Here is an 883,830-nt window from a genome sequence, read left to right on the forward strand (position 1 = left end):
TTGGTTTCCTTGCAACGTGGTTGTATTCACAACACTTCCAGAGCTTATTAGCTCTGCGATTACTTTATCTACTCCCATATTATCTGTAACGTCTGCCTTAACTTCGATGAATTTTCCACAGTTACTGTTATTTAGCGGCTGTATTATACTTATCGTTGGTGGAATTGTATCCAAAACGACTGTCCTTAAAGGTAAAGCTACTATATTCCCATTAGAGTAGTTGATATAAACCCTATATGTATAGTTTCCATTTCCTGTGATATTATAAATGAAATATGTTGGGCTAATTTTATTCATAGTATGGTTAATACCATTCAATTCAAGGACTGCATTACTAATGTTTATTAAACTTTCTACATCGATTATTGTCCAATTTTGGGACAATGTTGCATTATTTTTTGGTGTTAATTTTCCATAATCAACTACAGGAACTGACACATTTACAATTAGATATGAACCTTCTGGAATATCTTTAGGAAGTCCAGAAGCATTGATTTCTTCTGTGTAATTAGTTGCATTTATTAAAATTTTAAATCCTTCAAGTTTTCCAGTAATGTTGTTGATAATTTTATCTTCCAATTTTATGTATATTGTTATATTTTGCGAACTAATGGCTTGTGAAACATTTGTCAAAGAATCTGTTAAATCAAATGCCATATATCCATCTGGGAATGGATGTGCTTGATAGTTATCATCTGAGTAGTATCCTATTATAAAATCTAAAAATCTCTGATTCCATAGTGGTGAAGCTGGATTTCCTACGCCTAATTCAATTCCTCCTGGTTCTTCTATATCCCCATATTCGTTTAACTTTCCTTTTATAATATCTCCTCTTCTACTATGGTTAATCTTTACCAATGCGATTAGCTCAGGTTTATATGGTTGTTGTTTTGGAACAAATACGAATGCATATCCTTGACAAATTGAAAGATTTTTCGTTGCATTGTATGTCATCCAGAAATATCCCTTATCTCCCCACCAAGTTCCCCAAGAATTCACTAACCTAAATGCTCCATAACCATCAGGAGTTGGAAGAGAGTCGTTATAACCAATTATTGTTACTGCATGTCCTCCTAAATAGGAACCATGACTTTGATTTACTGCATATGTATCATTTGTTGAATTAAAATATTCAAAGTTGGAATATACATTAATTCCAGTTTCAACAACATATCCATCTGCCAATAACTGTTTTAGTTGACTTAGCCCCTCATCACTACTTAAATCTATGACATATATAGGGCCGTATCCAATGCTCCTATATTTCATAGCTTCTAAGTATGCGCCTGTAGAACCCCAAGATGAATAATCACTGTAATTATAAGGCATTGTAGTCCAATGACAAGCCCCCATTGTTGCTATTAGATACTGTGCATCTTCAAGATAACTTCCACTATCAGAACCATCATTTATATGATTATAGACAAATGCAGGGCTGAATATTTCATCATAAGCTGAAGGATTTGGATTGTTGTTGAACCAATTAACCATGTATGTCCAAACATAGTATGTAGATGCCCATGCATTGCAAGAACCCTGCAGTCCTTGATTACCTACAGGTGGTAAATATTGAGTATTTATTACACAAGTAGGAAGAGTTGTAGTAGCTTTTAATAATTTTGGATTTGGAGATTTAGCTAATAATTCTATTAATGTTTTGTTGTCTACTTTTTTGTATAGATTTGGATGAATTTTTTGGACGTCTTTAAAAGGTATGTATATACACCCACCAGTTCGGTATTTTGTCACTTCTCCAAAAGAATAACTAAATAATGAAATTGTTGTCAATAATATTAATAGGATAGAAATAACCTTTTTCATCGAATCACCTCTAATTTAAATTTATATGTGATATTTTGATATTTTGAGGTAAATTCTACCATTTTAATGCTATTTTTGTATGTGTATAAAATCCCTTCAACTTTATCTGCTTTTGATTTAGTTTTTTTCATACCAAATCCGTTTTCTACTAAAATTCTTGAGATATTGCTTGGGATTTCTATTTTGTAGGTATTATTACCTACTTTTGTCAATTTCCCGTTTTCAATTGCAAATATTGTTAAATTGTATGGATTTCTTTCCCAAATAAATGAATAAAACTCATTTTTCTTAATGTTAAATATTTTTTCCGATATATTATCGGTTAAGTTGTATTGACTATGAGGGGGTGTTATAATTAGTTTTTTTAGATTGTTATTTACAACATAGATTTCTGCACTAAACCAGTTTCCCACTAGTTTATGATTGTTTAAATAAAATCTTCTGTTGAGTATAATATGAGCAGTTTTATTGTCGAAATTAAAGTGTCCAATATATTGAGTACTTTCAATAGGTGAATTATCTTTATATATATCCAGATTGGAAATAAATGATAAATTATTGCAATTAGAGTAGATTTGGAGTTTTACAGAAGGATTAGTACACATTGATAAAATTACAAACAGGCAGAGTAATACTAGTACACACGACAGTTTTTTCATTTATCCCACCAAGTAAGATTAACTATCATATTCGTTAGATTAAATTAAAAAGTCTTTTCATATGCCAACCACCCTTTTACTTTAATATTCTAAACTACTTTTATTTGTTTATTGGAGATATACAATATTATTTATCTAAGTTAACCTATTTTTATATTTTTCTGTTTTCTAAAATACAAATCCGAAAATGAACGATAATTATAAGATTTAAAAATATCTATATTATAAATTAATCTCGTTGTCCTATAATCTACATGGTTGACTTTAAAAGTAATTTTAATATAATAAAAATCCACGTATTTTCTGTTAAAATTGTATATTATCATTACATATGTGCCTGTTATGGAAAAAAATTTATAGAAAAAAGAGAAAAGTTTAATTAAAAAATATTAAAAACATTTATGCTTCAAAAGATATTATATAATTAAAGTGTATTCCATCAGAACAATAAAAATATTTAATTTGGTGAAAAACTATGAGAAAATTTTGTATTTATGGGAAAGGAGGTATTGGAAAATCCACAACTGTGAGTAATATAGCAGCAGCGTTGGCAGAAGATAAAAAGAAGGTCTTGGTTATTGGTTGTGATCCCAAGGCAGATACAACAAGAAATTTAGTTGGGAAAAAAATTCCAACGGTTTTAGATGTTTTTAGAAAAAAAGGAGCAGAAAATATAACATTAGAGGATATTATCTTTCAGGGCTTTGGAGGCGTTTATTGTGTTGAAAGTGGAGGACCTGAGCCAGGAGTCGGGTGTGCTGGAAGGGGAGTTATTACCGCAGTAGATATATTAAATAAATTAGATGCATTTGAAATAATAAATCCAGATGTTGTGATTTATGATATTTTGGGAGATGTTGTATGCGGAGGATTTGCAATGCCCTTACAGAAACACTTAGCCGATGATGTTTATATTGTAACAACATGCGATCCAATGGCAATATACGCGGCTAATAATATATGCAAAGGAATAAGAAGATATGCGAATAGAGGAAAAATAGCATTAGGAGGAATTATTTACAATGGAAGAAGTGTTATAGATGCCCCTGAGATCGTTGAGAATTTTGCTGAAAAAATCGGAACCAAAGTTATTGGAAAAATACCAATGAGCGATCTTATCACAAGAGCAGAGATCTATAAAAAGACCGTTATTGAATACGCTCCCGATAGTGAAGTTGCAGAGAATTTTAGGAAACTCGCAAATGCAATTTATAAAAATAAAAATAGAATTATTCCAAATCCACTAACAGAAGAAGAATTAGATAAAATTTCTGAAAAGATCGACAGTTTAATAAAGCAAAACTTATAATAATGCCCCCTACCAACAAAAATAAAAGCAACCAAAAAATTCTCAATATTGATTTTCATTAGATCATAATTCCTATTTTACCAAATGTAGATTAATAATATAAAAGTTTTGATATACAAATGCCAGTTAAGTTCTCTCTTTTAGAGTTGATCAACATCTAAAAAATTGATTTTAATATCCTTTTTTTATCACGACCCGTGCTGATTTTAATTTTATATCTTTAGAAGGATAATATATTCAGAGTTTAAAGGTGTTTCCATCACGATCCGTGCTGATTTTAATAGGGTAATTTTCCTTATTTCATTATAATATTTTTACTAATATTTATATTTTTCTACACTATAAAATTTCTACCCTTAAATAAAATAAAAACAAAAAACGCACTTAATCAACCATGGATTTCTAAAAACAACTACAAATAACTAAAAACTCTAAAAAATCCCTATAATCAAACACATCTAAATATAAGAAACAATAAAACAAACCAACCCTCAGAAACCAACTAAAAAACAAATAAAAAACAAAAATCTAAACTAAAAACTCAAAAATCAAAAAAATAAAAACAAACAACAAGATAAAATATCATGCATTATATAGTATCATACATGTGTGGGGATCAATATTGTGGAGGTGGCATTATGGTTTTAATAGATAATAATATTAATGTTAAATACGTTGAAGTATTGTGGAGGGATTGTTATGAGAATTTTTGAAGTAATGAGGGAGACAAGAGAAACAAATATTTATTTAAAGATAAACATTGATGGAACTGGGAAGTATAAAATAGATACTGGGATACCATTTTTTGACCATTTATTGGCATCTTTTGCAAAACATGGGTGTTTTGATTTGATAATTAAAGCGAGAGGAGATTTGGAGGTAGACGATCACCACACAGTTGAAGATGTGGGAATATGTTTAGGTTTAGCTTTAAATCAGTTAGAGAAGAAAAATATTTTTAGATTTGGATGGGCAATAATTCCAATGGATGACGCAAGAGCTACTGTTGCAATCGATTTGGGAGGAAGGAGTTATTGTGTAGGGGATTATAAGCCAGAGAGAGAAGTTGTCGGGAATTTATCAACTGAGAATATAAATCACTTTTTTGAATCAGTAGCAAGTTATGGAATGTTAAACATACATTACGAAGTTAAAGGAAAGAACGAGCATCATAAAGTAGAGGCACTATTTAAAGCGTTTGGAGTGGCTTTGGATCTTGCTACAAAGATCGATGAGAGGAAAGGAATTACAAGCACTAAGGGAGAAGTTAAGCTATAAAAACGAAAAGAAATTAAATAAAAGAGAAATTGAAAATAAAAAAATAATAAACAGGTGAAAGGGTATGAAAGTAGTTATAAAATCAAAAGTTAAACCTACTGAAGATAAAAACAAGGTAAAGAAAGCAATATTGAATATATTCCCAACTTCAAAGTTAAAGTTCGAAGAAGATCGATGGGAGGGATACTCAACAGACATTGATAACTTTAAAAAGCTACTTAGAAGTCAAGCAATACTCGATGCTGCAAGAAACGTATTGGAAAATGGGATGTCTGAAATGTCTACTAAATTTTATTTAAATAAGCAAGCTGCATATGTTGGAGCAGTTAATTTTGATATTGATACGCATGGAGGAATATTTGTAAAAATAATAGCAGATAGTTGTGAGGATATTGAAAAAATAATAAAAGAGATAGCTCCAAGAACGAAAGGAGGAGTAATCATTGAAGAAGAGGAATAATGTCTGATAATGGTGAATTGTATGGATAAGGTTATTGGATACACAATAGGAGAGACAAGGATAGATGAACTGACATTTTTGGCGAGAGAGGCCCCAAAAGTTGGCGACTATGTAAAAATAAAATATGACGGATCTGAATTACTTGGTATGGTGGAAAGCACAATTCAAGGAAATCTTGCATTAGAAGATATATTAAACATAGATCATTTAGAAAAAATAAGAAAGTTTGAAGATAACTCATCATACTATATACTTGGGAAAATAAAAGTTTTAGGAGATGTAAAAGACCTAAATGAAGAAAAGGCGCTTAAACTTCCAAGAGTTCCTCCAAAACCAGGAATACCAATATATTTGGCTGAAAATGATCTTTTAAAAGAGGTTTTTGGTAAAGGACACTTGAAAATTGGCCATTTAGTTACAAGAAACGATGTAGATGTAAAATTAGATGCAAATAAACTATGTTCAAGACATTTGGCTATATTGGCAATGACAGGAATGGGAAAATCAAACACAGTAGCTGTTTTACTAAGGGAATTAAATAAACTTAAAGCAACGGTCTTAGTTTTTGACATGCATGGGGAGTATAGAGATATTTACTGTGAGAGTGAAGATTTGAGAAAACACATTATTGAACCGAAAATAAACATTTATAAAATTGGAGATGAAGATCTATGCGATCTTGCAGGAGTAGATGCTCAGGCAACAAAACAAAGGCCATATATAAGAAAAGCCATTAAAGAAATCAAAGAAAATCATAGAGAGAGTGATTTTAGCACTGTAAATGATTATATAAATGCAATAATCTCGAAATTGGAGGAGTATAAGTTGTATGACAATTATAAGAAAGATGAGAGTAGTATACAAACCGCAATATTTAGATTGGAGGATATGCTACAATTTAGAAAAAATATAATAACCCTCCACTACAACCCAATAAACGACATAAGAGAACATTGCATAAATATCATACCAATGGAGGAGTTAGATGAGAATGCTGTTGATATTGTAGTTTCTTACATTGCAAAGGCAGTTTTAGACGATAGAAAAAAAATCATCATAAACAAGGGACGAAACTTTGCTAAGCCAGTGTTTATGATCTTCGAAGAGGCACATTTGATCGCTCCTCAACATAGAAAAACAAGGGCAAAATATTATTTGAGTAGAATAGCAAGAGAGGGAAGAAAATTTGGGGTTGGGTTGTGTTTGGTCTCCCAAAGGCCAAAAACGCTCGATGCTGAAACATTATCTCAATGTTCTAATCTAATAATCTCTAAACTCATTGAGCCAACAGATCAGAAGCATGTCCAAATGGCTTCGGAGAATTTAAGCGAAGATTTAATTAAACAATTAACAAGTTTGAATATTGGAGAAGCGATAATTTTAGGCCCTTGTATTAAAGTTCCTGCTATTGTTAAAGTTGATAGATTTGATGGAAGGTATGGAGGAGAGGATCTTGACATTGTAAAGTTGTGGGGAGAGAGTTTTGAGGAAGAAACAGATGATGATTTTGAAGATCGCATCTTTGATGAAGATGATTGGTAGATCATTTTTTGGGTATAAATAATCAAATGCAATTGTAGAATAGGTATATGGATTATTCTTTTAAGACCTTCTTTTTTCTACGTTCTATTATAACTTTACCAAGATAGATACCAAAAAGTGTTGTTAATAAAATTATCCAAAAGTTTAATGGAAATCCAAGAATTTCAAAGTGTTTTAATATTTCTTCTTTTTCGGATGTTGATAATAGGATATGAATTGCCTCTAATGCGTAAACACCAAAAATTACTATTTCCAAGACCTCCATTGCCTCTCCGAGGGCTACTTGATACTTTGTATTCTCTGCGAGTTGATTTGCTATCTTTCTTTCTAAATCTTCGGATATTGTTGTCAATAGTCGAGTTAAACTTGTTGCTAAGCTGTCATTACTTTTTAAAATGGTCTCTATCTCTGCAATTCTATAAATAAGACGTTTTAGTTTTCGTTCTACATCGATCTTTTCCAGTATCATAAGATCAAAGTCCCCATAGCTCGGTGGATATGAGGAGTTTAAAAACTCAATGATCTCTTTTAAATATCCACATACAATTTCAATAACTGCTAAATCTCTATCTATTTTACTTAAATCTCCTCTAATATTAGTTATATCTTCTAAATCAATACCTGAGGCAATATTATTACTTATAATTTCCAATTTTGAAGCGATGGTGTTTAATTTAAAAAATAAATCTCGGGAAACCCCGGTTATGCTTCTTATAAATGGGTAGTAATAAACAAATCTTTCGAACTTTTCTGGATTTTTGTGTGAAATAAAAATTCCAAAGTCCCCAAAAATTATTAATCCACCCTCAACTTCGAGGATGTTTTTAACCGATCCTATAACCTGGCTTATTTCCAATAAAGAATTTTCGTTGATCTCCACGATCGTTTCAGTTAATACAGTAACATGCTTATACACTTTTATTTTTCCATACAGGGTTTCAAGTAGGTATCTTTGGGGAGATGAGATTAGATGACACATGATCCTTGAAGAGTCGAGAATAAGATCTGGTATAACAAATGAAAGGTTGTCTAAACTTATTATCTCTTCCTCATCTCCTGCTTTTGTTATTTCGGATGCATAGATACATCTTCCAAGATAGTCCACATACATAAACACATCCTTTTTTCTTTCTCCTATAATCTCAGCAGTAAATTTAACTGACGTTTCAGGGATAAACTCGATAATATTTACAGTAGTTTGGTAGTTAGATGCCTCAAAAATAGCTAAATTTTTAATGTCTTTACTTTCAGAGGCAGTGAAGTATTTTATTCTCTTTCTTTGATATTCTTTTAAAGTAATTCTGTCTATAAATTCTGTCATGTGGTTTTTTCCGAATGGAATCCACTCCGTTAAAATAACCTTCGGTCTTTTTATCTTTAAATATTTGAATCCCATAGTGATACCTTCATTATATAACTTTTTGATTTGTAGGGAATTTTATCTATCTTGGTGATCTCTATTTTTAACTCTTCATCCCTTGATTTTATTACGATTCCATCTTTCACTATTTCAATCTCCTTTAACTTCCCATCCTCTAACAGCGTTTTGTCAATAATTAATTTATCTTCCTCATCAAAGTTGTAAGGTATGGATTTACCAATTGAGTATCCAACTATAAAATCATTAAGACCTCTAACTGAAAGTAGGATTTCATGTAAGTAGTTATTATCTAACAACTCATTTAAGTCGTTAACTGCCTCATAGGAAATATTTATAAACTTTATCTCATCCTCCCAAACGAATGGTGTTGGTGCATAGTCATACTCTCTAAATACGTTTAACTTGATGAAATAATAAATTAAAGCAAACAAAACCTGTTGTTTTACCCATTTTTTCCGATCCCCCTCTGTCAATAAATTTATAATATAATGTATCTTTTGCTGGTTTTTGTTCATATCACCACTCCTTTATTACTTTATAAATCGGCCCACTTGGTGTTAACGTTGATTCATACAACTTTATCTTTGACACCTCGAACTCTCCAAAATCAATATCTTTCCATTTTTCAACTCTATCTTTCAATAAACCCTTATTTTCTATATATTTAACCCTACCAATAGTTAGATGAGGAATATAATCCTTCTCTCTTTTAAAACCCAATATTGCTAATTTCTCATCAATATCTTTAAAAATTTTAACAAGATCACTGTTTTCGACTCCAATCCATATAACACGAATATAATTTGGATTTGGAAAAACTCCAAGATTTTTTAATTTTATTTTTAAAGGAGGAATACTTAGATCCATATCTAAGATTTTTCTAAAAGTTTTTTCGTCAACTTCACCTAAAAATTTTACAGTTATATGCAAATTTTCTTTCTCTACAAGTTTTATTCCTTTTATTTTGAATTGTCTCTGAAATTTATGTATTTCTTCTTTTATTTCACTTGGAATATCTATTGCTAAAAACAACCTCATGATCTCCCTCAATATCTTAGAAGTATCGGAATTCCATCCACTATCTCATAGGATCGCTTACATTTTTTACATATAATTGCTTTATTTGTTTTATCTTCTAAGAGAAGGTCTCCTCCACAGTAAGGGCATTGTAATATATCTATATAATTTTTAATCCAACATATGCTTTTTTTGTTTTTAGCATCAACACCGATAAAGATCCCCTCTTTCTTATATAGGTAATGTATTATTCATTAGTTTTGACATCAAGTATATATTATATTATGTTTTTGATAAACCTACAACAATAAATGAAAACCTTTTGTTATTTGTTTTTACATTGATTAGTTTTGAATAACTATTATTATATTACATCACAAATTTAGTATTATATTCATTTAATCAATAAATTTGTATATTAAAGCGACCAATTTAAAAAGTTTTAATTAGACAGAAGAAACCATAATTATTTAAATATAACTTCAACCAATATTAAGAAAACCCAAAAACTATCTCTTTTACATTACCTAAGGAGGGTCTTTCATGTGTGGTATTATCGGTTTTATGAGTAGAAAAAAAAGAATGATAAAAGGAGACAAGATAGCATTAGCATTAGATAGCTTAAAAGAGAGAGGAAACGGAAAAGGTTCTGGTTATGTAGGTTATGGGATATATCCAACAAAGTATAAGGATTGCTACGCTTTCCATATTTTAATTGACAATACACCAAAATTTGAAAAGATAAAGGTAGAAGTTGAAAATGTCTTAGAGCAATATGGAACAATTGTTAAAGATGAAGAGATACCAACAGAAGACGGAATAATAGAAAAGATTCACATACCTTGGAGATACTTTTATGAAGTTGATGAAAAATTTGCTGATAGGGAAGAAGATGTTGTTGTAGATATAGTTATGGAGATCAATGACAAAATAGACGGAGCTTTCGTTATTTCAAGTGGTAAGGATTTAGGTGTCTTTAAAGCAGTTGGATGGCCGAATGAGGTTGCTGAATTTTACAAGATAGATAAATATGAGGGCTATATGTGGTTAGCCCATGCAAGATACCCCACAAACACAAGAGCGTGGTGGGGAGGAGCTCACCCATTCAACTTATTAAATTGGAGTGTTGTTCATAACGGAGAGATAACAAGCTATGGAACAAACAAAAGATTTGTTGAAATGTTTGGTTATAAGTGTAGATTACTAACAGATACCGAAGTTGTTGCTTATATATTGGACTTATTAATGAGAAAACATAGAGTTCCAGTTGAATATGCATTATCTGCATTAGCCCCAAGATTTTGGGATGAAATTGATAAGATGTCAGAGGAAGAGAAAGAATTGCACACAGCGATACGACTGGCTTATGGAGGAGCTATGCTAAATGGACCTTTCGCGATAGCAGTAGGAACACCACACGGATTAATATTTATGAACGGAGATATTGAGAAAGATACAACAATGTTCGGTTTAACAGATAGAATTAAGTTAAGACCATTAATTGCAGCTGAAAAGGACGATATGATATTTATTTCAAGTGAAGAATCAGCTATAAGAAGAATTTGTCCCGACTTAGATAGGGTCTGGATGCCTGATGCTGGAATGCCAGTTATAGCAAGACCATGGAAATGAAGTAAAAATAGAAAGCAAAAACTAAATGAAAACGAATATAAATTGGACAATTCAAATAAATGGTTGATACTTGATAATACCAAATTGTTAAAATTCCAATAATAGAAAATCAATAAACTAAATGAGATATCTAATTCAATTCCAATTAACAAAAAGTTGAGTTATTCCCTCTAAAAAATAAATAAAAAGAAAAAATAAGAAAACAGAACATAGACATTTAGAAAAATAAAAATAACAAAAAATATGAAATTAATTAACCTACTTTAACTTAATAAAAATAAATGCTTAAAAATAAAAATATATGGAAGTGAAAACATGATTCCCAGCTACGTGCCACCTAAGTATAGGGTTGAGGTAGATCCAAACAGATGTATGCTATGTGAAAGATGCACAATAGAGTGTTCTTGGGGAGTTCATAGAAGAGATGGGGAACGAATTATAAGTTATTCGAACAGATGCGGTGCCTGCCACAGATGTGTTGTAATGTGTCCAAGGGATGCGATAACAATTAAAGAAAATGCAATATCTTGGAGATCTCATCCATTATGGGATGTAGATGCAAGGGTTGATATATACAACCAAGCAAAAACCGGCTGTATTTTATTGAGTGGAATGGGTAATGCCAAAGAACATCCAATCTATTTTGATAAGATTGTTTTAGATGCCTGCCAAGTTACAAATCCATCCATCGATCCTCTAAGAGAGCCAATGGAATTAAGAACCTATATTGGTAAAAAACCAAAACAGTTGGAATTTGATTTTGTTGAAGAAGAAATCGATGGTAAAAAGATTAAAAAAGCCAAGTTAAAAACAAAAATAGCACCAAACTTAAAGTTAGACACGCCAATAATGATTGCCCATATGTCCTATGGTGCTTTATCTTTAAACGCTCACTTATCATTTGCTAAGGCAGTTAAAGAATGTGGGACATTCATGGGAACTGGAGAGGGAGGATTACCAAAACCTCTCTACCCTTATGCAGATCACATAATTACCCAAGTTGCAAGTGGAAGGTTTGGAGTTAATGAAGAATACTTAATGAAAGGTTCTGCAATAGAGATTAAAATAGGGCAGGGAGCTAAGCCGGGAATTGGAGGACACTTACCAGGAGAGAAGGTTACCGCAGAGATTTCAGCAACAAGAATGATCCCTGAGGGAACTGATGCTATATCTCCAGCTCCTCATCATGATATTTACTCAATTGAAGATCTGGCTCAATTGGTTAGAAGTTTAAAGGAAGCAACAAGATGGAAAAAACCTGTCTTTGTTAAAATTGCAGCAGTGCATAACGCTCCAGCCATTGCCGTTGGAATAGCAACAAGTGATGCTGATGCAGTTGTTATTGATGGATATAAAGGAGGAACAGGAGCAGCTCCAAAAGTATTCAGAGACCATGTTGGAATTCCAATAGAGATGGCTATTGCAGCAGTAGATCAAAGATTGAGAGAAGAAGGTTTAAGAAATGAAATTAGTGTTATAGCAAGTGGAGGAATTAGATGTTCAGCAGATGTATTTAAGGCAATTGCATTGGGAGCTGATGCTGTCTATATTGGAACTGCTGCGATGGTTGCTCTTGGTTGTAGGGTCTGTGGAAGATGTTATACTGGATTATGTGCTTGGGGTATAGCAACACAGAGGCCAGAGTTGGTTAAAAGATTAGATCCAGAGGTTGGAGCAAGAAGAGTAGCAAACTTAATAAAAGCATGGACTCATGAGATTAAAGAACTCTTAGGAGCTGCTGGAATCAATTCAATTGAAAGTTTAAGAGGAAATAGAGATAGGTTAAGAGGAGTTGGATTAAATGAGAAAGAACTTGAAGTTTTAGGAATAAAGGCAGCTGGGGAGTAAATTATTTAATACATTTATTATTTAAATCATTAATTTAATTTCTTAAACTTTAAATACCATTAGGCAATTAGGAAAGGAGAAAAATTAATAGAAAGTTAAAATTGGATGGATCTAATTTTTCCTTTTATGAGATATTTTGATTTGAAGGTGAAAGGTATGGAAGTGGAGATAGATGCAAAAAATATGCATTATAAGGAGTTAAATGAAAAAATACATCAAATTCTAAGGGAAAATCCAAACGTTAAAAAAATCATCTTAAAAAATGTTTTAGGGCAAAGGTTTATTGGGAATGGATTGCAAAAGAAGGACTTAACAATAGAGATCTATGGAATTCCCGGTGGAGATCTGGGAATGTTCATGAGTGGCCCTACAATAATAGTCCATGGAAATGCTGAATTCGCTCCCGGAAACACGATGGATGACGGAACAATAGTGATATATGGAAGCAGTGGAGATGTCACTGCCCATTCAATGAGAGGAGGAAAGGTTTTTGTTAGAGGAGATGTTGGTTATAGAAGTGGCATTCATATGAAGGCATATAAAGACAAAGTTCCGGTTCTTGTGATTGGAGGAACTGCCAAGGATTTCTTAGGAGAGTATATGGCTGGAGGAACAATAATTGTCTTAAACATTGATGAAAAAGGAAATGATTTAGGAAAAATTAAGGGAAGAATGATAGGAACTGGAATTCATGGAGGAGCAATATACATCAGAGGAGAGATTGATAAAGACCAATTAGGTGTTGCAGCTGATATAAAAGAATTTACAAAAGAGGATTTAGAGAAAATAAAGCCATATATTGAAGAGTTCTGTAAGTGGTTTAATCTTTCAGAAGATATTAAAAATAAACTTTTAAACTCAAAATGGACGAAGATTGCTCCAATATCTAAGAGACCATTCGGTAAGTTATATACTCCTGACTTAATGTGAAACTTTTCAAAAAAAGTTTCAGTAAAGAAACTTTTAATAGAATGCTAAAAATTATTTGAAAAATAATGCCCTTTCTTATTAAAAACTTGCCATTGGCTTATAAATTGCTATAATTTATAAAAAATCTTTAAGAGTAAGTGTTAGAAACACACTATAAAAAGATAGGTGAGATTAATGAAGTCATATAAGGATCTAAAAGAGGAGGTTTGGGATACTAATAGATGCAGTGGTTGCGGAGCTTGTGTAGCTGTTTGTCCAGCAAATAATCTTTACTTTAAAGAAGAGAGCCCCGTAAAATTTGAGTGTGATGAATGCTCATGCATCATCGTTCCTGAAGAGATCGTGGAGCATCCGATTTCAGCTGAGTTTTGTAAGACAGTTGTTTATGATGTTCCATGTGGGGCTTGTTATGATGCCTGCCCAAGGATAAAAAAATCATCAGTTCCAAAACCTAATAATAAATTAGGAACAGTTTTAAAGGCAGTAAAAGCAAGATCTCTGATTAATATAAAAAATGCTCAAAATGGAGGAGTTGTGAGTTCTATATTAGCAAATGCCTTTGAAGAGGAGTTAATAGATGGGGCTATTGTGATGATTGAAGATAAATGGACTTTGGAGCCAGAGTCATATTTAGCCATGTCAAAGGAAGATGTTTTGAGATCTGCGGGTAGTAAGTATTTATGGAAGGGGCCTATATTGAAAGCATTAAAAACAGCAGTTATGGAAAAGAAGCTTAAAAAATTGGCTGTTGTAGGAACTCCATGTGTTATAAATGCCATCTATCAGATATTATCATCAAATAATGATTTATTAAAACCATTTAGGGAAGCAATAAGATTAAAAATTGCTTTGTTTTGTTTTGAGACGTATGATTATGGTAAATTAATAGAAAAATTAAAATCCGATGGTATTGAGCCATGGGAAATTAAAAAGATGGATATTGAGTCAGGAAAGTTAAAAATCTTATTAATAAATGGAAAGGTTGTGGATTATAAACTTAAAGATGTAGAGTTTGCCATGAGAAGTGGATGTAAAGTTTGTGGTGATTTTACTGGCTTAACATCGGATATTTCAGTTGGAAATGTTGGAAGCGAGGAGGGATATTCAACTGTTTTAATAAGGAACAAGTGGGGAGAAGGATTTTTCAACAGAGCAGTTTATAATGGATATTTAGAGTTCTACGAGGATGTTGATATGAATGCAGTTGGAAAACTTGTTAAATTAAAAAAAGAGCGAGTAAACAAGAAAGAATAAAAAATATGGGGCTATTTAATAATTATGTCATTATTATAATTTTTAATTTTTTACCATTTAATTTTTTACCTGTGTTTTAATTTTTTTTGCCTTAGTTCCCTCTTTTAATGTTCTTACAAACTCTTCTAAGTCGTTTAAGAACTTATTTTCATCTTTTATATTCCCATTCTCATCTAAGTGTTTTTCAACAATTTTAACGATAGCACTTCCAACTATTGCCCCATCTGCGAATTTGGTTATCTCTTCTACGTGTTCTTTTTTGGATATTCCAAATCCAACGCATACAGGAACTTTTGAGTATTTTTTTACCCTACGTATGAGATCTTCTGTCTCCTCTGACAGTTTTTCTCTCTCTCCAGTGATTCCTGTTCTTGAAACAACGTAAACAAAGCCCCTACATTTTTCTAAGATCTTTTTTAATCTTTCATCTGGGGTTGTTGGCGCAACTAAAAAGATCAGATCAACACCATATTTTTCACAATAAGAAAGGAGAGATTCTGCCTCTTCAATAGGTAGATCTGGAACGATAATCCCCGAAATCCCTACGTTTTTACATTTCTTCACGAAATTTTCTTCTCCCATTTTAAATATGATGTTATAGTAAGTTAAAAACACCTTTGGAACATTTGGAAATTTTTCATTTAATTTTTTTGCCAATTCTAATGCTTTTATTGGATTCATTCCTCTACTTAATGCCCTAACATCTGCTTTTTGTATTGTTAAACCATCAGCAACAGGATCTGAGAATGGAATACCAATTTCAACAATATCTGCATGTTTACAGATCACTTCCAGAGCTTTTTCTGAAACATCCAAATTAGGATCTCCTCCAACATAAAAAGCAATAAATGCCTTTTCATTTTTATTTTTCAGTTCATCAAACTTCTCTTTTAATTTCATATTTATCACTTCCATCACTTAATTTTAAATCTCCCTACCTAACGCCTTAGCAACCGTATGAACATCTTTATCCGCCCCATAGGAGGATACCTCCTATTGGTATACCACCGAACACCTCCTCACTTACGCTCGGAGGTGTAAATTAAATCTCTCTACCCAATGCCTTAGCAACCGTATGAACATCCTTATCTCCCCTTCCAGACAAGTTAATAACCATTATATCATCCTTATCTAACTTATCGGCTAATTTAACAGCATAAGCCAATGCATGGGAACTTTCTAATGCAGGTAAAATACCTTCCAATCTACAAAGAAGTTGAAATGCTTCTAATGCTTCATCATCGGTTATGTAGACAGCGTTTATCCTTCCTTCATCTTTTAAAAATGAAAGTTCAGGTCCTACGCCAGGATAATCTAAACCAGCTGAAATACTATAACTTTCTTCTATCTGCCCGAACTCATCTTCTTTAACATATATTTTTGATCCATGTAGAACTCCAACCTCTCCAGCACAAAGTGAAGCGCCATGCATTCCTGTTTCTACTCCTTTTCCACCTGCTTCAACAGCGTATAATTCAACATCATCATCTAAAAATTCATAAAATGCTCCGATGGCATTACTTCCTCCTCCAACACATGCAACTATAACATCAGGCAACCTTCCTTCTTTTTCTAATATCTGCTCTTTAATTTCCTTTCCAATAACTCTCTGGAACTCTCTTACCATCATTGGATATGGATGTGGGCCAAGAGCAGATCCAAGTAGGTAATAGGTGGTTCTAACGTTGGTTGTCCAGTCCCTTAATGCTTCATTTACTGCATCTTTTAATGTCTGAGATCCTCCAAAAACAGGAATTACTTTCGCTCCCATTAGTTCCATCCTAAAAACATTTAATTTCTGCCTTTCAACGTCTTTTGCTCCCATATATACTATACATTCCAGCCCAAGTTTTGCACATGCCGCTGCTGTTGCTACTCCGTGCTGTCCTGCCCCTGTTTCTGCTATTACTCTCTTTTTTCCCATTTTTTTTGCCAATAGTGCCTGTCCGAGTGCATTGTTTATTTTATGGGCCCCTAAGTGGGCTAAGTCCTCTCTTTTTAAATAGACCTTGCATCCCAGTTCTTCACTGAATCTTTCAGCATAGTAAAGAGGCGTAGGTCTTCCAACATAGTCCCTAAGTAAAGCGTAAAACTCTTCTCTAAAATTTCCTTCATTGTTTATCCAAAATCTATTAAAGGCCTCTTCTAATTCAGTTATTGCAGGCATTAATGTCTCCGGAACGAATTTACCTCCATAAATTCCAAATTTCCCATTTTTATCAGGATATTTCTCTTTATATTTCTTCAAGATAAACACCTCTTATTAATCAACTCGATGAATTGAAAGTTTTAAAATATGGAAGTTTAATTTGTAATCCCAAAGGAAATAAAAAACTTGATGATATATATAAAACAAGGCAATATATTACTTTTGGTGATACTGATGGAAGATGTTAATATTAAAGAGATCTTTGAGAATATTTATGAGGTTGACTTGGGAGATGGTTTAAGGAGAATAGCAACAAGATCCATTGTTAAAGGAAAAAAAGTTTATGATGAAAGAATAATAAAAATAAATAATGAGGAATATAGAATTTGGAATCCAAACAAAAGTAAATTAGCAGCAGCAATAATAAACGGATTAAAAATAGTTCCAATAAAGAGGGACTCAAAAGTCCTATATTTGGGGGCATCAGCAGGAACAACGCCTTCCCATGTTGCAGATATAGCAGAGCAGGGAATGATCTATGCTGTTGAATATGCCCCAAGAATAATGAGAGAATTGTTGGATGCATGTGCTGAGAGAAAAAATATAGTTCCGATATTGGGAGATGCAAATAAACCGCAAGAATATTCCCATATAGTTGAAAAGGTAGATGTTATCTATGAGGATGTTGCTCAACCAAATCAGGCGGAGATTTTGATAAAAAATGCTAAATGGTTTTTGAAGAAAGGCGGTTATGGAATGATCGCTATAAAAGCGAGAAGTATAGATGTTGCTAAAAATCCGAAAGAGATATTTAAAGAGCAAAAAGAGATTTTAGAGAAAGGAGGATTTGAGATAGTTGATGAAGTAGATATTGAGCCATTTGAGAAGGATCATATTATGTTTGTTGGTATCTGGAGAGGTTAAAAATTTTTAGTTGAGAGGCATTGCTGAGCGAAGCAATACATGCAGAGGTGAACTCCTATCAGATGAAACCCTTTATGGATCTAACGAAATCCTTTGGATTTTGTAGCCCGAAGCTACGCTTGTCTTTTTTATTTATTTAATTTATATATTAATTTAGTTATAATTATTTATTATTTAATTTTAGTTTATGCTTGTTATGAAATAGATTAAAGTGGTGGTTGTAGTGAACGTGAAAAAAAGATATTTCCTAAGTAAAAAGGATGTTAAAAGATTAAAAAAGGAATTAGAGAAGTATTTTGAAAATGTGGATGAGATAATTCCAAAAAAAGGTAATGTAGAGATTGTAATAACAGACACTTATGAGATCGTTTTAGCAAATAAGGAACCAATAATTTTTAAATTAGACGATTGCCTCTTTCCAACGTTAAAACTATTGCAAAAAACTCTTCCATCTAAAAATATTGTTGTAGTAGATATGGGGGCTATAAAGTTTTTAATAAATGGGGCGGATGTGATGAGTCCAGGAATTGTTAAAGCAGATTCAGAGATAGAAGAGGGAGATGTTGTGTTTGTTGTTGATGAGTCCCATAAAAAGCCCATATGCGTTGGTATTGCGTTAATGAGTGGAGATGAAATGATAAACTCTGAAAAAGGAAAAGCAATAAAAAATGTTCATTATGTAGGAGATGCTATTTGGAATTTTAAAGGATAACTAAATAAATGAGTGGGATCTATGGAAGATAAAAGATATATTGCTATAATTGGAATTGTTCTTGTTTCTCTCTCTATTTTTATATATGTGGTGCATTATTTAATATTTGGAAAGGTGGAATATATATTAAGTTATTTTCTTTTGCATTTAGCGTTTGTTCCTATTGAAGTTTTACTTGTAAGTTTGATAATTGAGGAGATATTAGAGCATAGAGAAAAAATAAAAATGTTAGAAAAGTTAAATATGGTAGTAGGATCGTTTTTTAATAGTGTAGGGGAAGATCTTTTGAGAATGATCTTGAAAGGGGATGAAGGGAATATTAAAGAATATTTGAATATATCACAAGATTGGGATAAAAAAGATTTTGAAAAAGCAAAAGAACTATTAAAAGAATATGATTATGATATAAATATTGAAAAGGTGGATTTAAAAGCATTAAAAGATTTCTTAGAGGAAAAAAGAGAGTTCTTGCTTCGATTAATGGAAAATCCATTATTGTTAGAGCATGAAAAATTTACTGAGGTTTTAATGGCAGTATTTCACTTAGCCGATGAACTTCATAGAAGAAAAAATTTAGATAATTTACCAAAAAGTGATTTAGAACACTTAAAAAACGATATTATAAGAGCATATAAACTATTAGTTGTTCAATGGTTAGATTACCTAACCCATTTAAAAGAGAAATACCCTTATTTATACTCTCTCTGCCTAAGATCGAACCCATTTAGAGAAGAAAATTCAATAGTGATAGAAAGCAATTAAAGGCAATACGGGAGTTTATTATGAATATAAAGGACTTAGCATTTGAATTTTTTACAATAATTATCATTGGACTTTTTATTGGATATTTAATCGCAATGAACACAAAAAATAATATCTGGATTGTTGTATTTTTCCTGATTGGAGTTTTCTGTGCTTTTGGAAGGTTTTTTAGATTGATCAAAGAATTTGAGGGTGATTGTATTGAAAACAGAAGAGAAAAAAAGGAAAGAAGATGAAGATATGCTTGTTAGAGAGGAAGCAGAAACATCTTGGGATTATGGATACGATCCCTACAAAAGACCAATTGAAGAATTAATAAAATATGGTGTAGTTGTTATAGATAAACCAAGAGGCCCAACATCTCATGAGGTTTCAACATGGGTTAAAAAGATATTAAATTTGGAAAAAGCAGGTCATGGAGGAACTCTCGATCCAAAAGTAACAGGAGTTTTACCAGTTGCATTGGAGAGGGCTACAAAAACAATTCCTCTATGGCATATTCCTCCAAAGGAGTATGTTTGTTTAATGCACTTGCACAGGGATGCATCAGAAGAAGACATTCTAAAAATTTTTAAAGAGTTTACTGGAAAGATCTATCAGAAACCTCCATTAAAAGCAGCAGTTAAAAGACGATTGAGAATTAGGAAGATCCATGACTTGGAATTGTTAGATAAAGATGGAAGAGATGTGCTATTTAGAGTTAAGTGTCAATCAGGAACTTATATAAGAAAGTTATGCGAGGATATTGGAGAAGCGTTAGGAACCTCAGCTCATATGCAGGAGTTGAGAAGAGTAAAAAGTGGATGTTTTGAAGAAAAAGATACTACCTATTTACAAGATCTACTTGATGCTTATATATTTTGGAAAGAGGACGGGGATGAGGAGATTAGGAAAATTATAAAGCCCATGGAATATGGTTTAAAACATTTAAAAAAGGTTGTAGTTAAGGATAGTGCTGTTGATGCCATATGCCACGGAGCAGATGTTTATGTGCGAGGAATATCTAAGGTAAGTAAGGGGATTGGAAAAGGAGAGCCGGTTTTAATAGAGACACTGAAAGGAGAAGCCGTTGGATTTGGAAGTGCGTTGATGAACTACAAGGATATGTTAAATGCAGAAAAAGGTGTTGCTGTTAATGTTGAAAGGGTGTTTATGGATAGAGGAACGTATCCAAAAATGTGGAAAGGTAATAAAAAATAAAAGCAAAAAATAAGCTAAGATAATAAAACATGTAAATCTATAAAAGTAGGGTTTTTTAATATTTTTCTGGCTTTTTGGCTACAACACCCAACGCATCTTCAACTTTTTTAACATTTTCAAATCCAACACTTCTCAGTCGTTCCATAACCCCTCTTTGCAGATCCTTTCCTCTATATTTCCTTCCCGGATTTCCTACATAATGAAACAATCTCCCTCCCGGCTTTAAAACTCTAAAAATCTCTTTATAGAACTCCTCACTATACAAATGACCTGCTAAACTAAACCTTGGAGGATCGTGAACCACTACATCGAATTCTTCATCATTAAAGTTTTTTATCACATCGAACGCATCTCCCAATATGATCTTAATACCTTTTTCAAATAACTCTCTACTATATGGATTTATTTTAGCCAATTCCAAAACATTTGGATTTTTTTCTATGGTTATTACTTCCGCCCCCCGCTTTCTCGCTTCTATCGCGGTGTATCCAAGACCCATACAAGTGTCTAAAACTTTCTCTCCTTTTTTTATATTTACCGAGTTGATCTTATTTAACGTATCTTCATAAGGGTTGAATTCTTTTGTTCTATGCATTCTTATTCCATTTATCTCTATTGTTGGAGGTAGTGTTGGAACTAACTTGTAGTATCCATCTCTTGCTATCGCTGCCTTAAACACGTTCCCATCCTTTATAAAGTATATGTGATTTTTATCCTTTGAAATTTTTTGTAAAATATTAAATTCAACTTCTCCCTCTGGAAACTTAGCGATTCTTCTTTCAAAATCAACAATAACTTTTTCTTTCTTATCTGTCCTGTTTAAATCTAAATTTATGAAGATCTCATTAGATTTAGCATTTAAAATTTTTTCTGCTATTTCTGAAATAATGTAATTCATGCTAACACCTCATCAATTCTACATTGATGTTTTTTAATTTTGTATCTCATAGTTTTACATTTCAATCTCTTTTAATCGATTTCTTATATTATAATCTCAATAATCCTCACAACAATATGGCATGAGTAAAAATACTTAAAAAATTAAAGAAATAAAAAATTGCGAATTTTGATTAGTTTCTGCAAAAAACATTAGCAAGTTTTAAATACTGCAAAGATATTTATAGTTAGTTAACGAAGATGCCACAACCGTGAAGGTGATATTATGAGCAAACTCCTATTAAAGACCCCATGTTCTACATGGACATTTGATAGTTTAATGGCTTGTGTTTTTGGAATAAAGGTCTCTGATGTTAAAGTATATTTTGATATTTTAAAACATGGCCCTTCAAAAATAAATGATATTGCAGAACGGATACGTCGAGATAGAAGCACAGTTCAAAGGGCAGTGCAGAATTTGATGAATGCAGGGTTAGTTAGAAGAAAGCAAGTAAATATAAAGGATGGCGGTTATTATTATGTTTACGAGGCAATTCCATTCGAAGAAACGAAAAAGATCATAAAAAAGACGATGGAAGAATGGTGCAACAACATGAAGAAGTGGGTTGAGGAGTTAAACTTTGAAGATGTTGTTAAAGAATATTTAGAAAACGATGAATATGGATAATCAAGAAAATAGAAAAAAGTAAAGGCAAGATAAAAATTATAACAATATAAACAATAACAATAACATAGATAACGGACAGTACTGCAAAATAAATAATAAATGCTAAGATGATAAGTATGAAGATCACATTTTTGGGAACAGGAGCTGCGGTTCCATCCAAAAATAGAAATCATATTGGCATAGCATTTAAATTTAATGGAGAGGTTTTTTTATTTGATTGTGGAGAAAACATTCAAAGGCAGATGCTTTTTACCGAGATCTCTCCAATGAAAATTAACCATATCTTTATAACTCACCTACATGGAGATCATATTCTTGGCATTCCTGGCCTTTTACAAAGTTTGGGGTTTTTTGGTAGAGAAAAAGAACTTAAAATCTTTGGACCGGAAGGAACAAAAGATATTATAAAAAATGCTTTGGAGTTCGGATATAACTATATTAATTACCCAATAAAAGTATATGAAATAAAAGAGAAAAATCCCGCAATTGTGTTAAAAGAGGATGATTATGAAATAATTACCTATCCAACAAAACACACTGTTCCTTCATATGCCTACATATTTAGGGAAATTAAAAAACCAAGATTAGATGTAAAAAAAGCTTTAAAACTTGGTGTAAAAGTAGGCCCAGATCTTAAAAAACTAAAAGAAGGAGAGGCAGTTAAAACTGAAAATGGATCAATTGTTTACCCCAAGGATGTTTTACTACCTCCAAAAAAAGGATTCTGTTTAGCATATAGTGGAGATACTCTACCATTAGAGGACTTTGGACAGTTTTTAAGGGATATTAAATGTGATGTGTTAATTCACGAGGCAACATTTGACGATCAATGTAGAGACACTGCAAGAGAGAATATGCATACCACAATTGGAGAGGCAGTCAATATCGCAAGATTGGCACATGTAAAAGTGCTAATATTGACACACATTTCTGCCAGATACGACAAAGAAGAATTTTTCAAAACATATCTTGAAAATGTGGAAGAATATAACAACAAGGAAGATTTCAAAATTATGGTAAGCGAAGATCTCATGACCCTCGATGTTAAAAACGATCTTCTATAAAAATAAAAAATAATAACCTCAAAAATATTATGTCAAAAATATACAAAACGAATATATAGAACGGTGAAATTATGAAGATAGCGATTTTGGGAGGAACGGGAGATCAAGGATTTGGATTGGCACTAAGATTGGCAAAAAATCATAAAATAATTATTGGTTCAAGAAAAAAAGAAAAGGCAGAGCAGGCCTCAGAAAAAGCAAAAGAAATATTAAAAAAAAGAGGAATAAATGCAGAGATATTAGGTTTAGAAAATAAAGATGCAGCAAAGGAAGGAGATGTAGTTATACTATCCCTACCCTACGAATACACTTTATCGACAATAAAACAATTAAAAGATGAACTAAAAGGAAAGATCGTGGTTTCTATTGGTGTTCCTCTTGCCACCGCGATAGGAGATAAGCCAACAAGGTTATTATTTCCTCCAGATGGCTCAGTTGCTGAAATGATTCAAAATGTATTAAAAGAAAGTAAAGTAGTTAGTGCATTTCAAAATATCTGCCATGCTGTTTTAGAGGATTTAGACAATCCTGTTGATTGCGATGTCTTAATCTGCGGAGATAACGAAGAAGCAAAAAAAGTGGTCATTGATTTAGCCAACCAGATAGATGGAGTTAGAGCAATTGATTGCGGTAATTTAGAAAAATCGAGAATAGTTGAGGCGATAACCCCCCTATTGATTGGATTGAATATAAAATACAAATCAAAAGGAACAGGAATTAGAATTACAAATTTAAATATGTAATTAACGATAAGATCCGTATTTGGCTTTATTTGGACTCATGGTATAAATATTGATAAAAGAAGTTTAAATTCCATAGGAGTTTTATAGCATTGATATATAAATGCCAGTTAAGTTCTCTCTTTTAGAGTTGATCAACATCTAAAAAATTGATTTTTTAATATCCTTTTTTTATCACGACTCGTGCTGATTTTAATTCAAATATTACCGACGAATTTGAAAAATTATTGCAAAAGGTTTCCATCACGATCCGTGCTGATTTTAATAAACAAACAAGTATCACATGATTTAATTTTAACAGAGTTTCCATCACGATCCGTGCTGATTTTAATTTTGTTCTTCTCTTCATCTAATTTGTAAATTGCATGTTTCCATCACGATCCGTGCTGATTTTAATTTTGTTCTTCTCTTCATCTAATTTGTAAATTGCATGTTTCCATCACGATCCGTGCTGATTTTAATTTTGTTCTTCTCTTCATCTAATTTGTAAATTGCATGTTTCCATCACGATCCGTGCTGATTTTAATGAATTCTTGCTCCCCCTATTTTTACTCGTTTTTCTTTGTTTCCATCACGATCCGTGCTGATTTTAATTCATTAATACTAAACTTATAATTGTCAAGTATATATTTGTTTCCATCACGATCCGTGCTGATTTTAATTAATTTAATAATATTAAAGTGTATGACAATAATATAGTAATCTAGTTTCCATCACGATCCGTGCTGATTTTAATTTAATCATCACTTTATATTTTTTACCACATACTTCAACAGTTTCCATCACGATCCGTGCTGATTTTAATTTACCTATAAGACCATATGATAAACATCATCTACGTTTCCATCACGATCCGTGCTGATTTTAATCTCATAACACTATTTTTGTAAAATAGATGATATTAATGTTTCCATCACGATCCGTGCTGATTTTAATTATATAAGCAAAGACAGATAACATTTGCAACATATATGAGGTTTCCATCACGATCCGTGCTGATTTTAATCGTTAGATGGGTTTATTTTTAGAAATTTTCTGCACCATGTTTCCATCACGATCCGTGCTGATTTTAATAAATAAGACACAAAATAAATACACTGACTTAGCAGTGTTTCCATCACGATCCGTGCTGATTTTAATGAAATATTATGAATATAGATGAGATACTAAAAAAGTTTCCATCACGATCCGTGCTGATTTTAATTAGTAAATATGTGAAATGGTATAAACGTGAAAAAGAAAACGGGTTTCCATCACGATCCGTGCTGATTTTAATTCCATCCATCCGTCAACTATTTCTTCGGCTGATCTTGTTTCCATCACGATCCGTGCTGATTTTAATAGTGAATACAACAGTATTAAAACTACAATTTAATAGGTTTCCATCACGATCCGTGCTGATTTTAATAGGGATTATAGGATAAAATATACGTTATGTTATTTTAGAAGGTTTCCATCACGATCCGTGCTGATTTTAATAGGACAATTTTTCTTATTTCATTATTACGTTTTTACTGATATTTATATTTTTCTACACTATAAGATTTCTACCCATAGATAACCCCTCTTCTTTATAAACCTTTTAACAAAACAATTCAAACTTTTATTTAAAAAACAACAATAAATAAAATATAAAAACAAAAAACACACTTAATCAACCGTGGATTTCTAAAAACAACTACAAATAACTAAAAACTCTAAAAAATCTCCATAATCAAACACATCCAAATATAAAAAACAATAAAACAAACCAACCCTTAGAAACCAACTAAAAACAAATAAAAAACAAAAATCTAAACTAAAAATACTTCATTTTTTAATATTTCTAAAAATTTTTTTATACCTTTTTCTATCCCACTTTTTTGTCTTTCTTTTATATTTTCAAATGTTAAAAGGTTTGCATAAATATCTGAGGTAAATAGATGGCAGTTTTTGTTTGTTAGGATGCATATTGCTCCTCTACCAATACCTGCGGTGGATCCAATTGCAATATCAACATTTAATTTTCTTTTTAATCCTTCAGCCATGAGTTTAGCTACTTTTAAGTCATTTTTCTCTGAATAAGCTTTTGCATATTTGTATGTGTAATCTGGATTGGGCAATTTTATATTGAGTAATTTTTCAGCCCCTAAAATGGAGGGGACAAACATTGCTGTTATCACTTTGATATTTTTCATAAGCTTTAAATCATCTTCATCAAATAAATATTTAAATTCAAACTCATCATATCCTGCTGATGCTTTATGAAGTGTTAGTCCAATTTGAGCATGGGTAAAACATTCCGCAGTTGCTACTGTTATCAAAGATATCACCGTGAGAGTTATGGGTGTTAAAGATTATTATGACAGATTAGCAGGAGTTTATGATAATTTATATAGAAATGAGTATATGAGGATTGTGGAGAGAAGAATAATCTCTGAGTTTATAGATATAGAGGATTTTGTATTAGATATTGGTTGTGGAACAGGAGAGCATTTAAAGATATTGAATAAAGCGGTTGGATTAGATATTTCCTTAGAAATGTCAAAAATAGCAAGAGAAAAGTCAGGTAAGTTTGTTGTAGTTGGAAATGCAGAGTTTTTACCATTTAAAAATTGTAGTTTTGATGCAGTTTTGTCTTTTTTTGGAGCATTAAATCATTGTAATTTAAATCGGGCGGTTAGAGAGGTTAGAAGGGTTTTGAAAGATGACGGTGTTTTTATATTTACCGTTGCAAATGTTTATGATGCAAAGTGGATATTAAGAAATGCTATCAGAGGAAACTTTAAAAAAATTAAAAAAGCTATCAGGAAACGGAGGGGTGTTATTGTAAAAAATATAGGAGATGAGAAAATAAGAGTTAATACTCGATTTTATGATAAGAATGAGGTTGAAGCGATATTAAAAAAGGAAAATTTTAAAATAATCTGCACTTTTGGGGCAAATATAACGGGTTCGCCATTAGATAGGTTTATCTACAAAACCTTTTTAAAGAATTTTTCCTCTTATATCGGATTTGTTGCTAAAAAATGTTAATTTTTTAATTTTTCCCTTCCTGCCTTTTTTATGTAGTCATACATCATTTCAACGGCCTTTACATCCTCCTCTAATAAGTTGCCTGTAACTATGACATCAGCCCCTGCCAAAACTTTTTCATAAGCGATTTCTGGTTTTCTTATTCCTCCTCCGACTATTAAATTAATGTCTGAAAGTTTTTTTGCCATTGATATGGTTTCGTTATTTACTGGATACTCTGCTCCACTTCCTGCTTCTAAATATGCCCATCTCATTCCGAAAAATTTTGCTGATAGGCAATACATTGCAGTTATTTTTGGCTTATTCTGCGGAATTTCCCTAATTTCTCCAACATATCCAACAGCAGTTTTTCTCGCTGGCTCTATGCAAAGGTAAGCCATTGGTATTGGTTCTAAGTTGTATTTTAGTATTGTTATGGAGCCGAGAGTTGGGGCAGTGATTGCCCAATATGTGTTTAAAGAGTTCATCAAACTCATATAAAACACTGCATCTGCATATCTTGATAATCCATCTACATTTCCGGGAAATAAGATTATTGGTAAATTAGTTATTTTTTTTACTTTTTTTACAGTGTTGTCTAAATTAACAACTCCTACACTACCTCCGATCATCACCGCATCTGCATAATCTTTAATATTTTCTGCGATTTCTTCTATATTTTCTTCTTCAGGATCTAACAAAGTTAAGTAAACTGCTCCTTCATCTTCAATTATTTGATTTAATTTCTTTTCAACCTTGCCGATTTTTATATCCATGTTTATCCCATTATCTATTTTTTACTCAAATTTTCCATTGCAAAAATTGGATCAAAAGTTATTAAAAATTAAAAGTCAAATTAAAATAAATATAAATGTGAAAATAGTTAAATAGTTAGAGATATTTTTATAATAGTAGTCATTTTTCAATTATTGTTTCTTTGATGGCCATTCCAAAGTGCCTCGCATAGTCGTCTGGTTTTATTAACACTCTATCTCCTGGTTTTAAATCTACGACAGATATTGGTTCTCCATTTTCAGAAACCAGTCGTATTGTCTCAGCATTTTGTAAGATTGTTCTAATAATATCTCCTTTATAATCTGCTTCTATCAGTATTAGTGGTCTTTTTTCAATCTTTACTCTTCCGATTATTGCTTCTCGAGCATTTCCTTCTTTATCTACAACCAAAACCTTATCTCCTGCTTTTAATTCACTTAAATATTTTGTTTTATTTCCTGGGCAAAGTATATAAGCGTGAACAGGACCTGCGTTAACTCTAAACGGTCTTGTTGCTACGTAGGGGTTTTCTAAGGTTTCAGAATGAACTAAAAATAAACCTCTTGAGTATGATCCAATTAACATTCCTTCTCCTATACTCATTAATGAGCAAGTGTCTATACAAACTCTATCTCCACTACCTACGGGCTCTACTTTTGTTATAGTTGCAACATCTAATGCTATTTTTTCTTTATTTAGTTCTTCAATTAATTTTGATAGTTCTTTTACATCTTCCAAGTTTTTAGGAGTTAAAAGAACGCCATCAGTTCCTTTTTCTAATATTTCGTAGGCAACTTTCGCTTCATCTACAGAATCAACACTTGCTATTATTTTAACATCTCTGTGGAATAAATCAGCAATTAAGTTTTCTAATGGGATGATCGTCCAGTCCCTACCCTCTAATATTATGTTGTCAACAAATCCAAATCTTGCTACTTCAGAGGCAAATTCTTCATCTTCTTTTGATTCAATTGGGATATATATGGCCGTCTCTTTCCCTGCATTTTTTGCCTCTTTAAGGAAGTCAATGTTATCATTTTTATTTATTAAAACAATATCTGCGTCTAAACTATGAGACGCTACTTTTATATTCCCTAATTCCCTTATCCTTTCTATATCTTCAGGATCTGCAACAACAACAGGAATTGATGACTCTAATGCCATTTTTACGATCTCTTTTTTATCTTCCCAATCGTCTCCCGAAACTTTGACCCATCCAAATTTCATAATTCTCACCTGAAATGTTCGTTGATCTGATTTGTTTATGTATTGTTATGTATTATTTGCGTTTTAATTATTTTGTTATTTTGTTTATTTTTTTAATTTTTTATACTTGGTTAGTTTAGTTAGGGTATTTTATCTTTAATTTCATTTATTCTCTATTTTATTGGTATCATTATTTTATTTAGTATCATCTTAATGGATATTATTATTACGATACAATAATTGATATAATATTTATTTGTAATATTATTTAGCTTTAACTTTTATTTGTATTATCCTTATGGTTTTTAAAGAATTCTTAGCAGTTTTTTTCTTTTAATCTTTTTAATTGTATTTTCATGTTCTATCTTTTCGTGGGTCTTTTCCAACATTTCTTTTATATTATCTATATAATACAGTTTTGGTTTTCCACCTATGGATTTTATCACACCCTCACTTTCTAACTTGTTTAAGGTATGGTAAAGTTTAGTTTGAGAGAGTTTTGTTAGATGTAAAAGTTCTTTTGCAGTTAGTTGTTTATGTATTAAGTTTACAATAACCTCAATTTCATCGTCATCAAAATCAAAATTTTTTAATTCTTCTTTCCAATTTATCGAACCAATTTGGGATTTTTCAAATATAACACCAGTGAATGACAAGTTGTTATGAAACCTTATGAGGTCTTTGGCAATTGTCTCTCCGTAGGATAACCAACCTACAAGATTTTCTTCGACGATATACTCTTCAAAATTTGAGTTATCTGTATAGAAGTTAATTAGATAATTTGGAATATCATTTTCTAATCCCAAAAACTTTTTATTTTTCAACATTTCTCTTGCATAACATTCGTTTATAAATATTAAAGGATCGTTGAATTCGTTTGATTTTTTGATCTCTTCAAATATTGAAGCAATCTGACGGCAAATGCTGGTTTTCATCAATACCAAAAAACTCCCTTCCAATATTTTCCTCCTAAATACAAGTGCATTTTCTTTTACTCCCTCAAGATATGCCGTTATATAATTTCCATTTACTTCCATCAATCCAAGTGGATGAATAAAATAGAACCCAACATGTTTAAGTCCTCTATAAAAATATTTTTTAATCTTCTCTACTGGGAGTTTTGAATACTCTGAGATCATTTCTAAATACCTAACATATGCAGGTTTTCCATCTAACTCATAGACCACTTTTCCCTCCGCTTTTGTAACTCTGGCGTAAATATTCGTCGGCTCATATCCATGGCCATATATTAATTCATACTTTAATCTACCCCCTACTACTCCAAAAACACAGCAGTTTTTAACCACCTCCCCCTTAAATATTTGAAAAAATTTTGTAAACGATCCATCATCAGATGCAGTTCCGCCTATTATTGGAATAGTTAACTCTCTTCCCAATACATCAAGGATCTCCTGTTCGCTATTTCCGTCCCAATCAAAAAATACAAAACCTAAAAAATTATCGTCGATTTCTAATTTTGCATATTTGTTTCTAATAAATGATCTTATCTTTTCTGAGATCTGTTTTCCAGTATATTCTGGATCTTTACCAATTTTTTCACACGAAACTGCACTTTTATAGTGTTCGTCAAAAACTAACATTAAGATTCCATCTTCTTTTATGTAATTCTTTCCATTAAATGTTCCTCCTGCAGAGCATCCTATAAGGTTATCTAAGGATATTTGTCTTTTAAGCCCGCTAAATACATCTTTTAATTTTTTCTCATCCAATATTGAAGTTATACAGATTATCAAAGAAGGGTTCCCCACTTTGTTTTTGATTTCTTCTCCAATTTCTATACCATCTTTTACTGGATTTTCTATTTTTTTGTGGATGTAAATCATACCTCACCCCTCCTCTAAACACACATTGCCATATTCAGTAAATTAAAAATTTTCCAATAATGTATCTGCCCTTATGGGTTTATCAAGTTAACTGGATTTAAAAATTTTAAATAGGGAGTGTAAACATCCACATAATTAAACATTGCTATTTTACTATTTATTTTTATTTGTTTGTTTTTGTTATTATTCAATCAAAAATTTAAAAATCACGTATTTAAATAAAAAGTTTAAACTGATACATAAAGATTTTATATAACAACACGTAGATATGATGAATAAATTTTGACTTAAAGGTGAAAAGATGCTACAAAAATGTATAAAATGTGGAAAAACTTACGATGTTGATGAAATAATCTACACCTGCGAGTGTGGCGGGTTGTTAGAAATAGTTTATGATTATGAAGAGATAAAAAACAAAATTTCAAAAGAAACATTGAGAAAAAGACAGATTGGTGTTTGGAGATATTTAGAGTATCTTCCAGTAAAAGATGAAAGAAAAATAGTTACACTATTTGAAGGAGGAACCCCCCTATATAGATGCAAAAACTTAGAGAAAGAGCTTGGAGTTAAAGAACTCTATGTAAAAAACGAAGGAGCAAATCCAACAGGGAGCTTTAAAGATAGGGGTATGACTGTTGGTGTTACAAGGGCAAACGAGTTAGGAGTTGAAGTAGTTGGCTGTGCGTCAACAGGAAACACATCTGCTTCATTAGCAGCTTACTCAGCAAGAAGTGGAAAGAAATGTATTGTTTTACTGCCAGAGGGAAAAGTTGCCTTGGGAAAATTAGCTCAGGCAATGTTTTACGGGGCTAAGGTTATACAGATTAATGGAAACTTTGACGATGCGTTGGAGATGGTTAAGCAGTTAGCAAGAGAAAAATTAATTTATTTATTAAATTCAATAAATCCATTTAGGTTGGAAGGTCAGAAAACTATCGGCTTTGAGATCTGCGATCAACTAAATTGGCAAGTTCCAGATAGAGTTATCGTTCCAGTAGGAAATGCAGGAAACATAAGTGCAATATGGAAAGGATTTAGGGAGTTTGAAGCAACAGGGATTATTGATGAGTTGCCAAAAATGACAGGAATTCAGGCAGAGGGTGCTAAGCCGATTGTTGAAGCATTTAAGAGAAAAGCGAAAGACATAACACCTTACAAAAACCCCGAGACGATTGCAACAGCTATAAGAATTGGAAATCCTGTTAATGCTCCAAAGGCGTTGGAGGCAATATACTCATCTGGCGGCTATGCTGAGGCAGTTAGCGATGAGGAGATCGTAGAAGCACAAAAATTATTAGCAAGGAAAGAGGGAATTTTTGTTGAACCGGCCTCTGCCTCATCAATAGCAGGCCTTAAGAAGTTATTAGATGAGGGAATTGTTGATAGAGATGAAAGGATCGTATGTATAACCACTGGGCATGGGTTGAAAGACCCTGATGCTGCAATAAGAGCAAGTGAAGAGCCGATAAAGATTGAATGCGATATAGATGTCTTAAAAAAGATATTGAAAGAAGATTAATGATTATCTTTTTTTTCCTTTTTTTCTTTCATTTTTCGTAATTTGTAGTAGTGATACTCTACGGTTTTAATATTTATTCCTGTGATCTCAGAGATCTCTTTTGGTTTTTTGTCTAAATATTTTTTAATTATTTTGTCTATATTAGTAGGCCTTCCTGTCTTTGCCTTTATTGGAATTACTTCAACATCTACTCCTTTTAACGCTTTTATAACTTTTTTTGAGCTTCTTGCATATTTGGATTTGGGGATAAATATCTTTTTCGGCTCACAGTGCTCTAATAACGCGATTGCAATATCTCTATCTAATTCTAAATTTATATAGATCTCATCTTCAAATCCGCAATTTTTAATTTTTTCAATTAACTCCTCCTTATTTTTTGCTATTAATTTTTTCATATCTTCTTCACATCTAAAACTTTTTTGAAGATTTTTTCTTAGACAATCTTAATTTTACCATTTTTCTTTTTAAAGGACTACCGCAGATCTCGCATACATCATCCTCGTAATTTGCAGGATAGATCTTTTTACATCCAACACATACTTTTCTCCATAAAAAATTTTTGTTTGTTGGTTTAAAAGATATTCCTATAACTTTTATTCCCAATTTTTTAGCAACATTTTGAATACCATAATCGTCAGTATACAGGGGAGCGTTCAACTGTAAAGCCAATGCTAAAATTCCAATATCTTGGTTAGAGAGATTGTCTCCCGTCTTGTTAACAATATCCTTTACTTTTTGTATGTATTTTGGATCTGGAGTTGAAATTTTAAGCTTGCCAAAGGATAGTGCTTGATCCACTAAGATCTTTTTGGATTCAACTTCCTCCAACACTTCCGGCGTGGTGTAGTGATCCCCCTCTTCAACACTTGGATTATAGCCGTGAATTATTGCAGATGCATCAAGAACTTTTATTTTATGGAATTGCATCGATCTCCCTCTTTTTTGTAAATTGGAAAAATTTTAGATTTTTATTAAATATTTCTATTGAATAGCGTTTATTATTTCGGTTTATAATGTTGTTATTGATTTATAATTATTTAATTTTTTATTTTTTGTCTTGTAGTTAACTCAAAATTTTATATTTTTTCACATATAGTTTTTTATAATCTTTTATTTAAATAATAAATAATAAAGTAAACAGTTAAAACTAAAAAACTAAAAAGTTAAAATGTCGAGGATATTTTTAATTATATTATTAATTCAAAAATTAGAAATTATTAAAATTGTTTAATTATTAATTATTAATTAAAAGGTGAAAATGTGAAGACCACGGTAGTTGGAAGTTATCCTGTTGTATTAAAAAAAGAGAAATCATTTATTGACAAGATAAAGTCAATTTTTGGTCTTTATGATGAATATCACTATGCAATTGAGAGGGCTGTTTTAGATCAGATAAAAGCAGGTATAGATGTTATTAGCGATGGGCAGGTTAGAGGAGATATGGTAGAGATATTTACAAAAGGAATGTATGGTTTTGATGGAAAAAAGGTAATTGGAAAAGTTGAGTTTGTAAAACCAATAACATTAAGAGACATTCTCTATGCAAAAAAGATAGCAAAAAGTCAGAATCCAAAAGTGGAGGTTAAAGGTATAATAACAGGGCCTTGCACAATAGCCAGCTCTGTAAGGGTAGAAAACTTTTATTCAGACAATAGAGACGAAAACTTGGTTTATGATATTGCCAAAGCCCTCAGAAAAGAAGTAGAATCATTAAAAGGCCATGTTCCAATAATACAGATCGATGAGCCGATCTTATCGACTGGATTGTATGATTTTGAAATTGCGAGGAGGGCTGTGGAGATGATCGTTGAAGGAATAGATGTTGAATTTGCAATGCACGTTTGTGGAAACGTTTACAACATAATTGAAGAATTAAATAAATTTCCTGTTAGTATTTTAGATCACGAATTCGCATCTAACAAAAAAAATTTAGATATTTTAGAGAAGATTGAAAAAAAGGTCGGGTTTGGTTGCGTAAATACTAAGATTAAGAAGGTTGAGAGTGTTGATGAAATTAAAGGCCTAATCGAGGAGGGCTTAGAGATTTTAAAAAACAATCCTCATTTGAATAAAAGTTTGGGGGAAAGTGTATATATTGATCCTGATTGTGGAATGAGATTACTTCCAATAGATGTGGCATTTGGAAAATTAAAAAATATGGTAGAAGCAAGTAAAGAAGTAAAAATAAACTGAATAAAAGAAAAACTAAAAAGGTTAAAAGATTAAAAGATCTATTTTTTATGCGATAAAACCTCAATTATGTTTTTAAATCCTTCTTCCCTGCTAATAACTCTACCTCTAACTTCCCTTAGAATTCTCTGTATTGTAAACTTTACCCCTCCGCATCTTTGATGATAGATCTCTAAAAGAGGACATCCGTAATCTCTATCCAACAATATTCCCTTACTATTTAACAATTCTCTCTCTTCATCCTTAGTTAGTGCAAAAAAAGAGGGCAAATTAAACCTAAAAACATTTCCATCCCAATATATTGATTGACAACCAAAAGCCAATAGATCTCCAAAAATTATATACTCTACGTCAGAGGATATTGCATAATCTAAAACTGCTCTTTCTATTATCTTATGACATCTTCCACAGGGATGAAATTTGCAGTTAATAACGCCATCATAAACATCCTCTAAATCAATATCCAAAAACCTTATCTTTAAATTAATTTTTTTTGATAAGGCATCAATATCATGTTTAAGTTTTTCTGTCATTATATATTTGGAATAACATGAAACTGCTTCAATATCAAATATGTTCTTTGCTATAACTGCTGAGGTTGTGCTATCAACTCCACCACTAAACGCAATCACAGCCCTTGGTTTTTCTTCAATAGAAACATTAAAAAATTGTGGATCTTCATTTAATCTTTTATGTAGCATTTCTTTTAAAGCCATCTTTAAATGTTTGTCGATATTTATCGATTCCAGCACTTTTAAAGAATGTTCTAACCTTATTTTTTTTAGTTTATTATCTATTTCTTTCTCGATTTCTAAGTCCCAATCCATAACTCTCCCAAAAAATACTTTTTGCTGATCTACTGAGATTTTTTATCAAGAATATTGTGTATTATCGTTATACAGTGATTTGCATGCAGTTCTATTGGAGATATGGATATTTTTTTAATATTTAGTTTGTTAAGCAGATCTTCATCCTCTCTACTAAGACCAATATGATCTCCTAAAATAAACACTGGATTTGTAAAATTAAAATTTTCAGCATTTGAACCATCTTTATGTAAGTAAAACACTTCTTTTCCTTCCTCTAACTTCTCTAATACAATATCTCTAAAATCAGCCCTTTTCACGTATATTCCCGGAGTTGATTGAGTCCAATATTTCCTCTGTTCTTCATCTATCTCTTCAAATTTTTTTAGTGCCTTTTTTATAAAAATTGCGATACTTCTCTCATCTGGAGAGACCTTTTTCAATTCACTTCCTACAAACTTTATGCAAATGGGAGGATTTGGTTGACCGCATAAAATCGCGTAAAATATTACATCTCTCCTTATATCGTGGGATAAAAAGAATGCATCACTTACGCATCTACACAGTAGATCCAACCTTCCACAACTTCCTGGTAAGTCCTTTAAATTTATGTCTGGTGAGGTTATAGTTTTGTTTGCTTTGAATATAAATTCTCGCATTATTTTACCTCCATAATTGACAACTGATTATTAATTTATTAATTATTGATAATTTATTAATCATTACAATTATAAGGTTCCTCTCTTTAATCTTTCGGGTATTGGACTTCTTGGGATGTTGTGATATAATTCCAAAGCAATATCTACAATATTTACACATCTATCTCCAAATCTCTCAATGTCCTTTAAAAACATCCCAAACTGCACATAGAAGTTTAACTCTTCTCTTTTACTTTCTAAAACTTTGTTAAGTAAAGATTCGAGTTTTTCGTGAAGTTTTTCTTCAAGATCGTAAATTTTGGTTTCCTTTCTTTTACTATTTACAACATCTATCGCTTCTATTAACATCTCTTTTAGTAGAGAGAATATCTCCTCAACATCTTTTTCTATGTTTTTATCTAATTTTAACCCATGAACAACCTCTTCAGCAATATTTGCAACATAATCCCCTAATCTTTCAAGGTTGGAAGCAATGGTTGCAAACGCATTGGCATACGCTCCAGGAAGGTATTTTAAAGCATCCATTCCTAAAAGTAATCTAATCTCTTCTTCCATTTTATTTAATGCATAATCCTTTATTATAATATCTTCAGCTAATTTTTCATCGTTATTTTTTAATGCCCTGTGAACTAAATCCAAATTAGTTAACAAAGTAGATTTCATTCGTTCAAAAGTTGTTTTTATCTCTTTCATTAGCATGTTTTCGTCAAATTCTAAGTTGATGGTGTGAAGTTTATTCATATCTACAACATAGGGATGTTTAACAACACCTTTATCTATAAGCGGTTTCAATAGCTTAGCAACATACCTCCTACTTATTCCAAGTTTTTCAGCAATCTCATCTTGTGTCTCTGGCTCTTCTTCAATTATAACCCTTATAATTCCTGCTAACGTTGCTTCTTTTCCTCTTAACATACTCATCACTCAGAACTTTTAAAATAACTGCTTTACTCTTAATTAAGATTGAAGAGACGGGACTAAAAACTAACTTTCTCTAATTCATATTTTATGAAGAATAATACTCGATTCTGATATAAATAGTTTAACTTACTCTGATGAAAATTTAAATAAATAAACAACACAATAAACTTTATATGTGTAATTAAAATACAAAAAAGGGATTACGATGTTCCGTCTCAAACTATTTAAAAACAGAGGGAATGAAAAAAAGGAAAAATTAGACGAATTTTTGAATAGAAATAGAAATAATGTAATTATATTGGAAATAGAAAATCCAGTTGACTGTATATGCGATTTCACATATAATTTTATATGGCAGAGTGATTTTAATCCAGAAACAGAGATAAAAGGAAATATTACTTTTAAATCCCTTGTAGAACATTTAAAGAATGGAGGGATAGTTTATATTAAAGGAAATGTAGGAAAGAGATTCTGTTCTTCTATGGGCGTTGATTTAAAATATTTTGGAGGAAGTGGTGGTAGAATAAAAGTAGGAACTGTTATAGTGGATGGGGATGTTGATACAAGATTTGGAATAAGTATGTTATCTGGAACCATCTATATTAACGAAAAAAACAGAATAAAAGAACCAATGGGGAATGTTATAGAGGTTGAGAGCGATATAAAGGGCTATAGGAAATTCGTATCTATAACTGAGTTTGTCGAAGAGAGGTATAAAGAAGAAAAACTTTTAAAACCGAATAAATTTGATGAAAAGGGAGGAATTTTGGAGATTAATGATAAAATAAAAAGAGACACTGTTGGAGCAAGATTGAATGAAGATAAAACAATTGTAGTTAATGGAGATGTTGATCTATCTACTGGAATTTTAATGAAGAATGGGAAAGTTATAGTTAATGGAAATGCTGGGAAAAATACTGGAGCGGTTTTAAATGGAGGGCTTGTTATAATTAACGGAAATACTAATGATTTCACCGGCTTTGAAATGAGAGATGGGATAATAGTTGTTGATGGTAATGCAGGAAAATATCTTGGGGCTAAAAAGAAAGGGGGAGTTATATATGCAAGATCTGGAAAGGAAGTTCCTCCAACGAGGAGATGCGAGTTAAATAAAGATGACGTTGAGTTTTTGAGGTCTCTTGGATATACTGGAGGGTTTTATAAGTTTTTATAATTTGATTTTTTTAGGTTTATTCGTGTTAAATTTATCTTTTTTGGTTTAATTTTTTATCTTGTTGTTTGTTTTTTGTTTTGGTTTTTACTCGGTTGTGTAATATATAGCCACAATAAACACCAACTTAAAAAATTATATATATAAGATTGATTAAAATTAGACATGTAGATAAAATATGAAAAAATTTTTAAAATAAGTGAACAACAAGGAGGGGGAAGATGGTTAGTGATATAATAAAATTAATTGAAGAAGGAAAGATTGAAGAAGTGTTAAAAAAAGTTGAAGAGATAAAAGAAGATGCTAAATTGGAGATAATTGCTTTAACTTTAATAGAAAGGGGCTACTATAAAGAGGCAGTTAAGATTGCTGAAAAGATTTCAAGTCCCGGATTGAGGGATGAAGTGTTAAGAAAGATTGCTATTGCATACATTGAAAATGGAGAAATAGATAAAGCAGTTAATTTAGCTGAAAAGATCAAGACAGAGACAGATTTAGAAAAGATAGCTTTAAAATTGGTAGAAGTGAAGAAATATAGAGAAGCGTTAAAAGTTGCTGAAAAAATCAAATCAAGGGCAATTAAAGAAGAAATATTAATGTCAATTATCAACGCTCTATTAGATGAGTTAGGAAAATAAGCCCTATTAAATATTGAATAATCAACTTCTTTAATCTTTAATTTAATCTTTAAATTGTTTATTAAAGTGAAAAAAAGTATTAGAAGGTTTAGCTAAACCTTTAAAAGAGATTTTAAATTTTTTCTGCAAATGCAAACTTACTTTTTACAGCAGTTATTTTAACATTTACTGTTTCTCCTTTCTGTGTTTCAGGGACGAAGACGACAAAGCCCTCAACTCTTGCTATTCCATCTCCGCCTCTACCCATATCTTCAATAGTAACAGTATAGGTTTCTCCTTCTTTAACTGGAACATTTCTTTGTATTTCATTATCTCTTACATTTCTTCTTCCTTTATTATTAAACATTTAATTCACCAAAATTTCAAAGTAGTATTTTATTTCATCGCATTTCGCTCACTAATATCCTTGTTAAAAGGGGTATAAATACTTATGGATGTGCAAATATTTCTATAATTTCGCACAACTATTTTTCTTTGCATTTTCCACAAAAAACGCAAGGTTTTATATGTCCTGCTAAAAAATCCAATGCTTCGCTTATTTTTTTATGTAATGTCTTGGGAAACTTATATATTAGATAGCCGTATATAACTCCTGTTATCACATCAACGATCCAATGCATACCCATGATCAACGTGGCTATTGGAATCAACACTGCCATGGCAAAAAAAACATAATTCAAAGGTTTTTCATCTTTAAAATGCAATGCCAATAAAAGCGAGTATGCGGTATGAAGAGAGGGAATCTCATAAGTTGGTTTTGTAAATATCCAAAAGTAGTGGTAATCAACAAGATCCTTTGCAACACCGACTTGAAAAGGGGACTTAACAACAACAAAAGTATATATAATTCCCGCAAATAACCAACCCAAAGCCAGATCTACCAAAATCATATCACTCTTTAAAAAGTCCCTCTTTATAAAAAGATAATAACCAATTCCTCCAACAATTATTAAAGAGAAACCATAGAGGTATATAATTCTAAAAAATTCGATTACTGGATAAGGAAGGGTCTGCAAAGTTGTATAAAACCCTTTATTACAAAGAGGAATATAAAACAAAAAATTAGTTAGGTCAAAAGGATGAACGACTTGCGAATACCACATCAAACCGCCCCAAAGTAAGTATGCAATAGGATAAACACATAATCTAACTAATATTCTTTTATCCACGATCTCACCCAAAAATGTGTAAACACGTAAATGATTGCCTATTATGCTTATAATTAAGAGTTGTGTTGTGTATGTTATATCGCCAATAGTAAAATCATCCATAATAACAGGAGCAGGTTTTAAGGTGATCGTTATAACGAAGTTTTTAGAATCAATTGTGGACTTCTTAGAAAAAAATGTTAAGAGAATATTTTCCTATCCCGGGGAGCAGATTCTTCCACTGTATAATGAAATAGAAGGTAGCAGTATAAAAAATATTATGGTTAGAGATGAAAGAGGAGCTGGCTTTATGGCAGATGGTTATGCAAGAATAACCAACCACGTGGGCGTTTGTTTAGTTACAGCAGGTCCCGGAGCTACGAATTTGACAACACCTATCGCAACATCCTACAAAGATAGTTCTGCTGTTATAGCAATTACTGGACGATGTTCCAGAGATAAGATTGGCAAAAATTACTTTCAAGAAATAGATATGAGTTTTTTAAACTTTTATAAGGGATATTTTGTTAAAGAGCCGAATTTAAAATATTTTGAAGAGGCATTTTCTTTAAGTTTTCAAAATAAAAAACCCGTTCATCTTAATATCCCAAAGGATGTTTATGGAGAGTTTACAATAGAAGAAGAGATAAATTTAAATGAGATGAAAGATAACAATAAAGATAATAGTAAAGACAATGACAATAAAGGTAATGACATAGTTGATAAAACATTTAATTGGAAAACTTTAATTAATGAAAATGAGAAATTTAAAAAAACATTAATTTTGATTGGTCAGGGGATATATGGAACATTAAGTTATAAAGAAATGGAAAAGATCTCATCAGTTCTTAAAAAGTTAGATATCCCAATAGCAACAACGTTTCCAGCGAGAGGAATTATAAACGAAAAAGAAGAAAATTGTGTGGGATTGATTGGTAGAAGAGGGGTGATAAAACCCCTGTTAGAGGCAGATAGAATAATAAATGTTTCCTCATCACTATCATTCAATACCTATCCTGAGAGTATTAGGAAAAAACTTTTAAGTAAAACAGAGAACATACATCTAACACCTAAAAACATTGATGAAATAAAAGAGTTTTTTGAAACGTTTGGTCTTGGAGAACCATGGGAAACTGAAAAATGGAAAAGAATATCTCCACAAGGGGATTATTCCACGAAAATAAATGAAATTATTGAAAATATTCCAGAAAATTCTATAATAATTACAGATGCTGGAAAACATACTGTATTTACCTGCCTACTAAAAACCTGTGTAGTTCCAAGGAATATAATCGCTTCCCATTCTTTTGGAACCATGGGATTTTCTGTTCCTGTATCGATTGGAGCAAAATTTGGAACCATCGACTTTGGAATTGATAGAGAGGTTGTTTCTATTAGTGGAGATGGTGGCTTTTTAATGAACGTTGAAGAATTACAAGTTATCTCTGAACACAATTTAAAAATTCTCATGATTGTGATGAAAAATAACAGTTTAGCAGAATTTTGTAAGATAAAGAATCCAAATATAAATAGGTTGGCAGATGCGTTTGACATAGATAACTGCTACATCGAAAATGTGGACGAAATCCCGCAAACTATTCGGGAATATGTTAAAAAGGATAAGCCGATGTTGGTTGTTGTAGAAACAAGAGATGAAAAATTGCCAAGACCAAACATTTAGTTTTAGATGAGGAGGGATACCATGAGCGTGTTAAATGAGTTATTTGAAGTATTGTCAAAAGATTTACATTTTAATGTCAGCAAACTTGATTCTAAAAATTATGATCAAAATTGGAAAGTTCCAGAAGGATTTATTTCAATAATTGGACTTGAAAATGCAAAGATGCCTGTTTTTTATTATGGGATAACAAATTCATACGAAAAAAAATTTGAAATAAAAAAGATAGTTTCTCCAAAAGGACAGAAACAAGTTTTTGCAAGAACATACTTTATATTTGACAGAAGAGATATAATAGAAAAAGAGAAATATGTTGTAGCAAACGCCTTTAATGGACTTTTATTATTAATAAAGCTTGATAAAAAAGAATTTATTGGAAAGGCAGTTAATATGTTAACAAAAGGATATGAGGAAGATGAGTTTATAAGAGAAGTTTTAGATAACATAAAGGAAAAGAATATGTTTGATAATATTGACGAAACTATTAGATTTGTCGCAAATAGGGACTATAACTGGCTAATTGGTAGAATAAAGTATAATATGGGGCTTTTAGAGTATTCGGGGCAGGGGTATTATCTTCTCCCAATAAAGACAAACATGCAAATAACTTCTGGAATAAAAATAAGTAATGGTAAAATAATTATTGATTTAGAAAACTCTCATCTCTTTAAAAACTTTATCGTCTATGTGGACTCTGTTAATAACAAAATAATATACAATAAAGAGAGATTATGTAATAAAAACCCTGCAATTTTAGATATAATGTCAAAAATAGATGATAACACATGCCCTTGGTGCGGATCTAAATTAAGGATTGTTAGGACAAAAAAGGGAGAATTTTTAGGATGCACGAACTACCCAAACTGTCTCTACAGAAGATTTCCAAAAAAATAAAAGTAAAAATAAAAAGTAAAAATATAGTAGAAAGTAAAAAAATATGAACAGACCAAAAATGCCCACTTACTCAAAGATCTCAATGGCCTTAAAGGGACATGCCTTTAAACAATTTTTACAACCCACACACTCCTCTTCTTTAAAAATAACGTTGTAATCATCATCCATATAAATAACATTGATAGGACATTGAGTTATACAACATCCGCAGTGAACACACTTCTCCATATCCCTCTTTATAACCTTGGTTATCTCCTCAACTTCTCCAAACTTTGATAAATAGTCCAATGCTTTTTTTATTGTTTCTTCATCTCCAAAAAGTTCTAAAATTAAAAATGCCTCCTGCGGTTCGACCTTTGCCTTTAATATGTTTATCTTAACCCCCGTATTTAATATCGTGTCTGAAATCACTGGCTTATTTATATGCTCTGAATCAGTCCAATAATAAACTTTTTTCCTCATTTTTTCCCTCCGAATAATCGTGATATATCCTCAGAAGTAACTACACCCACAACCCTCTTATGATCATCAACCACAGGAACCCCAGAAATGTTATTAATACTCATCTTTCTTGCCACGTGATCGGCTGGCTCATCCTCATGAGCAGTTATCACATTTTTTGTCATGATCTCTTCAATCGTTTTTTTATTTTGAGCGAGGGCTTTGGCAATGTCCCAAGATGTTATAATCCCAACTAACCTTCCAAGATCGTCAACAATCGGAAGATGATTTATGTTATATTCAATAAGTATCTTTGCCGCTTCCATGATCGAAATATTACATGGAGCAGTTATCGGTGGCTTGCTTAAAATATCTTTAACCAGTGTTATTGGGGACTTCATTGGTTTGTTCTCTGGTTTTCCAAGTGTTCCAACCCTCTCAGATAGTAGGAATTTCCCTTCTAAAATCCATTTCTTTAATTCCTCAGCAACCTCTCTTGCCATTTTATAACTTGAAACAGAACCCGTTTTTACTGTTTTTTCAACAATTTTTCCATCAATTTCAACTTTTAGATCAATCTTTCCACTTCTTAGAACAGCATAGTTTGTTTTTGCTATCATTGGCTTATCTCTTCTTGGCACCCCATAATCATATATCGGAACTTCTATATCTTCATCTTTAATAGCACATCTTTCAGCTATTTTTTCATTTAAAACAGGAATTGGAACTCCTAAACCAACATAAAGTGTGCTTCCATATCTTGGCATTGTGGCAGCTCTTATAAACTTACTGTTCATCTTTTTTAGATCTCCCTTAACCATCAGTGTTCCAAATGGTGGGTTGTGTTGTGTTCCCTCTCCTATTATATACCCCTCTCCTCCTCCCAAAAATATTTTAGTCCCAATTCCTATGGTGTTGTAGTTGTTTATTATGGGATTATAATCGTTTTGAAGTGGATTTAACTGCCCTGCCCCTGAATAGTGAACATTATTATACTCTGGCAGTAGAACTCCCATGTAAGTGTATATTTTCTCTTCTCTACCGTTAGTAGCTGCCGGATACGTTTGATAGCAGTTTCTTGGATTTACCATAATTGCCTGGTTAACATCATCTAATGTTATCTTAACATTTACATCCTTTCGTGGATAACAGTCAGTTGTATATCCCTCAGCATAGAGTTCAATCTCCTTTCCTCGGACTAAATCCTCTATAACATGGGCTCCACCATAATCAATATCAACATCCGGATCTTCGTTAGGTTGTGCAGCTCCGATATAAGCGTCAACAGCGGCTAAACCTCCATACGCCTCAACATTGTTTAAATAAATTTTTAACATTTTTATAGGTGGATCGGAGTGTCCAAAATTTATAAACACACCAGAAGAACACATAGCCCCAAAAGTTCCAGTAGTGACAACATCTACATAATCAGCGGCTTTTTTAGCACCTTCCTCTTCTACTATTTTTATCATCTCCTCCGCGGTTATAACGACTGCATCTCCTTTTTTTATCTTTTCGTTTATTTCTTTAATTGTTTTCATACTCCAACCTCTTAAAATTGTGAGTAATCCGTAAAGTATATAAAAAGAGATATAAAAATTTTAAAATGAAGTAAGTTATATATACTTCCTATTAAAAATACCTATCATCACAATTTTTTGTTCTTTTTTATATGTTCCCTTTTAAAGTAGGGAGGATATTTTAGTTATCAGTCGTTATTGGATATAAAATTTATTCAGAATGTTGTTATTTAAATTTACCTTATAAGTTAAAAATACAAAATACAATAATACAAAGTATAAATTTTGGTATAATTTGATATAATATTTATTAATAAACTTATAATAAAAAATAAAACAGGATAAAAAGCAAGAACTAATAAAAAATAAAAATAATGAATAATGGAAAATATCGGTTTTGAAGGTGAAATTGTGATATTTGCAGTTAGAACTATGGTTGGGCAGGAAAAAAACATTGCTGGATTAATGGCAAGTAGGGCTGAAAAAGAGCAGTTAGATGTCCACTCTATACTGGCTTCTGAATCATTAAAGGGCTATGTTTTGGTAGAAGCAGAAACAAAAGGAGATGTTGAAGAATTAATAAAGGGAATGCCAAGAATTAGAGGAATTGTTCCGGGAACAATATCTATTGAAGAGATCGAGCCACTATTAACTCCAAAGAAGATCATTGAGAACATTGAGAAGGGAGATGTTGTTGAGATCATCGCTGGACCGTTTAAAGGAGAGAGGGCAAAAGTTATTAGAGTTGATAAACATAAAGAAGAGGTTACTTTGGAACTTGAAAATGCTGCTGTTCCAATACCAATAACCTTACCTGTTGAGGGTGTTAAAATTGTCTCAAAGCATAAGGATTAACTCTTAAAAAATAAAAACTAAACGAAAAAATATTAAAATAATGCTAAATATTAAAAATATATCAAACTAAATATCGAACTAAAAATATATTAAAATGAAAAACAATTGATAATCAAACGACTTAAACTTTAAATCCAAGCTTTTTTACTTTTTTTTTCATTTTTTCAATATCTTTTTTGTTAAATTTGTCTCCATTAAAGGATACAAAGTTTATTGCGTGGATAGTTTTTTCATAAAAGGTTGGATAGTGTATATTAATATCTCTATCTTCTACATACTTAATTAAACTCTCATTAAGAAACAAACTATATCCTTCTTCAACCAGGTCAATTGCAATAAATGGATTTTTCACCCTCTTTTTAATCTTGAATTTAATTCCTTCTCTTCTTAAAATATTATAAACAATTCTTTGAGAGCTAAATCTAACTCCAATTAGATTTTTATAATCAAAAGAGCCCTTACTAACCATTACAAAGTTATCATAGGCAATTAAAAATATATCAAAATTAAAATTTCCAAGATCTGCTTTTAAAAATCTTTCATCATTTAGGCGGTATATCCAATAACTATCATCAACACCAAGCACATCAACCAATCCAAGGGTTAAAAGTTTTAAAGCATTGTCAAATGATGTTATTATAGGATCCTCAAAAATAGTTTTTGCGATCTCTCCACTTACAAACCCTGAGACGGTAAAAAAATTTTTACTTGTTCGCTTTCTTACTGTAAAATATTCCTCTAAAATATTCAATCCAGCACTGGTTAAGATAGTCCCATTAGGAGATGAGTCATAAATTTTAACTCCCAACTTCTTTTCTAATCTTTTAAGTTGAATGTTAAAGGAAGAAGGGGAGATCTTTAAAAGTTTAGAAGCTTCGTTTTGGGACTTTGTTTTATGAAGAGCAAGCAGTAGTTTTATTTGATTCGGAGTTATTATTTTCCCCATATATTCAATAGGCGTATTAACATCCAACTCATCCATTTTTTTCATATTACCAGCCAATATTTAACAATTTTCCGTCATAAACTGCAACAGCATCTCCAATCATATAGACCCCATCATCTTTTACCTCTATTTCTAAAAGTCCTCCGTCTAAGTGTGCTAAAACTTTATTACTTGTTTTTCCAAGTTTATGGGCTACAACTACCGAAGCTGTGGTTCCGGTTCCGCAGGCAGTTGTGTATCCAGCTCCTCTTTCCCATGTTATTATTTTTATTTCATTTGGGTTTAAAACCTTTACAAAATGGACATTTATCCTTTCAGGAAATGCTTTATGGTTTTCTATATCTCTACCAATAATATCCAAGTTCTTTCTAACAAAATCAAGATCAATGTTATTATCTTCGACAAATATAACTGCATGAGGATTACCTACATTAACAACACTCAATCTAACTTTTGGTAGTATTGGATTGTTTAAGTTTAACTCCCCATTTAAAAATTCTTCTTCGTTATCTTTTCCCTCCAAAATCATAGGTATATCCTTTAATTTGAATTTTGGCACGCCCATATAAACCTTTATTTTTTTTACTTCTCCATTCTCAACCTCCATTTCTGAGATTCTAAGGCCTCCTTTCGTTTCTACTCTTAGCGGGTTTTTTTTCATTACTCTTTCATAAACGTATTTAGAAAAGCATCTAATTCCATTTCCACACATCTCCGCTTCAGAGCCATCACTATTAAATATTCTAAATCTAACATCAAAATTATCTGATGTTGGTTTTTGAATAAATATCACACCATCCGCTCCTACGGAAAACCCCCTTCTACAAATTTTTTTTGAAAAGTTTTTTTTCTCGTTTTCTTTGATTTTTTCTCCATCAAATTCATTTATTACAATATAATCATTTCCAAGGGCATGCATTTTGGTAAATTCCATCATAACACCTTATCTTTGTTTCTTTTAATTTTATTAATTTTTAACTATCTTTTAAACTTTTAAAATTTTTTATCGTGTTTCCATATATTTTTATCTATTTAAATATACTCTAATAAAAATTATTTTAAATAAAATTTATGATAAAAAGCTTAAAGCAAAATTAATTAAAATTAATTAAAAGAGATGGAAAATTTACTGATCTGCGACCCTTATGTTTATTCTGTTCAAGTTGCTCTCATCTATTACAACCACATCTTTTATTGCAACCACAAGCTTATAAGGTAATAAAACATTTTTTCCTTCTTCTCTCATCACGGGGCTATGTTCACTTGGTTCTATTTCTAACGATACCAATCTTCCTACTTTCTCATCAAAAACTATATCCTTAACTTTTCCCATGACACTTCCTTTGTTTCCAATTACTGTTCTTTCAAAAAGTAATTTAGCGGGCATTCTTTCCATAATATTACCTCAAAAACTATTTTAACTTTTATTTTTCTTTATTTGTTTTTCTGATTTAGAAGATTTTCAGCAAATATCAAATCATCTCTTGTATTTACATTAAATAATAACTCATTAATTACGAAAATCTCTTCTTTCTGTTCTCCATATTTTGGAGAAACAATATTTATCCCTGCAGGAACTAAACCCTCAAATTCGAGGGAGGGGTTGGGATATATCTCTTTTGGGATCATCACGCTTAATGCTTCAATGTCTGGGTTTTTAGATTTAATAAGATAAAAGTAATCAACAATCCTATTAATAATTTTCGATGTTAAGTTAACAATATCAGATACAACTACAAGGAAGGGTTGTGAAAAATACTGCATTGCTTCATTTAAATCTTCAATATATCCCTTACCTGATGTTTCTATGATATTTACTGGTTTAACACACTCTTTATATGTTTTTTTATATGTTTTATTAACATAGCATCTTGTTTTTGGAGTGTTTGGAGAAACTGCAACATATATTTTCTCAATGTTGGAATTAATTATAGGAATTAGAACATGATCTATTAAATATTTATCTCCAATTTTAACTAAGGGTTTCTCCACACCACCCATTCTACTTCCTTTTCCTCCAGCCATAATTAAAGCATCCATCTAAACACCGTTAGAAACCAATAATACTATAAAAAATTAAAAGAAATCCACAATTCTAAAAGATTAACGTTAAAATTTTTAAAAATCAATAATGAATCAATTAAATTACTTATAGATCCCTTGGATCCACAAGTTCTCCTTTAACAGCACAAGCGGCAGCAGTTATTGGTGAGGCAAGATAGATCTCTGCCTCTAATGAACCCTGTCTTCCTCTGAAATTTCTATTTGATGTTGAAACACAAACCTCTCCAGGTCCTAAAACACCATACAACGAACCCATACAGGCAGAGCATGAAGGATTTGTAACAACACACCCATACTTTAAAAACTTTTCAATTATTCCCTCTTTTAATGCTTTTAAATACTCTTCCCTTGAAGCAGGGGTTATAATAACTCTTATATTATCTGCAATTCCCCCATGTTTTTCAATAACCTCAATAGCCATTCTTAGATCTTCCACTCTTCCATTTGTGCAACTTCCTATAAACACCTGATCTATTGGTCTTCCAGCTACTTCTCTTGCCTGTTTAACGTTATCTACATTGTGAGGGCAAGCAAAGACCGGCTCTATTTTATCTGCTTCAATCTCATAAACCTCTTCAAATTCTGCATCTTCATCTCCCTTTATTATTTCAAAAGGCCTTTCAGTTCCATGTTTTTTCATTGCCTCTTTTACATATTGGATAGTTTTTTCATCCGGCTCTATAATTCCTGTCTTTCCTCCCATCTCAATAGCCATGTTTGTCATGGTCATTCTTGAAGCAATGGACATGTTTTTAACTGTCTCTCCTCCAAACTGGCAAGCTTTATAAGTAGCTCCATCAACACCCACTTCTCCTATAATACTTAGAATAACATCCTTTGATGTAACGTATGGTTTTAACTCTCCACTGATGTTGAAGTAAAGTGTTTCTGGAACTTTAAACCATAGTTCTCCAGTAGCAAATACGTGTGCCATGTCAGTTGAGCCGATTCCAGTAGCAAATGCTCCAAAAGCTCCATGTGTGCATGTGTGCGAATCAGCCCCAACTACAATCTCTCCCGGAGCTACATGTCCTTTCTCTGGTAAAACTTGATGGCAAACTCCTTCTCTAATATCATAGAAATACTTTATACCTTGTTCTTTAACGAATTTTCTCATCAATATGTGGTTTTCAGCTGCTTTTATACTATCTGCTGGAACTTGATGGTCAAATAATATAACTATCTTTTCAGGATCCCAAACCTTCTCTATTCCATATTCCTTTAATGTATTGACTGTTAAAGGTCCTGTAATATCGTGAACCATTGCTACATCAATCTTTGCCATTACTATATCTCCTGGGCTAACTTCTTTTTTTCCGGATGCTTTTGCTAATATCTTCTCTGCAATAGTCATTCCCATAATCTCACCGTCTTTTTTTATGGTAGTTTTTTAATGTTTACTCATATTTGATATTATTTTTATTAATTTCGCCAAAATATTTACAGTATTAATTTGTATATGTAATTATGCTATTCTACATTACTCATATTTTTTGCATATTCAAATAAATCCTCTGAAATCTTATTTATAAATGAATAATCTTTTATCCCTTCCTTCATTAGAATGATTTTAAGTTTGGCTCTTATTTTATATTGGAGGTTTTTCTTCTTTTTCCAATCACGTGTCTTAATATAACCAGACATCATTTTTGCAATTTCTTTTGCAATTTTTTCCACTCTTTTTTTATCCGTTAGTGGGATATTTGGATATGAGAGTAAAAGATCATAAAATGCCAACTCCTCTTCAATTAGACCTAATTTTTTACCTTCTTCTGTAGCTTTTCTAATTTCTTTGGCTAAATTAATAAGTTCTTCAATCATTTCGGCAGTGGTTATTACCTTTATACGGTATTTCTCTATAACTTCATTTAATCTTTCTGAGAACTTTTTGAATCTTATTGGATTCTTTGCCATACGAACTCTTATATCATCACTTAAAATTTTGATAAGAACATCTCTTACATAGTCCTTGTATTCTATTTTAGCAATCTCAGATAAAAATTCATCAGATAAAACGGAAAGTTCAGGTTTTTCTTTTTTTAGCATTTCAAAGACATCCATCGGATCTTTAGCACTAATACTTTTAGATATTAAACTTTGTATGTCATTTTCAAGGTCTTGAGATACCTCACGGATTTTTTTAGTAGAATACTTAACAATCATCTTTTTTATCATTTCAAAGAATTCTAAATCATCTCTAATGGCTACTGTTTCAGGATGAGGTCGAGCAAGCAAATAAAGCTTTTTTAATGCTATAACATTCCTAACAAATTCTTTTTTAGTTTTGTCATCTTTTGCTACCCTTTGATAAGCTTTCACTGTAAGTAGGGATAAATCCTCTGAAGATAACCTTTTCCAATCTTTGTAATTAATATTTTTAAAGTATGATGCTACCTTTTTATATCTACGTTTCATCTCTTCAATAACTACTTTAATGTCAGTCATTAAATCCTTTCTCGCCTCACTTGAATATTTAGAAAGAGATTTAGATAAATCATCGGCAATTCCTATATAATCTACAATAAGCCCTCCTGGTTTATCTTTAAATACTCTATTCACCCTTGCTATTGCCTGTGCTAATGAATGATTTTTCATCGGTTTTAAGAAATACATTGTATGTAGGCAGGGAACATCAAAGCCAGTAAGCCACATATCGACAACTATAACCATCTTTAAATCTGAGTTAGGGTCTTTGAATTCTTTGGCTAAGTTTTCAAGTTCCTTTTTTGTTCTTATATGTGGGTGGAAATCTTCAGGGTCTTTTGATTTATTCCCAGACATTACAACGGCAATCTTTGGAGCATTTGGCTGTTTAGTAATCCATTTATATAACTCTACTGCCACCTTTCTACTAATAGTAACTACCATCGCCTTTCCATCGAAATCTTGAAGACGTTTGTTAAAATGCTCAACAATATCCTTTGAAACTTTGGAGAGATAATCCTCTGTAAGCATGATTTTTTCAAGTTTGGCGAACACTTCTTTTATGCTCTCTTTTGTTTCTGGGTCATTAGCTACTTTTTCAGAGATTTCATCGAACTCTAAATCGATGAATTCATTTGTAAGATGCAATTCTACAAGACGGGCTTCATAATAAATTGGAACAACTACTCCATGTCTCTTTGCCTTATCGATTGGATAGGCACTTATATAATCTCCAAATACTAAGAATGTTGAACGGTCTTTATAATCTATTGGAGTGGCTGTGAATGCTAAAAATGATGCATTAGGAATGGCTTTTCTAAGGTTTTGAGCTAATGTTCCATAATGGCTTCTATGTGCCTCATCTGCAATTATAATTATGTTGTTTCTATCAGTTAAGAATGGATAGCTATCATCTTTTGACTTTCTACCAAATTTTTGTATTGTAGCAAAGATTATTCCTCCAGGTGTTGTTTTAATAAGTTTTTGAAGCTCAGCTATACTTTCAGCTCTTTCGGCCTCTGAAAAAACATTTGAAAAAATGCCGTATAGTTGTTCATCAAGCTCTAATCTATCTGTGAGGAATACTAAGAGAGGATAATTTAAGTGTTTCTGTTTAAGTGCTTTTTTGGCATAAAATAGCATTGTTATGGATTTACCAGTCCCTTGTGCATGCCATACAATACCGATTCTCCTATCTTCGGGAGTTTTTCCATGAAGTATAGATTTTATTGTCCTATTTACTGCTTTTTTAACTGTGTAAAATTGATAATATGTAGCTATAATCTTTTTCTTATCATGGATGATAAAGTCCTCGAGGTATTCGATGAGATGTTCTTTTTTAAATAAACCCATTAAAAGTATGTCTAAGCTTGTGTATGGGTTTCCTTTATATTTATACATTGTATTTCCATAATTATCGACTTCTATAACTTCAACGTCGTTATCACTTTCTACTCCTTCCCAAACAAAGAATCTATCCCAATTACTTGTTGGAGATCCGTATTTTGTTTCTAAACCGTCGCTAACAACGAGTATTTGGGCATATTGATATAATTGGGGAATATCTTTCATTTTTGTTTTATGGTCGTTAAATGCATCTTTGGCTGTTTGATTGGACTTTGGGCTTTTAAACTCAAAAATTGCAATAGGAATTCCATTTATAAATACAACTAAGTCGGGTCTTCTAAATCTCCCATTTTCATAATAGTATTCAACCTCAAATTGATTTGCCACTAAAAATTCGTTTTTATTTATATTTTCAAAGTCAATCAATTTAACAAATCTTGTTTTCTTTTCTCCATTTTCTTTAAATTCTAATTTAACTCCATTAATTAGCATTTCATAAAATATTTTTCCACGCATATTAAAATCTGGGTTATCTATTCTGCTTATAATTTCATAAACTTTAAGTGCCAATTCATCAGTAAGCCATGGGTTGATATTCTTTATAGCTTTTATAAATCGGCTTTTAAGTATTACATCTCTGTAAGAGTCCCTTTCGTTATATTCTGGAGTTAATTTTGAGCCATGTTTATAGGAATAGTTAAGATTTTTAAATCTTTGTATCGCTGCATTTTCCACAATGTAATCTTCATTTAATTTTGCAGTCACTTTTTTCATTATTACCACCTAATGAATACCTCCCCCACTAATAAAAATAACAAAATTATTTATCTAACTCTTCCAATTATCTTTAAAATTTCCTCTTTTAATTTAGGAATATCCTTTTTAACAACTTCCCAAGTTAATCCTAAATCTACTCCAAAATATTTGTGAATTAGAATATCTCTCATCCCAGCAAATTCTTTCCATGGGATGTGGTTATATTTTCTCTAAATTCTATAGGTAAGTTTTTAATCGCTTCTCCTATAATTTCTAATCTTCTAATAACTGCATCTTGTAAAAATTTAGATGTAAAGAAATCATCTTCGGTTTTATCTTTAATGTATTCCTCAATAAGTTCAATACTTTCTAAAATATGATTTAGGAAAATTTTTACATCTTTTTTCATAATATATCCACCGCTTCATTTAAAATTCTCTCTTTTAAAAGTGGATGTATGGAGTTGTAGGTTAATACATCAACCTCTTTTCCTAAAACTTCCTCAAGTTCATATTTTAATCTAACCAAATCTAATAAGCTCTTCCCCTCTCCAAATTCAACTAAAATATCTATATCTGATGTTTCTTTCTGCTCTCCTCTTGCATAACTACCAAATATTGATGCCTTCTTAACACCATGTTTTAATAAAATTGGGGTGATTTTTCTTTTAATTTCATTGATATTCATAAAAATCACCAATTATTTAATTGGACAGTTTTTAAAGATTAATCGTTCTTTAATATTCTCTCTATCTCTTTGAATTCTTTTTCTATAATGAGTATTGATTTTAATCCGATTGAATTAGCATGTTTATTCATTTTTTCATCGTCGGTTATTAAAATGGCATTTAGCATTGAACTTGTAGCAATAAAATAACAATCAAATCCAGAGGCTCCAGTCTTTAGGGCAATATCTATGCTATGCTCAAATATCTCATTTTCAGAAACGAAATTATAAGAGTTTGATAATGATTCAATAACTTGAAGTGCTATTTTTGGATAACCGTGTCTTTTTAAAACACTTGCTACCTCCACCAAAGCTACTTTTGGTAAATATACATTAATCCCTTCATTGTTAAGAAATTTTATTAATTGCTTGCATTTATTATGGGTTTTAATTTCCCTATCGTAAATATCTTTTGGGAGGGATTTTCTTGGGAGTAATATGCTTTTTACTATTACACTTGTATCTAACACAACTTTAATCATACTTCTTCCTCCTAACTTCCTCAAGTGTTTTATCCACATCTTCTTTTGCCTCAAGCTCAATCTCATTAATTAATTCAGCAAAGCTCTTTTCCTCAATGCATATAAGGATTTTTTTGTTTTTTGGTAGATTTATTGGTTTTGTAAGCTTTAATATACCATCTTCATAAATTGCTTCAACAACTTTAGGCATAATATCACCAATTTTTATAATTCTTCAACTCTCAACTCTCCAAATACCAATTTTGGTAATAAAGCATCTCTAATTTTCTTCAAAACCATAATTTGTTTTTGATTGTTTATAATTTTTTCGAATAAAGGTTGAACTAATGAATGGAATTTTTGCAGTATTGGTTGTGGTGGAATTAGGATAAATTTGCTATTTTTAAACAATTCTACCTTCAAATGTAATACATTAACACCATTTGCAAAGGTTGAGTTTTCTTCTTGTGAGTATTTTAAATACAAATACAAATAATATTTTAAAAATTCATCTTTTAAGTCAATTTTTGCACAATCTAATGAGATTATACCAAATTCACAATTATTTGGCAATATAACAATTGCTGGAGCTCCGACAACTTTTGCTTCTGCTGTCATGTCTGTTAGGGCAATAATCAAGTCCCCTTCTTTTATTTTTTGCGTTTCTTTTGCTTTTGTTCCTTTATAATAAATATATTCAGTTTTAAAACCTCCTCCTCTTAAAAAATTGTTTAATGTTATGAAAATATTCTCTTCTGGTTCTTTGCTGATTTCTGACGATTTGTAGGAGACACCTTTTATTAATTCTGCAATTTCTCCTAATCTCTTAACTTCCCAACCTTTCGGAATCTCTTTGTCCAACTCTTCATTATAAACAAACTCTTCATCTTTAAACGGCTCAAAATCTATAAACCAATTTTTAAATAATTCTAAAGCTATTTTTTCTAAAGTTTCATTTTGTTTTTTCTTATTCTCAATTAAATCATCAAAATATGATAAAACAGTTGCTATTTTTTGTTGTTCTTCTGGTGGTGGATATGGAATTTCAACTTCTTTTAGGTCTTTTATTGTTAATGCTTTTTGACTAGACCCGATATAAATCTCTTGATGTTTTAATATTACTGGTAGTAAAAAATATAAATATTTCTGATACAAATTTTTAAAATCTTTTAACCACAATACGTTACCATCTTTAAAATAAAATTTATCATTTTGTTTAACCATATATACATACCCAATTGTTCCAATAGCTGTCAGCAATAAATCACCTTCTTTAGGAACGCCATATTTTGCTTTTATCTCTTCATATTTTTCATTTGAAATATAAAGACAATTTTTAACTTGTTCTCCTTGAGATAATGAAATAATTTCCTTTGCCCTATAAAATGGAATTCCTTCAGAGGTATATTCCCTAAGATATATCCGCTTACTTGATGTAATGACACATAAATCACCTAATCTCTTAACATTCCAATCCTTAGGAATTTTTCCAATCTCTGTTTCTTTAAATTCTGTTTCCCATCTAAATTTAACCATTTATATCCCTTTAATTTTTAATTATTCAAAAAAAGCAAATAAGTATCCATTAAATTTCATCTACCACATACCTTATCTATTGAAACGCCCTTAAAATCCTAAAGCATCTAAAACCTCTTTAACCTTCTCCCTCAACTTCTCCTCCTCATCTAACAATCCCCTCAACTCTTCTGAATACTCCTTCATCTTAACTTCAAAAGGAATCCCATCATCTTCAATCTTAACCCCAACATATCTTCCAGGCGTTAAAACATATCCATTTTTAGCAATCTCATCAATAGTAGCAACCTTAGCAAAACCAAGTTCATTTATCTTCTCTTCATTTTCTCCACTTTCGAGCATTTTAAACTTGTCAACAATCTTGTTTATATGCTCTTCAGTTAAAATATTCTGCCTTCTTGAAATCTGCTTATATAGATTCTTTGCATTGATAAACAAAACCTTTCCTTTCATATAATCTGGCTTCTCCTTCCTTATAAACCATAGAGAAACTGGCAAACTTACATTATAAAACAACTTTGGAGGGCAGGCAACAATTCCATACACAAGGTCGTTCTCTATTATTGCCTTCCTTATCTCCCCCTCTACATTTCCAGCAGACAATGCACCATTTGCCATAACAAAGCCAGCTTTTCCATTAGATTTGGTATGATATATAAAGTGCAATATCCACATATAGTTTGCATTGTTATTTGGAGGCACTGGAACTTTTTTATTTCCAATCCTTAACCTTGGGTCGTCTGGTTTTATTCTATTTGAATCCCATTCACTATCATTAAATGGAGGGTTAGCAACTACATAATCAAAAACCATATTCATGAATTTATCATCATGATACGAATCTCCAATACGAATATCTCCTTCAGCCCCTCTAATAATGAGGTTCATTTTTGTAAGTCGATAAGCCATTGGGTCAGAGTCCTGCCCATAAATTGATAACTCATTTATATCTATTCCCTCCCCCTCCAATTTTTCAAGTGCTGAGACAAAAAATCCACCGCTACCACAAGCTGGGTCAAATATTGTCCCTCCTTTAATATCTAACACATCCACAATAAGTTTTGTTAAAGACCTTGGAGTATAAAACTTTCCTCCAAGCTTTCCTTCAACTTCTGTAAATTTTCCTAAGAAATATTCATAAATTCTACCAAACACATCTTTAACTTTATATTCTTTTCCAAAACTTATTTCTGAAAATTTATTTATGAGGTATGCATAATCGTGATTATCAAGGGGAGATTGTGCATAGATTTTTGGGATTACATTTTTTAACCTATCAGGATATTTCTCCTCCAAAATCTCTATGGCTGTATCAATAATTTCTCCAATATTTGGACTCATTACATTTTCTACAAAATAATCCCATCTTGTTTCCTTAGGAAGATAAAGAACTCCTTCAGAGAGATAGAAATCTTTATCTTCGAGAATCATTTTTCTAAGTTCTGGGTCTTCAGTGTATAACTCACTATTTGGATTAGATAACTCATCTTCAATCTCTTTTCTCCTCTCATAAAATCTACACGTTAAAGCCCTCAAAAATATAAGCCCCAAAACAACATACTTATACTGATGAACTTCCATCTTCTTTCTAAGCTTATCTGCCACTTTCCATAACTGATTTTCAAACTCTGGTGTAAGTTCAAAATGGTCATGTGATACCAATTGTTCAGATGTTTTGTTAGATTTAGACGATTTTTTCTTACGTTCTTTCATTTTAGTTTTTTTATTTTCATTATTTTTAATATTTAAAAATTTATCAAGTGTTGGCATAAGACATCACCATAATTTTGATTAATTCTTTATATCTTTTTATATTTTTATACATATATTATTGTATTTTTAGATGCACAATATGATAAGATGGTTAATAAATATTTTCAATTATATTGCAAGTTCAGGATTTTTATGCAATTCCTATTAAAATCTTACAAGATACCCTGTGTTATTTATTTAAATTTACTATTAAATCCGTTGGTTATTTTGATGTTTCTGTCTGATTAAAAATAAAAAATAAAAATGGAAATAAAAAGAGAGCAAAATTGAGAAAGCATATATAAAAAATATATAGGTTAAGTTATAATACTTACACTATAAAATTGTTGATTTTTTAGTTTAAATTTATATCCTCGATGATGAGTAATAAAAGCTGAAAGATGATGAACCCTTTCGGGGTATCTGAGAGGAATTAATTTTTATTTTACCTCTATCGTGTATTTCTTTGAAGCTCCTTTAAATAGCATTGATGAAGAGGCAAATTTTAAATATAGGAGAGCTTTATCAACATCTATAACCTTTGTTGAAGCGATGTGGGTTATGCCAGATCCTTTAATAAGATCTGGTAAAAGTTGAGAAGTTGCCCCGACTAAAACCTTCAATTTAGCATTTTTAGACCGTTCTAAGATAAAATCCAGCGTGTCATTTAATAGCGATGTTCCACTTATAAACACTGCATCCATCTCAGGTAATAGGCGATATTCAAACGTATCACTCAAAGTATTTTCATTGAAAAGAGAAGAATTTCTTTCAAAAACATAAATGTTATATTTATTATTCCTTAATATCCTAACAAGTGGGATCATATTTCCAATGAATGCAATGTTTTTAATATCATTTCTATTTAGAATCAGCGTAGAGGCATCTTTTCCATTTGCTTCAACATTGAAATAATATTGAGACACTGCATTTATTGCTGCTAATCCAAGAGTTCTTTCAACAATATCAAAACTATCTACCTTGTTTATAAGATCTTCCAAATTCTTATTTATATTTACATTCTTTTTGGTTCCATGTCCTTTATATTCTTCCAATAATGTCATTGCCACTCCCAAAGCTTTTTTACCATTATTTTCAATTAATACATAACTATAAGGTAAAGCAAATGAAAAATCAATAACCTTAAAATCCTCTTCTTCCCTACTTAATAGGTTTAAAGCCCTCTCTTTTATCTTTTCTATTATCATACTTTCTCCTCTCATCAAATCTTATTTTAGTGTTTTTTAATTTTTAACTTTAATTATTTGTTATTATTTTCTTTAAAGCTTTGCTATTTTAAAAAGTTATTAAAGAATAACTATCAATAAAAATTAAATAAAACATAATTAAAAGAGTTAAAAGATAAAAATCAAACTTGTAAAAAACTCGGGGGATCTTTATGAAATATTTAGTTCTCTATAAATCCATTCATCATAAAAATACTGAAAAGATAGCTAAGGCAATAGCAAAGGAGTTAAATGCAGATATTCATGATATTGACAAAGTAAACCCTGATATTATTAAAAATTATGATATTGTTGGTTTTGGTTCTGGAATTTATTTTGGAAAACATCATAAATCAATATTTAGGTTTGTTGATAAAATTGATAAAGTAGATAAAAAAGCGTTCATTTTCTCCACAGCAGGTTTTCCCTTTTTAAAAGCAATATTTCATAAAGAACTTAAAAATAAACTTAAAAATAAAGGGTTTGAAATCATCGGGGACTTTTCTTGCAAGGGGTATCACACATACAGTATCTTTAAATTGTTTGGTGGTTTAAATAAAAATCATCCAAATGGATATGATATTAAAAAAGCGAAAGATTTTGCAAAAAATATCTTAAAATCTTTTTAAAATAAAAAATAAAAATTTAAAGTAAAAATCATCAAATTAATTTTTATTATCTCTATTAATCATATTAAATATTTTTATTAAATTATTCCACATCTCCTCTATCTTTTCTTGTGATTCCTCCTTCTTCAATCAACTCCAATCCCTCCAATGGAATAAATCTATCTTCTAATGCCTTTAACACCTTTGGAACTGTCGTATACTCCATCATTGTTGCTGGCAATCTATGTGGTTGGAATGGACCCATTCTTCTCATTATGTCTGCCATCTCCAATGCCTTTTCTCTTGCCTTGTCAAAGCCCTTATCTGCAAACAAATCATTAGGACCGATTAACATTCCATCACAAACTTGGAAGCCAAGAGCAATAATTCTTGCTGGCCCATCGAATCTCGTAGGTGTTGCATCCTCTTCTCCAACTGGCATTAATGGTCCCCAGTGGCTACCTCTCATCCATCCGGGAACAAAGTGTGGGTTAGCAAATGGTTCTAAGACCTCTCCGACTGCTGGGAATCCACTTTGAGCCCTAACTATTGCCACAGGATCATCTTTACCAACATACTCTCCAGCTATGTAGTTTAATTTTTCTGTGCTGACAACAGCAGCTATTTCGTTATCTTTTCTCCTATAAACTCTTTTAATTGCATACTTCTCATAATCTCCGATTAGTGCTAAAAGCATATAAACCTCTTCTGGTGTCTCTAAAAATACCTTCTTATGCCCAACTACATCATGAACCTCAAACTTAAATCCTGAGATCATTGATGGATCGAAAACTAAACCAGCAGTGTTAAATGGATCTGCAAACATCTTATAGAGCGGATAATTAAAAGCAGTAGGATCTGTTTTATCACAACAGAAAACAACTATTGGCTCACTTTTTCTTTCTACAAATTCCATCTCTGCACATCCAGGACCCATTCCTCTAACATTTCCTGAGAAACTATCAGATAATAGATCTTGACCTGCTCCATATAATTTTAGCTCTTTTGCAACTTTTGTTGCCTCTTCAAAAGCTCTCCAAGCCAAACCGTGGACTTTTTCGTTATCGCAACCCAATTTATGGGTCATTATTAAATCAATATCATCTCCACATCTTGTAACGTAATAGTCCAATATAACTTCATCAACTGCCTCCTCTAAAACTGCTTCACAAACCTCTAATAATTCATCTGGAGCTAATGTATGTCCACACAAGCCACCGACATCTGCTTTTATAACACTAACAGTTATTTTGTTATTTTCCATTTAAATCACCATTCTAATTTTTAAATTTCTTTTTTTCTGTATTATATTTTTAACATTTTTAAGCAATAGGTATATAAACTTAACTTCAATTCCACATTAACTTTATATATGGGAATTATTAGTTATCCTAATAGGGATTAAGGATTAAGAGGTGATGTTATGGATCCGAAAATAAGTTATTTCCAAACATTTATTGTAGCAAGCAAAACAAAGAGCTTTTCTAAGGCAGCAAAAAGATTGGGAATAACTCAAGGAACTGTTAGCAACCATATATCTGCACTTGAAAAATATTTTGATGCTCAGCTCTTTTTAAGAACTCCTGAGGGTGTTGATCTAACTCCAGAGGGGAAGATATTTTATGAAAGAGCCGAAAAAATATTAGATCTGCTAAATGAAGCTCGTCTGTTAATGAGGGCAATTCATGAAAATCCAGAAGGAACTATAAGAATATATGCATCTACAACACCCGGAGAGCATATCCTTCCATCCATAATTAAAGAGTATAAAAACTCTTACAAGAATGTCGACTTCGATATAACAATTGCTGATTCGGAGAAGTGTTTTAAAGCGTTGGATGAAGGTTTGGCAGACATTGCAGCAGTTGGTTTTCTGAAAAATAAAAACTATGAATATACAATTATCGGAAAGGATAGATTGGTTTTAATAGTTCCTCCTAATCATCCTCTTGCGGAAAAAGGAACAGCAAAACTTGAAGACATATTAAAAGAGGATTACATTGATAGGGAGGAAGGTTCTGGAACAAGAGATGCATTTATAAAAGCATTAAATGAAAAAGGTTATTCAATAATGGATTTAAATGTAGTGATGAGATTGGGTAGCCACTCAGCAGTTATAACTGCCGTCTCTGAGGGCTATGGAGTTAGCGTTGTTTCAGAAATTCCTGCTAAAAAGGCGGAAGATGCAGGATTAGTAAAGATTGTTCCTGTTGTTGACTTGGACGTGGTTAGATACCTCTACCTTGTTAAAAGCAGAAGGCCAAAAAACCCAAGTGCAGTTAAATCATTCTGGGAATTTGTTACAAAAATCTAAATAGACAATCTAAAATTAATAATTAACAATTATTAAAACTTTCAAATTCCACTTTTAAATTTTAATTTTTTATTATTTATTTTTATTAAAGAAAATTTTTAAAAGACATCAACCAATATAAAAGGATAAAAATAGATAAACTCTCTTTTATTTTAAAATCAAAACAACTAATAAAAAATTAATTTTAAAAAAATAAAGTTAAAGTTATTCTTCACTTATATGAGATTTCCTTATGAAGTTTAATATAACCTTCTGCTCAGTTCTTGCCACAACTCTTCTTATTGTCTCTACAGCATCAATGTTTGCTGAAACACTATCAATTCCCCACTCTACCAACTTCTCAACTATGTGAGGTCTGCTTCCTGCCTGCCCACAGATTGATGTTTTTATGCCATGCTTTTTGCATGTTTTAATTACATGCTCAACCAACTTTAATACAGCAGGATGATCCTCTTTATAATACTTTGAGACCAACTCGTTATTTCTATCAATTGCTATTGTATATTGAGTTAAATCGTTAGTTCCTAAGCTAACGAAGTTTATTCCCTCTTTTATAAAGTCCTCTATGATTAAAGCCGCTGCTGGTGTTTCAACCATAATTCCAAATGGAATATCCTTACATGGCTCTAAACCAACCTCTCTCATTATCTCTTTAACTCTTCTAACTTCATCTGGATGAGTTACGAGAGGAATCATGATCTCTATATTCTTATAACCCTCCTCTCTCAATCTTTTAATTGCCTTTAACTCACATTTTAATATATCAACTTCATCAAGATCTCTCCTAATACCTCTCCAACCAAGCATTGGATTGTGTTCTATTGGCTCGTTCTCCCCTCCTTCTAATCCCCTAAACTCATCTGTTGGAGCATCTAACGTTCTATAAGTTACAGGTCTTGGGTAGAATGCATCAGCTACTTTTCTAATTCCTTCCATTAACGCCTCTATCAATGCTTCTTCTCCCTCTTCCTCTAAAATCTTTCTTGGATGCTTACCTAAACCTAATATCATGTGCTCTGCTCTCAACAAGCCAACTCCATCTGCTCCTGTAGCAGCAGCCCTCTCTGCAACCTCTGGCATACTGACATTAACTTTAACCTCAGTAGCTGTTATTATTGGAGCTTGCTGGACAACAACAACTTCTGGTTTTTTCTCTTTTTCTTCAACTTTCTTAATCTCTCCTTCATAAACGATTCCCTTCTCTCCATCAACTGTAACGATCATTCCATCTTTTAAAACCTTCGTTGCTTTCTTTGTTCCAACAACGCAAGGTGTTCCTAACTCTCTTGAAACGATTGCCGCGTGGCAAGTTAATCCTCCTTCATCTGTTACGATAGCAGCTGCCTTTTTCATCGCTGGAACCATATCTGGCGTGGTCATCTCTGTTACTAATATATCTCCCTCTTTAACCTTATCTATCTCACTAACGTCGTGGATTATTTTAACAACACCTGTTGCAATACCCGGAGAGGCACCAATACCCTTTAATAATATCTTTGCCTCTATATCCTCTTCTTTTGCCTTTTTCTCCTTCTTACCTTTCTTTAATGTAGTTATTGGTCTTGCTTGGAGCATGTAAAACTTGCCTTTCTCATAAGCCCATTCAACATCCATCGGTTTTCCATAATGGTTTTCTATTTTTAATCCTATTTTAGCCAACTCCTTAATTTCATCATCTGATAAAACCTGTTTCTCCTTCAAGTCCTCTGGAACTTCAACAACCTTTGTCTCTCCTTTCTCATCTTTAATAAACATTGTCTCTTTTCTTGCTATATGCTTATCTATAATTTCCAATGTCTTTTTATTTACTATATAAGTATCTGGAGAGACAGAACCGCTAACTACTCCTTCCCCTAATCCCCACGCTGCTTCAATAACTAACTCATCGTAGTTTTCGCTGATAGGATTAACTGTAAACATAACTCCTGCCTTTTCAGCATTAACCAATTTTTGAACAACTGCTGCTAAGGCAACTTTAAAGTGATCAAAGCCCTGCTGTTCTCTGTAGAAAATAGCTCTTGGTGTAAATAAGGATGAGAAGCATTTTTGCACATATTTAACAACATTTTCAGCTCCTTTTATATTTAAGTAAGTGTCTTGTTGTCCAGCGAAACTTGCGTTTGGAAGATCTTCAGCGGTTGCAGAGCTTCTAACTGCCACTGTTACCTCTTCCTCCCCACATATCTCACATAATTTGTTGTATGCCTCAATAATTGCTAATTTTAAGTCCTCTGGCATCTCTGCCTCTTCTATAAGTGATCTAATTTTTTTCGAAGTTTCGTTTAATGCATCAGTGTCGTTTATGTCTAATCCTTTTAAAAGTTCTTTTATTTTATCCATTAATCCGGTCTCTTTTATAAAGTATCTGTATGCCTCTGCTGTAACTACAAATGCGGGGGGGACTGGTAATCCAGCATTCCACATCTCCCCTAATGAAGCCCCTTTTCCACCTGCTAACTCTACATCTTTATTTGATAACTCATCTAACCATGCGATAAATTTCATTTTATCCCCTTTGATTTTTTGGAGTTATTTTTGCTTTATATTTGATATATTTGGTTTATTGCAATATTTTTATTTTTACTTATTTTTTCTATTTAGATTATTAAATCGTATATCATTTATTTTATTTTCATATTTATTTTCTACCATTGATATTTTTAGATTTTTAGAGTGGTGTTGGGTTTATCTATTAACAATACATTGTTTGGTTAGGGAAGTATATATAAGTTTTATTTTAAAACATTTTCATATAAAAATGATGAACAGAAAGAATACAAAAGAATATGATTAGAAAAAAAGTATAAAGATAGTATTTTGGTCAATTTTAAAAGATAAGTGGATAGAATGAGAGTTTCCTAATATTTTATAGAGTATTTATAGTATTTATTAAAATATATTTTTATTTACATATTACAGTTTGAGTAGTTCCTTTCCTTGTTCGATAACTATTCTACATGGAACTGGCAGTTTCATTGCTGCTCTTCTTAATGCCTCCTTAGCAGCTGGAAACTTATCAGGGTTTACCCAGACAGTTAATATTGCCTGTCCTTCTTTAACTCTTGCAGCTGTTCCGATTGGTTTTCCAAAAGCCAATCTCATACCATCTGAAATTCTGTCTGCTCCAGCTCCGGTAGCCATTTTATGTTCTCTCAGTATTTGGTGTGGGTATGTTCTAATTTGGAATTTGTATCCTAATCTTCCGCACATTTTTGTTAAATACTTGTTTGCTGCAACTCTTGCCGCTTCTAAAGCGTTGTGTCTTATTTGTATTGGTTTTTTTGCAATTAAATTTACTTTTACTGGAAATTCTGCTGATAGATTACCCATTATAAAGTGAACGACTTTTGGCTGTGGAACTCCTTTTACATACTCTTTTCTTGTATATGGTGGTTTATCTACATCCCTATAACATCTGTTTGGTCTTAAAGATGCCATATCATCACCCATTTTTAATAAATTTTTGTTAGCTTTAAAATAGGTTTAGTTTTTTCTTAATTTTTTTTAGTGTTTTTTGTTTATCATAAGGATTGTCTTGTTGCTTATATTCTTTAATTACTATTTAAAGCTTACTGTTGATCTACTCTAAAAGGATAAACTTTACTACGTGCTTAGCGACTTCAAGTATTTTTCTTGGGGTTATGTAAGAAATAGCATCTCTGTGATATTCTACGCTTATATATTCTTCAACAATTTTTGCCCCTTTTTTAGCCAGTTGTAGTGCAATGAAGTGTTCTACTGCATACCCTTCTCCAAATTTTATATCTTTTAGGAATTCTGATTTTATGATTCTAAAACCGCACTGGACATCTTTGAAAAAGTAAAATCTTTTTGAATAAATAAGAACTGCTAAGGATGTTAGTATTGAGGCAAGGAAATTGGATAATCTTCTATGAATCGGAATATGCTTATAATTCCTAATTCCAAAAACTGCGTCTGCATTTTTTTCTTTTAATTTTTTGAATAGTTTTGGAATATCTTTTGGTTTGTGTTGGTAGTCCCCATCAATGTATACGACATATTGATATTTGTTTAAAGAGAGAGCAAATTTAGTTCCCTTTTCTATTGCCTTTGCTTTACCTTCGTTTTTTTCATTCCTGATTAAGTAAATATTTATTTTAGAATTTTTTGAAAAATTTTCAACAAGTTTGGTGGTATTATCTTCAGATCCGTCATCAACTACTATTGCATCAATATTCAAATCCTCTAAATCCTTTAAAACCTTTAAAATATTTTTTTCTTCATTAAAAACTGGAATTACTGCAATCATAGGCAACCACGTCTAACTTTTAATCGATAATTAAAATATTTAAGTATAACAGGGCATTAAAAACCGTATAAACAGTGATATTGTAAAATTAATGTTAAAATAATATTTAAATCTTCTTTAAAAATTTTACAAAAATTTTAATTTAATTGAGTTAATTAATAAAAATAAAAAGTTAATAAAAAGTTAAAATATTAATAGATTAGTTATACGTCTTTAAATATGTTTAAACATGACAATTTATAATCATGTATTTATAATCCAAAAATAAATAAGGGTTTATAGTTTTATCCTTATAACTTAATGATATACACAACTACAAATCCAAATATGATTCCAAGTATAAGTCCCAATATTCCATAAGTTATTAATTGATTATCGTCTGTTTCGTTTGTTGTTTTTATGCTACTATTTTGAGATATTTTCGATGTGGTCAAGTTTTCAATGGCTTTTGTGAGGTTCATGCTTTTATTGGTGGTGTTGTTAACTTCCTCTTTACTATTTGTTTTATTTGTTGCGTTTATGTTTTCTGATGTGTTTAAAGTTAAAGATGTAAGATTTGATGTTGTTGTATTGGTGTATTGGAGTGTTGTATTTTCTGTTTTTGAAGTATTTTCAGTAATGTTCGATGGAATGTATTTAATTATTATCTTTTCAGGGATGTTTATAATACTTATATTTAATGTATAAGTTTTCTTAACGTGGGCTTTATTAACTAAATATGACATTTGAACATTTATTGTATGATTTCCACACTTAACTGCCTTTCCTTCAAAAATATGCAATATTTTGGCATCTTCTGCAACTCCTGCGTAGTATAGTGTAGAGTTTTTGAATACCACTGCGTCAGAGGATACTGTAACATTAAAGTTCTCAACAGTGTAAGGGGCTCTCCACTGGAATATCACATAAATTGAGTTATTTACTAAACATTTTTCTGGAACTACGATGATCTCAGGATTTGAAGCATAGTTTGCAGTAAAAAGTAATAGGGTTAGAATTAGAAGAAGTTTTTTTCTAATGGCCATATTATCCACCAACTTTTAATCTTCTTAACCTTTCGTTAAGTTTTTCTACCTCCTCTTTTGTTAGTCGCGTGGCTTTTTTAACTTCGTCCAGCTCTTTTTGTAGCTGAACTACTTTTATCCCGAGAATTATGTTTAGAAGTATACTAATAGCTACGATTATGTATAGGATCATTTTTATCTCCTCCCAAATAACCCTTTAATAAATTTGGAGATGAATGACTCTTTCTTCTTCTTAAATTGTGCTTCATATTTTGCTCCGACTAATTTTGCAGCAATTTCCATGATTGCCTGAGCAGCTGGAGAGTCGGGATACATGATAACGAGAGGTGTTCCAAATGCAGCCGCCTTTCTAACGTGAGGATCTTCTGGAACAACACCGATAACTGGAACTTCTAAGATTGTTTCGATTGCTTTAACACCAAGTTCTGTGCTTTCATTTGAAACCCTGTTAACGATAGCACCTATAATATCTGTTCCAAGTCGTTTCGTTATTGCAATAATCTTTAAAGCGTCAGATATTGATGATATTTCCGGATTTACAACGACGATCAATCCATCAGCGGACGATATAGCGATCAGTGTTTCTTTACCTATCCCTGCAGGACAATCAATAATTAGAATCTCAACTAAATCATGGATTACTTTTAAGACCTCTTCGAGTTTTTCTGGCTTTGCTCTTCTAAACTTTTCTAATGAGACACCTGCAGGAATGACTAAAACCCCTTCAGGCCCTTCGTAAATGGCATCTTTTATATCGGCTTTTCCTGCTAACACATCATTTAATGTAATAGGTTTTCCTTCTAAACCCATTATAAGCTCTAAATTTGCCATTGCTATATCAGCATCTAAAACAGCTACTTTTTTACCAAATTTTGCCAATGCTACGGCGAGATTTGCAGATATTGTCGTCTTTCCAGTTCCTCCTTTTCCGGATGCTATTGCAATAGCTATTGCCATCAATGTCACCGTTCTAAAATCTTTAATCTTTACATATTTTTACATATTTTTATAATATCTTTGCATCACAAAGTTATAAACTTTTAGGTTAAAATATATAACGCTTTATTTTATTGATAATTACTTAATTTATAAAGGTTATTATATATGAATCTATACATATATAAGTATATATCTAATTATCTTTAATAATATTCCTTTGTTTAAGTCATATTTATTGCCTTATAGTTATATTCCAATATAACCTAATTATATTATTATGTTTATTATGTATTGTTATTTATATTTTTATATATATTCGTATCTTTTTATACATTTTTCTATGTATTATTTTGTCAATATGTTGGATTTATTTGGAGATAATGATATAATCCGTCTCTACCCTCTCATCTGTTCCTTTAACCTTCATATCTCCGTTCTCAATAACTATTACATCTCCATCTTTAAAGTTTCCTTTTACTTCTATAATTTTAAAAGTATTTGGATTTGGATCTATCTTATCAACAGCTATATATTCATCATACAGATGAAGTTTTCCATCTTTTATAACACCGATCTCTCCATTTTTTACGATCTTGTTTACTATACTCATAACCTTTCCAAAATCGATTAATTGCTGTCTTAATTTTTCTCTATATTCAAATAAGTCCCCAATATCCTTTTTAATAACTTCTTCAAAGTTCTTTTCATATTTGTTCACACTATATATGTCATACTCTTTGCTTACTGTCGGATGCCATTTTAACTTTTCAAAGATCTCTCTTATCTCACTTTCAATCTGTTGAATAGGCATCATTGGGAATAATTTCGCCTTGTTTCTTAACTCTTCCTCAGCCCTATTTTTTAAAAACTTATTTCCAAATATCACCAATCCAAATCCTTCTTTTATTATTTCTTTTGTAATTGTGTCGTTTAGAATATCTATTATAGCACATTTTCCTTTGGTTGCATAGACCCTTCTCCTTTTAGCATCAACCCCCAAACTTCTAACTTCTCCACAAACCACTGTATCAGATATTTTTCTAACCTTCTCTCGGTCATCTTCTATTATTATTTTAACCCCTAACTCCTCTGCTAATTTGTAAAGTTCTTCTTCGGTTTTTATTTCTCCACTATATAATTTCTCCTCTAACAACTTTCTTTTTTCTTCATTTCCTCTAAAAAATATCTGTCTCCTATCTCCTCCTATAACTGCTCCATTCTTTCCATAATAACAAATTACCAATGTCATAAAAGACACCTCTCAACACACTTAGTATTATTATTATAGTTAATATTATATATTAGTTATTACATAGTAATAATAAAACGTGCAAAAATTGAATGAGGGGGATAATGACAGATATGGATAGGATAAGTATATCTCTACCTTCAAAACTCTTGAAAGAGTTTGATGAGATAATTGCTGAAAGGGGTTATGCAAGTAGAAGTGAGGCAATAAGAGATGCAATTAGAGATTATATTATAAAACATAAATGGATTCATAGTTTAGAGGGAGAAAGAGCAGGGAGTATAAGTGTTATATATAATCATCATGCGTCTGATGTTATGGAAAAGATCACTGAAATTCAGCATAATTATACGGATATTATTGTTGCTACTTTACACTTACACTTGGATCATGATCACTGTTTAGAGACAATACTTGTTAGAGGAGATGCTAAAAGAATCAGGGAGTTAACTGATAAATTAACTGCACAGAAAGGTGTAAAGCAAGTAAAGTTAAGTGTGATGGTTCCAGGGGGGCAAATTCCTGAATAATCCTTTTTATTTATTTTTTATTATTTTATGAATAATAATCTAATGTCTTAATGAGTTTTGTTTCATCACCTAAAGGAACTATATTTTTTTCTTCAACTTCTAAATAACTCCTCCATACTTCTTTACAATCACATTCATAGTCCAATATTTTAATATTTTGTGTTAGAGTAAATGTCTCCAATTTATTTTTTATTATTTTATTACATTTGCAGTTTTTTAAATTATGGGCTCCTCTTTCACTCCCTACTCCTGCAGTATCACACATAATTAACGAATTAGGACAGGTTTTTTTAACTTCTTTCAAAATTTCTAAAATACTCCATAAAAAAGGAGGCCTGTATTGATTTTTGTTAAAGAAATATTCCATCACACTACCTTTATGGACTGTTGCGGGACAGAATGAAATTCTCGAACAACCTATTTTTATACAACTAATTGCAGAGTGTATGGAATCAAGAATTGCCTCTTTTTCTCTTATAAAAAGTGGTTTTATTAATAAATACGCTTTTATTCCAATGTTATAGTTTTTTGATAACTCAACTGCTTTAATAATATCTTCCATGGTTATTCCTTTGTTAATTGCTTTTTCTCTAATTTCTTCATTAAAACTTTCAATGCCAACACCGATTTCAACGTTAGTAGATAAATGGTCCCTTATCTCGCTTAATCGATTTTCGGTAATAAATTCTGGCCTTGATTCAATTGCAATTTCTTTTAAGTTATCAAAACTACTTAATTCTTTATATATATGGGCTCTTGCCTTCTTTGGAACTTCTCTGTCATCTAAGAAACTTCCTGATGTAAATATTTTAACACTAAAATCTCTTAAATTTTTTAAATCATCCTTATACTTTTCAATTGCATAGTCAAATTGATTTATTATATTTTCTGCGGTTAATTTTTCAGGAGAGGAGTCCATTAAATACGAACACATTAAACAGCCCCCTTCTTTCGCATAATAACATCCTTCAGTTCTTAAAATAATTGTTAAAGATTTTCCTATTTTAAAATCTCTATAAATATCATCCTGCATCCATACTGCAATTGGCCTGTTCTTATCTTTTATTTTTCTTCTTTTTAAATGGGATTCTCTGATTTTTTTTAAAATATCTTTATAATTTTCCTTTTTCATACTACCATCTCGTTTATTTTAATTTTTTAATTTTTTTATGATAGTTTGTCTGAGATTTTCTATGCCTACTGAATCAACAAAATCAGTAATTCTCCCATGACCAAACTTTGAATAACTTAGTAGTATTTCATCGATAACTAATAAAACGTCCTCTTCATTTTTTAAACTTATCAGTTCCTTTCCTTCCTTCCAAATTCTACCCCCTTTTCCACCTACAAATATGCTTATTACTCTCTCTGCCTTAAAAGAATTGCAAAGAGCCGTGCATCTTCCCTCTCCGATGCAATTTTCATGAATAACTTTATTTTCCCAATCTATTGCATTCACATCGCAAAAATCTTTGCATTTACCACAGTTATTGCATAAATTTTTATCTATACTTATTTTATATCTATAACACACACCTATATCGCAAAATTTATGATAAGTGCAAGAGTTCGGACATCCACTTACATTTATCTTTACTTTTTTTGGAACCCAAATTCCTTCAAATTCTTCGTGAATCCTTCTCGCTAATGAGACAGAATCTCCAATAGCATTATAACATCGCAAACCAATACATGAAACAACCTGTCGGACTCTATTTCCAGTTGATCCGATATTTAAACCTACTTTCTTTAATATGTCATTCACATCTTTAAAATTTTCAGGAGATATGTCAAATTCTATTCCCTGTCGAGTAGTTATATGTGCTTTATCTTTTCCATACCTTTCAATAACATCAGCAATAGCCCTTAATTGCTCAGCATTAATAAATCCCGGCTTTAAAGATATTCTGATAGTATAGCAATCTTTTTTCATTATAACTCCATACTTTAAATTCACATTACAATGCATCCCCGCCACCAGAAAAATTCCTAACCAATAGTAAAACTTAACCTCCGATATATACCTGACGGAGAGTATTATCTTGTTGTTTGTTTCTGTTTTTTTGTGTTTTGAGTTTTTAGTTTAGATTTTTGTTTTTTATTTGTTTTTAGTTGGTTTCGAAGGGTTGGTTTGTTTTATTATTTTGTATATTTGGATGCTTTTATTTATGGAGTTTTTTTAGAGTTTTTAGTTATTTAATATTATTTTTAAAAATCCACGGTTGATTAATTATATTTTATGTTTTTATTTGTTTTTAGTTGTTGTTTCTTAAATAAAAGTTTGAATTGTTTTGTTAAAAGGTTTATAAAGAAAAGGAGTTATTTGGGGGTAGAAATCTTATAGTGTAGAAAAATATAAATATAAGTAAAAACATAATAATAAAATAAGAAAAATTACCCTATTAAAAACAAAGGAGGTGAAAGTAATGAAGATTTTAAGATCTTTTCAATCTCTTTATCTTTATATTAAAAACAAAGGAGGTGAAAGTAATGAATTAAAATCAGCACGGATCGTGATGGAAAACGGTATAATCTGCTTTTTTATATCCTCAATAGCCATGAAATTAAAATCAGCACGGATCGTGATGGAAATACAGGATACGACATAAGGGTCTTTGACGAAACACATTAAAATCAGCACGGATCGTGATGGAAATTAATGGAACTTAATACTTCTTTTTTATGTTCCAAATTAAAATCAGCACGGATCGTGATGGAAATATGTATCTAATGAATCCATCTTTTCACCTCCTCAATCAATTAAAATCAGCACGGATCGTGATGGAAATTGCTGATACGTGTTTTAACTCTCCATCCTCCCAAAATTAAAATCAGCACGGATCGTGATGGAAACTTAATATCTCAGGATTTTGTGATAAAATCCAGTCAATTAAAATCAGCACGGATCGTGATGGAAACAAGAATACTCCTGCACTGCTATAAACTTGTTTAGTCCAATTAAAATCAGCACGTCTTGTAATAAAAAAGATAAAAGAAATTTGATTAATCAACTCTAAAAGAGACAGATTGCCTAACGTTATGATATAGGAATTAGGACATCTCCCTGGAATTTAAACTCTTTAAAGGATGAATTTCTTTCATTTATAATTCTTTTAAAAATTTTAAAAATTAACCATCAAAAACAAAAAATCTTTATTCTTAAAGTATTAATTTAATTTTAACATAGATTTGAAGTGTAAATTAACTTTATCTCCTATTTTTACATCTTTTTGTGTATAGGCCTTTATGATCGTTGATTTGTAGTTTATTAAAACTTTTTTGTAGAGGCCATAGTCAATGACATTTAGAACTTCTCCTTCATCTCCTTTGGAGATTATAATATCTTCTGGAGCAATTGCCATGTTATTTATTATATTGAATCCTAAAAATTCCGCAATTTTTTTGTTGGTTGGGTGTTTTAAAATCTTTTTACTTCCGAAAGATATTAACTCTCCATTTATGAAGATTCCTATTTTTTCTCCTAAGGTTCTGGCCTCAGCTAAGTCGTGTGTGATATGCAATACGGGTATATTTTTAATTTTTTTTAACTCGGTAATTATATTTTCTTTTATTTTTGTATCTAATGCAGATGTCGGCTCGTCGAGTAGTAAAATGTCAGGATTTAAGATTAGGGCTCTTGCTAATGCAACTCTCTGCTGTTCTCCTCCGCTAAGTGTTTTTACATCCCTATCTAACAAATGAGATATATTTAGAAATTCTGAGATCTCTTTTACTTTCCTTTCAATTTCACATTTGTTTATTTTTCTAACTATGAGCCCATAGGCAATATTTTTATACACGTTTTTGTTTGGAAATAGAGCATAATTTTGCGGAACATATCCTACATTTCTTTTTTCTGGGGGGAGATTTGTTATATCTTCTCCATTTAGTGTTATTTCTCCATTGTCAGGTTTTAAAATGCCAGCAACACATTTTAGTAGAACTGACTTTCCCGCCCCACTTGGACCAATGATTACACAGTATTCTTTCCCAATTTCAAAGGATATATTTTTTAATTTAAATTCTTTCCAATTTTTACTTAGATTCTCCACTTTTAACATGTTATCACTAAAAATTTATGTTGTTAGGTCGTTAAGTTTTTTCTTTATGATTAACATTGCGATATATCCGATTATCGTAGGGAAAATATAGGATATAAGCCGATCGAGTAGAGTTATCGCTGCGGCTACTGATGGAGGAATGTTAAAGGCAGAAAACGAGACGATCATTATAGTATCTGCTGTTCCGAATCCGCTTGGGGTTATTGATAGCACTCCCGAGAGGAGGGTTATTAGATAAACTGCTGAAACGCAGATGATGGAAACAGCATAAGAGAGGGAAAGAAATAGTATCCATAATTTTAAAATATCTACAATATACCAAAGAACTGATAAAAAAATTGCAATTATTACATCCCATCCTCTTTTATTCTTAAAGAATTTCATGCTGTTGTAAAATTCCTCTATTGATTGGAGTATTTTTGTCTCATCGTATTTGTATGAGCTGTATTTGCAGATAATTTTTGATATTTTTGTAACTGTCTTTATTAGGAGTGTTTTATTTGCGATCAGGTAAACCACTACTGCCGTTATAAAAAATAGGAAAAGCCAAGATAATATTAAATATTTGAGATATTCAAATCCTGTAAATACAAAGTATCCTATGACAAATAATGTAAAAAATAAAAATATGGAGGTATCTAAGACCCGTTCCACAACAACTGTTGAAAATGCCAGACCTTTTGGTATTTTTTCAATTTTTGAGAGATAATATGCTCTAAACGCTTCTCCTCCTCCCCTCATGGATGGTGTAATGTTATTGATAAATAGTCCCATTAAAACGAGTAAAAATATATTCTTAAAATTTGCAGAGTAGCCCAATATTTTTATTATAAATCTCCACCTGGCAGATAAAATAAGGGAAACGATAATTTGGAGAATAATTGCAAGTATTATGTATTTTGGCTTTGCGTTGATTAATGCGTTTATTATCTTATCTAATCCAATGTAGGACATTATGGCCAAAATAAACAGAAAACTTATTAACAATAATATAGTAGATTTTGTTATTTTTACTTTCATAACTCTCTCCCTTTTTGCACTTTAAGACGGAAAAGACATTTTGCATATTTTGGTATGTAGTTTATTTTTATTTTATCTTTGCTATAATTAAGATATTCAATGAGTACTATTTATAAATTATATAATGTTATTTTAATCAACTGACTTAATTGACCTGTTTGAGATAGATTTAAAATTTTTACTATTTAATCTGTTCTGTTAGCGGTGATTGTAAATCCTTTACAATCGTTTTCATTGTAGGGTGTTATCTCAAAATTCACGTTCAAAAAGTGTTTAACAACCCACATATTCGTTTTTGTGTGAGAGGTTATTTCTGAAACACCAATTGTTCCCCCTCCAAGTGCTAAGTAAGGTATTATCTGGTCTCCCATATATTTATCTAATGCCATTCCACTTTTTCTTTCATTTAATAGCTCGTTTACTGCCCTTTCAGCAACAATCTCAGCCCTTAATCCCTTCTCCCCTAAACAACTACCTCCTATTGTATCGTTCCACAGCACTATCCCCGCTCCCTCTGAAATCCCTTTAGAGCATTCGATTTTTATATTAGGGAGTAGTTTTTCTTTATTTAAAAGATCAACTGCTCTTTTTCTCATCCTACGTGCAATATTTTCATTCAGATTTTGAACATACGATATGCCTTCTACAACTTCACATTTAGAATGCTCTATTAAATCAAAGTTTTTTATTTTTGATGGTTTAATCTCAATAACTACTTCCCCTCCTCCTTTTGGGTAAAAACCTCTTTTTAAAACCTTTAAATTTGTCATTACCCCAAAGTTTTTTAAGATTTTTAGAGTAATGTTTTTTACGTAATCAATGGGCGGAGACATCCTCACATCTGTTCCTCCCCTTATTTTTAAAGTAAATGCTTTATCAACCCCCAAAGCCAATGGGACTATGGTTTGAATAATTAAAGAAATACTCCCTGCTGTTCCTATATCAATTAAAAAATTTTTTGGGGATATTTTTGAAGGTATAAATATTATTTCCATTGATCCTACATTTAATCCATAAACCTCTGCATTACATAGTTTTTTTACTGCTTTGATAGCAGCAACGTGTTGCGGAGCTAATCCGGGATTTCGTCTATTTTTTCTAATGTTTATTATCTTGACAGGTTTTTGAGTTAATGCCGAGAGGGATACTGATGTTCTGAGGATCTGTCCTCCACCCTCCATATAACTTCCATCTATCTCTATAAATTCCATTATTTCTCACCAAGATCGATTTTATGACGGCTTTCTACTTAAAGTAGAGAGTTTTTTGGCAATGATTAAAGATAAACTTATGTATATCCAATGAAAGACAGATGTCTATTCCATTATTATTAAATATTACTTTCTAAATTTTCTAAATTTTTCTCAACTTTGCAATGAAAAAGGGTTCGTTTGGAGGAAAAACTCTTAATGTTCCGTCTAAATAACCTTTTTTTATATTAATTCCTAAAAATTTATCAGGGGTTAGATAAACTAATTCAATATCATTCCTATTATTTAATATATGTCTTATAACTTCTTCATTTTCCTCTACCTCAATTGAGCAAGTTGAATAAACCAGCTCTCCTCCTTTTTTTAACAGATCGAGTGCTATGTTAAGAAGCTCTTTCTGTCTAAGTGAGCAGTATTTTATATCTTCCTTTGAAACATTCCTATGTTTATCTTTAATTTCATTTCCAGTGCATGGAGCATCAAGTAGTATCTTATCAAACTGTATTTTTTTCTTTAAAAGCTCTTCCTTGTATTTTCTCATATCTTTATTAATAATTATTGTATTTAAGACACCCATTCTGTTTATATTTGATTTTAACGCCTTAGTTCGCGTTTTACTGATTTCAACTGCCACTATACATCCGTTGTTATTCATTATTTGTGCTAAGTGAGTTGTTTTTCCCCCGGGAGCTGAGCACATATCTAAAACAAAATCATCCTCTTTTGGGTTTAAAACTATCGGTGGGATCATGGAGGAGATTGATTGAGGCATGTAATATCCAAAAAGATATTCAGGAGTTGATCCAATTGAAAAAGGAGATTTTTTAACTTCGAATGCATAATCTAAAAATGTTTCTTTTAATACAATGCCTTTACGTTCTAATCTATTTTTTAAAGTTTTTGGATCTATTTTTAAGGTATTTACTCTAATAAATTTCATATTAGCCCTCCCATGTTTTTTCCAGTTTTCAACTTTTATTTTCTTATATTAATTTTTTGTCTTTATTTAATGGTTTTTTATACTGTTCTTGATTGTTAGTTAATCAATTTAATTTATTCACGTATTAATTTAAAATAGAGAAGCGTTAAAATAGGAGTTGCAGTTAAAATTATCAAATAACCAATTATGTCATGATAGAGTTGTGAATCTTTCGGATACATGTTCGAAAAGTAGCATATTGCACTTATTCGAATTATGTTAATAAGATATGATAAAAAAACAATAAATAATCCTATCAATAAATCTTTAATCTTTTTTGAGTAAGTTATTGTCAATGCTAAAAACCCAGCTATTAAAAAACTTCCTACACATTCTTTAACAACCTCAACAGTAGCGTTTGGTAATATTATAAGGTTTTTTTGAAGTTTTGCAGATGGGATTAGTAGTTTTATCAAAAAATAACTGAAAACTGATGTTGGAGTGATTAAACAATCTCCAAAATAATTAAATATATAAAAAAATGTTAAGAAGAGGACATAAAACTTAATTATAGATTTGAGTTTATTTATTTTTAACTTACCAGCTGTGAACATATCCTCCCTCACGAAACATCTCTCCATCTATATATCTACCTTCTTCAATTACTTTGCCTATCTCAAAAACTTTTGAATGATGTTTTAAAACCCTTTTCACTTTATTTATATTGGATGTTGTAAAAAGGAGTTCAAATTCCTCTCCACTATTTAGTGCAACTGTCAAAGGATCCAAACTAAATTCTTCACAGAACTCAAATACATCCTCAGGAACAGCTTTTAAAATATGATCGCTATTCAACTCAAAATTTTTAAAGTAGGTTATCTCCTTACCTAATCCATCAGAAATATCACAACATCCCCTCAATAACCGATATTTATTCAATAAAATGCCCTCTTTTACTCTTGCTATCGGAACCTTTAACTTATTAATTATTAAAGGATACTTACTGCAAAGTTTTTTAAACTCCTTAACTTCAATCTTCCTATTTTTTAAGAGATAATATAATTTTAAAGCACAGTATACTCTTCCAATATCGTTGGTTATGCCAATCTTGTCTCCGACTCTTCCCTCTCTAAAAATTGGGTTGTCAGTTATTCCAATAGCAGTTCCTGATAATACAAGCTCATCTCCTTTGTTTGTATCTCCTCCAACAACCGGACAATCGTATAATCTTGAAAACTCATCTAATCCCTTATATAACTCTTTTATAAAGTCCTCTTTTGCTTCTTTTTTAGACAGTGAGATCGAAAGTAAAAAGGCAAGTGGTTTTGCTCCCATTGAGGCAATGTCTGAAACATTAGCAGTTAGAATTCTTCCTCCAATCTCATGAGGAGTTAAAATAGAAGGAATATGGGTGTTTTTTACCATCATATCTGTTGTAGCAACTAAATAACGATTTTCATCGATTTTTATAACTGCACAGTCATCATCTATTCCTTTTATAATATTTTGATTAGAATATGTTAGAGTTTTTTTAATCAGATTGATAATATTTAATTCATCCATTCTTGACCCTCTTTCTTTGTTAATCAACGCCATCATAACAATATAATCAATACAATCAAAAAATAATATTAAATATGTGATATTAAATATTGATATTATCAATATAACATCAATGTAGTGGATAATAAAAATAAAAAAATATTAGGTTTATAATAAAACTACCACATAACTGACAAATAAAATTAAAACAATAAAAATATAATATCGATAAAAATTGTTGATAACAAAAATTAAAAAGCAAAAAAAGTAATAATTAAGAAGTTTTGTGTTTTAATTTGTATTTTATATATAATCTTTTAATAAAATTTCTATCTTGACTTTTAGTGAGTTTTAATTTTTGATAATTTTGAGGATAGTTCTAATAATTGTTTAATAATTATAGTTTTATATATTAACCAAACATTAAAGAATTTGAAAAAATAAAAGTGGCATCAGACGGCTTGCTACTCATCACAGATCAGACGGGGATAAACGTCATCATCTGCCATTAACATAAAAGTTTTCATCTAAATTATCATATATATTTATATGAGTAATTGAGTAATTCTACTTACTATTACGACATTATAACATTATATTAATAAAAATTATTTATATATACTTTACCCAAATAATTGATGTTTAAAAAGATCTTATGGTGGACAGTTATGGGAGATGAATTATTTAAAGAGTTTAAAGAGCATTCTGTTGCTGAATTTTTTAGAAAGAACAAACACATGCTCGGATACAGTGGAAAAATTAGAAGTTTAACAACAATAATACATGAATTAGTAACTAACAGTTTAGATGCGTGTGAAGAAGCGGGAATTTTGCCAGATATAAAAGTAGAGATTGAGAAATTGGGAGCGGATCACTACAAAGTAGCAGTTGAAGATAACGGGCCAGGAATCCCATTAGAATTTATCCCCAAGGTTTTTGGAAAGATGCTTGCAGGATCTAAGATGCACAGATTTATACAATCAAGAGGACAACAAGGAATAGGGGCTGCGGGTGTTTTGTTATTCTCTCAAATAACTACGGGAAAGCCGTTAAGAATAATTACATCCACGGGAGATGGAAAGATCTATGAAGTTGAAGTAAAGATGAACGTAGAAAAAAACGAGGGAGAGATTGTTTCTACAAAAGTTAGAGATGGGATATGGAGAGGAACAAGAGTTGAAGGGGAATTTAAAGAAGTTAGCTACAATAGAGGAGAATTTGGGCCTTTTGAATATCTAAGAAGAATAAGTTTAGCCACTCCTCACGCGAAGATCATCTTAAAGGATCCACAGGGAGAAGTTGTATTTGATAGAGTTGTTGATGAGCTTCCAAAAAAGCCAGAGGAGATGAAACCACACCCTTATGGGCTAACAACTGATGAACTTTTATATATTGCAAGAAAGACGAAATCAAAAAAGGTTTCATCAATGCTCGTCTCTGAACTTTCGAGAGTTACCACAAAAAGAGTAAAAGAACTCTCAACGTATCTGTTAAGAGACATAATATTAAAGAAATTTAAAGATAGTGTATTTTGGAATATGGTTGTCTCTTGTTATTTGAGTATGGATATTGAAAAATATTTAGAGAAGTTTAAGGATTATATTAGCGATGATGAAGTAGAGACAGTAAGAAATTTGATCAAAAATCTACCTGAAAGTTTGGAGGACTTAAAAAGATATGCTTTGAAATATATAACAATGGAGTATTTATTTAACAAATTAAGTGAAGAAGAGATAAATAAACTAAAAAATCATTTTAAAAAGATACCAGAAAACTTCTTAGAGTGGGCTGAGAAGAACTACTTATCAGCAACTGTTGTCGATGAACTGAATAGAAAAGTTAGAGAGATTGTAAAAAATCCGGAAGAGTTTATTGAAGAGATAAAAAATAAAGGATTAATTTCTGAAGAGGAGTTAAAAAAATTTAAAGAAGAAGTTAAAAAGATCCTCAGCAAAAATCCAAAAGAGTTAACATGGGATGAAGCAGAGGCAATAGTAAACTGTTTACAAAGTATGGAGTTCATGGCACCACCAACAACAGGATTGAGACCAATTGGAGCTGAGAATATAGAAAAGTCATTAAAAGAACTCTTACATCCTGACTTTGTTAAAGCGATTACGAGAAATCCAAAAACATATAAGGGAGGAATCCCTTTTGCTGTTGAAGTTGCAATAGCATACGGAGGAGACGCAGGAAGACAGGGAGATGAAGGTAGAAAGATGGAGATTATGAGATTCGCCAACCATGTTCCTCTACTCTATGACACTTCTGCGTGTGGTTTAACTAAGGCAGTGAAGAGTATAAATTGGAGAAGATATGGATTGAGAGGAGAAGATGCCCCAATAACCGTTTTTGTTAACTTAATCTCTACCTTTATCCCTTACACCTCTGCAGGAAAACAGGCAGTTGCTTGCAGTGAAAATGAAAACGAGGAAATTTATAACGAAATAAGACATGCATTGATGATCTGCGGTAGGGAATTAGAAAAATACTTATCAAAAATTAGAAGAGAGGCAGAAGAAGAGAAAAAGAAAAAGTATGTGATGAAATATGCCAAAATATTTGCCGAAGCACTTGCGAACATTTTAAACAAGCCCGTAAGTGAGATAGAAGAGAAAGTGGTTAAACTATTAGAATAAACTTTAAAAACTTAAAAAATAAAAATTGACCTGAATAAACCTTTTTAGTTCATTTATCTTATTTTTTATGTGATTTTAACCGATCCATTGATCCACTCTACTTCTAATTTATTTTCTCCATTATATTTACTTAAAAATGCTAAGACAGAGGCCATAGTCCCCCATCGGTCAGAACCTGCTAAAATGTAAATGTTCCCGTTAGAATATGGGTTTTTAAGTTTTAAAATAAGCCCTTTCCTTTTTCCAGGGTAGGAATCGGTAATATTTATTTTTAACACACCTGATTTCTCTAATTCTCTTAAAATTTTATTGACCGTAGGTCCTCCTATAAGCACTATATCTCTATTTTCCTTTAAAATATTAGACCCAACTATCTCTGAAGAGCCGAGATATATTTTTTCCTTATTTTTCAATTTTCTTCCCTTATAGTATACATCTACTTTATCTCCCGATTTTAGGGCATAGATTCCACTTCCAAGATAACATTCATTCTCAACTTTATAGGTTTTAGAGTATCTTTTTATAACTTTAAATAAAACATAATCGTCTAAAATCTTTTCAGGAGCTATTGAATAGTTAAATAGATCTATTTCATTCTTTATTCTTGAAAGGTCTTTATATTCAAGTTTTATTTCATCATCTCTCACTTCCCTTACTATAAATCTACTATCTAACGGGTAAGGTTGTCCTTCTTTAAGTTTTAATGTTGAAAAAACTTTAAATGTGAATTTATATGATTTCCCTTCTTTGGTGCAGTTTATATACTCTATCCCAAGATCTCCATCCTTCGTATAGTATAACTCCCCTTTTTTAATTTTTGGCCTGTCAATATCTCTCCCATCTTTATAAATATCTACAACAATCATATTCAAATCAGCAGAAACCAAATCAACAACTACCTTATAATTATCATAGGTAAATGACTCGTTTGTTATTACTTCCTTTCCATCTTTTTCCTTTAAAATCACTTCATCCGAAGAGATGTCATCAACGATATAGCTCCTGTTAAATAACTTGATCTCTTCCCCTTTTTTAAGATTTAAATGTTCTATGCATTCTATATCCTCATACTTAACTGAATTTCCGATTTTAGAAAACTCCACAATTATATCTTTATTTCCATCATTTAGCGTCAGTTTGTTAGCGGCTGGAATATAATAAATATCTTTTGCAATTAATGAGACATTATCTCCCTCTATAATAACTTCTCTTGAAGAGTAGAGATTTTCCATTAAGATCTTTGCCATCTCATAATCAGGAGTTGATTTATTAGCTACAATAATCGGATCTGAAAGCATGTATCCGCTTATTGTGGATATTATGCCAAAAATTAAGAAAATAGGGATAATTACTTTATACATCACAATCCCTCCACTTTCTGATACATTTTTATACTTAAACTGTAAATTAGTATTAAAAATTTTTTATCTTAAAAAGTTTTTGAGATAGATCTTTAAATCATAATAAGTTATGAATTAAACTCTAAACCAAAAATGAATTAAAAATAATTAAAAAATGGATTAATTGGGTATAAAGCATGTTCTAAAACTAATATTATGTAATATTATTATTATGGCGTATGTTATACAAAATAGCCAAATTCTAATTTTTAACCTATTAATTTATTTGTAATTTAATCAACTTAACTACAACAGACCATTTCGATCAAAACTTATACTGGTGATAACCCATGTTAACAGATAAAGTTAGAAATGCCGTTAAAAAATTAAAACCCTATGTCCCAGGAAAATCAAAAGAAGAAATCGCCAGATCCTATGGGGTAGATCCAAAACATATAATAAAACTTGGATCCAATGAAAACCCATGGGGAGCTTCTCCAAAAATAAAAGATGAGATAATAAAAGAATTAGATAAACTCCATCAATATCCTGAACCAATAAATCCCAAACTTATGGAAGAGTTAAGTAAATTTTTAAATGTTGGAGAGGAAAATATAATAGTTGGAGGAGATGGTGCTGATGAAGTTATAGATGTAATTTTCAAAACATTTGTAGATAGAGGGGATGAAGTAGTTATTCCAATTCCTACGTTTACACAGTATAGGGTCTCTGCATCGATATATGATGCTAAAATAGTATGGGCAAGATATGACAAAGAAAACGAATTTAAACTCGATGTGGATAGTGTTTTAAACAACATCTCAAATAGAACCAAAGTAGTTTTTCTTTGCTCTCCAAACAACCCAACAGGAAATATCATAGACAACAAAGATATTGAAAAAATAATAAAAGAAACTGATGCATTAGTGGTTGTGGATCACGCATATATAGAATACTCTCAAAGGAAATATGATTGGACAGAAAAAGCCCCAAAATTTGACAATGTTATTGTGTTAAGAACTTTTTCCAAAGTTTTTGGATTGGCGGGAATGAGAGTAGGTTATGGTGTAGCGAATGAAGAGATAATAAACTACTTGATGAGAGTTAAGCCCATATTCAGCTTAACAAGATTAAGTCAAGTTTGTGCTATAACTGCCCTAAGAGATAGGGACTTTTTTGAAAAATGTGTAAAAGAGGGAATAAAGAGTAGAGAAATGCTATATAATGGATTAAAAAAATTTAAAGACATAAAAGTGTATCCATCAGAAGCAAACTATCTGTTGGTTGAATTAAAAACAATGAAATCAAGAGAATTTTGTGAAGAACTCTTAAAAAGAGGAGTTATTGTTAGGGACTGCTCATCCTTTGATGGTTTAGGAGATAATTATGTTAGGATTTCGATAGGCACATTCGAAGAGATAAAAAGATTTTTAAATATATTAAAAGAGATAATATCATAACAACTCAAACTGCTTAAACAACGTGTCTAATCAACATATAATAACCTTATTATTTTAAAACCCCAACTGTATAATTTTAATCTACCCATTAGACCAGTCGCTGTTAATTATTAAATTTTAATTATTAATTAATTTAATTTATAATTTAATTATTTAACCATTTACTAACTATCTGATTTTTTTAATCCCATTATATAATTCAACATTACCGTGATAATATGGATGAAAAAACCAAACTAATGAGATGCATTATTGAAAAAATTTTAGATGAACATAAAAAAGGGAAAACACTTGATAAAAAGAGAATTGAACAAATTAAAGCAGAGTGTTTGCGACTTCATAGAATTGGTATAGGGCATCCTTCAAACTCTGAAATTTTGCAGTATGCAACAGAAGAAGAAAAAAAGATATTAATTCCAATATTAAGAAAAAAGCCAGTTAGAACTATATCTGGCGTAGCTGTTGTTGCTGTTATGACATCCCCAGAAAAATGCCCTCATGGAAAATGTATATTCTGCCCCGGAGGAGTTAAAAGCGTATTTGGAGATGTGCCACAAAGCTACACTGGAAGAGAGCCAGCTACAATGAGGGGCTTAATGTTCAACTTCGATCCATATCTACAAACAAAGGCAAGAATTGAGCAGTTGGAAAAGGTAGGGCATCCAACAAATAAAATCGAATTAATTATAATGGGAGGAACGTTTCCAGCAAGAGATATCGTCTATCAGGACTGGTTTATCAAGAGATGCTTAGATGCTATGAATGAAATTGATTCAAGTAGTTTAGAGGAAGCACAAAAAATTAATGAAACAGCAGAACATAGATGTGTTGCCCTCTGCATAGAAACAAGACCTGACTGCTGTGGAAAGGAAGAGATAAATCAGATGTTGAAATTAGGAACTACAAGAGTTGAGTTAGGGGCTCAAACCATATACAACGAGATCTTAGAGTTATGTAAAAGAGGACATACAGTTGAAGATACAATAAAAGCAACCCAATTATTAAAAGATAGTGGTTTAAAGGTATCTTATCATTTAATGCCTGGAATGCCTGGCTCAGATAGGGATATGGATAAAAAGATGTTTAAAGAAATATTCAACAACCCAGATTTCAAGCCGGATATGGTTAAAATCTATCCATGCTTAGTTATTGAAGGAACTGAACTTTATGAGTTGTGGAAGGAAGGGCTTTACAAACCATACAGAGAGGAAGAGGCAATAGAGATAATTAGTTATGCAAAATCAATAATGCCGAAATGGGTTAGAACTTCAAGAATTCAGAGAGATATTCCTGCAACGGTTATAGTTGATGGAGTTAAGAAGAGTAATTTGGGAGAGTTGGTTTATAAATATATGGAAAAGAAGGGGATCAAGTGTAGATGTATAAGGTGTAGAGAAGTTGGGCATGTTATGTATAAAAAAGGAATAATGCCAGATATTGAGCATATAAAACTATGCAGGGAGGAGTATGAAGCAAGTGGTGGGACTGAGATATTTTTATCATACGAAGATGTAAAGAATGATATTTTAATTGCATTTTTAAGATTGAGAGATCCATATAAACCATTTAGGAAAGAGATTGATGATAATACGATGTTAGTTAGGCAATTACATGTTTGCGGACAAGAAAAACCATTAACTAAGGATTTAAAGGAAATAACTTGGCAACATAAGGGATATGGAAGAAAACTTTTAGAAGAGGCAGAGAGAATAGCAAAGGAGGAATTTGGAAAGAAAAAAATATTAATTACCAGTGGAATAGGGGTAAGAAATTACTATCGAAAGTTAGGTTATGAAAAAATTGGAGTTTATATGGGAAAAACTCTTTAAAAATTGAAAATTTATAACTAATGATAAATAGATGGCAAAGAGAGATAAATCATAGATTAAAAACTTAAAAAATTAAAACTTAAAAAAGGGTGAGAAAATGATCATCTACAAAGAAGAAAACGAGATCATTAAAAATTCTTTAAAAGGCATTAAACTTCCAGAGAGAGTTTATATCTTTGACACTACACTAAGAGACGGAGAACAAACACCGGGCGTTTCACTAACACCAGAAGAGAAGATAGAAATTGCAATAAAATTAGATGACTTAGGGGTTGATGTTATTGAAGCAGGTTTTCCTGTCTCTTCTTTAGGAGAACAAGAGGCAATTAAAAAGATCTGCTCACTAAACTTAGATGCAGAGATCTGTGGATTAGCAAGAGCGGTAAAAAAAGATATAGACGTAGCAATCGACTGCGGAGTAGATAGAATACACACCTTCATTGCAACATCTCCACTACACAGAAAATACAAATTAAAAAAATCAAAAGAAGAGATCATAAATATTGCAATTGATGCCATAGAATATATAAAAGAACATGGAATTAAAGTTGAGTTTTCAGCAGAAGACGCTACAAGAACAGAGATTGACTACCTCTTAGAGGTTTATAAGAAAGCAGTTGAGGCAGGGGCTGATATAATAAACGTCCCCGATACTGTGGGGGTTATGATTCCAAGAGCAATGTACTATCTCATAAGAGAATTAAAAAAAGAAATAAAAGTGCCAATATCTGTTCACTGCCATAACGATTTTGGATTGGCAGTAGCGAACTCCCTGTCCGCAATAGAAGCAGGAGCAGAGCAAGTTCACTGCACAATAAACGGGCTTGGAGAGAGAGGAGGAAACGCTTCACTTGAAGAAGTAGTTATGAGTTTAATGTCAATCTATGGGATAAAAACAAATATAAAAACTCAGAAATTGTATGAAATATCTCAACTTGTTTCTAAATACACAGAAATAAAAGTTCAACCAAATAAAGCGATTGTAGGGGAAAATGCATTTGCTCATGAAAGTGGAATCCACGCTCACGGTGTTTTGGCTCATGCATTAACCTACGAACCAATACCTCCTGAACTTGTGGGGCAAAAAAGAAAAATTATCCTTGGAAAACATACAGGAACCCATGCCATTGAGGCAAAATTAAAAGAGTTAGGGATAGAAGTTGGAAAAGACATAAGCAAAGAGCAATTTGATGAGATTGTAAAAAGAATAAAAATGCTTGGAGACAAAGGTAAGAGGGTTACAGATAGGGATGTTGAGGCAATAGTTGAAGATGTCGTTGGAAAAGTTGATAAAAAGGATAGAGTAGTTGATTTAGAACAAATAGCTGTTATGACAGGAAATAGAGTAATACCTACTGCCTCAGTTGCTTTAAAAATTGAAGAAGATATAAAAAAGAGCTCAGCGATAGGAGTTGGCCCAGTAGATGCAGCAGTAAAAGCAATACAGAGAGCGATTGGAGAAAAGATCAAATTAAAAGAATACCATATAAACGCCATAACCGGAGGAACTGATGCGTTAGCAGAGGTTATCGTAACGTTAGAGGGTTATGGAAGAGAAATTACTACAAAAGCAGCAAGTGAAGATATAGTTAGAGCTTCTGTTGAGGCAGTTATAGATGGGATAAATAAAATACTCGCAAAAAAAGAGATAAAATAAAAAATAATCAAAAATTAAAAGAGAAGACAAAAGATTTAAAAGCCAAGTTTATCTTCTCATATTTAAGTTTATTGTTATTTTTACATTCTTCATAATGATCTGAACTCCTCCATCCTTAGCTAACTTAGCAATCAACTCTCCAACTTCAAAACTATCTTCTTCATCAACACTTCTTTTCTCAACTTTTGCACTTTTTTCTTCCTCTTTTTCTTCTTCTTTTTCTTCCTCCTGCTTAAAGACGGGATGTCCTTTTTCTTTTAGGAATTTTATTAATTCATCGGTGGTTTTAACCTCCTCCTCAGTTGCAATCTTATCAAACAACCCCTCAGGAATCGCATCCTTAACCCTCTCCTTCAACTCCTTTGGCAACCAAACAATCCTCTCCCAACCACCATCACCCTGCAAAAACTTAGGCGACTTCATATAAGAAATAGAAATACCAACAAACCCAGGAACCTGCTTACCACCACTACACTGCCCTGCCAAAGATGAAAAAGGCAATCCAAATGGCGTCTCTCCTCTGAAATGCCTATGAACTACTCCAAATCCATCAACCTCTGGAATGTAGAAGACAATTGCCTCGAAACAACCACAAGACGTGCATGGATTTTCTAATGCGGTGTGTAAAGCCATCTCTTCAACACTTCCCTGTGATTTTTCTCTAACAACCTCATTAACTCCACTATATACCCCCAATTTTTCATCCAAACACTCTCCCTTCTTAATCTCAAATATCGGCCCATTAGGATCTATTTTAGCAGCAGCCCTCGCATCTAAATAGTTTATACTTCCACAGAGAGATGGCCTATCTGGGGTTATAACGCATACGTGGGTTGGAGCGAAACTCTGACACATGATACATCCATAGAAAACATCAACATCCTCTTCCCTTATCGATTTTGTTTTTTCATCTCTCTTTTTGTAGATCTCTCTTGCCTTTTCTAACTCTTCCTTGATCTTCTCTGGATCTGTTATCAACAACACATCGCATTTTTCAATTATTGGGAAATGCTCCTTGAATAGTTGTTTTATTACTTCTCCTATGTGTTTTAGTCGTAGTCCTTTTTGGTATGCGTCTTTGCTTATTCTGATCCAGACCTGGTCTCTTTGGTTTAGGTGCATTACTCCTTCGATGTAGTTGAAGAATTCATGAACTCTCCTTTCTAAAACACCCTCTAAGTCCTCTTCCAAGTTCTCTCCACTAACTCTCACAATAACTGCAAACGGATTTCTACTACCCTCCTCCATCTCATCAATATCCTTCCCAATAATCTTAACCTCATCATCAGCATTATCAACAACCCTAACCAACTCAAACCCATAACTCTTCGGACCCGCTAACTCAACATACATATCAGGCCCCCTAATCCTCTCACCCTCATTCATCGGCCCAACAGAAACAGGAATATCAAATTCAACTACTTTAACTTCAACACCTTTCATTTTTAGAGCGTTTTCTACGATGTTGTCAATATCTGAGCTTTCTAACGCTCCTTTTATTACTGGAACTTCGTTGTTTGTTATTACTGGAACTCCCGCTTTTATACAGCCCGCTCCTGCTGATAGTGTTATATCGTCGAGTTCTCCTAATGCTAATACCACTGCTGGAACTCTATTTTTTAAATATTCAATAATCTCTTCTGTTTTTCCGGGTTCAATTCCTCCGAATATTAGCGGGGCTCTTATGGCCAAGTTTGCTGCGTGTATTGCAGATGTTATCTCATCTCCAACTGGAACAAGAAGTTTATCTAATCCATACCCTATTCCTGCTTCGTCCATTTCTTTTATTATGTCTCCAATTAAGAGAGCGAGTATGTTTCTCTTCTTTATATCGTCTATAAGTTTTTTTAATTTCTCTTTGTCTCCAACTTTTCCTATAACTACAAATATGGCAGGGATTTTTCCTTCTACCAGTGGAACCCCTAATCCTCTTAATATCTCATCTGGAATGAACCCAACGTATGGGTCTTGATAGGGTTTGTCGCTTTTTGCATACTTTAATGCTTCGAGTGCTTCTGCACATATTAGTGTGATAACTCCTGCATCTAACGCGTTTTCTAATGTTTCTTCTTCTTTTACGCTTAGAGAGTTTATCAACTCTTTTAGGTCTTTTACTGTCTCTATTTTTTTACCTAATAAACCGTAGATTGTTGGTAGGTTGTAGTTTGTTCCTGGATAACCTAATTTTAAGTCCTCTTTCTCTTTTTCTAATGTGTCTTTTGTTAGGTCTAAGACGATTTTTGCTCCATTTATTATGTTTTTCACAACCATCCTTTCACCGTTATTTTGTTCTTTTGGATTTATGTTATTAAAGATTTTAACATATGAATAGTTAGTTGTATTTTTTATTTCTATGTTAATTAACTATATATAGTGTAGCTACGCATTGCGAAAAATTTTTGCAGATATTTAAAGATTTTTATTTATATTTGTAAAAAAATAGTGTCAAAAGCAACATTTTTCTTTCCTATCTACGAATTGCATATGCGAAAAATGGGCATTTTTAAACTTTTCTATTTTATTTTTACAGTAATATTTAATATATTTTTTTAAGATTACTGTAATATTAATTTATAATGGAATCTTACTTCCATTTTTAAAGGTTCTTAACACTATCGTTACCTTACATCCGTTAACATTAACAAGAGGATATATCTTCTCGGCTAAAAACTTTCCTAAACTTTCAATATCTTTTAAAACAGCAATACAAACTGCATCATATTCTCCTGTGGTTTGGTAGAGTTCTACTATCTCATCGAGTTCTTTAAGTTTGCTGAGTGTTTCATCAACTTTTGAGGGTTTTATATACAAACCGAGTATTGCCACTACTTCAAATCCCAAATTTTTTGGATCTATTGTAGCGTGAAATCCTGTTATAATTCCTTTTTCTGTTAATTTTTTTACCCTGTTTCTTACTGTTCCCTCGCTAATTCCGAGTTCTCTTCCGATTTCTCTAAATGATTTTCTTGCATTATCATTTAAAATTTTCAGAATTTTTAGATCTACTCTATCAAGCATTCAATCACCAGTAGATCTTTTCCTCAACTTTTACTAAAAATTCGCAGTATTCATCTCCCTTTCCGCAACATTTTGTCTCAACAACATTAACTTTCCTTTTTAGTTTTTCCTCGAGAGTTCCGGCTATAAGTCCAGCTTCAAAATGACATAATGTTGTGCCAACATTTGGAACATTGTGGCATGAGATGCAATCTTTTAATACTAAGATCATTTCATTTTCATCTATCTTTTTTACTTCTAAAACTCCTATTTTTGCCTTGCTTAATATATCTGCAAAACTTTCAAACAGATTTGATTCATCTACATATTTTGATATTACTTCTCTACCAATATCTTTTCCAATGTTGTAAATTATTGCTTCAATACCGCATCCGGTTGTTAAAACACCAATTCTTACTGCTTGAAATATCGAAAGAGGGATTAAATTGCCTAACGTTCTTTCTGGTGGGTTGTCATTTATCAAATTTTCAAGATCTTTTTTAACTTTTTTATGTAAAAGTTCTTTATCCATAATTATCCCCTGGTAATTTATCTATCTAATTTATCTATCTAATTTATCTATCTAATTTATCTATCTAATTTATCTATCTAATTTATCTATCTAATTTATCTATCTAATTTATCTATCTAATTTATCTATCTAATTTATCTATCTAATTTATCTATCTAATTTATCTATCTAATTTATCTATCTAATTTATCTATCTAATTTATCTATCTAATTTATCTATCTAATTTATCTATCTAATTTATCTATCTAATTTATCTATCTAATTTATCTATCTAATTTATCTATCTAATTTATCTATCTAATTTATCTATCTAATTTATCTATCTAATTTATCTATCTAATTTATCTATCTAATTTATCTATCTAATTTATCTATCTAATTTATCTATCTAATTTATCTATCTAATTTATCTATCTAATTTATCTATCTAATTTATCTATCTAATTTATCTATCTAATTTATCTATCTAATTTATCTATCTAATTTATCTATCTAATTTATCTATCTAATTTATCTATCTAATTTATCTATCTAATTTATCTATCTAATTTATCTATCTAATTTATCTATCTAATTTATCTATCTAATTTATCTATCTAATTTATCTATCTAATTTATCTATCTAATTTATCTATCTAATTTATCTATCTAATTTATCTATCTAATTTATCTATCTAATTTATCTATCTAATTTATCTATCTAATTTATCTATCTAATTTATCTATCTAATTTATCTATCTAATTTATCTATCTAATTTATCTATCTAATTTATCTATCTAATTTATCTATCTAATTTATCTATCTAATTTATCTATCTAATTTATCTATCTAATTTATCTATCTAATTTATCTATCTAATTTATCTATCTAATTTATCTATCTAATTTATCTATCTGCAATTCCCGTTCTTAAATCTATATTACACAGTCCAAAAGTAATCGATAGCAGGAAAATCTTTTTAACTAATATCTACTAAAAAATATAAAAAATTTGAGTGAGGGGAGTTATATTAAAGGAAAGGAAAAACTATTATTTAAAATATACAAGGTTCTGTTAGATAGTTATGGCCCGCAACATTGGTGGCCTGCTGAAACGAGATATGAAGTCGTGGTTGGAGCAGTGTTAACTCAGAATACAAGTTGGAAAAATGTAGAAAAGGCAATAAGAAATTTGAAAAATAAAGATTTGATCGATGAGATTAAAATACTAAACATCGATGAAGATGTTTTAAAAGCCCTCATAAAACCTGCAGGATTCTATAATATAAAAGCAAAACGGCTTAAAAATATAACCAAATATATAGTAGAAAATTATAAAACAACGGAGGACATGGCAAGAGCAAACAAGGATGTTAAAGAATTAAGAAAAGAATTACTTTCAATAAAAGGCATTGGTCCAGAAACAGCAGATAGTATTTTGTTATATGCCTTAGACAAGGAAAGTTTTGTCATAGATGCATATACAAAAAGGATATTCAGCCGATTAAATATTATAAACGAAAAAATGTCCTATGATGAGATCAAAAAATTATTTGAAACCAATTTACCAAAAGATCTGCAGATATATAAGGAGTATCACGCATTGATTGTTGAACATGCTAAAAGAGTTTGTAAAAAGAATCCCCTTTGCGATAACTGTCCAATTAAAAAAGTATATATATGTGATGGAAATTATAAGAGATGATGTGCGAAGTTTAATAACAATAAATCAAAGGGTGGAAGTAAATGAATAAACCTGCAAAAAAACCACAACAAAAGAAAGTTATCCAAAACTTCGAATACGCAAGACGATTGAATGGAAAGAATGTTAAAATATTCCTAAGAAATGGAGAAGTTTTGGATGCAGAAGTTAATGGGGTTTCTAACTACGAAATTATGGTAAAAGTAGGGGAGAGAAACCTATTAATATTTAAACATGCTATCGACTACATTGAATATTAAATCTTTGAATAAAGTATCCTTAGATGTTAACAGGCAAACACAAGAGGGTTTTATTCCCTCTAAAACTTTTTTTAGGTTAAATGTTATTTACAATATTTTCAACCTTAAATAAACATCTAAACATTAGAATATGCTGTCGTTGAGAATATTTCTATAAATAATAAATAAAATAGAAACAACATAAAAACCAAACAAAAAGAATAAAAAGAATAAATCTAAGAAATATTTTAAAAATTTCTGGGAGATAAACTATGCCAAAAATGGTATTACTTCCAAAAATGACAATGGCACTCGGAGGATATATTAGAGAAACTTTATTTCCATACGAAGGAGATGACATAAAGCCCTTTCCATTTAGAAATATTATCGTAGGAAATCCAACTAATGAACCAATAAAAATGGATGTTCCAGTTTATAGTGAAGATTGGATTGAAAAACATAGAAAACTTGGATTAATAGTTGTTCCAGTTAAAGAAGATGACGATTTCGTTGGTTTATTTTATAAAGTTAAATCACTTGTAAATTCTAAATCAGAGGACAATAGAACAGATCAGAGCGATTGATAAATCTAAAAACTATTCCTATTTTAAATTTTGGAGATTTAAAATCTAATAAGAACTAACAAACAAATAATAAAATATATTTAAGGTAATATGATATGATAAGAGGAGTTCTCTTTGATTTAGACGACACACTCTACAACTCTTCAGAGTTCGTAGAAATTGCCCGACGAGAGGCGGTAAAATCGATGATAGATGCAGGGTTAGATATTTCCTTTGAGGAGGCAATGAACATATTAAACAAAATAATACAGGATAAAGGGTCCAACTATGGAAAACATTTTGATGATTTAGTCAAGGCAATATCTGGGAGATACGATCCAAAAATAATAACAACTGGAATAATAACCTACCATAACGTAAAAGTAGCATTGTTAAGACCTTACCCCCATACTATAAAGACATTAATTGACTTGAAAGCAAGAGGGTTAAAATTAGGAGTTATAACAGATGGACTTACAATAAAACAATGGGAAAAACTGATTAGGATGGGAATTCATCCGTTTTTTGATGAAGTTATCACGTCAGAAGAATTTGGTTTAGGAAAGCCCCACTTGGAGTTTTTTAAATATGGATTAAAAAGAATGAATTTAAAACCAGAAGAAACCATATATGTTGGGGATCGGGTAGATAAAGATATAAAACCAGCAAAAGATTTGGGAATGACTACTGTAAGGATATTAAAGGGAAAATATAAAGAAATGGAAGATAACAATTACAGCGATTATACAATAAACTCTATTCAAGAACTTGTAAAGATCGTTGATGAGTTAATGAATAAAACAAAAATATAACATAAAAATAAAAAATGAATAAAAAATTAGATGGGATAAAATGCTCAAGGAATTTAAAGCGTTAATTTCGTTTTTTACACGTATTCCTTTGCCGATAAGCGAATTTAGTTTTGAAGATATTGCAAATTACTTTTATCTTGTTGTGCTGGTTGGATACTTGTTTGGGATTTTTGGAGTTGCATTAGCGTTTTTATTTGAAATACTGTTTCCAAAATTACTGGTTGGAATTTTAGTCCTATTTTTTATTGAGTATTTAAATGGATTTCATCACATAGATGGGCTAATTGACTTTGGAGATGGATGGATGGCGGTAGGAGATAAGAAAAAAAAGTTAATGGCTATGAGGGATCGATATATAGGATGTGGAGGAGTAGTTTTAGCAATATTTGTTAATTTAATATCTGCCTTCTCGTTATTTTATATTCTCAACATCAATCTTTTGTATATTTTAGTTGTAGAGGTTAGTGCAAAGCTCGGAATGCTTAGTTGTTCAACCTTTGGAAAACCTCTCATTGAGGGAACAGGAAGATATTTTGTTAAAAAAGCGGATGAAAAATTCTTGACAATTGGCATAATATTATCACTTCCTCTTTTACTGCTCTTTGGTGGAATAGATAGGAAGATCACAATTATTGCAATAATTGTTGCTGTAATTTCAGGATTTTGCATGGCAAAAATCTCAAAAAAACATTTTGGAGGAGTTAACGGAGACGTATTGGGGGCTTCTAATGAAATAACAAGGGCTGCTGTGTTGTTGACAATAATTGCATGTTTTAAAATACTTGGATTATAATTTACTTCTTGTTTTTTATCTTTTATTATTTTTTGCATTTTTTATGATTTTTTATTTAGTGTTTTATAGATTAATACCTCAAACCAAAAAGTTTATATTTTGTAATACCTTTTTATAGATATATATTATCATCACAAAAACAAAAAATTAAAAAATTAAAATTTAGGTGGAATTATGCTAAAAAAATTAACAGCCCTTTTAATAATTACAGTTCTTACAGTTGGGCTTTGTGGCTGTGTAGAAAACTCTTCTAAAACAACAAAAACTATAACAATAACTGATGCCCTTGGAAGAGAAGTAAAAGTCCCTGTAGAAGTTGACAGAATAGTGTGTTGTGGGCCAGGATGTTTAAGGATGATCGTTTATTTAAACGCGACAGATAAAGTTGTAGGTGTTGAAGATGCCGAGAAAAAATGGACACCGTGGGGAAGACCTTATAGAATAGCACATCCAGAACTTGCTAACCTACCAACAATAGGCCAAGGGGGGCCATCTCCAAAACCAAATCCAGAAGCAATTCTAAAAGTAAAACCAGATGTAATCTTTGCCACATACATTACAAAAGATGAAGCAGATACTCTACAACAAAAAACAGGAATCCCAGTAGTTGTTTTAACTTATGGGAAATTAGCCACCTTTGACAACGAAGATCTCTTCAATTCCTTAAAACTCGCTGGAAAAATACTTGGAAAAGAAAAAAGAGCTGAGAATGTTATTCAATTTATAAAAAAATGCGAATCTGATTTGAAAAATAGAACAGGAGATATTCCAGACAGTAAAAAACCAACTGTTTACGTTGGAGGGATTGGGTATAAAGGAATACATGGAATTGATAGTACAGAATGCAAATACCCTCCTTTTGAACTTGTAAATGCAAAGAATGTTGCTGATGAGTTAGGTAGAGAAGGACACGTCTTTGTAAGCAAAGAACAGATTCTAAAATGGAATCCGGATATAATTTTCATTGATGAAGGAGGATTAAGTATTGTTATGCAGGACTATAAAAAAGATCCAGCATTTTACAATTCATTAAAAGCGTTTAAAACTGGAAATGTTTATGGACTATTGCCCTATAACTTCTATGCAACAAATATCGGAACTGCGTTAGCAGATGCTTACTACATTGGAAAAGTTGTTTATCCAGATAGATTTAAGGATATAGACCCTGAGAAAAAAGCAGATGAGATTTATACTTTCTTAGTAGGAAAGCCGGTTTATGAGCAGATGAAAGAGCATTTAGGAGGATTTAAGAAGTTGGAGTTTAAATAATCGTCAACAATTTTTCACTTTTTATCCAACAATTCAATTTTTTAAAATTATTTTTGGTGATAATAATGCTTTTGAATCTTCCAGATAAAAGTCCAGAAAAGATTTTGGAGATTTTTAATGAAGTATATACAAAAACCAAACTCTTCTACCTATTAAAAACTGCTATCGAGTTAGGTTTATTTGATCACTTAGAAGAGTTTAGAAGCGTTGAAGAGTTGGCAGAAATATTGAAAATAGACGTGGTTATGACGGAATATATACTAAAAGTTTTAGAGGAAATAGGTTTAATTGAATGTAAAACTAAAAATGGAAAAAGACAGTATAAAAATACGGAAATATCAAATATCTTCCTTAAAGAGGGCTCATTTTATAGTTTAAGAGATCCAATCCACTCCTGCTTTGAGAATATAAAAAATTGGGAAAATTTATCTGATATATTAAAAAATAAAAAATATAGGAAGAAAGAAGATATTAATTCCTTTTTTCCAAAAGTTATTAAAAAACTGGCGGATGAATGCAAATGTTGGGAATTGCAAAAGATTTTAGAGTATATAGCGAAATATGAGGAATTTAAAAATGCAAAAAAACTTCTCGATTTAGGAGGAGGGCATGGATTATATGCAATTGGCTTTACTTTGTTAAATAAAAACCTAAAAAGCTATGTTTTTGATTTACCAGACGTTGTTAAAGAAACTCAGAAGTTCATTAAAAAATATAATGCAAAAAATGTTTTTACAATTGCGGGGAACTTTTATACTGATGATATTGGAAATGGCTATGATATAATATTCTGTTCATACAATCCCGGAGGAAAAAATCCAAAAATTGCTCAAAAAGTTTATAATGCTTTAAATAAAGGAGGATTGTTTATAAATAAGCAGTTTTTTCCAGAGAAAGAAAGTATAGAAGATTTTTTGGATAATATTGAATGGAATATGTTTGATGCAGAAGGTTTGAAGAAGGATAAAAGGAAATACACTTTTAAAGGAGATCTAAATTTAGAAAAGTATTTGGACTATTTAAAAAAATTAGGGTTTAAAATTATAGAAGTTAAGGATATTAATCAGATTTTGGGAATAAAATATGGAAAAGCAAAAATAATCATTGCTAAAAAGATTTGAAATGTGATAAAATGGACATTCGACATATGTATAAACAACATATTAAAAAAAGAATTATATTTGGACTATTTTTGTTTTTAATTTTAATCGTAAGTGCGATCTACTCCCTATGTGTTGGTGACTATCAACTAACCATTAGTCAGGTTTTAAGTGCAATCTTTGGACATGAAGCAGGAACTGTAAATTTGATAATATGGAATATTCGCCTTCCAAGGATTATAACTGCCATTATAGCGGGTAGCTCACTGGCTGTTGCGGGAGCGGTTATGCAATGTATTTTAAGAAATCCATTAGCAAGTCCTTTCACTATTGGTATTTCGCACGGAGCGATGTTTGGGGCATCTCTTGCAATAATACTCTTCGGATTTGGAGAAATGAAGAGCGGAACGGTGTTTTTTAACAATCCATATATGATAACGATGTTCGCATTCTTTGGGGCATTAATAGGTGTTGTTGTTATATTGTCTCTTGCCAAGTTGAGAGGGTTAACTCCTGAGGCGATGATTTTAGCAGGAGTGGCTATGAGTTCATTATTTACCGCAGGAACTATGTTGATCCAGTATTTTGCTAACGATTTACAACTGGCTTCTATGGTGTATTGGACTTTTGGGGATTTGGGTAGGGCTGGATGGGAGGAGATTTGGATCTTATTGGTTGTGGCATTATCTTCAATTGTATATTTTATTTACAAGAGATGGGACTACAATGCATTAGAAGCAGGAGAAGAGACAGCCAAATCTTTGGGAGTTAATACGGAGAGGGTAAGGTTGATTGGTATGCTTATAGCTTCACTATTAACAGCCGTGAATGTTGCTTTTTTAGGAATAATTGGGTTTGTTGGTTTAATTTGTCCACATATCGTTAGAATATTTATTGGAGGAGATTATAGGTTTTTAATTCCAATATCTGCATTATTCGGGGCAGTTTTGCTGTTGATAGCTGATACATTTGCGAGAACTATAATTTCTCCACTTATATTGCCAGTTGGGATTTTAACATCCTTTTTAGGAGCTCCGATGTTTTTATATCTGCTAATTAGAATGTATAGGTAGGAATGCATAAGTAATAAAACTATAACAACGCTAAACAATTGCAAATATTTTATTGATCTGATTTGTTTTGCACTTCTTTATTTCTCATACTTTTGATCTTTTTGATCAACAGTTCTCCATCTGATTCTTTTTTTCTTTCTCTTTTTATATTATCTTTCTCCTCCCATTTTTTTCCAGTGTATCTTTTTGCTATAACATAAACCTCTGCACTTTCCTTCCTTGATGCTTGTGGTTTTGTGATATAAACTTTTTCAAAATATTTTTTAACTAACTTAACATAGTCGTCAATCATATCTCCATAAAATACTTTTGCAACAAAATTTCCTCTCTCTTTTAACATTTCGGTGGCTATTTGTAAAGCAGTAGTTACTAAATCAATAGATCGAGCATGATCTACATCCCAGTATCCGCTTATATTAGGAGAGGCATCGCTTATAACCACATCTACCTTTTTTTCTTCATTTGGAATTAGTTCTCTAATTTTGTTTAATGTCTCTTCAGAGGTAAAGTCCCCTTTAATAGCTACTACGTTATCATATCCAAAAGGTTTAACAGGTTGTAAATCAACTCCAATAACAAATCCGTCATCCCCCACGATCTCTCTTGCAACTTGCATCCAACCGCCCGGAGCACAACCTAAATCTAAAATAATCTTTCTTGGTTTTATTACGTTGAATTTTTCGTTTAATTGCATTAATTTAAATGATGCTCTCGATCTATATTGTAGTTTTTTAGCTAATTTATAATAAAAATCTCTCTTTCTCTGTAAATACCATCTTTTACTTTTTCTTCCCATTCTTTCACCAGTTTTAAATGTGCAGTTATTTTTAATCTTTGCTTTATTTGTTAATTTTTAGGTCTTATGTTTATATGTTTTTGTTCGTTGAGGGATGTGGTCGAAATATCTATAATATTTAATAACATTTATGTATTTATAAATATATCTGCAAATATGTAATTGAATTAATTAAATTAATGAATGAGATGTAAATAATAAAACATAACAACACATATGAAAGCATAAAAATTAAATCTCCAAAAATCAGGACTGTCAAAAAATAAAAATAAAGAAAATAAATCATAATATAAATAAACTAAAAACAAAAATTTACTGCTTTAAATGCACATCCAGCTGTGGGAATGGTATTTCAATGCCTTTCTCAGTATATACTTCATATATTCCTTTTAATAAATCGTTCATTACAGTCCAATAGTCCTCTGTCTTAACCCATGCTCTCAGTTGAAGATTTATGGATGAATCTGCCAATTCAGTGATAACAACAGCAGGACTTGGATCGTTCAATACAAGAGGATGATTCTTCATGAAATCAATCGCTATTTGTATCGCTTCATCCAATTTTGTCCCATAGGCAACACCAACGTTTACATCAACCCTTCTAATTGGTTGTCTTGTGTAGTTTATTATTGGACTACCCCAGATGTCTTTATTTGAGATGAATATCACTTTATTATCAGGTGTTGTGAGCTCAGTTGACATAACTCCTATATTGCTAACTTTTCCAGTGAGTCCGTTTGTCGTTATAACATCTTCTTTATCAAAAGGTCTCATCAAAGCGATCCAAAATCCAGCAGCTAAATTTGTCATTGTATCTTGTAGTCCAAAACCTAAAACAAGACCAATAACAGCAGATAACCCTATAACAACAGATCCAACATTAACTCCTAACAAACTAACGGCAATTAAAAGAACAGCTACTAACAAGAGGGCATAAATTGCATTTGATAGAAAATCTTTTAAAATCTCTGGGAGTGTTGTCTTGTCAAGGCCTTTTCTAAATACTGAAACAATTATTTTTGCAACTATCCATCCAACAATAAATGCAACAACGCTCCAAATTATCTTTATTAAGCTTATTCCGATATATGGCAAAGGTTGTGTCAAATCCATATCTTTCACCATAATAACATTTTTTTATTTGAACTGTTGCATATTCTACTTTATACTTTCAGAATTTTATATTTTACGATATATTTCACTTCATATATGTTTACATTTGCATAAATCAGTTTTCAAAAGCCATAAATAAAAATAAGTAATATAAAAAAAGTAGGGGGGAGGGGTAGGAAGCATGTGCGTCTGCTAAAAACCCCAAGAGTGTTTATCTTCGTTATTCTTTAAATCCCTTCGGGGGGGGCGACAACTCCCCAGTTATTATTTATTAACGCTTCCCCTATATATTAGTTATCTGACAATCATTAGACATTTCTATTGTTTTATATATTTAAATGTATGGGCTATAATCTTAAAAATAAAAACAAAAATCCCTTAAACTTTTTAAAGTTTTAGTTTTAAAACTTTTTTGGAGGTATAATGCCGTTTAAAACTGTTTAATTTTTTTATGGACAAATATGAGCTTATATAAGTTTTCAATACCAAAATTTTTATAAAATTTTTATAATAAGTTTATATATAATAAACAAGTATTTAGATGCCTCTGATGAAGGTGAGACAGAAGACCTAAGGAGGCATCGATATTGTGTGATATTTAAACTAATAGGAAGAGCTGGGGTTCTCTTGGAGCGAAGCGACGAGAACTTAAAAACCGTAAGGTTTTTAAGTCCGTGACTGAGGAGGAGACCAATGACTTGCTCCCAATGAACCCAGAGGGAGATGAGGTCGATGATCCCCAAGTTCAACATGGACTTATGCCTATAAATATCCTTTTTTCATATCTACGGACGTTTTAAAAACTCTCAGTTCAACATGGACTTATGCCTATAAATATCCATGTTGGACAGACCCCTACGTCTCATAAAATCAAGGATGATATGTATTAACCTAAAAAGTAAATTTGGAATAATATTTAAAAGATAATATTTAAATCAACTATTAATTTATTAAAAATATAAAATCAAATCTTTACTAAAAATTAAAAGTTTATTAAAATTCTAAGTCCATTCCTTCCAATCTCTTCCTAAACTCCTCTAATAACAAATCCTCATACTTCTCCTCTGTTGTTGGGTTTCCATTTTCATCCTTAGCAACAAAACAAGCAGCCAATCTTAAATAATGTCCCGCATCATCCCAAGGAACTGTTGAAATAAGCTTTTCTTTAATCAAATACTGAGAGAAGTCCTCAGCAGTTTTAAATTCAATTCCATTTACTTTTTTTGGAGATTTGACATACAGATAGAATGTTCCTCCCGGCATTTTTGCATTAAATCCTACATCATTTAGTATTTTAACCATTTTCCTTAATCTCCTCTCATACTTTTGCCTAACCCTCTCTGTTATTTCAGGGTGTTGTAAACAGTAAATCCCTGCCTTTTGAATTGGAATAAACTGTCCACTATCAAAATTATCTTTAACTGTTGCGAATGCTTTAATTATAAGCTCGTTTCCTACTAAAAATGCCAATCTCCAACCAGTCATATTAAATGCTTTTGAAAAACTGTGAATTTCAACTCCGACATCTTTTGCGTCTTTAATCGAGAGGAATGATAATGGTTTTCCATCATAAACCAAAGCCCCATAAGCAGCATCTTGAACTACTATAACTTCATTTTCAAATGCAAAATCAACAACCTCTTTATAAAACTTTTTTGTTGCCTGAGCTCCGGTTGGGTTGTTTGGATAATTCAAGTATAATATTTTAGCCCTCTTCTTAATATCCTCAGGAATACTCTCTAAATCAGGTAAGAAGTTATTTTCCTCCAATAGTGGAAGGTTGTAAACATCCCCTCCATACCACTTGCTATGTGTTGCGGTTATAGGATACCCTGGAACTGTCATTAAACACACATCTCCCGGATTAATGAATGCGGATGTGATATATGCAAGGGCAGGTTTGGATCCTATGGAATGAATAACCTCGTTATAGGGATCTATATCCTTAACACCATAAACTCTCTCCATATATGGCGGAACAGCATCTTTTAACTCTTGAATTCCATTGTCCGCATAACCCCTATTTTCCCATTTTTTTGCCTCCTCACATAAAACCCTTACAACTTCTGGATCTGCCATTTCATCCGGCTCTCCTACCCCCATATCGATCAATTCAACATTTGGGTGTTTTTTCATTGCCTCCTGCTTAGCCCTTTTTATCTTTTCAAACTTGTAGATAACATCCTCTTTACCAAATTTTTTTCCACCTATTCTTTCAGCAAATAGGTTTTGAATATAACTTTCCATCCCTCTCACCTAATCAAATCCTTAAATTTCCTCAATTTAATTTAATTTAATTTCTAATTTTAACCTTTATTTAACTGTGGTTTATAGTATATATAGATTATATGTTCTGGAATAACGATTCAACTTTTTTATGGTATGACATGCTTAGATGATCTTTCCAACCAATCCAAAGGTTTTGGCATCAACTATCTTTACTTTTTTGAAATTGCCGATAGATCCTCCTTCAAATTTAACTACCTTGAAATTTTCTGTATATCCTTTCCCTTCCTCTAAAATTAATGTTTTCAATTTTTTTCCAATATATTTTTTATTGTTGATGTAGCTTAACTCTCTTCTTAATTTATCGAGTATTTCACTTCTTTGCTTTCTTATCTTTGTATCAACCTGCTTCATCTTTGCAGCTTCTGTTCCCTTCCTTTGGGAATATTTTGCCCCATGAATATAGTCGGGTTTTAGCTCTTTTAATATATTTAACGTATTTTCAAATTGCTCTTCTGTCTCTCCAGGAAAGCCAACTATAATATCAGTCGTAAAGCATAAATTCTTAACTTTTTTTCTAAATTCGTTTACTATTTCTTTAAATTCATCTACGGTATATCCTCTTCTCATCTTTTTTAATATCTCATCATCCCCACTTTGTAAAGGAAGGTGTAAAAACTTTCCTACTTTGTCAGTTTTGTAAACCTCAATTAACTCATCTATTATCTCTTCCACATTTTTTGCATGCATCATCCCAACTCGCATTATAAAATCTCCTTCTATATTACATAGATCATTTAATAGGTTTGCTAAGTTATCATTTCTATCAAATCCATAACAAGCAGTGTCTTGTGCAGTTATAAATATACATTTTGTTCCTTTTTTTATTAATTCCTCTGCTTTTTTAACTATTTTTTCTCTTGGATAAGATATTAGGTTTCCTCTTGCAATTTTGACAATACAATATGTGCAATGTCCGAGACAACCTTCACAGATGGGTAGAGGAGTTATTAGGGAAGAAGTAATGTAGTCCAATTTTTTATGTAATGATTTATCGTCCTCTAAACCTTCTACTCTTTTTCCACTTTTTATATATATTTTTAATATTTTTCCTGCCTTATGTGCTTCTCTTGGATAAATGTGTAGAAACCCTTTAACCTTCTCTTTTAATGCTTTGGGCAAGCATCCTGCAACTACAACATCCTTTCCAAGATTTTTCAATTCATTAATCCTATAGATCATCCTGTTTTCAGTTTCTAATCTCACTACGCAGGTGTTTATAACAGCAACATCTGCCCTGTCCAATTCATCAACTATCTCAAATCCCTCTTCTCTAAGAGCGTTTTTTATTATTTCGGTATCGGCAGAATTTAAAACACAGCCATAACCTTCCACATAAACTTTTTTCATAGTTTCACCGATAACATTTAAAATTTAATAGAGTTTTATTTATTGTATCGTTAATTTGTTAAGTATTAAAAAAGATTAAGCTTACAGTTTTTAAATTAAAATTAAAAAGATACAAAAGTAATGATTTAAATTACCAAGAATGACTCTCCTTTTAATAATTACTAAAAAAATACGTGAATTATTAAATTAGAATTATTAAAATATAACAGCGAAAATTAGATTACTAATATTAACCTATATAATCCTATCGCTTTTTAAAGAAAAGAGAAGAAAGGTGTTATAGTGGAGTTTATTATAAAAGCCAAAGGGCATAAAAACGTTTCAGCAACCCATAAAACAACCTTAGAAATCACAAAGGAAAATTGTCTAACCCCTACAGGACATTGCATTATAGGAATAAATGCCAATAAATCGATGGATGATTTTAGCGAGGAATTTAAAGAAAAACTCAGAAATGCTAAAAAAATAATTGTAGAAATTGAAGTTGAAGATTTAAAAGAGGTTATAGTTGGAGAAGGGCATAAAGATTTAATCTTAAATCATCCAACGGATATGGTTATTAGAAAGAGCGATTATATCTGTCCAAGAACATTAATGATCAATGCAAATAAATCAGCAAAAGATATTAATAGGGAAATAGTAAAAAAATTAAAAAATGGAGCCAATTTAACTTTTAAAATAATTGTTGAGTGATTACTGGATGATTTATGTAGGATAGAAATATAATAAAAATATAATTGCCATTATCTCATAAAAATTTGCATTTATTGGAATATATTTAAAAAATCCTTACATGTGATGTTATCTACCTAAATTGTTTAAAATATTTTTACAAAAAACCATTTCATTTGCGAAAATCTTAAAAATTATAAAAGTTTACTAATTATAAAAGTAAAAAAATTTAAAACAAAAAAGGTGAAAAGATGAAAATAAAGGTTGGCGTCTTGGGAGCTACTGGAAGTGTTGGACAGAGGTTTGTTCAATTGTTGGCAGAGCATCCAATATTTGAGTTAACTGCTTTATCCGCATCAGAAAGAAGTGCTGGAAAGAAATATAAAGATGCATGCTATTGGTTCCAAGATAGGGATATTCCAGAAAAAATAAAGGATATGGTTGTTATTCCAACAGATCCCAAGCATGAGGGGTTTGAAGATGTCGATATTGTCTTCTCAGCTCTACCTTCAGATTTAGCTAAAAAGTTCGAACCAGAATTTGCCAAAGAAGGGAAATTAGTTTTTTCCAATGCGTCAGCTTATAGGATGGAAGAAGATGTTCCATTGGTAATTCCTGAGGTTAATGCAGATCATTTGGAGTTGATAGAAATTCAGAGAGAGCAGAGGGGCTGGGATGGAGCAATTATAACAAACCCTAACTGTTCGACAATCTGTGCTGTCATAACCTTAAAACCAATAATGGATAAATTTGGCTTAGAATCGGTTATTATAACAACAATGCAGGCAGTTAGTGGAGCTGGCTATAATGGAGTTCCTTCAATGGCAATCTTAGATAATTTAATTCCATTCATTAAAAATGAAGAGGAGAAGATGCAGACAGAGAGTTTAAAGCTCTTGGGAACTTTAAAAGATGACAAAGTTGAGTTTGCGAACTTTAAAATAAGTGCTTCATGCAATAGAGTTGCAGTTATAGATGGGCATACTGAAAGCATATTTGTCAAAACAAAAGAAAGAGCCGAACCAGAAGAGATAAAAGAAGTTATGGACAAATTCGACCCGTTGAAGGATTTAAATCTTCCAACCTATGCTAAACCAATTGTTATTAGGGAGGAGGTTGATAGACCACAGCCAAGATTAGATAGAAATGAAGGAAATGGGATGAGTATTGTTGTTGGTAGAATAAGGAAAGATCCAATATTTGATGTTAAATACTCTGCATTAGAGCATAATACTATAAGAGGAGCTGCCGGGGCAAGTGTCTTAAATGCTGAATACTTTGTTAAAAAATACTGGTAATAAAGAAATAATAAAAAAGTAGTCGTTAGATTAAATAGATTAATTAATAACATTTATTTTTTTTAAGGTTTTTTATTATTATTTTATTAGCTATATATTTCAATTAAATGTTTACTTTATATTTACTTCCAATATTCTAACGCTTTTTTTAACTCGATAACTTCTTCTGCTTTTTCTTCAAGAGGTTTTCCTTCCATAACCGCTTCGATAGCTGCTCTCATGGCCTTAGCTCCTGCTCTCGTTCCATCAGGATGTCCATGAATTCCTCCTCCTGCCTGGATGATCACATCCCTACCGAGAATTTCAACGATCTTAGGAACTAACCTTGGATGAACCCCTCCGGAAGAGACAGGAAACACACTGTTCAAGCCAAACCATTCCTGTTCAAAAAACTTATGTTCATTGTCTGCCTCAACTTTATCATAAACGATCTCATCTCTGATCGCTTTAACTTCTCTCTCCTCTCCCTCCATTTTTCCAACTACTGTTCCAATATGCAACTGATCAACTCCCAAAAGTCGATATATTTTTGCCAGAGTTAACATAGTGATTCCAAAATCCTTGCTCCTTGTCATTGCTGCATGCATTGCCCTATGAGCATGAATTATGAATCCAAAGTTCTCCTCTCTAAATGATTGCACAGCAGAAAATCCAGAAACAACAACATCAATCATTACATACTCACTTTCTGCATCTTCAGCGATCTCTGCTCTTCTTATCATCTCATTATATGGAGCGGTAATGTTAGGCATGTATGCCTTTCTCTCTCCTGTCTCTTCTTCTGCTTTATCTCTCATTTCTAATGTTTTATAAACTCTATCTTCAAATTTATTAAAGTCCTGAGAAGTTAAGTTTTCATCATCTTTAACTAAATCAACTCCTCCAACCCATGCCTCATAAGCAACTTTTGCATGCTCTTCTGTTTTTAATCCAACCTTTGGTTTAACGATGGTTCCCAATAGCGGTCTTTCTTTGATTTTTAAGGTATTTCTTACTCCTTCAATACCATACTCTGGCCCTTCATATTCGTCAATAAACTCTTTCGGAAATCTAAAATCCAATATTCTTAAACCTTTTGCAATCTTCATACCAAAAATATTCCCAGCGATTCCTGCTAAAACACCAGGCATGTTATTTATTTCAAAATCATATAGTGGATAAGCAATTTTAATTAACCCAATCTTGTATTTTCCATCATTCCCAATTTCTTTAATTTCATAAACGTTTGGTTTTAGTTTTTCATAAATATCGCTTTTCATTGTTTGGACTTTTGTCCATGTTCCAATGGAACTCTCTCCAGCGATTTCATTTGCTAATTTTTTTAGGTCATCTCCTTTAATGATCATGCAAGATAGCAGATCACTTTCTTTTGGAGTGTAGTTTAGGTTTATGTAATCCATAATTTCTCCCCACAAGCTTTTACTTGATTTATTGACTAAATCTTAATGGTTATGTCTCTATTTTATGTTTGTTTTTGGATCTATTTATTACTTTCCAATGGCATGATAAACATTAAAATAAAATCATTGTTTAAATTACATTATTGGTTGTTTTTAATTATTTGAATTAATCGAATTTCTAAATTTATGTGAATATATAACTATGAGGATAGAAAAATCTTAGCAAAGTTTATATAGGATCTTTACAGCATTATTATTCATTTAGTTCAAAAAATTTTGAACATATTTAATTTTAATAATTACAATCAAACATATAAAAATTCAAGGATAAAAATAAAAAACGTAGAGATTAAATATTGCAGGTGGGAATATGTAAACCACTTACAATATGAATAAGGGATAGATATGGAAGATGCAAAAAAGTTGATAATTGAGTTGTTCTCAGAATTGGCAAAAATTCACGGATTAAATAAGTCAGTTGGGGCGGTATATGCTATACTCTACCTCTCAGATAAGCCATTGACAATTTCAGATGTTATGGAGGAGTTAAAAATCAGTAAAGGAAATGTGAGTATGTCTTTAAAAAAACTTGAAGATTTAGGATTTGTAAAAAAAGTTTGGATAAAGGGAGAAAGAAAAAACTACTATGAGGCAGTAGATGGGTTTATATCGATGAAAGACATTGCAAGAAAGAAATATTACCTTATAAACAAAACATACGATCAATTAAAAAAATTAGAAAATAACGATGAAAAGATGAAAAAAAATATCGAACAACTGTATAGGATGAAAAAAATCTCAGAGAGGATCTTAGAGTTGTTTGATGAGCTTGAAAGGGATCAGGACATAAAAACGACATAGCAAGGGAATCAAAATTTGAGATAAGGTAGATAGTTATGTTAAAAGAGATACTACAAAAAATTGGAGAATTTTCTGCTAAAAAGCCCCTTATTGTAATATTGATAGTTATTATTATGAGTATATTTGCTGCTTCATTTATTCCCCATATTAAAAAACAGACATCCTACGAAAAAATGCTACCTCAGGATTTAAAAGCAGTAAAAGAGCTCTATGAAGTTAGAGATGAATTTGGAGGAACAGATGTAGTTGAGATAGCAGTAAAGATCGTTCCTTCAGATTGTAGTGACAAGGTCGTAGATATTCGAGATCCCCGAGTGCTAAATGCTGTTAAAATGTTAGAAGAAAATTTAAGGTCGGTTGATGGGATAACGCGGGTTTCTTCTCCTGTCGATGTTTTAATAAAATTAAATGGAGGGACAGTTCCGCAAAGTATTGACACAGTAAAAAAGTTGATGAGAGAACTTCCTCCCTCAGAGAGAGAAAAGATGTTCAACAAGGACTATTCAATGATGGTTATAACCGCATTTACTGATGTCGGAGGGGATGAAAAAAAATGCGATAACCTCTACAAATCAGTAAATGAAAGAATAAAAGAAACACCATGGCCTCCAGGAGTAGAAGCAGTGCAAACAGGTTCTATCGCTTTGAGAGCACTTTTAGGAGATCTAATGAACGAAAGTCAGGAGATCACAACATCTGTCGCTTTCCTGGCAATAATGTTAATCATAATACTCCACTTCAAAAGAATAACATCAGTAGTTATATTAACACCCCTCGTGTTCTCTCTAATCTGGACAGGAGGATTTATGGGTTTAGCAGGAATTCCTCTCGATATGGCAACATCCGCAGTAGGATCCTTAGTTTTGGGGCTTGGAATTGATTATGGAATCTACTTTGGAAGTAGATACAAAGAAGAAAGAGAAAAAGGCAAAGATCCTGAAGATGCAGCAATAATTACAGTAACCTATGCAGGATCTTCCGTTTTAGCGAGTGCAGCGACCACCGCAGCAGGTCTCTTATCTTTAACAATAGCCCCACTTCCAATGATGGCAAATCTTGGAAAAGTGTGTGCTGCTGGGATAATATTCTGTTGTATGTTGACAATATTCTTCCTACCCGCTGTATTGGTTCTTGAAGACAAGTATGTCCTTCCACTAATTGCAAGAATAAAAAGCAAACTACTCTAATCAATTTCAATCAAAAAACAAAATAAAATGAATATGGTGGATCTTATGAAAAAATTAGGAGAAAAAGCATATAATTTAATTGAAAGGGTAGTAAAAAGTAAGGTAAAGTTGTTAATACTTCCAATACTTTTGCTGATAATGACATCAACCTTTGGTTTGCAGGTTGGGGAGGTTGAGTATCAGCCGAGTGTTATTCATCCTGGGGATGATGTGGATTTGTGGGTTAAGGTTACGAATGATAATTATAATCATGAACTTAAAAATATTGTGGTTGAGATTAAACCGCATTATCCTTTTGAGTTAAAGCAAGTTAATCCTGTGAAAGGGAGGGTTTATATTAGTCATTTGAACATTGGAGAGTCGGAGGTCGTTCACTTTAAACTCCATGTTAATGAAAACGCTCCCTCAAACAACTATGAAATAGACATAAAAGTAAACTACGATGAAGTAGAAACCGAAAACGGAAAAGAAATAACAAACCACTACCAACTAACAAAAATATACTACCTACCAATCTACGGAAAAGCCAACTTTGAAGTTTCTGGAAACTTTTCATTAATTCCTGCTAAAACCCAACGTGTTCCTATTGTAATCTCAAACTTAGGAACTGGAAAAGCAAAAAATGTAAATGTCTATGTAGGGTATGAGTTAAACTCTGTAAATGCCGGAACCCAATCTACCCAGGTTTCAGCTTATGGCACCACCAAAACCATTGAGGAAAATATATTCTACCCAACACCAGTTCCGGTTTCAAATCTACCAATCTCACCGGTTGGAACCACTAAGTTTTATCTTGGAACTATAAATCCGGGAGAGGATAAAGAGATATATGTAAATCTCCATACATCAGATAAATTAACAGAAGGTAGTTATCAGATCCCTCTTGTAATTACTTGGACGGCAGAGGATGGAACTAAAAAAGCAACATTGATCTCTCTTGGAGCATACGTCAAAGGAGATATTGAGTTAGGGGTCTCTAACGTTATAACTGATCCAGTTGAAATAAAGCCAGGAACAACTTATGCGAGAATAGACATAACACTAACAAATAATGGTCATCAAGAGGCAAAAAATGTCATTGTCCAATTGATAACACAAAAACCATTTAAGGATAGTTGGAGCAACTGTAATATAAAAGATATTGGAAATCTTCTTCCTGGAATGTCAAAGGTTGCCTCTTTCTACGTAGACGTTGACAAGTATGCAAAAGCAGGACATTACAAACTTCCACTTGAAATAACCTATCTTGACACCTCAGATAACGAACACAAAACTGAAAAGTTTATTGATCTATATATAAAGCCAAAACCGTTGTTTGAGATATTAACTAAGGAGGTTAACGTAACTGCTGGAGAAGACAACGTCGTTTATATAAAAATAAAAAACGTTGGGAGTGAAAAAGCGGTTGAAGTTAAAATCTCCGCAATAAAAAACTCCGGACAGCCATTTGATTATCCAATAAAAAGTGATACGATTGGAACCCTTTATCCTAACCAGACAGGAATAGGGACAATAACTATTCATCCAAATAAGGATGCTCCATCAAAACCTTATTACATAACATTAGAGATAAGATGTGCAGGAGATAGTGAAGAAGGAGATAACAACGTCTACGTTTATCAAAAACCGTTAAAAGTGGTTGTTAATAATTCTGGATCTGCGAACTATTGGCTATTAATTGGAGTGGCTGTGCTTATTATAATAGTAGTGGGAGTGTATTTCTTCAAAAAAAGAAAAAATGAATAAAAATAAAAAATAAATAATCAAATAAATAATCATCTTTTATCTTTTACCTTTATCCTTAATTTTATCTTTTAATTTTTTTAACAATCTTTATCCCCTATCTTTATTTTATTTGCCTAATTTTTGTTTTTATATATTTCTATACTTTAATTTATTTTAGTAAAATTGTTATTTTTGTAAATTAAAGAGGAAGAATTAAAAATAATGAAACTTTCTACGAGGAAAATAATTAAACATTCCCTACTTAATTTTTTATGATCCATTTTTACGATTTTTGCAGAGGGTAATGTATTTAAACAATGAAATGTTAGTTTTATTATTGGACAATTAATGAGATGTATACATTGGGGGGAGGTTTGTAAATTAAAGGTAGATAGTATGACAAAATTCATAAAACTACATCTGGTTAGAACACTCAATAAATACAGAGAGTTGCAACGAATGCGAGTTAGAGATATTATGATCTCAGGGGATGTTGTGGTGGCAAGACCTGAAAACACTGTAAAAGATGTTTTTGAGAGTATGGTAGAATATAACATTAATGGAATCCCTGTTATTGATGAAAGGGGAAAAATAGTGGGGTTAGTTACAATAAAAGAGATTAGACCATATCTTGCAAATGGAACTGATGTTAAGATTGAAATGGTAATGTTGAAAGACCCGCCATACACTACTGTAAATGAGGATATAATAACTGCCTTTGAAAAGATGATAAATTTTGATAGGAGGTTAGATCAGCTTCCAGTGATAAACACAAATTCTGAAGAAATGCCATACGGAAAGTTGGTGGGCGTGGTTTATATAGAAGATATAATAACCCTACTATATGAAAAGGTCATAAAAGAATTAAAGACGCTCGTAAGTTTGTATAATGGAAATAAAGCAGGAAGTGTATTTTAAAATTAATAAATCAAAAACTTAATAATATAAAAAAATAAAAATAAATAAAAGAAAAAAGAAAGAGGAGAAGATCTGCTCATATCTGTTTTTAATATTTTAAGTTTTTATTTTTTTAATTTTTAGTTTTAATTTTTAGAGTTATTTTTTAGAAAAACTTATTAACGTTTTTTATGCATTGATAAACCAGTTCAACAGTTTTTTCTAAGTCCCTTTTATCAATAACCTCAACAGGTGTGTGGATATATCTCGCTGGAACTGAAATAACTCCTGTTGGAATTCCTTCTCTTGTTAAATGAATCGCAGTAGCATCAGTTGTTCCCCCTTCTCCAACTTCCCACTGAACTTCAATGTTATATTCCTTTGCAACAAATTTAACCATCTCCAAAACCTTAGGATGAGCAATTAACCCCCTTCCCGAAGCATCAACTATTCCTACAACAGCTCCTTTACCCAAATCTACTGGGGCATCTTCTTTTTTAATTCCGGGGTGATCACCTGCAATTGTAACATCAAGAGCGATCGCAACATCTGGATTTATTTTAAAAGCAGAAACCTTCGCTCCTTTTAATCCAACCTCCTCTTGAACAGTTCCCACAGCATAAACTTGGCAATCAATCTCCTCTTCTGACAATCTTTTCATAACCTCCAAGAGAACAGCGCAGCCAACTCTGTCATCAAATGCTTTTCCTGTTAACCTATTTTTTCCCAACTCATATACCTCACTTAAAAAAGAAACCCAGCTTCCTATCTCAACGCCCATTTCTATTGCTTCATCTCTACTCTCTGCTCCAATATCAATAAACATGTCCTCATATTTTATAAGTTTGTTTCTTTCCTCTTCTTTCATTTTATGAGGAGGTTTAGATCCGAGAACCCCTATTATATCTCCCTTATTCCCATGAACAACAACTTTCTGATTTAATATTGTTGGGTCATAAATTCCTCCGATCTTTGTAAACTTTAAAAATCCATTATCATCGATATATTTAACCATCAATCCAATCTCATCCATATGTGCTGCTATCATAATTTTTTTCCCACTATTTCCTCTCTTAGCAATTAAATTTCCAAATTTATCTATTTCAATAGAATCACAATATTTCTCCAATTCTTTTTTCATAACTTCCCTAACATTATCTTCTCTCCCAGATATTCCATGACATCTCGAAAGTTTTTTTAAATATTCAACAACTGACATCTTTCCACCCTCTTTATGTTAAGGTTTAATATTTTTATTGATGCTTTAATATGATCTCAACTACTATTTTAGAATTATGATTAAAGTTATTTTATGATAAAACAAATTAAGTAAACTAAAAATGACTGGAAGTTAATAAAAAAGATCCAAAAAGATCCTAATATTAAACATCATTACATAACTTAAAATAAATTATGAAATTTCCCATCTTTTTTTATTAATAATCTTTTTTAGGATGTCTTTTAATCCCATAATCACACACCCATAATGTATTTTTAATCCCTCTCAAATTTTAATTTTATCTTATGCACTATAACCTCTGCTGATGATATTATTTCTTCTGGAATGGGCATTTTATTTTCTATTCTATATTTTATCATTTCTTTTAGTTTTATTAGATCATTTTTAATCTCTCCTTTTGCATATTCAATTAAGTCCCCACAGTATTTATAGGCATTTACACCATCATTGATTTTTAAACACATTAAAAACAACTCTCCACAATAGAAAGCACTTCTACTGAAATCTCTAATAGTTATGGACTTTTTAAGTTCTTCTTTGAAGGTTATTTGAAGGTATTTAGCTAAGTCCCTCTGCAGTTCTAATATTGATGAGTATCTATCTTTAGGATTTTTACTTAGACATTTTAAGATGATGTTTTCTATCTCATTATTGATATTTGGATTTAATTCAGAAGGTTTTATCGGTTTTTCTGTCGTTATTATAGTCATCAACTCAACAAAATCATCTCCTTCGAATGGCAGTTTTCCAGTTGTTAGTTGATAAAATATAACTCCCAACTGCCAAATATCAGTCCAAAATCCTATATTACCAAACTTTTTACTGAACTGCTCTGGAGAGGCGTAATATGGAGTAAATGCATATTTGGTTGTGGATGTAGATTTAGCTATAACTTTTGACAATCCCCAGTCGGTTATTTTTGGAATGCCGTTTTTTAGCAATATATTGTGTGGCTTTAAGTCCCTATGTATGATTCCCTTATTATGGGCATATTTTAATCCCTCTGCAATGTTAAAGATTATGTAAGAAGCTTCCTTTACATCTAAAACTCTCTTTCTTTTCAAATAATCCTCTAATGACTCATCACACAACTCCATTTCAAAATAAGGGATTGGTAGGATGTTGTAATCATAGACCTTAACTATATTCGGATGATTTAGTTTAGTCCAGTTTTCTAATTCTTTTATAAAGGATTTTCCAGTTGAAGCATCTAAAGATATTGGTAGCTTTATAGCTACTGGTAAGTTATCTTTAACTCTTATTGCCTTAAAGACCCTTGCAAAGCCACCTTGTCCGATAAATTGAATATTTTTATAGAATTCTTCCAACTCTGGTGGAAATGTTTTTGGTGTTGTTGGCTTTGGTGTGAATTCTGCGGGAATCTTTTGTGAATCAATTTCTTTAATGAGTTCTTCGGCTTTTTTCAGATTTCCATCTTTTAATGTATTTATTAGCAATACTTCATAATTTTTTATGATTACTGGATTCTTTGATTTCAGTTCGTTAATTTTATTTAGGATTTTGTTCTCTTCATCAACTAAAATTAAGGCATCTTTTAGATATTCTAATGCCAATGTTGTGTTATCATTTTTTAACTCATTTAATGCCTTTCTTATTTTTTCTTTTGCTAAAATATAATGCCCCTCCTCCTTCATTTCTGATTTTAGTTTTTTTATTGCTTTAGAGATTAAATCGTATTCTGACGACATTTAAACACCTTTATTTTAAGTTCTACAATAATAAAACTTAAAGTTGTTGGAATATCGTTATCTCCTTAGCAGATCCTCCAATTCATCCATAACTTCTTTTTTCTTTTTGTCTTTGTTTCTCTTGTTTATTATATATGCCCCTCCACCAACAACTATTAAAGACCCAAATACAGCACTAATTATTAAGATTATGTTGTTATTGTCCTCTTTTGCTAAACCTACGGATATTTCTTTTGAATCTCCTGGCTTTAATGTTATTTTTTCTACATATTCATTATATCCATCTTTTTTTATCTTTATATTGTAAGTTCCTTCCTCTAATTGTAATTTTAAAGGAGTTATTCCCTTGTATTCTCCATTTATGAATACGTTTGCATCACTTGGCTCTGACTCTATATAGATTGTTGCTAACTTTGACTTTATAGAGGTTGTTGATGTAGAGGTTGAGGATGCATTACTTTGTAGTGGATTTTTATCTGTTATCTTCAAACCTTCAAATTTAGAGGTTATAAAACTTGGATTTGGAACCTTCACTTGAAAATCTTTTAGTGAATAACTATTTGGATTGTGGATTGTTATTTTGTATAGATTATTGTTAATTTTTGATATTGTAGTTGTTGGCTCTTTATCTGCGTATTTTCTAACAAAGATGTAATCAATATAGACCGTGTCATCCGTATCCTTTGTTAAACAAAAATAGTTACCAAATCTATCGACAGTTAAATCGGTTAGAATTTGATTATTGTTAATTATTACTGATTTTATTATATCCTCTGTTACTTTTATGGTTACTCTTTGATTTGTTCCATATAAATAAGGCATGCCTGTTTTATAGTGCCAGCCATCCCATATTCCATTTTTTATTGGATCTATTCTGCTATCACCACCTTCCCATGGTAATAAACATTGCACATAGTTTGAGTCAGAGATGTCTAAGTTTATCCCAATACGCATATCATGATCTCCGTCTGAATTATCATATTTTGTTTCAATAATATAATTTTTTGGTAGTAGAAACTTTGAATAAATATAATTTGGTGATTCTGCATAAGATAAGATTAAATTACCTCCTGAAACATAGTAAGATGGAGAACCCGCCACTCCCCATTTACTTCTATCCAACTCACTCCCATCAAAATCATCAAAAAACTCAAAAACCTTATCTCCATCTGGTTTATAATCACTATCTTTCTCAACATAAACTACAGTATCTCCATTTGCTGGAATATAAGGAATTTTAACCCATAGATTATAACCGTCTCCATAATCTTCAATCCAATAGGGCATTGTCTCCGCATAAACAAAACCTAAAGATACCAACAAAATTCCAAGGATAAGATATTTTAGATTCATAATATCCCCCATATTGGTTATTTTAAAATCTCCCTAATAGCATGCCATTCAATTATAGAAGTTGGTTTGATTATGCCATTTATTACGTCATAGAATAAAATCTCATTTTCCACTAAAAACTTAAACTCTTTAATTAAGTCCCTTTTAATAATCTCATAGTCATTAACTTTAATATTATCCTTAAACTTGCCCAGTATCTCATATGTCTTACTTTCATCCAAATCATCTGGCATACTTGCTATTAAAAATCTTAATCCATCTGCTTCAATATTTATCCACTGCTTTATAGTTTGTTCAACGGATAAACCTAATTTCTTATTATTTATCAACTGAGAGATTTCATAAGGTAATGATAGATAATTTAGGCAATAGTTTATCTCTCCCTCATTAAAGCCCTCTTCTTTTAAAATATTTCTTATAGTTTCTTCTCTTAACCAATCAATTAAATAATACTCAGAAGCATTTTTTAGTGTAGAGTTCCTATAAATCTCATCGATAAACAAAGTATCAGAGGTTAGACAAATTACATGGCATAAATGCTCCATCTTAGTTAGGGATACAAAGAGATTAAACAACTCATTTAACAATGATTTTCCTCCGTTAAAATAAATATTTTTCAACTTCTGCAGTTCATCGATTATTAGAACTGGCTTTTTTCCTTCTTTTATAACCTCATTGATATTTTCTTTAATCTTTCTAAAAACATCATTTAATTTTATATCATCAGCATTCCATCCTTCCTCTACCCCAAACTTACATACTTTAATATCAATAATTAAATTATTCCTAACGTATTTTTTACCTTTTTCAAAGAAAATGCTCAAAAACTCTTCCTTTGTTGGAGTTGCATATTCTCTCAAATTATAATAGAAAAATATTATATTGCTGTTTTCCAACTCTTTAATAACCCTCCTCATAACAGTTGATTTACCTGATGATTTAGGACCATAAACAAAAAGTATAGAATTTGGCTCTAATTGGCAATAGGTTTTTAGATAATGCAATTCTTTTTCTCTATTGTAGAATTTCATTTTAACCACCTTTCTATAATCCAAAAATAAAATTAAAAATATAGCAAATTATTCCTTCTCCATCTTCTTTAACCAATCCTCATCTTCCTCTTCCTCATCCAATTTTAAACTATCAACTGCACTATCAACATCTACTCCTCCGCTTTCAACTTGCCCCCACGCCTCAAATAACTTCTTCTCTGCCTCATCCTCTTCTCCTTCAACCTCATCTAATCTCATCTCAAAGACCTTATTTAGGTTGCTAACCATCTCATCAAACTCCTTTCCATCCAATATTATATCACTTAATTTCAACTCTAAGAGTTCCGGCTCTATATTTGATATTTTATTCCAAATTCCAATATTCTTTAGCTCTTTTTCATACTTTTTAATAATGAGCAAGTTATTAACAAAAGTATATTGCTTTTGTAATGTTGTGAAGTTTTTATACTTTAATTTCATCTCCATCTCCAATGCCTTAATCTCTTGAGCCAAAATCTTTTTCTTTAACTTATCCGCTCCTATGCCTTCTTGGAAGAGTTGCTTTTTCTTCTTTTCAATTTTATTAATTTCTTTCTTTAATCTATCTAATTTGCTTTTTAATCTTATTTTTTCTCCTTCTAAGTCCCTAATTGATAATTTCTCAATTGGATTTTTCATAAACATTTTTTTTGCTCTTTCCCATAAACTCATAGTTCCACCTCAATTATCTTTTAATTAAAACTAATCCAACATCTTTTATAAATTTAATCTCATAATTTCCAGTTTTTTCTAACTTATAAAATACATCTCTAACCACATTCTTTGGAAATTCTTTTGTAATATCCTCAAAGGTAATATATCCTTTAATATCAACTTCTTTTTTAACCTCTTTCTCACATCTTAGAAACTCCTCATTTTCAAACTCTAAACTCATTAATTCAGCAAACGCTCTGCAGAACTCATCAACCTCATTATAATAAAGTTTTTTCTCCTTAACATCAAATAAAGCCAAAGATACTTTATCTGATAAATATCTCTCCCTTAAATCCTCTGAACTAACTATCTCCTTAGCTTTATCATCAAATCCTGTTGGTGAGGCAATTAATAAAACAACCCTATCGTAATCCTTTCCGTTAATCTTCGCCTTTTCTATAATTTCTTTAACCTCTCCCAATGTCATTGGATACGTGTCAAATCCATCTTTTTTGTATTCATCTACATGGGAATAATAAACTCCTCTAAACATGATTTTCATTTTCTTTACAAGTGGATTAAGTTTTCTCTCTTCCATTAAGACAATAATTTCAGTATTCTTAGGTAAATTCTTTGGAATAATGTTTTTTGTTTCAACAATCTCATCTTTATAAATTTTAAATCTTTTTTCATTAACTTTTATGGTTTTATTTTCAGATAACTTCTTTCTTAACCTATCAACAAACCAAATTTCATAAAAGCTTGCTTCCTCCAACCTAACGATTTTGTCTTTTGATAGTTTCTTCTCTTCCTCTAATGCCAATTTAATTTTGTTATATAATCTATCAAACTCTTCTTCAACTTCTTTCTTCTCTTTTTCAAGTTTTTTAATCTCTTCATCTTTAAGTTTTAAAAGTTCATTTAACTCATCAATAATACTTTTATACTCTTCTTCAACTTCTCTTAATTTTAACTCCAATTTTTCTTTCATCTCTATCTCTTTTAATGCTTCAATTTCTTTAATTAATTTCTCCCTCTCTCTTTCGAACTCTTTTCTTAGTTGTTCTCTTTCAAATTCAATCTTTTTCCTCTCAATATCTTTCCAATTTTCAAATTCCTCCTCTAATCTCTCCCTCTCTCTTTCAATAAACTCCCCTAATCCAGAAATTTTATTTTCTAACTCTCTAATTTTGGTATCAACTCCTTCAATAAACCTTCTAAACCAATCATACTTCATTCCCTCAGCAATCGCTTTATCCATCTTTTCTTTATAACTTAACCATTTCTCCTTTGCAAAATCCCTAATATACAATCTAATAGTGTGATCTTTTATGCATTCATCAACCTTATTTCCAATGCCATTGTAATACTCTTTTAATAAGTTTAGAGTTTCATCAAAGCTCTTATATTGAGCGTTCATAATCTCTCTAACAATATCCTCAATGCTCCAAATCTCAAAGACGTTATATTTTAATATATAGCCAATTAGCTCTAATTCTTTCTCTTTGTATTTATTTAAGGCAGAAAAATGTTCATTATTATAATAAAAGCTGTAAGCCAAAACTCCCAAAGCCCATTCAAAATTTTTTCTTGTTGCTCTATCAACATCATCTAAAAACTCTCCGCAATGCCCCTCTTTATATAAATCGTAGTTCTTTTTTATCTTATTCCATAATGCCACTCTTTCCTCAAAATCCTCATAGACAATATCAAATCCTTCTCTAATAACTCTTTCTGCCGGACTTTTTAATTTTTTTAGGCATTCAAAGTTTCCACTATCTCCAAATAGCATTTTCATCCCTCTTTAATAATAAAACTCATCTCTTCATTAATTCTTTCTGATAGGTAATCAACAACCTCTCCATAACCTTCGATTTCAAATATTGCATAGGAAGATTCTAAGGTAATTTTTATTATTCCTTTGCCTTTTTTTGTATAAATCTCATATTTTGCTGTTTTTCCAATTGAAGAGATATAAGCTCCTCCCATCTTTGCCATTAGATAGTCGATAAACTTTTCCATAAAATCCATATCGTTAATTTTGTATTTTAAACTCTTCCTCTCTTTAGGAATTTTTTTCTTTACCTCCTCTATTTTATAGATTTTTAGTTTTTTCTCCTCATCTCCTTCTAATTTTGATGAAATTTCTTTAATAAACTCATCCATGTCGTCAATATCAACTATTAATGCAGTTTTTTTTATTTTCTCAATTTTTCCCATTTTACTCCACTTTTCAATGAGATAATCAATCCTTTTCCTCTCAATGTCTTTATTATAATTTACTATAACCAAATACATAATCCCACAAATATTAAGTTGGAATTTTGCCTTTATATAATTTTTGGTTTTGTAGTAGTTATTTATAATTTTCCAAAATGGATATAAAGTTTTTAATTATTTAAAATAGTTTAATTATGTAAAATACTTAGATAAAATATATATAGTGGTTTTTTCACATAAGGATATTAACGCATATATAAACATACATGAACTTAAAATAAAATGAGTTGTTAGGTGGAAAAATGGGGATTTTAAGATTAAAGCAGAAAGGAATGAGTGCATCAATGAAACCAGTTAGAAATTTAGTAGTTACTATGAAATGGACTACCGCCGCTGATTTTGATTTATCAGCAGTTTATAAAACAAAGTGGGGGGAGTTTGGTATTGTATATTTTGGAGAGTTGGGAAGTTTAACAACCTTTCCTTACATTGAATTAAGTGGTGATGAGGGAGTAGGAGATACTGGAGGAGACAATGAAGAAATTTTAAGGATTGCAAAATTGGATGATATGGATTACGTATGGATTATGTGTTGGGATTATACAATGGTTCAAAAAGGAAGACCTGCAAGATTTAAAGATAGCGATATTGTGTTAATTATTGAAGATGATGAGGGAATGAGGTATGAGGTCCCTCTTGATACTGGGAACTTTGGAAATGTTGCAGTAATTGCCACAATCGACAACACTTCAGGGACTCCTATGCTAATAAATGAAAGTAAAGTAGGAACACTTAAAGGTTTGAAAGATTTGGCTCAATTACTGGATATTATAGGAGTTGAATATTAGATTACTTTTAATTTTGTCTAATTTTTATTATAAATAATTTATAATTTTATTGATTATGCATTAATAATATTTTTATTATAAATTTTAAGGATAATTTTTGAGGGGATAGTATGGATATTAAAGAATTGATCAATAACTTTAAATTTTCGATATTCTTTACAATTATATGTTTAATCTTGGCTTTTCTATGGGGGAATTTTATTGGGCTGTATGTTGCAATAATCTTGGGAATATTGGAAGTTAGTTTATCTTTTGATAATGCCGTTGTAAATGCGACTGTTTTAAAAAGAATGGATGAATATTGGCAAAAAATGTTTTTAACTGTTGGAATTTTAATTGCAGTGTTTGGAATGAGATTAACCTTCCCATTGGTTATTGTTTCTATTGCCTCCCATATAAATCCAATAGATGTTGTAAATATGGCATTAAATAATCCATCAGAATATGCCATGCATTTAAAAGAGGCACATCCCTTAATATCTGCATTTGGGGGAGCGTTTTTGTTGATGGTATTTTTAAAATACTTTTTAAATGAAGAAAAAGACACGCATTGGATTGGACTAATTGAAAAGCCATTGGCTAAATTGGGAAAGTTAGAATCTATTGAAATTGTTATTGCTCTTTTTATCCTTCTTTTAGCGTTAAAAATTGTTCCATCATCAGAACAATTAACAGTATTGATTAGTGGCATCTTGGGGATAATTGTTTATGTTTTAGTTGATTCTATAGGAGAGTATATGCAAGAAAAAGAGCAAGAAATGGTTAATTCAGCTATAAAAGGAGGGCTAATTCTATTTCTGTATTTGGAGTTGTTAGATGCAAGTTTTTCCTTTGATGGAGTAATAGGGGCTTTTGCAATTACAAGGGACATAATTTTAATTGCCTTAGGATTAGGTATTGGAGCGATGTTTGTAAGGAGTTTAACGGTATATTTGGTAAAGAAGGGAACTTTGGATGAGTATATATATTTAGAGCATGGTGCAATGTATGCCATTGGAACATTGGCAATGTTAATGTTTATTGGAATTAGATATCATATACCTGAATATATAACTGGTTCAATTGGTGCATTATTGATAGGTTTGGCGTTAGTTTCATCAATAATATATAATAAGAAAAATATGGAAATTGCTTAATTGGAGTTAGGGAGATTTATTAGATTCATCGTTTAATATATAAACATAAGTATATTTAATTTCTTTAAATTGGGGAGTGTTATGGAGGTAATATATGTATTAATTGCCTTTGGTGTATTTTATATGTTAATTAAAGTTTCTAATTCATCAAAAAAATCAAAAAATAAAGATAAATCTTCCACTACACATAAAAATTCAAAAACAAATATATATAAAAATTTAGATAGAAATATTAACTCATTATTTGAGGAAGGAAAAAGATATGAAAATGAAGGGGACTATGAAAAGGCAATTATTTTTTATAACGAAATTTTAAAAAAAGACCTTAATAATGTTGATGCATGGATTCGTAAGGGGATTTGTTTATATAAACTAAGAAAATTCAAATTATCTATTGAGTGTATGGATAAGGCATTAAAATTGGATAGAAAAAACTATTTAGCGTGGTTTTTTAAAGGAAACGCACTTATGGAACTAAAAAAATATGAAGATGCATTAAAATGTTATAATTATGCACTAAACTTGGCTCCTCCATCAGAAAAGGCAAAAATTCTCAATAACAAAAAACTATTAGAAGAAAAACTTTGTAAAGATAATCAAGATTTTGAGAGGATAAAACATTTTATTAAAAAAGGTAGAAACTTGTTATTAAAGAACGATTATAACAACGCACTAATAGAATTTAAAAAGGTCTTAATGAGAGATAAATATAACATCGAAGCATTATTTGGAGTCGGCTATTGCCTAAATGCATTAAATAAATTTGATGAGGCATTGGGATATTGGAATGAATATCTAAGATTAAATCCAAAAGATGCCAGTGGCTGGTTTAATAAAGGAGTGAGCTTATACAACCTAAAAGATTATAAAAATGCCATTTATTGCTTTAAAAAGGTTATTGAATTAAATCCAAAAGATGTTGATTCCTACTTATTTATTATAAACGCCTATTTATATCAAAAAGATTATAATGGTGCATTAGAATATGTTAATGAAATACTAAAAATAAATCCTCACTGGAAATTTTGGAAAATAAAAGGGGATATATATTATTCAATGAAAAGATACAAAGATGCGATAGATTCATACAAAAATGCATTAAAGTATGTTAAAGATGAAGAAATATATATATCTATTGGAAACGCCTATAAAAATATTGGGGACTTTAAAAATGCATTAACATATTATGAGTATGCATTAAAACTAAATCCAAAAAATATAATTGCAAAAAATCTAATTAGTAAAATTAACAGTATGATTGATAAAAAAACAGAGGAATATATAAATCTATCATTATATCCTACAACATTCTACTTCAACGAATGGAATGAAGCCACAATAACAATATCAAACAAAACAAAAGATACAATAAAAAATATTAGTTTTGAATTAAATGCTAATTTATTTGAAGTAGATAATATTGAGAAAATAAATTATCTCCCTCCTAATTCATCAATTGAAATCACATTCTTAATAAAACCAAAAAAGAAAGGAGAAATTCCTTATGAAATAAAACTCTCCTATGAAAGAAATGGAATAAAGCATATAGATGTTTATGAAGAATACATAAAAGTTTCAGAACCTAAAATGCAACAGAAGTCAATTGGAAAGGAAATATATTATTGTAGTGAGTTATTTTTGATACACTTAAAATATAACGACCTATATAAGGCACTGGGCTATCTATATGATTTAAAAAAATATGCTGAAAAAAACAAATCGGAAATGGTAAAAGATATAGAAAATCTTCTAAATGAGATAAATTATAGAATAAAAGAGAAAATAGGTGTCTCAGATGACTTCTATAAAAGGTCAGAAGTAATTATTGAAAGAATAAAATTGGGAAATTAAGATAATTTATAAACCATTTAAAACTCTCTCCTAATCCTATTCAATAAAACTTCTAATGCTTCAATTGTTTGTTTTTCTATTGGTATCTGCTCTTTTATTAAATACTCAATATGTTTTATAGCTCCCCCTAATTCTTTTTTATTATTTTCTGATTTAACATAATCCTTTAATGTTTCTAATGCCTCCAATAAACCAACTTTATCATTTGCCTTTGCACAATTTAGAGCTAATTTTGTTGTCGAATCAACTAACTCTCTGATTAATCTCTCAATCTCTTTTTTGTCAGTTGATTTTTTGAGTTTATCTATTGTTTGAGTTAGTGTTTTCTTAAGAGATTCTTTTTCTTTTATTAACTCTTCTATAGATTTTAATGCCCTTAAAAACTCATCTATTGACTGGAATCTATCTTCTTTTCTCTTTGCCAAGTGTCTTTCAAACAAACCATCGAATATAGATAGAGAAGGATTTATTTTTGAAGGAGGGAGAGGTTTTTTATCTGGATTAACTATTTTTAAAGATATTTGAGCTGGTGAAGTGCCTTCATAAGGCAATCTTCCAGTTAATAACTCATAGAATAAGACACCTAACTGATATATGTCTGTTCTTTTATCTGTCTTTCCATACTCTTCCTCATCTATCTGCTCCGGTGCTGAATATAGAAGAGTTAACGCCTTAGTAGTTGTTGCTGTTGATGATTTAGCCCCTATTTTTGCTAATCCCCAGTCAGTTATTTTTGGGATTAAGTTAGGGGTTAACAAGATGTTTGAAGGTTTTATATCTCTGTGGATGATGTTTTTATCATGGGCATGCTTTAAACCTTCTGCAATTTGTTTAATTAGATTTATCGCCTCTTTAGGACTTAATGGTTTTGGATACTTATCTAAATCTCTAATTAGTTTGCCGTTGAGGTTATAGCCGTCAATGTATTCCATTTCAATGTGCGGTATTGGTTCTTCATAAGCATCGAACATTCTAACTATATTTGGATGATTTAGGTTTTGCCAGACCTTAATTTCTTTTAGTAGGTATTTTTTAGCTTTTTCATCTAAATTAGGAATTTTTAAAGCAATAATTTCTCCATCAGATTTTCTTTTAACTTTGAAAACTTTTCCAAAACCACCTTCCCCGAGTTTTTCTAATGGGGTGTATTTAGATAACAATTCTGAGGGGAAATCAAAAATATCCTGATTTTGTTTTTCACCGATATTTTTTTGTTTTCTTTTTCTAACTAATACTAACCCAACAACTCCAAACCCCATCAACGCAAACGATCCTCCTAAATAATATCCTGCATAGCTGTTTGTTAATTCTATATCTAATTTTTTATACTCTCCATTTTTAATAGATATTGAAGATTCATATATTGGAAGTTCTCCGATTTTACATTCAATATGATAAAATCCGGGTTTAACATCATGTTTGGTTATTGGAGTAGTTCCTATCCATTTATTGTTAAGATATATATCACAAGGAACTCCCAGATAGGAATAAACGGTTAAATATCCATATTTTGGTGTTAGTTTGGCCTTTATCGTTTTCGAATCTCCACTGTTTATATAAATATCTGTTGAATATGTATTATACTCCTCTTTTTTAATTTCTATGTTATGATTCCCTATTGATAGCTTATAACTTCTTAAAGGTGGGTGTCCTACATACTTACCATCGATATAAATCTCTGCTCCTTCTAATGAATAAACGGTTAAATACCCGAACTTTGGTTTTAATTCAGCGTTTACTGTTTTTGAATCTCCACTGTTTATATAAACATCTGTTGAGTAGGGGTAATATTCATCTTTTTTAACTTCAACTGAATGTATTCCTGGAGTTAATGTTAAATGGAGAGGTGTTTTTCCTTCATAATATCCATCAACATAAACATCTGCATCTGTTGGATTGGAATAAACATTTAAGCAACCATAAGATTCTGTCAATGTGGCATATATGTTGTAGGTTTCTCCCGAATTCACATTAACATATTCAGTATATGACTCATAACCTTCCTTTTCAACAGAGATCGTATGGCTTCCGGAGGTTATAGGATAATCCGCTATGGGAGTTTTTCCAATATATGATCCATCCACATACACATCTGCATCGTAAACATTTGAATCCACTGAAATGTATCCATCTGAATTATAAGAATAATCATTAGTTGGATAATTTGATGTATCAGATGTGGAAGATATTACTTCAAATGTAGTAGTTGCAGATTTTGATTTATCATCTTCCCCAATATTTAACCATCCTGTGTCTATGTAATCAACATCAATGTGTATTGTTTTTACACCTTCTAACGCACTGTTGTTAACGTTTATGGTGAATGTAAAGGTTGCTGAACCATACTTGTCAATATCTACAGGTGAAGATTTAGAAGGTGAAATAAAAATACCGTTATCTAAACAATAAGGTTTTACAACAACATTTTTTGCCCAATCTTCCCCTCCAACTTCACTAACATTTACTATCAACGTTCCAGTTCCTCCTTTTTCAATTTTATAGGGATTTACTGATGCAGATATTTCTAACTCTGGTGTTCCTAATTCTGCATAAGATATACTAATTTCTGACAATAATATTAAATAAAATATTAACAATAACAATTTTTTCATTATTTCACCTACTCACTATATAGTAATACTAATTAATATCTACACTAATTAATATACACATAAATATAAATGTAGTAATTTGATGGATTCAGATTTTTAAGTTTTTTATTGGATTATACTTCATAATCTGGATATTATTTGATCCCCTAACTCTACATCAATTGATCTCTTCCAATAAAACTATTTATCTATTTTTAAATTTTAAATTAATTTAATAGCACTTTTATATTTACCATTAGTTGTCGCTAAGGAAGCTCCGAGCTTTAGCTCGGAGAGGAATTCAGATGAAAACCTAACGGTTTTCATTACTCTCCTCGCTACGCTCGAAGATAGGGGAGGCGGGCGGGGATAAGGTTTATATATCCAATTCGATATACTAATTATTGCCTCCAGTCCACGTTATTATGGGTGGGATTCAGGGAAAATCTTCGATTTTGCTACCCGAAGCTTCGCTTCGGTATCGAAAATCCCACTGCTGGGGGCTAACGGTTGAGAGGAGGTAGCCCCGAGTCCCGTTAAGGGATAGGGGTAGTGGCTTTGGCGGAGCCCTCTGCTCTCCCGAAACTCCGCCCTTTAGGGCGGAGAGCCGTCATATGTAGTTGGGAAATTTTATTATCGAAGTAATAACTATAAACAATGATAAAAACAAATTATCACTATTTTTCTTTATCTAACTTAGTATGTTTTATGTGAATATACTATAATGCTCACATTATCTTTTGTCTTCTTTAAAGCAATATCTAAAAGCTCTTTAACAATTTCTTTTGGATTATTCTTATTTTTAATTACTTCTAAGATTTCTTCTTTTTTAATATAATCATGCAATCCGTCAGAACTTAGCAATAAAATATCCCCCTCCTCTTTCAAATTCCACTCATAAATATCAACCTTAAAATCATCTATTCCTAATGCTGATGTTATAATATTTTTCATTGGGTGGTGTATTGCTTCTTCCTCCGTTATATGCCCCTCGTCGATTAAAGCTTGAACTAAAGAATGATCCCTTGTCCTTTCTACAATTTCGTTATTTCTAATTAAATAGGCCCTACTATCTCCACAGTTTGCTATAATTGCTAAGTTCCCTTTAATTATTGCAGTTGTTAAAGTTGTAGCCATTCCCTCCTTATCTCCAACTGCCTCTGCTTTTATCTTATTATGAGCAGATTCATAAGCATCTTTTAGGAGTTGTCTTACTCCTTCAATTGAGAGGTTTTGATTGTATTTTTCTTTAATAACTTCTTTTAGAATATCTATTGCCATCTTTGAAGCAACATCTCCCGCCTTATGTCCCCCAACTCCATCTGCAACAGCCAATAGGTAGATATCTTCAATCCTTTTGATTAAAATACTATCCTCATTGTTCGTTCTATTTCCTTTGTGGGATATTCCATAGGCATTATCTTCAATTATATCATTTATATCATTGTTAGAGCTATCTATCAGTTCTATTTTTGATATTTCTATATCTACAACGTCCTCCACGGGAATTTCAATTTCTGATTTCTGTTTATCTTCTTTTTCCTTATCAATTCCAATTTTTCTTAGAAAATCTTTTATTCCCATAAGCATCCCGTTATTTATTTTAAAATTAAATTAAAATTATCCCCCAAACTCTTCAGCCCATTTCTCATACTTCTCAATATCTCTCTTAGTTAATGGACTTTTAATCTTCTTAAATGCCTCTTCAAAATCATTATTAGTTAAAGCTCTTGTTTTTAGCTTCCTCTTTCTTAATTCATTATAAGGCAGTTTAGCCAATTCATACAAGTTCTTATTAACATCTCTAATCATGTTCCAAATCGCCTCTTGGCAGAGGTTTTTTAAATCTCTTCCTGAATACAATCTCTCAACACATTTTTCAGCAATTTCATCTAAATCAATATTTAACTCAATACCTTTTGTATTAATTTTAATAATCTCTTTTGTTGCTTTCTTATCTGGCAAGGGAATATAAATCCTTCTTGGAAACCTTGATAAAACTGCCTCATCCAAATCCCAGGGTGTGTTAGTGGCAGATAAAGTTAAGACCAACAAATCTTTTCCCTTATCTTGGAATCCATCCAATTCAGTTAATAATGTTGAGAGCATTCTCCTTGATGCCTCACTAACTCCCTCCCCTCTTTTTGTTGTTAGAGCGTCAATTTCATCAATAAATACAATACTTGGACTTAACTCCCTTGCAACTTCATATAGGGCAGTTATTATCTTTGATGATTCCCCAAAGTATTTACTTGTTACTGATGATGCCTTAACGTTAAAGAATGTAGCATCTAAGCTTCCTGCACAGGCAGATGCCAATAATGTTTTTCCAGTTCCTGGAGGTCCGAAAAGCAAGACACCTTTCCATGGTTGTATTGATTTTGGTTTTTGTAGGGCAGAGATAACTATTGTTTCCATCATTAAACGTTTTACATCCTCTAAACCACCAATATCATCCCATTTTACTGGTGATTTTTGGATTAAGTTGTTCTTTACATAATTTTTAAATTTGTCTATCTCATTCTCCTCTTTTTCTTCTGATTGGTTTGTTTGAGAAAAAGTTGATTTCTTTATCGATTTTGTTGTTTTTGTCTTTGATTCAAATACTTCATTAATATTCTCTGCCACTATTTGCCATTTTTCTGCTTTTTCTACATAACTTTTTGCATTGTAAGTGTCATATTTTGCTAACTCTTTTAATAACTTAGAACACTCTAATGCCTTTTTCTTTGCTAAGGACATATTTCCATTTTTTTTTGCTTTTTCATAATCCAACTTTGCTTTTTTGAATTGATTCATTAGAGCTCCTGATAAGTCAATTTCCATTAAAGATCCCCTCGTATCTTAAACTTAACTATCTATCTAAAAACAATAATAATCATATTATGTAAAATCATAAGATAATATAGCAGAATATAAACACTCCAAATATATGTTGTTATTCAAATAATATCCTATCCTTATTCTTTTTCTCTTCACTTACTATTTCTTTTGCATCTTCAACATCCAACTCTCCCTCTTTAACTGCATGGATGGTTTTTAAAATATCTTCAATATCTTCATCATACTCCTCTGAAGCCATAGATAAAGTATCGTCTGTAATTCCCAGTGCAGTATTGAGCGTATTGATAACATTTTCACTATTCAACCTTAGGTTAATAAGTGCCTTTTCTAACTCTTCTGGGGACATTTTACTTAAAGTGTTCCATAGTGGAGTGGATTTTAATATTACTTCATTTTCTTTAATAACCAATAAATTATCTATGAACCTCATTTGCTTATTTAATAAAGCATGAGAATTTTGCAGTTGCTTTTTCCTTTGGTTTAATGTCTTTATTTTTGTAGCTATTGTCAGCTCTTCACTTCTGCTTTTTGCGTTCTTTGCTTTTTCAAAAAGTGCAGTTATTTGATCGTCAATATTTGCCATTTCGTTCTCCAATTTTCTAATTTGTACATCCAGCTTTATTTTTGATTCTTTTAGTTTGTCTAATGGAATATCTAAGGGATTTTTATTTTTGCTGAATAGATTTTTTAATTTGCTGATCATTTTATCGCCTCTGTTTAATTTTTTTCAGAATTTTAATTTTATCTTATGCACTATAACCTCTGCTGATGATATTATTTCTTCTGGAATGGGCATTTTATTCTCTACCCTATAGGCAATCATTTCTTTTAATTTAATTAAATCATTTTTAATATCTCCTTTTGCATATTCAATTAAGTCCCCACAGTATTTATAGGCATTTACACCATCATTGATTTTTAAACACATTAAAAACAACTCTCCACAATAGAAAGCACTTCTACTGAAATCTCTAATAGTTATGGACTTTTTAAGTTCTTCTTTGAAGGTTATTTGAAGGTATTTAGCTAAGTCCCTCTGCAGTTCTAATATTGATGAGTATCTATCTTTAGGATTTTTATTTAGACATTTTAGGATTATTTTGCTTACATTACTGTCTATTTCAGAATTTATTTTTTTAGGTGGTTTAGGTTTTTTTGTAATTATTTTCATGCCTATTTCTATTACTGACTTTCCGTCAAATGGAAATTCTCCAGTCGTTAATTGATAAAAGATAACGCCCAATTGCCAAATATCTGTTCTTTCATCAGTTTTAGTATTATTTATCTGCTCCGGAGAGGCATAATGAGGAGTAAATCCTCCTCTTGTTGTTAAAGTGGACTTAGATATAACCTTAGATAGTCCCCAGTCGGTTATTTTTGGAATGCCGTTTTTTAGCAATATATTGTGTGGCTTTAAGTCCCTATGTATGATTCCCTTATTATGGGCATATTTTAATCCCTCTGCAATGTTAAAGATTATGTAAGAAGCTTCCTTTACATCTAAAACTCTCTTTCTTTTCAAATAATCCTCTAATGACTCATCACACAACTCCATTTCAAAGTAAGGAATTGGTAGGATGTTATAATCATAGACCTTAACTATATTCGGATGATTTAGTTTAGTCCAGTTTTCTAATTCTTTTATAAAGGATTTTCCAGTTGAAGCATCTAAAGATATTGGTAGCTTTATAGCTACTGGTAAGTTATCTTTAACTCTTATTGCCTTAAAGACCCTTGCAAAGCCACCTTGTCCGATAAATTGAATATTTTTATAGAATTCTTCCAACTCTGGTGGAAATGTTTTTGGTGTTGACGGGTTTATAATGTCTGTGAGTTTAAACGATTTTTCTTTGTATATGTGTGCTCCTTTAACTTCAACTTCAAAATTGTAGGTATTTTGATAGGTCTTGTTGTTGTGTTGGTATTCAACTGCTATTTCTAATGGGACAATTCCTTCATAGTTTGGTCTTACATATATAGTTAGTTCTTCTGATGATTTTCCTTTAATTGATAGTGGAGATATGCCCTTAACATTAAAATCATCAGAAAATTTTAATTGGACATTTTTTGCAGTTCCTTCACCTTTATTGATGATCTTAACTTTAATCTTTTCCCATCTACCTAATACAAATGTAGTTTTTGGAAAGTTTATTATGAGATTTGGTGGGTTATTTTGCTCTTCTAAGGACTTTATCATACTCCGTAAAGTAGTATTATTATTAATTTTTAGTGCTTCTTTATAATAGTTTATAGCATTTTTGTAATCTGCTTTTTTAAGTAGCGAATCGCCAAATTTAACTAAGACATTATACAATAATGTATTATTCTTCACACTATCCATTTTTAAATATTTTAATGCATTATTATAATCACCAAGATTATAATAGCAATTAGCGATTTTTTCTAAGAGATCTTTTTTACGACAGATTATTTTATTTTTTAGATTATTGGTATAATTTTTTTCAATAAACTGGTAGTATTTTATAGCGTTTTCATAATCTCTTTTATTATATAATATATTTCCAAACTCATAAGATAAATTGTAAACTATTGTGCTATTTTTATATCGTTTTGCATATTCTTCAAAACATTTAATTGATTCGTCAAATTTATTCATTAGGTATAGGCATTTTCCTTTCCTCCATAGTGCACCTGCTTCTATTGTTTTATTTAATATTGAGTCATAACATTTCAAGGCCTTGTCATATTCTCCTTCGGAAATAAAAAAATCACCTAATTTATATAATAGTCCAGTATCAAGAGAGCTTTTATTAATTTTGTTAAAATGCTTAAGAATTTCATCCTTAGAAAAATTTCCTAAAACATTGTTTTTAGATGAAGATATTTTTTGCATATTTTGAGAGGTATTTTTTACGCTATTATCGTTTGTTTTATCATTTAACGATGTATTGTTAAGCTTGCTATTATTTAGCATTTCCATAAGAGATTTTTTATATTCTAAGAGTTTTTTATTATTTTTGTTATATTTTAATGCGTTATTTATACATAATAAAGATTCTTCATAAAATCCTAATTTTTCATAACATAATGCCTTAAAATAATATGCTTCGGTATCTTTTTTATTATGTTTTAAATATTCGTCTAATAATATTAACGCATCTTTATAGTTTCTGTTTTTGTAATGGGCTAAACCTTCTGATTTTAATCTATTTGCTACATAATTTATTTTATTTTTTGCATTTACATTTTTGTTATTCGTTTTTAGAATCTTATTAAAACATTCTAATGCCTTTGAATAATTCCCTATATTTAAATATGCATCTCCTAAATATCTAAGAACCTCTGTATCGTTTTCATTAGAACTTAAACACTGATTTAATAATTCAATCGCTTTATAGTAATTTCCATTTTTATATTCTTTAACCGCCTTTTGGAGGGTTGGGAATTTAGAGTTATTATCCGATTGATTTAAATTATTCCCTATTTCTGCGATAATTTTCTTTCTAAGCTCAAATACTTTTTCATTTTTTGGATTTAAATGCATTAGTGTGTTTATTATGCTAAGGGCTTTTTTATATTCCCTCATATCTTTAAGAATCAGTGCTTTATTATACATGGCAAGTTCATTTTTTGGATTCAAAGACAGTGCCTTTTCATAGCATTTTAAAGCCATTTGATAATCTTTTAATGCATAATAAACATTTCCACAGTTGTTCCAGAGTACGTCATTTTTTGGATCTAATTTTAACGCTTCGTTATATAACTTAATCGCGTCATTATATTTTCCTTTGTTAAAAAGATTCTTTGCAGTTTTGTTTATCTCTTCAATCCTTAATATGTTTTCTATCATTTTGATTTTTGCTTTTGCTATTGAATTTTTGGAATCTATTTTTAGAACTTCTTTAAATTTTGATAATGCATCTTCATATTTCTTAGATCTAAATAATAATTCTCCCTCATTTAATAATATTTTTTCTTTGCAGATATTTAAATTTGTTTTTATATTAGTATCGTTAGGGTTTAACTTTAAAATCTCCTCATATTTTTTTAATGCATTGTTATATGCTCCATTTTCAAACAGATTATCTGCATCTTTTTTTAATTTTTCAATTTTTTCGATAATTTTTATTTTATCTCTTATTTTTTTATTATCCTCTATTTTTAATGCATCTAAATAAGCTTTTTTAGCAAGTATATACTTACCTTCTATAAAAAAATTGTCACCTTCTTTTATTAGATCCTCTAAACTTTCACCTTTGAAAATCTTTTTTAATAGTTTAATAACCATAACACCCCCCAATCAAATTCACATAGTTCGATATAATATCAATTATCTAAAATCTCATTTTAACTTTTTCAATTATAATTTTTGCATTTATTTTTAATTCATCAGAGGGTTCTTTTATCCCTTCATTTATCCTGTAATTAACTCCTTCAATTAAATTATTAATTGCTTTAATTACATCATCAGAACAGTGCTTTTCAGCATAGTATTTTAGATCATATAGGTAATTTAATGCAGTTTTTAGATCATTGTTATTTAAATGAAACAAAACCAAATCAGCACAGTAAAATACACTTCTATTAAAATCCTTCTGAGTTTTTGATCTGTTTAACTCTTCGGTCAGTTGGACATTTAGATAACCTGCCAAATGCTTCTGCAATTCATCTATTGATTGGTATCTCTTAGTTTTATCCTTTTGGATGCATTTTAGAATTATTCTTTCCAATTCTTCATCAATTAATGGGTTTATCTGGGAAGGTTTTTGTGGCTCTTCATTTTTAATCTTTTCCAATATGTCAAAAGTATCCCCATTGAATGGAAGTTGTTTTGTAGTTAATTCATACAAAATAATCCCAATTTGGTAAATATCTGTCCTTTTATCCTCACCTACTTTGGTTATTTGTTCTGGTGCTGAGTATTGGAGAGTTAGAGCATTTATGGTTGTTGATTTTGATGTCTCCTCCTTTGCTAATCCCCAGTCAGTTATTTTTGGGATTCCGTTGGAGATTAAGATATTTGAGGGCTTTAAGTCCTTGTGAATAATTCCTTTATTATGGGCATATTTTAAACCGTTTAATACCTCAAACATCAGCATTAACGCATCTCTAATGTTTAGTTTGTTTTTGATTTTGTTTAAGTCAGTTTCACAGTATTCCATCTCTATGTGCGGATATGGAAGGATGTTGTAATCATAAAGTTGGACTATGTTTATGTGGTTTAGTTTTTTCCAGTTTTCAATTTCTCTTAAAAACATCTTTCCTGTTAATTCAGTTAATTCCTTAGGAACTTTTATTGCTATTGTTTTTCCATTCTTTACTGCTCTAAATACATAAGAGAAGCCACCCTCTCCAATTTTTACTGGATTTTGGTATTTTGAGAGAAGTTGTTTTAGTTTTTTAAGGTTTTCATCTTCTTCAATTCCCAAATTAGCTACGCCTACGGGTCTAATTTGAATATCTACTGTTGATTCATCCCCTAAGAGTAAATTTTTAATTTGGATAAGCTCATTTTCTATTTGAAGTTTTAGTTGAGTTATTTGACTGTTAAAGGTTTTGATTCTTTTGTTTATTGTTTCATCTTCTATGTTTTCTAATAATTTTGATGCCTTTTTTAATGTTTCTCTGGCCTTGGAATAGTTTTTATTTGATTTTAAAGTTATTGCCTCATTTATTTTTAACTCAACATCTTTTAGTTTGGCTTTTATTCTGAGTTCAGATATTATCTCTTGATACTGTTTATACTCTTCTCTATCTAAATAATGCATATTTTGATTTAAAAAATTCTCAAGTTCACTAATATCCTTTAAAATCTCTTTTATCATAGTTTATCCCCTAAGTTTATTTGATATTAGATCAATTTTTGCATTTAATATATTTTTAATTATTGATTTTATATTATCACGTATGGATAATTCCAAATCATTATCTTTATTTGATTTAGCTATTTTCTCCGCCTTTTTATAACATTCAAGTGATTTTTTCCATTTTTCTATTGCATTAGGAATATTATTATTTTGGAAATCATTCATTGCCTTTGATGATAGTTCCTTTGCTTCTAATAGATAAGAAGTAAGTAAATCTGACTTATTGTAGAGCGTATCGTTTCTGGTCAATATCTTACTGGATTCGGAAATTTTAAATGTTATTATTTTATCATAATGTCGTGAAATAAAAAAGAAGATCATCGACACAATTGCCCCTGAAAGACCCATCGGTTCCCATGCCAATAATAAGGTAAATAACAATAATGTCCAAAATGCAATCTTTCCAAAACATCTACTTGAGAATCCATTTACGGAGGCCCATATCATTATATTACCAAATTCGCCAGTATTATTTATACTGTATCCAAAAATACTTGCTAAAATTTCCCAAACAATAATCATTCCAATTAAAATTATCCACCAATACATAAATTTAAAAAGCCATCCTACTGGTGATGTCTCTAAAACTTTTTTGGTTTTTACGTATTTCTCTACTTTTTCTAATATTTTTATACTTATTACAATTGATATGATCTCAATTATATATTCAAACATACTAACCCCACCAATTAAAATCAGTTTGAATTTTATTATATATTGGTTAATTTATCATTTATTAATTTAATTCCAGTTTTAAAAATATTACTGATGATAACTTTAATATTCTTATCTACTAATTTAACAATTTCTTTATCTTCTTTTAGTTTTGCAATTTCTTTTGCTCTTTCGTACTGTTTGACAGCTCCCTTCCATTTTTCAATTGCCTTACTTAGTTTATTTTGATTAAATAAAATTAATGCTTCAGAAGAATATCTTTTTGCTCTTTCTAATAATAATTCCAATGGTGGATTTTTAAGAATTTCCTCACATTTTTGGATTTTATCATTTAGGACTTTTTCATACTTGTATGATATTTTTTGATATTTTCCAGATAATAAGTTTAACAATTTTTCGTATTCATCCATCGCTTCTTCTATTTCATTATTTTTGAATAATTCATCTGCTTTTTGTAGTTGGTTTTTAAATTCAGATTCTAACTGTCTTATACGCTCATCTTCTAATTTTTTCTTACATTTTTTGATTTTATGTTTTGTTTCATTTTCAAACATGGGATATTCATTTAATAATTTTTTATATTCATTTAATGCTTCCTCTATTTTATTTTTATTAAACAAATCATCTGCTTTTTGCAATTGTTCTTTAAATTGGTTTTTAAGTTTTGATTCTGTATTTTCAATTTTATCTTTGATGATTTCTTTTAAATCTTTATTTTCATTCTTAGATGCATTTTCGTTTATTTTTATGTATGTTTTTAATGCTTCTTTGTAATTACCTGAATTGTAATACTCATTTGCTATTTGAATTTGTTCTAAATTGTCTTTTAGAGATATTATCTCATATGCCAAATCTTTGTTGTGGTAAGGAATTTCTTTATTACTATAATCTCTTAACAAATATAAACTTCCATTTAAATGTTTTAAACAATTACTATAATCCTCTCTTTTCAGATTTTCAAGTGATTTATTGTATTCTGATTTTGCAATCTTATCTGCAATTATACTTGCAATTTCAAATGTAATTCCCCCTACAAATCCGCCTGTGATATACCATACAAAACCTGTACCCCAACCTACTATCTCTGACATAATCTTTCCTATAATACCAAGTGCAATTCCAAATGCGATTACTCTTGCAATTCTATGTGAAATCATCCTTAGAATCCAAAATGCAATTGCAAATATGGCCATCTCTGCAATTACAAATTCAATCATGTCAGTAATTTCAACGTTATAATAGTTTGTATAGTATGTAATCCACCATGCAATTTCAAGCATAAATCCGCCTGCAATCCACCATGTAATTTTTCTATACTCTCCTCTTATAATCCACCATGCAATTCCAAGTGTAATCCCATATACAATTCCACTTGCAATCACATATTCAATAAAAATTTTCCCTGCAATCTCATCTGCAATTTCCCATGAAATTCCCAATAAAAAGATATAAATCAACACTGTAAATGCCTGTCCTTCAAAAATTTCTCTCTTCTTTAACTCAATTCCTAACCAAAACCAACCGCTATAAACTAAAACTATATAACTAATAAGTCCAAACAATCCATAACTTGCAAAGAAATCAACAATATAGTTTATCATCATTATCACCTAACTTTAAAATAAAATCAAATATTATATAATATAATTACTGTTAATGTAAGATAATATATTAATCTTTAAGGTTTCATAAAATAAAAGCTAATTATTTATTTGTCTATATATCTACATAATCACATATTTATGGATGATTTAAAACAAGAAATAACGTAATAAAAGTTATGGAAAGAAAAAATGGATTTTGAGATGGCAACATGCAAGAATATTACCTATATTCTGCTGTTAAAACCTCTCTAATCTTTTTAGCCCTCTCTTTTCCGACTCCATCAACTTTCATTAATTCTTCTTCCTTTGCTGTAAATACATTTTCAACTGTCTTAAAGTGCTTTAACAACCTTTCAGCTAACGCCCCACCAACATCTGGCAAACTTTCAACAATGAATTTCTGCTGTTCCTTCAAAGACATTGCTGTCTTTCCATACCTTACCATAACAGCCCTTTTCTCTTTTATTTGCTCTTTCTCAGCAATCTTTATTAGTAAATCGGCTGTTTCTTCAGCATTTTTTGTAAAGATTATTGGGATGCCAAAATCCAAAGTTATTGATAAAATGGCTCCTTTAAGTGCATTTTCGTGAATTCTGCTAAAATTATCTCCTTCAATAATTAATAATGGTCTTTCAACCTTTCTAAGGTTTTTTAACTGGTTAAATAATCTTTTATCAATTATTGAATTTACAAAATCCTCAGCTGTTTTTCTCTCAACAACTACTCTATCGCTTAAAATATAGTCCCCAACTTCTAAGGTTTTTAGTTCAATGTTCGCATAGTTATGTAAAAGTTTAGCCATATTCCTCTCTCTAACATCTATAATGATTTTCAACTGTTTTTTCATGCTTTCTTTATCTTTATTTTTATTATCATCTTTATTATACTCTTTTTTATCATTTTTATTAACTTGGTTTATAAAGTCCAATATAGTAATTTGTTTCTTCTCTTTTTTTGTCTTTTCGTTGTTATTGTTTTTTATTACATCTTTTTCTGTTTCTAATATTGAAACATCTTCTTTTTTACTCTGAATTTCCGAAGTGATGTTAGATTCTATCTTTTTTTCTTTATTTTTTTCAGCTAATTTCTTGTTTAATATTTTACACATATTTTTGAGTATTTGTTTCATTCCTTTTTCTTTGTAAAGTGCACTTTTATAGTATGCCTCATCTGTTGTGCCTTTTGCAATAAGAATAAAAACGTTTCCTCCTTCTCCTCTCATTGCTCTTCCTCTTCTTTGAATAAATCTTATTTCAGAGGGAACGGGTTCGTAAAATATTATGTAGTTTACAGATGGGATGTCTATTCCTTCTTCTGAAACGCTTGTTGAAACTAAGACACTTCCCTCTTTTTTGAATTTTTCTATTGCCTTTATTTGCTCTTTTTGTGTCATTCCTTTTCCTTTTTCTTTACTTGCCTGGCCTATAAATTTTATTGCCTTTATTTCATTCTGGTTTAGAAGATTTACTATTTTCTCAACTGTATCACGATATTGAGCGAATATTATTATTCGTTCGTCTTTATTTTCTTTTAAGATTTTTTTAACCATTTCTATGACTTTTTCTAATTTTGGATGATCTGTATTTGATTTTAGTAGTAGATTAACCGCCTTTATAATTTTTTCATCGTTAATTACAGATTTAGCAGATTTGGTTCTTTGTGATGATAATTTATTTATATAATTCAAGAATACTGTCTTTCCTTGACTTTCTAATAGTTCTCTTGCGTGCATTAATTTCAACGCTTCAGAACAGACCTTTATTAGTTCATATTTTATTTGCTCATCATATGCAAATAAACGTTTATTTAACTCTATGAGATCTGTTTTAGTTATATGGTATATTGAGTTTACAACTCCCGCATCTTTCAATATTTTTAATCTCTCTTTTAATGCCTCGTTTATCAATGTTAATGCCTGTTTAAACTCTTTAGGTAGTTCAATTCTTATGGGTTTTAATTTAATCTTAGCAATGTATGGTTTAACGTCCTCATCATCCTCAGTTCTCACTTCAACATGCTCTATCCCTAAATTCTCACATATCTCCATAATTTTATCAATATCTGATCCAGGAGAAGCTGTTAATCCCAATATGTGGCATTTATCTCTAAATTTTTTTGCAACGAAAGCGTAGGAGTGATCTCCTGTTGTATGGTGTGCTTCATCGGCTATAAGTAAGATGAACTCATCTATATTGATTCTTCCTGCAATTATATCGTTTTCTATAACTTGCGGTGTGGCAATAAATATCTTTCCTTTTTTGTAAAGATCTTCTCGTTTTTTTGGGGATATTTTCCCAGTTAGGGCAATTATCTTATCTTCATCAATGTTTAAAACATCTTTTAATTTTTTATAATGTTGCTCTACCAATGGGCGTGAGGGGGCCAATATTAAAACCTTTCCGTCTTTTTTTGTTAAAATACCTGCTATAACAAGTATGGCTATCGCTGTTTTTCCCAATCCAGTGGATAGCACACAGAGAGTATTTTTGTTTAAGGCATTTCCTGCAATTATTTGTTGATATACTCTCGCTTCAAGTATGTTTGGTTTAATTAGAGGATGATTAATGAACATGGTATCATCAATTTTATTTTTAATTTTATTTTATTGAGTTTATTGGATCTTGATTCTTAATTTATTTGTCCAATAACGAATCAAATTATTTAATCAACTTATTTATTTATGTATTAACTTTTCCATACAAAATGAAAATCAACATATTGTAATAAATTGATTGAAATGATTAAACGATAAACATAATTTAAATGTCAATTAAACAATTTAAAAATAAGTGTAAATTTTGGATATAATTATGTTATAAATGTTATAAATTATAAAGTTAATAGACAGTTATCTTACCTATATAATAATTATTTAAAAATTAAAAAACTATAAAAAATAAAAAAGTGAAACTTGTTTTTCAGTTAATAGTTTAAATGTTGACTATCCTACTCCTCTTCTTTTAAGAGTCCTGCAGCATCTAAAGCTAATTTAACTTCTTCTGTTGAAGCTCCTTTTTGAATGTCAACCTTTTTCTCTGTTGGCTCTAAGTGTTTTATGTTGCATCTTCTTCTCTTAACTAACCCATCAACTACTACAAAGTTTTTATCTAAAACATCAACTATAACACAGATCTGTCCTGCTTCTCTTCCTGCTGTTTTTATACAAACTCTTCCTACTTCTACTGCTGGCATTAACCTCACCTCATTTTTGTTGTTGTGATTCTCGCGAATCACAACTCATCCTCCAAATGAGGGAGGTTTAATACCTTCCCTCTGCGGTTTTTTATTGTTGTAGATTATCTATGGCAGAGGAGACGATATTAAACACTCCCTCCACATTCCATTTTGAAGTATCAATTATCAGATCGTAAATTGAAAGATCATCAATATCTATTCCATATATTTCTTTATATCTCTTTTTTTCACTATTCTCTCTTTCGATCATCTTTTTTAGAGCAATGTCTTTATCGATGTTTTCTCTCTTACTAATTCTCTCTGCTCTAACTTCAAGGGGGGCTTTAAACCAGATGGTTAAATCTGGCTTAATTCCGTTTTTTAATAACATCCACGCTGCTAATCTTCCTTCTAATATGACATTTCCTTGTTTTGCTATCTCTACTTGCCTTCTGTCTATCTCTTCATCAACTTCTTTATGTTCCTCAGCGTATTTGCTAAATTCCTGCAAATCCATGCCCATTTCTTCCGCCATCTCTCTAAATATGAAGCCAGCACATACGTGTCTTAGGTTGTATTTCTCTGCTATCATTTTTGCTATTGTGGTCGTGCCAGTTCCTGGTAGCCCCCCGATTGTGATTATCATCTATTCACCCATCTAAAATGGATTCCTTTACTATAAATATTTTTTCATACAACATATATAAATATATATTGATGGATAATGTAAATGTTATAAGCAGTTGTGTATTATGTTATATTGATTTTTTAATTTTATTTTAAAGTGTTCTTGCTCTTTTAATCATTAATCTTTTTAAACATCTTGGACATAAGTAGCCACCATATGGCCTTTCGGGTCTTCTTCCAGTTTTTGGTAATTTTCTAACCTCTACTGGCCTACCTCTTGGAACTCCGTGGAGTTCTGCTCCGCAAATTGCACATCTTGGTTTTCCTGGTTTTCTTTTTTTGTAGTGGATGACTATTCTTCCTCCAGGAGTTCTCCTGTAAACTCTCCTATATGATCTTGATCTGTATCTTGGTGCTGGCATTTAACTCACCTTATCATATTTTTTTAATTATATTTTTAATTTTTTATTTATTTTTCACGTTTTTAGGTTTTCCAGTTTAAACACAAAAGTTAAATTAAGTATATTTTTAATTTTAATCTGTCTAAAAAGTTTTAATGGCTTTTAAACAATTTTAAACAATTTATTATATAACTATTGAAAATTTATATCATAATACCATAGTAATTACTATTTAAAACTTTTGGTTCTGTATTGTTTCAACTTAACAAAGTTGCTAAAAATCACAAGTATGCAAAAAGATTAATAATTATTAAATAAAAAATAACAAAAAAATCGGTAATTATAATAAAAGGAATAGAATTTATAGTAGATTAGTAAAAACTGGTTTATATTAAATAATGCATTTTAAACAATATCAAAAAATAAAATTAAAAACATAAAAAAACCATAAAAAAAACGTAAGAATAGTTGTATTGTGGTTTATAGTTTTAAAGAAAGAGGATGGTGGATTATTATGTTAGAAATAGATATTTGTGGCATTAAATTCAAAAATCCTGTGTTTTTAGCAAGTGGAATAATGGGAGAAACAGGTAGTGCATTAAAAAGAATTGCAAAGGGAGGATCTGGGGCAGTTGTTACGAAATCAGTTGGATTATATCCAAACCCTGGTCATAAAAATCCTACAATTGTAGAAGTTTATGGTGGATTTTTAAATGCAATGGGTTTACCAAATCCTGGGGTTGATGAATACATAGAGGAAATAAAATCTGTTAAAAAAGACCTTGAAAAGATGGGTGTTAGAGTTATTGGTTCTATATATGGAAAGGATGAGAAGGAATTTATGGATGTCGCTAAGAAAATTGAAAGTTTTGTTGATGCTATTGAATTAAATATTTCCTGTCCACATGCGAAGGGTTATGGGGCAACAATAGGACAAAATCCAGAGATGTCATATAACGTATGTGCTGCGGTTAAGGACGTTGTTAAAATCCCTGTTTTTGCTAAACTAACTCCCAATGTTAGTGATATTGTAGAAATAGCTGGAGCGGTTGTAGAGGCGGGGGTAGATGGGCTCGTGGCAATTAATACTGTTAGGGGAATGGTTATTGATATTAAAGCGAAAAAACCCATTTTATCCAACAAATTTGGAGGATTGAGTGGAAAAGCGATAAAACCCGTTGGTATAAAGGCAGTTTGGGATCTTTATGAGAACTTCGATGTGCCTATTATTGGTGTTGGAGGGATAATGAGTGGGGAGGATGCTATTGAGTATATGATGGCGGGTGCTTCAGCTGTTCAAGTTGGAAGTGGAGTTTATTATAGGGGATATAATGTGTTTAAAAAGATCTGTGATGAGATATGTTCATTTTTAAAGGAAGAAAATTTAACTTTAAAAGAGATAGTTGGTTTGGCTCATAGATGATTTTTAATTAATTTTGTAATTTATTTTTATTTAATTTACTCCTCTTTTTCCTCGAATTCTTCTATACATTCATCACATAAGTATCTTCCTTGATATAATCTTACTCTGCCCTGATAACCGCAGTTTTCACATATTCCGTTAATATATTCTTCGCTAAATTCATCTGTGTCTAATGAAAGCCCTTCCACATCTTCGGGAGTTATTGATGCATATTCCATAACGATTTCCAGTAGATTTGGAGATATTTTAATTATGTCGCTTTGAGTAATTATACCCATTAAATTCCCATCTTTAACAACAGGTAATCTTTTTACTCCGTATTTTGCCATAATTTTGGCAGCTTCTGTTATTGACGCGTTTTGATGTATGGTTATTATTTTTTTGCTCATAACTTCTTCTGCTAAAACTTCTTTCGGCTTTAAATTTTTTGATACAACTCTTTTAACAATATCTCTCTCAGTTAAAATTCCTACGGGTTTGTTATCTTCAACGATCACCACTGCTCCTATATTATGTTCTGTCATTATGTTTGCAATATCATAAACACTCATATCCTTTTTTGCAGTAATGACTGGAAAGCTCATAACTTCAGAAATAGGAATATCACATTCAACTTTCATAATCCCCACCTTTAACAATTTTAACATACCACTCTAAATATTAATTGTTTATATATTTTGTTATTACCTATTTAAAAACCATAGTTGGATCTTAATTTCACTGTTTTAAAAACCTCACTGTAAACGTCCTCAACGGTTCTGTCTGTTGTATCTATGATTACAAAACCTTCTTTTTTTGCAAGATCTAAGTATTTCTCTTGCACTTTTTCTAAAAATTCTTTTTTTTCAAAAATATCTTTTGTGTTTATTCGTTTTAATGCAGTTTCAATATCGCAAATTAACAAAAAAACAAGATCTGGCTTCAATGCGTATCTATTTATCGACCTTATAAAGTCCTCGTCAACACCTGCAACACTTTGATAAGCGATTGAAGAGTAGAGGTATCTATCACACACAACATCCCTGTATCTAAGTTCTTCTTTGATCTTCTTGTTATGCTCTATCCTATCCGCTGAGAATAACAAAGCTAAGGTCTTATCATCAACTTTAACATTTCCAGAAAGTATTTTCCTAATCAATTCTCCTACAACACTATTTGATGGCTCATAAGTCCAAAATGCGTTTATACTTTTAGCCAATTTTTTTGAGATTGTGGTCTTTCCACTCCCATCTATACCCTCAAACACAATAAACATAAGATCTCCTCTTTATTTTTCTTCTATTTTTATCTCTATTTTTCTTAAAATATTTAAGTTTGTGTAATTTAATTGAATTGTTTGTAAGATTACTCTCCTAAGCGACAACTATGGATAATTTTTATAACATTCTAATAATCTTTTACTAAATAATTTTTATACAAAGTTGTTATAACCTAACTGTCAAAATACTTAGGCATACAAACCTTTATAAAATCTAAATTATGTCTACTTAATTATTAAACTGTTTATAAAACATATTATAAAAGTTGAAGATATGGATATTATAACTTAAAAAATATAAAAAGTATTTAAATAGGTGATTGAGTGTGATCGTAATTCCCGCTGTTGATCTAAAAGATAAAAAATGTGTGCAATTAATTCAAGGGGATCCAACTAAAAAACACTTAGAACTCGAAGATCCTGTGAATGTTGCTAAAAAATGGGTGCATGATGGGGCAGAATACTTACATATCGTTGATCTTGATGCTGCATTGGGTTGTGGAAATAATGTTGATGTTATTGAAAAGATCGTTGAAGAAGTTAATATTCCCGTCGAAGTTGGAGGCGGAATTAGAAGTTTAACAATTGCTAAGAGGTTAATGGATATTGGTGTAGATAAAATCGTAGTAGGAACTAAGGCAATAACCGATCCGACCTTTTTAAATGAATTACTTTCTGAAATTGAAAGGGAAAAAATAATTTTAGCTGTTGAATGTAAACAGGGAAAAGTTGCTATAAAAGGATGGAAAGAGACGATCAATAAGAATCCCATAGAGATTGCAAAAAAATATGAAAAAAAAGTTGGAGGGATTTTATTTACTAATGTTGACGTTGAGGGGATGTTGAGTGGAATAAAAACAGATATAATCGAAACGTTGGTAAAGAATGTAAGAGTTCCAATAATTTATTCCGGTGGAATAACAACCCTTGAAGATATAAAAAAACTTAAAGAGATCGGAGTTGATGGGGTTATTATTGGATCTGCGCTTTATAAGGGAATAATTAATTTAAAAGATGCATTAAAAATATCTAAAAGTTAAACCTAACAAAATTAAATTTTAAAATAAAATTAAATGAAATAAATTAAAACGTAAAAGCAAATATATAAATCAAAGAATAAATAAATAAAGGGATAAATATGAAGATAAAAATAATTCCTATAATCTTAATAATTTTAATTAACCTGCTATTTTGCGGATGTTTTGAGCAACACAACAATGTGGTTTCTTCTCCATTCATCGATGCTCATGAACACTACTACGGAAGAGTTGTTAAAGTTGTAGATGGAGATACTATTTATGTGGAAGTTAATGGTCATTTATGGAAGATTAGGTTGCTGGGAGTTGATACTCCTGAGACATATAAAAAGAATAACCCCCATGAATATTATTTACTAAACGGAACACCAATAACTGATATAAATTATCTTAAATATTGGGGAGAAAAAGCCAAAAACTTTGCAAAGAGGGAGTTAGATCATAAGGAAGTAATAATAGTTTTTGATGACGAAGCTCCAAAAAAAGACAAATATGGAAGGTATTTAGCGTATATCTATATAAACGATAGCGGGAAGTTAGAAAACTTCAACGAGGAATTATTAAAGTATGGATATGCAAGAGTTTATGTTAGCAGGTTTGAGTTGGAACATGAGTTTTTAAATATCGAAAGAAAGGCGAAAGAGAATAGAATAGGATTATGGAATTGGACTAATAACTAAAACAAGTAAAGAGCGATTAAATATAAAAAATATCATAAAACGATTATAAAAATAAAGGAGTGAGTTATATGGAGGGTAATGCATATGCTTTGGCATCTGGAACTATAATAAACGCGATAGCTACGGGAAAAGGATCTGCTTTTGGTCTGGATTTGAAAGTTTATGCAAAAGTAAAGCTTATAGATGATGGAAAAGGAAAAATAGAGGGAAAAGTGTTAGATAATCCCAACATAAAACCGAATCTCATAATTCGATGTGTTAAGAATACACTTGAATATTTTAATTTGGATTATTCTGCCTATGTTGAAACAAAAACAGAAATTCCCATAAGATCAGGATTAAGTAGTAGTTCAGCGACATCCAACGCAGTGGTTTTAGCAACCTTTGATGCTTTAAATGAAAAGATAGATGATGAATTAATAATAGAACTTGGAATAAAATCAAGTTTTGATGAAGGATTAACTATTACAGGAGCTTACGATGATGCTACTGCCTCATATTTTGGTGGAATAACTATAACCGACAATATAAAAAGAGAAATTATAAAAAAAGATAATATGGATGAGAATCTTAATGTTTTAGTGATAATCCCAAAATTAGAAAAAAATCTCGATGTTGAAAGTATGAAAGCAATTGGGAAATTTGTAGACGTGGCATACAATGAGGCATTAAAAGGAAATTATTTTAAAGCATTATTTTTAAATGGCATACTCTACGCCTCAGCCCTTAAATTTCCGACAAATATTGCAATAGATGCACTAAAATCGGGAGCTTTAACTGCTGGTTTATCTGGAACCGGACCTTCTTACATTGCTATTGTGGAAGATGATCACGTGGAAAAAGTGATGTCTACCTTAAATAAATATGGAAAAGTAATAAAAACTAAACCCAATAATTGCGGGGCTAAAATAATCTAATTAAAATTAAAAACTAAATTAAATAAATTAAATTAAAAATTAAATTATAACAAAGCATATACGAGGGATTAAAATGATTGTTGGAGTTTTATCTATCCAAGGAGATATAGAAGAACACGAGGAGACACTAAAAAAGGCAGGGTATGTTCCAAAAAGAATAAAGAGACCTGAGGATTTAGAAGGAATTGATGCCCTTATAATTCCAGGAGGAGAGAGCACAACAATCGGAAAGTTAATGAAAAAATACAATTTCATAGAAAAAATAAGAGAACTTGATATTCCAATATTGGGAACCTGTGCAGGAATGGTTTTATTATCAAAAGGAACAGGCATTGATCAAATCTTACTTGAATTGATGGATTTCACAGTTAAAAGAAATGCCTATGGAAGGCAGGTAGATAGCTTTGAAAAAGAAATTGAATTTAAAGGCCTTGGAAAAATTTACGGAGTATTTATAAGAGCCCCAGTAGTTGATAAGATTTTAAGTGATGATGTTGAGGTTATAGCAAGAGATGGAGATAAAATTGTTGGTGTTAAGCAGGGGAAGTATATGGCTCTATCGTTCCATCCAGAACTTTCAGAAGATGGATACAAGGTTTATAAGTATTTTGTTGAAAACTGTGTTAAAAGATAAATAATTGTGAAAATAGGTGGAAGAGTTATGCTACATAATTACAACTCAATAAAAGAAGTTGTAGAAAATCTTAAAAAAGGTAATTGCTACTCTTGGTTATATAATAAAAAAGATGAAATAAAAGGAATTATTATAAGTCCAGATACTGATGGATTTGTTTCTGCATTATTTTTAAATGAAGTTTATGGATGGGAAGTTGTTGGATTTTATGATGGCAAAGTTCTTACTACATTGGAATCAATTGATTTCAAAAATAATAAAGAAAAATATGCCTTTATTGATGTAGAAATTTTAAGAGAGGGAATAAAATCAATTGGTCATCATATATTATTATGGGATTCGAATAATCCGCCAAAATTAATAACCTCAATCCAAAATGAAATGATAAATCCAAATAATTGGAGAGGAATATGTGCAAACAAACATGAAAAATTTAAAAGAAAATACCCATTTGGAACATTCCATTTACTTGTATCTCTTGTCTATTATTTATATCCAAACAAAAAATTTTTTAATTTTAGCCCAAAAGATGCATTAATCCCTTCAATATTTATTGACGGTGTTTTCAAAAACCTATTTAATTATCCTGAAAATTGTCTCGATTGGTTGAAATATCTAACAAATAACGATTCAAACCATCCACTTGAAATATTATTAAATTATCCCACATCTATAAAGGACTTAACAGAACTAATAAGAGATTTTTTAGATGAGTTAAACAAACTATGGACAACACAAAACAAGGATAGAAAAGGTAAGATAACGTTATCGAATAAAAAAGGTGAGTTAGTAGATATTAAAAAATATGAAAATGAGTATTATTTAGATAAAACTGTGGGAAATGAACTTTCTAATTATTTAGAACATCTTGCAAACAGGTATAATTGGAATTTTAATGTTGATAAGTGGAATGTTTTAAAAGATAAACTTGAAGTGGTTATCTTTGATAAAAAGATTAATGAAACCAGGAAAAAATATTATGATGAAGCAATAAAACAAAAACCAATATCTCTCGCAATAACTTCAAAAAATAAAGGTCTTCAATATACAATAGATAATAGAAATATTTTTTAAATAAAATCGGTAATAAGAACTTTCTTTGGTTTTTTAACATTATTTAATGCATTTTCAATTGCTTTTTTATTTAATGCAACCTCTATAAATTCATTAAGGGAGATACTTATATTGTATTTTTCATAAATCTCAACACATTTTCCATACACAAATATTTTTATGTCATTCTCATCTAACTTAAAGTATTTACTCTTTTTTATCTCATCTATTAAGTGATCAATTTCCTTCCAAACAAGATCTATACTTTCTTCAACAGATATTGACACTTTTTCAATTTTTTCTTTTTTACACACCCAAATTCCATCAAATACACTTTTTTGTCCTCCAAAATGTCCAGCACTAACATTTTCCCCATGATAGAAGTGTATTTTTTTGACAGATAAACCTGCCTTTTTTACAATTTCTAACATATCAACCCATGCCTCTTTACTAAAATCATGGAATGTAAATATAAACATGCCATTATCTTTCAATACATTTGCTGACTTTCTAAATATGTTGGTTAATATTTTTTTGAAATGCTCTTTATCTTTATTTTGAATTTCATTTACAATTGCCTCATTTTGGTTTATTGCTGACGGATTTTTAAAGCATTCATAATCCAAAGCCAATTTCAACCATACGTAGAAAAATTCATAGACCTCAGAGTAATTTATGCTATCAAAGTATGGAGGATCAGTAATTACTAAATCAACTTTATCTTTTACGATTTTATCTAAATCTTGGGCATCCATACAATACACAGCCCATTCCTTTTCCCCAATTTTTTCATCCAAATATATTCGTTTTGTGCCTTTATTGGTGTATAGTCGCTCATAAGGTTTTAAATTAAATTCTTTTCCCTTTAAAACTCTTTCAAAAACTTGTCTAAATGATCCTCTGCCATATTTCCCTCCCCAGACATTCTGCTCTAAAGGAAAATTAACCGGTGCAAAGTCCTTTCTTGAAAATAATGGAGTGATCTGTTTAGCCCATCTCTTATCGTAATAGCAGAACATGTTATTTGCCCTTAACGTCTCTGAAAATGTTAATAGGAATATATCTCTTACCTCTTTTGGTTCAATTTTTTTAATTTCTTCTAAAAGTAGTGATAAAGCAAGTAGTTGTCTTTTGTTGAACATCTGATACCAATATTTATAATTATGCTTTTTCATCTGATTTGTATTATAGCCATCTGGAATTTCATCTTTTGGAAATAACAACTTTGATTTATTCTCTTCAAATGTGTCTTCAACTTTTTTGAGAATTTTCCAATCATTTTCATCAAATTTTTTAATGAACCTTCTTTCACAATTGTGGCAAAATCCATCAATAGCATAAGGAATCGCATCTAATGGCTCATCTTGTTTTTTTAATACATTAATTAGTCGGAATTTATGACTACAATAGGGGCAGGTTATGTTATTTTTAACAACTACTCCATTTTTTGGATTAAATACATTTCCACAAGTGGGGCAAGTGGTTTCTTCTTTTAAAGAAGTTGTATGAAAAACATCTAAACATCTTGGACATACAAGATAAAAGTTTTCTTCTTTTTTATCATAAGTTACAATATAGTCCTTAAATAACTGAATTTCTTTATTACAATTTGGACATTTAACCTTTTTTATCCAAAAAACGTATATTATTTCCCCCTCTTCTCCACAATGTGGGCATTTTGTTTTATACATTTCCTTTATCTTTCTTCCAATAGTGATTTCAAGGTTTTTATATGTTTCTATCAATTTATTTACCTCTATAATACTCATTTCACACTTTGTAATAAACCAAGGTATTGGATTTATCTCAAATCCAATAACTTTTGCCCCTAATCGTGATCCTTCTATAAGAGTAGTTCCACCGCCACACATTGGGTCTAATATTGTTATATCATTTGTATCAGGGTCAGTTCTATGTGATTTGTAAAATTCTTCCATTATATTCACAGAATCATCTTTTAAAGCCCCCAATATAATTGTCCTGAAAACAGAGCCGATTCTTCTTGCAAAGATCCTATGCATCATATATATTGGCTTTAACGCAATTCTCTCAGAAACACATATTCTATTTATTTCTGCAATAGGAAATTTCTTTTCTATATACCTATATCCCTTAACGTTTTTTGCCATTATCATCTCCTCTAAATAATCTGTTTTTTAAAGCCGTTGAAATAAACGATTTTTCAATTAACCAATTTAACACAATATTTCTAACGACTTCAGAGTCAGATAATCCCAATTCTCCTTTTAGTTTCTCTATCAGTTCCCACTGTTCTTTTGTAAATGTTACCTGTATTCGTTTTACTTCTCCCCTATTAGTTTTCATAGACAACACCAATAACTCATATATTACACAAATTTGTGTATCAAGTATATATAATTTGCGTGCGAATATATAAAGTTAATTATAAACATATAATAATATATACTGTATGATATTACAGGATAATATATTAAATCAAGATGCTAAATATTTAATACCTACATATTTAGAAATATATAAAAAGATTAAGAACAAAAAATGTAAATATGTTATTTAACAATAGTTATCTAACGTATGGATACAAGGTTTATAAGTATTTTGTTGAAAACTGTGTTAAAAGATAAATAATTGTGAAAATAAATAAGTTATAGAAATAAATATAAAGAAAAATTTTTATCAGAATAATTCATCAAGTTTCTTTCCCTGAGAGAGTTCTTTTCGATATGCTTCCAACAGAATGTTTTTTTCTCCTAAAAATTCAGCTATCGTTTTAAATTCTACATTTATTTTTTCTTTATACTTTTTATCCCTTAATAAATGATGATCAATTATAATCTCAGCTCCGGTATTTTCAATTATGGATTTTAAGTTCTCGTTTGTTTTTTCTAAGTTTTTCTTTCCATACCTATACATTAAATATGTAGGGGGGCCTCCAATAATTATTAGATTTGGTTTTTCTTTTATTATGTAATCTCTTATTTCATCAAAAATTATTCCCTGAGTGTCGGAAGTGTGCATAAATTTAAAATTTCCTTCTTTAATTGTAGTTATCAGCACATATCCAAGTTTATCATCCCGCCCATGTGGGAACGGAGGAGAAAATTTTATTTCCGTATCTCCAAACTTGAAGGTTTTATTATCTGCAAATTCAACTTTTTTTGCAATATCTTTAACGCATTCTAAAAATTTCCGTGCCCTTTGCATCTGACTCTTGTTTATATGATCAGTAGGATGCTTTATTAATAATATCTTATCCTTATACAACTCCTTAGCATAATCCTTTGAATCTAAATAAATATCGTCAAAAAAAGGTGTATAGTGATCATAGTGGTAATGGGATATGGTTATCACATCTGCTTTTTTTGCATATTCGTTTATTTTTTCTCTCATTTCTTTTAATTTCTTGAATTCCAAATCTGTGGGTTTTAATCCATATCTATCCGGAGCAATTGCCACTCCCGGATCTATTAAAATTCCGATATCCTTAGTTTTCACATAAGTTGCCAGCGATCTAACACCCAAACTTTCAGATGCCAGAGGAAGAACAATCATAAACCTCACCAAAACAAGCATTATCAATATAATTTTTTATATTTTTTATTCAATAACTTATTTTAATGTTATAACCCTTAATTTACTATATCTATGATCCACATATGAATTTTATTTTATATTTGATTTATACATACATCTAAATGTTATGATTAAATCTTACTTTTGACAGAACAGATAAAAAGTTTCACATTAAACTTAATAAATAAAAATTATATGAAACTACTTTATCATATAAATCCAACTATTTAAAATAATTAATAAATCTATTAAGTCCAGTGGTTTTAAAAACCATTGGTTTTATAAAGCAGTTGGATGTATCCAACAAATCGTGTATTCCTAAAAGAGCTGTAATTTAACCTTTTTTGTGATAAAATAGGTATGGCGCAGGGGCTGGGATTTGAACCCAGGCGGGGCAAAGCCCCATGGGATCTCAAGTTATACACAACCAAAGAAAGATAATTATCGGATTTTGAAGATTTTTATTTTATAAATTCTCGTTTATTTATTTTGAATACTTATAGTATATCAGTATTTAATGATAAAATAATAATTTGTTGGATATTTTTTAAATGGTGCTTTGTTTCTGTATCAAAATCTTTTGGACTTTTTAGATAAAACATTTTGTTCCTATTGTGGAAGGTATTTATAAGTTAAAAATAATAAATTTTATTTATCTGGAGAAGAAATTTTTAATTTGGTGATGATTATGCCAACTATTGAACAAAATCCGGAGGATTTTGTAGCTCAAAGCAAAGCTTTGAAAACAATAACTCTAAGAGTCCCTTCTAATATTCCTAAAAAGAAGATTGAAGAGTTTATTAAAAAGCTTGAATTGGAAGAAAAATTCAAAAAAACTGAAGAGTTTAAACTGTTTGTTAAGGATGAGGATTGGAAAATGAAGATTTATAAAATTGCTGAGTTTGTTGAGAACTACCTAAAGAAAAAATATCCAAATGAGAAGTTTGAGATTGTTTTGGATTATGATGGGATTGATGACAAAGTAGTTATTAGAGTAGTATTTAAGAAGAAATTAGATAAAAGAAAGTTAAAGGATATAAAATTTGTTGAAAAATTGGTTGATAAGATTAATAAGATTATAGATGATGTTGGTTTAGAATGTCATGATAAATTCCATGAATTGATGTGTTGTGTGTTAGTTACCTCTGAGTTGGAGGTGTTGTAAGTGTTTGATATTGATGAATTTAAAGAAATAGCCGAAAAGCTACCAACTTTTAAATCTCTGCCAGATGAGGGGAAGTATCGAACAGCAATTGGAAGATACTATTATTATATCTTTTTAAAACTTAGAGAGATTGCTAAAGAAATAGAAGAAGATAGAGAAGATGGAATTTACGGGCTTTTAAATAGTGGAAAGGCACATGGAGCATTACCAGCATATTTTACAGCATTTGCAGATAATTTGAGGTTTGATAATAACTTAAGAGCTGAATTAATAAAATTGGCAGATAATCTTAGTAGATTAAGGGGTAAAAGAAACAAATGTGATTATTCTATTCATGAAAATATCACTTTCTTTGATGTTATTGGTGCAAAGAAAAGGGTTGATACAATTGAACAGATAATAACTAACATTTCCTATCAAAAACCAAAAAGTAAAACCAAAATTGTTGGATTAAAAAATGTTCTTAAATATTTTAAGGATAAAGATAAACTACCAACCTATAATGATGTTATTAATATGATGTATAGGAGATAATTATGTCCAATAGATATAAAAAGCCAAAATGGTTAATTGAGGCAGAAGAAGAGTTAGATAAAGCTATTGAAACAGGAGAATATGATAAGTGGCTATTGGAACAACTAAAAAGATATGAAAAGAAGCATAAAAATAAAAAATAATTTTTGGTGATAATATGAGAAAGCAGACAAAAAAGATTATAAAAAAATCTTTGGAAAATAAAAAAAATAAATTAAAAAAAGATAATATGGCTTTACCTTGGGTTGCAAAGATTAAAAATGAAATTGAAAGTATGGGTCATGAAAAATATGTTGAGGATGTGGATAAATTTTTTAAAGATTTAAAAAAGCATGGTGTTGAAAAGGTATTATTTGGGGATGTATAATAGATTTATGAAGTCCTCAGGGGTTATGATTTTAGGAACGGATATTTTTAATTTTTTTAGTTCTTTTCTAATTAAATCTTCGTTTTTTATTAAATCTTCATTGTCATAGGTTATAAGGTATCTGCATCTTAAATAGGATGACTCTATTAAAATTCTTAAGTCAGATTCCTTTATATGTTTTAATTTAGGAGAGATTTTTATATTTAGTGCTTTTTTGTAAGCCCTTTCATTCATTGACCAATGAAAGCATTTCATATACTTTTTAACATTTATACGAACTTCTGGTGGAGCTTTTCTAAATTCATACATAACGAGTATTGGAACCACCGCTTTTATTCTTGGATTTGAACAAACAATTTTAGTAAATATTTTAGAATATTCCATTCTTACAAGAGCTTTTTCAATGGCTTTTTTAGTTTTTAAACATTTAGCAATTCTTTCTTCTGTCTCTCCTAAATAACCTAAAATATTGTTATCAACTGCAACCTTAACAACCATCTAAACACCTTAATTATATTTAATATGCTATATCAAGCAGGATTTTAACTATCATAATAATGAATGTTGGAATTCCCAATGATATAGCTCCCTTAATAATAAAGTGAGTTATCAACTCTTTTCCTGCTACTTTTAATATTTTCTTCGCTAATTCCTTCTTGTATCTGTCTTTCGTTTTCATTTCTACTATTTTCCACTTCATTATGAACATTAGTTCCTTCGTTGCTCTCAACCATATTAGAGTTATTATTATGATACCTTTTAGCAGAAGAGACAAACTTTTTAGCAAAAAGTTCTGCATCCTTGAGCAAAAGAAAAAATTTATCTGGATATACAACAAAGTAAGCGACGATTAAGGCAAAAGTAAAATAAAATATGTAAAGATAGCTATTACTAATTAAAGCATAAAATAAATTCATAAAAAGTAAAACAAAGAAAGATAGATGAATTCTTTTGTCTATTTCTTGCATGATTATCACCTAAACATCCTTTTCTACAATCTTCCCATCTTCTAAAACCACATAAGGGTATGGTTTTTTTGACTTCAATAATAATTCCGTTGCTTCTTTGCTAATCTCTTTATATCTTTTAATGTCAATTGGCTCAACAACTCTAAAGAGTATCTTTCTCCTACATTGGCTTCTAATATCTGGAGAGAAATACGAAACTCTTTGAGTGGCTAAAATAACTTTAATATTTCTTTTCCTACCTTTTTTCAATAGAGCGATTAATGGAAAGCTTAAATATCTTAAATCAGCCCCACAGTCCTGCACTTCATCTATAATCAAAATAATCCCCTTTGCCTTACAAAATTTATAAATCTCTTTCCATTTATTCAAAATAAACAAATAAAGAGTGTTAATTTTTTCTAAGTTTTCTTTAAACTCATCTTTGTTTAATGGTGGGGGAATTAAAACTCTAACAGCCCTATACTTTGCTAACTTTTTAACCAAATCGTTGAAGTTTAATGATTTTAGATTAATTGTAGGGATTTTTAGATGAGAATATTCCTCTTCTGGGTCTATGATAATTTTTAAAATATCTTTCCTATCGAACCATTTTGGCAGTATTTTTGTTTTAATGTAGTGGGACTTTCCACTTCCAGTAACTCCTAACACACATTCATGTTTAACTTCTGGCTGTTTCATCTTATCCCTTTAAATTTTTAAATTTTTTAATAATGGTTTTATTTCTTTTTCATAAACTTTCCTGTTAATTTTCCAAACCAAAACGCCCCCTAATCCTTTTGTTAATGTAATTGTTGCTATTGGTAAAATGTCTAATTTATTTCCAAATGACATTTTTGGAATAAAACCAACCACTGATTTAGCAAATTTTAAAGCTCCATTGACATCATTTTTTGAAAAACTAATTTTATCCAATTCTTCTCCGTTCTCATCTACAAGTTTTATCATTAAATAGCTACCATGCGTCATAATATCCCTCTGTTGAGTTTTCAGCTATTGTATTTTTATTTTCAATATTGGACGGTTTAGATGACTCTTTTTTCTCAACTGGTTTGTTTTGTTGCTGACTTTGATTTATCGCTTCTTGAACTTCTATATGGAAGTTCACAGTTGAAGACCTTACATTCTTACAAAATTTTGATGTAAGATAGCTTCTTGAACTTCTATATGGAAGTTCACAGTTAGCATAAGTATTCCAAGAATGAAAGCATAATCATCTAATTTAATTAATTTTTCATAGGTTTTTGGTAAAGTATTAGCTAAAACTCTTTCAATCCTAATTTTTATTTCATCTATTGCCTGTTTGTTCTTTTCAATGAAGTTCTTAACAAATTTGGCTTTATTTTTCAGTTCTTTGTAGAATAATGCAAACATCATGAAGTAGAAGAAAAATGCATAGTCCAATATTGCAGATAATTTGCATTCATCAGCAGATTTTGGGGGCTCTTTTTCCATTGAAAAGTCAATTTCATCGTCATCAAAGCTAATATCTCCAAACTCTTCCTCATCTTCTTTATTTTCCATACGCTCTTCATTCTCCTCATCGGAATCTTCAGATTTATTCATAGATTTAAGTTCTTCCAGTGCTATATTTTCCAAATTTTGACTATCTTCTAAGCTTTCATTTTCTTTATTTTCAAGTTTTTTATTCTCCTCATCATTGAATTTAATCTCTACCATGTTCTCACAAAAAATAGTAAGATTTTAATTGAATATAAGCTTTTTGCTGAAAAATATACATTTATTTTTTTAATAATCATGTAAAACTATAAGATTATAAAAATATAAGTTGAATAAATGTATATAACTATAACTGTATATTTGCATGCTCCAATAACCTTTAAATACTACTTTTTAGTTAAAATAAAGATGGGGCTACCCCGATTGATGTGATAACATAAAAACGGGTGAAAGTATGACAGATCCAGTGGCGGTAGGAGTGGATGCAGGAACTTTGTTGTTTATGATTTTGGCAGGTATGGGACTTGTTGGAGTGGTAGCATATTCAAAATTCAACAGCTACAAAGCAAAAGAAGAAGTTAAGCATGAAATTAGGACTGATTTGTTAGATAGGGAACAAACAAAAGAAATAAAGAGAATTGAAAGAGAAATCGACGACATAAAAAGAACAAAATAAACAATTTTTAGAACGAATTGCAAGATTGGAGGCAAAAGTCGAAATGTTAGAGAAAGAAAATCAGCATTTGAGGGATTTAGTGTTTAAAAAACTTTAATTTTTCTTTATAAATTAAAATTTTTTTGGTGATAGTATGATACCAGAAAATTGGACATTTTGGGGAGTGAATGTGAAAAAAGGAGTAGCATTAGGAATTATAATATTTTTGGTTATATTTACATTTGGATTAATAATTCATCATACTTTTGGAAAAGATATACTATAAGGTGGGAGGATGACTGTATTAGACAATATGGTTAGCAAATTGTATTCAGCAGTGGTAAGAACTGTTAAAGCCAAAGAGAGTGATGATATTTACGATTTTGATGATAGTAAATTTGTTGAAAAAGTTTTCTTTTCTATTTCTAACGTAGAGGATACTGATAAAGAGAATGTTAGAATTACTATACATGCTGGAACGAGGGATAGAACATTCTTTGATGGGACTTTAACAGATTTATTAATGATTTCATACTTGCAAAACTCCAGAAATATTATTGACACAACAAATAAGACATATAAATCATTAATAGCTTTTGATTACTCAAATGATTTGTTTATGACACCATTAGCCCCTTATCTAACTCCTGTTAAAATTACGGTTTCAAATACTACTGCTAACGACCTTACAATTAAATTAGGATTTGAGGGAGTAGATAGCGAGGATGTAGTTAATACATTTAGAGAGATTTACAAAAAAGCAACAGGAAAAAGCATCATAACTGATAATGAATTAAAAACATTTATGCAACAAGAATTTAAAAAGAGAAGATTTTTAAGTAGGACTGAAACACTAACAGCTACTGAACAAGGTTTCCAAATCCCTGCAGGGGCGGGAATTTACGATAGAATAATAATTTACACCATTTCTGGAAATATAGAGCAAATTAAATTTACTGGCTTGGATACGATAATTGAAGAAAACGATATGGACACTTTAACAAGTGTTAGTTTGTTAGAAAATAACTTAAACCCCTCTTTGGCTCCATCTGATCAAATTGCGATTTTAGAGGGATTGCCTGCAAATGTTAATTATCAACTGAGAATATGGGGGGAAACAGGAACTAAATTTAAGATATTATTGGAAAAAGTGGTTTAAATGCCAACAATCTATAAATTTTTGAGAAATAGGGAATTATTGGTTTTTGGTGCAGGTCTTGGATTAGGAGCTTACTCAATGTATGAACTTTCAGATAAGTCCAATAAGATAAATAAAACAGTAGAAATGGCAATATTTTTTATTATTTTGTTAATTGTTGGCTTGTATATTGCTAAAAGAAGAAAATTGGTGAAATTATGATTGATCCTGCATTATTGAGAAGAGAAGTTATGGGGTTTAGAGGAAAGTTAGCAAATTTGATTAGAGATAACAAAAAAGTAGTATTGGCTGGTGCTGGTGGTTTAACTGCTGGATATTTGGCTAATGAAATGCTAAGTAGTGGAGAAACACAAGTATATAGGATAAAAAGAAATGACGGGACACTTATTGAAAAAATTGTAAAAAAAGAAGATGGGAGCGTTAATTATTTAGGAATTTTTTTAATAGTAGGAATTTTAGGGGCTATTTGGTATTTTTTTGTTAGAAAAAAGAAAAGCTAAATAAGGGATGATTATGGTTTTATTAAGATTGGGAAGACGATTAACAAGTGGTTATGCTAAAAAATTAGCTGAATTAAGGAATCTGTATAAATTTAGATTATCGAGAGTTGCACAAATTAGGAACGCACTATTAAAAAGAAGAGTTTCATTGTTGCAGAAAATAAGACAGCAAAGATTGGAATTAGCAGAGAGATTAAAAGCACTTAGGGAAAGACAATTACAGAGATTAGAAGCTATGAAAAATAGAGCAGTTGAAATGAGAAATTTAGTAATGCAGAGAAGAGCATCAATTCTGAATAAAATAAAACAATATAGACAATCATTAGCAGAAAAGTTAAAAGCACTTAGGGAGAAAAATCAAATGAAGATAAAAGAAATTGAAGAAGCGAGATTAAAAGAAAGAATGATGATGCAACCAAAAAAAAGTTTATTAGAAAAACTAAGTGATTTAGCAAACATCGGATTTTTGGGATTAATGGCTTATGAGATGTTTAAACCACAAGAACAAGGATTAGAAAATGGAGATTTAGGAGATTTAGGATTAGGGGATTTGGGAGCTGGAGATTTAGGAAGCTTAGGATCTGGAGATTTAGGCAGTTTGGGAGATTTAGGAAGTATGCCTACGGATAGTTTAGGAGATTTGGGAAGTTTAGGAGATTTAGGGACTGGTGATTTAGGAAATGATGAAAGTGGGGATATATTAGATGGATTAAGTAATGGAAACGATTTAGGGGATTATGGAGATAATGGTTTAGGGGACTATGGAGATTATGGTTCAGGGGACTATGGATTGGATGATGGATTATATGGACTAAATAATGGGGGAGAAGGAATTGTGGATGGAATTTCAAACAAATTAGGAATTCCTAAAGAATTTGTTTATCTGGCTATTGGAGGAGCAGTTTTAATTGGGGGTTATTACTTTGGAGTTAAAAAAGGTGGATTTAAGAAATTAAAAAAGAAAATATCAAAGTGAGATCATGTATTTTGTATATGGGGAGATAGATGATTTAGGAGCAGGGAATCAAATTTATTACGTTAATAGAACCGAAAATAAAGACAAAAATAAAAATAACGACAATAGAACAGCTATAATTATTATTTTACTACTAATAATTTTAATCGTGGTGATAGTAAATGGAATTAAAAATAATTCCAAAAAATGACCCTTACTTGTTGGATGTTGAAGTTTCTGGAAGTGAGGAAGAGCTTTTAAAGTTAGAGGAAGCATATAAAACAACTGAATTAGGTTATTTGATTTTTGATTTAGCTTTTAACAATAATAAAGCAACATTCACAATAATAAAGCAAGATTTAGATGCTGTTAAAGCTATCTTAAAAAATATTGAAAAAGAAGTAGAAGATGAGGGAGAAGATGATAGAGCTTAATATTAATGAAGAGGCATATATAAACGAGCATTTAAAAAGAAGAGGGCAAATTTTGGATAATATAGATAATGCATTATCAAATAAAGAGGTTAAAGAAATAAATGTATGGCAGGGATCTTGGAAAATAGGAAGAATGGATCAGAAAAGAAAAGGAGTTGTTGTCTGTTGCAAAAATGGAGATGTTATTGATATTAGACATTATGAAACTAAAATAAACAACAAAACAAATACAACCGTTTATGCTTCTGCAATGATAAATAAAAGATGGAGATGGCTTGGTGTAGTAAGTAATGATGAAACAGTATGTAATTTAGTTAAAAATGTTATAGAGAGGACTGAAAATTTAAAAAAAGAGCTGGATAATAAAGTAGCAATAAAAATAAAATCGAAATATGAAAGAATTGGAATAAAAAGAGGATAACGGGATAAAATGACAGGTTTCAGAGGAATAATTAGAGACATTTCAAATGTTGATTTTTATTGTGATGTAATATCAAACGAAGGAAAAAAGGAATTTACAATTAACAAACCTTTTAGGATTATACAAGTTAGTTTTTCAGGTTTTCAGGAAAATAGCCCAGTAATAGCATCTGTTTATGGTGATGAAAGATCACACGGGAATTATTATGTCTATAAAGGGACAACGGGAGAGCAATTTAAAAAATCTCCAATCCTCATAAACAAAATAGAAGTTGAAGTTATTGGACAGGTAGAAAATCCAATATTTGTTAATATCGTTTATGAAATTTTAGAAGATAACTATGGTGTATGAATATGGTTGATTGGAAGACAAAATTTATTGGAACACCAACATACAGCGATTTAAATAACTTTTTTAGCATAGACCTTAGTATAAATGAAACCAGAACTTTTGGATCTACAAATAACAATTTACAGAGATTATTCGTTGGAAATGAAATTATAGATGATAAAAACGTTAATATTGATTTTAATATTGATTTTAATCTTCCAGATTTAATAGATTTCGGTTTTAATCTCCCAGATGTAAATGCAAGAACGGGATATATTTACTTTAACTTGGAAATACAACAGTTAGGATTTAGCATGTGGAGGGGAGTTCCATACATTAGATTTCCAGACCGAAATATGATTTTTCCAAGTGGATACAGATTAAGTAATGGAAACATATATTGGGGAACTGATATAGAAGTTGGATGGATTACTTCCTTGGTGCAAAGAAGTATTAAATTAACAGGTTCAACTGAAAGGGATATTTTAGCTGAATTTGGAATTTATGATCAACAATTTATAGATTTTTTAAAAAATTTTGTTTATAATGCATATAATTTAATGAAAAAATATACAGATTGGTATAATCATTTAGCAGACAATTCAAACACGCTTTCAGTTGCTATCGCAGTTAATACTGCAAGGCAGATATTCAATGCTTTATCGCAATATAACATCCAAGGAATTGTTGATATAGCAAAACAAAAATTAGGAGATGCTTATGAGTATGTTAAAGATCCTAACGTTCTAATAAGCATAGGTTTAAATTATGCAATCGACGCTCTTGGTGATGCTATTGTTGGAGCATTAGGCCTCTCAGAAGGAATTGCAGTAATTTTAGGATTTATGCTATATTCAGCCGCGGAATCAATAATGGACGGAGTTAAAAAATGGAATGAATGGAAACAGACAAACGGAGATAATGTTGTATCTTTTGCAAAATTTTTAACCAATTATTTTAATCCCACACCTGAAAATCCCATAGATGCAGATAATTTTTGGGGAAACTGGGCTGAACATATTATTGAATCTTGCAGTGCCATTGCAAATTTTTTGGGAATATCTAAAAATAATTACACCTGGGAAGATTTTCTTAATGAAATTTCAAAACTTGCTCCACAACTTATAACTGAAGATTTAAAATTTACAGTAGATTACACATTTGAATATACATTAGTAAATTGTAATTATGGATTTGCAAAATACGACGGCTGGTTTTTCCCAAAATACCACATTTATAAAGCTTATAATTTACAACCTTCAAATTACAAACTTTGTGGAATGATACCACTACCAAATGGAGATGTTTTTTTAAGAGAAATTGAATTAACAAAAGATAACATTGATAAACTCTTTAATAAGCCAAATTTCCCTTTATTAATGCTAAAAACTTGGAAAGGCACTTATGCTTTATTAAGTCAAGTTATGGAAAATGAAGGTATCACAAAATTTGTAATTGGCTCAACTTTTCCGAGTTATTTGCAAATGAAGGCATATAATATTTTAAAAATCAGAATAGAGTAGAGGGAAAGCATGGTTAAAAAATACTATATGGGGATAGAAATAGCAAATTATTATTTAGAGAGGTTTAAAAGCAAAGAAAATTTTTTCTACCACTTAAAAAACTTCATAGAGGAAGATGTAAGGGAATGGAAGACAAAACCGCCTAAAAACATTGATGCAATTTGCAATTACGGCTGGAAAGTTTATAACTCTCTAAAAACTGTAGAAGAAAAGAAAAACTTCATTTATGCTTTATTATGTATGCCACATAGGATTTTGGAAGCATTTAGAAATATGAAACTCGTAGAAGTTAAGAAAATCCTAACAACTGTTAAAGTGAATGAAAATATCTTTAAAAACTTCTATTTGGTGTTTGATGAAGATAATTTCAGATTTCTTATTTACGATTACAATAATGAACTAATTGGGGATATTTCAAATAAAGAAAATGTTTTAGAGCTTTGTAAATACCTAAGAATTCCAATAGGTGGTGTTAATGAAAATAAACAGCAAAGTGGTGATTTTAGCGATATTATTCCTGATATTCACCATCATATGTAATCTAATGGCTGATGAAATAATAAAAGAACTGAAAAAGTGATTATTATGGAAAAATACAAATATTTAGGAAAGACAGTCAAAGATACAGGAGAAAAAGGTTTAGACAATCCATCAGAATTTAGAGGAATTCTAAAAAATATTATTTTAGATTATAGGGAAGGAAAGATTTCTAAAAAGACAGCATACGGTAGGTTATTACTATTATACCGATTAACTTATCCAAAATATAATCATAAAGTTTCAAAAGTTCCTGAAAAAACTCTGAATAAAATTAGAAAAGAAATTAAAGAAGCTTTAAAAGAAATTAAAGGTGAGAATATGACATCATCTAAAACTAAAAAAAGAACAGTTAAAAAATTCTCAAAAAAGCAGATGATAAGTTATTTAAAAAGATGGTTGAAAAATAGAGGAGTAGATCCTGATTTGGTAGATTTAGAGGCATTGGTTGATGAAAAACTTACTTATGAAGAAAATAAACAGCTTGTTTTGGAACACATTAAGCCATTACTAAAAAAAGATGAGAATGAACTTAAAAATTATGAGGATAAATCATTAAATGATTTAAAAAGACATTTATTTGATGAAGCAAGAAAAATAAATGATGAAAAACCATTAGAAGAAAGAGAGAACGATGAACAAACAAAAGCAGATGTGATTTTTGATTTAAACAATGCAAAATCAGAGGAAGAACTTTATAATATGTTTTTAACTTGGATGGAAAACTTAGACAAATTTGATGAGTTTGACATTGAAGGAGTCGATTATTTGGGTGATAACATGGCAAAGAACGAGGCAAATAAAGAGGAATTAATGAAATTAGTTAGAAAGTTTATAAAGGCAAGAATTGAGCTTGCTAACTATTTAAAACAACATAAAGTTGATGAAAATGAATTAAAAGAAATTTGGAAAGAAGTTTTAAAATTAGAAGGAAAAGATGTTGAAAAATCAGTTAAAGTTGATGAGAAAAAGAAGGCAAAGAAGAGATTAAAACCAACAGTTAATAACATTATTAAATGGATGATTAATCCTGCAAAGTATGATTTAATTGGGGTGGATGAATAAAACTCATTCAAAATCGAGAGTTGGAAGGTATTTTTTACCCTCTTTTTTGCTAACTCTTTTATTCATCTCTTTTATAGTGAGAAACTCAACAATGTCTTTTAATCCTTTTTTATTAGAATATGTTATTGAATTTATCTTATCGATTATTTTATCTGCTAATTTTTTAGCATCTTCAGCATTTTTAGAAGTTATTTTTATATCTGTCCTATAATCTGCCAATTTTCGAAGATTGTGCAATCGTTTTATATTTTCAGATATTTTTTCAAAATCATAATTATTTGTTATCTCTGCAAGTTCTTCTAAATATGTCCTAACATAAAAATGGCTCCTGGAAGAATTTAACAAATCTTGTATTAAAGGTCTCCTATCAGCTTTTAAAATTAAATCTCTAACTGTTAAAAAAATAAAGTAATAATACCTTCCTATTACTGTTCTATACCTATCTTCTGCTTTATAGTTTTTATCATCCTTTAAGACCTCTGCAATATCATAAAATCCCTTTGGATTATAATAAAATCTCCTTCTCATGTTATCTACCTAAAAATACACTACATATATATTTTTCCTTTCAGATTTTGGAAATTCTTTTCTAATTGCATCAGAAACCTCTTCAATAATCCTCAATCTATCATCACTTGACAATTTACTTAAATAATAAACACATATAGTTATTTCCTTCTCAAAGTCATCATACTCCAATCCTATCTTAAATCTAACCTTTGGATAGTGCTTTTTTAAATAGTTTTCAACAAATTCGGCAATTTTCAAAGCCCTCTTTTTATCATAGTCATTGAGCAATTTAAAGCCCTCATTTACTTCATATTTTTTTAGTTTGATTAAATCCTCAATCTCTTTTAATACTTCCTCTTTTGAAATTCCTGCTGGAAGCTCAACGGTTATCTTTGTGGGCATAACTCTCACCAAAAAGTAGTTTAATTAAATTTTTGTATTTTCATATTCTTTTGGAAGTGAGAACTCTATCATTATTTTTTCGAGATTATTTCTCTTCATAAAATCAGCTAAAATATATTTTAAAAACTCATTTTGATTTCTAAATTTAAATCCCTTCTTTTTTAACGCATTATACAGCAAATCAAGCTCGTCTTTAACATCCGCACCTATTCTTATCGTCGTCCATTCTGACATTTTATCCCTTCCGTCTTCTGAAGTATATTTATATCCAATAATAATATATATTGTATTATAAGATTTTTATCGGTGATTATCATGACATCAAAAGTTAAATTAACCTTAGAACTTCCTGCTACAATATCAAAAAAAGAGGCAATAGAGATTTTAAAAAAAGAAGCATTGAAAAAGAAATTTAAAAAGACAGAAGTGTTTGAAAAATATGCCAAAAATAAAGATATTGCTTACGAAATTGCCGATTATGTTGATAGATATTTGAAGAAATATTATAAGGACTTAAAATATGAGATTTTGTTGGATTATGATGTAGATGAGGATATAAACATAATTAGAGTTTTTGTTAAAGGTATTGATTTAGAGGAGCAGTTGCAAATTGAAGGGAAATTGGACAAGATAATAAACTCAAAATTTGAAAATGCTTCATTACACAATATTATAATTGTTGAGGGATAAAATGGAATTTAAATGTGAAGAGTTTAAGGAAATTGCTGATAAGCTTCCAAATTTTAAATCTTTTCCTAACGAAGGAAAGTATAGAACTGCTATTGGGAGATATTACTATTACACTTTTTTAACAATAAGAAATATGATTTATAGAGTAGATGAAAGAGATGAAGTTAAAAAATACTTCTTTTCTGGATTAATCCATAGTTTCATTAGGTTGTATCTTAATGAATTTTCAAAAATAATAAGGAATAGAAAATTAATAAAGGTAGCAAATAAATTGAAAAAGCTCCACGACCTTAGGAAAAAATCAGATTACAACGTTAATACTAAAATAAAAATTAAAGACAAAAAACCAGAAAAATATATTTTTAGAAATAAATAATTGATTATGTCAAAAATTACTCCTGAATTATAAATTCCAAAATTTTAAATTGATGAGTTATCGTAAACTATATATACTATATCCTCCGTATTCAAATATGCATTTTTGAGCAGGGGTAGCCAAGCCAGGCTACGGCGTGGGACTTGAGATCCCATGGGGCTTTGCCCCGCCTGGGTTCAAATCCCAGCCCCTGCGCCATACCTATTTTATCACAAAAAAGGTTAAATTACAGCTCTTTTAGGAATACACGATTTGTTGGATACATCCAACTGCTTTATAAAACCAATGGTTTTTAAAACCACTGGACTTATATGCTAATCGATTATTTTAAATAGTTGGATTTTTTTGTGTTCATACTCAACATTGTAGGTCCTCTCATGTTGAGTATTACTTTCCCGAATCAGTTTTAGAGATATACCTCTATCTTACATCAAAATTTTGTAAGAATGTAAGGTCTTCAATTTAAACTTATTTTAATTAATTGTTAATAATACATCCAAACATATCGATATAAATAAAAAAGAGTAAAGTTAATTTTGGAAATATTAAGATTAAATATTTAATTTGAACAAAAGTAATAAATAAATTTGGAATAATTAAATAAAAAAATAAAAAGTAAAAATATAAGAACAAAGAATTTTGATAAAAACATGAAGAAAACTAATGGAAATATATATGGTGAAAAAATGGGATGGAAAAATGCTCCTTCGCATATTTGTAGAGGAGGGGACTTAAGAGGTCTGGCTTTTTGTTGTCCTCCAATTAAATATTGTCCAATACATAAAGCTCTTGCAGTTCTAAAAATGACGCCAGAAGAGTTTATAAAAATAAAAGAGGAGTTTGGAAAGAAAACTAAACTTGGTTTGGGAAAAAATACCTGCTTTGGAAGTTTGGTTTGGTGTTGTAAAATAACGAAACCATGCCCTTATAGGGATTATGAGCTTGCTAAAAACAATATAAGCCCTGATGAATATATGGAATTGAAAAAACAACTTGCCGAGGAGATCATAAAAAATAGCCAATTTTTTAAAGAGGCGGTTGAGATTTTTGTCAAGAAGGGAATTCCAAAAAAATTAGCAGAAAAATGTATTTTAGAGACAGGAGATTTAAAGAAAGCTTATGAAATGGCCATAACTAAAAATAATGAAAATAGGGATGAAAAAATATAAAATGAGGACAAATGTTATATCTTTGGAATTTTATTTTCTTTAAATTCTTTAAACATTTCATATTCTTCTTTCGAGAGATCATACACATAGTATATGACATCCTCTACAATGCATAAACTTTTTAATAAACGATAGCTTTTTTCTCCATCATAATCATTTAAAAAGGCATATATTGGCTTTCCACTTTTTGAAACGATATATCCTGTCTCACTGCCCTCAATTTTTAATAGAAGGGTAGACCCACAAGATAACGCTTCCACAAGTGAAGTGTTTTTTAAAATTTTTGGAACTTTTGAAGAAATTATCTTATCAATTAGATCTTTAAATGAGTCCCAAAATACCAACATCCCATCCGGATATTTACTTATTATTTCTTCTAATTCGCTTTTTCTAATTTTTTCAATCTTTGCAATTATCTCGCTAACTGCAAACGTGGTTTTAAGTTTACTGATTGCTTTTTTTCCGTATAAAATTCTCTTACCAAAGTATATGGCAAAAATTTCTTTGTTATTTTTGTAAATTACGACACCTTTCTCATTTTTAAATCTTTTTGGAATAAATATTGCTCTAACAAATCCGTCTATATACTCAAATATATCAGAATAGGTGTTTAACACCACTCCATTTTTAGAGATTAAACTCAACTTTGAAACCTCTATAATAGAGTTCTCTGGCTTAAAATTTTTTATTGCATATCTCACTTCTTCTTCAGAACCTTTATATATTTCTATTATGAAATTATCAGGAATTTCTGAAAATATATCCTCTAAACTTTTTTCTTCATTACCAATCTTTGAACTAATTAGTTTTGAGTCAATATAATATAAAAAAGCATTATCTATTCTAATAACTCCTGTAAATTTTGACAATCCGGAAATAATCTTTTTTAAATCATCAATTCCTCCAAATTTAGAATAGATCTTCTCCATATTCTCACAGAGTTATATAAAAGACGGCGCAGGGGGGGAATCGAACCCCGAGGGCTCTCGCCCTCGACGGATCTGAAGTCCGCCCCGGGCTACCAAGCCCGGCACCCCGCGCCACGAATTATTCATAGATACATAAAATATATAAAAGTTTTTCATGGTAATTGTGATAGGTATATTAAGTTATCTAATATATGAAACTTGTTTTTAATTAAATTCAAGGTAATTGTAAAGTAAAATCTCCTTTATTTCTTTAAAATTTCAATTTAAAATGTAGAAATAATAACCTTTATATAGGAAGTTTGTGCATAACTTAATCATAATCTATAATGATCTATAATGACAGATTAGGTGAGGTTATGGATTTAAATGCCTTGATTAAAATCATTGAAAAGGTAGGAAAAATTGAGATTGAAAACATAGTTATCGATGCAGAGGAACTTATCATAAATATCCCCTCCTCCCCGCCAATAACGATACCACAAACACCAGCTCTAAAAGAAACACTTGCAGAGGAAGGATTAATAAAAATTAAAGAGGTTCCAGAGCTTGATTGGGAGCCACCAATAGAAAAATACAAGGGATACATAAGAGAAGTCCAATTTGGTAAACCAAAATCAGAGGGAGGAAGAGGAAAAGTCGTTAAAATTGGAGGGCAGAGAGCATTATATAGATTTGAAGATCCTCAACCTAATCCTCCTGTTGTAACGTTTGATATATTTGATATTCCAATGCCTGGACTTCCAAAACCGATCAGGCAGTATTTCCAGGATGTTATGGAGGATCCTTGTGAGTGGGCAAGAAAGTGTGTCAAGGACTTTGGAGCAGATATGATAACTATTCATCATATCTCCACAGATCCAAAGATTAAAGATAAAAGTCCGAAAGAGGCGGCAAAATTAATGGAAGATTTATTACAGGCAGTTGATGTTCCGTTTGTTATTGGAGGTAGTGGAAATCCTCAAAAGGATCCGTTAGTTTTAGAAGCGTGTGCGGAAGTGGCAGAGGGAGATAGATGTTTATTAGCTTCTGCAAACTTAGAACTTGATTATAAAAAAGTTGTTGATGCAGCTATGAAGTATGATCACAATGTACTGGCTTGGAGTATTATGGATCCAAACATGGCTCGTGATTTAAATAGAAAATTAATCGAGGCAGGATTAGATCCTAACAGAATAGTTATGGATCCAACAACCTGTGCACTGGGATATGGGATAGAATTCTCAATAAATGCGATGACAAGATTACGACTAAGTGGATTAAAGGGAGATGAAGTTGTTAACATGCCAATGTCTTCAGGAACAACTAACGCTAACGGAGCAAGGGAAGCGTGGATGGTAAATAAGGAATGGGGACCGAGAGAATATCGACTTCCACTTTGGGAGATAACTACGGGAATTACGATGATGCTCTGTGGAGTAGATCTCTTTATGATGCTTAATCCAATCGCTGTAAAAACATTAAAAGAGATTGGAAAAACACTAACAACAAAGCCAGGAGAAGTTAAATTAAACACAAATAACTATGAATGGATTACTTGCCCATAAGGGCTCTTTCCTCTCGCAACATCCTTAATAACAAAATAAATGATGTTTATTCTTTCGGATAACGGTTCATCAGTTTATAACACATGATATAAATTCCATAAACAATTATAAAAAATTATCATAAAATTTTTCGTAGTTTAATTTAAAGGTGAGAGATATGCCTAAGAAAATAAGTGCAATGGATATTTATAAACTACTACCAAAAACAAACTGTAAAAAATGTGGTTATCCATCTTGTATGGCATTTGCTACAAAATTACTTGAAAAGGAGGCAACAGTTGATCAGTGTCCAATATTAAACACGCCAAAGTTTGAAAAAAATAAAAAGAAAATAATAGAGATGATCTCTCCACCTGTAAAAGAAGTTTGGTTTGGAAATAGTGAAAAAAGGGCAGTTATGGGTGGAGACGAGGTAATGTATAGGTATCAGCTTTCATTCTTTAATCCCACACCTATTGGCATTGATATAAGTGATAATTTAAGTGAAGAGGAGATAAAAAACAAAGCAAAAGAAATTGAAAACTTTGTATTTGAAAGAACGGGAGAGAAGTTAAGATTGGACTTTATTGTAATAAGAAATGCATCAAAAGATGCTGAAAAGTTTAAAAAAGCCATTGAGATAGTTGAAAAAGAAACAAAAATGCCTATTTGCCTTGCTTCTTTAGATCCAAATATTATTAAAGAGGGATTAAAAGTTGTTAAATCAAAACCAATGATCTACGCTGCAACAAAAGAGACATTAAACGATTTTATAAGGGTAATAAAAGAACTAAAAAAAGAGAAAGATGTAGTTTTAGTTCTCTCATCAAATAACGTTAAAGAGTTAAAAAACATGTCTGCGAAGTGTCTTGCTAATGGAATAGAGGATTTAGTGTTAGAACCTCACACATACCCTGAAAATATTGCCGAAACGCTCGATCTAAATGTTATGATACGAAGAAGCGCAATAGAAAGGGAAGATAAATACCTTGGATTTCCAATATTAAATTTACCAATAAACGCTTACTACTATGCCCTAAAACATGAATGTCCAATGTCAGGATTTTTTGATGATAAAGATGTTGTTGCTAAGATGTTTGAGGCAACGATAGCAGATGCTTTATTAAATAGATATGCAGATGCACTCATCATGCATGGAACAGACATCTGGGAGTTAATGCCTGTTCTAACGTTAAGGCAGTGTATCTACACAGATCCAAGAAAGCCACAAGCAGTCGAGCCAGGTCTATATCCAATAGGCAATCCTGACGAAAATAGTCCAGTTATCTTAACCACAAACTTCTCTCTTACCTTCTATACAGTAACGGGAGATTTTGAAAAAGATAACGTTAGATGCTGGCTCTTAGTGATGGACACAGGAGGTAAAGCGGTTGATGTCTCAGTTGCAGGTGGGCAGTATAATGGAGAAAATGCCAAGAGATTAATTGAAGAAACAGGAATCGCGGAGAAAGTTAATCATAGAGTCATAATACTACCTGCGTTAGCTGCTTCTACAAGAGGAGATATTGAAGATAAAACCGGCTGGACATGTATAGTCGGAACCAGAGATTCTTCACAGGTTGGGGACTTTTTAAGGAAAAACTGGGATAAGATTCTAAATGAATGGAGAGAGAAAAATAGATCTTAATTCTTTTGTCTTATAATAAACAATCATTTTTAATTTTCTATTTTTTTATTTTTTATTTTTATTATCAGTTCTCCAAATAATTTCTCCTGAATAAGTTCAGCTTTTCCATCATTTGCTAAATAAAGTGAAGGTAAAAAATATCTAACTCTCTCATTTTTTGTTTTGAATTTTTTTTGATAGATAATTATCCCTTCCTTTTCAAGGTCATATAACAATTCATTAATTATATCGGAAACATCCTCTTCCTCGATGAGCTCTTCCACTATTTCCTCTACATCTATTATCTTTTTTTCTTTCTTTTTTCTTGATTTTTTAACTTTTTTCAACTCTTTCTCAATCGTCTCAATTAACTCATCAACACTAACTGATTTACTTTTTTTTCCTTTGCTCTTGGACTTTCTCTGTTTTCTATCTTCCGGCTCTTCATATATATCTTCTTCAAAATACTCCTCTTCTTCCTCTTCTTCATTAACCTCTTCATAGAGGGCTTGCGATTTCATTCTTAAGAGAATACCTGCAACGAGAACAACATCAGCAGATAATCTGATGTCAAATTTCTTCAATTCCCTTATTTTTTGAAGATAATAATCTGCAATTTCGGCAATATTAACATCCCAAGGATTTAGGTTCTTCTTTTCAATTCCCTCTTTTATCATCCTGATCCAAAGAACAATATCAAAATTCTCATGAACCATAAGCCATCTCCCGCAAAAATATACTCTAAACTAATTTAATCTATTTAAATTATTCATGATCTATTTAGATGAACTATTTAAATCCTAATGTCAAATCTAAGATTTAATCCGAAGATAATTTAACCTTCTTAACAACTCTAACTCCAAAGATTTCAGTGTTATTATAATTTCCGTTTTCGTCTTTTTCTGCGGATTTTACCATATCCCAAATGGTTAGTAGTGCTATTGAAACGCCTGTAAGTGCTTCCATCTCTATTCCTGTTTTATACGTTGTTTTAACTGAACATATTGCCTTTATTTTATTATCAAATATCTCAAAATCTATATTTATCGAGGTTATTGGTAAAGGATGACACATTGGAATCAGATCTTGGGTTTTTTTAACTGCCAAGATTCCTGCAATTTGAGCTGTTGTCAAAACATTTCCTTTTTTAATTTTGTTTTCTTTTATCAGTTTTATTGTTTCTGGTTTTAGATTAATATATCCTTCTGCAATACAGATTCTCCCTACATTACTTTTTTTTGATATATCTACCATTTTAACGCCTTTTTCATCCACGTGAGTAAGCATTTTCACACCTTGATTATCACTCAAATTATTAATCTTCGCTAAGAATTCAGATGAAAGCCGTTAAATTTCGTCATATACGTTAATACAAAAATATCTATCCCAAATTTTATTTTTTTATTATTTATTGGTTATTTATTAGTTTAATATTTATTAATTTAATCCCTTGTTCTAATTAATTTAGTTTTATTTAATTTTTTAGATAACTTTTAGATAACTTTTAAAATTGCGATAATTAGAAAAATATAAAGAATTGTTATTAAAATCCCCAAAACAATTATATTTGTGTTGATCAGTTTTAAAATTCGCTTTAAATCATCGATAGTTTTCAAATGCATACCTATCAATAAAATTACTTCTTTTCTCATTATTTTATCAGTTTTCTCATCTAATTTTTTCTCATTTTCCTTTAATTTTGCATCAACTCTTCTTTCTAATTCTAAAATTCTTTTACTTAACACATTTACTTTCTCTTCCAGATTTTTTACTTTTTCAGTTTCATTTTCCTTATTTTCTTCTCCCATGGTAGCCCTTGCTATTATTTGTTTTGTATTTCTTTATTTTTTGGATATTTGTATTTGTATTATCAAACTTTTTCTTTTCTTAATCTTTAATCTATTCTTATATTTTTATCTATGTTATTTTTGCATATTTAAATTAGTAGGTTAATATATAACATCTTTTATCATTTTTGAGACCGTCCAACCAAATCGTTAATATAATAAACAACTACTACAATATCTTGCTAATCTGTATCACTGTTTATAGTTTATATATAATTTATTATATTATGTAAGTTAACGTTTTATATGTGTGCTTAGAAATTATATGGAGGAGATAAGTATGGAAAAAATAGCTGTTTTGGCATATTCTGGAGGTTTAGATACAAGTTGTTGCTTAAAATTATTGGAGGATAAATATGATTATAAAGTCGTTTCTGTCTGCGTGGATGTTGGACAACCAGTAGAGGAAATAAAGGAAGTGGAAGAAAAAGCTAAAAATTTAGGTGTTTTAAAACACTACACTATTGATGCAAAAGAGGAGTTTGTTAAAGATTATATATTTAGAGCAATTAAAGCAAACGCAATGTATGAAGGTTATCCTCTATCAACGGCCTTAGCAAGACCACTAATAGCTTATAAAGTTGTTGAGATTGCCAAAGAAGTTGGAGCCGAGGCAGTTGCCCACGGATGCACTGGAAAAGGAAATGATCAATTTAGATTCGAAACAACTATTAGAATAAAAGCTCCAGATTTAAAGGTTGTTGCTCCAATAAGGGATTTAAACTTAACAAGAGTTGAGGAAATTGAATATGCAAAGGAAAAGGGTATTCCAATACCAACAGAAAGTAAAAAATACAGTATTGACGAAAACTTATGGGGAAGAAGTATAGAAGGTAGCGAATTGGAAGATCCGGATTTTATCCCTCCAGAGGAAATATATGCTTGGACTAAAAACCCATTGGAAGATAAAGAAGAAGAAATTGTAGAGATTGAATTTGAAAAAGGAATTCCAGTGGCAATAAATGGAGAAAGATTAGATCCTGTTGAGTTGATAAAAAAGGCAAATGAGATTGCTGGAAGGCATGGTGTTGGTAGAATAGATATTATTGAAGATAGGATAGTTGGATTAAAATCAAGAGAAAACTACGAATGTCCTGGAGCAATTTTATTAATAACAGCACATAAAGCTTTGGAACAGTTGGTCTTAACAAGAGACGAACTCAGATTTAAAGAAATTGTAGATAGCTTGTACGGAGAGCTTATCTATAAAGGTTTGTGGTTTGATCCATTAAGAGAGGATTTAGATGCTTTTATTGATAAAACCCAAGAGCGAGTGAGTGGAAAAGTCAAAGTTAAGTTATATGGAGGAAGTGCGAGGGTTGTTGGAAGAGAAAGTCCTTATGCTCTATATAGCAAAGAACTCGTCTCTTTCGATGAAAAAGAAATGGACCAAAAGGAAATTGCTGGTATGGTTAAGTATCACGGATTACAAGCAATGCTCTACGAATTGGTAAAGAAGAAAAATAAACAATAATAGATTAAAAAGTTAAAGGTTAATAGATTAAAAGTAAAAAAAGAAAAAAATATAAATAACTTAACTCATCAACTCCACTTTTGAATTTAATTTTCCCATTTCACATAAGACCTCTCCAAGACCTTTTCCTATTCCATACCCTAAATCATAAGTTAATCCAAATAGCCCTCTATTTTCTTCTAAACCATACTCAACAATCTCAGGATTTGAGACATTAGCCAGTTGTTCTAATTTTTTTAAAGCAGTTTCTTCGGTTCCAACTTCATCAACTAATCCGACTTTCTTAGCATCCTCTCCGCTGTATATTTTTCCATCTGCTATTTTAAACGTATAATTTAAAGGCAAATGCCTATACTTTGCAACCCATTTAACAAAATCGATATAGGTTTCATTTATCATCTTTTGCAGATACTCTTTCTCCTCTTTGGTCATAGGCCTGTATGGAGAGCCAATATCCTTATACTTCCCTGCTTTTATTGTAGTTACGTTTATGCCGAGTTTTTTCATTAATCCGTAGTAGTGTATTATATCCATCCTAACTCCAATACTTCCAACTATTGAATGTTTTTCAGCAACTATATAATTTGCAGGAACAGAAGCCATATATGCCCCAGAAGCATCTAAATCCTCAACATACACAACCACTGGCTTTTTCTTGGCTAATTCTGCAACCTTCCTCGCTAATTTTTCGCTTGCTATAACTTCCCCTCCAGGAGAATTAACAATCAACAAAACTCCTTTAACCGAGTTATCCTTTTCTAACTTGTCAAGCAAATTTATATAGTATCTTGCATCTTTCTTTTCTGATGGAAAGAGTCCATCTCCTTGACTGTAATCAAAGTATATTTCATTACATAAATACACTTTTGCAATTTTATTTCCTCCAAGTAGATCTATATTCTCTCCTGAAAAACTCAAGATAGCAAGCACTCCAACTGCAAGTAAACAAACCAGTATCAAAAATAGGGCAATGATCACAACATATATTTTTTTCATACTATCACTTGAATTGAATGGTTTTGCATACTACCAAAATAATAGATTTAGTGGTATTAATAGTTAGCCCTCAACATTTTTAATAAGTAATGCTTTAATCTTTAAAACTCGCTTAATCTTTAACTGCCTTCTTTCTAAACTTCTCAAACAACTCAATGATCTTTTCATCTTTTTTAACCTTCTTTCTTGGTTTTTTAGCCAAATACTTTTTCCAACCTTCCCTTGGCCTAAATAAAGTTATTACATGTCCTACTACACTAACAACCTCTGCATCACACGTCTTAGCAAGCTTTTCAGCAATATCATATTTATCTTCATACAATAAAGCAGCTTTTCTTACTTTAACCTTTATTAAACCTCTCTCTTTTAGTTGTCTATCAACCTCCTTAATAACTTTATCACTACCCTCTTTTCCAATCCAAACGACCGGTTCTAAATCATGAGCTTTACTTCTAAGCATTTTTTTCATTTTCCCAGTAAGTTTTCTTTTTTGTTCTTCTGTCATAAACATCACCCAAAAATTTACTCAACCTATAAAAAACTAATAAGAAAAATTGTTTAAAATAAAAACTTAAAATTATACTCTAATTCTATTTTCTTAATATTTAATCTTTTTCCTGCCTTTTCCTTGAAATAAATTCCATAACTTTTTTGTGCAATTCAGCTATCATCCTCTTTTTATCCTCCATAAACACAATATCAGATGAGGCAGAAACAACCAAATTAAATGCAAATGGGGAAGGAGTTGGCAACTCTAAATAATAAATTTTCCTTTTCTTAACTTTTTCAAAGTAATCCAAGGCGTTATCAATGTCTAAGCTATCCTCTAAAATTTCCCTTAATGTCTCTCTATATAAAGGATGATTAACCTCTTTACAGTATTTTAAAAGCATCTCAGCATTAAACTGCTGTCTATCAACGCTTATCTTCCTCTTCATATATCTTCTCAAAATCATAAAGCCCCTTGTAGCAACATGCCTAAATCTCCTCTTTAAAATTTCGCTCCTCTCTATACTTTCTTCCACATTTTTAACAATATCTAAGTTGAAGAGTTCTATTATATCATTCCTCTTTATCTTTCTATTTTTTGGCAGTATTAAGGCAAAGCCATAATCATTCACCGAAAGTCGAACATTACATTTCTTTATTTTTGAAATATAATTAGCGAAAGCCCTTGCTAATGCCTCATTAGCCCTTCTCCCAGCTACAAAGTGGAATATATAGTATCTCCTTTTTTCCTCCTCAAAACTTTCTATTAAGGCATTTTCATCATCAGGCACTATTGCAAATTTGTCTTGTTCATCCATATAATTTTTAATTGCTTTGGCTGTTTTTTCATCTATGTCGTATTTTTCTTTAATATCTTCAATATCTGAAGATAAAACTTCTTTTCTAAATTTTTCAATATCTAAAGCCAAGTCATAAGCTAACGGCAACTGCTCAGAAAACCATGCTGGAATTGTTGGCTTTTCATCAAAGACCTCTTTAACCCTAATTTTATTTCCTCTGCCCCCTAAGTATTTGTATGTTTTCCCTCCTAAAACAAATATGTCTCCCTTCATCAGCTTTTCAGCAAACTCCTCCTCAACCTCTCCAACGTATTTGCCATCTGCTATAACATCAACCGCTGTCTCATCAGGAATGGTTCCAACGTTCATGTAGTATATAGCCCTCACTGATTTTCCTCTCTTCCCAAATTTATTATCTTTAAGCCAAATTTTTGCATAGACATTTTTTTCTTCAATACCTCCAGACAAATAATTTAAAACGTCTAAGAAATCTTCTCTACTCAAATTTTTATATGGATATGCCTTTTTAATTAAATTATATGCCTCATCAACATCCCAAACCTTCTCTAACGCCATTCCAACCAAATGTTGAGATAGAACATCCAAACAGTTTTTTGGAATATAAACCCTATCAATCTTTCCAATTTTTGCATCATAAGCTAAAACAACATTTTCAACTAAATCATCCCTATCAAATGGGATTATAATCCCCTTACTTTTCTCATGCAACCTATGCCCACTCCTACCAATTCTTTGTAGAGCTCTTGAAACACTCTTTGGTGAGCCGAGGAGAATAACTAAGTCGATACTTCCAATATCCACGCCGAGTTCAAGTGATGTCGAACTGATAACACATTTTAACTCTCCTTTTTTCAATTTCTCCTCAACTTCTAACCTATGCTCTCTGCTTAAAGATGAGTGGTGTGTCTCTACCTTTTCAACTCCCAACTGCTTCAAATAAAATGCAACTCTCTCAGTAGCACTCCTTGTATTTGTAAATATTAAGGTTGTTTTATGCTCTTCTATGAGTTTTTTTAATAAACCATAGAGGTTTTTGCTAATCTCCTCTGAAGGTGTGTAAATAAAATCATCAACTGGAGAGATAACCTTTATCTCAACCTCTTTTTTATAGCTAACATCTACAATATAGCAATCTCTCCCATTACCAACTAAAAATTTAGCTACCTCAGTTAAAGGATATATAGTTGCTGATAAACCAATTCTTATAAAGTTCGCTACCCTATTCAATCTCTCCAAAGAAAGTGAGAGATGAACTCCTCTTTTATTTGTTAATGCGTGAATTTCATCAACTATCACATATTTAATTCCACTCAATAGTTGAGAAAATTTTGGTGAGTTTAAGGCAATAGCTAATGACTCTGGAGTTGTTATTAAAATGTGAGGGGGTTTTTTCAACATTCTTTGCTTTTGTGAGGTTGTTGTATCGCTTGTTCTCACTGCTACTCTAATTTCATCTAACTCAACACCAATTTCTTTAGCAACCCCATAGATCTCTTTTAACGGCTCTTTTAAATTTCTCTCAATATCGTTATTTAAAGCCCTTAGTGGTGAGATATATAAAATATAGATTCTATCTTCTAATTTCTTCTCCAATGATAATTTTATTAACTCATTTATCCCTGCTAAAAAAGCTGATAACGTCTTTCCACTCCCAGTAGGGGAGCAGATTAAAACATTCTTCCCTTCATGGATCTCTTTAATTGCATATCTCTGCGGGGGAGTAAAGGTTTTATATTTTTTTCTAAACCATTCTTTCACTGGCTCTTCTAAGATTTCATAAATCTCTTCATCAGAATACTCCTTTTTTAGATATTCTATCTTTCCCATATTTCCTCACTTGTGTAAATGTTAAATTTCCCATTTCTTGCAAAGCCAATTAATAGGATGTTATTTTTTTCTGCCAATTCTATGGCTCTATCTGTTGGTGGAGATTTTGAGATAATAATATTTAAACCACTGTTTATGGCCTTTTTAACGATTTCATAGGGAATTCTTCCACTGCATTTTAATATTATTTCATTTAAGTTGTAATTATTTAGGATGGCATAGCCGATAACTTTATCAACAGCGTTATATCTTCCAATATCTTCAACAAAAATTATTTTATTGCCTTTTAAATCAAATATTGAAGCCCAGTGAAAACTTCCTGTTATTTCCCAATATTTTGCCTTTATTTTATAAGAAATTATTTTCTTTAGAGTTTCAATGTCTATTTTTATTTCTTTATTATTTTTATTATTGTTAATCTTGATTTTTTCTCCAAAGATGTATATGTTGTTTTTATCAACTTCAACTTTATCAACTTTATTTAAAAATCCTTCACTTATAGCAAAGCCAACTGCAAACTCATTTAAAAAATTTGGAGATAGGGAGATGGACTTAATAAACTCTTCATTAATAAAGATGTTATAGCTTTCTTCAACTGCAATGTAATCTTCAACATCACGAACATCTCTGCCATCAAACCTTTTTATTTTTATCTTTTTAATCATATAAATCCTCCTATTTAATAGTGCATGATAGTATTAAATGTAGGAAGCATTAAATCGTATAAATAATGATACAAAATCAGATTTATTAATATCATTTAGTCAAATATTATATTAACTTGTTATTTTTCATATTTTCCTTCAATAAGTTTGAATGGTGAAATTATGATAAAGCTTCTATATGAAGGGATTTTAATTAGAGAAAATGGAATAATTAAAAAGGCATCATCCTCATCAACATTAATTATTACAAATAACAACAATATAGTTGTTGATACCTCAACAAGGGATATGGGATATAAGATTATTAAGGCATTGTCTGACTTAAATCTCTCTTCAAATGATATAGATGTTGTTATAAATACACATCTTCACTACGATCATATAGAAAACAATCCAATATTTAAAAACGCTACTTTCTATGCCTCTCCAAAAGAGTTCGGGTTTAATGACAACTTTGAAGATTTTAAAAAGTTTAAAGATAAAGAGATTAAGATTATTGAAACTCCGGGGCATACTTACGGTAGTATATCGGTTATCTATAAAGATTATGTTGTTGTTGGTGATGCCTCTCCTTTAAAAAATAATATATTAAAGATGATCCCTCCAAACTTAAATGTAGATGAGGAATTAGCGTTAGAGAGTTTAAAGAAAATTAGATGTCTAAGAAAAAATGTAATTACTGGGCATGAGGGAATTGTTTATAAGGAGGAGTTGTTATGAATTAAATTAACAAAAATTAACCAAATAACGTATTTTTTAATAGAAAGGGTATTTGTTTTTGTTTTGTTAACAACACTTATCATTTTAACATATATTTAAATATATAATATCATATTAAAAATATCAAAATTAATTAATTTATCAAAAACTATAAATATTATTTTTAAAATCTAAAACTTTGGTGAGATAGTATGCTCGTTATAAGGGTCTTTGGAACAGGATGTCCAAAATGTGATCAGGCGTATGAGAACGTTAAAAAGGCAGTTGAAGAACTCAATATAGAGGCAGAGATTATAAAGGTTTCAGACATTAATGAGATTGCTGAGTGGGTATTTTTTACTCCCGGAATTGCATTTGACGATCTTTTAGTTTTTGAAGGGGAGACACCATCAGTTGAGGAAATAAAAGAGGAACTTCTCGAATATTTAAAAGAAAAAGAAGGATAAAAATCTTGCATTTATACAAATTTGTTTTCGTTTAATTTTTATTTAATTCTAATTCTTAATATTTTTATAAAAAAGTTATAGGGTGTGTAATCATTAATTTAATAGCACATATGAATAGAATAATAAATAGAGTAATAATTATAAAAATAATCTATAATACATGTGCTCTACATGCTTTAACTAAGAAGATTAATGGTTTTGGAGGGAAAAAATGATCGTTTGGAACTTAATATGTCCAAAATGTGGTAAAAGGATGAGATTTAAAGTGGATGTATGTCCTTGTATGGCATCCGAAGTTGAACTTCCAAACTGTCCTGATTGTGGAGAAAAAATGGTTCACGATTATACTTCTTTAAAAGGGAGGAGAAAAATTAGGAGGAGATAAAATGGACATAATACAATATATCATAAACATTTTTAACGTTATGTTAAACACAATAGTTAACTACCTAAATGTAAATAGGATTTTAGCCCTCCTAACTGCCTTTTTAATGGCAGGAGGAATCGCTTCTATGATAAACAAAAACTTTATAATAAAATACTTCGGATCTGAGACACCAAAATATATATCCTACACTGTTTCGGCAATAAGTGGAACATTGTTGGCAGTGTGTTCCTGCACGATTCTTCCGTTATTTGCCAGTATTTATAAAAGAGGAGCAGGGATAGGTCCTGCCACGACATTTCTATTTTCAGGTCCTGCTATAAATGTTTTAGCCATCTTTTATTCCGCTGCTCTACTCGGATGGGATATTGGATTTTTAAGAGCGGTTTTTGCGATTTTTGTTTCTGTATTGATAGGGCTATCTATGGGTCTTATATTCAAAGATCACGATCTTAAAAGAAAATTTAAAGTTCCTAAAACTAAAAGCATATCATCAAGACCAATGTATCAAACAGTAATATTCTTTGCCCTTCAATTTTCAATGCTTCTGGTAATCACTGCCTCTCCAAAACTATTTCCAGCACTTTCAACCCCCATCTTCGGAAACTTTCTATTAAAACACCTGTTGTTTATAATTCTTGGAGTTTTTTTAGCAGTATCAGTAAAAATATGGTTTAGAGAGGAAGAAATAAAAAAATGGCTTAAAGAGAGCTTTTCTTTATTAAAAATTGTATTTCCTCTTCTAATCCTTGGAGTTGCAATAGCAGGGGCAATAAAGGCCATAATCCCTCCGAAATATATTGTTATGTATGTTGGAGACAACTCGCTATCTTCAAATTTTGTAGCGTCTTTTATAGGGGCTCTAATGTATTTCGCTACATTAACAGAAGTTCCAATAATAAAGGCGTTAATGGATTTGGGAATGAATGTAGGTCCTGCAATGGCACTACTTCTTGCAGGACCAAGTTTGAGTATTCCAACGATATTAACCATATCGAAAGTCCTTGGGAAAACAAAGGCATTGACTTACTTAGGTTTGGTGGTGTTCTTCTCCACACTATGCGGATACCTTGCTGGAAATCTATTGTCATAAATTTGGTTAATAAATATTCAGTTAACTATATATCTATTTTATTTTATCTTTATATTTTGCCTCTTTTCCTTTTCCTTTGTAGCATCTAAAACTGTATAGCTTATTCTTGAATTATCAAGCTTTTTTATAACCTTCTCTGCCATCTTTCCAGTTATCAATGCAATGACATTACAACCTCTATTGCATGCATTTACAATCGCTTCAGGAACTGCAAACCTTATCTCTGGTTCAACGTTTAGTTTACTTGCCACCACGTAGGCAACTGTTCCCATAGTAGCAATAACATAGTTATCTAACTCATCCATACTCTCTTTGATAAGATCGTAATTAACAGCCCTCGATCCACCAACAACTTCAGGAGGAATTCTAAATACAATAACTTTTCCTTTTGGAACATCAATGATCCCTTTAATTTCGCAAATAGATATATCCTCTCCCTTCTTTCCTCCATATAGAACTTTTGCCTTTGCCTTTCCTTTCGGCTCTTTTGAAGCATATAAAAGCCCTCTTCTCATAAAAAGATAAACGATCTCTCCATCCTCAATATCCTCATTGGCAATAGCAGGCCATATATCTTTATACCTATAAACAGCAGTGTTTATTTCATCTAAATAGTCCCTAAACTCAGAAATCCAGTTTTTTAATTTTCTCAGTCCTTTTTCAGTAACTACATACTCCCCTCTTCCCCTTGATTTTACATAACCTTCCTTAACTAAATTTCTTATATGTTCTGAGACAGCTTGAACTGTCACTCCCAAATTTTCAGCGATCTCTTTCTGTTTTATATGAGGTTGTTTTCTTATAATTTCAGATAAGACCTGAAATTCAGTTATGTTTCTCTTTTTCATATTTTCCCTCTCTATCCTATTAAAAATGTTTTGAGATCGTTGATCTTTTAATGCCATGCTTTGAGAGTAAATACAAAGATCGAGATCTCGGAAAGTTTTAATTACTAAAAATACATATACTTTTGATGATATTTAAATGTTAAAGATAACTTTAATTCGGTGATGATCGTGAATATCCTTATAGTTAATGATGATGGAATTTACTCCCCTTCACTTATAGCATTATATAACGCTCTAAAAGAACAGTTTAAAAATGCAGAGATAACGATAGTTGCTCCAACAAATCAGCAGAGTGGGATTGGAAGGGCAATAAGCTTATTTGAACCATTAAGAATGACAAAAGTGAAGTTGAATGATGATATTGTTGGATATGCTGTTTCTGGCACTCCAACTGACTGTGTGATATTAGGAATTTATCAAATACTAAAAAAAGTTCCCGACTTGGTTATTTCTGGAATAAATATTGGAGAAAATTTAGGAACAGAAATAATGACATCTGGAACATTAGGGGCTGCGTTTGAAGCGGCACATCATGGAGCAAAGGCAATTGCCTCCTCTCTACAAATGACAGCTGATCACTTAAAATTTAAAGAATTTGATATTCCGATAAATTTTGAAATTCCTGCGAAGATCACTGCAAAAATTGCTGAAAAGTATGTAAAATATGATATGCCCTGCGATGTTTTAAATATAAACATTCCTGAAAACGCAACCTTAAAAACCCCAGTGGAAATAACACGACTGGCAAGGAAAATGTATACAACACATGTTGAAGAAAGGATAGATCCAAGAGGTAGGAGTTATTACTGGATTGATGGCTATCCAATATTCGAAGAGGAAGAAGATACAGACGTTTATGTTTTAAGAAAAAAAGGACATATATCAATAACTCCCTTAACATTAGATACAACAATTAAAAATTTGAATGAATTTAAAAATAAGTATAAAGAGGTTCTTTGCAAGATGGATAAATAGTTTTTTAAATTTTTTATTTTTTAAAGATTTAAAGAAATACATTTTAGATTTATTAACTCAATTAACCCTTTAATCTCAATGATATTACAGTAATAACTAAAATATGGTTAAATAGGTCTTAAAATGTGATAGTAAGGTTTAAAACAAGTTTAAGGCATATTAAATTTTTTATCTTAATTTAATTATCTTTATTATTTTTAATTTTATTTCTTTTTTTATTCCTTTTATCATAAAATCCTTAATCATATCTCTTCACTAAATATTTAACATTTTTTTCATTTTTTCATTTTTATCCTTATATAGATTAAAAATTTTTAATGTTAATTAACTTTAAATATCACGATCACAAATAAATATAAGGTTTTGAACAGAGGAAAGGGTGATTTTATTGACTTGCACAATAATAGTCGGAGGACAATGGGGAGATGAAGGAAAAGGAAAAATAATAAGCTACATCTGCGATAAAGATAAGCCGTCAATTATTGCAAGAGGAGGAGTAGGTCCAAATGCAGGACATACTGTAAATATTGGAGGAAAGAGTTATGGAATTAGAATGATACCAACCGGATTTCCATACAAGGAGGCAAAATTAGCCATAGGAGCAGGAGTTTTAGTAGATCCAGAGGTTTTATTAAAAGAAGTTGAAATGCTAAAAGAATTTAACATTAAAGAGAGATTGATAGTAGATTACAGATCTGGAATTATTGAAGAGAAGCATAAGATTATGGATAGAAAAGATGAGCACTTAGCCAAGGAGATCGGAACCACTGGAAGTGGATGTGGGCCTGCTAACGTGGATAGGGTCTTGAGGGTTTTAAAGCAGGCAAAAGATGTTGAAGAATTAAAGGACTTTTTAGGAGATGTATCGGAAGAGGTTAATGATGCATTAGAGAGAGGAGATAATGTCTTAATCGAAGGAACCCAGGGGACTCTACTTTCTTTATATTATGGCACCTATCCATACGTAACCTCAAAAGACACAACTGCCTCATCCTTTGCTGCGGATGTTGGAATTGGCCCTACAAAAGTTGATGAGGTTATAGTTGTTTTCAAAAGTTATCCTACAAGAGTAGGAGCAGGGCCATTTCCAACAGAAATGTCGTTAGAGGAAGCGGAGAAACTTGGAATTGTTGAATACGGAACAGTTACAGGAAGAAGGAGAAGAGTTGGCTACTTTGATTTTGAACTGGCAAGAAAAGCTTGTCGGTTGAATGGAGCTACCCAGATCGCTTTGACAGGTTTAGATAAATACGATAAAGATTGTTATGGAGCAACTGACTACAACTCTTTAACTGAAAAGGCAAAAGAGTTTATAAGAAAAATTGAAGAAGAGACAGGCGTTCCTGTTACTATAATATCTACAGGTCCAGAGATGCATCAAACAATTGATTTGAGAAGTGAAAAGTTATAATTTACCACATTGAGTATAAAATGCTTCCCAAAATGATCCACCATACTAAGAAGGTCATAGAACTCAGCGTCTTTTCATTTATCAGGAGTTCTAAAAAGCTCCCAATTTTAGATAAAATTTTATTTTTTCTTTCTTTTAATAACTCTGGAAGAGCATTCCACACGTGAAATCCATCTAACGGCATGGCTGGAAGAAGATTAAATAATGCAAGTAAAAAATTAAACCAATATGTCCAATAGATGGTGTTTACAAGTAAAGATAGGGGTTCAGAAGGAGCCACTATAATCCCAAGCTTTCCTTCCTTAGATGATTGAATTTTGTAGATCTTAATTTTTCCATTTTCAATAACTCCAACATCATAAACTTTATTTGGCTGTATTGTTTTTGCAATATTTTTAAACTCCTCTAACGATGTTATTTTTTTCCCATTTATTGAATAGAGAATATCTCCCTCATGAAGAAATTTTGATGCAGGATCATTTAGACCTACTATTTTAAGTTCTGCTGGTAAGGAGTAAGTAAATGATAACATTGGGATTGATATTAAAAAGATTATGAGATTTGCAAGAGGCCCTGCTGAGGCAATAGCTCCTCTAACTTTTTTCTCTGCATTTTTAAAGTCATCTCCAAGTTCTACAAATGCCCCTAATGGAAATCCCAAGAACAACAGAATCCCGGAACTCTTAACCTTTATTCCAAAAGACCTCGCAAATACCCCATGGGCTAATTCGTGGACTGAAACTGCAATCAACAATGCAATAATTCCGGGAATCCAAGGTATTACATTACCAAATAGAAATATAACAGGTTTTCCTGCCTCTTTTGGAAGAGTTCCTGAAATAAGCTTGATACTCATCTCTAACAGGTTAAGTAGCATAAAACATCCGATTATAACACATATTGGAATGGAAAAAATCCCTATTTTTCTCCAAATTTTATATTTTCCTAACTTTTCAACTGTTTTTAATCCAATCTTAGTTCTCAAAATTCCAAATACTCCTCCATATGTTTTTAAATTTATAGAGTCCCTTACACTATAAAGTATCAACCAAACTATTATCGCGATTATAACAATAATTTTAGATGAATCCATCATTTTTCCTCCGTTATATTGTGAAGTGTATTAAAACTTATATTAAAACATTAATTAATAAATGAGAAGTATTTATGTTAAAGGTATAAGAGTATTAATGTAAGTCATATATCAGTCAATATTTACTTTATATTACAAAATTTTTCAACAATAAATTTTTTAGTAATATTTTAATAAACGTTTTCCAATCCATCAATTTCCCATTGATATTAAAACATTATCCATAACAGAATCTTATTACTTTCTGAGGTTGATATAATGAAAATAACAAGAATGCACGGAGCTGGCGGGAAGATAATGCAAGATCTCATAAAAAATATCATCTTAAAAAATTTAGAAATAACATCAGTAAATGGAGGCATTGGATTAGAGAGTTTGGATGACTCTGCAACGATACCAATAGGAGATAAAGAGATTGTTTTTACAGTTGATGGGCATACGGTTAAGCCAATATTCTTTCCAGGAGGAGATATTGGAAGATTGGCTGTAAGTGGAACTGTAAATGACTTGGCAGTTATGGGTGCTAAACCATTAGCTTTATCTTTATCTTTAATTATTCCAGAGGGATTTAACTTAGAAGATCTTGAAAAAATAATCAAATCAATAAATGAAACAACCAAAGAAGCAGAAGTAGCGATAATAACGGGAGATACAAAAGTTTCTGATGGAGTTGATGATGTTATAATCTCAACCGCAGGAGTTGGAATCGTAGATCGAGGAAAAGCAATAAGGGACTGTGGTGTTAAAGAAGGAGATGCAATAATTGTTTCTGGAAACATAGGAGAACATGGATTAGCAATTTTATTATCAAGAGAAGGTTTTGACTTTGAAACAGATATAAAATCAGATGTTGCTCCAATAAACAAACTAATAGAGAAAGTTTTAAGTGAAGGAATTCAAATCAACGCCATGAAAGATCCAACAAGAGGAGGTTTAGCGGATGCCTTAAATGAAATGGCGGAGAAAAGTAATATTGGAATAACAATTTTTGAAGACAAACTTCCCATAAGCGAAGAAGTTCAATCACTCTGCGACATACTCGGTTTAGATCCTTTAACAATAGCAAATGAAGGAAAAGTAGTTATGGCAGTTAAAAAGGAAGATGCAGAAAGATGCTTAGAGATCTTGAAGGAACATCCATTAGGAAAAAACGCTGAGATTATCGGCTATGCTACAAAAGAACATAAGGGAGTTGTAATGGAAACAATCGTTGGGAGAAGAATAGTTGATATGCCTATTGGTGATCCAATCCCAAGGGTCTGCTAATTGTTAAATCTTTAAAAGTTTTGATGAAACTTTTTAAAAATCCTGTTAAACTTTCTTCTAAAAAGAGGTGGAAAAATGAGATATGTTGCTTATAAAATTTATCCAGAAGAGTTTTTAAATAATGAGGTAGTTGATAATGCTTTAATTCTTGAGGGAAAAAAATTAAGAAGAGTTAGAATATTAGGAAGAGTAGAAAATGTAAATGTTGGTGGGATAATCTCTTTTTATGTGGATGGAGTTAATGTTAGATACTTTGAAGAAAAGCCCATCTATGTTGAGGAAGGTGATGTAGTGGATATAATAGGAAGGCCTAAGACATACAATGGAGAGAAATACCTTATGGCAGAAATCGTTAAAAGAAGAAATGAGAAATGGACAACACTCAGGAACTTAGAAATAAAAAAGACAAGGAAATATTTACTTAAAGCAGAAGATGTTGGAGATGATTTGGAAGAAGAGGTATTTAATGAAATAACAGGTAGGGACTTAGATACTATAAAAAATAAAATATTGGAGATCATAAAAGAGAGAGGGGAAATAACATATGAAGATTTAGTAGAAGAATTGAACATTTCTGAAGAGGAATTAGAAAACTGTCTATCTGATCTTATAAATTCGGGAGATATATTCGAGCCCCGACCACACATATACAAGGTTTTATAAATGAGAGGAACTATCTTAACACTTAATACTCTTTTTATTCAATATGGAAATTTTTTCAATTTGGAGGTGAAACGTTGTTATTAGAAGAAACGTTAAAATCATGTCCAATTGTTAAAAGAGGCAAATACCATTATTTTATCCATCCGATAAGTGATGGGGTTCCTCTTGTAGAACCAAAATTGTTAAGAGAAGTTGCAACAAGAATAATAAAGATAGGAAACTTTGAGGGAGTTAACAAGATAGTTACGGCTGAGGCAATGGGTATTCCACTGGTAACTACACTCTCGTTATATACTGACATCCCTTACGTTATCATGAGAAAAAGAGAATACAAATTACCAGGAGAAGTTCCTGTATTTCAATCAACAGGATACAGCAAGGGACAACTCTACTTAAATGGAATAGAAAAAGGAGATAAAGTTATTATCATAGATGATGTTATCTCCACAGGAGGAACTATGATTGCTATAATAAACGCGTTAGAAAGAGCAGGAGCTGAGATAAAAGATATAATTTGCGTTATTGAAAGAGGGGATGGAAAAAAGATAGTTGAGGAAAAAACTGGTTATAAAATAAAAACCTTAGTTAAAATTGATGTTGTAGATGGAGAAGTAGTTATACTCTAAAAAAATCATTTCATTTTAGTAATTAATTTGAAGTATTTGGTCTATAAACCCTCTCTTTAATTATTTCGTGCTATTGCTGTTATTATTTATTATTACTATTTTTAATTTTTAATAGAGGGATAAAGGATGATCGTTTTAAAAAACGCAAACATTGTGGATGTTTATAGTGGAGAGATTATTAAAGGGAATGTTGGATTTGAAAATAAAGAGATCGTGTTCGTGGATTTAGAAAACGATATTGAAAAACTATGTAAAAAAATTAATAACTCGGATATTAAAATTTTTGATTTAAAAGGTAAATACCTATCCCCTACATTTATAGATGGGCATATTCACATTGAATCATCCCACGTAATTCCCTCTGAGTTTGAAAAATTTGCTCTAAAAAGTGGAGTTAGTAGAGTTGTCATAGATCCTCATGAAATAGCAAATGTTGCAGGAAAAGAAGGAATTTTATTTATGTTAAATAATGCAAAAATCTTGGATGTTTATGTTATGATCCCCTCTTGTGTTCCAGCAACGAAGTTAGAGACCAGCGGAGGGGAAATAACTGCGAAAGATATAGAGGAGTTAATAATATTAGATAACGTTTTGGGATTAGGAGAGGTAATGGATTATATGGCAGTGATCAATGGGGATGAAGAAATATTGAAAAAAATAGAAGTTGCTAAGAGATATAAAAAATTAATAGACGGACACTGTCCTAAGTTAAGAGGGAGAGAACTTAATCAATATATAAAAGCAGGGATAATGAGTGATCATGAAAGTGTAGAAGAAGAGGAAGCATTAGAAAAACTCAGATTAGGATTAAAATTAATGGTTAGAGAAGGAACTGCATCTAAAAATATTTACTTACTAAAAATACGTAAAAAGATCTCTGATATTCGGAATATAATGTTAGTTAGCGACGATCTCTGTATTAAAGAGGCAGATGGATATATGTTTAATATACTAAGAAAAGCAACTAACTACATCTCACCAATAGAGGCAATACAAATGGTTACGGTAAATCCTGGTAATTATTTTGGATTGGACGTTGGAATAAAGCCAGGAAACGAAGCAAGTTTTGTGATATTTGAAGATCTTAATAATTTTAAAGTTTGTGATATAATTATAAAGGGAAAATTTTTGGAAGAGATTTTGAATGACCTAAATAAAATTAAAAAAAGAAATATTCCAAAAAATCTTTTAAACACGATGAACTATCAATATAAAAAAGAAATGGAGTTTTTAATTAAAGGAATTGATTATAGGGAAAGAGACGGCCTTGTTAGGGTAATAAAACCAATTAAGGACTCGTTAATAACAGAAGAATTAATATTCAGCGTCGAAGAGGTTAAACTTCTACTAAAAGAAAACGTAATAAATAAAATATTTGTTATCGAGAGACATAAAAACACTGGAAATATTGGAAAAGGATTGATTTACAATTTTTTAAATTGTGGGGCATTAGCTTCTTCCTATGCTCATGACTCTCATAATGTAATAGCCATTGGCAACGATGAAAAAGATCTTTCGATTGCAGTGAATAAATTAAAAGATATTGGAGGAGGATTTATAGCAGTTAAAGATGGAGAAGTTGTAGATTATCTCCCTCTACCAATTGGGGGGCTTATGGGAGATGACGGGAACTATGTGCTAAATAAGATGAAGATACTCTCTGAAAAGATCCACGAGTGGAGCGTATTTGAAAATCCATTTTTAAGTATGAGTTTTTTCTCACTTCCTGTCATTCCAGAGTTGAAAATAACTGACATAGGGCTTATTAAAAACATGGAAAAAGTGGATCTTTTCCTATAAAAAATAAAAAGCTTAAAATAACGAACAAAGAAAAAGGGATCTACATGGGAAAATTTTCTGATTATTTAGAGCTGATCAGGATAAAGAATTGTATAACTGCCTCATTTGGAGGAGTTATTGGATATTTAATCTCCTCAAATTTTGAGATCGATATTTTTAAAATTATTTTGGTGTATTCAGTAGTGTTTTTTATATGTGCATATGGAAACGTAATAAACGACATCTTTGATATTGAAATAGATAAAATAAACAAGCCATTCAGACCATTACCATCAGGAAAAATATCTTTAAAAGAAGCAAAATTCTTCTCTTTTTTACTGCTTTTTACGGGCTTATTTTTATCTGTTTTTATAAATATATATGCATTAATAATTGCGATTATAAACTCAATCTTTCTCTACCTATATGGAAAAAAGTATAAGAAGTATAAACCGATCGGCAATTTCTTAGTTGGATACTTAACAGGATCAGTTTTTTTATTTGGAGGTGTGGCAGGGAAAAACGTTTATCCAGTCGTTATATTATTCCTTTGCTCTCTATTTTCAATATGGGGTAGAGAAATCATCAAGGACTTTGAAGACATGGAGGGGGATTTAAAAGAAGGTGTGGTTTCACTTCCAATAATGTATAAAGAGAAATCTTTATTTATTGCATCCCTTTTAATCATAATTGCGATTATTTTAAGCCCCCTCCCTTACATATTTGGAGTATTTGGTATTTCCTATCTCATACTGATAGTACTCTGTGATATATTATTTCTTTGGGCAATAATTATTTTGCTAAAAAATCCAACCAAAAAAACCGCATCAAAGGTTTCAAAATTATTAAAAATTATAATGAATATAGTCCTCGTTGCGTTTTTGGTTGGTGCAGTTTAAACCTTTTAAATAACGAAAATTATAAAAGCGGTAAGATATAAAAGAAGATGAAAGTAGAATAGTCAAAAAGAATTTCCAACTTTTTGAAATACCATCAAACGCTTTTTAGGTGAAACATTATGTTCCCCGGTAAAATGAATCCAAGAATGTTAAAAAAGATGCAAAAGATGATGAAGGACTTTGGAATGGAATCTGAAGATTTAAACGTTAAGAAAGTAATATTTGTATTTGATGAAGAAGAGTGGGTCTTTGAGGAACCAAAAGTTCAAGTTATGGATATATTGGGGGTTAAAACATACTCCATAACTGGAAGACCTAAAAAACAGAAAATAGAAAAAGAAAAAATAGAAAAAGAAACGGCAGAAGAAATAAGCGAGAGTGAAGAAGTTAAAATTGAAATAACAGATGAAGATATAGAATTGGTCGCAAACCAGTGTAATGTATCAAAAGACGTTGCAAGGAAGGTCTTAGAGGAGTGCAATGGAGACATTGCAGAGGCCATTGTAAAATTAGAAGAAGAAAAAGAAAATTAAAAATATTAAATTTAAGGAGTTGGAGGAAGAGTTCTTTTATGTTCGTTCTTTTTTATAAGGTTAAATATCTTATCAACAACCTCCTTTTCAACCCCAAGTTTTTTTACTACTTCATCAGCGTTCATTCCCTCTTCATAACACTTTAATATCTTATCAAGGGTCTCATATTTAACTCCCAACTCATCCTCATCAGTTTGACCTTCCCAAAGACCTGCTGAGGGTGGTTTTTCAATTATCTCCTTTGGAATCCCTAAATATTTTGCCATCTCTCTGACTTCTGTTTTAAATAAATTCCCAATGGGCTTTATATCGCATGCAATATCTCCATGTTTTGTTCCATAACCAACATACGTTTCTGATTTATTCGCTGTTCCAGCAACAAGCAGATTATACTTGTTTGCAAAATAATAAAGAATACACATTCTTATCCTTGCCTTTAAATTACCGTCAGCTATTTTATCAAATTCTCTTGTTGGAACATATCCACCCGCTCCAAATGCCTTTAAAATATCTGTTATATCTGAAATTATATATTTTATCCCCAAAGATTTAGCAACCATTATGGCATGTTCAATATCTTTCCTATTACTATACTTCTCAGGCATTATAATTCCAAGCACCCTATCTTTTCCAAGGGCTTTAACACACAGATAAGCGGTTAATGATGAATCAATACCACCACTCAATCCAATAACTACTCCGTTAACTCTGGCTTCCTCTACCTTATCTCTTATAAATTTAACGATTTTGTCAACTTCATTTTTCATAGTTTCTCCTCTTTAGAGATGTCCCTATATTTGGATTTATTTATTAATGCCTTATTTATAATTATTATTTTATAATTATTATAATGCTTATTTCCTTATTACTTTTTGTTAATTTGACTTTATTATTAAAATATTTTTTATCAAAATCAACTTATCAAATTATAAAGTAAACGTTTTATAATAAATAACAAATAAATAATAAAATGAAATATTACCTTTTAAATTTAAATTTTTATCTCCCGAGTTTGCAGAATCTTTCGACTTTTAATATTTTGGAGATTCCTGCTATTGTTGTGCCGTAGAATATTATTTTTTTGTTGTATTTTTTAGCGAGGTTCCAGATTTCTTCGAAAGTTCCGTTTGCGATGGTTGAGCCAGTTGCTAAAACAATATCTGAGTTTTTTATTACTTCTTCATTGTATTTTCCGTGGATTATTCTAACTCCATACTTTATTTTTCCAATATTTTCAGGATTTAAATCACTTACTAATACATTTTCCGCTCCAAAGGTATCTACAATCTCTTTAACAAATGCTGGTTGTAATCCAACAACCCCGATCTTCTTCGGATTTAATTCTTTTAAATATTTAACCAACTCTTTTGCACACTTCTCTGGCTCATCCCCCGAGCAGTGGACTGTTCTATCCACTAACCCAAGATACCTCATAACTGCATTTAACGTTGCCACAACCTCTGCCCTACTTCCTTTATCCAAAAGCTCCCTTACAGTTCCTTTAAATTCAACGGGTTTATCTGTGAAGGCATCCCCATAACATCCTTTAAAATCAGCCCTCAACAAAATCTCCTTCCCACTCATCAAAGGATAATCCTTAATTCGAGTAGTATCCAACTTAGTATCAGAAATCTTTATCTCCACAACCTCATCCAATAACCTATTCTTTTCAACAAGATCTTTTAAAAACCCTCTAACATCAACCATAACGTTCACCATTTAGATTTATTACAAATTTCATTAACGATATGATCAATACTGCAATAATAATATGCACAACTGCAATTGCAAGTGCAAGATCTATGTTTCCAATGGATACATTTAAAAATATAGCTATTGGAAGTGTCTCTGTCTTCATCTTTGTGGCTCCTGCAATCATCAACGTTGCTCCAAATTCTCCGATAGCTCTTGCCCATCCAAGAATCGCTCCAGCAAGTATCCCACTTTTTGCCATTGGAAGAGTTATCTTCAAAAAACTTTCAGATCTACTCAAACCCAAACTTTGAGCCACATACTCATATTTCACATCTATACTTTCAAAGACAGCTCTTGTTGTTCTAATTATAAACGGGGTTGCTATTACAAATTGTGCGAGTATTATACCATTTTGAGTGAATACCAGATCAAGTATATTGTTAATAAATTGTCCAGTGCAATTATTTCCCAAAAATAAAAGCAATCCAAACCCAAGCACAAGAGGTGGAAGCAAGATTGGAAGATTTATTAAGCTGTCAATAATCTCCTTCCCTTTAAAGTTGTATCTTGCAAGTGCATATCCAGATGGGACACCAATCAATAGAGCGAGGATTATTGCAATAATTGAACATTTTACACTAAGAGCAACCGAAAATCTAACTTCTTCTGATACTAATGCATCAAATAAATTTTTTATAGATATGTTTTCAAGTATGGAAATTAGTATACAAACAATCATTGCTAAGAACAAAATTAATGGGATGGTTGAAATAGTTTTCAAGTTATTTTGAATCATAGCAAACCCCTTTAAGATTAATATTTAAGATTTAAGTTTAATCTTGTTAGTTCCCAATTATTTCAAAACCATATTTTTTAAATATATTTTTTCCATCTGTTAAAACGAAGTTGTAAAATTTCTCTGCATTTTCTTTATTTTTTGTAGTTTTTAATATCGCTATTGGAACTGTCTTTATAACATTGTATTTTGGATCTATTGGGATAATATCTACCTTATCTTTATTTTCAACAGCATCAGCTCTCCAAACTATCGCAGCATCAACATCTCCTTCTATAACATACATTAAAACCTGTTTTACGGTAGCTCCTCTAACAACAACATTCTTATTAATTTTTTCTGAGATTCCTGGATTGTAGTTTTCCGCTTTTTGTAGAATCTTTTTAACTGTTCTTCCAATTGCTATGTCGTCATCCCCTAATGCTAATTTAACTCCTGGCTTCTCCAAATCTTCAAGACATGTTATATTCTTTGGATTTCCTTTTTGGACTACAATCACAGGTATATGTTTTGTAAAATTTTCGTATTTTAGTATGTATCCTTTTTTCTCAAGTTTTCCAATGTAGAAATAAGCTCCGGGCATGAATATATCTCCTTCGTTTGATGCTAAGATTTTTGAATAGAGATACCCGCTTCCTGCGTAGTCATACTCCAATTTTATCCCATACTTTTTTTCAAACATCTTTCCAATTTCATCCATTGGCTTTTGCATTCCAGCTCCAACATAGGCATGTATTACTTCTTCTTTAGTTTCAGTTTTTTGTGTGCATCCAGAAGCCAAAATTGTTGTTATTATTACCAATAACCCAAATATTGATGCTATTTTTCTGTTCATAATCTCACTCAAATAAGAACGTGAATCATGCTTACAATTTTTTATTTTAATGTTTGCTTTTGTTATATGCTATTCATGTATTATATATATACTTTTCGGTATTAGGATACCTACTTCCTATACGTGTATTTAATTAACAATACCAATAGAAAATTATATATAAACCTAATATCATAAGGAAAAATAATTCCGTATGAGGTGATCTTATGATAAAACTTCTCTACGAGGGTGAATTTGTTAGAAAAAATAATATAATAAAAAAAGCATCGTCCTCAATAACTTTTATCCAAACAAAAAGTCATAATATAATAGTAGATACGTCAACAAAGGATAAAAGAGAGTTGATTATAAAAGAATTAAAAAAATTAAACTTAGAACCAAAAGATATTGATGTAGTTATAAATACCCATAGACATTGTAATCATGTAGCAAATAATGATTTATTTTGTAATGCTGAGATATACTCCTCTGCACAAGAATGCATTGTTGAGTATAATGGCTGTAAGCTATATACTAGTATAGACGAAATTGAGGAATTTACTCCAATTGAAAAATTTCAAGATGATGAAATAACGATATTAAAAACTCCAGGGCATACGTATGGTTCTGTTTCAGTTGTATATGGGGATTATGTTATTGTTGGGGATGCCGCCCCACTAAGAGAGAATATCATAGAGGATATTCTACCTCCCAGTATAGTTGATTATAGATCTGCAAAAGGAAGTTTGAGAAGAATAAAATTATTAAAAAAGAATGTTATAACTGGACACGATGGGATTGTTTATAAAGAAGAGTTTATTTAGTTAATTAATACCATATCCATATATGTTGTATCGTAAGTATTGAGACAAGTAGGGTGGCAATATTAGGCATTTTCATTAAAATATCATATTAAGATATGAAAATTAGTCCAACTAATTTTTATAATTCTTATTTATGTATCCAATTATTTATATCAATATAGTAAAGGAAAAAAGCAACCTACAACCGTAAAGTATATATATCATAACTTATCATTATTAGATTGCTGTTAAATATATAGGAAATAGGTTTCCTACTACCGATAATTGAGGTGAGTTTATGAGTGTTTATGATGAGATTGCTCCAAATGCAAAGAAAGTTGCTATTTATGGAAAAGGAGGAATTGGTAAATCAACCACAACTCAAAATACTGCTGCTGCGTTGGCATACTACTACAATTTAAAAGGAATGATCCACGGATGTGATCCAAAAGCCGATTCAACGAGAATGATTTTACACGGTAAACCACAAGAGACGGTTATGGATGTGTTAAGGGAAGAAGGGGAGGAAGGAGTTACGTTGGAAAAAGTCAGAAAAGTTGGATTTGGAGGAATTTTATGCGTAGAAAGTGGAGGGCCTGAGCCAGGAGTTGGCTGTGCTGGAAGAGGAGTTATAACCGCAGTTAATATGATGATCGAACTTGGAGGGTATCCTGATGATTTGGATTTTCTGTTCTTTGATGTATTGGGGGATGTTGTATGTGGAGGATTCGCAATGCCACTAAGAGATGGGCTGGCAAAAGAGATCTATATTGTCTCTTCGGGAGAGATGATGGCTCTCTATGCAGCTAACAACATTGCGAGAGGTATCTTAAAATATGCTGAGCAATCAGGTGTTAGGTTGGGAGGAATTATCTGTAATTCAAGAAAAGTTGATGGAGAAAAAGAGTTGATGGAAGAGTTTTGCGAAATGCTGGGAACCAAGTTAATACACTTTATTCCCAGAGACAATATTGTCCAAAAAGCTGAGTTTAATAAGATGACAGTTGTTGAATTCGCTCCAGATCATCCCCAAGCACATGAATACAAAAAATTGGGGAAAAAAATTATGGATAATGATGAACTGGTGGTTCCAACTCCACTTTCAATGGATCAACTGGAAAAACTCGTTGAAAAGTATGGATTGCTTGATTAATAAGATGTTATAAATATTTGCCCAATATTCGTTTAATTATGGCTTCATTTTATTGATTTTAGTAAAAAGTCCAAAGATGATGGGGTGGAATTTTGAAATTAATAAAAGCAATTATAAGGCCAGAAAAAGTGGATGATGTAATTAACGCATTGGAAAATGCTGGTTATCCATCTTTCACTAAGATTGATGTTGTAGGAAGGGGGAAACAGGGTGGATTAAAGATTGGAGAAATATTCTATGACGAACTTCCAAAAACGATGCTATTAATTGGCGTTAATGACGATGAAGTGGATGAGGTCGTGGAGATCATAAAGATCAACGCCCATACAGGAAATTTTGGAGATGGAAAGATCTTTATTCAGCCAATTGAAGAAGCTTACACGATTAGAACAGGATCTCGAGAGTTGTAGGGATCGGTGAAACGATGAAAGAAATCTTAGCAATTATTAGGCCTAACATGGTAGCAAAGACAGGAAAAGCACTTGAAGCTGTTGGATTTCCAGCAATGACGGTGATTAGTTGTTTTGGGAGAGGAAAAGAGAGGGGATATATTGATGCAAAACTTCCCGAAGATGTAGATAAAGAGAAAATCCTCAAAGAAGGAGAAAAGTTGGGAATGAGAATGAAATATATTCCAAAAAGAATGATCTCGATAGTTGTGGATGACACAGATGTCCCTCTCGTAGTGGGAATAATAATGAAGATAAATAAAACTGGAAAGCCAGGAGATGGAAAAATATTCGTTATGCCAATTGATGAGGCAATAAGAATAAGAACAGGAGAGTTTGGAATTGAAGCAATAGGAAACTAATTATAAATTCGAGTATTTAATTAGTTATTAATATGGGGATATGATTTAAATAAAATAGCGAGTTAAAATAGACAAGGTGAAATACTATGCCCTTTGTGTTATTGGGTTGCGATAAACCCATACCTGAAAGAATGAAGCATACTTACATTTACGATCCAGAGGAGGAGATAATCCCTGCCTGTAATATTAAAACGGTTCCGGGAGATATGACTGAAAGAGGTTGCACATTTGCAGGAGGTAGGGGAGTCGTTGGAGGGCCGATAAAAGATGTTATACATATGGTTCATGGCCCTGTAGGGTGTGCTTATTACACTTGGGGAACAAGAAGAAATCTATCTGATTGTGAGTTGCATAGAAGATACTGCTTTACAACAGACATGCAAGAGGCAGATGTTGTTTATGGGGGAGAGAAAAAACTTGAAAAAGCTTGTTTAGAGGCAGCCGCAGAATTTCCAGAAGCAAAGGGAATTATCATTTATGCAACATGCACAACGGGTTTGATCGGAGATAATTTGGGAGCAGTTGCAAAAAAAGTAGAAGAAAAAATAGGAAAACCTGTCTTTGCTTGCAACTGTCCGGGATATGCAGGTTGTTCTCAATCAAAAGGACACCACATATTTAACACAGAGTTTTACAGATGGCTAAAAAAAGCAAGGGAGAAATTTCCAGAAAAATGTTTAAAAGAAGAGGAAAAAACACCCTACGATATAGCAATAGTTGGAGAGTATAATATGGACTGGGACATGGCAGTTATAAAGCCGTTATTTGAAAAAATCGGGTGTAGGGTTGTAACTGTCTTTACTGGAAACGCTTCGTTTGATGATTTGTTTAAATTGCCAGATGTTAAGTTGTGTGTCGTTCACTGTCAGAGATCTGCCAACTATATTGCAGAGATGATTAGAGACGGATTTAATATACCAAGAATTTGGGTTTCATTATTTGGAATTGAACAGACAGCTGAGGCGTTAAGAAAAACAGCAGAATCATTAAATATACCAATGGATAGAGTTGAAGAAGTTATAAAAGAGGAAATTGAGTCAATAAAACCACAAATAGAGTTCTATAAATCAAAATTAGAAGGAAAAACCTGTCTTGTTTATGTTGGAGGGCCAAGAACATGGCACTGGGTTAGAGCGATGAAAGAACTTGGAATAAAATATGTCGTTGCATGTTGCACATTTGCTCATGAAGATGATTATGAAAAATTAAATAAAAACTTTAAAAAAGCGGGACTTAAAGGTGTTTTAGTTATCGATGCCCCTAACGAACTCGAATTAGAAGAAGCGGTTGAGAAATACAAACCCGACTTTATGCTTACTGGATTAAAAGAAAGATATTTATTCAGAAAATTTGGAATTCCGACAATCAACTCTCACAGCTATGAACAGGGACCATATGCAGGTTTTAGAGGATTCGTTAACTTTGCAAGAGATATTTATAAAGCAATTTATCATCCAATTTGGGATATTGTAAAAGAAGGAGAGAAAAAATTCGAAGGGCTTAAAAAATGCGAAAATATATAAATTTTAACTTTTGGGTGATCGCATGGCTATAAATTATGTTGAAAAACAGAGAGCAGGGACTATAAACCCAAATAAAACATGTCAACCAATTGGGGCAATGTGGGCTACTTTGGGAGTACATAAAGGGATTCCATTTGTCCAGGGATCTCAGGGATGTTGCACATATGTAAGATACGCATTTAACAGACATTTTAGAGAACCTGCAACGATTGCAGTTGCTTCATTTCACGAAGATGCTGCTGTTTATGGAGGAATGAGAAATTTAGTGGAAGGTTTAAGAAATTTAGTAGCAAGATATGATCCTGAGTTAATTTCAGTTGTAACAACGTGTTCCTCTGAGACAATAGGAGATGATATAGAAGCATTTATTAGGGCAGCAAGAAAAAAGATTGCCTCAGAATTTGGGGAGGAAAAAGCAAAACTTCCAATAATTCCAATTCACTGCCCATCGTATCAAGCAAGCCACGTTAAAGGATATGATAACGCGGTTAAGGCATTCTTTCAGTATTTTACCTCTGGAAAGAAAAGAGACGAAGAAAAAGCTAAAAAAATAATGATAGTTCCAGGATTTGGTGTAAACCCGGGAGACATTTTAGAGATTAAGAGAATATTGAATATGTTTGGTTTAAAAGAAGGAGAGGATTATTCCGTTTTATTTGACATTAGTGAAACGCTTTATCAACCTCTCAGAGCACCAATTAGAGAAATTCCTTACTATCCAAGTGGTGGAACAAAAGTTGAGGAATTTGAAGATATAATAAATGCAAAAGCCATTTTCATCCTTTGTAAGCATGCAGGAGGAAGTGGAGCAGTATTTTTGGAGAGGAGATATAAAATTCCTGCTTATTATGGATTACCAATAGGAATTAAAAATACGGATGATTTTATTATAAATATTGCAAAGATCACCGGATTAGAGATTCCAGATAAGTTATTGGATGAAAGAGGAAAGTTGGTTGATGCAATAGTTGATACCATCCACTACACCATGGATAAAAAAGTTGGTATATTTGGAGATCCGGACTTTGTTATATCTGTTTCACGGTTTGTGTGTGAAATGGGAATGAAACCGACTGTTGTTAATACTCAAACTCCATCTACAACCTATAAAAAGGCAATGGAGGAGCTTGCAAATGAATATAACATAGATATTGAAGTCCAATACTCCGATCTGTGGGACTTTGAAAAATCAGTTAAAAAGGAGGAGATAGATCTTCTCATCGGGCATCCAAGAGGAGGAGTTAAAATAGCCGAAGATATGGGTATAGGATTGGTAAGAATGGGATTCCCAATATATGACAGAGTTGGTTATTTCAGATGGCCAATTGTTGGATATATGGGAAGTTTAAGGTTTTTTGATGAGATAGTTAATACAATATTAGACACGCAAGTTCCATGGGATCAAAAACAACAATAACAAATATGATATTAACAAATATGATATTCGGGATACGATGATCGTTGAGTTTAAAAAATATGACGAATTCGGGAACATTGTAGAAGGAGATAACTTCCATTGTATTGTTTTTTACATAAAAAAGAAAGAAATTCCTCACAAAGATGCTATACTGTTTGAGGCAGTAAAGGTAGAAAATATCCCCGGAATTGTTGCAAAATATCTAATAGATGAGATCGAAGGAGGTTATGGGGATCCTGAGGAGATTAAAAACGTTGAAGAATTAAAAAAATTTGGAGTTCCAGATGATATAATCGATGCAATAGAGGAAACCTTAAAAAAATATGGCATAAATTGGCTTTTCAGAGTTAGAGAAGCAAATAAATAATTAAAGAAAAAATTGGTTAAATAACCAAAATATAAGGGTGATATTATGTGTTATGGAGAAATCGGAATCTTTAAGGGCTTTATAGTAAAAGGAGATGTTAGAGTTCCCTTAATTGAAATAAACGGAGAAGTGAGGGAAATAATGATTCCAATATCTCAAAATGTTAAGATCGGAGATAAAGTTATGGTTTACAACTCTTACAATTTTGATTATGAGTTTAATTATATAAATATTGAGGCACTTAAATTAGCACTATCTATGATTCAAAATGTCAAATCTCTGTTAATTCATTGAACTTTTTTCTTCCTCTTTTTCCTCTCTTATCCTAAATTTTTATATTTTTCATTTTTAGGACAGATAATATGTTAATTTATACATAAAGTTTAATTAAAGTTTAATTGTATAAATTATTATATTCGTGAATTTAAAGACATTAAAAAATTAATTAAAATAATTAAAATTAATCAAAAACAAAGTTTTAATATATGAAACAATTATGGCAACATCAAAAATTATTTAATAACCTATATATATTCAAAAAACTAAAACTAACACCATCGGTGAGAGTATGATTATATTTGGACTATTTGGAAAAACGGGATGCGGAAAAACAGAAATACTGCAGGAGTTAAAAAAGAAACACCCTGTTATAGATATTGAAGAAATCGCAAGAACACGAGGAAGTGTGCTTGGAGATCTTTATCACCTAAATATGAGAGATCAGGAGGAGTTTTCTAAAATAATAAACGAAGAAATCGAACGTGTCAAAAAAATCGGATATGTAGTTGTTGAATATGAAGGTAGAAAAATAGGAGGGGAGAAAAAACTAAAAATACCCGATCTTCTTGGAGACATTAAAAATTACACATACAAGATTCTTATCGACTGCCCATATGAATGTCAGATAAAGAGATTAATCTCTATCTACAAACCAAAAAATGAAGAAGAGAAAAAAATCCTTCTAAATAAATTCGAAATACTTAAAAATAGCTTTAAAAAGCCAGAAATGATCGAAACAGTAAACAAGATAATAGAACTAATAAAAGAAGATAACTACTATGAATCAGCGAAGTTAATAGAAGAAAAACTTTATAGAGAACACTATCTAAGAAATGTGAGAAAAATAAATCCTGATTTAGTTGTATACAATGAGAACATTTCAGAATCAGTAAAAATTATCGACTCCTTTATTAAAGAAAAATTAAAACTTCATAACATAATTTGAGGGAAAATATGGATGAAGAAATTTTATCTCGACTGATAAATTTTACAGGAGATGTTGTTTTATGTATTGTGTTGAATGATGGGAGAAAGATGATAACCAACGGAGAAAAAATATTAGCTGGAAAAATAGAAGGAGATCTCGCATCGTTTATACTTACCTCTTCAAGAGAACTCATCAAAGATGTGAAAAAAAATAAAACCAATAAGCCAGTAATAAAAAATTTTGGGGAGTATAGTGTTTATTTGGAGTTGGTAGATACTGAAAAATATTTAAAATCAATAGGGGGAGAGCTAACTAATACCACAATAACCGTTAAGGAATTGTTAGAAATTATGAATGATGAGAACATTATATTAGTTGATGTAAGAAGCCCAAGGGAATTTAAAGAAGAAACCATCGATGGAGCGATAAATATCCCTCTATTTTTGGATAAAGAGCATGAATTAATAGGAAAAATTTACAAAAAAGAAGGAAAAGATAAGGCAATTGATATAGCAATTGAAATAATCGAAAATGGGCTAAAAAGAATTTTAAATGAGGCAAAAAATCTTGATAGGAAAAAAACAATTGTCGTTTTTTGTGCAAGGGGTGGAATGAGGAGTCAAACAATGGCTTTAATTTTACAACTTCTTGGATTTAAAGTAAAACGGTTGATAGGGGGTTATAAGGCATTTAAGCATATATCGGGAAAAATAATGATAAAAAATAAAGATAATAAAAAAGTAATAAAAAAGATAAAAATATAATACAGATAAATAATAGTATCATAGTATTATAAAAGTATTATAAAATATATAAAAAATAAAATTAAAGAAGTTTTAAATTTCCAGTTATTTTGTCTATCTTTTCATCCTTTTCTGGGCCAATAGCAACAGCAGTTAAAGTTCCGGGCTCTAATTGGGTGTGTCCGGCATCTCTAATGATTGAACAAGGTAATCCTTCACTCCTTGCTTTGTTATACACGTCTAACAGTTCTTTCTCTGAGTTTACCTTAACTACAACCTTTTTCTGTCCACTTCTTAACCATTCCTCAACTATTTTTGAATTTTTCCTTTTAGCATCTAAAAATGCTTCTATTATTGCATGACCACCCTGAGCAACCATCTTTCCCTTACCCATTCCAAGATCGTTTCTTATCACAACAACCATCTTCATAATCTCAACTCTCATATATTCATACACTTGTATATAACCGTAGGTTAATGCCAAAGGTTATAAAACCATGATAATAATGATTAATAAAAACATTAACAACCAATTTAAAAAGATTTTGAACTAAAAATTTGAGGATAGCATAAGATATAAATATTGAAATTTACGGTTAAGCAATATAATAAAAAATTAATAAAATTTAGTAAAATTGAATGAAATAACAATAAAAATGAAGGATGAGAGATATGGAAGAAAAAGGAGTAGATGAGAAGGATATACTGGAAGAATTAGAGAAATATAGAAAGATGGATTTAAAGTATGAGGATGGAAAAATTTTTGGATCCATGTGTTCCAACGTATTGCCAATAACTAAAAAAATTGTAGATATGTTTTTAGAAACAAACTTAGGAGATCCTGGGTTATTTAAAGGAACTAAGATCTTAGAGGAAAAAGCAGTTTCACTTCTCGGATCACTAATGAACGGAAAAAATGTCTATGGTCATATAGTAAGTGGAGGAACGGAAGCTAATTTAATGGCATTGAGATGTATAAAGAATATTTGGAAAGAAAAAAAGAGAAAAAACCTAACAAAAAATGAAAATCCAAAAATTGTCATTCCAATAACTGCCCACTTTTCGTTTGAAAAAGGAAGAGACATGATGGATTTCGACTATATCTACGCCCCCATAAAAGATGATTATACCATAGATATAAAATTTGTTAAAGATACCGTTGAAGATGAAGAAATAGATGGAATTGTTGGAATTGCAGGAACAACAGAGTTAGGAACTATCGATAATATTGAAAAGTTAAGCAATATCTCCAAAGAGCATAACATCTACCTCCACGTAGATGCAGCGTTTGGGGGGTTAGTAATTCCCTTCTTGGAGGAAAAATATAAAAGAAAAAATATTAGCTACAAATTTGATTTTTCACTGGGAGTGGATTCAATAACAATAGATCCACACAAAATGGGACACTGTCCAATTCCCTGCGGGGGTATACTGTTCAAAAATGAAACTTACAGATCTTATTTAGATGTAAACGCTCCATATTTGACTGAAACAAAACAAGCAACAATCTTGGGAACAAGAGTTGGCTTTGGAGGGGCTTGCACCTACGCTGTTTTGAAACTTTTAGGAAGAGAAGGGCAAAGAAAGATAGTGAGTAAGTGTATGGATAACACCCTCTACCTTAGTAAAAAGTTGAAAGAGAATGGATTCGAGACCGTTATAAACCCTATATTAAATATTGTTGCAATTAGAGATGAAAACTACAAGGAAACATGTAAAAATCTCAAAGATAGAGGGATATATGTTTCAATTTGCAACTGTGTTGAAGCATTGAGAGTTGTTATCATGCCCCACATAAAAAAAGAGCACATTGACAACTTCATAGAACAATTATGTGAAGTTAAAAAGAACTAAAATAATATTTTTTAAAATTTTAAATAGTTATTCATTAGATTATTCAATATTTTAATCATAAAATTTGAAATACAAATATCGAAAAGTATATAAGCGAATTTAGATAGTATTATTTAAATAATACCTTTAACTAATGCCAATTTTTTATTTTTTAGATTTTTAAAAATTGTAAAATCTTTGGGGGGAGGGGGATAATGGATAAAGCATTGAAAGATACCCTTATAAAAAATATTGTAGAGATAGACCAAAAAATAACAAGATTAGAGTGGTTATTAACTACCCATAAAAATGAAGATGAGATAAAGTATATTCAAGAAAAGATTAACGAACTAAAACTTAGGAAAGAAGAATATTTAAACACTTTACGAAATTTAAAATAAAACTTAATAAACAGAATAGGAAAAATTAGTTAAATGAACCCACCTAACATAATTAAAATACTTATTAAAATACTTAAATGAAGTATCCAATAAACCACGTAAAGCAAATGAGCATAATCTTTAAATATCTATTTTGTATATGATAGTTGGTAGTTATTTTTATTCAACTAATTTTTTGGAGGTGTTTAACTATGGAAGAAAGAATCTACACTATACCTTTGAGAGACGTTATAAATAGATCAGTTAGAAACAAGAGAGCTCCAAGAGCAATAAGAAAGATAAGACAGTTCTTAAAAAGACATATGAAAGCAGAAATTGTTAAGATAGACAGTGAATTAAACGAAAAAATTTGGGAGAGAGGCATTCAAAAACCACCTGCAAGAGTAAGAGTTAAAGCAGTTAAAGAAGGAAATGTTGTAATTGCAACATTAGCAGAATAAGTGATCAATTATGATAATAAGAAAATACTTCTCAGGAATCCCGACAATCGGTGTATTAGCATTAACTACCGAAGAAATAACTTTACTTCCAATATTCTTGGATAAAGATGATGTAGATGAAGTGTCAAACGTTCTAAAAACGCACTGTCTACAAACAAATATAGGAGGCAGTTCTTTAATCGGTTCTTTATCTGTTGCGAACAAGTATGGTCTCCTACTGCCTAAAATTGTTGAAGATAAAGAGATGGAAGAGATAAAAAAATTTTTAAATGATATTGGGTTGGATCTAAATATTGGCATAATAAAATCAAAAAACACGGCTTTGGGAAACCTGATCTTAACAAACGATAAAGGAGCGCTAATTTCTCCAGAATTGAAAGATTTCAAAAAAGATATAGAAGATTATTTGAACGTTGATGTAGAGATTGGCACAATAGCAGAACTTCCAACCGTTGGGAGTAATGCAGTTATAACAAACAAAGGATGTTTAACACACCCATTAGTTGAAGAAGACGAGCTTAAATTTTTAAAGGATCTTTTTGATGTTGAATACATAGGAAAAGGAACTGCAAACAAAGGAACAACATCAGTAGGGGCTTGTATTATTGCAAACTCAAAAGGAGCAGTGGTTGGTGGAGACACCACAGGTCCCGAACTACTGATAATAGAGGATGCGTTAGGTATGATCTAATACTCGGATGTTTATCTTATGCCCTTAGTATATTCTTTTAGTATTTTAGTATTTTTATTTCCTGCTTTATTTTTGATTTTATTGTTGTCTTAATTTAAAGATAATTTTAATTTTATTTTCGATTTTATTTCCATAATGGACTATTTTTTCAACATAATACTCAAAAAACTGATGATTTATGATATATCCACAAACAATACCAATGATCATTCCAGCAAACACATCAATTGGATAGTGCACCCCCACATACACTCTACTATACCCCACCAAAAATGCCCAAATTAAGAAAAGAATTCCTAATTTTCTCGAATATCCAAAAAATAGAAAAGTTGCAGTGGCAAACGCCAGAACAGTGTGCCCACTTGGAAAACTTGATTCTACCCCTTTGTATAACAATAGATGAACATTGCTTAACACTAAATACGGTCTTGGCTCATAAATTATATACTTTAAAACATAGGTTAAAATAACTGCAAAAATCAGACAGAAAACCAATTTAATCCCTAACTTTCTGTTTTTAATTAGAAGTGTTAATGCAATAACTCCTACAAGAGGATAGACAGTTTTAGAAAGTATAATCATAAATATATCGAGTATTGGATTATAATGAGAGTTGATAATATAAAATAAATTGTAATTAAAGTTGTAAATATTTATATTCCCGAAATTCATTGTTTTTATATCATAAAATTTCTGGAGAACATTTCCAAAATACGCTACTGCTAAGAATCTCGGTAATCTACCAACTATCGTTCCGATTGCAAATAGGGTTAAATCCATTTCAAATATTCCTGCAAGCCAAGCAATAACCTTATAAGGCAGAGGAGAAAATCCTGCTAAAACCACTCCATAAACCCCATACTTATCAAAAAACTCTTCTCCTTTTTTTAAATACTTCTCTCCAAAGATTTTTACAAAAATAGGATGTCCGAGTTTATACCCTAAAAAATAACCAAAAATTCCTCCAAGAGTAGTTCCAACAGTAGCCACTATTGCAGTGATTATTGGATTTAAACCAAAATAAGACGCCCCAATTATAAAGACATCTGGGGGTATCGGCTGGATAAACGCCTCAGTAAATGAAATTAAAAATATCCCTACATATCCGTAATGACTAACCAAGCTTTCAGCAATTGCATACAAATCCATAAAACCCCACCAAATCAAATGTCAACTTAACAACTTATAAATGTAGGTTATATTTACCTCTTTATGTGTTATTAAATTTATCGATATAAAAAATTATTTATAAAAAATTATTAAAGTTAAAAAGTTGCGAAATAAGATCTGATATTTAATTTTATAAAATTTTTTTAACTTAAAGAGTGTGGAGCAAATATGCTATATATTACAATAACAGAAATAACAAATGATAAAATAGAAAATACAATAATTTTATGCGTGATATTTATGTTAAAGATCGCATGGGGCATAACAGGATGCGGAGATAAAATTAATGAAGTTGTTGAAATAATGAAGAAGTTAAAAAATAAACACAACTTGGATGTAGATGTATACCTCTCCAAAAATGCAAAGATCGTGATCAAGTGGTATAAATTATGGCAAGTTTTAGAGGATGAATTTTACGATTTGAGAGTTGAAGTAAACTCAAATGCTCCTTTTTTAGTTGGAAAACTGCAAACTGGGAAGTATGATCTGTTTTTAGTGGCTCCTGCAACTGCAAACACAACAGCAAAGATTGCTCACGGTATTGCAGACACGTTAATAACGAACTCAGTAGCTCAAGCGATGAAAGCGAGAGTTCCTGTCTATATATTCCCTCCAGATAACAAAAAAGGAACCGTAGAAACTATCCTTCCCGGAAATAAAAAATTAACTTTATACATGAGAGATGTTGATATTGAAAACGTAGAAAAAATTAGAAAGATGGAAGGAATAGAAGTACTAAATAAGCCCGAAGATATAGAAAAGGTTATTTTAAAACACATTGAATTAAAAAAGAGAGAAATTAAGAAATAAGGTAAAATTTAGACAAAATGAGATAATAAAATAATAAAAAGTGATAAAAAATTAAAAATTTCTTATAATGCCTCTTTTCCTTCTTCTTTTGTTCTTACTCTTACGACTCTTTCTACTGGTAGGACGAAGATTTTTCCGTCTCCTGGGTTTCCGGTTCTTGCATTCTCGCAAATAATGTTAATAACATCATCAACATCCTCTTCCTTAACAACCAACTCAATCTTAACCTTCGGAATCAAATCAACAATATACTCCCTCCCCCTATACCTCTCAACAATTCCACCCTGAACTCCCCTACCCTTAACCTCACTAACAGTCATACCAACATAACCAGCATCTGACAAGGCCTTCTTAACAATCTCCAACTTCTCAGGCCTTATAACCGCCTCAACCTTCCTCATCATCTCACCTCATTTTTCAGTGGTTTAATTTTTGTTTAGTGATGATCTTGTTTTAATCATTTTTATTTTTATCTGAAAGGAAAAAAGATACTCTGTTCCTAAATAATAAGAAGGAAAATTCCTTCTTTGGAAAAGTATATATTTAAGTGTTTCTATTAGAGGAATTAGGAAGATGGGTAGTAGGTAGGTCAATTCCTATAAAAGTGTTTGAGGTGAAACATATGGATGGTGTTAATGTTTTCTTTTTTATGTGGGCTGCATCGTTGATATTTTTTATGAAAGCAGGGTTTATAGCGTTGGAAATCGGACAATTTAGGGCTAAAAACGTATCATATCATTGTGTTTTAAAGTTATTGGATTTGGCAGCGGTGTTTATCGCTTATCTATTTATTGGTTATGGGATCTCCTATGGTTTGGAGAATATACTCCCCCTGATAACAGGAACATTTAACGCCGATTTGGGAGCTTGGTGGATGAAGATGGTTATGTTTGCCGCTGCTGCTGTAACTATAATAACAGGAGGGGTTGCTGAGAGAATAAAAATTCTACCTTACTTTATTGGTGCTTTAATAGTTGGAGGTATTTTATATCCAATTGTTGAGCACTTGGTTTGGGGAGGCGGTTTTGCCAGTTTGATGGGAATTAACTTCCACGATTTTGCAGGAAGTGGGGCAGTTCATTTGTTTGGAGGTTTGGTTGGTTTAATGGCTGCTTATGTCTTAGGACCAAGAATTGACAAATATATAAATGGAAAACCACAGGCAATTCCTGGGCATAATATTCCAATAGCTGTTTTAGGGGCTTTTATATTAGCGTTTGGATGGTATGGATTTAACGTTGGAAGTGCTTCAGATCTATCAAGCGGTGTTGAGTTAGCAAGCGTGGCTTTGGCAACCACTATGGCCTTAGCAGGAGGAATTATAGGAGGGGCGTTAAGCTCAAGAAACGATCCTCTCTACACAGCTAACGGTATGTGTGCTGGTTTAGTCGCTGTTTGTAGTGGAGCGGATATATTCACACCAATTGGTGCTTTAATAGTTGGATTGATTGCAGGTCTTCAACAACCATTTACCTACAAGTTTATAGAAGAAAAGTTAAAGATTGATGATGTCTGTGCTATCGGCCCAGTTCATGCAATGAGTGGATTAATTGGAGTTATCTGTGCAGGAATCCCATTTTTATTGAGATCAGATGCTGTTTCTAAGGTCTCTTTAACTGGGCAAATAATTGGAGCCATTGTTATTGCTTTAATTGCAATTGTTGGAGGATTAATTATCTACAAAGGATTAGATCTAACTATCGGTTTAAGAGTCGATAAAGAAGCAGAAAAAGTCGGTTTAGATAGTGCAATCTTGCAAACAACTGCATACTCAGAAGAATAGATCTAATTCTTTTTACACATTTTATTATATACTCAGAAAAGCTAAATTAAGAACGAAGAATAGGATATAGAAAAAATAGAAAATAAAGATAAAAACAAAAAAATAAAAAATTATCTTCTGACACTCAAAAACATGCATTTCAAATATTCCAAATTTCTGTTTCCTATTGTAATCGGATGATCTGGGGCTTGTCCTTTATAATCAACAATTACCATATTTTTTTTAGCCCTAAAAGCAGATGAAATAACTGTTTTTTTAAACAACTCCTTATCTACATGATGAGAGCATGAACAAGTAATCAACATCCTATTTGTTAATCTAATTCCAAGGTAGTTTAGAGAGGAATATGCTCTCAAAGCATTTTTTAAATTTTTCTCTGTCTGAGCAAAAGCAGGGGGGTCTAATATAACGACATCAAACCTCTCTCCGTCTTCTATAAATTCTTCCATAATTTTAAATGCATTCCCTTCTATAAACTCATATTTATCCTTTGGAATATTGTTTAACTCCATATTCTCCTCAGCAGTTTTTAGGGCTTTTTTTGATAGATCAACTCCAACAACCTCTGCCCCTCTAATAGCTGCATGAACAGAAAAACCCCCAGTATAACAGCATACATCCAAAACCCTATCCCCCTCTTTTATAAACCTCTCAAGATATAACCTATTCTCCCTCTGATCCAAGAAAAAGCCAGTTTTATGTCCTTTAACATTAACCTTAAACTTCGCTTCTCCCTCTTGAATAACCGTCTCGAATTTTTTCTTATTTCCAAAAATTTTATCCTTTATTTTCTCTCCTTTTTTTCCTTTTTTTACATATATGGTTTCTAAATCAGATAACTCAAATAGTGCCTCTATTATTTCGTTTAAATATTTTTTTTCTATTAGTTTTGACATTAATTGCATTGCTCCAAGTTCGTTGTATTTGTCGAAGATTATTGTTGGAAGCTCGTCTCCCTCGGCATATATCCATCTATAAGTGTTTTTGTAGTTTAAAATTTCTTCTCTGTATAGTTTTGCATTTAATATTCTTTTATAAAAAAAATCGTAATCAATATCCTCGTTTTTGGTTGTCAATATTTTTATAATCACTGAATTTGGGTTGTATAGGGCTTTTGCTACAAATTTTCCTTTGTATGTTAAAATAACAATTTCCTCTTTTTTTGGGAGATCTTCTTTATTTACTACTGCCTTTGTATAAATTATTTTAGAAAAATTTTGTATTGAGTTGTAAGCTCTTTTATCCACTTCTAACTCTACCAATCAGATCACCACTTCTTAATTTCTTTTATTTTTTTCTATTTTTAGTTTTTTATTAACTTTTTTATTTTATTGAATCTTTTACTCTTCTTTATCATCTTTTTTGCTAACAAGATACGGAATATCATCTTTTTTATATACTTTAACTTTATCTCCTTCTTTTAACTCCATACCTTCAATTTTATCGAATTCGTAAATTTCGTAGTTTTTATCATCCATTACCATTATATTAGGATTTGTTGAGATAACGGTTGCTGTTTCTAAGTCATTATCTCTTTTAGATATTTTTGTCTCTTTTTCAGCAATATGCCAAGGAATTCCTATCTTCTCTCTTCTGCTGTCAAGGGATTTCATATAAACTTTATCTTCTGTTATTGCACTAACGAGGTAGGGTTTTTCTTTATAGATCACAACATCTCCCACCCTATACTCTGGAATTCTTACAGAGACGGTTACTCGATAGAGATCTTTACCACTATCCCTATCTACGCCAATTAACGTAGCGGTTTCTGTAATTTTTCCCCCATATTTCTCCTTAATTCTCTGAGCCACATTTCTTGCTGCCCCTACTGAACCAAGTTGATAGTCCAATCCTTCTTTTTGTGGAATAAATTTAGAAATAAATGCCATCCTATCTTTTTTTAATCTTTTTAATAACTCTTCCCTAACAAATTTATCTAATATTTCTCTTTCTTCTTCCGTTAAATATCGATTCATTGCTCTAATTTGGAGTGTTGCCTCATAGTAGTTTGACATGAATCTTGAACACCTTGGACACTGAACCATCCTTATATGCACTTCAATATCTCTTTCTTCTGTTCTGTTCTCTTTTTCTCCAGGTAATCTCCCTTCTGCAATTATATGGACGGGAATTATTAACTTACTCCTCTTTCCTCCGGGAAGTTGTGTAATTTTTGGATAGATCTCAACATCTACCATAACGCTCTTTTTTTTAATTGCATCTTTTGTGGCGTAGTAGGCAATTTCTTCCAATATTTCGTAAGCATCTTCTCCTTTTGGTGTTTGCCATACTTTTCTTTTATAAGATCCACACAGATGGCAGACCTCAACTTCCACTCTGTTTGGAACTTCTATTAATGGGTGTTCTTGGGCATAGCAGAGGGGGCATAAACCATCTATCAACTCATCCTCTGCTCCACATCTATAACATACTCCTCTAATTTTCATAAATCGATACACCTCCTTTTGTCATTTTGTTTTATTACTTGCTTATGATATTATTTGGTTATTATTACTTTATTTTTTATTTTTCTTTTCCCATAATTTCAATTTCATCTAAGTAATTAACATTGAGCAGTTTAGAGGCATTATCCATAAATTTCGAAATCTCTAAAAACCCTTCACTGTTTACTAAACATATTAAATCATCTTTTCCTTCAAAATAGGACTTTACAAATTTGCATTTTATTATTTTTTCAGTCCTAATTTTATTTTTTTGTTTGTGAATTATTTTTATTTTTATCTCATCCCCGTGTGTGAAAGATATTTCATCTTTTTTAATATTTGTTATAATATTTCCAAATCTATCGATGTGTATAATTTTCTTTTTTACTTCATCTAATTTCACAAAATCTCTTAAACGCTCTCCTTCATACTTTCCTTCTTTTAAGATCTCAGCTCCGACTACTGCATAAATATCTCTTCCGTGGAACGTTGATGATGGAGAGTATTTCTCCTCATCTATTCTAAAAATTTCTTTAACTCCAAGTTTTTTTACAACATATGTGAATAATCCATTATCTGGCCCTACGAGATAATCTCCTCGTTCTGTTTTTATCACTATGGAGTTTCTCTCGCTACCTACTGTTGGATCTACTACTGCAATATGGACTGATGGAGGGAAGTGAGGAATTGATGTTAGGAGAACATATGCTCCGTGATATATGTTAAATGGCTCTATTTCATGGGATATATCTACGATCTTTACATCCCTATCTTGATCTTTATCTTTTAATAGGGATATAATTTTTCCTTTCATTGCTCCAACGTATCCTTCTCTTGTTCCAAAGTCGGTGGTTAGGGTAATTATATTCATCTAAAATCACCAATTTTCTATTTTTATTTTTTAAGTTTTTGAATTATTGGTTATCGGACTTATTAAAATTGGTTATGTAATAAATTCAAATTAAACGTTAGATGTTATTTAAATCGCTAATATAACTAATTATAAAATTAATATAAAATTAAAAATATAAATAATGGTAAAAAGGTAAAAATCAAAAATAAAGCAGGAAATAAAAATACTAAAAGAAAAGATAAAAAGGGAAAATAAGATAAAATAAAATAATTTGTTTAATTTTTTATATTTATTCTTCTTTGAAATATTCGTCATAAACGCCTTCATCTATTTCTTTTTGAACTTCTTTAGGATCTTTTCCTTCAACTGTTACACCCATTGAACCACAAGTTCCTAAAACCTCTTTTACTGCATTCTTTAATGTGTAAGAAAGCATAGCATCTCTCTTCATTTTAGCAACTTTTATAACTTGGTCTAAGGAAAGATTTCCTACAACTTCGTGTCTTGGTTCATGAGCGGCTGTCTCAATTCCCAACTCTTTTTTAATTAAAGCAGTTGTTGGAGGAATTCCTACTTCAATTTCAAATTTTCTTGTTTCAGTATCTACTATAACTTTAACTGGAACTTGCATTCCTTCATAGTCCTTTGTTTTTTCGTTTATTTCATTAACTACTTGCATAACATTAACTCCCAATGGTCCAATTGCTGGTCCTAATGGTGGCCCTGCAGTTGCTCTTCCTCCGGTAACTAATACTTCAACTACCTCCTTAGCCATAAAATTCACCTCATTGTATTTTAGGATTTTAAAATTTTATTAAAAATTTTTATTTTAGTATTTGGTATTTGCATTTAGTATTTTGTTTGGGTTATTTAAATTGCTTTATTTAAAATGTTAAGATCCCCTGTATAGGTATGGATTGTTGTATTGTGTGTTTTTGTTTTGAAGTTTAAATGTTTATGTGATAGAATAGTTAATGCATAAATGAGTATATAAAGTTATCCTTCTCCCTTTCAACACGTATCATTGATGTTAAAATGTTAATAATATTTGAGATGATAGTAAAATATAAAGTTAGTTTTGGTTGATTTTTTAGTATATGAAATATGAAAGAATTATGTATTTAGATAATATTTAATAAATTCTAAATGCAATTTCTATATTAATATCATCAATTTTGACACATTTGGCAAATCCGAGCATTTCTAACTTTACCCTTCCAGCAATAACTTCTTTCTCTTCGAATCCTTTTACTATTTGAGGAATTATATCCACATTTATAACCCTTCCCAGCACTCCATCAGTTCCGTTTCTAACGTCTTCTCTAAGTGTTGAGGTTATAAATACTAAATCTCCATTTTTTAACGTTTTTACAACATCTAAGTTTAATGCGTTGATTATTGTGAACGTTTTTATATGATTTTCGATAAATTCGTTAATAGCGGTTTCATTTATTCCAAACAATCCGCAAACCTTCATCATATCACCAAAATATCGAATCAAAAGTTTTATTATTTAATATTATTTAGTTATATTTAGTTAATATCAATTCGTAGATTTGCATGTGATATAATAGGAATACAATAAAAATACCTATATGCTTTAAATATACATAGGATATTCTTTTTTACTCTTTGACATCATTTTTAAGTGTTGTTCTGCTAATTCTTTGAGCTTATTTTCAATGGCTTCCGCTTCTTTAATTAAATTTTCAACATTAACGTTTATATCTAACATTTTGTTTAATATTTCTAAAAGATTAGCACCCCCGCGAGGATCTGGTCTAATTCCCACTGTCTCAGCTAACAAACCAACTGCATCTATTCCTGCATCACCGCATCTAATTAAAATATTCCCACTCATCCCTCCAACAACTCCAAATTTAAATATTTCGACATAATTTTTTAAATACTCTATCATTTTATTATTGTTTGCAATTCCAAATACTTTTTCAGATTTTCCAGCCATTAAACCTCCAAGTGAAATAAAAAGTTTTGCATCTTTCTCCAAAAATGTTTCTACTATCAACCTTGAGAGTTCGTTTATTTTTGCTGGTGGGATTATAACATCTGAAAATAACACTACAAGATCTTCTTTTGCATATGCTCTAACTGGAGGATATGGAATACCGTTTTCAATCGTCGTTAGAGGAGGAACTCCTTCAACCTCAAAGTATCCGAAATATTTTAGATTCAACTCTTTTATTATTTGAAAACCTGCAATGCTCCCCACTAATCCAGTTCCTGGAAAAGCTTCCAATATTACTGGGTTGTTGAAGTTTATATCTTCCTTTTCAATAAATCTCATAATCATCCCCTTTGTTTACAATGTTCAATTATGTATCTATATCACATAATCACTTTTATAATTAATTAAAATTAAATAAATATTATTTAATATTTAATAAATAAGATTATAAAAATAAGGCATGTTATATCTTAATTATTAGTTCTATTATTATAGTTTACTTAGTTTTTAGCCGTTATTTTAATGTTTTTATTTAACGTTTTATTTCCTAAGTTTTTTAGCATATTTGTGCCTAATCATTAATAATTATTAGTTGTGAGGATTTGTAATTATTTACAATATTATGTATTATTTGTGTTGTTTGAGGGGTAAAGATGAGAATTTTAATAATAACTGGAAAACTTGCAGGAGAAAAAGTAAAAAAAGCTGTTGAGAGGTTTGAATTTGTGGATGTTCACATTGCGGATATTTCAGTAGCAGCATTTTTAACTCCTAATTTGATAATTAAAGAAATAAAAACGTTAGAGGACAAAATTGGTAAAAAATTAAAAGAGATTTATGATTTTGTTTTAGTAACTGGATTGATAAGACATGATTTAAAAAAGGTTGAAGAAGAAACGGGAGTGAGGTGTTTTAAATCCACAAGAGAAGCGTCCGATATTCCCATATTAATTGAAAATTTAGATAAAATAACACTCTCCACAAAAGAATATGCCGATTTGCAACTCTTAGAAATAATCAAAAAAAGATGTGAAGAAGAGATCCAAAAAGCGGAAGATCTCCCTCTTGGAGAGGGAGATATAAAAATAGGAAATCTAAAAGTTGGAGATAGCTTTCCAATGAGAGTTTTAGGAGAAATAGTTCATGCCCCATGGTTAAAAGAAAAAGAACTCGAAGAAAAAATAAATTATTATTTAGAGAGCGGGGCAGATATGATCGATTTAGGAATGGTAAGCAATGAAGACAATACCGATAAAATAAAAGACATGTTGAAGATTGCGAGAGATTTAACCGATAATCCGATAAGTGTAGATACACTAAATACCAAAGAGTTAATAGAAGCGATAAATTTAGGAGCAGATATGATTCTAAGCGTAGATGCTGGAAATTTGGAAGATCTGATCCCATATTTGAAAGATGCTGAGACGGCAGTTGTTGTATTGCCCACAAACTACAAAATAAACTATATTCCCGAAACAATCGAAGATAAGGTTAAATCATTAGAAAAAAACATTAAAAGGTTAATAGATGCAGGAATAGGGAAAATTGTAGCAGATCCTATCTTGGAACCTGTAAATAACGAAGGATGTAATTTTGTTGAGAGTGTTATCGCGTGTAGAAGTTTTAAAATGAGAAACAAGATACCTATGTTCTTCGGTGTTGGGAATGTAACAGAGCTTTTTGATGCAGATAGTAATGGAGTCAACGCCTTGTTAACTGCTATTGGATCTGAAATTGGTGCTAATATATTATTTACACCAGAAGCAAGTGCAAAATGCAAATTTTCAATAAAAGAGCTTAAAATTGCATCAAAGATGATGTTTCTGTCTAAAAAAAGGAATTCCTTGCCGAAAGACGTGGGATTTAATTTAATAAATTATAAAGATAAAAGGTTTGAAGAAGAGATAACTTTTAAAAACTACTCCATCGAAGTGATAAGAGCCAAAGAGAACGAACGGCAGATATTAGATGAAGGAAGTTTTAAAATAGAGATTGACAGAAAAAATAAAGAAATTGTAGCAATATACTTTAATAAAAGAAGAGATCCCATACTAATGATTAGGGGAAAAACACCAAAAGAGATATATGAGACAGCAATAAGATTAAATTTAATAAAAAAATTAGATCATGCATCCTATCTGGGGAGGGAATTAGCAAAAGCGGAAATTGCTTTAAGGATTGGTAAAAAATATAATCAGGATTTTGATTTGTTTTATAACGAATTTTGGTGGGAAGAATGAGAAAAACTAAAATATTAATAACATTAGGTCCTTCAATTGAAGATAAGTTAGATAAGGTTATAGATTTAATAGATGGCGTTAGATTTAACATGTCTCATGCTACAACTGATTATTGCAATAGATTTTTAAATACTCTTGAAAAAAATAACATATCAAAAGTAATGGACTTGAAAGGGATAAAAATAAGGATTAAAAAAGTTAATTTAAAAAATAACATCCTTAAAAAGGGAGAAAAAGTGATAATTGGCAAGGACATTATCTTAAACTACGATATAAAAACTATTGAAAAGGGGCATTTTATCTTAATTAACGATGGAAAAATTAAATTAAAAGTTTTAGAGAAAAAAGATGATGACATTGTTGCAGTGGTAGAGATTGGAGGGGAGATAAAAGAGGGAATGGGGGTTAATCTTCCAGATACAGAGATCGATCTTCCAATTATCGATGAGGAAGACATGAAGAATATAAAATTTGCAGTAGAAAATGAGTTTGAATATATTGCACTATCTTTTGTTAGGGATAAAAATGATGTTAAAGAACTTAAAAATATTATTAAGCAACTTGGGGGAGGTTGTGAGGTAATATCAAAAATAGAGACAAAGAAAGGGCTAAAAAATGTAAAAGAGATAGCAAAAGAAAGTGATGGATTGATGGTAGCACGGGGAGATCTTGGGGTAGAAATTCCTATTGAAAACATTCCAATAGAGCAAAAAAATATTTTAAGAGTTGCAAATAAATGCGGAATCTTGTCCATAACTGCAACTCAAATACTTGATTCTATGGTTTACAATCCATTTCCAACAAGAGCAGAGGTTACGGATATTGCCAATGCCATATACGATGGAACTGACTGTTTAATGCTTTCCAATGAAACAACAATCGGGAAGTATCCAGTAGAGGCAATAAAAGTTTTAAATAAAGTAGCAAAAGTAGCAGACGAACATTATAATGAATTTGGGGATAGAACATGTTTGGATGTTGAAAGTATCGATGAAGGGCTTGTCTATGCTGTTTATGAACTTTACAAAAAACTCAACACCGATCTTGTGATCACTCCAACCTACTCGGGAAGAACAGCCAAACTAATATCTAAACTGAGGATAGACAATAGAATCATCGCACCTACTCCAAATCTCTCTACTCTAAGAAAACTTAGGTTGGTCTGGGGCGTAGAAAGCTGTTTAATTGATGAATTTGAAGATATGGAAAGTGTGATAAACGCATGTAGAGAAATTGCAAAAAAAGAAATTGGAAAAGGGATCTATCTAATTACACTCGGCCATCCAATTGGCCACAAAAAAACCAACACTATAAAAGTGGAGAGGATCTAAACGAGGGGAATTATTAAATGTCGATCTATTGAACAATATCCAAATAACTTAAATTAAATAATATTTAAATAATATCCAGTATGATATTAAGCATTTCTTTGCTGTTAGCAACCAAAACTTTTATTCGATCAGTTGCGTTGAGTTCGAACTTTAACTCCTCTCCATTTTCATCAGTTATTATTGCCCCCGCCTCCTTGCAAATTATGTAAGAGGAGGCAATATCCACAGCCCTAACCTTCGGCCTAACATCAAAGATCGCATCCAAAATGCCGTTAGCAACATAACACATCTCCAATCCAAACGCTCCAAATATCCTAACTCTTTTTATTTTTTCCCTAAGTTTTTTTATATCAACGTTTTCATCAGGATAGTAGCTTATAATTACATCCTTTGGATTAAAATCTTTAACTTTTATTCTTTTTCCATTTAAAAAAGCACCTTCTCCTATTTTCGCTTCATAGAATCTTTTGGTTAAGAACTCGTAGGTTAATCCAAAGTAGGGATTATTATTTTTAAAAACACCAAAACAGAAGCCAAAAAATGGAATTCCATTGATGAAATTAAACGACCCATCAATTGGATCTATAACTACTGTCCATTCACTCCCTTTATCAATTGCCCCTAACTCCTCACTAACAATATTCACACCCAACGGTTCTAAGTATTTTAAGGCAATATCTTCACTTACCTTGTCGAATATTTCTGTCTCATCACCACTTGGAGATGTGCCAATAACATATGATCTATCTTTCCTTCCGAAATACTGTAAAACTTCTTTTTCAATTTCAATTGCAATTCTTTTACCAATCTTACTCCAATCCATAAATACCCCTCAAATAAAAGATTTTTATTAATTATTTAATTAATTATTTATTTTTGCATGCTATATCGTTATATTATCTGGCATTATGTTAAATGTTCCTGGATGTTTTATGATCAGATCGGCTTAACTCATCCTTAATTTTTAAATAAGTTATTGGAATCCAAAACATCAAAGACAAAATGTTAAATACTATTATTGGGTAATCATTCTTTAATATTCCATATATTAACCATAGTGTTAATCCAGTTGTGAATGTTATAACAAAAACCAGAGAAATGTTGCTCATATCCTTTTCCCGTATTGACTTTATTAATTGAGGAAGAGATGCAAACGTCGTTAATGTTCCTGCAATATATCCAATAATCGTAACATCAAATTTCATACATTAATCACCCACTTAATACTCGAATTTAAATTTAAAAATCTTAAACATTTAGAGGATAAGGTTATTATTGATGAGATGAAATTGCCTACTATTTAAATACGGGTAGTATATAAAATAGCATTTGAAGTATTAAATCTACAACCAACCATTATATATAAATTTAACGAAATAGTGTAAGAAATTTTAATTATTTAAAGGTGGGATGAATGAAAATACCGAACCTTCTAAAAGATAAGCGAATTTTACTTTTAATAATAGTTGTCACGGCATCAATACTGCTCATTGCATTTAAAGGTTTGCAATTTGGGATTGATCTGAGCGGAGGAACGATCATAGTTTTAAAGGCCGATAAACCGATGAACGACAAAGAAATCGAGGCAACAATTAGGATTATTACAGAGAGATTAAACTATAATGGATTGAACGATGTTATAATCTATCCAAGAGGGAATGATGAAATTGTAGTAGAAATCCCGAAAAGTTGCGACACAGATCGAATAATTAAAATACTGAAACAACAAGGGGTTTTTGTAGCTAAAATTGATAATATAACTGCCTACACGGGAAGTGATGTTCAAAATGTTGAACTTCCACAGAAGATCCCTGAAGGAAATAACTGGGCATATGGAGTTCCTTTTGAACTTACGTTAGATGGAGCAAAAAAATTTGCAGAAGTAGCAAAAGGAAAAGCATATCATAAAGTTTATCTATACATGGATGGGAAGTTAATCTCCGCTCCTGTCTTATCTCCTGACTTAGCAGATGGAAAACCTCATCCAAAACAGGTTATTACTGTTGGTAGTTATCCTCCAACAAAAGAAGAAATCGACGAGGCCATGGCTATATATTCTGCTTTAAAATCAGGGGCTCTACCAGTAAAATTGAATATTGAATATATGTCAACAATATCTCCAGAGTTCGGTAAGGACTTTTTAAAAGGAACGGCTATTGCTTTACTACTGGCATTTATAGCGGTTGGGACAATTATTAGTATTAGATACAAACAACCAAAGATAGCAATTCCAATTTTAATAACCTGTATCTCAGAGGTTATAATTATACTGGGCTTTGCATCCCTAATTGGTTGGAAGTTGGATCTTCCATCAATTGCAGGGATTATTGCAGCGGTAGGGACTGGTGTTGATAACCAGATAGTTATAACAGATGAAGCGTTGAAAAAAGGTGCTGGAAAGATCAGAGCAAGTATTAAAAGAGCTTTCTTCATTATATTTGCGTCTGCATCAACATCAATCGCAGCAATGCTACCTCTCTTCGTTCTTGGAGTAGGAATGTTGAAAGGGTTTGCAATAACCACAATAGCAGGGGTTTTAATAGGGATCTTTATAACAAGACCTGCATTCGCGAGAATCATTGAAGAGATGTTTAAAAAGTTTTAATAAATAAGAAAGAGATAAAAATAAAACTATAAAAGAAGAAATATTGTGAACAAATAACCTTTTAACTATTTCATTTCTTATATAAAAGAAAAGTAAAAAATAAATAAAAAAATAAAATAGTAAATCCAAATTATAACTTTTTATACTTTTTATGCTTTCATTGATGTTTTATAGGCCTGACATGCCCAATAATCTAAAACATCTTTTATGGATCTTATATTTTTTTCTCTTCTTTTTTTAATTCTTGCCATTCGTCTTAACACTTTTAAAGTTTTTTCTATTTCCTCTTCACTCATCAAGGTGGCATTCAACAATAACATAACTGCTTTTCTATCAATATCATCCATACTTCCACCTGTTAATACTAAAACTTAAATTAGTATTATGCTATATAAAATTTTTGGTAATTTGTATGAATAACATCGTTCTTTTTCAATTAAAAGTTATTTTATAACTATTAAAATTTTTTGGATTTTCTATAATCTAAATATGTAGTTATATTAAAAACGACAAAAATTATATAACATAATACCAACATCAAATAAAACAAATAAACCTAAAAAAATAAAACAAAAATACGAAGGGAAAAAATGATAAGCGACAATGTAAAAAAAGGGATAAAAAGAGCACCCAATAGAAGTTTATTAAAGGCCTGCGGATATACAGATGAAGAATTAGAAAAACCATTCATTGGGGTTGTTAATAGCTTTACCGAAGTAGTTCCTGGCCATATTCACCTAAAAGATCTCGCAGAGGCAGTAAAAAAGGGAATTTACGCAAATGGAGGAACGGCTTTTGAGTTTAACACAATGGCCATCTGTGATGGAATAGCAATGGGACATGAGGGAATGAAATATTCTCTTCCATCAAGAGAGATCATTGCAGATACAGTAGAGAGTATGGCAAAGGCACACGGATTTGATGGATTAGTTTTAATTCCAAGTTGTGATAAAATAGTTCCCGGAATGATAATGGGAGCTATAAGGACAGGACTTCCCTTTATAGTAGTTACAGGAGGGGCAATGTTTCCAGGAGAACTAAGAGGAAAAAAATACGACTTAATAAGTGTATTTGAAGGAGTTGGAGAATACTTCTCAAAAAAAATTACAGAAGAAGAACTTAAAGAGATTGAAGATATTGCATGCCCTGGAGCAGGTAGTTGTGCAGGACTTTTTACTGCAAACACAATGGCCTGTTTAACAGAAGCCATGGGGTTGTCTCTTCCCTACTGTGCAACCTCGCATGCAACAACCGCTGAAAAAGTTAGAATAGCTAAAAAAAGCGGAATGAGGATAGTGGAATTGGTCAAAAATAACATAACTCCTGATAAGATACTAACAAAAGAGGCATTTGAGAATGCTATTTTGGTAGATTTAGCCCTTGGAGGATCAACCAACACAACCCTCCACATTCCAGCGATAGCTAATGAGATAGAACCAAGATTTATAACTTTGGATGATTTTGATAGGTTATCTGAAGAAGTTCCCCATATTGCCTCTTTAAGACCGGGAGGAGAGCATTTTATAATTGATTTACATAAAGCAGGTGGAATTCCAGCAGTTTTAAAGGTATTGGAAGAGAAGATTAGAAAGAACTGCTTAACAGTTAGCGGAAAGACAGTAGAGGAAATAATTAAAGAGGTTAAATATATTGATTACAATGTAATAAGACCCATAGATAAACCGGTCCATAAAACTGCAGGATTGAGAATATTAAAAGGAAGTTTAGCTCCTAAAGGTGCAGTGGTTAAGATTGGAGCAGTGGATCCAAAAATGTATAAATTTGAAGGAACAGCGAGGGTCTTTAACAGTGAAGAAGAGGCAGTTGATGCGATATTAGGAGGAGATATAGAAAAAGGAGATGTAGTTGTGATAAGATATGAAGGTCCAGCAGGAGGTCCAGGAATGAGAGAGATGTTAGCCCCAACCTCAGCAATATGCGGAATGGGGTTAGATGATTCTGTGGCTTTAATAACAGATGGAAGATTTAGTGGAGGAAGTAGAGGACCTTGTATTGGGCATGTTTCTCCAGAAGCAATGGCTGGAGGGCCGATAGCAATAGTTGAAGATGGGGATCGTATAAAAATAGATATGATAGGTAAGAAATTAGATCTGTGTTTAGAAGAAGAGGAGATAAAAGAGAGATTATCAAAATGGAAAAAACCAGAACCAAAAGTTAAGAAAGGATACTTGGCAAGATACGCTAAGCTGGTTACATCTGCTGATGAAGGGGCAGTTCTGAGATAATCATAAACAAATTTTCAAACTTAACAATTAATTTTTCTCTGTGATTTCTTTAAAAAATTTTTAAATGATTTAAATGTTTTCGAATAAAAGTTTCTGTTTCTATATTTTTATCTTTAATATCATGCATGTTTAGTTTTATTTTTCATCGTTTCTTATTATTAAATTTTATTAAGTTTTATGCTATTATAATGTTAATTGCCATCCAAATTAAATTAGAATTCAACTGTAATCGTCCAACTCAAAAGTGGTGAAGACATGATAAGAGAGATATTTAACTCAATAATGGGAGAGGGAAAGTATATTGGAAGAAGATTCATATTTATAAGATTTGCTGGTTGTCCATTAAATTGTTTGTATTGCGATGAAGAACATAAAAAACATGTTAACTTAGTTGAGCAATATCCAAGTAGTGGAAAATTTGAAAAACAGAATCTTGAAAGTGAAGAGGATATTATAAAAGCAGTGAATAAATTAAAAACACCAGATTTGTTTTCGGTCTCGTTTACCGGAGGAGAGCCCCTTTTATATCATAAAGAAATTAAAGAAATATCTAAAATTTTAAAAAATCTTGGATATAGGACATTTTTAGAAAGCAATGGCATATTTCCAGAAAGAGTTTTTCATTTTGACATTGCATCAATTGATATAAAATTAAAGGATCACTTTAAAAACATAGGAGAAGAGGAGTATAAAAAAATATACAAGAATGAGTTAAAAACAATTAAAAAATTTTACAATATGGGAACAGATGTGTATGCAAAAATTGTAATAACAAAAGATAGTAAAATAAATGATTTAGTTGAGATTTCAAAAGATTTAAGTGATATAGGGGATGTGATGTTGTGTATACAACCAGCCACGCCAATAAATAATATACAACCCCCCTCCCAAAAAACTCTATTTAAAATTATGGAGGCATGTGGAGAACATTTAAAAGATAATGTAATGTTAACTTTGCAAATACACAAGATCCTAAACATATTGTAGTTCAATTATATTATAATTATTACATATTATAATATAAAATTAAATATGGAAATTATTAACATTTTAGCTATAATAAACATTACAATAAAAAATAAAAATAATTTTATTACTCTCAAACATTTAAACAAAAACATTAACAATAAAACAAACATAAACAGAAGGAAATATTTGTAGGGGATCTTGCTGTATCGCGATCATCCTCATTGAGCGAATGCTCTCTTCTCGCGACGCGCCCAGATCCCCACAACTGAAAAACTGTCCCCTCAACTTCGAACCCGCTATCATCGCAACTCTCTGGATGTGCTCCATGTGGGTCGGTTTCGTTGAGGGGCAATATTTAATAATATATTGCTAATTATATAAATTTTTAGCAAACTAACCAACAGAAAGGTGATAGGATGAAATATGTTGTAGGGCATAAAAGCCCAGATACTGACAGTATTGCCTCAGCTATTGTTTTAGCATACTTCTTAGATTGCTATCCTGCAAGATTGGGGGATGTAAATCCAGAAACAGAGTTTGTTTTGAGAAAATTTGGAGTTATGGAGCCAGAACTGATAACCTCAGCTAAGGGTAAAGAAATAATTTTAGTTGATCACTCAGAAAAGAGTCAAGGGCTTGATGATTTAGAAGAAGGGAAGTTAATAGCTATTATAGACCATCACAAAGTTGGTTTAACAACAACTGAGCCAATTTTATACTATGCTAAGCCAGTTGGTTCAACAGCAACAGTTATAGCTGAACTCTACTTTAAAGATGCTATCGATTTAATTGGAGGAAAGAAGAAAACATTAGGAGCAGATTTAGCCGGCTTATTATTAAGTGCAATTATATCAGATACTGTTTTATTCAAATCACCAACAACAACTGAATTAGATAAAGAGATGGCTAAAAAGTTAGCTGAAATTGCTGGAATAAGCAATATAGAAGAGTTTGGAATGGAAATTTTAAAGGCAAAGTCAATTGTTGGTAAGTTGAAACCAGAAGAAATTATTAATATGGACTTCAAGAACTTTGATTTCAATGGAAAGAAAGTTGGAATTGGGCAAGTTGAAGTTATAGATGTTAGTGAAGTTGAGAGTAAAAAAGAAGATATTTACAAATTATTGGAAGAGAAATTGAAGAATGAGGGATATGATTTGATTGTGTTTTTGATAACCGATATTATGAAAGAGGGTAGTGAGGCATTGGTTGTTGGTAATAAGGAGATGTTTGAAAAGGCCTTTAACGTCAAAGTTGAAGGAAACAGTGTTTTCTTAGAAGGAGTTATGTCAAGGAAGAAGCAGGTTGTTCCTCCATTGGAGAGGGCTTATAATGGCTAAATCTTTTTAGATTTTAATTTTTTAACAATAAATAAGAACACATAAATATGTGTATTCACATAAAATACTTTTGGTGAGACCATGCCAAATATAACACTATCAATTCCAGAAGAGATATATCTTAAAATGAAAAAACATAGGGAAATAAAGTGGAGTGAAGTTGCAAGAAAGGCAATAGTTGATTATTTGAGAAAAATAGAAGAATCTTATGAGATTTCATCAGAGGAACTTCTTAAAGAACTTGGAAAAGAGTTTAAAAAAGACATTGAGGAAACCGATTTAGAAGTTTATGAAAAGGGATATAAGAAAATGAGGGAGGAAGAATGGAAAAGACAATCTATGATACAAACAAGATCATAGAGGCCTATAAAAATAATGAAGAACTAAACGGATATACTACAATTTTTAGTATTGTTGAATTTCCAAAGGCATTAAAACTTGGCTTAAAAATTATATATCCATCAAAAGAAGATTATTCCTTAGCTATAAAACTTTCAAACAAACTTTTAAAAATTGGGAAGCCAATTCCAGCAGTTGATATTCTTGTTTCAGCAATTGCAATAAATAGAAAAATGAAACTTATAACAAAAGATAATCATTTTTCAAATGTAAAAGAGATTTTTAATGAATTTGATGTTATAATTGAGGGATGATTTATGCACTATTCCATAATAAAACCAAAATGCAAAAAAGAGGTTATAGAGATAGATAAGGGTTCATTAAAAACGAAGAGGAAGTTTGCGTTTTTGTTAAAAGTTGGAGACAAAATTTTAAATATTAGGGAGTTTTATTCTACTAATGATGATGTTGAGGTTGTAGTTGATTACTCTTTTACTGATTCAAAGAGACCGAAAGAAAAGATAACAATATATACAGTAAACTCTATTGAGAGGGATTAAAATGGATTTAGAAGGAAAATGCTGTTCACTTCATACAATTGGAGGAATCATTTTTGGATATTTGGCAAATTATGTATACACTGCTGGATTAGGAATGTTCAGTGGAATTGCAACATTGATATTCTTGTTCATCGGAGCAGTGATCTCTGGACACCTATCCGCCAAACTTTTTGGAGAGAGTAGTTTAAACCAAAAGCAGTGGTTAAGTTGTGGAGTTCTTCCGTTTTTTTTAGTGGCAATAGTCGTATGGATCCTAAAATATAACAACTTAATATAAACTCATTAAACTAATTTAATTTTAATAATTTTTATTTAGCTATTCAATAAAAATTCTGATTTGAGTTCTAATTCTCTTTTTTAATTTCAATAATATTTATCTTTATAATTAACATCAAAGCTTTAAAATTATCACAATTATCTTACCCAAATAAATTTATACAAACCAATTTAAAATGATTTAAAATTCATCCAGGTGATCAACTTGTTTATAGGAATAGATGACACAGACAGCCCAAATAAATACTGCACAACCTATATAGCCACACTACTGCTTGAAACACTGAGAGAAAACGGATACACATTAGATCTTCCAAAATTGATAAGAATGAATCCAGCAGTTAAATATAAAACGCGAGGAAATGGTGGAATCTCACTTAGAATATTGGATAATTTATCATCAAAAGATAAAGAAGAGATTAAAAATATAACAATAAAATTAGTTGAAAAATACTCTGACTTTGATTGCGATAACACAAACCCTGGGATTGTTTTTATAGACGAAGAGAAATATAAAGAACATAAAGAAGAACTGCAACAGTATTACAAAAAAGTTCTATATGATATAGTTGACATTGATTTTGCTGAAAGATTTATTTCAAAAATTGGAGGGCAATTTATAAAATACAAACTTGGAAGAGGAATTATTGGTGCATTAGGGGCTGTTTCTTCAACACCTCCATACACATACGAGTTATTGACTTATAGAAAAAAAGAAATGTGGGGTAAAAAAAGAAATATTGATGAAAAAAGCGTTATAGAGATGGATAAATCTACATTTCCATATACCTACGATAACTATGATTATGAAAACGAAAAAGTGTTAATAACGCCAAATACTCCCTGCCCTGTCCTTTATGGTATAAGAGGGATAAATAAAGAAGTGCTATTAAAAGCAAAAGAAATGATTAAAGGAGAAACCCCGGAAAAATACACAATTTTTAAAACAAATCAAGGGACTGATGTTCATTTAAGGAATATGAAAATTAAAGAGATCTATCCAAATACAGGAGTAATTGTTTATGGAAAAGTTATTAAAAATCCTAAAAATATAGAAGGAGGGCATGTTTTATTTACCATATCTGATGAAACAGGAGAGATCGGCTGTATTGCCTACGAACCTACAAAAAGATTCAGAGATATTGTTAGAGAGTTAATTATTGGGGACTATGTAGCCGTTTATGGAACAGTAAGAGAATATCCCCTTGAAATAAATATTGAGAAAATAAAAATCCTAAAATTGGCAAAAAAATATATTAAAGATAAAAAATGTCCAAATTGCGGAGGAACATTAAAATCAAAAGGGAAAAAACTTGGCTACAAATGTAAAAAATGCAAAATCATAATTCCCTACGAAAACATAAAAAAAATAGAAATTGAACGACAGATAAAAATCGGATTCTACGAAGTTCCAGGGTCTGCAAGAAGACATCTCAGTAAGCCAATTCAGATTATTGACTTCAACCTTTTAGAAAATGATAGTTAAAGTTTTAATTACTTTTCTAATAACTATTTTTTATAAAACGGTATTAACAGAGACCGTCGCATTTTCATTCTTAATTTCCATCACGATCCGTGCTGATTTTAATTCTAATAATGATTTCATAACCACATTATATATATACATTTCCATCACGATCCGTGCTGATTTTAATATAAAATTGATATTATGGACTTAGAAAATGAATTTACATTTCCATCACGATCCGTGCTGATTTTAATGGAGGGTTAAAATGACAAGTATTTTTTTAGAACTTAATAAAACATTTCCATCACGATCCGTGCTGATTTTAATGTTGTTCATCCGTTATATATGTATCCTTTATTACTAATTTCCATCACGATCCGTGCTGATTTTAATAGGGTAATTTTTCTTATTTCATTATAATATTTTTACTTATATTTATATTTTTCTACACTATAAAATTTCTACCCATAGATAACCTCTTTTCTTTATAAACCCTATAACAAAACAATCCAAACTTTTATTTAAAAAATAACAATAAATAAAATATAAAAACAAAAAACACACTTAACTAACCGTGGATTTTTAAAAACAACTACAAATAATTAAAAACTCTAAAAAAACTCCATAATTAAATACATCCAAATATACAAAATAATAAAACAAACCACCCCTCAGAAACCAACTAAAAAACAAATAAAAAAACAAAAATCTAAACTAAAAACTCAAAAATCAAAAAAACAAAAACAAACAACAAGATAAATAGTTATGGGGATATTTCATCTACGTAGGGAATATCAGACATATTCTCTTCCCAAATTGCCATACATGAGTCAAAAATATTCTGTATGTTTCTGAATGTGTAGCATATTTTCACAACCTTTACATCTTTTGGAATTTTGTATATTATGTAGCCCTCTATCGATTCCTTAGGAGGGATTGTAGTTATCGTTAGTGCATGTTTTAAATCGAGAACGTTCATTTCACAGTCGTATTTTCGTCCTTTGTCATCTAATAAGAAAAAATCCATATTTGATATATAATAAGAGACGTTTTTTCTTAAATTTTCTATTTTAACTTTTACTACAATAAACGTCTCATTATCTTTTATTTTTCGATAACCCATATTTCCTTTGATCTTTTGAGTTCGAAGTATTTTCTCTACAACGATTTTTATATTTGAAGAGGTTATTGGTTCTCCTACTTTTAAGACAACCACTTTGTTCGGTTCGTTTGTAGTTATAGATGGACTGGCATTTTCAACTCCATACAAATCCTTATATAAAAAATTTGAAAGATTCACAGCAGTAAATATTAGTATTATCATTGTGATTCCTAAAAGTAGTATTGTTTTTAAACCCAACTCCCCCACCTTTTTAATGTTAATGAAATTGAATTAGATTTTTATATGTTGTAGATAATAACTCAAATTGTGCACATAAATGTTCTTTAATATAGGAGTGGTTTATATAAATTTCTATATACTTTTATTCGCACCATTAGAAAAACTAAATGAAAAGGTTTATATCCTACATTTTTAACAGTTAAAGTGTTAACTTTTCCTCATAAGGGGGATATTTATGACAAAACGAATACTATTTAAAATCTTTGTGGAAGAAAAGAACGTCGGAAGAGCCATAAACATAATGACACTTGCAGGAATTACTGGGTTTTTTTTACACAAGTATAGGGGATTATCTCCAGAACATTTTAAACACTTGGATATTAAAGATCTTGAAGACGTAGAAAAGGTCTATGAAGTGATAAAAAATTCCCAGAGTGCGGTGGTTATTGGAACAGTCGTAAAAGAAGAAAGGGCTAAAAAAATTGAAGAGTTATTAAAAGACAAACTTAAAAATGAAAGATGGACAGTTATGAAAATACCAATATTAAAAGTTAAGGTTAATAGAGTTCAATAAAACAGTAATATATATTAAGGACAATATTAGGTATTGAAAAGTAAATTAAAAATAAATTTAGGATAAAATCGTTGGATAGAATTTATTTAGGAACTGAAAAATTGTTAAGTGGAACTAAAAGGTGATACTTTATGAAGGTTCTCCTATATCTCTTTGTTGAGAGCGAAAATGTTGGAAAGGCAATAAACGCTTTATCAGAAGGAGGAATTACGGGATTTTTCTTATATGATTATAAAGGGATGTCCCCACAGGATTGGCAGGGATTTCTTTTAGATGAAGATCCAGAAATGGCAATTAAAGCGGTTAGTGATTTAGCACAAAATGCAGTTTTAATCGGAACTGTTGTAGATGAAAACAACCTTATGGAGATAGAAAAAATTATTGATGAAAAACTTTCTGACTGTAAATATACAATAATCGAGATTCCAATAGAAGGGATCATAGTAAACATGCCATAATAAGAGGAGATTTTATGGGTAGAAGAGGTAGGCCGAAGATCCCAAGATTTATATCTGAAGAACCAAAGTATAGGGTATTTAAGCCACATGGTGTTTCTGTATCTGAGATCGAGAAGGTAGTTTTAAAAGTTGATGAATTGGAAGCTATCAGATTGGTTGATTATCTTGATTATACTCAGGAGGAGGCATCTAAATTGATGGGAATCTCAAGGAGGGTGTTGTGGAGTTTACTAACTGAGGGTAGAAAAAAAATAGCCGATGCATTAATAAATGGGAAGGCATTAGTTATTGAAGGAGGCGACTATAAGATCAGAGAGTGCGGATTTTGTATGAGGCACAGATTTGGAATAAAAAAACATTGTAGAAATTGGAGGGAAGAGCTATGATGTTGTTAGAGGTTAAAAACGTCAGTAAAAAATTTGGAGATAAAGTAGTTTTAAAAAACATATCCTTCACATTAAACGAGGGAGAGACCTTAGGAATATTAGGAAAAAGTGGAGCAGGAAAATCCGTGCTGTTGCATATGTTAAGGGGTATGGATGGCTATGAACCGACAGAAGGGCAGATAATCTACCACGTTTCTTACTGTGAGAACTGCGGTTATGTAGATGTGCCCTCCAAAGCAGGAACTCCATGTAAAAAATGTGGAAGCGAACTTAAAAAAATAGAAGTTGACTTTTGGAATGACAAAAAATACACTTATGCCCTAAAAAGAAAAATTGCGATAATGCTTCAAAGAACCTTCGCTCTCTATGGAGAAAAAACAGTTCTTGAAAATATTTTAGAGGCATTACATCAAACTGGCTATGAAGGAAAAGAAGCTGTCGAATTAGCTCTAAAATTAATAAAAATGGTAAAATTGGAGCACAGAATAACCCACATAGCAAGAGATCTAAGTGGTGGAGAAAAGCAGAGGGTTGTTTTAGCAAGACAAATTGCAAAAGAACCAGTTATATTCTTAGCAGATGAACCAACGGGAACGTTAGATCCTCAAACAGCAAAGTTGGTTCACTCCGCTTTAAAAGAGCTTGTAATAAAAAACAAGATAAGCTTAATTTTAACATCTCACTGGCCGGAGGTTATCGCAGAATTAACAGAGAAGGCAATTTGGTTGGATAAAGGAGAAATTGTAATGGAAGGAACTTCTGAGGAAGTTGTTAACAAATTTATGGAAACAGTAAAAGAATTTAAAAAACCAGAAACAGAAGTTGAAATTAAAGAAGACATTATAAGATTAGAAAATGTATCAAAACACTACTGTTCAGTTGAGAGGGGAATAATAAAAGCGGTTGATGGAGTTAGTTTAAACATTAGAGAGATGGAGATCTTTGGATTAGTTGGAACGAGTGGAGCTGGAAAAACAACATTGGCAAAGATTATCGCTGCCGTATTGCCTCCTTCTAAGGGTAAATATTGGTTTAGAGTTGGAGATGAATGGGTAGATATGACTAAACCTGGACCAATGGGTAGGGGAAGAGCTAAGAGATATATTGGAATATTATTCCAAGAATATGCTCTCTATCCACATAGAACAATATTACAAAATCTAACAGAGGCCATTGGATTAGAACTTCCGGATGAGTTTGCAAGAATGAAAGCAATTCATACGCTTGTTTCGGTAGGATTCAGTGAAGAAGAAGCAGAAGAAATTTTAGATAAATATCCTCACGAGTTAAGTGTTGGAGAGAGACATAGGTGTGCTTTGGCCCAGGTCTTGATAAAAGAGCCGAGAGTTGTTATCTTGGATGAACCAACTGGGACAATGGATCCAATAACAAGAAATATTGTTGCTGAATCCATACATAAATCGAGAATAGAATTAGAACAAACTTATGTAATTGTTTCGCATGATATGGACTTTGTATTGAACGTCTGTGATAGAGCAGGATTGATGAGAAACGGAAAATTAATAAAAGTTGGAAAACCAGAGGAGATCGTTTCGTTATTAACAGAGGAGGAGAAGCAAGAAATGTTAGGACAGAAATAAGAAATCTCCTTTATTTTACCTTCATTTTAATTTTAACTTACGCTAACTTTTGATACATTCCCCTCTTTTTTAACATTTATTATCACATCGGCTATTTCCTCAAGTTCTCTGTGATGGGTTATTATTATCATTTGAGGAATACTTTTAACTTTTTTAAATATCTCAGCTAACTTTGCTCTTCTGTTTTCATCGAGAAAAACGGTAGGTTCATCAAGTATTATACACTCTATTCTATTGCCAATTAACGCGTTAGCTATTGCCAATCTCAAAGAAAGAGCAACTGCAATCTGCTCTCCTCCACTAAGGTTGTCTAAATTTAACACACCCTCGGGAGTGTGAACTCTAACTTCGAAATCTTTTGTAAGTTCTACAAAGTTGTAAGGAAGGTCAAACTCTTCAAATGCCTCATTTAAATATTTTTGAATTAAAGGAACATACTTTTCCCTGAGATATGATTGAAATCCATGTCTTCCAAAGATCTTTCTTATTTTATCTAAATAATCGATAAACTTTGATAATTTCTCTTTTTCTTTTGAAATATTTTCTAACTCATCAAGTTTTCCTTTTAACTTTTTAATACTGTCGTTTATATATCTTATTTCAGTGTTTATCTCCGCTTCATATTTTTTATATTCTTCAAGTTCCTCTCTTTTATTTTTGACTTTAAGTTTTGCTTCTTCATAATACTCTTCGCGGTAGTTTATTTCTCCAAGTTTTTGATGTATATATTTTATTCTCTCCTTTATATCCTCAATATTTTTGGTAATTTTGTAAATTTCAGATTCTAAGTAAGAAATAACGTCCTTAGTAGAATATCTATTTTTTATATCTTCGATTATTGACATTTTTGAAGTGCATTCATTGTAAATGTTTTCAAGTTTTTGTTTTGATTTTTTTAACCGATCTAACTCTTCATTTAAAGCCAGATACTCCCTATAATTTCGGTAATTTATACTTAGCAGATTTTCTACTTTTTCTAATTCTTCTTTTTTGCTATTGAGTTCTTTCAATACATCTTTAATTTTTATTAACTTTTTTTCTTTATCTCTAAGTTTGTCTATCTCTCTTTTACATTTTTCTTTGTCCCAGCCATTTATTTTGTTTTCAAGTTTATCAAGTTTATTTTTTATATCTTTTTCATTAATGTCCTCTAAATATTTCTTAGCAGATAGATAATTATTATAATATGGTTTTATCTCGTCCATTTCTAATTTTATGTCCCTTAAAACTTCATCTATTGGTTTTCCATCAATTTTATAGTTTTCAATGCGTTTATCTATTTGTAGTAAATATTTCTCTTGCTCTCTCAACTTTTCTATGAGTTTTTCAAGATTTTTCTTTTTTTCTGAATATATGGTTTTTGTTTTGTTTAGTTGATCTTCTTTTTCAATTTCTCTTGTTAATTTTTCTATACTTTTTTCTATCTCTTCGATATTATGCTCTATATTCTTTAATTCTTTGAGTTTTTCCGAAAGTTTAAGTTTATGTTGATTTATAAGTTCCATTTTTCTTTTTTCATCGATTGGAGTTTTACAAAGAGGACATCTACCTTCTACTTTTTCAAGTTCGTTTAAGATTTTCTTTAATTGCGATATTTCACTATTCAACTCTCCAATTCTTTTATTTAGATCTATTTTTTCTCTTTGTAATTTTTCAAGCATTTTTTTCTTTTCTTTAATCGATCTTAATGTTTCATCTATTTTTTCTATATTTATGGACTCAATCTCCTTTGATAATTTTTCAACATCAGTTTTTAATTTTTTTAAATTTTCTTCAGCTGAATTCCTCTCTTGGGATAATTTTGCATATTCCACATTTAATTTTTCTAATTTCCCATATTTCTCTTCTAATTCGAGGTATCTGCTATAATATGGTTCACATCTTATTTTAATTTTTTTATATCCCTCTATCTTTTCGACTTCGGAATGTAGGGTTCTAAGTTCTTCAATTAAATCCTTAATTCGCTCTATTTTTTCAATTTTATTTTTTATTTTATCGATCTCTTCTTCTATATCCTCCAAATCTCCATTATAATTGACTTTATCAATAAATTCTTCTAATTTTTTAATATCTTCTTTTAGTATATCTTTTTTATTTACTAATTTTACGTAGTTCTCATAACTCTCTTTAAGTTCTTTGAGTTTGTTTTCTATTTCCTCTATTCTATTAACTACTGACATGTATTTCTCATATTCCTCCTTATGTTCCTCTAAAAATTTTATAGACCGTGTTATTACTTCAAAATCATATTTTAGTGTGTTTAATTTCTGCTTATTTAATTCTAATGCAGTTTTTCTTTCTTCTAATTTTGATATAAATTTTTCATATTGTAGTTTTTTCTTTTCAATATTTGACAGTTCATCTTCCGCATCTTTAAGTTCTTCTTTCATCTTTTTAATTGTTTCATTAATTTTTGATAGTTCATCTGTTTTCTCTTGCAGTTTTTTTTCCATGTCTCTTAATTCTTGCTCGAAGGATTTTTTATTACTTAACTCTCCTTCCAATCTCTCAAGTTTTGACTTGTATTCTTTTAAAATCTCCCCCATCTTTTGATAGCACTTTTCGAATTCATCAATACCGAGGAGTTTTGCTATTGTTTCCATTCTCTCAGCGGGTTTCAGCATTAAAAATTTTGCAATCTCCCCCTGTTTTATATAAATAGAATTTAAAAATAGATTTTTATCGATACCTAAAACTTCACTTACTGTTTTATTAACTGCACTTATACTGCTTGCATATAATTTTCCATTTTTGTATAATTTGGCTTTTCCTCCGTTGTCATATTCTCTTATTATTTTATAATAATCTCCTCTAACTTCGAAGTCAAGTTCCACTCTAACCGATTTTCTGTTTTTTGAGATTATATTTTCATATTTAAAGTTGCTGTCTACTCCAAACAGTGCAAAAAACACTGCTTCGAATATTGATGATTTTCCACTGCCGTTTTCTCCAATAATTGCTACAATTCCCTTATCAAATGTTATTTTTGAGTTTGCATGACTTTTAAAGTTGTTCATCTTTATTTCTTTTATTATCATGCTCATCCCCTAAATTTAGAGTTGTAATAGTTTTGTAGCAAGTGTTTCCAGTCATCATTCGTTAATAAGCACTTATAAAGCTCTAATACCAAATTCCCATCCACACCTTGCTTATTTGCATATTCAATTAATGTTTTTTTAATATCTATTGCTTCAATATCTAAATTATCGTTTATATTTACGAATTCATCATCTACTAAGACCGCCTTATTTATTAAGATTTTATTGCTTATTAAATCAAAAAGAGGTTTAAATTCTTTTTTTATTTTCCCATAAACGACTGGTTTATCTTTACATTTTTTTATTGTGTTTATTGCTTCGTTTAATGACTTCTCATCTTTAATATTTACCTCTACAAATTCTCTACATTCAATATTTATCTTCTCTATATCTGAAAGATCAAGTTCATTTTTACTATAATCCACTAAATAAAACCCTTTACCCTCTTTTTTGTAGTTTTCATATTCATTTCTATAAATTATTTCTGTTGAACCGCTATAAGCCAATATCCCTTCATTTACTCTCTCCAATATTCTACTATGAACATGTCCAAGGGCATAGTAATTAAATTTAGGGAGATCAAAAAGTTCAATCTCATAATCGTATGGAAGATAGGGATTTACTCCTTGATGTAGCATTAATATCCTTTTATTGTATGATTTTGCCTTAACTTCAAATTCTTTTAATTTTTCGAGAATTTTCTCTCTTTTACTTTTCCTATGAAATCGAGTTCCACAGAGAAATATCTCTCCATCTATCACATCATATCCGTTTAATATATGAACATAATCTCTGAAAAGGGATATAGGGGTGTCTTCACTTTCCCTTCTTGGAGTTTCATGATTTCCTGCTACAATGTAAACTTTAATTCCCTTTTCTTTTAGTTTTTTAAAACCCTGCATTGCCACTTTTAACGCTCTAACTGGAGGTCTTATATCATTGAAAAGATCTCCACAATGTAAAACTACATCAGGCCTAATTTCTAATATTTGATCAATACATGTCTTAAACGCTTTATATATGTCTTTTTCTCTATCATCTAAGTTGTATTGTCTATATCCAAGATGATTATCAGCAATATGAACAAATAGCATATTGATCACGTTAGTTTTCATTTGTTATGTTTTTTGAGTAGAATTATCAATTAAAAGATATAAAAATTTTCCTCTAACTGTTTTTATTTTAGCGGGTAAGTGATATAGTATATAAACATATACAAATGCCCTTCATAGAAAATTCAAAATAACCCATTGAAATTATAAAGAAAACTTTAAATACTTAATAGTAATGATCTTGATAAGTAAAGTATACAACATGTATAAATTACTTTATATAATAAAATAGGCCTGGTGGAATAATGGCAATAAGGTTCTCAATTGATGAGATCTCAAAATCTAACAGACATACATTAGGAAGAGATATAGATGTAGCAGTTTTTAGATTAATAAGGTTTATGGATTTAGAGAAATACTTGGGAAGAGGTGCCCATGGAGTTATTTATGAATGTGGAAGAGAACTGGGACAAAGTTTAAATCCGAAGAACATAGATGACTTAATTAAGTTTTGTGAAGAGTATAAAATTGGAAAAATAGAGGTTGTAAATAAAAATCCAATACAAATTCGAGTATACGAGTGTATCTCCTGCTCAGGTCTTCCCGAAGTTGGAGAAACATTGTGCTGGTTTGAAGGAGGGTTTATAGCAGGATGTTTAGAGAAAATACTAAATAAAAAAGTTAGAGCCAAAGAAACTCACTGTGCAGGTTTGGGAGACGATTTTTGCCAATTTGAAATTACCACACTATAATCTAAAAATTTAAAAAATTAGGGTTAGTGATGTTTTTTCATCTCTTCAACAATAAATTCCAATGCCTTAAATCCCTCCCCCCTATGTTTTGCAAAAACTGCAATAGATGCAATTCTCTCCCCAACTTTTAAAAATCCAGTATTATGGTAAAATAAGGCATCTATTATACCAAATCTACGTTTTGCTTCTTCTAAAATCGGCTCTAATTTTTTAAAAATGTCTTTTTCAATAGACATTCCATCTGTGGAAATTTTTTCTCCATCTTTTAAATCATACTCTCTAACAAATCCATTAAAGGTTATCACACATCCAAATTTTCCTCTATATTTACATATATATGAATCTAACAATCTACAAAACTCTTCATAATCTTTAACAATCATAAAACCACCCAAATAAACTTTTTAACTTAATTAACTACTGAAAACAATAAAAAAGTTTCGAAAGTATCTGCTCTTTTATTAAATAGAAAAAATAATAATTAAACGAATTCATTTACAAAATAATTATATAATTATCTTTTCAGAGTTTCTATCCCCTTAAGAAGTTTTATTTTACCTAATTTTAAAATTTTTATATCTCCATCCACGAAGAGGTCTGATTTTAATCAAAGCTGTCGAAATAGTTGCACACATAAAAGGTTCTTTCCATCCTCGAAGAGGTCTGATTTTAATAATAATCCTCCTTGGATTTGTAGTCGTGATGACGTGTTGTAATTTCCATCCTCGAAGAGGTCTGATTTTAATTATTATTTTCTGTAATCAGAGACCATCTTCCTGAGTTATATTTCCATCCTCGAAGAGGTCTGATTTTAATAAAGTTTTAGAGCTGAATCCAAGCATGATTCAAGCATATTTCCATCCTCGAAGAGGTCTGATTTTAATAGAAGCGTTAAAAGAGATTTCAAAAGCATTTAAGAAGTTTCTTCCATCCTCGAAGAGGTCTGATTTTAATTTAATACAGTAAGGGCAACATATAACAGCTCAGCAACCAACTTCCATCCTCGAAGAGGTCTGATTTTAATTTAATACAGTAAGGGCAACATATAACAGCTCAGCAACCAACTTCCATCCTCGAAGAGGTCTGATTTTAATTTAATACAGTAAGGGCAACATATAACAGCTCAGCAACCAACTTCCATCCTCGAAGAGGTCTGATTTTAATTTTTTTAATAATGCATCTGAATACTCGCTTGATGTTTTCTTCCATCCTCGAAGAGGTCTGATTTTAATTAAATAGTAATTGCTGTGATATTAATCAACATAATGCTTCCATCCTCGAAGAGGTCTGATTTTAATAGAATAATTTTTCTTATTTCATTATAATGTTTTTACTAATATTTATATTTTTCTACACTATAAAATTTCTACCCATAGATAACCCCTTTTCTTTATAAACCTTTTAACAAAACAATTCAAACTTTTATTTAAAAAATAACAATAAATATAAAATAAAAATAAAAAACACACTTAATTAACCGTGGATTTCTAAAAACAACTACAAATAACTAAAAACTCTAAAAAATCTCCATAATCAAAAACATCCAAATATAAGAAACAATAAAACAAACCAACCCTTAGAAACCAACTAAAACCAAATAAAAAACAAAAATCTAAACTAAAAACTAAAAAATCAGAAAAACAGAAACAAACAACAAGATAAATAAGAAAACAAATAGTCCATATGTTTAATAATATAAATATTAGATGCATAACTTATATATACTCAATGTCTTAAAATTTGTCATTAATAATAATGATAAATTATTGGTGGCAGCATGCTTAAAAAAATCGCAAGGAAGAAGTGTATTCATGCGATGCTTGTTTATACTGGTGGATGTAATGCGTGTGATATTGAAGTAGTTAATGCAGTGTTTTCTCCGTATTATGATGCAGAGCAGTATAATGTTTTTCTCACGTTTAATCCGAGGGAGGCGGATATCTTAATAGTTACAGGATGCGTTACTAAGGTGGTTGCTGAATCGTTGAGGCAGATATATGAAAAGATTCCAGAACCAAAGGCAGTTATTGCCGTAGGGGCGTGTGCTTTAATGGGAGGCGTCTATAAAAATATAGGTGGAGATCTTGGAACTTCGGAGTTCATTGCTGGCCCTGTGGAGAATATTATTCCCGTGGATGTTAAAGTGCCGGGATGTGCTCCAAGACCTGAGGATATAATCTCCGGAATAGTTAAGGCGATTCCTAAGGTTATCGAGGGAAAATAACAATATATAATATATTATTACATTTAAGTTAATTGACGTATTAGTTAATATTTATGTGAGGGATGAATTATGATCAGTGAAGTTGCTTCTGTATTGGGAATTCCAGCGTTGGCATTTGCAATCTCTACATACATTCCTGGTATCCAAAGGAAGATAGAAGCGAGAATACATCAGAGAATTGGGCCAAATATTTTATCTCCAGGATTTTGGTCGGTTTTTAAATTTATATTCAAGGAGGTAAAAGTTCCAGATGCCAGTTTACCTCGTTTATATAATTTACTTCCTCTTCTTTCTATCGCAGTATTGTGGGTTATCTTAGCAATAACTTCGTTAACATCGTTTCATATCTTATCAAATGAGATCGGTATTGTAGGATTTTTAAAGTTAGAGGAGATGATGTATGTTATTCTTGGTTCGTTATCTTTTTCTATAATGGGATGGAGGATGCCATACATTGATGAATGTAAAGGAACACCATTTATAAAAACATTGAAAATATCACTTGAACAGTTAGGAGCGATCAGAAGTTTTAAAATGATAACCATCGGATCCTTTCCTTTTTATTTAGCAACATTTCTCCCATTTATCCAAAAAAAGAGCATCTTTTTAAAAGATATTATTGGAGAGCCATTTTTATTATCACTTGCGGGGATTTTTGGAGCAGTTTGTTATTTTATAGGATATTTGATAATGATAAAAGAGTATCCATTTTCAATAACACATACTAAGGCGGATGTTATTGAAGGGCCAACGATGGAGTTGATTGGAAGGTATAGAGCGATCTATTTGGCAAGCACTGAACTTTTAATGATAACACTTGGTAGTTTATTTGCAACTTTGTATTTGGGAATTGCCCCTGATATAAATAATCCTATCACTATTGTTGAGAACTTAGCCATTGCAGTGATCTTTCCAATATTAGCAACGTTTGTTAGAGCATTCTCTCCTGTTCTATTATTTAGGCAGATATATCCTATTTCCTATGTGGCAACATTGATCGGCGTGATTGGTTTTGTCTTTGCACTACTCGGTTGGTAAATTGAGCTTAAAATTTCCTTTTAAAATTCTATCTTTTAAGTCGTTTGCTAATTTTAGAGCTCTCTTTCTATCTGATTGCCTGCATGTTATTGGAATTCCACATATAGATCCGAGTTTTGTTTCAAAAACATTGTAGGGGCAGATATTACAAACTCCACATCCAAAACAATCTTCTGTTATTTTTATTTTACCATTTTCTCGTTTTATAGCGAGAGTAGGGCAGTTTTCCTCAGCTATGCAATTATTACAATTTTTACAGTTTTCTTGCTTTATTTTTGGCCTTAGGTCTACATTTTCCCAGACCTCTGCATAATTTCCAATATCTATAATTTCTCTTCCAAAAATATTAACAAGTGGTAATGCAATATCTTTATCAAGCTTTTTTAGAGCATTTATATGGTTTTTAACGTATATTGGAATTGCTATTGTATTATATATCTCTACTCCGTTTGATGTTATAAACCCTCCTAAGTAGTAGGGATCCATTTCTTTCATATCTGCTGAGATCATTAAATTTGGCTTATCTATTGAGGATCTTGTCCCAAATCCTAATATTAATCCTTCAGCTCCATTTAAAAGTGCTTTTTTTCCAATTATATCTTTTTCATTTTTTATATTCATATTTTCAAGTGGATTGAACATTCCACATCCAGAAAAAGAGGCCTCTCCTTTTTTTATTGGTAATCTATGAAATATTGTGTTAACTTTACTATCTGAGGTGTTCGTAATTGCAGTGTAATTTTTAAATGCCATTCTTGTCCCTAACATTTTAGCTGTTGGCAGATCTTCAAGTTTTATTTCATTTTTATATATTTTTCCCTCACATATGGCTTTTGCTTCAAAACTTTTTCCTTTAACAAGATCTTTAAATAAAAATCCAACTTCTCCGTAAAATATCGCATCAACCTTTCCTAAAAATTCATTGGGGCAAATTCCAACCGTACCTTTTATATCGTTTAAGTAGATCTCTTCTGCTCTCTTGAATGTTTCATTAAATGGAATATGAAAGATCCCAGCAGTTCCAGACATTATTCCACATGTAGCTGAGGTTACAATATCTACTTCCTCGAGTTTTTCTTCTTCGTTGTTTCTTATGTATTTTTTCAATTCTTCAATAGTTATAACGTTTACCACTTTTGGCCACCTTTTTTCATTTTCTTACACATTTCTAATAATCTCTCTATCCTTTCTTCTGTTGGGGGGTGTGTTGAAAAGAGTTTCGCAATAAAATCCTTTCTAAATGGATTTATTATAAACATGTGTGCAGTTGCAGGATTTCCACCTTCCATCGGATGAAGTTCTACACTTTTTTCTAATTTCGCGAGAGCATTTGCTAACCATAAGGGATGAGTTAGTTTTGCTCCTTCTTCATCTGCATAAAACTCTCTCTGTCGTGAAATGGCAAATTGTATTAAAGCAGCAGCAATTGGGGCTAATATCAACAACAAAATTGTCCCAATTAACTCCAACGGATTACTATCCTCTTCCTCAGAAACGAAAAAGATCCCTCCCCAGTAAAGCATCCATTGTGCTATATACATAATTGCTCCTGCTAATGTTGCAACTACTGTGCTTATTAATATATCATTATGCTTTATATGCCCAATTTCATGTCCTATAACTCCTTCCAATTCCTCTGGAGATAAGACCTGCAATATTCCCTCTGTTACTGCGACCACGGCATTATTTGCATTTCTTCCTGTTGCGAACGCATTTGGAGTGATGGTTGGCACTATCGCAACTTTTGGTTTTGGAAGCCCTGCTTTTCTTGCGGTTCTTTCAACTATTTGATGTAGCCAAGGCATTTCGTTTTCATCAATAATTCTTGCGTTATAACTCATTAAAACAAATTTATCACTCATATAATATGCTATAATGTTCGGAATCAACGCTAAAAGTATCGCGATCAATGGATGGATGTGGAGTAGTAAACATACTATATAGATCAACGCTACAAGTAAAGCCATTAAGAAATAGGTTTTTATGGTTTCCAACATAATCGCACCTTTTAATCTCTCTTAGTTTTTCTTGCATTTTTTCGATTATTGTTGTATCTAAAATAAAAATTTTATGCTGTTTTAATGTTTACTTCAATTTGTATATACGGTGGGGGATTGTATATGGCTGGATGACAAGATATGTGGGTGTAATAATAAACATTATCAATTTTAAATAATTTTAAATAATATTTTATATCTTATGCCTCAACTCTTATCGCTTTTTAGTGATTGATTCCTCTCTGGACTCTTTCATTTTGTAGTTTGTAATATTATTTAAAAATTTCATTGTTTGAATTTGCATTTAACACTTTCTAAGTCCCCTCCTCTTTTATATGAGAGGAGTATTTTTATTTCTCCTTTATCTGCACTTCTATTTAGTGGAAATATAAGTGGAGGATTTAACATTGGTGTTTGACCAGAAACACAGTCCTCATTTAATATGGTATAGGTTCTTAACTTTATTCCGAGATTTTCTGCTCTTTCTTCTGCTTCTAATGTTATGTTATATTTTACCTCAAGAGGATTTACTTTATAAAAATCTACCTCTTCGTATATTATCTCTTCTGAGATCTCCTTAGATGTTATCTCTTCATCATAGTAAGGATGGTTTAGTTTTGCCTCTACAAGTTGAATTGTTGTTATAGCTTTTTGAGGGATTATTTTAGCGTTTTCTTTTAAATAACCTCTTTTTATTATTGAGTTTAGGACGTTTACTTGTGGTTCGGTTATCAAAGCAGTATCTAACAGTTCTGCTATGATCACATCTGCTTTTTCTTTAAAGTTGTAAAGTGAAGCATCTCCTTCGATAACTTCAATATTTTTAAAACCATTAATATATACATTTTCTTTTGCATATTCATAAGTAAATGGATCCAGTTCAATTGCATAAACTTTCTTTGCTTTTTTTGCTGACATCATCGCAAGAATTCCTGATCCAGTTCCAAGATCGTAAATTACTTCTCCTCCCTTTAATGTATTTTCTATTACTTTTTTAAATATTGCTAATCTTTCGTAGTCGGTTAATAGAGAGTAATGCCATTGAGGAACTTTTAACCTTAATTTGTTTTTTGTTAAGTCCATAGTTCCCTCCTTTTATTGTCTGTTATTGTTTACTTCTCTATTTTGGTGATTTGTTTTTTTATTTTATTATCTTTTTATTATTTTATAATATTGAAATATTAGTGTTTAAAGTGCAAAGTTCACATTTTGAATTGCGTAATACATCCGAGAGTATTTTTCAGTTTTTACGAAAATGAAAAAATATATATACTGTATAGTTAATAGTATTATTATGTGGGGGCATTAATTTACCTATTTTAGATTTTTAAATTTAATGCACTGGCAAATTAGTTAATAGTGGGGGGAGGGGATTTACGCTTTGAGCCATTTAAACCGAATTTGCTACCTCTCTACTAATTACTTCATTTAATCCTTTATTTAATTTTTTTACTTTCTTTTTACCATAACTTTAATATCTTCCATTTTTTATATTTTATTTTTATATTTTAAAAAAATAATAAAAAGAACAATAAGCATTTAAAAAGTATATGTGATAACTACGATAATAATAAGACATAAAAAATATAAATATATAAAATAAAAATTATAAAAATTAGAAATATCAAGTTAGTCCCTTATCATTCCTCTTTCTTTCTGCCATTTTCTTCTTAGTGAAAGTATACATCCTCCTCCTCTAACCCCTCCAATCGGAACTTTTGGTGTTCCAAGACAGTTCATACATCTTGCCATTACCGAAGCTCCAAGTGCTAAACCATCTTCAACAAATACAACATTCTCCTCAACATTATCCCATATATTTAACGTTTTAAGTTTTTCAACAATTAACTCAGGTTTCTTTCCAGTAATTCCAGCCCTTCCAGTTATTCCAATTGCAGATTTCTCATTTATTAAGTTCTTTTCGTATGCTAACTTTACCAATCTTCTAACAACTTCACTCATAACGTAATCTAAACAACACAATAGAGTAGGAATATCGCTTTTCTCTACCAACTCCCTACCCAGTTCTTCCAATTTTACAAGATCACTTCCATTTTCTCCAACATCACAACCTATCAACGTAGTTCCAGCTTTTTCAGCTGCTTTTGGATCTACGGGAACAGTTCCAAATCTCTCAACATCCTTAGGGACTTCTTTGATAATTATATACTTGTGCATTTTTTCTGCGTATTCTTTTGCTAACTCCTCATTTGGCTTTCCTTTTACATCTGAGAGATCTAACGCTGCTCCTGTCTTTTCATCTATCTTTCCAGATCCTCTCGCGATAGCGTCAGCAATCGCTCCTGCTAATCCACAGAGGTTTCCGATGACTTTTGCATAGGGAAGTGTATCGTTGGTAATTCGTCCTGCCAATGTGGTTCCAAAGTCAATACTCATACATGGATTTCTAAAATCGACATCAGTCCACTTGCTTCCAACTTTTATTCCTGCGGTTACAAGTTCTCCTTCCATTTCGTTTGCAACAACCTCTTTACCTGTTGGAGGTAAGACACCAGTAACTGCTCCATCAAAGATAATTTTATCTAAAAAAGAGTATTTATCGAATGGTTTTGGTATCTGATCTTTTGTCATTGCAGGAGTCATCTTCGCTGGTGGAACCCCTGCCTTCATACATCCTTGGGCTAATGCAATGATCATCTCTCCAACTTCTTCGGGGGATGCAAAACCAGCAGTAACCCCTGTACTTCTAACAACAAAGTGTAAATCATCTACTGTTAACCCTGCCTTTTTCAAACTTTCCAATAGGACTTCTTTAACCATATCCGAGACGGCTTCTCTTGTTAATTTAACACCCCAAAGTGTTTCTCCAAAGACCTCTTCTCCTTTTTTTGGTGGCCTAACATCTCTTGTCATTTTTACGTGCTTGCTAACTATGTATGTTTTACCCGTCTCCATATTGGTTGCAGTAATAATTGATTTGGTTGTAGTGTTCCCCAGTTCTACTGATGCGACAATATAGTAGGGATTTCTTTTTAATTCAATTAGATCAACGCTTTGGGATTTTGCATAGGCAATTTTTGGCTTCTTTTTGAATATTGAAGATATTACATCAAATATTCCCATAACTATCTCCCCCTTTCCTCACTAACTGTTTAGATCTTCTTGCTTCTATTTAGTTTATTTTTATGTTTATTTTATTTATTTTTATTTTGTTGTTTATAAATATTGGCTATAATATCTCCTTTACAAGTTTTTTTGATAGGGCAATAATTGAAACTATTGGGGGAAGTCCAAGTGTCTCTTTGAAAAGTGAAGCATCACAAACATAAAGCCCTTCCTTAACCTCAAATTCATCAACAACCAAACTTAAACTTCCCCCTGGATGAGATCCTCTTGGATGTGTTGAATAAATCTCTTCCACTCCAAGTTTATGGAGATATTTTGATCCCTTACTAATTCCTCTCGCTAATATTTTGAAATCGTTTTTTGTTATCTCTTTTTTAAGTTCGTTTTCCAATACGATCCCGTTATTTTCATCTCTTATTTTAATCATAATTCCAATAACATCTTTTTCTTTAATTCCTTTTATTTTGTTAGTTTTTTCTGTTTTTGTTATTTCGTTATAGAGTAGTTGAGAGTAGTGTGTAGTGAGTATAAAATCTTTATATTGTTTGCACATTAGCATTGAAATATCTTTATTTAAATAACTGTCTTTTAAAATCCCCCCGATTGTTATAAAAATGTCTACAAATAGGTTTTTTCCAATGTTATCATCATCAATAACTTTTTTTAAGAGTCGTGGGGAGTTAATTCCTCCTGCTGAGATGATGAGGTTTTTAGTTTTTATATCTCGTCCTTTTTTATCTTTAACCACCCAACAATCGTTTTTTTCAATTCTTATGGTGTTGAAGTTTGATATTATCTTGACATTAGCTTTTTTTAGGTAGTTTATTGGAGTCCACTTCGCTTCACATAGTTTTTTTGCACACATTCCACATTTTTTACATTTGTTGAAATTAATAAATTTTTCCATTTTTTTAAAACCCAAATCAGCAAATTTTCTGTCAATATCTCTTAAAAAATCATCGCTTGGGGATCTTATGTGCAATTCTTCCCATATTTCAGAGTATATTGATTTGTTTATTTTATACCCCTTTATTTTCGTTTTTATGGCATTTCCTAACGAGTAGATTCCACTACCTCCCACACCGCAGATGTAATTTACTTCAACATTTTTTCCTTCCGATATGTATTTTGGATTATCTCCTTTTTCAATGATCGCTATTCTACAATTCTCTCCGTATTTTTCTCTTAATTCTTTTGCTATTGTAGATCCTGCCACTCCAGAACCGATAATTACAAAGTCCTCCATTTTTACACCGATGATACTTATTGCAGTGAAGATTAATAAAAAAAGAGTTAATAATATCAAGATAATGATAAGATATTAGCAATTAATACATAGCAATATGTATAGCGAGGATTAAAAATTAATAAAATTAATAAGAAAGTAAAGATAAAAACCTAAAAAATCTATCCAACAAATCGCTAAAAAATTATTGCTTCTTTATATATTTTTACTATTTGATCTTCATTCAATATCCTCAAATTCATCAAATTTTCTTTTTCTTCTTTTTATAAGGTAAAAGATAACCCCACATACAATTACAATTCCTATTATTGCGTAGATTGAATTAAAGTTCTCTTCCTCTTTTTTCTCTACCTCTATGCGAAATGTTTTTGAGAGGTTGTATTTTTTATGGTAATCATCAAAATAAGAAACTTCAACATTTAACGTTAGATTTCCAAATTTATTTATTTTAAATACTGCCGTGTCGTAATCGTCTTCATCAAGATCTCCGATATATTTTGTATAATTTTCATTATCTATATTTAAAATCATTACACAATGTTTAATTTTTGAATTTCCTCTATTTGCAATTCCTACGGTCAACTCTACATAATCTCCCCTGTTTTCTACATCATCTAAATAAATAAATGGTTGATCTGGATATATCTTCTTTAAAACTCTTATATTTATTGGAATAGTTGTATTGTATCTGTTTCCATCTTCTCCTGTCCAATACAACTCTGCATTGATTGAATATATTCCATCCTCTATTTCAGGTATCGCATATAACTCAATAGGAATAGTTTTCTGCTCTCCTGCATTTAAACAACCTAAATACACTGAACTTCCGCCTAATACATTGATCTTTTCATTTCCTTTAAGATAAATGCTTAGATATTTTGCAGTTCCGGTTCCGTCATTTTTTATAGTTATGTGTATAAATTTACTCCTGCCGGGTGTTATGGAGGTGTTATCAACATTTATTTCAAAGTTGGCTTTTCCGTAGATTGGTAGGTAGTATATTTTTGTTAGTTGGTAGTGGTTTGTTATTTCTTTTCCGTTTTCGGTTTCTACTTCATCGTAGTTTACTTTTATGTCTATTTCATAGTTGTTTGAGGGAGCGTTTTCATTAACATGGAGTTTAAAGTGAACGACCTCCGACTCTCCAATGTTCAAATGACTAATATAAACCCTCCCTTTCACAGGATTAACTTGCTTTAACTCAAAAGGATAATGCGGTTTAATCTCAACCACAATATTTTTAAGTTCATGATTATAATTATCATTCGTAACCTTAACCCACAAATCCACATCATCCCCAGGATGAATAACACTCGGCTGATACTCAACCTCCCCAACCTGCAAACCAAAGGTTGGAAGCATTAGGGAAAATATGCAAAAAGGTAGAAGAAGGTAGATAATAGCTTTTTCTCTGTTCATTTTTTCCCTCTCTATCTCAATCTATATATAAGATCTTGTTCATAATAATTTATATAGTATGGCTATTTTGGGGAGTGGTTATGAAAATTGATGACATCGTTGCTTTTGCATTTAAGAATATTTCAAAAAAGAGAACGCAAAGCATGTTAACGATTATTGGAATAGTTATTGGAGTTTTAGCGATGGTTAGTTTAATATCTCTTGGTTATGGAGTTCAAAACTATATAAAAGAAGAAATGATGAAGATCGGATCAAATAAAATAACAATTCTACCAATGAAGCAATTTGGAGTTCCTCCATCTCATTATTTTACTAAAAAAGATGTTAAAGCAATTGAGAATGTTAAAGGCGTTGATGCAGTAATGTATGGTTGGTATGGAGGTTGTGAGATTGAATACAACGGAGAGAAGAAGTTTGTCTCCTATTATTATGCGAAACCTTCCCAATTAAAAAAGGTGTATAAGGGAAGTGGTTATGAGATAGACGAGGGAAGATGGTTGAGCGATAATGACAAATATGCGTGTGTTATTGGATATGGAACCGCTCATGATTTATTTAATAGAGAAATAAAAATTGGAGATGTTATAAAAATTAAAGACAAGAAATTTAGAGTTGTTGGAATTTTAAAACCTGTCGGAGATCAGCAAGATGACAATTCCGTTTTATTAAATATCGATATTGGAGAGAAGTTATTTGGAAATGAGGGAAAATATAATTTTATTACTGTTACAGTAAAAGAGGGAGAGGATATAAATGAAGTCGCAAATGAAATTAAAAAGGCCTTAAAAAAATCTTTTGGAAGTGATGATTTTTCAGTTTTAACTGCGGAACAGCTTGCTGAAACTGTCGGATCAGTTCTTGGGGTTATAACCATATTTGTAGTTGGTGTGGCAGGAATTTCCTTACTTGTTGGAGCTGTTGGCATATCAAACACTATGCATATGAGTATTTTGGAAAGAAGAAAGGATATTGGAATCTTAAAAGCACTGGGAGCTAAAACTACCGATATTTTGGCAATATTTGTTGTTGAGTCAGGATTTTTAGGACTTTTTGGTGGAATGATCGGATTGATCTTGGGAATAGTGCTTGCTAAATTTGTAGAGTCGCTTGCTCATAAGTTTGGGTATTTGATGGTAAATGCATGGATCTCTTGGGAACTAATTGTTGGGGTGTTAATATTTTCCTTTTTAGTTGGAGTAATTAGCGGATACTTCCCTGCAAGGAGTGGAGCGAAACTAAATCCTATAGAAACATTAAGAGGGGAGTAATATTGATAAAAGTTAAAAATGTTTGGAAAATTTATGGAAAAGGAGAAGCAAAAACCATTGCCTTAAAGAATATTAATTTGGAGATAGAAAAAGGAGAATTTGTTATGATAATGGGACCAAGCGGATGTGGTAAATCAACCCTCTTAAATATTTTGGGTCTTTTAGACGTCCCTACAAAGGGAGCAGTTCACTATAAGGGAAGAAAAACAAGTTCCATGAGTGAAAACGAAAGAGCAGTTTTTAGGAGGAAAATTGGGGGTTTTGTGTTCCAGCAGTTCCATTTAATAAAGACATTAACCGCTTTAGAAAATGTAGAACTTCCGATGATGCTCGATGAAAAAGATAAAAGATATAGAAGAAGAAAGGCAAAAAAACTTTTAAAGATGGTGGGGTTGGAAAAAAGAATCAATCATTACCCACATCAATTAAGTGGAGGACAACAGCAAAGAGTTGCAATAGCGAGGGCTTTGGCAAACGACCCGAAAATAATATTTGCTGATGAACCAACAGGAAATTTAGATAGTAAAAGTGGTGAAGTTGTCATGAATATTTTAAAAGAACTGAATGAAAAAGGGATAACGATAATTATGGTTACACATGAGCAGGAGTTGACAAGATACGCTTCAAAAATCGTTAAGTTAAAAGATGGAGAGATCGTGGAAATCGTGGAGAAATAAGAGAAATAAATAAAAATAATTGAAAATAAAATAACAAAAAACAAAATATGAATAAAAATAAAATAATAAAGAAGTAAGAACCGATAAACAAAACGTGAGATTATGAAGTATGATAGTAGGGTTGTGGAGAGGGGAAAAGCGTACTATAAAAACAATTTAGTTAAATACTGTATTAAATTTGGAGATTTCCTCTTTGGAGAGGTTTTTGGATCTGAACTTTATAGAGTTAAGGTAGATCTGAAAGATCACTCTTCTATATGTTCATGCCCTTATAGATTCAACTGTAAGCATGGATATGCGTTAATAGAGGCCTATAAAAATAATAACTACATTGATGGAGATGAAATATTTAATAATTTAAAAAATAAATCAAAAGAAGAGTTATTAGATATTTTAAAGGAACTGGTTGTTAAAAACTATTTATGGGATTGTTTTGTTGATGTAGATAGTTTAATATATAGAGCTATTGGTATAATAAAACTAATTCCAATAGAGAAAAAACATATCTTTACCCTTATTTCTTTTCTTAGAAACTGTTTTGTTAAAAATGCAAAAGATGAAGAACTTTTAAGGGTTATAGTTGAGATGTTAAAAATGGATCTGGATTTTAACGATTCCAATATAATTGAGGCGTTAACGTTGATATTGGATGAGATTTTTGAAAGAAAAAATAAAGAAACAATAAAAAAACTTGTAGATCTATATAGGAAGAATAGAAAAGAGTTATGGTTAGTTCAAGATTATCTTATTGAGAACTGGGATTATCTTGATGAATTTAAGTGAGTAAATTATAAGTAAAGGTGAGTTGGAGCTTCTTTTTGATTAACCTTTAATTTTTTGAGAGAGATCTCTAAATCTTCTTTATTTATATAATCTCTACCTTCTAATATTGCCCTATGGAGGGCTGGCTTTAAAAATTTCTCCTTAATGTCTCTGCCACTAAATCCTTTCGTTTTTTCTACAAATTCCTTTAAATTTGCTTTAATTGGAATTGGCATCTTTTTAGCATAGAGTTCCATAATTTTTAATCGTTCTTTATCATCTGGAAGCTTAAACTCTATTTCCTCCTCAAATCTACTTCTAATTGCTGAATCAAGCATTGCAGGATTGTTGGTTGCAGCAATAGTTACAACTCCCTCATTTTCTTTGATACCATCTAACTCTGTTAAAAGTGCATTAACGACCTCAGAAACATCTCCTCTAAGTGATTGATACTCCCTACTTAATCCTATTGCATCCAACTCATCTATAAATACAACACAAGGAGCATTTTCTGATGCTTTTTGATACAACTCTCTGATCATTTTAGAAGCATCTCCTACATGCTCTCCTATCAATTCAGGAGCTTTTACCAATATAAATGAAGAATTTGTCTCGGTAGCAAGTGCTCTCGCCATAAGTGTTTTCCCAGTTCCGGGAGGTCCGTAAAATAAAACATTCTTTGGAGCCCAGTCCCCGAAGAGTTCTGGATCTTCCAGATACTTCATAATTATCCTACACTTCTTTTTTGCCTCTTCCTGCCCAACGATCTCGCTAAACTTAGCTTTTTTAAATTGTGTTCTTATAACTTTTTTTGGAGTTTGAAGTTTAAAAACCGTCTCGCTTGTGATCATCCCTCCATCTTTTGGATATGTAGAGAGAACTTTAAATGCATAATCAGGAATTATCGAATTATCAAAAAGATAATCCCCTTCTTTAACAATCTCTCCAATCCATTGATCTCTCGCGTAAATATTAAATAATACAGGATCCTCAGCAGACACACTGACGTTCTCGCTTCCCATTTTTATAGGAAAGCCAGCTGGCTCTATAACCACATACTTTAATGATGGAATTGTATCATCGTAAGTTTTAATCTTTGAAAATGTCTTTATTTTTATTGGAGTTAATCCAATCTTATTCATAATAATCACCAATTTAGTGATGATAAAGGGCAACTATATTTATATTTATTAGGTTATATTAATAATTTACCTCACAAAAATCAAGGGGGATGAGATGACATCGACGGACTTGTTTTTCTTTTTCTTCTTATTTTTCTTATTTATATATCCAGAGATGATGTTAAGATACAAGATAATGAGAAGATTGAGATGTATTAAAGAGATTGAGAAAGAAAGAGGAACGAGAGTTATTGCAATGATACACAGACAGGAAGCGTTAACTTTTTTAGGAATTCCATTATATAAATATATCACTATTGAAGATAGCGAGGAAATTTTAAGGGCTATACGTTTAACCCCCGAGGATATGCCTATTGACTTAATAATACACACTCCAGGAGGTTTGGCTTTGGCAAGTGAACAGATAGCATTAGCATTAAAAGAACACAAAGCAAAAACAACAGTTATAATTCCTCACTATGCGATGAGTGGAGGATCGCTAATTGCACTTGCAGCAGATGAGATACTGATCGATAAAAACGCGGTTATGGGGCCAGTAGATCCACAGATTGGGCAGTATCCAGCCGCTTCAATATTAGAAACATATTACAGAAAGGGAGAGAAGGTAAGTGATGAAACACTGATCTTAGTTGACATATCTAAAAAAGCAATTAAGCAGATGTATGAATTTGTATATGAATTGTTAAAGGATAGATATGGAGAAGAGAAATCAAAAGACATAGCAAAAAAATTAACTGAAGGAAGATGGACTCATGATTATCCATTAACCGTTAATAAACTAAAAGAACTTGGGATTGAAGTTAATACAAACGTCCCAAGGAAAGTTTATGAGTTATTAGAGCTCTACCCTCAACCAATGGGATCAAAACCATCCGTTTACTACATCCCAGTTCCATATGAAAAGAAAGAAAGTGAAAAAAATGCAAAATAATTCCAAATCTGTAAAAATTAGAAAAAAAATTAGAAAAGTAAAAATAGGAGAATTAGAATTTGATGTTATATTGGCAGATAACTTTATTAAGAGAGCAATTGGTTTAATGATGAGAGATATAGGAGATGGGGCTATGCTCTTTCTATATAAAAAGAGAAAAGTATCTATCCACACATTTTTCATGCGTTATCCCATAGATGTTATTTTCATTGATGAGAACAGGGTGGTTGAAACCACAACTCTCCCTCCGTGGAGAACTTACTCATGTAAAAGATATTCAACAGCAATGCTTGAATTTAAAAGTAGGGATGTTGATTTAGAGGCGTTAATAGGAGAAGAAGTAAAGTTTATTTTTTAATTTTTAATTAATTTTTAATACTTTATTAAAATCATATTTGGAGGAATATTATGGAGTATTTAAAAATTTTAGAGGACTTAGTAAAAATTAGAACAGATAACGAAAAAGGAGTAAAAAAAGCGTTTAAATATTTATCAGATCTATTTAACAACCTTGGAATAAAAAATGAAATAATAGAAGGATGTTTTATTGCATATAAAGATGATTTAAAAAAGATCAATAAAATATTTAACTCACATATTGATACTGTTAAATTTCAGAGGGAGTTTAAAAGAGAAGAGGATAAAATATATGGAACAGGAGTTATAGATGCAAAAGGAAACGTAATTTTAATGATGCACGCTTTTTTAACTACTGAAAATTCCTTATTGGTTATCTCCCCAGATGAAGAAACGAAATCTGAAGGGATTTGTAAATTTTGTCAGTATTTAAAAAATCATAAGGAATTTAAAGAAAATATTAAAAAAAGATCTCTCAACGTTATAGTTGGAGAACCAACCGACTTAAAAGTGTGCATTGGACATAAAGGTCGTTTTGAATATATGGTAGAGTGTTTTGGAGAAGCGAAACATGCGTCTTTTCCATCATCCACTAACCCAATAGAAATAATAAGTAAAGTGGTTTTAGATATTAAAAATATCCCATTAAAAAGCATAAAATTCGAAAAAACATATTATTCATCTATAACACCAACAATTGTAAAGGGAGGAGTTCAAAGCAATATCACTCCCGACTATGCGAGTGTTTTATTTGATGTTCGCAGTGTAGAAAACGATCTCATAAAAAAGATCGATAATTTCTTATCTAAAAAAGAATATTATAACAAAATAAAAGCAGGTTTGGTTAAAAATAGAAATTTTGCTGACTTTTACATTTTAAAAAATGAGGAATTGTTGAAAAAATTATCGGATAATTTTGACATATCATTTTTTAATGCCACGTGTGAAGCTTTCTACTTCAACAAATTTTTAAACGCTGATGCCATAATATATGGAGTTGGAAGGTTAGAACTCGCACACTCAAAAAATGAACATCTATACATAAAAGAATTTTTTAAGGGAATAAAGGAGATAGAAAAACTCGCTAACTTGGTGGAAGAATGATTGGAATAATAGGTGGAACAGGAATTGCAGGAATTTTGAAAGGAGATAAAGAGGAAGTGATTAACACAAAATATGGGAAAGCAAAAGTTATTATTGACAAAGAAAGTGATGTTGTTTTATTATTTAGACATGGAGCAAGTCATAGCTTACCTCCTCATAAAATAAATTATAGGGCAAACATATACGCTTTAAAAATGCTTGGAGTAGAGAGGATCTTGGCTATAAATTCTGTTGGTTCTCTAAAAATCGATTTAAAGCCAGGAATGTTTTTTATACCAAATGATTTTATCGAATTTACTAAAAAAAGAGAAGAAACATTTTACGATTGTGGAAAAGTTGTTCATATTGATATGACAGAGCCATACTGCCCACAACTTAGGAATGTTTTAAAATCAATACTGGAAAAAAGGAAATACGCTTACGGAGAAGGGGTTTATGTTTGCACTGAAGGGCCGAGATTCGAAACAAAGAGAGAAATAGAGATATACAAAAATTGGGGAGATGTTGTAGGAATGACTGGCTATCCAGAAGTGGTTTTAGCGAGGGAGTTAGAAATATGCTACACCTCACTGTGCAGTATAACTAACTATGCATGTGGTATTTCAAAGAACATTTTAACCGTTGATGAGGTCTTATCTACAATAAAAGAGATGGAAGATAAGATATTAAACATAGTTGAGGAATTTGTAAACTACAAATTCGGAGAAAGGGACTGTATTTGTAAAGATGCTTTAAAACATGCGGTTATTGGATAAATATTTGAGCAATATTTTGTTTCTAATTTTTAGTTTTTATTAGGGTTTCAATCGTTTTAACATTAGCCATTCCCTTTCTTTCTGTCTCTTCCCATTCATTTTCTGGAACTGAATCAGCCACGATTCCTGCTCCAACTTGAATATATCCCTTATTTTTTAATATTACAAAGGTTCTTATGGTTATAGCAAGATCCATCAAATCATCCCATCCGAAATATCCAACGCCTCCTCCGTAAGGTCCTCTCCATGTTTTTTCGAGTTCTTCAATGATCTCCATAGCTCTAACCTTTGGAGCTCCACTTAACGTCCCAGCTGGAAATGTAGCTTTTACCGCCAAGAAGGAATCGTAATTATCTTTTAACTCTCCAATTACATTACTTACAATATGTTGAACATGAGAATATTTCTCTATGGTCATAAAATCGCTAACTTCAACAGTTCCAAATTTTGAGATCTTTCCAATATCATTTCTTGCTAAATCAACAAGCATAACATGCTCAGCTCTCTCTTTTTCATCATTTAATAACTTATTTTCCAATTCCTTATCTTCCTCTTCTGTTTTTCCTCTTCTTATAGTTCCAGCAATCGGTCGTGTTATAACCAATCTTTTATTGTTTGTATAGTTAGTTCTAACCAGTATTTCCGGAGAGGAACCGATAATTTTTCTATCTCCAAAGTCCAAATAATACATGTAAGGAGAAGGGTTAATCTCCCTAACTTTTTTGTAGATCTCTAAGTGATCTAAGTTTTCTAAATCAACCTCTATCCTCCTTGATAAAACAACCTGGAAAATATCTCCAGAGAAAATATACTCTTTTGCCTTTTTTACTGCTCCTATAAACTCCTCTTTACTCATATTCGACTTTATTTTTAAATTTTTTTCTTCCTGTTTTTCATTTTTATTTTTAACATTATCTTTATTATTTTTATTAATTTTAATACCTCTTGACCTCTCTACAATATCTTTCAAATGATCTATGCCCTCTTTACTTTCTGCAACTAAGTTAACAACTCCTTCCTTTAAATCATAGGAGATAAAGTCCTTTATTATAAAAAACTCCGCATCTGGAAAGTTTAGGTCATTTACGGGCTTTGGATGAATTTCAGAGAGATCTATCCAGTATCTTATAATATCATAACTTAAATATCCGACAAGTCCTCCTTTAAATCTTGGAATTGGTTCAATGTTTGATATATCAATAAATCTTAAATAATGATTTCTAACTTCTCTTAAAGCATCTAATGGGCATTCATACTTTCCTTCTAATTCTTTTGCTAACTCTCCAAATTCTGTAAATGCATCTACTTCCAATTTGCCATTTTTAAATGTTAACTTTCCCTCTGCTTTCCCTAAGATAGAATATCTTGCTATTTTTGGAACGCCCTCAGCGGACTCTAATAAAAATGTATTCTCCCCTCTAATTTGTTCATAAACACTTAGAGGTTCAGAACTCATCTTTATTTTTTTAATTATCATTAATAATCACCATGAACTTACCATCTGTTTTCTCTTTTTTCTTTTATCACTTATTAAATTTTTTAATTTTTTAATTTTTTGTTGAGTGTATCTAATGTCAAAGGATATGATGATTATCCTTTACATCAACTTTTATTAAGATGACCCTTACACTTAATATTAAAACCCAATATAACAACCTATTAAAACTAAGATTATTTTTGAACATAAATATTTTTAAAGTTTAAATACATATCCGAATATAATTATATAATAAATAATAAATCTTCCGACAGAACCGTTAAGTATATATAGTAGTTATTTTTTATTTTTGAGGTTCTACAAATTATCACAACCCGAACGAAAAGAGCGAAAGGTGAAATGTTGAAAGTTTTAATAGCACCTCTCGGCGTTGGAAAAAGTGCAGAAGAGAAAGATGTATCTAAAAGGAAATACAATACTGCAAAATATGTTCTCAATGGGGAAGAAGAAACCAGCCCATTTATATTATCTATTTTAACTAAAACATTAAAGGTTGATAAAGTTATTGTAGTTGGAACTGCGAGATCAATGTGGGAAGAGCTCTATCGATATTATGCTAATGAAGTAAAAGAATTTGATAAAGAATATTGGATAGAAATAGGAAAAAAAGTGGGGGAATCAAAACATAGTCATTACGCTCTCTCAGAAAACGATCTAAAAAAGGTAGAGGAAGTTATTGACAAATATCTACAAAAGATCAACAAAAATGCTACTGGAGGATCTAAATGCAAGATAATCAAATATGGAATTAATAGAGAAGAGATCTGGGAGAATTTTGATATATTCATGGGATTAATAGATGAAATAAACGAGGGGGATGAAATATATTTAGACATAACCCATGCATTTCGATCCATTCCTCTATTTATGTATGTTATGTTAGAGTTTATGAGATACTTTAAAAATGTAAAGTTGAAGGGTATCTATTATGGAATGTTAGATGTGATGAGCGAATTAGGATATGCTCCAGTTGTTGATCTAAGCCCAATATTTGAAATCTCAGAGTGGGTTAGAGGAATGTATGAATTCACAACCTATGGAAATGGATATTTAATCTCAGAACTACTGGAAGAGGAGGATAAAGAAATAGCCAATAGATTGAAAAAGATCTCGCAGTATATTGATGCTAACTTCCTAAAAGAATTAAAAGAAGAAGTGAAAGACCTAAAACCACTGATTGATAGTAAAAAGAACAAAGGAAAGTTCTTAAAATACTTTATCCCAGAACTTCAAAAGTTTGTTAATAAACTAAATTATGAAAAATCCGACTTTGATTTTCAAATATCCATGGCTAAGTGGAATTTTGAAAATAAAAAATATAGTTCTGGCTACATGTGTTTAACTGACTCGATATTTTGGAAAATGTGTAATATTTACAATCTTCCTCCAATTCACGAGAACAGAGAGATTATGAAAGGAATTATATACAATCCTCAATTACAAAGGCAGCATTCAGACATTAAAGCAGTGTGGGATCTTCATTACAACAGGTTAAGAGACAAAAGGAATAAAATAGCCCATGCAGATGTTAGTAAAGGTGGAAAAGGTTTAGATCCTGAAAAAGACCTTAATGACGTAATTAAAGTTTTAGAAGATATGAAAATCAGGAATATGGATGATATAATTAAAGAATTACTCAATACATGTGAAAATGATAAGAAAACATTTGCCCTACTAATTAAAATCTTAAAATCCAAAATCGTGAAGAAAGTAATTGATGCATACAACTTAAACGATGACGAAAACTCATGGAACTTTGTTAAATGCAATCTTCTCCATAAAGAGAACAGATGTTCAAACGAAAATCTAAAAAAACTTATAAACTTGTTTAATAAAGAATATTCTTGTGTTGATGAGTTAAAAGAAGCATTTCAGGAGGTAAAAAGGATGAGAAATGAAGATATTGTAGATCTCTATGCATTACAGAATGCTCTTATTCACTACATTGCATTTAAACTTTCAAAAGCTTATAAAATTAGAAATAATGCAGAATATAAAAAAATCTTTAAGTGGATGCTCTTAAATAAATCGTTATGCCAAAAAAATCCAATTTTAGAGGAACTAAATAAGAACTACTTTATAATTTTTAAAAACATGAAATCCCAAAATCCAGATTCAAAAAAAGAGATAATATCTGCTTCAAAAAATATAATAAATTTATTTAATAAAGATATTTCAAATATTAAGATGAATGTTCCTCTAAATGTGGTTTTAAAAGCATACAATAGATATAAAAATTTTAAAAACATTAAAAATAATGGAGGTTAGTTGTATGAGGAGGATGATAATTATTTTATCTCACAAACTTACAGAGGAGCAAATTAAGGATGCAAAAGAACATTTAGGTGTTGATGAATTTATTTACTTACCAAAACCTTTACGTGATTTATGGTCAAACATTCCGCCTGATATTGATGACATTGATGATCACTTAAAACCAATAAAGGACTTTTTAGAAAACAATACTAAACCAAAGGATTATGTTTTAGTTCAAGGGGACTTTGGAGCCACATATAAAATGGTAAATTTTGCACTTGATAAAAACTTGATTCCTGTATATGCAACTACAAAACGAATCGCAAAAGATATATATGATGGAAGGAAAACAATTACCATCAGAGAATTTAAACACTGTAAGTTTAGAAGATATGCAACATATTAGATAATTTATTTAGTTCATTTATATACTATCTTTACAAATGTAAATTTGGGGGATTTAGATGGGAAATTGTGATGAATACACTGCCTTAAAAATTGGGGCTTTATTGCATGATATTGGAAAGTTTGTTCAAAGAGTTGATAATCAAGAAATAAAATCATTGAAAGATAAATCGAAGGATAAATATGGAAACATTAAACATCAATCAATCGGTGCTGTTTTTATTGAAAAATACTACAAAAATCTTGGAATTAATGAAGAAATTAAAAACTTAATTATCGAATTTGTAAAAAATCACCACAATAGCAATATAAAAACTGGCTTAATAGGTATAATACGACTTGCTGACTGGCTGAGTAGTGCAGAGCGAGAGGAGATAGAGGAGTTTAAAAGTGAGGCAGGAAGTAAGAAAGAGGATCAAAGATTGCTCTCAATTTTTGAATTGATTAGATTGGAGGAAGAAGATAGAAAAATAATTGATAAGAAACTTTCTGAGATCTACAATAATGGGGGAAAGTATGGGCTACAACCACTTGCAATAAATTCCCATACAATATTTCCCTACAAATCTCCAAATCCAAGTTATGAACAACTTTATGAGGCATTTATAAATGAGTTAACTAACAATAAGATTGATAACTTCAAAAAACTCTACCAACTGGTTCAAAAATACTTCTGGTGCGTTCCATCAGCAACCAACTGGAAAAAATATGGAGGATATTTGCCTGACATATCTCTTTACGATCACTTAAAAACAACCTGTGCAATTGCATGCTGTTTATATCAAATCTATAAAGGAAATGTTGAATCTGATGCAGTATTAACTGATGAAATGTTGAAAGAACTTTTAAAACGGCTTCCTTTAGATAAAAATGGGCTATACGATCCAGAGTTAAATAAATCCTGGGAAAAATATACGTTGTTTTCTCTAATCCATGGGGATATTTCAGGAATACAGAAATTTATATTTAAAATATCCTCAAAGCATGCAGCAAAATCACTTAAAGGAAGAAGTTTTTATCTTGACTTCTTAACTGAGATATTTGCAAAGTGGATATGTAAAGAGTTGGATTTACCAATAACAAATATCCTATTCTACGGAGGAGGACATTTTTACATTCTAAGTTATAAAATAACTGAAGAAAAAATAGAAGAATTCGAAAAAAAGATTAATGATTTGCTTTATGGAATGTTTAACACAGATCTCTACTTAACTATTGCAAAAGTTGATATAAAACCATCAGAATTTTTATCTCAGGCAACATCAAACTTCTCATACAAATGGAAAGAGGTTGCAGATGAAACAATAACCAAAAAATTAAAAAGATTTGGATATAAAATCCATGAGATCTTTGAGGTTTATAACGAAGGGATCGATGAGAAATGTAAGATCTGTGGAAGAGAAATTACAGATACAGAATATTACCTCCCCTACCAAGATGAGAAGATAAAAATTTGTAAATATTGCGATTCGTTTGTTAAATTAACAAACTTCTTAAAAGAATGTCAAAAATCAAAAGAAATTGATTTCTCAAAATTCAAAAAGAAAAGTATTAAAAGCATTGAAATACCAGATCTAATTAAAATAAGTGATATTCCAGCAATAAGCAGTATAATAAAAGGAATAAATGAAAAAGGTAGAAAAATCGAGGGTTTAGGCATTACATTTGGAGATGGGGACTACTTTTTAACAAAATACAATCTACCAAAAAATGTTATCGACAAGGAGGACAATAAAATAAAAGAGGAAGGAGCATTGGAAATCCCATACAAAATTTGGAGCATTGCTTTCCCAATAAAAGACGGAGAAATTATCGATTTTGATGAATTAGCAGAAAAATCTTCTGGAACCAAAAAGATAGCCATCCTAAAAATGGATGTAGATAATCTTGGAAGTATATTTACCGAGGGTCTTGGAGATAGGGCATCAATATCAAGATTAAGTACGTTAAGTTCAATGCTAACGTTGTTTTTTACTGGTTATATTCCACATCTAATTAATAAAAAATACTCAGAAGATATTTATTTGGTTTATTCTGGGGGAGACGATACATTAATAGTTGGATCATGGGATAAAATTTGGGAATTGGCAAAAGAAATAAGAAAAGAGTTTAAAAAATTCGTATGTTATAACCCAGAAATAACCCTAAGTGCAGGAGTTATGATAATAAATCCAAAATTTGAGTTTAGAAAAGCAGCGGATATGGCTGAGAAAGAGTTAGAAGCAGGAAAGCATAACATAATCTATGAAAAAGAAGACGAAGAAGAAAAAATGGACAAAAATGCGATAACAATATTCGAATGTCCAATGAATTGGGATTTAGAAGTGTTTTATGATAGGGATCTATGGGAAAAGATGAAGTTATTAAAAAACATTGGTGTTCTCCCAGAGATATATGATAAAGTTTTATTATCCAACGAAGAGATGGCTCTAAACTTTAATGAAGATAATCTGGAGAAAGAATTTGATAGAGCCATTAAAAAAGTTGGAAGAAAAAGATTACTACATATAACTCAGATAGTCGCAGATCGACTTGGAAAAATTGTAAAAAAAGAGGGAGAAAATGTAGTTTTGAACATTCCTTACTATTGGAGGACACTCTACTACCTACGTAGAAATTACTCCGATTCAGAAGAATATGTGGCATTTTTGAAAAAATATCTTAAAAATAAAGTGTTAACTTTCATAAAAGATGATAATAAAAATCTAAAAATAGAATTCAACGATTTAAAGGTCTCTGCCAAAATTGTTGAGTTGAAAAATAGACAGGAGAGGTGAAATAATGCAAAATAATGAAAATTTATCAAAAGAAATTGAAGTGATTCTGAATATAAAAAATGACAATGCCAAGACAGTCATAGATATTGCTGAAAAATGGGCAAAAGAATTTAACGAGATCCCATCATCAAAAATGAGGGACTTCTATGACTATGTTTTAAGAATTAAGGAGAATGAAGAAAACTGGTATAAGGATCTTGTCTTATTAAAACCAAAATTAGCTTATAACTACGGAAAAGAACCAAGTAAATTCGATAGAAGAACAAGACAAGAGACAAACAAGAAGAAAATTGCTTTAAAATTGTTAATGGATAGATTTAGCAAGTTAATAGATGCAATAAATAACGATAAAGAGAAATTTAAAAACTTTAAGACATTCTTTGAGGCATTAGTTGCTTATCACAAAATCTACGCAAAATCACAATAATTTTTGATAAAATTAAAAAATTATGTAATAAACGGATAGGAGGGGATAATATGGAAAACAACAATTTAACCCTAAAAGGAAAAATAATCTTAGAAGGAAATATCAAACTACTAACAGGAATGCACATTGGCGGGACAAAAGAAACATTAAAAATTGGAGGAACCGATAACCCAGTTATTAAAGATGCATTTGATAATATATTAATCCCAGGAAGCTCTTTAAAAGGTAAGATTAGATCGTTATTAGAGAAAAAAGATGGATTATATAAACATGAGAAAAATAGCTATATCCCATGCGATTGTGGAGAATGTTATATTTGCAAAATATTTGGCCCGCATAAATCAGATAACATAAAAGAGCCCACAAGAGTTATAGTTAGAGATGCATACTTAATTCCAAAAGAAGGAAAAAAACAATACGAACATTTAGAAGTAAAGGCAGAAAACATAATCGATAGGGTAAAAGGAACCGCACAACACCCAAGATTTACAGAGAGAGTTGTAAAAGATAGTGAATTCAAATTTGAGGTTGTATTCAACGTGTATAAAAAAGATGATATTGATTTAATTAAAAAATTCATTGAAGGTATGAGATTGTTAGAGGATGATTATTTAGGAGGATCAGGAAGCAGAGGTTATGGAAAAATTAAATTTGAAAGTTTAAAAATTGTAAATAAACCAAAGGAATACTACGAAGGAAAAATGAAAGAAGTAGAACCAATACCTGCAAAGGACTTGGATGATTTGATAAAAAAATTAAATGAAATTTGGAATTATTAATTAATTATTTCTAAAAACTAAAAACAAATCTTTTTTAATTTTGTGGTGGGAGTTATGAAAAAGGTTGTGGTATTGAAACCAAAAATTAACAGTAAATTCCATTTTGGAAATCTAAGTTTAGAGGAAAGTGAAAATATACTACATTCAAACAGTTTATTTTCTGCGATTGTAAATAACTATGTTAAATTATATGGAGAAGATGATTTAAACAGTAATATTAAAAATCTAAAAGAAATTAAGTTATCCTCTCTTCTGTATAAGATAAAAAACATCTATTTAATTCCGAAGCCCGAACATCCAAGATTTTATATATTAAAAGAAAAAGTAAATGGAGTTAGACCAAAAGACATTAAAAAAATCCAATTTTTCTCGATAAAAGCATATAGGGACTTGTTAGACGGAAATCTTCAATGGACAGAAAAAAACTTGAAAGATATTATTGATCATCAAACAATAAACAAGAGCATTGTTATTTCAAAAAATGAAATTGAAGAAATAAAAAAAATTTTTGGTATAAAAGCAGAAAAACTAAAAAATACAAAGATCAATCTAATATCAAAACAAATAGAACAAAAAGTGGCAATAGATCGGCTTAAAGAAACTACCCTAAAAATGGAGGGCAGAGGACAACTCTACAACATCGAATTTATAAAACTAAATGAAAATGTTGAGTTCTATTTCTTAATTGATTATAATAATGAAGATAAAGAATTTATCAAAAAATTAGAGGCATCAATAAAATTAATAGAGGATGAGGGTTTAGGAGGTAAGAGAAGTATTGGAGCAGGATTTTTTGAGAAGGTTGAGATAGTTGATTTACCAAAGGACTTTGATGAAATATTGGATAAAAATTCAAAATACAACAATTTAGAATGTAAAATGCTCTTGGGAGTGGGAATTCCTAATAAAGAAGATATAAAAAATATTGAATATTACAAATTAATTGAAATTGGTGGCTACATACACTCAACAAGTATTTTAACAAAACCATCAAATAATTTAGAAAGAGGTAAAAAAGCTTTAACCACTCCAAAAAGGAATATTTTATCTTTAACTGAGGGTTCAATTGTGAAAAATGACTTTAAAGGAAAAGTTGAAGAAGATCTGGCACCTGAGGGTTTTGAACATAAGGTTTATGCCCATGGAAAACCTATACTAATTCCATTTGGATTAAAGGGGGATAACAATGGAAGTTAAATGCACACTAAAAAGTCCCATATTTATCGGTTGCGGGGAGGAATATAGCCAATTAGATTATTTTATAGACAAAGATAATAAAATAGCCAACATAGTTGATTTAGAAAAGGCGATTTCTGACTTAGATGATTTGAAAAAAGTCGATGAAATTTCTCGATTAATCATACAGAACACCGTAAATACGAAAGTCGATGTAGATGCTAAAAAGGTTTTGGAAGGAATAGGTTTAAACCCGGAAGATTACGTTATTAAAAAAATAAAATGTGAGATAAAGAGTACAAGTAAAACAAGAGTTAAAAAATTTATAAGCCAAAATAACTCCTACTACATTCCTGGAAGTTCAATAAAAGGGGCAATAAGAACTGCTTATATATTCAATTATTATGATAGAAACTTTGATAAATTAGTAAATATATTAAAAGGAAAAGGAAATAAAGGAAAAAAAGTTGTAGAGGACTCAATAGGAAAAATTCATGAAGATTTCTTCAAATATCTTAAAATCTCAGATAGTTTGGATTTAGATGGAGAATTTAGATTCATACATACAAGAAGATGGAGTGTTAAAAGAGATGGCCGTCCAAAAGTTCCCACAGACATTGAAGGAATGGTAAAAGGGACATTTTTAATAGATATAAAAATTGAAGATGAATTTTTCAAAAATATCAATAAAAAATTAAAGACAAATTATAATCCAAAAGATGATGAAGAGAAATTCAATATCTTAAAAGATCTCTGCAATTCTATGGCTAAAACAGTTGTTGAGTTTGAGTTAGAAAGAGAAAAACGAAACAAAAATAGGTTATATGTGGAGATGTTTTATCAACAACTTTTGAATGAGATAAACAATAACAACGCGTTATACTTAAACTTAGGATTCGGAGGGGGCTTTTTAAATAAAACTATCTATCCTTTACTTTGGAAGCATGACAAAAACAACAGAAACTTCAATTGGATTAGAGAAATATTCATCAACTTAGCAGGTAATCCCAAATTAAGGAAGGCCTGGGAGAAAGCAAGAACTTATTTGGACTTTCCAACTACACGAACATTCTACTCTACATATTCTCCAAAAGATGGAAAAGTTATTCCCCAAAAGCCATTAGGTTGGATTAAAATAGAGATGGTGGAATAATGCAAAAGATATTAATTGCTCCATGGGGAAATTTTTCAAGTTGGAAGGAAGTTATCTACTTATTTGATGGGATTGAAAAAGAGTCGGAAAGTTCTTTGTCTGCTATTTATGAGAGTATAAAACCAGATAAAGTTTATATATTGGTTTTAGACACCCTATCGAAATTAGAATCAGAGAATTATGATGAAATTGTAAAAGAAGTTAAAGAGAAAACAGAAGATTTTATAAAAGATAAATTAAAAATAGATAACTTCGAAGTAATCGTGTGTCCAGGAGTCGGAACATTTTTTGATAGAGATACAAATAGAACATACAAATTTTTAGGTAATTTAACTGATTATTATTCTTTTGCTCTTTATGAATTGTCTAAAAGATTGGATGGAGATTTGGAAGTGCATTTGGACTTAACACATGGATTAAACTACATGCCTGTTTTAACTTATAGGGTAATAAGAGATCTATTAGAGGCATTATCAATAAAAAATAAGGTTAGATTAGTTGTTTACAACTCCGATCCTTATGTTGGACGGGAAAAAGAGAAACTATCAATCCATATTGTTGAAGATGAAATTGTAAAACCCTATTATGATTTTAAAGGTATAAATGTAGAGTTTTTAAGGACAGTTGGGTTTATAGACAAAAAAGAGAGTGGAAATCTTAAAAAAGAAATAAATATGAATCCAAAAATAAAAGAATTAAAAGCAATTAAGCAAAATATTAACGTTTTTATTGCTTCAATTGTTTATGCCCTCCCATTAATGTATTCAACATTTTATATAAAAAATGAGAAGATTAAGCCATATTTAGATGAGATCGTTAACATATTCCAATCAAAGATCAAAATAAATTGCGATGATAAAATCATAACACGGCCTCTATTCCTTACTGAGAATTTTAATTCACTTGTTATGGCTTGGTTTATTTCAAAAGTTTGTGAACTTGAAGAGCACATAAAAGAAGAACTTAGTATAGAAGAAATAGAGGAGTTAGCAGATACAATATTTAGAGAAAATAAATATGTTCAATTCGTCAAAAGAGAGATGAATTCAATCAGAAACATAGCAAATATTCTTGTAAATGAATACGGAATTGAAGAACTCGAAAAACTCCATAAAAAATGGGTTCCAATTTATAAATTTAGAGTGGATAAAGAAGAAAAGTTTAAATTTGATAATTTCTTGGCACATGGGGGATTTGAAAAAAGCATAACTCAGATTTTTATTTCGGACTATACTATTGAAAAGGAGGTCATAGAGAAAGATGGCAAAATAAAAGAAAAATTAAAAGTAAAGTTATCTAAAAAAGAGACACGTCTAAGATATAATCCCGAATATATTATCGAAGAAAATGGCATAAAAAAATTTATATTCAACTACACAAATAAAAAAGGAGAATTAGAGAAAATAGACATATTTAAAGAACTTGAAAAAGAATTATTAAACAAGAAATAAAAATAAAATGGAATTACCTGTTTTAACATTTTATATATTTCTTATTGTTGTATAAAAAACTTTTTTAAACTACTTACTCAACATTTATTTTATAATATTATATTTTATAATTTATTTTATAAAATTTTCAGTTATTTTGAATTTTAAAAATTTTTAATGGTGATGTAAATTGTTCTCAATTCCCCATCCTGGAGATTTTGAATCACTAAAAGTTATTGTAAATGAGATTAAAAAAATTAAAAAATACGATAAAAGAGCAAGAAAGGAGAGATTCGAGATATACTTGGGTTTTTCAGAGTTTATAGGAACTGGAAGAGCAACATTACATAAACCAAATTTTGAAGAGTTAGAAGAGCAAATAAGATATGCAAAGAAAAATAACCTTCGAATGGAAGTGGTTATAAACGCATCATGCCTTGGCGGAACACATCTAACCGCAAACGGCATATCATACATAAACTGGATCTTTAATCAACTAAAAAATATAGGCGTGGAGTGTGTCGCACTCTCCGATCCTTACTTAGTAGATTTAGCCAAAAACAACGATTTAGATGTTAATGTTTCGTGTATTGCACTGGTTGACTGTTTAGATAAAGCATTATTTTGGGATGAGAAAGAAGTTTATGCAATAACATTGGATAGTTCAATTAACAGGCATTTTGATATTATCCAAGAAATAAAAGATAATGTCAACTGTAAATTAAAAATACTGGTAAACGAAGCTTGTCTTTATAAATGTCCAATGAGGACTCAGCACTTTAACTTTTTCTCCCACGCAAATGCTCAAAACATCCCAGCGTTAGATGATTACTACTACAACAAATGTATAAACCTAAGAATTAAAAATAAAGAGTTAATAATAAAAAGCCCATTCATAAGACCAGAGGATTTAGCACACTACGAGAAAATGATTGATATATTTAAAATTTCTGGAAGGAGTCATCCAATTGGATGGATAAAAAGAGTTTTATTGGCTTACTTAAAGAGAAAATGGGATGGTAACTTAATGGAACTCCTCGATTGTCCAAGAGAATTACAACACTTCTTTTATTTGGATAACAAAATATTAAACTCTGCCATCAAAAAATGGAAAACTTGTAATAAAAGATGTAGTGGATGTAATTTCTGCAAAGATCTGGCAGAGAAAGCATTAAAGGTGAAAAATTGAGTATAAAAGAAAAAATTTTAGAGGGTAGGGAAGATATTGAAAAATTTTTTATAAAAATAATTGGAAGAGAAATATTCGTTCCAGAGCTTGACGTATTCTCTTCAAGATGTGGATGTGTTGGAATAATGATCACCGTCCGAGGGCTTTTTACTGATGATGTGGAGATATTTCAAAAACAACTTGTTAAAAAATTGGAAGATCTTGCTAAAAGCTTTGATATAAATGCAGATTGGATATTTATCAGAACACTGCCCGGAAGTGATGATGTTATAAACATAGGAGTTAGAGAACTCTGCAATCTCTGTAAGGAAGAGTATTCTTATAAAAAACCAAGACCTGATCTTATTAGTTTAAAATTTTAGTAAAATCCAACGTAAATTAAAATGATTAACTAAATACTAAAAATCGCAAAAATAAAGCAAATAAAAATAAAAAAGCAATAAAAATATGGCAATGAGATATAATTTTATTAAAAACTAAAAACATTATAATACAATAATGGCATTATAAATTAAAATTAAAAATTAATTGTAGATTATTTGATTATAAATTAGACGGTGGGAAGATTATGGCATTCGATACTAAAAAAATCGTAAAAATGGCAGAAAAAGATTTTGAAAGAACATGGAGAGAAACAAAAACACTAATAAAAGACAAACACATAGATAAAAAATATCCAAGAATAAAACCAATATATGGAAAGCCACATCCCGTAATGGAAACAATAGAGAAATTGAGGCAAGCATATTTAAGAATGGGATTTGAAGAGATGATAAACCCTATAATTGTTGATGAAATAGAAATCTATAAACAATTTGGGCCTGAGGCAATGGCTGTCTTAGATAGATGCTTTTACTTAGCAGGACTACCAAGGCCAGACGTTGGATTAAGTAATGAAAAACTCGAAATTATAAAAACACTGGGAATCCATATAGATGAAAGTAAAAAAGAGACACTGAGAGAAGTTCTTCATCAATATAAAAAAGGAATTATCGATGGAGATGACCTTGTTTTTGAAATTGCCAAGGCATTAAATATAAGCAACGAAATGGGATTAAAGGTCTTAGAAACTGCATTTCCAGAATTTAAAAACTTAGCTCCAAAGTCAACATCCCTTACGCTGAGAAGCCATATGACCTCTGGCTGGTTTATAACCCTAAGCAGTTTATTAAAGAAGAGAGAACTACCACTTAAACTGTTTTCAATTGATAGATGTTTCAGGAGAGAACAGAGAGAAGATAAGAGCCATTTATTAAGTTATCACTCTGCTTCATGTGTAGTTGTTGGAGAAGATGTTAATGTAGACGATGGAATGGTAGTTGCTGAAGGATTATTAGCCCAATTTGGATTTACAAAATTTAAATTCAAACCAGATGAGAAAAAAAGTAAATATTACACCCCAGAAACTCAAACCGAAGTTTATGCTTTTCATCCAAAATTAAACGAGTGGATAGAGGTAGCAACCTTTGGAGTTTACTCTCCAATAGCCCTTTCCAAGTATGATATTGATGTTCCAGTTATGAATCTTGGGCTGGGAGTAGAGAGGTTGGCAATGATTACATACAACTATGAAGATGTCAGAGCAATGGTCTATCCTCAATTTTATAATTACAAACTAACTGATAGAGAAATTGCAAGCATGATAAAAATCGACAAACTCCCAATATTGGATGAGTTATACGAATTTGCAAGAGAGATTATAAGTTATTGCATAGCAAACAAGGACTTAGAAAGCCCCTGCTCAGTAAACATAAAAAAGGATTTCGAGTTTAATGGAGAGAAAAGGACAATATCTATTGATATATTTGAAAAAGAACCAAATAAAAAACTACTTGGCCCCTCAATATTAAACGAGGTTTACGTTTATGATGGAAATGTATACGGCATTCCACAAAACTATGAAGGAGTTAAAGAGGACTACTTGCCAATATTAAAAAAAGCAAAAGAAGAAGGAGTGTCAACCAATATAACCTATTTGGATGGAATAATTTATAAGTTAGTTTCTAAAATTGAGGAAGCATTACTCTCCAATATAGATGAGTTTAAATATAGAGTTCCAATAGTTAGAAGTTTAAGCGACATAAATTTAAAAATAGACGAATTAGCCCTAAAACAAATAATGAGCGAGAATAAGATCATAGATGTTAGAGGTCCCGTCTTTTTAAATGCAAAAATTAACATAAAATAAACATTTTTAACTTTTTTTATTTATATTGTTAATTTAACATCTAAAAACCTATTTTAATAAATATTGCCCAATATTTGAAAATTATAACTTTTTTCCTGTTTCCATCACGATCCGTGCTGATTTTAATCCCCGTAACCCTTGTAGCAGTGCTTCTCCATGATGGTTTCCATCACGATCCGTGCTGATTTTAATGTAAATACAATGAAGGTATAAAGTATTTAATAGGTGTTTCCATCACGATCCGTGCTGATTTTAATCTTTAATTAGTAAATGTCATAATGATACTGATACTGTAATATTTGTTTCCATCACGATCCGTGCTGATTTTAATTAATAGGGAGCTGTATATATCGCATCAAGGTCTTTCATGCGTTTCCATCACGATCCGTGCTGATTTTAATGTATTTATTTGCGGTTATAAAACATAAAGAGGTAGTAAAAAAGCAGTTTCCATCACGATCCGTGCTGATTTTAATGATAGGATTTCCATCCTTATCAAATTCTATCTCTTCGTTTCCATCACGATCCGTGCTGATTTTAATTGCATTGTTTAAAATATATAAATGGAGTGAAGGATCGTTTCCATCACGATCCGTGCTGATTTTAATAGACAGACGACTATTCAGAATTTATAGATCTCTTCGACGAGTTTCCATCACGATCCGTGCTGATTTTAATTTGATTTATTACTTCTATTATATCCTCAGCTAATTTCGTTTCCATCACGATCCGTGCTGATTTTAATCCCCGTAACCCTTGTAGCAGTGCTTCTCCATGATGGTTTCCATCACGATCCGTGCTGATTTTAATGTAAATACAATGAAGGTATAAAGTATTTAATAGGTGTTTCCATCACGATCCGTGCTGATTTTAATTGCATTGTTTAAAATATATAAATGGAGTGAAGGATCGTTTCCATCACGATCCGTGCTGATTTTAATAGACAGACGACTATTCAGAATTTATAGATCTCTTCGACGAGTTTCCATCACGATCCGTGCTGATTTTAATTTGATTTATTACTTCTATTATATCCTCAGCTAATTTCGTTTCCATCACGATCCGTGCTGATTTTAATAGGACTTCTGTAATCTACATAACTTAATTCAATAACGTTTCCATCACGATCCGTGCTGATTTTAATATAACTGATCTTACTAAAAATATAAGAGAAGAGAGTTTCCATCACGATCCGTGCTGATTTTAATATAAATAAGTATTTTCTATATGATGCTAACGAAAGAGTTTCCATCACGATCCGTGCTGATTTTAATAGGGCAATCTTTCTTATTTCATTATAATGTTTTTACTGATATTTATATTTTTCTACACTATAAGATTTCTACCCATAGATAACCCCTTTTCTTTATAAACCTTTTAACAAAACAATTCAAACTTTTATTTAAAAAATAACTGCAAATAATCAATAAAAATAAATAGATCAAATAATCAACCATGGATTTCTAAAAACAACTGTAAATAACTAAAAACTCTAAAAAATCTCCATAATTAAATACATCTAAATATAAAAAATAATAAAACAAACCAACCCTCAGAAACCAACTAAAAAACAAATAAAAAACACAAAATATAAACTAAAAACTCAAAAATCAGAAAAACAGAAACAAACAACAAGATAACATCTCTAAATTTTAAAAGGTCGTATAAATATTTAAATTCTATGCATATATTTAAAGATGTCTTCATGCTGAACAATAACTTGGACGCCGAGATTTTCTCCTACATGTTCCAATTCTTTTTTTAATGTGGCAAAGTCAACATTGGCGTTTGAAATATCCACTAACATGATCATTGCAAAAACATTATCCATTATTGTCTGACTTATATCTAATATATTTGCATTGTTCTCAGCTAAAACTTTCGAGATTCCAGCAACAATTCCTGTTTTATCCATTCCCATGACTGAAACTATGATTTTTTCCATAATACTTCCCTCTATTATAAGTTATTACAATTATTTAAAGTTTTCAGATTTTTAATTTTGCATGTGATTATCTTAAATATACCCCAACTGTTTATAAACCTTTACCTGGTTTAAATCTTTTACACGTCTAAATTAAACTCGTCAATTGTCTTAATCTCCAAAACTTTATATACAACCTTTGCAATTGTTAATGATTGATAATGACAATTTAGACATAAAGAGGGATACGATGATAGAAGTTAGGTTTCATGGGCGAGGAGGGCAAGGGGCAGTTACTGCTGCTCAAATTTTAGCAAAGGCCTCATTTTACGATGGAAAATTTTGCCAAGCGTTTCCGTTTTTTGGTGTTGAGAGAAGAGGAGCTCCAGTTATGGCATTTACAAGAATAGATGATAAAAAGATCACACTAAGATGTCAAATATATGAGCCGGACTATGTTATTGTCCAAGATCCTACACTTTTGGAGAGTGTGAATGTTGTTGATGGATTAAAGGAGAATGGGGCAGTTATTATAAATACCGTTAAAGAAGATCTGGATTTAGGATACAAAACCTATACAATAGACGCGACAGGGATAGCGTTAGATGTTTTAGGAGTTCCTATTGTTAATACTGCGATGGTTGGTGCTTTTGCAGGAGTTACAAAACTTGTTAGCATTGAATCAGTAAAAAAAGCAATTTTAGATACATTTAAAGGTAAATTAGGAGAAAAAAACGCAAAAGCAGCTGAATTGGCATACAACGAAATGATCAAAAAATATGGAAAATAATTTTTTATTGAGGTGGGTAATTTATGGTTACCATTGCTGCGATAATATACGAGCCGGGAAATTCAATAAGGAACAAGACAGGAACCTGGAGAACTTTTAAGCCAATATTAGATGTTGAAAAATGTGTAAAATGTGAAAATTGCTATATTTTCTGCCCGGAAGGGGCTATTCAAGAAGATGAAAATGGAAACTTCAAAATAGATTACGACTACTGCAAAGGTTGCCTTATATGTATGAATGAATGTCCTGTAAATGCAATAACCAAAGTTAGAGAAGAAAAATAAAAGAAAAAGAGAAAAATTAATGAGTATTCCCGTTTAGAAACACGTTTATAAATGATATTAACGTTGGTATATTATTTGAGGTAATATGTGGATTTATATTGATCAAATTTTAAATTAGAAATTATGAAATTAGCAAAATCAGGAGAAATTAAAATAAACAAAAAGGGCAGTATTTAGGTAAACTACTGCTCTTAAATGATATAACCTATCAATTGAGATATAGATTAATTGAAATATAGAATGGTGAAAAAATGTGTGAAGTTAAGGTCATCACAGGAACTTCCGCAGCTGCCGAAGCTGCAAAATTGGCAGATGTCGATGTCATTGCAGCGTATCCTATAACTCCACAAACAACGTGTGTTGAAAAATTGGCTGAGTTTGTAGCCAATGGCGAGTTAGATGCCGAATACATAAAGGTTGAAAGTGAACATTCAGCAATGTCTGCCTGTATTGGAGCTGCTGCAACAGGAGCAAGGACATTTACAGCAACTGCTTCACAAGGTTTAGCTTTAATGCATGAAATGCTGTTTATAGCTTCAGGAATGCGACTACCAATAGTTATGATGGTTGCTAACAGGGCTTTATCAGCTCCTATAAACATATGGAATGATCATCAGGATTCAATAGCTGAGAGAGATACTGGATGGATCCAAATATATGCAGAGGATAATCAAGAAACACTCGATAGTATAATTCAGGCCTACAAAATAGCTGAAAATGAAAATGTTTTACTTCCGGTTATGGTCTGTTTAGATGGTTTCATATTAACCCACACAGTTGAACCAGTTATAATTCCAAAAGCAGAGAGAGTTAGGGATTTCTTAGGTGTTTACGAGCCAAAGCATGCATATTTAGATCCAGATCGGCCAATAACTCAAGGGCCTGTAGGAGTGCCAGATTGTTATATGGAGACGAGAAAACAGTTAGAGGATGCAATAGAAAGATCTAAAAGAGTTATTAAAGATGTAAATGCAGAATTCGCAGAATTGTTTAACAGAAAGTATGGAAACGGATTGGTTGAAGCATACAATTTGGATAATGCAGATACTGTTTTGGTGGCAATGGGAACCGTCTGTGGAACTATAAAGTATGTCATTGATCAACTCAAAAAAGAAGGGAAAAATGTTGGACTATTGAGAATAAGAACATTCAGACCATTTCCAAAAGAAGATATAAAGGATCTGTTAAAAGAAGTAGATAACATTGCAGTTTTAGATAAAAACGTATCATTTGGATTTAATAAAGGAGCGTTAGGAATAGAGATGTCATCAATTTTAAAGAATAAAAAAGTTTGTAATTATATTGTTGGTTTGGGAGGAAGGGACATAAAAATAGAAGATATAAAGAAAATAATCAGCCATGTTGAAAAAGCAGAGGACGATGAAACAATGTGGATAGGATTAAAGGAATAAAAAATTTGGCAATTGGAAGAAACGTTAGAACATAAAATACATGATTTAGATAGGTGAAAAATATAAAAATAATTTTAAGGTGATTGTATGCAATTCCCAAGAGAAGAGTTTTTTGCTCCGGGACATAGAGGATGTGCAGGTTGCGGAGCTGCAATTGTTGCAAGATTGTTATTAAAAGCAACTGGAAAAGATACAATAATTTCCAATGCAACTGGTTGTTTAGAGGTTATGACAACACCATATCCAGAAACATCATGGAGAGTGCCATGGATTCACACAGCGTTTGAGAATGCAGCAGCAACTGCGAGCGGTATAGAGGCGGCTATAAAAGTGTTAAAGAGGAAAAGAGGAAAGTATGCCGACAAGAAAATACATGTAATTGCGATAGGAGGGGATGGAGGAACAGCAGATATTGGTTTCCAATCATTAAGTGGAGCAATGGAGAGAGGACATGATCTTCTCTATATAATGTATGATAATGAAGCATACATGAACACTGGAATACAGAGAAGTTCTTCAACACCGTTTTTAGCTGCTACAACAACATCCCCTGCAGGATCAAAAATAAGAGGGGAAGATAGGCCTAAAAAAGATGTAGCAATGATAATGGCAGCCCATGGAATCCCATACGTCGCCACAGCATGTATTTCATACCCTGAGGACTTTATAAGGAAAGTAAAAAGAGCTTTGGAAATAGAAGGACCAAAGTTTATACAGGTTTTACAACCATGCACAACTGGATGGGGATTCCCACCAGAGAAAACAATAGAAATAGGCAGATTGGCTGTTGAGACAGGCGTTTTTCCTCTATATGAGATAGATCATGGAAACTTTAAGATAACCTACAAACCTGCTAAGAGAAAGCCAGTTAGGGAGTATTTAAAAATGCAGAAAAGATATAGACATTTAACTGATGAGGATATTGAAAGAATTCAAAAGTATATTGATGAAAAGTGTAAACTGTTAGGTCTTTAAGTCAAGAAAGAGGATGTTATCTTCTGACAAACCCCAAAAATTTTAAATTTTTATTTAAAAGATTCGTAAAAAAATATTAAACCTTAATTTAATTATATATAATTTAATTATACATAATGGGAATAAACTACCAAGTATCGACCTCAAACCAAATAAAAAGAAAATTTGAACCTTGAAAATTTCCATCTTAAAATGTTTTGAATTTTAATAACAACCTAAAATAAACTGCTTAAATAAAACTAAGATCTCCTGATTAGGGGTGATTAAATGAAAAAGATAATCATGACAAACTTTAACTGCGATAACTGTGGGGACTGTGTAAAAGCATGCATGGAAAAAAACAAAGTTGGAAGAATTGCAATAATGCAGAAAGAAGATAAATATATCCCAATAATCTGCCAACACTGTGCATCCGCTCCATGTAAAGAGGTCTGTCCCGTCTCAGCAATTGAGCATAAAGATGGATACGTTTACTTAAACGAAGATATATGTATTGGTTGTGGTTTGTGTGCTTTGGCATGTCCATTCGGAGCTATAAGTATGGAAGATAAAGCATACAAGTGTATTTTGTGTAATGGAGAAGAACCTGCCTGTGTTAAAGCATGTTCAAAGAGATGTTTGGAGTTAGTTAACGTAAACGACCTTGTATTTATAAAGAGAGATAAAACATTGGAGTTATTTAGCAAGATGTCATTTCCATCCACAACTTCAGATAACTCATTAATTTCAAAAATAACAATAAATTCAAAAGTGCAACCTTAATCCTTTATAACAAATTCCATAAAATACATAATTCATTATTTTTGACTGAATTATTTTAAGTTTATTTAATTAATTATTTAAATATCATAAAAAATAAAGTTATAAAGTTTTATAAATTCCTTTGGTGAAAAGACATGGTGGTAGTAAATGTTGGTTCTTGTGTTGGATGTAGGAGATGCGAAAGAAGTTGCCCAATAAATGGAATTATATTTGAAAATCTTCCAATAAAATGTATGCATTGTGATAAAAACCCTTGCCTTTATGCTTGCCCTGAAAATGCCATAGAAAGAATAAACAATAAAGTCGTTGTTATAGAAGAAAAATGTATCGGTTGTGGTTTGTGTGCTTTGGCATGTCCATTCGGAGCTATAAGAATTGATGGAGTTGCTTTAAAGTGCAATGGATGTTATAAGAGAGATGTAGAAGTATGTAAAGAAGTTTGCCCAACAGGAGCAATAGATCACCTTGAAGATCTACTTTGCAGTAAGTTGGAGAATACTCTTAACAAATTTAGTAAACTTCATGCGTTATATGCGAAGATGAGATAATACTTTTTTTAATTTTTTCAGTTGTTTATCATTAGAAGTATTTTAATTCAAATTATTTGTTTTAAAATTTACAATATCATCTACATTTACATCTTTCATTTATAAATTTCATTATAGTGATATAAGTTATAACAATTAGATTGAAGCAAATTTTTGATAACAAATTTATTTTATAACCAAACAATATATAAGAAAATCATTTATAATCCTCCATTAATTAAAATTAACAACAATAACAATGAAACTTTTAAAAATTAGAAAGATAATAGTAAATACAGCAAGCACCCGCTACTCTGCCAACCTGTAAAGGAGCAGGTAGCGAAAAAAGATCCGAAGCACGCAAACTAAATATTTTCAATTTAAAAGGTGAGAAATAATGGAATTCAAAGTAGTAAATACAATCTGCCCGTATTGTGGGGTTGGTTGTGGAGTTGGTCTTGTTGTTAAAAATAATAAAGTTGTTGGGGTCTATCCTAACAAAAGACATCCTATAAACGAAGGAAAATTATGTGCAAAAGGAAACTATTGCTATCAATTTATACACAATAAAGATCGATTAAAAAAGCCATTAATAAAAAAAGAAAGTGGATTTTCAGAAATATCTTATAAAAAGGCCTTAGAACTCGTAGCTGAAAATTTAAAGAACTTTAAAGATGAGATAGGTTTTTTCTCGTCTGCAAGATGCACGAATGAGGAAAACTATATTACTCAAAAATTTGCACGAGTGGTTTTAAAAACAAACAACATCGATCACTGTGCACGATTATGACACTCAGCAACCGTTAGCGGAATGAGTGCGTGCTTCGGATCTGGTGCTATGACCAACACAATTGAGGATATTAAGCAAGCAAACTGTATCTTAATTATAGGATCTAATACATTTGAACAACACCCTCTAATTGCAAGAATAATAATGAAAGCCAAAGATAAAGGGGCTAAGATAATTACCATAGATCCGAGAAAAACGATAACAGCAAAAAACTCTGATTTACATCTTCAAATAACTCCAGGAACTAATGTTGCTTTAATAAACTCACTAATGCATGTTATTATAGAAAAAGGACTAATTGACGAAGAATTCATAAAAAAAAGAACTGAGGGGTTTGAAAAGTTAAAAGAGGTTGTTAAAAACTATCCTCCGAAAATTGTTTCAAAGATATGCGGAATTGATGAAGAGGCAATAATTAGAACTGCCGAGATCTATGGAGGTGCTGAAAGAGCGAGTATAATATACTGCATGGGAATAACACAATTCACACACGGAGTTGAGGCAGTTAAAGCATTGTGTAATTTAGCCATGATCACTGGAAATATAGGAAAAGAAGGAACAGGAGTTAATCCATTAAGGGGGCAGAATAACGTTCAAGGAGCTTGTGATATGGGTGCACTTCCAGACCTTCTACCTGGCTATAAAAAAGTAGATCTCCACTATTCAGAATTCGAAGAACTATGGAAAACTGAACTCAACCCAGATCCTGGGTTAACAATTCCTGAGATGATAGATAAATCCGGAAAAGAAATTAAATGCCTATATATCATAGGAGAAAATCCAATGGTTTCAGATCCAAACATTAAGCATGTTGAAAAGGCATTAAAAAATCTGGACTTTTTAGTAGTTCAAGATATATTTTTAACAGAAACTGCTAAGATGGCAGATGTTGTTCTTCCAACAAAATGCTGGGCTGAGAAAGACGGAACATTTACAAACACCGAAAGAAGAGTTCAACTCATAAATAAAGCGATTGATACTGATCTACCAAGTGATTGGGAGATAATAAAAAAGTTGTCCGAAAAACTTGGATTTAGTGATAAGTTCAACTACAACACTTCACAAGACATTTTCAACGAAATAAGGAAAGTTGTGCCACAGTATAGGGGTATAAGTTATGAACGATTAAAAAAAGGAGGAATTCACTATCCTTGTTTCAATGAGGATGATGAAGGAGTTAAGATCCTATATAGAGACAAGTTTTTAACAAGTAATGGAAAGGGTAAGATTCTACCAGTTGAGTATAGAGAAATTTCAGAATTGCCAAATGATAAATTCCCATTTATCTTAACAACTGGAAGGATAGTGTTTCACTACCACACTGGAACGATGACTCGTAGGTGTAAAAACTTAACTGAGGAAATAAACGAGGCATTTGTGGAGATAAATAGTGAAGATGCTAAATCATTAAAAATTGAAAATTGGGACTTTGTTAAAATAGTTTCTAAGAGAGGAGAGGTTATTGCAAGAGCAAGAATAACTGATGATATTAAAAAAGGTGTTGTTTTTATGCCATTTCACTTCTCAGAGGCAAATCCAAATCTTATAACCAATGATGCGTTAGATAAGGAATGTAAGATACCAGAATTAAAAGCTTGTGCAGTTAATATACTAAAAATCGAAACTAAAAATAAAAAATAATAAAAAAAGATAAAAAAAGAAATAAAAAATAAAAATTTAAAAGACATATCTTAGGGGGACTATGAGCGGATTTGAGGAATATGCAGAGGAATACGATAGATGGTTTGATGAAAATGAAATTATCTATAAATCAGAAATTGAAGCATTAAAAAGACATATTCCAAAGGGAAAAGGTTTAGAAATTGGAGTTGGAACCGGTAGATTTGCTAAACCATTTAATATAAAGATTGGTGTTGATATATCTAAAAAAATGGCTGAAATAGCTAAAAAAAGGGGTATTGATGTTATAATAGCAAGAGGAGAAGATTTGCCATTTAACGACAATGAGTTTGATTTTGTATTAATAAATACTGTCTTAGAATTTTCTGAAGATCCAAAAAAGATGCTAAAAGAGGCAAAGAGAGTTTTAAAGAACGGTGGAAAAATAATTATAGGCATTATAGATAAAGATAGCTTTTTAGGAAAAATGTATGAAAAAAAGAAACAAAAAAGTAAATTTTATAAGGATGCCAATTTTTTATCAGCGAGAGAAGTTATAGAAATGCTAAAAGAATTGGGATTTAAAAATATAAAAGCCACACAAACAATTTTTAAAGGAATAGATAAAGCTGATAAAGTTAAAGATGATAAAAACGTAAAATTATTGAAAGAAACCCCTTCCCGTAGTAGTAATTATAACCAAATCTTAGATGGGACATTAATTGAGGTTGAAAACCCTAATTTAATGGACGTCGGGTATCTCAATAAGGCAGAGCCCTATGAAGTTAAAGAGGGTTATGGAGAAGGAGGATTTGTAGCAATATCTGCTGAGGTGTGCAAAGATGGATAAAATTACTAAGGTTTTAAATGATTTTGGTATCTCAGAATTGAGGCCTCCTCAAAAAAAGGCATTAGAAATGGGATTATTAGACAAAAATAAAAATTTTATAATATCTATTCCAACAGCTTCCGGAAAAACACTTATTGGAGAGATTGCATTAATAAACCATCTATTAGATGATAATTTAACCCCCACTGGAAGAAAAGGCATATTTATAGTGCCTTTGAAAGCACTCGCATCTGAAAAATATGAAGAATTTAAAAATAAGTATGAGAAATTTGGGTTGAGAATCGCACTTTCCATAGGGGATTATGATGAGGAAGAAGACCTTAGCAAATACGATTTAATTATAACAACGGCAGAGAAACTCGATTCGCTATGGAGGCATAAAATCAGCTGGATCGATGATGTCTCTGTTGTTATTGTTGATGAAATTCATCTAATAAACGATGAAACAAGAGGAGGGACATTAGAGATCTTACTAACAAAATTGAAAGAATATAACATACAGATTATTGGATTATCTGCAACAATTGGAAACCCCGATGAGTTGGCTGAGTGGTTAAACGCTGAACTTGTAGTTGATGATTGGAGACCAATTGAATTAAAAAAAGGAGTTTATAGAAATGGTGTTATTGAATATATCAACGGATCTGTAAAAGAGATAAAAGTAGTCAACAGTGATGTTTACAGTTTAGTAGTGGATTGTATAAAAGATGGAGGCAGTTGTTTAGTGTTTTGTAATACCAAAAGAGGAGCTGTAAACGAGGCAAAAAACCTTAATTTAACAAAATTTTTAAGTGAAGAAGAGCGATCAAAATTAAAAGAAGTTGCAGAAGAAGTGCTGTCAATTTTAGAACCCCCTACTGAGATGTGTAAAACACTTGCAGAGTGTATTTTACAGGGATCTGCCTTTCATCATGCTGGTTTAACCTATCAACATAGAAAGATAGTAGAGGATGCTTTTAGAAAACGATTAATAAAGGTTATATGTTGCACTCCAACACTATGTTTAAATGCAAAGACAGAAATACTTCAAGAAAATGGATATAGAAAAATAACTGAGTTAAATAAAAATGAGAAGATATTTGCTCTATGTGGAGGAAAAATAAAACCAATCGGGAGATGGAAAATTCATAAGACACCACAACACGACTATAACATAACAATAAAAACTGAGAATGGATTAGAGATAACAACTACTCCAAATCACATATTTTTAGTTAAAAATGGAAAAAGCATAAAGGAAAAGGAAGCAAAAGATCTAAAAATTGGAGATCTTGTTGCAACCGTTGGCAAAATAATAGTAGATGAGGACATTAACACATCAAACTTTGTTAAATTTCCGATACGTCGTCTTTCTCAGTTTATTGCAGAGACATTCAATTCAAAGGGAGTAATTAACAATTCCATTGAGATTTATTCAACGTCCGAATTATTTATTAAAAGATTACAAGTTGCATTATTGAGATTTGGAATACATTCACAGATCGAAATTAAAAACTCAGATAAAAAAGATGATAAAACATACCTATTAAAAATCTCAGATCTTGAAGGTTTAAAATTATTTTATAAGAATTTTCCAATTGACTTAAAAGAAAAAGAGAAGCTTTTCTACCTTATCAAAAAGAAAATCAACAATAAGCCATATGAAGATAACTTAGAGCATATTGATTTTGATAACTCCTTCAATAACATAGCAATCTGTTGGAAAAAGATTTTAGAAATTAAAAAAGTGAAAGTAGAAGATGAGTATGTGTATGATATAGAACTTCCAAATGATGGAAGCAATGATCACTACTTCGTAGCAAATGGATTTGTTGTTCATAACTCCGCTGGTTTAAACTTACCTTGTAGAAGAGCAATAATTAAAGATCTAATGAGATTTACAAAAACAGGAATGAGATATATCCCAATAATGGAAATACAACAATGTATTGGTAGGGCAGGAAGACCAGGTTTAGATCCATATGGAGAAGGAATCGTTATTGCAAAAAATGATCGGGACTATTTAAGGGCTTATCAAACATTAACTCAGAAACCTGAGCCGATCTATTCAAAATTATCAAATTATGCTGTTCTTAGAACGCAGTTATTGGGGTTAATCTCTACAGGAGAGATAAAAGATGAGTATGATTTAGAATGGTTTGTAAGAAATACCTTCTATGCTCATCAATACGGGAACTTGAAGAAAGTTGCTAAAAATATAATGGAGATTATCCAGTTTTTAGAAGAAAACGAGTTTATTGTTGGTTTTACAGCAACAGAACTGGGTAAAAGGATTTCTGAATTGTATATAGATCCGCTCTCAGCGAAGTATATAATAGATGGATTAAATGAAATGGAAGTGGAGCATGATCTCTACTATCTCTATTTAATATCAAGAACTCTGGAAATGACGCCAAATTTAAGGGTTTATAGATCTGAAGAAATGAGTTTAATGGATGAAATGGAATCATTAAAAATAAAAAACTTTAATATTGAGGACTTAGAAGCGTTTAAAACAGCAAAAATGCTTTATGATTGGATTAACGAGGTTCCAGAGGATAAAATATTAGAAAAATATAAAATTGAGCCGGGAATTTTAAGGTATAAAGTTGAAAATGCTCGATGGATGATGCATTCGTTAAAAGAAATTGCTAAATTACTAAACTTAAATTCAGAAATTCCAGAAAAGTTGGAAATAAGATTGGAATATGGGGCTAAGGAGGATATTATCGAATTGCTAAATATAAAATATATTGGAAGAGTAAGGGCAAGAAAACTATACAATGAAGGGATTAGATGTGTTGAGGATATATTAAAAAATCCTGAAAAGGTTGTTCATATTGTTGGACGAAAAACTGCTGAAAAAATCTTAAAGGAAATATTAAAAGAGAAAGAAAACCTTTAAACTTATATTCCACATTAAAAGATTATAGAGATATAAATAACCACAAATTAAATATTTTTTATTTTATTTATTTTTATTTTATTTTTTGTTTTGTATTTATTGTAGTGTAGATGTGAATCAGATCGCTTAAAATTGCTGAGGCGGTTTCTATTGGACCCGCTCCTCTTCCAACTACAACAACTTCTCTTGCCAGATCTGTCTCAAACATTGCAACATTCAACGTTCCTTTTACATTTAAAGGACTGTCAATTGGGACAAGCATCGGTTCAACAATCAAATGATTTTCTTTTATCTGCCCAATTAATTTTATAGTATAACCCCTTTTATTAGCTAAAAACAACGCTTCAGGAGTTATTTTTGTTATTCCCTTCACTTTAACATCTTTTATTGTCTTCTCCAACCCCATAATTGAATTTGCTAAAATAACAATCTTTGCAGCAGTATCTAAACCTTCAATGTCTTGTGTAGGATCTGTTTCAGCTATTCCCAACTCTTTTGCTTCTTTTAAGGCAGTTTCGAAATCTAACCCTTCTTTCTCCATTTTTGTCAATATATAATTAGTTGTTCCGTTTAAAATTCCCCTTATTGATAAAATTTCATTTCCAGCTAAGGTTTCCTTAGCCAAATTTATTATAGGCATTGCTCCACCAACAGACGCTTCATGCCTAAACATAACACCGTGTTTTTTCGCTTCTTCAACCAACTCCTTATAACACAATGCCAGCGGCCCTTTATTTGCAGTTACAACGTGTTTTTTATTTCTAAAACTTTCTAAAATATGGGTCTTAGCTGGCTCTCCTGTTTCTAAGTTTGAAGGTGTGATTTCAACAACCACATCCGCTTTAACTTCTCTTATTACATCTATTGACTTCATTTTGCTACCTTTTTCTGGATAGTTTTTGATCGATCCTGTTGTTTCTTTAACCTCTATCGCTTTAATTAGATCTAAACCATTCTCATCGATTGCTGAGCCAGAACTGTCAGTTATTGCCACTACCTTAAAGTCCCCATAGTTCTTTTTTAAATAATCTCTTTTTTCGTGTAAAACCTTAGCAACTCCTTTTCCAATCGCTCCAAAGCCAACAAGAATTATTTTCATTATCTCACCATTTTTATATTAAATGTTCATTGTAAAGTTTTATCTTTAATAAAGTGATCTAAGGAAATCCTTAAAGACAGTAAATTTACAAATTTAAATAAATCTAACGCATAACGTTATATTTAAATCATTGATTTAACAAATAAAAGTCCTTTTTCTTTCTCCAACTCTTCAAACAAGTAAAAAAGTTCTCCTATCTTCTCTTCATCAACTATAATCCTCATCATTGCAGATGACTCTTTTTCTGGATGAGGCATGATCAGATCTAAGTCCTCAACAAGGCCAATCTGATTAATTCTGTCAATCGTATCTCTAACGTTAGTGTCAACTACATGTCCAATAACAACAACATCCAAGTAAACCTTTTTATCTCTTCCGTCAATCTTTTTTATCACTGCCCCCTCTCTTTCTAAGTCCTCCAATATCATATTTAACTTATCTTTATCTTCAACATCAATAACAATCCTTACAGGGACTTTTCCTCCTCTTTTTTCTTCTCTTGAATGAATAACACTGATCACATTTGCTCCATACTTAGAAATTGGAGTTAACACTCTTAACAACTCTCCCGGTTTGTCTTTTAACTCAATATCTATTGTAATCATAATTTACCACCACACCTCTTTAATTCCTAACTTATAGGCAACAATATTCCCAAGCAAGTGAATAAACACCGTAAGTAGGCAAATAATAATCATCATTTCATAAGGAATTGGTGCAACAATGTATCCAAATGCCAAAGCACCTATAACAAAGTCAAGTTGATCCAATAATGGAGCTGGCTTTCCTCTTTCAATATTTAACCTCCTCTTTATAAAACTACCTACTGCATCACCAACTATTGCCCCAACGGACAAAAAGAAAGCCAGTATTACGTGATCTAAAACTGTTCCATAAAAATCCAACGAGTTAACAATGCTAAGATCAACCAGTATACCCTGAATTAGTCCAACTAATGTTCCACATAAAACTCCAAAAATACAACCTTTGTATGTCACTCCATTGCCGATTAATCTTCTTCCGTCAATAAAATCTTTCCCGAGATCTACTGGCGTTCCTCCACCGAATATGCAAGCAGAGGCATTTGCCACATACGCTGGAAGAATATACCAAAACGATGCAAATAACAACCTATAAAACATCTTCTCCCCTTCAAAGTGATGAGATCGTTTTTATAATTATTTCGATATATTATAACTATCATCTCTTATATCTATTTATATCCATATATGCATGTGTATGTATTGACATTTACAGTAATTTCATAATTTAATTTCGTGATATTATGATTAATTCTTGTATTTATTTTAATTCTTTACTCATTTTAATCAGTTATCTGTTATTTTTTATTTTTTAGATTTTCTCAGTTTTTTGTGGTCTTTTTTCTGATTATTACTTCAAGGTGTCTTTATAGTTTTATTTTCTATTTTCAATGATTAGTTATCTAATTTAAACTATATAAACTCAATATATGTCAATCATTCGTTTTCAGTATTTTTAATAAAAAACACTTAATCATTCAGTTAAAATCTTAAAGGTTTAGGAGGTAATAACTCTTAATAGTTTACTCCCTTTCTATATAAAAATTACTCAAAGTGAAATTATGAAATGCTCAATTTGTATTCACACTTCTAAAACAAAGAAGATAATAAATAAAAATGGAAAAGTATTTTGTATAGATTGCTTAAATTTTTTAAAATATCCTCCAAATTTTGAATTAATGAAAAAAGAAGTAGAAGAAATACTGCACAACCTAAAAAAGTCGGAAGGAAGGTATCATTGCATTTTGGCATTTTCTGGAGGAAAGGATAGTGTTTTAGCATTGAAATTATTAAAAGAAAAGTTTAAATTAAATCCCTTATGTGTCATGGTAGACAACAATTATATCTCAAAGGAAGCAATAGAAAATGCTCTAAAAATAACGAAATATTATGAAGTAGATCTAATGATATTAAATCGTGATTATACCGATCTCTTTGAAGATGCAATAAGGAGAGGGGAGAGCCCCTGTAGGAGATGCTCTAAGCTTATACTACGAGAGGTTTGGAGAGTAGCTAAAATGTTGAACATGAAGTATATAATAACAGGACATGAACTACCCTTTGGACACTCTGCAATACGAAAGATGAAAGAAGGAGTAGAGATGATTCGACTTCTTGCTCCTTATAAGATTAAAGAAGAGGAAAAATATAAAATGCTAAAAAATCTTCCATGGAAAAAGCCGAATTTGGGGGGCTACACTACAAACTGTTTAGTTCTGGGTGTTGCATTAGAGAGATTTTATGAGAAGTATGGGTTTAGTTTTGAAGTTGATAGAGTTGCAACACTCGTTAGATTTGGATTGTTATCAAAAGAAAAAGCAGAAGAAGTTCTTAAAAAGCCAGATATTCCAGAAGAGGTTTATAAAGAGTTGAGAAGGAGGGGATTAAATATATAAATCTAAAATCTAATCTAAAAAATCTAAAAAAATATTTGTTGAAGTTGTGGTTATTTTTTGATTTTATATATTTTGATTTTTTTAATTTTTTATAATTTTTAATCGTTTGTTGATTTGATTTAATCTCCCCTATATTGCATTTTCTCTTCTTCACTCATTTGAGTTATATCTAATCCCTTCATCGCTTCTCCTAAGTTTTTACTAACCTCTGCCACGATTTCTGGCTTGTCATAGTTGTACGTTGCCTCAACTATTGCCTTAGCTCTTTCTAATGGATTTTCTGATTTAAATATCCCTGAACCAACAAAAACCCCATCAGAACCGAGTTTCATCATCAATGCAGCATCTGCGGGTGTTGCCACTCCTCCAGCTGCAAAGTTAACAACAGGCAATCTTTTCAGTTTTTTTACTTCTAAGAGAGTGGAGTAAAGCCCTTCAATGATCTCAGAGAGCGTAAAATCTTCATAAACAACTTCGTTTTCTAAAACAGATGTTGGTAATCCCATTCCCTCCTTAACAGTTTTTGATAACTCAGCATATCTTCCAGCGTAAAATTTAGCAACTCCGTAGATCTCATCATCTGACATTTTTTCTAACTGGGAGATCGCTTCATTCATCAATCTCATATGTCTAACTGCCTCAACAATATTTCCAGTTCCTGCCTCTCCCTTTGTTCTTATCATCGCTGCTCCTTCCCAGATCCTTCTAACTGCCTCTCCTAAGTTTCTCGCTCCACAAACAAATGGAACTTTAAATTTCCTTTTATAGATATGGAAGAAAGGATCTGCTTGTGTTAAGACCTCACTCTCGTCTATCATATCAACTCCAATCGCCTCTAAAACCTCTGCCTCCGTTGTATGGCCTATTCTACACTTTGCCATCACTGGGATTGAAACAGCATCCATAATTTCTTCTATTAACGCAGGATCTGACATTCTCGCAACTCCACCACTTGCCCTTATATCCGCAGGAACTCTCTCCAAAGCCATAACTGCAACAGCTCCTGCTTCCTCAGCAATCTGTGCCTGCTCTACATTGGTAACGTCCATTACAACTCCATGTTTAACCATCTTTGCAAATCCTTTTTTTAGTAAATCAGTTCCTTTCTTTGCAGTTTCCATAATCTCACCGTTTAGGATTTCATATTCTATTTAGATTTTGCATTTCTATTGTTTTTCTATTGTTTTATTGTTCTTTATAATTTTTATTTTGAATTTAATTTATTGTAATTTTGATATTTATTTTTCATTATCATCTTAAACGTCAATTCTATATCTGATGTATGTTTTTTATAGTTTTTGTTAAAAATTATCGAGTGAATATTAAAACAAAAACAAATACAAGCAAAGAGAGCCAAAGTATTATTGCATATATTGTATATTTTTTTGCTTTTTCCTTTTCCCACCATCTGTATGGTGAAACACCATATGAGGAAAATATTGCAACAGCAGATAGGTTTATTGCAATCATATTTATTAAAAATAATATAAATGCTGAAAAACTATATCCTACATACCCCGCCCCAATTAGTAGTCCAAATACTACAAGAGGAGGTAAGAGGGCAATCGCAATCATAACTCCAACAACTGAAGAGGATATGTTAGTTATTGTCGATAAACTCCCTGCTATCCCTGCCGAAAGTGCGATTACCACATTCCATAGATCTAATGTTATTCTTGAATGTATCTGAGGATTTTCTAAATTTATAGGAAGATAATGTCCCGCTATGGCTGAAATAACAATCACAATCAGCAACTCCACAACAATCGTCTTTATACTTTTTAATGCCAGTTTGTAATCTGCCACAGTAATCGATAATGCCAATGCAATATGTGGACTTAATAGTGGGGCAATAATCATAGAAGCGATCAGTAAAACAATATCATTCCTGTATATCCCTGCTATCGCAACGATCGTTGAAAGAAGAAGCATCATTATATTATCTTTATTGAGTTTTGCAATATCTGCTACCACGTTGTATAACTCTTCCCTGATTAATCTCTCTGGCTCTTTATCTTCTTTTTCTTCAATTGGAGGATACGTCATTGTTGGTTCAAACACTACAATTCTGTAATTTGCTCCTCCAAACTCCTCTTTTAGCTTATCAACGATCTTTTCACTATCTTTTAATGTTGTCAAGATTTGTATTGTTGAGATAGAATTATTTGTTTTTACATCTGCCCATACGACTCCATCCCATTTTTTTATTTCATCGATCCCTACAAATAAATGCTTTGGAATATAACACTCGATAAATCTAAGTTTCATAACTAAACGCCCATCTTTTTAATATTTTTAATGTTCTTTTTTAATTCTCTTTGATTCTAATACGATAAGATATATATAAGATATATATTGGAGTTATTAAAATAATATCAAAATAATAAAACTAAATAGATTTAAGTTAGATTTAAAAGTTAAGCTATGAAACCGTAGCTATCGTTCTAACAAACCCTCCACCATCACCAACAGGAACACTTTGCCCATCTTTTCCGCAGTATCCCACACTAAGTTTGAAATCCTTAGTTATTGCATCTACCTTGAATAAAATATCTAATATCTCTCCACTCAGCCCAGCATCTTTTAAGATAGTGGTTAATTTTCCTCCTTCTATTAGGTATGCCTCAACCGCACTAAACTGAAACAGGCCTTTTCCAGTATCAACCTGCCCTCCCCTCGAACCTTTTAAAAATATTCCGTTTTTAGTATCTTCCAACAACTCCTCAAATGTCCAATCTCCAGGTTTTATATAGGTGTTGCTCATTCTTACTATTGGTTTGTTCAGCCCTTCCGCTCTTCCATTACCTGTTAGTTCAGCATCCATTCTCCCAGCTGTCTCTCTTGAATGAAGAAACGTTTTTAAGATCCCATCTTCAATTATTGTAGTTTTTTGTCCTTTAACTCCTTCGTCATCATAGACATAAGATCCAAAAGCTCCTTTTATCGTGGAATCATCTACTACACTTACATATTCGCTGCCCACTTTTTCTCCCAACTTGTCTTTAAATACGCTATCGTTCTGTAATACAAGATCCGCTTCAGATGCATGCCCTACTGCCTCATGGATAAAGACGCCTGCAAGTTCTGGGTCTAATATAACTTTAAATTTTCCTTTTGGACATGGTTTTGCATTTAATAATCGTATTGCTCGATTTTTAGCTTCTGAAGCTAATGTTTTGTAGTTATTTTTTATTTCTTCAAATCCAAAACCTCCAGCCCTTTCAGATCCATACTGTAAATTTCCATTTTCTCGGGATACACAGTTCATATACATTATACATCTTGTTATCTCTCCTTCAATTCTCGATCCCTCACTATTTAGGTAGAGTTTTCTTGAAAATCCGTCAGAATAACTTACAGAAATACTTTTTATTTTTTCATCTATCATTATTTTGTATGTTTCCATAATAATTTCTTTTTTTTCTTCAATATCCACATTTATAGGATTTATTTTTCCTATCATTTTGTATTCGTCTATAACTGTTTTATAATCCTTCAACTTAACGTCTTTTTCTGAATATCTATTGGATAATTTTGCCATCTTATATGCTCTTTCTAATAGCGATTCTACTTCTTTTTCACTTACAATATTTGATGTAGCAAATCCCCATCCATTTTTATACAAGACCCTAACTGCAACTCCATTACCAAACCCAGAGGAGATTTCTTCTATATTTCCATCTTTTAATGTAAGAGTTGTTGTTTCTCCAACATTTATTCTAATATCTGCATAATCTCCTAACTCTAATAATTTCTCTAATCTTTCTAAGTTCAGCATATCTTCACCATAGTTATTTTTTAGATTGATTTAATTAAAATTAAATTGATGATATGTGGGGTGTTAAATATTAAATATTATAGGTTTATCATTTTAAGTTTTTTAAGTTTTTTTAGATTAAAAATGCTAAACATTTATTAATAATCTCTTATTTTTATTTCACCTACATTCACGTCCCATATATCATAAATTCTATAAAGTATCAAATAATTTGAATTGTTAAATAATAGAAAAATATATATAGTAGTTGTTGTATATTTTTACGGCTTCACAAACAAAAAAGAGGTGATACCGTGATGAAAGAAATAAAGAGAATAAATACCATATCTCTTGCGTTAGTTTCTGGAATGATCCATTCTATAATTGTAGCAATATTTGGGTTGATCATGTTAATAATTCCAGCTGTTGCGTCGATGATAAGCTTAGCCGCAGTGCATAGTGAAATGGCTGGATTGTTCGCATATATGGTTGGTTATGGTTTAGTTATGGGTATTTTTATATGGGTAATTGCAGTTATAATATCGTTTGCAGTAGGTTTTGTCTTTGGAGGATTGTTTGGAATAATATATAACTTTGTCGCTTCAAAAATTGGCGGAGTGAAAGTTGAGCTTAAAGATGTGCAAGCATAATTATGCCAGAATAAGGATTTAATGTTTATTCTACTTATATCTTTTCATAACTTTTTATATGTTATTGCTATTTTAATGATCTAAATTTAAATATGGAAAAAATGACTATCGTAAAAATTTTATATGAGGATTTTATTATCTAATAATCGGCATTGGGCTCGTGGTCTAGTGGCTATGACACCGCCCTCACAAGGCGGAGGTCGCGGGTTCGAATCCCGCCGAGCCCATTATATTTTTCATTTTTAAATTACTTTATTTTTGAAGATTATTAACTACTTAACCTTCTGTCTAACTTAATTTATCTTTTTATTTTGAGTTATTTTTTATATTATTTTTACCAACACCTTTATTAAATACTTAATATTTTATTTTAGATATTTTAGTATTTTTAAAACCAATTACAACCAAAATTATGTCCATAAATAAAAATCGGTGAAATTGTGAAACTTAGGATGAAACCAGAGGACTTTATTGTTGAAGAAATCATAAACCCCGAAAAAATAGCAGGGGACAAGTGTTATTTATATATTTTAACTAAAAAAAATATAGAAAGTTTAAAAGCTCTGTCTTATATCTCAAAAAAATTCAAAATCCCTCTTAAAGATATAGGATACTGCGGTTTAAAGGATAGACATGCAATAACTAAGCAATACATTTCTATACCGAAATATTATAAGAAATTATATTTAGAAGAGCCAAACCTAAAATTAAAACCCATAGGAATCTCGAGATTTTTGTTATTAGGGGATTTAGAGGGTAATAAATTTACTATAACTATTAGAGGAATAAAAAAAGAAGATATTCCAAAATTAGAAGAGAATCTAAAATATTTAGATATGGGAGCTCCTAACTACTTCGATAGTCAGAGGTTTGGTAGCGTTTTTGATGGAAAATTTATAGCAAAAGAGATAATAATGGGAAATATAGAAGAAGCAGTAAAAATATTGTTGACCAGATACAAAAAATCAGAAAAAAAGAGGATAAAAGATCTCAAAAGATTTATCTCTAAAAACTGGGGGGACTGGGAGAAAATTTGGAAATATATAAAAGAAAATAATATAAAAGCAAAAATGTATGTAAATATTGTCAAAGAACTTAAAAAGAGTGGAGATTACAAAAAAGCATTTAATTATGTAGACGATAGGTTAAAAAAACTATTCCTTTCTGCATACCAAAGCTATTTATGGAACGAATGTATAAAAGAACTTCTAAAAGAGTATATTCCAAAAGAAGATCGGGTTTACTACGAGTATGAATGTGGATCACTCCTCTTCTATAAAAAACTTGATGAAAACTCTCTAAATTATTTAAAAAATTTGAAATTTCCAATGATTTCTCCTGAAGCTCATTACTCTGAAAAAGAACAAAAGATCATAGAGAGAGTGCTAAAAAAAGAAAATATAAAAATTGAAGATCTCCAAAAAGAGGACTTAAAAATACTTGGAAACTTTGTCCGTGGAGAAAGAGATGTTATCTCAATTCCAAAAAACTTAAAAATTGGAGATATTGTGGAAGATGATCTGGTCAAAGGAAAATATAAAATAACCCTAACTTTTGAATTAAAAAAAGGAAGTTATGCAACAATAATCATAAAACGAGCGTTTCTTGGCATAAAAAATAAGAAAAGGAAAAAATAAGTAAAAAGCAATAAAAATTATTAAAAACAAAATCAAAAACAACTATGTGGTGGTATCGTGGAAAAACCAGTGATTTGCAAAATAAAAGAAATAATAAAAGAGAGCCCAACAGTAAAAACATTTATAATAGATAGAGATTTCGATTTTAAGCCGGGACAGTTTGCAATGCTTTGGCTTCCAGGAGTTGATGAGAAACCATTTGGATTTTCTTCTAAAAATAGTTTTAGTGTTGCAAAAGTTGGTTATTTTACCAAAAAAATGCATGAACTAAAAGAAGGAGATATAATAGGAGTTAGGGGCCCTTATGGGACATATTTTGAGCCCATTGGAGACAAAATTTTAGCAGTTGCGGGAGGGATTGGAGCAGTTCCCATAATAACAGCAGTTGAGGACTTTTCGAAACAGGGAATTGAAATAACTACCATATTGGGAGCAAGAAGTAAAGATGAACTGTTATTTTTAGATAGATTTGAAAAAGTTAGTAGATTAGAGATTTGCACAGATGATGGCAGTTTTGGATTTAAGGGCTTTACAACTGAAAAAATGAAAGAAATTTTAAAAGAGGAGAGATTTGATTTAATTATAACTTGTGGGCCAGAGATAATGATGAAAAAGGTTGTTGATATATCTAATGAACATAACATCCCAGTTCAGGTTTCAATGGAGAGGTATATGAAGTGTGGTATAGGGATTTGCGGACAGTGTTGTGTAGATGATGAAGGTCTCTGCGTTTGTAAAGACGGCCCTGTATTTTGGGGAGATAAGTTGAAATTTATTAAAGAGTTCGGGAAGTATAAGAGGGATGCGAGTGGTAAGAAGGTTTATTATTAACAACTAATAGATGTTTAGTTTTGATCAACCTTTTCTAAAAAGGTTGTTCGGGAAGTATAAGAGGGATGCGAGCGGAAAGCGTGTAGTTTTTTGAAATAGGTGGTAAAAATAATTTAGTTGAGAGAAATATCTTATTTTTAGATCCTATTAGAAGGATTTTAAAACCACAATCTTATTTAGTTTGGAATGCCATAAAAAGGTTGTTATAATTATTAAAAATTATATAGGGATGGTTATGATAAAATTCGGAGAAGCAGTTTTGGGAAATGAGATTAAAGCAATAATTAATGTTGCATTAGGAAATGATAAAGAGATCAATGAAATTTTCACAAATGCCTTAACAAGAGGCAACTGTGTATTTGCCAATTTAAGGCCTAATTTAATAGTTAAACCATTAACTTTGGTAGTTCCAAGGCATAATATAGAGAGCGATATACAAGATGAGCTATTTCAGGGAGTTATTCAGTATGCTGTTGCCAAAGCAGTTGCTGATTTGGATTTAGATGAGAACTTAAAGGTTGTTATCTCTGTTAATGTTCCAGAAGTTCCAATAACCAATCTAAATAAGAGAAAACTCTTCCAATACTTCTACGCCTCAGCAAAGTTAGCTATAAACAGAGCTTTAAATGAATATCCTTCAAAAGAGAAGGTGAAGAAAGAAAAATACAGAGCTTTGCATCCATTAGTTGGATTTAGGGATGTTAGATTAGAATATCCTCCATATCTACAAATTGCGTTAGATGTTCCAACAATGGAAAACTTAGAGTTTTTATTACAAACAATCCCTAAAAGTGATCACATCATCTTAGAGGCAGGAACTCCGTTAATTAAAAAGTTTGGTTTAGAGGTTATTGAAATAATGAGAGAGTATTTCGATGGGTTTATAGTTGCTGATTTAAAAACATTAGATACTGGAAGGGTTGAGGTTAGATTAGCTTTTGAAGCAACAGCTAATGCAGTGGCAATAAGTGGGGTAGCTCCAAAATCAACAATAATTAAGGCAATCCACGAATGTCAAAAATGTGGTTTAATAAGTTATTTGGATATGATGAATGTCTCTGAGCCACAAAAATTATATGATTCATTAAAATTAAAGCCAGATGTTGTTATCTTGCATAGAGGGATTGATGAAGAAACATTTGGAGTTAAAAAGGAGTGGAAGTTTAAAGGAAACTGCTTATTAGCAATTGCTGGAGGAGTTGGAGTGGAGAATGTTGAGGAGCTTTTAAAAGAATATCAAATATTGATTGTTGGTAGGGCAATTACAAAATCAAGAGACCCGGGAAGAGTGATTAGGATGTTTATAAATAAGATGGGTTATGATATAGACACTTATCGGCTTTATTTTGATGAAGATGAAGATATAGGGGAAGAATTATGAATTTGGATGTATGGTTAAATATGCAGTCAGCAAAAAAACTTTATACGATAAAAGAGGCATCGAGAATATTAACAAAAAAGTTTAGTAGGGAAATTAAAGAGCATAATATTTCATATTTGGTGCAGTATGGAAGAGTCACTAAGTATAAAATCAAAAATAGAGTTTATGTGGATATTGACGAGGTTGAAAACTATTATAAAAAATTATTTTTTGAAAAAAGAAAAGAATGGGAAGAAAAATTGGGATTTAAATTGAATTGGGATTTAGCATTTGATTTGTTATCTGAGAAGGAAAGAACTAAACATGTCCATGGAATTCACCCATACAAAGGAAAATTTATTCCACAATTGACAGAATATTTTTTAAAGAGACATTTTAACGTTGGAGATATTGTAATAGACCCGTTTATGGGTTCCGGAACAACATTGGTGCAATGTATGGAGATGGGCATTAATTCTATTGGCATTGATATATCACCATTTAACTGTTTAATTGCTGAAGTTAAATTGCAGAAATACGATATTCAAAAATTAAAGAAAATTTTATTAGATATGCTAAATAAAACAAGGGAATTTTCAAAAAATTTAGGAGATGAGGAATTTATTAAAGAAATGGATAAATTAATTAAAAAATACAACAAAAAATACTTTACCTTAGAATATAAAAGAAAATTATCAAAAAAAGAGATTGATGAAGATAGCTACTCTGAAAAAATCATGGAAATGTTTTATTTAGAATATAAAAAACTTAAGGAAAAATATTGCAAAAATGATGATAAATTTGATGATATTTTTAAAGATAAGCCATTTTTATATAAGTGGTATTCTCCAAGAATTAGGGCAGAATTAAACTTTTATTTAAATTTAATCAACGATTGTAAAGATGAAGTAATAAAAAAAGTGGCAATGATCATTTTGAGTAGAACGGCAAGGTCTGTTAGAGGAACTACTCATTTTGATTTAGCCACACTAAAAGAGCCAGTTTTTGACCCATACTATTGCTATAAGCATAAAAAAATTTGCAGACCAGTTCAAACAATTTTAAGACACTTAGAGGACTATACAAATGATGTAATTAGCAGAATAGTGGACTTTTCAAAGATTAGGAAAGATGCACATTATTTAATCATTAACGGGGACTCAAGGACTGTTGATATTGAAGAAGAACTAAAAAAACATCCAAACTTTTATGAACTTTATAAAAACAAAAAAATTGATGGTATTTTTACATCTCCTCCTTATTTAGGGCAGATTGACTATCATGAACAACATGCCTATGCTTATGAGCTTTTTGATATTCCACGACTGGATGAGTTGGAAATTGGGGCTAAATTTAAAGGTAGTTCAAAGAAAGCACAAAAAGAGTATATTGAAGGCATGTCAGATGTGTTAATCAATATGAAAAAATTTTTGAAAAATGATGCGAAGATTTTCATTGTAGTTAATGATAAAAAGAAACTATATAACGAGATTTTTGAGAAAAGTGGGCTTATTTTAGTTAGAGAGTTTAAAAGACCTGTTCTAAATAGAACAGAGAGAGATAGAAACCCATACTATGAAAGCATCTTTGAATTAAAAATGGAGGAATAGTTATGCCACTAAGTAAAGATGTCATAGAAAAAATTAGCATTGAGACAATAAGGGTATTAAAATCAAGATTTGATACAATATCAGATGGAGATATAAAAATAAGAAATATGCCATTCCATATGGCTTTTTTAAGGGCTTTTTATGGGAAGATTGGGATAAACGATGATAATGAAGCATTAAAGTTTTTAACTTTATCACAGTGGTTTCATGGATTAAGCACAACGTTGGGGCAGAGCTACTTTGAAAATATTGCTCATATTTTATCTAACGGTGAAAAAAAGACGTTTAAAAACTATAAAATTAAAAAAAGTGTTAGAGATAAAATATCTGAGATTATAAATGATTTAAAAAGTGGAGAAAGATTACCAAATGTGGAAGAGGAAGATAAAGAGTTAAGAGAAGCAACTTTAAAAAATTCTGAATATGTAAATGGACTGAACTTTACAGCAGATGTTTATTTTGAAGATAGGGATAAAGTTGTCATGATTGAGTTAAAAAGTGTTAGACCAAATGCCGGAGAAATGAGGGGAGAAAAACAGAAAATTCTTTATGGAAAAGCTTATATGATGGAAACAAAACCAGACAAAAAAGTTTATTATTTTATTGGCTTTCCATATGATCCTACTGAAAATCCAGAAAATCCCTGTGGATATGATAAAGATAGATTTATGAATAGTTTGATAGAATTTTCCAAGTATTTTGATAAAAGAGAGGTTTTAATTGCAGAAGAGTTGTGGAGTTTTTTGTCTGGAGAAAAAAAGACGATGGAAAAAATATTGGATATTATTAATTCAATAGCAAAACCTGATTTTAAAGAAAAGTTTGATTTTATAAATACATTCCCATTTATTAATCAAGATAGATTGTACACCAAAGATGCCATTGATGAACAAAAATTCAAAAAATATATCGAAATTCTTCAAGAATGGAAACTTTATTCAGAAATCGAATGTGCAAAAGCTGTAAAAGAGCTGAGTTTATTAAAATTACCTTCAAAAGATAGAAGAATCTTTGAAAGATTGATCAACAATTCTATGTTTAGCAGTAATAACAAGTATAACGAGAACAGGAGGATGAAAATATTGGAACTATATAAAAAATACATAAAAAATACTACACAACCTTAAATAAAAATAAAAAATTCTCAAGGTTGATCCAAAATGTCTCTCGAATTAATAGATCTTCTTATGGAAAAAATAAATAAAAATGCAGTAGTTACGGAAATTGCTAAGGAGAGAGATCCGTTTAAAGTTCTTGTTTCTACGGTAATAAGTGCAAGGACTAAGGATGAAATTACTGAAGAGGTTTCAAAAAAACTATTCAAGGAAGTTAAAAACGTGGATGATCTCCTCAAGATAGATGAGGAAAAATTGGCAAATTTAATTTATCCTGCAGGATTTTATAAAAACAAGGCAAAAAATTTAAAAAAGATGGCAAAAATCTTAAAAGAGGAGTATGGTGGAAAGGTTCCAAATTCTTTGGAGGATTTATTAAAACTTCCTGGAGTTGGGAGAAAAACTGCAAATTTAGTTCTGACTTTGGCGTTTGATAAAGATGGAATATGCGTAGATACTCACGTTCATAGAATATGCAATAGATGGGAGATCGTTGAGACGGAAACTCCCGAAGAAACAGAATTTGAATTGAGAAAAAAACTACCTAAAAAATACTGGAAAGTTATAAATAACTTGTTAGTTGTTTTTGGAAAGGAGATCTGTTCTCCAAAACCAAAATGTGAAAAGTGTTTTTATGAAATAAGAGATAAATGTCCATATTATGCAAAAATTAAGCATTTTAATAGAACTCTAAAAAAATTTAATTTCGAAAAGGTTTCTAAGACCAAAATTCCTAATGAGAAAGGGACATATATCTTAAAGATTAGATTAAAAGAAGGTAAAAATATAAGATTTGGGAAAACAGAGAAATTTTTTAAAAAAGGTTATTACTTTTATGTTGGATCTGCCTTTGGTAATTCAATTAACCTAAAAAATAGAATAGAAAGGCATTTAAGAGAAGACAAGAAAATGCATTGGCATATTGATTATCTACTAAAATATGGAAGAATTGAGGAGATATTCATTAGTAAAGAAAAAATAGAGTGTGAAGTAGCAAAAGAACTATCAAAAAAGCTTGATTATGTTGAAAACTTTGGATGTTCTGATTGTAAGTGTAAAAGCCATCTATTTTATTTAAAATTGTAAATGATGGATTTAAAAGTGTAGGGATTTCTCATCTTATACGTTAATTTTTAATTTTAGCCCCGCCATATTTTATTATCCAAATAATAGGATAATCATCTAAATTTAAACTATTTTAAAACTTTTAAATAACTCAAATTTAAACATTAATGCTAAATAAAGTTAAATGAGAGGTTGAAATAATGAAGCCAAAAATCTCAATAATTGGAGGAACGGATGGTTTGGGAAAATGGTTCGCAAGATACTTAAAAAATAAGGGATTTGACGTAATAGTTAGCGGTAGGGATATAGAAAAAGGAAAAAATGTAGAGAAAGAACTTGGAGTTAAATTCACAAATAACAACATAAAAGCAGCACAAGAAGGAGATGTGGTAATAATCGCAGTGCCAATCAACGTAACTGAGAGGGTTATAAAAGAAGTAGCCCCCCATGTAAAGGAGGGATCTCTATTAATGGATATAACTTCAATAAAAGAAATTCCCGCCAAAACTATGGAAAAATATGCTAAGAAAGGAGTCGTAGTGATCCCAACTCATCCCATGTTCGGCCCATCCACACCATCTCTACTGAGGCAGGTTGTTATACTAACACCAAGTGAAGAACACAAAAAAAGCGAATGGTTTAAAAAGGTATATAATTTTTTAAAAGAAGAAGGAGCGAAAGTAATAATCATTCCCCCAGATAAACATGATAGAATTATGGGAATAGTGCAAGGATTAACACATTATGCTTTTATTTCATTGGGCGCTACGTTAAAAGAATTAAATGTAGATATAAAAGAGTCGAGAAAATTTGCCTCTCCAATATACGAGTTGATGATCTCAATAATCGGAAGGATAATAGGCCAGAATCCCTATCTTTATGCAGATATTCAAATGTTTAATCCAAAAATATCGGAGATACACGAAACATTTATAGATCAGTGCCAAAAAATCAGTGAGATTGTAAAAAACAAAGATAGAGAGGCATTTGTTAAGATTATGAAAGAGGCCTCGAAACATTTCGGAAGCGAAGCAAAAAGAGGAGCTTACTATTCCGATAAGGCGGTCTTTGCATTAACATCCGAAATCGAAAATCTAAATAAGTTAATTGGAAAGGAGATAGCAGTAAAAAACATCAACTCCAACAAAATACACTTTGGGATATTAAAAAGCATAGATGATGATTATTTAACCCTCGAAAAAAATGGAAATGAACAAAAATTCAATATACTCAGAGTTGATGTGTTTTCAGGTGAGGAACTTGAAAAATTAAAAAGGAAACACCTTAAAAGAAAGCATATTGATATATCTATTCTCTTCAAAAGAGATGTTGATGAAAATATAATCTTAAAATTGTTAAAAGATCTATTTGATATTGATATTGTGGACATATACGAAGGGAAAAATATAGAAAAGGGATACAAGAGCATAACTTTCAGAATCTATGGATACAATAAAAAAGAATTAAAAGATAAAGAGGAAGAATTTTTAAGAATTATTAAAAATATTGGTGGAAAAGAAAGATTCAGCAAAATAAAAAAATTAAAAAATTAAAATGTAAATATGGACAATCAAAAATAAAGAACATACAAAAATAGAAATAATATCAAAAATAACTATATAAAATAACCATCAAAAGAGTTAGTATAAAACCTAAGGAGGAACTATTATGCTTCCTAAAAGAATAGATATAATAAAAAAGATCGTTGATAATGTTGGAGATAATGAAATAATTGTTAGCAATATTGGTTTTCCTTCAAAGGAACTTTATTTTTTAAAAGATAGGGATAGAAATTTTTATATGTTGGGTTCTATGGGATTGGCCTCGTCTATTGGATTAGGCATTTCATTAAACTGCGAGGATAAAGTTGTGGTAATAGATGGGGATGGATCGGTTTTAATGAACCTTGGATCTCTCTCAACAATAGGAAACACATCTCCAAAAAATTATATTTTGGTTATAATCGATAACTCCGCTTATGGATCAACTGGAAATCAAAAAACCCATACAGAAAAAAATACTAACTTAGAAAAAATAGCGAAAGGTTGTGGATTGGACTCAATAACGGTAGAAAGTTTAGACGACTTTGAAAAAGAATTTAAAAAAGCGTTAAAAGAAGATATATGTAAGGTAATTATTGCAAAAACAATTCCATATAATGAAAAGTGCCCTAACATCGAAATTCCACCAGTAGTTTTAAAATATAGATTTAAAACTTCTTTAAAAAATAAAAAATAAAAATAATTAAAAGATGAAAATAAAAAAGCAGATAAAATGATCTTAAAAACTCAACGCATAACAAACAATTCCACAAACTGTCCAAGCCATTAATCCTTTATCATATATAGATATATCTTTTAACTCTCCAGTTATCTTATCCTCATTAACAACCAAACTTCCGTATGGAAAACCACCAATAAGAAACGTATCAAAATTTTTTAAATGAGAAGGTTTAACTAACTGCCCAGTTTTAGACATTAAAGCAATATTTTTAGCATTTATATCATTTAACAGATCCTCCAAAGTTTTTTCTTCCATTTTTATCAACGGATTTCTTTCACCTTTTAAAACCTTCTCTATAACCCCTAAAAATCTAAAATAATTCCTCGGCAATCGCGTATTTGGATCTATCGTTAAAACCTTATCATCATACGTATGGACATAGATATTTAGCTTTTTTTCATGATTTATTGGACTATCTAAAATATTAAGGAGGGAAATATGGACAATATCTGGCCTTCCCCTCATCTCTCTATCCTTTAAATTTTTCATTGCCTTGTAGTGATAATTAGAGTCCAAAATATCATACTTATAAATTTTAGCCCTCCTTATTTTATTTTTTATCTCATTAGGGATTAATTCAAGAGCTGAATTGGCCAATACAATATTATACATGCAAAACCACCTCTTTAATGTTTTTAATTATTTTTTTAGCCAGTGATAAAATAAATTCTTAACACTATCAATAAGTATTTAGTGAATTAGTGGGGCTTAAAAATAGAAAAAAGATGAAAATCTAAATTAGAAGCATTCCAAAAATTTGATTATACTATACAATAAATGTTATAAAATAATAAAATAAAATATATATAATAGAAACAGTGAAAAACAAACTTAAAAATAAAAGTAGACGGAGGAAGAAAAAATGATAAGAGGAAGGGTCTGGAAATTTGGAGATAACGTAGATACTGATGCCATACTACCCGCAAGATACCTTGTTTACACAAAACCTGAAGAACTGGCACAGTTTGTTATGACAGGAGCAGATCCCGAGTTTCCAAAAAAAGTTAAAAGAGGAGATATAATCGTTGGAGGAAAAAACTTCGGTTGTGGTTCAAGTAGAGAACATGCTCCGTTAGGTTTAAAAGGAGCAGGAATCAGTTGTGTAATCGCTGAGAGTTTTGCAAGAATCTTTTACAGAAACTCTATAAATGTCGGTTTGCCATTAATAGAGTGTAAAGATATTACTAAAAAAGTTAACGAAGGGGATGAATTAGAAGTTAACTTAGAAACAGGAGAGATAAAAAACCTAACAACAGGAGAGGTTTTTAAAGGGCAAAAATTACCAAGTTTCATGATGGAAATATTAGAAGCAGGAGGATTAATGCCTTATCTCAAAAAGAAAATGGCAAAATGTTAAATTTAATATATTAAAATCTCCTATAAAAAATTAAAAAATTATTTTGATTATTTTATTGATTTTATTTGATCTTATTTTTTCTCATTGTTTACTTTTTCTTTTTTGGTTCTTCTTTCGTTATTACAATTTTCTCCGCCTTAATAACTGCATTATAGAGTACTATTTTTATCCCTGGAGGTAAACCAGCAAAGGTTCCCGGAAGAGTCATAGTTGGAACTGCAATATCTCCAACATCCTCTTTTTCTTCCTCAACTTCCTCCTCTATCTCTTCAACAACCTCCTCAGTTTCAGCACCTATTCTTTCAGCACAAGGATGTCCTTTTTCTTTTAGGAATTTTATTAATTCATCGGTGGTTTTAACCTCCTCCTCAGTTGCAATCTTATCAAACAACCCCTCAGGAATCGCATCCTTAACCCTCTCCTTCAACTCCTTTGGCAACCAAACAATCCTCTCCCAACCACCATCACCCTGCAAAAACTTAGGCGACTTCATATAAGAAATAGAAATACCAACAAACCCAGGAACCTGCTTACCACCACTACACTGCCCTGCCAATGTAGAAAATGGAATTCCCATTGGTGTTTCTCCTTTAAAACCCCTGTGTGCTATTCCAAATCCATCAACTTCTGGAATGTAAAAGACAATTGCCTCGAAACAACCACAAGACGTGCATGGCTTTTCCAATGCACTGTGAAGTGTTACTTCTTCAACACTTCCCTGTGATTTTTCTCTAACAACCTCATTAACTCCACTATATACCCCCAATTTTTCATCCAAACACTCTCCCTTCTTAATCTCAAATATTGGCCCATTAGGATCTATTTTAGCAGCAGCCCTCGCATCTAAATAGTTAATCCCACCACATAAAGCGGGCCTATCTGGGGTTATAACGCATACGTGGGTTGGAGCGAAACTCTGACACATGATACATCCATAGAAAACATCAACATCCTCTTCATGTAAAGATTTCGTCCTTTCGTCTCTTTTATTATATATTTCTCTCGCTTTTTCCAGTTCTTCTTTAACTTTATCTGGATCTGTTATCAATAAAATATCACACTTCTCTATAAATGGAAACTCTGCTTTGAATAGTTGTTTTATTACTTCTCCTATGTGTTTTAGTCGTAGTCCTTTTTGGTATGCGTCTTTGCTTATTCTGATCCAGACCTGGTCTCTTTGGTTTAGGTGCATTACTCCTTCGATGTAGTTGAAGAATTCATGAACTCTCCTTTCTAAAACACCCTCTAAGTCCTCTTCCAAGTTCTCTCCACTAACTCTCACAATAACTGCAAACGGATTTCTACTACCCTCCTCCATCTCATCAATATCCTTCCCAATAATCTTAACCTCATCATCAGCATTATCAACAACCCTAACCAACTCAAACCCATAACTCTTCGGACCCGCTAACTCAACATACATATCAGGCCCCCTAATCCTCTCACCCTCATTCATCGGCCCAACAGAAACAGGAATCTCTTCAAACATTTTATTTCACCTTCTTATTTTTATTTTCGTTTTTATGAATCTTTTTTTATTATAATTCCCATTTTTACTTTATTATTGGTGTTTCTTTTGCTTCTTCTCTCAATATTTTTAAAATTTTCTTTCGTTTTTCTTCTTTCATCATATCGAGGGTTTCTTCTGATACGAGCAATAATGCCCTATCTTTGCAGACCTCAATACATGCAGGTGTTATTCTATCAGCGTCTAAACAAAGAGTGCATTTGTGGGCTGTTTTATTTTTTATAAAGATTGCACCAATTGGACATGCCAAAGCACACATTCCACAGGCAATACATTTTTCTTTACTTACTATTGGAATCCCATCTTTTAGATAAATTGCATCTACGGGGCAGATTTCTTTACATGGGGCGTTTTCGCATTGCATACAAAATATCGGAATGCCATCTACTTTTCTAATTCTACTTTCTCCATGAATCTTTTTGCAGATGTTTATACAATCGTAGCATTTACTACACTTTTCTGGATTTAAAACCACTATTTTTGGATTCATTGGTTATCCCTCTAACATCTTATTTAAGTAATCCATATACTCATCCTTGCTTAGATTTGGAAATGAATAAAGTGCGTTTGGTTGATAATATTTATCAATAGAGATTGTTATTACATTTGAAAACTGTTTTAAGTGAGTTATTGTTTGTGCTAAATAGTAGTAGGTTATTCCAGTAAATAGGGCAAGATCATGTTCATTTCTTTGTAATAATTTTGTTAACACAACTAAATTAACATCTTCTGGTGTTTTTATCATTTTAATATTGAATTTTTCCCCAAATTTTATTATTGCCTCTTTTTCGTCTTCTTCCAAGTTTTCTCCTATTATCAGTATTGGATTTTTTGCTCTTTTTACCATCATTTTAACAAGGGAGGGGGAGGTTATCTCTGCATGAGCAATATTACTCCCTGCGGTTGGAATATAAGCAGTGAATCTTTCGTCCATAATACCACCTTTAATTTAAAAAAGTGTTGTTAATAGAGCACAGTTGGATCTTGAGGGTATTTATCAAATGGTTTCCAACCCTTTTCTTCTAAATAGGACATTACTTTGTCTTTTATCATGAATGGAATGTCTTTTTCAGTTCTGACAAATTTTTCTAAGTCAGGAGGCATTCTTCCAAAGTATTTTTCATATACATCTACATAGTGATAGATCTTGTTTGCTCTTCCTTTTGGAGTATCATTTGGCCTCATACACAGTTTTGGAATCATACAAATACATTCCTTCATATTTTCGGCAGTGATTATTAGATGTTCTGGAACTGGCTCTATTTCCATCAAGCTTTCGGTTCTCTTATCTTTAACTGTAAACTTTTCTCCATTGCCTATATACAATCGTCTATACTTTGCACCGTGAGGTCCTAAAATTACCGGAATTCCCCATCTGTTAACTCCTGTTGCAATAGCAGCTGCCTTTTGACTCATCGCACCCCAGGCAACTCCCACAGCTCCAACTTTGTTTAATATGTAGTCGGCGACTTCTGCATAGTTGCCTCTCAGTGGAACTTTTGCAAAGATGTTGGCAATTTTTATTGCAGCCCCTGTGATATGGCAGTTTGAGAGACAGGAACCACAATTTACAAGTCCTCCTGCTTTAAACTCTCCTGGATATTTTTCATACAGCGTTTTTCCGTCTTTATCTTTCCACATCCCTATTGCCATTGCTGCACAGCCGGTTGCTACAACAATGTATTTTCTCTCTAAAAACTCTTTTGCAATCATTGCGACTTCTTCTTCTCCGTTTGGATGGTTTGAACACCCAACCAAAGCAACAACTCCCGGAATATCTCCGAAAACGATTGGAGCCCCAACGCTTCTAATTTCAACGTCTTTTATTGGTCCTCTACCTGCCCTCATCTTAAATTTTAAATCTTTGTAGTATGCCTCCCCAACTTTTGTGGTCATGCTAACTATCGGAAGGTTTCTTTGGCAGATCTCTTCACATCGTCCACAACCATAACATCTTCTATAAAGATCTATAAATCCATCAAAGTTTCCTTTTTTAGCCAAGATCATTGCTTCTTTAACTTTAAAGGTATTTGGACAGTTTCTATTACACCATCCGCATTCGGAACACTGTTTTGCTAACTCTACAATTTCACTTAGATCTGGAAGTGTTTTTCTATCTTTTCGTTCTTTTGCAATTATCTTTGCAATTTCAACTGCAACTTTTCCAACCTTTTCTTCATCTAAAATTAGGCAAGCTCTTTTTCTCAATAAATAGCCAATAATTTCATCTTCGCTCATGTGGGAAACATCTTCAAGTCCGAGACACATTTTTTCGTTTGTTGCTATTAAGACAGCTCCTGTTTTTAAAACCTCTTCTAAAATATCAGTTCTTATACACTGCTCATCTACAATAACCACATCTGCGACTCCGCTCCTAACAAACATCAGTTGTCTTGATAATGGCCCAACAACTTTCGGTTTTTCAGAAACACGCGTTATATCTATTGCCGTGCAACATATTCCACATATTTCAACATCATCTTCTATGCCATTTTCTTCTAAGTATTCTAATATATAGCTTCCAGGAACTACATTGTGGCCTATACACAGAATAACGGGCTTACTTTTGTCAATGCAACCAAATCCTAAGTCAATTAATGGGGCATCTTCATCTCCTTTTGGCATGTTGTAAGCGACTATTTGAGCAATATCTCCTGCTTCTCTTGCTAAATCATCGATCATTCCTGCGTGTAATGCCTTACTTTCAAAATCCAAATAGCTTCCTTCCTGTCCTGTGTGTGCAGCAGATAACAGATGAGTTATCTGTTCTTCACAATAATCTAAGATTCTCTCTAAATCTGCAAGAGTTCTGGGTCTTATTCCAGTAACTGTTCTCGCTATTGGTGCTTCAACTTCTATCTCATTACCTAAGTTTATTGGATAATCCCTTCCTAAGACCTCGATTAAGTGATGAACTAAGTGTCTACTATGTCCTGCGTGGCAAGATGCCCCTATACAGCAGGCAATTAAGACAATTCTTGCCTGTTGGGCTTTGATGTTTAGACCACAAGCCCCCTTTTTTCCTTTACTTAGATCACATTTTCCAAAGGTGCAGAGACAGCACATATCACAGATCGGCATGTAGAATGGAGGGTATCTTTCTAAGAGTTTAAAATCCCAATGTCTTAGTGTCGGAATTTTCGGCATTGGAGTGGGACCCATCGGCTCCCAGTCCTCGTCTTCATCTTCTCCAACTTTTATGGTCATTGATATGTTGGCGTTTTTCATTTTTATTAGTGGAAATAATAGCTTTTTTATGTCTGAATCTGTTCTGTTTCCCATGATCATCACTTCTTAATTGTCATGATTAATCATTATAATTTTAGGTTAAATTTTTAAAACATTAATATATAAACTTTGTTATGATTAAAATCGAATTTAATATGAAAATAAGGAGTAGGAGTTTTCAATGAAAAAAATTTACGCAAGTTTGTAATAATCTTATTGTAAATTTTAAAAAATGCGAATCGCTATATTTAAATTATGTGATTATTATATTAAATATAATCTGTCCATATATTTTAATGACCTTAAATCAATAATAGATTTCAAATGATCATATCAAAGATCTGCTCAGCCACTTTTGAATTTAATTCATAAATGGTTAAAACAACATCTGATATGTTTTTTAAAGTAATCGTCGGCTTAGTGTTTATACATAAGGAATATATCTTTATTTCTTTTTTTTCTTTTTCTTTTTTTATCTCATTTAACATATCTAATGGTATTTCACACTCTCCATCTGTTATAAAAACAACATCTCCATTAAATTTTAACGCCTCTCTCAATGGTTTTTCAAAATTTGTCCCTCCGCCGTAAAACACTGATGCAAAGTCCAAAACCTCTTTAAAATGTATGTTTTTTTCAAATATCTTTGTTTCCCTAACACCGTCATCAAATATTATAACAACACATCTCTTCCCTCTCTTTAATGACGCCTCTATTAAACATAAAGAAACGGCCTTTGCCCAGATTTCTTTATTCCCCCTCATAGATCCACTTAAATCTAAGCATATGACAAAATCTCCATGATTTTTTATATTATCCAATATTTTGTAATTTAATAATTTATTTTCATTATATCTCCTTAATAAATCAACAAATAACATTTCATCTGTGAAATTTTTATATTCGCAGGATAGTAAGTTTGTTAAACTGTTCCCGCATGTTGTTGAATACTTCTCACCTGAGAAATGTTTTATCCTTCTTTTTGCCTTTTTTAAGGAGATCCTTCTAAATGTGCCAAGTAATTTTATGAATTCCTTTAATTTTTTATTTTTTAATAATTTTTCAGCAAGTTCTAATTTTTTTGTTGGATCGGTGTAGGATCTATAACCACAACCTGAACCAAAACAACCCAAAGAATATGAAATGTTCTCCATATAACTCTCTAATTCATCAAATATATCACTTAAATCTTCCTCTCTACTTTTCTCTTTTAATTCTTTAAATTTTTCACAAAAAAACTCAGTGGCAATTATTGAATAATTCTCATCTAAGGTCGTGATCGTTTTAATATGTTTAAATTTCCTATCATTAATTATTTTTCTGATTATTTCAGAATCATCCAATAATTCAACCTCATATTTAAAAAATAGATAGAATATTATCTCGGTATCTTTTTCACTTATATGAAAAGTTATTTTATCCTTACAACGCTCCCATACCATCTTATCGTATTTATCATACTTTATTATCATTTCTACCACTATTTTACGAGATTTAAAATGTTTTTTGCCTCTTTTACTCCATATCTTTTTAATATAAGTGGAATAAACTCATATATTAACATTCTGTTGTATTCAGATAACTCTCTTATAACATACAAGGCATTTTCATTAAAATTTTCAAATAACTTCAATAAAATTGCTTCTTTGTTTTCTGACTTTTTTATGATTTTTACAAGAGTTTTAGCATAGATTTCATTATTTAGTTTTTTTATAATCTTTGGATAAGCATATATTGTCAATTTTGATGGAATATTTGCCAATGCTTCTGCACTTGTAAATTTTATTTCTTCAAACTCGCTATCTAAAAGTTTTATTAAGTAAGGAATATATGTAAACACTAAATCAGGATATTTAACACCAACTTTCTCAATAATTTTTATACAAAGTATAATAATATCTCTATTTTTTGAATCAAACATATAATGTGGAGATATTATATCTTCAAATCCTCTCTCTTTTGTTGATGTCAATAACTCAAAAATATCATCAATAATATTTAGATTTACGATTTCATCAGCATTCATTTTGTATATCTCCATCAATACTTTTAATTTTTCCTCTTCTCCATAATTCAACCTCAGTTTCTTTTTATAATTACATTTCATTTAAGATCCCTTCAATATAATTATTAAACTCGTCTGTTTCTTTTATGATCTCATCTATAAAGTCAGTTTTCCTTTTCTTTAATTTTGCCTCATTTTTTATCTTTTTTAATTCTAATCTTATACGTGCCATCTTACACAAAATTTCAATTAATTTGTTATAATCCTTTTTACATTCTCCAATTTTATTTATATCAATGTATTTAAGCTCATTTTTTAAATTTTTTATTATTTCTGCCTTTTCTAATACCTGATCTGCATATTTATTGGTTATATCAAATACAACTTTTGAAACGATCAATATATCTTCAATATCCTCCCAATATACATGTCTTAAAATATCTAAGTCCTCAACTTCTGCCTCTTTTTTACCATTTAGGTAGGCAAAGCATTTAACTGCTTTAACTGACTTTTTAAATCTTCGATCTGAAATGTAAATGTGATTTTGTGATAGTTTCTTCTTTATATCAATTAGATAATCGATTATTCCATCTATCTCAACTTTTTTAGCTTTTTCTTGCATTTTTAGAACATCTTTTACTGAAATTTTTGTTTTAGGTTTGTAGTTTTCGTCCAGTTTAACAAGTTTTTTTAAATTTTCGTAGTTTTTTATTCCTTTTATTGTTTTTCTGAATAGGAATCTGTCGTAGAAGGCGAGTAATTCGTTTTCTTCTGGGAGTTCGTTTGATGCTCCAAATAAGCTTATTAATGGAACTTTTTCAATCCTGTCTCCATTGTGATAAAGTCGCTCGTTAATTATTGATAATAAAGCATTTAATATTGAACTGTTTGCCTTAAAAACCTCATCCAAAAAGGCAATCTCAGCAGTTGGCAAATATCCAGAGGTTTTTCTAACAAACCTATCATTATCCTTCAACTCCTTAATGCTTAAAGGCCCAAACAACTCATCCTCTGTAGTAAATCTTGTTATAAGCTTCTCAAAATAATCAGCATTAACATGAGAAGCAACCGCCCTAATCAACTGAGATTTAGCAACCCCCGGATTTCCCAAAAACACAACATGCTCATTAGCCAAAATCGAAGTCAAAGCAACATCAACCTCCTCCCTCCTCTCCAAAAAATAAGAATTCAACTCCCATCTAATTTTTTCAATCTTTTTCATAGTTTCACTTTACACTTATTGTTAATAACTGAGCAAATTCTACATTACTAAGGCCTTTTAATTTATTTGTAAATTCGATTATTTTGTCTCTCTGTCCTTTAATTGCAATCTTTTTGATTATTTTTCCTTCAAAAGGAATTTCAAGGGAGACGATAATTATATGTTTATATTCGCTTTCTAATTGAACTATATTTTTAACTGATTTTGGATTGCAAATTATTGTTATTTCTCCCATTTTGGACTCAATCCTGCTAAGCCAATCGTATTTTTTTATATAATACTCTAACGCTCTTCTAATAAGCTCAGATCTTGATATTTTCTCAAGATCTACTATTTCATCAACTTCTTTTAAGAGATTTTTTTCAATAGTTAAAGAAATACGCTCCATATTCTCACTCGTAATATTTATTTCAAAAATAGTATTATGAGATGTTTTATAAAAACATTATCTTTAATAACGATAAAGATCGATTCATTATATTTTTATATTTATACATTTTAAAATAGAAAATAAATGTGCAAAATAGATATATTAAACAATTGATAATAATTAATATGGCAATTAATAGTATCAATACATGGGCATAAAATTTATAAATGAAAATTACAACTTATCCCACATAATTGTACATATTTAATTATTCAACTACTCATATCTTATGATTAATTTTCATAATAAAAATCAAATAAAAAGTATTATATATGATGAATTTTATTAGATTAGTTATGCCATAGGAATCCTCCCACATAGAAACTGAATGTAAGAAATATATTAAAAATAAACAAAATAACACTCACCTCTGCGAGGATTATTTCATACAAGGTTATTTTTAGTTTGTTTTTTTTCAATTATCAATATTTTTTCTGAATTTTTATATTTATTTTAAACTTGATATTATTATTTTAATATTTTTAATATTAATTAAGACAAAATAGAAAATTTTATATACTAATTACTATTATTTGTTGTAGTTGTAGTATTTTATTCATAAAAAAGTTGGTGTTGGTAATGCTACATTATGAAGATAAAATAGATCTATATGATGAAAGAGGGAAAGTGTTAGAGGAAAACGTTCCATTAGAGGCAATAAGCCCCCTAAAAAACCCAACGATTGAGAGGATAGTTAACGATATTAAGAGAAGCGTTGCCATAAATTTGTCAGGAATAGAAAATGCGCTAAGAACAGGAGCCATTGGAGGAAAGGCATGCTTTTGCCCGGGAAGAGAGTTGGACTTACCAATCGTAGATAACGCAGAATTTATTGCTGAAAAAATCAAAAAAATCGTTCAAATAGAGGATGAAGATGATACTGTTGTTAAATTGATCAACGGAGGAAAGCAAATACTCCTACAACTGCCTTCAAAGAGATTGAGGGTTTCTGCCGATTACACCGTTTCAGCGCTAATTGGAGGAGGAGCTACAATTCAAGCAATTGTAGATACTTTCAATATTGACATGTTTGATGCCCCAGCTGTAAAAACCGCAGTTATGGGGAGGTATCCCCAAACAGTTGATTTTCACGGGGCAAATATTGCCACCCTACTTGGACCTCCGGTATTATTGGAAGGTCTTGGTTATGGACTGAGAAATATTATGGCAAACCATATTGTAGCAGTTACGAGGAAAAAAACACTAAATGCAGTTGCGTTAGCATCAATATTAGAACAAACAGCAATGTTTGAAACAGGAGATGCGTTAGGCGCTTTTGAAAGATTACATCTATTGGGCTTAGCATACCAAGGACTAAACGCCAACAATCTAACATTCGAACTTGTAAAAGAGAATGGTAAAAACGGAACTGTTGGAACTGTTGTTGCTTCAACAGTTGAGAGAGCATTAGAAGATGGAGTAATAAAACCAGTAAAAACGTTGCCTTCTGGATTTACCATATATGAGCCCGTTGATTGGGCTTTATGGAATGCTTATGCAGCTGCTGGTTTAGTCGCAGCAGTTATCGTTAACGTAGGAGCAGCAAGAGCAGCCCAAGGTGTTGCATCAACAGTTCTATATTATAACGATATCTTAGAATATGAAACTGGTTTACCAAGCGTTGATTTTGGTAGAGCAGAGGGAACAGCCGTCGGTTTTTCATTTTTCTCCCACTCAATCTATGGAGGAGGAGGGCCTGGAACATTCCATGGAAATCACGTTGTTACACGACATTCAAAAGGATTTGCCATACCCTGTGCAGCTGCTGCTATGTGTTTAGATGCAGGAACCCAAATGTTTTCAGTTGAAAGAACATCAGCATTAGTTGGAGCAGTTTATAGTGCCATCGATCACCTTAGAGAGCCATTAAAACACGTATCTGAAGGAGTTAAAAAAATCAACTATTAGTAGGGTGGTTAAATGCCATATAACCCACAATTTTATCCAGGAAATACATTAATTGCTGAGAATAGAAGAAAACATATGAATCCAGAAGTTGAGTTAAAAAAGCTGAGAGATATTCCTGACGATGAGATAGTTAAAATATTGGGGCATAGAAACCCTGGAGAGAGTTATAAGACAGTTCATCCTCCGCTGGAAGAGATGGATTTTGAAGAGGATATTATTAAAGATATTGTTGAACCAATTCAAGGAGCTAAGGAAGGAGTTAGAGTCAGATACATCCAATTCGCTGATTCGATGTATAATGCCCCAGCTCAGCCATATGATAGAGCAAGAACATATATGTGGAGATTTAGAGGGATTGATACTGGAACATTATCGGGAAGACAAGTTATTGAAATGAGAGAACTCGACTTAGAAAAAATCTCTAAAAACTTTTTAATTGATACTGCCTTTTTCGACCCGGCAACTTGTGGAATTAGAGGAGCTACTGTCCACGGACACTCATTAAGGTTAGATGAAAACGGTTTAATGTTTGATGGTTTGCAGAGATACATCTATGATGAAAAGACAGGACACGTTTTATATGTTAAAGATCAAGTTGGAAGACCTTTGGATGAACCAGTAGATGTCGGAGAACCATTACCTCATGATTATTTGGCAAAAATAACAACAATTTACAGAAAGGATAACATCGGAATGAGAGAAGATAAAGAAGCGTTGGAAGTTGTTCAAACCATCCATGAGGTAAGAACTAAGGGAGGATTTGGTTTAGAAGTGTTTAAAAAAGACCTTAAAAAGAGATTGGGTGAAGATTAATGGATGAAGAAAAAAAACTCTTCCTAAAAGCATTAAAAGAAAAATTCGAAGAAGATCCAAAAGAAAAATACACTAAGTTCTATGTCTTTGGAGGTTGGAGGCAATCAGCAAGAAAAAGAGAGTTTGTTGAATTTGCTCAGAAGTTAATTGAGAAGAGAGGGGGAATTCCATTCTACAACCCAGATATTGGGGTTCCATTGGGACAGAGAAAGTTAATGACCTACAAAATATCAGGAACTGATGCTTTTGTTGAGGGAGATGATCTACACTTCTGCAACAATGCAGCAATACAGCAGTTGGTTGATGATATTAAGAGAACAGTTATTGTTGGGATGGATACAGCTCACGCTGTTCTTGAAAAGAGGTTGGGAGTAGAGGTTACTCCAGAGACAATTAACGAATACATGGAAACAATTAACCACGCTCTCCCAGGAGGAGCAGTTGTTCAGGAGCACATGGTTGAGGTTCACCCTGGTTTAGTGTGGGACTGTTATGCAAAGATATTTACAGGAAATGATGAATTAGCCGATGAAATTGACAAGAGATTCTTAATTGACATAAATAAAGAATTTCCAGAAGAGCAAGCAGAGATGTTAAAGAAATACATTGGAAATAGAACCTATCAAGTGAGTAGAGTTCCCACACTTGTTGTTAGATGTTGTGATGGTGGAACTGTTTCAAGATGGAGTGCTATGCAGATAGGAATGAGTTTCATTACTGCTTATAAGTTGTGTGCTGGAGAGGCAGCAATTGCTGACTTCTCATACGCTGCAAAACACGCAGATGTCATTCAAATGGGTATGATATTGCCAGCAAGAAGAGCAAGAGGGCCAAATGAACCAGGAGGAGTGCCATTTGGAATATTTGCCGATATAATACAGACCTCGAGGGTTTCGGAAGATCCTGCTCAGATAACGTTAGAGGTTATTGGTGCTGCTGCAACATTCTATGATCAGGTTTGGTTAGGAAGTTATATGTCTGGAGGGGTTGGATTCACTCAGTATGCGTCAGCAACATATACAGATGACATATTGGATGATTTTGTCTATTATGGAATGGATTATGTTGAGAAGAAGTATGGATTGTGTGGGGTTAAAGCAAATATGGATGTTGTTAAAGATATAGCAACTGAGGTAACACTCTACGGATTGGAGCAGTATGATGAATACCCTGCCCTGTTGGAGGACCACTTTGGTGGCTCACAAAGAGCAGGAGTTACAGCAGCAGCTGCGGGCTGTTCAGTGGCGTTTGCAACAGGAAACTCAAACGCTGGAATCAATGGGTGGTATTTAAGTCAAATTATGCATAAAGAGTACCACAGCAGATTAGGATTCTATGGTTATGATTTGCAAGATCAGTGTGGAGCAGCTAACTCGTTATCAATAAGAAGTGATGAGGGTTTATTGCATGAGGCAAGGGGGCCTAACTATCCAAACTACGCTATGAATGTTGGACATCAGCCAGAGTATGCTGGAATTGCCCAAGCTCCCCATGCGGCGAGAGGAGATGCTTTCTGCTTGAATCCAATAATTAAGGTGGCTTTTGCAGATAATAATTTAATATTTAACTTTAAGTGGCCAAGGAACTGTATAGCCAAAGGGGCTTTAAGAGAGTTTGAACCAGCTGGAGAAAGAGATTTAATTATTCCTGCTGCGTAGATTTTAAATTTTTAAGTTTTTAACTATTTGTTTTATTCTTTTATATTTTTATAGAGCAATTTGGGATTAATTATTGATAAAACATAAAATTTAATTGGAAAGATAAAGATAAAAATTATAAAAAAGGAAAAATATTTAGAAACAGAATAAAAGTAATTTATTTTATTCTTTTTTTATTTTATCAGTTTTACGGAATCTTTTAATGTTGAAGTTGTATCAACCATCCCAATTAATCTCGGATCTATTCTGTTAACATCCCCATACTTCATATAATCAGTTACTGTTGGTTTTATTTTTGTAAACACGCCTACTCCAATATCATATCCAAACGGAAAATCCTCTTCACATATTTTTTCTAAATTTTTTATTATTTCTTCGAGTTTCTCTTCGCATGCGGTTATGATTATCTCTCCAACTTTGATTTTTAATTCCATTTCTTCTCCTTTAACTTTTATAACCTTTCTATCTTTATGATTTACTGGCAAACCTCTTGCTGGTCCAAAAGGAACGGTTTTTGGTAGTGGCTGTCCATGAATTATAACTCTTACAACTCCATCTAAATCATATATTTTATTTAAAACTCTTTCCGTAGTTTCTGCCTTTAAATATCTGTGTGGAAACACTTTGATGTCAACAACTTTCACTTCATCACTCATATCTTTTCACCTCATTTTCATACTCTTAATTATAGACCTCCTTCTTTATAATATTTTCTATCAATATCGTATGAAAATAGAGCATTTAAAAATATTATTTTAGTATTCAATTATTTGAATATATATTGAAGGAATAACCTCAAAAATCATAAAACTCAAACTATCTTTTTATACTAAAAAAACCATTTAGAATAAATAACACCCACAACCTAAATGAAGATCATAATAAAATCATAATAATAAAAATAAAATAAAAATCAAATAATACCAATTTAATATTTAAATTAATATTTAAATAGTCATAAAGAAACACAAAATAAATCAATTAAGAGGTGCTTATTATGAGAAGGGACTTTCCAGAAGAAGGGGACATAGTAATAGGAACTGTAAAGGACGTTAAGCCGTATGGAGCATTTGTAGAGCTTTTAGAGTATCCGGGAAAAGAAGGAATGATTCACATCTCTGAGGTTACATCAGGATGGGTTAAAAACATTAGAGATCACGTGAAAGTTGGGCAGAGGGTTGTTGCAAAGGTTCTGAGAGTTGATGAAAGGAAAGGACATATTGATCTATCGTTAAAGAGAGTTACTGAACAACAGAAGAGAGCAAAAGTTCAGGAATGGAAGAGATTCCAAAGAGCTTCAAAGATGCTTGAAAGGGCAGCTGAAAAATTGGGTAAGAGTTTGGAAGAGGCGTGGGAAGAGGTTGGATATTTATTAGAGGATGAGTTTGGAGAACTTTATAATGCCTTTGAAACGATGGTTATTGAAGGAAAAGATATTTTAGATGAGTTAGAGATTAGTGATGAATGGAAAGATGTTTTATATGAGGTGGCAAAGGAGAGTATCGAATTAACAAATATTGAAGTTGAAGGAATCGTTGAAATGAAGTCCTATGCTCCAGATGGAATAAAACAAATAAAAAAGGCATTAACTACTGCTATAAAAGCGAATCCATATGAGGATGTTGAAGTAAGCATAACATATATTGGGGCTCCAAAGTACAGGGTTTTGGTTATAGCTCCCGATTATAAGAGTGGAGAGGAGGTCTTTAAAAAGGTCTGTGAAAAGGCAGTAGCAACAATCAAAAAACTCGGTGGAGAAGGAAGTTATTACAAAGAGAGCAAAAAATAAACAAATAAAAATTATAAAAATGATAAATTTGTGAAATTATGAGAATGAGAAAGTGTCCAAGGTGTGAATCTTATTCTTTGAGAGATACTTGTCCTAAATGTAGGGAAAAAACAATAATTCCAAAACCCCCAAAGTTTTCGTTGGAGGATCGATGGGGAAAATATAGAAGAATGTTGAAGAGAGAATTAAAAAAGAAAATGGGAACAAAATAAATTTATACTAAATAATGAGTGTATAAACACTTTATATCTCTTTTATTTCAACACCAAATATTTTTATTTTATTTCTATTGCCTTCCACGGTGCCTTTTTTGGATCTATATTTGATAAATAAGTTCCTAACAATTTATCTTTTTTTAAAGAACTTAATAATTGAGAATAGTTTTTAGAACGGCCTAAATAGTCCCCAATAATTTTATCTCCTCTGGCTAATACACACTGACATACCATTGCATTAAAATTTTCAGTTCCCACTTTTATATTCTCTTTTTTTAATTTTTTTTCAATATATTTTACCTTCTGCTTAGAGGATAAATCAAATGGCTCCATTTCGAAATCGGTGTGTGGTTTTGGGATCATTGGGTTTATTGACACTTCTACTTTTTTTATTTGATTTTTTATTTTTTTTGATAGGTTTATAATCTCTTCAACATCCTCTTCTGTCTCTGTCGGCAAACCTACCATGAAATAGAGTTTGATCTTTTCAACATTAAACTTCTTTGCAATATCTACTGCATTCATTATATCTTCTTCTGAAATATCCTTTTTTATAAACTCTCTAAGTCGCTCGCTCCCCGCTTCTGGGGCAATGGTTAGTGTTTTTAGTTTTAGAACTTTCATAAGTTCTTCTGTTATTGTATCTGCCCTCAGTGAGGATGGAGAAACTTGAACCCCTTTCTCATCTAAAAAATTGCATAACTCAACGATATATTTATAATCTCCAACAGAAGGAGATATTAAGGCCACTTTATTAACCTTATTAACTTTTATTCCTTCTTCTGCTAAATACATTAGATCTTCAAGTTTTCTAAATCTTGGAGGATAATAAATTGCTCTCGCTAAGCAAAATTTACATCTTCTTGGGCATCCTCTTCCAATTTCTAAAAGAAAAGATTTTCCATAGGCACTTTCTTCAGATGTTGGTTGATATATTGGGTAGTCATCTATTGTTAATTTTTTTGGGTAAATTCGTTTAATTTTCTTTGGTTTTGTGTATTTTGAATAAACTCCATTAAGATTAAAGTTTCTATTGACGAGTTCTGCCATTACGTTAGTTCCCTCTATCTCTCCAACAATAAATGCATCAAAATATTTTTCCAGAGGGAAGAAGTTCTGCATTATACATGGTCCTCCGGCGACAAAAATAGCATTTGGATTTGTTTTTTTTAAGGATTTTATAATGTTTAGGGCATTAAAATAATCATTCTCATATTGTAGGGTGATAAACACTGCATCAAAGTTTTTTATCAGTTCATAGTTTTCTATAAAAAAAACCTTTGTATCTATCTCTTTAAATTTACTTAAATGTTCTGCCAATATGTGGACAGCCAGACAAGAAATGCCTGCTTTAAATTTATTAGGGTAGAGTATAGCAACATTTTTAATTTTATTCTTATCTTTATTTTCAGTTTTATTTTTAATATTGAATTTTTTCATTAAAGATCCCGTTGGTCAATATTTTTATTTTTATTTTTTATTATATTTTTATATTATTTTATTTTTAGTCCTTTATAATTCATGTTTTGAATAAATAACATCTCCACGTCCTTTCTTTCTTATCATCAATATCCTATGTAGAGGAATGTAGGTGTCTTCATAAACTATGTAGCTTCCTTTAATATCAACATTCTCCAGCGGAATAACCTTTTTATTGTTTTTAGCTCCTCTGTGTAGTATAACCAATTCGAACTCCTCTTTTTTATACTTTGGATGCCATAGGATCTTATTTAAAATATCTTTTAGGGTCATAATTAAACCTATTTCTTATTTTTTTATATTTTTATATTATATTCTTAATTTCAATAATTTTAATTTTCTAATATTTTTTAAATGTTGTTTGTTATAAATAATCTCTATCCAACAAATATTCATCTCCATCTTCTACTATTTTCAATCTTCCAATCCTGATTTCTTTAACATCTTTTAATAGTTCTTCATCTATTGGAGAGATAATTTTTAAAACTTTATTTTCAAAATCGATCTCTTTTAAAATTCCAATGTCTATACAAAATCCCCTCTCATCTATTAAACCCACAATTATATCTTCGAATTTTTCTGGCTCTAAGTAGTATAAAACATTTTTATCTATTTTTCGAGGTATCTCTTCTAAGTCCCTCTTCACTACTGTGTATTTACCTTCACACTTACTTCCATAAAAAACCTTCCACTTAAACAATGCCTCCATTAAATATTTCTCTTCCTCTGATATTTCTTTTCCTTGAAATACCTTAGATCCTGTAAGATTAATGGTTATCTTAATCTCGTAAGATCTTGAATCTTTAAAATACTCTCTCCACTTTTCTAACCTTATCTTTCTTCTTTCTTCTCTACTAAAACTTTTTGCATAATCATAAACTTTTAATTTGACAATTTTATATTTATTTTTAAAAAGATCTAATAAAGGTTTAAGTTCTCCTTCTTTCTCTAATCCTACTATAATATTAGGATTTATTAGTTCTATCTTCATCCTTTTTAAGTCAAATCCTGATCCAAAGATCAGACCAGTTGTGTCTATTATCACAACCTCTACCCCAAGTTCCTCTGCAAGATCGCATAACCGCTTAATACCAACAATCATTTCTCCAAAAAATTGGATTGGAGTTGTAGATCCTATAAAATAACTTTTATATGGTTTAATATTATGAAGTTCTTCAAATTTCTCATTTAAAATACCTAAACTTATAGTTGCTGGAGGAAGAATACTTTTTTGTCCAACATCACAATCCAAGATAGCTACTTTGTATCCAAGATTCAAAAGTTCTTTTGATAAAAACGCTGTTAATGTTGTTTTTCCACTATCTAATCCTCCAAGAATTATTATCTTTAAAATATCCCTTTCTTTTTTCTTTTCTGATAATTTTTCTTTTATTAATTCGAGCAGTTCTATCCTACTTTCTGGAATATCATCTGGATAGTTTGCCTTTGTAATCATACCCTCCACCTAAATAAAACTTTAAATCAACACATTAAAGGAAAATTAACCAAAATATATAATAATAAAGTATAAAATATACATCAAAGAATAAATTACAAGATATGAAAGAACAACCATATCCACTGCCTTAAAGGCATTGAGCGATTTTTCAATATTTATCTTCCCACGGCCGATTTTATAAACTCCGATCTTTTCAAGGGTTATGTTAAGTGCATTGGCTAATGTAGCCATAGTATATCCAGAATTCGGAGAGGAAACTTTATTTGCCTCTCTTAAAAACCCATAAATAGCTCCTTTCACACTGCCTCCATATAGAGGAGATGTTACAATAAGTAAAATTCCAGATAATCTCGATGGGATAAAGTTTACCACATCATCCAATCTTGCTGAGAACTTTCCATACCATAAATACTTTTCATTTTTATAACCCATCATTGCATCTAATGTATTTATTGCCCTATAAACAAAAGCCCCGGGCATTCCAAAGAGTGTGGCATAGAATAATGCCCCTATTATACTATCAGTTATGTTTTCAGATAAGCTTTCTATTGAAGCGGAGAGGACGTGTTCTTCATCTAACTGCGATGTATCCCTACTTACAACGTGTTGAACTGCTTCTCTTGCTTTCTCTAAATTTCCTTCCTTTAACAAGTTTACTGGCCTTTTACAGAAATCAAAAAGTGATTTATAACCTATTGCTGTGGAGAGCACAATCCCATAAGTTATATAATTTATAGGGGTAGGTAGTAAGAAAATTAATTTTTCTATAAAAAAAGAGGTAATTCCAACAGTTGTTATGGTTATTAAAGCAATTAATGTTCCAAATATAAAATCCCTTGTCTTATTCCTACAATTGGTTGATTTAAATGTATTTTCTAATAATGAGATAATATTTCCTATCCATACCGTAGGATGAATACACTCCGGAGGTTCACCAAATATTCGATCAAATATCACACTTATCCATAAAACTACTGGATTTAACATTACTCTCCCATCAACAAATCTTTAATATCTTTAAATACAACTTCACTCTTACAGAAACTTGGTAAATAAACCGCTGCTTTTCCCGAGTTCGTTGCTACAACATCGTATCCTAAATCCTCTATTGGAGAAACAACCATGCATGTATCTTTAACAATCTTTCCTCCTGCTTTTTCAATGATCTCTGTATATCCCATTCGATCAGCAATGGCTTTTATGTGTAGAGAACAACATATCCATAGTTCAGATTTTATCTTATAATTTCTTTTTTTCAATAGTTCTGCAATATATTTTATCTCTCTGACACTACAATGCGGACATCCAACACATATTAACTCTGGTTTTCTATCTGTCGTATTTAACTGTTCGTATGCATCTTTTATCTCTTCCTTTCCCAATGTTATCTTCTCCTCATTTTCGATTTCAACCTTTTTACAATTACACTCTGCTGTTAATCTTTCAGCGTGGTAGAGGGCGATTCCACCGCTGGCGGCCATAACCGCCCCAAGTGATTTTAAATCATCAACGTTTGGTTTAAGCCTATACAGATTTTTGAAGTAAGGAACTCCTTTTTTCACTTCTTTACCTACAATGTATCCTATGGCTCCATAGATGCTTTCTTTTAACTCAGTGTTTAAAATATTTTCTTCTATTTCAATTATAACTGTCGCTTTTCTATTTTCATCTAAGTGATAACCATAATATGGAGTTTTCCCAATAATTGCAGATGCTAATGCACTTTGAGCACCTTCCCTATTAGTTTTAGCACCCAATACGGAATTTGCAAAACTTACGGCAGAACTTTCTGCCCAACTAATATGATCTGCAAATTTTGGAACGTTTCCGGTTAAGTAAGGTGTGCAAGTGCAACCTATCTCAACGCCCATTTTTTTAAATGCATCAATTATTTTTAGTTGTTTTGAAGCAAATTCTTCATCTATTCCAAGATCTTTCCAATCATCCAAATCCATCCCTGCTGGATTTAGTGTGGAGTGAACTTTAACTTTAACATTTTCTTTTGCAAAGTCATCTAAAAACTCTAAACCAATGTCTCCTATTGTTTTATATGAAACTCCGGAAATTTGAGCAGAAGTTATCGGGATTAGCTTCTCAGCTCCATATATCTCCCCTAAAGATACAAGGAGGTTCATACATTTTCTTAATATTTCCCCATATTCTCCATCGAGTATTTTCTCCTCTTCCCTGGTTAAATGCATTAGATCACCTCCTTTGTTTATCATTTTACATTTTAGTTATCTTTTTTTAGTTTTATTTTTCAACTTTTAATCCTCCATCTCTTTTAATAACTTTATTTCCTTATCTACATCAACATCCTCTACTCTTTTTACGATCATGATTAAATCCTCTTCCTCTTTCCTAACATTTCCATAGAAAACAAATTCCTCTCCAAGTAGTTCACTTTCTATCATCTCAAATGGGATGTTCTTTAACTCTTCCTTACTCATCTTCAACATTCTTTCAACTTTTTTATCGTAAACTCTACAGATCAAAGTCCCTGTTCCATCATCTACTACAAAGTTTAGTCGTATTATCTCATCTGGGACAATCTCTCCGCAGTTTGGACAAATGTTTTCCCCTTCTTCAATTTTTCTTCTACAATGTGGGCATAAATACAGGAATACACCTTCACTGAGTATTTTAACAATTGCCCCCCTAACTTCTACTGTTTCATTATCTTCAATATCTGCTATAAATTTTCTTTTAGTTTTTATTTCAACTCCTTGAGGATTTATAGTTATTTTCGCATATTTTCCAAGCACTAAATCAATATAATCTCCCTTTTCTTTAACATAAGCGTGATTTATTTCCAAAATATCTCCTTCTTTAATATCCATTTCAGCCAGATCATCCCATAATGTTAATCTTATAGTCCCACTTCCATCATCGAGCATTAAATTCCTAACTTTTCTTATTTTTCCATCAATTTCTAATTCGTTTATCCCATAATCTTCTAAAACTCTCGCTATTAAATTAATATCATCCCAATCCACGTTTCTTTTATATATATCTCCAATTTTGCAATAATCTAACTTATACTCTGGGACTTCAATATTTTTATCTTTAATAACCTCTGTCCCAAAAGTTGCCACTAAATCAACCTTTTTATTACCTTCCCTATCGTAATATGTCTTTATTCTGCAATTTTTTATTTTAACAGCATCTCCTTCTCGAATATTATCCAACAATGAAGTTTTATCTCCCCAAAAAGATACTCTAACTTTACCTGTTCCATTTTGTAGAATAATATCTTGAACTTCCGCCTCTCTTCCACCTAAGTTTACTCTTTTTTTATTACTTATTGCTATAACTCTTCCTTTGACATCTACCATATCTCCATCATTATACTCACTTAATTTTTCAATATCTACTTCATCTACATCTTTTCTTTCTCCTTTTTCCAATATCTCAATATTGTTCGCTGAACATTCAACTCCTCCGTAGTATCCCTCTTTTACATAACCCTCGACTCTAACTATGTCCCCTTTTTCTACTTCTGTTTCAGCCAGATCATCCCACAATGTAATTCTTACAGTTCCAGAATCGTCCTTAACTGTTATTGATTTTAACTTTCCAAAACTTCCGTCGGATTTTTTAAACTCCTTAATTGGAAAAACTGAGATAACTTCTCCCTCGATCACTGCGTTTGTGCCAGGAATTAATTCTTCTATTTTATACTTATCCTTTATTTCTGGAAGTTCCTCTTCGTGATTTTCTAATTTTTTTATTTTTGTTTCTGAGGTTGAACTTAGTTCGATATTATTTTTCCATTTTCTTGCTCTTGCTCTCTCTACCTTTATTACATCTCCTTTTTCTACTTCTGTTTCAGCCAGATCATCCCACAACGTAATTCTTATAGCTCCTGAAGCATCTGCTACTCTTATACGTTTATATTTTCCAACACTGCCGTCCTTTCTCGTAAAGGTTTTTAGATCTGATGTTTCAACGACTACTCCAACTATCTCAACTCCGATCTGCCCTTCCTTAATATCTTTAATTTGAAACTTTTCGCTTTTATCTTCTTTTTTTAGCAATCCTTTTTCATTAGCAATCATCATTAAAGCAGCATCTTTTAGTATTATTCCACCACTTTCTTCTATTTTTTTTTCAATAAGTTTGTCTAATTCATCTTCGGAAATATTAAGTTCTTCTGCAATTTTTCTTTTTAAATCTTTAAATTGTTCATAAGTTTTTGTCATAATCATCACCCGATCATCTTATATCCTTTAACTTTTTAATATTTTTATTTATTTCAGTTTTTTAATGTTTTTTGGTTGATTTTGTTAATCTTGTTGGTTGTTCTTATTTTTATTCCTATTTTTTAAACTGCATAAATTTGTGAATGTATATCAATAACTTGATATATACTTATCCTATTAATTGTTCTTTGATAAACCTATAAATTATCGCTTATTTTGCATTCTTGATATTAAATATTAAATATCATAATTGTAATGTTATAACTAAATGTATATCTATTGCTCAAAAATCCTATCTCCTATTTTATAATCCTTTTAAAATCTCCAACCATGAACAAACCTTGCATAACTCCCCACTACACAAACTTCCACAAATTTTACACTTTTTTAAATTACCTTCTCTATACTCGATCAACTTTAATAAACTTTCATAGCCCCTGAGTATTCCAAACCTAACCCCTGGTTTATCTTCTTCTAACATTTCAATGATCTTTTTTATCTTATACCTATATGAGAGATGAGAGTATGGGCAGGGTTCTTTTTGATACTTTAAATTATTTAATTTTGCATATAAAATGACTTCCTCTTCTGGAATTAATTTTAGGGGCTTTATTCTTTTCACAAAGTTAGTAGAGGATGAAACATCTTTTCCAAATTGGATGATATTTTTAACATTACCTTCAATATAGTTCATAAGTATCGTTTGACAGAAATCGTCTAAATTATGGCCTATTGCCAAATATGTGCAATTATTAAGGAAGGCATACTTGTTTAGTAAGTATCTTCTAACTACTCCACAAAACGAACATGGTTTCCCGATATTTAAGTGTTTCAAATAATTTTTTTCCACCAACTCATCCATGGTGTAGTTGATCTCCTCTTTAAAAGATATTATTCTTAAATCAATATCAAATTCTTTACAGAACTCCACAACATACTTTTTTGCAACATCTCTAAATCCTTTTATTCCCTCATCAACAAAAAAACAAATTATTTCAGAATTTGGAATAGAATCATAAAATTTTTTTAAAATATATGTCATAACTAAGCTGTCCTTACCTCCACTAATTCCTACACCAATTTTTACATTATTCCTTATTACTTCTCTTCCTAATACCTTTCTAACTCTCTTCTCCACGTCCTTCTTGAAACAATCCTCACAAAGCCATCTATTAGCATATCTTTGATAATATACGCTTTCTCTACCGCAGGCACATTTCATTCTTCCACACCCTTTGATGCTTAAATCCACCTTCCATGATCTAAAAAGTAATATATAATAGCACATTCTATAATATTATATTGAAACTAATCGTGGGGAATACTTGGTGATCTTATGGAAAAGTGGACATTAAAAAAATCTGCTGAATGTTTTAACTGTAAAACGATAGCAGAGCAAATAATAGAGATTTATGCAAATCAGGCATTTGTTAAGTGTAGTAATTGTGGAGCCACAAGATACTATATTCTAAGAAGAGTGGGGATTGAAGATGAGGACATAATCAACGAAGAGAAAAATAGAAAGCATAAATATGAGCCATGGTTTTTAGAAAAAACTACAATTTGTTTCAATTGTAAAAAAGAGGCAGTGCAAGATATTGTAATAACAGAAACAAAGATGATCGTTAGATGCAGAAATTGCGGATTTACAAGGGTTTATCAATTTCATATCTTAGAAGTGTAAAGGTCATGCACAGAACCGTAAAGTATATATAGAACTTCAAAGGTATATTATCTCTGAGGCGGAGGATCATAATTCACCCCACTAACAAATATTTATTATTTACAATTATTATCAAATATTATCAAAATCAAAATTATTGCAAATTTATCGCATTATTAAATTATTACCAAAAAAAGAGAAAAAGAAATTGGAGGGATTTTCATGGTTAAGGAATTAAAAGTTGCCGAAGCATATCAAGGAGATGTAGGAAGAGGAATTGCGAGAATAGACCCATACACAATGGAAGAACTTGGTTTAAAACCAGGAGATGTTATCGAAATTGAAGGGGCTAAGGGAAAGGCCTATGCTATTGTTTATAGGGGCTTCTTAGAAGATGCTGGGAAAGGAATCATAAGGATTGATGGTTATTTAAGACAAAATGCTGGAGTGGCAATAGGAGATAAAGTAAAAGTTAAAAAAGTAGATATAAAAGAAGCAAAGAAAGTTGTATTAGCCCCAACTCAACCAATTAGATTCGGACCTGGATTTGAGGACTTCGTCAAGAGAAAGATAATGGGGCAAGTTTTAAGCAAAGGTTCAAAAGTCACTATTGGGGTCTTAGGAACTGCTTTAACATTTGTAGTTGTTAGCACAACACCAGCAGGCCCTGTTAGAGTAACGGAATTCACACACGTTGAGTTAAAAGAAGAACCAGTTAGCGAAGTTAAAGAAACCAAAGTTCCAGACGTTACCTATGAAGATATTGGTGGTTTGAAAGAGGAGGTTAAGAAAGTTAGAGAAATGATAGAACTACCAATGAGACACCCAGAGTTGTTCGAAAAGTTGGGAATTGAACCACCAAAAGGAGTTTTATTAGTGGGACCACCAGGAACTGGTAAAACATTATTAGCTAAGGCAGTAGCTAACGAAGCAGGAGCAAACTTCTATGTTATAAACGGCCCAGAGATAATGAGTAAATATGTTGGAGAAACAGAAGAAAATCTAAGAAAAATATTTGAAGAGGCAGAAGAGAACGCTCCTTCAATCATATTCATAGACGAACTTGATGCTATCGCTCCAAAGAGAGATGAGGCCTCTGGAGAAGTTGAAAGAAGATTAGTTGCTCAACTCTTAACCTTAATGGATGGATTGAAAGGAAGAGGACAAGTTGTTGTTATTGGTGCAACAAACAGACCAAACGCATTAGACCCTGCATTAAGAAGACCTGGAAGATTTGATAGAGAGATTGTTATCGGAGTGCCAGACAGAGAAGGAAGAAAAGAGATCTTACAAATACACACAAGAAACATGCCATTAGCAGAGGACGTTGACCTCGATTATTTAGCTGATGTAACCCACGGATTCGTTGGGGCTGATTTAGCAGCTTTATGTAAAGAGGCAGCAATGAGAGCTTTAAGAAGGGTCTTACCAAGCATTGACTTAGAGGCAGAAGAAATTCCAAAAGAGGTTTTGGATAACTTAAAAGTTACAATGGATGACTTCAAAGAGGCATTGAAAGAAGTTGAGCCATCAGCAATGAGGGAAGTTTTAGTTGAAGTTCCAAATATCAAATGGGAGGATATTGGTGGCTTAGAAGATGTTAAACAGGAATTAAGAGAGGCAGTCGAATGGCCATTGAAGGCAAAAGAGGTCTTTGAGAAAATTGGTGTAAGACCTCCAAAAGGTGTATTGTTGTTTGGACCACCAGGAACAGGTAAGACGTTATTGGCTAAGGCAGTAGCTAACGAAAGCGGAGCAAACTTCATAAGCGTTAAGGGGCCAGAGATATTTAGTAAGTGGGTAGGGGAAAGTGAGAAGGCAATAAGAGAGATATTCAGAAAGGCAAGACAGTCAGCACCCTGTATAATATTCTTCGATGAGATTGATGCTATTGCTCCAAAGAGAGGAAGAGATTTAAGTTCAGCAGTTACTGATAAAGTTGTCAACCAGCTATTAACTGAATTGGATGGAATGGAGGAACCAAAGGATGTTATAGTTATTGCAGCAACTAACAGACCTGATATAATCGATTCAGCTCTACTAAGACCTGGAAGATTAGATAGAGTTATATTAGTTCCAGTTCCAGACGAGAAAGCAAGATTAGATATATTGAAGATACACACAAGAAGCATGAATTTAGATGAGGATGTTAACTTAGAAGAGTTGGCTAAAAAGACGGAGGGTTATACAGGAGCTGATATTGAAGCGTTATGTAGAGAGGCAGCAATGTTGGCAGTTAGAGAGGGAATAGGAAAACCATGGGAGATCGAAGTAAAACTTAGAGATTTAATTAACTACTTGCAGAGTATTTCAGGAACATTTAGAGGAGCAGCAGTGGAACTTAACAGCATAATAAAAGCTACTAAGGAAAGAGAAACAGCAGAGTCAGGAGAATTCAGCGAATTGAAGAATGCCATAGGAAGAATTATAAGTGTCTTAGCACCTGCTAAGGAGAAGATTGAAGCAGTAGAGAAGGAAGTTGATAACTTCTTAGAGATTATAAACAAGGAAGAGTTAAAGCCATCTGAAAAAGACGAAGCTCAGAAATTGGCTAAATACTTGAAAGATATTCTTAATAAGTTAAAAGAAATGATAGACAACATTTACGAGTTGGAGAACAAGTTAAATACTTTGAAAGATCAAGTATCAGCTGAAGAGATCGATGAGATCATAAAAACAACACAGAATATCCTACAAAGATTCACTACATCCTTAGATGAGCTCAAAAACATATTAAAAGATATTGAAAGTATAAGATTAAAGGTTTCAACAAAAGATGTCAAAATCAAGAAAGAACACTTCTTAAAAGCCCTTGAAAAGATAAAGCCATCTGTAAGTAAAGAAGATATGAGAATCTATGAAAAGTTAGCTCAAGAGTATGGAAGATCTACATCAACAGAAAAGAAAAAAGAGGAGAATAAAGAAGTGATCTAATCTCATAAAATTTCTTTCTTTTTAGAATTTTTGTATTCCCTTCTTTTTTATCTTTTTTATTTTATCTTTATCAGTTTATATTTGGATATTAGTCCTCTTGAAAATTCTCAAAATTAATCTCCTAAGCATCTTTTGTGTCTTATTATCTCAAAATCAATATTGTAGTATTTTTTTATTTCTGATCGTAAATTTTCAGCAAATTTTTTAGCATCTTCCTCTTTTTCAAATCCTAAAACCCATATTCCCCACATCGTCTCCCAGTTTGATGAGAGTTTACACGTTTCTTTTAGAGGTGTTTTTCCATAAAACTTATGAATTATAATTTTTTTATTCTTCCAATCAATGTATAGGGCATAATTTTCTCCTTCAATGTCCATGTTTTCGATATTTTCTCCATAAGCCATTTTATCTTTAAGATTTTTTTCCAAATAGATTTTTATAAACTTACTAAGAGGTAGTCGAGAAATTCTTATTCTTGCATTTTTAAATATTTCTTCCAATATTTCTTCTATTTCCTCTTCTTCAATCCAATTTAATACTTTGGGAAGCAAGATTGTTATGTATCTGTCTCCATCAATCTCTATATCTAAAATTTTTAGATAATCGTCTAAAATTCCAAAGTGTCTTAAAATATTAATTAGTTTTTTGATTTCATCCATAATCATTCCTCTAACATTATATATAACTTCAACAATTTTTCTATAATTTCGAGTTTTTCTATTATTATAGAGATCAGTTGATTTTTTCGATATGTGTAGAGTTCCTGCCTTAATATGTGTAGGTAGTGAAAAAATTTTAATCTAAGATAGCTCTCTTTAAACTCTTCCCAGTGTTCTTCGTAGTGCTTTCCGTGCTCTAATTTTGGAGAGAGGATATAATCAGAAGCATGCCTATAAAGTTTTAAATCCATCAAAAAGTTTCTTATTTTTTTACTAAAATTTAAGTATCGATCTTTATTATGCCAATTTTCAACGTCCTTTTTTATATTGTATTCAAATGCATTTAGCAGATATAACACACCATAGTAGAATCTCGATACAAAAGTTCTTAAATCAAAGTCCTTCAATGCGTTGATACAACTCTCTAAGAAGTGAATACATTCTTTTAAATACTCATCATTCAGATCATGCATTTTTACCATCACCCAATACATACACCTTAAACCCTACGTCTCTCCACAAGTTTCTATCTATTATATTTTTAGTATCTAAAATCACTTTCTTTTTCATCTTCGAAGCAATTTTTGTTAATTTCTCTTTATCAAATGACTTATATTCATCATGATCTGTTAGAATAACAATCATATCCGAATTTTCTATTGCAGAATCTAAATCATATAATGGATACTTAAATTCATTGGCATATTTATCATAACATCTGACTTCAAAACCCTCTTTTATTAGTTCTTCAACAACTCTCTCTGCTGGACTTTCTCTTGTATCGTCAACATTTCCTTTGTATGTGATTCCAAAGATGGATATTATCTCTTTTTCCTTTTTATTATTTTTTTTGTTATCCATATTATTTAAAATTTTCTTGATCTTCTCAACGACAAATAGAGGCATTGAATCGTTTAACTCTCTTGCAGTTCTTATTAATTTAGCATTCTTTGATTTTTCAATAATAAACCATGGATCTATGCTTATACAGTGCCCTCCAACGCCTGGCCCAGGTTTTAAAATATTGACTCTCGGATGTTGATTGGCTAATTTTATCGCTTCCCAAACATCAATACCGATCTCTTCAGCTATTTTCGCAAACTCATTGGCTAATGCAATATTAACATCTCTATAAGTGTTTTCCATTAACTTTACCATTTCAGCTGTTTTTGCATCGGTTAAATAGATCTTACCCACTACAAAGGATTCATAGATCTCTTTTGCCATCTTTGCTGATGTTTCATCAACCCCTCCAATCACTCGATCGTTTTCAACCAACTCTCTCAATATATTTCCGGGTAGAACTCTCTCTGGGCAGTGGGCTAAATGTATCTTTTTATTTTCTGATAAGAGATTATATATCTCCTCTGTTGTTCCAGGAGGGATCGTGCTCTCTATTATTATGAGATTTCCATCTTCTAAGAGTGGACGTAGGTTTTTCATTGCTTCATTTAAATATGTTAAATCACATTTTTTTTCTCCGTCAATTTCGATACATGGGGTAGGGACACATATAATATATACATCAGCTTTCTCAGGTTTCGTTTGAACTTTTAGGTTTCCAGAACTTATGGCTCCTTTAACTAATGTCATTAGGTCTTTCTCAGTAGTTTTAAATGTCAGATTTTTTATTTCTTCAACTCTCTTTTTATTTATATCTACTCCAATAACATTGAAACCCTGTATTGCGAGCATTGAGGCAGTTGGTAAACCGATGTAGCCCAATCCAATAACACATATTTTTTTGTTTTCTTTATTTTCGCTTTTGATTTGTTCTCCCATATTAACCCCCAAAAACCGTGATGGATATAGTTTTTATTTTTTTAGTTTATTTTTGCTTTTTGATTTTTATTCTAATATTTTTAATTCCAAAGTTTTTATTGTTAGTTTTTATTATTTAAATTTATTTAAATCAATTATTAAGGGCTGAGTTTTTAACAACCTAAAATAATAACATTCAATCTCTAAATAAAAACTTTATCTTTATCAATTTAAAACTTTAATACGATACAAACAAAAATAAACATAAACTGGATAAAATTAAAACTGAGATTATATTATAATTTAAAAATAATACAAAATAACATAATAGCATATGATAAATCCATAAAAATAAATAATAAAATAAATAATATAAAACTATAAAATAAAAATATCAAAAATATCTTAATGAAAAATTAGGAAGGTTATGCCTTTGCCACTTCCTCGCTTTTTTCTTCTTTCTTATTATCTTTTTTTATAGAGCTCAAATCAAATACAAGCGGAACTATCTCATCTAACGTCTTAACTGGGATTATTTCAATACCCTCTGTCTCTATAACATCTATCATATTCGCTTCTGGAATAATAACCCTCTTAAATCCATATCTTCTCGCGGCTTCTATCTTTTCATTAACTCCTCCAATTGCTAAAACATTTCCACTTAAATCTAAACTTCCAGTTATAGCAAAGTCCTGTTTTAATGGAATTTCTAATAAAGCGGATATTATTGCTAAGCAGACAGCAGCAGTTGCACTATCTCCATCTATTTTGGAATAAGATTGGCTAAATTGTATGTAAATTTCTTTATTTGTCAGATCTATATCTTTCTCTGGAAGTGGTAGTTTTTTCTCTGAGACGAGTTTTTTTGATAATGCAGAAGCAAGAGTTATTGAATGTTTTGCAATATCTCCACTAATGTTTAACAAATGGGTTCCTGGATTTTTAGAATCGAGTATTTGGACTATTATTTTAGTTACATCTCCTATTCCGCCACTTCCAATAACTGCCAATCCATAAACAACCCCAACTTTTGGAGTATCATTTGGAACGATATGTTTGTATCTTTTAAAGTTTTTAATGTAGTTAAGAGCCACCTGTTTTTCCATGCTATATATTCCAGTATCAAAGACCTTTCTTACGTGTTCGGCAGTTATATATACTTTATTTTTCTTATCTTTCTGAGTTTCTGGATTGTAATTTCCTTTTTCGTCAAAATTGCCTAACAATTCTTCAACTTCTTTACCCATTGCCACATCATTGGCCATTTTAATTATATTAGCAAGCAATCTTAATCTTAATGTTAATTTATCTTTGGATCCTGCTAAATATTCAGCAATTCTAACAACTTCACAGCAACCGTCATAGGTCATTGGATTTAAATTGTTGTTTTTTATTTCTTGAACTATAAATTGCAATAGTTTATCCCTATTTTCTAAGGTGTTATCCATCTTGTTTTTTAGAACGATCTTATAGTCGATCCTATCTAAAAGTGGAGCTCTCAAATTGTAAACATCATCCATGTTTCCAGACATTATTAGGATGAAATCACAAGGTATTGGATTTGTTTCAACCGTTGCTCCGCTTGAATTAGGATTTCTACCGCTTATTGGAAGTTGTTTATCTTGTAGAGCTGTTAATATATAGTCCTGAACATCTAACGGCATTGTTTTGATTTCATCTACGTATAGGATTCCTCTGTGGGCTTCGTGAATAGCCCCTAAAATTATCCTTTTGTGAGGAGGAGTTCCTAATGGCGGTCTTCCTCCAAGAGGACAGTGTTTTATATCTCCTAATAATCTTGTAACGTTGTAAGCACTTGCCCTTACAAGTGGTCTTTTTTTACATTCATAGAGAAGGACGGGTTTTAAATCGGAGGGGTTTATATTTCCTGCCATAGATGTTCTTGATGCTCCCATTATGCTCGTCAATATAATTACGAATCCGAATATTAAAACGATCAGTGAGGCAATTGAAACCGCTGCAAGTAGATACTGCTGAGGTAGGAATTTTAATAGATACTCTGAAATTAAAATTGCACCTATCATTATAAGTATTAAAGTTGTGGAGTTTGGAGTTTTAAAGTCCAGTTTTGGCATTTCTTTGTGCTCCTCTTTATACTCTCCATCTATAACTTCAACAATAGGTCTTTCCATATTCTTTAAATTTGGTTTTGCAATTATATAATAGGGTTTAAATTCTCCAAAATCCGATATTATCTCGCCAACTGCCTTAACAATCATCGATTTTCCAACCCCTGGTTCTCCAAGGAGGATCACATTTCTTTTATTTTTTACAGCAGATACGATGATTTTTACTGCTTCATCTTGCCCAATAACCTGATCTATCAATCTTGGTGAGGGTTCTGGAAGTTCTTCAGTAGTTTTAAAGTCCGTTGAAAACATGCTAACACCCTTATAGAAATAATATGATGAATTGATATATATGAACCTACAAAATGTTAGATAATTTTATAAAATTGCGTTTATACTTGTAGATGTAAAACATATTTAAAGTTTTGTGTTAGAGTTTAATTGAAAATTTTTAAAATTTTTTGAGTTTGTTTTGAATATGAAGAAAGTTTAACTTCCTATTATCAGTATTTCATAAGCTTTATCAGGATTTTAAAGTTTATAAAGTTTAAAAAAGCTTAATTAAACTAAATAATCAAAAAATCTATAAAAAAATAAAAAATACTATAAAATAAAAATAATATTAAATAAAGAATAGGTGGAGAGTATGGATTTAGAGGGATATGTTAGAAGATGTCTAAGAAAAAAAATACCAGAAAACAAAATAATCGAAGATGGATTTAAAAGAATCTTGGAAATAAAAGAAGATGTTGATGATGTCTTTGCTAAAAAATTTATAAAGGCAATTTTGGAGGAAGTAAAAACCTCAGAAAAAGCAAAAGAAACAAAAGATAAAAATTTAAAAACTTTACTAAACTATCCAAAATCTGGCATAACGATGGGAAAGATGGGAGTGGGAAGTAGAGGAGAGGGAGATTTCTTTGTTCATAGGGAGATTGCAAGAATAATAAAAAGCACAAAGGTTAATGCATACGTCTCAGCAGAAGAACAAGACGATGCAGGAATAGTTAAAGCAGATGCAAAATATGTTGTAGCAGCAATAGATGGAACTCACTCTCGACTAAGTGAATTTCCATTTTTAGGAGGATTCCATGTTGCAAGAGCAGCTTTAAGAGATGTTTTTGTTATGGGAGCTGATGCAGTGGCATTAATAAGTGATATACACTTGGCTGACGATGGAGATGTTGGAAAGATATTTGATTTTACAGCAGGAATTTGTGCCGTTTCCGAGGCAGTTAATGTTCCACTAATAGGCGGAAGCACACTTAGGATTGGAGGAGATATGGTAATCGGAGATCGATTGGTTAGTGCTGTTGGGGCAATTGGGGTTATTAAAGATGGAAAACCAACTGCAAGAAGAAATGCAGAAGTTGGAGATGTTATACTAATGACAGAAGGTAGCGGAGGAGGAACTATAACTACAACTGCTCTGTATTATGGATGGTTTGATGTGATTTATGAAACGTTAAATGTTGATTTTATAAAGGCATGTCAAAACTTAATAAAAAGTGGTTTAGTTAAAAAGGTTAGTGCAATGACCGACATTACAAACGGAGGGTTGAGAGGAGATGCTTATGAGATCTCTAAAACCGCAAATGTGTCTCTAATCTTTGAGAAAGAAAAAGTTTATAAAACGATCAACCCAAAGGTCTTGAAGATGCTTGAATCATTAAACATTGATCCACTTGGAATTTCCACTGACTCTTTGATGATAATATGTAAAGAAGAGGATGTTGAAGAGATAAAAAAATTAACTGGAAGTATAGAAGTAGGATATGTAGAAAAAGGGAGCGAGAGTTATCTGATAGATGGAGATAAAAAAATACCGCTGAAACCTATGTTCAGGGAATCTGCATATACGCCTGTCAAAAAGGTTGTTGGAGAGATGAAACCCGATAACTTCGAGGAAATGAAAGAGAAGGTAAGAAAGGCCTGTGATGATGCAATTAAAAAGAAGGATCTTGTTATAGAACTTATAAACAGCCGTTAGATGAAAATTTAATAAAAAACTTTTCGTCTCCAAAAAACTCAGATCTCATTTTTTTAATAACTTTTGAAGAACTTAATGCCTCTTCCTGAATATTTATTATATAATCCGGAACTTTGCCCTTTTTTATCCTTTTAGTTGATATAAATTTGTCTATTCTAATTAAGTCATCTTTTAATTGTTTTCTAAGCTCTCTTCTAAAATTTTCTATCTCTAACGAACTGAGAGATAAACTCTCATCTCGATAAGGTAAAGCCGTTGTTGACAATGCTATAACCCTTTCGTCAGTTCTATTAACCCTATCAACATCAAAGTTTGGGCACTTATAGGCAAGAGTTATCCCCCTCTTTCTTCCAACACTCTCTTTTTCTGAAATCTCAAATCCACAATCAACTAATGCACTTCTAAATGGTATTGAAGATGAGTAAGAGATCAACACTCCTCCTTTTTTTGTATTAAAAAACAACATCTCCAAAAAATCGTAAGTATAGAGTGTTGGATCTCTCTTTGGAGAAAAGGCATCGTGAAAAATTGCATGATAATCAGTTTTCTTTTTACAGATAAACTCTCTCGCATCCATAACATATACATGCACATTATCAAAGTTTGAAGCATATTCTATACCTTTTTTATTTAAAAAATATTCTCTAACTTTATCTTTTATTATCTCATGCTCTTTATATGGAATATCTAAAAATAAGGTTAAAAATAAAACCTCTTCACATACTTCTACCATATCAATATGTGCATTTTTGTTATAGTGAAGGGCTGTGGTGGCGTTGTATCCTAATCCGCTACACAGATCCAATATTTTTGGTTGTTTTATGCTTGCTATGTTTGAGGGCTCAACAAATTTATAAATAGATTCTGTTAATGCACCTACATTTGAATGCATTAATTCATCTTCACTCTCAGCTTTTAATGTAAATGTCCCATCTTTGGTTTTTACTAAGACATCGTTTTTTAGGAGGTCTTTAATTAAAGATCTTTTTATCTCATCCTCATTTTTTCCATCATATATTTTTATATATTTTTCGATAATTTTTAAAGCTTTTTTGTTTGGAAGCATGTTTTCACGATAAATATTATATATTATTATGACAAATAAAAAACAATTTGCAGTCCAAATTTGGACTGCACAAACCTCAAATGGTGAAAGAATATTCTCCATAAAATTTCATAAAAATGCTGTAAAGTCAGCCAAATATCTCCCAAACTCTCATAAAAAGAAATTGGAAGAGTTCTTAAATAATGTTTTAAGACATAATCCAATCCAATTGAAAGGATTTAATATAAAAAAATTAACTGGAAAACACCCTCCGCTATATAGGTTAAGGTTGGGAGATTTTGGTTGATATATGCAGTTGATTTTAAAAACAAAATAATATATATCCTCGACATTGAAAGAAGAGAAAAAGTTTATAAAAGATAAATTCTTCCTACTTTTTTATTTTTATTTAAAAACATTATTCTTTATCGTTATCTTCATTTAATACTCTAAAAAACTCTTCTTCATCAACCCACAGTTCAGGATTCTTTAAATCTTCATAATATTTATTTATCTTTTCTTCAGTAATTTTCTCAAATCCCTCATCCTCCGGAATCTCTACCGGCATTAATTCAGCTTTTAATTTATACAATTCAACCTCAATATTTTCTATGATTTCCATAATTGAATCCATAAAAAAGCCCTTTTTAAATAATTTTTTATGTCATTTAACCATTTCCATTTTATTTATTTTAATACTATTTTCTAATACTATTTAAACTTTATGGTTTTATAACCTTAAATTCCAATACAATTCCCTCTCCTAACCTATAAAAGTTTTTTAACTCTAATTTAACGGATTCCTCCTCACTTTTAAAGCCCTCTCCATCCACATAAGTTGGAGCGTTTTTCCCTCCAAAGATCTTCGGAGCTATATAGACGGAGACCTCATCAACTAATCCCTCCTTAAACATTCCCCAGTTTAGAGTTCCACCTCCTTCTAATAGTATTGTTTTAATTCCCTTTTTGTAAAGAACATTCATTAACTTTCTTAGATCTACCTTTTCTTCTCCACACATTACAATATCTATCCCCCTTTCTTTTAAAATTTTTATTTTTTTCTGTTTTTCCTCATCTAAATCCTCTGTTGTTGCAATAATTGTCTTTGCATCACTGTTTAAAACACGAGCATTTAACGGCACCCTCAATTTACTATCTACAACGATCCTAACTGGATTTCTATCGCTCTTTATTTTATGAACAGTTAATCTTGGATCATCCTTTAAGACAGTTCCAATGCCTACCATAATTCCATCAACTTTCGCTCTAATCTTGTGGACTCTTATTAGATCCTCTTCACATGAAATTCTCGAATCATTGTTTACTGTTGCAAGTTTTCCGTCAAGGGTTATGCCAACATTAGATATAACATATGGCTTCATTTTTTCACCTATTTGATGTTTATGTTTTTAATTGCTTTTTTATTATGTTATTTTGTTATGTTTTAATTACATTTTTTAAGATTTACTAAAAATTAAAACCATTTTTGAACAATAATTGTTTAGGAAAATAAAAATAAAAATTTAAAAACCCCATATAATGTAGAAGATATATTTCAATATTTTTATATATACTTTTTATGTTTAATTCTACATCGAAAAGTATATATAGAGGGGAGTTAAATAATATAGTTCGTAAAAAATACACAACCATCCACAGGTGAGATCATGGACGTTAATGAAATAAGAACATATGCAAAAAAACTAATGGAATTGATGATGTTGGATAAACCATTTGTTGCTGTAAAATTAGCAAAATCTGAGGGGGAGATACCAGAGGGCTATGAAACATTAGAAGAAGAAAGAAGACACTGTGAAATGATTCAGTTAGCAAGATTGGAAAGAAAAAAACTATATGCAACAGTTGATAAACACCTCTGTAAAGGAGGAGCTTATGCAATGGGTGTTTTTAGAAACCCACCAGAACCATTGGCAACGGGAAAACTATATGTCAAATTAGGAAACTTTAAAGATGAAGAAGCAGCTAAAAAAACAGTTGAAGCAATTCCAAAAGTTGAAGAAGAGATATATGCAACTGTTTATGCTCCATTGGATGAAACCGACTTTGTTCCTGATTCAATTGTATTCATTGGAGAGCCACTATATGCTTTAAGATTAGTTCAAGCAATGCTCTACCACAAAGGAGGAAGATTCCAAGCGGACTTCTCAGGAATACAGTCATTATGTGCTGACGCTGTTGCAGCTGTCTATACAAGAAAAGCACCAAACATGACATTAGGTTGTAATGGTTCAAGAAAATACGCTGGAATTAAGCCAGAAGAAGTCGTTGTTGCTTTCCCACCTGAGAAATTAAAAGACATTGTTGAAGCAATCGAATATTTCAGACAAGTTTGGACATGTGGACATTAAATTAAATTTATCTTAAACATAATATTTAGTTTTTAATTTTAATGTAATAAAAGATCGTAATGAAAATAGATCTGATAAAAAATTTTTTAACATTATGAGCATCTATTTATTTGATTATTCATTTAATTTAATGGTAAAGGTAAGGTTGAAACGATATTTTTAGTTATAGTTAATTCAAAAAACTATTTAAAAAATAAGGTCCATAAAAACTAATGGGAAAATTGAACATAGATAAAGGTAATAAAAACTAAAAACAAATTAAAAAATATTCAAGGTGTTTAATATGTCAAAAGTAAAAATTGAACTATTTACATCACCAATGTGTCCTCACTGCCCCGCTGCTAAGAGAGTTGTTGAAGAAGTTGTAAGTGAAATGCCAAATGATGTGGATGTTGAATACATAAATGTTATGGAAAATCCTCAGAAAGCTGTTGAGTATGGAATAATGGCAGTTCCAACCATAGTAATAAATGGAGACGTTGAATTTATCGGAGCACCTACAAAAGAGGCGTTAATTGAGGCAATAAAGAGGAGATTATAAATATTAATTACATAATACCTTATTTATTTTCAAGTATTATGGTTGATTGTATTTTTTGATAAAGTATATATAGGTCTAAGAACACACGTTAATTTGTAAAATATGATATTGTAAACCTAAGTTAGTTTCAAAGTGAACGTTATGAAATTGAGAATAATTTGCAAAGATGATAACTTTACAGATGACGAGTTATGTATTAAATGCGAACTATGCGTGGGGAAAGATCTAATAACAATAATTAAAATGATGAACGAAGAATACGACATTGATGAAGTTATAATTCCAGATTGTCAAACTTTAAAGAGGGTTTTAAATCCTTAATAGAACTCTTTTAGATTTATTTTAATACTATTTTTTATTTTTATCTCATTTTTTTATTCTATTCTTTGATTTCAGCATAGATTAAAATATAAAGGATAAATATGACTAATATTAAAGGTATCGAAAGTATTAAATATAAGGATACCAATTAACAACGGATGATATAAATATATAAAACAAATAAATATTTTAAAATCTGATATACTTGAATATCGTCTCAAACTTGGTCATCTGATACCCAATAACTGCCCCTATCGAAGACGGAACTGCAAAATCAAAACCAAAGATCTCAGTGCATAAAACTGCTCCACCCAGTGGGGCGTTAGTAGTTGCTGAGAGGGTTGTTGCAATGCCCAAAACTATATATGGGGCTGAACAGTCCCCTACGAGTGTTCCAAATATCATTCCTGAAATTGCTCCAATGCACATGGAGGGAAATACCAAACCTCCTGGTGTTCCAGATCCAACTGTAAAAGACGTTGCTAACATTTTGCCTACAAGTAGCATAATCAAAAATAACAAAGAAAAACTTTCAACAAGAAATAACTCTTTTGTAAGTTCTAAACCCATTCCCATAATTTCTGGGATGAAATATGCTATCACAGCAACCAATATCCCTCCGATCAACGTTTTAATACAGTAGGGAAGATTAAAACTATCAAATGTTAAGGATATTTTCTTATATGTTTTTATATAAATGTGTGCAATTAGTGAACAGAAAAATGCTCCAACAATAAACAGAAAGAAATCATGTGGAGTTATAGTATAGGTTAATCTCAAATTAAACAGATGTTTTCTTCCCATTATTGTATAAAAAATCAAATACCCAACTACACTCGAAACTATCGGTGGAATTAAATTAATATAGTTAAAGTTCTCGTGTTCAATAATCTCACAGGCAAGAATTGCAGTTCCTAAAGGAGCAGAAAACGCTCCACTCAGCCCTCCTGCAATTCCAGTTATGATAACCAACTCCCTATTTTTCAATTTTAGCAATCTATAAAGTTCATCGGCGAAAGATGCACTCGACTGAACACAGGGTCCCTCTTTTCCTGCACTTCCTCCAACAGCAATAACAGCCCCTGCCAATAAAATTTTTAAAACCCCTCTAAACCAAGTCAATTTTTCATTTGTGTTTAGTGCTTTTAAAACCCTATCGATCCCAGAACCTTTCAACTCATAAATATGATCAACGAACAATCCTGCAACGAAAAAGACAATTGGAATTAACAAAATATTATGTTTTTGGGGGAAATATTCTATAATAATCGCCATAATAACTGAACTTAACCCCCCAACAATACCAATCAACGATGCAATACTTATCCATTTGATTATTTTAATTAACTTTTTAAGAGGTAGAATGATATTCATATATTTTCACTTGATTATTTTTTCTCCATCATTTTCATTTTTAATTACATTATTATCACATCAATTTTATGATTTATGGTTTTGTTGGTATCTTATTAAAAGATTATTTTTATTTTTAACCTTTTTATATTAATTTACATATTCTCATGTATGATTAATCATATCCTCAGCCCAAAAGATCAACAATTTAAACACTGAACAAATAAATTAAATTAAATCAAGAGATAAAAAAAGGAATTATAGAAATCACGTTTGAGGAAGAAAGAGAAATCTTAGAGCTACCTTCAAAAAATATGAAAATACAAAACTAACTAACTTTTTAAAAAATATCAAAAGTAAATTCTAGAGATCTATTCTAATATATACCTACAAAAAGAATCGTAAATAAGATAAAGGAGAATGATAAGATAATAACTATAAAAGAAATTTTTTCTTGTAGATTTATAAAGTATTGTAGGTAGGTAAAATGAGGAAGATGTTGTCATTCTTAGGAACGGGAAACTATAAACCATGCATATATGAGTTTAATGGGACTCTAAGTGAGAAGACAAGATTCGCTCAAGAGGCAATAATTCAAAAATTGTGTAAAGATTGGGGGGAGGAGGATAAGATAATAATATTCTTAACAGAGGGGGCTAAAATTGGAAATTGGTATGGTGAGAATTATAAAAATGAGAAAGAATTAACAGAAGGATTAAAAGAAAGGTTAAAAAAGCTAAATTTAAAAGCTGAGATAATCCCAGTAGATATTCCTGATGGTAACACTGAAGAAGAAATTTGGAAATTGTTTAAGATAGTTTATGACACATTAGAAGAAGGAGATGAGGTTTATTTTGACATTACACACTCATTTAGATATTTACCAATGCTTACAACTATTTTACTGAGTTATGCCAAGGTATTAAAGAACATTAGAGTTAAAAGAATCCTCTATGGAAATATATATGGAGAAACTCCAAAGATTATGGATATCACAGCCTTTGATACTTTAATGTCTTGGACTAATGCTATTGATAAGTTTTTAAGTGGAGGTTATGCAGAGGATATTGTTAAATTGGCAGAAAGAGAATATTATCCAAGATTAAAAGAAAGTAAAGGTAAGGATGAATTTGCAAGGAATTTAAGATTTGTAAGTAACCAACTTAACACTTTTATGGAATATCTTGCAACAGTTAGAGGACCAATGATTGATGAGTATGGATATAATAAGCTCAGAAATGCAATTGATGCAGTTCTAAAATCTATCAATGAGGGTAGTTCTATAGAACCAATGATTCCATTGTTAGAGAGGGTTAAAGAAAAATTAAGTGATTTTGAAGATAACGATATTTATAATGGCTTAAAGGCAGTTAAATGGTGTATTGACCACAACTTAATACAGCAGGGATATACATTACTTCAAGAGAGCATTGTTACAATAATCTGTAAAAAATTTGAGTTTGATGAATTAGATAGGGAATATAGGATGTTAATTAGTTCTGCTCTGAATATAAAGGGGCAAGATATTCCTGAAGATAATTGGAATGAGTTTGCAAAGAAAAATAAGGAGTTGATAAAAGAGACAATCTCTAAATGTGATGATGAATTGTCTAAAATATTTGTTGAAATTACACAATATAGAAATAATTTAAATCACGCTGGCTATAATAGAGATAAGAAAAAACCTAAGGATTTTGAAAACAAATTAAAGGAATTGTATGAGAGAACTCTAAAAGTGCTGTGGGGATAGGGATGGATGAATTAAAACCAATAATTTTAGGAGTTATTTATAAAAACATTGGTGAAAATCTAAAGGAATGTTTAAAAAATTATGGTTATGATGATGAGCTAATAGATTTAGTAGAAAAGCTTGTTGGAATTTCTGAAGAATGTATATTATCAAATGAAGAAAGTAAAAATAATGATAATTACGCTTTAAAATCAGTATTTTGCTCAATTAAATTAGGTGATAAAGAAACAAAACCAAAATATTATCCTATTAAAGAGTTAGTTGTAAATCCAAAAACTATTGAAGAAATTCCAATTCCAAAAGACAAAGTCAAAGTAACTAAAGAAGATTATGAAAAGTTCATTTCTAAGTTTAAAAATGAGTTAAAAAATGCTGACACTGTTAATAAAATACTGACAATTGCTGAAAGGTATTTAACCTTTCTTCCAAAATATGATGACATCTCATTATACGACCACATAAAAATGAGTTCTGCAATAGCTACGGTATTGTTTAGATACTATGGGGGGAATATAAAAAATAAAGATATTGACTCAAATGAGCATGTATTTTTACTAATTGGTGGGGATTTATCAGGAATTCAGGACTTTATTTATACAATATCAATGAGTGGTGCTTTAAAATCATTAAGGGCAAGGTCTTCATTCTTGGAATTGATGATAACAGATATTTGCTTAGAGATTGTTGATAGATTAGGGCTATCAAGAGCTAATATTATCTACAATGGTGGTGGTAGCTTTACAATACTTGCACAAAATACTGAAGATGCTAAAAAGATATTAGAAAAAATTAGATTGGAATTAACCCAGTATCTATATGAAAAATTTAATGGAAAATTATATTTGGCTATGGATTGGATAGAAATTAGTGGTAAAGAGTTAAAAGAGTTTAAAAAGGGTAAAAAACCATTAATTACTATGTTAAAAAATAGAATTAATGAGAGAAAGTCAAAAAGATTTGGAGAGATTATTGAAAAAGATATTTTCAAGTTTTATGACACTACTTCAAAGAGGGATGAATGTGAGATTTGTAAAAAGTTATTAACTGAGAGTGAAATGAAATACATTAAAGAAAAAGATATTTATGCCTGTGAATTTTGTAAAATGTTATTTTACTTTGGAACCTCTTTACCAAAAATTGATGGATTTATTAGGACAAAGGAGGACATCTCCTTATATTTAAACCAGAAAGCACACTTAGAAATGCCATTTTCACACATATATGCTGTTAATGTTGAAGATTTAAAAGAAGAGCTAAAACATACTAATAAAAAAGTTTTTGAAGGAAGTTTATTACTTTTAAAGAATTCCTTTGATTTTTCAAACATTCCAGAACCTTTTGATGTAATTCCATATATCGTTGCAGACTATGCAAAAAAATCAGAGAAAAAGAGCAAAAATGAAGAAGAATATAACAACGATAATAATAAAGAACAAATTGCTGATTTTGATGAATTAGCTGAAAATTCAAAAGGAGCTAAGAGGATTGGAGTTTTAAGAGCAGATGTTGATAATCTTGGACTGATATTTGGGTTTGGTTTAAAAAATCCATCACTTCCAAGAATAGCAACACTGTCAAGATTCTTAGATTACTTCTTTAAGGGATATTTAAACACAATAATTAAGCATGACATTAAAGAAGTTCCAAAAATCCCAAAAGACAATAAAGAGCCAAATATTGTAGTTGTTTATGCTGGAGGGGACGATTTATTCATTGTTGGAGCTTGGGACGAAGTGTTTAACTTAGCATTTAAGATAAATGAAATGTTTAGAAAATACGTTGGAGAAAATTCCAATATAACAATCTCTGCTGGTTTAGGATACTTTGATGAGAAATTTCCAATCTCAAGAATGGCTAACACAACTTATGATAGATTAGACACAGCAAAGGATGAAGGAAAGAATAGGATTTATGTTATTGAAAGATTAAAGCCAAAAAAAGATGGATTTAAAAAGAGTCATAAATTATCTTATGAATGGAATGAATTTAAAAAATTATGGGATAAGTATGTAGAAGATGAAAAAATAAAACTTTATAAGAGATTAACTGAAAAATCAGAAAATAAACTCTCAAAAGGAGTAATTTGGAAGATTTTGACGGCTCATAATATGTACGTGAATAATCCAAACGGTATTAAGTGGAATTATTACTTAACTTATCACCTTGCAAGGCATGAGGTGGATGAAATGTTTAAGGATTTAATAGCTATTGACGTTCCTAAGGCAGTGAATAAAGAGCCACAAGAGATTTACTATATTGATGGTATTTTGAAGATAGTGTTATTCTCACTAAGGGAGGGGGTGAAGTGAATGAATACTAGGAGTCAGAGAGTACCAAATGATATGTTAATAACAGAAATGGAAAAAATTGTAGCATTACTTAATGAAGATACTATAAAAGTGAACGAAATTAAAAAATTGGTAATAAATATATCAAAAAATCTTGAAAAAATTAAAAGTAAAATAGAAAAAGAGAAAAAGAAAAGTAAAATTTTAGAAAAATTAAAACCAAAATATGATGAAATAATCAAAAAATCTCAAAACTTCAAGGACTGGGATGAAAAAAGAGAATTGCTAAGATATGCTATAATCATGGCAATATACTGTAGAATAAACGATTTAAAAACTAATCAAATTAGAAAAGTTCTCGATTTAGCAAATAGGACTCATTTAAAATTGAGAAGAAATAAAAATGAAAATATTGAAAGTGATTTAGCAAAAATGTGTTATATTTTAGCATATACTGCAGGAAGGAATCAGGCAGTAGAACCATTAGCTAATGTATTAGACATAATGCTTCAAAATGCTGATAACAAAAGTTTTAATAAACTTTATGATTTCATTCAAGCAGTTGTTGCATACCATAAATTCTTTGGAGGGGGAGAATAATGGAGGATAGAAATAGAAAATTCTATGGAAAAATAATTTTTAAAGGAAAAATAAAAGTTAACACTGGATTACATATTGGCTCTCAAAGAGATGTTTCAGAAATTGGAGGGATTGATAATCCAGTTGTTAAGGATCCAATAACCCAACTACCATACATCCCAGGCTCCTCTTTAAAAGGTAAGTTAAGGTCTCTCTTAGAAATTGCTGAAAATACAAAAAAACCAAAAGAAGAACAAGGTATTGGAGATGAAAAATTCTTTAATAGAAAAATAATAAGAGGTTCAAAAGAGCCAATTTGGATTCATGTTTGTGAAAATTATAAAGATGCAAAAGAGTGTCCAGTTTGTAGATTGTTTGGTTCTGGAGGAAATTCAAACTTCCCAGCAAGAGTTGTTGTTAGAGATGCTCATCTAACAGACTATTGGAAAGAAAAATGGGAAACTGGTGAAGAACTTACAGAAATCAAGCATGAGAACACTTTAGATAGAATTACTTCAGCTGCAAGTCCAAGAAAAATTGAAAGAATCCCACCAGGAGTTGAATTTAATTTTGAGATTATTTACACCATAGAAGATGAAAATGATTGGAAAGAAGACGTTAAAAACTTATTAAGCACTATGAAAATGCTTGAGGATAGTTATTTAGGTGGATGTGGTTCAAGAGGTTATGGAAAAGTTGAATTCATATTTGAAGAATGTAAATTTAGGAGTTTAAATTACTACTTCGGAAAAGATTATGAAAAACCAATTGAAATAAAGGAAAACGTTGAAAATACAATTAATGAGTTTTATAATATATTTAATAAAGAATTAGAGGAAATTATTAAATCAATATCCCAAAATAACGGTGGAGACAATGGATACAAAAATAATAAAACTTAATTTTAAAACACCAATTCATGTGGGGGATTTTAACAATCTTTCTGGACAAGAAATTCCTATACATTCTGATACAATTTTTGGGGCTATTTGTAATGCTTTGGATAGGTTAGGAGTAGATGTTAAGGATTTTGTTAAAAATCATGGAGAAGATTTTGTAATATCATCAGGATTCCCATACGTAAAAGATAAGTTATACTTTCCAAAACCTTTGAATGTTGATAAGTTGATTAGCAAAAAATTCAATGAAAATGCCAATGAAGAGACATATAAAAAATTAAAAAAATTCAAAAAAATGAAATTTTTTGATAAAAAAATGTTTGAGGCAGTTATTAATAGAGATGAAGAAATGATTGATAGTATTTTAGATGAAATAGAGGATGAAGAAGATTATGGTTATAAGATATTTGATTTACCAAAGGTTGTTTTAGATAGGGTTACTGTAGATTCCCAAATATACTACTTAACAATGGCAAGATTCGAAGAAGATTGTGGTATCTATTTCTTATATAGGGGCAATAAAAAAGTGTTTAAAAATTATATAGAGCCAGCTATAAGATTACTTGAAGATGAGGGCATTGGTGGAAAAAGAAGTTGGGGTTTGGGGTTGTTTAATGCAAAAATAGAAGATTTTAAGTTAAATGTTCCAAAAAATGGAAATTATTATTTAACATTATCCCTTATGTATGTAGATAATCCAAAAATCTTAGAGAGATGGAATTTTGTATATAGGAAAGGTTGGATTTTTACAAGGTATGGAAAACCTCATAGAAAACCATTAATAACAATGATAAGTGAGGGTTCAATTGTTAAAGAAAATTATAGTGGAGAAATTATTGATTTAGATGGATTCTGGGAAATATCTAAGGAAGTAGGGCATAAAGTGTTTGTAAATGGTAGAGGGTTTTTAATTCCGATAAAATATGGGTGGAGGAAATGAAGCTTGAGATTCTAACACCTACTCATATTGGTAGTGGAGAGAAACTTTTACCAACGGATTATTATCCAATTAAAGATATGCATGGGAATATAACAAAAATTATTGTTATTGACATTGATAAATTGTTTAATACCTTAATTTCAATGGGTGTAAATGTTAATGAGGTTGTAGAAATTTTGAGAGAAAGTAAAAGTTACCCATTAACTAAAATTTTTGAAAAATATCATTTAAAACCAAAAGATTTTGAGAAATATCCTTTGGACATTGTTGGAGGTTATGGAAAATATAGTATGCAAATAAATACTTTTATAAAAACGTGTGGAATGCCTTACATTCCTGGAAGTTCAATAAAAGGAGCTATAAGGACTGCATTGATGTATTATATTGTTAAGGATAATAAAAAACTTCTAAGTGACATAATAAATGAACTTAATAAAATTGTAACTCAAAAAAATGCTAAAAATTTTGTTAAAAGGGCTGATGATAAGCTTGATAAAAAGATATTTGGTAATGACCCAAAATTTGACGTTTTAAAATCTTTAATCATTAGGGATAGTGAAAAAATAAGCTTAAAAAAATTAAAAGTTTATAAGGTTGAAATTTTGGGCAATGACGCTCCAATCCCTACATATATTGAAGGACTTGAAAACATTAAAATAAATTTTGAAATGCAAATTAACGATGCTATATTAAAAAATGTCAATTTTAATGGAATGTTAAAAAATATTGACTTTGAGTTGATTAAAAATGCAATTAGGGAGTTTTCTAAAGCAGTTATTAATGCAGAGATTAACGAGATATATAAATATGGTAAATATAAAGAGAATATGCTTAAATTTTACAAGAATTTGGAAGATAAAATTGAAGATGGAGAGTTGTTTATAAGGATTGGATGGGGCAGTGGTTGGTATTCTACAACCATAGGAGTTTTATTAAAAACTCATCCAAAGTTTGAAGAATTGAGAAAGAAATTGGGCTTAGGTAAAAATCCTAAAACAAAAAAGGTTGTTAATGATTATCCAAAAACAAGGAGGATAGTTAATAACAAACCACTTGGATGGGTTAAATTAGAGGGAGAGTTATGGTTAATATAATTGATAATTCAAACATCAAATTGGCAGATTTTATTAAAAGAAAACTTAAAAAATCCAAAGAAGCAAAGTTTGCTTTGGGTTATTTCTTTTTAAGTGGTTGGGATATTGTAAAAAATGATTTACCTGATGATTTAAAAGATGAGTTTTTAAAAATAGTTATTGGTGATGAAACTACAGAAGATACTGCAAAAGAAATTTCAAAAGGATATAAGTTGAGGGTTAAAACAAAAATTATAGAAGAGCTATCAGAAGCTAAGAATGAAGAAAAGATAAATGAACTTTATGAATTAATAAAAAATAATAAGATAGATATAAAAATTTACGATAAGGGGAAATTACACGCTAAACTTTATCTATTCTTAGAAAATCCAGATGAGCTAAACAATGATATAGGTTCTTCTCCAGGGGTCGCGGTTGTTGGTTCATCCAACTTTACAAAAAGTGGATTAATTAATAATAAAGAGTTGAATGTTGTTTTTACGGATAGAGAAGCAATAATCAACTTAAATGAATGGTTTAATAAACTTTGGGAAGAGAGTAGTGAATTTAGAGAAGAATTACTAAAAATTATTGAAATTTCAATGCCAAAGGGTAAGAAAGAAGGATTAAAGTTAGGAAAATACATTACTCCAAAAGAACTGTTTAAATTTTTAGTTTGGAAATGGTTTGATGGTAGGATTGAACCAATAGAGAAAAGGGATATTCTTGCTGATTTTCAATTAATTGGGGTTATAAATGCTATAAACATAATAAATAGTCATAATGGTGTTATAATCGCTGATTCTGTTGGTTTAGGAAAGAGTTTCATTGGAGCTACTTTAATTGAAGAGTATTTAATTGGAAAAATTCCAGAATGGGACCCAAATAAGTATGGAATTAACAAAGATAGAAAGGCATTATTGATATTGCCACCCCCATTAATCCCACAATGGGAGGATTTATTATTAAGAAGTCCATTTTTCTTTGGACATAGTGAGTATTATGTTAGGAAAAAGGAGAAAAATGAATTAGATACTGATAAGTATAGAGTTTATGAGATTTACAAAAAGGATATGACAAAAGTTGGGGAAATTGGATTTTTATCCTTAGGAATTTTTAGTAATTTAAGTAAAGAGGTTTTAGAGCATTTAAGTTATGAGTATGATTTGATTTTGATTGATGAGGCACATAAGTTTAGGAATTCACAAACAAATAGGTGGAGAAATGCCCACGATTTAAGATTTAAGGAAAATGATAAAATATTCCAGAATAAGTTTATTCTACTGACTGCAACGCCTTTAAACAATACAATATGGGATATTTATTATTTAATAAAGATGTTTTCAGATGATTTGTTCTCTACATTTAAAGCAAGAGGGGTTAATATTACTGAATTATTTAGGGAATACCGAGATTTAAAGAAAAAATTCAAAGAAAATCAAAATTATGACACTGAGTCAAAATTAAAATTAAAAGCACAGGAGATTAAGGAGAAGGTTTTAAATGAGGTTATGATTTTAAGGACAAGGAAGTATATTTTAGAGAATTTTGGTAAAGATGGAAAGATTAAAATTGGTAGTAGGGAGTTAGTGTTTAAAGAACCGCAACCAGAAAAAGTGTTGTATGATGATATTAAGGATTATAAAGAGTATTGGGAGTTTTTAAAGAATATTGCAAATGATTTAGAGAATTTAGAGTTTGCATACACAAAACTTTATACAAGTGGTTATGTGGTTTTAGGAAATTCTTGCTCTTCATTATTTGAGGATAAACCAGAAGATGCTGAAAAAGAAAAAATTGCTGTTCCAATACACTTAATATTGAGGTTTTTAATTGCTAAGAGGTTGGAAAGTAGTATTTACGCATTTGAAAAAACATTAAGGAAGATTTACAATAAAAATAAAACTTTATGTGAAATTCTTGGAGGATTGGATTCTGAAATTGAGAAATTATCAGCTGGAAATCTAAAATTGGATGAATTCTTTGAAAAATTAAAAGAAATTACAGATAGGCTCTTAGAAGTTGCAGGCAAGGAGGATATTGTTGAGGAGGGAGAAATTGGAGAGGAAGAATCTACTTATAACCCAAAGGTAAGGATGCTTATAAACTTCCTTACTTATGGTGAAGAGAAAAAAGAGTTATCATTCAATAGTGAGGAAGAGGTATTTAACTACTTAAAAAAACATCCCGAAATGGTTTATAAATTAAAAGAGGGTATTTTTAGAATATTAAATGAAATGAAGAAAGATAATGAGATAATTGAGAAGATAATTGGAAAATTGGATAATGTTAAGGTAAAGAATGAGAATGGTAATCCAATTACAGTTGGGGTTATTATAGAGGATAATGTAGAGTATCCAATATACGTTTATAAAGACCCAAAATTAAAGAAACTCAGGTCTTTAATGTATAATGAATTAGTTGGTAAAAAATACGTAATTTTTACACAATATAAAGATACTGCAAAGTATCTTTACCACTCTCTAATTAAATATGTTGAGAGGCAAAAATCCACATTAACTTATTTATTTGATACAAAACGAAACAAATTAAAAATCGGATTAGTTACTGGAGAATTGGGTATTGAGGAGAAAGAGAGATTAATTAAAAGGTTTGCTCCAAGTGTTAATAATGGTTATGAGGTTGTTGAAAAAGAGGGAGAGATTGAGATTTTAATATCAACTGATTCATTAAGTGAGGGAGTTAATTTACAAGAGGGAGATGGAGTTATTAACTATGACTTGCCATGGAATCCTATGGTTATAGTGCAAAGGGTTGGAAGAGTTAGTAGAATAGGTAATGAAAAGGATGTATTTGTTAAAAACTTTGTTCCAGTGCAAGAGATTGAGGTTTCTGTTGGATTATTGGCAAAATTGCAGGAAAAGATTAAGGATATTACATTAGTTGTTGGGAAAGAGTTTTATATTTTAAGTTCTGCTGATGAAGAGATTTCTATAGAGACATTTGGGGAGAAGATTAAAAACCTTGCTGAATTGAAATTAACTGAATTAGAGGAGGTTTCTGCTACTGAAGAGGCTAAGGAAATTATGGGGGGTAAGATTCCTGAAGAAGTTAAGGCAGAGTTTGAGTTATTGGACTTTGTTCAAAATAGATTAGGGTTGAAAAAAGAGGATTTTGAGGATGTTAAGGGGTTGTTATCTTCAAGAGTTCCAGGTTATACTTTGATTGAAGGAGATGATATTTTTGGAGTTTTTGAAGTTTATAGAGGAGATATGAGGATTGGAAAGAAGGTTGTGGTGTATAAGGAGGATAAGTTAGAGGAAACAACTTGTAGAGAGTTTATTAAATTATGGAATGCTGAGGGATATAAAGAAGATGTTGATTTTGAAAAAATTTCCAATAATTTATTGTTATTGAGAAATAAGTTTAAGGATGAGATTCTTCCAAAGCATAAGGGAAATATAAAAGGAAAAGGTTTTATAAAGAATCTATATAATCACCTATACAAATTTAAAAAACAAAGAACATTAACTGATGATATTGATAGGAAAAAATTAGACAGTGTTTTATCTTTCCTATCATGGTGTGAATTAACCACGCATGAAGTAAAAGAGTTTAAAGATTATCTCAAATCTAAAGGAATTCTTGATGATAAAGGAAATTTAAAAGATAACAATCCAAAGATTCTTATTGAGTTAATTTATGGTTATTTCAATATAGGGGAGCTTAATAAGAAATTAGAAGGAAAAATGATTGCATGGTGGTGTTAATGGTTAAGGTTGAAAAATTATTGAGTTATGATGGATTAATTGAATATTTAAGAAAAAATAATTATAAGGAAATTGAGGAGGGAAGATTTGTTGTTTATGAGGATGAGGATTTGGGTGTTGAGGAAATATTGGTTGTTAAAAAAGGTAGTAACTACAAAGAAGACTTAAAAAACCTAAAAAAGGAACTTTCAAAATCTGAAGAAGTTTTAGAGGGAGAAAAAGTAGAGTATGGAATTTTGTTTGTAGATAATTATGTTCTATTCTTAAAAAAAGAAATGGTTGGACTACCAGCAAAAGTTGTAGTTCTCAAAAAATCATTGGATAAGATTAGTCCAGCATTTAAGAAGAAGTTGAAAAAGTTGGCTAAAGATTTTGGAAATCTTGAGTATTGGGAGGTATTGTTTGATAGGAGTGATATTGTTGAAGAATTCTATAAACTATATGTTAAGGCAAGAGAGTTATTAATTAAAAATATTAAAGGCATTGATGATGATGAGAAGAAAATAAAGTTTGCAAATAATTTATTGATGAAGTTGTTTATAATTTGGTATTTGCAAGAGAAAGGATTTTTAGATGGAGATAAAAGGTATTTAATAAACAAATTTAAGGAATATAAAAATTTAGGGTTTAATAGCTATTATGAATTCCTTAAAGAGTTGTTTAGTATAATGATGGGGGATAAGGGAGGAAATTTAACATTTAAAGATAATAAGTTTGGAGAGATTGTAATTACTGGACCTGCACCATTTATTAATGGAGAGATAATAGAAAATGTTGAAATTCCAGATGAAGTGTTTTATATTGATGGAAAAACTGAAGAATTGAAAAAGATAGAACCAAAAAATGTTAGCATAGTTCCAATTTTGAACTTATTTGAGAGTAGAGATTGGGTTGTTGAAGGAGGAGATGTTGAAGGAGATATAACTGATATGATGTTGGGAGATATTTTTGAAAAGCAGATGGTAGAGGAGGAGAGAAAAGATAGCGGTTCTTACTATACTCCAGCAAAGATTACACGATATATTTCACAAAATGCCATTGAATCTTATGTTTTAGATAGGTTAAATGAAGAGTTAAAGACAAATTATAAAAATTTAGATGATTTCTTTAAAAATGAGAAGGATTTAAGGGCTTATAAGTTGTTGTATGATATTTTGAATGATATTAGGATATTAGACCCTGCATGTGGTAGTGGGCATTTTTTAGAGAGGGCAGTTGAGGTTTTAGTTGATATTTATGAAAGATTGAGGGATAAAGTTAAAGAACTTGGTTTTGATGGCAATTTGTTTATAATAAAAGTGGCTGATGACAATGGAAACATTAGGAATGAGAATTTATTATCTATTGATGATGAAGAGTTTAAGATGAGAATTAAATTCCATGTTATTGTTTCAAAGAATATTTATGGAGTAGATATTAATGAGAGTGCTGTTGGGATAAGTAAGGCAAGGTTGTTTTTATCAATTGCAAAACATTTTGATAAAGAGAAGGGAATTTTTGTTAGATTTCCAAATGTTCATTTCAACATAAGGGATGGAAATAGTTTAATCGGTTATGCAAGGATGAAAAAACCAGAAAGAACATTAGATGCATGGCTTAAATTTGGTAGTGAGAAGATTGAAGAGTTAAAGGAAGAGTTTAAGGTTGTTTCTGAATTGGGAGATTATTTAAAAGAGGTTTCTAAGGTTTTAAATCAGAAGGGAGATATTTTAAAGGACATTGAAGAGTTGAATAAGATAATAAGTAAAAAAGAATTAAGTTGGTTAGATTTTGAGAAAGTTTTAAAGATAAAAGAAAAATTAGTTGAGATATTATTAGTTTCATTAAATTCAAAGTATGCAATTCCATTGAATAAATTGTTAAGGGATATTAATAAGAAATTTAATGAAAAATTGGATGAGATGTTTGTAAAAGAGTTTGGAATTGAGGAATATGTTAGTCCAAAAATTTTAAGGGAGGGAAAATTAAAAAGATTCCATTGGTTTTTTGAATTTTCAGAGGTTTTTGTTGATAATGGTGGGTTTGATGTAATTATTGGAAATCCTCCTTATGTAAGGCAAGAGAGGATAAATGACATTGTTAAAGGTGTTGATTATAAGGAAATATTATCAAAATTGTATAAACCTTATGATAAAATGTTTGATTTCTCTATGTTCTTTATATTGAGAAGTTTGGAGTTGTTGAAAGATAAGGGCTATCATTCCTTTATTATAACCAATAAATGGTTAAGGGCAAGGTATGGAAAGAAGATAAGGAAGTTTTTAAAAGAAAATGTTACAATTAAGAAGGTTATTGATTTTAATGCTGTTAAAGTATTTGTTGGTGTAACAGTAGATACTATGATTTATATTGTTAAGAAAGAGAAACCAGATAAGGATAATAGGATATTTTATAATAATCCAAAGAGTTTGGAGAATATTGAAGAAGGAGGTTATTATGTTAAACAGTTTAATTTAGAGGATGATGTTTGGAACTTTGTTGATGAAAGAACTTTGGAAATAAAAGAATGGATTGAAAAAGTTGGAGTGCCTTTGAAGGAATTAGATATTAAAATTTTCTATGGTATAAAAACTGGATTTAATGAGGCGTTTATAATTGATGATGAAACAAGGAAAAAGTTGATTGAAGAGGATGCAAAAAGTGAAGAGTTGATTAAACCAATATTGAGGGGTAGGGATATAGGAAGGTATTATGTGGAATGGGATAAATTATGGATGATTATAATACCTGCTGGATTTACTAAAAGATTATTTAAAAAAGATTTACCATTAAAGGATGCTGAAGAATTGTTTAAAAAAGAATATCCTTCAATTTATAAACACTTTGAACCATTTAAATACAAAAAAGGAAAAGGAAAAGGGTTGGTAGATAGGGATGACCAAGGAGATTATTGGTGGGAGTTAAGACCATGTGATTATTATCAAGAATTTGAAAAACCAAAAATTATGTGGCAAGAAATAGTTAGAGAACCTTCATTTTATTTAGACCAATCTAAAATATATGGAGAAGCAACAACATTTATAATGACTTCAAAGAAGATGAATTTAAAATTTTTATTAACAATTCTCAATTCAAAATTATCTTGGACAGCAATTAGGTTTTATGGGACTAATTTAGGAGATAATACAGCAAGATATAAAAAAGCATATATTGAAAAAATCCCAATCCGACTTCCAAATAACACCAAACCTTATGAAATCTTAGCTGATTATCTATTATTCTTAAATGCAAAAGAGGATTGGAGAGAGAAATATAAAGAACTCATAAACTTCTTTGATAAGGAAATTGCTGACTCTTTAGTTTATGAACTCTACTTCAAAGAAAAATTATACAATGAAGATAAAGAATATCTATTAAATGCAATCTCAAAGCACTTAAAATCAATAAATTATGATAGATGGGCTGAATTGTATTGGAAAAAGCAATTAAATGATGAATTAACAGAAAAAGAGGAAGAAGAATTAAAACAGTTGGAAGAAGAGAATTTAAGAATAATTATAGATGTCTATGAAGCAATAAAAGATGATGAAGAAATAAATAAACTAATTAAGAAAATAAAATCTCATAAATGGGTTAGGATTATTGAAGGATAATTCAAAAAAATATTACAAATAATCTTTATAGAGTATTTGAATATAAATAGTGGACACTATCAGTAATTGAAAAATGTTTGTTAAGAGAAGAAAAGGATATTAAAAATTGATATTGATAGAGAAGATATGACTACTCACAAATAGTTGATACTATGTAAAGATGATTGTGCCAAGATATATGGAGAATTATTTCTTAATTGGAGCTTAACAATAAAGTGGTAATATTAGAACCACTTTTAAAATTTATTAATATATATGTCCAATATATTCTAAAAAGAAATCAAGAAGAAGTTATACCAAACGAATAACTCATATACTTATCACTCTAAGTAGTTAACATTAGTTTGTCGCTAAGAAACTCTGATTTAGGGTGGTGACATCCTTAATCACTTAACCTACCGCATCGAAATTATGGAATGTCACTAACTACCAAATAAGTGTAGCAACTGCGGAATTATAAAGAAGCCGAATAGGAAATGTAGAGGGGTTTATATTTGTTCGAAGTGTGGGATAGTGATAAATGCTGAATGTTAAATATATGGTGCAGGGAATATTTTGTTAAGGTAGTTCCGAATCTCCTTAATGGAGATATGGATAGTGGGCTTGGCAACCAGAGGAGGTGAGCTTTAAAGCTCTGCTCTCCTAAAGAAATTCCGCCCTTTAGGGCAGAGAGAATGTCATATCATTAACCTTATATGGTAATGTAGTTTTATAATATAATTATCAAACAAACGTATCAACAGTATTTAATAATTTAATAGTTTAATATAAATTTTGGGGATACGATGATTTCAAAAACCGCAAAGATTGCAAGAGGGGCAGTAGTTGTTGGAGATGTTAGTATTGGAGATTACTCGTCAGTTTGGTATAATGCAGTTGTTAGAGGAGACGTGGATAAAATAATAGTTGGAAATTATTCAAATATACAGGATTGCTGTGTTGTTCATTGCTCTAAGGGCTATCCTACTATAATCAAGGATTATGTTAGTATAGGGCATGGAGCGGTTATCCACGGTTGTAAAATTGAAGATAACGTTTTAGTTGGGATGAATGCAACGATATTGAACGGGGCTAAGATTGGAGAAAACTGTATAATTGGAGCTAATGCATTGATAACTCAGAACAAAGAAATCCCTCCAAATAGTTTGGTTTTAGGAATTCCGGGAAAAGTTGTTAGAGAACTTACAGAGGAGGAAATCAAAAGTATAAAAGAGAATGCGATAAGATATGTTAAATTATCTGAGATACTATAAAGGTTATAGAGGAATATTTTTGTAGGATCATATTAAATTAAAACAAAATATCTGTATGACACAAAATAATATTCACAAATAATATTAATGGTATAAATATAAAAAATTAAAAAATATCTGCAAATAAATTATCGAGGTGAATTAAAATGGTAAATCTTGGATTTGTTATTGCTGAATTCAACAGGGATATAACCTACATGATGGAGAAAGTTGCTGAGGAGCATGCAGAATTTTTAGGAGCTATTGTAAAATATAAAATCGTTGTTCCCGGCGTCTTTGATATGCCATTAGCAGTTAAAAAACTGTTAGAAAAAAAGGATATTGATGCAGTTGTAACAATTGGATGTGTTATTGAGGGAGAGACAGAGCATGATGAAATTGTAGTGCATAACGCAGCGAGAAAGATAGCAGATTTATCTTTACAGTACGATAAACCGGTTGCCCTTGGAATATCAGGGCCGGGAATGACTCGACTACAAGCAGAGGAGAGAGTCGATTATGGTAAGAGAGCAGTTGAAGCAGCTGTTAAAATGGTTAAGAGATTGAAGGCGTTAGATGAGTAAAAGAGAATAAAAAGGGAAATTATGATATTGGAAGAGGTTTATGAAACTATAAAACAAAGAATAAAAGAAAAGCCAGAAGGTTCTTATGTGGCAAAGTTAACAACCGATGATAAAAAGTCAGCAATAAATAAGATATGTGAGAAGATTGGAGAGGAGGCGACTGAATTAATCTTAGCAGCCAAGGATAACAAAAAGGATGAGATTATTTATGAGGCAGCTGATTTAATATTTCATACTATGGTTTTACTGGCTTATAAGGGTATAGAGTTTGAAGACCTATTAAAGGAGTTTGAACAGAGGAGAAAATAACATACCCATTATAATCTTAAATTTTTAAATTTATAGTTTTATGCATCTTTTTGCTTTTATTTATACTTTAATTAAATAATCAAATTTTTATTGGATTTTAATATTAATTTGTTAATATTAACTTGCCAATTTCATTGTTATTAAGTTTTGGTTGAATTAGTTTGATTTTTCATTAATTATTTATTTTTATATTATATTTTTATTATTTTATTAGGTGGAGAAGATGGTAGTTAAAAATGTTAAAATATATGTCTTAGGAGAAGATTACGCAGGATACAACAGCCCTTTTTTAAGTCAGCATGGTTTGTCCTTCTTAATTAAGATAGAAGACGAGAGTGAAAAAATAAAAAATATCCTCTTCGATGTTGGAACTTATGCAAAACCAATATTATTCAATATGAAACTCTTACATTTAGATCCTCAGGAGATAGATGCGATTATACTCTCTCACAGCCATGTGGATCATACAGGTGGAGTTGTAGAGATGGTTAAAGCCATTCAAAAAAATCCTATACCGATATTTGCTCATCCACATATATTTAAAACAAGTTTTGCATTAGATCCTGAATTTTCCCTTGCAAATTCCCTTACTGAAAGTATAAAAAAGGATGTTGAGAGATCAGGTGGAAGATGGATTCTAAGTAGCGATCCTATACGTTTAATAGAAGGGGTCTCAACTCTTGGAGAGATCAAAAAAGAAGAACAGTTGGAATTTGAAAAAACTCCGACTATAAAATTGTATTATATTGAAGATGGAAGATTAGTCGAAGATAGAGTAGAAGATGAAATAGGGTTGTATATAGAAACAAGAAAAGGGCTTATAATAGTTAGCGGATGCTCTCATCCCGGAATAGTTAGTATGATCAAAAAAGCCATACATTTAAGTGGGGTTAATAAGGTTTATGCAGTTATCGGAGGATTTCATTTAATTGATGCAAATGAAGATCGAATAAATAAAACAATAGCCCATTTAAAAAAATTAGGAGTTGAGAGAATATACACTGGCCATTGCACTGGATTTAAAGCAGAGTATAGGTTATCAGAAGAGTTCGGAGAGAGATTTGAACGGCTTCATGCTGGTAAAGTAATTGAGATATAATGGTGAGATATTGAGAGGGTTTATAATAGGAAGATTCCAGCCATTTCATAAAGGACATTTGGAAGTTATAAAAAAGATAGGGAAAGAGGTTGATGAGATAATCATAGGAATTGGAAGTGCACAAAAAAGCCACACACTGAAGGATCCATTCACAGCAGGAGAGCGAATATTGATGATAACCCAATCACTAAAAGATTATGATTTAACCTATTATCCGATTCCAATAAAAGATATTGAATTTAACTCAATATGGGTATCTTATGTTGAGTCGTTAACCCCTCCGTTTGATATTGTATATAGTGGAAATCCGTTAGTTAGGGTTTTGTTTGAAGAAAGAGGTTATTTAGTCAAAAAACCAGAGATGTTTAATAGGAAAGAATTTTCGGGAACTGAAATTAGAAGAAGAATGTTAACTGGGGAGAAATGGGAGCACTTGGTTCCCGATGCAGTTGTAAATGTTATTAGAGAGATAAATGGGGTTGATAGAATTAGAAAATTAAATCAGACAGATAAATAAAAATAATACGCGAAATTTAGAGAAAAAGTAATAATATACGACGAATTTAAAACAGAAATCTATAAAACTCAAAAATTGCAAAGTATAACTAATAAACCATAATTAATAAAAGAATAATAAAAATAAATAAAAATAATAAATCTAACAAATTATTAATAAATTATTATTTGTGGTAAGATTAATAAATTGGTAAAATGATAAAAAGGGAGTGTAAATGAAAGAAAAAATCATAGATATGGAAAATCCCAAAGATATTATTGACTACTTAAACAGTGTGGACTTAGATGAGTATGTTGAAATTTACTTTGGAAGAGTGCATGTAGAAGGAAGATTAATGCAGTATAGCGAAGGATTTGTAAGATTAGTTCATGAAAAATATGGAATCATTGAAGTAGAGCTCGAGAAAATACTAAACGACCTTTTAGAGGTTGTTCACAGCGATGGAGAGCGAAGAGTGGTGATAAGATTTTATTAACAGGATTTATCAACCAGCTTTATTATTTAATCTATTAAATTAAATTATTTGCTTATTTAGAATATTATAAATTTAACATTTCAATATTTTTATCTATTTAAATTTTAAAATTTTAATTATTTAAACAAGTGCGATATATTTATTTTTCTTGGGATGGGTAAAATTATTTATACTATTTTACTCTATTTTAAAGGTAAACCATTCTTAAAACCACGAAACCTTACAAAGTGTTTTCTTACAATTTTGAATTCCATTTCAGATTTTAAATTTTTTGATAGCAAGCCATAATTTAAATCATAGTTTTTGGCGTAAAAAACCTTAAATGTTAATTTATGGGCGTTATCATTTATACAAAATAATAATTATTAAATAATCTACAAAAGCATCTATAAAAACTCTATAAAACATAAAATAAAATATAAAAATTAACATAGAACATTATAAAACTAAGTTTTGAGGTAGAAAACATGCATTGGTCGGATATAATTGCAGAGAAATTAATAAACGAAAGAAAAGAAAAGAAATATATCGTAGCAAGTGGTATCACTCCGTCTGGACATATTCACGTTGGAAATGCAAGGGAAACACTAACCGCAGATGCAATATACAAGGGATTAATACATAAGGGAGTTGAAGCAGAACTGATCTTTATAGCAGATACTTACGATCCACTCAGAAAACTCTATCCATTTTTACCAGAAGAGTTTAAAGAATATATAGGCATGCCTATAAGTGAAATCCCATGCCCAGAAGGTTGTTGTAAAAGTTATGCAGATCACTTTTTAAATCCCTACTTAGAAAGTTTAAACGATTTAGGGATTGAGTTAACAACTTACAAAGCAGATGAAAATTACAAAAAAGGTTTATATGATGAAAAAATAAAAATTGCATTAGAAAATAAAGAAAAAATTAGGGACATATTAAACAAATTTAGATCAAACCCCCTACTAGAGGACTGGTTTCCGATAAACGTTGTCTGTGAAAATTGTGGAAAATTAAAGACAAAAGTTTTAAATTACGATAAAGAAAAAGAAAAAGTTATTTATAGATGTGAGTTTTGTGGACATGAAGGAGAGGTAAAACCCTACAAGGGAAGGGCTAAACTCCCGTGGAGAGTGGACTGGCCAGCAAGATGGTCAATATTCAACGTATCTATTGAGCCAATGGGTAAGGATCATGCAGCAGCAGGAGGAAGTTATGACACGGGAGTGTTAATCGCAAGGGAGGTTTACAACTATACTCCACCTAAAAAGGTTGTTTATGAATGGATTCAGTTAAAAGTTGGAGATAAGGCAGTTCCGATGAGTTCATCAAAAGGAGTTGTCTTTGCAGTAAAAGATTGGACACATATTGCACATCCAGAAATTTTAAGATTTTTACTATTAAGAAGTAAGCCAACAAAACATATTGATTTTGATTTAAAGAAAATTCCCGACTTAGTAGACGAATATGATAGATTAGAGGATCAGTTTTTTAAAATTAAGGAGAAGGAAAATTTAAGTGATGATGAAAAAGAAAAAATAAGGATGTATGAACTTTCAACTCCAAAAATCCCTGAGAAAAAGCCATTTGTCATTCCATATCGATTCTGTTCAATTATTGGGCAATTAACATATGATGAGTGTAAAAAAGATGTGGATATGAACAAGGTGTTTGAAATATTACAAAGGAACAATTATGTGGTTGAAGATATAGATGAATTTAGCATTAAAAAATTAAGAGATCGATTAATTATGGCAAGGAACTGGGCTTTAAAATACGGAGAGAAACTTATAATAATAGATGAAGAAGAAGCGAAAAAGATCTATGAAAATCTAAAAGATAAGCAAAAAGAATGGATAAAATACTTTGCAGAGAAACTAAAATCTGTTAATTTTGATGCCCTAACTTTGCATGAGTTAATATATCAAACAGCAAAAGAACTCGGTTTAAATCCAAGAGAGGCATTTCAAGCATCATATATGATACTCTTAGGTAAAAAGTATGGGCCAAAGTTGGGGGCATTCTTAGCAACACTTGGGAAGGACTTTGTTATTAGGAGATACTCCTCACTCTAATTATTTTCAAATTATTGTTTTTTGGTGATATTATGATAAAAATCCGTGCATTAGAAGAGGTTAAAGGAAATCATAAAGATATAGTGGAGAAAGAATTCGAACAACTTGTTGAGGAGTTAAAAAATAGGTATAATGCAAAACTTGAATATGTAGATGAAGATATCGAAGAAGATGAACATCTAAAATTTTACACAAAAATAGGGGAGTTTGAAATTGACTTCGACAATTTTAAGGACTATATAAACTTCTGTTTAAAGTATGGGGCAGATATTGAAGTTATAACTCCAGAAAAAATAAAACTTAAAGCCGAAGAGATAAATGAGACACTTGGAGTAGTGATAAACGCTTTTAAATCATTTGTAGATAAATATCAAATAGGATTCAACATCTATCTTAAAGAAAAAAAAGATATTGACATAGAAGAATTCAAAAAAGGAAAGTATGATGAAGAGGAAATAGTGGAGTTCGAAGAGGACGGATATATAAGAGTAAAAGCAGTTTTTGAAGGAATTGGTAAGAGCGAAGAAGAAGTTATAAAAAATTTAATAACCTCACTTGATCGAGAAGAGATCGTGGTAAATAAAATCTTAACTAAAAATTTCGATGAAAAGAACTTTAATGGTTTAATAGCGATAGATCTATTATGTTTACCTTTCGAAATGTTTGAAATTGCATACAAATATTTACCAGTAGCTTTGTCAGTTCAAAAAGAAGAGATCGAGTTAACCTTATCTGATATTCAAGATATTGGAAATGAAATCTCAGGGGCAATGTTTGAGCTTAGCCATGCAGTTGTAATGAGAAGATAAGTTCTCTGATCATTTAAAAGTTGGATTAAATATCCATTGCTTTATAGAAAGCATCACCGAGCATAGCGAGGGTTAAGCTTTTTCTAAAAGATTTTAGGGGTGATAAATTGCATCCTGCTTTAAAATATATGAGGAGAGATAGATTACCACATATTTTTTGTTCTGGATGTGGAAATGGAATCGTTATTAATTGCTTTTTAAAGGCAATTGAAGACCTAAATATAAAGCCAGAGGACTATATAGCTGTTTCAGGAATTGGATGTTCTTCGAGAATACCGGGTTATTTATACTGTGATTCCTTACACACAACCCATGGAAGGCCTATTGCATTTGCAACCGGAATTAAGATAGCAAGGGCAGATAAACACGTTGTTGTATTTACCGGAGATGGGGATTTAGCAGCCATAGGTGGAAATCACTTTATACACGGATGTAGGAGGAATATAGATTTAACAGTAATTTGCATAAATAATAATATCTATGGGATGACTGGGGGGCAGGTTTCTCCAACAACCCCCTACGGAAAAAAAGCAACAACTGCTCCTTATGGTAGTATAGAGAACTCTATGGATCTTTGCAAATTGGCGATCTCTGCGGGGGCAAGTTATGTTGCAAGATGGACAACAGCTCATCCGATTCAACTCGTTAAGTCAATAAAAAAGGGCATTCAGAAGAAGGGTTTTGCATTTATTGAAGTTATCTCACAGTGTCCAACATACTACGGACGATTTAATATATCAAGAAAACCAGCAGATATGATCAAATTTTTAAAAGAAAACTCCATATATTTAAGTAAAGCTAAAAATATGAGTGAGGAAGAATTGAATGGAAAAATTATTGTTGGAGAATTTTTAGATATAGAAAAACCCGAGTTTGTTGAAGAACTGCATAAGTTAGTTGAGAAGTTAAAATTGAATGAATAAATATTATAATTAACTTTATCCGTGTTTTTTGTTTTTATTTTGGTAATTTCAGATGAATAGTTCAAAATTATGGTGAAATAATGAGAAAAGAGATAAGATTATCTGGTTTTGGTGGTCAAGGAATTATTTTAGCAGGAGTTATTTTAGGAAGGGCAGCAGCGTTGTATGATAAAAAAGAGGCAGTTCAAACACAGTCCTATGGACCAGAGGCAAGAGGTGGAGCAAGCAAGTCAGAAGTGGTTATTAGCGAGGAGCCAATTGATTTTCCCAAAGTAATAAAACCAGATATATTGGTTTGTCTTTCACAGCAAGCTTATGATAAGTATAAAGATGACATTAAAGATGGAGGAATTTTGCTAATTGATGAGGACTTAGTTTCAATAGAGCAAAAACCAAAAGCAGACGTAAAAATTTATAAAATACCATTTACCAGAATTGCTTCAGAAGATATAAAGCTTCCAATAGTTGCTAATATCGTTATGTTGGGATCTTTAACAAAATTAACAGGAATAGTTTCAGAAGAGAGTATGAAGAAATCAATACTGGATAGTGTTCCAAAAGGAACTGAGGAAAAGAATTTATTAGCATTTAATAAGGGCTATGAGTTTGCAGAGAATCTATAACTTATCTTAAATCGATATTAAAGACATTAAACGATATTGGAGAATCTAATACTTACTTTTTTATATTTCTTTTATCAAGTTTAATTAGATTTTAGTAAAAATCAAAATAAAGTATAAATAAAAGATTAAGAAATATTGGTTGATATTATGATCATATTGTTAGATTTAAATGGAACGATTGCAACAGATGGAAGGATAAAAGACGGTGTTAAAGAGAGATTGGCTATTTTAAAGGAAAGAGCAGAGATTTACATCTTATCGGCAGATACTTTTGGAACTTTGACAGATATTTCAAAACACTTGAATGTAAAAGGTTTAAAGGTTGAAAAAGAGAAATACGGTAGTGAAAAATTAGCAAAGTTAAAAATTTTAGAAGAAATAAAAAGTCAGAATGGCAATAAGAAGATCGTTGCTATAGGAAATGGAAACAACGACGAACTATTATTAAAAAATGCTGATTTGGGAATATGTGTTATTGGAGATGAAGGGGCGTATAGTAAAACAATATTAAATTCAGATATTGTTGTAAAAGACATTAAAGATGCTCTCGATCTACTTATAAAAGAAAATCGACTAAAAGCCACAATAAGGGATTAAACCATCCCAAAAACTTCAAAATATTTCTTTTGCCTTACTACCATAACAGGAATGTTATTCTCCATTAACTTAGTTTTCAACTCCTTATCATTAGTTGCCACAATTACATTATCCTTCTTTAATGCATAATTCAATATTGCATCATCCGCATAGCCCTCACACTCAACAATATCATAATTTTTTATCTTAGATAGGGCTAAACTAACTGCTAATCTCTCTTTTCCTTTAAGATCCTTATTTTTCAATAACTCTTCCAACTCTCTCTTAACCGGAGATAGGAGAATAATCCTAAATTTTGTATTCAAAGCCCTCTCTATTTCATAATCGAAATTTATCTTATGCTTAAAAACATAAATCAGAAAATTTGTATCTGGAACAATTTCGTATATCTGCATCACCCTTAAACCATTTCTCAAACTTTTTATTTTGAAAAACTCTGAATCGCTATAAAGAACATCCAAATGACCATTAGGATTGCAATTAGCACAGAGAGTATCATCAACCCTGGAGAATTACCAAACACAATGGGAATAGGGCCGATCATTATCACTCCTGAGTATTCAACATCCTCTTCTTCTGTTTCTGCATTTTTATAACTGCCCTGAGAACTTGGAAGGATCATTCCCAATGTTATCATAAAAAATCCAATAAACATTAAAATTATTCCTAAAAATATTAAACTCGGCTTCATAATCATCCCAACTATTTTTTAATTTTTTAGAGGAGAGAATGTCAAATGGTTTATGAAATAACTACAATGAACTTTACCTAATTCAAAAATAATAAGTAAAATTCCCAAATCAATGTATTTTAAAAGAGATATAAAAATGTTTTGTGAAAAGGGATTATCTCTAAATATTACCTTTATATCTATTTACCCAGAGGATAATTCGGAGCTTCATTCGTAATAATAATATCATGCGGATGACTCTCGACGAAAGGGGCTCCGCCCCTTTTCAAACCCCAAAACACTTCCACACTTCGCTCGGAGACAAAGGAATTATTTACCCAAAGGATAATTCGGAGCTTCATTCGTAATAATAATATCATGCGGATGACTCTCGACTTGTCCGCTTGGGGTTATTATTACAAATCTTGATTTTTGTTGCATTTCTTTTAAGTTTTTAGCTCCACAGTATCCCATCGAAGCCCTCAACCCTCCAATAAGTTGGAAGATAACTTCACTTACAGGTCCTTTATAAGGAACTGCTCCTTCAACACCCTCAGGAACTAATTTTACATGCTTCATATGGCTTTTTGTAGATTGGAAGTATCTATCAGCTCCAGCTCCTACTCCTCCTGTCATTGCTCCTAATGAACCCATTCCTCTATACTGCTTATACTTTCTTCCGTTTATAACCATTAACTGACCTGGGGCTTCATCAGTTCCAGCTAACAGTGAACCAAGCATAACTGCATCTGCTCCGACGGCAATTGCTTTGGCAATGTCTCCACTGTATCTTATTCCTCCATCTGCAATAACAGGAACATTATGTTCTTTTGCAATATCTGCAACATTAGCCACTGCTGTTAACTGAGGAACCCCAACTCCTGCAACAACTCTTGTGGTGCAAATACTTCCTGGACCTATTCCAACTTTTAAAATATCTGCTCCTGCTTCAATTAAATCCTTTGCTGCCTCTTTTGTAGCGATATTTCCGACTATCAATTTTATATCGGTTCCTTCTAACATTTTCTTAAATTTTTTGACGTTTTCAACCACTTTTAGGTTGTGGGCATGAGCACAGTCAATTGCAATGGCATCAACCTCTGCTTCAATCAACGCCTTTGCTCTCTCAAAGTCATGAGGTCCACAAGCAGCAGCTACCAATAATCTTCCTTTTTTATCCCTTGACGCTTGTGGATATTTTTTTCTCTTTAAAATGTCTCTTAATGTTATAATACCAATGAGTTTATTATCATCGTCAACTATTGGTAAACGTTCAACTCTATTGGCATACATTAACTCCATTGCTTCCTCTTCCTCCACATCTTCCTTTGCACTAACCACTTCCTTCGTCATTACTTCTTTAACTTTTTTTGTTTTATCTTCTATGGCTTTAACGTCTCTGTGGGTTATTATTCCTATTAATTCGTCTTTTTCATTAACAACTGGCAATCCACTTATGGAGTAGGTTTCCATTACATTTATTGCTTCTTCAATTGTATCATCTGGCGATACTGTGATCACATCTTTTATAACAACTTCATCTGCCTTTTTAACTGCTTGGACTTGATGGACTTGTTCTTCAATTGTCATATTTCTATGAATTACACCCAAGCCCCCTAATCTCGCTAATGCAATGGCCATCTCCTTTTCAGTAACGGTATCCATCGCTGCTGAGATTATTGGAATATTTAATTTTAATCCGCATAAGTTTGTAGATACATCTGTGTTTTTTGGTTCAACATGAGAGGCATTGGGAACTAACAAAACATCATCAAAGGTGTATGCAGTTTCTGCCTCCATCAATTTCTTTAAAAACAAATTCCCACCTTTAAATATTTTTAAATTTTTTTATTGATTTTTATTAAATATTTTTATTAAATTTACTTATTGTGTAGTAGAAAATATATAATTTTATTTTTTATTATTTTTGTTATTGTGGTTTTATTATTTTTGTTGGTATTGGAGGTCATTTTAAATAAAAAAACTTTAATAACCTTGATGGCGGAGAATATCGAAACGTAAAATATAGATATATAAAATCATAACTTGATAGATAAATTAATTAGACAGTATAAGATATAAGTAGTTTTAGTGATCATTGTCAGCAAAAATAAGAGCGTTCGATATATTATACAATTATTTGATTAAAAGTAGAGTAAAGTTTAATTAATTTATCATATCTATTTTAACAATAGTAATAATCAACAGATATAAGGATAATTTTAATTTTTAGTTATAATGAATTACACGGGTGTGGACATGATTCTCTGCGTAGATGGAGTTGAATTTCACTATAAAAGTAGAAAAATATTAAATGGAATAAAATTTAATGTTGAAAGGGGAGAAGTCGTTTCTATCTTGGGAATCAATGGGGCTGGAAAATCAACGCTTTTAAAGTGTATAAATAAGATATTAAAACCAAAGAAAGGAACAATATTAATTGACAATTTTGATATAAACAATTTAGAGGGCTATGAATTAGCGAAGAAAGTTGGTTATGTTCCACAAAGAGCAAGTGGAAACTATATGACTGTTTTTGATATGGTTCTACTTGGAAGAAAGCCACATATAAAATGGGATGTATCTGAGAGAGATATTGAAATAACACATGAAATATTAAAACTCTTAAATTTGGAGGACTATGCGTTGAGATACGCTAATGAACTTAGCGGTGGAGAGTTGCAAAAAGCAGTTATTGCGAGAGCATTAGTTCAAGAACCCCAAGTGCTACTTTTAGATGAACCAACAAATAACTTAGATCCGAAAAATCAATTAGAGGTTATGAGAACTATTAGAAATATCTCCAAATCAAAGAGTATAACATCTATTGTGGTTATGCATGATTTAAATTTAGCTTTAAGATATTCAGATAAATTTATAATGCTAAAAGATGGAAAAGTATATGCAGAAGGAGATAAAAGTGTAATAAATCCAGAAAATATTAAAGCAGTTTATGGAATAGACGTTTACGTTGAAGAAGTTAAAGGGATCAAAGTAGTTGTTCCCGTAGATTAAATCATAAATTAATTAAATTACAAATACCACATATTAGAGCTTCTCAATTTAATATATCATATTTTTTATATTTTACTAACAAATTTAAAGATTAATAAAAAAATAAAAACAGCAGAACCTTATTAAGTGATAATTATGGTAGAACTTTTATCCCCTGCTAATAATTTAGCATGTTTAAAAACAGCCATTGATTATGGAGCAGATGCGGTTTATTGTGGATTAAAGGAATTAAATATGAGAGCAACTGCAAAAAACTTTACAAGAGAGGAGTTAGTTGAAGGAATTAAATACGCTCACGATAACAACAAGAAGGTATACCTCTGCACGAATACAGTTGTTTATGAAAATGAGTTAAAAAAAGTTGAAGAAATTTTGGACTTTGCAAACTTTGCTGAGGTAGATGCAGTTATAGTTAGTGATTTAGGAACCATGCAGTTGGCTAATGAGTTGGGATTGAGAGTTCATGCAAGCGTTCAATGCAACATAACAAACTCATTAACAGCCAAGTTTTACTCAAAATTTGCAAAGAGAGTTATATTATCAAGAGAATTAACTTTAAACCAAATAAAAGAAATTAGAGAAAATTTAAAAAAAGATAATATAAACTTAGAGTTAGAGGGCTTTGTTCATGGTGCTTTATGTGTCGCTATAAGTGGAAGATGCTTTTTAAGCTCCTATTTATTTGGAAGACATGCCAACTGCGGAGATTGCTTACAACCGTGTAGAAGAAAGTGGAAGTTGATTAATGAGCATCATGATGGAACTTATGAGATCGTTTGTGAAGGAAAATATCTACTATCTCCAAAAGATCTATGTATGATAGGGCATATTCCAGAATTAATGGAGGTGTTTGATTCATTTAAAATTGAAGGAAGAGCTAAAAATGCCGATTATGTAATGAGAACAACAAAAATTTATAGAGAAGCAATAGATAGCGTTTTAGATGGCAGTTATTACGATAAACTCCCATATTTCAAAAAAGAGCTTGAAAAGGTCTATAATAGGGGTTATGAGACAGGATTTTACTTTAAAGATGTTAATAAAAATCATGACTTCCAGTATGAAATTGAAGGGAATGCATCAAAATATAGAAAGGTTGAAATTGGGAAAGTTGTTAATTTTTATAAAAAAGTTAATGTAGCAGAGATTGAGTTATGGAACGATTTAAAAGTTGGAGATACAATATTAATAATTGGAAAGACAACTGGCTGTGTTGAAGAAATTGTTAAATCAATGCAAATAAATCATAAAGATGTTAAAATTGCTAAAAAAGGCGATAGAGTTGGAGTGAAGTTGAATCATATAGTTAGAGAGGGAGATAGAGTTTATCTATTAAAGGAAAAATAAAATTTATGGTATTAGAGGAATTCTTATATATGCTTAAATATTGGAGAGAATGAAAATGTTCTTGATTTAGGATATGGAATTGGAAATCTGACAAAGAAGATCAGGGAATGATCGAGAGGTCAAAAAATTAACTGTAAAGGGCTAAATATAATTTTTGAAGTTAAGAGTGCTGAGGAGATGGATTATACAAGATGAATTTGATGTAATCTTTTGCAATAAGAGTTGTTAATTGCTACAATGCTTTAAGAGAGGTTGGTTGAAAGAATAAGAGTTCAATGCCCAGCAAAGAAGGTTTATTCTTCAAACATTATAAAATCTGCTGGGAAAGTTAAAGAACATCCAGAAACAAGGAGATATTTAAGCATTTTAAAGAATCATGGTTTTTTGTGGATAATAAAGAGAAATATAAAGATTTATTTGAAAGGTGGGATTGGAGTTAATTTTTATATAAACTATTTTTTAATAGCAGTTAAGGAATAATGATTTTTTACTTAATGTTTAAATATTATTGAAAAGAATATCAAAAACAAACGTAAATTTGTAGGGATGATAATGCTAATTTTAGGAATAGGTTATTTTCTACTTGGGCTCATTTTGTTATATTATGGGAGCGATTGGTTTGTGTTAGGAGGAGAAAGGATAGCAAAGCATTTTAATGTTTCAAATTTTGTTATTGGAGCCACGATTATGGCTATTGGAACCTCTCTACCTGAGATATTAACATCTGCTTATGCTTCTTATATGCACGCTCCAGGAATCTCTGTAGGAAATGCTATTGGATCGTGTATCTGTAATCTTGGATTAGTTCTTGGTGTTAGTGCAATTATCTCTCCTATTGTTGTAGATAACCACTTGAAAAAAAATGTTCTCGTATATCTTCTGTTTGTTATCTTTACTGCAATCATAGGATACGATGGATTCTCCCCTATTGATGGAATATTATTGTTGATATTGTTTGTTCTTTATCTAAAATGGACAATTAAGAACGGATCGATCGGAATTGAATTAGAAGAAAAAAATGTAAAAGAAGACACATCAATAGCATTTTCATTAGTTTTACTTATAATAGGACTGGTTGGTGTTTTAGTTGGAGCGGAGTTTTTTGTTGAAGGGGCTAAAAAAATAGCCATATCATTAAATATCTCTGATAAGATCATTGGATTTACACTGGTTGCGTTTGGAACATCTCTTCCTGAGTTAATGGTCTCCTTGGCAGCTGCAAAGAGAAATCTTGGTAGTATGGTTTTAGGGAATGTGGTTGGAAGTAATATTGCAGATATTGGAGGAGCTCTTGCAATGGGAAGTTTATTTATGTATCTTCCAGCAGAAAATTTACAGATGCTTATTTTATTAATAATGAGCTTACTTCTCTACCTATTTGCAAGATATTCAAAAATCGGCAGATGGCAAGGAATGTTATTTATTATCCTCTATGTGATAGCAATAGCGTCTTTGGGGATGGGATGATGGTAAAAATAACAATTAAAAGATTTGATGGAATAAAAAGCTACTTCGAAAGTTATAACGTTCCAGAGAATATAACTGTATTGGAGGCATTAGATTACATCAATAAAAAATTTGGGGCAAATATCTTATTTAGATACTCCTGTAGAAATGGGCAGTGTGGAAGTTGTGCACTAACTATAAACGGAGAGCCAAAGTTGGCATGTGAAACAAAAGTAGAGGAGGGAATGATAATAGAGCCGTTGAAAGGTTTTAATGTAGTTAAAGATCTTGTTGTCGATAGAGAGCAGTATTACAAAAAATTAACAAGCATAAAAAACCATCTTATAAAGGAAAAGTTTCCAGAAGACCTCGAACGTATACCTCAAGATGTGGTAGAAAAAAACAAAGATCTGAGAGGATGTATCGATTGTTTATCCTGCCTTTCTCTATGTCCATCAAGAGATGTTAGCGAATATCCCGGAGCAACGTTTATGAGGCAGTTGGCAAGGTTTGCCTTTGACATTAGAGATGAGGAAGATAGGGAGAGGATTGCATTTTTTGAGAATATTTATAACTGCACAACTTGTGCTAAGTGTGTTGAAGTTTGTCCAAAAGAGATCGATATAGTTCACAGGGCTATCGAGCAGTTGAGACATTTAGCGTTTAGTAAAGGATATAGGTTGGATAGTCATTTAAAAGTTAGAGAGAATGTTTTAAAATATAATAGGAGTGTTGTCGAAGAAAAACTCCCCCTCTTGAAACAGGTATCTGATTTTTATCCTGCTGAAGATGAGAAATTAAAAGTTGCATTTTTTACTGGATGTTTGGTTGATTTTCGACTTCAAGATGTTGGAAAAGAGGCAATTAAAGTATTAAACGCTCATGGTATTTCTGTGGTTATTCCCAAAACCCAAGTTTGTTGTGGATCTCCGTTTTTTAGAACTGGGCAAAGGGATGTTGCAGAAAAATTAAAAGAGAAAAATTTAAAAATATTCAATAATTTGGATGTAGATTATGTTATAACGATCTGTGCTGGCTGCGGAAGCACGTTAAAAAACGATTATAAGGAGAGAAATTTTGAGGTTAGGGATATAACAGAGGTATTAACAGAAGTTGGACTTTTAAATTATAAGCCCATAAAGATGAGGATAACTTATCACGATCCATGCCATTTAAAAAGAGGGCAGGGTATATGGAAAGAACCGAGAGAGATTTTAAAATCAATTCCTGAACTTGAATTTGTAGATATGGAGGCAAGATGTTGTGGAGCTGGGGGTGGAGTTAGAAGTGGAAAACCTGAGATCGCTAATTTGATCGGAAAGAGAAGGGCAAAAATGATATATGATTTAAAGGTTGATGCAGTTATTACTGTCTGTCCTTTTTGTGAATATCATATAAGAGATTGTTTAGATAAATTTAGAGTAGAGACAGGAGATGTTAAAAAAAGTGTTGATGTTATGAATATTGTATCTCTACTTTCAAAGGTTATCTAATTTTAAACTCCAACGTATATTTTTTTATCCGCTACATTTACCACTTCGCTATCTTCTGGCTTTTCCTCAACGATCTCAATAAAGTTTCTATTTGCAATGTCATTTTTTAATTCATTTAATATGTATCTTAAATCCTCATCTTCTGCATATACCTTTGCCTTTATGTTGTATTTTCTTGCTAATCTTGCAATATCTCTAAGGGCTAATTTTGCCTCTGTAATTAATTGTAAATACTTTTTAGCTTTTTCTAATTCATTTTCTTTTCCTATTAATACAGGATATTTTACATTATACAATTCATCATCTCTAACATCAAATTTTACATTACAAATTTCTATTAATCTCGCTATAACTGATTGAGGCAATCCCGGAGGAATTATAAGCTCTTTTTCATCAATATCATAACATTTAAAGTTAAAATCATTCATTTTTCTCCCTCATTTCAAATTCTACTTCTGATTTTGGTTTTATCTTTATTAAAATATAGTTTTTCATTTCACTTCTTTTAATTTCTGCTATATCGCTTAATTTATAGTTTTTAACTTTGACATTAGATATCTTTTCAGCATATTTGTCATAATCCAACTTAACTCTCAAACCATCAAGTTGAGTTACTATTGGCATTGGAGAGAGTATTGAATAAACTTCATCAACCTGTTTTTCTATCTCATCCTTAACAACAACTGGAGGAACTATTGGCGGATCGTAAGAGAGTTCTCTCCTTCTTTCGTTTATCAGTTCGGTTATAACTTCAACCATCTTTCTCAGAGCCCTTATCTCTTCTCCATGCCTTAACCTATGGCTCCTTCTTCCCAGATCTCCAACATATGGGTAGGGAATGTCGAGTGTTTGTGGCCCTCCTGTTATCACAACAGGTATATCTACGTCAAATAGATGGGTCTTATTTTTAATACAATCCTCAAAATTACCCATAACATAAACAGCTAAATCATGCTCTTCGATTAATCTTTTTTCTTTTTCTCTAAGTTGTGCTATATCTCTCCCAACTCCTCTCGCTAATCCGATCATGTTTGGTTTTGCCCCAAATCTTCTTAGGTATTCTGAAATGTCGCATGCGGTATGAGGTAGATGATGTCTCGATAAACTTGGAGCTACGACAGCTATTTCAGTTCCTGCGAGTGGTGTTTCGATAATTTTTCCTTTATATTTTTTTGCTTCTTCTCTTAGATTTTCAAGTTCGTTTTGAGGAACTGCTAAGGTCATATAAACATCCAACTGCATTATATGCTCTTGAATTATAAATCCCCCAATATCTTCGATCCATTCCTTAAAGATGTTGTTTTTATAAACTCCTCCTTCGTATCTAACAATCTCATACATTTAAAATCACCAATTCAATTTTTAACGGTTAATTATTATCTATCTAATGTGTTAATAATTTTTATTCTTAACCACTCCCCTTACTTTTTATCAGCAGTTTTCTTACAGAGTAAGAGACATGATGAGCTATATTTATTGCCTCCAATTCTCCTCTTGTTTTTGGAAATATGACCTCTTTTTTTAGTATCGCTGAGACCGACTCATTGGGTAAGTTAAAAAATTCTCCTTTTTCACATAGGATATAGTCAAACTCATGACCCATTTTATCAACAAACTCTTTAAACTCTTTTACTATGTCTCTCAATTTCTGACTTTTTCCTTCTTTAATCATAACATCTATTTTTTCAACGTGAACAATTCGATCTGCTTTTATTTCTAATATAACTCCTGCATAGACCCTAAAAAAAGTTCCTTCCTCTTTATGCCTTCCTGAAACATCGATCGCTAATACTTTAATCACGATCACCTCTCTTACTAAAATAGGACAAAAAACAGATAAAATTATAAAAAATATAAGAATGTATTAAAAAATCACAATCATATTGGTAGTTTGGAATTATATGGATTATTTATACACCTAATACTTCCTAATATTATTATCTATAAGTTATTATTTATATATGAGATATTAGGTAGAGAATGAGATGTTTATATGCAGTTATAAACGCGTATGTTAATGGATAATTGTTTATTCTTGCGTATTCAAATATATACCAGTCAATTGGCTCTAAAAATCCTGCAATTGATATAAATATAAATGACGCTAAAACAAGTAAAGCGAGTTTTTTATAAGTGAGAGATTTTTTAACAATTGGGAAGATTTTATTTGCCAATTCTACTCCTGCAACAACAGAAATTGCAAATCCCATAAATTCAAAAGTTCCGTGAGGGATGACTGCAACTAAATCATGATAATCTAAATTAACTCCAATTAGACCAGTTAGTGGATTTATAACTGTAAAGATGAACAGTATAAATAGATATTTTTGATAGTTTGCGATTATTTCCTCTTTCTCTTCTGGTGTTTTCGCATTTTCCATATCTTTTTTATATAGGTAAGCAAGGGCTCCGAGAGCAGAGATTATTATTAAACACCCTAAAAAGTTAGATATTATATATGAGAGAGAATAGGTTAAATATGCGTTTTTCGCGCCCACTGTTGTAGATACTGCTGAGGATACTGCTTTAAATTTTGCAGTTCCGACAGTTTGAGCTACTTTGGCGGGCTCAGTTATAACTTTGGATTTGAAAATAGAAGAAAAGTATAATAAAAGTTTTCCAATAGAAAAAGAAAATAAAAATCCTGCCCAACATAAAAAATAAGTAATAATTATTTTTTTAGGAACGCTTAGTGAAACATATTTTTTAAAAAATTCAAGACCTTTCATTTTCTCCCTTAGATCATTCTTATTGGCCTTATAGCCCCACAAGCCATACATTTAAGCATGTGCACTCTTCCTTCTTTAATAATCTTAGTATCTGGTTTCCCGCACTCTCTACATATTACATATTCTTTTAAGAAGTCATTAATTCTTGATTTTAACAATTCTGGGTTTATTCTTCTTTGGAGTATTAATCTTCCTCCTTCTAAGTTTCCAGCACTACCTGTCTCTTTCAATAGATACTTTGCGAAAAATTCCTCTTCTCTGTTTACCGCCTTTGCCAACTCTCTAAAATTCCTAATAATTGTTCTATTCCCTTCTATTAGTATTTCAATCTCTGGAAGCTCGAATCTATCTTTTTGGAATACATATTCTGGGATTTGACTTCTTGCTCTTTTCAATAATGCTTTATAATCGTAATAATCGATACTTTCAAGATCACTCATTTTATCACCGTGATTATATGTTGGATGTTTATCTTATAAAAAACTAACTTTTTTAGCAAACTTCTTTATCTACGTTCTTCTCTCTTTAAATTTTTTTAAATTTTTTAAAATAAATGACGATTATGCCTTTAATGATTTTAAAAATATAAAAATCAAGATAAAAGCATCCTTTTATATTGTTATTTTACATATTATTGTTTTTTTCATGCTTTTATTATTTATTTTATTCTCTTACCATTTACTTTTTTATTTTGCCATGAGTATTTTCTCATTCTCTTATTTGGAAATCCACATGCAGCACATCTCTTTTTTCTTACGTGGTAAGCTCTTCTTCCACATCTTCTACATCTTATATGTAATGACCCCTTGTTTCTTCTACCCATTGATGGAGTTCCCTTTGACATTATTTCACCCTATAAAAAATTTTAATGTTTTTCCATATTTAAGGAATTGATCGGTTAATTAACTGGTTTTTGTTAATTTTTGTATATTTTACATAGTTTTATCTGTTTTTTGAGTTGTCATAAGTGGGTTTTTATAAAATTTCGTATTCCAATTCCTTTGATGGATAATAGCTTATTGTGGTATTTAAAGTTTATCATCAATCTCTTTTAATAATTTTTAGTTAATGTTTCCTTATTTGTTAAAAATATTTTTTGTTTAGATCAACTAAAACTATATATACTCTTGGTAAATATACCTCTCTTATCCTTCAAAAACCTTAAAAAATTTAGATTGTGGTGAGATGATGTTCGTGTGCTTACACAACACGTACAGTTCTAAGCAGGTTGAAGAGTTTGGAAGAATTGCATATGGTTTTGATGTTAACACGGTTGTTATAACAAAAGCCACGGCATCTGCCGCTCAAAGTGGTATTCCTATCCTCCACAAATTGGCTTATAAATTAAAAAAGAACATATTGTTTTTTGAAGAGTTAGACGATGCTATTGAAGTTTTGAGACCGGAAAAAGTAATTTTAATCGGAAATAAAAGTATATGTGATGAGAAACTTGATTTTGATGAGGTTGGAGAAAACGATTTGATTGTTTTTTGTGGTGCATCCACTGGATTTACAAAGTTAGAGTTAGAGAAGGGAATTGGGAGGTATATAGTTGAAAATGAGATTGGGGCTCTTGGAAATTTAGCAATATTCTTGTATGGGATGAACAAAAAATAGGGGCAATTTAATAGTCGCATATGGTTTTATTGTAATCTTTAAATTTTATTATAAAATTTTATTATTTATTTTATTATATTATGTTTTAATTTATATTTTTGTTTAACGTTGGCTGAATGCGTCTTAATTAAACACTATTTGTTATTTTTGTTAAGATGAGGGATAATATGGAAAAAAAAGTTATTATAGTTGGAGCAGGTCCAGGAGATCCTGAATTAATAACTATAAAAGGCAAGAAAGCATTAGAATCAGCAGATGTTGTTGTTTATGCAGGATCTCTTGTTAATGAAGAGCTTTTAAAATATTGTAAAGATGGAGTTGAGATATACAACAGTGCGAGTATGAATCTCAGTGAAATTATTAATACCATAGTTGAAGCAGTTAACAGTGGAAAAAAGGTTGTAAGATTGCATACTGGAGATCCTTCGATTTATGGGGCAATAAAAGAGCAAATTGATGAGTTATCAAAGAGGGGCATAGATGTTGAAATAATTCCGGGAGTTAGTTCTCTGTTTGCAGCAACTGCCTCATTAAAAGTTGAATTAACTCTTCCTGATGTTTCTCAGACGGTTATAATAACAAGACCGGAAGGGAGAACACCAAAACCAGAAAAAGAGAAAATTAGAGATTTAGCAAGACATAAAGCAACTATGGTTATTTTTTTAGGAGTTTCTATGATTGATAAGGTCGTTAAAGAACTTTTAAGTGGGGGCTATGAAGAAAACACTCCCGTAGCTGTGGTTTATCATGCATCGTGGAGTGATGAGAAGATCGTTAGAGGAACCTTGAAGGATATTTCGGAAAAGGTAAAAAGAGAAGGAATCAAAAAAACGGCTTTGATTATAGTGGGAGAGGTGCTAAATCCTAAGTATTATTCTTATTCTAAGCTTTACGATGAGAAGTTTGAACATGGATTTAGAGGAAAAATAAGAAATAAAGAATAAAGCCATTTTTGTTTGACATTATGCTTCCTCCTCTAACATATCCTCTTCACTTAACCCCTCTAATTCAATCATAGTTTTTAATCGCTCAGTGATTATGTTTAAGCATTTTTCTACTGTTTCACTAATTTTTATATTTTCAACTACTGGAATGCCTCGTTTTTTTGCAGTTTCTACCATGTAATCATTTATTAAGCGAATTATCTTAAAATGTTTTAAGTATCTCTCAGTTGGCCTACTTGAAACCCTTCCCCGTGCGTAAAATCTCATTTTATGGAGTTTTTCGTTATATATAGTAAGAACAATAAAAATAACGTGTGCATTTTCTAAGTATTTATCTTTTAAGAGGGTTGGAACGAGGTGAGTTCCTTCTAAGATAACGCTCTGCCCTTCAACTAAACATCTATCAATAACTCCCTCTACTCCTGTTAGAACTGCCTCAGAGTGCCTTTCAAATCCTTTTATGTATTTATTCTCTTCGTCATCTCTTAAAACTCTCCATGCAGTATAACTTGACTCATAAAGAGTTGGTATAAGCTCCCTTGAGATAACTTTTCTCATAACTTCTCTTATTGAATCAGTTCCTATCACGCTGGAAATTCCTAATCGAGAGGCAATTTCAAATGCAATAGTCGATGTTCCAACACCACTCGCTCCTCCTATTAGAATTACAATCGGTCTTCTTCCAAGAACCATTCTCCAAAGTAGGTATTTTTTGGCAACTTCATCGTAGTTTTTAGAGATTAGATAATAATAGACCCTTCTTCTTAGGTCTGTTTTATCTATAACTTTAACATTTTCTTTTTTTAACATTTCATATATATCCCAAGCGATTCGATAAGCAATACTTGGTTTTAGTCCAGCAGCGGTTAGTGATCTCGCTAAAACTCCCTTGGAGAATGGCATTTCATAGGACTTCCCTCTCACTACTATATCGTTTTGTAAGTCCATCTTTCCACCAAAAATATTTAGTCCAGCAACTCATCTACATCGATCTTTTCAGCATTATACAGTTCTTTCGCTCTAATATATAATAACTCATCTTTTTTATCTTCAATTACAACTAAAATTTTTTCTGGTTTATATTTTTCAATGAATCTTTCAATATTTTTCCTTGCAAGTTCTATTTTTTTCTTTAATCCAACCAACGCGTTTTCTGGAACCCCTATTTTTTTCATATCCTCAATATCAAGCATTCCTTCTGTGCAAACAACTTTTAAATTAGGATTTTTATTTTTCAGTTTTTTAAATAGTTTTTTATTTGAAACAATGTATAATGCATCTTCATCTATATCTTTTTCTTCAATTTCAAATCCAAAGTTAGATAAGATCTTGTTTAAGTGATTTTGACATTTTATAATTAGTTTACAAAACTCTTTTGATTCTTTTTCGTCCAATTCATGCTTTGGAGCTTTTTTATAGAGGTAATCGTCCGCTTCCAGTAGTAAATAAACTGCTTTTTTAAATTCGTTTATATCTATTTTTCCGGGTTTTGCATCTTTATAAGAGATTGTTTTTTTATCTGATTTCTCGACTTTAATTTTCTCCTGCCCAGATCTTTTTAATCGGGTAATCGTTGATATTCCTTTCCTTATTAGTTCTTTTGATTGTTCTTCTCTCATTCTCTCACTTCGTTTTATTTTAACGTTTTTTACAGTTTTAACCTTTCTTTCTTAACCTTTCTTTCTTTTTTTATTTTTTCTATTTTTATCCTCATAAATTTTAAATTTTTTAAATTTTTAAGTTAATTTTTGGATTTTTTAGCGATTTCTTTCTCTTTTTCGAGTTTTTCCAATTCTTCGATTAGCATTGGTAGAAAGACACCAACATCGGTAACTATTCCAAGGGCTTGAGATGTTCCTCTATCCATCAACTTCGTTACAACGGCTGGATTTATATCCACGCAGATGGTTTTAACCCATGAGGGGAGGAGATTACCTGTTGCTATTGAGTGTAGCATTGTGGAGAGCATTAAAACCATGTCTTTTCCTTTCAATGTTTCTCTCATCATTTCTTGGGCTTTAACAACGTCTGTGATAACATCTGGTAGTGGGCCATCATCTCTTATACTTCCTGCAAGCACGTAGGGGATGTTGTTTTTTACACATTCATACATAACGCCCCTATCAAGTATTCCATCTTCAACCGCCTTTTTTATACTCCCTGCTCTCATAATTGTGTTTATAGCTCTTAAATGATGACTATGCCCTCCTGGAACACTTCGTCCTGTTTTTAAATCTACTCCTAAGGATGTTCCATATAAAACACTCTCTATATCGTGTGTTGCTAAGGCATTTCCAGCAAATAATGCCTGAACATATCCCATTTTTATGAGTTTTGCTAATGCCCAGCCAGCTCCCGTGTGTATTATGGCTGGACCAGCAACAACAACGATTCCTCCTTTTCCTGTTTTTTTATATTTTTCTTTTATCTCATACATCTCTTTTGCAATTTTTCTTATGATAGTTTCTTTTGGTTTTTCTGAGGAGGCGTCTGATTTCATAAATTCAAATAGCCCTCCTCCTTCTCTTGGTTTCTCTGGTGGAATAACTCTAACTCCCTTATGACCAACAACTATTAAGTCCCCTTTCTTAACGTTTCTGATTGTTTTTACCTCAGCTCTCATCTCTTCTGGGTAAACAACAATTCCTCCATCCATTTTTTGATTTTCGACTTCTATCCATTTTCCTTTATACCTGATAAAGGTTTTATGGTTTGTTGTGGAGTAAAATCCTTCTGGAAATACCATATCCTTTTCAGCTGGTTTTAGTTCCACATCTTCGATCTCTGGAATCTCAGCTCCTAAATCCCTTAATTCACTTAATATCTCATCAACGTGTCTCTCATCTCTACCTATCACAAGTATTTTTGCATAACTCGGATCTGTCTTCTTCTTTCCGATTTCAAATTCTAAGACCTTGTAATCCCCTCCCATGTCTAAGATCTTATCGAAGACCTTTGGAAGAATTAAACTATCGATTATATGCCCTCTTAATTCGATTTCTCTCATAAACATTAATGATCCCTCTCAAAAAAGTTTTAAGATTTTTGATTTTGTTTTTATTGGGTTTATTTTATAGAGTTGAAAATGTTAAAAATGGGATAAAAAGAATCAATAATTACCTAATGAGTTGGTAATATTTAACGATTGTTGTCAAAATCTTTATATAGTATTTTGGCAGTTTTCTTATCAATATCCTTGTTTCAACGACATCCACTAAATCACATGTATAGATGATTAATAATACAGAAACACAAATATTAATAGTTAAGAGGGATAGTTTGCATACTTTGAAATTCAAAAAGGATAAGGCAGTAAAGATAAGTGAGGAATTGTTTCCTGATGAATTATGCAAGAGATGCGGTAGATGTTGTATTTTACATGCTTACAAAACCGAAGATGGTGTTAAAGTAATTCACTGTGAACATTTAGATCCTGAAACAAAGTTGTGTAAAGTTTATAAGGATAGGTTTAAACATGGATGCTTAACAGTGATGGAGGGAATTTTAGCTGGTGTTTTTCCAAAGGACTGCCCTTATGTTAAAAATTTAAAAAATTATGAGGAACCATGGTTTTATAGGCATTTAAGAGATGAAGAATAAGAGAATTAAAAAAATAAAAAATAAGATTTTATCTATAATATAAATTCTTCTATTTTTTCAGCCAAGGTATCAAATATCCAGTTGAATTTTTTATCGTCCCTTTCTAAGAGTGTTATTCTAAATCCGTTGAGTTGAGAGCAGAAAGAGGTTAATGGAACAACACAAATTCCAGTTGATGCCAATAGATAATAAACAAACTTCTTATCAATGGAAGCGTTTTTTATTTGATTCTCTATAAATTCCTTCAATCTTTTATTATCTATTTTTATTGTATTGTTTCCATTTAAGTAGTTATCTTCAAACACAACCGACATGTAGAAAGCTCCATTTGTCTTATTTGCTATAACTCCTTCTAAGTCCTTTAATTTTTTGAATGCAGTATTAGATCGTTTTTCAAAAAACTTATTTCTCTCATTTAGATATTTTTTATAGTTTTTATGCCCCATAATTCTTGGAATGGCCATCTGTGGCAGTGTGGTAGAGCAAACCTCTATTAACTTGGCTTTGTATATACTGTTTATATATTTTTTAAATTCTTCATCTTTATCAGCATTGTAAACCTCAATCCATCCACATCTTGCTCCCGGCCATGGAATTTCCTTAGATATTCCCTTTAACGATAAACCACAAACATCATCTATAACTTCACACAGTAAATGCTGTTTTTTTCCATTATATATAAGATTACAGTAGATTTCATCGCAAATTATGAATAAATCATATTCATTTGCAAGATCTACGATTTCATTGAGTATTTTTTTTGGATAGACAGCTCCTGTCGGATTGTCAGGATTTATAACGAGAATTCCACTAACTGCTGGGTTATATTTGATCCTCTTTTCTAAATCATCAATATCTGGATACCAGTAGTTTTTAGGGTCTAAGAAGTAAGTTATTGGTGGAGAACCTGCATGGGATGCTTCTGCTGAGGAGTGTGTTGAATATGAAGGAGAGGGATTTATCACTCTAACTTGCCTCTTTAATAACCCGTAGATCTTTGCTATTGCATCTCCTAATCCGTTAAAGAATATAATATCTTCGGCAGTTATTTGAACTCCTCCTCGTTCATTTACCCTCTCTGATAAAAATTCTCTTGTTTCTGGCAAACCTTTGGTCGGACAGTAGGCATAGGAATTGTTGTCTCTAACAATCTCTGCTATTATTTCTTTTATCCATTCTGGAATCTCTTCTCCTTTTGCTATTGGGTCTCCAATGTTTTCCCAAGTTATATTAATCCCAAACTTCTCTACTTTTTTTGCAATATCAACGATCTCTCTTATTTCATAACTCAACTCTTTTGCTCCTACGTCGATTATTGGATTTCTCATGATTTCATCCCTAAATAGAACTCTATTATTTCCATACTATTAAGTAATTTAGCATATCGTTTGGTAGTATATAAAACTTATCATAAAAATAGAACTCTATTTCAGTATTAAAAGCAGGACATTAAAAACAAACTTAAAAAATAAAAATCAAAAACATCTAAAACAAAAACATAAAAATCTTTAAAATAAATGAGATCCGTTAAAAGCTATAACTTTAAGGTGAAAAAATGAAGTGTAGGTTTTGCAATAGTCCTTCTTATGTAGAAATCCGTTATCCCAAAAAAATAAATCTCTGCAAAGAGCATTTTATTGAATATTTTGAAGATAGAGTAAAAAAATCAATAGAAAAATATAAAATGTTAAATAAGGATGAAAAAATTCTGGTTGCGGTGTCTGGTGGAAAAGATGGGCATGTGGCTGCCTGGATCTTAAAAAAACTTGGATATAACATTGAATTATTTCATATAAATTTGGGAATTAAAGGATTTTCTGATGAGTCGTTAAGGGCTGTTAAAGCGTTGGCAGAGCGATTAAACACTCCTCTTCACGTTGTTGATTTGAAAGAAATCACTGGAAAAACAATTGAAGATATTAGAGGAAAAAAATGCTCCATCTGTGGAATAACAAAAAGATATTTAATGAATAAGTTTGGATATGAAAGAGGTTTTGATGTTATCATTACTGGGCATAATTTAGATGATGAGATCTCTTTTATCTTAAATAACGTTTTAAATTGGAATATAAGATATTTAGCAAAACATGAGCCAGTTCTTCCTGCACATGATAAATTTTTAAAGAAAGTTAAAATATTCTTCGAGATAGATGAGTATTTGATTTTAAAATATGCAGAAGCTGAAGAAATTCCTTTTACAACTGTAAAATGTAAATTTGCAGAGGGAGCGATAACTTTAAAGCATAGGGATTACTTAAATGAATTAGAAAAAGAGAGATCTGGAATAAAATTGCAATTTCTGTATGGATATATGAAGAATAGGCATTTATTTAAGGTTGAGGAGGAAGATTTTCAATTTAGAGAATGTGAAGTTTGTGGTATGACTTCCGCCGGAAAAATTTGCTCATTTTGCAGGGTTTGGAAACTTTACAAGAAAAAAAGAAAAAAGGAAAACAATAAAGGGAAATAAAGAAAAATAAAAATGTAAAAAGATACAAACTTAAAGATTAGTGAAGATATAATAGAAATCTTGGTTCTTATTTTTCATTTAAATGCACTCATTAAAGTCCACGCCTCCTTTCCACTTATAAATGCCCTATTAACGAGTCGTTTAAAGATTATCTTGCATAATTCCTTTTTATGTTCAGGAATCTTTTCATTTCTATCGATAAATTCATTAAATTTGTTTATTAATAGGTCTTTATCCTTTCTTGATGCCTCTCTCATATTAACATCTAAAAACCTATTTCCAACTCTTGTGGAATAGATTTCATATAAAATAACTGCAACAGCGTGAGATAAATTCATTATTGGATAAAGATTAGATGTAGGGATTGAAACAAGGAGATCGCATTTTTCTAACTCCTCGTTTGTTAGTCCATCATCTTCCCTACCAAAAACAATTCCTACATTACCTTCAATCTCTAACAGTTGTAAAGCCAGTTCTTTTGGGGTTATTGGAACTCTTTTTAGATTCCTATCTCCTCCTCTTGCTCCTGAAGTGGCAATAACAAAATCAAGGTCTTTTATTGCCTCCTCAAAGGTATCATAAAATTTTGCATTGTTTAGAATATCTTTTGCATGGACAGCCATCATATATGCCTCTTTATTTAAAATTTCTTTACTTCCTACAATTCTAAGCTCTTTAAAATCAAAATTCATCATAACTCTTGCAATACTTCCTACGTTTCCTCCATACTTGGGATTTACTAACACAACTGAGATCATAAACACCACTACTTCTCAATGCCTCTTTTTATTTTCTTTTTTAGTTTTATCATTTTTTATCTTAATTTTTTTAATAATTTTTTAATTTTTATAACTTTTCACTAACTTTTAACTTTAATATCCATTTTATTACCTATTCTATGCTTAAAATCTCTTCGTGTAGGACTTTTAACACTTCTAAGTAGTCCACTTCTCCTCTTTCAATTTTATCCATTATCTCTTCTAAATCCCTTGTCCTCTCTTCAGAAATCAGATGTGGATAATTCTCTATTAGGAAATTATAGACCTCAATTCCGAGTTTTGTAGGGATTAATTTATTTTTATCCTTACTCTTTATTACATATTTTCTATCCAGTAGTTTTTTGATTATTTGAGCATATGTCGATGGTCTTCCAATGCCTCTCTCTTTCATTAGTTTGATAACTTCTCCTTCATCATACAGTGGAACTTTTGGAACTTTTATAAGTTTTTTCTCTAACACTTTTAAACTGTTTTTTTCAATTTTTGGAAGTTTTTTCAATTTTAAAGGATAGAATCTACTCCATCCATCAAACTTTATATCTACGTATCCCTCTATTTTTTCATCTAAATCTTTTATATAAATTTCTTCATACTCCAAAATTGCCTCCTTTGTCTGAGAAGCGATAAATCGTCTAAATATCAAGTCGTATATTTTTATATGGTTTTTTGTTAATTTTATATTATTTTCTCTTAAAAATTCGATTAACTCATCAGTATCCATCGGTTTAGTGGGTCTTATACACTCGTGAGCCCCTTCCATAAAGTAGTCCCTATTCTTAATGTAGTGCTCTAAGTTGTTAAGCTTTAAATACTCTCTTGCAACCTTCATCCCATCGATTGAGACCCTTGTAGATGATGTTCGATGATATGTGCAGTTATGTGAGATAATTCCATTAGATATAAAGTTTTCATTGCATTTAATGCTTAAATCATACACATAACCATCGTAGAAGAGATCTTCCACTTTTTTAACTTTAATGAATATCACGTCGTTGTATATATTGCCAACTTTGATTTTTTTGTTACTTTTTTTAACATTTTTATTTTTATTCTTATTTTCAATTACAGTTCTGCAAAATTCCTTCAAATTTTTGGTTTTTGTATATTTAACTATTTTTTCAGTGAAGGTAGTTAAGAACTTGTTGTCTATAACTAAAAAATATCCATTATGCTCTTGGATCATGGTTAAGATCCCTATTGAGTGGAGATAAATTCCGATCTTCTCTAATATGGATTTATTTTTTGAAAATGTGGCAATATTAATTTCTTTTCCTCTCTTTAAAAATGTTCCACGTGCATCCAAATAACCGGCAATAAATGCGTTTATATAGTCCTCTTTTAAAGAGAACAACTCCTCTACTAAATGCTCTTTTTCTGAACCTTGTAAACTTAATCTATCGTTTCCAAATAACAATCCAAGATTATACCAAAATTCAGGTTCTCTAACATCGTTGAAGTTATCTATCTCAACTATTTTTTTAATTTTTTCAAATATCTTAGAAGGGGGATGTGATCTTCTAATTTTATAGTTATAATTAAATGGCATAACAACATAATCCCCTTCTTTTATATTTTTTGCAGGAATCCATTTTAATCTGCCATCTTTTAATGTTAATATATGGTGATCTGGCGTTGCTTTTATTTCATAATTGTTTTGTAATGTTATCTTTTTAAGATTTCCAGAGAATTTTATTTCCCAAAAACTAATGATTTTATCACATATTATTGACTTTCTATCGAGATCTAATGATAGTATTTCTTTTTTCTCCCTACTTTTTACTATTTCCTCAATGGTTTTGATCCTTCCATCTCCCAATACAATGTGTGTATCAGGAGTTAAGCAAAGACCCAACTCGAACAGATCTTGGGCTATGGACATTATTTCATCAGTCCCTATGTGGTATCGTTTTGTTGCTTCTTCCAATAGAGTGTCTGTTGTAAATGGGGGCATTGGGGGCAGTTCTTTTTCGTAGGTTGTTGTTTCTACGCTGACTTCCTCTTTGTCAAACTCTCCTTCCCATATTTTCCCTATGTATATATCCCCTTCAAGTTTTAGCGATAAGTATGGAACTTTTATTTTATGTTCGTTATATCTCTCTATTATCCATCCTAAGACAGGTGTTTGAACCCTACCGGCTGAGAGATAGTTTTTGTTAAACACTTCCCAAAGTTTTTGACTTAATCTGAATCCTATCCATCTATCTTCGATTCTTCTGACAATTTGACCTTTAACTTTATTTTCATCCAGAGACAATTCTTCTCCTTTTTTAAATGACTCCACTGCTCGTAATATTGCTCTTTTGGTAATTTCATTAAATCCAACTCGATATATTTCGCTGTTAAACGGAAGGGCGTTTAATGCAATATCATAACCTATTTTTTCTCCTTCTGTATCAATATCTGTGGCTATAAATAAAGCGTCAACTTCATCTGCTATTTCTCTAATTATTTCTATATTATCTTTTGCATCTATTATATTTGTTATTTTTTCTCCTTTTTCCATTAATTGTTTTATAACATCCTCTAAATCTTTTTGATCAGTGAATTGCTCTCCATTCACTTTCTTTATTGATGCATATATTGGAATATATATATTATCTTCTATCTTAACTCCGTAGAATCCTTCTTTCGTAACGAGGTCGAATACATGCCCTCCGCTTGCAGTGATTAATAAGTTTAAGTCCCCAACACAAACTTCATAAACGTTTCTATTTTTTATCTTTCTAACGGAGGGTTTTCCGAAAAAGTTTGCAATAGTTCTTGCTTTATTTGGACTTTCAACGACCATAAGCACTGATTTAAGTAGATCTGGGGTCTTTCCAGAGCTCCTTCCAGATTTTATTTTTTCCCTATCTTCATCTATTTTTTTAATTAACTCCCTTATGTCAACTTCATCGATCTTTTTAAACTCACTTTCATACATAAATAACATATATTTTCTTAAATATTCAAATATATCTTTATCATCTACTAAAACTATACTTGCTCCCTTAGTTAATCCGAATTCAGTCATTCTCGAAGTTCTTCCAGAAGCTTGAATATATGTTTTTACATCAGGAATTAGGATAAAATATTCTCCATTTTCAAGTTTAATTGAGAAATTTTTCATTTTTAACTTTTCTTTTACTATATGTCTTATTTCATCTTCTGATTTATTCTCAATATCGATATTTTCTTTCAAAACTCCTTTTTCAATTAATTTGTCAATATATTCTTTTAATTTAATCTTAAATTTTGGAATTCCGTAAAACACTGCGTATCTAACCCTCTCGGGCATGTCTAAGCCCCTAACTAAAACACCATAGTATGAAGCGACACCAATCAAAACATCTATCTCTCCTTTTCTAAACTCTTCAAATCCTTTTTTATCTTTTGAGTAAATTAATTTTGCCTTTATATTATTTTCTAACAGATATTTCTCTATCTCCTCAGCTTTCTCTACCCCGTAATCGATTGGAACGAACACTAAACCTCCCGAACCAAATATTTTTATATACTCTAAAACCTCCTCTTTCTTAAATTCCTCGTCATAAATATCCTCTACATCTCTAAGTTTATTCATTCCAAACCCAATTTCAAAATCTAACAACTCTCTATAAAGTTTAACCTTATCTCCATAACTCTTCCCCGTTGCTGAGGCAATAATCAAACATCCATGATTTATGTTTGAGACCTTTCTTTTTAATTCTTCTCTTTTTTTCAATGCTTCTTCTATCTTTCCAATTTTTATAAGATATATGATTTTATATGCCTCCTTTATCAGTTCTTCATCAAATCCTAACAATTTCAGTGTTTTATCAATATTTTTAGATGCTTTTAACAGTGAATCAACATCATCAACAAATATAAAGTCGAATTTATTGTTTATATCATTTTTAGCCAAGTAATTTGATGTAGTTATTAATAAGTCGTAATCTCCATTCTCTATTTTCTCTTTTGCTTCTTTTTTTTCTTTTGTAGATAGATCTGAGTGGTATGAAATCACATTTATATTTAATTTGCATTTTTCAATTAGAGAAAGAATACGATCATGGGTTTGTTTCACTAAAAGAGTTGTTGGCAATATAATGTAGCATTTTTTTCCTTTTTTAGTTAAATATAAACTCATTATTATTCCAAAAAAGCTTTTCCCCACACCTGTTGGTGCAACTATTGAAAAACTCTTATTTTTTAATACCCTCTTCGCCCACATCTTTTGAATACTTAAAAGTTCAAATCCTAACCTTTTTACAAACTCTTCAAATTTTTTAAATTCATTCCAAACTGAGCAATATTTTTCCAAATTTTTTAATGTTTTTTCTTTTTTTAAGTTTTTGCATAGTTCTAATTTTTCTAATTTTTTGTCAATAGGTAGACACTTTTCACAAACTCCAACTTCCAATCTCTCACTTCTTATCTCGTCTTCACAGTTTGGACACATGCCCTTGTAGATCATTGGAATCATACTTTAACACCAAAAAATATTTTTAATTTTTATTAATTTTTTTATTGATTTACTTTATAGGGCTATTATTTTTAATATTTCATTTTTAATTTTTAACTTATTTTTAATCTTTTATTTGGTTTACTTGGGTTTAAAAACTTTATTGATAGTGATTGTATTGATATGACTGTTGATTAGATCTCATTTGATTTTTTATCCATACAACTACATAAAATAATATTTTAGGATATGCATTTCTTTATTTCATTTTTATTTTTCTTTTTTTATTTTTTATTTTTATACATCTCTTTATGGATATATTTATTTTTATCATGTTATTTTTATCATGATCGTTAATGACAAATTATTTATATTATTAACTTGTAAAAAAAATTAACATTATAGTAAGTATTATTTTTATTAGATATTACGGTGGTAATATGAAAATTACATTTTATATGTGGGCATCATACTGCTCTATTTTAAAGAGGGCAGTAGAAGAACTTAAAAAAGAAGGCGTTTCTTTAAATTACAAGATATATTCAAACAGATTTCCAATCAACGAGAAATTTTTTGAAGATGTGGTAAATTCTGATGTCGTTTTAATCTACAAAACATCCTCAGATGATATTGACTTAAATAAACTAAAAAAACTAAATAAAAATATAATAATTGTATCTCAAGATGTAAATGTTTGGAACTCAGAAAAATCGCATAAATGTTATCTATACATGACCTACGGAGGGCTTGAAAACTTTAAAAATATGGTTTTATATCTAATGGGAGAAGAAAAAGATGTTAAGAAACAGCCACTTCAAGGAATATACTACGATGGAAAAATTTACGATGAATTAATCGAATTTTTAAATGATGTTGAATTTAAGAAAAAACACACCGTAGGAATTTTATTTTCAAGACATTACTTAATAAATGAAGATATGGATGTTATCCTTAAATTAATAGAAAAATTGAAACAGCATTTTAATGTAATTCCTGTCTTTACCTACGGAGCAAAGTGTGAAGAACTGAATGCACTTGGAGGGGGAGAGAGTGTTTTAAAATATTTCTTTAAAGATGGAAAACCAATCATCGATGCGTTAATAAACATGTTATCATTCCCTCTTGGCACCATTAAAGATGGCTCACATCTGAACAAATTAGACGGGGTTGATCTATTAAAAAAATTAAATGTTCCTGTTTTTCATCCAATAATAAGTTATTATAAAAGTTATAACGACTGGAAAGAAGATAAACAAGGTCTATCTGCAGATATTGGGTGGACTATTGCTTTACCAGAATTTGAGGGAGTAATTGAGCCAATAATTATAGGAACCACGGAAAATGAGGGATTTATAGAGAAGAAATTTGGAATTGATGAGAGAATAGAAAAATTTGTCGAAAGAGTAAAAAGATGGATAGATCTAAAATATAAACCGAAAAAAGAGAGAAAAATTGTGTTCATACTTCATAGTAGTGCCTGTTCGTCAGTTGAAGCAACAATCGGAAGCGCTGCACACTTAGACGCTCTTCAAAGTGTTGTAAATATTATGAAAAAGTTAAAAGAAGAAGGATATTTTGTTGAAGAAATTCCAGAAGATGGAGAGGGGCTAATAAAACATATACTTCAAAAGAAAGCAATATCTGAATTTAGGTGGACAACTGTAAACGAAATCGTGGCCAGAGGAGGATATTTATACCTAATGGATGAAGGAGAATATATGGAATATTTTAACTCTCTTCCAAAAAGTGTAAAAGAGAAGATAATAAAAACTTGGGGAGATTTAAACGAAAATAATTCCCAAGGTATGATCTATAAAGTTAATGAAAAAAATAAAATAAAAAACAAAATAGTAATTACTGGTTTAAAGTTTGGGAATATTTACGTTTGTGTTCAGCCAAAAAGGGGATGTATCGGAGCGAGATGCGATGGAAAAGTGTGTAAAATACTTCACGATCCACACTGTCCTCCAACACACCACTACATTGCCACATATAAGTATTTCAATGACATTGCAGATGTTATAATTCATGTTGGAACCCATGGTTCATTAGAATTTCTACCTGGAAAAAATGTTGGCCTTTCAAACGAATGTTATCCAGATATTTGCATTGGAACAATTCCTCATCTATACATCTACAACTCCGACAATCCAGCAGAGGGAACCATTGCAAAAAGAAGAAGTTATGCTACGATAATTGATCATATGCAAACGGTTATGAAAGAAGCATTTTATGATGATTTAGAGACCCTTGATAGTTATATCTCAGAATATTTAAAAAATATGGATCCTTCACGAAGGCATCAATTAGAGCACCTTATCTCAGAAGAGATAAAACGTCTTAATATCCCTAAAATTAAAGGGAAAATAGAGGAATATGAAAAAGAAGGAAAACTCCATGAAAAATTCGAAGAAATCTTTAAAGAAATAAGGGAAATTATCGAATTACTAAAATCTTCGCAATACAATGATGGAATGCACGTCTTTGGAGAATTACCAGAAGGAGAGAGAAGAGCAGAATTTATAAAATGCATATTAAAAAATCTACTCGCAGATGAAGATTTAAAAGATGAACTTACTAAAAAAACCGTATTAAAAGTAATATCGGGAGAGAAAATTAAAAATAAAAAATTAGAAAGTAAAATAAAAGAGATTAACGAAAGAATAGAAAGATCAGATGAAATCAGGTCTCTAATCAAGGGATTAAATGCTGAATATATAGAGCCAGGACCCTCTGGATTAATAACGAAAGGAAACTACGAGATATTGCCAACCGGAAGAAACTTCTACTCCATAGACCCCTACAACATCCCCACAAAATCCGCTTATAAAGTTGGTGTCTTACTGGCTGAGAAATTACTTGAAAAATACTTAAAAGAGGAGGGAAAATACCCTGAAAGTGTTGCGATCTACTGGATGGTTTCTGATATAATGTGGGCAGATGGAGAAGGGATGGGAATGATATTCCATCTCCTTGGCGTTAAACCCATATATAAAGGAGGAAAAATTACTGGTTTAGAAGTTATCCCATTGGAAGAGTTAGGAAGGCCAAGGATCGATATAACTATAAGAGTTAGTGGAATAATAAGAGATATGTTTTTTAACTGTGTAGAACTTGTAGATGAAGCAATAAGAATGGTTGCTAATTTAGATGAGCCCGATGAGATGAATTACATAAAAAAACACGTTTTTCAAAATTTAAAAGAGGGGTTGTCTTTTAGAGAGGCAACTTTTAGAATTTTTAGCTCTCCTCCCGGAACTTATGGAAATGGGGTTAAATATGCGATATACGCAAGTGCTTGGAAAACCGAAGAAGATCTAAAAGATGCTTTTATCCATTGGAACGCATATGCTTATGGAAAAAATGCATATGGTAAAAAAGCTACTTATCCATTTACAAATATGTTAAAAACTGTGGATCTTACATTTAACAAGGTAATAACCGACGAATATGATTTACTTGGATGTTGTTGTTATTTTGGAACATATGGTGGTTTAATAAATGCAGTAAAGGTTTTAAAAGGTGTAGATGTGAAAACATACTATGGAGACACACGGGATCCAAATAAATTGGAAGTTAGAACGCTAAAAGAAGAAATAGAAAGAATTACTATATCCAAACTACTTAATCCAAGGTGGATCGAGGGTTTAAAGAGACATGGATACAAAGGAGCAGGAGATATTTCAAAAAGAGTAGGAAGAGTTTATGGGTGGAGTGCTACAACAGGAGAGGTTGAAGATTGGATATTTGAGGAGATATTCAACACCTACATAAAAAATGAAGACAATAGAAACTTCTTTAAAGAGCATAATATATACGCGTTAGAGGAGATGACACGACGACTGTTGGAAGCGATAGAGAGAGGGTTATGGAACGCAGATAAAAAGATAATAGATGAACTAAAAAGAGTTTATATGGAGATCGAAGGAGAAATTGAAGATGAATATGAAAACTTAGATATTGGATCATTTCAAGGTGGAAGTATAGATATAGATCTAAGCTGGAAAGAAAAAATCTAAAAAAAATAAATAAAATTAAAAATATAAAATTTGCAGGATTTTAAGGCGTTAACCTCTGTCTATCTCTTGGGAATAATACACACTCTCTAATATTTTCTTGCTGAGTTAGAATCATCGTAAATCTATCAGCTCCTAATCCCCAACCAGCATGAGGAGGCATTCCATACTTAAACGCCTCTAAGTAATATGTAAATCCGTCAGGATTTAATCCTTTCTTCTTAATATTTTCAACTAACAGATCATAGAGATGGATCCTTTGAGCTCCAGAGGAGATCTCCAAGTCCTTATACATCAGATCAAATGCCTTACAGATGTTTGGATTATCCTCGCGAGGCATTGTGTAAAACGGCCTGATCTCAGAAGGCCAGTCAGTTATAAAGTAAAGACCACCCATCTCCTCTCCAATTGCCTTCTCCGCCTCCCTACTTAGATCTTCTCCCCAACTGATCTCAACTCCTTTTGCATTTGCAATATCGATCGCTTCATCGTAGGTAATTCTATCAAACTTTTTTGAAGGAAGTTCAAACTCTATGCCTAAAACATCTATTTCTCTTTTTCTATTTTCATAAACATCTAAAAACGCGTTATATACAACTTTTTCTAATATATCCATAGCATCCTTATCATCTGCAAACGCCATCTCAATATCTATTGATGTTGCCTCATTCAAATGTCTTCTTGTGTTATGTTCCTCAGCCCTAAATATAGGTGCTATTTCAAAGACCCTATCCAAACCGCTTGCCATCAACATCTGCTTATACAACTGAGGACTCTGCCCCAAAAATGCCTCTTTTTCAAAGTAAGATATTGGAAAGAGTTCAGTTCCTCCTTCTGTGCATGAAGCTACTAATTTCGGAGTATTTACCTCAATAAAACCCTCATTATAAAGCGTGTTTCTTACTGATTTTAACATCTCACTTCTGATTTTAAATACTGCCTGAACTTTTGGTCTCCTTAAATCTAAAAATCTATTCTCTAATCTTGTATCCAATTCTGCTGGAACCTTTTCAGCAGGATCTAATGGAAGAGGTCTTTGTGCAGTGTTTAAAACTTCTAACTCTAAAGGAAGGATTTCAAAACCATTCGGAGCTTTTTCATTTGCAATAACTTTTCCTTTAATTGCCACAACATCCTCTGCTCCAAGTTTTTTTATTTGTTTAAATAGTTCTTCTCCAACCTTCTGTTTTGGTGCTACAATTTGCACTGTTCCTTCTCTATCTCTTAAAATAACAAATATGATCTTTCCCAATGCCCTAATTGAATGCACCCAACCCATTATAACAACTTCTTGCCCGTCCATTTCTGGTTTAATTTCTGCTGAGTAGTGTGTTCTTCTCCATTTCATTTAATCACCTTCTAAGTTTAAAGTGTTTCTTTCCACTAAAAATTCTTAGGTTTATTAATATTTTAATGATTTTTATAGTTTCCTAAGCTCCTGTATTATCCATATATTCAAGCCCTTATGTTAATTGTCAAAGATAAAAAATAAAATAAAAATTAAAAAATTTAAATTAAATTTATTTAAACCCATAATCATAAGGTAGATAGTTTCCAAACTCAATTTTTTTAACTAATTGCCAGTTATTTTCATCTAAAATGTGCATCTCTGAAAGTGAGAACGTGTATAGATAATTGTTTATAAACAAAGCCCGTAAAACGTTTGTTTTATGCTCATCGTCCTTAACCATCTCTATCTTATTGTCCTCAATTTTAAATACATAAGCATGATTATAAGCAGGTAGAAAGAAGATTTTATACTTTTCATCCCATAAGAATGCGTGATAGTCCCTCAACGCTGGACTCCACCACACATTTAATTTATATTTATCAACTTCTTTCGGATTATTCAAATCAGAAATATTAAATAGTGAGATTTTTAATTTTCCATCGTTATCTTTACCAATGCCAATAAATAAATTATTACCGATTGGATGTAAGTAAGTTGAATATCCTGGGATTTTTAACTCTCCCAAAACCTTTGGATTCTTTGGATCTTTCAAATCAATAACTAATAACGGATCTGTCTCTTTATAGGTTATTATATATGCCTTATCTCCTAAGAATCTCACTGCATAAATTCTTTCTCCTTTTTCTAATCCCGTTAATTTTCCGATAACATTTAAGTTCTTATCTAAGATGTAGATGTTATTTGTCATCCTATCTCTATTTCCTATTGTAGTTGCCACTCTTAAATAGCCCTTATACTCGTCCATAGCAAAGTTATTTAGTAAACGTCCACTAACTTCTCCACTTTTAACGTTAAAGGTTTTTAAATCAATTTTAGCAATTCCAGTACATTCTAATTCTTCCCAATGTTTTTCCAAATAATTTTCAAAATCATTCTCCAATGTCTTCACAATATTATGCTTTTTTTCGGAGGGAAGGGTATTTAAATATCTCTCAATAGTTTCGGTTATCTCAACGAACTTGGCATCGTCTCCAAAATTCTTATCATTAACAACAGTCCTTATTTTCTCCGCCACTTCTTTTGGGAAATATTTGTCTGCACTTTCATTTAAAAATTTTAGCATTAATTTTTTCTCATTAATTTTTAGATTATAAGCAAAATATATGTTATTCTTTGACATATATAAAGTTGTTTTATAATTTCCGACAATTGCAATTGAATTTTCAATTTTTCCAGTTTTTATATTTATTTTACTAATGATATAAGTTGTATCAAAATCCCTACTATATATTGGAGAAATTATAGGGATGTAATATTTATTATAGTTAATCTTATAACCATTCCACACAATTGGACAGTAAATATAGTTTTTTCTAACTATCAAATATAGTGATCCATTATACAGCCGTGAATCAACATAACTTCCATTTAGGTTTATTTGCCAAGTTATTTTTGGTTTTTTTGGATTTGAGATGTTGTAGGAGGTTATTTCATCCCAACTTATAACTATTAGAGTGTTGTTTATTAGGTAGAGATAACCGCTTTGAGATAAGTTTTTTAATATCGTGGAATTTTTCGGAGGTAGGGGCTTTATTAAATAAATTTTATTTTGAGAAAAAGCGATTATCTTCCCATTTGTTTTTAATATATCTGCCTCATCAATCCCTTTAACTTGAACGTTGGTTTTTGAAAATCTTTCCTGATTAATGGTCATACCTACATTAGTGGATTTAACTATTGTTATTGTTGATGATAATCCATACAAATAACTCTGTGTAAAGAAAATGGGATTATTTAAAGGATTTTCAATAGTATTTTTGAAATTTTCAAACGTTGATTTAGAATTGACAGGAATTAATTTAAAACCCTCCTCGTGTATTTTTGTTGTTTTTTCATTCTCAACACATCCAGAAAATAACGATACTACCATTAATAATGATAAAAATATTGCAACTGCCTTAATTTTCATTTTATCACCTAAGAATATTTAAAAAGCTAATTTATTTATATATCTAAAAAAGATACTATATAATGATTTCTAAATCGTTCGATTACCTCCGAATAATTTTATAAACTAAATAAACTATAAAGATTATTAAAAAAGTAGAGATAATTAAAAAAATTAAAAATAGCGGCTCTTTCTGAAAAGTTGTTGAACCTTTGTAAGTTGTATAAATACCCCTCTCAACAACTGTTTTTGATAAAACAACTTCTCTTGCTTGATATTTTATTTGTTTGAATATATAGTAGATCCACAAACCAATTAGTGCAAAAACACTGCCCATTATTAAAATCAACGTCTCTAAGTTCTCTAAAACCTTCTTTCCTTTGTTTGTTATTTTATAATAAACCCACTTGCTATGTCTTTCTTTATCAACCAAACCCATTTTATATAAAGCGTTTAAATGCTCACTTATCGTTGATTTTTGATTTTCCTAAAATTTTTGATAATTCGGAGGTAGTATAATTCCTTTCATTCAATTTTTTTAAAATTTCAATCTTTGTCTTTGAGAACATCATTTCCCCTTGTAGATTCCATCATAACATCCTCTCACATCCTTACATTCAACAAAAACTATCTGAGCTATTCTCGCGTATTTGTAAATAGTTATTGGATTAAATACGTGCATCAAATACTCTGGCCTTCCCTCATAACCGGGATCGTGAACTGCTGAATAGAGCGTAGAGCCCATTCTTAATAAAGAACTTCTTGGATATGCAAAAGCGGCTGTGTTTTTTGGCACTTTTATATAATCAGCCACCTTCACAACATAAACTCCGTTATCTAATGTTATACATTCATCTTTCTCAGAGTTAAATATTTCAATATATTTCGGCAGTTCTCTCTTCTCATTTGAAAAATCAATGATTCCCTTTCCCTCCAATTTAAATATTTTCCAAACCCTTAAATCTACTCCACATTGTTGAATTTGCTCGTCTTTTAGATCGTTAAAAAAATTTTTCGATGTTTCAGCACCTATAATCATCTAATCACCTCAAAAATTATTTAAAAAATTATTTAATTAATTATCAACTTATCTTTTCATTCGTTCATTTCATCTAATAATCTAATCATTTAATATTATTCAATATTTAAGATTTTATTCAAATCATCTAATTTTCAACTGTAAAAATTTATAGATAAATTGCGACATGTAAAATCCATGCAAAAACGCTTAAAATAACGCCCCGAGGGGGATTTGAACCCCCGATCTCGGCATCCGCAGTGCCGTGTGTTATCCGGGCTACACCATCGGGGCATTCTTATAAAAAATAAATTTATAAATCAAAAAATCAATACCAACCGTCAAAGTGAAAAACATAAATATTTAACAGCCAACTTAAAAACTCTAAAAAGATTATCCAATTAATTATTTTAATCTTATTCAAGTCCTTTATACGAGTTCTTTCAGTTCTTTAACTAAATTTCTATCGATTCTTCCTTTATTCCTATCTCCACCTTTACAAACAGCTCCTCTGACTCCAACTATATCAGTTCCGATCTCCTTTAATATTGGAATATGCTCTTTTTTTATTGAGCCAGCTAAGGCGCATTTTAACCCATAACTATGGGTCTCCTCAACAAACTCTTCTAAGATCTCTTTACTTTGGAAATCAAACAGTGTTTTTCCGTCTTTTATTGCAGTGTCCAACATTGCCACATCACAATCCGCATCTCTTGCAATTTTTGGGATAATAAGAGGATCTACTGCTCCAACTCTATGTGCATCGGCATATCCTGCTGCTACAACTATCTTATTTTCATCAACATCTTTAACTGCTCTAACAACATTTTTCATTAACTCCACTGCTTCGTAGTAATTTTTAACCCCATACAATCCAACTTTTATATAATCAGCTCCACTCATAGCCGCTCCAACAGAGGCAAGAGAAACAGTTCCAGGTTTATAAGGAACGTCTCCAACTGTTGCACTAACCAATAATTCTTTTGGTGTGATCTCTCTAATTGCCTTTATCATCCATGGAAAATTAGCCCCTAAAGATCCCTCTTTAGGATTTTTAACATCTATAATATCAGCTCCTCCAGCTATTGCCTCTCTTGCTTCATCTACATCGATAGGGCTTACTAATAGGATCATGGATTACACCTACAAAGATCGATTTTAATGAAATTAACATCACAATGCATATAAAAAGTTAATGTTAATCTATACATGATACCTCTTTAAATTTATCAATAATCACATTTCACAACATCAGAGATATATTAAAGATTATGAAGATAAAGAGGACTTGGTGAAAGGTTATGAAGCGACTGTTTGGAACCTCAGGAATAAGGATGAAAAACCTATCTCCCAAAATTGCATATAAAGTCGGACTTGCAATATCAAAAAAATATAAAAGTGCAGTTGTTGGCAGAGACACCCGAACAACAGGAAAATTAATCGAAACTGCATTAATAGCAGGTATTTTAAATGGAGGGGGAGAGATAACTACAATAAACATAGTCCCAACACCTGTTTTAGGTTTTAATGCAAGAAATTACGATGTTGGAGTTATGATCACCGCCTCACATAACCCTCCCGACTACAACGGAATAAAGCTATTTAATAAAAATGGACTGGCATTCAACAGGAAAGAAGAAGAAGAAATTGAAGAAATTATATTCAAGAACAAATTTACAGAAGTTGAGTGGCATAATGTAGGAGAGATCTGGGAAGATAGTAGGGCAGTGAAAAACTATATGGATCATATCTTAAAAAACGTAGAGATAACTGATAAATTTAATGTAGTTGTGGATTGTGCAAATGCCTCTGCCTGTTTAGTTTCACCGTATCTTTTTACAGACCTTGGATGTCATGTAATTTCAATTAACAGCCATATGGATGGGAGATTCATTGGAAGATTACCCGAGCCAAACGAAAAAAATTTAAAAAAGACCATGGAAATGATTAAAGGATTAAATACGTGTGGAGATAATTACATAGGCATTGCTCATGACGGAGATGCAGATAGAATGGTTGCAATAGATGAAAAAGGGAGATTAGCAGATTTTGATAAATTACTGGCAGTATTTTCAAAATATATTGTCGAAAAAACAGGATGTAAAAAGATCGTAACTACTGTCGACGCATCAATGGTAATCGATGAATATTTAAAAGAGTTAGATGTAGAGGTTATAAGAACAAAAGTCGGAGATGTTGCGGTTGCTGAGGGGATGATCAAAAATTCTGCGATTTTCGGAGGAGAACCGAGTGGGACTTGGATACATGCAGATGTTCACTTAACCCCTGATGGTATATTAAGTGGTTTAAGAGTTTTAGAGATGTTAGAGTTTTATGGGAAAAGATTATGTGATATATTAGATGAGATACCGTCATATATTAATTTAAGAGAGAAAATCCCATGTATTGATGAGCATAAGGATAAAGTTATGAAGTATATTATTGAAAATGGAGAAAAAGTGTTTAAAACTCCCCCAGAAACAGTCGATGGAGCAAGATTTAATTTAGAGGAAGGATGGATTTTGATAAGACCCTCCGGAACTGAACCATACATAAGAATTAGAGTTGAAGCGAAAAATAATTATCAGGCAAAAGCTATACTTGAAAATGGAATTAAATTAGTAAAAGAGGCATTAAATTATGTAAACTAAACAAAATAATGTTAAAAGGTATAAAAACATACAAAGTTGATAAGTCATATCTTTTATTTGACCATTTGTTTTTTATTGTTTTCAGAGCTGACCTCCTCTCCGCCCTAAAGGGTGGAGGTTCCCACTGGGAACACCCTCTCATCCTCGTCGCCGAGGAGTCATTGGGCGGGGTCAGACCGCCTCGATAAATAATAAGGCAATTTGAATATATAAACCTTATCTCCGCCCGCCTCCCCTATCTTCGAGCGTAGCGAGGAGAGTAATGAAAACCGTTAGGTTTTCATCTGAATTCCTCTCCACTCTAAAGAGCGGAACTTCCTTAGCGACAACAAATGGTGAAATTATGGATGCATTGATACTATGTGCCGGAAAGGGAGAGAGATTAAAACCTTTAACCGAAAATAGGCCAAAACCAATGATTCCCATAGCTGGAAAGCCAATCTTACAGCATATTATTGATAAAATTGAGGATTTAGTAGATAATATCTATCTAATCGTTAAACATAAAAAAGAAAATATAATTGAACACTTTAAAGATCATCCAAAAGTCAAATTTTTAGAGCAGGGAAAGATAGATGGAACTGGAGAGGCAGTTTTAACGGCTAAAAACCATATTGGAGATGAGTTTTTAGTCATAAATGGAGATATTGTATTTGAAGACACCTTAGAGCAATTTTTAAAATATAAATATGCTATCGCTGTTAAAGAGGTAAGCGATCCAAAAAATTTCGGTGTTGTTGTATTGGATGATAAAAACAATGTAATAGAAATCCAAGAAAAACCAGAAAATCCCAAATCAAACTTAATAAATGCTGGAATTTATAAATTTGATAGAAAGATTTTTGAACTCATTGAAAAAACAGAAATTTCTAAACGCGGGGAGAGAGAACTAACCGATGCAATAAAACTTCTAATTAAAGAGGAAAACGTTAAGGGAATTAAATTAAATGGTTATTGGAATGATGTTGGTAGACCATGGGACGTTTTAGAGGCAAATAAATATTTTTTAGATAAAATAAAAACATATATTAGCGGAAAAGTTGAAGAGAATGTAATTATAAAAGGAAATGTAATAATAGAAAAGGGAGCAGTCATTAAAGCAAATTCTGTTATTGAAGGTCCCGCAATTATTAAAAAAGGATCTATTGTTGGGCCGTTAGCTTATATAAGACCTTATACTGTTTTAATGGAAAATACTTTTGTTGGTAATTCTTCGGAAATAAAATCCAGCATAATAATGAAAAATACTAAAATACCTCATCTTTCTTACGTTGGAGACAGCATAATAGGAGAAAACTGCAATTTTGGATGCAATACAATAACTGCCAATTTAAGATTCGATGATAAACCAGTAAAGGTTAATATAAAGGGCAAAAGAGTTGAAAGCGTTAGAAAACTCGGAGTTATAATGGGAGATAATGTTAAGACAGGCATTCAGGTCTCTTTTATGCCAGGGGTTAAAGTTGGAAGCAACTGCTGGATAGGAGCAAGTTGTTTAATAGATAGAGATATAGAAAGTGATGTATTTGTATATAAAAAAGATGAATTAACATTTAAAAAACTGAAAAATAAAAATTAAAAAATTAAACTTTAAGAAACTTCCAAAAATATAATAAACAATTAATAAAAATTGATAAAATATGGGAAAAATATATGAAAGTAATAGTAAATAATTAAAAAATAATATCCTAACAATATTAGCGTAAAACAAGATGAGACCATGACCTCCCAAAAAAAATACATTGTAAGTTTAGGTGTGGATATATCAAACAACGATGTCAGAACCAATCCCAAAATAAACAAAGTAGTTGATTCAGAAGTTAAAAAGCGTTTATCAAAGTTGGGTATAAAATCCTGCATATCTAATATAACAGGAGATGATATAGTTATAACATCCTTTGTTCCAGAAAATCTAATTGAAAAGAACAATAAAATAATATTCGACATTTTAAAAGAGCATGCAGAAGGATTTAGCGATTTGAATGGAATTTCAGACACAGAAGAAGAGGCAGGGGAGGGTATATCCTATGCAATAGCAGAAGCAACCTCTGAGTATGGTGATGCGTTAATAGTGGCATTTGATACTTATGGAGGAGAATCCTTTGTTGATGAAATTGCACTATTCGTTAAAGAAATTGGGGAAAAGTTTGGATATGATGTTGGATGCTCTGTTTCAAACACTGCTCGAAAGATCCCTGGAGTTGGATATACAGGAGCTGAGAGTGATGATCCTGTTGTAATTATCACCACAAAAAACTTAGAAGATATTTCAAAGATTGCCTGTTTAATATATGGCGGACTATTAAACTACGATCGGCTGTATTTTGTTAAAAGAGGAGAAGGAGCGGATATTCTACCCCCGGGGGTTGTGTATACAATCTCTGCCTTCTTAAATGGGAATGTTATAGATCTCTATGAGGGGATTAAAAAAAGAGTAAAATTTTAGGTCAACAAACTCTAATTTCTACAATAAAGGTAAAAATCCTAAATAAAACATAAATAATTTCAATAATAATTCAATAATAAAAACTATAAAAATTAAAATAATTAAAATAAACGAAAAAAGAAAATTAATAAAATAAAAACAGGGGTAATATGGATTTACAATATTTCATATTAGCATTTTCCTCAATATTTTCAATTCTAAACCCATTTGGAGCTGTTCCAGTATTTATAACGTTAACAGAGTCATACCCAAAGAAAGAGAGAAATCTCGTTGCTAAAAAAACGGTAATATATGCTCTTGCAATACTTTTATCCTTTGCCCTATTTGGAAGTTTAATACTCAAATTTTTTGGAATCTCATTAGATGCTTTTAAAATTGCTGGGGGGGATTTTACTGCTATTAATCTCCTTAGACATGGTTAGGGGACATCAAGAAGCAAAACTTCATAGAAAAGAGATAGAAGCTGCTTATGAAATCGACGAGATCGCGTTAATGCCTCTTGCAACCCCGCTATTGGCTGGTCCGGGCTCTATAACTGCGTGTATGGTTGCAATGGCAGAAGCTCCAGATATTGGAGATAAATTTTTAGTTATAGTTGCGATATTAATATCTCTTGGAATAACTTATCTAACCTTGTTGTTTGCTGAAAAACTGCTTGATAAAATTGGAAAATTAGGAATTAGGATATTAACGAGAATGATGGGGTTGATCTTAACTGCAATTGCAGTGCAAATGATCGTTAGTGGAATTAGAGGGGCTTTATTATAAAAATCTTTTTTTATTTAAATTTGACTATAAATATTAAAACAAAAAACAAAAAATCTATAAGAGCCATTCAAATCTTTATTATTAATAACTATTATTAAACTAACTATAACAGTCATTAACTTTATCTAAATTAGAGTTTGAGTATTAGCAGAGTATAAGAGGTGATTTTTTTGAATATAAACATTGATAAATATAAGAACCTATCAAGAAGTTTATCAAGAGAGTTTATTAACTTAAACCCCATACAAAGAGGAGGGATCTTACCGAAAGAAGCAAAAAAAGCTGTTTATGAATATTGGGATGGATACAGTGTTTGTGATTACTGCCATGGAAGATTAGATGAAATAACTTACCCTCCAATAAAGGACTTTCTTGAGGATATTGCCCAATTTTTAAATATGGATCTTGCAAGACCGACACATGGAGCGAGGGAAGGAAAGTTTATAGTTATGCATGCTATTTGTAAGGAAGGGGATTACGTTGTTTTAGATAAAAATGCACACTACACAAGTTATGTCTCTGCCGAGAGAGCAAAGTTGAATGTTGCAGAAGTTGGCTATGAAGAAGAATACCCAACATTTAAGATAAATTTAGAAGGATACAAAGAAGTTGTCGATAATTTAGAAGATAAAGGAAAAAATGTTGGATTGATTCTCTTAACTCATGTTGATGGAGAATATGGGAATCTAAACAATGCCGAAAAAGTCGGAAAATTTGCTAAAAATAGAGGAATTCCTTTCCTATTAAACTGTGCATATACAGTTGGACGAATGCCCGTTGATGGAAAAAAACTTAAAGCTGATTTTATCGTAGCTTCAGGACATAAGAGTATGGCATCCTCAGCTCCATGTGGTATTTTAGCTTTTAGTGAAGAATTTTCCGATAAAATAACAAAAACATCAGAAAAATTTCCAGTAAAAGAGGTGGAAATGCTCGGATGCACAAGTAGAGGCCTGCCAATAATAACACTTATGGCAAGCTTTCCTTATATTGTTGAAAGAGTTAAAAAATGGGATGAAGAACTTAAAAAAACAAGATACGTTGTTGATGAACTTGAAAAAATTGGATTTAAACAGTTAGGAATTAAACCAAAAGAACATGATTTAATTAAATTCGAAACTCCTATATTAGATGAAATTGCAAAAAAAGATAAAAGAAAAGGATTTTTCTTTTATGATGAATTGAAAAAGAGGGGAATTGGAGGAATTAGAGCAGGTGTAAGTAAAGAAGTAAAAATGAGCGTTTATGGATTGGAATGGGACCAAGTAAAATATGTCGTCGACTCAATAAAGCAGATTATATCTTTAAATAAATAAAAACAATATTAATTTTATTTATTTTTTATTTTAAATAATTTAAATGGTATATTAATTATTTCTGATATTATCTTTTGATTTTTATAAAGTCCCCTAATGTAAAGCCCTCGTCACTTTCTCCTGAGTAAAACTGATCATCCTCTCCTACATTTTCAGTTAGAGATATTTTTAACCATTTTTCTAATATTTTAATCTCCTTTTCGTTTGGCTCTAATTCGTATCTTTCAAATTTTTGTAAAGTGGAAGATTTCATTTTAAGTTTTTTAGCAAGTTCCTCTATCGAAAGTCCCATCTTCTCTCTCGCTTCTCTAATTAAATCTCCGTAATCCTCCCTTAAAACTGGAAGTGAATCAAACAGATCTCTTTTTCTTCTAACTGGTTTTTTAGTAGTGGTTCTTCCAGATGTTGGAGTAGGTTTCTTTCCAAGTCGAGAGTAGGTCTTTGGGCTTTTTCCAAATTTGGCACACTCCTTACAAACATTCATTTCAGAACCTTCAATAACAACCTTATAAAGTTTTTCAGTTAATTTTCCGCATAACTCACACATTTGCATAATACAATCCCTCAAAAATTTAATAATGTATATAAAGGTAGAGTGTAGAAGTATAATTTATGATATTTATAATTAATCCAACCAATAACTATAACTGTAAAGTGTTTGGGTATAAATAGTTTGAGTATAAAAACCACTGGTGAAATTATGGAAAAAGAGAAACTTATAAAGAAGCTAATTCACACTTTAAATCATACAGAAGAGCATTTTGAAGCAATTATATCCCAACTAAAAGACCTTGGAATGAATACAGAAGAGTACGAAAAACTCTTCTTAAAATTAAAAGAACTAAATGAAGCTGTGAAAAAGGAACTGGAACAGTAAAAGTGAAATGATTATTAATAATTTTTATTTTAGAACTGTAATACTCTAATTAGTTTTGACAACTTTAAAACCACTGATCGCTCTTTTCGATACCTTACTCTTATAAGTTCATATCTGCAAACTATTTTGATAGATCTATCTTAAAATAAAAAATAAAAAAAATTAAGAATAACTTTATTATTAGTTCTGTCTCTCTGAAAACTTCTATTTAAATCTTTTCACATAGAACATTTAACGCCTCTTCCTCCATAAAATGAAGCTTTCCTGGAACTATAACACAGTGAAGAGGTTTTCCAAAATCATAATTTATTAAATTCCCAATCTGCCCATACACAAGTTTTGGATTTAAAGATCCTGCCCTTGCAACAACAACAACCCAAGTATCTTCAGATATTATTCCAAATCCTTTCCTTTCTTCCAATTTTAGCAAAATTTCTAACGCTTCATTAGCCGTCATAAATCTTTTCTTATCATCTTCTATCTTAATGTCTAAAAGGCATAACGTATGCAAGCCCCTTTCTAAATTCTCTTTAATAACGTTATAAGGCGTCTCTGGGAAATAATTTTCTTCTGGAAAGACAATTGATGTAGTTTTTCCAAATTTATAAAGTTGAAGGCCAGTTATTCCAACAGCAGAGTAGATAGAGGGGGCATTTATTATTTTCACATCCACCCCCTTCTTTTTTGCTTCAACAGCAAGATCAACATGAGTAGTTGCGACCATCGGATCTCCCGCAGTTAGAAAAACAACATTCTTTGTTTTTGCCTCTTCTATTATCTTATATCCCTCATACTCTACATCCTTCCTACCTAAGAGATTTATCCTCCTACCAATAACTTCCTCTATTCTTTCAATAGTTGTTCCCGTTAATACAGCAGTATAGAACTCTGCATAAACAACATCCGCCTCTCTTGCAAATTTTAAGGCCTTTAAAGTTATATCGTTTTCATCATAAAGCCCCAAACCTGCTAAGATTAACATTAACTCACCTCTTGTATTACTCGCACAATATTAACATATAATAAACATTATATACTCCCCTACCAAAATTTTAATAAAATTGTTTGTGGTGGGGTAATGGAAAGTTATTACTATGCATTTTTTATAATTTTGTCAATAATTTTCATAGTGCCAAATCTGCTGAAAAAGTTCAACATTCCAGCAATAACTTCAATAATGGTTGCAGGTATGATAATTGGACCTTATGGTTTAAATATCCTTCAAGTTGATGAGACATTAAAAGTGCTTGCTGATTTCGGAGCAATAATGTTAATGTTTCTCGCAGGGTTGGAGGTTGATAACGAAACATTAAAAAAAGAATTTAAAAACTCCCTTATATTAAGTTTATTTTCGTTAATAATTCCAGGCATTGGGGGCTATATGATAGGAAATTATTTAGGACTGGGATTTATAGGTAGTTTACTCTACTCAGTGATCTTTGCATCACACTCCGTAGCGATAGTTTATGCAATACTGGAAGAACTAAAAATGGTAAAAACACGACTGGGAACTATAATTTTAAGTGCGACAATTACAGTTGATCTTTTTACACTACTATTGCTATCTGTCGTTATAAAGTTAGGAGCAGGAGGAGGAGATATTGGCACCTTCCTCTTAGAAACATTTGCATATATAGCGGTTTTGCTTTTAGTAATTCCATCTCTATCAAAATATATCTTAAAATTATTTAGAAAACTTCACGCTCAAAGAATACATTATGTTTTATTTATTATTTTTATAGCGATAGTTGTAGGAGAAATTATAGGAATACATCCAATAGTTGGAGCTTTTATTTGTGGAGTTGCAGTTAGCGAAGCATTAACAAAAGAAGAGCACGACGAACTCTTAAACAAAAATTTAAACGCCATAGGTTATGGTTTTGTGATACCAATATTCTTCCTCGTTCTTGGAATGGAAACAAATATTGGAGTTATTCTCAACCTAAACAACTTAGAACTATTTCTCTTAACACTCATCTCAGCAGTTTTCTTAAAATTCATATCAGGATTCATCGCTTTGGAAATACTCAGATTTGATAAATTAAAAAAGATCATGGGAAGTTTATTAACAGTTCCCAAAATCTCAGCTTCACTGGTTGCGGCATCAATAGGAAAAGAACTTGGACTAATAGGAAACGAAATATTCGTTACGATAGTTGCTCTTTCAGTGATAACATCAACAGTAATTCCAATATTGGCAAAACACCTCTTTGTCTCTAAATGTAGCAAAAACTACAACAACAAATAATAACAAATAATAACAAACGAAATAAGGCAACAATATTTAGGTGAAATCAATGCTTTGCATAGGTCTCGAAGGAACCGCAGAAAAAACAGGAGTTGGAATTGTTGACTCAGAAGGAAACGTTCTCTTTAATAAAACAATAATTTACAAACCACCAAAACAAGGGATCAATCCAAGAGAAGCAGCAGATCATCACGCTGAAACATTTCCAAAACTCTTAAAAGAGGCATTTGAAGTTGTAGATAAAAACGAAATAGATTTAGTGGCATTTTCACAAGGACCGGGGTTAGGACCCAGTTTGAGGATCACCGCAACAGTTGCAAGAACTTTATCATTAACATTAAAAAAGCCAATAATTGGAGTTAACCACTGTATAGCCCATATAGAAATTGGAAAATTAACAACAGATGCAGAAGATCCTCTAACACTATACGTTAGCGGAGGAAACACACAAGTAATCGCCTACGTATCAAAAAGATACAGGGTCTTTGGAGAAACACTCGATATTGCAGTTGGAAACTGCCTTGATCAATTTGCAAGGTATGCTAATTTACCTCATCCAGGAGGACCACAAATTGAAGAACTGGCAAAGAAAGGAAAAAAACTTCTTGATCTTCCCTATACAATAAAAGGTATGGATATTGCTTTTTCTGGATTGTTAACTGCGTGTATGAGACAGTATGATGCAGGGGAGAAACTTGAAGATATATGCTACTCTCTACAGGAGTATGCTTTTTCAATGCTTACTGAAATTACAGAGAGAGCATTAGCCCATACCAACAAAGGAGAGGTTATGTTAGTTGGAGGAGTTGCTGCAAATACGCGATTAAGAGAAATGCTAAAAAATATGAGTGAAGGTCAAGGAGTTGAATTTTATGTTCCACCAAAAGAATTTTGTGGAGATAACGGAGCAATGATTGCATGGCTCGGCTTGCTTATGTATCTAAACGGAACTAAACTAAAACTTGAAGATACAAAAGTAATTCCAAATTACAGAACTGATATGGTTGAAGTTAACTGGATAAAAAACATAAAAACCAAAAAAAGAAGAATTCCAAAGCATTTAATTGGAAAAGGGGCAGAAGCAGATCTTAAAAAAGGATCTTATTTAGGTATGGACGTTGTAATAAAGAAGAGAATTAAAAAGCACTACCGAGATGAAAAACTCGATGAAAAAATAAGAAAAAGTAGAACTGCAAGAGAGGCAAGATACTTATCCTTAGTCAAGGACTTTGGAATCCCAACTCCCTACGTCTATGACGTAAACCTTGAAGAGAAACAGATTACTATGAAACATATCAAAGGAAAAGTTGTTAAAGATATAATCGAAGACAATACTAAATTAGCATGGGAAATAGGAAAAATCGTTGGAACATTACATAAAAACGGAGTTATACACAACGATCTAACAACCTCAAACTTTATACTCGAAGAACATAAAGAGGAAAGTAAAATAAGTAAAATGGATAAAGAAAGACAGATTTATTTAATAGATTTGGGTCTCGGAAAGATCTCAGATATTGATGAAGATAAGGCAGTGGATTTAATTGTTTTTAAAAAAGCAGTATCATCAACACATTATGAAAAATTTAGAGAGATATGGAAAGAATTTTTAGAAGGATATAAAGCCACATATAAAGAATGGAAAGTTGTGCTCAAATTAATGGAGGATGTTGAAAAAAGAGCAAGATACATTGAATAATCCAATATTACTAAACAAAAAGATTTAAGCAAAAAGTAATACAAAATATCTCAAAAAGACATATTCAAAAAACTAAATTCCAGTATTGGTATTTTTAAAGAGATATTTGCTTATATAAGCTTATATAAAACAAACTAATGAGGAACTCAATATAAATAACAAATTATCTATGCTCTATTTTTAATTTTATCATTCGGAGGTGAATTTTGTGAGCAATAGGATAGAGATCTCCCCAACTACACGACACGAAGGACATGCAAAGTTAATATTAGAAGTAGATGACGAAGGAATAGTTAGTAAAGCTTACTATCTAAACACTACTCCTGTTAGAGGATTCGAAACAATGTTAAAAGGAAAGCCAGCAGAGTTCGCACCAATTGCAGTGATGAGAATCTGCGGAATCTGTCAAACCACACACGGAATTGCATCCTGTGAAGCAATAGAAAACGCTATTGACTGTGAAGTTCCCGAAGATGGACTTTTATTAAGAGAGTTAGTGGGGATTGGAAACAGATTACATTCACATCCACTACACCATCTTTTAACCGTTGACGACTTCTTAAAACCAGATGAAACAGAACTCAGAATAGAACTAATAAAACTAATACAAAGAATGAGAAAAGTTGGGCAATTAATCGTTGACATAGTAGGAGGAGAGGGAATTCACCCTCCAAATATAGTAATTGGTGGAATGAGAACCAATATAACTGAAAGAGCAAAATCAAAAATTTACTACGCTTTAAGACAGTATGAAAAAGATGCAAACGAGTTATATGAAAAATATACATGGCTAATTGAAAGATTCTTAGATGAAATTGGAATTCCTGACTTAGGGGCTCATGAATATCCATACATTGCCTCACATACAACTTACGGAGATAGATACGCTATAAACTGGAACGATGTAACAGAGATCCCAGCTCAAAGATACTATGACGACGAAGAGGCAAAGCATACAACAACCGTTCAAATTCCTCTTTATGGGGGAGTTCCAGCAGAAGGAGGGCCAAGGGCAAGAATGGTAAGATTTGGTAGTTTCAGAGAAGGAGGAAGTGCAATGGATATAAACATTGCAAGAGCACAAGAAAACTTAGGTGCAACATACAGGGCTTTTGAAATACTTGATGAACTCGATTTAAATGGAAAAACAAGAGCAGAAGTTGTTTACAAAGATGGATTTGGAATAGGAGTTCACGAAGCACCAAGAGCAACTAACACCCACATGGCAGAAGTTGGAAAAGATGGAAAAATTAAAAGTTATCGAATCATCGCAGCTTCCACGTGGAACTTCCCAATCGTTGAGAAAGCAATTGAGGGTTATCCACAGCAATACGCTGAGGTTATAATGAGAGCTTATGACATATGAGCTTCGTGTGCAACACACCTCATCGTTAAAGATGAGGAGACAAAAGAAGTTATAGAAGTCAGAAAAATGTTATAAACGTAATTTAACGTTATAACGCCTCAAGGGGAACCCGAAAGGGACCCGCGAGGCACATACATTAAAAATGAAATTAAAAATCCTTATTTCCCAATCACATCTCCTTTCAATTCTGATCATAATAAATGAAAATGAGTTGAAAATAAAAAATAAAACATGAACGATTGAAAACATGACGATCGAAGAAAAATACGAAGAATTAGATTTAACTCCATCCTATTTAAAAAAAGAAATAATGATCTTAGCATGCGGAAATATCCTCTTCGCAGATGATGGGTTTAGCGTTCACGTTATCGAAAAACTCAATGAAATATTAACAGAACAGGAAAAAGAGAATATTGCGTTAGTTGATGCTGGGGCAGGGGCTCCACAACAAGTTTTAACACTAATAGATGAAAATTCTAAAACAAAAAAAATAATACTCGTTGATGTAATTGATTGGGGATTAAAACCAGGAGAAATTAAGATAATTGAAAAAGAAGAACTACCGAATGTTAAATATTGTAAATTTGACATACATAACCTTCCACTATCTCCTCTACTAAAAGAAGTAGCGGAAAAATACAATATAGAAGTTAAAGTAATTGGTTGTCAGGCAAAATACGTCTCTGAGCCAGATGTGCACATTGGTCTAAGTGAAGAAGTTGAAAAAGCTGTTGATAAAGCAGTAAATATAATACTTAGAGAATTAAGAGGTGATTAAAGTGGTTAAAGTGGCTCACGTTCAATTATGCAGTTGTTGTGGCTGTTTAGTTTCATTAGCAGATACATACGAGAAACTCTTAGATGTGTTAAACTCCATCGAGTTAGTTTACTGCCAAACATTAGCAGATGCAAGAGAGATTCCTGAATGTGATATTGCATTAGTAGAAGGAAGCGTCTGTTTAGATGATCATCACTCATTAGAAGTTGCTCAAGAAGTCAGAAAAAAGGCAAAAATTGTTGTTGCGTTAGGGGCTTGTGCAGCAACCGGAGGAGTTACAAGATACAGCAAAGGGAACCAGTTATCAAAACCAGTTCACAGTTCGTTCTCTCCTTTAACCGAAGTGATTAAAGTAGATTTAGCAATACCCGGATGTCCACCATCTCCTGAAGCGATAGTAGATGTTATAACCGCAGCATTAAACGGAGATATGGAATACCTCCATCCATTCGCAGAACTTGCAGAAAACGGAAGCGAAGCATGTGGATGTGATGTTATCTACAAAGTAGTTAATAAATCCCTATGTATGGGTTGTGGAACTTGTGCCGCTGCCTGTCCAACAAGAGCAATAGAAATGGAAGACGGAAGACCAAACATAATAAAAGAACTATGTATTAAATGTGGAGCATGTTCAGTTCAGTGTCCAAGAATTAGATTCCCTGAATTAATAGAAAAAATAGAATAAAAATTATAGAACAAATTAAGCTTAAAAGAGGTGGAGAAGAATGGATCCATTCGGAACATATAAAAAAGTCGTTTCAGCAAGGAGTACGTTAAAAGAGGTCTTAAAAAAAGCTCAGGATGGAGGAATCGTCTCAACTGCTTTTATTTATGGATTAGAAAATAATTTATTAGATGGCGTTATAGTTGCAGACAACGCTGGGGAGTTTAGGGCTATCCCTAAGGTTGCAACAACACCAGAAGAGGTTTTAGAAGCGGCAGGGACAAAATATACTGTCTGTCCAAACGTCTCTGTCTTAAAAAGTGCAGTAAGGGAATATGGATGTGAAAAAATAGGAGTTGTAGGAACTCCATGCCAAGTTAGAGCAGTAAGAAAACTAATGAAATATCCAATAGGATTTAGACACATTCCTGACAAAATATCGTTAATAATAGGAATCTTTTGCATGGAAAACTTCCCATACTATGGTTTAAAATTAATAGTTGAAGAACACTGTGGAGTTAAGATGGAAGATGTAGTTAAATTAGACATTGGAAAAGGTAAATTTTGGGTGTATACAAAGTGGGGAGAAACAAAAGCAGTTAAATTAAAAGAGACACACCCTTACGAACAAATTGCCTGCCACGTTTGCACCGACTATACAGCAGAGTTAGCAGATATATCAACTGGCTCAGTTGGAAGCCCAGATGGTTGGAGCACCGTATTTATAAGAACCGCTAAGGGAGAAGAGATCTTCAATAAGATGGTTGAAGATGGATATTTAGAAGTTAAACCAATAGAAGAAGTTAAACCTGGACTGGGATTAGTTGAAAAGTTAGCTTTAACTAAAAAAGAGAAAAATCTTAAAGAAATTGAACACAGAAAAGAACTTGGGCTACCAGTTCCATACTAAGAACGCCCTAAGTGTTAGTTTTTTTGAAACTTTTCCTAAAAAGAACCACATGTAAAAAAAATCCATAGTGAGAGATATTGATTCCTCTTTTTATATTTTGATTTTGTTATATTTTTGTATTATTTATTTTGCTTGTTTAGTTTTAATATTAGTTTTCCACTTAACTTATGTATTTAATAATTTTTTTATATAAATGTATCTTTTTAATTTTTTAAGTTTAAATCAAAACTATGAGCAACTAAATATATAGAACAATGGGATACTTAAACCAACTTTAAAAATCAACAAAAGAACTAAAAATAAAGAACAAATAAACAAAAAATATTAGAAAGGAAAGATGGTGAAAAAATGGAAACCGATATTTTAATCATCGGAGGAGGTGGAGCTGCTGCAAGAGCAGCTATTGAATGTAGAAACAAAAACGTTGTTATTGCAGTTAAAGGACTGTTTGGAAAAAGTGGATGCACGGTTATGGCAGAAGGAGGATATAACGCTGTTTTTAATCCAAAAGACAGCTTTGAAAAACACTTCTATGACACGCTTAAAGGAGGTGGCTATATAAACAATCCAAAATTAGTGGAGATTTTAGTTAAAAATGCACCAAAAGAACTCATAAACTTAGAAAAATTTGGAGCACTATTCGATAGAACAGAAGATGGTTTTATAGCTCAAAGACCATTTGGTGGGCAGAGTTTTAATAGAACCTGCTACTGTGGAGACAGAACTGGCCATGAAATAATGAGAGGATTAATGGAATATCTCTCTAAGTTTGAGAGAATTAAAATTTTAGAAGAAGTTATGGCTATAAAACTAATTGTTGAAGATAACAGATGCTACGGAGCGATATTTTTGGATCTAATAAGTGGGAACATCTTTCCAATATTTGCCAAAGCAACTATTTTGGCAACAGGAGGAGCAGGACAACTCTACCCTATAACCTCAAACCCAATACAAAAAACAGGAGATGGTTTTGCAATCGCATATAATGAAGGAGCCGAACTTATAGATATGGAGATGGTTCAATTTCATCCAACTGGGATGGTTGGAACCGGAATTTTAGTTACGGAGGCAGTTAGAGGAGAAGGGGGGATTTTATACAACAAAAACAAAGAAAGATTTATGGCAAGATATGATAAAGAAAAAATGGAATTATCAACAAGAGATGTCGTTGCAAGAGCTATTTATAGAGAAATTAAGGAAGGCAGGGGGGTAAATGGTGGAGTTTATTTAGACGTATCTCATCTCCCAAAAGAAGTTATCGAAAAAAAGTTAGAAACCATGTATAAGCAGTTTTTAAGATTTGGGATAGATATAAGAAAAGAGCCAATGATCGTTTCACCAACAGCCCACCATTTTATGGGAGGATTAAAAATTAATGAAAAATGCGAAACAAACATAAAAGGGCTATTTGCATGTGGAGAAGTTGCAGGAGGAATTCACGGGGCTAACAGATTAGGAGGTAATGCATTAGCAGATACCCAGGTCTTTGGGGCAATTGCCGGGAGATCTGCAAAGGAGTTTGTTGAAGAACTATCAGAAAAAACAGTTCCAAATATAGGAGAAGAGATCTTCAATATATGGGAAGAAATAGAAGGATTAAGCGGAAACATAACACCATATAATCTAATAGATGAGTTAAAAAAGACCATGTGGGAGTATGTATCCATTATTAGAAATGAAGACGGGTTAAAAAAAGCCCTTAAAAAATTCAATGAGATTGAAAAAAATCTTTCTGAAATCAAAATCCATGGGGTAGTTGATCTCAAAAACTACTTTGAATTAAAGAACATGCTTACCGTTGCTAAACTTATTACAAAATCCGCAATATACAGAAAGGAAAGTAGAGGAGCACATTATAGAGAGGATTTTCCAGAAACAAAAGACGAATGGAAAGGAAATATAATAATACAAAAAGATAAGATATGTTTTAAAAAAATAATATAATTAGTATATAAATATTCAATTTAATGAACTATAATACCAAATATTTTGCATTATTCAATAATATAATATTTAAGTAATAATATGATATATTAAATTATTAAATAATGTAGGGGATAAAATGGAAAGATTTATAGAAAATCCAAAGTTTCCAATAAGAGAGATTAACGAGAAGAGTGGGAAGGAGAAAGGAGGAGCAAGACCTCCATACTGGGAGATGGTATTTTATTGGACAAGAAAACCACTGATTGGAGCGAGAGGAGTTATTGCCGGCTCTCTATTGCCTTATGATATTGATTTAGAGAGGTTTAAAAATGCAATATGCCTTGATGAAAAAACTCCCCACAGAGTAAATCCAAAGATTCCACGTGATTGGAAAAAGTATTTTGAAGGAAAAAAGTTATTAGATCCGTTTGCTGGTTTTGGCTCTATACCTTTGGAAGGTTTAAGATTGGGCTTAGATGTTACAGCAGTTGAGTTATTGCCAACAACTTATGTGTTTTTAAAGGCAGTGTTAGAGTATCCTAAGGAGTTTGGTAAGAGTTTAGTTAAAGATGTTGAGAAGTGGGGACATTGGATTACTGAACGTCTTAAAGAGGATGAAGATGTTAGAGAGCTTTATGAGGATGATGTTGCTGTTTATATTGGAACTTGGGAGATTAAATGTCCTCACTGTGGTAGATGGACTCCTTTAATAGGAAATTATTGGTTAGCAAGAGTTAAAGATTCTAAGAAAGGCTATAAAAGATTGGCTTTTATGAAGGCAGTTAAAACAGAGGATGGCATTGATATAGAGGTTGTTGATGTTAATAAAATAGCTAAGGAGAATAATTTAAGCTTAGAAAATGCAAAGGTTGATAAGAATAAAATAAAGATTGATAGTTTAGAGTTTGAAGTGCCAAATGCCAATATTGAATCAAGGAAGAGTCAAGTAACATGTCTATTTTGTGGCAACTTAATAAAATTTGCAGATGAAGAAGGAAATCACTATTTAAATAAGGTTAAGGGTAAGGAATTAGAGTTCTATGTAAAATTTGCTTTAAAGAAATATCATGAAGGAGATGAGAGATTTGCAAGGCAGAGGTTGTTGGTTAAGGTTAAGATTGAAGATGGAGATTTGATTTTTGAAAAGGCAACCTTAGAGGATAATAAAAAATTGGAGATTGCTAAGGAGAAGGTTAAGAGATTAATTGAAAGTGGAGATGTTGATGTGCCAAATGAACCAGTAGCACCTTGGGGTTCAAAAGGAATGGGAGGGGATATTAAAACTATTACTTGGGGATTAACTACTTGGGAAAAGCACTTCAATCCAAGGCAGTTATTAACTTTGATAAAAATTACAAGATTAATTAGAGAAGTTGGAAAAAAGGTTGAAGAGGAGAAGATTAAAGAGGGCTGGAGTGAGGAGAGAGCATTTAAGTATTCGGAGGCAATTGCTACTTATTTGAGTTTAAATTTATTAAAATATATTGATTACAATTCAATTTCAACGAGATGGAATGCATCACTTATAATGGCAAATACTTTATCTACAAGAGGAATATCTGTAAATTGGAATTTTTGGGAATCTAATCCCTTTACAAAATGGACTGGTTCTTGGACACAAGGATATACTTACACTCTTCCAAAATCATTGGAATATCTAACCTCTGCACTTTCACATAAACCAAATAACTTAGATGATTATTTCAATAAAATCAATAATGACTCCTCAAACATAAAAATCATTCAAGGAGATGCAACCTCTTTAAACTTAGGGGAGCAGTTTGATATTATCGTTACCGACCCTCCTTATGCCGATGATGTTCCTTACACTGAACTATCTGACTTTTATTATGTTTGGCTTAAAAGGGCTTTGTCTGATGTTGAAAACAATAAACTAATTCCAAGATACCATAAAGAGGCATTCTTCAAAAAGATAGGTAAAAAATACAAAGAGATAAAAACACAATGGCAGGACTTTGCTAAAAAAGAGGTTTCTGAAAATGCTGGTAGATTTGGAAGCGGTAAAAAAGAACAAAGAGAAATAGCAAAGCAACACTTTGAAAATCTCTTCTCACAAGCATTCATATCAATGAAAAACCACTTAAAAGATGATGGTTTGCTAATAACATATTACGCACACACAAATCCCGACTCATGGGCAAATCTTTTAGAGGCAGGTTGGAAGAGGGCAAAGCTAACGATAACAAGGGCTTTACCTCTAACAACAGAATCAAAGCAAAGCATTGTATCAAGAGGCAAACTCTCCTTAGACACTTCAATAATTGCCGTCTGGAAAAAGAAAACTCTAAAAGATAAGGCGTTAATCTCAACCTTAATACCAAAATTAAGAGATAAAGGAAAACAAACAGCAGAACTATTAATAAAACACGGACAGCATGATTTGGACTTACTATATGGAGTAATGGCTGGTATCTTAGAGGAGATAACCCAATACAATGAAATTGTAAGTCCAGAAGGAAAACTAACAACAAAAGACATCCTCGATAAGTATGTCTATCCATTAACAATATATAGCATTATAGATGCCATTTCAAAAGAAAAAGAAGGAACTTTAAAAATTACATCAAAACCTGCCCTATTCTATACAACTTATAAAATCCTATTTGGAAATAAAACCTTAGGTAGTGGTGATTTAATATTGCTAAATATCTCAACTGGCATTGATGCAAAAACAGCAGTTGAATACAAACTAATAAAAGAAGATGGTAAAGGCTTTACTTTAAACTCTCCAGACCTAATAAAAGAACTCAACAACAAACATCTCTATCAGTTTTTAATTGAAAAGAACATAAACCCAACAAATCCAGAAATAAAAACATCAATAGACATCCTCCACTTACTTGAATACTATGCCTTTGCTTATCCAATAGATGCCTTTAAATCAAAACTTGATGAGTTAAAAGATAAACACCCAACAGAAACCGAAGAGGCAATAAATATCGCCAAACTAATAAACAAATACTATGAAAGCGTATTTAAGGAAATATATGCAGGCAAAAAAGACAGCGAAATAGATAAAATCCTACAAAAAAATAAACTATACGAAATCTATCTAATAAGGAGATTAGTGAGATTCTTAGAAGGAAAAGCATTTTAAATCTAAATTTTTATATAATTATGGTGAAATTATGAAATTCTATGATAGGGAGAAAGAACTCAACTATCTAAAAACCCATAGGAAGAAACCTCCTATTGTTATGAAACTTTAAGAAAGTTTCATCAAAAACTAACACCTCCTCGCTACGCTCGGAGGTGTAAATTAGCAAGATTTGGGGAGTATCCCAATAGAGGGGCGTAGCCCCTCTATGGTGTGGATACCTCACGTCCATTAACCAATTATCAAAGGGAATATATTTACTTTAAGGAATATTTAGAAGCCCAAAGGGCTTCTATTAGTGCCTTATTTAATTTTAAAAACTTTGATAATTGGTTATAAGTTGGGGCTTTTAGCCCCAATTAATGTCCAACTGGTGATAATATGAAGTTTTATAATCGTGAAAAAGAATTGCATTATCTAAAAACCTATTGCCAATTAGAGCCAAATTCTATACTTTTTGTTTATGGTCCTAAATCGTCTGGAAAAACAACAGTAATGCTTAGAGTTATTGAAGAGTTATCTAAAAAAGATGATTTAGTATTCTTTTACTACGATTTGAGGGAATATGCTACACCAACAAAGGAAGAGTTTTTGGAGATATTTTTTGAAAAAGGAGATAAAAAGTATCTACTAAATAAGTTTGAAATTAATTTAAAAATATGGAAGTTTGGAGTTGAAGAGAAATTTGACTTCAACAATGTAAAATTAAATGATGTTTTTAGTAAGATAAAAGAGAGTATCAAAGCAGTTGTTGAAGATGATAAAAAACCAGTTTTAATAATAGATGAGTTGCAGAAGTTGAAGAGTATTTACTTTAACGAAAACGGGAAAGGAGATAAGTCATTGTTGAATGAGTTATTTAATCTTTTTGTATCCTTAACCAAGGCAAAACATCTCTGTCATGTTATATGCTTAACTTCAGATACTTTGTTTATAGAGGAAATTTATAGAAACTCTACGTTAAAAAATGCTTCTGAATATTATTTAATTGATTGGTTAAGAGAAGGAACTATAAGAAATATTTTAAAAGAAGAGGGCTTTAATGAGGGAGAGATAAACTATTGCCTAAATTATCTATCATTACCTTATGAAATCTCTCAGTTGATAAATAATAAGAAATTAGGTTTATCCGTTGAACAAACTATAAAGCAGTGGATAAATATTGAAGCAGATGGATTAAGATTTTTAATAGCAAGTATGCCAGATGATTTGGATGAAAGTAAGACATATGAGATACTGGGCAAGTTTAAGGATAATATTAAAGTTAATGACTATGAGATTATTAAAAGGGACTTAATTAAAGAGTTTAAGTTTTTAGTGGAAAATGAGATTTTATTCTATGACGTAATAAATGGCATAATCAAACCAACTTCTATAATTGAATGGCATGCTATAAAAGAAGTCATCTAAAAAATAGAGGGGGAGATTATTATGCAAAAATTAAAAGTTTGGGAGGATGTTTTAGATGAGACATTAGACATGCAAGTAGCCCCTGAATTGGGGGACGTTATTAACAAAACTGCTCATAAAATTTATACTAACTCAGAAGAGTTTTTTAAAAGGACATACTTTACTGACTCTATGTTGCAGATACTTGATAGATTAATAAATACTTTAAGTGGGAAAGAAAGGCATAATATATTCTTAATATACTCTCTCTTTGGAGGGGGAAAAACACATACAATATTAACAATCTATCATGCAATTAATAATCCTAACTCTCTTGTAAATGATGAAACTTTAAAGGACTACACTGAAGATAAAAAGGAGAAGATAAAAAGTATTGGATTGAAATTAAAAGACCTTCAAACTCAAAATATAAAAATACTTCCAATATATGGTAAAGGAAAATTAGGACAGCCAAGCAGTCCATTAAACTTTGGTGCTTATAAAGTTAAAACATTATGGGGATATATAGGGCATTGCTTAGGAAAATATTCCATAGTTGAAAATGACGATAAAAACTTAACAGTTCCCGATATAGAAACCTTAAGAGAGCTTTTAAAAGGAAATAAAGTAGTGTTTTTAGTTGATGAGATTGTTCATTATATAGACAACTTATACAACAGTGGAAATGAGGATGATAGAAGATACGCAAAAAATATCTGCAAGTTCTTTGACACTTTATCAACTGCTTTAATTGGAACCGACAGCATTATGATTTTAACCTTACCAATGGAAAAAGATGGAGAAAAAGTTGAAAAGGGATATAATAAAGAAATAGTCCTTTCTCTACATAGGGCTGTTGAAAGAGTTGGAGGGGCGGAACTCTACTCTCCATTAAGAACTGAAGGTATTTCTGGAGGAGAAATTGTTGAAATTTTAAAGAAAAGGATTTTTGAAAAAATAGATGACGATTTTAAAGAAAAAATAATTGAAAAATACAGAGAAATTTATTCAAACACTGAAATATTTGGAAGATTTGAAGAAAGCTTGTCAAAAACATATCCATTCCATCCTGACTATATAGCAACGTTAAGAACCATAGTTGAAAGAGGGGGCTTACAAAAAACAAGAGATATGGTTAGAATAACAAGAATTGTTATAAGAAGTTTATTACAAGAAGAAGACCTCCCAACCTTGATAATGCCTTACCACATAAACCCAAAAAATGAAAAACTGAGAGGAATATTATTTGGAAGAAATCAAGTATTTGCTGACTATGGAGGAGCAGTGTTGGATGTAGATTTATCTGCTGAAAAATTTAAAAGATTTTCAAAGCCGGAATTGGCAGAGATTATCTTAAGATATATATTCTTAAAAACCTATCCTTATGATTCTCCAATACCGCTTGAGGGTTTTCCAAAAAAAGATACCCTTGCAAGGGCTGTTTATGAAATCAACTTCTTTGAAAAACATGCATTGCAATTAACAGATATTATAAACACCATAAATGAAATTGAAAAAAGCTCATCATTTATATATTTAATTAAAAAAGATGGAATTTTCTGGTTTTGGAGAGTTGCAAATGTATCTCAAATGATTGAAAGCAAAAAAGAGGAATTATTAACTCTTAATATAGTTAGTGTTCATAAGAAACTTGAGGAATTCGTTAAAAAATTTGCTGTTGAAGGAAGAGGTTTAAGAACCAGAAGAATTGAAAATAATATATCATTCTTCAAAAAATCTAATATTGTTGTTTCAAGAGACCCCCAAGAATTCCAAGATACTGAGGATTATAAATTGCAAATACTCATAAGGGATGATGTTGATAAGTCCCTGCTTTATAGGATAATTTATCAGTATGGAACTGGAACGAGAACATATAGAAATACAATAACTGTTTGCTATGCTGATAAATCCATAGACAAATTGTTTGAAATAACTGCCCGTATAATGGCTTGTGATAAAGTAAAAGGAGATATTAAAGCAAAATATAAGTCGTATGGGGAGGAGGTTGTTCAGATACAGACAAGTATGGTAAGAAGTATTGAGGAGGATACAAAAGCAGAGTTTGATGAGTTTGTAGCAAGTGTATTTAAAAAAGTTGCATATCCTAAAGATAATGATGTGGAAATCGTTAATGCCACCCCAACCTCCAAATCAATACTTGAAAATGTCTATTCTGCACTGATTGAATGGGGAAAAATCCCCAAAAAACTAACTTTCGAAGGTCTCGAGTATTATTTAAATGAGGTAAATATTACTTTTAATAAACCAATAATGTTTTCAGAACTTAAAAGCATAATAAGAACAAACACAAAACTTCCATTTATTACGGATGATCAATTAAAAGAGGCGATAAAAGAGGGAGTTAAGGACTTAAAAATTGGTATTGAGAGAGATGGAAGAATTTTATTCAAAAGAATCCATCAATCTCTACCAAATTATGATGAGGCAGGAGTTCCTCTCGATGATATAAAAGATACTGATATTATATTACCTCAAATAAAGGCATTAAATAAACAAATAAATCATATTTTAAAAGAAGAAAAGGATGAAGTGGTTGGTAATAGATATATAAAAGTTTGGTATGAAGTTTATATTTCAGAAGATGAGTCACTGCCATTAAGAGAACTTGTTGAAGAGACGGAAGATGGATTTGTTGTTAAGCCCGAATTTGTGGATTTAGTAATAAACGGCTATATAGTAAGAAAAACTGAGGAAAAAATTATTGGAGAAAGAAATGAATTTTCTTTAAAATTGGATAGGCATAATATTGAAGGAAAGCCGGGAGAAAATGTAGATGTAAAAGTAATAATAACGCCGTTAAAAGGCAATGATTTTGAAGTGAATCTTGAAGTTGACGAAGGGGAATTAGATATAGACCACGGAAAAGTTCCTTACGAAACTACATGGCACATTAAAATCCCTGAAGCTAAGAAAACTTATAAGATAAAGGCAATATCGGAAGATGGCATTGTAAAGACAGATAAAATAACTCTTATTCCAAGAACTGATATTGTAGAAGTTCATGAATTGTCTGAAGACCTAAAAGGAGGAAAATTATTAGAAATAAGAGGCATTAAATCCTCAGATGACTTAAACATTATTCCCGAAAACTTAAATGTCAAAGTTAGAGGAATCCTTATTATTGAAAATGATGAACACTTTAAGGCGGACTTCAATAATTTATCTCTCGATGTTGTAAAATACATTATTGAGGAGATAGAGGGAGTTTTAGACCATAAAGCGATGTTAGATGTGGATATTATTTTTACAGAAGAAATAAAAATTGACGACTTAATATTTGAGAAACTTAGATGCTTAAATAAAAAAGCAGTATTTAAAATTAAGAAATGTTGATTTTAAGTAGCTTTTTTATATTGTAGTATATATTTTTCCTATCATTTCTCTTTTTTGTGAGGTGATGCTGTGAAAGGAAACACTCAATATATGGTTAAGCTTAAATATATTAAACCAATAAAATTACCGATTGTAAAACAACAAAAATTGGCAGAGTTTATCCCAGTAATACCTCTTGAAGATGGCAAATATATAAAAGGTAAAATTGAGGGGACTGCAAGAGTATTCCTTCCAGAGTTTATTAATTTTGCTAAACACCTTGGCTTTGAAGTTTCTGGTAAAAAAAGGATAACATTAAAAACTGATGATGATTATGCATATCTGAGATTATTTGTTTATGCCATGGTTATGCAGGCATTAAAAGATAACACAATGTGGGGAAAATTAGAAGACCACATTCTCTCTATGGAATCATTGTCTTTACGTTATTGGGCATCAACTTTTAGAAATAGATATTGGGAATATAACAATAGAAGAAAACTATTAAAAATTGCAAAATACTTTTTGGAGGTTGAAGAAATTTAAATTTAAGAGAGAGGGGATGAAAATTGCAAGATAAAATAAAAAACTATCTCACAAAAAAGATATTTTTGCATAATCCCTTACTATTCTTTTATGCTTTAAATCATCCAACCTCAAAAAAAGAAATAAAACCATTCATACACCAAATTCATCTTTTATATAATGCCATGCTTCTCCGCCCAGTTCGTTTTTTAATTGCGGATGAGATTGGCTTAGGTAAAACAATAGAGTCGCTTGCAATAGCGAGATATTTAGAACTAAAAGAAGGAATAAAAAAGATTTTGGTTTTAACTCCAAAAATTTTAAGAGAACAGTGGGAGGCAGAGATAAAGAGAGTTGGGGGAATTCCAAGAATTATTAAAGATGGGAATGATATAAATAATATTAAAAGTTCTTTGCAGTATTATGATTCTGTTTATATCATAATTTCAATTGACCTTGCAAAAAGGTATGTTGATAAAATATTGCAAATTGATTGGGATTTAGTTATTGTTGATGAAGCCCACAACATCACCAAAAACACTCAAAGAGGAAAATTAGTTGAAAAGCTTTCAAAAAAAGTAAGAAATATGCTTTTACTTTCTGCAACTCCACATAGAGGAGACCCTCAAGATTACCTATATCGACTAAAATTATTAGACCCTACACTTATAGATGATTTTGATAAATTAAATACTCAAAATTTCTACTCTAAAACCCATGATATATTAGTTTTTAGAAGGACGAAAAAATTAGTAAATGCTCTCGGGACTAAAAGAGTTTTTAAGGATTGCAAATTTAATGCAGTGGTAGTAGATTTATCAGAAGAGGAAAAAAGATTTTTTACCCTTCTTGAAGAGACACTTAAAAATATATTGAAAAATACAAAAAGAAACTCTCCAATATCACTTTTAGCAGTAATTTTGGGGAAGAGAGCATCTTCAAGTTATAAAGCAGCAATTGAAACACTGAATAGGATTATAAAAACTAACATTTTAAAAACTGACGATATTGATGTGTCAGAGGACATTCAAAACCTCTTCTCATTAAGTTTTGAAGAAATGGAATTTGAGGACTATATGGAAATATCTGACATAATAAATAATATTGTTGATAAATATTCTCCCTACCTAAACAAGGAGCAGAAAAACTTATTTGAAAATCTCCTTAAAACAACAACTAACATCATAGTCAAAAAAGATAGTAAAATTGACGCTTTAGCAAAAATTATTGCAGAACATATTAGAAACAATGAAAAAATTGTTGTATTTACTGAATATGTTGATACTCTCAAATATCTTCAAGAAAATCTGCCTAAGTATTTAGATAACTATGGTATTAACATAGATACAAATGAGATATTAACGCTTTCAGGAGAAAATAAAAATCTGTTAGAGAATATTAATAAAAAATTTGAAGATTGTGGAAAAATTTTACTTGCTACAGATGTTGCTTCTGAAGGGCTTAATTTACAAATTGCGAGTGTTTTGATAAACTATGATTCTCCATGGAGTCCTATAAAATTAGAACAGAGAATTGGTAGAGTTTGGAGATTAGGGCAAGAAAAAGATGTCTCTGTTTATAATATTTTCCTTTCAAATAGAATGGATTTAGAACTGCTTAACAACCTTTATAAAAAAATTATGAATATTAAAAATGCACTTGATAATCAATTAGCAATAGGTAAGGAGATATATATTGCAAATGCTGAAAATTTATTTAACTTAGAAGAATTTGCATACATAAAAAACTTGTCTGAATATGATATTATAATTTCAGCAATAGTTGGAAATCTAGGAGATTATACAGAAGAAATTGTCAGAACACTAAAAATTATTAGAAATAAACTAAAAATGATGAACATTTTTCCAGAAGAACGTGCTGAAGAAATTAAAAAGGAAGTTTTAAAACTTATCAAAAACGAAAATTACTTAGAGATTGGAAAGATTGAAGAGATTTTGAGATATTATCAAGAGAAAATCTTAAATGGAAATATACATTCCCAAAATAAATTGTATCAAATTATAAAATCAAAAAATGATGATGACTTACAAGTATCAAGAATCGTTGTAAAAAGTCCATTTAAAAATAGGGATTATTTATTTTTTGTAAAGGTATTGACTGAAGATAATAAAGGTGTCTGGGAAATTCCAGTGATAGCACATAGAGAAAAGAATGTTAAATTAATGACAGGTGTTGAAGTATTAAAATATCTTATATCAATTTTTAGCAGAGAGTTATTTTTCACAAACTACATAGAAAAACCTTACGAAAAGCAGATATTGGCTATTAAGGGAAATATTTTCGCTTATGTTAGAAATAACTTTGTAAATAATATAAATAAAAGAATATCAAATTATGAAGACCTTAAGAACTCAGGTTTAAAAGATGACAAATTATTTAAGAACTTGAAAGTGGTTGTAGATAAACCAGTAATTATTGATTACCTACCAGAGAATGAGTTTTTAATTGAAAAAATCATCCCATTAGATATTATAAATAATTTAGGTTTAGATAAAGACAATATTATTATGCCAAATGAAAATGATTTAAAGGCAATGGATAGAAATTTTCTCCCCCTTGAAGAACTTGTAAAGATTGAAAAATTGGCAATGAACATTGTAATGAATATCGAAGAAAAAAGATTAGCAAATAAATATGGATATGAAAATAAAGGCAAAACTTGGGATGTTTTGGATGTTTCCCTACATGAGCATTATGATATAAAGGTTATTGAAAATGGAAAGGAAAAATACATTGAAGTAAAGGGGCATAAAGGATTGTTACCAATTGCAGAACTTACAGAGGCAGAATATAAATTTGCTATGGAAAATGAAGATAAGTATTATTTATATATCGTCTGTAACCTTGGAAAAGATGAAAAAAATGCAATATTATTTGAAATTTATAAACCTCTCAACAAAGAAGATAGAAAAATTTATCTAATTAAAAACGGAGAAAAAATAGATGTTAGCAGATATTATAATAACATGAATATCGCTGAAAAAAAGAGATACTTATTACATTTTTAGTATATATAAATATTTATTTTAATTTAAAACAATGTTTATATACTCAAAAATCAGAAAATATAATATTTTAGTAACATTTTGGATTTTGATTAAAAGCAAAAATTATTCAGGTGTGAAATAATGTCTAAACTAAATGTTAAGTTTAAAACATTAACTCCCTTATGGACAAGTAATGCGTGGGGACAGTGTATTGAGATAAGATCTTCATCTATTATAGGAAGTTTAAGATTTTGGTTTGAAGTTTTGTGTTATTTTAATGGAATTGTCAACGATAACTATTTTGATAACGAAGGAAAACCTTGTGAAAAATTAAATTACAAAGATTTTCAAAAGAAATTAGAAGACAAAATTAATAGAAAATTGAAGAATGATGAAGAGTATAACATTGAAAAATTAACTGATGAAATCTTATCTGAATTAGGAATTTCACTACCTTCAAGGATTTTTGGATGCACTGGTTGGAGAGGGAGGATTAAGATAAAGAAAATTGAACCAATAGAAGATTATTGTTTTGGAAATAGATTAAATTTACCTTATGCTATTGGAATTAAAAAAGATAATGGTGACAAAAATATAATAGAATGGCGAACAAAAAATGATTATCATCAGTTTATTAAAGAAAAATACAATGGAGATAACAATAATTTTAAAAAAGATTGGTCAGTTTGGTATTTTTCAGATCCCTATTTTTATGGAAAGTTTGAAGTAACTTTTGAAACTGATAAAACAATAAAAGATGCTGTTTTAATTCCCTTATTAAATTTTATTGAGAAATATGGCTATATTGGTGGAAAATGGAATATTGGGTATGGTAGGGTTAAAATTCTGAATAATGATTGGGACAAAGATAAAACTACATTTGAATTAAGTAATTTTATAAAATCTGTAAAAAATGGAAAAATTGAAAAATACGAAGATTTTGATTTTAATGATATTGTAGAGAACATTAACAATGAAAATAGTAAAGAGATTGGTAGTTTTAATGACTTATTAAAAATACAAAATAAAATTTTAATTCTAAAAAATCAAATTGAGGGTAATTTTAAAGACATTATTAAAGAACTAATAAAAATCAGGGCACTAAGAAGAAAGGGGCACAAAGAAGATCGTGGGGATAATAATGAAAGACATCAAATTTTTGGATATAACAATCCAACGGAAGGATCAAAGATTTTGCCGTATATTTATGAAGATAAAGATGATAGAAAATTAAAAGGAGGATTCATCTCAATTACCGGAATTTTAAATATAAAAGGTGATACCAATGTCTAAGTATGATGCCTTAATTGAAATAAATGTTGAGAAAATAACTAACCTATCAGAATACTTTCTATATATGAAATATTATTTTAAGCCAAAGAATTATGGCAAAATAGAAAATTATTTATTTAAACGAAATAATAAACCAATAGCAATTGACAATAAATTTGAAAAATTAATAGAAGATTTCCCGTTCTTAAAAATAAAATTTGATCATGAGATTCAAAAAAATAATCTTAGGGGAAATCTATTTAAAACTCTAAAAAAATACAAATCTCTCGAAACTTTAAAAGATTTTCCTTTGACTTATTTTAAAAATGAAATAATTGGTCATTCAAAAATCTTTGAATTCTCAGAAGATGAAAATTTAGAGATGATCAGAAAGATTTCTATATTTTCTTCAGAAGAAGACCTTAAAAATACTATTAAAAAACATCCAAAATACTCCTTTGGAATTTGGGTTAAGTTTGAATTAAACCAGCCATATTTCTCAAGAGATGATGAAGAATTTTACTTGATTCAAAATCCAGTATTGAAAGAGAAAGTTTTTAAAGTTCCAATGATTAGGGGGAGTGGTTGGAAAGGAGCAATAGCAAATGCTGGAAGAGAATTAATTAAAGAAAATATTGACAAAAAAGAATTTTGGGATTATGTTTTTAGTTATTTAAGAATCTTTGGAACTGGAAACGAAGAGTTTAGAGAGTTGATAAATCTCTTGAAAAACAAAAACAAAGATGAATTGAAAAAATCCTTACTTAAATATTTAATATTTAACTTGAATGTTGCTGTAGAATTTGATAATATAGAAAAAGACTGGAAAAAAATTATTGAGGAACATTTTGACCCAAATTTTAGAAATATATTTAATTATGAAGAGGATAAAAAGAAATACTACGAAGCAAAGAAAGGAAAGGTTGTATTTTATCCAACTTACTTTGATAGATTAAGTTTAGAAGTTATAAATCCTCATAGTAGAAAAACAAGGGCTGGAACAAATCCAATTCATTATGAGGTTGTTCCAAAAGGGGTAGAAGGAATTTTGCAGATTGTTTATGTTCCTTTTGATGGGATTTTAAAGAAAGATGATAAATTAAAAGAAGAAGTTGAAAAAGATTTGAGATTTCTATGTGAATGTATTAAAAAAGTTGCTGGTTTAGGAGTGGGGGCAAAGACAAAACTTGGGTGGGGAACTTTTGAAATAAAAGAAAAAGTAGTCTATTCTAATAAAGAGATAGAAATTCCAGAGGGGTGGGGGGATGGCAATAGATGTGAATAATTTATTGAATAATAAAAATGAAGTATTAAAAGCTGAAATCGTTAGTCCATTCACACTTTTAGATAAAACTTTTGTAAGTTGGTGGCAATATGTCAATAGCGAATATTTTAAAGGAGTGACACCAGAGTATCAAAATAGAGATGGAGAAATAAAAAATCTACTAAAGACATTTTTTAATGATCTAGATGTAAATATTGAAGGATTGGAAATAAAGGACAAAAATGGAAATATAATAAACAAGATAAATGTTTTAAATGATTTTATAACTACGAAGTGGAGAGAAAATTGGAGGAAAGTTAAATTAAATGATGAACCAAAAAAAATTTTACAAGTGCTATATGGATCTTCAGAAGGTCTAAATTCCGGAATTGAAAAAGGATCTCCTAAAGAAGGAAATCACATAAAGGGAAATTATCCTTACTTAGCAAATTCCTTTGGAACATTAAAAAAATTAATAAACGAAAAGCAGTTGGATGATTTGAGAGATTATATTTCAAAGTATAATGTTTTCGATTACAAAGATGAGATTAAAAAAATACTGGAATTAAAAGACGATAACTATTTTGAAGAATTAGATAATGAAGATGATCTACAACAGGTTTTATCTAAATTAAAAACTTGTAGTGATGTATCAAAAATCAGAAGAAAAGTTTATGCCTTAATTAAATTATTATATGGATTTACACCGTCAGATAGTCGTTTTCCAGTTAATGATACATCCTTATATGATCAAGCATATATGGCAACAACGATGTTTAAGGCATCATTAGCTGGATTATTTTTAGACAATTCAAAACTTAAAGATTTATCTAAATTTGATTATAGGGATATTAAATGGTCGATCTTAGGAATACAATATGACAAATTAGGTTTGGCAGAGAAAGGATTAAAAGTTGCACATATACAGTGGTATAGAGAAACAGCAAATAAAGTTGATGAAGAAATAAAAGATTTAATTGAAGATAAATGGGCGTTAGGTAATGAAATCTATAGAGATGAAACCGGAATCTATTTCTTAGTTCCAGAATGTATCGTTGGAGATAAAATTGATAAAAACTTATATGAACTGGATAAAAATTTAAAAAATGAAGAAAGAGAATTAAAAAGAGAAATTTTAGAGATTTTTAAAGAAAAATTTGGTGATGAAGTTTATCCGACAATCATTTTAACAAAACCTTCAAGAGGTTTAATGAATTTAGGATATTTACTTGAAAAAGCAAAAGAAAACTTTTTAAGAGCTGATTATTCATTAAAAAGACAATTTGATGATTATTTTGAAGGAAAAATTTGGGTTTGTCAAGTTTGTGGTGAAAGATTTGTTTCAAAAGATAGAAAAAGAGATGAAATTCCAATGTGTGATGTTTGTTATAAGAGGATTCATGATGATAAACATGGAAGAATTAAAAAATGGGTTGAAAATTTAAACGATGAAACAATATGGATTGATGAATTGCAAGATGAAAATGGAAGAATTGCTTTGATTACTTTGAAATTTGAGTTGAAAGAGTGGTTGAATGGAAATTTGTTGAATAGTTTGATTGTTAGAGAAGAAGATTGTAATAATTTTTATGATCTCATTAAAAATTTATTGAATAATTCCAAAAATTACTTCATTAATAATTTGAAAATTATGACGAAGTTGAAGGAGTTCTACAAAAACAAAGAAGATATAAAAGACTTCCTTAATTTGTTTGATAGCTCTATAAAACACATATATAATCAACTAATTAACAAAACTGATGATATCTTAAACAAAAGTTTTATTGAAATTAACACTGAAATTATTAATTTAGAAAATGAACTCCAAAATCAAAATTTATCTAAAAAGCAAAGAAAAAGAAAAACAGAAAAATTAAATTTCATAAAACGATTACCTTCTCTTAAAGAAATATCTAAAAATTACTTAGTAAAACTACAGACAGATTATAATATTGACCTACCAATAAAATTCAATGAAGATGGAACTTTCAGTATTAATGGCCTTAGTTATGATGACATAAGGGGGGTATTATCTTTTATATATTTTTACGATCAGATTAATAAATTGATTTTAGAAAGATCCATAGGAGACAGATGGGAAGAGTTTATCAAAAACAACTTATTAAATCCTTCAGCAATAGATTTTGATGAAAGAAAAATCCATTGGAACAACCTAACAGACGAAGATATTGAATTCTTATCAAAATTAATCTTACAATTCCTTTTAAGGAAAAATCCTTCACCAGCAAGATTGAGAAGAATTTGGGAAACTACAAAAGAATTCTTTGAAGATTTGGAAAATAACTTAATTGATATATTGGAAATTCCAGAATGGAGAAGAAAAAGAATTATTATTCAATTAGATGAAGATGAAAAACCAGATGGAGAATACAGGTATGGAAATATTTGTTTCTGGAAAATTAGAAATAAGTTATATTTAATTACATCCATTGAGCAGTTTTTAAAAGTTGTTGGAAATAATGAAATTAAAAAACTACTAAATAACAAAGAAAAAGAAGAAAACCTCAAAGAATTGAATAAAATATTAAATGACAAAAAGAAATTGATGGAAAAACTTAACTTAAGAAAAATTAAATTGAAAAGTGTAGAAAACGAAAGAGATAACATAGAAATTGAATTGGATGAAAATAACATTAATTTATTAGATTACAAATTATATTTCTCAATAATCAAACCAACACCAATTTCATGGCAGTTTATAATTCCAGCGGAATACATTCCAAGATTAATTGAAAAGATTCAAAATGAATATTACAAGAACTTTAAATGGGTTTATGGAAAACTGCCATTGCATATTGGTGTTATAATACAACACTATAAAAGCCCATTATACATTGGAATAAAGGCTTTAAGAAAAATTAGAAGAGATTTAAAAAACTTAGAGGATATTAAAACAGAAATTGATGGAAAATCATTAAAATCAATACAAAAAGAGCTTTATTCCAAATATGTTAGGGGAGAAGAATTGGCAAATAACACTGAAGAATATTACTCCCTCTATGAATGGGACGGAGATAATGAAACATATCAATTCTACTTAAAGCCTAATGAAAATAGCTTAAAATGGATTACTACAACAAATGGGAAAGATAATTCAATATTTTATATCTACCCAAATACCTTTGATTTTGAGATTTTAGATTCAAATGTTAGAAGAAATGATATTGAATACTACAAAGGAAAAAGAATCATCCCATTAAAATCTAACAGACCATACAACTTAGAAGATTGGAAGAAATTTATTAAATTCAAAGAAATCTTTAAAAACAGACCTTCAAAACTTCAAAAATTGGTTAATATAATTTATAAATGCTTAGAAGATTGGGACGATGGATATAAAGAGTCAATAAAACAGTTCTTAGCTACAAATTTCATAAATACCTTAGAATTAAACAAAAAATCTAATGAAACAGTGATTAAAGATTTATGTGAGATATTTGGCATTGATACTAATTTAGAGAATAAAAACTTAGAAAAATTCAGAGATGAGTTAATAGACAAAATAGACAAAGATAAAATGCAAATGTTCATAGATATGTTTGAATTTTGGCATAAGGGATTAAAAGCAGTATAAGTGGAGGATAGAATGTATTATTTTGCCTATGGTTCAAATATGAGTGAAGAAAGGATAAAAGAGAACTGCAAAAATCCAAAATTTGTAGATATTGGTTATATCAAAGATTATAAGTTTGTTTATGATGGTTATTCCAGAGGTTGGGGAGGTACTGTAGCCAACATAGTTCCAAAAAATAGAGAAATTGTGTGGGGTGTTATATATGAAATCTCCGAAGATGACTTAAAAGCTTTAGATAGACAGGAGGGATATCCTATAACTTATGATAGGGAAGAAATAACTGTTTTCTGTGTAAATAAGAATATAGAGATTAAAGCTTATGTCTATCTTAGAGAAGGAGAGCCTATTGGAAAACCTACAAAAGAATACGTTGATACTTGTGTAAAAGGTGCTAAAGAACATGGAATTCCAGAAGATTATATTAAAAATGTTATAGTGGGGTGGAAGAATGACAAATAATAATTTTATAAAAGAAATAAACGTTTATGCAATGGCAACAGACCCAATATATATTGGAACTGGGGGTTATACAATTGGGAGAGTTGATAACACCATAGTAAGAGACCCAACAACAAAAATCCCAAAAATTCCAGGGTCAAGTTTGGCTGGAACTTGGAGGTATTATGTAGCTTTGAAATTGCAAGGATATTTTAAAGATAAATATAGGGTTAATAAAAATGAAAGAAAGGAGAAAAAGATTGAAGAATTATTTGAATTGGAAAATAATGAAGATAAAGATTGGATTTTATTTGAAGAAAACAGATATACGGGAATAAAATGTGCTGGACAGGATGATAAGTCAAGTTTAAGTTTAGAAGAAATGAAAAATGAAAAAACTGGACATTGTGGAAGATGTATTGTATGTAAAGCATTTGGTTTCTCTAAAAAAGATGTTTCATGGCAAGGATTAACGTATTTCTCTGATTTGAATATCTTATTCTTCCCAGTTTATACAAGGTTAGGAGTTAAATGGATAACTTCTAAAAGAATTTTAGAAGATGCTGGTTTATTGAATGAAGAATCAAAAGATGGCAAAGGAGAATCAAAAGATATTGTTTTTGTGCTTAAAGAAATAGAAAAAGGTAAAACTGAAGGGCATATAAATTTAGGTTGGTTATATCTACCTTATAAGAAAAAAGGAATAAACATTAACATAGATTATATAAAAGAAAACTTTGGAATTGATGAAAATGATATAATAATCGTTCCAGACAACTTAATTTCCCAAATAATCAACTCAAACTTAGAGGTTAGAACTTCTGTTTCAATAGATCCAATTACAGGAACGGCAAAGGAAGGGGCATTATTTACATCAGAGGCGATTCCAAGGGGAACAATATTTTATGGAAAAATAAGAATCTTTGACAAAAAGCCATTTGAAGAAATTAATGATGACAAAACTAACAAATTAAAACCATTACCAACAATAGAACAAATAAAAAACGCATTGGAGGACTCAAAAATATTCTTTGAGACATTAGGAATCGGGGGAATGACTACACGAGGCTTTGGAAGATTAAAGATTGAATTAGTATGATTAATAATGTTTGTAATAACCAAAATGGTGGTTCTAATGGGAAATCTGGAAATGATGATTAATAATGTAGCTTTTAAAATTGTCAAAGAAATTGAAAATATGAAGAAAGAAGAAAAAGAATGGAAAAAATACAAAAATGAGATAGAAAAGGCATTAGGAGTTTTATCAAATGATGGAGTTTATGCATATTGGGTTTATTGCAAATCAAAGGAAATTGATAAGATTTTTATTGAAAAGATAGAACCCCTCATGAAATATACAAAAACAACCTTAAATGATGGAAGTTATGAGGAATATTTCCAAAAATTATCAAATGACATAAATGACCTATTATTCTTCAAAGAAATCTTAGAAAGAACATTAATCTTAGCAAGATACCATGCAAAGGCATTAGGTGACGATTAATGACATGGTATAAAATAATCTTAGAACAAAAACAACCAATCCATATTGGATATAAAAGATATGGTGTATTGGCAGAGACAAGAATATTTATCCCAGGGCAAACGATGTGGGGAGCTTTAACAAAGGCGTATAATTTGATGAAAGGAAACTCTTTAAACACAAATCAAGAATTATTTGAACAAATAACATGCTTTTACCCTTCATTTGATAAAGAAAATATACTAAAACCAAATTTCAAAAATGGAGAATTTCATTTAGGGTATTTATCAGAAAAAGAATTCAGATTATTATTTGTTGATTCTTTCACTTCAACAGCAATACTACCCGAAACAAGAACAGCAAAGGATGAATCATTGCATGAAATTGAATTTGTTTTACCAAAACCAAAGAAATCGTTAAAAAACACGAAATTATGGGAGAAAATAACTAAATTAGGATATAATAATGAAAACTTAAAATGGATTGGCTTAATTAATATTGACGAAAAGTTGAAAGATGAATTAAAAAACTTAAAAATATTCATTGGGGGGGATTCAAGATATGGATTCGGTTTAATGGAAATATACATAAAAGAAATTAAAAAGAAGGAAAAGGAATTAGAAAAATGGAACTTAAATTCAGATAGAACTTTAAACCTAAAAGAAAAAACTTTACTTAATTCCTTAGAATTCGACAACAACATAAAATTTGAAGGGAAATTTGAAATCTTACCTACATTTAATTTCGTGAATATGAAAATAGAAAATGCAAAATATGTTATTGGTGTTGGAGGTAAAATCATAAAAGGAATTGATGGAGATAAATATCGTTTAATTAAAGGTGTTTTTTATATCAAAGGTTGATATATATAAATTAATATTTAATTTAAAATAAAAAAATTATTAGTTAGGGAGTTAGAATTCTCCTCCCATATCTCCCATGTCTCCTCCGCCTTTCTCTTCTCCTTTAACTTTCTCAGCAGCTATAACGTCATCGATTCTTAAGAGCATGACTGATGCTTCTGTTGCTGAGTCAATTGCCTGTGTCTTAACTTTCAATGGTTCAACAACTCCCTTCTCTAACATGTTGACAACTTCTCCTTCAAAGACATCCAATCCATAAACATCTCCGCCTTCTTTCTCATGGGCAGCTCTTAACTTAACCAACATGTCAATTGGGTCTAAACCTGAGTTCTCAGCCAAGGTTCTTGGAATAACTTCTAATGCTTCAGCAAATGCCTTAACTGCTAACTGCTCTCTTCCAGCAACTGTTTCAGAGAATTTTCTTAATCTCTTAGCCAATTCTATTTCAGTTGCTCCTCCTCCTGAAACAATCTTTCCTTCTTCTAATGCACACTTGACAACTCCAATTGCATCATCCAATGCTCTTGCAACTTCTTCAACAACGTGCTCTGTTGAACCTCTTGCCAAGATTGTTACTGCCTTTGGATGCTTGCACTGCTCAACGAATATCATTGCATCTCCAGCAACCTTTCTCTCTTCAACTAATCCTGCCTCTCCTAAGTCCTCTGGTGTTAAGTCGTCAATCTTTGTAACGATTCTTGCTCCTGTTGCCTTAGCTAATTTCTCCATGTCTGATTTCTTAACTCTTCTTACTGCTAAGATTCCCTTCTTAGCTAAGTAGTGCTGAGCTAAGTCATCAATTCCTTTTTGGCAGAAGACAACATTAGCTCCTGTTGAAGCAATCTTCTCAACCATATCTTTGATCATCTTCTCTTCTTGCTCAATGAACTCCATTAACTTAGCTGGGTCAGTAATTCTTATTTCTGCATCTGTCTCTGTTTCTTTGACTTCAATTGGGCAGTTTAATAATGCAATCTTAGCGTTTTCAACTTTCTTAGGCATTTGTGGGTTGACTCTTTCTTTGTCAATAACAACTCCTCTAATTAAGGTTGTTTCTTCAATTGGAGCTCCTTCTTTCTTCTCAACTTTAATTAAGTCCTTATCAACTTTTCCTGTTTCTTCATCAACAACAGCTCTAACTGCCTCAACAACGATCTCAGCTAACTGTCCTCTTGCTTTCTCTGCTCCTTTACCAGTGATTGATGTCATTGCAATTTTCTTTAACATCTCTGTGTCTTCTGGCTTAACTTCTTTAGCAATTGCTTTTAATTCTTCAATTGCTTTGTTTCTTGCCATCTCGTATCCGTTGATAATGACTGATGGATGGATGTTTTGGTCTAACAACTCTTCTGCCTTTCTTAACAACTCTCCAGCGATAACAACTGCTGTTGTTGTTCCATCTCCAACTTCTTTCTCTTGTGTCTTAGCAACTTCTATTAACATCTTAGCAGCTGGGTGCTCAACACTCATCTCTTTTAATATTGTAACCCCATCGTTTGTAACAACAATATCTCCTAACTCATCAACTAACATTTTGTCCATTCCTTTTGGACCTAATGTAGTTCTAACTGTCTCAGCGATAATTCTACCTGCTAAGATGTTCATTCTTTGAGCGTCTCTTCCAACGTATCTCTTAACGTTTTGTGGTAATACCACTATTGGTGCTCCTGCCATTGCCATCCTATCACCTCAGTTTTTGTTACCTTGTTCGGTATGTATATGTTTATGAGATTCTATATAAACTTTATGGTTTAGTTTATAGTTGTGGCACTAACACAAACATACATTAATAAAAATAACTTAAAAAAATAACTTAAACGTCAAATTTCGCCAACTTAATTAAACTTATTAAATTTATCAAATTAATCTATAATATTTATAACCATATAAAGATACGAATGTATAGGATAAAACACATAATTAAAAAATTTTCAATAAAAAACTGAATTAAGAATTAAAAACAAAAAATTAAGAAAATAAAATAGATAACTTAAATAAAACAATGGATGAAACAAATAAAATAAAAATTAACTAATTGGAGGTATAAAATGTTCCAAAAACCGAGAGGAACGAGGGACTTTTTACCAGAAGAGATGAAGAAGAGGAGGTTTGTTGAAAACAAGCTGAGAGAAGTTTTTGAGAGATATGGTTATGATGAGATATTAACACCAACTTTTGAGAGTTTTGAATTAATAGCTAAAAAAACTGGAGAAGAGATTAGAAAGCAGTTGTATGTGTTTAAAGATCATGGTGGAAGGGAGATGGCTTTAAGACCAGAAATGACCTCTCCTGTCGTTAGATTCTATTTAAACGAGCTAAAAAACCTACAAAAGCCGTTAAGATTGTATTACTTTGCTAACTGTTTCAGGTATGAGAGACCTCAGGCAGGAAGATTTAGAGAATTTTGGCAGATGGGTTGCGAGTTAATCGGCTGTAAAAATGCGATAGCAGATGCTGAAGTTTTGAATTTAGCAATGGATGGTTTAATAAATATTGGTTTGGACTTTGATGTTCATATTGGACACTTGGGAGTTTTAAAGGGGGTTTTGGAGGAGTTTAATGTTAGTGAGGAAGAGGAGGTTAAGATAAGGAGGTTGATTGATAAAGAGGACTATGAAAATTTAGAGATTTATTTAACTCAAATTTTAGGAGAAGAGAAGAAAGAGTTAATATTTGAGATATTGAAGTTTAAAGGAGGGAAAGAGATTTTAGATGAGTTGAAAGAGATATTGAAGGACTTTCCAAAATCTGTGGAGGCAGTGAATAATTTAGAAGAGATCTTAGAGTTTGTTATTCATGATAAATATATAATAAACTTCGGAATTGCGAGGGGTTTAGATTACTATACTGGAATGGTGTTTGAGATATATGGAAAGAAGGGGGCTAAGCAAATATGTGGAGGAGGAAGATATGACAACCTAATTGAGACGTTTGGAAATATATCAGTCCCAGCTGTTGGATTTGCCTATGGATTTGACAGGATTATGATGAATATCGATGATTTGGAGATTGAAGAAGAGAAGATATTGGTAATTCCTGTAAAAAAGGATAAAGAGTTGATTAAAGAGTCCCTATTAATTGCTAACAAGTTGAGAAAAGCAGGAAAAATCGTGGAATTTGAAATCATGGGTAGGAAATTAAGAAAGGCCTTGGATTATGCAAACTCTAAGGGCTTTAAAAAGGTTATTATCGTTGGAGAGAAAGAACTTAATGAAGGAAAGATAACGTTAAAGGATATGATCACAGGAGAGCAGAAATTGGTTGACATAACCGATTTAGATAAAATATTTTGAGAAAATAATCTCTCCTATATTTCAACATTTTTAATATTTGCCATGTTCAAAGATAACGTGATATTTATGGTAAAGATAACTATTCTATCTCCAGAAGGGAAAAGTTGTAGTGTTTGGAATTTAAAAAAAGAAATCGAAAATTTAGGAGAGAAATGTGATATATTCTTACTTTCAGATTCGGAAAATTTGATGAGTTATGATTTTAAATTAGAGACCGATTTAATTCATTCAAGATGTGGTATTGGAGATTATTTTGATAGATTAACATTATATTCCTGGCAATTTATAAATGCGTTGGAAGTGGAAGGGCTAAAATTTATAAACCCCTTAGAAACATTATATCTAACATCTGATAAATTTAAATGTATAAAATTACTTTCAAAGAATAAAATTGCTACACCAAAAACTGCTTTAATTAGGGACTACGAAGATGCAGTTAGATTTATGGAGAGATATAACGTAAACTTTCCAGTAATTATAAAAAATTCTTTTTCAAAATGTGGTTTAAAGGTTTTTATGGCAAAAAATGAAGAGGAGCTAAAAGATTTAACAAAAAATGCAATATGGGAAGGAAAAATAATTCAGGAGTTTATAAACTTTAAAGAAGGAGATATTTTCAAAGATATGAGGATTTTAGTTGTGAATGGAGAAGTTGTTGGTGGATATAGAAGGGTTAGTAAAGATTTTAGAACAAACCTATATTTGGGAAATATTGTCGAAAAACTAAATATAGATAAAGAACTTGAAGAATTGGCATTAAAATGTGCAGATCTCTCAAATGCGGTAATACTCGGTGTTGACATCTTACCCACAAAAGAAGAAAATTATGTTATTGAGCTCAACTCCGCTCCTGGAACAAAGGGATTTAGGGATATTGGGATAAATGCTGATAGAAAAATAGCAAAAACCTTAATAGAGTGTGCAAGATCTTAAAAATATAAAATTAAAATTAAAAAATTAAAACAAAAAAGAAAAAAGCTAAATTAATCAAACATATTTAAAATCATTTTGTAAATCTAAAAATATTTAAATAAAAAAAGAAAAATAAAAAGAATAAAAATGAAGTTGTAGTGGAGAGAGTCATGATGGCAAAGTATGTAATTAAGCATGGATTGGGTCTTGCATATGATATTAAAGCAGATGCGTTCATGATCTTTACTGAAACTGGAAAGTCATATGAAATATTAAAATCGTTCTTAAAAAAAGAGGATAATTCAAAATTAACAAAAATTTTAGACAAAATTCCACATAGACATATGAAGATAATTGTTGCAACACCAAACCAAATAACATACAAAAAATTATCATTAGACAAAGAAAAAGACGTTTATCCTATTTTTATTAAGCATAGGGAAGATAACAGATGTATGATAATAAGTAGTGGAATTGTGCATGCTCTAAAAATGAAATTACTAAAAGAAAACAATAAGATCGTTGCAGTAGTTGGAGAACCAAAAACTCCCGGAAAACTCGATACTATAATGGTTGTTAATGTAAAAGAGCACGTAAAAACGATTACCTTGTATGAGTTATTTGAAACGCTCGATGAAAAACAAAAAAAGACATTAAAAGAAATAATAAAACTGGCAATGGAAATTGGAAGAGAAGGAAGAGAAGGTGACTATGTAGGAACAATATTTGTTATTGGAGATACCTTAAACGTCATGAATATGTCAAAGCCGCTAATTTTAAATCCGTTTGCGGGGCATAATGCAAGCATATTCGATGAAAATGTAAAAGGGACTATAAAAGAACTCTCCTCTATCGATGGAGCATTTATAATAACTGATGATGGCAAGGTTATCTCTGCTGGAAGATTCTTAGAGATAAAAGGAGATGTTGATATTCCAAAAGGCCTCGGAGCGAGACATTTAGCCGCTGCAAGCATAACAAAGAACACAAATGCAATAGCAGTAACAGTTTCTCAGAGTGGAGGCATAGTTAGGGTTTTCAAAGACGGAAAAATCGTTTTTGAAACAGATCCTCGTGCAAATATCCTCTTCTTTGATTAATTAAATATTATATTAAATTATTAACACTAATTAAAGGTTATTAATTAAAGTCGGTAGGTATATTTTCAATTTATATTTTCTTTTTTATACGTAATCTTCCTTAATCTTTAAATTAAATAAATAAATTGAATAAAAAATTAAAAATTTATAAAAATTTTAAACTTTGAAAAAGAACAAGTCATTGAATAAAGAATATAACATAATTATAAAAAATAATAAAAAAATCGAGAAACAAAATAAAAAAGGTGATATATTGTCCCTTGTTGAAAAAATCCTTTCAAAAAAAACCGGAGAAGATATTTCTGCAGGAGATAGTATAGAAGTTGAAGTAGATTTGGCAATGACACATGATGGAACAACCCCTCTAACCTATAAAGCACTCCAAGAAATGTCTAACAATGTTTGGGATCCTGAAAAGATCGTTATTGCCTTTGATCATAACGTCCCTCCAAATACCGTTAAAGCTGCTGAAATGCAAAAACTGACTTTGGAATTTGTAAAAAAATTTAAAATAAAAAAATTCCACAAGGGAGGAGAAGGGATCTGTCATCAAATATTAGCTGAAAATTATGTTCTGCCAAATATGTTCATAGCAGGAGGAGATAGCCATACATGCACACATGGAGCTTTTGGAGCTTTTGCCACCGGTTTTGGAGCTACGGATATGGCATATATTTATGCAACAGGAGAAACATGGATCAAAGTTCCAAAAACTATTAAAGTTGAAATTACTGGGAGAAATGAAAATATTTCTGCAAAAGATATTGTTTTAAAGGTTTGTAAAGAAATCGGAAGAAGAGGGGCAACCTATATGGCTATTGAATACTGCGGAGAAGTAGTTAAAAACATGTCAATGGCATCAAGAATGACGCTTTGCAACATGGCAATAGAGATGGGAGGAAAAACAGGAATTATTGAAACAGACGAAATAACATATAATTATTTAAAAAAAGAAAGAGGCCTATCTGATGATGATATAAACAAGTTAAAAAAAGAAAGAATAACAGTAAATAAAGATGAAGCAAACTATCATAAGGAAGTTGTGATAGACATAACTGATATGGAGGAACAGATAGCAGTTCCTCATCATCCAGACAACGTAAAACCAGTAAGTGAAGTTGCAGGAAAGGCAATAGATCAGGTTTTTATTGGCTCATGCACAAATGGAAGATTAGAGGATTTAAGAGAAGCAGCAAAATATTTAAAAGGGAGAAGAGTTCATGAAGATGTTAAACTCATAGTAATCCCTGCATCAAAAAAGGTATTTTTACAGGCACTAAAAGAAGGAATTATCGAAGTGTTTATTAAAGCGGGAGCAATGATCTGCACTCCTGGCTGTGGTCCTTGCTTAGGGGCTCATCAGGGTGTTTTGGCTGAGGGAGAGGTATGCTTATCGACAACAAATAGGAATTTTAGGGGGAGAATGGGACATATAAATAGTTATATCTACCTTTCCTCTCCGAAAATAGCGGCCATAAGTGCAGTTAAGGGTTATATTTCTAATGAGATTTAAACATCCTTATTTTTCTTTTCATAATCTTTTCATAACGAATATTTTTAACCACGATGTAAAACTTCCTTTATTTTAATTAAAATAATTTTAAATAATACTTCCAATACTTAACGCATATATATCCCGCGATTCAAAAACTATAATTACTTAAACATATTAAAAACTTAAAAACAAACTAAATATATCAAACTAAATATACTCTAAAAAATAAGATATAGAAATGTTGAAATTATAAGATATAAATTCTTAACAACAAAATTCGTGAGATCATGAAAGTTAGGGACCTGATGGATAAAAATTTCGTTAAAGTATATATAGATGAGACCGTTGAAGAGGCAATAGACCTATTAAAAAAAAGAAAAAGATTTTCAGCCCCAATAGTTGATAAAGAAGATAAACTTGTTGGGTGGATAACAACATTAGACCTCCTTGGTATATCTGAAAAAGATTTCAAAAAGCCAATAACAGAGTTCATGAGGCCTGCTGAAGAAGTTATTACCGTGTATGAGGATGATGAAGCAAGAGATGTTGTATTAAAATTCGTTAAATATAAAGTTGTTAGTATTCCTGTTTTAACAAGGGATGGTAGAGTTGTAGGAATGGTTAGAAACTGTGATGTGGTAAAAACACTGGCTAAGTTGTATGAAATCCCTGTCTATAAGATATTTAAAGAACTACACAATCATATTGGAGATATAACATGGGAGGAGTTAATGGAAGCCGCTGCGGTGGTAACAAAAAGAATGACTGGGCAAGATATAACCCCAAAAGAATATGAAGAGCGAATTAAAAAAACCACATTTGGGAAAGCAATATGGGCATGTGGTGGCTTAGAAAAGTTCTTTGTCGGACTTATCGAAATCGGAATGGTTGCCTTAGCGAGAAGATTAGCAAAAAGGAGAAAAGGGGTATAAATGAAGATAGAGGATGAGATAAAAAACATAGTTGAAAGAAAGGATTATGATTTTTGGGAATTTTTAAAGAAGGCATATGAAAATGATATAAAGTTAGATATTGGGCATTTCATACTGCTGAATATACTCATAGGGGTAGAAGACCTCTATAAAAAACTTTCAGAGAAGTTTGGAGAAGAAGAAGCAAGAAAGATCTTAGAGAGAAACAAAATATTTGCTAAAAACTCAGATTTTATATCTGGAGAGTTTTTAAAGGATTACATTGATAGAAAAAGTAGAGTTGCAGTTCATAACAGGATAAAGGACTTAAAAACACTTGGATTTAATATAGAAAGCAAGTCAGGGCCATTTGGAGGATACAAGATAGTTGGTTATCCAAAATGGTTCAAGAAATAACTTTTTTAAAATATTCTTAGAATTGAAGATGAGTATGCGTGGCATATATTAAAGTATATATAAGTGAAAAAGATAATGTAAATTTTGCAGAGTTTTTTACGCATCTTTGTTAAATATCCCCTTCGATTCTCAAGACATAAAAATTTACACATATAAATAACAACATATAAATAAGGTAAGTGATATAGGTTTACAGTAGTTATACATTAAGATATAAGGAAGGATGATAATTATGAAACTTGTTAAAGATGCTCTGTCAAGAAGCGATACTCCCAAGTATTTAAAGGATGAGTTTGGAGAAGCAAGAATAGTTGTAGTTGGATGTGGTGGAGCAGGAAACAACACCATTAATCGACTGATGGAGATAGGGATCAAAGGAGCAGAAACGATAGCAATAAATACAGATAAACAACACTTAGAAGTAATACAAGCAGATAAAAAAATATTAATCGGAGCTACACTAACAAGAGGTCTCGGAGCTGGCGGTTATCCAGAAATAGGAAGGAAAGCAGCAGAGATGGCTAAAAATATATTGGAAGAACAGTTAAAAGGAGCGGACTTGGTGTTTGTAACTGCCGGAATGGGTGGAGGAACAGGAACGGGTTCAGCCCCTGTTGTGGCAGAAGTTGCCAAAGAAAATGGAGCGATAGTAGTAGGAGTTGTAACTTATCCTTTCAAGATAGAAAGAGCGAGAATGAAAAAGGCAGAGGAAGGGATCGCAAGAATGTCAGAGATCTGCGATACAGTTATCATCATTGACAATAACAAACTGTTGGATCTTGTTCCAAATCTACCAATAAACGATGCATTTAAAGTTGCGGATGAGATCATTGCCCAAGCAGTTAAAGGGATTACAGAAACCATTGCCGTTCCAAGTTTAATAAACATTGATTTCGCGGATGTTAAGGCGGTTATGAGCGGTGGAGGAGTAGCAATGATTGGTGTCGGAGAAGTGGATAGCAGTGATAGAGGAGATAGAGTTCAAAATGTTGTTAGGGAGACGTTAAGTTGTCCATTATTGGATGTTGATTACAAAGGAGCGAAAGGGGCTTTAATCCACATAACTGGGGGGCCTGACTTAACATTAAAAGAAGCAAACGATATAGGGGAGGGTATAACAAGAGAACTTGATCCAGAAGCAAATGTTATTTGGGGTGCAAGGATAGATCCTGAAATGGAAGGAAGTATAAGAGTTATGGCAATAATAACAGGAGTCAAATCCCCAAACATAGTAGGAAAAGATAAAAAACCAAGAAGAATAATTCCAAAGATGCCAAGAGATCAAAACCAGAAAAAAGAAAGAAAACTTGGAGGAATTGACTTTATAGTATAAAACCTAACAATACACAAAATATATGGTAGTATCTTCCCACACAATCTTAAAATATTCTTCCATTTTAAATCATTTTAAATTTTAAATTATATTTTCTATTAACTATCTTGAACTTGTATTTTAATTATGATTTTAACATAATTGATGATTTAACTTTCATATGGATTTTTTAACATCTTTGATTGTTATGTTTTTATAAATGTTTATTGTTTTCATAGTTTTTTACATAACGTCCAATGTAATTATATATTGAATAATGCAAATATAAACTGTATTTATCAATGATTACTTAATTGCAGGGATCTTTATGAAAGCGTATAAGCGTTTAATTCTTCAAATAGAATCACACGAAAAATTTGTAGAAGAGTTTAAGAGAATACTGCTTGAATTAGGATTAACATTAAAAGAATTTTCAGAACTATCAGGAATACCATACAGCACGCTGTATAAAATAACCCAAGGGAAAGATTTTAGGGTCTCAACTTTAATAAAAATCCTAAAAACAATAAAATCATTTGAAAAGGATGAAGATATAGATGTAATTGCAATTATTGCTGCAAGACCTGCTTTAAATAAAATCACAACAAGAAAAATAACCATTAATGAGAAAAATTATTTAATAAAGGAATATCCTGCAAATTCGTTAGAGGAATGCATCGTTGCCTCAGTTAGGGCAGAAAGAGAAGGTGTTAAAGGGATCGTCTGTGCTCCAATTGTTAGTTCCACAATAGAAAAGATTGTTAACGTTCCTGTTGCTGTTATAATACCAGAAAAAGATGCATTTATGAAAGCACTTGAAATAATTGCTAAAAAGATAAATGAATAATTAAAATTAATCAATTTAAAATTATGACTATCTTGATTATATCCGTTATCTACAACTTATAACCATTGATCACCATCAACTCTTCAAAAGGAATTTTTAACCTATCTACAACCTTTACATCAAAACCAAGTTGTTTTAACATTGAAATTGTCTCTTCCTCTCCGGTTAAAGAACTCTGCAAGATCTGAACAACCCCTCCCTCCTTTAAATAATCTCCTACTTCTTCTAAAAACCTATTCAACACCTCTCTTCCACTCTTTCCTCCATTGAACGCATAATCGATATTTCCTTCAAGTTTATCTTCATCAAGCGTTGGAAGATATGGAGGGTTGAATAGTATAACATCAAACTCTCCACGTACATTTTCAAACAGATCACTTTTAATAAAGGATACGTTATTGACATTATTTAATTTTGCATTTTCTAATGCTAAATTTACGGCAAAGGGGTTTATATCTACTCCAACAACCTTTTTTGCCCCTCTTTTTGCACAGGCAATAGATATTATCCCTGTGCCGACACCAATTTCTAAAACCTCCTTATTTTCCACATCAACAATATTTTTTAATAAAAGGAAGGTATCTTCTGCCGGTTCGTAAACTTCCGAATGCAATTTTATCTTTATTCCTTCAAATTCAGTGATCATGATCTCACAGAACGTTTTTTATTTTTTATCTTTAACTTTGATTAGTTATGTGTTAACTATCTTTATTTTAACATTAAAAAATAGGGACATATCAAAACAATAAAACAGTAAATACTAACTATATCAATAAACATATAAAAAATTTTAAAATCACAATATAATAAGTTGTAATAATAATTTCAACTAAAAAAGATTAAAACTAAAAAATAAAATGAATAAAAGGTGAAACTATGAAACTCGCAGTTGACTGTGTATTTTATGTAAGAGAAGGATTCAATTTTGAAAAGGCATTTAAAGAAGTGTTAAATTTACTGGGAGAGGATGTTGAGATTCTCTCAGTGGAGTATCCAGAGTTAGCATTGATCTCTGAGGATAAATATTTCTATCGTTGTGGATTTATGCTTGACAAGAAATTAGATGAGGAGTTGAGCGAAGAAGAAAAAGAAAAGATCAAAGAAAAGATTAGAGAGATCTTTAAAGATGAGATCATATATACATTAACGTGTGAGGTGTTATGAGGGATATTAAAGAGTTTTATGAAACATGGAATGTAGAAGAACTTCCACAGTATATAAAAATATTAATAAAATTTGCAGATGAGTTAATATTCGAAGAAATAAGTTCGATGTTAAGTGATTTTGAAGTTAAAGATCCCTTAGTGTTGGATTGTGGTTGTGGTTTTGGAACATTTTATCGATTAACAGAAACATTTAATACAATATATTTAGATATTTCATTAAATATGTTAAAAAAATTTACAAAAACTGAGAGAAAGATCTGTGGAAATATATTGCATCTTCCTTTCAAAGATAAAACTTTCGATTTAATCCTTTGTATAAATGTTTTAGAGCACGTAGATAAATCAAAAGCTTTGAAAGAGATAAATAGGGTGCTAAAAGATAATGGCAGAGTTATCGTGGTAGTTGTAAATAAAAAATGTTTATTTAAGGAAGAAGTATTTAATGATTTTAAGATATTCCACGAAACGATGGGTATTGATGATTTTAAAGTTGAATTTAAAATTTTAAAATATACTTCAACCTACTTTCTTCCTCCGATAGTTAAAATTCTACCAAGATCTGTGCTATCAAGGGTATTAAAACCTTGGAAGTGGATCGATAAAAGATTATCCAAAATTTTTAAAGGAAGGGGACAGTTTTTAATTATTGAGTTAGAAAAATCAAGGTGAGATATTGAAAACAATAAAAAATAAGATTTACACTCTACCGAAAGGCACTTACAGTGAAAGAGCAACAAAAAAGTTTTTGACATACTTGAATGGGAATTTTGAGATTAAATACTGTAATTCAATATATGATGTGTTTGAAAATGTTGATAATAGCGGATTTGGTGTTGTTCCAATTGAAAACTCAATTGAAGGTTCAGTTTCTCTAACACAAGATTTATTACTACAATTTAGAGAAGTTAATATAGTTGGAGAGTTGGCAATGGACATTCATCACAATCTAATTGGATATGATAAAAACAAGATAGAGACCATTGTTTCTCATCCGCAGGCATTAGCTCAGTGTAGGGAGTATATTAAAAAACATGGTTGGAGTGTTAAAGCAGTGGAGAGCACTTCAGAAGCGGTTAAACTTGTTGCTGAATCCTCTAACGAAAAATTAGGGGCAATTGGATCGAAGGACTCTGCGAAACAATTTGGATTAAAAATACTTGAGGAGAATATTGAAGATTATAAAAATAATAAAACGAGATTTATCTTAATTGGAAAATCTGCCCTTTCTTTTAAAACCTGTCCAAATAGATACAAAGTATCTATTGTTTTTGAGTTAAAGGAAGATAAACCGGGAGCTTTATACCATATTTTAAAAGAGTTCGCAGAGAGGAAGATAAATCTAACAAGAATTGAATCAAGACCATCAAAAAAACGACTTGGAACTTACATATTTTATATTGACTTTGAAGATCCAGGAAAAAATTTAAAAGAAACGTTGGAATCTTTAAAAGAGCAAACAACGTTTATTTACGTTTTAGGAAGGTATCCTGTTCTATTATAATATAATAGATACAATAATTAGAATACACTTATGCCATAAATTATGTAAAAAATATAACATTTGCATTTATATTCGTCTAAATTCCTTATAAAAGATGTCAGTTGAGGGATGGATCTCTATAAAGTCATTATAAACATCCAACCCTTTGATAAACTGGGCAAAATATGGTAAAACCTCTGATGCAGGAATCGTTGAGATTGCCCCTACAACCTTTCCATTTTCATAGTATATTCTGTTTATTCCCACATCACTTAACACTTTAAAGAAATTGCCTTTTCCTACAGAGGATCTTATTGTTTTATGTTCTTTTGTTTGCTTTCCAACATAGGATAAAGTTAAAGATAGACGAACAGTTTTTGGAATTAAATTGTATTTCACTTCTTTTAGTTTTAACCCATTAATCTCATTGTATATATTTTCAGCAACAGTCCTGCCCTCCATACGAGATACTGGTGTATTTCCTCCACCATTTATGAGACAGTCCCCGCAAGCATAAGTGTTTTTTTCATTTAAAACCCTGAGGTATTTGTCTGTTTTAAATCTTCCTTTTCCTCCAATGGCTAAGATCTTTACGTAATCTTCATTATTTAAAAATTTTTTGAGTTCTTCCTCTTTATGTATTATTTTAAAATTTATTAACTTTTCCATTATATAATTCCGAATATCTTCATCAGTTATGTCTTTTAATATTCGAGATCGTGCATATAACACTACCTCGCTCCCAAAATCTGCAAATAATGACGCATACTCAACTCCAACTGTCCCTCCTCCAATAACAAGGATATTTTCAGGAAGATCTTTTAATTGTGGAATATCTTTATGAGTTAATACGTCCTCATATTCTCTAAATGTGTTTGTATAGATTTTTCCAGTAGCATAAACAGTATAATCATAATCATCCTCTTTATCTTTAAACTCTTTATATTTGATATTCACTCCTGCATTTATCGTCTCTTTTTCCAATTTTTTTCTAATTCTTTTCTGAATTTTATTTATCTTCTCCTGTAATTCATTAAATTGAACTAACTCATCTAATTTTATTTTCTCTCCTTTTATACTGCTTAGTATATTTAAAACATCTGCCATCTCCCGAAGTCCTGTTATGTATGTGCAACCATAATTTAAACATGTTCCACCAATTTTATCCTTCTCATACAGATCTACATCAATTCCTTTTTTAGATAGGGCTATTGCTGTGGTTCTTCCTGCAGGTCCTCCTCCAACAACTGCAACTTTTACATCCATACTTTTAACCTCCCATCAATATTAACTATAATCACAGCACAAAAATTATTAAATCTTTCTTTCCAAGATCTTCGTGGCTATTTCTTTTGCCTGTTCTCTTCTTTCTTTTAAATCGTTTAAAAATTCCACTACCTTCTCATAAGCCATTTTTTTGCATTTTCCGCAAGTTAATTCCCCACTTCTACACTTTTGATATATCTCTGCTAACTCTCTGTCATCTAATATTAAGTGATACAAAAACAACTCGTAAATCACACATTCATCTGGATTTCCTCCAAACTTTCTATGTTCTTCCAATGTTTCTCTTCCCCCTGTTTTAGCAGAAAATATCTTCTTTTTAACAATTTCTGGACTATCAGTTAGAAATATCGCTGTCTCTGGTTTTGAAGAGCTCATCTTACCTCCCAATAATCCAGTCATAAATCTGTGGTAGGTTGAAGAAGGAGGGATAAATCTAAACTCCTTTGCTCTATTTGCAATATCTCTCGTTAATCTTATATGCGGATCTTGATCAATTCCAACAGGAACAATAACTGGTTTTGGCTCGGGATTTAGGTTTTTATCAACTTGTGGATGTAGAATATCTGCAACTTGAATTATCGGGGCAAAGACGTGTCCCATATTGGTCTCTCCTTTAAATCCATATATTGCTCTCATTTCGCTCCAATTTGTTCTTTTTGATAATATAAAAGCTAAATCTTTAACTTTTTGATATTTAGATTGTAAGTAAACATTTATTTTATCTGGATCTAATCCAAGAGCAATATAGTTGGTTATATATTCGTTTAAAGCGAGTTCTTTTGTTTTCTCAAAACTCATGTTTCTTGCCCAGTATGCCTCTAAATCAGCTATTGGAATGTTTATATTGTCAGTGTATTTTTGATAAAATTTTAATAAATCCACGACCATCTTATGTCCAAAATGCATTTTACCTGAGGGCATCATTCCGCTAACAACAGCAAAATCCTTTCCGTGTTTTATTGCATCTACTATTCTTTCAAAGTCCCTATGTCCCAAAATAATATTCCTTCTAAAAAAATGATGTTCTTTTTTTAAATCGCCTAAAACATCAGATATTGGCTTAACTCCAAACTGTTCCATCGTTTTTTTATAATCAATAACAGCAGGGGTTTCCCAGGGTGTTAACTCCATACTTTCCACCTATATAACTTATTTAAATTTATTAATTTAAAAATTAAATTTATTAATAAGTTTTTACAATTGTTTAGTTTCATTTTATATTAAATTATTTATAAATTATTCTTGATTGCAAATTACCGAGTGTTAAATTATATAATTCCAAAGTGAATATTTTCATAAACTTTTTTGTTAACTGGATAAGTATGGGTGAAAATGTGAAGTTTTTAGAGGACAAAAAAAGAGTGTTAACAAATTTAGAACTCGCAATAAAAGAAAATTTGGTTGATGAAGAAATTATTCCGATCTTAAAGATAATAAATGACCTTGACTTTTGCTATACTACATCAAGTTGTATCGGAAGAGTGGGAGTAATTGAAATTCCAAAAGATAAAAATCCAAAGATATATTCGAAATGGGTTGGGAAGTGGCACCATTATGCAAAATATGATGAGTTGTTCAACGCTTTAAAGAACTGGAAAGATAAGGAGGAAGCAAAAAATACTATGGCAATATTTGTAATGAATCCTCCAATAATACACATCGCTTGTAAAGATCTATACTCTGCTAAAAAAATGCTTGATTTAGCAATACATTCGGGATTAAAGGCATCATCAATAAAGTCAGTTTCAGAGAGGAGGATAATAGTTGAGATCTTACCAACTCATAAGGTTGATGCTCCGATAGGAGAGGATGGAAAACTCTTTGTTGATGAAGATTATTTAAAATTTCTGTTGGATTATGGAAATTTAAAACTTAAAAAAGCGAGATCTGTGTTGATGAGATGGGTGGATAATTTAACAACTCAATTTAATAAATAAATTTATAAAAAAGAAAATAGAAAATAAAAAAATAAAAAAGTTAAATGAGCAAAGGAATTATAATGTATAATCAAGAACTTTTTTTGCTTCTTCTATATGTTCTTTTCTTATTCTCTCAATATCCTCGTGAAGTGCTTTTATAACTCTTCCAATAATTATAAATATTGTTCCTGTTATTAAGGGTAGGTTATCTACAACTATATCATCGAGAGGTAAATCTCCAGGTATTTTCTTCATAACATACTTTTTAATTGTCTCTGCTACAATATTTTCTTCTTCAATAATGCTTTTGAATAAATCCATTGAATTTAAAAACCCTTTTGTTAATGGAATGTGTCTCATTTTTATGATCTTTGCGTTTTCTTCTTTTGCATTTCTGTGAGCAACTTCAAACAGATCAGCCAATTTCTTTTCAACTACATCCATAATATCTTCTGCTTCTGTTTTATACAGATCAATCTCACAGGTTGTTTTCATTATCTTTTTAAGTTGTGGGTATGGAATTATCATCTCTGCCATAATCTCCCTCATAAAATTGTTTTGTTTATAAGAATACATTTTCGAAACTTATATATAAATGTTTCCTTTGTAGTTCTCATAATTGTCATTTTTAAATTTTTAATTTTATTGTGAGATAGGGTATATAAACAAATATATAAACGAATCATATATAAATAAATACGGTTTTGCTTTCTCGTTCGACCTATCAAATTATTAATTAATCCTTCCTATCTAAAAACTCTCTCAAAACAGAAGTGGCATAATTTCCTTTCTTTAAACAAAATTTAAGAACATATGAGTTATCTTCAATACAATATGAGAGATTATATATCCTCTCGATCATAGTTCTCCTACCACCTACAAACGATCCAAATTCTCCAATTTTAAATTTCTCAGGAGAAAGATATTCTCTTTCGTAAACTTCTCGCTCAATTTCTCCCTGTATTCCTGATGCAAAGTTTGTTTTGTATCCAAATAACGCCCCACTTGGAAGCCCATCTATCAAAACATCCCCTTCCAACGGTAAAAATCCATAATCAGATCTCATATTAACTATCTCATTAAATAGATATGATTGATATGCATTTACAAACATACATCTCAAATGAGGGGGAAGTATCATAAACGCTTTTTGATAATTTCCTGTCTCTAAATATCGTTTTATCATCCTTCTTTCATAAAAAAATACCTTTGGAAAGCGTTTATACGCCTCTTTGAAATTTTCTTCATCAACTAACGATCTCGCTAATTTTGATCGCTCGTCATCATATGGCAGAGGAGTTCCACAGTAGAGGTGAAATGCCGATTCCCAATCCCTTTCTACAATAAACTTTCCTACAATATGAGTTATAGGCCTCGTAGTTCCAAATCTTTGAATTCCATAGTAATTTATAAAGTATTTTAAACGACAGAGATCATTTACTACTTTTTTTAAATCTTCTCCTTTAAGTATCGGATCTCCAACTCTAACTGTAAATCTATTTCCCCAAAGATCCCCTAATCTTATTTTTCTATTTGTTTTTTGAAAATCTCTCAATATTATTCCTTTAATTTTTATTTTTTTTAAATCTTCCAACTTCACATTAAAACATCCAACCCTTTGAGTAGTTATTGCATATTTATCCTTATTTCCTGCAAATCCAAAATGTTTTCTTTGCTTTCCCACCCTGTTAGCTATCTCCCTAATTGCATCTAACGTTGTCCAGTTTTTCTTTTCCAAGGTAAAATGTATGAAGGTTCCTTTCCAATCTTCTTCATCTTTAAATTCTATACTCTTTCCAACTTCTAATATCGTTCCATCCAACATTATCTCTTCTACGACAAAATCTTCAGGATACTTTTTTATCACTCCTCCAGTATACAAGTTAGCCAAATATTTATTCATATTTAGAGGCATATCTTTTAATTGTTCTTTAATTTTAGAGTCCCTAAATTTTTTTCTATATTTTAGTAATTTTTCCTTTAAATTCTTATTACTTTCTTCTTTTCTTTTTTGTATTAAAAAATTCATAACCGATCACCAAAAAATTGTAATCAATAAATAATTAAATAAATTAAATGAATAGGGGTGGTAAACACAAGTTATTAAGAAAGGGCATTTGTAATAATTAATTTTGGCTTAATGGTTTAATTATATTTGATACAATTAACAAATTAATAATTAAATAATTAACAACACGAACATTAATTCAACATATCCAATTTTCAGGTGGAAACATGAGACCGCAAGATGTTTGGAGAGAACTATTAGAAATTGCAAAATTGTATTATGATGATGATAAGGTCTTTTACTCTAAAACAAAGAGGGGCGTTTATAAAATAAAAAGTTTTAGTAAGGACAAGATCGTTATAAAAAAACTGAGGGGAAGAGTTGATGAGATTTTAACTAAAAAAAGATTTATTGAAAATTGGGATAGAATTGTCTATGGGGTTGAATGGAACATTCCAACGGCTGTAAAGTCGTTTTTAAAATTGCATCCAAAAATACGTGAAAATGAGGATGGAAGCTTAATATTCCACGTAGGAGAAGCATAACAAAATATAAACTGCTAAAATAGAGAAATATTTTTAGAATTATTAATTATTGAGATAAAAGATGTCTATGTGCTTTGTTAACGTGTTTAGTATAATCCTTTGAGTATCTAAATAATTTTCCACATCTTGGACATCTAAAAAATACTTCTCCATCTCTTCCAACGATTTTCTCAGCTTTCAACCTCAAACTCTCACCCCTTAACCATTTTTTACTTCCTTATTTGTTAGATGTGATCATGTCAATTAAAGAATAAAGCAAGGGTATTTAATCAAAGAGAATCACACTAATATACAATTACTTACATATTAATAATATTACAATACTGCATTCCAACATTGAATATATGCCATTACCAAATAAAAATTTTTCTCTAATAGGGGGATATTATGGATTTAAAGTATATGTTCTACCCAAGATCCGTGGCAGTTATTGGAGCCACAAACAGAGAAGGGAAAGTCGGTTATGCAATAATGAAAAACTTAGAAAATTTTAATGGGAGAGTTTATCCTGTAAATCCAAAGTATGATGAGGTCTTAGGACTAAAATGCTATAAATCTGTTTTAGATATAGAAGATGAGATTGACTTAGCAATTATTGTGGTTCCTAATGTTGTAGTTCCGCAAGTATTGGAGGAGTGTGGGAAAAAAGGGGTTAAAAGTGCAGTAATAATAAGCGCTGGGTTTTCAGAAGTTGGAAACTATGAATTAGAAGAAAAGATCAAAGAGATTGCGAAAAGATATAATATTAGGATCATAGGCCCCAACTGTTTAGGGATAATGAACACACATATAAATTTAAACGCCACATTCGCCAAAGTATTTCCACCAAAAGGAGGGGTTTCGATAATATCTCAAAGTGGGGCTGTTTTAAATGCCATCTTAGACATTGCTCCTCTATTAAATATTGGATTTTCAAAAGTTGTTAGTATTGGAAATAAGGTAGATGTTCAGGAAAGTGATTTAATGGAATATTTTTTAAATGATGAAGATACAAAAATGGTTGTCTTATATATTGAGGGGCTAAAAGATAAAAGATTTTTAAATGTGGCTAAAAAACTATCTAAGAAAAAACCAATAATCGCTTTAAAATCAGGAAGAACAGATGTCGGTAAAAAGGCAGCAAAATCCCACACTGGATCCTTAGCAGGCGAAGATGAGATCTACGAAGCGGTTTTTAAAGAATCAGGGATAGTTAGGGCATATACATTTGAAGAGTTAGTAGATCTTATTCATATTTTTTCCACCCAACCAACAATAAATTCGAACGAAATTGGAATAATAACCAACGCTGGTGGATTTGGGGTCTTAGCAGCAGATAGTTGTGTTGATTATGGAATGAAACTTGCCAATTTTGAAGATTCAACAGTAGAAACTCTAAAAAATATCTTACCAAAAACTGCCACGATTTCAAACCCACTTGATATAATTGGAGATGCCACACCTGAAAGATATAAAAAAGTAGTGGACGTTCTTTCAAAGGATAAGAATGTGAAAGGACTTCTGGTTATTTTAACACCTCAAGAGATGACAAAACCGTTAGAAGTAGCAAAATCAATAATAGAGGTTAAAACTACCCATGAAGATCTAAAACTTAAACCGTTAATTACATCATTTGTTGGTGGGGTCTCAGTAAAAGGAGCAAAAAGTTATTTAAGAAAGAATGGAATTCCCTCTTACATAACCCCTGAAAATGGAATAAAAGCACTTTCTTATCTATATAAATATTCCCTATTGAAAGTTAAAGAGGAATACGACGAGTACGTTCAAAAAGTTAGAGAAGAATTTTCAAAAATAAAAAAAGAAAACGAAGAAACTATTAAAAAATTGTTATCAAACCCTAACGAGTATAATGTAAAAAGTGTTTTAAAAATATATGGATTTCCAGTTCCAGAAGGATACTTAGTCAAAAGTGAAGATGAAGCAGAGCTCTACTGTAAAAAATTGGGAAAATGTGTTATGAAGATCGTCTCACCACAGATATTGCACAAAACAGATGCTAAAGGAGTTATTATAAAACCAGAAAATCCAAGGGAGGCATTTAGAACTTTAATTGAAAATGCAAAACGTTATGCTGAAGAGAAGGGCATTAAGGACTTAAAGATCGATGGGGTTTTAGTTGAGGAATATATAGAAAAAGAGAAAATGGAAATTATCATAGGATCTAAAAGAGATAAAATATTTGGATCTGTTGTTATGGTAGGATTAGGGGGAGTTTTTGTAGAAGTTCTAAAGGATGTAAGTTTTGGAATATCCCCAATAACGAGGGATTTTGCATATGAGATGCTAAAAAGTTTAAAATCATATAAAGTTTTAGAAGGAGTCAGAGGAAGGCCAAGAAAAGACATTGAGTTTGTGGTTGACTGTTTAATAAAAATAGGCGTGTTTATGGATATTCATGAAGAGATAAAAGAGATGGATCTAAATCCTGTTTTCGTATTTAATGACGGAGAGGGAGGATGTATAGGAGATGCTAAGATAATATTGGAATAACAAAACTAAACGATTTAAAATAAGTAAAAAAATAAGTAAAAATAATGAAATAAATAAAAAATGATATGATTAATGTAGTTTCTTTAATGCATCCTCAGCAGCAAGAGAAAGCGGCTCATTAACCATTGAGACGGGAGGAGCGTAGCAGAACTCCATATTTGCAATTTCCTCAGCATTAACTTTTTTAAATATTGCTATTGACATTGCATCTATTCTTTCAGCAACTCTTTCTCCACCTACAATTTGACATCCAAAGACAGTTCCATTCTCGCTGAATATCATTTTTATCTCGATTTCTTTTCCACCCGGATAGTATCTTGCCCTTGTAAGACCTTTAGCTCTCCCTATAACAATCGGAATCCTCTTTAAATTTGCAGAGAAAGCGGTTAAACCTGTTCCACCTATTTCCAACTCTCCTATCTTGCTAACTGCTGAATTTAATACTGGGTAGAATTTTGCATCTATTCCAGCGATATTCTTACCTGCAACTTTTCCCTGTCTTACAGCAGTTGTTCCGAAAGGAGATAATGTTTTTTCTCCAGTTATAAAGTCAACAACCTCAACACAATCCCCAACAGCGTATATATTTGGAATGGATGTTTGCATCTTTTCATTAACCTCTATTGCAAATTTTCCAATTTTACAGCCGGCTTTTTTAGCTAACTCAATATTTGGCCTTACACCAGTTGCCATAATGACCATATCTGCCTCATAAACTTGATCTCCTACACAGACCGCTTCTACTTTTTCTTCTCCAATGATTTTTTCCAAAGGTTTGGACAATATAATTTTAATTCCTTCTTTTTCTAAGTATTTTTGAACCCTCTCAGCCATATCAGGATCTAAAAATCTTGGCAACACCTGCGGAGCCATCTCTACTACTAAAACATCCAAACCTCTACATTTTAAACCATAAGCCATTTCCAAACCAATAGCTCCTGCTCCAACAACTACTGCCTTATTACACTTCTCTTCTTCAATATATTTTAATATATTTCTTCCATCTTCTATACTTCTAACTTTAAAAACTCCTTTTAGGTCTTTTCCCTCAATTGGAGGAATGAAGGGCTCTGCTCCCGTTGCCAAAACTAAATAATCATAATCCATCCCAAACTCATTTCCATTCTTATCTATGCACTTTATTTTGTTATTCTTTGAATCAACATCTACAACAGCAGTTTCAGTAATTATATCAATATTTCTCTCTTTTTTATAATCCGCTGGTGTGTGCATAACTATATCATCAAAACTCTTTATTGTTCCTTCAATAACGTAAGGAATTGCACATGGAGAATAAGCTATCTCTCTTTCTTTTGTTATCACTACTATTTCAATATCTTTATTATACTTTCTAATCGTTGATGCGGTGGTTAATCCGGCTGCTCCACTTCCAATTATCACAACTCTCATATCTTCACCATTCTTAGTTTTAAACTTCAAATTGTTTTCGTTAACCAGTTTTATTTATTTTTTATGTTTTTTAGTTATAGATCTTTTCTATATTTTTTTAAAATTTGGAGTGTATATTTTTTAAAATTGCTATTGCGTTAAATGTTTTTGAAGTATATATGCTTAATGCTTGACTCTTTTTATTTTAAATTGTCTTCATTTTTATCATATTGTATTAAATTTTAAAAGTATTCAAGTCATTTTTAATAATAATATGATGAAAAAGTTTAAATAGTATTACAAACATTTAGTATGATGTTAATTAAAATAAATAATACCCACCTAAAAATAAGAACAATTCAAATATACAGATAAATAAAAGAGAGTGAAACGATGCACATACCAGATGGCTACCTTGGGCCAATAACATGTGCCTTCTTCTACTTGATAATGATACCAATTTGGTATAAAGGGATTAAAGAGTTAAAAAAATTAGATCCAAGAAAACTACCACTATTAGGTGTGTTAACTGCATTTGCATTTTTGGTTATGATGTTCAACCTACCAGTTCCTGATGGGACAACTGCTCACATGGTTGGTGGAACATTAATTGCAATCTTAATGGACAACCCATGGGTTGCAACGATAGCAATCTCAATAGTGTTGGTTATTCAGGCAATATTCTTCGGAGATGGAGGAATTACTTGTATTGGAGCCAACTGTTTCAATATGGGAGTTGTTTTGCCGTTTGTAGGTTATTATGTTTACAAGTTCTTAAGAGATAAGGTTGGAGAGGTTATTGCAAGTGGTATCGGGGCTTATGTTGGAATTGTTACCGCAGCAATCTGTGCAGGGTTTGAATTTGGATTACAGCCATTTATAGAACCAGGATACTGTCCTTACCCATTTACCGTCTCAGTTCCGGCCATGGCTATTGCTCATTTACTAACGGCAGGTCCTGCAGCAGCGGTAGTAACTGCAATAGTTGTATGGTATGTCAGAAAAGTTAGACCAGATCTATTTACATCAAAAGAACAGCAAGTTAGTGGGGTGAATGCATGAATTGGCAAGATCCTCTTGTTAAAAAGTTCCTATATGTGATTATTGCAATGATCATCTTATGTCCTCTCGGTATTTTGCTTGTTTGGAATTATGGGGATGCTTGGGGAGAATGGGATCCTCAGGAATTGGCGGAAAAAGTAGGAGAAAGTAAAGTCAGTGGAATGCTCCACTTAGCAGATATTTGGAATCATGCTTTACTTCCTGATTACGATGTCCCTGGATGGGACGATCCATTCCACGCTTCAATTGGATATATAATCTCTGCAATTGTTGGAGTTATACTCTGTGTTGGAGCATACTATGCCCTTATAAAGTTTGTAAATCCGAGAGCTACAACAGGATAATCTTTCAATAATTTTCCCAATTTTTGTTTTTTAACTCCCATTTTTAATTTAATTTTTAATTTAAATGTTGAAAAAAGGAAAAGAGATTAAAAAGAGGATGGGAAAATTTGATGGAGATGAATAACAGATTAAAATGATGTAATTAATTAAAATGATATAAAAAATGTAAAAGATTAAAGATTAATATTAAATGATGTTATTTTATATGTTGATCTTATATAGTTGTTATTTTTGCCAGTAAATTTAAACGATTTGATTCATATTATTTTATTAATAAAATTGGGTTGTTTTTTATCTTAAAACTTAAAAACCTACAAAAATGCTTACATATGAAAAACATGCAAACAAATAATATTTAAAATTTAATTAAAAAGTTCTAAGCGTTAAAACATGGATTTGGAGAGATTATGGACAACAAACTGTTTGATAAAACAATAGAACATGTAATAAAGTATCTGAATGAAAGCATATTTTTCGAAAAATATACTAAGAGTGAGGGTCTTTTGCAGAGTTTAGAGAGTAGAGTAAAGATCATATCCCTTGTTATTTTTATAGTTGGGAGTGTTTTATCTAAACATATTCTAACCCTGCTGATCTTCAATGCTATTGCACTACTTCTTGCATACCTTTCTAATATTCCAATGTATCAATATTTGAAAAGAGTTTATGTCTTCATTCCGATCTTTGCAGGGCTTATTGCAATTCCTGTAATGTTTAACATCATGACTCCTGGAAAAGATCTCATTGTTTTGTTAAACAATCCTCACATATCTATAACTTATGAAGGTGTTAAATATGCAATAACCTTCACCCTCAGAGTAGCAACCTGTGTATCCTTTGCTGTGCTAATTCCAATAACAACTCAGTGGAATAAAGTTACCTCAGCAATGCATAAGTTGGGAATCCCAGAGGTCGTGATCACAATCACAAATCTTGCATATCGATACATATTCCTACTATTAAATTTCATCTTAGATATGATGTATTCACGAAAATCACGAGCAATAAAAAAGCTTGGAATGGTAGAAAGTTGGAAAGAAGCAGGAAAAGCTATCGGTGCTTTATTTATAAAAACGTATCAAATGGGAGAAGAAACATACTACGCAATGCTTTCAAGAGGGTATACGGGAGAAATAAAACACATATATATGGAAAAGATCACGTCAAAGGATATTTTGTTTTTAGCATCCTCCATAATAATCACAATACTATTAGTATTATTTGATAGAGGGGTAGTATGAAAGAGATCTATAAGGTTGTTGATGTATCCTACAAATATCCAAACGGATCAACTGCACTGGAAAACGTAAATTTAAACATATATAAAAATGAAATTGTGGCTATTTTAGGGCCAAATGGAGCAGGAAAAACCACTTTACTAAAAATCATGAATGGATTAGTGTTTCCAAGTAGTGGAGAGATTTACTTCGAAGGGAAAAAACTAACTGACGAGATATTAAGAAATAAAGAATTAATGAAAGAATTTAGAAGAAAAGTTGGATTTGTTTTTCAAAATCCTGATGTGATGTTATTCAACCCAACTGTCTGGGAAGAAGTTGCTTTCTCCCCTCTCCATCTCTACTCAAAAGAAAAAGCAATAGAAAAAACAGACGAAACACTAAAAAATATGAAGATCTATCATCTGAAAGATCGACATCCCTACAATCTAAGCGGAGGAGAGAAAAAGAAGGTGTCAATATCTTGTATCCTCTCAGTAGAGCCAGATGTTATTTTAATGGATGAGCCAACCTCTGCATTAGATCCAAAAAGCAGATTAGAGGTTATGGATCTAATAAGATCATTTAAAGATAGTGGAAAAACCGTTGTTATCGTAACCCATGACCTAAATTTGGCATGCTTAGCAGATCGTTGTTATGTATTAAATAAAAAAGTAATATTTGATGGAAAAGTTAAAGATCTTTTCTCTTTAAATTTAGATGAACTAAATTTAGATGTTCCAGATGTGTCTAAATTATTCTTAAAACTTAAAGAGATGGGCTATGATGTTGATATTCCTACAACCATAGATGAAGCAGTAGATCATCTCTCAAAGATTCTGCCCCAAAAAACAAAAAATAAATAAAATTACCTAAAAAATATTAAAATATTTATAAAATCCATAAAAATATTTATGAGAGGGATGTTAACGTGATCTTCATAACAGGAACTGATACAAACGTTGGAAAAACCTACGTCTCTTCAATATTAGCCAAAGAGTTAAGTAAAAAGGTTAAAGTTGGATATTTAAAACCAATCGAAACAGGAGGTAGAGAAGATACGTTAACTTTGAAAAAAATGTTAAAAAACGATGATGACTTAGATCTAATGAATCCAATTAACTTAAAACTTCCTCTCTCTCCAAATATTGCCTTTGATGTTGAAAACTATCAGCTAACGTTAGATGAAATAAAAAGAAAAATACTACAATCATACAACATATTAAAGAGAAAATATGAGTTTTTAATTGTTGAAGGTGCTGGAGGAGTTTGTGTTCCTATAAAAGACAACTTTTTAATGAGTGATTTAATAAAACTTTTAAATTTAGATGCAGTTATTGTCTCAAGGCCAAATTTAGGAACTATAAATCACACCCTCCTTACTATTGAACATCTAAGGAATAAAGGGATAAATATTAGAGGAGTTATCATCAACTGCATGACAGATCTTAACGAAGTTCTACACTACGAAAAAACTTTCGAAACCATTGAAAAATTTGGAAACGTGGAAATAATCGGCATTGTGAAAAATAATGGAGATTACGATATTAACTTTAAAAAGATCTTAAAATAAAAATTTAAAATTTATAAAAATTAAAAATAATAAAAATAGAGAAATGTCTATTATTACGTGTGAAGATAAAGGATATAATATATTAAGATACGAACAAAAAACTCTATAAAAACTTAAAAATTCAACTAATTGTATAAAAAACTACACATCAAAATTCATCATTGTTTTAGCGATTCCCATTTTCATAACCTTTAACTTAAAAAGATCTGTCCAATATTCTTTAAATTTTTTCATAGAGTATGGCTCATAAATATAATCCACATCCACATTAGCTTCAACCAATATTAACCCATCTGGAGGAAACGTAGGAACACCCTCCTTATGATCCTCTCGTAATAGTTTCTCAATCCAATTAACTGGCCTCTCTCCTCTACCTACAAGATCCAAAGCTCCGACCATCTTCCTAACCATATTCCAGAGAAAACTTTTCCCAAATATATCGAGTGTTATATAAAATTCGTTCTCAGAGACATCTATTTTAAATATCGTTCTAATTGGGCTTCTGTCTTTTGTTCTATCTTTTTTTGATAAATTATGAAAAGAATGTGTTCCTGTCAAAATACTTGCCCCCCTCTTTATGGCTTCAACATCATACCCCATATTTGGAAGGATATATCTATAATGTCTATATCTCACTTCCGGAATTTTCTCTATCTCCCTATAACCTAAAACCCAAATCCCCTCATTCTTCAATTTTGCATTTATGTATGAAGGACTTGGTTCTTTTTTTAATTCTACTACAATGAAATTTCCGAGCGCAGAAACACCCTTGTCTGTCCTTCCCCCACAATAAATGATTTTTCTTCTTTCCAGCAGATCAATCTCGTCCAAAGTGTTTAAAACCTTATCACAAACAGTATTTCTATGTGGCTGTGTTTGAAAACTATACCTTCCATCGTAAGCAATTTTTAAAATATACACAAGACCTCACCTCCTTTTAAAAGATATTTTTGAGACATCATCAGATAACGAAAGTTGCATATATAGGGATAAGCAAATTATTTATATACCTCACTTAGCCATATTAATTTTTATTAATCAATTAAAAGGGGTTGTTATGAAAAAGTTATTAATATCCTTTATTGTGGTATTGTCAATAACCTCAATAGTCCTCGGGGAGATTTTTATATCTGAGAATAGCTCCTCCAACATCATAAAAGAAAATAAAAATAACTCAAAATATATTGAAAATAACTCAAAGCATGATGTTAAAAACCACAATGTTAAAAACAATAATGAAAAACCCATCATACTCGTGCATGACGTATCTCCAAAGTATTTTAAACAATTAAAAGAAGTAATTAACGTTATCAACAAATATCATTATGCAAATCATACGATGTTGTTTGTGATTCCAGACCTTGAGAATCCTCCCAGTGGTGGAAAATGGGATCTGAGAAGAAACAAAGAGTTTGTTAAATATCTTCACGAGTTGGAAAGAGAAGGATATAAAATTGAACTTCACGGATATAAGCATACATTCCACGAATTTAACTGTCCAAAAGATGAATGTTTAGAAAAATTACATAATGCAGAAATTATAATGAGGGACTGTGGATTTGACAACCTATCCTTCTTTATCCCACCCGCATGGGCTTTAAATAACGACTCACTTAAAGTTTTACTCGAACACAACTATACCGTAATCTTAACCAATGAAATAATCTACCCAAATGGCACAACTAAAAAGATTATGAATAAAGAATATACTTGGTATCTCAAAAAAGAATATGTAAACTTATACTTAATAAAAGCAGAAATAAACTACCGCTACGCATTAAAACACCATATTCCTTTCTATCTTTCACTACATCCACAAACGATCACTTATGGTGGAGGATTGGAGTTTCTAAACAAATTTTTAAAATTTATAAATCAAACAACATGATTTAATTTCAGTTAATTAAATTTTAGACAACCACAATTTATTTATAAAATTTTATTTATATAATGGGGTCTGTCCAACATGGATATTTATAGGCATAAGTCCATGTTGAACTTGGGGATCATCGACCTCATCTCCCTCTGGGTTCATTGGGAGCAAGTCATTGGTCTCCTCCTCAGTCACGGACTTAAAAACCTTACGGTTTTTAAGTTCTCGTCGCTTCGCTCCAAGAGAACCCCAGCTCCTCCCATTAGTTTAAATATCCACAATATCGATGCCTCCTTACGTCTTCTGTTTCACCTTCATCAGAGGCATCTAAATACTTGTTTATTATATATAAACTTATATAAAAATTTTATAAAAATTGGTATTGAAAACTTATATAAGCTCATATTTGTCCATAAAAAATTAAACAGTTTTAAACGGCATTAAATTTTAAAATTTTAACATAAAATTTTTGGTGAAAAGATATGATATGCATAATTATGGGAAGTGAAAGCGATCTAAAAATAGCTGAGAAGGGAGTAAAAATATTAAAAGAGTTTGGAGTAGAATTTGAAGTAAGGGTTGCCTCAGCACACAGAACTCCTGAGTTAGTTGAAAAGATTGTTAAAACATCGAAAGCAGAGGTTTTTATAGCAATAGCTGGGCTTTCAGCACATCTTCCCGGAGTTGTTGCATCCTTAACTACAAAACCAGTGATAGCAGTTCCAGTTGAGGCAAAATTATGTGGATTAGATGCATTATTAAGTGTAGTTCAAATGCCACCCGGAATTCCTGTTGCAAGTGTTGGAATAGACAGAGGAGAGAATGCAGTTCTTTTGGCATTAGAGATCTTAGCATTAAAAGACAAAAATATAGAAAAAAAGCTAATTGAATATAGAGAAAAAATGAAAGAAAAAGTTTACGCCTCAGATGAAAAAGTCAAAGAAATGTTTAAATAACCTAAACTATTAAACTAACTATTAAACTTTTATAGGTGTTGTTATTGTTAACTTTTTAAATTAACAACTTCCATTGTAAAAATTAGAGAGGGAGTTAACATGCAGAGAGTAAACCCAACAAGAATGGAACTTCTAAAATTAAAAAACAAAATTAAATTGGCTGAAAAAGGGCATAAATTATTAAAACAGAAAAGAGACGCTCTGATTATGGAGTTTTTCCAGATAATTGAGCAAGCATCCGATCTTAGGGAAAAGGTAGAGGCAAAATTAGAAGAGGCATATAAAGATTTAATTATGGCAGAGACCGTTATGGGAACCTTGGCTGTTAAAGAGGCCTCATTCGCAGCAAAAAATGAAAAATTAGAAGTTGACATGGATACAAAGAATATTATGGGAGTTACTGTTCCTACTTTTGAAATATACAATGTTAAAAGAAAGGTTGGAGAAAGAGGATATTCTCCTTATGGAGTTAGCTCAAAATTAGACGAATCTGCTAAAAAATTTGAGGAAGCATTAGAACTAATAACCGAATTAGCAGAAATAGAGACATCTATTAAACTCTTAGCAGAAGAGATCATAACCACAAAAAGAAGAGTTAATGCGTTAGAATACGTCATAATCCCACGACTAAAATCTCTCAAAAAATACATCTCAATGAGATTAGACGAAATGGAAAGAGAAAACTTCTTCAGATTGAAACTAATTAAATCAAGAATTGAAAAAAGAGAAGCGGAAGGAGAGGCATTATAAATATAATATAAAACCAAGTTTGGTTTTGATGCAACTTTTTCTAAAAGTTGCAGGGAGAACTTCTTCAGATTGAAACTAATTAAATCAAGAATTGAAAAGAGAGAGTCGGAAGGAGAGGCATTATAATATTCAAGTTTCAATCAATATTTTTTATAATATTTTTTATAAAGGTGAGCTTGTATGGTTTACAGATTAGTTGGAAGAATCTCAAAATTAGAAAAAAAGATAAAAGAAGAAGAAGTAAAATGCGATTTGATAATTAAAAATGAGGCAAAAATAGAACCCATAGTTGCAGAAGAAGATGTCGAATTAAAACAAGGAGACATAAAACCAATAAAAATTAAAAAAATCAAGATCCCTCCAATGTCCGTTCTGCTCATTTGTCCATACGGGAGACATAGAGCAGGACAAGTTATTGCAGTTGGAGAAGAAGTTCCAATGCCCATAGAAGTAGAGAGAGAAGTTGATATGGCCACATTTGCCTGCGGTATGGATGGGGAAGTTAAAAAAGGAGATTTAATTGGAATGTTGCTTATGGTTTCAGCAGAAAAAAGAAATAAATAATTAATTTTTCATCTTAAATTTTATAATTATTCTATTCCTCAAAATTATAACTGTTTTTTAATCTTTTAGTAAAATTAGAGGGATTTTATTTTGGTACATAATAGTTAATTTACATAATATTCCTTTATTAAGTTGATTCAAAATTGTGAAACATAGAATGGTAAATTATATATAACCAATTACATCAAATAATATATTAAATCAATCCTTATAAACAGCGTTGTATAACATTACCAGTTGGGATGTCGATGAAAACCAGATCATTTTTTTTTATGATGTTATCCTTGTTTTTGTTAAGTATTGCAGCAATATATTTATCCTTTCCTCCATTTAACTTGGATAATAGCATGTATAAAAAAGAGTTAAACAATGGTCGTTTTATTAAGAATACCACAATCAATTTTAGATCCCACATTTGCAACAGCACTTACCCCCACTTTAATAAAAGCTTAATAGAAAATCTATGTAAAAATAATGGCAGTATTTATCGCTATAGGTATAATCTAAAAATAAATTTTACTCAAAAAATGAACATTAGGGGGATGCCAAAACCACAGGGTATTCCAAAAATGATTGTTGTTGGAGCAGAACATACATCATATTTGAGAGTAGGAACTTATTATAAATACGACTATATGACAGGAACATGGTATGGAGAAGAAGAAACTGCTGTAAAATCATCAAAGGACTTAGAAATCCCAAATCTAAAATACAAAAAGGTTTATGATGACATATATATAAAATTGTTAGCTCCAATGCAATATATACCAACATCTAAATATACTGTTGATATAGATATAGGTGCATATTACATCTACAAAAAACACACTTTTAAAGTAGATGGACAAGTTTCCTCCTACACAATAAAAACATTCCATTATATTTACAATATAAATGATTTAAATCATGCAAGGGCAGTTTATGATAAGGACTATTTACAAGTTCCACAGGGATTTGATAAAAGGGTTTATGATTTAGCATACAACATAACAAAAGGTTGTAAAACTGATTATGAAAAGGCAAAAGCAATAGAATATTATTTGAAAACTCATTATACCTATGATATTAACGCTACTCCAGCACCAAGCAACATAGACCCAATAGAGTGGTTCCTTCTCTATTCAAAAAGAGGTGTCTGTAAAGATTTTAACTCTGCCTTTGTAATATTGGCAAGGATTAATGGATTGCCAGCAAGGTTAGTTAGCGGATATGCGTTTAGCCCATCAAAAGAACCGCAAGTTATAACAGATGCAAATGCACACGCATGGAGTGAGGTTTATTTTGAAGGAATTGGATGGGTTAGATTTGATGCTACAGGATGTGGATACTACCCAAAATTTAATTACAAAATACCTTTAAAATTTGATGTTTCTCCAAACAACCTAACGATTATTAGAGGAAAAACAGGAAAAATAAACATCTACACATTTGGAGTTAATGAAAATGATGTATATATCAAATCACCATTTAAATACTCAAAAGTTCATACAAAATATGGATTTTCTATCATTTTAGAGGTTGATAAGTATCAAAAATTAGGAAAATACCAAGTTGAAATCTCATGCAAAGATATAACTAAAAAAGTTAATGTTTCAGTTATTGATAGAACAAAAACTACGATAGATAAAATACCAACCATTGTTAAAAAAGATAATATCTTTTATGTTGAAGGGAAGGTTTTAGATTCACTAAACAACCCAGTAGATAGAGGGGAAGTATTTATAACCCTAAACAAAACAAAAAATAGCAGTGGGATTGTTGTAGGTAGAGGAAATCTAACAAATGGCATCTATAAAATAAAATGCACACTACCAAAAAATATTAGCGTTGGGGACTATGAAATAATAGCCCATTACAATGGAAGCTTATACTACTTACCTTCAAACAGTGACCCAAAGATAAAAGTTGTATCAGAGGCTGAAATAAACTATACCATTGAAAGAATAAACAACACCTATATCATTAAAGGGAGACTTTATGAAAAATCTGGAGATGCATTAAAAAACCAAAAAATAAAGCTTATTGTTGATAATAAAACTTATACAACATACACAAATAACAATGGAGAATTTAACTATTCATTAAACTTAGATGATGGAAATCATACAATAAGCATAATTTATGAAGGAAATAACTATTACCTACCAAAAAACATAACCTACACAATATTTGTAAATAACTCTGCTGATATAATCTCCATAATTACAAAAAATCAAACTATCAATATTACAAACAATACAGTAGTTCAAAGTTCTCAAAGTAGTGGAATTCCAATTTATTATTACCTTTTAATAGTTCTTTTATCATGTGTTATTGTTGCTGGTGCATACAAATATAAGCATAAGATTAAGTTTAAACAAATTAAAAAATCTTCATATTCACTAAACCCAATAAAAATCATCTTTGAGATTCCAGACAACATTCCAGTTTGGGAGGAAGGAAAAGAATTGACTATAAAAATAGAGGGAGTAGAAAACCCAGAACTATATGTTGATAATGAAAAAATAGGAAATGGAAATGAATTTAAATTAACATTTAATAAAGGCATCCATACTATAACTGCAAAAAAAGGCAACATTAAAAACTCTAAAAAGCTTTATGTTGTTGATTACAGTGAGGAGATTATAAATCTCTACAAAAAATTTCTCAATTATATAAATATACGTTATAATCCATTAACTCCTTATGAGATTTATGAACAGCTAAAAAGTAATGACCCTAAAAAGCTAAACAACCTATACACAATCACAAAAATCTTTGAATTGGTTAAATATAAAAGAGTTAGAGTTTCGAGGGATGAATTTATAAACTTCTATTCCAACATCTCAAAAATATTGGGGGATGTTTATGAAAGTTAAATCCATAGCCTATGATTTATTTCCATTGTTTTTGTTGGTATTATGTTTAATTTTAGGCAATAGTAAAAAATTATACATACTATCCAATGGAGATTTTACACTATCTATTAATTCTTTATTAATAATTACCATTGGTTTTTGTTTATTTATTATTGGAGGGCGTTTAAAGAATAAACTGTTAAGTGATTCAATTAGTGTTTTTATTGTTCTTTATGGTCTTTCACTATTTCCGTTTCCAAACAGCATATCTTTGGCTTTAATAATCTTTGCAGTTTGTTTGATGATAACTGGATTCATTATACACATTGATGAAAAAATACTAAAATGCCGTTATTTATCAAAAAATTCTATTGGGATTTTTTTAATATCAATGCTTTCATTAGTTTTTTTGAATCTGGATACATTTGTTAGTCAGGATTTTAAGTATTATCCATATATAAAATTGTCTATTTTAGGATTCATTGGGATAGTTGGGGGCCATATGCTAAACAAGTTTTTATCTGATTTTAAGAGTGGTGATGAAATAGCCCTTAAAGATGAGATTTTGAAGGATTTTAAGATTCATGAGGTAAAGATAAAAGATAACTACGATGCAATTTACAAATCAGCAAATAAAGTTGTTAATGATTTTATAAAATATGGAAAAAAGTCAGAGTTAATTACATATATTGTTTATTACTCCTTAAAATGCAACTATGATATGAAAAAAATCTCAAAGTTAATTGAAAAAATTGTGAATTACAAAGATGAACAACCAACAATCTTAACTCCATGGTTCATTAAAAAGAAAATCTACAAAAATAATCTCAAAAGAAGAAAAAAACTCATTGAAAATATATTGAATTCATTGGAGGGGAGATAATGGACATCAAAGATATGTCTAAACTATGCGATGAGATTATTAAAGAGGTAAATAAAGCATACATTGGAAAAAAAGAGGTTATTAAAAAACTATTAGCAACTTCACTCGTAAATGGAAACGTTCTTTTTGAAGATAGCCCTGGTTTGGGAAAGACGTTGTTGTCTAAGGCATTTGCAAAGGCACTTGGTTTAAATTATAAGAGAGTTCAATTCACTCCCGATTTATTGCCATCTGATATTATCGGAACTAAAATATTTAAACAAGACATTGGAGAGTTTAAACTTATTAAAGGCCCTATATTTACTAACATCCTGCTGGCAGATGAAATAAATAGAGCCCCACCAAAGACACAGTCAGCGTTATTAGAAGCAATGGAGGAAAAGCAGGTTTCTATTGAAGGAGAGACAATCAAACTCGATGCTCCATTTTTTGTTATAGCCACTCAAAACCCATTAGAGCATGAAGGGACTTATCCCCTACCTGAAGCACAGCTTGATAGGTTTTCCGTTAAGTTGAGTGTTGGTTACCCAAAAAATGCAAATGAGGAAATGGAAATTTTAAAGGCAAGGATAAATTGGAAAAAAGATGACCCAACAGAGGATATTGAGAGCATTATAGACAGAAAGATATTCTTAGAGATGCAGAGATTTATTGAAGAAGAAATATTTATCAGTGAGGATATTTTAAAATACATCTCCAACTTGGTTGTAAATATTAGAAATGACGATAGAGTTGAAGAAGGTCCAAGTCCAAGAGGTAGCTTAAATTTATTAAAATTATCAAAGAGTAATGCCCTATTGGAGGGAAGAGATTTTGTGCTTCCTGATGATGTTAAAAAGTTTGCTGTTGAGGTTTTATCCCATAGAATAATCTTAAAGCCAGAATATGCATTTAGCAATATAACTCCTAAAGATGTTGTAGAGGATGCATTAAAAAAGGTTCCAGTTCCAAAGGTTGATTAAGGGATAAGATGATAAACTTTCTAATATTGTTGTTTGGAATTTTATTTGTGATTGGGCTTATATTTTTAGTTAGGGACATTTATCTTGTTGGAATACTTCCATTGTTTGTTTTAGCTCTTGGAATCTCCATAAGTCCTCCAAAGGATATAGAGATAGAAAAAACCATATCAAAAAACACGGTGATGGTTGGAGATATTGTAGAACTAAAAACAAAAATTAAGATAAAGAGAGGTATTGGACTTGTTTTAGTAAAGGATAGATTGCCAGAGGACTTTATTCTTGTTGAAGGAAAAAATGTAACTGCTTTCTTTAAAGGTCTTGGAAAATTGGAAAAAGAGTTTTCATACAAAGTTAGGTGTGCAAATATTGGAACTTACAAAATTGAGAAGAGCAAAATTCTATCTAATCACTTTTTAAACATAAATGGCTTTGTTGATGATTTAGGAAATGAGTTAAAAATCAGAGTTATGCCATATGTCACTATTCCAAGACGACTAAATCCTTCAAAGATTTATTCAAAAATTCCCCTGCCCTCAATAGACATATCAAAAGGTGTCTCATCAACTGACTTTAAAGAAATAAGGGAATATAGGGAAGGAGAACCAGTAAAGTTTATAAATTGGAAGGCATCAGCAAAGGCAAACAAACTCTTAGCAAATGAGTATGAGAAGGAAGGTAAAAAAACCATAATGATATTTGTTGATGTTGGCAGTAAGATGTTTATAGGAAATATTTTTGAAAATCCGTTTAAATATGCTATGTCCCTTTTAGTGTCTTTGTCATCATATTTCACAAAGAAAAACTACAATGTTGGGGTTTATTTTATTGGTATTGATAAATTAATATTACCCTCAACTGGAAAAAAACAATTTATTAGAATTGTTGATGAAGTTTTAGCAATTTCAAGACATGGTTATGGTAAAAATTATGATAATGATTCCGGAATTGTTAATCCACTCATTGATTATATTGTTGAAAGTGATGATAAACATAATGAAAATAAGAAAGATAATAAAAATCCAGTTAATAAGGATATTAAACCAAATGGCTTTTACAAATCCTTAAAATCAAATGAAAATATCATTTTGCAAAATTCACCATTAATTATCTATATCACCAATTTATATGAGAAGGATATTGATGATATAAGGGAGGGACTAACATTCATTTATAAAATTTACAATAAGAGAAAAAAGATGCCAATCATAATATTTGACATCAATTTCTACGGAGCTTTTGATAAAAATACTTCAAAACTCATAAATTTAATGAAAAGAAGTATTCATAAAGAATTTAGAAAATATGGTATAACAACAATCCTCTGGAATACTGAAAGTGAAGACATTAACAATATAATGAGAATTATCATTGAGATGATAAGATGACGATCATAAAAATTATTAGGGGGTTTGTTGTATTGTTATCTGTCATATTGATATTTATATTATTTTGTAATTTATTTAATATAAGTTTTTTAAGTATAATTTATTATTTCAAAACAATTGATGTAAACTCGTATATAAAAATTAACAGTTGGGATGTAAATATACCCATTTTACTTTCAATTTTTATAATAGGAATATTGCTATCATTTATACGTAGTTTACCTGGGGATGTAATTTTCATAGTAATTATCTTCATATCTATTGGAAATATTTTATTAACAAAATCGAATGTTTTTATAGTTTTAATACTAAAAAAACATCTTTATGTTTCAAAAGATTTTTTAAATTGTATTTTAATTAGATATGACTATATATACTTAACCTTAATAATAACAATGTTTATTTTTAAAAAATATTTAGATAAATTGGAAAAATTATCCAATAATCTATGTGAGGTTATCCCACATATTTATATTTTTGAATATATTATGATCTATGCTGTATTTTTTATTGTAATATCTTTAATATTTATTATTTGGATGTATTTCTTATTAAACATCATACATATACGTAGTAATAATGCCACTATTGGAATATTCTTAATTATCATTTCAATAATATTATTTGGAATTTCATTATTTTTGTATAGAAAAGACATTGAAATTTTCCACAACTATCGTAAAAAACCAAATTAAGAAAAGTATTGTTATATAGTATTCTAACTGAATTTAGTTTTTCAAGAATTGTTTTCATCCTACAAAATGATCTGAATTCCATAGAAGGCTTCACTCCCTACCGAACCTTTTAGTAAAAGCTTAAATGAAAATCAAAGATTTTCATAGCTGGAAAGCAAAGCTTTCCATTCATCAAAATGGATGCGTTGATTAGCGAAGCTAATCAACGCCTCTTATAGGCTCTTTTTAACCTCTTCTGCTATAACTCTACTTAATATCGGAGGAACACTTTCTCCAATTTGATTATAACAGCTTCTTATACCTCCAGCGAAGAGATGATAATCAGGATAACTCATCAATCTTGCCTGTTCTCTTACCGTTAATAGTCGATCTTCATATGGATGAATGAAAAATCGCTTTCCCATGACGGTATCTGAAAGTTTTAGAGGATGTAAACGTATATAATTTCCTAATCTCCTATTTGCTCCTTTAAAGTATATAAACGCATCTCCCCAACCTAATTTATGAACTTTTTTTCTAAATCTCGAAGGAAGGGCTGAGAACTCATGATTTGGAACATCCCTTCCCTTATACATCAGATCTCCTATTGCTTCAATGACGTTCTTTCTTTCCGACTTTTCGGGACATATTTCGATATTTGAAACAAATACTCTTCTTCTTACAGAGGGATTTCCATAATCCTCAGCTCTGAGAGTGTTAAAATACACATCCTCGTATCCTACATCTCTAAACTCTTTTATTATCTCTCCTTTAACATCTTTAATTCCAGGAACATTCTCCATAACAAAAATTTTCGGTTGTAAGTCCCCAACGATCCTTATATACTCTAAAACTAATCTCCCCACGTCATCTCTATATAATCTATTGTAGGGATTCTTCTCTCTTTTTGGATTCGCTCCTGTATAACCCTCACATGGGGGCCCTCCGATAACAACGTCTATTTTTTTATTTTTTGCGAATTTTTTTATATCCAATGAATGAATCTCTCTTATATCATCGTTTATAATTATTGGAGATAATTTTTCGGTTGTTTGGTTTAGAGTTCCCAACTCTCTTAACCATCTTAAACTTTCTTCGTCAAAGGGACACTTAAATGAGTAAACTCCAACATAACCTTTTAATTCTTTTAATCTATATTCATCGTATTTTATTTTTTCATATATCTGCCCATTAAAATTTAATGCATAAGAGAAAGCTGCATCTTCATTTAACTCAACAGACACGAGAGGTTTAAAACCTTCTTCAACAAATCCCCTTGAAAATCCTCCACAACCACAAAATAGATCTACAAATTTCAAAATGATCACCAAATTTGAGTTTCTTGTAATTTATTGTTGTTTTTATGTTTTTGTTTTATAATTCTTTATTTTTATTAAAAAAACTATATTTTCACATCTAAATTTATGATTAATATTTAAAATATTGTTTAACATTAAACTTGTTAAGATAAAGGGATTTAGATTCAAAAAAGATTTCCAAAAATAATTAAAAAAATCATAAAAACATAGGGAATATTTATTTAAGCTTTTTTCATTTCAGCTTTTATATCTTGATAGATTTTTGTCCACTTTAACTTCCTTGGATTTCTCCCCATTTTGTAGCTTTTTTCACATTTTGATGAACAGAAATACAACACAGTTCCGTCTTTTTCTACAACTATTTTCCCTTTTCCTGGTTCAATTTCATAACCGCAGAAGCTACATTTCTTCCATTCTGGCATATCCATCCCTCATTTAAAATTGTAATTATTTATACATTTAAAATGTTTATAATTATCTTCTTCTGTCTAATGGTCTTGCTTCTCTCTCTGTTTCTCTTAGCATTATGATGTCTCCAACTTTAACAGGACCTTTAACGTTCCTAACTAAAACCCTTCCAGTGTCTTTTCCACCTAAGATCTTGCACCTAACTTGAATAATTCCTCCTGTAACTCCTGTTCTACCAATAACCTCTATAACTTCGGCAGCAACTGCCTCTTTATAAACAAATTCATCCTCCATCTTCTCACCTAAATATATTAAAATTAAATGTTAAGAGTTTTAGTTCTAAAAAAGAGTTAAATTATAAGATAGAATAAATAATTTTATTCTTTTAAAGCATTTATTTTTTCAATTAATGCCTTTAACTCATCAGCATCTCCTTCTTTAACAATTGCAACTGCTGATGTAGCAACTTCCAACCCAGCAGCTTTTCCTAAGTCCTGTTTTGAAGCCACATAAGCGTATGGAATTCCTTTCTCTTCACATAAGTATGGAAGATGAGCAACGACTTCTTCTGGTTTAACATCTTCAGCGATGATTACTAATTTTGCAATTCCTCTTTCAACTGCCTTTGTAACTTCGTTAGCTCCTTTTTTAATTTTTTGTGCTTTTGCAATTGCATCTAATAACTCTTTTTGAATTTCTTCTGGAACTTTAAATTTTACATAAACTGCCATATTTTCTACCTCCTTCATCTTTTTAAAAATTGAGGGCAATCCGGAGGGAATTGCCCACTCCTATGGGTTTATTATCTTAACCCATAGTTGTCATCGTGGTTTAGAATGAGTATATCAACTTATCGACTTTTAATATATAAAGGTTTTGGAGTTTATAAGATTCTCTCAATCGGAACAACGAGTATATCTCTCGCTCCCAAATCATGAAGTTTTGGTACTAATGAAAATATTTCATCCTCATTTACAACTGCATGTATTGCCACCATCTCATCGTTTGACAGCACTTTTGAGACCGTTGGTCCTGCCATTCCAGGTATAAGTTTTTTAATCTCTTCAACCTTATCCTTTGGAGCATTCATCATAATTAATCTTTTTGTTTCAGCAAATAATGCACTCTTTATTGCAAGGACTATCTGATTTATTTTCTCTTTCTTTTTTTCATTTTCTAAACTTTTTTTATTTGCAATTAGCCGAGTAGTTGATGAGACAATTTCATCAATCACTTTTAGACGATTTAATTTTAAAGTTGTCCCTGTAGAGGTTAAATCACTAATCAAATCAGCTATTCCAATAAAAGGAGCGATCTCAGTTGCTCCACTAAGCTCTATAATCTCAACTTTTTTATTTAACTTATCAAAGTATTTTTTTGTTAAATTTGGAAATTCTGTAGCTACTCGCATTCCTTCTTTTATATCTTCAACACTGTTTATATTAGAGTTTTCAGGAGCAGCTAAGACCAATTTTGCAAATCCAAACCCAAAATCCAAAAGTATATCAACCTTATCCTCAACATTTCTTTCCAAAACCAGATCATAACCAGTAACTCCTATATCCGCAACACCATCAGCCACAAACTCGGGAATATCTCTCGCTCTCGCAAACATTACCTTAATATCTTTATCCACGGTATTTGCAAATAAACTTCTCCCTTTAACCGTAATCTTTAACCCTGCCTTCTCTAAAACATCCATAACCGGCTCAGAAATCCTTCCCTTGTTTGGAAGTGCAAACATTATCATCCTATCGATCCTCTCTTTATTATTGTAGTATTGCATATTACCATTAGTTCTCTTCAATTAGTTTTGTGTTTATGTTTTTTATTTTGCATCTTTTTCTCTGAATTTCTTTTTTTATTTTTTCTCCACTTACCCTTAACAAATTTGAAACACTTCTTGGAATCTTTCCATTATCAGATAATATCTTTGCAATAATACTCGAAAGGAGGAATATCGCGTAAATATGCTCTGCTTTTGTTCTATGAATGTGATGCGGATAAATATTCAACTCATCATACTCTTTAAACTCGCTATTATTACATTTATAGTTTTTTTCAATGTATTTTCTTAAATATATCAGAAGTTGATGCAGTTGAATCAACTCATCTTTGTGCATTTAAATCACCGAATATAATTAGTGATAGGTTGGCTGGCTTTTTTATAATGTTTGCATCATTACAAAAAATTAAATTTGTTTTTTCGTATAAATTATCTACCATCTTTTGGTTTATATCTCCTTTTACAATAATAGCGTCTATATTCTCATAATCATCAATTTTACTGGATAGTTCTTCAATACTGATCTTCTCTTCGTTATCTCCACAAATTATAAGCAGTTCTGATTCATTTAACGTTTCAAATTTCTCATAGAACTTTTTATACTTTTTAAGTAAAGGATGTATCTCATCACATTTCTCATTTAAAATTTCAGAAATACTTGTTTTAATTGCCTCTTTGCATAATTTATCTTCTACCTTGTCTATTTTATCTATCTTACAAGTTTTTTCTAATTTAGTTTCTAATTTATATCCTTCTTTTAAATCTTTTGTAATCTGTGGTAAAACATGTTCAACTGGAACTTTACTTCTTAAACACTTCATAATCTCTTTCTTAGATAGTTCTTCAACCTCCCTACCCTGAGGAGCCCTTGCTACAAAATCAACATCACAAACTTGAAGTAGTTCTTTCAAAATTAGTTCTCCTCCTCTATCTCCATCTGTAAAAACAGTTATTATCTTTTTCTTACTGAGATCTATTATTGTCTTTGGGACTGATGTCCCTTCAACAGCTATAACATTCTTGATTCCACACCTTAATAGGTTTAAAACATCTGCTCGTCCCTCAACAACAATTATATCATCAGAGGTATCAACTGCTGGTCCAGCAGGGAGCTTTTCAGGACCGTATTCAATTATCTCCCCCATTCTTACGCTCTCTTTAACTTCTTCAACAATTGTATTTATATCAATATTGTTCATAAGTTGTTTTAAGATCTCTTTTGCTCTATCAACAATATAGTCCCTCTTCTTCTTTCTTATATCCTCAATATCAATAACTTTTACAGTAGCCACACACGGCCCAACCCGATCTATTGTCTCCAAAGTTGCTGCAAGTATTGATGTTTCAATCCTATCTAAACTTGAAGGAACTGTTATTTTTGCTATTGATTTTCCATTTATATTCGATAATTCCACATCAATTCTTCCGACTCGTCCTGTTTTTTGCAACTCTCTGAGGTCTAATTCATCCCCTAATAATCCTTCCGTCTGTCCAAAGATCGCTCCAATTATATCGTGCTTTTCCACATACCCATCAGCAATAAGTTCTGCATGAATTATATATTTTGTAGTTCCAAGATCCATGATAATCACCAAGTAAGTGATGCTACCTGTCTCATAAGTGAGAGAACTCTCCCTACATTTTAATAGAATACATTAAAGTATAAAAATTATTTTCTAAGGTTGTTAAGCCAATTGAATATTTGGAGACAAAAAACCAAAAAGTATTTATAGTAGTTCTACGTATGTTATTTTTGCCTTCGGTTGAGCGGCCTTGGTGTAGCCTGGTAACACACGGGCCTGCCACGCCCGGACCCCGGGTTCAAATCCCGGAGGCCGCACCACTGGCTTTAATTAGTCAGTGCTTGATTTGGATATGCGCCGGTGGTGTAGCCTGGTATCACTCTGGCCTTCCAAGCCAGCGACCCGGGTTCAAATCCCGGCCGGCGCACCAAAATTTACCAAGAACTCTAAATTTTTATTTTTATGGGTATAATAATCGATTTATATACATATTTAATTATAAAAGTGTGTTGGGGACTGATCATGAATGTATCGGCAAAATTGCAACTTAGAATTCCGAAAGAAGTTTGTAAAAGTATGGAAGTAGATAACTACACTAAGGGAAACTTTAAAATAATTCTAAAATGTGAAAATAACACTTCAACACTAATAATAAAAACAAACACAATAGGATCATTAAAATCAACGCTTGATGATTTTTTCAGATGTTTAAATGCAAGTTTAGAAACTTACAATATTTTGAAATAGGAAAGGACATAAAACACCACAAAACTGTCAAAGCTGAAAAATAAAAAAATGAACCAAATAATTATTTAAGTTAACATTAGAAAAACCAGAACTTAATATGCTATTTTCTATACTCAAACAGAAAGGTTAACTTTAAATATAAAAAATTTTCTTATCTTTTTTACTTACTGATTTTTTAGTATTAAGGACAAGATGGTGATACGAATGAGAAATATAATTGTAAAAAAATTGAATGTCGAGCCAATAGAAGAAAGACCCGTCGAAATCGTAGAAAGAAAAGGATTGGGGCATCCTGACTCGATTTGTGATGGAATAGCAGAAAGCGTTAGTAGGGCATTATGTAAGATGTACATTGAAGAATTTGGAACTATTTTACACCACAACACGGATCAAGTTGAACTCGTAGGTGGACATGCATACCCTAAATTCGGCGGAGGAGAGATGGTAAACCCAATATATATTTTACTCTCTGGAAGAGCCACAATGGAGATCGTTGATAAAAACAATAACAAAATTGTGAAGTTGCCGGTTGGAACCACTGCCGTTAAAGCAGCTAAGGAGTATCTAAAAAAGGTTTTAAGAAATGTTGATGTTGATAAAGATATTATTGTCGATTGTAGAATAGGACAGGGAAGTATGGACTTAGTTGATGTCTTCGAAAGACAGAAAAATGAAGTGCCACTGGCTAATGACACATCCTTTGGTGTTGGCTATGCTCCTCTTTCAACAACAGAAAAATTGGTTTTAGAGACAGAGAAATTTTTAAATAGCGATAAATTAAAGAATGAAATCCCCGCCGTTGGAGAAGATATAAAAGTTATGGGTTTGAGGGAAGGAAATAAAATAACTCTAACGATTGCAATGGCAGTTATAGACAAACATGTGAGAAATGTTGAAGAATATAAAGAAGTTATAAAAAAGGTCAAAGAAAAAGTTGAAAGCTTGGCTAAAAAAATAGCTAACGGATATGATGTTGAGATAAATATAAACACGGCAGATGATTACGATAGAGAGAGTGTTTATTTAACAGTTACCGGAACCTCTGCAGAGATGGGAGATGATGGTTCAGTTGGTAGAGGAAACAGAGTCAACGGGTTGATAACACCATTCAGACCTATGAGTATGGAAGCAGCAAGTGGTAAAAACCCTGTAAATCACGTTGGTAAAATCTACAATATCTTAGCCAATTTAATAGCAAATGATATTGCCAAATTGGAAGGGGTTAAAGAATGCTATGTTAGAATATTAAGCCAAATTGGTAAACCAATCAATGAACCAAGAGCATTGGATATTGAAATAATAACTGAAAACGGCTATGATATAAAAGATATTGAGCCAAAGGCAAAAGAAATAGCCAATAAATGGTTAGATAACATCATGGAAGTTCAAAAAATGATTGTTGAAGGGAGAGTTAATACTTTTTAATGATGACCATTCTTTTAAAACATTTATTTTTCATATTTTATATATCTAAAATCTATTTTTTATACTGGCATCAAGTTCATCTAATGAATAAACATCTAATTCTCCATTTTTAACTGCTTCTATTGCTTTTACAGTAGCTTTTGCTCCTGGAATTGTTGTTATATAAGGAATACCTAAATCTACTGCCGCTCTTCTTATATAATACCCGTCTGACTTTGCCTTCTTTCCAGAGGAAGTGTTTATTATTAAGTGTATCTTTCCATCCCTCATCAACTTTATAACATTATCATTTGGGCTCTCAGATATTTTTTTAACAAGTATTGCAGGAATATTATTCTCTCTCAAAACTTTTGCAGTTCCTTCTGTTGCATATATTGTAAACCCAAGCTCATGAAGTTTTTTAGCAACATCTACAATCTGTTTTTTGTCTTTATCCCTAACACTTATAAAGACGTTTCCAAAAATCGGCAACTCCATATTTGCAGATAACTGGGCTTTGTAGTATGCTTTTCCAAAGTCCTTATCAATTCCAATCGCTTCTCCTGTGGATTTCATCTCTGGTCCTAAAACAGGATCAACTCCCGGTAGTTTCAAAAACGGAAAGACCGATTCTTTTATCGACACATACTTCGGCTTAGCAATCCAAACCTTCTCAGCAACTTTTTCAACATCATAGTCATTAATCAACTCCTCCAACTTCTTACCAAGCATAATCTTTGTGGCTAACTTAGCCAGTGGAATTCCAACTGATTTACTTACATAAGGAACAGTTCTTGAAGCCCTTGGGTTTGCCTCTAAGACATAAACAACTCCATCTTTAACTGCATACTGCACGTTTAAAAGCCCTACTATGTTTAAAGCCCTTGCCAATTTTGCAGTGTAATCTATAACTGTATCGATTATCTCCTTTGGTAAAGTTTGAGGAGGAATAACTGTTGCTGAGTCCCCGCTATGCACTCCTGCCTCTTCAATATGCTCCATTATAGCTCCAATTAAAACACTCTCCCCATCACAAACAGCATCAACATCTAACTCAATGGCATCCTCCAAAAACTTGTCAATTAATACAGGATGCTCTTCTGAAACTCTAACTGCCTCTTCCATATACTCAATTAACTCCTCCTCACTATATACGATCTGCATAGCCCTTCCTCCCAAAACATAGGAAGGTCTAACTAAAACAGGGTAACCAATTCTTTTAGCTATTTTTAATGCCTCTTCCTTTGTAAATGCAGTCCCTCCTTCTGCCTGAGGAATATTTAACTTCTTTAAAAGCTTTGAAAACTCTTCTCTATCCTCAGCAGCATTTATATTCTCTGGAGTAGTTCCTAAGATATTAACTCCTGCCTTTTTCAACTTCATAGCTAAGTTTATTGCTGTCTGCCCACCAAATTGAACTATAACTCCCAATAACTCTCCTCTCTCCTTCTCTCTCTCAGCAATATTTAACACATCCTCAAATGTTATCGGTTCAAAATAAAGCTTGTCTGAGGTATCATAGTCGGTTGAAACCGTCTCCGGGTTGTTATTTACAATTATTGCTTCAATTCCCATCTCTTTTAAAGCTAAGACAGCATGAACACTTGAATAATCAAATTCTATCCCTTGTCCAATTCTTATAGGTCCAGAACCAATGATTATAACTTTCTTTCTATCGGAAGGATTGCTCTCATCCTGCTCCTTATAAACAAACGTCTCATAGGCAGAGTAATAGTATGGAGTTTTTGCCTCAAATTCAGCAGCACAGGTATCTACCATTTTATACAATGGGATAATGTTGAGTTTCTTTCTCAAGTCCCTAACTTCTATCTCATCCATTCCTAATAAATTAGCAATCTGCTTATCAGAGAATCCTAATTTTTTTGCTTTTAATAAAATTTCCTTTAATTTTTCCATATCCATATAATCACCTTATTTTTCATTTTCAATGTCTTTTAAAACCATCTCAACTTCTTTCTTTATTTTAGGAACATCTTATTTAACTATCGTCCAAAGAAGGATATAAATATTTATTAATTGGAATGTTCCCCAATCCTACTGTCTCTTTCCATGGGACATTTGGATATTTCTCCCTAAAATCTTTGCTAATATATCTTGATGCCTCTCCAATAATTTCTAAAGCTCTAATAACAGCGTATCTTACCATTTTATTGCTTATGAATTCATTATAATCAATATCTTTGGTAAATTCAATAACATCATTAGCACTCTCTAAGATATCATATAGGAATGCTTTAACATCCCTCTTAGACATAAATTAAATCCTCCTCAATAGATTTTTTTATATAAGGATTATGAATTGAGTTTTTAGTTATTAAATCAACTTTTAATCCTAAAATCTTTTCTAAATATTTAATTAACTCTAAATACTCTGAAAATGAAGGATAATTGTTTTCATCAAACTCAACTATAATATCAATATCGCTCTTTTCAGTTTGTTCTCCTCTTGCATAAGAGCCAAATATAGAGATATATCCAACTCTATATCTCCCTTTAAGTTCTTTCTTATGCTTTTTCAATATCTCCTTAATCTTAGACAAGGTTTTCTAAGCAATTTTTGCTTTATCTAAGTTTTTAATTTCTTTTAGAATATTGCTAATTACTTTTTCACCCGCATTCCATAATTCAATACCCACTATATTTCCATCTTTATCATACTCTATCCAAACATCTTCATCAATCTCATCAGTATCCTCAATTTCTCCTTCTTTAATCAATATGTAAAGAATATCTGATTTTGGGTCGTATCTAATTTTCATAATTCAATCCACCTTTTAGTATTTGCCCTACAAGTCCTTAATACTCTCTTTTAATCCCTCCAATTCTTTCTTCATATCTACAATATTCTTAATCTTCTTAATGAAAAATTCGTCAATATCTGTTATATCAGCTATTTTCTCAACACTCCAACCCTTCTCTAACGCCTTAGCAATAACAAACAGCCGTTCATCTGTTGGATTCTTTAATATCTCCTCTATCTCTTCATCGCTATAATCTTTATCTTTTCCATCTCCAATTAATCCAAATCTTCCAATGTCTAAACTTCTAATTGCCTTTTGTAATGCCTCTTCAAGTCCCCTGCCGATTGCCATAACCTCTCCAGTGGACTTCATACTTGTCCCTAATTTTTTATCAACTGTTTTAAACTTATCAAATGGCCATCTTGGAATTTTTACAACAACATAATCCAGTGTTGGCTCAAAGCTTGCCGGTGTTTCCTTTGTAACATCATTTAATATCTCATCCAATGTCTTACCAATGGCTATTTTAGCAGCAATTCTTGCTATTGGATATCCAGTTGCTTTACTTGCCAAGGCAGAGCTTCTTGAAACCCTTGGATTCACTTCAATAACTCTATATTCAGTCATCTCCTTATTTACAGCAAATTGTATATTACAACCTCCCTCAATTCCTAAATGTCTTATAATCTTTATAGCAGCGTTTCTTAGCTTTTGATAAAACTCATCTGGAAGTGTTTGGATTGGAGAAACAACAATACTCTCTCCAGTATGTATTCCCATGGGATCGATGTTTTCCATACCACAGACAATTATACAAGTATCTTTTCTATCTCTCATAACCTCAAGCTCAAACTCCTTCCATCCTAAAACACTCTCATCAATTAAAACTTGGTTGATTATAGAATATTTTAATCCTTTTGAGGTAATATCTATTAACTCCTCTTTATTGTGAGCTATTCCTCCTCCTGTTCCCCCTAAGGTAAATGCAGGCCTTACAATAACTGGATAGCCAATTTCCTCAGCAAACTCAACTGCTTCATCAACTGAATTTACTGCCTTACACTTTGTAACTGCTTCATTGATCTCTGCCATTGCCTCAGCAAAAAGCTCTCTATCCTCAGCTATCTCAATGGTTTTTATATTTGAACCAAGAAGTTTTATTCCATATTTATCTAAAACTCCTCTTCTATGCAGTTCCAAAGCTAAGTTAAGCCCTGTTTGTCCTCCCATTGTTGGTAAAATAGCATCTGGTCTCTCCTTCTCAATGATCTTTTCAACGATTTTAGGATGTAATGGCTCTAAATAAACCTTATCCGCCATGTCCGTATCTGTCTGAATAGTTGCAGGGTTTGAATTCACTAAAATAGTGTAAATTCCCTCTTCCTTCAAGGCCTTACACGCCTGAGAGCCAGAAAAATCGAACTCTGCCGCTTGTCCAATAACTATCGGTCCAGAACCAAAAACCATTACTTTTTTAATGCTCTCCATCAATATCCACCGTAATAATATTTTGGTTGATTTTATTATATTAGGTTTCTTTATTTCTTTGCATTTTATCTTGGGTTTGTTCCTATTTATTTTAATTCGTCTTAACACGTTTATTTTAATATGATGTTTTTTATACAACTTAATCCGTTAATTTCTTGAAATGAGTATTTACATATTTAACTTTTTACTATCACATTTTTATGAGATGAAGAAGATGGTTTAAACTTTTTAAAATTGCATATCTACCTATAACTTTAAGTATCCTTTTCCTAATAATCAATTAAGGTTTTTAAAGTTAATGGTTATATATGGTGAAAACATGGAAGAGAAGATTTTACCAATTGCATTAAGAAATGCCATCAAATATAATGGAAAGGCAAATCCAAAGGCAGTTTTAGGAATATTTTTATCAGAGAATCCAGAATATAGAAGTAAAGCAAAAGAACTATTGCCTATTATTGAAAAAGTTGTTGAAGAAGTTAATAAACTCTCATTAGAAGATATTAAGAAAAAGCTGGAAGAGATAGGGGATGACTCCAAAGATAAAGAAAAAAGAAAAAAAGATAGGGATTTGGAATTACCAAATGTTAAAGATAAGGTTGTTATGAGATTTGCTCCTAACCCTTCAGGGCCTCTACATATAGGACATGCAAGAGCTGCTGTTCTAAACGATTACTTTGTTAAAAAGTATGGTGGAAAATTAATTTTAAGATTGGAAGATACAGACCCAAAGAGAGTTCTACCAGAGGCATATGACATGATTAAAGAGGACTTGGAATGGTTGGGAGTTAAAGTTGATGAGGTTGTTATACAATCAGATAGAATGGAAATTTATTATGAATATGGTAGAAAATTGATTGAAATGGGAAAGGCATATGTTTGCGACTGCAATCCAGAAGAATTTAGGGAATTGAGAAATAAAGGAATTCCTTGTAAGTGTAGAGATAGAGATATTGAGGATAACTTAGAACTCTGGGAAAAGATGCTCAATGGAGAGCTTGAAAATGTAGCTGTCAGATTAAAAACAGACATAAAGCATAAAAACCCATCAATTAGGGACTTTCCAATATTTAGGATTGAAAAAACTCCACACCCAAGAACTGGAGATAAATACTGCGTTTATCCTTTAATGAACTTTTCTGTGCCAGTTGATGATTATCTATTAGGCATGACCCATGTTTTGAGAGGAAAAGACCACATTGTAAATACTGAGAAGCAAGCTTATATTTACAAATACTTTGGTTGGGAAATGCCTAACTTCATCCACTATGGGATTTTGAAGATAGAGGATATTGTTTTAAGCACTTCATCAATGTATAAGGGAATTAAAGAAGGGCTTTATACTGGATGGGATGATGTTAGGTTAGGAACTTTAAGGGCTTTAAGAAGAAGAGGCATTAAAGCTGAGGCAATATATGAGATAATGAAAAGAATTGGGATTAAACAGGCAGATGTTAAGTTTTCTTGGGAGAATTTATACGCTATAAACAAGGAGCTTATAGATAAAGATGCAAGGAGATTCTTCTTTGTCTGGAATCCGAAGAAACTTATTATCGAAGGAGCTGAGAAAAAGGTCTTAAAGCTTAGAATGCATCCAGATAGGCCTGATTTTGGAGAGAGGGAGTTAATATTTGATGGAGAGGTTTATGTTGTTGGAGATGAGTTGGAGGAGAATAAGATGTATCGGCTGATGGAACTATTTAATATAGTTGTTGAGAAGGTTGATGATATTGCATTAGCAAAATATCACTCAGATGACTTTAAAATAGCAAGAAAAAATAAAGCTAAGATTATACACTGGATTCCTGTAAAGGGTAGCATTAAAGTTAAGGTTTTAATGCCTAATGGTGAGACAAAGGAGGGCTTTGCTGAAAAGGACTTTGCTAAGGTAGAGGTTGATGATATTATTCAGTTTGAGAGGTTTGGATTTGTTAGAATAGATAAGAAGGATGAAAATGGATTCGTATGTTGCTATGCTCATAGATGAAGTTAAGTGTCTTGATGAGAGTTAAATACAAATGCAAATGTTTAAGTATAATGATCAATGACTACTGATTAATAACTTAATATTCAATATTATTATTTTAAATTATTATAATTGATTAAAAATTTATAGTATAATTTAAATTTGGATAATTAAGCAATATCAAAAGAAGCTATACTACTCTATCTAAAAATACCATATTATAAAGAGAATAGGAAGTAAACCTAAAAATTCCCACGTATTAAAATTTAAAAATTTAATAAGGGTTAAAAATTGCCTTTGGTGATGTTAATGAAATTTTTAGGAAACGATACAGTTGAAATAAAAGACGGAAGATTTTTTATAGATGGGTATGATGCAGTTGAGTTAGCTGAGAAGTTTGGAACTCCTCTATATGTAATGTCAGAAGAGCAAATAAAGATAAACTACAACAAATACATTGAAGCATTTAAAAGATGGGAAGAAGAGACAGGGAAAGAGTTTGTTGTTGCCTATGCATATAAGGCAAATGCAAATTTAGCCATAACGAGATTATTATCTAAACTTGGCTGTGGAGCAGATGTTGTTAGTGGAGGAGAGTTGTATATAGCAAAGTTATCAAATGTCCCTTCAAGGAAAATTGTATTTAACGGAAACTGTAAAACTAAGGAAGAGATCATAATGGGAATTGAGACAAAGATAAGATCTTTCAACGTTGATAGTATAAGCGAATTAATTCTAATCAATGAAACAGCAAAAGAGTTAGGAGAAACAGCAAATATAGCATTTAGAATAAACCCCAACGTTAACCCAAAGACACATCCAAAGATCTCAACTGGTTTAAAGAAGAATAAGTTTGGCTTGGATGTTGAATCAGGGGTAGCTTTGAAAGCAATAAAAATGGCAACTGAGATGGAGCATGTGAATGTTGTTGGAGTTCACTGCCATATTGGTTCTCAATTAACAGATATAAGCCCGTTTATTGAAGAGGCAAGAAAGGTTATGGATTTCGTTGTTGAGTTAAAAAAAGAAGGAATAGAGATTGAAGATGTTAATTTAGGTGGAGGTTTAGGAATTCCTTATGAGAAAGATAAGCAAATTCCAACTCAGAAGGACTTAGCCGATGCGATAATAAACACCCTCCTTGAATATAAAGACAAGGTTGAGATGCCAAACTTAATTTTAGAGCCAGGAAGAAGTTTGGTAGCAACTGCCGGCTATCTATTGGGAAGAGTTCATCACATAAAAGAAACACCTATAACAAAGTGGGTTATGATCGATGCAGGGATGAACGATATGATGAGACCGGCAATGTATGAGGCATATCACCACATAATAAACTGTAAAGTTAAAGATGAAAAAGAAAAAGTAAGTATAGCAGGAGGTTTATGTGAGAGTAGTGATGTTTTTGGTAGAGATAGAGAACTTGATAAACCAGAAGTTGGGGATATATTGGCTATATTTGATGTTGGTGCTTATGGAATTAGTATGGCTAACAACTACAACGCAAGAGGGAGGCCAAGGATGATTTTAACAAGCAAAAAAGGAGTGTTCTTAATTAGGGAGAGGGAGACGTATGCTGATTTAATTGCTAAGGATATAGTTCCTCCTCATTTGCTATAATTTAGTTTTTAATTTTATTTTTATTTATTCCTTTATTTTTTAAATTGAATATATAATGATGTTTAGGATTCAACAATATTTTTTATTTTTTAATGTTGGCTGTCCTTACTATTTATAAATTCCAATCTCTAAAAATAAAAAAAAGAACTTGAAGATTTGAAGAAAGAAGAATTAAGTAAAAGAAGATATTTACAATAAATATCAAGAAAAGTTTGAGAACTGGAAAGAAAAAACTCGAAAGTCTAAAGAAAATTATATTCGACAATGTTAAAAAAGAGAATTTGATGTAGAAATACAGAGATAGGAAGTATCATGGAAAACCTTTCATACAAAAACAGAAATAAATAAAATACTATATATCGGATAACAATAACCTTTAATGAATTGGAGGAGATATTTATGAACTTAAAGAAAAAAATATATCAAGCCATTATTATCATTCTACTACTGATCTTAATATATGCAATCGCTCCTGTATTGCATCCGTTTGCAATGTTCTTTTATGCAAACCCCATAATAATTGAAGTTTTTGCTATTTTTGCTTTGATAGTAGTGGTTTGGGCCTATAAAAATAGATCCTTGGAGGCACTTAAACACACTGCAACAGCGATCTTAATCATTTCAATAATTTTATCTCCACTACTTTACTACACAAATGCATGCTCATTAACAACACTACAAAAAGAACATATTCCAAATAATATTAAAGATTTTCAAAAACTGGATTTTAGAAATGGAGGATATTTAAGGGTCTTACCTAAAAAAGTGGCTGAAACATATATGATCTCTTCATTAGAGTATCCAAGATACACGATTGGAGAGGTTCATATAACTACCTTCAACAATTCGATGTTTTGGTTTTCTTATTTAGAACCGGATGGGCTGTTTAATAGGATCATATTGAAATCAAGAGGAGTATTTTTAATTCCTGCTAACACCACTGAAAGAATAATTATAAGAAAAGAAAAAAGGATCGAATACACTCCCGGGCAGTTGATCACTGATAACTTATACTGGAAGCTTTATAGATTTGATTATTTTGCCGACTATGGAAAACCGAGAGTTGTTGTTGAAAATAACCATATCTATACAATAGTTCCACAGATAAAGTATAAATTCCACCTGTTTTATACGACACCCTATTGGAGCGGAATTGTTGTTATTGACGAAGATGGAAATATGAGATACTATTCAAAAGAATCAGCATTAAAAAAATTTGGCAGTTGTGTAATATTTCCTGAAAGTTTAGCAAAAAGAATTATTGAATCACAAAACTACTGGAAAAACTCAACTATTGAAAATATTCTAAATTTATGGCTAAAACATGAGAATGAAATAGAACTCGTAGATGCTGATGGGAACAAACAGCCATATTTAATTATGGTAAATAATAAACCGTATTGGATTTTTGCTGTGGAGCCATATGGGAGGGCTTATGGTATCTCAAAGATATTTATAATAAGTATGGCTGGAAAGGTGGAGGAGTGTAAATTTAATGAACCGAAGATAGGACCAATCAAAGGCATGGACTATGTTCAAAAGGCACTTCCAACTTATGATTGGGACAAGTTTGAGATCGTTGAGCCACTCCCAATATTTGTGGGAAATAAGTTGTATTGGAGGTATGTGATAATTCCAAAATCCGGAGGGGGTGTTTCAAAGATCGTTTTAGTTGACGTCGATACTGGAGAAGTTAAAATATTTAATTCAACTGAGAGTTATAAAGCATTTATACTTGGAAAGAGCGTTAAAAAATCTAAAAGTGTTGTTATCAAAGAGATCATAACTTATGAAAAATTCGGAAATACTCATTGGATCATTGTGTTAAGTAATGGATCCTATGTAGACCTCTCTTCTGAAAATATGAGTACTGATAAAATAATAAGAATAAGCAATTTGAAGGTTGGAGAGACGTTTAATATTAGTAATTAATTCAGATTCTATTTTTTATTTTATTTACCATGCATATTTAAGATAAAAGGGATATTATAAACATTAATTATAAAAACAGTAAGTTATTTATATCGTTTCAAATTAAAAAAATAAAAAGAAAAAGTTTCTGTTAAATCTTGAAATTTGATATTTTAAATATTTTGCTGGGATACCATGGAAATTTTTAAACTCCTTAGAAAAGACGAAAAAATGCTCTACCTTATGTTTATAGGAATGGTTATGTTCCTATTTATCTTTATCCCATTTCTCAGATTCAAAATGGTGGGGTCTGATCATACAATAAACGCATATCCAAGTTTATCGGCAGTTTGTGGTCTTTTACTTGGACCCATATACGGATTTCTTGCAATCTTTCTTGTCGATCTTACATACTTTATTTTAAATCCAAAAGCATTTTATTTTGGGATATATTCATTAATTCCTCCAATTTTATCAGTTATTGCTGCTGGGGCATTATGTGAAGGAAAGTGGAAATATTCTGCACTTATCTTGATAGTGGGGCTTATACTGTTTTACTCCACAGATGTTGGAAGGGAAGTGTTCTATCATCCTTTCCTTACAATATTGGCTTTAATCTTAATACTTCTTCTTAGAGATAAAGTTAGCAAGATGTTGTTTAGTAAAAACTTTGAAGAAGTTGTTGTTGGGGCAACTGTATTGTCTTTTTCATCTGTTATGGTTGATCATCTTTATGGATCAATTTTAGGAATTGTATATTTGCATATTCCAGCTAAGGATTACATTGCGGTAATTCCTGAGTTTATAAAGGAGAGAATAATCATGACCATAATAGGTGCGTTTTTTGTAATATTGATGATAGAAACAAGTAAATGTTTTTTAAAAAATGCAAAAGAGTTGAGAGGAAAACTTTTAAGAAGTTATATTGACGAGGAAGTAAAATATAGATCCACTCAAACGTCTAATATAAACAGGGAGTTGTTGGAGAAATATAACGTCAGAATTCCTTCGGAAGATGAGCAGAAGGAAATACTAAAATCTATTGTTGAGGTTATGATAGTAAATAACAAAAAAGGAGAAGATTAACAATCCATTTTATTTTTGGTTTTTATTTTTTATATATTATACTATTATATTGTATATTTATAGAAGTGTGCTTTCTTTTATTTTTTCTATCACTTTTGGAATATTTCTCTCTTTAACTTCTTTTAGATTTTCCAATGCTTTAACAATTCTGTTAATTTCGTCTGCAAATTTTCTATCTGATGATGTTAAATAAACAATCTCCTTTTTTGCATAGGATTGTTCAACAAGTGAATTCTTATGCACCACAGATAAACATTCTATTCCCAATATCTTTTTAATATCATTTATAACCCCCTCTGGGAGATCATCTGACTTATTTATAACGAAACCTGCTGGAATACTTTCCAAATAGTTCTTTCCGATTACTATTGTGTTTATTGCGCCCTGCAAACTTGGTCCAAAGGCAGTGTAATCCAAGACCGGAATGAAATAGTCGGAAAGTCCTAATGCTAAGTATGTTTCAACCCCTGTTGATGTTGAAGGAGCATCAACAAACACATAATCATAATTTCCAAGGTCTTTAAATCTTTTTAATACGTTTATATCGAATTTTAAATAATCAGCGAGAGATTTTCCAACAGAAAGTAGATCTATATTTGTAATTGGTGTTTTTACAATTGCATCAGTAATTGGGCGGTTTTCTTCTATAACATCCGCTAAAAATATATTTGTTTTTACATTTAACAGATGGGATAATGATTTTGAGCCAATATCCCCATCTATTAGCAGGACTTTTTTTTCCTGCGTAGCAAGAGCTGCTGCAACATTTGCAGTAATTATTGTTTTTCCAGTCCCTCCTTTTGCTATTGAAAATGTGATTACTTTCATATTAGTTCACCTAATTTATGATAATATTATATACCTTACCTACTAAAAATCTCGGTTCAATGATTTTTATTTTATTTTGGATTTTTCAACTGTAAGTTTATTTACGTATCTTGCATAATAAGTATTATTTATATTTTAACATTAATTATGATTATTTTTATGGTATGATTATTTATTATCTTTCTTTATCTCCAAGCATTCCAATTATAATCTTTGGAATCTTTGCCTCTTTCCATTTTGCCTCCCACTTCATAATATTTTCAATGATTTCTATTGCTTCATGGCCTTTTTTGGTTAAATAATATTTATTTCCATCTTTTTGTATTAAATTCTCTTCTTCCAACTCATTTAATCTCTCAGCCAAAGTTCGAGTGCTTACGCCATAACCTTCCATATCTAACGCGTTTTTTATACTGGTAAAAGAGTTAACACCCTCTTTAATCTTGTATAATATTTCAATAGTCCCCTTTTTTCCAAGCACGTTGAAGATCGACATGGTCTCACGCTTTTTAATGTTCTTTAATTTTATAGTTTTATATCGACTTATATTAATTTAATTAACTTTGTTTATATTTTAATAATTTTACTTTTATTTATTGTTTATGATCGGATGCACTATTTTAAATAATGACATATGTTATATTATTTATTATTTATTGTTTATATGTAATTCTATTATTTTATACATTTCTACATTTTTATACTCTTATATAAGGTATGCTTTATTTTTAGTTTTTATCACTAAGAATATTCTATCTCATCCTATTTATATGTGTATTCATTTTTATATATTCATTTCTATATTTTTTACACATATGTTTAATATTCACACTCAAATTTGCTTTTTGATCTATATTTCTTAATATTTAATATACTACAATTATCTACTTTACGATTATCCATAATTTATTAACTTAATTTATTAACTATTTGCTTAAATGCATTTTTTATTTTTTATAGGTTTATTTTTTTCAAATATTTTGTAAGTTAACTAAATATATATGAAATATACAGTTTAAAAGTTTACAATTTCCCTATTTAAAACTTATCTAATTTTGATTTTTTATTTATTATTTAATTTTTGATTTATATATTTTTAAATGGCGTTATTAGAAAACTTTATATATTTTATACCATCATACTACGGAAGGAATATTCCTTCCTTGTTAACACTGCCTACTTGAAGTTTTAAATAAAAACGGAAAAATTTACGGTGAAGAAAAATGAAAATGATCGAGATAATCTTAGAGGGGGAAAAGCTATTCCAGTGTTTAAAAATTTTAAAAAAATATGCGTTGTTAGATGAACACATAGTTTATGAAATAAAATCAAGTGAAAATAAAAAAATTAAAGTTGAATATAGGGGACAGGTTTACGAAACAATAGCATTAAAAAACGCTATAAAAGTTGAGGCAATAATCCCCGAGGAAAGTATAGAACAAATTATAGAAGATCTAATGGAGATAAACAAAAACGAAATAGAAATAATTAATACATATGATGTTATAGATACCATTCCAAAAATTAAAACCCAAAAAATTAAAACAGAACGAAAAATTGAGGAAATTGAGAACTTAACAAGAGAAGAGCTTTTAAAACAACTTGGTATTAAGGATCCAGATGAAAACTTTATAGAAACGCTAATAAAAGACACCTTCGAGTTTGATAACGATCTAACAGATAAAGAAATAAAAGATCTCTCAACAGCGATAGAAAACAGAATAGAAGAAAGTGTCTTATCTATACTAAAAGACCAAGATCTAATCGAGGACTATGCAATTAAAGTTAAAATAGAAAAATCAGAAAATAAATATTACTTATGCACTTGTGATATTCTTTTAATACAAAAGAAAACACTTGGATTTATAAAAAAACCTATAAAATTAGAACCCATTAAAAAAAGAATAATAAATATTTTAGAGAAAGAGAACGTTTCAAATCTACGTTATTCAGTAAAAATTCGGCAATATTAAGAAAAACATCAAAAATATCAAGTTTGCAAATCTTAAACAGAAAAAATTAAAAAACATTAAAAAACAATTTGGAAATAATAAAAAAATAATATATCAAAAATCTGCAACAAACTTAAAAAATAAAATAACAATAAAAGGGATGGACATGATATGCCTTCCGGTAGTGGAAAACAGTGTGGAGAAAGCTTTAAAAGTTGCCGAAGAATATTTAAAGGTTTCAGATATTGTGGAATTTAGAGTAGATATGATGAACAATGTAAAAGAAGAGGATATAGAAAAATTTTCAAAATATCCTTGTATAATAACAGTTAGACCTAAGTGGGAAGGGGGCTTTTGGAAAGGTAGTGAAGAAGAGAGATTAAAACTTCTCAAGAAGGCAATAGAATGCAACGCTAAATTTGTAGATATTGAATTAAAAGAGAAGAAAAATAAAGACCTTGTAAATTTTAGAAATGAGATAGGTTCAAAAACAAAAATTATAATATCCTACCACGATTTTGAAAAAACTCCTTCAAAAAAAGAGTTAGAAGAAGTGGTAGAAAAAGCTTTGGAGTTAGGAGATATAGCAAAGTTTGCAACAATGGTAAATGACAAGAAAGACGTTTTAAAAATTTTACATACAATCTATAAATATTCTGGAAATATAATCGGGATAGGAATGGGAGAAAAAGGGAAATTAACAAGAATATTAGGTATTTACTTTGGATCAGTATTAACCTTTGCTTCATACGGGGGAAAGAGCTCCGCTCCTGGACAGATAGATGTATTCTCCTTAAAAGAGATATGGAAAGAACTGGGAATTGATAAGGTGGAATAATGGACATCATAAAAGATCTTCCCATAACTGATAACCACTTGCATGTTGATGATGAAAAAGGATATGGGGCTGAAAAGGTAGCAAGGATGTTTCACAATGCCGGAGGAAAAATAATGATAATACTAAACAAGCCAACGTTTGACGGAGATCTAACAAGATCTATGGACAAATTGGTTAAAGACGTTGAAAAGATAAACAAAAACACACAAATAAAAGCATTTGGGTTAGTTGGAGTCCATCCTGCAGAATTAACATATTTAACTAAATTTATGGATCTAAAGAAGGCAAAAGAAAAAATGATCTCTGCATTAAACTATGCTAAAAAGATTGTAGAGAAATATGACTATATCGTTGGTATTGGAGAGGTTGGAAGGCCTCACTATAAAGTAGATGAGGAAATATGGACTGCTTCAAACGATATTTTAAAATACTGTATGGAATTATCAAAAGATTTAGATTGTGCAATACAAATCCATGCCGAAAGTTCAACAGAAGAGCAATTTAAGGAGTTTTACAACATGGCATGTGATGTTGGGATAAACCCCGAGAGAGTTATAAAACACCACTGTGGAGATATGGTTTTAGAGGGGGAAAAATACAAGATCTTTCCGTCAATATTGGCCTCGAGAGTTGACGAAGAGATTATTAAAAAGTCGCTTAGGTTTGTTATGGAAACCGACTATATAGATGATCTTAAAAGGCCAGGAGTTGTTTTAGGTGTAAAAACAGTTCCAAGAATCACAAGAAGATTGTTAGAGAGAGGAGTTTTAGATGAAGAGGGGGTTTATAAAATACATAAGGATAATATTGAAAAACTGTACAATGTAGAGTTAGATTTTTAATTAATTTTTAAACTTTTATAAATTTTATAAGTTTAATTACTCCTTCCATTTTTCATAATACTTTAAATACATCTCTTTTTTTGTTATGTTATACAACCACAGCATTTGCAATCTCTGTAAGTGCTCATAATGTCTATTACATTTATGTCCCAAAGCATCGTAGTATGACCAATTTCCGGCATCATACATTGGCAAAAATGTTTCTATCGACTTTAAACCTCTTTTATATAAATATCGTGCCTCAGAATTGTTAGTTTTATCTCCAAATTCTCCTATCCATAATGTGGCTGTTATAAATCCATTTAACACATAGGGAGGATTTTCAGAAGCATATTCTGGAAACCAGTAGTATGAATTGTTCTTATAGCGTCTTAGTTTTAATAAACCTCCCTTTTCTACTGGAACTTCAAAAGCATTTAACGCCAAGTTTGCGTATTTTAAATATCTTTTATCTTCGGTTGCCAAATATGCCAAATAGAGGGTTTTTAAACATCCTGCCTGACATAAAGATCCCTTCCATCCTCTTGATAAATTATACAACGGAAACTCAAAATTATATGTCCAAATAATAAAACTTATAGTCCTTCCATTAACCTCTACCTGCTCTTTTTGTGATTGAGATATTAAGTATTCAGTTAGGAAGAGACCTCTTTTTAAATAACTCTCTGCCTTTTTTGGATCTTTATCTTTTAACTTAAAATATCTATAAAAACTATTTCTTGCCTCTTCATTGACGTTGTGAGGAGGTATCTGATATCCAATATACTTTCCACATACTGTTCCGTAGTAGGTTATTGGAAGTGAAACATCTTCAACACTGTAAGGTTTTGGATTTTTAAAATATTGAATAACTATGTTTTCAGAGTATAAGGGCTGGGATACTCCAACGAAATACCCAAAAACAAAACTAAAAATTCCAATAATCAAAAAAGGAATAATTTTGCCTTTTTCCATAAAATCACACCAATAATGTATTTTTAGTTATTTTTTAGTTATTTTGATAATCTATATGAATAATATTATTATAAAATAAAATAAATTATAAATAAGATATATATAAAAATAGTAAAATGATACTAAAAAGGAAATATATGTTTAAATACTTAAATTTTTAAATTTTATATTTAAATAAACATTTTCTAAATCTCTTTAAATATAAAAATATACAAAAATAAAATTAAAAAAATAAAAATAGATAAAATTTTACTCTTTAAGCATTTCATTAATATCCTTCTCCATAACATGCCCCTCAACTTCAACTTTTACATTTTTAACCCCTTCCAATGATTTAACCGCTTCCTTTGCTTGAATAGCCATTGCCATAACACTCATACAGTATGGATTTGTTGGAACAATTTTAAAACTAACATTTCCTTCTTCATCCACGTTAAGGTCTTTTACAAGACCCATATCTACAATACTTATACCCATATGAGGATCAGCAACGGTTTTTAAAGCGTTTATAACTTCCTCTTTACTGAGTCCTTTTTTTATGTTTTCGCTCATCAAAAACCCTCCATATTAAATTTTTAAGATTTTTGATTTTGTTTAAGTTATTTTGTTGCTGTTTAAGTTAAGTTATCGTTTAACGTCTCTATATGAAATATGAATTATTTATCTTAATTATTGAATTACCATACAAATTGTGATTAGTTTACAAATTCATAAAAAAATTTATCTATTTGAAAAACGAAATGAAATAATTGATATTTAATCTGAAATATTATTTAATCATAATGTAAAAATATAATATATAATAATATGCAATATATACTGAAAATCATTTGTATATTTAGATTGGGCTATATTACAACTCTATCCATCCAAGTGATTTTTTAATTACTTCTGCATTTATTTTTCCTGCTTTGTATACCTTTCCATTTGTCACATCATTAATAACTACAACAGCAGGAGCAAACATTCCTTTATCTATCTTGTAGAAATCATAATCTGCTGATTTAAAGACCTCCATAAATGGCTTTCCGTAGTCCTTTGATGTGCAGGACGGTAGCGACTTGCATAGGCCTTCTATATCATCATTCTCATCACTTTTTATATAGTAAAAAGTTATTCCTCCATACAAGACCATATCATTGGTTGCTCCCATCATTGCAAAGTCATCTCCGATAATTGGAGCTATTGGTGCTAAACCTGCCGCATATTTAACTTTATTTACATCAAACTCTAAGACCTCCAACATCTTATAAGTTCCATTTTCAACTACTCTTCCACTTATTTGTATAGATCCAACTAATGAGGCAGTTGGAGCAACTAAAAGATAAACATTCTCTGGCTCGACACCACATTCCTTGGCAACGTGATCAGCAACATCTTCATTTGGTAGTTTTGATGCCTCTAAACATAAAACAGCGACATCAGCATTATCCTCATACCCGATCTCTTCGTATGTTTTCTTTGGTTTTTTAGCCAAAGCTCTCGCAGGTCCTGAACCCATAGCAAAATATTTTCCAACTTTTAAAGCCCATCCTGCTTTCTGAGAACCTAATGTTGATATTGCAGGATGTGATGTTTTAACTTTAACAAAAGGAAGATTTATCCCTTTACACTCACATGGGGATAATGAAATACCAACGTGAGCTAATCCCCCCAAACAGATCTTTGTAAATAATTTACCTGCCTCCCAACTTCCTAACACATTAACTCCACAATCTAAAACAGTAGCTCCGTTTTCCAACTTTATGACATCTATATTTAACTCCTCTTTTTTCTCTATCATTTTATTTACAATTTCCAATGCTTTTTTATTTACACTTAACATTTTATCACCAACGGAAGAGAAGCTTTTTTGAATCATTAAACCTATTTAACCTTATATAAGTTGATTCGTATTATTTTTATAATTTATGATCATTCGCAGAAGTGTGATAAGATGGACATGAAAGAGTGGAAAATTTTTTATGATAAAATAATGGATGATTTCAAGTTCAGTAAAGATATGGATATAGAGAGTGCGATAATATTGGATAAAATTTTAGAGTATGGGGATAATAAAGCAGATATAAATAAAGTAAATAAAATCATTCATGGAAACGATGTTATAATCTTTGGAGCTGGCCCTTCTATAAAAAAACATATAGATCTTATAAAAAAAGAAAAACTATTAAACCATCCCATAGTGGTAGCTGATGGTGCATGCAAGGCATTTTTAGAGGAAGGAATAATTCCTGATATAATAGTTTCTGATTTAGATGGGCATTTAGATGCACTTTTAGAGTGTAATAAAAAAGGTTCGATAGTTGTAGTTCACGCTCATGGGGATAATATAAAAAAAATAATTGCTATAACTCCAAAGTTAAAAAATGTTGTTGGAAGTTGTCAGATTCCTCAGTATAAGGAGATGAGGTTAAAAAATGTAATAAACTTTGGAGGATTTACTGATGGAGATCGATGTTGTTTCTTAGCGCATTATTTTAATGCCAAAAAGTTAATACTTGGTGGAATGGATTTTGGAAGATATATAACAAATTATTCAAGACCTGAAATTGAGGAAGAGGTAGCGGAAGGAGACGAAATAAAAATTAAAAAACTCGAATATGCAAAACAACTTATTAACTATCTAAGTAAAAAAATTGAAATTAAATATTTAAAATAATTATATACAGTTGGATATGAAAATATCTCCTTCTAAAAAATTTAGGAAGGTTTATATACCTCCCTAAATAACTAATAAAAGAATAAAAACAAAAATAGAGTATTTTAACACAACATCTTAAAAAGTTAATAATTCTTATTACTAACACTTAGAATGATAATAACGATCTATTAATACCTCCACAACAATAATTTCACTTTTACAAAAAATAAATTACAAAAACTTTAAACTCAATAACAATCAAAATTTTCAATGTGATGAATATGATAACCGTAATAGGTTTTGGCTCTTTTGGAAGAAAAGTTGTTAATTTCATTAAAAACAAGGAACCAATTACAATTATTGACAAAAATATCGATGATGCTGACGATTTATTAAAAGAGGGAGTGAGTGTAGTCGTTGGGGATGCAACCCAGGAAGACGTTCTAAAAAAAGCGAAGATTGATAAAGCAGATATTGTTTTAATATTAACAAACGATCCTGAAGTTAATAGAAGGGTAGCAGAAAAAGTTTGTGAACTTAGTCCAAATTCATATAAAATAGCGAGAGCGATACCGCGGTATCCGGAGCTGTATATGGGGTTGAATATAGATAAGATTATAAACATCTTAGAAAGTGGAGCAAAAGACATTGCAAAAGAAGTTGAAGACGCAAAATTAAAGAAAAAACTTATGAAATTAAAGTCAATCCTAATAGAGGGCAAGAAAAAATGCATCGAATTAGGAAAAATAGACAATGAAGAAAAAGCTCCTTTATTAATATTAACACACATTAATCCAGATCCTGATGCAATAGCGAGTGCAATGGCATTGAAAACAATAGCAGAGAAATGGGGTGTTGATGCAGATATTGCCTATGGAGGAAATATTGGATACGATGAAAACAAGGCAATGGTTAACCTACTTGGTATAAAACTTTTAAATATTAATGATATAAATATTGAAAATTATTGTATTATTGCAGTTGTAGATACTTCCTCATCTAAACAACTTCCAACAGAACTTCCTAATATAGATATAATTATTGATCATCACAACAACACAGACCTAAATGCAAAATACACAGACATAAGACCAGAAGTAGGAGCTACCGCATCTATTTTAACCCAGTATCTAATGGAATTAGAAATAGAGCCATCAAGAAACTTAGCCACTGCCTTATTTTATGGAATTCAATCGGATACTGATTACTTTAAAAGAGAAACATCAAAATTAGATTTTGAAGCAGCAGCTTACTTACAAAGCCATATTGACGCTTCAATTTTAAATATGATTGAAAATCCAGAGATCTCAACAGAAGTTATGGAAGTTTTAGCAAGAGCAATAATGAACAGGAGAGTAGTTAAAGGAAACATTGCTCTATCATATGTTGGAGAGATAACTAACAGAGATGCTCTCCCAAAGGCAGCTGATTTCTTATTGAAAATGGAAGGTATTTCTACAACATTTGTATTTGGAATTGTTGGAGATGAGATTCACATTTCCGCAAGAACGAAAGATCTTAGATTGAATTTAGGAGAGATACTGAATAAGGCCTTTGGAGGAGGAGGACATCAAACAGCAGCAGCCGCTAAAATACCACTCGGTATTTTTAAATCTGTTTCAGATAAAGAAGCACTGAGAAAATTAGTTGAAGAAGCGATCAGGGCTAAAATATTAGAAGTTATTGGAATAAAAGAAGAAGAGAAATAATAACATACTCTTTTATTTTAATTTTTAAATTTAATGGAAGAATAAAAAAATAGAGATGTTTTTAAAGAAATTATGTTCTATCTTTTAATACTATGTTAACATCAACTTGTTTATAAACTCCTTGGTCTGAAACAACTTTTACAGGTATTTTAACAGGTGTTACTCCACTTGGTTCTTCTTGGAAGCCCATACTTGAACCAAAGAAGAAGAATATCTCTTTTGAAACTTTTTCTCCAGTGTGTAGGGTTCCAACATCCCATTCTGATGTATAGAATTTAGCATCGATAGGTGTAATGTATTTGTTAAATGCAAAACCTGTGTTCCATCCGATGAACTTTGTAGCTGTTAAAGTGTCGCCGTAATATGAGCCATTTACTGCACATGCATAGTAGAAGTTATTAAACCCTCCTGCATACAATCTCATAGATTGTCTATTTGTTGAACTTCCCCATTGACTCACATCAGTTACTGATAAATCTTTACTATCATTTACTGCTGCAATTTTTGTTACAGAGTTTGGAGCTAATATGTAATAAACACTTGTATAGTTTTTACCATCATCTCCTACCCATGTGGCATCTGGGTATATTCCAGTTCTATTTAATATTCCTTTAAATGGTGTTCCATCATTTGTGCATAACAAATATGCATCATAACTTTGTCCATTGTAGTTTAATGTTATTTTCTTTAAGGTTAAGCCAGCAACTTCTGTTGCACCATCACTTTCTATTTTGACATTTGTTAATGTTGAATCATAGTAGTTTTCTAAGGTTAATGGTACTGGAACTATGATCCTTTCATCATAGAGGGTTCCCCATTGAGAATCTTTTGCTAAAGCATTTAATACATATTCTGATTTGTCAGGATCGTCATATAATACTCCATTATAGTAATACTGTAAAACATCTCCCAAATCCAAATCTCCTTCAACATCAATCTCTTTAGGAACTCCTACACCTATGGCTCCTGCAGCATAGGTTATTGAAGACGTTGTTCCTTCCAATGCTGATTTTGTGCTTTGTTGACTACTATTGAATAACCCATTACCCCAGGCGTAGAATACTGCTCCTACCACTATTGTAACTCCTAACACTATTAGTAGGGCAAGTATTGGGGATAATGCTTTTTTATTCTTTAAGAAGTCGAACATTTCTCATCACCCCAAATATTATTCTTCCTCGGGCGTTCCATAGGGAAGGCCGTCATCGGAATTAAAGTATATTTTATATGTTGTTAAGTATTCTTTAATGTAGGTAGTTATGTATATACGAATTTCGTCTATATAAAATTTTCTATATGAATCGTAAAGAAAACTTTATATATGAAATATTAAAAAATGAGGAATCTATATTAATATACGCATATGTAAAAAATAGAATAACACTAAAAAATTCAAAACAGTCGCTTGTTGATATAGGAATATAAACTCTCTATATCCCTAATTCCGCTATGGGTGTAGATAAAAATCTCATTTCTGATTTTTGTATTTACCTTGATTCCTCTACTTCTGAATTCTTCAATAATTGCCTTTGCAAGAACTCTCCCTCTTCTATCGTAGTCAGTTAATAAGATCACTTCCTTAACTCTCCTCCTTATTAGTTCATCAGCAATTAAGTAAATTGGAGTTTTTGCTACAACTATAAATGTCCCTTCAATTCCCAAATTTTTCAAACTCTTTACATCCTTTATTCCTTCAACTATTATTGGTTTGTCCTCTGCCTCGAATTTTAATTCCTCTATGACCTCCAACAATTTTTCAAACATCTCATCTCTCTTCATAGAAACTCACTTCCGAATATAAATGAAAATCGTATATTAATTTATATATCTCCAATTATCGGCTTTAAGATTAACTTCTGCTCTTCATCTGCTATATTTTTTAATATTCTTCCTATCAAGGATTTTTCTTCCCTACTGGCATTTCCGTAAATTCCTGCAAGTAAGTATATAAAATCCTTCAAGATCTCTGGGTTATTTTTACTAACTTTAAGGAGTATTTTTAAAGCAAGTTCTCTTTTTTCAGTGTTTAGCAAGTTTTTAATTTTAATCATACTGCAAGGAAACTTTTCAATGATATTTGAGATAACCTCTACTGTTATTTTCTCCTCTCCTCTATGATTGCCGAGTTCTCTAAGTAGAATTGGCAGGGCGATCTCATGTGGATACTTTTTAAAAAATTCCAAAGCCATTAATCTTAATTTTTTAGTTGCATATAACATTTCTGCTATTTTTGGAACTACGTAGCAGAGATAATCCTCTTTAAGCTGTCCACTTTCCATAAACCTTTTAACTGCATTTATAAATGCCAATTTTGAATAATAACCTTCTGCCATGTTTATAATCTCTCCTATTTTCTCAATCATGTTAAAAGAAGAGTAAATTATAATTTTATTTGCGTTTAAAATATCTCTATCAGCCATGTCGATATTTTCTATCACTTTTATAATTTTATTTTTTAAATTTTCGTCTATATTTCCGTTGTTTGCGATGATGTTAGTTAAGTAGATTATAAGTTCTCCATCCCTTTTTATATCTTCTAAGAGTTCGTTAATATCTATTAAATTTAGATTTTTAGAGCCAATTATTTCTATTGTTTTGTAGAATTCATATCCAAGATTTTCAGCAATTTTTAGAGTTTTGTAGGAGATGTTGTTATCTAAACATATTTTTGCTATTATCTCTTCAATTAGATTCATTGCAATATTACATCTTCTTATTTCCTCTTCCATCATTATCATATGACGAAATCCACCCATAAACTTCTCTTCCTCTAATCGATACGCGAGGTTTTTTAATCGTTTATGTTCGTTTATTAAAAGAGTTAAATGTTCTTTTTTTGCTATTTCTTTTAATATTCTTAAGGAGGAGATTTTCAGCGGTAAATTCATTTTTTTGACGTACATCAATGTCTTATTCTCAATATAATCTTTTAATTCAGGATTATTTTTAGCTATTTTTTTTAATTCCCTTATTGCAGATGTCTTTGCCTTTCCATACCCGTAATTTAAAAATTTAAATAAATTGTCAACCTTGATTTTTGAGTCGGATCTTAGAGAGATCAGCTTAACACCAATAAATTGCCTCTCTTCATCTCCCGAGTATAAATATTCTCTAAAAAATTCTCTATCATAAAATTTTGAAGATAAACTAATATTCTCCCTTAAAATAATGTTCAACCCCGCCTTTCCATCAGTTTTTAGAATTTTCTTTACATCCTCCTCTGAGATCTCTACTTTAACACCTAAAATCTCAAATAGGCGTTTTATTTTCTTATATGAACGTTTGTTAAAGTATCCTAAAAGTATAATGTCCAAGTGTTTTTTTAACAGTTCTCGTTCATCTTCATCCAATCTTTCAACAATATCATAAATTAGATTTAAAGCAAGATCTCTTTCGAGTTTTTCATCTGAGTAAAGTTTATGGGTTAATATTTTTAACATCCTTTTTGAGTCATAATTTTTCATTAATTCCTCAATGGAATAATATTCTTTAATTGCTCTATAAAATACATTTTCCAAATTTGCGTTTTCGATGTATATGTATATTAACTCCTCTAAAATACTATCATCTACGGATTTTTTAAGAAGATCAATAATTGCATCATCTATATTATCAGAAGTTGTATAGTCCTTTAAAATTTCTTCTGCCTCTTTTGAAATCGTTCGTTTTTCTTTTAAATGTAAAACTATATAGGGAAGAAATCTTACAATATACTTGTCATCCAATCTTTTTAATACCAAAAAACCCCTTCTTACAAGATCTCTTTCTCCTGATGCAAGTATCTCCTCTAAAAGTGTTAAAGCATTATCATCCTTGTTAATCAACTTAGCCAACTTATCATATTTTCCTTCCTTTAAATATTTAAAAAATTCCTCTCTATCCATACTACCACAAAATATTATTAACTTTAAAAGATATATAAAACTATATTTGGTGAGATGATGAAAACCGAGATGACAAATGTAGATGTGTGTGGAGTTATTCTCGAATTACAGAAACTTGTTAATAGCAGGTTGGATAAGGCCTTTTTAGTTGAAAGGGATAACAATAGAGAGTTAATATTAAAGCTTCACGTTCCAGAAGGTGGAAGTAGAGAACTTGTAATAAGTGTTGGTAAATATAAATATATAACATTAACAAACTATGAGAGAGATAAACCTAAAATACCTCCATCATTTGCCATGTTATTAAGAAAGTATCTAAAAAACGCAAAATTAGTAAAAATTGAGCAAGTGAATTTTGATAGGATTGCAATACTTCACTTTGAAACAAGAGAGGGAATTTATAAATTAATTGTCGAGCTTTTTGGAGAAGGAAATGTAATATTCCTAAATTCTGAAGATACAATAATATCTCCTCTCAGAGTTGAGATATGGAGTTCCAGAAAGATCGTTCCAAAAGAAAAATACCAATTTCCACCACAAAAACCACTCAACCCTTATAACATTGAATATTCGATTGCCTATGAGGTCTTTAAAGATTATTTCATAAATAACAGAGGGGTTGAGTGCGTTAGGTTGATTTCGAGAGTTTTTGGGATAGGAGGGCTTTACGCTGAAGAAATTTGTGAGAGGGCAGGGATTGACAAGAAAAAAAAGGAGTTAAGCGAAGAAGAAATAAAAGTCCTATTTGAAACATCAAAAGAACTATTCAATGAAGTATTTAACAATAGAAAGCCACAGATTATCTTAAAGGATGGAGAGCATTATGATGTTGTGCCGGTAAACCTAAAAAAGTATGAAGATTTAGAGAAAAAATATTATGAAAGTTTTTTAGATGCAGTAGATGATTACTTTGCTAAATTTTTAACAAACGTTGAGGTAAAAAAGAAAAAGTCAAAAATTGAAAAAGAAATTGAAAGACAAGAAAATATACTAAAAAGACAATTAGAAACATTAGAGAGGTATAAAAAAGATGCTGAAAAAAACCAGATCAAAGGAGATCTAATCTATGCAAATTATCAAATAGTTGAAAATTTACTTTCTGCTATAAAACAAGCAAGAGAAAAAATGGATTGGGCAAGGATTAAAAAAATAGTTAAAGAAAATAAAGATCATCCAATATTGGATCTTGTAGAAGATATAAGGGAAAACATAGGGGAGATAATCGTCAGATTAAAAGCAGATGTTGGAGATAAAACAATAGAAGAAAGAATTCCACTTGATATAAGAAAAAACGCATCTGAAAATGCAGAGAGATTTTATGAGAAGGCAAAAAAACTTAAACATAAAGTAGAGGGTATAAAAACTGCCATAGAACTAACAAAGAAAAAGATAGAAGAACTTAAAAAGAAAGAAGAAAAAACACTTGGAGAAGAAATCCCAGAAATGAAGAAAAAGAAAAGAAAAGAGAGAAAATGGTATGAAAAGTTTAAATGGACAGTTATTAATGGATTTTTGGTTATTGCTGGGAAGGATGCAATAACAAATGAGATTCTCATTAAAAAATATACAGACAAAGATGATATTGTATTTCACGCAAATATTCAAGGGGCTCCATTTACAGTAATAAAAACGCAGGGTAGAGATGTAGATGAAGAAACATTGGAGGAGGTTGCTAAATTCTCTGTTTCTCATTCAAAAGCATGGAAGCTTGGATATGGGGCAATTGATACTTACTGGGTTAAGCCAGAGCAAATTTCCAAAACAGCTGAGAGTGGGGAATATTTAAAAAGAGGGGCGTTTGTTATACGAGGAGAAAGGCACTATTATAGAAATACTCCTTTAGAGTTAGGAATTGGGGTCTTAGAATATGATGGGGACTTAAAAATAACAACTGCCCCTCCAAAAGCGCTGAAAAAGCATTTTATTAAGTGGGTGTTGCTAAAACCATCCAACAAGGAAAAAGGAAAAGTTGTTAAAGAGTTAAAGGAGTTGTTTAAAGAATATGATGTAGACGATGAAGAAATATTAAGGGTTTTACCGCCGGGAGGATGTGAGATTGTTAAATAAAATCTTGTTATTCATCCTTAACATAGTTTCTTAGGATTCCAATGTTCTCAATCTCACACTCTACCACATCTCCGTTTTTTAATTCTCCAACACCCGGAGGGGTTCCTGTTGATATAATATCTCCTTTATAAAGCGTCATTATCGAAGAAACGAATTCAACTAACTCATACACGTCAAAGATCATATTTTTTGTATTTGATTTTTGTTTTATCTTGCCATTAACCCTACATTCAATATTCAAATTCATAGGATCTATATCCTTTACAATTCTGGGACCTATTGGGCAAAAGGTATCAAACGATTTTGCCCTTGTCCATTGTCCATCCTTCTGCTGTAAATCCCTCGCAGTAATATCATTTAAAATTGTATATCCCATTATATACTCATCTGCCTCACTTTTTTTAACATTTTTACACTTTTTTCCAATAACAACAGCCAATTCCACTTCATAATCAACTCTATTAGACACTTTCGGACGAATGATATAATCTTCATGATAAATAATAGCCGACGTTGGTTTTAAAAATATTATTGGATAATCAGGTAGCTCCATATTAAGTTCTTTTGCATGATCCACATAATTCAACCCAACACATACAATTTTCGTCGGATTAATTTCCATTTATCTCACCTTTATATTTATACCATCTTTATTGCAAACTACGTCTATATAATAATTATCCTTGGCATGTATTTTTATCTTGTTGTTTGTTTTTGTTTTTTTGTGTTTTTAGTTTTTGGTTTAGATTTTTGTTTTTTATTTGTTTTTAGTTGGTTTCTGAGGGTTGGTTAATTATATTTTATGTTTTTATATTTTATTTATTGTTGTTTTTTAAATAAAAGTTTGAATTATTTTGTTATAGGGTTTATAAAGAAAAGGGGTTATTTGGGGGTAGGATAATTATGGTGTGGAAAACTATAAATATAAGTAAAAATATTATAATGAAATAAGAAAAATTACCCTATTAAAATCAGCACGAGTCGTGATGGAAACCCTGTTATACAAGATTTTTACGAATTATCAGTAAATACATTATTAAAATCAGCACGGATCGTGATGGAAACACAATTAGACAAGCACAGCAACAAAATATGATGTATCAGCAATTAAAATCAGCACGGATCGTGATGGAAACGAGATACTTACAACAATAAAAGGAAGGAATAACTATCCTTATTAAAATCAGCACGGATCGTGATGGAAACATAAACGAAGATGCAAAGAGAAATATGATTTACGGATTTTATTAAAATCAGCACGGATCGTGATGGAAACGAATCAATAAGATTAGCTAAGGTATCCAACAAATTATTAAAATCAGCACGGATCGTGATGGAAACCCAATATTCACTGTGGTATTTATGTTTTGATAATTATATATTAAAATCAGCACGATTCGTGATGGAAATGTTCTAAGCCACTAACATCTATACTATGCTTTCGAGCTAATTAAAATCAGACCTCTTCGAGGATGGAAACGTTATATATTACTTTATGTTTGTTATATATTATGTGAATCGATTAAAATCAGACCTCTTCGAGGATGGAAAACTGAATTATCTCAATGTCTCCAAGTTTTTCTCTTAATTAAAATCAGACCTCTTCGAGGATGGAAATCTTGGTGGTATGTTAATAACTCCTCCATCTTTTTTTATTATATTAAAATCAGACCTCTTTGGGAAGAGAATACTTTAATCATTACTTTTTTCTTAAATTAATATTACTAACTCTAAAATTAAACATCTTTCGATGATCTACACATCCGAGTGTACGTGAAGTTTTGATCAACCCCCCCTTTTGACAAGAAAAATTGTAAATAATAAAAAATTCAAAAATGAAAAAATAGACAAAGATGCAACATTAAATTCCATATGAAAAGTAGTAAATAATAAATAATAATAAATAATAGAGTAGTTAGAAGAAATAACACACATAACTGTAAAAAATAAGAAATAAAAGTGGGAGTAGGGACTATGATGTTGATTGCAATCTCTGGTGTCATAGCAGTTATATCATTTGTATTTTCATTATTTTTTAGTTATTTTTTAATTAAAAGGATGGTAAAATTTAAATATGGATTTGATCTGCATAAAAAAGACAAAATTAAGGTTCCAGAAATGGGAGGATTGTCTCCTCTTTTTACAAACTCTCTACTTATTCCTTATCTATCACCAATATTTTTAATTCCCATAACAACTTCTGGCATTATTGGAATAATTGATGATATTGCAAAACTTTCTCCAAAAGAAAAATTGATACTTCTATTTATATCTGGACTTTTCGTAGGAGGAATATTTTACGAATATGGGGAAATAAACTCTTTATCTTATATTATTGGTATTGCAGTTGGAATAACTATCTTTTCCAACTTGACTAATATGTTAGCAGGATTTAATGGTTTAGAGATAGGGATGGGTGTTATATCATCAATATTTTTTTCATTGATATTGTTTTTAAAAGGACATATTTTAGAGGGGATGTTATGTTTGATATTTTCTTGTTCATATCTTGGTTTACTTGTCTTTAATAAGTATCCTGCAAGGATATTTCCTGGGGATGTTGGAACATTGCCAATTGGTGCATTTTTATCTACGATAGCTATTGTTTCTAATGAAGTTGTGCCCTTTATTGTAATAATGCTTCCCTATTTGCTTGATGCATCTTTAAAATATTATAGTGCAGGAGTTATGAGTAGAGATGAGCATAAACCTACAAAGTTAGGAGAAGATGGACGATTATACTATGCTGGAGGATATTTATCCCTCCCACGTTTTATTCTAAAATACAAACCTATGAAAGAGCCAGAATTAGTTTTAATAATATGGATTGTAGGTATTATTTGCGGAATCTTTGGAATTTTGGTATCTATGTTTTTGTAGTTTTGTAAAATAATAATATAAACTTAAAATTTAAAATAATTTCTAAAATAAAAGAAATAAAAGAAAATAAAATAATAAAAAATAGAATTAAAGAGGATTTTAGATATTATACCATGATTTATTGCACATCAACGTATATATCTTTTCCTTCATCAATTGCATCTAAAATCTCTTTTCCAATTTTTGTTCTTTTGTTTATTCTAACGGTTCCATCATTTCTTACAGTTACGGTTGTTAATAACTTCCCATCTATATAAATTTTTATGTTCTCTCCTGCAAAGTCCTCTCCGACATCAACGATCACATACTTATCTGTCTCATAGATTCGTGTTGATTCAAGTTCATTCACAAACTCATACTTTCTATAAATGTTTTCTAAATCCTTTTCTTCTTCTTTCTCCTTCTCTTTAACTGAAATCTTTAATCCAAGCATATCTTCCAATTTTGAAATCTCTTTTCCTCCTTTACCTATAATTGCCCCAATATACTTCTCTGGAACAATTAAATCAATTGAGTTATCTCCAGTAACCTTTACCATTGGCTTTGCCTTTCTTGGGAGAAGTTTTTTCAGTATCTCCTCCAACTTCTCTTCAGCATATCCATATATTGGAGCTTTTTTATTATTATCCTGCTCTTTAATTGGCATAACAACAACTTGCTCTCCATATGTATAGATCTCATACTCAACTTCTCCTGTTTCAAAGTCCTTAACTTCAATAACCGGTCTTGCTAAGTCCTCTTCAACCATTCCATAAGGCACTTTTACAGTAAAGTTTATTTCATAAACCTTCTGAATCTTTCCATCCTTTATAAAGATTACAGTATCTACAACTTGAGGAATAACTCCTAACTCAACTCTTCCAATCAATCTTTGAATGGCATCTATCGGTTTTGAAGCATGAACAACTCCAACCATTCCAACTCCTGCAAGTCGCATATCTGCAAATATCTCAAAGTCCCTCGTCTTTCTAACCTCATCGTATATTGTGTAATCAGGTCTAACCAATAATAGAATATCACATGTCTTTTCCATATCTCCCTCTAATGGAGCGTATTGAGTTATCTCCTTACTAACTTGCAGATCTCTTGGACTTTCCATGGTTTTAACTATTTTATCCTGACTCTTATAGAACTCTGCCAAAGCAGTTACAAACGTTGAGTTATGCACGATTATTGGAGTTTCATTTATTATGAAGTTATGATATGGCACTTCTATATCATAGACAAAGTCATTATAGTTAATTTCTTCTTTTTCAACAATTTTATCCCAGAAGACATTTTTATTTAGTATTGCTATTAAATTTGAGAAATATGCTTCAATTTTATTCAATCTTTCATAATACTCCTCACAAATCTCGTCAATATATTGGGATAATAATATCAAATTTGGAAGCTTTTTCTCTTTCATTAGTAATCTTTTCATTTCTGTGCTTAATACTTCTGACTTAAACTTTATAAATGGAGCATCTTTTATCTTGTCGATTATTTCATTTAATTGTTTATCTACTCTTTCCCAGTGCATTAAGGTATCTTCTAAGTTAAACTCTTTGTTAAACTCCTCTAAATATTTTATAATTGTTTTTAATGTTGGTTTTCTCTCATTGGATAGACATTTGCTAAATGCATTGTGGTCTATGTGATGTTCTTTGCAAAAGTCCTGTGTATTAACTGTCTTTAACAGTTCATTCAGTTGTTTTATAACTTCTTTCCAGTTCTTTAATGTTGAATTTATTTCTTTAAGGTCTTTAATTGTATTTTCATAAGCTATGTAATCCTTATACTTTCCAACCAATATATTTAAGTGCTTTTCTAATCTATCTATTGAGTATTCGTTTTTATTGGCATTGTCTAATGATTCTTCAAACAGGCCATATAACTCCTTCAGAATATTTCCAACTGGAACTGTTCCCACATTTGGATTGCTCTCTTTGATTAAAAACTTCTCAAATCCTGCAACCTTAAATCTTGGTTTTATTATGTTGTAAAATTTAGCAATATCCTCTGAATTTTGAATTAATATTCTATAATAGATGTTATCTCCAATTTTTTTCTCTTTTAGGAGTGGAGTTATGCCTAATCTGATTAATAAATAATAAATGCCGTTAGCAAATTCCTTGCTTGCCGTTGCTATCTCAATGCCTTTCTCTCCAATATAACCATCTCCTTCAAACACTCCCCTTATAAACGCTGATATTATCTCATTATCTCCTCTAAATACAACCTCTGGAACTTTTAATGTTTTTGACTTTTTACTTTCTGGATAGCCAAGGGCTTTTAGAACCAAATATATTGTTTTTGGATTTCTTATTCTTAATCTTTCTCTATCAACAAAGTAAAACTCATCCTCTTTAATGTCAAAGACCTTCATCATCAGTTCTTTGTAGTGCTTAATTAACTTATCATCCAAGTTGTTAAATTCAACATTTCCACCACTACCCTCTGCCCATAACAGCCCCAACAACTCAGCAAAGTTTTCATCTAATTTAATATTTGCCCTTATTTTTCTTGATTTTATGTGATTATCTCCTTTATAATAGAGACATTTAACTTTATCATTACTATTAACTTCATTTATTGGTTTCTCTTCTCCATTATCTAAGATAGCATAAAACTTATTTCCCTCTTCAATATTTTTAATTAATTGTAGGATGTTAAGTTCAACTTTCTCTCCTTCAATATCTATATTTTTAGCTACTCCAATAACATCTCCCACATCTAAGTTTTTAACTTCTCTCCATCCTACAAGCCCATCTTTAATGCACAATATTGGATGTCTTTCGGATAATATTAATTCTCTTCCTAATCTTGTCATAATCCTTATTAATCTACTCTCTTTTCTCTTATATGTCTTAATAATTGGATTTGCTACAACTTTATCCAATCCAACGGATAAAACATAGTCCCCTAATTTTAACTCCTCTATGTTCTTAAATGTTCCATCTGGCAGTAAGACCTTTGTTCCTTTTGGCAAACACTTTCCACTTCCAGGAGGTCCAGAAACAAAGATCCCCTCTGCCCTCTCCTTTAGTCGCTCCATCAACTTATCCGAAAGCTTATAATCATCTAATGATGCCTTAACTATTGGTCTAACTGCTGTAACCTCTAATGCCTCAGAAAATGGAGGCCTTGCAATTGAAATTCTAATATTTCCTAATTGAATAACTGTTGCTCCTTCTCTTTGAATTTCGAAGAATCCATTGTTTTGCTCTGCATATTTTATAATGTTGTCAATTATATCCTCCATCTCTTCTTTTGTTAGTTCTTTATCTCCTATTGGAACAAGTTTAACCTCTCCGGGCTTACCTTTTTTAGCATAAGGCAAACATCCCTCTTTTAAATGCACGGACATTGTTTCTTTATCAAAGTATTTATCTAACACGAGTTCAACTTTCTCTTCTGTTGTTTCTAAGAAATATGCCTCAATACCCTGTGCTTTTGCTAAATTGTATTGAATCCAATCGCTTGTTAATAGTATAGAGTTTGTCTCTTTGGCTACTTTTCTAATCATTGCATCTATTTCTCCACTCTTTGCTAAAAATATCTCTTCTCTTGTAGGTCTCTCCCCAAAATATTCAATTTTAATATTGTGCTCTTTTGCTTTTTCTATTAATTTTCTAAGCTCCTCAATTCCTTTGTATCCTATTTCTCTTCCTCTATTTGCTTGATATTCCAATTCAGAAACAACTGCTTCAGGAATAATTATTGTAGCATCTTTTAATTTTTCTTTTTCAATTAACTCTGTTATTCTACCATCGATAACAACGCATGTATCAACGCAAACCTTTTTTCCAACTAAGTTTAGCTCGTCTATTGTCTTTGTTTCCAACTTTTTTCTCTCTTCAAGGTTCATGAATCTCACCAAAAATAATAATAAGTTGAAATAACAAAATAAATTGAACTTAAATATTCAAATATATGTAAGGTATTTAATGATGTTAAACAGGTTGAGGACAATAATAAATGTTATGTCCTCTTACTATTTAAATACCTTCTTTTGTGGATATTTTAATGAGTCAGTTTATTATATTTTCTACACACCTAAATGTTCTCAACTTGTAGTTTTTATTTTTATCATTTTTTATTATTTTCAGTTTTATGTTATTTCAAATTTAAATTTAGAAGGTATTTTAATGAGATTGTTTTAAATATGTAATTATGCCCCCTATACAATAGATAAGACAAAGGAGTAAAGCAAAATATGGGATTCCAAAGATTGCCAGTATCAAAGAAATCGCAAATATGCAAAGAATGATTTTATTTCTCATTTTTTTATACCTTATATCGCTTATCATTAATAATCCCACTAATATTGCAATTATTGCATCCATATAACTGTTGTTTATTATCTGACAGAAACCTACAAGTAAAATAGCCCCTGCAGGAATTGGAAGGCCAACAAATCCTTCAACATTTAGTATTCCGAATCTTGCCAAGCGTAGCGCACCACATAAACAGAATATTATGGCTGAAACAAGAACAAAATTTGAATCATAGTGAGTATATAAAAGATAAGATGGAGCAACACCGAAACTTACAATATCCGAAATACTATCAAGTTCTGCACCGAATTCAGAAACAGTCCCTGTTTTTCTTGCAACATATCCGTCTAATGCATCAAACATCACTGAAAGATAGATTAAAGAAAACATGCTAAAAAAAATTGCTAATAATCCGGAGATGATATTTAACATGGTTATATAGTCAGAAATCGTTATTATCTTTCGTATGTTGAACATGTTATCCCTTTTTATAAATTCTACCTCATGCTTTTAGTATTAATGAAATAACGAAAACTAAAAGTTAAATAACCAGAAATCAGGGCAGAGTGAAGGTTTTATAGGTTATAAAGTTTAGTCATAACTCTAAGTATGTCTTTAAAAGTTTTACAGCGTCATATTCTAACAGGGGACTTTCACAGATAACAGTTCCCGAAGCATCAAAATCTTTCAATGCTTTTAATACATCCCTATAATTGAAGTTTGACTCATCTAAGGGGAGATGTCTTCTTTCACCACCTTTTCCATATTCTATTCCAGAAAGATGAATATGCATGTCTTTTATTGCTTCTTTTCCTAAGTTATCTTCTAATTTTTGAAGGATCTTGCAAAATGAATTATAGTCATTAATTTTTCCCTTACTTCTTGCATATATGTGTGAAAAATCAATACACGGTAGTATTTCAAGTTCAGAGCAGAGAGCGATTGTTTCGTCAATATCTCCAAATTGTGATGTTCTTCCTGTTGTTTCAGGCCTTAATAAAACATTTAACTTTAAGTTATTTATTTTTTCTAAGATTCTCTGAGTGTTTGACTTTATCTTGTTGAATGTGTCTTCTTTATTGTTTTTTAGGTAGTAGCCGGGATGAAACACAAGGTTTCTTCCGCAGTTATGGAGCACTTTTGCTGTTTTTATAATCCTTTTTATACTATTTTCAACTTTCTCCTCTTCATTTGCATTTAAATTTATATAGTGTGGAGCGTGAGCAGAGAATACTATTCCATTACCATATTCTTTCAATTTCCTTGCATAGTCCTCTTTCATATATACTCCTTTGACAAATTCAAGTTCCATAGCCCCTAAATTTAAACTTTTTAGAACATCTATTGCCTTGAATTCATCTTTCGCTGTTAAAGGAACTCCCGCAGTGCCAAATATTAACATATACACACCTTTTCTTAAAAGAATTAATTTAATTAGTCATCTTTTGATGTTGTTATAATTATTATGGTTATTATTGATTATTGTTTTTTACTTTTAGATTATTCAAATTTACTCTTCAGGAATTTTCGCTCTTTCAAAATGTTCCCTTCCTTTAATTAAACTCATAGTAGCATCGATTCCAACTTTTGCCGTTAATTTATTTTTTAAATCGCTTGATGGATCTAAGGATGAACCCTTAGCCCCAGGGATCACTATTATATCCTTATCTCCCTGAACCCTTGTGGCTATTGCATACTCTACATCATTTATATCAAATATATTTATATCATCATCAACAACGACTACATGTTTTAAGCTTGGATGGGAAGCAAATGCTGCTAATATCGCGTTTTTACCATCACCTTCTGTTCTTTTATCTATCTGTATAACTGCATGAAGCCAACAACATCCCCCCTCAGTTAGAATAACATTCTTTACTGTTGGGATTGTGTTCCTAACGCCTTTTAAAATTCTCGGCTCCTGAGGCATTCCCATAAGTGTCTTATGTTCTATCCCCCCAGGTAATAAAGCGTGAATTATTGGTTTTTCTTTTGAGTAGATCTTCTCCACTCTAATAATTGGCTGTTTTCTAACAATATCATATGTTCCAGTTATATCTACAAAAGGACCCTCATCATCCATCTCTCTTAAAATTTTTCCTTGTATAATTATCTCCGCCTCAGGCACCAACAGTCCATTATCTATCTCAAACACATCCATTTCTCCTCCTAATAATGCAGAAGCAAATTTTAACTCATTAAATGTTATATCTCCTGAAGTAGCTCCTGCTAATAGAACAGCAGGATGCACGCCCATTACTATTGCAATATCTAAATATCCCTTTTCTTCTAATGCTTTGTTGTATAAAAAGTGTAAATGCCTCTGTTCAACCATTCTTATAACTAAATGATCCTCTTTAACCAAAATCCTATGAATAGAGAGATTATATCCAAAATCTTCATCATAGGCAATAACTACACCGCTTGTTATATAAGCCCCTGCATCTTTTTCATAGTAAATTGGAATTGGAAATTCGTTAAGTTTTTCTGGTGGTAATACGTTATATTTATTTTTTAGATTATTATTTATGTTAAGTTTAGCATTTTTTTCATTTTCCATTGCTTTAAGCATAAAAAATATGAAATTCTTCTTGTCTACATTAAAAATTTTAGACAGCGTGTCTCTACTACACAGATTTCCTACAACTTCAAATCCGTCAACATCTTTAATATAAACGGGCTTACCATCATATTTCTTTAATATTCTTGTGATTCCAAATTTTCTATTGGCTTTTTCAATGACAACAGGATCTAAATTTTTTATTATCTCCCTAAGCATGTCAATCACCATGGCAAGATATTTATAACCCCTTAATTATTATTAAATTATATTATTTTTATTTTTATTATCATTATCATTGATTATCTTCTTCGATAATTATCTCATTCAGAACTTTTCTATTTTAAGTTCTTTAAATAAATATTTTTAAAAATAAATAAAGTGATATTTCTCAAATGGCTTAATAAAATTATTTAATTCGTAAAAAACTATATATATTTCAACTTCAAATTTTAATAGTAATTTATTGTGATTATCAATGTTTATTCTTGCTGTGATATTTAAAGTGATACCATGCACAAAGAGCAATTAATGAAACTTCATCAATTTTTTGTCTATGTTGTAAAAGAAATCATAGATAATGATATAGAAAATACAACTAATGAATGCAATAAATTGCTCGAAATCTACGAAACATTAGATATAAGGCCTCATCACATCCATCGGCTCAAAAGTGAACAAAAAGCTGCAATTTTATTATTATCTGCCTGCGTTGCCAGTTATCTCTCAAATACTATGGATGGTGTTCCAAAAAACTTAGCTAAAAAACTTGAAGAAAACGCTTTTAAACACCTAAATAATTGTAAGAAAAATTTTTTAATACCTGAAGAGAATGAAAATATGGGCGAAACTGCCGAAGAAGAGGTAGATGCTGATAACGAATAAATCATTTTTAAACAATTAACAACATGCATGTTAAAAATTAAAGGGTGATTTCCAGTGTTTGATCCGAAAGCATTTATTGAAGAATCAGTAAAAGAGATCAAAGAGCAAATCGGAGATAGAAATGCAATAATCGCTTTAAGTGGTGGAGTTGATAGCTCAGTAGCTGCGGTTTTAACCCACAAAGCCATTGGAGATAAATTAACCGCTGTTTTTGTAGATACTGGTCTTATGAGAAAGGGAGAAAAAGAAGAAGTAGAGAAAACATTTAAGGAGAAATTAGAAATGAATTTGATAATTGTAGATGCAAAAGATAGATTTTTAAATGCTTTAAAAGGAGTAAAAGATCCAGAAGAAAAAAGGAAGATAATTGGAAAACTCTTTATAGATGTGTTTGAAGAAATTGCAGAAAAAATAAAAGCAGAGGTCTTAGTCCAAGGAACCATTGCCCCCGACTGGATAGAAACCAGAGGAAATATAAAAAGCCATCATAATGTTGCTTTACCCCATGGAATGGTTCTTGAAGTTGTAGAACCCCTGAGAGAGTTGTATAAAGATGAAGTTAGAATATTAGCGAGAGAATTGGGGCTTCCTGATAGCATAGTTTATAGACAGCCATTTCCGGGACCTGGATTGGCAGTAAGGATATTGGGAGAAATAACAGAAGAGAAATTGAATATTTGTAGAGAAGCGAATGCAATAGTTGAAGAAGAAGTAAAAAAAGCAGGAATTGATAAAGATCTTTGGCAATATTTTGCTGCTGTTTTGGATTGTAAAGCGACAGGAGTAAAGGGAGATGAAAGGGACTATAACTGGATAGTTGCTCTTCGAATGATTAAATCAATAGATGCAATGACTGCTCATGTTCCAGAAATCCCATTTGATCTTTTAAAAAGAATAAGTAAAAGAATAACCTCAGAAATTCCAAATGTATCAAGAGTAGTGTTTGATATAACTGATAAACCACCCGCAACAATAGAATTTGAATAGAAAGAAAAAAAAGAATATATAATGTATTTAATGTATTGTTGCTAAATGGGTCGCGACTGTGGTATTTATCTGATTCTGAAATGAAAGATAAGTATCTATTAAGTAGTGGTAAAACAGCGACCCAATAACCAATATTGCCCCCACACACAATAATACAGCTATTTTTTCAGTAGATACCATACTTACCACCAATACAGAAAAATCCCAATTTATACTTTTTTATCTCCTTAAATAATTTCTTTTTGCGTAGGTTTTTGTATAGGTTAACATAAGACCAAAAAATGATACATATAAAACTTTATTTTTTTAAACTTCTTTGGTTGTGGAAACCTATGGCAAAAAAAAAACAAATTAGTAAATTTTTTAAATATATAAAGATAATTTTTATTTTATTTATTTATTTTGAAATATTTAAAATCATAAAAATTGAGGAGATACTATGGTAAGTTTGAGAATACAGCGAGTAAAGAATGAAACTGAATTAGAAGATAAAATAAGCGATTATCTTGCAATGGGTTATAAAATAAAAAGAAGGCAAGATAATAGTGCAGAACTTTGGAAAAGAAATTATGGGGGCATATTATTGCATATAATATTATTTATCCTTTCAGGTTTTACAGGTATATTAAATATATTATATTTACTATACAAACATTTTTCACCAGAGGATGCTGTATTAATAAAAATAGATAATAAAAGTAATAGTTAACTTTAATTTATATAGACATAATTGTTAAATTTTATTTTTATAAGATATTCACTGTCAAATATAAACTTAAACACTCCCTTCTGAACGTGCAATATATTCTCTGCGAAACTTTTCAAAAAAGTTTCATCAAAACAGGAATCAAAACAAATACTCCACCTCGACAGTGTCTCTTAGATCCCTACCTCTCGAATATAAACTTAAACACTCCCTTCTGAACATGTAATCTATTCTCTGCCTCATCATAGACAACTGAATGCTCCCCATCAATAACATCATCGGTTATCTCTAAGCCCCTATTTGCTGGGAGGCAGTGCATAACTATAACGTCATCTTTTGCATACTCCAAGATATTGTTATTAATTTGGAAAGGTGGAAAGATTTTTAAAACCTCTTCTTTGTTTTTGTCATCCCCCATGCTAACCCATACATCAGTGTATAATATATCTGCCTCTTCAACGGCCTCTATTGGATCGTTTGTTAATGTTAGAGAGCCCTCTCCATAATTATCTATAATCTCCTTAGCTTTTAATATTGTTTTAGCATTTGGTTCATAACCCCTTGGTGTTGCTATATAAATATCCATTCCAACCAATGCAGAGCCCAAAATCAAAGAATTACAAACATTATTTCCATCTCCCAAATAAGCTATTTTTAATCCCTTAAAATTTCCTTTATACTCTTTTATAGTCATTAAATCAGCCAATATTTGACAAGGGTGGGCTAAATCGCTTAAAGCATTTATAACAGGAACTGTTGAATACTTAGCCATCTCCTCTAAGTGTCTATGCTTATAGACCCTTGCTACTATTGCATCAACATATCTACTCATAACCTTTGCAGTGTCCTTTATTGACTCTTTCTTTCCTAAATGTATCTCATTCTGGTTCATTATTAATGGATGCCCTCCTAACTCATAAACGGCAATATCAAAACTCATTCTTGTTCTTGTTGAGGGTTTTTCAAATATTATTGCAATACTCTTCCCTTCTAAGATTTTTTCATGTTTTCTTCTATTTTTTTTAAAGTATATTCCATATTCAATAATTTTTAACACATCCTCTCTACTTAACACATCCAAATCTAAGAGATGCATTTTATCACCTTTTATACTATTAAAAACTATTTTATATTACCATGATCCTTTATTTATATTGTTGTAGTTTCTTACGTAATGATAGGCGATATTTGCAAAATTACGCGTTTATGTAGTTATTGAATGAAATTAAATAAAAAGGACAATATTTATGGGAATTAACAATTAACTATTAATAATATTGATGTTTTTGTAATTCTTTTTATTTATTAACTTTTTGTGTTATATTTTCAGTGTCATAAGTTTTTGAGAACTGATTTATTATTGTATTTTTTATAATAAATTAACTGTTTAAGAATTTGTCATAAATTATTAACAGATACTAAAATAAGAGCATACGGTGATAGAATGCACTATTTCTCTGAAAAGCCAACGACCAAATCAGATATAAAAATTGTTGAAGACATTTTAAGAGGAAAAAAATTAAAATTTAAAACAGATAGTGGAGTTTTTTCTTATGGAAAGGTTGATAAAGGAACAAAAATTTTAGTTGAGAATGTAGTTGTTGATAAAGATGATGACATTTTAGATTTGGGCTGTGGTTATGGTGTTATTGGCATTGCCTTAGCTGATGAAGTAAAATCAGTTACAATGGCTGATATAAACAGGAGGGCAATAAAATTAGCCAAAGAGAATATAAAGCTAAATAATTTAGAAAATTATGATATTAGGGTAGTTCATAGTGATCTATATGAAAATGTTAAAGACAGAAAGTATGATAAGATTATAACAAATCCACCAATAAGAGCTGGGAAGGAGGTCTTACATAGAATTATTGAGGAAGGTAAAGAACTTTTAAAAGATGGGGGAGAAATTTGGGTAGTTATTCAAACAAAGCAGGGAGCTAAGTCATTAGCTAAATTTATGGAAGATGTCTTTGGAAATGTTGAAACAGTTACAATAAAAGGAGGTTATAGGGTTTTAAAAAGTAAAAAATAGATTTTATAAAGTTTTATATAAATCTATTAAAAACGGATGGTGATTAAATGAATTTAAAATCAATTTGGGCAATTATTGATAGTAAAATGTTTGATAAGGTTATGTATTTAGTAATCTTCGCAATTAGTGTGGCGGTAGCAATACTGCCACATTACAAAAATGCATTTTTTTCAGTAAATTTTAGGAATATTATCACTGCCGGTTGTTGTATTGGTTTTTATTAAACTACTGCATCGCATTATGTATAATCCAAAATCCAATAGATTGACATATAAAATACCAAAAATAACTTTATTGATTATGATTTTATTACTCGTATTTACTGAAATTTTAGTAATATATGCCACTATTGTTAAATTTTTTATGTGAAATCCTACAAATACCTTTTTAGCTTATTAATAATTAATTACTAATTATGGCTTAATTTGGGAACTATATTCCTATATTGTAAGAATAAAATTTTGTTATAAACTACTCGGTGATTCCATGCCTCTCTGTCTAAAAATAAATAAAAAACATGGTGAGCAAACAAGAAGAATATTGATAGAGAATAACTTATTAAACAAGGATTATAAAATAACTTCCGAAGGAGATTATCTCTATCTACCAATAAAAGATGTTGATGAAGAGATTTTAAAGAGTATTTTAGATATTGAGTTTGAGTTAGTTGATAAAGAACTTGAAGAGAAAAAAATAATTAAAAAACCAAGTTTTAGAGAAATAATATCAAAAAAATATAGAAATGAAATTGACAGGGGCTTAATATCCCTCTCTTATGATGTAGTTGGTGATTTGGTAATTTTGCAGATTTCAGATGAGGTTGATGAAAAAATAAGAAAGGAGATTGGAGAATTAGCTTACAAACTAATCCCATGCAAAGGAGTTTTTAGAAGAAAAAGTGAAGTTAAAGGAGAGTTTAGAGTTAGGGAGTTAGAGCATTTAGCAGGGGAGAATAGAACTCTAACAATCCATAAAGAGAATGGTTATCGTTTGTGGGTTGATATAGCGAAGGTTTATTTCTCTCCAAGATTGGGAGGGGAGAGGGGAAGGATTATGAAAAAGGTCTCTTTGAATGATGTGGTTGTCGATATGTTTGCTGGAGTGGGGCCGTTTTCAATAGCTTGCAGAAATGCTAAAAAGATTTACGCCATAGATATAAATCCACATGCAATAGAACTTTTAAAAAAGAATATAAAGTTAAATAAATTAGAACATAAGATAATACCTATATTAAGTGATGTTAGAGAGGTTGATGTTAAAGGAAATAGGGTTATAATGAATTTGCCAAAATTTGCTCATGAATTTGTAGATAAGGCATTGGATATTGTAGAAGAGGGAGGAGTTATACACTATTACACAATTGGAAAGGGCTTTGATGAAGCAATAAAATTGTTTGAGAAGAAGTGTGATTGTGAAGTTTTAGAGAAAAGAATAGTTAAGAGTTATGCACCAAGAGAATATATACTTGCCTTGGATTTTAAAATTAATAAAAAATAATAAATGATCATATAAAATAATCATATAAAATAGTTGAAGAATTTATAAAAGAAAATGAACAGAAGATTGAAAAATAAATTTAAGAATGAGAAGATTATTATTAAAATGAATTAAAAGATGAACCAAAAAAGAATCAACTACAAAGGGAGATGTTTTATTGGTTGAATAGAGATTAAAATGGAAATTAGAGCTACAAAAGAAGAAATATTAAGATATGTAGATAATAAATTCAACCAAATAAAAATATTGATAATTATAATAATTATTTAATTTAATAATTATTGTTTTATTTGCAATACAAATAACAAATCAAACGTAGTTGAGTTAATAAAATTATTATTTGGATTAAAATAATCTATAAAAAAGGGATAATCTATGTTAAGCTGGGTAGAGAAATATAGACCAAGATCATTGAAGGACGTTGCTGGGCATGAAAAGGTTAAAGAGAAATTAAAAACATGGATTGAGAGCTATTTAAAAGGGGAAAATCCAAAGCCAATTCTGCTTGTAGGTCCCCCAGGATGTGGAAAGACAACATTGGCTTATGCATTAGCTAACGATTACGGATTTGAGGTTATTGAACTCAATGCAAGTGATAAGAGAAACTCCTCTGCAATAAAAAAGGTTGTAGGGCATGCAGCTACGTCATCATCAATATTTGGAAAAAAATTTTTAATTGTATTGGATGAGGTTGATGGAATCTCTGGAAAGGAAGATGCTGGTGGGGTTTCTGAATTAATAAAGATTATAAAGAAGGCAAAGAATCCAATAATTTTAACAGCAAACGATGCCTATGCAACATCAATAAGAAGTTTATTACCTTATGTTGAGATAATTCAATTAAATCCGGTGCATACAAATTCTATTTATAAGGTTTTAAAAAAGATAGCACAAAAAGAGGGACTTGATGTGGATGATAAAACGTTAAAGATGATCGCTCAACACTCAGCCGGCGATCTAAGAAGTGCGATAAACGACTTGGAAGCGTTAGCTTTATCTGGAGATTTAAGTTATGAGACAGTTCAAAAATTGCCAGATCGAAAGAGAGAGGCAAATATCTTTGATGCTTTGAGGGTTATTTTAAAAACCACGCATTATGGAATAGCTACAACTGCCTTAATGAATGTGGATGAAACGCCAGATGTTATAATTGAATGGATAGCTGAAAACGTTCCAAAAGAGTATGAAAAGGCAGAGGAAGTAGCAAGGGCTTTTGAATATTTATCAAAGGCAGATCGATATTTAGGTAGAGTGATGAAGAGGCAAAATTATGGCTTTTGGAAGTATGCTACAACGTTAATGACTGCTGGTGTTGCTCTCTCAAAGGATGAGAAGTATAGAAAATGGACACCTTACAGTTATCCAAAGATATTTAGATTATTAACAAAAACAAAGGCAGAGAGGGAGATATTAAATAAGATATTAAAGAAAATTGGAGAAAAGACACACACTTCTTCAAAGAGGGCAAGGTTTGATTTGCAGATACTTGAAATTTTAGCAAAAGAAAATCCTTATATTGCTGCTGATTTAGTGGATTACTTTGAGATAAAAGAGGATGAGCTAAAAGCCCTGTTTGGAGAGAGATTATCCTCAAAACTATTAAAGATATTAAAGGAAAAGAAAAAGAAAAAAAGTGAAAAAAATAAAAGAGAAGATAAAAAGGATAAGAAAAATGAGGATAAAAAAGAGGTTAAGAAAGAAATTATAAAAAAGAAAAAAGAAGATAAGAAAGTTGAAGAAGTAAAAGGATATGAGATTAGCGATACTGAGGTAAAAAAAGATATAAAAAATCTTGAAACTCAAAAGCAAGTAAAAAAAGAGAAGGAAATAAAAGAAAAAAAGAAAGAAGATAAAAAGAAAGAGAACAAAGGAAAACAACTAACATTAGATGCTTTCTTTAAATGAGCTCAAATATCTACTTCCTTGACGAGATCCTCTTCGTTTTAACTCTTCATAAACTTTATTCATAATTCTTAACCGTCCTAAATACCATTCAGGAGATATTTTTATCTCTTCTGGAACTTTATCTTTTGATAGCCGTTGAATTAAAACATGTGGGGATAAGTGCTCTAAAAAATCGCAAACCAAACTTATATATTGTTTTTCATCAAAAGTTCTGTATTCTCCTCTCCAATACATCTCTTCCAATTTAGTTCCCTTTATAACAACGAGAGGATAAATCTTTACAGCATCTATTTTTAAAGAGGATAAAATCTTAGCTGTCTCCATCATATCGTCCCAAGTTTCATTTGGAAGACCTAAAATGATATGGCCACAAACCTTTATCCCTTTTTCGTGGCAGTTTTGTATTGCAGTTATTGTATCTGAAACATTATGGCCTCTATTTAATATTTTTAAAGTTTTTTGATGCATGGTTTGAACTCCAAGATCGATCCAAATGTCGTATCCTTTTTTAACATATTCCCCTAAAATATCCAATTTTTCTTCTTCCAGACAATCGGGACGAGTTCCTATTGAAAGTCCAATAACTTCTTTGTAAGATAGTGAAAAGTCCCATATCTCTTTTAATTTCTCTATTGGAGCGTAAGTATTAGTTCCTGGGTAAAAATAAACGTAAAATTTCTTAATCCCTTTATTTTTTTGTATTTCTATCTGTTTTTCTATCTGATCTTTTAAAGAGAGTTGAACATCACAATATCTTACTGAAATTGGTCTCCCCATATCTGGACAGAATATACAGCCCCCTGTTGTTTTATTTGGACATCCGAATCCTGCATCAACGGGAATTTTAAATACCCTTTCTTTGTATTTTTTCTTTACATAAACTCCATATTGGGCTATTAAATATCCCTCTTTATAGATCTCATCTATTATCTTAATATCCTCATCACTAAGCATGATAATCACTATAATGGTGTTGTAGATATTACTAATTCTGTTATCCATATTTATTTTTTCGCATTAACAAAAAATTAAAAATCAAAAAAAGAAACATAAAAATAAATAAAGAAATAAATAAACTGGCATGAAGTTAACTGTTTATAATTAAGATTAAGAATCATTCAAGATGAAATATTGGGAATAAAAAATAAGAAAATAATAAAAACAAAAAATTAAGTAAAAATATTAAGTAATATTAAGTAATTTTAATCCTTCTTAGGCCAAGTTATCAATTGAGGAACTTCTGGAAGTTTTTTAATCTTATCCTTTATTATTGGATGCCAGTCATCAAAATCAAACCCATATTGGGCTAAATAACCAACAACCCATCTGGTTATTCCATATCCAGTGCATCCAGTCCAGACCTTCCTATTTTTATAATCCTTAATTCTAAAACCCTCAACGAAGTGTGTTCCGTGAACATTTGCTGATGTAACAGCAACCCCTTTTCTCTCATCCTTTATATGAGGCAACCATAACCTCATCTCATACTTCGGCACATCTGGGAATTCGATTCCTCTATCTTCCTTCTTTCTACCCTCTAAGTAGAAGGGATCATCCCCAACCTCAACCCAATACTCTAAATCAAGCTTCTCAGCTAATTTTTCAGCATATTTCAGTGTTTTGTCTCTTGTTTCTTCAACAAACTCCGGACTTCCAATCCAAACACACTCAACTCTCAAAAACTCATTAACTCTGTCTAAACCTCTTGCTCCTCCTCCTTCCCATCTGTATGTCCATCCACTTTTATCAAAGAACATTATTGGTTTATCAACATCTATAACCTCTCCTTCAAAAAACTGATAGAATGGCTCACACTGAGCTGGAGCTAACACATAACCAGGATCTCTTAATAGATTTTTTAATTTTTCAATTGGGATCTCTTTTTTAATCATCATTTCATTTACAAACTCTTTAAAAAGCTCTGGCTCCCTCTTTGGTGGGCATACATAATACATTCCTTCTGGCAATCCTTCCAAATATCTCATCTTATACATAACCTCTAATGGAATGAGTTTTGGAAACAAACACTCCTGAAATCCAATCTTTTTAACAATCTCTTCAACTATCAACTCCTCTAAAGCTCTAAACAATGCAGTTATTGGTGGGGTATAGAACCACTGTCCTCTTCCAGGGAATTTTTTAATCCAGCCGAGTTTTTCAGCCACGTCTGTTGGATCTTTATCAAACGTTATCTCTCTCTTTGCCTTATATTCACTTACTACTGTTCCTGGTGGAATTTTACAAACTTTGAATGTTAAATCCTCTTCTTCTTTCTCCAACTCTGTTTTTACAAATTTTATTGCTCTATCGATAATATTTCTCTTCAATTCACTCTCTCCAATGTTTCTAAACGTTAGAATGATTTTATTTCCTTCAATCTTTGCCTCACACTCTGGAACTTTAATACCCTCCAATTTTTTAGCTTTATCTCCATCTGTTTCGATTGTTATGATGTAGTTGTCTATTTCAACCCCTCTAACCCCTATCCTAAAATTTCTTCCCAATTTTTCTGCCAGTGGTTTTCTTAATCTATTTAAACCTTCGTGAGCCCTCGTATATGTCCCAGAAACAATTCTTAGTTTTAAAGTGTTTCCTTCAAACTCGTAGCTTTTTATTTTTGATGCTTCATCTTCTTTACCCTTTGGAACTCCCTTTAAAAATATCTGATCTGAGTTTTTTAAGACCTCTTTAACTGCTTTTATTGCTTCTTCATTCAAATCTTTGCTAAATATTATCTTTCCCTCTAAATCAAAGTTAATTTTCATTATCGATCACCATAATAGCTAATTTTTCTGTAAAAATATTAAAAAATCCTTATGGGAAAAATAATTAAAGGGATAACAATTTGGCTATAATCTCAGCCACACTTACCTTACTAACTTCTGATAAGTATGTGTCAGTTCCAACAACCTCTTCTACCCCTGAACAGTAGAGTTTATTCAGTGCATCTCCTATTAATAGAGGATGGACGCATGATGCAATTATTTTTTTGGCTCCTTGCTCTTTCAAGAGTTTTATAGCAGTTGCCATAGTTCCTCCAGTTGAGATTATATCATCGACAATAACTACATCTCTCTCTTTAACATCCAAGTTTTTCGGAGCGATCTGTATTTCTGTTGGAGATAATCGGGTTTTTTCTAAGTAATCATATTCAGCATTCAAAATTTCAGATGCGGTTTTTGCAAACTCCAAAGCTCCTTTATCTGGGGCTAAAACAATCGGATCTCTAACTTTATCTTTAACGTATTCCGCTAACTTTGGAACTGCATCCCCGTATTTAAACGGAATAGTAAAGAACTTCTCAATATGTGTTTCGTGAGGGTTTATCGTAATTAATTCATCCACTATGTTGGAATAAATCTTGGCAAGGGCTCTTATACTTATTGCCTCTCCTGGATTGAATTTTTTGTCCTGTCTTGCATACGCTAAGTAGGGAACAACTAATTTTATTTTCTCTACACCTTCATCTCTAAGGGCATCACATAATAATATTGTTTCAATTATTGCATCATTCTGATTTTTTTGAGTGTTTATTATAACCGCTTCTTGATACTCTTTAATTTCATCAACTATTCTAACATATATTTCGTTATCTGGGAATCTTTTAAATTCTACTCTTGCCAACTTCGTGTTTAATAATTTTGATACTTTAAATGCCAAGTTCTGTGATTGGCTTCCAGACACTACTATCATTTTATCACCGCTATAATGTTTTATCATCAGTTTTTATAACTTATCGTGTTTTATAAAATTTTTCTATCAACTAATAATAAACATTTATTTTATTAATTTTTTATTTCTATTTTCATTTTATTTTTTTCTATTTTTTAATTTTTCTTCCAATGGCTATGTATATGTTATTTGCCCCTATTTTATCCCCAAATTTCGAGAATATATCTATATTTTCTTCTTTACATATTTCTTCTACCTTTTTTCTACACGCATCTTTTGTTTTTTCTCCGAAAGATATTATTAAAATATTGTCATCCATCTCTTCCATTCCCAATATCGGCTTTTTTATTTTTTTTCTAAGGTCTTCAATATCTTTTAAATGTGTTATAACCATTTTAGCATCTTCGATAAATGGAAAGTTCTTTAAGTGTTTTGTTATCATAGATATATCTTTACTTCTTTTTTGCCCATATTTTTTTAGATCAACTTTGTAGTAGTTGAGTTTTCCTTCTTGATACTCTTTTATAATTGTTCTTGCAGTTCTAATAAGATCTACATCTCCTCCTTTTTTTAAATAATTTCTCGAGATTCCTATATCTTTTAAAAAGTTTTCATCAATAGTTTTACAAGGTATTCCAAAATATTCCTCTAAAATTGAACTATCAAACTTATGTATCCTATCTAAAACCTTTAAAGCAGGAGGTATGGGATTTTCCACTTTCTCCAACCTTAACGCCCCACTTATAACTAAATCATCCTCATCTTTCATCTCTATAACTCCAGGAGTATCCATTAACTTTATATTTTTGGTTAGATTGATCCACTGTTCTCCTTTTGTTAATCCAGCGATATTTCCAGTTATTGCCTTTCTTTTTCCTGTTAATGCATTGATTATTGATGATTTACCAACGTTTGGGTAGCCAACAATTCCGATCTTTCCTTCTTTTTTCCCCATTTCCCTTAATGCATCTTTTATTTTGTCTCTTAAAATTTTTGTTCCTAATCTTCTCTTAGCAGATATAAACACAGTATTTTCCCCAAAAACATTTTTCCATTTATTTAAAATTTCTTTTGGAACCAAATCTGCCTTGTTTAATACATAAATTATTTTTTTCCCTTGGGATTTTATTTTCTTCTCTAACTCCTTGTTTCTTGTCATCTCTGGATCTCTTGCATCTAAAACTAATAATATGACATCACATTCATCGATAATCTTATTGACTATTTTTTTAACTGGAACTTTTTTAAATTTCATAAAGATCACCGTTAAAATGTTATATATCTTAATTAGATTTGTGATTATTAGTTATTTATTATTTATTTTATCATTTTTATCCGTTCTTTATCTTCTCCCCTTAAATTTATAGATATATTCTATCAAATCTATCGATTATAGAAAATTTTTTATAGAACTTCAAACACACAAAAATGTGAAAAAAGAGAATAGTAAAAATTATCAAAAATATGGGTGATAGTAATGGTTGTAGATGCAAAAGAAGTTGAAATGATTAATACTTTGGTATTTGAAACGTTAGGAAATCCAGAAAAAGAAAGAGAATTTAAATTAAAGTCCTTGAAAAGATGGGGATTTGATCTTATATTTGGTAAGATAAATGGAGAAGAGACATATTTTACTGTTGAAGTAGACGAAAAAAAGGCAGGAGATAAATTTTCAAAAGATGGAAACGATTATGAAGTTATAGAAGTCCTGCAAGAGCTGCCAAAGAACACTGAACTCTATGCACATATAGAGATGGAAATGGGAAAAGCATATATTGTCTGCCAACTAAGGGATGAAGATGGAAAAAACACAGAAGTTTTAAGAGTTCCTGCAGCTACCTTATTGTTAGCTTTCCTTAAAAAGAACAAATTAGCAAATACAATAAAAGCCATAAAAAACGTTGGGATTAGTTTAGAACTCTCCATGCAAAACGGTGTCGGAGGAAAGCCATTATCTTATGAAGAACTTCCAAACGTTGCGAGAAGGTTTATAAGAAGTGCAAGGAAAGTTGAAAAAGAGACGGGTTTTGGAAGATTAGCGTTTGCATATTATGGAGAAACGAAAGATGGAGAGCCAAGATACTTATTTAGATGGTTATTACCAACTATCGCATTGTTCGAATTAGATATTGCTAAAAAAATAGATCAAACATTAGGAATCCTAAAAATTGCTGAATAAATAAGTTCTAAATAAATAGTAATAATAAACATGAAAAAATAAAAAACAAGTAGAGACAAGGTGAGAATAATGATATACGGTGTCTTATTAAACATTCCAGAAAAGCATGCTACAAAGTATGAGGATTTAATTAGGAGAATAATCGGAGAAGGGATAGCAAGAGGAGATATATTATCATTCACAGAGGCAAGATACAAAGGAGATGTTGCTTTTGTTATGCTTGCAAGATCCAGAAGGGCTGCTGAGAAGGTCTATGAACAGTTAAAAGAGCATCCAATATACGTTAAGGTTATTGAAATTGAAGGAAAAGGGGATTAAACCCCCTTTGTATTATATAAACTTCAACTTCACAAATTTTAATTTTTATTAGCAATATTGATATTACGCAATTAACATTATTTATCCAAAAATATCTTTAATTTTTAATATAATGTTGAGAAATTTAAATTTTTTGTCTAATTTAGCTACTCAGATTTACCCCATGCCCAAGTTGTTTGGAATATTTAGATAAATAGATGTTATAGTAAAATATAAACACATAACAGGACAATAAACCAATTAACAAATCAATATTAACAAATCAATTATAAATTAAAAACAGCAATAATAAATTTTAAGAATAATATAAAATGAAAAATAATAATACAAATAATATCAATATCCAATTAGATTATTAAACCCTATTAAAAATCTTTGAGGCGAAAATATGGAGCTATTTGACTTTGATAACATATATAACGAAGCAATAGGAAATATAAAATATTTTATTAAAAAAGCAACAAAATATGATGAAATTAAAAAGCATGAGGATATATTAAAAAATGATCTTCTAACTGCGATTGATATTTTTGTTAACAGGTTTAAGAATAACCCCCTGCTGTGTAGAAATGGAAACAATCATAGCACATGTGATACAAAAGTATGCAGGGAGATAGAAAATCGCATGAAAAACTGGATTAACGAATTATTTAATTGTTTAAGCAATGAGGAAGAATTGGATAATTTTTTTAAATTAATAGCAAAAGATGCAATGAAATTCGTTGAATTAGATTTTGAGCCATTATATATACTTTGTGGATTGGAAGAAATTAGAGAAACAGCAGAAGAGAAGTTAAAAGAGGAACTACCAACTGAAGAGTATTTAAAAGTTATGGAAGAGTTTGATGATTTAGTTGAGAGAATATCTTTGGTTGCTACTGCTGTTTATATGGAATTTGAAGATCGCGTTTTTGAAAGAATGGGGATAAATAAAAACTTAAAACATAATATCATCAAACTGGGATTAAAAAAAATGAATGTTAAATAAATTTTTTTAATAATTTTTATTTTTTTTCGATTTTTTAGGTTTTTTATTTAGCAAAAAATACAACTAATTCAAAGTTGTAAATAACTAAACCAACAGATTTTTGATTATTACCTCACTATCTTGCTAAAATATAACTTTTAATAATAAATCTCTATTTTTTGGTATTTTTTATTACAAAGTTTTATATATTTTGCTTTTTATAGATGTTAATGGTAGTGCCATAACTTATATTAGATGTTATAATTGGATACGTTAGTTGCTGACCTCCTCTCCGCCCTAAAGGGTGGAGGTTCCCACTGGGAACACCCTCTCATCCTCGTCGCCGAGGGGTCATTGGGCGGGGTCAGGCCGCCCTCGATAAATAATAAGCCAATTTGAATATATTAACCCTATCTCCGCCCGCCTCCTCTATCTTCGAGCGTAGCGAGGAGAGTAATGAAAACCGTTAGGTTTTCATCTGAATTCCTCTCCACTCTAAAGAGCGGAACTTCCTTAGCGACAACAAATGGTGAGATCTATGGAAAAAATATTTTCTGATATATTAAATACAGTAAAGGATGAAAAAATAATAAAAGAGAGTAAAAAAATCCCAATGCCTTATTTTGGATTGTTTGCATTGGTAATATTCGATAAAGTCAAAGAACTTGGATCAGAGACATCCCTATATGAAATAGGGGAAGAATTTGGAAAAATGCTAAATCCAAAAAGTATAGAAGAAATAAAAAAATTATTTGAATTGATGAATTTTGGAGAATTGGAAATCGAGAATCTCGATTCAAAAAGGATTAGAATATATTTAAAAAACCCACCTTACTGCTGGATTTCAAAAAATGAACCAATTCATGACTTTATAGGGGGAGTATTGGCTGGATGTTTAGAAAAGGTATTTAAAAAGAAGTTTATTGTAAATGAATTAGAGTGTGTTTGTCAAGGAAAGAGTAGATGCGTTTTTGAAGGAATTGCAGTTGAAAACTTGCCACAAAAAGAAAATTAAAACTAAATTCTCGAATTCATAATAGGCAACATTGTCGATTATCAAAAACTATTTATAGGGTATTTACGAAAGTATGTGGAAAGGATAGGAGTTGATTAACTTGATTAAAAAAGGCGACTATGTTAAAGTTGACTACATATTAGAAGTTGATGGTAAAGTTATAGATACATCAATAGAAGACGTTGCAAAAGAGAACAATATATACTACCCAGAGAGAGAATATGAACCACTAACTTTTGTTGTAGGTAATGGGGACTTAATAGAAGGATTCGAAGAAGCAGTTTTAGGAATGAACGTTGGAGAGGAAAAAGAAGTTGTAATTCCTCCAGAGAAAGGATACGGGTTTAGGGATGAAAGATTAATCCAAGAAATCCCAAAAGAAATGTTTGCTGACGCTGATTTTGAGCCACAAGAGGGAATGCAAATTCTTGCAAGTGGAATTCCTGCAAAAATAATAAAAGTTACTGACGATACAGTTACATTGGACTTTAACCACGAATTAGCAGGAAAAGAGTTGAAATTTAAGATAAAAGTATTAGATGTTCAGCCATCTGAATAAATGCGATGGAAATTAAAACATCTAACTTATTATAATCAAAAATCTATTTAAAACTAAAAATTCACCAAGACCTCTTTATTATTTAACCTATTTTTATTATTTTAATTAACTTTCATTTTATTTTCTAATTATTTTAAAAATTTAATGAATAATAGGTTGTTTTTATGTGAATCCTTTGCGATCTTTAAAAAGCGTCATCTCATAAAAATTTATATATGATTTTGATTTTATCATTACTTTACCTTAACATTTTTTGGTGATTGGATGAAAGGAGCTGAAGCAATTATAAAGGCATTAGAAGCAGAAGGAGTCAAGATTATATTCGGTTATCCCGGGGGGGCAATGCTTCCCTTCTACGATGCATTATACGACAGCGATCTCATTCACATACTAACAAGGCATGAGCAGGCAGCAGCACATGCAGCAGATGGATTTGCAAGAGCGAGCGGAGAAGCAGGAGTTTGCGTCTCTACATCTGGCCCAGGAGCTACAAACTTAGTTACTGGAATAGCAACCGCTTATGCTGACTCTTCCCCAGTTATTGCCTTGACAGGGCAAGTTCCCACCAAATTAATTGGAAATGATGCATTTCAAGAAATCGATGCTCTCGGTTTATTTATGCCAATAACAAAACACAACTTTCAAATAAAAAGACCTGAAGAAATTCCAGAAACATTTAGATCTGCATTCGAAATTGCAACAACCGGTAGACCCGGCCCTGTTCACATAGACATACCAAAAGACGTTCAGGAGGGAGAGATCGATATTGAAAAATATCCAATCCCTGCAAAAGTAGATCTTCCTGGCTATAAACCCAAAACAGTAGGGCATCCTTTGCAAATAAAAAAAGCTTCAAAATTAATTGCCGAGGCAGAGAGGCCAGTTATTTTGGCAGGAGGAGGAGTGATAATTAGCGGAGCTTCAGAGGAGCTGTTAAGATTGGCTGAATTTGTAAAAGTACCTGTGTGCACCACCCTTATGGGTAAAGGAAGTTTTCCAGAAGATCATCCCCTCTCTCTTGGAATGGTAGGAATGCATGGAACAAAAGTGGCAAACTATGCCATTACAGAGTGTGATGTTTTAATAGCAATCGGTTGTAGATTTTCAGATAGAGTTACGGGAGATATAAGGCATTTTGCTCCAGAAGCAAAAATAATTCATATAGACATAGATCCTGCAGAGATTGGTAAGAACGTTAGAGCCGATGTTCCAATTGTTGGAGATGCGAAAAATGTTTTAAGGGACTTATTATCTGCCTTAATTTCAAGAGAGATAAAAAGTAAAGAACCATGGTTAGAGAGAATTTATCAATTAAAAAAGATTTCAATCCCAACAATGGATTTCGATGAAAAGCCGATAAAACCGCAGAGATTTGTTAAGGATCTAATGGAGGTTTTAAACGAGATCGATCCGAGATTAAAAAACACTATTATAACCACAGATGTTGGACAAAATCAGATGTGGATGGCACATTTCTTTAAAACAAAGATGCCAAGAAGTTTCTTAGCTTCTGGTGGTTTGGGAACCATGGGCTTTGGTTTTCCTGCAGCAATTGGAGCGAAGGTTGCTAAACCTTATGCTAACGTTATATCCATTACAGGAGATGGGGGCTTTCTAATGAATTCTCAGGAGTTAGCAACAATTAGCGAATATGATATTCCTGTTGTTATCTGCATCTTTGATAACAGAACTTTGGGAATGGTTTATCAATGGCAGAATCTATATTATGGGCAGAGGCAGAGTGAAGTGCATTTAGGGGAGAGTCCTGATTTTGTTAAACTGGCTGAAAGTTATGGTGTTAGAGCAGATAGAATCATAAATCCAGATGAGATTAAAGAGAAATTAAAAGATGCGATATTAAGCGGAGAGCCGTATCTTTTAGACATAATCATAGACCCTGCTGAGGCATTGCCAATGGTTCCCCCTGGTGGAAAGTTAACAAACATAGTTCAGCCGATTAGGGTTGAACCAAAAGTTAAAAAATCAGTGTTTGAAGAAATTAAAAAAACAAGAGAAACTGCTTCAATTAAAGAGTTTTAAAAATTAAAATTTAAATACCCTTTTAAATACCTTTTTGTATTTCCTTTATTATATTGGCCATAGCCACACATCCATCTCCCACGGCTTTTGCTACTTGCATCACACCTCCTCTAACATCTCCAACTGCATATATTCCGTCAATGTTTGTTTTACAATTTTTGTCAGTTTTAATAAACCCTCTTTTATCCAGTTCTATTCCACTATTTTCCAAAAATTCAGTGTTTGGAACATGCCCCAAGCTGATAAATATACCATCTGCTTTTATAACTTTCTCTTCTCCGTTAATTGCTATTTTTATTCCTTCTGCCCGATCTTTTCCAACGATTTCTAACGGTTTTGCGTTATAAATTATTTCAATGTTATCTGCTTCTTTTAGTTTATCAAGCATTATCGGCTCTGCAACTTTTAGTTCCTGTTTGTCAGTTATTAATATGATCTTTTTGGCAATATCTTTTAAATTTATTGCACTCATCACCGCTGGAGTGTCTCTTCCAATAACAATAACATCCTTATTTAAATAAAAGAACGCATCACACATTGTGCAATAACTAACTCCCCTACCTGCAAACTCATCCTCATTGAGATTGAGTTTTTTGGGTTTTGTTCCAGTAGCAATAACGATCGTCTTTGTTAAATATGTGGAATTTTTTGTTATAATCTTGAATGGTTTTTTATCTGTTTCTACCTTTACAACTTCATCATATACTATTGGAAGTTTAAATTTTTCAGCATGATTTTTAAATTTTTCAGCAAGTTCATAGCCCCTTATCTCTTCAAATCCAGGATAATTTTCCACTATGCCTGCCTCAGCAATTCTTCCTCCTGCATTTTCTTTTTCAATACATAATGCGTTAATTTTTCCTCTCATTGCGTATATTCCAGCAGTTAATCCTCCCGGCCCTGCTCCTATAATAATCGTATCATATATCATCAATATCACCCAATTTTAGTAAATTCATAAAAAATACAGAATAAATCAATAATATCTTTATAAATAATTTTAAATAATATTTTTAATAATACGGTAGCAATTAATAATATAAACATTTATTCATGTATTCCTATCTAATAATTACTCAACTTTTTCAAGTATATCTGAAAATAGCTTTATCACATCCTTAGAACTTAAAACTCCAACTATTTTTTCCTCACATGGAGATCTTACATATAAATGATGTATTCCTCTTTCAGCCATAATTTCAACAGCTTTTTCTAATGGTGCCTCTGGACTAACAGTTATTGGGTTGGTGGTCATTATCTCCTCAGCCGTTTTTTCCAAGTTATGATAGTGTTTCATCACGTCAGTATCAGTTATTATGCCCCAAAACGTCTCTCCATCAGAAACCACAACAGATGAAATATCATATTTTGCCATAGTTTTAATAATCTCACTTAATTTAGCATCTAAATTAACCTCTACAACTCCCTTTTTCATTACATCCCTAACAAGGTATTTTGATAACATACTATCCCCCAAATAGTTTTTTTGTTATTCGCATTTTTTTACCCAACTTTATTGTGTGTTAATTATCTTATTTTTACTTTGCTCCTATTTTCGATAATGTGAATATATAGATGAGTATATAATAACAACCTTCATATATTGCTTATTGTAATATCATCTATTACCTCATGGTTTATTCACATATTAACAATTACTAATTATTAATGATCATAATCAATAACCGCATGGTGATAATATGGATGATCTAACTCAACTCCCAGGAGTAGGACCTACAACTGCCGAAAAATTAAAAGAAGCAGGTTATACTGATTTTATGAAAATTGCTACTGCTTCAATTGGAGAACTTACCGATATTGAAGGGATAAGTGAAAAAGCAGCAGCAAAAATTATAGAAGCTGCGAGAAAACTGTGTAATTTAGGATTTAAAAGTGGAAACGAGATTTTAACTCAGAGAAAAAACATATGGAAACTTTCCACAGGAAGCAAAAACTTGGATGAAATCTTAGGAGGGGGCTTAGAGAGCCAATCGATTACGGAATTTGCAGGAATGTTTGGTTCTGGAAAGACACAAATAGCTCACCAAGCATGTGTTAATTTACAATGTCCAGATAAGATAATTGCAGATGATTCAATAAAAGAAGAGGTCTTAAATGAACCAAAAGCAGTTTATATCGATACAGAAGGAACTTTTAGGCCAGAGAGAATAATTCAAATGGCAGAAGCATTGGGATTGGATGGACAAGATGTCTTAAAAAATATATTTGTTGCAAGAGCTTATAACTCAGATATGCAGATGCTTTATGCTGAGAATGTTGAAAATCTAATAAGAGAGGGGCATAATGTAAAATTAGTTATTATCGACTCTCTTACATCAACATTTAGAACCGAATATGTCGGAAGAGGAAAATTAGCAGAGAGACAGCAAAAACTTGGTAGACACATGGCAATGCTTAATAAGTTAGCCGATCTATACAACTGTGTTGTTATAGTGACAAACCAAGTTGCAGCAAGGCCTGATGCGTTATTTGGGCCATCAGAGCAGGCAATAGGTGGGCATATTGTTGGGCATGCGGCAACATTTAGAATATTTTTAAGAAAAGCAAAAGGAGATAAAAGAGTTGCTAAACTTTATGACTCTCCACACTTGCCAGATGCTGAGGCAATGTTCAGAATAACCGAAAAAGGAATACACGATTAACTTTTTTATTTTTTGAGTTTGTTTTTATTATATTATACACTCTAAAAATAATTACTCTCTTTTTTTAATATACTTGTTAATAAAAATAATTTTATTATCTCTAAAACAACTTTTTTAGTAAACGTCTAATCATAAGAGAAAAGTTTATTATAAATTTAAAAGAGCATTAAGTTTCCTCTTCCAAAAAGCAGTTAACGTCCAAGATCTAATTTTAATTAATGAAAAAAGTTGTTTGCTAAAATTTTATTAAGAATTTTTAGAACAATTTTATAATAGATATTTTTATTATGAGACAGTTGATTTCAATATTTTAATAAAATAAAAATGATAAAAGATTAGAAATTTTGAAGTTTCCATCCTCGAAGAGGTCTGATTTTAATGAGTATAGTGTAGTTGATGCTGATGTTTATATAACTGCAAAATTTCCATCCTCGAAGAGGTCTGATTTTAATCCACATAGCTGTATTATTATCAATCCAGTATGAATTTCCATCCTCGAAGAGGTCTGATTTTAATTTTCAGAATGTATTAATTATATTAGGTGGTAAAAAAATTTCCATCCTCGAAGAGGTCTGATTTTAATTTTATATCTGATAAGTCATTGGATTATGAGTCAATATTATCTTTCCATCCTCGAAGAGGTCTGATTTTAATATTAAACAGATAATCAAAGAATTAAGAGAATTTATGGCTTTCCATCCTCGAAGAGGTCTGATTTTAATAGGGTAATTTTTCTTATTTCGTTATAATATTTTTACTAATATTTATAGTTTTCTACACTATAAAATTTCTACCCATAAATAACCCCTTTTCTTTATAAACCCTACAACAGAACAATCCAAACTTTTATTTAAAAAACAACAATAAACAGAAAATAAAAATAAAAAACACACTTAATTAACCATGGATTTCTAAAAACAACTGCAATAAATTAAAAACACTAAAAAATCTCTGTAATCAAACACATCTAAATATAAGAAACAATTAAACAAACCAACCCTCAGAAACCAACTAAAAACAAATAAAAAACAAAAATCTAAACTAAAAACTCAAAACACAAAAAAACAGAAACAAACAACAAGATAAAAATATATGTTATTAATTAGTTAATGCTTGAAGTGGAGCTGGGATTCTTCCTCCTCTTTTGATAAATTTTTCTGAGGAGTATTTATTAACTTTCATGATTGGTGCACTTCCTAATAAACCACCATAATCTACCATTTCTCCTTCTTTTTTACCAGGCACTGGGATTATTCTAACAGCAGTTGTCTTGTTGTTTATAACTCCTATTGCCATCTCATCCGCTATTATTGCAGATATTGTTGAGGCAGGGGTATCTCCAGGAATCGCAACCATATCAATTCCAACTGAACAAACACACGTCATTGCTTCCAATTTTTCTAAGCTTAAAGAACCTGCTTTCACTGCTTCAATCATCCCGCTATCTTCGCTGACAGGAATAAATGCCCCACTTAGCCCTCCAACATAAGAAGCTGCCATTGCACCTCCTTTTTTCACTGCATCATTTAATAAAGCCAATGCTGCTGTCGAACCGTGAGTTCCACACTTCTCCAAACCCATCGCCTCCAATATATTGGCAATACTGTCCCCTCTTGCTGGGGTTGGAGCTAACGATAAATCAACAACTCCAAACTTAACTCCCAACTCTTTTGATACTTCCCTACCTATCAACTCTCCAACTCTCGTGATTTTAAAAGCCACTTTTTTAATTTCATTTGCTAATGTTCCAAAATCTGCATCTGGTAATTTTTCTACTACTGCCCTAACAACCCCAGGCCCTGAGACACCAACGTTTATTACTCTATCCCCTTCTCCAACTCCATGAAATGCCCCTGCCATGAAAGGATTGTCTTCAGGAGCGTTAGCAAAAACCACAAGTTTAGCACATCCAATAGCGTTTTCTGTTTTAAATGCGGTCTCTTTAATAATTTCCCCCATTCTTTTAACCGCATCCATATTAATTCCTGTTTTTGTAGTTGCAACGTTTATTGAGGAGCAAACTCTCTCTGTTTTTTCCATCATAAATGGTATAGAGTCAATTAAGGCAATATCCTCCTTTGTAGCATCTTTATGAACCAGTGCAGAATAGCCCCCCAAAAAATCAACGTTAACTTTTTTTGCAGCTTTATCTAATATTTCTCCAACCTCAACACATGCTTTTATCTGCTCTTCTCTATCCAAATTTTTTATTGCTCCTCCAACTATTAAAGATATTGGCGTTATCGCAATCCTTTTATTTACTATCGGTATTCCATATTTTTCAGATATTCTTTCTGCTGTTTCTACCAAATTTTCAGCAGATGTTGTTATCTTTTCGTAGATGTTTTCTTTTAGTTCATCAACATCTGTTGAAACACAGTCCCTTAAACTTAACCCTAATGTTACAGTTCTCAAATCTAAATTTTCCATTTTTATCATTTTTATTGTTTCCATTATTTCCTCTGGTCTAAACATCCTCTCTCCTCGTTTTGTTTTAATTTAATATTTAATCCTTCAAATGACAATAACGCTATTAATATACTTAATGAAAATTACTTCATCTTAAATATTATCTTTTAATTGATAGATGTGAGTTATTAAGTATATTATCTTTCTCTTAAAGTCCTCTCTTTTCCTACCAAAAGATATATATACCCCCTACCTAATACTTATAACATCACAGTCATTCAAATTATTGATTGAATTTTCAAAAAATGTGAAGTAGAGTAAAATATAAATAACAATAAAACAACAATATTGAACACATAAAGTTAAAGAAACGGTGATAATATGGCAAAGCAAAAACCTGTATTAAACGTAGCATTTATCGGACACGTCGATGCAGGTAAGTCAACAACAGTCGGAAGATTGTTATACGATAGTGGAGCTATCGACCCACAGGTATTGGAGAAGTTAAAAAGAGAAGCACAAGAGAGAGGTAAAGCAGGATTCGAGTTTGCTTATGTCATGGACAACTTGAAAGAAGAAAGAGAAAGAGGAGTTACAATTGATGTAGCTCACAAGAAATTCGAGACACCAAAATACGAAGTTACAATCGTCGACTGTCCAGGACACAGGGACTTCATTAAAAACATGATTACAGGAGCTTCACAGGCAGATGCTGCTGTCTTAGTCGTTGATGTTAACGATGCTAAAACAGGATTACAACCACAAACAAGAGAACACATGTTCTTAGCAAGAACTCTCGGAATTAAACAAATCGCTATCGCAATTAACAAGATGGATACAGTTAATTACAGCCAAGAAGAATACGAAAAAATGAAAAAAATGTTATCAGATCAGTTATTAAAGGTCTTAGGATACAACCCTGACCAAATCGACTTTATCCCAACAGCTTCATTAAAAGGAGATAACGTCGTTAAAAGATCAGAAAACATGCCTTGGTATAAAGGACCAACATTAGTCGAGGCATTAGACAAATTCCAACCACCAGAAAAACCAACAAACTTACCATTAAGAATTCCAATCCAAGATGTTTACTCAATTACAGGGGTTGGAACTGTCCCAGTTGGAAGAGTCGAAACAGGTATCTTAAAACCAGGAGATAAAGTTGTATTCGAACCAGCAGGAGTTCAAGGAGAAGTTAAATCCATTGAGATGCACCACGAGCAAATCCCACAAGCAGAACCAGGAGACAACATTGGATTTAACGTTAGAGGAGTTAGTAAAAAAGATATTAAGAGAGGAGACGTTTGTGGACATCCAGACAATCCTCCAACAGTTGCTGATGAGTTTACAGCTCAACTCGTTGTCTTACAACACCCAACAGCAATTACAGTTGGTTATACACCTGTCTTCCACGCACACACAGCACAAGTTGCCTGTACATTTATGGAGTTGTTGAAGAAATTGGATCCAAGAACAGGGCAAGTCATTGAAGAGAACCCACAGTTCTTAAAGACAGGTGATGCAGCTATCGTTAAAATAAAACCAACAAAACCAATGGTTATCGAAAACGTTAGAGAAATTCCACAGTTAGGAAGATTCGCTATCAGAGATATGGGTATGACAATCGCTGCAGGTATGGCAATCGATGTCAAAGCTAAGAATAAATAAATCTCTTAAACCCTTTTTACTAAATTTTTGCTAATTTTTTGTGCTTTTAATTTTTATAATTTTTAAAATTCAACAACATTGAGAGGGGAAGGTATGCAAAGAGCAAGAATAAAACTTTCAAGCACAGATCATAAGATTTTAGATGATATATGTAATCAAATCAAAGAGATTGCAGAAAAAACAGGTGTAGATATAGCAGGGCCAATTCCATTACCTACGAAGGTTTTAAAAGTTGTTACAAGAAAGAGTCCTGATGGAGAAGGTTCATCAACATTTGATAGATGGACTATGAGAATACACAAGAGATTGATAGATATTGATGCTGATGAGAGGGCTTTAAGGCATATAATGAAAATAAAAATACCAGATAGTGTTCAAATCGAGATTCAGTTCAAATAAATTAAATTAAAATAAAAAAATATGGCATCTATTTTAAAGATACATAACGTTCATAGGCAAAAAATGTTGCAATCTGAACCGTGAGGATTGCAACTATCTTAACTCTTTTTTCTTTTTATAATTAGTTTAATTAGCAATCAAAAAATATATAATTTAGGGATTAGGATATTATATTAAAAATCAAACTTAGAATATTAAAAAATACATTAAAGTATGAAACATATAATTCAAACATGCCAATAAAAGAAATAAAATGTGGAAAATATGAAATGTATAAAAAAACCTTCTGTTGCATCTGCTTATGAAAACTTGGTCGAATTGATAATTAAAGAAGGAAAGGATATGATAACGGAAGATAATCAGCGGTGTAGAGAATTATTAAATGTCGCTATCGAAATAACAAATCCAAAATTAAAAACAATCAGCCCTAAGTATCCATTTGGAAGAAAGGCAATTGAAAGTTATACAAATCAGTTATTGTATGGATACAAGGATGAGAGTGATTTTGTTTATAATTATTTTGAGAGGATTAGAGAATATCCAAGTTATGATAGGAAAGTGAAGAACGATCAAATAAAATATGTTATAGAAAAACTTAACAGTAACTCAACATCAAGAAGAGCAGTTGTTTCTTTGTGGAATCCATTTATTGACCAAGATGTTAAAGATGTTCCTTGCCTTCAACATATTGGTTTCCAAAAAAGAGAAAAAAACTTACATATGAGTGTATTATTTAGAAGTAATGATATTTTATTGGCTTTTCATTCAAACGCTCTGGGATTGATAAAGTTGGGTGAATATGTTGCAGAGAAGACAAACTCAACGTTAAAAACTTATACCCATTTTATATATAACGCTCACATTTATATTGATAGAGATATTGATTATATAAAAACATATTTTTCAGAGTGTTTAAAATATATTGAATAGTTTTTTTGTGTTTTTGCTTTGTTTTTTTGCTATTTGTTATTTTATATTCTTTTAAATCATTTTTTGTCCCTATTTTTTACCTTCTACTTTTTCAACAATTCTTTCAACAATTTTTTTAAACTCTTCACTTGCTTTACAGTCAAGTAAAACCATTGGTATTCCTTTATCACTTGCCTCTCTTGCTTTAATATCCAGAGGAATTCGACCTAAGAATTCTACTCCCAACTCTTTGGCAGCTTTTTCTCCTCCTCCTTTTCCGAAGATGTCAACAACTTTATTACAGTATGGACAAACAAATCCACTCATATTCTCTATAATTCCAATTATTGGAATATTTAACATCTTAGCCATCATTATTGACTTTTTTACATCAAGTATTGAAACCTCCTCTGGAGTTGTTACAATTATCGCCCCATCTATGTCTGGAATTGATTGCATGATGGTTAACTGCTCATCTCCAGTTCCTGGAGGTGTGTCTATAAGGAGATAATCAAGTTCTCCCCAGAGAACATCTGCTAAAAACTGCCTAATCGCACCGCTTACTTTTGGTCCTCTCCAGATAATTGGGGTCTTATCATCTGGAAGCAAGTAGCCAATAGACATGGTTTTTATTCCTTCTTTTGTGGTTATTGGTAGTATTCCAGCAGGACCTGCCATTGGTTGAGCATTTTCCACTCCGAGCATTTTTGGAATGTTTGGGCCGTGAATATCTGCATCTAAAACACCTACTTTCTTACCCATTAGGTTTAAAGCAGCGGCTAAGTTAACTGTAACAGTTGATTTCCCAACTCCTCCCTTACCGCTTAAAATTACCAATTTGTGTTTTATCTTTGACATATTTTCTCTAATCTTTGCATCTTGTTGAGCCAGTAGTTTTTTTGTATCTGAACAGGTATTTTTAGATGGGCAGGTATTGCAGTTTCCATCACACTCTGTCATTGTCTCACCTATTTTTACGCTTATGTGTAAAATAACTTAGGGTTATATAAATATTACCCGTATATAAATTTAAATAAAATAGCCAAAAATGTGAAATTAAATATTTTTTAGTCCTTTGCTATTAACTTTCCTGCATTTTCTCCTGACTTTAAATTGTATATCTCTGTTATTTTTATAACAACCGCTCCTTTTGGTTTTAAGTCAGGTTTTAAAGATCTGTCGATTTCTTCTGCAATTTTTAAATATTCTCCTTCTGTGTAATATTCTGCCTTTCCTTTATATTGGTAAGGCACTTCCTTACAGTTTGATGTTGTAATTGCAACGTTTGGATTTTCCAAGATATTTTTTAATGTTTTGTTCATATAGTTATCTGCTATCAATATGATCCCTTTTTCAGCATCCAAAACCTTGACCGCTCTCATTGCTGAAACATTTGGAATTCCGTCTTTTGAAGCAGTTGCTAAAAACACAATCTCATTCTCCAAAGATTTAACCATTTCTTCATTTAATTTTACCATAATATCTACCTCATCTATTCTTTACTTATCTTTTTTCTTTTTTAATTTTTAATGATTTATTTTTTAATAATTTTTAGTATATTTTTAACTTTTTGGTTATTAGTTATTTTAGATCTTAATTTAAATCCTTTTTCAATAATCGTTCGTTGTTTTATATATTTATTGTTTTTCGTTATTTTTCTTTATTTGTTTCATAATCCACCTATAAATAATTCCTCTATATCCCACCATTTTAAATCCTTCTAATGCTTTTTCCCAGTTCTCTTTTTCCCTATATAAGCAAATAGCTTTTTGAATCTTCTTCTCTTTGTATGAGTAAGGAACATAAACTTTTTCATTGGTTATTGGATTTATTCCTGTATGATACATGGTTGTTGATAGCGTCATAGGTGTTGGTGTAAAAACCTGAACTTGTTTTGAATAGCAGTTATTTTTATGGATAAACTCAGCTAACTCGATCATCTCTTTAATGGAACAGTTTGGATGGGCAATAAGCCAATATGGTAAAACTTCTTTTGTTCCATTAACTTTTTCAGCTATTTTTTTATATTTTTCTAAAAATTTTTTAAATACTCTGCCATCTGGTTTTTGAATTGCCTTGCAAACTTTTTTAGAGACGTGTTCAGGAGCTACCTTCAATCTTCCAGAGAGATGATACTTTGAGAGTTCTTTTATATACTCCTCCCCATATTTCTTATCATATATTAGTAGATCGTATCTTACACCACTTCTAACATAAACTTTAACATCCTCTCCAACAATGTCTCTGATTTTCTTATAGAGATCAATTAGTGGTTTGTGATCTATGATTAAATTCTCACATGGCTCTGGATATAGGCAGTTTCTTGGGCATCTATCCGCTAAACCTTTTTTACATCCCATTCTATACATATTCGCTGTTGGAGCCCCAATATCTTGAATAACTCCTTTAAAATCCTCATGATTTAATAAACTCTTGATCTCTTTTAAAATACTCCTCTCGCTCCTGTTTTGAATAACTTTACCTTGATGATGCAGTATTGAGCAAAAAGAGCAACCTCCAAAACATCCCCTATGTGTTATAACTGAAAATTGAACCGGAACTATTCCTGGAACAAAAGAATAGGAAGGATGAGCTTTTCTCTCAAAAGGTATCTCATATATCTCGTCCATTTCCTTTTCATTTAAGTAAATTGGAGGGAATTGAACTAAATACTGATTCCCTACTTTTTGAAAAATAACTTTATCCATTGTCATTAACTTTTTGTGCATTTCAGCGTATTTTTCTTTGTTATTTACAACTTCTTCATGAGAAGGCAGTTCTTTAACTTCATATCTCTCCTTTATCTCCAATAATTTTTTCTCATTGACTCTAACTACTGTTCCATTTATCTCCAAATCTTTTATATTCTCTCCTCTTTCTAATGCTCTGGTTATAGACAATATACTCTTCTCACCCATTCCATACATTAAAATATCTGCTTTTGAGTCAATTAAAAGACCTTTTCTCACTTTATTATCCCAGTAATCATAATGAGAAAATCTTCTTAAAGATGCCTCAATTCCTCCCAGGGCTATTGGAACTCCTTTAAATGCTCTCTTTACTAAGTTTGTATAAACAATTGTCGCTCGATCTGGCCTCTTTCTTATCCCTTCGTTAGACATTGCATCAAAGTTTCTTAATCTCTTTTGAGGAGTATAGTGGGCTAACATACTGTCTAAATTTCCGGCTGTTATTGCAAAAAAGTAATTTGGTTTTCCCAATCTTTTTATATCCTCCAAATTTTTCCAATCTGGTTGGGGTATGATGCCAACCCTATACCCATGTTTTACTAAGTATTTTCCAACTACGGCTGCTCCAAATAGGTAGTGATCCACATACGCATCTCCTGTGATGATGATAACATCCAACTCTTCCCATCCCCATTTATCCATTTCTTCTTTGTTCGTTGGTAGGAACATGATCTATCACTCTAATATTTAATTTAATATTTAAATAATTATAATATTTCTATATATTATAATAGATAAAAACAGTATAGGAAAACAATATTAGATACAAATATAAATGAACATAAAAATTGTTTAATAAATGTAAATAATGTTAATAGAAATAAAATATGAGAGGATATGAAATCATACAACTTAAAATCATAAATTTAATTTAAATTTAATATCTTAGAATTTGATCTCATTTAATCCCAAAACATCAAACGTGTTGTATATTCCGTTCTCCTTCTCTGCTATAAATCTTATTGCCAATATAACTCCGTTAACAAATGCCTGTCTACTGCTTGCTCTATGGGTAAGTTCTATCCTCTCTCCATCTCCGGCAAAGATCACAGTGTGATCTCCAACAACATCTCCACCCCTTAAAGCATGAATCCCTATCTCTTCTTTTTTCCTCTCTCCAGTCATCCCTTGCCTTCCGTAAACAAACACACTTTCAATGCCTCTATTTGCTTTTATTATTTCTGCTGCTCTAAGTGCAGTTCCTGATGGAGCATCTTTTTTATGCCTATGGTGCATTTCCACTATTTCAATGTCATAATCTCCAAGTTTTTTTGCTAAAAATTCTAATGTTTTAAAGAATATGTTAACGCCTATTGCAAAGTTTTGAGAGATTACTGCTGAAACGTTATTCTCTTTTATTGCTTTTTCAATTTCTGCTTTCTGCTCTTCTGTAAATCCAGTCGTTCCAATGACTAATTTAACACCATTTTTTGATGCGATCTTTACATTTTCAACACATGCAGAGGCAATTGTAAAGTCCACCAAAACATCTGGTTTTGTTTCTTTTAAAACAGCGTCTAATTCATCAGATGTTGAGAGTGGAACTCCTATCTCCCCTATCCCTATCAACTTTCCTACATCTTCTCCTTTTTTTGGGTGATTTGGGACTTCAAAAGCGGCAACAACTTTCATATCATCTTGCTGATTTATGGTTTTTATTATATTACTTCCCATTCTGCCAAGAGCTCCTGTAATAGCAACTTTTATCACAATTTCACCTATTAATTATTTTGCAGCAGATACAATTTTGATAATGTCATTATGCTTTAATTCATACTCTGCTCCAATTCTTATTTTCTTTTTGGCATCTATTGCATATATAAATTTATCTCCTAAGTCAGTATGTATTTTATAAGCTAAGTCCCTTGCTGTTGTTCCTTTTTTAACTATAAAAGCATCTGGAAGAACATTTCCCTCCTTATCTGAAAATTTGTTCTCGTCTTCAACAGGATATACTACGATCATATCAAGAAGGTCAAAGTATGCCCTATTTATGCACTCCTGTATTCCTGTCCCTCCATATTTCTTTAAAAAGTCCTTTATGTAGTTTAATGCTTTTTTCATTTGTTCATTTACTTTGCCTTCATCTATAATTTCAAAATCATTTCCTTTCCTTTTTATTATGCCAGCTTTTTCAGCTCTTTTTAAAGCAAGTTCTATCTCTGCCGATGTTGGTATAACGATATAATCCTTAAAATGATCTTTTAGACGTTTAATGTTTTTCTCTGCCTCGGGATGATCTGCTTTGTTTGCAGCGATAATCATTGGCTTGGATATTTTTCTTAATTTTCTTGCTAACTCCATCAGATCCTCGTTAGTCCATTTAATTGGACTCTCATCCATTCCCCTAATTGCTATCTTTATATCATCTTCACTTATGTTTAATCCACTCAATTGATCTTTTAATGCTTTAACAATATTTTTCTCTTGCTGGGCTCTTCTCGCTAATTTATCCCAGTTTTTTGTTAAAATATTGTATATCCACATATCTATTTCATTTAATAAAAATTTTACATCTTCAACTGGATCATAATTATCTGTTGGATTACCTTCCGCATCTGTTTTTCCTGAGGCATCTACGACTAAGATAAATGCATCTGCCTGTCTGAGATCATCTAAAAATTTGTTTCCCATTCCCTTTCCTTCATGAGCTCCAGGAACTAATCCAGCCACATCTATAACTTCCACTGGAATGTATCTAATCCCCTCAATACATTTTGAGTTTCTTGGATTGCAGTTAACTCCCAACTCTCTACATGGGCAGGGGCTTGTTATATATGCAATACCTTTATTTGGTTGTATTGTTGTAAATGGATAGTTTCCAATTTCAGCGGGTTTTTCAGTTAGAGCGTTAAACATAGTGGATTTTCCAACGTTTGGTTTTCCAACTAAGCCGATCATTGCCAAGTTATCACCAGTTATTATTAGTTATGATTAGGTTCTATGGCAAATTTTTAAATAGTATTTTTAAATAGTAATTACTAAACCATTAATCTTTTTTAGTTTTTATTTTACTTTTTTAATTTTAATTTTATTTAGTTTTTAATTGGGATTTATTTCAATATAGTGTTGTATTTATTAACTTTTGAGATTTTTAGTTTTAGTTTATACTTGCCTTCGTTGTGGAACTTGTTTATGTTTGATTGGGAGAATTTATTTAAAGTATAAATAAAATATTTATATGACTTTATTTAGTAATGATATTTAAAACCACATCCTCGGGTGAAACAGATGCCATCTCCAAAAATTCAAGAAATACTTAACGAGTTAGATAGTTTAATAAATAGAGAAAAGAAATATATCGAGTTGGTTGCCACTGTTGAGTATCTTCTTAACTTAATAGAACCTTCAAAAAGAGAAAAATTTAAGGAAGCGTTATATGATGCTGAAACAGTGGAAGATGTTCATGAACTTATAAAGGCAATAAAAATACAACTTGGAATACAGGGTTCAAGAAAGTATTTATTAACCTTGGGAGAACAGTAAATTTTTTAAGATTTTAATTATTAAATTATTTTTATTTTATTTCTATTTTCATTTTTTAATTTTTACTTTTTTAGGATTTTATTCGGATATTGAGAGAAGTATCACTCCTAAAATTACAAGGGTTATTCCTATTATCTGAGTAGGGGTTAGTGTCTCTTTTAAAAACAAAATTGATAAAATTACAGTTATTGCAGGCCCTATTGACGATAAAGGGACAACAATACTTGCCTTTCCTTTATAAAGAGCATAATATAGTATCAAAGATCCTAAAACCACTAATATTGCTGAGATTATTGCATAAATCAGAATTTTTTGATCAGTTATAATCACATTTCTATATTTCAATAATATGATTGAACACATGATTATTCCCACTACATTAACAACAATCCACTGAAACATTGGATTTTTTTCACACACAATTTTCGCAAAAAAAGTTCCAATACCGTAAAACAAAGCTACCAAAAGACCGAGAATTATTGCAATATTCATTATCTCCCTGGTTAACCTTATTATAATTATTTTATAATTATTTTTTTTATTAATTTATTAATTCTTTTTTCTATTTTTACTTTTTATTTTTCGATAATCCTACTTCTAATTGCTCAATCAACTAAAAAGATAAAAAAGAGATAATAGTCAAAATATTCAAATATAACACACTTATTATTACTGTTGCATACATGTATAAATCTTATTTACTCTAATTTTTCAACGAAATTTTTCAAAAATTCTCTAAATTCTGGAAATTTCTCTACTCCAATTTCCACATTTGCCTTTAACCATCCAAAAACATCTCCAATATCGTATCTTTTACAACTAATCTCCACTCCTAAAATATCTTCCTCTTTTAAAAGTAGATTCATTGCATCAGTTATTTGCACTTCTCCTCCCCTACCGACAGGCGTTTCTTTAATTTTTTCAAATATTTTCGGGGATAACAGATAAGCTCCTGTTATAATTAAGTTAGATGGGGCTTCTTCGATGTTTGGTTTTTCAACCATATTATTTATTTTGTAAATCCCCTCTTCTACTTCTTCTCCATCTATTACTCCATACTTGTGCACATCTTCCATTGGAACTCTTTCCAAAGCAATAACAGAACATCCATATTTTTTATGAACTTTTATTAGGTCTTTTACAATATTTTTTGAATAGATTGTATCTCCCACCATTGCTATAAAGTATTCATCTCCAACGAACTCTTCTCCGTATAAAACAGCATCCCCTAAACCTTTCTGTTCTTTCTGTCTGACATAGAAAATATTTCCCAAATTATCTATCTCTTTAATAATTTTGAGAAGATCTAACTTCCCTGATTTTTCCAATTTACATTCTAATTCATAATTTACGTCGAAATGGTTTTCTATTGCCTGTTTTCCTTTTCCAGTGATAAAGAGTATATCTTTTATGCCTACATCGACTAAATCTTCAACAACATACTGAACTATTGGCTTGTTAACTACTGGAAGCATTTCTTTTGGTTGTGCTTTTGTTATGGGAAGGAGACGAGTTCCAAAACCCGCTACTGGAATTACCGCTTTTTTTACCATATTATCACTTTAAATTTTCATTTTCTAATTTTTACCTTTAAATTTTTTAAATTATATTTTTTGAAATTATTAACCACATAATAATTTTTTGGGTATGAAGATATAAATAGGTTTTAGTTGTCTTTGTTGGAAATTTTATCATTATCATAATCCAATTTACTTTGTTATTTTATCTAAAAATCAGTTGTATTTACTTTTTTCCGCGAAAAAACGCGAAAATTTCCCCCCCCCCCCAAAAATAACGAAATCCGTTCGAAAAATATTTATATCAATAACCATAACAATATAAAAGTAAATAAAACAAAATTTAGGTGAAATTATGAATGAAGAGATCAATAACTTACTAAATGTTGAAGGGGTAGAAGGGGTTATTCTCACGTCAAAAGATGGGCTATTCATAAAAGGAAATGTTGAAAAAGTGAATGAGGACGTTGTTTCTGCCATAATAAGTGCAATTATTGGAGGGGCTGGAGAATTAGGAAATGTGATTAATGATAACGTGAAGTATGTAATTATAGGTGGGGATTCGTCAAAAATAATGTTATTTAACTGCGGAGAAAAAATTGTAGGCGTTATTGGTAATGTTCTGTTAGAGGATATTAAAGACAAGGTTTTAACATTATTCTCTTAAACTTATTTATTAATTAATTTTAATAGAGGGATATTATGGAGAAGATCTTTCCTGAAATATTGGAGGTTATAAGAGATGAAAATAAGTTAAAAAATGCTAAAAAAATTCCAATTCCTTATTTTGGACTAATGGCCATTGAATTAATAGATACTGTAAAAGAACTTAACTCTGAAATATCTCTTTATGAAATTGGATATAAATTCGGAAAACTAATGTCTCCCAATAGTTTAGACGAATTAGTTAAATTATTCAGATTAATGAATTTTGGAGAATTAAAGATCGATTTAGAGAGAAGAATAATTGAACACTACTCTCCACCATATAACAAAAAATGCAGTGAACCGATACACGATTTTATTGCTGGAATATTAGCAGGAGCTCTAAAAAACATATTTTCAAAAAATAATGTTGTAAAAGAAATAAAATGCACGAGTATAGGAGAAGAAAAATGCGTGTATGAAATACTATTTTTTTGAATAGACATTGATCGTTAGCAGAACCATACAAATAATTATAAATTCTAAATATATAAATACAAAGCATCATCTCATTTTATATATTATTTTTCTGATAAATTACTATTGCTGATCGTAGATTTATTCTATTAACGCTACATCCCACTATTATTTTTTTAGACAATCCAATATAAAAATCAACAGTTGAAAATTAACAGGTGGATATAGTAGGTTGATAGACATTAAAATTTTAATAGATAGAATAATTTTAATAACAAAAAATAATAAAAAATATTTAAAACAAATATTAAAATAAAAAAATTGAAATAAAAATAAATTATCAAAAAATTATCAAAATAAATTAAGATTGGCACATAAAAACCATTATAAAAATTTTTAAATGTGAAATCTTCAAAGTAAATTAACAACAATAACATTAGATTAAAAGAGTTTTGGGGGATGTTAATGAAACCAACTGCTTATTTTTGTATGGAATTTGCAATCCATCAACCTTTAAAAACATATGCAGGAGGTCTTGGATTCTTGGCAGGATCTCATTTTAGGGCTGCAAAACGGTTAAACCAACCACTTGTAGGGGTTTCAATACTTTGGAGTTATGGATACTACGATCAAGTTAGGGATTGCGAAGCAAAAATGAAAGTAGAATATATAAGAAAATACTATGACTTTTTAGAAGATATTAAATTAAAAGTGCCTGTAATTATAAATAATAACACCGTCTGGGTTAAAGCGTATAAATTGGAAGAAGATGTTTTTGGAACGTGTCCAATATATTTTTTAACAACAGATATTCCTGAAAATGACGATTTTTCAAGAACAATAACTCACAAATTATATGATGCAAACAACATCCTTCACATAGCCCAACAGATAGTTTTGGGGGTAGGGGGTTATAAAGTCATAAAAGAGTGTGAAAACGTAAAAATATATCATATGAATGAACCACATCCCCTTCCACTGATCTTCAAGATGATCGAGGACTATGGGTTAGAGTATACAAGAGAACATGCGGTTTTTACAACCCACACACCACTTCCAGAGGGAAATGAAACTCAGGATATAAATTTATTGAAGTCAATGGGATTCTTTGGAAATGTCGATCCCTCCTTAGCTGAAAAATTAGGAGGAAATCCTTTTAACTATACTGTCTGTGCTTTAAGAACATGTAAAAGAGCAAACGCTGTTTCTAAAAAACATAAAGAGGTCTGCGACAAGATGTGGAGTTGGGTTAAGGATAGATGTGAAATCGTGGCAATAACAAACGCTCAAGATAAATATTACTGGCAAGATCCAATAATAAGAGATGCAGCGAAAAGATACGACATAGATACATTAAGAGAAAGAAAAATGGAGTTGAAAGAGATACTTTTTGAAGAAGTGGCAGATCAGACCGGAAAGATCTTTAAAAAGGATCGACTAACTGTTGTATGGGCAAGAAGATTTACTGCATACAAGAGGCCATATATTCTACTTCATGATGAGATGAGATTGTTAGAACTCCTTAAAAAGAAAAAGATACAAGTCATTTGGGCTGGAAAGCCACATCCAAACGATTGTAATATGATCGCTACATTTAATTGGATCGTCTCAAAAACACGTGATATGAAAGGAGCTACCATATTAACTGGCTATGAGTTAAAGTTAAGTAAGATGCTGAAACAGGGATCAGATATTTGGTTAAACACTCCAAAACTGAATCATGAAGCATCTGGAACCTCAGGAATGACTGCCTCAATGAATGCCTCAATCCACGCAAGCACGTTAGATGGTTGGCATGTTGAATGGGCTAAAATGTATCCTGACGATAGTTTTACAATAGGAGACGGTGTTAGAGATGATGACAACTACGTTGCTAACTGCATATACAACCTATTAGATGAGGTATCAGATTTTTACGATACCGAGAAGTGGTGGATGAAGGCATGCAACTGTGTCAATCACATAGTTGAATATTTCGACGCTGAAAGAATGGTAAAAGAGTATGCTGAAAAATTATATCAATAGGGGTGGTAAAAATTTTCAAAAAACTACATATGTTATTTTTTACGGACTTAAAGATTAATCCTAAAAGAATCTCTTTAAACTAAACATACTAATATTTAAATATAATAAAACAAAAATTAGGATATTGCTTCCCTTGCTATTTTCCCAGATATGTTTCTACTGGCTTCTAATAGGTTTGACGTGGAATTGTTGGAATATGTCTGTAAATATTTTACGCCAACTATTTCGTTTTTAAAATATATTATTGAGATTAAAGTTGCAATAATTACTGAGGAAAGAACTAATATTGCCAATTCAGTTGACACCTGAGCTTTTTTTGAAAAAATTTTATTAGACATGGTCATCCCTTGACGGTCAAATAAAATAATTTATATCATAAATCTCATGCAATATCTAAAAATATTTGAATTATGAAACCAACTTACTTATATTACTACTTATGTTCTCTGCAGCTTCCCCTAATGTTGTAACTGTTTTATTTGCTTTTTCTCCAGCAGTTGTTGAACTGCTTTTTATGTTTTTTACGTAGTAGTATCCTGCGATAACTGCAACTAACACTGCCGCTGCTACTAAGATACCTACTTCCATTGATAACTGTCCTTTTTTTGACATTATCTTTTTTAATATTTTCATATACTATCACCTTCTATGTTCTGTATAGGTGTTATATCTTCATGTTTATATTTCATAAATTTTTAGTATAAATATTTTTGCGATACTCTGCGATGCAAAGAGTTTAAATAACCATATATTGGCAATTTTTTGCAGTTATTTTATTTGTTAAATAAAAATCTTAAATTTTTAATAATTTTTAAGTTTTATTCAACATTTGAAGATATTTAGCAGAGTTGTTGTTTGTCGTATTTATAAAATGCTCTGCTTTTTTTCCACTGCTTCCCACTCCTTCCCCAAATTTTTTCCCATATCTTACCATATAGTACGCCATGATTATTGCAATAAGTGAGGCAGAAGCAACAATCATTGCTAACTCCATCGACAACTGTCCCTTTTTTGAAAATAATTTTTTGGATGTCATGTTGATCATCTCACAACAATCTTTAAATAATATTACAAACAGTAATAAAGTAAAAATAAGTTTAACAATAATAATATGGGGTTTAAGAAGATTTAATTGCTATTTTTTAATACATTAACTTTCTATATTTTTTGATAATTGTAAAATTTCATATATATAATTTTTGAAAGCTGTCCTTCCCTTTTCTGTAATTTTTATTATTGTTTTAATTTTACCTTTTATTAATGACTTCTTTGTCTCTATGAATCCGATCTCTTCTAATTTTTTTAAATGATGCTCTAAATTACCATCTGTCAAATTTAACTTTTCTTTCAAATAACTAAATTCACAATACTCCAATCCATACAACAAAGCCAATATTTTAACCCTAACAACGGAGTTGAACACTTTCATAATTCCACATTTAGTCCTTACATATTAAAAAGCATAGAGCAACTAAAAACTGAACTAAGGCAAAGATCAGAAATTGATATTCGTTGAATATAAACATCGGAATTGATGAAATCATCATTAACAATCCCAAAATCTTTCTCTTTTTAGATTTAAATAAAATACCATCAATAATAAGTAAAAAGCCAAAAATTCCCGCAATTGAAACTCCCAGAATTCTTGGATAAGTGTATAATGTAATAATCGAAGAGAGAATAACTGCAATAATTCCATATTTTACAATCTCTTCAAATATCTTATCAAAATAGCACTTTGTTTTTTTATAGAGTTTTCTCTGTCTCACTACCAATATTATTCCCACAACTAACAATAAAGATACAACAAACAGTATGTTAAAGTTCCAGACCTTCATCGATATATACATCAGAATAAATATTAATGAACTCAAAAAATATGAAACAAAATATGCCTTATTTTTGTAATCCCCATCTTCTGATTTATAACTTTCTTCAACTAACTCTAAAATTTCTTTTGCGTCCATGCTCTCCCCCAAAAAAATTAGTCATTTTTTCTTAAATAAATATAAACGCAGTATTCATTTCCATGCTCATCCACAGCAGTAGTTTTTTCCCTAACGTAGTAGACATCCAAATCTTCATAATCATCAAAAATCTCTAATTCCTTATCAGTAATATCTACTAATATAACTCCATCAATATAACTTCCTTCTCTCTTTCTTGCCCCATAATACCCGATTGTTTCATCAAAAAACTTCTCGTAATTATAAACCCTCCCTTTAATCATCTTCGGCACTCTATTTATTAATTCCAACAATCTTTCTTTTTTCATCAATTCCCCATAAGCAAATACATTATATTTGTTGTTTTCAATTCTATTCAACTCCGTATCTTTTTTCATAACCTATTCACCGCTAATTCAACATGCCAAGATCCTTATCTTAATTTATTTAAAACGTATGAAAACTAAACTGTTGTATAAATTGTTAATTTTCTTACATCTCTATTTATGACTCTTTTGATATATAGTTTTACAGCCATTTATTGAAATCAACTATTCTTTGATATATCTTTTGAACAATTTGCTATTTAAATTTTATTAACGAAAATTAAAAATTCGATTAAAAATAAAAAATAAAGGATTAAGAAGTAGAAAAATAGTTGATGTTGTCTAAAATTTAGAATGATCTATGCTATTTACTAAACAACTTATTAGAACTTCTCCTTATTGCACCCTCAACCGCACTCTTCCCAATTAATGAGATTATATCCTCAATTAACGCCTGAGGAGCAACTAAATATGTTTTCTTAACATCTTTTTCTCCAATTATTGATTTATCAAACTCTTCAATTATTTTTAAAGCCAATTTTAAGTCATCCTGTTTTTTATCTATCAGCATGTTTTTAGCTGAGGAGAGTAAAGCTTCTTTGTTAAATACTTTCATCAACCCCTCTATTCCTGAAGTTTCAATAATCGAAGATATTGTTTGAAGCGAAATCAAAATCTGCTTCTCTATCATATCCTTTGGAGCATTTATCAACTGGGTCCCTACCCTATAATAATCAAGAACTCCAACCAACGAAACCGCTGTGACAAGTGCACCCATATCTGCAACTGCTGGAACAACATCTGCAGGAGCCACATATGGAATTTTATTAATACTTTCTACTAATTCAACCAATTTATTTATTTGTTCTTCTGTTGCATAGGCCTTTCCTTCAAGTGATCTGCCTGCTATTGTGTAATATTCTTGAGATGGTGTTCCCGGCACTCCTGTTGGATGCATTGATGAGATTCCAACATCTCTTCTCTTTAATCTTAAAATTCCTTCCAAAGCCCTATATAGGACGGGTGTTGGAATGGTGCATGTGTTGCAGATCACTGCGTTTTGGGGGAGGTGTTCTATTATTGTCTTGGCTATATGTATTGTTAGTTTTCCAAATGGTGTGAAGAGAATATGAACTTCTCCATGTTTTGCAGCTTCAACATCATCACTAACAACCTTAACTCCCGCTTCCTCAACCTTCCTCCAAAGATCCTCACTCATTATACCCCTATTCGGCTCTGCCAAAACAACATCATGCCCCGCCTTAGCAAACTCAATAGCCATCCTCGAACCACCATAAGGCGGCTCACCACCAAACTTCTCTTGGACGTTGAGTTTTTCTAAGTATAGTTTCTGATTTCCTGCTCCGTAAACAGATACTTTCATATTATCCCTCAATATTATTATATTGTATTTATTTTATCGCTTATTTACATATCCGAGTATTTATAGGAACATATTCAATTGTTAAACATTCTACTCATTGCGTAAAAAATTTGTTAATTTTTAAAAATTCTACATGCAAGTTTCATAAATATTATTCAAATTCGAAAATTCAATATATCTTTAAGATTGCTTTATAAGTGTTGATTTAACCCTATATAAACTTTATCATAAAATTTAATGAGTAATATTAAAAAAATAAATAATAGCTATTACCCATTCAGAAATTAAACATTAAGAATTTTAAAATTAGTTAAAAGTTTTAATACATTCAGTTATTTTTGAATTTATTATACCATTTTGCAAACAGTTGTAGAAAAACAGGGATTATATAAAACACTACAAAAAAGCCAGCAATGAATCCAGTTATAAATCTCAACTCATTGAAACTCTGTCTCAATCCAATTAACTGCGTTGTTCCATCAATTGCCATAGGTGTTAAAGCGAGAATCAGATATATTCGATTGGGCACCTTGAAATCATCCAATTTTTTAATCATTGGATAAACAATCAATCCAAGTAAAACTCCTGTATAGATTCCAAAACATCTCGCACAGACAGCCATTTTATTTCCAAAGATAAAAAAACTTCTCTGAGGTAGTTGATGGCAAATTGGAGAATAAAGCATATATATATCTTCACTTATTATTTTGTAAATTGGGACATTATTTCCAAGATATGCAAAGTAAGGAGCAAGAATGATTCCTAAATAAAACATAACGAATGATATAAATAGAACTATATAAAATCGAGATAGGGAAGACATGTAAATCACTCACATAAAATAAATTAAAAAAATCCGATTAAAGGGATTATCTATTTTTTATAAGAACATAGATTATTCCTCCAATTGCTCCTAAGATTGCTCCAAAGATAATTCCGCCAATTATTGAGAAGATTAAAGAGCCACCCATTCCTATTGGAGTGTAGTGAGCGTATGCTGTAAAGATAGTCATGTAAAGGAAATAGCTTATAATACTACCTATAACTCCACCAATAACTCCTGAAACAGCTCCAACTAATCCACAATTTTCATAATCACAAACTCCTCCTGAATTTACGTAGAGGTGTGCAGCAACAGCCCCTCCAACAATAAGACCCAAACAACATACAACATCAAGAACCATTCCTACAAGCCCTCCAATAATCGCCGGCTTTAACATCTTCTCCTGATCAAAATTTACCATCCTCTCACCAACCAAATTTCTCTGTCTAAATCATTTAACATTTAATAATATCATCGTTTGTTTTTATATATTTTTCTATTTTTATATTGGTTAATAACATGTTTCATATATCTCTCCATTAACCACAGTATAGATCGGAACTCCTTTAACATTCCATCCATCAAATGGGCTAAATTTTGCCTTTGATTTGAACATTTCAGCATTAATTTTTACCTCTTTTTTTAAGTCAATGATCGTTAGGTTTGCAAAATTGTTTTCTCTAATTTTATTATCTATTTTAAAAATATTGGCAGGGTTTGAAGATAAAATCCTTACAGCAGTAGATAAACTGATAACTTTATTACCTACTAAATTAAGGGTTAAAGGAACTATCGTCTCTATTCCAGGTATTCCAGAAGGGCAGTGTCTAACATCTCTAAGTTTTTCTTCTAACGTGTGAGGAGCGTGATCTGATGCGATAATATCTACCTCCCCTTTTATTATCCCGTTAATTAATGCGATATTATCCTCTTTTTCCCTTAGAGGAGGATTGAATTTTCCAAATCCTTTGAGATCCTCAGCCATCTCCCTATTCAAATATATATGATGAGGAGCAACTTCCACAGTTATTTTTACATTTTTCAGTGTTTGTCTTGCCTTGTTTATTAATTGAAGAGATAATTTTGTAGAAATATGGCAAAAATGAATGTGTGGTTTAAATCTATTTAACTTATCGATAATTTCCAAGTTTTTTAAAACCTCTTTTACCGCTTCTACTTCTGATCTTTTATCCCTTATTTTGCAGTGATCTTCCCAAGTTTCAAGTTTATATTTTTTTAAATTTTCTTCTATTATGTCTTTATGCTCTGCATGAATACAGAAGATCTTATTTTGGCTTAGAATATCCTTCAATTTTGAATAATCGTTAATAAATAAGTCCCCAACAGATTTAACCATAAATATTTTATATGCCTTTGCTTCCTCCACTGTTTCAAGATAGTTTCTCTCAGTAATCCCAAAATTTAAAAAAGTGTTTATTTTACTCTTATTTTTACATTCTTCAAGTTTTTTGTAGAAGAGTTCCTTCGTAGTTATGGGTGGAGAGTTATTGGGCATATCTATTGCGAAACAAACTCCTCCATTTATTCCTGCCAAACTACCACTTAAAAAATCTTCTTTTTTTTCTTCCCCCCATCTAAAATGGACATGAGCATCTATAACTCCAGGGATAACTACTAATCCATCCAAATCCAAAACGTCTTCATTATTAGATTCAATAAAACGTGAAATTTTCTTTATTTTTCCATCCTCTCCGATCAATATGTCTCCTTCAATTATCCCTTTCTCATTTACTATTTTACAGTTTTTTAAGATCATATTATCCCTTTTTACAGTTAGCGATAATCTTTTAAAGTTGATTATTTACTTACTATTTATCAATTATCGATAATCTATTTAATTTTTCTTTCCATAACAAATAATACATCTGATGATTTTAAACTTTATAAATTTTATAAAAAGTTTATAAAAAGTAATATAAAAAATTATAAAAAGTTTATAGGTGTTTATAAAACAGAGACGGGGCTGATAATATGGAACTACATGTTGATGAGAAGAGATTATTAAAGATATTTCAAGATCAGAAAAAGGAAGAGTTCAAATTAGAAGAATTAGAAAAATTTATGCCAAAAGAAAAGATCTTGAGAGTATCTTTGTGGTTAAAAGGTAAAGATTTGGTAGAGAGTAATGAGAAGATCAGAAAGATCGTTAAAATTGCAAAAAACGATGAATTCCCTGAAAGGAAGATTGCTAAATATTTAAAGGAGCATAATCTATCTGAGATAGAGATTAAAAACCTAAAGGATATACTTCCAAAAGAAGAAATAAATGCTGCATTAGGATCAATAAAAAGGAAGAATATTGCCAAAATAGATAAAGGTAAAATCATTTTTGAAAACTTGGACTATGACGATGTTGAGGAAGATTTCTTAAAAAAAATAGGTAATGGATTATTATTTGACAATCTTAACGAAGAAGAAAAAAGAATTGTTGATATTTTAAAAAAGAGAGGATTTGTTAAAATTGATGAAGAGAAGGAGATAACAATAAAACTAACTGAAAAAGGAAAAGAGTTTATAAAAAAACCTATTGAGATTGAAGAAGAAATAACTCAATTAACAAGAGATACTATAATAAGCGGAAAATGGAAAAAAGCATATATCAGACCCTACGATGTAAAAATACCAACTAAACCAGTATATCCTGCTAAGATACATCCTTTAACAAGAATTATTAGAGAAGTTAAGGAAATCTTGTTAGCAATGGGTTTTAAAGAAGTAAAAAGCCCAATTGTAGAAACAGAGTTTTGGAATTTCGATATGCTGTTTGAACCACAGGATCACCCAGCAAGAGAGATGCAAGATACCTTCTTTTTAAAGTATCCTCAGGAGGGAGAGATTCCAGAAGATCTGTTAGATAACGTTAAAGAAGTTCATGAAAGATGCTGGAAATATAAATTTGATGAAAATATTTCAAAGAGATTGATTTTAAGGACACATACAACCTCTTCATCAATAAGATATTTGGCCTCATTATCTGAAGAAGAAAAAAATAAACCACACAAGGTTTTCTGTATAGATAGGGTTTTTAGGAACGAGGCAATCGACTATAAACACTTACCAGAGTTTTATCAGTGTGAAGGAATTATAATGGGAGAGGATGTTAATTTTAATAATTTAATTGGGGTCTTAAAAGAGTTTTTAAAAAGATTAGGGTTTGAAAAGGTTAGATTTAGACCTGCTTATTTCCCATTTACTGAGCCATCATTAGAGGCAGAGGTTTATTTGGAGAGTAGAGGGTGGTTAGAGATTTTAGGAGCCGGAATTTTTAGGCCAGAAGTATTAGAACCGATTGGGATTAAAAAGCCAGTTTTAGCTTGGGGAATCGGATTTAGTAGGTTGGCTATGCTTAGATTTGGATTAAAGGATATTAGAGATCTCCATAAAAACGATTTAGATTGGTTAAAAAGAGTTTAATACTTAGTGCTTTTTTACTTTTAATTTTTTAAATAGATCAACTCTCTCTTTAATTCTCTTTTTTATTTCATCAATTCCCTGCCCTTTCTTTAAAACTGCCGGAACTATAAATTTCCACTGTCTCCATGGTGGAGAACATTTAAAAAACTCACATATTCCATCCAAAACTGTATCCCAGTCCTCTTTTTTTATCTTATCCATTTTATTAACCACGAGAATTGGGCTTATTTTAAGATCTGTTATAAAATCAAACATCTCTAAATCAATAGGAATTTCCCCCCTTTCATCCCATCTCCTAACAATTTCAAAAAACGACTTTGCATCAATTATTTGGACTGCGGTAGCTATCTTATCCGCGTTATTTTCAATATAGTGGACTATTTCATCCTTTATTTTTTCCTGCACATTTTTAGGAAGGCCTGACATATATCCAAATCCCGGTAAATCAACTAAGATATAGTCCCCAAGATCATATTCGTTAATTTTTAATGTCAATCCCGGCCTTTTTCCAACTTTAACATCTTTTCTTCCAGTCATTAATCTAACGAAAGTTGATTTTCCAACATTGCTTCTTCCAACAACCACAACTTTTGGTTTTTCTTTTTTTCCATGGTATTTTCTCTTTAAATTTGTATATCTCTCAAAAAAGTCCATAATAATCACTTTGATTGTTTTTTTACCTAATTTTAAATTTAATTTTAAATAAAATAAAACATAAATAATACAATAAAATATACAGCGTAAAAATTGTTAAGTATTTTAATAGAGGCATTTATCTATCAATTTCTTGCCTATTATATCATTATTATTTATTTCCTATCTTTTAATTTTATCATCTCATCAAACAAAAACATCGTATCGTGAGGCCCAGGTCTTGCCTCTGGGTGGAATTGAACAGAGAATATCGGCAAGTTTTTGTGTTTTATTCCTTCAACTGTTCTATCATTTAAATTTATAAAGCTAACTTCTAAATCATTCGGAAGAGTGTTTTCATCGACAGCAAAGCCATGATTTTGAGACGTTATGTAAACTTTTTCTGTCTCTAAATCTTTAACTGGCTGATTTCCCCCCCTATGTCCAAACTTCATTTTATATGTTTTTCCTCCAAAAGCCAGTGAAATGAGTTGATTACCAAGACAAATTCCGGTTATAGGAACAACTCCTATTAAATTTTTAATATTTCTAATAACCTCTTTTAGTCGTGCAGGATCTCCTGGACCATTAGATATTAGAACGAAATCTGGATTATAATTTAATATTTCATCATAACTTGTGTTGTAAGGAACTTGAATAACTTCACAACCTCTATTCAATAAACATCTAATAATGTTCATCTTAACGCCACAATCTAATAGAACACATCTTGCTCTTGCATTTGGTATCTTGTGGACCACAACATCCCTCGTTGAAACCATTGGAACCAAGTCAATATCTGAAATATCTTTATATTTCTTAACTCTCTCTAAAAGATCTTCAATTTCATCATTCCCTATTCTCTCCCCGACTTTTAAACAACACTTCACAACTCCCTTATCTCTTATCTTTCTTGTCAAAAATCTGGTATCAATATCTTGAATGCCTGGAACATCATACTCCTTTAAAAGATCATCCAACTCCTTTCCAGTCAACTCTCTAACTACGAATCCTTCTGCCTTTATTCCATCTGATTCAAACCAGTCCTTTTTTACACCATAATTGCCCTCTAACGGATAGGTCATCATAACAACTTGTCCCTTGTAAGATGGATCAGTTAAAACTTCAACATAGCCAGTCATAACTGTTGTAAAAACCAGTTCTCCAAAAATCTCTTTTTCTGCTCCAAAACCTTTACCTCTAAAAACTGTTCCATCCTCTAATATCAAAACTGCTTCCATAAAATCACCTAATACTTTAAAACTAAAAATATACAAACTTCCAAATATACATCAGATCAACACTAATCAAAATCGATCATAAACTTTTTGTTATAAATTTGCCTATTGATGTTAGGAGGATTCCTCATTTATAATTTATGGTTGGCTAAAAATTATTAAACGATGAAAAAACTATAAAAAATTATGATCATAATTATTTAAATTTCAGTTAAAAGTTTTATCTATTTAATACCTATGGTTTTTCCTTTATAATCCCATCAAAAAATCAGAAAACTATAAAAATAAATTATAAAAACAGAAGTCAGCAATCTTAACAAAGAGAAAGTTAATAATAAATTTTAAAATTTTTAAAAAATTGATAATTCATATTTCGACAAAATTATATAGAGGAAGAGCCATCAATATCATTCAAAATATTTTTATTGTTTATTCTCTAATTATCTAAAAGTAGTAAAAATTTAAAAACTTAGGTGGTGAGAGAGTTATGGTCAAAATATTAATCACAGATCCTCTACACGAAGATGCGATAAAAATATTAGAAGAAGTTGGAGAGGTTGAAGTAGCAACCGGCTTAACAAAAGAGGAATTATTGGAAAAGATAAAAGAGGCAGATGTTTTAGTAGTGCGAAGTGGAACAAAGGTTACAAGAGATGTTATTGAAAATGCAGAGAAGTTAAAGATAATAGGTAGGGCAGGTGTTGGTGTAGATAACATAGATGTTGAAGCAGCGACAGAAAAAGGGATCATAGTAGTTAACGCACCAGACGCTTCTTCAATCTCAGTGGCTGAGTTGACTTTGGGCTTAATGCTCGCTGCTGCAAGAAACATCCCACAGGCAACTGCCTCATTAAAAAGAGGAGAGTGGGATAGAAAAAGGTTCAAAGGGATAGAGTTATATGGAAAGACGTTGGGAGTTATTGGTTTGGGGAGGATAGGACAACAGGTAGTTAAAAGGGCTAAGGCATTCGGTATGAACATTATCGGCTACGATCCCTACATTCCAAAGGACATGGCTGAGGAGATGGGTGTTGAGTTGATTGATGATATAAACGAACTCTGCAAGAGAGCTGATTTTATAACTTTACACGTTCCGTTAACACCAAAAACAAGACATATAATTGGAAAGGATCAAATAAATTTAATGAAAAAGAATGCAATAATAGTTAACTGTGCAAGAGGGGGGCTTATTGATGAAAAGGCCTTGTATGAGGCATTAAAAGAGAAAAAAATTAGAGCAGCTGCTTTGGATGTATTTGAAGAAGAGCCACCTAAGGATAATCCGCTATTAACATTAGATAATGTTATAGGCACACCTCATCAGGGAGCATCAACAGAGGAGGCACAAAAAGCAGCCGGAACTATTGTAGCAGAGCAGATAAAAAAGGTATTAAAAGGAGAGTTAGCTGAAAACGTTGTAAATATGCCAAATATTCCTCAAGAAAAATTAGGAAAATTAAAACCTTATATGTTATTGGCTGAAATGCTCGGAAATATAGTAATGCAGGTGTTAGATGGATCCGTTAAGAGAGTTGAGATAGTATACTGTGGCGATCTTGCAAAAGAAAAAACCGATTTAATAAAAAGGGCATTTCTTAAAGGATTGTTATCTCCAATACTCTTGGCTGGTATAAACTTAGTTAACGCCCCGGTAATTGCAAAAAATAGGAACATAAGTGTAATAGAAACCACAACATCCGAGAAAAAATTTGGCAATGCTATAAAAATAATCGCTGAAAGTGATAAGAAGAGATTTTCCATAACAGGGGGGATAGTAAACAACAAGCCAGTGATCTTGGATGTTGATGGATATGATGTCAACTTTATTCCAGAGGGAGCGTTGGCTATAATTAAACATATTGACAGACCGGGCACAATTGGAAGGGTTTGTATCCTCCTTGGAGATTATGGAATAAACATTGCTGGAATGCAAGTTGGTAGAAAAGAACCAGGAGGAGAGAGTGTAATGCTCCTAAACTTGGATCATACTGTTCCTGAGGATGTTATTGAGAAAATAAAAGAGATTCCAAATATTAAAGATGTTGCAGTTATCAATCTATAAGAAATCTTCTTAATTCAGAAATACTCATTTTCTCTTTTAAAAAATCCTTTGGAATTAAATATAAAAATTTTGGATCGTAGGGTTCTCCTTTCAGCCCTAAAACAACCGCATCAACATTTTTAGGATATTTTAAGGTTATGATCTCATTTAAAGGATAGGTCTTTTTAAAAATAGGGTAGACCTTATATCCTCTAAAATATATTCCATCTTCTCTGAACTCGGCTCCAATGTTTTTTAAATAAAACGCAAGAGATCGAGAGGTTTCATCCAACGAATCCAAATTTTCAAAGATAAATTCTCCACTCCCCTCTATCTCTATTCTCTTAGCAAAGTTTATCTTAACTTCTCCATTTGTAGAAACGTCTTCAATTTTTATCTTTTTTCTTCTAAGTTTATACCACAATCTACTAAAAAATGATCTTATCTTATATTTTACCAAAATATATAATCCAAATATCCCAATTAATATTAAAAATATCGGTAGAGCGAAAATTGCCAAAACTATCAATAAAAATAAAATAAGGAGCATTAAAAACAAACCCATCGCTCCTCCTACCTGATATACTTTAACTTTCATCAATATCCCTCAAAGCATTTTTTATTAGTGTTAAGTATTCTTCTTTTTCTGGAACAACCATGATCCTTTTAGACGGTAGTTTTATGGAAGCTCTAAAACCATATTTTCTCGCAGTTTCAGTTGCTAATTTATTATATTTGTATAAGTTATTAAAAAGCTCTTCGTTCAATGTTGCGTTTTCATCAGCGTACTGCAAACAGCATCCTTCTCTCCAAAATCCAATCTTATCTCCAACTTCGTGTGATTTCTCAACTTTGATATTATAATATCTCGTTAATCTCAGAACATCATCATAAGATAATCGTATTAAAGGTCTAAAAAACAAAATTTCCTTAGTTTTACTATATTTTTGTGGGACCGGGGTTAGTTCCATCTTGTCATATTTTACTTCACCATACCTCTCCCTTAAATAATTCATAACCGCCCCAGATACTTTTTCAAGAGCCGAATCTCCTGTCATTATTATCTTAATTCCTTTTTCTCTCGCAAAGTCCACAGTTTTATCTTTCATTATATTTTTACATATCCTACAAATACTACTTCCCTTAGCCCCCCTTGTTCTTTTTAAAATCTCATCCGTAATGTCAAAAAACACTGCGGGAATGTTATATTTTTCTGAAAGAGCCATAACCATATTTTTTGAAATTTCCCAACTCCATCTATGATAAAAGTGTATTAAATATCTAATATTCAAACCAATATCTCTGGCTAAGGCGATTGCCGTTGAGCTGTCCTTACCCCCACTTGCCATAACCACTATCCCTTCATCCAACATATCTCTCTCTTTGAATTGTGATACAATATCTCTCTTTAAGCTGTTTAGATCATTTAATTTCCTTTTACATCTTGTCCATTCTGAAAATTTCATAGATCTCCCTCACGGAATAATTTTTATACCACTTACTATAAAGAGATTTATAATAGGTTTATGATGGATATAAAACTGTTTATTTTAAGATGTTGAGGTATTAATATTGCTTATTGCGTTATAGCCAAATAATTTGACACAAAAACAAATTTAACAAAACTACAACGGAAAATAAAAACAGTATGAATGTGGGGGAGGTAGGGAGAATATGAAATTGGAATATAAAGTTTTCCTGATCTCATTAATTATGTATGTGATTATTGCAGTAGTGGCAAATTTTTTTAACAATTTTATAATTTTAATAATCTTAGGGGGCATATTCTCTGTGATAATTACCTTTTTAGTGAAAAATACGACATCAGCTCCAATAAAAGAAATCATTAACATTATAGAGAAAGAAGATATTGTAGATGTTGATACCATAAACCTTCCAAGTGATGATTTTAAAGTTTTATATGAGAAGATCTGCACTCTCGTGAAAAAATTAAAAGAAAAAGAGAAAGAACTCGAAATAATGGAAAAAGAAATTGCCCAAACATTTAAAGAGGCATTAAACGCATTGGAACATCTTGCTAACGGGGACTTTTCTGTTCGATTAAATGAAAACAGAGAAAGGAATAAGTTTCAAAAAATGTTTAATAAGGCAATAAACAATGTTTCAACAATAATTGAAAATATAAGAAAGGAAGTGTTAGATCTAAACTTACAAATTGAAGTTTTGAAAAAAGAAACAAAAAAGGCACGTGAAGCAATAGAACAGATGAGTGATGCAGCTCAGCAAGTTGCAACTGCTGCATCGGATCAATCTGCAAAACTACAAGATATAACACAAGAAGTCGAAAAAACAGATGAACTTGCCAAAAGGACAGAGAATCTATCAGAAGAAGGAGAAAAAGTTTCTATAGAGGCAAGTGAAAAGGCAGATGAAGGAATAAAAAAGATCGAAAATGCTGTTGAGGCAATGCAAAAAATATCCAATGTAATTGATGAACTCAGTAAAGCAATTCAAGAACTCGGAACAAAATCTAAAAAGATTAATGAAATTACTGCTTTAATTAAAGATATTGCTGAGCAAACAGGACTTTTGGCTTTAAATGCTTCTATTGAAGCGGCAAGAGCTGGAGAGGCAGGAAGGGGTTTTGCTGTTGTTGCAAGTGAGATAAAAAACTTGGCTGAAGAGATAGGGAAATCAGTAGATGATATAAATAGAACAATTGATGAAATAAATAGTCAAATAGAGAAAACTGTGAATTTGGGAATTGTAGGTAAAAATGAAGTAGATAAGGGAGTTATTGCCGTTGATGAAGTCAATGCTGTCTTCTTGAAAATAAAAGAGAGTGTAGATAACACCACCCAAAAAATAAAAGAGATTAAACGATCAGCAAAAGTTACCATTGACAATATGGAAAAAGCTCTCAAAGATATACAAGATCTTGCATCCATATCAGAAGAATTTACTGCTACTGCTGAAGAACTATCTGCAAATGCAGAAGAAGAAAGAAAAGCAATAGAAGAAATAGAAGAAGTTATTATAAACCTTGAAAAGGTATCAAAATCCGTAAAAGAAAATATAATGAGAATAAAAACTTCAAAAAACATAACAGTGGATGAAGCTTTCAAACTTCTTAATAATGAGGAATATGTATTTATAAACGTAGTTCCAGAGGACAAATATGACGGTAAAATTCCAAATTCAATTCATATCCCAATAAATGAGCTTGAAAATAGATTAGACGAAATTCCAAAAGATAAAAAAGTTGTAGTGTATTGTAAATTAGGATTTACAAGTCCAAGAGGTTATATGATTCTAAAAGAGAAGGGATATGATGTATACAACATGGAAGGAGGATTAAAGGCCTGGAGAGAGAAAGGTTATCCAGTAGAAAAGTAAGTTTTTCTAATTTATCTTATTTTTAATACTTTATCTGGATATACAACTATTCCTTCATCAGTTATATCAAACGGATGCCTTTTTAATGAATGGCTCGTTCCTCTCATCTTCCATACAATTAAGCTCCTCTTTAACTCTCCATCAATCTCATCTAAGTCCAATCTTATAATCCCATCAACAGCGTGTTCAACTCCAGGCCCCCCAAACCCTCTCTCTCCAACAGAAATTTGAGATGTAAATATGGCTGTGCAACCTAAGCCAGATATTACTCTTTTTAGTAAAAAAACCGTTCTTCTTGCCATCATTGGTTTATTTATATAAAGTGTTGTTACGGAGTCGATACCTATTCTTTTAGCATCAATATCATTTATTGCTGTCTTTAAAACATCTATTAATTCTCTCTCATCATTGGGATCGTTCACAACATATCTTTCCCTTTTTGCAGAACTACCAATCCCATAAGTAAACGCATCTATTATTGCAAATTTTCCCTCCTCTTCTAACTTTCTAACATTCCATCCAAATTGTTTCATATTTTCCCTAATTTGGACAGGGTGCTCTTCCAACGCTACCAAAATGCTTGGTTCATCATACTCGGCAGCTCCTTTATATAAAAACTGCTGGCAAAATATAGATTTTCCAGTTCCAGGACCCCCAGACAATAGAACAACATTCCTTTCTGGAATTCCACCATGCAAGATCTCATCCATTCCAGGAATCCCTGTCTTTACTCGTCTCATAGATCTCCTCTCCTTATATTTTTTATTATCTACTCTCTAAACGATCTCATCTCTAATTTTTTCTCTGGAATATCATCTAAAAACATTAGAGATCCTTTTATCTCCACTGCACACACCTTGGATGGATCTACAATAGCAAACGACTTTTCATCCATATTCCAAATAATTATAGGATCTCGTTTTCCAGTCCAGAGATACTTTAAAATACCATTTTTTAGATTGATTATCGCATCAAAATCATAGTCCCCTTCTATCGCATTTCCCTCAAAGTGTATCTTAACGTGTAGTTTGTCAATCTTTTTTCTTACCATACTCCCCCACATAATATATTTTTATATTTTATTTTTATTTGTTATAATTTTATCATTTATTCTTTTTATTTATTTTTTAATGTTTACAATTTTTATAAATATTTCCTAATCATATAAAATTTCATATTCTACATTTTTATATTTTTTTAGATTTTGTTTACCATAGTTTTATAATCTTCTAATTAATCTTCTAATTAATTAACAACAACATCCCCTACCCAAAAACCAAAAAACAGGACATTTCATATAAAAATAATATAATATAACTTATCCAAAATCCTAAAATCGTTATAAATCATCTTAACCATATAAAAAATTAAAATCAAGGAGAGATGATGAAAGCATATCCAATAACTACAAGATATATAAAAAGAGGAGAAGATTTTATTCCGATAATAATCGACGCAATAAGAAATAGCGGGATAAAGTTAGAAGATGGGGATTTTATAGTTTTAAGCGAGAAAATGGTTTCTACTGCCGAAGGAAACTTTGTTGATGAAAGTAAATTTGAACCTGGAATTTTGGCCTACTTTTGTTATTACTGGTCTAAATATCTTTGGGGATATGCCTTAGGAAAATTATTAAATATTAAAGAAGAAAAAATAAAAAATCTAAGGAAACTTCCAAAAAAAGAAACACTAAGACATAAAGAAACAGTTATAAGAACCGTTGGTTTAAGATATGCTTTAAAACCATATGCAGAAGGAGGTTTAGATCTCACCAATGTTCCGGGAACTTACGTCTCTCCATTACCAAAAGATCCGAAAAAATGGGCAGAACGTCTTTATAATGAAGTAAAAAAAGAGTTTGGAGTTGACGTTGTTGTTATGGTAGCAGATACTGATGCCACATATCGAATTTTTAAGTGGTATATTACCGCTCTTCCCTATGCAATTAACGGAATAATCAGCGGAATCGGAGTTCTTGGATTCTTATTGGGAAGATTGGCTGAGATCTTTAAGGTTGGAGGTTTTGCAGGATGCACACCCTTAGCAATAGCTGGAAATAAAGTATATAAAAATTACTCAATTGATCAATTTGTTAGAATAGCATTTATTTGCGATAGAGTTCATAATACAATAAAAAACATTAACGAAGTGTTAGAAAAATACAACAGTTATGTTATAACCGAGGAGATACTGGAAAAGTTAAAACACACTCCCGTAGTTGTTGTAAAAATAAAAGAGGAATATATTCCAAATCGTTAATTAGAAAAATTTATCTACTCAACAAGAGCAGAGGCATAGCCAACAACTGAGGAGTAATCTCCAGTTATATCCCCTGACGTTGCATAAGCCAGTAGTTTAGAATTTTTAGCCCCAAGGATCTTCATAGCCCTTAGCATCGCTATAACTGGCCCATATCCACACATTGATATGTTATAGTTAATAACATCCTCATATAATGCCTTTTCATCCATCTCTAAAATATCCTTTATAACTATCGCATCTTTTTTTGAAGCAACTTCTTGAGGTTCATAGTGGGTTAGATCAGAAGAGGCAATAATCACAACTCTTCTTCCCAACTCCTTGGCAACCTTTGCAACAAAGTATCCAACCTCAACAGATGTTTCATAATCTTGAAACATCATACATATAGGCACTATTTTAAATTTTGCAATATTTAATAATTCTAAATGCTTTAAAAATGGCAATTGGACTTCAATAGAGTGTTCATTCATGTGAGCGGTTTCATCTAAGTCAATAATCTCGCATTTTCTCCAGAGTTCTTCAACAAACTCCTCATCACACTTTACATCCCCAAGAGGAGTTCTCCAGATTCCATTACACACACTAACTCCAGAACCTAAACCTGTGTGATTTGGGCCTAAAATCACAGCGGTGGTCTCTTCAAGAGGATCTACTCTCTTAGACAACTCATAGTAGGAGTGGGCTTGAATAGGTCCTGAGTAAACATAGCCGGCATGAGGGCATAGTAAACCGATCGGTTTTTCATAAGTTCCTCGAACCGGCATTGATTTTGGGCCGAATTTATGAAGATAGCATTGTTCTATCATCTCTATGAGCTCATCTGGGTGGGAGGGGTAGAATAGTCCTGCAACAGCTGGGTATCTCACATTTGTCATACTATATCCCCGACATAGTTGATTAAAATTTTAATTTTTTAATTTTACATTAATGGGAATTTAAAATTTTTATTGTGTTTGTTTATAGTTTGTTTTTTATTCTTTATATACCTACTTATGTATAAATGTGGCATAAATATACACAAAACCAAAAAGTATATATATTTTTACACATATGTGTATTATTGTAAATAACAATCATAAAAAAATGAGGTGATGATAAATGTTTGGATGGGGAAGAGGAAGAGGATTTTGGAGATACTACATGCTCGGTAGAGTTGGAGGCAGATACAGATACGTGGGACCATGCAGATGCGGTTTAGGGCCTCATGCTTTTTATGTCGATGAAAAAACTGGGAGTTTAGTTCACGCTTGGGATCTTTACAGAACTCCATATGCTGATGTCGACGAAAAAAGATACTTAGAAGAAACTGTAAAGAGTTTAGAAGAAGAAAAAAGATTATTGGAAGAAGAGTTAGAAAGAATTAAAAGAAGATTAGATGAATTAAAAAGAAAATAAACATTAAAAAATAAACAGGAAAGAATAAATAGGTTGAATTTAATAAATATTTTTAATAAATTTTGAGGGATATTATGGAAATGAAAAAATTTTTATGCTCAAAATGTCAGAACGTTATAGAAGTTCCTTATGGAGTTCCAAAGCCAGAAACGTGTCCTTATTGTGGGGCCCCTGCAACATTTATCCATAGGATAGATGGTGGAGGAAGAGGTCTTGGTAGAGGAAGAGGAGCAAGATGTGGCCTTAGAATGATGGGAAGGGATGAATAATCTCTTTCATTTTATTTTTCTCATTTAAATCTATGTATTTAAATATTTGGTATTAGAATTATCTGTTTTAAGTTTCAATTTCGATATAACAAATATGATAAATTCTCTCATCCAAAAAAAACAAAAAATAAAGAATAATAAAAAAATAACTAAAAATAGAGACAAAAAGAGATAACTAAAAGAATATAAAACGTTATGAGGTTGTAATTACTTTATTTTTATTATTATTTTTATTATTTTATTTTCTAATCTCTTTTAATGCCTCCTCAACATCGACATTTTCATGAACTATTTTACAAACAGCCCTCGTTATACCAACAACATCATCATGCTGGAAAATATTTCTACCCACTGCAACACCAGCAGCTCCTGCCTCGATAGCATCTTTTATCATTTGCAGGAACTCCTCATCAGTGTTTGTTTTTGGACCCCCTGCAACCACGACGGGAGCCGGACAACCCTTAACAACATCTCTAAATGAGTCAATATCTCCTGTATAGCTTGTTTTTACTATATCCGCTCCCAACTCAGCCCCCAATCTTGCTGCATGAGCTACTAATTCAGGATCTCTCTCATTTTTAATATGTTTTCCTCTTGGATACATCATAGCAATTAAAGGCATTCCCCAGTATTCGCATGTTTCAGCAATCATTCCCAAATCTCTGTACGCTTCCCAATCTTCCTCTGAACCAACGTTCACATGAACAGAAACAGCATCCGCACCCATTCTCACTGCTTCTTCAACTGTTGTAACTATAACCTTCTTCAATGGATTCGGAGATATTGCTGTCCCACCAGATAGATGGATGATCAAGCCAACATCCTTGCCATAGCCCCTGTGCCCATGTCTAACTATCCCTTTATGTAAAAGGACAGCGTTAGCTCCTCCTTCTGCAACATTATTTACTGTTTTTCTTATATCAATCAACCCCTTAATTGGCCCGTTTGAAACGCCGTGATCCATTGGAACTATAACTGTTTTCTCGCTTTGTCTGTTAAATATCCTCTCTAATCTTACCAACTTTCCAAGATTTTTTATATCTTTGAACAATTCCATAGTATCACACCAAAAAATAATTACTTTAACTTTCTTATCTTTAACGATCTTACCTTTTTATTATTATTTCTATCATTTTATCATTACATTGATACCTTTACTTATTATTTCAAGTTATTTAAATTTTTCTTTTATATGCGATTATTTGCAAAAATATTTAATTACGAGGAAGATCAAACCTTATAATTATATATCTGATATAAGGGTATGTTATGCCTATTTAAAACTTATGTTTGGTGATCGTCTTGGTATTTAAAGCTTATGATATAAGAGGAATATATGGAAAAGAGTTAGATGAAGCATTTGCATACTCTCTTGGAAGATGTATTGGCCAAAAATTTAAAGGAAAAAAAATTTTAGTTGGAAATGATGTAAGAATCGGATCTAAAAAACTCCTTCCATATTTTATAATCGGATTGTTAGAGGAGTGCGATATTCACTATGCTGGAACGATCTCTACACCTTTAATGTATTTTGGAACAAAAGATAAATATGATCTGGGCGTGGTGTTAACTGCCTCTCATAATCCTCCAGAATACACTGGCTTTAAAATGTGTGATAAAAATGCCATCCCTCTCTCTCCAATAGAAGAGATAAAACCAATCTTCAAAAGATTTGAATTAACGAGTGATGTGGAAAGAGATGTTAAAGCATTAGATCTCAATACATTAAAAGTTGATGTCATAAAAGATTATAAGCAGTTTTTCTTAAATAGGATAAAAAAATCAGATAGAAAGATAGCTGTTGATTTTGCTAACGGTTCTACAACCATTGCTGAAAAAGAGATTTTAAGTGAATTGCTGGAAAATAGAATTTTTATAAATGATTATCCTGATGGAAACTTCCCTGCTCATCAACCCGACACATTAAAGGAAGAGTGTTTAAAAGATATTATAAAAACAGTTAAAGAAAATGGTTGTGAATTGGGATTAATATTTGATGGAGATGGAGATAGGTTAGGAATAGTTGATGAAAAGGGAGATGTTTTAAGAGGAGATATATTAACAGCAATAATCGCAAGGGAAATTTTAAAAGAAAAACCAAATGTAAAAATAGTTTATGATTTAAGATGCTCCAAAATAGTGCCTGAGGTTATTGAAAAGTTCGGAGGAATTGCAGTTAAAAGTAGGGTTGGGCACTATTTCATTAAAAAGTTAATGCATGAAATTGATGCGGAGTTTGCAGGAGAGTTGAGCAATCACTTCTACTTTAAGGAGATCGGTTATTTTGAAAGTCCACTTTTAGCCCTGCATTATATTTTAAAGGCAATGGATGATGAGAATAAGTCATTATCAGAATTAAATAAAGAGTTTAACAAATATGCCCATAGTGGAGAGATAAACTTTAAAGTGAAGGATCAGAATTATGTAATACAAAAAATAAAAGAGCACTTTAAAAACTGCAAGATTGAAGAGTTGGATGGAATATCAATATATTGTGAAAAATTTTGGTTTAATTTAAGACCTTCAAATACTGAGCCATTACTAAGGTTGAATTTAGAAGCGGAAGATGAATATATAATGAAAGAAAAAGTCAATGAGATCAAAAAACTTATCGAAGAATTAAATACTCAATAATTAAATACTTGTTCATATGATTATTTATATTTTATTTTTTATTCATTTTCTTTATTGTGGCACTAATCAACACATAAACGAAAACTTTATATATTAGTTTGCAGTTATAGTAGTTCTGCTTCTTTTAAGTTAAGAAGCGGGGTAGGGTAGCCAGGTCTATCCCGCCGGGCTCATAACCCGGAGATCGGAGGTTCAAATCCTCCCCCCGCTACCATTTTTTAGTTTTTATTTTACGTTATTTTATACATATATTTATTGTTTTATATGTTATTTTTATCTTATTTTTTATTTCCTATAATTTAAATATTTACATATACTTATTAGTGAATAACTATGTTTTTGATTTTCAGAACAAAAGATTTATACTGCTTAAAAAGATAATAAAAAATTTAAAATAAAAGTAGATTAAGTTATTCTTTTCGGTGATCATTGTGGAATTAAAAGGAAGAGGCATCTCAAAAGGAAAAGTAGAGGGAATTGCAATAGTTTCAAAAAAACCATTCTCATTTTTAGGTGGTGTCAATAAAGATGGGGATATTATAGACAAAAATAGCGATCTATATGGTCAATCAATAAAAGATAAAATATTTGTATTTCCATATGGAAAAGGAAGCACTGTTGGGTCGTATGTGATCTATGGATTAGCAAAGCGAGGAATTTTAAAAGGAATCATAAACAAGGAGTGCGAGACGATAGTTGCTACGGGGGCTATCCTCGGAGGGATCCCTCTTGTAGATATGGTAGACATTGAAAAAATAAAGACCGGAGACAAAATATTAATAGATGGAGATAAAGGAATTGTAAAAATTCTAAATAAAAGTAAAAATTAAAACTGAAAAAGTAAAACAAAGAACGCAATAAATAGAAAAAATAAATGGGAAAAAATAAAAACTAAAATGGTTGTGATATTATGAATAAAGATAAAATGTCAAAATTTGCTCATATAACAAAAGTTCATCCATGCTTTAACGAAAAAATCCACGATAAAGTTGGAAGAGTTCATCTCCCAGTTGCCCCAAGATGTAATATTGCATGTAAGTTCTGTAGAAGGAGTTTGGGTAAAGAGGCATGTGAAAACAGACCCGGAGTGGCATTAACCATCTTAAAGCCAGAAGAAGTTGAAGATTACCTAAATAGAGTTTTAAAGGAAATACCAAACATTAAGGTTGTTGGTATTGCTGGACCTGGAGACAGTTTATTTAATAAAGAGACATTTGAGACCTTAAAAATTATCGATGAGAAGTTTCCAAACCTTATAAAATGTCTCTCTACAAACGGTTTGCTTTTAAACAAATACTACAAAAAATTGGCTGATTTAAACGTAAAAACAGTTACCGTTACAGTGAATGCCATAGATCCAGAGATTTTGAAGGAGATAGTTGAATGGGTTTATTACGATAAAAAAGTCCATTATGGCATTGAGGGAGCTAAAATATTGATAGAAAATCAAATAGATGGGATAAAAAAGGCATATGATGAAGATCTAATAATAAAGATCAACACTGTCTTAATTCCAGAGATAAATATGAATCATGTTGTAGAGATAGCCAAAGAGTTGAAGGATTTTGTTTATATACAAAATATCATCCCTCTAATCCCTTTATATAAGATGAGCCATTTAAGACCTCCAACATGCGAGGAGATAAAAAAGGTTAGGGAAGAGTGTGAAAAATATATCCCACAGTTTAGAGCTTGTGGGCAGTGCAGAGCTGATGCAGTTGGTTTAATAAAAGAGAGGAAGATATTAGAAGAGTTCTTTAAAGAAAAAAACAAAAAACTCAATGTTTTTGAGTTAAAACACTTTTCTCATTAAATTTGAATTCTAATATAATATATTTTAATTTTTTTAATTTTAATAATAAAGATTTTTAACTCTTTCAAAAGCCATTCTTGATAATCTATCCCTATCTATTGTATAGATCTCCATTTTTGGGATTATAACTCTTACAGCATCAACTCCAACTTTATTTAAATCAACATATATCAACTTATCAAATCCAAACTCTGAAATTTTATCTTTTATAAACTTTAAGTCATTCTTTAAATCATAACTTGCATTGTTTGGCATATCTGCAATATTTATCTCCTCCTCAAACTCAAACCACTTTCTATGAATCCTCTTCAACCTTTCATAAGGAATTTTTGATGTAAATTCCTCTCTTAACTTGGCATCTCTCCTAAATCCATGTAATTGAGAAGCTCTGCTTTGAGCCACCTCAGTTAAAGCTCTTAAAATAGCTATCTCTGGATGTAAGTGGCATCCAACTCCAACACACAGCATTAGTGGGTTTTTACTTAGATCATCACTTATTGCAGCAACAACTGGAATATCAAACTCTGATGTTAAGTCCTTTAAAATTATCTTAACTCCTGCCTTTTCAAATTTTTCTAATAATTCATGAATCAATGGGTTTTTTGCATCTTCAGGATTGATCTTTCTTGGAATCTTTCTTGATAGATCTGCTAAGCTCCAAGCATCCCTCTCTATAACTTCCAAAGTTGCGTGTAATATAGCTTCATCTAAACTATTACCACTTGCTAAGCCGTTGGTGTTTCCTCTAAATAATTTTCCAGAGTTTGGATAGAAAACAGCATCTGCTGGCACATCTACAATTTCATCATTTATAATATCAATCCCTTCAACCCAGTCCTTAATATTTTTATCAGCATATTGAGGCAGTATTAAATCATTAACATTTATTGGATTGTCTGGCTTTTCTTTAACTTTATTTTTATCATAACTTGCTGAAAATCTCTCTATCGCTTCCATGCATGCAGAGACCTTTGATTGAATATCAGTTGCTCCCTTTCCATAGTGTATAGCTATCCCTTCTTTTCCCTCTAAAACTACTTTTCTTGTTAGATAATAGACAGGAATATTTATTTTATCCAAATGCTGTATATTTTTAATCTCTATTGTTTCTATCTTTTTCAACGCCCTTTGGATCTTTTCAAACGTCTCTTCTGGAGAGCAAACTCTATAACTTGCCAATTTGTATTTTATATCCATACTAAAAACCTCTCTATGATTTTATCATCATTTTATCTTTAAAAGGAAATTACTATATAAGTGGTTTATCATAATACTCTTTTAAGGTTAATATAAAATAGCGTTGATTTAAATAAAAAACGGTTTAAGGGATAAAGATGGAGATAAACAAAATCTACTGTATGGATTGCTTAGAAGGGATGAAACAATTAAAAGATAAATCAATTGATGTTGTTATTACCTCTCCACCCTATAACATTGGTATAAGATACAATAAATACTCTGATAATTTAAGCAGAGAGGATTATTTAAATTGGATCGAAGAAGTTGTTAGGGAGATAAAGAGAGTGTTAAAAGATGACGGCTCATTTTTTATAAATGTTGGTTATACTGCAAAAGACCCGTGGATCGCCTTTGATGTTGCCAATGTTATAAGAAAACATTTTAAATTACAAAACACGATTCATTGGATAAAATCAATCGCAATACAAAAAGAAGATGTAGGGGATTATCCAAATATTATTGGAGATATTGCTGTAGGGCATTACAAACCAATAAACAGCGATAGATTTTTAAGTATAATGCATGAATATATTTTCCACTTCACAAAAAATGGAAATGTTAAGTTGGATAAATTAGCAATTGGTGTTCCTTATCAAGATAAAAGCAATATAAAGAGATTTAATAGAAAAGGAGATTTAAGAGATAGAGGGAACACTTGGTTTATCCCTTATGAAACAATTCAATCAAAAGAGAAAGAGAGACCACACCCAGCAACATTCCCTCCAAAACTTCCAGAGATGTGCATTAAATTACATGGTGTTAAAAAAACAAACCTTGTTTTAGACCCATTTATGGGAATTGGAAGCACGGCAGTTGCATGCATTAGATTGGGAGTTAATTATATTGGCTTTGAGATTGATGAATACTATTGCAGAGTTGCAGAGGAGAGAATAAAAAAAGAATTTTTAAAAACAGATAGAAAATTTGATAATGTAAAGGAAAATAAAAATATAATAACTCTTGATGCGTTTATTTAATAAAATCCAAATTCTCCTCATAAATAACTAAATCCTTTTTATACAACTCTCTATTAGAGGCGTTAAACTCTCTCTTAATTCCTCCCTTCAATTTAGACAAATCAACTATTTTAAAGCCAGTAGCATAATATTCACTGCCTAATTTCTCAATCTTAAATGACATGCATAAATGAGGAGCATCAAACCTTATTTTTATCCCTTCTTCATCTTTTGAAGGAGATGCATAAAAGGTTCTATGAGGTGAGTTTATATTTTTCTCATTAAAGGTTTTAATTTCGATATAAACAACTCTTCCTTCTCCTTCTTTCTTTCCTTTATACCAAAACTCTATATCAGGATAGCCAGTAGATTTTTGCCTACCTTTTTTAGTTTTTGGAGTAATTGCATATCCATATTTGCCCAAAACATCTTTAACATAATGCTCAATATAATTCCCAACGTCATTAACCCTTTTTGGTGTTTTTCCTTCCTCAGTTTTTACACCAGCAGTATTTTTAATCTTTTTAATAACTTCATACAACTCTAACAAAAGTAGCAAATGAAATCTTTTCAATCGGTTGCAGAATTTGCCTCAAAATACTTTCTATTTCTTCATAGTAGCTTTTGTCATCTATAAAATCACCACTTATATTAAATCAATCAACTGTATTGGCTTACTTAAAATAGCTTTTTGCAGAGCCGAGCACTTTATAAAATCCAATTTTAAACCCTCAACCTCTATTATTCTGTTTCATTATAGGCGGGGATTTTTTTACGTTTTCTACACTTTTTTACCCTTTGGTTTTAAAAGTTCTTCATAGTTATGGCATTTTTATATTTTTAACGAAATTTTTCCTAATTTTAAGGTTTTTATCTTCTGTGTAAGGGAATGTTTCTATGACACTTTTTTAATCAACCTTTCTTTTTTCTATAAACTAAAAGCTCAAAGTATATAGGGAGTTGATGATATAGCCCCATTATATCTCTCTTCCAACCTTTAAAATAAATTTTCAGTATAATTACCATATGTAATACCTTTCTCATATTCTTTGTAATATTCACTATTTTTTAAGTATCCTCCTTCTAACCGCTTCTGCATGACCAAATAATCCTTCTGCCTCTGCCAATGTAATAACAATATCAGAAATTTGTTTTAAACTTTCTTTATCCAATTTTTGATAAGTTATTTTCTTTAAAAACGTCTCTACATTCAATCCAGAACTCATTCTTGCAAATTGGGAAGTTGGCAAAACGTGGTTTGTTCCAGAGGCATAGTCCCCAACTGGAACGGGACTATATTCTCCCAAAAATACGCTTCCTGCATGATCTATCTTCTTTAAAATATCTTCTGGGTTTTTAGTCAATATCTCGAGGTGTTCTGGAGCGTATTTGTTAGAGAAGTTTATACACTCTTCCAAACTTCCGATAAGGATTGCAGAGTTTTTTAATGCACTGTTAATTATTTCCTTTCTTTCAGCCCTATTTAACTCTTCCAAGATTTTTTCTTTTATTTCTAATGCTTTATCTTCTGATGTTGTTGTTATTACACAGGAAGCGTTAGGATCATGTTCTGCCTGTGCGATAAAGTCCAGTGCAACGAACTCTGCATTGGCTGTCTCATCAGCAATGATTAAAACCTCTGAAGGTCCAGCTAAAAAGTCAATTGCCACTTCTCCATAAACTAACTTTTTAGCTACTGTAACATAGATGTTTCCGGGCCCTACGATTATATCTACTTTTGGAATTGTTTCTGTTCCATAGGCCAACGCTCCAATTGCTTGAACTCCTCCAACTTTGAATATTTCATCAACTCCTACAATATCTCCCGCTATTAATGTAGCTGGGTTCCCTTTACCCTCTTTTGTGGGTGGAGAGGTTATAACAATGTGTTTACATCCTGCTACTTTTGCAGGTATTGTGGTCATCAATACAGTTGAGGGGTAGAATGCTCTTCCACCTGGAACGTAGCATCCTACATTTTCTATTGCTCTAACTGTTTGTCCCAGTATAATTCCATCTTTTTTAACTTCCAAATCATTTATTTGCTCCATTTGTTTTTTGTGAAAATAAATTATATTCTCTTTTGCTTTTTCTATTGCCTCAATAACCTTATAGTCAACAAGGTTATATGCCTCTTCGATCTCCTCTCTACTTACCCTCAGCTCTTCCAATTCAACGCCATCAAACTTCTTAGTATAGTGTTTTACTGCCCTATCTCCATTTTTTTTAACGTCGTTTAATATTTTTGAGACAATCTGCATTATGTCTTCAAGATCTGATTTATTTCTGCATATGATCTTTTTTTCTTCTTCTTCTGTTAGTTCTCTTATTTTTTTGATTAGCATTACTTCCACCTACTTTATCTCATAAATAGCACACAAGATCATAATACAATCTCATAATAGGAATTGCATTTTTTAAATTATTTAATAAGATTTATATAACCCCTGCTTACAAATTATTTATTTGGAGTTATTTAATTTGTATTGGTATCAGTTGTGGTATTTAACTCCTGATGATGAGCATTTATATATTATATTTTCATATCCCCAATAATATGGATGTATTAAATATAGATATATTAATTCCTGGAATTAATTAGCGAATTGATACTTTAAAAATTAAAATCGTAAAAAATCACTTTGGGTGATACTGATGATACTTTTTGAGTGGGGAACTTACAATGCATTATCTACGTTAAAGCAGGCAGCACTTCTTGGAACAAGAATAACGGAGATCCCTCCTGCTGTGCTTTCGAGAAGGTTATCTGCTGGCTACTATGAAAGTTATAGAAACTTGGGTAAAGAGTATTTTACGTGTATTTTAGCTCATGGACCATATTATAGCTTATCCTCTGAGAGAGGAGTTAAAGCACACCTTTCAGCAATCGAAAAGGCCACTCTTTGTGGGGCTGAGATATACAACTACCACCTTGGAAAGAGGGTGGGAGATGATCTAAACCGACACTTGGAGATCTTAAAAAAGTTTGCTGAGGTAAATGGAGATATGATCTACTCTCCTGAGCCATCAACCAACATCGGAGAGTTCGGAACTCTTGATGAACTTGAAGAACTTGTAAAAGCAGGAAAAGAAGAGGGAATAAAAATAATCCCTTCCCTGCAATTGGAAAATATATTTTTAAATGAATTAGGCGTTTATGAAAACGATAATTTGGATGAGGCAAGTGAAAAAGCAGATGTAAAATGGTGGCTAAACATATTCAAACGAATGGATAAAATTTCTGATGAGATTATGCATTTTAGATTTTCACAGGTTATTGGATTAAAGTATGGTAAGAGGTTTTACAAAAAGAGAGTTCCTCTTGGAATGGGGTATCCTCCAATTGAACCGTTAACAGAAGCGTTATCAATCTACTTAGTGGAAAACGCAATGAAAAGTAGTGAGGTTAAAAGAGCGTTGTTTGTATATACTGGACTTCCTGAGGTTAAGTATAAGGATTTAATAGATATTTATGCAATGATAATGAAGAAATCTGTTGACAAGCTTATGAGTAGAGATCACCAAGTTGAGTATGGGGACTTCTATAAAACGTTTGGTGAGGAGGAATAATCCTCTCCAAAATTTTCCTATCTTTTTTATTTATCTATTATTTACCTCTCTTTTAAATTCTTGTTCCAAAAAATTTACATGTGTTTTTATAGATGGTTTTTTTAACTTCTTCCTCTTCTTCCTCCTTTATTTTAGCGATCTCTTTTACTACAAGTTTAACATTTGCAGGTTCGTTTTTAACTCCTCTAATTGGGGATAAATATGGACTATCTGTCTCAGTTGTTAAAAACTCTAAGTCCAATCTTTTTACAAGCTCTTTATGATGTTCGGAAAAGCATACGAGAGTTGAGATCGAGATGAGATGCCCTTCTTTCCCTATTTCCTTAGCCAGATCAACATCTCCTCCATAGCAGTGAAACATCACATCAACTCTATTTTTCGTTATCTCAAAGATCTTTTTTTCAAATCCTCTGGCGTGAACCACTATTGGTTTATTTATCTCCTCCGCTAAGGATAAAAATTTTTTAAAAATTTTTTCCTGTCTTTCGTAGTTTTCATCTTTTATGTCCATCCCTATTTCTCCTACACCCAGTATCTTGTTTTTGTTAGCTTTTATTATGTTGTATACTTTATTAACTACTTTATCATCAGCTCTAACTTTTGAAGGATGATACCCGAGTGTTATGTAAATATTGTACTTGTCTTTCAAATCTAATGCTCTTAAACATCCTCCTAAACTTGCCCCGCTTGTTATTATCTCCACATTTTGTTTTTTAGATCGCTCTATAATTTCATCTCTGTTTTTGTTAAAGGCCTTATCTTCCATGTGGCAGTGTGCATCCACATATTTTGAGTTCATGATTTTATCCTCCATTATCATGCTGATTTTCGTCTATTAACTTTTTTAAAATTGCCATTCTTACAGGGATTCCATAAAAACTTTGTTTAAAATACTTTGCTTGTGGTAGGTTATCAACATCATAGTCAATTTCATCAACTCTCGGTAGTGGATGCATTATTATAAATTTTTTTCCAATTACATAGTCCTTTTTTATTTTATAGCATCCTTTAACTTTCTCATACTCGTTAGGGTCTGGAAATCTCTCCTTTTGTATTCTTGTGATGTATAATACATCTACATCATCTCCAATATCTTTTAAATCTTCTATCTCATAGAAGGTTATATTTTTCGACTTTAAATCATCAATTATATCTTTTGGCATTCTTAATTCTTTTGGAGAAACGAAATACATCTCCACATTATCAAAGAGCGAGAGAGCATAGACCAAAGAATGAACTGTCCTTCCATACTTTAAGTCCCCAACAAAGGCAATTTTTATGCCATCTATTTTTCCGATCTCTCTTAATATTGTATAAAGGTCTAAAAGTGTTTGAGTAGGGTGTTGGTTGCTCCCATCTCCTGCGTTTATAATTGGAACTTGGGAATATTCGCTTGCTAATCTTGAAGCTCCTTCATTTGGATGTCTCAAAACGATAATGTCTGCATATCCACTAATTACCCTAATTGTGTCTATTAAACTCTCTCCTTTTGCTACGGAAGAGCTTTTCAAATCCGTCATTGTGATTACTTCTCCACCAAGTCGTTTCATTGCAGTTTCAAAACTTAACCGGGTTCTTGTAGATGGTTCATAAAAAATAGTTGCCAGTATCTTCCCTTCTAAAAGTTTTAAAGGTTTTTTTGTGTTTAATAGGTTTTCCATCTCTCTTGCCTCTTCAAGGATCTCTAATATCTCCTCCTTTCCTATATCTCTCATGGATATTAAATGCCTCATACAGATCCCTTTAATATTTGATTTTTTTCATTTTATGTATTAATTTAACACATTCACAACCTCTCCTACCACAATAACTCCCGGTGGTTTAATTCCTTCCTTCTTAGCTTTATTCACAATATTTCCAAGAGTTCCTTTTATAACTTTCTGGTTTTTGGTTGTGCCTTCAAGTATTATAGCCACTGGTGTATTTTCATTTCTTTTTGGATTTTTTAATAGATCATTGACTAATTTTTCCAAGTTTGTGATTCCCATTAAAATAACTATGGTGTCTGCATTTAGTTCGCTTAAATTAACTTGTTTTTTTTCTTTATCTTCTGCTTCATGTCCGGTAACAACAGTAAACGAGGTAGCAACTTTCCTATGAGTTATTGGAATCTCTGCAACTTCTGGAACTGCTATTGCAGAAGTTATGCCTGGAATTATCTCGTAGGGTATATTATGTTTTTTTAATTCTAAGATCTCCTCTCCTCCTCTTCCAAAAACAAAGGGATCTCCTCCTTTTAATCTAACAACTAATTTTCCTTCTTTTGCCTTCTCAACTAATATTTTATTTATCTCTTCCTGCTTAAAAGAGTGCATTCCTTTCCTTTTTCCAACGTATATTAACTCCACATTATCTTTTGCATAATCTAAGAGATCTTTCGATATTAAATTATCATAAACTATAACATCCGCCTTTTTAATGGCGTTTAATCCTTTTAATGTTATTAATTCAGGATCTCCCGGACCTGCTCCTACTAAGATAACTTTTCCACACATTTTTCCACCTTATTTTTATTTATTTCTTTTGGTTATTTCTATTTTTTATTTCTTTCATTTTTTCTTTTTTCTCCCTGATCATTGGAATTCTATAAATTGCTCCACAGTTTAAGCATGTTATAACAACGTGAGGGTATGTTTTGCTTCTAACTCTAACTCTTGCGTTCTTCCCATATATTAAAAAGGTTCCACATTTTTTACATATCCTCCTCTTCCATTTCTTGGGAAATTTTATTCTCATCTTCATAGCAATTTTTCTCGCTAAAAACACGTATCTTTTTGCCCTCTCCCAGTTTCCTTTTTTTGCTTCTTCTTCGGCCAAATTCATTAATATATCTATCCTCTCGTAAGCAATCTTTTTTAATTTTTTCTCTAAAAACTTTTTTTTCATAGTTATCCCTTAAACGTTTATAGCAATCCCCAAAACCCATGTCTTGGATTGAATATATCCCCAGCTTTTTTTAAATAATTCAGTGCATCATTGACATCCTTCTCTGATAGACCATATGATTCTGCCCTTTCTTTTATCTCCTCTTCTGGAGCTAAATTATCCTCCCTTAAAGCAGTTATTTCTTTTATTATATTTAAAACAGCGTCCATTTTATCTCTTCTTGATTTTGGAGTTCCAGCTATTTTATCTAAGTCCAATGTTCCTGTCTCTGGATCGTAGGCGATTTGTTTTAAACACTCATCGATTATACCAATTGCCGTTTCAGCATCGATTTTCTCAACTTTATCAGAAAGTCGAGCTTTTGCATGCATTTCAGCGATTCTTATAACTGCCTCCAACTGTCTTGCAGTTATAGGGATTGGATTATCTCCTTCTCCTAATTTTCTCATCTCTAAGTAATATTTTTTTATAATGTTCTTTGCCTTTTCAGTCAGATGTGGCATTATTAACTTCTTCTCATCAAATTCTCCTAAGTAAATATTTTGATTTTCTTCAATATAGGCACAACTTCTTGCATAAATTATATAATATTTTAAAAGAGTTTCATCAACCTCTATCCCATCTATGTTTATTGAGCCAAGAATGCTGTAATCTTTCGTTGCTGTTTCGATGTGGGTGTTTAGTATATGTTCTGCTATTTCTTCATCGCTTTTTTTATTAGGTCTATCCATAAGAGGGAATATCAAATCAAATCTACTTAAAAGTGGAGCAGGAATATCTATTTGCTCAATAACAGTTAAATTTCTATCAAATCTTCCTCTTTTTGGATTACAAGCTGCCAATACAGCACATCTCGCTGGCAACTTTACATTAATACCTCCTTTATTTACGTGTATTGTTTGACTCTCCATCGCCTCTAATATGTATTTCATAACATTTTTATCTACCGTTAACTCATCAATACATGCAGTTCCTTCATTAGCCCTAACAAAGACACCCGGCTTAACTACCCATCCATCACCGATTTCGGTAGCTTCCCTAATAACGTTAGCAGTTAATCCTCCTCCTGTTGCAGTAGTTACTGATGCATAAGCATTTTGAGGGAATAATCTTGCTATTCTTCTAAGCATGGTTGATTTACCAATTCCCGGATCTGTTATTAACAAGATATGGCTATCTCTTCTTAAAGGAGTTCCGTCTGGGAGAAATTTATAAGCTCCTTTTATTTGTTGTAAAAATATGGCCTTTTTTACTAATTCATATCCCTTTATCTGTGAGATCAGATAATCAGAAAGCAGATCTATGACGTTTTTTTTCTTTCCGATTTCATTTAAAGTTTCAATTATCTCCTCATTGCCTAATATGTCTCTAACTTCTATTTTTTGATAACTTTCAGCAATTTTAACATAGTTGCTTTTAACAAAAATTTCAAAAACAGGTAATTTTGGTTTTGTTCTCTTTTTTAAAACTGTTCCAACTACATCAACTCTTCCAGAATAGATTCCAGTACTATTCTCTAAAAAAACTTTTATACTTCTTGGAGGATCGTCTGGATTTTTCATCAAGTCGATTGGTTGTTGTATCTCTAACTCTTGTATGTTTATATATGATGACTCTTCTAAGTCAATAACCATCTCTTCCTTACAATCCCCATTATTACACACCACCTTCGGAATTTCAAAATAGTTGTGTATTGTTTTGTATCTAATATTCCCACATCTTGGACACACAAAACATGCTCTTTTTAATAAAGCACAAACCTTTCCTGCCTTAACTATAACTCCTTCAAATTTTACTAATCTATTTATATCCTCCGCTGAAATCTCATCAATTAATTTTTCACAACCTTTTGGGTTTTTAAATGCAATTTGTATTTTTTCTAATTCTTTATCTTCTCCAAATAACTCAATATATGCCTTTTTAAATATGTCCAATATAACTTCCTCTACATCCTTTGGTCTCTCTACAATTATATCGTTAACCTCACACGCGTCTGGAAATTGCATTAAAAACCTTCCAACATCAAATTCGAAAATATCATTCTTTATTAGGTTTTTGGAAAGTTCCTCCTTTATAAAATTCTTTATCTTAAATTCATATTTGCATCTAAAATCTTGCTCATCAAAAGTTATCACATTCATCACCAAACTGGAAATTTAAAAACTTAAAATCATTACAATAATATAGGTGTATTGTTGATGTTGATCCTCAAAACTAATAAAATTTACTTATCACACTAAAACAGCAAAACTAAATATACAAATTAATAATAAGAGATAACTTTTTAACCCCATTAAATAATATAACATCATCAAAAAACATGAAAAACTTTTTGGAGGGATAAGATGAAATTCTTCTTAGATACTGCAAATGTTGAAGATATTAAAAAATATGCTGAACTTGGATTAGTAGATGGAGTTACCACAAATCCCACATTAGTAGCAAAAGAAGGAAGGGATTTCTATGAAGTTGTGAAAGAGATCTGCCAAATTGTTGAAGGTCCAGTGAGTGCTGAGGTTATATCGACAGATGCGGAAGGAATGGTTAAAGAAGCAAGGGACTTGTCTAAAATAGCTGACAACATAGTTATAAAGATACCAATGACAAAAGATGGAATGAAAGCAGTCAAAATACTATCATCAGAAGGAATAAAAACAAACGTAACGTTAGTTTTCTCCCCATTACAAGCTCTATTGGCTGCTAAGGCAGGAGCTACTTATGTCTCTCCTTTCGTAGGAAGATTGGATGACATTGGACATGTTGGAATGAAATTGGTTGAAGATGTGGTAAAGATATATAAAAATTACGATATTAAAACAGAAGTTATCGTTGCCTCAGTAAGACACCCATGGCACGTTTTAGAAGCGGCTAAAATAGGAGCAGATATTGCTACACTACCACCAGCAGTTATGGATAAACTCTTCAATCATCCACTAACCGACATCGGCTTAGAGAGATTCTTAAGGGACTGGGAAGAGTACTTAAAAAGTAGAAAATAATAGGCACTGCCGAGCGTCAGCGAGGTAGTGCATCCGTGGTATCCCAATAGGAGGTTTCCTCCTATGGTTTTTGAAGGACGAGGAAGAGTATTTAAAAAGTTAGGAAATAAATAACTTTAATAATTTTTTTAATAATTTAATTTTTAATAATCATTTTAATAATCAATAACCTAAAATCTTATCAAAAATGGAGGGAGATTATGAAGTTAGATGCGGTTAAAAGATTATTAATGATTCCTGGGCCAACAATGGTTTCACCAGAGGTCTTAAACGCAATGGCAATGCCAGTTATCGGTCATAGAACAAAAGATTACAGCAGTTTGTTGGAAGATACAGTTGAAAAGTTAAAAAAGGTCTTTATCACTGAAAACGACACATTCTTGATCACAGGATCAGGAACGGCAGCAATGGATATGGCAATCTCAAACATAATAAAAAGAGGAGATAAGGTTCTAAACATTATCACAGGAAACTTTGGAGAGAGATTTGCAAATATTGTTAATGCATACAAAGGAGAAGCAGTTAAATTAAATATTGAATGGGGAGATATGGCAGATCCAGAGGCAGTTAAGGAAATATTAGACAAACATGATGATATTAAAGCAGTTACAGTTGTTCATAATGAAACATCAACAGGAGCAAGGAATCCAATAAAAGAGATTGGAGAAGTTGTTAAAGATTATAACGCTCTATACATAGTTGATACTGTCTCATCACTTGGAGGGGATTATGTAAATGTTGATAAATTCAATATAGATATTTGTGTCACTGGCTCTCAGAAATGTTTAGCAGCTCCACCAGGATTATCGGCTATAACAGTTAGTGAAAAGGCATGGGAAGTTATTAAAAAGAATGACGACAAAGTTGGTTTCTATCTGGATCTGTTAGCATACAAAAAATACTATGAGGAGAAGCGGCAAACTCCATACACACCATCAGTTAATTTAACCTATGCAATGAATGTTGCATTGGACTTGGTTTTAGAGGAAGGAATTGAAAATAGAGTTAAAAGACATGAAAGATTAGCAAAAGCAACAAGAGCAGCGTTAGAAGCGATGGGCATAGAGTTGTTTGCTAAGGAGAGAGCAAGGTCAGTAACAGTTACATCAGCAAAATATCCGGAAGGAATCGAAGACAGCAAATTTAGAGGTATATTAAGCAATAAATATAATATTGTTGTTGCTGGTGGGCAGAAACACTTAGCTGGAAAGATATTTAGAATTGGACATATGGGTATCTGTGGAGAGAAAGAAGTTTTAGCAACACTTGCCTGTGTAGAATTAGCATTAAAAGAACTTGGCTTTGAAGTTAAAGATAGTGGAGTTGAAGTAGCAAAAGATGTTTTGTTAGAAGAATAATCTCTTATTAAAATAAAACCCCCATTCTCTTTTTAACCTCTTTTTGTAATTTTAATGCCTAAAATGTTTCATCTCTAAGATAATATGAAAAAGAAGCAAGATGAGAGTAGTTGGAAAGGTATGGGGGATTATAAAAAGATAAAGAAAATTTTGGCTAAAAAAATGCAATTATGAAATACAGAACTTTTCAGAAGTTATGATTTTATAAAATTTATATAATTTCTAAACTTTCATAGAACTCTTCTTTCATAGATCTCTTTTAAAATCTAATTTTTGTATTGTTGTAATTGCATTATTGCAATATCTTCTTTATTTTTTATTTTTGTGGTGGTATTGAATGAAAAACGTTGAAACATTGCTGTTAGAAAATCCAAAGAAGGCAATTATTAAAGTATCAAAGCCGATTATCTTTGCAATGTTTTTGGAATCGATTTATAGTTTTGTAGATAGCATATGGGTCTCAGGGCTTGGAGCAGATGCGTTAGCCGCTATCGGGGCAAGTTTTCCCATCATAATAAGCATATATGCAGTTAGCTGGGGTTTGGGTGTTGGGGCAAGTTCAGGAATTGCTCGTAAAATTGGTGCGAAGGATAAAGAAGGAGCGATTAGTGTGGCAAACCATGCCGTAATCTTAGCCCTGATCTTTGGAGGATTATACTTAATATCCGTTTATCCAAATATATTTGGAATATTGGACTTGATGGGTGTTTATGGAATATGTAAAATCTTAGCTATTGAATATTTAAAAATATTGGTTTTAGGTATTGGATTATTTACAACCTACGAGGTGTTATGTGGAGTTCTTAGAGGAGAGGGAAATACAAAGATTGTGATGATAGCAAGTGCTATCGGAACTTTAACTAACATTGTATTAGATCCTCTCTTTATCTATATTCTGCATCTCAACATTGCCGGTGCAAGTTATGCCACACTAACATCCATATTTTTATCTACTTTAATATTAATCTATTATCTTTTTATAAAAAAAGAGAGTTATGTTAAAATCGACTTTTCTAAGTTTAAATTTAACTTTGAAGTGGTATTTGACTTACTTAGAGTATCTCTTCCTACTGCACTTATGGAAATTACTGTGGCAATCTCATTTTTTATAATGAATTATATAATAATGATAGTAGGAAACAGTGAAAATTTAGCAGTATATACTGCATCCTTAAGAATTACAGAGATTGGGTTTGTTCCAATGTTGGGGTTAGCAAGTGGGGCAATATCTGTTATTGGAGCAAGTTATGGAGCAAAAAACTATGAAAAATTAAAAACAGCGTATTTCTACACACTAAAAATTGGATTTTTGATAGAAATAATTATAGTTGCAAGCATTATGATATTTGCTCCTATATTGGCTTATTTATTCACCTATTCTAAAACTTCAATGAGCATGTATGAAGATCTCGTTAAAGCGTTAAGAATCGTTCCATTTTATCTTCTCTTCACTCCACTAATATTAACAACATCATCTTTATTTCAAGGAATCGGAAAAGGAGAAAGATCTCTAATGATAGCCCTAATTAGATGTATAATTTGCCACCCTTTATATTCTTATATTCTTGCAGTTATTTACTCACTTGGTATACTTGGAGTATACTTGGGATTAGTGATAGGGGACTTTACAGCAGGTATTTTTTCATTTTTAATTGGAATCTTAACATTAATGGCAATTTCTAAATATTTATCAAAGAGAAATCAAAAAATAGAAAAATAAAATCGGAATAAATAAAATGGATACTTGGAGGTAGTATAGAATGAGAAGAGGTTATGTGCTAAGTGGAGAACACGAGGAGATTCCGATTGAAGAACTCAAAGCACTCTTAGAGATCTATAACTATAAAGGAAAAATTGAGAAGGTTGGAAGATATGCAATAACTGAAAACACTCCCTCTAAAAAAATCGTGAGTAGAGGGGGGTATATAGATGAAGGGCATAAAATTGTCTTTGAATTCAAATTCAGTGAAAAAGAATATGAAGATGAAAATAAATTGATTGATAAGTTTATATCAATATTTGAGGAAAATGTGGAAATACCTTCTGAAGATCTTAATAGTTCAAAATCATTTGCAGTTAGGGTCTTAAAACTCCACAAGGATGAGTTTACAAAAAAACTTAATTCCTTAAAAATTGAAAGAGAAATCGGAAGAATTATAAAAACAAAAACCAATGCAAAAGTAAATTTAGAGAATCCAGATGTTTTAATTAGAGTTGTTATTTTAAAAGATAGATTTTTTGTTTCAACTATGCTGGCAAAAAGAGATAGAGAATACTTCCAAAAAAATAGGCCACATCTAAGAAAATACTTTCATCCCGGTTGTATGCTCCCAAAATTAGCAAGGGCAATGGTAAATTTGGCAAGAGTTAAAGAAAATGACATCATTTTGGATCCCTTCTGTGGAACAGGAGGATTTTTAATTGAAGCAGGGTTAATTGGAGCTAAATTAATCGGATGCGATATTGACTGGAGAATGGCGTCTGGAACAAAGATAAACTTAGAAGAATACAACCTGTTAGATAAAATAATTAAAATTGAAAGATTAGATGCCAAACACGTTGATAAACTTTTAAAAAACGTTGGAATAGAGAAAGTTGATGCCATAATAACAGACCCTCCGTATGGAATTTCAACAGCAAAGAAAGGAGAGATTGAAGAAATTCTAAAAATATTACCTAATTTTATTAAAAAAGGCGGTTATTTCGTTTTTGCCTATCCTAAAAAAGTGGATTTAGATATGGAATTAAAAGGCATATATAAAGTTTATATTCATAAAAAATTGATACGGCATATTCACGTTTATAAAAGATCATAAATAACTTGAATAAAAAGGATGGGATACAATGGATGACAAATTTGCATCAAAATTTGAAATAGAAGTGTTAAACAAACTACTTAATAAAAACCTTCCATATGATTTGGCTATAATCTTAAAAAAGATCGGTGGGCTTGATTATAGAAAAAAGGTCTTCTTAGATGGAAAATGCTTGGGGATACTTGAATTTGATTTATTAAATTTGGATTGGAAATTCCATCCTTATGCATCTTACTATTTAATTGAACCTCCTAAAATTCAAATAAAACCAACAAAAAAGAGATTAAAAGGGAAAAAAGTCCCTTTAAATTTAATTGAAAATATAGAAGAGATAAAAGATCTTAAAGAAAACGAATATGTGGGGGTTGAAATAGGAAACTACGTAGGTGTTGCAATTAAAAAAGGAAACTCAATAAAGATAAAAGACCTAACATTAAAAGACGATATTAAATTTGAGAAAATACAAGATTATTTAAGGAAAAATAAAGAAAGAATTAAAAAATTGGAAAAAACATCAACTTCCATAATAAAAAAATACAACGAAAAATGCAAAGAGAAAAACATTACAATAAACGCATCATTTAGCGGTGGAAAAGATTCCTCGGTTTCCACATTACTTGCAAATGAGATTATAGATGATTTGGAAGCTATATTTGTAGATACTGGCTTGGAATTTAAAGAAACAACTAAATTTGTAAAAAAATTTGCTAAAAAATACGGATTAAATTTAACAATTTTAAAAAGTAAGGATTTTTGGAAGGCATTAGAAGAAAACGGAATCCCAACTAAGGAGAATAGATGGTGCAATAGTGTTTGCAAATTGAATCCTCTAAAAAACTATTTAGAAAAATATAGAGAAGTTTATACAATAGACGGATCTCGAAAATTTGAAAGCTTTGCAAGAGAAAAATTATCTTATGAAAGAAAAAGCAGATTTATTCCAAATCAAACAAACATATTCCCAATACTCGACTGGAAAGGCACTGATGTGTGGAGTTGGATATATCTCAATGAGATCGAATACAACCCACTATATGAAAAAGGTTTTGAAAGGATTGGATGTTATATGTGTCCTTCTGCTTTAAACTCTGAGTTTTTAAGAGTTAAAGAACTTTATCCTGAATTATTTAATCGATGGGTTGAAACTTTAAAGAGATATGGATATGATGAAGATGAAATTTTAAGAGGATTCTGGAGATGGAAAAATCTACCTCCAAAAATGAAAGAACTAAAAAGAAAGTTAAAATCACTTAAATAATTTAAAAAATCCAAAGATTCCAGTGAATATTATTTGAACGGAAATTGCCGCCAATAAAAGTCCCATTATCCTAACAAAAGCATTAATTCCATAAATATTCACCCTCCTAATTATAAAATCAGAGAGGGAAAGGATTATTGCAGAAACAAACATTGCAGACAATATAGAGAATACAACAACCATTTTTTCTAAGAGAGTGTGGGCTTTGCTAACCAGAATCATTGTTGTTGTTATTGCCCCGGGTCCAGAGATCAATGGAACTGCCAATGGAACATAAACAACACTGTCTATATCTCTAACATCCAATTTCTCGTCAGGTTTATGTTTTGTTTTTGGGATTTCAGCATGAAGCATGTCCCAAGATATTTTAAAAAGCAACAATCCCCCTGCAACCCTAAACGCATCTATCGTTATTCCAAAATAACCAAATATATAATTTCCAAATATCGCAAATAACAACAACACTATCGTAGAGGAGATTATGGCCTTTTTAATAATCTTAAATCTCTGTTCTTCTGGATATGGATAAATTAAGGAATGAACTATAGGAATTAAACCAATTGGATCTATTGTGATAAAAAGAGATACAAAACCATAAAGATAAAAATTAAAAAGATCCATCCTCATCACCAGAAACAAGATTGTAAGTATCATAATAAACTATCTTAATTAAAAATATTAAAACTCTAATTAATATTACTTTAATATTACCATTAAAAAATAAACAAAAAACAAAATATGGAATCCAAACATTAATATACAAGATCTTCAATTGAGATTGAAGAATCATGACTTATGTGATTATCTTTGTATATTGATAAAAGAGTTATATAAAGAGTATGGAAAATCATTAATTGATTAATTTTTGGTGTTTTACATGATCTTGGGTATTCACGATGGGCATAATGCAAGTTCTTCTCTAATAAAAAAAGATAAAATTTTATTTGCAATGAGCGAGGAGAGATTTACAAGAAAAAAGAACCAGAGGGGCTTTCCAGAAAAATCTGTGAATTATATTTTAAATAACATTAACACCAACGATGATATTGATTATATCTCCATTGGAGGAGTTTTTAGAAAAGGAAAAAGAATAAAAAACTTAAAAAACCTCCAAAACAGAATAAATAAAAAATTTCTCTATGTTTATCACCATATCTCCCATTCATATTTATTTAAACTCTCTAACTTTAAAGAGACATTAGTTATCTCAATAGATGGAGGAGGGGATGGTTTATCTTTTTTGGCATCCGTAGCAAATAAAAATAACTTGGAAATTATTGCCCAAAGTGATTTAATCGACTCTGTTGGAGATTTTTACGCATCAATAACTGAACTCTTGGGTTTTAAACCAATGGAAGATGAGGGTAAAGTTATGTCCCTATCCTCTTACGAAGGAAAAGATGATTTAAAATTAACAGTAATCGATTATATAAAAGAATTAAAATCATTTAAAAACTATTTGGGCGTTGTAGGAGGAGAAGCCACCAAAACATTAAAAAGATATATACTTGGGAATAAAAAAGATATTTCTTTTGAAGATAAGGTTAGAATATCAAAATTTGCTCAGAAAACTTTGGAGGATGTTGTTTTAAAGGCAATTGATGATCTATCCAAAGAATATAACTTAGAAAATGTTGTATTTGTTGGAGGAGTAGCTCAAAACGTTAAATTAAACTCAAAAATAGCTGAAAGATATAATTTATTTGTTCCACCTTTTATGGGAGATGAAGGTCTTTGTTTAGGAGCAAGCTTAGCCGATAAAAGGATAGATAATCTAAATATTAAAAATACATACTTTGGATATGAGATAGAGAATGAAAAAGTAGAAAAAGATTTAGAATTATTAAAAAATAAACTTAAAAATTATAAAAATTATAAGATAGATTTCGTTGAAGAAAAGGACATTCCTGAAGTAATCGGAAGCTTGATCTTAGATAATAAAATCGTTTGCCTATCAAGAGGAAAAATGGAATTTGGTCCAAGAGCTCTGGGAAATAGAAGCATCATATCTCTACCAACAAAAGAAAATAAGGAAAAAATTAATAAAAAATTAAAAAGAAGTTGGTTTATGCCATTTGCTCCAACAATACTCTATGAGTTTATAGACGATTATTTAATAAACCCAAGATACTCTCCATTTATGACTCAAATATTTAGAGTTAAAGAGGATAAGATAAAAGAAATCGAAGGAGTTATACATGTAGATAAAACAACAAGACCCCAAACATTAAAAAAAGAGTCAAACAAAACATACTACGAAATGATAAGATATATTTATGACTCAATCAATATTCCAGTAGTTTTAAATACTTCATTTAATTTGCATGGAGAGCCAATAGTTTGCACTGAAAAGGATGCAATAAATAGCTTTTTAAAAGCAGATTTTGATGCCCTGTTGTTAGGAAATTATCTAATCTCTAAGATCGAACATTAAAATCAATATTAAAGTAAATTATTAAACGATCACTAATTCGGGAAATTGTGATGAATATTTAAAAATATTTATTAAAAGGGAGATGATGATAACAATATTAAAAGCAGATTATAAAAAATATAACGTCTCTGAGTTGGAAAAGCTCAGGATAGATGAGGAGAAGTTTTATGAAAATTTCGACGATGCCATTTTATTGCAAACCTGTAATAGGGTTGAGATGATATTCGACGCTGAAAAGTATAAAAATATAAAAGAACTTGAAAAGATCGGCATAAACTTAGATAAATTTGAAATAATATCTGGAGAAAAAGCAATAGAGCATCTTTTTAGAGTAGCTTCTGGATTAGAGTCGATGATTGTTGGAGAAGACCAGATCCTTGGACAGTTAAAGAATTCATATCTAAAAGCAAAAGAAAAAGGTAAATTATCAAAAAGATTGGAAAAAATTATATTAAAAGCCATACATACAGGTCAACGTGCCAGATTAGAAACAAAAATAAATGAGGGAGGAGTATCTATTGGATCAGCGTCTGTGGAATTGGCTGAAAGAGTTTTTGGTCTCGACGGGAAAAATGTTTTGTTAATTGGAGCTGGAGAAATGGCAAATTTGGTGATAAAGGCCTTAAAGGAGAAAAATATAAAGGCAATAATAGTTGCAAACAGAACGTATGAAAAAGCCGAAAGATTAGCAAAAGAACTCGGAGGAATGGCTATAAAATTTGATAAATTAGAAGAAGCATTAAGATATGCAGATATAGTAATATCAGCCACAGGAGCTCCACATCCAATATTAAATAAAGAAAGATTAAAAAACGCAGGAAAGACAGTTATTATTGATATTGCAAATCCAAGAGATACAACTGACGATATTAGAGAACTTCCTGATGTGTTTTTATTTACAATAGATGATCTAAAATTAGTAGCAGAAGAAAATTTAAAAAAGAGAATGGAAGAAGTTCCAAAGGTTGAAATGATTATTTGCGAGGAGTTAGAGCAGTTGAAAGAACTTCTCGATAGAATGGAATTTGAAAATGCAGTGCGAGAACTTGGGCAGTACATTGAAAATATAAGAAAAAAAGAACTTGAAAAGGCAAAAAATATATTGAAAAATAAAAATAAGCCAGTTGAGGATGTCTTAGATGACTTTTCAAAGTCCCTCTGTAAGAAGATAATCTATGATATAATAACCATCTTCGAAAACTTAGATAACAAAGAAATGTTTAACACGTTAGCTTCTGAATTCAAAAAACTTAAACAGCAAAAATCAAAAAATAAAACCTAAAACTTAAAACATCTTGTTAAACTCTTTTATCCAGTCAATTTTCCCATTTAAAACAGCCCTTGCAACAGATACAAAATCAGCATATTTTAACATCTCTAAGGCCTTTTCTAATGAATCAACCGAATTATTTCCAATTATTACTTTATCTTTGAAGTGATCTGAGAGTATTTTTAATGAAGAGAGATCAGCATAAGGTTTTCCAGGATAGAAACAATCAACATGTAAACCAGTAAAATAATCTTTAACTACATCTAAATTCTTAATTAGTTTATCTATTGGAATATAATTTAGACGAATCTTTAAAAATATTGGGACATTTAATGAACCTATCTCTTCTAAAAACCTCTCCAATCTTTTAACATCTCGCATTAACTCCTGACCCAGCCCTAAAGAAGTTATCTCCCTCTGCCTACAATGACAATTAACCTCCACAATATCTGCATGCTTTGCAATGACCTCCAACCTTCCATATGCTTCCTCAATATCAAAAAATCTGACATTAACAGATACCAATGAATTACTCTCCCTCGCTTTTTTTATCTGATCTACAATATACTCATTAAAATTATTTAAATCTATTAAAAATTCCTTTCTTCCTCTTTGCTCTATTTTTAATCCCGCCTTATATGTTGTGAGATCTATATTGTATCCTCCCAATGTTGTAATGGCAAACATGTTTTTAAACTGTTTACAAAACTCTCCATCTGTGATTCCTGCCATAGGGGCTAAAACAACTTTTTTTGAATTGTTCATTTCTAAAATTTTATTAATTTTATCAGCCATCTTTAACCCCTTAAACTTGTGGATGATATATCTTTCCAATACCCATTTTTGACTCCAAGAAATCATCCTGCCTTAAAGTGCATACGTTTTTATTAACAACCTTTCCTCTTATTTTTTCTAATCCAAGATCTGCCAAATTTGAAGCATCCTCAGCAGTTTTTCCTATCCCTATTCCTGCCTTCAACTCGATTCCATATTTTTCATTTATTCTATTAAATATATCTATAAAATCCTCTTCACTCATTCCATTGGAAGGAGACATAAAGTTATCTCCTCCAATAAAAAACATTAAGGCATTGTAATTTAATAACTCTTCCATTAATGCCAACTTAACCCTATTAACGTTCACATAAGTGTCATATGCACTTACAATATCTGTTAAAGTCCCAGTGATGTTATTTATATCTATGTGAGCTATTTGAACATAACCATCCATAACCAACTCATTAGCAACGTCTAAAACTTCCTTCCTATTTTCATCCTGGGCACTTCCATATTCCTGAAGTGTTTTGGTAGCTAATTTTTGGGCTTCGTAAGGTGTTTCAGCAGAGGCAATAACCATACTAACAGTAAAAGGATAACGATTTCTTATACTTTCTTGTATTCTCTTGTGGGTTAGAAGATCTATCCCGTTAGTTATAGCAATTAAATTGTCAAATCTTGTGTAAAAGACAAGTCCCTTATGTGATCCAAACATCAGATTTAAATCAGCGTATAATCTACTCTGTAATGCTTGTAAATCGCTCTCTCTTCTTGGATTTGGAGTAACTGTCCAAGGTCCGTAATTGTCTATTTGAATTACCGTTATTTGAATCATCGTCCCATCTCTAACAATTTGTTGTTTAAAAATTCATTTAGGATCTATTTTATTTATTAACAAATTTCATAGATTAGATGTAGCAAAGTATTGAATATAAGTATGAAAAGTTCTTTGATGGTTTCTTGAATATTTTACGTTTTTGATTATGAGTATTTATCATTTTTATTATTACTTATTAAAAAGTTTAGGTATCCATTATTAAAAAAATTAATCTTGATCTATTGAGATTGCCTGATCTGGGCATTGTAAAATACAAAGATTGCAAAATGTGCATTTTTCTGGGTTTTTAGGAATAGGAGGATAAACTCCCCTCTTATTTAATTTTTTGGATTTTTCAAATACGCCCCTTGGACAAACTAAAATACATATATCACATCCCTTACAAAACGTTTCATTTATCTCTATCTTTTTGATTTTATCCATATTTACCCTCCTCCAAAGTTTGTTTTGTTATAAATTAAACATAACCAAACTAAATTCAATAAACCAAATACAATAACTGGACGCTAATAAATTAAATAATAAATTAATAAATTAAATAGAATACTAACTAAATATATTATTAATTGCAATTTAATTAAAGTTAGTATATAATTTTAATTTTTTAAAGATTATCCAACAGTTGTTATTCACTGTTAAATATCTTAAATTATTTTTAAATATATTATAAAAATAACGGATTCAAAATCGAATAAAAATTTAACATAGAAGATAACAACCCACTCACTTTTTTATTTTTGGATCGATCTTCCTATTCCTATTCTGTAAAAGGGCAACTCTACTCTCCTCACTATCATCTATAAATACATAATCACTGCCTTCATCCAACTCCCTGGCTAACTTTATTATTTCACTATGCTCTAACATGTTATCCTTTTTCAATCTCCTTTGAGAATATCCAACGTGCATATATGACTTTAACTCAATAAAATGGGCATTAGCCCTCTCATACAACTCAACAAACTTTAAAATGTCATCATTAAATCCTCTAATCAAGGTAGTTCTTATGCATGTCCTTTTTTTCTCCTTTAAAATATCTAAGGTATTTAGTATCGACTCCCAGTATTCTCTCTTTCCTCCACATATTTTCCTATAACTTTCTAAATCATAGGCATCTAAGGATATATACAGTTGTGTAGGATCTATCTTCTCTATAATCTCAGTTAAAATACCATTTGAAACAACAAACGTTGTAAATCCTTTTTTATGAAAGATCTGTATTAACTCGTCAAGATAAGGATACAATGTCGGCTCTCCTGATAGAGAAATTGCAACATGTTTCGGATTTAACGCCTCTTCAAACTTTTTTTCTCCCACCCTATCCAAAACCCCTTTATATCCCATAATTATCCTTCTATGCATATTAATTATCTTTTCAAACACAATCTCTGGCTCTTCCCAGTTTGGTTCTTTTAAATTAGCATCTTTTAAGCCAATATTGATGTCCTGTGGTAACACTCTCCAGCAAAAGATGCAATTTTGCTGACACCAGATAACTGAGGGAGTGCATTGAATACACCTATGCGTCTCTATTCCATAAAATTTTGATTTATAGCAGTTTTTATCTTCTAACATTTTTTTTCTAACCCATCCACATAACTTTACAGCCGTGTGGTTATCTATCTGGTATCTCTGCTTTCTTAAAATTCTGAAAATTTCTTCTGAGATCATGATCCACCACAATAAACTTTATCGAAGATTTTTATTGTTGGATAATCATAAATAGCAAAGAGATATATAAATCAATATTCTTTCTCATCAAAAAATTAGAAATTATGGATAATTAATATATAATTACATAATAATTACACGTAAGTGTTTATTAGCAGTTAGGGTATTGCTATGGTTAGGATAATCGGAAATGATAATTTTAATAAATAAAAAAGAATTACCATTATTAAAAATTACAAGTTATATTATTTTTTATTGTTTTTAATCTTAAACATTTGAACAAATCCACATATTTTGTTATATGTTAAATAAATTAGTGAAATTAGTGCCCCAAAAGGACATATTTTACACCAAAATCTTGGAATAAAAAATGCAAGAATAAAAATTGACACTATTATTGACAATCTAATGTAATAAAATATATTCTCATACATTAACCCCTCTATCGAAAATGTATGATAAGGATCTATATACCGCGGATCATTAAAGATAACTACAAGAATAAGAGCAACGACAAGAAACATATACCTAACAACCTTTAACATATTCCTCTGAACTACATTTAGCAATTTAATCCTATTCAATGTCTTTTTATTGATGCTAATTATAACATCCTGAAGAGTTCCAGCTGGACAGATAGTATAAAATCTTTTTTTAGATAATAGCACATAAAAAAAGGCAACTATTAAAAAAGGAATCCTAAAAATTTTCATCGGGCAAAAATAAACTGGACAGACATCACAGTAAATAAACGGAATAACATAGGGGCAGAATAATATAGATACAAAAATTCCGGGAACTACTAAAAAGAAAAATGTCCATTTTATCAATAAAAATAAATAACTTCTAACAATCAACTTTATATCAACTCTCATGCTTTTTTTCATATTTTCAATATTATTACTGCTGGGACTCATAATATCTCCTTAAAATATATTTTCCTTCTTTTGTATTAACAGGAATATATCCATAACTCTCCATTATCTTCTTTACCGTATCGTTGTTGAGGATAAAATCAATATACTTCTCATCCAACTCTCTATGCTTTGAATACTTTAACATGGATATGCTGAAAACACTTGATTGGAGATAATAAAACTTCCATGGAATTTTTATTGTTGAAACATCATCTTCCACGTGGAGATCGTGTATTAATCTATCTTCAACGATACAAGCGTCCCCATATCCATCTAAAAAGTATTTTAACATAGCTCTTCTACAATTAAAGTCCTTATATGATTTATCATATAACTCAGAAACAAAACTCCAACTTTTTTGATTAAATATTCCATACTCATTTATAGACGCTCCAGAAGCTGTTAAAACCTTTACATCAGGTTTTAAAAGGTCGTTGATTGTTTTTATATGCTTTGGATTTCCTCTTCTGACGACAATATCCCAAGTAGTGAAGTAAGCTATGCTGTAATTGTCAACTGCTCCCAAATCCTTCAAATACACTGGTGTTTCGGTAGATCGCGATATTACAATATCTCCCTTCTTTACATGTGTCAAAAGATTTAAATACTCAACTGTATTGCTTGAAATTAAGTTGATCTTGCAGTGATATTTCTCCTCAAAGAGTTTATCGATCTTGTTTAACATTTCAGTAGAACCACCACACGCATAAATGGTTAATGTATCTTTGCTATTTTTTGAAAATTGAACCTCTGGAAAAAAATAGGCATAACACGTTATTGAGATCAAGAATGATACAAAAATTAATATATATTTAATTTTTTTATCTTTACTCACCATTCCACTTCACCAACCTAAAAATATTTAAAAACAAAACAACAACTGATCAAACTCAAAAATTATCAATCTATTATATGTTATTATTATAAAAATTTTTTGCATACTATTTAAGATGACTTTATCTGTATCCTATGATAGTACAAAACAAAAAATAAAATAAAACTGAATAATAATATATTTGGAAATATATCAGATAATTAAAACCAAAAATAAATACTAAAATAGAATAGTAAAACCAAAAATAGCAAATATAAAATTCTGGGGATTAAAATGTCAAAACTTTTTATATATCATGCAAATCAATGTAATCCAAAAAAATGCACATCTTTAAAAATGATAAGGATGAACAAGGCAGTATTGATAAAAACACCTTATAAAATTCCAAAAAACTCAATAATATTAAACCCCTATGCAGAAAAAGCATTATCTCCAGAGGATAGATCCTTAGTAGAAAAATTTGGAATAACTGCCTTAGATTGCTCGTGGAAAGAGGCAGAAATCATGTTTAGAAAGTTTCGATTCAAAAATCAAAGATCTCTTCCGTTTTTAATTGCATGCAATCCAATAAACTATGGAAAGCCCTGCATGCTATCTACAATCGAAGCATTTATCGCGTCTCTCTATATCACAAATTTTAAAGAAGATGCATTAAATCTAACCTCATGCTTCAAATGGACAGAAACATTTATAAAGGTTAATTATGAATTATTAGAGAGATACTCCAATGCCAAAAACTCGGCGGAGATTATTGAAATCCAGAACGATTATATTAACTATAACTTAAACAATTCAAAGGTGAGAAAATGCCATTCGAAGAAGCAATGAAGAGAATGTTCATGAAAAAAATATGTATGAGATGTAATGCAAGAAACCCCTGGAGAGCTACAAAATGTAGAAAATGCGGATATAGAGGTTTAAGACCAAAAGCAAAAGAACCAAGAGGATAAACGAAATATATTTTCCTATTTTCCGTATTTTTTATTCTATATTTTATTTTTTAGTTTTATTTTTTAGTTTTCTGGTTTATTTTAAAGATCTTTTCTTATTCATTATTTCCTTTATTACCCCACCATCTTTTTTATTCAGGAAAACATCAACTTTGCTATCTTAAAAGTTATAGTTCCTTCAACAATTCCAGCGATCAGAAACAGAATTATAGATAGTAAGAGAAGTTTTAACGACTCTTTTATATAGTATAAAACCTCCCTGCTCTCTCCAAACTTTATATTTATTAAAAAATTGATAATTCCAATATTCAATAGTATACCTCCAGAGGCCGAAAGGATCAAAGCAGGGATCTCAATAACTCCGTGGGGCAAAACCAAAAATATGAAAGTTTTTAAGCCAAATTTATAGAGAACATAAGATAAAATATAAGAATTTACCACAACAACAAAGAGAGATAAAAAACCGATTATATAATTCAAAAAGCACACGGTTAAGTTGTTCTTCCAGATTGCTAAAATTATATAGAGGGAGGACTCATTTATTGATATTTTTAAGTCCTCTACCCTCTCTTGAAATGCCTGAAACACCATATTTCCCAAATAAGAGAAATAACTTACATTTGCAATTAATACATAAGAAAGAGCCAAAGAGAAAACAAAAACCGCACTAACAAATAAAACTACTTTTTTATTCCTTATAGGACTCATTAAAATCTCTTTTATGTTAAATACCTCTTTTAATGAATCAATTGCTACCATCATTGAATAAGCTCCCTTCATATTATCTACCAAGTTCTTGATGTGCTTTTCCTAAATGTCCAGAAGCCAACGCTCCAAGCAGAGACAACTCCCCAGCCAACACAGCTCCCCCAACAATCTCCGCAAACTTCAACGCCTTACCATCTCCATAACACCCAAGCATCTCTAAACACTCTCTCTGCGTCTCCACTCGAGTTCCTCCACCAACAGTTCCCAAAGGTAGATCTGGAAGAGTTATTGAAAAATACAACCCTTCATCTTCAACCTCTGCCATAGTTATGCCTAAACTTCCTTCAACTATGTGTGCCTCATCCTGTCCAGTGGCTAAAAAAATAGCTCCAACAATATTGGCATAATGAGCGTTAAAGCCCATGCTATTACTTGCAGCAGATCCAATATAGTTTTTTAAACGATTTACCTCAGCTATTGCTTCCGGTGTAGTTTTTAAGTATTTATTAACCTCTTTTTCACTTAAATAAATTTCTGCAACGACCGTTTTTCCTCTTCCGTTTATCAAATTCATTCCACTTGGTTTCTTATCAACACATACATTTCCACTAACAGCAACCGTCTTAACAAATACCCCCTCATTTCTTAACTCACCTTCAATAAACTCACATGCCTTCTCTGTGGCAATAGTAACCATATTCATACCCATAGCATCTCCTGTTTTAAATACAAACCTTGGATAGATATTTCTTCCAACGATCAAGATAGGATCTATCCTTACTAACTTTCCATGCCTCGTGGTTGATTCAGCAACCTCTTTTATCCTTTCAAAATTCTCCAAGATCCAATCTTTAACCTTCATTGCATCTACAACACTTTTTGTTTTCAAGCAGGGGGCTCTTGTCATCTTATCATCAATAACCCTAACATCTACCCCTCCACATTTTGTTATTATCGAACATCCTCTATTCACAGAAGCTACCAAAGCTCCTTCAGTAGTTGCGAGAGGGATATAAAAGTCCCCTTTTGCATACTCCCCATTTATTTTTAATGGGCCTGCAAAACCTAAAGGAATTTGGATAGCTCCAATCATATTTTCTATGTTCTTTTTCATGGCCATCTCTTCATCTATGGTGTAATTGGCAATATGCTCAAACTCTACACCAACTTTTTTTTCTATAAACTTCCTTCTAAGTTCAGTTGCAATCTTAGCACCAAATAGTTTATCCAGTTGATAAGGTTTTATCTCCCCTTTTAGCATTTTTTCAATTATATCATTAAAATTATTCATTATCTACCACCATTTAACAAGGTAATTATTACTTTTATTGCTTTATCCTAATTAATTTTAATAATCTACTGCCTAAATCTTATAAATATTATTCTATCATGTGAAATCCAAATCATAAACAAAAAAAATAAAATTCATAATTTTAAAGCGAATTCAGAAACTTTGCTTCACTCCTTCTTACAAACTCCTCACATACCTCATTTGGATCTCCTTCCATAACAAGTTTATTCTCATCCAGTAAAATGGCCCTATCACTTATCTCCTTAATAAAATCTACACAATGTGATACTAAAACTATCGTAGTGCCAAATTTCTCATTTATTTTCTTTAAATAATTTGCCACATCTCTTAAAGTAATTGGATCCAGATCTCCAAACGGTTCATCTAAAAATAGGATTTTTGGTTTTGTTATTAACTGTAAAGCCATTGCTACTCTAACCTTCTGTCCTCCACTCAATTCTCCAACTTTTTTATTCAAAACATCTTTACCTAAATCTAATGCCTCCAATATTTCCACTGGATTAAAGTTCTCAACGATAGGAGGGAAGAGTTTGTATATAACATCCTCAGTCAAGCCCATCTTCTGCAACTTAGAGATTCTTTCTGATTCTGGAACATCTATCAGCTGATATATTGCATCCACAACTTTTGGAGATAATCCAAGCTCTTCTGCCTTTGTTTTAGCATGAGCAATGGCTTTTTCTCCTTTAAGTCCTAATCTATACTTTAATAAATTTTCAACTGTTTGGTAATATGGGAGAGAAAACTCCTGATGCATAATCCCTATCTTTTTTCTGAGATTTATTCTCTCCCATCCATAGTTAGTTAAGTCAACACCATCAACCTCTATTTTTCCTTTATCCGGCAACTCCAAACCCGCCATTAGTCGCATAATAACTGTTTTTCCAACCCCACTCGGTCCAATAATTGATAAGATCTCTCCCTCTTTAACTTCAAATGAAATGTCTTTTAAATTTAATGTCTCCCCTCCTTTAACAACATAATACCTCTTAGATACGTTTTTTAATTTTATTATTGAATTATCTTTTATGTTTGGAGTTCTTTTATATGGAGGTTTCATCTCTTTTAAAAATTCATTTAAGACACTTTCAACATCCCCATCCATCTTAACTCTTCCATCCTCTAACAAGATCAACCTATCACACAAATACCTATGTATCTCCGGTAAATGGGACGTTATTATAACTGTTATTCCTAACTTATCTCTAATATTTTTAATAACATCTAATAACTTCTGCTTTGATGAAGGACATGCCATTGTTGCTGGTTCATCCAATAATAAAACACCCTCTCCTTTCTCATAGATCTTAGCTATCTGCCTTCCTAAGATTAATCTCTGCTTCTCCCCTCCGCTTAATATATTAGCAAATGCATCTTTTTTATGCTCTAAACCAACTAATTTTAAAATCTCCATTGCCTTCTCTTCATAATCCTTCCACTCCTCTTCAAGTGGCAGTTGTTCATCAGCATTATTTCTTACTGCATAGAGTTTTCTAATTATGTTGTTTATAACTGGCTCTGCCCACAGTGCAAAGTTTCTCTGCAAGTGTATGGCTGTAATTTCTTTAAAGTTATTTTTCCTACCTAAAATCTCAACTTCTCCCTCATCATAGTCCAAACTACCCCTTAAAATCCTTATTAGTGTTGACTTTCCAGACCCACTTTTTCCAACGATTCCCAATATCTCTCCTTTCTTTGCTTCAAATGAAACCTTATCTAATGCTTTAAAGTTATCGTATTTTTTTGTTAGATTTTTAACTTTAACTGTAATCATCTCTATCACCGGTCTTTAAATTTATATCAGGATATAGTGTTTTTGTCAGAGGATCGATTAAATCCATTATATTTTATATATCACCTAATTTAATTTTAATCTAATTTAATGTTGCTTAATTTTGATAATATATTTTAATAATATTGCACTCAGCTACTTAAAAAGAACTTTTTAGAGTAATTTATTGTAAATTTTAATAAGTCATAAATTAGGTGATGTTTATCATTTCGGGAATAATATTATCAGGAGGTAAAGGAGAAAGAATAGGTGGAAAGAAACCATTTAGAATATTTAAAGGAAAGTATCTTATCAACTATCCATCAGATATTTTAAAGAGTTTGAAGATCCCATTTACAACTGTATTTGCTAAAAACTCTGTGGATATTGAATTAGAAAAAAAGCATATGTTAACATATGGATGCTCAATTTCGTTTGATTTAGTCGAGAATATGGGGCCATTAATGGGGATCTTATGTGGAATGAGAGTTTTAAATGCTAAATGGTTTTTAGTTCTGCCTTGTGATTGCCCTTATATAACTAAAAAGGCAGTTAAAACTCTAATATCCAATATAAAATTTGCTGAGAGAGATAACAACTTGTGCATAATTCCAAGACATGAAAACGGATACATTGAGCCGTTATTTGCATTATATAGTCGAGATTCTATGCCAATTTTAAATAAAATAATCATGGAACAGAAAAATCTATCAATTAGGTATTTCATCTCTCATTTAAATCCAAAATACATCAACTCCAAAACATTAGACGAAAGTAAAAAAATATTTAAAAATATAAACACGTTAGATGATCTAATTAACTGCGAGGAATAAAATAAAAAAAGTAAAATATAGGGAAAAATTAAAAATTTAGCAAAAATAAAATAACAAAAGATAAAAAATATAATACATAAGGGAGTTAATTAAAACCCAAATATAATATCCCAATATATTAATAGATTATTTTAAAATATGATGCTCCGGCCGGGATTTGAACCCGGGTCGCGGGCTCGAAAGGCCCGCATGATTGGCCGGACTACACCACCGGAGCAAGTAATAAAAAATAGAAAAACTAAAATTTAAAAATGGCGGACCCGAGGGGATTTGAACCCCCGACCCCCGGCTTAGAAGGCCGGTGCCCTATCCAGGCTAGGCTACGGGCCCTCTCAAATCTTGCAGGCACTCTCTACAATAATTTTTTCTCATATATATACTTTTCGTTTGTGGGATAATAACGATAAATTATAAAAACTCAACCTATAAAACTATAAAATAAAAATATTAAATAAAAATATTTAATACCATAAAACATTCAAGGATAAAAACCTAAAAATAAAAAATAGTTAAATATAAATACCCCCTCTACGACAATTATTAAGTGTCCCTTTTTATAATCTTATTTTTATAATTATTATAAACTAAAAATTCCTCTTTTTTAACACATAACAAACATAAGATACAATTTTATCAGGATCAACAAGGTGGTGATTTATAATGTATAAAATATTGAAGATTGCTGATGTAGTTAAAGTTCCTCCAGAAGAGTTCGGAAAAGACCTAAAAGAGACGATAAAAAAAATACTAATGGAAAAATACGAAGGAAGGTTGGATAAAGATATTGGATTTGTCTTATCTATTGTTGATATTAAAGATATTGGAGATGGAAAAGTCGTTCATGGAGATGGATCGGCCTATCATCCCGTAATATTCGAAACACTCGTCTATCTGCCTGAAATGTATGAACTCGTTGAAGGAGAAGTTGTAGATGTTGTAGAGTTTGGAAGTTTCGTAAGATTGGGGCCCTTGGATGGTTTAGTTCACGTTTCACAAATAATGGATGATTACGTATCCTACGATCCAAAGAGAGAAGCAATAATCGGAAAAGAGACCGGAAAAGTTTTAGAGATTGGAGATTATGTTAGGGCAAGAATCGTCGCGATCAGTTTAAAAGCAGAAAGAAAGAGGGGTAGCAAGATCGCTTTAACTATGAGACAACCATATTTAGGAAAATTAGAATGGATCGAAGAAGAAAAAACTAAAAAAGAACAGAAGGAAAGTGATTAAGGTGATCCTATGAGAGCATGTTTAAAGTGTAAATATTTAACAAATGATGAAACATGTCCCATATGCCACTCTCCAACAAGTGAAAATTGGATCGGGCTTTTAATTGTATTAAATCCACAAAAATCAGAAATTGCAAAAAAAGCAGGAATAGAAATCAAGGGAAAATATGCATTAAGCGTTAAAGAATAAGAGGAATCATCATGCTAATCCTCCCAGAAGAGTTAAGAGATCTACTAAAAAAACCCTTCGGAAAAGTATATAAAACACTTCCTCACATAGATGGAGACATCATTACCGTTGGAGACATCGTTACAAAAACAGTAATCGAAAACGGAATAATTCCAAAACTATCAATTTTTGATCTAAAAACCCGAAGAAACATTCCCATTAAAATAAACCATGAATTTAAGAAGGTCATTAAAATAAAAAATCCTGCTGGATGCATATCCAATGAAGCAATAGAAAGTATTAAATATCTATCCACGATAAATGATAAGAACAATGCGATATTAGTTGATGGTGAAGAGGACTTACTCACACTACCTGTAATAAAATACTATCCAGAAGGACATTATGTTCTATACGGACAACCTAACGAAGGAATAGTTGTTTTAAAAATAGATAAAAAATTAAAACAAGAAATTGACAACATACTAAAAAAATTCAAAAAAATAGATGAGAGGGATAAAGATGGAAATAAAAATATTGTCAGACAGATACAACCCACTATTGAAAAGGACAGAGTATAGATTTATAGTAGACCACGACGGCCCAACACCAACATTCAAAGAGGTCAAACTAAAATTAGCCGCAATATTGAATGCAAATAAAGATCTATTGATAGTTGAAAAGATCGTTGAAGAAGCAGGAATGCAAAGAGCAAGGGGATACGCTAAATTGTATGACAACGAGGAGATGTTAAAATTAGTTAAGAGAGAACACATTTTAAGAAAAAATAAAATAGAGGAAGAAACAGTAGCTGAGGAGGGAGAATAATGACGAAGGGTAAAAAAACCGCGAAATACAAATATTATAAGATAGAAGGAGATAAAGTCATTAGATTAAAAAAGATGTGTCCAAAATGTGGCCCAGGTGTTTTTATGGCTGAACACTTAAACAGATTCTCTTGTGGAAAATGTGGATATATGGAATGGAAACAACCACAGAAAAAAGAAGAGTAAAAAATAAAATCAATAATAACAACAATTAAAATTAATAAAAAACCCATATTGCTTTTTATTTTAACATTTAAATCGTTCATTTAATTATATTATTTTGTTATTTTATGAAATATTTGGTTCTTTTTCCCAATTTTTAATTCAATTGACTATCTAACTCCTCTTTCAACTCCAATATATTCATTGCCCTTAAAATATCTGTTTTAGAGATTATTCCCTCCAGTTTTCCATTTTTTACAACAAATACTCTATCCACATGACTCATCTTTTTTAATACCTCCTTTATATCCTCATCTTCATCAACCAAAACCGGATCTTCCATATAATCCCTAACAATTCCATCTTTCTTATGAATGTTATTTATTCCAATACACCCAACTAACTTTCCATCCTCAACCACAGGATAACCAAAATATTTATGTTTAAGCATGAAATCCAAAAACTCTTCTATGCTCATATCTGGACTTACACATATTGGATTCGGAGTCATAATATCCTTCGCCTTGATATTCTTAAACACTTCGTCAACTTCTACAACCTTACCCTCCTGCTCAGCTCCAAAATACACAAACAAACTAACCAAGATCAACATCACGTTCATAGATAAAAGCCCAAGTAAAAGCATTATCAATGCCAAAATCTTTCCAATATTTACTGCAATTTTCGTTGACTTTAAATATCCGTATTTTTTTGATAATATGGCTCTTAATATCCTTCCCCCATCCATAGGAAAAGCAGGAATTAAATTAAAACCCCCAAGTATAAGGTTTAATAAACTTAACGTGTATAGGAGAGGATACCCATCAACATTCACATCAAAAAATCTTGAAATAACCAGCAAACTGATTCCAATAGCAAAACTTACCAATGGGCCAGCTATTCCTATCTTCAATTCTCCTTCTTTTGGAATTTTATCCATCATTGCCACTCCACCAATAGGCAGTAGCAAGATCTTTTCTATCCTCACCCCATACTTCTTGGCTACATAACTATGCCCCAACTCGTGTAAAACAACAGACACAAATAATAAGATAAAAAGAATAGCCCAAAAGATACTGTCATAAATGATTGAAAATGCAACTATAATGATCAAAAATAAAATAAACGTTATATGCAATTCGATCGGAATTCCCATAATTTTAAATAATCTTATTGAATACATATCTTGCCTCCTCTCCTACTTATCTTTTCTTTTTTATCTTTCTTTGTTATTACTTCTTCTTTTATTTTTTTATTTTTATTTATTTTAATTGACATTTTGTATTTATATGTTCCCTCCATAAAACTTAATCTAAAACTCAAATTATTAACATATCATCAATATATTTGCATTATCAACTATGTTTATTAATAAAATAAAAATAATAAAATGAAAATAAAATGAAATATGTTGGGTGTTAGTTATGATTCCAGATGAAAACTTTATAAGAAGAGAAGGAGTTCCAATAACAAAAGAGGAGATTAGGGCTGTGAGTATTGGAAAATTAAACTTAAATAAAGATGATGTTGTTGTTGATATTGGCTGTGGAAGTGGAGGAATGACAGTTGAAATAGCAAAAAGATGCAAGTTCGTTTATGCTATTGATTATTTAGATGATGCAATTGAACTAACTCAACAAAATTTAGCCAAATTTAATATTAAAAACTGCCAGATTATAAAAGGAAGAGCAGAGGATGTTTTAGATAAATTAAAGTTTAATAAAGCTTTTATAGGAGGGACAAAAAATATTGAAAAGATAATTGAAATTTTAGATAAAAAGAAAATAAATCATATTGTTGCTAACACAATTGTCTTAGAGAATGCGGTTAAAATAATAAATAAGTTAGAAGCTAAGGGCTATAATGTTAATGCTGTTAATGTTTCCATTTCTTATGCTAAAAAAATCCCTTCTGGGCATATGTTTTTAGCAAAAAATCCAATAATCATAATAAAAGCAGTTAGGTAGATAACTATGGAAGAAAAGATAGTCCTCTCAATTCAAAATCCAAAAGATGTTTTAATCTCTTATGTTGATATTTATTTAGGAGACAAAAATGTTTCATTAGAAGTTTTATCTAACGATACTACAAAGATAAATCTACCATTTGATAAAGATGAAGGGGAAGGAGAAATTATTGTTAAAATTAGATACAAAACCCTTCCAAATCAAGAGCAAAAACAGAAAAATCAAATACAAACAACAATAAAAGACCAAGTTATTAATAAGAATGTTATTAGCGAAAATAATTGCAAAGTTGAAGAAAAACATCGAATAAACGAACACATCAATAAAAATAAAAATGAATACAAAGAGTTCGGAGATATAATAGTTGCAGAATCAGATCCCAACTCCCTAAAAGAAATAAAGGAAAAAGAAAAAAAGAAAAAATATAGTGATATAATAATCGTCTAATGCATGAATATAAAAAAGAGGTAATCAAGAGCATATATAAGAATATTCGAAAATTTACAATTTCTTTCTAATTGGTTCTAAGATCTTTATAATCTCTTCTGCCACAGCATTTTTCAAATCAACAGGATGCAATTTTTTACCAACAAACAAACTTTCGAGTTCTTCATAATCATTAACAACCAAATCTCCACCAAATTTTTCAGGCCTTTTTATGGTTAAAGGATACTCAAGGAAGTATTTAGCTATCTCTATAATTGGGTTTCCTTCAACAACTCCAGCAGGACAGTATGCCTTCTTTATTTTAGCCCTAATATCCTCTGGAGAGTCATCAACAGCTATAAAATTTCCCTTTGAAGAACTCATCTTTCCTTCTCCATCTAAACCAGTTAAGACGGGATTGTGAATACAAACCACTTTTTTTGGAAGAAGTTCTCTTGCTAACATGTGTATCTTTCTTTGCTCCATCCCTCCAACTGCAACATCAACCCCTAAATAATTAATATCATTAACCTGCATAATTGGATAGATAACCTCAGCAACCTTCGGATTTTCGTCCTCTCTCGCTATAAGTTCCATACTTCTCCTTGCTCTTTTTAAGGTAGTTTTTAAAGCCAATTTATAGACGTTTAGAGTATAATCACTATCAAGCTGGAATTCACTTCCATAAACATATTTTGCCCTTAACCCCATTGCCTCAAAGACCCTTTTGTTATAATCCCCTATCTTTTTTATCTCTTCAAGTTCTCCTTTCTGATTTAGATAAGCGTGTAAATCAGCCAGAAGTATTATAATATCAAATCCTGCATTCTGCAAATCAATCATCTTTTTTATTTGAAGATAATGTCCTAAATGTATTTTACCACTCGGCTCAAATCCAATATATGCCGATTTACTATCTTTTTTTAAAACTTCTTTTAATTCATCCTCAGTTATAATTTCAGATGTGTTTCTCTTTATAATTTCAAGCGATCTTTCCAATTCACTCACATCCATCACCAGTTTAAGTTTTCCCATTTATTATTTTTGTCTTATCACCTTTTGTTATTCATTATCATTCTTTTTTCTCTTTTAAACTTTTTTGCCTAAACACTAAAATATATAGAAGACAGCATTATAACACTATCATAATAGATATGCCATAATCTTATGTATCATCAATATATACCAACAAAGTTATAAACAGAATCATAACAATTAAATAAAACATCGACAACCTTCATAGGCAGATTTAAAATTAGAAATAAAATGACAAACATTAATTAATTTATTAATTAATTTAGCTAATGACGAAAGACCATTTAGGTGAAGATCAATGAAAAAAACCATTTCATCAAAAGTTAGTTGCGATGAAGAACTATTAGAACTATGCGAAACAATATCAAAGATGGAACTTGACTGCACAGTTGAATCAAAAGGAGATCGAGTGAGAGTTCACGTATTTGGATATGATAAAGATGTTTTAAAAGACAATTACAGAACAGTTAGAGAAGTTATGGAAAAAATCAAAAGGAAATATCAAAAAGATGAAGAAGGGTTATACAAATATCGACTATTTGAATTAAAATATCCAGTAAACAAACAGTTGGTAATGGAAACCTTAAAAACATTAGGATATAAGGTTTTATATGAAGAAGAGGAAAACGCTATAAGAACAGATATTGATATTAACAAGTTTAACGAAATATTAAAAGAACTTCAAGAACTATCACAAGAACTACGATTTTCAAGATTAGGATCTAAACCCGTTAAAAATTTAGTGATCCTATCATCATACATTACAAAAAAACCTGTTGATATGATCATTGAAGAGGCCTTAGAGAAAGGAATATTTAGAGAAGAAGAAGGGAAAATCGTACTAAATAAAGATATAAATTTAGCCAAAAAAGAACTTTTGGAGGGATAAAAATGGAAGTCAGAATATTAGAGAGAAAAGATAATTTAATAGAAGTTGAGCTTATAAACGAAGATCACTCCCTTCCAAATCTTTTAAAAAATATTTTACTAACAAAAAAAGGAGTAAAAATGGCCTCATACTCAATAGATCATCCTCTACTCCACCCTGAAACTGGGAGATACATCTCAAATCCAAAAATGACCATAATTACAGAAGAAGGGACAGATCCTTTAGAGGTCTTAAAAGAAAGTTTAAAAGATGTTATTAACCTGTGCGACACATTATTGGATGAACTAAATAAAGAATAAAATTAAAGAACAAGGATTAAATCATTATATTTTAAATCATTAGATAAAATATTATTATTTTAATTATTTTATCTATTGTTTTATTATTTTTTCATAATTAGGATAGAACATCTGAATGGTGAGTAAAATGTATGCAGTTAAAGACATAAACCTATGGAAAGATGGAGAGAAAAAAATACAATGGGCAAAACAACACATGCCTGTTTTAGGATTAATTAGAGAAAGATTCAAAGAAGAAAAACCATTTAAAGGAATAACGATAGGAATGGCTTTACATTTGGAAGCAAAGACGGCTGTTTTAGCAGAAACATTAATGGAGGGAGGGGCAAAAATTGCTATAACTGGCTGTAATCCTTTATCTACTCAGGATGATGTTGCCGCTGCATGTGCTAAAAAAGGAATGCATGTTTATGCATGGAGAGGGGAGACAGTTGAAGAATATTACGAAAATTTAAATAAAGTTTTAGACCACAAACCAGATATTGTTATAGACGATGGTTGCGATTTAATATTTTTATTACATACAAAGAGAACTGAACTCTTGGATAATATAATGGGCGGTTGTGAGGAAACAACAACTGGAATCATTAGATTGAAGGCAATGGAAAGAGAAGGAGCTTTAAAATTTCCAGTCATGGATGTTAATGATGCATACACAAAACACCTATTTGACAACCGATACGGAACCGGGCAGAGTGCCTTAGATGGAATTTTAAGATCTACAAATTTATTAATTGCAGGAAAAACCGTTGTTGTTGCTGGTTATGGGTGGTGTGGTAGAGGAGTTGCTATGAGAGCCAAGGGCTTAGGAGCGGAGGTTGTTATAACAGAAGTAAACCCAATAAGAGCATTAGAAGCGAGAATGGATGGATTTAGAGTAATGAAAATGGAAAAAGCAGCGGAGATTGGAGACATCTTTATTACAACTACGGGCTGTAAAGACGTTATCAGAAAAGAACATATATTAAAAATGAAAGATGGTGCAATTTTATCTAACGCAGGACACTTTGATAATGAGATTAATAAAAAAGAATTAAGCGAAATGGCAAAATCAGTAAAAGAAGTTAGGAAATGTATAACAGAATACGATTTAGGAGATAAAAAAATCTATCTTTTAGGAGAAGGCAGATTGGTTAATCTGGCTTGTGCAGATGGCCATCCGTGTGAAGTTATGGATATGAGTTTTGCAAATCAAGCACTATCTGCTGAATACATACTAAAAAATCATGAAAAATTAGAACCAAGAGTTTATCGCATCCCATACGAACAAGATCTAATGATCGCTTCTTTAAAATTAAACGCCATGGGAATAGAAATTGACGAATTAACCGAAGAACAAAAAAGATACTTAGAGGACTGGAAAGAAGGAACCTAACCTCTTTAAATGTAAAAAAGAGCGAAGATTGAAATAGTATTACCCCTCCCCCCGATTGCAAATGAAATTGTTTCTTTATTCTGTAATGGTTCCAATCCCCACGTATACTCTATAAAATTACTAAAATATAACTTTTTTGCGTAATTTAGTGTGTAGTATATTATGTAGGTTTATGAAAATACTAAAAACGTCATAACACAATATCAAACTGCGAAATAAAGGTTATAAATAAAATAGCAAAAAGCATAATAATATATAAAAATATTTAAGAGATATTAATCCATTCTAACCCTATCCCTATAAAATAACGCGATAGCCCTCTTACAAAACACCGCAGTAAAAAACCCTACAAATGAAGAAACCACCGTTGAAATAATATCAAGTAGAATGGTTAATTTAGACATTGAACTCGCTACAAATATCAACTTAAAGATCATAAAAGGCACATTAACTATTAAGATCACTAAAATTGTTAAGATAATCACTACAATAACCAGAAGGATATAATCAATATTCATCATCTTAAATATCTTTTTAAACTCAAAAAATCCAGAAAAACCAATTACCGAATAATTTACCTCAGCCAATCCACTATAAAAAATATATGCAATCATTGAAATAATCAAACAAATAAATCCAATTCCAGCAACCAATAAACCAAGTGGAGGAATAAACATCAAGAACATCCCAGATACAATAAGTAAGAATGGAATTATTAAAAAAATAATCCCAACTATCAATCCTCCAACCCAATATAAAAACCCTTTTACAAGCAGATCTTTTACATTATTCCAATCTGGTAAAGTATTTGAATTTTCAACACTCGTCTTCATAACTCTAACATAGTATCCATCAAGTATAAAACCAATAATAAGAGCTATTAAAAATCCAACACAAGCAATTAAAACTATTGAGATTAGAGACATTGGAGAAGCTTCTGGATTTAAATAACTTATTATATACAACGATAGAAGAGTTCCAAAAATAGCTCCAAACGCTCCAGCTATTGAAGAAAGAAGAGCCCCAACTAACCCTTTTTTTATGTCTGAAATAGCATAATGATAAGCATCTGAAATATATTTACCAATTTCTACCATACTACCCCTCAAAACTTTTAAAAATTAAAAACAATGTGGCAATCTTTCTTCATTATTGATTAACTATTAATTAATTAAATTTCAATGTATTTAAATCTTACCTTAAACCTTTATAATATATACTCAAATATTTAAATATTTGGATGAAAAATAAAAATGTAATAAAAAATCTGTGTGGGGGAGGGGTGTTAAACCCGTAAATTCTGATAACCCATCGGAGCCGGCTCCTCACGGTGCGGGTTATCAGCGATGAGGTGGGGGGCTCATCGCTATCCCACCCGCACCTAACAATCATATTCAGCTTTACCTATATAAAGTTTTCGATACAAAAAACTTTAATTAAATTTAAAATATTTTTAACAGAAAACTGCCCTTTACTGCTTAAATTATTAGATTGTTTAATGACTTCTATTAGTCAGTTTAAGAATATATATTTTTATAGGAATCCACCTAATTAATTGATTGTGATTTCTATTCTTTGGAGGTGAATCTATGTCCCCAAGAGTTGGGGTATTTGTCTGCTACTGTGGAGCAAACATCAACGGTGTCGTTGATTGTGAAGCAGTAAGGGACTTTGCAGAAAAACTTGATGGAGTAGTAGTAGCAAAAACGTATCCATTCATGTGTGCAGACCCAGGACAAAACCTAATTAAAGAGGCAATAAAAGAATACAACCTTGATAGAGTTGTTGTTGCAGCGTGTACTCCAAAAATACACGAGCCAACTTTTAGAAACTGTATAAAAGATGCTGGTTTATCCCCTTACTACTTAGAATTCGTTAACATCAGAGAACACTGCTCTTTTGTTCACATGAACGACAGAGAAAAAGCAACTAAAAAAGCAATGGAGTTAGTTGCTGGAGCAGTTGAAAGAGCTAAAAGATTAGAAGATGTTCCTCAAAAAATTGTAGAAGTTGATAAATCCTGTTTAATTATCGGAGGAGGTATCGCAGGGATCCAAGCAGCTCTCGACTTAGGAGATCAAGGTTATAAAGTTTATCTTGTAGATAAAGAACCATCCATCGGAGGAAGAATGGCACAACTTGCCAAAACCTTCCCAACCGATGACTGTGCACTGTGAATTTTGGCCCCAAAGATGGTTAGCGTTGCAAACCACCCCAACGTTGAACTTATCACCTACGCTGAAGTTAAAAATGTAGAAGGATTCATTGGAAACTTTGAAGTCACTATAGAGAAAAAACCAAGATATGTGGATGAAGATATTTGCACTGGTTGTGGAGCATGTGCTGCTGTATGTCCAATTGAAGTTCCAAACGAGTTTGATTTAGGTTTAGGGACAAGAAAAGCTATTTACGTTCCATTTGCACAGGCAATACCTCTCGTCTATACAATAGATATGGAACACTGTATAAGATGTGGATTATGTGAAAAGGCCTGTGGTCCAGGAGCTATAAGATACGATCAAAAACCAGAAGAGATAAAACTAAAAGTAGGAACAATTATCTGTGCAGTTGGTTATGATGAATTTGATTGTACATTAAAAGAAGAATACGGCTATGGAATTTATGACAACGTTATAACAACCTTAGAATTAGAGAGAATGATCAATCCTGCAGGACCAACAGGAGGGCATGAAATAAGACCAAGCGATGGAAAACATCCTCATAGAGTAGTGTTTATACAGTGTGTCGGTTCAAGAGATGCAAAAGTTGGAAAACACTACTGTTCAAGAATCTGCTGTATGTTCGCTTTAAAGAACGCTCAATTAATGAAACAGCACGATCCAAACACAGAGGTATACATCTGCTACATGGACATCAGATCCTTTGGAAAAGGTTATGAAGAATATTATAGAAGAGCTCAGGAACAATTTGGAGTTAAGTTTATTAGAGGAAGACCTGCCTGTATAATGGAAGATCCAGAAACGAAAAACTTACTTGTTAGAGTAGAGGATACATTATTAGGAGAGATCGTAGAGATCGAAGCGGACTTAGTTGTGTTATCAGCTGGTTTATCACCAAGACCAGATAATCCAAAATTAGCAAAAATGCTCGGATTAGAATTAAGCCCAGATGGATTCTTCAAAGAACTACATCCAAAATTAGCCCCAGTCAACACGAAAGTTGATGGTGTAGCAATTGCAGGAGTTGCTCAAGGGCCTAAGGATATTCCAGACACAGTGGCTCAGGCAAAAGGGGCTGCAAGTGCTGTTTCAATACCAATGGCTCAGGGACAGTTTAAGATAGAGATGATCAGGGCTATTGTTGATGAAGATGTCTGTGGAGGATGCCAAGTTTGTGCTAAAATGTGTCCATACAACGCTATAACCTATGTAGAGAAAGATGGACACTTAATTGCCCAAGTTAATGACGTTGCATGTAAAGGATGTGGTGCATGCGCCGGAGCGTGCCCAAGTGGAGCAATGCAACTAAGATACTACAGAGACGAGCAAGTGATCGCATTTGTTGATGGTATCTTAGAAGCACATCAAAAATTAGAAGCAAAATAATCAAAAAACTAAACAATAACTAAAACAGCGATTTATATTTAGATGAGGCACCGAAAAGGTGCTGATAAAGTCAGATATTTAAAAAATTAATGAAACTCAAAATAATTAAAAAAATATAAAATAATTATCTCTCGGTGATCAACTATGGATCCTGTAATTATTGCCTTCTGTTGTTATCAATGAGGATACGGGGCTGCTGATTTAGCAGGAACAAGTAGAATGCAATACCCTGCAACCGTAAGGATCGTAAGGCTCCCATGCACAGGTAAATTCGACATAACCTATGCTTTAAGAGCTTTCCAGAAGGGAGCCGATGCCGTTATGGTTGTAGGGTGAAAAAAAGGAGAATGTGCTTACGAAACAGGAAACTTTAAAGCTGAAGAGAGGGTTAGGTTCACTCAACAATTATTAGATGAATTGGGAATCGGTGGAGAAAGAATAGATATGTTTTTCATGTCTGCTGCTGAGGCAGATAAATTCGTCTCCGCCGTTAACGAAATGACCTCAAGAATAGAAAAACTCGGACCTAACCCTCTCAAAGAATAAGCCGAAGATTAAAGGGATGAGTTCTCTCGGGAACCCACAAGGGACCGAGAGGACGACCGCCCCTACGTGAGGGGTTCTTCGGCTTTAACTTAAAATAATTTTAGTTTTTTAGATTTTAAAACACTTATAATTGCAAAATAATACACAAAACACAACACATAGATTCAAATTATTGGGTGATTATCTTGGCAGTTAAAGTAGGGATGATCCAACTCTGTGGGTGCTCTGGTTGCCACATATCCCTATTAGACCTACACGAGAAACTATTGGAAGTATTGCCAAATTTAGAAATTGTTTATGGCCCAATTGTGGCAGATCCTAAAGAGATTCCAGAAGGAATAGATGTGTTCTTAGTAGAAGGAGGAATAAGAAACGAGCACGATGAACATTTAATTCATGAAATAAGAGAAAAGTCAAAAATTGTTATTGCATGGGGAACCTGTGCCGCCTATGGAGGAATTCCAGGTTTAGGAAATCTATACAAAAAAGAAGAATTACTAAATTATGTCTACTCAACTGACTCAACAGAAAATAAAGGAGAAATACCTTCAGAAGAAATTCCACCACTTGAAGAGTATGTTAAACCAATAAAGGACTTCATAAAAGTGGATTATACAATACCGGGATGCCCTCCAACACCAAAAATGATCGCAGATGCAATTATAGCACTACTAAATGGAGAAGAACCAAAATTACCAACAAAGATCGTATGTGATGAATGTTCAAGAAAAAAAGAGAATGTCTTTCCGGAAACATTTAAAAGAACTTATGAAGGAAAACCAGATCCAGAAAGATGCTTATTTGAGCAAGGATACACTTGCTTAGGATTTGCTACAAGAGCAGGTTGTGGAGCAAAATGCCCAAGTGCAGGAGTTCCATGTAGGGGTTGTTTCGGTAAAACAGATAGATCACTGGACTTAGGTGCTAACGCTGCTAACGTGTTGGCTAATGCAGGAGAGGCCTCATTAAAAATCCCTGATAAAGTAGCTCTGTTGAACAGATTTACACTACCTGACGCTCTAATAAACAGAAAAGCCAAATAAATTCAAAAATAAATTATGTTAAAAATCAAAATTAAACTTAAAAACAAACTCAAATAATATAGATAATATAAAATACAAAAATAAGGGTGAATTTATGGGGAAGATAGTAATTGAGCCCCTATCAAGGTTAGAAGGGCACGGAAAGGTTACAATAACATTAGACGAGGACGGAAAACCAAAAGACGTTAAGCTACATATAACAGCATTAAGAGGATTCGAACAGTTTGTTATTGGAAGGCCAGCTGAGGAAGTTCCAAGAATCGTTCCGAGAATCTGTGGTATTTGTCAGACAGCCCACCACTTAGCAAGTGTAAAAGCGATAGACAGTGCTTGGGGTGTTGAAATCCCTGAAGTAGCTAAAAAATTAAGAGAATTAATGCTTGTAGGAAACATGATTCACAGCCACGCTTTGCACTTCTACTTCTTAGCGGCTCCTGACTTCGTTCTTGGAGTAGATGCAGATCCAGCAATAAGAAACGTTGTTGGAGTTATAGATAAGGCCCCAGAAGTTGCTAAACAAGCAATTGCTCTAAGAAAATTTGGTCAAAGTATAGTTGAAGCCGTCGGAGGAAAAGCAATACATCCCGTTACAGGAATTCCAGGAGGACAATCAAAACCACTTACAGAAGAAGAAAGAGATGCCCTATTAAAAGAAGTAGATCAGATGATAGAATATGGAAAAAACGGAGTAGAACTCATAAAACAGATAAACGAAAAATTCATGGATCAGATAAAAACACTTGGAGTTATAGACACATACTACCTCGGTTTAGTTAAAGATGGAAAACATAACTTCTATGACGATACATTAAGATTCTTATCTCCTGATGGAAAAGAAAAAGTTGAGTTTAAACCGGAAGAATATTTGGACTATATTGGAGAATACGTAGTCCCATACAACTATGTAAAACACCCTTACTACAAAAAAGTCGGCTATCCTGAAGGAGTTTATAGGGTTGGGCCATTAGCAATGCTAAACGTTTGTGATGAAATGGAGACCCCACTTGCAGAAGAATACAGAAAAGAATTTTTAGAGATCTTTGGATTTCCAGCAAATCAATCATTAGCTTACCACCATGCAAGATTAATAGAACTTTTAAGTGCATGTGAAAGAGCAAAAACACTCTTGGAAGATAACAGTATAACATCCGATGACATCAAAACAGATGTTGAACCAAAAGCAGGAAACGGTGTTGGGGTTGTCTACGCTCCAAGAGGTGTTCTAATCCACAACTACGAAACAGACGACAATGGAATAGTAATTAAAGCAAACATGATAGTTGCAACAACCCACAACGTCCCAACTATGGAAAAAGCAATACAACAAGCAGCACAAGAGATATTCAAATAAACAAACAAAAATACAATAAAAAATAAATAAAAAAATAAAAAAATGAGAAAAAATTAACGATCATCAAAGTAATTACGGTGATAAAATGACAGAAAAAAGCACAGTAAAAGTTGATGAAGTAAAATTAAACTTAATAGAAATGGTTTTAAGAGCTTATGATCCTTGATACTCATGTGCTGCTCACATAATAGTAAAAGATGAAAAAGGAAACAAAATTATTGAGGTTATTAAAGAATAAGCTCACAACCGAACCCATTTGGGAGGTTGTGGGCTCTTCCCCTCTATGCAGAGGGATTTGCTAAAATCCTTTTTGTGGATTTTAGCGTATAATTTTTAGGAGGATGAGATTAATGAGCATAGTGATTCAGAGGGATGTTTGTTTGGTTTGTTATGCTTGTCAGGCGGAGTGTCCTACTGGGGCGATTGATATAGATAGTTTTAGGGTTTGTGATTTGTGTATGGAGTGTGTTATGGTTTGTCCGACTGGGGCTTTGATGGAAGAAGAGATTGAGGTTAATGGGAAGAAGTTGAAGAGGGTTAATTATTTGGCTCATAAGTGTGAAAAGTGTGGGGCTTGTGCTAATGCTTGCCCTATTGGTATAAAGAGGGTTGATGATACTTTCCCTTACTCGAAGGGGCATTGTGTTCTTTGTCAGAAGTGTATTGACGTCTGCCCAATAGAGATCATCTCAATACCTGGAGTGATTGATAAACCGAAGAAGGAAGTTAAAGCTCCAAAAGAACCAATTGTCGTTACTGATGATTGTGTGGGTTGTGGAGTTTGTGTTCCTGAGTGTCCTGTAGGAGCTATAACGTTAGAGGATGGTAAGGCGGTTATTGATAAGAGTAAGTGTGTTTATTGTAGTATTTGCGCTCAAACGTGTCCGTGGAATGCAATTTTCGTGGCTGGAAAGATTCCTAAAAAAAGGAGGAAAGAGGTTAAAAAATTCGAAGTTGATGCAGAAAAATGCGTTTACTGCTTAAAATGCGTCGAAATCTGCCCAGGAGATATGATCAAAGTTGATGAAAACAACATGATCGTAGTGCCACCAAAATCATGCCCCGCCTGTAAACTCTGCGTTAACACCTGCCCAGTTAATGCTTTAGATTTAGAGGTTAAACTAAGCTCCCCACACCCAATAACTGACGAGGGTTTAGTCATCGTAGAAGAGGACTTTGACGTATTGAAAAAATGTGCCTCCGTCTGTCCAACAGAAGCAATCATCGTTGATGAAGAGAAAAGAGAAGTAAGAATGTGCATCGTCTGCGGAGCTTGCACCGTCGCATGCCCAACAGGAGCTCTAAAACTTGGTAAAATAGAACACAACGGAAAAGAATACAACAGAATCGAATTCAGCCCATACTTGTGTGATAAATGTGGAAAATGCGTAGAAGTCTGCCCAATGAAAACACTACGACTATCAAGAGGCAAACTACCACTAAAAGGATACTGCGTAATGTGCCTACTCTGCCTAAGCATAGCAGAAAAAGAAAAAAAAGAGAAAAAAGTTTTAGAGTTAAGATAAAATAAAAATCAGGGGTGAATCCCTTATGGTAAAAGTTGTTAGAAATGTTGTCTGCCCATTCTGTGGGACTTTGTGTGATGATTTAGAAATATTAGTTGAAGACAACCACATAGTTGGAACAAGACACGCGTGTAGGATTGGAAACGCTAAATTTATGCACTTTGAAGGAGCAGTTAGATACACAGAACCATTGATGAGGGAAAATAAAAAAGATAATTTTAAAAAAGTTGACTATGAGACAGCAATAGAAGAGACAGCACGACTATTAACTGAGTCATCCCTTCCTTTGATATATGGATGGAGTGCTACTGAATGCCACGCTCAGATGTATGGGGTTGAGTTGGCTGAATTAGTTGGAGCAGTTATAGATAACACTGCGAGTGTTTGACACGGACCTTCAGTTATGGCTTTGCAGGATGTAGGATACCCTGTCTGTACCTTAGGAGAGGTTAAAAATAGAGCTGATGTTGTTATCTTTTGGGGTTCTAATCCAATGCATGCCCACCCAAGGCATATGAGTAGGTATTCAATATTTGCGAGAGGATTTTTCAGAGAGAGGGGTAGAGAGGATAGGACTTTGATTGTTGTTGATCCAAGGGAAACAGATACTGCAAAGTTGGCTGATATTCACTTACAAGTTGAGCCACATAAGGATTATGAGTTGGTTAGTGCAATGAGGGCTGTATTAAAGGGCTTTGAATTGCAAGTGGATAAAGTTGCTGGCGTTCCAGCTGACTTAATATATGAGGCAGTAGAAGTTTGTAAAAATGCTCAGTTTGGAGAGTTGTTCTTCGCTATGGGAGTAACGATGACAAGAGGTAAGCATAGGAATATTGATAACGCTATTCAGTTGGTTATTGATTTAAACGCATACACAAAATTCGGACTAATGCCAATGAGAGGACACTACAACGTAAATGGATTCAACCAAGTTCTAACGTGGGTTACTGGTTATCCGTTTGGAGTTGATTTTTCAAGAGGGTATCCAAGATACAACCCCGGAGAGACAACGGCTAATGATCTCTTGCAGAGAGGAGAAACTGATATGATGTTGAACATCGCTTCAGACCCTGGAGCACACTTCCCACAAAAGGCAGTTAAGCATATGGCAAAGATTCCACTGGTTTGTATTGATCCTCATGAAACACCAACAACTCAGTTAGCAAATATAATTATCCCTCCGGCAATTGCTGGGGTTGAAGTTCCGGGAACTGCTTATAGAATGGATGGTGTCCCAATCCCCTTGAAAAAGGTTATAGATCCTCCAGAAGGTGTTTTACCAGATAGTGAGATATTGAAAATGCTTATCAAGAAAGTTAAAGAAATGTTATAAACATATTAAAGAATATAGATGTTCGAGATAATAAAGTATATATATGAGAGAAACAGATTAGATTATTGGGGTGGGCGTGCAACGCTAACCATCTTTGGGTATCCTACATCCTGCGTTGACACGTCGTTGTGTTGGAGGGGAACCCGTAAGGGACCCTCCAACATCTTATTATTTTGGATATTTTAATCGATTTATTTTTATATCCCGATTTTTAAATTTAAAATTCAAAACTCAAAAAATAACCAATACCACGAATACAAGGCATTTAAAGGATATAACTCTATGAAGAGAGTTCTTTTTCAATTTCCTTTAGGTAATTATCTATTTTTCCGTTTATTTCATCAACTATCTCAATAGCTCTATCTAAGCTTTCTTCATCACATTTATTTAGAAGTTTTTTAATATCATCTATTCCTTGATATATTTCTTTTATTAATTTTATGACATCAACAACTTTCACTCCCCCACTTTCCATTAGCTCCTTGATTTTCTCTGACATTGTATCTATTTTTTCAGATATGGTATCTACTTCATCAGATAGCTTATCTAATTTTGAAGAGTAGTTCTCAGTGTTTGCTATTATTTTATCTAATTTTTCCATTAGCTCCATTTTTGATGAGTCATATATTTTTTTAATTTTATCAGATATTTGATCTAATGCCTCATCAGATAGATCTACCTTTTTTAGATTTTCTAATTTAGTTAAAACCTCTTTTAACATGTTTTCTATTCTTTCATATCCATTATTTTTCACAATTTCCAATATTTTATCTAATTTTTCATTTATCTCTTTTATTTCATCCCCATTTTTTATTCTTTCTTCGCTATCTGAATTTCTTATATCTTCCTCATTATTGTTTAAATCTAAATCCGTATCGTTTTTATTATCATTTATTTTACTTTCTTCTGTGTTTTTTTCTTCATTATCGTTATCCTTATTATCAGTTTTGGGAAGATTCGAAGTTTTTAACTTATTGTATAAACTACTTGCAAGTTTTTCAAGATTTTTAGCTCTATCTATTAGATCATCCTTCTGAATTTGGTTTTCAGTGGTCTCATTACTTTGCTCCATAAAAACCACCCGAATTCTAACATTAGTTAAAAGTATTAAATATTAAAACAGTTTATTAAAATTTATGAAAACTCCAACAAATGACATTAAAATAACTACATATACTAATATCTCAATAATATTTAACTCTCGTTCAATAAACTCGTGAGATTTGTTGAACGCACTTATTAAGGATGTTAGATAAGTTAATCTTTTTTTAAGGATATTGGTTTTTTTCTCAATATTTTTATGTCGTTCTTCAACTTTATTTGAAAATGTTGTGGCGAGTTGCCTTACCTCTAAAAGTTCCACAGATACTTCATTAATCGACTCATTTGAGTTCTCCAATAGTATTTTTATATGATCTAAATGCTCTAAATATTTTGTTAAAATCTTTTTAAGTTCATATAACTCTATAATAACCATACTTATCTTTTCATTAGAGGCCTCTAACCCATATTGAATCTCTGCAATATAATTATTCATCTCCGAGATCAGGGCTTCTACTTCATCAATAGCAACTTCTGAGTTTATTTTTGATAAATTTTTTAAATTAAATATACCCCTCCCCATATCTTGATTTGACATTTTCAAACCCCCACACATTTTATTATTTTTATTTTTGAATATTTATTTTATTTAATGATTACATTCGTTTAGTGTGTTATCTAAATCTAAGAGTAAATCTTTTAAACGTTCTTCCAATGCAAGATTTTTCTTTGAGATCTCTGATAACATTTTTTTGTTAGATTCTATTATTGCAGACGCCTTTTCAAATTCTAACATCACTCGATTTGACGCATCAGAATTAACTGTTTTTAATTTTGCTATCGTTTCATCTAATTTTGATATTGAAGTAGAATGTTTTTCAATTTCTAAGTTCAAGTTTTTTGTTATTTTTTTAATATTTTCAATAACGTGTGTCAGATTTTCTAAATTTTCAACAAACTTTTCAAGAATATCAGGATTTAAGCTTCCCCCATTTTTATATCTTTCCAATATTTGATTGTATTTATCTTCAACAATATCCAGTGTTTTTTCTACGTTGTCTAAGACAGGATTCAATTGACTTATTAAATTAGCCATATCCTCATTTCCTTTTCTAAAATTTATAGCACTGTTTAATAGGTAGTTTATTGACTGATCAAGTTTTAAAGCAATCTCTAAATCCAAATTTTTACAATCATTTTTATTTTTATCTATGTTATCGTTCATCGTTAGCACCTCCCCCCTCAGATATTCAATATCGCTGTCAATTATTTTTATACTAATTTTATTATTAATTATTATTAATTATTTATATATTTACTAATTAATTTTAATAGCTAATTCCTAATCATATCACACAATACATAAGTTAAATATCCAAGTTATTTATTGGATTATCGATTTTCGTATTATCTTTTTAAATTTTTGTAAAATTGAACCCAAAAAATAAAAGATATATATCTCCTCGTTAAATACTATTTCAGTGGGAATGATTCAACTTAACATTATAATAAATATTTTAATTAATCTCTACCAAATCAAATATTATGACAATAAAAACTATAAAAATACTACTATATATTTATGTCGCATGCAAGGGGGGAGGGAATATGAATTTGACTGTAAAAGCAAAGATCTTAATGATAATTTTCACATATGTAATTTTAATAATATTATTCTCGATTTTAATTCTACATTCATCTAACTTAATGGAAATACTAATCGCTTTTAATATCTTAGCAATAATAACAGCAGGGATCTTTATCTTCTTTATGAAGAAAACAGTATTTGATCAACTTAGTGAACTTGAAAGAGTTACTAAGGAATTTGCCGAAGGAAAAACAAACATAAAGAGAAATCCAAACATAAAGTTTAACAAGAATGATGAGATAGGGAAGGTATATTATAACATAAAGTATGTATACTTCAACTTTAAAGAAAAAGTGGATGAAATCCAAAAAAGCAGAAAAGAATTAAGAAAACTTATAAAAGATATTGAAAAAGTAATGAATGCAATTATAAACGGGGATCTTACTGCAAGGATGGATGAAAGCGGAGAAAGAAACAGGGTTCAAAAGATCATCAATAGGGCGTTAGATAAGTTATCGATGATGGTATGTGAGTTAACAAACACCGTTGTTAAGTTAGAAGATGAGATCAAAAGAGCTAACGAAGAAGTCGAGAAATTGAGAGAGACATCGGATCAGATCGCTGATGCAGCACAGCAAGTTGCGGTAGCAGCAACAGATCAATCCAATAAACTGCAAGATCTAACGCAGGAGTTAGAATATACTGCAAAACTTTCTGAAGAAACTTTAAAGGCCTCTGAAGAGGGAGTTGTTGCAATAAATGAAGTAGAAGAAAAATCGAATGAAGGAGTGAAAAATGTAGAAAATGCTATTGAAACAATGCAAAGAATATCAAACGTTATTGATGAATTAGGAAAGGCACTCGAAGAATTAGGAAGAAAAAGCCAAAAAATCAATGAAATTACTGCTTTAATTAAAGATATTGCTGAGCAAACAGGACTTTTGGCTTTAAATGCTTCTATTGAAGCGGCAAGAGCTGGAGAGGCAGGAAGGGGTTTTGCTGTTGTTGCAAGTGAGATCAAGAGTTTAGCCGAAGAGATCGGAAAATCAGTTGAAGATATAAATAGAACAGTTGAAGAAATAAGAACTGCCATTGAAAAAACAATTGATTTAGGATTAACTGGAAAAAATGAAGTTGATAGAGGGGTTATTGCAATAGATGAAGTTAATAACGCATTTCTAAAAATAAAGGAGGCGGTAGATAGAACCAAGGAGGTTATAGATAACATTAAAAATGCTGCAAAAACCTCAGTAGAGAATGTAGAAAAGTCATTAAGAGATGTTCAAGATATTGCTTCAATCTCTGAAGAGTTTGCTGCAACTGCTGAAGAGTTAACTGCCTCAACAGAAGAACTTAACAGTGCAATTTCAGCATTTAGAGATATAATTCTCGACTTGGAAGAAACTGCTAAAATTGCTTCAGAGTTATCAAGAAGGTTCAAAGTTGACAAGATCTGCAAAGTAATAAACAACAAAACATAATTGGCCTTAAATTGAGTTTCTTAGCGACAGTTAATAGTAAGACCGAAAGTATGATAAATATGCTTTAAACATATATAATAAGCATAGGGCAATGGCAATAATTAAAGCCCTTAAACCTATAAAAATTTTAAAATATGTATAAAAAATTTTTCAATATATTTCCATAGGGGGGAGGACATTATGGCAAGAAAACCGAAAGAAGTTGCAGTATTTAACGGAAAAGGGATTTTGTTAAACCAATACACTATGAAAAATCCAGTTTTAAAATGGGAAAAATTAGATATTATACTGTATGAAGATAAAATAAATTTTATATTTCCAAACAAAAAAGTAGAAGTAGAGCTCCAACATGTTGAAGATGTGGGGGCTGAACTTCCAAGGAGGGCAATAGAGGTTGCAAAATCGTCGTTGGAGGATATAACCTATCACTCCTCTATAACATTCAGACCTCCAGAGTCAGACAAAACAATGGTTGGATTTGCCCCTGAAACATCCATATATGGGAGAAAACCAATAGAAAACTTTCTTAGAAAAGTATTTTATGTTCTTTTAAATAAAAAAGAGATAAAAATCCAATATGGAGCAATAAAAGGAGGTAGTATTGATCCAAATGTTAAGTGGGAGGATGGGTATTTAATATTCGTTCAGAGAAAAAGTGCCCTTTCAAGTGGGGAGATCTTGGCAGTAGCAGTTTTAGAAAATGGAAAACCGAAAATATATAACTTATTTTCCAATATAGAATCAATACGATTAAAAACCAAGTTAATAAATGAAAATGAAGAAGCAGAAGTTTTAGAAATAAAACAAATAAAATCAAACGAGACAATAACATCATACCTATACATTGAAAAAAGAGAGCGACTCTTTGTTTTAAGATACATAGCCACACTTACAAAATACAAAAATACAGTAAAAGACCTACTTCCAAAATCAGAAGACGAATTAACCTCAGAATTCGCAGCTGAAAGCTGGTCTGGAGAAAAAATAAAAAGTGAGGTAGAAAAATTAAGCCCTGAAGAGCAAGAAATACTGATGGCATTGTATACGGGAATATCTCCCTTAGAGTTACCAAATATGTTAAATATGGACGTTGATGAAGTTGAAAGAATCCTTGATGAGTTAATAGATAAAGGGCTATTAAATTTAGTTAGAATCAGAAAAGAAGTAGAATTGTCAGAAAAAGGTAGAGCAGTTACTAACTATATTGTAACCAATTTCTAACTCCACTAAATCCTTTAAAAATTTTAATATCCCATCTAAATCTATATTTCGATAATATTTGAATATTTGTTAACGATAAAAGAAAAAGCAAAAATAATATATATCAAAAAAACCATTAAAAAGTAAAATTAGCGTTAGTAAAATTGAGGTGGTAGGAAATGGCAAATATTGTAAAAACATTGGTAGTGGATGACTCTGCATTTATGAGAAACATTTTGAAGAAAATATTAACTCCAACTGGAAAGTTCGTTGTAGTGGGAGAGGCATCAAATGGAAAAGAGGCGATTGAAAAAGCGAAAGAATTACAACCAGATTTAATAACCATGGACATTGTAATGCCGGAAATGGATGGGATCACTGCAACAAGAGAAATAAAAAAGATACTACCAAACGTTAAGATAGTTATGTGCACATCAATAGATCAGGAGAAAAAGGTTATTGAAGCAATAGAGGCAGGAGCTGATGGATATATTGTAAAACCATTCCAAGCACCTAAGGTTCTTGAAGAGTTAAACAAACTATTCCCTGACTAAATAATTTTCTATTTATTTCTATTTATAAAAATGATAAATAATGATTGAAATTATAGTCCGATGAAAATTGATATATTAGCTTAGATTTGAAGATTTAAAATGATTGTAGAATATATAAAAAATTATTAAGATAACGTGGGGGTTTATTAATCAATATTTAGGAATGGCAATATACGAATAGAGACATATAACAAGCAATTATTAGAAATTAAAATCAGATCAATGCGTGAGAACTATGAAATACGGATGTGTAGAAATATCTCCAAAATCTTGGGAGGTTATTGTAAAAAACATTATTGAAACAACATTGGAGGATAACATGCAATCTGATAAAGTTATAGGACATTTTGACTTGGAGGGGTTAAGTAAAATAGAAAACGTGGGGAAATATGCATCTGAAAAGGCAATGAAGTTCATTTCAGATATGACAGGATATTCTGCAGAGTTAAAGGTCTTTAATATTAGATTAATTACTCCAAAAGAAATAAAAGATGAATATGGGGAGGATAAAAAAGTATTCACAAAAATTGACTTTACTGGAGATATTAATGGAACGGGTGTTTTAATATTTTCTGAAGATTCAGCAGTAAAGTTGTCAAAGGCCATGCTTTCGGGTATGGGAATGGAATCAGACACCGATGAAATGGATGATATGAAGATCTCTGCTATTAATGAAATTTGCAATATATTAATATCTGCATATGTGGATTCATTTGCTAATTTTATGAATACATCATTAACGATGTCCCCACCTACATTCATTGTAGGATCTGGAAAAGAGCTATTAGAGAAGATCTTTAATGAAAATAAGATAGATGACGACGACATAATAATGGCATTCAGATCTACCCTACATATATGTGAAGTAGGAACTGGCTTTGATGTATTAATCGTCCTACCGCACGAATCAGTAAAAATACTATTTGATGCAATAAGCAAGGGGGAGGTTCAAGACAAACTAAGTGTAAAATATGAAAATTAATAGTAAATATCCACAATAAAGATATGAGTGTAATAATTCGCTAAAATTTTACAATTTAACTTTTATCTTAAATGAAAAGTTGTTAATGTGGTAAATATGAGCTTAATAAAGCCAATAAATAAATTAATTGAACTTGGAAAAGAAGCTGCCGAAAATATGGCAAGATCTTTTATGGAACTAACCGGGGAAAATGTAGAAGTTTATTTTTTAGGTTTAAGGTTTGCTCTTGTTGAATTTATCCCAGAACAGTTCGGAGATGAACCATACAAAGCCGTTAGAATTGATTTTAATGGAGTATTAAGTGGAAAAAGTTTAATCTTACTTCCAGAAAAGGACTCTGTAAAATTGGAAAAACTTATGCTACTTGACATACTTTGGGACAGTATGGTTAGTAAATCAGAACTCCCCGACTATGACGAGATGGAAAGTGCATTAATAGGAGAAGTTGGCAACATCGTAATCTCTGCTTTCTTAAATGTTTTTGCCAATGAACTAAATGGAGTTATCGATATAACACCCCCAACATTTATAAAAGAACTTGGTTTCACAATTGTGGAGTCCCTCATTACAGAAATAGCCGAGAAAACAGACGTTGTTATGCTATTTGATACAAAAGTTGAGATCGTTGGAAGATTTCCAATAAAATGTTATTTAATAATCGTAATCGACCCTGACTCAATAAAGAAACTTGATCAAATTGTTTAACATATAATATTTTATTTAATATTTTATTTTATTATCTATTTTATATTCTTTATTTTATTTTTTACAATTTGTCAATTAATAAAATATCATATACAAATACACAAATAAGTTAGCATCATCTAACCATTTTTTAATATAACGATTTTAGAAAAATAAAAAAAGATAAAAACAAAACAACAAAATGTAAGAAAAACAACGAACATATAAATAGTGGGCCCAGCCGGATTCGAACCGGCGACCTTCGCCTTGTAAGGGCGACGTCATAGCCAGCTAGACCATGGGCCCTCAGCATCAATAAGAATCTAACTTCTCATATATAAATTTTATGGTTATCGGTGAAATTATGAGTATAGATTTGATCTATTCAAACCAGTTAAAAAATTTTTTAAAAGATAGGGAGGAAATCATAACAGATAGCAAAAGAAAAGATAAAAGATCTTTTAAAAATTTTAAAAAAATTGTTGAAGAAATAAAAAACAGAGAAGGAAAAGATAAAATTGTCTGTGATTTTACTGAATACAACCCACTACATAAAGGACATAAGTATGCATTAGAAAAAGGTAAAAAATATGGAATTTTTATTAGTGTATTGCCTGCCCCATTAGAGAGAAGTGGAAGAGGAGTTCCTTATTTTTTAAACAGACACATAAGGGCAGAGATGGCAATAAAAGCAGGAGCAGATATTGTTGTTGAAGGCCCGCCTATGGGAATTATGGGTTCTGGACAGTATATGAGATGTTTAATAAAAATGTTCTACACCCTGGGAGCTGAAATAATCCCACGGGGTTATATCCCAGAAGAAACGATGGAAAAGATTATTAATTGTATAAATAAAGGTTATCACATACGTATTAAGCCATATAAAATTATTTGCATAGAGACAGGAGAGATCTTGGGAGAGAAGTTGAACATAGATAACTATGTGATTGCTTCAATGTCTCAGATGATCTACAAACTCAACAGAGAAGGGTTAAAATTTAATCCAAAATTTGTTTTTGTTAAGAGATTGGAAGGGATAAGTGGAACTAAAATTAGAGAAGCAATATTCAAGGGAAAATTTGAAGAGATCAAAGATATGCTTCCAGAAACTACATTGGAAATTTTAAAAGAACTCTATAAAAGTGGAAAACTAAATGATTTAATATTAAGAAGATTTGAAGATAGAATCTTAGAAACTGCTAATGAATTCGATCTATACAGATACTTACCGAGCAATGTTGCTGAAATTTTGGAGAGAAAGAGACCTTTCAACAGCATAGAGGAGATAAAAAATTCCCTACCATATGGATTCTCAAGGCATTTTAAGGAGCGTCTTTTATCCAAATTAGAAGCACAAATTCCAAATGAGATCTTATCAAAATATATAAATAACTATCCTGCAAAGATAAAAATACTTGCAGTGAAACTTTAAGAAAGTTTTATCAAAACGACTTGGGCATTAAAGGAACTTTCAGTCCCTTGATGTCTCTTAATATATGAATAGATAAAATAACAACAATATAGTTGCTTATAAATCTTTATGAAAATCATATAATTTTCATTTAATAGAAAGTGAAACTTTTCAGATATGAATTTCAATAGAAACTAAATTTTGGGGAGAAGTATGCAAAAACAGAGATTCTGCTTAGACACAAGTGCTTTTACCGAACCGTCAGTTAGAAAAGCATTGGGGGTTAAAACGATTACCGAACTAACAGACAAGGTTATGGATCTGATAGCAGAAGCAAGAACAAAATTAAATATCTCTTGCCATATTCCATATCCAACTGTCTATAATGAACTAATGGGATTTTTAGAAAGCGAGAACTGCCCAAAAGATGTTATGGTTAAAGTTGATACCTGGCTTGTTAAAAAAACACCAAACAGATATGAAATAAAAATTCCATCAGAGATTTTTTACGAGTATGTTAAAGATCTGAGAGAAAGAATAAACAAGGGAATGAGAATTGGAGAAGATCATATAATAAAAGCCACAGATATGGTTTATGAATTATCTAAAAAACATCCAGAGATGAATAAAAATGAGATCCTAAATAAAGTTCTTTCAAAAACAATAAATACTTTTAGAAATAAATACAGAAGTGCTTTAAGAGTTGGAACCTTAGATAGTGCCCCTGATTTAGATGTTCTTCTTCTGGCAAAGGAGTTGGATGCAGCAGTAGTAGCAAGCGATGGAGGAATAGAAAAATGGGCTCAAAGGTTGGGGTTGAGGTTTGTTAACGCCTCTGACTTTCCCTTTATGCTCGAAGAGTATTTAAAACATAACGACTTACACTTTGGTAATAGAAAAAGAATAAAATAAAAAAACTTAAAAAATAATAAAAACACGTTTAGGGATGGTTATGACGATACTTTTGATAAGAGGAGATAGTTATGAAAAATTAAAGAATGCCCTGGCTGATGTCGACAGGCATGCAGAATTAACGATCATTGGAAAACCGAAAATTATTGTTCCAGAGGCAGCTGACGAGATTTTGAGTCATATCTTGGGAGAAGTAAAAAAGCCATGTAAGACAGCATGCTTAGCAAAAGTCGCTGAAAAAGCACCCAAGGCAATAGACAAAATTAGAAAGATCCATCCTCCTGCACATATTGTGGTAGTTAGCGAAAGATACGGAGAGGTTTATTATAAACTGTTAGATGATTTTCCAAAATTACCTGTGTTAAAAGGATACTACAAATCGAAGAAAAAGGAAAAGAAAAAATAAGAGCCAAACGTTTATATTTTTATTTTAATTTTTGAGAATATTATCTATTGACCTATCCTCATTAATATATTTTCATATGTTTGAAATAATTTTAAATATTAATTTATATTCTAATAGATAATATTTTTAAATATAAATTTTAAATTTTAATTTTAATTAAGGTAAATGTTAATTATAACTTTTATTAAATATGGTAATTATTCTTCTAATTGTGGGGTGATTTAATGGATTTAGAAAGCTATCCTACCTTAGTTGAAATAAAAAACAGAAAAGAAGAAATGATAGAACTGGGGGAACACAAACTTAGAAAATTAAACGATCTTAGGATAAAATTAAACGAATTGAGATCAAATGATTCTGAAAATTTGGAAGAGATCGCTGAACTTGAAAACGAAGAAAACTGCATAACCTCAGAACTCCTAAAACTTGACCTAAGTATAAAAATATTGGAAGTAATCGAATTTATCATAGAAAGCAATATATTTGAGGAGTATTGGAAAGTAATAGAGGAGAAAATAAGTTATGAAGAGTTGTTAAACATTGTAGTTGAAAATGGATTAAGCGTGAAAAAAACATGCATGGAGTTGTGTAAAATTGCAAATATAGATGATAAAAAAATAATAAAAAAGATTCAGTCCCTCCCAGATGATTCAGAAGAAAATACAAAAGATGATCCAATACCACAAAATAAATATTTAAACAAGATTGTTTCAAGAATAAGTAAATTAAAAAGCTTTAAAAGCAATTTAGATGATATAGTTTCAGATATAATTTCCAATATGAGGTGATTAAATGGAAAAAGTCGAACCAGTAAATTTTAGAGAATTAGACAAAAAGATAAAAAAGTTCTGGGAAGAAAACAACATATATCAAAAGGTAAAGAAAAAAAATGAAGGAAATAAGGAGTTTTATTTTGTTGATGGCCCTCCATACTGTTCTGGAGCTATACACTTAGGAACTGCATGGAATAAGATAATTAAAGACACTTATTTAAGATTTAAGAGAATGCAAGGATATAATGTTTTAGATAAGGCAGGATGGGATATGCATGGATTGCCAATAGAAGTTAAAGTTGAAAATGAATTCGGAATAAAAAACAAGAAAGAAATTGAAACAAAAATTGGAGTAGATAAATTTATTGAAAAATGTAAAGAATTCGCTTTAAAACACAAAGAGATTATGGAAAATCAATTTAAAAATTTGGGAGTTTGGTTGGACTGGGAAAATGCATACATGCCAATAACCAAGGAGTATATGGAAATCGGCTGGTGGAGTTTAAAAAAAGCACATGAGAATGGGTTATTAACTAAGGACTTGAGGGTTGTTTATTGGTGTCCAAGATGTGAGACAGCTTTGGCTGAACATGAGGTCAGGGGAGAGTATAAAGAGGTTTACGACCCTTCTGTCTATGTAAAATTCAAATTAGCAGATGAAGAAAACACCTATGTTGTTATTTGGACAACAACACCATGGACTTTAATTGCAAACTTAGCAGTTACTGTTCATCCTGAGTATGATTATGCCTATATAGAAGTTGAATTTGATGATAACAAAAAAGAGGTCTGGATTATTGCTGAAAAGTTAGTTGAAGAAGTTATAAACAAAGCTAAAAAAACTCATAACATCAAAAACTACAAAATAATCAAAAAAGTTAAAGGAAAAGAACTTGAGGGGATAAAATATATCCACCCATTGTTAGAGGAGAACGATAAGCAGAAGGATTTTGCTAAATTAGAAAACGCTCATACAATCATCTTAGGAGAGCATGTAACCTTAGATGGAGGAACTGGGTTAGTTCATACTGCCCCAGGACATGGGGAAGAGGACTTCGAAGTTGGTAAAAAATACAATTTGCCAATCTATTCTCCAATAGATGATGAAGGAAAATATACAGAAGGAAAATGGAGAGGAGTTTTTGTTAAAGAGGCAGATGTTGAAATAATCGAAACATTAAAAGATAAAGGATTGCTGATATATGCTGGAAAGATAAAACACAGCTATCCTCACTGTTGGAGATGTAAAACCCCTCTCTTGTTTAGAGCAACAGAACAGTGGTTCTTAGAAATATCAAAGATCAAGGAAAATATCATAGAGCACGCTAAAACAGTTAATTGGATCCCTCACTGGGTTGAGACAAGATATATAAATGGGGTTAAGTTTGTCGGGGACTGGAACATAAGTAGGCAAAGATACTGGGGAATTCCTCTCCCTGTTTGGGTGTGTGAGAAGTGCGGAAAATATATAGTTGTGGGAAGCGTTAAAGAATTAGAGGAAAAGATGATAAATAAAGATGAAGTTGGAGAGATTAATGATTTACACAAACCAACAGTTGATAAAATAAAGTTGAGATGCGAATGTGGAGGGGAAATGAAGAGAGTGGGAGATGTTTTAGACGTTTGGTTTGACTCTGGTTTGGCTCCTTATGCATCAATCGGAATAAAAGAACTTAAAAAAGCTGACTTTATAACTGAAGGAAACGATCAAGTTACCAAGTGGTTTTATTCACAGCATGCTCTTTCCGAAATAGTGTTTGGAGACGTTCCCTATAAAAAATGTTTGATGCATGGCTTTACCTTAGATGAGAAAGGAGACAAGATGAGTAAAAGTTTGGGAAATATCGTTAATCCGGATGATGTCGTTGAAAAATATGGGGCTGATTTGTTGAGATTCTATTTATTAAGTGCAAACAAGGTTTGGGAGGATTTAAGGTTTGTTTGGAGTGAGATGGATGATGTTTTAAGTTTGTTTAATACTTTATGGAACGCCTATATGTTTGCAGTTAATTATATGGTGTTAGATGATTTTAAACCAGATGAAAAATATTTTAAATATTTAAAAGACGAAGACAAGTGGATTTTAAGTAGGATAAACAGTGTTGCTAAGATAGCAGTTGAAAATCTTGAAGTTCCTTATTTCCACACATACACATGGACATTAAAGGATTTCATATTGAATGATCTAAGTAGATGGTATATTCGATTAATAAGAGATAGAACATGGAAAGAAAAAGAGGATGTTGATAAATTAGCAGCATATCAAACACTCTACTATGTATTATTAAAGTTAGCCACAATATTAGCTCCAGTATCTCCACACACTGCTGAGGCAATGTATCAAAATCTAAAAACAGAGGATATGGAAGAGAGTATCTTTATGAATAAGATAGATGTTGATGAAGAGTTCATAGATGAGGAGTTAGAGAGAGATATGGCAATAGTTAGGGATATAGTTGATGCAATATACAGAGGAAGGGATAGGATAAAATACACTCTGAGGTATCCAATAAAAGAGATAACTATCGCTGGAAGTGAAGAAGTTAAAAAAGCAGTTGAGAAATATTCTTACATAATAAAAGAGCAAGGCAATATTAAAAATATCAGATTTGGAGAAGTTGAAGGTAGTAAATATATAATAAAGCCAAATTACAGAGAGTTAGGTAAAAGATACAGAAGCGAAGTTCCAAAAATTGTTAAGTTGTTAAATGAAGTGGATCCGAAGGATCTAATTGAAAAATTGAAAGATGGAAGTGTTGAATTGGGTGGATATGAGATAAAGCCGAACTATGTAGATGTAAGATTGGAGATTCCAGATTATATATCAGGAGTTGAGTTTTCAAAGGGAACTGTATTTATAAATACTGAAATTGACGATGAGTTGATAAAAGAGGGTTTAATGAGAGAAGTGATTAGAAGAATTCAATCGATGAGAAAAGATATGGATTTAGACATTGAAGAGAAAATCAAAATAAAAGTTGAAGGAATAGATATAAATGAATTTAAAAATATCGTTGAAAGGGAAGTTAGAGGGCAATTTGTTGAAGCATTAACTCCTGATTACGAAAAGGTTTGGGAGATAAAAACACCTACAGGAAAAAAATACATCGTTAAAATTTCAATTGAGAAGAATAAATAAGAATAATCAAATAATTAAGTAAAATGACATTAACCTGCCTATATCTTCTCAATTTTTATCTGCCTTTTATTTTAGTCAGTTAACAATCGTAATTATACTTATTATTAGTTGTTGCTAAATAAATCAGATGAAAAATTTTAACAGTTTTTTAATTTAGAACTTCAATTTCGTTAACCTTTTTTTAATAAAAACAAAAAGTTTATTAAAAGTTGATATTTGTTAGTTTTCTTCTATAAGGGGTTTATATCCCACAGTTGTTGGATACTTCCAATAATCAGATTTATTTGTAAAGAGACCTATAATTGAATATGTTCCGTTGTATACTTTATCATAAGCCCCAACACCATAATAAATAACTCCATTGAAAGTTTTTGGTTTTTCTTCAGTATAAGTAATTGGTTGAATGTTTTCTGCTCCAACTGTTGCAGTAATGTTATTTACATCCTTTAAAAATATCCAGTCAACTGTAATGTTTGTATTAGATGTTTTATTTTCTGGAGGTAGGGCGTTTATAGATATTGGATAAGTCCCATCGAAACTGCCTGTTTCTCTTTTACTATATTCTAAATTCAATGTTGAATCATATATGTTGTATTCAATATATGGGTGGTTTGAAATGTTATTTAAAATTAGATCATAAATATAAGTTTTATTAATATAATCGAATGTATTGTCTATACCATAGGAGTCGTCTCCCATCACTATCTCAAAATCACCATCTCCATAGTATGCCCATCCATATCCTCCAGTATCATCTAATTTGTTAAACAGCCCTGCAGATTCCGAGTTATTCTCTGGAGTGTAGCTGAAATTTGCTCTAAACATTAATTCATAGCCCTCTCCATAAGTGTCTTTTGAAAATACACTCGAACCTGCTCCTGCCACTACTGTCAACTTACTATTATTTATTAAGATCTCTCCAGATTCATTCCATTTATCTGGATCAAAGTAATCAAAATTATCAAATAGGATAAAGGTATTTTCTGGATCTTCTCTATCTACGGGGGTTGTTGAGTTATATAGAAGATAGATATAATCTTCACTAACATTAAGCAATTCTTTGTTATTTACCTTAACCCATATTATAGAGACGTGATTATTTCCTTCTCTCCACGTTTGAACCCAGTAAGGTAATACAACATTCCATCTCCCTGTAGAGGAATTTCGTCCGATTATTCTTATTTCTGTTGGAGAATTTTCATTATACATCCTATTGTAATTAAAATTACTATCATTTAATATTATGCAAAATGTATGGTTTTTGTCATCATTTGGAAAATTATTTAATATTATTTTTCTTCCATATTCCCATTTATAGTAAAATTTATTTAAATAAACATAAGGATCTGGAATTCTCGAGAGCTTTACTTCTTTATCTATTTGGATATTTTTTAACCCAACGATCTCTCCGTTATTTAATCTTTCTGTATACCTCAATTCGATATTTCCAATAACTCTTATTTTTAAGGGATCGTCGGTAGGTTCTATATCAAAGGATCCAACATCAAATGTAATGTTCGAAGAGTTTCCAACTATACATTTTAAAGATTTATTGGTTTCATTTTTAATAAAGGAGGTTATATAATTTACTGCAACTTTTGCATTTGGGAAAAACTTTCTACTTTTCATTATTTTATAACTCGCATTAACAAAAGCATCTTCTACTATTTTATTAATATTCCTGTCTATTGTGTTCTTCACGTTTTTTTCATATATACTAACTTCTTTTATCTTTATTTCATCCTCTACCGCTTTGGTTTGATAATTTATTGTAGAGTAAAACACTGCTGAGACAACAAACATTAACATAACCAAAATTATTGCATTTTGAGAGAAATACATAGTTTCTCCTCTAATTTTTATTTTTAATTCAGTTTATATTATATTTCATTCATATTTTAGTATACTTAATCTTTTATTATTAATTAATCAACCTATGACGAAGGAAGGTATAACTTCACCTTAGATGAGGTAATATTTCTTGAAAGATAAACAGGCATGTGAATCTTGTAATTTATATAAGTTGGACAATTGTAAGCATCAGTATAGTCGAGAAATCGATCTTTGGATATGTTTATTGAGTTTTCATCCCCATAAATCACATACCATCCTTCACTCCTATTTAGTGTTAGTATGGCCAAAACATAAAGATTTGAGGAGATATTCCCACCTGATTTATTTATCAGAAGATTATTGTCAATATATAAAAGATAATGATGAAAAGGAAGCTTACTCTCAATTAATTTCTTTGCTTCATCTTTTTTTCCAAAATAGTAGAGAAGAACCGCATCCTGTAATGTTCCATCATTTGAAAGTTCTTCCATTGCTGAGATTCCCTTATCAAAGATATAATCCTCTTTTACAATATTTACATAATTATTATTATGTTCAGTAATTGAAACAGTCCAATAAGCCATTCCTACGAGTAATATTGCCGTTCCTATTGCTAAATCTATACTATTAATCATGATTTCACCATTATGGTAATATTCCTTGGAGACAATGTCAAATAATAATAAAATGCATCGTTTTCCATATTTATTTCAAAATTCACAGGTAGTGGGGAGCTTAATATTCTAATCACGTTAACTCCTGTTTTCAAGTTAGGGGTTATATCTATGGAACGAAACACGGAGTTTAATGGCTTCTCATAAATATATCCATTAACAGTAAATATAACATCAGAAGCCATTAATTTAACCTTTGGTTCTGGAAAAGCATAAGGTCTAACAAATACCCAATCAATGCTTATATTTCCATTCTTCTCATCATCATTCGTTGGAATATAACCGTATGTTGTTGAGTCGTCAAACCTTCTTGCGTAAAATGCAATCGGCAACTCTCCTGTATATATATTTGAGTATATTATTTTATGAATTTCTTCTCCATCGTGATCTATTATAAAGTTAACTGATGTTTTTCCATTCCTCTCTATCTCATAAGTGTTCCATGTGTTATACAAGCTTAAATCCTGCAATACTATATAACTATCATGATCTTCATCAGATACTGAGGACTCTGCCCTTAAATATTCTCCCCCCCAGTGATAATTTGTTATAACCTCTCTGTTATAGTCAGTGCCATCTGGATTTAATTCGTAAAATCCAGCCCACTCATCATATTTTTTATGAAAGTTAGCGTGAAATCTTATGGCGGTGTGATCATTAAATATTTGGTAAGTTATGATATGAGCATCATCCTTCCCATTATTGTATTGGTTGTAGTCCAAACTTAAATATACAAATGGCATTCCATTTGCATAAGTGTCATCTAAAAACAATGGGTTATTAAAGTTGTATTTCCATTTAGTAGTGTCTATCTTTTTTTCAGAAAAGTCATCAAAGAACATAAATGTTTTTTCACCATTTGCTGTGGTTTTAGCATTTGGATTTCCATAGAGCATATATATTATCTTATGCTCATTCGGGGCTAAATTTACTTTAACCCATGCAACGGTATGGTGTGTATTTATTGTGTTTGGCTCTATCCAATAGTTCAACTCATTTCCGTTTTCATCAATAAATCTCACATCTCCACAATCCACTCTCATCTGATTATTTGCAATATACTCCTCTGAATCAAACACCACTTTAACATCATAGTTATCTAAACTCTGATTTAGTTGATTAATTATAACAATAGGGGAAGCGAACTTCCAATCTGCCCACTGTGCAAAATTATTGTTTTGGGAAGTCATAACTCTTGCAGAAGCGGATGTTATTTCGCTGTTTACTTTAAAGTAAATGTGATCACCCTCACATCCATAAAGATTAAAATTACTTCCAAAACCCATACCTGTAATTTTTGGAATATATGCGTTTTCTGTAAAGTAAAGGATATTATCTCCTGATATTGAAAGAGAAGATGTTGTTGGAGGATTATTATACACGTTAGAGTAAATTGTGAATGTTTTAGTTCCAAATGTAAAGTTAAGTTCTTGAAGACCTGCGTTTTTTAAGTCGTTTGAATAGTCGCTTAATTCATCATCATATATATTTGGATTTATAATAAATTGAACACTACCGTTGAATTTGGAGAAGTTATTTAGAGGATCAAATGTTTTTTCTTGAATATTTAGATCATTTAAAAAATCTCTATAATATGAATCTACATAATACTTTCCAGGAAAGGAACTACTCTTTATAAAAAAATCCTTTAATAAGATTGCTTTATGGTACTGCTCCGCATTTTTTTTCTCCTCGACTCCTGTAAGCAAATTATAACTATAAACTGCATAGCCAATATAAAAAATACTTAAAAATATAAATGCGATGATTATTGCTTCATAAGTAAAAACATAACCTCTCTTAGATGTTAGCTTTTTTATCATACATTGCACCTTTTGAATTTTTAATAACATTTAATTTTATTAATATTTTTATCCACATCAAATTTAAAATTAACGCCACAGGAAAGATGATGAAACTTACTGCATCATGTATTAATTTGTAATTAAGCATGTATGAATATTTTGCGATTACTGCCATCCTGATTATGTTTGACATATTTATAATAAAGAGTCCAAACAGGGCATATATTACTTTATATTTAATAGGAACATCCGGTGTTCCAAAGATGTATCCCAAAAATAACGCCATTTCCAGAGAACATGTGCACGGTGCACTAACACTTATTACTGTGCTTTTTATTACTATCGTGTTGGCATAATAATAAGAATCAGTCAAATAAGCTAAAATTAAAGCTAAAATGAGGGATAAATGATCTTCAATCCCCTTTAAAACAGCATAAAATATTAAAAAATATATTAAAAATCTCAGTAGGTAAACAGTGTTTTTATTTTTATCCATTTAACGCCCTCTTTGCTTTGTAGATATTATCCAGTGCTTTATTTTTTGCAGTGATCGTGGCATTTTTAGATGTAATCTCTGCAGTGTTAGATCCATTTACAACTGATTTCAAATAATAAAATCCAACTGCTGAAGCTACCACAACCACAACTGCAAGTAGCAATGCCAATTCCAACGATACCTGAGCCCTATTTGAAAGTATTTTCCTCATTTCAACCCCCTTAAAATATAGAAGATACAGAATACTGTCGAAACAATAACAAGTATGTTAATGTAGTTTGGTATTGGAACACTATGCCATCTTACATTTCCAACGTTTACTATCTTGCTTCGTGAATCGGAGAGTCCATTGTTATCTACAACAGTTAATATTACAGGATACGCACCTTCTTCTTTATACTTGTGTATGATAATAGGACTACTTGTAGTGTTTGTTGTTCCATCTCCAAAATCCCACGTGTAATTTACGATCTTTCCATCTGGATCGTGAGACAGCGATGCGTTAAACTCTACAACAGTTCCATTTACCTTATAAGTAAAGTCAGCAATTGGAGGATATTTAGGATTTGGATAAATAACCACAATCTTTGAAACGCTGTCTGTTAAGTTATTATCACTCTTAACAGTTAAAGTTACAAGATATGCACCTTCTTCTTTATACGTATGTATTGGATTTTGCTCTGTTGAATTTGTTCCATCTCCAAAATCCCAATACCAAGACACGATCTTTCCAGGGTTCACTACCGAAAGATCGGTGAAATAAACTGTATTGTTGTTTTCAGTATAGTTAAAATCAGCAATAATTCCTGTAAGAGTTATATATTTAGAGATGGAAGAACTTAAATTATATGGATCAAAGACCGTTAGTTTTACCAAATAATTTCCTGGTTTGGTGTATTTATGACTTACAGTCGGGTTTGTTGTAATCAGTTCTGATCCATCTCCAAAATTCCAAACATACTTAGAAATATTCCCTTCAGGATCATACGATAATGAAACGAACTCTACATTTTCATTTATCTTCGGTGTTGTTGGGTAGTAAGTAAAGTTCGCAACAGGTGGCCTATCTATCACACTAAAATTAACTACAACGGATCCAACTCCCCCCAATCCATCCCAAACCGTTAAATTTGCAGTATAATTTCCAACATCAAATTGATGATATACTACTTTCAACTCATTTGACGTATAGTTCCATACCTCATTTCCTTTAGAATCATAGACAGTTAAGTTAAATCCGTAGATTTTTGCCATTGGAGAGTTAGGAGGGATTGTATAATATCCTCCATAAACATAATCTGGGATATTCCTATTTGCATCCGGGTCATAACTGTTTAATGGATTAAAGAATACTGTATCTTTATAACTTGCAGGATTTGGATAAATATAAAGATTTGCTACTGGATTTTTATTATCTACAACGGTTATTACAGTTGAACGATATGTTATAAAATCATCTCCTAAAATTTTGGAATCGGTTCTTGATTCATCATAAACAGTTAGACTGACCCTGTACCTTCCTTCGTTAGCGTAGCTATGTGTTAAATTGAACGAATCTATTGGATATTTTGAAATAGATGTACCATCGCCATAATTAATGTAATACTTATAACAGTAATACTTGACATAATAATACCATGGCCACAATATCCATACCTTCTCGGATTTATAATAATAAATGTCATCATATAGATTACATTTATTTTTTAAACTATCTGGAACATCAACCGATATATAAATAGGTTGATGGGTTTTAACTGTTGTTGGATATACATAAAATCCTGGACTCCCTGAATAGGAGGGTCCAACACCGATAATTGGTGAAACTCCAATAATTACATTTCCATTTTTATCTATTATAAATACATAAGCGTTATAGTAACCTTCCTTTGAATATGCGTGTGTTGGATTATTTTCAAATGAATAGCTACCATCTCCAAAACTCCACATTACAAATATTGGAGTTCCATTATAGTCATAAGAAAATGACACACTCTCTCCTACATCGGGATCTAAATTACTTACATGGACAGGAATTTCTATATGAGTCCCATCTCTAATTTTTAAATTATAAGTAGGGTTTGGATTGTCCGAATAGTATGAAATATTTACGACATGATTTATTTTATCATAATAAACATTAAATGTTGTTTTATCATGAGTTGATGATGGCAAAAAGTTATATTTTGTATTTCCTACATCTCCAACTATCAAAAAATCGTAATTTATAATGTAATTTATTTCTCCACCAATATTAACCCATCCTGACCAAACTACTGGAAACATAAATGGAAATTTATATACATGTGTGGCTGAATCCGAATATGTAGAGACGAATGAAGTGTCTCCAAAGTCAAATCTAATCTCACCTGCAGGACTTCCAGAAGTTTCTGTAAATGTTATTGTGTCATTCACTTTGTATGCTAATATGTCAGGATTTTCGTTATTTACATATCCTGAACTATTCTCAACATTTAAGTGGTCATAGACAACGTATAAATACCCTCCTCTCGGTCTTTTAACCTCTATTCCTTCACTTAAATAACCAACCATCACATCTCCAGAATCATCAACAACTAAGACCCTCGGAGAGTAGAATCCGTAAGTAGTGTAAGTGTGTTCTGGAGATCTTTCAAAAGAAAAGGTTCCGTCTCCAAAACTCCACATACAAAATATTATATTTTTATTAGTTGAAAAATTAAATCTAACTGTATCTCCTTCTACAATTTCATCTTTGCTAACATTTACAGTTATTGGTGTAGTATCTACCCTCAAACCGTAAAAATTAACGTTGATTGGTGTTGCAGAGTAGTATTTTATTATGACAGTATTACTGCTACTGTTATATGAAACATCCCAGTTTGTTTTTGAATTCGAAGAACTACCATTAAATATATACGTAGTTCCAGAAACATTTCCTACAATAATCCAGTTATAAGTTAATGACTTTGGATAGAACGTATTATTTAGATAACCACACCATGCTACTGGATAAGGGAAAGGGAAATCATAGGTGTGAGTTATTGAGACGGGGGCGTTATAATCTGTTTCAGTTAGGTCTCCAAAATCCCATTTTATATGCCCATTGGTTAAGATTTCATTTGAAAGTGTATCAAACCCTAACGCAGTAAATTTAAATGTAAAATTCCCTTCTTGTGTTATATTCATCGTGTTTGGGTGGATGTAATAGATCTCACCACTGATCTTACACATAAATCCTATTAAAATAAGGAAGAACAATGTCCTAATAAGTTTCATAAATCCTCACCATTTCGAGTATTAGTATTGCAGATTAATATGTATAAATTGCTTTTAATTATTTGTATTTGTTATTAATTACTTGATTTATTATTTATTTTATATTTACCAGTGTGTTTTTCGATAATGTAATGTTATTTTTACCAACATTTGCAATCAACTGAACTTTATTACCTACATCAACACTTGTGTTTACAACATCCCTTCCTTCTATTCTAACTCCATCCTTCTCTGGGTAGAAGATCACATACGTCTCTCGGGAAACATTTATCAATTTAGTGGAAGCCCTTATAGTATAAGATATGTCTCCAACGGGCTTTAAAGTTAGCAAGAGAGTTTCATTCTCTGAATAGGATAGCATTGCATAGTTTTCAAAAGTATCTACAACAGCGTAGAGTTTATTTGCAATTATTGCATTGGTTGAGTCGTTTGTAAATGTTAACTCACTTTCATATAGGAATAAAGAAACAATCATCAAGAACATGAAAGCCAGTATAAAATCAACAGAGATCTGTCCTTTTTTTCTTTTGATGAGATACATTTCTGCACACCGTTGATTAGTTATTTCCTCATTTAGCAATTTAATTATCTCTATAAACTTTTATCTCTCATTTTATATATATTTTTATATATTTATATTCTATACATCAATGCACTTAATATAAATATAGTGTAATATACAATTTTACTTAATTTTAATTCTTAGTTAAAAATTATTGGAGATTTTTATATTCTAACCTTTAAGACATATGTGCTATTTCTTTGTGATTTGTGGATAGTATATAATTTATGAGTGTTAAGACATATAATTATTTTGTATAGTTTAAAAATCTTTAAACCATAAAATCGTGCATATATATTGGTGGAAATATGAAAAAAGCCCAGTTGTCTTTGGAATTAATATTACTGATCTTTGGAATAATCATTTCGGGAATAGTAATTTCCTATTATTTAATAGATGTTTCCAATAAACAGCAAGATCTTGGAGATACCACACAACATACAAAACAAATAACTTACAATTTATTCGGATCAATAAATGGAACTAACAAAACCACATCTCCGCCCTCCTCAATAACAAACAGTAGCAGTGAAAATACAAATGAATCATCAACATCCAACGAAACCGAAGGTTATGCAAAAATAATTTTTGTTGGCAAAGAACAGCCATCAGCAAAATATATCACCTATGACGGAATTGGATATACTCCAAATCTAAACGTAATAATTAGTGGAAGAAGAACTGTTGTAATAAGACCAAAAGGAAGTCCTAATGAGGAATATATACTCTACCCAATAAATGGAACGCTCACTTATTCAAACATTGAATTTTGGGCTCAGGGAAATCATATATTGAATATTTATAACGTAAAGGAGGTTCCAAGCGATCTATATATTGACTTTATTATAAAAGGAGCTCCTATTCCTCAAATTATACTATTAAAAGATGTAAAAATTGCTGGAGGAGTTAGTGTAGATTTTGAGATATATGGTGGAGGAAATAAGACAGATGCAGAGGTTGATATAGTTAACACAACAATAAATAGTTTAGATTTAAACAATATAAGAAGAACTTCTGGAACTATATACGTAAACATTGAGGGGAGTAATATATCAAACCTGAATGAAGATTACAGGGGAAGAAATACCATATATTTAACTATTTCGAATAGTTGGATTGACGGAAAATATATTTCACACTATACTAAAAAGATTGAATAATTCCACTTTTTATAAATTATCTCGGATTTCGTGGAAAAAGGTATATATATTGGTTAGGATATATATAACAATATGGGTAATGTTTAACAAAGGGGGTGATAGGTTATGCCCATCCTTAAAAAAAGAGGTCAACTTTCTTTAGAGTTCGTATTACTACTTTTTGGAGTTATTGTAGCAGGAACTTTCGTAGCTGTAAATTTAGCTGATCAAAATCCGGCTTATCTTGGAGATAGCGCATCAAAGATTAAAAAAGAATCATTAGGTTTATTTATCGGAAAAGGTGTGAATTTTAGCTCAACAACTACTGTAAACAGTTCGGGATACAATGAAAATAACAGTTCAAACCTAACAACAAACGAAACTGAAAACATAACAACTGAAATAAATAATAGCATAACTAACAATACAGTATCTAATGATACAAGTAAGAATATAAGCACAGATAATAATACAAATGAAAACCTAACAACAAACGAAACCATTAAAAAACCAAACTTATTCATAGAAAACTTATCTGTGGTAGAGAACGGTAGCGTGATCGCCTGCCACTGCTTCAGAGAACGAGTTCAAAATAAGGGAGAAGATACAAACTTACGAAACCAATTCCAACACAGATGCGGAAAATGTAAAAATGGAACAAATGTGGATATAGTGGCAGTTATTGGAAATAACGGAACAGCAAACTGTAATTCATTCCAAGTGATAATGTATGATAATGACATTCAAATATATAACAACACTTTCCAAAACCTTAATGTTAATGAGACCCTAACAATAACTGTTCCATATGAAATATCAACATCAAAAGGTTGCAAACATCAAAATAAAGGAGAAAGTCAGCAAAACCGATATGGAGGATGCTGTTGCGAGAGAGTATTTAACCACACAATTACTGTAAAGGTTATTGCAACCAACGACTCAAATCCAAATGATAACTCAGCAAGCGTTGTAATATCAATAGAGAAAGAAAAGGGATGTAATAATTGTAATGGTAAGAATAATAATAACAATAATACAATTTTCCAGCCAGCAGATGTAGAAGGTTTATTTATTAAAGTTATGGGAAATGGGGATTTAGAATTCTATAAAGAACCACTCTCAAATGCTACAACTATTGGACCAAATATCGATATATCTGTTAAAGGAAACCATGATTATAGATACAACCTAAATGGAGTAATTAACAATGGAAAAATAAAGGTTAATGGAAATGGAAATCTAATAATTGGGGATATTAAAAGCATAAATAACCTATATTTAAGATTAAATGGAGATTCAGATATTAATTTTAACGATGTCCCTGAAATAAAGCATATTTACTTTATAACAAACAAAGGTTTTAATTCTCTAACTCCTAATTTGGGGAGAATAACTGGAAATGTTAATGTAAATTTAGATAATAAAAATATTGATACTATAAAAGTAGATGTTATAAATGGTGGTGGAGAGCTTAAACTAAATTATGCAAAAATAAATGATATAACAATTAATAAAATTATTGGTACATTGATGATAGACAACTCAAATATTTCTAACTTGAATATTCAATTGAATAAGGGGGATGTTATAATCTACAACTCTACAATAACTAATATAAACTTAGTAAATAATGGAGATTTAATTCTGTATAATTCAAAAATACTCGGTGGAAATATTATAAACAATGGAGACATATATAAGGTAGATTCATATATTGGAGCAAATATTAACGGATAACTACAAAGATTGGAGCTAATAACCTCTCTATTTTTATTTTTTATTAAGAGGTAATATTAATTTATGCAAATTAATTATTAGAAAGATATATATAATTTCTCTTTTCATATATACCTATTATTTGATAATATTAGATTATTTTTTATCGTTATTTTTTTATTAAGGGTTAAAAATATTCAAAATTTTTTGTGCAGATTAAAGGTGATCCATTATGCGTGTTGGAATAATTGGAGCAGGTTTGTCAGGATCGATATTCTATAACCTAATGTCAAGTAATGGCTTCAATATCGATATATATGATCCATCATTAGCACGGGGGTGTAAAAGTGTAAATTTTATATTTTCAGATAAAAAGGACTTTTTAATTGTGAAAAAAGTGTTAAAAATAGCCAATCTGGACATTAAGGACTACATAGTTAATGAAATAAAAAAAGTCAATGTTGATGGCGACGACTACTCAATATCAAAGAAGGTGTTCGTGCTCAATAAATTAAAATTGATCGAAGATTTAACACCAAGAACTACAATCATAAATAGGGAATTCAACCCAGTTTTAAAGAGATTCATGACGAAGGTTATTGATAGTGGAGCTGTTGTTAAAGAATTCACTACTGATGCCGAAACAAAATTTTATGATCTAATAGTTGATGCATCTGGATGTGCAAAAGTTCTTCAAATGTCTAATGAATCCCAGAAACACAAAAATGACATAAGAACTTGCCAGTTTTTAATATCTTGCAATGATAAAGACGGAGTGGATAAATTTTTTATCGATGAAATAAAAATTCAGAAAGGAAAACCCATGATTGGATATACTTGGGTAAATCCAATCGGAGATAATCTATATCACGTTGGATGTGCATACTATAAAAACGATTATGAACTTTGGAATTATTTAGCAAAGTATTCAAAAAATTTTTTTGGTGGAAAATGTAATCGAGTATGCAGCTGCACATCCAAAATAAATGGCAATCTAATATCTGAAAGCTTCATTGGAGGAGTTTATGAAAAAAGATGCTTAGTAGGGATAGGAGAAAGTATTGGTTTAACATCTCCAGTGGGACAGGGGAATGTCTACGCAGTATACTCTGCCTATATACTTTCAAAACTATTAAAAAAATATGATGTCGATGAAGCAATTATTAAATACAAAAATCATATCATAAAAAACTTTTCCGAATTAGATACCTATAAAAAGTCCGTAAAAAATTTTAACATATTAGGAATATCCAAATTTCTAAAAACTCTGTATAATGTGCCAACAACAAAATTTATGAAAATACTTATAAAATCGAAATTCTGAATAAAATAAATTTAAAATAAAATTAAATAGGGAGGGATAACTTTGTCATTAAAATTGCTGAAAGAGGAAGAAGGATTATCTCCAATGCTCAGAGAATTTAGAAGTATAGTTGATAAAGAGAGCATAAATAGTGTTGTATTTATTGGATCTGTTGGGGTTTGTCAACCCTTTGCTGAATTGTTTTATTATGCTATAAGAGATAAAGACGGATATTTTATTCCAAACGGGGATTTATCAAAAGTTAAAAAACTTATAGTTGACGATAGCGGAGTATCAATGAAAAAAATCGAAGAGATTCAAAACACTGATGCGGTTGTGTTGTTTGGGGGTTTAGCGATGCCGAGATATGGTGTTGATGTTGAAAAAATCAAAAACGTGCTTAATCTATTATCTCCGAAGTGTGTTATTGGTATTTGTTTTATGAGCATATTCCAAAAGTCAAAATGGGATAAAAAAATAAACTTTAATTACCTTATAGATGGACATATAAAAGTCAAAGTATATGCAAAAGAGAAATAAATGGGTGAAAATTTGACAAAAAAAGTAGGTATTGCAGATACAACATTTGCAAGAGTGGATATGGCTTCTGCTGCAATAAAAAAGTTGAAAGAACTCTCTCCCCACATAAAAATTATTAGAAAAACAGTTCCAGGGATGAAGGATCTTCCTGTGGCGTGTAAGAAGTTAATAGAGGAGGAGGGTTGTGAGATTGTAATGGCATTAGGAATGCCCGGAAAAGCAGAAAAGGATAAGGTCTGTGCCCATGAGGCATCTCTTGGATTAATGTGGGCTCAATTAATGACTAATAAACATATTATCGAAGTTTTTGTTCATGAAGATGAGGCAAAAGATGAGAAGGAGTTGGATTGGTTAGCGAAAAGAAGAGCTGAAGAACATGCAGAAAATGTATATTATTTATTATTTAAACCAGAATATCTTACTAAAATGGCAGGTAAAGGTCTAAGGCAGGGTTTTGAAGATGCAGGACCTGCAAGAGAATAAAAAATTGCTTAAAGTTTCCAGTCAATATTTAAGAGATCTGAATATCTTTCAAGAACTCTTTTTACATATTCATCTACACATTCCCTATTTTCAAACTTTTTAGTCCAATATTCGTTATTAAATTCTTTTGCAAGAGCGATTATCAAATCTCTAACTCTTTCACTTTCTATTCTTGCAGGATATCCAATTTTTTTGTTATAATTGCAGATCTCTCCATATAACTTCACGGTTTCCTCAACAATATCTTCAATTCCTAAAAGTTCTCTAACTAAATCCTTTAAAACTGGCTTTAACCACTTTCTATGGAATCTACAAATTCCAAGATTTTCTACCGTGAGTTCTAATTTTATACTATCAACAACTAAATCCGCTAATTTTTCAGGATCGTTAAATTCTGGCTTGTAGTAGGTTAAATATCTTCCCTGAATTACAAATGGCATAAAAAATCCGGGAGTCCAGTAAAGGTTTGGAGCAATTTCTCCCCAGTCCCCAAATGGAACATAAACTGCCACATCATTAAATTTCTTTCCAATCTTGGTAGTTCTATTTTTAAATTTCTCGTTTAATATTTTTGAAGCTTTTCTCTTTCCAAGTGAGAGTATTTTATACAGTTCGTTTGAGTTTTCTGCCAATTTGTGCATAAATGCTATTGCCTGATCGGCGTTATGCTTCGCTATTTCTTTTATTTCCCCATTCTCCCCTTCTATAATTCTTTTATGATCAAAAATTGGTTTTTGAATTCCAAGTTCTTCTTCATTCAGCAGTTGTAAATCCAACAGTTCAAAGATCCATGCAGTTAGATTTCCGATCTCGATCGCATCAAATCCGAGTGCATCTGCTGTTTTAACAACCCGATCTGCTTCATAAAGGTCAAAAATACCCAGTAAAGTTCCATTTGCCGAATATGGCTCATAATCCATTTTATTTTTATTTCTATATTTTTTACATAAAACAGGACATGGCTCTCCACAGTTTGCCCATTTTTTTGGTTCTATTGCTTCTTTGTTAAAGGTTTCAAGGTAAAATTTTAATATTTTTTCCAAAATTTTCTTTCTATCCTCTACACTTATGTATGGCATCCTCCAATTGAATATTGGAACTTTTTCTTTATATAAAATCCAATTATTCCCAAAAGTCCCTCCTGTTCCTGTTTTTTCATCATATCTGTATTTACTTGTATGCTCTAAAATAACTTTACTCATTGGTTTTTTATAATAGTTTTCCACGATTTCTTTTGCTTTGTCTTTATCTTCTTTGCTCTCATTCTGATCTCCAAAAAATACGATTCCCATTATGTTATGTGCCCTATAAAGAACTGATCCTCCCCCTCCTCTCGCAGCCCAATCCTCCGATCCTTCTACAAACTTTCCTCCTCTAACGGTCTGTGAAAACAATCCTCCCATATTCGTTCTTTTTGACGCCTCTCCAACAACTACGCTTCTTAGGTTTTTATCTTTAAAAAGGTTTAATATGTATTCACTAACATCATATACAGTTTTAAGTTCCTCCTTCACTTCTATAAAATCAATTCTCAAATTTTTTTCATTTTCTATAACCATTATTGATGGCTTTTCACATCTTCCAATGATCGCTACATTATTCAACCCAGTGCTTTTAAATTGATAGCCAGCTCCTCCCATGGATGAGAAGTAAAATCCATCCCAAAGTGGAGATCTAAATGAGAATATCAATCTATGTCCCCCAACAACTGGAAGAACTCCACGTCCAAAACAAAAAACGTTTTTTTCATCGTAAGGATCGTATTTCCACGTTTCAAATTTATTGTGCCAGTAAAGTCCCCAACTTATGGGCAAAAAAGTTTTTTCTATAATTTCGAATTTTTTCGTTGTTGCATTTATTAAAACATTTTTCATGGTTTCACAACCTTTTATTTTTTAACTATTTTTTATATCGGTTTATTTTTTCATTTTTATTGCCCTAATTTTTATTTTTGGAGTTTTAATATTTTATAAGTTTTGTTAACCAATAACAGTAAACATAATATTTAAATATGAAATCATAACACATTTCATCTGATTGCTTAGGAGGGATAGTATGATAAAAAAACTAACTCCCATAATTGCAATATTAGCCATTGGAATAGCCATCTGTGGATGCACCGAGCAAAAAAATGAATCTCAGGAGCAGGAAAAGATAGTTTTAACAGTTTTTCATGCAGGAAGTTTATCAGTCCCTTTTGAGAAGTATGAAGAGATGTTTGAAAAAGAACATCCAAATGTGGATGTTGAGAGGGAGCCAGCAGGAAGTGTCGCATGCGTAAGGAAGGTAATAGAGTTGGGTAGAAAAGCTGATGTTTTAGCTTTGGCTGACTACTCTTTAATTCCAGAAATGATGATGCCAAAGTATGCAGATTGGTATGTGATGTTTGCGAGAAATGAAATCGTTTTAGCATATACAAACAACAGCAAATACAGTAAGGAAATAAACTCTGAGAATTGGTATAAAATATTAGAAAAGCCGGATGTCAAAATAGGGTTTTCAAACCCTAACGATGATCCTTGTGGATATAGAACCCAGATGGTGTTAAAGTTAGCTGATCTCTATTACAAAGATCCAACAATCTATGAAAATTTGGTTTTAAAATACTCAAATCTAAAAGTTAAGGAGGAAAATGGGAAATATATCATCATAGTTCCAAAGGACTTTAACGTAGATACCAATAAACTCTTTGTAAGAAGTAAAGAAACAGATCTTCTCGCTCCATTAGAGGCAGGAGCTTTTGATTACCTCTTTATCTATAAGAGTGTTGCTAATCAGCATCATCTAAATTATATTGAACTTCCAAAAGAAATTAATCTTGGATACTATAACTTTGAATCCACGTATAAAAAAGTGGCAGTAGATATAACCTCTCAAAACAAAACCATTGTTGCAAAACCGATTGTTTATGGAATTACAGTTCCAACTAACGCCCCTCATAAAAAAGAGGCAATTGAATTCGTTAAATTCATATTGGAGCATCCTGAGGTTTTAGAAAACTGCGGTCAGCCAGCAATAACTCCTGCAATAGCAAAGGGTAATGTTCCAGAAGAATTAAAAAATGTAGTTAAGATCGAATAAATTGTTCAAATTTGTTATTCTTATCCATTTAAGAATTATTAAATCATATTTTCCAAAAATTCTACATCTTTTATTAGTTCATCTATTTTCTCTTCTTTTGTAATTTCTTTTTTTCCCAATCTTCTATCGTCAATTTCCAAATTAAACATTCCTCTATATCCACTATCTATAAGAGTTCTTACGTGTTTGGAAAAATCAATTTCCGATTTTCTCAGTGGAAAGTGATCCTTTTTATTAACAACCCCAGAGATGTGAGTGTGTTTTATATATTCGAGAGTTCTTTCAAAAAACTCATCTATGTAGTGTTTAGCATGTGCAAAATCCAGGGTCATACTCAGTAATGGCTCATATTTTTTTAAGATCCATTCCACTTCTTTCGGATTCCAACCGATTCTATTAATCCTCTCTGGCATGTTTTCAAGACAAATTGTAATATTTTTATTTGTTGCAGTTTCTAATATTTTATCCAGATATTTAAAAAATGCTTCAAATTCCTCATCTGTTGGTGCTCTGCTTGTTGGTCTTCTTCCAGGGTGTATAGTTATTAACTCACATCTATAAAATTTTGCTAATTCAATACTCCAAAGTGTTTCTTTTAAAATCGCTTCTCTAATGTAGGGGTTTATAGATGAAGGATTTAACTCGATATGAGGATTATGTAAAGCAACATCAAACTTCAAAAATTCTTTTTTTAAATCAGCAATATAGTCAAGATCGAATCTATTATCCCAAAAATCCGGATTTTCAGGAAAAAATTCAATACATTTAAGCCCAATATCTCGAAGTATGTCAAAAATCTCAATCATCGGGTAATCCCAAAAAAATAAGGTTGAAACACCAATTCTCATACTCCCACCATCAAATTTTTATACTTAATAACTCATTTTAAACTTCTACATATTTTAACCTTCCCAAACATTTTTAAAAACAAAAACAGATTAAAAATTAACAATATCTGGTGATTGAAATATGAGATTTGAAATTATCGAAAAAGAATATATGGATTTGATAATCGTTAAGGATTTTTTAAAATATACTGGGAAAGAAATAGAGCCATTATGGGCATTTAAAAACTTCAATGTCCAAAAAGATAATATAGTTGCTTTTAGAGGGAAAATTGAAGTAGATCAGGAGCATATGAAAGACCTAAAGGATGTTAAAAGGGAACAACATATAAAAACTCCAATAAGATCTGATGATTCCATAAATTTTATAGTTGAACATTTCGATATGATCGATCTAAAAACTACTTACTTACGGCAACGACTCCTGATCTGTATTGCCAAAGAGATCATAGAGAGGGAGTGTAATAAAAAATTAAAAAGAGATGGAGATGATCTATACTACAACAACAAAAAACTCTCCGTTTCTATCGCATGTAAAGGGATTACCTCTTCAAAGATCCACTTAGGAATAAACGTTAAATCAAAAGGAGTTGAACATGTAGAGATCATCGGTCTTGAAGATTTAGGAGTTGAGAATATAAAAGAGGTTATGATAAAAATTGCCCTCTCATATATTGACGAGATCAATAAAATTGAAAAAGATATTAGAAAAACGCTTCCAATTTAAAAGTTAGGTTTATAAATTTTTATATAAAATTCAATTTATTTTTCTTGATCGAATTCCCAGTATAAGGCATCAAAAAGCAGTGCAACAGGATAAGAAATTCTTTCCATATAATCTGATGCATAAGTTATGAGTTTATAACCCTCCTCTGGAGTTTTTGGTTTGTATGTTGGGATTTCACATACATCTAATAGTTTCTCTATCCACCTACCCATAGGTATCTGGGCAGGGATTTTTTCTTTAAGATCTCCTCTATGGCTTATTATCAATAAAGTTGGAATTTGAAACGTCTTATATAATGAGGCAATAGCATTTATTGAATTTCCAATCCCTGAGTTCTGCATCAATATGGCCGTTTTTTTTCCAGCCAAGTGAGCTCCTGCACATATTCCAAATGCTTCCTCTTCTCTCGTAGCTTTTATGTGAGTAAATGTTGAATTATCATTCTCTATCAAATTTAATAGATTTTTTAGATTCGCACATGGGACAGAACAGATAAATTCTATTCCAGAGTCCTTTAATGCATTATATATTGCTAAACTACCCTTCATAACCTTTCACCCAAAACACCTTTTCTTTCTACTTGCCTTATATATCTATTTTTCCATTTTTCTTTTTTGAAATAGATCGTAATTAATATATACAACAATATCACACATATTTTTATAATTTTACAAAATGTTTATACTATAAGACATTAAAATGCAGTTTTTTTCTTATAAGAAATACAAATGGAGGTGTGAAAATTGAAAGCATTTGAATTTTTAAGAGAAAACAACCATGATGGATTAACAGTTGTGTTAGATAAAGGCCTACCTCCAAAATTTGTGGAGGATTATTTAAAGGTCTGTGGCGATTATATTGATTTTGTTAAATTTGGCTGGGGAACATCAGCAGTTATAGATAGGGATGTAGTTAAAGAAAAAATTAATTATTACAAAGATTGGGATATAAAAGTTTATCCTGGAGGAACACTATTTGAATATGCCTATGCGAAAGATAAATTTGAGGAGTTTTTAAACGAATGCCACAATTTGAAATTTGATGCAGTGGAAATTTCTGATGGTTCTTCAGATATTCCATTGGAAGACAGAAAAAAAGCAATAGAAAAAGCGAAAGATTTTGGATTTACTGTCTTAACAGAAGTTGGTAAAAAAATGCCTGAAAAAGATAAAAAATTAACAATATGCGATAGAATAAACTTAATAAATTTTGATTTAAATTCTGGAGCAGATTACGTGATAATTGAAGGAAGAGAAAGTGGAAAAGGTATTGGGTTATATGATGGAGAAGGAAAAGTTAAAGAAAGTGAATTAGAAGAATTAGCGAGGAGAGTTAATGTTAAAAAAGTTATATTTGAGGCCCCACAAAAAAGTCAGCAAGTATTTTTTATTTTAAAATTTGGAAACTCAGTTAACTTAGCAAATATCGCTTTTGATGATGTTATTAGTTTAGAAACGTTAAGAAGAGGACTCAGAGGAGACACTTTCAACAAAATTAGTCCAATATCAAATAATACACAATAATTAAAAATTAAATAAAATAATAATAAGTAATAATACAACGAAAACTAAAAAAATTATAAAAATAAGGATAACTAAACTAAATAATCAAAATAAAAAGTGGCGTCAGTTCGCCCATCAATCATCACAGATCAGCAGCTACTCCGTTCATCATCCGCCAAAAATATTATAGGACAACATAATATATATGCTTTTTTAAAATATAAAAAATAACACCATACCTAACAACGCTGATAATCCCCTATCAAAAATAGCAATATTGACAAAAAAATTATCCTGGATTCTTGTTTTTATCAATTTTTAAAACATTCATATTTTTATCTAATATGTCTTTAATTTAAGTATAAATTTGATATAATTTAATTTTTATAATTTTAGTTTTAGTTAAAGTGTTTCTAAATTAATTTCATTTACAGATTAATTGTTAATATTAATACCCAAGGTGAAAAAATGAATATCGAAGAAATAGAGAAATATCTTGAAGAGAACTTCGATAATCTTCCAGAAGGATGCAAACAGTGTGTTAAGGGAGAAAAATTGGTCTTATTTATTACAGGAATCTGCAATAACAACTGCTATTACTGCCCCCTATCTAAAAAAAGGAAGAATAAAGATGTTATATATGCGAACGAGAGATTGATAACCACAGTAGAAGAAGCAATAGAGGAAGCAAAACTGTGCAGTAGTAGAGGGGTTGGAATAACAGGCGGAAACCCGCTACTAAAAATAAATAGGACAGTAAAATTCTTAAAAGCATTAAAAAAAGAGTTTGATGATTTTCATGCTCATCTATACACAACGCCAGAAACAATAAACAAAGAAAACCTAAAACTATTAAAAGAGGCAGATTTGGATGAAATAAGATTACACCCTACAAAAATATTTAATGAGGGCTATGATGAACAATATGTAAAAGAGTTATGCGATAAACTAAACCTATGCAGAAAATACATCCCACACGTAGGAGTTGAGATTCCTGCAATCCCCAAAATGGAGAATGAAATTTTAAAGTTAGCTGAAGCGATAGATGGAGTAGCTGAGTTTATGAACATAAATGAGCTTGAATTTTCAGAAGAAAACTACAATGAATTAGAGAAAAGGGGCTTTCTACCGAAAGACGATATAAGTAATGCAATTGCTGAAAGTGAAGAAACGGCTTTAAAGGTTATAAAGGAATTTAAAGGAGATTTATTTATTAATTACTGTCCCTCTATACTAAAAGATGCTATACAGATGAGAAATCGGCTGATAAATAGGGCTAAAAATGTGTCTAAACCCTACGAAGTTATAACCGAAGATGGCTTACTGTTGAGAGGAATAATGATCTTTGAAAATGAAGATGAATTAAAGAACATGGCCGAGATTTTAGATGAAAATGGGATTGAATTTGATATTTTTGATAATCAGATATTTTTAAACCCTTTCATATTAGAGGATATTATAGAAGAGATGAAAAAACAGAAATTTCCAATAACCTTTTCCGCCTACATTTCAGAACTATACCCCACATCAGATCATTTGGAAGTAGAAAGGATCCCGCTAATAACTAAAAAGATGAAATTTAGAAGGAGAAGAAGAAAATAAACATAAAATTGGGAGATTATGATATATGATTTTAGAAAAAAGTCAAAATTTGGATATACAACCGGCTCCTGTGCTGCTGCCGGAGCTTACTCCGCTCTCTACTATTTAAAATTTGGAGAAAAATTAAGTTATGTTGAAATAGAAAATTTGAAAGGAGATAAATTAATCATTCCAATAGAGAAAATTGAAAAAATAGGAAATAAAGCCAGAGCAGTTGTTATCAAAGATGCTGGAGAGGATATCGATATAACCAACGGAATCGAAATATTTGTTGATGTTAAACTAAAAAAATTAGATACCTCAGAAAAAAAAGTTATAATAAAGGGAGGAAAAGGTGTTGGAATCGTTACAAAGGATGGCTTACAAGTGAAAAAAGGAGAACCAGCAATAAATCCAAAACCTAAGGAAATGATAAAGAACAATCTTTTAAAATTATTGGAAGATGGAGAAATTGCAGAAGTCGTTATTTCAATTCCAAAAGGAGAAGAGTTGGCTAAAAAAACCCTAAATCCAAAACTTGGTATTGTTGGGGGGTTATCTATATTGGGAACCACTGGAATCGTCAGACCAATGTCAAATGAAGCATATATGAACTCCTTAGTCCCACAAATAGATGTTGCATTAGCCAACGGTTATAAAAAGTTGATCTTCGTTCCTGGGAATATTGGAACAAAATATGCCAAAAAACTTTTAAATGCTGAAGATGATGAGATCATTGAGGTTTCAAACTTCTGGGGATTTATGCTCGATAAAGCAAAAGAAAAAGGAGTTAAAGAAATTTTGGTCTTTGGACATGCTGGAAAAATAATTAAATTGGCTGGGGGGATATATAACACTCACTCAAAGATCGCTGATTGTAGAAATGAGATATTAACTGCTTACTCTGCCTTATTTATAGATGATAAAGATATAATAAAAAAAATCCTATATTCAAATACAACAGAAGAAGTTATCAAAATTTTAAAAGAGAAGGGGGTTTTAGAAGAGGTTTTTAACTGCATAGCCAAGAGGGTAGTTGAACGTCTAAGTGAGAGATGGCAGGGGATAAAATTTGAGTGCATAATCATAGATATGAAAGGAAACATCTTAGGAAAATACTTAATAATATAAATAAATCTTAATAACAAAAGAAACAACCAAGTATGCAAAAATTCAAGTTTATATGTTTATGTAGATCTAACAAACTTAAAAAACTTAAATATTAAATACAACAAGATTATAAATTATAAATATGGTAAAACTAAAACAATTAAGGTGAACTATGGAAAGCGGTAAATTATTCGAATACAAGACACGCAAAGCTGTGGGATTAATTATAGCGATCTTAACATTTCTTTATGGATTTTTTACCATCATCTATCTTAAAGCAGTATTTAACCTAAATGAAGAATATTTTTTAGCAATAATATTTTGTTATTTCATAGTTGCAACCATATTCTCCTACCACATCTTAAAACCCAAAAATTTAGAAGTTTATAATGACGGATTAAAAATAGGAAAAGATTTTTATAAATGGAATGAGGTAGTTGAGTTCTTTCCAACCCTGAATTCAATTCAGATCGTTGTTAAAAACAAGAAGGAAGAGACATTTAACTGGGAAACTCCTGGATTATTTAAATACAGACCACAAGTTGAATACCTTATTAAAAAAGACCTCAAACTCCTGGAATTTTTAAGGGAGAAAATAGGAGATAAAGAAAGAAAAAATAATAAAATTAGTATAAAATAAAATAAAAAATATATAAAATAAAAAAAAGGAATTGAAATTGAAGTTATAATTTTTTTAATTTTTTTGATATTATAATCTTACGTGATAATTTTATATAGGATTTTAAAAACTAAGTGAAGTGATTAATAGAAAGGGAATGAGTGATAAGAATGAAAAAACTAACCATTATACTGGCAGTTATTTTAACTGTATCACTGTGCGGATGCGAACATCCTTCAAACACAAAAAACATAACCTCACAAATAGAAAAAACAAACAATTCCCTGCTTTTGACACACAACAAAACCAATTTGACCAAAACAAAAGATCACATAAATAATAGCAACATTAGCAAGATAACTTACGACTTTTCAAAAAAAATAGAACTCAATAGTATGTTCCTAAATTTATCATACGATAATGAAATAACGTTAGATAACAAAATAATAAAGAAATATAAAAATATCACGTTTGTGGTGAGCTCCACTCCTATCGATATGTCCTCAGCATATTTATACAACGATGTTGAAAAGTGCCAAGAAAATGATCTATTTGGGCCCTATACATATTACAAGTTTACACCTAAAAATTCAAATATGTCTATTAGCTATTGTTATTATAGAAAGATCGGAAACTACTACATACTAATTCAAACAAACAATTTAAATTCTAATGTTAACCACCTGTGGGAGGACTGGACAAAACATATCCTCTCCCTATTTGAAGAATACAATAATACACATTAAAAAATTTTAGGACTTAGATTTAAAGTTGTTGCATCAAAAAATCAATATAAGATAAAAATAAAATAAAAAAATATATAAAAATAAAATCCCCTCAGAGCTCATACGGCTCATCACAATAAAAAGGATCAGCAGATCAAATTCATCATCAGGGATCTTTATGATAGAAAAGGCATTAATAATCGACGGATACACAGATGAACCTGCAGGGCTTGGAGTTCCACCATATCTCGGAACCTATCCAAGATATGCATATGGGATATTATCCCTCCATAAAGTTAGGACAAACTACATAACAATAGATGAATTTAGAAAGATAAGAGGAAAGATCGATCTAAATAAATATGATGCAGTGATTTGTATATGTGGATTTCATACACCCGGAAAGTATTTAAATGCTGAGCCCGCAACATTAAGAGAATTTGCCTCAATACTATATAAATATGACGGAATAAAAATATTGGGAGGGCCTGCTGCAACAAAATACGGATCTTCACAGATTGGAGGGAGGATAGAAGATGAAACCAAATATAAAAAATTTTTTGATGTGGTTATAGAGGGAGATATTGATGCAGTTTTAAACGATCTTTTGACTGAAAAAAGTATTGAAAAAATAGATACTAAAAGATATAGAAGTAGTTATGAAGAGTTAAAAGATATAGCAATTAGAGGAGCAAAGTTAGTAAAACAACATCCAAAATATCCGAACATAATTGTAGAAGTAGAAACATATAGAGGATGTTCAAGAGTTTTAAGTGGGGGATGTAGTTTTTGCACCGAACCAAGAAGATTCGGCTCTCCAAAATTTAGAAATGAAGAAGATATTGTAAAAGAAATCCATGCCTTGTGGAATGAAGGAATTAAATATTTTAGAATAGGAAGGCAACCATGTATCTTTTCATATAAAGCAGTGGATTCTGAAAAAGAAGAAGTTCCTACCCCAAATGTTAAAGCAATTGAAAAACTGTTTAAAGGAATTAGAAACGTGTCAGATCCAAAGGTCTTGCATGTAGATAACGCTAATCCCGCAGTTATTGCAAGACATGAGGAAGAAAGCAAAGAGGTTGCTAAGATATTGGTCAAATACTGCACATCCGGCAATGTTGCTGCCTTTGGGGTAGAGAGTTTTGATGAAAAAGTTATTAAAGTCAACAACCTATTAACTACACCAGAGGATGTTTTAAAAGCAGTGGAAATCATCAACAAAATTGGAGGACATAGAGGAGAAAGTGGACTTCCATATTTACTACCAGGAATAAATCTTTTATTTGGATTAAAAGGAGAAAGAAAAGAGACATTTCAAATAAACTTTGAATATCTTAAAAAAATTTACGATATGGGCTTTATGTTAAGAAGAATCAATATAAGACAAGTGGTTCCTTTTTTTGGAACTGAAATTACTATAAAGGATATAAAAAAAGCTGAAAAAAGAAAAAAACTATTTTTATGGTTCAAAGAGAAAGTCAGAGAGGAGATAGATAATAGAATGTTAAAAAGAGTAGCTCCAAAAGGAGTAATTTTAAGGGATGTGTTAGTTGAAGTTAAAGAAAAAGATGGGTTATATTTTGGAAGACAGTTTGGAAGTTATCCCTTATTGATTGGAATTCTTGAAAAAAATTTGGAAGTTGGAACGTTTGTAGATGTAAAAGTTGTTGACTATGGAAGGAGATCAATAACAGGAGTTGTAGTTAAAAACAATAAATAAAAAAGAATATATCCTTTTTTCAAATTTAAAGTTAAGATGTTCCCCCCATATCCTACCCTCTCTCATCCTTGGCTCCGCCACGTCGAGAGCGTGGGCCGTGGGGGGATAAAAATAGTTTGAATTTTTAAATAATAAATAATAAATAAGGATAGCATAAAAGTTTAAGGAATTTATTCTAATTTAAGTCCTTTTCTTTCTCTAATTTGTTTAATTAATTGTTCTTGCATATCTCTTGGAACTTTTTCATAACCAGCAAACTCAATACTCCAGAGACATCTACCCTGTGTAGCCCCTCTAATAGCTCCAGCAAATCCAAACATCTCTGAAACTGGACATTTCGCTTTTATAATTGCCATATCTCCTTCCTGTTCCATATCTAATATTTGTCCTCTTCTGTTGCTGATCTCTCTCATCGCTGCTCCCATGAAGTCCTGTGGAGTGTTGATATAGACGAATTGCATTGGCTCTAATAACACAGGTTTTGCCTGCATCATTGCATCTCTAACCCCAAACCTTGCAGCTGGGATCATTTGTGCTGGACCCCTGTGAATTGCATCCTCGTGTAAGACAGCATCCATCAACTTAACTTTAACTCCTTGACACTTCTCTGCTGCCAAAGGCCCGTTTTTCATTGCCTCCTTAAATCCTTGTATAATTAATTCTTTAACTTCATCTAAATGGACAATACCTCTTGTCATATTAACTAAAACGTTTCCTTCATAGATACACATTACTCTCTTTGCCTCTTCTGGATCCATTCCTGCCTTAATTAATTCTTGGACAATCTTGTCATCTAATTTTCTCTTTGTATCAACATCTGGGATTTTACCCTCTTTATATGCTTTTAAGACCCCTTCTTCTAATGGTTCAACTACAAAGTAGAGTTTGTTGTGCTTGTTTGGTGACTTACTCTCAACTACTGGGGACTGTCCTGTTACTGTCTCTCTATAAACAACTATTGGTTGTCCCACTTCAACTGGAATTCCTGCATCTCTCTCAATCTTTAACTTTGTTATGATCTCAATGTGCAACTCTCCCATTCCACTTAATAAGTGTTCTCCTGTCTCTTCGTTAATCTCAACTTTGACTGTTGGATCTTCTCTTGCTACCTGTCTTAAAATTTCAATTAATTTAGGTAGATCCTTGGTGTTCTTTGCCTCGATAGCAACTGTAATAACTGGCTCACTGATGTGAGTTATTGCTTCAAATGGCTCGATTATCTTGTCTGGAGAACAGATTGTTTCTCCTGCTGATGCCTCCTTCAAACCAACTAACGCACAGATGTTTCCTGCTGAAATACTCTCTACTGGAATTCTCTCTGGACCCATAAAGACAGAGACCTGCTGAATCTTTGCCTTTTGCTGGTTAGTAACCATATAGACCTCGTCTCCTTGCTTAATTCTACCACTGAATAATCTACACACAGAAACAGCTCCAGCGTGTTTATCTACAATAATTTTGGTTATAACTCCAGCTAAAGGCCCGTTTGGATCACAGTTAAGCATTGCCTTCCCAGCTTCTGATTCCAAGTCCCCCTTCCATAGGTGTGGAATTCTGTATTTTTGTGCTTCTGGTGGGCTTGGCAAGTGTTTAATAACCATATCTAAAACAACTTCATGTAATGGAGCTCTATCAGCCAACTCATCCTGTCTATCTTCTTCACAGTATTGAATAATATCTTTGAATGTAATTCCACTTTTCTTCATGAATGGGACTGAAATTGCCCAGTTGTTGTAAGCGGAACCAAATGCAACACTTCCATCTTCTACTTTAACTAACCATTCATCCTTAAACTCTTCGGGAGCCATCTTTCTAATTAAGTTGTTTATATCATTGATTATTTTAACAAATCTATTCATTAACTCCTCTGGTGTTAATTTTAACTCGTTGATTAATCTATCTACCTTGTTGATGAAAAGAACTGGTTTAACTCTCTCCTTTAATGCTTGTCTTAAAACGGTCTCTGTTTGAGGCATAACTCCTTCAACTGCACATACGACAACTATTGCCCCATCAATAGCTCTCATTGCTCTTGTAACGTCTCCTCCAAAGTCAACGTGTCCCGGAGTGTCAATTAAGTTAATTAAATACTCTTCTCCTTCATAGTTGTGAACCATTGAGACGTTTGCAGCAAAAATTGTAATTCCTCTTTGTGCCTCTTCTTCATCAAAGTCAAGAGCCAACTGCTCTCCTGCTAATTCTTTTGAAATCATCCCTGCTCCAGCTAACAGGTTGTCTGATAATGTTGTTTTTCCATGATCAATGTGAGCACAAATTCCTATATTTCTTATTTTGTCATATTTCTCCATCAACTCTTTAATTTTCGAGATCATTTTTGCCCTTTTTCCCATATGTATTCACCTTTATTTGATGTTATTAATATTTTTTATAAATTTTTTATTTTAATATTTTAGTTGATTTTAGTTAATAATTTAGGCAATATCGGTTTGTGTGGTGTATTAAAAAGTATTTCATGTAATGATTATGCAATAAAATAATTTTGGAAAAGTATATAAAAATTTTATCTTGCTGACTGAGCAACTCTCTCTGTTTCTTCTTTCTTTCTAACTGCATAACTCTTCTGCATATCCCCTCTTGAAGCAGCGATTATCTCTTCAGCTAATGCCTCTTCAATTGGTTTCTTGCTTTTGTGAGCAGACATGTAAGCCCCAATAGCAATATTTCTTAAAGCGATGTCAATTCTTCTTAATGATGATGAATCAACGGATTGTAAATAAACGATTCCTCCATAGGAAATTCTTGTAGTATCTTCTCTTGGCCCAGCGTTTTCAATCGCATCCACTAAAACCTGTATTGGATTTTGTTTTGTTCTCTTTTCTATAATTTCAAATGCCTCTTCAACGATTTTTAATGCCTTTAATTTTTTACCTGTGTTTTCTTCTCTTCTCATAACTTTATTTACTAATCTTTCAACAATGTTCATTTTTGCTTTTTCAAACTGTCTTTTTGTGTACCTTCCTGCTGTGTGCGGAACATAGATTGGTGTTAAGTTTATGTAGTTTCTTAAACCTGGGTCTTTAACAACAACATCCTTTGTGCTCCATCTTCCAAATATCTTAATTTCATCGAGTTCCAAATTACCACCTCATCTTTAACTCTTTCAAAATTTTTGGTAAATTTAAATATAAATTTAGATATAGGGAATTTATCTTTTGATTTTCTCCTGTCTTCCTCTGACTAATTCTCTTAATGAGTTTCTACCAACCATTATAACCTTATACTTAACTCCTGGAATGTCCCCCTTAGCTCTTGGCCCTTTAGGCCCTCCAATACCCTCAATAATAACTTCATCGTGCTCGTCAATGAAGTTTATAGCGTGGTTTCCTGGACAGAAGGCAGTAACAACTCTACCGTTTTTAATTAACTGAACTCTGACACACTTTCTAATAGCTGAGTTTGGCTGTTTTGCCTCTAAACCAACTTTTTCAATAACAATTCCTCTTGCCATTGGTGCCCCTTCTAATGGGTCATACTTCTGCTTTAATTTTAAGACCCTTCTAACATAGTTGTAATCATGCCATCTACACCATTTTCTTTTCAATCTTAACTTTCTTCCAGCAAATTCTCCTCTTGGTGATTTACTTCCACTCATAAACCTTCACCTTCCTTATTTTTCTTATTATTCCTTATTATTTAATCGTTTAATGTTTTTATATCTATTTTTAATTGTGAGGTTTATTTACGTCCATTTATTTGTATTTGGTTATTGGAATTTTGTATTCAATTATTATCTTATATTATTTTTATTGTTTTATCTTTTTTTATTATTTATTGTCCATCTACTTGCTTGGTCTCGTTTTCTTGTGTTTCCTCTTTTTGTTCTTTAAAAGATCTTCTTGGTCTTCTTTTTTTAGGTTTTGGTTTCTCAACTATTACTTTTATTTTTGTAATTTTTGTATGTCTTTTTAAAATTTCTAATGCTCTTTCTAAGTTTTTTCCTTTTTCTCCAAAAATTGCTTTTCTTGATCTTGGACTGACTTTTATAAAAGCAACAACATCTTTTCCAACTCTCTTAACCCAAACATCTTCTAAGTGTATGGGGGCAAAGATATTCCTTATAAATTTTCTCCAATCATCTGAGTATTCAATGATGTCAACCTTTTTTCCAAACTTCTCCTCAGCTGTTTTAACATTTTCTCCCCCTTTCCCAATTGCCGCTCCTACATCTCCCTCCTTTACAATAAAAGCAACCCTTTCATCGTTTAATACACAGTCAAGTATCGGAACGTTAGCAATTTTTTCAAAAAATCCAATCTTCATAATTTCTTCTGTTGTTAATCTTACCTTAGCCATTATTCACCACCTTCCTTCTTCTCTACCAGCTCCATGATGTTTGAGAGCCCTTCATCTAAAACCAAAAGAGCAGCAACTGGGAAAGGTTTTCCACAAACCGCCCCTAATTCTAACGATGTTATTTTGTGTTGATAAACAGGAATGTTTGATAACTTAGCGTAGTATTTAACATCTTCCTCTATTTCACTCGGAATATTGCTGGCTAAAACCACTAATTTTCCTTCTCCGTGTTTAACAAATTTTACTGTTCTTTTAGAACCTAATACAACTTTACCAGTGTCTACCGCAGTTCTGATTGCTTTATTTACATCCATATTTCTCCCTCCTTCTCATTTTTTACTCCGGAGGGCTTTAAGGACTTTCGCATTTTTCGTGAAGCGAAAGCCCAAAAATACCCCTACCGGTAATTACATTATTTGGTTTTCGATAATAGTTATTCGATATTTATATACTTTTTGGACAGTTGAGTTAAAATTGATTTAAAAATACCAAACCCTTTTTATGCTCTAAAACGTTTTAGTTTTAAATTTTAAAAGATTCGGTCAGAGGGTAATTTCTCATCATAACTCAGCACATCGATGTCTCATCATCCCTTAAAAATAGTGAGGGGATTTAAAAGATACTCTCCCTAAACTCTTATCATCTTTTAATATAAAAACTTTACTCTTCCTCTTTATTTTTGCCTTCTTCATAGTCCCTGTCTATCATTAAATCAACACATCCTGTTCCTAAGTATATCGGTTTCCCAACAATAACGTTTTCTATAACTCCTTTTAACTTATCCACATCCCCCCTTTCAGCTGAGGCATAGAGATGTTTAACCGTCTCCTCGAATGCCGCTCTTGCTAAGACAGAACCTTTCTCTCCAGCAACTCCATGTCTTCCTATTGGTTTAACCTCTCCATCAGCAGTCATAATATCTGCAACTAACATTAAGTGCCTTACATCTACCTCTAAACCCTGCTGCTCTAATGTGTTTCTCATCTCATTAATTATAGCATTTCTCGCTGCCTCTATACCCAATACTTCCTGAATTTCAATAATATTGTTTGTTGTGGTTCTTGTTGTATCTACTCCTTCAATTTTAAAGACCTCTCTCAAATTAGATCCCTGTGAATATAGAACATACTCTTCTTTGCCATCTCTTTCCTCTTTTTTAACCAAGACCCTCTCAATTCCTGGTATCCCTTTTAATTGTATGTTTTTGATCTTTGGGATTCTTTTTCTAAGTGCCTTTATTGAAGGTGTTTTTATTTTCAAGTATAAGGTGGATCCTTCAACGTCAATCTTAACTTTTAGCTTTTTCTTAATGGCTTCTACAACATTTTCAATAGTTAAGCCCCTATCGGCTAATCTCTCTTCATCTAACTCAACTTTTATTGATTGAGTCCAAAGATCTATACTTATACTCTCAGCAATATTTCCTAAGGTTAAGCTTTCAATTTCTTTCGCTATTTGTTCAGCTTTTTCTCTGTTATTGTATTCTTCTTTTAGATGTATAGTCATAATTGGTGTCGATGGCTCTTTTCTTGCATCCACAATCTCGATCATCCTTGGTAAACCCAAGGTAACGTTAATCTCCGCAACCCCTGCATAGTGGAAGGTTCTCATTGTGTTGTGCGTTAAGATTCCTTCAAATGTGGTAAATGTTTCTAAACCCTCAACACTTATATCATAAACATATTTTTTATCATAATCTATCTCTTCAATCTTAACAATCTCATCCCAAACAACATCACTCTCAACTGCCTTCTTTAATAACCAATACTCCTTTAAAGCCAAAATATTTATTCCTCTCTTAACTGCCAATTCCTCTATTCTTCTAAGGTGTCTTTGTAATATGCTTCTTCTAATTTCCTGCTTTCTTTCAAATTTCTTTAAAATTATTTCTGGATAATTAACTTTTTCTCCTAACTTAGTTAGTGCATTTCCAATGGAAGGGATCATATCAATTGAATCATGAATATACCTTTTATTATCTAATTTATTTATCAACTGGCTTAATTCATTATTTTTCTCTTCATCTGAAAATCCAATTTCTTCATAAAACTTTTTTATATAAGGTTTTGGTATTTCAACGATAAACTCTTCTTTTTTACTGTTGGATTTTTTATGTCTTTTTATAGTGTATATGGCAAATCTCGCTAACAATAATGAGATTCCATTAGCAACCTCTTTTGAATCTGAAGAAATCATTATTTTTCCTAATTTAGTGTCTACAATTGCATTTTCATCAAAATATCCTTTAAGAAACCCTCTAACAAAGTCCCTGTTGCCTCCAAGTGCAAAGTCGGGTATCTTTTTAGATTGTGAAGCGAAGTAAGACATAATTGCACTATTATCCAACTTGTTCTTGGCTAAACAAACACCTATGTGGTATCCAAGATTATAATCTAAGATTATTGTTGAATTATTCTTAATATCTGATTCGTATAGATCTATTGCTTCAACACAGTTTGCTGGAACATGTTTTACGACCGGAAGTTTATCTCCAACTTTCAACTCACTACCCTTAACTGGTATTATCTTGTTGTCTTTTCTTATAACAAATGAATGATAAGGTGTTGCAGTTATCTCCCTACCTGATTTTGTTTTTATTTTAATTAATTTTCCATTAGGTTTATGTCTTATACAACTGATTATCCTCTTCCAATGAACTTTTTCATCTTGATCTAAACTTAGGGCATATATCTCAATCGGCAAATCACAAACCTCACTTTCTCCAATCTTTTCAACTCCAAACTTCTCAATCATGTCATCAACTAATTTCCCAATTTCAATCGCTCTAATATAATCCCCTTCTTTGATTATAATTTTCTCTTCATACGGTAAAGACATCTGTGTTCCCGGTTCTCCAATGGATTGGGCAGCAACGATTCCCACTGCTTCATATGGCTCAACTAACGCATTTTCATAGGCCTTAACTACCTCATATATGATTTCCTCTACCATTTCATCCGTTATTTCCCTATCTTTTGAAAGTTTTTCAAACAATTCATCTTTTAAGGATTTTGGCAGATTTAAACTGTCTATTTTCTTTCTGAGTGCTTCGATGTCCATGCGCCTCACCTGTTTTTCAAGTTCGATATGTTATGTTATTCTCCTTCTTTCTGTCAGTCCATCAATCATCTTAATTAAAAAAAGTTTTAAAGAGTTTAATTCAAAATCTCAATCCAAATAAATATCCATGAATGTTTAAATCAAGTATTTACCAGTTTATTGGCTATTTATTGTATCTCATTTTAACCTTGTCAATTATCCTGCTTATGTTAACTGCCTTTCCTCTATCTGCAAGTGTTGGATCTACACCATCTTCTCCATATTTAAATTGAATCATGATTCCTCTTGAGTCCCTAACCGTCTCATCAAACTCTGTTTTTAAGTCCTGTAAGGCATTAATTAGTCGTCTCTGCATATATCCTGACTGAGCAGTTCTAACCGCCTGATCGACTAAACCTTCTCTTCCCCCCATAGCATGGAAGAAAAACTCTGTTGGGCTTAATCCTTTTTTATAACTACTTCTAACAAATCCGTGAGATCTTGCTCCTAAGTCCCCTTTTTCAAAGTGAGGTAGGACTCTTCCTCTGTATCCTCTAAATATCCTTCTTCCTCTAACTGACTGCTGACCTAAACATGCAGCCATCTGTGTTAAGTTTAAAATATTACCTCTCGCCCCAGTAAGTGCCATAATAACTGCATGGTTGTCCATCCCTAAGTGTTTTTCAGCTATTTTTCCTGCCTTATCTCTTGCCTCTCTTAAAACATTGTTTATGTGTGCCTCTCTTGATTCCTCCAAGTCAAGACCCGGAAGTAATTCAAGTTCCCCTCTTTTGTATTTTTCAATTATCTCATTAACTTTCTCTTCCGCCTCATCTAAAACTTTTTCAATCTCTTTTAATGCTTCCTCTGGCAGATCCTCATCATCAATGCCTGTTGTAAATCCTCTCAACATTATTGCTCTTATTGCCATCTTTGTAGATGAATCAAGGAATTTTCTTCCAGCTTCTGGGCCAAACTCTTTAACGATTGTATGCAATATCAAACCTGCTTCTGATCCATAACCGTTTTTATCGATAACTCCTTTAATTAACTCTCCATCTTTTATTACAACATAGGCATCATATTCGCAGTTTTCTTTTTTACAGACATCACATTTTTTACAGATCTTTGCCTTATACCTCAAATTCAATCCTTTTGGTAGTGCTTTGCTGAATATTTTCTTGCCAGAGTATAGTGGGATACCATTCTCCACCTTATCCGGCTCCCATAACTCATCCTTTATTCCTCCACTTCTTAAAATGAGGGTTGCTTCATCCTTTGTAAAGTAGTTTGAGGTTAAGAGATAAGCTCCTGAGATGAAGTCGTGTATAGCTCCAATTATTGGCCCTCCAAATCTTGGAGAGAGAATGTGTTTTTCCACAAGCATTAATGCCTCTGCCTCTGCTCTTGCCTCTTCTGACTGTGGAACGTGTAAGTTCATCTCGTCTCCGTCGAAGTCAGCGTTGTAGGGCGGGCAATTTCCTGTTAAAAAGCCGTTTGCAATGAAATTGTGTGTCTCTGAAGTTGTAGTTATGTCATAGACATAATCTACTTTTGTTTCTTCAATACTTACAATTTTTTCTTTTACAAATCCATTCTTAAGGCATTTCTCTTTTATAAACTCATCAAAAGTAATAAATTTGGTGTTATTTTCTAACTTCTTAATGTTTCTGTCTTTTAGATATTTCTCTTTTGTAAGGAGGTATTCATAGGCATATCTTGCTAATGTTTCTTTTTTGTTAGCGTAGGTATAGCCAATTCTTCCAAAGAATTCTTTATGGTTGTATATTGAAGCGACATAAACTTTTGTTTTATATCCATCTTTTCTTAGGTTGCCTTCTTCAACCCTAACCTTTAATTCAATACCAAATTCTTTTAACATCTCTTTAATGTCTTTAATGAATCTATCTTCATCAAATATCTCTTCAATCTTAGCTATTTTAAACGTTAGCTCTTTAAACGAAGTTCCATGATTTCTAATTTTTGGGGTTGTTAATTCAGAACCGAAGTAGGCCGATAAAAACTCTTTCTTTATATACTTTGGAGCAGTTTTAATCCAATTTGGAATGCCATACATCTTTTTAGTTTTATCTCCATCTACACAACCAAGTGCTTTTAATAGTATGCATAACGATTTTTTCCTAACTTCAAAGCTATAACATTTACCTTTAATTATTCTTTTTCTGCCGTTGTAATCTGTTATTTCAGTTTCTCCTTCATGTAATTTTATCTCCTCTCCATCATAACCCAATTCTTTTAAGTCCTCTTTTATTGTTTTTAAATCCTCAATATCTCCTCTAAATACAACTCTTGAATTTTTATTGTTTATTATTAAAGAACCATCTCCCATTACATGTCCAACAATCCTTGCTAAGATTGATGCCTTTTGGTCGTTGTATGTCAAAGGAATTAACTTCCTATCTTTTAGCTCATTAATAACTTTGTTTTTGTAAGTTCCTCCAATGTCATCAATTACCTTCTTGATTTTTTCTTCATTAACTATTACTCTATTATCGTCTTCAAACATTGGGAAGTCATTTGGATAGATTATAAGTTCATCATCAACTTTTAAATCCCCACATCTCTTTTTGCCATTTGTTGTATAGAATGGATGGTCTTCTGTTGCTATAATTTCTCTTCCAAGTTCTGTTTTTATTTTGTAAATCTTCTTTCCATACTCATCTGCTTTTAATTTCCAATAGTTGCTTAATGCTGTTAATTTTGGATTTAAATTATCTGAAGTTAAAACTTTGACATCTTTCCATTTATCTTCTAAGTCCTTAATTTTAATTAATTTTCCATCTAACAACACAGTAGTGTCTCCATCAACACATACACAGAGATTGTGCCTAAATGTCCTGTATGGAAGAACTCTAACTCTATGGGCCATGATAGACATTCTGTGTAGAGATGGTTGTCTGTTGTATAGGACAATATCTCCATCCATCAAATGCCTTTCAACTATATCTCCTTCTTTTATATTTTCAGCCCAGAATTCTTTATTTCCTTCTGTTACTTTGACTTTATACTCTTGTTCTGTTCCATCCCTACCGATCATTTTTCTTATAACATAATTAACTCCTGGATGTTTCTCTGATCCATTTCTAAGGAGTTTTCTAATTCTCTCAATGTTGTATTTTGTTACTTTCTCTGGAACAGTTAATTCTTTTGCAATTATTTCCGGAACTCCCACTTCGTTAACACTGAGACATGGATCTGGGGATATAACAGTTCTTGATGAAAAGTTAACTCTTTTACCAGCTAAGTTGTATCTAAATCTTCCTTCTTTACCTTTCAATCTCTGAGCTAAGGTTTTTAATGGCCTTCCGCTTCTGTGTTTGGCTGGTGGTATTCCGGGAGCTTCGTTGTCAAAGTACGTGTTAATGTGATACTGCAAAAGATTCCACAAGTCCTCAATAATCAAATTCGGAGCTCCTCCTTCGATATTTTCTTCTAATCTATTGTTTATCCTAATAATATCTACTAACTTGTGTGTTAAATCATCTTCGCTCCTCTCTCCTGTGTCTAAGGTTATAGATGGTCTTACAGTTACAGGAGGAACTGGTAGAACTGTGAGAACCATCCACTCTGGTCTTGCAACCTCTGGATTTATTCCAAGTAGAATACAGTCCTCATCGGGGATTTTTTCTAATATTTCCCTTACATCTGAAGGGGTTAGTGTTTTTTCTTCATTTCCATCTATTTTATAGTATGTTGTTGGCTTTTCAAATTTTATATCATATTTCATCTCTCCACAGTGAGGGCAGACGGTTATTTTTGATGCCTCTTTATAAACCTCCTCACAGACCTCCCACTTATTTCCACCATCTCTCTCTAATTTTTCCATTTTTTCTAAGATCTCTTTTCTTTTGGTCTCGCTTATTGCCACTCTACCACAGTGTGGACAAACTGCCTTTAATATTTTATAAATTGTTTTAGCAAATCCTATATGTATTACTGGCTTAGCTAACTCAATATGCCCAAAATGTCCCGGACATTCTCCAATTCTTCCTCCACATGTTTTACAAACCAAACCAGGGTCTATAACTCCCAATCGTGGATCCATAAGCCCTCCGTCTATTGGATATCCGTCCTCATCGTAGGTATCTGGTGTAACGATCTTTGCAACAGACATTTGTCTAATGTAATCTGGAGATAATAGCCCGAACATCATCTCTCCGATCTCTTTAGGAATTTCATATTTCTCCATAATCATCACCAGGCCTTAATTTTCACTTATAAATTTATTTATTAACTTATTGGTTTATGATTAATTTATGATTTGTATGATTTAACCTGTGAGAATTTGAAATTCAAATAAAAGTTATAAGGTAGAAATAAAGATCATTACTTGCTTATTGCTTGTTATTGTTTATTTTCTTCTTTAATCTCACTCTTTTTTTCTTTTTCTTTTTCTAATTTATTAATAAAGTCCTCAAAATCCTCTAATTCTACTTTATCCTTAACTTTCATTCGAGGAAGTATGCACATACTTTTTAATTCATCCAATAGCAACTTAAATGCATAAGGTATCCTGACAAATGGAATTTTTTTGGAATTATATAGATTTTCAATCTCACCACAGATTGGACAATATTTTAACCCTCTTCTATAATCTAAGATAGCAAAGTCCCCACATTTAGAACATATACAAATATCATATGGATCTGATTCGTCCATAAGTCGCTCTTTTAATAGCATGGCTGCTCCATGTCCTATCAGAACATCTCTCTCCATCTCTCCAAATCTTAAACCCCCTTCTCTCGCTCTTCCTTCTGTTGGTTGCCTTGTTAGCACTTGAACTGGCCCCCTACTTCTTGCATGTATCTTTCCAGCAACTAAGTGATGTAGTTTCTGATAGTAAGCCACACCAATGTAGATCTCAACTTCAAACTTCTTTCCAGTTTTTCCGTCATACATTACTTCTTTACCATGAGATTCAAATCCTAATGCCTCTAAGGCCTTTCTTAGATCCCACTCCGTTTCTCCTGTAAATATCGTTCCATCAATTCTTCTTCCTTCTAATGATCCAACTTTTCCTCCGAGCATTTCCAATAACTGCCCGACAGTCATTCTTGATGGAATTGCGTGTGGGTTTATAATAATGTCAGGAACAATTCCACTTTCTGTAAATGGGAGATCTTCCTGTGGAACTGTAAGTCCAATAACCCCCTTCTGCCCATGTCTTGAAGCGAACTTATCTCCTAACTCTGGAACTCTGAGATCTCTAACTTTAACCTTAACTAACCTATTTCCCTCTTTTGTTTCAGTTAGAATTACTTTATCCACATACCCTTCTTCTCCATGTCTAACAACAATCGATGAGTCCCTTCTTTGTGGTTTTACCTGTATTGTTATTTCGTGCTCTTCCAAGAATCGTGGAGGAGAGGTTTTACCTACAATCACATCTCCTCCTTTTACATGTGATTCAACTGCAACAATTCCATCTTCTTCTAAATGCCTATAACACTCCTCAGATCTGTATCCTCTAACCCCTTTATCTGGAACTTCAAATCTATCCATCTGTCCTCCAGGGTATCTTCTCTCACATGTATCATAGGTTCTAAAAAACGTACTTCTACCTAAACCTCTGTCAATTGCTGATTTATTAAAGATTATTGCATCTTCCATGTTGTATCCTTCATAACTCATAATGGCCACAACGAAGTTTTGTCCTGCTGGCCTTTTATCAAAACCTAAGATTTCTTGATGCTTAGTTCTAACAATTGGAACTTGTGGGTAGTGGAGATAATGTCCTCTTGTGTCTAATCTCCACTTTATATTGCTCATTGGTATTCCTAATGATTGTTTACCCATTGCCGCAGCCATCGTAATTCTTGGAGCAGAGTTATGCTCTGGATAAGGAGCAACCCCTGCACCGATACCTAATATTGTTAGTGGATCTATCTCTAAGTGTGTATGTTTTTCTGTCAATTCCTCTTCTGAAAGTGCAATATATGCGTTTTCTTCTTCTTCTGCATCCAAATACTCTATAACTCCTTCTTTAACTAAGTCAGAGAAAGTTATTTCTCCTTTTTTTAATTTTTCAATATGCTCTTGTGTTAGTTTTGGCTTTCCATTCTCTACTACAATTAACGGTCTAACTATCCTCCCAGCATCCGTGTTTATGTGTATATCGTTGCTTTCTTCGTTATATGCAACAGTTGTATTTTGTGGAAGTTCTCCTTGCCTTCTTCTTTCTCTCAAATAATTTACGAGTTCTTCTGGTTTTTCAGTAGTTCCAACTAATTTACCATTAACATAGATGTTAGCTTCCCTTGATACCAAGTTTTTCACCTAAAAATGTTATTTCTGGCAAATTTTTGAGATAATCATATAAGACCATACAAATAAGGATTTCTAAAAAATTATATTTTTAAAATCAAGAGGTCTCAATTTACTCTAACTTTAATTTTTAATTTTAATTTTTGATTCTCATTTTATTTGGAAAATTTTTACGAAATCTTCGCTCCAAAGGATTTTAGGAGGTCTATAATTTTGCTGTCATCTTCTTCTCTTGTAACTTTACACATTATCGCAAAGTTTTTGACAAGACCACAGTTTGGACCTTCTGGCGTCTCTGAAGGACATATTTTACCCCAATGGGTTCCGTGCAGTTCTCTTGCTTCGAAGTGTGGCTGGGATCGTGAGAGTGGAGATACGATTCTTCTTAGTTGAGAGTTTGTTGCTAAATAACTTGTTCTATCTAAAAGTTGACTAACTCCTGTCTTCCCTCCAACCCATGTTCCTGTTGCCATAGCATGTTTTATTCTTTCAGTTAGTATGTCGCTTCTAACTGCCGCTTGAATTGATGGGGTCTTGTTTCTTAGTGTTTGTCTCTCTAACTGATATTTTATATCTTTAACAAGTTGGCTGAATGCATATCTAAAGAGATCTTCCATTAAGTCCCCAGCTAACTTGGCTCTTTTATAGGCATAGTGATCTTTGTCATCTTCTTTTCTGTATCCAAAATATAGTTCTAACGCGTTTCTTGCCATTATCCCTAAGAATTTTATTTTCTTTGGGAAGTCCTCTTTGTTAACTCCTAAGTGAGGAAGCAAATAATTACACAATATCGTTTCTGCCCTTTTTATTCTGTAATCTTTTGCTTGTCCTGGAGCAACTCTTTTACCAATAAATTCTAATGCATCTTCTGGTGTGTTTATATTATGCTCTTCTCTTATCTCTTGAATATTTAAAACAATTTCCATAAAAAATCTTTCATCATCGATTGCATCCATTATATCTTTATCTGTTTCAGCTCCGAGTGCTTTCATTAATACAATAAATGGGAGTTGTCCTGGCATTCCTGGAAATGTAGCATATAACAAACCATCTGGATGTCTTTCAACAGTGCATAAAGCCCTAAATCCATGCCTTGTCGAAAAAACCTTCGCAACATCAACTATCTTCCCGCTTCTTTCTGCTTTTTCACATAAAATTCTGTTTGGAATTAGATCTTCCTGTGTTATTAAAACCTTCTCAGTTCCGTTTATAATGAAGTATCCAAGTGGATCCTCAGGATCTTCTCCCATATCTATAAGTTCTTCCCTCGATTTTCCATATAAGTGGCAGATCTTAGAGCCGAGCATTACTGGAAGCTCTCCGATATATACTTCAACAACATCTCCTTCTCTTTCTTCTTCTCCTTCTCCGATTATTGGAATCATCTCTAAATATAAAGGGACGGAATAGGTTAAATCCCTTATTCTTGCTTCCATTGGGGTTATTTTCCTTGAAGATCCATCTGCCTCTTTTATAACTGGCTTACCTATCTTTATTTTTCCTAATTTTACTTTATACCCACCAGAGATCTCTGTTTCGATATAACCAACTTCATCTATGATACTCTGTAATCTATTTTCTACAAAATCGTTGTATGATTCGATCTGATGGTCTATTAATCCGTGCTCTTTAAAATAAGCATCTATCATTTCTCTCATGATTGCCACCTTTAAAATATAACAATTTAAACATCAAATGCATTGTGATATTACTTCGAATTTTGAATTTTAATTTAGAATATTAACTTAGGTTATTAAATCTTAATTATTCATTATTCCGACTATACTAACTAAATAACCAACTAAATAATCTAAACTTCACAGAGAAACATTTAAGAGTTAGTCGAATTAATATCTTAAACGATCCTTTTAATAACGAGCCGATAAGCAATGCTAAGGCCAGCAGTTGGACTGTTTCTTGTTATCTTGATGACATCACCTTCCTTAGCCCCAATTTCCTGTATTACAGGATCGTCTTCGTATATTTTAGGTAATTGCTGGATTTTTATATTATACTTCTTTAAAATCTCATCTACTTCTTCCTTTGGGACGATCTCGTGCTTTGGAACCAAGATGTGGTTTGTTACCTTCAAGATTATTCCTCCATCCACGTTGTTAAGAATAAACAATATATTGAAGATGATGAAAATTTAAAATCAGAAAAAAGACAAACTTATATGATAAATGTGATGCATCCTTAAAAATATTTTGTTCTCATATTTATTTTTTACTTTTATATGTTATTCAATATATTTGCATATGTAAGTGTTTTTATTACATGAGGGCTTGATTAAGATTATAATAATATATTAATCTTTATATATTTTTATACTTTGTTGAAAGGTATTTATAATTCTATTTTTATAATTTTCTTATTTTTAAATAAGCCAAAGATCCTACAATCAGTGAAAATAATGCTGAAAACCTATACATATTTGCAATTCCCAAAATATCTGCCAAAAATCCAAAAGAAACAGCCCCTATAAACATGCCAATATTCATACTCGTTGTAAATAAACCCATTGCTTCTCCTTTCCTCTGAACAGGAATATCTCGAACCGCTAAAGATAAAGTAGATGTGGAGGATGCCGAACTACCAATAGCCACGATCGTCAAAGAGATCAGCATACTTAAAAATGTCGTAGATTTCGAAAGAGAAAACATTCCAAGAGAGATTATCATGACTCCAAATATAATCATAACACTACCAAATTTGTCAAATAGTTTTCCAACTTTTCTTTGAAATATTGCCATTAAAATGTTTGTAGATGCAATCATAAACCCAACCTGTCCTAATGAAATTCCATAATTAATCGCATAGAGAGACAGGTATGCATAAATTCCTGCATTTATCATAACGTTAGAAACATTTACAATAAATGAATAAAAAAATTTTTTATCTTTTAAAAACTCAAATGAAAATAGTTTTTGGATATTTAAATCATTCAAGTTCCCTTTTTTCCCAAATTTTATGTCTTCCAATTTAAAATAACTTATAATCGCTGCTAAAATTCCTAAAATACCGCAAAAATAAAATGGAGTTTTTATTCCATAAATATCAGCAAGAGCCCCTCCAATAAAAGGACCTATTCCAAAACCCAAAGTTATTGCTGAATTAAATATCCCCATGTACTCTCCTAATCTTGTCTTTGGAGCTATTGATGCAATGTAAGATCCTGCCACGGGAGTTACAAATGCCGAAAAAACGCCTGTAAATATCCTAACTATCAAAAATCCCAAAACAGTTTCTACAAAACTATACATCAAAGTAAATATTCCATAAAAAAGTGTTCCCATAACAATAAATATTTTCTTTCCATAAATGTCGGATAAAACACCTATCGGAATTTGAGCGAGTGTTCTTGCAAATGCAAAAGAACCAAATATCAAACCAATCTCTAAATTGGTAGCTCCCAATGTTTTAGCATAGACCGCAAGTATTGGAGCAATAAATCCAACCCCAAGCATCGTCGTAAAGGTAGTGATCCAAATTATTAATATATTTCTCTCCAATTTAACCCCTTCTATCATAAAATCACCAAACCTACAAATGCTTAAAAGATATTTACAAAAAGCATTTAAAAACTTTCTCCCAAACTTAATTTTTAGTATTTAATTCAATCATTAAAATTGGTGAAATCATGGAAAAAAAGAGAATGCATATAATTCCGGTTATAGATATAAAGGGAAATATAGCGGTGCATGGAAAGAGTGGAATGAGAAGCAAATATCAACCATTAAAATCAGTTATATGTGAAACATCGGATCCTATATGTTTAGCAAAATCATACAAAGAAAAGGGAAGTGAGATGGTATATATAGCTGATCTGGATGCGATATGTGGAGAAGGAGATAACTTCAATTTAATAAAAAATATCGATTTTATAAATAAAATTGTTGATGCTGGAATAAAAACAAGAGAGGATTTAGAGAGAGTTAGAGAATATTTAAATAAAAACGATAAGGCAATAATCGCAACAGAAACGTTGATAGATAAAGAATTAATATCTGAGAAGAATATAATTGTAAGTTTAGATTTTAAGGATGGAAAACTTTTAAACTATACTGTGGAAGAAGTGCTTGGCCTTGTTAGAAAAGATACTCCTTTAATAATATTAGATATATCGTCAGTAGGAACTGGAAGAGGAATTAATATGAAGTTGATAAATATGATATTGAAATTAAATAAAGGAAAAAATCCCATATACGTTGGAGGGGGAATAAGAGATATAACAGACATTGAAAAATGCTACAATTTAGGAATAGATGGGGTTTTAGTAGGAACTGCAATCCATCGCGGAGTTATCGATCTTGAAGAGGTTATAAAAAAGTTTGAGAAATTTTAATAATTTAATAAGATAGTTTATAAATTATATTAAATAAATTATAACTAAATAATGTTTTAGTTGATGTTTTAGTTATATTGTCTTAACTTTTGGTTTCATGTTTTTAATAATCTCTATAAATCTTCCTATCACTTTATCTCTCAACCCTTCAACGAATTTTAAGCTACCTGCACACTCATGCCCTCCTCCATCCAAAGATGCCTCTGGAATTTCTTCCATTAATTGCTCAACGATCAAATTCAGATTAAAGTCATATATCTCATTAACAGCGTCTGTTGCTCTAACCACTCCAAAGTCAGGGCCGTAGGAGAGGGTTATAATTGGCTTATCTTCCCCATACTTTTGAACAATATAATCGTGGGCAAAGCCCGTTGTTTTTCCTGGGGCTGGGAACGTGAACTTGTGGGCATATTTCTCAACATCCAAAGTGTTTAATATAATCCCATTCTCTAAAAACTCCGTCTTTAAAGCTGGAATAACAGCTCTCATCTGTCTTTCAACCATTTTCATTGCTTGTTCATATAGTATATCTATCAAGTTTTCATGCCTTCCAAATTCGTTGATATTTGTTGCCAATATATCATCAACTATACCCTTACCATCCATAAATCTCAAATAAAACGCTTCAAAATCCATACATAATGCTATTTTCTCTAAATAATCTCTATCGTATGATCTTCCCTTACCATACTTCTTACTAAGTTCATTTAATCTTTCAATAGATATTTTAACATACTGATCTGCTTCATCTCCTTTTGCGTGATCTCCAACAACAGCAATTCCAGGAATGTGTTTTATAAACTCCTCAACTTCTGGATTGATCATTCTCGCTATTTCAGTTCCTAAAACACCAGCGGTTAAGTTGCTATCTCCTCCAACCAAATAAGGGTTTACGTGGGCATCTACATAATCGTCAACTTCAACCTTTCCATCTACAACTTCTCCAGGGAAGTGATGATCTATAACAATAACCTCTATACCGTAAGCTTTTGCTTTTGATATAGCAGGAACATCCTCATCGGTACTTCCATTATCAATTAAAACAATTAAAGGCAGTTTTTGTCCAAATTTTAACGCATCCTCTATGGAAAATACTAAATCTTTCGTTACATCTTCTAATTCATAGAATGGAGCTTTTGATGGTCTCCTTTTAAAGAAGTGCCATATTGCATCTACATCTATCGCAAACTTATCAATTATTGGCAATATTGCTTTTTCTAATGCAATTCCTCCACAATAACCATCAGTATCTGCATGATGCCTAATTATTATTGGTCTTCCATCTAAAACTGCTTTTCTAATTCTCTTAGCAACATCTATCATTTTAGGTCTTAACTTCTCTAAAACCTCACTTTTAACCAAAAATGGAATATCTTTTGCTGGCTCTGCTCTCCTATCGATCTCTTCTTCTATCTTTTTTCTGATTTCCTCTGCCTCCTCTCCTTCCAATTTTTGAAGCTTTATCCTCTCAATCTGCAATCTTCCGTCCCTTATTGTAACTCTTCCAATAACATCAACAATATCTCCTACCTTAACTTCGGGATGTGCTCTCAAACCTGCTATCTCCAAAGCAGCTACCCAAGCAAAGTCGGTTCCGTCTGTTATTGTAAATACCGTAGGCCCCGGTGTCTGAACTATTTGAACAACCTCTCCTCTTAAATGCACCACTTGATCTCTCATTTCGATTAAATTTTGTGATATATCTTTTATTGTAGTTAAAGGAACCTCTTTTTCAAATTCTACCAAATCATATGTAGATAATGGAATATATTTAAAGTCAATTTCTCTTTTTTCTGGTCTAACATCCATTGCTTGAACTATGATTTCATCACCAACATTCAAATTTTCAAGTCGTAAACTTATCATATCTCTTGGCCTTAAAAGCCCTCTAACTTGATCGTTTAGGTTGATAAAAGCACCATATTTTTCAATTCTTGTAACAGTTCCTTTATAAAACTTCCCTGGCTCAACATCATAGATTGTGGCTAATTCATCAAACACATACACATTTCTAAGTCCTTTTTTCCTTTCTTCCTCTTCTTTCAAACACTTATCACATAATGTCCTATCTTTAAAGTCAGGGTATTTTCCAATTATCGCTCCGCATTTATCACATTTGACAACCTTTCCACTTCCACCACAAAAATCGCATTTCTCATATATTGGTATTTTCCCTGTTCCTTTACATTTTGGACATGGAATTTCACCATAATCAAGATCATAATTAGCTCTTTTAGAAACTCTTTTCATATGTTGCTTTGGTGAAAACTCATCTATAAATCCAGTCCCTTCACAAACAGGGCAGGTTTTATATCTAACAACTTTCTTTCCAGTTCCTTCACAAATTGGACACTTCACTATCATATTCTCCCCCAAAATAATTGTAAAAAAAGTTCTTTAAATTATTTACTATTTATTTTAAAAATAACAAAAAATAAATTAAAATAGCACTCCATACTGTAAGGTTTTATAAGATACGGTTATACTGATATTCATTATAATTTATTTTTATTTATTTTTATAGTGATCATATATCGATTGTTATTTATCGATCACTGTTTATATAGTTTTTGTCCAAAGTTCGTTAAAAATAGTTAAAGTAAAAAAGTAAAAAATTTACAGTTTAATGGAATTTTGGCTGTGAAGAACATAACATAGGAAGAGGTAGTGGCTTAATTGGATAACCTTCTATTTCTTTTTGTATTAACTCTATTAACTCCTCTAAGCTCATTTTTTCTTTGTGAGGTTTTTTTAGTGTTGATTTTTTTCTAACAGTTACTGTTAATTTATCTGATTCCATTTCTTCATCCCCAATAACCACTACATATGGAATCCAATCCCTTCCCGCGTTTCTAATCTTTTTACTTACACTATCTTCCCTGTCATCAACATCAACTCTAATTTTATTGTCTTTCAACTTCTCAGCAACTTTTAAAGCATAGTCATAATGCCTCTCAGCTATTGGAATTACCCTAACCTGTATCGGAGAAAGCCAGACAGGCAACATTGGAGCGTTTCCTCTTTCTGCTTCTATTGCAGCTTTTTCAAGCAAACCGCATAAAACCCTCTCGATTGAGCCAGTTGGAGAGCAGTGCAGTATTATTGGATAAATTTCTCCTTCATTTGTATGCACCTTTATATTAAATCTTTTAGCACTCTCTACATCAATCTGAACTGTTGGATTCTCTATTGGTCTTCCTAAACTATCTATAACAGCAATATCTACCTTACCAACCCAGTAGTGTTTTCTTTTTGGTAAAATTTCCAATATAATGTCTTTTCCAGTTTTTGATTTATATTCTTTTGCTATCTTGAAAAACCAGTCCCTATGTTCATCAAAGAAGTCCTTTGTGAATCTAAAAATTACAGAATAGCTTAGATTCAAATCATCTCCTGTTCTTAAACATTCCCAAAATTGTTTTTCAAACTCTTCCATTGCTTGCTTTAAATCTAAGCAAACAGTATGCATATCTGGCATTGTAAAGCATCTTAATCTTTTTAACCCAACTAACTCTCCTCTCTGCTCATATCTAAAACTGTAAGTTGACAATTCATAGAGTTTTAATGGTAAATATCTTGGCAACAAATACATATCTTTTTTCATCATAAACTGTCCAAAACATGCTGCAAATCTCAACATTAACTCTTTATTTCCCTGCCTAAACCTATACTGCCTCTCTCCAAATTTGTCAGCATGCTCCCTAATAGCAGGATTTCCTAAATCATACATAATTGGTGTCTCTACTGGCATAGCTCCCATATCAACAACTAAGTTATAGACATAGTCAGCCAATAGATCTCTAATTAACTTACCTTTTGGATACCATCTAAAATGCCCGGGGTCTGATGCCTCTTCATAACTGCATATATCTTTTTCTTTGATAAACTTTACATGTGGTGGTTCATCATGCTCTTTATGCTCTTTTATTCCCAACTCATGTTTAGCCAGTGCTAAGAGTTCTTCATCTTTAATTATATCTATATTTTCTTCGTTCAATTCAACTATCTCCTCTGTTTCAGGATTTAAAAGATAAAATTTTGACTCCTCTCCCTTCTCTTTCATCTCTTCCTTAGCTATAATCTTTCTTGATAACTCACTCAAAGGGTGTCCCTTACAACTAATTTTAAATGCTTTATACCATCCAAACGGTGCTCTTAAAACGTTATACCCCTTATCTTTTAAAATACTTTCAATATCTTTTAAAACCTTTATAGCTGTTTCTGGAGAGGATAAGTCGCTTGATAAATGTGCATAAGGATAAATAACGATATTATTTACTTTTAACTGATTAGCTACCTTTTCAATCTCCTCAACCGCTCCTATAACAGATCCTTCTGGATTATTTTCATCCTCTCTCTCCACTGCGATAAAGCATGCTAAACACTCATCTAACCTGCCTTTTAAGTTTTCAGTTTCTTCTGCAATTTTGGTTTTTTGTTTTGCCTCAAACTCTAAGTAATCAGAGTGGATTAATAGCATCTTCATATTATCCCTCAATTAATGTTAATTCAACTTTATATCTTTTTTAAGAAATGTAATAAACATAGTCCTTTCTTATTTGTTATTGTCTTTTTTATAACTTCATCTTTATTCCTTCCCATATTTTATTATTCTATTTATATTATTTTTTGTTGTAATTAAAAAGAGGGTAAATACCTCTTCCTAAAAATTAAATTATAAACCTAAAATTAAAACAATGTCAAATTGGCTATTATTAAATTATATGATCAATAAATAATAACTAATAAATTAGATGAACCAATTAATAGATAAATTAATTAAAAATAAAATAATTAGGTGTAATTATGGGACATCTAACACTCAAAGATGCAGTATTTTTAACAATAACATCCATTGTTGGTGGAGGAATTTTTGTTCTATCTCCACTAACATATCTGTTATTTGGAAAATCAGTCATATGGGGTTGGATTTTACTAATTTTTGTATCTTTGATTATGGCTTCTCCCTTTGCATATGCAACAACCAAAATAAGTGAGAGTGGAGGCATCTACAAGTTTGTAATGAACATTCTTGGAAAAAAAATAGGGGCATTCTCGGCTTATATTTTATGGTTATCAGGAGTTTTCGCTCTTTCTGGAGTTGTATCTTTTTTTGAAATAGTTTTTAACACTAATTTCAATGTTCATCATGTTGGATTTTATTTAATAATTGTTTTAACACTGTTAATTCTCGCAGGAATTAAGATCGTTGGTAATTTTGTTAGGATATTTGGTGTTCTCACAATATCCATAATTTTATATATAGTATTTCAGAATGGAATTGATTTAACCTATATAGGATCGTTCAATTTAAAAACTGCCATTTTGACAGTATACTTCGGTCTTTGGACATCCACAGGTTGGGAAGGGATAACAATGCCATTATCTGCCTTTAAAGATCAAAAAACAATTGCTTACGGGCTTTTAATAGGAACTTTAATCATCGGGATACTCTACCTTCTATTTACTCTCACCGTTATCTCTCTCAATGTAAACACGGACAATATAAATGAAATATTAAAAATATTAATTGGCCATAACTTCTTCTTATTAGTTGGAATGCTGACTATAATTTCAAGTTGTGCTTTTAGTGTTCTATTCACTTTATCATATATGCCCTACGGAATGGGAAAAGATAGGATCTTTCCAAATATCTTTACAAAAATAAAAAAAGGAATTCCCACAAGAGGTGTTTTACTAAATTCACTACTTGTGATGTTATTACTCATCTTCAATGCAAAAACTCTCGTAGATATGAGTATGTTTTTAACATTAATTGCGTATTTTCTACTCTACCTCTCGGTTTTTAAAGAAGCATCAGGGAAAATAAAAACAATATCCTTAATCTCAATGTTAATATCTGGATCCTTAGTAGCGTTTAGAGTATACTCTTATATAATATCCCATTAAATACAAATAAACACAAAAATAAACCTGAAAATAGATGAAATTAATAAAAAATTAAAAATAATAACAAACACAATTCAGTAAAAGAGGGAAAACATGAATGTTGTAAATTATGAAATATTAAAAAAATATCCTCTCTGCAATAGATGTTTTGGGAGATTGTATGCAAAACTACTTCACGCTACAAATATTGAGAGAGGAGAGGCATTAAAACTTTTTAAATTGTTAGAACTTGAAGCACAAATAAAAAAAGCAAAAGAAGAAAACAAATCCTACGATGAGGAATTAAAATTTCTTAAATGCATAGTAAAAAGTGGAATTGAAAAGACAAGGTTGTTAAATGAAATTAAAGAGGAAGATATAAAAAAAGAGGTCTGCCCATGGTGTAGAGACATATTTAATAAAGAGAAAATGGAAAAATTACTAAAAAAAGTAGAGAATCTTCTAAAAAACTACGAATTTGAAACATTTTTAATTGGCACCCATCTTCCACAAGAGATCAAGGACTTAGAAAAAGAAATTGAAACAGAATTTATGGAAAGTATAAAACAGGAATTTGGAAGGGAATTTGGTAAAATGTTAGCACTTAGATTAAACAAATCTCCAGATAAAGAATATCCAGATATTGTTATTCATATAAACCCATACAGCGAGGATATTTACCTGCAGATCAATCCATTGTTTATTAAAGGAAGATATAGAAAATTAGTTAGGGGAATTCCACAAACAAGATGGCTTTGTAGGAAGTGTAGAGGAAAAGGTTGCGAGATCTGCAACTATACTGGCAAAAAATACCCTACATCGGTAGAGGAGATCATTGCCAAACCATTCTTAGAGGCAACAGGAGGAATAGATGAAAAGTTCCATGGTGCTGGGAGAGAAGATATAGATGTTAGGATGTTAGGAGATGGTAGGCCTTTTGTTTTAGAGATCAAAGAACCAAAAATAAGAAAAATTGATTTGGAAAAAATTGCAAAAGAGATCAATAAAGATGGGAGAGTCGAAGTTCTAAATTTAGAGTTTGGAGTTAGAAAAGATAAAGTTTTCTTTAAAAACACTCCACATAGAAAAACATACTGGGCATTGGTTGAATGTTCTGAAAAAATATCTGATGAGGAGTTAAAACTTCTCGAAAAAGAACTTGAAAATAGAACAATATATCAAAAAACGCCGAAAAGGGTTTTACACAGAAGAGCTGATTTAGAGAGAATCCGTAAGGTATATAAAGTTAAAACAAGTAAAGTAGATGACACTCATTTTGAGATGATCATATATTGCGATGGCGGATTGTATATAAAAGAATTAATTAGTGGAGATGATGGGAGAACAAACCCATCCGTCTCATCCATATTAAACAAGAACTGCATCTGTAAGGAGTTAGATGTTTTAAAAATACATGATGATAACCTTTTAGAAAAGATCGATTAAAAATTGCAAAAACGGAAATGCATATAAATAGAAAATTTAAAAAACTTTTAAAAACTCTATTCAAAAAGGTGAGTGCATATGGTTCAAATGAGTGAAGGATTCAGAAGAAAAACAAGAAAAAAATTAACAAAACACCCAAGAGAAAGAGGAATGTATCCAATAACAAGAGCATTAAGAGAGTTTAAAGAAGGGGAGTATGTTCACATTGTAATAGATCCATCTGTTCACAAGGGAATGCCTCATCCAAGATACCACGGAAGGACAGGAGTTGTAGTTGGTAAACAGGGAAGAGCATTTATTGTCAAAATCAGAGATGGAGGAAAATATAAAAATATAATTGCCTATCCACAACACTTAAAACCAACCGCTTAAACATAATAATAGGATATAAAATAAAAAAAGCAAACACTTAAACTATCCTTATTTTAATTTTTATATTTCTATATTAATATTATTTTAATTTTCATTTAATATTGTTTCAGTTAAATCTTTATTTTAAAGTTAATTAGTAATCAATTTATATTAATTTTAATTTTTCTAAAAGTTTTTATTACAAAAGATATATATGAGTTATCGGCAAATGATCTTTTTGCATAAATTTATCAAATGTTTATTTAAGAGGGAGACAATGATCGGAAAAAAGATAATTGATGAGAGGATAATCACCATATCAGAAGCATCCGAGATCATGTATGAGAGAGCAAAAATCGGAGAGTTATCCTACGAGCAAGGATGTGCATTAGATTACTTACAGAAGTTTTCAAAATTAGATACAGACGAGGCAAAAAAATTGGTTGAAGAGCTAAAATCTCTTGGAGTTGATGAGAAAACCGCAGTTAAAATAGCAGATATACTTCCTGAGGATATTGACGACCTGAGGGCAATATACTACAAGCGAGATCTACCTGAAAATGCTGAAGAGATCTTAGATGTAGTTAGAAAATATATTTAAGTTTTTTATTAAACACTTAAATTTGTAGATTTAAATTAAGGGTGAAATTTTATGGTTAGAGGGCAATATAAAACTAAAAAAAGACATGAAGAAGGAATCTCCTTTCCTAAAAAAAATAAACCGCAAAAATTTGAAAACTACGCTTGGGTATTAGATTACCTTCCCTACGGTTATACTGATAAGCCAAATGAGCCAATAGTCCAAGGACTCGGAGAATATCAGTTCCTACTAATGGAAATGAGCCCAAAACCAAATGTAGAGATAGAATTAGGAGAAAGGGTCTACATAGGAAAAGGAAAAAGAGATAAGATAGATCACGTAATCAAAATGATAAAATATGAGACACTAACATCAACTGCAAAATCAGAGTTAATATACAGTATAAGCGAAGCAGTAAAAATGCAGGAAGAAAGATTTATAAGATTTTTCAATGAATGCCCTCCTATAACTACTCGATTACATACATTAGAACTCCTTCCAGAGATTAAGAAAAAATACATGTGGAAAATAATAGAAGAGAGGGAAATAAAAAAATTTGAAAGCTTTAAGGACTTTGAGGAAAGAATTGGAAAAAATCCAGTAAGAATTATTGCTAAAAGGGTTGAAAAAGAACTTTCAGATGATAAAAAAGACAAATACTATCTCTTCGTAAAATGGAAAAAAGGCATCATATTAAATGAAGAAGACATGGCATACTACTTAAAAGAATAAAATAATAATGGAACAAATAAAAAGTAATAATAAATAAATAAAATAGGAAATAAGATATAAAAATACAAAGTTCTACAACAGAAACTTAGAAAATTCTCGAATTTCTTTGATCTTTCCAAAGTTAAGGAGGCCGATCTCAGTTATTGCAACAACTTCCGCATCCAAATAACCTGTTCGTATAATCTTTGAGGAAGGGGAATTGTTAATCAGATCATTTCCCGGAGATAAGGGATTAAATGCAGGTAATACCACATATCCTTTTAGATTATTATCCTTTAAATCTTTATTTTCATAAATTAAATAAATCGGAAATTTAACAACAGCCCCAACTTCATCCCTAAGCTTAACAGAAGGATGCTCATGGCCCAATATAAAAAATTCGCTTTTGTTAATAACATCATCATCTAACATCCGATCTCCATGAAAAATTAAATATTTACCAAGTTTTAGATAATCAACCACATCCAACGGAAGAGAAGAATCATGATTTCCTCTTATTAATATCAAATCTACATAATCATTCAATATTGAGATAAACTCCCTTAAAAATTCTATCTCTCTTTTATATGGCATAAAATTATGTTTAATGTCTCCATTAATCACTAATGTATTGATCTTATATTTTTCAATAATGTTTAAAGCATTTTTCACAACCTCATCCTTTTGCAAATTGGGAAAATTAGCCCCACCCTCTCCAAAAAGCACATCAAATCCAATATGTGTATCTGAGATTATTCCATACTTCTTATAAATTAAACACCTATCGATTGTTATGTAAAAATCCCTAATTTTAATTTTATTCTTCATAACAATCCCTTACATTTTTTTAATCAGAAAATTACAAATCTTTGATAAAATTTTATGATGAAATTTTAAGTAAGTTCATAGATCATTGATAAATCAGAATGAACAACTTAATAAACAACTTAAAAATTAAAACAGGTTCTATAAAATTTTAGATAACCCAAAGAAATAATAAAAAATTAAAATAAAAAATTAAACAACAATTTACACTTTAAACATGCTCTCATAAGAGAATATGGATAATAAAAATACAAATAAAAAAGAAAAATTAAAGATTTTAGAGAAATTATGCCTGTTCAACAAGCAATCTTGCAGTTTCTGGCGTGTATCTCCAATCAGCAGGTAGAACTCCCCTTCCTTTGTAATATTTAACCAATCTTCTAATTTTTGATTCAATTAACTGTAAACCTCTTTTTGAGTGCAAATCCTTAGGATGTTGTTCTAAATGCTTTCTTAAATTAACTGCTCTTCTCATTAAATTTAAAAGATCCTCTGGAATTTTTGGATAAAGGTTATTTTCTTTCATTATCTTGCTTATCTTTTTTCCAGTAATTAACTTCACATCTGGAATTCCGTACGTGTCTCTTAATATCAAACCAATCTGTGCTGATTGATAACCTTTCTTAGCCAACTCGATAACTAACTCTTCTACCTGCTCCGGTGTATAATTGACCCATTCAGGAACTTCCTCCCTGACAGGCCTCTTTGAACCGGAGCGACCTCTTTTTCTTGCGTGCATTCTTGCCATTCTATCACCTCTCGATGGTCGCCAGTCCAAAGAGACATTTTTTATTTTTTAATGTTTTATTTGGAATTAATTTATCTTCAGGTGTCTCTTTGGCTGTTTTGATAATCTATTTTCTTACTTTATCGCTACGCGATGGTAATCTTTTTATGCAGAAAATCCATTATAAAATATATCGCTTTTAATGAACATACATTATAGAGATATATATAGTTTTTGGTGAGCACCATGTTATTAAAAATCGAGAATTTACACGTATGTAGAGGAAAAAGAGAGATTTTGAAAGGGGTAAACTTAGACGTAAAAGAAAATGAAATTCATGCAATAATCGGGCCAAATGGAGCAGGAAAATCAACACTTGCTTATACGTTAATGGGAATTTCTGGCTATTCTCCAAGCAAGGGGAATATAATATTTAAAGGAGAGAGAATTAATGAAAAAAACATTACAGAAAGAGCAAGGATGGGAATGACCTTAGCATGGCAAGAACCTGCAAGATTTGAAGGGATAAAGGTTAAAAATTATTTAACACTTGGAATGAAAGAAACATACAAAAAAGATAAAGAAACTATGGAAAAAAAGATCAGAGAGGCATTAAAATTAGTAAACTTAGATCCAGATAAGTATTTAGATAGATACGTTGATGAAACATTGAGTGGTGGAGAAAGGAAAAGGATAGAATTGGCATCAATAGTTTGCATGGAGCCAGATCTTGCAATATTAGATGAGCCAGATAGTGGAATAGATATAGTTTCTTTTGACGAAATTAAGAGAGTTTTTGATTATCTAAAAGACAGAGGATGTTCCTTATTGGTAATAACACATAGAGAGGAGTTAGCAGAACATGCCGATAGGGTCTCTTTAATATGTGCAGGAGAAGTAATAAAAAGCGGAAACCCAAAAGAAGTCGGAGAGTTTTATAAAAAAGAATGTGGAAAATGCTATAAAAAAGTTCCTGAAGGAAAATAAACTTTTGTGAAATAATCTACACCTCCGAGTGAAGCGAGGAGGTGTTGTAGGTATCGCAATAGGAGTTTCTCCTATGCTGAGGGAAATGCTATAAAAAAGTTCCTGAAGGAAAATAAACTTTTGTGAAATATAACACGATTAAGGAAATCAATATTATCCTTACCCAAATCATATACTTCACAATTGATCAAAAATAAATGATTAATAGACGTGAGAAAATGAGCATCAAAGAGGAATTAATGGAGATAATTGAAGCGATTAAATACACATCTGAAAAACCCGAAGAGATCGTTCATGGGAAAGGGCCGAGAATCATCGTTAAGGAAAGTAAGATAATAGATGTTCAGGGAGATGAAGGAATCATCTTAGAAGGAAAAGAAGAAAATGGAGTTATAAAAACAAAAATAATAGTTAAAAAAGGTTATAAATTCAAATATCCAATACATATGTGCTTTGGTATAACCGAAGAGAATACATCTCAAATAATAGACGTGGAGATTATTTTAGAAGAAGATAGTTCCATCTCATTAATGTCTCACTGTTCATTTCCGAAAGGAAAAGGAATTAAGCATATAATGAACGGCATTATAAAGATTGGGAAGAATGCAAGATTTTCCTACAACGAATTCCACTATCATGGAATAGATGGGGAGATCTTAGTTAAACCAAGTATGAAAGTGGAGATAGAAGAAGGCGGAATTTACATCTCAAACTTTACATTAACAAAAGGAAGGATAGGTGTGTTGGATATTGATCAAGAAATTATTGCCGGAAAAGACGCTATAATTGACATAACAACAAGAACTTATGCAATAAAAGAAGATGTGGTTAAAGTAAATGAAGTTGTAAAACTAAATGGAGAGAATGCAAAATGTATCATAAAAAGTAGAGGAGCATCAATGGATAATGCAAAGATAAGCTTAAAATTAAAGATAGAAGGAAACGCTCCATACAGTAAAGGGCATATCGATTGTGCTGAAATAGTTAAAGGAAACGCAGAAGTTGAATCAATTCCGATAGTCGTTGTTAGGGATGATAAAGCAAGAATAACCCATGAAGCAGCAATTGGAAGTGTGGATAAAAAACAACTTGAGACCTTAATGGCAAAAGGGTTAGACGAAGACGAAGCAACCGAAATAATCGTTAAAGGAATGATCGGAGACCTCTAACTGAAAATAACTATCATTAACTAAATTCGGCGATGATGACAATTTCGCTATCTGAACAATGATGACTACTCCCGCAACTGAGCCACTTTTTATAAAACCATATATATCTATTTTATTAATTTTATCAAGTTTTATTTACTGTTATTTTATTTTACTAACCTCTTGGGGGTGTTCTAATTTGATAAATGAAGTTATCATAACAACAAAAAAAGGTAAAAGAAATAACAAAGCACCAATAGGAGTTTATTTTAAAGATAGAGATAAAGAAGTAGTTATGCATCTTTTTTATGGATCTCATACCTTTGAAAATATGACAAAAGAGGACTATTTTGCAGTGAACATAACCCCTCCTCTCGAAATAGCAAAAGCTGTTTTAGATGATGAAGATGAATATGATCTCTTTAAAGAAATTCCTTACTTAAAAAAAGCCCAATGCGTAAAATTCTACCGCATTATTAATCGACAGTTAATTACTAAAAAAGATGAATTCGGAGAAAATAAACTTATGATAATTAAAGGAGAAAAAATAGGAGAAAAGATACTAAGTCGAGATATATACATTTACAACAGAGCAGATGGGCTGTTAGTTGAAACTGCCATTCTATACTCACGACTAACCTCCAAACATATAAATATGGACAAAAACAAAAAAAATGAAATGATAAAAGAAATATGTAAGTATTTCCAAATAATAAAAAAAGTGGGGAATAAAGAGCATAAAAACGTTGCTATGAAGATTATAAACAACTTAAAAGAAAGATATGGAGAGATGAACTTAGAATTTTAATTAGTTAATTTAAAACTAAATTGTTAAGAATAAAAACAAAATCAATGCGTGATCATTATGTCAATCTTTTTCTTTGAAAGAAACAGCGAAAAAAACATAATAAACAACCTGCGACTAATGATTCAAAAATCATTAAAAGGTCTTGAACTTTTAAAATACTATATGAAAACGAGGGATAAAAAAATACTTGCTGAAATTATAAAAATAGAAGAAGAAGGAGACGAAATCACTAAAACCATAAGAATAAACTTAGAAGAGGCCTTTCTTCCAAATATGAGGAGGGAGTTATCAAGATCTGCTGAATTGCTGGATGAAACATTGGATAGTTTAAAACATGCCGCAATGCTTTACGAACTATTAAAAACGGACTTTGACGAATATCTAAATAACGAGATAACCATTATCTTAAAAATAACTGTTGAGATGTTTAAATATCTCGAAGAGGTTTTAAACATTATAGAAAATGGAGGAACATTAGATCCCACAATAAAAGAGATTAAAGATCGGGAGAAATTTATAGATGACATATATCAAAACAGAATCTACAAATATCTAATAAATCTTGAAGTAAAATCATTCTGGGAAGGAAAGATCATATGCGATTTTATCGATAATGTGGTAAATATAAGCGATTATATTGAAGATGTAGCAGATGAGCTTCACATCATCTACCTACACATAAAATAATCAAATAAACTGCAACAAATAAAAAACAAATAAAAAAGAAACCTCAGAGAAAAACAGGGTGATTTTCATAGGAATAAATTTAGAAATGATCATTAGCTTTTACCTCCTCTTCATTCTTGGGGCAAACAACGTTGCCAATGCCATAGGAACTGCATACGCTTCAAGAGCAACATCCTATAGAAACTTGTTAATATTATTTAGCATTTCAGTAATAATAGGATCTCTCTGCGCTAAAAATGTAGGAGATACAGTCAACAGCTTATCCACAAATGCAACAATCGCCTTAACAATAACTGCGATAGTTATGACTCTATCCACCTATAAAAAAATCCCAATCTCCCTACACACAATAATCATCTGCTCGTTAATAGGTCTCACATCTAACTACAACAACCTTTACAAATTTGGAGAAATACTGCTAAGTTGGATCATCTCCCCAATTATTGCTCTAACAATAGCTTATCTTTTATACATAATTTATGAGAAGATAAACATTCCCACAATTAAAAAAATAAATATGACAAGGATTTTCTTACTACTAAGTGCGGCAATAGTTGCATTTAACTTAGGAAGCAATGACCTCCCCACAATATTAGGAACATGGACAACTTCACAATCAATCTTTTTAATAGGAGCAATTTTTTTATGCTTAGGAGCTTGCCTTTATGGAAACAAGATCTCAGAAACCATCTCGACAATAACAAATCTAAGTGTTAGATCTGCTTTTATAGCACAACTCTCAGGAGGATTAGCAGTTACAATATTTACAGCACTTGGAATGCCTGTTTCAACAACCCAGGCAATAGTGGGAGGGATCTTAGGGGTTGGATTAACAAAAGGGATAAAAACCGTGCGTTGGAAAGTTTTAAAAAGGATAATATTTTGGTGGACAGTTGCTCCAATACTTGCATTAATCTTTGGATTTTTTGTTGGAAGGTTGATAAAATGAATAAAATAGATGATATTGAGCAGGAACTTTTAGAACATTTAAAAAACTGTAAAAAACTTGTAATAATGGGATTAGGAAATGAATTAAAGGGAGATGATTTTGTAGGAATATACATTATAAAAAAACTTGTTAACCACTACAACACAAATAAAGAAAAAAATAAAAAAAACGAAGAAAAAGACAGCGAATTTGAAGTATTCAAATTAAGGAATTTATGTATCATAAATGCAGGAACAGTTCCTGATTTTTTTACAGATATAATAAAAGAAGAAAACCCCTCTCACTTATTAATAGTGGACTGTGCAATAATGGAAAAAAACCCCGGAGATGTTGAAATAATAGAAGAATATCGAATAAAAAACTTCAACCTATCCACTCACACCCTCCCAATAAACGTTATAATTAAATATATAAAAAAATTTATTGATGTGAAAGTTATAATTCTTGGAATTCAGCCAAAAATAGTGGATTTCTGCCCTATGTCCAGCGAAGTTGAAGAAACAGGTAAAAACCTCACAGAAATCCTTATCAAAATAATAGATAAACTAAACCTAACTGGTGTCTACCATGATTATAAAAATAAAAGTTAAAGGAATAGTTCAAGGGGTAGGTTTTCGTCCATTCGTTTATAGAATTGCTAAAAAAAATCAACTCAGGGGTTATGTAAAAAATATGGGAAACTACGTTGAGATAGTAGTTGAAGGGAAAGAAGAAGATATTAAAAATTTTATCAACGAACTAAAAAATAAAAAACCGCCACTATCAAAAATAGACGAACTTACAATAGAAAAACTCCATCAAAGTAAAAAAACATTTGAAAACTTTAAAATCATAAAAAGTGAAACAAACGAAGAAGAAGAGGAAGGAACAATCCCTGCAGATGTTGCTATTTGCGAAGATTGCTTAAAAGAAATGTTCGATAAAAAAGACAGAAGATACAGATACCCATTTATTGCATGCACGAATTGCGGAGCACGATTTACAATAGTAGAAAAACTTCCATACGATAGAGAAAACACATCAATGAGGGACTTTCCACTCTGCAATGCCTGCCTAAGAGAATACGAAGATCCAATGGATAGAAGATTTCATGCCCAAGCAACTTGCTGTCCAGCATGCGGACCATACGTATACCTAACCGATGGAAAAGAAGTAATCGCAGAAAAAGACGATGCAGTTAAAGAGGCGGTTAAACTACTTGAAGAAGGGAAAATACTTGCAATAAAAGGTATTGGCGGAACACACCTTACTTGTAAAGTTGGAGATGATGAAACTGTCTTAGAACTAAGAAAAAGATTGGGAAGAGAGAGCCAACCATTTGCAGTTATGAGTAAAATAGAGCATATCAAAAAATTTGCAGAACTTGAAGAGGATGAAAAAAAGGCACTAACCTCACCAAGAAGGCCAATAGTAGTTTTAAATAAAAATCAGAACTATGATAACTACTTTTCAAAATACGTATCAAACTTAGATACAATCGGAGTAATGCTTCCATACAGTGGACTACACTACCTTCTGTTTGATAACGAAATTGCATATGTAATGACCTCAGCAAACCTACCCGGGCTTCCAATGGTAAAAGACAACGATCAAATCCTAAAAAAACTTAATAACATTGCTGATTACTTTCTCTTACATAATCGAAGAATCGTAAACAGATGTGATGATAGCGTAGTTAAAAAAGTAGGAGATAATATAGTTTTCTTACGAAGATCGAGAGGGTATGCTCCAGAACCCATAAAGATCAATCTTGAAAATGAAAATACAAAAAATATACTCTGCGTTGGGGCTGAGTTGAATTCAACCGCCTGCCTCGTCAAAAAAAACAAACTATACTTAACCCAACATATAGGAAACACATCAAAATATGAAACATTTAATTATTTAAAAGATGCAATAAGTAGTATTTTAAAATTAACAAACACAAACAAGATCGATGCAATTGTTTGCGATCTTCATCCCCACTACAACTCAACAAAATTAGCAGAAGAACTCTCAAAATCCCAAAACATAGATCTGATCAAAATACAACACCACTTCGCTCACGCATATGGGTTATTAGGAGATAACAACTTTTTCGAAGATGCAATTATACTGGCAATGGATGGTGTGGGGTATGGATTAGATGGAAACATCTGGGGAGGAGAAGTTATATTATTCAAAAATGGAAAAATGGAGAGAATAGGACATTTAGAAGAGCAATACCAATTAGGTGGGGATTTAGCTACAAAATATCCTTTAAGAATGCTACTCTCAATACTCTATAAAGCAATTGGAGACGATGCCTTTGAATATATAAAAACATACAACTTCTTTTCTGAAAAGGAATTGAACATACTTAAATTTCAAATAGAAAGAAAAATAAACTGTCCAAAAACCACATCAACAGGGAGGGTTTTAGATGCAATCTCCGCGCTACTAAACATCTGCCTAAAAAAAACCTACGATGGAGAACCAAGCATAAGATTAGAACCCCTCGCAACCCAATACAAAAAAAACATGACAGGAGAAATAGAAACAATCCCTCCAAAAATAAAAAATAATATCTTAAATACCACATATCTAATAAAAAAATCTTATGAAATGCTATTAAACGGAGAAAATAAAGAAAAAATAGCATATCTCGCTCACATATATATAGCAGACGGAATGTTCAACATTGCAAAAAAAATAGCGAAAAAATATGGTATAGAGAGCATAGGTATAACAGGAGGTGTTGCATACAACAGAATAATAACCGAACACATAATAAAAAATGCAAAAAAAGAAGGGTATAATTTTTTACAGCATAAAAGAGTCCCAAGCGGAGACGGAGGAATTAGCTTTGGACAGGGGATATCTTATCTATTAACCCAGCTATTCAATGAGGGATAAAATGTACATAACAACCCCAAGATACACCATAATAGAAGACAACGCCATAGAAAAAATAGAAACAGTCCTTAACAAACTCAATTTAAAAAATCCAATAATTATAACTGGAAAAACTACAAAAAAATACTGCAAATTCAACTACGATATTGAATACTACAACGAAATACTAACCAACAATAAAATAGAACAAAAAAAATACTCACACTACGACTGTGTAATTGGAGTGGGAGGAGGAAAAGCCATTGATGTAGGGAAATATCTCTCATACATATTAAAAGTTCCATTTATAAGTGTTCCAACCACAGCATCAAACGACGGTATCGCATCTCCAATAATATCAATAAAACAGCCCTCTTTTATGGCAGAGGCACCAATGGCAATAATCGCAGACACTCGAATAATAAAAAAATCTCCAAAAAGATTATTAAGTGCAGGGATGGGAGATATTGTTTCAAACATAACCGCAGTTTTGGATTGGAAACTTGCACATAAAGAAAAAGGAGAAAAATACAGTGAAAGCTCAGCTATATTTTCAAAAACAATAGCAAAAGAACTGATTACTTATGTAATAAATTCAGATCTTAGCGATTATGCAGACAAACTTGTTAAGGCATTAGTGGGGAGTGGAATAGCAATAGCAATTGCAAACTCTTCAAGACCCGCATCAGGAAGCGAACATCTCTTCTCTCATGCAATAGATAAACTAAAAAAAGAATATGATCTAAATATAAAATCACTACACGGAGAACAATGTGGAGTAGGAACAATAATAATGAGCTATCTACATGAAAAAGAGAACAAAAACCTAACAGGAACCTGCCAAATAATAAAACAAGCACTAAAAAAAGTTAAAGCCCCTACAACTGCAAAAGAACTTAAAATAGATGAAGACATTATAATAGAAGCACTCACAATTGCACACAAAATAAGAAATCGATGGACAATTCTAAGAAACGGAATAGATAGAAAAACTGCAATAGAAATATTGGAAGAAACCGAAGTGATTTAATAATAATCTAACTTAAATCGAACTTTAAAAATTTGATTATCTTGATAATGCCAAAATAACCTCCAAAAGGATCAAAGCAACAATAGAACCCTCTAAAATAAATCCATAAAACTCAGTTAAAAACTGTCTAACCATCATATATATCTCACTGATCATTTCCATCTTCTTTTCAACCCTCTTAATCCACTCAGAAACATAAAAAATCTCACACAAACGCTCATACAACTCAGCATAATATCTATCTCCATACAACATAAGAACATTCTCAATACTATCAAAATACGAAATATAACTTATTCTCTGTAAATACAAATCCTTAGAAAGCTTTTTTAACTTAAAATAACCCAATTTTTCCCAATGTAATTTAGTAAGATACTGAATTGCCTCACTCAACATAACATCAAAAACCCTCAAATTCAAAACCCTAATACACGCAAGCTCAATAATATCCACTTCCTCCCAAAAATCTTCATTTTTATCCAAAATAATACCATTATCCCAATCCAAAATTATTAAATCCTTAGTAGAATACTTAATCTTCCCCTCCAACACCTCGTCAAAATACTCCTCAGGAACATCCTCATACTGATCCCTTAACAACTTAGCCAAAACATCCTTATTTTCCCTAATAAACAACTCAGGATCAGAATAATCACTAAAACAGTATAAAGTATAACTCTCTAAAAACCGATCTGCCTCATACTCCTTAAGATACTTTAAAGCATCTTCAAATAAACTCTCCTTAATTTCAAACAACTCAACAACCGACTTATCCTTAAAATCTCTAACGATCTCTACAATAATATTCCTCTCATAAACCTTTATATCAACTTCCTTATTCTCCTCAGTGATCCTCTCAATCAACGAATACGTCGGTAAAAACTCTTCATAACTACAAATACGCTTCACTCTTGGCCTCATCATTTGTTCAGAATAAATACTTTCTTTTAAATAACCAACAACAATTTGAACAATTTTGCCACTTAAAGCACCACTCATCTTCCCCCAAATTTAAACTTTCAGAACGAACGATAATTAAAACAAAATAAAAATAAAAAAATAAAATATGGCGGTATGGGGGCTATAGCCCGCCTTCTGTAATTTCGGTGGCATTCGGCTAAGCACCATCCGGCTTGCACCCCCGGCAGAGGAGACGCCCGTTTCACCGACTCTTCGGGAGTCCTCAACCTTTACAAGGTATCATCGTCATCTCTCCCGAAGCCGTGTCGTTTCTGTTGCGTCTCCCGCCCCTTCTCAGGGGACACTGCCGATAAACGGGGTGGGCGGAACTTCCTCCCCTTAAAAAGGGGACAGCCACCAGCCCCCTTACCGCCAATTAAATTAAATCTTTGGATATATTTGAAAATAATAAAAAGTGGCCGGCGGCGTCGCCCCTTTCCCGCCAGAAGGCAGTACTCGGGGCATCGCTGGGGGACTTAACTTCCGAGTTCGGGATGGGTTCGGGTGTAGCCCCCCCGCTATGACCGCCGTGCCAAAGAATAAATAGTGGCCATGCATAGGCCTCCGCATCCGCTTAGTGTCTGGATGCCCTGCCGGGCTCTCGGGCGGTTAGTGTCGGCGGGCTGAACGCCTCGGGCAGAACCCTCGGCGCTTACACCCCCGACCTATCAACCTCCTCTTCTAGGAGAGCCCTCGTCCCCAAAGGGACTGGCCGCCTATTTTCGGGGAGGGTTTCGGGCTTAGATGCCTTCAGCCCTTATCCCTTAGTGCGTAGCTGCCCGGCAATGCCCTGTCGGACAACCGGTAAACCAGAGGCACCGGCGGCTCGTTCCTCTCGTACTAGAGCCACCTTCCCCTCAGGCGACCAACACCCCCAGCAGATAGCAACCAACCTGTCTCACGACGGTTTAAACCCAGCTCACGATCCCCTTTAATGGGCGAACAGCCCCACCCTTGGGCCCTGCTGCAGGCCCAGGATGGGAAGAACCGACATCGATGTAGCAAGCCGCGGGGTCGATATGGGCTCTTGCCCGCGACAACTCTGTTATCCCCGGGGTAGCTTTTCTGTTATCCCTGGCCCCCATCGGTGAGGCACAGGGGTTCGCTAGGCCCGGCTTTCGCCTCTTGGTCGGCCTCTTTTACCGACCAAGTCAGGCCGGCTTTTGCCCTTGCACTCCACGGCGGAGTTCTGACCCGCCTGAGCCGACCTTTGGGCCCCCCTGATGCATTTTCAGGGGGGTGCCGCCCCAGCCAAACTGCCCACCTGCCGGTGTCCCCCACACGGGGTTAGGGACATGGCCATGGGTGGGTGGTGTCCCATGGACGCCTCCACCACCCCCGGAGGGGTGGCTTCGACGGCTCCCACCTACACTGTGCACCCACGGCCATGCCCCAACGACAGGCTGCAGTAAAGCTCCACGGGGTCTTCGCTTCCCACTGGGGGTCTCCGGCCTTTGCACCGGAAAGGTAGGTTCACCGGGCTCCGGCCCGGGACAGTGGGGGTCTCGTTACGCCATTCATGCAGGTCGGAACTTACCCGACAAGGAATTTCGCTACCTTAAGAGGGTTATAGTTACCCCCGCCGTTTACCGGCGCTTCGCCCGGTTGTACCCGGGTTTCACGTACCGGCACTGGGCAGGCGTCGGCCTTGGTACACACCCTTACGGGCTAGCCAAGACCTGTGTTTTTATTAAACAGTCGGACCCCCCTGGCCACTGCGACCTGCGGTCCCCCCCATATAGAGAAGACCGCAGGCACCCCTTCTCCCGAAGTTACGGGGCCAATTTGCCGACTTCCCTGGGCCGGATTCACCCGACACGCCTTAGGATACTCGCCTAGGGGCACCAGTGTCGGTTCTGGGTACGGTCATCGGGGATCCTTACCAACTCCCTTTTCACGGGCTCCAGGGCTCAGCCGAACCCTCCTAACGGAGGGCCCATCACGCTTTTGCCCGGTTCTCGCCATTACGGCACTCCCCGGGCTTATACGCTTGGCCACCCCGACGGGGGTGGTCGGCCTACCCCGAAGCGTCAGGAGTTGGCCCTGCGTTGCCGCACGTACCCCGATGGCGCGGGAATATTAACCCGCTTCCCTTTCCCCTCATAGGGAATTACCCCGAGGGTTAGGACCGGCTAACCCACAGCTGACGACCGTTGCTGTGGAAACCTTGCCCCTTCGGCGGTGGGGATTCTCACCCCACTTTGCTGTTACTACTGCCGGGATCCTCGTTCCCACGAGGTCCACTCGACTTCACAGCCGAGCTTCTACCCTCGCGGGACGCCCTCCTACCGGATCACCATAACGGTGCCCCCGGGTCTCGGCGGCCGGCTTAGCCCCCATTATCTTCGGGGCCCCTGACCTCGACGGGTGAGCTGTTACGCACTCTTTAAAGGATGGCTGCTTCTAAGCCAACCTCCCCGCTGTCTTAGGCCAGGGACTCCCTTCCATTTACACTTAGCCGGCACTTAGGGGCCTTAACCCGGGTCCGGGTTGTTCCCCTCTCGGACATACGGCTTACCCGTATGCCCTCACTCGGGAGCTACGGCGATGACGGGTTCGGAGTTTGACAGGGTGCCGAGGGCTCTCGCCCCCTAAACACCCTATCAGTGGCTCTACCCCGCCATCTACCTAACTCCCGGCTAACCTGCGAGTTATTTCGGAGGGAACCAGCTATCTCCGGGCTCGATTGGCATTTCACCCCTAGACCGAGGTCAGAGGAGCACTTTGCGCGGTAACACCCCTGCGGGCCTCCACCCCTCTGGCGAGGGGCTTCACCCTACCCCGGCCTAGATCGCCCGGTTTCGGGTCGTACGAGTGTGACTCCAGGCCCACAAAGACCTCGCCCCTCACCCAAAAAGGGCTGCGGGCACGTCGGTTTCCCTACGCCTTCGACCTTGAAGGTCTTAGGCTCGCCACACCCGTACACTCCCCGGCCCGTTTTTCGAAACGGACGACACGACTCCGGCATGCCACCCCTCGTACTCCTCCCTCGCGGGAGTTTCCTTCGGGGTGGTTACCTTTCGAGCCGTGCCATACCGCACCCGTCTGGTTTCAGGCTCTTTTCACCCCCCGCAAGGGGTGCTTTTCAGCTTTCCCTCACGGTACTAGTTCGCTATCGGTCTCGGGACGTATTTAGGGTTGGAAGCCTAATGTCTCCCAGCTTCCCGCGCGATATCCAACGCGCGGTACTCAGGGACACCTCAAAACCCCCAACCGGTTATGCCTACGGGGCTTTCACCCTCTATGGCGCCCCGTTCCAGGGGACTTCGGCTTCCCGGTGGGGGTTTATATGAGGGCCCTGCAACACCACATCCCCTTACCCTTACGGATAAGGGTTCGGTTTGCCCTGTGCCGGTTTCGGTCGCCCCTACTCCCGGCATCCCTGTTGGTTTCTTTTCCTGCGGGTACTCGGATGCTTCTTTTCCCCGCGTTCCCGCTCCCTAACGGGAGCGCCCCAAATGGGGCAGGAAGTCCCATTCGGGGATCCCGGGTTCTACGGCTGCCTGCGCCTCCCCCGGGCTTATCGCAGCTTGCCGCGCCCTTCCTCGGCGCCCCGAGCCGAGCCATCCACCAGACGGGGTGATAGCCCGGCAGAGCATCCAGATTTCACCGGGATGCGGAGGCCTATGCATGGCCCTCATCATTAGTCAGGCCCTTCACCTGCAACTCTTTGGAGTTGCAGGCTGCACGTGTTTTAGTGGACCCGGTGGGATTTGAACCCACGGCCTCCGGCTTGCAAGGCCGGCGCTCTCCCAGCTGAGCTACGGGCCCACTTTGGCCTATGTGGCAAGCCCACGACTGGTTTGGTGCTCCACAGCAACCAGCTCTTTTTTCTCAGGAGGTGATCCAGCCGCAGGTTCCCCTACGGCTACCTTGTTACGACTTCGCCCCCCTTGCTGAACCCAAGTTCGACCCTGCCCTTGCGGACAGGGCCTCACTTGGGCTCAACTCGGGTGGCGTGACGGGCGGTGTGTGCAAGGAGCAGGGACGCATTCACCGCGCCATGGTGAGGCGCGATTACTACGGATTCCGGCTTCACGAGGGCGAGTTACAGCCCTCGATCCGGACTACGACCGGGTTTAGGGGATTCGCTCCCCCTTTCGGGGTCGCTTCCCATTGTCCCGGCCATTGTAGCCCGCGTGTAGCCCAGGGGATTCGGGGCATGCGGACCTGTCGTTGCCCGCACCTTCCTCCGGCTTAGCGCCGGCGGTCCCCCATGAGTGCCCTCCTCCCGGAGGAGGAGGTTGCAACATGGGGCACGGGTCTCGCTCGTTACCTGACTTAACAGGACGCCTCACGGTACGAGCTGACGACGGCCATGCACCACCTCTCGGCGCGTCTGGCAAGGTCGTCAACCTGGCCTTCATCCTGCCGTCGCCCCTGGTGAGATGCCCGGCGTTGAATCCAATTAAACCGCAGGCTCCACCCGTTGTAGTGCTCCCCCGCCAATTCCTTTAAGTTTCAGTCTTGCGACCGTACTCCCCAGGCGGCGGACTTAACGGCTTCCCTTCGGCACCGCGTCGGCCCGAAGCCGACGCGACACCTAGTCCGCAGAGTTTACAGCCAGGACTACCCGGGTATCTAATCCGGTTTGCTCCCCTGGCCTTCGTCCCTCACCGTCGGACCCGTTCCAGCCGGGCGCCTTCGCCACAGGTGGTCCCCCAGGGATCAACGCATTTCACCGCTACCCCTGGGGTACCCCCGGCCTCTCCCGGTCCCAAGCCCAGCAGTATCTCTGCCAGCCCTGCGGTTGAGCCGCAGGATTTAAGCAGAGACTTACTGGGCCGGCTACGGACGCTTTAGGCCCAATAATAGTGGCCACCACTTGGGCCGCCGGTATTACCGCGGCTGCTGGCACCGGACTTGCCCAGCCCTTATTCCCGGAGCTGTTTACACTCCGGAAAAGCCATCCCGTTGGGATGGCACTCGGGGTCCCCCCGTCGCACTTTCGTGCATTGCGGAGGTTTCGCGCCTGCTGCGCCCCGTAGGGCCTGGACCCGTGTCTCAGTGTCCATCTCCGGGCTCCCCCTCTCAGGGCCCGTACGGATCGTCGGCTTGGTGGGCCGTTACCCCACCAACTACCTAATCCGCCGCAGCCCCATCCTCGGGCGCCGGAGCTTTCGGGGAGGGATCGTTCCAGACCTCCTCCCCTATGGGGGATTAGCCTCAGTTTCCCGAGGTTATCCCCCTCCCGAGGGTAGGTTAGCCACGTGTTACTGAGCCGTGCGCCGGTGCTCCCGAAGGAGCCCCTTGACTCGCATGGCTTAGTCGGACCCCGATAGCAGTGGCCTCCGGCAGGATCAACCGGAATTAAGTGGGAGATACGGTCGCAAGAAAGGATAAACCTTTCTTGCGGCTGGTTGCTGTGGAGTTTCACCACCAGTCGTGGGCTTGCCTTAGTCCCAATCCTCTCGGATTGGGAACGCACCTTCAAGTGCATCCAATAAGAAGAACTTGTCAACTGAAACGTTTTTAGGAAAAAAACAATAATCAACAAAAAAATCAAAACATCTAAAATTATAAATTAACACTGCTAAAATAAATAAGGGGATTTAATCCACTTGTTTAATTTTAGGACACTATATAAAATCGGGGATATAAATGATTTGGGCTTATTTTAACTAAAAAATAAAAAAGGGCCGGGACCGGGAATTGAACCCGGGTCAGGGGATCCACAGTCCCCCAGGATGGCCACTACCCCACCCCGGCCACGGCATTAATGGTGCAGGGGAGGGGATTTGAACCCCCGAACCCCTTCGGGACTGGGTCCTAGGCCCAGCGCCTTTGGCCAGGCTTGGCGACCCCTGCACATTTATTTCCTAACTTAGATCATACTTTGATTATATTAATTCTTTATTTATTACATTAAAAAAGATATGATGCTCCGGCCGGGATTTGAACCCGGGTCGCGGGCTCGAAAGGCCCGCATGATTGGCCGGACTACACCACCGGAGCAATGGTGGGCCCGAAGGGATTTGAACCCTTGACCACTCGGTTATGAGCCGAGCGCTCTGACCAGGCTGAGCTACGGGCCCCTATATATGCAATATAATCAAATATAAAAAAATGATGGCGCCCCCAGCAGGACTCGAACCTGCGACCTACGGATTAACAGTCCGTCGCTCTACCAGCTGAGCTATGGGGGCTCAAAATTAGTGCCGCGGGGGTGATTTGAACACCCGACAACTGGATCTTCAGTCCAGCGTTCTCCCGGGCTGAACTACCGCGGCTCAGTGTTTGCATAATTATGCATTATATTTCAGGTATATAAACTTTTCGGTTTAGATCATATTTTATAATTTAATAATGAATATGTGGAACAAGCATTTATATATCTAAAATTATAAAATAATAATTATAATATAAACTCAACAAATATATAAAAAATAAAAATATTAAAATTTGCTGGTTTCTTCCATAATTCTTTTGGCTATGCTCTCTCCATCTAATCCATAGTGTTTTAAAAGTTCATCTGCCTTTCCACTTCTTCCAAATACATCATTAATCCCAATTCTTAAAAGTTTTTTATTTAAGCCGTTTGAGGCAATAACCTCAGCAACAGCCCCTCCTAAACCGCCAATAATGCTGTGATCTTCAACTGTAACAACAAAGTCATTTGCTTTTTTAATAATTTTTTCATCTATTGGTTTTATTGTGGAAATCTCTACAATTTCAGCAGATATTCCATTTTCTTTTAAAATCTCTCCTGCTTTTAATGCCTCTGGAACTTCTTCTCCTGTTGCTATAATAGTTAAATCCTCTCCTTCAACTAAAATCTTTCCTTTTCCTATTTCAAATGTTGCTTCTTCTTCATTTTCATAAATTATCTCTGTATCTCTTCTTGGCATTCTTACATAGACGGGACCTTTATACTCTGCTATAACTCTAATAACATTTTTTGTGTGATAGTAATCAGTTGGAGCGATAACAACCATGTTTGGGATAGCCCTCATTATAGCTATGTCTTCACACATTTGGTGGGAAGCTCCATCCTCTCCTACAGTGATTCCAGCATGAGTAGCAACAACTTTAACATTCAACTTCGGATATGCAACTAAATTCCTTATTATCTCCCATGCTCTTCCACTTGCAAACATTGCAAATGATGAAGCAAAGACAATTTTACCAGTTGTTGCTAATCCAGCAGCCATTCCAATCATGTTCTGCTCTGCAACTCCTGCATTGAAAAATCTATCTGGAAATTCTTTGGCAAACATGGCTGTTTGTGTAGATCCAGAGAGATCGGCATCTAATACCACCAAATTCTCATATTTTTTTCCCAACTCTACCAATGTTTCTCCATATCCTTTTCTCATTCCTTTATAAACTCCACTCAACTTAACCATAATTCCACCTATTTTTTACTGTTTAAATTGATCCCTTCATTTAAAAAATTTTCAGGATTTTTTATATTTAATGCCTTTAAAGCTGAGTCCCTTAAATTTTTAACTGCTGTTTTAACATCCTCTTTACCAAATATTGCAGATGCTGCAATTAAAACGTCTGCTCCTGCTTTAACTGCCATTGGAGCTGTTTCGACATTTATTCCTCCATCAACAAAGATCTTTGTATCATATCCATTTTCAACGATCATGCTTTTTAACTTTCTAATCTTCTTTGTCATCACTGGAATAAACTTCTGTCCTGAAAATCCGGGCTCAACGGTCATAACTAAAACAGCATAAACCTCATCTAAGATATACTCTATCTCATCCAAAGGTGTTGCAGGATTTAAAGCGACTATTGGCTTAGCCCCGATATTTTTTATTTTATTTATAATTCTGAATGGGAATCTAACTGCCTCTATGTGAAATGTAATATAATCCATCTCCTCAAATTCGTTAATAAATAGATCTACATTTTCAACCATTAAATGGACATCAACAGGCAGATCTGTTAGCTTTTTAACATGCTTTGCTATCCCAATTCCCATACTTATATTTGGGACAAAGTGCCCATCCATCATATCAACATGAAAGAAATCAACTCCTGCCTCCTCTGCTCTTTTAATCTCTTCCTTTAAATGCCCAAAATCTGCAGATAGTATTGAAGCTCCAATTTTAATCATCTAAATCACCAAGCTTTATAATTCATCGGCTTCTTTTCTCTAACAATTTTAACTGCCACGTTGGGAGAACAATTTGTGTCTAAAACCATCACTTTCATAATCTTTCAACCATTTCTATGCTTTTTTAACTCCTCTAAGTCATAATTTAAACGGATGCCTCTTTTTTCAACTCATATAAAAACTCTTTTATGCCGATATTGGCTATTTCTGATACTTTCCCCAAACTTACTTGTTTTTAAAATATTTTTTATTTCTTCTGGGAAATTAACTAAAACTGCAAATAATCTTATTCATATTTTAACTCCTCTAATGCTTGTTTTAACTGCTCTTCATTTGGAGCCTTTCCATGGAATGCCACATTATTCTCCATGAATGAAACTCCCTTACCTTTAACTGTATAGGTAATGATCATTTTTGGCTTACCATTTTTCATGCTCTTGGCTTTTTCAACAGTATTTATAATCTCTTCAAAATTATGCCCATCTATTTCAAAAACATCCCATCCAAATGCCTCAAATTTAGCTTTTATATCTCCCAAACTCATAACATCCTCTGTATGTCCATCTATTTGCAGTTTATTTCTATCAATAAACGCAATTAAGTTATCTAATTTATAGTGGGCTGCTGCCATTGCCGCTTCCCAAACTATACCTTCTTGACATTCTCCATCTCCCAACAAAACATAAACGTAGTTGTTTAACTTATCTAACCTACATCCCAAGGCAATTCCAACACTTGCTGAAAATCCTTGCCCCAATGAGCCAGTGCAGATCTCAACTCCTGGCGTGTCTATTGAAGGATGTCCTTGTAACTTCCCTTCTAATCTTCTCAATTTCCATAACTCTTCCTCTTCTATAATTCCCAATTCAGACAAGACAGCGTATAATGCAGGAGCTGCATGTCCTTTACTCAAAACAAACCTGTCTCTATCTTTTTTATATGGATCATCTGGAGAGTAGTTCATTATTTTGAAATATAAAGCCACAATAATATCAGTTGCAGATAAACTTCCACCGGGATGTCCTGATTTTGCTAAACCAACCATTTTGACAATTTTATACCTTACTTTTTTTGCTATTTTTTCCAAATCCTTAATTTCTAAGTTATTGGTCATAGTTTCACCTCAAAGTGTTAGTTTTAAAAAATAAGTTCTCCATCTTTTAAGAAATGTTTCTATAAAAAAGAAGATCCTTTTAATTTCTTTATCCCTTTCAAAATTTCTTATGCTAAGATACTCATTAGTGATATTTATAACTTTCATAGGTTTTGGTATATAATCACATCTTTATATGTAAATCTATATGTTAAAAATGGAAAGATAAAACGTAAATCAAAAAATAGACATTATATATTGGTTTAACCTTTAATAACTCCTAATGGTCTCATCCTTGCAACTTTTAATGATATTCCAGCTCTATGGCATGTATCTGCAACTAAATCAACACTCTTATATGCTTCTGGTGCTTCCTCTGCCATAACTGCCTTCGAATCACTCATTGCTATAATTCCCATCTCTGCCAATCTTTTCTGTATCTCTTTACCCTTCCATAATTTTAATGCCTTAGCCCTACTTAGCTTTCTTCCTGCTCCATGAGCAGTTGAACCAAACGTCTCTTTCATAGCAATCTCTGTCCCTCTCATTAAATATGAGGCAGTTCCCATATCCCCGGGAATGATAACTGGCTGTCCAACATCTTTATATTCTTTTGGTATTTGTGGATGTTTTGGTGGAAATGCCCTTGTAGCTCCCTTCCTATGAACTATAACTTTTACCTTTCTTCCATCTATTGTGTGTTCCTCTTTCTTAGCTATGTTATGGGCTACATCATAGACAATACTCATCTCTAAATCCTCAGCATGTATTTTAAACACTTCTTCAAAACTCTCTCTAACCCAGTGTGTAATCATCTGTCTATTTGCCCATGCATAGTTTGCTCCACAACACATTGCCTTGAAGTAACTCTGCCCCTCCTCTGATTCAAATGGAGCACATGCTAATTGTCTATCTGGCAATTTTATTCCATAATTCTTAGCTGCTTTTTCCATAATTCTTAAATAGTCGGTGCAGATTTGATGTCCTAAACCTCTTGAACCGGTATGCACTAAAACAACAACTTGATTCTCCTCTATTCCATATATTTCAGCAGCTTCCTCATCAAATACCTTTTCAACATACTGCACTTCTAAGAAGTGGTTTCCACTTCCCAAGCTACCAAGTTGAACTCTTCCCCTCTCTTTTGCTTTATCTGAGACATAGGAAGCGTCTGCATCCTCCATACATCCATTTTCTTCAATAAACTCCAAGTCCTCCTTCCATCCATAGCCCTCTTTAACTGCCCATCTAACTCCTTCTTCTAACACATCATCCATAACTCCCTTGCTGAACTTTAAAATTCCTTTACTTCCCAAACCAGAAGGGACATTTTTGAATAAGGTTTTTATAAGCTCTTTTATCTTTGGTTGGACTTCTTCTTTTGTTAAATTTGTTTTTATGAGCCGAACTCCGCAATTCACGTCAAAACCCACACCTCCAGGGCTTATAACTCCCTCTCTCTGGTCAAAAGCCGCTACTCCTCCGATACAGTTTGAAACTAAAAAGCTATCTGCTATAAAGTTGTGGTCTTTGTGATTTATTGTAAAATCATAAACCTCATCTATATCATCAACTTCATCTATACTTTCAATTTCATCCCAAATTAATCCATCTCCAATTTTTCTTTCTTTGATAAATTCTTCATAGCTTGGGAAGTTTGAAGGGACTCTTATTTCTTTAATTTCTTTTCCATTCTTTAACTTATTCCAAATATCTTTAACGAATCTTTCATCTTCTTTGTTTATATTTAGCAATCTTATAATCTCTGATGGTTTTTTACCCTCATTAAACAACTCTTTTACCTTTTCAACAAGTGCTTTTCTTCTATTTATCTCTTTTTCCCTATACTTTAAAAATGCCACTGCATAGCATCCGAGTTCTTGCCTCTCTCTGTTGTATTCATAACCAATCTTTGCCCATAAGTTTATTAAGTTCTTAGATGTGCCAATTATTGTTAAAACATATCTAACTGTCCCAATTCCATCAGTTCTTTTGTGAGTTGAGTTTCTTTTTGTAATTGTTGCCTCTACACCAAATTCATTTAGTAGTTTAGCAATATTTTCCAAAAATCTTAATGCATCTTCTTTAATCTTTATATTTTTAAATATCTCTAATGTTGGGAATGTAAATAATGCCTTTCTATCCTTTCTTAGATATGGTTTTCTTAGCTCAGCTCCAAATAGTGATGATAAGAACAATCTTTTCTGCCATAATTTACAGTTAAATACCCATTCTGGGAAGTTATACTTCTTTAACGTCTTGTTTCCAAGTGGAACACCCAATGCATGCAGTAAGACAACTAAACTTGATGAATTTACATAGAAGAAGTGGCAGCTATTTTCCCTTTTATAAACTCTTGAAGGAGTATAACCAATCTTTTTAATGTCTTCCCTAATCCTCTCTAAATCTTCTCTATGTTTTGAGGAAAAGTGTATAATACCATCTCCTCTTTTTCCAATAAAGTTAATTGAACCATCTCCAAAGATAAATCCCATAATTTTTAACAAGTAAGGTAGTTTTTTATGATTGTATGTTAATGGAATCAAACTTCTTTCTTTTAGTTTTCTTAAGATGATTTCTTTACTCTTTTTGCTTAGATTCAACTCATCCATACATTTAATTATATCATTTTCATCTATTATTATATCATCTGTTGGCTCTTCATATTCAACTCCTTCATAAGGATAGATAGCGACTCTATCATTTACTTTTAAGTTTTTAAGCTCAACCATTCCGTTTGGTGTATAAAATGGATGATCTTCTGTTGCTATCGTTTCATATCCAAGTTTTGTTCTAACTTTATAGATTTTGCAGTATGGCTTTAATTTAAAGAACTTTTTAACTTCACTTGCTTCTATTTTCTTATCTTCTGTGTTAAATATATCCACTTTTTCATCTTTTAAACCCTCATAATCTTTTATTCTATAATAAAAGCCGTGTTCAGTTAAAACCCTTGCATTTGGGTGGAGACAAAAGCCATAGCCGTAATGCACATCAGGCATAGCTATGGAATACTTATAAATTCCCGGCAAGCATGCAACGTTCGCTATTTGCTCCAAAACCTCTGGTTCTAACTCATCCAATAGGATTTCATTTAAGTATATCCTTCCCGGAACTCTCATGCAATCTTTATAATCTTTAGGTAATTCCCAGACAACATCAGAGACCTTTTTTAATCTATCTTTCATAATATCACCTAATTAACATAATATGGATTCAGAGTTTTTTTAATTTTATAAATTCGTTAAATGCCTCTCTCGTTGTTCCTACAACTAATCTTAAATATCTATTATTTCCTTCTATAACTTCTTCTAATTTACCTCTCGCAATGAATTCCTCTCCTTTGAAACATTGTCCAGCGTAAGTATGTGTAAATGAAACTATTTCTTTTATTTCAGAGTTTGTATAGCACTCTACCCTGTAAGTGGCTGGGTTATCAAAGGCATAATCATCGTTTAGAATTTTTCCTTCTATTTCAATAAAACCTAAGTTTTTATATTTTTTATTCCCATATTCTTCGTTAATTTCGTCCCATTCTCTTGTAAACAGTAGATCAAACATAGTTCCTTCTACAAGCCCTCTATTGTATTTCCTCTTCTCATAATATATAAATTCTTTATAGGTTAGTGTTCCATCTTTGATTCTTTTTTGATATGCGATTTTCCAGAAATCTTCTGAGAGGGGGGATAATTTTCTATCTTCAAACGCTTGTTTTAGTGATTCTCTTGCTTTTTTATGGTTTTCTTTTCCATAGATGACAAAATCAATATCTGAGTTTTCATTGTTAAGTTTCAGGAGGAGAGATCCACTAACTCCCATATTTTTAAGTGAAACTCCATACTCTTCAAGCGTTATAGCCAGTTTTCTACATTTTTTTTCTAATTCGTTAAGATCTTGATCTTCATTGATAATTTCGTTTAAACGTTCTTTTGGCTTTAAAATTTGTTTAACATCTTCTTTTGGAATGGCATGCATTAATACATTGTTTATTTCATCGTAAAATAGATATTTTGGGAATTTTTTTTCTAAGAATTTATATGCGAGGGAAGTGTCCGCAATTTTCACGTATTTTTTACCATTAATCTCTCTAATGTTATTCATTGGAATTTTAAAGTCGATAAATTCATAAGGAACATATCTTAAAAAAGCGAAAAATCTGTCTTTTGGATGAGAATAGGTGTTTACGGCAAAATATAATCCTTCTGTTGTTTCTATAAAGTCCCTAATCCTAACTCTCATGCTACCACGTTTGATTTTATCTTTTCAATTCGTTTTGTAACAACTTCGGTGTAGAGTTTTCTTAGTAATTCAATATCTAAGTTAATTTCTCCGTTTTCTATAATAAAAGGTATGATGTAATTTTTTATATCTTTATAGGGTAAATCATGATCGCTGGTTTCCATTATGTAATCTTTAAATGAAGCGTTGCTAATCACTAATGCTCCAAAGTTTTTGATATATTCGATTATTAATCTATAAGCATCATTTTTCGAGTTTAAAACCTTCATTTCGCATTCTTTTAGCAATATTTTGCAGATCTCTTTCTCTTTTATTTTATAATATGTGGCAGTATCCATCACCACAATAATATTTTTAAATCCTGCGTTTTTAATTTTTTTGATTAAATTACTAATTGCCTGTTCAGATATATTATGCGGGTTATTCAAAACACTGATAGCATCTATGATAACCATTCTTCTCGAAGGTTTTGGAGGATATATTCTCTTAAAAACTTTTTTTTCTTTTAAATATTCTCCAAGATAGGATATTATTTCGCTATTTTCAAGATAGTTCTCTAAATCGTCGGTAGTTGTAAACTTTGTAGAATACCATGGTGGAGATGTTGAATTAGAAAGTTTATTTAGCATATCTTTTTTTATCTTCATAAGCCGTTCTTTTTCTTTTAATGTATTGTATAATTTATTTAGGGTTATTTCTTCATCAATATTTAAATTTGTTAAGATCTTTAATAAGTATCCTTCTTCGAATGTTTCTAATCTAAAATTTTCACAAATTTTTTTTAATTTTAAATACTCTTCAAGTTCCTTTTTGCTACTAACTCCTACGGCTCTTGCAATTCTATACTCTTCTGCGGTTTTAAAGCCCCTGCTTAATGCATCGTTGTATTCGTAAGCATCTTTAAATCCTCTTTTTATGGCATCCCTATATTCATTAGCATCTCCAAACCCTAATTTCAATGCATTGGCCAACTCTTCAAAGTTTTTAAATCCTTTGCTCATTGCAAATTTATAAAGATCTACATCCCTTGAAAATATATGCTCTTCTAAGATTCCGTAGTATAAATATTCAATTATATATTTGTCGTCTATCTTTTTGGCAATTCCTTCTTTTTCAAGTTTTTTTAGCCCACCTATAAAACCAAGTTCTTTCGCTTTTTTATATTCCTCTATTGACTCAAATCCAGAGTTTTTATACTTTTTATACTCTTCAATATCTCCAAAGTGAAGATATTCATAATATTCCTTTGCATTCAATCCCAATGATTTTGCCTCTACCATGTCCTCCAATGTTTTAAATCCTTCTGAGGGTATGTAAAATATCACCCCATTGTCTACAAAAAAGAAGATACATTCATTATTATCTCTATATCTGCAAATTACATGTTTTCCCAATATTTTATGTGCTTCTAAAAATTCTTCTATATTTTTAACTCTAACTTTTGGAAGGTCTTCTATCTCATCTACATCAACATACTTTACCAAACCAAGCATAATTTTTAAAATATTTGTATTTTTACACATATTAATCACTCGTATTTTATTTTTAATGTATTATTTTAAATTTTTCAATAATTTGAAAAGATTGCATTTAATAATCATTATTTGGATATTATTTGGAAATATTCAATTATAAACGCTTTTCTTTAATCTAATAATCAAAAAAAAGAAATATTGACGTTTAATAATTAAATTTTTTACAGTATCTTCTGTTAGCCATTTTTGTATTTGTGATTTTTAAAATAGACAAGACAACCTAATGGTAAAAACTAATACAAAAATATAAAAAATAAATAGCATAAAAATTGCAAAAATAAAGCTTTTAACCCAGTATCTCCAATATTTTAGCTTTTACTTTACCTTTTCCGCTTCTTGGTTCTACTAAGACCTTTCCGCAAGTAAGACACTTGACAATTGTAGCCGGACTTCCAAATACAACTTGCTCGTTGTTGCATTCTGGACATTGAACTTTTAAAAATTTTGTTCTTGGTTGTGGGATCAGTTCCATTGTCTCCCCTCTCTATTGTTTTATTTTATTTTGGAGTTTATATTAAAATTATATAAATTAAATAAATCATATTAAAAAAGTTATTTTTTATTTATTGTGTTTTTTACCTTTTATTTGTTTATTTATTCGGAATTACTTCTCTACAAATTCAAATCTACCAGACCTAAAACATCCGTTTGCCTTTGTGTGCATTTTTCCACATTCAGTACATTTAAATCTCAAATCGATTCTTTTAACTGGTTTTGACCTATCTGGTAAAGGTCTTGGGAACCCTCCATAACCTGACGTAACTCTTCTGAACTGTCTTTGACCCCAAGTTAACTCACTTGGTTTCCCTTTTTTTGCCTTTTCTACTGTATGAATTGTATGCTTTTTACAGTATGGACAGTATCTTTTAACTTTTTTCGGCATTTTCATAACTTTCACCTATTCTTGAGATGATTCTGTGTTTTTCTAAAATACTGGCTATCCTTCTATCTAATGAGAGAACATCATTTTTGTTTAGGGAGTATATATAACTGCCGTCTGTAAATGATGGAAAGTTTTTATCGACCTTTACAACATCAATATCGTTTATTGTATATATAAGTTTTGGTGTCTCAATCTCATTGGGTTTTGGAGATTCTTCACTTTTTAACTCAGTGGAAATATTTTCAATAGCAGTTATAATATTTAATTCTTCCAAAAGCAAGTTTTCTCTTTCCTCATCCAAATAAAGAGCTTTATAGATCCTAAGTTTTCTAATCTCTTTAAAGTAGTATTCAATCCTCTTTTTTTCTTTATCTTCGGCTGTAATTATATACTCCCTAACTTCATCATAAAAGTTTTCTGGTAGTTTTAAAAGCTTATCGTTTTTTATTTCTTCAAAAAAATATTTTTTTAGAGAAGAGTAGGGAGATGACTTCATAGTATCACTTGTTTTTCATATAACTTCATTAAAAAATTATATAAAACTATATTTCCTCAATTTATTATCCTTCAATTCTTGGAGCTAAAAGGAAGGTTAGATTAACTCCTGCTAAGGAATACTCCATTTTCAGAGGCATATCATTTCCAAGGTATATCTTGATAATATCTCCTGAACTAACTCCTTTAACCATATCCATTAAATAATCCAAATTAAATGCACTTTTTGCTTCTTCTCCTACCTCTAAGTTTACAATTGCAGCGTCATCTTTCTCAAATTCTGCACTAAAATCGTTTAGGTCTCCCTTAGCTTGAATTAAAAATTTATCGTTTTCGACTTTTAATATTACATAATCACTAAAAAGATCTGCGTCCTTTAATGCCTCTTTAAACGCTTCTCCTTTAATAACCACTACGTTAGGATATTCTATATCAGGAACTTTAACTGAGGAGGCAGATAAATCTAACAAAGCCAAACTAAATTTTCTCTTACCAGTGTTTTCAAATATGATGTTTAATTTATTTTTTTCTTCATCCAACTCTAATATTAATTTATCTTTTGATTTTGCCCTGTTCATCACTTTTTTAAATGCCTCTAAATCAATACCGATCTCATGTTCGTCAGCAGTGAACTCTTCAAAAGCCAAACTTGGAATTTCTAAACTAACTAATGCGACATGACTTGGATCCATTGCACTTGCTTTTATTCCCTCTTCGCTAACTTCAAAACAGATCTCATCTAAAAGTGTTGAAATTGTATCAACAACTTTTTTAAAGTCCTTTGCACTCTCCATAACTCCTCTGAACATCTATCATCACCAGATTTATTATTTATGATTATTAAATTATGTCTTATATATTATTATATTATTTTTAATTATATTCCTCATAATCTCACTAATTAATTTACCCTCAATACTTTTAACTTGTATTGATCTCCTACTTTGTGTCTTATTAGAGCTATATAATCATTTCTAAATAACATGGCACGTTGATGTTATAACTGTCATAGAAGGTTATAATAACATAAATCGCAAAATGTATAAAAATGTTTTTATATCAAAATTCCTTTTTAATAGTTTATATTCTAACTTAAAATTTTATTTAATCAGTGAAAAAACATGGCTTATACAGATGTCAGTTATAAAATTATACTAAAATTAATTATAAAGGATATTACAAAATTATAGATTAATTAAAAATATAAATAGATAACAAAATATAAATAGCTTTTAAAAATCATCCAAATCATTGACAAAATTAGCATTTATGTGATTGCAATGACAGAGGAACTAAATGAAATACGGAAAAAAATAGATGAGATCGACAGCAAGATCTTAGAGTTAATCGCTAAGAGAAACAGTTTAGCTAAGGATGTGGCAGAAATAAAAAGCAAGATGGGCATTCCAATTAATGATGAGGAAAGAGAAAAATATATATACGATAGGATAAGAAAACTTTGTAGAGAACATAAGGTAGATGAAAATATCGGAGTTCAAATATTCAAAATACTTATTGAGCATAACAAGCATCTACAAAAACAGTATTTAAGTGAAACACAACAAAAATAGATTCATTATTAAATATTATCTCCAAAATAGTTCAAAAATAAAAATCGATATAAAAATAAAAAATAAAATTAAAATGAACAAAAATAAGAAGGTGATAAGATGGGAAGGATCAGGCAGACATTGATTAAGAGAACATCATTAGAATTGATTAAAAAATATAGAGATCTGTTTACTACTGATTTTGAAACTAATAAGAGAGTTTTAGAACAAGTTGCTCAAATATCAACAAAAAGATTAAGAAATAGAATTGCAGGATATATAACCCATAAGATGAGACAGCTTCAATAAAGGTGACGTTAAATGTTTAAAGGGGTCTATCCCGCCATTATAACTCCTTTTAAAAATGGAGAAGTGGACTTTGAAGGATTGGAAGATCATTTAAACTTTTTAATTGAAAATGGAGTGAGTGGAGTTGTAGCTGTTGGAACTACCGGAGAGAGTCCAACATTATCACATGAAGAACATAAAAAAGTTATTGAAAAAGTAGTGGATATAGCAAATGGTAAGATTCAGGTTATTGCAGGTGCAGGTTCAAATTGCACAAGAGAGGCGGTAGAACTTTCTATTTTTGCTGAGGATGTTGGAGCAGATGCAATATTATCAATAACCCCTTATTACAATAAACCAACCCAGGAAGGGTTAAAAAAGCATTTCGAAAAGATCGCTCAATCAGTAAATATTCCAATTGTTTTGTATAATGTCCCATCAAGAACTGCCTTAAACTTAGAACCAAAAACAGTTAAAGTACTATCAGAAGAATACAGCAATATTTCAGCAGTTAAAGAGGCGAATCCTAACTTATCCCAAGTTTCAGAATTAATTCAAAATGGAATAACTGTTCTATCCGGAAACGATGAGTTAACTCTCCCAATAATGTCTTTGGGTGGAAAGGGAGTGGTTAGTGTAGTGGCAAATATTGTTCCAAGGGAGTTCGTTGAGATGGTTGATTCAGCATTAAAAGGAGATTTTGAAAAAGCAAGGGAGATCCATTATAAATTATTCCCACTGATGAAGGCAATGTTTATAGAAACCAACCCAATTCCAGTTAAAACAGCCCTAAATATGATGGGAAGGCCAGCGGGAGAGTTGAGATTACCACTATGTGAGATGAGTAGTGAACATAAACAAGTGTTAGAAAAAATATTAAAAGACCTTGGTTTAATCTAAATGGTGATCCTGTTGAATGAAAAACAGATTGAAAAGATAAGAAGAGAAGCAGAAGAGATCGTTGAAAAATTTAGTAAAGTTTTGGAAGAGTTTAACTTAGAGATGGAAGAGAGTTATTATATCATAGAGAGTAGAAATGTGTTAAGAGAGGATAATGCAGTAGAAGCAGATCCAAATTTCAGGGAGAAATTCTTAAAAATTGCTCCTAAGACCAACAAGGAAGGGTATATTATTGTAGAAAAAGGAAGTTGGCTAAAATAAAAACACCAAAAAGTTTAAGTAAGTGTTATATATTATTTGAAGTAAACATTTGAAAATAAAAGAACGAGGGTGATACCATAAAGAGGAGTTCAAGAAGATGGAAGAAAAAAGGAAGAATGAGATGGAAGTGGTATAAAAAAAGATTAAGAAGGTTAAAAAGAGAGAGAAAAAGAGCAAGAGCTTAAATATGATCTACAATATTGCACCTACAATATATTCAATATTGTTGTCATGCAAAAAACATTTTAAAACATTTTTAGTTTTTTTTTTGCCTATTTTTATTTTATTATTTTTTAAGAAGTTTAATTGTTTTTTGTTTAATATTTTTATTTGTTTGATTGAGAATTAATTTTTAATATTGGCTTAATATTATTGTTTATAGTTTCACAATCGTTCTAAATCCATCAATTTAAATCTTTACTAAATATTGATTGTGATACTATGAAAGTTAGTGGTTTAACTAAAAAGATCATGGAGCATTTAAAAGAGCCCACAACAACAAAAGACCTCGCAAAGCAATTAAACATCCATCCCAAAAATATTGATGCAAAAATTAGGGTTTTGAGAGATCTTGGACTTGTTGAAACAAAAAAAGGCAGAAATGGAGGAATTAAATTAACAAAAGAAGGTTTAATTTTACTGGAAAAAGGAGAAATATCTCTAAGTGCTTTAAAACTACAAATAGTTGCAAAGGATAGAATTGGTTTATTAGCCGATATTTCCTCAAGAATATCAAAAATTGGAGGAAATATTACATCAACAGTTCTTGAAAGGGAGGGAGATAGAGTTGTCATATATCTTGTTATAGATGGTGTAGAGGAAAAAGAAATAAATAACGCATTAAGAGGATTAGTAGATAAAATATCCATTATCTGGTGATAAAATGATCGAAGTTGAAGTAAAGGTAAAAATTGATAATAAAGAAGAAATTTCAAAAAAATTAAAAGAACTTGGATTTAAATACATTAAAAAGAAATTCCAAGAAGATATTTACTTCAATGGAATAGATCGGGACTTTAAAAAAACTGATGAAGCTTTAAGGATCAGAGATGAAGATGGAAATTTCTTTATCACATATAAAGGACCAAAACTTGATAACATATCAAAAACAAGAGAGGAAATTGAAGTCAAAATTGAAGATAAAGAAAAAATGAGAAAAATTTTAAAAAAACTTGGATTTAAAGAAGTCCCTCCGATTAGAAAAATTAGGGAGATTTATAAAAAGGGAGATATTGAAGCAAGTATTGATGAAGTAGATTCACTTGGGACATTTTTAGAATTGGAAAAACCAGTAAAAAGTATGGAAGAAAAAGATAATGCATTGAAAGAGATCCTAACTATACTGAAAGCTTTAAATATAAGTAATGACAATATTATTAGGAAATCATACTTGGAGCTAAGGGGGTCGCAATGAAAACAGTAAAATTAAAATTAAGCAAAAGGCAGTTATTAGCAATATTTGTAGCAATTTTAATGATGCTTTCAATAATTCCAGTATTCTTAATGGGCATTTAAAATAATCAATAATTATTATAAAACGTAAAATTAGAAAAATTAGAGCTTTTATATTATTAAAGTTCTTGTATATGAAAAGTCCTACAATATAAGTTTTTTATTAGTCCCACTATTTTAATCAAAACTGATTTTATATCTGATTAGGATTTTATATCTTCTTAACTTTTTTAAACTTAACATCAATAAACACTAAACATTAAAACCCCCTCAATATAAAATTCAAATTATTATTTCAATATTAAGAATTAAGTTTAAAAATTCTAAAAATAAATAAAAACAAAAAATAAAATATGGTGAGCAATCTTGTTAGTGATAAATAAAACCAGCAGATTAGAGGGGAGCGTTAAAGCCCCTCCATCAAAATCATATACGCATAGGGCGGTTATTGGTGCCTCATTAGCTGATGGAGTTAGCAGGATCATAAATCCGCTTTGGGGAGCGGATTGTTTATCATCAGTTTATGGATGTAAAATGTTAGGAGCAGAGATTGAACTAAAAAAAGAGGAAGATGAATGGATTGTTAAAGGAGGAAAACTAAAAACCCCAGATAATGTTATCGATATTGGAAACAGTGGAACAACCTTAAGAATTTTAACATCCATTGCCTCACAGATTCCCCGAGGATATGCTGTTTTAACAGGAGATGACTCTATAAGAAAAAGACCAATGCAACCCTTATTAGATGCTTTAAAGCAATTAAATATCAACGCGTTTTCATCGAAATTAGATGGAACTGCCCCAATAATAGTCAAAAGTGGAAAAATTGAGGGAAATAAGGTAAAGATTAGAGGAGACATTAGCTCCCAATTTATAACCTCTTTAATGATGTTCCTTCCATTTAATAAAGAAGATACTGAGATTATTTTAACATCTCCTTTAAAGTCAAAACCTTATATAGATATAACAATAGATATTCTCAGCACATTTGGCATAAAAATCAAAGAAACAGAAAACGGATTTTTGGTTTATGGAAATCAAGAGTATAAAGCAATTGACTATATTGTTGAAGGAGATTACTCTTCAGCATCTTATCTAATTGCTGCTGGAGTTTTAATAAATTCAAATATCACCATTGAAAACCTATTTGCTAACTCAAAGCAAGGAGATAAAGCAATAATTAATATTGTAAAAGAAATGGGGGCAGATGTTAAAGTTAAAAAGGATAAAGTAATTATTGAAGGAGAATACAACTTAGAGGGTATAGATGTAGATGTTAGAGATATTCCTGACTTAGTCCCAACAATTGCAGTTCTTGGATGCTTTGCAGAAGGAAAAACTGAAATTTATAATGGAGAGCATGTTAGATTAAAGGAATGCGATAGGTTGAATGCCTGTGCAACTGAACTAAAAAAGATGGGTGCGGATATTAAAGAAAAACCAGATGGTTTAATTATAAGAGGAGTTAAAAAACTAAGAGGGGCTAAGTTAAACACCTATCATGATCATAGGTTAGTTATGGCATTCACAGTAGCAGGATTAAAGGCGGAGGGAAAAACAATAATTGAAGGAGAGGATGCAGTGAAAATATCCTTCCCAAACTTTGTTAATGTTATGAAAAGTTTAGGAGCTAAAATTGAGGTAATAAGATGAAGATTTATAAAGAGGGACTTGAAAGGTATCCTCTCACTTATATTCTTGGGCAGAATATATTCCTATTAATTTATTTGTGTAAGATGAAACTTATTTGCAACAGTAAAGGGTAAATAACCTTACCAATATTAAATATTAAATTCTGATGACAGATTATTATGGTGATGCTTATGGATTTTCTATTTGAGAATAGTTGGAAAGCTATCTGCCCATACAATCCAAAATTAGATTTAAAAGATATTTACATTTACGACACAACTCTAAGAGATGGAGAACAAACCCCCGGAGTTTGCTTTACCAAAGAACAAAAATTAGAGATTGCGAGAAAATTGGATGAGCTTGGTTTAAAGCAGATTGAGGCAGGTTTTCCAATTGTCTCTGAAAGAGAGGCAGATATTGTTAAAACCATAGCCAATGAAGGTCTTAATGCCGATATATTGGCTTTATGCAGAGCTTTAAAGAAAGATATAGATAAAGCAATAGAGTGCGATGTAGATGGAATAATTACCTTTATAGCAACATCCCCACTGCATTTAAAATACAAATTCAACAACAAGAGTTTAGATGAAATATTAGAGATGGGAGTTAGTGCAGTTGAATATGCCAAAGAACATGGTTTATTTGTTGCCTTCTCTGCAGAAGATGCGACAAGGACACCAATAGAGGATTTGATTAAAGTGCATAAAGCCGCCGAAGAAGCAGGAGCAGATAGAGTTCATATAGCAGATACGACTGGCTGTGCTACACCTCAAAGTATGGAATTTATATGTAGAACATTAAAAGAAAATTTAAAAAAATCCCATATTGGAGTGCATTGCCATAACGACTTTGGGTTTGCAGTTATAAATTCAATATATGGATTAATTGGAGGGGCTAAGGCGGTCTCAACAACAGTTAACGGTATAGGAGAAAGGGCGGGAAACGCCTCATTAGAAGAGTTAATCATGGCCTTAACTGTTTTATATGATGTTGATTTGGAATTAAATTTAGAGGTTTTGCCAGAGTTATGCAGAATGGTTGAAAAATATTCAGGAATAAAGATGCCAAAAAACAAACCAATAGTTGGAGAGCTTGTATTCGCTCATGAAAGTGGAATTCACGTTGATGCCGTTATAGAAAATCCTCTAACATATGAACCATTCCTTCCGGAAAAAATAGGAGTTAAGAGGAATATTTTATTAGGAAAGCATTCTGGTTGTAGAGCTGTTGCATATAAGTTAAAACTTATGGGTATAGATTACGATAAAGAAATGTTATGTGAGATCGTTAAAAAGGTTAAAGAGATCAGAGAAGAGGGAAAATTTATAACTGATGAAATATTTAGAAATATTGTCGAAGAGGTTTTAAAGAACAAGAAAAATTCAGCTCAAGGTGAATAATATAAACAAGGTTAACAGTTTTTCATGTTTATAACTCCTTTATCCTTAGGCATGTCTAAAAATTCCCAATTCTAATTTAGATGATACATTTTAATGGATATTTATTTTAATTAGTATCGGCTATTTAATCAGTATATTATAACGAAAACCTATTAAAGCCCATACTAATTAAATATTTATTAGATTTTACAAATTTTAACATAAATTTTAATTTAATTAAAAAAGAATTAAAAACTTGTATGCTGGGAGATACTATGAAACTCTTTGAGTATCCAGGGGTTCAAAATACTGATGAAACGTTAAAAATAGCCATTGAAAGAGCTAAGAAAGGAGATATAAAAAGTATAGTTGTTGCCTCATCAACAGGAGAAACAGCTAAAAAATTGCTTGATTTGTTAGAAAAGGAGAACTTAGACCTAAATGTTGTTGTTATCACATATCATCAAGGATTCCATGGAGAGGATGTAATATCAATGGATAAAGATGTTGAGGAAGAGTTAAAGAAACGCGGAGCTAAGATATTTAGAGGCAGTCATGCTTTGAGTGGTGTTGAGAGGGGAATATCCAACAAATTGGGAGGATATGGGCCAGTTCAAGTTATTGCTGAAACGTTAAGGACATTTGGACAGGGAGTTAAGGTTTGTTATGAGATTACAATTATGGCCTGTGATGCTGGCTTAATAAAAGCAAAAGAAGAGGTTATTGCTATTGGAGGAACTTCAAAAGGAGCGGACACTGCAATGGTTATAAAACCTGCAAATATGAACACATTCTTTAATATAGAAGCAAGAGAGATCTTATGTATGCCAAGAAAAAAGAAAAAATGTGAATAATAATGAAAAATAAACGATTTAAAAAGTTTTATTTTTATTCAATTTTGGTCTTGTCTTTAATTTTAATGATGTTTCTTTTTTCTTCTCCTTTCGAACAAAAAAATATTAGCAACAAAAATGATGAAAAGCCAATAATCTTAATACATGATGTTTCACCAGTTTATTTTAAAGATCTAAAAGAGATTGTAAGGATTATAGATAAACATCATTTTCAGAACAGAACTTATTTATTTATCATTGTTAACCATGCAAATGATCATAACTTAAAAAATTATCCAAAATTTGTAAATTACTTACACGAATTAGAGAAAGAAGGGTATCATATCGAATTTCATGCATATAATCATATTGGAGATGAATTTAATTGCAATAAAACAGTGGCAGAGGAGAAGTTAAACCTATCTTTTAAAATCATGAAAGAGTGTAAATTTAACGTTAGTAAAATTAAATACTTCATACCTCCAAGATATAAGATCTCAAAAGATGCAGAAGATGTGTTTTTGGACAGGAATATCTCAATAATATTAAAAACAACGTTAATCACCACAAAAAATGGATCTCCAATTGAATACCCTATTACAAATAGAGAATATACATGGTATTTGCCAGAAAATCTCTTAATCATCGTTGAACCAATTTCAATAATTGATTACAAACTTTGCACTTTAAAAAAAGAAAAATTTTTCCTTTCCATTCATCCAAGAGCCATTAACTATGGAGGGGGATTGGAGTTTTTAGATTATTTTCTAAATGAAACGAGTTAACGGTTTTATATTTGATATTAAAATAAAATTAAACACGTATAAAAAATCGTAAAAATTTTATAGTAAAATATTCAGATCAATTCAATAAAGTTTTCTATAAGTTTTAATCCTATTTTTCCACTTTTCTCAGGATGAAATTGAGTTGCAAAGATATTATTTTTATTTACAACGCTTGGAAACTCTAATCCATATGTAGTTTTACCCACAACGCAGTTTTCGTCAGGATTTACATAATATGAGTGAACAAAGTAAAAATAGCTATTATCTGCGATGCCCTCAAACAATGGACAGTCATTAACAATTTTTACATTATTCCATCCCATATGTGGCAATTTTTCGACATTTTTAAATCTAACAACCTTTCCTTTTATAAGACCAAGACCTTTGATTCCTTCTTTTTCCTCACTCTCGTTGAATAGGACTTGCATACCTAAACATATCCCTAAAAATGGAATTTTCTCAGATATAATTGTATTGATTGCATTTACAAGAGGGGAGAGGTTTTTCATTGCAGTTCCGAAATTTCCAACTCCCGGTAAAACCACCTTATCACAAGAAAGTAGATCCTCTTTATTTTTTGTTATTATTGCTTTGTCGTATAATTCAATGGCTTTTTTTATACTTCTTAGGTTTCCAGCGTTGTAGTCGATAATACCTATCATAATTATCACTTATAACTCTTGAACTTCTTTTATTGTCTCCAATATTTTGTTCAATGCTCTTTTAGCATCTTCTTCACTTTTTAAACCTGTTATAACAACTTTTCCACTACCAAAAATCAAAACCACGACTTTTGGATCGTCTAATCTATAAACAAGACCTGGGAATTGCTCTGGCTCATATTCTGTTCCTTCTACCATCAAGGCAATATCATCCAAGTTTGGCTCAATCCCTAAATCAGCAGTTGCGACCATATTTTGGATCTTTATTTCAGGATTTTCAATAACTTCTATACCTGCATCTTTTAACTCTTTTATTATCTTTTTAATTGCTATTTCTGCCTCTTCTTTACTTTTTGCACCGGTGCAATTTACTTTTCCACTTCTAAATATTAATAAAGCAACTTTTGGCACGCTTAATCTACAAACAAGACCTGGGAATTGCTCTGGCTCATATTCTGCGTTTTCTAATATTAGGGCTACCTCTTCTAAGTCAATATTATCTCCTATTTTAGTTGAAACAACAACATTAACAATTTTAATTTCTGGTTCCATAGTTTCACCACAACCTATGATGAATATTATATAAAAATATAAATAAAGGTATATAAATGCTTTCAAAGGAATCTTATAAACTATATATTTAGCTTAACCAATTAATAGGTCTATAAAAATAAAATAGGTAGAAGATTTATCCGAATAAAGCAGCCAATCCTGCAACTGCTGCTCCTGTGTCTTCTTCTTTCTTCTCTTCCTCTTTTTTCTCTTCTTCTTTTGTCTCTTCTGCTGCTGGAGCTGCGGCAACTGGAGCAGCTGCGACAGGCATTGCAGCGTTTGCGATTGCCTCTTCAATATCTACTCCTTCTAAACCTGCAACTAATGCCTTAACTCTTGCCTCATCTACATCTACACCAGCAGCTGATAAAACTGCTTTAATTGCATCTTCTGTGATTTCTTTTCCTGCACTGTGTAATAATAAAGCTGCGTATATATATTCCATAATTTACACCTCCCAAAGTATTTGCTTTTTCTTTTATTTCTTTTTCTTATGTGTTTTATTCCAATTCGTATTTCCTGATTGAAAGATATTATGTTTAATGTTTAAGGGCTTGCAATTCACTATTTATTATAAGTTATTTATATTTTTCGGTTAGAACAATAGGGCCAATCCAGCAGCCCCAGTATCTTCTTCTTTCTTCTCTTCCTCTTTTTTCTCTTCTTCTTTTGTCTCTTCTACTGTTGGAGCTGAAGAGACCTCAATTGAGGATATTTTTTCTTTAATTTCTTCATCTATTGCATCTTCAGGTAATTTGGAAGCCAATGCCAATGCTTGAGATTGTGCCTTCGCTAATATATCTCCAGCTGTTTCTTTGGTTATAAATGCCGTCTCTATTGATAAAGCTCTTGCATCCATAAATGCCTTCTGTATCAAGAATGGCAAGACCTCTTTTGCTGGATAAGCTGTGTTAAATGCTAAATTAAACGCGTTTTGGTAAGCCGTTTGAATATCTGCCAATAGTTTGTCTTCATCAACCTTTAAGACATCTGGTGTGTAAATAATTCCATCTTCATAAACAGCTAAGACGTTCAAACCAACTTTCACAGGTTTAATTCCTAATCTATCTAAGACAGCTGCTAATTTTGGAGAAACAACCTCTCCTTTTTTGACAACAACTTTATCTTCTTTAATTGCAATTTTACCTTTTTCTATTGCAGCAGGAATGCCAACACTTTTAAGTTCTCCTAAGAAAGGTCCTGGAGGCATTCCTGTAGAGCCCTTCTCAACTTTAATATCACAAGGAGCTATTTGCCCTCCTCTTACAGGAGCGGGGCTTTTATTCTCTTCTAACATCTTATACAATCTAAATGGATTCATATCTGTAACTAATATCGCTGCCCCTCTTTCAACATAGTTTGCCAATTCCGCCAATTTTGGATTGTTTAATTCTTCTGCAACTTCATTCAGGGCTCTTACAATTAATGTATTTCTTGACATTCTCAATTTAACTTTATCTCTGATTTTATCTCTAATTTCTTGAAGTTGAGGGGCAGGAACATCCATCATATCTACAATAGCAACTACTGGCTTACTTTTAATAAGCCCCTTGAGTGTTTTGACCTCTTCCAGTTTCCACGGGGCTACGTGTGCTTGCACTTTTGTTTCCATTTTTATCCCCTTTGCATTTTATTTTATACATCTCTCTTTAAATCGTTAATTGTTTTTTTGTGTTTTATTTCTTTTTTGCTTTTTCTTTTCTAACTTTTACAGCAGGTCCCATGGTCAACTTAACGTATGCGTCTTTTAAATGATAGAGACCTTTTTCATACTTCTTAGCAACTACGTTTAAAATTGCTTCAATGTTATCAACTACTTGTTCATCAGTCATCTTTTCATTTCCTACTAAGACCTGGAAATATGGTTTGTCTCTCGTGTTTATAACAACTGTTTTCTTTAATCTTTCAACTAATGGTTTTATGTTCGCATTTGCTGGAACTGGTTTTGGCATCTTTCCTCTTGGACCTAAGATAACCCCCATATATCTTCCAATAAGAGGCATTAAATCTGCCTGAGCAATAAAGAAGTCGTGAGCGTTAGCTATTTTTCTTAATTTTCTTTTATTTTTACCTAATTCTTCGATTTCTTCTTTTCTAATTACTGTTAATCCCAATTCTTCTGCCTGTTTTGCAAGATCTCCAGTTCCGATGACTGCTATTTTTGCTTCTTTTCCTCTACCGTGTGGTAAGACAACTTCTTCTTTTATTCTATTTTCTGGTTTTCTCATGTCGATTTCTTTTAGCGTTGCTATAAATTCGAAGGACTGTGTGAAGTTCCTCGGCTTCGCGAGTTCGCGAGCCTCCTTCACCGCTTGTAGTAGTGCTTCTCTATCCATGCTTATCCTCCTTTCTTTTTTATATTTAACAAAAAGCACCCATATTATATGGAATCTGATATAAATATTTTGCCCAGTTAAAAAAGTCGAGATAGTTTGTTCTGTTATTTGTTAGAATATTTAATAGAAAATATTTTATATGCTAAAAATACCCTAAAACATATATAAAATTTTCGGTCTTTCATCAATACGATAATAATGTAAATGTTATTCATTTAACGTGATTTTTGATAAAACCATCAATATCTCTGTCATAGGTTAGATAAATCCTTTTTTTAAATGAGATATATTTCCTTCCAAATATCTTCTTATTCTCGAAGGCCACTGCAAAAAACTCCCCTTCTTTTTTAACATCTACAACCTCTGTCCAGCGGATAATCGTATTCATATAGTATATTCCCTCATCACATAGATAAACAGAAATTTTATCGTTGAATGATTTTAAGACAATAAATAATGATAAAATTGTACAAATCGTCAATATTTCCGATTTTATTGATAAATGTGGATATAATAAAATATCAAGTAGGATCAACACTCCCACTAAGAAAATAAATACAATAGGCATTAATTTTTTATCAATCTCTGCTTTTTTCCCTTCAATCAAATTAAGATAAGGGATTTTAACTTCCTTAAAAATTTTATTTTCGCTGAGAGCTGGTTTAATATTTTTTCTTAGTTTGAATATAACGAGGTTGGTTAGTAAAAACACAAGAGTAAGTAATAGGAGGTTCATAGTTTCCCCCTTGGTTTATATAATATTATAAATCGAAACACAAAAACCTTATAAAAAATTAAATTAAAAATTTTAATTATCAATTAATTGATTATTTTACTCCCTTTTTAATTTTTCGATAATCAACTCAGCACATAATTTTCCAGAGAGATACATTCCTCCAAACACTGCTCCCATTCTATAACCTCCATGAGAAGCGTTAGCAGCCATTCCACATACGAAAAGATTTGGATAAACCTCTCTTGTGTTTCTTAATAGGGCGTTTTCTCCTTTCTCTGCCCACATTGATTTCTCTCCAGGAACATCTGCTTCTAACTTATTTTTCTTTACTAACGTATTAACAACTGATGCCTCATGCCCGGTAGCGTCAACAACCACTTTACTTCTTATGGTTAGTGGATCAATATGCAACCCCGCTCTTTCAATTGCATAACTATTTATAACAACACCTGCAACTCCTTCTTCTCTTAAAATCAGATCTTCAACAACTATTCCGGTTAATATTTTAGCCCCCGCGTTCATTGCCGCAACTGCCAATTTAGCAGGAACTTCAACAGAATCGGCAACGTAATAACCGTCTCCCATATCTATTAAGTTAACTCCAATCTCTCTCAACAACTCATCTGCTGGCTCCTCAACTGCAATGTATGGAAATCCCATTCCTCCTCCCCACGTTCCTCCACCAAATGCTAAATGTCTCTCTAAAACAACAACTTTAAAGCCCTCTTTTGCTAAATATCTTGCACATGTCAAACCACTTGGCCCTGAACCTACTATAACAACGTCTGCTTCAACTATGTCCATCCACATATCAAAACTTGCTTTTAATATTGCCTTTGTTGTTTTAGTTTCGTCTGCATTAAGTTTTATTTCTTTTAAATTCATAGGATCACCAGTTTTATTTTTTGTCTTGGTTTAATTGTTTTAATTCAATATTATTTTTAAGATTTAGTTTTTATAGATTTTGGAAACCTACATATGCGAGGTTGAATATAAAATTTAAAGAATATTCAGGAGAAGAATTATAGGTAGTAGTTCAATATCAAAAGTTCATAAATATTTGATCTTCCTGTTCCTTTGCAGTTGATCATTCTTTTAGCAACAACTTTTTTTATATTAAAACCATTATAAAGATTTTCAAAGAATTCAACATTATAAGAGTTGCTTAACATTAATTTAGCTCCTCTCTTATCTAATTTCTTGTAAAATTCTGCTAATCTTATTTGATCGCTATCATTAAACTTATATTTTGTATATGCTGTAAAGTAGGATGTCTTATTTAACGGCTTATATGGTGGATCAAAGTAAACAAAGCTTTTATCATCAACATACTCATCAACAATTTCAAAGTCCCCACAGAGGATTTTAACATTCTTTAATAGTTTTGAAACGTTTTTTAAATTTTCTTCATTGAATATTTTTGGATTTTTGTATCTCCCATAAGGAACATTAAATTCTCCTTTTTTATTAACCCTATATAGCCCATTATAACACGTTTTATTTAAAAATATGAATTGTGCTACTCTTTTTACTTCATCAGAATCATCCTTATTTTTATTTTTATTAAATTCATCCCTAACGTTATAGTAAAATTCTCTCCTTTTTTTATCACTTAATTTTATAAATTCATTTTTTAGAGATAGCAACTCATCAATTAATCCATCAACGTCATTTTTAATAATCTTATAGCATAAGCATAAATCCTCATTATTGTCATTAATAACAACGTCTTTAAATTTATATTTTTGCAAAAGATAAAATAAAACTGCCCCTGCACCTACAAATGGCTCAATATATTTTTTAATTTTTCCTTCTTTTAAATCGTTCGGTAAATTTTCATCTATTTGACTTAAAATTTGTGTTTTTCCTCCAGCCCATTTTAAAAATGGTTTGATTTCCATTTTATCCCAAAAATTAGATTAATTGGCTTTAATCTTCTTTAAAACTTTAAGAATATAACTTTCTATTTTTTCATTTATCTTTTCTTCGAGATTTTCAATCTTTTTTAAGTTTTCGCTACTTATGCTTATTTCTTCCTCTATGTATGGGGTTTTTCCTAACACTTTTTTTCCAGCTAAAACATCCACATCTGTAAATGTTCCCAATAGTTCCTTTCCTGTTGATCTAATTTCTTTTTCTATCCAATGTGCTTCTTTTGTTCCAAAAACAGAGAATAATGGAAATTTTGTTATTACATTAGACCCACTCATGATCAGTGGGCTTATCATTGGAATTTTATCAACCCAAACTCCGGTTATTATTTTAATATCTGGAAAGTTTAATCTAACGGACGATACCCACTGCATATACTCTATTGTAGAGACAGAGGGCTTATTTTCATATATTGTCCCTTTTTGTGGGTTTAATGAATAAAAGGTTATTTTATTTAAATCTAACTCCTCTATTAAATTTAACAATTTCTCAATATCCTCTTCCGTCTCTCCAAGCCCTAAAATTATGGTTATTCCTGTTTTCAAACCCAAGTCCTTAGCTTTTAGTAAGTTATCTATAATCTTATCCAGTGGTTTTCCAGGGCAGATACTATCTCTGTTCTTACTAACTGTTTCCACTGCCCCTACAACTCCTTCTATTACACCCAAATTGATGTTATCTAAATCTACAACTCCAACGTTTAGATACTGTTTACACTTTTGAGTATAGGCGATCATCTCTGCAATGTTGTTTATTTCCTTTGATGTGTATCCATACCCTCCAGATATAAACTCTAATTTCCATCCAATTCTCTTCATTAAAATTGCCTCAGCCAAAATACTTTCCAATCTCCTCCTTGCCTTTTTTGGATCCTTTATTTTATCCTTTTGAGTGGACATATAACAAAATTTACATGGTTCTTTTAAATTACAGTGCCATCCTAAAAACAATGCTCTCTCAAAACTAACTGTATTTCCAAAATGTTTTTTTGTTATCTTAAATGCTTTTTTTGCATTTTCTAAAACTTCTTCAATGTCCATTTTCCCTCTCCTTTTCTATGTATTTTTCAATTACTTTCGGAGAGATTCTCGTTTGAATTCCCAATCTTTCAAGAATTATACTATTCAATAAAATTTTAAGAATTTCTTTTCCTTCTTTTGACGTTGTTATTTCATTCAGTTTTCTTGTAGTTGCAGGGGACTTTAATTTTTTTAACGCTTCTATTATGTCTTCTTCTTTTATTCTTCCTTTTTTCTTTGGAAATATCTCGTCTGCAATGATATTCAGCTTTTCAATATCAAAGGGAAGATACTCTGGTATTTTATTTAAAACTGTCTCATCTATCGATGCCAATAACCTCGCAATTTCTATATCTTCTACATTTTCATCTATTTTTAATTTTTTTACTGTGAACCATTTTCCATGTTTTGCAATGAATTCTATTTTGTTTTCCATAATTATCACCTAATTGAGTGAAAATTTTCTTAATTTTTTAATAATTTAAGTTGATTGTTATTTAATTTTATTTCTACTATTTTTAATCATTTCGTCTGACATATCTAAATTTTCGTTCCCTTAAATTAGTTAAAATAGATATTATGGCAAGTTAAGATATAAAACAATATAAAATTAGATAATTAAAGCATTGTAAATGTTAAAATGAATTACAATCGACTAAATTAAATGATAATTAAAATACAATCAATAAAAATAGGTTAAATATTAAATTAAGCAGCTACAATCTTTTTTAAGACAGGATCTGTAACATCTTCAGGGGATATTTCTTCAATGTTTAGTATTTTTATCCTACTTCTTTTAACTTTATACCTTCCTCCAAATTCTGAATATAGTATTTCCAATGCATCTTCTGGTTTTAATGCCTTATATTCTTTTTTAAAATAAAGTGGGTCTTTACCTTTTTTGCTCATTATTCCAGTTATTCTAAATATCTTTGCCAAAATACCACCTCCTCAACTCTTACAGATCTCGTATGTGTTTTTTGCAACACCTATCCACCTAAGGTATGAGTAGATAGATGCCTTTAATATTGAAAGATCTTCTGCCTTAACATTTATAGTTATTATATTTTTATGTATTTCCATTGTAGCAGAGGATCGTATCTGTGAAGATTTATGTTCCAAAAGTATCGCTTTATAAATAATCTCTGCCTCTTCCTCACTATCGAAGGATATTTTTAACTCAAATGAGTTCATTAAAATCCCTATACTAAACTATCAAATAATTTTATGGACTTTATTCGAATTAAAGGACCTATTTTTACCCTTCCTTTATAAAATTGTATAGAAAATAAATATTTTGGATCCTTTTCCAATTTTAAGATAATGTTGCTTTCCTCATTCACGTTCAGATGTTGAAACAGGAATTTATCAAAAAGATCTATATAAGGCAGTGTTTCTTCATCAATCTCTTTGTCTATTTTTATTCGAATTCCATCCTTATTTTCTATTTTTTCTCCACATATCTCTTTTTGTAATTTTACAGAAATAAAACTCGATAGTGTTTTCTCATTTTCAACATCATAGATCACTAAACTTCCCGGATTTCCTTTAAATTCTCCTATTAATAATATATGATCGTCGATTTTAAACAATTCTTTTAGAGGAGTTTTTCCTCTTTGAATGTAGGGGATGTTTAATGTTCTTTCTAAATCCCGAGCAAAACTTCTCGTTCTTTGGGAAGGTTTCCTTGATGTTGTTATTATCATTTATCTCGCCTTTACATGCTTAACTACATTTGGTCTTAATTTGACGAGTATTTTATAACTACAATGTGGGCACCTTGCCCTCTTACCGAGTTCTTCCATTCTTATTATCTTTTTGCAGTTCAAACATTTGTATTCAACCATCTTATCCCCAACATTTGATATTTTAGACCTTATGTTCTATTTGTAGATAAAATCTTAAAAAGATATATAAAAAGATTTATTCTTCTTTTCTCTCAACTATTCTTCTTATTGCCTTAGTAACTGCTTTTCCTGCTCCTGTTTCTGGAGTGTATGCTCCTCCTGCTATCTTAGCTCCACATTTGCCACATACCCAGATTGATGTTGAAACTCTTTTTAATTTAGGAAATCCACAAACAGGACATTTGTATTTTTTCTTAGCTTTTATTTCAACGTCTCTAACTCTAACTCTTATTTTTAAACCATATCTTGCTCCAAATCTTCCTGTTGGCCCTACTTTTTTTGTATGGCTGAACATAGTTTCACCTCACCTTGTTATTTTGAATTTAACCACTGTATTTTTTAACTACTTTTGTTTGAACGTTTCCTTTTGTTATCTTGTTAAGATGGGCATAGAATTCTGACTCTATACCGCTGGGAATTTCAATCAATACTATTAATGAACCATCTGGGAGCCATTCCTCTTGTTTAACTGCTCCAAATTGATAGAGTGTTGGATATGCCTTAGATGCAAATTCAGGAGGAACTTTAACCGCAATGTCTCTTTTTTCAAATCTAATGGGTAATACTCTTTTAAGTTTTTTAACGATTTCCGGAACTTGCTCTTCTGCACTTTTATATATATCAATATTTATTTTTAACTCATCCATTGCTTTTTCTATCCTATTGGGAGGATGAGGGGTGTCTGTTTGAGGGTTTATAGTGTTTCTACTAATTATATTTATAATTTGTCTTTTTTTCTGCTCTTTTATTTCTTCCCTCTGTTTAGCAGTTAATTGAACTTGACCTTTTAAGATTATCTTCTTTGCAATCTCTTTAATATCTGTGGTTCCGAAGACCTTAGACAAAACTTCTTCCGGAACCTTTTCTCCCTTACTTGCATCTTTAAACACAACTTCAATCGCCAAAAGTTCATCAAAGTCAACATTTTGCCCTTCTTTAAGCTTAGCAGCCAAGTAGGGATCAACTAAAATCTCAAATCTCTCTCCGTGAGATGTGTATCTTGCAATAACTGCCTCTTCTAAGGACACCATAATATCCCTCCCCAAATTATATAAATGTTTCGGAGGTTTCGCTTAACTTGAATTAATCGTATTTCAAATGAGTTTAAACTTTGGAAGTTTACTTTTTATACTCTTATCTATATCTAACACTTTTTTATGATATAATTGAAATATATTCTAGATTAATACATTATTAATACATTTAATCAAATAATAATCAAATATAAATAAAAAAGTTGTAGTTCCAATATAGATGGTAAAAAAACTCATAGAGAAATAATTGTTATATGTAGTTTTCTGTTTTTTGATTATTCTTCTTTTTCTTTTTTCTGTTCTTCTTCATCATCTGTTTTCTGTTTTAATTTGCTTTTAACGTCTTCGATAAGCTTTTTAACTTCTTCTGGATCTACCCTCTTAAATTGAGCATCTTTTACTGTAATTACACAAACATCAACATTCTCAGGATTTATATCTTCATTTGCTTTTGCTAATGACTTTATAGCTAACTCTAATCCCTTATCTAAAGATATATCGTCATGATACTCTTTTTCAAGTAGTTCCATCACTACTGGTCTTCCGCTACCTATTGCAGTTGCTCTATACTCTATCAAAGCACCACTTGGATCTGTCTCAAATAATCTCGCTTCATTTCGATCTATTCCTGCAATTAGCAGTGAGACACCAAAAGGCCTTACACCTCCATGTTGTGTATATGCCTGTTTAATATCACAGATCTTTTTTGCTAACATCTCAATTGATATTTCCTCTCCATAAGTTAATCTGTAAATTTGTGCCTCTAATCTTGCCCTATCTATTAAAACTCTCGCATCAGCTACTAATCCAGATGTAGCAGCAGCAACATGCTCATCTATTTGAAATATCTTTTCAATTGACCTGATCTTTACTAATTTGCTTGTTATTCTTCTATCAACTGCTAAAACAACTCCATCTTTACATGTGATCCCTACGGCTGTTGTTCCTCTTCTCACTGCTTCCCTTGCATATTCTACTTGATATAATCTCCCTTCTGGGCTAAATACTGTAATTGCCCTATCATAAGCACTTGGAGGGACTACTTGCATACTGTATCACCACTTTAAAGTATAGATTATCATTTTTTAATTTTTTATTTACTTCTGTTGTGTTATTAACCATAATCTCTCAGTTTATATAACAATTTATAAATTTATAAAATTCAAATTTAAAACGTTTTTAATTTTTTATGTTGCTAACTATTTGTATTGTAAGGTAAAGATATTAGTGGATATTAATGAAAGATATTAAGCGTGATTATTTTTATATTTTATTTTTTTATTTTTTATTACACTCCTATTTTATAGTTCATTTTATACAATTTATTGTAATTTATTATAAACTGTATAAATTGTTATTTTTATTCCTTTTTATTCTTTTTTGTTTTTTGTTTAAAATATTGATTGTGTTTAGTATTGCCACAACCATAAATTATTTATATGAGTTTTCTAAAAGTATGTAGTGGTGATGAAGATGAAGAAAGTTAACATATCTGAAGAGGCGAAAAAGTTTATACTCGAGAAATTAAAAAAAGCAGGTAGGGATGAAGTTGTTATATACTTTGAAGGATTTGCATGAGGAGGTCCAAAGTTTGGAATTGCAATCGCCCACCCCAGTGAAAAAGATAAATTAATCTATGATGGAGAATTTAAACTCTATATTGACCCTATTGCAGATCAGTGGCTTGATGAAGTTGATATATCTTTAAAAAGATCAATTTTTGGGAAGTATGTAAAGATAAGAGGAAGTAGCAGTTGCTAAAAACATCAAATAGAAAAGATCTATAACAAATACTCCAATATCTCTTTTGGATGCTTTAACACAACAACATCTTCTAATTCCATCAACCTTTTTGTATTTTCTGCATCTACTTTTCTAACTCTCATTTTAATCTCTTTTCCCTCAATTATTGCACCATTCGGACATACTCTTTTACATCTTCCACAACCTAAACATTTAGACAAAACTATTTCTGGAAATCTTTTCCTTACAATGATCGCACCATTCGGACATGCTTCAACGCATTTTAAACAACAATTACACTTTTTCCTATCAATAGAATAGGGAAGTTTGGTAATAACAACTCCCGCCTCATAATCAACAGGAACAATTAAAGATCTAACAAATCCCTTCCCTGCCTGAGCTATTGCATTAGTTATTAGCGTATCTGCTATTCCCCTAACAACTTTTGCGACTGTATTTCCAGTAGTTGGAGAACTTATTAGATAATCATACTTTCCTAAGCTTAAACGGCCAGTTATTGGTGAAGAAGAGGGATGTTCTCTTTCTAAAATTATTTCTTCATAATACCCTCCTCCTGAAATATAGTTTAACTCTCCAAATAGTCCATACATTTTAATAACTTCCTCTCCTGCTTTAGAGATTAAAGTAGTAATCTTTACATCCTTTGATTCTTTTAACTCCCTCATAACTTGGAAACTCTCTCTCAACAAATGACCTGCCCCAGTAATACACCAAACTATCTTCATATTTATCTCCTTTCATTCAAATTCCAGCTTTTTTAATCTTTCAGCAATATATTCAACTGTTTCTTTTAAATTTTTTTTGTTGTTAAAGTCCTCAACGATTTTTAAGAGATCTTCTCTATTTTTTCTCTTAAATTCCCTAACATATTTGATCAACAGAGGCAAAGCCCTTGTTAACTCATCAACTATTGTTATAGTAGATTTTTTTGAAGTCCTCGATAATGGGTTTAGATCTATTGCAATAACCTTTTTTCCCATGTTTACTAATGCTTCAGCTCTGTCTCCATCTTCTAATGGAACTAAAACCACATCTGCAGAAAAAATACCTTCTTTTGAGACCTTTCCTCTCAAACTATCTAAATTAGGAATCTGCTCGGTAGCATCATCTATTCCCAAAATTGTTATCTTTCCCTCCTTTATATCGTTCCCAAACTTCTCTTCAAAAACGTTTTTTATTGCTAATTCTCTCTCCTTAGTCCTATAAAATAAATTAACCTCTATTTTTCCATTTAATTCCTTCGCAAGTTCAACAGTATCTTCAATTGCTAATGCAACAGTATTTCCATTAACACTTATCACTGGATTTTTAGATAATATAAGCGTTGCAGCAGCCGCCTCTATCGCTTTCAGTGCGGGAGGTATTGTTCTCTCACCAATTAAATAGTCAAACATTTCTCCTCTCCCGTGAGCAATTAATCCTGCTTTTGCTAAAATTCCCTTATCTAATGCCTCAATAATTTTCTCTCTCTTCATCAACGATTCATATCTTGGATGTGTTTTTGGAACTTGCATATTATCACCAAACCCTTTTAGAAAATAAGTTGATAATAATTTTTATTGACATCTCCAATCAAGATAAAGCCCTACACCAAATTTTTTATATAATAATTTTATTAAAAATTTAAAAAGATTTTACATTATTAAAGGTGATAGAATGAAACTACACGAATATGAGGCAAAAAACATATTTAAAAAGTATGGTATCCCGGTGCCTGAAAGCTTTTTAATATCTAAGGAAGATGATTTAAACAGTATAAATATTGATAAAGAAGTTGTTTTAAAAGCTCAGGTTTTAGTTGGAGGAAGAGGAAAAGCAGGAGGGATTTTATTTGCATCAAACAAGGGAGAGTTTATAAAGAAGGCGGAAGAACTATTCAATAAAGAAGTTAAAGGAGAAAAAGTTGAAAAAATCTTAGTTGAAGAAAAATTGCCAATAGAAAAAGAATATTATGTTTCAATCATTATAGACAGAGATGCTAAAAAGCCAGTAATTATTTTCTCAACTGAAGGGGGAGTAGATATTGAAGAAGTCGCTGAAAAGAATCCAGAGAAGATTATAAAATACTACATAGATATTAAAAAGCCATTTCTTCCATATATAACAAGATGGATAGTTAAAGATGCAAAACTGCCAAGTAATGAGATTGGAAAAGTCGCTGATGTTATTTATAAATTATACAAAATCTTTAAAGAGTTGGATGCCACAATGGTTGAAATCAACCCATTAGTTATAACGAAAAATGGAGATGTCTATGCCGCTGATGCCGTTCTTCACTTAGATGATGATGCATCATTTAAACATAATTATGAGGGTTTTGAAGAATATAAAAATAAAGAAAAATTGCCATTTGCCTACGTTGAGTTGGAGGGAGATGTGGCAGTTATAGGTAATGGGGCTGGCTTAACATTGGCAAGTATGGATATTATAAATAACCTCGGCAGAAAACCAGCTTGCTTCTTAGATATTGGAGGAGGAGCTGAGGCAGAAACAGTAAAATTAGCTTTGAAAAAAGTTTTAGAAAATAAAAATGTTAAGGGAATATTTATCAATATTTTAGGAGGAATAACAAGGTGTGATGAAGTTGCCAAAGGAATTGTTGATGTCTTAAAGGAGCATCCAAATATAAAGTTTGCTGTTAGAATGATGGGAACTAACGAAGAGATCGGAAGGAAAATTTTGGAGGAGCATGGCATCCCTTACGAAACATCAATGGAAGAAGCAGGAAGAAAATTGATTGAAAACCTATAAAATTTTTATTTTAAAATTTGATTTATTCTATTTATGATGATTATATTCCATAATTTTTTTAATTTTATTTTTATTTGTTTAATAAGGTGGCTTTTATGAACATCCCAATGATGGATTTAATAATGATCGTTATAACCATAATTATAACAATTGGTAGTTTTTTATTCATGACCTATTTGATTTTTAAATATTTAAAAATAAAGAAACAAGTTGAGGTAATAAGAGAGGTTAGTATAAATCTACCTAAGACGTTAAAGAGCAATATGATTAAAAATTCTTTTTTGATTATTTTGTTGTTAGGTTTTTACTTTGGGAATACTGTATATTGTAGGAGAACTTATAATATCTCAAATATTATATATTGCAATATGTTGGGTCGTAATATTTCTATACATTATTATAATGAGAGAAACTAAAGGATTTATTTGTGAAGAGGGGTTATTAATAAGTGGAGTTCCTTATTCATGGAAGAAGTTTAAAGATGTTAAAGTAGAAGACAACTATATATAATTTTATCAACTCCAATTAATAAAGTAGTTATTAAAAAAAAAGACGTTGAAACCATCTTAAAGAATTACTTAAAAAGAAATTAAAAATTTTGGTGGAAAAATGATTTTAGTTACTGGAGGGGCTGGTTTTATTGGTAGTCATATAGTAGATAAACTAATTGAAAACAACTACGATGTAATTATCTTAGATAATTTAACAACAGGAAATAAAAATAATATAAATCCAAAAGCAGAGTTTGTAAATGCAGATATTAGAAATAAGGATTTGGATGAAAAAATTAATTTTAAAGATGTTGAAGTTGTTATACATCAAGCAGCTCAAATAAACGTTAGAAATTCCGTTGAAAATCCAGTATATGATGCTGACGTCAATATTTTAGGAACTATAAATATCTTAGAAATGATGAGAAAGTATGACATAAATAAGATAATATTTGCCTCGTCTGGTGGAGCAGTTTATGGAGAACCAAATTATTTACCAGTTGATGAAAATCATCCAATAAATCCACTATCTCCTTATGGGCTAAGTAAATATGTGGGAGAAGAGTATATTCAACTCTACAATCGTTTATATGGAACTGAGTATGCAATTTTAAGATACTCAAATGTTTACGGAGAGAGACAAGATCCAAGAGGAGAGGCAGGAGTTATAAGCATATTTATTGATAAAATGTTAAAAAACCAAAGGCCAATTATTTTTGGAGACGGGAATCAAACAAGGGACTTCGTCTATGTTGGAGATGTAGCAAAAGCTAATTTAATGGCTTTAAATTGGAAAAATGAAGTTGTTAATATTGGAACTGGCAAAGAAACATCAGTTAATGAACTATACAAAGTGATTGCAAATGAATTAAACTACAACAATAAACCAATATATGATAAACCCAGAGAAGGAGAGGTATATCGAATATTCTTGGATGTGAAAAAAGCACAAAATCTCGGTTGGGTTCCAGATGTGGACTTAAAAGAAGGTATAAAAAAAGTGATCAATTGGATGAGAAATGCTCTAAAATGAAAAATATAAATAGTGGCGTGTGATGTTAATTATTTATGCCTTACATCAAAAATACATACAACAAACTTCATTAAATAACAACAATAAATCAACGAAGAGATAGGTTGGGAACATGGACAATGTTGTATTAGTTGGAAGAAAACCAGTAATGAACTATGTTGTAGCAGTTCTAACTCAGCTAACCAATAACGACGAAGTGATAATAAAAGCAAGAGGTAGAGCGATAAATAAAGCAGTTGATGTTGCAGAGATGATAAGAAACAGATTTATAAAAGATATAAAGATTAAAAAAATAGAAATAGGGACTGACAAAGTAAAAAATCCTGATGGAAGAGACGTAAATGTCTCAACAATAGAGATCGTTCTTGCCAAATAAAAATTAAATTTTCACTTAAAAACAGTAATAAAATAAAAAACAGTTTTTAAGAGTTTGTATTTTCTACATTTTCTTTTATCTTTTTTGAATATCTTTATTAAATTAAAATCCAATTTTAAAAGGTGTTAATATGCTAAACTCAGTTAAAATTAGTGCGATAGCACACGCTACCGAAGATGAAGAAAAAGTATTAGAGGCAATAGAATATTTTATTCCAGAAGAGATAGATGAAGAAAAAATAGATTTAGAAGTCATAGAAACGCAAGGATATTTTGGAAACCCAATAAAAATAATAACTGCAAGTGTCGAAGGTAAAGAAGCTAAGAAAGTTTTTAAACATATTTTTGATTTAATAAAAGCCGATGAAAAAAATGTCAACAAGTTGAAAAAAGATTTAAAGTTAAGAATAGAAGATAATAAATTCTACGTTAGATTTGATAAACAGAAAGCATACTTGGGCAGTTGCAAAGTGATGGACGGAGATGACGTGGTAAGGGTTGTATTTAACTTTAAAATATTCTCACCAAAAAATAAAGAGGAAAAAGTTAGAGAAATTATAGAAAAAGAGTTAGAAAGCGAAAAGTGATTATTATGCACGAATTATCATACGCCACTGCAATGCTTGAAGCAATATTAAACAGTGTTAAAAAAGAGGAAGAGAAAGGCAAAAAAATAAAAAAAGTTAGTGAAATTAACTTAGAAATTGGAGAATTAACATTTATCAACGTCGAACAGTTAAAATTCGCATTCGAAGTTATTGCTGAAGGAACTGTTTGCGAAGGAGCTAAAATCAACGTTAAATTAATTAAACCAATGTGCAAGTGCTTGGACTGTGGATATGAGGGAGAAGCAGAAACGTTAGATGAGTTTGATGTTCACTGTCCAAAGTGCAAAGGTCTGAGATTAAAACTCTCTGGAGGGAAAGAGTTTAACATAAAAAATGCTACTGTTGAATATGAAGGTGAATAAAAATGAAATTTTTTGATAGGGATAAAGAAATTAAAGAAATATTAAGCATATTAGAATTAGAACCAAATAGAATCAATTTTATTTATGGACCTATAAACTGTGGAAAAACCACACTAATAAAACATATAGTTGAAAACGAACTAAACAAAGATGAATACGTGGTTTTTTATATTAATCTCAGAGAGCATTTTATATCAAGATATGATGATTTTATAAAGGTCTTATTCGATATTAAAGAAGAAAGCAAACTAAAAACCTTCCTAAGTGCATTTTTAAAAGATATTCCAAATAATTTATATGGCATTCCAATCCCAAAGAACATTTTAAATGAATATCTTAAAGGAGAAGATACAAAAGATATATTTGCATATATCTCTAATTTTCTTGAAGAAATTAATAAAAAAAAGAAAAAGCCAGTTTTAATAATAGATGAACTCCAAAAAATTGGAGATTTAAAAATTAACGGCTATCTTATATATGAACTTTTTAATTTTTTCGTAGATTTAACCAAAGAGAAACATTTATGCCATGTATTATGTTTAAGTTCAGATAGCTTGTTTATAGAAAAGATTTATAATGAGGCAATGCTTGAAGGAAGATGCAGATATATATTAGTTGATGATTTTGATAAAGAGACAGCTTTAAAGTTTATGGATTTTTTAGCTGAAGATATTCTAGGAAGGAAACTTTCTAATGAAGATAAAGAACTTATCTATAGCTATGTGGGAGGGAAAATAGTTGATATTATTTTAGTAATTGAAGAATTAAGAATAAAAGAATTAAAAACAATCTTAGAGGAGCTATTAACAGAAAAAACCAACAAAATTATGTATTTACTTTATGATATTAAAGAGGAAGATGAAAACTTTTATAATAAAATCATGAATGCATTAAAATTATTTAAAAATAGTTATGAGGTAGCATATGGCCAAATTTCAAAAAGAATCGTAGAATTTTTAGTTAAAAAGAATATATTATTTTTAAATCCACAAAAAGGAACTTTAAAACCACAAAGTTATCTAATATGGAATGCAATAAAAAGATTATTGAAATAAATTGGAGCATTTCATTGATCTCTTCATTCTTTTGTCTTTAATTTCTTTCTGTATTTTGGATGATACTTCTCAATTAATTCCCTATCAACTCTCTTCAACTCTTCTTCTGGTAATATAGCTAACAACTCCCACAACAAGTCGAGGGTTTCTTCAATACTTCTATCCTCATCTTTACCTTGTCTAACAAACTTATCTTCAAACTCATCTGCAAACTTCAAATAAGCCCTATCCCTATCTGTCAATGCCTCTTCCCCAACGACAGCAACTAGGTCCCTTAAACTTCTACCCTCTGCATATGCAGCATAGGCCTGGTTAATTACTTTCTTGTGATCTTCTCTTGTTTTTCCTGGACCTTGTCCATTTCCAGCTAATCTTGATAATGATGGTAAAACATCGACAGGAGGATAAATCCCCTTTCTATGCAACTCTCTTGATAAAACGATCTGTCCCTCTGTAATATAACCAGTTAAATCAGGGATTGGGTGTGTAATATCATCATCTGGCATTGTTAAGATTGGAATCTGAGTTATTGTTCCTATCCTTCCCTTAACTCTTCCTGCCCTCTCATAGATTGTAGCCAAGTCAGTATACATATAACCAGGATAACCCCTTCTTCCCGGAACCTCGTTTCTTGCTGCTGAGATTTCTCTTAACGCCTCACAGTAGTTTGTCATATCTGTTAAGATAACAAGAACGTGCATATCCTTCTCATAAGCTAAGTATTCAGCAACAGTTAAAGCAAGTCGTGGAGTTAATATCCTTTCAATTGCTGGGTCATCTGCCAAGTTAATAAAGACAACTGCTCTCTCCAAAGCTCCTGTTTTTCTAAACTCTTCCATAAAGAAGTTTGCCTCTTCTGATGTAATACCCATTGCTGCAAAGACAACAGCGAATTTCTCTCCTTCTCCTCTAACCTTTGCTTGTCTTGCAATTTGAGCTGCTAACTGATTGTGTGGCAAACCAGAACCTGAGAAGATCGGCAGTTTCTGCCCCCTAACCAATGTGTTCATCCCGTCAATTGTTGAAATACCTGTTTGGATAAAATCACTTGGAACCTTTCTTGAAACAGGGTTTAATGGATAACCGTTAATATCTAACTCCTTCTCAGGAACTATCTCTGGCCCTCCATCAATTGGTTTTCCTGCTCCGTTAAATATTCTTCCCAACATTTCCATTGAGACGCCAATTTTAGCAGTTCTTCCTGTAAATCTAACTCTTGTTTGGTTTGTGCTTAATCCTGTTGTTCCCTCAAATACCTGAACGACTGCTAAACCCTCTCTTGCCTCTAAAACTTGTCCCATTCTCTTTTCTCCATCTGGGCAGATAACTTCAACGATCTCTCCATAAGCTGCTCCTTCAACTCCCTCAACGATTAATAAAGGTCCTGCGATACTCTTTACTGATGAATATTCAATTGCTGATGTAGCCATTGCCATTATGATCACCTCTTCAACTATATGTGATGTTAAAAATGAGATTTTTTAATTTTTTATGTTTTTTAAAAGTAAAAAGTTAAACAGAGGAGTTTAGTTTAATGATCCAAGCTCATTTTTAATCTTCTCCATTATTTCTTTTGATTTAACATTTATAAACTCATCGTGTGGAATGTATTTCATCCTTGCAATATCTTGCTTAACTGAGACCTTTAAAATCTTAGCTGGCTCAACTCCTCTTTCAACTGCTTTCAATGCCTCTTGATAGAAGGTCATAATTATCTTTAACATTAAATATTGCTTCATTGGTGGACAGTAAGTATCTACTTCATCAAACGCATCTTGCTGTAAGAAATCCTCCCTTAACATTCTTGCAACTTCTAAGATAACTCTTTCCCTATCTGGCAGTGCATCAGGTCCAACTAACTGAACGATCTCTTGTAATTCTGCCTCTTTCTGTAATAGACCCATTGCCTCATCTCTTAACTGTCTCCAATCTGGTCCAGTGTTTGTTAGCCACCAATCTGTAACATCATCAATATATAGCGAATAACTCTGCAACCAGTTGATAGCTGGGAAGTGTCTTCTTCTTGCTAAGTTTGCATCCAACGCCCAGAAGACCTTAACTATCCTTAGAGTGTTTGATGTAACTGGTTCTGAGAAGTCCCCACCAGGTGGTGAAACAGCTCCAACGATACAAACGAATCCTTGTCTGTTATCTTTTCCTAAGGTTATAACTCTTCCAGCTCTTTCATAGAACTGAGCCAATCTTGAAGCTAAGTAGGCAGGATAACCTTCTTCCCCTGGCATCTCCTCTAATCTACCTGAAATTTCTCTCATTGCCTCTGCCCATCTTGATGTTGAGTCAGCTGTTAACAAAACCCCATAACCCATATCTCTGAAGTATTCTGCAATTGTAATTCCTGTATAGACAGACGCTTCTCTCGCAGCGACAGGCATGTTTGACGTGTTTGCAATTAAAACTGTTCTATCCATTAATTTGTTTCCAGTTCTAATATCTTCCAAGTGTGGGAACTCTTCAATAACCTCTGTCATCTCGTTTCCTCTTTCTCCGCATCCAATATAAACGACAACATCAGCGTCAGACCACTTTGCCAACTGATGCTGAGTAACTGTTTTTCCTGAACCGAAAGGTCCTGGAATTGCTGCTGTTCCTCCTTTTGCTAATGTGAAGAATGTATCTTCAACTCTTTGCCCAGTGATTAATGGAATTTTTGGAGGTAGTTTTTCTTTGTATGGTCTTGGTTTTCTTACTGGCCATTTTTGCATCATAATAATATCTTTCCTTTCTCCATTTTCCATTTCAACAACTGCAACTGTCTCTTCAACTGTAAATTTCCCTTCTTTTATCTCAACGATTTTTCCTTTAACACCAATTGGAACTAAGATCTTGTGAACGATTGACGGGGTTTCTTCAACAGTTCCTATTATATCTCCTTCTTCAACAACGTCCCCTTCGCTTACTGTTGGTTTAAATTCCCATTTTACGTCTCTTGGTAGGGAAGGAACATCGACTCCTCTTGGTATAAAGATAGAGCCAGTTTTTTCTTCAATTGCTGTTAAAGGCCTCTGAATACCATCATACATTGCCCTTAACATTCCAGGCCCCAACTCAACTGATAACGGAGCTCCGGTTCCAACGACTGGCTCTCCTGGCTTAATTCCTGATGTCTCTTCATAAACCTGAATAACTGCTTTATCATCGTGCAACTGAATGATCTCTCCTGTTAATTTTTCTTCTCCTACTTTAACAACTTCATACATTTGAGCTCCTTTCATACCTTCTGCAACTACAACAGGTCCTGCAATCTTGATAATCTTACCAACAACTGGCATGTTCTCAACCTCTCTCCTTTAATTTTTGATATATCTTTGATATACTTTTGTTTGGTTTTTGTGAGTTAATTTAATAATTTTTTAACAGGTTTATTTCATCGTGACACCGATTGCTTTTCTTATTAACTCTTTTACTGGATCGATTCTTTCGAGTTTACCTTTCTTGTCTGGGATTTCAACTAAAACTTTATTTATGTTTTTTAGATTATCTTTTATACTTTCAGCTATTCTTTCAGTTATAATAATAAAGGCAATATTTTCGTTATTTGCAAGCTCATTAACCGCTTTTACTGCCTCCTCCTCATTTTTAACTTCATAAACGTCAGTTAATCCAGCTAATCTAAAACCAATTGCTGTTTCTCTATCTCCTATCACGCCAATTTTCATTTTATCTCACCTATGATGATATAAGCAGAGATCTTATGTCTTCTGGTTTTAAATTTTCTATTTTTCCTTTAATAATTGCTTTAAGGTTTTTAACTTCAAGTTCTTTGCTAACAATTAATCCGATTATTGGTCCAACGCCAAAGGGCTTTCTTGTTGATAATTTTTTACCCTTCTCTAATACATACTTATCCAACGCTTTCTCAAATGCATATATTGATTTTGTTCTCTCGAACTCCTCCATTGCCTCGGTTAAGATCTCTGCATAACTTGTCCCTTCTAATCCACTTAAAACTCCTTCAATTCCTCCTGCACTAATCAAATCCTTTAATTTCCATTCGGCTAACTCATAACCTTCCAAAGTAATATATTTACCAAGTTCCTCTGCTGATAAACCGTCTGCTTTACCTTTTAATATAACTTTTAAATTTTCAATATCAATTATTGTCCCTACGAATTCTCTAAACAGGTCTTCTTCTTTACCCTCAGTCATAATTGTTTTTCTTAAACTTTCTAAGTAGTATTTATCCAAAGCCAATTCAAAAACTAAAAGATCGGAAGTTTGATCATAGTTCGAGAGTTCATCTTGCAGTATTTTAAAGTATTCTGTCCCATCTAAACCTCTAATAACTTCTTCCACGGTTTTAACTTCTGAAAGTTCTTTTAGTTTGTCTGGAGGAATGTTTCCCAAAGGAATGAGAAGTTTGTAGGTTTCTTCAGCATCTAACCCTACAAACTTTGCCCTTATTAATGTTTTAATATTTTTTATATCAAATTTTTTTGTAAAGACCTTTAATACCTTTTTTGCCCCGTCAGGAGATATTCTATATATTAACGCATATAGATCTGCTAAATACATATCTAACGCTTTTTCGACGGCAATTGGATCTCTTAATTCATTCATTACCTCTGCAACATACTGTCCATAGTCGGTATCTTCCAACAATCCAACTAATTCTTCTAAGCTCCCTGACTCTATTAATTCATTTAATTTTGCATCATCTAAGAGTTTCGCCTCTTTACTTCTTATTCTTGCGTTAACATAAGCATATGGAGCTAAATCCATGACCATCTTTGTAATCCAGACGATCACAATGAGAACAATGATTATAGTTGCTATAACAATAAGCAGTGTAAATGGATTATCAAAATATGTCATCATGGCAGAGTATAGTTTGTCTATGTTTAACAGTGTTTCTACGTCTATCGCCATTAGGCATCACCTAAATGATCTTCCTTATTCTTCTCTTTTATTCTTTGGGCTCTTTTCCTGTAAAAAATGGGTTTTCTGTCATCAAATAATTAGAAGAGTTTCTCAGTGATTTTTGCTCTTATCACATTTAAGTTTCTGTTGAATATTGCTTCCAAACTGTTATCTAATGATTTCAACCCATCTGCGGTTTCTATAATACATCCTCCTATAATATCCACTGGTTCTCCCTTTTTAAGCACTGTTACCTTTTTAGTTTGTGCTTCAACTTCTTTTTCTAAGTTCCAGAGTATTGAATCGTCAATAAGCTCTAAGTCCCTTTTATTTAACCTAACTACTAACTCTCCTCCTCCTAAGGAAATTGCCCCTTCTTTTATTAGTTTGATAAGTTTATCTTTATAGTCGGGCTGTTCAGGTAGTTTTATAAGTTCTTCTTTTAATTTATTTATTGCCATTTCGATGATTTCTTCCTTAGCTTTTAAGAGTTTCTTTTTTGCTTCCAATTTTGCTTCTGATATGATTCTACTCTTTGTAAGTTCTGCTTCTTTTTCTCCTTTTTTCAGTATCTCTGCTTTTCTTTTTTCTGCCTCTTCTTTCGCTTTCTCTAATATCTTAGCTTTCTCTTCCTCTGCTTCCGATATTATTTTGCTTGCCTCTGTTTTAGCATCTTCTAATATTTTTGATTTTATCTTATCAACACCCATCAGTTTCACCTATTAAATCTCCAATTAAATTAAAAAGTTAAAGGGGAAATACACATCCCTCAAATTGCTTGCCAATATCTTACTTTTTCTATTTTTATTTTATCATAAGCATGATCAATATTGCAATTAGCAAACCAAAGATAGCGAATGTCTCTGGCATAACTGCCAAGACAAGACCTTTACCCATAGCGTCTGGATCTCTTGCTGTGGCTCCAATAGCTCCTGCTGCTGTAATACCTTGCCCAATACCAGAGAGACCAGCGAAACCAACTGCAAACCCTGCCCCTAAAGCGGCAACGGTCTCAGCTCCTGCGTTTCCTTTAAAGACACCAACTAATAGCAAGATAGCAATTAACAAACCATAGATTGCCTGTGTCTCTGGAAGAACAGAGAAGACCATCGCCTTACCGAATATACTGTTATCCTCAGCAACAGCTCCTAAACCAGCTGAAGCAGCTATTCCCTGACCAATAGCTGATAAACCTGCCAAACCTGCCGCTAAACCTGCTGCGAACATTGCCCAAGGTGAAACTGTTTTAAAGACGAAGAGGATTAGGATAGCAACTAAAAAACCATACAAACCTTGGGTTTGAGGCAGTGCTTGGAAGACAATTGCAGTCCCGAATTTGTTTGGATCTTCTGCAACTACTCCAGCACCACTTGCTCCTGTAATTCCTGCTCCAATTCCAGAACCTAAACCTGCAATACCTACTGCTAAACCTGCTCCAATTGCTCCGATTATCAAAGGATCTACCATATCTAACCACCTCAATTTTTCTAAGTTTATTAGTTTTACTTTGCATATTTCTTTTTATACTTTATTGTTTTTAGTTGAGTGAGTTAAAGGGTATTTAAAAGGTTATTATGTTGAGTTAAGCGGTTGTGGTGTATTCTCTATTTGCTTTAAATGGATTAAATCTTCTACCTCCTCCTTCATAAAATTGGCTGAAGAATTCAACGTAGTGCAATCTTAAGGAGTGAATAAATGCTCCCAATCCATTCATCACAAAGTTGAACATGTGTCCTACAATCAATATCAGGATAGCGATTATGATTCCAACTATTGGAACAGATTCATTGACAAGTTTTGCCATTATGTTTACAGCCATTGCCAAACCACCAGTTGCTAAACATAGAGCCAGCAATCTTGCATAGGATAAAACGTTTCCTAAGAATCCGGTTATGTCCATTGCTCCAAGTATTGACTCCATTATTCCTCCGCTTTTATAACCTTTATACATTGAAGCTAAGATCGCTAATAATACAAAGATTCCAATTATCCCTCCTGCTACCAATGAACTTGCTCCTGCAAACATCAACCCAATTCCTATAAATATTGAAAGAATTAGAAGAATCCATATCCCTTGATTGATAAATGCATCTCCAACATTTCCTCTACTGATATTCTCCTTAAATCCAACACATAATCCAACCAATAAGTGAACCAATCCTATGAATATGGAAAATACAAGTATTGCCATTGGCCCGTTAGTTACGCTTATTCCTCCGAGAGAGAATAGGGCATGTTTACTGTTTATGTAGAAGCTTTCTCCAAGTGGGTTAACAAGTGCGAAAGGTGTTTGTGTTATATCAAATCCAAAGAATTCATAAGTAAAGTCCCCTAAATATCCGCCTGTTATTATACCCATTATTATTGTTGCAATTCCTGCTAATGTCAAGATATAACCGAGTTTGCTTGCCCCTTCGTTAACTTTTCCAATTTTTTTCCAGATGAATAACCCGATTAAGGTTAAGAATAATCCATAAACTGCATCAGTTAGCATAATTCCATAGAATAGCAGGAAGCCAGGGACTAATAACAATGTTGGATCAACTTCGTTGTATTTTGGTAATGCATACATCTCTGTGAGCATCTCAAATGGTTTAACTGGTTTTGGATTGTCTAACAATACAGGTATCTTCTCTTCTGGCTCGTCTGGTTCACTTATCTCAACGAATGCAAAGCCCTCAGCTGAATTTTCAATGATATTTTTTGCTTTTTCTGCATCTCTTGCTGGAACGTATGCTTCTAAGTAGTATGTCCTTTTTGTTTTACCAAATTGTGAATAAGCATCTCCTCTCGCTTTTTCTATTGATAACAATTCATAGACAGCTAATAACTCTTTCTCCCATTTTTCAGCTAATGATTTTAATTTTTCTATTAAACTATTTCTCTCTGCGTCGATAGATTTTAATTCACTTTCGATTTTTGATAATGCCTCTGTTGGAGTTCCTTCTACTCCACTTATATCGTATTTTTCAAATTCAAATTTTCTAAGTTCAGATAAAACATCTTCGAGTTTTTCTTTTAAGGTGATAAATACCAATGGGACTCTAATTTTTTTATCTTTTTCAAATTCTGAGCCGAAAAATACATCTACATATCCATCTGCAACTTTTTCAAGTTCATCTTTTAAATGTGCAGTTTTTTCTTTTGGAACGCTTCCTGTTCCTATAAATACATAAGGTCCTGCACCCAAGTATTTGAGATCAAATTCTAAGCCGTTTAGGTAGGATATTTGTTCTTTTAATTGCAATAATTTTGATTTCTTATTGTCGAGTTCTGCAAGTTTTTCAGCTGGCTCATCAACCTCTGAACTTACTTTGCTGAGAATATCTTCAACATAATTTATAACTTCTTCATAACTTTTAAACGAAACCTTCTTTTTTTCTACTGGTTTAGGATTTAAAAGATCTTTTATGCTCGTTTCTTTTTTATTAACGCTTGAAAACATATCCAAAATTCTACCTGCTTTAATCATTAGTGAGGTAACATTTCTAACATAATCAGCTGATGGTGAAGGGGATAACAGTGTTTTCCATTCTACATTTTCTAATTTTTCAGAGAGATCGCAGATCTCTACGATCCCTTCTTCGTGCAAACTTCTTACAACACTGTCAATTTTTTCATCCAATATCACCGCTTTTAACTTCTTCATCCTTACGGGTCTCACTAAAATCACCTTTTTAATTAAATTTCAAGGATCTCTGATAGTTTCAATGAGAGTATTTTAACCTTTGCAATGGACATTATTTCCTTTATCTCCTTCTCAGTTTCAGCAATTATCTTCTCTGCTTCTTTTTTTGCTTCTTCTTCTGCTTTTTTAATCATCTCCTCTACAAGTTTTTTTGCTTCTTCTTCAACCTCTAAGATCAATTTCTTTGCTTCTTCAATTGCCTCTGCTTTTATTTGTTCTGCTTTGCTCTTTGCTTCTTCAATTTCTTTAACTGCTTCCTCTTCAGCTAACTTCACTTCCTTTATTGCTTCCATAACACTAACGCTCATGATTCCACCTAACGGTTATATTGTATTATTTTAAAATAGGTTGAGTATATAAAATTTTTTATTTTAATTTTTATTTTATTAATTCTTAATTACTAATTCTTATTGGGATTTTATTTAATTTCTCATCATAACTTTTTAATCTCTAAACTTTTTAATTGTAATTGTGTAATAGTGTGTATCTTGGCAGGGATGGCTCCTATCGCCGTGCATGTCTCTAATGAAATATTTTTCTCCGTTATATCAAGATGATATACGGAGGTTTTCATAATATCTTTAGGAAGTCCATGTCGTCCAAGACCAATATAAATCCCAACAGGTTTTTTATTTAGTAGGTTGGCAACATCTTGAGGAGAGATCTTCTTTGTTTCTTCGGGTTTAGATGTTGAAGCGATTGGAACTCCAAATTGAGGTAGGAATTTATCCACTATAAAAAATCTATTTTCATCTATAAGTTGTTCTAAGTATTTTCCTGAGCTTCCAATAGTTGTTTTTATATTTAAAATATCTTCCATACTGCATGGAAAGTCCATTATAGCCATGTTGCAGTCGTATGCATAACATATCGGAGCTGCTCTTGCTATTGCCCTTTTGTGTGCTTCATGCCACCTAAGTTTATCGTATGAGTTGTATAATATAACCGTCATTCGTTTAAGTTTTTTCATGATCTACCTCGAGACGGAAACAACTTTCCCATATATATAGGATTTATAATTTATGGAGGAAGTTATTAATATATATTTAACCTTTGCACTAAACCGAAAAGTATATATAGTAGTTTTCCCATTCTATAATTCGCTTGCGGTGCAGGGGTCGCCAAGCCTGGCCAAAGGCGCCGGACTTAAGATCCGGTCCCGAAGGGGTTCGGGGGTTCAAATCCCCTCCCCTGCACTATTTTGATTTTATTAGTAATATATTTTGTTTTGTTATTAATTTATTATTGTTAATTTACGTTTATTCACGTTTAATTTTTTATTTTAATTTAACACAGTTGTTGGATTTTAACGTTATTTTAAATTTCTTTTTGAAGTTATTTCATTTTTACATGTGTTTTATATTTTTAAATGTCAAAATAATTGATTATTTTAAATTTACAGATTTAAATTAAATTAAAACGATCCAAAAATACAGGTGAGGGTAGTGAAAGTCCACTTTTTACATAAGCCGGATATTAAAAATTTAGTAAATTTTATTAAAGAGCATATCTATGATTCAGTAATTATTTTACTATCAAGATGTAGCGTAATATATGACGGAAGAGCAAAGAGCACCCTAAATGAAGGAGATCGAATCATCATGATAAAACCTGATGGATCGCTCCTAATTCACAAAAATAAAAAAAGAGAACCAGTTAATTGGCAACCTTCAGGGAGCTCAATATCCTACAAAATTGAAAATAAACAATTTATTATAAGAAGTATTAGGAAAAAACCAAGAGAAGTTTTAGAGATAATTGTTTATGAAGTGTATCATGCCTGCGCTTTTAAGTGTGAGGACTATGAAGAATTAAATCTAACAGGCAGCGAAGGAGATATGGTAGATATGATATTTAAAAATCCCAAGTTAATTGAGGAGGGATTTAAACCGTTATCTAAGGAGTATCAAATCCCTACTGGAATAATTGACATACTCGGAAAAGACGAAAATAATAATTGGGTCATTTTAGAGTTAAAAAGACGAAGAGCCGATCTACAATCTGTCTCTCAGTTAAAAAGATACGTCGAATATTTTAAAAGCAAATACGGAGAAAAAAGAGTTAGGGGAATTTTGGTAGCCCCTTCATTAACTACTGGTGCTTTAAATCTTCTAAAATCAGAAAATTTAGAATTTAAAAAGTTAACTCCTCCTAAAAAAGATCAAACGCTTAGTAAAAAATTAAATAAGAAACATAATACAATTAACAAAATAGCAATTTTAGATGAATGGTTATAACTAACTTAACACAGAAAAAGAAAAAAATAGAAAAAATTAAAATAAATAAAATCATATAATAACTATCAACCCCCCAGTGGGTTAGCCCTCTTGACATAGCAGGGCTTAGGATGATAGAGGGTGTTAATCTGGGGGGACACCTATTATTAAATCAATTTGCCGTATTGGTGAAAAGAATGAAGATCTATTTTGCTACCGGAAATTTAAATAAAATTAAAGAAGCAAAGATTATTTTAAAAGATTTAAATGTGGAATTAGAAAGAGTAAATATTGAGTATCCAGAGATACAAGGGAGTTTAGAAGAAGTTGCTGAATTCGGGGCAAAATGGGTTTATAATATATTAAAAAAGCCAGTTATTGTGGAAGATAGTGGGTTTTTTGTTGAGGTATTGGATGGATTTCCAGGAACATATTCAAAATTTGTTCAAGAAACAATTGGAAATGAAGGAATTTTAAAACTTTTAGAAGATAAAGATAATAGAAATGCCTATTTTAAAACAGTTATTGGTTATTGCGATGAAAATGGAGTTAAATTATTCAAGGGCGTTGTTAAAGGACAAGTCAGCAGGGAAATTAGAAGTAAGGGCTATGGATTTGCTTATGATAGTATTTTTATCCCAGAAGGAGAAAACAGAACTTTTGCAGAAATGACTACGGAAGAAAAAAGCAAAATATCGCATAGAAAAAAAGCTTTTGAAGAATTTAAAAAGTTTCTATTAAGCGACCTATTAAAAAGAAAAGACAAAAATTAAAAATTGGCAAAAATTTAGCAAATATTCCCAATCTTTTTATTGTTTTTTATTTTTAACGATTCTTTTAAGATTCTCTCTACTTTTCCATCAACATCTCTTAAATACATATCAACTGTTATCCCCCTCTTTCCAATTAATCTTATTTTATCTCCTATTTTTGCATAACCACTAAACCCTTTCCACGTATATATTCCATTAAAGTAAAAGCCATTCTTGTATATGTAGACAGGATACTTCTTAATTCCAGCCACATACAGGACAAAGAACATACACGCAATTGGAGAAATAAGCATTAAAAAGGACTTTGTAAGAAAGTATAGGAAGAGACCTATTATAATCCCAATGGCTAAAAATAATATCAAGAGCTGATTAAATACTGATGGCATTATATTTTTAAGATTATCATAGTATTGAGAGATAACCTCTTCCCTTATTTTTTTAACCTCCAATTTTGGTAATTTGAAAAATATTAAATATATTGGAGCCAGTCCTAAAATTACCAATAAAAACCCCACATATAGATATATTGCATCCCCTAATACATTTACCATATCCATTATACCCCTCCCCCAAAAACTTTTAAACAGAAGATCTCCTTATTCATCCATATTTCCCTAAATATATAAAAATTTTGGTGATAGTGTGAATCCCTTTGATGTTATGAAGGCATCTCAAATTGCCTGTTGCTTAGAGGTTAGTTCCTTTAAGCCGGGAAATGTTCATAGGAATAGGGACTATAAGGATATAAAATACCATCACTTCATAAACTCTGGAATTGCATTTGGAAATGTTATTTATGAAGCATCTCAAAAAGATAAGGATGTTGGCTTATACATAAAAAAGGCAGTTATTGAGAGTAAAAAATGGTCTCCAACTAATGCAAACTTAGGCATTATAATGCTACACATTCCCATAGCAATGGCTGCCGGAAAATTAAAAAATTTTAATGAAAATAAATTAAAAGAGAATTTAAAGAAAATTGCTGAAAATACAACTGTTGAAGATGCCTTAAATGTCTATGATGCTATAAATATAGCAATGGCTTATGTTAATAAACCAAAGAAAGGTCCTGACGTTAATTCCGAAGAAGCGAAAAAGGAACTTATTGAAAAAAATTTAACTCTCTTAGATGTTTATAAAATATCCGCAGAATGGGATAATATAAGCAAAGAATGGGTTGATAACTTTAAAATCTCATTTGAGGGCTACAATTTATTAAAAAAGTATTATAAAGAGTTCAACAACATCAACTTAGCCATAACAAAAACATTTTTAAACCTATTGGCTAAATATCCTGATACATTAATCGCAAGAAAGAGAGGTTTTGAAACTGCCTTAAAAGTTTCTAAAATGGCTGAAGATGTATTAAATAACTTTACTGAAGAGAAGGTTAAAGAGTTTGATAGATATTTATCAAAGGATGGTAATAAATTAAACCCCGGAACAACTGCTGATTTAATTGCTTCATCATTGATGATATTTATATTGGACAGGATAGATAAAGGGGAAACGGTTTTATGGTAAAAATGTTTTGATGAAACTTTTTCAAAAGTTTCGTTTAATGATATTTATATTGGATAGGATAGATAAGGGAGAGACGATACTTTGGTAAATAATCTTTCCATTATTATTACTACCACATCTCCGCTTCGCTCGGAGGTGTAAATTTACTAAAATAACCATAAACCATTAAAATGATCATTCAGGTGAGATCGTGGAAAAAGATATTTATGAAAAGATTATGGATTTAGCAAAAAGAAGAGGTTATTTATGGAGTTCATTTGAGATTTATGGAGGAATTGCAGGATTTGTTGATTACGGTCCTTTAGGATGTTTATTAAAAAATAACATCATATCAAAGTTTAGAGAGCAATATATTATTAAAGAAGGATTTTATGAGATTGAGAGCCCTACTGTAACTCCTTACGAAGTTTTAAAAGCATCTGGGCACGTTGATAATTTTACAGACCCAATTGTTGAATGTAAAAACTGCTTAGAGTCGTTTAGAGCAGATCATCTAATTGAAGAGTTTGTAGATGTAGATACAGAAGGAAAAACATTAAAGGACTTGGAAGAGTTGATTAGAAAACATAATATAAGGTGTCCAAAGTGTGGAGGAGAGCTTGGAGAGGTTAAGAAATTCAACTTGATGTTTGTTACTTCTATAGGGCCAGGAGGAAAGAGAACTGGTTATATGAGACCTGAAACAGCGCAGGGAATATTTATACAGTTTAGGAGGTTAGCTCAATTTTTCAGAAATAAGTTGCCATTTGGTGTAATTCAGATTGGTAAAAGTTATAGAAATGAGATTTCTCCAAGACAGGGAGTTATTCGACTGAGAGAATTCACTCAGGCAGAGGTTGAATACTTTGTCCATCCAGAGAGAAAGGAACATGAGAGATTTGATTTGATTAAGGATGAAGTTGTTCCTCTCTTACCTTCTGAAAGGCAGATGGATGAAAACCTAAAAGATGATGAAAAGATACTCAAAATGAGCATTGAAGAAGCAGTAGAAAAGGGAATTATAAGACATCAAACAATTGCCTACTTTATTGCCTTAACAAAGAGGTTTTTGGAAGAGATTGGAATTGATAAAGATAAGATTAGATTTAGACAGCACTTACCAAATGAGATGGCTCACTATGCTATCGACTGCTGGGATGCTGAGATATATACAGAGAGGTTTGGATGGATTGAGTGTGTTGGAATTGCTGATAGAACTGACTATGATTTAAGAAGCCACTCTTCACATAGCGGAGTTGAGCTTTCGATATTTGTTGAACTTGATGAAGAAAGAGAGATCGAGACATTTGAAATAAATCTAAATTATAAGGTTGTTGGAAAGATATTTAAGAAAGATACAAAGGCAATTGAGGAATATATAAACAATTTAAGTGAAAAAGAGAAAGAAGAGTTTGTTAAAAGCATTGAAAAGGATGGAAAGGTAATAATAAACATTGATGGAAAGGACTTTGAGATTTTAAAGGATTATGTTGAAATTAAAAAGGTTAAAAAAGTTATTAAGGGGGAGAAGGTTATTCCTCACGTTATAGAGCCATCCTATGGAATTGATAGAATTACCTACTGCTTATTAGAACACGCTTATAGGGAAGAAGAGGATAGAGTTTATTTGGACTTGAAGCCATCAGTCGCCCCTATAAAGGCCTATGTTCTGCCGTTAGTTAATAAGGATGATATGCCAAAAATAGCTAAGGAAATAGAACAGATGTTAAGAGAAAATGGCATTATAGCTGAGTATGATGACAGTGGAGCTATTGGGAGGAGATACATGAGGGCTGACGAGATTGGAGTTCCATTCTGTATAACAGTAGATGGACAAACATTGAAAGATGGGACTATAACAATTAGAGAGAGAAATACAAGAGAGCAGGTTAGAATACACATTGAGGAGTTAGTTGAGTATCTAAAAAGCAAGGTATAATGATTTCAATTTTATCTATTTTATATGAGGTAATTAATTATATAGTCCTTATTTATTTTAATTTTTATTTTAATATTTTAATATATTTTACTTTTTTCTGTTTATTTTTCCTCAAAAAGTTTTTTTATTGTTTCATTATCTATGCAGAATTTAAAATCTCTTGCTTTATATATCCTCTTTGCTCTACTTCCTTCTAACACCAAATCACTCTCTACTAAGTTTGCCTCCTCAAGTTTTCTAAGATGGGCATAGACAACTGGTCTCGACAGTTCTAACTCTTTTGCTAATTCGTAAATGTTTCTTGGTTGTTCATTTAAAATGTAGAGAATTTTTATACGTATTGGGTTGGACAATGCATCACCCATTTTAACAATATCTATCAACTTCATAAAATCACTCGATTTCTTCCCATTTCTTTTTCAACTCCTTAACTATCTCTTTTATCTCCTCAACATCCTTCTCTATTTTTACAAGTTTTTCGTTATCTAATGAGGGAGATTGTCTCTTCAATGGAGCAATTAATATATAGACAACAACAGCAATAACTAAAATTAAGATAACCATCCACAATATGCTATAAAATGGACTAACAGTCCCTTCAGTTCCTACATAGTGAAGAGCAAAACCCATGGGCATTTTTTCACCTAAAAACTTTAAAGTTGTCAATTGTTTTATAATTTTATTTTCGAATTTTATTTTTTGTTTTTTTTTATTTATTATTCTATTATTTTTAATTTTCTCTTAACTATTTATAACCTTAATTAAAAACAGACAACCGCAGAGTAAAAATAAAAATATATAAAGATAATTATAAAGTAATTAGGTGCAAAGACCTCGTGTTAAGGGGAGATAAAATGGAGGAATTAATATATAAGATATTATCTCTACTCCACAAAGAAGGGATCATTCGAATTATCAAAGTTAATGGAGGAATAATTGTTAAAGATGATAAAGAAGACAAAGTACTACTGTATATTGGAGAAGATCTTTTAAACGACAGCATAAATGATATTGTAGATGAAATTAGAGATGGAATAATTTTTCCACAATCCAAAGAAACGATATTAAAAACATTAAGGGAAATTCTTTTTAAAAATATAAAACAATCAAAAGTCATACAGAAAGAGTATTTTCTATTAGCCCAAAGTATCGAAGATCTGTTAAACAATCTCTCACTACAAAAAGATAATCTACCAAAAACTTCACAAAAAATACCAAATCTAAACGGGAAGATTGTATATCAAATTCAAGAGAAAGACAGAAGAATAATTCTCTTAAAAGATTTTAAACCCACAGATAGAATTTATTACGAAGCCCCGATGATAGAAAATTTAAAAAAATTATGGAGAGGTAAAACTATCCATAGAAATTTTGCAATTGTAGAGGTTATAAAACAAAAAGTAAATATTCTATGCGAATTTGACGCAATTGGGGTTTTAGATGATATACTTTGCATATTTGAAATTAAAAATAAACAAACAAAGAATGTTCCAAGATTTTTATTTAATTTTTTTAAATATGCTCCTTATATTTTAGAATGGTTAAAAAAGAATCAATATAAAATTAATTATGTTGCTCCAATCCTCTACCTTAGAGAAAAAACGGATTATAAAAACATAAAATTAAATATAATTTATTATCACGATATTTTAGAGAACAAAGAAATAAAAATAAATATTCTTTATCAAAATTTTGATGGTAGGATATTTGAATCTGGAAAAATCTTAAAAGATATTGTTCTAACTAAAAAATCAGTTGAAAGTGTATCAAAAAAAGAAAAAGACAATAATAAAAAAGAAAATGATAATATTGTTCTCAATATATCCTTCCCCAAAAACTGCTACGAGGATATAAAAACTATGGTGGTTGAAGGTTTTTTTCAGTCAGAAGAGGATTTTATAATATTTGCAGTTAAAAACATGCTAAATATAATTAAACCATTGAAAAATATTAAAAAGCAGGGTTAAACAATTTCTCCTTTAAAAGCCACTGGTGGAGAAATTAATTTTCCTCTCTGTTCAGAATCTTTTAATGGCAGAGCATCTTTAAGCATTTCAAATATATTTCCTCCAAACATTCCTCTTTTAATTGGAACAATTTCTCCGTCTTTATAATAGAAGGAATTTTGTATCTCCACTGCAAAGTCCCCAGTTATTGGATTAGACGTGTGGGATCCTATAATTCCATTTACAAAAATATATTCTTCGAGATCTTCAAGAGAAGTATTTGTTTCTTCTATTATAAAGTTTGTTGGGGAGATATAAGGGAGGGTTTGATAACTTCTCGAAGCATTTCCAGTAGATGATTTTCCTTCTTTTTTAGATCTTTTTATATCATACAAATAGTTTTTTAAAACTCCGTTCTCAACTAAAATGGTTCTCTGCGTTGCCGTTCCTTCTCCGTCAAATTTTGAAGAGTTTAAAGCGTTATCTAATGTTCCATCATCTATTATCGTTATATTTTCACTGAAAATCTGCTCTCCAATTTTTCCTCTTAAAATACTTCTACCTCTTTGAACATTCTCAGCACTAAAAGCCGGCATTAATGTATATGAAAGCAAATTATTCAATGCTCTTGGAGATAAAACAATAGTTCCTTTATAATGAAATTCTTTACCATTTGAAGATTTTTTAGCCAATTCTAATGCTTTATGACTAATTTCCTCTACATTAAATACATCATGTAAGGTTTTTCCTTCATAGGATGTCTCTCCTTCATACATTATAAAAATTGAAGCTGAAAAATACGTGCTTTCTTCCTCTACATCCACTCCGTTAGAGTTAACTATTCTTTCATAAACTCTTGCTCTATCAACCCCTCCACTTAAAACAGTAGCACCATTTTCAAGAGCAATATCTCTCATAACTATAAGATTATCTAACAATTCATCTTCACTTAGATCTAAAACATTTTTGCAGAATATTCCTTTTACTTCCCTATATTTTTGAGGTTCGGCAAATTCAACATATTTATCCTCTACAACATTTTTTATTGCCTTATAGACAATATCTTCATCGAATTTATTTGCATATGCAAATCCAACTTTTCCATCTTTTAAAACCCTAACTCCTAAACCATAGGAAACGCCAGATTGGAAGCAATCCACACTCTTTCCATCCAGATCAACACTATCACTGTAAGATTTAACAAAAAAAACTTCCGTTTCGAATCCCTCTTTCTCTCCAATCTTTATCAATTTTTCAATATCCGCTTCCATTATTTTCACCAAAGTTGGCAGATCAGAAATTAAAAAATAAAAAAATTAATTTTTAATTATTTAAAAGTATATTAAAGTAAATAATTAACGTAAATAATGTAAAAAGTTAGAATGGACACCTAAACTTTCTACCTGCATATTTACTTAATCCTAATTCCTGCTCTATCCTTATTAATTGATTATATTTAGCCGTTCTCTCCCCTCTTGCTGGAGCTCCTGTTTTTATCTGTCCCGAGTTCAAAGCAACTGCTAAATCAGCTATTGTTGTATCCTCTGTCTCTCCACTCCTGTGTGAAACAACAACCCCATAACCATTTCTAAAAGCCAAGTTTGCAGAATCAACTGCCTCACTTAGGGTTCCAATTTGATTGACTTTCAAGAGTAGAGCGTTTGCTGCCCCCATTTCTATTCCTTTTCTCAATCTTTCAGCATTTGTAACAAATATGTCATCTCCAACTATTTGTATATCCAACTCTTTGGTAATAAGTGCAAAACCCTCGAAATCCTCTTCGTGGAATGGATCTTCAATAGATACAATTGGATACTCCTCAACTAATGCTTTATAATACTCCAACAGTTCTTCTCTTGTCAATTTCTTACCTTCTACATGATAATAACCATCTTTATAGAATTCTGAAGCAGCAGGATCTAATGCAAAGACGATTTCATCTTCATATCCTGCTTTTTTAACACTTTCAGTTAATAGATCTAATGCCTCCCTTGCAGTTTTTAAAGGAGGAGCAAAACCTCCTTCATCTCCAACATTTGCAGCATTTTTTCCATATTTCTCAATTATAACACTTTTTAAAGTGTGATAAACCTCAGATCCCATTCTTATAGCTTCAGAAATGGATGTAGCTCCTACAGGCATTATCATGAACTCTTGAAGATCAAGATCATTTCCCGCATGTTTTCCTCCATTTATTACATTCATCATCGGAACTGGCATGACATAGGAGTTAAATCCTCCAAGATATTTATAAAGTGGAATTTTTGCCGTTGCTGCCGCTGCTTTTGCCACTGCTAATGAAACTGCTAATATAGCGTTAGCTCCTAATCTTGATTTATTTGGAGTTCCATCCAACTCTATCATTATTGTATCTATTTCTCTTTGCATTCTTGCATCGTATCCCAAAATCTCTGGCTTAATTATCGAATTCACGTTCTCAACAGCCATTAAAACCCCTTTCCCTCCAAATCTCTTCTGTTTATCTCTCAATTCTAACGCCTCGTGTGATCCCGTTGAAGCACCACTTGGCACTATTGCAGATCCATAGCCGTTTCCTTTTGTTATAACCTCAACCTCTACTGTTGGATTTCCTCTCGAATCGATAACCTCTCTCGCGATTAGATCTTTAATCTCAAATCTCTCATCTACATTGTATAACAATCTACCACCTGTATAAGATTTTGTTAAAATAACATTCATTTTAAACTAAATATTAAACTTTCAACTTTAAAAAGTTTTATTAAACATTTGTAAATTTACATAGATAGCCAGTGTATTGTTAGCAATAGAATATTAACATACCAATATACGAGATATTAATATATTTGCATGTGATTATTATTTTGGAAAAACGGAAATTATAGTAGATATAAAAATCATAAAAAATAAATTATAAGAATAAAATAAAATTTTATAAAATTTTATAATGTAATTTATATAATATTAAAAATAAAAAAGAATAAAAAAGTTATGGGTCTAAAAAAGGTGAAATATTTATGTGTTTAGCAATAAAAATAAATTATAAGAATAAAATAAAATTTTATAAAATTTTATAATGTAATTTATATAATATTAAAAATAAAAAAGAATAAAAAAGTTATGGGTCTAAAAAAGGTGAAATATTTATGTGTTTAGCAATTCCTTGTAAGGTTATTGAGATCATTGAAGAGGATGGAGAAAAATATGCGATTGCAGAATATAAAGGTGTGAAACAAAAGGCAAAGTTAACATTGCTTGATAAGGAAGTAAAAATTGGAGATTACATATTAATACACACGGGCTATGCGTTGGAAGTTTTAAATGAGGAGGATGCAAAACTAAGCTTAGAAGCTTGGGATGAATTATTTAAAGCCCTTGAAGAAATGGAATAAAACCATTTTATATCCATTATTTATAATGATAAGACAGTTAGTATCACAAAAAAATAAAAATAAAAAAAAGATTAGGAATGAGGATAATTTTATATATTCTTAACTCTTACTTTCTTTTTTATCTTTATAATTTTTATTATATTCTTCAAATTGGATAAAGACAAAAGTTTAAAATCTTTAAAATCTTTTAAAAAAATAAAAAAATTAATTAAATCTTAAAAAGATTTACATTTTTCTTATTCTGGTTCTACTTTTACAGCTCCTGTTGGGCATACATCTTCACAAACACCGCAGTAGGTGCAGTCATCAGGTCTTGCTACAACAACTTTATCCCCATCAATTTCAAAGACCTCCATTGGGCAGTTGTTTGCACACTCAGCACACTCAGCTCCCTTACATAGATTGTAATCGATTGTTACTGCCATTTTTTCACCTCTTTTAGGTTTATGGTATTGGTATTTAGAATTTAGTATGGTTTATATGAGTTTTTGTATTCTTTTTAATTTTTATATATGCTACATCAACAGTTGACATATAAAAAACTATCGGAAAGAAAAACAGGACTATTTTATGAAAAAATAACGAATTTAGAATCTTCTTATATTTGGATTAACTATTGTTCTTTCAATATTCCAAACCTCATTTAAAACGTTGGAGGAGAGATCTGCTCTCAAAAATGGAACCTTGAATCCAACTGCTATATGTGAAAATGAGGAGTTGTTTCCATATATTACAGGAGATAATGCCTTCTCAAATATGTAATTTATATAGTAGTTCATCTCCGTTATTGTTCCAATCTCATAGGGATTTATCTTAACGAAATCGCTCTCTTCATAGATACTATCAGTACACAATAACCCATCAAACTCACAAGGTTCTTCTACTTCTAAATAATCGATCTCAGATAGATCTCTGTTTTTTACTATATCTTTTTTAGATTTTAAACCTAAGAGAATATCTAAATCCTCATCTTCCTTTATTTCATCAATTATTGTCCTAATATCCTCAACTTCCTCGAATATATCTTTACAAACAAAAGCTCCACTAATATTTTCAATATCGTATTTTTTTGAAAGCTTATCTTTAACTTTTAGGTAAAAGTGAACTAACTCTTCAACTGATTCAGCCATTACTATTGGAATTAACTCATTTTTATTTTTATCCACAAGTATTGCCGATGAAACAATTGGCAGATCGGTTGTTAAAGCCCCTCCAAGAAATTTAAATAAAGGAATGTCTAAACTGTTAGAGGCGGATCTTGCTACACTAATAGAGATTCCGCATGCAACTTTTGGATCAATGGAGGATGTCTCACAAATTAAGGAATCAATAAAATCAATATCTGTTGCAGGATATCCAACGATCTCAGGAGCAATAACATTTTCAACATCTGCAATTGCTCCTTTTGGATCCTCAATTTCAATTATATCATACCCAACAGAAACGTTTGTCATAGTTGTGATCATAACTTTGATCCTTCCTCCTTTAAAAACTTCCTTTGCAGTGATCTTTTCAATAATAACATTTGTCAATTACTCCACCTCAGGAGATATTAAAAAAGATTTTACATTTTTGGTCTAACTGGTTTTAAAGGAACTTTTTCTTGCTTTATCTCTTCGTATGCTATTTTGAGTGAACTATCGCACGTTGTTTTTATTGTTGCATATGCTCCATCTGAAATTTGTAAACTTCTCGCTCCAAGTATTCTCGCAATTTCAAACTTGGTTAGTCGCAAAACAACCACCTCAGAAGAAACTTCAACTTTTAAAGCATAAAAATCTATTTATGTAAAATAATTGGTGGGGCCGCCGGGACTTGAACCCGGGTCGCACGCCCCCCAAGCGCACAGGATAACCAGGCTACCCCACGGCCCCTCATTAAAAGTTAATAGATTATGCATTGCTTACTTTGATTTGAAGTTATAAATATCTTTCGTCATGGGCTATAATCTCATCTATAATTTCTCTTCCACCTTCTCCTATCCTATAGGAAACAAACATTCTTCTACAACAGTATTTTTTTATTCCCAAGTCATCAAGAACTTTTTTTGGATCTTCTCCTTTTAAAACTCTTTCTTTATATTCTTCGAAAACTTCGGCAATAACATTTCCACAAGAAAAGCATCTAATGGGAAACATCATATTATTTCACCTCAAAAAAACCAAATCCAAAACATTCAATAAAATTCAATACAAAAAGATAAAAGAACGCGAAATGTAAGCAAATTATCTGTATGATTTTTGTCTTTTTGCTCTTGGACCTTTTGTAGATCTACTTGGTTTGTGTGGTTCTGTTCTCCTTGCATCGCTAACTAACAATGTTCTATCATAAGCCAAGAACTTATCTCTCAACTCTTTACTTCCTGTAAATTCAACAATTGCCTTTCCTATCGCGGTTCTTACCGCATCCATCTGACCCATTATTCCTCCGCCTTTAACTGTAACGTCAATGTCTATCTGATCAATGTATCCTTCAGCAAGGAAAATCGGCTCCATTAATTTCATTCTTTTATATTTTGGCTCTATCAACTCAATTGGTATTTTATTTACTCTAATTCTTCCTTTACCTTCTCTTGCTACCGCTCTCGCAATTGCTCTCTTTCTTTTACCAACTGTTATAACAATTTTTCCCATTTAATCACCTCAGAATTTCGCTCCCAAGTGTTTACTTAACTCAGCTAAGGTCATATACTTGGTTGTGTTTAAGTTGTGGTTTATTTTTTCATCCACAGTTAAATTCTTTGGATTACCAACATAGACCTTAACTCTTTTAAATGCTTCTCTTCCTTTTGCCTTTTTGTATGGAAGCATTTTTCTGATTGTTCTTCTCAGTATGTCATCAGGTCTTCTTGGAAATTTTGGCCCGAATCTTCTTGGATTTGCTACGTTTTTCTTTTCTCTTTCTTCTCGATAGGTTTTTATAATCCAGTCCTTATTACCTGAGATAATAACTTTTTCTGCATTTACTATTATCAACTCTTCTCCTCTTAAAGCTCTTTTAGCAACCTCAGAAGCCAATCTTCCCAAAACCGCTCCTTCTGCATCTATTACTACCATAACCTATCACCGTGTTTATGCCATAATTTTTACGTTAGATCCTTTTGGATTTTTCTTTATTAATTCTTCAATGGTTATTGCCTCTCCTCCTTTCTCTTCAATTAATTTTTTAGCTGTTTCACTGAATGAGAAAGCAGCAACAACAACTTTATGGTCTAATTTTCCAGCACCTAAAACCTTTCCTGGAACCAAAACAACATCCCCTTCTTTTGTATATCTGTTTATTTTACTTAAATTAACTTCTGCTCTCCTTCTTCTTGGTTTTGCTAATCTTCTTGCAATATCTTTCCAAATCTTTACTTGATTCTTGTAGCTTTCTTGCTTTAACGTTTCAATTAACTTAACCAATCTTGGATTTGTGGCCATTATCTTTTTCATCACTCTCACCGTGTTTTTTAAGTTTTAAAATTTTTATTGCTCTATCGTTTCCAGTTGTTGTAAGAAAGAATCTGCCTTATCCCTAAGTATTTTGACTGCCTCTTTTAATATCTGCTCTGCATCAATCTGCCCAAAGGTCTCTACAAAAAACTCAACCTCATCTTCACTCAACTGTTTATAGACAGCATTACATGGTTGCCATTTAGCGTGAACCTTCCCAATACCTGGAACTGCTTCACATTCAATTTTTATTCTCTGCCCTTTTCCTAATTTGACTATTGGTATATTTTTAAAGGCAACTTCTCCGTTTTCGGATTTTAAATCGGATGAATAGACCGTGCAAGGACCTTCTTTTTCTAAGGTAAATGTTATAATTTCAGTATCAAGCAGGGGTTTACCTTTAATTGGAATTAAACCCAATCTATGAGCTAAAATTTCATCGTCCATTGATGATGAGTTTTCATATATATAAACATCTTCAATTGCAAAGGTTGGGACTTCAGAAATCATTATTCTCCTAATAGCATTAGAAAAGGATATGGGGGCTTTTAAAGAAAAAATAAATTCCTCCCCTATTCTTGTTTTTTTCTTCTCTTTGATTGTAATCAAAGATTATCACCGCTTACTTTTTAAATCTCTTCTTTGGCGTAGTTCCATCATGTGGAACTGGAGTTACGTCTTCTATTCTTCCTATTCTCAATCCAGCTCTTGCCAATGCCCTAATAGCTGCCTGAGCCCCAGGTCCTGGGTTTTTCTGTCCACTCCCTCCGGGAGCTCTAACTTTGATGTGTATGTTTTCAATCCCCCTCTCTTTTAAAACTTCTGCCAATTTGAAAGCTGCCTGCATTGCTGCGTAAGGAGATCCTTCATCCCTCTGGTTTCTTGTAACCATACCTCCTGAGATTCTTGCAATTGTTTCTGCTCCTGTTATATCTGTTGCGTGAATTATCGTGTTGTTATATGATGAATAAATGTGAATTATTCCCCATTTTTCTTTTTTCTGCTCTGCCATGTAATTTCACCTTTCTATTGTTTGTATGCCCTCTCTTTTTCAGAGAAATTAGTTTTCGGCCTCTTGTGTTTCTGTCTCTATTAATCCTATAATTTTAGAGCTTTCGGGATGATTGTTATCATTAAATGGAGAGTTTTTAGCATAACCTATTTTATCTTCTTCTTCAACACTTACCATATAACTTGGAGAGGTAACTACTCTTCCATCAACTGCAATATGTCTATGAATTATTAACTGTCTTGCTTGTCTTGGTGTTCTTGCTAATCCTTTTCTAAATACAAGTGTTTGTAATCTTCTCTCTAAAATGTCCTCAACTGTTAAAGATAAAACATCATCAAGAGTAGGATCTTCTATTTTTAATATACCATATTTTCTCAGAACGTTGAAGAGCTGAACTGCCTCTTTAGCTCCCTGTTCTGTTCTATCACTAATTAATCTTCTTGCCTGTCTTCTATATTTTCTTAAAATTGTTTCTGCCTTCCAGACCTCTCTTTTCCTTCTTAAACCATATTTTTTACATAACTCTTTTTCTCTTTCTATTCTATCTTTGATCCATGGGTGGTTAGGTGTTTCATAACTCTTCTTAAATCTTCTTCTTGGATCTCCCATCTAATCACCTTATTATGTTTTTAATTCGCTTTTAATTACGTTTAATTATAAATCAGAATTTTAAATTATTACATAAGAATCTACGTAGTTAAAATTAACTAATTGTAAAAAATTATATGGGTTTAAGTTTATTTGTTTATTTTTTCCTTCTTGAGACCCCAACTGTTGGACCTCTTCTAAATGTACTCTTTGTTCTCTGTCCTCTACATGGTAATCCAAGTTCGTGCCTAATTCCTCTATAACATCTAATTCTCTTCAATCTGTTTATATCTTCTTGTTTTATAATCATCAGATCGCTTTCTATTACGTGTTTATCTTCTCCAGTGATGTAATCCTTCCTTCTGTTGAACATCCATGAAGGAATTCCAAATTTTGCAGGATCTATCAAAACCTCTTCGATTTTTTTGATTTCTTCCTCTGTTAAATACCCTGCCAATTTATCAGGATCTAATTTTGCAACTCTTACTATTGCCCTTGCCATTGCCTCTCCAACACCATAAATATCTTGGAGAGCCATTATCAACTTCTTGTTTCCATCAATATCTGTTCTTGAAACTCTAACTAAATATTTAAATTCAGTATTTTGGATATTCTCTGTCAAGGTTGCACCTCCATAATCTTCGTGTTTTGCAGAATTTAAATTGAAATAAATAAAATAATAAAAAGAACTGACGCGGAGGGGGGGATTTGAACCCCCGCGGGGCAAAGCCCCATGGGATTTCCAGTCCCACGCCGTAGCCGGGCTTGGCTACCTCCGCTCCAAATATTACAACCTACCAAATCATGACGTTATAGTTTTTGTTTTATTATTTATTATTTTTTATTTTTATTCTTTCTATGTATTTTTAATTATCATAGACAGATTGTGTTTTCTGCGATTTATAACTTTTTATTAAATTTTTTTGGGTGTTTTCTATTTTTTAATATATATTCATGTTTTAAGTGGACAAACCTCTCAAACATTTTCAATGATATGGTTAATGTAGGAATAGTTATATATTGTTTTCGGTTTTTATTAGTTTGGAAGATCTACGTAATGTTCTTTATGAGGAGGTATTTATAGTTTTGCAGTTAATTATAATTATTTACAATATATTTTATTATAATTTATTATTATATCTTAAAGACCATAAGGGATACATATGTCAGTAAAAGTAGCAGAATACATGACAAAAAATGTAATAACAGTATCAAAAGATAATACAGTCAGAGATGTAATAAAACTATTGAAAGAGACGGGGCATAATTCATTCCCAGTCGTGGAAAATGGAAAGCTGATTGGAATTGTCTCTGTTCATGATATTGTGGGAAGAGATGATAATGAAAAGGTAGAAAATGTAATGACAAAAAGGGAGGATATGGTTGTTACAACTCCTGATGCCAATATAATGGATGTTGGTAGAGTAATGTTCAGAACAGGATTTTCAAAACTGCCGGTTGTTGATGAAGAGAACAATTTAGTGGGAATCATATCAAACATGGATGTTATAAGATCCCAGATAGAAAAAACAACACCTAAAAAGTTAGAAAACATCATAAAAACATATAAAAGTTTAGGATATAACTTAAAAGTTGAAAAAGAAGAAGTAGATGTAAAAAAACTTAGGCCAACGCAAAATAAGATTCACGCTGATGAATTGATCGGTAGAATGTATGAACTAAAAAAGGGCTTAGCAGAGCCAATAATTGCTATAAAAACAAAAAGAGGGGACTATTATATATTGGTGGATGGGCATCACAGGGCAGTTGCTGCCTACAAGATGGGAGTGCCGAAGTTAGATGCCTATGTGATTTATTTAGACACTGATAAAAAGCTTGGTATAGAAAAGACAGCTGAGATTATGAATTTAAAGTCATTAGCAGATGTTAAAGTTGTAGAGAGTGATGATGAAAACAGTGCAAAGGTAATCACCTACAAGAAAAATGAAATGGGATAAATTATGATAATTAGAGGAATAAGAGGAGCTAAAATAAAAAATGAGATATTTAGTTTGGATTTAAATTTTCAAATTTTAAATGCTGATGTTATAGCCACAGAAAAACATATTTTACATGCAATAAACCAAGCAAGAACAAAAAAACCGATAGCAAAGAGTTTCTGGATGGAAATTTTAGTTAGGGCTTCCGGACAGAGACAGATACAGGAGGCAATAAAGATCATTGGGGCTAAGGATGGGAATGTGTGCTTAATCTGTGAAGATGAAGAGACATTTAAAAAAGTTCATGAGCTAATTGGTGGAGAGATAGATAATTCGGTTTTAGATATTAACGAAGAGAAAGAAAAATTGATAAGAGAGGTTTTTAAGATTAAAGGTTTCGGGAACGTTATTGAGAGAGTTTTGGAGAAGATAGCCCTAATTGAATTAAAAAAGGAATAATTTTGAACATTATAATGATATTTTTTGCGAGGATGCAGTTCTTTTTCAAATAGGGAATCTTTCAAATAAACATCTAAAACCAAATGAAAATCTTGTCTAACCACTCTCAAAGACGTCCGTGTTCATTTAACTGAATTAATAAATAGAAATAGCCAAAACTCTAAAAAATTAAAATAATAATTTAAAAAATAAATTTAAGGTTGGAATCTTTCAAAACATAGGGAAAACTCTTAATCTGGTGATAAAAATGAGAGTTATAGAAGGAGGAGTTGTGTCTCCAAAAGGATTTAAAGCCAATGGATACAAAGAGGGAAAATATGGAGTTGCCATAATTATCTCTGAAAAAGAGGCGGTTGGAGCTGGAACATTTACAACAAATAAAGTTGTAGCACACCCAGTAATCTTATCAAGGGAACTAATAAAAAATAAGGATAAATTTAGGGCAATAGTTGCAAACAGTGGGAACGCTAACTGCTTCACAAAAGATGGGATGAGAGATGCCAAAGAAATGCAAAAATTAATAGCAGATCTTTTTAATATTAGAGAGGATGATGTCTTAGTTGCCTCAACAGGAGTTATTGGAAGAAAGATGAATATGGACATTATAAAAGATAGAATAAATAAGGTCTATAATTTGATAAAAGAGGGGAATAGTTCAATAAACGCTGCCAAGGCAATAATGACAACAGATACAAAACCAAAAGAGATAGCTGTGGAGTTTGAGGTTAATGGAAAAGTTGTTAGAGTTGGAGGAATAGCAAAAGGGGCAGGAATGATAGCTCCAAATATGATACATGCCACTATGCTCTGCTTTATAACAACTGATATAGAGATTGATAAAGAAAGTTTAACAAACGTTTTGCAGAGGGTTGTGGATAAAACATTCAACAACATATCCGTCGATGGAGACACTTCAACAAATGATACTGTCTTCATTTTAGCCAATGGGCTGAGTGGAGTTAATTATAATGAGTGTAGGGAAGAGTTTGAAAATGCCTTGTTGTATGTTTGCAGAGAGCTTGCGAAGATGATTGTTAAGGATGGTGAAGGAGCAACTAAGTTTATGGAGGTTGTTGTTAAAGGGTCTAAAACTAAGGAGGATGCGATTAAAGCTTCAAAGGCCGTTGTTAATTCTTTGTTAGTCAAGACAGCAGTATTTGGTGGAGATCCAAATTGGGGAAGAATTGTTGCTGCTGTTGGTTATAGCGGAGCTGATTTCAATCCAGAGATTGTTGATGTTATATTGAGCAACTATAAAGATGAGGTTTATTTGGTTAAAGATGGAACTCCATTGGCTGATGAAGGAACTGAAGAGTTAAAGAAAGCAGAAGAATTAATGAAATCTGATGAAATAAAGATAGTTGTTGATTTGAAGATGGGAGAGTTTGAAAATGTTTGTTATGGGTGTGATTTGAGCTATGAGTATGTTAGAATAAATGCTGAATACACAACTTAAATTATTTTAATTTTTGTTTTATTATTTTTATTTTTATTAACTTATTTATTCAAATTAAAGAATAATTAAAATTTTTATAAATCAATTTTTATAAATAAAATTTACTTAAAAAGTATTATAGATTTTTTGTAATATTAAGTATCCGTATCATTTTCCGTTTATATTGACTTCTGATTTTATTCATCAATACCTTGCATTAGATAAGTAAATAAAATTATCGATTATTTTTTCACTATTTTAAAGAGGGATATTGATGAACCAAATAATTAAAAAACTCATTATAGAACCGTTAATCTATCCATTTTATAAAGGAAACTATAAGAATTTTATTATTTTGGGATTAATCTTAACTATACTCGTAGCATTTGTTATGTCCTATCTACTTCAAATTTTAGCTGGAATATATATGCCGTCAGATATATTTGTTTTTTATATGATTTTATTACCATATTTTATTCCGTTTATTATTATGTTGGGATATATACTTATGGTTTTTGAGAGTTCTATCTATGGAAAGGATGATTTACCTAATTTAGATGCTAAAAAGCTAATTCTATATGGATTTAAGGCATTTGGCTATATATTGTTGTTATTGTTAATAATTACATTAGTTTTTTTAATATGGATAATATTATATGAAACGATAAAATATGGTAATTCTCCTCTATATTCTCGTGCTTTTGGATTATTTCCACCATTTTCATATATTGCAGGAATAATATTTTTAATACTGGTCATATTTATGGCAAATCTCATAATTCTATGTTCAGTCTTGTCTATGCCCTCGTATGAATGCTTTACGTTAATACCCTGGAGTTTTATTGGTAGAAATATGAGCGACTATTTAATAATAGCAATAGTTTGGTTCTTCTTTCCCATTATACTTTTTAAACTCTATAATAGAAATATTAATCTAAAAAAATTGGTAAGATTTACATTTTTCCTAAGATATTTTCTAATTTTCGTAATTTCTGGAATTTATCTGTTATTGATTTTTAAGATAGTGCTTTTTGTAGATTATTTTAAAACTCTTATAATCTTTTACCTTCTCATAGTTATTGCAAGGATGTTCGGAGTGTATTTTAGAGAGGTAGAGAACAATTATAAAAAGGTGAGATTATGAAAAAACTTCTATCTTTTATATTTTTAATTTTTCTTATTTACTCTTTTGGAGTTTCTTCAGCTGAAGTTTGTCCATTTAAGGATGGATTTATAATAATTTATCATGATATTGGTTATGATAAGCTTTTTGGATATACTTACAACGATTCTAAGATTTTGTATTTTAACAACTCAAAAACTTTAATGGACATAACTCCTATTTCTGACTATTACTTTCCTGAGTTGTATCATAATATACCATATTATTATTGTGGCTCAACTAATAATTTAACTATATTATCTTTTGGATATTTTTATTTCCCAAAAAATGGTGACGGAATAGTTTTTTTAGGTGTTTTAGTATACACAACAAAGGACAATAAAATAAACTACACTGAGAAAATATTGTGGGCTGATGTTTTTTATTCAGTTGATGATTTTGATATATCTCCTCCTGCATGTTCTTCTAATGAGGCATTACTTGTTTATTGTTATAAAATGAAAGCAGATTATCCAGAAAATATTCTTGTGTTAATAAATAACACCAACATAACCGAATTAAAGAAGTTTGAGGATGACAACTATTATACTACGTTCCAACATTACATATATCAACCTATATTCATCTTTACAATCTACGATTCGAAGGCAAAGAAGTTTTATATCTTAGATGGGCGTTTATCAAATACTTCATTTCCTTTGTATTCTTATTACGGTGGAAAAATCCATTTCGAAGATAACATAACTCTTCCAAAATATGAAAATATTTCTTGGGAGTGTATAGATTTTTACAGCATAAATGGGACTTTATATATTGTTATGAAGGAATATAACTATTCTTTTGGGAGTTATATAGATAAAAAACCCTACCTTTTACTTTGGAGAAATAAAACCATAAAAATCATAAGTAATTATTCAAATCCATATTATTTTGCTAAAATCAAAGGAGGAGAAATTCCAATAGAAAAGAGTTATCTAAAAAGAATCTTTAGAGACAAGTATGAAAATATAAGAATTACTGACTTAGCATACAATAACGGGATGCTATTAATAGAAACAGAAGAAAATCACAAATTGCACTATTATATCATAAAAAACAACTCAATAGAAGAGATAAAACTAAAAAATATTATAAAATTGTATAAAACAAAACATACCTTATGGGATGATATTAAAAAGACATTAGAGCCAAAAATTTATTGGATAATTCATAATTGGTATGTAATTGTCTTAGTTATTGCTGGATTGTTATGGAGTTTGGTGTTGTTTTATGGAAAAAGATGAATAATCACCATATATAAAATATATTAAGCTTACCAGGGGAAATTATGAAAAAGATACACTTAACTTTAATTATACTCTTTGTTGCTTTATCATTGTTATTTATTTTTAATAATACCCAGCATGTCAAACCAACTTACATAAACAAATTTCCTTACATAATTAATAGCCCAGGATATTATGTTATAAACACTACTGCAACTTTAAATGAAACTGCTATTATCATAAATTCAGATAATGTTGTTTTAGATGGAAATGGATGTGTTTTAAAAGGAATGGGAAATTATTGTGGAATAAAGATAGATAACGGCATAGATATAAAAATTAAAAATTTAGTTGTAAATGACTGGAAATATGGAGTATTTGCTAATGGTTATCAAATAACATTAGAAAATATCTCTGCCTATGGAAATAAATATGGGATATATGCTTTAAATCATAATGGAATCATCATTTTAAATGGTAAGATTTATAATGCAGGCATAAAAATGAGAAATTGTAAGATGTTTAACAATACTTACAACTTTGCTCTAAAAAATTACGATTTGGATTGGGATAAAAATTCTAACAATATTGACATGTCCAATACTGTTAATGGGAAGCCAATATACTATTTAATAAACAAAAGAAATATTGTTATAAGTAAGTCATCAAATATAGGAGCTTTATATTTAATTAACTGCGAGAATATTAGCATAGAAGGGCTAAATTTAACAAATAACGTTTATGGTGTCTTTATTTATGGTGGAAAAAACATATCCATTAAAAACTCAGTAGTATGTTTTAACCAGTGGGGAATCTATGCATATAAAGTTGATAACTTAAACTTGGAAAATATATCTTCATACTCAAACATCGTTGGAATGCATTTTGAGTTTTCAAATAAACATATAGAAAACTGCAAAATGTTTGATAATACATTTAATCTTGTAATCATTGATTCGATAGGCCAAGATTTTGGTTATATAAAAAATACAACAGTAAATAATAGGTTAGTGTATTATTTGATTAATAAAAGCAGTTTAATCATTGATAAACACTCAAATGCTGGAACTATATATTTAATAAACTGCAACAACATCACTGTCAAAAATTTAAACCTAACCAATAATGGGTTTGGTGTCTATTTAATTAATACTTCAAACTCAAAATTTGAAAATTTAAGAATATCTAATAATTGGTGGGGGGTATATCTAACATTATCATACAATAATACCTTTAAAAATATATCTCTAATTTCAAATATTCATAATATTTCCGGCTCTAAAGGAAATAACTTTATAAATGTAGTTAATGTCCCAATATCAAATGAATCCCGTATTTTAAAAAAGTATTATGAGTTATGGGAATAAGACATGAAAAGATTTGATTATTATTTAAAGAAATCTAAGAAAATTGATAAGATTTAGATGTTTATTTTTTCATATTTTATATCCATATTTTTAATACTTTCGATTTATAAAGTGTCATAATAATTATGATGAACGATAAAAATTATCAAAAAACATAATTTTTATGTTTAGATAAGAATCAAATTTAAATATAATGAGATGGAATATAGCGAGAATGTTTGGATTGTATTTCGGAGAGATAAAGGAAAATTTTTTTTATAAAAAGTATTAAACTGACGGTTTAATGTTAGTTCCGACATAATGTGGGGTGGAATAATGAAAAAAGTTATCCTCTTTTTAATTTTAATATTTATATATTTATTTCATCCATTATTTGCAGATGAAAATATCTCAATTGAAGGCATGGCTACAAATGGAACGGATGTAATGATCAGTGTTTATGATAAAATCAACTCAAAGATGTATGAAATATTATATAATGGAAAAAATTTTGAAGTTATTTTAAAATTTCCAATAAATGAATCTGAATTATTCAACAACTCAAAGATAAACTTTGAGCCAAAGGATTGGAATTTTTATAATTATTTTAAACATCCTATTGTGGTTGGTTATTTTAAAGGAAAATGGATATTTTATAGCCCAGAAATGTTGGGATTTTTTGATGGGAGGGCTTTTACAACCACAATAAGCGGACTTTATTCTGGATGTTCAACTGCAAGCATCTCAAAGTTTAAAAGTAGCGATGATGTAGCGTTTATTGTTTGGAGTGGCTCAACAACATCGTGTAGTGGAGAGTGGTTATGTGCTTACTACAATCTCCCAGGAAAAAATATCTTCCCATATCGTCAAGGATACTACGGCATAGCTTATAATTCAAAAAATGATTTTTGGTATATATATTATTTTAACAATTTCACAAATAACTCCATTTATATTTGGAAGAATGAAAAAATAATAAGATCATTTAATCTACCTAATGACAAAATTGAAGTATTTCATTTATACCACCTTAATTACCAACCTATGGAATGCGATAACAATGGAAATTTATTAATCCCATTAACTTCCCCTCCAAAATACTCTAAAGGACTTTATCTATACAATGGAAAAAACCTAACAAAAATATCGAACATAACTCCATATGTTATGTGCAGAGGAGATAAAGGAGTTTTAATGGCTACAAATGATGGGCTTTATATGTATAAGGATGGAACAATAACAGATCTCTCTGATTTTGGATTTAAAAGAGTTGATTATATCATTTATGTTAATAAAAAGGGCTATTGGTTAATAGCTGGAATGGACAAAAATAATACTACAAAATTGATTAAATTCAATGAAAACAGCAGTATAGAAGATTTAACTCAACAATTGGCAAATACAACAAACTACAACAAGAAAATTGAAGAAATAGATAAAGAGATTGACGAAATTACCAGTAAATTAAAGGAATTAGAGAGTGAAAATCCAAATGATGAAAGGATTAAAATATATAAACAGAAATTAGAACAATTAATAGAAAAACGACATGAATTAAAATCTAAAAACCCAAAATACAATGAAACTTTAAATTATATTCAAAGTGAAGAGTATTGGAAAATGCAGGAAGAGATTTGGGAGTATAACAATAGGATTATGAAATGGTTTATTGCTATCTCCATATTAATTTTGGGAATGATTCTATCTACTCTATATATCCTTAGAAAAGATAAGTTTTTGTTATTCTTAGCAGTATTTGGCTTGATAGTTCCATTTTTACAATTTGAGATTCCAAATTGGCTATTTAATATCTTGGCATTGCCTTTATTTGTCTATGTTAAATTCTTCATTCCCAAATATGCGGGAGGAAGCTTTTATTATAGTCCTTTAATAATCATTCCAATCTCAATGTATGGGTGGATATTAATTGGATTAGCAGTTAAATTTGTGATAAAAAAGCTAAAAAAGTTTAAGGAGGAATAAATGATGAAGAATACTTCATTTATAATTATTTTAAGTTTTCTTATATTCATATTAACCTTAATTAGTCCAACAAACGCATTAGGTAGTGAATGGATTTCTATCCAGCCAACATCAAAAGATTGGATTGTAGTCAATAACAATAACATTTACCTATATAATGGAACTCTCAAAAATATAACTCCAAAATATATTCTCTATCTGAACAAAACATACACCAATGATGAGATTAATAAGCGTTATGGATACTTTTATTATGTAGATGGTTTTTGCTTAGGAAATGAAACTTATGTTGTGTGTAATGCCTGGGATGGATGTCATATAGGCAAATTGGACATTAATGACAAAATCTTATATTTATACAGCAAGAGTTTTGGACAATACTACAACTTAAAAAGCAATAACAAAGAGATTTTAGCATGTTTTGATAATAAAGAGGGGATGGGAGCAGAGCCGATATTTGTTGAGTTAAAATATAATAGATCCTCTAATGAACTAATATGGGTTGGGAATGATTTTTATGGGTTAAATAAACGTTTAGAAATGTTTTTAATTGATTATCTAAATAACTATACAAATTATAGGATTGATGATTTCTTCTTTGCTCCGTTCAGTTTTGACTACGACTCAGCAGATAAATATTGGCTTATATACGTTAAGGGAGTTTATTTTATATCAAACGGAAATAAATCAGAAGGGTATAAAAATATTTCTGGATTTGTAAAATATAATGGCACTTTTCACGATTTTAAGAGATTTGAGCTAAATAACTCGAAGTTGTATTGTCTATATATCCCATTTATTAATAGAATATCTTATGATAAATATATCAATCAATGGATTGTTTTAAATGGGATAGGAAATCGTGAGTTGTTATTTTTAAATAGCGATTTAAAGTTAGTTAAATCAATAAAAACAGACAAGTATATTTTTAAAGTTTATCCAATCAATAGGGATGAAATATACCTCATTACTATTAAAAAAATTGTATGTATTGGTAAAAATGGAGAGGTTGAAAAGATAAACGTCTATAACGACTCAATCAACAAAATTTATAAGAAGATAACGTATGGAAATTATACCAATATATTTAAAATTTTATCCATACAAAAAATAAACATAAACAACAATTCTATTTCAGAAATAAAATTAAACAATATAAATCCAATTAAAATAGGTTATAATGGGAGAGAAATGCTTATAATTGGAATTAATTTTTCAAATAATTGTTCAAAGGTCTTATATCGTTTTGATGGAAAGGGTGTTAAAAAGATCGCTGATCTTAGTCAGTTAACTTCTAAAAAGGAAAATCCATCTAATATACAAAATTGGAATCTGAATTTGAGTAAATCTACGTCCATAATTTTATTTATCATAGTAATCTTTATTTGTTATTTCTTATATCGTCGCTATTTTTAAGCATATTTTATTTTTAAATATTTTAGTCAAAAATAAAACTGAAAATAAAATAAAACAAAGAATATTACATATTAATATTAGTCCAATATAGTTAATCCGTCCAAGATTGCCTTTTTGTGTATATTTAATGCTTTTTGCTTTTTACAATCTCCTCTAAAAATTTTTATCTTTCCAGCAACGCAGGGGTATCTTTGAATTAACATAGCAGAGTTTCTTGCAAATTCTTCTAAATCGTTAACTTTCATACCTCTCATTAATTTAGCCATAAAAAGCGTTGATCCGCAGATAGACGTTCTTAAAACGTCCACATCTTTAACTTCTCCATTTTTAACATATACCCTAACTTTTGGAGTTCCAAACTCTTCTAAAAACTCTTTTAATTTTGGATATTTATCAATTATCCCTCTAACTTCTTCTTCATCTAATAAACACATCTCTTCCGGGCATATTGCATCAAATTTAGATAGTTCTTTTTTTGCACCCTCTCCGCTCCACGTTGCCACAATGATGGCAATATCTTTATTCAACCTTCTTGCTTCGTAGCAGAGGTAGTAAGTGTTATCTGGGTGTTGCGTATACAGCAACAAAATATCTGCTTCTTTTATTTTTTCAAGCAACTCTTCAGGAAATTCTATATTATCAACGAGCAAATCATCTGGTCTATCAATTTTGTAGATGCCAAGAAATTTATTTTTCTTTCCAAATGAATTTACCGTCCCTTGAACTCTATACCCATATGCTCCATCACTAACCACTAAAATCTTTGCCATTTTATCCCTTTTTATTTATTTTCTATATTATCTAATTTTTTAGTTAAGATACAACCGGGATCTTCTCTTAAATAATCCTTGTAGTATGAATAAGCTCTTGCTCTACAACCTCCGCAAATGTATCTATATTTGCATTTTCCACATATTTTTAATTTTTCCCTATCTCTGAGTTCATTCAATATCTTATTATTTTTCCAAAAATTTAAAAAATCCTCTTCATCTTTAAAGTTTCTAATGTTTTCAAGCTTTAAAGGAAAGAAGACACAGGGTTGAATATCTCCGTTAGCTCTTAAACTTAAATAAAATCTTCCACACCCACATCCTCCAATAAAGTTAGCCAAATTTTTTAATCTCTCATTTTCATCTAAATCAACGTTTGCAAAGTGTGTAGCAAGGTAGTATCTGTTATGTTCTATTGCAGTTCTTGAATAATATGGAGCCGTGGATAGAAATGCAGTTTTGCATTTTTTTCCTGTTTCTGTATTTAATTTTTCCCAGAGTAGATTTAATAGCTCCTCTCTTTCTTCTGGAGAGAGATCTATTTCATAATCTCCAACTCCCACAGGAATATAGTTGTAAAGCATAAAATAATCAACATTGAGCTCTTCTGCCAAGTCAATAACTTTTAAAACATCTTTATAGTTTAATTTAGTGGCGGTCATTGCAATTGCACAGCATATATTTTCTTCTACAACATTTTTAATTCCAGAAATCGTCTTTTCATATATTCCTTTTATTCCTCTGAATTTTTCGTGCGTTTCTTTTGTTCCATCCAAGCTTATCTGTATAAAATCAACCTTGTGCTCTTTTAGTTTTTTAACATTTTCTTTTGTTAATAGCGTTCCATTTGTAGCTATAGAAACCTGCATATCCTTCTCTTTAACCTTATCAATGAGTTTAAAAATATCTTTTCTCATAAGTGGTTCTCCACCTGAAAATGCGATTGCCACAACCCCAGCGTCTCCTAATATATCTATGACTTTTTCAGCTTCTTCTGTTGTTAATTCATCTTCTAACGGCCTACCTGCGTTTGCGTAGCAGTGTTTGCATCTTAAATTGCATCGATAGGTTATGTCCCAAACCACTAAAAATGGAGCCCCAGCAACAAATGGCTTTTTAACTCCGAAGTAATATAACCCCCTAACAACATTTATAAGTCCTTTTTTGAAATAAGGATCTTTTAAGTAGTTTTTAAAGTCCTCTTTGTATTTTTCTCCTGCAAATGTTTTTAAGCCCCCGTCTATAATTTCTTTTAATATTTTGTATTTTAGAGAGGGTAGTTTCTTTCCTTCTACGTATGCATCAATATAATTCTCTATAATTAATTTATTATTTTCGTCTTTTTTAAAAAGGGAGCTCATCTGGCTTTTTACGATTGGATTTAAGATCAGTTTTGAGAAGACAATTGCCATGTCATCAGTTTTCATAATATCCACCAAAATAAAATAATTTGGGGAGGGGATTAATAATTGGGTTTTGAAAATTTTTATTTGCCATTAAATAGTTTTGGATCTTCAGTAATATAAATTTAAAATGTTCAATAAATTTAAAACTTTAAAATTTAGAATTTCAAAATTAAATAAGTTATATTTATGAAAAATTAAAATTAATTAAGAAAAATACATTTAAAATAATTCCACATACTTATTTTTCTTGAATTATAACGTTCTTCTCTATTTCACAGTTTAAAGTATTACTTATTAAACATTTTTTAGATCCTTCTAATATCATTTCTTTTAGTTTGTCCTCTTCATAATCTCCTGAAACTTCCACAAAAATATTTAAAATAACTTTTTTTATTTTTCCTTCTTCAAACGATTTTTCAACTTTTCCATCAACTTTTATCTCCGCCTCTATGGCGTTATCTTTTAATGTATTTCCGACCGCTATACAGATACACCCACAAAGTCCCCCTAAAAACAAGTCCATTGGCGATATTTTTTCTTTTGTTGAACCTTTTCCTCCTCGTGAGTGAATTTTTAATCCTTTAACGTCCACCAATGTTTCAAACATATCTAAATATTCAGCGTATATCTCTTTTTTCTCATCTTTGCTTACTATTATATCAACAAGTTTAGCAATAAATTCCTTCCTCTCTTTTTCTGGGATATATTGTAAAAACTTCTCCAATGCTAAGGGCATCATCTTTGGCATCATTTTAGGAGCCATCTCCTTAGCAATATCAGAATCCATCATCTCCATTATCATTTCTGGGTTCATAACTCTCTACCCTCTTTTTTAAGTTAATTTAAGCTAATATGGTTGTTTAGATTAAATCATGCTTTTTTAAGATCTCCTTAGCTTTTACCAAAATTTTATGTTCTTTTATTATCTTTTCCATGTATTCTTTATCTGGAAATTCTAATGCATCTACTGGGCATAGCATCTTACAAGTTGTGCATGCAACGACACAGTTGTAAGGTCTTGCAACTACTGGTTTCTTCTTTTCTTTATCCCAATCAAAAACAACCCTGTTGGCACAAGTTATATAACAAACTCCACATCCAATACATTTATCATAGTTAACTTTTGGATACCACTCGATCTTTTTTCTATCAATACCCCACCATGGTTTTACACTCCAATCTCTAATAATTCTTCCCAAAGGATCTTTTCCAATTATTGGAAGTTCTTCACTCATCTTTTCACCTTTTTAAATTATTGCTTTATTATTTTTTAATTTTTTAATTAATTTTTTAATTTGGAGCACGTTAATTATTGGGTAGGTTAATGCCCAAATTAAGAATATTATTGAAGTTATATTTATAATTTTCGATTAATCGATTCATTTTAATACTTTTTAAAATAATTTAATTATATTAATTTACATGTATGTGGAAGGTATAAAAAGCGATAAGGATTAGAGTAATTATATCAACCTATATGGTGATTAAATGCTATCTGACCACGAAGAGTTATTGAGAATAAAAAAGGCAAGAGAGATCATATTGAAGATTCTAAAAGAAAAAGGCAGAGATAGTTTATATGACCTAAGTGGCCTCTCTGGTGGTTTTTTAATAAAAGAAGAAGATAAAGACCTATTAAATACATATATTGGATCATCCTACTTTGCAGAAAAAGTTAATGAGTGGGGTTTAAAGCATTTAGGTGGAGAAAGATGTGTAGGTTTTAATAGAACATCATCTGCTATCTTAGCAACGATCTTGGCTTTAAAACCTGAGAGGGTTGTTCACTATTTACCAGAGCTTCCAGGACATCCATCCATTGAGAGAAGTTGCAAATTAATAAATGTCGATTATTTTGAATCTGATAATATAAATGAGGTTTTAAAGAGAATTGATGAAAAAACTCTTGTGATTATAACAGGATCTACTATGGATCTAAAAGTAATAGATATTGAGAACTTTAAAAAAGTTATTGATACATCTAAAAAAAGGAAGGCAATAACATTTGTCGATGATGCCTCTGGAGCAAGAGTCAGATTGTTGTTTGGACAACCTCCTGCCTTGGAATTAGGAGCTGATTTAGTTGCCACGAGCACAGATAAACTTATGGAAGGGCCAAGGGGTGGATTACTTGCTGGAAAAAGAGAATTGGTAGAAAAAATATATTTAGAAGGAACGAAGTTTGGTTTAGAAGCACAACCTCCAATATTAGCAGGAATGTATAGGGCTTTGGAGTGTTTTAATTTAGAAAGAATAAAAGATGCATTTGAAAGGGCTAAAAGATTTGATCTGTCTAAAATAACGTTATTAAATAGCGAACTTAAAAAGTTAGATGGGAAGATAGATATAGTGTGTGAAAAAACACCGACAGGATTTGTTATAAAGAGAGTTCATAAAGATGATCATATAAACATTAAAAAACTTGTAGAAATTGGATTTAATCTTCTAAAAGATTATGGAATAATTACAATAACCGTTGCAGGAATGCCGGGGGCAAGTAAAAGTTTGCGGATCGATCTAACATCAAGAGATGCTGAGCGATTGAGTGATGAAGATATAGTTAACGCGGTTGTAAACTCGATAATATCTGCTTTTTCCTAAAATATGTTTTTATAAATCTTTATAAGATATTAGATCAGAAAACTTCACTACTTCATGCATTGCTCTCAGATTTACTGGAATTTCATTCTCTTTTAACAAAACTAACGGGTTTATTCCACCCATTGTCACCAATCCACACATGTCTTTATTTACATTTATTCCATAAAGTTCATTGTTCGGTTCTCCTATCGCTTTAACCCCTCTCCAATTTAGCTTTTTCAAAACATTTTCTAAGTCCTCTCTTGCTACTCTATGTATCTCCCTAAAACCTGCTAAGAATGTCTTCTCACAATCAACAAAGTTGAAAAACACCTCATGAGGATCCAATGATGAACCTTCATAGCCAATTATATCTATAAACCTTTCTTTATCTTCCGTGATCTCTAAAATCCCTCCATATCTTGGAATCACAGGAATTGAATTCCTTAAAAATATACCATCCAAGGTTACGGCACATATTGTCTGAATCTTTATTTTATCCTGTTCTTCAACAATACCAAATCTATCTGAAATACCCAAATACTGTTTATATGCTTCTTTCAATAACTCTACTGCCTCGTCATAATATTGTTTTTCAATATAGGCAGTGTTTACAATAACATTCCCATCACTCTCATCTATATCATATGACACCTTTGCCATTGCGTTAAACATTTTCGATAAAGCAGTTTTTATCCTTATATTTGCTTTTTTCGTTATTATCTCTCTTGGATTTTTCTTAACCTTGTGTAGTGATTCTAACCTAACAGTGGATGTCATAGGAGAGATCTCTACAAAGCAGTCGTTTTCTACAAATGGGGCTATTGGTGTTAATCCTCCAATTAATGCAACCCCAACTTTATCTTCCCCTATATCTAATCCTAAAACGTTTTCAGTTCCATAGCTAATAATGCATTTTAATTCATCTTTCTCTAAAACCCCTTTGAATTTTTCTAAAAATTCAACTCCAAAGTATCTAAAATTAGCTGGAAGAAAACCCTCCCCATTCTCTATAATCCCTATTACATCTGTTTCTTTTTTCTCGATAAAAGCCCTTAGAGGATCTATTGATGTGGACTTATAATCAATGATCTCTTTGAATTCAACTGGTTTTCCATCTTCGTATTTTACAATTCCTGCACAAACTTGAAGTGGGAATATTCCATTTTGTAATAAGACGTTGTCAAAATTTAGCGAGCAGAGAGTATTTATCTCAACAAACTTTTCTCTGTCTATGATTCCAACTCGATCTCCTACTGCAAGTCCGTTTTCATAAACTCCCTTTATTGTCTTCAGGACCTCGTTGAAATCGGCATAAACATGACATCTATTAATAACCACATATCCAAATCTGTAATTTGCAGATATTGTCTTTTCTAAGATATTTGAGTATATACTTCCCAATCTATAAGAAATATTTGCCTTCTCTAACTCCTCCAACCCTCTCTCCGTTATAACTCTCCCTGCATATCCTAATTTTTTTGTTAATTTCATTCCATCCAACAGTTTCAGATGGTATCTAACTGCTCGTTCTCCTATCTTATATCCTCGTCTATTAAGTTCTCTTGCTATAATTTTAGCCCCTACGGGCTCTTTTGATTTTGACAGTATATCTAAGATCTCTATTAATTTCCTATCTAAGTCAGCCATATATTCCACCTTGGCTCTTAAAAAGTGCATTATTAAATATTTTTATTATTATAATCAAAATTTAATCTATTTTTCTATCATTTATCATCGTTAAATTTTATGGAAATTAAAAATTAAAAAGTCAATCTGAACTCTAATTATTTATTTTTATTCGATGATTTATTATATAAGAATTTATTATGAATCAAATTTGTTATACGGTTTATTTTTGTTATTTAAATAATTCGTTTAATGATTTACTTATCGAGTTTCTCCTTTAACAATTCAACAACTCGTTTAGGATCTGCTCTTCCTCTTGTTAGTCGCATAACTTGCCCCATTAAAAAGTTCAACGCCTCTTTTTTACCATTTAAATAATCCTCAACTGCCTTTTGGTTGTTTTTTATCGCTTCTTCAACTGCTTTTATCAATTCACTCTCATCTTTAATGACCGTCAACCCAAGTTCTTCAACGATCTCTTTTGGTTTTTTCTTTCCTCTGTTTATTACCAATAGATCAATAACCTCTTTTGCAATTTTTTGTGAAATAGTTCCATTTTTAATTAATTTTATTAATTCAACTATATGTTCGGGCTTTATACCGCTTTCATATAGATCAACTTTGTGATACTGCAAAGACCTCTTTAACTCGTTCCTTATCCACACAACGGCTAAGTCGATATTTTCTTTACTTTTTCCAAGTGATTTAACAACGTTTTCAAACATCTCAGCCATATCTAAATCAGTAACAAGAACTTTTGCATCTTCTTCACTTATTTTGTATTCTTCAACAAATCTCTTCTTCTTAGCAAGAGGTGTTTCAGGCATTTTTTCCTCTATCTCCTTAACCCACTTTTCGGAAATAACTATCGGCTGAATATCAGGATCTGGGATGTATCTATAATCTTCTGCTGTTTCTTTGCTTCTCATTGCCTTTGTTATCATTTGACTTTCTAAAAATGCCCTTGTTTCTCTTTTAACTTCTCCTCCTCTTTTTATAATATTCTTTTGCCTAATTAACTCATATTTTAAAACCTTATAAACCCCTCTTATCGAGTTAACATTTTTAACTTCAACCCTATTTCCTTGAACACCCATATAATTTATGGAAATATTAACATCTGCTCTCATCGTTCCCTCTCCCCTCAAACATCCGAGGTATCTAAATAGGGTCATCAATTGTTTTAAAAATTCTCTTGCCTCTTCTGGACTTTTTATGTCTGGTTCAGTAACGATCTCTATCAGAGGAGTTCCACTTCTATTATAATCAACGATTCCAAAACTTGGATTGTATTGTCCAGGATCTTCCTCTAAGTGGACTTCGTGAATTCCTATTCCTAAAAACTCCCCATTAACTCCTATTGGCGTTGATGTTCTCTGATAACCACTTGGTAAATCGGGATAATCATAATGCTTTCTTTGGAAGTATATATCCTTATCAACAACAATCTCACATCCAAGCATTTTCGCAACCATTATCGCGACTTCTACTGCCTTTTTATTTGGTGGAAATGGCTTAGCCCCCGGCAAACCTAAACAGACAGGACATACGTTAGTGTTTGGTTCAGCATCCAAATAGTTAGTTGAACAGTTGCAGAATAATTTTGATTTAGTATCTATCTGAACGTGTATTTCTAACCCACATTTCATTTTAACATCTTCACTCATCTTTCCACCTATTAACTTTTTCAGTTTAAATCCAACGTTCCAAAATATCCAATAAATCTATTAAAGTCAATACTGATTTATTTAATTTAATTTTTTGATAGTTAATATTGCTTTGATATTAATTTGCGCTTTAATTAAAATTATAATAAAAACTATTCAAACAAAACTACTTTGCAATGTGGTTATTGTAAATTGTTCATTTATTTGGTTTTAAGATCTTTGGCCCCCTTGCTAATGCAGTTATTCCAGTTCTTGCCATTTCTTTTATACCGAGGGGTTTAACTAACTCAATAAACGCATTTATCTTATCTTCTCCTCCTGTTATCTCCACGATTAAAGATTCGGGACTTAGATCTACAACATTTCCTCTGAATATACTTGTATATTGTATAATTTGGGATTTTGCACTTTCCGTTGGGGCATAAACTTTTATTAAACATAGTTCTCTCTGAACTGACTTTTTTTCTTCCAGTTCGCTAACTTTTATAACATCTATTAACTTATTTAATTGTTTAATTACTTGTTCTAAGATTCTATCGTCTCCGTTAACCTCTATCGTCACTCTTGAAACTTGAGGATTCTCTGTAGTTCCAACAGTAATACTTGAAATATTAAATCCTCTCCTTGTAAATAATCCAGAAATTCTTTGTAATACACCTGGCTTGTTTAAAACCAGTGCAGATATAACATGTCTATGCTCCATTCTATTCACCAACTATGTGTGTTTATCTTTTTTTATTGTTTTTGTCTTTTTTATTTTTATAGTAAGATTTAAAAATGATAAAATAGATCAGTTATTGAGTCCCTTGGTATAATTAAACTCTTTCTATAATAAGGTTTTTAAGTATTTTAATGTTTTTAAGTAATTTTTAGTGAAAAAATTTAATCGTAAGTTTAATATCAAACACACTACTGATTCACATACGTTGATATAACTTAATAATTAATAACTTACTGATAAGTCATTTATTCAAATTATTGGTAAATTAATTTTTGATCAATTTTAATATGTTAACGTTTTATAATTCATTTAATTTATTCAACTCTCTATTTATCGAATTTAGATATAGAAGATTTTAAAAAGATGTTAAATAATACTTAGATGTTGAAGATCCAATGTTGATTTTTTAGTAATAATTTGTTGTATTATAGTTCTATTTCCATTTTGATCCCTAATTTCAAATTCTACTTCTGATTTTGATGTTTTGATTTTTATATCTGTAATTATTGATAAACGATTTGTTGAAATTACCAATTTAACAATTAAGATTACGCTTGATTTGAAATTTGCGATTTTGAATTTGGATGAATAGGCATTATTTAAACGAGTGTATATAAATTTTTTGGAGAGTGGATAAAATGGTTTTATTGAAATTTCATGGAGGATGTCAGCAAATAGGAATGAGTTGCGTAGAAGTTGAATCGCAGAAAGGGAAGATATTGTTAGATTGTGGATTATCTCCAGATACCGGGGAGATTCCAAAGGTTGATGATAAAAGTATAGATGCAGTTATTATTTCTCATGCTCACTTAGATCACTGTGGGGCTCTACCATTTTACAAATTTAAAAAGATATACTGCACTCATCCAACAGCAGATCTGATGTTTATCACATGGAGAGATACGCTAAACTTAAAAAAGGCATTTGGAGAAGAGGACATTCAAAATGCTATGAGTAGTGTTGAATGTTTAAACTACTATGAGGAAAGAAGCATAAATGACAATATTAAATTCAAATTTTATAATGCAGGGCATATCTTAGGAAGTGCATCCATATACTTAGAAGTGGACGGTAAAAAAATACTCTACACCGGAGATATAAATGAAAATGTTTCAAGAACTCTACTTTCAGCTGACACTGACTTTGATGAAATAGATGTTTTGATAGTGGAGTCAACCTATGGATCACCCTTGGATGTAAAGCCCGCAAGAAAAACCTTAGAAAGACAGCTAATAGAGGAGATCGCCGAAACCATAGAAAATGGAGGAAAAGTTATAATTCCTGTCTTTGCAATAGGCAGAGCTCAGGAAATTTTATTAATATTAAATAACTACATGAGGAGTGGTAATTTAACAGAAGTGCCTATTTATACGGATGGATCTCTGATTCACGCTACTGCTGTTTATATGAGTTATACTAACTGGCTGAATCCAAAAATAAAGAATATGATAGAAAATGGGATAAATCCATTTGGAGAAATAAAAAAAGCGGATGATAATTTAGTTTTTAATAAAGAACCATGTATTATCGTTTCTACATCAGGAATGGTTCAGGGTGGACCTATTTTAAAGTATTTAAAACTACTAAAAGATCCTAAGAACAAGCTTATATTAACGGGTTATCAGGCAGAAGGAACTATTGGTAGAGAGTTAGAAGAAGGAGCAGAAGAAATCCAGCCATTTAAAAATAAAATACCAATAAACGGTAAAGTTGTTAAAATTGAGTTTTCTGCACATGGGGATTATAATTCATTGGTTCGATATATAAAAAAGATTCCAAAACCAGAAAAAGCGATTGTTATGCATGGGGAGAGGTATCAAGCGCTCTCTTTCGCTATGACAATTTGGAAAACATTAAAGATTCCAACTTTTGTTCCTGTTAAGGGAACTGTATTGCCCATTTAAATTAAAATATTTTTTTATTTTTATTTTTTTAATATATTTTTTATTAATTTAATTCAATTACACTGCTAAAATTCCTTCCTCTGGAATTTCTTGCTCTATTGTCTTAATAGCAGAGAAATACTTCTTAAGAACTCCTGTTATCTTTTTCATTATTTCTTTCTCTTCAATTACATCAAGTGAGATTTTTGACTCAATTATCACATATAAGTTTTCTCCATACAAGTTTAAAGGATATATGTATAGATAACTGTCATCTTTATATATCACAACTTTTTTAACGTTTCCACACATCTTTTTTATGTATTCAAAGATCCCTGAGGCAGTTGCTCCTACTTCCTCAGCATCTTTTAATGTCGTAGCAATAACCAGCCCCTCATCGTTAACAACAATAATATCCTCAATATCATAAGATAATGCGATTTCAACCAAGTCAAATTCTTTTGTATATTCTTTATCTTCATCAGGGGCAACATATGGCTTTAATTCCTTTAAGTTTTCTATAATTTCCATTTCTATCAATTTATAGGTTTTTTTCTGTTCTCTCTCTTTATAGTAGTAAGCTCCAACTCCAATTCCTACTCCCACTATAAAAAGGATTAGAAAGGCAATTATCGCATTCATAGTTAAACCTCTTCACACGTTTTTCCTTACTCAACGTATTATCGTTATTTTTAATTTTTATTAAAGGTTTTTAATTTAATAATTTTCATAATTTGATTTTATATAATTTTTTATTTAACTTTTTTGTGAGGTTTAAAATGAATCAATAACAATTAGATTCCACTTAATAATAATTTAATCTACATTTATTGAAATTCTCGATGTGTATTTTGAGAGATGCTTTCTAATTATCTTATCTATTTCAAACTTAACCACAGATGGATCAACATCTTTTTTAATTATTCCCAATATTCTTTTCCTCTTCACATGAATATCTCCAAACAAATAGTATCTTCCATTTTCCCATTTTATTTTTAACTCTGGCTTTACATCTTCAATTCCATCCATCATCTTAATTCTCTCTACGATCTCTTTACAGAGTTTCTCTTTTAATTCTTCTAACTCTTCCTCAGAGGGACTAAACACTTCTTCAAGTATTGTTTCTACCCAATCTTCATCCGGCTCTTTTATTCCAAGTTTTTTTAGTAGTTCCTCTCTTGAAACCTCATTTATTGGCATTTGTTCTTCTTGAAGTTCTTTATTTTCTTCTTTCTCTTTCTCATCTTCACTAACCAATCTCATCTCTGGGTATAACTCTAAAATAATATTTGCCTTTCTTTCATTGTATTCATAAACATCAATGATAGAATCCTCATCAGAGAGTAGTTGTTCCAATTTTTTTAAAGCGGTCTCTCCAAGTAAAACTCCCAAATTGCACTCGTAAGCGGCACCTATTGGTTCCCTTCCTTTAAATATTATATATCCATTTTCATAGCCATTAGAAGATTTTTTATAGACGTTTATAACAATATACTTCCCATCTTCCAAATATTTCTCAAAATCTCGCACGTTTGTGGCTATTAATTTATCAAGAGGGATGTCTAATTTAATATTAAGATAATTTTCTTTACTATCTGGCTTTTCTTCTTTTTCTGTTTCCGTTTCTTCTTGGATTTTTACTGTAAAGATCTCAGGATACAACCACTTCATCAGATTTATCTTATCTCTATTGTATTTGTAAATTTCAATTGACTTATCTTCTTCATTCAACAGTTCTACTATTCCCTCAAGGTTTCCATACTCTTCAACCATATCATTATCGGTGTAATAAACCCCAATAACCTTTCCATTCTCAACAAAAATGTATCCTTCCCATAATTTCCCATCTTTTTTCGCTAAAACAAGTATATAACCAATATCAATTTTGTTTATAAGATCATCTAACTGTCCTTCATTTAATTTTTCAACTAACTCTCCTTCAACTACCTTTATCATAACCATTCCCTCATCTAATATTATTCAAAATTGTTTAATCCGTATATTCTCACGTCGCAATGTTAGAATATACGACTTGATAGCTTTCTATTATTCACCTATCGTTATGGGTTATTATATTTTAGTTAATTTAATTATTTAATATTATTTGACACCGTGAGATCTATAACATCTTCTCACGATCAAGCCAGCAAAAACGCCTGCTCCAAATCCGTTATCTATGTTAACAACTGCAATCCCAGGGGAGCAGGAGTGCAACATTGTCAAAAGGGGGGTGATCTTTATTCCATAAGATGTTGATGTCGGCACACCAATAACTGGCACATCAATCATAGAAGCTACAACCGAGGGGAGGGTTCCTTCCATTCCTGCAACAACTATCACACAGGAAACATCCTTCTCTATCATAGTTTTTAAAGCAGGAAAAAGTCGATGTATCCCTGCCACTCCAACATCATAAGATGTTATTGTCTCAACTCCCATCACTTCCAAAGTATCTTTTGCCTCTTCTGCTACTGCAATATCGGAAGTTCCCGCAGTTAATATTCCCACTTTACCTATTTTTTTTATTTTATAGTTTTTATTTTTTATTATTAATGTTTTCGCCCTTTTATTAATCTTTACCTCATAGTTTTTTAGATCCATCTTCCTAATTTCGTCGCAAAGTTTTTCGATATTTTCTATCTTTGTGGCAAGAGCAACTCCATTATTCTCTGCAAGTTTCAACGTTGAGTTAATTATCTCATCTATACTTTTTCCTCTGCCATAAACAACTTCTGGAACGCCCGTTCTAAACTCTCTATTTATATCAAGTTTTAATTCAGTCCCAATCTCCTCAAAATAGTTTAGTTTTATTAATTTTTCAATTTCATTAATATCAAGTTCTCCATTTTTAAATGCTAAAAGTAGTTCTCTCAAATCTTTTCCCATTTAATTCCCTCCTTTTCAAAAAATTTTACATATCTTTTCTTATCCTCTCCTTTACAACCTTTCCAATCAATAAGAGCAATATCCACATCTGTTTTTTCGAAAAGTTGAGTTAGAACATCTTCATCAACTGAGCAGTATTTTGGAATAAGATAACTAAAATAGTAATCTCCGCTTAATGCAAGTTTTGTGAATTTTGGAGCATAATGTCCTCCTCCAAACCCTACCGCTTTAATTTTTTTATCGTAATTTTTTGATTTAATCATCTCTATGGTATCCAAAACAGATTTTGCAATTACCTCTCCCGCTTCTTTTAAACGCCACTCTTTTTCTGTGCTTCCAATCTCAACAAAGACAGTTGGGGCTTTTAAATCTGTTGGAGAGTGATGAACAACCTCAAAAGACACGTCAAAGTTTCCTATTTTTCCGAGTTTGTGGAATTCCACGTATGTATTGTAGATGTTTTTTAATAGAAGGGTGTTTAAAATAGCATCACTCGGACATACTTCTTTTGGATTTCCTCCGAATTCGTTATTTTCTGTTAAATTTCCTGGAGTGTGAACGGTTAAGGAAGGTTTTCCTGCTTTACTTCTGTGTTTTGACAAAAATATGTAATAATGTGCAGTTTCTAAATCATCTGACGTTATAGATAAAAGTTCCTTCTCAACTTCAAATACATCCACTCCAAATTCCTCTCTTATGCATTTAGCAATGTTTTTACTTGCAGGATCTCTATTTGATGCTATTAGTAAAAATTTCATAGTTTATCTCCCCAAATGTCCCAATATATGCCCAGTTTCTTTTTTAATTATTTTTAAAGCTGTCTTACATGCATTTACAGAGCCAGGAATTGAGTATATTACTTTATCCTTATAAATTCCAGCCATAGCTCTTGATAGTATTGCAGAGAACCCAACTTCCTCATAACTCATATGTTGAAAGATAATTTTAAAACCATCCAGTTCTTTCTCTATCAGATCTTTAAGTGCCTCAACAGTGTTATCTCTTTTTGAGATACCAGTTCCTCCTGTTAAGACAATACAATCAACATCAAAGTGATCTGCTATATGCTCAACCACACCTTTTATCATCTCTTTATTATCAGGAACTATGGTATAAACCTTGGCATCTAACTCTTTCGTTAGAAGTGTTCCTGACTCATCGTTTATATTTTTTAGGTCTTTTCTGTCCTCTATATTAATTAGCATATTATATCTACTATCGCTTACTGTTATTACTGCATATTTTATATCCTTTACTACTTTATGCATTGATTCCACCGCAAATAAAATTTTAATATATATTTTAATAGATTTTAATAAATTTTGTTCATTTTAATTTTATTATTTTATTTTTTATTTCATTTCGATTTTTATTTTTGTTGTTATTTGCATCTCTCCCATTATAGGTTCCAACAGTGTAAACAACTAATTGATATATTAGGTTATGATTATGTGCATATACATAAGATAAATGTTATTCTCAAAATCCTATTAAATCAATAAAAAATTAGACCTAATAACAAAACAATATAACAAAACAATAAAATCTAATAAAATCAAATAATAAATCTCTCAAAAAATAAAATAGGGTTATAAAATAACTGCAACATTCTAAATTAAACAGTCGTTTTTTGTTTGTCTTTTAACTGTTTTGTGTTATTTTCAATTATCTTACTTTTTTAAAGCTAATTTTATGTCTTCGACTTTTACTGTTTTTCTTTTTGCGTGCTTAGCTAATTCAACTGCTTCTTTTGCAATCTCTAATGCGATTTCTTCAACTGCCTCTGCTAAGTATTCAGCAGCAGCTCTACTAACTCTCTCTGCTCCTGCCTTTTTCAAGATTCTTTCAAATGGTGCAACTGGAAGCTCAGCCATAATATCACCTCACAAAAGATTTTCAATAAATGTTCTTAGAAAATACAGTATTTAAAATTTTCGGTTATATTTCAGTTATTGCTGTAAAAAGATCTCAGCGGAGATAATAATCGTTAAAAAGAATAACCCTCATAAAGTTATATGATACGATCGCTCCACTTTCTATATATTACATATTGGAGTTGATTAGTAATATTAATTCAAAAACCCAAATATTTTTAAATTGTTTTTGATATAAAGTAATAGAGTAATTAAAATTTGAGAATAATTATATGATACCTAAAGGATTAAGGATTAAAAGTTAATTAAATATTAAATTTTTAATAACAGGATAAAATAATTAAATCAAAAATGTCAATTAATAACATAAATGAGCTTAAAAAGGACTAATTGGGATATTATGATTATAACCATTGCATCAGGAAAAGGAGGAGTTGGAAAAACCACTACATCTGCCTCTTTGGCAGTATCTCTCGCAAAATTAGGAAAAAAGGTTTTAACAATAGATGGAGATATATCAATGGCAAATTTAGGGGTCTTATTTAACTTAGAAAGAAAAAAGCCCTCATTACACGAAGTATTAAGTGGAGAGGCAGATGTCAGAGAAGCGATCTATAAACACAAAACAGGAGTTTATGTTCTTCCCACAAGTTTATCTCTCGAAGGGTATAAAAAATCAGATATTGATTTACTTCCAGATGTTGTAAATGAAGTAGTGGATGATTTCGACTATATAGTGATCGATGCCCCTGCGGGATTAAATAGAGAGATGGCAACACACCTGGCAATTGCAGATAAACTACTTCTTGTTGTTACTCCTGAGATGTTTTCAATCATTGACGCTGTTAGGTTAAAAGAGAGTGCAGAAATGGCAGGAACCCCTCTTCTTGGCATTGTGTTGAATAGAGTTGGAAGGGATTTTGGGGAGATGAGAAGGGATGAGATAGAGATGATCATAAAGGGAAAGGTGTTAGTTGAAGTTCCGGAAGATGAGAGTGTTAGGGCAGCAGCACTAAAAAAAATGTGTGTTATTGAATACAAAAAAAATTCTCCTGCTTCTTTGGCATATATGAAATTGGCTTCAATAATATCAGGGGTTCCTATTTACATTGAAGAAGATGTTGGAACTAAACATCATAACTTAACCATAATTGACAAAATTAAGAGATATTTAAAATTAAAACTTTAAAAAATAAAAAATAGGAAATTTCATTGCTTTAATTGTCCCTATTCAAATAAACCGTATATGTTGGAAACGCCATTTCTATTCCTTCCTTCTCAAATTCCTTTTTTATTTTTAAATTTATCTCATCAATTGCATTTAAATAGTAATCAAACCCTACATTTCTTACAAAATACTCAACTCTCAAATTTAGAGACCAGTCCCCGTACTCTTTGAAATGAACCCTATATGGAGGAAGAGTAGCAGGATGTTCTTCCAGTATTGCTTTCACAATTTCTTTTGCTTTTTCTATTTTTTCTACTGGTGTGTCGTATGTTAAGCCAATAGTCGTTAAAACTCTTCTTCTATCCCTAACTGTTAAATTTTCAATTGCTGAATCTAAAAGTTCAGAGTTTGGAATTGTTATTAGGGTATGATCAAACGTTCTTATTCTTGTGCTTCTAATACCAATCTCTTCCACTATCCCTTCTGCTCCTTTAACCTTTACCCAGTGCCCTAAACTAAACGGCTTATCTATTAATATTAAAATGCCCGCAATAAAATTTTTTATTGTATCTTGCATTGCCAGAGCAACTGCTAAACCACCAACACCCAAACCTGCCAATAAAGCGGTAATGTCATAACCAACTGAGCTTAAAGCAGTTAACAACCCGAGAATAATTGTTAAGATCTTTACAACTTTTTTGAGTGGTTTTATTATATGTTCATCTAACTCTGTTTCTGTTCTCTCTGTCAAGGGGATGAGGTAGTGCTCAAATACCCCATCTAAAAATTTAACTGCAAAATATGTTGCACATAGAATAACCACTACTTTAACTGATTCGTTTATTATTTTAAATAGATAATCTGGCAACGTTAAAAATCTTAAACCAAAATAAAAAAATATCGTAACAACCAATACAATTATTGGCAGATCAATAGCATCTAACAATATATCGTCAAATTTTGTTTTAGTTTTGTTTATTATGCGTTTTAAGTAGTTTCTTATAATCCTATCAACGATTTTTCCAACCAATACACCAAACACCGCTATTAGTATAAAAATTATTATGTTGTATAGATCGTTTCCAAAGACCTCCATTTCCTCTCCCCCCTAAAAATATCTCACTTTCTACCTCTCTGTATCTCATAAATTCTTTCCACATCTTTTACAGTGTTTATATCATCCTTTCCCTTATCAAATCTAAATCTTACAACCCTTGGAAACCTTAGGGCATAACCACATGGATACTTATCTGATTTCTGAATTTCTTCATAAGCAACTTCAATAACAATTTTTGGTTCAACTTCAACCTCCTCTCCGAGATCTCTTTTTATTATTTTGTCAATTTCCTCTTTTAACATTTCCAAATCCGCTTCACTTAATCCAGTTCCAACATAACCTATCGGATATAAATTCCCTTCTTCATCTTTAACGCATATTTCAAACGATCCATACCAATCTTTCCTCTTTCCCATTCCTCTCTTTGCCTTTGTTATAACAACATCCAAACTTTCAAGAGTTGGTTTAAATTTATACATTGTTCTAACTCTACTACCTGGAGTGTAAGGGGCTTTTAAGTTTTTTATCATAACTCCCTCATGTCCGATTGATAAACTCCAATTGTAAAACTCTCTTGCTTCCTTTGGATCATCACTAACTAATTTGTAGGAAATATCCACAATCTTGTCAGATTTTAACTCTCGTTCTATTCTTTCCCGTTCTGTCCTCCAATCGTTTTCATAACCTACAATATCTTCTAATTCTTTTCTTCTTTTTTCAAATTCCTCATCTATCAAAGATGTTCCGTTTTTATAGAGAATATCAAATAAATAAACTCTCAAATTTATTTCTTTCATCATCTTTCCAATGTCATATTTCCTTCTAAATCTCCTAAGAATGTCTTGGAAAGGCCTTGGTTTTCCTGTTTGTTTATCTATTGCAACACACTCCCCTTCTACTATCAATTCCTCAACATTTATCTTTTTGATTGCATCCACAATTTCTGGAAGAGCATTTGTAACATCTTCCAATCTTCTACTGTATATCTTAACTTTATCCCCTCCTTTGTGAATTTGAACTCTCGCTCCATCATATTTCGTCTCAAATTGGGCTTTTCCCATCTCCAATAATGCCTCCTCAATTGAAGGGGCTAATTGTGCCAGCATTGGTTTTATCGGCCTAAATAGTTTTAACTTCAAGTCCTCACTTTCTAACTCATTTTTAATTAATTTTTCAGCCAATAGTCCAATGTCATTCGTTATAGCATATATCTTCTCCAACTTTTCCTTTGGAACGTTGAAGTAAACGGATAGGGCATCAAGTATCGTAGGAACATTCATACCGAGTCGCATATCTTCTAAAATCAATCTCGCTAAGTATCTACACTCTATTGGAGAGGCCCTCATAAACAAACTACTTATTAATCTTAATTTCTTCTTTTGAGAGCCCTCTCCTTCAATTTCTCCAACTCTTTTTAAGGTTTCATAAACGTCATCCACAGTTAAAGGAGATAGAAGCAAAGATAACTGTTTTGTTTTTGATTTTAACTGTTCTACTGCAAACCCAATATCTCCTGTCTCTTTAATTTTTTCTAATAATTCCTCTTTTTTAATTCCCATCGAAGTTATTGCATTTATTAGTAGTTTTTCTCCAATGCCAAGTTCCCTTTCGTCATATTCAGGATATACTCTTCCAATGGCCATATAACATATTTTCTTTAAATCTTCTGGTTTTCCTTTTTCTTTAACAAGATCTATTAATTTAATGAAATAATCTCTTTTCTCTAACCGTTTTGTTGTATTTTCTATTTTATCAAATATCTCACAAACATCTTTCCAAAGCATTATTTCACCAAAAAGGTTGATTTTTTAAGTCAGATCATTATTAAGGAAACCCTTCTTTACCAATTAAAGGAACAAAAGCCACTTCTCCATAGTCCTTCATAATCAGTTCATCCCCTCTCTTTTCTACTAAAATCAACTTCTGTAAATATTTTCCAACGGGCATTAACAACTTTCCACCATCTTTCAGTTGCTCTATTAACGCCTTTGGAATCTTTGGACCGGCTGCGGTAACGTAGATCCTGTCGTAAGGGGCTAACGGTTTATATCCAAGTGTTCCATCCCCTACAACTACAATCACGTTATCGTATCCTAACTTTCTTAAAGTTTTTTCAGCTTTTTCTGCCAACTCGGGAATTCTCTCAATACTAACAACTAACCCATCTTTTCCAACAATCTCAGCAGTTATCGCTGCGTGATAACCGCAACCTGTTCCAATTTCTAACACTTTCATCCCTGGTTTCAAGTCCAAAAGTTCACTCATCAATCCAACCATGTGAATTGCTGAGATCGTTTGTCCATGGCCAATATCCAAGGGAGTGTCTACATAGGCATATTTTCTCAGATGTTCTGGAATAAACTCCTCCCTTGGAACCTTCATCAGTGCATCTATAACCCTCTTACTTTTAATATATCCCTCTCTTATAAGTTTTTCAATAACTCTTCTTTTTTCCTCGTCAAGATCCATAATCTTCCCCTCTTTCTAATCTCTTATTTCTATCATTTCCATTTTTTATCTTTTATTATTTTATTGCTTTATTTTTATTCTTTGTTTTTGATAGGGTTTTTATATCATATAGCATAGCAAAATAATTATAATCAGTATTGATTAACATTAATTCTATAAAATTAACAAAGGTTCACTTAAACAATCTAAATAATTGACAATTTAAATAATCATTAATTAAGTTTTATTTATATAGATATTTAGTTTGAAACAATAACATAGATAACAAAACAGACAACAATTTAGGTGTCTATTATGGTAGAAAACTCGTTTTTAACTGAGACACAAATAAAGGTATTAAAATTAAGAAAAAAAGGCCTCACTCAGGAAGAAATTGCAAAAATACTCGGGACAAGTAGAGCAAACATAAGTATGATAGAAAAAAGAGCGAGAGAAAATGTAAAAAAAGCCAAAAACACTTTAAGAATTTATAACAAAATAATGGCCCCGATCTTTCTCGATATTGAAGAGGGAACTGACGTCCTTAAAATACCCGAAGTTGTTTTTAAAGAAGCAGATACTGCGGGAATAAAAGTAAAATATAACACCTTAGAACTTTTAGATGTTTTAAAAAATTCTGCCTCAGAATTTATTGAGAAAAGAACAGTTAAGAAGAAATTTAGAATATATGTCCTTGAAAATGGAGATATTGATGTAGGGCAGATTTAAATTATATTTAAATCCAGATAAGGAGGTGTGTAAATGAAGATAATAAAAGAAATTCCTCAAAAGCAGACAATAAAACTCATGCCTGAAAATTTAGACGATCTTTGGGTTATCTACAACATAATAGAAGAAGGGGATAAAATATTTGCAATAACTGAAAGGAGAGTTCAAGATAAAGGGGATATGATAAGAGCAGATAGGGGAGCTAAGAAAAAAATGTTTTTGGGAATTGAGACAAAGAACGTTGAATTCGATGAAAACACAAAACGAGTTAGAATTCTTGGAACTATAATTAGCGGACCTGAGGATGTTCCTCTTGGAAGTCATCACACAATAGAGGTTAAGCCCTACGATGAAATCTCAATACAAAAGGAATGGAAAAAATGGCAAATAGAAAGAATAAAAGATGCAATTAATTCCTCAAAAAGACCAAAAGTTTTGGTTGTAATAATGGATGATGAAGAGGCAGAAATATTCGAAATCAGGGATTACAATATAAAAGAGATCTGCTCAATAAAATCCCACTCATCAAAAAAACTTGACTACAAGATAAATGAAGAGTTAAAAAAAGAGTATTATCATGAGATAGCGAAGGTTTTATCGGAGTATGATGTTGACAACATCCTTGTAGCAGGCCCTGGATTTGCAAAAAATAGTTTTTACAACTTTATTTCCTCTCAATACCCTGAGTTAAAAAGAAAAATAGTAGTTGAAAGTATTTCAACAACATCAAGAGCAGGAATGAATGAAGTTATTAAAAGGGGAATAATAAACAGAATCTATAAAGAATCAAGGGTTGCAAAAGAAACACAACTGATAGAAAAACTATTAGAAGAGATAGCAAAAAAAGGATTAGCTGTTTACGGAATTGATGAAGTAAAAAAAGCGTTAGAGTATTCTGCAATAGATACCTTACTGGTTTCGGATAGTTTTGTTCGGAATAGAGAAATTGAAGAAATAATAAGTCGTGTAGAGGAGATGGGTGGAAAAGTTGTAATCGTCTCATCAGAACACGATTCTGGAAAGCAATTAAAGGCATTAGGGGGAATAGCAGGGTTATTGAGATTTCCTATTGAATAAAACTTTAAGAAAGTTTCATCAAAATAAATATGAATTAAGGATTTTGCACTCTCTTTAACTCCTCTCTAAGTTTGAGATTTTGAATAAAATTAACAATATCTCCATGAGTTCTCTCTAAGATTCCCCTACAAATATCCTGTTTTCTCCTCAAATTATCAACTACGTGGTAATAATCAAAATTCATTAAAAACTCATAAATATCTTCCATAAATCTAAAAAATCTATCCACATTTTCTAAGTTATCATCTTTCATTGCTTCCAAAACCTCCCTCCTCAACTCTCCAACTACATCTGCTAAGCCCAATATGTAATTTTCCTTTCTAACAAATTCAACATCTTTGTATCTTGGAATTTTATTGTTAAATTTTATCTCATAAAGAGATAGTGCCTCTACAAACTCCTGCTGAGGTGTAGATAGATAATTGACAAATTCTGGGAAAGTTGCTAACGAATTCAAGTTTTTAATCTTTTCAGCGATTTTATTTAACTCTTCTTCAAACTCTCTGCCATCATTCTCCTTATGGATTCTCCTTATCAGCATTGCACAATCTCTCGTTATCTCCCTCGATAACTTTAACACCTCCTCTCTAACCTCATCTTTATTTGCAAGATAATCCACAAGATAACCTACATCTTCCACACTGATCACCAAAAATTTTATATACCTATTGTGTTGTATTTGATTATACACTCCTCCTTTTCTTTTTGATCATATTTAATTTTAAGTTTATATAATGCAAACCTGAAAAGCCCACATGGGCAATGACAGGTTTGCGGAATCGAGCAAACCCTATAATAATGCTAAATAATATCTAATATCTTATACCATAAATATCTTAATCAGTAAAAAACTAAAAAATCGAAAACACTTGAATTTTAAAGAACATCAAAATGTATTCGGGAGGTTAGATTATGGGATTGAGTATTAATAGACCAAGAAGAGGATCGTTAGCATTTAGTCCGAGAAAAAGAGCAAAAAGACCAGTTCCAAGAATTAGAAGCTGGCCAGATGAAGAGGCAGTAAGATTACAGGCATTTCCAGTTTATAAAGCAGGAATGAGCCATGCATTCATAAAAGAAGATAATCAAAAAAGTCCAAAAGCAGGGCAAGAAGTGTTTACTCCAATCACAATATTAGAAGCACCACCAATCAACGTATGTGCAATAAGGGTCTACGGAAGAAATGAAAGAAACTATTTAACAACATTAACAGAGGTCTGGGCAGACAACTTAGACAAGGAATTGGAAAGAAAAATAAATCTTCCAAAAAAAGAAGAAAGAAAGACAGTTGATGATTTAGAGGCAATAAAAGATAAAATAGAGGACGTTAGAGTTCTCGTCCATACAAATCCAAAACTAACTTGCTTGCCAAAGAAAAAACCAGAGATCTTGGAGATTAGAATTGGAGGAAAAGACATTGAGGAGAGATTAAACTACGCTAAAGAGATTTTAGGTAAGCAGTTAAACATTACAGATGTATTCCAAGAAGGAGAATTAGCAGACACAATTGGAATTACAAAAGGTAAGGGCTTCCAAGGGCAAGTTAAAAGATGGGGAGTTAAAATACAATTTGGAAAGCATGCAAGAAAAGGAGTAGGAAGACACGTTGGTTCTATTGGGCCATGGCAACCAAAGATGATCATGTGGACAGTTCCAATGCCAGGACAAATGGGTTATCATCAAAGAACAGAATACAACAAAAGAATATTAAAAATTGGGAACAATGGAGAAGAGATAACTCCAAAAGGTGGATTCCTACACTACGGAGTTATAAAAAACAACTATGTTGTATTAAAAGGTTCAGTTCAAGGGCCTGCAAAAAGATTAATTGTATTAAGAAGGGCTATAAGACCAGAAGAGCCATTGATAAAAGTTCCAGAAATAACATACATAAGCACAACATCAAAACAAGGAAAATAAGTAAGAAACCATGAAAAATAATAAATGATTAAAACACTTAAAATTAAAAGTAAAAAATAATGTAAAATAAGTAAAATAAAAATTAATAAAAATTAAAATCAGAAAAAACAGATGATTTAACGATATTCAATAATGGAGAGAGAAGGTGGATAGTAATGAAGGCAGTTGTTTATAACCTCAACGGAGAAGAAATAAAAGAAATCGACCTACCCTCAATATTTGAAGAAGAATACAGACCTGATTTAATAAAAAGAGCATTTTTATCTGCATTCACGGCAAGATTACAGCCAAAAGGATCTGACGTGTTAGCAGGTTTAAGGACAAGTGCCAAAAACATTGGTAAAGGGCATGGTAGAGCAAGAGTAGATAGAGTTCCACAAGGATGGGCTGCAAGAGTTCCTCAGGCAGTTGGTGGAAGAAGAGCTCACCCTCCAAAAGTTGAAAAGAAATTATGGGAAAGAGTAAATAAAAAAGAAAGAATTAAAGCAATAAAAAGTGCTATTGCAGCAACAGCGAATCCTGAATTAGTTAAAGAAAGAGGACATGTGTTTGAATCTGAAAATTTACCTATCGTTGTAGAGGACTCATTTGAAAATCTACAAAAAACAAAAGATGTATTTGCTGTCTTTGAAAAGTTGGGAATTGATAAAGATGTTATAAGGGCAAAGAATGGAATTAAAATTAGAGCTGGAAAAGGTAAAATGAGAGGAAGAAGATACAGAAAACCAAGAAGTGTTTTAGTTGTTGTTGGAGATAAATGCGAAGCAATTTTAGCTTCAAGAAACCTACCAGGAGTTGATGTTATAACCGCAAAGGACTTGGGAATAATACACTTAGCACCTGGAGGAGTTGCTGGACGATTAACTGTTTGGACAGAAAAAGCACTTGAAAAACTAAAAGAGAGATTTGAATAATTTCAATTTTCTAATCTTTGGTAAATCGAAAAATCGTAAAGATGGTAAACATCAATAAAAAAATAACCACTATAACACAACAATAAAAGAAAATATCGAAACAAGGGGATGAAAATGGACGCCTTTGATGTAATAAAAATGCCAGTGGTAACTGAAAAAACAGTTAAAATGATTGAAGAGGAAAATAAATTAGTATTCTATGTAGATAAAAAAGCCACAAAAGAGGATATAAAAAAAGCAATGAAAGAGTTGTTTGATGTGGAAGTTGAAAAAGTAAACACACTAATAACTCCAAAAGGAGAGAAGAAAGCATATGTTAAATTAAAACCAAAATACGATGCAACCAAAATTGCAGCAAGCTTAGGAATCTACTAAAATAGATAAACAGTGAAAATAGTCGAGAAAATATTAACTAAATATCAGGAGTTGTAAAAATTGAAATAAAACTAAAAATTGCAAATTTAACATTAATTAAATATAATAACTAAAAACACTCAACACATAAAAATTTACCTCAAGTGGTGGTGAAAATGGGAAAAAGATTGATCTCTCAAAGAAGAGGTAGAGGATCTTCAGTGTATGCTTGTCCTTCACACAAAAGAAGAGGGGAAGCAAGATACAGAAAATTTGACGAGTTAGAAAAAGGAGGAAAAGTTATTGGAAAAATCGTTGATATACTCCACGATCCTGGAAGAAGTGCTCCTGTTGCAAAAGTTGAGTATGAAACAGGAGAAGAAGGATTATTGGTTGTGCCAGAAGGAGTAAAAGTTGGAGATATTATTGAATGTGGTGTCTCTGCAGAGATAAAACCCGGAAACATTCTACCATTAGGATCAATTCCAGAGGGGATCCCTGTCTTTAACATAGAATCAATTCCAGGAGATGGAGGAAAATTAGTAAGAGCAGGGGGATGCTACGCTCATATCTTAACCCACGATGGAGAAAGAACCTACGTTAAACTACCTTCAGGACATATTAAAGCACTCCACTCCATGTGTAGAGCAACAATAGGTGTTGTCGCAGGAGGAGGTAGAAAGGAGAAACCATTAGTTAAGGCAGGAAAGAAATACTATGCAATGAAAGCAAAAGCAGTTAAATGGCCAAGAGTTAGAGGAGTTGCAATGAACGCTGTCGATCACCCATTCGGTGGAGGAAGACATCAACACACTGGAAAACCAACAACCGTTTCAAGGAAAAAAGTTCCACCAGGAAGAAAAGTTGGACATATATCTGCAAGAAGAACAGGAGTTAGAAAATAATTTAAATTTTATTTTTTTAAGGAAATAATAAATAAAAAAGAAACTTACTAAGGTGGATAATAATGGCATCTGTAAAAAGAAGAAGAATCAAAAAGAAAAAACAAGTAATTTCAAGAAAGATTGAATTTAAGTATAGAGGATACACGTTAGAGGAGTTGCAACAAATGCCTTTAAGAGAGTTTGCAAAGTTGTTGCCTGCAAGACAGAGAAGAACATTATTAAGAGGATTAACTCCACAACAGAAAAAATTGGCAATGAAAATCAAAAAAGCGAGAAGATTATTAAATAAAGGTAAAGAACCAAGAACCATAAGGACACATTGTAGGGACTTTGTTATAACTCCGGATATGGTTGGAATAACCTTTGGAATTTACAACGGAAAAGAGTTTGTAGAAGTGAAGATCTCTCCTGAGATGATTGGGCATTATTTAGGAGAGTTTGCGTTAACAAGAAAACCAGTTCAGCATGGAAGCCCAGGTATGGGAGCTACAAGAAGTTCAATGTTCGTTCCAATCAAATAATCCCGCAATTGTTTCTTTTTTATTTTTATTTTTTTATTTAATTGTCTATTGATATATGCGGATGAACTGTTGACTATTAAATTCGTCAATCCATTAAAATTTATTTAGATATTTTTTAAAAATATTGAAATACATTTGTTAATCAAAAACTATAAATATAAGTGTAAATATTTAATGCGTTAAAGCAGATAACCAAACTACAAAAACAAATTTGGAAGCAGAATTAAATAATTAAAAATAAAACTACATTATAAAAAATAAAAAACAGAGATTTTAGGTGAAAATAATGTTCGAAGCATGCGAATCCAAATTAGATATAATAAAAAATTTTATTCCCTCATGGTTTGCAGCAGTAATGGGAACAGGAATCTTAGCAATAGACAGCTTACTTTATTCAACCTATTTCCCAATATTGAAGAGTTTGGCATATTTACTATTTTATTTTAATATAGGAATGTTTTTTATATTTATAATTCCATGGACATTAAGATGGATAATGTTTCCAAAAAATGCATTTGCTGATTTAAAACATCCAATATTAAGTTCTTTCTATCCGACAGTTGCAGTTGCATGCCTTGTATTGGCCTCCGACTTTATAATGATTGGAAATAACATGTTTATCGGAGAGATCTTCTGGTGGTTAGGAGTTGTTGGAATGCTCATATTCAGCACAATAGTAACGTTTTACATGTTTAAATCTGAACACATAAAATTAGATCACGTAAATCCTGGGTGGTATATTCCTCCAGTAGGTTTACTCGTTATGGCAATCGCTGGCAGTTTATTAATGCCACACTCCTCAGGACTTCTCTACGAGTTAATCACTCTTGTAAACTACTATGGATTAGGATCTGGGTTGTTTGCATATTTAGCACTACTGGCGATAGTCATGTATAGGTTTATATTACACAACCCCCTTCCCTCTGCATTAGCCCCTACAATATGGATAAATCTCGGTCCAATAGGGGCAGGGATCATTGCAATAATAAATTTGGTTAACAACTCTCCGCTTGTCTCAGTTAAAAATCCCTTCTATATATTTTCATTTTTATTCTGGGGTTTTGGACTTTGGTGGACTATAATGGCAATTATAATGACAATCTACTATATAAAAAACCTAAAACTACCCTACGGAATGCCATGGTGGGCTTTTATCTTCCCTCTCGGAGCGTATGTTGCTTCATCTCATTTAATATTTAACTTATTTAAACTGAATATTGTAGATTATATTGGCTTTGCACTCTACTGGCTACTACTCTTCCTGTGGACGATAACTTTAATAAAAACAATAAACAAAGTTTATACGGGAGAGTTATTCAAAGGTTAACTGGTGATGAAAATGTGCAGAAAATATGAAAAGATCCTCTATCCAACAGATTTCTCTGAGACCGCTGAACTTGCCCTAAATCATGTAAAAGCATTTAAAAAACTTAAATCAGAAGAAGTTGTAATACTACACGTTATAGATGAAAGAGAAATAAAAAAGAAAGATATATTATCTTTACTTTTAGGTGTAGCTGGGCTAAATAAATCAGTTGAGGAATTTGAAAAGGAATTAAAAGATAAACTAATGAAAGAGGCAGAAAGTAAAATAGAACCAATTAAAAAAGAACTTGAAGAATTAGGTTTTAAAGTTAAAGATCTTATAGTTGTTGGCGTTCCACACAAAGAGATCGTAAAAGTGGCAGAAGAAGAGCAGGTAGATATTATAATAATGGGATCCCACGGTAAAACCAATCTAAAAGAAATACTCCTCGGCTCCGTTACAGAAAACGTGATTAAAAAATCAAAAAAACCTGTTTTAATAGTTAAAAGGAAAAAAGTTGAATAAAATAAAATTAGCCAATATTAGACCTAAATAATTATTTTTTAAGAAAAGGTGGGAGTTATGGACATCAACCTAATGAAAAAAACACCATTATACAGTGGAAAGGCAAAGTCAATTTACGAAATTGACGATGAAAAGGTATTAATAGAGTTTAGAGACGACATAACTGCTGGAAATGGAGCTAAGCATGATGTTAAAGAAGGAAAGGGGTATTTAAACGCTTTAATCTCCTCAAAATTATTCGAGGTTTTAGAAAACAACGGAATTAAAACCCATTACATAAAATACATAGAACCAAGATACATGATTGCTAAAAAAGTTGAGATAATCCCAATAGAAGTGATCGTGAGAAATATCGCAGCAGGAAGCTTATGCAAAAAATATCCCTTTAAAGAAGGGGAAGAACTACCCTTTCCAATTGTTCAATTTGATTATAAAAACGATGAATACGGAGATCCAATGTTAAATGATGATATTGCATTGGCTTTAAACTTAGCAACAAAAGAAGAATTAGAAGAAATCAAAAAAATTGCATTAAAGGTTAATGAAGCATTAAAAAAATACTTTGATGAAAAAGGGATTTTATTGGTGGATTTCAAAATTGAAATAGGAAGAGATAAAGATGGAAATCTCTTAGTGGCTGATGAAATAAGTCCCGACACTATGAGATTGTGGGATAAAGAAACAAGAGATGTATTGGATAAAGATGTATTTAGAAAGGATTTAGGGGATGTTATAGCAAAATATAAGGTAGTTGCTGAGAGATTGGGCTTATTAAATAGAGGGTAAAATATATAGCGTCTTATTAAAAAGAATTGGTGAGTTTTCATGTATAAGGCAACAGTTATAATAAAACTAAAAAAAGGTGTCTTAAATCCAGAAGGAAGAACAATAAACAGGGCATTAAACTTTTTAGGATTCAATAACGTTAAAGATGTCCAAACATACAAGATGATCGATATGATTATAGAAGGAGATAGCAAAGAAGAGATCGAGAAAGAAGTTGAAGAGATGTGCAAAAAGTTATTAGCAAACCCGGTTATTCACGATTATGAGATAAAAATTGAGAAGATTGAATAACTCTTTTTTAATTTTTTGTGAAATTCATGCCAAATAAACAAAATAGAAGATTAACAAGTTGTTATCTTAAATCATAAGTAGGTGTCCTTCATTTATATTATTATATTTATTAAAAAAATTTATACTATATCAAATTCGAATGACGTTGATAATCTTCAATCTATTGTCCAAAAATTGATATTTAAGGTTGAGATTATGAGAGTTATTGATGAAAACGATTTATTAAATAACTTTATATATTTTGTAATAAATGGAAATCATAAGGAACAGATTATTATTTTAAAGACCAGAGGATACAACAGAGAAGATAAAATTATCTATTTTTCTAAGAGTCCATTTAAAAGTTTAAAGATGTTCAAAACAAACAAAAACATGAATTTTATAAATCCAGACATAAACATTAACTCTAAAATCATATAAGTTAAAAGAAAAACATTAATTGAAAATGCAGAATTAATAATTTAAAAACTCACTTGAATCTAAATTTATAATAGGTAATTAAAGAATTGGAGAGCGGTGATTAAATGGAAAAAAAGAAACTTATTTTATTTGATTTCGATAGCACGTTGGTTAATAATGAAACAATAGATGAGATCGCAAAAGAAGCAGGAGTTGAAGAAGAGGTTAAAAAAATCACAAAAGAAGCGATGGAAGGAAAATTAAACTTTGAGCAGTCGTTAAAAAAGAGAGTAAACTTACTAAAAGATCTCCCAGTCGAAAAAGTAGAAAATGCTATGAAGAGGATAACGTTAACAGAAGGAGCCGAAGAGACCATTAAAGAGTTAAAAAATAGAGGATATATTGTTGCTGTTGTTAGCGGTGGATTTGATATTGCAGTTAATAGGATTAAAGAAAAATTGGGATTGGATTATGCTTTTGCAAATCGGCTAATAGTTAAAGATGGCAAACTAACAGGAGAAGTTGAAGGAGAGGTTTTAAAAGAAGATGCAAAAGGGGAGATATTGCAAAAAATAGCCGAAATTGAAGGAATAAAATTAGAAGATACTGTGGTTGTGGGAGATGGGGCTAATGATATAAGTATGTTTAAAAAAGCAGGTTTTAAAATAGCTTTTTGTGCTAAACCAGTATTAAAAGAAAAAGCAGATGTTTGTGTAGAAAAAAGGGATTTAAGGGAGATTTTAAAATATTTAAAAAGAGAGGAGGGATAACATGATTGAAAATGCCATAAAAAAAATAGTAGAGTTTAAAGATTTAGATAAAAAAGAAGCAGAAGAAGTTATGGAAGAAATCATGGGCGGGTATGCAAAACCCACACAAATTGCCTCACTATTAACTGCTTTAAGAATGAAAGGGGAAACAATAGACGAAATAACTGCTTTTGCCGAAGTTATGAGGAAACATTCAATAAAAATACATCCAAATGTTCCTAAGCTTTTAGATACCTGCGGAACCGGGGGAGATAACTTAAACACATTCAATATAAGCACTGCCACTGCCTTCGTCGTTTCAACCTACGTTCCAGTAGCAAAACATGGAAATAAAGCAGTTAGTAGTAAAAGTGGTAGTGCAGACGTTTTAGAAGCTCTGGGCGTTAACTTAAATGTATCTATTGAAAAAATAAAAAGATCCATTGAAGAATTAGGAATTGGATTTTTATTTGCCCCCCAATTTCATCCAGCAATGAAGTATGCAACACCCGTTAGGAGAGATTTAGGAATTAGAACTGTTTTTAATGTTTTAGGTCCTTTAACTAATCCCGCCAATGCCAATTATCAACTAATGGGCGTTTATGATGAAAAATTAACTGAAAAATTAGCAAATGTATTAAAAAATCTCGGATTAAAAGGAGCACTTGTAGTTCATGGGAGTGGAATGGACGAAATAACAACAATTGGAAAAACAAAAATCTCAGAAATGAAAAACGGAGAAATAAAAACATACTATATTGATCCAGAAGATTTCGGGATTAAAAAAGCTAAATTGGATGAAATTAAAGGAGGAAACTCCGAAGAAAACGCAAAGATAATTAGAGGAATATTCGAAGGAGAAGAAGTGGGTGCTAAGAGAGATATTGTCGTTTTAAATTCTGCCTTTGCCCTATATATTGCAGATGAAACCAAAAATGTAGAAGAAGGAATTAAATTAGCCGAAAAATCTATTGATAGCGGAAAAGCATTGAAAAAATTAGAAGATCTAATTGACTTTTATAGAGAGGGTTAACTATGGAAAAAGTAATCATAAATTCAATGAAAAAAGTATTTTCAGATGAGATAAGAGATATTGAAATAGAAATAAACAATATTCTCGAAAAATATGGAGTTAAAACAAAAAAAGAATTAAAAGAAAAAATTTCTAATGGAGAAATTGACAGAAAAGAAGCAGAAGAAGATTTAGAAAAAATAGAGCTCTTAGAAAAAAACCTTAATAGAATTATGGAATGTTTAAGAGAAATAAATGTAAAATCATTATAAATACTTCAATCATACCAGATTAAAACCTAACTGGTGATTTCATGGTTATTTTAGCAATAGGAGGTTATGATCCCACAGGTGGAGCTGGTATCTCTGCAGATATGAAAACAGCCCATACGTTAAATGTTTACTGCCCAACAATAACAACCTCAATAATTCCACAAAATAATAAAATGGTTTATGAAAAGTTCGATTTATCAGAAAATAATATCAAAAATCAGTTTAAAGCGGTCTTTGAGGAGTTTGATATTGAATATGTTAAAACGGGTGTTTTAACAACAACTGCCATCAACGTTTTATTAAAATACATTGACAAATATGAATTAAAAGTTATCTGCGATCCAGTTTTAGCATCAACAACAAAATTTCCATTCGCTAATAAAGAACTACTTGCAGAGTATATTAAGCTCTTTAACAAAAGCTTTTTGATAACCCCAAATCGACAGGAATATAATGAAATAATCAACTTTACCAAAAATAACAAATTAAAAATAAAAGACGATTTAAATATTCTAATTACAGGCATTAATGACATCTTATTAAAAAACTCAAAAATCATAAAAACATTTAAAGGATTCAGAATTAACAGAGAAGTTCATGGAACTGGATGCGTTTATTCAACAGCCATAACCGCGTTTCTTTCCAAAGGTAGAAATTTGGAAGAAGCCATTAAAGAAGCAAAAAAATTTACACTATCCTCAATCATCTACTCAAAAAAATCAAAACTTGGATATAACAGCAACCCCACATATATCAGTAAAGAAACAGTTATTAAAAATCTCAACTATGCATTATATCTTCTAAAACATATGAATTTCAACTTAATCCCAGAAGTAGGTAGTAATATTGCTGAATCTCTTCCAATTCCAAAAGATTTTAGAGATGTTGCGGGATTAACTGGAAGAATAATAAAAAATAAACTTGGAGGTTTTTATATCGTTGGAGATGTAGAGTTTGGAGCTTCTGAGCATATTGCAAAGATAATTTTATCTGCAAGTAAATTTAACCCAGAAATAAGATCTTGTATGAACATAAAATATGATGAGGAGTTAATAAAAATATTACAAGATAAATTTACCGTATCTTCATTTGACCGAAAAGATGAACCGCCAGATGTTTCAACTATGGAATGGGGAACAACACTTGCCTGTGAAAAGTTTGGAGGAGTTCCAGACCTTATTTATGATAAAGGAGGAGAAGGAAAAGAGCCGATGATTAGAGTTTTAGGTAGAGATGCAGTTGAAGTTATTAAAAAAGTTGAAGTTATTCAAAAGATCTATAATTCTTTAAGATAACACTTAAAAAACGTTAATTAAAAAATTTATGGGTTAATTGATTTAAACGTGCTGATTTTAACATTATAACTTATCATAGTCATTATTCAAAATTACAAAAATAAAATGGTGGACTGGGCGGGATTTGAACCCGCGGCCTCCGCACAGCCAATGCGGCGCTCTCCCATGCTGAGCTACCAGCCCATAAAAATCACAGTTGTTAATATTAATCCCTAATATATAAAATTTTCTATTTTCAGAGACATATTTAAATTTGTAGATTAAGATGAAGGTATTTAAAGAAATCCTGCAATTTTTAAAATTAAAGTAAACAACATAAAAATAAAATAAAAATAAAAAGTAAAAAATTAAAAGAATAAAACAGAAGGGGAAAAAATGGACGTTAAAGAGAAGATAATCAAAGCATTGAAAGATACAATTAAAGGAGATATTGGAGAAGAGATAAGTATAAAATTAGAAAAACCTCCAAATACAGAGTTAGGAGATTACTCGGTAAATATTTGCTTCAAATTAGCAAAACTGCTGAAAAAAAGCCCGAAGATGATCGCAGAGGATATTGTTAAGAAACTAAAAGAAAAAAATATAGAAGGAATTAAAGAAATTAAAGCGATTAATGGTTATATAAACTTTTATATAGACAACAATGCTTTTGCTAAATACCTAACTGAAAAAATTTGCGAAGAAAAAAGCAACTATGGAAGAGGGCATAAAAAAAGCGTGAAAATCATATTAGAGCATACATCAGCAAATCCTAACGGTCCTTTACATATTGGTCATTTGAGAAATGCGATTATTGGAGATTGCTTAAAAAGAATTTTAGAATTTTACGGTTATGATGTTGAAACCCACTACTACGTAAATGATATGGGAAGACAGATGGCATTAGTTGTTTATGGAATTGAATTATTCGGCTTAGACAGAAACAAAAAGAAAGATCATGCGATAGCTGAAACATATATTAAAGTAAACAAATACTTAGAAGAAAACCCAGAAGAGGAAGAAAAGATTTTAGAATTAATGAGAAAATATGAAGATGCATTAGAAAAAAACAAAGACACTGAAATAACTAAAAAATTTGAGTTTGCTGTTAATTACGCCTTAGATGGGATAAAAGAAACATTAAATAATCTAAACATTAAGCATGATACCTTTGTTTGGGAAAGTTCCTATGTAAGAAACGGATTAGTTAAAGAAGTTATAAAAAAATTAATGGAGACAGGAAAGATAATCAAAGAAGAAACCTATATGCTTGATCTCTCTGATTTTGGCATTGAAAAGAAGATGGTTTTAGCGAGAGCCAATGGAACAAGCTTGTATTCAACAAGAGATATTGCCTACCATTTAGATAAATTATCAAAATGCGATATAGGAATAGATGTCTTAGGAGCAGATCATAAATTAACAGCAGAAATGGTTAAAGCTGCCTTAAAATTGCTCGGAAGTAAAGTGCCAGAAATAATATTTTATGAATTTATCTCTCTTCCAGAGGGCTCAATGAGCACAAGAAGAGGAAGATTCATAAGTGCTGATGAGTTGTTGGAGGAAGCGATAAAAAGAGCCAAAGAAGAATGCAATAAAAGAGATGTTGAAGAAAATATTGCCTACGATATTGGTTTAGGAGCTGTGAGATACAATATAGCAAGAATTTCACCAGAAAAACCAATGGTATTTAAATGGGAAGAGGCATTGGATTTTGAAAAAGTTGGATGTCCGTTTATACAGTATGCTCATGCAAGATGTTGCAGTATCTTAAAAGAGGCAGAAAATAAAGGAATTGAAGATGAAGCGATATTCAATTATGAATTAACAAAGGAAGAAAAAGAGTTAATTAAAAAATTAGATGAATTTAAAGACATAATTAAGGAGAGTGCTGAAAATAGGAAAGTGCATATATTAGCCAACTACCTATTAGAGCTTGCTAAGATATTTAATAGATTCTACGCAAACTGTCCGATTCTATTGGAAAAAGTTAATGATGATGTTAAAAAATCAAGATTAAAGTTAGTCAAAAGCACTAAAATAGTTTTAGAGATTGGCTTGGGCTTGTTGGGAATAAATTGTCCAGGAAGGATGTGAATTATTAATTTTAAAATTAATTTTTATTTGGTGATTATTATGAAAAATGAAAATTATGAATTATTAACCATCAAAGTTAAGGATTTTGGCGTAATTAAAGAAGGAGAGGTTAAATTAAAACCTCTAACCATATTTTTTGGAAAGAATAACACTGGAAAGACATATATGGGATATTTGATTTGGGGGATTTTTGAAAATTTCGCATACCCCAGTTTCCTTAAATTTAAAATAATTGATAACAGCAATAATTTGAATCATGTTATATCAAAATTAAAATCAATAATAGCTAATCAAACGTCTGGAGAAATTCATTTTGATAAAATTAAATTATGTATGGAAAAAAATTACATTAAAAGGGTCTTTAATTATGGGGAAATAGATTTTAGAGAATTGGAGATTACTTTAAATAAAAAATTTAAGTATGAGATTATAACAAAATATTTTGGAATTATAGATGAAAAATATATTGATAAAATATTAATTGATTTCCTAAAAGAAGAGGATGTAAATGATAAAAAAACAAATAAATTATGTGTTGGTATTTTTGAAAATCCACCATGGACTGCATCTTTTAGACCCGTAGAGGGAAATATAGTAGTAGGTATAAAAAATAATATAATAAAAAGACAAAGAGAATTAGGGAAAATATTAAAAGATATGATAATGCTAGATGTATTTGAAATCTTATTAGAAAATACTGTTAAAAATGTTATATATCTTCCAGCATCAAAAAGTGGTCTTATTTTGTCTTCAGGTTTGTTTATAGACAAAGTCTTTGATAGTTCCACCATATTCAGAATATATGGCGAATCAGAAGCTTCAGAAGAAGAAAAATTAGAATTTCCAGAACCAGTAAAAGATTTTATGAGAATTTATCTCAAACCAAGCATTTACAATCTAGATATTAATCAAGAATATCAAGATATTGCATTATTATTTGAAAATAACATTATAAAAGGAAAATTGATTTATGATAAAGATGCAAATAAGCTTAGCTATATCACAAAAAATGGAAAACCAATTCCATTTCATTGTGCATCTTCATCAGTAGTTGAGACGATTCCTTTATTAAAGTTATTAAAATATTCAAAACTTATTAAAAAAGGCACACTCCTAATCATTGAAGAGCCAGAAGCTCATCTCCATCCAGATGCACAGAGAATTTTTGCAAGGGCAATAGTTAAACTAATTAACAAAGGAGTTTATGTTTTATTAATAACACACAGTCCAGACATATTACAACAGATAAACAATAACATAAAACTCTACTATTTAGAAAAAATGGGCAAAAATAAAGAATTAGAAACGTTCTTAAAAAAGTATAATTATGGAGAGAATGAGATTTTAAATCCAGAAAAAGTAGCACCGTATTTATTTGTTGATGAGGGGGACGGGGTTAAGATAAAGGAGCTGGAAATAATTGAAGGAGAAGGGATATCTTATGAAGCATTCTACCAAACATTATATGAGTTGCATACTGAAACAGAGGAGTTGAGAGACTTAATTGAGGGGGAAGATGGAGATATTGAAGAATGAAATAGTGAAAATATTTAGAGACGATTTAATATATAAACCTCAAAGAGCAGAAATCGAAATAAATGATAGTTATATAATAGCTAAAATTAAAGAAAATGACCATAATGCATATTTTAAAGAATTAAAAATTATATTTTCAAGGAATATTGAAATTTTGCCCTTAATAATCGACAAAGATAAATATTACACTGTCTTTAAAATAAATGGAAATAAAAAATGCGAATGTGCAATTTTGGTAAAAGAAGATGATGACTATTTTTTACTTCTTGTGGAAATGAAATCTACCCTTAGAAATCTTAGGGCTAAAAATTTAAAAAAGATTAAGGAAAAATTTAAATGTTCTCTTTATGTATCTTTAATTATACTAAAAATATTTAACATAATTCCAAAGGAATTTTATGGATTAGTCCCATATCCTAAAAAAGAAACAATATCTCCACAAACCTTTAGAATGGCAAATATGGGTGATAAGGAGAGTAGAGAATTTTTAAAAGAATGGGAGTCTTCAAAATTAGAATTTGAATGGATATATAACAGTAAAATAATTGTATATAAAAAAGAATTTGATAAGGATACTGTAGCTTGGGAAGAAATAAAACTGGTGTGAAACCATGAAGGTTTTAGTTATCGATAATATCGACTCCTTTGTTTGGAATTTAGTCCAATATGTAGGAACTTTGGGGTATAAAGTTAAGTTAGTAGATAATAAGATCACATTGGAAGAGGTTAAAAAAATAGATCCTGATAGAATAATTATAAGTCCCGGGCCAAAAACCCCAAAAGAGGCAGGAAATTGCATAAAGATTATTCAGGAGATAGATATTCCTATATTGGGTGTTTGTTTAGGTCATCAGTGTATTGTCGAGGCATTTGGCGGAGAGGTTGGAAGAGCAGAGAGGGTTATGCATGGAAAAGCAAGTTTAATTGAACATGATGGTAAGGGGATCTTTAAGGATCTTCCAAATCAATTTTATGGTGGGAGGTATCATTCTTTAATAGCTAAAGAAGTTCCAAAAGAACTTAAAATAACTGCTAAGAGTTTAGACGATAATTATATTATGGGGGTTAGACATAAAAAACTACCAATTGAAGGAGTGCAATTCCATCCGGAGAGTATCTTAACGGAATCAAATAACTTAAAATTTCCACATTTGGGCTTAAAACTAATTAAAAATTTCGTTGAGAATGAGTATTAAAAAGTGAAAAATATGGACGTTTATGAAACTCTGTATCAATTTTGTTTAGAATATGAAGTATTGTTAGATGATAAGAAAGTCCCATTATGGAAATTAAAAAAAGAAGATTTAGATAGTGTTGATTTAGATCTACCCTGGAATTCGATCAGAGATTTAGCAATCTATTTATATGAACTGAAAAAGAAGCAACAAAATTCCAAAGAACTTGTTAAGTGCGACATAGTCGAGATTTTGGTTGGAATTGCTTTGTTAAAGGCAGAAGAGGACTACATGAGACATGTTCATGAAGATACATGCCTAAGATATTTAAGCGAATTAATAACTGCAAGAATTAACTGTATCGCAAAATATTATTACATGATGAAAAAGCCCCACAATACTGATATATTTGACGAGATAATTCTAAAATTTCCACAAAAAAAGGATTTAAGAGCATCAAACATAAATGACCTAAGGTTGCTTATTGATAGGATCAGAGGTTATTTTGAATAACTTTTTTTACCTCTAAAATTATCTAAAAAATTATAAACTATTAAAATAAATTATTAAAAATATTTTGTATTTTTGTATTAAAAATAAGATTAGGGGTAAAATGAAAAAAATCAGCATATTAAAAAATTGCGTTGGCTGTGGAACGTGTGTGGTATTTTGTCCTAAAAAAGCAATAAAAACATATGGAGTTGCAATAATAAATAAAGAAAAGTGTGTGAATTGTGGAATTTGCGTAAAATATTGTCCAATTGACGCAATAAAAGTCGATACTACATTAACCAATGATCAATATTAATTCAATTTCAATATTTAAATGATCAATATTTAACAAGTGAAGTAAATAAAATAAAAAAGAGGTGAATTTAATGTATATTGGAAGATTTTTAGTCGTTGGAAAAACAAAGGAAGGAAAAGTTTTTGGAGCATATCGGGTCTCAAGCAGAAGTTTTCCAAATCGAGAAGCAAGAAAATTAAATGAAAACACAATTGCAATACTCCCAAAGGACTTAAATGAAATGTTTAAAAACCCATATATTACCTACAACTGCATAAAAGTCGTAAATAAGACAGTTGTTGTCTCTAATGGAATACATACTGATTTTATCGCTGAAAAACTACATTTTGGGAAAAGAGATGCTCTAACTTATGTATTGGCAGTTATGGATTATGAAAAAGATGAGTATAATACTCCAAGAATCGGAGCAGTTTTAGATAAAGAGGAATGTTATTTAGGATACGTCTCTTGTGAAGATATTCGAGTAAAAAAAGTAAATTTAAAAAACGGAAAGGGATATTATTTAGGAGTTTATAACGCATGCAGTATAGATGAAAGCCAGGAAATTGAAATTGAAGGAGAAACTGCTGAAGAGATAGCAGATTACATACTAAATTATAAAGAATTTGAGTATCCAGTAGCATGTGCAGTTGCAATTATTGAAGATGAAGACATCTCTTTGGCTATAAAAAATAAGAATTAGAAAGTGATAATTAAAAAATAATAAAATAATATCTTCTATGGATAAATCTATCTAAAAACATCCTCTTCCTTTGGTCTAATTAAATCTTTTCCATTTCCTTGTCCAAAAGGAACTCTCGAACCTCTAATTATCACAACTGGGATTCCTTCATCTGCCTCTCCCATTACAACATTTGCCATACTCGCCAGTTCATCTGCTATTGCAACCTCTGTTGTTTTTAAGTCCCTGCCAAATAGGTCTTTCTCCCCCTTTCTATCCCATAAAGCAATGATTCCGCTAACACCTATTGCGATTCCAACAGCTCCCTTTCTAAATGGTCTACCTACACTATCTGATATTATCACTCCAATTTTCTTTCCGGTTAGTTTTTCAATTTCTTTTCTAATTTTTTCAGCACTTTTATCTGGGTCTCTTGGTAGAACTTTTATACCCCCATACACGTTGCTCTCATCTACACCACTGTTAGCACATACAAAGCCATGTTTTGTTTCAGTTATAATAAAGTTTTTTCCAACTTTAACTATCTCCTTTGCTTCATCTAAAATAACCTGCACAACTTTAGGATCTTTTCCCGTCTTTTTAGCCAATTCAATGGCCTTCTGCGATGGAATAATCTTATCCCTATCTACAACCCCTCCCTCTAATTTTGAGACCAATGTCTCTGCAATAACAATCACATCTCCGTCTTTAATTGGATACTGGGCAATTAACTCAGATAAGTTTATCTTTTCATTACCTTTAAAGATTGGGAGTTCTAATCCAATAACTTCAACCTTTTTCTTTTCTTTTATGCCGATTGATGACAATTTCATCACCTAAAAACTTTTTTTACTTTTAATATTTTTTAGATAATCTTACATTTATTTTTATTTTTTAATTTTATAGTGTTTCTAATTATTAACAATACTTCCAAAAATATATATTTATAGATATAAAACGTCTCGAAAAAATTAGAAAAATTTATTTATTATGTTGAAGAAAGTAAACTTTTAAAATCCAGAAAATTTTAATAATCTGTAAAAATTGTGTAATAATGATGATTAAATTGTTCTTAATAATTTGATATTTTTGTTATTTTAGATCGGTGGGACTATGGTTAATGTTGAAAGAATAAGCATATCTTTTCCAAAATTTTTATTAAAAGAGATCGATGAAGTCGTTAATAAAAAAGGATATTCAAGTAGAAGTGAGCTCATTAGAGATGCAGTTAGGAAACATATCCTCGAAAACAACCCATTAAATAAGAACGAAAAAGTTAGTGGAATTATAATTGTAGTTTATGATCCAACAAAAGAGGCCTTAGAAAAAATGAGTAAACTTTATTTTGAATACAACCATATTGTAAAATCCCTAAATCAGGCCTACGTAACAACATCGTGCGGAAAAAACGCAAAAGTTGAGATTTTTGTAGTAGAAGGACACTCTTCAGATATTTCAAATTTTTACGAAGAGATAGAAAAAATAAATGGGAAAATATACGATAAAGTTATTATCTTTTAAACTTTTAAAAATTTTAAAAAATTTTAAATACAAGTTTATAAATAAAATTATTTTAAATAAATAAAATAAATAAAATAAATAGAAGCGTTGTATAGTTAAGGGGATAAAATGCTCTCAAAACTTCTAAAAATTATTAAAGGGGAGAAAGATAAGCCATTGGGTAAAAATGTCGAAGATACTTGGGGACCTACAATAGATTATGACCGATGCAAAAACTGTGCAAGTTGCTATAATTTTTGTAAATATGGTGTTTATGCAATAGAAAACGGAAGGGTTGTTGTAAAAAACAAATCAAACTGTATCGAAGGATGTTCTCTATGCTTAGATGTGTGTAGATACGGTGCATTATCATTTCCGGATCATAAAACATAATATAAAGCAACCAAATATATAAATATAATAACAAAATAGAAACTAAATATTACTCATAATAAATTTTTCATAAAAATTATATCAACAACATACAAATGTGGGGGCAAATTTTGATCGCATCCAAAATCCAGAGATCTCAAAAACCTATATATACTTCAAAAAATAAATCAAGTAAATGTTAAAAATGTCAAAATAAAAAAATCAAGGGTGAAATAATGAAATTTGAACCAAGACCTACAAAAATGTTCTGCTTCCAATGTCAAGAGGCAGCAAGAAACGAAGGTTGTACTGTAAAAGGTGTCTGTGGAAAAGATGATATTGTAGCAAACCTCCAAGATCTATTAATTTATACTATAAAAGGTTTATGCTACGTCTGTGATAAAGGCAATTACTTAGATGATGAAGTTATGGACTACATTCCAAAGGCATTATTTGTAACAATAACTAACGTCAATTTTGATGATAAAGATGTAATCGACTGGATAAAGAAAGGAGTCGCTTTAAGAGAGAAAATTATAGAAAAAACTAATTTAAATAAAGAAGAACTTCCTCACTGTGCTACTTGGACTTACGAAACCGACGAAGATTTAATAAATTTAGCTAATACAAAGGAAGTTAGCGTCTTAGCAGAGGATAATGAGGACATAAGATCTTTAAAAGAACTTATAACCTATGGAATTAAGGGAATAGGAGCTTATCTAAGCCATGCCATGCATCTCGGCTACAACAATGAAGAAATCCATAAATTTATAGTTAAAGCATTCACTAAAATCGTTGATAGCAAAGATGCTGATGAATTATTTAATTTAGCAATGGAGACAGGAAAACATGCTGTTGAGACATTGGCATTATTAGATAAGGCAAACACTGAAACCTATGGACATCCAGAGATAACAGAGGTTAATTTGGGAGTTAGAGATAGGCCAGGAATTTTAATAAGTGGGCATGATTTAAAGGACTTGGAGGAGTTGTTAGAGCAAAGTAAAGATGCAGGAGTTGATATTTACACCCATTGTGAGATGTTGCCAGCCCACTACTATCCATTCTTTAAAAAGTATGATCACTTTGTAGGAAACTATGGTGGCTCATGGCCATTCCAAAGAGAGGAGTTTGAGAAATTCAACGGCCCAATAGTGATGACAACAAACTGTTTAGTCCCACCAAAGGACTCATACAAGGATAGGGTTTATGTAACCAACGAAGTTGGCTATCCTGGCTTAAAGAGAATCCCTGTAAAAGAGGATGGAACTAAGGACTTTTCAGAGGTTATAGAGCACGCTAAAAAATGCAAGCCACCAACACCACTCGAAAATGGAAAGATCGTTGGAGGATTCGCTCACAACCAAGTTTTAGCACTGGCGGATAAAGTAATTGAGGCAGTTAAAAGTGGAAAAATAAGAAAATTCGTTGTAATGGCTGGATGTGATGGAAGGCATAAAACAAGAGAGTACTATACTGAATTTGCCAAGAAACTTCCTAAAGATACAGTTATATTAACATGTGGATGTGCAAAATATAGATTTATCAAATTAGGGCTTGGAGACATTGATGGAATTCCAAGAGTGTTAGATGCTGGGCAGTGTAATGATAGTTATTCATTAGTTAAAATTGCATTGGCTTTAAAAGATGCATTTGGCTTAAATGATGTAAATGAGCTTCCAATCGCTTATAATATCTCCTGGTATGAGCAAAAAGCAGTTACCGTATTATTGGCCTTGCTTTACTTAGGAGTTAAGGATATTGTATTAGGTCCAACATTACCAGCATTCTTATCTCCAAATGTAGCAAAGGTCTTGGTTGAGAAGTTTGGAATCTCAACGATCTCAACAGTTGATGAAGATATTAAGAGATTAGTTGGGTAAATATAATATAAAATCAAAGATAACCTTTAATTTTTAAATTTTTAATTTTATCTTTTATATTTTGGATTTTTTTATTTTTTATAAGATTATAAATCAGCAAAATTAATTAATTGGATTAGTAAATTAAGTTAAAATTCAATTGCACTTGTATATAGGTGATTAGATGATAGAAAAGGTTTATGAGTTTAAAAAAGATGCTAAAACAAAGGTTGTTGAAAAAATTGTCAATACTGAACATGTTCAGATCAATCATATTGTCTTACCAAAAGGAGAGCAGATGCCAAAGCATTACTCAAACTCCTACGTTCATTTAATAATAATTAAAGGAGAAATGACTCTAACCTTAGAAGATCAAGAACCACACAACTACAAAGAAGGAAATATTGTTTATGTTCCATTTAATGTAAAGATGTTGATCCAAAACTTAAATTCAGATGTTTTAGAATTTTTTGTTATAAAAGCCCCTCATCCAAGAAAGTTAAATGCTCCAGAAGAGGCAATTAAATGTGAATAGGTGAAATTATGAAGGAAGCAAAGAAAGATGTTGATATAAAAGAGAATCTAACTAAAATATTGGAGAACAAGATAAAAATAATGATACTTTCTAAATTTAGGTCTATTGATGAGTATAATAAAGAGATCTTTAAAGATCTATCGGATGAGGAGATGAAAAACTTAGAAATCTTGTATGAGAAATATCTTATCCACTTTAATGAGAAACCAAACATAAAGACAGAAGTTAATATAGATGAAGATATTCTCAAACTACTAAAAGAAACCATAGATATGGAGAGATCATTGGCTAAGAAATTGGGACCCAATTTTGGTATTAGACAAGCGGTTATTCATGCGTTATCTGATGATGAGAGATTATACTACTATTTAAACAAAGAAAAATAAAAATTATAAAAGCATTGAAATGTAAAGGATAATGAATATTAAAAAACTTTTTTAAGTAATTTTCAATTATAACTTTTATCGATTAACCAAAATAATAATTTAAACCAAAACAATTTAAACCATACATGGAAATATCAAATATTAAAAATTAAAAACTAAACATACAAAAATATAAAAATGAAGATATTTAAGCGATAGGGGAAAGTATGATAGATGCTCACACTCACTTGGATGTTAGGAGCTTTGAAGATTTGGAGAAGATGGCTTTGAGTGGCATTGAGACGATTATAACCTGCGCTCACGATCCATACAAGATGAGTGTTCCAGAGGTGTATTTAGATCACTGGGATCGGTTGATTAATTTAGAGGTTAAAAGAGGAAAAATGGCTAATGTTGAAGTTAAAGTGGCAGTTGGAGTTCATCCTATGGGTTATCCAAAGAATTGGAATGTTTTAATAAAAAAACTGCCTGAATTTTTGGAAAATGAGAATGTTGTAGCTATCGGAGAGACGGGATTGCATTATCTAAATGAAGATGAAAAAAATCTTTTAAAAGAGCAGTTATACTTAGCAAAAGATCTCAATATGCCTATTATAGTTCATACTCCTGAGAAGAACAAAAAAGAGGCATTAATTGAAATTTTAAAAATTTTAGATGAAGTTAAAATAAAGGATGAGTTGGTTATGATCGATCACATAAATAAAGAGACAGTTGATTTAATCGATAGGGATGTTTATATCGGCTTAACTGTTCAACCATCAATGAAATTAACTCATGAAGAGGCAGGAGAAATAATTAAAAATTATGACAAAAAATTTATTTTAAGCAGTGATTTAGGAAGTTTGAAGGCGGATATATATGCTTTACCAAGAACTAAGTTGTATATGAAAAAGATCGGCGTTGATGAAGATAAAATTATTGCCTCAACATATAAAAATGCAAAAATGTTTTATAAACTCTAACTCTTTCCAGTAATGTAGTTGAATATTTTGTCAGTATCTATATTTTCATCATCTCTGTCTATCTTGTATTTTTTAAAGTATCGAATTACATTTTCAATATCTCTTTTTAAGTAAAATTCTGCCTCAGGATGGAATTTAGAAACCGCCTGTGGCCAATCTATTATCACAAAGTCCTCTCCATCAAAGAGTATATTAAATTCACTTAAATCTCCATGGATATACCCTAATTCATAAGCTTTTTTAACTTCATCTATTATCTTCCAAAATAGTTCTTTTATTTCATCTCTACTCATGAATTTAGATAAGTCGATTCGCTTTAACTCCTCTCCCACGACTTTTCCCATAATTATCGCATGTCTATTCCAGTGTATTGGCTCTGGAACTTTAACTATTGGAAAAAGTTCATTCAAAATTTCAAACTCTCTTTCGGCACTTAACCGCGAAACATAGAGCCAACTTATATGATGTTTATCCGCTATGTACTCCCTATATCTCTTTCCTCTTGTAAAACACGTCCTTCCATGCTTATGGAATTTTAACACTGCTTCTCTTCCATCTTCTAACAATACACTATATACATCTCCTTCTTTTCCAACCCCTAATTTATTCCCTACTGCTTTTAAAATTCCTTTTTTAACAAATGCATTTATTGCAAGGGCATCATAACCCCCCATTGAAACGGCATAACCATACGTACTCCTAACTACAAATTCAAATTTATTTAATCGCTTTAATCTATATAAAACATCTTTTTCTGGCATTTTTGCCTTTCTAACAATCTCCTCCAGAGGAACCCATTCATAATGCCTCATGGATATTTCTATTATTTTCAATATCTTAAAATCATCATCCTGAGCTTCTTTTAATCTCTCAATTAGTTTTTTAATTATGGTAATCCCCTCCATCTTTAAACTATTTGTATATTTTATTTTTTATGTTTATATTATAAAGGTTGTTTGTTATAAATGGATTTATTGTTTTTATATTTTGTTTTTATATTATTTTTTATACCTTACAATCTGTTGGGCTATTTTTTAGTGTTAGTTATTGCTCTTATGCGTATTATTTTTTATTTTTTTATTTTTGTTTATTTTGTCCAAGTTTTTACTAAATTTTAAGATCATTCAAAATCATGAAAAACCTCACTATTCTCATTAATAATTAGAATATCCTTAATAGAAATAATAAGAAATCTATAAAAATTAGGGAAATAATAAGAAATCTATAAAAATTAGGGAAATAAAATGATATGAGGTTGCATAGAATGCCTCCAAAAATCATAAAAATATACGATCTTGATAAAGAAAAACGAAAAAAGGTGTTAAACTTTTTAAAAAAAGAAATCTTAGATGGAAAAATAATAATTTGTGGAACTGATACTCTATATGGTATCTCGGCAAATGCTTTAAATGAAAATGCAGTTAAAAAAATATATCAAATAAAAAAAAGGGACTATAACAAACCATTATCAATATGTTTAAAAGATATTAATGAAATTAAAAAATATGCATATGTTAATGAATTGGCAGAGAAAATTATTAAACATTTTCTTCCTGGACCAATAACGATAATATTGAAAAAGAAATCAAATATTCCTAATCTTGTTTCTAAAGAATATATTGGGATTAGAATTCCAGATGAGGAGATTATTAGAGAGTTAGCAATAGTTCCATTAACAACCACTTCTGCAAATATTTCAGGAGGAAAAGACCCTACCTGTGTGGAAGAGATCGATGGAGAAATAATAAAAAATGTTGATTATGTTATAGACATTGGAAAATGTAAGTATTCAAAACCATCTACAATAATTAAGATAAAAGACAGTTCTATAACCCTCATAAGAGAAGGGGCAGTTCCATTTTCAGAGATCTTGGCTTCGATCGAAAATAAAAAAATATAAAAAAATGAAATAAAAAAATAGATAATAATTTTGGAATCATAACAACACCAAAAAGCAAACACATCAAATTGTGGGGGAGGGGTATGAAAGACAAAAGTGGAAATTGGATAAACAATATAATAGACGATTTAAACAATCGTAAATTATTGGAAACTGAGTTGATATTAAACGAAGTTGTAAATAAAATCAACGATCTTGTATTGGAAATAAATAATTACGTTTCAGAGATTCACTATGGATTAAAACTAACTAACGAAAAAATAAACCTCTCAATTTCTGAATTAAACGAACTTGAAAATAAATTAAGAGAATATCTTCTGTTTGTGGAAGAGATGAGGAGATCTATGGATCACACCAATGAAGAACTTAACAATGTAAAAAATGAGATGATGGAATTAAAACATTCGTTAGAAGAGTCGACATTTAGAATAAACAACAGATACAACATATTAGAACATGCATTAAATCAAAATAACAAGAAGATTGAAGGAATTATATCAAATATTCGATCTCTGTCTAAAACTCACGAAGAGGTTATAAACTCAATAAACTCAACAAAACGTCTTTTGTATATTGCAATTGCAATCTCTCTACTAAATATTATCATATTTTCTGTAAAAAGTTCTGGCTTTCTTTAAATTTCTGTAAAACTAACTCCTTTTTCTAAAAATATCTTTTTAATTTCATCTAAAAGTTCATCATAACTGTATACTTTATCTAAATTTAGATTTTCTTCAAGTAATTTTCCTGCATCATCATCTCTCATATTTTCTATTTGAAAAATCACAGATCCATCCAAAATCATAGGATTTTTGAGTATTTCATCCTCATCTCCATCTACAATACCCACCACTCTTATTCCAAACCTTGCTAAAATATCTCCGCAGATCGTTGTAGTGTCATCTCCGATAGTTATTACTGCAACAATATCCTTATCTTTTATTTTCTCAATAACGTCCTCTCCTGCATGATTTATTAAAATTACATTTCCATTTTCAACTTTTCTATTTTTAAATTTGGGTTTTGTTGGATGTCTTCTTAAAATTCCTGTCTTTATAACTGCCTTTTTTAGATCCACATTTTCCAGTTTTTCAACACCGCCCTCTTTTAACTTTCCTCCCAAAATATCAACTAATTTTCCGTTTTCAGCTACTAAAATAACATCTTTACTTTCTGATTTCCCAACAACTACTCCGTTAACCAATATTGCCTCTCCAACATCAACCCCATGAACTTTTCTAAAAATCTTTCCATTTTCTTCCCAAACATCCAATCCATTACTTATGCATCTCTCAATTTTTAAATTCAATTTTTCAGAGAGAAATTTAGCAATCTTTTCAACATTTTTCGAACTTTTATTCCAAATTATAATTGTTCCATCTTTATCTCCAGGTCTTTCAATCTGTATTATTGGTCTGTCTATCTCCGCTCGTTCAACCACTATTCTTCCAAACGTATGTCCTGTAATTTTTGATTTTCCATAATTAGCCAGCACTAAAACATCACAGTTCGAAAGTTTTTTTAATGATTGGGAAGGCATTAACTTCTCGGATATATCAATAACATCTTGCAAATCATTATCTATAACCGCAACTCTTCCCATGGTGCCTCCCAACTTAGCCCTAACTTCTCCAAAATTTTTTAGCAAATTTATAATTTTTATAGCGTATCCACTATCTACAATCTCAGGGCCGTGAATAACAACGCCAATTTTCATAATATCCCACTAACACTTTGTATTCAAAAATGTGGACTGAATCGTCATTTCTCATTTAGTATTTTATTATTTATCCCCTAAGATCTTTTTTAAGTTAATTGAAAGGAGAGAACAGATTTTATTTATCTGTTCTTCTGATATTTCAATCTTTTTCTGTAAAAGTTTAGAGACATCTATCTCCACATATTCTCCTACATCTCTTGGGTGGATGGGAGACACTTCGTTGAATACAGAAAATACTGGACAAAAATCATGACAATATAAGCAATAAACGCATTTCTCTGCATTGATTTTTGGAATTTTATCTTTTACATAGTTTTCAGTTATTTTAATTGGCTCTATTGGGATCATCTCTATCGCTTTGGTTGGGCAAACATTAGCACATCCTTCACATCCAATACATAACTCTTCAATAACTGTTTTTGGTAATTTAATAGTTCCGCTCAGTATTGCGTTTCTTAACTCTATATCCGTGTATCTTCCACTCCCAAATATTATTCTTTCTAAGTTCTCATATATTCCAGTTAAAAATATCTTAGCAAAACTTCTTAGTTCTTCCAATGTGATCCCCCTTCGTCAGTTTTCCAAACTCTATGGATGTATATTGCCTTAGTCGGGCATATATTATAACAAGCCGAGCAAAATTCACACTTCTCAACATCTATAACTCCAAAATCTATACAACTGTTTGGACATACCTTATTACACAAACCACACTTTATACAGAAGTCCATATCTGTCCTAATAAATGAATTTTCCCTATCCACAACTTTTTTATATCCGGTTGTATTTGGAATAACATCTCTTGGGCAGTGGATTGCACAGTTTTCACACGCTATACACTCATCAGTAAATATAATCTCTTTATTACTCCTATCAATAATTATTGCATCTTTTGGACATACGTTTGAGCAAGTTCCACATAAAATACAGTCCTCATCTTTTATTTTTTCAAATCTAACGTTAATTATTTCAATTGCATTTTTTGGACATGAAGATATGCAGATCTCACATAAAGAGCAACCACCTACAATTTGGTCTTTGTTGTTTTTTCTATCTTTATCTTTTCTTCTAACATCATTTGGACATATTTTAACACACTCCATACAACTCCAACATACATCTGGACTGAAATATAATTTTCCATTTTCAAATCTTAACGCACCGCTTGGGCATACTAAGGCACATAAACCACAATTTATACAGTAGTTTTTTGGTTTAACAGATTTGTCTTCTTTAATTTTTTTAATTTTGAAATTTTCAACTTTTAACGCATCATTTGGGCAAACCTCAACACATTTCAAACATAATACGCATTGATCAGATATAATGTTTCCGTTTTCAATGGCATTTTTTGGACATGCTTCTCCACATAAATTACAAGATGTGCATGCTTCAACATTATTAGGAAGTATAGTATCTCTTGGACATAGGTAGGCGCATCTTAAACATCCAACACATTTATCCTTGTCAATTTTTATAGAGGTTCTCTCAACTACTTCAACAACGTTTTTACTTTTTTCCTCTTTAAAAACTTTGATTTTCATTAGATTTTCTAAAACTTTTAAATATCTATCTGCTAATCCTTCTCTTTTCGTGTTTAATAGCTCATAGGAACTAACTCTTGCTCCGTAAGGGCAAACTTCAACACAGACACCACACATTGAACAAATTCCCATTGGAAATTTTTTTCCATCCCTTTCAACTATTCTTATAATATTTATCGGGCATACGTTTGCACAGATACCACAACCATTACATCTTCTCCTGTCTACGTAATAACCTCCAAATTTATTTTTTTTGATTGCTTTATTTGGACAGTTTCTTGCACATTCTCCACAAGTGAGACAAGAAAAGCTTTTATTATTTAGAAGAAATATTGCATCAGTTGGACATGCCTCCATACATTTAGATGTTTGAGAAAACGGGCATGTTTGACATTTTTCTTCAACTCTACACTTGTCCAATATGGTTATAATCATTTTTTCCCCTCTTTAACGTTAATTTAAACATTTAACATTTTTAGTTTAAGAAGGCATTTTATTTTAAATATAACTTCTTAATAACCCCAATCATTCATACATCAAGCTCTCTTACCCACAAATCTTTTTTCCAAATAATCTATTTCCTATTATAATACCAACTACTGCTGATACATAGGAGAATGAGATCGGCAGATTGTAATAAGGAAATGCTTTTAAAAAGTATGCAATAATAAGTGCTAAAACTAAATATGAAAGAAGATGTGTTATTTTGCCCCTAAATTTAGAACCCATCAAAATTCCAAAGAGGAGAGCAAGAATAGCAGGGTAGTAAGAAACAATTACCTCCATCATAGCCCGATCACCATAAAAACTATTTACAAATTTTAAAGTTAAAGATAAATTATAATCTTAAAACTTTTAAAAAACTTTAATTATAAATTATAAGTGTAATTATTCTAACTTCTCTTCTGATTTGCTAATCTTTTCTATAATAACCTTTTCACATGACAGAAGGAATGCAGCAGTTGATAAACCAGCTAAAACTTTTAACCCAACCACAATATTTAAATAAGGGATAATTCCAGCTGTAATAATATCCTTCGGAGCTGGAAATACTGGAATCCCATTTATTTGAGTAAAGTTAAAGAGATAATAACCTCCCATAAACATACCAGCAACACCGAGAAGCAAATAACCAAGAGCTCCTAATGCCTCCATTCTCTCTAAAAATTTGTGATCAAACCAGAGAGGGCTCTTAGATCCAAAGGCAATAATTGAAAGTATAAATCCTGAGGCAATTAATGCTCCTCCCTGAAATCCTCCTCCAGGAGTTATATGCCCTCCTAAAACTGTAAGAATCCCTAAAGCAACCATTAAAATACTCATAGGGTATGCTAAAAACTTGATAATTGGGGTATAATCCCCCCATCTCTGTAAGGTTATATAATCATCTGACTCAGGAGCGTGAAAGACCTCTTTTAGATAACTGTTATCATATAACGATTTTCCAAACACAATCCACGAAACCATAACCGCTACCACTAACACTAAACACTCTCCTAAGGTATCATATGCCCTCCAATCAAATATTATTGCACAAACATAATTCGGGACTATATAATGATTTAAATAAACAATATTAACTCCAGGATTAACGTGCATATTTGCCAAACTGTATAAAATGCTTGCTCCAAATATAAAGAATGAGATTGCCACTACTAAATCTCTCTTAGAACTCATACTACCACCTTGCTGTTAGATAAACGCAGAATGCAATTGCACCTAAAAACACAGATAGCCAGAAGAGTTGGTAATTTATCGCATTTGAATTTTCTTTCTTAAATTGGAATATTATTGGAAAAGTCGATAAAGAGAAAGCTAATGCAGATAATCCGAACAATGTCATTAACGTTTTTCCATAAACCCTTCCAATAATTAACGCTCCAAATATAAAGAGAAGATAAAGAGTAAATTCTCCTGTAAAAAATGCTCCAACAGTGATTCCATCCCCATGACCTTCTTTTTCTAAATCCTTCTGAAATTTGTTGTAATCCATAATTACCACCAGCATTTAAAGTTTAAGTAAAGTTTAATTTAATCTAACAATTGATTACAATTTAATTACGATTTATGTATAGATGAGATTTATTGCTTTGTTTATTGTCTCTAATTATCATTCATCTACTTTAAGCAGTAGTTAACTCCAATCTCTCTCGCATAATCCCAAAGATAATTAGTTATTAAACTTGGATCAAGACCAATTATAATACAGAGAGCAGTTAGCACAAACAAACTGAAAACGGCTAATTTTGGAACTTCTTTTCCTTGATATTCTTTTAAAGTTTCCTCATCCACCGGTTTCAAGTATATAAGGTAGAATGCCTTCATCATAGATACAAACGTTCCAATACTAACAATAATCATTATTATTGCAATTTCTGGCATGTTAACTTGCATAGCTGCCTCAGCTAACATCCATTTGCTTTGAAATCCGTTAAATGGAGGAACCCCACTTATAGCGAGTTTTGCACACAATACCATAAATGCAACATAAGGCATTAGTGGCAATAGCCCCCCCAATTTATGGAGATTACTTCCTCTTTTACAACTAACTATATACGCTCCTAAAAACAGAGCAGATTTATAAATAACGTGATTTATAGCGTGAAAGATACCTGCAACAATTCCCAAAGGAGTTCCGAGTGCTAAACCAGTGGCTACATATCCACCTTGGCTTATTGCGTGATATGCTAAAAGTTTCTTATAATCACTCTGCAACAATGCCATCACAACACCAAATACCATCGCTAAAACTCCCAGTGCAATTAAAACTGCATGTGCACTTGAAAAGTAGCTAAGCCCGTTAAATAATTTTAATATTATTAACATCAACCCAACTAAAACGAATTTTGAATACGTTTGGAGCATTGCTGAAATAAAACCCTTAGATCTTGCATAGAGATCGGCTTTAATATTGTGAAACGGTGGAAGACCAGAACCGTATGCCAATCCAACTATTAGAAGTAATAATCCTCCGTATACCATTGGATTGTCAGTTAATAAATGATGTTTCATATCTGAAATATTTAAAGTCCCTGTTGATGCCAACAAAAATGTTATTCCTAAAAGCATCAATGCCGCTGCTACACTACCAATTATCATATACCTCAAACCGGCCTTATATGCCTCCTCTGTTCCGGATAAAAATACTAACCCTGCTTGAACGATTGAAATAATCTCAAAAAAAACGTAAAGGTTGAATATATCATCCGCCAATACAATTGCTGAAATACTCGCAAAACCCATTAAAGAGAGAGTAACAAACATGTTATTCTTTAATTTCTCCCCCATTCCAGTGATCAATACGAGAGAGGCAATAAGAGATAGTGTAATTATAACTGCCTGTTTTGCAGGGTTGTATAGGTAGGCAATTCCAGAGATCCATCCATCAACAACACCATGCCCGCTAAAATAATAATAACCATACTCTCCTATAAAGGGTAGAGCAATTAAAATAATGGCTGTTGCAAAAGTTAAATATTTAACCGCCTTCTCTTTTCCATGAAGTAGGTTCATAATTATTGCCATGATCAGAGGAAACACTATTATCATCGGTAGAAAATTCATTGTCCCACCTAAATTACTTGATTAACAGGAATTGATATAGCAAGAAAAAATGTGTTTTTTTAGTCCTCTTTCAATATGACAGACCCTTTAAGTGTTTTATATTTTTTATACAGTATTATAGAGACACCAAGCATTACAGCAAGCATAGACGCTTCTATAACGATATTTGTTAAGACGAGTGCATGTGTTAGAGGATAAGCCGACTCCTTAGCAAAAACATTTAAAGGAACATTAGGAAGTTTTATTGGAATTGTTCCTCCATTGTATCCAATTGCTATTAAAGCTAAATTTACACCACTACCTAAGATCTCCAATGCAATGATTTTTTTTAAAACATTATCAACAAAAAATACCCCATATAATCCAATCACAACTAAAAGTCCAGAAGTTATGAAAGAGGCCATTTGAAAATCCATCCAACTCACCGATAATCTATCATTATCATTAATGACAAATTAGGATTAAAAGTATATAAACATTGCGTTGAAGAATACAAAACAATAATCAAACAAAAATCAGTGAAAAATGATCCACTTGCATACATAAACTATAACTACTTAAAAACAATAAAAATCTAAAAATAATAAAATTGATATTTATCCCTAAATTAATAATTTTAATCTAAATAACAATTAAAAGTTAAAAGTAATAATTTAAATTAAAATATTAAATTAAAATAAACAAAATCACAAAATTGAAGAATTAAAAAATAAAAAAAGAGAAGATTAAAAAAGATAAGTGGTGTGAAAATGAAGTTCGGAGTTTCATCGTTAGTTTTTTTACCAGAAAGCTTATCATCCTCATTAGAAAAAATAGCAGAACATAACTTTGATGTATGGGAAATCGTCTGTGAGGGAACCCACTACCTATCTCCTAAAAATATAAAGTATCTTTTAGAGGTAAAAGACAAGTACGATGTTGACGTTGTAGTTCATGCTCCATTTTCTGACTTAAATCCTGCATCTATGAACGAAAAAGTTAGAAAACTTACAATAGAGTGTATAAGAGATGCTATAGAAGGAGCTTTTGAACTCGATGCTGAAATTGTTGTAGTTCATCCCGGCTATATCCCAGAACTTTGGAGCAACTACAAAAGCGAAATATTGGACAACAACTTCTCAACTCTATCGGAAATAGTAGAGATAGCTGAGGATTATGGAATAAAAATTGGTTTAGAAAATATGCCAAATTTCAGAGGAGTTTTAGGGACAACTCCTGAATCACTACTTGACATTATAAAAGATATTGACTCCAAAAACTTAGGGATAACATTTGATATAGGACATGCAAACACAGTTGCCAATCCGTCTGAATTCGTCGAAAAACTCCACAAAATTGGAATTGGAATTATACACGTCCATATTCATGACAACAACGGCTATGAAGACGAACATTTAAGAATAGGAGAGGGGAATATAAACTTTATATCCGTTCTTGAAAAGCTAAAAGAAATTGACTATAAAGGAGTTTTAAGTATTGAAAATAAAAACATCAGAGATGCTGTAAAGAGCAAGGAGATTTTAAAGGAATATTTAGAAATTGTTAATGAAAAAGTGGCTGAGAAAAAGAAAATAGAGGGATAACATTTATAATAACCAATTTTATTAATTTTTATTTTTTATTCATTTATTTTTGGTGGTTTTATGACCATAGCTTTTGGGCCAGTTCCATCAAGAAGATTAGGAAAGAGTTTAGGTATAAATAACATTCCATGCAAGTTTTGCAGTTATGATTGCATATACTGCCAAGTTGGGAAAACAATAAATAAAACGACTGAAAGACGCAATTTTTATAATCCATATGATATATTCTCCTCTGTAAAGGAGAAAATAAACAAAATAATAAGTGAAAATGGGAAAAACAGTTTTGATTATCTTACATTTGTTGCTGATGGAGAACCCACCTTAGATATAAATATTACAAAAGAAGTAGAACTACTAAGAGAATTCGATATTCCAATAGCGATAATATCAAATTCCTCACTAATATGGAGAGAAGATGTAAAAAACGACTTATTAAATTTTGATTTAGTTTCTTTAAAAATCGACTCTACAGATTGTTCATTGTGGAAAAGAATAAACCGCCCTCATGAAAAACTATCATTGGAAACCATACTAAACGGAATACTTGAATTTAGAGATGATTATAGAGGAAAATTAATAACTGAAACCATGATCGTAGATATACAATATCCAGAAGAAGCGATAGAAAAAACAGCAGAATTTTTAAAAGAAGTTAACCCAGACAAATGTTATATAAATACTCCAATAAGGCCACCATCAGAAAAGATAACACCTCCAAAAAAAGAAATTCTATTAAAAATTATAGATGTATTTTCTAAAATAATTGGAAAAGAGAAAGTAATTCCACTAAGAGCATTTGAAGGAAGCGAATTTATACTATCAACAACCAATATAGAAGAAGAAATATTGGCAATAACATCAGTTCATCCAATAAGAGAAAAAGTTATTAAAGAACTTCTAACTAAAAAAAATATAACATATGAAACTATCGAAAAAATGGTAAAAGAAGGAAAGTTGATAAAACTAAACCACTGTGGAGAAACATTCTATATGAAAAATATTAAAAGTAGAAAACAATTCTAAAAACTTCTCTGGTGGACAATATGATTGTTGAAAAAGCAGAACACTACTTAGAACGAATAGAAAAAATTAATAAAAAAATAAATGCCCTTATAGAAGTAAACGCTGAAAGAGTATTAGAGGAAGCAAAAAAATTGGAAAAAGACGAAAAAGCTAAGAAAAAACCTCTATACGGAAAAGTTGTTGTAGTGAAAGCAAATATAAACGTTGATGGATACACAATCTCCTGCGCTTCAAAAACATTGGAAAACTATATCGCTCCTTACGATGCCACAGTTGTGCAGAAAATTAAAGAAAACGGAGGATTAATAATAGGAATTGCAAACATGGACGAATTTGCCTGTGGAAGTAGTGGAGAAACCTCCTACTATGGTGCTACAAAAAATCCAAAAGCAGAAGATAGGATCCCAGGAGGTAGTTCATCAGGAAGTGCAGCAGCCGTCTCCGCAGATCTATGCGACCTTGCATTAGGAAGCGACACAGGAGGAAGTATAAGAAACCCTGCCTCACACTGCGGAGTTGTTGGATTCAAGCCAAGCTATGGAGTTGTAAGTAGATACGGACTCTGCGATTTAGCAATGAGTTTTGATCAAATTGGGCCATTAACAAAAACAGCCGAAGATGCTTTACTATTAACAAATATCATCAAAGGAAAAGACCTAAAAGATACAACAACAGTAGAAACAAAGCCATTTGAAAAAAAAGACATTAAAGGATTTAAAGTAGGAGTTATCAAAGAATTTATGGACGTTGTGGATAAAAAAATAAGAGACAAGATTGAAACATCTATTGAGGTTTTTAAAGACATAGGTTGCGAGATCGTTGAATTAAACTACAAATACGTTGATTTAGCACTACCAACCTACTATCTAATCAACTACGTTGAGTTCTTCTCATCTACAAGAAGATACGATGGAAGAAGATATGGTTATAAAATAGAAGACGTTTGCGGAGAAGAAGTTTTAAGAAGAATAATGATCGGATCAATGATCAGTCAAAAAGAATACAGCGGAAAATATTACAAAAATGCTCTAAGAGCAAGAAATCTAATGAGAAACGAAATGATAAAAATTATGAAAGACGTTGACATTATTGTAGGAGCCACAGTTCCCAAACTACCGCACAAGTTAGGAGAGAAATTAACACCAATGGAAATGTATAGTTATGACGTTTTAACAGTTCCAGCAAACATTTGCGGTTTATGTGCAGGAGTTGTTCCTTGTGGAGAGATAAATGGAATCCCTATCGGACTACAAATCCAAGGAAAGCCATTTGACGATGAAAAAGTTCTAAATGCAATGATTGCATTCGAAAAAGCAGTAGAGTAATATTTATTAACACTAGTTACTTTGATGAATTTTTATTATTTTAATATTTTTAAGTATTAAGTTTTTAATCAGAATGAAAACATTTTTAAATTAGTAGTTAATTAAATAATTTATTATTTTCTATCCCAAAATAAAATAGGTGGGAATATGAGATATAATATACTTAGGATTAATAAAAAGATAATATACTTAGGATTAATTCTATTAGCAATGTTTTTATGTCAGAACGTTTTTGCAGAGGATAATAATGCTATAGAAATAACTGTAAAGAATATTAGTAGTGGGGAGATACTTTATCAAAAAATATTCCCAAAAGATGAAGCTTTTAGTGACTATCAAGTTATAAATGGATTTACAGTAAGCATACATTACAATCCAGATTATCCAGGCATGATATATAATGTACATCAAGGTAATAACTATTTTATTTTTAATGTATCTGGTGAGTTAAATTGGGGTTCTTATCAACAAAGTGGTGATATTGCATGTATTGTTGATGTAATACACTATGATTTCCCGCCACCATCAAATATAACCTCAAATACAACTACAACATCAACAACTTCAACAAAAGCCCCAATACCTTTAAATGTTTATTTAATCATAACTGCTTTCTTTACTTATATTTTATATAAAAAGTCAAAAACTTAATTTTTTATTTTAAAATCCAATTTAAAATCTTCTAAAATAACCATATCCTTTGTTGTAGTATAAAATAGAGTTATATTACTAATAAAATAAACCTATTCTAACAAATTCAATATTTCCATAAATTGATATATCACAGATGCATTAAGTTATGCAATTAATATCCAAGATCTGATTTTAATAAGTATAAAATTTAATATTTAAAAATTATAACTTTTTTCCTGATTCTATCACAAAACGTAGGTTATTTTACCTCTGAAACAGAAGTTGAGTTTATACCAGTAAAATTCTTTCCATCACAACCTGTGCTGATTTTAATTTATTCGAACCCCAACCAAATGGATCGTTTATTTTAAGTTTCCATCACGATCCGTGCTGATTTTAATGCTGTTGTCTCCAACGACTTTGACGGGGAACCCTTGTTTCCATCACGATCCGTGCTGATTTTAATCTTCCTTTTTAAATCACTTATTTTAATCTGTTCTATGTGTTTCCATCACGATCCGTGCTGATTTTAATCATTGTGGTATTACTCCCTGGACCATAGCAGTGGCATGGTTCCGTTTCCATCACGACCCGTGCTGATTTTAATTTATTAATGTGTTCCAAGAATTTACATACTACAAACGTTTCCATCACGACCCGTGCTGATTTTAATTATTTGGAACTACATTAAAGGAGCAAATGTAATCTTGTTTCCATCACGATCCGTGCTGATTTTAATTAGAACTTTTACAAGATATAAAACCATATAAGCATCAGTTTCCATCACGATCCGTGCTGATTTTAATTAATAGGGAAGTACCGTGAGGGAACGGGTGGGGCTGGTTTCCATCACGATCCGTGCTGATTTTAATATAAAACAATCGAATACAACAAATTGATAAGAGAAATAGGTTTCCATCACGATCCGTGCTGATTTTAATTGAAAACTGTGTAGCAAAAGAAAAAAGCTTTAATGAATTTGATAAGTTTCCATCACGATCCGTGCTGATTTTAATTTGGAAATTTAACGCCACATAGTATAAATATTTTGGTGTTTCCATCACGATCCGTGCTGATTTTAATTGTGGAGATTAAACACACTTGTGAATATTATCATGAGTGTTTCCATCACGATCCGTGCTGATTTTAATTTTTAATAATAAATTCCTCTGTATAAATAATCTTTTTCTAACGTTTCCATCACGATCCGTGCTGATTTTAATTAAAATAAAAAAAATAAAAAGGTGGTAGAATGAATAGTTTCCATCACGATCCGTGCTGATTTTAATAGGATAATTTTTCTTATTTTGTTATAATATTTTTACTAATATTTATATTTTTCTACACTATAAGATTTCTACCCATAGATAACCTCTTTTCTTTATAAACCCTATAACAAAACAATCCAAACTTTTATTTAAAAAACAACAACTAAAAACAAATAAAAACAAAAAACACACTTAATCAACCATGGATTTCTAAAAACAACTTCAATAAATTAAAAACTCTAAAAAAACTCCATAATCAAATACATCCAAATATGCAAAATAATTAAACAAACCACCCCTTAGAAACCAACAAAAACCAAATAAAAAACAAAAATCTAAACTAAAAACTCAAAACACAAAAAAATAAAAACAAACAACAAGATAAATAACTAATAAACGTCAAACAACTCTCCTAATGTTATTTTTTTATTGGTTCTTATTAATTCTGGAATTTTTCCTTTTATTCCAACCTTATCTTTTACAACAATAAAGATTCCATCTACTTTCTCAATTTCATCTGCTTTTTCTAAGGCATTATTTATCATCTCATCTATATCGTTTCCCTTTGAAGCATTACATATCGCTGTCGCTGCGGCATCTGCTATTGCCGAACTTTTAGCAAAGACGGTAACCGCATCTGCCTCCCCGAAACTTACGGAGTGGCCAACGGTCGAAGACGATGTGCAAACCCCATATATCCTTTTAATTTTTTCTTTTTTTAACTTAAATCCTATCTCTCCAGAAATATTCGAATTTCCTGCATATAATCCAACAACAACATCTTTTTCAGATCTTAAACAAATATCCCCCCCATTTTCTGCAATGATATTTTTTGCAGTAATATTCTTAACCAATAATTCTGATATTGCCCCTGCAACACTTGCCATTGGCCCAACATTTGCTATTTTTCCAGCAGTTGCCATTAACCTTACGATCTCTGGGACGTTTTCCTCAACATCAATGGGATCGTAAGAGAGGAGAAACATTGGATTTGTGCGAATATATCCTTCTAAATCATGCCTTAATTTATAAACTACACTTTCAGCTTTTTTAAAATATCTTTTATCATCTATTTTCAATAGTAAATTGGTTTCTTTTATTGTAATCCTTTTTTTAAACCACTGCATAGCAAACCCTTTTTACTACCTAATTTAGTTAATCTAAATTATTTAAAGGTTTTAAAGTTTTAGATTAAGAATTTATTGTAATACTTTTCAGCAATATCTCCAAATATTGGAAATTTAAATTTCTCATTGTTATATGCTTTAATCATTCCAACAACCCAAAACACTAACATCAATATATTTATTAAAGCTGAAATTATAATTCCGATTATTGGAATTGACGAAAATATAACTGCCAATATATTCAAACTTAAAAATGTTATAAAGGACTGCATTGCATGAAATCGGATAAAATCGTCATCTCTCTCTAAAAGCAAGAAGATCAATCCGCTAATCCAAAATAATAAATAACATAACGCCCCTTCAATATTCCTATCCAATCCTAATGCCATAGATTCCACCTTAATAAAAAACGTTTTATATTTTGTTATTATTTTGTTATATTTATTACAAAATTTTATATTTTAATTATAACTGTTTTCTATTTATTTACCCGCTTATACATCCAAGTAATATTTTCAATTACTCACATCTCTTTTTAAAACTGAAAAAAAGTTAAATAAGGAAAATTGGGATACAAGAAAAATATTTAAAGTGGAACATATTATTTAAACAATTTATTTGAACAATATTTATCTCAAATTATTATAATGAGATGAGACATTAAAGATATTTAATTAACTCTCTTATTGCCTCCTCTACATTCTTCGCCTTAACTACTCCAGAGGCCAATAAAACACCCTCTGCTCCTAAATCCAGAGCAGCTTTAACATCTTCTCCTTTGGATATTCCAGCTCCACAGAGCACTTTAACATCTTTATTTATCTCTTTAACTGCCCTAACTGTTCCCTCTACAATTTCAGGATTTGCCTTTGAAACAGGAATTCCAGTTCCTATAAGCTCTGGAGGTTCCACAGCAATATAATCAGGACTTAAAGTTGAAACTGCCTTGGATGTATTTACATTGTTAGTGCAAACGATTGTTTCTAATTCCAGATTTTTGCATTTGTTTATAACTGCTTCAATATCTGCCAATAACATCCTTCTCTCTGAGTGATTTATTAAAGTCCCTGTGCAACCGCAATCTTTAACTGCTTCTGGAAGTATATGTCCTGTATGACTTCCCGGAGAGATATTATCAATATGTTGCGAGTATACAGGAATCTCTACACTTTCAACTATCGACCTTAGATCAACAAATTGAGGTGCTACCCCTATTACAATTCCGCTTTCTTCACTTATTTTTTCTGCAATTTTTGCTATTTCTAACCCTTTCTTTCCAATACTCTCTGCGTATGTCTTGTAGTTAATAACGATCAACATAAATAATCACCGTGATAACATGATTGTTCAGATAAATGATTATTTCATAGGGATGATATTTAAAGGTAATCGATTAGTTAGGAATACAATTCCTTTAAGAGAGGAGGAGATATTTAGATTTTATAATGGAAAGATTTTAGATGAGCCAAATAAGATGTGTATGAAAGTTGGAAAGATCATTTTGAAACTGTATTTTGCTGATTTAGACGATAAAATCGCAAGGGATCTTATCGATTACGAATTAAATGTATCATCGTTTACAAAAAAGGTATTGGATGAAGTTAAAAAAATAAAATTTGGAGAAACAGTTAGTTATGGAGATATTGCAAAAAAATTAAACACCTCTCCGAGGGCTGTTGGAGTTGCTCTAAGTAAAAATCCTCTTCCGTTAATAATTCCCTGTCATCGGGTTGTTGCTAAAAATTCACTGGGAGGATACTCATATGGCATAGAGAAGAAAAAATTTATATTAGAAATGGAGCAAATTAAAAAAAGGTTGAAATAAGCGTGGAAAGATCAATAAATTTATATTATATTCAAATTATTAAAAAATTAATAATATGCATCTAACAATACATTCAAATATTCTTTAGATTTAGATATTAAATTTTAATTTAGAATTTAATAAAAATAAAATAAAAATTTAAATTTAAATAAATATTTGAACGAGGGAAAATTAAATTATAATGCTAATATATTTTTGGGTGGGGTAGGTTTAATGTTGATCAGAAAATTTTCATCAAAGGATTTAGACGCAGTGGAAAAAATCGAAAAAGAGGCATTTACAAACCCATATCCTACATCCCTCCTCATAGGTTTTTGGTCGATGTATCCAGATTGCTTCTATGTGGCAGAAATAGACGGGAAAGTTGTTGGATACATTTTAGGTAGTATGGAGTGGGGAAATGGTCATATAATATCCCTCGCAGTGAAAAAGGAATATAGAGGATTGGGAATTGGAAAAATACTATTAAAAACTCTTGAAAATTATTATTTCAATACTGCAAAGTGTAATTACATTGTTTTAGAAGTTAGGGTCTCCAACACCGTAGCAAGAAAATTCTACTACAAAATGGGATATAAAGACAGGAAACTCCTTCCAAACTACTATGAAGATGGAGAAGATGCTATATTAATGATAAAAAAGAGACAAAACGCCAAAGGGGTTTTAATTATCTCCCTCTGGTAATCATGTTTCTTTTTTAAATATTTCTTCAATTTTTGGACATGCAGTTAAAATCAAGTTATGAAGTTCAGTATCCTTCGTTGATTCCAAAACCTTATAAAGTAGTTTTTTATTATTAATATGGGGTTCAATCAAATGTCGCACCATGATAATTTTAATCCCCATAAATTTTGCCTTGTCATTAATTATCTTTAAATCCTCAATTATTTTTTCATCGGTTTTCATAAAAACCACCCAAAGACAAAATGAAATATAACAATAAAAATTCCAAAATGCTATATCTATATTAATCATTTTACTTGTTTATTGCCCATATTTAGTTTTCTATATATCCATTATGTTATTTATATATTTATGATTTTTTTGCATATGCTTTAATACCTACCTATGTATGTGTTTGAACAAGTAAAAAACTTTCTACCACATATCGAATAATTTTGAAAATATAATAACTTTTGGTCTCTTGCAAGTTATCCACTCCCCCTCATCCACTTAAATATATTGATAAAAATATAGCCAAATATAGCGGAATGGTTCTAATAGAAATTGAGAAAGAATTAATCAAAAATAAGAGAATAAAAAAGAATTTTAGAGCAACTTCAACAATTTTATCTTTAAATAATTCCTTCTTTTTATAAGATGTTGTCTTGGTGATCAACCAACGAAAAATAACTTTTTTATCATTTTCATCAACAGTAAAAACAAGAACAAAGCTTTTATCGGTATGAACTCGTTTAAAATCATTTAAAGGATATTTTAGGTTTTTATAGTGCTGAGGATTTTGAACAATCTCTTCCATTTCCTTCAATATTGATCATAATTTTTTATATCTCTTTTTGAAAGTTTTTGGAGTATTTTATCCAATGAGGTCATTATTTCAATATCATATATTTATTCTCCCAAATATCTCTTTTTTAGATTTTCAATATAGATTTTTCATTTTTCGATATACATAGGTTTTAACTCCTCATCTAACAAAAATTCTGCAAGGGTCTGATTTTAACCCCCATATCTTTTAATCTATTTTTAGAATGTTAAAAAGTAGTTTCTATCACGATCCGTGCTGATTTTAATTTAATTAGGTATTATAGCTGCCGGTAGTATAATGAATGTAGGTTTCCATCACGACTCGTGCTGATTTTAATTTTTCGATTTTCAATTTCAACATAAATCTTTTTGATTTCCATCACGACTCGTGCTGATTTTAATTAGAGACAATATGAAGCCAATTAATGTCAGCATTATTGATGACTACAAAAATTTCCATCACGACTCGTGCTGATTTTAATTTAATTTTACAGACGCATAAATTTATCTTTTTTAGCGAAGATTTCCATCACGACTCGTGCTGATTTTAATGAGGGATGTTATAAGACAAAGCATAAGGGATGCTATAAGAGATTTCCATCACGACTCGTGCTGATTTTAATTTGTGAACAATGTAGAGAATGTTGGTACGAAAGTCATTTCCATCACGACTCGTGCTGATTTTAATTTTTAGTGATAAAATGAAGGATATAAACGATATAATAAAGTTTCCATCACGACTCGTGCTGATTTTAATGGAAAAAAATATCTAATACTTGACTATTCAACTTATGCTTTGTTTCCATCACGACTCGTGCTGATTTTAATCAGGACAGATGGTTGGTGGTTGGAGTAATTATAGGAGTTTCCATCACGACTCGTGCTGATTTTAATAGGGTAATTTTTCTTATTTCATTATAATATTTTTACTTATATTTATATTTTTCTACACTATAATTTTTCTACCCATAGATAACTCCTTTTCTTTATAAACCTTTTAACAAAACAATTCAAACTTTTATTTAAAAAATAACAATAAATAGAAAACAAAAAACACACTTAATCAACCATGGATTTTTAAAAACAACTACAAACAATTAAAAACTCTAAAAAATCCCTATAATCAAACACATCCAAATATACAAAATAATAAAACAAACCAACCCTTAGAAACCAACTAAAAACAAATAAAAAACAAAAATCTAAACCAAAAACCTAAAAATCAAAAAAACAAAAACAAACAACAAGATAAAAATACGTGCATTATAAAATATTCCAAAATCGGATTTAATAAAATATTCAATAAAAATTTATTTATAATAACTTTAACGAACTATTAATATGGCTTTACTATTTTAAAAACTTGAAAAAAATATCAAGAGTTGAGACCATGAAGGTATCGGTTTATGGAGCGGGAAATCAGGAGTTATATATAAATAAGTTGAATTTGCCGAAGAAGTTTGGTGGTGAGCCGCCTTATGGTGGTTCGAGGATGGCTATTGAGTTTGCTAAGGCGGGGCATGATGTTGTTTTGGCAGAGCCGAATAGGGGTATAATGAGTGAGGATCTTTGGAGGAAGGTTGAGGAAGCGGGAGTTAAGGTTGTTAGTGATGATGTTGAAGCTGCAAAACATGGAGAAGTTCATATCCTCTTCACACCATTTGGAAGAGCCACATTCAGAATAGCCAAAACAATAATAGAACACCTCCCCCAAAACGCAGTGATCTGCAACACATGCACCGTCTCTCCAGTAGTTTTGTACTACTCATTAGAGCCAATTTTAAGAACTAAAAGAAAAGATGTTGGAATTAGCTCAATGCACCCCGCAGCGGTTCCAGGAACTCCTCAACACGGTCATTATGTTATCGGTGGAAAAACTACTGATAATAGGGAGTTAGCAACAGAAGATCAGACAAATAAATTAGTTGAATTAGCAAAGAGTGCAGGAAAAGAGGCATATATTGTTCCTGCTGATGTCTCATCTGTTGTTGCAGATATGGGTAGCTTAGTAACTGCTGTTGCTCTCTCTGGAGTATTGGACTACTACTCGGTTGGAAGAAATATAATAAACGTCCCTAAGAAGATGATAGAACAGCAAGTTATTATGACATTACAAACGATGGCTTCACTTGTTGAGACCTCAGGAGTTGAAGGATTAGTTAAAGCATTGAATCCAGAATTACTTGTTAGAAGTGCATCATCTATGAAATTATTAGATAAACAGAAAGATTTAGAGGCAGCTCTTGAAATATTAAGTAATTTAGACGATTTGATAAAGAAGGAGATTGAAAATGCAGAAATTAAACCTACAACTCTTGTAGCAGCTCAGTCATTAGTTAAAGAAATAAAAACATTAATTGGAGGAGCTGCTGCTGAAGGGGCTATAAAGAGAAGTGCAAGAAAACTGTTCGAGCATTAGGTTGGTAAATAAGTATGTCCATATTTATAAATTATTTATTAATAAATATTCTTTGTGGGAAATATTTATATATTGTGTATGGTAATGTAGATGTAGAATTCTTTGGTATGGGGAAAATATGAAAAAAAGAGACGAAATAAAGGTTGTAGTTATAGGATCCAGTGATGTGGGAAAAACTACATTGATGGAAAGCTTAATTGGAAATATTGGAAAAGTTGAGCACAGGGGAATAACAACAGCAATAGATTACGGATCTCTAACTGTTAATGGCAGAAAGATTCATTTCTTTGGGACTCCTGGACAGAAAAGATTCGAATTTATGAGGGATCTAACTTTAAAAGGCACAACCTTGGCATTAGTTGTGTTAGATGCCTCCAAAGGAATAACCGAGGAAGATATAGAAATAATAAAATCCTTAGAATCAAAAAATATACCATACGGGATATTTATAAATAAAACTGACATTAAAAAAATCGAGTTGGACGAAATAAGCAAATATTTCTCACCAAAATTCGTGATTGAAGGTAGTGCTTTGAAAAAAATTGGCCTAAACGAGATTTTAAACCACCTTTTAAATGATCACTTTTGAAAATTTAAAAAAATTATATATAGTAAAAGAACACTTAACACCTACATAAGAACTTAAAATAAAAACGACATAATTACATACACTATTACTAAAATCGTCCAAAAATGAAAAATAAAAATAAACAAATATGATAGGCAAAATATAAATAAATATAAATAAATCAAGTTGGTGATAACATGATTGATAGGGTTTTGTTGGAGTTGAATAAGACGGAGGGTATTAAGGGTTCTATGGTTGTTGGTAAGGATGGGTTGGTTATTGCATCCCAGTTGCCTGGTAGTGTTGATGCTGAGTTGGTTGGGGCTATGGCTTCTGCTGCTTTTGGGGCTGCTGAGAGGACAGCGGCAGAGATTGGAATGGGTAATTTAGAACAAACAATGATTGAAGGAGAACATGGTAAAACATTAATGGTTGATGCAGGAGAAGGAATCTTAGTCGTATTAACCGATGCAAAAGTAAACTTAGGACTAATAAGAATAACCATGAAAAGAGCAGCAGAAAAAGTAAAAGCAATGTTCTAAGATAACCAACTAAACTATATTTTACTATATTTAAATAAATTTTACAAACTTTAAAAAGTTTTTTATTCTTTTAACCTGCATTAAGATAAGGAAGAACTTAAAATCGAGATGATCTCATCAACCACATCATCAGTTAAATCTGAAACATCAATTTTTTTTGTCTCGAATGTTATTCCACTCTTTAAGATTCTTTCATAGGTTGGGCATAGAGTAGTTATTGACTTTCCATTATCCAACTTTATCTCTTCATTTATTTTCCTTGAAACACATTTTGGATTTTCACATTCTAAAAAGATAGATATACCCTCAAGATCTTTAAAATAGGCGTTTTCTAATTCGTTTTTTATTCTTTTATTTACATCTACATACTTCTTATAGATCTTTTTAGCGTTTAAAAGTTCTTCTTTTAAAAGTCCAAAATAATTTATTGTCTTATAAGTTTTTGATAGCAATTTAAAGTTCTCATCCCCTTTAACCATTTCTTCAACCTCTCTACTCAAACCCAAAAATCCCCCATACTCACAATTAACGATCTTTGGAGATCCTGTTGAGCAGACGATAATATCTCCATATCCACAGTCCCCTCCGATTTTTCCAGATATATCCTCAATAAATAAAGAATTTTTCTCTTCACATATTTTTTTTATTTCTTTTAATGGCTGGGGAGATAGATATCCTGCAAGAGACGTTATAATTAGGGATGAGTCATCCTGCAAGTCCTTTTCGAGATTTTCCACATCTACCATCCCAAGATGAGTTTCAAATATTTTTGTTTTAAGGCCTAATATTTTAGGAAAGTCCAAAAAACCTTTCCATCCTCCCATATTTGGAACAAGAAGATCTTTTTTGTATTGTTTTGCAATCCATAACGCCATGAAAATGGCAGCACTTCCAGATGGAAAGAAGAGTATTTTATATTCTCTTTTTACCAGAGCATTTATTATTTTCGCTATTTTAGATTTATCTCCTTCTTTATTTACTAATCCCCATAAACTTGGTCTTCTATGCTTTACTATCATACTCTCACCAAATCAGTTTATGCAAATAGAAGATGTAAAAATGTTTATATATTACTTATCCAAATTAATTTTAAATTAATTTTAATTAAGTTTAAGTTATCTTTAACAAAGTTTTTTATCCAAATATACGATATAACCTATTCATAAGAAAGCTTAAAAAATAATAAATAATAATAAAAACTGAAAAAATTCAAATATGGACGGTGTCGAGATGGTGAAGTATAAAGACCTATTTGAGCATAGAAACTTGAAAAACCTGCATGTGGTCTTAACATCAATGATCGCAGAGTTTTCAACGTTGGGAATATTAAATCAAGGCACCACCAATATAATTGGCTCAGGAGTTGGCAAAAAAATAGCAAAATGCTTAAAAGAGACAGTGAAAGAGTTTCCAAAAGACGATAAAAAGTTAATAGAGTTTTTAATTAATTTTTGCGATATGTGCGATGAATACATAATAGAGGATGATAAAATAGGAATAAAAATTGATAAATGCAAATACTGCCCGAAACAGATTGGAGAAGCAGAAATTCCCGGAAGTGCATGTCCCATCCCCTCAATATTAGCAAGTTGTATGGAAGAATTAACAAACAAACCATATAAAATAAAATTGTGGGACAAAAACAAGGTAATAATAAAAGAAAACGGTTATTGCTGGTTTAGAATAAAATAAATAGAATATTGAATTAAAATATAATATAAAAAATAATAAAAACAAAAAATAATAAAAAATAAATAGAAAAGAGTTAAAAGATAAAAAGAGATAAAAAAGGAAATATTTTGAATTACATAACACTCTCTTCTGGATAAGCAGGCATCTTGTGCTCTGCCATATCTAACCCCATCTTCTCTTCTTCTTCACTAACTCTCAATCCACCTAATGCAATTCCAACGATCTTCGCTAAGATATATCCAAGTCCAGTTCCATACACAACACAGAAAGCAGCTCCAATCAATTGATCAATTAAACTAACCCCTCCAGCTCCCCCAAACATTTTTAATCCTAAAATTCCTGTTAATATTGCCCCTATAACCCCCGATGTCCCATGAACAGGCACAATACCACAGACATCATCCAAGCCGGCTTTTTCAACGAGTTTATATACAATTGGAACCTGTAAACCTGCAATTAACCCAATTATTAAACCTCCGAGAGGGCTAACAACATCTGTTCCTGAACAGATCGCTACTAAACCAGCAACAATTCCGTTAGCAGTGAATAGAACATCATTTCTTGAAGCAATTAAAGCTCCAATTCCTCCTCCTGCCATTGCCATTGTTGTTGTTGCACACACAAGCCCCGATACATCTCCCAAAGCTAATGAACTACCTACGTTGAATCCATACCATCCAATCGCAAGAGCAAATGCTCCAAAAACAGCCATTGGAATATTATGCCCCAATATAGGAACTGGTCTTCCATTAACAAATCTACCAATTCTTGGCCCCAGTGCAGCGATTGCTCCAAGACCTAAGAATCCTCCCAACCCATGAACAACCAAACTTCCTGCATAGTCATGCCAAGGGACTATATTCGCTCCCCAAGGTCCTAAATATACAAACAGAGGATACAATAAAGCAGTTATGATCAATGATATTATAACATAGGCACTGAACTTTATTCTCTCTGCAACTCCTCCAGATACGATCGTTGCAGCAGTAGCACAGAAGACAAGACCAAAGAACCATGTTGCTAAATCAAGACCATTATTTGGCCAGTTTGTCCCAACAATTTGTTTCCACCAGGTTATAAATGCAGATAAATCGAAACCTTTTGAACATAAAATTCCACCAATGAATAACCATGCAACACAACCAATAAGCCAGTCAACCATGTTTTTCATCATAACGTTGTTGGCATTTTTCTTTCTAACTTGCCCACCTTCAAGCATTGCAAAGCCCCATTGCATCATAAAGACAAGAACTCCCATCACTACAAGGAAAAACACGTCAGAAGCGTTTGCAATATGCACAAGTGCTTGAACAATGTTTGTTATTCCATCAGGATTTATCCCTGAACTTTGCATTGACGCTATCGTCTGATTTACAAGTGTTTGATTTATCAAATCAGCAGTGGCCATGTTTTCACCTCTCTTTGCACGTCTTTATCTCAATTTTTGTTTTTTGTTTTGTTTTTGTTTTCTGTGAGTTAATTAAACTGCCTCTTTTCCTTCTTCTTTTGTTCTTACTCTTACGACTCTTTCTACTGGTAGGACGAAGATTTTTCCGTCTCCTGGGTTTCCGGTTCTTGCATTCTCGCAAATAATGTTAATAACATCATCAACATCCTCTTCCTTAACAACCAACTCAATCTTAACCTTCGGAATCAAATCAACAATATACTCCCTCCCCCTATACCTCTCAACAATTCCACCCTGAACTCCCCTACCCTTAACCTCACTAACAGTCATACCAACATAACCAGCATCTGACAAGGCCTTCTTAACAATCTCCAACTTCTCAGGCCTTATAACCGCCTCAACCTTCCTCATCTTATCAACCTCCACTGTTGTGTATAATCATTATCACTGGAAGCGGAAATCTTATTCTTAGGGAAACGGAAATTACATTCCTAACTACTCTTGACAATAATATAAAAACTTTTCTATAAGCAATAGATGCATATATTCGATTACAGATATTAATTAATATTCATTAAAACATTGTGTGTTAAAAAAATTTAAAGAATAGAATTAAAAGATAAATGGTTCCTACAAAATCATATATTCACCTTTTGGATGTTTTGGGTAAGGTTGTGAAAATATATAGAAAAACCGTAAATTATATATATATGGAAGTAGGAAACTCATTTCCAGAATCATCTAAACAATCCAACTGGGGGATAAAAATGAACGTCGAACAGGCAATTGAATATGTAAAAAAGAACAATGTTAAGTTTATAAGGTTTCAGTTTGTAGACATATTAGGATTTCCTAAAAATGTCGCATACCCTGTAAAGTCAGGAGAAAAAGGAATGGAAGAATTAAGAGAAATATTTGAAAACGGAGTTTGGTTCGATGGTTCATCAATCACTGGTTTTGTTGGCATTGAAGAGTCAGATATGCTCTTAAAACCTGACTTGGAGACGTTATCAGTTCTTCCATGGAGACCTGAAGAGAAGAGTGTAGCAAGAGTTATCTGCGATGTTTATAAAGATGAAAAGACACCATTCGAAGGAGATCCAAGAAGCAGATTAAAAGCTATTTTAAACGAATTAAAAGAAGAAATGAATGGAGAGTTTTTCGTAGGACCAGAGCCAGAGTTTTTCTTGTTGAAAAGAGATCCACACAACCCACACAGATGGGTTCCTGCTGACGATGGGGGCTACTTCGATGTTGAGCCATTAGACGATGCTCCAGACATTAGAAGAGATATTGTTTTAGCGTTAGAAAACCTTGGCTTCCACGTTGAGGCATCACACCACGAAGTCGCTCCAGGACAGCATGAAGTTGACTTTAAATTTGACAACGCTTTAAAAACCGCTGATAGTGTTATAACATTCAAGATGACAATAAAAAACGTTGCTAAGAAGCACGGTTTAAAGGCAACATTCATGCCAAAACCATTCTTTGGAATGAACGGAAACGGAATGCACTGCCACCAGAGTGTTTGGTTTAACAATGAGCCATCATTCTATGATCCAGAAGGCCCATACAACGGATTGAGTGAAACATGTTTAAGTTATATAGCAGGAATATTAAGCCACGCTAAGGCATTAGTTGCTATAACAAACCCAACAGTCAACTCATACAAGAGATTAGTTCCTGGTTATGAAGCTCCTGTAAATATCGCATGGGCAAACAAGAACAGAAGTGCTATCATCAGAGTTCCAGCTGCAAGAGGAAAGGCAACAAGAATCGAATTCAGAGCTCCAGACCCAACATGCAACCCATACTTAGCATTTGCATGTATGTTAGCTGCTGGATTGGATGGAATTAAAAACAAGATGAGTGCTCCAGAGCCAGTTGAGAGAAACATCTTCAAGATGTCAGAAGAAGAGAAAAAGCAGTTGGGAATTGAATCAGTTCCTGCAAACTTAGCCGCTGCTTTGGATGAGTTAGAGAGCGATGAGGTCTTGCAAAAGGCATTAGGAAAACACATATATGAAAACTACATGGAAATTAAGAGAGCTGAGTGGGATGAGTTCAGAATATCCGTTACCGATTGGGAGAAAAGCAAATACTTGATATACTAAGTCAATTAGCACAAACTTTTTATCTACAACTTTTTATCTACTTTTTAATTTTTTAATTATGCTTTTTTATAGGATTTTTTATTAATCATTGACATTTAAAAATTGGAGTTAATAAATTATAAGTTATATATTATTTATCAATTAATCTTAATTAATCAGATTCAGTTATGATGTGAGAGCATGAAGGCAATAACAGTTTTAAGCGGTGGACTTGACTCCACTGTTGCAACACTCATTGCAAAAGATCGCGGTTATGAGATGACAGCAATAACCTTTAATTATGGACAGAAAGCAGTAAAAAGAGAAATAAATTCTGCAAAAAAGATATGTGAAATACTGGGAATTAAGCATATTGTAGTTGATCTTCCATTCGTTAAGCAGTTTGGAAAAAGTTCCCTAATAACTGAAAAAGAAATTCCAACACTAAAAATGAACGAATTAGATAGTGAGAAGGCATTTGATACAATGAGAGCAGTTTGGGTTCCTGCGAGGAATGTAATAATGTTCAGTATAGCAAGTGGTTTTGCTGAATCATTGGGAGCAGAAAAAATATTCATTGGAATAAACAAGGAGGAAGGGATTACATTTCCAGACAATACGATAGAGTTTGTTGAAGCGTTTAATAGAGTTTTAGAGTATGGAACACTAAATAAGGTTAAGATAGAAGCTCCCCTATATGACAAAACAAAGGAGGAGATTGTTAAATTGGGAGCTGAGTTGGAGAAAAAACTTGGTGTTGAGGTTTTAAAGTATAGTTATTCTTGCTATCATGATAATGGAGAGGACTTTTTACATTGTGGAAAGTGTGAAAGTTGTATGAGAAGAAAGAGGGCTTTTTTGAATGCAGGAGTTGAGGATAAAACAAGATATATTGAATAAAATATATTAAATAAAATTAAAATTCAAAAACAAAAACTTATAATGCTTTCAGTTTTAATCAGAAGGGGTTATGATCTCATAAAATACCTTAGCCATTTTAACCAAGTCATCTATTCTTATATGCTCATTTGGTTGGTGGGCTGTTTCTTCTCCAATTCCCCAAACTGCAACTTCATATCCTTTGAATCTTAAAAATGCCGCAACAGTCCCTCCACCCATTCCACACAATTTCGCATCTTCGTTTAAAACTTTTTTTATTGCTCTTTTTAACTCTAATACAACTTTGGAATCTTTTTTGGTATAATTTGGTTGTTCCTCTTTTAGTATTTTATAATTTATTTGCATCTCTACTGAGGGATCGTAATATTTTAACCCTCCTCTAAAATCAAAGGTTTTTATAAAGTTATCTATCTCTTTTAAAACATCTTCTAAACTATAAGTAGGTAGAATTCTACAATCAAATACCACTTCAACGTGCCCGGGAATTGTATTTGGATTTTCAACCCCACTTTTTAAGATTGTTGGCTCAAACGTTGAGTATTTTGGTAGAAAGATCTCATCAACATTATCAAATTTCTCATAAAGTTGTTTATATAGTCCATTTGCAAAGTTAAAAGCTATAACATCTGCATTAACTCCATTTTCTGGTGTGCTTCCATGACACTGTTTTCCTTCTATATCAAATTTTATCCACAATATTCCTTTTTCTCCAATTTCAATAAAATCCCCTTTTGGTGTCCCAAAGTCAGGAACAATTATCAAGTCATCTTTTTTAAATATCTCATTTTCAAAGTTTAACAAATATTTTAATCCATACTCGCTACCATCTTCTTCATCAGAGACAAAAATCAAGGATAGGTTGTATTTTGGTTTAACATTATCACTCTCAAAGATCATTTTTAATAATAACAAAGAGGAGACAATTCCCTTATGGTTGTCCTCACTACCTCTTCCATATATCTTTCCATCTTTAAGAACGGGCTTATAAGGATCTGTTTCCCATAAACTAATATCTCCTTCTGGAACAGTATCTAAGTGAGAGATAATGTGTAATGTTTTCTCTTTTCCAAAATCTAACTTGAATACAATATTTGGTCTTTCAATGCCGTATTTATCTATTGTCGTGTAATCTTTCAGCGTGTAATTTGTTATCCCATATTTGTTTACATATTCTATTAATTTTCTTTTAACATAGTTTGCTTTTTCTTTTTCTCCTTTTCCTCCAAAAGATGGATTGACGGAGTTTATCCTTATCAGATCGCTTTCTAATTGTATGGCTTCTTTTGTTAGATCCATAATCTCATCTCATTTATTTTTTATTCCATTGATCATATTAGATAAAATTTTTAGCAGTATTTTTTTATCTTCATTATCAAGATTAAGTTCATTTAATGTTTTAATTATCTTATGTATTGGTTGGTAATATTTTTCATAAATTTTAAGGATTTTTATAGCATCTTCGGTTATTCCATATATCTTCTTTTCTTTTCCAAATTTTGTTTTTTCTTTGGATTTTAATTTTAAACATCCAATTCTCTCAAGTTCTTTGAATATATCGCTTATTGTTTGTTCTCCAACGTAGTGTTTTTCAATTTTTTTATATTTGATTTTTTTATTAATTTTTTTAGTAATGTTATAGATGGTAATTTCCTCCCCTTTAATTCCAAGATCTATAATCTCCTCCATCAATTCCAGTTTATTATGCAATTTTTTTGGCATAGTTTCATCCAAAATTAAAAGTGGGCAGATGATATAAAAATATCGCCGTTAAAAAGATTTATTCAAAAATATATGTAATTTTTGTTGAATATTCCTATATATAATCCTGGAGTGGCTTAATTATATTATTGTAAAACTTACAAAGGGGTGAGGTCGATGGTAGCTCCAAGAAAACCAAAAAATCCAAAGAAATAATATAATTACCTAATTTACTTCCTTTTTGTTTTGTTAATCTTTACTTCTGATTTTTAATTGTCTTTTTCTATTTCTCTCTTACTTTTAATTTTATATTTGCTCCATATTCATTTTAAATCTTACTTTAAATTTTAAATCTTAATTTTATTTTAACCTTTTGATTATCTTATTTATTTATATTATCAACACGTTATTTTTAAATATATAACTAAAAGGATAAGGTGGGAAATATATATCAAAATACCAAGGAGTAGGAATCTCCAAACTCCAATATTCCCTTTAGATAACCTTAGAGTTATCAAATTTGCAAATGAAGCAATTAAAGTTCCATTTCCACCAACGTTAACTCCGTAAGCGATGGGAAGCCAGTTATTGTATAAATTAGAAAGCAATACAGCAGCTGGAACGTTTGAGATAATTTGAGAGAGGAGAGAAGAGTAAATCATCAGCATAACATTGCCACAGTTTATTAAAAATATATTTATAATTCCTGTTTTCTTTAAACCTTCTATATCTACAAATAGAAATATGAAAGTTAAGAGGAGAAGATAATCGATCTTTGGCTTTTTGTAAAAAAGAACTAAAAGTATTAAGGGAAGGGCATAAACAAAATTCAATTTTCCAAATATGCATAATAAAACCAACACAAATAACGCTAAATACAACAACCATTCTTTTTTAAATTCAATGTCTGAAATAGTTGCCTTATATTTTTTAAATTCTAAAAAAGGTAGTATAATAATTATCCCAATAATCTCAAAGGGAATCATACTGGTAATAAATTTCAAAGCCCCAATATTGTAGAAATGATATAGATAAAGATTCTGCGGGTTCCCTATTGGAGTTAATGCACTTCCTATGTTTGCTGAGATTCCCTCAAAGATCAGTAGTTTTTCTAAATCATCAACTGGGAGATCTGCATATTCGGAGATTATTAAAGTTAAAGGAATTATCACAAAAAGAGAAACGTCATTTGTTATTATTGCAGAGAGAAACAATGTCAAAAAGATGAGAACAAGAAAAACCCTTTCAGATCTTTTTAATATTTTTAACGAAATATAATCTAAAAACATTGTATCTTTCATAACATTTACAACAACCATTAAATAAAATAAGGAAAATATTGTCTTCCATTCAATTGCATGGAAAGCAAGGGTTGGACTAACTACATTAAATATCAAAAGCAAAATTCCAATTCCAATAAATATTAAAAATATGAATGTATCAATTCTCATCCTTTCCCTCAATGGTGATCAATTATGAGATGCTCTCTATGCAATAAAAAACTTTGCTATGTCGGAAAAGATTGTAGAAAAGATATTACCGAGGAAATAATTAAAGAATACCTAAAAGAAGAAAATTTAAAAATTGCTAAACTCTCATCTCATATAGAAGCAACTTACTATATGAAAAAAACTCGATTAGAAGAGATCATTGAATTTTGTAAACTTATGGGTTATAAAAAAATTGGAGTAGCATTTTGTATTGGCTTAGAGAATGAAGCAAAAACACTGTCAAAAATACTATCTAAACATTTTGACGTGTATAGTGTCTGTTGTAAAGTATGTGGAATAGATAAAGACATTTTTGAATTAAAGAAAATTCGAGAAGGAGAAAAAGAGGCAATGTGCAATCCCATTGGACAGGCAGAAATTTTAAATGACATTGGGACAGATCTAAACATAATGGTTGGGTTATGCATAGGACATGATATTCTATTTCAAAAATATTCAAATGCTCCAACCACAGTTTTTATTGTAAAGGATCGAGTTTTAGCCCACAATACAGTCGGAGCAATTTATAGCAAATACTATCTAAAAAAACTTTTAGAGGGAGATTAATGAACAAAAAATCTTTAAAACCGATAATATGGGATGATGAAAAGAAAGAGTTAATTTTAATCGATCAAAGAAAGCTTCCAAATAAATTGGAATACTTTATCTGTAAAACCTATGAAGATGTTGCCTACGCAATCAAAGAGATGGTTGTTAGAGGAGCTCCAGCGATAGGTGTCTCTGCCTCATACGGTATGGCGTTGGCTGAGATAAAAAATGAAGATATATTAAATGCCTATAACACATTAAAAAATACACGACCAACAGCAGTTAATTTGTTTTGGGCATTAGATAGATGCTTAACCGCCTATAAAAACGGAAGATCAATACTTGAAGAGGCAAAAAAGATCCACAAAGAAGATATAGAAACATGTAAAAATATTGGAATAATTGGAGAAAAACTTATTGACGATGGAGATACAATACTAACTCATTGTAATGCTGGAGCATTAGCAACATCCGCCTATGGAACTGCTTTAAGTGTTATTAGATTTGCCTTTTATAATGGTAAAAGAATTAAAGTTATAGCAGATGAGACAAGACCAAGATTACAGGGAGCTAAGTTAACGGCCTTTGAACTCAACTATGAAGGAATTCCAGTTAAGGTTATAACTGACAATACAGCTGGTTTTTTAATGCAGAAGGGAGAGATCGATAAAATCATAGTTGGAGCAGATAGAATTTTAGCAGATGGAACCGTGTATAATAAAATTGGAACTTACAGTTTAGCAGTTTTGTCTAAGTATCATGAAATCCCGTTTTATGTTGCTGCCCCTCTTTCGACTTTTGATCTAACCAGTAAAGAAGAGGATGTTATTATTGAAGAGAGAGATGAAAAGGAAGTTGCTTATATAGATGGAGTTAAAATAATCCCTGAAGGGGTTGGTTGTTATAATTATGCCTTCGATAAAACACCTCCAGATTTGATAACCGCGATTATTACTGAAAAAGGTATTGTAAAGCCAAGTAAAGATGAAATTTTAAAATTATTTAACAAGTAGTTAGATGGATAAGGGGTAGAAACTATGGGATGTGTTGATAAATTAAACTATGAGATCTTATACAAAGGAGGATTCAAGGACTGTGCAGAGTTTATAAGAAAAAATTTTAAAAATATAAAGGAGAAAGAAGCAGGATGTGAAATATTCGAAGGTATTTTTTTGATTGGAATCCCTCCAATACCTGTTGCATATGAAGAGAACTGTATAATCTTTCCATATACAAAACCATGTTATGGAACGTTTGTTTTAAAAGTAAATCTCAGTGAAAATGAGAAAGAAAAAGAAAAAATGGGAGAAGACAAAAATAAGAAAAGTTTTTTATCAAAATTAAGATTTTGGTGAAATGATGAGTATTTTGATAGTGGTTGGATGCCCAGAACCTCCTGCTCTAATACCGTCTGTTTTATATTTAATAAATCAGTTAAAGAAAAAAGGATTTAATGTTGTTGTAGCAGTGAATCATGCTGCCTTAAAATTGTTGGAAATAGCTGATGATGACAAATACTATTTAAAGGGCGTTGGGGCTGTCGATATTGATGAAGGGCTTAGAGGAATCGAAGGCATCGATAGAATAATAACCTTTGTCCATAATGATGGAGGAGTTAGTTATACAGCAACATACAAAGTCAAATATAACAAACCAACCTACGCCATTGTTTTTGGAAGAAAAATAAACAGTGATCATGTTGAGGCATTAAAGAACAGCAATATAAACGTTTATACTGCAAGAGCGTTTCACAACCCCCTGCCTATTGTTAACAAAATAAAAGAGATTTTAGCAAATATCTAATATAGCAGGGCATTTAATAACTTCTAATAACCTCTAAAAACTCATCTACTTTTTTTAGGTCTTTTTTTCCACCATAAGCTTCTAAGGATGAAGATACATCTATTGCATAAGGTCTAACTGTCTTAATTGCCTCAACTACATTATCCTTATTCAAGCCGCCTGCTAAAATCAGGGGTTTTGCTAAATATTTGTTAAGATGTTTAGAGACATCCCAATTATGCACTTTTCCTTCCATTTTTACACGTTCTATTTTTGTATCTACCAATATTGCATCAACATACTTTTCATACTTTTTAACTTCCTCTAAAATAGATTTAAAATCAATATCCTCATCCTTAGGAATATGTATAACTTTTATAATGTCAGCATTTAATTTATTCTCACTTTTCAATTTTTTTAGTTCTTTAACAAACTCTACACTTTCAAATCCATGAAGTTGTATGGCATTTGGTTTTAAAAGGTTATAGAGTTCTAACACATCAGAGATTTGCTCTGGCATAATTACAGAAACAAGTGTAGTGAAGGGGGAGATACTTGATTTGAGTTCAATAGCTTTATCTAATGTTATCTTTCTTGGCGTTTTTATTGGAACATCTACAATAACTCCAACAGCATGAACTCTTTTTGAGATATATGCCATATCCTCTTTATTAGTTATTCCACATATTTTAATCTTTACCAAGAAACCACCCCATAATTTTTAGAGGTTTAATTTTTAACTTTATTTTATTTATTTTTTATTTTTACTTTAATCTTAATTTTTATTTAGATTTTTTCTTATTTTTTGTGATTGTTAAGGTTTTTGGATCTTCCCCTCCCCCTTCGTTAGAGTTTTCTGAGGTAACTTCATCAATAACTTGTATTAGATAGTCAACTAACTCCTTTAATGTTGAAATTATCTCTGGAGTTATCTTAATAAGATCTTCTTCAGTTATAACACCAATTATTTTTCCTCCATCAGAGATAAATAACTCTCTCGTTTTATGCTTGCTCATCAATTTTAATGCTTCATCTATTGTTGTCTCTGGAGGAATTGTTATAAGCTTTGATGATGATATATCCTCTATTTTAACTTTATCTGGAGATAGTTTTTTAATTAAAACTTTTTTTAATATATCTTTCTCTCTCGCTACTTCTATCTCATTCTTAGATCTCTCACAAACTACAAGAACGCACGGAACTTCTTCTTCTATCATCAATTTTGCTACATCATAAACTGAAACATCCCCACTAACTACGATCGGTCTTTTCATTATGAGTAAAACTGGAACCTCCCCTACCATTGTATTCCCCAACCATCTTTAAAGTTTTCAAGTATATTATGTCTTCAAGGTTTAAGTATCTTAGTTATTTTTGACTTTGATTATATTTATACCTTAATATAAATGATATACAAATTATACAAATGTATCTCTTCACTCAACCGAAAAGCTTATATATCAGTTTTACATACTTTAATTTCGCTTGCGAGGGCTCGTGGTCTAGATGGCTATGATGCCGCCCTGACACGGCGGTGGTCGGGAGTTCGAATCTCCCCGAGCCCACCATAATTTTAAACCTTTTCTGAGTTATAATTCTCTTTTGATGAAACTTTTTCTAAAAGTTTCGTTTCTATCTCTCGAGTCCAACTCACCTTCAGATAGTTTTTATAAGTTTTTATTAAATATACTTTATTTTTATCGTTTATGATTTTCACTTATTTTAAATTGATCCATAAACTTTGGAATAGCATTTATTGCATAGCTTAATGAAACTGATTCGTATCTTTCCTTTAAATATCCTTTTTCGATCATAACCCTACCCACCCAATCAGAGAATCTTTTATCTTGGATAACTACAACTCCATAATCTTCTTCTGTCCTTATTAATCTCCCAATCATCTGAACGAGCGTTCTTGCCATTCTGTCAAAAGATGTCATTAAAAAAGCTCTCCAATGAGCATCTTTAACTCCTTTTTTTCTAAATTTCTCCTCTAAGAGTTTCTGTTCCCTCATTATAAGTGGGGTTGGAACTGGAAACGGAAGGGCATCGATAACCACACCAATAAGTGCCTCTCCCGGAATATCAACACCCTCAGCAAATCTTCCAGTTGCTAACAAAATCCCTCCAACTTTTTCAAAATGCTCTTTTAATTGCTTAGCTTCATTTCCATCCATTCCTTGCTCATACACATGGATGTTTTTATTTTTTATTGATGTTTTGTTAAGGTTTGATTTTAAGTATTTATAAAAACTGTCCAAATCTTCAAAACTTTTAAATAAAACTAATGAATTCCCATTTATTGCTTCTAATATTTTTAATAGGTTCTCATTTGCTTTTTTTCTATCTTTTTTTTCATATTTCATATCAACGCCGTCTTTTAAGGCAAATATCTTTTTTCTATTCTTTGGAAACGGGCTATCTAATGTCAGAAATTCTGGTTTTTCAACCCCTGTTTTCAAAGCATGCATTTTTAAGTTCCCAATTGTCGCTGAGCAGTGTATAACCACAGCATTTCCATATAACTCCTTCAAATAACTGCTAACAAAAACGGGCTCGCAGAGTAGAGACGATCCACTCCTATATATGACATAATTGTCATTTATATATTTCAAATTTTTAATATTTTCTATAAATTCGAGAAGATACATATCAGATAACTTTTTCCTATGGATAAAATCAAGTTCTATGGCAATTAACGCCCTACTATCTATTTCAAATCTTAATTCCTTTCTGTCGATCTCTTCATTCTCTTTAAAATTCAATATTTTATTTTTTATGTTGTTTATTTGGTAATAGGCATTTAAGATCACCCCTAAGATAGCCAATTCTTCCTTATACTTCCAGGATCTTACGCTCTCCCCATCAAATATAATCGTATCTTTACATGCATCAATATCTATGTCTTTTCCAATCAGATATCTCTCTAAAATTTCCCAAAAGCTTTCATCATCAACATCCAACCTCTTTCTCAATATTGGAGGAGCATAATGTATTGCCATATATTTTAATCTATTTATTGATAATTCAGGATTAATCACTATGGTTGAGGCATTTCTAACACTTCCTTCCAATTTGTGGGCTTCATCACATATTATTACATCTATACCTCTACTCGCTTCAATTTCCTCTTTTGCATAATAAAACATGCTATTGTTCATCACTACTATATCAGCTAACATACTATCGATCTTTGCCTTTTGATATTCACACGTGCAGAGGGGGCAGTAGTATATAACTTTATCTCCCAACTTTACCTGATGCTTTTTTAATCCGCAGTAGCAGATTGGTTTTCTGTTTGGCCTATAAAGGCATTTTTTATTTAATTGGCAGTATAAACGATTTGCTTTTCCTCCTCTTGATTTGCATATAAAATTACTTTTTCCCATTAAAAAGGCAACATTTAAATTGTGTTTTAATGAACTTAAATCATCATAAATCCTAACCTGCTGGTCTATTGTTTCTGTTAGGATTAAAATCCTCTTCCCTCTCTCTGCAAAGTATAAAGCAGGAATTAAATAACTCAGTGTTTTACCCACGCCTGTCGGTGCCTCTACTATCAAGTTTTTTTTATTTTTTATACAGTTGTAAATTTTTAGCATCATCTTTTTTTGGGGCTCTCTAACCTTTGGATATGGGAATTTCTCTTCAATATACCTCTCAAAATCCATAACTTTCCTCTCCGTTTGGATTTAAATTGTTTGTTGTTAATTAAAAATTTTAATTAAAAATTTGATAAATTATTAAAATATTAATCAAAAAATTTAAATGAAAATTAAAAAAGTGTAAAAAGTATTTGACATGAAAGGAAAATCAAAAATTGTATTGAAAACTTTATCTATCCTATTTTTTACTGGTCGTAATCTTTATGTGTGTTCTCCACTGCTTTGTTGTAATACTCTACCGCCTTTTCAAGATCTCCCTGTCTTTCATATATTTTAGCTTTACTGAGCAGTGCTCTAATGTAGTGAGGTTGCAATTCGATAACTCTATCGTAGCATTTTAGTGCCTCCCCCAATTTTCCAAGTTTTTGGTAAAGTTCTCCCTTGTAATACCATAAAGCAACGTCATCTTCCCTTATCTTCAAACCCATGTTTATGTATCTCTCTACATCTTTTAGATCACCTATTAGCAGTAGTAAAGAAACAGCATGCCTTATTGCATCTATCCATCTAACATTTAGTTCGTCGATCAATTTTTTAAAACATTCGATCGCTTCTTTAAATCTACCCATTCTTTTTAATAAAACTCCTTTAAGATATAGTGCGTTTTTATCTTTTGGTTTTAACTCCAATGCTCTATTGAGGCATAAAAGTGCCTCTTCATACTTTCCAAGTTTTCTCAAGATCTCTGCTTTTTTAACCCACATCGGAACAAAATTTGGTGTATATGCTAAAATTTCATCGTATGTCTTTAACAGTTCATCATACTCCCCCAAAAATTCTAAACATATGGTTTTTAATAAGAAAGCAGATGGAAATTTATTTTCAATACCGAGTGCTTTGTTGTAGCATTTTAATGCCTCTTCACAGTTTCCACTCATTCCATAAAGTTGTCCCAAAATCATCCACATTATTGGATTTTTTGATTCTAACTTTAAAAGTTGTTCAAATGCATCTATTGCTTCCTTTATCTCCCCCTTAGCAGATAATGCAAGACCTTTTAAAAATAAAGCCATATAAAAGTCCGGCTCTAATTCTAACGATTTTTCAGCATAATATATTGATTTTATCAAATTTCCTTCGAATAATTCACGATATGATCTTAGAACATTTGCAATTGCCTCTAACGTATCAACTCTTGGGGTTTTTTTTCTGTTCATATCTCAACCACCATAAAAAATTAAAAATTAGAGATTAAATGGTTTTAAAATTTGATCTAATGTTTGATTTATTTTTATTGTGGTAAATCTTAATCAATACATCAACACACTTTTAATGTTTGTAGTTGAGTATATAAAATATTTTTTGTTAAATTTTATTTTATAAATTTTTAGTATTTTTTAAATAATTTTAAATTTTAGACATTATCTATCAAGTGCCATGTTGTAATATTCAACTGATTCTTCAATTCTACCCAATTTCTCTAAAACTCTGGCTTTCCCTAATAGAGCTTTTGTATGATGAGGCATTAATTTAATCGCTTTATCATAATATTTTAATGCCTTTTCAAGATCTCCCTGTTTCTCATACAACCTTCCTTTAAAATACCATAAACTTGGATCATTTGGCCTTAGTTCAAGCCCCATCTCTATATATTTTTTCGCTTTTTCAAGTTTATTGAATAAAAAGCAGAGATAGATCGCATCCCTAATAACTCCCAACCACCTCACATTTAACTCGTCAATAAGTTTTTCATAGTATTTAAGAGCTTCATTTAATTTTCCAACTCTTTTAAGAAGTAATGCTTTTAAATATATCGCATTTCTATCATTTTCGTTTATTTCAAGCACTTTGTCTAAACAAACAAGTGCCTCCTCATACTTCCCAAGTTTTCCAAGCATGTGTGCTTTAAATAAATATGCAGGGATAAAATTAGGAGATAGTGAAATTAACCTATCACAGCACTTTATTAATTCTTCATATCTCCCAGAAAAGCAGAGGCATAATGCTTTAAAGAAGAATGCGGTTGCAAATTTCTCTTCAATATTTAATGACTTCTCATAACATTTTAATGCCTCATCTAAATTACCCATAATCTCGTAAAGTTGTCCAAGAAGTGCATATGCAATTGGATCGTTTGAATTTGAAGTTATTTCTTTTAGGCATTCTATTGCTTTTCCAACCTCTCCTAAGATTGCCAAAGATATTGCTTTTAAAAATTTTGCAAATTTAAATTTTGGATTAATTTCAAGAGCCATATCTATGCAATAAAGAGATTCCAATAGATCCCCCCTATCCCTACACTCATATGACTTTAAAAGATACGTTAATGATGCCAATACATCCGTTTCTCTCAGATCTCTTTCAAATTCTTTCTTACTATCATCTTTATTTTCTAACTCCATAACAATTCACCGATTCACATAGTAAATTTCATACTCGAAATATTTAAAATACTAACTTATTATTGTCTTAGGATATATATTAAAATTATGTATTATCGTTAAAATTGTAAAAGCGAATGAATAAGTATTCAATTTTTAAAATTAAAAATTATTATTTTTGCAAATTAACAAAAATTATTTAAAAAATAACTGTCTATCAACTTCCCCCTCTCCTACAAACACGTCCTTGAATCTTGTTAAATAGTTCCCAATGTCCAAGAGTGTTTCAACTTCCCTATAAAATGACATTTTTCTAAAATGCTCCCTTCTATTAAGTTCTAACAAATATCTTACAATTTCTCTTTCATTATTTTTGGTATCAAACTTCATTAAATTGACCTTTATCTCATCTATCTTACTAAACAATCTATCGTTTTCATGCCCAAATACTTCATAACATCTCTCTAATAACATATCAAATGTCTCAGCACCAAAGATATATCTACCAAACTCTTCTCTCTCTTCCCATGTGATCTCTAAATCCTCATAAAGTCGTGTCTTACTACTATACTCCATCCCAGCATTTATTATCTTCTCAAAATTATCAAAATATAGCTCCTTTATTAGATCTATAACCTCCTCTATCACTCGCTTATCAACCTCTCCATGTTGGATTCCTTTACAGTAATGTTTTATTATTAAGAGGGGAGTTCCATCCCATTTTACCATACAACTAAATGGAAATATCCTACACATTAACGGTTTAAACTCAATCCCTTTTTCTAAATGAATTTTACATAAATTGTTGTTCAATAAAACACAACCTTTTTCATTAACCTTTAATCTATATTTAAAATCCCCACAACACTCTTCTATTGCATATTCATAGTTTTTTAAACGTATCTTATCAAAATAATTTAAGTATATTCTCCATTTTTCGCATGAACAGCAATAAGCACAATTTATGCATTGATAGGTTATCCCTTTAAACGTTATTTCCCAGTCCATAGAGATCACTGTCCTTTTAATTTTATAATTGAATAAAACTCATAAAAATTTTAAAGATTTTAAAGTTTCATATAGTAAAAATATTATACTAAGAGGTTAATAATCTTAATTATAAATTTTACGGTGATGTTATTGATAGAGCTTACGTATGCATTTTTATTTGTGGTGCTTGCTGTTTTGATTGCATATAGAGAAAAGCTGGGAATAGAAAAGAAGATAGTATATGTTTCAATATTGGCATTAATACAACTCTTTATACTTGGATTTGTTTTGCTATATATATTCTCTTTTGGAATGATTGGAGCATTTTTAATGATATTTTTTATGATAACACTTGCATCCTATTTGATAATGAGAGAAATTAAATTATCTCATAAGTCAAAATTATTTATTAGCTTGTTTCTTACTTTTTTAGCAACTACATCAGTTTCTTTGGCAATTTTAATTATTCCAAAAGTTGTTAAATTCGAGCCAATATATGTAATTCCACTTATGGGAATGGTTATTGGAAATACGATGAATACTGTTCACTTAGCCCTTGATAAAATCATTGATATGGTTAAATCAGAACGAGATATACTTTGGGGATACTTAGCACTTGGAGCTACAGAGATAGAGGCGTTGAGACCTTTTATCAAAAATGCGGTAAGATCAGCTATCATCCCCCAGATGAACAGAACGAAGTCCGTTGGTGTTATCTTCATACCGGGAGCGATGGTTGGGATGTTGCTAAGTGGAGCAAATCCAATCTACGCTGCTGAAATTCAAATTGTAATAATGTGGATGATATTAAGTTCTTCTGTAATTTCGAGTATTTTAATATGCTACTTGATGTATAAGGAGATTATTAGGGCTTAATATAAAAATAAAAAATCGATAAATTAAAAGCAAATATTAAAACAGAAACAGATAAAAATAACAGAAAATAATTTAACCTCTAAGTTCCTTCATCTTCTCGATCCTCTTTTTAATCAGATCAATCTTCCCAATATCGCTCCTATGGTAAACCTCTCCTTTAATGTATTTCGTTGCTTCTTCAGCAATTTTTTCTGCAGTTTTTATATCATCTGCAACACCAACCACAGCAACAGCTCTCGATCCTGTCATATATATGTTTCCATTCTCCTCATTAACTGATGCATAGTGCAAAATTGCACCCAACTTCTTTATTGCCTCTTCATTAACTATAATCGGCTCTCCTTTAACTGGATTGTCTGGATAACCCTTAGGAACGACATACTTACATACAGTTGCCTTGTTCTCAAATTCAACTTCAAGATCTTTAAGTTTTTTGTCTACAATTGCCTTACAAACATCTAAAAAATCACTTTTTAATATTGAAAGAAGATTCATTGCCTCAGGATCTCCAAATCTTGCGTTGTATTCAATGATTTTAGGCCCTTCCTTAGTTAGCATAAACTGCCCATATAAAATTCCCTTGTAGCCACCAACTTCTTTTTTTAATGCTTTAACTGTCTCTTCCATGATTTCTTTTGCTAAATTAACATCTTCATCGGTCATGAATGGTAATTTATGATCTGGGCATGAATAAGAGCCCATCCCCCCTGTTATGCTTCCCTTATCTCCCTCTAAGGCATGAGGATGATCTTGAACAAATGGTGTAAACTTTATTGTATCTCCATCCACAAATCCGTGAAGCGTAAATTCAACACCCTCTAACTTTTCCTCTATCAGAACTTTACCTCCACCCAATCCACTCTCAAATACCTCTTTTGCATATTTTTTCGCTTCTTCATTATCTTTCAACTGCTCTCCAACAACTTTAACACCCTTTCCTCCTGTTAATCCGACTGGTTTTACAACTACTTTGATTCCTTTTTGAGTTAACTCATCAATAAAACTTTCCAATTCCTCCCCATACTCGTCAAACGCTTTATATATTAAAGAGCCCTTTATATTGTATTTCTTAAATAAGTTTCTCATAAATTCTTTATTTGTTTCTATTTGAGCAGCCATTTTGCTTGGACCAACTGCTGGAATTCCCAACTCCTCTAAAAGATCAACAACACCTTCCCCTAAAGGTGCCTCTGGGCCGATAACTGCTAAATCAGGTTTAATTTTTTCAGCAAATTCTTTAACTGCTTCCAAGTCCGTCTCTTTTGCTAATTTTACTTCTTCAGATAATCTTGCAATTCCTGGATTTTTATTTTTCATTAAGGTATATAACTTCACATTTTCATTTTCTTTTAAAGCATGAGCTATTGCACTCTCTCTTGCTCCTCCTCCAATTAACAAAACTTTCACATTATCACCTCTTTTATTAAATAAAACACAACAAATAATATGTGATATTTATTTTAAGTGTTCTACATCTTGTTATTACTCCAATACAATCTCTCGGTATTCTTTTTTTTCAGTGTCCAATATCCCTATTGTCGGAACCCCAGTTAAATAACCACAACACTCTCCAGGGTTTATTATCAACACATCGTTAAGTTCTTCAAACACTCTATCATGGGTGTGGCCATAGATAACAACATCATACAACCCGGATTTTATTGCCATCTCTAAAACTGACTGATGATGTCCATGTGTGATAAAAAATCTTAAACCATCAATCTCAACAGAGATAAAATCATCTATAATGTTCTCTTCATTTATATCTCTTAGCCAATCCCTTAACTTACATCTCTCTCCATCGTTATTTCCATACGTTGCTATAATATTGGCATTCAAATTCTCAAATTCCTTTACCACAAACAAACTTACAAAATCTCCACAGTGAATTACGGTTTCTACCTCCTCCTCATTAAAAATATCGATCGCTTTTCGTATGTTTGGAATATGGTCATGAGTGTCGCTTATTATTCCAATTTTCATTTTATCCCTCGGAATTTCAAAATTATAAACTGATTTAAAGTTGGCTATAAAGTTTTTTGTTTTAAGGGTTATAATTTATCTTATTTATTTTTTTATTATATATCATTTATTTTTACACTTTTGGGACTCAATAGTTGTTGATTCTTCATCAAAAAAATCTTCGCTTCACCTATCAAATCTACAACATATTTAACGCCCTTACTTTTTATTATTATACTGTCTGATGTTGCAACACTCTCCTTGTTTTTAAGTTCAAAATCACAATTTTTAACACAAAAAACCTCTCCTTTAATATTAAGATCTTTCATTCCCTCTCTGATCTTTTTTGCTAAAATTCCACTTTTAGACACCTGGGAATCTAAATATATGCATGGAGTTATATTGCTATATTTGAGAATAGTTAATAAAAGATATATAGCAGTGTCTGTGAAGTCATTTAATTTATACTTTCCATAAACGTTCTCAAAGTCCCTATAAATATTATCATCACATAAGACAACTTCATTTCCTTTGATTAGTGCCTCCAAACCGATAAGGACATTAAATCCATCAATATATAATGTTTTTCCTTTTAAATCTTTTAATTTTCTTAATTTCTTTTTAGTAAGTTTTACTTCCTCATCACTGTGAGTAGTTCTAACAATTCTAAGTCGATCCTCTCTACTCAACTTATAGTGATTTGCCACAAAATTCAATGCAACATCTTTTTTGTATCCTCTATTTATTAAATATTTGAAATCCTCCTTAGCCCTCTCGAGTGTCATAATCTCTCCTTATTATACAAACATCTTCACACTCTCTACAAAATATACAACTATCTATATCCACTTTAACAATAAGAGAGTTTACATACTCATCAGGAGCTAAAATTGCCTGCAATGGACATTTTTCAACACATTTTAAGCAGAGTTTACATTTTTCTGGATCGATGGTTTTGTTGATCACATCGATAGCTTCACATTCGCATAAACCACAACTATTACATCGATCTTTTATTATAATTGGAGTTTTTGGTTTTGGAATTTCGTTTTTAATTATTGGAATAGGGCAAACTAACACACATATTCCACATTTTAAGCATTTATCATTATCTATTGTAAATCTATCTTCTATAATCGCATTTGTTGGACAGACATCAACACATAAACCACAATGAGCACAGATTATTTCTCTAAACTTAAATATCGATATTGCATTTGTTGGGCAAACACTCACACACAAACCGCAACCTATACATTCAGTTAATTGAATTGGTTTGGTTTTTGATGGCTTTTTAAATTTTTTCCTATTTGTTAAGAAGATATTTTTTATAATGGCTTTTATCAAACCCTTTCCTTTAAGAATTTTATAAAACTCCTCTTCCATAGATCTCACGTCAAAAATATTAAATATGTCATATATATTTAAATATACAAATTAATTTTTAAAAAAATAAAAACTATAAAACATAATCATAATTTGAAATAAAATTTTGGCGCCCTGGCCGGGATTTGAACCCGAGTCACGGGAGTGACAGTCCCGTATGATAGGCCGGGCTACACCACCAGGGCTCATAAAAAAATAAAAAGTGGCCGGCGGCGTCGCCCCTTTCCCGCCAGAAGGCAGTACTCGGGGCATCGCTGGGGGACTTAACTTCCGAGTTCGGGATGGGTTCGGGTGTAGCCCCCCCGCTATGACCGCCGTGCCAAAGAAATAACGGGCCCGAAGGGATTTGAACCCTCGACCACCTGGTTAAAAGCCAGGCGCTCTGCCAGACTGAGCTACGGGCCCTCTCAGCCCTTAGCTCGCGTGCGTTCCAAACTTATTGTATTTCTCATATATATACTTTTCGGTTCTCCCCATAAGTGGGAGATGGTCCGGCGGGCCGGATTTGAACCAGCGACATGCGGATCTACAGTCCGCCGTTCTACCAGGCTGAACTACCGCCGGACAAAAATGGTGGGCCTGCCCAGATTTGAACTGGGGTCTCAGGATCCCAAATCCCAAAGGATAGACCAGGCTACCCCACAGGCCCCCATAATAATGAAACCTTTATAAAGTTTCAAATGGAGCCCCGGGGGGGATTTGAACCCCCGACCACCTGATTACAAGTCAGGCGCTCTACCAGGCTGAGCCACCGAGGCACGCTTGCAGTATTAGTAAATTACTGATGTAGTATATAAAGTTTTCGGTTGTTTATTCTTTCCAATTTATATAATATTGAAATAAATTGAAATATAATAAAAGATAAAAAAACCATTTAAAACTATTTAATAATTTATACAACAATATATATAGCGATTCCAACAATTCCTCCAACGATTGTGGCAATTAGGTTAACATGCTCATTGTTTAATATTCCCTTCCTTTCAAATACTGCTCCGACTAAACTGTCTGCTAAATTTCCCATAATCCCTCCGATAGTTCCACAGACAACGAGTTTAATATCTCCAAATAACAGAAATGCGATTAACCCTATTAAGAAAGCTCCAAATAACCCTGCAAGTGTTCCAAATAACGTTATTGCCCCATCAGTTCCTTTTTCAACTGTCTCGAATGTTGTTATTAATTTAGGTTTTTCATTAGATAGCACTCCAAGTTCTGAGGAAAAAGTATCTGACGTTGCAGCAGCTATTGCAGAAACAAACCCCACTAATCCAAAACTAAAACCAAAAATCGTTAAAATTGCAAATATTAAAGGGATCAATCCATTAGCAATAACATTTCTCAGACCTCTTCTTGTTTCATCAATTTTCTTAGCTTTCTTTTTTTCAAGACCTGCTCTACTAACTAAAACCCCAAGAATAAAAAAAGACAGTAGTAGGAGAAAATAACCAATCCCACAAAAATACAGCAAAAGAAATCCCATTATTGTAGATCCAGCAATCCCTGCATTATCTAAGCTTTTACTTTTTTTAATTACTACTGCTAAGATCAATACGATGATTATTGAGAGAAATAGTTTTGCAATATGCATCATCCCAACTTTTAAACCCAATATTTGGTTTAAATATTTTTAAAATATTTTTAAGATTTTTTACTGATCATTAGAGGGAGAGTATACAACAAATTTAATTTATAAGGAAATGAAGCCCTGGCCGGGATTCGAACCCGGGTCAGGGGATCCGAAGTCCCCTATGCTATCCGCTACACCACCAGGGCATATTAAATATTAACAATTAAAGATTAATAAACTGTTAAAACAGCAAATTTCTTCTTATCAAAATTAGCAATAAGTGAAAGATAAAAAATATTAAAAATTGAAATAATATAAATCCCAAATATTAAAATTGTCTGAAATTTATTGTTTTAAAGCTAATTTTATGTCTTCGACTTTTACTGTTTTTCTTTTTGCGTGCTTAGCTAATTCAACTGCTTCTTTTGCAATCTCTAATGCGATTTCTTCAACTGCCTCTGCTAAGTATTCAGCAGCAGCTCTACTAACTCTCTCTGCTCCTGCCTTTTTCAAGATTCTTTCAAATGGTGCAACTGGAAGCTCAGCCATAATATCACCTCAAAAATTTTACAAGATGACATTATTATTGAGGCAGTATTTAAAATTTTCGGTTTGGTTTTGAAGTTTTTTGGAAAATTGTCAACCATAGGGAAAAATGCATATAGAATATCTTACTTCTATAAATTTGCAAATTTGTTAATTTGTCAAAGTGAATGAAATAAACTAACTTCAAAGTTTAATTTTTTCTTCAATCTTTTTGATTTCTTCTGGCTTAGCAACGGTTTTAGGATGTTTTGGTAGATAAGGACATTTTATCTCCTTTTCAGTTGATATTTCGTAAGTCCCAATATTCTTGGCTATTTTAATTATTTCGTCTTTATCAAGACCTATTAATGGCCTCAATATCAAATAATCCACTCCTTCACTTATAACCCTCAAGTTTTTTAACGTTTGAGAAGCAACTTGTCCCAAGTTGTCTCCTGTTATTATGGCATCACAATCTAAATATTTAGCATATTTTTTAGCAACTTTAAGCATGTTCTTTTTACAAAATATGCATGTGTAATTTTCTTTTTTTATTTGGGACAGTTTTTCTATGAGGTTGTTCATATCCTTTTTATAATCATAAACGACAAATTCTAAATCTGTATCATAATCACTTAAAATTTCTACGATCTTCCTAACTTTATTTAATGCCTCTTCGCTCATCTTCAAATGTAATAAAACAACCCTACAACCTCTTCTAATCATCATAAAAGCTGCAACAGGGCTATCTATTCCGTCAGATATTAAACAGAGTGCCCTTCCCTGACTTCCAGCAGGTAAGCCCCCAATACCCTCGTATTTTTCAGTAAAAACATATGCTCTATCTTTTAATATTTCAATACCAATTATAATATCCGGATTTTCTAAATCAACATTTAACCCAAGTTTTTCAATAACTTTCTCTCCAACCTTCTCATTTACTTCAACTGATGTGTATGGGAATTTTTTATAACTTCTCTTTGTTTTAACTGCAAACGTTATATTTTTAGCATTATCTCCAATATTTAAAGATTTTATCTTTTTTCTTAGCAGTTGGATGGCTGTGTTTGAGATCTCCTCAATATCCAACCTACATTCATAAACCGGACTATATGAGACAATTCCTGAAACCTTTTTTAATAGTTTTATTGCTAAATCTTCCTTATTTTTGGTATTTAATTTAATAAGTAATCTTCTATGTAATATTATAACATCCGCATCTATTTCATACTTTCTGAATAGTTTTATAATGTTTTTTCTCAAAATCTCCTCTAAATTTCTTCTAATTGGGGTAGATTTTAACCCAATTTCTCCATATCTAACTAATATTTCCATCTTCCCCCCTTAAGCTTTTCCTTTTTTTGCATAGGCAATAATACCATTTATTATCGAAACTGCCACAGGAGTTCCACCTTTTGGACCAACCGTTGAGATATTGGATATGTTTAACTTTCTGAGTTCTTCTTTTGACTCTGTTGCTTGAACAAACCCTACCGGAACTCCTATAACTAATCTTGGATATATATCCTCTTCTTTAATTAACCTTATAACTTCAAATAATGCAGTTGGAGCATTTCCAATAACTACAATTCCATCATCTATTAAGTCCTTTGCTAATCTCATTGAGGCAACTGCTCTTGTTATTCCTTCTTTTTTAGCTATTTCAAAAACATCGGGATGATCTATAAAGCATTTAACGTTGTCATATCTAATCCCTGCTTTAATCATATTTACATCAACAATTATCGGTTTTTTTTCTTTTATTGCTTTAATTCCTTCCACTATTGGATTATTTTTAAATACTAAAAGTTTGGCATACTCAGGATCGGCAGTGGCATGAACCACCCGCTCTATAATTCCCATCTCTTCTTCGTTAAAATCATTTATTTTACCCCCTAAGACGTCTTTTATTTTATTTTTTACTATTTCCCTTGATTTATTTGCAATATTAAGTCCATCTTTTGATATTGCTCCCATAAAACCCATAAAAATCCCCTCTTACTAAAAGATTGGAATAGATAATAAATAATAAATTAAATAAAAAATATAACGTAAAAAATAAATATTTTATTTTAAGGTTTTATTCTTTATTTTTTAACGTTTTAATCACTTCATCAACTATTTTAGGGGCCAATCCAATATATGCCCTTAGGATGAACCTTTAATAAAGGTTCATCAAAACTAACACCTCTTCGCATACGCTCGGAGGTGTAAATTAATGTTTGCCCTTGATTTTATTTATTTTTTAACGTCTTAATCACTTCATCAACTATTTTAGGGGCCAATCCAATATATGTTTTAGGATTCATTAATTCATCTAACTCCTCCTTCGTTAAATATTTCATAACTTCTTCATTTTCCAATAAAACGTCTTTTAAGTGTCTTTTCTCATCATAGGCCTTCATTGCACACTGCCTTACAATCTCATGAGCTGTTTGCCTACCCATTCCTCTCTTAGCCAGTTCAATCATTATTCTCTCAGCCATTATAAGCCCTTTTGTTAAGTTTAAATTTCTCTCGACATTTTCTTTATTTACCCTCAATTTTTTAATTCCTTTAATTGCCAAATTTAATATATGATCTGTTAAAACGCAAACCTCTGCAAATATACATCTCTCAGCTGATGAGTTTGTTAAGTCCCTCTCCTCCCATAATGGGATATTATCCATTTCAGCAATGCATAGTGATTTTACAACCCTTGATAAACCGCAAATCTGCTCAAATGTTATAGGGTTTCTCTTGTGTGGCATTGTAGATGATCCTGTCTGTTTTGTAGGATCAAACTCCTCCTCTAATTCTCCAATTTCAGTTCTTTGCATACTTCTAACTGTAATACCAATTTTATTTAATGTTTGGGCTATCAAAGACAATAAAAAGACAAATTCTGCATGTCTATCTCTTTGTATAACTTGGTTTGAAATTAAAACCGGCTCTAAACCCAAGATCTCAGCAACTCTTTTATGCACTTCTAACCCTTTCTCTCCCATTGCAGCCATTGTCCCAACAGCCCCTGTAATCATAGACACACATATTCTCTTTTTTGCTTCATTTAACCTCTCTAAGTGTCTATCAATCTCAGCAGCCCATAGAGCAAATCTCATCCCGTAGGTTGTTGGAATTGCATGCTGTCCATGAGTTCTTCCAACACAGACAGTATATTTATGCTCTTCCGCTTTATCTAATAAAATGTCTCTTAATTGCTTTAATTTGTTTTCAATGACCTCCATGGACTCTTTTAATAACAGAGAGTTAGCAGTATCGACAATATCGTTTGATGTAGCTCCAAAATGAATATATTCTCCAGCATTTCCCTCACATACCTCTGCCAAAGCTCTGATCATTGCAACAACATCATGTTTCGTCTGTTTTTCAATTTCTTTAACTCTTTCTAACTTTACATACTTCGTTGATGCTTTTTTGTTTATCTCTTCTGCCGCTTCCTTCGGAATTAAACCAAGTTCTCCCTGTGCTTTGGCTAATGCCGCCTCTACCTTTAACATTTTTTCTAATTTATTTTCTTCTTCCCATATTCTCTTCATTTCCTCTGTTCCATATCTATAATCAATCGGATGCACAGCCATCTTCTCACCAAATAGATTTATTACACCCATTTTCTAATAAATTGATAATGCTTTTTATATTTTAACTATATGCTATTTTTTATTTATCTTGTTGTTTGTTTCTGTTTGTTTGATTTTTAGGTTTTTAGTTTAGATTTTTGTTTTTTATTTGGTTTTAGTTGGTTTCTAAGGGGTGGTTTGTTTTATTGTTTTTTATATTTGGATGTGTTTGATTATAGGGATTTTTTAGAGTTTTTAATTGATTATAGTTGTTTTTAGAAATCCATGGTTGATTAAGTGTGTTTTTTGTTTTTATTTTCTGTTTATTGTTGTTTTTTAAATAAAAGTTTGAATTGTTTTGTTAAAAGGTTTATAAAGAAAAGGGGTTATTTATGGGTAGAAATTTTATAGTATGGAAAACTATAAATATTAGTAAAAATATTATAATGAAATAAGAAAAATTACC

General features: G+C 31.5%; 857 protein-coding genes, 28 tRNA genes, 4 rRNA genes, 1 other RNA gene, 4 pseudogenes and 9 CRISPR repeat arrays (1 of these 903 cut by a window edge). Of the genes and pseudogenes, 456 read left to right on the top strand and 438 right to left on the bottom strand.

The window, feature by feature from the left end; all coding sequences use genetic code 11:
• Both METVU_RS08815 and METVU_RS04315 read right to left on the bottom strand, forming a co-directional pair.
• Positions 1 to 1,821 carry the 5' portion of a C1 family peptidase gene (locus METVU_RS08815; protein WP_015732959.1) on the bottom strand. It extends 1,551 nt beyond the left edge of the window, so only the first 1,821 of its 3,372 coding nucleotides appear in the window; its start codon is at positions 1,819 to 1,821; the stop codon falls past the left edge of the window.
• Positions 1,818 to 2,480: a hypothetical protein gene (locus METVU_RS04315; protein WP_015732960.1), complete on the bottom strand. Its 663-nt coding sequence runs from the start codon at positions 2,478 to 2,480 to the stop codon at positions 1,818 to 1,820. The genes METVU_RS08815 and METVU_RS04315 overlap by 4 nt, the downstream gene beginning before the upstream one ends.
• Positions 2,481 to 2,955: 475 nt before the next feature.
• On the opposite strand from METVU_RS04315, the gene nifH (METVU_RS04320) reads away from it, so the two are divergent.
• The 4 genes from nifH (METVU_RS04320) (at position 2,956) to METVU_RS04335 (ending at position 7,069) form a co-directional block, all read left to right on the top strand.
• A complete protein-coding gene (gene nifH / locus METVU_RS04320; protein WP_015732962.1) occupies positions 2,956 to 3,789 on the top strand; it encodes a nitrogenase iron protein in 834 nt (277 codons plus the stop codon).
• 699 nt (positions 3,790 to 4,488) lie between these two features.
• Complete coding sequence (hisB, locus tag METVU_RS04325) at positions 4,489 to 5,067, top strand: imidazoleglycerol-phosphate dehydratase HisB (protein ID WP_015732963.1); 579 nt, start codon at positions 4,489 to 4,491, stop codon at positions 5,065 to 5,067.
• 64 nt (positions 5,068 to 5,131) lie between these two features.
• Complete coding sequence (locus METVU_RS04330; protein WP_015732964.1) at positions 5,132 to 5,527, top strand: RNA-binding domain-containing protein; 396 nt, start codon at positions 5,132 to 5,134, stop codon at positions 5,525 to 5,527.
• Between the two features lie 21 nt (positions 5,528 to 5,548).
• A complete protein-coding gene (locus METVU_RS04335) occupies positions 5,549 to 7,069 on the top strand; it encodes a helicase HerA-like domain-containing protein (RefSeq protein ID WP_048196798.1) in 1,521 nt (506 codons plus the stop codon).
• Positions 7,070 to 7,121: 52 nt separating this feature from the next.
• Here the strand turns inward: METVU_RS04335 and METVU_RS04340 are convergent, their stop codons facing one another.
• Genes METVU_RS04340 through METVU_RS08980 form a run of 4 tightly spaced genes read right to left on the bottom strand, consistent with a single transcriptional unit; the run spans position 7,122 to position 9,718 of the window.
• Positions 7,122 to 8,465 carry a hypothetical protein gene (locus METVU_RS04340; protein WP_015732966.1) on the bottom strand — a complete coding sequence of 448 codons (1,344 nt, stop codon included), beginning with the start codon at positions 8,463 to 8,465 and terminating at the stop codon, positions 7,122 to 7,124.
• Positions 8,447 to 8,965, bottom strand: coding sequence for a hypothetical protein (locus tag METVU_RS04345; RefSeq protein WP_015732967.1), 519 nt, complete (start codon positions 8,963 to 8,965; stop codon positions 8,447 to 8,449). Before METVU_RS04345 ends, METVU_RS04340 begins: the two co-directional genes overlap by 19 nt.
• Position 8,966: 1 nt before the next feature.
• Positions 8,967 to 9,488, bottom strand: coding sequence for an RNA 2',3'-cyclic phosphodiesterase (gene thpR, locus METVU_RS04350; RefSeq protein ID WP_015732968.1), 522 nt, complete (start codon positions 9,486 to 9,488; stop codon positions 8,967 to 8,969).
• 8 nt (positions 9,489 to 9,496) lie between these two features.
• Entirely contained in the window at positions 9,497 to 9,718 is a 222-nt protein-coding gene (locus METVU_RS08980; RefSeq protein ID WP_342626810.1) for a Trm112 family protein, read from the bottom strand.
• 292 nt (positions 9,719 to 10,010) lie between these two features.
• On the opposite strand from METVU_RS08980, the gene METVU_RS04355 reads away from it, so the two are divergent.
• The 4 genes from METVU_RS04355 (at position 10,011) to METVU_RS04370 (ending at position 15,131) form a co-directional block, all read left to right on the top strand.
• The gene (locus METVU_RS04355) at positions 10,011 to 11,099 is read left to right on the top strand and encodes a class II glutamine amidotransferase (RefSeq protein ID WP_015732970.1); all 1,089 of its coding nucleotides are present in this window, start codon (positions 10,011 to 10,013) and stop codon (positions 11,097 to 11,099) included.
• Positions 11,100 to 11,414: 315 nt separating this feature from the next.
• A complete protein-coding gene (locus METVU_RS04360) occupies positions 11,415 to 12,947 on the top strand; it encodes a glutamate synthase-related protein (RefSeq protein WP_015732971.1) in 1,533 nt (510 codons plus the stop codon).
• Between the two features lie 156 nt (positions 12,948 to 13,103).
• Complete coding sequence (locus METVU_RS04365) at positions 13,104 to 13,877, top strand: GltB/FmdC/FwdC-like GXGXG domain-containing protein (RefSeq protein WP_015732972.1); 774 nt, start codon at positions 13,104 to 13,106, stop codon at positions 13,875 to 13,877.
• Positions 13,878 to 14,051: 174 nt separating this feature from the next.
• Positions 14,052 to 15,131, top strand: a complete 1,080-nt coding sequence (locus METVU_RS04370) for a Coenzyme F420 hydrogenase/dehydrogenase, beta subunit C-terminal domain (protein ID WP_015732973.1) — start codon at positions 14,052 to 14,054, stop codon at positions 15,129 to 15,131.
• Positions 15,132 to 15,188: 57 nt separating this feature from the next.
• Here METVU_RS04370 and trpA read toward each other — a convergent pair whose 3' ends face one another.
• Together trpA and trpB are read right to left on the bottom strand one after the other, a co-directional pair.
• The gene (gene trpA / locus METVU_RS04375; RefSeq protein WP_015732974.1) at positions 15,189 to 16,031 is read right to left on the bottom strand and encodes a tryptophan synthase subunit alpha; all 843 of its coding nucleotides are present in this window, start codon (positions 16,029 to 16,031) and stop codon (positions 15,189 to 15,191) included.
• 142 nt (positions 16,032 to 16,173) lie between these two features.
• Positions 16,174 to 17,379, bottom strand: coding sequence for a tryptophan synthase subunit beta (gene trpB / locus METVU_RS04380; protein WP_015732975.1), 1,206 nt, complete (start codon positions 17,377 to 17,379; stop codon positions 16,174 to 16,176).
• 135 nt (positions 17,380 to 17,514) lie between these two features.
• Here trpB and METVU_RS04385 point away from each other — a divergent pair, with 135 nt between their 5' ends.
• From METVU_RS04385 to METVU_RS04405, 5 genes are all read left to right on the top strand, one after another.
• Positions 17,515 to 18,204 (top strand): fibrillarin-like rRNA/tRNA 2'-O-methyltransferase, encoded by a 690-nt coding sequence (locus tag METVU_RS04385; RefSeq protein WP_015732976.1) that lies wholly within the window; start codon positions 17,515 to 17,517, stop codon positions 18,202 to 18,204.
• 223 nt (positions 18,205 to 18,427) lie between these two features.
• On the top strand, positions 18,428 to 18,916 hold the full coding sequence (locus METVU_RS04390) for an RNA-binding protein (RefSeq protein ID WP_015732977.1): 489 nt from the start codon (positions 18,428 to 18,430) through the stop codon (positions 18,914 to 18,916).
• Positions 18,917 to 18,937: 21 nt separating this feature from the next.
• A complete protein-coding gene (locus tag METVU_RS04395; RefSeq protein WP_015732978.1) occupies positions 18,938 to 19,678 on the top strand; it encodes a hypothetical protein in 741 nt (246 codons plus the stop codon).
• 20 nt (positions 19,679 to 19,698) lie between these two features.
• A complete protein-coding gene (locus tag METVU_RS04400) occupies positions 19,699 to 19,914 on the top strand; it encodes an AtpZ/AtpI family protein (RefSeq protein WP_015732979.1) in 216 nt (71 codons plus the stop codon).
• Positions 19,915 to 19,918: 4 nt separating this feature from the next.
• Positions 19,919 to 20,878: an RNA-guided pseudouridylation complex pseudouridine synthase subunit Cbf5 gene (locus tag METVU_RS04405; protein ID WP_048197031.1), complete on the top strand. Its 960-nt coding sequence runs from the start codon at positions 19,919 to 19,921 to the stop codon at positions 20,876 to 20,878.
• A gap of 55 nt (positions 20,879 to 20,933) precedes the next feature.
• Here METVU_RS04405 and METVU_RS04410 read toward each other — a convergent pair whose 3' ends face one another.
• A complete protein-coding gene (locus METVU_RS04410; protein ID WP_015732981.1) occupies positions 20,934 to 21,776 on the bottom strand; it encodes a class I SAM-dependent methyltransferase in 843 nt (280 codons plus the stop codon).
• 264 nt (positions 21,777 to 22,040) lie between these two features.
• Between METVU_RS04410 and METVU_RS04415 the strand changes: the two genes are divergently transcribed.
• From METVU_RS04415 to npdG, 3 genes are all read left to right on the top strand, one after another.
• On the top strand, positions 22,041 to 22,442 hold the full coding sequence (locus METVU_RS04415; RefSeq protein WP_015732982.1) for a helix-turn-helix domain-containing protein: 402 nt from the start codon (positions 22,041 to 22,043) through the stop codon (positions 22,440 to 22,442).
• 107 nt (positions 22,443 to 22,549) lie between these two features.
• Positions 22,550 to 23,506, top strand: a complete 957-nt coding sequence (gene rnz, locus METVU_RS04420) for a ribonuclease Z (protein ID WP_015732983.1) — start codon at positions 22,550 to 22,552, stop codon at positions 23,504 to 23,506.
• 71 nt (positions 23,507 to 23,577) lie between these two features.
• Positions 23,578 to 24,249, top strand: a complete 672-nt coding sequence (npdG, locus tag METVU_RS04425) for an NADPH-dependent F420 reductase (RefSeq protein ID WP_015732984.1) — start codon at positions 23,578 to 23,580, stop codon at positions 24,247 to 24,249.
• Positions 24,250 to 24,413: 164 nt separating this feature from the next.
• Positions 24,414 to 25,725: direct repeats of the CRISPR family, unit length 30 nt; unit sequence GTTTCCATCACGATCCGTGCTGATTTTAAT.
• A 314-nt stretch (positions 25,726 to 26,039) separates the two neighbouring features.
• Here the strand turns inward: npdG and METVU_RS04430 are convergent.
• Positions 26,040 to 26,549: a UPF0254 family protein gene (locus tag METVU_RS04430; protein ID WP_048196802.1), complete on the bottom strand. Its 510-nt coding sequence runs from the start codon at positions 26,547 to 26,549 to the stop codon at positions 26,040 to 26,042.
• Positions 26,550 to 26,568: 19 nt separating this feature from the next.
• Between METVU_RS04430 and METVU_RS04435 the strand changes: the two genes are divergently transcribed.
• Positions 26,569 to 27,261: a class I SAM-dependent methyltransferase gene (locus METVU_RS04435; protein ID WP_015732986.1), complete on the top strand. Its 693-nt coding sequence runs from the start codon at positions 26,569 to 26,571 to the stop codon at positions 27,259 to 27,261.
• Here the strand turns inward: METVU_RS04435 and METVU_RS04440 are convergent.
• The 3 genes from METVU_RS04440 to METVU_RS04450 form a co-directional block, all read right to left on the bottom strand.
• On the bottom strand, positions 27,258 to 28,016 hold the full coding sequence (locus tag METVU_RS04440) for a geranylgeranylglyceryl/heptaprenylglyceryl phosphate synthase (RefSeq protein ID WP_015732987.1): 759 nt from the start codon (positions 28,014 to 28,016) through the stop codon (positions 27,258 to 27,260). The genes METVU_RS04435 and METVU_RS04440 overlap by 4 nt on opposite strands.
• Before the next feature lie 139 nt (positions 28,017 to 28,155).
• Positions 28,156 to 29,241 carry a 3-dehydroquinate synthase II gene (locus METVU_RS04445; RefSeq protein ID WP_015732988.1) on the bottom strand — a complete coding sequence of 362 codons (1,086 nt, stop codon included), beginning with the start codon at positions 29,239 to 29,241 and terminating at the stop codon, positions 28,156 to 28,158.
• A 284-nt stretch (positions 29,242 to 29,525) separates the two neighbouring features.
• The gene (locus METVU_RS04450; protein ID WP_015732989.1) at positions 29,526 to 31,064 is read right to left on the bottom strand and encodes an FIST N-terminal domain-containing protein; all 1,539 of its coding nucleotides are present in this window, start codon (positions 31,062 to 31,064) and stop codon (positions 29,526 to 29,528) included.
• A gap of 301 nt (positions 31,065 to 31,365) precedes the next feature.
• On the opposite strand from METVU_RS04450, the gene thrC reads away from it, so the two are divergent.
• The gene (gene thrC / locus METVU_RS04455) at positions 31,366 to 32,583 is read left to right on the top strand and encodes a threonine synthase (protein ID WP_015732990.1); all 1,218 of its coding nucleotides are present in this window, start codon (positions 31,366 to 31,368) and stop codon (positions 32,581 to 32,583) included.
• On the opposite strand, the gene METVU_RS04460 is transcribed toward thrC, so the two are convergent.
• A complete protein-coding gene (locus tag METVU_RS04460) occupies positions 32,580 to 32,978 on the bottom strand; it encodes a DUF1699 family protein (protein ID WP_015732991.1) in 399 nt (132 codons plus the stop codon). The two genes, thrC and METVU_RS04460, sit on opposite strands and share 4 nt — an antisense overlap.
• Positions 32,979 to 32,991: 13 nt before the next feature.
• Positions 32,992 to 33,510, bottom strand: coding sequence for a type II toxin-antitoxin system VapC family toxin (locus METVU_RS04465; protein WP_015732992.1), 519 nt, complete (start codon positions 33,508 to 33,510; stop codon positions 32,992 to 32,994).
• A 333-nt stretch (positions 33,511 to 33,843) separates the two neighbouring features.
• On the opposite strand from METVU_RS04465, the gene METVU_RS04470 reads away from it, so the two are divergent.
• Positions 33,844 to 34,776, top strand: a complete 933-nt coding sequence (locus tag METVU_RS04470; protein ID WP_015732993.1) for a methionine synthase — start codon at positions 33,844 to 33,846, stop codon at positions 34,774 to 34,776.
• Positions 34,777 to 34,814: 38 nt separating this feature from the next.
• On the opposite strand, the gene METVU_RS04475 is transcribed toward METVU_RS04470, so the two are convergent.
• From METVU_RS04475 to METVU_RS04485, 3 genes are all read right to left on the bottom strand, one after another.
• Complete coding sequence (locus tag METVU_RS04475) at positions 34,815 to 35,600, bottom strand: hypothetical protein (protein ID WP_015732994.1); 786 nt, start codon at positions 35,598 to 35,600, stop codon at positions 34,815 to 34,817.
• A gap of 29 nt (positions 35,601 to 35,629) precedes the next feature.
• Positions 35,630 to 36,238, bottom strand: coding sequence for a tRNA (pseudouridine(54)-N(1))-methyltransferase TrmY (gene trmY, locus METVU_RS04480; protein WP_015732995.1), 609 nt, complete (start codon positions 36,236 to 36,238; stop codon positions 35,630 to 35,632).
• A 69-nt stretch (positions 36,239 to 36,307) separates the two neighbouring features.
• Positions 36,308 to 37,153, bottom strand: coding sequence for a phosphate signaling complex PhoU family protein (locus tag METVU_RS04485; protein WP_015732996.1), 846 nt, complete (start codon positions 37,151 to 37,153; stop codon positions 36,308 to 36,310).
• Positions 37,154 to 37,364: 211 nt separating this feature from the next.
• Between METVU_RS04485 and METVU_RS04490 the strand changes: the two genes are divergently transcribed.
• Positions 37,365 to 38,333: a hypothetical protein gene (locus METVU_RS04490; protein ID WP_015732997.1), complete on the top strand. Its 969-nt coding sequence runs from the start codon at positions 37,365 to 37,367 to the stop codon at positions 38,331 to 38,333.
• 218 nt (positions 38,334 to 38,551) lie between these two features.
• The gene (locus METVU_RS04495; protein ID WP_015732998.1) at positions 38,552 to 38,968 is read left to right on the top strand and encodes a hypothetical protein; all 417 of its coding nucleotides are present in this window, start codon (positions 38,552 to 38,554) and stop codon (positions 38,966 to 38,968) included.
• A gap of 112 nt (positions 38,969 to 39,080) precedes the next feature.
• Here METVU_RS04495 and METVU_RS04500 read toward each other — a convergent pair whose 3' ends face one another.
• Together METVU_RS04500 and METVU_RS04505 are read right to left on the bottom strand one after the other, a co-directional pair.
• The gene (locus METVU_RS04500; protein WP_015732999.1) at positions 39,081 to 39,314 is read right to left on the bottom strand and encodes a TRAM domain-containing protein; all 234 of its coding nucleotides are present in this window, start codon (positions 39,312 to 39,314) and stop codon (positions 39,081 to 39,083) included.
• Positions 39,315 to 39,432: 118 nt separating this feature from the next.
• Positions 39,433 to 40,137: a phosphatase PAP2 family protein gene (locus tag METVU_RS04505; RefSeq protein ID WP_015733000.1), complete on the bottom strand. Its 705-nt coding sequence runs from the start codon at positions 40,135 to 40,137 to the stop codon at positions 39,433 to 39,435.
• A gap of 124 nt (positions 40,138 to 40,261) precedes the next feature.
• On the opposite strand from METVU_RS04505, the gene METVU_RS04510 reads away from it, so the two are divergent.
• Complete coding sequence (locus tag METVU_RS04510) at positions 40,262 to 41,797, top strand: thiamine pyrophosphate-binding protein (RefSeq protein ID WP_015733001.1); 1,536 nt, start codon at positions 40,262 to 40,264, stop codon at positions 41,795 to 41,797.
• 21 nt (positions 41,798 to 41,818) lie between these two features.
• Entirely contained in the window at positions 41,819 to 42,688 is an 870-nt protein-coding gene (locus METVU_RS04515) for a topoisomerase DNA-binding C4 zinc finger domain-containing protein (RefSeq protein WP_015733002.1), read from the top strand.
• Positions 42,689 to 42,754: 66 nt separating this feature from the next.
• Here METVU_RS04515 and METVU_RS04520 read toward each other — a convergent pair whose 3' ends face one another.
• A complete protein-coding gene (locus tag METVU_RS04520; RefSeq protein WP_015733003.1) occupies positions 42,755 to 43,150 on the bottom strand; it encodes a 4Fe-4S dicluster domain-containing protein in 396 nt (131 codons plus the stop codon).
• A complete protein-coding gene (locus METVU_RS04525) occupies positions 43,147 to 44,670 on the bottom strand; it encodes a homocysteine biosynthesis protein (RefSeq protein WP_015733004.1) in 1,524 nt (507 codons plus the stop codon). Before METVU_RS04525 ends, METVU_RS04520 begins: the two co-directional genes overlap by 4 nt.
• A 390-nt stretch (positions 44,671 to 45,060) precedes the next feature.
• Between METVU_RS04525 and METVU_RS04530 the strand changes: the two genes are divergently transcribed.
• Positions 45,061 to 45,504, top strand: coding sequence for a transcription elongation factor Spt5 (locus METVU_RS04530; RefSeq protein ID WP_015733005.1), 444 nt, complete (start codon positions 45,061 to 45,063; stop codon positions 45,502 to 45,504).
• A gap of 121 nt (positions 45,505 to 45,625) precedes the next feature.
• Here METVU_RS04530 and METVU_RS04535 read toward each other — a convergent pair whose 3' ends face one another.
• The 14 genes from METVU_RS04535 to METVU_RS04595 form a co-directional block, all read right to left on the bottom strand.
• Positions 45,626 to 46,495, bottom strand: coding sequence for a helix-turn-helix domain-containing protein (locus tag METVU_RS04535; protein ID WP_015733006.1), 870 nt, complete (start codon positions 46,493 to 46,495; stop codon positions 45,626 to 45,628).
• A gap of 1 nt (position 46,496) precedes the next feature.
• Positions 46,497 to 47,384, bottom strand: a complete 888-nt coding sequence (gene dapF / locus METVU_RS04540) for a diaminopimelate epimerase (RefSeq protein ID WP_015733007.1) — start codon at positions 47,382 to 47,384, stop codon at positions 46,497 to 46,499.
• Between the two features lie 192 nt (positions 47,385 to 47,576).
• On the bottom strand, positions 47,577 to 47,846 hold the full coding sequence (locus METVU_RS04545; RefSeq protein WP_015733008.1) for a PRC-barrel domain-containing protein: 270 nt from the start codon (positions 47,844 to 47,846) through the stop codon (positions 47,577 to 47,579).
• Between the two features lie 38 nt (positions 47,847 to 47,884).
• The gene (gene cobY / locus METVU_RS04550; protein WP_048196806.1) at positions 47,885 to 48,490 is read right to left on the bottom strand and encodes an adenosylcobinamide-phosphate guanylyltransferase; all 606 of its coding nucleotides are present in this window, start codon (positions 48,488 to 48,490) and stop codon (positions 47,885 to 47,887) included.
• Positions 48,491 to 48,599: 109 nt separating this feature from the next.
• Positions 48,600 to 49,874: an isopropylmalate/citramalate isomerase large subunit gene (leuC, locus tag METVU_RS04555; RefSeq protein WP_048196807.1), complete on the bottom strand. Its 1,275-nt coding sequence runs from the start codon at positions 49,872 to 49,874 to the stop codon at positions 48,600 to 48,602.
• Between the two features lie 110 nt (positions 49,875 to 49,984).
• A complete protein-coding gene (locus METVU_RS04560; RefSeq protein WP_015733011.1) occupies positions 49,985 to 53,059 on the bottom strand; it encodes a type I restriction endonuclease subunit R in 3,075 nt (1,024 codons plus the stop codon).
• A 50-nt stretch (positions 53,060 to 53,109) separates the two neighbouring features.
• A complete protein-coding gene (locus METVU_RS09180; RefSeq protein ID WP_015733012.1) occupies positions 53,110 to 53,232 on the bottom strand; it encodes a HepT-like ribonuclease domain-containing protein in 123 nt (40 codons plus the stop codon).
• On the bottom strand, positions 53,229 to 53,450 hold the full coding sequence (locus tag METVU_RS04565) for a HepT-like ribonuclease domain-containing protein (protein WP_015733013.1): 222 nt from the start codon (positions 53,448 to 53,450) through the stop codon (positions 53,229 to 53,231). The genes METVU_RS09180 and METVU_RS04565 overlap by 4 nt, the downstream gene beginning before the upstream one ends.
• Entirely contained in the window at positions 53,447 to 53,728 is a 282-nt protein-coding gene (locus METVU_RS04570) for a nucleotidyltransferase family protein (protein WP_015733014.1), read from the bottom strand. Before METVU_RS04570 ends, METVU_RS04565 begins: the two co-directional genes overlap by 4 nt.
• Before the next feature lie 38 nt (positions 53,729 to 53,766).
• Positions 53,767 to 54,249, bottom strand: a complete 483-nt coding sequence (locus METVU_RS04575) for a type II toxin-antitoxin system VapC family toxin (protein ID WP_015733015.1) — start codon at positions 54,247 to 54,249, stop codon at positions 53,767 to 53,769.
• Positions 54,242 to 54,439, bottom strand: coding sequence for an antitoxin family protein (locus tag METVU_RS04580; RefSeq protein WP_015733016.1), 198 nt, complete (start codon positions 54,437 to 54,439; stop codon positions 54,242 to 54,244). Before METVU_RS04580 ends, METVU_RS04575 begins: the two co-directional genes overlap by 8 nt.
• Before the next feature lie 14 nt (positions 54,440 to 54,453).
• Positions 54,454 to 55,764 carry a restriction endonuclease subunit S gene (locus METVU_RS04585; RefSeq protein ID WP_015733017.1) on the bottom strand — a complete coding sequence of 437 codons (1,311 nt, stop codon included), beginning with the start codon at positions 55,762 to 55,764 and terminating at the stop codon, positions 54,454 to 54,456.
• A gap of 90 nt (positions 55,765 to 55,854) precedes the next feature.
• On the bottom strand, positions 55,855 to 57,534 hold the full coding sequence (locus METVU_RS04590; protein WP_211204348.1) for a class I SAM-dependent DNA methyltransferase: 1,680 nt from the start codon (positions 57,532 to 57,534) through the stop codon (positions 55,855 to 55,857).
• A gap of 422 nt (positions 57,535 to 57,956) precedes the next feature.
• Complete coding sequence (locus METVU_RS04595) at positions 57,957 to 58,724, bottom strand: Rossmann-like domain-containing protein (RefSeq protein WP_015733019.1); 768 nt, start codon at positions 58,722 to 58,724, stop codon at positions 57,957 to 57,959.
• Between the two features lie 191 nt (positions 58,725 to 58,915).
• Between METVU_RS04595 and METVU_RS04600 the strand changes: the two genes are divergently transcribed.
• A complete protein-coding gene (locus METVU_RS04600) occupies positions 58,916 to 59,371 on the top strand; it encodes a flavodoxin family protein (RefSeq protein WP_015733020.1) in 456 nt (151 codons plus the stop codon).
• Positions 59,372 to 59,453: 82 nt separating this feature from the next.
• On the opposite strand, the gene fbp is transcribed toward METVU_RS04600, so the two are convergent.
• Positions 59,454 to 60,614, bottom strand: coding sequence for a fructose-1,6-bisphosphate aldolase/phosphatase (fbp, locus tag METVU_RS04605; protein ID WP_015733021.1), 1,161 nt, complete (start codon positions 60,612 to 60,614; stop codon positions 59,454 to 59,456).
• 159 nt (positions 60,615 to 60,773) lie between these two features.
• Between fbp and METVU_RS04610 the strand changes: the two genes are divergently transcribed.
• Complete coding sequence (locus METVU_RS04610; protein WP_015733022.1) at positions 60,774 to 61,664, top strand: selenium metabolism-associated LysR family transcriptional regulator; 891 nt, start codon at positions 60,774 to 60,776, stop codon at positions 61,662 to 61,664.
• 204 nt (positions 61,665 to 61,868) lie between these two features.
• On the opposite strand, the gene ppsA is transcribed toward METVU_RS04610, so the two are convergent.
• From ppsA to METVU_RS04640, 7 genes are all read right to left on the bottom strand, one after another.
• A complete protein-coding gene (gene ppsA, locus METVU_RS04615) occupies positions 61,869 to 64,169 on the bottom strand; it encodes a phosphoenolpyruvate synthase (RefSeq protein WP_015733023.1) in 2,301 nt (766 codons plus the stop codon).
• A 408-nt stretch (positions 64,170 to 64,577) separates the two neighbouring features.
• On the bottom strand, positions 64,578 to 65,102 hold the full coding sequence (rplJ, locus tag METVU_RS04620) for a 50S ribosomal protein L16 (protein ID WP_048196811.1): 525 nt from the start codon (positions 65,100 to 65,102) through the stop codon (positions 64,578 to 64,580).
• A 142-nt stretch (positions 65,103 to 65,244) separates the two neighbouring features.
• A complete protein-coding gene (locus METVU_RS04625; RefSeq protein WP_015733025.1) occupies positions 65,245 to 65,934 on the bottom strand; it encodes a glycosyltransferase family 2 protein in 690 nt (229 codons plus the stop codon).
• A 290-nt stretch (positions 65,935 to 66,224) separates the two neighbouring features.
• Positions 66,225 to 66,959 carry a hypothetical protein gene (locus tag METVU_RS04630; protein WP_015733026.1) on the bottom strand — a complete coding sequence of 245 codons (735 nt, stop codon included), beginning with the start codon at positions 66,957 to 66,959 and terminating at the stop codon, positions 66,225 to 66,227.
• 1 nt (position 66,960) lies between these two features.
• Positions 66,961 to 67,131, bottom strand: a complete 171-nt coding sequence (locus METVU_RS09080) for a hypothetical protein (protein WP_015733027.1) — start codon at positions 67,129 to 67,131, stop codon at positions 66,961 to 66,963.
• A gap of 2 nt (positions 67,132 to 67,133) precedes the next feature.
• The gene (minD, locus tag METVU_RS04635) at positions 67,134 to 67,916 is read right to left on the bottom strand and encodes a septum site-determining protein MinD (RefSeq protein WP_015733028.1); all 783 of its coding nucleotides are present in this window, start codon (positions 67,914 to 67,916) and stop codon (positions 67,134 to 67,136) included.
• Between the two features lie 349 nt (positions 67,917 to 68,265).
• The gene (locus tag METVU_RS04640; protein ID WP_015733029.1) at positions 68,266 to 69,147 is read right to left on the bottom strand and encodes a DUF2121 family protein; all 882 of its coding nucleotides are present in this window, start codon (positions 69,145 to 69,147) and stop codon (positions 68,266 to 68,268) included.
• A 104-nt stretch (positions 69,148 to 69,251) separates the two neighbouring features.
• On the opposite strand from METVU_RS04640, the gene nikR reads away from it, so the two are divergent.
• Positions 69,252 to 69,677 (top strand): nickel-responsive transcriptional regulator NikR, encoded by a 426-nt coding sequence (nikR, locus tag METVU_RS04645; protein ID WP_015733030.1) that lies wholly within the window; start codon positions 69,252 to 69,254, stop codon positions 69,675 to 69,677.
• Between the two features lie 25 nt (positions 69,678 to 69,702).
• On the opposite strand, the gene METVU_RS04650 is transcribed toward nikR, so the two are convergent.
• From METVU_RS04650 to thiL, 8 genes are all read right to left on the bottom strand, one after another.
• Complete coding sequence (locus METVU_RS04650) at positions 69,703 to 70,809, bottom strand: archaeosine biosynthesis radical SAM protein RaSEA (RefSeq protein WP_015733031.1); 1,107 nt, start codon at positions 70,807 to 70,809, stop codon at positions 69,703 to 69,705.
• An 18-nt stretch (positions 70,810 to 70,827) separates the two neighbouring features.
• Positions 70,828 to 71,646, bottom strand: a complete 819-nt coding sequence (locus METVU_RS04655) for a 4Fe-4S binding protein (RefSeq protein WP_015733032.1) — start codon at positions 71,644 to 71,646, stop codon at positions 70,828 to 70,830.
• Positions 71,647 to 72,170: 524 nt separating this feature from the next.
• Positions 72,171 to 72,596: direct repeats of the CRISPR family, unit length 31 nt; unit sequence AATTAAAATCAGCACGGATCGTGATGGAAAC.
• 248 nt (positions 72,597 to 72,844) lie between these two features.
• Positions 72,845 to 73,738 carry an ATP-binding cassette domain-containing protein gene (locus METVU_RS04665; protein WP_015733034.1) on the bottom strand — a complete coding sequence of 298 codons (894 nt, stop codon included), beginning with the start codon at positions 73,736 to 73,738 and terminating at the stop codon, positions 72,845 to 72,847.
• A gap of 15 nt (positions 73,739 to 73,753) precedes the next feature.
• Positions 73,754 to 74,758 carry a UPF0104 family protein gene (locus tag METVU_RS04670; protein ID WP_015733035.1) on the bottom strand — a complete coding sequence of 335 codons (1,005 nt, stop codon included), beginning with the start codon at positions 74,756 to 74,758 and terminating at the stop codon, positions 73,754 to 73,756.
• Positions 74,759 to 74,943: 185 nt separating this feature from the next.
• Positions 74,944 to 75,969, bottom strand: a complete 1,026-nt coding sequence (gene rtcA / locus METVU_RS04675) for an RNA 3'-terminal phosphate cyclase (protein ID WP_015733036.1) — start codon at positions 75,967 to 75,969, stop codon at positions 74,944 to 74,946.
• 142 nt (positions 75,970 to 76,111) lie between these two features.
• Entirely contained in the window at positions 76,112 to 76,909 is a 798-nt protein-coding gene (locus METVU_RS04680) for an NOL1/NOP2/sun family putative RNA methylase (RefSeq protein ID WP_015733037.1), read from the bottom strand.
• A gap of 113 nt (positions 76,910 to 77,022) precedes the next feature.
• Positions 77,023 to 77,502 carry an archaeosortase family protein ArtE gene (gene artE / locus METVU_RS04685; protein ID WP_015733038.1) on the bottom strand — a complete coding sequence of 160 codons (480 nt, stop codon included), beginning with the start codon at positions 77,500 to 77,502 and terminating at the stop codon, positions 77,023 to 77,025.
• Entirely contained in the window at positions 77,486 to 78,451 is a 966-nt protein-coding gene (gene thiL, locus METVU_RS04690) for a thiamine-phosphate kinase (protein ID WP_048197037.1), read from the bottom strand. The genes artE and thiL overlap by 17 nt, the downstream gene beginning before the upstream one ends.
• 647 nt (positions 78,452 to 79,098) lie before the next feature.
• On the opposite strand from thiL, the gene METVU_RS04695 reads away from it, so the two are divergent.
• Positions 79,099 to 81,069 carry a DNA topoisomerase VI subunit B gene (locus tag METVU_RS04695; protein ID WP_015733040.1) on the top strand — a complete coding sequence of 657 codons (1,971 nt, stop codon included), beginning with the start codon at positions 79,099 to 79,101 and terminating at the stop codon, positions 81,067 to 81,069.
• Positions 81,070 to 81,134: 65 nt separating this feature from the next.
• Here the strand turns inward: METVU_RS04695 and METVU_RS04700 are convergent, their stop codons facing one another.
• Positions 81,135 to 82,430, bottom strand: a complete 1,296-nt coding sequence (locus METVU_RS04700; protein ID WP_015733041.1) for a hypothetical protein — start codon at positions 82,428 to 82,430, stop codon at positions 81,135 to 81,137.
• 329 nt (positions 82,431 to 82,759) lie between these two features.
• On the opposite strand from METVU_RS04700, the gene hisC reads away from it, so the two are divergent.
• The 3 genes from hisC (at position 82,760) to METVU_RS04715 (ending at position 87,355) form a co-directional block, all read left to right on the top strand.
• Positions 82,760 to 83,869, top strand: coding sequence for a histidinol-phosphate transaminase (gene hisC / locus METVU_RS04705; RefSeq protein WP_015733042.1), 1,110 nt, complete (start codon positions 82,760 to 82,762; stop codon positions 83,867 to 83,869).
• A gap of 218 nt (positions 83,870 to 84,087) precedes the next feature.
• Positions 84,088 to 85,698 (top strand): tRNA uridine(34) 5-carboxymethylaminomethyl modification radical SAM/GNAT enzyme Elp3, encoded by a 1,611-nt coding sequence (locus tag METVU_RS04710; protein ID WP_015733043.1) that lies wholly within the window; start codon positions 84,088 to 84,090, stop codon positions 85,696 to 85,698.
• A 97-nt stretch (positions 85,699 to 85,795) separates the two neighbouring features.
• Positions 85,796 to 87,355 carry a 2-isopropylmalate synthase gene (locus tag METVU_RS04715; protein ID WP_015733044.1) on the top strand — a complete coding sequence of 520 codons (1,560 nt, stop codon included), beginning with the start codon at positions 85,796 to 85,798 and terminating at the stop codon, positions 87,353 to 87,355.
• Positions 87,356 to 87,403: 48 nt separating this feature from the next.
• Here the strand turns inward: METVU_RS04715 and acsB are convergent, their stop codons facing one another.
• The 3 genes from acsB to METVU_RS04730 all read right to left on the bottom strand — a co-directional run bounded on the left by acsB (position 87,404) and on the right by METVU_RS04730 (position 90,884).
• The gene (acsB, locus tag METVU_RS08885; RefSeq protein WP_015733045.1) at positions 87,404 to 89,626 is read right to left on the bottom strand and encodes an acetyl-CoA decarbonylase/synthase complex subunit alpha/beta; all 2,223 of its coding nucleotides are present in this window, start codon (positions 89,624 to 89,626) and stop codon (positions 87,404 to 87,406) included.
• Between the two features lie 300 nt (positions 89,627 to 89,926).
• The gene (locus tag METVU_RS04725; RefSeq protein WP_015733046.1) at positions 89,927 to 90,373 is read right to left on the bottom strand and encodes an Lrp/AsnC family transcriptional regulator; all 447 of its coding nucleotides are present in this window, start codon (positions 90,371 to 90,373) and stop codon (positions 89,927 to 89,929) included.
• A gap of 4 nt (positions 90,374 to 90,377) precedes the next feature.
• Positions 90,378 to 90,884: a V4R domain-containing protein gene (locus METVU_RS04730; protein ID WP_015733047.1), complete on the bottom strand. Its 507-nt coding sequence runs from the start codon at positions 90,882 to 90,884 to the stop codon at positions 90,378 to 90,380.
• A gap of 993 nt (positions 90,885 to 91,877) precedes the next feature.
• Here METVU_RS04730 and METVU_RS04735 point away from each other — a divergent pair.
• The 8 genes from METVU_RS04735 to METVU_RS04770 all read left to right on the top strand — a co-directional run bounded on the left by METVU_RS04735 (position 91,878) and on the right by METVU_RS04770 (position 98,416).
• Positions 91,878 to 92,570 carry an endonuclease III domain-containing protein gene (locus METVU_RS04735; protein WP_015733048.1) on the top strand — a complete coding sequence of 231 codons (693 nt, stop codon included), beginning with the start codon at positions 91,878 to 91,880 and terminating at the stop codon, positions 92,568 to 92,570.
• Between the two features lie 41 nt (positions 92,571 to 92,611).
• A complete protein-coding gene (locus METVU_RS04740; RefSeq protein WP_015733049.1) occupies positions 92,612 to 92,827 on the top strand; it encodes an RNA chaperone Hfq in 216 nt (71 codons plus the stop codon).
• 251 nt (positions 92,828 to 93,078) lie between these two features.
• On the top strand, positions 93,079 to 93,390 hold the full coding sequence (ehbP, locus tag METVU_RS04745) for an energy-converting hydrogenase B subunit EhbP (RefSeq protein ID WP_015733050.1): 312 nt from the start codon (positions 93,079 to 93,081) through the stop codon (positions 93,388 to 93,390).
• A gap of 95 nt (positions 93,391 to 93,485) precedes the next feature.
• On the top strand, positions 93,486 to 94,181 hold the full coding sequence (locus METVU_RS04750; RefSeq protein WP_015733051.1) for a TIGR02253 family HAD-type hydrolase: 696 nt from the start codon (positions 93,486 to 93,488) through the stop codon (positions 94,179 to 94,181).
• Positions 94,182 to 94,221: 40 nt separating this feature from the next.
• The gene (cobS, locus tag METVU_RS04755) at positions 94,222 to 94,974 is read left to right on the top strand and encodes an adenosylcobinamide-GDP ribazoletransferase (protein ID WP_015733052.1); all 753 of its coding nucleotides are present in this window, start codon (positions 94,222 to 94,224) and stop codon (positions 94,972 to 94,974) included.
• Positions 94,975 to 95,148: 174 nt separating this feature from the next.
• On the top strand, positions 95,149 to 96,243 hold the full coding sequence (locus tag METVU_RS04760; RefSeq protein ID WP_015733053.1) for an iron ABC transporter substrate-binding protein: 1,095 nt from the start codon (positions 95,149 to 95,151) through the stop codon (positions 96,241 to 96,243).
• A gap of 65 nt (positions 96,244 to 96,308) precedes the next feature.
• A complete protein-coding gene (locus METVU_RS04765; RefSeq protein ID WP_015733054.1) occupies positions 96,309 to 97,364 on the top strand; it encodes a methyltransferase family protein in 1,056 nt (351 codons plus the stop codon).
• A gap of 11 nt (positions 97,365 to 97,375) precedes the next feature.
• Positions 97,376 to 98,416, top strand: a complete 1,041-nt coding sequence (locus tag METVU_RS04770) for a FecCD family ABC transporter permease (RefSeq protein WP_048196812.1) — start codon at positions 97,376 to 97,378, stop codon at positions 98,414 to 98,416.
• Positions 98,417 to 98,465: 49 nt separating this feature from the next.
• On the opposite strand, the gene rrmJ is transcribed toward METVU_RS04770, so the two are convergent.
• The 4 genes from rrmJ to METVU_RS04790 form a co-directional block, all read right to left on the bottom strand.
• Positions 98,466 to 99,212, bottom strand: a complete 747-nt coding sequence (gene rrmJ, locus METVU_RS04775) for a 23S rRNA (uridine(2552)-2'-O)-methyltransferase (protein WP_015733056.1) — start codon at positions 99,210 to 99,212, stop codon at positions 98,466 to 98,468.
• Positions 99,213 to 99,524: 312 nt separating this feature from the next.
• Positions 99,525 to 100,325, bottom strand: a complete 801-nt coding sequence (locus METVU_RS04780) for a mechanosensitive ion channel family protein (protein ID WP_048196814.1) — start codon at positions 100,323 to 100,325, stop codon at positions 99,525 to 99,527.
• Positions 100,326 to 101,318: 993 nt separating this feature from the next.
• Positions 101,319 to 102,572 carry an LL-diaminopimelate aminotransferase gene (locus tag METVU_RS04785; protein ID WP_015733058.1) on the bottom strand — a complete coding sequence of 418 codons (1,254 nt, stop codon included), beginning with the start codon at positions 102,570 to 102,572 and terminating at the stop codon, positions 101,319 to 101,321.
• Between the two features lie 144 nt (positions 102,573 to 102,716).
• Positions 102,717 to 103,961 carry a tRNA (N(6)-L-threonylcarbamoyladenosine(37)-C(2))-methylthiotransferase gene (locus tag METVU_RS04790; protein ID WP_015733059.1) on the bottom strand — a complete coding sequence of 415 codons (1,245 nt, stop codon included), beginning with the start codon at positions 103,959 to 103,961 and terminating at the stop codon, positions 102,717 to 102,719.
• 282 nt (positions 103,962 to 104,243) lie between these two features.
• Between METVU_RS04790 and METVU_RS04795 the strand changes: the two genes are divergently transcribed.
• On the top strand, positions 104,244 to 104,654 hold the full coding sequence (locus tag METVU_RS04795; protein WP_015733060.1) for a DUF371 domain-containing protein: 411 nt from the start codon (positions 104,244 to 104,246) through the stop codon (positions 104,652 to 104,654).
• 230 nt (positions 104,655 to 104,884) lie between these two features.
• Entirely contained in the window at positions 104,885 to 105,931 is a 1,047-nt protein-coding gene (asd, locus tag METVU_RS04800) for an aspartate-semialdehyde dehydrogenase (RefSeq protein ID WP_015733061.1), read from the top strand.
• A 122-nt stretch (positions 105,932 to 106,053) separates the two neighbouring features.
• Here the strand turns inward: asd and rbcL are convergent, their stop codons facing one another.
• Positions 106,054 to 107,331 (bottom strand): type III ribulose-bisphosphate carboxylase, encoded by a 1,278-nt coding sequence (rbcL, locus tag METVU_RS04805; RefSeq protein WP_015733062.1) that lies wholly within the window; start codon positions 107,329 to 107,331, stop codon positions 106,054 to 106,056.
• 405 nt (positions 107,332 to 107,736) lie between these two features.
• Here rbcL and METVU_RS04810 point away from each other — a divergent pair, with 405 nt between their 5' ends.
• The 4 genes from METVU_RS04810 (at position 107,737) to METVU_RS04825 (ending at position 112,022) form a co-directional block, all read left to right on the top strand.
• Positions 107,737 to 108,192 carry a GbsR/MarR family transcriptional regulator gene (locus tag METVU_RS04810; protein WP_015733063.1) on the top strand — a complete coding sequence of 152 codons (456 nt, stop codon included), beginning with the start codon at positions 107,737 to 107,739 and terminating at the stop codon, positions 108,190 to 108,192.
• Positions 108,193 to 108,227: 35 nt separating this feature from the next.
• Positions 108,228 to 109,379: an efflux RND transporter permease subunit gene (locus METVU_RS04815; protein WP_015733064.1), complete on the top strand. Its 1,152-nt coding sequence runs from the start codon at positions 108,228 to 108,230 to the stop codon at positions 109,377 to 109,379.
• Between the two features lie 45 nt (positions 109,380 to 109,424).
• On the top strand, positions 109,425 to 111,125 hold the full coding sequence (locus tag METVU_RS04820) for a COG1361 S-layer family protein (protein WP_015733065.1): 1,701 nt from the start codon (positions 109,425 to 109,427) through the stop codon (positions 111,123 to 111,125).
• Between the two features lie 375 nt (positions 111,126 to 111,500).
• Positions 111,501 to 112,022, top strand: coding sequence for a CBS domain-containing protein (locus tag METVU_RS04825; RefSeq protein ID WP_048196817.1), 522 nt, complete (start codon positions 111,501 to 111,503; stop codon positions 112,020 to 112,022).
• A gap of 145 nt (positions 112,023 to 112,167) precedes the next feature.
• Here the strand turns inward: METVU_RS04825 and METVU_RS04830 are convergent, their stop codons facing one another.
• From METVU_RS04830 to METVU_RS04860, 7 genes are all read right to left on the bottom strand, one after another.
• On the bottom strand, positions 112,168 to 113,220 hold the full coding sequence (locus METVU_RS04830; protein ID WP_015733067.1) for a M42 family metallopeptidase: 1,053 nt from the start codon (positions 113,218 to 113,220) through the stop codon (positions 112,168 to 112,170).
• A gap of 275 nt (positions 113,221 to 113,495) precedes the next feature.
• Positions 113,496 to 114,950 carry a serine/threonine-protein kinase gene (locus METVU_RS04835; RefSeq protein WP_015733068.1) on the bottom strand — a complete coding sequence of 485 codons (1,455 nt, stop codon included), beginning with the start codon at positions 114,948 to 114,950 and terminating at the stop codon, positions 113,496 to 113,498.
• Between the two features lie 57 nt (positions 114,951 to 115,007).
• Positions 115,008 to 116,303, bottom strand: a complete 1,296-nt coding sequence (locus METVU_RS04840; protein ID WP_015733069.1) for a DUF2341 domain-containing protein — start codon at positions 116,301 to 116,303, stop codon at positions 115,008 to 115,010.
• Between the two features lie 17 nt (positions 116,304 to 116,320).
• Entirely contained in the window at positions 116,321 to 117,334 is a 1,014-nt protein-coding gene (locus METVU_RS04845; protein WP_015733070.1) for an ATP-binding protein, read from the bottom strand.
• Between the two features lie 48 nt (positions 117,335 to 117,382).
• Positions 117,383 to 118,006 (bottom strand): hypothetical protein, encoded by a 624-nt coding sequence (locus tag METVU_RS04850; protein WP_015733071.1) that lies wholly within the window; start codon positions 118,004 to 118,006, stop codon positions 117,383 to 117,385.
• Positions 118,007 to 118,019: 13 nt separating this feature from the next.
• Positions 118,020 to 119,780 carry a hypothetical protein gene (locus METVU_RS04855; protein WP_015733072.1) on the bottom strand — a complete coding sequence of 587 codons (1,761 nt, stop codon included), beginning with the start codon at positions 119,778 to 119,780 and terminating at the stop codon, positions 118,020 to 118,022.
• 2 nt (positions 119,781 to 119,782) lie between these two features.
• A complete protein-coding gene (locus METVU_RS04860) occupies positions 119,783 to 120,286 on the bottom strand; it encodes a hypothetical protein (protein ID WP_015733073.1) in 504 nt (167 codons plus the stop codon).
• A 224-nt stretch (positions 120,287 to 120,510) separates the two neighbouring features.
• On the opposite strand from METVU_RS04860, the gene METVU_RS04865 reads away from it, so the two are divergent.
• The 3 genes from METVU_RS04865 (at position 120,511) to METVU_RS04875 (ending at position 124,043) form a co-directional block, all read left to right on the top strand.
• On the top strand, positions 120,511 to 121,056 hold the full coding sequence (locus tag METVU_RS04865; protein WP_015733074.1) for a hypothetical protein: 546 nt from the start codon (positions 120,511 to 120,513) through the stop codon (positions 121,054 to 121,056).
• 110 nt (positions 121,057 to 121,166) lie between these two features.
• Positions 121,167 to 122,192, top strand: coding sequence for a DUF475 domain-containing protein (locus METVU_RS04870; protein ID WP_015733075.1), 1,026 nt, complete (start codon positions 121,167 to 121,169; stop codon positions 122,190 to 122,192).
• Positions 122,193 to 122,273: 81 nt separating this feature from the next.
• Positions 122,274 to 124,043, top strand: coding sequence for a tetratricopeptide repeat protein (locus tag METVU_RS04875; protein ID WP_015733076.1), 1,770 nt, complete (start codon positions 122,274 to 122,276; stop codon positions 124,041 to 124,043).
• Positions 124,044 to 124,060: 17 nt separating this feature from the next.
• Here METVU_RS04875 and METVU_RS04880 read toward each other — a convergent pair whose 3' ends face one another.
• The 12 genes from METVU_RS04880 to METVU_RS04935 all read right to left on the bottom strand — a co-directional run bounded on the left by METVU_RS04880 (position 124,061) and on the right by METVU_RS04935 (position 141,808).
• Complete coding sequence (locus METVU_RS04880; protein ID WP_015733077.1) at positions 124,061 to 126,655, bottom strand: PEGA domain-containing protein; 2,595 nt, start codon at positions 126,653 to 126,655, stop codon at positions 124,061 to 124,063.
• Between the two features lie 675 nt (positions 126,656 to 127,330).
• Positions 127,331 to 128,218, bottom strand: a complete 888-nt coding sequence (locus tag METVU_RS04885) for a PP2C family protein-serine/threonine phosphatase (RefSeq protein WP_015733078.1) — start codon at positions 128,216 to 128,218, stop codon at positions 127,331 to 127,333.
• A 36-nt stretch (positions 128,219 to 128,254) separates the two neighbouring features.
• Positions 128,255 to 129,460: an ATP-binding protein gene (locus METVU_RS04890; RefSeq protein WP_015733079.1), complete on the bottom strand. Its 1,206-nt coding sequence runs from the start codon at positions 129,458 to 129,460 to the stop codon at positions 128,255 to 128,257.
• 112 nt (positions 129,461 to 129,572) lie between these two features.
• Positions 129,573 to 130,181, bottom strand: coding sequence for a hypothetical protein (locus METVU_RS04895; RefSeq protein WP_015733080.1), 609 nt, complete (start codon positions 130,179 to 130,181; stop codon positions 129,573 to 129,575).
• Between the two features lie 24 nt (positions 130,182 to 130,205).
• Positions 130,206 to 133,727 (bottom strand): tetratricopeptide repeat protein, encoded by a 3,522-nt coding sequence (locus METVU_RS08820; protein ID WP_015733081.1) that lies wholly within the window; start codon positions 133,725 to 133,727, stop codon positions 130,206 to 130,208.
• Between the two features lie 46 nt (positions 133,728 to 133,773).
• Positions 133,774 to 135,264, bottom strand: coding sequence for a serine/threonine-protein kinase (locus METVU_RS04905; protein WP_015733082.1), 1,491 nt, complete (start codon positions 135,262 to 135,264; stop codon positions 133,774 to 133,776).
• Between the two features lie 3 nt (positions 135,265 to 135,267).
• A complete protein-coding gene (locus METVU_RS04910) occupies positions 135,268 to 135,981 on the bottom strand; it encodes a hypothetical protein (protein ID WP_015733083.1) in 714 nt (237 codons plus the stop codon).
• Positions 135,982 to 136,016: 35 nt separating this feature from the next.
• Positions 136,017 to 137,582 (bottom strand): DMT family transporter, encoded by a 1,566-nt coding sequence (locus METVU_RS04915; RefSeq protein WP_048196819.1) that lies wholly within the window; start codon positions 137,580 to 137,582, stop codon positions 136,017 to 136,019.
• Between the two features lie 223 nt (positions 137,583 to 137,805).
• Positions 137,806 to 140,157, bottom strand: a complete 2,352-nt coding sequence (locus METVU_RS04920) for a DEAD/DEAH box helicase (RefSeq protein WP_015733085.1) — start codon at positions 140,155 to 140,157, stop codon at positions 137,806 to 137,808.
• 374 nt (positions 140,158 to 140,531) lie between these two features.
• Entirely contained in the window at positions 140,532 to 140,777 is a 246-nt protein-coding gene (locus METVU_RS04925) for a 50S ribosomal protein L14e (protein WP_015733086.1), read from the bottom strand.
• Positions 140,778 to 140,868: 91 nt separating this feature from the next.
• Positions 140,869 to 141,405: a (d)CMP kinase gene (gene cmk / locus METVU_RS04930; RefSeq protein WP_015733087.1), complete on the bottom strand. Its 537-nt coding sequence runs from the start codon at positions 141,403 to 141,405 to the stop codon at positions 140,869 to 140,871.
• A gap of 133 nt (positions 141,406 to 141,538) precedes the next feature.
• Positions 141,539 to 141,808, bottom strand: a complete 270-nt coding sequence (locus METVU_RS04935; protein WP_015733088.1) for a 50S ribosomal protein L34e — start codon at positions 141,806 to 141,808, stop codon at positions 141,539 to 141,541.
• Between the two features lie 493 nt (positions 141,809 to 142,301).
• Here METVU_RS04935 and METVU_RS04940 point away from each other — a divergent pair, with 493 nt between their 5' ends.
• Positions 142,302 to 143,210, top strand: coding sequence for a dihydroorotate dehydrogenase (locus tag METVU_RS04940; protein ID WP_015733089.1), 909 nt, complete (start codon positions 142,302 to 142,304; stop codon positions 143,208 to 143,210).
• A gap of 35 nt (positions 143,211 to 143,245) precedes the next feature.
• Here METVU_RS04940 and METVU_RS04945 read toward each other — a convergent pair whose 3' ends face one another.
• Complete coding sequence (locus tag METVU_RS04945; protein WP_015733090.1) at positions 143,246 to 143,830, bottom strand: CBS domain-containing protein; 585 nt, start codon at positions 143,828 to 143,830, stop codon at positions 143,246 to 143,248.
• Positions 143,831 to 143,901: 71 nt separating this feature from the next.
• Positions 143,902 to 144,465 carry a dTMP kinase gene (gene tmk, locus METVU_RS04950; protein WP_015733091.1) on the bottom strand — a complete coding sequence of 188 codons (564 nt, stop codon included), beginning with the start codon at positions 144,463 to 144,465 and terminating at the stop codon, positions 143,902 to 143,904.
• Positions 144,466 to 144,794: 329 nt separating this feature from the next.
• Here tmk and hisA point away from each other — a divergent pair, with 329 nt between their 5' ends.
• The 5 genes from hisA to METVU_RS04975 all read left to right on the top strand — a co-directional run bounded on the left by hisA (position 144,795) and on the right by METVU_RS04975 (position 148,810).
• On the top strand, positions 144,795 to 145,508 hold the full coding sequence (gene hisA, locus METVU_RS04955; protein WP_015733092.1) for a 1-(5-phosphoribosyl)-5-[(5-phosphoribosylamino)methylideneamino]imidazole-4-carboxamide isomerase: 714 nt from the start codon (positions 144,795 to 144,797) through the stop codon (positions 145,506 to 145,508).
• Positions 145,509 to 145,606: 98 nt separating this feature from the next.
• The gene (ecnA, locus tag METVU_RS04960; RefSeq protein WP_015733093.1) at positions 145,607 to 146,185 is read left to right on the top strand and encodes a calcium-activated nuclease EcnA; all 579 of its coding nucleotides are present in this window, start codon (positions 145,607 to 145,609) and stop codon (positions 146,183 to 146,185) included.
• A 68-nt stretch (positions 146,186 to 146,253) separates the two neighbouring features.
• Positions 146,254 to 147,102 carry a shikimate kinase gene (locus METVU_RS04965; RefSeq protein WP_015733094.1) on the top strand — a complete coding sequence of 283 codons (849 nt, stop codon included), beginning with the start codon at positions 146,254 to 146,256 and terminating at the stop codon, positions 147,100 to 147,102.
• A 73-nt stretch (positions 147,103 to 147,175) separates the two neighbouring features.
• On the top strand, positions 147,176 to 147,736 hold the full coding sequence (gene pdxT / locus METVU_RS04970) for a pyridoxal 5'-phosphate synthase glutaminase subunit PdxT (RefSeq protein ID WP_015733095.1): 561 nt from the start codon (positions 147,176 to 147,178) through the stop codon (positions 147,734 to 147,736).
• Positions 147,737 to 147,763: 27 nt separating this feature from the next.
• Positions 147,764 to 148,810, top strand: coding sequence for a hypothetical protein (locus tag METVU_RS04975; protein ID WP_015733096.1), 1,047 nt, complete (start codon positions 147,764 to 147,766; stop codon positions 148,808 to 148,810).
• On the opposite strand, the gene METVU_RS04980 is transcribed toward METVU_RS04975, so the two are convergent.
• The 3 genes from METVU_RS04980 to METVU_RS04990 all read right to left on the bottom strand — a co-directional run bounded on the left by METVU_RS04980 (position 148,807) and on the right by METVU_RS04990 (position 152,323).
• Positions 148,807 to 150,918 carry an adenine-specific DNA methylase gene (locus tag METVU_RS04980; RefSeq protein WP_015733097.1) on the bottom strand — a complete coding sequence of 704 codons (2,112 nt, stop codon included), beginning with the start codon at positions 150,916 to 150,918 and terminating at the stop codon, positions 148,807 to 148,809. The genes METVU_RS04975 and METVU_RS04980 overlap by 4 nt on opposite strands.
• Complete coding sequence (locus tag METVU_RS04985; protein WP_015733098.1) at positions 150,902 to 151,114, bottom strand: ribbon-helix-helix domain-containing protein; 213 nt, start codon at positions 151,112 to 151,114, stop codon at positions 150,902 to 150,904. Before METVU_RS04985 ends, METVU_RS04980 begins: the two co-directional genes overlap by 17 nt.
• Before the next feature lie 333 nt (positions 151,115 to 151,447).
• The gene (locus METVU_RS04990) at positions 151,448 to 152,323 is read right to left on the bottom strand and encodes an MBL fold metallo-hydrolase (protein ID WP_015733099.1); all 876 of its coding nucleotides are present in this window, start codon (positions 152,321 to 152,323) and stop codon (positions 151,448 to 151,450) included.
• Between the two features lie 709 nt (positions 152,324 to 153,032).
• Here METVU_RS04990 and METVU_RS04995 point away from each other — a divergent pair.
• The 4 genes from METVU_RS04995 to METVU_RS05005 are packed head-to-tail and all read left to right on the top strand — an operon-like array spanning position 153,033 to position 154,410.
• Positions 153,033 to 153,509, top strand: a complete 477-nt coding sequence (locus tag METVU_RS04995) for a hypothetical protein (RefSeq protein ID WP_153232538.1) — start codon at positions 153,033 to 153,035, stop codon at positions 153,507 to 153,509.
• Entirely contained in the window at positions 153,510 to 154,043 is a 534-nt protein-coding gene (locus METVU_RS05000; RefSeq protein ID WP_015733101.1) for a hypothetical protein, read from the top strand.
• Between the two features lie 2 nt (positions 154,044 to 154,045).
• Positions 154,046 to 154,186 carry a hypothetical protein gene (locus METVU_RS08990; protein WP_015733102.1) on the top strand — a complete coding sequence of 47 codons (141 nt, stop codon included), beginning with the start codon at positions 154,046 to 154,048 and terminating at the stop codon, positions 154,184 to 154,186.
• A gap of 14 nt (positions 154,187 to 154,200) precedes the next feature.
• Positions 154,201 to 154,410 carry a hypothetical protein gene (locus METVU_RS05005; protein WP_015733103.1) on the top strand — a complete coding sequence of 70 codons (210 nt, stop codon included), beginning with the start codon at positions 154,201 to 154,203 and terminating at the stop codon, positions 154,408 to 154,410.
• Here METVU_RS05005 and METVU_RS05010 read toward each other — a convergent pair.
• From METVU_RS05010 to METVU_RS05030, 6 genes are all read right to left on the bottom strand, one after another.
• A complete protein-coding gene (locus tag METVU_RS05010) occupies positions 154,393 to 154,908 on the bottom strand; it encodes a hypothetical protein (protein WP_015733104.1) in 516 nt (171 codons plus the stop codon). The genes METVU_RS05005 and METVU_RS05010 overlap by 18 nt on opposite strands.
• A 19-nt stretch (positions 154,909 to 154,927) precedes the next feature.
• Positions 154,928 to 155,197 (bottom strand): hypothetical protein, encoded by a 270-nt coding sequence (locus METVU_RS08995; protein ID WP_169302080.1) that lies wholly within the window; start codon positions 155,195 to 155,197, stop codon positions 154,928 to 154,930.
• A 190-nt stretch (positions 155,198 to 155,387) separates the two neighbouring features.
• Entirely contained in the window at positions 155,388 to 156,056 is a 669-nt protein-coding gene (locus METVU_RS05020; RefSeq protein ID WP_015733106.1) for a type IV secretory system conjugative DNA transfer family protein, read from the bottom strand.
• 9 nt (positions 156,057 to 156,065) lie between these two features.
• Complete coding sequence (locus METVU_RS05025; RefSeq protein ID WP_015733107.1) at positions 156,066 to 156,344, bottom strand: hypothetical protein; 279 nt, start codon at positions 156,342 to 156,344, stop codon at positions 156,066 to 156,068.
• A complete protein-coding gene (locus METVU_RS09000; protein ID WP_015733108.1) occupies positions 156,331 to 156,483 on the bottom strand; it encodes a hypothetical protein in 153 nt (50 codons plus the stop codon). The genes METVU_RS05025 and METVU_RS09000 overlap by 14 nt, the downstream gene beginning before the upstream one ends.
• Before the next feature lie 11 nt (positions 156,484 to 156,494).
• The gene (locus tag METVU_RS05030) at positions 156,495 to 157,055 is read right to left on the bottom strand and encodes a hypothetical protein (RefSeq protein ID WP_015733109.1); all 561 of its coding nucleotides are present in this window, start codon (positions 157,053 to 157,055) and stop codon (positions 156,495 to 156,497) included.
• A gap of 235 nt (positions 157,056 to 157,290) precedes the next feature.
• Here METVU_RS05030 and METVU_RS05035 point away from each other — a divergent pair, with 235 nt between their 5' ends.
• The 13 genes from METVU_RS05035 to METVU_RS09100 all read left to right on the top strand — a co-directional run bounded on the left by METVU_RS05035 (position 157,291) and on the right by METVU_RS09100 (position 164,415).
• Entirely contained in the window at positions 157,291 to 157,512 is a 222-nt protein-coding gene (locus METVU_RS05035) for a hypothetical protein (RefSeq protein WP_015733110.1), read from the top strand.
• Between the two features lie 133 nt (positions 157,513 to 157,645).
• Positions 157,646 to 157,777 (top strand): hypothetical protein, encoded by a 132-nt coding sequence (locus tag METVU_RS09185; RefSeq protein WP_015733111.1) that lies wholly within the window; start codon positions 157,646 to 157,648, stop codon positions 157,775 to 157,777.
• 9 nt (positions 157,778 to 157,786) lie between these two features.
• Complete coding sequence (locus METVU_RS05040; protein ID WP_015733112.1) at positions 157,787 to 158,650, top strand: hypothetical protein; 864 nt, start codon at positions 157,787 to 157,789, stop codon at positions 158,648 to 158,650.
• Complete coding sequence (locus METVU_RS05045) at positions 158,651 to 158,851, top strand: hypothetical protein (protein ID WP_015733113.1); 201 nt, start codon at positions 158,651 to 158,653, stop codon at positions 158,849 to 158,851. It abuts the gene before it with no gap.
• Positions 158,848 to 159,150 (top strand): hypothetical protein, encoded by a 303-nt coding sequence (locus METVU_RS05050; protein ID WP_015733114.1) that lies wholly within the window; start codon positions 158,848 to 158,850, stop codon positions 159,148 to 159,150. The genes METVU_RS05045 and METVU_RS05050 overlap by 4 nt, the downstream gene beginning before the upstream one ends.
• A 13-nt stretch (positions 159,151 to 159,163) precedes the next feature.
• The gene (locus METVU_RS09095) at positions 159,164 to 160,126 is read left to right on the top strand and encodes a hypothetical protein (RefSeq protein ID WP_015733115.1); all 963 of its coding nucleotides are present in this window, start codon (positions 159,164 to 159,166) and stop codon (positions 160,124 to 160,126) included.
• A gap of 4 nt (positions 160,127 to 160,130) precedes the next feature.
• A complete protein-coding gene (locus tag METVU_RS05060; RefSeq protein WP_015733116.1) occupies positions 160,131 to 160,316 on the top strand; it encodes a hypothetical protein in 186 nt (61 codons plus the stop codon).
• Positions 160,288 to 160,539 (top strand): hypothetical protein, encoded by a 252-nt coding sequence (locus METVU_RS05065; protein WP_015733117.1) that lies wholly within the window; start codon positions 160,288 to 160,290, stop codon positions 160,537 to 160,539. Before METVU_RS05060 ends, METVU_RS05065 begins: the two co-directional genes overlap by 29 nt.
• The gene (locus tag METVU_RS05070; protein WP_015733118.1) at positions 160,526 to 160,960 is read left to right on the top strand and encodes a hypothetical protein; all 435 of its coding nucleotides are present in this window, start codon (positions 160,526 to 160,528) and stop codon (positions 160,958 to 160,960) included. Before METVU_RS05065 ends, METVU_RS05070 begins: the two co-directional genes overlap by 14 nt.
• Positions 160,961 to 160,969: 9 nt before the next feature.
• Entirely contained in the window at positions 160,970 to 161,311 is a 342-nt protein-coding gene (locus METVU_RS05075; protein WP_015733119.1) for a hypothetical protein, read from the top strand.
• A 2-nt stretch (positions 161,312 to 161,313) separates the two neighbouring features.
• Complete coding sequence (locus METVU_RS05080; RefSeq protein ID WP_048196826.1) at positions 161,314 to 162,813, top strand: hypothetical protein; 1,500 nt, start codon at positions 161,314 to 161,316, stop codon at positions 162,811 to 162,813.
• A gap of 9 nt (positions 162,814 to 162,822) precedes the next feature.
• Positions 162,823 to 163,353 carry a hypothetical protein gene (locus METVU_RS05085; protein ID WP_015733121.1) on the top strand — a complete coding sequence of 177 codons (531 nt, stop codon included), beginning with the start codon at positions 162,823 to 162,825 and terminating at the stop codon, positions 163,351 to 163,353.
• A gap of 45 nt (positions 163,354 to 163,398) precedes the next feature.
• Positions 163,399 to 164,415, top strand: coding sequence for a hypothetical protein (locus tag METVU_RS09100; protein WP_015733122.1), 1,017 nt, complete (start codon positions 163,399 to 163,401; stop codon positions 164,413 to 164,415).
• Between the two features lie 3 nt (positions 164,416 to 164,418).
• On the opposite strand, the gene METVU_RS05095 is transcribed toward METVU_RS09100, so the two are convergent.
• From METVU_RS05095 to METVU_RS05105, 3 genes are read right to left on the bottom strand one after another with little or no spacing between them, the layout of a single operon-like run.
• A complete protein-coding gene (locus tag METVU_RS05095; RefSeq protein WP_015733123.1) occupies positions 164,419 to 164,943 on the bottom strand; it encodes a HEPN domain-containing protein in 525 nt (174 codons plus the stop codon).
• Positions 164,944 to 164,952: 9 nt separating this feature from the next.
• Entirely contained in the window at positions 164,953 to 165,327 is a 375-nt protein-coding gene (locus tag METVU_RS05100) for a hypothetical protein (RefSeq protein WP_015733124.1), read from the bottom strand.
• A gap of 24 nt (positions 165,328 to 165,351) precedes the next feature.
• Entirely contained in the window at positions 165,352 to 165,561 is a 210-nt protein-coding gene (locus METVU_RS05105; RefSeq protein WP_015733125.1) for a hypothetical protein, read from the bottom strand.
• Between the two features lie 81 nt (positions 165,562 to 165,642).
• Here METVU_RS05105 and METVU_RS05110 point away from each other — a divergent pair, with 81 nt between their 5' ends.
• The 4 genes from METVU_RS05110 (at position 165,643) to METVU_RS05125 (ending at position 167,562) form a co-directional block, all read left to right on the top strand.
• Positions 165,643 to 166,017 (top strand): hypothetical protein, encoded by a 375-nt coding sequence (locus METVU_RS05110; RefSeq protein ID WP_015733126.1) that lies wholly within the window; start codon positions 165,643 to 165,645, stop codon positions 166,015 to 166,017.
• 1 nt (position 166,018) lies between these two features.
• The gene (locus METVU_RS05115; protein ID WP_015733127.1) at positions 166,019 to 166,393 is read left to right on the top strand and encodes a hypothetical protein; all 375 of its coding nucleotides are present in this window, start codon (positions 166,019 to 166,021) and stop codon (positions 166,391 to 166,393) included.
• A 109-nt stretch (positions 166,394 to 166,502) separates the two neighbouring features.
• Positions 166,503 to 166,591, top strand: a tRNA-Ser gene (locus tag METVU_RS05120).
• 488 nt (positions 166,592 to 167,079) lie between these two features.
• Positions 167,080 to 167,562, top strand: a complete 483-nt coding sequence (locus tag METVU_RS05125; protein ID WP_015733128.1) for a methanogenesis marker 9 domain-containing protein — start codon at positions 167,080 to 167,082, stop codon at positions 167,560 to 167,562.
• A 14-nt stretch (positions 167,563 to 167,576) separates the two neighbouring features.
• On the opposite strand, the gene METVU_RS05130 is transcribed toward METVU_RS05125, so the two are convergent.
• The gene (locus tag METVU_RS05130) at positions 167,577 to 168,491 is read right to left on the bottom strand and encodes a hypothetical protein (RefSeq protein WP_015733129.1); all 915 of its coding nucleotides are present in this window, start codon (positions 168,489 to 168,491) and stop codon (positions 167,577 to 167,579) included.
• 24 nt (positions 168,492 to 168,515) lie between these two features.
• Positions 168,516 to 168,604 (bottom strand) — tRNA-Sec (locus tag METVU_RS05135).
• Between the two features lie 213 nt (positions 168,605 to 168,817).
• Between METVU_RS05135 and cdhD the strand changes: the two genes are divergently transcribed.
• Positions 168,818 to 170,035 (top strand): CO dehydrogenase/acetyl-CoA synthase subunit delta, encoded by a 1,218-nt coding sequence (gene cdhD, locus METVU_RS05140; protein WP_015733130.1) that lies wholly within the window; start codon positions 168,818 to 168,820, stop codon positions 170,033 to 170,035.
• A gap of 157 nt (positions 170,036 to 170,192) precedes the next feature.
• Positions 170,193 to 171,662 carry an acetyl-CoA decarbonylase/synthase complex subunit gamma gene (gene acsC / locus METVU_RS05145; RefSeq protein WP_015733131.1) on the top strand — a complete coding sequence of 490 codons (1,470 nt, stop codon included), beginning with the start codon at positions 170,193 to 170,195 and terminating at the stop codon, positions 171,660 to 171,662.
• A gap of 29 nt (positions 171,663 to 171,691) precedes the next feature.
• On the opposite strand, the gene METVU_RS05150 is transcribed toward acsC, so the two are convergent.
• The 3 genes from METVU_RS05150 to METVU_RS05160 form a co-directional block, all read right to left on the bottom strand.
• Positions 171,692 to 172,357 (bottom strand): segregation/condensation protein A, encoded by a 666-nt coding sequence (locus METVU_RS05150; RefSeq protein WP_015733132.1) that lies wholly within the window; start codon positions 172,355 to 172,357, stop codon positions 171,692 to 171,694.
• A 103-nt stretch (positions 172,358 to 172,460) separates the two neighbouring features.
• Positions 172,461 to 172,928 carry a cyclic pyranopterin monophosphate synthase MoaC gene (gene moaC / locus METVU_RS05155; RefSeq protein ID WP_015733133.1) on the bottom strand — a complete coding sequence of 156 codons (468 nt, stop codon included), beginning with the start codon at positions 172,926 to 172,928 and terminating at the stop codon, positions 172,461 to 172,463.
• Positions 172,929 to 173,134: 206 nt separating this feature from the next.
• Positions 173,135 to 173,449: a hypothetical protein gene (locus METVU_RS05160; protein WP_015733134.1), complete on the bottom strand. Its 315-nt coding sequence runs from the start codon at positions 173,447 to 173,449 to the stop codon at positions 173,135 to 173,137.
• Between the two features lie 319 nt (positions 173,450 to 173,768).
• Here METVU_RS05160 and METVU_RS05165 point away from each other — a divergent pair, with 319 nt between their 5' ends.
• Positions 173,769 to 174,962 carry an argininosuccinate synthase gene (locus tag METVU_RS05165; protein WP_015733135.1) on the top strand — a complete coding sequence of 398 codons (1,194 nt, stop codon included), beginning with the start codon at positions 173,769 to 173,771 and terminating at the stop codon, positions 174,960 to 174,962.
• Between the two features lie 60 nt (positions 174,963 to 175,022).
• Here the strand turns inward: METVU_RS05165 and sppA are convergent, their stop codons facing one another.
• The 4 genes from sppA to fdhD form a co-directional block, all read right to left on the bottom strand.
• Complete coding sequence (gene sppA / locus METVU_RS05170; RefSeq protein WP_015733136.1) at positions 175,023 to 175,958, bottom strand: signal peptide peptidase SppA; 936 nt, start codon at positions 175,956 to 175,958, stop codon at positions 175,023 to 175,025.
• A gap of 112 nt (positions 175,959 to 176,070) precedes the next feature.
• Entirely contained in the window at positions 176,071 to 176,469 is a 399-nt protein-coding gene (gene yhbY / locus METVU_RS05175) for a ribosome assembly RNA-binding protein YhbY (protein WP_015733137.1), read from the bottom strand.
• 94 nt (positions 176,470 to 176,563) lie between these two features.
• Positions 176,564 to 179,095, bottom strand: a complete 2,532-nt coding sequence (locus METVU_RS05180; protein WP_015733138.1) for an ATP-dependent helicase — start codon at positions 179,093 to 179,095, stop codon at positions 176,564 to 176,566.
• Positions 179,083 to 179,760 carry a formate dehydrogenase accessory sulfurtransferase FdhD gene (gene fdhD, locus METVU_RS05185; protein ID WP_015733139.1) on the bottom strand — a complete coding sequence of 226 codons (678 nt, stop codon included), beginning with the start codon at positions 179,758 to 179,760 and terminating at the stop codon, positions 179,083 to 179,085. The genes METVU_RS05180 and fdhD overlap by 13 nt, the downstream gene beginning before the upstream one ends.
• Before the next feature lie 162 nt (positions 179,761 to 179,922).
• Between fdhD and METVU_RS05190 the strand changes: the two genes are divergently transcribed.
• From METVU_RS05190 to METVU_RS05200, 4 genes are all read left to right on the top strand, one after another.
• Positions 179,923 to 180,480 (top strand): MBL fold metallo-hydrolase, encoded by a 558-nt coding sequence (locus METVU_RS05190; RefSeq protein ID WP_015733140.1) that lies wholly within the window; start codon positions 179,923 to 179,925, stop codon positions 180,478 to 180,480.
• A gap of 191 nt (positions 180,481 to 180,671) precedes the next feature.
• Positions 180,672 to 180,926, top strand: a complete 255-nt coding sequence (locus METVU_RS05195) for an MTH895/ArsE family thioredoxin-like protein (protein WP_015733141.1) — start codon at positions 180,672 to 180,674, stop codon at positions 180,924 to 180,926.
• Positions 180,927 to 181,137: 211 nt separating this feature from the next.
• Entirely contained in the window at positions 181,138 to 181,311 is a 174-nt protein-coding gene (locus tag METVU_RS09085; RefSeq protein WP_015733142.1) for a hypothetical protein, read from the top strand.
• A 1-nt stretch (position 181,312) separates the two neighbouring features.
• Positions 181,313 to 182,404 (top strand): permease, encoded by a 1,092-nt coding sequence (locus METVU_RS05200; protein ID WP_015733143.1) that lies wholly within the window; start codon positions 181,313 to 181,315, stop codon positions 182,402 to 182,404.
• A gap of 38 nt (positions 182,405 to 182,442) precedes the next feature.
• On the opposite strand, the gene METVU_RS05205 is transcribed toward METVU_RS05200, so the two are convergent.
• Positions 182,443 to 183,252, bottom strand: a complete 810-nt coding sequence (locus METVU_RS05205; RefSeq protein WP_015733144.1) for a DUF7839 domain-containing protein — start codon at positions 183,250 to 183,252, stop codon at positions 182,443 to 182,445.
• Between the two features lie 162 nt (positions 183,253 to 183,414).
• Here METVU_RS05205 and surE point away from each other — a divergent pair, with 162 nt between their 5' ends.
• Together surE and METVU_RS05215 are read left to right on the top strand one after the other, a co-directional pair.
• The gene (surE, locus tag METVU_RS05210) at positions 183,415 to 184,227 is read left to right on the top strand and encodes a 5'/3'-nucleotidase SurE (protein WP_015733145.1); all 813 of its coding nucleotides are present in this window, start codon (positions 183,415 to 183,417) and stop codon (positions 184,225 to 184,227) included.
• Between the two features lie 388 nt (positions 184,228 to 184,615).
• The gene (locus METVU_RS05215; protein ID WP_048196832.1) at positions 184,616 to 185,638 is read left to right on the top strand and encodes an adenylosuccinate synthetase; all 1,023 of its coding nucleotides are present in this window, start codon (positions 184,616 to 184,618) and stop codon (positions 185,636 to 185,638) included.
• A gap of 1 nt (position 185,639) precedes the next feature.
• Here the strand turns inward: METVU_RS05215 and METVU_RS05220 are convergent, their stop codons facing one another.
• Entirely contained in the window at positions 185,640 to 186,731 is a 1,092-nt protein-coding gene (locus METVU_RS05220; protein ID WP_015733147.1) for a site-2 protease family protein, read from the bottom strand.
• Between the two features lie 258 nt (positions 186,732 to 186,989).
• Between METVU_RS05220 and hypE the strand changes: the two genes are divergently transcribed.
• The 6 genes from hypE to METVU_RS05250 all read left to right on the top strand — a co-directional run bounded on the left by hypE (position 186,990) and on the right by METVU_RS05250 (position 192,497).
• Positions 186,990 to 187,997, top strand: coding sequence for a hydrogenase expression/formation protein HypE (hypE, locus tag METVU_RS05225; RefSeq protein ID WP_015733148.1), 1,008 nt, complete (start codon positions 186,990 to 186,992; stop codon positions 187,995 to 187,997).
• A gap of 75 nt (positions 187,998 to 188,072) precedes the next feature.
• Positions 188,073 to 188,660, top strand: a complete 588-nt coding sequence (locus METVU_RS05230; protein ID WP_015733149.1) for a PCI domain-containing protein — start codon at positions 188,073 to 188,075, stop codon at positions 188,658 to 188,660.
• A 74-nt stretch (positions 188,661 to 188,734) separates the two neighbouring features.
• The gene (gene hpt, locus METVU_RS05235) at positions 188,735 to 189,286 is read left to right on the top strand and encodes a hypoxanthine/guanine phosphoribosyltransferase (RefSeq protein ID WP_015733150.1); all 552 of its coding nucleotides are present in this window, start codon (positions 188,735 to 188,737) and stop codon (positions 189,284 to 189,286) included.
• A 126-nt stretch (positions 189,287 to 189,412) separates the two neighbouring features.
• Entirely contained in the window at positions 189,413 to 191,086 is a 1,674-nt protein-coding gene (gene ade, locus METVU_RS05240; RefSeq protein WP_015733151.1) for an adenine deaminase, read from the top strand.
• 44 nt (positions 191,087 to 191,130) lie between these two features.
• Positions 191,131 to 191,964 (top strand): UbiA family prenyltransferase, encoded by an 834-nt coding sequence (locus METVU_RS05245; protein WP_015733152.1) that lies wholly within the window; start codon positions 191,131 to 191,133, stop codon positions 191,962 to 191,964.
• A 119-nt stretch (positions 191,965 to 192,083) separates the two neighbouring features.
• Positions 192,084 to 192,497: a nascent polypeptide-associated complex protein gene (locus METVU_RS05250; RefSeq protein WP_015733153.1), complete on the top strand. Its 414-nt coding sequence runs from the start codon at positions 192,084 to 192,086 to the stop codon at positions 192,495 to 192,497.
• An 11-nt stretch (positions 192,498 to 192,508) separates the two neighbouring features.
• Here METVU_RS05250 and METVU_RS05255 read toward each other — a convergent pair whose 3' ends face one another.
• The 4 genes from METVU_RS05255 to modA all read right to left on the bottom strand — a co-directional run bounded on the left by METVU_RS05255 (position 192,509) and on the right by modA (position 195,823).
• The gene (locus tag METVU_RS05255) at positions 192,509 to 193,264 is read right to left on the bottom strand and encodes an NAD+ synthase (RefSeq protein ID WP_015733154.1); all 756 of its coding nucleotides are present in this window, start codon (positions 193,262 to 193,264) and stop codon (positions 192,509 to 192,511) included.
• 232 nt (positions 193,265 to 193,496) lie between these two features.
• Complete coding sequence (locus METVU_RS05260; protein ID WP_015733155.1) at positions 193,497 to 194,204, bottom strand: Rossmann-like domain-containing protein; 708 nt, start codon at positions 194,202 to 194,204, stop codon at positions 193,497 to 193,499.
• The gene (locus METVU_RS05265) at positions 194,197 to 194,988 is read right to left on the bottom strand and encodes an ABC transporter permease (protein ID WP_015733156.1); all 792 of its coding nucleotides are present in this window, start codon (positions 194,986 to 194,988) and stop codon (positions 194,197 to 194,199) included. Before METVU_RS05265 ends, METVU_RS05260 begins: the two co-directional genes overlap by 8 nt.
• Before the next feature lie 46 nt (positions 194,989 to 195,034).
• Complete coding sequence (modA, locus tag METVU_RS05270; protein ID WP_015733157.1) at positions 195,035 to 195,823, bottom strand: molybdate ABC transporter substrate-binding protein; 789 nt, start codon at positions 195,821 to 195,823, stop codon at positions 195,035 to 195,037.
• A gap of 206 nt (positions 195,824 to 196,029) precedes the next feature.
• On the opposite strand from modA, the gene METVU_RS05275 reads away from it, so the two are divergent.
• The 10 genes from METVU_RS05275 (at position 196,030) to METVU_RS05320 (ending at position 203,847) form a co-directional block, all read left to right on the top strand.
• Positions 196,030 to 196,626: an MBL fold metallo-hydrolase gene (locus tag METVU_RS05275; protein WP_015733158.1), complete on the top strand. Its 597-nt coding sequence runs from the start codon at positions 196,030 to 196,032 to the stop codon at positions 196,624 to 196,626.
• Between the two features lie 277 nt (positions 196,627 to 196,903).
• Positions 196,904 to 197,758, top strand: a complete 855-nt coding sequence (nifH, locus tag METVU_RS05280; RefSeq protein ID WP_015733159.1) for a nitrogenase iron protein — start codon at positions 196,904 to 196,906, stop codon at positions 197,756 to 197,758.
• A gap of 92 nt (positions 197,759 to 197,850) precedes the next feature.
• The gene (locus METVU_RS05285; RefSeq protein ID WP_015733160.1) at positions 197,851 to 198,168 is read left to right on the top strand and encodes a P-II family nitrogen regulator; all 318 of its coding nucleotides are present in this window, start codon (positions 197,851 to 197,853) and stop codon (positions 198,166 to 198,168) included.
• A gap of 14 nt (positions 198,169 to 198,182) precedes the next feature.
• On the top strand, positions 198,183 to 198,569 hold the full coding sequence (locus tag METVU_RS05290; RefSeq protein ID WP_015733161.1) for a P-II family nitrogen regulator: 387 nt from the start codon (positions 198,183 to 198,185) through the stop codon (positions 198,567 to 198,569).
• 86 nt (positions 198,570 to 198,655) lie between these two features.
• A complete protein-coding gene (locus METVU_RS05295) occupies positions 198,656 to 200,092 on the top strand; it encodes a nitrogenase component I subunit alpha (RefSeq protein WP_015733162.1) in 1,437 nt (478 codons plus the stop codon).
• A gap of 22 nt (positions 200,093 to 200,114) precedes the next feature.
• Positions 200,115 to 201,509: a nitrogenase component 1 gene (locus METVU_RS05300; protein WP_015733163.1), complete on the top strand. Its 1,395-nt coding sequence runs from the start codon at positions 200,115 to 200,117 to the stop codon at positions 201,507 to 201,509.
• Between the two features lie 37 nt (positions 201,510 to 201,546).
• A complete protein-coding gene (locus METVU_RS05305; RefSeq protein ID WP_015733164.1) occupies positions 201,547 to 201,876 on the top strand; it encodes a hypothetical protein in 330 nt (109 codons plus the stop codon).
• Positions 201,877 to 201,921: 45 nt separating this feature from the next.
• Positions 201,922 to 202,170, top strand: coding sequence for a hypothetical protein (locus METVU_RS05310; protein ID WP_015733165.1), 249 nt, complete (start codon positions 201,922 to 201,924; stop codon positions 202,168 to 202,170).
• 274 nt (positions 202,171 to 202,444) lie between these two features.
• Positions 202,445 to 203,101 (top strand): selenouridine synthase SelU-like subunit, encoded by a 657-nt coding sequence (locus METVU_RS05315; RefSeq protein ID WP_015733166.1) that lies wholly within the window; start codon positions 202,445 to 202,447, stop codon positions 203,099 to 203,101.
• A gap of 8 nt (positions 203,102 to 203,109) precedes the next feature.
• The gene (locus METVU_RS05320) at positions 203,110 to 203,847 is read left to right on the top strand and encodes a selenouridine synthase SelU-like subunit (RefSeq protein ID WP_015733167.1); all 738 of its coding nucleotides are present in this window, start codon (positions 203,110 to 203,112) and stop codon (positions 203,845 to 203,847) included.
• A gap of 61 nt (positions 203,848 to 203,908) precedes the next feature.
• On the opposite strand, the gene pth2 is transcribed toward METVU_RS05320, so the two are convergent.
• Positions 203,909 to 204,259 (bottom strand): aminoacyl-tRNA hydrolase, encoded by a 351-nt coding sequence (pth2, locus tag METVU_RS05325; RefSeq protein ID WP_211204364.1) that lies wholly within the window; start codon positions 204,257 to 204,259, stop codon positions 203,909 to 203,911.
• A gap of 239 nt (positions 204,260 to 204,498) precedes the next feature.
• Between pth2 and mfnA the strand changes: the two genes are divergently transcribed.
• The 4 genes from mfnA (at position 204,499) to METVU_RS05345 (ending at position 207,191) form a co-directional block, all read left to right on the top strand.
• Entirely contained in the window at positions 204,499 to 205,680 is a 1,182-nt protein-coding gene (gene mfnA / locus METVU_RS05330) for a tyrosine decarboxylase MfnA (protein ID WP_015733169.1), read from the top strand.
• 194 nt (positions 205,681 to 205,874) lie between these two features.
• Positions 205,875 to 206,060, top strand: a complete 186-nt coding sequence (locus tag METVU_RS05335; RefSeq protein WP_015733170.1) for a hypothetical protein — start codon at positions 205,875 to 205,877, stop codon at positions 206,058 to 206,060.
• A 191-nt stretch (positions 206,061 to 206,251) separates the two neighbouring features.
• Positions 206,252 to 206,500: a 50S ribosomal protein L31e gene (locus METVU_RS05340; protein ID WP_015733171.1), complete on the top strand. Its 249-nt coding sequence runs from the start codon at positions 206,252 to 206,254 to the stop codon at positions 206,498 to 206,500.
• A 10-nt stretch (positions 206,501 to 206,510) separates the two neighbouring features.
• Positions 206,511 to 207,191, top strand: a complete 681-nt coding sequence (locus METVU_RS05345; RefSeq protein WP_015733172.1) for a translation initiation factor IF-6 — start codon at positions 206,511 to 206,513, stop codon at positions 207,189 to 207,191.
• Positions 207,192 to 207,269: 78 nt separating this feature from the next.
• On the opposite strand, the gene METVU_RS05350 is transcribed toward METVU_RS05345, so the two are convergent.
• The gene (locus tag METVU_RS05350) at positions 207,270 to 208,340 is read right to left on the bottom strand and encodes a phosphatase PAP2 family protein (RefSeq protein ID WP_015733173.1); all 1,071 of its coding nucleotides are present in this window, start codon (positions 208,338 to 208,340) and stop codon (positions 207,270 to 207,272) included.
• A 261-nt stretch (positions 208,341 to 208,601) separates the two neighbouring features.
• Between METVU_RS05350 and afpA the strand changes: the two genes are divergently transcribed.
• Positions 208,602 to 209,171, top strand: coding sequence for an archaeoflavoprotein AfpA (gene afpA / locus METVU_RS05355; RefSeq protein ID WP_048197065.1), 570 nt, complete (start codon positions 208,602 to 208,604; stop codon positions 209,169 to 209,171).
• Between the two features lie 62 nt (positions 209,172 to 209,233).
• On the opposite strand, the gene glnK1 (METVU_RS05360) is transcribed toward afpA, so the two are convergent.
• Complete coding sequence (glnK1, locus tag METVU_RS05360; protein ID WP_015733175.1) at positions 209,234 to 209,572, bottom strand: P-II family nitrogen regulator GlnK1; 339 nt, start codon at positions 209,570 to 209,572, stop codon at positions 209,234 to 209,236.
• 221 nt (positions 209,573 to 209,793) lie between these two features.
• On the opposite strand from glnK1 (METVU_RS05360), the gene amt reads away from it, so the two are divergent.
• A complete protein-coding gene (gene amt / locus METVU_RS05365; protein ID WP_048196836.1) occupies positions 209,794 to 210,954 on the top strand; it encodes an ammonium transporter in 1,161 nt (386 codons plus the stop codon).
• A gap of 110 nt (positions 210,955 to 211,064) precedes the next feature.
• Here amt and METVU_RS05370 read toward each other — a convergent pair whose 3' ends face one another.
• The 6 genes from METVU_RS05370 to METVU_RS05395 form a co-directional block, all read right to left on the bottom strand.
• A complete protein-coding gene (locus METVU_RS05370; RefSeq protein ID WP_048196838.1) occupies positions 211,065 to 212,216 on the bottom strand; it encodes a class I SAM-dependent rRNA methyltransferase in 1,152 nt (383 codons plus the stop codon).
• Between the two features lie 78 nt (positions 212,217 to 212,294).
• The gene (locus METVU_RS05375) at positions 212,295 to 213,401 is read right to left on the bottom strand and encodes a 60S ribosomal export protein NMD3 (RefSeq protein WP_015733178.1); all 1,107 of its coding nucleotides are present in this window, start codon (positions 213,399 to 213,401) and stop codon (positions 212,295 to 212,297) included.
• 76 nt (positions 213,402 to 213,477) lie between these two features.
• A complete protein-coding gene (locus METVU_RS05380) occupies positions 213,478 to 214,269 on the bottom strand; it encodes an SAM hydrolase/SAM-dependent halogenase family protein (RefSeq protein ID WP_015733179.1) in 792 nt (263 codons plus the stop codon).
• A 271-nt stretch (positions 214,270 to 214,540) separates the two neighbouring features.
• Positions 214,541 to 215,026 (bottom strand): 50S ribosomal protein L11, encoded by a 486-nt coding sequence (locus tag METVU_RS05385; protein WP_015733180.1) that lies wholly within the window; start codon positions 215,024 to 215,026, stop codon positions 214,541 to 214,543.
• A gap of 357 nt (positions 215,027 to 215,383) precedes the next feature.
• A complete protein-coding gene (locus tag METVU_RS05390) occupies positions 215,384 to 215,728 on the bottom strand; it encodes a DUF473 family protein (protein WP_048196840.1) in 345 nt (114 codons plus the stop codon).
• 123 nt (positions 215,729 to 215,851) lie between these two features.
• Entirely contained in the window at positions 215,852 to 216,556 is a 705-nt protein-coding gene (locus METVU_RS05395) for a proteasome assembly chaperone family protein (protein ID WP_015733182.1), read from the bottom strand.
• Positions 216,557 to 216,870: 314 nt separating this feature from the next.
• Between METVU_RS05395 and METVU_RS05400 the strand changes: the two genes are divergently transcribed.
• Entirely contained in the window at positions 216,871 to 218,457 is a 1,587-nt protein-coding gene (locus METVU_RS05400) for a dihydropteroate synthase-like protein (protein ID WP_015733183.1), read from the top strand.
• A complete protein-coding gene (pyk, locus tag METVU_RS05405; RefSeq protein ID WP_015733184.1) occupies positions 218,454 to 219,788 on the top strand; it encodes a pyruvate kinase in 1,335 nt (444 codons plus the stop codon). Before METVU_RS05400 ends, pyk begins: the two co-directional genes overlap by 4 nt.
• 64 nt (positions 219,789 to 219,852) lie before the next feature.
• Here the strand turns inward: pyk and METVU_RS05410 are convergent, their stop codons facing one another.
• On the bottom strand, positions 219,853 to 220,611 hold the full coding sequence (locus tag METVU_RS05410) for a bifunctional fructose-bisphosphatase/inositol-phosphate phosphatase (RefSeq protein ID WP_015733185.1): 759 nt from the start codon (positions 220,609 to 220,611) through the stop codon (positions 219,853 to 219,855).
• An 88-nt stretch (positions 220,612 to 220,699) separates the two neighbouring features.
• Positions 220,700 to 220,993, bottom strand: coding sequence for a SemiSWEET transporter (locus METVU_RS05415; RefSeq protein ID WP_015733186.1), 294 nt, complete (start codon positions 220,991 to 220,993; stop codon positions 220,700 to 220,702).
• A gap of 209 nt (positions 220,994 to 221,202) precedes the next feature.
• Here METVU_RS05415 and METVU_RS05420 point away from each other — a divergent pair, with 209 nt between their 5' ends.
• A complete protein-coding gene (locus tag METVU_RS05420) occupies positions 221,203 to 222,393 on the top strand; it encodes a preprotein translocase subunit SecD (RefSeq protein ID WP_015733187.1) in 1,191 nt (396 codons plus the stop codon).
• Between the two features lie 149 nt (positions 222,394 to 222,542).
• Here the strand turns inward: METVU_RS05420 and METVU_RS05425 are convergent, their stop codons facing one another.
• On the bottom strand, positions 222,543 to 222,740 hold the full coding sequence (locus METVU_RS05425; protein ID WP_015733188.1) for a hypothetical protein: 198 nt from the start codon (positions 222,738 to 222,740) through the stop codon (positions 222,543 to 222,545).
• 243 nt (positions 222,741 to 222,983) lie between these two features.
• Between METVU_RS05425 and ilvD the strand changes: the two genes are divergently transcribed.
• The 8 genes from ilvD to METVU_RS05465 all read left to right on the top strand — a co-directional run bounded on the left by ilvD (position 222,984) and on the right by METVU_RS05465 (position 229,609).
• Positions 222,984 to 224,639: a dihydroxy-acid dehydratase gene (gene ilvD / locus METVU_RS05430; RefSeq protein ID WP_015733189.1), complete on the top strand. Its 1,656-nt coding sequence runs from the start codon at positions 222,984 to 222,986 to the stop codon at positions 224,637 to 224,639.
• Positions 224,640 to 224,894: 255 nt separating this feature from the next.
• The gene (locus tag METVU_RS05435; RefSeq protein WP_015733190.1) at positions 224,895 to 225,626 is read left to right on the top strand and encodes a 7-carboxy-7-deazaguanine synthase QueE; all 732 of its coding nucleotides are present in this window, start codon (positions 224,895 to 224,897) and stop codon (positions 225,624 to 225,626) included.
• A gap of 398 nt (positions 225,627 to 226,024) precedes the next feature.
• The gene (locus METVU_RS05440) at positions 226,025 to 226,948 is read left to right on the top strand and encodes a manganese-dependent inorganic pyrophosphatase (RefSeq protein WP_015733191.1); all 924 of its coding nucleotides are present in this window, start codon (positions 226,025 to 226,027) and stop codon (positions 226,946 to 226,948) included.
• 81 nt (positions 226,949 to 227,029) lie between these two features.
• On the top strand, positions 227,030 to 227,308 hold the full coding sequence (locus METVU_RS05445; RefSeq protein ID WP_015733192.1) for a hypothetical protein: 279 nt from the start codon (positions 227,030 to 227,032) through the stop codon (positions 227,306 to 227,308).
• The gene (locus METVU_RS05450; RefSeq protein ID WP_015733193.1) at positions 227,272 to 227,601 is read left to right on the top strand and encodes a PIN domain-containing protein; all 330 of its coding nucleotides are present in this window, start codon (positions 227,272 to 227,274) and stop codon (positions 227,599 to 227,601) included. Before METVU_RS05445 ends, METVU_RS05450 begins: the two co-directional genes overlap by 37 nt.
• A gap of 3 nt (positions 227,602 to 227,604) precedes the next feature.
• Positions 227,605 to 227,847, top strand: a complete 243-nt coding sequence (locus METVU_RS05455; RefSeq protein ID WP_015733194.1) for a hypothetical protein — start codon at positions 227,605 to 227,607, stop codon at positions 227,845 to 227,847.
• 1 nt (position 227,848) lies between these two features.
• Positions 227,849 to 228,124, top strand: coding sequence for an EMC6-like membrane protein (locus METVU_RS05460; RefSeq protein WP_015733195.1), 276 nt, complete (start codon positions 227,849 to 227,851; stop codon positions 228,122 to 228,124).
• Positions 228,125 to 228,328: 204 nt separating this feature from the next.
• Positions 228,329 to 229,609 (top strand): tRNA(Ile)(2)-agmatinylcytidine synthase, encoded by a 1,281-nt coding sequence (locus METVU_RS05465; RefSeq protein WP_048196843.1) that lies wholly within the window; start codon positions 228,329 to 228,331, stop codon positions 229,607 to 229,609.
• Between the two features lie 73 nt (positions 229,610 to 229,682).
• A CRISPR array of direct repeats spans positions 229,683 to 229,984; the repeat unit is 30 nt; unit sequence ATTTCCATCACGATCCGTGCTGATTTTAAT.
• A gap of 370 nt (positions 229,985 to 230,354) precedes the next feature.
• Here METVU_RS05465 and METVU_RS05470 read toward each other — a convergent pair.
• The gene (locus METVU_RS05470; RefSeq protein WP_015733197.1) at positions 230,355 to 230,951 is read right to left on the bottom strand and encodes a DUF4352 domain-containing protein; all 597 of its coding nucleotides are present in this window, start codon (positions 230,949 to 230,951) and stop codon (positions 230,355 to 230,357) included.
• A 217-nt stretch (positions 230,952 to 231,168) separates the two neighbouring features.
• Between METVU_RS05470 and METVU_RS05475 the strand changes: the two genes are divergently transcribed.
• From METVU_RS05475 to atwA, 4 genes are all read left to right on the top strand, one after another.
• Positions 231,169 to 231,507, top strand: coding sequence for an MJ1244 family protein (locus METVU_RS05475; protein WP_015733198.1), 339 nt, complete (start codon positions 231,169 to 231,171; stop codon positions 231,505 to 231,507).
• Positions 231,508 to 231,638: 131 nt separating this feature from the next.
• The gene (locus tag METVU_RS05480) at positions 231,639 to 231,965 is read left to right on the top strand and encodes an MJ1244 family protein (protein ID WP_015733199.1); all 327 of its coding nucleotides are present in this window, start codon (positions 231,639 to 231,641) and stop codon (positions 231,963 to 231,965) included.
• Between the two features lie 14 nt (positions 231,966 to 231,979).
• Positions 231,980 to 232,351, top strand: coding sequence for a DUF134 domain-containing protein (locus METVU_RS05485; protein WP_015733200.1), 372 nt, complete (start codon positions 231,980 to 231,982; stop codon positions 232,349 to 232,351).
• Entirely contained in the window at positions 232,348 to 233,952 is a 1,605-nt protein-coding gene (gene atwA / locus METVU_RS05490; protein WP_015733201.1) for a methyl coenzyme M reductase system, component A2, read from the top strand. The genes METVU_RS05485 and atwA overlap by 4 nt, the downstream gene beginning before the upstream one ends.
• Positions 233,953 to 233,984: 32 nt before the next feature.
• Here atwA and METVU_RS05495 read toward each other — a convergent pair whose 3' ends face one another.
• Positions 233,985 to 236,990, bottom strand: a complete 3,006-nt coding sequence (locus METVU_RS05495; RefSeq protein ID WP_015733202.1) for an AAA family ATPase — start codon at positions 236,988 to 236,990, stop codon at positions 233,985 to 233,987.
• 2 nt (positions 236,991 to 236,992) lie between these two features.
• Positions 236,993 to 238,084, bottom strand: a complete 1,092-nt coding sequence (locus METVU_RS05500; protein WP_015733203.1) for a metallophosphoesterase family protein — start codon at positions 238,082 to 238,084, stop codon at positions 236,993 to 236,995.
• A 263-nt stretch (positions 238,085 to 238,347) separates the two neighbouring features.
• Here METVU_RS05500 and METVU_RS05505 point away from each other — a divergent pair, with 263 nt between their 5' ends.
• A complete protein-coding gene (locus METVU_RS05505; RefSeq protein WP_015733204.1) occupies positions 238,348 to 238,794 on the top strand; it encodes a V4R domain-containing protein in 447 nt (148 codons plus the stop codon).
• A gap of 23 nt (positions 238,795 to 238,817) precedes the next feature.
• On the opposite strand, the gene METVU_RS05510 is transcribed toward METVU_RS05505, so the two are convergent.
• On the bottom strand, positions 238,818 to 239,177 hold the full coding sequence (locus METVU_RS05510) for a molybdenum cofactor biosynthesis protein MoaE (protein WP_015733205.1): 360 nt from the start codon (positions 239,175 to 239,177) through the stop codon (positions 238,818 to 238,820).
• A gap of 195 nt (positions 239,178 to 239,372) precedes the next feature.
• Positions 239,373 to 240,092: a CRISPR direct-repeat array (repeat unit 30 nt; unit sequence TTTCCATCCTCGAAGAGGTCTGATTTTAAT).
• Between the two features lie 479 nt (positions 240,093 to 240,571).
• Here METVU_RS05510 and METVU_RS05515 point away from each other — a divergent pair.
• A complete protein-coding gene (locus METVU_RS05515; RefSeq protein ID WP_015733206.1) occupies positions 240,572 to 241,018 on the top strand; it encodes an NADH-quinone oxidoreductase subunit B family protein in 447 nt (148 codons plus the stop codon).
• A gap of 69 nt (positions 241,019 to 241,087) precedes the next feature.
• A complete protein-coding gene (locus tag METVU_RS05520; protein WP_015733207.1) occupies positions 241,088 to 242,056 on the top strand; it encodes a respiratory chain complex I subunit 1 family protein in 969 nt (322 codons plus the stop codon).
• Here METVU_RS05520 and METVU_RS05525 read toward each other — a convergent pair.
• The 6 genes from METVU_RS05525 to METVU_RS05550 form a co-directional block, all read right to left on the bottom strand.
• Positions 242,042 to 243,190 (bottom strand): methanogenesis marker 16 metalloprotein, encoded by a 1,149-nt coding sequence (locus METVU_RS05525; RefSeq protein ID WP_015733208.1) that lies wholly within the window; start codon positions 243,188 to 243,190, stop codon positions 242,042 to 242,044. The two genes, METVU_RS05520 and METVU_RS05525, sit on opposite strands and share 15 nt — an antisense overlap.
• Complete coding sequence (locus tag METVU_RS05530) at positions 243,184 to 244,053, bottom strand: zinc metalloprotease HtpX (protein ID WP_015733209.1); 870 nt, start codon at positions 244,051 to 244,053, stop codon at positions 243,184 to 243,186. Before METVU_RS05530 ends, METVU_RS05525 begins: the two co-directional genes overlap by 7 nt.
• Before the next feature lie 285 nt (positions 244,054 to 244,338).
• Positions 244,339 to 245,136 carry a 50S ribosomal protein L11 methyltransferase gene (locus METVU_RS05535; protein ID WP_015733210.1) on the bottom strand — a complete coding sequence of 266 codons (798 nt, stop codon included), beginning with the start codon at positions 245,134 to 245,136 and terminating at the stop codon, positions 244,339 to 244,341.
• Between the two features lie 546 nt (positions 245,137 to 245,682).
• Positions 245,683 to 247,137: a methanogenesis marker 14 protein gene (locus tag METVU_RS05540; RefSeq protein ID WP_015733211.1), complete on the bottom strand. Its 1,455-nt coding sequence runs from the start codon at positions 247,135 to 247,137 to the stop codon at positions 245,683 to 245,685.
• A gap of 106 nt (positions 247,138 to 247,243) precedes the next feature.
• Positions 247,244 to 248,386 (bottom strand): GMC family oxidoreductase N-terminal domain-containing protein, encoded by a 1,143-nt coding sequence (locus tag METVU_RS05545; protein ID WP_015733212.1) that lies wholly within the window; start codon positions 248,384 to 248,386, stop codon positions 247,244 to 247,246.
• A gap of 219 nt (positions 248,387 to 248,605) precedes the next feature.
• Entirely contained in the window at positions 248,606 to 249,805 is a 1,200-nt protein-coding gene (locus tag METVU_RS05550) for a COG1361 S-layer family protein (protein WP_015733213.1), read from the bottom strand.
• Positions 249,806 to 249,885: 80 nt separating this feature from the next.
• Here METVU_RS05550 and METVU_RS05555 point away from each other — a divergent pair, with 80 nt between their 5' ends.
• The 3 genes from METVU_RS05555 (at position 249,886) to METVU_RS05565 (ending at position 252,533) form a co-directional block, all read left to right on the top strand.
• Entirely contained in the window at positions 249,886 to 251,073 is a 1,188-nt protein-coding gene (locus METVU_RS05555; RefSeq protein ID WP_015733214.1) for an ABC transporter permease, read from the top strand.
• Positions 251,074 to 251,075: 2 nt separating this feature from the next.
• Complete coding sequence (locus tag METVU_RS05560; protein WP_015733215.1) at positions 251,076 to 251,750, top strand: ABC transporter ATP-binding protein; 675 nt, start codon at positions 251,076 to 251,078, stop codon at positions 251,748 to 251,750.
• 102 nt (positions 251,751 to 251,852) lie between these two features.
• Positions 251,853 to 252,533, top strand: a complete 681-nt coding sequence (locus METVU_RS05565; RefSeq protein WP_015733216.1) for an SWIM zinc finger family protein — start codon at positions 251,853 to 251,855, stop codon at positions 252,531 to 252,533.
• 5 nt (positions 252,534 to 252,538) lie between these two features.
• On the opposite strand, the gene METVU_RS05570 is transcribed toward METVU_RS05565, so the two are convergent.
• Positions 252,539 to 253,654 (bottom strand): AAA family ATPase, encoded by a 1,116-nt coding sequence (locus METVU_RS05570; protein WP_015733217.1) that lies wholly within the window; start codon positions 253,652 to 253,654, stop codon positions 252,539 to 252,541.
• Positions 253,655 to 253,748: 94 nt separating this feature from the next.
• Here METVU_RS05570 and METVU_RS05575 point away from each other — a divergent pair, with 94 nt between their 5' ends.
• From METVU_RS05575 to mtnP, 4 genes are read left to right on the top strand one after another with little or no spacing between them, the layout of a single operon-like run.
• Complete coding sequence (locus tag METVU_RS05575) at positions 253,749 to 254,585, top strand: SDH family Clp fold serine proteinase (RefSeq protein WP_015733218.1); 837 nt, start codon at positions 253,749 to 253,751, stop codon at positions 254,583 to 254,585.
• Positions 254,575 to 254,943 (top strand): DUF192 domain-containing protein, encoded by a 369-nt coding sequence (locus tag METVU_RS05580; protein ID WP_015733219.1) that lies wholly within the window; start codon positions 254,575 to 254,577, stop codon positions 254,941 to 254,943. Before METVU_RS05575 ends, METVU_RS05580 begins: the two co-directional genes overlap by 11 nt.
• A gap of 50 nt (positions 254,944 to 254,993) precedes the next feature.
• Positions 254,994 to 256,046: a M20/M25/M40 family metallo-hydrolase gene (locus METVU_RS05585; protein WP_015733220.1), complete on the top strand. Its 1,053-nt coding sequence runs from the start codon at positions 254,994 to 254,996 to the stop codon at positions 256,044 to 256,046.
• Positions 256,043 to 256,801 (top strand): S-methyl-5'-thioadenosine phosphorylase, encoded by a 759-nt coding sequence (mtnP, locus tag METVU_RS05590; RefSeq protein ID WP_015733221.1) that lies wholly within the window; start codon positions 256,043 to 256,045, stop codon positions 256,799 to 256,801. Before METVU_RS05585 ends, mtnP begins: the two co-directional genes overlap by 4 nt.
• Positions 256,802 to 256,823: 22 nt before the next feature.
• Here mtnP and trpE read toward each other — a convergent pair whose 3' ends face one another.
• Entirely contained in the window at positions 256,824 to 258,278 is a 1,455-nt protein-coding gene (gene trpE, locus METVU_RS05595) for an anthranilate synthase component I (RefSeq protein ID WP_015733222.1), read from the bottom strand.
• 360 nt (positions 258,279 to 258,638) lie between these two features.
• Between trpE and csx2 (METVU_RS05600) the strand changes: the two genes are divergently transcribed.
• The 11 genes from csx2 (METVU_RS05600) (at position 258,639) to sepS (ending at position 272,079) form a co-directional block, all read left to right on the top strand.
• A complete protein-coding gene (csx2, locus tag METVU_RS05600; protein WP_015733223.1) occupies positions 258,639 to 260,567 on the top strand; it encodes a TIGR02221 family CRISPR-associated protein in 1,929 nt (642 codons plus the stop codon).
• 4 nt (positions 260,568 to 260,571) lie between these two features.
• Positions 260,572 to 260,961, top strand: coding sequence for a CRISPR-associated protein Csx20 (gene csx20 / locus METVU_RS05605; RefSeq protein ID WP_015733224.1), 390 nt, complete (start codon positions 260,572 to 260,574; stop codon positions 260,959 to 260,961).
• Between the two features lie 58 nt (positions 260,962 to 261,019).
• On the top strand, positions 261,020 to 263,737 hold the full coding sequence (gene cas10 / locus METVU_RS05610) for a type III-A CRISPR-associated protein Cas10/Csm1 (protein WP_015733225.1): 2,718 nt from the start codon (positions 261,020 to 261,022) through the stop codon (positions 263,735 to 263,737).
• A 4-nt stretch (positions 263,738 to 263,741) separates the two neighbouring features.
• A complete protein-coding gene (csm2, locus tag METVU_RS05615; RefSeq protein WP_015733226.1) occupies positions 263,742 to 264,164 on the top strand; it encodes a type III-A CRISPR-associated protein Csm2 in 423 nt (140 codons plus the stop codon).
• A gap of 50 nt (positions 264,165 to 264,214) precedes the next feature.
• The gene (gene csm3 / locus METVU_RS05620) at positions 264,215 to 264,943 is read left to right on the top strand and encodes a type III-A CRISPR-associated RAMP protein Csm3 (RefSeq protein WP_015733227.1); all 729 of its coding nucleotides are present in this window, start codon (positions 264,215 to 264,217) and stop codon (positions 264,941 to 264,943) included.
• Positions 264,944 to 264,997: 54 nt separating this feature from the next.
• The gene (gene csm4 / locus METVU_RS05625; RefSeq protein WP_015733228.1) at positions 264,998 to 266,140 is read left to right on the top strand and encodes a type III-A CRISPR-associated RAMP protein Csm4; all 1,143 of its coding nucleotides are present in this window, start codon (positions 264,998 to 265,000) and stop codon (positions 266,138 to 266,140) included.
• Positions 266,130 to 267,272, top strand: coding sequence for a type III-A CRISPR-associated RAMP protein Csm5 (gene csm5 / locus METVU_RS05630; RefSeq protein ID WP_015733229.1), 1,143 nt, complete (start codon positions 266,130 to 266,132; stop codon positions 267,270 to 267,272). The genes csm4 (METVU_RS05625) and csm5 (METVU_RS05630) overlap by 11 nt, the downstream gene beginning before the upstream one ends.
• Positions 267,272 to 268,723 carry a CRISPR-associated CARF protein Csx1 gene (gene csx1 / locus METVU_RS05635; RefSeq protein ID WP_015733230.1) on the top strand — a complete coding sequence of 484 codons (1,452 nt, stop codon included), beginning with the start codon at positions 267,272 to 267,274 and terminating at the stop codon, positions 268,721 to 268,723. Before csm5 (METVU_RS05630) ends, csx1 begins: the two co-directional genes overlap by 1 nt.
• A gap of 169 nt (positions 268,724 to 268,892) precedes the next feature.
• Positions 268,893 to 269,891: a peptidase U32 family protein gene (locus METVU_RS05640; protein WP_015733231.1), complete on the top strand. Its 999-nt coding sequence runs from the start codon at positions 268,893 to 268,895 to the stop codon at positions 269,889 to 269,891.
• Positions 269,888 to 270,253: a DUF5402 family protein gene (locus METVU_RS05645; protein WP_015733232.1), complete on the top strand. Its 366-nt coding sequence runs from the start codon at positions 269,888 to 269,890 to the stop codon at positions 270,251 to 270,253. The genes METVU_RS05640 and METVU_RS05645 overlap by 4 nt, the downstream gene beginning before the upstream one ends.
• Positions 270,254 to 270,459: 206 nt before the next feature.
• Positions 270,460 to 272,079 carry an O-phosphoserine--tRNA ligase gene (gene sepS, locus METVU_RS05650; protein ID WP_015733233.1) on the top strand — a complete coding sequence of 540 codons (1,620 nt, stop codon included), beginning with the start codon at positions 270,460 to 270,462 and terminating at the stop codon, positions 272,077 to 272,079.
• Positions 272,080 to 272,176: 97 nt separating this feature from the next.
• A CRISPR array of direct repeats spans positions 272,177 to 273,353; the repeat unit is 30 nt; unit sequence GTTTCCATCACGATCCGTGCTGATTTTAAT.
• A 398-nt stretch (positions 273,354 to 273,751) separates the two neighbouring features.
• On the opposite strand, the gene METVU_RS05655 is transcribed toward sepS, so the two are convergent.
• Complete coding sequence (locus METVU_RS05655; RefSeq protein WP_015733234.1) at positions 273,752 to 274,024, bottom strand: ACT domain-containing protein; 273 nt, start codon at positions 274,022 to 274,024, stop codon at positions 273,752 to 273,754.
• Positions 274,025 to 274,253: 229 nt separating this feature from the next.
• Between METVU_RS05655 and METVU_RS05660 the strand changes: the two genes are divergently transcribed.
• The 9 genes from METVU_RS05660 to METVU_RS05705 all read left to right on the top strand — a co-directional run bounded on the left by METVU_RS05660 (position 274,254) and on the right by METVU_RS05705 (position 284,897).
• Positions 274,254 to 274,793, top strand: coding sequence for a pyruvate ferredoxin oxidoreductase subunit gamma (locus tag METVU_RS05660; RefSeq protein ID WP_015733235.1), 540 nt, complete (start codon positions 274,254 to 274,256; stop codon positions 274,791 to 274,793).
• 23 nt (positions 274,794 to 274,816) lie between these two features.
• Positions 274,817 to 275,077 (top strand): pyruvate synthase subunit PorD, encoded by a 261-nt coding sequence (gene porD, locus METVU_RS05665; protein ID WP_015733236.1) that lies wholly within the window; start codon positions 274,817 to 274,819, stop codon positions 275,075 to 275,077.
• 251 nt (positions 275,078 to 275,328) lie between these two features.
• Positions 275,329 to 276,489, top strand: a complete 1,161-nt coding sequence (porA, locus tag METVU_RS05670) for a pyruvate synthase subunit PorA (protein ID WP_015733237.1) — start codon at positions 275,329 to 275,331, stop codon at positions 276,487 to 276,489.
• Positions 276,490 to 276,576: 87 nt separating this feature from the next.
• A complete protein-coding gene (gene porB, locus METVU_RS05675; protein ID WP_015733238.1) occupies positions 276,577 to 277,464 on the top strand; it encodes a pyruvate synthase subunit PorB in 888 nt (295 codons plus the stop codon).
• A 267-nt stretch (positions 277,465 to 277,731) separates the two neighbouring features.
• The gene (locus METVU_RS05680) at positions 277,732 to 278,226 is read left to right on the top strand and encodes a 4Fe-4S dicluster domain-containing protein (RefSeq protein ID WP_015733239.1); all 495 of its coding nucleotides are present in this window, start codon (positions 277,732 to 277,734) and stop codon (positions 278,224 to 278,226) included.
• A 134-nt stretch (positions 278,227 to 278,360) separates the two neighbouring features.
• Positions 278,361 to 278,774: a 4Fe-4S dicluster domain-containing protein gene (locus tag METVU_RS05685; RefSeq protein ID WP_015733240.1), complete on the top strand. Its 414-nt coding sequence runs from the start codon at positions 278,361 to 278,363 to the stop codon at positions 278,772 to 278,774.
• Positions 278,775 to 279,150: 376 nt separating this feature from the next.
• Positions 279,151 to 281,184 carry a formate dehydrogenase H subunit alpha, selenocysteine-containing gene (locus METVU_RS05695; RefSeq protein WP_015733241.1) on the top strand — a complete coding sequence of 678 codons (2,034 nt, stop codon included), beginning with the start codon at positions 279,151 to 279,153 and terminating at the stop codon, positions 281,182 to 281,184.
• 61 nt (positions 281,185 to 281,245) lie between these two features.
• A complete protein-coding gene (locus METVU_RS05700) occupies positions 281,246 to 282,013 on the top strand; it encodes a class I SAM-dependent methyltransferase (RefSeq protein WP_015733242.1) in 768 nt (255 codons plus the stop codon).
• Positions 282,006 to 284,897 carry a DEAD/DEAH box helicase gene (locus METVU_RS05705; RefSeq protein WP_015733243.1) on the top strand — a complete coding sequence of 964 codons (2,892 nt, stop codon included), beginning with the start codon at positions 282,006 to 282,008 and terminating at the stop codon, positions 284,895 to 284,897. Before METVU_RS05700 ends, METVU_RS05705 begins: the two co-directional genes overlap by 8 nt.
• A gap of 73 nt (positions 284,898 to 284,970) precedes the next feature.
• Here the strand turns inward: METVU_RS05705 and METVU_RS05710 are convergent, their stop codons facing one another.
• From METVU_RS05710 to METVU_RS05720, 3 genes are all read right to left on the bottom strand, one after another.
• Complete coding sequence (locus METVU_RS05710; RefSeq protein ID WP_015733244.1) at positions 284,971 to 285,996, bottom strand: homoserine dehydrogenase; 1,026 nt, start codon at positions 285,994 to 285,996, stop codon at positions 284,971 to 284,973.
• Between the two features lie 122 nt (positions 285,997 to 286,118).
• On the bottom strand, positions 286,119 to 286,601 hold the full coding sequence (locus METVU_RS05715; protein ID WP_015733245.1) for an ACT domain-containing protein: 483 nt from the start codon (positions 286,599 to 286,601) through the stop codon (positions 286,119 to 286,121).
• A 3-nt stretch (positions 286,602 to 286,604) separates the two neighbouring features.
• Positions 286,605 to 287,138: a CDP-2,3-bis-(O-geranylgeranyl)-sn-glycerol synthase gene (locus METVU_RS05720; protein WP_015733246.1), complete on the bottom strand. Its 534-nt coding sequence runs from the start codon at positions 287,136 to 287,138 to the stop codon at positions 286,605 to 286,607.
• Positions 287,139 to 287,599: 461 nt separating this feature from the next.
• Between METVU_RS05720 and METVU_RS05725 the strand changes: the two genes are divergently transcribed.
• Positions 287,600 to 288,433 carry a phosphoadenosine phosphosulfate reductase domain-containing protein gene (locus METVU_RS05725; protein WP_015733247.1) on the top strand — a complete coding sequence of 278 codons (834 nt, stop codon included), beginning with the start codon at positions 287,600 to 287,602 and terminating at the stop codon, positions 288,431 to 288,433.
• 119 nt (positions 288,434 to 288,552) lie between these two features.
• Here the strand turns inward: METVU_RS05725 and pdxS are convergent, their stop codons facing one another.
• The 3 genes from pdxS to METVU_RS05740 form a co-directional block, all read right to left on the bottom strand.
• Complete coding sequence (pdxS, locus tag METVU_RS05730) at positions 288,553 to 289,554, bottom strand: pyridoxal 5'-phosphate synthase lyase subunit PdxS (protein WP_015733248.1); 1,002 nt, start codon at positions 289,552 to 289,554, stop codon at positions 288,553 to 288,555.
• 187 nt (positions 289,555 to 289,741) lie between these two features.
• Positions 289,742 to 290,701, bottom strand: a complete 960-nt coding sequence (locus METVU_RS05735; protein WP_015733249.1) for a TIGR00341 family protein — start codon at positions 290,699 to 290,701, stop codon at positions 289,742 to 289,744.
• A gap of 154 nt (positions 290,702 to 290,855) precedes the next feature.
• Complete coding sequence (locus METVU_RS05740) at positions 290,856 to 292,211, bottom strand: TldD/PmbA family protein (RefSeq protein WP_015733250.1); 1,356 nt, start codon at positions 292,209 to 292,211, stop codon at positions 290,856 to 290,858.
• Between the two features lie 296 nt (positions 292,212 to 292,507).
• Here METVU_RS05740 and METVU_RS05745 point away from each other — a divergent pair, with 296 nt between their 5' ends.
• The 11 genes and pseudogenes from METVU_RS05745 to comE all read left to right on the top strand — a co-directional run bounded on the left by METVU_RS05745 (position 292,508) and on the right by comE (position 302,696).
• Positions 292,508 to 292,840 carry a hypothetical protein gene (locus METVU_RS05745; RefSeq protein WP_015733251.1) on the top strand — a complete coding sequence of 111 codons (333 nt, stop codon included), beginning with the start codon at positions 292,508 to 292,510 and terminating at the stop codon, positions 292,838 to 292,840.
• Between the two features lie 154 nt (positions 292,841 to 292,994).
• Positions 292,995 to 293,067: transfer RNA gene (locus METVU_RS05750), tRNA-Val, on the top strand.
• Positions 293,068 to 293,280: 213 nt separating this feature from the next.
• Complete coding sequence (truD, locus tag METVU_RS05755) at positions 293,281 to 294,477, top strand: tRNA pseudouridine(13) synthase TruD (protein WP_048196853.1); 1,197 nt, start codon at positions 293,281 to 293,283, stop codon at positions 294,475 to 294,477.
• Between the two features lie 57 nt (positions 294,478 to 294,534).
• Positions 294,535 to 295,308 carry a dihydroorotate dehydrogenase electron transfer subunit gene (locus METVU_RS05760; protein WP_015733253.1) on the top strand — a complete coding sequence of 258 codons (774 nt, stop codon included), beginning with the start codon at positions 294,535 to 294,537 and terminating at the stop codon, positions 295,306 to 295,308.
• Between the two features lie 113 nt (positions 295,309 to 295,421).
• A pseudogene (locus METVU_RS09200) lies at positions 295,422 to 295,517 on the top strand (hypothetical protein); the annotation flags it as partial.
• A gap of 26 nt (positions 295,518 to 295,543) precedes the next feature.
• A complete protein-coding gene (locus tag METVU_RS05765; protein WP_015733254.1) occupies positions 295,544 to 296,689 on the top strand; it encodes a bifunctional 5,6,7,8-tetrahydromethanopterin hydro-lyase/3-hexulose-6-phosphate synthase in 1,146 nt (381 codons plus the stop codon).
• Complete coding sequence (locus METVU_RS05770; protein ID WP_015733255.1) at positions 296,686 to 298,278, top strand: DNA methyltransferase; 1,593 nt, start codon at positions 296,686 to 296,688, stop codon at positions 298,276 to 298,278. Before METVU_RS05765 ends, METVU_RS05770 begins: the two co-directional genes overlap by 4 nt.
• A gap of 2 nt (positions 298,279 to 298,280) precedes the next feature.
• Entirely contained in the window at positions 298,281 to 299,405 is a 1,125-nt protein-coding gene (locus tag METVU_RS05775) for a TdeIII family type II restriction endonuclease (RefSeq protein WP_015733256.1), read from the top strand.
• A gap of 33 nt (positions 299,406 to 299,438) precedes the next feature.
• Entirely contained in the window at positions 299,439 to 300,479 is a 1,041-nt protein-coding gene (locus METVU_RS05780) for a DUF123 domain-containing protein (protein ID WP_015733257.1), read from the top strand.
• A gap of 179 nt (positions 300,480 to 300,658) precedes the next feature.
• The gene (locus tag METVU_RS05785; protein ID WP_015733258.1) at positions 300,659 to 302,011 is read left to right on the top strand and encodes a prephenate dehydrogenase; all 1,353 of its coding nucleotides are present in this window, start codon (positions 300,659 to 300,661) and stop codon (positions 302,009 to 302,011) included.
• Positions 302,012 to 302,126: 115 nt separating this feature from the next.
• Positions 302,127 to 302,696 carry a sulfopyruvate decarboxylase subunit beta gene (gene comE, locus METVU_RS05790; RefSeq protein ID WP_015733259.1) on the top strand — a complete coding sequence of 190 codons (570 nt, stop codon included), beginning with the start codon at positions 302,127 to 302,129 and terminating at the stop codon, positions 302,694 to 302,696.
• A gap of 42 nt (positions 302,697 to 302,738) precedes the next feature.
• On the opposite strand, the gene METVU_RS05795 is transcribed toward comE, so the two are convergent.
• Positions 302,739 to 303,353 (bottom strand): 16S rRNA (pseudouridine(914)-N(1))-methyltransferase Nep1, encoded by a 615-nt coding sequence (locus tag METVU_RS05795; RefSeq protein ID WP_015733260.1) that lies wholly within the window; start codon positions 303,351 to 303,353, stop codon positions 302,739 to 302,741.
• Positions 303,354 to 303,603: 250 nt separating this feature from the next.
• On the opposite strand from METVU_RS05795, the gene leuD reads away from it, so the two are divergent.
• On the top strand, positions 303,604 to 304,098 hold the full coding sequence (leuD, locus tag METVU_RS05800) for an Isopropylmalate/citramalate isomerase small subunit (protein WP_015733261.1): 495 nt from the start codon (positions 303,604 to 303,606) through the stop codon (positions 304,096 to 304,098).
• A gap of 88 nt (positions 304,099 to 304,186) precedes the next feature.
• Here the strand turns inward: leuD and cdhC are convergent, their stop codons facing one another.
• The 8 genes from cdhC to METVU_RS05840 form a co-directional block, all read right to left on the bottom strand.
• Entirely contained in the window at positions 304,187 to 305,587 is a 1,401-nt protein-coding gene (gene cdhC / locus METVU_RS05805) for a CO dehydrogenase/CO-methylating acetyl-CoA synthase complex subunit beta (RefSeq protein WP_015733262.1), read from the bottom strand.
• Between the two features lie 64 nt (positions 305,588 to 305,651).
• On the bottom strand, positions 305,652 to 306,116 hold the full coding sequence (locus METVU_RS05810) for a 4Fe-4S dicluster domain-containing protein (protein WP_015733263.1): 465 nt from the start codon (positions 306,114 to 306,116) through the stop codon (positions 305,652 to 305,654).
• Positions 306,117 to 306,119: 3 nt separating this feature from the next.
• Positions 306,120 to 306,560 carry a CO dehydrogenase/acetyl-CoA synthase complex subunit epsilon gene (cdhB, locus tag METVU_RS05815; RefSeq protein ID WP_015733264.1) on the bottom strand — a complete coding sequence of 147 codons (441 nt, stop codon included), beginning with the start codon at positions 306,558 to 306,560 and terminating at the stop codon, positions 306,120 to 306,122.
• A 29-nt stretch (positions 306,561 to 306,589) separates the two neighbouring features.
• A complete protein-coding gene (cdhA, locus tag METVU_RS05820; protein WP_015733265.1) occupies positions 306,590 to 308,914 on the bottom strand; it encodes a CO dehydrogenase/acetyl-CoA synthase complex subunit alpha in 2,325 nt (774 codons plus the stop codon).
• Positions 308,915 to 309,174: 260 nt separating this feature from the next.
• The gene (locus METVU_RS05825) at positions 309,175 to 310,326 is read right to left on the bottom strand and encodes a vWA domain-containing protein (protein WP_015733266.1); all 1,152 of its coding nucleotides are present in this window, start codon (positions 310,324 to 310,326) and stop codon (positions 309,175 to 309,177) included.
• 8 nt (positions 310,327 to 310,334) lie between these two features.
• Positions 310,335 to 310,961 carry an armadillo/beta-catenin-like repeat-containing protein gene (locus tag METVU_RS05830; RefSeq protein WP_015733267.1) on the bottom strand — a complete coding sequence of 209 codons (627 nt, stop codon included), beginning with the start codon at positions 310,959 to 310,961 and terminating at the stop codon, positions 310,335 to 310,337.
• On the bottom strand, positions 310,951 to 312,081 hold the full coding sequence (locus METVU_RS05835; RefSeq protein WP_015733268.1) for an AAA family ATPase: 1,131 nt from the start codon (positions 312,079 to 312,081) through the stop codon (positions 310,951 to 310,953). The genes METVU_RS05830 and METVU_RS05835 overlap by 11 nt, the downstream gene beginning before the upstream one ends.
• A gap of 4 nt (positions 312,082 to 312,085) precedes the next feature.
• The gene (locus tag METVU_RS05840) at positions 312,086 to 312,469 is read right to left on the bottom strand and encodes a CopG family ribbon-helix-helix protein (protein WP_015733269.1); all 384 of its coding nucleotides are present in this window, start codon (positions 312,467 to 312,469) and stop codon (positions 312,086 to 312,088) included.
• Positions 312,470 to 313,090: 621 nt separating this feature from the next.
• On the opposite strand from METVU_RS05840, the gene mcrB reads away from it, so the two are divergent.
• Genes mcrB through mcrA form a run of 3 tightly spaced genes read left to right on the top strand, consistent with a single transcriptional unit; the run spans position 313,091 to position 316,890 of the window.
• The gene (gene mcrB / locus METVU_RS05845; RefSeq protein WP_015733270.1) at positions 313,091 to 314,419 is read left to right on the top strand and encodes a coenzyme-B sulfoethylthiotransferase subunit beta; all 1,329 of its coding nucleotides are present in this window, start codon (positions 313,091 to 313,093) and stop codon (positions 314,417 to 314,419) included.
• A gap of 12 nt (positions 314,420 to 314,431) precedes the next feature.
• Positions 314,432 to 315,232, top strand: coding sequence for a coenzyme-B sulfoethylthiotransferase subunit gamma (gene mcrG / locus METVU_RS05850; protein ID WP_015733271.1), 801 nt, complete (start codon positions 314,432 to 314,434; stop codon positions 315,230 to 315,232).
• Positions 315,232 to 316,890 carry a coenzyme-B sulfoethylthiotransferase subunit alpha gene (mcrA, locus tag METVU_RS05855; protein ID WP_015733272.1) on the top strand — a complete coding sequence of 553 codons (1,659 nt, stop codon included), beginning with the start codon at positions 315,232 to 315,234 and terminating at the stop codon, positions 316,888 to 316,890. The genes mcrG and mcrA overlap by 1 nt, the downstream gene beginning before the upstream one ends.
• 173 nt (positions 316,891 to 317,063) lie before the next feature.
• On the opposite strand, the gene mcrD is transcribed toward mcrA, so the two are convergent.
• Positions 317,064 to 317,546: a methyl-coenzyme M reductase operon protein D gene (gene mcrD / locus METVU_RS05860; RefSeq protein ID WP_015733273.1), complete on the bottom strand. Its 483-nt coding sequence runs from the start codon at positions 317,544 to 317,546 to the stop codon at positions 317,064 to 317,066.
• Between the two features lie 341 nt (positions 317,547 to 317,887).
• Between mcrD and METVU_RS05865 the strand changes: the two genes are divergently transcribed.
• Entirely contained in the window at positions 317,888 to 318,679 is a 792-nt protein-coding gene (locus METVU_RS05865) for a translation initiation factor IF-2 subunit alpha (RefSeq protein ID WP_015733274.1), read from the top strand.
• A 38-nt stretch (positions 318,680 to 318,717) separates the two neighbouring features.
• On the top strand, positions 318,718 to 318,891 hold the full coding sequence (locus METVU_RS05870) for an RNA-protein complex protein Nop10 (RefSeq protein ID WP_015733275.1): 174 nt from the start codon (positions 318,718 to 318,720) through the stop codon (positions 318,889 to 318,891).
• A 63-nt stretch (positions 318,892 to 318,954) separates the two neighbouring features.
• On the opposite strand, the gene METVU_RS05875 is transcribed toward METVU_RS05870, so the two are convergent.
• From METVU_RS05875 to METVU_RS05905, 7 genes are all read right to left on the bottom strand, one after another.
• Positions 318,955 to 320,334, bottom strand: coding sequence for a B12-binding domain-containing radical SAM protein (locus tag METVU_RS05875; RefSeq protein ID WP_015733276.1), 1,380 nt, complete (start codon positions 320,332 to 320,334; stop codon positions 318,955 to 318,957).
• 72 nt (positions 320,335 to 320,406) lie between these two features.
• Positions 320,407 to 320,646, bottom strand: coding sequence for a DUF504 domain-containing protein (locus tag METVU_RS05880; protein WP_015733277.1), 240 nt, complete (start codon positions 320,644 to 320,646; stop codon positions 320,407 to 320,409).
• Positions 320,647 to 320,737: 91 nt separating this feature from the next.
• Positions 320,738 to 321,829 (bottom strand): Clp1/GlmU family protein, encoded by a 1,092-nt coding sequence (locus METVU_RS05885; RefSeq protein ID WP_015733278.1) that lies wholly within the window; start codon positions 321,827 to 321,829, stop codon positions 320,738 to 320,740.
• 45 nt (positions 321,830 to 321,874) lie between these two features.
• Positions 321,875 to 322,819, bottom strand: coding sequence for an adenosylcobinamide-phosphate synthase CbiB (gene cbiB, locus METVU_RS05890; RefSeq protein WP_015733279.1), 945 nt, complete (start codon positions 322,817 to 322,819; stop codon positions 321,875 to 321,877).
• Positions 322,819 to 324,033: an aconitase X catalytic domain-containing protein gene (locus tag METVU_RS05895; protein WP_015733280.1), complete on the bottom strand. Its 1,215-nt coding sequence runs from the start codon at positions 324,031 to 324,033 to the stop codon at positions 322,819 to 322,821. Before METVU_RS05895 ends, cbiB begins: the two co-directional genes overlap by 1 nt.
• 66 nt (positions 324,034 to 324,099) lie before the next feature.
• Positions 324,100 to 326,034, bottom strand: coding sequence for an OB-fold nucleic acid binding domain-containing protein (locus tag METVU_RS05900; RefSeq protein ID WP_048196855.1), 1,935 nt, complete (start codon positions 326,032 to 326,034; stop codon positions 324,100 to 324,102).
• A 304-nt stretch (positions 326,035 to 326,338) separates the two neighbouring features.
• Positions 326,339 to 327,256, bottom strand: a complete 918-nt coding sequence (locus tag METVU_RS05905; protein WP_015733282.1) for a TIGR00269 family protein — start codon at positions 327,254 to 327,256, stop codon at positions 326,339 to 326,341.
• Between the two features lie 114 nt (positions 327,257 to 327,370).
• Here METVU_RS05905 and METVU_RS05910 point away from each other — a divergent pair, with 114 nt between their 5' ends.
• Positions 327,371 to 327,718, top strand: coding sequence for a hypothetical protein (locus tag METVU_RS05910; RefSeq protein WP_015733283.1), 348 nt, complete (start codon positions 327,371 to 327,373; stop codon positions 327,716 to 327,718).
• 201 nt (positions 327,719 to 327,919) lie between these two features.
• Positions 327,920 to 330,631, top strand: coding sequence for a CDC48 family AAA ATPase (locus METVU_RS05915; protein ID WP_015733284.1), 2,712 nt, complete (start codon positions 327,920 to 327,922; stop codon positions 330,629 to 330,631).
• A gap of 113 nt (positions 330,632 to 330,744) precedes the next feature.
• On the opposite strand, the gene METVU_RS05920 is transcribed toward METVU_RS05915, so the two are convergent.
• The 4 genes from METVU_RS05920 to lonB form a co-directional block, all read right to left on the bottom strand.
• Positions 330,745 to 331,290, bottom strand: coding sequence for a hypothetical protein (locus tag METVU_RS05920; RefSeq protein ID WP_015733285.1), 546 nt, complete (start codon positions 331,288 to 331,290; stop codon positions 330,745 to 330,747).
• A gap of 2 nt (positions 331,291 to 331,292) precedes the next feature.
• Complete coding sequence (locus tag METVU_RS05925; RefSeq protein ID WP_015733286.1) at positions 331,293 to 331,763, bottom strand: hypothetical protein; 471 nt, start codon at positions 331,761 to 331,763, stop codon at positions 331,293 to 331,295.
• The gene (locus tag METVU_RS05930; protein ID WP_015733287.1) at positions 331,756 to 333,072 is read right to left on the bottom strand and encodes a nucleotide sugar dehydrogenase; all 1,317 of its coding nucleotides are present in this window, start codon (positions 333,070 to 333,072) and stop codon (positions 331,756 to 331,758) included. The genes METVU_RS05925 and METVU_RS05930 overlap by 8 nt, the downstream gene beginning before the upstream one ends.
• Positions 333,073 to 333,476: 404 nt before the next feature.
• Positions 333,477 to 335,453, bottom strand: a complete 1,977-nt coding sequence (gene lonB, locus METVU_RS05935; protein ID WP_015733288.1) for an ATP-dependent protease LonB — start codon at positions 335,451 to 335,453, stop codon at positions 333,477 to 333,479.
• Positions 335,454 to 335,787: 334 nt separating this feature from the next.
• Here lonB and METVU_RS05940 point away from each other — a divergent pair, with 334 nt between their 5' ends.
• On the top strand, positions 335,788 to 337,131 hold the full coding sequence (locus tag METVU_RS05940) for an AIR synthase-related protein (RefSeq protein ID WP_015733289.1): 1,344 nt from the start codon (positions 335,788 to 335,790) through the stop codon (positions 337,129 to 337,131).
• Here METVU_RS05940 and METVU_RS05945 read toward each other — a convergent pair.
• Positions 337,115 to 338,197, bottom strand: coding sequence for an MnmC family methyltransferase (locus METVU_RS05945; RefSeq protein WP_015733290.1), 1,083 nt, complete (start codon positions 338,195 to 338,197; stop codon positions 337,115 to 337,117). The two genes, METVU_RS05940 and METVU_RS05945, sit on opposite strands and share 17 nt — an antisense overlap.
• A 28-nt stretch (positions 338,198 to 338,225) precedes the next feature.
• On the opposite strand from METVU_RS05945, the gene METVU_RS05950 reads away from it, so the two are divergent.
• Complete coding sequence (locus tag METVU_RS05950; protein ID WP_048196864.1) at positions 338,226 to 338,483, top strand: type II toxin-antitoxin system RelE family toxin; 258 nt, start codon at positions 338,226 to 338,228, stop codon at positions 338,481 to 338,483.
• Between the two features lie 111 nt (positions 338,484 to 338,594).
• Here the strand turns inward: METVU_RS05950 and METVU_RS05955 are convergent, their stop codons facing one another.
• Both METVU_RS05955 and METVU_RS05960 read right to left on the bottom strand, forming a co-directional pair.
• The gene (locus METVU_RS05955; RefSeq protein WP_015733291.1) at positions 338,595 to 338,810 is read right to left on the bottom strand and encodes a hypothetical protein; all 216 of its coding nucleotides are present in this window, start codon (positions 338,808 to 338,810) and stop codon (positions 338,595 to 338,597) included.
• Positions 338,811 to 338,898: 88 nt separating this feature from the next.
• A complete protein-coding gene (locus METVU_RS05960) occupies positions 338,899 to 339,558 on the bottom strand; it encodes a 2,5-diamino-6-(ribosylamino)-4(3H)-pyrimidinone 5'-phosphate reductase (protein WP_015733292.1) in 660 nt (219 codons plus the stop codon).
• Positions 339,559 to 339,843: 285 nt separating this feature from the next.
• Between METVU_RS05960 and METVU_RS05965 the strand changes: the two genes are divergently transcribed.
• The 3 genes from METVU_RS05965 (at position 339,844) to METVU_RS05975 (ending at position 341,407) form a co-directional block, all read left to right on the top strand.
• Positions 339,844 to 340,545: a DUF169 domain-containing protein gene (locus tag METVU_RS05965; RefSeq protein ID WP_015733293.1), complete on the top strand. Its 702-nt coding sequence runs from the start codon at positions 339,844 to 339,846 to the stop codon at positions 340,543 to 340,545.
• 283 nt (positions 340,546 to 340,828) lie between these two features.
• Positions 340,829 to 341,086 carry an MJ0307 family thioredoxin gene (locus METVU_RS05970; RefSeq protein WP_015733294.1) on the top strand — a complete coding sequence of 86 codons (258 nt, stop codon included), beginning with the start codon at positions 340,829 to 340,831 and terminating at the stop codon, positions 341,084 to 341,086.
• 141 nt (positions 341,087 to 341,227) lie between these two features.
• Complete coding sequence (locus METVU_RS05975) at positions 341,228 to 341,407, top strand: hypothetical protein (RefSeq protein WP_015733295.1); 180 nt, start codon at positions 341,228 to 341,230, stop codon at positions 341,405 to 341,407.
• Between the two features lie 189 nt (positions 341,408 to 341,596).
• Here METVU_RS05975 and METVU_RS05980 read toward each other — a convergent pair whose 3' ends face one another.
• Positions 341,597 to 342,781 carry a chloride channel protein gene (locus METVU_RS05980; RefSeq protein ID WP_015733296.1) on the bottom strand — a complete coding sequence of 395 codons (1,185 nt, stop codon included), beginning with the start codon at positions 342,779 to 342,781 and terminating at the stop codon, positions 341,597 to 341,599.
• Between the two features lie 466 nt (positions 342,782 to 343,247).
• Between METVU_RS05980 and csx2 (METVU_RS05985) the strand changes: the two genes are divergently transcribed.
• The 19 genes from csx2 (METVU_RS05985) to METVU_RS06075 all read left to right on the top strand — a co-directional run bounded on the left by csx2 (METVU_RS05985) (position 343,248) and on the right by METVU_RS06075 (position 366,838).
• On the top strand, positions 343,248 to 344,510 hold the full coding sequence (gene csx2 / locus METVU_RS05985; RefSeq protein ID WP_015733297.1) for a TIGR02221 family CRISPR-associated protein: 1,263 nt from the start codon (positions 343,248 to 343,250) through the stop codon (positions 344,508 to 344,510).
• Positions 344,511 to 344,512: 2 nt separating this feature from the next.
• Positions 344,513 to 346,819: a type III-A CRISPR-associated protein Cas10/Csm1 gene (cas10, locus tag METVU_RS05990; RefSeq protein ID WP_015733298.1), complete on the top strand. Its 2,307-nt coding sequence runs from the start codon at positions 344,513 to 344,515 to the stop codon at positions 346,817 to 346,819.
• Positions 346,820 to 347,398 carry a type III-A CRISPR-associated protein Csm2 gene (gene csm2 / locus METVU_RS05995; RefSeq protein ID WP_015733299.1) on the top strand — a complete coding sequence of 193 codons (579 nt, stop codon included), beginning with the start codon at positions 346,820 to 346,822 and terminating at the stop codon, positions 347,396 to 347,398.
• Positions 347,398 to 348,279: a type III-A CRISPR-associated RAMP protein Csm3 gene (gene csm3, locus METVU_RS06000; RefSeq protein WP_015733300.1), complete on the top strand. Its 882-nt coding sequence runs from the start codon at positions 347,398 to 347,400 to the stop codon at positions 348,277 to 348,279. The genes csm2 (METVU_RS05995) and csm3 (METVU_RS06000) overlap by 1 nt, the downstream gene beginning before the upstream one ends.
• A complete protein-coding gene (csm4, locus tag METVU_RS06005; RefSeq protein ID WP_015733301.1) occupies positions 348,254 to 349,216 on the top strand; it encodes a type III-A CRISPR-associated RAMP protein Csm4 in 963 nt (320 codons plus the stop codon). The genes csm3 (METVU_RS06000) and csm4 (METVU_RS06005) overlap by 26 nt, the downstream gene beginning before the upstream one ends.
• Positions 349,213 to 350,310, top strand: coding sequence for a type III-A CRISPR-associated RAMP protein Csm5 (csm5, locus tag METVU_RS06010; protein ID WP_015733302.1), 1,098 nt, complete (start codon positions 349,213 to 349,215; stop codon positions 350,308 to 350,310). The genes csm4 (METVU_RS06005) and csm5 (METVU_RS06010) overlap by 4 nt, the downstream gene beginning before the upstream one ends.
• Positions 350,298 to 354,020, top strand: coding sequence for a helicase-related protein (locus tag METVU_RS06015; protein ID WP_015733303.1), 3,723 nt, complete (start codon positions 350,298 to 350,300; stop codon positions 354,018 to 354,020). Before csm5 (METVU_RS06010) ends, METVU_RS06015 begins: the two co-directional genes overlap by 13 nt.
• A complete protein-coding gene (locus METVU_RS06020; protein ID WP_015733304.1) occupies positions 354,020 to 357,613 on the top strand; it encodes an Eco57I restriction-modification methylase domain-containing protein in 3,594 nt (1,197 codons plus the stop codon). Before METVU_RS06015 ends, METVU_RS06020 begins: the two co-directional genes overlap by 1 nt.
• A gap of 785 nt (positions 357,614 to 358,398) precedes the next feature.
• Positions 358,399 to 358,866, top strand: a complete 468-nt coding sequence (locus METVU_RS06025) for a gamma carbonic anhydrase family protein (protein WP_015733305.1) — start codon at positions 358,399 to 358,401, stop codon at positions 358,864 to 358,866.
• A gap of 146 nt (positions 358,867 to 359,012) precedes the next feature.
• On the top strand, positions 359,013 to 359,429 hold the full coding sequence (gene ribH, locus METVU_RS06030; RefSeq protein ID WP_015733306.1) for a 6,7-dimethyl-8-ribityllumazine synthase: 417 nt from the start codon (positions 359,013 to 359,015) through the stop codon (positions 359,427 to 359,429).
• Between the two features lie 21 nt (positions 359,430 to 359,450).
• Complete coding sequence (gene hisE / locus METVU_RS06035; RefSeq protein WP_015733307.1) at positions 359,451 to 359,738, top strand: phosphoribosyl-ATP diphosphatase; 288 nt, start codon at positions 359,451 to 359,453, stop codon at positions 359,736 to 359,738.
• Positions 359,739 to 359,961: 223 nt separating this feature from the next.
• Positions 359,962 to 360,837, top strand: coding sequence for an MBL fold metallo-hydrolase (locus METVU_RS06040; RefSeq protein WP_015733308.1), 876 nt, complete (start codon positions 359,962 to 359,964; stop codon positions 360,835 to 360,837).
• 10 nt (positions 360,838 to 360,847) lie between these two features.
• Complete coding sequence (locus METVU_RS06045; protein ID WP_015733309.1) at positions 360,848 to 361,354, top strand: nicotinamide-nucleotide adenylyltransferase; 507 nt, start codon at positions 360,848 to 360,850, stop codon at positions 361,352 to 361,354.
• 214 nt (positions 361,355 to 361,568) lie between these two features.
• A complete protein-coding gene (locus tag METVU_RS06050) occupies positions 361,569 to 361,829 on the top strand; it encodes a DUF2097 family protein (protein ID WP_015733310.1) in 261 nt (86 codons plus the stop codon).
• A gap of 467 nt (positions 361,830 to 362,296) precedes the next feature.
• Positions 362,297 to 363,886, top strand: coding sequence for a lysine--tRNA ligase (gene lysS, locus METVU_RS06055; RefSeq protein WP_015733311.1), 1,590 nt, complete (start codon positions 362,297 to 362,299; stop codon positions 363,884 to 363,886).
• A gap of 32 nt (positions 363,887 to 363,918) precedes the next feature.
• Positions 363,919 to 364,695: a hypothetical protein gene (locus METVU_RS06060; protein ID WP_015733312.1), complete on the top strand. Its 777-nt coding sequence runs from the start codon at positions 363,919 to 363,921 to the stop codon at positions 364,693 to 364,695.
• A 107-nt stretch (positions 364,696 to 364,802) separates the two neighbouring features.
• Positions 364,803 to 365,618, top strand: coding sequence for a 2-oxoacid:ferredoxin oxidoreductase subunit beta (locus METVU_RS06065; RefSeq protein WP_015733313.1), 816 nt, complete (start codon positions 364,803 to 364,805; stop codon positions 365,616 to 365,618).
• 80 nt (positions 365,619 to 365,698) lie between these two features.
• The gene (locus METVU_RS06070; RefSeq protein ID WP_015733314.1) at positions 365,699 to 366,241 is read left to right on the top strand and encodes a 2-oxoacid:ferredoxin oxidoreductase subunit gamma; all 543 of its coding nucleotides are present in this window, start codon (positions 365,699 to 365,701) and stop codon (positions 366,239 to 366,241) included.
• 147 nt (positions 366,242 to 366,388) lie between these two features.
• Positions 366,389 to 366,838, top strand: coding sequence for an HAD family hydrolase (locus tag METVU_RS06075; protein ID WP_015733315.1), 450 nt, complete (start codon positions 366,389 to 366,391; stop codon positions 366,836 to 366,838).
• Here METVU_RS06075 and METVU_RS06080 read toward each other — a convergent pair.
• The 3 genes from METVU_RS06080 to guaB form a co-directional block, all read right to left on the bottom strand.
• A complete protein-coding gene (locus tag METVU_RS06080; RefSeq protein ID WP_048197078.1) occupies positions 366,835 to 367,227 on the bottom strand; it encodes a type II toxin-antitoxin system VapC family toxin in 393 nt (130 codons plus the stop codon). The two genes, METVU_RS06075 and METVU_RS06080, sit on opposite strands and share 4 nt — an antisense overlap.
• A gap of 32 nt (positions 367,228 to 367,259) precedes the next feature.
• Positions 367,260 to 367,529: a TIGR00304 family membrane protein gene (locus METVU_RS06085; RefSeq protein WP_015733317.1), complete on the bottom strand. Its 270-nt coding sequence runs from the start codon at positions 367,527 to 367,529 to the stop codon at positions 367,260 to 367,262.
• A gap of 309 nt (positions 367,530 to 367,838) precedes the next feature.
• Positions 367,839 to 369,308: an IMP dehydrogenase gene (gene guaB, locus METVU_RS06090; protein WP_211204366.1), complete on the bottom strand. Its 1,470-nt coding sequence runs from the start codon at positions 369,306 to 369,308 to the stop codon at positions 367,839 to 367,841.
• A gap of 459 nt (positions 369,309 to 369,767) precedes the next feature.
• Here guaB and METVU_RS06095 point away from each other — a divergent pair, with 459 nt between their 5' ends.
• The 5 genes from METVU_RS06095 to tfrB all read left to right on the top strand — a co-directional run bounded on the left by METVU_RS06095 (position 369,768) and on the right by tfrB (position 374,809).
• The gene (locus METVU_RS06095; protein WP_048196868.1) at positions 369,768 to 370,523 is read left to right on the top strand and encodes an ABC transporter ATP-binding protein; all 756 of its coding nucleotides are present in this window, start codon (positions 369,768 to 369,770) and stop codon (positions 370,521 to 370,523) included.
• A 135-nt stretch (positions 370,524 to 370,658) separates the two neighbouring features.
• A complete protein-coding gene (locus tag METVU_RS06100; RefSeq protein ID WP_015733320.1) occupies positions 370,659 to 371,870 on the top strand; it encodes a U32 family peptidase in 1,212 nt (403 codons plus the stop codon).
• 252 nt (positions 371,871 to 372,122) lie between these two features.
• A complete protein-coding gene (locus METVU_RS06105) occupies positions 372,123 to 372,350 on the top strand; it encodes a hypothetical protein (protein WP_048196869.1) in 228 nt (75 codons plus the stop codon).
• A gap of 72 nt (positions 372,351 to 372,422) precedes the next feature.
• A complete protein-coding gene (locus METVU_RS06110) occupies positions 372,423 to 373,337 on the top strand; it encodes a calcium/sodium antiporter (RefSeq protein WP_015733321.1) in 915 nt (304 codons plus the stop codon).
• Complete coding sequence (gene tfrB, locus METVU_RS06115; protein ID WP_015733322.1) at positions 373,337 to 374,809, top strand: fumarate reductase (CoM/CoB) subunit TfrB; 1,473 nt, start codon at positions 373,337 to 373,339, stop codon at positions 374,807 to 374,809. The genes METVU_RS06110 and tfrB overlap by 1 nt, the downstream gene beginning before the upstream one ends.
• A gap of 2 nt (positions 374,810 to 374,811) precedes the next feature.
• Here tfrB and METVU_RS06120 read toward each other — a convergent pair whose 3' ends face one another.
• The 6 genes from METVU_RS06120 to METVU_RS06145 form a co-directional block, all read right to left on the bottom strand.
• Entirely contained in the window at positions 374,812 to 375,237 is a 426-nt protein-coding gene (locus tag METVU_RS06120) for a hypothetical protein (protein WP_015733323.1), read from the bottom strand.
• Positions 375,230 to 376,150, bottom strand: a complete 921-nt coding sequence (locus METVU_RS06125; RefSeq protein WP_015733324.1) for a methanogenesis marker 7 protein — start codon at positions 376,148 to 376,150, stop codon at positions 375,230 to 375,232. The genes METVU_RS06120 and METVU_RS06125 overlap by 8 nt, the downstream gene beginning before the upstream one ends.
• A 67-nt stretch (positions 376,151 to 376,217) precedes the next feature.
• Positions 376,218 to 376,610: a DUF2209 family protein gene (locus METVU_RS06130; RefSeq protein WP_015733325.1), complete on the bottom strand. Its 393-nt coding sequence runs from the start codon at positions 376,608 to 376,610 to the stop codon at positions 376,218 to 376,220.
• Positions 376,611 to 376,764: 154 nt separating this feature from the next.
• Positions 376,765 to 377,538, bottom strand: coding sequence for a hypothetical protein (locus METVU_RS06135; RefSeq protein ID WP_015733326.1), 774 nt, complete (start codon positions 377,536 to 377,538; stop codon positions 376,765 to 376,767).
• 8 nt (positions 377,539 to 377,546) lie between these two features.
• A complete protein-coding gene (locus METVU_RS06140; RefSeq protein WP_015733327.1) occupies positions 377,547 to 377,978 on the bottom strand; it encodes a translation initiation factor IF-2 subunit beta in 432 nt (143 codons plus the stop codon).
• A 218-nt stretch (positions 377,979 to 378,196) separates the two neighbouring features.
• Entirely contained in the window at positions 378,197 to 378,382 is a 186-nt protein-coding gene (locus METVU_RS06145) for a 50S ribosomal protein L37e (protein ID WP_015733328.1), read from the bottom strand.
• A 344-nt stretch (positions 378,383 to 378,726) separates the two neighbouring features.
• Here METVU_RS06145 and METVU_RS06150 point away from each other — a divergent pair, with 344 nt between their 5' ends.
• Both METVU_RS06150 and cobM read left to right on the top strand, forming a co-directional pair.
• Positions 378,727 to 379,155, top strand: a complete 429-nt coding sequence (locus tag METVU_RS06150) for a RecB-family nuclease (RefSeq protein ID WP_048196872.1) — start codon at positions 378,727 to 378,729, stop codon at positions 379,153 to 379,155.
• Between the two features lie 167 nt (positions 379,156 to 379,322).
• Positions 379,323 to 380,099, top strand: a complete 777-nt coding sequence (cobM, locus tag METVU_RS06155; RefSeq protein ID WP_015733330.1) for a precorrin-4 C(11)-methyltransferase — start codon at positions 379,323 to 379,325, stop codon at positions 380,097 to 380,099.
• An 18-nt stretch (positions 380,100 to 380,117) separates the two neighbouring features.
• Here cobM and METVU_RS06160 read toward each other — a convergent pair whose 3' ends face one another.
• The 3 genes from METVU_RS06160 to METVU_RS06170 all read right to left on the bottom strand — a co-directional run bounded on the left by METVU_RS06160 (position 380,118) and on the right by METVU_RS06170 (position 383,112).
• Positions 380,118 to 381,047 carry a 2-phosphoglycerate kinase gene (locus METVU_RS06160; protein WP_015733331.1) on the bottom strand — a complete coding sequence of 310 codons (930 nt, stop codon included), beginning with the start codon at positions 381,045 to 381,047 and terminating at the stop codon, positions 380,118 to 380,120.
• Positions 381,048 to 381,064: 17 nt separating this feature from the next.
• Positions 381,065 to 381,718, bottom strand: coding sequence for a DUF2100 domain-containing protein (locus METVU_RS06165; RefSeq protein ID WP_015733332.1), 654 nt, complete (start codon positions 381,716 to 381,718; stop codon positions 381,065 to 381,067).
• Between the two features lie 122 nt (positions 381,719 to 381,840).
• Positions 381,841 to 383,112: an ornithine cyclodeaminase gene (locus METVU_RS06170; RefSeq protein WP_015733333.1), complete on the bottom strand. Its 1,272-nt coding sequence runs from the start codon at positions 383,110 to 383,112 to the stop codon at positions 381,841 to 381,843.
• Between the two features lie 266 nt (positions 383,113 to 383,378).
• Between METVU_RS06170 and METVU_RS06175 the strand changes: the two genes are divergently transcribed.
• Positions 383,379 to 383,699: a CxxCxxCC domain-containing protein gene (locus METVU_RS06175; RefSeq protein WP_048196873.1), complete on the top strand. Its 321-nt coding sequence runs from the start codon at positions 383,379 to 383,381 to the stop codon at positions 383,697 to 383,699.
• A 32-nt stretch (positions 383,700 to 383,731) separates the two neighbouring features.
• Here the strand turns inward: METVU_RS06175 and METVU_RS06180 are convergent, their stop codons facing one another.
• Entirely contained in the window at positions 383,732 to 385,027 is a 1,296-nt protein-coding gene (locus tag METVU_RS06180) for a pyridoxal phosphate-dependent aminotransferase (protein WP_015733335.1), read from the bottom strand.
• Between the two features lie 227 nt (positions 385,028 to 385,254).
• On the opposite strand from METVU_RS06180, the gene ttuA reads away from it, so the two are divergent.
• The gene (gene ttuA, locus METVU_RS06185; RefSeq protein ID WP_015733336.1) at positions 385,255 to 386,169 is read left to right on the top strand and encodes a tRNA-5-methyluridine(54) 2-sulfurtransferase; all 915 of its coding nucleotides are present in this window, start codon (positions 385,255 to 385,257) and stop codon (positions 386,167 to 386,169) included.
• A 74-nt stretch (positions 386,170 to 386,243) separates the two neighbouring features.
• Here ttuA and METVU_RS06190 read toward each other — a convergent pair whose 3' ends face one another.
• Both METVU_RS06190 and rgy read right to left on the bottom strand, forming a co-directional pair.
• Positions 386,244 to 386,927, bottom strand: coding sequence for a TrmJ/YjtD family RNA methyltransferase (locus tag METVU_RS06190; protein ID WP_015733337.1), 684 nt, complete (start codon positions 386,925 to 386,927; stop codon positions 386,244 to 386,246).
• Between the two features lie 133 nt (positions 386,928 to 387,060).
• Entirely contained in the window at positions 387,061 to 391,392 is a 4,332-nt protein-coding gene (rgy, locus tag METVU_RS06195) for a reverse gyrase (RefSeq protein ID WP_015733338.1), read from the bottom strand.
• Between the two features lie 419 nt (positions 391,393 to 391,811).
• Between rgy and cobN the strand changes: the two genes are divergently transcribed.
• Complete coding sequence (cobN, locus tag METVU_RS06200; RefSeq protein WP_015733339.1) at positions 391,812 to 395,390, top strand: cobaltochelatase subunit CobN; 3,579 nt, start codon at positions 391,812 to 391,814, stop codon at positions 395,388 to 395,390.
• A 40-nt stretch (positions 395,391 to 395,430) separates the two neighbouring features.
• On the opposite strand, the gene aspS is transcribed toward cobN, so the two are convergent.
• The 7 genes from aspS to METVU_RS06230 all read right to left on the bottom strand — a co-directional run bounded on the left by aspS (position 395,431) and on the right by METVU_RS06230 (position 400,898).
• Complete coding sequence (gene aspS / locus METVU_RS06205) at positions 395,431 to 396,735, bottom strand: aspartate--tRNA(Asn) ligase (protein WP_015733340.1); 1,305 nt, start codon at positions 396,733 to 396,735, stop codon at positions 395,431 to 395,433.
• Positions 396,736 to 396,907: 172 nt separating this feature from the next.
• Positions 396,908 to 398,767: a beta-propeller domain-containing protein gene (locus tag METVU_RS06210; protein WP_015733341.1), complete on the bottom strand. Its 1,860-nt coding sequence runs from the start codon at positions 398,765 to 398,767 to the stop codon at positions 396,908 to 396,910.
• 82 nt (positions 398,768 to 398,849) lie between these two features.
• A complete protein-coding gene (locus METVU_RS06215; protein WP_245528124.1) occupies positions 398,850 to 399,179 on the bottom strand; it encodes a hypothetical protein in 330 nt (109 codons plus the stop codon).
• 28 nt (positions 399,180 to 399,207) lie between these two features.
• The gene (locus METVU_RS09145; protein ID WP_015733343.1) at positions 399,208 to 399,315 is read right to left on the bottom strand and encodes an ArsR family transcriptional regulator; all 108 of its coding nucleotides are present in this window, start codon (positions 399,313 to 399,315) and stop codon (positions 399,208 to 399,210) included.
• Complete coding sequence (locus METVU_RS06220) at positions 399,315 to 399,785, bottom strand: deoxyuridine 5'-triphosphate nucleotidohydrolase (RefSeq protein WP_015733344.1); 471 nt, start codon at positions 399,783 to 399,785, stop codon at positions 399,315 to 399,317. The genes METVU_RS09145 and METVU_RS06220 overlap by 1 nt, the downstream gene beginning before the upstream one ends.
• A gap of 198 nt (positions 399,786 to 399,983) precedes the next feature.
• Positions 399,984 to 400,058: transfer RNA gene (locus METVU_RS06225), tRNA-Arg, on the bottom strand.
• Positions 400,059 to 400,193: 135 nt separating this feature from the next.
• Positions 400,194 to 400,898: a (5-formylfuran-3-yl)methyl phosphate synthase gene (locus METVU_RS06230; protein ID WP_015733345.1), complete on the bottom strand. Its 705-nt coding sequence runs from the start codon at positions 400,896 to 400,898 to the stop codon at positions 400,194 to 400,196.
• A 167-nt stretch (positions 400,899 to 401,065) separates the two neighbouring features.
• On the opposite strand from METVU_RS06230, the gene glmM reads away from it, so the two are divergent.
• The 5 genes and pseudogenes from glmM to pscS all read left to right on the top strand — a co-directional run bounded on the left by glmM (position 401,066) and on the right by pscS (position 406,945).
• Complete coding sequence (glmM, locus tag METVU_RS06235; RefSeq protein WP_015733346.1) at positions 401,066 to 402,415, top strand: phosphoglucosamine mutase; 1,350 nt, start codon at positions 401,066 to 401,068, stop codon at positions 402,413 to 402,415.
• Positions 402,416 to 402,758: 343 nt separating this feature from the next.
• Positions 402,759 to 403,994, top strand: coding sequence for a bifunctional UDP-N-acetylglucosamine diphosphorylase/glucosamine-1-phosphate N-acetyltransferase GlmU (gene glmU / locus METVU_RS06240; protein ID WP_015733347.1), 1,236 nt, complete (start codon positions 402,759 to 402,761; stop codon positions 403,992 to 403,994).
• Positions 403,995 to 404,135: 141 nt separating this feature from the next.
• Positions 404,136 to 404,861 carry a hypothetical protein gene (locus METVU_RS06245; RefSeq protein ID WP_015733348.1) on the top strand — a complete coding sequence of 242 codons (726 nt, stop codon included), beginning with the start codon at positions 404,136 to 404,138 and terminating at the stop codon, positions 404,859 to 404,861.
• 149 nt (positions 404,862 to 405,010) lie between these two features.
• A pseudogene (locus METVU_RS06250) lies at positions 405,011 to 405,629 on the top strand (NAAT family transporter).
• A 170-nt stretch (positions 405,630 to 405,799) separates the two neighbouring features.
• The gene (pscS, locus tag METVU_RS06255) at positions 405,800 to 406,945 is read left to right on the top strand and encodes an O-phospho-L-seryl-tRNA:Cys-tRNA synthase (RefSeq protein WP_211204349.1); all 1,146 of its coding nucleotides are present in this window, start codon (positions 405,800 to 405,802) and stop codon (positions 406,943 to 406,945) included.
• 67 nt (positions 406,946 to 407,012) lie between these two features.
• Here the strand turns inward: pscS and METVU_RS06260 are convergent, their stop codons facing one another.
• On the bottom strand, positions 407,013 to 407,498 hold the full coding sequence (locus tag METVU_RS06260; protein WP_015733350.1) for a multiprotein bridging factor aMBF1: 486 nt from the start codon (positions 407,496 to 407,498) through the stop codon (positions 407,013 to 407,015).
• A 147-nt stretch (positions 407,499 to 407,645) separates the two neighbouring features.
• Between METVU_RS06260 and METVU_RS09090 the strand changes: the two genes are divergently transcribed.
• Positions 407,646 to 407,822, top strand: a complete 177-nt coding sequence (locus METVU_RS09090; protein WP_015733351.1) for a hypothetical protein — start codon at positions 407,646 to 407,648, stop codon at positions 407,820 to 407,822.
• A gap of 208 nt (positions 407,823 to 408,030) precedes the next feature.
• Here METVU_RS09090 and dph5 read toward each other — a convergent pair whose 3' ends face one another.
• Complete coding sequence (gene dph5 / locus METVU_RS06265) at positions 408,031 to 408,804, bottom strand: diphthine synthase (protein WP_015733352.1); 774 nt, start codon at positions 408,802 to 408,804, stop codon at positions 408,031 to 408,033.
• 96 nt (positions 408,805 to 408,900) lie between these two features.
• On the opposite strand from dph5, the gene METVU_RS06270 reads away from it, so the two are divergent.
• From METVU_RS06270 to METVU_RS06360, 19 genes are all read left to right on the top strand, one after another.
• Positions 408,901 to 410,070, top strand: a complete 1,170-nt coding sequence (locus tag METVU_RS06270) for a cation:proton antiporter (RefSeq protein ID WP_015733353.1) — start codon at positions 408,901 to 408,903, stop codon at positions 410,068 to 410,070.
• 49 nt (positions 410,071 to 410,119) lie between these two features.
• Complete coding sequence (locus METVU_RS06275; RefSeq protein ID WP_015733354.1) at positions 410,120 to 411,769, top strand: bifunctional N(6)-L-threonylcarbamoyladenine synthase/serine/threonine protein kinase; 1,650 nt, start codon at positions 410,120 to 410,122, stop codon at positions 411,767 to 411,769.
• A 208-nt stretch (positions 411,770 to 411,977) separates the two neighbouring features.
• Complete coding sequence (gene frhA, locus METVU_RS06280; RefSeq protein ID WP_015733355.1) at positions 411,978 to 413,210, top strand: coenzyme F420 hydrogenase subunit alpha; 1,233 nt, start codon at positions 411,978 to 411,980, stop codon at positions 413,208 to 413,210.
• Between the two features lie 172 nt (positions 413,211 to 413,382).
• Positions 413,383 to 413,913: a coenzyme F420-reducing hydrogenase, FrhD protein gene (frhD, locus tag METVU_RS06285; protein WP_015733356.1), complete on the top strand. Its 531-nt coding sequence runs from the start codon at positions 413,383 to 413,385 to the stop codon at positions 413,911 to 413,913.
• 1 nt (position 413,914) lies between these two features.
• Complete coding sequence (gene frhG, locus METVU_RS06290) at positions 413,915 to 414,598, top strand: coenzyme F420 hydrogenase subunit gamma (RefSeq protein ID WP_015733357.1); 684 nt, start codon at positions 413,915 to 413,917, stop codon at positions 414,596 to 414,598.
• A gap of 40 nt (positions 414,599 to 414,638) precedes the next feature.
• Positions 414,639 to 415,487, top strand: coding sequence for a coenzyme F420 hydrogenase subunit beta (gene frhB / locus METVU_RS06295; RefSeq protein ID WP_015733358.1), 849 nt, complete (start codon positions 414,639 to 414,641; stop codon positions 415,485 to 415,487).
• A 348-nt stretch (positions 415,488 to 415,835) separates the two neighbouring features.
• Positions 415,836 to 417,431, top strand: a complete 1,596-nt coding sequence (gene tfrA / locus METVU_RS06300) for a fumarate reductase (CoM/CoB) subunit TfrA (protein WP_015733359.1) — start codon at positions 415,836 to 415,838, stop codon at positions 417,429 to 417,431.
• Positions 417,432 to 417,549: 118 nt separating this feature from the next.
• Positions 417,550 to 420,531, top strand: coding sequence for a DUF1156 domain-containing protein (locus METVU_RS06305; protein ID WP_015733360.1), 2,982 nt, complete (start codon positions 417,550 to 417,552; stop codon positions 420,529 to 420,531).
• A gap of 381 nt (positions 420,532 to 420,912) precedes the next feature.
• On the top strand, positions 420,913 to 421,941 hold the full coding sequence (locus METVU_RS06310; RefSeq protein WP_015733361.1) for an ATP-binding protein: 1,029 nt from the start codon (positions 420,913 to 420,915) through the stop codon (positions 421,939 to 421,941).
• 21 nt (positions 421,942 to 421,962) lie between these two features.
• Complete coding sequence (locus METVU_RS06315) at positions 421,963 to 425,277, top strand: DUF499 domain-containing protein (protein WP_015733362.1); 3,315 nt, start codon at positions 421,963 to 421,965, stop codon at positions 425,275 to 425,277.
• Between the two features lie 90 nt (positions 425,278 to 425,367).
• Positions 425,368 to 425,802 (top strand): hypothetical protein, encoded by a 435-nt coding sequence (locus METVU_RS06320; protein ID WP_048197085.1) that lies wholly within the window; start codon positions 425,368 to 425,370, stop codon positions 425,800 to 425,802.
• A gap of 23 nt (positions 425,803 to 425,825) precedes the next feature.
• Entirely contained in the window at positions 425,826 to 428,810 is a 2,985-nt protein-coding gene (locus METVU_RS06325) for a helicase-related protein (RefSeq protein ID WP_015733364.1), read from the top strand.
• Positions 428,811 to 428,930: 120 nt separating this feature from the next.
• A complete protein-coding gene (gene cmr1, locus METVU_RS06330; protein WP_015733365.1) occupies positions 428,931 to 430,082 on the top strand; it encodes a type III-B CRISPR module RAMP protein Cmr1 in 1,152 nt (383 codons plus the stop codon).
• Positions 430,075 to 431,346 carry an RAMP superfamily CRISPR-associated protein gene (locus METVU_RS06335; protein ID WP_015733366.1) on the top strand — a complete coding sequence of 424 codons (1,272 nt, stop codon included), beginning with the start codon at positions 430,075 to 430,077 and terminating at the stop codon, positions 431,344 to 431,346. The genes cmr1 and METVU_RS06335 overlap by 8 nt, the downstream gene beginning before the upstream one ends.
• Positions 431,327 to 434,920, top strand: coding sequence for a CRISPR-associated protein Csx11 (locus METVU_RS06340; protein ID WP_015733367.1), 3,594 nt, complete (start codon positions 431,327 to 431,329; stop codon positions 434,918 to 434,920). Before METVU_RS06335 ends, METVU_RS06340 begins: the two co-directional genes overlap by 20 nt.
• 12 nt (positions 434,921 to 434,932) lie before the next feature.
• Positions 434,933 to 435,379: a gamma-glutamylcyclotransferase family protein gene (locus METVU_RS06345; protein WP_015733368.1), complete on the top strand. Its 447-nt coding sequence runs from the start codon at positions 434,933 to 434,935 to the stop codon at positions 435,377 to 435,379.
• Positions 435,369 to 436,457, top strand: coding sequence for an RAMP superfamily CRISPR-associated protein (locus tag METVU_RS06350; protein WP_015733369.1), 1,089 nt, complete (start codon positions 435,369 to 435,371; stop codon positions 436,455 to 436,457). Before METVU_RS06345 ends, METVU_RS06350 begins: the two co-directional genes overlap by 11 nt.
• A gap of 36 nt (positions 436,458 to 436,493) precedes the next feature.
• Positions 436,494 to 436,862, top strand: coding sequence for a hypothetical protein (locus METVU_RS06355; RefSeq protein ID WP_015733370.1), 369 nt, complete (start codon positions 436,494 to 436,496; stop codon positions 436,860 to 436,862).
• Positions 436,862 to 437,704 carry an RAMP superfamily CRISPR-associated protein gene (locus METVU_RS06360; RefSeq protein WP_015733371.1) on the top strand — a complete coding sequence of 281 codons (843 nt, stop codon included), beginning with the start codon at positions 436,862 to 436,864 and terminating at the stop codon, positions 437,702 to 437,704. Before METVU_RS06355 ends, METVU_RS06360 begins: the two co-directional genes overlap by 1 nt.
• Before the next feature lie 51 nt (positions 437,705 to 437,755).
• Here the strand turns inward: METVU_RS06360 and thsB are convergent, their stop codons facing one another.
• Positions 437,756 to 439,384, bottom strand: coding sequence for a thermosome subunit beta (gene thsB, locus METVU_RS06365; RefSeq protein WP_015733372.1), 1,629 nt, complete (start codon positions 439,382 to 439,384; stop codon positions 437,756 to 437,758).
• 368 nt (positions 439,385 to 439,752) lie between these two features.
• Between thsB and hisS the strand changes: the two genes are divergently transcribed.
• From hisS to METVU_RS06405, 8 genes are all read left to right on the top strand, one after another.
• Positions 439,753 to 440,997: a histidine--tRNA ligase gene (gene hisS, locus METVU_RS06370; protein WP_015733373.1), complete on the top strand. Its 1,245-nt coding sequence runs from the start codon at positions 439,753 to 439,755 to the stop codon at positions 440,995 to 440,997.
• Positions 440,998 to 441,063: 66 nt separating this feature from the next.
• Positions 441,064 to 441,930: a coenzyme gamma-F420-2:alpha-L-glutamate ligase gene (cofF, locus tag METVU_RS06375; protein WP_048196876.1), complete on the top strand. Its 867-nt coding sequence runs from the start codon at positions 441,064 to 441,066 to the stop codon at positions 441,928 to 441,930.
• Between the two features lie 149 nt (positions 441,931 to 442,079).
• The gene (gene dacZ, locus METVU_RS06380) at positions 442,080 to 443,009 is read left to right on the top strand and encodes a diadenylate cyclase (protein WP_015733375.1); all 930 of its coding nucleotides are present in this window, start codon (positions 442,080 to 442,082) and stop codon (positions 443,007 to 443,009) included.
• A gap of 253 nt (positions 443,010 to 443,262) precedes the next feature.
• Positions 443,263 to 444,522, top strand: a complete 1,260-nt coding sequence (gene hacA / locus METVU_RS06385) for a homoaconitase large subunit (RefSeq protein ID WP_015733376.1) — start codon at positions 443,263 to 443,265, stop codon at positions 444,520 to 444,522.
• A 269-nt stretch (positions 444,523 to 444,791) separates the two neighbouring features.
• Entirely contained in the window at positions 444,792 to 445,436 is a 645-nt protein-coding gene (locus tag METVU_RS06390) for a CBS domain-containing protein (RefSeq protein WP_015733377.1), read from the top strand.
• Positions 445,437 to 445,832: a helix-turn-helix domain-containing protein gene (locus tag METVU_RS06395; RefSeq protein ID WP_015733378.1), complete on the top strand. Its 396-nt coding sequence runs from the start codon at positions 445,437 to 445,439 to the stop codon at positions 445,830 to 445,832.
• Positions 445,833 to 446,064: 232 nt separating this feature from the next.
• Positions 446,065 to 447,165 (top strand): cell division protein FtsZ, encoded by a 1,101-nt coding sequence (gene ftsZ, locus METVU_RS06400; protein WP_015733379.1) that lies wholly within the window; start codon positions 446,065 to 446,067, stop codon positions 447,163 to 447,165.
• Between the two features lie 307 nt (positions 447,166 to 447,472).
• A complete protein-coding gene (locus METVU_RS06405) occupies positions 447,473 to 447,991 on the top strand; it encodes a helix-turn-helix domain-containing protein (RefSeq protein WP_015733380.1) in 519 nt (172 codons plus the stop codon).
• 49 nt (positions 447,992 to 448,040) lie between these two features.
• Here METVU_RS06405 and METVU_RS06410 read toward each other — a convergent pair whose 3' ends face one another.
• Positions 448,041 to 448,637 carry a HemK2/MTQ2 family protein methyltransferase gene (locus METVU_RS06410; RefSeq protein WP_015733381.1) on the bottom strand — a complete coding sequence of 199 codons (597 nt, stop codon included), beginning with the start codon at positions 448,635 to 448,637 and terminating at the stop codon, positions 448,041 to 448,043.
• 230 nt (positions 448,638 to 448,867) lie between these two features.
• Here METVU_RS06410 and METVU_RS06415 point away from each other — a divergent pair, with 230 nt between their 5' ends.
• Genes METVU_RS06415 through pheA form a run of 3 tightly spaced genes read left to right on the top strand, consistent with a single transcriptional unit; the run spans position 448,868 to position 450,658 of the window.
• Entirely contained in the window at positions 448,868 to 449,155 is a 288-nt protein-coding gene (locus tag METVU_RS06415) for a hypothetical protein (RefSeq protein WP_015733382.1), read from the top strand.
• On the top strand, positions 449,152 to 449,826 hold the full coding sequence (locus tag METVU_RS06420; RefSeq protein WP_015733383.1) for a class I SAM-dependent methyltransferase: 675 nt from the start codon (positions 449,152 to 449,154) through the stop codon (positions 449,824 to 449,826). Before METVU_RS06415 ends, METVU_RS06420 begins: the two co-directional genes overlap by 4 nt.
• Positions 449,827 to 449,830: 4 nt before the next feature.
• The gene (gene pheA, locus METVU_RS06425; protein ID WP_015733384.1) at positions 449,831 to 450,658 is read left to right on the top strand and encodes a prephenate dehydratase; all 828 of its coding nucleotides are present in this window, start codon (positions 449,831 to 449,833) and stop codon (positions 450,656 to 450,658) included.
• 66 nt (positions 450,659 to 450,724) lie between these two features.
• Here the strand turns inward: pheA and METVU_RS06430 are convergent, their stop codons facing one another.
• Entirely contained in the window at positions 450,725 to 451,903 is a 1,179-nt protein-coding gene (locus tag METVU_RS06430) for an FAD-dependent oxidoreductase (RefSeq protein WP_015733385.1), read from the bottom strand.
• A 48-nt stretch (positions 451,904 to 451,951) separates the two neighbouring features.
• Positions 451,952 to 453,055, bottom strand: a complete 1,104-nt coding sequence (locus tag METVU_RS06435; protein WP_015733386.1) for a tryptophan--tRNA ligase — start codon at positions 453,053 to 453,055, stop codon at positions 451,952 to 451,954.
• A gap of 203 nt (positions 453,056 to 453,258) precedes the next feature.
• On the opposite strand from METVU_RS06435, the gene taw3 reads away from it, so the two are divergent.
• Complete coding sequence (gene taw3 / locus METVU_RS06440) at positions 453,259 to 453,861, top strand: tRNA(Phe) 7-((3-amino-3-carboxypropyl)-4-demethylwyosine(37)-N(4))-methyltransferase Taw3 (RefSeq protein ID WP_048196879.1); 603 nt, start codon at positions 453,259 to 453,261, stop codon at positions 453,859 to 453,861.
• Between the two features lie 57 nt (positions 453,862 to 453,918).
• Here taw3 and METVU_RS06445 read toward each other — a convergent pair whose 3' ends face one another.
• Both METVU_RS06445 and truD (METVU_RS06450) read right to left on the bottom strand, forming a co-directional pair.
• Positions 453,919 to 454,380 carry a DUF1931 family protein gene (locus tag METVU_RS06445; protein WP_015733388.1) on the bottom strand — a complete coding sequence of 154 codons (462 nt, stop codon included), beginning with the start codon at positions 454,378 to 454,380 and terminating at the stop codon, positions 453,919 to 453,921.
• Between the two features lie 199 nt (positions 454,381 to 454,579).
• Positions 454,580 to 455,872, bottom strand: a complete 1,293-nt coding sequence (truD, locus tag METVU_RS06450) for a tRNA pseudouridine(13) synthase TruD (RefSeq protein WP_015733389.1) — start codon at positions 455,870 to 455,872, stop codon at positions 454,580 to 454,582.
• Positions 455,873 to 456,078: 206 nt separating this feature from the next.
• On the opposite strand from truD (METVU_RS06450), the gene METVU_RS06455 reads away from it, so the two are divergent.
• Positions 456,079 to 456,396, top strand: coding sequence for a hypothetical protein (locus tag METVU_RS06455; protein ID WP_015733390.1), 318 nt, complete (start codon positions 456,079 to 456,081; stop codon positions 456,394 to 456,396).
• A gap of 46 nt (positions 456,397 to 456,442) precedes the next feature.
• Here METVU_RS06455 and METVU_RS06460 read toward each other — a convergent pair whose 3' ends face one another.
• On the bottom strand, positions 456,443 to 456,583 hold the full coding sequence (locus METVU_RS06460) for a C2H2-type zinc finger protein (RefSeq protein ID WP_015733391.1): 141 nt from the start codon (positions 456,581 to 456,583) through the stop codon (positions 456,443 to 456,445).
• 200 nt (positions 456,584 to 456,783) lie between these two features.
• Between METVU_RS06460 and acs the strand changes: the two genes are divergently transcribed.
• Positions 456,784 to 458,886 carry an acetate--CoA ligase alpha subunit gene (gene acs / locus METVU_RS06465; RefSeq protein WP_015733392.1) on the top strand — a complete coding sequence of 701 codons (2,103 nt, stop codon included), beginning with the start codon at positions 456,784 to 456,786 and terminating at the stop codon, positions 458,884 to 458,886.
• Between the two features lie 69 nt (positions 458,887 to 458,955).
• On the opposite strand, the gene METVU_RS06470 is transcribed toward acs, so the two are convergent.
• Positions 458,956 to 460,296 (bottom strand): FAD-dependent oxidoreductase, encoded by a 1,341-nt coding sequence (locus METVU_RS06470; protein ID WP_015733393.1) that lies wholly within the window; start codon positions 460,294 to 460,296, stop codon positions 458,956 to 458,958.
• 372 nt (positions 460,297 to 460,668) lie between these two features.
• On the opposite strand from METVU_RS06470, the gene cbiM reads away from it, so the two are divergent.
• The 5 genes from cbiM (at position 460,669) to bioD (ending at position 464,471) form a co-directional block, all read left to right on the top strand.
• On the top strand, positions 460,669 to 461,337 hold the full coding sequence (gene cbiM / locus METVU_RS06475; RefSeq protein WP_015733394.1) for a cobalt transporter CbiM: 669 nt from the start codon (positions 460,669 to 460,671) through the stop codon (positions 461,335 to 461,337).
• Positions 461,334 to 461,681, top strand: coding sequence for a PDGLE domain-containing protein (locus METVU_RS06480; protein WP_015733395.1), 348 nt, complete (start codon positions 461,334 to 461,336; stop codon positions 461,679 to 461,681). Before cbiM ends, METVU_RS06480 begins: the two co-directional genes overlap by 4 nt.
• 407 nt (positions 461,682 to 462,088) lie before the next feature.
• Positions 462,089 to 462,922, top strand: a complete 834-nt coding sequence (gene cbiQ / locus METVU_RS06485) for a cobalt ECF transporter T component CbiQ (RefSeq protein ID WP_015733396.1) — start codon at positions 462,089 to 462,091, stop codon at positions 462,920 to 462,922.
• The gene (locus tag METVU_RS06490; RefSeq protein ID WP_015733397.1) at positions 462,919 to 463,764 is read left to right on the top strand and encodes an energy-coupling factor ABC transporter ATP-binding protein; all 846 of its coding nucleotides are present in this window, start codon (positions 462,919 to 462,921) and stop codon (positions 463,762 to 463,764) included. The genes cbiQ and METVU_RS06490 overlap by 4 nt, the downstream gene beginning before the upstream one ends.
• 65 nt (positions 463,765 to 463,829) lie before the next feature.
• A complete protein-coding gene (bioD, locus tag METVU_RS06495; protein ID WP_015733398.1) occupies positions 463,830 to 464,471 on the top strand; it encodes a dethiobiotin synthase in 642 nt (213 codons plus the stop codon).
• A 141-nt stretch (positions 464,472 to 464,612) separates the two neighbouring features.
• Here the strand turns inward: bioD and truA are convergent, their stop codons facing one another.
• Positions 464,613 to 465,392: a tRNA pseudouridine(38-40) synthase TruA gene (gene truA, locus METVU_RS06500; RefSeq protein ID WP_015733399.1), complete on the bottom strand. Its 780-nt coding sequence runs from the start codon at positions 465,390 to 465,392 to the stop codon at positions 464,613 to 464,615.
• A 136-nt stretch (positions 465,393 to 465,528) separates the two neighbouring features.
• Here truA and METVU_RS06505 point away from each other — a divergent pair, with 136 nt between their 5' ends.
• The 9 genes from METVU_RS06505 to METVU_RS06550 all read left to right on the top strand — a co-directional run bounded on the left by METVU_RS06505 (position 465,529) and on the right by METVU_RS06550 (position 475,376).
• Positions 465,529 to 466,359 carry a DUF2334 domain-containing protein gene (locus METVU_RS06505; RefSeq protein ID WP_015733400.1) on the top strand — a complete coding sequence of 277 codons (831 nt, stop codon included), beginning with the start codon at positions 465,529 to 465,531 and terminating at the stop codon, positions 466,357 to 466,359.
• Positions 466,360 to 466,826: 467 nt separating this feature from the next.
• The gene (gene purE, locus METVU_RS06510) at positions 466,827 to 467,300 is read left to right on the top strand and encodes a 5-(carboxyamino)imidazole ribonucleotide mutase (protein WP_015733401.1); all 474 of its coding nucleotides are present in this window, start codon (positions 466,827 to 466,829) and stop codon (positions 467,298 to 467,300) included.
• Positions 467,301 to 467,399: 99 nt separating this feature from the next.
• A complete protein-coding gene (locus METVU_RS06515; protein WP_015733402.1) occupies positions 467,400 to 468,050 on the top strand; it encodes a V-type ATP synthase subunit D in 651 nt (216 codons plus the stop codon).
• Positions 468,051 to 468,230: 180 nt separating this feature from the next.
• The gene (locus tag METVU_RS06520; RefSeq protein ID WP_015733403.1) at positions 468,231 to 468,614 is read left to right on the top strand and encodes a DUF22 domain-containing protein; all 384 of its coding nucleotides are present in this window, start codon (positions 468,231 to 468,233) and stop codon (positions 468,612 to 468,614) included.
• A 542-nt stretch (positions 468,615 to 469,156) separates the two neighbouring features.
• A complete protein-coding gene (locus tag METVU_RS06530) occupies positions 469,157 to 471,472 on the top strand; it encodes a transglutaminase-like domain-containing protein (RefSeq protein ID WP_048196885.1) in 2,316 nt (771 codons plus the stop codon).
• Positions 471,462 to 472,334: a hypothetical protein gene (locus tag METVU_RS06535; RefSeq protein ID WP_015733405.1), complete on the top strand. Its 873-nt coding sequence runs from the start codon at positions 471,462 to 471,464 to the stop codon at positions 472,332 to 472,334. Before METVU_RS06530 ends, METVU_RS06535 begins: the two co-directional genes overlap by 11 nt.
• Positions 472,334 to 473,296: an AAA family ATPase gene (locus METVU_RS06540; protein WP_015733406.1), complete on the top strand. Its 963-nt coding sequence runs from the start codon at positions 472,334 to 472,336 to the stop codon at positions 473,294 to 473,296. The genes METVU_RS06535 and METVU_RS06540 overlap by 1 nt, the downstream gene beginning before the upstream one ends.
• Positions 473,297 to 473,304: 8 nt before the next feature.
• On the top strand, positions 473,305 to 474,681 hold the full coding sequence (locus METVU_RS08825) for a DUF58 domain-containing protein (RefSeq protein WP_015733407.1): 1,377 nt from the start codon (positions 473,305 to 473,307) through the stop codon (positions 474,679 to 474,681).
• A complete protein-coding gene (locus METVU_RS06550) occupies positions 474,678 to 475,376 on the top strand; it encodes a hypothetical protein (protein ID WP_015733408.1) in 699 nt (232 codons plus the stop codon). The genes METVU_RS08825 and METVU_RS06550 overlap by 4 nt, the downstream gene beginning before the upstream one ends.
• Positions 475,377 to 475,588: 212 nt before the next feature.
• Here METVU_RS06550 and METVU_RS06555 read toward each other — a convergent pair whose 3' ends face one another.
• From METVU_RS06555 to dnaG, 7 genes are all read right to left on the bottom strand, one after another.
• Positions 475,589 to 476,674, bottom strand: a complete 1,086-nt coding sequence (locus tag METVU_RS06555; RefSeq protein WP_048196887.1) for a DNA cytosine methyltransferase — start codon at positions 476,672 to 476,674, stop codon at positions 475,589 to 475,591.
• Positions 476,675 to 476,895: 221 nt separating this feature from the next.
• Entirely contained in the window at positions 476,896 to 477,096 is a 201-nt protein-coding gene (locus METVU_RS06560; RefSeq protein ID WP_015733410.1) for a 50S ribosomal protein L24e, read from the bottom strand.
• A 52-nt stretch (positions 477,097 to 477,148) separates the two neighbouring features.
• On the bottom strand, positions 477,149 to 477,376 hold the full coding sequence (locus tag METVU_RS06565; RefSeq protein WP_012980426.1) for a 30S ribosomal protein S28e: 228 nt from the start codon (positions 477,374 to 477,376) through the stop codon (positions 477,149 to 477,151).
• A gap of 83 nt (positions 477,377 to 477,459) precedes the next feature.
• Positions 477,460 to 477,813: a 50S ribosomal protein L7Ae gene (gene rpl7ae / locus METVU_RS06570; protein ID WP_015733411.1), complete on the bottom strand. Its 354-nt coding sequence runs from the start codon at positions 477,811 to 477,813 to the stop codon at positions 477,460 to 477,462.
• Between the two features lie 152 nt (positions 477,814 to 477,965).
• Positions 477,966 to 478,832, bottom strand: a complete 867-nt coding sequence (hisG, locus tag METVU_RS06575) for an ATP phosphoribosyltransferase (protein WP_015733412.1) — start codon at positions 478,830 to 478,832, stop codon at positions 477,966 to 477,968.
• Between the two features lie 43 nt (positions 478,833 to 478,875).
• Positions 478,876 to 479,205, bottom strand: a complete 330-nt coding sequence (locus METVU_RS06580; RefSeq protein WP_015733413.1) for a UPF0058 family protein — start codon at positions 479,203 to 479,205, stop codon at positions 478,876 to 478,878.
• A complete protein-coding gene (gene dnaG, locus METVU_RS06585; RefSeq protein ID WP_015733414.1) occupies positions 479,192 to 480,451 on the bottom strand; it encodes a DNA primase DnaG in 1,260 nt (419 codons plus the stop codon). The genes METVU_RS06580 and dnaG overlap by 14 nt, the downstream gene beginning before the upstream one ends.
• Positions 480,452 to 480,635: 184 nt before the next feature.
• On the opposite strand from dnaG, the gene METVU_RS06590 reads away from it, so the two are divergent.
• The 4 genes from METVU_RS06590 to METVU_RS06605 all read left to right on the top strand — a co-directional run bounded on the left by METVU_RS06590 (position 480,636) and on the right by METVU_RS06605 (position 482,563).
• Positions 480,636 to 480,711, top strand: a tRNA-Gly gene (locus tag METVU_RS06590).
• A gap of 34 nt (positions 480,712 to 480,745) precedes the next feature.
• Positions 480,746 to 480,821 (top strand) — tRNA-Gly (locus METVU_RS06595).
• Positions 480,822 to 480,913: 92 nt separating this feature from the next.
• Complete coding sequence (locus tag METVU_RS06600) at positions 480,914 to 481,138, top strand: KEOPS complex subunit Pcc1 (RefSeq protein WP_048196889.1); 225 nt, start codon at positions 480,914 to 480,916, stop codon at positions 481,136 to 481,138.
• A gap of 204 nt (positions 481,139 to 481,342) precedes the next feature.
• The gene (locus METVU_RS06605) at positions 481,343 to 482,563 is read left to right on the top strand and encodes a methionine adenosyltransferase (RefSeq protein ID WP_048196891.1); all 1,221 of its coding nucleotides are present in this window, start codon (positions 481,343 to 481,345) and stop codon (positions 482,561 to 482,563) included.
• A 45-nt stretch (positions 482,564 to 482,608) separates the two neighbouring features.
• Here the strand turns inward: METVU_RS06605 and carB (METVU_RS06610) are convergent, their stop codons facing one another.
• The 5 genes from carB (METVU_RS06610) to carB (METVU_RS06630) form a co-directional block, all read right to left on the bottom strand.
• Complete coding sequence (carB, locus tag METVU_RS06610) at positions 482,609 to 484,465, bottom strand: carbamoyl-phosphate synthase large subunit (protein ID WP_015733417.1); 1,857 nt, start codon at positions 484,463 to 484,465, stop codon at positions 482,609 to 482,611.
• Between the two features lie 76 nt (positions 484,466 to 484,541).
• On the bottom strand, positions 484,542 to 484,817 hold the full coding sequence (locus METVU_RS06615; RefSeq protein ID WP_015733418.1) for a HepT-like ribonuclease domain-containing protein: 276 nt from the start codon (positions 484,815 to 484,817) through the stop codon (positions 484,542 to 484,544).
• Positions 484,810 to 485,103, bottom strand: coding sequence for a nucleotidyltransferase family protein (locus METVU_RS06620; protein WP_048196893.1), 294 nt, complete (start codon positions 485,101 to 485,103; stop codon positions 484,810 to 484,812). The genes METVU_RS06615 and METVU_RS06620 overlap by 8 nt, the downstream gene beginning before the upstream one ends.
• A 6-nt stretch (positions 485,104 to 485,109) precedes the next feature.
• Positions 485,110 to 485,322 (bottom strand): DUF2283 domain-containing protein, encoded by a 213-nt coding sequence (locus tag METVU_RS06625; protein WP_015733420.1) that lies wholly within the window; start codon positions 485,320 to 485,322, stop codon positions 485,110 to 485,112.
• A 27-nt stretch (positions 485,323 to 485,349) separates the two neighbouring features.
• Positions 485,350 to 486,792 (bottom strand): carbamoyl-phosphate synthase large subunit, encoded by a 1,443-nt coding sequence (carB, locus tag METVU_RS06630; protein WP_015733421.1) that lies wholly within the window; start codon positions 486,790 to 486,792, stop codon positions 485,350 to 485,352.
• 319 nt (positions 486,793 to 487,111) lie between these two features.
• Here carB (METVU_RS06630) and gltX point away from each other — a divergent pair, with 319 nt between their 5' ends.
• The 4 genes from gltX to METVU_RS06650 all read left to right on the top strand — a co-directional run bounded on the left by gltX (position 487,112) and on the right by METVU_RS06650 (position 493,375).
• Positions 487,112 to 488,779, top strand: coding sequence for a glutamate--tRNA ligase (gene gltX / locus METVU_RS06635; protein WP_048196895.1), 1,668 nt, complete (start codon positions 487,112 to 487,114; stop codon positions 488,777 to 488,779).
• Positions 488,780 to 489,067: 288 nt separating this feature from the next.
• Positions 489,068 to 490,378 carry a diaminopimelate decarboxylase gene (gene lysA, locus METVU_RS06640; protein WP_048196897.1) on the top strand — a complete coding sequence of 437 codons (1,311 nt, stop codon included), beginning with the start codon at positions 489,068 to 489,070 and terminating at the stop codon, positions 490,376 to 490,378.
• A gap of 399 nt (positions 490,379 to 490,777) precedes the next feature.
• The gene (locus tag METVU_RS06645) at positions 490,778 to 492,310 is read left to right on the top strand and encodes a hypothetical protein (RefSeq protein WP_015733424.1); all 1,533 of its coding nucleotides are present in this window, start codon (positions 490,778 to 490,780) and stop codon (positions 492,308 to 492,310) included.
• Positions 492,311 to 492,484: 174 nt separating this feature from the next.
• The gene (locus METVU_RS06650; protein WP_015733425.1) at positions 492,485 to 493,375 is read left to right on the top strand and encodes a hypothetical protein; all 891 of its coding nucleotides are present in this window, start codon (positions 492,485 to 492,487) and stop codon (positions 493,373 to 493,375) included.
• Between the two features lie 57 nt (positions 493,376 to 493,432).
• On the opposite strand, the gene METVU_RS06655 is transcribed toward METVU_RS06650, so the two are convergent.
• Positions 493,433 to 494,203, bottom strand: a complete 771-nt coding sequence (locus METVU_RS06655; RefSeq protein ID WP_015733426.1) for a ParA family protein — start codon at positions 494,201 to 494,203, stop codon at positions 493,433 to 493,435.
• A gap of 175 nt (positions 494,204 to 494,378) precedes the next feature.
• Positions 494,379 to 494,699 carry a winged helix-turn-helix transcriptional regulator gene (locus METVU_RS06660; protein ID WP_015733427.1) on the bottom strand — a complete coding sequence of 107 codons (321 nt, stop codon included), beginning with the start codon at positions 494,697 to 494,699 and terminating at the stop codon, positions 494,379 to 494,381.
• Positions 494,700 to 495,426: 727 nt separating this feature from the next.
• Here METVU_RS06660 and METVU_RS06665 point away from each other — a divergent pair.
• The 3 genes from METVU_RS06665 (at position 495,427) to METVU_RS06675 (ending at position 497,835) form a co-directional block, all read left to right on the top strand.
• Positions 495,427 to 496,176 carry a DUF2226 domain-containing protein gene (locus METVU_RS06665; protein WP_015733428.1) on the top strand — a complete coding sequence of 250 codons (750 nt, stop codon included), beginning with the start codon at positions 495,427 to 495,429 and terminating at the stop codon, positions 496,174 to 496,176.
• 145 nt (positions 496,177 to 496,321) lie between these two features.
• Positions 496,322 to 496,993 carry a type I 3-dehydroquinate dehydratase gene (aroD, locus tag METVU_RS06670; protein ID WP_015733429.1) on the top strand — a complete coding sequence of 224 codons (672 nt, stop codon included), beginning with the start codon at positions 496,322 to 496,324 and terminating at the stop codon, positions 496,991 to 496,993.
• A complete protein-coding gene (locus tag METVU_RS06675; RefSeq protein WP_015733430.1) occupies positions 496,993 to 497,835 on the top strand; it encodes a TatD family hydrolase in 843 nt (280 codons plus the stop codon). Before aroD ends, METVU_RS06675 begins: the two co-directional genes overlap by 1 nt.
• Positions 497,836 to 497,871: 36 nt before the next feature.
• Here METVU_RS06675 and METVU_RS06680 read toward each other — a convergent pair whose 3' ends face one another.
• The 3 genes from METVU_RS06680 to mch all read right to left on the bottom strand — a co-directional run bounded on the left by METVU_RS06680 (position 497,872) and on the right by mch (position 500,614).
• Positions 497,872 to 498,789: a D-glucuronyl C5-epimerase family protein gene (locus METVU_RS06680; RefSeq protein ID WP_015733431.1), complete on the bottom strand. Its 918-nt coding sequence runs from the start codon at positions 498,787 to 498,789 to the stop codon at positions 497,872 to 497,874.
• A 249-nt stretch (positions 498,790 to 499,038) separates the two neighbouring features.
• Positions 499,039 to 499,341, bottom strand: a complete 303-nt coding sequence (locus METVU_RS06685) for a metal-sulfur cluster assembly factor (RefSeq protein ID WP_015733432.1) — start codon at positions 499,339 to 499,341, stop codon at positions 499,039 to 499,041.
• Between the two features lie 301 nt (positions 499,342 to 499,642).
• Entirely contained in the window at positions 499,643 to 500,614 is a 972-nt protein-coding gene (gene mch / locus METVU_RS06690) for a methenyltetrahydromethanopterin cyclohydrolase (RefSeq protein WP_015733433.1), read from the bottom strand.
• A 111-nt stretch (positions 500,615 to 500,725) separates the two neighbouring features.
• Between mch and METVU_RS06695 the strand changes: the two genes are divergently transcribed.
• Positions 500,726 to 501,448: a 6-hydroxymethylpterin diphosphokinase MptE-like protein gene (locus tag METVU_RS06695; protein WP_015733434.1), complete on the top strand. Its 723-nt coding sequence runs from the start codon at positions 500,726 to 500,728 to the stop codon at positions 501,446 to 501,448.
• A gap of 263 nt (positions 501,449 to 501,711) precedes the next feature.
• Positions 501,712 to 503,139: a DHH family phosphoesterase gene (locus METVU_RS06700; RefSeq protein ID WP_048196900.1), complete on the top strand. Its 1,428-nt coding sequence runs from the start codon at positions 501,712 to 501,714 to the stop codon at positions 503,137 to 503,139.
• A 70-nt stretch (positions 503,140 to 503,209) separates the two neighbouring features.
• On the opposite strand, the gene METVU_RS06705 is transcribed toward METVU_RS06700, so the two are convergent.
• The 3 genes from METVU_RS06705 to METVU_RS06715 all read right to left on the bottom strand — a co-directional run bounded on the left by METVU_RS06705 (position 503,210) and on the right by METVU_RS06715 (position 507,023).
• Positions 503,210 to 504,289, bottom strand: coding sequence for an archaellin/type IV pilin N-terminal domain-containing protein (locus tag METVU_RS06705; RefSeq protein ID WP_015733436.1), 1,080 nt, complete (start codon positions 504,287 to 504,289; stop codon positions 503,210 to 503,212).
• Positions 504,290 to 504,531: 242 nt separating this feature from the next.
• Complete coding sequence (locus METVU_RS06710; RefSeq protein ID WP_015733438.1) at positions 504,532 to 504,918, bottom strand: toprim domain-containing protein; 387 nt, start codon at positions 504,916 to 504,918, stop codon at positions 504,532 to 504,534.
• A 41-nt stretch (positions 504,919 to 504,959) separates the two neighbouring features.
• On the bottom strand, positions 504,960 to 507,023 hold the full coding sequence (locus tag METVU_RS06715) for a hypothetical protein (RefSeq protein WP_015733439.1): 2,064 nt from the start codon (positions 507,021 to 507,023) through the stop codon (positions 504,960 to 504,962).
• Between the two features lie 57 nt (positions 507,024 to 507,080).
• Between METVU_RS06715 and rqcH the strand changes: the two genes are divergently transcribed.
• Positions 507,081 to 509,090, top strand: a complete 2,010-nt coding sequence (gene rqcH, locus METVU_RS06720) for a ribosome rescue protein RqcH (protein ID WP_048196902.1) — start codon at positions 507,081 to 507,083, stop codon at positions 509,088 to 509,090.
• Positions 509,091 to 509,097: 7 nt separating this feature from the next.
• Here the strand turns inward: rqcH and METVU_RS06725 are convergent, their stop codons facing one another.
• Positions 509,098 to 509,712, bottom strand: coding sequence for a fumarylacetoacetate hydrolase family protein (locus tag METVU_RS06725; protein WP_015733441.1), 615 nt, complete (start codon positions 509,710 to 509,712; stop codon positions 509,098 to 509,100).
• 342 nt (positions 509,713 to 510,054) lie between these two features.
• A CRISPR array of direct repeats spans positions 510,055 to 510,500; the repeat unit is 30 nt; unit sequence ATTAAAATCAGCACGGATCGTGATGGAAAC.
• Positions 510,501 to 511,064: 564 nt separating this feature from the next.
• On the opposite strand from METVU_RS06725, the gene METVU_RS06730 reads away from it, so the two are divergent.
• Positions 511,065 to 511,970: an MraY family glycosyltransferase gene (locus METVU_RS06730; protein WP_015733442.1), complete on the top strand. Its 906-nt coding sequence runs from the start codon at positions 511,065 to 511,067 to the stop codon at positions 511,968 to 511,970.
• A 118-nt stretch (positions 511,971 to 512,088) separates the two neighbouring features.
• Here METVU_RS06730 and METVU_RS08900 read toward each other — a convergent pair whose 3' ends face one another.
• The 4 genes from METVU_RS08900 to METVU_RS06750 form a co-directional block, all read right to left on the bottom strand.
• Entirely contained in the window at positions 512,089 to 515,820 is a 3,732-nt protein-coding gene (locus METVU_RS08900) for an LAGLIDADG family homing endonuclease (RefSeq protein WP_015733443.1), read from the bottom strand.
• 277 nt (positions 515,821 to 516,097) lie between these two features.
• A complete protein-coding gene (pssA, locus tag METVU_RS06740) occupies positions 516,098 to 516,706 on the bottom strand; it encodes a CDP-diacylglycerol--serine O-phosphatidyltransferase (RefSeq protein WP_015733444.1) in 609 nt (202 codons plus the stop codon).
• A gap of 118 nt (positions 516,707 to 516,824) precedes the next feature.
• The gene (locus tag METVU_RS06745; protein ID WP_015733445.1) at positions 516,825 to 517,631 is read right to left on the bottom strand and encodes a deoxyribonuclease IV; all 807 of its coding nucleotides are present in this window, start codon (positions 517,629 to 517,631) and stop codon (positions 516,825 to 516,827) included.
• Between the two features lie 108 nt (positions 517,632 to 517,739).
• Positions 517,740 to 519,008 (bottom strand): UbiD family decarboxylase, encoded by a 1,269-nt coding sequence (locus tag METVU_RS06750; RefSeq protein ID WP_048196904.1) that lies wholly within the window; start codon positions 519,006 to 519,008, stop codon positions 517,740 to 517,742.
• Between the two features lie 294 nt (positions 519,009 to 519,302).
• On the opposite strand from METVU_RS06750, the gene METVU_RS06755 reads away from it, so the two are divergent.
• Together METVU_RS06755 and guaA are read left to right on the top strand one after the other, a co-directional pair.
• Complete coding sequence (locus METVU_RS06755) at positions 519,303 to 519,674, top strand: UPF0058 family protein (RefSeq protein WP_015733447.1); 372 nt, start codon at positions 519,303 to 519,305, stop codon at positions 519,672 to 519,674.
• 54 nt (positions 519,675 to 519,728) lie between these two features.
• Positions 519,729 to 520,661 carry a glutamine-hydrolyzing GMP synthase gene (gene guaA / locus METVU_RS06760; protein ID WP_015733448.1) on the top strand — a complete coding sequence of 311 codons (933 nt, stop codon included), beginning with the start codon at positions 519,729 to 519,731 and terminating at the stop codon, positions 520,659 to 520,661.
• Between the two features lie 27 nt (positions 520,662 to 520,688).
• On the opposite strand, the gene METVU_RS09015 is transcribed toward guaA, so the two are convergent.
• Positions 520,689 to 520,841, bottom strand: a complete 153-nt coding sequence (locus METVU_RS09015) for a hypothetical protein (protein ID WP_015733449.1) — start codon at positions 520,839 to 520,841, stop codon at positions 520,689 to 520,691.
• A gap of 259 nt (positions 520,842 to 521,100) precedes the next feature.
• Between METVU_RS09015 and METVU_RS06765 the strand changes: the two genes are divergently transcribed.
• Entirely contained in the window at positions 521,101 to 521,370 is a 270-nt protein-coding gene (locus tag METVU_RS06765; protein WP_015733451.1) for a hypothetical protein, read from the top strand.
• Between the two features lie 178 nt (positions 521,371 to 521,548).
• Here the strand turns inward: METVU_RS06765 and argF are convergent, their stop codons facing one another.
• A complete protein-coding gene (argF, locus tag METVU_RS06770; protein WP_015733452.1) occupies positions 521,549 to 522,463 on the bottom strand; it encodes an ornithine carbamoyltransferase in 915 nt (304 codons plus the stop codon).
• A gap of 348 nt (positions 522,464 to 522,811) precedes the next feature.
• On the opposite strand from argF, the gene METVU_RS06775 reads away from it, so the two are divergent.
• The 4 genes from METVU_RS06775 (at position 522,812) to METVU_RS06785 (ending at position 526,804) form a co-directional block, all read left to right on the top strand.
• Complete coding sequence (locus METVU_RS06775; protein ID WP_015733453.1) at positions 522,812 to 523,402, top strand: class I SAM-dependent methyltransferase; 591 nt, start codon at positions 522,812 to 522,814, stop codon at positions 523,400 to 523,402.
• Positions 523,403 to 523,449: 47 nt separating this feature from the next.
• A complete protein-coding gene (locus METVU_RS09020) occupies positions 523,450 to 523,626 on the top strand; it encodes a hypothetical protein (RefSeq protein ID WP_015733454.1) in 177 nt (58 codons plus the stop codon).
• A gap of 262 nt (positions 523,627 to 523,888) precedes the next feature.
• Positions 523,889 to 524,899, top strand: a complete 1,011-nt coding sequence (gene trm5b / locus METVU_RS06780; protein ID WP_015733455.1) for a tRNA (guanine(37)-N1)-methyltransferase Trm5b — start codon at positions 523,889 to 523,891, stop codon at positions 524,897 to 524,899.
• A gap of 375 nt (positions 524,900 to 525,274) precedes the next feature.
• Positions 525,275 to 526,804, top strand: a complete 1,530-nt coding sequence (locus tag METVU_RS06785) for a replication factor C large subunit (protein ID WP_015733457.1) — start codon at positions 525,275 to 525,277, stop codon at positions 526,802 to 526,804.
• Here the strand turns inward: METVU_RS06785 and METVU_RS06790 are convergent.
• The 4 genes from METVU_RS06790 to METVU_RS06805 all read right to left on the bottom strand — a co-directional run bounded on the left by METVU_RS06790 (position 526,784) and on the right by METVU_RS06805 (position 531,731).
• Complete coding sequence (locus tag METVU_RS06790; RefSeq protein ID WP_048196909.1) at positions 526,784 to 527,758, bottom strand: TIGR01212 family radical SAM protein; 975 nt, start codon at positions 527,756 to 527,758, stop codon at positions 526,784 to 526,786. The two genes, METVU_RS06785 and METVU_RS06790, sit on opposite strands and share 21 nt — an antisense overlap.
• 248 nt (positions 527,759 to 528,006) lie before the next feature.
• Positions 528,007 to 529,563, bottom strand: a complete 1,557-nt coding sequence (serS, locus tag METVU_RS06795) for a serine--tRNA ligase (protein ID WP_211204369.1) — start codon at positions 529,561 to 529,563, stop codon at positions 528,007 to 528,009.
• A gap of 70 nt (positions 529,564 to 529,633) precedes the next feature.
• Complete coding sequence (locus tag METVU_RS06800; RefSeq protein ID WP_211204350.1) at positions 529,634 to 530,497, bottom strand: ribose-phosphate diphosphokinase; 864 nt, start codon at positions 530,495 to 530,497, stop codon at positions 529,634 to 529,636.
• A gap of 127 nt (positions 530,498 to 530,624) precedes the next feature.
• On the bottom strand, positions 530,625 to 531,731 hold the full coding sequence (locus METVU_RS06805) for a GTPase (protein ID WP_015733461.1): 1,107 nt from the start codon (positions 531,729 to 531,731) through the stop codon (positions 530,625 to 530,627).
• 222 nt (positions 531,732 to 531,953) lie between these two features.
• Here METVU_RS06805 and METVU_RS06810 point away from each other — a divergent pair, with 222 nt between their 5' ends.
• The 6 genes from METVU_RS06810 (at position 531,954) to METVU_RS06835 (ending at position 537,554) form a co-directional block, all read left to right on the top strand.
• Positions 531,954 to 532,655: a TIGR00703 family protein gene (locus METVU_RS06810; protein ID WP_015733462.1), complete on the top strand. Its 702-nt coding sequence runs from the start codon at positions 531,954 to 531,956 to the stop codon at positions 532,653 to 532,655.
• A gap of 69 nt (positions 532,656 to 532,724) precedes the next feature.
• On the top strand, positions 532,725 to 532,973 hold the full coding sequence (locus METVU_RS06815; RefSeq protein WP_015733463.1) for a hypothetical protein: 249 nt from the start codon (positions 532,725 to 532,727) through the stop codon (positions 532,971 to 532,973).
• Positions 532,974 to 533,361: 388 nt separating this feature from the next.
• Positions 533,362 to 533,961 carry a hypothetical protein gene (locus METVU_RS06820; protein WP_015733464.1) on the top strand — a complete coding sequence of 200 codons (600 nt, stop codon included), beginning with the start codon at positions 533,362 to 533,364 and terminating at the stop codon, positions 533,959 to 533,961.
• A gap of 517 nt (positions 533,962 to 534,478) precedes the next feature.
• Positions 534,479 to 534,955 carry a V4R domain-containing protein gene (locus METVU_RS06825; RefSeq protein ID WP_015733465.1) on the top strand — a complete coding sequence of 159 codons (477 nt, stop codon included), beginning with the start codon at positions 534,479 to 534,481 and terminating at the stop codon, positions 534,953 to 534,955.
• Positions 534,956 to 535,055: 100 nt separating this feature from the next.
• Complete coding sequence (locus METVU_RS06830; RefSeq protein WP_015733466.1) at positions 535,056 to 535,514, top strand: FKBP-type peptidyl-prolyl cis-trans isomerase; 459 nt, start codon at positions 535,056 to 535,058, stop codon at positions 535,512 to 535,514.
• Positions 535,515 to 535,778: 264 nt separating this feature from the next.
• A complete protein-coding gene (locus tag METVU_RS06835; RefSeq protein ID WP_015733467.1) occupies positions 535,779 to 537,554 on the top strand; it encodes an acetolactate synthase large subunit in 1,776 nt (591 codons plus the stop codon).
• A gap of 22 nt (positions 537,555 to 537,576) precedes the next feature.
• Here the strand turns inward: METVU_RS06835 and trxR are convergent, their stop codons facing one another.
• Complete coding sequence (gene trxR, locus METVU_RS06840) at positions 537,577 to 538,485, bottom strand: F420-dependent thioredoxin reductase (RefSeq protein WP_015733468.1); 909 nt, start codon at positions 538,483 to 538,485, stop codon at positions 537,577 to 537,579.
• Positions 538,486 to 538,626: 141 nt separating this feature from the next.
• Positions 538,627 to 539,019 carry a CBS domain-containing protein gene (locus tag METVU_RS06845; protein ID WP_015733469.1) on the bottom strand — a complete coding sequence of 131 codons (393 nt, stop codon included), beginning with the start codon at positions 539,017 to 539,019 and terminating at the stop codon, positions 538,627 to 538,629.
• A 235-nt stretch (positions 539,020 to 539,254) separates the two neighbouring features.
• Between METVU_RS06845 and radA the strand changes: the two genes are divergently transcribed.
• Entirely contained in the window at positions 539,255 to 540,217 is a 963-nt protein-coding gene (radA, locus tag METVU_RS06850) for a DNA repair and recombination protein RadA (RefSeq protein WP_015733470.1), read from the top strand.
• Between the two features lie 350 nt (positions 540,218 to 540,567).
• A CRISPR array of direct repeats spans positions 540,568 to 540,939; the repeat unit is 30 nt; unit sequence TTTCCATCCTCGAAGAGGTCTGATTTTAAT.
• A gap of 376 nt (positions 540,940 to 541,315) precedes the next feature.
• Here radA and METVU_RS06855 read toward each other — a convergent pair.
• Positions 541,316 to 542,692: a PFL family protein gene (locus METVU_RS06855; protein WP_015733471.1), complete on the bottom strand. Its 1,377-nt coding sequence runs from the start codon at positions 542,690 to 542,692 to the stop codon at positions 541,316 to 541,318.
• Between the two features lie 315 nt (positions 542,693 to 543,007).
• On the opposite strand from METVU_RS06855, the gene tuf reads away from it, so the two are divergent.
• The 3 genes from tuf to METVU_RS06870 all read left to right on the top strand — a co-directional run bounded on the left by tuf (position 543,008) and on the right by METVU_RS06870 (position 545,623).
• A complete protein-coding gene (gene tuf / locus METVU_RS06860) occupies positions 543,008 to 544,294 on the top strand; it encodes a translation elongation factor EF-1 subunit alpha (protein ID WP_015733472.1) in 1,287 nt (428 codons plus the stop codon).
• Positions 544,295 to 544,387: 93 nt separating this feature from the next.
• On the top strand, positions 544,388 to 544,693 hold the full coding sequence (gene rpsJ / locus METVU_RS06865) for a 30S ribosomal protein S10 (RefSeq protein WP_015733473.1): 306 nt from the start codon (positions 544,388 to 544,390) through the stop codon (positions 544,691 to 544,693).
• A gap of 264 nt (positions 544,694 to 544,957) precedes the next feature.
• A complete protein-coding gene (locus METVU_RS06870) occupies positions 544,958 to 545,623 on the top strand; it encodes a thymidylate synthase (RefSeq protein ID WP_015733474.1) in 666 nt (221 codons plus the stop codon).
• Positions 545,624 to 545,692: 69 nt separating this feature from the next.
• Here the strand turns inward: METVU_RS06870 and METVU_RS06875 are convergent, their stop codons facing one another.
• The 5 genes from METVU_RS06875 to METVU_RS06895 form a co-directional block, all read right to left on the bottom strand.
• The gene (locus METVU_RS06875) at positions 545,693 to 546,562 is read right to left on the bottom strand and encodes an Mrp/NBP35 family ATP-binding protein (protein ID WP_015733475.1); all 870 of its coding nucleotides are present in this window, start codon (positions 546,560 to 546,562) and stop codon (positions 545,693 to 545,695) included.
• Between the two features lie 107 nt (positions 546,563 to 546,669).
• The gene (locus METVU_RS06880; RefSeq protein WP_015733476.1) at positions 546,670 to 547,080 is read right to left on the bottom strand and encodes a pyridoxamine 5'-phosphate oxidase family protein; all 411 of its coding nucleotides are present in this window, start codon (positions 547,078 to 547,080) and stop codon (positions 546,670 to 546,672) included.
• Between the two features lie 159 nt (positions 547,081 to 547,239).
• The gene (locus METVU_RS06885) at positions 547,240 to 549,021 is read right to left on the bottom strand and encodes a YgiQ family radical SAM protein (protein ID WP_015733477.1); all 1,782 of its coding nucleotides are present in this window, start codon (positions 549,019 to 549,021) and stop codon (positions 547,240 to 547,242) included.
• A 216-nt stretch (positions 549,022 to 549,237) separates the two neighbouring features.
• A complete protein-coding gene (gene dapB / locus METVU_RS06890) occupies positions 549,238 to 550,062 on the bottom strand; it encodes a 4-hydroxy-tetrahydrodipicolinate reductase (protein ID WP_015733478.1) in 825 nt (274 codons plus the stop codon).
• Positions 550,063 to 550,077: 15 nt separating this feature from the next.
• Positions 550,078 to 551,253 carry a redox-regulated ATPase YchF gene (locus METVU_RS06895; RefSeq protein WP_015733479.1) on the bottom strand — a complete coding sequence of 392 codons (1,176 nt, stop codon included), beginning with the start codon at positions 551,251 to 551,253 and terminating at the stop codon, positions 550,078 to 550,080.
• A gap of 330 nt (positions 551,254 to 551,583) precedes the next feature.
• Between METVU_RS06895 and METVU_RS06900 the strand changes: the two genes are divergently transcribed.
• Entirely contained in the window at positions 551,584 to 551,838 is a 255-nt protein-coding gene (locus METVU_RS06900) for a hypothetical protein (RefSeq protein WP_015733480.1), read from the top strand.
• 78 nt (positions 551,839 to 551,916) lie between these two features.
• On the opposite strand, the gene METVU_RS06905 is transcribed toward METVU_RS06900, so the two are convergent.
• Together METVU_RS06905 and galU are read right to left on the bottom strand one after the other, a co-directional pair.
• Positions 551,917 to 552,330 (bottom strand): EamA family transporter, encoded by a 414-nt coding sequence (locus tag METVU_RS06905; protein WP_015733481.1) that lies wholly within the window; start codon positions 552,328 to 552,330, stop codon positions 551,917 to 551,919.
• 206 nt (positions 552,331 to 552,536) lie between these two features.
• Entirely contained in the window at positions 552,537 to 553,391 is an 855-nt protein-coding gene (gene galU / locus METVU_RS06910) for a UTP--glucose-1-phosphate uridylyltransferase GalU (protein WP_015733482.1), read from the bottom strand.
• Between the two features lie 319 nt (positions 553,392 to 553,710).
• On the opposite strand from galU, the gene METVU_RS06915 reads away from it, so the two are divergent.
• The 3 genes from METVU_RS06915 (at position 553,711) to glgP (ending at position 556,502) form a co-directional block, all read left to right on the top strand.
• Positions 553,711 to 554,022 carry a roadblock/LC7 domain-containing protein gene (locus tag METVU_RS06915; protein WP_015733483.1) on the top strand — a complete coding sequence of 104 codons (312 nt, stop codon included), beginning with the start codon at positions 553,711 to 553,713 and terminating at the stop codon, positions 554,020 to 554,022.
• A 35-nt stretch (positions 554,023 to 554,057) separates the two neighbouring features.
• The gene (locus METVU_RS06920) at positions 554,058 to 554,498 is read left to right on the top strand and encodes a V4R domain-containing protein (RefSeq protein ID WP_015733484.1); all 441 of its coding nucleotides are present in this window, start codon (positions 554,058 to 554,060) and stop codon (positions 554,496 to 554,498) included.
• 444 nt (positions 554,499 to 554,942) lie between these two features.
• The gene (glgP, locus tag METVU_RS06925) at positions 554,943 to 556,502 is read left to right on the top strand and encodes an alpha-glucan family phosphorylase (RefSeq protein ID WP_015733485.1); all 1,560 of its coding nucleotides are present in this window, start codon (positions 554,943 to 554,945) and stop codon (positions 556,500 to 556,502) included.
• Between the two features lie 116 nt (positions 556,503 to 556,618).
• Here the strand turns inward: glgP and METVU_RS06930 are convergent, their stop codons facing one another.
• The 10 genes from METVU_RS06930 to pyrC all read right to left on the bottom strand — a co-directional run bounded on the left by METVU_RS06930 (position 556,619) and on the right by pyrC (position 562,758).
• Positions 556,619 to 556,840 carry a hypothetical protein gene (locus METVU_RS06930; protein ID WP_015733486.1) on the bottom strand — a complete coding sequence of 74 codons (222 nt, stop codon included), beginning with the start codon at positions 556,838 to 556,840 and terminating at the stop codon, positions 556,619 to 556,621.
• Between the two features lie 70 nt (positions 556,841 to 556,910).
• Complete coding sequence (locus METVU_RS06935; protein WP_015733487.1) at positions 556,911 to 557,135, bottom strand: class III signal peptide-containing protein; 225 nt, start codon at positions 557,133 to 557,135, stop codon at positions 556,911 to 556,913.
• 178 nt (positions 557,136 to 557,313) lie between these two features.
• Positions 557,314 to 557,538: a hypothetical protein gene (locus tag METVU_RS06940; RefSeq protein WP_015733488.1), complete on the bottom strand. Its 225-nt coding sequence runs from the start codon at positions 557,536 to 557,538 to the stop codon at positions 557,314 to 557,316.
• Positions 557,539 to 557,652: 114 nt separating this feature from the next.
• Entirely contained in the window at positions 557,653 to 557,931 is a 279-nt protein-coding gene (locus tag METVU_RS06945; protein ID WP_015733489.1) for a transcriptional regulator, read from the bottom strand.
• Between the two features lie 10 nt (positions 557,932 to 557,941).
• The gene (locus METVU_RS06950) at positions 557,942 to 558,469 is read right to left on the bottom strand and encodes a hypothetical protein (protein ID WP_015733490.1); all 528 of its coding nucleotides are present in this window, start codon (positions 558,467 to 558,469) and stop codon (positions 557,942 to 557,944) included.
• Between the two features lie 17 nt (positions 558,470 to 558,486).
• Positions 558,487 to 558,846, bottom strand: coding sequence for a gamma-glutamylcyclotransferase family protein (locus METVU_RS06955; protein ID WP_015733491.1), 360 nt, complete (start codon positions 558,844 to 558,846; stop codon positions 558,487 to 558,489).
• A gap of 292 nt (positions 558,847 to 559,138) precedes the next feature.
• Positions 559,139 to 560,158, bottom strand: coding sequence for a H(2)-dependent methylenetetrahydromethanopterin dehydrogenase-related protein (locus METVU_RS06960; RefSeq protein WP_015733492.1), 1,020 nt, complete (start codon positions 560,156 to 560,158; stop codon positions 559,139 to 559,141).
• Between the two features lie 328 nt (positions 560,159 to 560,486).
• Entirely contained in the window at positions 560,487 to 560,981 is a 495-nt protein-coding gene (locus tag METVU_RS06965; RefSeq protein ID WP_015733493.1) for a DUF2085 domain-containing protein, read from the bottom strand.
• Between the two features lie 46 nt (positions 560,982 to 561,027).
• The gene (locus METVU_RS06970) at positions 561,028 to 561,402 is read right to left on the bottom strand and encodes a DUF5518 domain-containing protein (protein ID WP_048196914.1); all 375 of its coding nucleotides are present in this window, start codon (positions 561,400 to 561,402) and stop codon (positions 561,028 to 561,030) included.
• A 90-nt stretch (positions 561,403 to 561,492) separates the two neighbouring features.
• Positions 561,493 to 562,758, bottom strand: coding sequence for a dihydroorotase (pyrC, locus tag METVU_RS06975; RefSeq protein ID WP_015733495.1), 1,266 nt, complete (start codon positions 562,756 to 562,758; stop codon positions 561,493 to 561,495).
• Positions 562,759 to 562,973: 215 nt separating this feature from the next.
• Here pyrC and pheS point away from each other — a divergent pair, with 215 nt between their 5' ends.
• Positions 562,974 to 564,416 (top strand): phenylalanine--tRNA ligase subunit alpha, encoded by a 1,443-nt coding sequence (gene pheS, locus METVU_RS06980; RefSeq protein WP_015733496.1) that lies wholly within the window; start codon positions 562,974 to 562,976, stop codon positions 564,414 to 564,416.
• A 3-nt stretch (positions 564,417 to 564,419) separates the two neighbouring features.
• Here pheS and engB read toward each other — a convergent pair whose 3' ends face one another.
• Positions 564,420 to 565,070: a GTP-binding protein EngB gene (engB, locus tag METVU_RS06985; protein ID WP_015733497.1), complete on the bottom strand. Its 651-nt coding sequence runs from the start codon at positions 565,068 to 565,070 to the stop codon at positions 564,420 to 564,422.
• A gap of 155 nt (positions 565,071 to 565,225) precedes the next feature.
• The gene (gene carA / locus METVU_RS06990) at positions 565,226 to 566,290 is read right to left on the bottom strand and encodes a glutamine-hydrolyzing carbamoyl-phosphate synthase small subunit (protein ID WP_015733498.1); all 1,065 of its coding nucleotides are present in this window, start codon (positions 566,288 to 566,290) and stop codon (positions 565,226 to 565,228) included.
• A 484-nt stretch (positions 566,291 to 566,774) separates the two neighbouring features.
• On the opposite strand from carA, the gene serA reads away from it, so the two are divergent.
• Positions 566,775 to 568,349: a phosphoglycerate dehydrogenase gene (serA, locus tag METVU_RS06995; RefSeq protein ID WP_015733499.1), complete on the top strand. Its 1,575-nt coding sequence runs from the start codon at positions 566,775 to 566,777 to the stop codon at positions 568,347 to 568,349.
• On the opposite strand, the gene METVU_RS07000 is transcribed toward serA, so the two are convergent.
• Both METVU_RS07000 and METVU_RS07005 read right to left on the bottom strand, forming a co-directional pair.
• On the bottom strand, positions 568,339 to 568,926 hold the full coding sequence (locus METVU_RS07000) for a hypothetical protein (RefSeq protein WP_015733500.1): 588 nt from the start codon (positions 568,924 to 568,926) through the stop codon (positions 568,339 to 568,341). The genes serA and METVU_RS07000 overlap by 11 nt on opposite strands.
• Positions 568,916 to 569,794, bottom strand: a complete 879-nt coding sequence (locus METVU_RS07005) for a phosphoadenosine phosphosulfate reductase domain-containing protein (RefSeq protein WP_015733501.1) — start codon at positions 569,792 to 569,794, stop codon at positions 568,916 to 568,918. The genes METVU_RS07000 and METVU_RS07005 overlap by 11 nt, the downstream gene beginning before the upstream one ends.
• Before the next feature lie 208 nt (positions 569,795 to 570,002).
• Here METVU_RS07005 and METVU_RS07010 point away from each other — a divergent pair, with 208 nt between their 5' ends.
• The gene (locus tag METVU_RS07010) at positions 570,003 to 571,685 is read left to right on the top strand and encodes a methyl-accepting chemotaxis protein (protein ID WP_015733502.1); all 1,683 of its coding nucleotides are present in this window, start codon (positions 570,003 to 570,005) and stop codon (positions 571,683 to 571,685) included.
• Between the two features lie 11 nt (positions 571,686 to 571,696).
• On the opposite strand, the gene METVU_RS07015 is transcribed toward METVU_RS07010, so the two are convergent.
• Together METVU_RS07015 and METVU_RS07020 are read right to left on the bottom strand one after the other, a co-directional pair.
• Positions 571,697 to 572,425 (bottom strand): KaiC domain-containing protein, encoded by a 729-nt coding sequence (locus tag METVU_RS07015; RefSeq protein ID WP_015733503.1) that lies wholly within the window; start codon positions 572,423 to 572,425, stop codon positions 571,697 to 571,699.
• A gap of 29 nt (positions 572,426 to 572,454) precedes the next feature.
• Positions 572,455 to 572,736 (bottom strand): hypothetical protein, encoded by a 282-nt coding sequence (locus tag METVU_RS07020; protein WP_015733504.1) that lies wholly within the window; start codon positions 572,734 to 572,736, stop codon positions 572,455 to 572,457.
• Positions 572,737 to 573,071: 335 nt separating this feature from the next.
• Between METVU_RS07020 and METVU_RS07025 the strand changes: the two genes are divergently transcribed.
• The gene (locus METVU_RS07025) at positions 573,072 to 573,944 is read left to right on the top strand and encodes a coenzyme F420-0:L-glutamate ligase (protein ID WP_015733505.1); all 873 of its coding nucleotides are present in this window, start codon (positions 573,072 to 573,074) and stop codon (positions 573,942 to 573,944) included.
• A gap of 14 nt (positions 573,945 to 573,958) precedes the next feature.
• On the opposite strand, the gene amrB is transcribed toward METVU_RS07025, so the two are convergent.
• The gene (gene amrB / locus METVU_RS07030; protein WP_015733506.1) at positions 573,959 to 574,822 is read right to left on the bottom strand and encodes an AmmeMemoRadiSam system protein B; all 864 of its coding nucleotides are present in this window, start codon (positions 574,820 to 574,822) and stop codon (positions 573,959 to 573,961) included.
• Between the two features lie 223 nt (positions 574,823 to 575,045).
• Between amrB and METVU_RS07035 the strand changes: the two genes are divergently transcribed.
• Positions 575,046 to 575,342 carry a hypothetical protein gene (locus tag METVU_RS07035; protein WP_015733507.1) on the top strand — a complete coding sequence of 99 codons (297 nt, stop codon included), beginning with the start codon at positions 575,046 to 575,048 and terminating at the stop codon, positions 575,340 to 575,342.
• 74 nt (positions 575,343 to 575,416) lie between these two features.
• On the top strand, positions 575,417 to 575,611 hold the full coding sequence (locus tag METVU_RS07040; protein ID WP_015733508.1) for a hypothetical protein: 195 nt from the start codon (positions 575,417 to 575,419) through the stop codon (positions 575,609 to 575,611).
• 238 nt (positions 575,612 to 575,849) lie between these two features.
• Here METVU_RS07040 and METVU_RS07045 read toward each other — a convergent pair whose 3' ends face one another.
• Positions 575,850 to 576,668: a 2-amino-3,7-dideoxy-D-threo-hept-6-ulosonate synthase gene (locus tag METVU_RS07045; protein ID WP_015733509.1), complete on the bottom strand. Its 819-nt coding sequence runs from the start codon at positions 576,666 to 576,668 to the stop codon at positions 575,850 to 575,852.
• A gap of 245 nt (positions 576,669 to 576,913) precedes the next feature.
• On the opposite strand from METVU_RS07045, the gene METVU_RS07050 reads away from it, so the two are divergent.
• The 4 genes from METVU_RS07050 to nifB all read left to right on the top strand — a co-directional run bounded on the left by METVU_RS07050 (position 576,914) and on the right by nifB (position 580,058).
• Positions 576,914 to 578,245: a phosphomannomutase/phosphoglucomutase gene (locus METVU_RS07050; protein ID WP_048196916.1), complete on the top strand. Its 1,332-nt coding sequence runs from the start codon at positions 576,914 to 576,916 to the stop codon at positions 578,243 to 578,245.
• A 135-nt stretch (positions 578,246 to 578,380) separates the two neighbouring features.
• Positions 578,381 to 578,459: transfer RNA gene (locus METVU_RS07055), tRNA-Met, on the top strand.
• Positions 578,460 to 578,676: 217 nt separating this feature from the next.
• A complete protein-coding gene (locus tag METVU_RS07060) occupies positions 578,677 to 579,075 on the top strand; it encodes a DUF126 domain-containing protein (protein ID WP_048196918.1) in 399 nt (132 codons plus the stop codon).
• Positions 579,076 to 579,155: 80 nt separating this feature from the next.
• Positions 579,156 to 580,058, top strand: a complete 903-nt coding sequence (gene nifB / locus METVU_RS07065; protein WP_015733512.1) for a FeMo cofactor biosynthesis protein NifB — start codon at positions 579,156 to 579,158, stop codon at positions 580,056 to 580,058.
• 39 nt (positions 580,059 to 580,097) lie between these two features.
• On the opposite strand, the gene METVU_RS07070 is transcribed toward nifB, so the two are convergent.
• A complete protein-coding gene (locus METVU_RS07070) occupies positions 580,098 to 581,255 on the bottom strand; it encodes a YcaO-related McrA-glycine thioamidation protein (protein WP_015733513.1) in 1,158 nt (385 codons plus the stop codon).
• 137 nt (positions 581,256 to 581,392) lie between these two features.
• Between METVU_RS07070 and METVU_RS07075 the strand changes: the two genes are divergently transcribed.
• The gene (locus tag METVU_RS07075; RefSeq protein WP_015733514.1) at positions 581,393 to 582,274 is read left to right on the top strand and encodes a DNA-methyltransferase; all 882 of its coding nucleotides are present in this window, start codon (positions 581,393 to 581,395) and stop codon (positions 582,272 to 582,274) included.
• Here the strand turns inward: METVU_RS07075 and METVU_RS07080 are convergent.
• On the bottom strand, positions 582,267 to 582,812 hold the full coding sequence (locus tag METVU_RS07080; protein ID WP_245528129.1) for a restriction endonuclease: 546 nt from the start codon (positions 582,810 to 582,812) through the stop codon (positions 582,267 to 582,269). The two genes, METVU_RS07075 and METVU_RS07080, sit on opposite strands and share 8 nt — an antisense overlap.
• A gap of 502 nt (positions 582,813 to 583,314) precedes the next feature.
• Positions 583,315 to 584,598 (bottom strand): histidinol dehydrogenase, encoded by a 1,284-nt coding sequence (gene hisD / locus METVU_RS07085; protein ID WP_015733516.1) that lies wholly within the window; start codon positions 584,596 to 584,598, stop codon positions 583,315 to 583,317.
• 310 nt (positions 584,599 to 584,908) lie between these two features.
• Here hisD and METVU_RS07090 point away from each other — a divergent pair, with 310 nt between their 5' ends.
• Positions 584,909 to 585,823 (top strand): apurinic/apyrimidinic endonuclease family protein, encoded by a 915-nt coding sequence (locus METVU_RS07090; protein WP_015733517.1) that lies wholly within the window; start codon positions 584,909 to 584,911, stop codon positions 585,821 to 585,823.
• 52 nt (positions 585,824 to 585,875) lie between these two features.
• Here METVU_RS07090 and METVU_RS07095 read toward each other — a convergent pair whose 3' ends face one another.
• Genes METVU_RS07095 through METVU_RS07115 form a run of 5 tightly spaced genes read right to left on the bottom strand, consistent with a single transcriptional unit; the run spans position 585,876 to position 590,850 of the window.
• Positions 585,876 to 586,622: a YchF/TatD family DNA exonuclease gene (locus tag METVU_RS07095; RefSeq protein ID WP_015733518.1), complete on the bottom strand. Its 747-nt coding sequence runs from the start codon at positions 586,620 to 586,622 to the stop codon at positions 585,876 to 585,878.
• A gap of 4 nt (positions 586,623 to 586,626) precedes the next feature.
• Positions 586,627 to 587,556, bottom strand: a complete 930-nt coding sequence (pyrB, locus tag METVU_RS07100; protein ID WP_015733519.1) for an aspartate carbamoyltransferase — start codon at positions 587,554 to 587,556, stop codon at positions 586,627 to 586,629.
• Positions 587,557 to 587,595: 39 nt separating this feature from the next.
• Positions 587,596 to 588,318: a uroporphyrinogen-III C-methyltransferase gene (gene cobA, locus METVU_RS07105; protein WP_015733520.1), complete on the bottom strand. Its 723-nt coding sequence runs from the start codon at positions 588,316 to 588,318 to the stop codon at positions 587,596 to 587,598.
• 19 nt (positions 588,319 to 588,337) lie between these two features.
• Complete coding sequence (locus tag METVU_RS07110) at positions 588,338 to 588,715, bottom strand: ribonuclease P protein component 4 (RefSeq protein ID WP_211204370.1); 378 nt, start codon at positions 588,713 to 588,715, stop codon at positions 588,338 to 588,340.
• Positions 588,716 to 588,726: 11 nt separating this feature from the next.
• Positions 588,727 to 590,850: an ATP-binding protein gene (locus METVU_RS07115; protein ID WP_015733522.1), complete on the bottom strand. Its 2,124-nt coding sequence runs from the start codon at positions 590,848 to 590,850 to the stop codon at positions 588,727 to 588,729.
• Positions 590,851 to 591,054: 204 nt separating this feature from the next.
• Here METVU_RS07115 and fsa point away from each other — a divergent pair, with 204 nt between their 5' ends.
• The 5 genes from fsa (at position 591,055) to METVU_RS07140 (ending at position 597,140) form a co-directional block, all read left to right on the top strand.
• Positions 591,055 to 591,708, top strand: coding sequence for a fructose-6-phosphate aldolase (gene fsa, locus METVU_RS07120; protein ID WP_015733523.1), 654 nt, complete (start codon positions 591,055 to 591,057; stop codon positions 591,706 to 591,708).
• A 200-nt stretch (positions 591,709 to 591,908) separates the two neighbouring features.
• Positions 591,909 to 593,066, top strand: coding sequence for a pyridoxal-phosphate-dependent aminotransferase family protein (locus METVU_RS07125; protein WP_015733524.1), 1,158 nt, complete (start codon positions 591,909 to 591,911; stop codon positions 593,064 to 593,066).
• A gap of 337 nt (positions 593,067 to 593,403) precedes the next feature.
• Positions 593,404 to 594,786: an MATE family efflux transporter gene (locus tag METVU_RS07130; RefSeq protein WP_015733525.1), complete on the top strand. Its 1,383-nt coding sequence runs from the start codon at positions 593,404 to 593,406 to the stop codon at positions 594,784 to 594,786.
• 40 nt (positions 594,787 to 594,826) lie between these two features.
• Positions 594,827 to 595,882 (top strand): TIGR01177 family methyltransferase, encoded by a 1,056-nt coding sequence (locus METVU_RS07135; protein ID WP_015733526.1) that lies wholly within the window; start codon positions 594,827 to 594,829, stop codon positions 595,880 to 595,882.
• 28 nt (positions 595,883 to 595,910) lie between these two features.
• Positions 595,911 to 597,140 (top strand): phosphoadenosine phosphosulfate reductase domain-containing protein, encoded by a 1,230-nt coding sequence (locus METVU_RS07140; RefSeq protein WP_015733527.1) that lies wholly within the window; start codon positions 595,911 to 595,913, stop codon positions 597,138 to 597,140.
• On the opposite strand, the gene METVU_RS07145 is transcribed toward METVU_RS07140, so the two are convergent.
• A complete protein-coding gene (locus METVU_RS07145; protein ID WP_015733528.1) occupies positions 597,129 to 597,761 on the bottom strand; it encodes an NAAT family transporter in 633 nt (210 codons plus the stop codon). The genes METVU_RS07140 and METVU_RS07145 overlap by 12 nt on opposite strands.
• A 256-nt stretch (positions 597,762 to 598,017) precedes the next feature.
• Here METVU_RS07145 and METVU_RS07150 point away from each other — a divergent pair, with 256 nt between their 5' ends.
• Positions 598,018 to 599,574 carry a carbamoyltransferase C-terminal domain-containing protein gene (locus tag METVU_RS07150; protein WP_015733529.1) on the top strand — a complete coding sequence of 519 codons (1,557 nt, stop codon included), beginning with the start codon at positions 598,018 to 598,020 and terminating at the stop codon, positions 599,572 to 599,574.
• An 88-nt stretch (positions 599,575 to 599,662) separates the two neighbouring features.
• On the top strand, positions 599,663 to 600,856 hold the full coding sequence (gene hemA, locus METVU_RS07155; protein WP_048197098.1) for a glutamyl-tRNA reductase: 1,194 nt from the start codon (positions 599,663 to 599,665) through the stop codon (positions 600,854 to 600,856).
• 3 nt (positions 600,857 to 600,859) lie between these two features.
• Here the strand turns inward: hemA and METVU_RS07160 are convergent, their stop codons facing one another.
• The 6 genes from METVU_RS07160 to METVU_RS07185 all read right to left on the bottom strand — a co-directional run bounded on the left by METVU_RS07160 (position 600,860) and on the right by METVU_RS07185 (position 605,885).
• Complete coding sequence (locus METVU_RS07160) at positions 600,860 to 601,639, bottom strand: MJ0144 family RNA dihydrouridine synthase-like protein (RefSeq protein WP_015733531.1); 780 nt, start codon at positions 601,637 to 601,639, stop codon at positions 600,860 to 600,862.
• Between the two features lie 10 nt (positions 601,640 to 601,649).
• Entirely contained in the window at positions 601,650 to 602,456 is an 807-nt protein-coding gene (locus METVU_RS07165; RefSeq protein WP_015733532.1) for a GTP cyclohydrolase III, read from the bottom strand.
• A gap of 210 nt (positions 602,457 to 602,666) precedes the next feature.
• Positions 602,667 to 602,882 carry a 4Fe-4S dicluster domain-containing protein gene (locus METVU_RS07170; RefSeq protein ID WP_015733533.1) on the bottom strand — a complete coding sequence of 72 codons (216 nt, stop codon included), beginning with the start codon at positions 602,880 to 602,882 and terminating at the stop codon, positions 602,667 to 602,669.
• Between the two features lie 300 nt (positions 602,883 to 603,182).
• Positions 603,183 to 604,130 (bottom strand): 4-demethylwyosine synthase TYW1, encoded by a 948-nt coding sequence (gene twy1, locus METVU_RS07175; protein ID WP_015733534.1) that lies wholly within the window; start codon positions 604,128 to 604,130, stop codon positions 603,183 to 603,185.
• Between the two features lie 245 nt (positions 604,131 to 604,375).
• Positions 604,376 to 605,047: a 4Fe-4S binding protein gene (locus METVU_RS07180; RefSeq protein ID WP_015733535.1), complete on the bottom strand. Its 672-nt coding sequence runs from the start codon at positions 605,045 to 605,047 to the stop codon at positions 604,376 to 604,378.
• Positions 605,031 to 605,885, bottom strand: coding sequence for a substrate-binding domain-containing protein (locus tag METVU_RS07185; protein ID WP_015733536.1), 855 nt, complete (start codon positions 605,883 to 605,885; stop codon positions 605,031 to 605,033). Before METVU_RS07185 ends, METVU_RS07180 begins: the two co-directional genes overlap by 17 nt.
• A gap of 270 nt (positions 605,886 to 606,155) precedes the next feature.
• On the opposite strand from METVU_RS07185, the gene METVU_RS07190 reads away from it, so the two are divergent.
• Together METVU_RS07190 and METVU_RS07195 are read left to right on the top strand one after the other, a co-directional pair.
• Positions 606,156 to 606,710 carry a DUF367 family protein gene (locus METVU_RS07190; RefSeq protein WP_015733537.1) on the top strand — a complete coding sequence of 185 codons (555 nt, stop codon included), beginning with the start codon at positions 606,156 to 606,158 and terminating at the stop codon, positions 606,708 to 606,710.
• Positions 606,689 to 606,832: a 50S ribosomal protein L40e gene (locus METVU_RS07195; RefSeq protein ID WP_015733538.1), complete on the top strand. Its 144-nt coding sequence runs from the start codon at positions 606,689 to 606,691 to the stop codon at positions 606,830 to 606,832. The genes METVU_RS07190 and METVU_RS07195 overlap by 22 nt, the downstream gene beginning before the upstream one ends.
• Positions 606,833 to 606,967: 135 nt before the next feature.
• On the opposite strand, the gene METVU_RS07200 is transcribed toward METVU_RS07195, so the two are convergent.
• From METVU_RS07200 to METVU_RS07210, 3 genes are all read right to left on the bottom strand, one after another.
• Positions 606,968 to 607,612, bottom strand: a complete 645-nt coding sequence (locus METVU_RS07200) for a stage II sporulation protein M (protein ID WP_048196922.1) — start codon at positions 607,610 to 607,612, stop codon at positions 606,968 to 606,970.
• Position 607,613: 1 nt separating this feature from the next.
• Entirely contained in the window at positions 607,614 to 608,831 is a 1,218-nt protein-coding gene (gene hmgA, locus METVU_RS07205) for a hydroxymethylglutaryl-CoA reductase (NADPH) (RefSeq protein ID WP_015733540.1), read from the bottom strand.
• Positions 608,832 to 608,973: 142 nt separating this feature from the next.
• Entirely contained in the window at positions 608,974 to 610,626 is a 1,653-nt protein-coding gene (locus METVU_RS07210; protein ID WP_015733541.1) for an ABC transporter ATP-binding protein, read from the bottom strand.
• Positions 610,627 to 610,841: 215 nt separating this feature from the next.
• Here METVU_RS07210 and METVU_RS07215 point away from each other — a divergent pair, with 215 nt between their 5' ends.
• Complete coding sequence (locus METVU_RS07215; RefSeq protein WP_015733542.1) at positions 610,842 to 611,456, top strand: molybdenum cofactor guanylyltransferase; 615 nt, start codon at positions 610,842 to 610,844, stop codon at positions 611,454 to 611,456.
• A 142-nt stretch (positions 611,457 to 611,598) separates the two neighbouring features.
• Here the strand turns inward: METVU_RS07215 and METVU_RS07220 are convergent.
• Positions 611,599 to 611,673 (bottom strand) — tRNA-Glu (locus METVU_RS07220).
• A 35-nt stretch (positions 611,674 to 611,708) separates the two neighbouring features.
• Positions 611,709 to 611,786: transfer RNA gene (locus METVU_RS07225), tRNA-Arg, on the bottom strand.
• Positions 611,787 to 612,116: 330 nt separating this feature from the next.
• On the opposite strand from METVU_RS07225, the gene rpoE reads away from it, so the two are divergent.
• The 5 genes and pseudogenes from rpoE to METVU_RS07250 all read left to right on the top strand — a co-directional run bounded on the left by rpoE (position 612,117) and on the right by METVU_RS07250 (position 613,867).
• Positions 612,117 to 612,686 carry a DNA-directed RNA polymerase gene (gene rpoE / locus METVU_RS07230; protein ID WP_015733543.1) on the top strand — a complete coding sequence of 190 codons (570 nt, stop codon included), beginning with the start codon at positions 612,117 to 612,119 and terminating at the stop codon, positions 612,684 to 612,686.
• A gap of 9 nt (positions 612,687 to 612,695) precedes the next feature.
• Entirely contained in the window at positions 612,696 to 612,875 is a 180-nt protein-coding gene (gene spt4 / locus METVU_RS07235) for a transcription elongation factor subunit Spt4 (RefSeq protein WP_015733544.1), read from the top strand.
• Between the two features lie 11 nt (positions 612,876 to 612,886).
• Positions 612,887 to 613,357 (top strand): annotated as a pseudogene (locus METVU_RS07240) (GTP-dependent dephospho-CoA kinase family protein); the annotation flags it as partial.
• Between the two features lie 19 nt (positions 613,358 to 613,376).
• Positions 613,377 to 613,682: a 30S ribosomal protein S24e gene (locus METVU_RS07245; RefSeq protein ID WP_015733546.1), complete on the top strand. Its 306-nt coding sequence runs from the start codon at positions 613,377 to 613,379 to the stop codon at positions 613,680 to 613,682.
• Positions 613,682 to 613,867: a 30S ribosomal protein S27ae gene (locus METVU_RS07250; RefSeq protein ID WP_015733547.1), complete on the top strand. Its 186-nt coding sequence runs from the start codon at positions 613,682 to 613,684 to the stop codon at positions 613,865 to 613,867. The genes METVU_RS07245 and METVU_RS07250 overlap by 1 nt, the downstream gene beginning before the upstream one ends.
• Positions 613,868 to 614,000: 133 nt before the next feature.
• On the opposite strand, the gene METVU_RS07255 is transcribed toward METVU_RS07250, so the two are convergent.
• Complete coding sequence (locus METVU_RS07255) at positions 614,001 to 615,026, bottom strand: site-2 protease family protein (protein ID WP_015733548.1); 1,026 nt, start codon at positions 615,024 to 615,026, stop codon at positions 614,001 to 614,003.
• Between the two features lie 241 nt (positions 615,027 to 615,267).
• Here METVU_RS07255 and cbiT point away from each other — a divergent pair, with 241 nt between their 5' ends.
• Together cbiT and METVU_RS07265 are read left to right on the top strand one after the other, a co-directional pair.
• The gene (gene cbiT / locus METVU_RS07260; RefSeq protein WP_015733550.1) at positions 615,268 to 615,810 is read left to right on the top strand and encodes a precorrin-6Y C5,15-methyltransferase (decarboxylating) subunit CbiT; all 543 of its coding nucleotides are present in this window, start codon (positions 615,268 to 615,270) and stop codon (positions 615,808 to 615,810) included.
• Positions 615,811 to 615,816: 6 nt separating this feature from the next.
• Positions 615,817 to 616,257 carry a hypothetical protein gene (locus tag METVU_RS07265; RefSeq protein WP_015733551.1) on the top strand — a complete coding sequence of 147 codons (441 nt, stop codon included), beginning with the start codon at positions 615,817 to 615,819 and terminating at the stop codon, positions 616,255 to 616,257.
• Between the two features lie 54 nt (positions 616,258 to 616,311).
• On the opposite strand, the gene METVU_RS07270 is transcribed toward METVU_RS07265, so the two are convergent.
• On the bottom strand, positions 616,312 to 617,250 hold the full coding sequence (locus METVU_RS07270) for a tyrosine--tRNA ligase (protein WP_048197105.1): 939 nt from the start codon (positions 617,248 to 617,250) through the stop codon (positions 616,312 to 616,314).
• 319 nt (positions 617,251 to 617,569) lie between these two features.
• On the opposite strand from METVU_RS07270, the pseudogene METVU_RS07275 reads away from it, so the two are divergent.
• The 3 genes and pseudogenes from METVU_RS07275 to ahcY all read left to right on the top strand — a co-directional run bounded on the left by METVU_RS07275 (position 617,570) and on the right by ahcY (position 619,834).
• Positions 617,570 to 618,194, top strand: a pseudogene (locus METVU_RS07275) (DUF2067 family protein).
• Complete coding sequence (locus tag METVU_RS07280) at positions 618,163 to 618,459, top strand: DNA-directed RNA polymerase subunit L (protein WP_015733554.1); 297 nt, start codon at positions 618,163 to 618,165, stop codon at positions 618,457 to 618,459. Before METVU_RS07275 ends, METVU_RS07280 begins: the two are co-directional and overlap by 32 nt.
• A 127-nt stretch (positions 618,460 to 618,586) precedes the next feature.
• A complete protein-coding gene (gene ahcY, locus METVU_RS07285; protein WP_015733555.1) occupies positions 618,587 to 619,834 on the top strand; it encodes an adenosylhomocysteinase in 1,248 nt (415 codons plus the stop codon).
• 275 nt (positions 619,835 to 620,109) lie between these two features.
• Here ahcY and METVU_RS07290 read toward each other — a convergent pair whose 3' ends face one another.
• Positions 620,110 to 620,931, bottom strand: a complete 822-nt coding sequence (locus tag METVU_RS07290) for a DUF4013 domain-containing protein (RefSeq protein WP_015733556.1) — start codon at positions 620,929 to 620,931, stop codon at positions 620,110 to 620,112.
• A 492-nt stretch (positions 620,932 to 621,423) separates the two neighbouring features.
• Here METVU_RS07290 and METVU_RS07295 point away from each other — a divergent pair, with 492 nt between their 5' ends.
• The 7 genes from METVU_RS07295 to METVU_RS07325 all read left to right on the top strand — a co-directional run bounded on the left by METVU_RS07295 (position 621,424) and on the right by METVU_RS07325 (position 629,199).
• On the top strand, positions 621,424 to 623,400 hold the full coding sequence (locus tag METVU_RS07295) for a CoB--CoM heterodisulfide reductase iron-sulfur subunit A family protein (RefSeq protein WP_015733557.1): 1,977 nt from the start codon (positions 621,424 to 621,426) through the stop codon (positions 623,398 to 623,400).
• A gap of 144 nt (positions 623,401 to 623,544) precedes the next feature.
• On the top strand, positions 623,545 to 623,946 hold the full coding sequence (vhuD, locus tag METVU_RS07300) for a F420-non-reducing hydrogenase iron-sulfur subunit VhuD (protein WP_015733558.1): 402 nt from the start codon (positions 623,545 to 623,547) through the stop codon (positions 623,944 to 623,946).
• Between the two features lie 203 nt (positions 623,947 to 624,149).
• Positions 624,150 to 624,989 carry a F420-non-reducing hydrogenase subunit VhuG gene (gene vhuG, locus METVU_RS07305; RefSeq protein WP_048197107.1) on the top strand — a complete coding sequence of 280 codons (840 nt, stop codon included), beginning with the start codon at positions 624,150 to 624,152 and terminating at the stop codon, positions 624,987 to 624,989.
• Positions 624,990 to 625,083: 94 nt separating this feature from the next.
• A complete protein-coding gene (vhuA, locus tag METVU_RS07310) occupies positions 625,084 to 626,340 on the top strand; it encodes a F420-non-reducing hydrogenase Vhu subunit A (protein WP_015733560.1) in 1,257 nt (418 codons plus the stop codon).
• Between the two features lie 85 nt (positions 626,341 to 626,425).
• Positions 626,426 to 626,578, top strand: coding sequence for a F420-non-reducing hydrogenase selenoprotein subunit VhuU (gene vhuU, locus METVU_RS09150; RefSeq protein WP_015733561.1), 153 nt, complete (start codon positions 626,426 to 626,428; stop codon positions 626,576 to 626,578).
• Positions 626,579 to 626,690: 112 nt separating this feature from the next.
• Entirely contained in the window at positions 626,691 to 627,866 is a 1,176-nt protein-coding gene (gene vhuB, locus METVU_RS07320) for a F420-non-reducing hydrogenase associated-polyferredoxin VhuB (protein ID WP_015733562.1), read from the top strand.
• 25 nt (positions 627,867 to 627,891) lie between these two features.
• A complete protein-coding gene (locus METVU_RS07325; protein ID WP_015733563.1) occupies positions 627,892 to 629,199 on the top strand; it encodes a formylmethanofuran dehydrogenase subunit B in 1,308 nt (435 codons plus the stop codon).
• A gap of 280 nt (positions 629,200 to 629,479) precedes the next feature.
• Here the strand turns inward: METVU_RS07325 and METVU_RS07330 are convergent, their stop codons facing one another.
• Genes METVU_RS07330 through METVU_RS07340 form a run of 3 tightly spaced genes read right to left on the bottom strand, consistent with a single transcriptional unit; the run spans position 629,480 to position 631,465 of the window.
• On the bottom strand, positions 629,480 to 630,271 hold the full coding sequence (locus METVU_RS07330; RefSeq protein ID WP_015733564.1) for a hypothetical protein: 792 nt from the start codon (positions 630,269 to 630,271) through the stop codon (positions 629,480 to 629,482).
• A gap of 42 nt (positions 630,272 to 630,313) precedes the next feature.
• On the bottom strand, positions 630,314 to 630,838 hold the full coding sequence (locus tag METVU_RS07335) for a hypothetical protein (protein ID WP_015733565.1): 525 nt from the start codon (positions 630,836 to 630,838) through the stop codon (positions 630,314 to 630,316).
• A 51-nt stretch (positions 630,839 to 630,889) separates the two neighbouring features.
• Positions 630,890 to 631,465 carry a hypothetical protein gene (locus METVU_RS07340; RefSeq protein WP_015733566.1) on the bottom strand — a complete coding sequence of 192 codons (576 nt, stop codon included), beginning with the start codon at positions 631,463 to 631,465 and terminating at the stop codon, positions 630,890 to 630,892.
• A gap of 383 nt (positions 631,466 to 631,848) precedes the next feature.
• Between METVU_RS07340 and METVU_RS07345 the strand changes: the two genes are divergently transcribed.
• The 5 genes from METVU_RS07345 to METVU_RS07365 all read left to right on the top strand — a co-directional run bounded on the left by METVU_RS07345 (position 631,849) and on the right by METVU_RS07365 (position 636,750).
• The gene (locus METVU_RS07345; RefSeq protein ID WP_015733567.1) at positions 631,849 to 633,309 is read left to right on the top strand and encodes a methyl-accepting chemotaxis protein; all 1,461 of its coding nucleotides are present in this window, start codon (positions 631,849 to 631,851) and stop codon (positions 633,307 to 633,309) included.
• A 180-nt stretch (positions 633,310 to 633,489) separates the two neighbouring features.
• On the top strand, positions 633,490 to 634,530 hold the full coding sequence (locus METVU_RS07350; RefSeq protein ID WP_015733568.1) for a CheF family chemotaxis protein: 1,041 nt from the start codon (positions 633,490 to 633,492) through the stop codon (positions 634,528 to 634,530).
• Between the two features lie 158 nt (positions 634,531 to 634,688).
• Positions 634,689 to 635,063: a response regulator gene (locus tag METVU_RS07355; RefSeq protein WP_015733569.1), complete on the top strand. Its 375-nt coding sequence runs from the start codon at positions 634,689 to 634,691 to the stop codon at positions 635,061 to 635,063.
• Between the two features lie 235 nt (positions 635,064 to 635,298).
• Complete coding sequence (locus METVU_RS07360) at positions 635,299 to 636,045, top strand: chemotaxis protein CheC (RefSeq protein WP_015733570.1); 747 nt, start codon at positions 635,299 to 635,301, stop codon at positions 636,043 to 636,045.
• A gap of 96 nt (positions 636,046 to 636,141) precedes the next feature.
• Positions 636,142 to 636,750: a chemotaxis protein CheC gene (locus tag METVU_RS07365; protein ID WP_015733571.1), complete on the top strand. Its 609-nt coding sequence runs from the start codon at positions 636,142 to 636,144 to the stop codon at positions 636,748 to 636,750.
• Between the two features lie 211 nt (positions 636,751 to 636,961).
• Here METVU_RS07365 and METVU_RS07370 read toward each other — a convergent pair.
• Positions 636,962 to 637,035, bottom strand: a tRNA-Val gene (locus METVU_RS07370).
• 40 nt (positions 637,036 to 637,075) lie between these two features.
• Here METVU_RS07370 and METVU_RS07375 point away from each other — a divergent pair.
• From METVU_RS07375 to ileS, 5 genes are all read left to right on the top strand, one after another.
• The gene (locus METVU_RS07375) at positions 637,076 to 638,161 is read left to right on the top strand and encodes a nucleotidyltransferase family protein (protein ID WP_015733572.1); all 1,086 of its coding nucleotides are present in this window, start codon (positions 637,076 to 637,078) and stop codon (positions 638,159 to 638,161) included.
• A gap of 192 nt (positions 638,162 to 638,353) precedes the next feature.
• On the top strand, positions 638,354 to 639,052 hold the full coding sequence (locus METVU_RS07380; protein ID WP_015733573.1) for an RNA ligase partner protein: 699 nt from the start codon (positions 638,354 to 638,356) through the stop codon (positions 639,050 to 639,052).
• A gap of 40 nt (positions 639,053 to 639,092) precedes the next feature.
• Positions 639,093 to 639,458 carry a DUF356 domain-containing protein gene (locus METVU_RS07385; RefSeq protein WP_015733574.1) on the top strand — a complete coding sequence of 122 codons (366 nt, stop codon included), beginning with the start codon at positions 639,093 to 639,095 and terminating at the stop codon, positions 639,456 to 639,458.
• A gap of 224 nt (positions 639,459 to 639,682) precedes the next feature.
• Entirely contained in the window at positions 639,683 to 640,246 is a 564-nt protein-coding gene (locus METVU_RS07390) for a hypothetical protein (RefSeq protein WP_015733575.1), read from the top strand.
• A 4-nt stretch (positions 640,247 to 640,250) separates the two neighbouring features.
• Positions 640,251 to 643,370, top strand: coding sequence for an isoleucine--tRNA ligase (gene ileS / locus METVU_RS07395; RefSeq protein WP_015733576.1), 3,120 nt, complete (start codon positions 640,251 to 640,253; stop codon positions 643,368 to 643,370).
• Positions 643,371 to 643,589: 219 nt separating this feature from the next.
• Here the strand turns inward: ileS and METVU_RS07400 are convergent, their stop codons facing one another.
• The 7 genes from METVU_RS07400 to METVU_RS07430 form a co-directional block, all read right to left on the bottom strand.
• The gene (locus METVU_RS07400; protein ID WP_015733577.1) at positions 643,590 to 645,212 is read right to left on the bottom strand and encodes a DUF2341 domain-containing protein; all 1,623 of its coding nucleotides are present in this window, start codon (positions 645,210 to 645,212) and stop codon (positions 643,590 to 643,592) included.
• Positions 645,213 to 645,304: 92 nt separating this feature from the next.
• Positions 645,305 to 645,838 (bottom strand): hypothetical protein, encoded by a 534-nt coding sequence (locus METVU_RS07405; protein ID WP_015733578.1) that lies wholly within the window; start codon positions 645,836 to 645,838, stop codon positions 645,305 to 645,307.
• Positions 645,835 to 647,700 carry a DUF2341 domain-containing protein gene (locus METVU_RS07410; protein WP_015733579.1) on the bottom strand — a complete coding sequence of 622 codons (1,866 nt, stop codon included), beginning with the start codon at positions 647,698 to 647,700 and terminating at the stop codon, positions 645,835 to 645,837. The genes METVU_RS07405 and METVU_RS07410 overlap by 4 nt, the downstream gene beginning before the upstream one ends.
• Positions 647,678 to 648,178: an archaeosortase D gene (gene artD, locus METVU_RS07415; protein WP_015733580.1), complete on the bottom strand. Its 501-nt coding sequence runs from the start codon at positions 648,176 to 648,178 to the stop codon at positions 647,678 to 647,680. Before artD ends, METVU_RS07410 begins: the two co-directional genes overlap by 23 nt.
• Positions 648,171 to 648,389, bottom strand: a complete 219-nt coding sequence (locus METVU_RS07420) for a class III signal peptide domain-containing protein, archaeosortase D/PIP-CTERM system-associated (protein WP_015733581.1) — start codon at positions 648,387 to 648,389, stop codon at positions 648,171 to 648,173. The genes artD and METVU_RS07420 overlap by 8 nt, the downstream gene beginning before the upstream one ends.
• The gene (locus METVU_RS07425) at positions 648,386 to 651,436 is read right to left on the bottom strand and encodes a PIP-CTERM sorting domain-containing protein (protein WP_015733582.1); all 3,051 of its coding nucleotides are present in this window, start codon (positions 651,434 to 651,436) and stop codon (positions 648,386 to 648,388) included. The genes METVU_RS07420 and METVU_RS07425 overlap by 4 nt, the downstream gene beginning before the upstream one ends.
• Positions 651,437 to 651,530: 94 nt before the next feature.
• Positions 651,531 to 651,977: a hypothetical protein gene (locus METVU_RS07430; RefSeq protein ID WP_015733583.1), complete on the bottom strand. Its 447-nt coding sequence runs from the start codon at positions 651,975 to 651,977 to the stop codon at positions 651,531 to 651,533.
• Between the two features lie 329 nt (positions 651,978 to 652,306).
• On the opposite strand from METVU_RS07430, the gene METVU_RS07435 reads away from it, so the two are divergent.
• From METVU_RS07435 to ribC, 5 genes are all read left to right on the top strand, one after another.
• Positions 652,307 to 653,158 carry a class III signal peptide-containing protein gene (locus METVU_RS07435; protein ID WP_015733584.1) on the top strand — a complete coding sequence of 284 codons (852 nt, stop codon included), beginning with the start codon at positions 652,307 to 652,309 and terminating at the stop codon, positions 653,156 to 653,158.
• A gap of 105 nt (positions 653,159 to 653,263) precedes the next feature.
• Positions 653,264 to 654,874 carry a class III signal peptide-containing protein gene (locus METVU_RS07440; RefSeq protein ID WP_015733585.1) on the top strand — a complete coding sequence of 537 codons (1,611 nt, stop codon included), beginning with the start codon at positions 653,264 to 653,266 and terminating at the stop codon, positions 654,872 to 654,874.
• A gap of 211 nt (positions 654,875 to 655,085) precedes the next feature.
• Complete coding sequence (locus tag METVU_RS07445) at positions 655,086 to 656,177, top strand: NAD(P)/FAD-dependent oxidoreductase (RefSeq protein ID WP_015733586.1); 1,092 nt, start codon at positions 655,086 to 655,088, stop codon at positions 656,175 to 656,177.
• Between the two features lie 42 nt (positions 656,178 to 656,219).
• Positions 656,220 to 656,696 carry a DUF2124 family protein gene (locus METVU_RS07450; RefSeq protein WP_015733587.1) on the top strand — a complete coding sequence of 159 codons (477 nt, stop codon included), beginning with the start codon at positions 656,220 to 656,222 and terminating at the stop codon, positions 656,694 to 656,696.
• A gap of 12 nt (positions 656,697 to 656,708) precedes the next feature.
• Positions 656,709 to 657,179, top strand: a complete 471-nt coding sequence (gene ribC, locus METVU_RS07455; RefSeq protein ID WP_048197109.1) for a riboflavin synthase — start codon at positions 656,709 to 656,711, stop codon at positions 657,177 to 657,179.
• An 8-nt stretch (positions 657,180 to 657,187) separates the two neighbouring features.
• Here the strand turns inward: ribC and METVU_RS07460 are convergent, their stop codons facing one another.
• On the bottom strand, positions 657,188 to 659,053 hold the full coding sequence (locus METVU_RS07460) for an aldehyde ferredoxin oxidoreductase N-terminal domain-containing protein (protein ID WP_015733589.1): 1,866 nt from the start codon (positions 659,051 to 659,053) through the stop codon (positions 657,188 to 657,190).
• Between the two features lie 181 nt (positions 659,054 to 659,234).
• Here METVU_RS07460 and wtpA point away from each other — a divergent pair, with 181 nt between their 5' ends.
• On the top strand, positions 659,235 to 660,260 hold the full coding sequence (gene wtpA, locus METVU_RS07465) for a tungstate ABC transporter substrate-binding protein WtpA (protein WP_015733590.1): 1,026 nt from the start codon (positions 659,235 to 659,237) through the stop codon (positions 660,258 to 660,260).
• A 38-nt stretch (positions 660,261 to 660,298) separates the two neighbouring features.
• On the opposite strand, the gene METVU_RS07470 is transcribed toward wtpA, so the two are convergent.
• Entirely contained in the window at positions 660,299 to 661,108 is an 810-nt protein-coding gene (locus METVU_RS07470; protein ID WP_015733591.1) for a sugar phosphate isomerase/epimerase family protein, read from the bottom strand.
• Between the two features lie 121 nt (positions 661,109 to 661,229).
• On the opposite strand from METVU_RS07470, the gene METVU_RS07475 reads away from it, so the two are divergent.
• Complete coding sequence (locus METVU_RS07475; protein ID WP_015733592.1) at positions 661,230 to 661,832, top strand: DUF366 family protein; 603 nt, start codon at positions 661,230 to 661,232, stop codon at positions 661,830 to 661,832.
• Positions 661,833 to 661,867: 35 nt separating this feature from the next.
• On the opposite strand, the gene comD is transcribed toward METVU_RS07475, so the two are convergent.
• A complete protein-coding gene (gene comD, locus METVU_RS07480) occupies positions 661,868 to 662,380 on the bottom strand; it encodes a sulfopyruvate decarboxylase subunit alpha (protein WP_015733593.1) in 513 nt (170 codons plus the stop codon).
• A 195-nt stretch (positions 662,381 to 662,575) separates the two neighbouring features.
• Between comD and comA the strand changes: the two genes are divergently transcribed.
• The 6 genes from comA to METVU_RS07510 all read left to right on the top strand — a co-directional run bounded on the left by comA (position 662,576) and on the right by METVU_RS07510 (position 669,092).
• Positions 662,576 to 663,355, top strand: a complete 780-nt coding sequence (gene comA / locus METVU_RS07485; RefSeq protein WP_015733594.1) for a phosphosulfolactate synthase — start codon at positions 662,576 to 662,578, stop codon at positions 663,353 to 663,355.
• A 447-nt stretch (positions 663,356 to 663,802) separates the two neighbouring features.
• Positions 663,803 to 664,936, top strand: coding sequence for a radical SAM protein (locus tag METVU_RS07490; RefSeq protein WP_015733595.1), 1,134 nt, complete (start codon positions 663,803 to 663,805; stop codon positions 664,934 to 664,936).
• A gap of 18 nt (positions 664,937 to 664,954) precedes the next feature.
• Positions 664,955 to 666,046, top strand: coding sequence for a cobalt-precorrin-5B (C(1))-methyltransferase CbiD (cbiD, locus tag METVU_RS07495; protein ID WP_015733596.1), 1,092 nt, complete (start codon positions 664,955 to 664,957; stop codon positions 666,044 to 666,046).
• 151 nt (positions 666,047 to 666,197) lie between these two features.
• A complete protein-coding gene (locus tag METVU_RS07500) occupies positions 666,198 to 666,665 on the top strand; it encodes a hypothetical protein (RefSeq protein WP_015733597.1) in 468 nt (155 codons plus the stop codon).
• Between the two features lie 149 nt (positions 666,666 to 666,814).
• Positions 666,815 to 667,390, top strand: coding sequence for a YajG family lipoprotein (locus METVU_RS07505; protein WP_015733598.1), 576 nt, complete (start codon positions 666,815 to 666,817; stop codon positions 667,388 to 667,390).
• Between the two features lie 157 nt (positions 667,391 to 667,547).
• Positions 667,548 to 669,092 carry a radical SAM protein gene (locus METVU_RS07510; protein WP_015733599.1) on the top strand — a complete coding sequence of 515 codons (1,545 nt, stop codon included), beginning with the start codon at positions 667,548 to 667,550 and terminating at the stop codon, positions 669,090 to 669,092.
• A gap of 170 nt (positions 669,093 to 669,262) precedes the next feature.
• Here METVU_RS07510 and METVU_RS07515 read toward each other — a convergent pair whose 3' ends face one another.
• From METVU_RS07515 to METVU_RS07565, 11 genes are all read right to left on the bottom strand, one after another.
• A complete protein-coding gene (locus METVU_RS07515) occupies positions 669,263 to 671,443 on the bottom strand; it encodes an elongation factor EF-2 (protein WP_015733600.1) in 2,181 nt (726 codons plus the stop codon).
• A gap of 170 nt (positions 671,444 to 671,613) precedes the next feature.
• Positions 671,614 to 672,189, bottom strand: coding sequence for a 30S ribosomal protein S7 (gene rpsG, locus METVU_RS07520; RefSeq protein WP_015733601.1), 576 nt, complete (start codon positions 672,187 to 672,189; stop codon positions 671,614 to 671,616).
• 69 nt (positions 672,190 to 672,258) lie between these two features.
• Positions 672,259 to 672,705, bottom strand: coding sequence for a 30S ribosomal protein S12 (locus METVU_RS07525; RefSeq protein WP_015733602.1), 447 nt, complete (start codon positions 672,703 to 672,705; stop codon positions 672,259 to 672,261).
• Positions 672,706 to 672,881: 176 nt separating this feature from the next.
• Positions 672,882 to 673,406, bottom strand: coding sequence for a NusA-like transcription termination signal-binding factor (locus METVU_RS07530; RefSeq protein WP_015733603.1), 525 nt, complete (start codon positions 673,404 to 673,406; stop codon positions 672,882 to 672,884).
• Positions 673,406 to 673,720 (bottom strand): 50S ribosomal protein L30e, encoded by a 315-nt coding sequence (locus tag METVU_RS07535; protein ID WP_015733604.1) that lies wholly within the window; start codon positions 673,718 to 673,720, stop codon positions 673,406 to 673,408. Before METVU_RS07535 ends, METVU_RS07530 begins: the two co-directional genes overlap by 1 nt.
• A gap of 346 nt (positions 673,721 to 674,066) precedes the next feature.
• Positions 674,067 to 676,466 (bottom strand): DNA-directed RNA polymerase subunit A'', encoded by a 2,400-nt coding sequence (locus tag METVU_RS08910; protein WP_015733605.1) that lies wholly within the window; start codon positions 676,464 to 676,466, stop codon positions 674,067 to 674,069.
• A gap of 163 nt (positions 676,467 to 676,629) precedes the next feature.
• Complete coding sequence (locus METVU_RS07545) at positions 676,630 to 680,655, bottom strand: hypothetical protein (protein ID WP_153232543.1); 4,026 nt, start codon at positions 680,653 to 680,655, stop codon at positions 676,630 to 676,632.
• 155 nt (positions 680,656 to 680,810) lie between these two features.
• Positions 680,811 to 682,742 (bottom strand): DNA-directed RNA polymerase subunit B, encoded by a 1,932-nt coding sequence (gene rpoB, locus METVU_RS07550; protein WP_015733607.1) that lies wholly within the window; start codon positions 682,740 to 682,742, stop codon positions 680,811 to 680,813.
• 158 nt (positions 682,743 to 682,900) lie between these two features.
• Positions 682,901 to 684,388 carry a DNA-directed RNA polymerase subunit B'' gene (locus tag METVU_RS07555; RefSeq protein ID WP_015733608.1) on the bottom strand — a complete coding sequence of 496 codons (1,488 nt, stop codon included), beginning with the start codon at positions 684,386 to 684,388 and terminating at the stop codon, positions 682,901 to 682,903.
• A 197-nt stretch (positions 684,389 to 684,585) separates the two neighbouring features.
• Entirely contained in the window at positions 684,586 to 684,822 is a 237-nt protein-coding gene (locus METVU_RS07560; protein ID WP_048196932.1) for a DNA-directed RNA polymerase subunit H, read from the bottom strand.
• 268 nt (positions 684,823 to 685,090) lie between these two features.
• A complete protein-coding gene (locus METVU_RS07565) occupies positions 685,091 to 686,260 on the bottom strand; it encodes an MFS transporter (protein ID WP_015733610.1) in 1,170 nt (389 codons plus the stop codon).
• Positions 686,261 to 686,385: 125 nt separating this feature from the next.
• Here METVU_RS07565 and METVU_RS07570 point away from each other — a divergent pair, with 125 nt between their 5' ends.
• Positions 686,386 to 687,075, top strand: coding sequence for a HisA/HisF family protein (locus tag METVU_RS07570; RefSeq protein ID WP_015733611.1), 690 nt, complete (start codon positions 686,386 to 686,388; stop codon positions 687,073 to 687,075).
• A gap of 72 nt (positions 687,076 to 687,147) precedes the next feature.
• Here the strand turns inward: METVU_RS07570 and METVU_RS07575 are convergent, their stop codons facing one another.
• Positions 687,148 to 689,439 (bottom strand): DHH family phosphoesterase, encoded by a 2,292-nt coding sequence (locus METVU_RS07575; RefSeq protein WP_015733612.1) that lies wholly within the window; start codon positions 689,437 to 689,439, stop codon positions 687,148 to 687,150.
• 259 nt (positions 689,440 to 689,698) lie between these two features.
• Positions 689,699 to 691,561 (bottom strand): threonine--tRNA ligase, encoded by a 1,863-nt coding sequence (locus METVU_RS07580; RefSeq protein ID WP_015733613.1) that lies wholly within the window; start codon positions 691,559 to 691,561, stop codon positions 689,699 to 689,701.
• 320 nt (positions 691,562 to 691,881) lie between these two features.
• On the opposite strand from METVU_RS07580, the gene METVU_RS07585 reads away from it, so the two are divergent.
• From METVU_RS07585 to METVU_RS07605, 5 genes are all read left to right on the top strand, one after another.
• Positions 691,882 to 692,985 (top strand): APC family permease, encoded by a 1,104-nt coding sequence (locus tag METVU_RS07585; RefSeq protein ID WP_015733614.1) that lies wholly within the window; start codon positions 691,882 to 691,884, stop codon positions 692,983 to 692,985.
• 93 nt (positions 692,986 to 693,078) lie between these two features.
• Positions 693,079 to 694,410 (top strand): tRNA pseudouridine(54/55) synthase Pus10, encoded by a 1,332-nt coding sequence (locus METVU_RS07590; protein WP_015733615.1) that lies wholly within the window; start codon positions 693,079 to 693,081, stop codon positions 694,408 to 694,410.
• Between the two features lie 78 nt (positions 694,411 to 694,488).
• On the top strand, positions 694,489 to 694,782 hold the full coding sequence (locus METVU_RS07595) for a 50S ribosomal protein L21e (RefSeq protein WP_015733616.1): 294 nt from the start codon (positions 694,489 to 694,491) through the stop codon (positions 694,780 to 694,782).
• 256 nt (positions 694,783 to 695,038) lie between these two features.
• Positions 695,039 to 695,362 carry an RNA polymerase Rpb4 family protein gene (locus METVU_RS07600; RefSeq protein WP_015733617.1) on the top strand — a complete coding sequence of 108 codons (324 nt, stop codon included), beginning with the start codon at positions 695,039 to 695,041 and terminating at the stop codon, positions 695,360 to 695,362.
• A gap of 51 nt (positions 695,363 to 695,413) precedes the next feature.
• Positions 695,414 to 696,073: a DUF655 domain-containing protein gene (locus METVU_RS07605; protein WP_015733618.1), complete on the top strand. Its 660-nt coding sequence runs from the start codon at positions 695,414 to 695,416 to the stop codon at positions 696,071 to 696,073.
• Between the two features lie 72 nt (positions 696,074 to 696,145).
• Here METVU_RS07605 and METVU_RS07610 read toward each other — a convergent pair whose 3' ends face one another.
• Positions 696,146 to 696,880, bottom strand: coding sequence for a metallophosphoesterase (locus METVU_RS07610; RefSeq protein ID WP_015733619.1), 735 nt, complete (start codon positions 696,878 to 696,880; stop codon positions 696,146 to 696,148).
• Between the two features lie 283 nt (positions 696,881 to 697,163).
• On the bottom strand, positions 697,164 to 697,625 hold the full coding sequence (locus METVU_RS07615; protein WP_015733620.1) for a 30S ribosomal protein S15: 462 nt from the start codon (positions 697,623 to 697,625) through the stop codon (positions 697,164 to 697,166).
• Positions 697,626 to 697,850: 225 nt separating this feature from the next.
• On the opposite strand from METVU_RS07615, the gene METVU_RS07620 reads away from it, so the two are divergent.
• The 8 genes from METVU_RS07620 to METVU_RS07655 all read left to right on the top strand — a co-directional run bounded on the left by METVU_RS07620 (position 697,851) and on the right by METVU_RS07655 (position 706,066).
• A complete protein-coding gene (locus METVU_RS07620) occupies positions 697,851 to 698,591 on the top strand; it encodes an ABC transporter ATP-binding protein (protein WP_015733621.1) in 741 nt (246 codons plus the stop codon).
• A 218-nt stretch (positions 698,592 to 698,809) separates the two neighbouring features.
• A complete protein-coding gene (locus tag METVU_RS07625) occupies positions 698,810 to 699,760 on the top strand; it encodes a SufB/SufD family protein (RefSeq protein WP_048196934.1) in 951 nt (316 codons plus the stop codon).
• A gap of 178 nt (positions 699,761 to 699,938) precedes the next feature.
• Positions 699,939 to 700,547 carry a DUF447 domain-containing protein gene (locus tag METVU_RS07630; RefSeq protein WP_048196936.1) on the top strand — a complete coding sequence of 203 codons (609 nt, stop codon included), beginning with the start codon at positions 699,939 to 699,941 and terminating at the stop codon, positions 700,545 to 700,547.
• Positions 700,548 to 700,604: 57 nt separating this feature from the next.
• Positions 700,605 to 701,234: a TIGR00153 family protein gene (locus METVU_RS07635; RefSeq protein ID WP_015733624.1), complete on the top strand. Its 630-nt coding sequence runs from the start codon at positions 700,605 to 700,607 to the stop codon at positions 701,232 to 701,234.
• Positions 701,235 to 701,292: 58 nt separating this feature from the next.
• Entirely contained in the window at positions 701,293 to 702,183 is an 891-nt protein-coding gene (locus METVU_RS07640) for an inorganic phosphate transporter (protein ID WP_015733625.1), read from the top strand.
• Positions 702,180 to 702,773, top strand: a complete 594-nt coding sequence (hycI, locus tag METVU_RS07645) for a hydrogenase maturation peptidase HycI (protein WP_015733626.1) — start codon at positions 702,180 to 702,182, stop codon at positions 702,771 to 702,773. The genes METVU_RS07640 and hycI overlap by 4 nt, the downstream gene beginning before the upstream one ends.
• Entirely contained in the window at positions 702,751 to 705,057 is a 2,307-nt protein-coding gene (hypF, locus tag METVU_RS07650; RefSeq protein WP_015733627.1) for a carbamoyltransferase HypF, read from the top strand. The genes hycI and hypF overlap by 23 nt, the downstream gene beginning before the upstream one ends.
• 1 nt (position 705,058) lies before the next feature.
• Complete coding sequence (locus tag METVU_RS07655) at positions 705,059 to 706,066, top strand: sn-glycerol-1-phosphate dehydrogenase (RefSeq protein WP_015733628.1); 1,008 nt, start codon at positions 705,059 to 705,061, stop codon at positions 706,064 to 706,066.
• Between the two features lie 36 nt (positions 706,067 to 706,102).
• On the opposite strand, the gene METVU_RS07660 is transcribed toward METVU_RS07655, so the two are convergent.
• The 22 genes from METVU_RS07660 to METVU_RS07765 form a co-directional block, all read right to left on the bottom strand.
• Entirely contained in the window at positions 706,103 to 707,065 is a 963-nt protein-coding gene (locus tag METVU_RS07660) for a hypothetical protein (RefSeq protein WP_015733629.1), read from the bottom strand.
• Positions 707,066 to 707,138: 73 nt separating this feature from the next.
• An RNA gene (gene rnpB / locus METVU_RS08845) (RNase P RNA component) lies at positions 707,139 to 707,396 on the bottom strand.
• Between the two features lie 47 nt (positions 707,397 to 707,443).
• Positions 707,444 to 707,558, bottom strand: a 5S ribosomal RNA gene (rrf, locus tag METVU_RS07670).
• 57 nt (positions 707,559 to 707,615) lie between these two features.
• Positions 707,616 to 710,621 (bottom strand): 23S ribosomal RNA (locus METVU_RS07675).
• A gap of 103 nt (positions 710,622 to 710,724) precedes the next feature.
• Positions 710,725 to 710,797, bottom strand: a tRNA-Ala gene (locus METVU_RS07680).
• Between the two features lie 65 nt (positions 710,798 to 710,862).
• Positions 710,863 to 712,337: ribosomal RNA gene (locus tag METVU_RS07685) — 16S ribosomal RNA — on the bottom strand.
• The 16S, 23S and 5S rRNA genes sit together here with 7 tRNA genes alongside, the layout of an rRNA operon.
• A 326-nt stretch (positions 712,338 to 712,663) precedes the next feature.
• Positions 712,664 to 712,735 (bottom strand) — tRNA-His (locus tag METVU_RS07690).
• An 11-nt stretch (positions 712,736 to 712,746) separates the two neighbouring features.
• Positions 712,747 to 712,834, bottom strand: a tRNA-Leu gene (locus METVU_RS07695).
• Between the two features lie 72 nt (positions 712,835 to 712,906).
• Positions 712,907 to 712,981 (bottom strand) — tRNA-Glu (locus METVU_RS07700).
• Between the two features lie 2 nt (positions 712,982 to 712,983).
• Positions 712,984 to 713,061: transfer RNA gene (locus METVU_RS07705), tRNA-Ile, on the bottom strand.
• 35 nt (positions 713,062 to 713,096) lie between these two features.
• Positions 713,097 to 713,172 (bottom strand) — tRNA-Asn (locus METVU_RS07710).
• 10 nt (positions 713,173 to 713,182) lie between these two features.
• Positions 713,183 to 713,256: transfer RNA gene (locus METVU_RS07715), tRNA-Phe, on the bottom strand.
• 165 nt (positions 713,257 to 713,421) lie between these two features.
• The gene (locus tag METVU_RS07720) at positions 713,422 to 714,372 is read right to left on the bottom strand and encodes a transketolase family protein (RefSeq protein WP_015733630.1); all 951 of its coding nucleotides are present in this window, start codon (positions 714,370 to 714,372) and stop codon (positions 713,422 to 713,424) included.
• A gap of 8 nt (positions 714,373 to 714,380) precedes the next feature.
• Positions 714,381 to 715,094, bottom strand: a complete 714-nt coding sequence (gene rpe / locus METVU_RS07725; protein ID WP_015733631.1) for a ribulose-phosphate 3-epimerase — start codon at positions 715,092 to 715,094, stop codon at positions 714,381 to 714,383.
• A gap of 286 nt (positions 715,095 to 715,380) precedes the next feature.
• Positions 715,381 to 716,208 carry a transketolase gene (locus METVU_RS07730; protein WP_015733632.1) on the bottom strand — a complete coding sequence of 276 codons (828 nt, stop codon included), beginning with the start codon at positions 716,206 to 716,208 and terminating at the stop codon, positions 715,381 to 715,383.
• A gap of 242 nt (positions 716,209 to 716,450) precedes the next feature.
• On the bottom strand, positions 716,451 to 719,375 hold the full coding sequence (locus tag METVU_RS07735; RefSeq protein WP_015733633.1) for an RtcB family protein: 2,925 nt from the start codon (positions 719,373 to 719,375) through the stop codon (positions 716,451 to 716,453).
• Between the two features lie 28 nt (positions 719,376 to 719,403).
• On the bottom strand, positions 719,404 to 720,426 hold the full coding sequence (locus METVU_RS07740; protein ID WP_015733634.1) for a nucleotidyltransferase domain-containing protein: 1,023 nt from the start codon (positions 720,424 to 720,426) through the stop codon (positions 719,404 to 719,406).
• Positions 720,423 to 721,949, bottom strand: coding sequence for an NYN domain-containing protein (locus METVU_RS07745; RefSeq protein ID WP_015733635.1), 1,527 nt, complete (start codon positions 721,947 to 721,949; stop codon positions 720,423 to 720,425). The genes METVU_RS07740 and METVU_RS07745 overlap by 4 nt, the downstream gene beginning before the upstream one ends.
• A 298-nt stretch (positions 721,950 to 722,247) precedes the next feature.
• Positions 722,248 to 722,433 (bottom strand): 30S ribosomal protein S27e, encoded by a 186-nt coding sequence (locus METVU_RS07750; protein ID WP_015733636.1) that lies wholly within the window; start codon positions 722,431 to 722,433, stop codon positions 722,248 to 722,250.
• Between the two features lie 132 nt (positions 722,434 to 722,565).
• Positions 722,566 to 722,850 carry a 50S ribosomal protein L44e gene (locus METVU_RS07755; protein WP_015733637.1) on the bottom strand — a complete coding sequence of 95 codons (285 nt, stop codon included), beginning with the start codon at positions 722,848 to 722,850 and terminating at the stop codon, positions 722,566 to 722,568.
• On the bottom strand, positions 722,828 to 723,340 hold the full coding sequence (locus tag METVU_RS07760; protein WP_015733638.1) for a DNA replication complex GINS family protein: 513 nt from the start codon (positions 723,338 to 723,340) through the stop codon (positions 722,828 to 722,830). The genes METVU_RS07755 and METVU_RS07760 overlap by 23 nt, the downstream gene beginning before the upstream one ends.
• Positions 723,341 to 723,404: 64 nt before the next feature.
• The gene (locus tag METVU_RS07765) at positions 723,405 to 724,148 is read right to left on the bottom strand and encodes a DNA polymerase sliding clamp (RefSeq protein WP_211204352.1); all 744 of its coding nucleotides are present in this window, start codon (positions 724,146 to 724,148) and stop codon (positions 723,405 to 723,407) included.
• Between the two features lie 471 nt (positions 724,149 to 724,619).
• Between METVU_RS07765 and METVU_RS07770 the strand changes: the two genes are divergently transcribed.
• The 11 genes from METVU_RS07770 to METVU_RS07815 all read left to right on the top strand — a co-directional run bounded on the left by METVU_RS07770 (position 724,620) and on the right by METVU_RS07815 (position 732,419).
• Positions 724,620 to 724,910, top strand: coding sequence for a chorismate mutase (locus METVU_RS07770; RefSeq protein WP_015733640.1), 291 nt, complete (start codon positions 724,620 to 724,622; stop codon positions 724,908 to 724,910).
• A gap of 99 nt (positions 724,911 to 725,009) precedes the next feature.
• Positions 725,010 to 725,198, top strand: coding sequence for a 30S ribosomal protein S17e (locus tag METVU_RS07775; RefSeq protein ID WP_015733641.1), 189 nt, complete (start codon positions 725,010 to 725,012; stop codon positions 725,196 to 725,198).
• A 12-nt stretch (positions 725,199 to 725,210) separates the two neighbouring features.
• Positions 725,211 to 726,077, top strand: coding sequence for a 4-hydroxy-tetrahydrodipicolinate synthase (gene dapA / locus METVU_RS07780; RefSeq protein ID WP_015733642.1), 867 nt, complete (start codon positions 725,211 to 725,213; stop codon positions 726,075 to 726,077).
• A 12-nt stretch (positions 726,078 to 726,089) separates the two neighbouring features.
• A complete protein-coding gene (gene gatC / locus METVU_RS07785; protein WP_048196941.1) occupies positions 726,090 to 726,338 on the top strand; it encodes an Asp-tRNA(Asn) amidotransferase subunit GatC in 249 nt (82 codons plus the stop codon).
• A gap of 77 nt (positions 726,339 to 726,415) precedes the next feature.
• Complete coding sequence (locus METVU_RS09215) at positions 726,416 to 726,523, top strand: 50S ribosomal protein L41e (RefSeq protein WP_083771309.1); 108 nt, start codon at positions 726,416 to 726,418, stop codon at positions 726,521 to 726,523.
• Positions 726,524 to 726,779: 256 nt separating this feature from the next.
• Entirely contained in the window at positions 726,780 to 727,217 is a 438-nt protein-coding gene (locus METVU_RS07790) for an Rrf2 family transcriptional regulator (RefSeq protein ID WP_015733644.1), read from the top strand.
• Between the two features lie 4 nt (positions 727,218 to 727,221).
• Positions 727,222 to 727,752, top strand: a complete 531-nt coding sequence (gene cyaB, locus METVU_RS07795; RefSeq protein WP_015733645.1) for a class IV adenylate cyclase — start codon at positions 727,222 to 727,224, stop codon at positions 727,750 to 727,752.
• Between the two features lie 404 nt (positions 727,753 to 728,156).
• Positions 728,157 to 729,443: a 3-phosphoshikimate 1-carboxyvinyltransferase gene (gene aroA, locus METVU_RS07800; RefSeq protein WP_048196943.1), complete on the top strand. Its 1,287-nt coding sequence runs from the start codon at positions 728,157 to 728,159 to the stop codon at positions 729,441 to 729,443.
• 170 nt (positions 729,444 to 729,613) lie between these two features.
• Complete coding sequence (locus METVU_RS07805; RefSeq protein ID WP_048196944.1) at positions 729,614 to 730,822, top strand: homocitrate synthase family protein; 1,209 nt, start codon at positions 729,614 to 729,616, stop codon at positions 730,820 to 730,822.
• A 254-nt stretch (positions 730,823 to 731,076) separates the two neighbouring features.
• Positions 731,077 to 731,655 (top strand): pyruvate kinase alpha/beta domain-containing protein, encoded by a 579-nt coding sequence (locus tag METVU_RS07810; RefSeq protein ID WP_015733649.1) that lies wholly within the window; start codon positions 731,077 to 731,079, stop codon positions 731,653 to 731,655.
• A gap of 2 nt (positions 731,656 to 731,657) precedes the next feature.
• Positions 731,658 to 732,419 carry a DUF2334 domain-containing protein gene (locus METVU_RS07815; RefSeq protein WP_015733650.1) on the top strand — a complete coding sequence of 254 codons (762 nt, stop codon included), beginning with the start codon at positions 731,658 to 731,660 and terminating at the stop codon, positions 732,417 to 732,419.
• A 71-nt stretch (positions 732,420 to 732,490) separates the two neighbouring features.
• Here the strand turns inward: METVU_RS07815 and hisH are convergent, their stop codons facing one another.
• The 17 genes from hisH to psmA all read right to left on the bottom strand — a co-directional run bounded on the left by hisH (position 732,491) and on the right by psmA (position 743,646).
• Positions 732,491 to 733,081, bottom strand: a complete 591-nt coding sequence (hisH, locus tag METVU_RS07820; RefSeq protein ID WP_015733651.1) for an imidazole glycerol phosphate synthase subunit HisH — start codon at positions 733,079 to 733,081, stop codon at positions 732,491 to 732,493.
• Between the two features lie 9 nt (positions 733,082 to 733,090).
• Positions 733,091 to 733,633 (bottom strand): TATA-box-binding protein, encoded by a 543-nt coding sequence (locus tag METVU_RS07825; RefSeq protein ID WP_015733652.1) that lies wholly within the window; start codon positions 733,631 to 733,633, stop codon positions 733,091 to 733,093.
• Positions 733,634 to 733,769: 136 nt separating this feature from the next.
• Positions 733,770 to 734,078: a 50S ribosomal protein P1 gene (gene rpl12p / locus METVU_RS07830; RefSeq protein ID WP_015733653.1), complete on the bottom strand. Its 309-nt coding sequence runs from the start codon at positions 734,076 to 734,078 to the stop codon at positions 733,770 to 733,772.
• A 150-nt stretch (positions 734,079 to 734,228) separates the two neighbouring features.
• The gene (locus METVU_RS07835; RefSeq protein ID WP_015733654.1) at positions 734,229 to 735,245 is read right to left on the bottom strand and encodes a 50S ribosomal protein L10; all 1,017 of its coding nucleotides are present in this window, start codon (positions 735,243 to 735,245) and stop codon (positions 734,229 to 734,231) included.
• 64 nt (positions 735,246 to 735,309) lie between these two features.
• Positions 735,310 to 735,969 carry a 50S ribosomal protein L1 gene (locus tag METVU_RS07840; RefSeq protein WP_015733655.1) on the bottom strand — a complete coding sequence of 220 codons (660 nt, stop codon included), beginning with the start codon at positions 735,967 to 735,969 and terminating at the stop codon, positions 735,310 to 735,312.
• 211 nt (positions 735,970 to 736,180) lie between these two features.
• Complete coding sequence (locus tag METVU_RS07845) at positions 736,181 to 736,705, bottom strand: hypothetical protein (RefSeq protein ID WP_015733656.1); 525 nt, start codon at positions 736,703 to 736,705, stop codon at positions 736,181 to 736,183.
• 96 nt (positions 736,706 to 736,801) lie between these two features.
• Positions 736,802 to 737,590: a sulfide-dependent adenosine diphosphate thiazole synthase gene (locus METVU_RS07850; protein ID WP_015733657.1), complete on the bottom strand. Its 789-nt coding sequence runs from the start codon at positions 737,588 to 737,590 to the stop codon at positions 736,802 to 736,804.
• A 137-nt stretch (positions 737,591 to 737,727) separates the two neighbouring features.
• Positions 737,728 to 738,606: a DNA adenine methylase gene (locus METVU_RS07855; protein ID WP_015733658.1), complete on the bottom strand. Its 879-nt coding sequence runs from the start codon at positions 738,604 to 738,606 to the stop codon at positions 737,728 to 737,730.
• Positions 738,607 to 738,624: 18 nt separating this feature from the next.
• The gene (locus tag METVU_RS07860; protein WP_015733659.1) at positions 738,625 to 739,677 is read right to left on the bottom strand and encodes a radical SAM protein; all 1,053 of its coding nucleotides are present in this window, start codon (positions 739,675 to 739,677) and stop codon (positions 738,625 to 738,627) included.
• Positions 739,667 to 740,092, bottom strand: coding sequence for a DUF2666 domain-containing protein (locus METVU_RS07865; RefSeq protein WP_015733660.1), 426 nt, complete (start codon positions 740,090 to 740,092; stop codon positions 739,667 to 739,669). Before METVU_RS07865 ends, METVU_RS07860 begins: the two co-directional genes overlap by 11 nt.
• Before the next feature lie 272 nt (positions 740,093 to 740,364).
• On the bottom strand, positions 740,365 to 740,595 hold the full coding sequence (gene rpl18a / locus METVU_RS07870; protein ID WP_015733661.1) for a 50S ribosomal protein L18Ae: 231 nt from the start codon (positions 740,593 to 740,595) through the stop codon (positions 740,365 to 740,367).
• A 12-nt stretch (positions 740,596 to 740,607) separates the two neighbouring features.
• The gene (locus METVU_RS07875) at positions 740,608 to 740,850 is read right to left on the bottom strand and encodes a KEOPS complex subunit Pcc1 (RefSeq protein ID WP_015733662.1); all 243 of its coding nucleotides are present in this window, start codon (positions 740,848 to 740,850) and stop codon (positions 740,608 to 740,610) included.
• 8 nt (positions 740,851 to 740,858) lie between these two features.
• Positions 740,859 to 741,362, bottom strand: coding sequence for an rRNA maturation protein (locus METVU_RS07880; protein ID WP_015733663.1), 504 nt, complete (start codon positions 741,360 to 741,362; stop codon positions 740,859 to 740,861).
• A complete protein-coding gene (locus METVU_RS07885) occupies positions 741,363 to 741,503 on the bottom strand; it encodes a DNA-directed RNA polymerase subunit P (protein ID WP_015733664.1) in 141 nt (46 codons plus the stop codon). It abuts the gene before it with no gap.
• A 76-nt stretch (positions 741,504 to 741,579) separates the two neighbouring features.
• A complete protein-coding gene (rpl37A, locus tag METVU_RS07890) occupies positions 741,580 to 741,858 on the bottom strand; it encodes a 50S ribosomal protein L37Ae (protein ID WP_015733665.1) in 279 nt (92 codons plus the stop codon).
• Positions 741,859 to 741,886: 28 nt separating this feature from the next.
• Entirely contained in the window at positions 741,887 to 742,594 is a 708-nt protein-coding gene (locus METVU_RS07895; protein ID WP_015733666.1) for a ribosome assembly factor SBDS, read from the bottom strand.
• Positions 742,595 to 742,872: 278 nt separating this feature from the next.
• Entirely contained in the window at positions 742,873 to 743,646 is a 774-nt protein-coding gene (psmA, locus tag METVU_RS07900; protein ID WP_015733667.1) for an archaeal proteasome endopeptidase complex subunit alpha, read from the bottom strand.
• 424 nt (positions 743,647 to 744,070) lie between these two features.
• Here psmA and METVU_RS07905 point away from each other — a divergent pair, with 424 nt between their 5' ends.
• Positions 744,071 to 744,358, top strand: coding sequence for a HesB-like protein (locus METVU_RS07905; protein ID WP_015733668.1), 288 nt, complete (start codon positions 744,071 to 744,073; stop codon positions 744,356 to 744,358).
• A 20-nt stretch (positions 744,359 to 744,378) separates the two neighbouring features.
• Here the strand turns inward: METVU_RS07905 and METVU_RS07910 are convergent, their stop codons facing one another.
• Both METVU_RS07910 and METVU_RS07915 read right to left on the bottom strand, forming a co-directional pair.
• Positions 744,379 to 745,086 carry a dihydromethanopterin reductase (acceptor) gene (locus METVU_RS07910; RefSeq protein WP_015733669.1) on the bottom strand — a complete coding sequence of 236 codons (708 nt, stop codon included), beginning with the start codon at positions 745,084 to 745,086 and terminating at the stop codon, positions 744,379 to 744,381.
• Between the two features lie 12 nt (positions 745,087 to 745,098).
• Complete coding sequence (locus tag METVU_RS07915) at positions 745,099 to 745,875, bottom strand: 4-phosphopantoate--beta-alanine ligase (RefSeq protein ID WP_015733670.1); 777 nt, start codon at positions 745,873 to 745,875, stop codon at positions 745,099 to 745,101.
• 142 nt (positions 745,876 to 746,017) lie between these two features.
• On the opposite strand from METVU_RS07915, the gene sucC reads away from it, so the two are divergent.
• From sucC to METVU_RS07950, 7 genes are all read left to right on the top strand, one after another.
• Positions 746,018 to 747,112, top strand: coding sequence for an ADP-forming succinate--CoA ligase subunit beta (sucC, locus tag METVU_RS07920; RefSeq protein ID WP_015733671.1), 1,095 nt, complete (start codon positions 746,018 to 746,020; stop codon positions 747,110 to 747,112).
• A gap of 309 nt (positions 747,113 to 747,421) precedes the next feature.
• Entirely contained in the window at positions 747,422 to 747,622 is a 201-nt protein-coding gene (locus METVU_RS09155; protein ID WP_245528132.1) for a hypothetical protein, read from the top strand.
• 99 nt (positions 747,623 to 747,721) lie between these two features.
• A complete protein-coding gene (locus METVU_RS07930) occupies positions 747,722 to 748,636 on the top strand; it encodes an SDR family oxidoreductase (protein ID WP_015733674.1) in 915 nt (304 codons plus the stop codon).
• A gap of 112 nt (positions 748,637 to 748,748) precedes the next feature.
• The gene (albA, locus tag METVU_RS07935; protein WP_015733675.1) at positions 748,749 to 749,012 is read left to right on the top strand and encodes a DNA-binding protein Alba; all 264 of its coding nucleotides are present in this window, start codon (positions 748,749 to 748,751) and stop codon (positions 749,010 to 749,012) included.
• A gap of 130 nt (positions 749,013 to 749,142) precedes the next feature.
• Positions 749,143 to 749,598 (top strand): RNA-binding domain-containing protein, encoded by a 456-nt coding sequence (locus METVU_RS07940; protein ID WP_015733676.1) that lies wholly within the window; start codon positions 749,143 to 749,145, stop codon positions 749,596 to 749,598.
• 5 nt (positions 749,599 to 749,603) lie between these two features.
• Positions 749,604 to 749,981: a hydrogenase maturation nickel metallochaperone HypA gene (gene hypA / locus METVU_RS07945; protein WP_015733677.1), complete on the top strand. Its 378-nt coding sequence runs from the start codon at positions 749,604 to 749,606 to the stop codon at positions 749,979 to 749,981.
• 2 nt (positions 749,982 to 749,983) lie between these two features.
• On the top strand, positions 749,984 to 751,036 hold the full coding sequence (locus METVU_RS07950) for an ATP-binding protein (protein ID WP_015733678.1): 1,053 nt from the start codon (positions 749,984 to 749,986) through the stop codon (positions 751,034 to 751,036).
• Between the two features lie 23 nt (positions 751,037 to 751,059).
• On the opposite strand, the gene METVU_RS07955 is transcribed toward METVU_RS07950, so the two are convergent.
• The 9 genes from METVU_RS07955 to METVU_RS07995 all read right to left on the bottom strand — a co-directional run bounded on the left by METVU_RS07955 (position 751,060) and on the right by METVU_RS07995 (position 760,572).
• The gene (locus METVU_RS07955) at positions 751,060 to 752,472 is read right to left on the bottom strand and encodes an ATP synthase subunit B (protein WP_015733679.1); all 1,413 of its coding nucleotides are present in this window, start codon (positions 752,470 to 752,472) and stop codon (positions 751,060 to 751,062) included.
• A 90-nt stretch (positions 752,473 to 752,562) separates the two neighbouring features.
• Positions 752,563 to 754,326, bottom strand: a complete 1,764-nt coding sequence (locus METVU_RS07960) for an ATP synthase subunit A (RefSeq protein ID WP_015733680.1) — start codon at positions 754,324 to 754,326, stop codon at positions 752,563 to 752,565.
• Positions 754,327 to 754,416: 90 nt separating this feature from the next.
• Complete coding sequence (locus tag METVU_RS07965; RefSeq protein ID WP_015733681.1) at positions 754,417 to 754,713, bottom strand: V-type ATP synthase subunit F; 297 nt, start codon at positions 754,711 to 754,713, stop codon at positions 754,417 to 754,419.
• Positions 754,714 to 754,723: 10 nt separating this feature from the next.
• A complete protein-coding gene (locus tag METVU_RS07970) occupies positions 754,724 to 755,923 on the bottom strand; it encodes a V-type ATP synthase subunit C (protein WP_015733682.1) in 1,200 nt (399 codons plus the stop codon).
• 89 nt (positions 755,924 to 756,012) lie between these two features.
• Positions 756,013 to 756,624 (bottom strand): V-type proton ATPase subunit E, encoded by a 612-nt coding sequence (locus METVU_RS07975; RefSeq protein ID WP_015733683.1) that lies wholly within the window; start codon positions 756,622 to 756,624, stop codon positions 756,013 to 756,015.
• Between the two features lie 94 nt (positions 756,625 to 756,718).
• On the bottom strand, positions 756,719 to 757,381 hold the full coding sequence (locus tag METVU_RS07980) for an ATP synthase subunit K (RefSeq protein ID WP_015733684.1): 663 nt from the start codon (positions 757,379 to 757,381) through the stop codon (positions 756,719 to 756,721).
• A gap of 115 nt (positions 757,382 to 757,496) precedes the next feature.
• Complete coding sequence (locus METVU_RS07985) at positions 757,497 to 759,563, bottom strand: V-type ATP synthase subunit I (protein WP_015733685.1); 2,067 nt, start codon at positions 759,561 to 759,563, stop codon at positions 757,497 to 757,499.
• A gap of 32 nt (positions 759,564 to 759,595) precedes the next feature.
• On the bottom strand, positions 759,596 to 759,910 hold the full coding sequence (gene ahaH / locus METVU_RS07990) for an ATP synthase archaeal subunit H (protein ID WP_015733686.1): 315 nt from the start codon (positions 759,908 to 759,910) through the stop codon (positions 759,596 to 759,598).
• 125 nt (positions 759,911 to 760,035) lie between these two features.
• Positions 760,036 to 760,572 (bottom strand): DUF531 domain-containing protein, encoded by a 537-nt coding sequence (locus tag METVU_RS07995; RefSeq protein ID WP_015733687.1) that lies wholly within the window; start codon positions 760,570 to 760,572, stop codon positions 760,036 to 760,038.
• Positions 760,573 to 760,713: 141 nt separating this feature from the next.
• On the opposite strand from METVU_RS07995, the gene METVU_RS08000 reads away from it, so the two are divergent.
• From METVU_RS08000 to METVU_RS08010, 3 genes are all read left to right on the top strand, one after another.
• Positions 760,714 to 760,798, top strand: a tRNA-Leu gene (locus tag METVU_RS08000).
• Positions 760,799 to 761,047: 249 nt separating this feature from the next.
• Complete coding sequence (gene nucS, locus METVU_RS08005) at positions 761,048 to 761,839, top strand: endonuclease NucS (protein ID WP_015733688.1); 792 nt, start codon at positions 761,048 to 761,050, stop codon at positions 761,837 to 761,839.
• A gap of 176 nt (positions 761,840 to 762,015) precedes the next feature.
• Positions 762,016 to 762,591: an XTP/dITP diphosphatase gene (locus METVU_RS08010; protein ID WP_015733689.1), complete on the top strand. Its 576-nt coding sequence runs from the start codon at positions 762,016 to 762,018 to the stop codon at positions 762,589 to 762,591.
• 14 nt (positions 762,592 to 762,605) lie between these two features.
• Here METVU_RS08010 and METVU_RS08015 read toward each other — a convergent pair whose 3' ends face one another.
• Positions 762,606 to 763,148, bottom strand: coding sequence for a hypothetical protein (locus METVU_RS08015; RefSeq protein ID WP_015733690.1), 543 nt, complete (start codon positions 763,146 to 763,148; stop codon positions 762,606 to 762,608).
• Positions 763,149 to 763,233: 85 nt separating this feature from the next.
• Here METVU_RS08015 and METVU_RS08020 point away from each other — a divergent pair, with 85 nt between their 5' ends.
• Positions 763,234 to 764,115, top strand: coding sequence for a triphosphoribosyl-dephospho-CoA synthase (locus tag METVU_RS08020; protein WP_015733691.1), 882 nt, complete (start codon positions 763,234 to 763,236; stop codon positions 764,113 to 764,115).
• 190 nt (positions 764,116 to 764,305) lie between these two features.
• A complete protein-coding gene (glyS, locus tag METVU_RS08025; protein WP_015733692.1) occupies positions 764,306 to 766,033 on the top strand; it encodes a glycine--tRNA ligase in 1,728 nt (575 codons plus the stop codon).
• A gap of 101 nt (positions 766,034 to 766,134) precedes the next feature.
• Here glyS and METVU_RS08030 read toward each other — a convergent pair whose 3' ends face one another.
• Both METVU_RS08030 and METVU_RS08035 read right to left on the bottom strand, forming a co-directional pair.
• Positions 766,135 to 766,422 (bottom strand): ArsR/SmtB family transcription factor, encoded by a 288-nt coding sequence (locus METVU_RS08030; protein WP_015733693.1) that lies wholly within the window; start codon positions 766,420 to 766,422, stop codon positions 766,135 to 766,137.
• 4 nt (positions 766,423 to 766,426) lie between these two features.
• On the bottom strand, positions 766,427 to 766,669 hold the full coding sequence (locus METVU_RS08035) for a hypothetical protein (protein WP_015733694.1): 243 nt from the start codon (positions 766,667 to 766,669) through the stop codon (positions 766,427 to 766,429).
• Positions 766,670 to 766,887: 218 nt separating this feature from the next.
• Between METVU_RS08035 and METVU_RS08040 the strand changes: the two genes are divergently transcribed.
• Complete coding sequence (locus METVU_RS08040; RefSeq protein WP_015733695.1) at positions 766,888 to 768,000, top strand: hypothetical protein; 1,113 nt, start codon at positions 766,888 to 766,890, stop codon at positions 767,998 to 768,000.
• Here METVU_RS08040 and METVU_RS08045 read toward each other — a convergent pair.
• Together METVU_RS08045 and eno are read right to left on the bottom strand one after the other, a co-directional pair.
• Positions 767,997 to 769,250: a TldD/PmbA family protein gene (locus tag METVU_RS08045; protein ID WP_015733696.1), complete on the bottom strand. Its 1,254-nt coding sequence runs from the start codon at positions 769,248 to 769,250 to the stop codon at positions 767,997 to 767,999. The genes METVU_RS08040 and METVU_RS08045 overlap by 4 nt on opposite strands.
• Before the next feature lie 106 nt (positions 769,251 to 769,356).
• Positions 769,357 to 770,679, bottom strand: coding sequence for a phosphopyruvate hydratase (gene eno, locus METVU_RS08050; protein WP_211204353.1), 1,323 nt, complete (start codon positions 770,677 to 770,679; stop codon positions 769,357 to 769,359).
• 425 nt (positions 770,680 to 771,104) lie between these two features.
• On the opposite strand from eno, the gene METVU_RS08055 reads away from it, so the two are divergent.
• On the top strand, positions 771,105 to 771,350 hold the full coding sequence (locus METVU_RS08055; protein WP_015733698.1) for a HypC/HybG/HupF family hydrogenase formation chaperone: 246 nt from the start codon (positions 771,105 to 771,107) through the stop codon (positions 771,348 to 771,350).
• A gap of 236 nt (positions 771,351 to 771,586) precedes the next feature.
• On the opposite strand, the gene METVU_RS08060 is transcribed toward METVU_RS08055, so the two are convergent.
• From METVU_RS08060 to METVU_RS08120, 13 genes are all read right to left on the bottom strand, one after another.
• Positions 771,587 to 771,775: a 4Fe-4S dicluster domain-containing protein gene (locus METVU_RS08060; RefSeq protein ID WP_015733699.1), complete on the bottom strand. Its 189-nt coding sequence runs from the start codon at positions 771,773 to 771,775 to the stop codon at positions 771,587 to 771,589.
• A 162-nt stretch (positions 771,776 to 771,937) separates the two neighbouring features.
• The gene (locus METVU_RS08065) at positions 771,938 to 772,882 is read right to left on the bottom strand and encodes a hypothetical protein (protein WP_015733700.1); all 945 of its coding nucleotides are present in this window, start codon (positions 772,880 to 772,882) and stop codon (positions 771,938 to 771,940) included.
• Positions 772,883 to 772,914: 32 nt separating this feature from the next.
• On the bottom strand, positions 772,915 to 773,085 hold the full coding sequence (locus METVU_RS08070) for a DNA-directed RNA polymerase subunit K (RefSeq protein ID WP_015733701.1): 171 nt from the start codon (positions 773,083 to 773,085) through the stop codon (positions 772,915 to 772,917).
• Positions 773,086 to 773,147: 62 nt separating this feature from the next.
• Positions 773,148 to 773,224, bottom strand: a tRNA-Pro gene (locus METVU_RS08075).
• Positions 773,225 to 773,269: 45 nt separating this feature from the next.
• A complete protein-coding gene (locus tag METVU_RS08080; RefSeq protein WP_015733702.1) occupies positions 773,270 to 773,491 on the bottom strand; it encodes a DNA-directed RNA polymerase subunit N in 222 nt (73 codons plus the stop codon).
• 84 nt (positions 773,492 to 773,575) lie between these two features.
• A complete protein-coding gene (locus METVU_RS08085; RefSeq protein WP_015733703.1) occupies positions 773,576 to 773,983 on the bottom strand; it encodes a 30S ribosomal protein S9 in 408 nt (135 codons plus the stop codon).
• A gap of 9 nt (positions 773,984 to 773,992) precedes the next feature.
• Positions 773,993 to 774,406: a 50S ribosomal protein L13 gene (locus tag METVU_RS08090; protein ID WP_015733704.1), complete on the bottom strand. Its 414-nt coding sequence runs from the start codon at positions 774,404 to 774,406 to the stop codon at positions 773,993 to 773,995.
• Positions 774,407 to 774,421: 15 nt separating this feature from the next.
• Positions 774,422 to 774,784, bottom strand: a complete 363-nt coding sequence (locus METVU_RS08095; protein ID WP_015733705.1) for a 50S ribosomal protein L18e — start codon at positions 774,782 to 774,784, stop codon at positions 774,422 to 774,424.
• A 33-nt stretch (positions 774,785 to 774,817) separates the two neighbouring features.
• Positions 774,818 to 775,393, bottom strand: a complete 576-nt coding sequence (locus METVU_RS08100) for a DNA-directed RNA polymerase subunit D (RefSeq protein ID WP_015733706.1) — start codon at positions 775,391 to 775,393, stop codon at positions 774,818 to 774,820.
• A gap of 13 nt (positions 775,394 to 775,406) precedes the next feature.
• The gene (locus METVU_RS08105; protein ID WP_015733707.1) at positions 775,407 to 775,796 is read right to left on the bottom strand and encodes a 30S ribosomal protein S11; all 390 of its coding nucleotides are present in this window, start codon (positions 775,794 to 775,796) and stop codon (positions 775,407 to 775,409) included.
• 48 nt (positions 775,797 to 775,844) lie between these two features.
• The gene (locus METVU_RS08110; RefSeq protein WP_015733708.1) at positions 775,845 to 776,405 is read right to left on the bottom strand and encodes a 30S ribosomal protein S4; all 561 of its coding nucleotides are present in this window, start codon (positions 776,403 to 776,405) and stop codon (positions 775,845 to 775,847) included.
• Between the two features lie 136 nt (positions 776,406 to 776,541).
• Positions 776,542 to 776,994: a 30S ribosomal protein S13 gene (locus METVU_RS08115; protein WP_048197116.1), complete on the bottom strand. Its 453-nt coding sequence runs from the start codon at positions 776,992 to 776,994 to the stop codon at positions 776,542 to 776,544.
• Between the two features lie 83 nt (positions 776,995 to 777,077).
• Positions 777,078 to 777,163: transfer RNA gene (locus tag METVU_RS08120), tRNA-Ser, on the bottom strand.
• 384 nt (positions 777,164 to 777,547) lie between these two features.
• Between METVU_RS08120 and METVU_RS08125 the strand changes: the two genes are divergently transcribed.
• From METVU_RS08125 to METVU_RS08160, 8 genes are all read left to right on the top strand, one after another.
• Positions 777,548 to 778,342, top strand: a complete 795-nt coding sequence (locus tag METVU_RS08125; RefSeq protein WP_015733710.1) for a CBS domain-containing ParB/RepB/Spo0J family partition protein — start codon at positions 777,548 to 777,550, stop codon at positions 778,340 to 778,342.
• A 3-nt stretch (positions 778,343 to 778,345) separates the two neighbouring features.
• Entirely contained in the window at positions 778,346 to 778,783 is a 438-nt protein-coding gene (gene cgi121 / locus METVU_RS08130) for a KEOPS complex subunit Cgi121 (RefSeq protein WP_015733711.1), read from the top strand.
• A 247-nt stretch (positions 778,784 to 779,030) separates the two neighbouring features.
• A complete protein-coding gene (gene argJ / locus METVU_RS08135) occupies positions 779,031 to 780,239 on the top strand; it encodes a bifunctional ornithine acetyltransferase/N-acetylglutamate synthase (RefSeq protein ID WP_015733712.1) in 1,209 nt (402 codons plus the stop codon).
• 253 nt (positions 780,240 to 780,492) lie between these two features.
• Positions 780,493 to 781,362 carry a DUF4013 domain-containing protein gene (locus tag METVU_RS08140; protein ID WP_015733713.1) on the top strand — a complete coding sequence of 290 codons (870 nt, stop codon included), beginning with the start codon at positions 780,493 to 780,495 and terminating at the stop codon, positions 781,360 to 781,362.
• Positions 781,359 to 782,624 carry a hypothetical protein gene (locus tag METVU_RS08145; RefSeq protein ID WP_015733714.1) on the top strand — a complete coding sequence of 422 codons (1,266 nt, stop codon included), beginning with the start codon at positions 781,359 to 781,361 and terminating at the stop codon, positions 782,622 to 782,624. The genes METVU_RS08140 and METVU_RS08145 overlap by 4 nt, the downstream gene beginning before the upstream one ends.
• Positions 782,625 to 782,668: 44 nt before the next feature.
• Positions 782,669 to 783,973 carry a right-handed parallel beta-helix repeat-containing protein gene (locus METVU_RS08150; protein WP_015733715.1) on the top strand — a complete coding sequence of 435 codons (1,305 nt, stop codon included), beginning with the start codon at positions 782,669 to 782,671 and terminating at the stop codon, positions 783,971 to 783,973.
• Positions 783,974 to 784,288: 315 nt separating this feature from the next.
• Positions 784,289 to 785,935: a hypothetical protein gene (locus tag METVU_RS08155; RefSeq protein WP_015733716.1), complete on the top strand. Its 1,647-nt coding sequence runs from the start codon at positions 784,289 to 784,291 to the stop codon at positions 785,933 to 785,935.
• Positions 785,936 to 787,351 (top strand): hypothetical protein, encoded by a 1,416-nt coding sequence (locus tag METVU_RS08160; protein WP_015733717.1) that lies wholly within the window; start codon positions 785,936 to 785,938, stop codon positions 787,349 to 787,351.
• A 77-nt stretch (positions 787,352 to 787,428) separates the two neighbouring features.
• On the opposite strand, the gene METVU_RS08165 is transcribed toward METVU_RS08160, so the two are convergent.
• The 4 genes from METVU_RS08165 to METVU_RS08180 all read right to left on the bottom strand — a co-directional run bounded on the left by METVU_RS08165 (position 787,429) and on the right by METVU_RS08180 (position 790,762).
• A complete protein-coding gene (locus METVU_RS08165; RefSeq protein WP_015733718.1) occupies positions 787,429 to 788,121 on the bottom strand; it encodes a DUF166 domain-containing protein in 693 nt (230 codons plus the stop codon).
• Between the two features lie 11 nt (positions 788,122 to 788,132).
• Positions 788,133 to 789,548, bottom strand: coding sequence for a radical SAM/SPASM domain-containing protein (locus METVU_RS08170; RefSeq protein ID WP_015733719.1), 1,416 nt, complete (start codon positions 789,546 to 789,548; stop codon positions 788,133 to 788,135).
• Between the two features lie 217 nt (positions 789,549 to 789,765).
• Entirely contained in the window at positions 789,766 to 790,341 is a 576-nt protein-coding gene (locus METVU_RS08175) for an OsmC family protein (protein WP_015733720.1), read from the bottom strand.
• Positions 790,342 to 790,387: 46 nt separating this feature from the next.
• On the bottom strand, positions 790,388 to 790,762 hold the full coding sequence (locus METVU_RS08180) for a 4Fe-4S dicluster domain-containing protein (protein WP_015733721.1): 375 nt from the start codon (positions 790,760 to 790,762) through the stop codon (positions 790,388 to 790,390).
• 253 nt (positions 790,763 to 791,015) lie between these two features.
• Here METVU_RS08180 and METVU_RS08185 point away from each other — a divergent pair, with 253 nt between their 5' ends.
• Complete coding sequence (locus METVU_RS08185; protein ID WP_015733722.1) at positions 791,016 to 792,128, top strand: TIGR03576 family pyridoxal phosphate-dependent enzyme; 1,113 nt, start codon at positions 791,016 to 791,018, stop codon at positions 792,126 to 792,128.
• Between the two features lie 9 nt (positions 792,129 to 792,137).
• On the opposite strand, the gene METVU_RS08190 is transcribed toward METVU_RS08185, so the two are convergent.
• The 3 genes from METVU_RS08190 to ilvN all read right to left on the bottom strand — a co-directional run bounded on the left by METVU_RS08190 (position 792,138) and on the right by ilvN (position 796,106).
• The gene (locus METVU_RS08190; protein ID WP_015733723.1) at positions 792,138 to 793,757 is read right to left on the bottom strand and encodes a DUF128 domain-containing protein; all 1,620 of its coding nucleotides are present in this window, start codon (positions 793,755 to 793,757) and stop codon (positions 792,138 to 792,140) included.
• Positions 793,758 to 793,993: 236 nt separating this feature from the next.
• The gene (gatB, locus tag METVU_RS08195; RefSeq protein ID WP_015733724.1) at positions 793,994 to 795,403 is read right to left on the bottom strand and encodes an Asp-tRNA(Asn)/Glu-tRNA(Gln) amidotransferase subunit GatB; all 1,410 of its coding nucleotides are present in this window, start codon (positions 795,401 to 795,403) and stop codon (positions 793,994 to 793,996) included.
• A gap of 196 nt (positions 795,404 to 795,599) precedes the next feature.
• The gene (ilvN, locus tag METVU_RS08200; protein ID WP_015733725.1) at positions 795,600 to 796,106 is read right to left on the bottom strand and encodes an acetolactate synthase small subunit; all 507 of its coding nucleotides are present in this window, start codon (positions 796,104 to 796,106) and stop codon (positions 795,600 to 795,602) included.
• A 656-nt stretch (positions 796,107 to 796,762) separates the two neighbouring features.
• On the opposite strand from ilvN, the gene METVU_RS08205 reads away from it, so the two are divergent.
• A complete protein-coding gene (locus METVU_RS08205) occupies positions 796,763 to 798,028 on the top strand; it encodes an MBL fold metallo-hydrolase (protein WP_015733726.1) in 1,266 nt (421 codons plus the stop codon).
• A gap of 57 nt (positions 798,029 to 798,085) precedes the next feature.
• Here the strand turns inward: METVU_RS08205 and METVU_RS08210 are convergent, their stop codons facing one another.
• The 6 genes from METVU_RS08210 to METVU_RS08235 all read right to left on the bottom strand — a co-directional run bounded on the left by METVU_RS08210 (position 798,086) and on the right by METVU_RS08235 (position 802,767).
• Positions 798,086 to 798,649: a roadblock/LC7 domain-containing protein gene (locus tag METVU_RS08210; protein WP_015733727.1), complete on the bottom strand. Its 564-nt coding sequence runs from the start codon at positions 798,647 to 798,649 to the stop codon at positions 798,086 to 798,088.
• Between the two features lie 174 nt (positions 798,650 to 798,823).
• Entirely contained in the window at positions 798,824 to 799,969 is a 1,146-nt protein-coding gene (locus tag METVU_RS08215; RefSeq protein ID WP_245528134.1) for a DUF2226 domain-containing protein, read from the bottom strand.
• A 138-nt stretch (positions 799,970 to 800,107) separates the two neighbouring features.
• Positions 800,108 to 800,893, bottom strand: a complete 786-nt coding sequence (gene larB / locus METVU_RS08220; RefSeq protein WP_015733729.1) for a nickel pincer cofactor biosynthesis protein LarB — start codon at positions 800,891 to 800,893, stop codon at positions 800,108 to 800,110.
• Positions 800,878 to 801,651: a D-aminoacyl-tRNA deacylase gene (locus METVU_RS08225; RefSeq protein ID WP_015733730.1), complete on the bottom strand. Its 774-nt coding sequence runs from the start codon at positions 801,649 to 801,651 to the stop codon at positions 800,878 to 800,880. Before METVU_RS08225 ends, larB begins: the two co-directional genes overlap by 16 nt.
• Before the next feature lie 3 nt (positions 801,652 to 801,654).
• Positions 801,655 to 802,161 carry a MogA/MoaB family molybdenum cofactor biosynthesis protein gene (locus METVU_RS08230; protein ID WP_015733731.1) on the bottom strand — a complete coding sequence of 169 codons (507 nt, stop codon included), beginning with the start codon at positions 802,159 to 802,161 and terminating at the stop codon, positions 801,655 to 801,657.
• A 402-nt stretch (positions 802,162 to 802,563) separates the two neighbouring features.
• Positions 802,564 to 802,767: a histone family protein gene (locus tag METVU_RS08235; protein ID WP_010869663.1), complete on the bottom strand. Its 204-nt coding sequence runs from the start codon at positions 802,765 to 802,767 to the stop codon at positions 802,564 to 802,566.
• Between the two features lie 400 nt (positions 802,768 to 803,167).
• On the opposite strand from METVU_RS08235, the gene minD (METVU_RS08240) reads away from it, so the two are divergent.
• Positions 803,168 to 803,956 carry a cell division ATPase MinD gene (minD, locus tag METVU_RS08240; protein WP_015733732.1) on the top strand — a complete coding sequence of 263 codons (789 nt, stop codon included), beginning with the start codon at positions 803,168 to 803,170 and terminating at the stop codon, positions 803,954 to 803,956.
• A gap of 28 nt (positions 803,957 to 803,984) precedes the next feature.
• Here minD (METVU_RS08240) and METVU_RS08245 read toward each other — a convergent pair whose 3' ends face one another.
• From METVU_RS08245 to METVU_RS08255, 3 genes are read right to left on the bottom strand one after another with little or no spacing between them, the layout of a single operon-like run.
• Positions 803,985 to 805,031 (bottom strand): mechanosensitive ion channel family protein, encoded by a 1,047-nt coding sequence (locus tag METVU_RS08245; RefSeq protein ID WP_015733733.1) that lies wholly within the window; start codon positions 805,029 to 805,031, stop codon positions 803,985 to 803,987.
• A gap of 23 nt (positions 805,032 to 805,054) precedes the next feature.
• Positions 805,055 to 806,776: an ATP-dependent DNA ligase gene (locus METVU_RS08250; RefSeq protein ID WP_015733734.1), complete on the bottom strand. Its 1,722-nt coding sequence runs from the start codon at positions 806,774 to 806,776 to the stop codon at positions 805,055 to 805,057.
• A 40-nt stretch (positions 806,777 to 806,816) separates the two neighbouring features.
• Complete coding sequence (locus tag METVU_RS08255; RefSeq protein WP_015733735.1) at positions 806,817 to 807,461, bottom strand: protein-L-isoaspartate O-methyltransferase; 645 nt, start codon at positions 807,459 to 807,461, stop codon at positions 806,817 to 806,819.
• A gap of 294 nt (positions 807,462 to 807,755) precedes the next feature.
• On the opposite strand from METVU_RS08255, the gene METVU_RS08260 reads away from it, so the two are divergent.
• On the top strand, positions 807,756 to 808,169 hold the full coding sequence (locus METVU_RS08260) for a Tfx family DNA-binding protein (protein WP_015733736.1): 414 nt from the start codon (positions 807,756 to 807,758) through the stop codon (positions 808,167 to 808,169).
• 33 nt (positions 808,170 to 808,202) lie between these two features.
• Positions 808,203 to 809,246, top strand: a complete 1,044-nt coding sequence (locus tag METVU_RS08265; protein ID WP_015733737.1) for an mRNA surveillance protein pelota — start codon at positions 808,203 to 808,205, stop codon at positions 809,244 to 809,246.
• A 34-nt stretch (positions 809,247 to 809,280) separates the two neighbouring features.
• Here METVU_RS08265 and METVU_RS08270 read toward each other — a convergent pair whose 3' ends face one another.
• Positions 809,281 to 809,895: a translin family protein gene (locus METVU_RS08270; RefSeq protein ID WP_394296113.1), complete on the bottom strand. Its 615-nt coding sequence runs from the start codon at positions 809,893 to 809,895 to the stop codon at positions 809,281 to 809,283.
• Positions 809,896 to 810,158: 263 nt separating this feature from the next.
• Here METVU_RS08270 and METVU_RS08275 point away from each other — a divergent pair, with 263 nt between their 5' ends.
• The 14 genes from METVU_RS08275 (at position 810,159) to METVU_RS08340 (ending at position 820,495) form a co-directional block, all read left to right on the top strand.
• On the top strand, positions 810,159 to 811,166 hold the full coding sequence (locus tag METVU_RS08275) for a 50S ribosomal protein L3 (protein WP_015733739.1): 1,008 nt from the start codon (positions 810,159 to 810,161) through the stop codon (positions 811,164 to 811,166).
• Positions 811,167 to 811,321: 155 nt separating this feature from the next.
• Positions 811,322 to 812,080: a 50S ribosomal protein L4 gene (gene rpl4p / locus METVU_RS08280; RefSeq protein ID WP_015733740.1), complete on the top strand. Its 759-nt coding sequence runs from the start codon at positions 811,322 to 811,324 to the stop codon at positions 812,078 to 812,080.
• 114 nt (positions 812,081 to 812,194) lie between these two features.
• A complete protein-coding gene (locus tag METVU_RS08285) occupies positions 812,195 to 812,455 on the top strand; it encodes a 50S ribosomal protein L23 (protein ID WP_015733741.1) in 261 nt (86 codons plus the stop codon).
• 155 nt (positions 812,456 to 812,610) lie between these two features.
• The gene (locus METVU_RS08290; protein WP_015733742.1) at positions 812,611 to 813,339 is read left to right on the top strand and encodes a 50S ribosomal protein L2; all 729 of its coding nucleotides are present in this window, start codon (positions 812,611 to 812,613) and stop codon (positions 813,337 to 813,339) included.
• 62 nt (positions 813,340 to 813,401) lie between these two features.
• Positions 813,402 to 813,860, top strand: coding sequence for a 30S ribosomal protein S19 (gene rpsS, locus METVU_RS08295; RefSeq protein ID WP_015733743.1), 459 nt, complete (start codon positions 813,402 to 813,404; stop codon positions 813,858 to 813,860).
• Between the two features lie 286 nt (positions 813,861 to 814,146).
• On the top strand, positions 814,147 to 815,187 hold the full coding sequence (tdt, locus tag METVU_RS08300) for a TDT family transporter (protein WP_015733744.1): 1,041 nt from the start codon (positions 814,147 to 814,149) through the stop codon (positions 815,185 to 815,187).
• A gap of 12 nt (positions 815,188 to 815,199) precedes the next feature.
• Positions 815,200 to 815,691: a universal stress protein gene (locus METVU_RS08305; protein WP_048196954.1), complete on the top strand. Its 492-nt coding sequence runs from the start codon at positions 815,200 to 815,202 to the stop codon at positions 815,689 to 815,691.
• A gap of 57 nt (positions 815,692 to 815,748) precedes the next feature.
• Positions 815,749 to 816,477 (top strand): phosphoribosylaminoimidazolesuccinocarboxamide synthase, encoded by a 729-nt coding sequence (gene purC, locus METVU_RS08310; RefSeq protein ID WP_015733746.1) that lies wholly within the window; start codon positions 815,749 to 815,751, stop codon positions 816,475 to 816,477.
• A 39-nt stretch (positions 816,478 to 816,516) separates the two neighbouring features.
• Entirely contained in the window at positions 816,517 to 816,768 is a 252-nt protein-coding gene (purS, locus tag METVU_RS08315; RefSeq protein ID WP_015733747.1) for a phosphoribosylformylglycinamidine synthase subunit PurS, read from the top strand.
• A 195-nt stretch (positions 816,769 to 816,963) separates the two neighbouring features.
• Positions 816,964 to 817,188 carry a hypothetical protein gene (locus METVU_RS08320; protein ID WP_015733748.1) on the top strand — a complete coding sequence of 75 codons (225 nt, stop codon included), beginning with the start codon at positions 816,964 to 816,966 and terminating at the stop codon, positions 817,186 to 817,188.
• A gap of 104 nt (positions 817,189 to 817,292) precedes the next feature.
• Complete coding sequence (gene serB, locus METVU_RS08325; RefSeq protein WP_015733749.1) at positions 817,293 to 817,937, top strand: phosphoserine phosphatase SerB; 645 nt, start codon at positions 817,293 to 817,295, stop codon at positions 817,935 to 817,937.
• Between the two features lies 1 nt (position 817,938).
• Positions 817,939 to 818,949, top strand: a complete 1,011-nt coding sequence (gene trpD, locus METVU_RS08330) for an anthranilate phosphoribosyltransferase (protein ID WP_015733750.1) — start codon at positions 817,939 to 817,941, stop codon at positions 818,947 to 818,949.
• Positions 818,950 to 818,951: 2 nt separating this feature from the next.
• Positions 818,952 to 819,200, top strand: coding sequence for a hypothetical protein (locus tag METVU_RS08335; protein ID WP_015733751.1), 249 nt, complete (start codon positions 818,952 to 818,954; stop codon positions 819,198 to 819,200).
• Between the two features lie 41 nt (positions 819,201 to 819,241).
• Positions 819,242 to 820,495 carry a thiamine-phosphate synthase family protein gene (locus METVU_RS08340; RefSeq protein ID WP_015733752.1) on the top strand — a complete coding sequence of 418 codons (1,254 nt, stop codon included), beginning with the start codon at positions 819,242 to 819,244 and terminating at the stop codon, positions 820,493 to 820,495.
• A gap of 106 nt (positions 820,496 to 820,601) precedes the next feature.
• Here METVU_RS08340 and METVU_RS08345 read toward each other — a convergent pair.
• Positions 820,602 to 820,678: transfer RNA gene (locus tag METVU_RS08345), tRNA-Ala, on the bottom strand.
• Positions 820,679 to 820,870: 192 nt separating this feature from the next.
• Between METVU_RS08345 and argS the strand changes: the two genes are divergently transcribed.
• From argS to purO, 7 genes are all read left to right on the top strand, one after another.
• Complete coding sequence (gene argS / locus METVU_RS08350; protein ID WP_015733753.1) at positions 820,871 to 822,571, top strand: arginine--tRNA ligase; 1,701 nt, start codon at positions 820,871 to 820,873, stop codon at positions 822,569 to 822,571.
• 39 nt (positions 822,572 to 822,610) lie between these two features.
• Positions 822,611 to 824,107 carry an AAA family ATPase gene (locus METVU_RS08355; protein ID WP_015733754.1) on the top strand — a complete coding sequence of 499 codons (1,497 nt, stop codon included), beginning with the start codon at positions 822,611 to 822,613 and terminating at the stop codon, positions 824,105 to 824,107.
• On the top strand, positions 824,088 to 824,714 hold the full coding sequence (locus METVU_RS08360) for a hypothetical protein (protein WP_015733755.1): 627 nt from the start codon (positions 824,088 to 824,090) through the stop codon (positions 824,712 to 824,714). Before METVU_RS08355 ends, METVU_RS08360 begins: the two co-directional genes overlap by 20 nt.
• Before the next feature lie 4 nt (positions 824,715 to 824,718).
• Positions 824,719 to 825,303 (top strand): anthranilate synthase component II, encoded by a 585-nt coding sequence (locus METVU_RS08365; protein WP_015733756.1) that lies wholly within the window; start codon positions 824,719 to 824,721, stop codon positions 825,301 to 825,303.
• Positions 825,304 to 825,315: 12 nt separating this feature from the next.
• Positions 825,316 to 825,795, top strand: coding sequence for a hypothetical protein (locus METVU_RS08370; RefSeq protein WP_015733757.1), 480 nt, complete (start codon positions 825,316 to 825,318; stop codon positions 825,793 to 825,795).
• A 100-nt stretch (positions 825,796 to 825,895) separates the two neighbouring features.
• Complete coding sequence (locus METVU_RS08375) at positions 825,896 to 826,090, top strand: DUF362 domain-containing protein (RefSeq protein ID WP_015733758.1); 195 nt, start codon at positions 825,896 to 825,898, stop codon at positions 826,088 to 826,090.
• A gap of 70 nt (positions 826,091 to 826,160) precedes the next feature.
• A complete protein-coding gene (gene purO, locus METVU_RS08380) occupies positions 826,161 to 826,772 on the top strand; it encodes an IMP cyclohydrolase (protein ID WP_015733759.1) in 612 nt (203 codons plus the stop codon).
• A gap of 47 nt (positions 826,773 to 826,819) precedes the next feature.
• Here the strand turns inward: purO and METVU_RS08385 are convergent, their stop codons facing one another.
• Positions 826,820 to 827,584 (bottom strand): coenzyme F420-0:L-glutamate ligase, encoded by a 765-nt coding sequence (locus METVU_RS08385; RefSeq protein WP_015733760.1) that lies wholly within the window; start codon positions 827,582 to 827,584, stop codon positions 826,820 to 826,822.
• 280 nt (positions 827,585 to 827,864) lie between these two features.
• On the opposite strand from METVU_RS08385, the gene METVU_RS08390 reads away from it, so the two are divergent.
• The 6 genes from METVU_RS08390 to METVU_RS08415 all read left to right on the top strand — a co-directional run bounded on the left by METVU_RS08390 (position 827,865) and on the right by METVU_RS08415 (position 832,368).
• Positions 827,865 to 828,272 (top strand): CopG family ribbon-helix-helix protein, encoded by a 408-nt coding sequence (locus tag METVU_RS08390; RefSeq protein WP_015733761.1) that lies wholly within the window; start codon positions 827,865 to 827,867, stop codon positions 828,270 to 828,272.
• Positions 828,273 to 828,380: 108 nt separating this feature from the next.
• Positions 828,381 to 828,644, top strand: coding sequence for an ATP-binding protein (locus METVU_RS08395; RefSeq protein ID WP_048196956.1), 264 nt, complete (start codon positions 828,381 to 828,383; stop codon positions 828,642 to 828,644).
• A gap of 215 nt (positions 828,645 to 828,859) precedes the next feature.
• A complete protein-coding gene (hcp, locus tag METVU_RS08400) occupies positions 828,860 to 830,506 on the top strand; it encodes a hydroxylamine reductase (RefSeq protein WP_015733762.1) in 1,647 nt (548 codons plus the stop codon).
• A gap of 163 nt (positions 830,507 to 830,669) precedes the next feature.
• Positions 830,670 to 831,020 carry a cupin domain-containing protein gene (locus METVU_RS08405; RefSeq protein WP_015733763.1) on the top strand — a complete coding sequence of 117 codons (351 nt, stop codon included), beginning with the start codon at positions 830,670 to 830,672 and terminating at the stop codon, positions 831,018 to 831,020.
• Positions 831,021 to 831,028: 8 nt separating this feature from the next.
• A complete protein-coding gene (locus tag METVU_RS08410) occupies positions 831,029 to 831,406 on the top strand; it encodes a hypothetical protein (protein ID WP_015733764.1) in 378 nt (125 codons plus the stop codon).
• Between the two features lie 206 nt (positions 831,407 to 831,612).
• Complete coding sequence (locus METVU_RS08415) at positions 831,613 to 832,368, top strand: TatD family hydrolase (protein ID WP_015733765.1); 756 nt, start codon at positions 831,613 to 831,615, stop codon at positions 832,366 to 832,368.
• Here the strand turns inward: METVU_RS08415 and METVU_RS08420 are convergent.
• Positions 832,365 to 833,273, bottom strand: coding sequence for a serine/threonine-protein kinase RIO2 (locus METVU_RS08420; RefSeq protein ID WP_015733766.1), 909 nt, complete (start codon positions 833,271 to 833,273; stop codon positions 832,365 to 832,367). The two genes, METVU_RS08415 and METVU_RS08420, sit on opposite strands and share 4 nt — an antisense overlap.
• Before the next feature lie 344 nt (positions 833,274 to 833,617).
• On the opposite strand from METVU_RS08420, the gene METVU_RS08425 reads away from it, so the two are divergent.
• Positions 833,618 to 834,268, top strand: a complete 651-nt coding sequence (locus tag METVU_RS08425) for an L-threonylcarbamoyladenylate synthase (RefSeq protein ID WP_153232546.1) — start codon at positions 833,618 to 833,620, stop codon at positions 834,266 to 834,268.
• A gap of 83 nt (positions 834,269 to 834,351) precedes the next feature.
• Positions 834,352 to 834,906 (top strand): hypothetical protein, encoded by a 555-nt coding sequence (locus tag METVU_RS08430; protein ID WP_015733768.1) that lies wholly within the window; start codon positions 834,352 to 834,354, stop codon positions 834,904 to 834,906.
• Here the strand turns inward: METVU_RS08430 and METVU_RS08435 are convergent.
• The 8 genes from METVU_RS08435 to METVU_RS08470 all read right to left on the bottom strand — a co-directional run bounded on the left by METVU_RS08435 (position 834,903) and on the right by METVU_RS08470 (position 841,512).
• On the bottom strand, positions 834,903 to 835,985 hold the full coding sequence (locus METVU_RS08435) for a DUF2117 family protein (RefSeq protein ID WP_015733769.1): 1,083 nt from the start codon (positions 835,983 to 835,985) through the stop codon (positions 834,903 to 834,905). The genes METVU_RS08430 and METVU_RS08435 overlap by 4 nt on opposite strands.
• A 66-nt stretch (positions 835,986 to 836,051) precedes the next feature.
• Positions 836,052 to 836,546, bottom strand: coding sequence for a 4Fe-4S binding protein (locus METVU_RS08440; protein WP_015733770.1), 495 nt, complete (start codon positions 836,544 to 836,546; stop codon positions 836,052 to 836,054).
• On the bottom strand, positions 836,534 to 837,967 hold the full coding sequence (locus METVU_RS08445; RefSeq protein ID WP_015733771.1) for a 4Fe-4S binding protein: 1,434 nt from the start codon (positions 837,965 to 837,967) through the stop codon (positions 836,534 to 836,536). The genes METVU_RS08440 and METVU_RS08445 overlap by 13 nt, the downstream gene beginning before the upstream one ends.
• A 111-nt stretch (positions 837,968 to 838,078) precedes the next feature.
• On the bottom strand, positions 838,079 to 838,321 hold the full coding sequence (locus METVU_RS08450) for a hypothetical protein (RefSeq protein ID WP_048196958.1): 243 nt from the start codon (positions 838,319 to 838,321) through the stop codon (positions 838,079 to 838,081).
• A 99-nt stretch (positions 838,322 to 838,420) separates the two neighbouring features.
• Positions 838,421 to 839,209: a Na(+)/H(+) antiporter subunit B gene (locus METVU_RS08455; RefSeq protein WP_015733773.1), complete on the bottom strand. Its 789-nt coding sequence runs from the start codon at positions 839,207 to 839,209 to the stop codon at positions 838,421 to 838,423.
• Position 839,210: 1 nt separating this feature from the next.
• The gene (locus METVU_RS08460; RefSeq protein WP_015733774.1) at positions 839,211 to 839,525 is read right to left on the bottom strand and encodes a hypothetical protein; all 315 of its coding nucleotides are present in this window, start codon (positions 839,523 to 839,525) and stop codon (positions 839,211 to 839,213) included.
• Between the two features lie 125 nt (positions 839,526 to 839,650).
• Positions 839,651 to 841,096, bottom strand: a complete 1,446-nt coding sequence (ehbF, locus tag METVU_RS08465) for an energy conserving hydrogenase EhbF (RefSeq protein WP_015733775.1) — start codon at positions 841,094 to 841,096, stop codon at positions 839,651 to 839,653.
• 59 nt (positions 841,097 to 841,155) lie between these two features.
• On the bottom strand, positions 841,156 to 841,512 hold the full coding sequence (locus METVU_RS08470; RefSeq protein WP_048196959.1) for a cation:proton antiporter subunit C: 357 nt from the start codon (positions 841,510 to 841,512) through the stop codon (positions 841,156 to 841,158).
• Between the two features lie 333 nt (positions 841,513 to 841,845).
• On the opposite strand from METVU_RS08470, the gene METVU_RS08475 reads away from it, so the two are divergent.
• The 4 genes from METVU_RS08475 (at position 841,846) to METVU_RS08490 (ending at position 845,678) form a co-directional block, all read left to right on the top strand.
• A complete protein-coding gene (locus METVU_RS08475; RefSeq protein WP_015733777.1) occupies positions 841,846 to 842,679 on the top strand; it encodes a sugar phosphate isomerase/epimerase family protein in 834 nt (277 codons plus the stop codon).
• A 60-nt stretch (positions 842,680 to 842,739) separates the two neighbouring features.
• Positions 842,740 to 843,702 (top strand): radical SAM protein, encoded by a 963-nt coding sequence (locus tag METVU_RS08480; protein ID WP_015733778.1) that lies wholly within the window; start codon positions 842,740 to 842,742, stop codon positions 843,700 to 843,702.
• Between the two features lie 20 nt (positions 843,703 to 843,722).
• The gene (gene gatA / locus METVU_RS08485; RefSeq protein WP_015733779.1) at positions 843,723 to 845,027 is read left to right on the top strand and encodes an Asp-tRNA(Asn)/Glu-tRNA(Gln) amidotransferase subunit GatA; all 1,305 of its coding nucleotides are present in this window, start codon (positions 843,723 to 843,725) and stop codon (positions 845,025 to 845,027) included.
• 147 nt (positions 845,028 to 845,174) lie between these two features.
• Positions 845,175 to 845,678, top strand: coding sequence for a hypothetical protein (locus METVU_RS08490; protein ID WP_015733780.1), 504 nt, complete (start codon positions 845,175 to 845,177; stop codon positions 845,676 to 845,678).
• A gap of 286 nt (positions 845,679 to 845,964) precedes the next feature.
• Positions 845,965 to 846,949: direct repeats of the CRISPR family, unit length 30 nt; unit sequence GTTTCCATCACGATCCGTGCTGATTTTAAT.
• A 368-nt stretch (positions 846,950 to 847,317) separates the two neighbouring features.
• Here the strand turns inward: METVU_RS08490 and METVU_RS08495 are convergent.
• The 3 genes from METVU_RS08495 to tpiA all read right to left on the bottom strand — a co-directional run bounded on the left by METVU_RS08495 (position 847,318) and on the right by tpiA (position 849,375).
• Positions 847,318 to 848,055, bottom strand: a complete 738-nt coding sequence (locus METVU_RS08495) for a UPF0280 family protein (RefSeq protein ID WP_015733781.1) — start codon at positions 848,053 to 848,055, stop codon at positions 847,318 to 847,320.
• Between the two features lie 59 nt (positions 848,056 to 848,114).
• Complete coding sequence (locus tag METVU_RS08500; protein ID WP_015733782.1) at positions 848,115 to 848,444, bottom strand: DUF4870 domain-containing protein; 330 nt, start codon at positions 848,442 to 848,444, stop codon at positions 848,115 to 848,117.
• Positions 848,445 to 848,715: 271 nt separating this feature from the next.
• Complete coding sequence (gene tpiA / locus METVU_RS08505; RefSeq protein ID WP_015733783.1) at positions 848,716 to 849,375, bottom strand: triose-phosphate isomerase; 660 nt, start codon at positions 849,373 to 849,375, stop codon at positions 848,716 to 848,718.
• Positions 849,376 to 849,394: 19 nt separating this feature from the next.
• Between tpiA and METVU_RS08510 the strand changes: the two genes are divergently transcribed.
• Together METVU_RS08510 and rimI are read left to right on the top strand one after the other, a co-directional pair.
• Positions 849,395 to 849,880, top strand: a complete 486-nt coding sequence (locus METVU_RS08510) for a methylated-DNA--[protein]-cysteine S-methyltransferase (protein ID WP_015733784.1) — start codon at positions 849,395 to 849,397, stop codon at positions 849,878 to 849,880.
• Positions 849,881 to 850,093: 213 nt separating this feature from the next.
• Entirely contained in the window at positions 850,094 to 850,564 is a 471-nt protein-coding gene (gene rimI, locus METVU_RS08515; RefSeq protein ID WP_015733785.1) for a ribosomal protein S18-alanine N-acetyltransferase, read from the top strand.
• Here rimI and METVU_RS08520 read toward each other — a convergent pair whose 3' ends face one another.
• Both METVU_RS08520 and METVU_RS09160 read right to left on the bottom strand, forming a co-directional pair.
• Complete coding sequence (locus tag METVU_RS08520) at positions 850,565 to 850,786, bottom strand: hypothetical protein (RefSeq protein ID WP_015733786.1); 222 nt, start codon at positions 850,784 to 850,786, stop codon at positions 850,565 to 850,567. It abuts the gene before it with no gap.
• Between the two features lie 259 nt (positions 850,787 to 851,045).
• Positions 851,046 to 851,360, bottom strand: coding sequence for a hypothetical protein (locus METVU_RS09160; protein WP_245528138.1), 315 nt, complete (start codon positions 851,358 to 851,360; stop codon positions 851,046 to 851,048).
• 245 nt (positions 851,361 to 851,605) lie between these two features.
• A CRISPR array of direct repeats spans positions 851,606 to 852,262; the repeat unit is 30 nt; unit sequence GTTTCCATCACGACTCGTGCTGATTTTAAT.
• Positions 852,263 to 852,758: 496 nt separating this feature from the next.
• On the opposite strand from METVU_RS09160, the gene METVU_RS08530 reads away from it, so the two are divergent.
• The 3 genes from METVU_RS08530 to METVU_RS08540 all read left to right on the top strand — a co-directional run bounded on the left by METVU_RS08530 (position 852,759) and on the right by METVU_RS08540 (position 854,897).
• The gene (locus METVU_RS08530) at positions 852,759 to 853,787 is read left to right on the top strand and encodes a H(2)-dependent methylenetetrahydromethanopterin dehydrogenase-related protein (RefSeq protein ID WP_015733787.1); all 1,029 of its coding nucleotides are present in this window, start codon (positions 852,759 to 852,761) and stop codon (positions 853,785 to 853,787) included.
• Positions 853,788 to 853,905: 118 nt separating this feature from the next.
• Positions 853,906 to 854,376, top strand: coding sequence for a GTP-binding protein (locus METVU_RS08535; protein ID WP_015733788.1), 471 nt, complete (start codon positions 853,906 to 853,908; stop codon positions 854,374 to 854,376).
• Between the two features lie 176 nt (positions 854,377 to 854,552).
• A complete protein-coding gene (locus METVU_RS08540) occupies positions 854,553 to 854,897 on the top strand; it encodes a roadblock/LC7 domain-containing protein (RefSeq protein ID WP_015732583.1) in 345 nt (114 codons plus the stop codon).
• 80 nt (positions 854,898 to 854,977) lie between these two features.
• Here the strand turns inward: METVU_RS08540 and METVU_RS08545 are convergent, their stop codons facing one another.
• The gene (locus METVU_RS08545) at positions 854,978 to 855,916 is read right to left on the bottom strand and encodes a PLP-dependent aminotransferase family protein (RefSeq protein WP_015733789.1); all 939 of its coding nucleotides are present in this window, start codon (positions 855,914 to 855,916) and stop codon (positions 854,978 to 854,980) included.
• Between the two features lie 211 nt (positions 855,917 to 856,127).
• Here METVU_RS08545 and METVU_RS08550 point away from each other — a divergent pair, with 211 nt between their 5' ends.
• A complete protein-coding gene (locus tag METVU_RS08550; RefSeq protein ID WP_015733790.1) occupies positions 856,128 to 856,589 on the top strand; it encodes a hypothetical protein in 462 nt (153 codons plus the stop codon).
• A gap of 112 nt (positions 856,590 to 856,701) precedes the next feature.
• On the opposite strand, the gene METVU_RS08555 is transcribed toward METVU_RS08550, so the two are convergent.
• Both METVU_RS08555 and glnK1 (METVU_RS08560) read right to left on the bottom strand, forming a co-directional pair.
• Positions 856,702 to 857,943, bottom strand: a complete 1,242-nt coding sequence (locus tag METVU_RS08555; RefSeq protein ID WP_048197124.1) for an ammonium transporter — start codon at positions 857,941 to 857,943, stop codon at positions 856,702 to 856,704.
• Between the two features lie 126 nt (positions 857,944 to 858,069).
• Entirely contained in the window at positions 858,070 to 858,408 is a 339-nt protein-coding gene (glnK1, locus tag METVU_RS08560) for a P-II family nitrogen regulator GlnK1 (RefSeq protein WP_015733792.1), read from the bottom strand.
• Positions 858,409 to 858,764: 356 nt separating this feature from the next.
• Between glnK1 (METVU_RS08560) and glnA the strand changes: the two genes are divergently transcribed.
• Positions 858,765 to 860,111: a type I glutamate--ammonia ligase gene (glnA, locus tag METVU_RS08565; protein ID WP_048196960.1), complete on the top strand. Its 1,347-nt coding sequence runs from the start codon at positions 858,765 to 858,767 to the stop codon at positions 860,109 to 860,111.
• Positions 860,112 to 860,291: 180 nt separating this feature from the next.
• On the top strand, positions 860,292 to 860,990 hold the full coding sequence (queC, locus tag METVU_RS08570) for a 7-cyano-7-deazaguanine synthase QueC (protein ID WP_015733794.1): 699 nt from the start codon (positions 860,292 to 860,294) through the stop codon (positions 860,988 to 860,990).
• A gap of 54 nt (positions 860,991 to 861,044) precedes the next feature.
• On the opposite strand, the gene METVU_RS08575 is transcribed toward queC, so the two are convergent.
• The 3 genes from METVU_RS08575 to METVU_RS08585 all read right to left on the bottom strand — a co-directional run bounded on the left by METVU_RS08575 (position 861,045) and on the right by METVU_RS08585 (position 864,139).
• On the bottom strand, positions 861,045 to 862,286 hold the full coding sequence (locus METVU_RS08575; RefSeq protein WP_015733795.1) for a M20 family metallo-hydrolase: 1,242 nt from the start codon (positions 862,284 to 862,286) through the stop codon (positions 861,045 to 861,047).
• A 9-nt stretch (positions 862,287 to 862,295) separates the two neighbouring features.
• The gene (locus METVU_RS08580; protein ID WP_015733796.1) at positions 862,296 to 862,709 is read right to left on the bottom strand and encodes a hypothetical protein; all 414 of its coding nucleotides are present in this window, start codon (positions 862,707 to 862,709) and stop codon (positions 862,296 to 862,298) included.
• 377 nt (positions 862,710 to 863,086) lie between these two features.
• Positions 863,087 to 864,139 carry an SLC13 family permease gene (locus tag METVU_RS08585; RefSeq protein ID WP_015733797.1) on the bottom strand — a complete coding sequence of 351 codons (1,053 nt, stop codon included), beginning with the start codon at positions 864,137 to 864,139 and terminating at the stop codon, positions 863,087 to 863,089.
• Positions 864,140 to 864,163: 24 nt separating this feature from the next.
• Here METVU_RS08585 and METVU_RS08590 point away from each other — a divergent pair, with 24 nt between their 5' ends.
• From METVU_RS08590 to METVU_RS08605, 4 genes are read left to right on the top strand one after another with little or no spacing between them, the layout of a single operon-like run.
• On the top strand, positions 864,164 to 864,745 hold the full coding sequence (locus METVU_RS08590; protein WP_015733798.1) for a DUF1847 domain-containing protein: 582 nt from the start codon (positions 864,164 to 864,166) through the stop codon (positions 864,743 to 864,745).
• Positions 864,745 to 865,740 carry an S-methyl-5-thioribose-1-phosphate isomerase gene (gene mtnA, locus METVU_RS08595; RefSeq protein WP_015733799.1) on the top strand — a complete coding sequence of 332 codons (996 nt, stop codon included), beginning with the start codon at positions 864,745 to 864,747 and terminating at the stop codon, positions 865,738 to 865,740. The genes METVU_RS08590 and mtnA overlap by 1 nt, the downstream gene beginning before the upstream one ends.
• A 24-nt stretch (positions 865,741 to 865,764) precedes the next feature.
• On the top strand, positions 865,765 to 866,082 hold the full coding sequence (locus METVU_RS08600) for a DUF1894 domain-containing protein (RefSeq protein ID WP_015733800.1): 318 nt from the start codon (positions 865,765 to 865,767) through the stop codon (positions 866,080 to 866,082).
• A gap of 1 nt (position 866,083) precedes the next feature.
• Entirely contained in the window at positions 866,084 to 866,530 is a 447-nt protein-coding gene (locus METVU_RS08605; RefSeq protein WP_015733801.1) for a DUF1890 family protein, read from the top strand.
• A 13-nt stretch (positions 866,531 to 866,543) separates the two neighbouring features.
• On the opposite strand, the gene METVU_RS08610 is transcribed toward METVU_RS08605, so the two are convergent.
• Positions 866,544 to 867,212: a phosphoribosylanthranilate isomerase gene (locus METVU_RS08610; protein WP_015733802.1), complete on the bottom strand. Its 669-nt coding sequence runs from the start codon at positions 867,210 to 867,212 to the stop codon at positions 866,544 to 866,546.
• A gap of 79 nt (positions 867,213 to 867,291) precedes the next feature.
• On the bottom strand, positions 867,292 to 867,813 hold the full coding sequence (locus METVU_RS08615) for a CBS domain-containing protein (RefSeq protein ID WP_015733803.1): 522 nt from the start codon (positions 867,811 to 867,813) through the stop codon (positions 867,292 to 867,294).
• A gap of 187 nt (positions 867,814 to 868,000) precedes the next feature.
• On the opposite strand from METVU_RS08615, the gene METVU_RS08620 reads away from it, so the two are divergent.
• Positions 868,001 to 868,077 (top strand) — tRNA-Val (locus METVU_RS08620).
• A gap of 129 nt (positions 868,078 to 868,206) precedes the next feature.
• On the opposite strand, the gene METVU_RS08625 is transcribed toward METVU_RS08620, so the two are convergent.
• The 4 genes from METVU_RS08625 to METVU_RS08640 all read right to left on the bottom strand — a co-directional run bounded on the left by METVU_RS08625 (position 868,207) and on the right by METVU_RS08640 (position 873,503).
• Positions 868,207 to 870,180, bottom strand: a complete 1,974-nt coding sequence (locus METVU_RS08625; RefSeq protein ID WP_015733804.1) for an ATP-dependent DNA helicase — start codon at positions 870,178 to 870,180, stop codon at positions 868,207 to 868,209.
• A gap of 179 nt (positions 870,181 to 870,359) precedes the next feature.
• Complete coding sequence (locus tag METVU_RS08630; RefSeq protein WP_015733805.1) at positions 870,360 to 871,331, bottom strand: tetratricopeptide repeat protein; 972 nt, start codon at positions 871,329 to 871,331, stop codon at positions 870,360 to 870,362.
• A 204-nt stretch (positions 871,332 to 871,535) separates the two neighbouring features.
• A complete protein-coding gene (locus tag METVU_RS08635; protein ID WP_015733806.1) occupies positions 871,536 to 872,516 on the bottom strand; it encodes a tetratricopeptide repeat protein in 981 nt (326 codons plus the stop codon).
• Between the two features lie 174 nt (positions 872,517 to 872,690).
• The gene (locus METVU_RS08640; RefSeq protein ID WP_015733807.1) at positions 872,691 to 873,503 is read right to left on the bottom strand and encodes a YkgJ family cysteine cluster protein; all 813 of its coding nucleotides are present in this window, start codon (positions 873,501 to 873,503) and stop codon (positions 872,691 to 872,693) included.
• Positions 873,504 to 873,629: 126 nt separating this feature from the next.
• On the opposite strand from METVU_RS08640, the gene METVU_RS08645 reads away from it, so the two are divergent.
• The gene (locus tag METVU_RS08645) at positions 873,630 to 874,361 is read left to right on the top strand and encodes an ABC transporter permease (protein ID WP_015733808.1); all 732 of its coding nucleotides are present in this window, start codon (positions 873,630 to 873,632) and stop codon (positions 874,359 to 874,361) included.
• Positions 874,362 to 874,433: 72 nt separating this feature from the next.
• Here the strand turns inward: METVU_RS08645 and purD are convergent, their stop codons facing one another.
• From purD to purB, 16 genes are all read right to left on the bottom strand, one after another.
• The gene (purD, locus tag METVU_RS08650; protein WP_015733809.1) at positions 874,434 to 875,768 is read right to left on the bottom strand and encodes a phosphoribosylamine--glycine ligase; all 1,335 of its coding nucleotides are present in this window, start codon (positions 875,766 to 875,768) and stop codon (positions 874,434 to 874,436) included.
• Positions 875,769 to 875,843: 75 nt separating this feature from the next.
• Entirely contained in the window at positions 875,844 to 876,344 is a 501-nt protein-coding gene (locus METVU_RS08655) for an MJ0936 family phosphodiesterase (RefSeq protein WP_015733810.1), read from the bottom strand.
• A 95-nt stretch (positions 876,345 to 876,439) separates the two neighbouring features.
• Positions 876,440 to 877,108, bottom strand: coding sequence for a DUF434 domain-containing protein (locus METVU_RS08660; RefSeq protein ID WP_015733811.1), 669 nt, complete (start codon positions 877,106 to 877,108; stop codon positions 876,440 to 876,442).
• On the bottom strand, positions 877,089 to 877,709 hold the full coding sequence (locus METVU_RS08665) for a 4Fe-4S binding protein (protein WP_015733812.1): 621 nt from the start codon (positions 877,707 to 877,709) through the stop codon (positions 877,089 to 877,091). The genes METVU_RS08660 and METVU_RS08665 overlap by 20 nt, the downstream gene beginning before the upstream one ends.
• 107 nt (positions 877,710 to 877,816) lie before the next feature.
• Positions 877,817 to 877,894 (bottom strand) — tRNA-Asp (locus METVU_RS08670).
• A gap of 19 nt (positions 877,895 to 877,913) precedes the next feature.
• Positions 877,914 to 878,028 (bottom strand): 5S ribosomal RNA (rrf, locus tag METVU_RS08675).
• Between the two features lie 12 nt (positions 878,029 to 878,040).
• Positions 878,041 to 878,114, bottom strand: a tRNA-Lys gene (locus METVU_RS08680).
• An 82-nt stretch (positions 878,115 to 878,196) separates the two neighbouring features.
• Positions 878,197 to 878,273 (bottom strand) — tRNA-Tyr (locus METVU_RS08685).
• A gap of 7 nt (positions 878,274 to 878,280) precedes the next feature.
• Positions 878,281 to 878,358: transfer RNA gene (locus METVU_RS08690), tRNA-Pro, on the bottom strand.
• 32 nt (positions 878,359 to 878,390) lie between these two features.
• Positions 878,391 to 878,467 (bottom strand) — tRNA-Thr (locus METVU_RS08695).
• A gap of 134 nt (positions 878,468 to 878,601) precedes the next feature.
• Positions 878,602 to 879,303 (bottom strand): TIGR00297 family protein, encoded by a 702-nt coding sequence (locus METVU_RS08700; protein WP_015733813.1) that lies wholly within the window; start codon positions 879,301 to 879,303, stop codon positions 878,602 to 878,604.
• A 110-nt stretch (positions 879,304 to 879,413) separates the two neighbouring features.
• Positions 879,414 to 879,485: transfer RNA gene (locus tag METVU_RS08705), tRNA-Arg, on the bottom strand.
• Positions 879,486 to 879,624: 139 nt separating this feature from the next.
• Positions 879,625 to 879,828, bottom strand: coding sequence for a histone family protein (locus METVU_RS08710; protein ID WP_010870446.1), 204 nt, complete (start codon positions 879,826 to 879,828; stop codon positions 879,625 to 879,627).
• Between the two features lie 180 nt (positions 879,829 to 880,008).
• Positions 880,009 to 881,139, bottom strand: coding sequence for a tRNA uracil 4-sulfurtransferase ThiI (gene thiI, locus METVU_RS08715; protein ID WP_015733814.1), 1,131 nt, complete (start codon positions 881,137 to 881,139; stop codon positions 880,009 to 880,011).
• Positions 881,140 to 881,148: 9 nt separating this feature from the next.
• The gene (locus METVU_RS08720; RefSeq protein ID WP_048197128.1) at positions 881,149 to 881,781 is read right to left on the bottom strand and encodes a cobalt-precorrin-8 methylmutase; all 633 of its coding nucleotides are present in this window, start codon (positions 881,779 to 881,781) and stop codon (positions 881,149 to 881,151) included.
• 257 nt (positions 881,782 to 882,038) lie between these two features.
• Positions 882,039 to 883,385, bottom strand: a complete 1,347-nt coding sequence (purB, locus tag METVU_RS08725) for an adenylosuccinate lyase (protein WP_015733816.1) — start codon at positions 883,383 to 883,385, stop codon at positions 882,039 to 882,041.
• Between the last annotated feature and the right edge of the window lie 445 nt (positions 883,386 to 883,830).

It is taken from the genome of Methanocaldococcus vulcanius M7, from assembly GCF_000024625.1.
Lineage (GTDB): Archaea > AGJL01 > Methanococci > Methanococcales > Methanocaldococcaceae > Methanocaldococcus > Methanocaldococcus vulcanius.

Excerpts from the sequence above, each read along its gene's own strand:
- METVU_RS04315 (WP_015732960.1), bottom strand. The coding sequence starts at position 2,480 with ATGAAAAAACTGTCGTGTGTACTAGTATTACTCTGCCTGTTTGTAATT.
- nifH (WP_015732962.1), top strand. The coding sequence starts at position 2,956 with ATGAGAAAATTTTGTATTTATGGGAAAGGAGGTATTGGAAAATCCACA.
- hisB (WP_015732963.1), top strand. The coding sequence starts at position 4,489 with ATGAGAATTTTTGAAGTAATGAGGGAGACAAGAGAAACAAATATTTAT.
- METVU_RS04330 (WP_015732964.1), top strand. The coding sequence starts at position 5,132 with ATGAAAGTAGTTATAAAATCAAAAGTTAAACCTACTGAAGATAAAAAC.
- METVU_RS04335 (WP_048196798.1), top strand. The coding sequence starts at position 5,549 with ATGGATAAGGTTATTGGATACACAATAGGAGAGACAAGGATAGATGAA.
- METVU_RS04340 (WP_015732966.1), bottom strand. The coding sequence starts at position 8,465 with ATGGGATTCAAATATTTAAAGATAAAAAGACCGAAGGTTATTTTAACG.
- METVU_RS04345 (WP_015732967.1), bottom strand. The coding sequence starts at position 8,965 with ATGAACAAAAACCAGCAAAAGATACATTATATTATAAATTTATTGACA.
- thpR (WP_015732968.1), bottom strand. The coding sequence starts at position 9,488 with ATGAGGTTGTTTTTAGCAATAGATATTCCAAGTGAAATAAAAGAAGAA.
- METVU_RS04355 (WP_015732970.1), top strand. The coding sequence starts at position 10,011 with ATGTGTGGTATTATCGGTTTTATGAGTAGAAAAAAAAGAATGATAAAA.
- METVU_RS04360 (WP_015732971.1), top strand. The coding sequence starts at position 11,415 with ATGATTCCCAGCTACGTGCCACCTAAGTATAGGGTTGAGGTAGATCCA.
- METVU_RS04365 (WP_015732972.1), top strand. The coding sequence starts at position 13,104 with ATGGAAGTGGAGATAGATGCAAAAAATATGCATTATAAGGAGTTAAAT.
- METVU_RS04370 (WP_015732973.1), top strand. The coding sequence starts at position 14,052 with ATGAAGTCATATAAGGATCTAAAAGAGGAGGTTTGGGATACTAATAGA.
- trpA (WP_015732974.1), bottom strand. The coding sequence starts at position 16,031 with ATGAAATTAAAAGAGAAGTTTGATGAACTGAAAAATAAAAATGAAAAG.
- METVU_RS04385 (WP_015732976.1), top strand. The coding sequence starts at position 17,515 with ATGGAAGATGTTAATATTAAAGAGATCTTTGAGAATATTTATGAGGTT.
- METVU_RS04395 (WP_015732978.1), top strand. The coding sequence starts at position 18,938 with ATGGAAGATAAAAGATATATTGCTATAATTGGAATTGTTCTTGTTTCT.
- METVU_RS04400 (WP_015732979.1), top strand. The coding sequence starts at position 19,699 with ATGAATATAAAGGACTTAGCATTTGAATTTTTTACAATAATTATCATT.
- METVU_RS04405 (WP_048197031.1), top strand. The coding sequence starts at position 19,919 with ATGCTTGTTAGAGAGGAAGCAGAAACATCTTGGGATTATGGATACGAT.
- METVU_RS04410 (WP_015732981.1), bottom strand. The coding sequence starts at position 21,776 with ATGAATTACATTATTTCAGAAATAGCAGAAAAAATTTTAAATGCTAAA.
- METVU_RS04415 (WP_015732982.1), top strand. The coding sequence starts at position 22,041 with ATGAGCAAACTCCTATTAAAGACCCCATGTTCTACATGGACATTTGAT.
- rnz (WP_015732983.1), top strand. The coding sequence starts at position 22,550 with ATGATAAGTATGAAGATCACATTTTTGGGAACAGGAGCTGCGGTTCCA.
- npdG (WP_015732984.1), top strand. The coding sequence starts at position 23,578 with ATGAAGATAGCGATTTTGGGAGGAACGGGAGATCAAGGATTTGGATTG.
- METVU_RS04435 (WP_015732986.1), top strand. The coding sequence starts at position 26,569 with ATGGGTGTTAAAGATTATTATGACAGATTAGCAGGAGTTTATGATAAT.
- METVU_RS04440 (WP_015732987.1), bottom strand. The coding sequence starts at position 28,016 with ATGGATATAAAAATCGGCAAGGTTGAAAAGAAATTAAATCAAATAATT.
- METVU_RS04445 (WP_015732988.1), bottom strand. The coding sequence starts at position 29,241 with ATGAAATTTGGATGGGTCAAAGTTTCGGGAGACGATTGGGAAGATAAA.
- METVU_RS04450 (WP_015732989.1), bottom strand. The coding sequence starts at position 31,064 with ATGATTTACATCCACAAAAAAATAGAAAATCCAGTAAAAGATGGTATA.
- thrC (WP_015732990.1), top strand. The coding sequence starts at position 31,366 with ATGCTACAAAAATGTATAAAATGTGGAAAAACTTACGATGTTGATGAA.
- METVU_RS04460 (WP_015732991.1), bottom strand. The coding sequence starts at position 32,978 with ATGAAAAAATTAATAGCAAAAAATAAGGAGGAGTTAATTGAAAAAATT.
- METVU_RS04465 (WP_015732992.1), bottom strand. The coding sequence starts at position 33,510 with ATGCAATTCCATAAAATAAAAGTTCTTGATGCATCTGCAATAATTCAC.
- METVU_RS04475 (WP_015732994.1), bottom strand. The coding sequence starts at position 35,600 with ATGGATTGGGACTTAGAAATCGAGAAAGAAATAGATAATAAACTAAAA.
- trmY (WP_015732995.1), bottom strand. The coding sequence starts at position 36,238 with ATGCGAGAATTTATATTCAAAGCAAACAAAACTATAACCTCACCAGAC.
- METVU_RS04485 (WP_015732996.1), bottom strand. The coding sequence starts at position 37,153 with ATGTTAAGAGGAAAAGAAGCAACGTTAGCAGGAATTATAAGGGTTATA.
- METVU_RS04490 (WP_015732997.1), top strand. The coding sequence starts at position 37,365 with ATGTTCCGTCTCAAACTATTTAAAAACAGAGGGAATGAAAAAAAGGAA.
- METVU_RS04495 (WP_015732998.1), top strand. The coding sequence starts at position 38,552 with ATGGTTAGTGATATAATAAAATTAATTGAAGAAGGAAAGATTGAAGAA.
- METVU_RS04500 (WP_015732999.1), bottom strand. The coding sequence starts at position 39,314 with ATGTTTAATAATAAAGGAAGAAGAAATGTAAGAGATAATGAAATACAA.
- METVU_RS04515 (WP_015733002.1), top strand. The coding sequence starts at position 41,819 with ATGAGCGTGTTAAATGAGTTATTTGAAGTATTGTCAAAAGATTTACAT.
- METVU_RS04520 (WP_015733003.1), bottom strand. The coding sequence starts at position 43,150 with ATGAGGAAAAAAGTTTATTATTGGACTGATTCAGAGCATATAAATAAG.
- METVU_RS04525 (WP_015733004.1), bottom strand. The coding sequence starts at position 44,670 with ATGAAAACAATTAAAGAAATAAACGAAAAGATAAAAAAAGGAGATGCA.
- METVU_RS04535 (WP_015733006.1), bottom strand. The coding sequence starts at position 46,495 with ATGAAAAAAATGGATGAGTTGGATGTTAATACGCCTATTGAATATATG.
- dapF (WP_015733007.1), bottom strand. The coding sequence starts at position 47,384 with ATGGAATTTACCAAAATGCATGCCCTTGGAAATGATTATATTGTAATA.
- METVU_RS04545 (WP_015733008.1), bottom strand. The coding sequence starts at position 47,846 with ATGGAAAGAATGCCCGCTAAATTACTTTTTGAAAGAACAGTAATTGGA.
- cobY (WP_048196806.1), bottom strand. The coding sequence starts at position 48,490 with ATGGATGCTTTAATTATGGCTGGAGGAAAAGGAAGTAGAATGGGTGGT.
- leuC (WP_048196807.1), bottom strand. The coding sequence starts at position 49,874 with ATGGGAATGACTATTGCAGAGAAGATATTAGCAAAAGCATCCGGAAAA.
- METVU_RS04560 (WP_015733011.1), bottom strand. The coding sequence starts at position 53,059 with ATGAAAAAAGTGACTGCAAAATTAAATGAAGATTACATTGTGGAAAAT.
- METVU_RS09180 (WP_015733012.1), bottom strand. The coding sequence starts at position 53,232 with ATGAGAGATATTCTAATTCACAAATATTTTGGAGTAGATTTAGGATTA.
- METVU_RS04565 (WP_015733013.1), bottom strand. The coding sequence starts at position 53,450 with ATGAAAAAAGATGTAAAAATTTTCCTAAATCATATTTTAGAAAGTATT.
- METVU_RS04570 (WP_015733014.1), bottom strand. The coding sequence starts at position 53,728 with ATGAATATCAATGAAATTAAAAGAAAAATCACCCCAATTTTATTAAAA.
- METVU_RS04575 (WP_015733015.1), bottom strand. The coding sequence starts at position 54,249 with ATGATTAAAGTTGTGTTAGATACAAGTGTAATAGTAAAAAGCATATTA.
- METVU_RS04580 (WP_015733016.1), bottom strand. The coding sequence starts at position 54,439 with ATGCCTAAAGTTGTTGAAGCAATTTATGAAGATGGTATATTAAAGCTT.
- METVU_RS04585 (WP_015733017.1), bottom strand. The coding sequence starts at position 55,764 with ATGGTTAAATTTAGATGGGAAACAGAATTTAAAGAAACAGAGATTGGA.
- METVU_RS04590 (WP_211204348.1), bottom strand. The coding sequence starts at position 57,534 with ATGCCAACACTTGATAAATTTTTAAATATTAAAAATAATGAAAATAAA.
- METVU_RS04595 (WP_015733019.1), bottom strand. The coding sequence starts at position 58,724 with ATGATAATAGAAAAGATAAAAGAGAGGGCTTTAAACCTATTAAGTAGG.
- METVU_RS04600 (WP_015733020.1), top strand. The coding sequence starts at position 58,916 with ATGAAATATTTAGTTCTCTATAAATCCATTCATCATAAAAATACTGAA.
- fbp (WP_015733021.1), bottom strand. The coding sequence starts at position 60,614 with ATGGAAAATAACAAAATAACTGTTAGTGTTATAAAAGCAGATGTCGGT.
- METVU_RS04610 (WP_015733022.1), top strand. The coding sequence starts at position 60,774 with ATGGATCCGAAAATAAGTTATTTCCAAACATTTATTGTAGCAAGCAAA.
- ppsA (WP_015733023.1), bottom strand. The coding sequence starts at position 64,169 with ATGAAATTTATCGCATGGTTAGATGAGTTATCAAATAAAGATGTAGAG.
- rplJ (WP_048196811.1), bottom strand. The coding sequence starts at position 65,102 with ATGGCATCTTTAAGACCAAACAGATGTTATAGGGATGTAGATAAACCA.
- METVU_RS04625 (WP_015733025.1), bottom strand. The coding sequence starts at position 65,934 with ATGATTGCAGTAATTCCAGTTTTTAATGAAGAAAAAAATATTTTAAAG.
- METVU_RS04630 (WP_015733026.1), bottom strand. The coding sequence starts at position 66,959 with ATGGCCATTAGAAAAAAACTTCTTCTAATTCTAACCCTATTACTTTTT.
- METVU_RS09080 (WP_015733027.1), bottom strand. The coding sequence starts at position 67,131 with ATGATCCTATACATAATCGTAGCTATTAGTATACTTCTAAACATAATT.
- minD (WP_015733028.1), bottom strand. The coding sequence starts at position 67,916 with ATGGCAATAGCTATTGCAATAGCATCCGGAAAAGGAGGAACTGGAAAG.
- METVU_RS04640 (WP_015733029.1), bottom strand. The coding sequence starts at position 69,147 with ATGACATTGGTAATTTGTTATTATGGAAAGAATGGAGCAGTTATAGGA.
- nikR (WP_015733030.1), top strand. The coding sequence starts at position 69,252 with ATGACAGATATGGATAGGATAAGTATATCTCTACCTTCAAAACTCTTG.
- METVU_RS04650 (WP_015733031.1), bottom strand. The coding sequence starts at position 70,809 with ATGAAAAAGGAAAATTATAAAGATATTTTAAAAAAAATCAGAGAATCC.
- METVU_RS04655 (WP_015733032.1), bottom strand. The coding sequence starts at position 71,646 with ATGCATTGTAATGTGAATTTAAAGTATGGAGTTATAATGAAAAAAGAT.
- METVU_RS04665 (WP_015733034.1), bottom strand. The coding sequence starts at position 73,738 with ATGTTAAAAGTGGAGAATCTAAGTAAAAATTGGAAAGAATTTAAATTA.
- METVU_RS04670 (WP_015733035.1), bottom strand. The coding sequence starts at position 74,758 with ATGAAAGTAAAAATAACAAAATCTACTATATTATTGTTAATAAGTTTT.
- rtcA (WP_015733036.1), bottom strand. The coding sequence starts at position 75,969 with ATGGAATTTATAGAGATAGATGGAAGTTATATGGAGGGTGGAGGACAG.
- METVU_RS04680 (WP_015733037.1), bottom strand. The coding sequence starts at position 76,909 with ATGAAATTTATTAGAGTAAATACCTTAAAAATAGATCCAAAAACTTTA.
- artE (WP_015733038.1), bottom strand. The coding sequence starts at position 77,502 with ATGTTCACAGCTGGTAAGTTAAAAATAAATAAACTCAAATCTATAATT.
- thiL (WP_048197037.1), bottom strand. The coding sequence starts at position 78,451 with ATGGATGAATTAAATATTATCAATCTGATTAAAAAAACTCTAACATAT.
- METVU_RS04695 (WP_015733040.1), top strand. The coding sequence starts at position 79,099 with ATGGGAGATGAATTATTTAAAGAGTTTAAAGAGCATTCTGTTGCTGAA.
- METVU_RS04700 (WP_015733041.1), bottom strand. The coding sequence starts at position 82,430 with ATGTATAAAGTAATTATCCCTATTTTCTTAATTTTTGGCATAATATCC.
- hisC (WP_015733042.1), top strand. The coding sequence starts at position 82,760 with ATGTTAACAGATAAAGTTAGAAATGCCGTTAAAAAATTAAAACCCTAT.
- METVU_RS04710 (WP_015733043.1), top strand. The coding sequence starts at position 84,088 with ATGGATGAAAAAACCAAACTAATGAGATGCATTATTGAAAAAATTTTA.
- METVU_RS04715 (WP_015733044.1), top strand. The coding sequence starts at position 85,796 with ATGATCATCTACAAAGAAGAAAACGAGATCATTAAAAATTCTTTAAAA.
- acsB (WP_015733045.1), bottom strand. The coding sequence starts at position 89,626 with ATGGTTGTGAAAAACATAATAAATGGAGCAAAAATCGTCTTAGACCTA.
- METVU_RS04725 (WP_015733046.1), bottom strand. The coding sequence starts at position 90,373 with ATGCTTGATAGAGTAGATCTAAAAATTCTGAAAATTTTAAATGATAAT.
- METVU_RS04730 (WP_015733047.1), bottom strand. The coding sequence starts at position 90,884 with ATGGATAAAGAACTTTTACATAAAAAAGTTAAAAAAGATCTTGAAAAT.
- METVU_RS04740 (WP_015733049.1), top strand. The coding sequence starts at position 92,612 with ATGAATAAACCTGCAAAAAAACCACAACAAAAGAAAGTTATCCAAAAC.
- ehbP (WP_015733050.1), top strand. The coding sequence starts at position 93,079 with ATGCCAAAAATGGTATTACTTCCAAAAATGACAATGGCACTCGGAGGA.
- METVU_RS04750 (WP_015733051.1), top strand. The coding sequence starts at position 93,486 with ATGATAAGAGGAGTTCTCTTTGATTTAGACGACACACTCTACAACTCT.
- cobS (WP_015733052.1), top strand. The coding sequence starts at position 94,222 with ATGCTCAAGGAATTTAAAGCGTTAATTTCGTTTTTTACACGTATTCCT.
- METVU_RS04760 (WP_015733053.1), top strand. The coding sequence starts at position 95,149 with ATGCTAAAAAAATTAACAGCCCTTTTAATAATTACAGTTCTTACAGTT.
- METVU_RS04765 (WP_015733054.1), top strand. The coding sequence starts at position 96,309 with ATGCTTTTGAATCTTCCAGATAAAAGTCCAGAAAAGATTTTGGAGATT.
- METVU_RS04770 (WP_048196812.1), top strand. The coding sequence starts at position 97,376 with ATGGACATTCGACATATGTATAAACAACATATTAAAAAAAGAATTATA.
- rrmJ (WP_015733056.1), bottom strand. The coding sequence starts at position 99,212 with ATGGGAAGAAAAAGTAAAAGATGGTATTTACAGAGAAAGAGAGATTTT.
- METVU_RS04780 (WP_048196814.1), bottom strand. The coding sequence starts at position 100,325 with ATGGATTTGACACAACCTTTGCCATATATCGGAATAAGCTTAATAAAG.
- METVU_RS04785 (WP_015733058.1), bottom strand. The coding sequence starts at position 102,572 with ATGGAAAGTTATATTCAAAACCTATTTGCTGAAAGAATAGGTGGAAAA.
- METVU_RS04790 (WP_015733059.1), bottom strand. The coding sequence starts at position 103,961 with ATGAAAAAAGTTTATGTGGAAGGTTATGGCTGTGTTTTAAATTCTGCC.
- asd (WP_015733061.1), top strand. The coding sequence starts at position 104,885 with ATGAAAATAAAGGTTGGCGTCTTGGGAGCTACTGGAAGTGTTGGACAG.
- rbcL (WP_015733062.1), bottom strand. The coding sequence starts at position 107,331 with ATGGATTACATAAACCTAAACTACACTCCAAAAGAAAGTGATCTGCTA.
- METVU_RS04810 (WP_015733063.1), top strand. The coding sequence starts at position 107,737 with ATGGAAGATGCAAAAAAGTTGATAATTGAGTTGTTCTCAGAATTGGCA.
- METVU_RS04815 (WP_015733064.1), top strand. The coding sequence starts at position 108,228 with ATGTTAAAAGAGATACTACAAAAAATTGGAGAATTTTCTGCTAAAAAG.
- METVU_RS04820 (WP_015733065.1), top strand. The coding sequence starts at position 109,425 with ATGAAAAAATTAGGAGAAAAAGCATATAATTTAATTGAAAGGGTAGTA.
- METVU_RS04825 (WP_048196817.1), top strand. The coding sequence starts at position 111,501 with ATGACAAAATTCATAAAACTACATCTGGTTAGAACACTCAATAAATAC.
- METVU_RS04830 (WP_015733067.1), bottom strand. The coding sequence starts at position 113,220 with ATGTCAGTTGTTGAATATTTAAAAAAACTTTCGAGATGTCATGGAATA.
- METVU_RS04835 (WP_015733068.1), bottom strand. The coding sequence starts at position 114,950 with ATGTCGTCAGAATACGATTTAATCTCTAAAGCAATAAAAAAACTAAAA.
- METVU_RS04840 (WP_015733069.1), bottom strand. The coding sequence starts at position 116,303 with ATGAATCTAAAATATCTTATCCTTGGAATTTTGTTGGTATCTTTAGGT.
- METVU_RS04845 (WP_015733070.1), bottom strand. The coding sequence starts at position 117,334 with ATGAAATTCTACAATAGAGAAAAAGAATTGCATTATCTAAAAACCTAT.
- METVU_RS04850 (WP_015733071.1), bottom strand. The coding sequence starts at position 118,006 with ATGAGTTTATGGGAAAGAGCAAAAAAAATGTTTATGAAAAATCCAATT.
- METVU_RS04855 (WP_015733072.1), bottom strand. The coding sequence starts at position 119,780 with ATGCTATTTGGAGATAGTGGAAACTTTGAATGCCTAAAAAAATTAAAA.
- METVU_RS04860 (WP_015733073.1), bottom strand. The coding sequence starts at position 120,286 with ATGTATTTGGTTATAGTAAATTATAATAAAGACATTGAGAGGAAAAGG.
- METVU_RS04865 (WP_015733074.1), top strand. The coding sequence starts at position 120,511 with ATGGGGATTTTAAGATTAAAGCAGAAAGGAATGAGTGCATCAATGAAA.
- METVU_RS04870 (WP_015733075.1), top strand. The coding sequence starts at position 121,167 with ATGGATATTAAAGAATTGATCAATAACTTTAAATTTTCGATATTCTTT.
- METVU_RS04875 (WP_015733076.1), top strand. The coding sequence starts at position 122,274 with ATGGAGGTAATATATGTATTAATTGCCTTTGGTGTATTTTATATGTTA.
- METVU_RS04880 (WP_015733077.1), bottom strand. The coding sequence starts at position 126,655 with ATGAAAAAATTGTTATTGTTAATATTTTATTTAATATTATTGTCAGAA.
- METVU_RS04885 (WP_015733078.1), bottom strand. The coding sequence starts at position 128,218 with ATGGGAATAAAAGATTTTCTAAGAAAAATTGGAATTGATAAGGAAAAA.
- METVU_RS04890 (WP_015733079.1), bottom strand. The coding sequence starts at position 129,460 with ATGGAAATTGACTTATCAGGAGCTCTAATGAATCAATTCAAAAAAGCA.
- METVU_RS04895 (WP_015733080.1), bottom strand. The coding sequence starts at position 130,181 with ATGATCAGCAAATTAAAAAATCTATTCAGCAAAAATAAAAATCCCTTA.
- METVU_RS08820 (WP_015733081.1), bottom strand. The coding sequence starts at position 133,727 with ATGGTTATTAAACTATTAAAAAAGATTTTCAAAGGTGAAAGTTTAGAG.
- METVU_RS04905 (WP_015733082.1), bottom strand. The coding sequence starts at position 135,264 with ATGATAAAAGAGATTTTAAAGGATATTAGTGAACTTGAGAATTTTTTA.
- METVU_RS04910 (WP_015733083.1), bottom strand. The coding sequence starts at position 135,981 with ATGTTTGAATATATAATTGAGATCATATCAATTGTAATAAGTATAAAA.
- METVU_RS04915 (WP_048196819.1), bottom strand. The coding sequence starts at position 137,582 with ATGATAAACTATATTGTTGATTTCTTTGCAAGTTATGGATTGTTTGGA.
- METVU_RS04920 (WP_015733085.1), bottom strand. The coding sequence starts at position 140,157 with ATGTTCATTAATCATCCTCTAATTAAACCAAACATACTTGAAGCGAGA.
- METVU_RS04925 (WP_015733086.1), bottom strand. The coding sequence starts at position 140,777 with ATGCCAGCAGTAGAAGTAGGAAGAGTTTGTATAAAAACAGCAGGAAGA.
- cmk (WP_015733087.1), bottom strand. The coding sequence starts at position 141,405 with ATGATAATCACAATCGGGGGGCTACCAGGAACTGGCACGACCACAATA.
- METVU_RS04935 (WP_015733088.1), bottom strand. The coding sequence starts at position 141,808 with ATGCCAGCACCAAGATACAGATCAAGATCATATAGGAGAGTTTACAGG.
- METVU_RS04940 (WP_015733089.1), top strand. The coding sequence starts at position 142,302 with ATGTTAGAAATAGATATTTGTGGCATTAAATTCAAAAATCCTGTGTTT.
- METVU_RS04945 (WP_015733090.1), bottom strand. The coding sequence starts at position 143,830 with ATGAAAGTTGAATGTGATATTCCTATTTCTGAAGTTATGAGCTTTCCA.
- tmk (WP_015733091.1), bottom strand. The coding sequence starts at position 144,465 with ATGTTTATTGTGTTTGAGGGTATAGATGGGAGTGGAAAGACCACAATC.
- ecnA (WP_015733093.1), top strand. The coding sequence starts at position 145,607 with ATGAAGATAAAAATAATTCCTATAATCTTAATAATTTTAATTAACCTG.
- METVU_RS04965 (WP_015733094.1), top strand. The coding sequence starts at position 146,254 with ATGGAGGGTAATGCATATGCTTTGGCATCTGGAACTATAATAAACGCG.
- pdxT (WP_015733095.1), top strand. The coding sequence starts at position 147,176 with ATGATTGTTGGAGTTTTATCTATCCAAGGAGATATAGAAGAACACGAG.
- METVU_RS04975 (WP_015733096.1), top strand. The coding sequence starts at position 147,764 with ATGCTACATAATTACAACTCAATAAAAGAAGTTGTAGAAAATCTTAAA.
- METVU_RS04980 (WP_015733097.1), bottom strand. The coding sequence starts at position 150,918 with ATGGCAAAAAACGTTAAGGGATATAGGTATATAGAAAAGAAATTTCCT.
- METVU_RS04985 (WP_015733098.1), bottom strand. The coding sequence starts at position 151,114 with ATGAAAACTAATAGGGGAGAAGTAAAACGAATACAGGTAACATTTACA.
- METVU_RS04990 (WP_015733099.1), bottom strand. The coding sequence starts at position 152,323 with ATGATTGTTCTTCCTCTGGCATCTGAAAGTTTGGGTGTTAGATCGCTG.
- METVU_RS04995 (WP_153232538.1), top strand. The coding sequence starts at position 153,033 with ATGCCAACTATTGAACAAAATCCGGAGGATTTTGTAGCTCAAAGCAAA.
- METVU_RS08990 (WP_015733102.1), top strand. The coding sequence starts at position 154,046 with ATGTCCAATAGATATAAAAAGCCAAAATGGTTAATTGAGGCAGAAGAA.
- METVU_RS05005 (WP_015733103.1), top strand. The coding sequence starts at position 154,201 with ATGAGAAAGCAGACAAAAAAGATTATAAAAAAATCTTTGGAAAATAAA.
- METVU_RS05010 (WP_015733104.1), bottom strand. The coding sequence starts at position 154,908 with ATGGTTGTTAAGGTTGCAGTTGATAACAATATTTTAGGTTATTTAGGA.
- METVU_RS05020 (WP_015733106.1), bottom strand. The coding sequence starts at position 156,056 with ATGAAACAGCCAGAAGTTAAACATGAATGTGTGTTAGGAGTTACTGGA.
- METVU_RS05025 (WP_015733107.1), bottom strand. The coding sequence starts at position 156,344 with ATGACGCATGGTAGCTATTTAATGATAAAACTTGTAGATGAGAACGGA.
- METVU_RS05030 (WP_015733109.1), bottom strand. The coding sequence starts at position 157,055 with ATGGTAGAGATTAAATTCAATGATGAGGAGAATAAAAAACTTGAAAAT.
- METVU_RS05035 (WP_015733110.1), top strand. The coding sequence starts at position 157,291 with ATGACAGATCCAGTGGCGGTAGGAGTGGATGCAGGAACTTTGTTGTTT.
- METVU_RS09185 (WP_015733111.1), top strand. The coding sequence starts at position 157,646 with ATGATACCAGAAAATTGGACATTTTGGGGAGTGAATGTGAAAAAAGGA.
- METVU_RS05040 (WP_015733112.1), top strand. The coding sequence starts at position 157,787 with ATGACTGTATTAGACAATATGGTTAGCAAATTGTATTCAGCAGTGGTA.
- METVU_RS05045 (WP_015733113.1), top strand. The coding sequence starts at position 158,651 with ATGCCAACAATCTATAAATTTTTGAGAAATAGGGAATTATTGGTTTTT.
- METVU_RS05050 (WP_015733114.1), top strand. The coding sequence starts at position 158,848 with ATGATTGATCCTGCATTATTGAGAAGAGAAGTTATGGGGTTTAGAGGA.
- METVU_RS09095 (WP_015733115.1), top strand. The coding sequence starts at position 159,164 with ATGGTTTTATTAAGATTGGGAAGACGATTAACAAGTGGTTATGCTAAA.
- METVU_RS05060 (WP_015733116.1), top strand. The coding sequence starts at position 160,131 with ATGTATTTTGTATATGGGGAGATAGATGATTTAGGAGCAGGGAATCAA.
- METVU_RS05065 (WP_015733117.1), top strand. The coding sequence starts at position 160,288 with ATGGAATTAAAAATAATTCCAAAAAATGACCCTTACTTGTTGGATGTT.
- METVU_RS05070 (WP_015733118.1), top strand. The coding sequence starts at position 160,526 with ATGATAGAGCTTAATATTAATGAAGAGGCATATATAAACGAGCATTTA.
- METVU_RS05075 (WP_015733119.1), top strand. The coding sequence starts at position 160,970 with ATGACAGGTTTCAGAGGAATAATTAGAGACATTTCAAATGTTGATTTT.
- METVU_RS05080 (WP_048196826.1), top strand. The coding sequence starts at position 161,314 with ATGGTTGATTGGAAGACAAAATTTATTGGAACACCAACATACAGCGAT.
- METVU_RS05085 (WP_015733121.1), top strand. The coding sequence starts at position 162,823 with ATGGTTAAAAAATACTATATGGGGATAGAAATAGCAAATTATTATTTA.
- METVU_RS09100 (WP_015733122.1), top strand. The coding sequence starts at position 163,399 with ATGGAAAAATACAAATATTTAGGAAAGACAGTCAAAGATACAGGAGAA.
- METVU_RS05095 (WP_015733123.1), bottom strand. The coding sequence starts at position 164,943 with ATGAGAAGGAGATTTTATTATAATCCAAAGGGATTTTATGATATTGCA.
- METVU_RS05100 (WP_015733124.1), bottom strand. The coding sequence starts at position 165,327 with ATGCCCACAAAGATAACCGTTGAGCTTCCAGCAGGAATTTCAAAAGAG.
- METVU_RS05105 (WP_015733125.1), bottom strand. The coding sequence starts at position 165,561 with ATGTCAGAATGGACGACGATAAGAATAGGTGCGGATGTTAAAGACGAG.
- METVU_RS05110 (WP_015733126.1), top strand. The coding sequence starts at position 165,643 with ATGACATCAAAAGTTAAATTAACCTTAGAACTTCCTGCTACAATATCA.
- METVU_RS05115 (WP_015733127.1), top strand. The coding sequence starts at position 166,019 with ATGGAATTTAAATGTGAAGAGTTTAAGGAAATTGCTGATAAGCTTCCA.
- METVU_RS05125 (WP_015733128.1), top strand. The coding sequence starts at position 167,080 with ATGGGATGGAAAAATGCTCCTTCGCATATTTGTAGAGGAGGGGACTTA.
- METVU_RS05130 (WP_015733129.1), bottom strand. The coding sequence starts at position 168,491 with ATGGAGAAGATCTATTCTAAATTTGGAGGAATTGATGATTTAAAAAAG.
- cdhD (WP_015733130.1), top strand. The coding sequence starts at position 168,818 with ATGATCTATAATGACAGATTAGGTGAGGTTATGGATTTAAATGCCTTG.
- acsC (WP_015733131.1), top strand. The coding sequence starts at position 170,193 with ATGCCTAAGAAAATAAGTGCAATGGATATTTATAAACTACTACCAAAA.
- METVU_RS05150 (WP_015733132.1), bottom strand. The coding sequence starts at position 172,357 with ATGGTTCATGAGAATTTTGATATTGTTCTTTGGATCAGGATGATAAAA.
- moaC (WP_015733133.1), bottom strand. The coding sequence starts at position 172,928 with ATGCTTACTCACGTGGATGAAAAAGGCGTTAAAATGGTAGATATATCA.
- METVU_RS05160 (WP_015733134.1), bottom strand. The coding sequence starts at position 173,449 with ATGGGAGAAGAAAATAAGGAAAATGAAACTGAAAAAGTAAAAAATCTG.
- METVU_RS05165 (WP_015733135.1), top strand. The coding sequence starts at position 173,769 with ATGGAAAAAATAGCTGTTTTGGCATATTCTGGAGGTTTAGATACAAGT.
- sppA (WP_015733136.1), bottom strand. The coding sequence starts at position 175,958 with ATGAAAAAAATATATGTTGTGATCATTGCCCTATTTTTGATACTGGTT.
- yhbY (WP_015733137.1), bottom strand. The coding sequence starts at position 176,469 with ATGTTTATGACAGAAGAACAAAAAAGAAAACTTACTGGGAAAATGAAA.
- METVU_RS05180 (WP_015733138.1), bottom strand. The coding sequence starts at position 179,095 with ATGGGAAAGATAGAATATCTAAAAAAGGAGTATTCTGATGAAGAGATT.
- fdhD (WP_015733139.1), bottom strand. The coding sequence starts at position 179,760 with ATGATTAAAAAGATAAAAATAAAAAGGTTTGATGGCAGAGATGTTCGT.
- METVU_RS05190 (WP_015733140.1), top strand. The coding sequence starts at position 179,923 with ATGATAAAGCTTCTATATGAAGGGATTTTAATTAGAGAAAATGGAATA.
- METVU_RS05195 (WP_015733141.1), top strand. The coding sequence starts at position 180,672 with ATGCTCGTTATAAGGGTCTTTGGAACAGGATGTCCAAAATGTGATCAG.
- METVU_RS09085 (WP_015733142.1), top strand. The coding sequence starts at position 181,138 with ATGATCGTTTGGAACTTAATATGTCCAAAATGTGGTAAAAGGATGAGA.
- METVU_RS05200 (WP_015733143.1), top strand. The coding sequence starts at position 181,313 with ATGGACATAATACAATATATCATAAACATTTTTAACGTTATGTTAAAC.
- METVU_RS05205 (WP_015733144.1), bottom strand. The coding sequence starts at position 183,252 with ATGAAAAAGAGAAACATAACTGAATTTCAGGTCTTATCTGAAATTATA.
- surE (WP_015733145.1), top strand. The coding sequence starts at position 183,415 with ATGATCGTGAATATCCTTATAGTTAATGATGATGGAATTTACTCCCCT.
- METVU_RS05220 (WP_015733147.1), bottom strand. The coding sequence starts at position 186,731 with ATGGATTCATCTAAAATTATTGTTATAATCGCGATAATAGTTTGGTTG.
- hypE (WP_015733148.1), top strand. The coding sequence starts at position 186,990 with ATGAAAATAACAAGAATGCACGGAGCTGGCGGGAAGATAATGCAAGAT.
- METVU_RS05230 (WP_015733149.1), top strand. The coding sequence starts at position 188,073 with ATGAGATATGTTGCTTATAAAATTTATCCAGAAGAGTTTTTAAATAAT.
- ade (WP_015733151.1), top strand. The coding sequence starts at position 189,413 with ATGATCGTTTTAAAAAACGCAAACATTGTGGATGTTTATAGTGGAGAG.
- METVU_RS05245 (WP_015733152.1), top strand. The coding sequence starts at position 191,131 with ATGGGAAAATTTTCTGATTATTTAGAGCTGATCAGGATAAAGAATTGT.
- METVU_RS05250 (WP_015733153.1), top strand. The coding sequence starts at position 192,084 with ATGTTCCCCGGTAAAATGAATCCAAGAATGTTAAAAAAGATGCAAAAG.
- METVU_RS05255 (WP_015733154.1), bottom strand. The coding sequence starts at position 193,264 with ATGAAAAATGAAGTTGACAAAATCGTTAAATTTATAAGAGATAAGGTA.
- METVU_RS05260 (WP_015733155.1), bottom strand. The coding sequence starts at position 194,204 with ATGGTTGATGTTAGAGGGTTTTTAAAAGATCTTGTTGAAAAGAATAGG.
- METVU_RS05265 (WP_015733156.1), bottom strand. The coding sequence starts at position 194,988 with ATGATTCAAAATAACTTGAAAACTATTTCAACCATCCCATTAATTTTG.
- modA (WP_015733157.1), bottom strand. The coding sequence starts at position 195,823 with ATGAACAGAAAAATAGCATCAATATTTGGGTTATTGGTAATAATAACA.
- METVU_RS05275 (WP_015733158.1), top strand. The coding sequence starts at position 196,030 with ATGATAAAACTTCTCTACGAGGGTGAATTTGTTAGAAAAAATAATATA.
- nifH (WP_015733159.1), top strand. The coding sequence starts at position 196,904 with ATGAGTGTTTATGATGAGATTGCTCCAAATGCAAAGAAAGTTGCTATT.
- METVU_RS05290 (WP_015733161.1), top strand. The coding sequence starts at position 198,183 with ATGAAAGAAATCTTAGCAATTATTAGGCCTAACATGGTAGCAAAGACA.
- METVU_RS05295 (WP_015733162.1), top strand. The coding sequence starts at position 198,656 with ATGCCCTTTGTGTTATTGGGTTGCGATAAACCCATACCTGAAAGAATG.
- METVU_RS05300 (WP_015733163.1), top strand. The coding sequence starts at position 200,115 with ATGGCTATAAATTATGTTGAAAAACAGAGAGCAGGGACTATAAACCCA.
- METVU_RS05305 (WP_015733164.1), top strand. The coding sequence starts at position 201,547 with ATGATCGTTGAGTTTAAAAAATATGACGAATTCGGGAACATTGTAGAA.
- METVU_RS05310 (WP_015733165.1), top strand. The coding sequence starts at position 201,922 with ATGTGTTATGGAGAAATCGGAATCTTTAAGGGCTTTATAGTAAAAGGA.
- METVU_RS05315 (WP_015733166.1), top strand. The coding sequence starts at position 202,445 with ATGATTATATTTGGACTATTTGGAAAAACGGGATGCGGAAAAACAGAA.
- METVU_RS05320 (WP_015733167.1), top strand. The coding sequence starts at position 203,110 with ATGGATGAAGAAATTTTATCTCGACTGATAAATTTTACAGGAGATGTT.
- mfnA (WP_015733169.1), top strand. The coding sequence starts at position 204,499 with ATGGAAGAAAAAGGAGTAGATGAGAAGGATATACTGGAAGAATTAGAG.
- METVU_RS05335 (WP_015733170.1), top strand. The coding sequence starts at position 205,875 with ATGGATAAAGCATTGAAAGATACCCTTATAAAAAATATTGTAGAGATA.
- METVU_RS05340 (WP_015733171.1), top strand. The coding sequence starts at position 206,252 with ATGGAAGAAAGAATCTACACTATACCTTTGAGAGACGTTATAAATAGA.
- METVU_RS05345 (WP_015733172.1), top strand. The coding sequence starts at position 206,511 with ATGATAATAAGAAAATACTTCTCAGGAATCCCGACAATCGGTGTATTA.
- METVU_RS05350 (WP_015733173.1), bottom strand. The coding sequence starts at position 208,340 with ATGGATTTGTATGCAATTGCTGAAAGCTTGGTTAGTCATTACGGATAT.
- afpA (WP_048197065.1), top strand. The coding sequence starts at position 208,602 with ATGTTAAAGATCGCATGGGGCATAACAGGATGCGGAGATAAAATTAAT.
- glnK1 (WP_015733175.1), bottom strand. The coding sequence starts at position 209,572 with ATGAGGAAGGTTGAGGCGGTTATAAGGCCTGAGAAGTTGGAGATTGTT.
- amt (WP_048196836.1), top strand. The coding sequence starts at position 209,794 with ATGGATGGTGTTAATGTTTTCTTTTTTATGTGGGCTGCATCGTTGATA.
- METVU_RS05375 (WP_015733178.1), bottom strand. The coding sequence starts at position 213,401 with ATGAAAATTAGAGGAGTATGTTATAGATGTGGAGCAGAGGATGAGTTG.
- METVU_RS05380 (WP_015733179.1), bottom strand. The coding sequence starts at position 214,269 with ATGAATATAATTACCCTAACCACCGACTTTGGAACAAGAGAAGGATAC.
- METVU_RS05385 (WP_015733180.1), bottom strand. The coding sequence starts at position 215,026 with ATGGCTAAGGAGGTAGTTGAAGTATTAGTTACCGGAGGAAGAGCAACT.
- METVU_RS05390 (WP_048196840.1), bottom strand. The coding sequence starts at position 215,728 with ATGAAGGTTTGCGGATTGTTTGGAATAAATGAAACCGCTATTAACGAA.
- METVU_RS05395 (WP_015733182.1), bottom strand. The coding sequence starts at position 216,556 with ATGAGATTTATTGAAAAGGAAGATATAAACTTCAACAACCCAGTAATA.
- METVU_RS05400 (WP_015733183.1), top strand. The coding sequence starts at position 216,871 with ATGAGAATTTTAATAATAACTGGAAAACTTGCAGGAGAAAAAGTAAAA.
- pyk (WP_015733184.1), top strand. The coding sequence starts at position 218,454 with ATGAGAAAAACTAAAATATTAATAACATTAGGTCCTTCAATTGAAGAT.
- METVU_RS05410 (WP_015733185.1), bottom strand. The coding sequence starts at position 220,611 with ATGGATTGGAGTAAGATTGGTAAAAGAATTGCAATTGAAATTGAAAAA.
- METVU_RS05415 (WP_015733186.1), bottom strand. The coding sequence starts at position 220,993 with ATGAAATTTGATGTTACGATTATTGGATATATTGCAGGAACATTAACG.
- METVU_RS05420 (WP_015733187.1), top strand. The coding sequence starts at position 221,203 with ATGAAAATACCGAACCTTCTAAAAGATAAGCGAATTTTACTTTTAATA.
- METVU_RS05425 (WP_015733188.1), bottom strand. The coding sequence starts at position 222,740 with ATGGATGATATTGATAGAAAAGCAGTTATGTTATTGTTGAATGCCACC.
- ilvD (WP_015733189.1), top strand. The coding sequence starts at position 222,984 with ATGATAAGCGACAATGTAAAAAAAGGGATAAAAAGAGCACCCAATAGA.
- METVU_RS05435 (WP_015733190.1), top strand. The coding sequence starts at position 224,895 with ATGATAAGAGAGATATTTAACTCAATAATGGGAGAGGGAAAGTATATT.
- METVU_RS05440 (WP_015733191.1), top strand. The coding sequence starts at position 226,025 with ATGAAATATGTTGTAGGGCATAAAAGCCCAGATACTGACAGTATTGCC.
- METVU_RS05445 (WP_015733192.1), top strand. The coding sequence starts at position 227,030 with ATGCCAAATATAACACTATCAATTCCAGAAGAGATATATCTTAAAATG.
- METVU_RS05450 (WP_015733193.1), top strand. The coding sequence starts at position 227,272 with ATGGAAAAGACAATCTATGATACAAACAAGATCATAGAGGCCTATAAA.
- METVU_RS05455 (WP_015733194.1), top strand. The coding sequence starts at position 227,605 with ATGCACTATTCCATAATAAAACCAAAATGCAAAAAAGAGGTTATAGAG.
- METVU_RS05460 (WP_015733195.1), top strand. The coding sequence starts at position 227,849 with ATGGATTTAGAAGGAAAATGCTGTTCACTTCATACAATTGGAGGAATC.
- METVU_RS05475 (WP_015733198.1), top strand. The coding sequence starts at position 231,169 with ATGACAAAACGAATACTATTTAAAATCTTTGTGGAAGAAAAGAACGTC.
- METVU_RS05480 (WP_015733199.1), top strand. The coding sequence starts at position 231,639 with ATGAAGGTTCTCCTATATCTCTTTGTTGAGAGCGAAAATGTTGGAAAG.
- METVU_RS05485 (WP_015733200.1), top strand. The coding sequence starts at position 231,980 with ATGGGTAGAAGAGGTAGGCCGAAGATCCCAAGATTTATATCTGAAGAA.
- atwA (WP_015733201.1), top strand. The coding sequence starts at position 232,348 with ATGATGTTGTTAGAGGTTAAAAACGTCAGTAAAAAATTTGGAGATAAA.
- METVU_RS05495 (WP_015733202.1), bottom strand. The coding sequence starts at position 236,990 with ATGATAATAAAAGAAATAAAGATGAACAACTTTAAAAGTCATGCAAAC.
- METVU_RS05500 (WP_015733203.1), bottom strand. The coding sequence starts at position 238,084 with ATGCTATTTGTTCATATTGCTGATAATCATCTTGGATATAGACAATAC.
- METVU_RS05505 (WP_015733204.1), top strand. The coding sequence starts at position 238,348 with ATGGCAATAAGGTTCTCAATTGATGAGATCTCAAAATCTAACAGACAT.
- METVU_RS05510 (WP_015733205.1), bottom strand. The coding sequence starts at position 239,177 with ATGATTGTTAAAGATTATGAAGAGTTTTGTAGATTGTTAGATTCATAT.
- METVU_RS05515 (WP_015733206.1), top strand. The coding sequence starts at position 240,572 with ATGCTTAAAAAAATCGCAAGGAAGAAGTGTATTCATGCGATGCTTGTT.
- METVU_RS05520 (WP_015733207.1), top strand. The coding sequence starts at position 241,088 with ATGATCAGTGAAGTTGCTTCTGTATTGGGAATTCCAGCGTTGGCATTT.
- METVU_RS05530 (WP_015733209.1), bottom strand. The coding sequence starts at position 244,053 with ATGTTGGAAACCATAAAAACCTATTTCTTAATGGCTTTACTTGTAGCG.
- METVU_RS05535 (WP_015733210.1), bottom strand. The coding sequence starts at position 245,136 with ATGGACTTAACAAAAAACAAATTAAGGTTAAAAGTTCCTCAATGGCAT.
- METVU_RS05540 (WP_015733211.1), bottom strand. The coding sequence starts at position 247,137 with ATGGGAATATTTGATGTAATATCTTCAATATTCAAAAAGAAGCCAAAA.
- METVU_RS05545 (WP_015733212.1), bottom strand. The coding sequence starts at position 248,386 with ATGGAGGACTTTGTAATTATCGGTTCTGGAGTGGCAGGATCTACAATA.
- METVU_RS05550 (WP_015733213.1), bottom strand. The coding sequence starts at position 249,805 with ATGAACAGAGAAAAAGCTATTATCTACCTTCTTCTACCTTTTTGCATA.
- METVU_RS05555 (WP_015733214.1), top strand. The coding sequence starts at position 249,886 with ATGAAAATTGATGACATCGTTGCTTTTGCATTTAAGAATATTTCAAAA.
- METVU_RS05565 (WP_015733216.1), top strand. The coding sequence starts at position 251,853 with ATGAAGTATGATAGTAGGGTTGTGGAGAGGGGAAAAGCGTACTATAAA.
- METVU_RS05570 (WP_015733217.1), bottom strand. The coding sequence starts at position 253,654 with ATGAATAAGATTGGATTAACTCCAATAAAAATAAAGACATTTTCAAAG.
- METVU_RS05575 (WP_015733218.1), top strand. The coding sequence starts at position 253,749 with ATGACATCGACGGACTTGTTTTTCTTTTTCTTCTTATTTTTCTTATTT.
- METVU_RS05580 (WP_015733219.1), top strand. The coding sequence starts at position 254,575 with ATGCAAAATAATTCCAAATCTGTAAAAATTAGAAAAAAAATTAGAAAA.
- METVU_RS05585 (WP_015733220.1), top strand. The coding sequence starts at position 254,994 with ATGGAGTATTTAAAAATTTTAGAGGACTTAGTAAAAATTAGAACAGAT.
- mtnP (WP_015733221.1), top strand. The coding sequence starts at position 256,043 with ATGATTGGAATAATAGGTGGAACAGGAATTGCAGGAATTTTGAAAGGA.
- trpE (WP_015733222.1), bottom strand. The coding sequence starts at position 258,278 with ATGATAATTAAAAAAATAAAGATGAGTTCTGAACCTCTAAGTGTTTAT.
- csx2 (WP_015733223.1), top strand. The coding sequence starts at position 258,639 with ATGTTGAAAGTTTTAATAGCACCTCTCGGCGTTGGAAAAAGTGCAGAA.
- csx20 (WP_015733224.1), top strand. The coding sequence starts at position 260,572 with ATGAGGAGGATGATAATTATTTTATCTCACAAACTTACAGAGGAGCAA.
- cas10 (WP_015733225.1), top strand. The coding sequence starts at position 261,020 with ATGGGAAATTGTGATGAATACACTGCCTTAAAAATTGGGGCTTTATTG.
- csm2 (WP_015733226.1), top strand. The coding sequence starts at position 263,742 with ATGCAAAATAATGAAAATTTATCAAAAGAAATTGAAGTGATTCTGAAT.
- csm3 (WP_015733227.1), top strand. The coding sequence starts at position 264,215 with ATGGAAAACAACAATTTAACCCTAAAAGGAAAAATAATCTTAGAAGGA.
- csm4 (WP_015733228.1), top strand. The coding sequence starts at position 264,998 with ATGAAAAAGGTTGTGGTATTGAAACCAAAAATTAACAGTAAATTCCAT.
- csm5 (WP_015733229.1), top strand. The coding sequence starts at position 266,130 with ATGGAAGTTAAATGCACACTAAAAAGTCCCATATTTATCGGTTGCGGG.
- csx1 (WP_015733230.1), top strand. The coding sequence starts at position 267,272 with ATGCAAAAGATATTAATTGCTCCATGGGGAAATTTTTCAAGTTGGAAG.
- sepS (WP_015733233.1), top strand. The coding sequence starts at position 270,460 with ATGGCATTCGATACTAAAAAAATCGTAAAAATGGCAGAAAAAGATTTT.
- METVU_RS05655 (WP_015733234.1), bottom strand. The coding sequence starts at position 274,024 with ATGGAAAAAATCATAGTTTCAGTCATGGGAATGGATAAAACAGGAATT.
- METVU_RS05660 (WP_015733235.1), top strand. The coding sequence starts at position 274,254 with ATGATAGAAGTTAGGTTTCATGGGCGAGGAGGGCAAGGGGCAGTTACT.
- porD (WP_015733236.1), top strand. The coding sequence starts at position 274,817 with ATGGTTACCATTGCTGCGATAATATACGAGCCGGGAAATTCAATAAGG.
- porA (WP_015733237.1), top strand. The coding sequence starts at position 275,329 with ATGTGTGAAGTTAAGGTCATCACAGGAACTTCCGCAGCTGCCGAAGCT.
- porB (WP_015733238.1), top strand. The coding sequence starts at position 276,577 with ATGCAATTCCCAAGAGAAGAGTTTTTTGCTCCGGGACATAGAGGATGT.
- METVU_RS05680 (WP_015733239.1), top strand. The coding sequence starts at position 277,732 with ATGAAAAAGATAATCATGACAAACTTTAACTGCGATAACTGTGGGGAC.
- METVU_RS05685 (WP_015733240.1), top strand. The coding sequence starts at position 278,361 with ATGGTGGTAGTAAATGTTGGTTCTTGTGTTGGATGTAGGAGATGCGAA.
- METVU_RS05700 (WP_015733242.1), top strand. The coding sequence starts at position 281,246 with ATGAGCGGATTTGAGGAATATGCAGAGGAATACGATAGATGGTTTGAT.
- METVU_RS05705 (WP_015733243.1), top strand. The coding sequence starts at position 282,006 with ATGGATAAAATTACTAAGGTTTTAAATGATTTTGGTATCTCAGAATTG.
- METVU_RS05710 (WP_015733244.1), bottom strand. The coding sequence starts at position 285,996 with ATGAAAATAATTCTTGTTGGCTTTGGAGCGATTGGAAAAGGAGTTGCT.
- METVU_RS05715 (WP_015733245.1), bottom strand. The coding sequence starts at position 286,601 with ATGATTACAATAGATATTGAGTTAAAAGACAAACCGGGAGAGTTGTTA.
- METVU_RS05720 (WP_015733246.1), bottom strand. The coding sequence starts at position 287,138 with ATGTTTTATAGGTTGTTATTTGCATCGTTTTGGTATATTCTTCCAGCG.
- METVU_RS05725 (WP_015733247.1), top strand. The coding sequence starts at position 287,600 with ATGAAATGCTCAATTTGTATTCACACTTCTAAAACAAAGAAGATAATA.
- pdxS (WP_015733248.1), bottom strand. The coding sequence starts at position 289,554 with ATGGAAACTGCAAAGAAAGGAACTGATTTACTAAAAAAAGGATTTGCA.
- METVU_RS05735 (WP_015733249.1), bottom strand. The coding sequence starts at position 290,701 with ATGAAACTTAGATTTATCGAGTGTTATATTCCAAAGCATTTATTTGTA.
- METVU_RS05740 (WP_015733250.1), bottom strand. The coding sequence starts at position 292,211 with ATGCTGAACTTAGAAAGATTAGAGAAATTATTAGAGTTAGGAGATTAT.
- METVU_RS05745 (WP_015733251.1), top strand. The coding sequence starts at position 292,508 with ATGAAAGAAATAAAGAGAATAAATACCATATCTCTTGCGTTAGTTTCT.
- METVU_RS05765 (WP_015733254.1), top strand. The coding sequence starts at position 295,544 with ATGATAAAATTCGGAGAAGCAGTTTTGGGAAATGAGATTAAAGCAATA.
- METVU_RS05770 (WP_015733255.1), top strand. The coding sequence starts at position 296,686 with ATGAATTTGGATGTATGGTTAAATATGCAGTCAGCAAAAAAACTTTAT.
- METVU_RS05775 (WP_015733256.1), top strand. The coding sequence starts at position 298,281 with ATGCCACTAAGTAAAGATGTCATAGAAAAAATTAGCATTGAGACAATA.
- METVU_RS05780 (WP_015733257.1), top strand. The coding sequence starts at position 299,439 with ATGTCTCTCGAATTAATAGATCTTCTTATGGAAAAAATAAATAAAAAT.
- METVU_RS05785 (WP_015733258.1), top strand. The coding sequence starts at position 300,659 with ATGAAGCCAAAAATCTCAATAATTGGAGGAACGGATGGTTTGGGAAAA.
- comE (WP_015733259.1), top strand. The coding sequence starts at position 302,127 with ATGCTTCCTAAAAGAATAGATATAATAAAAAAGATCGTTGATAATGTT.
- METVU_RS05795 (WP_015733260.1), bottom strand. The coding sequence starts at position 303,353 with ATGTATAATATTGTATTGGCCAATTCAGCTCTTGAATTAATCCCTAAT.
- leuD (WP_015733261.1), top strand. The coding sequence starts at position 303,604 with ATGATAAGAGGAAGGGTCTGGAAATTTGGAGATAACGTAGATACTGAT.
- cdhC (WP_015733262.1), bottom strand. The coding sequence starts at position 305,587 with ATGTTTGAAGAGATTCCTGTTTCTGTTGGGCCGATGAATGAGGGTGAG.
- METVU_RS05810 (WP_015733263.1), bottom strand. The coding sequence starts at position 306,116 with ATGAATCCAAAAATAGTGGTTTTAAATCCAGAAAAGTGTAGTAAATGC.
- cdhB (WP_015733264.1), bottom strand. The coding sequence starts at position 306,560 with ATGGACGAAAGATTCACTGCTTATATTCCAACCGCAGGGAGTAATATT.
- cdhA (WP_015733265.1), bottom strand. The coding sequence starts at position 308,914 with ATGATCATGGGAAACAGAACAGATTCAGACATAAAAAAGCTATTATTT.
- METVU_RS05825 (WP_015733266.1), bottom strand. The coding sequence starts at position 310,326 with ATGATAATAAAGTATGATAAATACGATAAGATGGTATGGGAGCGTTGT.
- METVU_RS05830 (WP_015733267.1), bottom strand. The coding sequence starts at position 310,961 with ATGAAATGTAATTATAAAAAGAAACTGAGGTTGAATTATGGAGAAGAG.
- METVU_RS05835 (WP_015733268.1), bottom strand. The coding sequence starts at position 312,081 with ATGAAAAAGATTGAAAAAATTAGATGGGAGTTGAATTCTTATTTTTTG.
- METVU_RS05840 (WP_015733269.1), bottom strand. The coding sequence starts at position 312,469 with ATGGAGCGTATTTCTTTAACTATTGAAAAAAATCTCTTAAAAGAAGTT.
- mcrB (WP_015733270.1), top strand. The coding sequence starts at position 313,091 with ATGCTACATTATGAAGATAAAATAGATCTATATGATGAAAGAGGGAAA.
- mcrG (WP_015733271.1), top strand. The coding sequence starts at position 314,432 with ATGCCATATAACCCACAATTTTATCCAGGAAATACATTAATTGCTGAG.
- mcrA (WP_015733272.1), top strand. The coding sequence starts at position 315,232 with ATGGATGAAGAAAAAAAACTCTTCCTAAAAGCATTAAAAGAAAAATTC.
- mcrD (WP_015733273.1), bottom strand. The coding sequence starts at position 317,546 with ATGAGTGATGAAGTGAAAGTTGTTGACATCAAAGTGTTTCCACACAGA.
- METVU_RS05865 (WP_015733274.1), top strand. The coding sequence starts at position 317,888 with ATGAGAAGGGACTTTCCAGAAGAAGGGGACATAGTAATAGGAACTGTA.
- METVU_RS05870 (WP_015733275.1), top strand. The coding sequence starts at position 318,718 with ATGAGAATGAGAAAGTGTCCAAGGTGTGAATCTTATTCTTTGAGAGAT.
- METVU_RS05875 (WP_015733276.1), bottom strand. The coding sequence starts at position 320,334 with ATGAAAAAATTCAATATTAAAAATAAAACTGAAAATAAAGATAAGAAT.
- METVU_RS05880 (WP_015733277.1), bottom strand. The coding sequence starts at position 320,646 with ATGACCCTAAAAGATATTTTAAATAAGATCCTATGGCATCCAAAGTAT.
- METVU_RS05885 (WP_015733278.1), bottom strand. The coding sequence starts at position 321,829 with ATGATTACAAAGGCAAACTATCCAGATGATATTCCAGAAAGTAGGATA.
- cbiB (WP_015733279.1), bottom strand. The coding sequence starts at position 322,819 with ATGTTAAATCCAGTAGTTTTATGGATAAGTGTGATATTTGATCGAATA.
- METVU_RS05895 (WP_015733280.1), bottom strand. The coding sequence starts at position 324,033 with ATGCATTTAACCAGGGAAGAGGAGAAAATACTCGATGGAGAATATGGG.
- METVU_RS05900 (WP_048196855.1), bottom strand. The coding sequence starts at position 326,034 with ATGACAAAAACTTATGAACAATTTAAAGATTTAAAAAGAAAAATTGCA.
- METVU_RS05905 (WP_015733282.1), bottom strand. The coding sequence starts at position 327,256 with ATGAAATGTGCCTGCGGTAGAGAAAGCGTATATTATCAAAGATATGCT.
- METVU_RS05910 (WP_015733283.1), top strand. The coding sequence starts at position 327,371 with ATGGAAAAGTGGACATTAAAAAAATCTGCTGAATGTTTTAACTGTAAA.
- METVU_RS05915 (WP_015733284.1), top strand. The coding sequence starts at position 327,920 with ATGGTTAAGGAATTAAAAGTTGCCGAAGCATATCAAGGAGATGTAGGA.
- METVU_RS05920 (WP_015733285.1), bottom strand. The coding sequence starts at position 331,290 with ATGGATGAAATCAAAAAACTAATTAATATTTTAAGACACTTTGGAATT.
- METVU_RS05925 (WP_015733286.1), bottom strand. The coding sequence starts at position 331,763 with ATGCATGATCTGAATGATGAGTATTTAAAAGAATGTATTCACTTCTTA.
- METVU_RS05930 (WP_015733287.1), bottom strand. The coding sequence starts at position 333,072 with ATGGGAGAACAAATCAAAAGCGAAAATAAAGAAAACAAAAAAATATGT.
- lonB (WP_015733288.1), bottom strand. The coding sequence starts at position 335,453 with ATGTTTTCAACGGACTTTAAAACTACTGAAGAACTTCCAGAACCCTCA.
- METVU_RS05940 (WP_015733289.1), top strand. The coding sequence starts at position 335,788 with ATGGATTTAGAGGGATATGTTAGAAGATGTCTAAGAAAAAAAATACCA.
- METVU_RS05945 (WP_015733290.1), bottom strand. The coding sequence starts at position 338,197 with ATGCTTCCAAACAAAAAAGCTTTAAAAATTATCGAAAAATATATAAAA.
- METVU_RS05950 (WP_048196864.1), top strand. The coding sequence starts at position 338,226 with ATGACAAATAAAAAACAATTTGCAGTCCAAATTTGGACTGCACAAACC.
- METVU_RS05955 (WP_015733291.1), bottom strand. The coding sequence starts at position 338,810 with ATGGATTCAATTATGGAAATCATAGAAAATATTGAGGTTGAATTGTAT.
- METVU_RS05960 (WP_015733292.1), bottom strand. The coding sequence starts at position 339,558 with ATGAAGCCATATGTTATATCTAATGTTGGCATAACCCTTGACGGAAAA.
- METVU_RS05965 (WP_015733293.1), top strand. The coding sequence starts at position 339,844 with ATGGACGTTAATGAAATAAGAACATATGCAAAAAAACTAATGGAATTG.
- METVU_RS05970 (WP_015733294.1), top strand. The coding sequence starts at position 340,829 with ATGTCAAAAGTAAAAATTGAACTATTTACATCACCAATGTGTCCTCAC.
- METVU_RS05975 (WP_015733295.1), top strand. The coding sequence starts at position 341,228 with ATGAAATTGAGAATAATTTGCAAAGATGATAACTTTACAGATGACGAG.
- METVU_RS05980 (WP_015733296.1), bottom strand. The coding sequence starts at position 342,781 with ATGAATATCATTCTACCTCTTAAAAAGTTAATTAAAATAATCAAATGG.
- csx2 (WP_015733297.1), top strand. The coding sequence starts at position 343,248 with ATGAGGAAGATGTTGTCATTCTTAGGAACGGGAAACTATAAACCATGC.
- cas10 (WP_015733298.1), top strand. The coding sequence starts at position 344,513 with ATGGATGAATTAAAACCAATAATTTTAGGAGTTATTTATAAAAACATT.
- csm2 (WP_015733299.1), top strand. The coding sequence starts at position 346,820 with ATGAATACTAGGAGTCAGAGAGTACCAAATGATATGTTAATAACAGAA.
- csm3 (WP_015733300.1), top strand. The coding sequence starts at position 347,398 with ATGGAGGATAGAAATAGAAAATTCTATGGAAAAATAATTTTTAAAGGA.
- csm4 (WP_015733301.1), top strand. The coding sequence starts at position 348,254 with ATGGATACAAAAATAATAAAACTTAATTTTAAAACACCAATTCATGTG.
- csm5 (WP_015733302.1), top strand. The coding sequence starts at position 349,213 with ATGAAGCTTGAGATTCTAACACCTACTCATATTGGTAGTGGAGAGAAA.
- METVU_RS06015 (WP_015733303.1), top strand. The coding sequence starts at position 350,298 with ATGGTTAATATAATTGATAATTCAAACATCAAATTGGCAGATTTTATT.
- METVU_RS06020 (WP_015733304.1), top strand. The coding sequence starts at position 354,020 with ATGGTTAAGGTTGAAAAATTATTGAGTTATGATGGATTAATTGAATAT.
- METVU_RS06025 (WP_015733305.1), top strand. The coding sequence starts at position 358,399 with ATGATTTCAAAAACCGCAAAGATTGCAAGAGGGGCAGTAGTTGTTGGA.
- ribH (WP_015733306.1), top strand. The coding sequence starts at position 359,013 with ATGGTAAATCTTGGATTTGTTATTGCTGAATTCAACAGGGATATAACC.
- hisE (WP_015733307.1), top strand. The coding sequence starts at position 359,451 with ATGATATTGGAAGAGGTTTATGAAACTATAAAACAAAGAATAAAAGAA.
- METVU_RS06040 (WP_015733308.1), top strand. The coding sequence starts at position 359,962 with ATGGTAGTTAAAAATGTTAAAATATATGTCTTAGGAGAAGATTACGCA.
- METVU_RS06050 (WP_015733310.1), top strand. The coding sequence starts at position 361,569 with ATGAAAGAAAAAATCATAGATATGGAAAATCCCAAAGATATTATTGAC.
- lysS (WP_015733311.1), top strand. The coding sequence starts at position 362,297 with ATGCATTGGTCGGATATAATTGCAGAGAAATTAATAAACGAAAGAAAA.
- METVU_RS06060 (WP_015733312.1), top strand. The coding sequence starts at position 363,919 with ATGATAAAAATCCGTGCATTAGAAGAGGTTAAAGGAAATCATAAAGAT.
- METVU_RS06070 (WP_015733314.1), top strand. The coding sequence starts at position 365,699 with ATGAGAAAAGAGATAAGATTATCTGGTTTTGGTGGTCAAGGAATTATT.
- METVU_RS06075 (WP_015733315.1), top strand. The coding sequence starts at position 366,389 with ATGATCATATTGTTAGATTTAAATGGAACGATTGCAACAGATGGAAGG.
- METVU_RS06085 (WP_015733317.1), bottom strand. The coding sequence starts at position 367,529 with ATGAAGCCGAGTTTAATATTTTTAGGAATAATTTTAATGTTTATTGGA.
- guaB (WP_211204366.1), bottom strand. The coding sequence starts at position 369,308 with ATGGAGGCAGAAACTGCATACACCTTTGATGATGTTTTGTTAGTTCCC.
- METVU_RS06095 (WP_048196868.1), top strand. The coding sequence starts at position 369,768 with ATGATTCTCTGCGTAGATGGAGTTGAATTTCACTATAAAAGTAGAAAA.
- METVU_RS06100 (WP_015733320.1), top strand. The coding sequence starts at position 370,659 with ATGGTAGAACTTTTATCCCCTGCTAATAATTTAGCATGTTTAAAAACA.
- METVU_RS06110 (WP_015733321.1), top strand. The coding sequence starts at position 372,423 with ATGCTAATTTTAGGAATAGGTTATTTTCTACTTGGGCTCATTTTGTTA.
- tfrB (WP_015733322.1), top strand. The coding sequence starts at position 373,337 with ATGGTAAAAATAACAATTAAAAGATTTGATGGAATAAAAAGCTACTTC.
- METVU_RS06120 (WP_015733323.1), bottom strand. The coding sequence starts at position 375,237 with ATGAATGATTTTAACTTTAAATGTTATGATATTGATGAAAAAGAGCTT.
- METVU_RS06125 (WP_015733324.1), bottom strand. The coding sequence starts at position 376,150 with ATGTATGAGATTGTTAGATACGAAGGAGGAGTTTATAAAAACAACATC.
- METVU_RS06135 (WP_015733326.1), bottom strand. The coding sequence starts at position 377,538 with ATGAAAGGTCTTGAATTTTTTAAAAAATATGTTTCACTAAGCGTTCCT.
- METVU_RS06140 (WP_015733327.1), bottom strand. The coding sequence starts at position 377,978 with ATGAGTGATCTTGAAAGTATCGATTATTACGATTATAAAGCATTATTG.
- METVU_RS06145 (WP_015733328.1), bottom strand. The coding sequence starts at position 378,382 with ATGTCAAAGGGAACTCCATCAATGGGTAGAAGAAACAAGGGGTCATTA.
- METVU_RS06150 (WP_048196872.1), top strand. The coding sequence starts at position 378,727 with ATGTTCGTGTGCTTACACAACACGTACAGTTCTAAGCAGGTTGAAGAG.
- cobM (WP_015733330.1), top strand. The coding sequence starts at position 379,323 with ATGGAAAAAAAAGTTATTATAGTTGGAGCAGGTCCAGGAGATCCTGAA.
- METVU_RS06160 (WP_015733331.1), bottom strand. The coding sequence starts at position 381,047 with ATGGACTTACAAAACGATATAGTAGTGAGAGGGAAGTCCTATGAAATG.
- METVU_RS06165 (WP_015733332.1), bottom strand. The coding sequence starts at position 381,718 with ATGAGAGAAGAACAATCAAAAGAACTAATAAGGAAAGGAATATCAACG.
- METVU_RS06170 (WP_015733333.1), bottom strand. The coding sequence starts at position 383,112 with ATGTTTATGAGAGAAATCGAATTAAGAGGGCATATAATCGATAGTTTA.
- METVU_RS06180 (WP_015733335.1), bottom strand. The coding sequence starts at position 385,027 with ATGAGAAATCCAATAATCGACGTAGGAGCAAAAGAGTTGAGTTATGAA.
- ttuA (WP_015733336.1), top strand. The coding sequence starts at position 385,255 with ATGAAGTGTAGGTTTTGCAATAGTCCTTCTTATGTAGAAATCCGTTAT.
- METVU_RS06190 (WP_015733337.1), bottom strand. The coding sequence starts at position 386,927 with ATGATCTCAGTTGTGTTAGTAAATCCCAAGTATGGAGGAAACGTAGGA.
- rgy (WP_015733338.1), bottom strand. The coding sequence starts at position 391,392 with ATGATTCCAATGATCTACAAGGGCATGTGTCCAAACTGTGAAGACGAG.
- cobN (WP_015733339.1), top strand. The coding sequence starts at position 391,812 with ATGAAAATTACATTTTATATGTGGGCATCATACTGCTCTATTTTAAAG.
- aspS (WP_015733340.1), bottom strand. The coding sequence starts at position 396,735 with ATGAAATGGAGAAGAACACACTACTCAGCAGAAATTAAACCAGAAATG.
- METVU_RS06210 (WP_015733341.1), bottom strand. The coding sequence starts at position 398,767 with ATGAAAATTAAGGCAGTTGCAATATTTTTATCATTATTAATGGTAGTA.
- METVU_RS09145 (WP_015733343.1), bottom strand. The coding sequence starts at position 399,315 with ATGTTCTCAAAGACAAAGATTGAAATTTTAAAAAAATTGAATGAAAGG.
- METVU_RS06220 (WP_015733344.1), bottom strand. The coding sequence starts at position 399,785 with ATGATTATAGGTGCTGAAACATCGAAAAATTTTTTTAACGATCTAAAA.
- METVU_RS06230 (WP_015733345.1), bottom strand. The coding sequence starts at position 400,898 with ATGATCCTATTAGTAAGCCCTATCGATGTAGATGAAGCAAGAGAGGCA.
- glmM (WP_015733346.1), top strand. The coding sequence starts at position 401,066 with ATGAAGCGACTGTTTGGAACCTCAGGAATAAGGATGAAAAACCTATCT.
- glmU (WP_015733347.1), top strand. The coding sequence starts at position 402,759 with ATGGATGCATTGATACTATGTGCCGGAAAGGGAGAGAGATTAAAACCT.
- METVU_RS06245 (WP_015733348.1), top strand. The coding sequence starts at position 404,136 with ATGACCTCCCAAAAAAAATACATTGTAAGTTTAGGTGTGGATATATCA.
- METVU_RS06260 (WP_015733350.1), bottom strand. The coding sequence starts at position 407,498 with ATGCAAATGTGTGAGTTATGCGGAAAATTAACTGAAAAACTTTATAAG.
- METVU_RS09090 (WP_015733351.1), top strand. The coding sequence starts at position 407,646 with ATGGAAAAAGAGAAACTTATAAAGAAGCTAATTCACACTTTAAATCAT.
- dph5 (WP_015733352.1), bottom strand. The coding sequence starts at position 408,804 with ATGTTAATCTTAGCAGGTTTGGGGCTTTATGATGAAAACGATATAACT.
- METVU_RS06270 (WP_015733353.1), top strand. The coding sequence starts at position 408,901 with ATGGAAAGTTATTACTATGCATTTTTTATAATTTTGTCAATAATTTTC.
- METVU_RS06275 (WP_015733354.1), top strand. The coding sequence starts at position 410,120 with ATGCTTTGCATAGGTCTCGAAGGAACCGCAGAAAAAACAGGAGTTGGA.
- frhD (WP_015733356.1), top strand. The coding sequence starts at position 413,383 with ATGACGATCGAAGAAAAATACGAAGAATTAGATTTAACTCCATCCTAT.
- frhB (WP_015733358.1), top strand. The coding sequence starts at position 414,639 with ATGGATCCATTCGGAACATATAAAAAAGTCGTTTCAGCAAGGAGTACG.
- tfrA (WP_015733359.1), top strand. The coding sequence starts at position 415,836 with ATGGAAACCGATATTTTAATCATCGGAGGAGGTGGAGCTGCTGCAAGA.
- METVU_RS06305 (WP_015733360.1), top strand. The coding sequence starts at position 417,550 with ATGGAAAGATTTATAGAAAATCCAAAGTTTCCAATAAGAGAGATTAAC.
- METVU_RS06310 (WP_015733361.1), top strand. The coding sequence starts at position 420,913 with ATGAAGTTTTATAATCGTGAAAAAGAATTGCATTATCTAAAAACCTAT.
- METVU_RS06315 (WP_015733362.1), top strand. The coding sequence starts at position 421,963 with ATGCAAAAATTAAAAGTTTGGGAGGATGTTTTAGATGAGACATTAGAC.
- METVU_RS06320 (WP_048197085.1), top strand. The coding sequence starts at position 425,368 with ATGGTTAAGCTTAAATATATTAAACCAATAAAATTACCGATTGTAAAA.
- cmr1 (WP_015733365.1), top strand. The coding sequence starts at position 428,931 with ATGTCTAAACTAAATGTTAAGTTTAAAACATTAACTCCCTTATGGACA.
- METVU_RS06335 (WP_015733366.1), top strand. The coding sequence starts at position 430,075 with ATGTCTAAGTATGATGCCTTAATTGAAATAAATGTTGAGAAAATAACT.
- METVU_RS06340 (WP_015733367.1), top strand. The coding sequence starts at position 431,327 with ATGGCAATAGATGTGAATAATTTATTGAATAATAAAAATGAAGTATTA.
- METVU_RS06345 (WP_015733368.1), top strand. The coding sequence starts at position 434,933 with ATGTATTATTTTGCCTATGGTTCAAATATGAGTGAAGAAAGGATAAAA.
- METVU_RS06350 (WP_015733369.1), top strand. The coding sequence starts at position 435,369 with ATGACAAATAATAATTTTATAAAAGAAATAAACGTTTATGCAATGGCA.
- METVU_RS06355 (WP_015733370.1), top strand. The coding sequence starts at position 436,494 with ATGGGAAATCTGGAAATGATGATTAATAATGTAGCTTTTAAAATTGTC.
- METVU_RS06360 (WP_015733371.1), top strand. The coding sequence starts at position 436,862 with ATGACATGGTATAAAATAATCTTAGAACAAAAACAACCAATCCATATT.
- thsB (WP_015733372.1), bottom strand. The coding sequence starts at position 439,384 with ATGGCAATGGCAGGAGCACCAATAGTGGTATTACCACAAAACGTTAAG.
- hisS (WP_015733373.1), top strand. The coding sequence starts at position 439,753 with ATGTTCCAAAAACCGAGAGGAACGAGGGACTTTTTACCAGAAGAGATG.
- cofF (WP_048196876.1), top strand. The coding sequence starts at position 441,064 with ATGGTAAAGATAACTATTCTATCTCCAGAAGGGAAAAGTTGTAGTGTT.
- dacZ (WP_015733375.1), top strand. The coding sequence starts at position 442,080 with ATGATGGCAAAGTATGTAATTAAGCATGGATTGGGTCTTGCATATGAT.
- METVU_RS06390 (WP_015733377.1), top strand. The coding sequence starts at position 444,792 with ATGAAAGTTAGGGACCTGATGGATAAAAATTTCGTTAAAGTATATATA.
- METVU_RS06395 (WP_015733378.1), top strand. The coding sequence starts at position 445,437 with ATGAAGATAGAGGATGAGATAAAAAACATAGTTGAAAGAAAGGATTAT.
- ftsZ (WP_015733379.1), top strand. The coding sequence starts at position 446,065 with ATGAAACTTGTTAAAGATGCTCTGTCAAGAAGCGATACTCCCAAGTAT.
- METVU_RS06405 (WP_015733380.1), top strand. The coding sequence starts at position 447,473 with ATGAAAGCGTATAAGCGTTTAATTCTTCAAATAGAATCACACGAAAAA.
- METVU_RS06410 (WP_015733381.1), bottom strand. The coding sequence starts at position 448,637 with ATGATCACTGAATTTGAAGGAATAAAGATAAAATTGCATTCGGAAGTT.
- METVU_RS06415 (WP_015733382.1), top strand. The coding sequence starts at position 448,868 with ATGAAACTCGCAGTTGACTGTGTATTTTATGTAAGAGAAGGATTCAAT.
- METVU_RS06420 (WP_015733383.1), top strand. The coding sequence starts at position 449,152 with ATGAGGGATATTAAAGAGTTTTATGAAACATGGAATGTAGAAGAACTT.
- METVU_RS06430 (WP_015733385.1), bottom strand. The coding sequence starts at position 451,903 with ATGGATGTAAAAGTTGCAGTTGTTGGAGGAGGACCTGCAGGAAGAACC.
- METVU_RS06435 (WP_015733386.1), bottom strand. The coding sequence starts at position 453,055 with ATGGAGTTAACACCCTGGGAAACCCCTGCTGTTATTGATTATAAAAAA.
- METVU_RS06445 (WP_015733388.1), bottom strand. The coding sequence starts at position 454,380 with ATGGCAGAGATGATAATTCCATACCCACAACTTAAAAAGATAATGAAA.
- truD (WP_015733389.1), bottom strand. The coding sequence starts at position 455,872 with ATGAATTTTTTAATACAAAAAAGAAAAGAAGAAAGTAATAAGAATTTA.
- METVU_RS06455 (WP_015733390.1), top strand. The coding sequence starts at position 456,079 with ATGAGACCGCAAGATGTTTGGAGAGAACTATTAGAAATTGCAAAATTG.
- acs (WP_015733392.1), top strand. The coding sequence starts at position 456,784 with ATGGATTTAAAGTATATGTTCTACCCAAGATCCGTGGCAGTTATTGGA.
- METVU_RS06470 (WP_015733393.1), bottom strand. The coding sequence starts at position 460,296 with ATGAGAGTTGTGATAATTGGAAGTGGAGCAGCCGGATTAACCACCGCA.
- cbiM (WP_015733394.1), top strand. The coding sequence starts at position 460,669 with ATGCACATACCAGATGGCTACCTTGGGCCAATAACATGTGCCTTCTTC.
- METVU_RS06480 (WP_015733395.1), top strand. The coding sequence starts at position 461,334 with ATGAATTGGCAAGATCCTCTTGTTAAAAAGTTCCTATATGTGATTATT.
- cbiQ (WP_015733396.1), top strand. The coding sequence starts at position 462,089 with ATGGACAACAAACTGTTTGATAAAACAATAGAACATGTAATAAAGTAT.
- METVU_RS06490 (WP_015733397.1), top strand. The coding sequence starts at position 462,919 with ATGAAAGAGATCTATAAGGTTGTTGATGTATCCTACAAATATCCAAAC.
- METVU_RS06505 (WP_015733400.1), top strand. The coding sequence starts at position 465,529 with ATGAAAAAGTTATTAATATCCTTTATTGTGGTATTGTCAATAACCTCA.
- purE (WP_015733401.1), top strand. The coding sequence starts at position 466,827 with ATGATATGCATAATTATGGGAAGTGAAAGCGATCTAAAAATAGCTGAG.
- METVU_RS06515 (WP_015733402.1), top strand. The coding sequence starts at position 467,400 with ATGCAGAGAGTAAACCCAACAAGAATGGAACTTCTAAAATTAAAAAAC.
- METVU_RS06520 (WP_015733403.1), top strand. The coding sequence starts at position 468,231 with ATGGTTTACAGATTAGTTGGAAGAATCTCAAAATTAGAAAAAAAGATA.
- METVU_RS06530 (WP_048196885.1), top strand. The coding sequence starts at position 469,157 with ATGCCAAAACCACAGGGTATTCCAAAAATGATTGTTGTTGGAGCAGAA.
- METVU_RS06535 (WP_015733405.1), top strand. The coding sequence starts at position 471,462 with ATGAAAGTTAAATCCATAGCCTATGATTTATTTCCATTGTTTTTGTTG.
- METVU_RS06540 (WP_015733406.1), top strand. The coding sequence starts at position 472,334 with ATGGACATCAAAGATATGTCTAAACTATGCGATGAGATTATTAAAGAG.
- METVU_RS08825 (WP_015733407.1), top strand. The coding sequence starts at position 473,305 with ATGATAAACTTTCTAATATTGTTGTTTGGAATTTTATTTGTGATTGGG.
- METVU_RS06550 (WP_015733408.1), top strand. The coding sequence starts at position 474,678 with ATGACGATCATAAAAATTATTAGGGGGTTTGTTGTATTGTTATCTGTC.
- METVU_RS06560 (WP_015733410.1), bottom strand. The coding sequence starts at position 477,096 with ATGCCAGAATGGAAGAAATGTAGCTTCTGCGGTTATGAAATTGAACCA.
- METVU_RS06565 (WP_012980426.1), bottom strand. The coding sequence starts at position 477,376 with ATGGAGGATGAATTTGTTTATAAAGAGGCAGTTGCTGCCGAAGTTATA.
- rpl7ae (WP_015733411.1), bottom strand. The coding sequence starts at position 477,813 with ATGGCAGTTTATGTAAAATTTAAAGTTCCAGAAGAAATTCAAAAAGAG.
- hisG (WP_015733412.1), bottom strand. The coding sequence starts at position 478,832 with ATGATAATGTTTGCACTTCCAAACAAGGGAAGGATTTCTGAGCCGGTT.
- METVU_RS06580 (WP_015733413.1), bottom strand. The coding sequence starts at position 479,205 with ATGCACAAAGATGAGTTGATTCAACTGCATCAACTTCTGATATATTTA.
- dnaG (WP_015733414.1), bottom strand. The coding sequence starts at position 480,451 with ATGGATCTTGGAACTACAAAATATATAATTCATGCAGAACTTATTGCT.
- METVU_RS06600 (WP_048196889.1), top strand. The coding sequence starts at position 480,914 with ATGAATGTATCGGCAAAATTGCAACTTAGAATTCCGAAAGAAGTTTGT.
- METVU_RS06605 (WP_048196891.1), top strand. The coding sequence starts at position 481,343 with ATGAGAAATATAATTGTAAAAAAATTGAATGTCGAGCCAATAGAAGAA.
- carB (WP_015733417.1), bottom strand. The coding sequence starts at position 484,465 with ATGGATATGGAAAAATTAAAGGAAATTTTATTAAAAGCAAAAAAATTA.
- METVU_RS06615 (WP_015733418.1), bottom strand. The coding sequence starts at position 484,817 with ATGTCTAAGAGGGATGTTAAAGCATTCCTATATGATATCTTAGAGAGT.
- METVU_RS06625 (WP_015733420.1), bottom strand. The coding sequence starts at position 485,322 with ATGAAAATTAGATACGACCCAAAATCAGATATTCTTTACATATTGATT.
- carB (WP_015733421.1), bottom strand. The coding sequence starts at position 486,792 with ATGGAGAGCATTAAAAAAGTAATGGTTTTTGGTTCTGGACCGATAGTT.
- gltX (WP_048196895.1), top strand. The coding sequence starts at position 487,112 with ATGGAAGAGAAGATTTTACCAATTGCATTAAGAAATGCCATCAAATAT.
- lysA (WP_048196897.1), top strand. The coding sequence starts at position 489,068 with ATGAAATTTTTAGGAAACGATACAGTTGAAATAAAAGACGGAAGATTT.
- METVU_RS06645 (WP_015733424.1), top strand. The coding sequence starts at position 490,778 with ATGAACTTAAAGAAAAAAATATATCAAGCCATTATTATCATTCTACTA.
- METVU_RS06650 (WP_015733425.1), top strand. The coding sequence starts at position 492,485 with ATGGAAATTTTTAAACTCCTTAGAAAAGACGAAAAAATGCTCTACCTT.
- METVU_RS06655 (WP_015733426.1), bottom strand. The coding sequence starts at position 494,203 with ATGAAAGTAATCACATTTTCAATAGCAAAAGGAGGGACTGGAAAAACA.
- METVU_RS06660 (WP_015733427.1), bottom strand. The coding sequence starts at position 494,699 with ATGTCGATCTTCAACGTGCTTGGAAAAAAGGGGACTATTGAAATATTA.
- METVU_RS06665 (WP_015733428.1), top strand. The coding sequence starts at position 495,427 with ATGAAAATGATCGAGATAATCTTAGAGGGGGAAAAGCTATTCCAGTGT.
- aroD (WP_015733429.1), top strand. The coding sequence starts at position 496,322 with ATGATATGCCTTCCGGTAGTGGAAAACAGTGTGGAGAAAGCTTTAAAA.
- METVU_RS06675 (WP_015733430.1), top strand. The coding sequence starts at position 496,993 with ATGGACATCATAAAAGATCTTCCCATAACTGATAACCACTTGCATGTT.
- METVU_RS06680 (WP_015733431.1), bottom strand. The coding sequence starts at position 498,789 with ATGGAAAAAGGCAAAATTATTCCTTTTTTGATTATTGGAATTTTTAGT.
- METVU_RS06685 (WP_015733432.1), bottom strand. The coding sequence starts at position 499,341 with ATGAGCGAAAACATAAAAAAAGGACTCAGTAAAGAGGAAGTTATAAAC.
- mch (WP_015733433.1), bottom strand. The coding sequence starts at position 500,614 with ATGTTAAGTGTAAATAAAAAAGCATTGGAAATTGTAAATAAAATGATA.
- METVU_RS06695 (WP_015733434.1), top strand. The coding sequence starts at position 500,726 with ATGGACATGAAAGAGTGGAAAATTTTTTATGATAAAATAATGGATGAT.
- METVU_RS06700 (WP_048196900.1), top strand. The coding sequence starts at position 501,712 with ATGATAACCGTAATAGGTTTTGGCTCTTTTGGAAGAAAAGTTGTTAAT.
- METVU_RS06705 (WP_015733436.1), bottom strand. The coding sequence starts at position 504,289 with ATGTTCGACTTCTTAAAGAATAAAAAAGCATTATCCCCAATACTTGCC.
- METVU_RS06710 (WP_015733438.1), bottom strand. The coding sequence starts at position 504,918 with ATGAAGAGAGATGAGATGTTTGAAAAATTGTTGGAGGTCATAGAGGAA.
- METVU_RS06715 (WP_015733439.1), bottom strand. The coding sequence starts at position 507,023 with ATGGATAGAGAGGAATTTTTTAAATATTTAAAGGAAGGAAAATATGAT.
- rqcH (WP_048196902.1), top strand. The coding sequence starts at position 507,081 with ATGAAAACCGAGATGACAAATGTAGATGTGTGTGGAGTTATTCTCGAA.
- METVU_RS06725 (WP_015733441.1), bottom strand. The coding sequence starts at position 509,712 with ATGGAAATTAATCCGACGAAAATTGTATGTGTTGGGTTGAATTATGTG.
- METVU_RS06730 (WP_015733442.1), top strand. The coding sequence starts at position 511,065 with ATGATGTTGATTGCAATCTCTGGTGTCATAGCAGTTATATCATTTGTA.
- METVU_RS08900 (WP_015733443.1), bottom strand. The coding sequence starts at position 515,820 with ATGAACCTTGAAGAGAGAAAAAAGTTGGAAACAAAGACAATAGACGAG.
- pssA (WP_015733444.1), bottom strand. The coding sequence starts at position 516,706 with ATGTTCAACATACGAAAGATAATAACGATTTCTGACTATATAACCATG.
- METVU_RS06745 (WP_015733445.1), bottom strand. The coding sequence starts at position 517,631 with ATGTTAATATTTGGCACTGCGGGAGTTCCTTTAACAGCGAAAGATGAA.
- METVU_RS06750 (WP_048196904.1), bottom strand. The coding sequence starts at position 519,008 with ATGCTTAGGGAGATAATAAAAAATTTAGATCCTGTTGTCATTGAAAAA.
- METVU_RS06755 (WP_015733447.1), top strand. The coding sequence starts at position 519,303 with ATGCACAAAGAGCAATTAATGAAACTTCATCAATTTTTTGTCTATGTT.
- METVU_RS09015 (WP_015733449.1), bottom strand. The coding sequence starts at position 520,841 with ATGGTATCTACTGAAAAAATAGCTGTATTATTGTGTGTGGGGGCAATA.
- METVU_RS06765 (WP_015733451.1), top strand. The coding sequence starts at position 521,101 with ATGGTAAGTTTGAGAATACAGCGAGTAAAGAATGAAACTGAATTAGAA.
- argF (WP_015733452.1), bottom strand. The coding sequence starts at position 522,463 with ATGCATCTCTTAGATTTGGATGTGTTAAGTAGAGAGGATGTGTTAAAA.
- METVU_RS06775 (WP_015733453.1), top strand. The coding sequence starts at position 522,812 with ATGCACTATTTCTCTGAAAAGCCAACGACCAAATCAGATATAAAAATT.
- METVU_RS09020 (WP_015733454.1), top strand. The coding sequence starts at position 523,450 with ATGAATTTAAAATCAATTTGGGCAATTATTGATAGTAAAATGTTTGAT.
- trm5b (WP_015733455.1), top strand. The coding sequence starts at position 523,889 with ATGCCTCTCTGTCTAAAAATAAATAAAAAACATGGTGAGCAAACAAGA.
- METVU_RS06785 (WP_015733457.1), top strand. The coding sequence starts at position 525,275 with ATGTTAAGCTGGGTAGAGAAATATAGACCAAGATCATTGAAGGACGTT.
- METVU_RS06790 (WP_048196909.1), bottom strand. The coding sequence starts at position 527,758 with ATGCTTAGTGATGAGGATATTAAGATAATAGATGAGATCTATAAAGAG.
- METVU_RS06800 (WP_211204350.1), bottom strand. The coding sequence starts at position 530,497 with ATGATAGTAGTGTCTGGAAGCCAATCACAGAACTTGGCATTTAAAGTA.
- METVU_RS06805 (WP_015733461.1), bottom strand. The coding sequence starts at position 531,731 with ATGAAATTTAAAAAAGTTCCAGTTAAAAAAATAGTCAATAAGATTATC.
- METVU_RS06810 (WP_015733462.1), top strand. The coding sequence starts at position 531,954 with ATGGTTGTAGATGCAAAAGAAGTTGAAATGATTAATACTTTGGTATTT.
- METVU_RS06815 (WP_015733463.1), top strand. The coding sequence starts at position 532,725 with ATGATATACGGTGTCTTATTAAACATTCCAGAAAAGCATGCTACAAAG.
- METVU_RS06820 (WP_015733464.1), top strand. The coding sequence starts at position 533,362 with ATGGAGCTATTTGACTTTGATAACATATATAACGAAGCAATAGGAAAT.
- METVU_RS06825 (WP_015733465.1), top strand. The coding sequence starts at position 534,479 with ATGGAAAAAATATTTTCTGATATATTAAATACAGTAAAGGATGAAAAA.
- METVU_RS06835 (WP_015733467.1), top strand. The coding sequence starts at position 535,779 with ATGAAAGGAGCTGAAGCAATTATAAAGGCATTAGAAGCAGAAGGAGTC.
- trxR (WP_015733468.1), bottom strand. The coding sequence starts at position 538,485 with ATGATATATGATACGATTATTATAGGAGCAGGGCCGGGAGGATTAACT.
- METVU_RS06845 (WP_015733469.1), bottom strand. The coding sequence starts at position 539,019 with ATGTTATCAAAATACCTTGTTAGGGATGTAATGAAAAAGGGAGTTGTA.
- radA (WP_015733470.1), top strand. The coding sequence starts at position 539,255 with ATGGATGATCTAACTCAACTCCCAGGAGTAGGACCTACAACTGCCGAA.
- METVU_RS06855 (WP_015733471.1), bottom strand. The coding sequence starts at position 542,692 with ATGTTTAGACCAGAGGAAATAATGGAAACAATAAAAATGATAAAAATG.
- tuf (WP_015733472.1), top strand. The coding sequence starts at position 543,008 with ATGGCAAAGCAAAAACCTGTATTAAACGTAGCATTTATCGGACACGTC.
- rpsJ (WP_015733473.1), top strand. The coding sequence starts at position 544,388 with ATGCAAAGAGCAAGAATAAAACTTTCAAGCACAGATCATAAGATTTTA.
- METVU_RS06870 (WP_015733474.1), top strand. The coding sequence starts at position 544,958 with ATGAAATGTATAAAAAAACCTTCTGTTGCATCTGCTTATGAAAACTTG.
- METVU_RS06875 (WP_015733475.1), bottom strand. The coding sequence starts at position 546,562 with ATGACAGAGTGTGATGGAAACTGCAATACCTGCCCATCTAAAAATACC.
- METVU_RS06880 (WP_015733476.1), bottom strand. The coding sequence starts at position 547,080 with ATGGTAAAATTAAATGAAGAAATGGTTAAATCTTTGGAGAATGAGATT.
- METVU_RS06885 (WP_015733477.1), bottom strand. The coding sequence starts at position 549,021 with ATGTTCCTACCAACGAACAAAGAAGAAATGGATAAATGGGGATGGGAA.
- METVU_RS06895 (WP_015733479.1), bottom strand. The coding sequence starts at position 551,253 with ATGATCGGCTTAGTTGGAAAACCAAACGTTGGAAAATCCACTATGTTT.
- METVU_RS06900 (WP_015733480.1), top strand. The coding sequence starts at position 551,584 with ATGCCATCTCCAAAAATTCAAGAAATACTTAACGAGTTAGATAGTTTA.
- METVU_RS06905 (WP_015733481.1), bottom strand. The coding sequence starts at position 552,330 with ATGAATATTGCAATAATTCTCGGTCTTTTGGTAGCTTTGTTTTACGGT.
- galU (WP_015733482.1), bottom strand. The coding sequence starts at position 553,391 with ATGGTAAAAAAAGCGGTAATTCCAGTAGCGGGTTTTGGAACTCGTCTC.
- METVU_RS06915 (WP_015733483.1), top strand. The coding sequence starts at position 553,711 with ATGAATGAAGAGATCAATAACTTACTAAATGTTGAAGGGGTAGAAGGG.
- METVU_RS06920 (WP_015733484.1), top strand. The coding sequence starts at position 554,058 with ATGGAGAAGATCTTTCCTGAAATATTGGAGGTTATAAGAGATGAAAAT.
- glgP (WP_015733485.1), top strand. The coding sequence starts at position 554,943 with ATGAAACCAACTGCTTATTTTTGTATGGAATTTGCAATCCATCAACCT.
- METVU_RS06930 (WP_015733486.1), bottom strand. The coding sequence starts at position 556,840 with ATGTCTAATAAAATTTTTTCAAAAAAAGCTCAGGTGTCAACTGAATTG.
- METVU_RS06935 (WP_015733487.1), bottom strand. The coding sequence starts at position 557,135 with ATGAAAATATTAAAAAAGATAATGTCAAAAAAAGGACAGTTATCAATG.
- METVU_RS06940 (WP_015733488.1), bottom strand. The coding sequence starts at position 557,538 with ATGACATCCAAAAAATTATTTTCAAAAAAGGGACAGTTGTCGATGGAG.
- METVU_RS06945 (WP_015733489.1), bottom strand. The coding sequence starts at position 557,931 with ATGAAAGTGTTCAACTCCGTTGTTAGGGTTAAAATATTGGCTTTGTTG.
- METVU_RS06950 (WP_015733490.1), bottom strand. The coding sequence starts at position 558,469 with ATGGACGCAAAAGAAATTTTAGAGTTAGTTGAAGAAAGTTATAAATCA.
- METVU_RS06955 (WP_015733491.1), bottom strand. The coding sequence starts at position 558,846 with ATGAAAAAAGATACGGAGTTGAATAGAATTGAAAACAACAAATATAAT.
- METVU_RS06960 (WP_015733492.1), bottom strand. The coding sequence starts at position 560,158 with ATGAAAGTATCTGTTTACGGAGCAGGAAATCAGAAACTATACTTAGAA.
- METVU_RS06965 (WP_015733493.1), bottom strand. The coding sequence starts at position 560,981 with ATGTCTTCCCTATCTCGATTTTATATAGTTCTATTTATATCATTCGTT.
- METVU_RS06970 (WP_048196914.1), bottom strand. The coding sequence starts at position 561,402 with ATGGTAAATTTTGATCAGGAGAAGATGTTAAAGCCGGCGATTATTGGA.
- pyrC (WP_015733495.1), bottom strand. The coding sequence starts at position 562,758 with ATGATCTTAAAAAACTGTAAAATAGTAAATGAGAAAGGGATAATTGAA.
- pheS (WP_015733496.1), top strand. The coding sequence starts at position 562,974 with ATGGAACTACATGTTGATGAGAAGAGATTATTAAAGATATTTCAAGAT.
- engB (WP_015733497.1), bottom strand. The coding sequence starts at position 565,070 with ATGGACTTTTTTGAGAGATATACAAATTTAAAGAGAAAATACCATGGA.
- carA (WP_015733498.1), bottom strand. The coding sequence starts at position 566,290 with ATGGAAGCAGTTTTGATATTAGAGGATGGAACAGTTTTTAGAGGTAAA.
- serA (WP_015733499.1), top strand. The coding sequence starts at position 566,775 with ATGGTCAAAATATTAATCACAGATCCTCTACACGAAGATGCGATAAAA.
- METVU_RS07000 (WP_015733500.1), bottom strand. The coding sequence starts at position 568,926 with ATGAAAGTTAAAGTATATCAGGTAGGAGGAGCGATGGGTTTGTTTTTA.
- METVU_RS07005 (WP_015733501.1), bottom strand. The coding sequence starts at position 569,794 with ATGAAATTTTCAGAATGGACAAGATGTAAAAGGAAATTAAATGATCTA.
- METVU_RS07010 (WP_015733502.1), top strand. The coding sequence starts at position 570,003 with ATGAAATTGGAATATAAAGTTTTCCTGATCTCATTAATTATGTATGTG.
- METVU_RS07015 (WP_015733503.1), bottom strand. The coding sequence starts at position 572,425 with ATGAGACGAGTAAAGACAGGGATTCCTGGAATGGATGAGATCTTGCAT.
- METVU_RS07020 (WP_015733504.1), bottom strand. The coding sequence starts at position 572,736 with ATGGTAAGAAAAAAGATTGACAAACTACACGTTAAGATACACTTTGAG.
- METVU_RS07025 (WP_015733505.1), top strand. The coding sequence starts at position 573,072 with ATGAAAGCATATCCAATAACTACAAGATATATAAAAAGAGGAGAAGAT.
- amrB (WP_015733506.1), bottom strand. The coding sequence starts at position 574,822 with ATGACAAATGTGAGATACCCAGCTGTTGCAGGACTATTCTACCCCTCC.
- METVU_RS07035 (WP_015733507.1), top strand. The coding sequence starts at position 575,046 with ATGTTTGGATGGGGAAGAGGAAGAGGATTTTGGAGATACTACATGCTC.
- METVU_RS07040 (WP_015733508.1), top strand. The coding sequence starts at position 575,417 with ATGGAAATGAAAAAATTTTTATGCTCAAAATGTCAGAACGTTATAGAA.
- METVU_RS07045 (WP_015733509.1), bottom strand. The coding sequence starts at position 576,668 with ATGGAATTGTTCAAAGATATAAAAAATCTTGGAAAGTTGGTAAGATTA.
- nifB (WP_015733512.1), top strand. The coding sequence starts at position 579,156 with ATGAATAAAGATAAAATGTCAAAATTTGCTCATATAACAAAAGTTCAT.
- METVU_RS07070 (WP_015733513.1), bottom strand. The coding sequence starts at position 581,255 with ATGGATATAAAATACAAATTGGCAAGTTATAGAGTTTGCTCTCCAGAA.
- METVU_RS07075 (WP_015733514.1), top strand. The coding sequence starts at position 581,393 with ATGGAGATAAACAAAATCTACTGTATGGATTGCTTAGAAGGGATGAAA.
- hisD (WP_015733516.1), bottom strand. The coding sequence starts at position 584,598 with ATGCTAATCAAAAAAATAAGAGAACTAACAGAAGAAGAAGAAAAAAAG.
- METVU_RS07090 (WP_015733517.1), top strand. The coding sequence starts at position 584,909 with ATGATACTTTTTGAGTGGGGAACTTACAATGCATTATCTACGTTAAAG.
- METVU_RS07095 (WP_015733518.1), bottom strand. The coding sequence starts at position 586,622 with ATGAACTCAAAATATGTGGATGCACACTGCCACATGGAAGATAAGGCC.
- pyrB (WP_015733519.1), bottom strand. The coding sequence starts at position 587,556 with ATGAGGCATTTAATATCCATGAGAGATATAGGAAAGGAGGAGATATTA.
- cobA (WP_015733520.1), bottom strand. The coding sequence starts at position 588,318 with ATGTGTGGAAAAGTTATCTTAGTAGGAGCAGGTCCGGGAGATCCTGAA.
- METVU_RS07115 (WP_015733522.1), bottom strand. The coding sequence starts at position 590,850 with ATGAATGTGATAACTTTTGATGAGCAAGATTTTAGATGCAAATATGAA.
- fsa (WP_015733523.1), top strand. The coding sequence starts at position 591,055 with ATGAAATTCTTCTTAGATACTGCAAATGTTGAAGATATTAAAAAATAT.
- METVU_RS07125 (WP_015733524.1), top strand. The coding sequence starts at position 591,909 with ATGAAGTTAGATGCGGTTAAAAGATTATTAATGATTCCTGGGCCAACA.
- METVU_RS07130 (WP_015733525.1), top strand. The coding sequence starts at position 593,404 with ATGAAAAACGTTGAAACATTGCTGTTAGAAAATCCAAAGAAGGCAATT.
- METVU_RS07135 (WP_015733526.1), top strand. The coding sequence starts at position 594,827 with ATGAGAAGAGGTTATGTGCTAAGTGGAGAACACGAGGAGATTCCGATT.
- METVU_RS07140 (WP_015733527.1), top strand. The coding sequence starts at position 595,911 with ATGGATGACAAATTTGCATCAAAATTTGAAATAGAAGTGTTAAACAAA.
- METVU_RS07145 (WP_015733528.1), bottom strand. The coding sequence starts at position 597,761 with ATGGATCTTTTTAATTTTTATCTTTATGGTTTTGTATCTCTTTTTATC.
- METVU_RS07150 (WP_015733529.1), top strand. The coding sequence starts at position 598,018 with ATGATCTTGGGTATTCACGATGGGCATAATGCAAGTTCTTCTCTAATA.
- METVU_RS07160 (WP_015733531.1), bottom strand. The coding sequence starts at position 601,639 with ATGGCTGATAAAATTAATAAAATTTTAGAAATGAACAATTCAAAAAAA.
- METVU_RS07165 (WP_015733532.1), bottom strand. The coding sequence starts at position 602,456 with ATGATTCAAATAACGGTAATTCAAATAGACAATTACGGACCTTGGACA.
- METVU_RS07170 (WP_015733533.1), bottom strand. The coding sequence starts at position 602,882 with ATGGATAAAATCAAAAAGATAGAGATAAATGAAACGTTTTGTAAGGGA.
- twy1 (WP_015733534.1), bottom strand. The coding sequence starts at position 604,130 with ATGATCTCAGAAGAAATTTTCAGAATTTTAAGAAAGCAGAGATACCAG.
- METVU_RS07180 (WP_015733535.1), bottom strand. The coding sequence starts at position 605,047 with ATGAGTCCCAGCAGTAATAATATTGAAAATATGAAAAAAAGCATGAGA.
- METVU_RS07185 (WP_015733536.1), bottom strand. The coding sequence starts at position 605,885 with ATGGTGAGTAAAGATAAAAAAATTAAATATATATTAATTTTTGTATCA.
- METVU_RS07190 (WP_015733537.1), top strand. The coding sequence starts at position 606,156 with ATGTCAAAACTTTTTATATATCATGCAAATCAATGTAATCCAAAAAAA.
- METVU_RS07195 (WP_015733538.1), top strand. The coding sequence starts at position 606,689 with ATGCCATTCGAAGAAGCAATGAAGAGAATGTTCATGAAAAAAATATGT.
- METVU_RS07200 (WP_048196922.1), bottom strand. The coding sequence starts at position 607,612 with ATGAAGGGAGCTTATTCAATGATGGTAGCAATTGATTCATTAAAAGAG.
- hmgA (WP_015733540.1), bottom strand. The coding sequence starts at position 608,831 with ATGAATAATTTTAATGATATAATTGAAAAAATGCTAAAAGGGGAGATA.
- METVU_RS07210 (WP_015733541.1), bottom strand. The coding sequence starts at position 610,626 with ATGATTACAGTTAAAGTTAAAAATCTAACAAAAAAATACGATAACTTT.
- METVU_RS07215 (WP_015733542.1), top strand. The coding sequence starts at position 610,842 with ATGTTTATCATTTCGGGAATAATATTATCAGGAGGTAAAGGAGAAAGA.
- rpoE (WP_015733543.1), top strand. The coding sequence starts at position 612,117 with ATGTATAAAATATTGAAGATTGCTGATGTAGTTAAAGTTCCTCCAGAA.
- spt4 (WP_015733544.1), top strand. The coding sequence starts at position 612,696 with ATGAGAGCATGTTTAAAGTGTAAATATTTAACAAATGATGAAACATGT.
- METVU_RS07245 (WP_015733546.1), top strand. The coding sequence starts at position 613,377 with ATGGAAATAAAAATATTGTCAGACAGATACAACCCACTATTGAAAAGG.
- METVU_RS07250 (WP_015733547.1), top strand. The coding sequence starts at position 613,682 with ATGACGAAGGGTAAAAAAACCGCGAAATACAAATATTATAAGATAGAA.
- METVU_RS07255 (WP_015733548.1), bottom strand. The coding sequence starts at position 615,026 with ATGTATTCAATAAGATTATTTAAAATTATGGGAATTCCGATCGAATTG.
- cbiT (WP_015733550.1), top strand. The coding sequence starts at position 615,268 with ATGATTCCAGATGAAAACTTTATAAGAAGAGAAGGAGTTCCAATAACA.
- METVU_RS07265 (WP_015733551.1), top strand. The coding sequence starts at position 615,817 with ATGGAAGAAAAGATAGTCCTCTCAATTCAAAATCCAAAAGATGTTTTA.
- METVU_RS07270 (WP_048197105.1), bottom strand. The coding sequence starts at position 617,250 with ATGGATGTGAGTGAATTGGAAAGATCGCTTGAAATTATAAAGAGAAAC.
- METVU_RS07280 (WP_015733554.1), top strand. The coding sequence starts at position 618,163 with ATGGAAGTCAGAATATTAGAGAGAAAAGATAATTTAATAGAAGTTGAG.
- ahcY (WP_015733555.1), top strand. The coding sequence starts at position 618,587 with ATGTATGCAGTTAAAGACATAAACCTATGGAAAGATGGAGAGAAAAAA.
- METVU_RS07290 (WP_015733556.1), bottom strand. The coding sequence starts at position 620,931 with ATGGTAGAAATTGGTAAATATATTTCAGATGCTTATCATTATGCTATT.
- vhuG (WP_048197107.1), top strand. The coding sequence starts at position 624,150 with ATGATCCAACTCTGTGGGTGCTCTGGTTGCCACATATCCCTATTAGAC.
- vhuA (WP_015733560.1), top strand. The coding sequence starts at position 625,084 with ATGGGGAAGATAGTAATTGAGCCCCTATCAAGGTTAGAAGGGCACGGA.
- vhuB (WP_015733562.1), top strand. The coding sequence starts at position 626,691 with ATGAGCATAGTGATTCAGAGGGATGTTTGTTTGGTTTGTTATGCTTGT.
- METVU_RS07330 (WP_015733564.1), bottom strand. The coding sequence starts at position 630,271 with ATGGAGCAAAGTAATGAGACCACTGAAAACCAAATTCAGAAGGATGAT.
- METVU_RS07335 (WP_015733565.1), bottom strand. The coding sequence starts at position 630,838 with ATGTCAAATCAAGATATGGGGAGGGGTATATTTAATTTAAAAAATTTA.
- METVU_RS07340 (WP_015733566.1), bottom strand. The coding sequence starts at position 631,465 with ATGAACGATAACATAGATAAAAATAAAAATGATTGTAAAAATTTGGAT.
- METVU_RS07345 (WP_015733567.1), top strand. The coding sequence starts at position 631,849 with ATGAATTTGACTGTAAAAGCAAAGATCTTAATGATAATTTTCACATAT.
- METVU_RS07350 (WP_015733568.1), top strand. The coding sequence starts at position 633,490 with ATGGCAAGAAAACCGAAAGAAGTTGCAGTATTTAACGGAAAAGGGATT.
- METVU_RS07355 (WP_015733569.1), top strand. The coding sequence starts at position 634,689 with ATGGCAAATATTGTAAAAACATTGGTAGTGGATGACTCTGCATTTATG.
- METVU_RS07360 (WP_015733570.1), top strand. The coding sequence starts at position 635,299 with ATGAAATACGGATGTGTAGAAATATCTCCAAAATCTTGGGAGGTTATT.
- METVU_RS07365 (WP_015733571.1), top strand. The coding sequence starts at position 636,142 with ATGAGCTTAATAAAGCCAATAAATAAATTAATTGAACTTGGAAAAGAA.
- METVU_RS07375 (WP_015733572.1), top strand. The coding sequence starts at position 637,076 with ATGGTTATCGGTGAAATTATGAGTATAGATTTGATCTATTCAAACCAG.
- METVU_RS07380 (WP_015733573.1), top strand. The coding sequence starts at position 638,354 with ATGCAAAAACAGAGATTCTGCTTAGACACAAGTGCTTTTACCGAACCG.
- METVU_RS07385 (WP_015733574.1), top strand. The coding sequence starts at position 639,093 with ATGACGATACTTTTGATAAGAGGAGATAGTTATGAAAAATTAAAGAAT.
- METVU_RS07390 (WP_015733575.1), top strand. The coding sequence starts at position 639,683 with ATGGATTTAGAAAGCTATCCTACCTTAGTTGAAATAAAAAACAGAAAA.
- ileS (WP_015733576.1), top strand. The coding sequence starts at position 640,251 with ATGGAAAAAGTCGAACCAGTAAATTTTAGAGAATTAGACAAAAAGATA.
- METVU_RS07400 (WP_015733577.1), bottom strand. The coding sequence starts at position 645,212 with ATGTATTTCTCTCAAAATGCAATAATTTTGGTTATGTTAATGTTTGTT.
- METVU_RS07405 (WP_015733578.1), bottom strand. The coding sequence starts at position 645,838 with ATGATTAATAGTATAGATTTAGCAATAGGAACGGCAATATTACTCGTA.
- METVU_RS07410 (WP_015733579.1), bottom strand. The coding sequence starts at position 647,700 with ATGATAAAAAAGCTAACATCTAAGAGAGGTTATGTTTTTACTTATGAA.
- artD (WP_015733580.1), bottom strand. The coding sequence starts at position 648,178 with ATGGATAAAAATAAAAACACTGTTTACCTACTGAGATTTTTAATATAT.
- METVU_RS07420 (WP_015733581.1), bottom strand. The coding sequence starts at position 648,389 with ATGAGGAAAATACTTTCAAATAGGGCTCAGGTATCGTTGGAATTGGCA.
- METVU_RS07425 (WP_015733582.1), bottom strand. The coding sequence starts at position 651,436 with ATGAAACTTATTAGGACATTGTTCTTCCTTATTTTAATAGGATTTATG.
- METVU_RS07430 (WP_015733583.1), bottom strand. The coding sequence starts at position 651,977 with ATGTATCTCATCAAAAGAAAAAAAGGACAGATCTCTGTTGATTTTATA.
- METVU_RS07435 (WP_015733584.1), top strand. The coding sequence starts at position 652,307 with ATGAAAAAAGCCCAGTTGTCTTTGGAATTAATATTACTGATCTTTGGA.
- METVU_RS07440 (WP_015733585.1), top strand. The coding sequence starts at position 653,264 with ATGCCCATCCTTAAAAAAAGAGGTCAACTTTCTTTAGAGTTCGTATTA.
- METVU_RS07445 (WP_015733586.1), top strand. The coding sequence starts at position 655,086 with ATGCGTGTTGGAATAATTGGAGCAGGTTTGTCAGGATCGATATTCTAT.
- METVU_RS07460 (WP_015733589.1), bottom strand. The coding sequence starts at position 659,053 with ATGAAAAATGTTTTAATAAATGCAACAACGAAAAAATTCGAAATTATA.
- wtpA (WP_015733590.1), top strand. The coding sequence starts at position 659,235 with ATGATAAAAAAACTAACTCCCATAATTGCAATATTAGCCATTGGAATA.
- METVU_RS07470 (WP_015733591.1), bottom strand. The coding sequence starts at position 661,108 with ATGAGAATTGGTGTTTCAACCTTATTTTTTTGGGATTACCCGATGATT.
- METVU_RS07475 (WP_015733592.1), top strand. The coding sequence starts at position 661,230 with ATGAGATTTGAAATTATCGAAAAAGAATATATGGATTTGATAATCGTT.
- comD (WP_015733593.1), bottom strand. The coding sequence starts at position 662,380 with ATGAAGGGTAGTTTAGCAATATATAATGCATTAAAGGACTCTGGAATA.
- METVU_RS07490 (WP_015733595.1), top strand. The coding sequence starts at position 663,803 with ATGAATATCGAAGAAATAGAGAAATATCTTGAAGAGAACTTCGATAAT.
- cbiD (WP_015733596.1), top strand. The coding sequence starts at position 664,955 with ATGATATATGATTTTAGAAAAAAGTCAAAATTTGGATATACAACCGGC.
- METVU_RS07500 (WP_015733597.1), top strand. The coding sequence starts at position 666,198 with ATGGAAAGCGGTAAATTATTCGAATACAAGACACGCAAAGCTGTGGGA.
- METVU_RS07505 (WP_015733598.1), top strand. The coding sequence starts at position 666,815 with ATGAAAAAACTAACCATTATACTGGCAGTTATTTTAACTGTATCACTG.
- METVU_RS07510 (WP_015733599.1), top strand. The coding sequence starts at position 667,548 with ATGATAGAAAAGGCATTAATAATCGACGGATACACAGATGAACCTGCA.
- METVU_RS07515 (WP_015733600.1), bottom strand. The coding sequence starts at position 671,443 with ATGGGAAAAAGGGCAAAAATGATCTCGAAAATTAAAGAGTTGATGGAG.
- METVU_RS07525 (WP_015733602.1), bottom strand. The coding sequence starts at position 672,705 with ATGAGTGGAAGTAAATCACCAAGAGGAGAATTTGCTGGAAGAAAGTTA.
- METVU_RS07530 (WP_015733603.1), bottom strand. The coding sequence starts at position 673,406 with ATGGCTAAGGTAAGATTAACAACAGAAGAAATTATGAAGATTGGATTT.
- METVU_RS07535 (WP_015733604.1), bottom strand. The coding sequence starts at position 673,720 with ATGGATGTAAATAAAGCAATCAGAACTGCGGTAGACACTGGTAAAGTT.
- METVU_RS08910 (WP_015733605.1), bottom strand. The coding sequence starts at position 676,466 with ATGGACATCGAAGCACTCAGAAAGAAAATAGACAGTTTAAATCTGCCA.
- METVU_RS07545 (WP_153232543.1), bottom strand. The coding sequence starts at position 680,655 with ATGGAGAAATATGAAATTCCTAAAGAGATCGGAGAGATGATGTTCGGG.
- METVU_RS07555 (WP_015733608.1), bottom strand. The coding sequence starts at position 684,388 with ATGAGAGAAATGATAGATGCTTATTTTAAAGAGCACGGATTAATAGAC.
- METVU_RS07565 (WP_015733610.1), bottom strand. The coding sequence starts at position 686,260 with ATGATAGAAGGGGTTAAATTGGAGAGAAATATATTAATAATTTGGATC.
- METVU_RS07570 (WP_015733611.1), top strand. The coding sequence starts at position 686,386 with ATGCATATAATTCCGGTTATAGATATAAAGGGAAATATAGCGGTGCAT.
- METVU_RS07575 (WP_015733612.1), bottom strand. The coding sequence starts at position 689,439 with ATGATAGTGAAGTGTCCAATTTGTGAAGGAACTGGAAAGAAAGTTGTT.
- METVU_RS07580 (WP_015733613.1), bottom strand. The coding sequence starts at position 691,561 with ATGAAGATGCTATTAATCCACTCTGATTACTTAGAGTTTGAGGCAAAA.
- METVU_RS07585 (WP_015733614.1), top strand. The coding sequence starts at position 691,882 with ATGGGACATCTAACACTCAAAGATGCAGTATTTTTAACAATAACATCC.
- METVU_RS07590 (WP_015733615.1), top strand. The coding sequence starts at position 693,079 with ATGAATGTTGTAAATTATGAAATATTAAAAAAATATCCTCTCTGCAAT.
- METVU_RS07595 (WP_015733616.1), top strand. The coding sequence starts at position 694,489 with ATGGTTCAAATGAGTGAAGGATTCAGAAGAAAAACAAGAAAAAAATTA.
- METVU_RS07600 (WP_015733617.1), top strand. The coding sequence starts at position 695,039 with ATGATCGGAAAAAAGATAATTGATGAGAGGATAATCACCATATCAGAA.
- METVU_RS07605 (WP_015733618.1), top strand. The coding sequence starts at position 695,414 with ATGGTTAGAGGGCAATATAAAACTAAAAAAAGACATGAAGAAGGAATC.
- METVU_RS07610 (WP_015733619.1), bottom strand. The coding sequence starts at position 696,880 with ATGAAGAATAAAATTAAAATTAGGGATTTTTACATAACAATCGATAGG.
- METVU_RS07615 (WP_015733620.1), bottom strand. The coding sequence starts at position 697,625 with ATGGCAAGAATGCACGCAAGAAAAAGAGGTCGCTCCGGTTCAAAGAGG.
- METVU_RS07620 (WP_015733621.1), top strand. The coding sequence starts at position 697,851 with ATGTTATTAAAAATCGAGAATTTACACGTATGTAGAGGAAAAAGAGAG.
- METVU_RS07625 (WP_048196934.1), top strand. The coding sequence starts at position 698,810 with ATGAGCATCAAAGAGGAATTAATGGAGATAATTGAAGCGATTAAATAC.
- METVU_RS07635 (WP_015733624.1), top strand. The coding sequence starts at position 700,605 with ATGTCAATCTTTTTCTTTGAAAGAAACAGCGAAAAAAACATAATAAAC.
- hycI (WP_015733626.1), top strand. The coding sequence starts at position 702,180 with ATGAATAAAATAGATGATATTGAGCAGGAACTTTTAGAACATTTAAAA.
- hypF (WP_015733627.1), top strand. The coding sequence starts at position 702,751 with ATGATTATAAAAATAAAAGTTAAAGGAATAGTTCAAGGGGTAGGTTTT.
- METVU_RS07655 (WP_015733628.1), top strand. The coding sequence starts at position 705,059 with ATGTACATAACAACCCCAAGATACACCATAATAGAAGACAACGCCATA.
- METVU_RS07660 (WP_015733629.1), bottom strand. The coding sequence starts at position 707,065 with ATGAGTGGTGCTTTAAGTGGCAAAATTGTTCAAATTGTTGTTGGTTAT.
- METVU_RS07720 (WP_015733630.1), bottom strand. The coding sequence starts at position 714,372 with ATGGTTAAGTTGAGTGGAGTTTATAAAGGAATGAGAAAAGGATATGGA.
- rpe (WP_015733631.1), bottom strand. The coding sequence starts at position 715,094 with ATGATTAAAATTGGAGCTTCAATACTATCTGCAGATTTTGGGCATTTA.
- METVU_RS07730 (WP_015733632.1), bottom strand. The coding sequence starts at position 716,208 with ATGACCAATAACTTAGAAATTAAGGATTTGGAAAAAATAGCAAAAAAA.
- METVU_RS07735 (WP_015733633.1), bottom strand. The coding sequence starts at position 719,375 with ATGAAAGATAGATTAAAAAAGGTCTCTGATGTTGTCTGGGAATTACCT.
- METVU_RS07740 (WP_015733634.1), bottom strand. The coding sequence starts at position 720,426 with ATGAGAGTTAGGATTAGGGACTTTATAGAAACAACAGAAGGATTATAT.
- METVU_RS07745 (WP_015733635.1), bottom strand. The coding sequence starts at position 721,949 with ATGTGTAAAAATACAAATATTTTAAAAATTATGCTTGGTTTGGTAAAG.
- METVU_RS07750 (WP_015733636.1), bottom strand. The coding sequence starts at position 722,433 with ATGGAACTGATCCCACAACCAAGAACAAAATTTTTAAAAGTTCAATGT.
- METVU_RS07755 (WP_015733637.1), bottom strand. The coding sequence starts at position 722,850 with ATGAAAATGCCGAAAAAAGTTAAAAGATACTGTCCATACTGTAAAAAG.
- METVU_RS07760 (WP_015733638.1), bottom strand. The coding sequence starts at position 723,340 with ATGAAGTCATCTCCCTACTCTTCTCTAAAAAAATATTTTTTTGAAGAA.
- METVU_RS07765 (WP_211204352.1), bottom strand. The coding sequence starts at position 724,148 with ATGTTCAGAGGAGTTATGGAGAGTGCAAAGGACTTTAAAAAAGTTGTT.
- METVU_RS07770 (WP_015733640.1), top strand. The coding sequence starts at position 724,620 with ATGACAGAGGAACTAAATGAAATACGGAAAAAAATAGATGAGATCGAC.
- METVU_RS07775 (WP_015733641.1), top strand. The coding sequence starts at position 725,010 with ATGGGAAGGATCAGGCAGACATTGATTAAGAGAACATCATTAGAATTG.
- dapA (WP_015733642.1), top strand. The coding sequence starts at position 725,211 with ATGTTTAAAGGGGTCTATCCCGCCATTATAACTCCTTTTAAAAATGGA.
- METVU_RS07790 (WP_015733644.1), top strand. The coding sequence starts at position 726,780 with ATGAAAGTTAGTGGTTTAACTAAAAAGATCATGGAGCATTTAAAAGAG.
- cyaB (WP_015733645.1), top strand. The coding sequence starts at position 727,222 with ATGATCGAAGTTGAAGTAAAGGTAAAAATTGATAATAAAGAAGAAATT.
- METVU_RS07805 (WP_048196944.1), top strand. The coding sequence starts at position 729,614 with ATGGATTTTCTATTTGAGAATAGTTGGAAAGCTATCTGCCCATACAAT.
- METVU_RS07810 (WP_015733649.1), top strand. The coding sequence starts at position 731,077 with ATGAAACTCTTTGAGTATCCAGGGGTTCAAAATACTGATGAAACGTTA.
- METVU_RS07815 (WP_015733650.1), top strand. The coding sequence starts at position 731,658 with ATGAAAAATAAACGATTTAAAAAGTTTTATTTTTATTCAATTTTGGTC.
- hisH (WP_015733651.1), bottom strand. The coding sequence starts at position 733,081 with ATGATAGGTATTATCGACTACAACGCTGGAAACCTAAGAAGTATAAAA.
- METVU_RS07825 (WP_015733652.1), bottom strand. The coding sequence starts at position 733,633 with ATGGAACCAGAAATTAAAATTGTTAATGTTGTTGTTTCAACTAAAATA.
- rpl12p (WP_015733653.1), bottom strand. The coding sequence starts at position 734,078 with ATGGAATATATATACGCAGCTTTATTATTACACAGTGCAGGAAAAGAA.
- METVU_RS07835 (WP_015733654.1), bottom strand. The coding sequence starts at position 735,245 with ATGGAAACAAAAGTGCAAGCACACGTAGCCCCGTGGAAACTGGAAGAG.
- METVU_RS07840 (WP_015733655.1), bottom strand. The coding sequence starts at position 735,969 with ATGGATAGAGAAGCACTACTACAAGCGGTGAAGGAGGCTCGCGAACTC.
- METVU_RS07845 (WP_015733656.1), bottom strand. The coding sequence starts at position 736,705 with ATGAACCTCCTATTACTTACTCTTGTGTTTTTACTAACCAACCTCGTT.
- METVU_RS07850 (WP_015733657.1), bottom strand. The coding sequence starts at position 737,590 with ATGAATTTAAAAGAAATAAAACTTAATGCAGACGAAACTAAAACAACA.
- METVU_RS07855 (WP_015733658.1), bottom strand. The coding sequence starts at position 738,606 with ATGGAAATCAAACCATTTTTAAAATGGGCTGGAGGAAAAACACAAATT.
- METVU_RS07860 (WP_015733659.1), bottom strand. The coding sequence starts at position 739,677 with ATGGACATTGAAGAAGTTTTAGAAAATGCAAAAAAAGCATTTAAGATA.
- METVU_RS07865 (WP_015733660.1), bottom strand. The coding sequence starts at position 740,092 with ATGGAAAACAAAATAGAATTCATTGCAAAACATGGAAAATGGTTCACA.
- METVU_RS07875 (WP_015733662.1), bottom strand. The coding sequence starts at position 740,850 with ATGAACTCATTTGAGTTAAAAATATCCTTCGATAGTGAGGAAGAGGCA.
- METVU_RS07880 (WP_015733663.1), bottom strand. The coding sequence starts at position 741,362 with ATGATAATAACAACATCAAGGAAACCTTCCCAAAGAACGAGAAGTTTT.
- METVU_RS07885 (WP_015733664.1), bottom strand. The coding sequence starts at position 741,503 with ATGGTTGAATACAAATGTTTGAACTGCAAAAAGATAATAAGAATGGAA.
- rpl37A (WP_015733665.1), bottom strand. The coding sequence starts at position 741,858 with ATGTTCAGCCATACAAAAAAAGTAGGGCCAACAGGAAGATTTGGAGCA.
- METVU_RS07895 (WP_015733666.1), bottom strand. The coding sequence starts at position 742,594 with ATGGTGTCCTTAGAAGAGGCAGTTATTGCAAGATACACATCTCACGGA.
- psmA (WP_015733667.1), bottom strand. The coding sequence starts at position 743,646 with ATGCAAGTAGTCCCTCCAAGTGCTTATGATAGGGCAATTACAGTATTT.
- METVU_RS07910 (WP_015733669.1), bottom strand. The coding sequence starts at position 745,086 with ATGAAGATAGTTTGGTGTATTACTGGGGCAGGTCATTTGTTGAGAGAG.
- METVU_RS07915 (WP_015733670.1), bottom strand. The coding sequence starts at position 745,875 with ATGCAAGTTCCAAAAACACATCCAAGATATGAATCGTTGATGAAGAGA.
- sucC (WP_015733671.1), top strand. The coding sequence starts at position 746,018 with ATGAAACTACACGAATATGAGGCAAAAAACATATTTAAAAAGTATGGT.
- METVU_RS07930 (WP_015733674.1), top strand. The coding sequence starts at position 747,722 with ATGATTTTAGTTACTGGAGGGGCTGGTTTTATTGGTAGTCATATAGTA.
- albA (WP_015733675.1), top strand. The coding sequence starts at position 748,749 with ATGGACAATGTTGTATTAGTTGGAAGAAAACCAGTAATGAACTATGTT.
- METVU_RS07940 (WP_015733676.1), top strand. The coding sequence starts at position 749,143 with ATGCTAAACTCAGTTAAAATTAGTGCGATAGCACACGCTACCGAAGAT.
- hypA (WP_015733677.1), top strand. The coding sequence starts at position 749,604 with ATGCACGAATTATCATACGCCACTGCAATGCTTGAAGCAATATTAAAC.
- METVU_RS07950 (WP_015733678.1), top strand. The coding sequence starts at position 749,984 with ATGAAATTTTTTGATAGGGATAAAGAAATTAAAGAAATATTAAGCATA.
- METVU_RS07955 (WP_015733679.1), bottom strand. The coding sequence starts at position 752,472 with ATGGCAATGGCTACATCAGCAATTGAATATTCATCAGTAAAGAGTATC.
- METVU_RS07960 (WP_015733680.1), bottom strand. The coding sequence starts at position 754,326 with ATGCCAGTTGTTGGTAAGATTATCAAGATTGCAGGACCTGTTGTAGTT.
- METVU_RS07965 (WP_015733681.1), bottom strand. The coding sequence starts at position 754,713 with ATGAAAATTGGCGTGATAGGAGATAGAGAAACAGCAATTGGTTTTAGA.
- METVU_RS07970 (WP_015733682.1), bottom strand. The coding sequence starts at position 755,923 with ATGGCGATAGACGTAGAAACACTGTTAAACATAGACAAACTATACTCT.
- METVU_RS07975 (WP_015733683.1), bottom strand. The coding sequence starts at position 756,624 with ATGGGTGTTGATAAGATAAAATCAAAAATATTAGAAGATGCTAAAACA.
- METVU_RS07980 (WP_015733684.1), bottom strand. The coding sequence starts at position 757,381 with ATGGTAGATCCTTTGATAATCGGAGCAATTGGAGCAGGTTTAGCAGTA.
- METVU_RS07985 (WP_015733685.1), bottom strand. The coding sequence starts at position 759,563 with ATGAAGAAGTTAAAAGCGGTGATATTGGATGAAAAAATTGACAGTGTT.
- ahaH (WP_015733686.1), bottom strand. The coding sequence starts at position 759,910 with ATGAGCGTTAGTGTTATGGAAGCAATAAAGGAAGTGAAGTTAGCTGAA.
- METVU_RS07995 (WP_015733687.1), bottom strand. The coding sequence starts at position 760,572 with ATGAAAAAACTTAAACGAATGACGGTTATATTATACAACTCATACGAT.
- METVU_RS08010 (WP_015733689.1), top strand. The coding sequence starts at position 762,016 with ATGAAGATCTATTTTGCTACCGGAAATTTAAATAAAATTAAAGAAGCA.
- METVU_RS08015 (WP_015733690.1), bottom strand. The coding sequence starts at position 763,148 with ATGGATATGGTAAATGTATTAGGGGATGCAATATATCTATATGTGGGG.
- METVU_RS08030 (WP_015733693.1), bottom strand. The coding sequence starts at position 766,422 with ATGAAGTTGATAGATATTGTTAAAATGGGTGATGCATTGTCCAACCCA.
- METVU_RS08035 (WP_015733694.1), bottom strand. The coding sequence starts at position 766,669 with ATGCCCATGGGTTTTGCTCTTCACTATGTAGGAACTGAAGGGACTGTT.
- METVU_RS08040 (WP_015733695.1), top strand. The coding sequence starts at position 766,888 with ATGGAGGAATTAATATATAAGATATTATCTCTACTCCACAAAGAAGGG.
- METVU_RS08045 (WP_015733696.1), bottom strand. The coding sequence starts at position 769,250 with ATGGAAGCGGATATTGAAAAATTGATAAAGATTGGAGAGAAAGAGGGA.
- eno (WP_211204353.1), bottom strand. The coding sequence starts at position 770,679 with ATGAATGTTATTTTAACAAAATCTTATACAGGTGGTAGATTGTTATAC.
- METVU_RS08055 (WP_015733698.1), top strand. The coding sequence starts at position 771,105 with ATGTGTTTAGCAATTCCTTGTAAGGTTATTGAGATCATTGAAGAGGAT.
- METVU_RS08060 (WP_015733699.1), bottom strand. The coding sequence starts at position 771,775 with ATGGCAGTAACAATCGATTACAATCTATGTAAGGGAGCTGAGTGTGCT.
- METVU_RS08080 (WP_015733702.1), bottom strand. The coding sequence starts at position 773,491 with ATGATGTTTCCCATTAGATGCTTTTCTTGTGGAAATGTTATTGCCGAA.
- METVU_RS08085 (WP_015733703.1), bottom strand. The coding sequence starts at position 773,983 with ATGGGAAAAATTGTTATAACAGTTGGTAAAAGAAAGAGAGCAATTGCG.
- METVU_RS08090 (WP_015733704.1), bottom strand. The coding sequence starts at position 774,406 with ATGGTAGTAATAGATGCAGAAGGAGCGGTTTTGGGAAGATTGGCTTCT.
- METVU_RS08095 (WP_015733705.1), bottom strand. The coding sequence starts at position 774,784 with ATGAAAAAGATAATGGCCACAAATCCAAGATTGGTTAAGTTAATTGAA.
- METVU_RS08105 (WP_015733707.1), bottom strand. The coding sequence starts at position 775,796 with ATGGCAGAGCAGAAAAAAGAAAAATGGGGAATAATTCACATTTATTCA.
- METVU_RS08110 (WP_015733708.1), bottom strand. The coding sequence starts at position 776,405 with ATGGGAGATCCAAGAAGAAGATTTAAGAAGAGTTATGAAACACCTAAC.
- METVU_RS08125 (WP_015733710.1), top strand. The coding sequence starts at position 777,548 with ATGTCAGTAAAAGTAGCAGAATACATGACAAAAAATGTAATAACAGTA.
- cgi121 (WP_015733711.1), top strand. The coding sequence starts at position 778,346 with ATGATAATTAGAGGAATAAGAGGAGCTAAAATAAAAAATGAGATATTT.
- argJ (WP_015733712.1), top strand. The coding sequence starts at position 779,031 with ATGAGAGTTATAGAAGGAGGAGTTGTGTCTCCAAAAGGATTTAAAGCC.
- METVU_RS08140 (WP_015733713.1), top strand. The coding sequence starts at position 780,493 with ATGAACCAAATAATTAAAAAACTCATTATAGAACCGTTAATCTATCCA.
- METVU_RS08145 (WP_015733714.1), top strand. The coding sequence starts at position 781,359 with ATGAAAAAACTTCTATCTTTTATATTTTTAATTTTTCTTATTTACTCT.
- METVU_RS08150 (WP_015733715.1), top strand. The coding sequence starts at position 782,669 with ATGAAAAAGATACACTTAACTTTAATTATACTCTTTGTTGCTTTATCA.
- METVU_RS08155 (WP_015733716.1), top strand. The coding sequence starts at position 784,289 with ATGAAAAAAGTTATCCTCTTTTTAATTTTAATATTTATATATTTATTT.
- METVU_RS08160 (WP_015733717.1), top strand. The coding sequence starts at position 785,936 with ATGATGAAGAATACTTCATTTATAATTATTTTAAGTTTTCTTATATTC.
- METVU_RS08165 (WP_015733718.1), bottom strand. The coding sequence starts at position 788,121 with ATGGCAAAGATTTTAGTGGTTAGTGATGGAGCATATGGGTATAGAGTT.
- METVU_RS08170 (WP_015733719.1), bottom strand. The coding sequence starts at position 789,548 with ATGAAAACTGATGACATGGCAATTGTCTTCTCAAAACTGATCTTAAAT.
- METVU_RS08175 (WP_015733720.1), bottom strand. The coding sequence starts at position 790,341 with ATGAACCCAGAAATGATAATGGAGATGATGGATTCTGATATTGCTAAG.
- METVU_RS08180 (WP_015733721.1), bottom strand. The coding sequence starts at position 790,762 with ATGAGTGAAGAACTTCCAATAATTGGAAAAGATCCTTTGGGAAGAATT.
- METVU_RS08185 (WP_015733722.1), top strand. The coding sequence starts at position 791,016 with ATGCTATCTGACCACGAAGAGTTATTGAGAATAAAAAAGGCAAGAGAG.
- METVU_RS08190 (WP_015733723.1), bottom strand. The coding sequence starts at position 793,757 with ATGGCTGACTTAGATAGGAAATTAATAGAGATCTTAGATATACTGTCA.
- gatB (WP_015733724.1), bottom strand. The coding sequence starts at position 795,403 with ATGAGTGAAGATGTTAAAATGAAATGTGGGTTAGAAATACACGTTCAG.
- ilvN (WP_015733725.1), bottom strand. The coding sequence starts at position 796,106 with ATGGAGCATAGACATGTTATATCTGCACTGGTTTTAAACAAGCCAGGT.
- METVU_RS08205 (WP_015733726.1), top strand. The coding sequence starts at position 796,763 with ATGGTTTTATTGAAATTTCATGGAGGATGTCAGCAAATAGGAATGAGT.
- METVU_RS08210 (WP_015733727.1), bottom strand. The coding sequence starts at position 798,649 with ATGAATGCGATAATTGCCTTTCTAATCCTTTTTATAGTGGGAGTAGGA.
- METVU_RS08215 (WP_245528134.1), bottom strand. The coding sequence starts at position 799,969 with ATGGTTATGATAAAGGTAGTTGAAGGAGAGTTAGTTGAAAAATTAAAT.
- larB (WP_015733729.1), bottom strand. The coding sequence starts at position 800,893 with ATGGGAAAAGATTTGAGAGAACTACTTTTAGCATTTAAAAATGGAGAA.
- METVU_RS08225 (WP_015733730.1), bottom strand. The coding sequence starts at position 801,651 with ATGAAATTTTTACTAATAGCATCAAATAGAGATCCTGCAAGTAAAAAC.
- METVU_RS08230 (WP_015733731.1), bottom strand. The coding sequence starts at position 802,161 with ATGCATAAAGTAGTAAAGGATATAAAATATGCAGTAATAACAGTAAGC.
- METVU_RS08235 (WP_010869663.1), bottom strand. The coding sequence starts at position 802,767 with ATGGCTGAGCTTCCAGTTGCACCATTTGAAAGAATCTTGAAAAAGGCA.
- minD (WP_015733732.1), top strand. The coding sequence starts at position 803,168 with ATGATTATAACCATTGCATCAGGAAAAGGAGGAGTTGGAAAAACCACT.
- METVU_RS08245 (WP_015733733.1), bottom strand. The coding sequence starts at position 805,031 with ATGGAGGTCTTTGGAAACGATCTATACAACATAATAATTTTTATACTA.
- METVU_RS08250 (WP_015733734.1), bottom strand. The coding sequence starts at position 806,776 with ATGCTTTGGAAAGATGTTTGTGAGATATTTGATAAAATAGAAAATACA.
- METVU_RS08255 (WP_015733735.1), bottom strand. The coding sequence starts at position 807,461 with ATGGATCTTGACGAGGAAAAAAGAAGAGTTATTGAAAAACTTATAAGA.
- METVU_RS08260 (WP_015733736.1), top strand. The coding sequence starts at position 807,756 with ATGGTAGAAAACTCGTTTTTAACTGAGACACAAATAAAGGTATTAAAA.
- METVU_RS08265 (WP_015733737.1), top strand. The coding sequence starts at position 808,203 with ATGAAGATAATAAAAGAAATTCCTCAAAAGCAGACAATAAAACTCATG.
- METVU_RS08275 (WP_015733739.1), top strand. The coding sequence starts at position 810,159 with ATGGGATTGAGTATTAATAGACCAAGAAGAGGATCGTTAGCATTTAGT.
- rpl4p (WP_015733740.1), top strand. The coding sequence starts at position 811,322 with ATGAAGGCAGTTGTTTATAACCTCAACGGAGAAGAAATAAAAGAAATC.
- METVU_RS08285 (WP_015733741.1), top strand. The coding sequence starts at position 812,195 with ATGGACGCCTTTGATGTAATAAAAATGCCAGTGGTAACTGAAAAAACA.
- METVU_RS08290 (WP_015733742.1), top strand. The coding sequence starts at position 812,611 with ATGGGAAAAAGATTGATCTCTCAAAGAAGAGGTAGAGGATCTTCAGTG.
- rpsS (WP_015733743.1), top strand. The coding sequence starts at position 813,402 with ATGGCATCTGTAAAAAGAAGAAGAATCAAAAAGAAAAAACAAGTAATT.
- tdt (WP_015733744.1), top strand. The coding sequence starts at position 814,147 with ATGTTCGAAGCATGCGAATCCAAATTAGATATAATAAAAAATTTTATT.
- METVU_RS08305 (WP_048196954.1), top strand. The coding sequence starts at position 815,200 with ATGTGCAGAAAATATGAAAAGATCCTCTATCCAACAGATTTCTCTGAG.
- purC (WP_015733746.1), top strand. The coding sequence starts at position 815,749 with ATGGACATCAACCTAATGAAAAAAACACCATTATACAGTGGAAAGGCA.
- purS (WP_015733747.1), top strand. The coding sequence starts at position 816,517 with ATGTATAAGGCAACAGTTATAATAAAACTAAAAAAAGGTGTCTTAAAT.
- METVU_RS08320 (WP_015733748.1), top strand. The coding sequence starts at position 816,964 with ATGAGAGTTATTGATGAAAACGATTTATTAAATAACTTTATATATTTT.
- serB (WP_015733749.1), top strand. The coding sequence starts at position 817,293 with ATGGAAAAAAAGAAACTTATTTTATTTGATTTCGATAGCACGTTGGTT.
- trpD (WP_015733750.1), top strand. The coding sequence starts at position 817,939 with ATGATTGAAAATGCCATAAAAAAAATAGTAGAGTTTAAAGATTTAGAT.
- METVU_RS08335 (WP_015733751.1), top strand. The coding sequence starts at position 818,952 with ATGGAAAAAGTAATCATAAATTCAATGAAAAAAGTATTTTCAGATGAG.
- METVU_RS08340 (WP_015733752.1), top strand. The coding sequence starts at position 819,242 with ATGGTTATTTTAGCAATAGGAGGTTATGATCCCACAGGTGGAGCTGGT.
- argS (WP_015733753.1), top strand. The coding sequence starts at position 820,871 with ATGGACGTTAAAGAGAAGATAATCAAAGCATTGAAAGATACAATTAAA.
- METVU_RS08355 (WP_015733754.1), top strand. The coding sequence starts at position 822,611 with ATGAAAAATGAAAATTATGAATTATTAACCATCAAAGTTAAGGATTTT.
- METVU_RS08360 (WP_015733755.1), top strand. The coding sequence starts at position 824,088 with ATGGAGATATTGAAGAATGAAATAGTGAAAATATTTAGAGACGATTTA.
- METVU_RS08365 (WP_015733756.1), top strand. The coding sequence starts at position 824,719 with ATGAAGGTTTTAGTTATCGATAATATCGACTCCTTTGTTTGGAATTTA.
- METVU_RS08370 (WP_015733757.1), top strand. The coding sequence starts at position 825,316 with ATGGACGTTTATGAAACTCTGTATCAATTTTGTTTAGAATATGAAGTA.
- METVU_RS08375 (WP_015733758.1), top strand. The coding sequence starts at position 825,896 with ATGAAAAAAATCAGCATATTAAAAAATTGCGTTGGCTGTGGAACGTGT.
- purO (WP_015733759.1), top strand. The coding sequence starts at position 826,161 with ATGTATATTGGAAGATTTTTAGTCGTTGGAAAAACAAAGGAAGGAAAA.
- METVU_RS08385 (WP_015733760.1), bottom strand. The coding sequence starts at position 827,584 with ATGAAATTGTCATCAATCGGCATAAAAGAAAAGAAAAAGGTTGAAGTT.
- METVU_RS08390 (WP_015733761.1), top strand. The coding sequence starts at position 827,865 with ATGGTTAATGTTGAAAGAATAAGCATATCTTTTCCAAAATTTTTATTA.
- METVU_RS08395 (WP_048196956.1), top strand. The coding sequence starts at position 828,381 with ATGCTCTCAAAACTTCTAAAAATTATTAAAGGGGAGAAAGATAAGCCA.
- hcp (WP_015733762.1), top strand. The coding sequence starts at position 828,860 with ATGAAATTTGAACCAAGACCTACAAAAATGTTCTGCTTCCAATGTCAA.
- METVU_RS08405 (WP_015733763.1), top strand. The coding sequence starts at position 830,670 with ATGATAGAAAAGGTTTATGAGTTTAAAAAAGATGCTAAAACAAAGGTT.
- METVU_RS08410 (WP_015733764.1), top strand. The coding sequence starts at position 831,029 with ATGAAGGAAGCAAAGAAAGATGTTGATATAAAAGAGAATCTAACTAAA.
- METVU_RS08415 (WP_015733765.1), top strand. The coding sequence starts at position 831,613 with ATGATAGATGCTCACACTCACTTGGATGTTAGGAGCTTTGAAGATTTG.
- METVU_RS08420 (WP_015733766.1), bottom strand. The coding sequence starts at position 833,273 with ATGGAGGGGATTACCATAATTAAAAAACTAATTGAGAGATTAAAAGAA.
- METVU_RS08425 (WP_153232546.1), top strand. The coding sequence starts at position 833,618 with ATGAGGTTGCATAGAATGCCTCCAAAAATCATAAAAATATACGATCTT.
- METVU_RS08430 (WP_015733768.1), top strand. The coding sequence starts at position 834,352 with ATGAAAGACAAAAGTGGAAATTGGATAAACAATATAATAGACGATTTA.
- METVU_RS08435 (WP_015733769.1), bottom strand. The coding sequence starts at position 835,985 with ATGAAAATTGGCGTTGTTATTCACGGCCCTGAGATTGTAGATAGTGGA.
- METVU_RS08445 (WP_015733771.1), bottom strand. The coding sequence starts at position 837,967 with ATGATTATAACCATATTGGACAAGTGTAGAGTTGAAGAAAAATGTCAA.
- METVU_RS08450 (WP_048196958.1), bottom strand. The coding sequence starts at position 838,321 with ATGATGGAGGTAATTGTTTCTTACTACCCTGCTATTCTTGCTCTCCTC.
- METVU_RS08455 (WP_015733773.1), bottom strand. The coding sequence starts at position 839,209 with ATGAGTTCTAAGAGAGATTTAGTAGTGGCAATCTCATTCTTTATATTT.
- METVU_RS08460 (WP_015733774.1), bottom strand. The coding sequence starts at position 839,525 with ATGGATTACAACAAATTTCAGAAGGATTTAGAAAAAGAAGGTCATGGG.
- ehbF (WP_015733775.1), bottom strand. The coding sequence starts at position 841,096 with ATGAATTTTCTACCGATGATAATAGTGTTTCCTCTGATCATGGCAATA.
- METVU_RS08470 (WP_048196959.1), bottom strand. The coding sequence starts at position 841,512 with ATGGATTTTCAAATGGCCTCTTTCATAACTTCTGGACTTTTAGTTGTG.
- METVU_RS08475 (WP_015733777.1), top strand. The coding sequence starts at position 841,846 with ATGAAGTTCGGAGTTTCATCGTTAGTTTTTTTACCAGAAAGCTTATCA.
- METVU_RS08480 (WP_015733778.1), top strand. The coding sequence starts at position 842,740 with ATGACCATAGCTTTTGGGCCAGTTCCATCAAGAAGATTAGGAAAGAGT.
- gatA (WP_015733779.1), top strand. The coding sequence starts at position 843,723 with ATGATTGTTGAAAAAGCAGAACACTACTTAGAACGAATAGAAAAAATT.
- METVU_RS08490 (WP_015733780.1), top strand. The coding sequence starts at position 845,175 with ATGAGATATAATATACTTAGGATTAATAAAAAGATAATATACTTAGGA.
- METVU_RS08495 (WP_015733781.1), bottom strand. The coding sequence starts at position 848,055 with ATGCAGTGGTTTAAAAAAAGGATTACAATAAAAGAAACCAATTTACTA.
- METVU_RS08500 (WP_015733782.1), bottom strand. The coding sequence starts at position 848,444 with ATGGCATTAGGATTGGATAGGAATATTGAAGGGGCGTTATGTTATTTA.
- tpiA (WP_015733783.1), bottom strand. The coding sequence starts at position 849,375 with ATGTTGATCGTTATTAACTACAAGACATACGCAGAGAGTATTGGAAAG.
- METVU_RS08510 (WP_015733784.1), top strand. The coding sequence starts at position 849,395 with ATGATTGTTCAGATAAATGATTATTTCATAGGGATGATATTTAAAGGT.
- rimI (WP_015733785.1), top strand. The coding sequence starts at position 850,094 with ATGTTGATCAGAAAATTTTCATCAAAGGATTTAGACGCAGTGGAAAAA.
- METVU_RS08520 (WP_015733786.1), bottom strand. The coding sequence starts at position 850,786 with ATGAAAACCGATGAAAAAATAATTGAGGATTTAAAGATAATTAATGAC.
- METVU_RS09160 (WP_245528138.1), bottom strand. The coding sequence starts at position 851,360 with ATGGAAGAGATTGTTCAAAATCCTCAGCACTATAAAAACCTAAAATAT.
- METVU_RS08530 (WP_015733787.1), top strand. The coding sequence starts at position 852,759 with ATGAAGGTATCGGTTTATGGAGCGGGAAATCAGGAGTTATATATAAAT.
- METVU_RS08535 (WP_015733788.1), top strand. The coding sequence starts at position 853,906 with ATGAAAAAAAGAGACGAAATAAAGGTTGTAGTTATAGGATCCAGTGAT.
- METVU_RS08540 (WP_015732583.1), top strand. The coding sequence starts at position 854,553 with ATGATTGATAGGGTTTTGTTGGAGTTGAATAAGACGGAGGGTATTAAG.
- METVU_RS08545 (WP_015733789.1), bottom strand. The coding sequence starts at position 855,916 with ATGATAGTAAAGCATAGAAGACCAAGTTTATGGGGATTAGTAAATAAA.
- METVU_RS08550 (WP_015733790.1), top strand. The coding sequence starts at position 856,128 with ATGGTGAAGTATAAAGACCTATTTGAGCATAGAAACTTGAAAAACCTG.
- METVU_RS08555 (WP_048197124.1), bottom strand. The coding sequence starts at position 857,943 with ATGCAAAGTTCAGGGATAAATCCTGATGGAATAACAAACATTGTTCAA.
- glnK1 (WP_015733792.1), bottom strand. The coding sequence starts at position 858,408 with ATGAGGAAGGTTGAGGCGGTTATAAGGCCTGAGAAGTTGGAGATTGTT.
- glnA (WP_048196960.1), top strand. The coding sequence starts at position 858,765 with ATGAACGTCGAACAGGCAATTGAATATGTAAAAAAGAACAATGTTAAG.
- queC (WP_015733794.1), top strand. The coding sequence starts at position 860,292 with ATGAAGGCAATAACAGTTTTAAGCGGTGGACTTGACTCCACTGTTGCA.
- METVU_RS08575 (WP_015733795.1), bottom strand. The coding sequence starts at position 862,286 with ATGGATCTAACAAAAGAAGCCATACAATTAGAAAGCGATCTGATAAGG.
- METVU_RS08580 (WP_015733796.1), bottom strand. The coding sequence starts at position 862,709 with ATGCCAAAAAAATTGCATAATAAACTGGAATTGATGGAGGAGATTATA.
- METVU_RS08585 (WP_015733797.1), bottom strand. The coding sequence starts at position 864,139 with ATGAGAATTGATACATTCATATTTTTAATATTTATTGGAATTGGAATT.
- METVU_RS08590 (WP_015733798.1), top strand. The coding sequence starts at position 864,164 with ATGAGATGCTCTCTATGCAATAAAAAACTTTGCTATGTCGGAAAAGAT.
- mtnA (WP_015733799.1), top strand. The coding sequence starts at position 864,745 with ATGAACAAAAAATCTTTAAAACCGATAATATGGGATGATGAAAAGAAA.
- METVU_RS08600 (WP_015733800.1), top strand. The coding sequence starts at position 865,765 with ATGGGATGTGTTGATAAATTAAACTATGAGATCTTATACAAAGGAGGA.
- METVU_RS08605 (WP_015733801.1), top strand. The coding sequence starts at position 866,084 with ATGATGAGTATTTTGATAGTGGTTGGATGCCCAGAACCTCCTGCTCTA.
- METVU_RS08615 (WP_015733803.1), bottom strand. The coding sequence starts at position 867,813 with ATGGTAGGGGAGGTTCCAGTTTTACTCATAATGAAAAGACCGATCGTA.
- METVU_RS08625 (WP_015733804.1), bottom strand. The coding sequence starts at position 870,180 with ATGGATTTTGAGAGGTATATTGAAGAGAAATTCCCATATCCAAAGGTT.
- METVU_RS08630 (WP_015733805.1), bottom strand. The coding sequence starts at position 871,331 with ATGAACAGAAAAAAAACCCCAAGAGTTGATACGTTAGAGGCAATTGCA.
- METVU_RS08635 (WP_015733806.1), bottom strand. The coding sequence starts at position 872,516 with ATGGAGTTAGAAAATAAAGATGATAGTAAGAAAGAATTTGAAAGAGAT.
- METVU_RS08640 (WP_015733807.1), bottom strand. The coding sequence starts at position 873,503 with ATGGACTGGGAAATAACGTTTAAAGGGATAACCTATCAATGCATAAAT.
- METVU_RS08645 (WP_015733808.1), top strand. The coding sequence starts at position 873,630 with ATGTTATTGATAGAGCTTACGTATGCATTTTTATTTGTGGTGCTTGCT.
- METVU_RS08655 (WP_015733810.1), bottom strand. The coding sequence starts at position 876,344 with ATGAAAATTGGAATAATAAGCGACACTCATGACCATATTCCAAACATA.
- METVU_RS08660 (WP_015733811.1), bottom strand. The coding sequence starts at position 877,108 with ATGACACTCGAGAGGGCTAAGGAGGATTTCAAATATTTAATAAATAGA.
- METVU_RS08665 (WP_015733812.1), bottom strand. The coding sequence starts at position 877,709 with ATGGAAGAGGAGTTTTATAAAATTCTTAAAGGAAAGGGTTTGATAAAA.
- METVU_RS08700 (WP_015733813.1), bottom strand. The coding sequence starts at position 879,303 with ATGATGCATATTGCAAAACTATTTCTCTCAATAATCATCGTATTGATC.
- METVU_RS08710 (WP_010870446.1), bottom strand. The coding sequence starts at position 879,828 with ATGGCTGAGCTTCCAGTTGCACCATTTGAAAGAATCTTGAAAAAGGCA.
- thiI (WP_015733814.1), bottom strand. The coding sequence starts at position 881,139 with ATGGAAATATTAGTTAGATATGGAGAAATTGGGTTAAAATCTACCCCA.
- METVU_RS08720 (WP_048197128.1), bottom strand. The coding sequence starts at position 881,781 with ATGGGAGCAATATCAAAAGATGGACTTAATATTGCAAATAAATCAAGG.
- purB (WP_015733816.1), bottom strand. The coding sequence starts at position 883,385 with ATGGCTGTGCATCCGATTGATTATAGATATGGAACAGAGGAAATGAAG.